Raw genomic sequence first — 912,138 nt, forward strand, 5'->3', positions numbered from 1 at the left:
GCATCGCGCCACCGGCCGAAGTCCCGCCGCCCATGGACGAAAAGGCCACCAAGGCCGATGACAAGGACGACGACGAAGACGAAGAGTCCGAAGGCAGCGACGAAGAGGAAGAGACCGAAAGCGGTCCCGACCCAGTGGTCGCCCAGCAGCGCTTCGGCGCCGTCGCCGACCAGCTGGCCATCACCCTCAAGGCCCTGAAGAAAGGCCGTGAAGACAAGCAGGCTGTGGCAGAAATGCTCGCCCTGGCTGACCTCTTCATGCCGATCAAGCTGGTGCCCAAGCAGTTCGAAGTGCTGGTCGAGCGCGTACGCGGTGCCCTGGAGCGCCTGCGTGCACAGGAACGCGCCATCATGCAGCTGTGCGTCCGTGACGCTCGCATGCCGCGTGCCGAGTTCCTGCGTTCGTTCCCGGGCAACGAAGTCGACCTGTCGTGGAGCGACTCGATTGCCAGCAGCAAGAGCAAGCACGGCGAGGCCATCGTACGCTTCCAGCCTGATATCAAGCGTTGCCAGCAGAAGCTGCGCGACCTGGAAGAAGAAACCGGCCTGACCGTTGCCGAGATCAAGGACATCAACCGTCGCATGTCCATCGGTGAGGCCAAGGCCCGCCGCGCCAAGAAGGAAATGGTCGAGGCGAACCTGCGTCTGGTGATCTCCATCGCCAAGAAGTACACCAACCGTGGCCTGCAATTCCTCGACCTGATCCAGGAAGGCAACATCGGCCTGATGAAGGCGGTGGACAAGTTCGAATACCGCCGCGGCTACAAGTTCTCGACCTACGCCACCTGGTGGATTCGCCAGGCGATCACCCGTTCGATCGCCGACCAGGCGCGCACCATCCGTATTCCGGTGCACATGATCGAGACGATCAACAAGCTCAACCGTATTTCCCGGCAGATGCTCCAGGAAATGGGCCGTGAACCGACCCCGGAAGAGCTGGGCGAGCGCATGGAAATGCCTGAGGACAAGATCCGCAAGGTACTGAAGATCGCCAAAGAGCCGATCTCCATGGAAACCCCGATCGGCGACGACGAAGATTCGCATCTGGGCGACTTCATCGAGGACTCCACCATGCAATCGCCCATCGACGTGGCGACCGTGGAAAGCCTCAAGGAAGCCACCCGCGAAGTGCTGTCGGGCCTCACCGCCCGCGAAGCCAAGGTCCTGCGCATGCGCTTCGGTATCGACATGAATACCGACCATACGCTGGAAGAAGTCGGCAAGCAGTTCGACGTGACCCGTGAGCGTATCCGTCAGATCGAAGCCAAGGCCCTGCGCAAACTGCGCCACCCGACCCGTAGCGAACACCTGCGTTCGTTCCTGGACGAGTAACAGCACCAGGCTTGACCCCAAAACCCCCGGCCCGCCGGGGGTTTTGCTTTTCTACCGCCCCCAGACCTCCCCACCTTCCTGTAGGACCGGCTTCAGCCGGGATACCCTTCCAAAACCAACCCCGCCCACCGACCGCCACCCCTCACCCACCAATCATCATTTTCCCGGCAAACTTGGCGGAAATGACCTACAACTATGTACGCCCAGGCCCAAACCGCGCCTGATCGGCACCGGCCCCCTGTTGTAGCCGGCATCACCCGCCCGCCACAACACGGACACGCCCATGCACGGACTGATGCTCGACCACGCCCCACGTTCACCCCACGAAACCGCCAACGGCAGCACAACGCCCCGCCCCGTCGTCCCATTGCTGGACACCCGCCTGCTACTGGCCGCCAGCGCCTTCGAGCACAGCACCGCAGCGGTGATGATCACCGACACCCGCCAACGCATCCTCGCCGTGAACCGCGCCTTCACCACCATCACCGGCTACAGCGAACAGCAAGCCATCGACCAGACCCCGCGCCTGCTCGCCTCGGGCCAGCACGACAGCGCCTTCTTCACCGCCCTGTGGCACCGCCTCGACGCCGACGGCCACTGGCAGGGGGAAATCCTCAACCGCCGCTGCAATGGCGAAACCTACCCCAGCTGGCTGACCATCGACCGCATCCGCGACACCCACGGCCAGACCAGCCACTACATCGGCGTGTTCGCCGACATCTCCGCGCTGAAACAGCAACACGCCAGCCTCGACCACCAGGCCCACCACGACCCACTCACCGGCCTGCCCAACCGCACCCTGTTCGAGCACCGCCTGCACAAGGCCCTGGAGCACAGCCAGGAGAGCGGCAGCCTGGGCGCCGTGCTGTTTCTCGACCTGGACCGCTTCAAGCCGGTGAACGACAGCCTGGGCCACGCCACCGGCGACCAGTTGCTCAAGGGCGTGGCCCAACGCCTCAAAGACCAGCTGCGCGACATCGACACCGTGGCGCGCTTTGGCGGCGACGAATTCGTCATCCTCCTGCCGGGCCTGCTGCAACCCGGCGACGCGCAAACCATCGCCCACAAGCTGCTGGCCAGCTTCAGCGCCCCGCTGCTGGCTGGCGAACATGAACTGAGCATTGGCCTGAGCATCGGCACCAGCCTGTTCCCCACCGACGGCATGGACCCCACCAGCCTGATCCGCAACGCCGACGCCGCCATGTACCGCGCCAAGGCACGCGGGCGCCATTGCGTAGAGCCCTACACCCACGACCTCAGCGTGCGCCGCCGTGAACGCGCCAGCCTGCAGCAGCAACTGCTCGGCGCCATCGAGCGCAACGAACTGCAACTCGACTACCAGCCGCGCATCGCCCTGCCCCACGGCCAACCCTGCGGCGTCGAAGCCCTGCTGCGCTGGAACCACCCGCAACTCGGCCAACTGCCCGCCGAGCGCTTCATGCCCCTGGCCGAAGAAAATGGCAGCGCCCCGGCCATCGCCGACTGGCTGCTCGACACCGCCTGCCGCCAGCTGCAGCAATGGCAACGCCGCTGCCCCGGCTTCGGCCCGCTGTGCATCAGCCTGAGCAGCGCGCAGCTGCGCCAGCCGCAACTGCTTGAACGCATCGTGCAGCGGCTTAGCAGCCACCGCCTGGCGCCGCACAGCCTGCAACTGGAAATCAGCGAACCCAGCCTCATGACCCAGCCGGAACACACCCTCGGCGTGCTGCACAACCTCAAACGCCTGGGCCTGCGCCTGGCCATCGACGACTTCGGCAGCGGCCACGCCTCCCTCGGCTACCTCAAGCGCCTGCCGCTGGACAGCCTGAAGATCGGCAGCGCCTTCACCCGCGGCCTGCCCGACGACCCCCACGACCTGGCGGTGGTCCGCGCCATCATCGCCTTGGGCCGCAGCCTCGGCCTCAGCGTCATCGCCACCGGCATCAGCCTCCCGGAACAGCGTCAGCTACTGGCCGACGAAGGCTGCCAACACCTGCAAGGCCCCACCATCAGCCCCCCCCTCAGCGCCCGCGCCTTCAGCGAAAAGTACCTTCCTGCCGCCCTATCGGATTTTTCGGATGGCACAGCCGGGGAACCGCCGGTATAATCCGCCTCCTGCAAAAAGGGCCTATAGCTCAGTTGGTTAGAGCAGAGGACTCATAATCCTTTGGTCCACGGTTCGAGTCCGTGTGGGCCCACCAGATTGCAAAAAAGCCGCGCATCGCGCGGCTTTTGTGTTTTTGGCGGGACCATCTCAGATACAGATCCTAGGATCTAAAGGTACAAGCTAGGTAGAGTGCGGCTTCGCTTGCACGCCTTTGGAGTTCTTCAGATGGCTACAATCGTCAAAACCCCTGCTGGCACCTGGAAGGCCGTCATACGTAAAATCGGATGGCCGACCAAAGCCAAAACCTTTCGTACCAAGCGTGACGCCGAGGATTGATCACGGCGTGCCGAAGATGAGATCGCGAGGTTTGTACATCCAGCGCAGCGGTTCTGAGTGCATGACGCTGGAAATAGCGCTCAAGCGCTACCTGACCGACATTACGCCTACAAGAAGCCTGGGAAACACCGGCCTTCTCGCAGCCAGAATCGCCGCACACCTCTGCCCCCCAATGATGGCACCACCCACGCTTCGCTCCCCTATTGCTTGCGGCTGTTACAGCCTTTTTAGCCTGACGTGCATTCTGCACTGATGCCCTGTGAGCTGACCAGAAGTTAGGGGACACAAGGCCAATAGCCCAACCCATTCAGGACGCTTTAGGTGTGGAGGCTGCATGAGCCTTTTCAAGCAGCTACATGGCTACAAGGCCTGCAACCGGGCATAATTGGCTCAGATTGGAAATCTGGGGCATGGTAGGGCTAGGGGGCTCCATCAAGCTCAAAATTGCACGCAACTGCAAATACAAAGGATGGGCAGCGACTACATGAATGCAGATTTTCTCGATGCCCATCGCAGGCACATGAATGACGGAGAAACGCTTTTCCAGGCATCGCGGCTTGCCAACGCAGATCAGCTATTTGGCTTTGCCGTTGAATGCGGCTTGAAACGGCTAATGGTACGGTTCGGAATGTCGGTGGATGCCAAAGGTTCGCCGACTGACAATAAAGATTGGGTTCATGCCGATAAGGTGTGGAAACGCTACGAGGCCTACCACTCGGCCAGCGACGTGGGTACAGCTTATGTCTTGCCTAACCCAAATCCCTATCACGATTGGCATGCGTCGCAGAGATACGCCAACAGCGGCGACGTCTCATTACCACGTGTCGAGAGTCACAGAGCTGCTGCCGGGAGCGTGGCAGCACTGGTCAAAAAAGCTCTGCTGGAGGGAGTGATATGAGCACGTTCGATGACATCGTTCCAACTCTGAAGAACCTGCTGCAACCACTTGCTGCTTTCCTCAATCAGATTGGACCCATCTATATCAACAGAGACCTCAATGGAAGGGTCCGTCTCATCGTGGCTGATAAATGGGAGAAGGAACAAGTCGTTTTGGAGCAGCTCGGCCAAATCGCGCAACTCCTTCATCATGTCTTGGGTAATCATTCTTTCCCTCCTGAGCAGGCAATCCTATTTGAGGAGAGGCCTGAGGATGTAGCATTCGGCTTCCCCCCCTTTCAAATTGAGGGGGTGAATGGTGTCTTTTTGATTGATCGACTTGCCACTCAGGGCAATTGGTCGACCATAACGAGCGTTTCTGTTCAAGCGCGTAGAGTCGTTTTTTTCTCCATCAAAGGAGGCGTGGGGCGTTCAACGGCGATGGCTGCAACCGCATGGTCATTAGCACAGAGCGGGAAGCGGGTTCTCATCCTCGATCTTGACCTTGAGTCCCCTGGTCTATCCACATCTCTGCTGCCAGCTGATCGACGTCCAAAATTCGGTATTACCGATTGGCTCGTAGAAGACCTGGTAGATAACGGGGACGAGGTCTTTGAAAATATGGTGGCCTCCAGTGATTTGTCACATGATGGAGACATCTATGTGGTTCCCGCCCATGGAGCAGAGTCGGGGGAATACGTCTCCAAACTAGGTAGAGCTTGGATGCCTAAGGTGGGGGCATCAGGGCAAGAAGGATGGTCACAACGCCTGCAAAGGTTGATCACGGCTCTCGAAGAGCGATTTGCACCTGATGTAATTCTTATCGATTCAAGAGCCGGTATCGATGAAGTGGCGTCCGCTTGTGTTACCGACCTCGGGGCAAATTTGGTGCTGTTGTTTGCACTTGACGGGGACCAAACCTGGTCGGGTTATAGAATTCTTTTCCGCCACTGGCGGACCACCGGTGTAGTGCGAGAAATTCGTGAACGGCTTCAAATCGTGGGCGCCTTGATTCCCGAACTGGATAGCGTTGACTACACGATTGGTCTTAGGGAAGCGGCGTGGAATTTGTTCGCGGATGAGCTCTATGACGAGTTACCAGCTGGCACTACAACGACCGGTGATTTGTGGAGTTTCGATGCTGTGGACGAATCAGGGCCACACTACCCATGGACCATCCGCTGGAACCGTGGCTTCAATTCTCTGCGAGCGGTCCACTCCAGGTTAGTGGATGTGGATGCGATTGAGCTTTCATCAGTGTTTGGTCCATTGGTTGAAGGTATTTCCGATATTTTACAAGCCGAGGTGCGCTCGTGACGTCAACTCAACATATCCGAGAGTCTCTGGTAGAAGCGCTTCCTTTAACTACTTCGACACATGGCGAGGCCCCTGAAAGGCGTCATCTCTATCTGCCACCTGCCCACGCTAAAGCGCTGCGCCTTGAGTGCAATCTGGTAATCGGTGCAAGAGGCGTCGGAAAGTCTTTTTGGACTGCAGCACTGGGATCGCCAGCCCTGCGGGCTGCTCTCGGGAAGGCCGTACGAGAGCTTGAGACTACTGAGGTTCACGTAGGGTTTGGAGTCGCACCTGATATTGACGCTTTCCCCGATAAGGAAGTTTTCGCGCAGCTCATAGGGAAGGGGTTCGAGCCGTTTGAGATCTGGAAAGGGGTGGTGGCTCGTTGGTTATCTAAGCTAGAGCCAGTGGTCATACCGACAAGTACCTGGGAACACACGATCGATTGGGTCAGAACCAACCCAGAAGAGCTAGCTAGGACCATCCAAAATACCAACAGAGCTTTGTCCCAAAAGAATCGGCATGGCTTGATCTTATTCGATGCACTTGATCGAACCAGCAATGACTGGGGGATGATGGACCGGATTGTCCGAGATCTGTTGAAAATCGTCCTATGGTTGAAGTCTTACCCACGCCTTCACGCAAAAGTTTTCCTGCGGGAAGATCAGTCTGACAGGACAATCACGGATTTCCCTGACGCATCGAAGCTGTTGGCCACGAAAGCAGAATTGACTTGGGCACCTCACGATCTGCATGGTTTGCTGTGGCAGACCCTCTGTAACTGTCCCGGAGATGAAGGAGTTCACCTTCGAGATCTATACAACTCCGTAGTCGGCACGTCGCTTCGATCTGAAAATCAATTGTGGCTGATCGCTGATGAGGTCAAACGCGAAAGCTCCATGCAGCGCGAGCTATTCATTGCCCTCGCAGGTCCTTGGATGGGAAAGGACCGCAGGCGAGGTGTTCCCTACATCTGGTCTGTCAGTCACCTGGCAGATGGTCGTGGGCGAACTTCTCCACGGTCATTTCTAGCTGCGATCCGTCAAGCGGCTGAAGACTCGTTAGAGAGTTATCCGGGTTATTCTCAGCCTCTGCACTACGAAAGCATCAAGCGAGGTGTTCAAAAGGCCTCGCAAATTAGGGTATCCGAGGTGGCTGAAGATTACCCTTGGGTAGAAAGCGTAATGGCTCCGCTCCACGGTCTTACCGTTCCGTGTCATTTCGAAGTTATCGAGGAGCGCTGGCAATCTGAGCTTCCGCCGGGGCTATTGGGTTTGTCGGGACAAAGGCTTCCACCTCAACATGCAGAAAAAGGATGGTCAGGTGTTCGCAGCGATCTCGAGCGTTTGGGCGTTTTTGAAACGATGAAGGATGGTAGGGTTAACCTTCCGGATCTCTATCGAGTTGGCTTCGGCCTTGGCAGACGTGGCGGCGTAAAACCAGTGGCCAGGATGGGGTGAGGAGCCCGACCAAACGATACAACGACGGTAAAACACCCAGCTTTGGTTATTTAGTCAAAGCTACGCTTAACTCCTCGTACTGAGAAGCCTCCACCTATGCTAGCCTACATCTCGCTTTGAGTGATTGGCCAAGCAACTTATAATCCTTTGGTCCACAGTTCGAGTCCATGTGGGCCCACCAGATTGCAAAAAAGCCGCGCATTGCGCGGCTTTTGTCGTTTCTGATCTCGGTAACTTGATGTATGGAGTTGTTTATCAGAGCCCGCGCCCTGCAAGCTCCTCCAACTGCACCGCCACATCGGCTACCAACGCCTTCACATCACTCCCCCGCCCTTCCGCCTCAACCAAGGCCATTAAGGTCACCAAGCTGACACCCAGCACCTGCGCCAAATCAGCCAGGGTCCCCAAGGTAGGCGAATACTCGCCCTTCTCCAGCATGCGCACATATCGCTCGCTCACGACGGCGCCGAAGTCTTCCTGGGTCAGGCCTTTGAGACGCCGCAGGCGTTTGAAGGTGGTGCCGAAGGCGACGTTGTAGTCCATCTGGGCTGCTCAAAAAATGAGCATTCAACCCGTTGCATCGGCATCCGAACAGGAAGTATATTTCCGGTCATTCGCAGAGCCTCTCTGACTAGATGGCTTGGCGGTGCGCATCTGTTCATCACCCATCCAAGGAGGACCCCGATGAGCCTTCCCATTCCCACCCTGAAACACCTCCCCCACCTCTCCCCCCGCCCCACCCAAGCCGCCGATCACACCGGCAAGCGCCGTGGGCAGATGACGGCCATTGCCTGGGCACGGTCCAGCCGTTCCGGCAAGGGCACGGTGTGGCTGTGTCGCTGTGATTGTGGCCTGTATGAATACCGGCGGCCCGGCACCTGGGGCAGTCGGCCGTGTCCGGGGGATATGTGCGCGGTGTGCCTTCAAGTGAAGGTGCTCAGTGGTGGGCCGACCACACCGGAGCGGCGGCAGGCCTGGGCCGATGGGTTGCGGTCGATGGGCTTGAGCGAGGCGGAGATTGGGCGCATTCAGGCGTTGGGCAAGCAGGTGCAGACGCGGGGTTGTTCGCTGGTGGAGATTCGTGAGCAGTTGGCGTGTTGTGAGGGGGCTGGTAGGCGGCAAACGGGTTGACGGTTCGTCAGCATGCGGGCGCAGGTGCGGTTTGTGTACGGGTTTGCCGGCCTCTTCGCGAGCAAGCTCGCTCCTACGGGTATGCGTAAAGAGCTTCCCGGCTGAAGCCGGTCCTACAGGGTGACGCCGGTTTTACAAGTTGCAGTAAGGCCAATCATTCGCCGCTGGCGTCGGGCAGCGGCAGGCTGACGCACACTTCCAGCCCGCCGCCTTCGCGACGGTGCAGTTGCAGGCGGCCGCCGTGGGCCTGGGCGACGGTGTGGGCGATGCTCAGGCCCAGGCCGTGGCCGCCGGTGTCGGTGTTGCGCGAGGCTTCCAGGCGGTAGAAGGGTTCCAGCACCTGTTCCAGCAGTTCGTCGGGTATGCCGGGGCCGCGGTCGCGCACCAGCAGGTGCAGTTCGTTGCCGTGCTCTTCCACGGCCATTTCCACGTCCTGGGCGTAGCGCACGGCGTTTTCCAGCAGGTTCTGCAGGCAGCGCTTGAGGCTGCCGGCGTAGCCGGGCAGCGGGCGGCTGGCGCGGCCGTGGATGGGGATGTCGTGGCCGCTGTCCTGAAAGTCGGCCTGCAGGCTGTGCAGCACGGCATTGATGTCGACGTTGCGGCGGGTTTCGCTGCTTTCGCCGCTGCTGACGAATTCCAGGGTCGCGGTGGTCATGGCCTCCATGTAGTCGAGGTCTTTGCGCAGGCGCGCCTTGGCGCTTTCGTCGGCGAGCATTTCGGTGCGCAGGCGCAGGCGGGTGATAGGCGTGCGCAGGTCGTGGGAGATGGCCGCAAGGTAGCGCGCCCGCTCGGCCAGGCTGGCCAGCAGTTGCTGCTGCATGCGGTTGAAGGCCTGGGCGGCGCGGCGCACTTCCAGCGGGCCGTGCACCGCCAGGGGCGCACGGCGAATGTCCTGGCCGAGGGCTTCGGCGGCGCGGGCCAGCTGGTTGAGCGGGCGAATCGCCAGGCGCACCGCCCACAGGGCGATGAGGGTGACGATCAGCACCCGCACCAGGTAGATGCGCAGAAAGTAGTCGAAAATCAGCTCCGACGGCTTGAGGCTGGTCCAGCCCTGCTGCTCCTGCACCTCGGCGTGCAGCCAGCGGCCATCCGGCGCGGCCACTTCCAGCACGAAGTGCCCGGCGGCGGTGCGCGCGCCGAACAGCGCCAGCAGCCCGGCGGTCTCGCCGTGGTCGTCGAGTACCTGCACGCTGAGCAGTTGCAGGCGTGCAGGCTGGCCAAGGCGGCTGGCCAGTACGTCAGCCATCAGCCGTTCGGTGCCCTGGTCGCTGCCGTTCAGCGGCGCCGGGCGCGGACTGGGCTGGTCGCGCCAGCTCAGGCGAAACTGCGGTGCGTCCAGGGCAGCGATCAGCGCGTTGGCCTGCTGCGGGTCGTGCTGCTGCACGCGCAGCACATCGGCCAGGCGGCTGGCAGTGAGGCGTGCGGGAATTTCCAGCAGTTGGCTGTGGCGAATGTCGGTCCAGATGCTGCTGGTCAGCAGCTGCGCGGCGAGCATGCCCAGCACCAGAATGATTACCAGGCGGCCGAACAGCGAGCGCGGCAGCAACCTCACCGCTGGCCCTCGACCTGCTCCACAGCCAGCAGGTAGCCCTGGTTGCGCACGGTGCGAATCAGCTCCGGGGCCAGTTGCTGGCGCAGGCGACTGACGCACACGTCGATGGAGCGGTTGAACGGCGTGCTGTCTTTGTCGAACACGTGGTTGAGCAGGTAGTCGCGGCTCAGCGGGCGATTGGGGTATTGCAGCATCAGGCGCAACAGGCGGAAGTCGGAGTTGCCCAGGGCGATGACCACGCCCTGCGGCGACACCACCTGGCGGCCGGGAATCTCCAGGGTCCAGCCGTCGAAGCGAATGCTGCGCAGCTCGTCGACCTTGGCACGCTCCGGGAAGCTCTGCGCGCGGCGCAGCACCACCTTGATGCGCACCAGCAGTTCGCGAGGGTCGAAGGGCTTGGGCAGGTAGTCGTCGGCGCCCATCTCCAGGCCGACGATACGGTCGACCAGGCTGCCACGGGCGGTGAGCATCACCACCGGAATGTTGCTGCTGGCGCGCAGTTCGCGGCACAGCGCCAGGCCGTCTTCGCCGGGCAGCATGAGGTCGAGCACCACCAGGTCGATGACGCTCATTTCCAGGCGCCGACGCATCTCCCGGCCATCGCTGGCGGTAGACACCTGATAACCCGCGTCGCTCAGGTAATCGGCCAGCAGATGGCGGATTTCCGGGTCGTCATCGACGATCAACAAATGGTCTTGCCTGGACATGTGCACCTGGTCGCCCCATGGAAGATTACGCAGCGTGACACCCGCACCGGGCGCCATCGGCCTGAAATGTAATGGAATGTGTTGGTGCATGGCTATTTGCATCAGCAATACAAAGTTTGCCGTATCGCCTGAGGGGCGCTCACTTAGACTAGCCGGCTGAATGCGAGTCATTGTTATTAACGATCCGGCCAGTGGCCTCGCCGCCTTCCTTTCGCCTATTCGAGCGATCGGCCGGACTTCCCCTGCCCCCTCTGGAGCGATGTATGAAGCCTTCATTCCTGCAAGCGATCACCCGCCCGCTGGCGGCGCTGACCCTGGCGCTGGCCGCCGGGCATGCTGCCGCCAAGCCGGTTACCGATGTTCTTGGCCGCCAGGTCGAGGTGGGCGAGCACGTGCAGCGGGTGGTGCTGGGTGAAGGCCGGCTGGTCTCGGCGTTCGCGCTGCTGGACCGCGACAAGCCGTTCCAGCGCATCGTCGGCTGGCAGGCCGACATGAAAAAGCTCGACCCCAACACCTATAACGCCTACGTGAAGAAATTCCCCGAGGTGCAGAACATCCCGCTGATCGGCCAAGCCTCCGAGCAGAGCGTCAGCGCCGAGCAGATTCTGGCGCTCAAGCCCGACCTGGCGGTGTTCAGCATCTCGGGCCACGGCCCCACCGAGCACAGCCCGGTGGCCGACACCCTGGCCGCTGCCGGTATTCCGGTGTTGTTCGTCGACTTCCGGGTCAACCCGGTGAAGGGCACCGAAGTGAGCATGAACGCCCTCGGCCAGGCCCTGGGCCGCGAGCAGGAAGCCAAGGCCTACCTGGACTTCTACCAGCAGCACCTCAAGCGCATCACCGACGCCGTGGGCCAGCCCAGCGAGCAACAGCGCCCCAGCGTGTTCCTGGAACTGCTCGCCGGGGTCTGGCAGAACCCCGGCCATACCACCGGCAAGAGCGGCCTGGGCGAGGTCATCCGTATGGTCGGCGGGCGTAACATCGCCGAAGGCGTGGTGCCCGGCGCGCTGGGCGACGTCAGTGTGGAGTTCGCGCTGAAGGCCGACCCGGACATCTACGTACTCACCGGCAACCACGCCCCTGGCCTGCTGCTGGGGGCCGACGTAGCGGCTGCTGACGCGCACCAGGCCTTCGCCCAGGTGCTCAAGCGCCCCGAGTTCAAGGACCTGCGCGCCATCCGCGAAGGCCGGGTGCATGGCCTGTGGCATGACTTCTACAACTCGCCGTACAACATCCTCGCCATCGAAGCCCTGGCCCACTGGATCAACCCCAAGACCCTGGCCAGCCTCGACCCGCAGAAAACCATGGATGAAATGAACCAGCGCTTCCTGGGCATGCCGCTCAACGGCAGCTACTGGATCGACGCGGCGCACTGATGGCCAGCCCCACCATGACCGCCTATAACCCTGTTGCCGCTCCCGCCGCCGAGGCCAGCCAGGGCTATCGCCGCCTGCTGGCGCGGCGCAGTGCCCTGCTCGGCCTGTTGCTGCTGGCCCTGGTCGCCTCGGTGCTGGTCGACCTGGCCACCGGTCCATCGGGCATGGGCCTGCCCGCCCTGCTCGACGGACTGCTGCACCCGGCGCAGTTGAGCAACACCGACCGGGTGATCATCTGGAACGTGCGCCTGCCCTATGCGCTGATGGCCGTGCTGGTGGGCGGCGCGCTGGCCCTGGCCGGGGCCGAGATGCAGGCGATCCTCGACAACCCGCTGGCCAGCCCCTTCACCCTCGGCGTGTCGTCGGCGGCAGCGCTGGGCGCCTCGCTGGTGATTGTCTTCAACCTGTCGATAGCCGGTATTGCCGGCAACACCATGGTCTCGCTGATGGCCTTCGTGTTCGCCTGCGCCTCGGTGTTCCTGTTGCAGGCGATGTCGCGCATGCGCGGCTCGGGGGTCGAGACCCTTGTGCTGTTCGGCATTGCCCTGGTGTTCAGCTGCAACGCGCTGGTGGCGCTGCTGCAACTGGTCGCCACCGAAGACGTGCTGCAGCAGCTGGTGTTCTGGAGCCTGGGCAGCGTGGCCCGCGCCAACTGGGACAAGCTCGGCATTCTGGCCCTGGTGCTGGGCGCGATGCTGCCGTTCTCGTTTGCTGCCGCGCCGCGCATGACCCTGCTGCGCATGGGTGAAGACCGCGCGCGTAGCTTCGGTGTCGACGTGCGCCGGCTGCGCCTGTTTTCGCTGCTGCGCATCAGCCTGTTGTCGGCCACCGCCGTGGCCTTCGTCGGCACCATCGGTTTCGTCGGTCTGGTCGGCCCGCACATCGCCCGCCTGCTGGTCGGTGAAGACCAGCGCTTCCTGCTGCCCGCCGCGACGCTGGTGGGTGCCCTGTTGCTGTCGCTGTCGTCGATCGTCAGCAAAGTCATCATGCCGGGCGTCATCGTGCCGGTGGGCATCGTCACCGCGCTGGTCGGCGTGCCGGTGTTCGTGGTGCTGGTGTTCAAACGTGGGAGGCGGCTATGAGCGGCTTGCAGGTCACCGAGGTTCATGTGCGCTATGGCCGCCGCGAGGTGGTGCATGGCGTGTCGCTGCCGCCCCTGCCCGGTGGCACCCTCACCGCCCTGCTCGGCCCCAATGGGGCTGGCAAGTCGACCCTGCTGCGTGCCCTGGCCGGGCTGGAAAGCATGCACGGCCAACTGCACCTCGATGGCCGTGACATGACTCGTGCCGCGCTGCCGGAACGCGCACGCGCCATCACCTACATGCCCCAGCAGTTGCCGCCGGGGCTGTCGTTGAGCGTGATGGAAAGCGTGCTGGCGGCGCTGCGCGTGGCACCACCGGAAGGCGAGCTGATGGAGCTGGCCTGGCAGGCCTTGCAACGCATCGGCATCGGCCACCTGGCCGACCAGCAGTTGAGCGGTTTGTCGGGCGGGCAGCGCCAGCTGGTCAGCCTGGCGCAACTGCTGGCGCGGCGCCCGCAGGTGCTGCTGCTCGACGAACCCACCAGTGCCCTGGACCTCAACTACCAGTTGCGGGTGATGCAGTGCGTGCAAGACCTGGTGCGCGAGCACGGGCTGATCGCCGTGGTGGTGCTGCACGACATCAACCTGGCCGCACGTTTTGCCGACCGCTTGGCGGTGCTGCATCAAGGTAGGCTGAGTGCCTTCGGCACCCCGAACGAAGTGCTCGACCCGGCGCTGTTCGCCCAGGTGTATGGCGTGCACACGCGCATCGAACGCTGCTCCCAGGGGCGCCTGCAGGTGCTGGTGGATGGTGCCTTGGCGGGCCAGTGACCTCACACTGTGGGAGCGAGCTTGCTCGCGAAAGCTGCGTCACGTTCACAGCAGATGCATGAGGTTTGCCGGCCTCTTCGCGAGCAAGCTCGCTCCCACGAGATGAACTGCCCCCCAAAAGTTGGAGAGTTTTAGCTCGCAGCCTGAACCCTGTATTCCACAGGGCTCAGGCCATTGAGCTTCAGCTTGATACGGTCATGGTTGTAGTAACGGATGTACTCATCCAGACCGGCTCTCAGGTCATCAATATTCTCGAACCGCTCCAAGTAGAAAAACTCTGACTTGAGCGTGCCAAAAAAGCTCTCCATCGCCGCGTTGTCCAGGCAGTTGCCCTTGCGCGACATGCTCTGTTTCACCCCGCACTGCTGCAAGGCGTGACGGTAGTGGGCCTGTTGGTATTGCCAGCCCTGATCCGAATGGATCAACAACCTGGGCTTGTCGCCCAAGCCGCTCAGCGCCTTCTCCAACATCTTGCCCACCAGGCTGTAGCTGGGGCGAGTGGCCATTTCGTAAGCCACGATCTCGCCGTTGTACAGGTCCATCACTGGCGACAGGTAGAGCTTTTGCTGAGCCACCTTGAACTCGGTCACGTCGGTGACCCACTTCTGATTCGGTCGTTGCGCCTGGAAGTTACGTTGCAGCGTGTTCGCGGCAATCTTGCCTTCCGTGCCCCGATAAGACCGGTATTTCTTGGTTCGTACCCGCGAACGTAATCCTTGTGCAGCCATCAACCGCTCCACGACTTTCTTGTTCACTGTCACACCCTGCTTCTTGATTGCCAACGTTATACGGCGGTAGCCGTAACGTCCTTTGTGCTGGTGATAGACCTCATTCACCAAGGCCTTGAGTTCGGCATCGCGATCCGGCTTTTTCTGGCAACCGAGTTGGTAGTAGTAAGTGCTGGACGCCAGGCCCAGCCACTGCAGCAGAGCGGCGAGCGGGAAGCGGATCTTAAGCCGCATCACGATCAGGGCTCGTTGACGCGCCTTCGTTTCTCCTCCTCTCGCAAGGCTTTCAACTCCTTTAGGATCGCGTTCTCCATACGCATGTACTCGAGCTCACGCAGCAACTGCTCGCGCGATTTCTGGCTGTCATCGGAGGTCGTGGGCTTGAGGGGCTTGATTCGCTTGGACACGGCTGTAGGCCTTCTGGATGGGACTGCACTCGGGGTAGAAAGACCCTCACTGTAGTACCGTCGCTCCCAGATGCCTATCTGGGAAGACTGCCCGAGGTTGAAATGTGCAGCGGTTTGGCGCAGGGAAAGCTGGTGCTCGCGCCGGTACTCCACGACCTGGCGCTTGAAGGCGGCGCTGTAGCGTCGGCCACACGAGCGAGGTCCCAGGCTGGAACGGGCTTGATAATGGGCCACCCAACGTCGAAGCAGGCTGACATCGATATCAAAGCGTCGAGCGACCGTGCGTAAACCGTCTGTGCCTTGCAGGTAGGCTTTGGCGGCGGTGAGCCTGAATGGCTCTGTGTACTTACTCATAACACCCCCAAGGGTTGGATTAATCTCCAACTTCTTGGGGGCAGTTCAAGAGCCGCGAAGCGACCGCCTGTTCACAGCAGATGCAGTGAATTTCCTGGCGCTTTCGCGGCTAAAGCCGCTTGTGTCTTTCGACAGGGTAAAGTCAGAGGTGAGAGGGGTGGATGGCAACTGTTAAGCCGCGGTGCCCTGGAGCACGTGTAGGAGCCCAACTGCCATCCACTCTTTTCACTCTGACTCCAAGCTCGAACAGTTGACTGAGTCCGACCTCGAACAACAAGCGTGAGCCCGTTCAGAGTGACCTCTCGCCCTTAAGCCTAGAGGTTTTTCTTATGACCGCCTACGCCGGAATCGATGTCGCCAAAGATACCCTGCAGATTGCGCTGTATCCCCAGAGCAATAGCTTCTGCACCACCAACACCTCTGAAGGAATCCACCAGCTTATCCAATGGTTAAGTGATAACCGGGTCGAGCAGGTACTGGTTGAGGCCACAGGCGGCTACGAAAGGTTATCGGTCAAACTCCTGGCCAAGGCCAGATTCAAGGTCATGCGTATCAATCCGCTGCGTGCTCGCCAGTTCGCTCTGGCCATGGGCAAGCAAGCTAAAACCGACTCGATCGATGCGCAGATGCTGGCCATGTTCGCCCATGCCTTGCGAAAGAAGGAGTTTGTGGTGGCCGATGAAGCGCGCGATAAGTTGACCGAACTGGTGAACCAGCGTGACGCCTTCGTTCAGCAGCGTGATGACAACCGTCGCCGTATTCAACAAGCGCAAGAACCTGAAGTGCAGCAGGCCTATCGGGAGCTCAATGCCAAAATCCAAGAGATGATCAAGGCAGCAGACCGACGCATTGCTGCACAGACTCGACAGGTCGATGGGGCCTTGGTGGACCGCCTGCAAGCGATCAAAGGCATCGGCGCGGTGTCGATCTCCAGCCTGTTTTGCTATCTGCCCGAGCTGGGGGATCTGAGTCGTGGACAGGTGGCGGCCTTGGCAGGAGTGGCGCCTTACAACAACGACAGTGGGACTAAGCGCGGTAACCGGCACATTTACGGCGGACGCGCGAAGCTACGCCGTGCGATGTACATGAGTACCTTGGTGATGGTCCGTTACAACGAGGACTTCAAGAACCGATACGCTCAACTTCGCGCCCGAGGTAAGTGCGCGAAGGTGGCGCTGACGGCGTGCATGCGAGTCCTGCTGGTGAGGTTAAATGCCATGGTGCGAGATGGTGCACCATGGCGAGAGGGTGCAATTTGACCGTTGGTCGATCTTCGGTGAAAGACAGTTGGCTCCTACCCGGTCTACCTGAAAAAGCCGGTTCTACCCTAAGCGCGGCCCGCCAATAACGCCCGCGCCACCCGCGAGCCGTTGGCGCGGCCCAGGCGCTGGCAGATGCGCTGGCCCGCTTCGGCCAGCCGCTGCAGGTCGACGCCGGTGGCGATGCCCAGCCCGTGCAGCAGGTACAGCACGTCTTCACTGGCGACATTGCCGGTGGCGCCCTGGGCGTAGGGGCAGCCGCCCAAACCGGCCACCGAGCTGTCGAACACCGCCACACCTTCCAGCAGGCTGGCGTAGATGTTCGCCAGGGCCTGGCCGTAGGTGTCGTGAAAATGCCCGGCCAGCCGTTCACGCGGCAGGTCGCGGGCCACTGTTTCGATCAACCGCCGCGTGGCGTTGGGGGTGCCGACGCCGATGGTGTCGCCCAAAGAGATTTCGTAGCAGCCCATCTCGGTGAGGGCCTTGGCCACCCTGGCCACGGCGGTGGGGGCGATGTCGCCTTCATAGGGGCAGCCCAACACGCAGGACACATAGCCGCGCACCGGCAGGTTGTGGCGGGCAGCGGCTTCCATCAGCGGCTCGAAGCGTTGCAGGCTCTCGTTGATGCTGCAGTTGATGTTGCGTTGCGAGAAGCTCTCGGAGGCAGCAGCGAACACCGCCACTTCATCCACCCCGGCCTGCAACGCGGCTTCCAGACCACGCAGGTTGGGGGTCAGCGCGCTGTAGCGCACACCGGGTCGGCGCTGGATACCGGCCAGCACCTCGGCGCTGCCGGCCATCTGCGGCACCCACTTGGGCGACACGAAGCTGCCGGCCTCGATGTGCGTCAGCCCGGCAGCCGCCAGGTCATCCACCAGGCGAATCTTGTCGGCCAGGTCGATGGCCTGGGCTTCGTTCTGCAGCCCGTCACGCGGGCCGACTTCCACTAGGCGTACCTGGGTTGGCAATGACATGGTTTTCTCCCGGATGATGGGTTATCGCGGATCCCGGCTGAAGCCAATACTGTTCAGTTAGGCCGGGTAGGAGCGGCTTTAGCCGCGAAGCGACCGCCTGTTCACAACAGATGCAGTGAATTTCCTGGCCCTTTCGCGGCTAAAGCCGCTCCCACCGGACCCCATGCCGCTTAAGCGAACAGTATTGCGGCTGAAGCCGGTCCTACAGGGGGCGCTGAGCACTGGCCTCATCGCGAGCAGGCTCCAACAAAATCAAAGCAGCTGGCTCGGCGATCGTTCATTCCAGCTCCACCAGCACACTACCTTCGCTGACCATCTCGCCCTCCTGGCAATACACCGCTTTCACCGTGCCGGCCTGTGGGGCGCGGATGCTGTGTTCCATCTTCATGGCTTCGAGCACCACCAGCGGCGCGCCGGCTTCAACACTCTGCCCCGGCTGCACCCGCACGCTGACGATGCTGCCGTTCATCGGTGCGGTCAGGCCGCCGTGGGCCTGTTCGCCCAGGGCATGCCGGGTAATCGGGTCGTCGCGTTGCACGGCCTGCCAGGTCAGCCCCCAGCGCAGGTACAGGGTGTCGCCCTGGCGCAGCGCAGCGGCCGCACGCGGCGCTTGCCGGGCCGGCGCCACCGTCACTTCGCGCACTTCACCCGCACAGCTCAGCGCCAGGCGGGTACTGGCCGGCAGGCCACTGCGCCAGGCGCTGGGCGCGGCCCAGGGTGAATGCGGGTCGTCGTCGCGCCGTCGCGGTGCTTCACTGGCCAGCCAGGCCGCCCCCGCCTGTTGCCAGAACGCCTCGGGCAGCGGCTCGGCGGGCGGCAGCAATTGCTGGCGATGGCGCTCGATGAAGCCGGTGTCCAGCTGTGCGTCGGCAAACGCCGGGTGGGCGAGGATGCGTTGCAGGAACACCAGGTTGGTCTTCAACCCGGCGACCAATGTTTCAGCGAGCATGGCCAGCAGCCGCTGGCGCGCCTCTTCGCGGTTGTCGCCCCAGGCGATGAGTTTGGCCAGCATCGGGTCGTAGAACGGCGACACCTCGTCGCCCTGCGCCACGCCGCTGTCCACCCGCCGCCCCGGCCCCGGCGCGGGTTCGCGGTACACCGCCAAGTGCCCGCTGGCCGGCAGGAAGCCGCCCTCCGGGTCTTCGGCATACAGGCGCACTTCGATGGCATGGCCGTCCAGGCGCACCTGTTCCTGTGTGATCGGCAGCGCCTCGCCGCGTGCCACGCGAATCTGCCAGGCCACCAGGTCCAGGCCGGTGATGGCCTCGGTGACCGGGTGCTCGACCTGCAGACGGGTGTTCATTTCCATGAAGAAGAATTCGCCCCGGGCATCGAGCAGGAACTCCACAGTGCCGGCGCCGACATAACCGATGGCCTGCGCGGCACGCACCGCCGCCTCGCCCATGGCCTGGCGCAGTACCGGGGTCAGGCCGGGGGCCGGGGCTTCTTCGACGACCTTCTGGTGGCGACGCTGGATCGAACAGTCACGCTCGTTGAGGTACAGGCAGTGGCCGTGGCGGTCGGCGAACACCTGAATCTCCACATGGCGCGGTTGCAGCAGGTACTTCTCCACCAGCATGCGCGCATCGCCGAACGCCGACTGCGCCTCGCGCTGCGCCGAGGCCAGCGCTTCGGCCAGGCCGCTTTCGTCTTCGACCACCTTCATGCCCTTGCCACCGCCCCCGGCGGCGGCCTTGAGCAGCACCGGGTAGCCGATGCGCCGCGCGGCGTCGCGGAAGGTCTGCACGTCCTGGTCTTCGCCGTGGTAGCCGGGCACCAACGGCACGCCGGCCTGTTCCATCAGGGTCTTGGCCGCCGACTTGCTGCCCATGGCCTCGATGGCGCTGGCCGGTGGGCCGAGAAACAGCAACCCGGCCGCTTCCAGGCGCCGGGCGAAGCTGGCGTTCTCCGACAGAAAGCCATAACCGGGGTGCACCGCATCGGCGCCGCTGGCCTGCGCGGCTTCGATGATCTTGTCGATCAACAGGTAGCTCTCGCCGGGCCGCGCGCCGCCCAGGTCGATGGCGCTGTCGGCCTCGGCAACATGCCTGGCGTGGCGGTCGATGGCGCTGTGCACAGCGATGCAGTGAATGCCCATGGCCTGCGCAGTGCGCATCACGCGGCGGGCAATCTCGCCCCGGTTGGCCACCAGCAGTCGGTCGATTCGTGTCGTATTCATGGCATACGGCTCTGTGGGTGAACGGGCGGCTTACTGCCAGGCGGGTCGGCGTTTTTCCAGAAAGGCCGCCAGGCCCTCCTGGCCCTCTTCGCTGACGCGAATGCCGGCGATCACGCTTTCGGTGCGCTGGCGCAACGCATCGCTCAGCTCGCCGCTGCCCACATCGTGCAGCAGCGCCTTGGTCACGCGCATGGCCTGCGGGCTGTTGAGCAGCAGGTTGTCCAGCCACTGGCCCAGCGCCGCGTCCAGTTCGGCTTCGGGGTAGCACTCGGCAAGCAGCCCGAGTTCCCGCGCCCGCACCCCGTCGAAGCGTTCGGCGCTCAGTGCGTAGCGGCGGCTGGCGCGCTCGCCCAGGGCCTGCACCACGTAGGGGCTGATCACCGCCGGGGCCAGGCCGATGCGCACTTCGGAAAGGCTGAACTGCGCCTCACGGCTGCCGATGGCGAAGTCGCAGCAGGCCACCAGGCCGACCGCGCCGCCGAACGCCGCGCCCTGCACCACCGCCAGGGTCGGGCACGGCAGGTGGTACAGCAGGTCCATCAGGTCGCCCAGGCGATGCGCGTCCTTGAGGTTGGCGGCGTAGTCCAGCTGCGCGCAGGCCTGCATCCAGGCCAGGTCGGCACCGGCCGAGAAGTGCTTGCCGCGCCCGCGCAGCAGCAGCAAGCGCAGGTTTTCATCGTCGCTCAGCTGGCGCAGGGCCTGGCTCAGCTCGGCGATCACCTCGGCATTGAAGGCGTTGTGTTTGTCGGGGCGGTTGAGCCACAGGGTGGCGAAGCCCCGTGGGTCGTGGTGCAGTTCGATGTGGCTGAAACTGTTCATGGCAGGGGCTCTCCTACATGCGGAAGACGCCGAAACGGGTGGCCTCGATGGGCGCGTTGAGGCTGGCGGAAATCGCCAGGGCCAGGATTTCCCGGGTCTGCGCCGGGTCGATGACGCCGTCGTCCCACAGTCGCGCACTGGAATACAGCGCCGAGGCCTGGCGTTCGTACTGCTCGACGATGGGCTGGCGCAGGCGCTGTTCATCGGCGTCGCTGAACGCCTGGCCGGCACGTTCGGCTTGTTCGCGCTTGACCTGCACCAGCACCCCGGCGGCCTGCTGCGCGCCCATCACGCCGATGCGGGCGTTGGGCCACATCCACAGAAAGCGCGGGTCGTAGGCGCGGCCGCACATGCCGTAGTTACCGGCACCGAAACTGCCGCCAATGATGACCGTGAATTTCGGCACCCGCGCACAGGCCACGGCGGTGACCAGCTTGGCGCCGTGTTTGGCGATGCCGCCGGCTTCGTATTTCTGGCCGACCATGAAGCCGGTGATGTTCTGCAAAAACAGCAACGGAATGCCGCGCTGGCAGGCCAGTTCGATGAAATGCGCGCCCTTCTGCGCGGCCTCAGCGAAGAGAATGCCGTTGTTGGCCAGCACCGCCACCGGGTAACCCGCGATACGGGCAAAGCCGCACACCAGGGTGGGGCCGAACAGCGCCTTGAATTCGTCCAGTTGCGAGTCGTCCACCAAGCGGGCAATGACCTCGCGCACGTCGAACGGCTGCTTGGGGTCGCTGGGCACGATGCCGTACAACTCGTCGGCGGCATAGCGCGGTGCGATGGGTGCCTGCACCTGCAGTTCACCGAGCTTGCGCCAGTTGAGGTTGGCCACGCAGCGGCGGGCCAGGGCCAAGGCATGGGCATCATCTTCGGCGTAGTGGTCGGCGACGCCTGAGGTCTTGCAGTGCACGTCGGCACCGCCGAGGTCTTCGGCACTCACCACCTCACCGGTGGCGGCCTTCACCAGCGGCGGGCCGGCGAGAAAGATGGTCGCCTGGTTGCGCACCATGATGGTCTCGTCGCTCATGGCCGGCACATAGGCGCCGCCAGCGGTGCACGAGCCCATCACCACGGCGATTTGTGGAATGCCCTGGGCGCTGAGGTTGGCCTGGTTGAAGAAGATCCGCCCGAAGTGCTCACGGTCGGGGAACACTTCATCCTGGCGTGGCAGGTTGGCGCCGCCGGAGTCCACCAAGTAGAGACACGGCAGGCGGTTTTCACCGGCAATGGCCTGGGCACGCAGGTGCTTTTTCACGGTCAGCGGGTAGTAGCTGCCGCCCTTCACCGTGGCGTCGTTGGCGATGATCATGCACTCCACGCCCTCGACGCGGCCGATGCCGGCGATCAGCCCGGCGGCGGCGACGTCTTCGCCATACACCTCATGGGCGGCCAACTGGCCGACTTCCAGGAATGGCGAGCCGGGGTCGAGCAGGCGTTCGATGCGCTCGCGGGGCAGCAGCTTGCCCTTGGCCTGGTGGCGCTGCTGGGCCTTTGCCCCACCGCCTTGGCTGACCTGCGCCAGCAGGCTGCGCAGGGCCTCGACCTGACCCAGCAGGGCATCACGGTTGGCGAGGTATTCGGGGGCACGGGGGTTGATCCGGGTCTGCAGAATGGTCATGGCCGGCTCCGCTTCACAGGGTTTCGTTGAACAGCTCGCGGCCGATCAGCATGCGGCGGATCTCGCTGGTGCCGGCGCCGATTTCATACAGCTTGGCATCACGCCACAGGCGCCCCACCGGGTATTCGTTGATGTAGCCGTTGCCGCCGAGAATCTGGATCGCCTCGCCGGCCAGCCAGGTGGCTTTTTCGGCGGTGTACAGAATCACCCCGGCGCAGTCCTTGCGCACCTGGCGCACATGGCCGCTGCCCTGCGCGTCGAGGTGCTTGCCCACCGCGTAGAGGTAGGCGCGGCAGGCCTGCTGGGTGGTGTACATGTCGGCCAGCTTGCCCTGGATAAGCTGGAATTCGCCGATGCTCTGGCCGAACTGCTTGCGGTCGTGGATGTACGGCACCACCACGTCCATGGCCGCCTGCATCAGCCCCAGCGGCCCGCCGGAGAGCACTGCGCGCTCGTAGTCCAGACCGCTCATCAGCACCCGCGCGCCGTCGCCCACCGCGCCCAGCACGTTCTCTTCGGGCACCTCGACGTTCTGGAACACCAGCTCGCCGGTGTGCGAACCGCGCATGCCGAGCTTGTCGAGCTTCTGCGCCACCGAGAACCCCGGCATGCCCTTTTCGACGATGAAGGCGGTCATGCCCTTGGCCCCGGCATTCGGGTCGGTCTTGGCGTAGACCACCAGCACGTCGCAGTCCGGGCCGTTGGTGATCCACATCTTGGTGCCGTTGAGCACGTAGCGGTCGCCTTGGCGGTCGGCACGCAGCTTCATGGAGATGACATCCGAGCCGGCATTGGGCTCGCTCATCGCCAGCGCACCGATGTGCTCGCCGCTGATCAACCGCGGCAGAAAGCGGCGCTTCTGTGCCTCGCTGCCGTTGCGGTTGATCTGGTTCACGCACAGGTTGGAATGCGCGCCGTACGACAGGCCGATGCCCCCCGCAGCGCGGGAGATTTCCTCCATGGCGATCATGTGTGCCAGGTAACCCATGCCGGCACCGCCGTATTCTTCGCTGACGGTCAGGCCCAGCAGGCCCATGTCACCGAACTTGCGCCACAGGTCCATGGGGAACTGGTCGCTGCGGTCGGCTTCGGCGGCACGCGGGGCGATTTCCCGGGCGGCGAAGGCGGCGACCGAGTCGCGGAGCATGTCGATCTCCTCGCCAAGGAAGAAATTCAGTCCGGGCAGCTGGCTCATGGTGGTCCTCCGTCGCACAGGGGGCGATTGGTTCTTGTGGTTATTCGCAGGTGGCGCAGTCTTGCAGGGCGGTGCGGCAGCGTTGTTCGGCGGCCTGCAACTCCAGCTGCATCTGCTGGATGTCGGCCAGTTGGCGGTCGAGCTGCTGGCGGCGCTCTTCGATCTTTTCCAGAAAGCGCTTCAGTTGCTTGCGGTTGCCGCTGCGCGGGTCGTACATGTCGATCAGTTCCTTGCACTCGACCAGCGAGAAACCGATGCGCTTGCCGCGCAGAATCAGCTTGAGGGTCACCCGATCACGCGCGCTGTACACGCGCTCCTGGCCCTTGCGCCGGGGTTTGAGCAGGCCTTGTTCCTCGTAGAAACGGATGGTCCGGGTGGTTACCGCGAACTCGCTGGCCAAGTCGGAAATGCCGTACATGCGCGCCGCCTCCACTCCCTTACCCTTACGTTAACGTCAACCCGCAGACCCAAGTGCCATGCAGGCTGGCGCTTTACCTTCAGCAAAGGCGCAGTTCGGCCAAAACGCAAATCGGTGGTTGAAAAATCGCCCGGGCGTTCAGCCTTCACGCTGCCATGGCGGGACGCCCGCGAAGCGCTCGGCGAGAAAATCCAGCAAGGCGCGCAAGGCCAGCGGCATGTGCCGCCGCGAGGCATACACCGCGTGGATGCCCAGGCTGGCCGGCTGATGGTCCGGCAGCAGCGCCACCAGCCGACCCTGGCGAATCAGCGGCAGCACCAGGTAAGTGGGCAACAACGCCACGCCGCTGTGGTTGAGCACCGCCTGCAACAGCGCCACGGCGTCGTTGCTGCTCAGGCCGCCGCTGACTTCCACGGCCACGTCCTGCTCGCCCCGGCGAAAGCGCCACAGGGTGCGGCCGTGGTAGCTGTGGGTCAGGCAGTTGTGCTGGGCCAGGTCTTCGGCCCGCGCCGGGGCGCCGTGGCGGCTGAGGTATTGCGGGGCGGCGACCACCAGCGAATCGCAGGTGGCCAGGCGCCGGGCGATCAGTTGCGGGTCGAGGTCATCGGTGATGCGCACGGCCAGGTCGATGCCTTCTTCGACCAGGTTGACGGTGCGGTCGAGCAGTTGCAGGTCGACCTTCACCTGGGGGTAGCGGGTGACGAAGTCCGCCACGGCCGCCGTGAGTTGCGCCTGGCCGAACGAGGTGCTGCAGGTCAGGCGCAAGGGCCCCTGGGGCTCGGCCTGTGGCTGCGCGACGCTGGCCTGGATGTCGCTACTCTGTTCCAGCAACCGGCGGCACTTGGGCAGGATTTCCTGGCCGACGCTGGTCAGGGTCAGGCGCCGCGTGGTGCGGTGCATCAGGCGCCCGCCCAGCCAGGTTTCCAGCTCGCCCAAGGCCCGCGACACCACCGAACGCGACACCCCCAATCGCTCGGCGGCGGCGGTCTGGCTGCCGGTGTCGACCACCGTGACGAACACCTGCATAGCCATCAATCGATCCATGATTCGCTCGATCTGCGCAACAAATATGCCGGGAATCTAGCATTTTTCTTGCTGCATTCAGCAACTATCTTGAAGCCCTCAATGCCTCAGGAGTCCGTCATGGCCCAATCGCTGTTCACTTCCCTCCTCGCCGCCGCGTCGCTGGCCATCAGCGGCGCAGCCCTGGCCGCCAGTACGCCGAATCTGCAAACCTACAACCCCGGCCACGATGCGGTATTCCCGGTGGCGTCGGTACTGGTCACCGGCGAGCACGACGCCATTCTGGTCGATGCGCAGTTCGGCAAGCGCCAGGCCGAACAACTGGTGCAGAAGGTGCGCCAGAGCGGCAAGACCCTGCGGCAGATCTACATCAGCCATGGCGACCCGGATTACTACTTCGGCCTCGACACCCTGACCGCTGCCTTCCCCGACGCCGAGGTACTGGCCAGCGCGCCGACGGTGGCGCACATCCAGCGCACCATGAACGACAAGCTCGCCTACTGGGGACCCAAGCTCGGCGCGGATGCGCCCAAGCGCCTGGTCGTGCCCAAGGTGCTGCAGGGCGACCACCTGACCCTGGAAGGCCACACCTTGCAGGTCATGGGCCTGAACGGCCCGCAACCCGAGCGCACCTACCTGTGGATGCCGGCGCTCAAGGCGGTGTTCGGTGGCGTGGTGCTGTCGAGCAACCTGCACGTGTGGATGGCCGATACCCAGACCGCGCAATCCCACGCCGACTGGCTCAAGACCCTGGCTGACATCCAGGCCCTGAAGCCTGCCATGGTGATCCCCGGCCATGCCCTGCCCGGTCCGCAAAGCGCTGCCGAGTCGGTGGCCTTCACGGCTGGCTACATCCGCGCCTTCGACGCGGAAACCGCCAAGGCCAAGGACGCCGCGGCGCTCATCGAAGCCATGAAAAAGCGCTATCCCGGCCTGGCAGACGAAGCCTCGCTGGAACTGAGTGCCAAAGTGGCCAAGAAGGAGATGAGTTGGTAAGTGCCAGGGCAGACCGTCCGAATACTGCACACCTTGCATATTAGGTTATGCCCAAATTGAATTTCCCTGATTACTCTCATAACCGATAACGTGTGCTTCGTTCAGGGAGCGGCCATCTCGATCGAGGTACAGGCTTCGCCTCCTGGCCCTTTCAATCGCCATCGGAGGCTCCATGAGCATCATGTCCCTCAATCGCCGACGCCTGCTCGCCCTGGCCGGTACCGCCACGGCGGCAGCACTGGTCAGCCGCCTGGGTTTCGCCGACGACCTTCACAGCGGGCATGCCGGGCATACCAGCCCACCCGTCGGCAGCGGGCTGGATCTGGACAGCAGCCGCTGGGTGCTGCCCGAGCCACGCAAGGTCAAGATCGCCACCAATCTCAATGCGGTGTGCCTGGCCCCGGTGGCCGTGGCTGACAGCCAGGGCATCTTCAAGCGCCACAACCTTGATGTGGAGTTCGTCAACTTCGGCAACTCCACCGAGGTGCTGCTCGAATCCATGGCCACCGGCAAAGCCGACGCCGCCACCGGCATGGCGCTGCGCTGGCTCAAGGCGCTGGAGCAAGGCTTCGACGTCAAGCTCACCGCCGGCACCCACGGTGGCTGCCTGCGCCTGCTGACCCTCAAGGACGGCCCACAGAGCCTCGCCGCCCTCAAGGGCAGCACTATCGGCGTAACCGACATGGCGGCGGCAGACAAGAACTTCTTCTCGCTGATGCTCAAGCGTCATGGCGTGGACCCGATCCGCGACGTGACCTGGCGCGTCTACCCCATCGACCTGCTCAGCGTGGCGCTGGAAAAAGGCGAGATCCAGGCCGCCAGCGGCTCGGACCCAATCATGTACCGGGTCAAGCAGCAGCCGGCCTTCCGCGAGTTGGCCACCAATATGATCGAGGACTACGCGAACATGAGCTGCTGCGTGGTGGGGGTCAGCGGCAAGCTGGCGCGCAACGAGCAACCGGTGGCCGCAGCGATCACCCATTCGATCCTGCAGGCGCATGCCTGGGCCTTCAAGAACCCCGATGCGGTAGCCGAGGAGTTTCTCAAGTTCGCCCTCAATACCAACAAGCAGGAAGTGCGTGCGATCCTCACCGAGCACACCCACGGCTATTACTCGGTGGGCAAGACCTTCGAGAAAGAGATCGCCGTGTACGCCCGCGACCTCAAGCAAGTGGAAGTGCTGCGCCCGCGCACCGACCCCGTGCAATTCGCGGAGAGCATCCATGCCGACGTATTCGCTTGAACGCACCGGCGACGCGCCGGCGCCCGCCGTCAAGCCCTGGCGCGGCGGCCTGCTGGCGGCGCTGGCATGGCTGGCCTTCGCGCTGTTCACCGCGCTGTACCCGGACGGCGGGCGACCCTGGCCGTTCACTCAAGAGCTGGCCATCGCCAGTGGCGCGGTGGCACTACTGCTGGCTTTGCTCGCCCTGCTGCCAGGATCGTTCGCCCGTCCGTTGGACGCGCTCAAGCCTGCCGGCCCATGGCTGGCGGCGCTGCCCCTGCTGCTCGGGCTGTGGGTGCTGCTGACCGCCAAGATCGTCGTGTTGCCGGTGCCGTTCTTCGCCCCGCCGCAAGCGCTGATCGAAGTCTTCATCGATGATTGGGCACGCCTGGGCGAGAGCCTGCTGCATTCGTTCTGGCTGCTGTTCAACGGCGTGGTCCTGGGCGCTCTGAGCGGCTTCGCCGCTGGGGTGTCGATCGGCTGGTCGCAGCGCATCGGCTATTGGGTGCACCCGGTGCTGCGTATCCTCGGTCCGGTGCCCTCCACCGCGCTGCTGCCGATCTGCTTTTTCTTCTTTCCCACCAGCTGGAGCGCCAGCGTGTTTCTCATCGCCCTTGCCACCTGGTTCCCGGTCACGGTGCTGACCTGGTCGGGTGTCGCGAGCGTGGACAAGGCCTATTACGAGGTAGCGCGCACCCTGGGCGCCGACTCGCGCTTCCTGATTCTGCGCGTGGCCATTCCCGCCGCCCTGCCGAACGTGTTCGTCGGCCTGTTCATGGGGCTGGGCGCGTCGTTCTCAGTGCTGGTAGTGGCGGAGATGATGGGTGTGAAAGCAGGCCTGGGCTGGTACCTGCAATGGGCCCAGGGCTGGGCGGCCTACGCCAACATGTATGCGGCGCTGCTGGTGATGGCGCTGCTCTGCTCGGGGCTGATCACCCTGTTGTTCAAGATTCGCGACCGCGTTTTGGCGTGGCAGAAAGGAGCGGTGCAATGGTGAGTGCGGCAGCGGTGGCAGCAGAACCCGGCATGACCCTGAACATTCGTGGCCTGAGCCACGCCTTCGAACTGGGCGATGGGCGCCTGCCGGTGCTGGACAAGGTCGATCTGCGCCTGGCCCCTGGCGAGAGCGTCGGGCTGCTCGGCCCCTCGGGTTGCGGCAAGAGCACTTTGCTGCGCTTGGTCGCCGGGCTGGAGAAACTGCAGGCAGGGCAGCTGCTGGCGGACGACAGCCCGATTCCCGGCCCCCATCATTCCCGGGTGCTGGTGTTCCAGGACCCTACCCTCTATCCGTGGCGCAGCGTCTGGGACAACGTTGCCTTGGGCTTACAAGCCAGGGGCCAGCTGAAGCATCAGCGCCAGCGCGTGGATGAAACCCTCGGCAAGGTCGGTCTGCTGGAGTTTCGCGACGCCTACCCGCGCCAGTTGTCCGGCGGCATGGCCCAGCGCGCCGCGCTGGCCCGAGCGCTGATCAACGAGCCGCGCCTGCTGCTGCTCGACGAACCATTGGGCAAGCTCGACTCGCTAACCCGCATCGCCATGCAGGGCGAACTGATCCGCCTATGGCAGCAACAGCGCTACAGTTCGCTGCTGGTCACCCATGATGTCGAAGAGGCCTTGTTGCTTTGCGACCGGGTGCTGGTGTTCTCTGCCAGGCCCGCGCGGGTGCTGGCCGAACTGCAGATCGACCGCCCCTACCCCCGTCGCCGCGACGACCCCAGGTTGCTGGAGCTACGCCAGCATGCGTTGGAGCTGCTAGGCCAAGGCAGTGACTGGTAAGCATGACGAACCGCCCAAGGGCGAACCTCAGCCGCCCACGCTTCCCGGCTGAAGTCGGCCCTACCCACCATACTGCTCAGTTAGGCGCATCCCGGCTTTTGTTGGAGCTTGCTCGCGAACAATCCGCCAAAGCCCGCGCATCTGCTGTGGACTTGAGGCAGCCATCGCGAGCAGGCTCCAACAAGGTCTGACTACGACTAACCGATTCGTGTTGGCCCTGACCGCCCGGGCTGGGCGACCTGCGGCAGGCCCCGTAAAACGGACCAGCGTTGAACTAATCCTCCACTCTTTAGTTACAAATAATTACCCAAGCGCACTGTAAGCCCCTGAACTCGCCACTCGGCCAACACTGCGACTTTGGTGCAACTTGTTTGTTCTACATCAATTAGCCATCATCCGGGCCCGATAAACGATAAGCTCGTCCGGCACCTCTCTGCTTGTTCGAAAACGAACAACATTCAAGCAGCCTTGCCATGGGCAACGGCACTTCCAGCGACCTTGCGCACCGCCCACAGGGGCGGTGCGGGCGCATCCGGCGTATTGACCTGCACCGGCAACAAGGTCAGACAAACATCTTTTCACTACAGGCAGCGCCAAGACTGCCGCATGGGTCGCATCTGCGCTGTGGAACCTGCCAAATGCATGTTCCGAGCAAGTCAATTCAACATTGCAGTCAAGGAGTCAACATGAACTTGAGGGACCTGAAGGTCGGCACGCGAGCCGCCGTTATTTTTCTGTTACTGGGCGTGCTGGTACTGGGCATGGGGCTGATCGCGCTGTACGAGGCCAAACGCATGGACTCGGCTACCGATGCGGTGCGCGATGTCTGGTTGCCAGGGGTCATCACCCTGGGGGACATTGGCACCAATCTGGGCCGCCTGCGGGCGCTGGGCCTGCGCGCCGTGCTGCTGGAAGACCAGGGCGAGCGCGACAAGACCCTGGCGACGATCCGCACCCTCAGCCAGAGCTTCCCCAAGGCACTCAGCGATTACCAGGCGACCATTCAGGATGCCGAAGATCGTGCGCTGTTCAACGACTTCAAGAGCCGCACCGAGCATTACCACGAGTTGCAGGCACGCATCATCCAGGCCGTGGAGGCCGGACGGCGTGACGAGGCCATGCACATGATCAACGGCCCGCTGGCCGATTCGGCCGACAGCATGATGGGCTCGCTGTACAAGCTCAGCCACTACAACTCCGACAACGCCATCGAGTCGGCGCAGGTCAGCAGCGACGTATTCGACGAAGCCTTCGTAGTGATCGTCAGTGCCCTGGTGGCGACCATGGCGGCCATGGCGCTGATCGCCGTGATCCTCACCCGTAGCATCGTCAAGCCGCTGGGTGAAGCGGTGGTGGTCGCCGACCGCGTGGCCGGTGGCGACCTGACCCGCAGCATCGCCGTAAGCGGCCAGGACGAGCCTGCGCAATTGCTCAAGGCGCTGAACCTCATGCAGAACAACCTGCGCGACACCATCAGCCAGATCGCCGCCTCGTCCGATCAACTCACCTCGGCCTCCGAAGAGCTGAGCTCGGTCACCGAAGACGCCAGCCGTGGCCTGCACAAGCAGAATGCCGAGATCGAGCAGGCGGCCACGGCGGTCAACGAGATGACCGCCGCCGTCGAGGAAGTCGCCAGCAACGCGGTGATCACCGCCGAGGCTTCGCGTGATGCCGACAAGAGCACCCATGAGGGGCGCGACAAGGTCAACCAGGCGCTGGAGTCCATTCAGTTGCTGGTGCAGGACGTGACCACCACCTCGCAGGACATCGAAGCCCTCGCCGGCCAGGTACAGGACATCAGCCAGGTGCTCGACGTGATCCGCTCGGTGGCCGAGCAGACCAACCTGCTGGCCCTCAACGCCGCCATCGAAGCGGCACGGGCGGGCGAAGCCGGGCGTGGTTTCGCGGTGGTCGCCGATGAAGTCCGCGGCCTGGCGCACCGTACCCAGGAGTCGACCCGCGAGATCGAAAGCATGATCGCCGGCATCCAGGCGGGGTCCGGCAAGGCGGTCGAAGCCATGCACACCAGCCGCCAACGCGCCACCAGCACCCTGGATGTGGCCAGCGAAGCCGATGCGGCGCTGGAGGTCATCGCCCAGTCGATCAACGCCATCAACCAGCGCAATCTGGTCATCGCCAGTGCCTCGGAGCAGCAGGCCCAGGTCGCCCGTGAAGTGGACCGCAACCTGGTGAACATCCGCGACCTGTCGCTGCAGACATCGGCCGGTGCCAACCAGACCAGCGCCGCCAGCCAGGAGCTTTCCGGCCTAGCCGTGGGCCTGAACGGCATGATTTCGCGCTTCAAGGTCTGAGCCGAGCTGACTTCAGGTGGGTTTTCCAACTGGTGGAAGCACCGCCTGCCTTGGCTCTTGTGGGAGCGAGCTTGCTCGCGAAAAGGCCGGTACCCCCAACGCATGGTCGCGAGCTGCCACGATCATCGCCAGCAAGCTTGCGCCAACGCAAAGATCGATCGGTAGAGCGCTGCCAGCCGTGGCAGCGCCAGGCCCGGTTGTGGCTTACTGTAGCCTCCTCAGCCGACGGTCTGCCCACGCATGTCTCATCCCCGCACCGCTTCCATTCCCTCCTGGCTGCGCCCCGTGCTGCGGCCGCTGCTCGACCCTTATCGTCGCTACCACCATGCCCGCCTGATCCACGCGGCACGCATCGCCGTGGGCCTGCTGGTGTCGATGCTGCTGACCAGCGGCCTGAACCTGCCCCACGGTGAATGGGCCTCGGTGACCATGCTGATCGTCATCGGCGGCCTGCAGCACCATGGCAACATCCGCAAGAAATCCGTGGAGCGCGCCTATGGCACCTTGATCGGCGCGGGTCTGGGACTGTTCGTGGTGGTGCAGCAGGGCTACCTGGAAATGCCCTTGCTGACCTACACGCTGATGTCGGTGATGTGCGGCTTCTTCGCCTACCACGCCATCGGCAAGGGCGGCTATACGGCGCTGCTGTCGGCCATCACCCTGTTCATCGTCGCCGGCCATGGGGTCAACCCGATCAGCGACGGCCTGTGGCGCACCGTCGACATCCTCATCGGCATCGTCCTGGCCCTGGCGTTCTCCTTTGCGCTGCCGCTGTATGCGGTGTTCTCCTGGCGCTTCAACCTGGCCCGTGGCCTGCGCGACTGCGCCAAGGTGTATGGGCGCATCAGCCACGGCCAGGCCGTGACCGCCGACGAACACATCAAGCTCACCGCCAGCCTCAACGCGGTGATGCTGCAACTGCGCTCGCTGCTGCCGTCGGTGTCCAAGGAGGTGCGGATTTCCATGGTCGAGCTGGACGCCATTCAGGGCCAGTTCCGCATGTGCCTGAGCCTGCTGGAGATCCTCGCCAATATCCGCCCGGCCAATCCTGACGCGGCCACCCGCGCGATACTCGACGCCGACTACCGGCAGAATCGCCGCCGCCTGCTGGGCATGGCCCGGGCGCTGCAGACCGGCTCGGGCGAACACCTCAAGCGCAGCTTCGAAGCCCTGGCCCTGCCCGCCGGTGCCCCCGGCGAGCTGACCGGCTACCTGCTGATGAGCCAGCGCCTGAGCTTGACCCTCGAAGACCTGCAAGCGCGCCTGGCCAAGACCTCGCGCAAATGGAACCTGTAAGAAGATGAACCTCCCCGACAACCGCCCACCGGCCCTCGACGACATCGACCGCCAGCTGATCGCCGCCCTGCAGCTCAACGCCCGCGAGAGCGTGGCAGTGCTGGCGCGGCGGCTGGGGATTGCCCGCACCACGGTCACTTCGCGCCTGGCGCGCCTGGAGCAGAGCAAGGTCATTACCGGCTACGGCGTGCGCCTCGGCCAGCGGGTCGTGGATGGCGGCCTGCAGGCCTACGTGGGCATCACCGTCAAACCGCGTTCGGGCAAGGAAGTGCTGCGCCGCCTGAGTGGCCTGAGCCAGGTCCAGCAGCTGTGTGCGGTGAGCGGCGAGTTCGACTACGTGGCCTGGCTGCGCACCGACTCGCCCGAACAGCTGGACCAGTTGCTGGACCTGATCGGCAGTGTCGACGGCGTGGAAAAGACCACCACCTCGATCATCCTCAGCAGCAAGATCGACCGCGGCCAGCCGGTGTAGGCCTTCGGTAGGAGCGGCTTCAGCCGCGAAAGCGCCAGGAAATTCACCGCATCTGCTGTGAGCATGCGATCGCTTCCCGGCTGAAGCCGGTCCTACCCCTCCCACCATGACTGCCGTTTTCGTCACAGTGAGTTCTACGCTCGTCGAAATGCAGCACAAAGCAGCAAATCGACGACACTTTTCGCCTTATTAACGTGCGCGCGCCTGCCTAGACTGTTCCTACCGTGCCATCGCCAGAATTAAGGGACAGCCATGCATCACTCTCGTCATCGCGCAGACGGTAAAAAGCCGATCACCATGTTCGGCCCGGATTTCCCCTTTGCCTTCGACGACTGGATCGCGCATCCCGCCGGCCTGGGCAGCATTCCCGAGCATCACCATGGCCGCGAGGTGGCGATCATCGGTGCCGGTATCGCTGGCATGGTGGCGGCCTACGAATTGATGAAGCTGGGCCTCAAGCCGGTGGTCTACGAGGCTTCGCAAATGGGCGGGCGGCTGCGCTCCAAGCCCTTCGAGGGCGCCGAGGGCATCATCGCCGAGCTGGGCGGCATGCGCTTTCCGGCTTCCTCCACGGCGTTTTATCACTATGTCGACAAGCTCGGCCTGGAAACCCGCCCCTTCCCCAACCCGCTGACCCCGGCGTCCGGCAGCACGGTGGTCGACCTGGAAGGCAACACCTACTACGCGCAGACCCTGGCCGACCTGCCGGCGCTGTTCCAGGAGGTCGCCGACGCCTGGGCCGATGCGCTGGAAAGCGGCGCGCGCTTCTCCGAGATCCAGCAGGCCATCCGCGACCGCGACGTGGTGCGCCTCAAGACCCTGTGGAACGAGCTGGTGCCGCTGTGGGACGACCGCACCTTCTACGATTTCGTCGCCACCTCCAAGGCCTTCGCCAAGCTGTCGTTCTACCACCGTGAAGTGTTCGGCCAGGTCGGCTTCGGCACCGGCGGCTGGGACTCGGACTTCCCCAACTCGATGCTGGAGATTTTCCGCGTGGTGATGACCAACTGCGACGAAGACCAGCACCTGATCGTCGGCGGCGTGCAGCAGGTGCCGCTGGGCATCTGGCGCCACGCGCCGGAACGCTGCACGCACTGGCCGGCGGGCACCAGCCTGTCGTCGCTGCACCATGGCGCACCGCGCCCTGGCGTGAAGCGCATCGCCCGCGCCTCGGACGGCCAGCTGGCGGTCACCGACAACTGGGGCGACACCCGCCTGTATCCGGCGGTGCTGACCACCTGCCAGAGCTGGCTGCTGACCACCCAGATCGAATGCGAAGAATCGCTGTTCTCGCAGAAGATGTGGATGGCCCTGGACCGCACCCGCTACATGCAGTCGTCGAAGACCTTCGTGATGGTCGACCGGCCGTTCTGGAAAGACAAAGACCCGGAAACCGGCCGCGACCTGATGAGCATGACCCTCACCGACCGCCTGACCCGTGGCACTTACCTGTTCGACAACGGCGACGACAAGCCGGGGGTCATTTGCCTGTCCTACGCGTGGATGAGCGACGCACTGAAGATGCTGCCGCACCCCACCGACAAGCGCGTGCGCCTGGCCCTGGATGCGCTGAAGAAGATCTACCCCAAGGTGGACATCGCCGCACACATCATCGGCGACCCGATCACCGTGTCGTGGGAAGCCGACCCGCATTTCCTTGGCGCCTTCAAGGGTGCGCTGCCCGGCCACTATCGCTACAACCAGCGCATGTACGCGCACTTCATGCAACAGGACCTGCCCGCCGAGCAGCGCGGCATGTTCCTCGCCGGCGACGACATTTCCTGGACGCCGGCCTGGGTCGAAGGCGCAGTGCAGACTGCATTGAACTCGGTATGGGGCATCATGACCCACTTCGGTGGCCAGACACATGCCGACAACCCGGGGCCTGGCGACGTGTTCCACGAAATCGGCCCCATCGCCCTCGGTGACTGACCCATGCACATCGCCCTCTACCAGTGCCCGCCCCTGCCCCTGGACATCGACGCCAACCTGGCACGCCTGCGCCAGCAGGCCGCCACCGCCGCCCGGCAAGGCGTGCAGCTGCTGGTGTGCCCGGAGATGTTTCTCACCGGCTACAACATCGGCCGCGAGGCGGTGCAGCGCCTGGCCCAGCCCGCCGACGGCCCGGCAGCGGCCGAGGTGGCGCGCATCGCGGTACACAGCGGTGTGGCGATTGCCTACGGCTACCCGGAGCGCGGCGCAGACGGGCGTCTGTACAACGCTGCCCAGGTGATCGATGCCCAGGGCCAGCGCCTGGGCAACTACCGCAAGACCCACCTGTTCGGCGAACTGGACCACGGCATGTTCAGTGCCGGTAATGCCCACAGCGCGGTGTTCGAACTGCACGGCTGGAAGCTGGGGCTGTTGATCTGCTACGACGTGGAATTTCCCGAGAACGTGCGCCACCTGGCCATGGAGGGCGCCGAACTGGTGGTGGTGCCGACGGCGAACATGCAGCCCTATGATTTCGTCTGCGAGGTGACGGTACGTGCCCGGGCGTTCGAGAACCAGTGCTACCTGGCATACGCCAACTACTGCGGGGCCGAAGGCGCGATTCACTATTGTGGGCTGAGCAGCCTCAACGGCCCGGACGGCCATCGTCCGGCGTTGGCCGGTGCAGGAGAAGGACTGATTCATGCCACGCTGACCCGCGCGGCGATCGCCCAGGCCAAGGGGCTGAACGACTACCTGGCTGACAGGCGCGAGAGACTGGACAGGCCATGATCGGCCTCCACCCTGGCGTGCCTGAACTACACTGGCTTCAAGGGCAGTGATCCATTCGCGTGTTGATCGTATTCAGGGTTGCAGCCCTCGGCAGGCCGACAGCCGATGCGTGCGGCGCAGGAGGATCCCCCATGAAACTCGACCGCTCCCTCACCCCGAAATGGCACCGCAACTGCTCCCTGGAGCTGGCCCCGGACCGCAAGGGCCATGTGCTGCACCTGAGCCCTGGCGGCATGATCCGCCTGGACGCGGACGACGCGCGGGTCAGCGAACTGATCGACGGGCGACACACGGTAGAAGAAATCATCGAGACCCTGCATACCCGTTTCCCCAACCTGCCGGAAACGGGCATGGACGTGGATCGTTTCATGAAGGTCGCCAGCGAGAAACAGTGGATCGACCTTCACTGAGGGCCGGGCTTACTTGCGGCTGGCGATGATGTACACCGCATGGATGATGCCCGGGAAGTAACCCAGCAGGGTCAGCAGGATATTGAGCCAGAAGGCGCCGCCAAAGCCGACCTGCATGAAGACGCCCAGCGGGGGCAGCAGAATGGCGAAGATGATGCGGATGATGTCCATGGATAAGCTCCTGATTGAATAGCCTGAATGGCTCTTTTCAATCGACCCTGGACGCTGGGGAGGGTTCCACGATTAATAGCACCGAGCCAGCGCGGCAGGCGGCGGCTGCCTTGGAACGGGCTGGTGCCGGGTAGGACCGGCTTTAGCCGGGAAGCCTTTCGCGCCTGAAGCCGCTGCCACAGGCTGGCATTGCGGTTTTCCGAACGCGCAATAAAGAAAACCCCGCCGAAGCGGGGTTTTCCAGACTGTTTCCCTGATTTCCCTTTCTTCCCGCCGTCCTGGCAGGTACTCCCTACGTGTCCCTTTTATCTGTTTGCGCATCCTGCGCGACGTCCATGTAGGTAGATTATCTTTGGATCCATTCGCCCGGAAGAGGCGATTTGCCGCCGCCGTTTGTAAGCCATGGCTTACAAAGGCGATACAGCAAAGTCAGAACTGCGCGGCGTCCAGCAGGTAAAGCGATTCACTGCCGGCGCGCACCGAGGCATTCAGCGAATGGATGCGCGGCAGCAGGCGGGCGAAGTAGAACCGCGCGGTGGCCAGCTTGCCGGCGTAGAACTCATCCGCGCCCTCTTTACCCTGCGCCGCCTTAGCCATACGCGCCCACAGCCACGCGTAGGTGACATAGCCGAACAGATGCAGGTATTCCACCGATGCCGCACCAATCTCGTTGGGGTTGCTGCGTGCCCGGTCCAGTACCCAGGCGGTCAACTCGTCGAGTGTGTCCAGGGCATTGGCCAGCGGTCGGGCGAACTCCTGCAGGTCGCTGTCGGCGGTGTCGATGAACTGCCGCACTTCATCGGAGAACAAGCGATACCAGGCGCCATTGGAGCCGACGATCTTGCGGCCCATCAGGTCCAGGGCCTGGATGCCGTTGGTGCCTTCGTAGATCTGCGTGATACGCACGTCGCGCACCAGTTGCTCCTGACCCCACTCACGGATGTAACCATGCCCGCCGAACACCTGCTGGCCGTGTACGGTGGTTTCCAGGCCGATGTCGGTGAGGAATGCCTTGGCCACCGGAGTCAGCAACGCCACCAGGCTGTCGGCGCGCTCACGCTGCTGGGCGTCTTCACTGTACTTGGCGATGTCCAGTTGCATGGCCACGTAGGTGGAGAACGCCCGGCCGCCTTCGTTGAGGGCCTTCATGGTCAGCAGCATGCGCCGCACGTCGGGGTGAACGATGATCGGGTCAGCCGCCTTGCCAGGGTTCTGCGCGCCGGTGGGCGCACGGCTCTGCAGGCGCTCGCGGGCGTATTCCACGGCGTTCTGGTACGAGCGCTCGCCTGACGACAAGCCCTGGATACCCACACCCAGACGTTCGTAGTTCATCATGGTGAACATCGCCGCCAGCCCCTTGTTGGGCTCGCCCACCAACCAGCCGCGGGCACCGTCGAAATTCATCACACAGGTGGCCGAGGCCTGAATGCCCATCTTGTGCTCGATGGAGCCACAGCTGACCGCATTGCGCTCGCCCAGGCTGCCGTCGGCATTGACCAGGAACTTGGGTACCAGGAACAGCGAAATGCCCTTGGGCCCGGCCGGAGCATCGGGCAGCTTGGCCAGCACCAGGTGAATGATGTTCTCAGTGAGGTCGTGCTCACCGCCGGTGATGAAGATCTTACTGCCGCTGATCGAATAGCTGCCGTCGGCGGCAGGCTCGGCGCGAGTACGGATGATCCCCAGGTCGGTGCCGGCGTGCGCTTCGGTCAGGCACATCGAACCGCACCACACACCGGCATACATGTTCGGCAGGTAGGTGGCCTTGAGTTCTTCGCTGGCATGGGTGTTGAGCGACACGCAGGCGCCGGAGGTGAGCATCGGGTACAGGCCGAAGGCCAGGCTGGCGGAGTTGAGCATTTCCTCGACCTGGGCGGAAACCACCTTGGGCATGCCCATGCCGCCGAACTCCGGGTTGCCCCCTACGCCTACCCAGCCGCCTTCGGCGTAGGTGCGGTAGGCCTCCGGGAAGCCTGCCGGGGTGCTGACCACCGTGTCGTTCCAGTGGCAGCCCTCTTCGTCGCCACTGCGGCTCAGCGGGGCAATGGTACGGCAGGTGACCTTGGCAGCCTCTTCGAGAATGGCGTCGACCGTTTCGCTGTCGACGGTCTCGGCCAGCGCCGGCAGGCTGGCCCACAGGCTGGAGACATCGAACACTTCATTGAGGACGAAGCGCATATCGCGCAACGGCGCTTTGTAGTCAGCCATGGCATACCTCGCGAGCAGCAAGCAGAAGACGTGAAACCCGAACCCTGGCCCTGAAAGGCCGGAAAGCCCGAGTGTAGCCGAAGAACCATGGCGACACGTAGAGGTCTGTTTGTGACCGATTGGTATTTTCAGGTCACAAAAGATTACCCCGCTGAAAGTAATGAACGTTCAGTGAAGCGCTGGCTGTTTTCAGGAGCAAATACCCGCGTGGGCCTCAGCTCGCGGCTTCGGTGGTGCGCACCGCGCCGCGTCGGCTGGTCTGCCCATGGGCCATCACGCAGTTGCGCCCGGCGCCCTTGGCGGCGTAGAGCGCCTGGTCGGCGGCCTTGAGCACTTCCTCAGGCGTACGATGCTCAGGCTGGCGCTCGGCCACGCCGATGCTGATGGTCACCGACACGCTGCTGGCCGCCGATGCGCCGCGCCGCTGGCGGCCCTGCTGGTCGTCCTGCGGACGGTTTTCCTTGTTGCGCAGTTGAATCTCGTACTTGGCGATGGTCTCGCGGATCACTTCCAGGTGCGGCAGGCATTCCTCGATCGCCTTGCCGGCGAACACGATGGCGAACTCCTCACCGCCGTAGCGGTAGGCCTTGCCGCCGCCATTGGTGATCTTCGACAGCTTGCTGGCCACCAGGCGCAGTACCTGATCACCCACGTCATGGCCGTGGGTGTCGTTGAATTTCTTGAAGTGATCGACGTCGGTCATGGCCAGCACATAGTTGCGCCCCAGGCGCTGCATGCGCTCGTTGAGTGCACGGCGCCCCGGCAGGCCGGTCAGTTCATCGCGGAAGGCCATCTGGTAGGCCTCGTGGGCTACGCCAGCGGCGATCATCAGCATCACCTGGCTGCACATGATGTTCAGCGTGAACGGCAGGATGAAGGTCTTGGGCAAGGCCCAGAACAGCGCCAGCAGGCCCACCAGCTGCGCGGCATGCAACGGCCGGGGCTTGGCCAGGTACTGCCAGATGAGTACGCCGAAACCGATGAGGAACATCAGGTACGACAGCTGTATCAGGCTCATCCAGGCGCCATGCAGGGCAGGCCAGCGAATGTCCGCCAGCCAGTTCTGCACTTGCAGCGGGTAGCTCTGCTCCAGGCCCAGCGCCACGCTGCCCACCACCAGCAGCACGGCCAGACGCGCGACGATGTCCTGGGCCAGGTGGGTGCGCTCTTCCCAGGCGGCGTAGAGGCTGTACATCACCGGCAGCAACAGGCAGGTGAGGTGGAAGATCACCGCCGCGTCTTCACGCACCCGGCCGTTGTCACGGTAGAAATCGGTCTGGGTGTCGAGCAGGTAATAGGCGATGTACACCGTCACCATCAGCGACAGCTCGCGCTGGCGGCGATACACCGCGCAATAGGCGCCGCCCAGCAGCAGCACGAGGGTCGGCAGAACGTTGAACAGCGAAGTGAAGAAGACGTTCAGGTCTTTGACATAGGCCGCCGCCAACCCTGCCAGGAACAGACCGCCGGCAGGCAGGAAATGACTCAGTCGCGCAGCGGATGGATGCAGCAAGGGGAATGTCTCCTACTCGGCATCGAGCAATGGTCTGACACAGTGGCATTGTGCCTTCTAATGGCGGATATGCCTACAGTAGAACCAATGGGTTAAGTAAGTGTTGTAACGGCAGGAAACTGAAAAGGTTTATCGGGGATATATGAAGGTTATCTAACAGCCTCGGCGCGCCAGGCACGTCGGCCCGACGCTGGCAAAAAAAAGCCCCCGCTCTTGCGAGCAGGGGCCTGGGTTTGCGGCGGGCGGATCAGTAGGCCACGCCGAAGTCCTCTTCGCTCATTTCCATCAGGTTGCCGGCACCGGACAGAATGGCTGCGGCGTGGCTGCGGGTACGCGGCAGGATACGCTCGTAGTAGAAGCGTGCGGTCTGCAGCTTGGCCTTGTAGAACGCCTCTTCACCGGTGCCTTCGGCGAGTTTCTGCGCCGCCACCCGTGCCATGTCGGCCCAGAAGTAGGCCAGGCAGGCGTAGCCGGAGTACATCACGTAGTCCACCGAGGCCGCGCCGACTTCTTCGCGATCCTTCATGGCCGCCATGCCGATCTTCAGGGTCAGCTCGCCCCACTCTTTGTTCAGCGCGGCCAGCGGCGTGACGAACTGGGCAATGGCCTGGTTGCCTTCATTGGCCTGGCAGAACTTGTGGACGATCTTGGTGAAGCCCTTGAGCGCTTCGCCCTGGGTCATCAGCACCTTGCGGCCCAGCAGGTCGAGGGCCTGGATGCCGGTGGTGCCCTCGTAGAGCATCGAGATACGGCTATCGCGCACGTTCTGCTCCATGCCCCACTCGGAGATGAAGCCGTGGCCGCCGTAGATCTGCACGCCGTGGTTGGCGGCTTCGAAGCCCACTTCGGTCATGAACGCCTTGGCGATCGGGGTCATGAACGCCAGCAGGGCATCGGCGGATTTGCGCTGTTCTTCGTCAGCGCTGTACTTGACGATGTCGACCAGCTTGGCGGTGAAGTACACCATGGCGCGGTTGCCTTCGGCGAACGACTTCATGGTCAGCAGCATGCGGCGTACATCGGGGTGCACGATGATCGGGTCAGCGGCCTTGTCCGGTGCCTTCGGCCCTGTCAGCGAGCGCATCTGCAGACGCTCACGGGCGTATTTCAGGCCGCCCTGGTAGGCCACCTCGGCGTGGGCCAGGCCCTGCAACGCGGTGCCCAGGCGAGCGGTGTTCATGAAGGTGAACATGCAGTTCAGGCCCTTGTTCGGCGGGCCGATCAGGAAGCCGGTGGCGCCGTCGAAGTTCATCACGCAGGTGGCGTTGCCGTGAATGCCCATCTTGTGCTCGATGGAACCGCACGCCACCGCGTTGCGCGCACCAATGCCGCCTTGGGCGTCGGGCAGGAACTTGGGCACGATGAACAGCGAGATGCCTTTGGTGCCTGCCGGTGCGTCGGGCAGGCGGGCCAGGACGATGTGCACGATGTTGTCGGCCATGTCGTGTTCACCGGCCGAAATGAAGATCTTGGTGCCGCTGACCTTGTAGCTGCCATCGGCCTGTGGCTCGGCGCGGGTGCGCAGCATGCCCAGGTCGGTGCCGCAATGCGGCTCGGTCAGGCACATGGTGCCGGTCCATTCGCCGGAAACCAGCTTGGTCAGGTAGGTGTTCTGCTGCTCTTCGGTGCCGTGCGCCGACAGGGTGTTCATCGCACCGTGGGACAGGCCGGGGTACATGCCCCAGGACCAGTTGGCTTCGCCGACCAGCTCGCTGATCGCCAGGCCCAGCGACTCGGGCAGGCCCTGGCCACCGTGTTCCACGTCGTGGGCCAGGCTCGGCCAGCCGCCTTCGACGAACTGCTGGTAGGCCTCTTTGAAGCCGGTGGGGGTCTTCACGCCGGTTTCGCTCCAGGTGCAGCCTTCGGTGTCGCCCACACGGTTCAGCGGCGCGAGAACCTGCTCACAGAACTTGGCGCCTTCTTCGAGAATGGCATCGACCATATCGGGCGTGGCGTCCTGGCAGCCTGGCAGGCTCTGGTAGTGGGCCTCGTAGCCCAGCACTTCATCACGCACGAAACGAATATCACGCAAGGGGGCCTTGTAGTCAGGCATAGCGAAAACCTCTGCTGGTGAGTCCCGGGGCGAAAGACCGGCCAATCGTGTGGATTATTGTGCAACCACGAAGCTGGGCCGACCACCTATCAAACAGTTGTTTGAAACTTACGTTTACACCCATGACCTTGTCAATAGCGCATCTCGCACCATCCGTCTCGTGCGGCGGCAGAGCGCGCACAGCCAGGGCTGCAGCGATGCTGGCGATGTGCTGACAGTCTAGATCAGGAGGGCCGGGTTGCGGGGTCGGTACACAGGGTGAAACGGCCAAAGGCCGGAAACGAAAACGCCGTGCGACAGGCACGGCGTTTCGCAAAGGGTTGCGGCAGGTCTGGGCCTGCCGCGGATCAGGCGTAGGTGTCGATCAGCGTGCCCAGCGCTTCGTTGCTGGCGCGTTGCGACGCCAGGCCGGCCATGATCTGCTCTTTGCCGGCTTCAAGCTCGACAATGTTGGCAGGCAGGTCGGAACGCTGGCTGCGATCCACCGAACGCAGGTTCTCAAGCTGGAAGTCCGAAGACTGGCTGCGACCGGAGACTTCGATACCACTGCTGGCGATCTGCGAAGCGGCCTGGTCGACGCGATCCAGCCCCACCTGCATGGCGCTCAGGCCCGGGTACAGCGTGTTGTTCATGGAGATTTGCATAAGCCAATCCTCAGCTCATCGTTACAAGCAAGGCTATTGAACCAGTAATAACGGCAAATTGCCCGCAAAAAAGACTAATGGCACAAGGCCTGGCGATAGCCTCAGTCGCTCATAAAAACACAATGCCTTGTGGATCAATCACCTGGCGCGCAGCAGCGGCTCCAATTGCAAATATCCTGCAACATCTTCGGCCCGCGCCTCTGCCAGGCGTGGCACGCACCCCAGGCACGGCGCCGCCAGTTGTTCTTCCAGCGTGCGCAGGTTGTCTTCCAGGCGCGAGGTCGCCGGGTCGACCACATTGGCGACCCAGCCCGCCAGCGGCAGACCATCGCAGGCGATGGCTTCGGCGCTGAGCAACGCGTGGTTGATACAGCCCAGGCGCACGCCCACCACCAGAATCACCGGCAGGCCCAGGGCAATGGCCAGGTCAGACAAATGCTCGCCACCGCTGAGCGGCACGCGCCAGCCCCCGGCGCCCTCGATCAGGCTGAAATCCGCACGCCGCGCCAGCAGCTGCTGCATGGGCGGCAACAGCCCCGCCACCTCCAGCGTCAGCCCGACTTCCCGTGCCGCCAGGTGCGGCGCGATGGCCGGCTCCAGCGCCAACGGGTTGACGTCCTGATACGCCAGCGGCAGCGAACACTGCGCCAGCAGGGCCAGAGCATCGCTGTTGCGCAGGCCATCGGGCCCGGCGACGCAACCGGAGGCCACCGGCTTGCCGGCGGCGGTGCTCAACCCCCGGCGCCGTGCGGCGCACAACAGGCCGGCGGCCACGGTGGTCTTGCCGACATCGGTGTCGGTGCCGGCGATGAAGAAGGCAGCACTCATGCGGGTTTTTCCAGTACGGCGTAAAGCACCTGGTAGGTGGCTGGCAAGCCGGCGTCGTCACGAAATGCCTCGTAGGCCTCCAGCAGGCGACGCATGCGCTCGCGCCCGGTCAGCCCGGTGGGTCGGCCAGGATTGAGATTGTGTGCGCCCAGGGCCTTGAGTTCATGGGTCAGGCTGCGCACATCCGGGTAATGCAGCACGTGCGGCAGCACCTCCAGGCTGTGCAGACGCAGACCGCTGGCCTGGCACAGACGCTGGTAATCCTCGAAGGCGCGGAAGCGATTGACATGCACCAGGCCATCGACCTGCTCCCAGCTGGCGCGCAGCTCGTGCAGGGTACCGACGCACAGGCTGGAAAACGCCAACACGCCGCCGGGACGGAGCACCCGCCGCGCTTCGGCCAGCACGGCGGCGAAGCCGGCGCACCACTGCACGGCCAGGCTGGAGAAGACCAGCTCCATGCTTTCATCGAGCAGCGGCAGGCTTTCCGCATCGCCGGCCACGAAGTGCGTGGCGCCGCCCAGTGGCCGGGCATGGCGCAGCATGCCTTCGGCGATGTCCAGCGCCACGCCTTCGGCCTGGGGAAACCGCTGCGCCAGGGCGCGGCTGAAATGCCCGGTGCCGCAGCCCAGGTCCAGCCAGCGCGCCGGTGCCAATGGCGCTGGCAAGCGCTGCAACAGGCATTGGCCTACCGCGCGCTGCAGCTCGGCCACGCTGTCGTAGCTGGCCGCTGCTCTGGAGAAGGACGCCGCCACCTGCTGCTTGGCCGGCAGGCCGCCGGGACGGGGTACGCTGGAAAGGTCAGTCATCGTCGGACTCGTGCAGGAACGCCCGGATCGCCGCCGCCACTCCATGGGGGTTTTCCAGGATGAAAGCATGGCTGGCCTGTTCGATCAGGCCGACCTCCACGTCGGGCAGCAACGCCAGCAGGTCGCTGGCCGCCTCGGCCGGCACCAGGGCATCGTGACCGGCGAACAGATGCAGTTGCGGGCCGCGATAGCTCTGCAGGGCCTCGCGGGTATCCAGGGCCTGCAACACGCGCAGGCCATCGAGCAGCGCTTCGGGTGACGCGTGCGGGGCGCCAGCCTTGAGCTGGCGGGACAACCCGCGCGGGTCGGCGCTGCCCTGGCTGCACAACAGGCTGAAGCGCCGCAGGGTCAGCTCGGGGTCCTGCTCGCAACCGGCCAGAAAGGCCACGAAATCCTCTGCCGCCATGGCGTGCGGCCAGGCACCGTGGGGCACGAAGCAGGCGTTGCTGGCCAGGGTCAGCAGACCGCAGCAGCCTTCGCCCCGGCGCGCCGCCAGTTCAGCGGCGAGCATGCCGCCCAGCGACCAGCCGCCCAGCCAGGCATCGGCGGGCAGGCTGTCGTCCAGTTCGTCGAGCCACTGCCGCAAGTCGGCAGTGCCGGGTTGCGGCAAGGGTTCGATTTCCACCGTCAGGCGTTCGTCCAACCCACGCAAGGCCGCAGCCAGCGGCTCCAGCGGCGAAACCCCCAGCCCCCAGCCGGGCAACAGCACCAGACGATCACGCATGCTTCGACTCCTTCGCCTCATCCACCGCCAGCAGTGGCCAGCACTGCGCCAATGCTTCCAACAGTAGCTGCACATCGGCGGCGCTGTGCGCGGCGCTGAAGGTCACGCGCAAGCGCGCGCTGCCGGCCGGCACGGTGGGCGGGCGAATGGCGGTGACCAGCAGGCCGCGCTCGCGCAGCAGCTGCGACAGGCGCAAGGCCCGCCCGGCATCGCCGATGAGAATCGGCTGGATGGGCGTGGCGCTGTCCATCAGGGTCAGGCCGATCTGCTCGGCGCCACGGCGGAACTGCGCGATCAACGCCGCCAGGTGCTCACGCCGCCAGTGTTCGCGGCGCAGCAGTTCCAGGCTCTTGAGCGTGGCGCAGGCCAGCGCCGGTGGCTGGCTGGTGGTGTAGATGTAGGGGCGGGCGAACTGGATCAGGGTTTCGATCAGCTCTTCGCTGCCGGCCACGAAGGCGCCCGAGGTGCCGAACGCCTTGCCCAGGGTGCCGATCAGCACCGGCACCTCGTCCAGGTCCAGGCCGAAGTGCTCCACACAGCCTGCACCGCTGGCCCCCAGGGTGCCGAAGCCGTGGGCGTCATCGACCATCAGCCAAGCCCCTCGTGACTTCGCGGTGCGCGCCAGGGCCGGCAGGTCGGCGATGTCGCCGTCCATGCTGAACACCCCATCAGTGACCACCAGGCTGTCGCCCACCGCCTTGTCCAGGCGTACCGCCAGGCTGCCGGCATCGTTGTGCAGGTAACGGCTGAAGCGCGCCCCGCTGAGCAGCCCGGCGTCGAGCAGCGAGGCATGGTTGAGGCGGTCTTCGAGCACGCTGTCGCCCTGCCCCACCAGCGCGGTGATGGCCCCGAGGTTGGCCATGTAGCCATTGGAAAACAGCAAGGCGCGCGGGCGGCCGGTGAACTCGGCCAGGGCTTCTTCCAGGGCGTGGTGCGCGCCGCTGTGGCCGATCACCAGGTGCGAGGCACCGCCACCGACGCCCCAGCGCTCGGCACCGGCCTGCCAGGCCGCGACCACCTCGGGGTGGTTGGCCAGCCCCAGGTAGTCGTTGTTGCAGAAGGTCAGCAGCGGCCGACCATCGACCATCGCCCGGGGCGCTTGCGGACCTTCCAGCAACGGCCGCTGACGATACAGCTGCGCGGCGCGGCGCTCAGCCAGGCGAGCCTGCAGATCGAACGCCATATCAGGCCGACGCGGCGTCGTAGAACAGCGCGCTGCTCTGCTGCTCCACCAGGGCTTGCTCGATGGCCGCCTGGTGCACTTCGTCGGCATGCTCTTCACGGGCCTCAGGCTGGATGCCCAGACGCGCGAACAGCTGCATGTCCTTGTCGGCCTGCGGGTTGCCAGTGGTCAGCAGTTTTTCGCCGTAGAAGATCGAGTTGGCGCCGGCGAAGAACGCCAGGGCCTGCATCTGCTCGTTCATCGCTTCACGCCCGGCCGACAGCCGCACGTGCGACTTGGGCATGAGGATGCGTGCCACCGCCAGCATGCGGATGAAGTCGAAGGGGTCGACGTCTTCGGCGTTTTCCAGCGGCGTGCCGGCCACCTTGACCAGCATGTTGATCGGCACCGACTCCGGGTGCTCGGGCAGGTTGGCCAGCTGGATCAGCAGGCCGGCGCGGTCGTCCAGCGACTCGCCCATGCCGAGAATGCCACCGGAGCAGATCTTCATGCCCGCGTCGCGCACGTAGGCCAGGGTCTGCAGGCGTTCGCTGTAGGTACGGGTGGTGATGATGCTGCCGTAGAACTCCGGCGAGGTGTCGAGGTTGTGGTTGTAGTAGTCCAGGCCGGCTTCGGCCAGGGCTTCGGTCTGCTCGCGGTCGAGCTTGCCGAGGGTCATGCAGGTTTCCAGGCCCATGGCCTTCACGCCTTTGACCATTTCCAGCACGTAGGGCATGTCTTTGGCCGAAGGGTGCTTCCAGGCCGCCCCCATGCAGAAGCGCGTGGAGCCGATGGCCTTGGCCCGTGCGGCCTCTTCCAGCACCTTCTGCACTTCCATCAGCTTCTGCTTGTCCAGCCCGGTGTTGTAATGGCCCGACTGCGGGCAGTACTTGCAGTCCTCGGGGCAGGCGCCGGTCTTGATCGACAGCAACGTGGAAACCTGTACGCGGTTGGCGTCGAAATGCGCGCGGTGCACTGTCTGCGCCTGAAACAGCAGGTCATTGAACGGCTGCTGAAACAGCGCCTTGACCTCGGCTAAAGTCCAGTCGTGACGCAGGGTAGCGGTAGTGCTGGCGCTCATCGGCGGCTCCTTGTAGGGGAATGGACGACGCGCCGGGGCAAAGACCCCACGCACGACACGGTTGTCCGGCAAGATTTCCGGCATAGTCAGGGAGCGGCCATGCTCTGTCAACCATACGAATATGATCAGGTTTACATCTGGTTAAAAAACAAACAGACCTGTTTGTTATGTGACGAACCCAGCGACACCACGTTGTGCATCTGCGTAGCCTGTGAAGCCGAACTGCCCTGGCTTGGCGAGCAGTGCAGCCGCTGCGCCCTGCCCCTCGATGCACCTTCGACCTGTTGCCGCTCCTGCGACCAGCGGCCACCGGCCTTCACCACCGTCGCCACACCCTGGCGTTACGAATTCGTCGTCGACCGCCTGATCACCCGCTTCAAGCACCACAGCCAGTGGCCGCTGGGCAAGCTGCTCGCCGACCTGCTGGGCCTGTACCTGCAGCACCGCTTCGACGAATGCCTGCAGCGCCCCGATGCCTTGCTGCCGGTGCCCCTGGCCCGTGCACGCCTGCGTCGGCGGGGCTTCAACCAGTCGGCCATGCTGGCCGGCTGGCTGGGCAAGGCGCTGGGCCTGGAGGTGGATGAACGGCAACTGCGGCGGGTTCGTGATACACCGCCCCAGCAGGGCCTGGACGCCAAGGCGCGGCGCCGCAACCTCGCCGGGGCCTTCGCTCTGGCGGACCCGGCGAGCATCGCGGGCCGACACCTGGCGCTGGTCGACGACGTACTCACCACCGGCACCACCGCGCAGCTCATCGCCCGCCAGTTGCTCGATGCCGGGGCACGGCGTGTCGACGTCTATTGCCTGGCCCGTACCCCTGCGCCGCAGGACTGAAGCCGCCACGCCCCTGAACACAATACGGGTCAGCTTGGCCGGGTAGGAGCGGCTTCAGCCGCGAAGCGACCGCCTGTTCACAGCAGATGCAGTGATTTTCCTGGCGCTTTCGCGGCTAAAGCCGCTCCCACCGGGCCACATGCCGCTTAAGCGAACGGTATTGGCTTTAGCCGGGATTACCCTAGACTCACGCCATCACCCGCCATGCAGCCGTACCCATGTCGCTATCGCCCTCGCTAAGCCAGTACATCGTCCGTCGCCCGCAACGCCTGGCCCTGTTGCAGCACATCGCCGAACAGGGCTCCATCACCCGCGCCGCCAAGAGCGCCGGCCTGAGCTACAAGGCCGCCTGGGATGCCATCGATGAACTCAACAACCTGTCCAACCACCCGCTGGTGGAGCGCAGCGTCGGCGGGCGCGGCGGTGGCGGCGCCAAGCTGTCGCCGGAAGGTGAACGCGTGTTGCGTCTGTACCAACGCCTGCAAGCGCTGCAAACCCAGCTGCTGGAAGCCGCCGAAGACGGCGCCGACCTGGAGCTGCTCAGCCGCCTGACCCTGCGCACCAGTGCCCGTAACCAGTTGCTGGGGCACATCAAGGACATTCAGCGCCAGGGCCTCAACGACCTGGTCAGCCTGGAGCTGGCCGGTGGTGGCCTGATCGACGCGCAGATCACCCACGACAGCAGCCAGCGCCTGGAGCTGCGTCCCGGCGCCGAAGTGATGGCGTTGATCAAGGCCGGCTGGCTCGACCTGCTGGCCGCCGATCACGCGCCTGCGGCCGGCTACAACGCCCTGCACGGCGAGATCGACACCGTGGTCGAAGCCCATGGCGGCCCCAGCGAAGTGCGCATCGCGCTGCCCAGCGGCCAGGTGCTCTGCGCCCTGGCCGCGCCGGCCCGCCTGCATGCGCTGGGGCTCAGGGCCGGCAGCGGCGTGGTCGCGCAGTTCGCACCGGCCCAGGTGCTGTTGGGTACGGTGGTGTAGGGGGGAGTTGTCGTCACCCGGTCGACACAATTTCGTCATGACGGTCACTTAATGTTACGGCCATATTCGTGGGAGCCGTGATGATGAAACTATTAAAAGACCACCAATCCACCGACCTCGAGAAGATGGTTGGCCTCACCCGCCGCAGCTTCATCGGCGCCGGAACCCTGTGTGGTGCGGCGCTGTTCCTCGGCGGCGACCTGCTCAGCCGCAGCGCCCTGGCCGTGGGTGTCAGCGAAGGCAACAGCCAGTTGCTGGGCTTCACCGGCATCAAGGCCAGCGGCGACGACAACATCAGCCTGCCGCCCGGCTACAAGGCCAACGTACTGATCAGCTGGGGCCAGCCGCTGCACGCCGATGGCCCGGCCTTCGCCCCCTCTGGCAAAGGCACGGCTGAAGCTCAGGAAGTGCAGTTCGGTGACAACAACGACGGCATGAGCCTGTTCCCGATCCCCGGCAAGCCGGACCACGCACTGCTGGCGATCAATAACGAATACACCAACTACCGCTACCTCTACGAACACGGCAAGGAACCGGCTTCCGCCGAGGAAGTGCGCAAGGCCCTGGCCGCCGAAGGCGTCTCGGTGATCGAGATCCAGCGCGTCAAAGGCCAGTGGCAGTTCGTCCAGGGTTCGCGCTACAACCGCCGCATCCACGGCAACACGCCGATCACCCTGAGCGGCCCCGCCGCTGGCCACGAATGGCTGAAGACCGCCGCCGACAGCAGCGGCCGCCATGTGCTGGGCACCTTCCAGAACTGCGCCAACGGCAAGACCCCGTGGGGCACTTACCTGACCTGCGAAGAGAACTTCACCGACTGCTTCGGCAGCAGCGACCCGCAGCAGAAGTTCGACGCCGGCATGAAGCGCTATGGCGTGGTGGCCGCCAGCAAGGAGATCAACTGGCACGTGCACGACCCACGCTTCGACGTGGCGAAGAACCCCAACGAGATCAACCGTCACGGCTGGGTGGTGGAAATCGACCCCTTCGATCCCAAGTCCACACCGGTCAAGCGCACCGCCCTGGGCCGCTTCAAGCATGAGAACGCGGCCCTGGCGGAAACCCGCGGTGGCCGCGCCGTGGTGTACATGGGCGACGACGAGCGCGGCGAGTTCATCTACAAGTTCATCAGCCGCGACAAGATCAACCACAAGGACGCCAAGGCCAACCGCGACCTGCTCGACCACGGCACCCTGTACGTGGCGCAGTTCGATGGCGGCGACGGCAACCCGGACCATCCGAAGGGCAAGGGCCGCTGGATCGAGCTGATCCACGGCAAGAACGGCCTGGACGCCGCCGCCGGCTTCAACAACCAGGCCGAAGTGCTGATTCATGCCCGCATGGCTGCCAGCGTGGTCAAGGCCACGCGCATGGACCGCCCGGAGTGGATCGTGGTCAGCCCCAAGGATGGCCAGGTGTATTGCACCCTGACCAACAACGTCAAACGCGGCGACGACGGCCAACCGGTCGGCGGCCCCAACCCGCGGGCGAAGAACCAGTACGGGCAGATCCTGCGCTGGCGTGAAGCCGGCGATAACGCCTCGGCCATGGAGTTCGAGTGGGACCTGTTCGTGGTCGCCGGCAACCCGACCGTGCATGCCGGCACGCCGCAAGGCGGTTCCAGTAACGTCACCGCGCAGAACATGTTCAACAGCCCCGACGGCCTGGGCTTCGACGCCGCCGGGCGGCTGTGGATCCTCACCGACGGCGACACCAGCGACAAGGGCGACTTCGCCGGCATGGGCAACAACCAGATGCTCTGCGCCGACCCGCGCAGCGGCGAGATTCGCCGCTTCATGGTCGGGCCGATCGGCTGCGAGGTCACTGGCATCAGCTTTGCGCCGGACTACAAGACGATGTTCGTCGGCATCCAGCACCCAGGCGAGAACGGCGGCTCGACCTTCCCCGAGCACCTGCCCAACGGCAAGCCACGCTCCTCGGTGATGGCGATCACCCGCGACGACGGTGGCATCATCGGCGCCTGAACACGCAGGTGAATCGCGCGCCTGTGCTCTTGTTGCAGCGTGCTCGCGAAGAGGCCGGCTTTTGTTGGAGCCAGCTTGCTCGCGAAAAAACCGACACCGGATGCGAGCATGACGCCGGTTTCGCCACCCTGTGGGACCGGCTTCAGCCGGGAAGCCTTTCGCGGCTCAAGCCGCTCCCACAGGGTGAACTGCTGTAACGGCGAATTTGCCGCTACCTGTGCCGGCCAATCGGCTGCGACGACACCGCCGCCTGCGTTACCATCAGCGGTCTACGCAGCGGTTCGTTGCGCATAGGAGCCCGCATGTCTCATCCTTTCGCAGCACTCACCCCCGACCTGGTTCTCGATGCCGTGGAAAGCATCGGCTTTCTCAGCGATGCCCGGGTCCTGGCCCTCAACAGTTACGAAAACCGTGTGTACCAGGTGGGCATCGAAGGCGAGCAGCCGCTGATCGCCAAGTTCTATCGCCCCGGGCGCTGGAGCAACGAGGCGATTCTCGAAGAACACCGCTTCACCGCCGAACTGCAAGCCGTGGAGGTGCCGGTGGTTGCGCCCCTGGAGCACCAGGGCCGTACCCTGTTCGAACACGGCGATTTCCGCTTCACCCTGTTCCCGCGTCGCGGTGGCCGCGCTCCGGAGCCGGGCAACCTTGACCAGTTGTACCGCCTGGGCCAGTTGCTCGGCCGCCTGCATGCCGTCGGTTCCACCCGCCCGTTCGAACACCGTGAAACCCTGGCCGTGCAGAACTTCGGCCACGACTCGGTGAACTACCTGCTCGACAACGGCTGCATTCCCCGCGACCTGCTGCCGGCCTACGAGTCGGTGGCCCGCGACCTGCTCAAGCGCATCGAAGACGCCTACGCCGCCACGCCACACGACAACATCCGCATGCACGGTGACTGTCACCCCGGCAACATGATCTGCCGCGACGAAGTCTTCCATATCGTCGACCTGGATGACTGCCGCATGGGTCCGGCAGTGCAGGACTTGTGGATGATGCTCGCCGGTGACCGCCAGGAATGCATGACCCAGCTGGCCGAACTGCTCGACGGCTACGACGAGTTCCACGACTTCGAACCGCGCCAGCTGGCACTGATCGAACCGCTGCGTGCCCTGCGCCTGATGCACTACAGCGCGTGGCTGGCACGCCGCTGGGACGACCCGGCTTTCCCGCACAGCTTCCCGTGGTTCGGCAGCGAGCGCTACTGGGGCGACCACATCCTGGCCCTGCGCGAACAGCTCGCCGCCCTGCGCGAAGAACCGCTGAAACGCTTCTGATCCATCCGGCGCCTGCCGACGGCGCCCACCACCACAATCACAAGATGTCGGTTACAAGGACTTTGCAATGCACACTGCCAACCCGCGCCACGGCTACATTCTGGGCCTGTCGGCCTACATCATCTGGGGCCTGTTCCCCATGTACTTCAAACTCATCCAGTCGGTGCCGGCCCTGGAAATCATCATCCACCGCGCGCTGTGGTCCGCGCTGTTCGGTGCGCTGCTGCTGGCGGTATGGAAACACCCCGGCTGGTTCCGCGAACTGCGCGCCCACCCGCAGCGCTTCGCGATCCTGGCCTTCAGCGGCACGCTGATCGCCAGCAACTGGCTGATCTACGTGTGGGCGGTAAACAACGAGCGCATGCTCGAAGCCAGCCTGGGCTACTACATCAACCCGCTGGTCAACGTGCTGCTGGGCCTGCTGCTGCTCGGTGAGCGGCTGCGCCGCCTGCAATGGCTGGCCGTGGGCCTGGCGACCCTGGGCGTGGCCCAGCAGGTATGGCACGTCGGCAGCCTGCCCTGGGTGTCCTTGAGCCTGGCGCTGACCTTCGGCTTCTACGGTTTGATCCGCAAGCAGGCCCCGGTAGCCGCCCTGCCCGGCCTGGTGGTGGAAACCTGGCTGCTGGTGCCGCTGGCACTGGGCTGGCTGCTGCTGCACCCGGAGGCCAGCAGCCTGACCCCTGAAGTTGTCCACAGCCCGATGATCTTCTGGCTGGCCGCCGCCGGCCCGGTGACCCTGGTGCCGCTGGTGTGCTTCAACGCCGCCGCGCGTCACTTGCCGTATGCCACGCTGGGCTTCCTGCAATACATCGCCCCCACCCTGGTGATGCTGCTGGCGGTGCTGGTCTATGGCGAACACCTGGCGCCTTCTACCCTGGCGGCCTTCGCATTCATCTGGGCTGGCCTGGCGGTGTACAGCGTGGATGCCTGGTGGTCACTGCGCAAAATCAGCTGATCAAAAAACGAACAAACCCTTGCAGCCCTTGATAAACAAGGCCTGCAAGGGCTTGCCCCAAGCTTATCCACAGCCTCGCTCAAGCTAATTGTGCACAAGCGGGGGGTAATTGCCGTTTTTTTGACCAATCCCCGCCAAGCCTTACCCCGCAAGGCGCAACGCCTTGACTCCCCAGGTTATCCACAGGGGTATGCAGGAAAAGCCTGAATAACCTTGGCTCCGCTCTTCAGCCCCTATGAGTCCCGACCCGTGCGGCAACTCACAACAGGGGCAGTGATTCTTCTGGCGCTTTCGCGGCTAAAGCTAATACTGGTCAGTTAAGAGCTCTTCGGCTTTTGTTGGAGCTTGCTCGCGAACAGGTCAGTAAACTCCATGAATCTGCTGTGAACGTGACGCAGCCATCGCGAGCAAGCTCGCTCCAACGGTCTAATTGACCAGTATTGGTATTAAAAGCGGCTCCCCCAACTCAATTAATCATCAAATGACGCTAAAACAAGATAACTAAGTACCGCACTTTATCAACGCATTCATTTCATCCTGAACCGGTCGATGGATAACGGCTTTATACGTCCGCCATCAATAAAACCTCATCAATACGGCACGTGCCTATCAAGGTCCGGAATAACTTTCCGCGCCACGAACCCGCACGGCCATATTTCCAGGATGGAAAGAAATGAAAAAAGGAAATGGTACGTCCGGGCACCCCCTGGAACTTCCACCTGTCATTATCACCCCGAACCAGCCAGACCCACTTCCTACGGGCCGCAACATAGGTGGCGGCTGGATGATCCACGCCGGACCATCCGGTGGATTCTTCAGCAATACCGGTTCGTCACGAGGCAGTAAACGCAGACGCAAGCTGGCCATGGCCCAGGCGGTCGCGCAAGCGCAGGCTCGTGCTCAAGCCGAGGCCGAAGCCCTGGCCCATGCGCAGGAGCAGGCACGACTGGCCGAGCAGGCGCGTCTAGCCGAACAGGCCCGTCTGACTGAGCAAGCACGCCTCGAAGCCGAAGCCCAGGCTCGTGCACAGCGCGAGCAGGCCTGGCAACAGGCGCTGGATAGCCGCAGCAGCAGCTTTCAAACGTTCCAGTCCGAACTCGTCCGCCACCTTGAGCAAGCCAGTGTCGACCAGCCCACCGAGCTGAACGCAGAGCTCGATGCACTGACACCTTTCCTGGCCGACCTGTTCGGTACTTCGACGGCCACGGACCCGATCCTGGAGGAGAAAACCAGGATCAACTACCTGCTGGCGCAGAAGCAGGCCGAACTGCAGCAACGCAACCTCAAGGCGCAACACTGGCAGGCCGAGCTGGCGACCGTTACGCCTGAGCAATACCGGCACTACCTGGCCAGTCGCAGCCTGGGGGAGGCTGCCCGGGTCGAGCAGGCCCACCAGACCTGGCTGCAGGCACACGACAACGCCCACGAAACCCGGCTGCTGGCCGAGGCTGTGGTGTACCTGGAGCACCGCAGCGCAGCGCTCTCGGCACGCCACGCCCAAGCCTGGCAGGCAGCACAGGCCGCGCAACGCCTGCCTGTCGATGCGCCACCCGCGCCAACGGTACTGGATCGCCTGTGGTCGCTGATTGCAACGGCGGACCACCCGGCAAACGCTCCAGCCTCCAGCGACGCCCTGGACAGGGCCACGCAGATCGGCAAGCAGCTGTTCTACCAGGCCGCGCGCGAAGCGCTGAAAAGACCATCGGCCTTTTCCCTGCTGGCCTACTCACCCAGCCTGGCAGACGCCGAGCTGCCCAGCCCGATCCTGGCCAGCCCGGTCTCTCAGTTGGGCCTGAGCGACGCGGTCGATCTGCAACATGTCGGCAACACGCGGGGCAGCATCGCGGTTCCTTATCGGCTGGTCGAGGTCGACGAAGGCGCCGGCGCCATCACGCGCTGGACACTTGCCGACGGGCTGGAAGCCGGCCAGCGCGTGCGCGTGCGAAACGTCACGCACAACCTTCAGAACAATACCTATGAGTTCATCCGTGACGGCGACACGACACCGGCACTGATCTGGACTCCACTACACAAGCCGGCCGACAGTTCCACCTGGTTTCCCGGCCAGCAGCCCGCGCTACCTGCCGACCCCGGCCAGGACCTAGAGCCACAACCGGCCTGGGCCACCAGCCTGCCCGGTGTCACCCTCGCACCAGACGACTACATCCTGGTGTTCCCACCAGGCTCCGGCCTGCCGAACACCTACCTGCTGTTCAAGGACCCGCGTCGTCTACCGGGCGTTGCCACGGGCTATGGACAGCCGGTGACCGGCACCTGGCTGGGCGAAGCGGCTCATGGCCAGGGCGCGCCGTTACCGGCGCATATCGCGGATCAGCTAAGGGGGCGACGCTTTGCGAGTTTTGACAAGTTCAGGCAAGCGGTGTGGTTGGCAGTCTCTCGTGATCCTGAGCTTAGTCAGCAATTCGATGAGACGAATATACGCAGAATGGCATTGACGAATGCGCCTTATACATCCGAACAGGGAAAAGTAGGCGGACGGGATCGCTTTGAGATTCACCACATCGAGGAAATCGCTAAAGGTGGAGAAGTGTATGACATCGATAACTTGATCATCATGACACCCAAACAACACATCGAACTACACCGAGCACAAAAAAATGAACCTTAAAGAGAAACTTGAAGATTATACAGAACAAGAGTTCCGGGCGCTTATAGACCCGCTCTTTAGACCCCCGAAGGGCATGTCTGGAAAAGCACTGGATCGCTATACAACAAAGTTCGTAGCTCATTTCAGGAAAGTGACTGGACACCCTGCCGGCTCCGACCTGATCTTCTGGCCCGCAGCCGACCAGGAGGACAGCCCTGACGGTGTGTTGAAGTCCATCAAGGACTGGCGCGCACAAAACGGCAAGCCGGGCTTCAAGGCGCCTGACAGCGACAGCTCCGACCACTGAAATCACTCAACACCACACGATCACACCGAGGACACACTTCATGGAAGAATTTCACCATCACTTCAGCCAGCTACCTGATTTCCTGCAACATGAGGTCAGCGCGCTGGTCGAGCACACCCCTGGCCTGCCCGGCTCACACGTCGTCGACCGCCACCGTATCGCCGCCGAGCAACTGGCGCACAGGAAGTACGCCGAGCTTGCTCCGCAGGATATCGCCGACGCCCGCCAGTTTCTGGGCAACCAGCCTTACACCAAGCCTGGCATCGAACATTACCTGCACCACCGTAACCAGGGCATCACGGGTATCGGTCTTCTGCCGTCGATCCAGAATGCCCACTTTGTCCTGGAGTCCACGCGCTTCCTGAACGAGTTCGCCCAGCGCGTAGCGCCCATCGTCGGGCGGCTGCGCCATGAGGAACATTTGGCCGCCGTACGCCATGCCGAAGAAATGGCCCGTCAGCATGCCGAACGGCTGGCGGCGGAGGCCGCGCGCCGTCTGGCCGAGCAACAGGCTGAAGAGGCCGCGCGTGAACTGGCCCGCAGGCAAGTGGAAGAAGCTCGTCAACGCGCTCGCCTGGAGCTCGAAGACTCCAGGCAACGAGCACAGCGCGAGCAAGAGGAAGCGACGCGCCTGCCGGCGCTGCACCAGGCTGAAGAACAGGCCCGCCTCGAGGCCGCCAGGCTTGGGGCCAATACATCAATCAGCGGGGCTCTGGGGCCGCAGGCCAGCGCCGTGGTCGACATAGCCTATGCGACGCTCAAAAACAGCATCGAGCAGGCCATCTCGGCCTTTCAGCAAACGCTGGGCGGCCATGTCGACCTGACTCAGGACGCGCCCTTCCAGGCACTCCTGCGCCGGGCAGCCACGCCCACCTGAATAACGGCGGCGCCGAGCTTCGCGTCTCGGCGCCGTACAGTGTCATTCCTCTTCGCGCAGCTCCACCATCAGGTCGTCGGCCAGGGTTTCCAGGTGCGCCTGCAGGTCTTCCAGGGTCAGGCCGTGGGGCACGCCGAGTACGGCGTTGGCGCGGAACAGCCACTCGCCGCTCATCGGGGCGGTGTGTACGTCGGTCACCAGGCGCTCCACGTTGACGCCCTGCCCGGCGAGCAGGCGGGTGATGTCGCGAACGATGCCCGGGCGGTCGTTGCCCACCAGCGACATGTGGATGGGCGTGCTGGCGGCGGGTTGCTGTTCGCTGTCTTCGGCGAGCAGCACACGAATGTCGTGGGCCGACAGCTCGTGCAGCGCGGCCACCAATTGCGCGTGGCGCTCTGCTGGCACGCTGACGCGCAGAATCCCGGCGAACTGCCCGGCCAGGCGCGACATGCGGCTTTCCAGCCAGTTGCCGCCCTGTTCGGCGATACAGTGGGCGATGCGTTCCACCTGCCCCGGTTTGTCAGGGGCAACCACGGTGACGACCAAGTGATCCACAGGCAATTCCTCTTGTTGGCTAGAGCACGGGGGTACGCAGCAAGCTGTCAGGCAAGTATAGGCAGACCTAGCGGCCTGGCCTGTGCCGAAGGTTAACCGACTCACTGGGAGCGCAAGACAGTCTGGTCAGGCGCCAGGTGGCTCGGTAGGAGCGGCTTTAGCCGCGAAAGCGCAGGGAAATTCACCGCATCTGTTGTGAACATGCGATCGCTTCGCGGCTGAAGCCGCTCCTACCGGGTCTCATCGAACGGCATTGGCTTGAGTAGGGAAAACTCCAACCAACGCACGACGTCGCCACGACATGCGTGACCCAATGGAAAAATCCAGTCGTTTAATGACGTATTTGGTCGCATTTTCACGCGCGCATTCCTCATGTAGTATTCCCCGGCGCGCACTACATAAGTAAACCCTTTCCAATTTTCGTGCTCGCGAACCGGGCGCTCCACCGCTGAGCTGAGTGAGGCAAGTGCAATGACTGAATACGTTCAAGTCGGCGACCTGCAGGTCGCCAAGATCCTGTTCGACTTCGTGCAGAACGAAGCAGTCCCCGGGACCGGCGTCGATGCCGCGGCCTTCTGGACCGGGGCGGATGCACTGATTCACGAGCTGGCTCCCAAGAACCGCGCCTTGCTGGCCAAGCGCGACGAGCTGCAAGCCAGGATCGACACCTGGCACCGCGAACACGCAGGCCAGCCGCTGGATGGGGCGGCCTACAAGCGTTTTCTGCAGGACATCGGTTACCTGCTGCCAGACCCCGGCAGCGTGGACGTCAGCACCACCGGAGTGGATGAGGAGATTGCCCGCATGGCCGGCCCGCAGCTGGTGGTGCCGGTGATGAACGCCCGCTTTGCCCTCAACGCCGCCAATGCCCGCTGGGGCTCGCTATACGATGCGCTGTACGGCACCGACGCCATCGGTGAAGAAGGCGGCGCACAGCGCGGGCCGGGCTACAACCGGGTGCGCGGCGACAAGGTCATCGCCTTCGGCCGCGCCCTGCTCGACCAAGCCGTACCGCTGGCCAACGGCTCGCACGTCGATGCCACCGCCTACCACCTGATCGACGGCAAGCTGGTGGTGGCCCTGCGCGACGGCAGCCAGACCCTGCTGCAAGACACCACACAACTGGTCGGCTTCCAGGGCGATGCCGCCGCACCGATCGCCGTGCTGCTCAAGCACCATGGCCTGCACCTGGAAATCCAGATCGACGCCAGCAGCCCCATCGGGCAGACCGACGCTGCCGGGGTCAAGGACATCCTCCTGGAAGCGGCGCTGACCACCATCATGGACTGCGAAGACTCCATTGCCGCCGTAGACGCCGCCGACAAGACCCTGGTGTACCGCAACTGGCTGGGCCTGATGAAAGGCGACCTGGCCGAGACGCTGACCAAGGGCGGGCAGACCTTCACCCGTACCATGAACCCCGACCGCTGCTACACCACGCCAGACGGCGGTGAGCTGACCCTGCATGGCCGTTCGCTGCTGTTCATCCGCAACGTCGGCCACCTGATGACCATCGACGCCATTCTCGACCGTGACGGCCAGGAAGTACCGGAAGGCATTCTCGACGCCCTGGTTACCAGCCTGGTGGCCATCCACGACCTCAAGGGCAACACCTCGCGGGCCAACAGCCGCAGCGGCTCGGTGTACATCGTCAAGCCGAAGATGCACGGCCCCGAGGAAGTGGCCTTCGCCAACCTGCTGTTCGAGCGCGTCGAGGGCGTACTGGGCCTGCCGCGTAACACGCTGAAGGTCGGCATCATGGACGAAGAGCGGCGCACCTCGGTCAACCTCAAGGCCTGCATCCAGGCCGCCCGCGAACGCGTGGTGTTCATCAACACCGGTTTCCTCGACCGCACCGGCGACGAGATCCACACCTCCATGGAAGCCGGCCCGATGGTGCGCAAGGCGCAGATGAAGGCCGAAAAATGGATTGGCGCCTACGAGAACTCCAACGTCGACGTCGGTCTGCGCTGCGGGCTGCAGGGCCGTGCGCAAATCGGCAAGGGCATGTGGGCGATGCCCGACCTGATGGCGGCGATGCTCGAGCAGAAGATCGCTCACCCGCTGGCCGGGGCCAACACCGCATGGGTGCCTTCGCCCACGGCGGCGGTGCTGCATGCCCTGCACTACCACAAGGTCGATGTGTTCGCCCGCCAGGCGGAACTGGCGCGCCGTGAACCGGCGTCGGTGGGCGACATCCTCACCATTCCCCTGGCGCCGCACACCGACTGGAGTGCCGACGAGCTGCGCAACGAGCTGGACAACAACGCCCAAGGCATCCTCGGCTACGTGGTGCGTTGGATCGACCAGGGCGTGGGCTGTTCGAAGGTGCCGGACATCAACGATGTCGGCCTGATGGAAGACCGCGCGACCCTGCGCATCTCCAGCCAGCACATCGCCAACTGGCTGCGCCATGGCGTGATCAGCCGCGAGCAGGTGCTGGAGAGTTTCCGGCGCATGGCCGTGGTGGTGGACCGGCAGAATGCCAGTGACGCGGCGTACCGCCCGCTGGCGCCGGACTTCGACAGCAACATCGCCTTCCAGGCCGCGCTGGAACTGGTACTTGAAGGCACCCGCCAGCCCAACGGCTACACCGAGCCGGTGCTGCACCGTCGGCGCCGCGAGTTCAAGGCTGCCAACCGCTAGGGCACTGCCCCCGTAGAAACGACTTCAGCCCGCAAGCTTGTCGCGGCTGAAGCCGCTTCTACGGGGGTTGTCAGGCATTGATGCCCAGCTCGCGCCTGACCAGCTTCACCAGTTGCTTGGTGTTGATCGGCTTGAGCAGGAAATCCACCACGCTCAGGTGCATGGCATCGATGGCATCGCGCACGCTGGCATCGCCGGAGACGATGATGATCGGCAGTTCGGCACGTGCCGAATCGCGCACCCGGCGGATCAGCTCCATCCCGTCGCAGGGCGCCATGCGCAGGTCGGTGATCAGCAGGCCGATGGACTCGCGGCTGTTCAGCACTTCGAGGGCCTCGGCACTGCCGGGCGCGGTCATGCAACTGATGTCGTGGAGGTTGAGAATTTCAGCCAGCAGCTCGCGAGCATCCAGGTCATCGTCGACGATGAGCACCCGCTGCGCGACCTCACGGGTCTGGGTCAGCATCACTTCCTGGAGGGCGTCGAGTTCCTCGTCGCTGAGAATGTCGTGATCGGTCATTGGAATCTCATCATTGCCTGGGCGTATTCTGCCAATCCTTCAATAACAAACCGTGACGCTGCCAGGCGGTTGACTCACCCGGCGCGCCACTCCTTGGGCAGCCCTGCACGGCTCGCATCCTTATAGACTTACGTCCAATGGGCACTGGACGACAAGCGACCGACCATGGTCATGAACAACAAAAAAAGCGGTGCACGACATGAGTAAAGCAGATGCCTTCACCGAGGCAGGAAAAACCGCTGTCCTGCAAAACATCCACGGCACCATGCAGTTCCTGCAACGTTTTCCTCCGTTCAACCAGATGGAAAGCGCGCACCTGGCGTATCTGGTCGAGCAATGCCAGCTGCGCTTCTATGCGGCTGGCGACAGCATCATCAAGCCCGCCGACGGCCCTGTGGAACACTTCCACATCGTCAAGCAGGGTCGCGTGGTGGGCGAGCGTCCGCATTCGGCACGCCGCGGCACCGAAACCACCTTCGAAATCACCACCGGCGAATGCTTTCCGCTGGCGGCACTGCTGGGCGAACGGGCCACACGCACCGAACACCTGGCGGCCGAAGACACCTTCTGCCTGCAACTGAACAAGCAGGCCTTCATCAAACTGTTTTCCCTTTCCACCTGCTTTCGCGACTTCGCCCTGCGCGGGGTCAGCAGCCTGCTGGAGCAGGTCAACCAGCAGGTGCAGCAGCGCGCGGCAGAGACTCTGGGCACCCAGTACTCGCTGAACACCCGGCTCGGCGAACTGGCCATGCGCCACCCGGTCATGTGTCGCCCCGGCACACCCATGCGCGAAGCGGTCAAGCTGATGCACGAGCAACAGGTCGGCAGCATCGTGATCGTCGACGAGCGTCAGGCGCCGCTGGGCATCTTCACTCTGCGCGACCTGCGCGAAGCGGTGGCTGATGCCAGCGCCGATTTCAGCCAGGGCATCGAACAGTTCATGAGCCCGTCGCCGTTCTACCTGAGCCCGGACGCCAGCGCCTTCGACGCCGCCATTGCCATGACCGGCCGGCATATCGCCCATGTCTGCCTGGTACGCGACGGGCGCCTGTGCGGGGTGGTCTCCGAGCGCGACCTGTTTTCCCTGCAACGCGTCGACCTGGTGCACCTGGCGCGCACCATTCGCAACGCACCGCGTATCGAAACCCTGGTGCACCTGCGCGGCGACATCGTGCAACTGGTTGACCGCATGCTCGCGCACGGCGCGTCGTCCACGCAGATCACCCAGATCATCACCCTGCTCAACGATCACACCGTCTGCCGGGTCATCGAACTGACCCTCGAAGACCTGGGCGACCCCGGCATTCCCTTCAGCTGGCTGTGTTTCGGCAGCGAGGGGCGGCGCGAGCAGACCCTGCATACCGACCAGGACAACGGCATTCTCTTCGAAGCGACAGACGCCACGCAGGCCGAAGAGTTCCGCACCCGCCTGCTACCGCTCGCCGAGCGCATCAACCAGGCCCTGGCGCAGTGCGGCTTCAGCCTGTGCAAGGGCAACATCATGGCCGGCAACCCAGAGCTGTGCCTGTCGCGCAGCGAGTGGGCGCGGCGCTTCTCGGCGTTCATTCGTGAAGCGACGCCCGAAAACCTGCTGGCTTCGAGCATCTATTTCGACCTGCGCGTGGTGTGGGGCGAAGAGAGCGGCGGCGCCTACCTGCGTCGCCTGATCCTCGACCAGGTCGCCGACAATCGCCTGTTCCAGCGCATGCTGGCCGAAAACGCGCTGCGTCAGCGGCCACCGGTGGGGCGCTTCAAGGACTTCGTGCTGGCCCGCAAGGGCAGCGACAAAGACACCCTGGACCTCAAGACCGAAGGCCTGACGCCGTTCGTCGACGGGGCGCGCCTGCTGGCCCTGGCCAACGGCGTCGACGCCATCAACACCCTGGAGCGCCTGCGCCAGCTGGTGGAGCGCGAAGTCATCGACCCGCTGGATGGCGCGGCCTACGAAGAGGCCTACCACTTCATCCAGCAGACCCGCATGCAGCAGCACCAGCTGCAGAGCCGGCAAAACCTGCCGTACTCCAACCGCATCGACCCGGACACCCTCAACCATCTGGACCGGCGAATCCTGCGCGAATCCTTTCGCCAGGCCCAGCGCCTGCAAACCAGCCTCAGCCTGCGCTATCAACTATGAACCTGTTCCAGTGGCTGCGCCCCGTCGTCAGCAAACCCACTCTCGATGACACCCAGAAGCAGCGCCTCGCCGCCCTGCCCGCCCGTGCCGCGCTGGATGAGCGCCCGCTGCGCGAGCAGCGCTGGGTGGTGCTCGACCTGGAAACCAGCGGCCTGAACATGAACCGCGACCAGGTGCTGTCCATCGGCGCGGTGGTCATCGAAGACGGCGCCATCGACCTGGGCCAGCAGTTCGAATGCACCCTGCAGCGCAGCGACCACAAGGTCAGCCCCGCCGTGCTGATCCACGGTCTGGCACCCAGCGCCATCGCCGCCGGCAGCGACCCGGTGGAGGCCCTGCTGGACTTCATGGAGTTCCTCGGCGACAGCCCGGTGCTGGCCTTCCACGCGCCGTTCGACCAGCACATGCTTGGCCGGGCCTTGAAGGAAAGCCTGGACTACCGCCTGCAACACAGCTTCCTGGACGTCGCCGACCTGGCGCCGATGCTGTGCGAGCAGGCCAACCTGCGCAAGGCCGGCCTTGACGACTGGACCCGTCATTTCGGCCTGTACGCCGAAGAGCGTCACCACGCCAGCGCCGACGCCCTGGTGACCGCCGAGCTGGCGCTGATCCTGTTCAGCTACGCGCGGCGCCAGCAGCTCGACAGCCCGGCACGTCTGGAGCAACAGTTGAACCAGTGGAAAAGGCGCACGCTGTCACATTCCTTCTGAACCGCGCAGTGCCGTACCCTGGCCCGATTGCAGAGCCACGAGGGGCTGGCTAGGCTATTGAGTGTCATATACGAGGAACGCCCATGTCTGCACCGGCCATGACCCTATACACCAATCCGGCTTCCCCCTTTGCTCGCAAGGTGCTCATCCTGCTGCGCGAAACCGGGCAGCTCGACAAGGTCGATCTCAAACCCACCACGCTGACTCCGGTCAGCCCTTCGGCGGAGCTGAACCTCGACAACCCGGCCGGCAAGATCCCCGCGCTGCTGCTGCTCGACGGCAACGTCATCCACGACAGCCGGGTAATTCTCGATTACCTCGATCACCAGCACGACGACACGCCGCTGATCCCCCGCGACGGCCCGGCCCGCTGGCGGCGCCTGACCCTGGCCTCGCTGGCCGATGCGCTGCTCGATGCCGCCCTGCTGATCCGCTACGAAACCGCCCTGCGCCCCGCCGAGCTGCACTGGGCGCCCTGGCTCGACAGCCAGCAACGCAAGATCGAGCGCACCCTCACCTATTTCGAGCAGGAAGCGATCACCGAGCTGTCGGCCAACTTCGACATCGCTGCCATCAGCGTCGCGGCGGCACTGGGCTACCTGGACTTCCGCCAGCCCGACCTGAACTGGCGCAACAGCTACCCACGCCTGGCCAACTGGTACTTCGAAGTCAGCAAACGCCCTTCGATGCAGGCCACCCAGCCCTCGGCCTGACCGCTGGCAAGGCTGCCCGTGGTGATGCGGGCAGCAGGCCGAGCAGTTCCTCCAGCAACCGGCGCGCCTGGTCCCGCTCCTGGCGCAGCAGGCCTTGCGTGCGCATCATGGCTGCTCCCCGGTACGACCCTTGATACCCGGTGCGATGGCGTACCAGTCCAGCTTGCGGGTCAGCACCATGAACACGCCCAACAGGCCGAACAGCAGCAGCGAGCCCATCAGCAACGCGTAGTCCTCGGCACTCAGCAGCCCGTAGAGCAAGCCGTACAGCGCCGCCAGCCCTGCGGCGAAGCCCACGCCGTGGCGCGCGCCACGCAATACATGGCTGACATAGAAGCCGATCAGCGTCACGCAGGCAGCGGCAGACACCAGGTAGGCCAGGGCGAAGCCCAGGTGTTCGGACAGCGACAGCAGCATCAGGTAGAACAGCGCCAGCGCCGCCCCCACCAGGGCATATTGCACCGGGTGCACTGCCAGGCTCTTGAGCACTTCGAACAGGAAGAACCCGGCGAAGGTCAGCGCGATGAACAGCAAAGCGTATTTGATCGCTCGGTCACTCTTGAGGTACTGGTCCACCGGGTCGATGAAGCTGACCCCGAAACTGCGCCCGTACAGCCCTTCACAGTTCTCGGTATGCAGGCAGGTGCGCAGCCCTTCTTCGAGGTTGGTCGAGAAGAACGAGGTCTGCCAGCGTGCCGTGAAGCCTTGCGCCGAAACCTCCCGCTGCGCAGGCAGGTAATTGCCGGTGAAGCTCGGGTGCGGCCAGTCGGCGGTCAGGCTGACCTCGCTGGACTTGCCCACCGGCGTGACCCTGAGCTGGCCGGTGCCTTGCAGCTTGAGGTCGAAGCTGAATGCCAGGCGGGCGGCCTGGTGGCCGTCGAGCATCGGCAGGTCGGCGCTGACGCCATCGCCCAGGCGGGCCACCCGGGTGCCGGGCTCGAATGCCAGGGTCTGATCGTTGAGTTGCAGGCTCAGGGCATTCTCGATGCCGCGCACGTCGCTCAGCCCCACCGCCAGGTACGGGCGCTCGAAACGGTAGTCGTCGAAGCCCTCCTCCAGGCCGAGCTTTTCCGGCAACTGAAAGTACCCACTGATACGGCTGTCGGCATGGAACAGCCGCGCTTCATAGATGCCGCGTGAGCGCAGCTCGGTGCTGACCTTGCCATCGAGTTCGAAGCGCTCAGGCAGGAACACCAGCTCGCCCCGCTCGGTCTGGGTTTCCTGATAGCGCTCGTTGTTCTGCGCGTGGGTCTTCCAGACCCGCACCGTCTTGCGGTATGGCACCACCACCAGCGGGCCGGTGATCTGCTGGCTGTAACTGGAGCTGCGGGCGATGTCATCCAGCACCCCGTCACGCTGTAACTGCCGCTCACCGATCAAGCCGCCGATCATCAGCAGCGGGATCAACAACAGCATGATCAACAAGGCGATCATGCCCAACTTCATGGCCAGGCTTCGATTCATGAGGGACTCTCCCTGATTGCGATGGGAGGCAGTCTGCAAGGGCTGTATGGGCGCAGCATGAGCGCTGCGTGGAGTTTGTGTGGAGAGGCGCCCGCTCAGGGCAGGTCGAGGACCACCTGTACACCACCCTCGACGTTGTCGATGTGCAGCGCGCCGCCATGCAACTGCACCACCTCGGCAACGAAGTTCAGGCCCAGGCCCGTGCTCTTGCGCCCGGTGTGCGGGCGCGGCAGGGAATAGAAGCGTTCGCACAGGCGCGGCAGTGCGTAGTCAGGAATCGGCGCGGCGCTGTTGAACAGGCTCACGCGCACCTGCCCAGCGTACGACACGGCCTCGATGCACAGCACGCCACCGGCCGGTGTGAAGTCCAGGGCGTTGTCCAGCAGGTTGGCCAGTGCCTGGCTGAGCAGAAAGCGCTCGCCCTGCAAAGCCAGGCCTGCGGCCACCTGGCGCTCGACCCGCAGGCCCAGGCGCTCGACCGCCAGCTGCCGCGCGCCGAGCAGGTCGTCGAGCAGCTCGGCCAGCGGCAGGCTGACCCGCTCTTCCAACGCCTGGCGCTGCTCGACCATCGCCAGGTTCAGCAGTCGTTCGATCAATTGCTGCATGCGCCGACTTTCATCTTCGATATTGCCGGCGAAACGCTGGCGCTGCTCGGGCGGCATCTCGTCCTGCAGCAGCTCGGCGGCGCCGCGAATGGCCGCCAGGGGACTTTTCAGCTCATGGGTCAGGGTGTGCACGTAGCGCTCCACATAGGCCTTGCCTTCGAGCTGCACGCGCATGTGTTCCACCGCGCCAGACAACTGCTGCAGCTCACCGCCACGGTAATGCGGTAACTCGGCACGGCGCCCTTCGCTGACGGCCTGGGCATAGCGGGTCAGACGGCGCAGTGCCGAACTGAGCCACCAGGAGAATACCGCGCCCAGCAACAGCCCCAGGACCATCAGGCCGCCGCCGTACCACAGCAGGCGCCGTTCGGCGCGTTCGATGTAGGGCTGTAGCGAGCTGTTGGGCTTGGCCACCGTCACCACGCCGATGATGCGCCCCTGGTCGCGGATCGGTGCGCCCACATGCATCACCGAAGAATTGGGATCGTCGGGGTCGCTGCGTGTCGAACGGGCGCCGTACTGGCCGCGCAAGGTCAGGTACACGTCGTTCCAGCGCGAGTAATCCTGGCCCACGGCCTCGCCACTGGAGTCCAGCAGCACGATGCCACGGGCATCGGTCACGTAAATGCGGTTGTTGACCTGGTCCTTGGGCAGCTCCCAGATGGTCGCCCCCGGCTTGCGCAGGCCGTAGTCCCTCAGCACCTCGTTAAAGCGGCTCTGCCCCAGCGTGCCGTCGCGCACATCGCGACGGAAGATCTCGGCCAGCAGGTTGGCGGTGTCCACCAGGGTTTCCTCGGTGGACTGGCGTACGCCGGGGCGTACTTCCTTCATCACCGTGCTGAGCACGAAGTAACCGGTCAGGGCAATGAAGGCCGCATAGACCAGAAAGATGCGGATGCTCAGCGACATTCAGGCGTGGTCCGGGCTGAAACTGTAACCCAGGCCGCGATGGGTCTGGATCGGCTCGGCCTCGGCGGCCACGGCGCGCAACTTGGCGCGCACGCTCTTGATATGGCTGTCGATATTGCGTTCGTACCCGGCGTCGCAGGGCACGCCCAGGGCGTCGAGCAATTGTTCGCGGCTCAAGACCCGCTGCGGGTTATCCAGCAGGCATTGCAGCAGACGGAATTCATGACGGGTCAAGGTCAGCGGCTGGCCCCGGTAGCGGATCAGGTAACGCGGCAGGTCGATCTCGAACACCCCGGGCGTATTGACGACAACAGGCAGCTCGCGGGGCAACAGGCGCTTGAGAATGGCCTTGACCCGCGCCGCCACCTCGCGGGGGCTGAAGGGCTTGACCACGTAGTCATCGGCACCGATTTCCAGGCCTACCACCCGGTCGATTTCGCCGTTGCGGGCGCTGAGGAACATCACCGGCACCTCGGTGAAGCGTCGCAACTGCTTGCAGGCCTCGAAACCGCTGATATCCGGCAGCCCCACGTCGAGAATCACCAGGTCTGCCGGCGTGGCCCGCTGGTGCTCCACCGCCGCCTGGCCGAGGCTCAGCCAGGTGGTGGTGAAGCCTTCGCCCTGCAGGGCGTAGACCAGGGTATCGGCAATCGCGACTTCGTCTTCGACGATCAGAATGTGCGGCATGGCATCGGGCACCGGTGGACAGTGCGCGAACGGTGCGCGATCAGCGCGTGGCCGTCAATCGCATTGCGGCTTGTCGGCGGTGTAGCGGCGCGCCGGGTTCACTGCGGCGTCGAACTCGCGCAGGGCCTTGGCACCGATCAGCAGCGGGTAGTTGAAGTGGCTGCGGTCCACCAGGTTGACCTCCACGGTACGCTGCTGCTTGCCCAGGCACAGCTTCAGCTCGATGACCGGGCGCTTGGCCGGATCGATCTCGCCCTTGTCCTCGTCTTCATCATCGCCTTCGGCGCGTGCCTTGATCTTGCTGATGCGCGCCAGCTTGTGTTCGAACACTTGGTTGCTCGCGCCTTCGGCCGCCAGGCGGAAGCGCACCCACTGCTCGCCATCGCGCTGGAACAGCTCGATGTCCTTGGCCGACAGCGAGGCGGTCAGTGCGCCGGTGTCCATCTTGGCCTTGAAGGTCTGGCCCACTTCGGGGACCTTGATGTATTCGTAGCGACCGTACAGGGTCGGTTCGGCAGCCAGCGCCGGCAATGCCAGCACAGACAACAGCGCCAGAATCTTCTTCACGTGGTGGACTCCTTGCAGGTGTCAGGCGCCCGGTTGGCGCCCGTTTTTAGACAGCGCCACCGGGCATGGTTCGCGCACAGGAAACATTTGTGCGCATCTGTGTCATTGGCGCTTCAAGGCGGTCTATTTATCATGACTGCCCCTACCGAATCGCAGAGATCGCTATGCGCCGCGTGCTCACCGGCTGTTTCGTCACCCTTCTGCTGTTGCTCAACACCCTGACGCTGATCGGCCCGCTGCTGGTCTTCGCCCTGCTCAAGCTGGTGTTTCAGGGCGAGATGCGCGACCACTGCTCCAAGGCGGTGATGTGGATCGCGGAAACCTGGGCCGAGATCGACAAGCGCATCTTCGCCCTGTGCATTCCCACCCGCTGGGACATCCGTGGCGACGCCGGCCTGCGCCGCGACACCTCCTATCTGGTGATCAGCAACCACCAGTCGTGGGTCGATATCCCGGCGCTGATCCAGGTCTTCAACCGCCGCACGCCGTTCTTCAAATTCTTCCTCAAGAAAGAGCTGATCTGGGTGCCTTTCCTGGGCCTGGCCTGGTGGGCGCTGGATTATCCGTTCATGAAGCGCTACAGCAAGGCCTTCCTGGCCAGGAACCCGGAACTCAAAGGCAAGGACCTGGAAATCACCAAGGCCGCCTGCGAGCTGTTCAAGCGCCAGCCGGTGACCATCGTCAACTACCTGGAAGGCACGCGCTTCACCCCGGCCAAGCACCGCGCACAGGCATCACCCTACGAGCACCTGCTCAAGCCCAAGGCTGGCGGAGTGGCCTTCGTACTGGCGGCGATGGGAGAACAGCTCGATGCCATTCTCGACGTGACGGTGGTGTATCCAGAAGGCAAGACCCCAGGTTTCTGGGACTTGCTGTGCGGTACGGTGCCGAGGGTGATCGTCGACATTCGCACCCGCGAACTCGACCCGGCGCTGTGGCAGGGTGACTACGAGAACGACCCGGCCTTCCGCAGCCAGGTGCAGGAGTGGGTGAACCAGCTGTGGCTGGACAAGAACACGCGCATCGCGCAGCTCAGGCAGGAATTCCAGAATCTGTAGAACATCGGTAGGAGCGGCTTCAGCCGCGATGAACTCAGTTAGACGATCTTCAGCTTTTGTTGGAGCGAGCTTGCTCGCGACAGGGCCGTGAACACCACGGCATAGGGTGTGTACTTGAGGCAGTCATCGCGAGCAAGCTCGCCAACGGTCTAGCTGACCCGCATCGCGGCTGAAGCCGCTCCTACTGCTGCCGCCTATGGGGCGCGTCAGCCGCGATGAACGCGCGGCTGAAGCGCCCTATTCACATCAGGCGGCGCTGAACATCTTGTGCGGGTCGATGACGAATTTCTTCGGCACGCCGGCATCGAACTCGCCGTAGCCACGCGGCGCGTCGTCCAGGCTGATGACCTGCACGCCCACTACTTCGGCAATGTTGATGCGGTCCCACATGATGGCCTGCATCAGCGCACGGTTGTACTTCATCACCGGGGTCTGGCCGGTGTGGAAGCTGTGCGACTTGGCCCAGCCCAGGCCGAAACGAATGCTCAGGGCACCGACCTTGGCAGCGGCATCCACCGCGCCCGGGTCTTCGGTCACGTACAGGCCCGGAATACCGATCTTGCCGGCTACGCGGGTAACCTGCATCAGCGAGTTCAACACGGTGGCGGGAGCCTCGTGCTTGGCGCCTTCATGGCCATGGCCACGGGCTTCGAAGCCCACGGCGTCGACCGCGCAGTCCACTTCCGGCTCGCCCAGCAGGTCAGCGATCTGCTCGTGCAGCGGCGTGTCCTTGGACAGGTCGGCGATTTCGAAGCCCTGGGCCTTGGCGTGCGCCAGGCGCGCCGGGTTCAGGTCGCCGACGATCACCACCGCAGCGCCCAGCAGGCGGGCCGAGGCAGCGGCCGCCAGACCGACAGGGCCGGCACCGGCCACGTAGACAGTACTGCCCGGGCCTACACCGGCAGTGACAGCACCGTGATAGCCGGTCGGCAGGATGTCGGACAGGCAGGTCAGGTCACGGATCTTCTCCATGGCCTTGTCGCGGTTAGGCAGTTTCAGCAGGTTGAAGTCGGCGTAAGGGACGAGCACGTACTCGGCCTGGCCACCGGTCCAGTCGCCCATGTCGACGTAGCCGTAGGCACCGCCGGCACGCGCCGGGTTGACGGTCAGGCACACGCCGGTGTGCATTTCCTTGCAGGAGCGGCAGCGGCCACAGGCCACGTTGAAGGGCACCGACACCAGGTCGCCGATCTGCAGGTTCTCGACGTCCGAGCCTTTCTCGATCACCTCACCGGTGATCTCGTGGCCCAGCACCAGGCCGACCTGCGCCGTGGTGCGACCGCGCACCATGTGCTGGTCAGAGCCACAGATGTTGGTGGACACCACCCGCAGAATCACCCCGTGTTCGATCTTGCGACCGCGCGGGTCCTGCATTTTCGGGTAATCGATTTTCTGTACTTCGACCTTGCCAGCGCCGAGATACACCACACCGCGGTTTCCAGACATGCATGTCACCTCTCTATTTGTTATTGACGAGGGAGGGCTGCCTGCATTGGCCGAACGAGCCTGCCGATACCTGACAACCCTGGGGGTCCTGCTGGCAAGAATGCGCCGAATCGGCAAAAACGCTTGCAGTCACACCGCCTTCGGGCATTCCAAAAACGACACGTGCCCAGACGGGCACGGATCGATTGCAAACAGGTGTGACAAGCGTAGAAGAGGCTGGCGCTCAGAGCACCACGGTGCGATTGGCGTTCAGAAATACCCGCCGCTCGATGTGATAGCCCACCGCGCGGGCCAGGGTCAGGCATTCGATGTCACGCCCCTTGGCGATGAGGTCCTCGGGGTAGTGCGAATGGTCCACCACTTCGACGCCCTGGGCGATGATCGGGCCTTCGTCCAGGTCGTTGTTGATGTAGTGTGCGGTGGCGCCCACCAGCTTGACGCCCTTGTTGTAGGCCTGGTGGTAGGGCTTGGCACCCTTGAAACCGGGCAGCAGCGAGTGGTGGATGTTGATCGCCTTGCCGTCGAGCTTGCGGCACAGCTCTGGCGACAGCACCTGCATGTAGCGGGCGAGAATCACCAGCTCGGCGCCGGTGTCTTCGATCACCTGCCAGACCTTGGCTTCCTGGGCCGGCTTGTCGTTGGGGTCCAGCGGGAAGTGGTGGTAAGGAATCGAATGCCAGCTGGCCAGCGGTTCCAGGTCCGGATGGTTGGAGACCACCGCGACCACGTCCATGGACAGCTGGTTGATGCGCTGGCGGTACAGCAGGTCGTTCAGGCAGTGGTCGGCCTTCGAGACCATGATCACCACCTTGGGCCGGTAGTGGGGGGCGGTCAGCTCGAACAGCATGCCGAACGCAGCGCCACGCTCGGCCAGGCCCGCGCGGAAGGCGGCCTCGTCGAAGCCGTCAGGCTGGCGGAACTCCACACGGATGAAGAAACGCCCGGACAACCGGTCGTCGAAGGAGTGATGCTCGGTGACATAACAGCCCTGCTCGAACAGGTAGCGGGTCACCGCATCCACCGTGCCCAGAACACTGGGGCAATCGGCGGTGAGGATCCAGGTATCGGGGGCACGGCTCATGAAGGTCATTCCTTAAACAGATACAGCGAGGCGCCGCCCCCTGTAGGAACGGCTTCAGCCGCGAAGATTGGCTTTGCTGAGCTCTTCGCGGCTGAAGCCACGCCTACCGAGTCTGGCTGACGTCAATTGCACCGTGGGCAATCAGCCCTTGATGCCCAGGCCGTATTCCGCTGCGGCGTCCTGCAGCCACAGCCACCAGTAGTCGGAGAAGCTGCGGCGTACCAGCAGCTCCCAGGTGTCTTCGGCGGTCCGGCGAATCACCAGTTGCGATTTGGCGAACACCGTACCCACGGCCTTGCCGACCGGGAAGTTGCTCGGGTGCACGTCGTAGCTGGTGGACTTCTTCAGAACGTCGATCACGTTCGGACCGGTCAGTTCGAGGATCGACCAGCCGCCGCTGACATTGACGATCGCGATGTGCTGGCCGTCCAGCGCAGCGCGCAGCTGCTTCTCGGCTTCGAACTCTTCGCCGGTCGGCACGATCAGCACCCATTCATCCGGGCCGAGCCATTGCAGCGAGCGCTCGCCGTCGATCACCAGGCCCAGCGGGCCAGGCAGTTCCAGGCCCAAGGCCTGCTTGACGCCAGCGGCGAACGCCGCGTCGTGACCATTACCCCGAATGGTCAGGTGGCCCAGCAGCTTCTTGTCGCGCAGTGACACGCCGGGATTGGTGTGGCCCTTGCCGACCAGCTTGTCGAGGCCGGCGTGGTACAGCGGCTGCTCGGCCTTGGCACCGGTGGTGGGGCGTTGCTGGTATACGTTGACTGTAGTCATGACGCACCTGTTATGAATTCTGTTGTGTTGCCCGGTGGGAGCGGCTGACGCCGCTCCCACATTCCTCATTCGACGTTCTGGCGCTCGTTCTTCGGATCGAAGAACACCGACGAAACGATCTCCGCCTCGATCACGCTGCCATCGGCCAGCGGCGCGTAGACCTTCTCGCCCATGCGGTTGATACCGCCCTTCACCACTGCCAGGGCAAAGGAATAACCGAGGGAGTTGTGCGCGTAGCTGGAGGTCACGTGGCCGACCATCTTCATCGGAATCGACTGGTTCGGGTCGAACACCAGCTGGGCGCCTTCAGGCAGCCAGCGCTTGGGGTCCACCGGCTTCAGGCCGACCAGCTGCTTGCGCTGCTCGCGCACGCAATCTTCGCGGTTCATGCCACGCCAGCCGATCCACGAGAACGGCTTGGTACGGCCTACGCACCAGCCCATGTTCAGGTCGTCGGGGGTCATCGAGGCGTCGGTGTCCTGACCGACGATGATGAAGCCCTTCTCGGCGCGCAGCACGTGCATGGTCTCGGTGCCGTACGGGGTCAGGTTGTACTTCTTGCCGGCCTCGGCGATCTTTTCCAGCACGCCCATGGCGTAGTCGGCCTGCACGTTGACCTCGTACGACAGCTCACCGGTGAACGAGATACGGAACACCCGTGCCGGTACGCCGGCGACGTTGCCCTCCTTCCAGGTCATGAACGGGAAGGCTTCGCGGCCCAGGTCGATGTCGGTCAGCTCGGCCAGCAGCTTGCGGCTGTTGGGACCGGACAGCGTCAGGGTCGCCCAGTGGTCGGTGACGGAGGTGAAGTACACCTTCAGGTCCGGCCATTCGGTCTGGTGGTACAGCTCCAGCCACTGCAGCACCCGGGCGGCGCCGCCGGTGGTGGTGGTCATCACGAAATGGTTGTCGGCGACACAGGCGGTCACGCCGTCGTCGAAGACCATGCCGTCTTCCTTGCACATCAGGCCGTAGCGGGCCTTGCCCACATCCAGCTTGGTCCAGGCGTTGGTGTACACGCGGTTGAGGAACTCGCGGGCATCCGGGCCCTGGATGTCGATCTTGCCGAGGGTCGAGGCATCCAGCAGGCCGACGCTGTCACGCACGGCCTTGCACTCGCGAGCCACGGCGGCATGCATGTCTTCGCCATTCTTGGGGAAGTACCAGGGGCGCTTCCACTGGCCGACGTCTTCGAACTCGGCACCGTTCTTCACGTGCCAGGCATGCAGGGCGGTGAAACGCACCGGCTCGAAGATGTGCCCGCAGTGGCGGCCGGCGATGGCGCCGAAGGTCACCGGGGTGTAGTTCGGGCGGAACATGGTGGTGCCCATCTCAGGGATGGTCACGTTCAGCGAGCGGGCGGCGATGGCCAGGCCGTTGACGTTGCCCAGTTTGCCCTGGTCGGTACCGAAGCCCAGCGCGGTGTAGCGCTTGACGTGCTCGACCGACTCGAAGCCCTCGCGGGTGGCCAGTTCGATGGCCGCGGCGGTGACGTCGTTCTGCAGGTCGACGAACTGCTTGGGCGCACGCGCCGTGCCTTTGTCGTGGGGCACCTGGAACAGCGCCACGGTGGGCTCTTCGGTGCGGTTGACGGCTTTCGGCAGCACGCCTTCGACGGCCGAGAAACCGGCCTCGCTGGCGGCGCGCACGCCCCCTTCGAAACCATCGGCCAGGGTGTCACCCAGGTTGTACACGCCGTTCAGGCCACCGACGCAGACGCGCTTCTGTGGCGCATCGCCGGCCACGAAGCCGAGGATGTCTTCACGCCATACCGGACGGCCACCCAGGTGCGAAGCCAGGTGCACCACCGGGCTGTAGCCGCCGGAACTGGCAATCAGGTCGGCATCCAGCCACTCGCCGGGGCTGGTGACTTTCATGGTTTTCAGGTCGATGGCCGCGACGCGGGCACCGGTTACGCGCTTGCTGCCACGCGCCTCGATCACCGCGCTGGAGGTGAGGATGCGCAGGCCCTTGGCGCGGGCTTCCTCGACCAGCGAACCGCGTGGGTTGTGGCGCGCATCGGCGATGGCCACCACTTGCAGACCGGCGTCGGCCCAGTCCAGGGCGACGCGGTAGGCGTAGTCGTTGTTGGTCGACAGCACCAGCTTCTTGCCCGGTGCCACACCGTAGCGGCGCACGTAGGTGGACACGGCACCGGCGAGCATGTTGCCCGGCACATCGTTGTTGGCGTAAACCAGCGGACGCTCGTGGGTACCGGTGGCCAGAACCACGCGCTTGGCGCGTACCCGGTGGATGCGCTGACGTACCTGGCCGATCGGCGCACGGTCACCGAGGTGGTCGGTGAGGCGTTCGTGAATGGTCAGGAAGTTGTGGTCGTGATAGCCGTTGACGGTAGCCCGTGGCAGCAGCAGGACGTTGTCCAGCCCAGCCAGCTCGGCCACCACGCTGGCAACCCACTCGCTGGCCGGCTTGCCATCGAGGCTTTCGCGGCTGTCGAGCAGGCTGCCGCCGAATTCTTCCTGTTCATCGGCGAGGATCACCCGCGCCCCGCTGCGGCCGGCGGCCAGGGCAGCGGCCAGGCCGGCAGGGCCGGCACCGACCACCAGCACGTCGCAGTGCTGGTTCATGTTGTCGTAGCGGTCAGGGTCGTTTTCGGTTGGCGAACGACCCAGGCCGGCGGCCTTGCGGATGTACTTCTCGTACGTCATCCAGAAGGACTGCGGGTACATGAAGGTCTTGTAGTAGAAACCGGGCGGCATCATGCTGCCGCCGACCTTGCCCAGGATGCCCATCACGTCAGTGTTGACGTTCGGCCAGCCGTTGGTGCTGCTGGCCACCAGGCCGGAATACAGCGCCTGCTGGGTGGCGCGCACGTTGGGGATCTGGGTGGCTTCGGTGGCGCCCAGCTGCAGCACGGCGTTCGGCTCTTCGGCACCGGCAGCGAAGATGCCGCGCGGGCGCGAGTACTTGAAGCTGCGGCCGATCACGTCCACGCCGTTGGCCAGCAGGGCCGAGGCCAGGGAGTCGCCGGCAAAGCCCTGGTAGGTCTGGCCGTTGAAGGTGAAGTTGAGCACCTTGCTGCGGTCGATACGGCCGCCATTGGGCAGTCGGTTGCTCTGGCTCATACCTTGTCTCCCTCGGCGGTGAACTGTGGCTTGGCGCCAATCGGATAGGTTTCGAGGATTTCGTAGGTCACGGTGTTGCGCGTGACGTTGAAGTACTGCCGGCAGCCGGCCGCATGGTCCCACAGCTCGTGGTGGATGCCGCGCGGGTTGTCACGGAAGAACATGTAGTCGCCCCACTCTTCGTCGGAGCAGGCGTTCGGGTCCAGCGGGCGCGGGATGTGCGCCTGGCCGGCCGAGTGGAATTCCTCTTCGGAGCGATGCTCGCCACAGTGAGGACAGAAGATATAAAGCATGTTCGCAATCCTCCTGTTAGTGAGCCACGGCAGCAGCGCCGTGCTCGTCGATCAGCGCACCATTGTGGAAACGATCCATGGAGAACGGTGCCGCCAGTGGGTGCATTTCGCCTTTGGCCAGGCTCGCGGCAAACACGTTGCCCGAGCCAGGGGTGGCCTTGAAGCCGCCGGTACCCCAGCCGCAGTTGAAGAACATGTTCGGCACGGGCGTCTTGGAGATGATCGGGCAGGCGTCCGGCGAGGTGTCGACGATGCCGCCCCACTGGCGGTTCATGCGCACCCGCGACAGCACCGGGAACATCTCGACGATGGCCTGGATGGTGTGTTCGATCACCGGGTAGGAACCGCGCTGGCCGTAGCCGACCCAGCTGTCGATACCGGCACCGATGACCAGGTCGCCCTTGTCGGACTGGCTGATGTAGCCGTGCACGGCGTTGGACATGATCACGCTGTCGATGATCGGCTTGATCGGCTCGGACACCAGCGCCTGCAGCGGGTGGGATTCCAGCGGCAGGCGGAAGCCGGCCAGCTTGGCCATGTGCCCGGAGTTACCGGCCGTGACCACGCCGACGCGCTTGGCGCCGATGAAGCCCTTGGTGGTTTCCACACCGATGCACACGCCGTTCTGCTTGCGAAAGCCAGTGACTTCGGTCTGCTGGATCAGGTCGACGCCCAGGGCGTCGGCAGCACGGGCGAAGCCCCAGGCCACGGCGTCGTGACGGGCCACGCCGCCGCGCCGTTGCACGGTGGCGCCAAGGATCGGGTAGCGGGTGTTCTTCGAGCAGTCCAGGTACGGAATCTCCGCCGCGACCTGCTCGGTATTGAGCAGTTCACCATCCACGCCGTTGAGGCGGTTGGCGCTGACCCGACGCTCGGAGTCACGGATGTCCTGCAGGGTGTGGCACAGGTTGTACACCCCACGCTGGGAGAACATCACGTTGTAGTTGAGGTCCTGCGACAGGCCTTCCCACAGTTTCATGGCGTGCTCGTACAGGTGGGCCGACTCGTCCCACAGGTAGTTGGAGCGCACGATGGTGGTGTTACGGGCGGTGTTGCCGCCGCCCAGGTAGCCCTTCTCGATCACCGCGACGTTGGTGATGCCGTGTTCCTTGGCCAGGTAGTAGGCCGTGGCCAGGCCGTGGCCGCCACCGCCGACGATGACCACATCGTAGACCTGCTTGGGCGTGGGCGTACGCCACATGCGCTGCCAGTTCTCGTGGTGGCTGAGGGAGTGCTTGAAGAGGCCGAAGCCTGAATAACGTTGCATGGTAGGCGACTCCTGACTCAGCGGTAGACCGGGTAATCGGCGCACAGGGCGGCCACCTGGCCGGCGACATTGGCCTCGACATCGGCATCGCCGAGGTTGTCGAGGATGTCGCAGATCCAGCCGGCCAGCGCGATGCACTGGGCTTGCTTGAACCCACGGGTGGTGACGGCCGGGGTGCCGATGCGCAGGCCCGAGGTCACGAAAGGCGATTGTGGGTCGTTGGGTACGGCGTTCTTGTTCACGGTAATGTGCGCGCGGCCCAGGGCGGCGTCCGCGTCCTTGCCGGTGAGGCCCTGACGGATCAGGCTGACCAGGAACAGGTGGTTGTCGGTGCCACCGGAGACCACGTCGTAGCCACGCTCGATGAACACCTTGGCCATGGCCTGGGCGTTATCGATGACCTGCTGCTGGTAGGCCTTGAAGCCTGGCTCCAGCGCCTCCTTGAAGCACACGGCCTTGGCGGCGATGACATGCATCAGCGGGCCGCCCTGGGCGCCAGGGAACACCGCGGCGTTGAGCTTCTTCTCGATTTCTTCGTTGGCCTTGGCCAGGATCAGGCCGCCACGCGGACCGCGCAGGGTCTTGTGGGTGGTGGTGGTGACCACGTCGGCGAACGGAATCGGGTTGGGGTACAGGCCAGCGGCGACCAGACCGGCCACGTGGGCCATGTCAACGAACAGCAGCGCCCCGACCTTGTCGGCGATGGCGCGGAAGCGCGGGAAGTCGAGGGTCTTGGAGTAGGCCGAGAAGCCGGCAACGATCATCTTCGGCTTGTGCTCGACCGCCAGGCGCTCGACTTCGTCGTAGTCGATCAGCCCGGTGGTGGTATCGATGCCGTACTGCACGGCGTTGTACAGCTTGCCCGAAGACGACACCTTGGCGCCGTGGGTCAGGTGGCCGCCGTGGGCCAGGCTCATGCCCAGGATGGTGTCGCCAGCCTGCAGCAGCGCCAGGTAGACGGCGGAGTTGGCCGACGAACCGGAGTGCGGCTGGACGTTAGCGTAATCGGCACCGAACAGCTGCTTGGCGCGGTCGATGGCCAGCTGCTCGACCTTGTCGACGTGCTCGCAGCCGCCGTAGTAACGCTTGCCCGGGTAGCCTTCGGCGTATTTGTTGGTCAAGCCGCTACCCTGCGCCTGCATCACGCGCTTGCTGGTGTAGTTCTCGGAGGCGATGAGCTCGATGTGGTCTTCCTGGCGCTGCTCCTCGGCATTCATGGCCGCCAGCAGTGCATCGTCATAGCCCTGAATCTGATCTTGTTTGCTGAACATCGCGTATCCCCAGCGGCGTCGCGGCGCCTTTCATTATTGATCGGGAGGGTTGGCTACCCAGTGACTGCGATGGTAGGGCCGGCCAAGGCGATCCAGATGCCTGCGCGCGCCACGCAAAGGCGCGTTTACGACATGCGCGACAGGCCACGGAACAATCCGCCACGCCAGGCCGTCGAGACCAACCGCAAGCGAACGCCCGATCCGGCGAAAAGCCCGGCTACAGGGGCTTTTCCGGCAGTCGGCGGGCTGCCTGGAAGAGCTCGTCAGGGGGGCTGTTCAGGCACGCCAGAGCCCCGGGCACAGCATGCCGATGGCGTATTCAGACAAGTCGGGCGGGGGATACAAGGAGGGGAGCAATGCTATCGGCGTAGCTGCCCGTCAGAAGCGGCTTGAGCCGCGAAAGGCATCCCGACCAAAAGACCGGGTAGCGGCTTTAGCCGCGAAGCGACCGCCTGTTCACAACAGATGCAGTGAGTTTCCTGGTGCTTTCGCGGCTAAAGCCGCTCCCACCAAGCCACATAATGGCTAACTGAACGGTATTGCGGCTAAAACCGGCGCTACAGCAGAGGCCTCCCGCACGCGCGGCGCAGGAGGCCGGTCGATCAGGAAGCCGGCTGGCCCGCCTGCTGGGCATCGGCGCGGAACATGGCGCGGATGCCACGTACCGCCTGGCGAATGCGGTCCTGGTTCTCGATCAGCGCGAAGCGCACGTGGTCGTCGCCGTATTCACCGAAACCGATGCCTGGCGAGACGCACACCTTGGCTTCGGCCAGCAGCTTCTTGGCGAACTCCAGCGAGCCGAGGTGCGCGTAGGCATCGGGGATCTTCGCCCACACGTACATCGAGGCCTTGGGGTTCTCGACCATCCAGCCCAGCTCATGCAGACCCTTGACCAGCACGTTGCGGCGCTGGCGGTACTGCTCGGCGATGTCCAGCACGCATTGCTGGTCGCCTTCCAGGGCCGCGATGGCCGCCACCTGCAGCGGGGTGAAGGTGCCGTAGTCGTGGTAGCTCTTGATCCGCGCCAGGGCGCCGACCAGCTCGGGGTTGCCGACCATGAAGCCGATCCGCCAGCCGGCCATGTTGTAGCTCTTGGACAGGGTGAAGAACTCCACCGCGATGTCCTTGGCGCCGGGGATCTGCATGATCGACGGGGCCTTCCAGCCGTCGTAGACGATGTCGGCATAGGCCAGGTCGTGGACCACCAGCACGTCGTACTGCTTGGCCAGCGCCACCACACGCTCGAAGAAGTCCAGCTCCACGCATTGCGAAGTGGGGTTGGACGGAAAACCGAGGATCATCATCTTCGGCTTGGGGATCGAGCCACGAATGGCCTTCTCCAGCTCGGCGAAGAAGTCCACGCCCGGCACCAGCGGCACCGACCGCACCTGGGCGCCGGCAATCACGGCACCGTAGATGTGGATCGGATAACTGGGGTTGGGCACCAGCACGGTGTCGCCCTGGTCGAGGGTGGCGAGCATCAGGTGCGCCAGGCCCTCCTTGGAGCCAATGGTGACGATGGCTTCGCTCTCCGGGTCGATATCGACTTCGTAGCGCTTCTTGTACCAGTTGGAAATGGCCCGGCGCAGACGCGGAATACCCCGCGAGGTGGAATAGCCGTGGGTGTCTTCGCGCTGGGCGACGGTGACGAGCTTTTCGACGATGTGCGGCGGCGTAGCCCCGTCGGGGTTGCCCATGCTCAGGTCGATGATGTCTTCGCCACGACGACGCGCGGCCATCTTGAGTTCGGCGGTGATGTTGAAGACGTAGGGAGGGAGTCGATCGATGCGCGCAAAGCGGCGCGGCAAACCTTGGTCAGCCATGAGAATCTCGCAGACGTAAGCGCCCGGAACCGTCCGAGCGACGTTGGCCACATGAGGCGGCCTGCGCGCACGATAAGCGCCTGGCCATCATCTTGTCCACATGGTTTTTTTCCTGGCTCGATTCACAGCCCCACAAGCCCCGCTTCGGCAGAAGCGGCTTCAGCCACAACACTGGTCAGTTATACCGGGTAGGACCGGCTTCAGCCGCGAAGCGACCGCATGACCACAACAAATGCAGTGAATTTCCTGGCGTTTTAGCGGCTAAAGCCGCTCCCACCGGGCCACATGCCGCAGGCAAAGCCGCCTTCACCTTCAAACCACCCACTGCATAAGCCCCCACAACGCCACGAAATGCGCGGGGTAAATGGCATAGGCCCAGCGGCGCATCGGCCAGATCGCCAGGCTGAGCTTGCGCCGCAACAGCAGCAGCCCGGCCAGTGGCGCCAACAGGCAGACCAGCAGCGCACCGATGGACACCGCATCCCCCCAGCGCAGCCCGGCGAGCATCTCCGGCCAGGCATTGCCTGCCACGCACACCACCGCCGGAAAAACCGCCAGCCACAACGGCCGCTGCAACACCATCAGCATCACCAGCGGCAGCATCACCCCGGCGAAACCGAACATCAGGTGCTGCTGAAACAGCGCCGCCAGCAGCAAGGCCAGCAGCGCCATGGTGCGGGTTTGCGGCATGCGCTGGCGCCAGCCCTGAGCGACCAGCAGGCCGAGCAACAGCGTGGGCAGTACATTCAGCGTCTGCGCCTGCGGCATGAACAGCCGGTACGGCAACTCCGACAGCACCGCGAAGCCGGCCATCCAGGCCAGATACCGCCAGCGGATCCGGGGGCCGGTCTCGGCGGCACTGCGCCGCGCCAGGTTCACCGCAATGGCCAGGCAGAACCACGCAAAGGCCAGGCGCCCCGGTATATACAACCAGTCCGCCGACCAGCCGACGTAGCGCAGATGGTCCAGCACCATGCTCAGCATCGCCAGCCACTTGAGCAGGTCCAGCGCGTGATCGCGCCTGGGCAGAAAGGGCGGGTTGGAAAGATCCATGAGTCTCTCTAATGTATAGGCATCCCAGACCAGAGGTACATGGCAGCCCACAAGGCCCGCCAAGACCCGTACCTCGTCAAGCATAAGGAATCGGCAATGACCGACCAGAGCCAACAGTTCGCCAGCGACAACTATTCCGGTATCTGCCCCGAGGCCTGGGCCGCCATGGAACAGGCCAACCAGGGACACCAGCGCGCCTACGGCGATGACCAGTGGACGGCACGCGCCGCCGATGGTTTCCGCCGCTTGTTCGAAACCGACTGCGAGGTGTTCTTCGCCTTCAACGGCACGGCCGCCAACTCCCTGGCCCTGTCAGCGCTGTGCCAGAGTTACCACAGCGTGATCTGTTCGGAAACCGCCCACGTCGAGACCGACGAATGCGGCGCTCCCGAGTTCTTCTCCAACGGTTCCAAGTTGCTGGTGGCACCGAGCACCGCCGGCAAGCTCAGCCCCGAAGCGATCCGCGAAATCGCCCTCAAGCGCCAGGACATCCACTACCCCAAGCCGCGCGTGGTCACTCTCACCCAGGCCACCGAAGTCGGCACGGTCTACCAGCCCGAAGAGCTGCGCGCCATCAGCGCCACCTGCCAGGAACTCAACCTGCACCTGCACATGGACGGCGCGCGCTTCTCCAACGCCTGCGCCTTCCTGGGCTGCTCCCCGGCGGAGCTGACCTGGAAAGCCGGCGTCGACGTACTGTGCTTCGGCGGCACCAAGAACGGCATGGCGGTGGGCGAGGCAATCCTGTTCTTCAATCGTGAGCTGGCCGAAGACTTCGACTACCGCTGCAAGCAGGCCGGGCAACTGGCCTCGAAGATGCGCTACCTGTCGGCGCCCTGGGTCGGGCTGCTGGAGAACGACGCCTGGCTGCGCCATGCCCGCCACGCCAACCAGTGCGCGCAGCTGCTGGCCGAGCTGGTCAAGGATGTGCCGGGTGTAGAACTGATGTTCCCGGTGCAGGCCAACGGCGTTTTCCTGCAACTCTCGGAACCGGCCATCGCCGCGCTGGGCAGCCTGGGCTGGCGCTTCTATACCTTCATCGGCAAGGGCGGGGCACGTTTCATGTGCTCATGGGACACCGAACAGGACCGCGTACGCCAACTGGCGGCGGACATTCGTCGGGTCATGCAGGCTGGCTGAAGCAGCCTGCGGACGGCACCAGGGCTGTCAGCCCTGGCCGATGGTGCGCGAGATGGCCTGCACCGTGGCGTCGACCTGCTCCTGGGCGCGCTCCAGCTCGATCTTGTGCTGCTTTTCGAGCTGGATCTGCTTGGAGCACAGGTTCAGCGCCGCGAGCATCAGCAGCCGGTCGCCGATCAGCGTCGGGTACTGGCGCTTGGTTTCGGTGAGCGATGCCTGCAGCATCGCCGCCGCCTGCTGCAGAGTCTGCTCCTCTCCGGGAGGGGCCTTGACCGAATAGTCATTGCCCATGATGGAGAGCACGGTCACACCATCGTAGCGGTTCATGCGTTCACGGCGCTGGCGCTGGTAGCGCGCTCGACCAGGGCCTGGATACGCGCCGCAGCGCTGCCTTGCTTCTCTTCATGTTCCAACAGGCTCAGTTGCAGGCTGTCGTTTTCTTCCCTGGCCTGGGCCAGTTCGGCACGCAGTTGGGCATTGCTGTCCTGCAATTGCTGGTTCTGTTGCACCAGATCGCTGACAAGTTGTTCCAACTGGCTGAGAGACGATTCCAACATTCTGTTTACTCGAGCAAATTCCACGGGGCGCACACGATAAAGAAAAGTCGGTACGCATGCTAGTGCGGCACGGACCGCCCTGCCCCGCGCGCCCGGTGTGGCATGGCGTGCCGGCAGGCGCCTGCCGGGGCTTGGGCGGTTGCCACAGCCTGAAGATGAACATTCATTCATCGCCGCAGCCTGAGACCGACAGATTCCCACTCGGTTTCTGCAATTCGTCGGGTGCTTCGGGTGCGACAAAAGCGCACAGCCCGAAAAGCTGCCAGCCCCTTGTAAATGGCGGCCTGCAGCACAGCCAGCGGCAATCATGGAACGTCATTTCAATGACGCCGGGCGAATGACAGCATCATTTTGATATCATCCTGCGCAACTTCTGGATCCCGTTGCCGGTCGGATCACACCGTCGCTTTGGCACCCTACTTACTGGCCGCATGGATTGCGCCCTCCTCGAGGAATTTCCATGTCGCTACGCAAGATGAATATCGCCCCCCGTGCATTTCTCGGTTTTGCCCTGATCGGCGCGCTCATGTTGATCCTTGGGGTGTTCGCCCTGCTGCAGATGAGCAAGATCCGTGGTGCGACCGAAGCACTGGCCCAGGACAGCGTACCGGCGATCAGGGAATTGAACCGTATCAACGAGATCACCCTGCGCATGCGGGTGTTGTCCTACCGCCTGCTGGTCAATCGCGACCCCGCCAGCCAACAGAAGAACCAGGAACTGCTGGTGATGCGCAACCAGCAGCTCGACCAGGCCCGCAAGGCCTACGAGCCGCTGCTCGACAAACCGCAGGAACGCGCGATGTTCAAGGAGTACCTGGACCTGCTGGCAGGGTATCGACAACTGGAAGAGCGCATGCGCAGCCTGTCGGCAAACGGCGACCTGGAAAGCGTGAGCCGCCTGCTGAACAGCGAGATGACCGATAACGCCGACCGCATCAACGCGGTGCTGGGTCGCCTGGTGGAGTCGCACACCCAGGAGCTGGGCGCAACCACGGCCGACGCAGAACAGCAGTATCAGCACGCCTTCGACCTGGTGGTGGGACTGTTGGTCATCGCGACCCTACTGACCCTGCTGTTCGCCTGGCGCCTGACCCGCAGCATCACCGAGCCGATCGCCAGCGCGCTGTCGGCCGCCGAAACCATCGCCGCCGGCAAGCTGAACCAGAGCATCGAGGTGCACGGGCAGGATGAGGCCGGTCGCCTGCTGCAGGCCATGCACACCATGCAACACAACCTGCGCGACACCCTGCTGCAGATTTCCGGTTCGGCCGGCCAACTGGCCTCAGCCGCCGAAGAGCTCAATGCCGTGACCGACGAAAGTGCCCGCGGCCTGAGCCGGCAGAACGACGAGATCGAACAGGCCGCCACGGCGGTGAACCAGATGAGCAGCGCCGTGGAAGCCGTGGCGCAGAACGCCGACACCACCTCCCAGGCCTCGCAGGCGGCGACCCGCTCGGCACGCGATGGCCGCGATCTGGTACAGGAAACCCTGACGGCCATCGAACGCATGAGCGGCGAGGTGCAGGACAGCGCCCGGCAGGTCAGCCAGCTGGCGGAGCAGTCGCGGGATATCGGCAAGGTACTGGATGTGATTCGCGGCCTGGCCGATCAGACCAACCTGCTGGCCCTCAACGCCGCCATCGAAGCGGCACGGGCCGGCGAGGCGGGTCGCGGCTTTGCCGTGGTGGCCGACGAGGTGCGCGCCCTGGCACATCGTACCCAGGAGTCGACCAGCGAGATCGAACGCATGGTCGCCAACATCCAGGGCGGCACCGAACAGGCGGTGGGATCGATGCACAACAGCACTCAGCATGCCGACACCACCCTGAACGTCGCCAAGGGCGCCGGTCAGGCGCTGGATGCCATTCATGCCGCCGTGGAAGAGATCAACAGCCGCAACCGGATGATCGCCGACGCCGCGCAGGAACAGGTCAAGGCATCCCGCGAAGTGGACCTGAACCTGGTGAACATCCGCGACCTGTCGACCCAGACCGCCACCGGCGCCCAGCAGACCTCCGCCGCCAGCGGCGAACTCTCGCGCCTGGCGGTGGGCCTGAATACCCTGGTAGCGCGCTTCAGCCTCTGATCTCGGCCGCTCACCTGGGGGACCGGCTTCAGCCGGGATGAACCCGGGATGACCAGCTTTTCGCAGCCGGAGCAATGCGGCTCAGGCAGGCGTTCCTGCGCTTTTGTTGGAGCGAGCTGGCTCACGACGGCGGCAACCGGTGCATTGGATTTGCCGGCCTCTTCGCGAGCAAGCTCGCTCCCACACGGTGCATCGCTGCTACATCAGTACTCGATACGCACGTCGCTCTTCGGCACGCTGCAGCACGACAGGATGTAGCCTTCGGCTTCGTCTTCCTCGGTGATGCCGCCGTTGTGCTCCATTTCCACTTCGCCGCTGAGCTTCATCACCTTGCAGGTACCGCAGATGCCCATGCCGCAGGCCTTGGGGATCATCAGCCCCAGCTTGGCAGCCGCCGCGTGCACGGTCTCGCCCGGTGCGATGCGAATGCTCTTGCCGGTGTCGCTGAACTCCACCTGGTGCAGGTCGGAAATATCCAGGTCTGGCGCATCGGCCGCCTGTTCGGCATGCTCGACGGCATCGGCCTTGGCTTCCGGCGGCGTGGCGCCGAACGACTCTTCATGGTACTGGGCCATGTCGAAGCCGTTTTCCTGGAGCATGCGCTTGACCGCCGCCATGTACGGCGTCGGGCCGCAGCAGAACACCTCGCGCTCACGGAAGTCCGGCGCCATCATCTCCAGCATGCGGATGTTCAGGTAACCGCGGTAACCGGCCCAGGGCTCGCCCAGGCCATGTTTCTCGCAGACCAGATGCAGACTGAAGTTGTCGATCCGCGACGCCATATGCTCCAGCTCGCGGTGATAGATGATGTCCTTCGGCGAACGGGCGCTATGGACGAACACCATGTCGACGTTGGCGTTGGTGTCGTAGTACCAGCGCGCCATCGACATCACCGGAGTGATACCCACGCCGCCGCTGAGGTAGAGGATCTTCGGGTTGGGGAAGTCGATGGCGTTGAACAGCCCCACCGGACCGTGCACGGCCAGTTCCTGGCCTTCGTGCAGGGTGTCGTGAAGGAAGTTCGACACGCGACCGCCCGGTACGCGCTTGACGGTGATCGAGAAGCTGTAGGGCACCGACGGCGAGCTGGAAATGGTGTACGAGCGCATCACCGGCTGACCTTCGATCTCCAGCTCCAAGGTGACGAACTGCCCCGGCTTGAAGAAGAACATGATCGGCTGGTCGGCCATGAAACAGAAGGTGCGCACGTCCCAGGTTTCCTGAACGACCTTGACGACACGCACCAGGTGACGACCGTTGACCCAGGTCTGGGTGTTGACCGGATTGAGGAAGCTTTGGGACATGCTGGATCTCCACGGCCGACTGCCGGCCTTTCTTGAGGCGAATTCTGCGTAACGCCCTGTCACGCCATTTATCCATCAGCGACACTGACGTGCTTACGGCAACCAGCCCCGGAGGGCATGGGCTTGCCCGTCGGGAACGGATTCGGCCATGTCGTGCATGGATAAGGTTCCGGCCGCGCCCGGCTCCACACTCGCCGCTAAATTCTTACGACACGATTCGTAACCACGAGCGACCCACCATCGCCCTGTGTGCACCCCCAAGAACCGTAATCAGCCATATCTCGACCGCCCGAGGCGGTCATGAGGAACCTAACGATGGACGTCACTGCAAACATCAGCCTGGGCGACCCACTTGAAGCAGCACGCAAGGCCACTGCCGAAATGCTGCAGACCCGCGAGCGCACGTACTCGCTGCCGCAGCCTTTCTACAACGACGAGCGGCTGTTCCAGATCGACATGCAGGAGATCTTCCAGAAGGAATGGCTGATTGCCGGCATGACCTGCGAGATCCCCAAGAAGGGCAACTACCTGACCCTGCAGATCGGCAACAACCCGGTACTGGTGGTGCGCGGCGCGGACAATACCATCAATGCCTTCCACAACGTATGCCGTCACCGCGGTTCGCGCCTGTGCACCGGCGAGAAAGGCAAGGTGGCCAAGCTGGTCTGCCCTTACCACCAGTGGACCTACGAGCTGGACGGCCGCCTGCTGTACGCTGGCACCGAGATGGGCGAAGACTTCGACATGAAGAAGTTCAACCTCAAGCCGATCAACGTGAAGACCGCTGGCGGCTACATCTTCATCAGCCTGGCGGAGAACCCGCCGGCCATCGACGAGTTCCTGGCGACCCTGCACCACTACATGGAACCCTACGACATGGAGAACACCAAGGTGGCGGTGCAGACCACCTTGATGGAAAAGGCCAACTGGAAGCTGGTGCTGGAAAACAACCGCGAGTGCTACCACTGCAGCGGTTCGCACCCCGAGCTGCTCAATACCCTGCTGGAATGGGATGACACCCACGACCCGCGTGCCACCCAGGAATTCAAGGACCACGTGGCCGAATCCGCCGCCAAGTGGGAAGCCGAGAAGATCCCTTACCTGCACGCCGGTTTCGGCCTGCGCAACCGCATCGTGCGCATGCCGCTGCTCAAGGGCACCGTGTCCATGACCATGGACGGCAAGCAGGGCTGCAGCAAGCTGATGGGCCGCATCCAGAACCCTGACCTGGGCTCGATGCGCATCCTGCACCTGCCGCACTCCTGGAACCACGCCATGGGCGACCACCTGATCGTGTTCACCGTGTGGCCGATCAGCGCCCAGGAAACCATGGTCACCACCAAGTGGCTGGTGCACAAGGACGCCGTGGAAGGCGTGGACTACGACGTCGCGCGCCTGCGCGAAGTCTGGGACGCCACCAACGACCAGGACCGTCGCCTGGCCGAAGAGAACCAGCGCGGCATCAACTCCACCGCCTACCAGCCAGGCCCGTACTCCAAGACCTACGAGTTCGGCGTGGTCAACTTCATCGACTGGTACAGCGCACGCATGCTGGCCAACCTTGGCGCAGAACCTGCGCCCTACCTCAGAGAAGTGCAGATTCAGAGCAACTGAGACGCTGCCTGACTGAAAAGCCCGCCCCGCCTAAGGGGCGGGCTTTTTTATTGAGCGAAAAACGACCAGACCACTGCGAGCCCAAGCCCTGTGGCGCCCTGTGCACTCCACGAACACGTTATCCACAGCACAGCCCACAGTAATGGTGGAAAACCCGACTTCAGCCTTGCTGCACAAGGGCTTACGCACGTTGCATGCACCCGCGCCGCACCCTGTATGTTTTTTGACCAATCCCAGCAAAGCCTTATGGAACGAGGGCCACAGCAGTTGGCGAACAACTTGTCCACAAAGACGCCAACAGACTTTGGGGGCAACTGTGAACATTCGCCAAGCGCCTTGTGGAAAAGCCTCTGCACGCCCCGAAAACTGGCGATATCACCGTCCGGCGCTATCCCTAGCTCCTGATCGATCAAATACTGATCAACTGCCTGCAGGCCACGTAATACGTGGCTTGCAGAACAGAGCGAACATCTTGTCCACAGAGCGACCAACAGACTTTGTTAACAACAGCCTGCGCAGCAGCGTACGTTATCCACATGTGCAGGCCGTGTGTATTCGCCTAGCGGACTGGTCAATATCTGAACAACGGCCTGAAAGCCTTTATTTACGTGGGGTACAGCCAAGCGCAAACATCTTATCCACAGCAAGGCGCACAGAGAATGTGCGTAACACTGCATCGAGGTGTGCATATCCAGGGTGAGCAGGCTTGGTTGTCAGGCCGTAGGCATGCTTGTGTGGCGCGAGCTGGGGATAAGTAGCAATACGGCTCAGTTAGGCCGGGTAGGAGCGGCTTCAGCCGCGAAGCGACCGCATGCTCACAGCAGATGCAATGGATTTCCTAGCGCTTTCGCGGCTAAAGCCGCTCCCAGACCCGGAAGATGCGCCTGCGGGCGCGCAGAGGGGTAAAAAGTCGCGGCCAGAGCCTTTCCTGCACCTGGATCTCCGGTCCTGTGCAAGAACGGCTCTGGCCGCGAACGGGGGACGATGGAAGCGGGGTCAGCGAATGACCCCCTCCTCCACCAGAAGCTTGAGAATCGCCTCGGCGCCTTCCTGGGCGCTGACGCCCTTGAGCACCTTGCCACCGCCGCCGCTGGCCTTGGCGGTGGCGGCCTTCATGCGGTCGGCACCGCTCTTGGCCTTGATCACCTTGAGACGCTTGGGCCGTGGCTTGGCCGGTTGCAGGGTATCGCCGTCGAGCAGCGGGTCACTGACCACCTCGACCTGATCAACCCCCAGTACACCCCGGCGCGCCGGGCCAAAGGCGGTCTGGCGCGGCGTGGGACCGGCGTTATCCACAGTGGCGAGCAGCGGCAGGCGCACCTTGAGGCGGCGCCGCTGGCCACGTGGCAGGGCCTGCAGGACGGTGGCCACGCCGTTGTCCAGCGACTCGACCTCGGCCAGGCCCACCACCAGTGGCCAGCCCAGGCGCTCGGCCAGCAGGAACGGCAGCATGCCCGAACCTTCGCCGGTTTCCGCCTGGGTGCCGGTGAGCACCAGTTGCACCTGGCTGTCGCGAATGTACTCGCTCAGCACTGGCAGTGCGTCCGCCCCGGCCGGCTGTTCGAGAATCTGCATCTCGTCCAGGCCCATGCCCAGGTAGGCGCGCAGCGCCGGCTCCTCGGGGTTGCCGGCGTGCAGCAGTTGCAGGTTGTTCCCTGCCAGACGCAGACCCAGCTCTACCGCCCGGGCGTCCTGTTCGGCGCGGCGGGCACGGCCCGAGGTGGGGTGTGCGCCTACCGACACCAGGCTCATGACCTGCAGTGAAGAAGACTGGCTTGCCGCTGCTTCAGGCCGCATCGCGTTTACCTCCGTTGCGCCAGGCGTCCACGGCGGCAATCAGCGCCTCGAACAGCTCGGAACTGTCGCCGATCACCGAAAGATCGGCCCGTTTGATCATGTCGCAGCCGGGGTCCATGTTGATCGCCACCACCTTGTCACAGGCACCGATGCCCTGCAGGTGCTGGATCGCCCCGGAAATGCCCACCGCCACGTAAACCCGCGCGGTGACCCAGGTACCGGTGGCGCCGACCTGGCGATCACGGGCCATGAAGCCGTTATCCACAGCCACCCGCGAAGCCCCCTCGGTGGCGCCCAGTGCCGCCGCGGTCTTGTGGAACAGGTCCCAGTCCTTGACGCCGTTGCCACCGGAGAAGATGAACTCCGACTCGGCCATGGGAATCGCCGCCGGGTCGACGGCCACCGGGCCGAGGTCCTCGATGCGCGCCAGGCTGCGTGCCACGCCTGTGGACAACTCCACGGGCAGGGCTTCGTGACGGGTTTCACTGACCGGGTCGGCACACTCGGCGGCGGCCAGGATCAGGCGCGCCAACGGCTGCACCAGGTCCTGCTGGCCGGCACCGGCGCGGCCGATGCACTGGCCGTCCTTGACCTGCCAGACCCGCGTGGCCGGGCGCTCGCCCAGGCTGGCGGCGAAGCGCCGACCCAGTTCGCCACCACCGGTGCGGCTGTCGGGCAGCAGCCAGTGGCGCGGGCCGAACTGGTTATCCACAGCCCGCAGGCCCTGTACGCGCTGCTCGGGCGAATAGCCTTCGAACGCTTCGCCTTCGATGACCAGCAGGCGGTCCACGCCTGCGCTATCGAACGCGCTTTCCTTGTGCTCGCCGAACACCACGGCCAGCACCGCGCCGTCCTGGCCGGCGAGTTGCCGGGCCAGGCCGAGCAGATCGCGGTCGTGGCTGCCCAAACGGCCGCCGACCATGTCGGGTGCCACGGCGATGTAGAACGCCGGCTGGGAAACCTGATGCAGCGGCAACTGGGCCTCGACGGCCGCCACCCGGCGTGCCGAGCCACCCTGCTGGGCGCCACTGCGGTCGATACGCTTGATACCGTTGGGGCCGATGAAACCGATGCCGTGGACCTTCTTGCGGATCAGCCCGTTAGGGCCCATCCAACGCTCCTGGGCCGGCTGCATGGCGGCATGCAGCGGGTGCAGGCGGTTACGGGCGATCCACTCGGCCCGCGGGTCGCGGCGAATAATGTCGCTCATCAGTGCACCTCCGCAGCTTCACGTTTGGCCTGGGCCGCTGGTCGCGCCGGGGCGGCCGCGTCTTCGAGCAGCGCTTCGGCGACCAGCTCGGCGATGTCCTTGATGGCCGGGCGGGGTTCGACCACGCCTTCGAGCATTGCCGTGCATTGTGGACAACCCACGGCCACCAGCTCGGCACCGGTCTCGCGGATGTCTTCCATGCGCATGTCCGGAATCCGCTGCTTGCCAGGGATGTCGGTGATCGGCGCACCGCCGCCACCGCCGCAGCAACGGGAACGGAAGCCCGAGCGCTGCATTTCCTTGATTTCGATACCCAGGGCACGCAGCACTTCGCGTGGTGCCTCGTATTCGCCGTTGTAGCGGCCCAGGTAGCACGGGTCGTGATAGGTCACGCTGCCACCCTTGTGCTGGCCAAGGTTCAGCGCACCGGCCTGCACCAGTTCGGCGATGAAGGTGCTGTGGTGCTGCACCTGGTACTCGCCCCCGAAGGCGCCGTATTCGTTCTTCAGCACGTGGAAGCTGTGCGGGTCGCAAGTCACGATGCGTGCAAAGCGGTAGCGCGACAGGGTCTGGATGTTGCGTTTGGCCAGGCTCTGGAAGGTCGCTTCGTCGCCCAGGCGCCGTGCCACGTCGCCGCTGTCGCGCTCTTCCAGGCCGAGCACGGCGAAGTCCACGCCGGCCGCCTTGAGCACCTTGACGAAGGCGCGCAGGGTGCGCTGGTTGCGCATGTCGAAGGCACCGTCACCGACCCAGAACAGCACGTCGGCGGATTTCTTCTCGCTGAACAGGCTGAGGTTCAGGTCGGCAGCCCAGTTCAGACGGCCACCAGGGTTGAAGCCGCCAGGGTTGTCGGTGGCAATGAGGTTGTCGAGCACCTCGGCACCCTTGTTCGGGGTGGCGCCCTTCTCCAGGGTCAGGTGGCGGCGCATGTCGACGATGGCGTCGACGTGCTCGATCATCATCGGGCATTCCTCGACGCAGGCGCGGCAGGTGGTGCACGACCACAGGGTCTCGGCATCCACCAGGCCGTTGACGATCGGCTGGTGCGGGTTGCCGCTGTGCTCACCGATCGGCTTGCCGGGGTACGGGCTGCCGGCGAACTGCGCGTCGCTGCCGCCGGCCAGGCCGACGACCATGTCCTGAATCAACTTCTTGGGGTTCAGCGGCTGGCCGGCAGCGAACGCCGGGCACATGGCCTCGCACTTGCCGCACTGCACGCAGGCGTCGAAGCCCAGCAGCTGGTTCCAGGTGAAATCCTTGGGCTTTTCCACCCCCAGCGGTGCCTGGGGATCTTCCAGGTCCAGCGGCTTGAGGCCGGTGGAGCGACCACCACCGAAACGCTCGGCGCGGCGGTGCCAGGCCAGGTGCAGGGCACCGGCGAAGGCGTGCTTCATCGGCCCGCCCCAGGTCATGCCGAAGAACAGCTCGCTGACGCCCCACAGCACACCGAGCGACAGGATGCCGGCCAGCAGCCAGCCACCGAAGTTCTCCGGCAGGATGCCAGCCACTGGCAGGGTGACCAGGAAGAAGCTCGCCGAGAACGCCAGCAGGCTCTTGGGCAGGCGCATCCACGGGCCTTTGGACAGGCGCGCGGGCGGGTTGAGACGGCGACGGTAAACGAAGATCGCACCGACGAACATCACCGCGGTCATCAGCAGCAACGCGTAGCCGAGCACTTTGTTGTGCAGGCCGAAACCGTGCACCAGGATCGCCAGCACGATCGACGCCACGGCACCACCGGCGGTGGCCACGTGGGTGTTGGCGATGTACTTGTCGCGGGCTACCACATGGTGCAGGTCGACCATGTAGCGCTTGGGCATGGCGAACAGGCCGCCCAGCAGGTCGACTTTCGACGCCCGGCCGTTGCGCCACAAGCGGATGCGCCGCAGCGCGCCGAGGACCGCAAGGCCCAGGGCGGCGAACAGCAGAATGGGAAGAATGGTGCTTAACATCAGAGTCACCTCTGGCGAGGTGCAAGCTGCAAGCTACAAGCTGCAAGAATGAGCAGCGACGCAGTTCTGCTGTGATCTTGTGGCTTGCCGCTTGCGGCTTGCAGCTGTTCTTAGAAGTCCTTGCAGAGGCGCAGGCCGTCGTAGATGGCGGCGTGGGTGTTGCGCTGCGCCACACAGTCGCCGATCCGGTACAGCAGGTAGCCGTCGCCCGGCTGGCTGAGCATCGGCTGCGGCTGGATGGCGTACAGGGCTTCGATGTCGATCTGGCCCTTGTTGCGCGACCCTTCCTTCAGCGCGTAGTAGATGGCTTCGTCAGGCCGCACGCCGTTCTCCACCACCACCTGGTCGACCACTCGCTCTTCCTTGGCGCCGGTGTACTCGTTCTCCAGCACGGCGATGAGCTTGTCGCCTTCGCGGTAGACCTTCTCCAGCATCATGTCCCCGGTCATGATGACCTCTTTCGGGTACAGGCTGCGGTAGTAGGTCGGGAAGGTGGTGCCGCCCATGGCCACGCCCGGCTTGATGTCGTCGGTGACGATTTCCACCTGGCAGCCCTTGTCGGCCAGGAAGTCGGCCACCGACATACCGGTGAATTCGCAGATGGTGTCGTACACCAGCACGTTCTTGCCCGGTGCCACCTTGCCGTCCAGCACGTCCCAGCTGCTGACCACCAGGCCTTCTGCCGCGCCCCAGTGCTCGTTCTGCTCCAGGAACGGATGGCCGCCCACCGCCAGGACGACGATGTCCGGACGCAGGTCCATGATGGTCGCGGCGTCAGCGGCCGTGCCCAGGCGCAGGTCGACCTTCAGGCGCGCCAGCTCCAGCTGATACCAGCGGGTGATACCGGCGATCTGGTCACGCTGCGGCGCCTTGGAGGCCGTGGTGATCTGCCCGCCGATGGCGTCTTTCTTCTCGAACAGGGTCACGTCGTGGCCACGTTCGGCCGACACCCGCGCCGCTTCCATGCCCGCCGGACCGGCACCGACGATCACCACCTTGCGCTTGGGCCCGGTGGACTTCTCGATGATGTGCGGCACGCCCATGTATTCACGGGAGGTCGCGGCGTTCTGGATGCATAGCACGTCCAGGCCCTGGTACTGGCGGTCGATGCAGTAGTTGGCACCGACGCACTGCTTGATCTGGTCGATCTGGCCCATCTTGATCTTGGCGATCAGGTGCGGGTCGGCCATGTGCGCACGGGTCATGCCGACCATGTCGACGTAGCCGCCTTCGAGGATGCGCGTGGCCTGGTTCGGGTCCTTGATGTTCTGCGCGTGCAGCACCGGTGCCTTGACCACTTCCTTGATGCCGGCCGCCAGGTGCAGGAACGGCTCTGGCGGGTAGCTCATGTTGGGGATCACGTTGGCCAGGGTGTTGTGCGTGTCGCAACCCGAGCCGACCACACCGATGAAGTCGATCATGCCGGTGTCGTCGTAGTACTTGGCGATCTGCTTCATGTCTTCATGGGACAGGCCATCGGGGTGGAACTCGTCCCCACAGATGCGCATGCCCACACAGAAATCCGGGCCGACCTCGGCACGTACGGCCTTGAGCACTTCCAGGCCGAAGCGCATGCGGTTCTCGAAGCTGCCGCCCCATTCGTCGGTACGCTTGTTGACCCGCGGGCTCCAGAACTGGTCGATCATGTGCTGGTGCACGGCCGACAGCTCGACGCCGTCCAGGCCGCCTTCCTTGGCCCGGCGTGCAGCCTGGGCGTAGTTGCCGATGATGCGCCAGATTTCTTCGGGCTCGATGGTCTTGCAGGTGGCGCGGTGCACAGGCTCACGGATACCCGACGGCGACATCAGGGTCGGCCAGTGTTCGCCGTCCCAGCGCGAGCGACGGCCCATGTGGGTAATCTGGATCATGATCTTGGCGCCGTGCTTGTGCATGGCGTCGGCGAGGTTCTGGAAATGCGGGATGATCCGGTCGGTCGACAGGTTCACCGACTTCCACCAGCCCTGCGGGCTGTCGATGGCCACCACGGAAGAACCGCCGCAGATCGCCAGGCCGATACCGCCCTTGGCTTTCTCTTCGTAGTACTTCACGTAGCGTTCGGTGGTCATGCCGCCGTCGGTGGCGTACACCTCGGCATGCGCGGTGCTGAGCACCCGGTTACGGATGGTCAGTTTGCCGATCTGGATCGGCTGGAACATCGCTTCAAAAGCCATTTCCAAAAACTCCTCAAGGCCTGTGCTGGCAGGGCGTGCCCGGTCTTCTGTGCGTCACGACGCTTGCCTGGGCTGCGCCTGCTGGGCTATCCAGCGGCTCGGTTAAAGTGGTTTGACGACGAACAGACCATCGTCGTGGCCCTCTTCGGAGCCCCCGTAGACCTGTTCTGCAACGGTGCGAATCGAACTGCCGCGCGCGGCGAGGATCTGGTCCATGGCGCCGGCGAACCAGCCGGTGAACATGTAGTCGACCTTGCGGCCGCACTTGCCGTACACGTAGACGAATGCCGAGTGTTCGAGCTTGACGCTGGCGGTGCCTTTGTCCAGGTCGATGTCCTGGATCTTGAACAGGCCCCAGCCACGCTGCGACAGGCGCTTCATGTAGTGCTCGAACACCGCCACGCCTTCCAGGCCATGGCACTCGGCTTCCTTCTCGCACCAGTGCCAGGCGGACTTGTAGCCGGCCTTGTAGAGAATCTCGGCATAGGCCTCGGCGCCCAGCACTTCTTCGATACCCATGTGGTTGTTGACGAAGAAATGCCGCGGTACGTACAGCATCGGCAGGGCGTCAGACGTCCAGATACCGGTTTCGCTGTCGACTTCGATAGGCAATTGCGGGGCGATCTTGGCCATGGAAACTTAACTCCAGAAAATTTTTTGTATGTGAACAAAGCCTTGGCTTTGCTTTGGTGACTCAGTAAAGGGATCGAGTCCGGGGCGTTGCGAGCGCGTCGAGAGCAAGGAAGGACCGCAGCGACAAGCGAGACAGTGCCGAGGCACGGCGAGCTTGGCGCGAGGACCTGACGCCGCTATCGGCGTGCGCAGCAGCCTCCGGGCCGATCACTCGCCCCAGACGTCCTTGAGCACGCGTACCCAGTTCTCCCCCATGATCTTGCGCACCACGCGCTCGGAATGGCCGCGCTTGAGCAGCGTCTCGGTCAGGTTCGGGAACTCGCCCACGGTACGGATACCCAGCGGGTTGATGATCTTGCCGAAGTTGGTCAGGCGCCGGGCGTAGCCCTTGTCGTGGGTCAGGTATTCGAAGAACTCCTGGCCATGGCCCTGGGTGAAGTCGGTGCCGATGCCGATGGCGTCTTCGCCGACGATGTTCATGGTGTACTCGATGGCCTCGGCGTAGTCGTCGATGGTCGAGTCGATGCCCTTGGCCAGGAACGGCGCGAACATGGTCACGCCGACGAAGCCGCCGTGGTCGGCGATGAACTTCAGTTCTTCATCGGACTTGTTGCGCGGGTGCTCCTTGAGCCCCGAAGGCAGGCAGTGGGAGTAGCAGACCGGCTTCTTGGATTCGAGGATGACCTCCTCGCTGGTCTTGGAGCCGACGTGGGACAGGTCGCACATCACGCCCACGCGGTTCATCTCGGCGACGATCTCGCGGCCGAAGCCCGACAGGCCACCATCGCGCTCGTAGCAGCCGGTGCCCACCAGGTTCTGGGTGTTGTAGCACATCTGCACGATGCCCACGCCGAGCTTCTTGAAGACTTCCACGTAGCCGATCTGGTCTTCGTAGGCATGGGCGTTCTGGAAACCGAACAGGATGCCGGTCTTGCCCAGCTCCTTGGCCTTGTAGATGTCGGCGGTGGTGTTGATCGGCATCACCAGGTCGCTGTTCTCGCGCATCAGTTTCATGCTCGAAGCGATGCTGTTGACCGTACCCTGGAAGCCTTCCCACACCGACACGGTGCAGTTGGCCATGGTCAGCCCGCCCTTGCGCATGTCTTCAAACAGTTCGCGGTTCCACTTGGCGATGATCAGACCGTCGATGACGATGCTGTCGGCGTGAAGTTCTGCTGGGCTCATCGGGCGGTTCTCTTTGTCAGGTTCAGGGCAACGGTACTGGCGCGCCGAAACGGCTGTCGGCGTCGATGGGGCCAGCATATGCCGGAGGCCCGGGGGAGCCGGATGCAAAAACGACAGGGGAATTGCCGAAAGCGTCAAGGCGCGACAAAGCACACCACGGCGTATGCCGGGCCGCACGGCAAACCTGTTCTTTGTCATGCGCTTGAGCCAGAATTCGGGCATCAAATGGCTCGGAGCGAATCGATGAAAACCTACTTCCTGGGACTGGCCCTGATGGCCGCCATGGCCGGCAACGCCTACGCCGCGCAAGACACCGACACTTCGCCCTGCGACGGCGTCGACAGCGACAACCAGACCCTGGAATGCTCCGTCTACAGCCGCCAGACCGCCGAAACGCTGCTCAAGGAAAACTTCCAGAACCTGCTCAACCGGGTGCAGTCGCAGTTCGTCGCCAACAAGACCCAGTACAACGACTTCACCAACAAGCTCAAGACCGCCCAGCTAGCCTGGGAAAAGCTGCGTGACGCCGACTGCGCCGTGGAAGTCTTCCCCTCGGCAGCGGGCAGCAAGGCCTACAAGATCAGCGAGAACGACTGCATCGCCCGCATGAGCGACGAGCGCAGCGAATACCTGGAGTCGATTGCCCAGGAATAATCCGCCCGATGAGATACCCTGTGTCCTTGTACAGCGTAAGCACCCAGGGAGCTTCATGATCATTTGCGGCGTAGAAATAAAGGGCAGCGAAGCGATCTTCGCACTGGCCACCCGGCAGAACCACGAGGTCGGCCACCTGCCGCTGGCGGTTCGCAAGCTGGCGCTGGATGACGACGACGAGGCCGCCAACGTCAAGGCCTTCGCCAGCCGGGTCGCGGCCTTCGTACGTGAAAACGGCATCAGCCACGTGGCCATCAAGAAACGCAGCAAGAAAGGCGAATTCGCCGGCGGGCCGACCACGTTCAAGATCGAGACCGTGTTTCAGCTGCTGGCCGACTGCGAAGTGGCGCTGCTGTCGCCGCAGACCGTCAACGCGCAGTGCAAGAAACACGACATCGCCCTGCCCGACAGCCTCAACAAATACCAGCACGAAGCCTTCAAGACCGCCTGCGCCGCCTTGCTGAAAAAAGCCTGAGCCGCCCCCAGTGGGAGCGAGCTTGCTCGCGAAGAGGCCGGCATGGCACTGCATCTGTCGATAACCTGATGCAGCTTTCGCGAGCAAGCTCGCCAACGGGTGCGCACAGGACCTTGACCGGTGTAGAGCCGTTCGCGCCTTTGTGGGAGCGAGCTTGCTCGCGAAGAGGCCGGCATGGCCACAGCATCTGTCGAAAACCTGATGCAGCGTTCGCGAGCAAGCTCGCTCCCACAATTTGCGCAAGCTTCTGCAATCGCGCGCGAACGTCCATAAAAAAACCCGCATTTCTGCGGGTTTTTCGTTCAACGGCGCGGGGCTCAGTTGATCTTCGCGTCCAGCTCGCCTTTGGCGTAGCGCTCGAACATGCGATCCAGGGAGATCGGTTTGATCTTCGAGGCGTTGCCGGCGGTGCCGAAGGCTTCGTAGCGGGCGATGCACACGTCGCGCATGGCGACTACGGTCTTGGCCAGGTATTTGCGCGGGTCGAACTCGCTGCGGTTCTTGGCCATGAACTCACGGATGGCACCGGTGGACGCCAGGCGCAGGTCGGTGTCGATGTTCACCTTGCGCACGCCGTGCTTGATGCCTTCGACGATTTCCTCGACCGGTACGCCGTAGGTTTCTTTAATGTCGCCACCGTACTCGTTGATGATCTTCAGCCATTCCTGCGGAACGGACGACGAACCGTGCATCACCAGGTGGGTGTTCGGAATGCGCTTGTGAATGGCCTTGATCTGCTCGATGGCCAGGATGTCACCGGTAGGTGGCTTGGTGAACTTGTAGGCGCCGTGGCTGGTGCCGATGGCGATGGCCAGGGCGTCCACGTTGGTCTTCTTGACGAAGTCGGCGGCTTCTTCCGGGTCGGTCAGCATCTGGCTGTGGTCCAGGATGCCTTCGGCGCCGACGCCGTCTTCTTCACCGGCCATGCCGGTTTCCAGCGAGCCTAGCACGCCCAGCTCACCCTCGACCGACACGCCGCAGGCGTGGGCGAAAGCGACCACACGGCGGGTCACGTCGACGTTGTACTCGTAGGTGGTCGGGGTCTTGCCGTCTTCACCCAGCGAGCCGTCCATCATCACCGAGCTGAAGCCCAGCTGGATGGAGCGCTGGCAGATGTCCGGGCTGGTGCCGTGGTCCTGGTGCATGACCACCGGGATGTGCGGGAATTCTTCGATGGCAGCGAGGATCAGGTGACGCAGGAACGGGGCGCCGGCGTATTTGCGGGCACCGGCCGAAGCCTGAACGATCACCGGGGAGTCGGTCTTGTCGGCCGCTTCCATAATGGCGCGCATCTGTTCCAGGTTGTTTACGTTGAAAGCTGGAACGCCATAGCCGAATTCGGCGGCGTGGTCCAACATCTGGCGCATGCTGATAAGTGCCATTGTCTGTATCTCTCCCGGTCGGGTCGTTTAATCGCGCAAGCCTGCCCGAGTGGCGGCTGCTGTTCAAGTTATACGCAACAAGAGGCTGCGTGGTCGGATCAAAGTCGCTTCAGCCTAACGGGCCTTGCAGCCGCGGCCGATGAGGTCGTTGGTGGCGGACCAGTAAACCAGGCCCTCGTTACCCATTCTGGCGAACGACAGCACGCCGTTGCCGAACAGTTCACCGGTCGCGCCAGGCTCGGCTTGCAGGTGGAACACCTGGTCGCTCTGGTTCAGGCGCACGTCCACCGCCTTGTGGGCAGCATCGGCATAGCGCCAGGTCACCTCGGCCTTGCTGTCACAGACCCAGCGGGTCCAGGGGTCGGCCTGCTGGCTGGACTTGAACGCGGAGCATCCGCTCAGAACCACCAGCGCCGCGAGGGCAATCACGCCTTTCATCAACTCTCCTGGGACTGCCCGGCGCGTGCGCACTCAAGGGCAGTGCTGTTCGTGTTTTCCATCGTCAGCCGGTTCGCCCGTGGCCTGGGCTTCGACCCGCTGACTGTTTTCGGTGGTGGGCAGGTTCATCGAGGCCGGGCTGAACACCTGGCAGGCCTTGGACCCGCTGCAACCGGCAAGCATCATGCAACTGAGCAGCAACGCGGTGACGATCTTCATGGCGAAACTCCTTTCTGGAAAGATCCACCCTGTTAAAGACCGCCCCGCAGCGAGGATGTTGCTTCAGAGGCTGCACGCTGTCGTGCGAACGTCCGTCAGCGGCACGCCACGTTGCCGACCTGCGCGGTCGGGTCATAGCGGTCCCAGAAGTCCTGCCCGCCACGCTTGTCGATGACCTGCACCGTCTCGGCCTGCCAGGCCGTCTGGTAGCAGCTCAGCTGCAGCGGCGCGACCTGGCTTTCGTCCTGAGCCTCGTCGGCCTCGGGACTGCCGGCACAACCGGCCAGCAACCCCGCCATCAGCAACATCGGCAACGCCCTGCCCATGCTCAATATCCTCAGCAAAACCGCGTCATTACGCCTTGGCGCGTTGCTCGAGCACTTCGACGGCGGGCAGTACCTTGCCTTCGACGAACTCCAGGAACGCACCGCCACCGGTGGAGATATAGGAAATCTGCGCGCCTACACCGTACTTGTCGATCGCCGCCAGGGTGTCGCCACCACCGGCAATGGAGAAGGCGTCGCTTTCGGCGATGGCCTTGGCCAGGACCTTGGTGCCTTCGCCGAACTGGTCGAATTCGAACACGCCCACCGGGCCGTTCCACAGGATAGTCCGGGAAGATTTCAGCAATTGGGCGAACTGCTCGGCGGTTTGCGGGCCGATGTCGAGGATCATGTCGTCATCGGCCACGTCGGCGATCAGCTTCACGGTGGCTTCGGCGTCTTCGGCGAATGCCTTGGCCACGACCACGTCCACTGGCAGCGGCACGCTGACCTTGGCGGCGATGGCGCGGGCAGTGTCGACCAGGTCAGGCTCGTACAGCGACTTGCCGACCTTGTGCCCGGCAGCGGCCAGGAAGGTGTTGGCGATGCCGCCACCGACGATCAGCTGGTCGCAGATACCGCTGAGGCTGTTGAGCACGTCGAGCTTGGTGGACACCTTGGAACCGGCAACGATGGCGGCCATCGGCTTGGCCGGAGCGCCCAGCGCCTTGCCCAGAGCGTCCAGCTCGGCGGCCAGCAGCGGGCCGGCGGCAGCGACCTTGGCGAACTTGGCCACGCCGTGGGTCGAACCCTCGGCACGGTGCGCGGTGCCGAAGGCGTCCATCACGAACACGTCGCACAGCGCGGCGTATTTCTGCGCCAGCTCGTCGGCGTTCTTCTTCTCGCCCTTGTTGAAGCGCACGTTCTCGAACAGCACCACGTCACCGGCCTGCACCTGCACGCCGTCCAGGTAGTCGGCGACCAGCGGCACGTCGCGGCCCAGGGCCTTGCTCAGGTACTCGGCGACCGGCTTGAGGCTGTTTTCGGCAGAGAATTCGCCTTCCACAGGACGGCCCAGGTGCGAACAGACCATGACCGCCGCGCCTTTCTCCAGTGCCTGACGAATGGTCGGCAGAGCGGCGAGAATGCGTGCATCGCTGCTCACCGCGCCATCCTTGATCGGCACGTTGAGGTCTTCGCGGATCAGTACACGCTTACCTTGCAGGTCAAGGTCGGTCATCTTCAACACGGTCATGAGGCGTTCCTGTCTTTACTGTTGTGGGTCGGCTACGCGCAGGAAATGACCTGCGACGTCGAGCATTCGATTGGCAAAACCCCATTCGTTGTCGAACCAGGCCAGCAGGTTGACCAGCCGAGGGCCGGATACCAGGGTCTGACTCGCATCGACGATCGCCGAATGGGGGTCATGATTGAAGTCGCAGCTGGCGTGCGGCAACTCGGTGTACGCCAGCAGCCCCTTGAGCGGGCCGCCGCTGGCAGCCTCGCGCAGAATACGGTTGATCTCGGCGGCATCGGTATCCCGGCGGGTCTGCAGGGTGATGTCCAGGCACGAGACGTTGACCGTCGGCACACGGACTGCTTTGGCCTGAATTCGGCCCGCAAGTTCCGGAAGCAGGCGTTCGATACCGCGCGCCAGGCCGGTAGACACCGGAATGATCGACTGAAACGCCGAGCGCGTACGGCGCAGGTCTTCGTGGTGATAGGCGTCGATCACCGGCTGGTCGTTCATCGCCGAATGGATGGTGGTAATGGCGATGTAGTCGAGCCCCAGCGCCTCATCCAGCAGGCGCAGCAGCGGCACGCTGCAGTTGGTGGTGCAGGAGGCGTTGGACAGCAGGCGCTCGCGGCCGGTCAGGCTGTGCTGGTTGATGCCGTAGACGATGGTGGCGTCGACGTCCGCCTCGCTGGCCATGGGCTGCGAGAACAGCACCGGCGGCGCACCGGCATCCAGAAAGCGCTGGCCGTCGGCACGGGTGTTGTAGACCCCGGAACACTCCAGCACCAGGTCCGCCCCCAGCGCCGCCCAGTCGATGCCTTCCGGCGTAGGGCTGCGCAGCACACGGATGCGGTGCGCATCGATGTGCAGGTACTCCCCTTCGACCCGCACATGGCCGGGAAAGCGACCATGGGTGGAGTCGAAGCGGGTCAGGTATTCGAGACTGGCCAGGTCGGCCAGGTCATTGATGGCCACCACTTCGAAACCCGCGCCAGCGCCGCGCTCGCACAGGGCGCGCAGCACACAGCGGCCGATACGGCCGTAGCCGTTCAGGACAACCTTGTAGACACGGGGTTGAGGCATGGTGGCTCACTACAGGATAGGAAGCGATGACACAGAACCGCTGGAGCGAGCGTGCTCGCGAAAGGGCCGCCTGCAACCACAGCTTCGCCGGGTTGCAACAGACGCTTCGCGAGCACGCTCGCTCCAGCAATGTTCATGAGCAGCCGGGACGATCAGTCTTCGAGCAGCTCTTCGGCGGTGCCCAGGATGTTCTCCAGGGTGAAACCGAACTCTTCGAACAGCGCGGCGGCCGGCGCCGACTCACCGAAGGTGGTCATGCCGATCACGCGGCCTTCCAGGCCCACGTACTTGTACCAGTAGTCGGCATGGGCGGCTTCGATGGCGATACGCGCACCGACCTGCAGCGGCAGTACCGACTGCTTGTAGCCGGCGTCCTGGGCGTCGAACACGCTGGTGCTCGGCATCGACACCACACGCACCTTGCGGCCTTTGGCGGTCAGGGCCTCGAAAGCCTGCACGGCCAGCGCCACTTCGGAACCGGTGGCGATCAGGATCAGCTCTGGCTCGCCTTCGCTGTCGCGCAGCACGTAGCCACCACGGGCGATGTTCGCCAGCTGTTCGGCGTCACGGCTCTGGTGCGGCAGGTTCTGGCGCGAGAACACCAGGGCCGAAGGGCCGTCGGCGCGCTCGATGGCGTACTTCCAGGCCACGGCGGATTCCACCGCATCGGCTGGGCGCCAGGTGTCCAGGTTCGGCGTGGTGCGCAGGCTGGCCAGCTGCTCGACCGGCTGGTGGGTCGGGCCGTCTTCGCCCAGGCCGATGGAGTCGTGGGTGAACACGTGGATCACGCGCTGCTTCATCAGGGAAGCCATGCGCACGGCGTTGCGGGCGTATTCCATGAAGATCAGGAAGGTCGCGCCGTATGGCACGAAACCGCCGTGCAGGGCGATGCCGTTCATGATCGCGCCCTGGCCGAACTCACGCACACCGTAGTGCAGGTAGTTGCCGTTGGCGTCTTCGCCGGTGATGCTCTTGCAGCCTTTCCAGATGGTCAGGTTGGAACCGGCCAGGTCGGCCGAACCACCGAGGAACTCGGGCAGCATCGGACCGAAGGCGCTCAGCGCGTTCTGGCTGGCCTTGCGGCTGGCGATGGTTTCGCCCTTGGCGTTGACTTCGGCCACGTAGGCAGCGGACTTCTCGGCGAAGTCGGCCGGCAGCTGGCCGCTCATGCGGCGGATGAACTCGTTGGCCAGCTCCGGGAAGGCAGCGGAATAGGCGGCGAAACGCTGGTCCCACTCGGCCTCGGCGGCCAGGCCTTTCTCCTTGGCGTTCCACTCTTTGTAGATGTCGGCCGGGATTTCGAACGGGCCGTGGTTCCACTTCAGCGCGGCGCGGGTAAGGGCGATCTCGTCGGCACCCAGTGGCGCGCCGTGGGACTCTTCCTTGCCGGCCTTGTTCGGCGAACCGAAGCCGATGGTGGTCTTGCAGCAGATCAGGGTCGGCTGGGCGCTCTTGCGCGCGGTTTCGATGGCGGTCTTGATCTCTTCGGCGTCATGGCCGTCGACGTTGCGGATCACCTGCCAGTTGTACGACTCGAAACGCTTCGGCGTGTCGTCGGTGAACCAGCCTTCGACTTCACCGTCGATGGAGATGCCGTTGTCGTCGTAGAAGGCAATGAGCTTGCCCAGGCCCAGGGTGCCGGCCAGGGAAGCGGCTTCGTGGGAGATGCCTTCCATCATGCAGCCGTCACCGAGGAACACGTAGGTGTTGTGGTTGACGATTTCATGGCCGGGACGGTTGAACTGCGCCGCCAGGGTTTTCTCGGCGATGGCGAAGCCCACGGCATTGGCGAAGCCTTGGCCCAGCGGGCCGGTGGTGGTTTCCACGCCAGGGGTGTAGCCGAATTCCGGGTGACCCGGAGTGCGGCTGTGCAGCTGGCGGAAGTTCTTCAGGTCGTCGATGGACAGGTCGTAGCCGGTCAGGTGCAGCAGCGAATAGATGAGCATCGAACCGTGGCCGTTGGACAGCACGAAGCGGTCGCGGTCGGCGAAGGCCGGGTTGGCCGGGTTGTGCTTCAGGTAATCGCGCCAAAGGACTTCGGCGATATCCGCCATACCCATGGGGGCACCTGGGTGGCCGCTGTTGGCTTTTTGCACGGCATCCATGCTCAGGGCACGAATGGCATTGGCACGCTCACGACGGCTAGGCATCGCTGATCTCCTGGGAAGTAAAGAATTGGGAGCAGAAAAAGGCGTCCATTTTCCCTCAGCCACTGGCTGGGAGCAATGAAAGATAGCCGCCCGGTGGCTTTTTTCCTGCTCGGTGTCCGACATTGGCGTGGCAGCGCACGCGTCATGCACTAGCCTGACGACATCACGACGCCTGTTTACCGGCACCCGCCCCGCAATATCAAAACTTTTTGATATTGCTCTTGCGGCTGGCCGGAACGCTGACTAGACTCCGGCCCCATGAACCTACCAGCGCCAGCAATCCGCCATGAGCCGTGCGACGACCTCTCCGCCCTGTGCAAGGCCGGGGGCGACCCGCTGCGCCTGAACGTACTGCGCGCGCTGGCCAACGATTCCTTCGGGGTGCTGGAGCTGGCGCAGATCTTCGCCATCGGCCAGTCGGGCATGAGCCACCACCTCAAGGTGCTGGCCCAGGCCGGCCTGGTGGCCACGCGGCGCGAAGGCAACGCGATTTTCTACCGCCGCGCCCTGCCCCACACCGGCATCACCGGCGGCCGCCTGCATGCGGCGCTGCTCGAAGAGGCCGACGCCCTGGCGCTGCCGGTTGAGGTGCAGGCGCGTATCGACGCCGTCCACCGCCAGCGTGCCGCCGTCAGCCAGGACTTCTTCGCGCGCATGGCCGAGAAGTTCAACGCCCAGCAGGACCTCATCGCCGGCCTGGCGCAGTACCGCGAAAGCCTGCTGGCGCTGCTCGACAAACTGCCCTTCGCACCCGGCGCCAGCGCCCTGGAAGTCGGCCCCGGCGACGGCGCCTTCCTGCCCGACCTGGCGCAGCGCTTCGCCCGGGTGACGGCCATCGACAACAGCCCGGCGATGCTCGAACTGGCGCGCAAGCTGTGCGAGCGCCACGCCCTGGACAACGTCGAACTGCGCCTGGCCGATGCTCTGGGCGGCGCTGAAGAACAGGTCGACTGCGTCGTTCTCAACATGGTGCTTCATCATTTCGCCGCCCCGGCCGATGCGCTTGGACAACTGGCCGCCCACCTGCGCCCCGGTGGCAGCCTGCTGGTGACAGATTTATGCAGCCACGACCAGAGCTGGGCCAGGGAGGCCTGTGGCGACCTCTGGCTGGGCTTCGAACAGGATGACCTGGCCCGTTGGGCCGTCGCTGCGGGGCTGGTCCCCGAACAGAGCCTCTACGTGGGCTTACGCAATGGTTTCCAGATCCAGGTACGCCAATTTCAGCGGCCGTCTGGCGACACTCACCCTCGGTTACATTCAGGAAACCCGTAGACATGAGCGAATACTCAATTTTTACCTCCGAGTCAGTCTCCGAAGGACATCCGGACAAGATCGCCGACCAGATCTCCGATGCGGTGCTGGACGCCATCATCGCCGAAGACAAGTTCGCCCGTGTCGCGTGCGAAACCCTGGTCAAGACCGGTGTGGCGATCATCGCCGGTGAGGTCACCACCTCCGCCTGGGTCGACCTGGAAGACATCGTGCGTAACGTCATCCTCGACATCGGCTACAACAGCTCCGACGTCGGCTTCGACGGCGCCACCTGCGGCGTGATGAACATCATCGGCAAGCAGTCGGTGGACATCGCCCAGGGCGTGGACCGCAGCAAACCTGAGGACCAGGGTGCCGGCGACCAGGGCCTGATGTTCGGCTACGCCAGCAACGAAACCGACGTGCTGATGCCAGCGCCGATCAGCTTCTCCCACCAGCTGGTGCAGCGCCAGGCCGAAGCGCGCAAATCGGGCCTGCTGCCCTGGCTGCGCCCGGACGCCAAGTCGCAGGTCACCTGCCGCTACGAGAACGGCAAGGTGGTGGGCGTGGACGCCATCGTGCTGTCGACCCAGCACAACCCGGACGTTTCCTATAAAGACCTGCGCGAAGGCGTGATGGAGCTGATCGTCAAGCACGTCATCCCGGCGCACCTGCTGCACAAGGACACCCAGTTCCACATCAACCCCACCGGCAACTTCATCATCGGTGGCCCGGTGGGTGACTGCGGCCTGACCGGGCGCAAGATCATCGTCGACAGCTACGGCGGCATGGCCCGCCACGGTGGCGGTGCGTTCTCCGGCAAGGACCCGTCCAAGGTCGACCGCTCCGCCGCCTACGCCGGCCGCTACGTGGCCAAGAACATCGTCGCCGCCGGCCTGGCCGACCGTTGCGAAATCCAGGTGTCCTACGCCATCGGCGTGGCCCAGCCGACTTCGATCTCGCTGAACACCTTCGGCACCGGCAAGCTGTCGGACGACAAGATCATCCAGCTGGTACGCGAGCACTTCGACCTGCGTCCTTACGCGATCACCACCATGCTCGACCTGCTGCATCCGATGTACAAGGCCACCGCCGCGTACGGTCACTTCGGTCGCAACCCGTACGAAATGACTGTCGGCGACGACACCTTCACCGCCTTCACCTGGGAAAAGACCGACCGCGCCGCCGCCCTGCGCGCCGCCGCCGGCCTGTAACCCCGCGCCCCGCGCAACCGAAGCCCCGCACGGCCTGGCCCTGCGGGGCTTTTTCATTAAGCGATTTGCAGCTTTTGTTGGAGCGAGCTTGCTCGCGAAAGGGCCGGCAAGGTCACCCATTTGTTGTGAGCATGCCGCCGCCATCGCGAGCAAGCTCGCTCCTACACCTACCCCCCTTAAACGCAGCGCGGTTTCTGTTGGAGCTTGCTCGCGAAGAGGCCGACAAAGTCCCCCGTTCGTACCCGCAAAGCCTGGCGTAACGTCATTTTGACATCGCCGAAAATCGGTGAATTGGATCACATAATCGTTTAATCACGGGAATTTTCCGACTTTCCGCGTGTCTGTTTGTCCGTCGATAAACATCGCGAAACACTCGTACACCGATCGACACCATTCCAGGGCCGTGCGCCCTCCCCGCGGGGCCTGCCAGTAGTGCCTCAGCATTAAAACGACGGAACGCTTATGCCAGTCTCTCAACGGACCTGGATGGCCTTGTGCACCCTGGTGTTTGGCCTCGCCCCCCAATTGCCCGCCCTGGCGGCGGGCGTGCCCACGCCCGGCGAACAGGACCTGATTCGCGAACGCCAGGACCGCCTGCTGGAAGAGCAGCGCCGCCGCCTGGAAGAACTCAAGGACCTGCCCGGTCGCCAGGCCGAGCCCGCCGCCCCCGCCGCGCCCGGCGAGCAGCGCTGCTTCGACATCCAGCGCATCGAACTCCAGGGTGCCGACTCGCTGAGCAAGGCCGAGCGCCAGAAACTGGTCAAACCCTGGGTCGGCCAGTGCCTGGGCGTGGCGCAGCTCAATGACCTGCTCAAGGCCATCACCAACCACTACCTGAACAAGGGCCTGGTGACCACCCGCGCCTACCTGCCGCAGCAGGACCTGTCCAAGGGCGTGCTGCAGGTGCTGGTGGTCGAAGGCCGCCTGGAGTCGCTGCAGGGCGAAGGCGACGGCCAGCCCTCGGCGCGGGAACTGGCAATGACCTTCCCCGGCCAACCCGGCAGGATTCTCAACCTGCGCGAGATCGAACAGATGGTCGACCAGTTCGGCCGCCTGCCCTCGCGCCAGGTGCAAACCCGCCTGACCCCGGGCCAGTCGGTGGGCGGCAGTCACGTGCTGGTCAACGACACCCGGCAAAAGCCCTGGCGCGCCAGCCTGTCGCGTAGCAACGACGGCCAGCGCAGCACCGGCGAACAGCAATGGAATGCCGGCCTGGAGTGGGACAGCCCGCTGGGCCTGGCCGACCAGTTGCGCATGCGCGGCAGCCACGACGCCCTCAGCGACCACCAGAAGACCTCGAAGAACTTCGTGTTCGGTTACGACCTGCCCTGGGGCTGGTGGAACTTCAGCTACTTCTATAGCGAAAGCGACTACCGCGCCCCCGGCCAGGGTGACGGCTTTACCTTCAAGCAGACCGGCGACAGCCAGAGCCACCAGCTGCGCGCCGAGCGCGTGGTGCATCGCGACGCAGTGAGCAAGACCTCGGTGAACCTGGGCCTGAGCCACCTGCGCACCAACAACTACATCGAAGACCAGAAGCTGGGGGTAAGCAGCACGCGCATCACCGAAGCGCAGTTCGGCATCACCCATGGCCGGCGCATCGGCCGCTCGTTCGTCAACCTCGACCTGGGCCTGCAACAGGGCATCGGCGCCCTGGACGCCAGCGGCGACCACAACCCCGGCCCCGGCCAACCCACCTCGCGCTACCGCAAGTACACCGGCACGCTCAGCTACCTGTACCCCTTCGAGCTGTGGGGCGAGCGCCTGACCTTCACCAGCCTGGCCACCGGCCAGCGCAGCGAAGACGTGCTCTACAGCCCACAGCGCATGAGCCTCGGCGGCCTGTCTTCGGTGCGCGGCTTCAAGGACCAGTACCTGACCGGCGACAGCGGCGGCTACTGGCGCAACGAACTGCGCCTGACCCGGCCCATGGGCCTGGACTGGCTGCGCCCGGCCTTCAGCGAATACGGCGCGGCCATCGGCTATGACCAGGGCGTGATCAGCAACGGTCGCTACAACGGCGAACAGCACGGGCGCCTCTCGGGCAACTCGCTGGAGCTGTTCGCCCGCGGCCGCAACGTGGCGGCCTCGGTGACCTTCGCCCATTCCCTGGAACGCCCGGCCGACGTGATAGAGCGCGAAACGCCGGTGTATTTCCGCCTGGACTTCTTCCTTTAACAACGATTCTCAGAGGTACCCCACATGGACGTCTTTGCTCCGGCCCCCAAGGCGGACAAGCCTGCTATTGCCCGCCCCCAGCCAGAGGTGCGGCGCAGCGGCCTGCAGCGTGCGCTGGCACTGATTCTGGCCAACGCCATGTTCTGGCAGCCGCTGCTGGTGCAGGCCGAGGGCATCGTGGCCAGCAACCCGGCCACCCAGGTGGGCCAGGCCGGCAACGGCGTACCCGTGGTCAATATCGCCGCGCCGAATGCCGCCGGCGTTTCGCACAACCAGTACCAGCAGTACAACGTCGATGCCCAGGGCGCGATTCTCAACAACGCCACCGGCACCGCCCAGGGCACGCAACTGGGCGGGGTGATCCTCGGCAACCCCAACCTGCAGGGCCAGGCCGCCGGCACCATTCTCAACGAAGTGACCGGCGCCAACCCCAGCCAGCTCAAGGGCTACACCGAAGTGGCCGGGCAGGCCGCCAAGGTCATCGTCGCCAACCCGCACGGCATCACCTGTAACGGCTGCGGCTTCATCAACACCCCGCAGGCCACCCTGACCACCGGCAAGCCGGTACTCGACGCCAACGGCCAGGTACAGCGCTTCAACGTGCAGGGCGGCAGCGTCAACATCGAGGGCGCAGGCCTCAACGCCAGCAATGTCGACCAGTTCGACATCATCACCCGCAGCGCCAGGATCAACGCCGAACTGCACGCCAACAAGCTCAACGTCATCACCGGGCGCAACGACGTCGACGCCAACACCCTCGACGCCACGCCGCTGCCCGACGACGGCAGCACCAAACCGGAACTGGCCATCGACAGCTCGGCGCTGGGCGGCATGTATGCCGGCGCGGTGAAGCTGGTGGGTACCGAAGCCGGCGTGGGCGTGAAGGTGGCCGGCGACCTGGCCGCCAGCGGCGGCGACATCCAGATCGACGCCAACGGAAAGCTGAGCCTCGGCCAGAGCGCCGCCAGCGGCAATGTCAGCGCTCGCGCCACCGACATCGACGTCGGCGGGTCGATGTACGCCGGCAACCAGGTGCAGCTCAATGCCGACAAGACCCTGACCAACCGCAAGAGCATCACCGCCGGGCAGCGCGTTGCCCTGCAGGCCAGGCAAGTGACCAACAGTGGCGTGGTCGACGCCGGGGTGAACCTCGACAACACCCGCAACCAGAGCGGCGACGTGGCGATTACCGCCAGCAACCTGAGCAACAGCGGCAGCATCAGTGCCAGCCGCGACCTGACCGCCAAGGTCAGCGGCAACCTCGACAACCGCAACGGCAAGCTGCTCAGCGAAGGCACCCTGACCACCAGCGCCGGCCAGCTCGACAACCGCAAGGGCCAGGTGGCCAGCGGCGGCGAGCAGAACCTGGAGGTAAAAGGCACGCTGAACAACAGCGACGGCGAACTGCTCAGCGACACCCGCGTGAACGTGCGCGGTGGCACCCTGGACAACGGCAATGGCACCCTCAGCGCCCTCAAGGCGGCCAGCGTCGACACCCAGCGCCTGATCAACCGCAAGGACGGCGAAATCACCAGCGGCGGCACCCTCGACCTGCGCGCCACCGACCTCGACAACCTGGGCGGCATGCTGTCGGCGCGCGACGGCCTGGAAGTGAACGCCAGGCGCTTCGACAACAGCGGCGGCACCCTGGTCGGCAACGCCGGGGTCACCCTCAAGCTGGTCGAACTGATGACCAACGCCGACGGCAAGGTGGTCGCTGGCGGCGATTTGCTACTGAACAACCAGGGCCGCACCGACAACCGCAACGGCCGACTCAGCAGTCAAGGCGTGCTGACCTTGCTCAGCGCGCAACTGAACAACGCCCGCGACGGCGTGATCATCGGCCAGCGCCTGAACATCGACGCCGGGCAGACCAGCAACAGCGGCAGCCTGTACGGCAAGGACCGCCTGCAACTGCGCGGCGACCAACTGACCAACGCCGGCGGCGAAATCGGCGGCGGCGAGCTCGACTTCGGCCTTGCCGGGCTGCTGAACAACGACCGGGGCCTGATCGAGAGCCGTGGCGCCCTGAACGTCAGCGCCGAGAGCCTGAGCAACAACCAGGGCCAATTGCGCCACACCGGCGACGGCGAGCTGGGCCTGAGCCTGGCGCTGCTGCAGAACGCGGGCGGCAAGGTGTCGACCACCGGCACCCTGCGTCTGAGCGGCGCACGCTGGAACAACAGCACGGCGGTCGAGGCTGCCGAGCTGGACCTGAACATCGACAACCTGACCCAGAGCAGCAGCGGCCAGCTGATCGCCGCCAAGCGCCTGACCGGCCGCGGCCAGAGCTGGACCAACGCCGGGCTGATCGCCAGCGACGGCACCCTGGACCTGCGCCTGAGCGGCAACTACAGCGGCTCCGGCACGCTGGTCAGCCTCGACAGGCTCGACCTCAAGGCCGCCAGCCTGAACCTCGACGGCCCCCAGGCGCGGCTGTTCAGCGGCGCCGATGCCCGCATCGACACCGACGGCATTCTCGCCAACAGCGGCACGATCCGCGCGGCCAAGGACCTGCGCATCAACGCCGGCAAGCTGCACAACCGCACCCAGGGCGACAGCCGCGGCTTCATCGTCAGCGGCGGCGACATGCAGCTGCTGACCCCGGACTTCCTCAACCAGAACGCCGACGTGTACAGCCTTGGCGATCTGCAGATCAGCCGCGACGCCGAAGGCGCCCAGGCCGACAGCATCGTCAACCGCTCCGGCACCCTGACCAGTGACGGTGACATGAAGCTGGCCGCTGCCAGCCTGCAGAACATCCGCGACGTGCTGAAGGTCAACGACGCCGGCATCTACAGCGCGCAGATCAACGAACTGGCCTGCGGCACCGCCGGCACCGGCAACCTCGATTGCAGTGGCGGCAAAGAGCACCATGTGTGGCAGATCCAGCAACTGGAAAAGCTCGAAGTCACTGAAGCCAGCGACCCGTCGAGCATCACCTCGGGCGGCAACCTGACCCTGGTCGGCCAGAACTTCCTCAACAGCAGCAGCAACCTCGGCACCGCCGGCACCTTCACCGCACGCCTAAGCAACGATTTCAGCAATGTCGGCGTGCTGCCCGGCCAGACCGAGACCCAGCGCACCTTCATCTCCGAGCGCACCCGCAGCCCCGGCGGCTGGTACGCCCTGGCCCAGGACTTCAACCAGCGCTACCACGAGGGCAGCGCCGGCTACAGCGCCAACAACCTCGGCGGCCTGCAAGCGGCGATGAGCAACTTCATCGCCACCACCGAGCGCGAAGTCACCGACCTGCGCACCATCAAGCGCACCGGCTACACCGACCAAAGCTACGCCGCCTCGATCCAGGCCGGCGGCAACGTCGACATCCAGGCCGGCAACAACTTCAATAACGGCGCGATTCAGCGCGGCTTCACCTATGTGAGCGGTGGCACGCGCACCGATACCGATGCACCGGGCAGCGCCTACGCCACCGACATCAAGCTCGACAGCCAGCTTTCCCCCGACCTGGCCCAGCAGCAGATCAACCCCACCAGCCTGCCCGGCTTCCGGCTGCCCGGCGGGCAGAACGGCCTGTTCCGCTTCACCGACCAGGGCGACGGCAGCGGTGCCCTGCTGCTGGACAACCGCGCCGGCAGCCATTCGTACCTGATCGAGACCAACCCGGCGCTGACCGACATGCGCCAGTTCCTCGGTTCGGACTACCTACTCGACAAGCTCGGCATCAACCCCGACACCAACTGGAAGCGCCTCGGCGACGGCTACTACGAGCAGCGCCTGCTACAGCAGATGCTCGTCTCGCGTACCGGCCAGCGTTACCTCGACGACCTGAACAGCGACGAAGAAACCTTCAAGTACCTGATGGACAACGCCCTGGCCAGCCGCGACGCGCTGAACCTCAGCGTCGGCGTGTCGCTGACCGGTGAACAGGTCGCCGCCCTCACCCACGACATCGTGTGGATGGAAGAACAGCAAGTGCGCGGCCAGCGCGTGCTGGTGCCGGTGCTGTACCTGGCCCAGGCCGACCATCGCCTGGCGCCCAACGGCGCGCTGATTCAAGGCAACGACGTGTCGCTGATCAGCGGCAACGACCTCAACAACGTCGGCACCCTCTTCGCCCGCAACCGCCTCAGCGCCACCGCCAACGGCAACCTGGTCAACAGCGGCCTGATCCAGGCGCGTGGCGACCTCGACCTGCAAGCCGACAGCAACCTGGTGAACCGCGCCGGCGGCGTGATCACCGGCCGCAATGTAAGCCTTACCGCTAAGAACGGCAGCGTCAGCAACGAACGCACCGTCACCCGCCATCAGAGCGCCAGCGGCATTTCCGAATGGCGCGAAGACTTCGCCGACAGCGCCGCCCGAGTGGAGTCGGCCGGCAACCTGCTGGCCAAGGCCAAACAGAACGTCAACAACATCGGCGGCGTGATGCAGGCTGATGGGGCGGTGGGGTTGCAGGCGGGGCAGGATGTGAAAATCGCAGCCGCTGAAACCCAGACCAAGCGCAGCAACGGTGCAGACCACCTCAACAGTGCCGTGCGCCAGCACGGCGCGCAGCTCGACGCGAATCAGAATCTATCCGTGCGTGCTGGGCGCAATGTGGATATCAGCGGCAGTGAGGTGACCAGCCAAGGTGACCTGTCGCTGCATGCCGACAACGATCTGCGAGTCGCCTCTGCCGCCAACCGGAACGAATACATCTCGCGCAGCAAGAAGATTTCGGAAGAAAACCGCTCGGTCACCCAGCAATCCAGCCGCCTGCAGGCCAACGGCAATCTGTTGCTGAATGCGGGCAACGACATTGACGTAGTGGCGAGCAACCTCAAGGCCGACGGCAATGTCGCGTTCGGTGCCGGCCAGGACATCACCTTGACCTCGGCGCTCGACGAAGAAGCGAACTACTTCGCCAAACGCAAGAAAGGCTCGTTTGGTCGTAGCAGCAGCGAACAGCGCGAAAGCTACGCCAGCACCAATGTCGCCACCCAGGTGGAGGCCGGCCAGGACCTGTTCGTCAATGCAGACAAGACGCCGGAGGGCGGCATCAGTGTCGGCAATGCGCGCGACGTGACCATCATCGGCAGCCAGCTCAAAGCCAACAACGACCTGGTAGTGGGTGCCAGCAACAACGTCGCCATTCTGTCGGGCGTCGAAGAACATGGCGCTTACAGCGAAAAGAAAAAGTCCGGCTTCCTGGGCATGTCGAAAAGCGGCAGGAGCGAGCTGCAGAAAAGCGCCACGCAGGTCGCCAGCCAACTGGAAGCAGACGGCGATGTGGTGGTGGCTTCGGGCAAGGACATACGCTTGCGGGCCAGCAACATCGACGCTCAGAACGACGTCGAGCTCAGAGCGGGTCTTGTTGACAGTGACGGCGACATCAACCTGGTCGCAGCCAACGATGAAGCCTACAGCCGCAGCGAGAAGTATCGGAGCAAGACCGGCCTGTCGGTCTCTGACGGCTTCGTGTCCATCAGTTCCGCCAGGCAGGCGGGTCGTGAAGCACAAAGCAGCACCAGTGTCGGTAGCCAGGTCAAGGCCGAGCGGGATGCTGCCCTGGAGGCCGAGCGCGACATCAACGTGGTTGGCAGCCGAATCCAGGCAGGCCGTAATGTCGAGGTGAATGCGGGGCGGGACGTCAACATCCTCGCAGCCCAGAACAGCACTGCGCAGAGCGATTGGCAGAAGAAGCGTCAGTCTGGCGTTGGCATCTCAGGTGACGACAACGGCGTCACCTTCTTCATGGGCATCGAACGCGCAGCGGAAAAGAACCGCCTTGAACAGCAGACCGCCGCTGCCAGCGAGATCAGTGCAGAACAGGACCTGCGTGTAAATGCCAAGCGAGACATCACCCAAACCGGCTCGGACTTGCGTGCCAGGAAAGACATCGGGATGGTCGCGGGGCGTGATATACGCGTCGATGCCGCCGGCGAGACCTTGCTCACCGAGCAGCAGCGCGACACGCAGCGTAACGGCCTGAGCGTCGCGCTAAACCACAACTTTGGCAGCACCAAGGATGCCATCAACGGCACGGCCCAGGGCGAAGACAACGTCAGCAAGGCATCCAGCACCCTGCGCACCATCGATAGCGTCAGCCAGTTCCTGTCGGGACCGACCTTCGATGGCAAGTTCGGCAACAGCCAGCAGCACTCGACCGAACGGGTCGTCGAAAACACCAGCCGCAGCTCGACACTGCAAGCCGATAACGACATCACTCTGGCAGCCGGTAACGATGCGCAGGTGCGCGGCAGCCAGATGCGCGCCGGCAGAGACATCAATGTCAGCGGTCGCGATGTCACCCTTGATGTAGCGAAGGACAGCACCAACCAGGAAAACCGCAGCCGACAGAGCTGGGGTGGAATACATGGTGGCACCAGTGGCGGCTTCAAGCTGGGAGTGGGCGGCAGCAGCGGACACGTAAGCGGCGATGCCAGCCAGGGCAGCTCGACCGTGACGACTCTTGAGGCCGGGCGAGATATAAATCTCGGCGCCCGGAATGACCTGAACCTGATCGGAACCCAGGCAAAAGCCACGCGCGACCTCAACCTGCAAGCCGTTAATAACCTGAACATTCAGGCGGCGCGTAACGATTCCACAAGCCAGGACACCCGCAAAAGCGGCGGTGGCGAAGTCGGCCTGGCCGCCGGCCCACAAGGCATTGGCGTCTACGCCAGTGTCAACCTGGGGCGCGGCAACCTGGAACGTGAAAACCAGCGCCAGCAGGCTGCCTATCTCTACGCGGGCGATCAGTTGAAGTTTTCCACGGGCCAGGACGCCAACATCCACGGCGCGGTGTTGCGCGGCAACGATGTGAACGGTCGCGTGGGGCGCAACCTGAATGTTTCTTCGGCCATCGATACCGGTAAGGCCGAAGGCAAGGAATACGACATCAACGCTACGGTGACCGTGGGGCTCGGCGCCAGTGTAAGCGGCTCGGTGGGCTATGGCAGAACCAATGGGTCCACCCACTGGGTAGAAGACCAGACCAGCATCACCGGCAAGAACAGCGTCGATATTCGAACCCAGGACCATACCCAGCTCGACGGTGCCTTGATTGCCGCCGACAGCGGCAAGCTCAAGCTCGACACAGGCACGCTGGGCTTCAGTGACATTGCGGGCAAGGACAAGGAGCACGGTTACTACCTGAACGTTGGCGGCTCGTACGGCCAGGGCGCCCGAGACCCTTCCGTGGAAGGAAAAGGTGGCAAGGGCAATAACTGGAACCTCGAAGGCTGGAACTACGACAGAGACCGTAAACAGACCGTGCGCGCCACGGTAGGCGCGGGCGAAATCGTCGTTCGCAACGACGCCCAGACCGGCAAGGACTCCACTGCCGGCCTCAACCGCGATGTCGACAAGGCGTATGAAATCGACCGCGATGATGAAAAACGCACGGATATCTACGCCTCCAGCAGTTCCATCAAGGCCGCCTTGCAGCCCGTCACCACGGCGAAGGAATGGACCGACCAACTGCTGAACTACAACGAGACAGCCAAGCAAAACTACGAAGAGGCCGCGAAGTACGCCAACGCAACGCTTTACCGTATAGAGCGAGTGGGCGGGATACAGCATGACGTTCCGGCAAAGAGCCTGGTGGGTACAGAGTTTGCCGAAAACACCATGGAGTCTTTGCTGGTGGCAGGCATGAGCCGCGAAAAAGCCACCGCCTTGATGGCCGATCCGGAGTTTCAGGAAAAGGTATTGACTGAGCTCGCGAAGATAGCGGGCATTGATATGGGCCAAGTCGAGAAGGTCAGCAAGGATCTAAAAGATCCGATTCAGGACCTTAACGACTCGGCTGAGAAACTTGTTAATCCAAACCCTACAGAGCTGGGTGTCACGATCGTTACCCCCGACCGCACCGCAGCGCAAGAGTTCTTGGATACGATGGCGGGCATCAATGAATACCGAGAGGCGCACTCCGGTCTGGAGCAAGTCATCGGAGTAACAGTCGCTCTGTCTCAAGGCCCTAAAGGCCTAGTGCAGCTGGTTGTTATGAATGCGATAGCCGAAACACCGGCTGGCCAAGCGCTTCTTGATCAGTTGGATGCATCCAGCAAGGAAATGGGTAAAAAAGTCGCCAACACGATTGAATTCCCTGACTCAGACAGCGAGAAACTTCAAGAAAGTATTCCGGAAGAAAAACGATTGATCGGCGGTGGAGAACTTATCGCCTCCGTAATCATAGGGTCAATCACGATCCGTAAAAATAAAGATTCATCCCACGAAAACAACGCGTCTAGAGAGACCACAGCGCCCAACAACCAGAAACCCAAGGAACCCTGCTGCTTTGCCGCCGGCACCAAAGTCTCCACCCCCGACGGCGACCGCACCATCGAGAGCCTCAAAGTCGGCGACGTGGTCTGGACCAAACCGGAAAAAGGCGGCAAACCCTTCGCAGCCCGCATCACCGCCACGCATGTTCGCAATGACCAGCCCATCTACCGCCTGACGCTCAAGAGCAAGGCCCAGGATGGCCAGGTCAAACGCGACACCCTGCTGGTTACCCCCAGCCACCCCTTCTACGTCCCGGCCCAGAAGGATTTCATCCCGGTCATCGACCTCAAGCCAGGCGACCGCCTGCAGTCACTGGCCGACGGCGAGACCGACAACACCTCGTCCGAAGTGGAATCGCTGGCCCTTTACGCTCCGGTGGGCACGACGTATAACCTCACGGTCGATGTAGGGCATACGTTCTACGTCGGGGAGTTCAGGACGTGGGTGCATAATGTTGGGCCGTGTGATCCGCCTAGTGGAGCTGGGAGCGCTGCGAAAGGTAACGTATTAGCTGGGAAAAACATTGACGACTTGTCAAATGCTGGAAAGCTTCCTGATCCGGCTGATAAATCAGGACAACTTTCGTTGGCAGGTCGAGCCCTGCAAAAGCACGGCAGCCGACAAGGAAGTGCGTTTCCTACTGTTAAAGGCAGTCCTTCCGAAATCAACGCCCAGGGTCAAAAGATAACTGACGAAATACTCAAAAATCCGGAAACCACTGTAACCCACAGAGACACTGGCAGGTTCGGAAAGGTCATGGACGTAATTGCCCCTGACGGCCGTGGACTCCGCTATGATTCTAATGGTAAGTTTATTGGTTTATTGGAGCCTCCAAAACAATGAAACTTTTATCGACCGCGATAACAAGCCCACCAGACCGAGAAAACTGTGTTTTCGAAATTTGGGCGGATTCGAATCAACTGGCCGAGATAACACATGAACCCGGCCGCGCATTAGAAATTGAAATTTACCCGCCTACTGAGGATGGTAAATGGAATCTTAATCTTGAAGAGCTTATGAGTATTCTACATCAAGCCATTAACAACTTACCGAGTGTCGAGTAAGCTTGTCTGGAGAAAATCTCTCGTGCTGCTTGAGTCTTTAACTTCCGCTATCGCTCGGGTGGCATAGCTGCCCCTGTTCCATCCTTAAGGAGAGCCAGGCTCAGTCAAATCTAAAGGAACAAACAGCTCGCGCCCCATCTGACGACCGTACCATCGACAGCCTCAAAGTCGGTGACGTGGTCTGGACCAAACCGGAAAAGGCGGCAAGCCCTTCGCCGCCCGCATCACCGCCACGCATGTTCGCAATGACCAGCCCATCTACCGCCTGACGCTCAAGAGCAAGGCCCAGGACGGCCAGGTCAAACGCGACACCCTGCTGGTCACCCCCAGCCACCCCTTCTACGTCCCGGCCCAGAAGGACTTCATCCCGGTTATCGACCTCAAGCCAGGCGACCGCCTGCAGTCACTGGCCGACGGCGAGACCGACAACACCTCGTCCGAAGTGGAATCGCTGGCCCTTTACGCTCCAGTGGGCACGACGTATAACCTCACGGTCGATGTGGGGCATACGTTCTACGTCGGGGAGTTCAGGACGTGGGTGCATAACGAGGGGCCTTGTGATCCGCGTGGTGAGGCAAGGAACGCGTCGAGTCAGGAAACCACCCTATCTGTAATTGAGGTAGATGTGTCGTCCGCCAGCAAAGGCACACCTGGATATAAAGTTCTGAATGACCCACCACCCAGCAGCCAAATCAAACTAAGTAATGGCACAGAATTTAAGACAAACTCAAACGGCTTCGTAGAAGAGCTTACGTTCAATCCTATTTTAGAGAAGGGCACACGTGATGCACGCCAAACGGCAGTTGGTAAGGAAGGGTTGCCAACAGATGTTGGAGGACACATCCAAGCTTGCCAGTATGGCGGAACCTGTGATCGCTTTAATCTTTTCCCGCAGGATAAGAATTTCAATAACTCAGCATACAAACGATGGGAAAACGGAATAAAGGGCGCATTGAATCGCGGCGAGCAGGTGGGTCCCGTGACAGTACGCTTCTCAAGGACCGACTCTACATCTGTACGCCCAAACTCACTAACAATTGATTACTCTATCAATGGCGAGAAAATTCGCAAAACATTCAAAAACGAGGCAGGTCAATGAGTATTGATAAACAGGTAGAAATTTTGAACTTGCTCTCCCAAATTATGCATAACTCCGCGCTTGGACAGTATGAAGAAGTACGATGTGAGTTTGAGCACGAAATTTATGACGATGGATGGTCGGTGTCGTCCAAGTACTCAATCGTTAGAGATGGCTCACTCCTGAGTGAATTATTGAGCGACCCTGAAGACAGGGCTTCCGAACTAGTGCACGAACTGCATATTCTTATGAAGTCTCACACGGGAGGGAATTGGAAAAAGTTTTTACTTTCCATTGACTCTTGCGGCAAAGCGAGTACTAGCTTTAAATATTAAAATCTGTAACGTTTTTCAAAAATTCTCCGATCAGGTCAGCACAACTTAAGCTGCCTGCGCTGACCTGATCGGATTTTCCCTCAAGCAATACTGATCAGTTAGGCCGGATAGGAGCGGCTTCAATCGCGAAGCGACCGCACGCTCACAACAGATGCAGTGAGTTTCCTGGCGCTTTCGCGAGCAAGCTCGCTCCAACAAGAGCCGAAGAGCTCTTAACTAACCAGTATTGCCCCTAAAGCCAATACTGATCTTTTAGACCAGAGCAATCTGATTTGGCGTCGCTTTTGCTTTTCAAACACAAAACTTACAGATACCGCTGAATGAGACTTCGGTGCAGGCCGAGGGAGGTGTCATGGAAGGGGGTAAGCCGGCAGGGAAGCCGGCTTAGGCGCACTGGGCCAGGGACGGCCCATTGCGCCGACCCCCTGGAATGGCGCCGGAAGGAGGGAAGTCTGCCCGCAGGGCAGACCCGAGCCAGGAGCAATGCCTTTTGGTTACTTTTGGCACGCAGGGCACCTGGAAACCAAAAGTGACCCGCCATAAAGGCGGAAAGGTGACGGCACTGATGCTACGGCGGGTGTACCCGGTCCAGATAGCCTTCCATTCGCGAGCAAGCTCCAACGGTCTAACTGACTAATATTGCCCCAAAAGCCGATCACCCTGTCGAGAGCCTCAAAGTCGGCGACGTGGTCTGGACCAAACCGGAAAAAGGCGGCAAACCCTTCGCCGCCCGCATCACCGCCACGCATGTTCGCAATGACCAGCCCATCTACCGCCTGACGCTCAAGAGCAAGGCCCAGGATGGCCAGGTCAAACGCGACACCCTGCTGGTTACCCCCAGCCACCCCTTCTACGTCCCGGCCCAGAAGGATTTCATCCCGGTCATCGACCTCAAGCCAGGCGACCGCCTGCAGTCACTGGCCGACGGCGAGACCGACAACACCTCGTCCGAAGTGGAATCGCTGGCCCTTTACGCTCCAGTGGGCACGACGTATAACCTCACGGTCGATGTGGGGCATACGTTCTACGTCGGGGAGTTCAGGACGTGGGTGCATAACGAGGGGCCTTGTGATCCGCGTGGTGAAGGTCCTGAGGGGGCAAAAGGAACTGGGGTTGTAGAGGATTTCATTCCACCAGGTATGAATCGCCCTTTCCGCCCTGTTAACCCGGACTTTCCACCGAACAAGTCTGTTGTTGAAGCGATGGAAAGTCCAAACATCAAAAACATGACGGTATGTGGTGGTACAGATTGCTCAGAAATTGCTAGCAAGCTATTTAATGCTGCGGGTGGTAAAGGGAAGGTTATTGAGGTTAGGCCGAAGCAGTCAGGTAACTTAACTCTTTTCGAAAACGGTGCGAAGGAGCCTGGGCAGTTCTACCATCAGGTATACACCGATGGCCGCTATGTATATGACCCTCGCCTGTCATCTAATCCGATTCCGAAAGGTGACTGGGAGCAGCATATTAAGGGCATGAACCCTGGCGGCGTGACCATCTCAGATAAATTAAGGGGGCTATGATGGCTGTTACAAAGATTACAGCACCTGAAGGCGATCTTTTAAATCTCTTGTATGAGATCAGCCCTCTGGAGTGGAGGAAATATCAGCAGCGACACCCGGAGATTTGGGCTGATAACCATTTTGAAAGGGTAAATCGTAGTGAGTATCCGCCATATATTTCATTCAGATTTGAAGACGAAAATAAAGCAGTCATAGAAAGGCTGAGGCAGGCAGTAGAAAATTATCCTGGAAAGATTTTCTGGGTGTTGAATGAGCACAAGCGAGATGGCCTTCCAGGGACAAATTGGACAATAGGGCCAAGCAGATTATGGGATGTGAAAGAGCAGGCATTAAAATTGGGTTTGACCCCGGATCAATACCTTGCCCAATACGAGCCAGAGTTTGGCCCGGTTGCTTATGACGACTTGGAGGGCCTAACTAAGCACATTCGACAGGCCTTCCCTGAGGTACCGAGCAGCACCCCTTGAGCGTTCCCCAGCACCGGCCCCGTGTATTCGGACACCCTCGCCCCATGACCGCACTGAACCGTCACAACCCGCTGCTCTGGCTGTGCCTGCTGTTGCTTGCCTGGGCGGTTCTGGGCGTGCAGCTTGCAACGCTGAAAGTCGGTACGCGATCCATAAACTCCACCTGCTCAACAGCGGTTTAACGGTTTACCGTGGCATCTCTGGCGAGTAGTTCCACGGCAGCAGGGCTTCGTAGTCTGCTACTGACGGGGCGTGCGGCAGTCGCTCCATGGCGCTATATCGCTACAAAAATAAGTCAGATAACAGTGAGTTAGAGATTGATGTTTCTTTTAGCGCCGTGATGAAACCCTTCCAAATCCTGTTAAGGCTTGCTACGCAAGAGCTGGTAGTTACTTCATCAGAAAACGTCAAGTCTATCGAGTTGGTGAGGGATAATGCGGGTGCTGGACTTTATGTTGCATTTGAAATTCGTGATTCAATTTCAGAGGCCAGGGTTATATTTGAACCAGAGGTAAGCTGCCGATGGTGGACATTGCGCAACATATAAGACGGTGCAAAAGACGCAGAAAGTTCTGGAAAGGTAGTAGACGACGATATTCCAGCAAAATCTCCACTGGCTCGGGACGGGTTACGCGAAGACTTAGCGGCGCAAGCTGGTATCCCTCGGGATATTGCTGAAAACCCCTCCGCCGCTAGTTATTTGCTGATTCCCGAGTCCGCTACATCACGACTCGGAAGAGCTTTATCCCGGTCAACGACCTTCAGCCAGGCGACCGCCTGCAGTCACTGGCCGACGGCGAGACCGACAACACCTCGTCCGAAGTGGAATCGCTGGCCCTTTACGCTCCGGTGGGCACGACGTATAACCTGACGGTCGATGTGGGGCATACGTTCTACGTCTGGGAGTTCAGGACTTGGGTGCATAACGAGGGGCCTTGTGATCCGCGTGGTGAAGGTCCTGAAGGGGCAAAAGCAACTGGGACTGTTCCAGAAGTGCTTAGTCCCACTTATAGGGAGCTTCAGGGGCTGAACAAGGGGTTTCAAGCGCACCACATTTTGCCGCAGTATTTAGGAAAGATGCTGGGGTATACCAAGAACGATATGCTAGATCACCCGGTGACGTTGATTACTTAGTATTCTCATACTGGAAAAGTAAATCAGGATGCCATGCATAAGGCTATAAGTAAGTACCTTCCGCCCATGATCGGTGGTAAGCAGGCAAATTACACTTCTGGGCAAATAAGGGAAGGTCTGCAGAAAGCTTACGGCGAAATAGGGCGCCCTGAATTTTTTGATTCAGTTAAGCATTTGATTAGATAGGTGCGTGAGTATGTCAGATAAGCAGGTTTACGAGCTGACCATTGATGATCTTGCTCACTCTGGCGTCTGGTTTTCCCCGATGGATGACTCTGTTGAAGATGAGCTGACTGTGCGCCCTCTTCAGGAGATGGAGTCTTGTGCTGATGCCCAGTTGATTGTTCGAGCCCACTTTGAGGGGCGAAATGGGGCTAGGTATCTTGGCTACTTGTACTGGGATGGTGATGGGGGGGTTGAGTATCTGAAGCCTGTGGTGCTCCTTGATGACGGCTCAGCTGTTTCTTTTTGGTCTGGTATAGCTAAACCGTCATGGGAGGATTATTCGGAGAAGGCTCAGGCGCTGAGAAAGGCTTTACCTATCACTTACACATCCGAGCCTCTCCTTGGGCTGCCAGAATTATCTGGGGTACTTGAAGGGCTTGGCTACCTAGATGGCGATGCCGTTTCGTGGGTTTAGACGCACAATACGGACTGTGTATATGTGTACAGATGCAGTATTAACCTGGCACCGGCCTCGCGCCGGTGTTGTTTTATTCGCGGCCAGCGACAGGCAGTAGCCGTCCGTCCACGATCCTGCCCCTGAACGCCTCCAGAATGGCCTTGATGGCGAGCGTGCCCTCGGCAAAGGCCTCCAGTTGCCGGATCACCTCAGCATCGGGCTCCAGCCCTTCCAGGCGCTGACTGGCAAGGGCATTGGCCACGGCCTGGCGGCGTTCGCTGTGTTCGGTCTGGCTCAGGGGCATGGCTGTCCCACCCTTGTCCTGTTTACGTCCCATCGGCTCGGTTTTCCCTGTGCGCTGTCCCATGCTCGGGGCAATGCCGTCATAGGGTTGTCCCACTCGGCCGGTAGCAGCCGATTTGCATCATCGGCGCATCATTCTTGCCTCATACCTGCATCACTGCTGCATCAACTTGCACCATGTCTGCATCACGCCGGTGAGTTCATGAACGTAATTAGCCCTGACGGCCGTGAACTCCGCTATGATTCTAGTGGTAAGTTTTTTGGAGCCTCCAAAACAATGAGACTTTTATCGACCGCAATAACAAGCCCACCAGACCGAGAAAACTGTGTTTTCGAAATTTGGGCGGATTCGAATCAACTGGCCGAGATAACACATGAGCCCGGCCGTGCATTAGAAATAGAAATTTACCCGCCTACTGAGGAGGGTAAATGGAATCTTAACCTTGAAGAGCTTATGAGTATTTTACATCAATCCATTAACAACTTACCGAGTGTCGAATAAGATTGTCTGGAGAAAATCTCTTGTGCTGCTTGAGTCTTTAATTTCCGCTATCGCTCGGTTGATATGGCAGCCCCTCCTCCATCCTTAAGGAGAGCCAGGCTCAGTCAAATCTAAAGGAACAAACAGCCCGCGCCCCACCTGGCGACCGCACCATCGAGAGCCTCAAAGTCGGCGACGTGGTCTGGACCAAACCGGAAAAAGGCGGCAAACCCTTCGCAGCCCGCATCACCGCCACGCATGTTCGCAATGACCAGCCCATCTACTGCCTGACGCTCAAGAGCAAGGCCCAGGACGGCCAGGTCAAACGCGACACCCTGCTGGTCACCCCAAGCCACCCCTTCTACGTCCCGGCCCAGAAGGACTTCATCCCGGTCATTGACCTCAAGCCAGGCGACCGCCTGCAGTCACTGGCCGACGGCGAGACCGACAACACCTCGTCCGAAGTGGAATCGCTGGCGCTTTACGCTCCGGTAGGCACGACGTATAACCTCACGGTCGATGTGGGGCATACGTTCTACGTCGGGGAGTTCAGGACTTGGGTGCATAACGAGGGGCCTTGTGATCCGCGTGGTGAAGGTCCTGAGGGGGCAAAAGCAACTGGTGCAGCTGAAGCACCGGCTACGTCTGCAACTGCACGGGTAGGACTGCGGGAAGACCTTGCAGCGCAAGCCGGAATCCCTCGAAATATGGTGGAAGCTCCGGCGAATGTTTGGGGGAAATCCATTGATGATATTCAGCAGTCGTTCAAGATGGATGGTGCCAAGCTCACATATGTGCCGCCGAAAACTGGGACATCTGGTAACGCGCAGGTGTACAAAGTGGAAGGTGGCACAACTGGAATTAAAGAGATTCAATATAGCCCATCTACTGTTGATGCCTCGGTCAAATCAGTGCATGTGGGTGAGTACTATAAAATTACATACATTGATGGTAGTAAGGCTAAGGTTATTGATCCTGCGACCTACAGACCGACATTCCAGGGGCCATCTAAGCCCATTTACGATGCAAATACGACATACTTGAATCCGCAAGGTCAGAAAGTGAAATTCAACCCTGCAACCAATACGTGGATTTCCGAATGATGCCGCTAGATAGTTTTTCTATAGCTTGGGATGCTCCAATTATTCCTGGTGTATCACTTGCAGGAATACCGTTACATGCTAGTGCTTTCGATCTAGAGACTGTGCTTTCGAAATATTTGATCGATAAGAATTCTTTGCGGTATAGGTTTGAAGGGGGGCCAGACCTTTTTTTGAGTGGGCATGGTCTGGATGAGCGCAGTAATGGTGGTTACTCTTTTTCAATTTTTGATGATGAAATTGTCAGTGAGTTAAAAAAAGGAGTTCCTGCATTATCTGTTCTTATTCGTAGCGGGAGGGTGTACGCAGTTAAGGTTTATGACTTTAGCTTTCCAGGCGAGCCTGCGCATAGATTTGTTTACAAGGGGCTTTTGTCGGAGTGCATAGGTTTGGGAAGTCCTGTATCTGATATTTTACCATTCACTAGCTTGGAGTTTGATGAGGCCGAAGAGTGGTTTTATACCGGTCAAGATTATGGTGCCCTTGAAGTTACGGGGTGGGGAGTTCCTCTGGAGGAGCAGCCGAACCAGCTTATTACAGCTATTTGTGTAATTCAGGGATGACAGGCCTGCATGTATAAAATGTAAAAGTCTCAGACCTGATCTGCCACCCTCGACACCGGCCTTGCGCCGGTTTTTTTCACCCTATCGCCGTCTACAAAACGATCCCCGCGACCAGCAGAACCGGACGAAATACCATGAAGAAAATCGAAACCACGCTTCCCCTCTCAGGGCTAAAACGATATGAAAAATGGAAGTCGACTTGGAAAAACCAAGAGGAAGTTGATGAGTTTTCTTATATCAGTAGCGTTTGTTACCCAGAAGACTGCCTGATCTTTTGCAAACTTCTCTTTCCAGACTTCATCCTTGTAATGGACAGCGTGTTCCTAGAGCAAAAATATGACCAAAAAAACTGGGAGCAGTGGAAAAAATCCCTCAACAACAATAGACAACTTATTGAAAAAACCATAAACCACACTCATCTTTATGACATCTTCGAAGAAAACCCAGAAGATATAGAGGATGCGATATTCAAACAAATTGCGGAAAGAGTTCTTTTGTCATGGACTCTGATATTAAAAAAACAATTTCCCGACAGAGATTTCCATGTTGAAATATCAGACTCGGAGCAGGACTATGGCCCAACAGTGACATCTTACCAAAAATAGAACTAAAAATAGCTTGCTTATCATATGCGATTAAGGCCGAGAGCAATGCCGCACCACTTATCACGAACAATGACACGCCCATTAAAAAATATATACCCACCCACCGACGCTTCATACCCGGAGGGTAAATTACCGCCCCCCCAATCAGATACCGAAAAAAATAAGGGAAAACCAATGACCCCTTTAAAATTTCTTACCGAATCAAATTTAGCCCGCTGGCCAACAATACTTGTAGGGTTCAAGAAAAATTGGGTGACGCGGGAAAACATCTTTGACTATGCAATGAGTCAGCTTTCATCTGATGGTGAAGATGAACATACAGCCGTCATCGCTGGCGGCCGACACCTAAGTAATGACGAGCTCATTGAGGAAATTTCAAAGAAAATAACAAAATATAAAGAAGCAATTGAATTAGATAAATGGCGCCTCGCATTTTTGATCAAAATCAAGGAATCAAGCGATTGCGAGGAGACAAAAATAAATAATATCCAGTGCGTCTACGCCGACTTTAACTATCCTGAAGACATGAGCTCATGTAGCATCTACGCTCACAACAACATTGACCCGCTCCTAGAGCTAAACCAAGTTATTGAAAACCTAAAAAGCCGGATCCAGCAATCAGACTGCCACCAGCATAGCAGTCCTTAATATAGATTTTTAAATCAAGGTAATTCCTGGATCTTTCGCTGGAAAAGGGGAAAAGGGGAAAAGGGGAAAAGGGGAAAAGGGTGCACGGGGTGATGTTTTTTTCAGAGTCAAGGGTAATGACGTGGTTGTTACAAAACCTGACGAAACTTTCGTTACTATATTGAAGGATGGTGTAACTCAGAACCCATCTGTACAAAGCGCATTAAAGGGAGGCATGAGATAATGCCCCTAGCCTCCTAATTAATTGGCTGTTGGCGGCAATCGGTAAAAGACTAATATCAGCCAATGCTTTGTTCCATGTTTACCTTCTCGAAAGGGACTCTGCCCCCCAAGAAATTAGTCTAATATTTGAAAACTCTGGACTCGGAAAATTCTATGGTAGCTGTGATGGAACAAGCATCTGCCTTTCCTCGGATCCACTTTCAAGCTGCGACCTAGGTGAATACGGCAGGCAAGAAATTTTTTGTATTTCCGATGAACCTTATTTCTCCGACGTTATTGGAGCGAGATTAGTGACTGCATCACTTGCCTCAAAGTCGGCGACGTGGTCTGGACAAAACCGGAAAAAGGCGGCAATCCCTTCGCCGCCCGCATCACCGCCACGCATGTTCGCAATGACCAGCCCATCTACCGCCTGACGCTCAAGAGCAAGGCCCAGAATGGCCAGATCAAACGCGACACCCTGCTGGTCACCCCGACCCCCCCTTTCTACATCCCAGCGCAGAGAGACTTCATCCCTGGTCATTGACCTCAAGCGCCACCCAGTCGAAATGCTCCTCGCCTGTTTTGCCTCGCTAACGCTCGCCCTGCGCGCCAGTCTAAGGCTGTTACTCGCTTCGCCCATTGCGCCTTGCCTGACCTTGGCTCGCCGACTGGTGGTACAAGACCAGGCAGACAACGCCCCTCGCCCTCTCCCTTCGGTCAGGCCCGGCGCGCCACCAGCAACGCCGACGCCGCGCTGGCCAGCAGGCCAGAGCATAGGCGGTTGAATACCCGGCGGCTGGTCGGCTTGGCAAACAGGCGGCGTGCATGCACGCCCATCCAGGCGTACAGGGCAATGGCCACGCATTCCATCACCAGAAACAACGCACCGAGCTGGGCGAATTGCGCGGTTACGTCGCGGCCGGGGTCGACGAACTGCGGCAGAAAGGCGGTGAACAGCAGAATCGCCTTGGGGTTGCCGATGGCCACCAGAAACTCCTGACGCGCCAGGCGGCCGATGCCGGGGGCGTCGGCGGCGGCCAGGCCCTCGCCTTGCGGGTTGGCGCGCCACAGCTGCACGGCCAGCCAGAGCAGGTAGGCCGCGCCGACCACCTTGATGCCGTGGAACAGCCACTCGGAGGTGTGCAGCACAGCGGCCAGGCCCACGGCGGCCAGGGCGATCATCAGGGCGAAGGCCAGCAGGCGCCCGGCGCCACCCGAGCAGGCGCACATGAAGCCGTAGCGGCTGGCGTTGCTGACCGAGAGCAGGTTGTTCGGCCCGGGGGCCATGTTCAGGGCGAAGCAGGCGGGGATGAAGACAGCAAGGGTGGAAAGGTCCATGGAGGGCTCCTGGGTGTGGCGGCTTTGGGCAATCTGTCATGCCTGCTGCATGCGCTCCAGACACAGCCAGGTGCGTTTATGCCTACTGACTGTACCGCTGCCACACATCCCCTCACCCCTTGCAAAAGCCGGTATCCAGATGCCCCGCCGTGCCTGGCCGGGCGTGGCTAGCCTGTCGGCCACTTTCAGCCAGTAAGGAGACTTGGATGCCGAACGTAGCGCGTTTACTGGCGGGCACTGCCCTGTCGTTCATCGGGGTGTCGGCGTACGCCGCTTGCCCGACCTGGGATGCAGCCAGGGCCGGGCGAGAAATCGACGCCCTGAGCCAGCAGGTGGCGCAGTGGGATGACCGCTATCACCGCCAGGGTGTCGCGGAAGTGGCCGACGAACTGTACGACCAGGCCCGCCAGCGCCTGGTGCGGCTGCGCTCGTGCTTTCCTGAAGCGGCTGGCGAACCGACCGCCCCCCTGAAGACCGCCAGGGGCAAGACCACCCACCCGGTGCCGCATACCGGGCTGGACAAGCTGGCCGATGAACAGGCGGTGGCCGCCTGGATGGCGGGCCGGGAAGACCTGTGGATACAACCCAAGGTCGATGGCGTGGCGGTCACGCTGGTCTATCGCCAGGGCCGCTTGAGTCAGGTCGTCAGCCGCGGTGACGGCCTGGCCGGGCAGGACTGGACCGTCACGGCACGGCGTATTCCAGCCATTCCCGCGCAATTGCCGCAGGCGCGGGATGCCGTGCTGCAGGGCGAGCTGTACTGGCGCCTGGAGGGCCATGTGCAGGCCCGCGCCGGCAGCCTGAATGCGCGCAGCCAAGTGGCCGGGGCCATGGCACGGCACGATTTGCCCGACAGCCAGGCGGCGCGTATCGGCCTGTTCGTGTGGGACTGGCCCGACGGGCCGGAGACAATGGCCGAGCGCCTGGCGGGGCTGGCGGCCTTGGGCTTTGGCGATACGCAGGCCTACAGCCAGCCGCTGGCAAGTTTCGAGCAGGCGCAGCAGTGGCGCGAGCGCTGGTACCGCAGCGCCCTGCCCTTCGCCAGCGACGGTGTGGTGCTGCGCCAGGGCCAGCGCCCGCCGGCGCAGCGCTGGCAGGCCAAGGCGCCGTACTGGGTGGCCGCCTGGAAGTATCCCTATGCCCAGGCGCTGGCCGAGGTGCGCCAGGTGTCCTTCAAGGTCGGGCGCAGCGGGCGCATCACGCCAGTGCTGGAACTGGTGCCGGTGCGCCTCGACGACCGCAGCGTGCGTACGGTCAGTGTCGGCTCGTTGCAACGCTGGCAGGCGATGGACATTCGTCCTGGCGACCAGGTGGCGGTCAGCCTGGCGGGGCTGACCATTCCGCGCCTGGAGGGCGTGGTGCTGCGCAATACGCAGCGGGTGGCGGTACCGGTGCCCGACCCGCAGGCCTTTCATGCACTCAGTTGCTGGCAGCCCACGCCGGGCTGTGAAAGCCAGTTCCGCGCCCGGCTGGCGTGGCTGTCGGGCCGCCAGGGGCTGGACCTGCCCGGCGTCGGGCCGGGCACCTGGGACAAACTGCTGGCGGCTGGCCAGCTCAACGACCTGCTCGACTGGATGACCCTCGATACGAGCGAGCTTGTTAAGATGCCCGGCCTGGGCGAGCGCAGCGCGGCTAAACTGTTCGCCACTTTGCAGGCAGCCAGGCAGCGGCCCTTCCACACCTGGCTCAAGGCGCTGGGCATGCCGCCGGTGGCTGCTGCGCCGCTGCCGGACAGTTGGCAGGCGCTGAGTACGCGCAGCCTGGCGCAGTGGCAGGCCGAACCCGGTATAGGGCCGGGGCGTGCTGCGCAGTTGCAGGCATTTTTTCTCGACCCGCAGGTCCAGGCGCTGGCAGCGCGGCTGCGAACGCTGGAGGTGGCGGGTTTTTGATGCCGGGTTGTTGCCCTCGCCCGGCTTGCACAAGGAGTTCACATGAAGCGGTACTGCTCTTTCATTCTGGCCCTGGCCTGCGTAACCGGTGCGCCAGTGTTGCTGGCCGCCGAAGCAGCCCCCGCCCCGGCCGTGCCGGAGTGCGTGGCCAAGAGCCAAGAGATCAACGGCAAGATCCAGGAGGCCAAGACCGATGGCCGCAAGCAGGAACAGGCCGGTTTGCAGAAGGCGCTGAGCGAGGTCAAGGCCAATTGCAGCGAGACCTCGCTGCTCAAGGAGCGCGAACAGAAGGTGCTGGATGCCAAGCGTGAAGTGACCCGCCGCCAGACCGACCTGAACAAGGCCATGGCCAAGGGCGACCCGGAGCGCATCAACAAGCGCAAGGACAAGCTCGCCGAGTCGCGCAAGGAACTGATCGACGCGCAGGCCGAGCTGGAGAAAGTGCAGAGCCAGGAATGAGCGAGCCGGTAGGGTCGGCTGTAGCCGCGATACTGTTCAGTTAGGCGGCATGTGGCCCGGTGGGAGCGGCTTTAGCCGCAATACTGGTCAGTTAAGCGCTTTGCGGCTTTGTGGGAGCGAGCTTGCTCGCGAAAGCGCCAGGAAATTCACTGCATCCGTTGTGAACATGCGCTCGCTTCGCGGCTGAAGCCGCTCCTACCCGGTCTAACTGACCAGTATTGGCTTTAGCCGCGAAAGCGCCAGGAAATTCACTGCATCTGCTGTGAACAGGCGCTCGCTTCGCGGCTGAAGCCGCTCCTACTCGGTCTAACTGACCAGTATTGGCTTTAGCCGCGAAAGCGCCAGGAAATTCACTGCATCTGCTGTGAACAGGCGGTCGTTTCGCGGCTGAAGCCGCTCCTACCCGGCCTGACTGACCCGTATTGCGGCTGTTCGGTCAGACCGGGTAGGAGCTTCAGCGGTTTTGCTCACCCGGTTTTCAAGCCGCTGCCGGCGAAGCGGAGGCGACGAACAGGCCGATGATCAGGCCCAGGCCGACGATGAAGGCGATGGAGCGCAGCAGCGCCAGGTCGGCCAGGTAGAAGATGATGTACAGCAGGCGGGTGGTGATGAACAGCACCGCCAGCACGTCGATGGTCACCAGTTGGGCGTTGCCGGCAATGTGCGCGATGATCACTGCGGCGGCGAAGCCCGGCAGCACTTCGAAACTGTTCAATTGCGCCGCATGGGCGCGCCGCGGCAGGCCCTGGAGTTTTTCCAGGAAGGCCCGGGGGTCATGGTTGTGGCCGGGGCGGAATTTGCCGCTGCTGATCTTGGCGATCACCGAGCAGATCAGCGGCAGGAGGATGGCAACCAACACACACCAGAAAGCGACTGTCATAGGTCTGTCCTTATTTGAGCTTCATGACCAGCATGCCGAGCAGCACCAGGCCACAAGCTAAGAGCCGGGGCACGCCAAAAGGTTCTTTCAGGTAGCGCATGCCGAGCAGCACCACCAGCAGCACGCTCACCTCGCGCAACGCCGCTGCCTCCGCCACCGAACCCAGCTGCATGGCCCACAGCACCAAAGCGTAGCTGGCCAGCACGCACACCCCCACGCACAGCGCCAGTTTCCATTGCTGGCGGCAGAAGCCCTGCAGGGCCTGGCGCTTGTAACAGGCGCCGAGCAGCGGAAAGGGCCAGGCGCTGATCAGGGTCAGCCATACCAGGTAGTCCAACGCCGGCACGCCGAGCTTCAACGCCTGGCCGTCGATCCAGGTGTAACTGCCGATGCACAGGCCGATCAGCGCCACCACCGGCAGAATGTTCCACGGCAGACGCACCCCGCCGCCGCCCTGCCAGAGCAGGCAGGCCATGCCACAAGGAATCAGCAGAATGCCGGCAATCTGCTGGGCACTGAGCTGTTCGCCGCCGAACACCAGGGTCAGCGCCAGCACCACCAGCGGTGACAGGCCGCGCATCAAGGGGTAGACCAGCCCCAGGTCGCCGACCCGGTAGGCCTGGATCAGCAGGTAGCGGTAAGCGAGTTCGAACAGCGCCGAGGCCACCAGCCAGGGCCATACCGCTGCCGGGGGCGGGCTGACGAAACCCACGGCGAGCAACGCACAGAGCAGCGCCACGCCGTCCATCGCGGCAATCACCAGCAGGCGCTCGCCACTGAACTTCACCAGGGTGTTCCACACGGCATGCAGCACCGCCGCCAGCAGCACCAGAACTGTCGCCAACACGCCGCCTCTCCTCGCGCCAATGAGCCCGGAGCATAACCCGCAGGCCTGGCCTATCGACAGGCCAGGCCCCGCTCAAGGCGGCAAATGTGGCAAAAGATTTCCCGTTTCCTGCACTATCCCCCTCTTCCCGTGGTCAATCGTCGCCACCGGAATCGCGCGCCGCCTGCCATGCAGGCCCTGCGCATGCCTTGCCACGCTCTGATATGGAATGAATACGGAACTACGGATGCTTGAACTTGCTGCTGCTTTCATCTGCCTCACCACCCTGCTCACGTATGTGAACTACCGCTTCATCGGCCTGCCGCCGACCATCGGCGTGATGGTCACCGCACTGCTGTTCTCGCTCGGCCTGCAAGGCCTGAGCCTGATGGGCTTTCCCGGCCTGGAAGAGCACGTGCAAGAACTGATCGGCCAGATCGACTTCGGCGACCTGCTGATGAACTGGATGCTGTCGTTCCTGCTGTTCGCCGGCGCACTGCACGTCAACCTGGCGGACCTGCGCAGCTACCGCTGGCCCATCGGTTTTCTGGCGACCTTCGGCGTGCTGATTGCCACTTTCGCGATCGGCAGCCTGGCCTGGTGGGTGTTCGCGATGTTCGGCTGGCACGTCAGTTACCTGTACTGCCTGCTGTTCGGCGCACTGATTTCGCCCACCGACCCCATCGCCGTGCTGGGCGTGCTGCGTACCGCCAACGCCTCCAAGCCGCTGAAGACCACCATCGTGGGTGAGTCGCTGTTCAACGACGGCACCGCGGTAGTGGTGTTCACCGTGCTGCTGGGCATCGCCCAGCTGGGTGAAACCCCGAGCATGACCGACACCGCCATCCTGTTCGCCCATGAGGCCATTGGCGGCGTGCTGTACGGCGGGCTGATCGGCTATGTGGTGTACCTGATGATCAAGAGCATCGAGCAGTACCAGATCGAGGTGATGCTGACCCTGGCGCTGGTCATCGGCGGCTCGGCACTGGCCTCGGAGCTGCACGTTTCCGCGCCTATCGCCATGGTGGTGGCGGGGCTGATCATCGGTAACCTGGGGCGCAACCTGGCGATGAACGACATGACCCGCCGCTACATGGACGGTTTCTGGGAACTGCTCGACGACATTCTCAACTCGCTGCTGTTCACGCTGATCGGCATGGAGCTGCTGCTGTTGCCGTTCTCCTGGCAGCACCTGTCGGCCGCCGCCCTGCTGGCGCTGGTCATCGTGCTGTCGCGCTTCGTCACCGTGGCCCCAGGCATCCTGCTGCTGCGCCGCTGGCGCGAGGTGCCGCGCGGCACCATCCGCATCCTCACCTGGGGCGGCCTGCGCGGCGGTGTATCGGTGGCCCTGGCCCTGGCGCTGCCGGCCGGTCCGGAGCGCGACGTGCTGCTGAGCATCACCTACATCGTGGTGTTGCTGTCGATCCTGCTGCAGGGGCTGACCATCGGCAAACTGGTGCGCTCGGTGACCGGCCAGCCGGCCGCGCAGACCACCGAGCATTAAGCCGAGGGCTGGAGACTGGTAGGCGCGGCTTCAGCCGCGCAAGGATTCCCGGCCTGAAGCCGGTCCTACCAGGTCCAGCCAGGCGGCAGGATGGCCAGGCCGAACAGCGCGGTGATCAGTCCGAAGCCTGCCAGCCAGGCCAGCGAGCGCAATCGATGCAGGTCGGCCAGGTAGAAGGTGATGAACAGCACACGCGAAATCACATAGGCCACGGCCATGAGGTTGATGACCCCCGCCTGGACGTGGCCCGCCAGCCACGCAGCGAGTATTGCGCAAGCGAAGGCCGGGTTGGTTTCAAAGCCGTTGAGCTGGGCATTGTGCGCGCGCTTGGCCAACCCCTGCAGGTTGTCCAGAAATGCCCGAGGGTCGCGATTGTGGTGCAGGCGAAAGCACCCGCTGGCGGCTCTGGCGATGATCGCGCACAGGTACGGCAGCGTCAGCGCGATCCACACGCATGCGAAAGCGACGGTCATACCTCCGCTCCTTCCTGCTGGCTTCATGCCGCGTCGGCCAAGACCGGATGCCGGCCGATGCAATGCTCCTGAATGCCAAGTCTAGTTGCCGCTGCCGTGCGCCGAACGCGCTGGGCCAGGGGCCGGATGAACGGATTGTGTTAAAAAAATGCGGCAGCCCCCGGCACTGCACGTACACTCAGGGCTGTGTCCGGTTGCCGCTATGCAGGAGCAAGCATGTCCACCCCCGAGAAACCGCCCACCCCGGGCGGCGCCCCGATGATTCCCGACCAACGCCGCGAGCAGATGCTGCGCCAGCTGCGCAAGCACCAGGTGCTCAGCGTCCATCAGTTGATGGAAATGTTCGACTGCTCGCACATGACCATCCGTCGTGACATCGCTCTGCTGGAACAACAGGGCCGTGCGTACTCGGTCACCGGAGGGGTGCGCATCGCCAGCCAGTTGCACAGCGAGCCCAGCCACCAGTCCAAGGCGGTGGTCGAGCTGCCGCAGAAGCAGGCCATGGCACGCCTGGCCGCCAGCCTGCTGCACCCGGACATGACCGTGTACCTGGACGCCGGCACCACCACTCTGGAGATCGTCCCGCACATCACCGCGCTAACGGGCATGACCGTGGTCACCAACGACTTCGGCATCGTGCAGGCCCTGGCCGACGCCAACCATGTGGACGTCATTCACACCGGCGGGTTGCTCGACCATCCCAACATCTCCAGCGTCGGCGGCCTGGCGGCGGCGACCCTGCGCCAGCTGGCCACCGACATCGCGTTCATCTCCACCAGTTCCTGGGACCTGCAGCGCGGCACCACCACGCCCTCGGCGCTGAAGGTCGAGGTCAAGCAGGCGGCCATGCAGTCGGCCTCGCGCAGCGTGTTGATCGCCACCAGCTCCAAATACGGCACCTTCGGCATGTACAAGGTCGCCGCCCTGGAACAGTTCGACACCCTCATCACCGACGACGCCCTCACCCCCGCCGCTGCCGACAGCATTCGCCACCAGCGCATCGAACTGCTGCTGGCGACCGCCCAGGTTTCCTGATTCCCCCGCATTTCCGGCTGCCGCCTCGCTGGCAGCCGACCTGAACGTCCACTTCGCCAGCGCATTGCAGGGCCTGGGCACTTCGTTGGAGCGAGCTTGCTCGCGAAAGGATTCGCCACGCCGTGATGCCCTTCGCGAGCCAGCGCGCTCCCAGGAATGCTCTTCCGAAAGGCCCGCTCGTCGATGTGAACATTTGTTAAATTGAAAAAATACTTCACATTATTTGTTCACTGATCCACTATCGGCTTCACATTTCAGAACAATCAAGCCGTCAGCCAGCATGACGCGCGACGGCACAGACCGAGGATGACTGCAATGACTCAATCGAATGTCGGTGTGATCGGCCTGGGCGCCATGGGTCTGGGCATTGCCCGCTCCCTGCTGCGCAATGGCTTCAAGGTGCATGCCTGCGACGTGCGCAACGAGGTGGTGCAGGCATTCGCCGCCGAGGGCGGTGTGGCCTGCGCTTCGCCGGCCGAGATGGCCGCCGCCTGCGACGTGGTCATCACAGTAGTGGTCAATGCCGAGCAGACCGAAACCGTATTGTTCGGTGACAACGGTGCCGTCGCCGGCCTGCGCCCTGGCAGCCTGGTGATCGGCTGCGCCACCGTTGCCCCGACCTTCGCCGTGGAGCTGGGCCAGCGCCTGGCCGACAAGGGCCTGGCCTACCTCGATGCGCCGATCTCCGGTGGCGCCGCCAAGGCCGCCGCGGGCCAGATGACCATGATGACCTCCGGCCCTGCCGACGCCTACGCCAAGGCCGAAGCCGTGCTGGCCGGCATGGCGGGCAAGGTGTATCGCCTGGGTGACGTCCACGGCCTGGGCTCCAAGGTCAAGATCATCAACCAGCTGCTGGCCGGTGTGCACATCGCCGCCAGCGCCGAAGCCATGGCCCTGGGCCTGCGCGAAGGCGTGGATGCCGATGCCCTGTACGAAGTGATCACCAACAGCGCCGGCAACTCGTGGATGTTCGAGAACCGCGTGCCGCACATCCTCAACGCCGACTACACGCCACTGTCGGCCGTGGACATCTTCGTCAAGGACCTGGGCCTGGTGCTGGATACCGCCCGCACCAGCAAATTCCCGCTGCCGCTGTCGGCCACCGCGCACCAGATGTTCATGCAGGCCTCCAGCGCCGGTTTCGGCCGCGAGGACGACTCTGCGGTCATCAAGATCTTCCCAGGCATCGAACTGCCCAAGGCCAAGGAGTAACCCATGAGCGTGACCTCCCGCCCGCTGCTGGGCTGCATCGCCGATGACTTCACCGGCGCCACCGACCTGGCCAACATGCTGGTACGCGGCGGCATGCGCACCGTGCAGAGCATCGGCATTCCCAGCGCCGAAGTGGCCGCCGGCCTCGACGCCGATGCCATCGTCATCGCCCTGAAGTCGCGCACCACACCGGCCGCCGAAGCCGTCGAGGAATCGCTGGCCGCCATGCAGTGGCTGCGCGAGCGTGGCTGCGAGCAGATTTTCTTCAAGTACTGCTCGACCTTCGACTCCACCCCGGCCGGCAACATCGGCCAGGTCAGCGAGGCCCTGCTGGCCAAGCTGGGCGGCGACTTCAGCATCGCCTGCCCGGCATTCCCGGAGAATGGCCGCACCATCTTCCGTGGCCACCTGTTCGTGCAAGACCAATTGCTCAACGAATCGGGCATGCAGAACCACCCGCTGACGCCCATGGGCGACGCCAACCTGCTGCGCGTGCTGGATGCCCAGACCCAGGGCAAGGTCGGCCTGCTGCGCTACGACAGCGTGGCCAAGGGTGTCGACGCCGTGCGTGCGCGCATCGCCGAACTGCGTGCCGAAGGCGTGACCATGGCCATCGCCGATGCCGTGTCGGACGCCGACCTCTACACCCTGGGCGAAGCCTGCGCCGACCTGCCGCTGCTCACCGGTGGCTCGGGCCTGGCCCTGGGCCTGCCGGGCAACTTCCGCAAGGCCGGCAAGCTGCGCGACATCGACGCCGCCCAACGTATCGACATTCCTGGCGGTGAAGTGGTGTTGGCCGGCAGTGCCTCGGTGGCCACCAACGGCCAGGTCATCGCCTGGCTGGAAGCCGGTCGCCCGGCGCTGCGCATCGACCCGCTGGCCCTGGCCGCCGGCCAGCCGGTGGTCGAACAGGCCATCGCCTTCGCCCGCGATGCCGAGCAGACCGTACTGATCTACGCCACCAGCACCCCGGACGAAGTCAAGGCCGTGCAACAGAAACTCGGCGCCGAGCGTGCCGGTGCCATGGTCGAAGACGCCCTGGGGCAGATCGCCAAGGGCCTGCTGGACGCTGGCGTGCGCCGTTTCGTGGTCGCGGGTGGAGAAACCTCCGGTGCCGTGGTCCAGGCCCTGGGCGTGCAACTGCTGAAGATCGGCGCGCAGATCGACCCGGGCGTACCGGCGACGGTCAGCGACGGTGAACAACCGCTCGCCCTGGCATTGAAGTCGGGCAACTTCGGTGCCCGCGACTTCTTCGCCAAGGCCCTGAAACAGCTGGCGGGAGAAGCCTGATGAGCAATGAAAAAGCCCTGCGCGAGGAAATCTGCGATGTCGGTCGGCTGCTGTATGGCCGCGGCTACACCGTGGGCAGCGCCGGCAACATCAGCGCACGCCTGGACGACGGCTGGCTGATCACCCCCACCGACGCCTGCCTGGGTCGCATGCACCCGGACGACATCGCCAAGGTCAACTTGGCGGGCGAGTGGGTGTCGGGCAACAAACCGTCCAAGACCCTGGCCCTGCACCGCCAGGTCTATGACCGCAACCCGGAAGTCGGTGGCGTGGTGCACACCCACTCCACCCACCTGGTGGCGCTGACCCTGGCCGGCGTATGGCGTGAAGACGACATCCTGCCGCCGCTGACCCCCTACCAGGTGATGAAGGTCGGCCACATCCCGCTGATCGGCTACCAGCGCCCCGGCTCGCCCATCGTGGCCGAGCGCGTCGCGCAGCTGGCCAACAGCGTGCGTGGCGTGATGCTCGAACGCCTGGGCCCGGTGATCTGGGAAAGCTCGGTGGCCAAGGCCTGCTATGCCCTCGAAGAACTCGAGGAAACCGCCCGACTGTGGCTGATGAGCGAGCCAAAACCCGCTCCTCTGCCGGAACAGGCGCTGGAAGAACTCAACGAGGTCTTTGGCGCGAAGTGGTAATGCCAACCCCATGTCCGGGTGCCCCTGTGCGGTGCCCGGTCGGCCCCGGCGCTGCCGGAAAACAATAAAAAACGAGAATTGAAATGACGCCATTCATGTTGATGCTGATTGCCGGTGCCGGTATCGCACTGCTGCTGTTTCTGGTCCTCAAGTACAAGTTCCAGCCCTTCGTGGCGCTGATGCTGGTGAGCATCATCGTCGCCCTGGTGGCCGGGGTTAAACCCGCCGACCTGGTGGCGACCATCGAGGGCGGCATGGGCAAGACCCTTGGCCACATCGCGATCATCATTGCCCTGGGCGCGATGATCGGGCGCATCATCGAGTTGTCCGGCGGCGCCGAGGCGCTGGCCAAGACCCTCATCGAGCGCTTCGGCAACCGGCGCACGCCGCTGGCGCTGACCGTGGCCGGCTTCATGGTCGGTATTCCGGTGTTCTTCGAGGTGGGTGTGATCATCCTCATGCCGCTGGCCTACGGCGTGGCGCGCACCGCACGCAAGCCGCTGCTGATCTTCGCCCTGCCGATGTGCGCCGCGCTGCTGGCGGTGCATGCCTTCCTGCCGCCGCACCCCGGTGCCGTGGCCGCTGCCAGCCAGTTGGGCGCCGACCTGGGTCGCGTACTGCTGCTGGGCATTCCGCTGGTCGCGGTGGTGTGCATGGTCGGTTATTTCATTGCCGGGCGCATGACCCGCAAGACCTACCCGATGACCGACGACATCCGTGCCGAGGTCTACGGCCCGCACGTGACCAACGCCGACCTGGAGGCCTGGGCGCGCAACGACTACTCCACCGTGCGTGAAGTGGCCGAGAGCAAGGAATTCGGTGCCGAGGCCAACGCCAGCAGCCTGGCCAAAAGCCTGCCGGCAGCCCCTGCCCCGGGTTTCGGCCTGATCATCGCGCTTATCCTGCTGCCCATCGTGCTGATTCTGCTTGGCACCCTGGCTACCACCCTGCTGCCGGCCGGTTCCGCGCTGCGTGACGTGCTGACCGTACTGGGTGCGCCGCTGGTGGCCCTGCTGATCGACACCCTGCTGTGCGCCTGGCTGCTCGGCTCGCGCCGTGGCTGGAGCCGTTCGCAGGTCTCCGACGTGATCGGTTCGGCCCTGCCGGGCGTGGCCATGGTGATCCTCATCGCCGGCGCCGGTGGCGTGTTCGGCAAGGTGCTGGTCGACACCGGCATCGGTGCCGTGGTCTCCGAGGCGCTGCGCCACACCGGCCTGCCGGTCCTGGCCCTGGGCTTCATCCTGACCATGCTGCTGCGTGCGGTGCAGGGTTCGACCACCGTGGCGCTGGTGACCACTGCGGGTATTCTCAGCCCGCTGATCGCCACCCTCGACCTGTCGGCCAACCAGCTGGCGCTGCTGTGCCTGGCCATGGGCGGTGGCGGCCTGGCGATGTCGCACATCAACGACGCCGGCTACTGGATGTTCACCAAGCTGGCCGGCCTGAACGTCGCTGATGGCCTGCGCACCTGGACCGTGCTGGTGACTATCCTGGGTACCCTGGGCTTCGCCATGACCCTGGTCCTGTGGCCATTCGTATGAGACACGGCGAGCGCTGCGGCGCTCGCCCCGCTCACCTTCCGCTGATCTGAAAAGAGAGAGCCTCCATGCCTCGTTTCGCCGCCAACCTCAGCATGCTGTACCCGCAGCATGACTTCCTGGACCGCTTCGCCGCGGCCGCCGCCGACGGCTTTGCGGCGGTGGAGTACCTGTTTCCCTACGACTACAGCGCCCAGGAGCTGAAACAGCGCCTGAGCGACAACGGTCTGGTGCAGGCGCTGTTCAACGCCCCGCCAGGGGACTGGGCAGCCGGCGAGCGCGGCATCGCCAGCCTGCCGGGGCGCGAGGCGGAGTTCCGTGCCGGTGTGGCCAAGGCGCTGGAATACGCCCAGGTGCTGGGCAACGACCGCATCCACGTGATGGCCGGCCTGCTGCCCGATGAAGCACTGCGCGACAAGCACCAGGCGGTGTACCTGGAAAACCTCGCCTACGCCGCCGACCAGGCGCGCGGCGCGGGGGTGACGGTGCTGATCGAGCCGATCAACACCCGTGACATGCCGGGCTTCTTCCTCAACCGCCAGGACCAGGCTCAAGCCATCGTCCGCCAGGTGGGCGCCGACAACCTCAAGGTGCAGTTCGACTGCTACCACTGCCAGATCGTCGAAGGCGACCTGACCGTGAAGCTGCGTCGTGATTTCGCCGGTATCGGCCACATCCAGATCGCCGGCGTGCCGGACCGCCACGAACCGGACCTGGGCGAGCTGAACTACGCCCACCTGTTCGAGGTGATCGACGAGCTGGGCTACACCGGCTGGATCGGCTGCGAATACCGCCCCAAGGGCGACACCAGCGAAGGCCTGGAGTGGCTGCGCCGCCTCAAGGCCTGAGGGTCGCTTCGCCCCCTGAACGGCCCTGTCCGGGCTAAAACCGATTCGGCTCGGTTAAGCGCTTTGCGGTTTTAGTGGGAGCGAGCTTGCTCGCGAAAAGCTGGCAAAGTCTCTGAGTTTGCTGTGAACCTGACGCCGCCTTCGCGAGCAAGCTCGCTCCCACGGTGTAATCGAACTGCATGGCGGCTGAAACCGGAATGACCGGCTCCGCCGCCCAAAGGGCTTACTCGTCGTCCGGCTCGTCGAACTGGTCCTTGATGTAGCGAATCTCGGTACGCCCGTGTGGCGCCGGCTGGCCGTCGTCACCGAGGTTGACGAAGACCATCTTCTCTACGGTGAGAATGCTCTTGCGGGTGATCTTGTTGCGCACCTGGCAGCGCAGGGTGATGGACGTGCGACCGAACTCGGTGGCGGTGATGCCCAGCTCGATGATGTCGCCCTGGCGCGAGGCGCTGACGAAGTTGATTTCCGAAATGTACTTGGTCACCACGCGCTGGTTGCCCAGCTGGACGATGGCGTAGATCGCCGCCTCTTCGTCGATCCAGCGCAGCAGGCTGCCACCGAACAGGGTGCCGTTGGGGTTGAGGTCTTCGGGTTTTACCCATTTGCGGGTATGGAAGTTCATGGTTGCTCCTGCACGACGGCCAATGGATACGGAGCATGATGGCAGACCCGCTGGCCATCCGATAGAAAACCTTGGGCTGGCTCGCCAGCGAGGCTATACTGCCACCCGTTTTCAAACGGTCATCACCTCTTGATACCGTTCCCGCCACCCACCCGAGGGGCGCTGCAGCAGGTATTACCCCTGTCAGGCTCGGTTGGGGCGTTGTTCGCCAGCCTTGCGCGGCGAGCCTTAAACGCACAACGGCGCCCATTCATCTATATCGAATGGAGACTCTTCAATGAGCGCTGCAAGCACGCCCGCAGATTTCAACGACTACAAGGTTGCCGACTTTTCCCTGGCCGCCTGGGGCCGCCGCGAAGTCATCATCGCCGAATCGGAAATGCCGGCCCTGATGGGTCTGCGCCGCAAGTACGCCGGTGAGCAACCGCTCAAGGGCGCCAAGATCATCGGCTGCATCCACATGACCATCCAGACCGCCGTGCTCATCGAGACCCTGGTGGCCCTGGGCGCCGAAGTGCGCTGGTCGTCGTGCAACATCTTCTCCACCCAGGACCAGGCCGCTGCCGCCATCGCCGCCGCCGGCATTCCTGTGTTCGCCTGGAAAGGCGAGACCGAAGAAGAGTACGTGTGGTGCATCGAGCAGACCATCCTCAAGGATGGCCAGCCATGGGACGCCAACATGATCCTCGACGACGGTGGCGACCTGACCGAGATCCTGCACAAGAAATACCCGCAGATGCTCGAGCGCATCCACGGCGTGACCGAAGAAACCACCACCGGCGTACACCGCCTGCACGACATGCTGGCCAAGGGTGAACTGAAGATCCCGGCCATCAACGTCAACGACTCGGTCACCAAGAGCAAGAACGACAACAAGTACGGCTGCCGTCACAGCCTGAACGACGCCATCAAGCGCGGCACCGACCACCTGCTGTCGGGCAAGCAGGCCCTGGTGATCGGCTACGGCGACGTGGGCAAGGGTTCGGCCCAGTCCCTGCGTCAGGAAGGCATGATCGTCAAGGTCACCGAAGTCGACCCGATCTGCGCCATGCAAGCCTGCATGGACGGTTTCGAAGTGGTTTCGCCGTACCTCAACGGTGATAACGACGGCACCGAAGCCAGCGTCGACAAAGCGCTGCTGGGCAAGATCGACCTGATCGTGACCACCACCGGCAACGTCAACGTCTGCGACGCCAACATGCTCAAGGCCCTGAAAAAGCGCGCCGTGGTGTGCAACATCGGCCACTTCGACAACGAAATCGACACCGCCTTCATGCGCAAGAACTGGGCATGGGAAGAGGTCAAGCCGCAGGTCCACAAGATCCACCGTACCGGCGCTGGCGCGTTTGACGCACAGAACGACGACTACCTGATCCTGCTGGCCGAAGGCCGCCTGGTGAACCTGGGCAACGCCACCGGTCACCCAAGCCGCATCATGGACGGTTCGTTCGCCAACCAGGTGCTGGCGCAGATCTTCCTGTTCGAGCAGAAGTTCGCCGACCTGTCGCCTGAGCAGAAAGCCAAGCGCCTGACCGTTGAAGTACTGCCGAAGAAACTCGACGAAGAAGTGGCCCTGGAAATGGTCCGCGGCTTCGGCGGCGTGGTGACCAAGCTGACCAAGACCCAGGCCGACTACATCGGCGTGACCGTCGAAGGTCCGTTCAAGCCGGACACCTACCGCTACTAAGAGCAGTTGCAAGGGGCAAGCCGCAAGCTGCAAGCAAAAGCCTATAGGGCCGTTGCTTGTAGCCTGGGCTTGCTCACCGCCTTCTTGAAGCCCTGGTTTTGTATGAAAGTCGTCGAGCTCAGGCACTTTTCTTACAGAACCCATAACAGCCACACGCCTTGAGCCTCAGGCCCCAAGAACCGGCGCACCGCCCTCTTGAAGCTTGAAGCTTGAAGCTTGCAGCTGGAGTCCTCCGATGAGCCAGGAACGCCGCTACAGCTTCGAGTTCTTCCCCACCAAGACCGAAGCCGGCCATGAAAAGCTGTTGAACGTTGCCCACCAGCTGGCAGCCTTCAAACCCGATTTCTTCTCCTGCACCTACGGTGCCGGAGGTTCGACCCGTGACCGTACGCTCAACACCGTGTTGCAGCTGGAACGCGAGGTCAATATCCCTGCCGCTCCGCACCTGTCGTGCGTCGGCGACACCAAGGCCGAGCTGCGCGAGCTGCTGGCCCAGTACAAGGATGCCGGGGTCAAGCGCATCGTCGCCCTGCGCGGCGACCTGCCTTCGGGCATGGGCATGGCCAGCGGCGAGCTGCGCCACGCCAGCGACCTGGTGAGCTTCATCCGTGAAGAAACCGGCGCGCACTTCCACATCGAAGTGGCGGCCTACCCGGAGATGCACCCGCAGGCGCGCAACTTCGAGGACGACATCAAGCATTTCGTGCACAAGGTCAAGGCCGGTGCCGACAGCGCGATCACCCAGTACTTCTTCAGCGCCGACTGCTACTTCTACTTCCTGGAACGGGTGCAGAAGCAGGGCGTGGACATCCCGATCGTGCCGGGCATCATGCCGATCACCAACTACAGCAAGCTGGCGCGCTTCTCGGACGCCTGCGGCGCGGAAATTCCGCGCTGGATCCGCAAGCAGCTGGAGGCCTACAGCGATGACACCGCGAGCATCCAGGCGTTTGGCGAGCAGGTGGTCACCGAGATGAGCGAACGCCTGCTGCAGGGCGGCGCGCCGGGCCTGCACTTCTACACCTTGAACCAGGCAGAACCTAGCCTGGCGATCTGGAACAACCTGAAGCTGCCGCGCTGAAAATGTGCGCCCGTCGAGGTTCCGGCATGACCGTTCGGAACGTCGACGGCCTCTGGTGGCTCCAAGGCATTGCTTCGCAGCAACAGTCCTGATAAAACCGTCAGGCAGCCGGACAAGCAGTACGGAACCTGGGTTCTGATACACTCCGGCCTTCCCGCCAGGCTTACGCCCGGACGCTGGGTCTTGCAAAAGGCATCTCGATCGCGCCGATGCACTCACGAGATGGATTTCCGACCCCGCAGCACCGGACGGGATCGCGTCCCGACCATGCACCCGAACCTCGCCCGCCCCTGAGCGCGCCGGTTCTGGCAGCACGAACGCCATTCCGCCAGGCACGATCATTTCTGAGCACAAGCTCCAACCAGAACAGGATTTCCCATGTCCTTTGCCTCCCTCGGTCTCTCCGAGGCTCTAGTCCGCGCCGTCGAGGCGGCGGGCTATACCCAGCCTACTCCCGTGCAACAGCGGGCCATTCCCGCCGTGTTGCAAGGCCGCGATCTGATGGTCGCCGCCCAGACAGGTACTGGTAAGACCGGTGGTTTCGCCCTCCCGATCCTGGAGCGGCTGTTCCCCAACGGTCATCCGGACAAATCCCAGCGTCATGGCCCGCGCCAGCCGCGCGTACTGGTCCTGACCCCGACCCGCGAACTGGCGGCCCAGGTGCATGACAGCTTCAAGCTGTACGCCCGTGACCTGAAGTTCGTCAGCGCCTGCATCTTCGGCGGCGTGGGCATGAACCCGCAGGTCCAGGCGCTGGCCAAGGGCGTGGACGTGCTGGTGGCCTGCCCCGGCCGCCTGCTGGACCTCGCCGGCCAAGGCAGCGTCGACCTCTCTCACGTCGAGATCCTGGTGCTGGACGAAGCCGACCGCATGCTCGACATGGGCTTCGTGCATGACGTCAAGAAGGTCCTCGCCCGCCTGCCGGCCAAGCGCCAGAACCTGCTGTTCTCGGCGACCTTCTCCAACGACATCGTCGCCCTGGCCGGCAAGCTGCTGCATGACCCGGAGCGTATCGAGGTCACCCCACCGAACACCACGGTCGAGCGTATCGAGCAGCGCGTGTTCCGCCTGCCCGCCAGCCACAAGCGCGCCCTGCTGGCACACCTGATCACCCAGGGTGCCTGGGAACAGGTGCTGGTGTTCACCCGCACCAAGCACGGTGCCAACCGCCTGGCCGAATACCTCACCAAGCAGGGCCTGAGCGCCGTGCCGATCCACGGCAACAAGAGCCAGAACGCCCGCACCAAGGCCCTGGCCGACTTCAAGGCCGGCGACGTGCGCATCATGGTCGCCACCGACATCGCCGCCCGCGGCCTGGACATCGACCAGTTGCCCCACGTGGTCAACTTCGAGCTGCCCAACGTCGATGAAGACTACGTGCACCGCATCGGCCGTACCGGCCGTGCCGGCCGCACGGGCGAGGCGATCTCGCTGGTCGCCCCCGACGAAGAGAAGCTGCTCAAGAGCATCGAGCGCATGACCAAGCAGAAGATCCCCGACGGGGACCTGCAGGGCTTCGACATCAACGCCGTAGAAGCCGAGAAGCCGGAAGTGCGTGAACCACGCCAGCCGCGCAACCCGCGCAACGCCCGTGGCGAAGGCGGCGAAAAGGCAGAGAAAGGCAGCGGTGGCCGCCGCGACAAGGGCAAGGACAAGGGCCAGGCCAAAGACAAGCCCAAGGAGAAGGACAAGCAGGCCGCCGCCGAGCGTCCGGCGCGCAAGCAACGCGAGAAGAAGCCCCGCGAGGGCACCGGTCGCGAGCCGCAGCCACAGCAAGCCCGCGCCAGCATTCCACGCCCGCCAGCCGACCGTGATCCGGAAGAGTTCCTGGACGACGATATCGACAACTTCGGCAACCGCGCCGACTACGTCAGCCCCTACCAGAACAAGCAAGGCCAGCGTGGCCGTCGCAACGGTGGCCAGGGTGCTGCTGGCAATGGGGGCGCCCGCCCACAAGGCCAGGGTCAGCCACGCAGCAATGGCGGCGCCCCGCGCAACGCCAACGCTGGCCAGGGCCAGCAGGGCAAGCGCAGCAGCAACGGTGCCGCACGTTCCGGCGCTGCAGGCCGCAACGGTCAGCCACGGGGTGACCGCCGCGCCATGCGTGAAGAGCCTGCGGTGCGTGCGCCTGAGCGTCAGGCACCGCCGCAGCCGAAGATCATGCACAAGGAGTCGAAGATCGATCGCTTCCCGTCTGCGGAAATGCTCGATCAGTTGCCCAGCCGGCCCCGGGGTGAAAAACCCGCCCTGCTGACCCGCAACCGCGACGGCCAGGAGGCCTGAAACGAAAACGCCGACCACTAGGGTCGGCGTTTTTGTATCTGCAACGCTTACTTCTTCTGGACGCCTTCGAAGCTGATGTCCAGGTCCAGGGTCTGGGAAGTCGGGCCTGGGCCTTTGATGCCGAAGTCGTTCAGGTTGAGGGTGGTGGTGCCGTTGAAGCCGGCACGGTAGCCGCCCCATGGGTCCTTGCCTTCGCCGTTGAAGGTGGCCTTGATGACCACCGGCTTGGTGACGCCGTGCAGGGTCAGGTCGCCGGTCACGTCAGCGGTTTTCTCGCCGGTGGACTTCACGCTGGTGGAGACGAACTTGGCATCCGGATACTTGGAAGCGTCCAGGAAGTCCTTGCTCATGATGTGCTTGTCACGCTCGGCGTGGTTGGTGAACAGACTGTTGGTCTTCAGGTCGACCGAGATCTTGCTCGCTTCCGGCTTGGCGGCATCGAAGCTGAACTCACCACCCCAGTCCTTGAAAGTACCGTAGATGAAGCTGTAGCCCAGGTGGCTGATCTTGAAGTCGATGAAGGCGTGCTGATTTTCTTTGTCGATCACGTAGTCGGCAGCCATGGCCTGGCCAGCGGTGAACAGTGCAGTACCCAGGGCCAGAGCGGCGAGAGACTTCTTCAACATGCTTTATTCCCTTTTTGGTTGAGCTATCAATTACGACCCAGCATGCGCTTGAGGGTCACGTCACGATCGATGAAATGGTGTTTCAGAGCAGCCAGACCATGGAGCACCGCGAAGATCACGATGGCCCAGGCCAGATAGAGGTGGATCTGCCCGGCCAGCTCCGCCTGCTGCGGCAAGCCACTGACCAGCGCCGGAACCTCGAACAGACCGAATACCGGAATGCCCACGCCATCGGCGGTGGAGATCAGGTAACCGGCGGTCATGACCGCGAACAGCCCGACATACAGAAACAGGTGGCCGAAGGCCGCACCGATACGGGTCAACTGACTGTAGCTGGCCAGCGGCGGTGGTGGCGGGCTGACGAAGCGCCAGATGACCCGCACCAGCATCGCGGCGAACAGCACCAGGCCGATGCTCTTGTGCAGATCGGGCCCGGCCTTGCGCCAGCTGTCGTAGTAATCCAGCCCCACCATCCACAGCCCCAGGCCGAACAGGCCAAAGACCGTGAGCGCCACACCCCAGTGCAGCACTCTGCTGACCAGACCGTACCGAGAAGCTGAATTACGTAGCTGCATCGCCATATACCCTGTAAGACGTGTGATCAGACTAGCGGTTTACCTATCGAAAAAAAGCACAAAAAATTGCTTTGAAATATCGAAAGGTTCGATTGGTATGCCTTGTGAAGCATCGTGCGCTTCAGACCGAAACGACCTGAAACGGTTCGGCAACGCCCGTAACGACGGGCAAGGCAAGCATCTGCGATTGATTGGCGATTGAGAAATGAAGCCAGGACAACCGGCTGTCGACTGGCGATGAACGGTCGAAATGCCGGCAAGGCAGGCGAGTTCCCGAAGCAGCTTTTGGAAACTCGGGTGTAGACCTGCACCGGCAGGGCGGCTTACTCCACGAAAGGACATCCCGGCCAAAGCCAATACGGGTCAGTTAAGAGCTCTTGGGCTTTTGTGGGAGCGAGCTTGCTCGCGAACAGGTCAGCAAACCCAATGCATCTGCTGTGAACGTGACGCAGCTATCGCGAGCAAGCTCGCTCCCTCAAAGCCACAAAACCACAAAGCCACAAAGCCACAAAGCGCTTAATCGAACTGTATGGCGGCCAACGCCGGTCCTTGGAAGCCCGCAATCAGCCCTCGCGCCGCCATTGCCGGGGGCTGACGCCGAACCAGCGGCGGAAGGCGCGGGAGAAGGCGCTGGTTTCCGAGTAGCCCAGCAGCGGCGCCAGGTCGGAAATCGGCAACTGGTGCTGGCGCAGGTAATGGGTGGCCAGCTCGCGGCGCAACTGGTCCACCACCATGGAAAAGCTCAGGTTCTGCTCGCGCAGGCGCCGCTGCAGCGACCAACTGGTCATGCCCATCTGCGCCGCAACGTCCTCCAGCACCGGCTCGCCGATCAGCAACTGCTGGCGTACCCGCTCGCGCACGTCATCGGTGATCGGCAGCTCGCCACGACCACTGAGGCGGCTCAGCTGGCTCAGCGAGTCCTGCATCACCAGCAGCAACACCGGGTCGCCCTGGGGCATGGCGCGTTGCAGGCCACGCTTGGGAATCAGCAGCGAATTGAACGGCTGCTCGAAATACACCGGTGCGTCGAAGACTTTGCAGTGCTCATGCCAGTGCTCCGGCCGCGGGTGCTCGAAATGCACCGCACGCGGCGCCCACTGGCTGCCCAGGCCATGGCGCACCAGGTTCAGCGCCATGCCCAGGGTCAGCTCGGCATCCTGGCGTCGGCACAGAATTGCCCCGTGCCGTACCTGGTAGTCGAAGCGGTAGCACTCGCCGTCGTCGACCAGGCGGATCAGGCTATTGCGCTGGTGCAGCGGAAAGGCCCGGGCGAAGTTGATCAGTGCCTGTTCCACGGTCGCCGAACACAGCCCGATGTAGCCCAGCAGGCCCAGCGCCTGCGGCTTGAACTGCTGGCCATAGTACAGGCCGAAGTTGTCGCAACCCGACTGGCGCGAGGCCTCTTCCAGCACCTGGCAATAATTGGGCAGGGCCAGGCTGAGGGTCGGGTGGCCGAGCGCCTCCGGGTCGATGCCCGACATGCCGAGGATGCGGTCCGGGTCGCCGCCGTGCTTTTCGATGAAGCTGCACAGGCCGCTGGCCGCTGCCGCCAGCACACCGGCGTTGCCCTGGGCGCCGCCCATCAAGTGCAGCCCTCCTGGGCCGTCGGGCTGGGTGAGAAGCGATCTCATCGTGGCCTCCTTCGAAACAATTTATTTCAGAAAGCAAGAAACACGCCCGTCAGCCCCAGCGCCTCTGGACCGGAGCCCGCGCTGCTGCCCATCCATACTTGACGTCCGAAAACGCCCCAAAACGGGTCATATGGAAACACCTGCACCCCGCTCGGGCAGCGTTCTTGACCTTGTGCGACACCCGGCGTGCCCTGCGCTGAAACTTGACCGCAGACGACAGCCACTGCGCGGTGCGGTCAAGTCGAGCGCATGAAAGCCGCTCATAGTTCAGGCCAGGCTGTCATTCACCCGTTGGAACAACAACAAGAAACCGCTCGGAGAGAATTCCCATGATCTATGCCAAACCCGGTACACCTGGCGCCGTTCTGACCCTCAAGACCCGCTACGCCAACTACATTGGCGGTGAATTCGTCGCCCCCGTGGCCGGCCAGTATTTCGTCAACACCAGCCCGGTGGATGGCTCGCTGATCGGTGAATTCCCCCGCTCCGACCGTGCCGACATCGACAAGGCCCTGGATGCCGCGCATGCCGCCGCCGAAGCCTGGGGCAAGACCTCGGTGCAGGAGCGCTCGCGCATCCTGCTGAAGATCGCCGACCGTATCGAAGCCAACCTTGAGCAACTGGCAGTGGCCGAGACCTGGGACAACGGCAAGGCCGTGCGCGAGACCCTGAACGCCGACGTGCCGCTGGCCGCCGACCACTTCCGCTACTTCGCCGGCTGCATCCGCGCCCAGGAAGGCAGCAGCGCGGAAATCGACGAACACACCGCCGCCTACCATTTCCACGAGCCGCTGGGCGTGGTCGGACAGATCATCCCGTGGAACTTCCCGCTGCTGATGGCGGCCTGGAAACTCGCCCCGGCGCTGGCCGCCGGCAACGCCATCGTGCTCAAGCCTGCCGAGCAGACCCCGCTGTCGATCAGCCTGTTCGTCGAGCTGATCGGCGACCTGCTGCCCCCTGGCGTGCTGAACATCGTCCAAGGCTATGGCCGCGAGGCCGGCGAAGCGCTGGCCACCAGCACGCGCATCGCCAAGATCGCTTTCACCGGCTCCACCCCAGTGGGTTCGCACATCATGAAGTGCGCCGCCGAGAACATCATTCCGAGCACCGTGGAGCTGGGCGGCAAGAGCCCGAACATCTTCTTCGAAGACATCATGAACGCCGAACCGGCGTTCATCGAAAAGGCCGCCGAAGGCCTGGTGCTGGCGTTCTTCAACCAGGGCGAGGTGTGCACCTGCCCCTCGCGGGCGCTGGTGCAGGAGTCGATCTTCGAACCGTTCATGGTCGAGGTGATGAAGAAAATCCGCGCCATCAAGCGCGGCAACCCGCTGGACACCGACACCATGGTCGGCGCCCAGGCTTCGCAGCAGCAGTACGACAAAATCCTGTCCTATCTGGACATCGCCCAGCAGGAAGGCGCCGAATTGCTCACCGGCGGCAAGGTCGAGGCGCTGCAGGGCGACCTCGCCAGCGGCTATTACATCCAGCCGACGCTGCTCAAGGGCCACAACAAGATGCGCGTGTTCCAGGAGGAAATCTTCGGCCCGGTGGTCGGCGTGACCACCTTCAAGGACGAGGCCGAAGCCCTGGCGATTGCCAACGACACCGAGTTCGGCCTGGGCGCCGGCGTGTGGACCCGCGACATCAACCGCGCATACCGCATGGGCCGGGGCATCAAGGCCGGCCGCGTGTGGACCAACTGCTACCACCTGTACCCGGCGCATGCTGCCTTTGGCGGCTATAAGAAGTCCGGGGTCGGGCGTGAAACCCACAAGATGATGCTCGACCACTACCAGCAGACCAAGAACCTGCTGATCAGCTACGACGTCAACCCATTGGGGTTCTTTTGATCTGCCATTCGCCCAACACCACCACGCCCCGCCGCCCGGCGGCGGGCGCTTGAAGGAGACCTGACATGTCCAAAGAAACCCTTGCCACACCGCCCTCGCAAGGCGGTGTGGAAACCGAGGCCGTGAGCGCCGACTACTTCGCCAGCCGCCAGCTCAAGCAGGGCGCCGCCGGCTGGGTACTGCTGATCGGCCTGGGCGTCGCCTACGTGATTTCCGGTGACTACGCCGGCTGGAACTTCGGCCTGGCCCAAGGGGGCTGGGGCGGCATGTTCATCGCCACCCTGCTGATGGCGACCATGTACCTGTGCATGTGCTTCTCGCTGGCCGAGCTGTCGTCGATGATCCCCACCGCCGGTGGCGGCTACGGCTTCACCCGCACGGCCTTCGGCCCTTGGGGCGGCTTTCTGACCGGCACGGCGATCCTCATCGAGTACGCCATCGCCCCGGCAGCCATCGCCTGCTTCATCGGTGCCTACTGCGAGTCGCTGTTCGGTATCGGCGGCTGGGTGATCTACCTGGTGTTCTACGTGGTGTTCATCGGCATCCACATTCTTGGCGCCGGCGAAGCACTGAAGCTGATGTTCGCCATTACCGCCGTGGCCGCCATCGCCCTGGCCGTGTACATCCTGTCGATGGCGCCACACTTCCAGGTCAGCAACCTGTTCGACATCCCGGCCACCGAGGCCAAGGGCGCCAGCAGCTTCCTGCCATTCGGCTACATGGGCATCTGGGCCGCGCTGCCCTACGCCATCTGGTTCTTCCTGGCCGTCGAAGGCGTGCCGCTGGCCGCCGAAGAAACCAAGAACCCGCAGCGTGACCTGCCACGCGGCCTGATCGGCGCCATGCTGGTGCTGCTGGCCTTCGCCGGGCTGATCCTGCTGGTCGGCCCTGGCGCCGCCGGTGCCCAGGCGCTGGTGGCTTCCGGCAACCCGCTGGTGGAGTCGCTGGTCAAGGTCTATGGCGGTTCCACCTGGATGAGCCAGTTCGTCAACCTGGTCGGCCTGGCCGGCCTGATCGCCAGCTTCTTCTCGATCATCTACGCCTACTCGCGGCAGATCTTCGCCCTGTCGCGGGCCGGCTACCTGCCGCGCGGCCTGTCGCTGACCAACCGCAACAAGGCGCCGGTAATGGCCCTGGTGGTGCCTGGCATCATCGGCTTCGGCCTGTCGCTGACCGGCCAGGGCGACCTGCTGATCCTGGTGGCGGTGTTCGGCGCCACACTGTCCTACGTGATGATGATGGCCGCGCACATCACCCTGCGCGTACGCCGCCCGGACATGCCCCGCCCGTACAAGACCCCTGGCGGCGTGCTGACTTCGTCGGTAGCCCTGGTGCTGGCCGCCGTGGCGTTGGTCGCAGGCTTCCTGGTCGACCCACGGGTCGTGATCGGGGCGGCGGTGATCTACGCTCTGTTGATCGCCTACTTCGCGCTGTACAGCCGGCATCACCTGGTTTCCGGTACGCCGGAAGAAGAGTTCGCGGCCATCCAGGCTGCCGAGCAATCGTTGCGCTGATCGCCAGGCGCCCACGCAGGCAATGGGCACCTCTGCGAACGCCAGCACTGGCAGGCGGTCGTTTAAATGAGGTGCCCAGTGGCCGTGACAGGAGACCCCCGATGGCCGGATTTACCCACACCCTCGCCCACATGACCTGGCGCTTCGAGAGCCTGCGCGAACTGATGGCCAAGGCCAGCCCGGCGCGTTCCGGCGACTTTCTCGCTGAGGTCGCCGCGCAGAACGACGCCGAACGTGCCGCCGCACAGATGGCCCTGGCCGACGTGCCGCTCAAGCACTTCCTGCAGGAAGCGGTGATTCCGTACGAGAAGGACGAAGTCACCCGGTTGATCATCGACACCCACGACACCCGCGCCTTCGCCCCGGTCAGTCACCTCACGGTGGGCGGGCTGCGCGACTGGCTGCTCAGCGAACAGGCCGACGAAGCCAGCCTGAAGGCCCTGGCGCCCGGCCTGACCCCGGAAATGGTCGCGGCGGTGTCGAAGATCATGCGCATCCAGGACCTGGTACTGGTGGCGCAGAAGACCCGCGTGGAAACGCGCTTTCGCAACACCCAGGGCCTGCGCGGGCGGATGTCCACGCGCCTGCAGCCCAACCACCCCACCGACGACCCGGCAGGCATCGCCGCCAGCATCGTCGATGGCCTGCTGTACGGTAACGGCGACGCCATGATCGGCATCAACCCGGCCACCGACAGCATGAGTTCGATCTGCACCCTGCTGGAGATGCTCGACGCCATCATCCAGCGCTACCAGATTCCTACCCAGTCCTGCGTGCTGACCCACGTCACCAGCTCCATCGCCGCCATCGAGCGCGGTGCGCCGCTGGACCTGGTGTTCCAGTCCATCGCCGGCACCGAGGCGGCCAACGCCAGCTTCGGGGTCAGCCTCAAGGTGCTGCAGGAAGGCTACGAAGCCGGCCTGAGCCTCAAGCGCGGCACCCTGGGCAACAACCTGATGTACTTCGAGACCGGCCAGGGCAGCGCGCTGTCGGCCAACGCCCACCATGGCGTCGACCAGCAGACCTGCGAGACCCGCGCCTATGGCGTGGCCCGGCACTTCAACCCGTTCCTGGTCAACACCGTGGTCGGTTTCATCGGCCCGGAGTACCTGTACAACGGCAAGCAGATCATCCGCGCCGGCCTGGAAGACCACTTCTGCGGCAAGCTGCTGGGCGTGCCCATGGGCTGCGACATCTGCTACACCAACCACGCCGAAGCCGACCAGGACGACATGGACGTGCTGCTGACCCTGCTGGGCGCGGCGGGTATCAATTTCATCATGGGCATTCCCGGCTCCGACGACGTGATGCTCAACTACCAGACCACCTCGTTCCACGATGCGCTGTACGCCCGCAAGGTGCTGGGCCTGCATGCCGCACCGGAGTTCGAGCAGTGGCTGGCACGCATGGGCATCTTCCAGCAACAGGGTGGCCAGCTGCGCATGGGCGAAGAACTGCCGCCGGCCTTCCGCCAGGCCCTGGCGCAACTGGCTTGACGAGGTAAGCATGGCCGACAAATCCCCAGCCACCGCCAACCCCTGGCAGCACCTGCGCCAGCTGACCCCGGCGCGCATCGCCCTGGGTCGCGCCGGCACCAGCCTGCCCACTGCCGCCCAGCTGGATTTCCAGTTCGCCCACGCCCAGGCCCGCGACGCGGTGCACCTGCCCTTCGACCACACAGCCATCAGCGAACAGCTGCAGCAGCGCCAGCTCGACACCCTGCTGCTGCACAGCGCCGCGCCGGACCGCCACACCTACCTGCAACGCCCGGACCTCGGCCGGCGGCTCAATGAGGAGTCGGCACAGCGGCTCGATGAGCATGCCGCTCAACACGGCAAGGGCCATGACCTGGCGATTGTGATCGCCGACGGCCTGTCGTCCCTGGCCGTGCAGCGCCACAGCTGGCCATTTCTGGAAAAGCTGCTGGAGCAGGTGCGCGCCGAAGGCTGGTCGCTGGCGCCCATCACCCTGGTGCAACAGGGTCGGGTGGCGGTGGCCGACGAAGTGGGTGAACGCCTGGGCGCGAAGATGAGCGTGATCCTGATCGGCGAACGCCCAGGACTCAGCTCGCCAGACAGCCTGGGCCTGTACTTCACCTGGGCACCGAAGGTCGGCCTCAACGACGCCTACCGCAACTGCATCTCCAACGTGCGCCTGGAGGGTCTGAGCTACGGCATGGCCGCCTACCGGCTGATGTACCTGATGCGCGAGGCCTGCCGACGGCAGCTGTCGGGTGTGGACCTCAAGGACGAGGCCGAAGTACCGACCCTGGAAGGCGGCGGACCGGGGAATTTCCTGCTCGACAACAAGCAGTGATGGCTCCGCTGGCTTGCCTGGTAGCGGCCCAGGCAAGTCAGCACAACGAAATGGAAATCTCCCTCAAAACAAACAGCCATCTCCTGATAAACAGGTCACGCAGCGCACAGTAGAGTCACCGCTCCCTTGCCATGAATAACCTACTAGGTTAGCGTGAATTTAATGGAGAAGCGGCTGCCTCATAGCAGGCTATCCACCGTAAGAAAGTTGATCGAAGCCGGAAATGTTCGCTCCACGAGAACAGCACTCATGGGCGGTGCGGCGTTGGGGCTGGATTTCAATGGAATCCTGAAGGTTGTGATGTCTTTGACCCCGGCAGACTTCTGCAAGAGCATGGCGACCCACTCCAATCACAGGATCTGGCAGGACGTGTACCGAACACACACCCAAGTCGGTGAGATCTACCTGAAGCTGACCGTGATCGAAGACGTGCTCATCGTATCCTTCAAGGAATCATGAACATGAAATGCCCCTTCTGCGCAGTTGGCGAACTGGCCCACGACATTCGCGACCTGCCCTATCTCTACAAAGGCCAACACACGACAATTGATGCGGTGAATGGCGAGTTCTGCAGCGAATGCGCTGAAGCCATTCTCGACACCGAAGAATCGACACGCGTCAGTCAGGCAATGCTGGCCTTTAACAAACAGGTCAACGCATCGATGGTGGATCCGGGGTTCATCAGCGGCGTGCGCAAGAAACTCGGCCTCGATCAACGCGAAGCCGGAGAAATCTTTGGCGGTGGGGTCAACGCTTTCTCACGTTATGAAAACGGCAAGGCCAAGCCCCCCGTGGCCCTGGTGAAGCTGCTCAAGGTACTGGACAGACACCCCGAGCTGTTGAGCGAAGTCCGTACCGCTTGAGCGGAACTCGGCAGTGGCACGGTTTGCTCGAGAGCAAATCACGCTGACCTGTAGGAGCGGCTTTAGCCGCGAAAGCGCCAGAAAACTCACTGCATCTGCTGTGAACATGTAGTCGCTTCGCGGCTGAAGCCGCTCCTACCCGGCCTACCCGTTGGCCTTAGCCAGCGGTCAGGTGCCGCTGGTGTCGGTCTTGGGCGCGTCGGTCTTGGCCGGGGCCTTTTTCACCGGCTCTTTCTTCACGGGCTCTTTTTTGGCCGGTTCTTTCTTGACCGCTTCTTTCTTCGTCGGCGCCTTATGGGTGGCGTCCTTGCTCACCGGTTGCTTTTTCGCTGCGTCTTTCTTCACTGCATCCTTGGCAGGTGTGGCGGGTGCCGGGGCGGCGGCAGGGACCGGAGCTACAGCAGGCACGACCGGGGCCGGTGCAGGAGCTGGACTCTGGGCGGGCACCGGAGCAACGGCCGGTTCGGCAGGTTTTTCCACCGGTTTTTCATCACTGCCACCGAACAGCCGCGAGAAGAAACCCGGTTGCTCGTCTTTCTTCGCCGGTGCCACGGCCGGGGCCGGTACCGGTGGGATGACCTTGGGTTCGAACGACTTGCCTGCCGCCAGGTCCTGCACTTGGCTGGCCGCGCGCTGACCGCTGCGCAGCGCGCCTTCCAGGGTGCCGGGGTACAGGGCATCGGTGTGCTCGCCGGCAAAGGCGACACGCTGCACGGGCTTTTCCCACACGCGCCAGAACTTGCTGATCTGCCCCGGGCCGTAGGCCAGGTAAGAGCCGCCCATGCCCGGGTCGACGCTGTAGCGACGGATCTCGTAGCCGGTGTAGGCGCCACGCGCCTGCGGGTAGAAGGCGTGCAGGCGAATCAGCACCTGGTCGACCAGCTGCTTGTCGCCGAAGGCCTGCATGATCCGCGCATTGTCGCCGGACAGGTTGATCACCACGTTGGCGCCCCCCTTGAGCGCCGGCTCGATCCACAGCATGCCCAGACCGGTGTTGCTGAAGATCTCGCCCGACATGCGCGCCTTGCTGTCCCACACCGGGGTCTTGAACTTGAGCATGATCTGGTCGCGCCAGCCGTAGTTGGTGCCACGGATCGCACCCACGTACTTGTCGCCCAGTGCCGGGGTCATCTGGATCTTGGCCAGGGCGCGCAGCGGTACGGCGACCACCACGTAGTCGGCGCTGTAGCCGATGTTGCCGACCTTGACGGTGACGCTGTCCTTGTCCTGGATGATTGCCGACACCGGCGACTGGGTCTTGATCGACTTCAATTGCTTGGCGAAGGCTTCGGCCAGTACCACACTGCCGCCGGGCAGGCGCGCAGCGCGCCGGTCACGGTCGTCGACACCGCGATACACGCGGGTCTGCTGGGCCAGGTAGAGCAGCGACAGGCGCGACGGTTCGTCATAGCGGGTGCGAATCTGCTGGTTGACCAGCTGGCGGGCGGTTTCCGGCAGGTTCTGGCGGTCCAGCCAGTTGGCCACGTTGATCTGGTCCAGGGCGAACAGGGTGCTGTTGGCCGCTGGGTTCTCCGGGTCGTCGATGGAACGCGCCAGGTTGTCCAGGGTGTCTTCGTAACGCTTGAGCGCCTCGGCGGTGGCCGGCTGCTTGGCGGCCAGGTCGGCGGCCGTGAAGTGCACGCCGTCGATCAGGTAGCTGGGCGTGCGCACGAACTCAGGGGCCGGCACGCTGGCGAGCTTGAAGCGCTCCAGGTACTGGTTGACCAGCGGCTGCGCCTTGGCGTTGCCGATCCACTCGCTGGTGGCCAGGCCCGAACGCCCGCCGGTGCTGCCCTTGGCTTCCAGCAGGGTGACCTGCCAGCCCTTTGCCTGCAGTTCATAGGCGGCGGTCAGGCCGGCCAGGCCAGCGCCGACGACGATGGCGGTACGAGGTTTGTCGTTGGCCAGCGCATTGGCGCTGACCAGCCCAATCAACAACAGTGCACAGCCGCGCAGCCAGGCAGAACGCATTGCGCAAACTCCGATAAAAAGTGTGGGAAATTTCAACAAATGACGCGAGGAGCGGCGAGCATACGTGAGTGGCCAAAGGCCTGCCAGCGCTCAAAGGTTGTCCCGGACCCGGCTCTTCTCTAGTCTTGGCCGATTCGCTTGATGGAGATTGTCCAATGGGCCTGAACGACCAGTGGATGCAGCGTGACCTGGCGGTGCTGTGGCACCCCTGCACGCAGATGAAAGACCACGAACAACTGCCGCTGATCCCGATCCGCCGGGGTGAGGGCGTGTGGCTGGAAGACTTCGACGGCCAGCGTTACCTGGATGCGGTCAGTTCCTGGTGGGTCAACGTGTTCGGCCACGCCAACCCGCGCATCAACCAGCGCATCAAGGACCAGGTCGACCAGCTCGAGCATGTGATCCTCGCCGGCTTCAGCCACCAACCGGTGATCGAGCTGTCCGAGCGACTGGTGCAACTGACCCCTGAGGGGCTGACCCGCTGCTTCTATGCCGACAACGGCTCGTCGTGCATCGAAGTGGCGCTGAAGATGAGCTTCCATTACTGGCTCAACCGTGGCCAGCCGGAAAAGAAACGCTTCGTCACCCTGACCAACAGCTACCACGGCGAAACCGTGGCGGCGATGTCGGTAGGTGACGTGGCGCTGTTCACCGAAACCTACAAGTCGCTGCTGCTCGATACCCTCAAGGTGCCGAGCCCGGACTGCTACCACCGCCCGGAGGGCGTGAGCTGGGAAGAACACTCGCGCACGATGTTCCAGGCCATGGAGCAGACCCTGGCCGAGCATCACGCCAGCGTCGCGGCGGTGATCGTCGAGCCGTTGATCCAGGGTGCTGGCGGCATGCGCATGTATCACCCGGTGTACCTCAGGCTGCTGCGCGAAGCCTGCGACCGCTACGGCGTGCACCTGATCCACGACGAGATCGCGGTGGGCTTCGGCCGTACCGGAACGATGTTCGCCTGCGAACAGGCCGGCATCCGCCCGGACTTCCTGTGCCTGTCCAAGGCGCTCACCGGCGGCTACCTGCCGCTGGCGGCGTGCCTGACCACCGATGACGTGTACAGCGCCTTCTACGACGACTACCCGACCCTGCGCGCCTTCCTGCATTCGCACAGCTACACCGGTAACCCGCTGGCCTGCGCAGCGGCCCTGGCGACCCTGGACATCTTCGAACAAGACAACGTCATTCAGGCCAACCAAGCCCTGGCGGCGCGCATGGGCAGTGCCACCGCGCACCTGGCCGACCACCCGCACGTGGCCGAAGTGCGCCAGACCGGCATGGCGCTGGCCATCGAGATGGTCAAGAACAAGGCCGGCAAGGTTGCCTACCCCTGGCAGGAGCGCCGTGGCCTGAAGGTGTTCCAGCACGCCCTGAGCCGCGGCGCCCTGTTGCGCCCGCTGGGCAACGTGGTGTATTTCCTGCCGCCCTACGTGATTACCCCGGAGCAGATCGACTTCCTTGCCGAAGTGGCCAGCGAAGGCATCGACATCGCCACCCGGGAAAACATCAGCGTGGCGGTGCCGGAAGGCTTTCACCCGGACTTCCGCGACCCCGGCTGAAGCGATTTCCGAAATGCCTGATCACTTTGCCCTGACGTTATGACCAGAGACCCCGCATGAGACTGTCCCGCTTCTTCATCGACGCCCCGCTGAGCCTGGGCGAGCACACCCTGCCTGAGGCCCAGGCGCACTACATCGGTCGCGTGCTGCGCATGAGCGAGGGCCAGGCGTTGCAGCTGTTCGATGGCTCCGGCCAGGAATACCGCGGCACCCTGCTGGAAGTGGGCAAGAAGCAGGTGCGCGTGCAGCTGGATGAAGCCCTGGCCGGGCAACCGGAGTCGCCGCTGCGCATTCACCTGGGCCAGGGCCTGTCGCGGGGCGAGCGCATGGACTGGGCGATCCAGAAGGCCACCGAGCTGGGCGTGGCGCAAATCACCCCGATCATCAGCGAGCGCTGCGAGGTGCGCCTGAAGGACGAGCGCGCCGAGAAACGCCAGGCGCACTGGCAGCAGATCGCGGTGAGTGCCTGCGAACAATGCGGGCGCTCGGTGGTGCCGGTGATTCACCCGCCGCTGCCGCTGAGCGAGTGGCTGCAACGCACCGAAGCCGACCTCAAGCTGGTATTGCACCCGGTGGCCGAAGCACTGAGCAGCCACCCTGCCCCGCAGCGCCTGGCTTTTCTGATCGGCCCGGAAGGCGGCCTGAGCGATGCAGAGGTGGAGCAGGCCAAGGCCGCCGGCTACCACGCCGCCCGCCTCGGCCCGCGCGTCCTGCGCACCGAAACCGCCCCGGTGGTAGCGCTGAGCGTGGCCCAGCACCTGTGGGGCGATCTCTGACGCGGATGGCGCCGGGGCGCCGTTAAAGCGAGCTTGCTCGCGATAAGGCCGGGTGCGGTGCTCGCGAAATGAACACACCCGGCGGCGCCTGATTCGCGAGCACGCGCGCTTCCAGAGTCAGAGCACGTAGAACCAGATCGCCACGAAGTGCATGAGGCTGCCGGCGATCACGAACAGGTGCCAGATGCCATGCCAGTGGCGGATGTGGTCGAAGGCGAAGAACAGAATGCCAACGGTGTACAGCACCCCGCCGCCGGCCAGCCAGAAGAACCCGGCGCTGCCCAGTGAGGCCAGCAACGGCTTGACCGCGACCAGCACCACCCAGCCCATCACCGCGTAGATGATCACCGAAAGAATGCGTGCTTCGGAGCGCGGCTTGATTTCCTGCAGGATGCCGATCAGCGCCAGCCCCCACACCACCCCGAACAGGCTCCAGCCCCAGGGGCCGCGCAGCGACACCAGACAGAACGGCGTGTAGCTGCCGGCGATCATCAGGTAGATGGAAAAGTGGTCGACCTTGCGCATGATGCGTTTCGCGCGCCCGCGCACGCTGTGGTAGACCGTCGAGACGCTGTACAGCGCCACCAGGCAGACGCCATAGATCGCCACGCTGACGATCTTCCACACGTCCTGTTGCATGCCTGCCAGCACCAGCAGCCAGATGGCGCCGACGGCGGCCAGCACGGCGCCGACCAGGTGAGTCCAGGCGTTGAATTTCTCTCCGTAGTACATCGGTGATGTCGACCTTTGTGACCATGGGTAACGCTGGTTATAAGGAATTTGTGTGACAGAATCAAAGCCCGCGACCCACATCGTGCGGATTTTGTCAGCCGGCTTGGGCACAATCGAAGGCCCGCCCCACCCACGGCCCGGACATGCAGATCGACGACGAACTGACCCTCAAGAAACTGGAAATCTTCCTGGCGTTCATGCGCACCGGCAATCTCAGCCGCGCCGCCGCCGAGCTGCAGACCAGCAACGTCAGCGTACACCGCGCCATTCACTCCCTGGAAAGCGCGCTGCGCTGCCCGCTGTTCAAGCACGAGGGGCGCAACCTGACACCGCTGGAAAGCGCCTACGTGCTCGAAGAACATGCCCAGAAGCTGGTGCAGGACGTACTCGGCGCCGTGGAGCAGACCCGCCAGGCCGCTGGCTTCTCGGCGGCGCGCTTTCGCCTGGGGGCGTTGTATTCGCTGACGGTGCGCACCGTGCCGCAGCTGATCATGGGCCTGAAACTGCGCCGCAGCGAGCTGAACATCGACCTGGTGCTGGGCTCGAACATGGACCTGCTGTACAAGCTCAAGAACATGGAAGTGGACGCGATGCTGGTGTCGCTGGACGAGAACGTCAACGACCCGGACTGCGATCACCTGGCGCTGTTCTCCGACGATATCTTCCTGGCCGTACCCGCCGACTCGGCATTCGCCGGGCATGCCGAAGTGGACCTTGCCGACCTGCGTGAAGAAACCTTCATCACCCTCACCCAAGGCTTCGCCACCCATCGCGATGGCATTCGCGTGTTCCAGCAGGCCGGCTTCGAGCCGAAGGTGGCGATGCAGGTCAACGACATCTTCACCCTGCTGAGCATGGTCAGTTCCGGCGTCGGTTACGCCCTGCTGCCAGGGCGCATCGCTGCCGTATACGAGAACCGCGTGCGCTTGATCCCGCTGCAGGCGCGTTACCGCATGCAGCAGGACATCGGCGTGGTGTTCCTCAAGTCCCGCGAGCGCGACCCGAACCTGCTGGCCCTGGTCGCCGAGTGCCGCATGTACGCCAGCCGCAGCCAAGGCCCGGCTTAGCCCCATCAGGCGGCAGGGCCCTTTCACGGGTAAAGCCGGTAGGAGCGGCTTTAGCCGCGAATGCGCTAGAAGAATCACTACATCTGCTTCGAACATGCGGTCGCTTCGCGGCTGAAGCCGCTCCTACCCGGTGTAACCGACGAGTATCGCGGCCACAGACGCTCCGACCGGGTAAGGAAGTCATCAGCCCACCAGCCCGCGCATGGCGAAATACAGCACCGAAGGTCCCATCAGGCAGCCCAGCGCGGTGTAGAAGGCAGCGGTCAGGCAACCATAAGGCACCAGTTTCGGATCGGTGGCCGCCAGGCCGCCGGCCACGCCGCTGGAGGTGCCCATCAGCCCGCCGAAGATCACTGCGCTGCCTGGGTTGTTCAGGCCGATGAAGGGCGCTACGAACGGGGTGGCGACCATCACCAGAATCGCCTTGATCAACCCGGCGGCAATCGACAGGGCCATGACATCGGAACTGGCACCGATGGCGGCACCGGTCACCGGGCCGACGATATAGGTCACCGCCCCCGCACCGATGGTGGTCAGGCTCACCGCGTCGGTGTACCCGAAGGCCATGGCCACACCCACCCCAGCGATGAAGGACGTGCCGATGCCGACGAACAGCGACAGCACACCGGCCACACCCGCGCGTTTGAGTTCACTGACGTTCACCCCGAAGGCCGTGGCCACGATCGCCAGGTCACGCAACATGGCGCCGCCCAGCAGGCCGATGCCAGACAACAGCGGCAGGTCGACCACACCTTTCTGCCCGCCAGTCATGGCCCCGCCGATATAGGCCAGCACCAGGCCCATCAGAATGGCCACCGCCGAGCCGTGCAGGCGGCCCTTGGTGAAGGTGTTGGAGAACCAGTAGGAGACCCACATGGTGATGCCGATGATGGCGAAGCCGCCGACCAGGCCGTAGCCGCTGGCCACTTTCATGAGCGCGTCATGCATACCGGTCACCCCGCAGTCTTGCTGGGAGCCACGGCTTGCGGCTCGCTGGAACGGCTGTTCATGCGGTTGAGCACCGGCACCAGGGCAAAGGCCACGACCACCGCCAGGGTTCCGGCGAGCATCGCCATGGGGCCGCCCTTGAGGGCACCGTAGACGTTCTGCTGGGCCGCCATGGCCACCACGATAGGGATATACACCGCGCTCCAGAACTCCACGCCCTGTTCGGACTTGGCGTTGAGTACGCCACGTTTGCTCAGGTAGCTGCCCAGGCCGATCAGCAGCAGCATCGCGATGCCGACACCGCCGACGTTGGCCGGTACGCCGATGAGTTTGCCAAGGACCTCGCCGATGAAAATGCCGGCCAGGGTACAGAACGCCAGAAACGCCACACCATAGATAATCATTGTTGTTATTCCTCAATTGCTTTGCCGAAGTTGTTGTTCTTGTGCTTCTTAGCAGTCGCTTGCGGATTTCATCTCATGGGTGGCGGCTTCCCTCCTCTCGCGATAACGCGATCAGGCTGTCCAGGCGGGCGCCGTCGAAGGCGGTCAGCGTGGCCCGTTGCAGAATCTTGCGACCCAGGCCGGTGAGCACCGCCCCTGGCGGCATCTCGATCTGTAGCGTGACGCCCCGCTCGTGGGCGGTTTCCACGGTGCTGCGCCAGTCGATGACCCGGCACATGTTGAAGGCCAGGTCGTCGCGCAGCCGCTCGGGCTGCACCACCGGCCGGGCCGTGGTGCCGCTCAGGTAGCGCAGCCGTGGCATACGCACCTCGACCGCGGCGAAAGCCTCGGCCAGCTGCCGCGCCGGGGCGTCGAGCAGCGCGCAATGCGACGGCACGCTGACCGCCAGGCGCTTGGTGCCGCTGGCGCCAGCGGCCTTGGCGAGCGTCGCCACCTGCTGCATCGCGGCATCGCTACCGGCGATCACCATCTGCCGCTCGGCATTGATATTGGCCAGGTACACCGGCCCCTCGGCCTTGGCCAGCAGCGCCTCGACCTCGTGTTGCTCCAGGCCGAGGATCGCGGTCATGCCGTAACCCTCGGGATAGGCGTCCTGCATCAACTGACCACGCAGCGCCACCAGACGCAGGGCGTCGTCGAAATCCACAGCCTCGGCGACCACGGCCGCCGGGTAGGCGCCGATGGACAATCCGGCCACGAATTCCGGGGTACAGCCCTGCTCACGCAGCAGCCGGGCCGCTGCCACCCCGGCGATCAGCAGGCACAGCTGCACGGCACGGGTGCCGCGCAACGCCACTTCGCTGTCCAGCGCCAGAGCGTCCTCGCCCAGCACCGCACTGGCCTGCGCCAGGGTGTCGCGCACCACACCCGCGTCGGGCAGCCGATGCAGCAGGCCGGGCTTCTGCGCGCCCTGGCCGGGGAACACCCACAGGCTGCTCATGCACAGGCCTCCAGCGGTTGCCAAGGATTGCTGACCAGACGCGCGCCGTGGTCGGTCTTGAGCATCACCTGCCGCGCCGTACCGGCCCATTCGCGCAGCGCCAGGCCACCGGTAGGCAGTTGCAGCTGGACGTCGACCCGGCATGCCGCCCGCTCCAGCTCGGCGACCAGTTCGGCGGCCCAACCCCGCGACAGGTGCTGCGGGGTGCGCAGGATCAGGTCCAGGTCGCTGCCCTGGTGCAACACGGTGAGGCCGGTCGCCAGTTGGTAACCGGCGCTGCCACCCACCCCCCAGACCAGGCCCAGGGCATCGAACAGCGGGCGCAACTGGCGCAGCGCCTGCAAGGCCGGCCAGTCACCTTCGGCCTCGACACTGGCCAGTTGCTCCGGGCTGACCCGGCGCCGGATGGCCGCACGCGGCAGGCCAGCAGCATAGCGCTGGTCGCGGCGCGGCCCACGAATGCCCACCGCCACCAGGTCGGCCGCCAGCGCCTCGCGGCGCACCACCACCGGCTGGCCCTGCTCCAGCACCGCGTGCACCCAGGCGGGCGCAGCGTCGAGCCGGGGCATGCCCCAGAGCAGGTCGTGCGGCAGTGGGCCGTGCATTACCACTGCTCCCGCAGCAGTTCCCGGACCCTGGTCGAGGCGGCGCGATGGGCAGCGCCGAGGCGACCGCGCAAATCAGTGCCGCTGCGCCGCACATCTTCGATGGCCGACGCCAGCACTTGGCACACCTGGGCCAGGTCCTGTGCCTGAGGCCGGTCGATCTGCGTAACGCTGAGGGTTTCCCAGAGCAGGCCCAGGCTGGCGTAGCTGTCGATGTCGTAGGCCATGGGCGGAATGCGGGCGGCGAACGTCTCCAGTTCCTCGACGCTGCGCAGGGTCACCCGCGCCGCCGAGGCCTTGCCCATGGCGTGCACCATGACACCGGGATCACGCAGGGCGATCAGGCGGTTGGCCTGGTAACCGTGGGCCAGGAAGGCCCCGGACATTGCCTTGCCGACCAGCAGACCGATGACCGGGTGACCGGCCAGGCGCGCCCGTGCATAGCTGTCTACCGCACCGGCCAGCGCCTGGTGGATGCCCAGCGCTTCCTCGCGGCGGCCATAGGCCTGGCTGGGCACGTCGACAATCGCCACCAGAGCGCGCTTTTCGGCCTGGTCGCGGTCCAGCTCGATGGCCTGATCCACGGCCTTGGCCAGTCCCCAGCCTTCCAGCAGCCCGACCTCGCCCTGACGGGCGCGGGGGAACGGGTTGCCGCTGTCCGGGATGACCGCCAGGAAACGTACCGAGACCTCGCCCAGCCGGCCATCAGCGGCCAGCACCGAAGCCGGCAGGCCGTCGATGCGCGGCGCGCCGTCGGTCAGGGCGGCGAACCAGTTTTCACCACGTTGCGAGGCGCTCATGGGCGGGCTCCTGTGTAGAGGTTGCGCACGGTCTGCGGGGCGATCTGCGGCGTGGTGTCCAGCTCGGCGAGCTTGCCCAGGTAAGCCTCGTAGTCACCGCTGCGGTGCCGGGCGGGTACGCCCTGCTGCAGCCAGCCGGCCACCTGCTGACGGATCGCCGCGCTGTCGTCGGCGGCAAAACCGTCCACCAGGCCACTGGCGAAACGCTGCTCACCGCCTGTCAGGCTCCAGATGAAAGGCCGGTCGCGGGAGTCGTATTCCTCGATGCCGGCTTCCTGCTCGATCACTTGCGGGCCGTTGAGGCCCAGGCGCGCTTCACGGGTCACCAGCAGGTAGCTGCACAGCCCGGCGGCGATGGACATGCCGCCAAAGCAGCCGACGCTGCCGGCAATCACCCCGATCACCGGCTGGAACTGGCGCAGGTCGACGATCGCCGCCTGGATCTCGGCAATCGCTGCCAGGCCCAGGTTGGCCTCCTGCAGGCGCACGCCACCAGTCTCCAGCAGCAGAATCGCGGCGGTGGGGATGCCGCAGCGGTTGTCTTCGGCCGCCAGCTCCAGGGCACCGGCCATCTTGGCTCCGCCCACTTCACCCATGCTGCCGCCCTGGAAGGCGCCTTCGATGGCGGCGATCACCACCGGGCGACCGTCCAGGGTGCCCTTGCCGACCACCACACCGTCGTCGGCTTGCGGCACCACACCCTGCTGCGGCAGCCAGGGTGAGATCACGCGCTGGAAGGGGTCGAGCAGTTCACGAAAGCTGCCGGCATCCAGCAGCGCCTTGGCCCGCTGCCGCGCACCGAGTTCGATGAAGCTCTGCTGGTTGAGCAAACGTGCGGTATCAGTCATGGCCGACCTCCTCGAAGCCTTGTTCCAGGCGCAGGCGCACCACCCCCGGCGTGGCGCCGAAGTCGTGGATATCGATGTTCAGCGCCGCCGGGGTCTGGCCGTCGAACATGCGCTCGAACAGGTGCTGCCAACGCGATGCGGCGCCGCTGACCGAAGTCACCACGCGGATCGCCAGCTTGCCCGGCTGACCCGGTTCGATCAGCACTTCCAGGTCACCGGAGCCGACACAGCCGACCAGCGCCCGGCCACGGGGCGGTTGTCCGGCGGGAAATTCGAATTGCAGGGTTTCCATGCTCAGATACTCCTCGAAACGTGGCCGAGCGCAGGCTCCAGGCCATCGATGAACAGACAGGCGGCCAACAGGTCGGCGGCGCCGCCCGGTGAGGCATTCAGGCCCACCAGCTCACGGTCCAATGCCTGCAACTGACGACGCCCGGCCAGGCTGGCGCTGCCACCGGCCTCCAGGACACGCCGTGCGCCCTGCTGCATGGCCTGCAGCCCTTCTGGCCCGGCGCGGTGCAGCACGCAGGTGTCGTCCAGGGTGGTCATGATCGCCAACAGCGCATCCAACCGGGCGTTCTGCTCGCCGCTGCCTTGGGCGCGGCTGCGGCGCAGTTGCGGCAGGCCCTGGCCGGTCACTGCCGGAAAGCCCCGTTGCGCCTGTTCGCGAGCGCCACCGCTGCCGTAGCGCTGCGCCACCGCGCGGCCATGGCTGGGCGCCGAATCGGCGTGAGGGTCGTCGATCAACGCCAGTTGCGCGGCGCGGCGGCACACGCCGGAGGCCGAGCCGTCGGCGGGGTCCAGCGCCGCACCCGCCACCAGCAGGCCCAAGGCCCAGATCGCCCCGCGATGCGTGTTCACGCCGCCGGTGGTGCGCAGCATGTCGGCTTCGCCTTCACGGCCCAGACGCCCCAGGGTTTCCCGCAGGGTCCGGTCGATGGCGCCGCGCCGCACAGCGGCTTCGGCCATCTGCTGGAAGGCTGGCCACAGCGACAGCGCCGAGGCCTGCATCAGCCCCAGGTGCATGTCGTGGTGGGCACCACTGCTGCGTCGGTCGACCAGCGCCGGCTTGGGCGACAGTTCGGCTTCGTCGATCAGCGCGGCGACGGCCAGGTCGGCCAGCTGATCGGCCCGCGACAGCTCGGCCCGATGAATCGGCAAGGCGTTCATCACCAGCTCCTGAATTTGGCAGGCGGGTTGTACAGGCCGCCGGACCATTCGACCAGGTCGGCGATGCTCTTGGCCGCCAGCAGCTCGCGGCTGGCGTCGGTGCGGCGAATGCCAAGGTCTTCGGGCAGTGCGATCAGCCCTTCACGACGCAACCGTGCGGTCTCTTTCGGGTCGTGGCGCAGGCCAATGGCGGTGACCCCGGCCACCGCAGCGATCATCGCGCGGCGCTCTTCCAGGCTGCGCGCGCGGTACAGGTAGGCGATGCCTTCTTCGGTGAGCAGGTGGGTGACGTCGTCGCCGTAGATCATGATCGGCGCCAGCGGCATGCCGCTCTTCTTCGCCACTTCCACGGCGTCCAGGGTGTCGACGAAGGTCGGTTTGCCGCCCTCCTGGAAGGTCTCGACCATCTGCACCACCAGTTTCTTGCCGCGCTCCAGGTAGGCCGCCGGGCCGTCGCCGGTGGCGGTGCGCATGTCCAGCCAGGCCGGGGTGCCGTGACGGCGGCCACGCGGGTCATGGCCCATGTTCGGCGCGCCGCCGAAGCCGGCCAGGCGGCCCCGGGTGACGGTGGAGGAATGGCCATCGCCATCGACCTGCAGGGTGGCGCCGATGAACAGGTCCACGGCGTACTGCCCGGCCAGCTGGCAGAGCTGGCGGTTGGAACGCAGCGAGCCGTCGCGGCCGGTGAAGAACACGTCGGGGCGCGCCGCCACGTAGTTCTCCATGCCCAGTTCGGTGCCGAAGCAGTGCACGCTCTGCACCCAGCCGCTCTCGATGGCGGGAATGAGGGTGGGGTGCGGGTTGAGGGTCCAGTTGCGGCAGATCTTGCCTTTCAGCCCCAGGGACTCGCCGTAGGTGGGCAAAATCAGCTCGATGGCCGCGGTGTTGAAGCCGATACCGTGGTTGAGCGACTGGACGTCGTGTTTCTCGTAGATGCCACGAATCGCCATCATCGCCATCAGCACATGCACCGGCTTGATGTGCCGCGGATCGCGGGTGAACAGCGGCTCGATGTAGAACGGCTTGTCGGCGACCACCACGAAGTCGACCCAGGAGGCCGGGATGTCGACACGCGGCAGGTCGCTGACGTCATCCACCAGCTGGTTGACCTGGACGATGACGATGCCGTCGCTGAACGCCGCCGGCTCGATCAGTGCCGGGCTGTCTTCGGTGCTGGGGCCGGTGTAGATGTTGCCGGCGCGGTCGGCCATGAAGCCGGCCGAAAGCACCACGTTGGGGATCAGGTCCACCACCAGGCGCGAGTAGAGTTCGATGTAGGTGTGGATGGCGCCGATTTCCAGCAGCCCGTCTTCCAGCAACTGGCTGATGCGCAGGCTCTGGGTACCGGCGAAGGAGAAGTCCAGCTTGCGGGCGATACCGCGCTCGAAGAGATCCAGGTGCTCGGAACGGCCGACGCTGGGCATGATCATGTGCAGGTCGTGGACCTTGCCGGGGTCGACCTTGACCAGCGAACGGGAGAGGAAGTCGGCCTGCTTCTGGTTGTTGCCCTCCAGCACCACCCGATCGCCGGGCACCAGCAGCGCCTGCAACGCAGCGACGATGTTCTCGGTGGGAATCACCACACCATCGGCCAAGGGCCGGACCTGGTCCAGGCGTCGCTGTTTCTCGCTGCGACGCCGCGACCAGCGCGCGTCGGGGTTATTTATCGTTGTCATGGTCACTCCACGAGGTTCGCTGTCGTGGGTCACCTTAGAAGCCGCCGGGCCAGGCATCAATCAAGCTGGGCGGCGGATCGTTACGCTGAAGTTAATGGTCAGGAGCCCGTCCGCGTCCAAGCTGCTGCAGGCCGCTGTAGGCCGCCCGCGCCCAATGCTCGACCCTGGCCTTGAGCAGCTCGCTGGCCTCCTCCTGCTTGCGCTGACTGTCGCCCACGAACACCTGCGCGGGCTGCTTGGCATGCTGTCGGCTCGCCGCCCGGGCCGTCTCGCGTTCCTGCGCCGTGAGGCCCAGCAAGTCGCCCAGCGGGCCGTGCATGGCTTCAAGCACATCGCGATAGTCGAGCGCCCAGCCGCCGGCCTTCCGGCATTGCTCCAGCCCCAGCGCCAGCGTGCGCCCCACCCGCCCGGCGATGAAATCCTCGCGGCAGGCCGGGTCATGAGCGGGGTCGTCCAGGCAACTGGCACCAATCATGCCAGGCACCATGTGCATGCCGGGGGCACGCCGATGCGACACGGCGATTTCCAGCGGGTCGCGGTAGATGAACAGCCATGGCACCTGGGGAAACACCTCGCGCATCAGCGGCAGTTCACCGATGTTCCAGGCATCGTGCTTGATCACCAGCGCCCGCTCGGTGCCTCGGCGAGCCTGACCATAGGCCGCCAGCAGCCCGCGCAAGGCCGCTTGCCGCAGCACCGGTGCCATGTTCGCACGCAGCAGCGTGTCGACAGGCGGTGCCTCGGAAATGACGATGAACGCGTCGAGACAGGCCAGCATCTGGCACACCAGGGTCGAGCCACAGCGCGATGCATGGTGGATGAAGGCGACCGGTTGAATATCCGCCACTGGCCACTCACACAGCACCTGCAGCGGCGTTTGCCGACGCAAGGCCTGGTTGAACGGCAAGCGCAGCGCCTGTTCCACGGCATCGCGAAAGAACGGTTGCTCCAGAGGCTGCTGGCCAAACCAGCACCAGTCCACCCACCACTGGCCGTCCTGCTGCCAGATCCGAATGGGCAGCCAGCCTTTCAGGCTGTCCATTGCTGGCTCCAGCTTCTGCGCCCTTCGCGCATGGCTGCGCGCACATCGCCAGCACCAAAGCTCAGGCCCTGAGCACGACCCAGCTCGACCAGCTGGGTGACGAACGCCTCGGCCTCGGTGATGGCCTGCAAGGGTTCACACAGATGGGGTTGGGCATGCAGCAGCGAGCGCAAGGTAGCGAAGTCACGCGCCGCGCGGCCAACGCCCGGCGCAGGAGTGGTGTCCAGCCCCGCCTGAATCTGTCGCTCCAGCCAGTCTCCTGGTCGGCAATCGAGCACCAGGTGCACCCGCGCCGCCGTGCCCCAGTTATCGACGCTGTGTGGCCTGGCCAGGTCGAGAAACCACAGCTCGCCGGCGCGCATGGGCACACGGTGGGTCTGCAGCATGAAATCCACCTCATCCGAGCTGACCAGGGGGATGTGCAAGCGGCGGTCAGCCTCCGGGCCGTCGAGATCGTAGTCACGGTGCGGGTGGATCTTGCTGCCTGGCCCCAGGCGCAGCAGTCGGGCGCTGCGAATGTCCAGGTCGAGGTATGCCAGTGCCTTGGCCCAGCGCGGATCTCGGCACCAGGCGTCGCGCTCGACGGTTTCACCCGTGCCCAGCGCCAGTTCGACCCGCTCGTTGGCGGGGGCCAGAAGCGTTACGCCGGACCACTCGCCTTCGTAGTAGCCCGTATTGAAGTGCGCCTTCCAGGCCGCTGCCTCGATACGGGCCAAGGCCTGCAACAGCAACCCGAGGTCGACTGTCGCAGGCAGGCGGGAGAACAGCGGCAGCTCGGCCCGATACCGGGCGTCTGTCACTTGGCCGCAGGCGCCTTGGGCGACTGGGCGGCAGCGATGTCACCGGCGGCCCATTTCGACTCCTGGCTGGCCAGCGCACCGGCGATGGCCTGCACTTCGGTGGAGGACAGCTGGGCGGGCAGCGGGTCGAGACCGGCACTGGCGAAGATCTGCCCGTAGGCGTTACGCAGGTCGGCATAGGCCAGGTCGCGACGCAGGTCGGCCTGCAAGGTGTTCAGCTCGCCCTGGATCAACTCCAGCTCGCCAATCCCGGCAGCCTGGTGACGGCTGCGCAGTTGGCCGACGATCTGCCCGTCGATGTTCGCCAATTGCTGGCTGGTCTTGAACTGGCGCAGGGCTTCCTGATAGTTGGCCTTGGCGACATAGAGCTGGGCCAGCACCGCCACCGACATCGCCTGGCGACGTGCGGCTGCCACGTCTTCACCGGCCTTGGCCACGTCGATGGCGGCCGGGGCGGAGAGCACGTTGAACAGGTTCCAGGTCACCTTGACGCCGAAGTCTGCCCACTTGTCGTTGACCAGGAAGGAGTTGCTGTCGTAATGGCCGCCGGCCGAGAACTCCAGGCCAGGCAACAGGCGCAGCATGGCCTTGCGGGTTTCCGCCGCGCTGATGCGGGTCTGGTAGTCCTGCTCGCGCAGTTCCGGGCGGGTCGCCAAGGCCTCGTTTTCCAGCACACCCAGGTCGACCTTCAATTCCGGGATCGAATAGTCGTCGCTGGTGGCCAGGGTGAAGGAGGTACCCGGTGCCAGGTTGATCAGGGTCGCCAGTTCGGTCTTGGCCAGTGACAGCGCCTTGCGCTGCTCTTCCAGCTGCCGGGTGGCCTGGATCAGCGAGCGCTGGTAGCTCAGCGCCTGCACGGGATCGCCGATGCGCTGGTCGCTCATCCGCTGGCTGTTGTCGCGAGCCTGATCGACACGCGCCATGAGGCTGTCGATCTGCTTGAGCAGGCGCTCGGCAGCCACTGCGCGCCAGTAGGCAGAACGTACGTCCTGGACGATGGTATTGACCACCTTGCGCCGACGTTCCTGGACGATCAGGCGCTGGTCGCCCTGCTGTTTGGCACTGATGTAGCTGACGCCGAAGTCGAGGACGTTCCACACCATGGTCAGGTCCGCCACACGACGGTTGCGGTCCTGCGAGGTCGAGGGTTCGAGAGACTGGGTGCCGGTTTGCACACTCTCACTGCTGGACGCACTGACGTTGCTGCGCCCGGCATAGCCGGCCGACAGCGCCATGCGCGGCAGCATGTCGTAGCTGGCCAGGTCCAGCTGACGGTGCGCCAGGGCCTCTTCCATGACCTTCAAGCGCGCTTCAAGGTTGTACTTCACCGCACGGGCCATGGCCTGGTGCAGGGTCAGCGGGCCGTTCAGGGCCTCCTGGTCCTTGTACATTTCGTACAGATCGCTCTTGGCGCGCTGCTCGCTGACGCTACGGTCGATGGGCTGGCTGGTGACTGCACAACCGCTGACGACCAGTGCCAGCAGGCTGACACTGAATAACTTCCTATTCCTACTCATCCTTTCGACCGCCCCTGAACTACCACGGATTTTTTGTAAAAGCCGCCTTGCGGCGGCAAACATGCAGGCCCCGGCATCATGCCTGGACCTCTCTGAGCCCCATCTCGCCAAAAGCCATGGCCAGCTCTTGAAGATGCTGATGCTCGGCGGCCTTGATTCGCTGCAGCTGTTGCTCAAGCGTCAGCGGCCCCAGGCTGGCCACCGGCTCGCCCGGCACGCCAGCCCCGCCGTTATCGCCGGCGAAAGCCGCCGCAGCGCTGGTGTCCGGGGCACGCTCGCGCGAGAAGATCGAGGCGAAGGTGCTGTTGCCGAAAATGCCACCCTCACCGCCGGCGAAGCCCAGGAAACCGCCCGCGCCGGCATGATTGGCGTTATCGCCCGCGAACACCTGAGCCACGAAGCTCGGCGCCAGGGCACCATTGCTGATAAAGATGTTGCCCACCGGAGGCAGCCCTTCCCCACTGGTACGCGACTCGAACAGTGGCGCGAAGCCCAGTGCCGGCCCCAAGGAACCGGTGGGCGGCGCGAAGACCGTCGGCTGCAACGGCTGGTTGGGCGTACTGGTGATGACCACGTTCGGCGTACTGACCAGGAACTCCGGGTCGACGGCAGGCGGCGTGACGGTCGGCGGCGTCGGCACGACCGGGGGCGGTGGCACCGGTGTCGGTGTGACGGGCGTTGGATCGACCGGCGTCGGCGGTGTCGGGACGACCGGTGTGGGCGGTGTCGGGTCGACCGGTGTGGGTGGCGTCGGGTCGACCGGCGTCACCGGCGGCGTGTTGATACCCACCGCATAGTTGCCCGAACTGACGGTTCCGCTGCCGGGGTTGCCTGCGGCGTCGAGCACACCCGTGTAATTCAGCACCAGCGCGTTGGACGGGCTGTTGACGCCGGTGGCAGGGGTCAGGGTGGCTGTCCAGGTAATGCCACCGTCACTGCTGCTCAACGCGCTCAGCGTGCCGTTGGCCACGGTGACATTGGCATTGCCGAAGCCGGTGACCGGCTCGCTGAAGGTAATGGTGACCAGCGAAGTCTCGCCGGGCGCCAGGTCGTTGTCGGCCAGCACGATGGTCGCGGTCGGCGCCTTGGTATCGATCACATAGTTGTTCGAATCGGTGGTGCCGCTGCCTGGGTTACCCGAGGTCTGGCCCTGAACGCCCGCGTTGTTCAGGGTAATGACGTTGGTGGTGTCTTCGATGTTCGCTGTCGGGGTCAGAGTCGCCGTCCAGGTGATTCCACCATCGCTGCTGCTCACCGCACTCAAGGTGCCGTTGGCCACGCTCAGGTCGGCGTTGCTGAAACCTGTTACCGGCTCGCTGAAGGTGATGGTGACCAGCGACGTCCCGCCGCTGGCCAAGGCCGTGTCGGCCACCACGATGGTCGCGACCGGTTGGGTGGTGTCGATGCTGAAGTTTGGCGAGTTGGTCGTACCGACCCCGGCATTGCCTGCCAGGTCAGCCACCCCGGTATTGTCCAGGGTGATGAGGTTGGTAGCGTCGCTCACATTGACGTTCGGCGTATAGGTCGCGGTCCAGGTGATACCGCCATCACTGCTGCTGAGCGCACTCAAGGTACCGTTGGCTACGGTCAGGTCGGCATTGGTGAAACCGGTCACCGCCTCGCTGAAGGTGATGGTGACCACGGACGTTTCACCCACCCCGAGCGCCGTATCCGACATCGTGATGGTGGCGGTCGGACGTTGGGAATCGATGGCGTAGTTGTTCGACGTCGTGATGCCTGTGCCGGCATTACCCGCCAGGTCAGCCACCCCGGTATTGTCCAGGGTGATGAGGTTGCTGGCGTTGGTGATTCCGCTGGTTGGTGTGAAGGTCGCCATCCAGGTGATACCGCCATCGCTGCTGCTGAGCCCGCTGAGGGTGCCGTTGCTCACGGTGATGTCGGCGAGGGTGAAACCGGTCACGGCTTCACTGAAGGTGATGGTCACCAGCGAGGTTTCGCCGATGGCCAGCGCATTGTCGGCCACCACGATGGTCGCGGTGGGGCGTTCGGTATCGATGGCGTAGTTGTTGGACAGCGTAGTGCCGCTGCCGGAGTTGCCCGTGGCGTTGGTGAACCCGGTGTTGTCCAGGGTGATTACGTTGGTCGCATCGGTCAGATTTGTGGTCGGCGTCAGGGTGGCCGTCCAGGTAATACCGCCGTCGCTGCTGCTAACAGCGCTGAGCGTGCCGTTGGCGATAGTCAGGTCGGCGTTGGTGAAGCCGGTCACCGCCTCGCTGAAGGTGATGGTCACCAGCGAGGTTTCGCCGATGGCCAGGGTGCTTTGGGCCACCACGATGGTCGCGGTGGGCTGGCGGGTATCGATGGTGAAGTTGGGCGAGTTGGTGGTACCGGTTCCGGCGTTACCTGCCAGATCACTCACACCGGTGTTGTTCAGCGTGATCAGGTTGGTGCCGGCATTCACATTGATGTTCGGCGTATAGGTCGCCGTCCAGGTGACCCCACCATCGCTGCTGCTGACGGCGCTTAAGGTGCCATTGGGGATCGTCAGGTCGGCATTGTTGAAACCGGTCACCGCTTCACTGAAGGTGATGGTCACCAAGGACGTTTCACCGACTGCCAGAGCGGTGTCCGACATGGCAATGCTCGCCGTCGGGCGTACGCTATCGATCGCGTAGTTGTTGGAGACGGTAGTACCGGTGCCGGCGTTGCCTGCGGTATCCGCCACCCCGCTATTGTCCAGGGTAATCACATTACTGGCGCTGGTGACGTTGCTGGTTGGCGTGAATATCGCGGTCCAGGTGACGCCACCGTCACTGCTGCTCACCGCGCTGAGCGTGCCGTTGCTCACCGTCAGGTCGGCATTGCTGAAGCCGGTGACCGCTTCGCTGAAGGTGATGGTCACCAACGATGTCTCGCCAATGGCCAGCGCGTTGTCGGCAACGACGATGGTCGCGGTGGGTCGCAAGGTATCGACGGCATAGTTGCCAGACGAGGTGGAGCCGCCCCCCTGGTTGCCGTTGGCATAGGACAACCCGGCCAGGCTGAGCGAGACCACGTTGGTGGCATCACTTACGTTGGCGTTCGGCGTGAAGGTCGCCGTCCAGGTGACACCACCGTCGGAGGTGGTGAAGCCGCTCAGGGTGCCGTTTTCCGCCGTGACATTGGCATCGGTGAACCCGGTCACCGCTTCGGTGAAGGTGATGGTGACCTGCGAGGTTTCACCGATCTTCAAGGCAGTGTCCGACAGCACCACGGTAGCGGTCGGACCGACGGTATTGATCGAGAAATTGTTCGATGTGGTGGTTCCAGCACCGGCGTTACCGGCCAGATCATTGACACCCGTGTTGTTCAAGGTGATCACGTTACTGGCGCTGGAGAAGTTGCTGTTCGGCGTGAAGGTCGCCGTCCAGGTGATGCCACCGTCGCTGCTGCTGACACTGCTCAGGCTGCCGTTGGGCACTGTCAGGTCGGTGTTGGTGAAACCGCTCACCGCCTCGCTGAAAGTAATGGTGACCTGCGTGGTTTCACCGGCGGTCAGGTTGGCGTCGGCTACCGCGATGGTCGCGGTAGGGCGCTGGGTGTCGATGGCGTAGTTGATGGAATCGGTCGTGCCGCTGCCGGTGTTGCCTGCCGCGTCGGTATAACCCGTGTTATCCAGGGTGATGACGTTGGTGCTGTCGGTGATGTTGGCCGAAGGTGTCAGGGTGGCGGTCCAGGTGACTCCGCCATTGCTGGACGCCAGATTGCTGAGGGTTCCGTTTGCCACTGTGAAGTCGGCGGTGGTGAGGCCGCTGACTGCCTCGCTGAAGGTGATGGTCACCTGCGACGTTTCGCCAATACTCAAAGCGGTATCGGAAAGCGTGATGCTGGTGGCAGCAGGACGCAAAGTATCAATGCTGTAGTTATTGGACGTGGTATTACCGACACCGGGCAGACCATTGGATGCGCCAGCCACGCCGGTATTGTCCAGGACGATCACGTTGCTTGCGCTGTTGACATTGGGACTTGGCGTGAACGTGGCAGTCCAAGTCTTTCCACCATCCGCACTGCTTACTGCGCTCAACGTACCATTACCGACGTTGAGGTCGGTATTGGTGAAGCCGGTTACAGCCTGGCTGAAGGTAATGGTCACCAGCGAGGTCGTGCCAATGTGCTGAGCCGTATTGCTCACCAGGATCGTAGCGGTCGGAGCCGGATTGTAGGCCGAATTGACCGAGCCACCGTCGTTGAAAATGCCATCTACCGCCGCCGGCGAATTGGCCGCGACGCCGGAGAAGAATCCTCCCGCCCCACTGCCGCCCTTGTTGTTACCACTAGTCAATGCGGTGAAGTTGGCCGAGGTGATCTGCAAGGTGCCTTTGTTCCAGATAGCCCCCACGCCCTTGCCACCGGCACCGCCCGGATCGGCAGAGGCCCCCGCGCCATTCCCGCCACCACCACCGCCGCCACCACCTGCGCCAAGATTGTTGGAAATTACCGAAGAGCCAATGATGGTCAAGGTGCCGCTGGCGCCATTGTAGATACCACCGCTCGCAGGGGCACCTCCACGCCCGGCGGCATCCCAACCCGAGCCACCTCCTCCGCCACCGATGGAGATGGTGCCATTGTTAGCCGTACCACCTAAACCGCCATTGCTATAGCCAAAGGCGCCCTGGCCACCCGCACCGCCCGCGCTGCCTCCTCCACGCCCGCCCATGACGGAAGGGTTATAGCCGCCGCCATTTCCCCCGGTGTTGCTGGTGCCGTTTCCACCCGCGTAATAACCCACGCCATTACCGGCGTTACCGCCGCGACCGCCCACTTGGCCGCCAAGCGCGCCGCCGCCGCCACCGCCGCCCCCTACGGTTCCACCGGTCACGCCGCCACCGCCACCGCCGCCCGAGGCTGCGTTGGCGGTGACGGTGACATTGTTGAGCGTCAGGTTACCCAGGTTGACGATGCCGCCCCCCAACGCGGCACTGGCATCCGAACCGGCATTGGCACCGTTTCCGACGGCCAGCCCCTTGGTGATGACTACGCCATCGAGTTCTGCCGTGACACCTGCGTTGACCTTCAGAACCTGAGTCTTGTACTGACCGCTCAGGGTCACATCGGCAACACCGTCGTTGTTCAAGTCACCATCGACCGTAAGGTTCTTGGTGATAACCAACTGGGTGTTGAGGTTCACCGTCATGGCGCTGTTGAAGGTGATGATGTCGCCGGCCACCGCTGTGCTCAGGGCTGTGCGCAGTGACCCAGCGCCCGTATCACCGCTATTAGTCACGGTGATGGTCGCCAGCCCCCACTGATAGGAATCCCTCGCCTGCTGCGACAGCGCACTGACACTCTCGATGCTGCCAGTCGCGATTTCCAGGTCCCAGTCGCCCCCCACGCCCGTACGATTGCTCGACGCCGCGATGTCACGCCCAGTGAGTGCTGCCAGCGAGTCGACGAAACTCAACCCCAGCTCGCCCTCGGCGGTGTTGCAGGCATAGATGAGGATGTCGCCACCGACCGCCATGTCATTGCCGATTTCCGCCAGCAACGCGCTGCGCTGCGCGATGTTGTCGGCCGACAGGTAGCTGTTGCCCAGCCACAGGTCACCCGAGTTGCCGTGGGCGATGATCTGTACCGAGCTGAGGCCCTGATGAGTCTCCAGGTACTCGGCAATCTGTTGCAGGCCGTCACGGGTGGCATCGAGCTTCACGACCTGCGCACCCGGCGCCACGCCCACCAGCAGGCTGTCGGCATCCTTGACCCGCGAGTCGACGAACACCACGGTGCCGCTGGCATCCGCTGGTGTGGTGGCGATGTCGGCTGTCGCGGCTTGCGCATGGCCGTCCGCACTGTCGGCAGCGGCGGCGTGGTCGGCTGCCTTGGCGGCCTGCGCGGGGGCCTGGCTGTCGGCCTGGGCCGTGTCGGCGACGGTCGCGGCGACCGCGCCGTCGAACAGCATGCGCGGCTCCAGGAACATGATCATGGGGGACTGGGCTGATTGCTCAGCAGAAGGCTTCTGTGCAGCTGGCGAATTTCGCTTGTTCCACCACATGTTGCTCACCAGAGATCGAACGTTGTGACGCTGATAATGAAAGCTACGGTCAGTTGCCCGCAGCGTCGGACTTCATGCGAATGACATTGGCCGCGCTGGGCGAGCCGTCATTCCAGAACGACAGGTTGGAGTACTGCTCGAACAGGTCGGGCGGCAGGATGGTTTGCCGGGGCTCGAAGGCCACCCGTGGCTTGACCTTGTGCAGGCCGGAGACCCCCAGCGCATCGTCGAACTGCGGTGCGTCGTAGGACAGGTTGTCGAAGTCGTGCTCGAACCAGGGCTCGCCGATGAACTCGTAGACCAGGCGCAACACTCGCTCGGGCGCCTGGCTCAACAGGTCGTAGTCGATCAGCAGCAGCGAATTGGCATGCTCACCGTAATAGGCCTCTTTCAGCGAAGCCCAAGCAAAGCCGACCAGGCGATTGCGCTGCGCCAGGGTTTCCACGCGGCTGTAGACGGTGTTGCGCTCGGTGTCATCGACGAACAGCTTGGTGTTCTCGAACGGGTTCTTGCGATACACCCGTTCGATGCTGTCCATCACCCAGGCCACGTTGCGCACGCAGGCGATGACCTTGGCTTGCGGGAACATTTCCATCAGGGCAGGCAGGCGCGAGGTCCAGCCGCGGCTGGTGTCGAAGACCACCGCTTTGTCCGCCTTGTCGGCGTAATACGAATCGAAGATGCCCCGCAACAGCCGGCGACGCGCCGAGGTATCGATCATCGAAGAGAATTCGCTGCCAGCACTGCACTGGGCGAGCACCGAAGAAAACAGCGAGGCGACCGGACTGCTCATACCGGCATGAAAGCGCGGGTTCTGCAACAGAATCGCGGAGAGCAGAGTCGAGCCCGCACGTGGCAAACCCGAAATAAAATTGAATTGCGTCATCCTGACCTCTCTGTATCGATGCACTCTCCATGTGTAACGACTATGAGCCTAAACCAAGGAGTGCGATGCGCATAGCTTCATCGACAAAAGTTCCGATACATTGAGTAGGAAAAAAATAAAAACCTCCGCCTACACCTGCGAGCCTCAACAAATACGGCCCTCATAGAGAATCTGAATGATTTTTTTCAGACGAGTGGCATGGCCGATATAGGTAAGCGGTATCTATATCGCCAGCTTAATAGTCGGCACATACAGGAACGTCATCTCGTGGAGCCAATGTTCCAAACGCGACAAATAAATGGGCGGGTGGAAGCAAATCTGCCAACGCTGACTACGCTCTGAGCTGACATTCAGCCATGCCACGCATGCGTGGCTGAGGTCGACCAAGACACTAGATGACAAGGAATAGGATCTATGGAAGTTTTCATCGGGTCGATCATGACATTCGGGTTCAATTACGCGCCCTACGGCTGGTCGTTTTGCAATGGGCAGCTAGTCCCTCTCCAACAGTCCCAGGCGCTGTTTGCGCTTCTGGGCACCCTCTATGGCGGCAATGGAGTGAACAATTTCGCACTGCCTGATCTGCAGGGGCGGATCCCTGTCGGTCAGGGACAAGGCGCCGGTTTGACACCTCGTACGATTGCCCAACATTCGGGTAGCGAATCCGTCACGCTGTTGCAAAACAACCTCCCACCTCATACACACACCATCACCTCCAACCTGGTGGTCAATACACAGATCAGTCTGGCCACCGAGCAGACCAGCGCAGCTGTCGCTCCGACAGCGACCAATAGTTTTGTCGGTGCAGGAAACCCGACAGGGCCTGGCTCAGCCAACATTTTCTCTTCGGCCATCGGCAACAATCCGGTTAACCAGAGTGGCGTTACGAGCGCAGTGACTGGAAGCGTGACAGCGGCGGTCACCGGGACAGGCGCCCCGTTTGGCACCATGAATCCATTCCTGGTACTGAACTTCAGCATTGCACTGCAGGGTATTTACCCAAGCCGTAATTGACGCTCACCGATGTCGAGGCAAACCCCCGCCAGGAGACTCATTGATGCTCGACAAGATTTCAGTGGAATATTTTCAACAATGGCTCGGCACGCCTTGCGCTCTAAAAGCGGACAGCGGCCACGAACTGACCGTGGTGATATCGAGCGTGGATGAGAAACCGCAGGCACGTATGCCAGGCGCACGCATGCCCTTCAGTGTTTCCGTCGACTCCCAGCACCCCACCGACTTTGTCGATGGTCTTTGCCATCTGGAACTCGGTGGAATGAAAGAACTCGGCCAGGTATTCGTTTCACGGGTCCCGCCCCTTGGCCGGGACCCGAACCTGGCCTACTACCACATCAGCTTCAACTGATCAGACCACAATGGCGCGCCGCTGCGGGTACCAGACCAACCGCTCGGCCGCCACATCCCGTTCCTCGACCTGAAACCCCAGCGCCAGGTAATGCTGGCGTGCATGGGGGTTGTTGGCCCATACCACCGTGGAAACCGGGCAGCGCACCTGCTCGGCGGCCTGCTGGACGCCCTGGAGCACCGTGCGGCCATGGCCCTGGCCGCGCGCGGCGGGAATGAACGCCAGGTACAGCACGCGAATCTCGTTCGGGCCGAAATCGGTCACCAAGGCGCCGATACAGGTGCCCAGCTTTTCCACCACATAGTGCATGGCCCCCGGAAAACCATTGCCGATGCCCTGCTCCTGTACATGGTGCTGCTGGTTGATGACCTGCTCGACGAACTCCTGCTCGCCGTCGATCCACTGCAAGTCCGGGCGCGCCGAATGGTAGAGCGTCTGCAAAAATAGCGCGTCGGCCTCCACGGCCGGCCGTACCAGCAGGTCACCGACACTGCCGGAATGCTTGTTGGATTTCATTGGTTCGTCTCCCTGACCTTATGCCAATACAGTTCGATTAAGCGATTTGCGCCTTTGAGGCTCGGTGGGAGCGGCTTTAGCCGCGAAAGCGCCTGGAAGTTCAGTGCATCTGCTGTGAACAGGCGCTCGCTTCGCGGCTGAAGCCGCCTACCCGGCCTGACCGCCCCGTATTGGACCTTATTCAGAATCCGCTCTCACGCACGCCCAGGGCCGCCAGCCGACGCCATGCCGCCAGCAGCACTGACTCGCTCTGCCCCTCGAGCATGACCACCCCGCGCAGGGGCTGTACCGGCGCGGCCACCGACTCGTCGACCTTCAGGCGCACGCCATACTGGGCCTGCACGGGTTCGGCGCGCTGCTGCTCGTCGCGACGCACGGCAATCGGGCCATGATGGTCGGAGGTCAGTGCCTCCTGGTCGAGCCAGGCGGCGCCATTGGCGTCGATCTCAAGCAACTCCACCGGCAACGAGGCGCGCATGGGGTCATCGGCGATGAAGCGCCCCTTGGCGCCTACCTCGACACGCCACAGGGCATCCTCGGCCAGATAGCCACGCAGGCGGGTTCCCGACTCGACGATGCGCGCCAGCGGCACGCCAGGCGCTACCCAGCGGCCGGGTTCCAGGTTGGGCATCAGGTCACGCACCCGGCCGGCCTGGGGCGCGCGGATCGATAAACGCTCGCGCTGCGCCGCCAGGCCGCGGTACTCGGCCACCGCTTCGGCCAGACGCTGCTCCAGCACACCGATATCCGCCACGGTTTCACTGCGCCCGGCCTGACGACGCAGCTGCAACTGCAGAATGTCGATTTCGCGCCGCACGATGATCTGCCGTGAATCGATGTCGGGTGAAGCCAGCTCGACCAGTACCGCACCCTGTTCGACCGCCTGGCCATCCTTGACCAGGATGCGTGCAACCCGCGCCGCCACCGGCGAATGCAGCTCGCTGACACGCCCCGCCTCAAGCATCGCCGGCACCTCGACGCTGCTGCGCCAGGGCACCACCAGCACCGCCAGCAAGCCTGCCAGCACCAGCGCTACCAACAGCACCCGTGGGGTATGGGCCTGCTCACGATGCGCCCACCAGTGACGCATTTCCTTGTAGATCGGCATGAAAATGAAGAACCCCAGCTCCACCAGCATCAGGAAGATGCCCAGCAGTTTGAAGAACAGGTGATAGACCGCCAGGGCGATGCCGAAGAACAGCACCGCGCGCCACAGCCAGGACAGGTAGCCCCAGGCCAACAGCCGCCAGCGCATCTTCGCAGGCCAAGGCTCCGGTGCCGGCACGCCATAGCCGAACAGCTTTTCCCGCAGATGCCAGCGACACAGGGCGAAGGCCCGCGCCTGCAGGTTATCCACTTCCCACAGGTCACTGACCAGGAAGTAACCATCGAAGCGCATGAACGGGTTGAGGTTGACCACCACGGTCGTGATCCAGGTTGCACTGGCGAGCATGAAGGCCGCCGTACGCGCCGGGCCGTCGGGCAACAGCGACCAGGCCAGCAGTGCGATGCAGGCCAGGAGCATTTCGGCCAGTACCCCGCCGGCGCCGATCAGCAGCCGCGCACGCCGGTCATTGACCCGCCAGGCATCGCTGACATCGGTGTAGAACAACGGAAACAGGACCATGAACGCCAGGCCCATGCTCTGCACCCGGCAGCCGGCGCGTTTAGCCATGAAGGCATGGCCGAATTCGTGACAGAGCTTGGCGAACACCAGCGCCACACCGAAAGACAGGGCACCGCCCAGGCTGAACAGGTGGGGAAAGGTGCCGGTGAAACGCTGCCAGTCCCGGGCCACGAGAAACACCCCGAGCATCAGCGTCAACGGCAGGCCATAGCGCAGCAGGAAAGGTCCGAAGCGCAGCAGCCAGGGCCAGACCCGGTTGAGGAAGGGATCCGGGCGCCATAACGGAATACGGAAGAACAGGTACTGATGCAGCACGGTTTTCCACAGGCTCTGGCGCATCATCGCCGCCTTGAAGCCGTAGCTGCTGCGCTGCTGCGGGTCGCTGGGGCTCACCAGGTCATGGGTGCGCAGAAAGCTCAGCATCTGCTCAAGTTCGGCCGAGCCCAACTTGAGGCCTGGCTCGCGATTGGCGGCCAGGAGTATCTGTGCCGGATCACCCAGCGCCCAGTGACGCAGCAGTCGAATGGCCTGTGCGCCCAGCTTGAAATAGCGGCCGCGCAGCGGATCGGCCAGGGTCCAGCGTGGCGAGCCGTCCAGCGCCGGGCTGGACGGCGACAGCTGCAGGTCTTCGCGCAGGCCTGGCAGGTTCATCTACAGGCCTATGCTCTGGCGCAACCCGGCCAGCGGACGGCGCAGCAGGTAGAGGGCCAGCGGCGCGCGGTCACCATAGACCTTGGCAGTACCGCGCAAGCCAATGCGCGGTGGCGTGTCGAGGAATGCGGCGTCCAGCCGATAGGCCAGCTGACCGCCTGGGGTCGGCTGCGCCTCGTAGGCGGCACGTTGCAGGCGCGCCTCATGCCGGTGCAAGGGATCGCTGTCGAGAAACAGCGCCACTTCGGCATCCGGGGCCAGTTCGATGGCGTCGCCCACCGCCAGCTCGATACGCAGTTCGGCCTGGATCGGGTTGGCGATTTCCATGAGGCGTTCGCCGGTCTGCACGGGTTTGCCGGTCCAGCGCTGGGCGTCGGCGAACACGGCGATGCCATCGCGCTCGGCACGCACTTCGCTGCGCTTGAGCAGCTCGCTGGCATAGTCGCGTTCGGCGCGCTTCTGCTCCACGCGAGCCGCCAGCAGGTCGACCCGCGAGCTGGACTCGGCGTCGGCAAAGGCGCGCTGGGCACTGCCGCGTAACTCGGCCTCGGCCACGCCCAAGGCACGTTCGGCCACGTCGGCCGATGCCTTGAGCGTCGTATTGTCGAAACGCACTAGCAGGTCGCCGGTCTTTACCGGCTGGTTGGGCTTGACCAGGAATTCGGCAATTACACCATCCAGTGGCGCAGTCACCACCCGGCCGTTGAGCGGCACCACTTCTGCCGGAGCCAGTACCGACTGACGCACCGGTATCCATAGGGCCAGGAACAGTAAAGCCACCACGGCGAACCGGCGCTTGCGGTTGAAGCGCATACGCCAGGGTTTGCGCGGCTGCAGCGCCAGCCAGGCGTGCGCATAGGTATCGCCCAACTGAGTCAGCAGCAGCTTTTCCGAAGCGGTCCAGGCACGGTCGCGGGCGATCCACAGGCCACCGAATACGACACCGCCACGGTCACGCAGCGGCAGCCAGAAGACGTGCGGCGCACACAGCTCATTCCAGTCGCTGCGCACCTGTTGATCGAAGGCATCGATGCTCACCGAATCAGGCTGGTTCAGCCTTTCCAGCTTTGCCTGCTGGACGACCGCCTGCTCGACGAAGGCCACGAACGGCGCATTGGGCTCGACCATGCTGACGCCGGTTATCGCTTTGACCTTGCCGGCGATGACCAGGGCTGCATGGCGAAAACCGAAAAGCGCCTGGCCGTCATTGACCAGGCTGTAGGCCAATTGCTCGATGCTGCCGGCCGCGCGAGTGACCCGCTCAAGCTCGAGAAACTGTGCAAATACCCGTTCTACGGCGCCGGGCGCCGGGGCGTTCATTGGCGCTCCGCGAAACTGGCCGTGCCGCTCATGCCCGCCAGCAAGCCGTCGGATTTAGGCAGGCTGGCGACCAACAGCAGGGTCTGGCTGCCCTCATCGATGCGCGCGCCCAGGCGCTTGACCGTGGCGGTCAACGCTTTGCCGGTTTCATCGGGAACGAAGGTGAAGGTCTGGCCCGGCTTGATACGCGCCATCCAGCGCGAGGGCACCAGCACGTGGATTTCCAGGGTGCGATTGTCGACGATCTCCAACATCGGCGTACCGGCCGATACGCTTTCGTAGCGCTGCACCTTGCGCGCGACAACCTGACCGTCATAAGGCGCCACCACGCTGCAGCGCTTGACCTGCACCTGGTAGACATTGGCCTGGGCCTGGGCTTCGGCCAGCCGGGCCTCGGCACGGGCGACCTCGAAGCGGCCCACCGAATTCAGCGATGCCAGTTGCCTGTTGTGCGCCAGCTCTTCGTTCGCGCCACGTGTGGCAGCCTGCGCGGCTACCAGCTGCGCCTGAAAGGCCGAGCAGTCAAAACGCGCCAGCAGGTCCCCTTTGCTGAAGGACTCGCCTTCGCGTACGGGCAGCTCGGTAATGCGCCCCGACAGCTCGCTGGCCAACACCGCCTGGTCTTGAGCCCGCAGCACACCGCGTGCTTCGCTGGCGGCTGCCGACTGGGCCACCGGTTTGTCGAGCAGAGGGTCGTTATCGGTCGACGTCTGCGCCTGCACCCAAGGGGTCAGGCAAAACAATCCAAAAGCGATTCCTTGCATACAACGCATAACGCAGACTCCATGTCGGACGCGGCCAGTCTACGACAGCCATGTCAGCCGTCAAGCGAGTTGCCAGTATCCCGACGGGCAGCGCTGAACGACCTCCGGCACTCAGATCAGTGGCGTACTGGCCTCCACCAACCAACGTTCCAGACCTTCCAGGTCGGGGATCCGCGCCTGGGTTTCGCCCACCTGCACGGCGGCCAGTTCCAGGTCGGCCAACGGCACGTCGACATAGCTGAGCTGGCCGTCGACCTTGTGCGAACGCGGGATACCCTGGATCAACAGCGCCAGGTAGCGCAGCTCCGGGCGCCCGCCCAAGGCGTTGAGCACGACGATGCGCGCGCGCCCGCCGACCTTGGTGCGTCCGCCACAGGCGGCCTCGAAACTGAGCAGTGGCAGCTCCAGGTCGCGCCAGTGGATGGTGCCCAGGAACCAGGCCGGGGCCTGCGGATCGGCCTGGCAGTCCTGATAGTCGATCAGTTCCGCCACCGCCACGTTGGGCAGCAGCAGAAAGCGGTCGCTCAGCGGCAGCAGCAGGGTGGTGAGGCTGGCGCGGCGGCTGGATTCATAGGCGAGGTCAGGCATGGTAGGCACTCCAGCGGGCGATGCTTTCCAGCAGCACCGACTCCTGGTACGGCTTGCTGAGGTATTCGTTGACCCCAAGGGCCATGGCCCGGTCGCGGTGCTTCTGCCCCGAGCGCGAGGTGATCATGATGATCGGCAGGTGCCGCAGGCGGTCATGCTGGCGGATCTGGCTGGCCACGTCGAAGCCGTCCATGCGCGGCATCTCGATGTCCAGCAGCAGCACGTCGGGGGTGTACTCCTCCAAAAGCGCCATGGCATCGACCCCATCCTTGGCGGTGGCCACGCGCATGCCGTGGCGTTCCAGCAGGCGGCTGGTGACCTTGCGCACGGTCACCGAGTCATCCACCACCATCACCCGCAGCGCTCGTCGCCCGGCATGCCCGATGGCGGGCACCTGGGCACCCGGCTCGTGGATCGCCAGGCGCGCGTGCTGGGTGCGCAGCCAGGCCAGCAGGTCGAGAATCAGCACGACCCGGCCATCGCCGAGAATGGTCGCGCCGCTGACCCCCTGCACCCTGGCGAACTGCGGGCCGAGCTTCTTGACCACGATTTCCCGGGTGCCGGCCAGAGCATCGACCTGCACGGCGACCCACTGGTCCTGCTGGTGAACCAGCAGCACCGGCAGCGGCTGCATCTGGTCGTGCAGGCTGGGGCGGCTCATGCCCAGCAGCTCGCCGAGGTAACGCAGCTCGTAGGTACGGCCGCCGTAGCGATAACGCGGCGCGGCGTCCTGATAACGCTCCAGCAGTTCGCCGGGCATCACCCGCACCAGGCCCTGCACCGTGTTGAGCGGCAAGGCGAACTGCTCGTCGCCACACTGCACCATCAGCGCCCGGTTGACCGACACCGAGAACGGCAGGCGAATGCGAAAATGCGTGCCCTGCCCCGGCAACGAGTCGATGCTCATCGAGCCGCCCAGCTGCTTGACCTCGGCATGCACCACGTCCATGCCCACGCCACGCCCGGAGATCTGGGTGATGACCTCGGCGGTGGAAAAACCTGCTTCGAGGATGAACGGCAGCACTTCGTGATCGGCGAGCACCGCATCTTCCTGGATCAGCCCGCGCTTGATCGCCTTGCGGCGCACCGCCGCCATATCGACACCGGGACCGTCGTCGCTCAGCTCGATGACGATATCGCCGCCCTCGTGGCGCAGATCGAGGCGAATGTGGCCCTGCTCGGGCTTGCCGGCGGCAATGCGCCGTTCGGTGCTTTCCAGGCCGTGGTCGACGGCATTGCGCAGCATGTGCTCCAACGGCGCAACCATGCGCTCCAGCACGCTGCGGTCCATCTCGCCTTCGGCGTTGCCGACATCGAACTGCACCAGCTTGTTGAGTTCACCGGCCACCTGGCGCACCACGCGGCGCAGACGCGGCACCAGACGCTCGAAGGGCACCATGCGGGTGCGCATCAGGCCTTCCTGCAGTTCGGTGTTGACCCTGGCCTGCTTGCCCAGCAGGGTCTCGGCGTAACGGTTGTGGCGGTCGAGGGTTTCCTTGAGGTCGACCAGGTCGGAAGCCGACTCGCTCAAGGCCCGCGACAGTTGTTGCAGTTGCGAGTGGCGGTCCATCTCCAGTGGGTCGAAGTCTTCATAGCCGCGCCGCTCGCCATGGCTCTGCTCACGGCTGAGGATGCGCCCCTGGGTTTCGGTTTCCAGACGCCGCAACTGGTCGCGCATGCGTTCGAGGGTGGTTTCCATCTCTACCAGGGTGCCCTGGGTGTCGAGGATCTGCTGCTCGATACGGCCCCGGAAAATCGAGGTTTCACCGGCCAGGTTGACCAGTTGTTCGAGGTCCTCGGCCGCGACCTTGACCATTTCCGGGCCGGCGCGCTCGGCCTCGGCGTCATGCGCCGGCAGCGGCGGCGCCGGTACGGCGACCGGCGGTTCCAACGTGTCGAGCTGGCGGATGCTGTCGATCAGCCGCGTGGGGTCGGGCAGCGGCCGCTCTTCACGCTCGGCATCGAGCATGTCGGCAAGCAGGTCATGGCCGCGTTGCAGCAGGCTCAGCAACAGTGGCGCAGCCTGGCGCGTGCCGGCGAACAGCGCCTCGTAGAGCGACTCGACTTCATGGGCCAGGTCGCTGATGGGTTTGATCTCGACCATCCGCGCACCGCCCTTGAGGGTATGCAGGTCGCGCAGCAGGTTTTCCACCTCCTGCAGGTTGTGCGGGTCGACCTGCCAGCGCGCCAGCGCCGCACCAGCGCTGTCGAGAATGTCGGCGGCTTCCTGGAGAAAGATGTCACGCAGCTCGGGGTCACGCTCCGGGCCGCTCGGCGCGGCCTTCGCCTCCGGCACGGCGTCCGCGCCAGGCACACGCACCTTGCGCAGCGCCTCGATGGCGGTGATCAGCGCCAGGGGCGCGGTCAGCGGCTGGCCGTGGCGCAGTTGTTCGAGCATCAGAGCGAGTTGATCGTGGCTCTTGATCAGCAGGTCGGCCAGCTCTGCCGAGTAGCCGTAGCGACGCTCGGTGAGCCCGGCATACAGCGCTTCGAGTTCATGGCCCAGGTCACTCATGGCGGTGACCCCGGCCATGCGTGCGCCGCCCTTCAGGGTGTGCAGGTCGCGCTGCAACGACGGCAGGGGCTGCGGGTTGTCAGGGGCGGTCAGCCAGCGTTGCAGTGCCTGCCCTGCACTGTCGAGGATATCCGTTGCCTCTTCGAGGAAGATGGCCACGATTTCATCGTCGGGCGCGCTTTCATCGGCCAGCTGGCCGGTCGCAGCGCCCAGCTCGGTGACCCGGCTGCCGTCGCGGGCCACCAGCCCGGTGGCGGTCGGGTCCAGGGCCTGGTCCAGCAGGCCATGCAAGGCCGCCACGCAGTCCGGGCGCGGTTGCACGTCCTGCCCGGCCGCCAACTGGTCGAACATGTCGATCAGTGCTTCGTGGGCCTGCTCGGCCGCGTCGAAGAAGCGTTCGCTGGCTGCCAGGCTGCTTTCCTCGACCGCGCCATAGAGGTCCAGCAGGGCCTCGCACAGCTCGTCGATCTGCGGCAGGTCAGCCAGGTGTGCGGCGTGGCCGAGACTGGTCAGTTCGTCGAGCAGCGCCGTGAGTTCCTGGCGGTCGCCAGGATGCTCACGCCAGCGCTGCAACAGCCCTTCGGCGTCCAGGACGATATCCATGCCCTGCTGCAGGAAGGTCTGGATCAGCTTGGGGTTCGCCTGCACTGGCGCGTCGCTGGCGTCCTGCAGAGCAGCGGCCAGGCGCTGGGAAAGCAGCGCTTGCGCGGCCTCGATCACCTCGGCCGCACCTTCGATAGGCGCCAGCGGCTGGCTGTCGAGCTGCTCCAGGCCCCGGTGGAACAACGGCTCGGCACTGCGCAGCAGGTTCAATTCAGGAGTTTCAATGGCGATCAGGTGGGCCTTGCACTCGCGCACCAGTTCATCCAGCGCCTTGGCCAGTTCGGCGATCGGCAGCACGCCGGCCATGTAGGCACTGCCTTTGAGGGTGTGCAGCGCACGGTGCAGGTCGTCACCGGCCAGCGCCTGCCCACGGGTGGCGCGGTCCAGGAAGCGGTCGAGCACCTGCAGATGCCCCAACGCCTCCTGACGGAAGATTTCCAGCAGCAGTGGGTCGATGCGCTCGTCGCTCGCTGGTGGGTTGCCGCTGGCCAGCGCCTGGGCCTGGGCGGCCAGGCGGTCGGCCTCGGAATGCGGTGCCTGCCGGCCGCTGGCGAAGTCGTGGATCAGCTCGGGCAGCAGCGCCTGGACTTCGCCCAGCAGCTGGCGCACTGGCTGGGCGGGCTCGCGCTGGCCTTCAAGAATACGGTTGAGCAGGTTTTCCACCGCCCAGGCCAGTTCGCCGATGACCAGCGCGCGCACCATGCGCCCGCTGCCCTTGAGGGTATGGAAAGCGCGGCGCACCTCAGTCAATGGCTGCTGGGCATTGGCTCCCGGCGTGGCCAGGGCGATCAGCCAGCGCGGTACATGCTCGCGCAGCGCGGCCAGCACCTCTTCGGCCTCCTCGACGAACACCTCGCGCAGCTCGGCGTCCACCGGCGCCTCGTCGTCCGGTGGCGGCAACAGGCGCAGCGGCATGTCGCGGCCTGGCGGGTTGACCGCCGCCACCGGCCGGGCCAGGGCCTGCACGATATCCTGGCCATCGGCATCATGGCGCGCCGGTCGGGCGTCGGCCTCTGGTGGCGGCAGGCCCACCAGCTCCTGCGCCGGCGCGCAGCCCAGGCGCGCCAGGCTGTCGTGGGCCATGTCGAGGTAACGGTCGCCGGGCGCTTCGTGGTCTTCGCCCATGCGCGCCAGGTAGAAGTCGATGGCGCACAGCGCCTCGGCCCAGGCTTGCAGGGCCTCCGGCCCCGGATGCTCGGCGGCGTCCAGCAGGTGCTCGCGCACATAGAAAGCGCAGGTGGCCAGCAGCGCGGCGGCGCGCACCAAGGGAATCATCGCCAGCGCGCCGCGGACCTGAACCAGGTGTTCATAGAGCCCCTGCAGCGGCTCACGGGACCAGCCCTGCTCGGTGCAGGCGGTCATGTCCTCCATCACCTGCTGCAGAACCAGGCGCGCCTCGCGGATCACCAGCTGGTGAATACGCGTGAGGTCGGTGGTGGGCAGGTGGCTTTCCTCACGGCGGCTGTCGCCGATCACCCCGATCATGCCCGCCAGGGTCGACTCGACGTACAGCAAGGCGCCGGCCACATCCATCAACACCGCATCGGCAGGCTCGCGCTGGCCCTGGGCGATCCCCTGAACCATCGCCACCTGGTCGATGATGACCTTGCGCGGCTGGCCGAAGCCCAGCACCGCCAGGGTATCGGCGATCTGGCGCAGCGCCGGCAGCAGCGCGCTCAGTTCGCTGACCCGCTGGCGGTCGCCACGCACGAAGACGTCGAGGCGCTCCTTGGCGCGAACCAGGCCTTCGCAAACCGCCAGGATCACCGTGCGCATGGCATCGCGGTCCGGTGCGGTCATGCCGCCGGAGGCCTGCACCGAGACATGTCCGTCGGGCAGCGCTTCGCCCAGCGCATAGCGTTCCTGCAAGGCCAGGATGCCCGGTGCCTGGCTGTCGGATTTGGCGATGTAGAACAGCAGGCTCTTGAGCAGCTCGTCTGGCGCTGGCTGGTTGATGCCCTGCACGCCCTGCCCGGCCAGGCGTGCCAGCTCGCGCTCGACCTCCTGCAGCAGGCTGCGCAGTGCCGGGCTGTTGGTGAAGCTGCCCGCCGCCATGGCCTCTACCAGCGCCGCAACGATCTGCCACAGGGCCTCCAGCGGCGCGCCGGCGCACAGCTGCTGTAACTGCTCGAACACCTCGCTCATGTTCTGCAGGTGGGTCTGCACGTCCTGCTCGCGCAGCAGCCCGGCGTGGGCTTGCTGCAGGCACTGCCGCCAGGCGTCCAGCCGCTGCGCCCAGTCCGCCAGGTCGCGTTCGGCCAGGGCCTGCTCGTCGAGCGGCGGCGTGTCGTCCAGGCGTGGTGCGAACAGGCTGGTTTCCGAAAGCAGCCCCTCGCCACGCGCGCTGCGCAGGTCGTTGAGCAAGGGCAGGATCATCAGCGGCAGGTCGCGCCGCGCGGCGTGGACGCGCTCCAGGTAATCGGGCAACTGGCCCATGGCCTGGTCGAGCAGCAGCATGGCTTCGTCGGGGTGGCCGACGCGGTGCTCGCGCAGGGCGATCACCAGCTGTTCGATTTCCTCGGCCAGCAGCGCGGCGCCATAGAACTCGATCATCTGCAGGCTGCCATGCACCTGGTGCACGGCGTGCAGACACTGCTCCAGCGCGGTAGCGTCGTGGCCCGCCGCCGTGAAGGCATCCAGGCACTGACGGGCCTGGCGCAGGTTGTCGGCAATCTCGCCGCGCAGCCACTGCAGGGCGACGTAATCGTGATGATCAGGCATGGCGCTGCCGGCTCTTGCGGTGCGGGGCGCCCATCATCGCGCATCCCGTGAGGCTGGCAGGGTGAAGCCGGACACCGAGCGACGCATGGCACTGGCGAGTTTCGCCAGGTTGCCGATGCTCTCGGCGGTGGCCTTGGTGCCGGAAGTGGTCTGCGAAGTGATCTGCTGGATCACCGTCATGGTCTGGGCGATCTGCCCGGCCGACACCGCCTGCTGCTGGGCGGCGTCGGTGATGCTCTCGATGAGTTCGGCGAGCACCCGTGAAACGCCTTCGATCTCTTCCAGGGCCACCCCGGCATCCTGGGCCAGGCGCGCCCCGCGCACCACCTCGCTGGTGGTCTGCTCCATGGAGATCACCGCCTCGTTGGTGTCATTCTGGATGGCCCGCACCAGGGTCTCGATCTGCTTGGTCGCCGACGACGAACGCTCGGCCAGGCGTTGCACCTCGTCGGCCACCACGGCGAAGCCACGCCCGGCGTCGCCGGCCATGGATGCCTGGATCGCCGCGTTGAGAGCGAGGATGTTGGTCTGGTCCGAGATGTCGTCGATCAGGCTGACGATGTCGCCGATTTCCTGGGACGACTCGCCCAGGCGCTTGATGCGCTTGGAGGTGTCCTGGATCTGCTCGCGAATGTTGTCCATGCCGTGGATGGTGTTGTGCACCACCTCGTTGCCCTTGTTGGCGATGGCCACCGAACGCGCCGCCACAGTGGAAGACTCCGAGGCGTTGCTGGACACCTGGTCGATGGACTGCGCCATGTCGGTGATTGCCGTCGAGGCCGCGCTGATCTGCAGTGCCTGGTGTTCCGAAGCGCCGGCCAGCTGCATCGCGGTGGCCTGGGTGTCCTGCACGGCGGCGGCCACCTGTTCGGCGGTGAAGTTGATGGTGGCGACCAGTTCGCGCAGTTGGTCGATGGAAAAGTTGATCGAGTCGGCAATCGCGCCGGTGAAGTCCTCGGTGACCGACGCGGCCACGGTCAGGTCGCCGTCGGCCAGGTCTTCGATTTCATCCAGCAGGCGCATGATCGCCGCCTGGTTGCGCTCGCTCTTCTGCGCGGTTTCGTGCAGTTGCCGGTTGGTCTCGCGGACCATCACCAGGCCGATGAGAATCACCGACATCAGCGCCAGCAGGCCCAGCAGGTAACCGCCTACCGAGTTGAGGCTGCGCTGGCTGGCCAGGTGTTCAAGGCTGCCGGCCAGCGCCGAGGCCTGGTCGAGCAGGGTCTGGGAGGTGGTGAAAATCTTGCCGGCGGCCTCGCGGACCTGGAACAGCTCCGGCGAGGTTTCCAGAATCTCGTCCACCGAGCCGGAAACGAACTGGAACAGCTCGGCGATTTCCGTGAGCCGCGCACGGGCATCGCGGTCCTGGACCTGGCTGATATTGATACCCGGGTTGCCTTCGAGCATGCCGTTGAGCACCCGGCCGAACTGGCTGGCGTCGCGACCGAAGGCATCGGCGGCCTGCACGGCGGTGTCATCGCCGGCCAGCACGGTGTTCACCGCACCGAGAATCCGCTCGGCGAGCAGGGCCTGACGCTGGGCGAGCACCACCTGGCTGGCCGGGGCATGGCTCTGCAGGAGGATTTCGACGACTTTCTCGTATTGGGTCTGCAACTGCGGGATGGTTTCGGCCAGGGTGGCGGCCACCTGATGCAGCGACAGCACGGTCTGCTCGTTGGCAAGGATCACGTCGGTGCTCTTGCGCAGCGCTTCCCAGTCGTTCTGCACCGCACGCAACTCGTCGCGCACCGCCGAGGGTGCAGCCGGCAGGCCGGTGCTGCGGTCACCGTTGCGCAGGTAACCCCAGCGCCGGTCGAAGTCGTTGCGTGCATCGGCCAGCAGCTTGAACGCCTGGGCCTTGCCGCCGGCCGCCTCGGTGGCATTCTTGGCGATGCGCTGGGACAGCACGCGCAGCTCGCCGGCATGGCCGATGTACTGCTTGTCGTAGTTCGACTGGGTGTTGAGGTACGCGAAATTGGCGAACAGCAGGATGATCAGCACGATCAACGCGATGAACAGCACCACGATCTGCCGCCTGCTGCGCAGTCCCTCCTGGGACTTGCCTGTATTGGTCATCGATCAGGCCCCCGCCCGGCCAGCTGCCACTCGTTCAAACTACACCGCCACATCCAGGAAATCCGCCGACTGCACCAGGGCCTTGGTGCTGAACACCCGCCAGCGTCGCGCGGCCTGGAACTGCCCACGGATGAAAGGCGCCATGCGCGCCCCGCAACCGGCATCGGCGCCCGGCAGCAGGTCGGCAGGCTCGAAATGCTGCAGGCCGAGGACCTCGTCGACCAGCAGCCCGGTGAACACCTCCTGATGCTCCACCACCAGCACCCGGCGCTGCTTGCGCAGCGATGAGTACGTCTGGCCGAAGTAACGCCCCAGGTCCATCACCGGCAACAGCCGTCCGCGCAGGTTGGCGATGCCCGCCACCCAGGGCCTGACCCCGGGCATTGCCGCCACCCGCGGCTCGTTGAGGATCTCGGCAATCTCGCCCATGGGCGTGACGAACCATTGCTCGCCCAGGCGAAAGCCGATGCCGCTCCAGTCCTGCTCGCGGGTTTCCTGCGATGGCAGACCCGCAGCCAGCGAACGGCAGCGCTGGTCGATGTCGAACAGCAGCTCGAAGGCGGTGCGCGACTTGCCCATGGGCGAGCCCGGCTTCAGCCGGCCAGCACCGCGTTGAGGGTTTTCATCAGGGTTTCTTCGGTGACCGGCTTGGTCAGGTAGTCGCGCGCGCCCTGCCGCGTACCCCAGACCTTGTCGGTCTCCTGGTCCTTGGTGGTGATCATGATCACCGGGATGCTGCGCGTGCCCTCGTCCTTGCTCAACTGGCGAGTGGCCTGGAAACCGTTCAGGCCGGGCATGACGATGTCCATCAGCACCGCGTCGGGCTTCTCCTGGCGCGCCAGGGCCACGCCATCGGCGCCGTTCTCGGCCTTGAGCACCTCATGGCCGTGCTTTTCCAGGATGCTGGTGAACTTGTACATCTCGGTCGGCGAGTCATCGACGATCAGTATTCGAGCCATGGTATTCCCCAAAAAGGTGGCAGGCCGGCGCTGCGCACGCCGGCCTCAGGATACATGTTGTTCGACCGCGACGAAGCCAGGGACGTGCACCCGGATCGCGCCCAGGAGTTCCTGGGGGCTGAACGGCTTGGTCAGGAACTGGTCGCAGCCGACGATGCGGCCCTTGGCCTTGTCGAACAGGCCGTCCTTGGAAGACAGCATGATGACCGGCGTGGAGCGGAACGAGCGATGATTCTTGACCAGCGCGCAGGTCTGATAGCCATCCAGGCGCGGCATCATGATGTCGACGAAGATGATCCGCGGGTGGTGGTCGGCGATCTTGGCCAGCGCGTCGAAGCCATCGACAGCGGTGATGACCTCGCAACCGGCGTTCCTGAGGATGGTCTCGGCCGTGCGGCGGATGGTCCGCGAGTCGTCGATGACCATCACCTTCAAGGCGGGAGCATGCTGTTCCATGTGGGATGTTCCGTCGCCGCAGCTAATGTTTGCGTGGCCTGCACGGCACCCGGGCCTGAGGCAGAGCGGCACAGGGCGGATGCCGAGACGTTTTAGCACACTCTCGGAGCGCAATCCATAAACCCCACCCGCCCCTTGACCCGGAGCACGCCGCCCGCCACCCTGACGCCTGTTTCGGCCCACGGCCATCACCGGACATATAGAGGAACTTGCCCATGAGCGTTCGCCTAGGAATCGTCATGGACCCCATTGAGCGCATCTCCTACAAGAAGGACAGCTCGCTGGCCATGCTCCTGGCCGCTCAGGAGCGCGGCTGGTCGCTGTTCTACATGGAGCTGCCCGACCTGTACCAGAACCTGGGCCAGGCCCGCGCGCGCATGAAGCCGCTGAAGGTCTTCGCCGACCCGGCCAAGTGGTTCGAATTCGGCGCAGAACAGGACAGCGGCCTGGACGAGCTGGACGTGATCCTGATGCGCAAGGACCCACCCTTCGACATGGAGTTCGTCTACTCCACCTACCTGCTGGAGCAGGCCGAGCGGGCTGGCGTGCTGGTGGTCAACAAGCCGCAGAGCCTGCGTGACTGCAACGAAAAGCTGTTCGCCACGCTGTTCCCGCAGTGCACCCCGCCGACCCTGGTCAGCCGCCGCGCGGACATCCTGCGCGCTTTCACCGAGCAACAGGGCGACACCATCCTCAAGCCGCTGGACGGCATGGGCGGCACCTCGATCTTCCGCCACCGTGCCGGCGACCCGAACCTGTCGGTGATCCTCGAAACCCTCACCGCCAACGGCACCCAGCAGATCATGGCGCAGGGCTACCTGCCGGCAATCAAGGACGGCGACAAGCGCATCCTGATGATCGATGGCGAGCCGGTGCCGTATTGCCTGGCGCGTATCCCGGCTGCCGGCGAGACGCGTGGCAACCTGGCGGCTGGCGGCCGCGGCGAAGCTCGCCCGCTGACCGAGCGTGACCGATGGATCGCCGCCCAGGTCGGCCCGACCCTGCGTGAAAAGGGCCTGCTGTTCGTGGGGCTGGATGTGATCGGCGAACACCTCACGGAAATCAACGTCACCAGCCCGACCTGCATCCGCGAAATCGACAACGCCTACGGCACACGTATCGGCAGCCTGCTGATGGATGCCATCGAAAAGAAACTCACGCGCTGACGCTCAAGGCGACGGGACGCCCGTCGCCTGCGCCTTGCCACCCGCGCGATTGAGTTATGATGCGCCTCTTGCGAACGCAGACCTGCAGGTTCAAGTAATGCCGAGCCACCCATGAACGCGATGGCCCAAAACCCTCTCGTACTCGACTACTCCTACCGTGGCGTGCGCCCACGCGACCGCCTCGGCTTCACGCTGCTGATCGCCGCGCTGGTGCACCTGGCGCTGATCCTCGGCATAGGCTTCACCTACGTGAAGCCCGAGAAGATCTCGCAGACCCTGGAGATCACCCTGGCCACCTTCAAGAGCGAGAAGAAGCCCGCCCAGGCCGACTTCCTCGCCCAGGACAACCAGGAAGGCAGCGGCACCCTGGACCACGCCCAGACCCTCAAGACCACCGAGCTGGCGCCCTACCAGGACACCGAGATCAACAAGGTCACCCCGCCACCGTCCAGCAAACCGGTAGAAAAGCAGGAGGCCGCCAAGACCGCCGTGGCCACTCGTGCGCATACCCCGGAAAAGACCGTTGCCAAACGCGAAGAGGTCAAGCCCGAACCCAAGCAGCGCGAAACGCCAACCTTCGACAGCGCACAGTTGAGCAGCGAGATCGCCAGCCTGGAAGCCGAACTGTCTGCCGAGCAGCAGCGCTACGCCAAGCGGCCCAAGATCCACCGCCTCAACGCGGCCTCGACCATGCGCGACAAGGGTGCCTGGTACAAGGAAGACTGGCGCAAGAAGGTCGAGCGGGTCGGCAACCTCAACTACCCCGAGGAGGCTCGCCGCCAGCAGATCTACGGCAGCCTGCGCCTGCTGGTGTCGATCAACCGCGATGGCTCGCTGTACGAAGTGCTGGTGCTGGAGTCCTCCGGCCAGCCACTGCTGGACCAGGCCGCGCAGCGCATCGTGCGCCTGGCCGCACCATTTGCGCCGTTCACCGGCGATCTGGCCGACATCGACCGACTGGAGATCATCCGCACCTGGAAGTTCGCCAAGGGTGACCGGCTGTCCAGTAACTGAAGCGCCCCGCGTCCGGCGGGGCGATGCGAGAACAGACAGTTGTCAGGGCGCCCCCGGCAGAGCCACACTACGCCCCATGAAAAACGTCGCCCCGAGTTACCTCAAGCACCATTTCCTGATCGCCATGCCGAACATGGAAGATCCCAATTTCGCGCAGACCTTGACCTACATCGTCGAGCACAACGCCAATGGTGCCATGGGGCTGGTGATCAACCGCCCGCAGGAGCTGACTTTGGCCGACGTGCTCGAACAGCTGCGCCCTGAAGAGCTGGCGCCGGCACGCTGCCAGAGCATCCGCATCCATTCCGGCGGCCCGGTGCAGACCGACCGCGGCTTCGTCCTGCACCCCAGCGGCCCGGTTTTCCAGGCCACCGTGGAGCTGGGCGGCCTGTCGTTGTCTACCTCCCAGGACATCCTGTTCTCCATCGCCGACGGCAACGGTCCGGAAAAGAGCCTGATCGCCCTCGGCTATGCCGGCTGGGACGCCGGCCAGCTGGATGCCGAAATGGCCGCCAACGCCTGGCTGACCTGCCCGTTCGACCCCGCGGTGCTGTTCGAGACCGACAGCGAACAGCGCCTGCAGGCCGCCGCCGCGCGCCTGGGCGTGAACCTCAGTCTGCTGTCGACCCAGGCGGGCCACGCCTGATGACAGCGCTGCGCCTGATCCTCGGCTTCGACTACGGCACCCGCTCGATCGGCGTCGCCGTCGGCCAGGCGGTGACCGGCCAGGCCCGCGAACTCTGCACCCTCAAGGCGCAGAACGGTGTGCCGGACTGGAACAAGGTCCAGGCCTTGTTCGACGAATGGCAACCCGATGCCGTGGTGGTCGGCCTGCCGCTGAACATGGACGGCACGCCCAGCGAGATGTGCGCCCGTGCCGAAAAATTCTCGCGTCAGCTCAATGGCCGCTTCAATGTCCCCGCCTATACCCACGACGAACGCCTGAGCACCTTCGAAGCCAAGGGCGAGCGCATGGCCCGCGGCGGCCAGCGCGGCAGTTACCGCGACAACCCCGTGGACGCCATTGCCGCCGCCCTGTTGCTGCAAGGCTGGCTGGACCACAACAGCGAGCTGCTCGATGCGTGACCTTTTGCCGTCGAAAAGCTTCGATACCCCCGGATTTCACGTTTGCGCTTGAGCGACGCCCCTGAATGGGCAGCGCCGAGCCTCTGAAGGAGCCAGCATGAGTTTGCCCAACCCCGCCGACCTGATCCGTCAGATGGCCACCGACCTGAACGCTCACCTGAGCCAGCGCGGCATCGCCGAGCCGCGCTTCATCGGCATCCGCACCGGTGGCGTGTGGGTGGCGCAGGCCTTGCTGGAAAGCCTGGGCAGCCAGGCGCCGCTCGGCACCCTGGACGTGTCCTTTTACCGCGACGACTTCAGCCAGAACGGCCTGCATCCGCAGGTGCGCCCATCGGAGCTGCCGTTCGAGATCGAAGGCCAGCACCTGGTATTGATCGACGACGTGCTGATGAGCGGCCGTACGGTACGCGCGGCGCTCAACGAGCTGTTCGATTACGGCCGCCCGGCCAGCGTCACCCTGGTCTGCCTGCTGGACCTCAATGCCGGTGAGCTGCCGATCCGTCCCGACGTGGTGGGCGCCGAACTGGCCCTGGCGCCGCATGAACGCGTCAAGCTGAGCGGCCCGGCGCCGCTGGCACTGGAAATCCAAGACCTCTCCACCGCCTCAGCCCTTTAAGAGTCCATTGCGATGACGCCTCTCGACGCCAAGCGCCCGCTGCAGCTCAATCACCAGGGCCAGCTGCGCCACTTCCTGTCCCTGGACGGCCTGCCCCGCGAACTGCTCACCGAAATCCTCGACACCGCCGATTCCTTCCTGGAGGTCGGCGCCCGAGCGGTGAAAAAAGTCCCGCTGCTGCGCGGCAAGACTGTCTGCAACGTGTTCTTCGAAAACTCCACGCGCACCCGCACCACCTTCGAACTGGCCGCCCAGCGGCTGTCGGCAGACGTGATCTCGCTGAACGTGTCGACCTCCTCGACCAGCAAGGGCGAGACCCTGTTCGACACGTTGCGCAACCTCGAAGCCATGGCCGCCGACATGTTCGTGGTGCGTCATGCCGACTCGGGCGCGGCACACTTCATCGCCGAGCACGTGTGCCCGGAGGTGGCGATCATCAATGGTGGGGACGGGCGTCATGCGCACCCGACCCAGGGCATGCTCGACATGCTGACCATCCGCCGCCACAAGGGCAGCTTCGAGAACCTCTCGGTGGCCATCGTCGGCGACATCCTGCACTCGCGGGTGGCGCGCTCGAACATGCTGGCGCTCAAGGCCCTGGGTTGCCCGGACATCCGCGTCATCGGCCCCAAGACCCTGCTGCCGGTGGGCGTCGAGCAATACGGCGTGAAGGTCTATACCGACATGGCCCAGGGCCTGAAGGACGTCGACGTGGTGATCATGCTGCGCCTGCAGCGTGAGCGCATGCAGGGCGGCCTGCTGCCCAGCGAGGGTGAGTTCTACCGCCTGTTCGGCCTGACCACCGCGCGCCTGGCCGGTGCCAAGCCCGACGCCATCGTCATGCACCCCGGCCCGATCAACCGTGGCGTGGAAATCGAATCCGCCGTGGCCGACGGCCCGCACTCGGTGATTCTCAACCAGGTCACCTACGGCATCGCCGTGCGCATGGCCGTACTGTCCATGGCCATGAGCGGGCAAACCGCACAACGTCAATTCGAGCAGGAGAACGCCCTGTGAAGCTCAGCATTCTCGGCGCTCGCGTCATCGACCCGGCCAGCGGCATGGACCAGGTCACCGATCTGCACATCGAAGCCGGCAAGCTGCTGGCCATCGGCGCCGCCCCAGCCGGCTTCGAACCGGCCCAGCGCATCGACGCCACGGGCCTGGTCGCGGCCCCCGGGCTGGTCGACCTCAACGTTGCGCTGCGCGAGCCGGGCTATAGCCGCAAGGGCAGCATTGCCAGTGAAACCCGCGCCGCCACAGCCGGCGGCGTGACCAGCCTGTGCTGCCCGCCGCGTACCAAGCCGGTGCTGGACACCTCGGCGGTGGCCGAGCTGATTCTCGACCGCGCCCGTGAGGCCGGTTTCAGCAAGGTCTACCCCATCGGCGCCCTGAGCAAGGGCCTGGAAGGTGAACAGCTCGCCGAACTGGTGGCCCTGCGCGACGCTGGCTGCGTGGCTTTCGGCAACGGCCTGAAGACCTTCGCCAACACCCGCACCCTGTGCCGCGCGCTGGAATACGCGGCGACCTTCGACCTGACGGTGATCTTCAATTCGCAGGATCATGACCTGGCCGCCGGTGGCCTGGCCCACGAAGGCCCGACCGCCAGCTTCCTGGGCCTGGTCGGCATCCCGGAAACCGCCGAAACCGTGGCCCTGGCCCGCGACCTGCTGCTGGTGGAACAGAGCGGCGTGCGCGCGCACTTCAGCCAGCTGACCAGTGCCCGTGGTGCGGCGATGATCGCCGAGGCCCAGGCCCGCGGCCTGCCGGTGACCGCCGATGTGGCGCTGTACCAGTTGATCCTCACCGACGAAGCGTTGATCGACTTCTCCAGCCTGTACCATGTGCAGCCGCCGCTGCGCACCCGCGCCGACCGTGACGGCCTGCGCGAGGCGGTGAAGGCCGGGGTGATCCAGGCGATTTCCAGCCATCACCAGCCCCATGAACGCGACGCCAAACTGGCGCCGTTCGGCGCCACCGAGCCGGGCATCAGCAGCGTCGAACTGCTGCTGCCGCTGGCCATGACCCTGGTGGAAGACGGCCTGCTCGACCTGCCGACCCTGCTGGCGCGCCTGAGCAGCGGCCCGGCAGCGGCCCTGCGCCTGCCGGCTGGCCAGTTGCAGGCCGGCAGCGCGGCCGACCTGATGCTGTTCGACCCGGCGGCCAGCACCCTGGCCGGCCAGGCGTGGCTGTCGAAAGGTGAAAACTGCCCGTTCTTCGGCCACTGCCTGCCGAGCGCGGTGCGTTACACCCTGGTGGACGGGCGCATCGCTTATACCGCCTAGCGGGTCAATTGTAGGAGCGAGCTTGCTCGCGAAGGCTGTTCCACGGTTGCAACAGATGCTGTGACCTCACCGACCTCTTCGCGAGCAAGCTCGCTCCAACACGCCCACCAGCGTCCGAATGGCGCCGCTTCAGCGGCGCTGCAGCTCGGCGTTGCGCACGGAGATCTGGTCGTTCAGGGTCCAGAAGTCGTACAACACGCCGATCAGGAACAGGCCACCGGTGAACAGGTAGATGATCCCGGTGACCCACTTGCCCTGATACAGGCGATGCACGCCGAACACGCCCAGAAAGGTCAGCAGGATCCACGCCACGCTGTAGTCGATCGACCCGGAGGTGAAGCGCAGGTCGGCCTCGCGGTCCATCGACGGGATCAGGAACAGGTCGATCAGCCAACCGATGCCCAAGAGCCCGAAAGTGAAGAACCAGATAGTGCCGGTGACCGGCTTGCCGTAGTAAAAACGATGCGCCCCCAGAAAGCCCAGAATCCACAGCAGATAACCCATGACTTTGCTGTGCGTGTCACCGCGATAGTCGTTCATTGACTGCCTCGAAGCCTCGATAGAAAAAAATTCATGTAAATTTTGTGACTTTTCATTTTCTTTCCGACGTATGGTCCCTCACCGGACAGGCCGGCGCAAAGCCTTGTAACTCAAGGGGTTGTTCCAATCCGTGAGAGAGATCGTCAAGAAAAATGCAAAGATCTGCCCGCGCCCGGCGCGATGAGTGGGGTCGGCATTGGCGGCGGGCTGTTATAGAGTTGCGCGCTGATCTTCAAGAGCCCCTGACAAATGCGTCCTTTTCTCAAGACCTGGCTGACCATTTGCCTGCTTATGCCACTGGCCGCCCACGCCACCAATCGTGAGCAACGTCTGCCCACCGGCTTCACCGGCTACACCGCTCGCAGCCATGCATCGGTTGCCCAGCAAGCGCCGCAGGCCGATACCCGCAGCACCATGACCGCCCCTGCGCAACTGCGCAAGGGCCACGTGATTCAGAACCCCGTGGCGGTCAAGAATTCCCGTAAGTCCACCGAAGCCGTTGCCGGTAGCAGCAAGCAGGGCAACGCGGTGGTCAAGCGCGCCCTGGAAACCGTCGGCACGCCTTATCGCTGGGGCGGCAACACGCCCGGCAAGGGCCTGGACTGCAGCGGCCTGGTGAAGTACGCCTTCTCCGACGTGACCAACGTCGACCTGCCGCGCACCTCCAAGGACATGGCTGCCGGGCAAGGCCAGCCGGTCGACCGCAAGGACCTCAAGCCCGGAGACCTGCTGTTCTTCAACATCAAGAGCCGGCGCATCAACCACGTGGCTATCTACCTGGGCAACGACCGCTTCGTTCACGCCCCGCGGCGCGGCAAGGCGGTCACCGTCGACTCGCTGAAGAAGCCGTACTGGGACAAGAACTACAAGGTCGCCAAGCGCGTGCTGCCCAAGCAGAAGGCCCCGCTGAACATCGCCAAGGGCTGAGGCCGCTCCAGGCCGGCGGGCCGGTAGGACCGGCTTTAACCGCCCCACAATGCGTGTCAGACCGGGTAGGAGCGGCTTCAGCCGCGAAGCGTCCGCCTGTTCACAACAGATGCAGGGAGCTTCCTGGTGCTTTCGCGGCTAAAGCCGCTCCCACCGGGCCACCTAACGACTAACTGACCAGTATCGCGGCTAAAGCCGGCCCCACCGGTCGATAGGCGCCTGACTGCTTGTTCAGAAGTTGTCCGGTACCTTGGCTTTTTCCCGGGCCACGTCCCGGGTAATCAGGCCTCGCTTGAGCAACTCGGCGAGGCACATGTCCAGGGTCTGCATGCCCAGCGAGCCACCGGTCTGGATCGCCGAATACATCTGCGCCACCTTGTCTTCGCGAATCAGGTTACGGATTGCCGGCGTGCCGAGCATGATCTCGTGGGCCGCTACCCGCCCGCCGCCGACCTTCTTCAGCAGCGCCTGGGAAATCACCGCATGCAGCGACTCGGAGAGCATCGAGCGGATCATCGACTTTTCCGCCGCCGGGAACACGTCGACGATACGGTCGATGGTCTTGGCCGCCGAGGTGGTGTGCAGGGTGCCGAACACCAGGTGACCGGTTTCCGCAGCGGTGAGCGCCAGGCGGATGGTTTCCAGGTCGCGCATCTCGCCTACCAGAATCACGTCCGGGTCTTCACGCAAGGCTGAACGCAAGGCCTCGGAGAAACCCAGGGTGTCGCGATGCACCTCACGCTGGTTGACCAGGCACTTCTTCGACTCGTGGACGAACTCGATGGGGTCCTCGATGGTGAGGATGTGGTGGTGCTTGTTGCTGTTGAGGTAGTCGATCATCGCCGCCAAGGTGGTCGACTTGCCCGAGCCGGTGGGGCCTGTGACCAGGATCAGCCCGCGCGGCACGTCGGTGATGCGCCGGAAGTTCTCCCCCATGCCCAGGTCGTCGAGGCTGAGGATCTTCGAGGGAATGGTGCGGAACACCGCGCCGGCACCGCGGTTCTGGTTGAAGGCGTTGACCCGGAAACGCGCCACGCCCGGCACCTCGAAGGAAAAGTCGGTCTCCAGGCGTTCTTCATAATCCTGGCGCTGCTTGTCGTTCATGATGTCGTAGATCAGCGCCTTGACCTGCTTGGCGTCCAGGGCCGGCAGGTTGATGCGCCGGACATCGCCATCGACACGGATCATCGGTGGCAGGCCTGCGGAAAGGTGCAGGTCGGAAGCGCCCTGTTTGGCACTGAAGGCCAGCAGCTCGGTAATATCCATACAGCTCCTCAATCACATAGAATGCCGCAGACCTCAGTGTGCCGGCGCGAACCAATGTCCACGATAGCAGCGAATATATCAACGCTCGAACAGCGCATCCGCGACGCGGCCCAGGTGGCCCGGCGCGATCCGTCCAGCATCGGCCTGCTGGCGGTGAGCAAGACCAAACCCGCCGCCGACCTGCGCAAAGCCTATGCCGCCGGGCTGCGCCACTTCGGCGAGAACTACCTGCAGGAAGCCCTCGGCAAACAGCAGGAATTGGCCGACCTGCCCTTGCACTGGCATTTCATCGGCCCCATTCAGTCGAACAAGACTCGTGCCATCGCCGAGCATTTCGACTGGGTACATTCCGTGGACCGCCTGAAGATCGCCCAACGCCTGAGCGAGCAACGCCCCGAGCACCTGCCGGCGCTGAACATCTGCCTGCAGGTCAATGTCAGCGGCGAAGCCAGCAAGTCGGGCTGCACGCCCGCAGAACTGCCGGCCCTGGCCGCCGCCGTCGCCGAACTGCCGCGCCTGAAGCTGCGCGGCCTGATGGCGATTCCCGAACCCACCGACGATCCACGCACCCAGCACGCCGCCTTCGCTCAGGTCCGCAACCTGCTCGAAAGCCTGCCGCACGCGCTGGACACCCTTTCCATGGGCATGAGCCACGACCTGGAGGCCGCCGTCGCACAAGGCGCCACCTGGGTTCGTATTGGTACCGCCCTGTTTGGCGCCCGTGACTACGGCCAGCCATAACTCCAACGTCCAAGGAACTCTGTGATGAGCAAGACTCGTATCGCCTTCATCGGTGCCGGCAACATGGCTGCCAGCCTCATCGGCGGCCTGCGCGCCCAGGGCGTCGACGCCAGTGACATCCGCGCCAGCGATCCGGGTGCCGAAACCCGCGCACGCATCAGCGCCGAGCACGGCATCCAGACCTTCGCCAGCAATGCCGAAGCGGTAGCCGGTGCCGACGTGATCCTGCTGGCGGTCAAGCCGCAGATGATGAAAGCCGTCTGCCAGGACCTGGCCCCCAACCTGCAGCCACAGCAATTGATCGTCTCGGTGGCCGCCGGTATCACCTGCGCCAGCCTCAACCAGTGGCTGGGCGAGCAACAGCCGGTGGTGCGCTGCATGCCCAACACCCCGGCGCTGCTGCGCAAGGGCGTCAGCGGCCTGTACGCCACCGACAAGGTCAGCACCACCCAGCGTGAGCAGGCCGAGCAGCTGCTGTCGGCCGTGGGCCTGGCCCTGTGGCTGGACCATGAGCAGCAACTGGACGCCGTCACGGCGGTCTCCGGCAGCGGTCCGGCGTACTTCTTCCTGCTGATCGAAGCCATGACCGCCGCCGGCGTGAAACTCGGCCTGCCGGAAGACACCGCACGCCAGCTGACCCAGCACACCGCCCTGGGTGCGGCGCTGATGAGCACCGGCAGTGACGTCGACGCCGCCGAGCTGCGCCGCCGCGTGACCTCGCCGGCCGGCACCACCGAAGCGGCGATCAAGGCTTTCCAGGCCGGTGGCTTCGAGGCGCTGGTCGATACCGCGCTGAACGCCGCCGCCAAACGCTCGGCCGAGCTGGCCGAACAACTGGGTCAATAATTTTTCAGGTGATTACCGGAGCAGATAGATGATCGGATTGAACACCGCTGCAATTTACGTCCTGCAAACCCTCGGCAGCCTTTACCTGCTGATCGTCCTGTTGCGCTTCGTCCTGCAACTGGTGCGGGCCGACTTCTACAACCCGCTGAGCCAGTTCGCGGTCAAGGCCACCCAGCCCGTACTGCGTCCGCTGCGTCGCATCATCCCCAGCCTGTTCGGCCTGGACATGTCATCGCTGGTATTCGCCATCATCGTGCAGATGGTGATCATGGCCCTGACCCTGCTGCTCAGCTACGGCACCACCGGTTCGCCCCTGCCACTGCTGATCTGGGCGATCATCGGCGTTACCGCGATGCTCCTGAACATCTTCTTCTTCGCCCTGATCATCAGCGTGATCCTCTCCTGGGTGGCGCCGGCCAGCCACAACCCTGGCGCCGAGCTGGTCAACCAGATCTGCGAACCGCTGCTGGCGCCCTTCCGCCGCATCCTGCCGAACCTGGGTGGCCTGGACATCTCGCCGATCCTGGCGTTCATGGTCATCAAGCTGCTGGACATGCTGGTCATCAACAACCTGGCGGCCATGACCGGCATGCCTCAGGTGCTGCGCCTGCTGATGTAACCCTGCCAACCGGTGGGCTTGAGCCGCGAACAGCACAGTCTGCTTCGCGGCGGCTTGCCGGTTGCCGCTCCCCCCTCGGGTCTTTAGACTTACGCCTCTTTATTGCGAGAGCAGGGTCGATGCCCACGGTCTTTCCCCACGATTCTGTCGGTCTGGTCACGCCCCAGATGGCGCACTTCAGCGAGCCGCTGCCCCTGGCCTGCGGCCGCACCCTGCCAGCCTACGAACTCATCTACGAAACCTATGGCCAGCTCAACGCCGAGCGCAGCAATGCCGTGCTGATCTGTCACGCGCTATCGGGGCATCATCATGCCGCCGGCTACCACAGCAGCGAGGACCGCAAGCCGGGCTGGTGGGACAGCTGCATCGGCCCCGGCAAACCGATCGACACCAACCGTTTCTTCGTGGTCAGCCTGAACAACCTCGGCGGCTGCAACGGTTCGACCGGTCCGGCCAGCATCGACCCGGAAACCGGCCAGCCCTGGGGTGCCAACTTCCCGGTGGTCACTGTCGAAGACTGGGTCAACAGCCAGGCACGCCTGGCCGACCGCTTGGGCATCACGCAGTGGGCCGCAGTGGTCGGCGGCAGCCTGGGTGGCATGCAGGCGCTGCAGTGGAGCATCAGCTACCCCGAGCGCCTGCGTCACTGCATGGCCATCGCCTCGGCACCCAAGCTCTCGGCACAGAACATCGCTTTCAACGAGGTGGCGCGCCAGGCCATCCTCACCGACCCGGACTTCCACGACGGCGCCTTCCAGAGCCGCGGCGTGATCCCCAAGCGCGGCCTGATGCTGGCGCGCATGGTCGGCCACATCACCTACCTGTCGGATGACTCGATGGGTGAGAAATTCGGCCGCGGCCTGAAGAACGAAAAGCTCAACTACGACTTCCACAACGTGGAGTTCCAGGTCGAGAGCTACCTGCGCTATCAGGGCGAAGAGTTCTCCGGGCGCTTCGACGCCAACACCTACCTGCTGATGACCAAGGCGCTGGACTACTTCGACCCGGCGGCGCGGCACAACGATGACCTGGCCAAGACCTTCGCCGAGGCCAGTGCGAAATTCTGCGTGATGTCCTTCACCACCGACTGGCGTTTCTCGCCGGCGCGCTCGCGGGAACTGGTCGATGCGCTGATGGCCGCGCGCAAGGACGTCACCTACCTGGAAATCGACGCGCCGCAGGGCCACGACGCCTTCCTGATCCCGAACCCGCGTTATATGCAGGCTTTCGGCAACTACATGAATCGTATTGCGCTGTGAGGACCTCATGAGAGCCGATCTGGAGATCATCCAGGAGTGGATACCCGCCGGCAGCCGCGTGCTCGACCTGGGCTGCGGTGACGGCGAGCTGCTGGCCTGGCTGCGCGACCACAAGCAGGTCACCGGCTACGGCCTGGAGAAAGACCCGGACAACATCGCCGAGTGCGTGGTCAAGGGCGTCAACGTCATCGAACAGGACCTCGACAAGGGCCTGGGCAACTTCGCCAGCAACAGCTTCGACGTGGTGGTCATGACCCAGGCCCTGCAGGCCGTGCACTACCCCGACAAGCTGCTCGACGAGATGCTGCGTGTGGGTCGCCAGTGCATCATCACCTTCCCCAACTTCGGTCACTGGCGCTGCCGCTGGTACCTGGCCAGCAAGGGCCGCATGCCGGTGTCGGACTTCATGCCCTATACCTGGTACAACACGCCGAACATCCACTTCTGCACCTTCAAGGACTTCGAGGCGCTGTGCCGCGAGCGCGACGCCCGGGTCATGGACCGCATGGCGGTGGACAACCAGCACCGGCACGGTTGGGCCAGCAAGCTGTGGCCCAACCTGCTGGGTGAAATCGGCATCTACCGGGTCCACAGCCCCGGCCTGAGCGAGCACCAGCTCGCGGTTTGACCCACAGGAGCGCGCCCATGCAACGCCTGGCCTGCCTGCTGTTCGCTGCCTGCCTGGCGTTGCCGGCCCTGGCCGAGGAGGCCGGGCCGGGCGAGGAGCGCTTCGGCGCCTACACCGTGCACTACTCGGCCTTCACCTCGACCTACCTGCAGCCACAGGTGGCGCAGCAGCTCGGGCTGCTACGCGGCAAACAGCTGGGCGTGCTCAACGTCACGGTGCTCAAGGATGGCCAGCCACAGCCTGCCCTGGTCAGCGGCACGCTACGCTCGCTGACCGGCACCGCTCAGCCGCTGGACTTCCGCACCCTGCGGGAAAAGGGCGCGGTCTATACCGTGGCGCAGTATCCTGTGCCGCAACAGGAAACCCGAATCTTCGAACTCAAGGTGCAGGCCGGCGGTGTCAGCCACCGCTTCAGCTTCCGCCAGGAACTCTTTCCGGACCCATGATGACTTTCACTGAACTGGTACTGGCCAGCCATAACGGCGGCAAACTCAAAGAGCTGCAAGCCATGCTCGGCGGCAGCGTACGCCTGCTCTCGATCGGCGAATTCAGCGCCGTGGAGCCGGAGGAAACCGGCCTGTCGTTCGTCGAGAACGCCATCCTCAAGGCCCGCAACGCGGCGCGGATCTCCGGCCTGCCAGCACTGGCCGACGACTCCGGGCTGGCGGTGGACTTTCTTGGCGGTGCGCCGGGCATCTATTCGGCGCGCTACGCCGACGGCCAGGGCGACGCGGCCAACAATGCCAAGCTGCTCGCTGCGCTGAAAGACGTTCCGGATGAACAGCGCGGTGCGCAGTTCGTCTGCGTACTGGCCCTGGTGCGGCATGCCGACGATCCGCTGCCGATCCTTTGCGAAGGCCTGTGGCACGGGCGCATCCTGCACGCTGCCAGCGGCGAGCATGGCTTCGGCTACGACCCCTTGTTCTGGGTGCCGGAGCGCAGCTGCTCCAGCGCCGAACTGGCCCCGGCAGAGAAGAACCAGCTCAGCCACCGGGCCCGCGCCATGGCCCTGCTGCGCCAGCGCCTGAACCTGGGCGCGCAATGACCCAGGATCCAGGCGTACAGCCGCTGCACCTCGACGGCAGCGGCTTTTCTTCGGCTGCGCCGCGCAGCCCGCTGGCGGTGCTGCCCCCGCTGTCGCTGTACATCCACATTCCGTGGTGCGTGCGCAAATGCCCGTATTGCGACTTCAACTCCCACGCCTCCAGCCCGGTACTGCCGGAACAGGAGTACGTCGACGCGCTGCTGGCCGACCTCGACCAGGACCTACCCCACGTGCATGGCCGTGAGCTGCGCTCGATCTTCTTTGGCGGCGGCACGCCCAGCCTGTTCAGCGCCGAAGCCCTGGGCCGCCTGCTGAAGGGTGTCGAGCAGCGCATCCGCTTTGCCCGCGACATCGAGATCACCCTGGAGGCCAACCCCGGGACCTTCGAACAGGCCAAGTTCAGCGCCTATCGCGGCCTGGGCATCAACCGCCTGTCGATCGGCATCCAGAGCTTTCAAGGCAGCAAGCTCGAAGCCCTGGGGCGCATCCACAACGGCGACGAGGCCATTCGTGCGGCCGATATGGCGCGCCAGGCCGGCTTCGACAACTTCAACCTCGACCTGATGCACGGCCTGCCGGACCAGACCCTGGACGACGCCCTCGCCGATCTGCGCCAGGCCATCGCGCTGCAGCCCACCCACCTGTCGTGGTACCAGCTGACCCTGGAGCCCAATACGGTGTTCTGGAACCAGCCGCCGGTGCTGCCCGAAGACGACACCCTCTGGGACATCCAGGAAGCCGGCCAGCAGTTGCTCGCCGAGCACAGCTACGCGCAGTACGAGGTCTCGGCCTACGCCCAGCCTGGGCGGGAGGCGCGCCATAACCTCAATTACTGGAGCTTCGGCGACTTCATCGGCATCGGTGCCGGTGCCCACGGCAAGCTCAGCCACCCCGACGGGCGCATCGTGCGCACTTGGAAGACCCGCCTGCCCAAGGACTACCTCAACCCGGCCAAGCCCTTCCAGGCCGGCCAGAAACTGTTGCCACTGGACGAGATGCCGTTCGAATTCCTGATGAACGCGCTGCGCCTGACAAATGGCGTGGAGGCTGCATTATTTGCCGAAAGAACCGGTCTAAGCCTCGATTCGCTGGCCGCAGGCCGCGAACAGGCCGAGAAACGCGGCTTGCTGCAGGCCGACCCGCAACGCCTGGTCGCCACGCCGCAAGGCCAGTTGTTCCTCAATGACCTGCTGCAATATTTCTTGAGCTAAGGAACCTGCATGGACCTCGTACTCGATCTGCTGGCCAACGTCTCGCGCTGGAGCCGCAGCAATCTTTCGGAAATCGCCCTGGCGCTGGTGGGTTGTCTGCTGGTGCTGTTCGGGTCCGACATCAAGGGCTGGGTCGAACAACGGGTGGGCAGCCTGTCCAGCGCGATCCGCATCCCGCTGGTAGCCCTGGCCTGCACCGCCGGCAGCGGCCTGGCGCTGATCTATGCCACGCCTTGGGTGACCAAGGGCCTGAGCCAGTTCAACAACTACAGCCTGGCGCCGGTGCTGCTGGTGGTGCTGGTGCTGATCGGCGTGATCGCCGATCGCAAGTGAGGGTGAGGCCGTTGGCAGCCTGACGGCTTCTGGTCGGCAGGACCCGCTTCAGCCACGATGCCTTCGCGGCTAAAGCCAATACTGGTCAGTTAGACCGTGGGAGCGAGCTTGCTCGCGAAGGCGGCGTCACGTTCACAGCAAATTCCGCGACTTTGCTAGCTTTTCGCGAGCAAGCTCGCTCCCACAAAGTGAACTGCCTGCCGCAGTTTCAGTCGACCTTCTCGAATTTCAGGTCCCAGACGCCATGCCCGAGGCGCTCGCCGCGGCGTTCGAACTTGGTGATCGGGCGCTCTTCAGGGCGTGGCACATAGCGACCGTCAGGCGCCTGGTTGCGATAGCCCGGCGCGGCGCTCATCACTTCCAGCATATGCTCGGCGTACTGCTCCCAGTCGGTGGCCATGTGGAACACACCACCGGGCTTGAGCTTGCTGCGCACCAGCTGGGCGAACTCCGGCTGCACGATGCGCCGCTTGTGGTGGCGGCTCTTGTGCCACGGGTCGGGGAAGAACAGCATCAGGCGGTCGAGGCTGTTGTCAGCGATGCAGCGGTTCAGCACTTCGATGGCGTCGCAGTCATAGACCCGCACGTTCTGCAGGCCCTGGGTGAGTACGCCGTTGAGCAGCGCACCGACGCCAGGCGAGTGCACCTCGACGCCGATGAAGTCGTGCTCCGGGGCAGCGGCGGCCATTTCCAGCAACGAGTGGCCCATGCCGAAGCCGATCTCCAGGGTGCGCGGCGCGCTACGCCCGAACACCTGGTCGAAGTCCACCGGCGTGTCGGTCAGTTGCAGGCCGAACAGCGGACGCCCCTGATCGAGGCCGCGCTGCTGGCCTTCGGTCATGCGCCCGGCGCGCATCACGAAGCTCTTGATGCGGCGATGCGGACGGGCTTCGCCCGCCTCGTCAACGGGCGTGTCAGTGTTTGGAACGAGTGGATCAGTCATCAACGGGCTCTTACTTGATCAGGCCATCCAGCGGCGAGGAAGCGCTGGCGTAGAGTTTGCGGGGCATGCGGCCAGCCAGATAGGCCATGCGGCCGGCGATGACCGCGTGTTTCATGGCTTCGGCCATGAGCACCGGCTGCTGGGCATGGGCGATGGCGGAGTTCATCAGCACCGCCTCGCAACCCAGTTCCATGGCGATGGTGGCGTCCGAAGCAGTGCCGACACCGGCGTCGACCAGCACGGGCACTTTGGTTTCTTCCAGGATGATCTGCAGGTTGTAGGGGTTGCAGATGCCCAGGCCGCTGCCGATCAGGCCGGCCAGCGGCATGATGGCGATACAGCCGATCTCCGCCAGCTGACGGGCGATGATCGGGTCGTCACTGGTGTACACCATGACGTCGAAGCCGTCCTTGACCAGCACTTCGGCAGCCTTGAGGGTCTCGATGACATTGGGGAACAGGGTCTTCTGGTCGGCCAGCACTTCCAGCTTGACCAGATTGCGGCCGTCCAGCAGCTCGCGGGCCAGGCGGCAGGTGCGCACCGCCTCGGTGGCGTCGAAGCAGCCAGCGGTGTTGGGCAGGATGGTGTAACGGTCGGGCGGCAGTACGTCGAGCAGGTTCGGCTCGCCAGGGTTCTGGCCCAGGTTGGTGCGACGTACGGCGACGGTGACGATCTCGGCACCCGAAGCCTCGATGGCCTCGCGGGTCTGGTTCATGTCGACGTATTTGCCGGTGCCTACCAGCAGGCGGGACTCGAAGGTCCGACCGGCCAGGACGAAGGGCTTGTCGCTGCGAACAGTGCTCATGGTGAAGCCTCCAGGAAATGGGTTTCGTTGCTCGGCAGGCGCCAAGAGGCGTGCCGGTGGCGCCACGTCAGCGGGTGGCCGGATCAGCCGCCGCCAATGGCATGCACCACCTCGACCTGGTCGCCTTCGCTCAGGGAGGTGGTTTCATGCTGGCTACGCGGCACGATGTCCAGGTTCAACTCGACAGCGACCCGACGCCCGGCAAGGTCCAGGCGGGTCAGCAGGGCCGCGACGGTCTCGCCGTCGGGCAATTCAAAGGATTCACCGTTCAACTGAATGCGCATGCGCAGCTGCAGCCATCATTGATTAGGGGGCCAGCATTCTAGCCCGCCGAGCCTGTCTGACCAAGCCGCAGGCGCACCATTCGTCTCAGGCGGCGCTGCCGATGCGCCAGGCCAGCACCCCGAGGGTCGCCCAGCCGAACAGAAAGCACAGCCCGCCGAACGGCGTGACGATGCCCAGTCTGGAGACGCCGGTCAGGGTCAGCAGGTAAAGGCTACCGGAGAACAGCAGGATACCGGCGGCGAAGGCGAAACCCGCCCAGTTCACCAGCCGGCCGGGAATGTGCGCGACCAACAGGGCGACGCCCAGCAGCGCCAGGCAGTGGATGAGCTGGTAGAGCACGCCGGTCTGGAAGATCGCCAGATACTCCGCGCTGAGGCGGCCTTTCAGGCCGTGGGCGGCGAACGCACCCAGGCCCACGCCGGTAAAGCCGAAGAACGCGGCCATCATCAGAAAGGTCCGAAACATCTGCAACTCCCGGCAAGAATCGTTCAATCGTCAGGGGTCTGTATAATGGCCCGCTCATACCGTTCGGCCAAGCGATCTCTATGCTGAGTACTATCTTCCATCGTGTCGCCCGAATTCTGCTGTGGTTTGCGGTGGTCAGCTTCCTGCTGGTGCTGGTACTGCGCTGGGTTCCACCGCCCTTCACCGCGCTGATGATCGAACGCAAGGTCGAGTCGTGGATCGACGGCGAGCCCATCGACCTGCAGCGCGACTGGGTTTCCTGGGACAAAATCGCCGACCCGCTGAAAGTGGCGGTCATCGCCGGTGAAGACCAGAAATTCGCCGAGCACTGGGGCTTCGACGTGTCAGCCATTCAGGCGGCAATCATCCATAACGAGCGCGGCGGCTCCATCCGTGGCGCCAGCACCCTGAGCCAGCAGGTGGCCAAGAACCTGTTCCTCTGGTCGAGCCGCAGTTACCTGCGCAAGGCTCTGGAGGCCTGGTTCACCGCGCTGATCGAACTGCTGTGGTCCAAGGAGCGGATTCTCGAGGTGTACCTCAACAGCGTGGAGTGGGACGACGGCGTGTTTGGCGCCGAAGCCGCCGCGCGCCATCACTTCCATACCTCGGCGGCCAACCTGAGCATCCAGCAGGCCAGCTACCTGGCAGCCGTACTGCCCAACCCACGCAAATGGAGCGCCAGCAGCCCTGGCAGCTACATCTCGCGCCGCGCCGGCTGGATTCGCCAGCAGATGCGCCAGCTGGGTGGTGATGGCTACCTGACCCAACTGAGCGGCAAGCAGTAGACCGCCTGCATGCCGAGACTGCAACGAAAACGCCCCGACAAGTCGGGGCGTTTTTGCGAGCAGGCGCCTATCAGGCGGCGATGGAACTCTTGAGCTTGTTCATCGCGCTCTTTTCCAGCTGGCGGATACGCTCGGCAGACACGTTGTACTTGGCCGCCAGGTCGTGCAGCGTGGCCTTTTCCTCGGCCAGCCAGCGCTGGTAGAGAATGTCGCGGCTGCGCTCGTCGAGCACTTCCAGCGCCTGGTGCAGGTTGGCGGTGGAGCTGTCGCTCCAGTCAGAGTCTTCGAGCTGACGCGCCGGATCGTAGCGGTGGTCTTCGAGGTAGTTGGCCGGCGACTGGAACGCGCTGTCGTCGTCCGCCTCGGAGGCCGGGTCGAAGGCCATGTCCTGGCCACTCAGACGGCTTTCCATCTCACGGACCTCACGCGGCTCGACGCCCAGGCTTTCCGCAACGCGGTGCACTTCGTCGTTGTTCAGCCAGGCCAGACGCTTCTTCTGGCTGCGCAGGTTGAAGAACAGCTTGCGCTGCGCCTTGGTGGTCGCAACCTTGACGATACGCCAGTTACGCAGGATGAATTCATGGATCTCGGCCTTGATCCAGTGCACCGCGAAGGACACCAGACGCACGCCCATTTCCGGATTGAAGCGCTTGACGGCTTTCATCAGGCCGACGTTGCCTTCCTGGATCAGGTCGGACTGCGCCAGACCATAACCCGAATAGCTGCGAGCGATATGAACCACGAAGCGCAGGTGCGCGAGAACCATCTGGCGCGCAGCCTCGAGGTTCTGCTCGTAGTAGAGACTGTCTGCCAGTTCGCGCTCCTGCTCCGGCGTCAGCATGGGGATGCTGTTGACCGCATGCACGTAGGCTTCCAGGTTTGCACCGGGAACCAGGGCATAGGCAGGTTGCAAGGAATTGGTCATACGAAAGAAACCTCCGACTCACATGACTCGTGCAGTACAGCACTGCAAAAATTGACCGGGAACCGCGATACAAGTTCCCTTGACCCAAAGCCAATTGATCAAAAAATAAACAGACTGGAACACTATTGATTTAACGCGGTGCCAGCTCGCTCAGGTGGCGAGCGACTGCAATCCACGCACCGATATAACCCAAGAACACCGCTCCAAGCAAGAGCGAGAAACCATCAGCAACAGGTACGCCAGTCAGGGCGAAGTCGCTGCCATACAGGCCGGCCAGGTCGATGACCGACTCATTGAGCCAGTTCAGGCCAAAGGCCAGTACCCCCCAGGACAACACCCCGGCGCCAATGCCATACAGCGCGCCCATGTAGAGAAACGGCCTACGCACATAGCTGTCGGTGCCGCCCACCAGCTTGATGACTTCGATCTCGGTGCGGCGGTTCTCGATGTGCAGGCGAATGGTATTACCGATCACCAGCAGCAGTGCCGCGACCAGCAGCACCGTCAGCCCGAAGACGAAGCGGTCACCCAGCTTGAGAATCGCCGCCAGGCGCTCCACCCAGACCAGGTCGAGCTGCGCCTGCTGCACCTTGGGCAGCTCGGCCAGGCGCGTGCGCAGGGCCTCCAGTGCGGCCTTGTCGACTTCTTCAGGAGTGACCACCACCACGCCGGGCAGCGGGTTGTTCGGCAGTTCCTTGAGCGCCTCGCCCAGGCCGGAGTCCTTCTGGAATTCCTTCAGCGCCTGTTCACTGCTGACATATTCAGCCTCGGCCACGCCAGGCATGGCTTTGATCTGCTCGCGCAGGCGGTTGCCTTCGGCGCTGCCGGCGTCCAGGTTCAGGTACACGGAAATCTGTGCGGCGCGCTGCCAGGAGCCGCCCAGCCGCTCGACGTTACTCAACAGCAGCGACAGGCCCATGGGCAGGCTTAGGGCCACGGCCATCACCAGGCAGGTGAAGAAACTGCCGATGGGCTGCTTGCCCAGCCGACGCAGGCTGTCGAGCAGGCTGGCGCGGTGGCTTTCCACCCAGGCGGCCAGCAGCGTGGAAAAGTCCGGCCCGTCGTCGTCATGGCCACCACGCTTCTGGCGTTGCGGTTCTTGCTCGGCGGCCCGGGCCGCGGCGCGGTCTGCGATCTTGGTGGCGCTGCGTGGCGAGTTGCTCATGCCCCGGCCTCCCCATCACCGATCAGGCGGCCGCGCTGCAGGGTCAACATGCGATGGCGCATGCGGGCGATTAGGGCCAGGTCGTGACTGGCGATGAGCACACTGGTGCCCAGGCGGTTGATGTCTTCGAATACACCCATGATTTCTGCTGCCAGGCGGGGGTCGAGGTTACCGGTGGGTTCGTCGGCCAGCAGCAGGGCTGGCCGATGCACGATGGCGCGGGCGATACCGACGCGCTGCTGCTGGCCGGTGGACAGGTCGCCGGGAAACAGTGCGGCCTTGTCGGCCAGGGCGACGCGCTCCAGTGCCGAGTCGACGCGCTTGGCGATCTCCGGCTTGGACAGGCCGAGAATCTGCAGCGGCAGCGCGACGTTGTTGAACACCGTACGGTCGAACAACAACTGGTGGTTCTGGAATACCACGCCGATCTGCCGACGCAGGAAGGGGATCTGCGCAGTGCTGATCTGCCCCAGGTCCTGGCCGGCCAGCAGCAATTTGCCCGAGGTCGGGCGCTCCATGGCCAGGAGCAGACGCAGCAGCGTGCTTTTACCCGCCCCCGAATGGCCGGTGACGAACAGGAACTCGCCACGCCGTACCCGGAAGCTCAGCTCATGCAACCCGACGTGACCGTTCGGGTAACGCTTACCGACCTGCTCGAAACGAATCATGGATGTTCACGCTCCGCAAACAGGGCCTGAACGAAGGGTTCGGCCTCGAAAGTGCGCAGGTCGTCGATGCCCTCGCCTACGCCGATGTAACGAATCGGCAGGCCGAACTGCTTGGCCAGGGCGAAAATCACCCCGCCTTTGGCCGTGCCGTCGAGTTTGGTCAGGGCAAGGCCGGTGAGGGAAACGGTCTGGTTGAATTGCTTGGCCTGGTTGATGGCGTTCTGGCCAGTACCGGCATCGAGCACCAGCAACACCTCGTGGGGCGCCTCGGCGTCCAGCTTGCCGATCACGCGGCGCACCTTCTTCAGCTCTTCCATCAGGTTGTCCTTGGTGTGCAGGCGCCCGGCGGTATCGGCGATCAGTACGTCGATGTTGCGCGCCTTGGCGGCCTGCACGGCGTCGAAGATCACCGAGGCGGAATCGGCACCGGTGTGCTGGGCGATCACCGGGATCTGGTTGCGTTCGCCCCACACCTGCAGCTGCTCGACGGCGGCGGCACGGAAGGTGTCACCGGCGGCGAGCATGACCTTCTTGCCATCGAGTTGCAGGCGCTTGGCCAGCTTGCCGATGGTGGTGGTCTTGCCGGCGCCGTTCACGCCGACCACGAGAATCACGTACGGCTTGCGCGAGGTGTCGATGACCAGCGGTTGCTCGACAGGCTTGAGCATCGCCGCCAGCTCGGCCTGCAGCGACTGATACAACGCGCCCGCGTCGGTCAATTGCTTGCGGGCGACCTTCTGGGTGAGGTTCTGGATGATCACCGAGGTGGCCTCGACACCGACGTCGGCGGTCAGCAGGCGGGTCTCGATCTCTTCCAGCAGGTCATCGTCGATGGCCTTGCGACCGAGGAACAGGCTGGCCATGCCTTCGCCGATGCTGGCACTGGTTTTCGACAGGCCCTGCTTGAGACGAGCGAAGAAGCCGGCCTTGGCAGGCTCGGCAGCGGGTGCAGGCACGACGGCGGCAGGCACGACCGGCGCGGGCTCGGCGACAGCGGGTACCTCGGCCACAGGTGCAGGTGCAGGTGCAGGTGCAGGTGCAGGTGCAGGCTCGGCGACTGGCGCGGCGTCGGCAACCGGGGCCGGTTCGGCCAGCTCCGGCTCACGCACTTCGGGCGCGTGGGGCGGCTCAGCCACTACCGGCGGCTCGGCAGTCACCGGGACCTGCGGCGCTGGCGGCGGTGTCAGTTCATCGACGCGAGCCACCGACTCCTCGGCGACCGGACGGGTCAGCCAGGACAGGTCGGCCGGCGCCACCGTCTCGGTCGGAGCCTCGGACGGCGACGGCTCGACAGCGGTTTCGGCAACCGGCGTCGCGACCGCCGGGGCTTCGGAAGCCATGGCCGGCGTTTCGGCAGGCTGTGGATCAGGCTGGGTGACGGGGGTTTCTTCGGGCGTCGGCGCGGATTCCGGGGCTTTCTTGCGGAACCAGCCGAACAGGCCCTTCTTCTCGCCAGCGGCCGCTGGGGTCTTCTTGTCGTCGTTGGAACCAAACATGGAGGACGGCTATCTCAAAGTAGCGAAACGCCAGAGGGCATTTCGGAAAATGCTGACATGCCAAACAGACTGCGTTATGGGCTGCTTGTTCATTCGGCGGTTCTGGCACGGTACGGTCGAAGCGTGCCTGGGCGCACAGGGCCGAGCCGCTATTTAACGACACGTCACCCGATGCAGCCACGTTTCACACTGCACCTTAAACAAGTTTCACGTGCCCGCAGGCCGTGAGGGTTGTTTGCGCCGCAAACGGATCAGTATCCTAACACCCCCGTGCCTGCCGACGCTAAGTCCCAGGGTCGCCCTACAGGTTTGAATGACGAATGAACGCTTTCGCCCGCCGTGCCGCCGGCCTGCTGCTCAGTACCCTCTGCCTGCCCCTGGCTGCCCTGGCAGCCGATCCGCAACCTACCCATGAATTCACCCTCGACAACGGCCTGAAAGTCATCGTCCGCGAAGACCATCGCGCGCCCGTGGTGGTCTCGCAGGTCTGGTACAAGGTCGGTTCCAGCTACGAGGCACCGGGCCACACCGGGTTGTCCCACGCGCTCGAGCACATGATGTTCAAAGGCAGCAGCAAGACCGGCCCGGGCGAGGCTTCGCTGATCCTGCGCGACCTCGGCGCCGAAGAGAACGCCTTCACCAGCGACGACTACACCGCGTTCTACCAGGTGCTGGCTCGCGACCGCCTGGGCGTGGCGCTGGAGCTGGAAGCCGACCGCATGGCCACCCTCAAGCTGCCGGCAGACGAGTTCAGCCGCGAGATCGAAGTCATCAAGGAAGAGCGCCGCCTGCGCACCGATGACAAACCGCTGAGCAAGGCCTACGAGCGCTTCAAGGCCATGGCCTACCCGGCCAGCGGCTACCACACGCCGACCATCGGCTGGATGGCCGACCTCAACCGCATGACGGTGCAGGACCTGCGTCACTGGTACGAGCAGTGGTACACCCCCAACAACGCCACCCTGGTGGTGGTCGGCGACGTGACCCCCGACGAGGTCAAGACCCTCGCCGAGCGCTACTTCGGCCCGATCCCGCGTCGCGACGTGCCACCGGCCAACCGGCCACTGGAGCTGGCCGAACCGGGCGAGCGGCAGATCACCCTGCATGTACAGACCCAACTGCCCAGCCTGCTCTACGGCTTCAATGTGCCGAGCCTGGCCACCGCCGAAAACCCGCGTTCGGTACAGGCCCTGCGCCTGATCGCCGCGCTGCTCGACGGCGGCTACAGCGCCCGCATCCCGACCCGCCTGGAACGTGGCGAAGAGCTGGTTTCCGGCGCGTCGTCGCAATACGACGCCTTCGCCCGCGGCGACAGCCTGTTCCTGATCAGCGCCACCCCCAACGTGCAGAAGAAAAAGACCCTGGCCAATGTCGAGGCCGGCATCTGGCGCCTGCTCGATGAACTGAAGACCAAGGCGCCGTCGAACGAAGAGCTGGAGCGCGTGCGTGCCCAGGTCATCGCCGGCCTGGTCTACGAGCGCGACTCGATCACCAGCCAGGCCACCACCATCGGCCAGCTGGAAACCGTGGGCCTGTCCTGGAAGCTCATCGACGAAGAACTGGCGGCGCTGCAAGCCGTCACCCCCGAAGACATCCAGAACGCCGCGAAGACCTATTTCACCCGTGAGCGCCTCAGCGTTGCGCACGTGCTGCCTGAGGAGAAGGCCAAATGATGATGCGCAAACACGCCCTGCCCGGCCTGCTGCTGGCCGCTTCGCTCAGCGCCCTGGTGGCGCTGCCCGTGCGCGCCGACGACGCCGCCAGCCCTGATGCGCCACTGGGGCAGAACCTGCAATCGCTCAAGGAACTCGACGGCAAGCCACCGGCACGCCGCGAAATGAACATCCAGAGCTGGAAAACCGCCGAGGGCGCCAAGGTGCTGTTCGTCGAATCCCGCGAGCTGCCGATGTTCGACATGCGCCTGATCTTCGCCGCCGGCAGCAGTCAGGACCAGAACACGCCCGGCCTCGCCCTGCTGACCAACGCCATGCTCAACGAAGGCGTCAAGGGCAAGGACGTCACCGCCATCGCCCAGGGCTTCGAAGGCCTGGGTGCGGACTTCGACAACGGCTCATACCGTGACATGGCCATGGTGTCGCTGCGCAGCCTGAGCGACAAGAGCAAGCGCGATCCGGCCCTGAAGCTGTTCAGCGAAGTGGTCGGCCAGCCGACCTTCCCGAGCGCCTCACTGGCGCGTATCAAGAACCAGCTGCTGGCCAGCTTCGAGTACCAGAAGCAGAACCCCGGCGTGATCGCCAGCAAGGCGCTGTTCGAGAAGCTCTACGGCAACCACCCGTACGCCCACCCGAGCGACGGCAACCCCAAGAGCATCAGCGCCATTACCCAGGCCCAGCTCAAGGCCTTCCACGCCAAGGCCTACGCGGGTGGCAACGCGGTGATCGCCCTGGTCGGCGACCTGTCGCGCAGCGAGGCCGAAGCCATCGCCGCGCAGGTGTCCGCCGCGCTGCCCAAAGGGCCGGCCATGGCCAAGCTGCCGGAGCCCACCGAGCCCAAGCCGGGCGTGACGCATATCGAGTTCCCGTCGAACCAGACCCACCTGATGCTGGCGCAACTGGGCATCAGCCGTAACGACCCGGATTACGCGGCGCTGAGCGTCGGCAATTCGGTGCTCGGCGGTGGCGGCTTCGGCAGCCGGCTGATGACCGAAGTGCGGGAAAAACGCGGCCTGACCTACGGCGTGTCGTCCGGCTTCACCGGCATGCGCGTGCCCGGCCCGTTCACCATCGGCCTGCAGACCCGTGCCGAGCTGAGCGAAAACACCCTCAAGCTGGTGCAGGACCAGGTGCGCGAATTCCTCGACAAGGGCCCGACCCAGAAGGAAATCGACGACGTGAAGCGTGAGCTGTCTGGCAGCTTCCCACTGTCGGCAGCCAGCAACTCGGCGATTGCCGCGCAACTGGGCGCCATCGGCTTCTACGACCTGCCGCTGACCTTCCTGGAGGACTACCTGAACCAGGCCGAAGCGGTGACCGTCGAGCAGGTGAAAGCGGCGATGAACAAACACCTCAGCGCCGACAAGATGGTGATCGTCACCGTCGGCCCGACCGTGGCGCAGAAGCCGCTGCCGCCCCCCACTGACAAACCCGCCCGGCAGCCTGTCGGCGTTCCGGAGCATTGATGGCCAACCCAAGAGCAAAAGCGCACAACGGCCAGGGCCAGCTGCGCATCATCGCCGGCGAATGGGGCAGCCGTAAGCTGAGCTTCCCCGATGGGCCGGGCCTGCGCCCGACCCCGGACCGGGTGCGCGAGACGCTGTTCAACTGGCTGGCGCCCTACATCGTCGGCGCGCGAGTGCTGGACCTGTTCACCGGCAGCGGTGCGCTGTACTTCGAGGCGTTGTCGCGGGGTGCCAAGGCCGGCCTGGCGCTGGACACCAACCCGGCGGCCATCGCCAGCCTGCGCCAGAACCTGGCGCTGCTCAAATGCGAGAACGGCCAGTACGCCCAGGCCGACGCCCTGCGTCACCTGGAAAGCGCGGCGGCCGAAGCCTTCGACGTGGTGTTCCTCGACCCGCCCTTCCACCAGGGGCTGCTGGCCGACGCCTGCAACCTGCTGGAAAGCCGCGGCTGGCTGAACGAGCGGGCGTGGATCTACACCGAAAGCGAGACCCCGCCATCCGCCACCGGCCTACCGGCCAACTGGCGGCTGCACCGTGAGAAAAAAGCCGGCCAGGTGTACTACGCCTTGTGGCAGCGCGGCTGAAGCGACACTGCCATGACCGATAGCCCGGTGTCGGCTGACACCGGGTCGCTTTGGTGGCAACGTGAGCACTTGCCCAACAGACGGTCCCCCGCATGCCAGCACTTTCCCTGCATCATGCCCCCGCCCGCCCCTTCAGCCCCGCCATCGGGCTGAGCAATCCGCACCTGCAGACTCTCTGGGGCCCTCTGCTGCGCCGCCAGGCGCCGCTGCCGCGACAGCGCGAACGCCTGTGGCTGGAAGATGGCGACTTTCTCGACCTCGACTGGCACGGCCCGCATGAGGCTCACACGCCGCTGGTGCTGGTGCTGCACGGGCTGACCGGCTCGTCGAATTCGCCCTACGTGGTCGGCCTGCAACGCGCCATGGCGAGTCTGGGTTGGGCCAGTGCGGCGCTGAACTGGCGCGGTTGCTCCGGAGAACCGAACCTGCGCCCGCGCAGTTATCATTCCGGCGCCAGCGAAGACCTCGCCGCCGTGATCGACCATCTGCGCAGCCTGCGTCCCTTGGCGCCGCTGTACGCGGTGGGCTACTCGCTGGGCGGCAATGTCCTGCTCAAGTACCTGGGCGAAAGCGGCGAGAACAGCCAACTGCAGGGCGCGGTGGCGGTGTCCGTGCCGTTTCGCCTCGACCAATGCGCCAACCGTATCGGCCAGGGCTTTTCGCGCATCTATCAGCGGCACTTCATTCGCGAAATGATCACCTACGTGCGCGAAAAGCAGCGCCGCTTCCAGCATGAGGGGCTCAGCGAGGGGCTGGCGGAACTGGCAGCACTGGGCTCGCTGGAGGACCTGCGCACCTTCTGGGACTTCGATGGTCGGGTCACCGCACCGCTGCACGGCTTCGTCGATGCCCAGGACTACTACCGCCGCGCCTCCAGCCGCTATTACCTGGGCCAGGTGCGCACGCCCACGCTGGTCATCCAGTCGCTGGACGACCCCTTCGTGTTCGCCCACAGCCTGCCGGAGCCAGCGGAACTGGCCTCATGCATCGACTTCGAACTGCAGACCAAGGGCGGCCATGTGGGCTTTGTCGAAGGCTCGCTGAAACAGCCCGGCTACTACCTGGAACGGCGCATCCCGCAGTGGCTGCAGGCCAGCCTGCAGCAAGACCGGTAGCGGCTTGAGCCGCAATACCGTCCGATTACAGAAGTTCGCTCAGGCGCCGGTGGCGATCTCCCGGGAAGAGTCGTTGATCCACTCGCTCCATGAACCGGCATACAGCGTGCCCAGCGGGTAGCCGGCCAGGGCCATGGCGAACAGGTTGTGGCAGGCCGTTACGCCCGAGCCACAGTAGGCCACCAGTTCGGTGGGCGAGCGTTCACCCAAGGCGGCGGCGAAACGCTCCCGCAGCCGTTCAGGCGGCAGGAAGCGCCCGTCAGGGCCGAGGTTGTCGGTGAATGGCAGGCACTGCGCGCCGGGAATGTGCCCGGCCACCGGGTCGATGGGCTCCACTTCGCCACGAAAGCGCGGCTCGGCACGTGCGTCGATCAAGGTCAGCCCCGCGCGCCCCAGACGTTTGTGCAGGCGCTCGGCGCTCAACACCAGCGCCGCATCCGGCTCGCCCTGGAAGTGCCCCGGCTGGTTGCCCGGCGGGTCCAGGCTCAGTGGCAGGCCGGCGGCATGCCAGGCCTTCAGCCCGCCGTCGAGGATGAACACGCCATCACGCTTGCCCAGCCAGGCCAGCAGCCACCAGGCGCGGGCAGCGTAGGCACCGGGGCCATCGTCGTAGAGCACCACCGTGCTGTCGTTATCGATGCCCCAGGTACGCAGGCGCTCGATCAGGGCCTTGGGGGCCGGTAACGGATGGCGCCCGGTCTTGCCCTTGATCACCGGCCCGCTGAGGTCGCGCTCCAGGTCGGCGAACGACGAACGGTCGATATGCCCCTGGGCATAGCTGCGCTGCCCGTAGTCGCTGTCGTCCAGGGCAAACCGGCAGTCGAGGATCACCAGCTTGGGATCCTGCTGCCGGGCAGCCAGTTCTCGGGGGCTGATCAATTGCGCAAGCGGCATGGAACGAACTCCTGTAGGCAGAAAACCACATTCACGTGGGACAGCATCGGGCCTGACATGATCCCGTACGGGCGCGGCCTCGGCATGTCGATGCGTCGAGCATAGGCCGCGGCAGGGTCTGGCGTCGACTGGCCTTTGGTCTGCGCGGGCTCGCCAGGCTGCCAGGCAGGCGCGGGGCGTTGTAAAGTGCTGGCATCTAGCCTCCTGGAAGCTGCCATGCCCCATCCTGCGTCCCTCCTGGAAAACGCCCTGCACCAGCAACGCCTGGCCTTTGCCGCCCAGTCGCTGCCGTCGGCCGCGCAACGCCGTGAATGGCTGCTGCAGTTGGGCAGGCAACTGCGCGCCCAGCGCCAGGCCCTGGTCGAGGCGATCAGCCAGGACTTCGGGCATCGCAGCGCCGACGAGACCCTGCTGGCCGAATTGCTGCCCAGCCTGATGGGCATCCGCGATGCACGGCGCCGCCTGGGGCGCTGGATGAAGCCGTCGCGGCGCCATGTGGGCCTGGCGTTCCAACCCGCCACGGCACGGGTCATGTACCAGCCGCTGGGGGTGGTCGGCATCATCGTGCCCTGGAACTACCCGCTGTTCCTGGCCATCGGCCCGCTGACCGGAGCCCTGGCCGCCGGCAACCGGGTCATGCTCAAGCTCAGCGAGTCCACCCCCGCCACCGGGCTGCTGCTCAAGCGCTTGCTGGCCGAGATCTTTCCTGAAGACCTGGTCTACGTGGCGCTCGGTGATATCGAAACCGGCGTCGCTTTTTCCCGCCTGCCGTTCGATCACCTGCTGTTCACCGGGGCCACCAGCGTGGGTCGGCAGGTGATGCGTGCCGCTGCCGAGAACCTGGTGCCGGTGACCCTGGAGCTGGGCGGCAAGTCACCGGCCATCGTGTCACGCAGCGTGCCACTGCACGACGCGGCCGAGCGCCTGGTATTCGGCAAGACCCTCAACGCCGGCCAGACCTGCGTGGCGCCGGATTACATCCTGGCGCCCAGAGAGCGGGTCGAAGCACTGGTCGGGGCACTGCGCGACACGCTGCAGCGCTTATACCCGGCGCATCGCGAGACAGCCGGCAATCCGGACCGCACCTCGATCATCAACGCTCGCCAGCAGGCACGCCTGGTGGGCTACCTGGAGGACGCCGCCGCCAAGGGCGCGCGCATCCTGCCCTTGCAGCCCGAGGCAGGGCGCGCCATGCCACTGACCCTGCTGCTGGAGGTGAGCGACGACATGCAGGTCATGCAGGAAGAGATCTTCGGCCCGCTGCTGCCCATCGTGCCCTATGACGACCTCGACCAGGCGCTGGACTGGATCAACCGGCGCGCGCGACCGTTGGCGCTCTACTACTTCGGGTACGACCGCGATGAACAGCAGCAGGTGCTGGCGCGTACCCACTCCGGTGGCGTGTGCATCAACGACACCCTGCAGCACGTCGCCCAGGACGACCTGCCGTTCGGCGGTATCGGCCCTTCGGGCATGGGCCATTACCATGGCAGGGAAGGCTTCCTGACCTTCAGCAAGGCCAAGGCGGTGCTGGTCAAGCCGCGCCTTAACCTCGCGCGGCTGATGTATCCGCCCTACGGGGGGCCCTTGCAGCGCCTGGTACGCTGGCTGCTGTTGCGCTGATGGGCCGCTTCGAGGTTGTCCGATAATCGGCGCAATACGACACAGGTCCTGAAGCCCGCGACTTGGCCGCGCGGGCGCGCGTGCGCTACCATCCGAGTCCCTCAATGCACTGCCGGCAGGACGATGCGATGAACCGAGTTTTGTATCCAGGCACCTTCGACCCTATCACCAAGGGCCACGGCGATCTGGTCGAACGCGCCTCGCGCCTGTTCGATCACGTGATCATCGCGGTGGCGGCCAGCCCCAAGAAGAACCCGCTGTTCCCCCTCGAACAACGCGTCGAACTGGCCCAGGAAGTCACCCGTCACCTGCCCAACGTCCAGGTACTGGGCTTTTCCACCCTGCTGGCGCACTTTGCCAAGGAACAAGGGGCGAACATCCTGCTGCGCGGCCTGCGCGCGGTGTCGGACTTCGAATACGAGTTCCAGCTGGCCAACATGAACCGCCAACTGGCACCGGACATCGAAAGCCTGTTCCTCACTCCGTCGGAGCGCTACTCGTTCATTTCCTCGACCCTGGTGCGAGAAATCGCGGCGTTGGGCGGTGATATCGACAAGTTCGTCCACCCGGCGGTCGCCCAGGCACTGACCGAGCGCTTCAAGCGCAGCTGAAAGCAGGCCGCGCAGGGCAATACCCGTAGAAACCTCAAGGTGCATCCCGAGACCTAATGCGGCACAATTCGCCGCATCGGTTTTCATATGCCCGGATGCGCCCGCGGCAGGAGTGTTGCATGTCCCTTATCATCACCGACGATTGCATCAACTGCGACGTCTGCGAGCCAGAGTGCCCGAACGAAGCGATTTCCCAGGGTGAAGAGATCTACGTGATCGACCCGAACCTGTGCACCGAGTGCGTCGGCCATTACGACGAACCGCAATGCCAGCAGGTCTGCCCTGTGGATTGCATCCCGCTGGATGACAACCATGTCGAGAGCAAGGACGAGCTGATGGCCAAATACATGCGCCTCACCGGCAAGGCCTGATACCGGCAACGAGCCCCCGCCGCGGCCAGTCGTCTGCCGCCCAGCAAGGACCGCATGCTGTTGATCCCGAAACGACCCCGCCCTCTCCTGCACGGCGCCGTGCTGTTGCTTTGCGCCCTCGCCGCCCAGGCCAGCCAGGCGTTTCCGCGCCCCGAACAGGCGGCCATCGCCAGCCCCCACGCCATGGCCACCGAGGCGGGTGAGCAGACCATCGGCATGGGCGGCAATGCCTTCGACGCCGCCATCTCCATTGCCGCCACCCTGGCGGTGGTCGAGCCCTATGGCTCGGGCCTGGGCGGTGGCGGCTTCTTCCTGCTGCGCGAAGGCGGCGAAAAGCCTGCCTACCAATTCATCGATGCACGGGAAAAGGCGCCACTCAAGGCCACCTATGACCTGTACCGCCGCGACGGCAAAGTACAGCCGCGCCTGTCGCTGGACGGCCCTCTGGCCGCCGCCATCCCCGGCCTGCCCGCCGCACTGGTGGAGCTGGCCGAGCGCTACGGCAAGCTGCCGCTGGACCTGACCCTGAAAGAGGCCATCATCCGGGCCTACAACGGCTTTCCCGTAGACCGCATCTACCAGAAGCGCGCCACCATGCGCCTGGCCGCGTTGCGCGATGACCCGGAAAGTGCCCGGCTGTTCCTGGTCAACGGCGAGGTACCGCCGCTGGGTACCCTGATCGTGCAGCACGAACTGGGTGATACCCTCAACCGCCTGGCCACTCACGGACGCGATGGTTTCTACGCCGGCAGCACTGGCAGGGCCCTGCTGCAAGGTGTGCAGCAGGCCGGCGGAATCTGGACAGCGCAAGACCTGCAGGACTATCAGGTGGCTACCCGCGCGCCGCTGCGCTGGACGCTGGCCGAGCAGCGCGAGTTGGTCAGCGCCCCTCCGCCCTCTGCTGGCGGCGTGGCCCTGGCCCAGAGCCTGACCATGCTCGAACAGCTGCCGTGGCGCCAAGCCCAGGGCAGCCAGCGCATCCACTACGTGCTGGAAGTGCTGCGCCGCGCCTATCGCGACCGGGGCGAACTGGGCGACCCGGACTTCGTCAGCGCCCCCATTGCGCACCTGCTCGACCGCGGCTATCTGGAAAGCCTGGCCAAAGGCATCGATCCGCAGCGCGCCACCCCCAGCAAGGAACTGCCACCGGCACCCGAGTGGCGTGAAGGCGACCACACCACGCACTTTGCGGTCATCGACCGCGAAGGCAACGCAGTGGCCGCCACCCTGTCGATCAACCTGCCATTCGGTGCGGCCTTCACCGTACCGGGCACCGGCGTGGTGCTCAATGACGAAATGGATGACTTTGCCGCCGACCCGCAAGGCCGCAATGCCTACGGCCTGGCTGGCAGCCAGGCCAACTCGATTGCCGCCGGCAAGCGCCCGCTGTCGAGCATGAGCCCCAGCTTCCTGGAAAGCCCCGAGCAGTTCGCCGCGTTCGGCACGCCGGGCGGCAGCCGTATTCCCAGCATGGTGCTGCTGGCGATGCTGCAATACCTGGACGGCCAGCCGATTGCCCAGTGGGCGGCGTCCCCGCGCTACCACCATCAGTACCTGCCAGACGTGGTGGAGTACGAGCCTGGCGCGCTCAGCGCAGAGATCAGGGAAGAACTGGGCAAGCGTGGCTATAGCCTGAAGCAGACCGCCGACAGCTACGGTAACCAGCAGGTATTGCTGTGGGACAAGCACAGCCGCCAGGTGCAGGTGGCCAGCGACCCTCGCGGCGAAGGGGTTGCCGAGGTGTTCGGCCCGCGTTAGGTTTTGTACGAAAAGTGCCTGCGCTCGGCCATGCTGCGTTAAAAACAGGCTGGATCGCCAGCCCGGTCGGAATGCTCATTTACACCAGTAAAGTCGCCCGCGACTCCGACCGTTCCTCGCCTGTTTTGACTCGCTGGCGCTCGCCCTTCGGGTCAGCCTGCGGCTGTTACTCGCTTTGCTCGTTGCGCCTTGCCTGACCTTCGCTCGCCGACTTTTCGTACAAAACCTAGTGAGCGGGCGTCACTCCTGCTTGTTGTAACCGTCGCCGGTACAGCCCAGGCAGCGCACGAAGGCCGCCTTGGCCGGGTCGACCACCAAGGCCTTGCCGGTACGACCGATGCCACCACCGGTAGCGGTGAACGGCAGGGCAATGACGAACAGCCCGGCACCCGCCACCGTGGCCGCGATCAGCAGCGGGCGAGCGATCAGCAGGTCGCCGATCATGGCGTACGCCGGAGGGTTCTGAATGGTGTAGATCGGGTCGCCCATGGCATCGGGGCGGTCGAACGCAGCCATGGCCGGCATGGCCTGCAGTCCGAAGGACAGGGCCAGGGTGGCAGCGAGAAGGCGAAACGGGCTCATGCGGGCTCCTTTGCGTAGGCATTGCGCAGGCAAGGGCTAACTATAAACAGCCAACCCGGTTAAGCAAGGCCGCTTTGCCACAAGCGAACCCGCGAAATGTCACGGCATGCTCTCAGCGCTGACACTTCGGGCAGTAGACGCTGGCACGCTGGCCGAGCTTCACCTCACGCAACAGACTGCCACAGACCTTGCACGGTTGCCCGGTACGCCCGTAGGCGAACAGTTCCTGCTGGAAATAGCCGGGTTTGCCGTCGCCACCGATGAAATCCCGCAATGTCGTACCACCGCGCTCGATGGCATAGGTGAGGATGCGTTTGATCTCGATGGCCAGCTTCAGGTAACGCGCCCGGGAAATGCTCCCGGCTTCCCGACGCGGGTCGATACCGGCAGCGAACAGCGCCTCGGTGGCGTAGATGTTGCCGACCCCGACCACCACCGCGTTATCCATGATGAAGGGTTTGACCGCTATCGACTTGCCGCGTGACAACTCGTACAGCCGTGCGCCGTCGAACAGTTCGGTGAGCGGCTCGGGACCCAGGCGCGCCAGCAGTTCATGGTTGTGCGGGTCCAGGCTCCAGAGCATCGCGCCGAAGCGGCGCGGATCGGTGTAGCGCAGCGCCAGGCCGGACTCCAGCTCGATGTCCACGTGCTCGTGCTTGAGCGCCGGCAGTCCGGCCTCGACCAGACGCAGGTTGCCGGACATGCCCAGGTGGCTGATCAGGGTGCCGACCTCGGCCTGGATCAATAGATACTTGGCGCGCCGGCCCACCTCGACGATGCGCTGACCGGACAGGCGCACATCCAGGTCCTCGGGCACCGGCCAGCGCAGGCGGTGGTCACGCACGATCACCCGGCTGACGCGCTGGCCCTGCAGGTGCGGGGCGATACCGCGGCGGGTGGTTTCGACTTCTGGCAATTCAGGCATGAGAAATTCGGTGCGTCTGGCAGATCAATGACCGCTCAGCTCGCGGATGCTTTCCTTGAGGTATTCGAAATCGTATTCGGACAGCCCGACGTAATCGAGCACCAGCGGCCCTACGACATCCCATTCATGGTCCACGTCCTGGTTGCCCAGTACCTGGAAGGACTGACAGATGTGCTCGGCCATCTTCAGCGGGCCCAGCAGGTTCTTCAGCGGGGTGTTGCTGTTGGACTCGTCCTGGAAGATCGCCAGGGCATTGTGATGGTTGGCGATGGCCGAACACAGATGCTCGGGCAGGCGCCATGACTTGGCCGTGTAGTAGCCGACCACCGAATGGTTGGTGTCGAACGCCGCGTTCTCGGTGTCGACCACCCGGCACTCGGCGCTGGCATTGGCGTAGGCGTTTTCCAGAACCTGCATGTAGTCCGGAAAGCGCTTGAGCATCAGCGGCACGCCGCAGTCGTGGAACAGGCCCAGCGCATAGGATTCGTCAACGGTCTGCGAGCCGATGCGCTTGGCCAGGGTCAGGCTGGTCATGGCCACGTCCTGGGCCGTGTCCCAGAAGCGGTTGAGGGTGACGATGGTCTCGTCGCTCATCTCGCCCTTGATCGATTGGGCGTTGATGAGGTTGATCACCGTACGGCTGCCGAGCAGGTTAACCGCCTTCTCGATCGAGGCGATCTTGTTGGACAGGCCGAAGTGCGCCGAATTGACGATTTTGAGCAACGCCCCGGACAGGCCTGGGTCTTGGGAAATCAGCTTGGCGATGACGCCCAGATCGGGGTCGGGCATGTACTGCTCCATCTGCAGGTCGACGAGGATCTGCGGTTGCGCGGGAACAGTGATGCCTTGCAGGGCTTGCTGAATCTGCTCGGGGGTCAGCTCTTGGGACATAGCTCATTACTCGGGACCAAGCCTGGATTCTGCCCCCATATTGAGAATGGGTCCATCATCAAACGGCGGGATTTTTTCTGAACTTTGGTCGTAGCCACGCTTCGGAATTAACGTACGCACCACACGGTGCATGGTTGCGAGTATAGCCCTGGCCGCTGCCGGTCAAGGCCCCAGTCACCCGAGACAGGAGATCCCCATGTCCAACTCCCTGCAAGGCAAGCGTGTTGCATTTCTGGTAACCGATGGTTTCGAACAGGTCGAGCTTACCGGCCCGAAACAGGCCCTCGAGCAGGCCGGTGCGCGGACGGAAATTCTCTCTGCCAAAGCCGGGCAGGTGAAAGGCTGGAACCACGACGAACCGGCCGACGACTTTCCGGTGGACCGCACTTTCGCCCAGGCCAAGGACGAACACTACGATGCCGTGGTGCTGCCCGGTGGCGTGATGAACTCCGATACCATTCGTCTGGATGCCGACGCCCAGCACATCGTACGCCTGGTCAACGGTCAGAACCGGCCCATTGCGGTGATCTGCCACGGCGGCTGGCTGCTGATTTCCGCCGAGCTGGTCAAAGGCAAGACCCTGACCAGCTACAAGACCCTCAAGGACGACCTGGCCAACGCCGGCGCCCATTGGGTCGACAAGCCGGTGGTGGTCGACGGCAACCTGATCAGCAGCCGCCAGCCCGACGACATCGAGGCGTTCAACACCGCCATCATCGAGGCGCTGTCTGCCTGACCGGCACACCCGCTAATTTGCCCGCATCCCGGCCAACGGCCGGGATGACGCGCTATAATCACGCCCTTTTTTCCGGAGCGACGTGATGTCTCTGCCCAGCCTGCGCCTCAAAGCCAATGCCGACCGCCGCCTGCGCGCCGGCCATCTGTGGATCTACAGCAACGAGATCGACGTGGCGGCCACCCCGCTGAACCGCTTCGCGGCCGGTGACCAGGCCGTGCTGGAAGCGGCCAGCGGCAAACCCCTGGGCATCGTCGCCATGAGCCCCAACAACCTGATCTGCGCCCGCCTGCTGTCGCGCGACATCAAGCTGCCACTGGACAAGTCGCTGCTGGTGCACCGCCTCAACGTGGCCCTGTCGCTGCGCGAGCGGCTGTTCGACAAACCGTTCTACCGCCTGGTGTACGGCGACTCGGACCTGCTGCCAGGCCTGGTGGTGGACCGCTTCGACCACATCCTGGTGGTGCAACTGGCTTCGGCGACCATGGAACAGCACAAGGATGACGTGATCGCCGCCCTGGTGCAGGTGCTCAAGCCCAGCGGCATCCTGTTCAAGAACGACTCCAGCGCCCGCGATGCCGAGGGCCTGAACCGCTACGTCGAGACCGTCTATGGCGCGGTGCCGGAATGGGTAGCCCTGGAAGAGAACGGCGTGAAGTTCGAAGCGCCGGTGCTCGACGGCCAGAAGACCGGCTGGTTCTACGACCACCGCATGAACCGTGCGCGCCTGGCGCCCTATGTGAAGGGCAAGCGGGTCCTGGACCTGTACAGCTACATCGGCGGCTGGGGTATTCAGGCCGGGGCCTTCGGCGCCAGTGAAGTGACTTGCGTGGACGCCTCGGGCTTCGCCCTCGACGGCGTGGAGCGCAATGCCGCGCTGAATGGCTTCGCAGAGAAGGTCACCTGCATCGAAGGCGACGTGTTCGAAGCCCTGAAGGAACTGAAAGCCGCTGAAGAGCGCTTCGACGTGATCGTTGCCGACCCGCCGGCCTTCATCAAGCGCAAGAAAGACCTGAAGAACGGTGAAGGCGCCTACCGCCGCCTGAACGAACAGGCCATGCGCCTGCTCAGCAAGGACGGCATCCTGGTCAGCGCCTCGTGCTCGATGCACCTGCCCGAGGACGACCTGCACAACATCCTGCTGACCAGCGCCCGCCACCTGGACCGCAACATGCAGCTGCTCGAACGCGGCGGCCAGGGCCCGGACCATCCGGTACACCCGGCGATCCACGAGACCCGCTACATCAAGAGCATCACCTGCCGGCTGCTGCCCAACAGCTGAGCGTCCGGCACTCCAGCCACCCGGAGCCCGATGCGCTCCGGGCACCTCAGCCTCGTCTTGCGGGGTGTCTGAAGGCGCTTCGCAAAAGCCCTGCCAGCAAAATCGACAGGTCGTTCGGTGAATTTTCACCTGTCGATCAGACGTCATGCCAAGCAGGCGCCAGCGGTGTAGAATCGGCGGCATTCATCGCCAGTCATCCCCGGCGGGTTTATGAGCTCAGGCCGAGTGCACGGCGATCCCGTGGCCTTCGGTTTTTCACTGCATGCGATCAACGCCCTCGTGCGTGTGGACCCACAGAAGCTCACTCCCCTAGATAGGCACCCCTGAAAACACCGGCGAGGCTGTCAGCGCGAGCCTGGTTTCAACGCCGCGATGACCACGCCGGTGGTTTTCAAAGGTGCCCGACTGATTAGCCTGTATTGCCGGAGTGCTACAAATGCCTGATTACCGTTCCAAGACCTCCACCCACGGCCGCAACATGGCCGGCGCCCGTGCCCTGTGGCGCGCCACGGGCATGAAGGATGACGACTTCAAGAAGCCGATCATCGCCATCGCCAACTCCTTCACCCAGTTCGTACCGGGCCACGTGCACCTCAAGGACCTCGGTCAGCTGGTCGCCCGCGAGATCGAACGCGCCGGTGGCGTGGCCAAGGAATTCAACACCATCGCCGTGGATGACGGCATCGCCATGGGCCATGACGGCATGCTGTACTCGCTGCCGAGCCGCGAGATCATCGCCGACGCCGTGGAATACATGGTCAACGCGCACTGCGCCGATGCCATCGTGTGCATCTCCAACTGCGACAAGATCACCCCCGGCATGCTGATGGCCGCGCTGCGCCTGAACATTCCGGTGATCTTCGTCTCCGGCGGCCCGATGGAAGCCGGTAAGACCAAGCTGGCCAACCATGGCCTGGACCTGGTAGACGCCATGGTCATCGCCGCCGACTCCAGCGCCAGCGACGAGAAGGTCGCCGAGTACGAGCGCAGTGCCTGCCCGACCTGCGGTTCGTGCTCCGGCATGTTCACCGCCAACTCGATGAACTGCCTGACCGAAGCCCTGGGCCTGGCGCTGCCGGGCAACGGTTCGACCCTGGCGACCCACAGCGACCGTGAGCAACTGTTCCTCACCGCCGGGCGCACCATCGTCGAGCTGTGCAAGCGCTACTACCAGGGCAACGACGAGTCGGTACTGCCGCGCAACATCGCCAACTTCAAGGCGTTCGAGAACGCCATGATGCTCGACATCGCCATGGGCGGCTCGACCAACACCATCCTGCACCTGCTGGCTGCCGCCCAGGAAGCCGAGGTCGACTTCGACCTGCGCGACATCGATCGCCTGTCGCGCAAGGTGCCGCAGCTGTGCAAGGTGGCGCCGAACATCCAGAAGTACCACATGGAAGACGTGCACCGCGCCGGCGGCATCTTCAGCATCCTCGGTTCGCTGGCCCGTGGCGGCCTGCTGCACACCGACCTGCCGACCGTGCACAGCGCCTCGATGGAAGAAGCCATTGCCAAGTGGGACATCACCCAAACCAACGATGAAGCCGTGCACACCTTCTTCAAGGCCGGCCCGGCCGGCATCCCGACCCAGACCGCCTTCAGCCAGTCGACCCGCTGGGAAACCCTGGACGACGACCGCGAGAACGGCTGCATCCGCAGCGTCGAGCACGCCTACTCGCAGGAAGGCGGCCTGGCCGTGCTGTACGGCAACATCGCGCTGGACGGCTGCGTAGTGAAGACCGCCGGCGTCGACGAGTCGATCCACGTGTTCGAAGGCAACGCGAAGATCTTCGAAAGCCAGGACAGCGCGGTGCGCGGCATCCTCGCCGATGAAGTGAAGGCCGGCGATATCGTGATCATCCGTTACGAAGGCCCGAAAGGCGGCCCGGGAATGCAGGAAATGCTCTACCCGACTTCCTACCTGAAGTCCAAGGGCCTGGGCAAGGCTTGCGCCCTGCTCACCGACGGCCGTTTCTCTGGCGGCACCTCGGGCCTGTCCATCGGCCACGCCTCGCCTGAAGCCGCCTCCGGCGGCGCCATCGGCCTGGTGCGCGACGGCGACAAGATCCTCATCGACATCCCCAACCGCTCGATCAACCTGCTGGTCAGTGACGAAGAGCTGGCAGCGCGTCGCGTGGAACAGGACAAGAAAGGCTGGAAACCGGTCGAAGTACGCCCACGCAAGGTGACCACGGCGCTCAAGGCCTATGCCCTGCTGGCCACCAGCGCCGACAAGGGCGCAGTGCGCAACAAGGCCATGCTCGACGGCCTGTAAGGTTGCAGCGACATGAAAAACCGGCGCCTGGTGCGCCGGTTTTTTTATGCCTCGTTTCCCGCAGGAGTGGGTTTAACCGCAATACAGTTCAGTTAGGCTCCTCGCGCTTTCGCGGCTAAAGCCGCTCCCACCGGGTCACATGCCGCTTAAGCGAACAGCATTGGTTTTAACCGCGATGCAGTTCGATCAAGCACTTCCCGGTTTTTGTTGGAGCGAGCTTGCTCGCGAACAGGTCAGCAAAACCCATGTATTTGCTGTGAACGTGACGCAGCCGTCGCGAGCAAGCTCGCTCCCACAACATCGACAGCCGAGCAAGCAGCCCAGGCGAACAGCGGTTACTGAATCTCGTCCGGCTTGACGATCACCCAGTTCTTGTCCGCCGTCACCGGCAGACCTTCCTTGGCCTGGGCCTCGGCGTTGGCCTTGATCATGCCGTTGAGCTGGTTCATGTACTTGTCCTTGCGGTTGATCCACAGGTGGATGCCGCCCTTGTTGACGTCCACATCATGGAACAGCATGTAGCCATCGCTGCTCGGGGTGTCGCCGCCCACCAGCACCGGTTTCTTCCACTGGTCGATGTAGGTCAGGATCGCCGCGTGCTTGCCGGCCATCCAGGTTGCCGGCGTCCACAGGTAAGGGGTCAGCTCCAGGTCCATGTTGGCCTTGGGGTCGTACTTCTTGTCGGTGATCTGCTTGCGGGCGGTGGTCAGCTCACCGGTCTTGCGATCCTTGAGCAGGGTGGTCACGCCGATGACGTTCTCCGGCTTGACGTTGTAGCCATACTTGGGATCGGACGCGACCATGCGCACCAGCTCTTCGGAGGCGGCGGTCATCACGTAGACTTCGATGCCGTTCTCCATCAGCTTGTTGTACAGCTCGGTCTGCCCGGTAAACACCTTGGGCGGGCTGACTTCCAGGGTCTTGACCTGGTCACCGTCGTAGTAGGTCGCCGGAATCGGCTTGTCCAGGGCCATCAGCTCGTCGACGTAGCCTTTCAGCTCCTTGAGGGTGAAGCCGGAGAACACCTGGGCCACCCAGGGGTAGCAGACCATGTCGTCCAGCTCGCACAGGCGGTAGTAGTAGCTGAACAGGCTTTCCTTGTGCTCGGCGGTGTCTTTGAAGGGGATCAGCTTCAGCGAAGGGTCGAGCTTCTCGCGGGTGAGCAGGCCCTTGCTTTCCAGATAGGGCAGCAGCGATTCCTCGAGGTCGAAGCGGTAACTGGTGTTGTCCATGTCGAACACCGCGTAGTTACCTTTGTTGGCATTGGCCGCGATCATCGCGTCCAGCGCCTTGGCGGCCGGCTCGGGCCAATGCTTCAACTCGGTGGCAGACGCCGGACCGGCCAGGGCGAAGCCCAGGCTAAGGCAGAGTGCGCTGGCTAACAGTCTTGGCTGAAACTTCATCACAGACATCCCCTTTTCATGACAAAGGCAGGACCGTAACAAAATTGCATGACAGTTAGCGCGCCTGGACGACCGCTTCGTTGCCAAATACGCCAGCGACATGGTCGATAGCGACAGCACACGGCAAAAACGACAATTTGATGGCAGAAATGTGAATCAGCCTGCGCGGCGTTCCCACACCTCGAAGTGATAGGCCGGCTTGTCGCCTTCGGCCGGGTTGGCCTGGGTCGAGACCCGTTGCCACTGTGCGGTATCGAACGCGGGGAACCAGGCATCGCCGGCCGGGCTCAGTTCGACGCGGGTCAGGTAAAGGCGGTCGGCATGCGGCAGGCCTTCGGCATAGAGTTGTGCGCCACCGATGAGCATCACTTCCTCGACGCCCTGCTCGGCTGCCCATTGCTCGGCGCGTGCCACGGCGGCCGGCAACGAGTCATAGACCTCGGCACCTTCCAGTTGCAGCCCGCTCTGGCGGCTGACCACCAGGTTGAGCCGGCCCGGCAGCGGACGGCCCAGCGAATCCCAGGTCTTGCGGCCCATGATGATCGGCTTGCCCAGGGTGGTCGCCTTGAAATACTTGAAGTCCCCCGGCAGGTGCCAGGGCATGGAATTGTCGATGCCGATCACCCGGTTTTCACCCAGGGCGGCGATCAGGCTGAGGGGGAGCTGTCTGTTCATGCCGGCGAGCATACCAGAGCGAAGGAACTCGTACCCTAAAGGCCTATCACAGCGGTTATGCTGCCTGTCCGTTTTCTGCCAAGGGACGCTGTGTGACTGCCCCGAATTCTCTCGACTCCTTGTGGCTGACCGAAGCGGTGCGCCTGCGCGAAGCCCAGGCTGGCCCCCTCGACGATCAGCAGGCCAGCCGCCAGGCACGCGCCGCCGGTGGTGACTTCGCCACGCGCCTGCAACAACGAGCCCACTGGCTGGCCGAGCGCGATGGCATGCTCGCGGCCCTGCGCCGTTGGAAACAGGGCGCACGCCTGGCACTGCTGGCCCTGGCGCTGTTCGCCCTGGCCAGCGGCGCCGGCCTGGCCTTCGCCGCATTGGGTGGTACGCCCGGCTCGATCAATGTGTTTCGCGCCGTGGGCAGCCTGCTGGGCCTGAACCTGCTGCTGTTGCTGGCCTGGACCCTGGGCATGCTGCTGAGCCGGCATGCCGGTGCCAGCCTCGGGCAGCTGTGGCTGTGGCTGAGCGGTCGCCTGGCGCGTGACGCCCAGGCCGTGCAACTGGCCCCCGCCCTTTTACTACTGTTGCAACGCCAGCGCCTGGAGCGCTGGGCCTTGGGCCTGCTGAGCAACGGCTTGTGGCTGCTGGCGCTGCTCAGCGCACTGGTGGTACTGCTGGCGATGATGGCCACGCGGCGCTACGGCTTCGTCTGGGAAACCACCATTCTGGGCAGCGACACCTTCGTCAGCCTTACTCAACGACTGGGCACCCTGCCCGCCTGGCTGGGCTTCAGCGTGCCCGACGCCGAGACCATTCGCGCCAGTGGCAACGGTCCCGCCGGTCTAGACGATGCGCGCCAGGTCTGGGCCGGCTGGCTGGTCGGGGTGCTGCTGATCTACGGCATCCTGCCGCGCCTGCTGCTGACCCTGCTGTGCCTGTGGCGCTGGCACCGCGGTCGCCAGGCCCTGAGCCTGGACCTCGACGACCCGGCCTACCAGCACCTGCGCGAGCGTCTGATGCCGGCCAGCGAACGCCTGGGCGTCAGCGACGCCGCACCGGCCCGGCTGCATGAAGTTCCACGCCCCACGGCGAAGCTGGCCGAGGGCAGCGCGCTGATGGTCGCCCTGGAGCTGGACGATCAGCAGCCCTGGCCACCGGCACAGGCTGCACAGGTGGCTGACGCCGGTGTGCTGGACAGCCGCGAGTCGCGCCATCGCCTGCTCGAACAACTGACCCAGAACCCTCCGGCGCGCCTGCTGATCGCCTGCGATCCGCGCCGCTCACCCGACCGCGGCAGCCTGGCGCTGCTCGCCGAACTGGCGCGCAATGCCGGGCAGACCCGCGTGTGGCTGCTGCCGGCCCCCGCCGGGCAGCAGCTGGATACCGAACGCCTGGGCGACTGGCAGGACGCCCTGCAAGCGCTGCAACTGCCTGGCCATACCCAGGCCCCGATGAACTGGCTGGAGAGCGGCCATGACTGACGCACATCGCCCGCTGAAGCTGGCCGTGGTCGGCCACACCAACGTGGGCAAGACCTCGCTGCTGCGCACCCTGACCCGCGACGTGGGCTTTGGCGAGGTGTCGCATCGCCCGAGCACCACCCGCCATGTGGAAGGTGCACGCCTGTCCGTCGACGGCCAGGCGCTGCTGGAGCTGTACGACACGCCAGGGCTGGAAGACGCCATCGACCTGCTCGACTACCTGGAGCGCAGCACCCAGGGCGAGCGCCTGGACGGCCCGGCGCGGTTGCAGCGCTTTCTGCAGGGCAGCGAGGCGCGCCAACGCTTCGAGCAGGAAGCCAAGGTGCTGCGCCAGTTGCTGGCCTGCGACGCCGGTCTGTACGTCATCGACGCCCGCGAGCCGGTGCTGGCCAAGTACCGCGACGAACTGGCGATTCTCGCCGGGTGTGGCAAGCCGCTGCTGCCGGTACTGAATTTCGTCAGCCGCCCCCAGGCCCGCGAAGCGGACTGGCGTGAGGCCTTGTCGCGCCTGGGCCTGCATGCCCTGGTGCGCTTCGACAGCGTGGCGCCCCCGCAGGACGGCGAGCGCCGGTTGTACGAAAGCCTGGCGCTGTTGCTGGAAAACGCCCGGCCCCAACTGGAGCGCCTGATCAGCGACCTGGAAACCCAGCGCCAGGCCAGGCGCCATGCCGCAGCGCGGCTGATCGCCGACTTGCTGATCGACTGTGCCGCCAGCCGGCGCAGTGTGCCGGCGCAGGCCGACCCCGAACGCCAGGCCATCGAGGCGCTGCATCAGGCCGTGCGTCAACGTGAGCAGCAGTGCGTCGAGTCGCTGTTGCAGCTCTATGCCTTTCGCCCCCAGGACGCCTCGACCGGCGACCTGCCGCTGCTCGACGGGCGTTGGGGCGACGATCTGTTCAACCCCGAGACCCTGCGCCTGTTGGGCGTACGGGTCGGCGGTGGCGTAGCGGCAGGGGCGGCAGCCGGTGCCGGGGTGGACCTGCTGGTCGGCGGCCTGACCCTGGGTGCAGCAGCGCTGGCCGGGGCCATTGCCGGCGGCGCGCTGCTGACCGCCAAGGGCTACGGCAACCGCCTGCTCGGCAAGCTCAAGGGCGAACGTGAGCTGACCGTGGACGACGCCGTGCTGCGTTTGCTGGCCTTGCGGCAGCGGCAATTGCTGCTGGCGCTCGACGCGCGTGGGCATGCGGCGATGCAGCGCATCGAGCTGGAGACACCGCAGGACACCCAATGGCGTACCGGCAAGCTGCCCGCCCCGTTGCGCCGGGCACGCGCCCATCCGCAATGGTCGAGCCTGAACCCGCATGCGCGACCCAGCCAGGCCGAACGCCAGGAAGCCCGTGAACGCCTGGCTGAAGTGCTACAAGCCTCATGAGCCGCGACAACCGGTGGGAGCGGCTTTAGCCGCGAAAGCGCCAGGAAATTCACTGCATTTGTTGTGAACAGGCGGTCGCTTCGCGGCTGAAGCCGCTCCTACCTGGTCGCACAGCGCTTAGTCGAACGGTATTGCGGCTAAAGCCGCTCTGTGACCGGATTTCTGCCTGCCAGGCGACCAAGGGTGCTTGCACTGCCTACCGCAAACCCCGGCGGGCCGGTATGATCCCGCGCCCGTGATGACCACCCAGAAAACAGAATGAAACCCACCCTGATCGCCGCCGCCGAACTCGACCGCCTGGAAACCTGGGCCAAGTACTCCAGCCACATGTGCGGGGGCTGCATGTCCACCTGCTGCACCCTGCCGGTCGAAGTGAAGATCAAGGACCTGATCCGCATCGGCATCGTCGACGAGTTCGAACAGGGTGAGCCGCCGAAGAACATCGCCAAGCGCCTGCTCAAGGAAGGCATCATCGAGCGCTTCAACCAGAAGACCGGCATCTTCACCCTGCAGCGCATGAGCAACAACGACTGCCTGTACCTGGACCGCAAGAGCCGCCTGTGCACCATTTACGACAAGCGCCCGGACACCTGCCGCAACCACCCGAAGATCGGCCCGCGCCCCGGCTACTGCGCCTACAAGCCCAAGCCGGCGGAAAAGAACGCCAACTCTGCGGTGAGCCGTGGTCCGACCCGCGTATCGCTGGATTTCTGATGCGCTGAAGCCGAACCTTCCACCCGCACAAACGAAAACGCCCCCGGTCTTGCGACCGGGGGCGTTTTCATTCAGCCGGGGCTAAGTCTCACGCCTTGGCTTTCTTGGCAGCGCGGGTACGCTCGCCTTCGTCGAGGATCTTCTTGCGCAGACGGATCGACTTCGGCGTCACTTCGCACAGCTCGTCGTCCTGGATGAATTCCAGGGCCTGTTCCAGGGTGTGGCGAACCGGCGGAACCAGGGCGATGACCTCGTCCTTGCCCGAAGCACGCATGTTGTCGAGCTTCTTGCCTTTGGTCGGGTTCACGCCCAGGTCGTTGTCACGGCTGTTCAGACCGATGATCTGGCCGTTGTAGATGTCCTGGCCGTGCTCGATGAACAGCTTGCCACGAGCCTGCAGGGTTTCCAGCGAGTAGGTCAGCGCCTTGCCGGTTTCGACCGAAACCAGAACGCCGTTGAGGCGGCCGGACATCTGGCCTGGCTTCATGGTGTCGTAGCGATCGAAGATCGAAGTCAGGATGCCAGCACCGTTGGTCAGGGTCAGGAACTGGTTACGGAAACCGATCAGGCCACGGGCCGGAACGTTGTACTCCAGACGCACACGGCCTTTGCCATCCGGCACCATGTTGGTCAGGTCGCCCTTACGCAGACCCATCTCTTCCATGACCTTGCCCTGGGATTCTTCAGGGATGTCGATGGTGACGTTCTCGAACGGCTCCTGCTTGACGCCGTCGACTTCGCGGATGATCACTTCAGGACGGCCCACGGCCATCTCGAAGCCTTCACGGCGCATGGTTTCGATCAGAACCGAGAGGTGCAGCTCACCACGGCCGGAAACCTTGAATTTGTCGGCCGAGTCGCCTTCTTCAACGCGCAGGGCCACGTTGTACAGCAGTTCCTTGTCCAGACGTTCCTTGATGTTACGACTGGTGACGAACTTGCCTTCCTTGCCGCAGAACGGCGAGTCGTTGACCTGGAAGGTCATCGAAACGGTTGGCTCGTCGACGGTCAGGGGCTTCATGGCCTCGACGTTGTTCATGTCGCACAGGGTGTCGGAGATGAACAGCTCTTCGAAGCCGCTGATGCAGACGATGTCGCCAGCGGTGGCTTCTTCGACGTCGACGCGGTGCAGGCCGTGGTGACCCATCAGCTTGAGGATACGACCGTTGCGCTTCTTGCCTTCGGTGTCGATGGCGATCACCGGGGTGTTCGGCTTGACGCGGCCACGGGCGATACGGCCCACGCCGATGATGCCCAGGAAGCTGTTGTAGTCCAGAGCGGAGATCTGCATCTGGAACGGGCCGTCGACGTCGACGCTTGGCGCCGGAACGTGGTCGACGATGGCCTGGTACAGCGCGGTCATGTCTTCGCCCATGGCGGTGTGGTCCAGACCGGCGATGCCGTTCAGGGCCGAGGCGTAGACGACCTGGAAGTCCAGCTGGTCTTCGGTGGCGCCGAGGTTGTCGAACAGGTCGAAGATCTGGTCCAGAACCCAGTCAGGACGCGCGCCTGGACGGTCGACCTTGTTGATCACGACGATCGGCTTCAGACCGGCTTCGAAGGCCTTCTTGGTCACGAAGCGGGTTTGTGGCATCGGGCCGTCCTGGGCGTCGACCAGCAGCAGCACGGAGTCGACCATCGACATCACGCGCTCTACTTCACCACCGAAGTCGGCGTGGCCGGGGGTGTCGACGATGTTGATGCGGTAGTCGTTCCAGCGGATGGCGGTGTTCTTCGCCAGGATGGTAATGCCGCGCTCTTTTTCCTGGTCGTTGGAGTCCATCACGCGCTCGTCGTTGAGCTCGTTGCGCTCCAGAGTGCCGGACTGACGCAGCAGCTTGTCGACCAGAGTGGTTTTACCGTGGTCAACGTGCGCGATGATGGCGATGTTGCGGAGATTTTCGATCACTTGTGTATCTCGATCAGAGGATTCGGTCTGCCGTCCGGACGCGGGCGGCGATTAACGTTGGAAATCTTCAGGTACGGCCGTGACAGCGTCGGGGGGCCGGTGACGCAAGCCACAGGCAAACAGCCCCGGGCGTTTAGCTCGGTCGATATACGCGCACATTGGCATGCCCCTCACTGAGCAGGTGGTGAGCATGCAGGCGGCTCATGACGCCTTTGTCGCAATACAGCAGGTACTGGCGGTTGCCATCCAGTTCCTTGAAGCGGCTGTTCAGTGCATAGAACGGCACGGCTTGTACTTCAACGCCAGGCACGTCCAGCGGCTGGTCTTCCTGGGCATCCGGATGGCGGATGTCGAGAATGACCTGGCCGGCCAGGGCCTGGTGGACTTCTTCGACCGCGACCTGCTGGCTGAGGTCGTCGATCACCCGGTCGATCGCCACCAGCCTGGCGCGCTCCAGGGCACGGTCCAGGACCGCCATGTCGAAGCGCGTCTCTTCGTGCTCGACGCGGTAGCGCTTGGCGCTGGTCTTCGGGTTGACCGAGATCACCCCGCAATATTCGGGCATGTGCCGGGCGAAATCGGCCGAGCCGATCTGGGTCGCCAGGTTGACGATGTCCTGCTTGTCGGTGGCGATCAGCGGACGCAGCACCAGCTTGTCGGTCACCGAGTCGATGGTCGCCAGGTTCGGCAGGGTCTGGCTCGACACCTGGGAAATCGCCTCGCCGGTGACCAGCACGTCGATCTCCAGGCGTTCGGCCATCGCCGAGGCTGCGCGTAACATCATACGCTTCAACACTACACCCATATGACCGTCGTCGACTTTCTGCAGGATTTCGCCCAGCACTTCTTCGAACGGCACGCTGATGAACAGCACGCGCTGCGAGCTGCCGTACTTCTTCCAGATGAAATGCGCGACTTCCATCACGCCCAATTCATGGGCACGGCCGCCGAGGTTGAAGAAGCAGAAGTGCGCCATCAGGCCACGACGCATGATCTGGTAGGCCGCCACGGTGGAGTCGAAGCCACCGGACATCAGCACCAGGGTCTGTTCCAGTGCACCCAGCGGGTAGCCACCCAGGCCCTGGTGCTGGCTGTGCACCACGAACAGGCGGTCGTCACGGATCTCCATGCGCACCAGCAGCTCGGGATTCTTCAGGTCGATGCCGGCGGCACCGCACTCGCGACGCAACTGGCTGCCGACGTAGCGCTCGACGTCCATGGAACTGAAGGAATGCTTGCCGGCCCGCTTGCAGCGCACCGCGAAGATCTTGCCGGGCAGCAGGTCGGCGTAATGCTGCCGACACTTGGCGACGATGTCGTCGAGGTCGCCCAGCGGGTATTCGGCCACTTGCAGGAAGTTGGCGATGCCGGGCATGCAGCTCAGCCGCTCGGTGATGCCCTGCAGGATCTTCGGATCGGTTTCCCGGGTCTCGACCTCCAGGTTGTCCCAGACGCCGCCCACGACAATGTTTTCGTCCAGCTCGCGCAGCACGGTGCGGATGTTCTTGGCCAGCTGGCGGATGAACTTCTTGCGCACCGGCGGGCTTTTGATAGTGATTTCTGGGAAAACTTTGACGATGAGCTTCATGGAAACAGTGCGTGAAGGGCCGACAAAAAAAGAGGGGCGCGGATTATAGCGGAAATTGCTCAAGCTTTGACCAACTATCGTACATCCGATTGTCAGCGCACCAAAAAGGGTCAAACTCGGAAAAATAAGCATCAATAAGGTGCAATATTTTTCCAGGAATTTCGTGGATGCGACGTAAACGCTTGTATTTGGGGCGGCCAGCCCATCTCGGGGCACTGGCATGCAAATTGCTCCCTTGTGAGGCAGGTAGCCATGGCAGAGTATTTTGCGCCGGCATCACCCAAATTCAGAGGCCCCTACAAAAGCATCGGCCTCAACCCACCCGGAGGACACTATGTCGAAGTCGGTTCAACTCATCAAAGATCATGACGTTAAATGGATTGATCTGCGCTTCACTGACACCAAAGGCAAGCAGCAGCACGTCACCATGCCGGCACGCGATGCGCTGGACGACGACTTCTTCGAAATCGGCAAGATGTTCGACGGTTCCTCCATCGCCGGCTGGAAAGGCATCGAAGCCTCCGACATGATCCTGCTGCCGGACGACGAGTCCGCCGTACTGGACCCGTTCACCGAAGAGCCGACCCTGATCCTGGTCTGCGACATCATCGAGCCGTCCACCATGCAGGGCTACGATCGCGACCCACGCGCCATCGCCCACCGCGCCGAGGAATACCTGAAGAGCACCGGTATCGGTGACACCGTATTCGTAGGCCCGGAGCCTGAGTTCTTCATCTTCGACTCGGTCAAGTACAAGTCCGACATCTCCGGCTCCATGTTCAAGATCTTCTCCGAGCAAGGCTCGTGGATGACCGACCAGGACGTGGAAGGTGGCAACAAGGGCCACCGTCCAGGCATCAAGGGCGGCTACTTCCCGGTTCCACCGGTCGACCACGACCACGAAATCCGTACTGCCATGTGCAACGCACTGGAAGAGATGGGTCAGGTCGTCGAAGTTCACCACCACGAAGTGGCCACCGCCGGTCAGAACGAAATCGGCGTGAAGTTCAACACCCTGGTCAAGAAGGCTGACGAAGTACAGACCCTGAAATACGTGGTCCACAACGTTGCCGACGCCTACGGCCGCACCGCGACCTTCATGCCGAAGCCTCTGTACGGCGACAACGGCTCGGGCATGCACGTGCACATGTCCATCGCCAAAGACGGCAAGAACACCTTCGCCGGCGAAGGCTATGCCGGCCTGTCCGACACCGCCCTGTACTTCATCGGCGGCATCATCAAGCACGGTAAGGCCCTGAACGGCTTCACCAACCCGTCGACCAACTCCTATAAGCGTCTGGTCCCAGGTTTCGAAGCTCCGGTGATGCTGGCCTACTCGGCCCGTAACCGCTCGGCCTCGATCCGTATTCCATACGTTTCCAGCCCACGCGCCCGCCGCATCGAAGCCCGCTTCCCGGATCCGGCTGCCAACCCATACCTGGCCTTCGCCGCCCTGCTGATGGCTGGCCTGGACGGTATCCAGAACAAGATCCACCCAGGCGATGCCGCCGACAAGAACCTGTACGACCTGCCACCAGAAGAAGCCAAGGAAATCCCGCAAGTGTGCGGCAGCCTGAAAGAGGCCCTGGAAGAGCTGGACAAAGGCCGTGCGTTCCTGACCAAGGGCGGCGTGTTCTCCGACGACTTCATCGATGCCTACATCGAGCTGAAGTCGGAAGAAGAAATCAAGGTCCGTACCTTCGTACACCCTCTGGAATACGAGCTGTACTACAGCTGCTGATTCCTGTTGCGCCGCCTGCCGGCGCATCGAGAGGCCACCTTCGGGTGGCCTTTTTTTTGCCCTGCCGCAGCCGGTCCTGCCTGAACAGCTGGGCATCCTGGCCTTGCGCGGCTTCAACCGCGCAAGGGCCGGGAGGCGACCAATAGATATTCATCGCACACCCGTCATCCGGCTGTGCCATGCTGCATCGCCGTTCCGATTTCCTGGAGGTTCTCCATGCTTTCGTCCTGCCTGCCGCGCCCTTCCCGCCTGGGTTTTGCCGCACTGGCACTGCTCAGCCTGCTGACAGCCTGTACCAGCACCCGCCATCCCCCCGAAGCCCTGGCACCGCTGCTGGGCGATATCGAGCAGCGCCTGGCCCTGGCTACCCCCGTGGCGCTGAGCAAATGGGACAGCGGCCAGCCGGTCGAAGACCGCCCCCGCGAGCGCCAGGTGATTGACCGGGCCGCCGAGCGCGCCCGCGAGTGGCAGGTCGACCCGGCCTGGGCACGGCAACTGTTCGCCGACCAGATCGAAGCCAGCAAGATCAGCCAGCACGCCAGCCTCGACGCCTGGAAACGCCAGGGCCAGGCGCCGCAGACCCCACGCCTGAACCTCGCCACACAGATTCGCCCGGCCCTGGATGACCTGCAGGAACGCATGCTCCAGGACATGGCGCACTTTGCGCCGTATCGCGCCGATGGCGCCTGTCGGCAATGGCTCGCCGATCGGCAACGCCAGGTTCAGGGCGACGCCTCGTACCTGCAGGCCTGGCACCAGGCGACTGCCAGCCTTTGCGCCCGCTAGCAGGGTGACCGGGCAACACTCAGGCGGCCTGCAAATAGTCGAAAATCAGCGCCGCCTTATTCCGCATCTGATGGCAAAATCATTCCCCGCCAGGGCTGCGCACCGGCACAGGAACGATTCAGACAGGGAAATACCACGTTCAGCATGAGCCACCACGACCCCGCCATCGACGCCCCCGTGCCCGTGCACACTGAAGGGCGGCATGTCATCGACCTTACCGGCCCCCGCAGCCACACCCTGTCCATGGAGCCTGGGGTCGGCAGCCTGCGCATTGGCCCGGCGGCGCTCGGCAAGAAGGCCGACCTGCACGCCGAGGCCCACGAGCGGCTCGCCTGGAATGCCTTCGATCCTTTCGCCACTCAGGCCGGTTCACCCTGGCCACGCTTTCTCAGCTATACCGGCGGTGACACCGGCTTCGTGAGCTGGGCCAGCCAGCGCTCCATCGAGGAAATGGTCTGGACGCCGCTACTAGCCGAAGACACCTGGGTCGATGCCAGCCAGGCCGCCCTGCACCGCCTGGCGATCCACCTGGCGCCTGCAACCAGCCGCCTGCGCATGACCCTGCCCAGCCACACCACCTGGGCCTACCGGCATCTCAGCCTGAACGGCGAACTGTCACGCTTCGTGGCCGAGGGCGACCTGCCCTGGTCACTGGCCTTGGCACCGCGCACCAGCCCGCGCCGTCAGGGGCCGCCCTTCGAATTGCCAGACCTGGGCATCCTGCATCAGGTCGAACACCTGGCCCTGCAAAACGGCCCGATGGCCCAACCGGTTTCGCTCAAGTGCCTGCGGCGCTTCACCCAGTTGCGCAGCCTCGACCTGTGGGGGCATTTCTGCGACCTGCAGGAGCTGGCCCGCCACCCGCGGCTCGAAGCCCTGGAGTTACGCTTCATGCCCGACCTTCAGGGCCTGCCGGCACTGGACAGCTGGCCGGCCCTGGAGCGTTTCATCGCCTTCAATGTCGAGGAAGCCACCGGCAAGCGTCTGCGCCAGCAGGTCAAGGCACGGGGTCGGGTGCGGGGCTGGAACGGCCACGCCTCGGTCAGCCAGCTGCGCAAGCCGCTGTGGTGGGAGGCGGAGTACGGCCGGCCGTTCTCCGCCTGGCCCAAGCGCCTGGCCAAGATCGCCAACGGTGCCTACGACCAGGCCCTGGCCAGCCTGGCACTGGCCGCAGACGCGGTACAGGCAGAAGCGGCATTCAGCGCCTTCGCCCGACACTTCAACTCGCTCAAGGGCATCGAGAGCAGCGAGCGCGATGACCTGGGCGAGGCCATCTGGCAACTCAGCCAGAGCGAACATGCCATGCGCCTGGGGGTCAGCGCCGAACGGGCGCAGGCGTGGTTCGACCAGGTACGCGATTACTGACACCCCGCCAGGCAACGGCGGGCGATCTGCATTATGCTGAGGCTCCATCGCCTGCCCGCTTTTAGAGACTCCCATGCGCCGTCGCCTTGCCTGCCTGTCGTTGCTGATCTGCCTGCCCGCCATGGCGCAGATCTACAAGTACACCGACGCCAACGGCAACACCGCCTACAGTAACCAGCCCCCCGACGGCACACGTGCAGAGTCGGTGGAGCTTAAACCGCTCAACAGCATCCCCACGCCACCTGCCCCGGCCGCTTCATCGCCATCAGCTGCCGCGCAGCCCGCGCCGCCAGCAGCGGCCGAAACCTTCACCTATCAGGAGCTGGCCCTGACCGGCCTGCCCGAAGAGGGCGCCATCCGTGCCAATGACGGCACCTTCAGCATCGGCGTGAAGATCGTGCCCAAGCTGCAGCCCGGCCATCGCCTGCAATTGCTGGTAGACGGCACCCCCTACGGCCAGCCCACCAATGTGCCGCAATTGCAGGTGGTGAATCTCGACCGCGGCGAGCACCGCTTCGCGGTGCTGGTGCATGATGTGCGCCGGGTCATCCAGCAGAGCCCGACCGTGACCCTGACCGTATTGCGCGCCGCCGCAGGAAGGCCTTGAGATGCCCAGCCTGCGCGCCCTGTTGTCGTGCCTGCTGCTGGCGGCGCTGCCGGCCGTGGCCACACCGATCTACACCTACATCGATGCCGAGGGCAATCGGGTCTTCACCGACCAGCCGCGCAAGAACGCCAAGCGCCTGGACGTGACCCCCACAAACAACATGAGCAGCACGCCGCGCACCCGGGACGTCAAGATCGGCCCTGCACAACCGGTTAAAAAGCCCATGTTCCATTACCAGTTGCTGCGCATCCTGGTGCCGGAGCCGGACAGCACGGTACGCAGCGGCGAAGGCAAGGTGATCGTCACGGTCAGCAGCGACCCTGCCCTGCAGGACGGCCATCGCTACCTTCTGCTGCTCGATGGCCAGCCAGTGGGCGCGCCAGGGCGCAGCCCGGTGTTCGCCTTGGACAACCTCGATCGCGGCACGCACCAGATTTCCGTGGAGATCTACGACGAACTGGGCCGCCTGCTGGAAAAGACCCCCAACCAGCCTTTCCACCTGCAACGCATCTCGCTGAACCAGAAACGCCTGGCCAACCCCTGCAAGGCCGAAGAGTACGGTGTGCGTCCCGAGTGCCCGCTCAAGGACAAACCGGAAGAAAAGCGCAGCTGGGTGCCGTTCCTCTAATCAGAGCAGGCAAAGTGTCTGTATTTGGGGCAGGCGCCCACCCCGGCGCCACAATGCACTAAACTGGTGCACAACTCGTCCTATCTTGGCTTGATCGGCCCCACTTCGGGTCAAAGCAGGCAATCGTGCGTCGCTGTGAGGCCACAACGGCACAAAAAAAGCCCGGTTTTCATGCGCCATACGCTTCTTTTCGGAGCCTTGGTTTGGTTCTTGCAACCTTGACCGGCACAGCACCCTGCCAAGCACTGTCCCATGATCGTGCCGATGCCAAGGACGTCACCCGACGCCCATGCCACACGATGAAAAGTGCCAGAAGAGGTCACCCGGATTCATGACTATCAGCGATGCGCTGCACCGGTTGTTACTCGACAACCTGACCACTGCGACGATTCTGCTCAATGCCGACCTGCGCCTGGAGTACATGAACCCCGCCGCGGAAATGCTCCTGGCCATCAGCGGCCAGCGCAGCCACGGACAGTTCATCAGCGAGCTGTTCACCGAGTCTGCCGAAGCGCTCAGTTCGCTGCGCCAGGCCGTGGAGCAGGCCCACCCGTTCACCAAGCGCGAGGCCATGCTCACCGCGCTGGCCGGCCAGACCCTGACCGTCGACTACGCCGTCACGCCGATCCTCAGCAAGGGCGAGACCCTGCTGCTGCTGGAGATCCACCCGCGTGACCGGCTGCTGCGCATCACCAAGGAAGAAGCGCAGCTGTCCAAGCAGGAAACCACCAAGATGCTGGTGCGCGGCCTGGCCCACGAAATCAAGAACCCCCTGGGCGGTATCCGTGGCGCGGCGCAACTGCTGGCCCGCGAGCTGCCCGAGGAAAGCCTCAAGGACTACACCAACGTCATCATCGAAGAGGCCGACCGCCTGCGAAACCTGGTCGACCGCATGCTCGGCTCCAACAAACTGCCATCGCTGGCCATGACCAACGTCCACGAGGTACTGGAGCGGGTCAGCAACCTGGTAGAAGCCGAAAGCCAGGGACGCATCATCCTGGTGCGCGACTACGACCCGAGCATCCCCGACGTGCTCATCGACCGCGAGCAGATGATCCAGGCGGTGCTCAACATCGTGCGCAACGCCATGCAGGCGATCAACACGCAGAACGAACTGCGCCTGGGGCGTATCACCCTGCGCAGCCGGGCCATTCGCCAGTTCACCATTGGCCACGTGCGGCATCGCCTGGTGGCCAAGGTGGAAATCATCGACAACGGTCCGGGTATCCCGCCCGAACTGCAGGACACCATTTTCTATCCGATGGTCAGCGGCCGCCCCGACGGTACCGGGCTGGGCCTGGCCATTACCCAGAACATCATCAGCCAGCACCAGGGCCTGATCGAGTGTGAAAGCCATCCCGGCCACACGGCCTTCTCGATCTTCCTGCCGCTGGAACAAGGAGCCGCCTCGACATGAGCCGTAGCGAAACTGTCTGGATCGTCGATGACGATCGTTCCATCCGCTGGGTATTGGAGAAGGCCTTGCAACAGGAAGGCATGACCACCCAGAGTTTCGACAGCGCCGATGGCGTGATGAGCCGCCTGGCGCGGCAACAGCCGGACGTGATCATTTCCGACATCCGCATGCCCGGCGCCAGCGGCCTGGACCTGCTGGCACGCATTCGCGAGCAGCACCCGCGCCTGCCGGTCATCATCATGACCGCGCATTCGGACCTCGACAGCGCCGTGGCCTCCTACCAGGGCGGCGCCTTCGAATACCTGCCCAAGCCATTCGACGTCGACGAAGCCGTGTCGCTGGTCAAGCGTGCCAACCAGCACGCCCAGGAACAGCAGGGCCTCGACACGCCACCGGCGATGGCCCGCACCCCGGAGATCATCGGTGAAGCCCCGGCGATGCAGGAGGTGTTCCGCGCCATCGGCCGCCTGAGCCACTCCAACATCACCGTGTTGATCAACGGCGAGTCCGGTACCGGCAAGGAGCTGGTGGCGCATGCCCTGCATCGCCACAGCCCGCGCTCGATCGCCCCCTTCATTGCCCTGAACATGGCGGCGATTCCCAAGGACCTCATGGAGTCCGAGCTGTTCGGCCATGAGAAAGGCGCCTTTACCGGCGCGGCCAACCTGCGGCGCGGGCGCTTCGAGCAGGCTGACGGCGGCACGCTGTTCCTCGACGAAATCGGTGACATGCCTGCCGACACCCAGACCCGCCTGCTGCGCGTACTGGCCGACGGCGAGTTCTACCGCGTGGGTGGCCATACCCCGGTCAAGGTCGACGTGCGCATCATCGCCGCCACGCACCAGAACCTCGAAGGCCTGGTCCACGCCGGCAAGTTCCGTGAAGACCTGTTCCACCGCCTGAACGTCATCCGCATCCACATCCCGCGGCTGTCCGACCGTCGCGAGGACATTCCGACCCTGGCCCGTCACTTCCTCAGCCGCGCCGCCCAGGAACTGGCCGTGGAGCCCAAGCTGCTCAAGGCCGAGACCGAGGAGTACCTCAAGCACCTGCCCTGGCAGGGCAACGTGCGGCAACTGGAGAACACCTGCCGCTGGATCACCGTCATGGCCTCGGGCCGCGAGGTGCACATCAGCGACCTGCCGCCGGAACTGCTCAACGTGCCGCAGGACGCCGCGCCGGTCACCAACTGGGAACAGGCGCTGCGCCAGTGGGCCGACCAGGCGCTGTCGCGCGGCCAGTCCAGCCTGCTGGACAGCGCCGTGCCGGCCTTCGAGCGGATCATGATCGAGACGGCCCTCAAGCACACCGCCGGTCGCCGTCGCGATGCCGCCGTGTTGCTCGGCTGGGGCCGCAATACCCTGACCCGCAAGATCAAGGAACTGGGCATGAAGGTCGACGGCAGCGACGAGGACGACGGCGAAGAGAGCTGACGAAAGGGCAGGCCCGGCCCTCAAGGGCTGGCAGCCTGCGCTGTCATTTCTGTCAGTTTACGCCCCTGGTATTCGCTGATTAGCTCCGGTCCAAGGCCTTGCCCGGCAAGGCCACATGGAGCTGACTGCGATGGACCCACGCCTTGCGCCCGGTGGCTGCCGCCACCTGCCTCCCTGCCTGCCGCCACGTGCCTCCCTGCGCCAGCGTGATCGCGTGGTGGACTACGAGCTGGCCGAAATGGCCGTGCTGCTGCGCACCGGTGAGCTGAGTGCCGAACAGCTGGCCATCGCCTATCTGGCGCGCCTCTACGAATTCGAAGACCGCCTGCGCGCCTGTGGTGCCGACCAGGGCTATTGCCTGACCCTGCACATCGACGCCCAGCAGGCGCTGACCCGCGCGCGGCTGGCCGATCAATGGCTGAACAATCCCGATGACCCACGCGGCCCGGCCCCGGTGCTGTGCGGCATCGTGCTGGGCATCCGCGAATCGCTGGCGGTACCGGCACGGCGCAACAGTCCCTGGCGCCTGGCCGACTCGTCTCTGGCTACACGCCTGCTGGACCAGGGTGCGGTACTGCTGGGTCCGCTGCGTGACCCGACCCACGCCGAAGGCAATGCTGCCGGCCTGAGCGCCATTTCGCCTGTCGCACGGCTGTGCGCAGCGGCACTGGGCGAAACCGCTGACGAGGCGTTCATGATTCCCACCGCCGCGCATGGCGCCAGCGGCATCAAGCCCTCGCTGGGGCTGGCGATGGGCTGGGACGTGCCGGGCAGCATCGCCCGCTCGGTGCGCGACGCCGCCCTGGTGCTGGAAGCCATCACCGGCAGCCCGGCCAGTACCGCGCCGGTGCGCTGGCCGGTGAGCGCCCGCGACCAGGCCCGCCCACTCACAGCCGTAAGGATCGGTGTGCCCTGCCCGACCGATACGCTCGGCGCGCTGTTCACCGAGCAGATCCTGCAACGCCTGTACGCCCAGTTGGCCGAACTGGGCGCACAACTGGTCGAGCTTGCCGCCCATCCGCAAAGCTGGGACGCGGTGCTGGCGGAACAGGCGCTGGACTTCATCCTGCTGCTGCCCCAGGGCGGCCGGCTGCCGAACCTGCCGGGCTGGCCGATGGTCACGTTCCCGGTGGGCCTGAGCGCCGACGCGGGGGCGCTGAACGCGGCGTTCTGCGGGCCGCACCTGAGCGATGCGGCGCTGGTGCAGGCCGCCCTGGATTTCCAGGCGCACTACCCGCAATACCATGACAGCGCGCCCTTGCTGCGCCTGGCCAGCGCCGCTTCGGCAATCACTGCGCCAAGGATGGCCTGGCCCACAGGTTGATACCGCCTTCCACGGCGTAGCGGTCGATCTCGGCCAGTTCCTCGGCACTGAACGCCAGGTTCTGCAGGGCGGCAACGTTCTCGACGATCTGCTCCGGGCGGCTGGCACCGATCAGCGCCGAAGTCACCCGCGGGTCGCGCAGCGTCCAGGCCAGGGCCATCTGCGCCAGGCTCTGGCCACGGCGGCGGGCGATCTCGTTGAGCTGGCGCACGTGCGCCAGGTTCTGCTCCGAGAGGTGCTCGGCCCTCAGCGAGCCGCCGCCCGGCCGGTTGACCCTGGCATCCTCCGGGACACCTTGAAGGTATTTGTCTGACAGCAGCCCCTGGGCCAGGGCGGTGAACACGATGACGCCGGCACCCAGCTCGCCGGTGGTGTCCAGCAGGTCCTTTTCCACCCAACGGTTGAGCAGGTTGTAGGCCGGCTGATGAATGAGCAGCGGCACCCGCCATTGCTTGAGCAGCTCGGCGATCTGCCGGGTCTTGGCCCCGGAGTACGAGGAGATGCCGATGTACAGCGCCTTGCCCTGCTGCACGGCGGTGGCCAGGGCACTGGCGGTTTCCTCCAGTGGCGTGTCGGGGTCGAAGCGGTGCGAATAGAAGATATCCACATAATCCAGGCCCAGGCGCTTGAGGCTCTGGTCAAGGCTGGCCAGCACGTACTTGCGCGACCCGCCACCCTGGCCGTACGGTCCGGGCCACATGTCCCAGCCGGCCTTGGTGGAGATGATCAGCTCGTCGCGGTAGGCGTGGAAATCCTCGCGCAACAGGCGGCCGAAGTTCACCTCGGCGCTGCCGTAGGGCGGGCCATAGTTGTTGGCCAGGTCGAAATGGGTGATGCCCAGGTCGAAGGCGGTGCGCAACATGGCGCGCTGGGTGTCGATGGGCGTGGCGTCACCGAAGTTGTGCCACAGCCCCAGCGACAGCGCCGGCAACAGCAGGCCACTGGTTCCGGTGCGGCGGTAGAGCATGTCGTCGTAGCGGTTGGGTGCAGCGATGTAGGTCATTGCGTGTTACCTCATGAAGGCAGAGTAGGAGCGGCTTTAGCCGCGAAGCGACTGCATGTTCCCAGCAGATGCAGTGAGTTTTCTGGCGCTTTCGCGGCTAAAGCCGCTCCTACCGGTCTGCGGGCCGCCAGATCGCCTGGCTGATATCCACTTTTTTGGGCAGCAGGCGACTGTCGAAGAACAGGTCGGCGGTGGCCTGCTGGGCCTGGATGATCTGCGCACTGATCGGCAGGCTCGGCGATACTGGACGATGGTCGATGTACAGGCCGATCACCTCGGCGGGCAGGCCCATGCTGCGACTGAGGATTTCGATGCTCTGCGCGCGCTGGCTGCGGGTCAGTTCGTCGGCGCCGGTCAACTGGTCGAGGACCTGCTGCACGAACGCCGGGTGCTGCTCGGCGAAGCGGCGCCGTGCGGTATACACCGGGCCGGACAGGCCCAGGCCGGTGCCGTCGGCGAGCAGGCGGCTGTGGCCTTCGACCAGGGCGATGGAGTAGTACGGGTCCCAGATCGCCCAGGCGTCGACGCTGCCATTTTCGAACGCGGCACGGGCATCGGCGGGGCTGAGGTACACCGGCTGGATGTCTTTGAAGGCCAACCCGGCCTTGAGCAGCGCACGCAACACCAGGTTGTGGGCGCTGGAACCCTTCTGCAGGGCGACCTTGCGGCCCTTGAGGTCTTCGACCTTGTGCAGCGGGCTGTCCTGGCGCACCAGAATCACCTCGGCAGCCGGCTTGGCCGGCTCGGCGCCGATGTACACCAGGTCGGCGCCCGCCAGCTGGGCGAAGATCGGCGGGATGTCACCGGTCGAGGCGATGTCCAGGCTGCCGATGTTCAGCGCCTCCAGCATCTGCGGCCCGGCAGGGAATTCGATCCATTTCACCTGCGTCTGTGGGAAGCGCTTTTCCAGCAGCGCCTGTTCCTTGGCCAGCACCAGGGGAATCGAGCCCTTCTGGTAACCGATGCGCAAGGTGTCCGGGTCGGCTGCGGCGGTGTCGATCAGCCCGCAGAACGCCAGAGCGGCGGCGAACAATGCCAGTGGTTTCATGCTCAGTCCTGTCATAGGTTCACCCCTCCTGCCGGAGGGATGCGGTGGATTCGAAACGGTTGGCCGGCCGCTGCAGGCCCAGGTGTTCACGCAGGGTCGTGCCCTCGTAGGCCGTACGGAACAGCCCGCGTCGTTGCAGCTCCGGCACCAGCAACCGCGCGACGTCTTCCAGGCCGCCGGGCAGGTGCGGCACCAGCACGTTGAAGCCGTCGGCTGCGCCGTTCTCGAACCAGTTCTGCAGTTCATCGGCGATCTGCGTGGGGGTGCCGACCAGGCTGTAGTGCCCTCGCCCACCGGCGATGCGTCGGCCCAATTGCCCAAGGTTGAGGTGCTCCCGGGCCGCCAGTTCGGTGAGCAGCGCCTGGCGACTGCGCTGACCGCTGTCGGTCAGCGGCAGCTCGGGCAGCGGGCCGTCCAACGGGTAGCCCGACAAATCGAAGTTGCCCAGCATGCGCCCCAGCAGGGCCACGCCCACCTGCGGTTCGACCAGGTCCTGGAAGGCTTCGAATTTGCCGCGGGCCAGCGCTTCGCTCTCATCCACGACGATCAGCACGCCGGGCATGATCTTCAACGAATCCGCCTGGCGCCCGTAGGCCGCCAGGCGCCCCTTGAGGTCGGCGTAGAACGCCTGGGCACTGGCCAGCGAGGTCTGCGCGGTGAACACCACTTCGGCAGTGCGCGCTGCCAGGTCGCGGCCAATCTCCGAAGAGCCAGCCTGCACCACCACCGGCTGGCCCTGGGGCGAGCGCGCCACGTTCAGCGGCCCCTTGACCCGGAAGTGCTCGCCCTGGTGATCCAGCACATGCAGCTTGGCCGGGTCGTAGTACTGCCCACTGGCCTTGTCACGGCTGAAGGCATCATCCGCCCAGCTGTCCCACAGGCCGGTGACCACCTCGTGGAACTCCTTGGCCCGGCTGTAGCGCTCGGCATGCCCCACATGCTCGTCACGGCCGAAGTTCTGCGCCTCGGCGGCGGCGTCCGAGGTCACCAGGTTCCAGCCGGCGCGGCCGCCGGACAGGTGATCCAATGAGGCGAACTTGCGCGCCACGTGGTAGGGCTCGTTGTAGGTGGTGGTGGCCGTGGCGATCAGGCCGATGCGTTCGGTCACCGCCGCCAGTGCCGAGAGCAGGGTCAGCGGCTCGAAGTGATCGGAGCGGGCCATGCGGCTGGCGATGTCGCCGCTGGCCGCCGCCACGCTGTCGGCCACGAACAGGGTGTCGAAGCACGCGGCCTCGGCCACCTGCGCCAGGTGCCGGTAGTGCTTGAAGTCCAGCCCCGCGTCGGCGGGCACCTGCGGATGACGCCAGGCCGCGACGTGGTGCCCGGTGGCCATCAGGAATGCGCCCAGTTTCAGTTGGCGAGCGGGTGTGCTCATGGTTACCACTCCTTGAAGGTGTCTGAGGTTGTTGCACGCAATGGCTCAGAAATCCTTGCGCAGCTGGACGCCGAAGTAGCGCTCGTCATCACGGGGGACGGCGCGGTACACGTAGTTGCCGCCGGTGGCCAGCATGGGTGAGTAGGACTTGTCGGCGAGGTTTTTGCCCAGCAGGGCCACGCGCCAGCCGGCGTTGTAGTCGGCCAGGGCCACGCTGGCGTTCCAGATGCCATAGGCGCCCTGCTGGGTGTCCGGGTTCTGGCTGATGTCGTACTGCACTTCGCTCTGCCAGCTGTAATCGGTGCTCAGCTCGACATCCAGACCGTTGTCCAGCGGGATGCTGTAGTCGGCCCGTACGTAGCTTTTCCAGTCCGGGCTGTAAGGCAGCGGCTTGCCGTCGACGTTGCAGGACGCCGCCGCACCGGCCGGGCAGGCGAAGCTGTCGATGCGTGCCTTGGTGTAGGCCAGCGCGCCGGAGAGCTTCAGCTGCGAGGTCACCTGCAGGGCGTAGTCCAGCTCCACGCCTTCGGTCTTGACGCTGCCGGCGTTGATCAGGCGGGTCACCACCTGGCCCGCCACGCTGTCGAAAAAGTTGGCCTGGTAGTTGTCGTAGTCGCTGTGGAACACCGCCAGGTTGGTGGTCAGCCGGTTGTTCCAGGCGCTGGCCTTGATACCCGCCTCCCAGGTGTTGGAGGTCTCCGGCTTGAGCGCGTTGGTGTCACGCGGCTGCATGTTGAAGAACACGTTGTAGGCCGGGCCCTTGTAGCCGCGCGAGTAGGTCAGGTAGGTGGTCACGCTGTCGCTGAGGTCGTACTGCAGGCCCAGGCGCCCGGACTTGCCCTCCTCGTCCACCGAGCCGGAACTGGCAGTGCCCGGCTGGATGCCGCTGACCGTTACCGCCGAGGTCGATACGCGGCGGTGATCGTATTTCAGGTCGTCATGCGTCCAGCGCAGGCCGGCGATAGCGCGCAGGTCGGAGGTGAAGTTGAAGGTGGTTTCACCGAACACCGAGTAGCTGTCGTTGGTGGTGCTGTAGTCGGCCACGCCCCGGTCCTGGCTGGTCGGGGTAATCAAGGTGCGGCGGTAGGTTTCGTCACTCTTGCCATGCATGTAGAACAGCCCGCCGACGTACTCGACGAACTCGCCCTTGGGCGAGGCCAGGCGCAGCTCCTGGGAATACTGGTTGTACTCCAGTTGGCCCTTGTCCTCGGTGCCGGGGAACGCCGCGGTGATGGTGCCCAGGCGGTCGCCGTCCTGGTACTGAGTGTTGTCCCAGCCACGCCAGGCGGTGATCGAGGTCAGGGTGTAGTCGCCCAGTTGCCAGTCCAGTTGCCCCGACAGCCCTTTGTTCACGTCGTCGACATGGCTGCGGTAGTCGCTGACCACGTCGCGGTTGTCGTTGCTGGCGCGTACCGGTGCCAGGGCGCTGGCGAAGGCTGGCGTCAGCGCCTTGCTGACCACGCCATTGGGTGCATCGTCGTGGGCCTGCTGGTAGTCGCCGATCAGGGTGAAGGTGATGTCGTCATTCGGAGTGAACTGCAGCTTGCCGCGCACGCCCTTGCGGTTGTAGCCGTTGACCTCCTGGCCGTTGAGCTTGTTGTCGACATTGCCGTCGTAGCTGCCGAACAGCGTGGTGACCGAGCCCTTGAGGGTGCCAGGAATCAGCGCACCGCCAATGCCGAAGCGGGTGCGGCTTTCGTTGCCGGTGTACCACGACTGGTCGATGTAGCCGTGGGTTTCTTCACTGGGCGCCTTGGTGACGATATTCAACACACCTGCCGAGGCGTTCTTGCCGAACAGCGTGCCCTGCGGGCCACGCAGCACCTCGATGCGCTCCAGGTCGAGCAGGTCGAGGGTGGCCTGGCCGGGGCGGCCGAGCACCACGCCGTCGACCACCGTGGCTACGGTAGGCTCGACGCCCGGCGAGGTGGAAATGGTGCCGACGCCACGAATGAACAGTGAGGTGTCCTTGTTCGAGGCGCCGGTGCGGTAGTTCAGGGTCGGCACCTGCTGCACCAGGCTGGCGACGCCGTTGCGGTTGTCGCGCTCGAGCTGTTCGCCGTCGACCACCGACACCGCCACGGGCACTTTTTGCAGGGACTCTTCGCGGCGCGTGGCGGTAACCGTCACGGCGTTGAGCACCGGCGCCTCGCTGGCGTTGCTGCCGGTCTCGGCCAGCGCCACGCCAGGCGCCAGCGGCAGGCTGCTCAAGCCCAGCAGCAGCCAGGCGCAGCGACGCTGCGTGGTGCGGTTGGCCTGGCCGATCGCCGTAGCCAGAAGAGAGTGTGTGGTGCCGCCGCCAAGTGTGCTGTGCATCTGCGTGCCTGCCTGAAATATGCCGAGTGGTATCGGTGCCCCACGCACCGATGCTTGAAGGTCGGGCTAACCGGGTTCGGCATTCGCGGCGGCGAGTAGCAGACAGCCCTGGACGTTAGCGCTAACATCGCCAGTATCAGGAAGCTCCCTATAGAGCGTCCAATACTGAAAAATTACTTTTATATGCATTAAAGCTATTAAGGCGCCCGCATTCATGAGCGATGAATCCAGCCCACCGCGTAAACGCCGCGGTGCCGGACGGGTGACGTTGAACACCGTGGCCCGGCACGTCGGCGTATCGGCGATCACTGTTTCCCGCTACTTCAATCAGCCTGGGCAGGTCTCGCCCGAACTGCGCGAGCGCATTGCGGCGGCGGTCGAGGCTCTGGGCTACGTGCCCAACCAGGTGGCGGGCGGGCTGGCCTCGGCGCGCAGCAAGGTCGTGGCAATGGTGGTGCCGAACATCTCCGGGCCGATCTTCGCCAACACCATCCAGGGCTTCAGCGACACCTTGAGCCAGCACGGTCTGCAGCCGCTGCTGGCTTCCAGTTACTTTTCTCCCGAACAGGAAGAGAGCGCAGTACGCGCATTCCTCGGCTGGTCACCGGCCGCCCTGGTGTTGACCAGCCGCTTCCACACTCCGGCCACGGAACGCATGATCGCCCAGGCCGACATGCCGGTGATCGAGACCTGGGACTACCAGCCTGAGCGCGCGCCGATCCAGATCGGCTTTTCCCACCATCAGGTAGGGGTCACCGCCACCCGCTACCTGCACGACAAGGGTTACCGACGCATCGCTTTCGTGCTCAACAGCATGGCCGGCGACTTGAGCGCCTTGGAGCGCTGCCAGGGCTACAGCGATACCGTGCAGGCCCTCGGCCTGGCCCCCTGGGTGTTTACCCCACAGACCGGGCTGGCGCCCTTCGAGGCCGGCAAGCAGGCCATGCATGCCCTGATGAGCGGCCCACAACGCCCGGACGCGATCTTCTTCGCCAACGACAACCTGGCTGCCGGCGGCCTGCTCGCCGGCCAGCGTGCCGGGCTGCGGATTCCCGAAGACTGCGCCGTGATGGGCTTCGGCGACTACGCCTTCGCCGAGATGCTGCTGCCCAGCCTGAGCACCATCAAGCCGCCGGCACTGGAAATCGGCGTACTGGCCGCGCAGCGGGTATTGCAGAGCCTGGAGATGTTACCGCTCGATGAAGACGGCATCCGGCACCTGAACCGGCTGGACTGTCGGGTGATCGAACGAGAGAGTACCCAGGGCTGAGCTCTGTCACCGCTACAGGGTGCCAGCCAGCGCCAATACTGGTCAGTTAGTCGTTAGGTGGCTCGGTAGGAGCGGCTTTAGCCGCGAAAGCGCCAGGAAATTCACTGCATCTTTTGTGAACATGCGCTCTTTTCGCGGCTGAAGCCGCTCCTACCCAGTCTGACCGAACAGTTTTGCAGCTAGCGCCTGCTCAACCAGATGCGCCCAATGTTCAATACTGATCACCTTGCCAACCTGACAGGAGAAAACGCCTCATGACTTCTCGTAAAGTCGCCATCGTCACCGGTGCCTCGCGCGGCATCGGTGCCGAGATCGCCCAGCGCCTGGCCGCCGACGGTTTCGCCGTGGTCATCAACTACGCCAACAGCGCCACCGAAGCTGACGCCCTGGTCGAACAGTTGCTGGGCGCCGGCCATCATGCCATTGCGCTGAAGGCCGACGTGTCGAACGCCAGTGACGTGCGCCGCCTGTTCGATGCCACCGAACACCACCTGGGCAAGGTCGACGTGCTGGTCAACAACGCCGGTATCCTCAAGACCCTGCCGCTGGCCGAAACCAGCGACGAGTTGTTCGAGCAGACCTTCGCGGTGAACACCCGTGGCGTGTTCAACACCCTGCGCGAAGCCGCCAACCGCCTCAACGACGGCGGGCGGATCATCAACTTTTCCACCACCGCCCTGGCCCTGAAGCTGCCTGGCTACGCCATCTACAACGCCAGCAAGGCGGCGGTGGAAGCCATGACTCCGGTGTTCGCCAAGGAACTGCGCGGGCGCAACATCACCGTCAACACCGTCGCCCCTGGTCCGGTGGCCACCGAGTTGTTCCTGGCTGGCAAGAGCGAAGAGCAGATCCAGCACTTCGCCAGCCTGCCGCCGCTGCAACGCCTCGGCCAGCCCGAGGACATCGCCGGCGTGGTGGCCTTTCTCGCCGGGCCGGATTCGGGCTGGATCAACGGCCAGGTGCTGCGCGCCAACGGCGGCCTGGCCTGAGCGATACCCTACGGCAGGCCGATGACCCGGCCGAGCAGCTCAGGCCTCGGCAGTTCGGCCTGCTCGGCGCAGAGCGCAGCCAGCCGTTGCCGCGTGGCTTCGGTAAACGGCGCTGAACGCGGGCCGGCCAGGTCGACGTGCAGCAGCATCTGCTCATTACCGGCCAGCAGCGTCGCGTCCCCCACCCTGTGCAGGCTGTGGAACAGGTGCAGACGCTTGGCGTCGTAGCCGATCAGCTGGGTGTGCACCTCGACCTCGGCGCCGAGCTTCACTTCGTGCAGGTAGTTGAGATGCAATTCAAGGGTGAACAGCGAGTGACCGCTGGCGTCGCGGTTTGCGCTGTCCAGGCCCAGGGTGTCCATCAGCGCATCGGTGGCATAACTGAAGATCAACAGGTAGAACGCGTCGCGCAGGTGGCCGTTGTAATCGACCCAGTCGGGCGATACATCGGTGCGGTAGGTGGTCAGTGCAGGCATGGTGCAATACTCGTTCGGAAAGGCGCCCAGGGGTTACTCGTTGAAGCTCATGCCATGCTGGGCCTTGGTGGCCTTCACAGCGTCCATCACCGCCAGCAGGCAATCGTCGCGATAGCGCTCCAGGGCAGCAATACTGTGGCTGCCCAGCTGTTCACGGGTGCCTTCGACCACGTTGTCGATCAGCCTGTCGGTCAGCGCCGGGGCCGGCAGGTAGGTCCAGGGCAACTGCAAGGCCGGGCCGAACTGCGCCATGAAGTGGCGCATGCCGGCATCGCCACCGGCCAGGGTGTAGGTCAGGAAGGTGCCCATGAACGACCAGCGCAAGCCGGCGCCAAAACGAATCGCGTCGTCGATTTCACCGGTGGTCGCCACACCATCGTTGACCAGGTGCAACGCCTCACGCCACAGCGCCTCCAGCAGGCGGTCGGCGATGAATCCCGGGACTTCCTTGCGCACATGCAATGCGCGCATGCCCAGCGCTTCATACACCTTGATCGCCGCCTCGATCGCTGCGGGGGCGGTGTGCTCGCCGCCCACCACTTCCACCAGCGGCAGCAGGTACACCGGGTTGAACGGGTGGCCGACCACGCAGCGCTGCGGAAGGATCGCCCGCTGGTAGAACTCGCTGGGCAACAGCCCGGAGGTGCTCGAACCGATCAGCGCCTCAGGCTTGGCCGCCGCGCTGATCGTGCTGTGCAGCTGCAGTTTCAGTTCCAGGCGCTCCGGCGCGCTTTCCTGGATGAAGTCGGCGTTTTCCACGCACTCTTCGATGGTGGCGACAAAGCGCAGGCGCTGTTGCGAGGCGCCGGGAACCAGGCCCTGTTTTTCCAGGGCGCTCCAGGCGTTGGCCACGCGCTTGCGCAGCGCTGCCTCGGCACCCGGTGCCGGGTCCCAGGCGACCACATCCAGGCCGTTAGCCAAGGCCCGCGACACCCAGCCGCTGCCGATGACGCCGCAGCCCAGGGCCGCGAAGGTTTTGATCTCAGTGATGAAGCTCATGGCGACGTTCCTTTGGGGGTCGTTGATCGGTGGGGTCAGCCGCGCGGGGTCAGGCCCATCTTGAGGCGCCCTTGCGCCGGGGTCAGGACCCTGGCGCCCAGACGGCTGATGATTTCAACGGCGCGCTCCACCAGCTGGCCATTGGTGGCCAGCACGCCTTTTTCCAGCCACAGGTTGTCTTCCAGGCCGACCCGCACGTTGCCGCCCAGCAGCACCGCCTGAGCCGCCATCGGCATTTGCATGCGACCGATGCCAAAGCCAGCCCACACCGCGTCGCTGGGCAGGTTGTCGACCATGGCTTTCATGGTGGTGGTGTCGGCCGGCGCGCCCCACGGGATGCCCAGGCACAGCTGAAACAGCGGGTTGTCGAGCAGGCCTTCCTTGATCATCTGCTTGGCGAACCACAAGTGGCCGGTGTCGAAGATTTCCAGCTCGGCCTTGACGCCCAGCTCCTGGATGCGTTTGGCCCCGGCACGCAGCTGCGCCGGGGTCGACACGTAAATGCTGTTGCCGTCGCCAAAGTTCAGCGTGCCGCAATCCAGGGTGCAGATTTCCGGCAGCAGTTCTTCGACATGCGCCAGGCGGGTCAGCGGGCCGACCAGGTCGGTGCCAGGGCCGAACGCCATCGGCGCTTCGCCCTCGCCGATCTCGAGGTCGCCGCCCATCCCGGCAGTGAGGTTGACGATGATGTCGACGCCGGACTCGCGGATGCGCTCCATCACTTCGCGGTACAGCGCCACGTCGCGGCTGAACTTGCCGGTCTGTGGGTCACGCACATGGCAATGCACCACGGTGGCGCCGGCCTTGGCGGCTTCCACGGCGGCGGCGGCGATCTGTTTGGGGGTGACCGGTACGTGGGGACTCTTGGCGGTGGTGTCGCCAGCACCGGTGAGTGCGCAGGTGATGATGACGTCGTTGTTCATGTGGCGGTTCCTTACAGGCGTGAGGGTGCCTTTCGCAGCCGCTCAAGGCTGCGAAGGGCTGATTAAAACGGGGCTTATCGGTCGCTGAGTTGCAGGTTCTGGGCGGCGGGCCTGCCGTCGAAGGTGGTCACACCCTGCAGCCAGCGAGCCTGGTCCTGCGGGTGATCCTTGAGCCACTGCCGGGCCGACTCCAGGGGGTCCTTGTGGTCCAGCAGCGGCTGCATCATCTGGCTCTCGTCGGCAACGCTGAAGGTCAGGTTGCTCAACAGCCTGTGCACGTTGGGACATTGCTGGGCATAGTTGGGCGCGGTCACCGTCCACACGCTGGCCTTGCCCTCGTTCGGGCCCAGGACGTCATCACTGCCAGAGAGGTAGGTCATGGCGATGTTGACGTTCATCGGGTGCGGCGCCCAGCCGAAGAACACCACCGCCTCCTTGCGGCGTACCGAGCGCTCCACGGCGGCGAGCATGCCGACTTCGCTGGACTCCACCAGCTGGAACTTGCCCAGGCCGAACTGGTTCTTGGCGATCATCGCCTTGATCTGCGCATTGGCCCCCGAACCCGGCTCGATGCCATAGATCTTGCCGCCCAGCTCTTTTTCGAATTTGGCAATGTCGGCAAAGGTCTTCAGGCCCTTGTCGGCCAGGTAGGTGGGCACGGCAAGGGTCGCACGGGCGTCTTCCAGGCTGGGCTTGTCCAGCACCTTGACCTGCCCGGCCTCCACGAACGGCGTGATGGTCTGGGTCATCAGCGGATTCCAGTAGCCCAGGAACAGGTCCAGGCGCTGGTCACGAATGCCGGCGAAGATGATCTGCTGCGAGGCACTGGTCTGCTTGGTCTGGTAGCCGAGGCCATCGAGCAGGACCTGGGTAATGGCGCTGGTGGCGATGACATCGGTCCAGTTCACTACACCCATGCGCACGTTCTGGCAGGCAGCGGCATCGGCGGCCATGACAGGGGTGCTGAGGATGGCGCTGGCGCCGAGTGCAAGCACGCAGCGGCTGATCAGTGGATTCATGGTGGATCCCTCGGCAGGTCACTATTGTGGGGGCCGGTGTCTTTGTGCACCGTGGCACCACGTTACGTTCCTGGGGGGCTGCCAACACGCACGGCGGCGACGCACTCTTGCACTGCGTCGACCTGGCCTCTTGAATCTGCCCCTGAACGGGAGTATCACAGCGCCATGCCGCCCACCCTGCCAGAGCGCCACCATGTCTCGGGATTTCTACTTTCTGCTGATGCCGGGGTTCTCGGCCATGGGCTTCACCTGCGCGGTGGAACCGCTGCGGGTGGCCAACCGCTTTCGTGGTGAGCTGTACCGCTGGCATGTGCTGAGCAGCGACGGCGGCGCGGTGGTGGCGAGTAACGGCCTGTCGGTGAACGCCGACGCCGCCCTGGAGCCGCTGAAAAAAGGCGCCACCTTGCTGGTGGTGGCCGGCTTCGAGCCGCTGCAGTTCGCCACTCCGGCACTGATGCACTGGCTGCGGCGCCTGGACCATGAAGGCGTGACCCTTGGCGCCATCGACACCGGGGCCTGCCTGCTGGCCGAAGCCGGCCTGCTCGATGACCATCGCCTGACCCTGCACTGGGAAGCCATCGACGCCTTCAAGGAGTCTTATCCACAGCTCACCGTGACCCAGGAGCTGTTCGAGATCGACCGCCGACGCATCACCTGCGCCGGCGGCACGGCCTGCATCGACCTGATGCTCGACCTGATTGCCCAGGCCCACGGCCCGGAGCTGGCGATTCAGGTGTCTGAACAGTTCGTGATCAGCCGCATTCGTCCGCGCCAGGACCACCAGCGCATGCAGATCGCCACCCGCTACGGCATCAACAACCGCAAGCTGGTGCAGGTGATCGGCGAGATGGAACAACACACCGAGCCGCCCTTGAGCACCCTGGCGCTCGCAGAAACCATCAAGGTCACCCGGCGCCAGCTGGAGCGCCTGTTCCGCCTGCACCTGAACGACACGCCCAGCAACTTCTACCTGGGCCTGCGCCTGGAAAAAGCCCGCAAGCTGCTGCGCCAGAGCGACATGAGCGTGCTGGAGGTGAGTATTGCCTGTGGGTTCGAGTCGCCGTCGTACTTCACCCGCCGCTACCGGGCGCGGTTTACCCGCTGCCCCCGGGAAGATCGACGTCGGGAGCCGAGCTGAACAGCGCTGCATCGGCAAGATGCAGCGCTGTTGAGGACGTGACTAGCGCACCAGATGCAGGAACTGCATGTGCCGCTCGTACTGGTCGAGCACGTCGTTGATGACCTGTTCGCGGGTGTAGCCCACCAGGTCGTAGTCCTGGCTGCCTTCGCTCAAGTGCACCTCGGCGCGGTAATAGCGGCGGTTGTTCAGGTGCCGCGAGCCCATGCCACTCAAGGCGAACGACGGGGTGAAGTAGCCCTTCATGCGCACCTGGTAGATGAACGGCCGCTCTTCGCCGTGGCCGATTTCCAGGCTCACCGAATCCGGTGCGGGATCGTCCGGCTTCGTCACGCTCAGGCCCTTCTCGACGAATACGGCGGTCACCTCGTCGATGGCCGGGCGCACGGTCTGGTCGAGGAACCGGTACACCTCGTCACGCGATGGATAATGCACCGCCTGGCTCAGACGCTGGCGCCAGCCGCCACGCCGTGCGCCGGAGGCCGGGGCCAGGGAGTAAAGCTGCGCCAGCTGACGCTGCGACTCCATGTAGAAGGCCTTGTGCAGGCCCCACATCATGGTCAGCAGGATCAGCGAGAACGGCAGCGAGGTCAGCACCACCGCCGACTTCAGCGCGTCGATGCTGCCGGAGAACAGCAGGCCGCTGGTCACCAGCGCGGTGGCTGCGCCCCAGAACACCCGCAGCCATTTCGGGCCGTCCTCGTCGGCGCTGCCGCCCTTGGCCGACAGGGTGGACAGTACCACGGTGCCGGAGTCTGCCGAGGTGACGAAGAACACGAAGCTGATGAACACCGTTACACCGATGACCACCTTGCTCCACGGGTAGGTTTCCAGCAGCAGGTAGAGGGTCATGGACGGGTCGTCGATGGCCGACTGGCCCAGTGCGCTCATGCCGTGCGCCAGCACTTGCTCGATGGCGCTGTTGCCGAAGATCGACATCCACGCCAGGGTGAAGCCCAGCGGAATGAACAGCACACCGAAGACGAATTCACGGATGGTGCGGCCACGCGAGATACGCGCAATGAACAGGCCCACGAACGGCGCCCAGGCGATCCACCAGGCCCAATAGAACACGGTCCAGCCGCCCAGCCAGCCGTCGGCCTGCTGCTTGTAGGCATACACATCGAAGCTCTTGGTGGTCAGCGCACCCAGGTAGTCACCGATGTTCTGCACCAGCGTATTGAGCAGGTGCTGGGTGGGTCCGGCGAACAGCACGAACAGCAGCAGCGCGCAGGCCAGCAGCATGTTGATGTCGGACATGACCCGCACGCCCTTCTCCACGCCAGACACCGCCACGACGATTGCCGCGCCCATCATCAGCACGATCAGGGTGACCTGCACCCAGTGGGTGTGGGCGACGCCGAACAGGTAGTCGAGGCCGGAGTTCAGGTGCAGTACGCCGAAGCCCATGTCGGCCCCCAGGCCGAAGATGGTGGCGATGATGCCGAAGCCATCGACTGCATAGCCGATCGGACCGTTGATGCGCTTGCCGATCAGCGGATAAAGCGCCGAGCGCAGTGCCAGCGGCAGGTTATGGCGGTAGGCGAAGTAGGCCAGGGCCATGCCGACGAAGGCGAACACGCCCCAGCCATGCAGACCCCAGTGCAGGAACAGCAGCTGCATGGCCTGGCGCGCCGCATCGGCAGTACCGGCCTCGCCTTGCGGCGGCTGCATCAGGTGGGTCAGCGGTTCAGAGACGCAGAAGAAGAACAGCGTGATGCTGATACCGGCAGCGAACAGCATGCCGGCCCAGGACAGGTAGCTGAATTCGGGCTCGTCGTGGTCGGCACCGAGTTTGATCCGGCCATAGCCGGACAAGGCGGTGACCACCACGAAGACCAGATACAGCGTCATGGCCAGCATGTAGTACCAGCCGACCGTGTTGGCGGCCCAGTTCTGTGCGGCCAGCAGCCACTGGCCGGCGGCTTCGGGGAAGCTGATGACGATGATGCCGAAGAGCAGAATGAAGGTCGCGGCAAAATAGAACACCGGGCCATTCATGCGCACCGGGCTGGTCGAGGAAGAGGTGGCGACGTTCATGCGGGATGCGCCTCCAGGGTCCGTGAAACGGCGACGAAACATGGATAGTGCAAGGGTTGGCCTCCTGTTGTGAGCGGGCAGCGAACCACCGTTCAAATTTGATTGAACGTTCAATTTAAACACGATAAGGCCGGAAATGACCAATCGAGGTGGTAGGAATTGCCCGGATCACCAGTAGGACGCAAGCGAACAGTGAAACGTTCCGTAACCCCGGCGCGCAGCGCTGCAGCGGCTTTTGCGGCCAGCCGATAGGCGCGGCTTCAGCCGCGAATGGGCCGCAAGTTCACTGCATTTGCAGTGAACATGAGGACTTCGCGACTGAAGCCGCTCCTACGCGGATCAGCGTTACTTTTGGGTGCCGTCGTCGTGCTGCAGCAGGTTGGCCTGGGTCAGGTTGCTGCCGGCCGGCACGCTGCGGGTGAGCCACACGTTGCCGCCGATGGTCGAGCCCTGGCCGATGGTGATGCGCCCCAGAATGGTGGCGCCGGCGTAGATCACCACGTCGTCTTCGACGATCGGGTGGCGCGCGTGGCCCTTGTGCAGGTTGCCGTCCTCGTCGGCCGGGAAGCGCTTGGCGCCCAGGGTCACCGCCTGGTAGATGCGCACCCGCTCGCCGATGATCGCGGTTTCTCCGATCACCACGCCGGTGCCATGGTCGATGAAGAAGCTCGGGCCGATCTGCGCGCCAGGGTGAATGTCGATACCGGTGGCGGAATGCGCGATCTCTGAGCTGATACGCGCCAGCAGTGGCAGACCGGCGCGGTACAGGTGGTGGGCCAGACGGTGGTGGATGACCGCCAGGATGCCGGGGTAGCACAGCAGCACTTCGTCAACGTTACGCGCCGCCGGGTCGCCCTGGTAGGCGGCCAGTACATCGGTATCCAGCAGGCGGCGGATGCCCGGCAGGGCGCTGGCGAAATCCTGGATCAGTTCCAGGGCCTTCTGGTCCACACCTTCGATGCTCGCGCCCTGCTGGTGGGCGACGTAGCGCATCTCCAGGCGCGCCTGCGCCAGCAGGGCGTTGAGGGCGACGTCCAGGGTGTGGCCGACGTAGAAGTCTTCGCTTTCCTCGCGCAGGTCCACCGGGCCCAGGCGCATGGGGAACAGCGCACCGGCCAGGGCTTCGAGGATCTCGCCCATGGCATCGCGCGACGGCAGCTCGCGGCCGCCGTGTTCACCACTGACCCGGCGGTTGCGGGTGCGCCAATCGTCCCGCGCCTCGCGCAGCTGGCCGACGATACGTTGCAACTGCCAGTGGCTGGTGCGGCCCTCGGCCGAACCCTTTGGAATATCGCTCACGCTGGACTCTCCTGCTGGTCAAGGACGCGGACGGCACCGCCGCAACCGCCCCGGCGCCCACTCTACGGCAAATGATCGGCCTGAAAAAATACCAATTTCGGTGGGAAAACGCCGTCAGAAGCATAAGACTAGATCGGTTGCCGTGCAGGAAGCGTCTGCCTATAGTCCACCGAATGTTTATAGGGATACCTTCGACCCCATGCTCAAGAAACAGCTCGACCGTTTCAACCGTCTGGACCTGATCGGCGCCCCTACCCCGCTGGAAAAGCTCGAACGCCTCTCCGCCTGGGTCGGCCGCGACATCTACATCAAGCGCGATGACACCACCACATTGGCCCTGGGTGGCAACAAGGTGCGCAAGCTCGAATACCTCGCCGCCGACGCGCTGGCCCAGGGGGCCGATACGCTGATCACCGCCGGCGCCATCCAGTCCAACCATGTACGCCAGACCGCCGCCCTCGCCGCGCGCCTGGGCCTGGGCTGCGTGGCGCTGCTGGAAAACCCCATCGCCAGCGAAGACCCCAACTACCTGCACAACGGCAACCGCCTGCTGCTTGACCTGTTTGATGCCCGCGTCGAGCTGGTCGAAAGCCTGGATAACGCCGACGAACAGTTGCAGGCCCTGGCCGTGCGCCTGCACGCCAGCGGCAAGAAGCCCTACCTGGTGCCGATTGGCGGCTCCAGCCCGGTGGGTGCGCTGGGCTATGTACGCGCCGGCCTGGAGCTGGCCGAGCAGATCACCGCCAGCGGCGAAACCTTCGCCGCCGTGGTCACCGCCTCCGGCAGTGCCGGTACTCACAGCGGCCTGGCGCTGGCCCTGGCCGACCAGTTGCCCGAGCTGCCGGTGATCGGCGTCACCGTGTCGCGCAGCGAAGAAGCGCAACTGCCCAAGGTACAAGGCCTGGCCGAACGCACCGCTGAGCTGCTGGGCATGTCGCTGCCGGAACGTTTCAAGGTGTACCTCTGGGACGAGTACTATGCGCCACGCTATGGCGAGCCGAATGCCGGCACCCTGGCGGCGATCAAGCTGGTGGCCAGCCAGGAAGGCCTGCTGCTCGACCCGGTGTACACCGGCAAGGCCATGGCCGGGCTGCTCGATGGCATCGGTCGGCAGCGCTTCGACGAGGGGCCGATTCTGTTCCTGCACACCGGCGGCGCCCCGGCGCTGTTCGCTTATTCGCAGGCGTTCAGCGGGTAAGCGCGGCGTGCCCGACAGATAGAGCAAAAACACATATAAAGCTCGGAATTTAATATTTTTAACAATAAGGCACGTCTCCTATAGTGCCGCTCCAGCAGACGTGCTCCACTGCGCCAGTGCCTGTAGACTCCCGCGTCTACGGCACTTCGCCAGGCGGGGCGCGGTCTGATTCCTGTCCGCTACCGCACCAACACAAGGGGCTTGCATGAACATCTCCGCTATTCGTCGTACCCTGCTTCTCTCTGCACTGACTCTGGCACTGGGCACCGGCCTGGCCGGGCAGGCCATGGCTGGCGAGCAACTGCAGAAAATCAAGGACAGCGGCACCCTGAACGTGGGCCTGGAAGGCACTTATCCACCGTTCAGCTTCGTGGATGAAAACGGCAAGCTCACCGGCTTCGAGGTCGAGCTGTCAGAAGCCCTGGCCAAGGAGCTGGGCGTGAAGGCGAAGATCCAGCCGACCAAATGGGACGGCATTCTCGCGGCACTGGAATCCAAGCGCCTCGACGTGGTGGTCAACCAGGTGACCATCTCCGAAGAGCGCAAGAAGAAATACGACTTCTCGACCCCCTACACCGTCTCCGGCATCCAGGCTCTGACCCGCAAGCAGGACGCCGGCAGCATCAAGACCGCGCAAGACCTGGCCGGCAAGAAGGTCGGCGTCGGCCTGGGCACCAACTACGAGCAGTGGCTGAAGGCCAATGTTCCAGCCGCCGTGGTCAAGACCTATGACGACGATCCGACCAAGTACCAGGACCTGCGCGTAGGCCGTATCGACGCGATTCTGGTCGACCGCCTGGCCGCCCTGGAGCTGGTGAAGAAGACCAAGGATTCCCTGGCGGTGACCGGCGAACCCTTCTCTCGCCAGGAGTCCGGCGTGGCACTGCGCAAGGGCGAGCCCGAGCTGCTCAAGGCGGTCGATGACGCGCTGGCCAAGCTGCGCGCCGACGGCACCCTGGCCAAGCTCTCGGAGAAGTACTTCGGGGCTGACGTCACGAAATGATCGAAGAGAGCCTCAATCTCGCGATCGAGTCCGCGCCCTTTCTGCTCAAGGGCGCGTACTACACGGTCGTACTCAGCCTGGGCGGCATGTTCTTCGGGCTGATCCTGGGCTTCGCCCTGGCCCTGATGCGCCTGTCGCTGATCAAGCCGGTGAGCTGGCTGGCCCGCGTTTACGTGTCGTTCTTCCGCGGCACGCCGCTGCTGGTGCAGCTGTTCATGATCTACTACGGCCTGCCGCAACTGGGTCTGGAGCTTGACCCGCTGCCGGCGGCGCTGATCGGTTTTTCCCTGAACATGGCCGCCTACGCCTGCGAAATCCTGCGTGCCGCCATCGGTGCGGTGGAACGTGGGCAGTGGGAGGCCGCCGCCAGTATCGGCATGACCCGCTGGCAGACCCTGCGCCGCGCCATCCTGCCACAGGCCGCGCGCACCGCCCTGCCGCCGCTGGGCAACAGTTTCATCTCGCTGGTCAAGGACACCGCACTGGCCGCCACCATCCAGGTGCCGGAGCTGTTCCGCCAGGCGCAGCTGATCACCGCGCGGACCTTCGAGATCTTCACCATGTACCTGGCTGCGGCGCTGATCTATTGGGTGCTGGCGACCCTGCTGTCGCACCTGCAGAACCGCCTGGAAGCCCGGGTCAACCGCCATGACCTGGAGTCCTGACGCATGATCGAAATCAAGGGCCTGACCAAGGCCTTCAAGGGCCATACGGTGCTCAAGGGCATCGACCTGCGCATCGAAACCGGCGAAGTGGTGGCGATCATCGGCCCCAGCGGCTCGGGCAAGACCACCCTGCTGCGCTGCCTGAACCTGCTCGAAGAGCCTTCCGGCGGCAGCCTGCAGGTCGGCGATATCCACATCGACGCCAACCGGCCGATGAGCCAGCAGCAGGGCTTGATCCGCCAGTTGCGCCAGCAGGTCGGCTTCGTGTTCCAGAACTTCAACCTGTTCCCGCACCGCACCGCGCTGGAGAACGTCATCGAAGGCCCGGTGGTGGTCAAGAAGGTCGCCCGCGAGAAAGCCATCGCCCTGGCCCGCCAGCTGCTGGCCAAGGTCGGCCTGGCGGGCAAGGAAGATGCCTACCCGCGCCGCCTGTCCGGCGGCCAGCAACAACGGGTGGCGATCGCCCGGGCGCTGGCCATGGAACCACAGGTGATCCTCTTCGACGAACCGACCTCGGCGCTGGACCCGGAGCTGGTCGGCGAAGTGCTCAACACCATCCGGGCGCTGGCCGAAGAACAGCGCACCATGGTCATCGTCACCCATGAAATGAGCTTCGCCCGCGACGTCGCCAACCGGGTGATCTTCATCGACAAGGGCGTGATCGTCGAACAGGGCGAGGCCAAAGCGGTGTTCGCCAACCCGCAGCAGGAACGCACCCGGCAGTTCCTGGAACGCAGCCGCTTCTGATCTTCGGCGGCGCCAACCGGCGCCGCGCTTCTCGCGGTTACCGGCCAGGGTCAGCCAGTCGAGACCGTGCCAGCCATAAGCCCTACCGCGCCTTTGTAGGACGTTTCTGATTTTCCAGAAACGCCGCCAACCCGCCTTCCGCCGTGTTGACACCCCTCGGCAAAGCTCATTATCTCGACCGCAACACGACGTTCGGCATGCTCTCACCTCTCGTATAACGGGCCTGTGCCGGGGTGCCCGGCCGGCCGCCAGCGAGGGCCAGAGCACGACCCGTGCGCCGTATTCCATGGCCCGGTCGCCTGACTTGAACCTGCGAGTACCTGTATATGAGCCACCCCAGCTGCATCTACGGTCAGCCGAAGCTGGCCGCTCCCGACATTCCCCAGACCTGCCGGCATGGCATCGGCATTCGCCTGGCCCCACGCCTGCTGGTACAGATCCCGGTGTACCCGGACATGGACGAAGGCGACCTGATCGAACTGTTCTGGAACGACTGCTACGTCGCCTCGAAGATTCTCAGTGCCAGCGACCTGCACCAGCCGGTGGCGCTGCGCGTGCCGGAAAGCTTCCTGCAGAACGGCAAGGCACGCGCCAGCTACCGAGTGATGAAAGTCGGTGGCACGCCGCAGGCCTCTGCCTGCCGCAAGCTGTGGGTCAAGCTCGACGCGCCGGGCGGTGCCCTGCTCGGCCCTGACGAGGCGGAAAACCAGGGCCTGGCACCACTGTCGCTGCCCGCCTCGGTGCTGCGCCGCGGCATCACCGCCAGGCATCGCGACAGCGGCCTGCCACTGAGCATCGAGCCCTATCCGAACATGGCGCCCCACGACGAGATCACCCTGCGCTGGGGCGACACGCGCATGGACCTGCCGCCCTTGCGGGTCGAGGAAATCGGCGAGCCGGTGGAGTTCGTGGTCCCCCCCGCGCTGCTGCGTGAAACGGGTGATGAGCCGTCGCTGGAGGCGACCTACTGCATCATCGACCGGGTCGGCAACAATTCATCCTGGGCGCCGCCCCGGGAAATACCGCTGCATGACGGGGACGACTGAGCGGCCGCGCCACACACATCGGCCCACAGGCTATAGTGGCGCATCCTCAGCCTGCCGGACCGCCCCCCATGAAACTTGCCCCCCAGGACCTCGACCAGATCACCCGCGGCACGCTCGCCCACTATGAACAGAGTGCCGAGAGTTTCCGCGAAGGCACGCGCGACCACGACGTGAGCCAGAACATCGAGGCCCTGCTGCGCCACATCCAGGCGCCGACACCCTGGCAGATCCTCGACTTCGGCTGCGGCCCCGGCCGCGACCTGCAGACCTTCACCCGCCTGGGGCACGTGGCCGTGGGCCTGGACGGCAGCCAGCGCTTCGTCGAGATGGCTCGTGCCGACAGCGGCTGCGAAGTCTGGCACCAGGACTTCCTGGCCCTGCAATTGCCGGCGCAACGCTTCGACGGCATCTTCGCCAACGCCTCGCTGTTCCATGTACCCAGCCAGGAGCTGCCCCGTGTACTGCGCCAGTTGCACGACTGCCTCAAGCCCGCGGGTGTACTGTTCAGCTCCAACCCGCGTGGTGACAACCGCGAGGGCTGGAGCGGCCCGCGCTACGGTGCCTGGCATGACCTGGAGGCCTGGCGCGAGGCGATGACCGGCGCGGGTTTCAGCGAGCTGGAACACTACTACCGCCCCGCCGGCCTGCCCCGCGACCAGCAGCCGTGGCTGGCCAGCGTCTGGCGGCGCGGTTGATGCCAATGCTGATCAGCTAGGCCGGGTAGGAGCGACTTCAGCCGCGAAGCGACCACCTGTTCACAACAGATGCCGCGAGTTTCCTGGCGCGTTCGCGGCTAAAGCCGCTCCTTCCGGGCCACATGCCGCCCGAAGATGTCTCACGAAAACTACCGGTCCTATCCTGGTTTCATTCGCTCCACGCCGAACAGAAGTGGCTTGACGAGCAAAGCAGAGACCGATTACGTGCCCAACAGCTGTCAGTTCTGGCAGTGCCAGTCAGCATTCTGACCTCGCAAGATTGGCAAGCACCGACCCTGCCGGCGGTGACTGTCGGCCAGGGTTCAAATGGAATCGAACACTCTGTTTCAAGGAAAAGAACCGTGAAAAATCTCATCGTCAACGGCGACTTCGCCACTCAACAGCTGGCGCCATGGACCACCAACGCCATCCATGACCCGGTCTTCGAGCCCGCCAAGCCTGGCGGCTACAGCCTTAAGCTGGAACCCAACACCGAGATACAACAACAGTTGGAGACCCGCGAAAGCGGTGACTACCTGCTCGACTGGACGTTCTCGGCTCGCATCGACGCCAAGGCCCACCTGGGCGGCGCGTTGTTTGTGATGTTCTCCAGCCGGGTCGGTGACGAGTTCTATCTCGACACCTCGTATACCGCCCAGCTGACCGAGCAGTGGCAGACCTTCACCTACCAAGGCATCCAGCCGTTCCCCGCCCGCCATGAGAGCCTGTACATCCAGATCATCAACGCCCGCAAGGTCGATGAACAGGGCCCGGCAAGCGCGCCCGTACAGGTCACCGGTATCTGCGCCTCGACACGCGCGGCCTGAGCACGCCATACCGGCCTGCCTTCAGCCGCGTCAGGCGCCCTCCGGCTCTGGCGCCCGGGCTTCGCGCCGCTGCTGTTCGGAGGGTTCCTTGATGCGGTACCAGGCCACGTACAGGGCGGGCAGGAACAATAAGGTCAGCAGCGTGGCAACCACGATGCCACCGATCATCGCGTAGGCCATCGGTCCCCAGAACACCTCGCGGGCGATGGGGATCATGCCCAGGCTCGCCGCCGCCGCCGTCAGCAGGATGGGGCGGCGGCGGTGGCGGGTGGCTTCGGCCACCGCATCCCAAGGCAGGTAGCCGGCCTGTTCATAGGCGTCGATCTGGGTCACCAGGATCACCGAGTTGCGAATGATGATGCCCACCAGCGCCAGCACCCCGAGAATCGCCACGAAGCCCAGCGGTGTGCCGGTGGGCACCAGCGCCAGTACCACACCAATCAGCCCCAGCGGCGCCACGCTGGCGACCAGGAACATCTTCTGCACGCTGTGCAGCTGGATCATCAGAAAGGTCGCCATGAGGAACAGCATCAGTGGCAGCACCTGGGCGATCGGCCCCTGGGCCTTGCCGCTTTCTTCGACAGTGCCGCCGGTGGCCACCGAGTAGCCGCTGGGCAGCCCACCGCTGAATTTTTCGATCTCTGGCTTGAGCTGCGCCACCAGGTCGGTGGGCTGGATCTCGTCGCGCACCGCCGCCTTCACCGTGATGGTCGGTTTGCGGTCGCGACGCCAGACCAGCGGCTGCTCCAGCTCGTAGTCGATGTTGGCGAACGCCAGCAGCGGAATCGAAGTGCCCTGCGGGGTGACGATCTGCAGGTTCTGCAGGGTTTCCGGCGAACCGCGTTCGGCGTCCTCGGCGCGCCCCACCACGTCGATCAGGTAGATCCCGTCGCGTACCTGGGTCACGGTGGTGCCGCTGACCACGCTGTTCATCACCGAGGCCACGTCTTCGGACGACAAGCCCAGTTGCCGGGCCTTGTCCTGGTTAATCTCCACGCGCAGCACCTTGCCCGGCTCGTTCCAGTCGTACACCACCTCGCCGATGTGATCATTGCGGTCCAGCAGCGCGGCCAGTTCGATGGCGTGCTGGCGCACACGGTCGACGTCCGGGCCGCTGACCCGGTACTGGATCGGCCGCCCCACCGGTGGCCCCATCTCCAGCGGCTGCACGAAGGTGCCGACGCCGACGAAGTCCTCGCGCAGGCGCTTCTGCAGGCGCTCGGTCAGCGCACCACGGGCCTCCAGGTCCTTGCTGACGATCACCAGCTGGGCATAGAACGGGTTCTGCAGTTGCTGGTCCAGCGGCAGGTAGAAACGCAGGGCGCCCTGGCCGATGTAGGTGCTCCAGCGCAGGATGTCCGGGTCGTCCTTGAGGGTCGCTTCCAGGCGGTCGACCACCTGGCGCGTCTCGTTGATCGAGGCGCTTTGCGGCAGGTTCAGGTCGACGAGGATTTCCGGGCGGTCCGAGGCCGGGAAGAACTGGTTCTGCACGAAACGCATGCAGAACAGCGCCAGGGCGAACAACAGGATGGTGAAGCCGATGGCCAGCCAGCGATGACGCATGGACCACAGCATGCTGGCATTCAACGCGCGGCCGATACGCCCCGGCTCGTCGTTGTCCTTCTTCACATGGTTGCCAAGAATGTGCACGCCGATCACCGGCGCGAACAGCACCGCGACGATCCACGACACCAGCATGGCCACGGCGATTACCGCGAACAGGGTGAAGGTGTACTCGCCCGCCGAGCTGTTGTTCAGGCCGATGGGCACGAAGCCGGCCACCGTCACCAGGGTGCCGGTGAGCATCGGAAAGGCCGTGGAGGTGTAGGCGTAGGTCGCCGCCTCTTCCTTGCTTTTGCCCAGTTCCAGGCGCGTGACCATCATTTCCACGGTGATCATCGCGTCGTCCACCAGCAGGCCGAGGGCGATGATCAGCGCACCGAGGGAAATCCGCTGCATGGTGATGCCGCTGTATTCCATGAACACGAAGACCAGCGCCAGCACCAGCGGAATCGAGCAGGCCACCACCAGGCCGGCGCGAATGCCCAGGCTGACGAAGCTCACCAGCATGACGATCACCACCGCCTCGAACAGCGCGCTGGTGAAGCCGCCCACCGCTTTGTCCACCACTTCGGCCTGGTCGGAAACCTTGTGCACGCCAATGCCCACCGGCAGGTTGGCGGTGGCCTGGTCCATGCGCGCGTGCAGGGCCTTGCCGAATTCCTGAATGTTGCCGCCGTCCTGCATGGCGATGGCCAGGCCGATGGCCGGCTGGCCGTTGTAGCGGAACAACGGCTCCGGTGGGTCGGTGAAGCCGCGCTCGATGTCGGCGATGTCGCTGAGCCGGTAGAAGCGGTCGTTGAGGCGCAGGTTCACTGCGGCCAGGTCCTTCTCCGAGGCGAACTGCCCGGAGGTGCGCACCGAGATGCGCTCTGGCCCGGCCTCGATCACCCCGGCGGGCGTCACGGCGTTCTGCGATTGCAGGCTCTGCATCACCTGGCGCTGGTCCAGGCCCAGGGCAGCCAGCTTGCGGGTCGAGAAATTCAGGTACAGCACTTCATCCTGCTGGCCGACCATCTCGACCTTGCCCAGCCCCTCTACGTCGCGGATCTCGGCGCGCACCTGCTCCACGTAGTCGCGCAGCTGGCGCATGCTGAAGCCGTCGGCGGTGAAGGCGTAGATCGAGCCGTAGACGTCACCGAACTCGTCGTTGAACGCCGGGCCCTGCAGCCCCTGGGGAAACTGCCCACGAATGTCGTCGACCTTCTTGCGCACCTGGTACCAGATTTGCGGAATCGCCGCGGCGTCGGTGGTGTCGCGCAGGAACACCATGATGGTCGACTCGCCGGGCCGTGTGTAGCTCTTCACGTAGTCCAGCGAGTCCAGCTCTTCGAGCTTCTTCTCGATGCGGTCGGTGACCTGGTTGAGGGTTTCGTCCACCGTCGCGCCGGGCCAGCGGGTCTGGATGACCATGGTCTTGATGGTGAACGAAGGGTCTTCCTCGCGCCCCAGCTTCATGTACGAGAACACGCCCATCAGCAGCGCGACGAACATCAGGTACCAGACGAAGGACTGGTGCCGCAGCGCCCACTCCGAGAGATTGAAGCTGCCCTTCATCGTGGCGCGTCCTTATCGATTTTGACTTTCTGCCCCGGCTTGAGGCTGTTCACCCCGGCGCTGACCACCTGCTCGCCGGGCTTGACCCCGTCGCGTAGCAGAAAGCTGTCGTCGTCGCGGCTGACGACCTGCACCGGCCGTGGATTGACGGTCTGGCTGGCGGCATCCACCACCCACACGCGGCTTTGGCCGTCGGCTTGCTGCAGGGCGTTGAGCGGCAAGCGCACGCGCGGGGTGATGGGTGAGGTCAGGGTCACGCTGATCGCCGTACCCAGGCGCAGCGCCGGCGGCTGCTCGGCGAGGGTCAGGCGCGCACGCCGGGTGCGGGTCGAAGGGTCGGGCTGCGGTTCGATTTCCCGCAGGGTTGCCGCCGTGCTGACGCTGGGGTCGAGCTGGCTGGCCACGATGAAACGCACGTCGGGCGGCAGTTGGTCGAGCAGGTCGGCAGGCAGGTCGATGACCGCCTCCTTGACGTCAGGCCGGGCCAGGGTCACCACCTCCTGGCCAGCGGTGACCACCTGGCCGACTTCGGCCTTCCACTCGGTAATCAGCGCATCGTGGTCGGCGCGCAGTTCGCTGTAGCTCAATTGATCGCGGGCCTGCTGCGCGGCGGCACGGGCCTGGTCCAGGGAAGACTGGCTGGTCTTCAGGTCAGTGAGCGCGTTGTCCAGCTGCGCCTGCGCGCCGACACCCCGGTCGAACAGCATCTGCTGGCGTCGCGCATTGGCCTGGGCATTGATGTACTGCGCCTCGACCCGCGCCTGGTCGCTCTCGCGGTTGCGCAGGGTGTTCTGCTGGTCGGTGGGGTCGAGGCGCGCCAGCAACTGGCCCTGCTGCACTTCACTGCCGACGTCCAGCGCACGCTGGGCGATGCGCCCCGGCACCCGGAAACCCAGCACACTCTGGTAGCGCGCCTGGATGTTGCCGGCGAAACGACCAAAATCCGCTTGCGACTCGGCCTCGGCCCGCACCGACACCACGGGCCGTACCACTTCGGCGGGTGGCTCGTCCTTGCCGCAGGCGGCCAGCAGCGCGGCACAGAGCAACAGCATGAACGAAGGCTTCATGGCTGGCCTCCCTTGGCGGTGTCTTTGGGCTCGGCGATTTCCACCTGCATGTCCGGATGCAGCAGCTGGCCGCCGGCGGTGACCACCTTTTCGCCGGCCTGCAGGCCGTCATCGAGGATCACCTTGCCGGTGAGGTAGCGCGCGACCTTGACCGTGCGCAGCTGCGCCTTGCCGTCGGCATCCACCACCCACACCGCCGGCTGGCCGATGTCCTGGCCGATATTCTTGGTCAGCGCCGCCCACGGCAGCTCGACCCGCGGCCGGGCCGGCGGGTTGAGCGCCACGCTGACCACCGAGCCGAGGTCCATGCCTGGCGGCAGCGGCTCGAGGGCGATCTTGACCTGCAGCGTGCCGGTCTGCGCCGACACCGCCGGGGTCACTTCACGCACCTTGCCCATCACTTTGATCTGCGGATTTTCCAGCAGGCTGACCTGCACCGGCTGGTCGCCTGGCGGCTGTACGAACAGCGACTCGTAGACGTTGAACACCGCGTCGCGCTCGCCGTCGCGGGCCAGCTGGAAGATCGGCTGGGTGGCCTGCACCACCTGGCCGACCTCGGCCTGGCGCGCGGTGATGACGCCGGGTGCCTCGGCGACCAGCGCGGTATAGCCCAGTTGCTCACGAGCATTGGCCAACTGCGCCTGGGCCGCCTTCAGCGCGCTTTCGCTGCCGCGCAGCTGAGTCTGGGCGGCGTCGTATTCGCTCTGGCTGGTGTAGCCCTTGGGCAGCAACTGCTGCTGGCGCCAGAATGCGGCCTTGGCCTGGGTCACCCGCGCCTGCTCGGCGATCACCGCCGCCTGGGCGGAGTCGACATTGACCTGCAGGTCCTTGGGGTCCAGACGCGCCAGCACCTGGCGGGCGCTGATGCGGTCGCCGACATCCACGTGGCGCTCGATGATCTTGCCGCCCACCCGAAACGACAGCGGTGTCTGTACCCGTGCCTGGATGTCGCCAGTCAGCGACACACTGGCGGCGAACTCGGTCGGCTGTACGGCCTGTACGAAGACGCGCGGCAGCTTGGGCGCCTCAGGCTGCTCCTGGCTGCAGCCGGCCATCGACAACACGACAGCCAGACCTGCGCCGACCAGCCTTGCAGGGACAACGGGCATGCAGACTCCTTAGCGGACGCCGGGAAAACGGGAATGGAACGGGATGATGTGAATATGCGACTGCGCAAGGTGCGCAAGGGTTCCTTGCGCTACAGGGTGAAACCGAGCGGCTGCCCTCAAGCCTGTGACTGGCGGATCGAAGTGACATTCGAGGTGGATCGATGAACCAGGCTGTGGCGCACCGGTAAACCGCGCAAGCGGGGTTCGACAAGCGGCCGCTCGACCAGGCTACGCCTGACCGGCAGGCCCTTCGGCACAGGCCTTGGCACCGGTTTGTTCATCTTGTAACCGGTGTAACGCACGCCCTGAAAACCGATACCGGCGATGACCCCCAGCACGCCCAGCACATAGCCGACATCGGATTGCGGATCGGCGATCCTCGCTACGCCACCGGCACCCGCCACTGCCGCCGATGACATGAAACCGATGGCGCCGACTGACATGACCTTGTCAGCCCTGGAGGCGGTGCCTGCACGCCATTTGGCGAACCTGACCTTGGTCAGCTTGTACATCATCCCCGAACTGACCGCCGAACCGACCAGTACCACGTAGGGCAAGACGTCACGCACCAACTCGCCGATATCGAAATGCCCGCTCGGATCGCGGCGATTGAGCGGGTCGCCCCGGCAATAGGCATAGGCACCCAGGCCGCCCTCGCCGAACGGGCTGAGGCTGTCGGCGCTGTTGAAGCGCATCAGCACCGGGTTGTAGGCGCGGTAGCCGTTGCCCAGCAGGTAATGGCCGGTGAAGGGCTCGGCATACTCGCCGTTGAAGCCGGCAGGCCGCCGCAGGCCCTGGTACGGCCGCCGACTCGCCTCGGCCTTGGCGCCGAAGCGGCGAGCCACCCGGTCCAGGGCGTCGTAGCGATAAAAGACTGTGGCCATGGCTGCCTCCCGCCGCACCGCATGCATCGCCAGGGTGCGGGAAAGCCACGGCGCAAGACACTGGCAGAAGTGGCAGGGCCTCGTAGAGCGAGCTTGTTCGCGATCAAGTCGTCACGTTCCCCACAGCGGGGCGGCTTTGCCCGCCCGTCGCGAGCACGCGTCAACAAGAAACCTCAAAGCGCCTTTTCGAAGATCTTCGAATTGCGCTGGTAGTTGTACAGCGAGGCGCGGGCGCTGGGCAGGCGGTCGACGCTGCTGGGCTCGAAGCCACGCTCGCGGAACCAGTGCGCGGTGCGCGTGGTGAGCACGAACAGCGTGGTGATGCCCAGAGCGCGGGCGCGGTCCTCGATGCGTTCGAGCAGTTCATCGCCCCGGCCACCGTGGCGGTATTCCGGGTTCACCGCCAGGCAGGCCAGCTCACCGGCCTGGGAGTCGGCAATGGGGTACAGCGCGGCGCAGGCGATGATCATGCCTTCGCGCTCGACCACGCTGAACTGCTCGATTTCGCGCTCCAGCACTTCCCGCGAGCGGCGCACCAGAATGCCCTGCTCTTCCAGCGGGGTGATCAGGTCGATCAGCCCGCCGACGTCTTCGATGCCGGCCTCACGGACCCGCTCGAACTGCTCCTGGGCCACCAGGGTGCCGCTGCCGTCACGGGTGAACAGTTCGGCCAGCAACGCGCCGTTCTCGGCGTAGCTGACGATATGGCTGCGGCCTACGCCACCGCGGCAGGCTTCGGCGGCGGCGTCGAGCAGTTCGGCCTGGTAGTTGCTCATGCCCAGGCGCTGCAGGTGCGCCGGCACCTGTTGCGGACGCAGTTCACGCACCAGCTTGCCGCTCTCGTCGAGCAGACCGGCCTCGGCGCCGAACAGCAGCAGCTTGTCGGCGCCCAGGTCGATGGCCACGCGGGTGGCGACGTCCTCGCAGGCCAGGTTGAACACCTCACCGGTGGGCGAGTAACCCAGCGGCGACATCAGCACGATGTGCCGCTCGTCGAGCAGGCGGTTGATACCCTTGCGGTCGACGCGGCGCACTTCGCCGGTGTGCAGGTAGTCGACACCGTCGAGCACGCCGATGGGCCGTGCAGTGACCAGGTTGCCGCCGGTGACGCGCAGGCGCGAGCCCTGCATCGGCGAGTTGGCGATGTCCATCGACAACTTGGCTTCCAGGGCGATGCGCAGACCGCCCACGGCGTCGATGACGCACTCCAGGGTTTCCGCATCGGTCACCCGCAGGTCGCGGTGGAAACGCGGCTGCAGGCCACGCTGCGCCAGGCGGTTTTCGATCTGCGGGCGGGTGCCGTGGACCAACACCAGGCGCACGCCCATGCTGTGCAGCAGCACCAAGTCATGGACGATGTTGCCGAAGTTGGCGTGTTCGATGGCATCGCCCGGCAGCAGGACCACGAAGGTGCAGTCGCGGTGGGCGTTGATGTAAGGGGAAGCGTGGCGAAGCCAGTTGACGTATTCGGGCATGAACGCAAAAGCCTGTGTGGAAGTGGACGAAAGACAGAAACACACTCACGACATGGTGGCGGTCATCGTCGGAACAGGCCTGGCAACACGCGCGGTCTCCTTGGGCTGAGTGATAGGGCCGGCCCGCTCATTGCGGGCTCAGGCAGTAGTGTTCGATCAGTTGCCTCAACAGACGCACGGTAGGCTGCAAACGTGACATTTCGAGGTATTCGCCCGGCTGATGGGCACAGGCGATATCACCGGGGCCCAGCACCAGGGTCTCGCAACCGAGGCGTTGAAGATAAGGCGCCTCGGTACCAAATGCCACCGCTTCGGCCGTATGGCCTGTCAGACGCTCGGCCAGACGCACCAGTTCCGCATCGGCCGGCTGCTCGAACGGCGAGCACTCGGGGAACAGAGGCCGGTAATCGATGCTCACCTGATGCCGTTCGGCCAGTGGTTGTAACTTCTGACGAATCAGCCCGCGGAGAATTTCCGGGTCCATGCCCGGCAGCGGGCGCAGGTCGAACTCCAGCGAACACTGGCCACAGATGCGGTTGGGGTTGTCGCCGCCGTGGATGCAACCCAGGTTGAGGGTCGGCTGCGGCACGCTGAACTGCGGGTTGCGGTACTCGGCCTGCCACTGCGCCCGCAGGCCCTTGAGGTCGCCGATCACGTCGTGCATGGCTTCCAGCGCGCTGTGCCCCAGGCTCGGGTCGGAGGAATGGCCGCTGCGCCCGAGGATGTCGATGCGCTCCATCATCACCCCCTTGTGCAGGCGGATCGGCCGCAACCCGCTGGGTTCGCCGATCACCGCCGCGCGGCCCAACGGGCGCCCGGCCTCGGCCAGGGCGCGAGCACCGGCCATGGAGCACTCTTCGTCGCAGGTGGCGAGAATCAATAACGGCTGCTTGAACGGCTGGTCGAGCAGTGGCCGTACGGCCTCGATGATCAGCGGGAAAAAGCCCTTCATGTCGCAGCTGCCCAAGCCGACCCAGCGGTCATCGACCTCGGTGAGCTTCAACGGGTCGCTCTGCCACAGCGCTTCGTCGTAGGGCACGGTGTCGCTGTGCCCGGCCAGCACCAGGCCGCCGGGGCCGCTGCCGTAGCTGGCCAGCAGGTTGAACTTGCCAGGGGAAATGGTCTGGATCTCGCAACTGAAGTCCAGGTCGCCCAGCCAGCCGGCCAGCAGGTCGATGACCGGGCGGTTGGACTGGTCCAGCGCGGGCTGGGTGCAGCTCACCGAGGGGGTGGCGATCAGGGCAGCGAACTGCTCCTTCAAGGACGGCAACGGCATGGGCAACGGCTCCTCGCGGGCTGAGCGACCATCATAGGGCCATAACGCGCCAGGAATAAACCGCCCATGTCCTGTAGACTGCCGCTCCATGCAGCCCGTGCGGCTGCCCGTTCACCCGTACCCCCCGCGTTTGGATCGCCCCGGCCATGCAGAAAGAAACCGAAATCAAACTCCGCGTCAGCCGCGAGACCCTTGCCGCCCTGCGCGAGCACCCCTTGCTGAAGAAGCGCAACAAGAGCGGCTGGGAGCGCCTGGAGCTGACCAACCAGTATTTCGACACCCCGGAACGTGACCTGGCCCGCGCCAAGGTCGCGCTGCGCATCCGCCGCGACGGCGAGCAGCTCATCCAGACCCTCAAGACCCGTGGCCAGAGCGTCGCCGGCCTGTCCGAGCGCAACGAATTCAACTGGGACATCCCCAAGGCCAAGCTGGACCTGAAGAAACTCGACGGCCAATGCTGGCCCGAGCAGTTGGCCGAGCTGGACAAGAAAACCATCAAGCCGCTGTTCACCACCGATTTCGTGCGTGAAAAGGCCGAAATCGCCTGGGGTCGTGGCAAGGCCAAGGTGGTCATCGAAGCCGCTCTGGACCTGGGCCAGGTGGTGGCCGGCAAGCACAAGGAAGAAATCTGCGAGCTGGAGCTGGAACTGCGCGAAGGCGAGCCGGATGCCCTGCTGGAACTGGCCGCCGAACTGGCCACCAGCCTGCCGCTGATGCCCTGCGACATCAGCAAGGCCGAGCGTGGCTACCGTCTGTTCGATGCCGACAGCTATTCGCTGAGCTTCAAGGCACCGGCACTGCACGCCGAACTGCCGCTGGACGATGCCTACACCGCCCTGGCCTGGCACCTGCTGGGCAGCAGCCAGCGGTTGGCCGAGCAGTATCGCTTCAATGGCCACTGGCGGTTGCTCAAGGACTGGGTCGAGCGCCTGGCTGAACTGCGCGCCCTGACCGCCAGCCTGGGCCAGTGCGCGCCACGCACCACCACCGCCAGCCTGCGCAAGGCGCTGGACGCCCTGCTCGAAGACTGGCGCCCGCTGGTGCAGGCCGGCCAGGACGACGCCGACGTGCGCGCCGCCGCCCATGAGCAGTTCCTCGAAGAGCTGCAGGACACCCGCTGGGGCGAGTTCTCGCTGAACACTTCGCGCTGGCTGCTGGCGCGCAGCTGGACGGTCGAGCGCAACAAGCGCGGCGAACGCCTGGGCGCGGTACCGCTGGGCAACTGGCTGCCGACCCTGCTGCAAGCGGAAGCCACCGCCCTGCAGCTGGACCGTTACCAGCAGCAGCCTGAAGACCTGGCCGAGCAACTGCCGCGCATCGAACGCATCCAGGCCTGGATGCACTGGGCTCGCGACGTGCTGGAACTGCCTGAGGTCGACCAACTGTATGGCGAGTTGAACAAGCTGGAAGAACTGGCCCACGCGCACATCAGCGACGAGGTGCTCGAACAGCGCGTACGCCAGGCCCTGACCGTGGCCCAGACCAAAGCCTGGAAGACCCTGCTGCGCGGTTGACCGGATGCCCCGGTAGGACCGGCTTCAGCCGGGATGGTGGTGGCGAACCCTTCGCGGCTGAAGCCGCTCCCACCAGGCCGACGAAAGCCCGGTAGGACCGGCTTTAGCCGGGATGACGGTGGCAACCCCTTCGCGGCTAACGCCGCTCCCCCCAGGCCGACGAAAGCCCGGTAGGACCGGCTTCAGCCGGGATGACGGTGAAAAGCCCTTCGCGGCTGAAGCCGCTCCCACCAGCACCAATGAAAGCCCGGTAGGACCGGCTTCAGCCGGGATGGCGGTGAAAAGCCCTTCGCGGCTGAAGCCGCTCCCACCAGGCCGACGAAAGACCGGTAGGACCGGCTTCAGCCGGGATGGCGGTGACAAACCCTTCGCGGCTGAAGCCGCTCCCACCAGCACCCATGAAAGCCCGGTAGGACCGGCTTTAGCCGGGATGGCGGTGACAAGCCCTTCGCGGCTGAAGCCGCTCCCACCAGCACCGATGAAAGCCCGGTAGGACCGGCGTTAGCCGGGATGGCGGCGACAAGCCCTTCGCGGCTGAAGCCGCTCGCACCAGCACCGACGAAAGACCGGTAGGACCGGCTTCAGCCGGGATGACGGTGGCGAATCTATCGCGGATTAGGCCGCTCCTGCTGGAGCGGCCTTTTTGCATCAGTTCAGAACGGTAGCGCCCTGCTGTGCGGCTGCCTTGCGGCGGCGCGAGGTCAGCAGGCCGGTGGCGATCACGCCGATGCTCAGCAGCGCCGTGGCGACGATCTCCATGCGGTGCTTCTCCATGAACAGCATGGTGATCAGCACGGCCGAGATGAACAGGATCACCGCCCAGGTCAGCCAGGGGAACAGCCACATGCGGAAGGTCAGCGGCTGACCGCTGGCCAGCAGCTTGCGGCGCATGCGCAGTTGCGACACGGCGATGACCAGGTACACCAGCAGCGCGATGGCGCCCGAGCTGGCCAGCAGGAACTGGAATACCGCTTCCGGGGCCACGTAGTTGGCGATCACAGTCAGGAAGGCCGCGGCAGTCGACAGCAGCACCGCCCAATGCGGCGTACCGGCGGCGGTGGTGCGGCTGGCCATGGCCGGCGCGTCACCGCGCTTGCCCAGCGAGTAGAGCATCCGCGAGGCGGTGTACAGCGCCGAGTTCAGGCAGCTGGTCACGGCGATCAGCACCACGATGTCCACCACCAGCTTGGCGTTCGGAATGCCCATGCGCTCCAGGACGGTCTGGTAGGAACCCACCTGCGCCAGGCTCGGGTCGTTCCATGGCACCAGCGACACGACGATGAAGATCGACACCAGGTAGAACAGGCAGATACGCCAGATCACCGAATTGGTGGCCTTGGTGATCTGCTTGGCGGGGTCTTTGGATTCCGCAGCGGCAATGGTGACGATCTCGGTGCCCATGAACGAGAACATGGTGGTGAGAATGGCTGCCAGCACCGCGCCCAGGCCGTTAGGCATGAAGCCGCCGGTGTCGAACAGGTGGCTGACACCGCTGACCTGGCTGATCGGCAGCAGGCCGAAGATCGCGGCCACACCCAGGGCCACGAAGGCGATGATCGACAGCACCTTGATGAGCGCGAACCAGAACTCGAACTCGCCGTAGTTCTTCACGCTGAACAGGTTGGTGGCGGTCAGCAGCAGGGTAATGACCAGCGAGTACACCCAGAACGACACCTGCGGGTACCAGGCATGCAGGATGGCCGCCGCGGCGTTGGCTTCCAGTGGAATCACCAGTACCCAGAACCACCAGTACAGCCAGCCGATGGTGAAACCGGCCCAGCGCCCGATGGCGCGGTCTGCATAAGTGGAGAAGGACCCGGTGTCCGGTGAGGCCACGGCCATTTCAGCCAGCATGCGCATGACCAGAACGACCAGGGTGCCAGCAGCGGCGTAGGCCAGCAGCACGGCTGGGCCGGCAGCGGCGATGGCGTGGCCGGAGCCGACGAACAGCCCGGCACCGATGACGCCGGCAATCGACAGCATGGTGATGTGCCGAGGTTTCAGGCCCTGATCAAGCGTGGAGGAATTTGCGGAATTGCTCATGGAAAGCACCTTTACGAATCGAGCCATACACACCGGCGCGCCCTCGTAAAAAGAATGCTACGGCGGTGTTCTTTATCCTTTACGCAAGATCCGCGCCAGAAACATCCTGAAAACGACGTCGCGTAGAGAATGCGCGGCTTACAGACGAATCGCTGAAAGGGATTTTTTACAGCCCGTGCAGGATTTGTTACCGAACGCCTCAGAATTTCCCGATGAAACGCACCACACGGAAACATTTTGTCGTAACGAGCACCAAACAAGTGCAACACATGGACTGCCATTTGGCCCTAAATGCTTTTCAGCCCCCGGCAAAACTGGCAACATCGCGCCCTTTTGCGCCAAACCGCCGGCCTTGGAGAGCCTTTTCCGCGCTGGCCGTTGCCGTTGCGGCGACACTCCCTGCCCCCCATGCAAGCGGCTGCGCCGCCCCAATAGAGGGCTATGCTCAGCGCCGGGCAGATCGCCAACCCGCGCACGCATCAATTTTTGTGAGGACCCCACATGGCCGAGGCCACGCCCGCCCTGGAAATCCGCAACCTGCACAAACGCTACGACAAGCTCGACGTGCTGCGGGGCGTTTCCCTGACCGCACGTGACGGCGATGTCATCTCGATTCTCGGTTCGTCCGGTTCCGGCAAGTCGACCCTGCTGCGCTGCATCAACCTGCTGGAGAACCCGCACCAGGGCCAGATTCTGGTGAACGGCGAAGAGCTGCGCCTCAAGCCGGCGCGCAATGGCGAGCTGGTCGCGGCCGACAACGCGCAGATCAACCGCCTGCGCAGCGAGGTCGGTTTCGTGTTCCAGAACTTCAACCTCTGGCCGCACATGAGCGTACTCGACAACATCATCGAGGCACCGCGCCGGGTACTGGGGCAGAGCAAGGCCGAAGCCACCGAAGTGGCCGAGGCGCTGCTGGCCAAGGTCGGCATCGCCGACAAGCGCCACGCCTACCCCACCCAGCTGTCGGGCGGCCAGCAGCAGCGCGCGGCCATCGCCCGCACCCTGGCCATGCAGCCCAAGGTCATCCTGTTCGACGAACCGACCTCGGCCCTGGACCCGGAAATGGTCCAGGAAGTGCTCAACGTCATTCGCGGCCTGGCCGAGGAAGGCCGGACCATGCTGCTGGTCACCCATGAAATGAATTTCGCCCGGCAGGTATCCAGTGAAGTAGTCTTTCTGCACCAGGGGCAGATCGAAGAACAGGGCACTCCCCAGCAAGTCTTCGAGGCCCCGCGTTCGGTACGGTGTCAACAATTCATGTCGAGCAATCGCTAACGGAGCAACACCCATGCAGACGTACAAGAAGTTACTGCTGGCCGCCGCCGCCACTCTGGCAATCACCGGCAACGCGTTCGCCGAGACCCTGAAGTTCGGGATCGAGGCTGCCTACCCACCGTTCAACAACAAGGATGCCAGCGGCCAGGTGGTGGGCTTCGACTATGAAATCGCCCAGGCCCTGTGCGCCAAGATGAAAGTCGAGTGTCAGCCGGTGACCTCCGACTGGGACGGCATCATCCCGGCGCTGAACGCCAAGAAGTTCGACTTCCTGATCTCTTCGCTGTCGATCACCGACGAGCGCAAGCAGGCCGTGGACTTCACCGACCCCTACTACTCCAATAAGCTGCAGTTCATCGCGCCGAAGACCACCGAGGTGAAGGGCGAGAGCGCTGCAGAGCTGAAGGAATCGCTCAAGGGCAAGACCATCGGTGCCCAGCGCGCAACCCTGGCCAGCACCTGGCTGGAAGACAACATGGGCAGCGACGCCAACGTCAGCCTCTATGACACCCAGGAAAACGCCTACCTGGACCTGTCTGCCGGCCGCACCGACGCCCTGCTGGCCGACAAGTACGTTTCCTACGAGTGGCTGAAGAGCGACGCGGGCAAGAACTTCGAGTTCAAGGGCAAGCCGGTCGAAGAGAACGACAAGGTCGGCATCGCCGTACGCAAGGGCGACGACCCGCTGCGTGAAAAGCTCAACGCCGCCCTGAAGGAAATCATCGCTGACGGCACCTACAAGAAGATCAACGACAAGTACTTCCCGTTCAGCATTCTCTGATCCACCCTCCGGCCAGCGCTCCCCGAGGGGCGGCGCTGGCCGGACGGCTGCCTGAAACCACCTGCCCATGAACATCGAACTCCACGGATTCGGCCCGGCGCTCGCTGCCGGCATGCTGATGACGGTGCAGCTGGCCCTTGCGGCGCTGTGCCTCGGCCTGGTGCTGGGCCTGCTCGGCGCCCTGGCCAAGACCTCGTCCAACCGAGCCCTGCAATGGCTCGGCGGTACTTATTCGACCCTGGTGCGCGGCGTACCCGAACTGCTCTGGGTGCTGCTGATCTACTTCGGCACCGTCAACGGCATGCGCGCCCTGGGTAACTGGCTGGGCATTCCCGACCTGGAACTCAACGCCTTCGCCGCCGGGGTCATCGCCCTGGGCCTGTGCTTCGGCGCCTACGCCACCGAAGTGTTTCGCGGCGCCCTGCTGGCGGTGCCCAAGGGCCATCGCGAAGCCGGCCTGGCCCTGGGCCTGTCGCGCGCACGGATCTTCTTGCGCGTGGTGATGCCGCAGATGTGGCGCATCGCCCTGCCCGGCCTGGGCAACCTGTTCATGATTCTGATGAAGGACACCGCGCTGGTGTCGGTGATCGGCCTGGAAGAAATCATGCGCCACGCGCAGATCGCCGTAGGCTTCACCAAAGAGCCTTTCACCTTCTACCTGGTGGCGGCCTTCATGTACCTGGGCCTGACCGTAGTGGCCATGACCGCGATGTACTTTCTGGAAAAACGCGCCGCCCGCGGCCTGACGAGGAGCGCCTGATGAACTGGGAAGTGATCATCAAATGGCTGCCGCGCCTGGCCCAGGGCGCGACCCTGACCCTGGAGCTGGTGGCCATATCCGTCATCGCCGGGCTGATCCTGGCCATTCCCTTAGGGATTGCCCGCGCCTCGAAGCTGCCGGCAGTACGCGCCCTGCCCTACGCCTACATCTTCTTCTTCCGTGGCACGCCGCTGCTGGTGCAGTTGTTCCTGGTGTACTACGGCATGGCGCAGTTCGACGCGGTGCGCCAGAGCGTACTGTGGCCCTACCTGCGCAACCCGTTCTGGTGTGCGGTGATCACCATGACCCTGCACACCGCTGCCTACATCGCCGAGATTCTGCGCGGTGCCATCCAGGCGGTGCCCACCGGCGAGATCGAAGCGGCCCGCGCGCTGGGCATGTCCAAGCACAAGGCGCTGCTGCACATCATCCTGCCCCGCGCCGTGCGCATCGGCCTGCCGGCCTACAGCAACGAAGTGATCCTGATGCTCAAGGCCAGCGCCCTGGCCAGCACCATCACCCTGTTGGAACTGACCGGCATGGCGCGCACCATCATCGCCCGCACCTACCTGCCGGTAGAGATCTTCTTCGCCGCCGGGCTGTTCTACCTGCTCATGTCGTTCGTGCTGGTGCAGGGCTTCAAGCTGCTGGAAAAAGCCCTGCGGGTCGACATGACCCAAGGCCGCTGAACGGCACCCCGTGAGCCGCGACCTGCTCAGCCGCTTCCAGGCCCTGGACCGCTTCCTGAGCGAGCACCAGGACCTGTGGCGGCCCAAGCCCTTCACCGAGCGTGAACTGGCCTGGGAGCAGCAGCACCCCCAGCTCGCCACCTGGCTGCGCAACCGCAGCCTGGAACAGGCCGAAGCCGCGCATAACCACCCCGAGCAGCTGGCCGCCCCCGCGCCTTTTCCACAACTGGCCGCGCAAGCGGTGGCGCTGGCACAGGTCGACGAACTCCCCGCCCAGCCCCTGGCCCCGGTGCCAACGCGCCTGAGCGTCGACGTGCCGGGCCGCAAGTGGCAGCAGATCGAAGCCTTCGCCAGCCGCTTGGCCTTCACGCCCGCCCCCAGCCACTGGCTGGACTGGTGCGCCGGCAAAGGCCACCTGGGCCGTCGCCTGACCCGTCCCGGCCAGCACCTGACCTGCCTGGAATACGACCCGGCACTGGTCGAGGCCGGCCAGGCCCTCAGCGCTCGCCATGCTATCGATGCCGAACACCACCTGCAGGACGTGATGGCCGCCGATTGCGCCGGGCAACTGCTTCCCACCCACACGCCGGTGGCGCTGCACGCGTGCGGCGACCTGCACGTGCGGCTGCTGCAGCTGGCCAGCCAGGCGGGTTGTGCACAGCTGGCCATCGCGCCGTGCTGCTACAACCGCACCACCACCGAGCACTACCAGGCGCTGTCCCGCGCCGGGCAGGCCTCGGCCTTGCAACTGACCAAGGACGACCTGGGCCTGCCGCTCAGCGAAACCGTCACCGCCCCGGCGCGGGTGCGTCGCCAGCGCGACCAGTCCATGGCCCGGCGCCTGGGCTTCGACCTGCTGCAACGCCGCCTGCGCCATGTGGACAACTATCTGCCGACCCCTTCGCTGCCCGTCGCCTGGCTGGCCCGCCCCTACGCCGACTACTGCCAGGAACTGGCGCGGCTGAGGCACCTGCCCGCCCTCGGTGAGCAGTATTGGCCCGAGCTAGAGGCAAAAGGATGGCAACGTCTGGCGGAAGTCCGCAATCTCGAGCTATTGCGCAACCTGTTCCGCCGCCCGCTGGAAGTGTGGCTGGTCCTCGACCGCGCCCTTTACCTGCAAGAACGAGGCTACGACGTGCAGCTGGGCAGCTTCTGCTCCACCGCTCTAACCCCCCGCAACCTGCTGCTGATTGCCCGACAAAAGGCATCCACAACCTGTGGATAACTCTGTTGATGAAAATCCGCAGCCTGGGGAAAACACCCGCTGAAATCGCCCCAACGGGCCGCCGCAACGCGCTGCCGGCAAAGTCAATAAGCTTCTAGATCGCGTATTTACGTGCGACCGCCTGGCCGCTCGGCTTCCGCACGTCAGAAAAAATGCAAGTTCATGGAACTTGTGAATAAAGCCGCAAACATGCCTACGCAGAAGGCACGGCGCGGCTCAGAACTGATCGAGCTTGAGGCGCCCCGGCGGCACGCCCTGGCTCTGCAACTTGCGCAGGGTGAGCTTGTAGACGCTGGACTTGATCTGGCTGCCCATGGGCGTTTCTTCCAGCAGGATGCGGCTGGAGGCGAAGGCACAGCCGGTCTTGAGCATCTGGTACTTGAGCAGGTAGTAACCGGCGTCCATGCGCGAGAAGCTGAACTGCCCGCCGGGCGGGATGTAGGCATGCCGGTAGGCGTTGCGCCCCACCGCATCGGTGACCTTGGCGTACACCGCCGAGTCGCCACCGGAGTTGTCGATGATGATCTGCGACCAGCCGTTCTGGCGCAGCAGCGGCATACCCGACAGATACCCCGCCGCGCTGGGCCACGGCGCGCCGGTCGGGTCCAGCGCCGGGACACTGCATTCCGCCTCTACCGGAGTGGGCTGCGCTGCCGGCAGCGCCGCCTGCACCAAGGGCGGCTCGGCCTTGATGCGGGCCTGCGCCGGCAAGGTATCGGTGGGCATGTAGGACAGGCTGGCATTGCGGTCGTAACCCATCCAGGCACCCGCCGCACAGAAGGTCATGAACAGCAGCGCCCAACGCACCAGCCCACGCCGCCGACGCCGCGCAGTGCCCTTGGCCTGGGACCGCGACGCCGCACGCGCCTGGGCCGCGCGAGGTTGAGGCTGGGGCTGAGGCTTCGCCTGTGCAGCCGGCTGCGCCGGACGGGGCCGCCGCCGCATACACCGCCGCCCCCTGGCGCGCCTGCCCGGCCACTGCCTGGCCTTGAGCCTGGGCCTGGCGCTGACGCCGCTCCTGCTCGGCCAGCTCGGCGTCATAGCGCGCGCGTTTCTCCGGGTTCGCCAGCACCGAGTGCGAAGCATTGACCAGGCTCATCAGCTCCGCGGCATTCGCCGCCGGATTGCGGTCAGGATGCAGCCGCTGCGCCAGCTTGCGATACGCCTGCTTGATCTGCTCGGGCGACGCATCGCGGGCAACGTTCAATTGCTCGTAATGGGTGAGGGTCTTCTGCATTGCACCTGTGGTCCATGGCCGCATGCCAACCCCACTGTATCGGCCCGAAACGCCAGACCTTCAGCCCCCCGAACGCCCCACCACCCCGACCGCTCGACGGACGGCCCACCCCGCCCATTTATCCAGGCGAATCAGGCAGCTAGGCTTTACAAGCGCGCCAGAGTCTATATACTCAGCCGCCATTGCCGGTATAGCTCAGTTGGTAGAGCAACTGACTTGTAATCAGTAGGTCCCGGGTTCGACTCCTGGTGCCGGCACCATTATTCGCTCCCAAACCCTTGAAAACAAAGGGTTTGCGGCTCTCAAAGCTGCTTTCGCGTGGTAACCTTTGTGGTAACTACCGATGAAAGCAAGCTTTGGCCCTCTCCAAGTGACACTCCGATACGCCTACTCCCGTAATGGAACCTGGTACTACCAGCGCCCAATCCCGAAAGATCTCCAATCGCGCTACGGCAAAAAGCTCATCAAGATCAAGCTCGATACCACTGACATTGTGGTAGCTGGACGTGAGATTGACCGCTTGAACCGTGAAGCCGAAGCCGACTGGCAACGCCTGCGCGCTGAACCAACCTCCTCCCCCCAAGCCCTACGCACCCACGCCGTTGCACTCCTCAAACAATGGGGACTGTCAGCCGCACCCGCCCAGAATGACTCCTCTGTGCTTGAGGCGTTCTTTGACTACTTGGACGCTAAGCGGCCTGCCGAGATGTATGACGAAGATCACGATCAGGGCACCGGGCACCCTACAGACCACCTGACGCCAGTCGAAAGCGAAGCCACAAAGCTGCTGGCAGGGACGGTCAAGCAGCGCATCAGCGATGCCACCAACTTCTACCTGAGCACCCACCCTAAGCGGGACGAAGCCAAGTTTTCCGCAGATGCCCGCCGTGTGATGGATGGTCTGACTAAGGTGGTTGGCGACAAGCCCTTTGAAGCCGTCACGCGCGCTGATGCTCGTACCTTTGTGGATGCCGAACTTGCCAGGGGCGCTGTCACCACCAGCATCAGAAGACGCCTGTCCACCATCATCGCGGTATTCACCCAGTACGCCAGAGAGCATGAGATAGCGAAGCCCAATCCATTCTCCGGCTTAAAGATTGTGGGTGAAGGCAAGGATACAAAGGACCGCCAGCCGTTCTCCCTCGATGCGCTAAGCAAGACCGTGGCTCTCTGTAAACAAATGGATGACGAGCCCCGGTGGATTACGGCCATGATCGCTGACACTGGAGCTCGCTTGGCTGAGATTGTCGGCCTCCCGCTGAGCGACATCGTGCTGGACGCTGAGGTGCTCACATCATCATTCAGGAGCATCCTTGGCGATCACTCAAGAACAAGGACAGTAAGCGCGTGGTGCCTCTGGTAGGCGCGTCTCTGTGGGCCGCGCAGCGGGTCGTAGATACAGCTATACCCGGCTCCCGCTTTGCATTCAAAAAGTACACCTCAGAGAGTGGTTGTAAGGCCACCAGCGCTTCCGCCACCATCGCCAAGTGGCTCAGGGGCCGAGGTATTGAGCACACCGCGCATGAGCTTCGTCACACCATGGCTGATCGACTCCGGGAGATTCAGTGCCCCGAGGACATTCGTAAGAGCATTGGCGGATGGGCTAGCGCGGATGTGGCGAGCAAGTATGGGAAAGGGTATTCCCTGCTTGTGATGCGAGACTGGCTGTTAAAGGTTGAGCTTACCGGTTGATATCAATAGGCCAGTTTCATAGGATGGGCATCCACCCACGCTCAACGGAAGAGCCTTTGTGACAAAATCCATCCAAGAGCAATTCGGCCAAGAACTGATTGATGCGGTAGCACGATTTGCGAAGAAAGAAATCGACACCCCTGCGCAGCTCGAACTCGAAGAATTCAAGCATGTGTCAGATATCAAGCTTAAGAAAGCTCTCGCGGAAACACTATATGGCGCTCGCTGGCTATACAAGCTAGGGCTTGCACTGTTGGCTAATGGCGATGAGCAATCCGCCCATGTCAGGGTTCAGGTAATCGACTATGCGTCAATCTGCGAAGCCCTCTTAGCCGACATGATTGCCCAAGCACACATAAGCGGCAAGCTCTTGGGAACCCAGTATCAATTTTTCGATGTCCGCCAGAAGCGGCCAATGAACTGGGCTGTTGCAGACCCTACGGCATCAATCCATAAAACGACATTCGAGTGGCGCATCAAGGTTGCCGAAGAGTCGAAAATCATAGACTCCAAACTCGCTACCAACCTGCACACCATCCGCAATAATCGTAACTCCGTTCACCTTACGCTCAAAATTCGGGAGGGGGTGACCTATTTTTCTGGTATGGCCAAGAGATCTCACACCGCCGTATACGAACTTATTAAGCAGACCCAAAAGTGGGTGGCTGCATTACCGTAACCCCCGAGGGACCACATTAGGATCACCCAACCGTGATCCGGGGGCTTCATCACGTTCAACGTGGTGCCGGACTTGTTCCGGACTGTGCGCATCCTCGCTGCGTCAGATCATGGGCCAACTGTCCCTGAGCGACCACTGAGACCACGGACCACCTACACCACCAGCCATGGGGGGTAGGGGGGCATACTGGGGCTCCTGCTGGTCGATCATGGGGTAGTGCCCTTAGGGCATCCCTGGGGTGTGTCTACGGTGATGTTCAGCATTCATACCGCACACGGCGGGCCCAGTTCCATCGTGACCAGTTCGATGCATTGTGATGGCGGGGGCGTACAGGCAGCCACATGGCGCTAGACAATGAATAGACTGCCTAGAAGATTGACTAAGGAATTCATGGCCCGTGGAATGGGCCGCCCACAACGGTGCATACTCGGATGGGCGGCAATTTAGGGGCGCGTCAAACCAGCATCTGGTGGATGTCGGCGTAGCTGATTCCCGAGCTTGCGGTTCTCTGAGTGACGGGGGAATCCCCTTCACAGCTATAGCCCCATGGGTAGCCTTCATGCTCATTCTTGTACGCCAGGTGGCAGAGCTCCGAAGTGCGTGCACTGATTAGCTTCCTGACTACGCTCTCCTCAAGCCCAGGTGTGCGTAGTAGCGTATCTGACTTGTTGCCCTCATCGTCTTGGAGGGTTAGAAGGTAACCATCTGAAACCTTGCTGCCGAAAGCTACTTGCGTGTACGGGCGTGGGGTGTAAAGGAACTCGATGTCCTCCTCCCCCTTTTCGCCAAGCCAGTAGGACACAGCGAGGTCAGTGACATCTTGCCCCTTGTGCAGCAGTGGGCCGCAGAGCTTTTTGAAGTTCGCAACGATGTCCGGCTTGGAGATACCCTGATCGCTCATTGATATCACCCACTGCGCTTCAGTTGCACCTTTAGGTAGGGGATGGCGGCGTTTAACGTTCATAGAACCTCCTTTGTTCGTTGAGAACGGAGCGTAGCAGAAGTCTACGCATGCTCGGCTTGAGCCCATGCCCAAGCGCCAGGCCTGGCTGGCAGCGATGAGCTACAGACTAATGAGGGGGTCGCCCTACCAAGACTTAGTATCATCGTCCTGGAGCGAATAGTTTTTTCTGAAAAAATTTGAAAGCCCACCTCGAAAGTGGCTGGCCCGCGATACCCCCCATGAGCCCCATGCGCTCCCGCTGAGCGGCACCCGCAACACTACGCCCTTGGATCTCAGGCGCATCCCACCACCTACCTGACCACTCCCGGCCCGACCGCCAGGCTACTGGTCATCACTCGCAATCCCAAGCCTCATTGGCAAACCTTCTGGAACCAAGCCCAGGCCCCGTAGCGGGGACTTGGAGCCGGGCTGTGGAGGTCGGCCAGAAGGTTTCTCAATAAGGAAATGCTACACCATGAACATCGAACACATCGCCGCAGGCACGACCCTGACCACCATCAGCGGAATGCCTGCTATGTCGTCCCAGGAGATTGCTGAGATCACCGGGCGACAACACAAAAACGTACTCCGCGACATTCGCAAGATGCTGGGCCAGTTGGCCGAGGCTGAGCGACACCCCGGCTCAGATTTGAGCTGGGATCCGAAGTGGGTTGAGACCCACATGCCTGATGCTCAAGGACAACTGCGACCAGTCTTGTTGTTGGACAAGGAGCTCACCTTCACGCTGCTGGCGGGGTACAGCTACGCTCTGAGTAACTTGATCGTGAAGCGGTGGCTGGAGTTAGAGGGCAACGGGTTTCGTCGCGTGTCTGTGGCAGAGGCCGTTGCTCACCTGGTCGAACGGGAGAAGGATATTCGCAGGATGGCCCTCCGAGAGCTTCGGCGGCTGCGTTGATTGGGCCAAGAACTCATCGGAATCCCGGTGTGCTTAGCCCGATTAGTGAATGGTTCGTAATGGGTATGCTTTTAGCGAACCAAGCGAGTCGGTTTCGGAACTGGTTCGATAATTAATGGTTGACCAATCAAAACGAACCTCCATTATGCGAACCATCCAAAGCGAACCGGAGCCGTTCCATGTACATTCGCGCCTACCTCCGCGCCTCTACCCAAGACCAAGATGCTCAGCGAGCCCGAGCAGACCTCGAAGCGTTCGCCCAGGAGCGCGGTTTGCGAATCGCAGCCTGGTACGCAGAGAACGAGTCTGGAGCCAACCTCAAGCGTCCTGAGCTGTTCCGTTTATTGGCCGATAGTCACCCGGGAGATGTGCTCTTGACCGAGCAGGTGGACCGCCTTTCTCGCCTCAATGCCGAGGATTGGGATCGCCTCAAGGCTGAGCTGCTGGGCCGCAAGGTTCGTGTGGTCGCCCTCGACCTTCCCACCTCCCACACGATGGTGAAGGCGGAGGACGAGATGACCATGAGGATGATGGACGCTCTTAATTCGATGATGCTGGACATGCTGGCTGCCATTGCCCGCAAGGACTACGAGGACAGACGCCGCAGGACCACTCAGGGCATCGCTCAGGCCAAGGAACGCGACAAGCTCAAGCCCCAGGCTGAGAGAGCCTACAAAGGCCGACCAGCGAACCATGAGCGCAACACTGCCATTCTGGCGATGCTAGATCGGGGTAGCAGCTGGTCTGAGGTCTGTGCGGCCACAGGTGCCTCGAGGAGTACGCTACTGAGGCTCGTGAAGGCGCGCCAAGATACTGAGACGTAAGCGTTTCGCTATCTGTTTTTTGCACCTGCAGCAGATCTGCCATGAACATTTGTGACTGGCTGCTGGCGCTCCTTCTGAGCTTTGAAACCGGGCTGCTTATGCAGGTAACAACAACTCTCCCTGTACGGAAGGCGAACGCTCCGAGCTAGGAGGAGAAGAATTGTTATCAATAGTAGCTAGGACTGTCTGTGCCAGCTTCCCAAGGGCATATCCGAGAAGAGGAGGAACAGCGTTGCCGATTTGCTTGAGCTGTTGCCACTCGCTACCTACAAATACAAATCCGTCATGAAACGATTGTAGCCGGGCTGCCTCTCTGACAGTAATCCATCGATTCAAATGAGGGTGAATCCACTCGCTCATGTCTCGATGCATTTGAGCCAAGATAGTATGCGAGGGCAGCTGAGGATGAAGTCGTCGCCACTTCTCAGGTCGTTTTCCATCCCAAATTTCTTTAGGCAAACTGTTAGCTTTTTTTCCCTGCTCAAGCAATGAAATCAGCTTCGCTCTGCGAGCCAAAATCTCTTTTGTATGATGATTATGCAGTTCTGACCTTTCTTTCCCGATACCCCTTCTACGCTTCAAAGCTTTAGTATATCGAGCACCGTCGAAGTCGAGCCGCATATCACGCATAAAGCTACTTGGAGACTTACGAGATGGATAATCCATAACCTCCCCACTGTGGACGATCTCCGCGGGCAGGTCACCTATCGCCTCATCAACAGTAACCACTTTCTCTACTCGATACTTGTCGAGAGCACTCTCGCAAAAAGTATGAAGATCATATGGAAAGGCCAAGTCGTCACGTGTCCCGACAAAAATTACTCTTTGCCGAGTTTGTGGCACACCGAAATCATCCGCAGAGAGCAGGAGCATTGTAGTATTTTTGTACCCCAACTCGGCAAAGTGAGCCAAAATGAGATGCTTGAAATACCCCTTGTTCATGAGCGCTAAATTTGGGACATTCTCCATGAAGAACATCCTTGGGCGCAGTTTCTCTACGACGCGAGCATATTGCTTGTAAAGCTCATTCCTTTCATCATCGAGCTTCCTCGCACCTATTTGGCTAAAGCCTTGACAAGGCGGCCCGCCAAACACGAAATCTGTACCGGCAAGGCGATATTGCTTTTCATGATCTGAACCTTCGATCAAGAAGTCGTGCACATCCCCCTCAAAGAGTGGTGTTGAAGGGAAATTGTGACGATAAGTTTCACAGGCAAACTTATCGAATTCGACCGCAACGCGCAATTTCACGCCGGAGCTTTCTATACCTTCACAAAACCCGCCACACCCAGAAAAGAGGGAGACAGCGCTGTACGTTTGGGGTTTCGCTATAGGTGCCGGCGTATTCGCGTGACTCTTCGGCATCGTGGAAGTCCATCAAGGCTAATCTAAGGTGATTATTATGCACATTTTGTGCTGGAGTGTCACCAGTTGTGACTCATAGTCCGTGGTCTGATAGTCCACTGAAAGGTAGCTTTCCCCTATGGATCTCGCCTCTCAGTTTGGCCAAGCCGTTCGTCGGCACAGAGAACTGCTCCGTCTCAGCCAGGAAGCCTTGGCAGACCGAGCAGGAATTGATCGCACCTATATCAGCGGTGTTGAGCGGGGCATCCGAAACCCTACCCTAAGTGTCATGCAACGCATCGCTGTGGCACTTGGCAGCGATTTAGATGTGATTTTCGCGACCGCCCGAGAGCTATCCGTGCGGCAGGAGAAATAAAGTGCCCTTCGAGTTTGATCACAAACAGATATGCCATGCCTGCCCGCATGGTGGCTGCTTCGAAGATCGTCGGCTCAATCCTGTTGCAAGGCGAGAAACAAAGTTCCGGTTTCGCCAGGGGGCGGCTATGAGCTGCACTTTTGGCGAGTATCTTCCAGGCAGTGAGAGCGATCCAGAACCAGATAGGCCTTTTAACCTATACCTTGATCAGTTTCGCCTGAACGCTATGACAGCCGGGAAAATGCTGTTCTCCGAGTTCGATGTAAAAGGCGCTGCAATCGCAAAAGTTGAAGGTGACGTTTTCGAGCTATTAGAAGCAGGAGCGCTCTGGGGTGCAGCTGCGGCTTGGAACCGGTTCATGACAACAGGCGTGTGGGACTCTAAAGTTTTTCAACAGCCGAAAGATAGTATCGCGACTCCCACGCGATTGATTGCAGCTGTGACGCTTCCTAGAGGGTATGATGCAACCAAGCTTTTTAAACCAGATGTGCGTAGCCGAATCCAAGCGCATGAAGCTGCTTTAAAAAAACGAGGAATGTCTCTTGGCTTATCTAGCCCAGATATCGTAGGCGTACGACTTACTCACCCCCTACCTCCGGAGCTTGAAGTTTTTCTCAACCCTGTAGAAAACCTCTCGGATGAAAACCGAGCGTCTTTAGAGGACGCTTATAAACTATTAGAGGGGCGGATCGCCGCCGAAGGTTTTCTTTTCGCTATTGCTGTTAAACGTACAATTCGAAGCGATCGACTTTACCAGCCGCTATTTGAAGCCAACATTCTTAAGTATCTTATCGAAATAGTTTTGCAGGGCGCGGCCTTCAGATTTTACGCTCATTTCAATTCCTTTGAAGGTGCCAACGTTGAAGGACATTATGAGGCCGCATCGCTGATCTCGCTTGCACGGGGAGGCACGCCGACCAAGGCGATAGATGTGTTGCATCTAGCCCATGCCCCTCTCGCGACTGCGCAGTCAGTACTGGATGACTTTCCTCTGTTCCATCTCTGAGTAGTCATATTGCTCGGTGGTAATCGTGTGGTAACCTCTCGCCCCCCACACGCGGATGGGCCCGGATTCATTGGCCGCCACGCCCCGGTTCGACTCCTATAGTTCCTGGTGCCGGCACCATCTCCAGCTCTGACGTGTTCTCATGAACACCTCGGATGCTCAAAAAAACCCGCCTTCTGGCGGGTTTTTTCGTTTCTGGATTCCGCTGGGTGTCTTGCCGTAGCGCTTCGAAATACCTCTGGCTGACTCGGTTGCTTGAGCCGTCGAGGCTTGCATCGCAGGCATATCTAACAATCGAAGCAACGCCGCCCCCATGCCCCTGCGATGTTAAATAATGTTATACTAACAAGCATCTTCACATAACCTGTTCATTGGCGCATGATCGACCCACAGGTATGACGATCTGCCTGCAATGACCCAAGCCTGCCTACCCTGGCGTCAGGCTAGAAAAACAAAAAACAGGACCTATGCATGCAAAGATTCAGTTCAAAGCCCGCGCTCGGGCTGTCGTTAGCGCTGGCCTTTACGGGTTCCGCCGTCAGTGCCGCCTCCTTGCCAGCCGCGACCGAAGGCGACTGGGTCGCCCCTCAGTTCACCTTCCATACCGGTGAAAAGCTCGACAACCTCAAACTGCACTACACCACCCTTGGCAACCCGAAGAACCCTGCCATCCTTTACTTGCACGGCACTTACCGGCCGGGCAGCGATGTGCTGAGCAAGGATTTTGGCGGGGAGTTGTTCGGCCCGGGGCAACCGCTGGATGCGAGCAAGTACTACATCATTTCCACCGATGGCATTGGCGTCGGCAAATCCAGCAAGCCCTCTGACGGCCTGCGCATGAAGTTTCCGGCGTACAACTACGCCGACATGGTGCAAGCCCAATACCGGCTGGTGACCGAAGGGCTTGGGGTCAAGCATCTGAGGCTGGTCATCGGTAACTCAATGGGCGGCATGCAAACCTGGATGTGGGGCCAGAACTGGCCGCAGATGATGGACGCCCTAGTGCCCATGGCGTCGCAACCCACCGCCATGTCCTCGCGCAACTGGATGATGCGTCGCTTGTTGGTCGAGTCGATCAAGCAAGACCCGGCCTGGAACGACGGCAACTACACCGAGCAACCACCCTCACTGCGCCTGGCCAATGCGATGTACAGCATCGGTACCAGTGGCGGCACCCTGGCCTATCAGGCCGCCGCCCCGACCCACGCCCTGGCCGACAAGCTGGTCGATGAGCGCCTCAGCGCACCGCAAACAGCCGACGCCAATGACTTCATCTACCAGTGGCAATCATCTGCTGACTTCGATGCCACGCCCGGCCTGAGCAAGATCCAGGCACCGGTGCTGGCCATCAATGCGGCGGATGACGAGCGCAACCCGCCAGAGACCGGGCTGATGACGGCGGCGATGAAAGAAGTCAAACACGGACGGCTGCTGCTTATCCCTGCCAGTGCAGAAACACGTGGTCATGGCACTACCAGCATGGCGAAGTTCTACAGCAAGGAACTGGCGCAGTTCATGCGCGAGACTGAAAAGGTCCGCTAGCGGGCACGCCTGATAACCATACAGTTCGGTTAAGCGCTTTTGTGCTTTTGTTGGAGCGAGCTTGCTCGCGAAAAGGGGCAAAACCGCTGGATCTGATGTGAACGTGACGCAGCCATCGCGAGCAAGCTCGCTCCAACGATCTAATCGAACTGTATTGCGCGGGTTTTCATGTATGGCTGCTTAGCATGAAAGCGCTTTCGCTGTGTAAGACCTTACGCTGCGCTGGCCCGCCAAAGCTCATCCATCCTTCTCAACCATCGCCACCGGCACCACCTTCAGCGCTCCGTCCAGATTCCGATACCGCAGGTATCCCTCAGAACCTTCCAATACCCTGCCCCGCTCAACCACCCGCCGGCCATCCAGCCAATACCGAATGGTCTTTTCTCTGCCTCGCTGCCCATCCGGCCCCTGCTGCAAATCCATCGCCAGCGTGCGCATCGCTTCGTCGATGCACAGGTTCAGCAAAGCGTCGATCTTCTGCGGGTCGAGGCCGCCGTCGTCGATGCACTGTTCGCCGCAGCGGCGCACAGACAGGCTCTGCACTTCGATGCGGGTGCGGTACAGCGACAGGCCAGCGATGTCTTGCAGGTCGATGGCGCTGGCCAGCAGGAAGCTGCCGCGGTCGGGGCTGAGGACGATCTTGGGGGTGATGTGCAGGCTGGCGGTGATGGCGCCGCTGGAGGGGCGCAGCCCGGCGTTGGCGGCGGCTTGCTGGTAGCGCTGCTGGAGCTTGCCGTTGTAGGGGTGGTCGGAGAGCAGCACGGCCAGGGGTTGCGCGGCCTGTTGGGCGTCGCGGGCGGCTTCGCGTTGCAGCGAGGCTTCGCCGACCTGGGTGTTGATTGCACTGGCCAGCGCCGCGCCGAGAATGCCACCGCTGGCGATGGCGCTCTGGGTCATGCGCTGGTTGGTGCCACGCGCTTGTTCGGCGGCCTTGGCGTCGATCATCAGGCTGGCATCCACCCAGCCTTGCGGCGGCACCTGCACCTCGACCCGCGCGCCGTGCTGGTTGAGGTAACGCAGCGCGGTGGGGTCGTGGATATCGGCCGGGCGAGGCGCCTGCTGGGCGCAGCCGCTGAGCAGCGCGACCAGCAGCAGCGCGCGCCTCATGGTGTGAACGGGGTCAGGAACACTTGGCGGCTGTCGTCGACCGCCTGGTAGAAGGCGTTGGACAGGTTGACGTAGTTCGGCTGGTCCCATTCGCCCTGGGCGGGCTGGGTGACTTCGAAGCGCTTGAACCACAGCAGGCGGCTGTCGGGCACATCGACGAGGATGGCGCGACCGGAAACCACCGCGATCGGTGCGCTGGTCGGCACCACGCTGTGGTAGCTGCGCGCCGCGCCGGCGCTGTCAATGGCCACCAGCAACAGGCGGTCGATACCGTAGGTGGCTTTCAGGGCGGTGATGTCACGCTCCATGTAGCCTTCCTTGAACTTGGTTTCCTTGTATTTGCCCAGGTCGATGCGTTCATCGATGCGCTTGGTCTTGTAGCCCTTGGCCTGGAGCCTGGCGATGATTGCGTCGGGCAAGGTGGTGAGGTCGCTCACGTCCCAGGTGCTGACATGCTCGCTGAGGTCGCTGTTCACCGATTTGTTGATGGCGATGTCGAGCAGGCCTTGCTGGCCGATGAGCATCAGTTGCGAAGGAGGGACTGGCGTCATGGCGACGCCGATGACCGGTTGCTTGTCGTTCCAGAACTGCTGGTCCAGTTCCACGGGTGGCTGGACATGGGCACAACCGGTGAAGATCAGGCACAGCAGTAGCACTGCGCATCCTTGCAAGTAACGCATCAGGTATTCCTCAATGTGGGTAGAAAACTGGCTGTCTCGGCCAGCGACCGGCAAGTACTTCGTTGTGAACACGTGATTCAGGGTGCGCGCGCATTCAGCTGTGCAGGCTCAACCCGTAGATGCACCGGAGCAGTCCATTTACCGGTTGTGGCAAGCGAAGAAGGCGCGAACGATGGGCAAACTGCCAGGCGCCGACCGGCGAGCGCCCTCTTTGACCGAAGATCGACGACAAGTTCAACCGTTCGTCGGGGTGTGGGGGGCAAGCGCATAGGGCTAGGTCGGGCGTAGCCTCAGGCTCACTCGCCCAGCCGCTCGCCGGCCTTTCGGTAAACCGTGTCGCGCTCGCGTTTATCCACAGCGATCACGAACACCACGACTTCCTGTTCGATCACCTGATAAACCAGGCGATACCCGCTGCTGCGTAATTTGATCTTGTAGCAGTCCGGCAAGCCATGCAGACGATTGGCTTCGATTCGCGGGTTGAGCAGTATCGCAGCCAGTTTTTTCTTCAGTTGCTGACGAACCGTATCGCCCAGGCGATGCCACTCCTTCAACGCCCGCGCATCAAATTCCAGGCTATAGCTCATCCAGCGAAACCTTTACTCGCTGGGGGGCCGCCAAGCGCTCGCGCACAGTCGCCAGCAAAGCTTCGTCTTCCTCTGTCAACAGTACAGGTTTGAAGGGCAGTTGCCCGCGCTCGGCAACGTATTGAAGTGCCTGGCGCATAAGCTCGGAGGGCGTAACACCCAGTCGTTCGAGCTCACGATAGGCACGAGCCTTGAGCTCATCGTCGATTCTTACATTGATGGAAGCCATGATGGGTTGCTCGTCGTAATGACATTTGTCTTTACGATGACGCATGCTTCTTCAATGAACAAGCCCCAATGTCGCGCGCCCGACGAAACACCTCTGCGCGCCCTTCGGCCTATCACCGTGAATCACCTAAGCCAACCGTCCCGCTCTCGGCAATTTCTTTGAACTCCCTTTCCCGCTCCCCAGTCTCTGATAGGCAAGCCTATAACCCCTGGAAGGAGTTCATTATGAGAAAGGTATTTCGTGCTGGCGCCTTGAGTCTGATGGTGGCCATGGCCAGTGCCACGGCGTTTGCCGCCGACCCCGAGGATTTCGTCGATGAGGCTTCGGCCAAAGGCATCGCCGAGATCGAGGCGGGCAAGATGGCGTTGCAGAAGAGCCAGTCAGCCGACGTGAAGACCTTCGCGCAGATGATGATCGACGATCACACCGCCGCGAACGCCAAGCTCAAAGCCATTGCCGAGCAGAAGAAGCTCAAGGTCAGCGACGATGCCCAGCTGATGGACAAGGCCAAGGCGATGATTCTGGACATCCGCGAGGAGTCCTTCGACCGCTCTTACGCCAACAACCAGGTCAAGGCCCACGAGCAGACCATCGAGCTGTTCGAGGAAGAAGCCAAGGACAGCAAGGACGCCGAGCTGAAGGCCTTCGCCGAGGCCACCCTGCCCAAGCTCAAGGCGCACCTGGCCAAGGCCAAGGAGCTGGCAGCCAAGCATGGCGGGGATGCGGCCAAGCAGTAACTCCAGCCTCACAACCCGCCCCAAGCCGGTTGCTCAGGCAGGCGCCTGGCCAACCGGCATCGCTGTAAGCCCTTCATTCCGCCCCTCACAACGCCGATTTTCCTCATGATCATGAGGACTTTCCGAGCAAGACCTATTTTCCTCAAAAATCCGCACGCTCTTGAGGTTTTTGTCGAGTTATTGCTAGGCTCAGGGATAATCCTCACGGTCATGAGGTTTCACCATGAAAATCGACATTGGTTCGACAGCCGAGCTGGGCGCTGTCATCCGCGCCAGCCGTAAGGCAATGAAGGTCCGTCAGGATGATGCAGCGGGGCTCATAGGGGTCTCGGAAAACTTTCTGGGCAAGGTCGAAAGCGGCGCCGACACGGTGCAATGGGGCAAGCTGCTGCAGGTGCTCCAGCAGCTGAGTCTTGCAATCTCGGTAGAAATACCGGAGCCCTATGGCGACGCAGTCGAGAAAATTCTTTCAGATGCCAAGCAAGGGCGAGATAAACGTCCCCGGAAGACACGCGGAAATACCCTAGCGTCCAGCGAAGAGGCTGACTGACCATGCAGCGATCACTCAATGTCTGGATCGACCAGCGACAGGTGGGGCGTTTGCGTGAGCTAAACGGACTGTGGGCGTTCCGCTACGAGCCGCAATGGCTGAACAGCCCAGCAGCCCATCCGCTATGCCCGACTTTGCCTCTGCAAGCGCAAGAGCATCAGGACGGCGCCACCCATCGCCCGGTGCAGTGGTATTTCGACAATTTGCTGCCAGAGGAAGGCCAGCGCCAGTTGATTGCCAAGGCTGCCGGGGCGGCTATCGAGGATGCTTTCACTCTGCTGCAGCACTTCGGTGCCGAGTCTGCCGGTTCCCTCACTCTGCTACCACCAGACCGGAAGCCGGAGCCGGGCACGACCCTGGCGCTGTCCTATGCCGAGCTTTCAAAGCGCATCCAGGCCATGCCACGGATCCCGCTGGCTGAGCAGGCAGCGAAGAAAATGTCCCTGGCCGGCGCGCAACACAAGGTGGCGGTCATCTACAGAAACGGCCAGCTGTTCGAACCCGTCGGCAGCGAGGCTTCGACGCATATTCTCAAGCCTGATCATCCAGACGAAGCCTGGCCGCACTCGGTTATCAATGAATGGTTCGTGATGACCCTCGCAGGCAGAGTCGGCTTACCGGTACCGGAGGTTCATCGGATCTACGTACCCGAACCGGTCTTCCTGATCGAACGCTTTGATCGCCGCAAGACATCGAGCGGCTGGGAACGCCTGCACTGTATCGATGCCTGTCAGTTGGAAGGGCTTTCCCGAGAGTTCAAATACAGCGCTGGCAACATCGAGCGCCTGGCAGGCCTGGCGAGCCGATGCCAACCTGCACTGCTCGCTCGACAGTATTTGTTCCAGTGGCTGGTCTTCAATACGTTGGTGGGCAACGAAGATGCACACCTGAAAAACCTGAGCTTTCTGCTGCCGGGAAGCAAAGTGGGACTGGCACCGTTTTACGACCTGCTGTGCACGGCAGTGTATGGCACACAAGCCTATGGTCAGGATCGCTGGCCTGCCCAGGCTAACTTGGCCTGGCCCGTCCACGGCGTTCAGCACCTGGCTTCGATCACCCTGACGCTGTTGATCGAAGCGGGTACAACGATGGGCATCAAACCCGTCACGTCGCGCAGCATCGTCCGACGCTTGATCGACAGCGTGCGACAGGAGGCAACCAGGCTTCTGGACGAGACGCTGCAGCGCAACGAAGCGTTGCGGCAGGCAAGGCCGGAGCTAGGCGCGACCTTGGCTGGCGAAGCTCGTCTACTGCGTAGCATCCACGCCATCGCCATCAAGGAAATGAGCCTCCGGCTTGAGAAAGGCCTGTAGGCTCAAGACAGTTCGGTTAGTCGTTATGTGACGCAGTAGGAGCGGCTTCAGCCGCGAAAGCGCCATAAAATTCACTGCATCTGCGGTGAACATGCAGTCGCTTCGCGGCTGAAGCCGCTCCTTACCCGGTCTAACCGAACAGTATTGCCTGTAGGCTCGAAACTGCTCAGTCCGAAAAAGTCGGCCCCGCCCGTTTCTCAGGCGTGCTGCGCGCTCGCCTCGGGCGCGGCCCTGACTTCCTCCTGATGATGCTCACGCTCCAGCGTGGCCTGCACCAGTTCGTCGGTCACCCGAATCTCCGCGCCCACCGGCGACATCTGCACGCTCGGTTCGAACGGAGCGGTCGGCGTGGCGGCCGGGTGCACCTTGCGGCGCCACAGGAAGAACGCCGCCATGAACAGGTTGAGCAGCACGAACGACCAGAAGAAGCCGCTATCGCCCACACGCTCCATGGCCGGGGAGATGATCAGCGGGCTGAGCGCCGAGCCCACCGAGTTGATCAACAGCATGCCCTGGATGACCCGTACCAGCTCGTTGGCGGCCACGTTGTCGGTGGCGTGGCTGACCGCCACCGGGTACAGGGTGAACACCCCGCCGCCAAGCAGGAACAGCAGCACCGCCAGCAGCAGCATCGAGCTGGGCAGCACCAGGATCAGCAGCGACAGCACGGCGCAGATCACGCTCAGGGCGATCAGCACCACCTGGCGGTCCTGGCGGTCCGACCAGCGCCCCACCGGGTACTGCAGCAGCATCGCGCCGCAGATCACGCAGGCCATCAGGTAGCCGACCTGGGTGATGTTCATGCCCACCCGCTGCAGGTAGATCGGTAGCAGCGCGTACATGGCGGCGATGGTGATGCCCGAACCGAAGGTGCCCAGCACCCCGGTGGGGGTGATGCGCAGCAGGTCCTGGGGCAGCAGCGGCTCGACGTTGCCAGTCTCCGGCGCCACCCGCGGCAGGATCACCATCGGCAGCACCGACAGCGAGGCCAACATGCCGGCGACGATGAACGGCGCGGTGTCGCCCAGGGCGTTGATCGCGCCCAGTTGCAGCTGGCTGAACATGCCCGCGCCGTAGAACGAAATCATGTACACCGCCAGCAGGCGGCCACGGCTCTTGTGGTCGCCAGACAACAGCAGCCAGCTTTCCACCACCAGGAAGATACCGACGATGGCCAGGCCGTTGATCAGGCGAAACACCAGCCACGCCCAGGGATCGAACACCAGCGCCTGAAGCAGGAAGGTCACGGCGGTGAGCGAGGCGAAGCTGCTGTAGGCCCGAATATGGCCGATGCGCTCGATGAGCCGGTCACCGAGCACCGCGCCCAACGCCAGGCCAAAGAAGTAGGAAGCTGAAACCAGACCGATCATGGTCTTCGACACCCCGGCGCTGTCGAGGCGCAGCGAGGTCAGGGAAGAGATGAAGCCGTTACCGAGGCTGACAATGAACAGACCGAGCAGTGGCCCAAGGACCAACGCCAATAATTTACGCGACACAACGCCCTCTGCAATTTGCAAACAATCAACACATCGATGCGTGCAATTGTTTGACGAGGCAGCCGGTGCTTGGGTTTGCTGTGAACCCAGCCGTTCTGTCGATGATCTGGCAATTGTGCATCCGAAAATCGGGCGCGGATTCTAAGGCGGCGCGCGGGCAAAAGATAGAAGCAGACGAGCTGGGTAAAGGGGCATTTCGTCGCAGGCCGCCGAACGGTCATGGAGCGTCTGCAATGCCTGTGTCACGCGTCGCTGCGCCAGGCACCTTTATCAGGAACAAGGCGCGGGCGACGCCTTGTTCAGCATCATGCTCAACTGCTTCGGCTCATGATGCACCAGCCCTTTGGGCGACTCGCAAACACGCTGGATGAAGTTGTCGCTGAACAGCAGTTTGCCGTGCACGAAGTGTTCGCCTGGGCGCAGGTTGGGGTTGTCGATGCGGGTGCCGAGCAGGCCAGCCAGCCAGGTGCCGACTTCGTTGTGGCTGATCCAGCGTTCGTCCTGCATGGCGTCCAGCGCGTTCGCCGGCGCGCCGGCGGCGACCACGATCACCGGCACGTCGCTGACCTCCGGCACCAGGTCGTTGTGCCCCCACTTGCCGTCTTCGCCGAGGCGCTGGCCGTGGTCGCCAGTGATCACCAGGTAGCGCTCGCCTTCCAGGCGGTCGAAGTCGGCGAGAATCTCACCCAGCAGGCTGTCCAGATAATGCACCGAATTGTCGTAGGCGTTGGCCTGGCCGTCCGGGCCGCTGTCCGGCCAGGGCCGTGGGGTCGGGTCGTGGCGGTAGTTCTGCGCATAGGGCAGGTGCGCGGTGCGCAGGTTCATCACCACGAAGTTGCGCTCGCCCCACTGCTGCTGGTCGAGGATGTCCAGCAGGGCACGGTCCTGGCGTTGCAGAAAACGCAGCGGGTGGTCTTCACGGGTGATCGACACATCCAGGTAGCGGCTGCCCAGGTGGGCAAGCAGCTTGGATTCCTGCGACGAAATCCAGTGGGTGCGCATACCGGCCTGGCGGGCGAAGCGGAACAGGTTTATCTGCCCGCTGCGCATCAGCTGGTCCTGGCCCGGCTCGCGAATCGGGTTGAGCAGATACGGCAGGCTGACGTCAGTGGCGACCCCTGCGGAAATGCCGGGGCGCAGCAGCGCGCTGGGGTGGTCGCGCAGGTAGGCCTGCAGGCGCGGTGTGGTGTTGCGTGCATAGCCGAAGATGCCCAGGCGGTCGCTGCGCAGCGAGTCGGCGACCACCAGCCACACATGGCGTGCCGTGCTGGACACGGCGGTCATGCGGTAGGGCGCGTAGTGGGTGGGCGGCAGTACCGGCTCGGGGCGCAGGGCCAGGCGCACGGCCCACGCGGAAAAGGCGTTGAGGCTGTTGTGCAGGCCACTGCGGCTGGCGCTGGCGACGAACGAATCCAGGTTGCGGTAGGTGGCGCGGTACGGCTTGGACAACAACACCACGGCGATCAACAGCACCGCCCAACGGCTGGATGGCAACGCTACGCGCCCCGGCAGACGCAGGTGCAGGACCAGCAGCAGCGCGTAGGGCACCAGCACGCAGAGCAACACCGGCCAGTGCTGGGCGAAGCTGTACAGGACGGTGTGGCCGACTTCGGCGCTGTCGCCGAGCATGGCCTGGATGTCGATGGCATTCAGCGGCTCGCCGAAGAAACTGATATTGGCCAGTTGCAGGGTCTGCATCACCGCGAACACCGCCAAGATGCCCGCCACCAGCCAGCGCAGGTTGCACAGCCACAAAGCCAGGCAGAACACCCACAGGCCGGCCACATAGGCCGCTTCGAGTTCAGCGCGGTTATTGGCGGTATACAGCTGCTGCAGGAAGTCGTCGGCCAACAACAGCAGGCAGCTCAGGGTGGTCAGCGCCAGCAGCGTCAGCCACGGGCGCGCGCCGCTCGGCGCAGGAGAGCGCAACGGGGTCAACATCGGCAGTGTCCTGAAGAGGGTGCTCAAATCAGTGCTGGTCGGGCGGCAGGCGGCGGCGCCCCGTGACCATCGACAACGGCAGGTTCTCGCGCAGCCGCAGGCTTTCCACCAGTGCCGCGAGAATGTGCAGGCTCACCAGCCCGGCCAGGCCGTTGGCGATCCAGCGGTGCAGGTTCTCCAGCCACTCGGCGCCCCAGAAGGCATCGACTTCCTGCATCAGAAAGCCGGTCAGCGCCAGCGAGCCGATGGCGGTCATCATCAGCACCATCACCAGCGCCCCGAGCGGCGAGTGCCCCAGGCGATGGATATCCTTGCCCTGCAGCAGCGCCGTGACGTGGCTGCGCAGGCGTGTGGGGGTCGGCCAGAAGTCTGACCAGCGCGCACTGCGCGGGCCCACGAAGCCCCATACAGTGCGCGCCGTGAGCCAGGCGGCGGCGTAGTAGCCCAGCCAGGTGTGCCAGTCGTCGCCCGCTTCGTTGAAGAAGTAGTTGGCGAAGAACACCCCGGCCACGGAAATGTGGAACAACCGCACCAGCGGGTCCCACAGGCGTACCGTCGTCCTGGCGGCGCGGTCCATCAGCCTTTGATCTCGCTCTTCACGGCCTTGCCGCTGACCGGGTCGTGGTAGATCTCGACCTTGCGCTTGTCTTTGTCGAAGCCGTAGATCTCGTAGCAGTTGCCGTCGGTGATCTTGAATTTGCTGATCTGGTAACCCTGCTCACGCAGCTTGGCCTGGAACGCCTCGGCGTCTTGCCAGGTGGAGCGGTCGGCAGTGGTGCATTGCGGGCCGGCGATGGCGCCGGCGCTGACCAGCAGCAGGGCCGGAAGCAGGGTGAAGCGCAGCGAACGGGACATGGTTGGGCTCTCCTTGTTGTCGGGAGCCTCAAGATGCGTGGCCAAGCTTAATGGAGTCTTAATGAGAAACGCCGTGTAACATTTGCTTACTGGCGGGTGCGGGCTGAATCGCGATGATGAGCCGGCCGCAACAAGAGGACCGAACCGTGCGTGTGCTGCTGGTGGAAGATGACCGCGCCCTGGCCCAGGGTATCCGCGTAGCGCTGCGCGGCGAAGGCTATACCCTCGACTGGGTCGCCGATGGCGCCGAAGCCGAGCATGCCTTGCAGTGCGAGCGCTTCGACCTGGTGCTGCTGGACCTCGGCCTGCCCCGTCGCGACGGGCTGGCGGTGTTGCGCAGCATGCGCAGCCAGGCGCAGGGCAACGTGCCGGTGCTGATCCTCACCGCCCGCGACGCCGTGGCCGACCGCGTTGCGGGCCTGGATGCCGGCGCTGACGACTACCTGGTCAAGCCGGTGGACCTCGATGAACTCAAGGCACGCATCCGCGCCCTGCTGCGCCGCTGCCAGGGGCGTGCGCAGCCGCGCCTGGAATACGCCGGGGTCAGCCTCGACCCAGCCACCCAGCAGGTGTCCTACCAGGGCACACCGGTGACCGTGACCCCCATGGAATATCAGTTGCTGCACCAGCTGCTGGCCCGGCCCGGCGTGGTGGTCACCCGCGAGCGGCTGAGCAACGCGCTGTATGGCTGGCAGGAAAGCGGCCCGGGCAACACCCTGGAGGTGCTGATCCACAACCTGCGCAAGAAGCTGCATAGCGGCCTGATCCGCACCGTACGCGGCGTCGGCTACCTGGTGGAGCAGCAACCGTGATCGCCATCCGTACGCGCATCCTCGCCCCCACCCTGCTGCTGTTGCTCCTCGGCAGCCTGACCCTGGCCTGGCTGGCCCTGCGCGACGGGCATCGGGAAATCGAGAACGTCTACGACGCACAACTGGTGCAGGCTGCCCGGCTGCTGCAGGGCGTTCTTCAGCAAGGCCCGCAACCGCGCGACTGGCCGGCGCTGGAACAGGCCCTGGATGCCGCCCTCACCCGCTCTGGCCAGGGCATTCTCGACCACCCCTACGAGATGAACCTGGCGTTCCAGATCTGGAGCGTCGACGGCCACCTGCTGCTGCGCTCGCATGACGCGCCGGTGCTCGACGCCATACCCGGCCCCGGCCTGCACGACTTGCTGTACAAGGGCCAGGACTGGTGTGGCGTGCTGCTCGACGATGCCGGCCTGGGCCTGCGCATCTGGGTTGGCGAGCGCGACGACCTGCGCCAGGACCTGATCCAGAAGATCGCCCACACCACCCTGCTGCCGATGCTCATCGGCCTGCCACTGCTGACCCTGTTGATCTGGGCGATGCTCGGCTGGGGCCTGCGCCCGCTGCAACGCCTGGCGCGACAGTTGCGCAATCGTCCTGCCGACAGCCTCGACCCGCTGCCCACCGGCCCGCAGCCGCCAGAGCTGGAGCCGATGCGCGCGGCGCTGGACCACGTACTCAGCCAACTGCGCGCCACCCTGGAGCGCGAACGGCGCTTCATCGCCGATGCTGCACACGAACTGCGCACCCCGCTGGCGGTGCTGGATATCCATGTGCGCAACGCGCAGAACAGCCCCGACCCGCAAGACCGCGCCGAAGCCTTGGCCTACCTGCAACAGGGTGTGGGACGCATGACCCGCATCGCCAGCCAACTGCTGACCATGGCCCGCCTGGAACCCGAGCACCAGGAAATCCGCGCGCTGAACCTGACCGAGCTGATGCGCGAAGAACTTGCCGAACTGACCCCGCTGGCGCTGCGCAAGGATGTCGAGCTGGTGCTCGACAGCCACGACGACTGCCTGCTGCACAGCGAGCCGGCCTCGCTGACCATCATGGCGCAGAACCTGATCAGCAACGCCCTGGCCTTTTCCCCGGCCGGCAGCGAGGTGCGTGTGCAGCTCCGCCGTGAAGCGGACCAGCGCCTGCGCCTGCAGGTGCTCGACCAGGGCCCTGGCGTCAGCGAAGCCGCGTTGCAGCGCTTGTGCGACCGTTTCTACAGCGCCGACAACCCCGAAGGCGCGGGCCTTGGCCTGGCCATCGTCGACATGATCTGCCGCCGCCTGGGCCTGACTCTGAACTTCTTCAACCGCACCCAGGGAGGGTTCTGCGTGGAAGTGTGGATTCCGCTGCGCCGCTGAAGCGGCGCCTACAGCCGGGTAGGAGCGGCTTCAGCCGCGAAGCGACCGCATGCTCACAGCAGATGCAGTGAATTTCCTGGCGCTTTCGCGGCTAAAGCCGCTCCCACCGGCCACATGCCGCTTAAGCGAACAATATTGCGGCTACATCTGGCAACGGGCAGCCCTGCTCGATCCATTCCCTGATTCCCGGGTCGCCTCGTTCGTCCTGCTATTGGATACTCCGCGTTCATTCACAGGAAACCCCGCCATGGACAGCCTCCCGACCTTCCACACCGCGCGCCTGACCCTCACGCCCTTGCAACTGGCCGATGCGGCGGACATCCAGCGTCTGTTTCCGCACTGGGAGGTGGTGCGCTACCTCGCCCACCTGGTGCCCTGGCCCTACCCGGCCGACGGCGCGCTGTGCCATGTACGCGACCGCTCGCTGCCGGCCATGACGCAGGGCAAGGAATGGCACTGGATGATCCGCCTGGCCGAAAGCGGCCAGAGCATCGGCAGCATTTCCCTGTACGACGAACCGGGCAACCACCGCGGCTTCTGGCTGGCGCCGCAGTGGCAAGGCCAGGGCTACATGAGCGAGGCCTGCGCAGTCATCAACCGCTATTGGTTCCAGACACTGGGCAAGCCGCTGATGCAGGTGCCGAAGGCGGTGGACAACCGGGCTTCGCGGCGTATTTCCGAGCGCGAAGGCATGCGCCTGGTCGAGGTGCGCAAGGGCCGGTTCGTGTGTGGCGAAATGGATCAACAGGTGTGGGAGTTGAGCCGCGAAGCCTGGCTGGCCGACGTTTCGTACAAAACCTGACGCCTGATCACAGCGCCGGGTCCCAGCGCTGCGACCAGTCCGGGTCGTCGCGCAGAAACGCGCGCAGCAGGGCGAAGGCATCCTGCAGGGCCGGGCAATCGCGTTCACGGGCGTACACCAGGTAGGTTGGGTAGCTGAACTCCGGCGCGCGCGGCACGCGGGTCATCACGCCCTTGTCGAGGTAGCTCTGCACCACCCGAGTGCGGAAGTAGCCCGAGCCGCCGTTTTCCAGCAGGTACTGCAAGGCCAGCGGGCCGAGGTTGAACGACACCGAGGGCCGCGTCAGCTCAGGCCAGGCGCGGTCGTGCTGCTGGCGGAAGGCCTCACCCCAGTCGATGTACACGTAAGGATCGCGGTCGCGTACCTGCACCATGATCAGCTTCTCTTCCAGCAACTGCTCCACCTGCAGGCCCGGCCAGTAGTGCGGCTGATAGACCAGCGCGGCGTCCAGGGCGCCGATCTCCAGCTGGCGCAGCAGGTAGGCAGCGTCGTGCACCTCGGCATGTACCGCGTGCTGATCAATGTGGCGGCGCATCAACCCCACCCAGTGCAGCATCAGCGGGTTGCACAGGCTCACGTCGGCACCGATGCGCAGCACCCGGTCGAAGCCCTCGGGCAATGGCAGGTTGCGTTGCGCCGCTTCCCAGGTCTGCTGCATCTGGTTGGCATAGACAAGAAACGCCTCGCCATCCGGAGTCAGCCTGGCCCCGGCGCGGTTGCGCACGAACAGCGTGCTGTTGAGGTGGCTTTCCAGCTTCTGGATACGCGCGGTGATGGCGGTCTGGGTGATGTGCAGGCGCTCGGCGGCGGCTATGAAGCTGCCGTGCCGGGCGATGGCCAGGAAGGTGCGGGTCAGGTCGATGTCCATATACGGCGACTCGGAGCTGGCGAAGGACGCATTCTGACAGGCGCAGATCGCAATTGATATCAACGAAAGTTGATTGATAGCTCATCATTATTGATTGGATGAATGGAAAACGGCGGCGCACACTGCCTGCCAGCAACACGCTTTCCTCCATCCATGGATGGATGCTCCGAATGTGCCTCGCAGGGCACCTCTTCAGGCTCTCCTGCCCTCAGGAGAGCCTTTTTTCTGCCTGTAACGACCGCTCACCCGGTCACTTGCACATCGTTCGAACCGCCCTGGCAGGCCACAGTCTACCGAGCGAACCCAGCCTGCCAGGACCCCGGTGTGCCCAGAATCATTACCCACGAGACGCCCGAACACGTGGTGCAGGAACAAAGCACCCAGCTGTTCGGTTCGCCGAAGGAGCGGCTGGATTTCTACCGTCGCGAGATCCAGTACGAAACCACCAACCTGTCCAACCGCACCAACGCCTACCTCACCGCGCAGTCGTTCATGGTGATCGCCTACGCCTCGTCGATGGCCAACGCCAATCCGGACTGGGGGATGATGTTCACCCTGGTCATCCCACCGATGCTGGCCCTGCTCGGCCTGCTCAATACCCTGAGCGCCTGGCCTGGCATCCGTGCCGCCTGCGAGATCATCCAGCACTGGCACCACAAGCAGGCGCAGTTGCTGCGCAGCGAGCCGGTCATCGGCCTGACCTACGACGACTCGCCGCTGTTCTGCGACTGGGAATCCAGCGAGACCGGGCCGAAGAAATCCCTGCTGTTCTCCAAGCGCGCGCCCTGGCTGTTCAGCATTTTCTGGGTGTTCTTCGGCTTCTTCGCGCTGTTCATGCAGATCCTCACCCTGGACAGCTGAGGTCAGGGAATGAGGATGACCTTGTCGCTGCGCCCGGTATTGACCTCGGCGTAGCGCGCCAGCCCTTCACTCAGTGGCGACTCCACCAGGCCTTCAGGCAGCGCCAGGCGGCCTTGGTCGAAGAAGCGCCCGAACTGCTCGAGCATCGCGGCGCAGGCCTGGGTGTCATAGAGCAGCGAGTTGATGCCGACCACCGAGCCGCCCTTGCGGTACAGCGCCAGCGACGGCAACTGCACCTGGCCGTCCACCGGTGCGGCGATGATCGCGATGCGCCCCCAGGTCGCCAGCGCCGCCACCGAAGCCGGCAGCCAGAAGCCGGTGGTGTCGAAGATCACGTCAGCGCCACCCTTGAAGAAGCCGCCCACCTGGCCGGCCAGCTCATCGGCCGCGCCCAGCACGAAGCTGTCGAAACCCTTGGCAGCCAGCGCCGACTGCTGGTCGGCGCGTCGCACCGCACCGACGACCTCGGCCCCCAACACCCGGCCCAAGGCCAGGGCCGCGCTGCCCACTGCGCCGTTGCCGCCGATCACCAGCAGACGCGTGCCCTGCCCCACCTGGCTGCGCTGCAAGGCATCCCAGGCGGTGGTGTAAGGCACACCGAGGCTGGCCGCCTGGGTGAAGCTCAACGCCTCGGGCTTGAGGGCCACGCCGCTGGCCGGCAGGGTCAGCCACTGGGCGTGCGAGCCATCGCGGAAGAAGCCCGGTTCCTTGCCAGTGCCCCACACTTCACGACCGACCAGCGCCTGCGGCCCCTCCACCACCACGCCGGCGAAATCCCGGCCGGGCACGCGCGGCAGTACGGTGTAGGGAAAGCGGCCCAGCACGTTCTTCACGTCGCTGGGGTTCAGGCCGGCGGCCTTCACTTGCACCAGCACCTCGCCTTCGGCAGGCACCGGCGTGGGCAGTTCGAGGTACTCCAGGGCGGCGAGGTCGCCGGTACGGGAAAATTGCAATGCGTTCATCGTGTGCTCCAGTCGCAAGAAAAGGAATCAGGACAGCCAGGAGGCCAGCAGTTGCTTGCCCATCGGCCAGGCCTTCTCGCCCAGCTGCATGCCCAGCAGACCGACCAGGGCCACGGTGGGCGGTGCGGGCGAACGGAAATCCAGGGCGCCGTAGAGCACGCCGACCGCAATGCCGATGACGAGGGAAATGACGAAGCTCATGAGAGGACTCCAGGCCAATCAGGGAATGGCGCAGAGTCTAGGGACAGGCCGGCGCGGCGACCGGCCAAGGACTTCTGAATATCGGACAGGTTGACTGTCCGATCACGGATCAGTGCGGCGAAGGCTTCTTCCCAAGGCGGTGAGGCGGTATTTCTGGTGACGGCTGGTGGGTTTGTCTGGCAGGGTCCGCACCACCACGCCCTGTTCCAGGGCAGGATTGAGATAGTGCTTGCGAAAGTGCTCTGCGTCGCTGAGCCCTAGTAACCGCTGCAGTTCTGCGCGACTGGCCTCGGCATTCAGGACCCGTGTAATCCTCTCGACTTCCGGGGTGACTTCCGGGGTGACTTCCGGGGTGACTTCCGGGGTGACTTCCGGGGCGAAGAACCTGAGGACCACACCCGTCGATTTTCCCGATTCCCAGACTGGGGCCGGCAGACCGGCCTCCTTGCATGACTGGGCGATCATCAGGCTGCCACGCCCGAGCTTTTCCATATAACCCATAAGGTAGAGGGCGTGTGCAATGTCGGAATTTCGCAATACTGAAATATGCGCTTGATCCAATCGGCCTGCCTCAACACCTTCGGGCAACTCGCCAGAATTCCAGATCTCTACCCCCGTCGGACTGATTTCGACCTTGATACCTCCGGAGAAACCACTGTAGTCGCGGTGAGCGAACGCGTTGACGATGCCTTCTCGAATTGCCTCTGCCGGGTAGACCGGAGCGTCTTCACGATCTGCGCGACGCCTGTGAAACCTCGCTCGCGCTGGCGTATTGCGCATGACGAAGGTGAAGACCTGATCGATGACCTCGGCAATCGGCCCCGAGAAATGCTGCAGGTCCTGATACTGGTCTGCCGCCTTGTGGCTATAGCACACCGCACGAACCCGAGTCTGGGGATGGCGCATGGCCGGATCACTGGCAAGCAGAACATCGGCAGCATTGGTGAAGCGCGCCGTGATGATGCCCAAGAACAGATCGCACTGTTCCACGGCTGCCAGACAGCTTTCAAACGCCGTTTGCTGGGACGAGACCGGAATCGTTCCTTTGTGGGACATCCAGACCTCGTATCCAAATCCGGTCAGCAAGGTATAGATACGATCCAGAAGCTCCTCTTCACCATAAACGGTGGACGAAACCATGATAATGAGCCGTTTGTTCTTCAGGCCCTGGCTTACCTGCCTGCGTACTCGAAAGCTTTGGACGGAACGAGCGTCATGACCTGTGTTTGTACGCCCATGCATCTGGCCGGCCACCACGGATCATCCGTTTTCCAGCTCGCCAGACAGCCCGGTAAAGTAACGCGCCCTGGCCGGGTTGCCCAGCGCGGCTGGTAACTGAATCGGACAATGCGCAGCAAAGCCCTGCAGAGTCAGAACAGGCCGGCCAGATACTGCGAAGGCGCCACGCCAAGGGCGCGGCGGAACATGTCGGTGAAGCTGCTCGGCGAGTAGCCCAGGCGTCGGGCGATGGCGCTGACCGGCTGGCCCTGGATCAGCTGCGCCACGGCGGTGGCCAGTTGCACCTGGCGCCGCCATTCGGCGAAGCCCATGCCCAGGCCGGCCTGGAACAGCCGCGCCAGGGTGCGCACGCTGGCACCGGCCTGCTCGGCGTGGCGCTCGAAGGGGATGTCCAGCGACGGGTCGTCGATCACTGCCTGGCACAGGTTCATCAGGCGCCGGTCGGCGCCGTCGGGCATGGGAATGCGGATCAGCGAGCGCCGCGCGCGTTGCAACTCCAGCAGGGCCAGGCTGACCAGCGCGTCGTAGTAATGCGGCTCGGCCTCACGGTCCAGTGCCACCAGGGCGATGATCAGTTCGCGCAGCAGGTTGTCCACTTCGAACACCTGCACCGTGCCTTCCAGGGTCTCGGCGATGGCCGGGCGCAGGTAGATGTTGCGCATCTCCAGGTCGGAAACCACACGAATGCCGTGTTCCACGCCGGGCGGCAGCCACACTGCCCGCTGTGGCGGAACCACCAGCGCCTCGCGCGGCGTCTCGACCCACATCACTCCCGAGGCGGCGTACAGCACCTGGCCCCAGGCATGCAGGTGCGGCTCGATATACAGACCGCGTGGATAGGTGCGCGCCAGCGGCTGCACGGGTACGGCCGGGTCACTGAGGTCGGGTGGGGCGGCAAGGGCCATGGTGCGTCACGGAGGTGGAAGATAACTGCGCAGGGTAGCGGAAATCTCAGCGTGGCGCCTTGTAGGTCTGTGCGCAGACTGTCTCATCTTGGTTGACAGTAAAACGCTTTTAAGCCGATTTATCACGCCAGGGTAAATCCTTAATCTGTGCCCAAGTTGAACGACACGCCTTACCCCACAAAACTTCTCAGATTAAGGAAACGACACCATGACCAACTTCACCTACAACCGCCTGAACAAAGACGACGCCGCCGTACTGCTGATCGACCACCAGACCGGCCTGATCTCCCTGGTGCAGGACTTCTCGCCCAACGAGTTCAAGAACAACGTGCTGGCCCTGGGTGACCTGGCCAAGTTCTTCGACCTGCCGACCATCCTCACCACCAGCTTCGAGCAAGGCCCCAACGGCCCGCTGGTTCCCGAGCTGAAAGAGCAGTTCCCGAACGCGCCGTACATTCCACGCCCCGGCCAGATCAACGCCTGGGACAACGACGACTTCGTCAAGGCGGTGAAGGCCACCGGCCGCAAGCAGCTGATCATCGCCGGTGTGGTGACCGATGTGTGCGTGACCTTCCCGGTACTCTCGGCCCTGCAGGAAGGCTTCGAAGTCTTCGTGGTCACCGACGCCTCCGGCACCTTCAACGAGACCGTGCAGCAGGCTGCGTGGAACCGCATGAGCCAGGCCGGCGCGCAACTGATGAACTGGTTCTCGGTGGCCTGTGAGCTGCACCGCGACTGGCGCAACGACATCGAAGGCCTGGGCAACCTGCTGAGCCAGCGGATTCCCAACTACCGCAACCTGATGAACAGCTACGCGGCGCTGAGCGCCCGCTGAGCGAGGACAGCACAGAGCTGCAACGCCACAAAGAACAAGGCCCGCTGATGCGGGCCTTGTCGTGTGCGCTTAGAAAACGTTGATCGGGTAATCGACGAAGATACGCACTTCGTTGCCGTCGTCGTTGTAGGCGCTGGCGTTGTTCGACACGCGCAGGAAGGAGTTGCGCAGGCGCAGCGACAGGTCCTTGGCCGGACCGCTCTGCACCACGTACTTCACCTGGCTGAAGATTTCGCGCTCCGAGCCGTTGCCACGGTTGGTGCCGTCGTCGATGTTGCTGCCACGCACGAAGGCCGCCTTGTAGCTCAGGCCCGGCAGGATCACGCTGGACAGGTCGACGTCGTAGGCCACTTGCCAGGAGCGCTCGTCCTTGGCGTTGAAGTCCGACCAGTAGGAGTTGGCCAGGTAGATGGTATTGCCGCCATCGCCGAAACCACCGGCATTGCGGTAGCCGCCATAGTTGTAGCCGGTTTCACCGGTGCTGCGCTGGTGCGCCAGGGTGAAGCTGTGGATGCCCACGGCCCAGGTCGCGGCCAGGCTCCAGATCTTGTTGTCACGCTCGCCGGCGGCCGCCGCTGCGGAGTAATCGCGATCCAGCTTGGTGTGGTAGCCGTTGAAGTCGAAAGTCAGCGACTGGTTGTCCGGCATGGCCAGCACGTAGTTCAGGTTCACGTACTGCTTCTTGAACACGTCCTCGTTGTCCGAGGCATAGGCTGCCGCGCTGAAGGCGTCGCTGAACTTGTACTTGGCACCGTAGACGTTGATGCTCTTCAGGCCACCGCTGTCATGGCCTTCGGCGCTCTTGCGCACTTCGCTGGTGAAACGGCCGGCGACCAGTTCCAGGTTGTCGATTTCCTTGGAGCTGATGTAGGTGCCGCGGTAGCTCTCTGGCAGCAGGCGGCTGTTGTCGTAGCTCAGCACCGGCAGCTCAGGCATCTGGTCGCCGAACTTGATCACGGTGTTGGAGATGCGCGCCTTGACCGCAGCGCCTACGCGGGTCAGGTCGTCAGCCGGCTGGCCACTGTCGCCACGCTTGAAGAAGTCGATACCACCGGCACCGCTGCGGCCCTTGCCGCCGTCCAGGCGCACGCCGTACAGGGCGAAGGCGTCCACGCCGACTCCGACGGTGCCCTGGGTGAAGCCGGAAGTGAAGTTGCCCATGAACGCCTGGCCCCACTCGGCCTTGTCCTGGTTGCCATGCTTGTAATCGCGGCTGATATAGGCGTTACGCATGTTCAGGGTCAGGTGGCTGTCTTCGACGAAACCATTGGCGTCCGCCTGGCCTTGCGCCATGGCTTGGGAAGCGCCGAGCACGCCCAGGGCGAGCAGGCTGATTCGGGTAGCGAGCATCTTGTTTTCCTTGTGCGAAGTGCGGATCAAAACCGCGCTGTGGTCGCAGCCGCTTGCGGAAAATCCGCAGAGCCGCACCTGGGCTTCCTGCCTCGGGAGAGCGGGGAGACCGCACGCAATCATCGCAGTGGACTACTGATGCACGTACATGGCGCTAGGCCACAGCCGGTGGGGGGCGAATGCTAGTCGCCGCCCGGCGGGGTGTCAAACGCGCACAAGCCTGTTCCAGAGCCATCGGCCCTGCTGGCAGGTCATTCGTAGAGGATTTTCAGCAGCGCTTCCAGCTCGGCTTCGTCGAGCAGGCCCAGGGGGTAGCGCTGCAGCAGCATGAGGCGCGGGTCGGCCTTGGCCTTGGGGGCGCGATTGACTTTCAGCCAGGCGGCCAGGATCTCTCGGGCCTGGTTACTGGCGGCAATTGCACGCGGGGCATATGGGCGGAGACCAGCGTTCATGGAGACACCTCCTGCGTCATGAGCGGCCAAATGTACGAAGGCTTTGTTACAGGCAGACGAATCGCTGCACCGCTTGTTCAGAGAATAGACCGTCAACGGCGAAGCAATGGCTACAAAACGTTACCCATGAAAAAAGCCCATCGAATGATGGGCTTTGCTCAGCAAGATCAGGACCAACCGGCTGCCGTTCAGGCGTCTGCGCTGCGCCCTGCAGGCTGCTGCTGGGTCAGGCAATGGATATTGCCGCCGCCGAGCAGCAGCTCGCGGCCGGGCACCATGACCACCTCGTGCTGCGGAAACACACGCTGCAGGATGTCGCGGGCGGTGTTATCCAGCGGGTCGTCGAAGGACGGTGCGATGATGCCGCCGTTGACGATCAGGAAGTTCACGTAGGAAGCGGCCAGACGCACCGAAGGCGAGCGTTCCTGGCTGCCCTGCACCTTGTCGACACCTGCGCACTCCTCGGCCGTGGCATACAGCGGGCCAGGGATCGGCATCTTGTGCACGACCAGTTTGCGGCCCTTGGCATCGAGGGTGTTCTCCAGCACCTGCATGGCGGCCTGGCAGCGCGGGTAGTTGGGATTCTGCGGGTCGTCAGTCCAGGCCAGCAGCACCTCGCCGGGACGCACGTAGCAGCAGAAGTTATCCACATGACCGTCGGTCTCGTCGTTGAACAGCCCCTCAGGCAGCCAGATGACCTTGTCCACGCCCAGGTTGTCGCCCAGCACCGCTTCGATCTGCTCGCGGGTCAGGTGCGGGTTGCGGTTGCGATTGAGCAGGCATTCCTCGGTGGTGATGACCGTGCCCTCACCATCGACATGGATCGAGCCGCCTTCCAGCACGAAGCCTGGCGTGACGTAGCGCGCACAGCGCTCCATGCCGAGGACTTTGCTGGCCACCTGGGAATCACGATGCCACGGCCAGTACAGGCCGCCGTCGAAACCGCCCCAGGCGTTGAAGTCCCAGTCCACGCCGCGGACTTCGCCTTGCTCGTTGATGACGAAGGTCGGACCGGTGTCACGCACCCAGGCGTCATCGTTGCTCAGTTCCACCACCCGGATATTGGGCACGTTCAGCGACGCCACGGCGTTGTCGTACTGGGCCGCGGAGACGCCGACGGTCACCGGTTCGAAACGCGCGATGGCCTTGGCCAGTTCGACATGCGCGGCCTGCGCCGGCTTGCCGCCCAGGCGCCAGTTGTCCGGACGCTCGGGCCAGATCATCCACACTTGGGTCTGGGGCGCCCATTCGGCGGGCATGTGGAAGCCATCGGCGCGGGGCGTGCTGTCGAGGGTAGTCATGGTCATCGGGGCTCCATGGAAGCGTCTGACTGCGTACATGACCCCGGCCCGGCGGCCAGGGATGAAATGAACCGTCTTTATAGCCGATAAATATCGGTATATGCATCAAGGTTTTTCAAAAACAAAGATCAACCAGCCAGGTTGATCGATATAAATCGTACATCCATCCTCTGAACGACCCTCCTGAAGCCCATACAGTTCAGTGAGTCGTCATGGGACTCGGTAGGAGCGGCTTTAGCCGCGAAAGCGCCAGGAAATTCACCGCATCTGTTGTGAACAGGCGGTCGCTTCGCGGCTGAAGCCGCTCCTACCCGGTCTAACTGAACGGTATTGCGCCTAAAGCTCGTCCAGCACCTTCGACACGCTGTCGACGAAGAAGTCCACGCTGTGCCGGGGCGTGCACATGGGTGGCTTGATCTTGAGGATGTTCAGGTGGTCACCGGTAGGTTGCATGAAGATCCCCCGCTCGCGCAGGCGTTCGCACAGGTAGGCGGTCTCGGAAGTGGCCGGCGCCAGGGTCTGGCGGTCGCGCACCAGTTCCAGCCCCAGGTAGAAGCCCATACCGTGCACCGCGCCGACCAGCGGGTGTCGCTCGGCCAGGGCCTGCAGGCGTGCCTTGAAGTAAGCGCCGAGCACCCGCGCGTTGTCGCGCAGCCTGTCCTGCTCCAGCACATCCAGCACCGCCATGCCGATCCGACAACTGACCGGGCTGCCGCCAGCCGAGGAAAAGAAATAGCCCTCGGCTTCCAGCGCCTCGGCGATTTCCCGGCGAGTGATCACCGCACCCAGTGGGTGACCGTTACCCATGCCCTTGGCCAACGTGATGATGTCGGGCACCACCCCCTGCTCTTCGAAGCCCCAGAAATATTCGCCCAGCCGCCCGTAGCCGACCTGCACCTCATCGGCGATGGCCACCCCGCCACGGGCGCGGACATGCTCGTAGACCGCTTGCAGATAGCCCGGCGGCAGGACGATGCCACCGGCGTTGCCGTACACCGGCTCGCAGATGAACCCCGCCACCTGGCGGCCTTGCGCGTCCAGCCGGGCCAGGGTCTGCTCGACACTGCGCAGGTAGTCGGAAGTACTGCCCGGCCCACGATAGGGGCCGCGATAGGTATTCGGCGCCGTGACCGGGTGGACCCAGTCGGGTCGGGTTTCCAGGGCCTGGGGGTTGTCGGCGATGGAGGTGGAAATCGCATCGGTGGCCACCGACCAGCCGTGGTAGGCCTCCAGCACGCTGAGCATGTCGCGCCCGCCGCTGAACGCCCAGGCGAGACGAATCGCCAGGTCGTTGGCCTCGGTGCCGCTGTTGACCAGAAAAACCCGGTCGAACCCCGGCGGCGCCAGCTTGAGCAGGCGCTCGGAAAACTCGCTGATGGCCGCGTAGTGAAAGCGCGAGTTGGTGTTGAGCAGCGACCACTGGCGCGCCGCTTCACGGGCCATGCGCGGGTGACCGTGACCAAGCACCGCCACGTTGTTGAGCATGTCCAGGTAAGAGCGGCCCTGCATGTCGATCAGGTGGTTGCGCCAGCCGCGCTCGATCTGCGGCGGCGCCTGGTAGTAGTGCTTTTGCGAGCGGGCCAAGCTGGCGTCGCGCCGGGCCAGCAGCGCCTGCGGGTCGGGCAGCGGCCGGGCGTCGCAGTCGAAGCCCAGCAGGCCGGCCGGTGACGGGCACAGCTGCCGCCAGGCCGACGCCCAGGCGGGCGTGCAGAACAACGGCGCGTTGAGCCCCGCCTCGCGGCACAGTTGCACCAGCAGGATGCCGCTGCACTCGCCGAGCCTCTGCCCGGCGCTCAGCGAGGTGTCGCACGGCAGTGCACTGCCGACGCCCCACAGGCGCAGCTGGAAGCCATCGCCGACCAGCACCAGGGCGGCGTCGGCGGTCTGCCGCAGATACCCGGCGAACGGCGCATGCACCGGGGTGCCAGCAGGGATGTGCAGTTCGACATGCAGGGCGAAGGTGTCCGGTTCGCGGGCGCTGTCAGGCTGGGTGCGTGACAGGCGGTATTCGCCATAACGGCTGGTGGCCAGGCCGGTCTGCCGCGCCGTTTGCGCCAGCAAGCGTTCGTCGATGCCGTCCTGCTCCCAGTTACCGGCCTCGAAATGCTCGCTCAACACCCCCAGGTCGACCCCGCAGAAGGCCCGGTCGCGCAGGCCGGGCAGCAGCAGGCTCCAGGCGGGCTGCGGCGCCGGATCGGATTCCAGACCCACGGCGGCCAGGATCGCCGCTTCCATCAGCGCCATCGGCACCGAGGTGGCGGCGTCGAAGATCGCCCACTCGCTGTCCAGGTTGCCCTGGATGTAGGCATTGCCGGGTTCGACGCTGACCTGCTGCTCGCTGCTGAGCACCAGCACCGTGGCGCGCGCGACGATCAGCGGCCACAGCGCCTTGAGTTCCTCGACCCGCAGCGGGTTGCGCGCATGGTAGGCGCGGATGATCGGCAGGATGTACAGCGGGTCGCCTTCGGCATGGTGCAGCAGCGCCGCGCAGGTCACCGACAGGTCAGCGACCCGCCAGGTGGTGACCAGGTCGCCAAAGTCGATCAGCCCCTGGGGCTGCCACCGGCATTGTTCGTCGCGAGCCCACACCACGTTGTCTTCGGTGATGTCCAGGTGGATGGCCTGCAACGGCAGCAGGGGAATCAGCGGCGCCAGGCAGTGACGCGCCTGGTCGGCCGCTTCGCGCAGGCACAGGCGTTCGTCGCCATCCTCGATCACCGGCAGCAGGTGCCGGGCCAACGCACCGGCATGGCGCGGGTCCCACTGCAGAATGCGCTCCAGGCCCGGATGGTTGAAGTCTTCCAGGGCCCGGTCGACGTTGGCGCACAACTCGCCCAGCGCCGTCAGCACGTCCAGGCCCAGGTGACCGGCATCGCCCAGCGACTGGCCATCGATGAACTCCAGCAGGCGCGCATGCACGGCCTGGCCGCCCAGGGTCAGCGACAGCAAGGTCTCGCCATCGCGCGCCGGGATGACCTGCGGTACCCGTACCCCGACCCGCCCGGCCAGGTGTTCGAGGGCGGCATGCTGGGCTTGCAGCTCCTCGCGGCGGTAGTCGCCGTGACAGATCTTCAGCACATAGCGGGCCGCCCCGGTGTCGAGCAGCAGGTTGCAGTCCTGCTGGCTGCCCAGCGCCTGCAGCGCGCCGCCCAGGCCGTAATGCGCCTGCAGCAGCGACAGGGCCTGGTCGTTGCTCACCTGCGGGCAGGGCAAGCTGGAACGGCGGATCAGGGTAGCAATCGGCATGGGCGACCTCGGCAGCGGAACGGCGATGCAATCGAGTAACTATAGATTGCAGGCTACACCCGCCCTCACCCGCAGCGGAACGGCGACGGCAGGTTTACGGCGGTACAGGGGCCGGCCATCGAATATTTTCATTACCAGGGGCCACTGTCTGGCCTGATCCTGCTTGCGCACATCGCGTGGCCCCCACAAGCTATGCTTCTGCATAAATTCCACGCCCACTTCACAAGGAAGAAAGGCCAGCACATGCGAATACTCGTCACCGGCGGCGCTGGGTTCATCGGATCAGCCGTGGTCCGGCACCTGATCGACAACACCGAGCACGAAGTCCTCAACCTCGACAAGCTGACCTACGCCGGCAACCTCGAATCCCTCAGCCGTATCGCCAGCAACACCCGCTACGAATTCGTGCAGGCCGACATCGCCGACCAGGCCACGGTCAGCGCCGTGCTGGCGCGCTTCGAGCCACAGGCGATCATGCACCTGGCCGCCGAGTCGCATGTCGACCGCTCCATCGACGGCCCGGCGGAATTCATCCAGACCAACATCGTCGGCACCTATGCCCTGCTGGAAGCCACCCGTGCCTACTGGACCCGGCTGCCAGAGGCCGAGCGCAAGGCGTTTCGCTTCCATCACATTTCCACCGACGAGGTGTACGGCGACCTGCATGGCGTCGACGACCTGTTCACCGAAACCACGCCCTACGCGCCCAGCTCGCCCTACTCGGCCAGCAAGGCAGCCTCCGACCACCTGGTACGCGCCTGGCATCGCACCTACGGGCTGCCGGTGATCGTCACCAACTGCTCGAACAACTACGGCCCGTTCCATTTCCCGGAAAAGCTCATCCCGCTGATGGTCCTCAACGCCCTGGCGGGCAAGCCCCTGCCGGTGTACGGCAACGGCCTGCAGGTGCGCGACTGGCTGTACGTCGAAGACCATGCCCGGGCGCTGTGCAAGGTGGTTACCGAGGGTGTGGTGGGCGAGACCTACAACATCGGCGGGCACAACGAGCAGAAGAACATCGACGTGGTGCAAGGCATCTGCGCCCTGCTCGAAGAACTGGCGCCGCAGCATCCCGAGGGCGTGCAACGCTACGCCGACCTCATCACCTACGTGGTGGACCGCCCCGGACATGACCTGCGCTACGCCATCGATGCCGGCAAGATCGAAAGAGAACTGGGCTGGGTTCCCGAAGAGACCTTCGAATCCGGCCTGCGCAAGACGGTTTCCTGGTACCTGGAAAACCTGGAGTGGTGTCGCCGGGTGCAGGATGGCAGTTACCAAGGCCAACGACTGGGCTTCACTGACCACAAGGATCTGATTGCATGACCAAGGGAATCGTACTCGCCGGTGGCTCCGGCACTCGTCTGCACCCGATTACGCTCGGCGTCTCCAAGCAATTGCTGCCGATCTACGACAAGCCGATGATCTACTACCCGATCTCGGTGCTGATGCTCGCCGGCATCCAGGACATCCTGGTCATCTCCACGCCCCAGGACCTGCCGCAGTACCGCAACCTGCTGGGCGACGGCAGCCAGTTCGGCGTGCGTTTCCAGTACGCCGAGCAGCCCCGCCCGGACGGCCTGGCCCAGGCCTTCCTGATCGGCGAGCAGTTCATCGGTAGCGACTCGGTGTGCCTGATCCTCGGCGACAACATCTTCCACGGCCAGCACTTCAGCGAACAACTGCTCAAGGCCGCCGCGCACAGCTCCGGCGCCACGGTGTTCGGCTACTGGGTCAAGGACCCCGAGCGCTTCGGGGTGATCGACTTCGACGAGAACGGCCGTGCGCTGTCCATCGAAGAGAAGCCCAAGGCGCCGAAGTCCAGCTACGCGGTCACCGGCCTGTACTTCTACGACAACGACGTGATCCGCATCGCCAAGGACGTCAAGCCGTCGCCACGCGGCGAGCTGGAAATCACCGACGTCAACAACGCCTACCTGGAACGCGGTGACCTGCGCGTGGAACGCTTCGGCCGCGGTTTCGCCTGGCTCGACACCGGCACCCACGACAGCCTGCTGGACGCCTCGTCCTACGTGCAGACCATCGAACATCGCCAGGGCCTGAAGGTCGCATGCCTTGAGGAGATCGCCTACCAGAACGGCTGGATCGATCGCGCGCAGCTGCTCAAGCGCGCCGATTACTTCGGCAAGACGGGTTACGGTCAATATCTGTTCAAGCTTGCAGGGGAAAACCAGTGAATGTGATTGCCACACAGTTGCCCGAGGTCGTCATCATCGAACCCAAGGTGTTCGGCGATGACCGGGGCTTCTTCTACGAGAGTTTCAATGCCCGGGCCTTCAGCGAAGCCACCGGGCTGAATCCGCAGTTCGTCCAGGACAATCACTCCCGTTCGCAGAAAGGCGTGCTGCGCGGCCTGCATTACCAGATCGAAAACGCGCAGGGCAAACTGGTGCGGGTCACCGCCGGTGAAGTGCTCGACGTCGCGGTGGACATCCGCCGCGGCTCGCCGAACTTCGGCCAGTGGGTGGCGGTGCGCCTGTCGGCCAGCAACTTCCGCCAGCTGTGGATTCCTGAAGGCTTCGCCCACGGCTTCGTGGTGCTCAGCGAATCCGCCGAGTTCCTCTACAAGACCACCGACTTCTACACCCCCTCGGCCGAGCGCTGCATCCGCTGGGACGACCCGGAGCTGGCCATCGACTGGCAGCTGGAGGGCGTCACGCCGCTGCTGTCGGCCAAGGACCAGCAGGGCAAGCGCCTGAGCGAGGCCGAACTGTTCATATGAAGATCCTCATCACCGGTCAGCACGGCCAGGTTTCCCGCCACCTGCAGCACAGCCTGGCCGATCTGGGCGAGCTGTGCGTGCTGGGCCGTGAACGCCTGGACCTGGGCCAGAGCGGGCAGATTCTCGCCGCGGTGCGCGCCGAGCGCCCCGACCTGATCGTCAACGCCGCCGCGCACACCGCCGTGGACCAGGCTGAAAGCGAGCCCGACCTGGCGCACGCACTCAACGCCACCGCGCCCGGCCTGCTGGCCGAGGCCGCCGCCGAGCTGGGCGTGCCGCTGATCCACTATTCCACCGACTACGTGTTCGACGGGCGCAAACCCGCACCCTACACCGAGCAGGACGCGCCCAACCCGCTGAGCGTCTATGGCACCAGCAAGCTGGCCGGCGAGCAGGCCATCCAGGCGGTCGGCGGCCAGCATCTGATCCTGCGTACCAGCTGGGTCTATTCGCTGCAGGGCCGCAACTTCCTGCTGACCATGCACAAGCTGCTGCAGGAGCGCGAGGAACTGCGCGTGGTCGCCGACCAGATCGGCGCGCCGACCTGGGCCGGCAGCATCGCCCACAGCACCCGGCAACTGATCGAGCGCTGGCGCGACGGCCAGGCCGGTGAGTGGGGCGTCTACCACCTCACGGCACAGGGCGAGACCTCGTGGTTCGGCTTTGCCCAGGCCATCGGCGCGCAACTGGCCGCCCAGGGCAAGCCCTGCGCACGCCTGGAGCCGATCCCGACCAGCGCCTACCCCACGCCGGCCACCCGGCCGCTCAATTCGCGCCTGGACTGCAGCCGCCTGGCGCAGCAATGGGGCGTCAGCCAGCCCGACTGGCACGACGCGCTGCTGGAGTGCCTGGCGGCGCAACGGCAGGCATAATGCGGTCTTGATGCCCCCGGCCCGCGCCGGGGGTCCCATCGACCGCCCAGATGCCGCCACCATGATCAAGACCTCCGCCCGTGCGCGCCGCCCCCGCTGGCGCAGCCTCGCCCTTCTGGCGATCTGCCTGGCGCCGCTGCTGTGGCCGCTGGAGCATCTGGCCGAGCGCTATTACCAGAGCGAACTGACCAGCCAGAACCGCCAGACCCTGGCGCTGTACGTGGCCAACCTGCTCGGCACCCTGCACCGCTACGAGTCGCTGCCGCCGATCCTCGGCGACCTGCCGGCATTGCGCACCGCGCTGGCCAACCCGGCCAACGCCTCGGCCATCGAGGGTGCCAACCGCGCCCTGCATGACGTCACCCAGCAGACCGGCGCCGACGTCATCTACCTGATGAACAAGGAAGGCCGCACCCTGGCCGCCTCCAACTACGACCAGCGCGACAGCTTCGTCGGTCGCAACTTCTCGTTCCGCCCTTACTTCAACGACGCTCTGGCCGGCAAGCTGGGGCGTTTCTTCGGCCTGGGCACCACCTCGGTCAAGCGCGGCTACTTCTTCGCCGCACCGGTACGCGACGGCGACGAAGTGGTCGGCGTGCTGGTGATCAAGGTCGACCTGGACTACACCGAGTCGTTGTGGGGCAAGACGCCAGTGCAACTGCTGCTCACCGACCAGAACGGCGTGGTGATCCTCACTTCCAACCCCGAATGGCGCTTCCACGCCACCCGCGCCCTGACGGAAGACGAAAAGAAAGCCATCGTCGCCATCCAGCCCTACCCGACCCGCGACCCGCGCCCGCTGAAGCTCGATGCCAACGCCTGGCTGACCCAGACCCAGGTCATCGATGAAACCGGCTGGACGGCCAACGTCATGGCCCCGCGCGTGCTCATCGACCGTCCGGTGCGCACCGTGGTGGCGGTGGGCGGGGCCACGCTGCTGGTGGTCATGCTGGTGCTCGGCCTGACCATGCAGCGCCGTCGCCATTACCTCGACCGCCTGGCCTTCGAGAGCAAGGCGCGCCGCCAGCTGGAACAGCGGGTAATGGAGCGCACCAGCGACCTGGAAGGCCTCAACCGCCGCCTGCGCCAGGAAGTGCTGGAGCGCGAACAGGCGCAGCAGGAACTGGTACGCGCCCAGGACGAACTGGTGCAGGCCGGCAAACTGTCGGCGCTGGGCACCATGTCGGCGAGCATCAGCCACGAACTCAACCAGCCATTGGCGGCGATCCGCAGCTATGCGGAAAACGCCGAGATCCTCCTCGACCACCAGCGCACCGACGAAGCGCGCGGTAACCTCAAGCTGATCGGCGAACTGACCGGGCGCATGGCCTCGATCATCGCCCACCTGCGCGCCTTCGCCCGCCGCGACGCCCACGCCCCGGAGAGCGTGGCCCTGCAACCGGCACTGGAAGATGCCCTGGCGCTGGTCGCCAAGCGCCGCCGCGCCATGGACGTGGAGCTGATCCGCGACCTGCCGGCCGCCACCCTGTGGGTGCAAGCCGGTGAGACCCGCCTGCGCCAGGTGCTTGGCAATCTGCTGGCCAATGCCCTGGATGCCCTCACCGAAAAAGGTCCGCCACGCAAGCTGTGGTTGAGTGCCGAGAGCAGCCCGGAGGGCGTCAGCCTGTACATCCGCGACAACGGCCCCGGCTTTTCCCAGGAAGCCCTGGCCCGCGCCCGCGAGCCGTTCTTCACTACCAAGACGCGCACCCAGGGGCTGGGCCTGGGGCTGGCGATCTGCGATACCCTGATGCACGCCCTGGGTGGCGAGCTGCAGTTCGCCAACCACCCCAGTGGCGGCGCGCTGATCACCCTGCGCCTGCGCTGCGGCGCGTCCGGTGCCAACCTTCAACCCCCCGAGGACCTTTCTGCATGACTCCGGATACCACCATCGACAGCCAGGTTCAGGTGGTGCTGATCGACGACGACTCGTTCCTGCGCCAGGCGCTGAAGCAGACCCTGGACCTGGCCGGCCTCAACGTATTGAGCCTGCCCGAGGCGACCGGGCTGGCCCGGCGCATCGGCCGCGACTGGCCCGGCGTGGTGATCAGCGATATCCGCATGAACGGCATGGACGGCATGGAGCTGCTGGAACAGTTGCACGAGCAGGACCCGGAGCTGCCCGTGCTGTTGATTACCGGCCATGGCGACGTGCCGCTGGCGGTCAAGGCGATGCGCGCCGGGGCCTACGACTTTCTGGAAAAGCCCTTCCCCAGCGATGCCATGCTCGACAGCGTGCGCCGTGCCCTGGCCCTGCGCCAGCTGGTGCTGGAAAACCGCAGCCTGCGCCTGGCGCTGAGCGACCGCCAGCAGCTGAGTACCCGGCTGGTGGGTCACTCGGCGCCACTGCTGCGCCTGCGCGAACAGATCGGCGCCCTGGCCGCGACCCGCGCCGACGTGCTGATCCTCGGTGAAACCGGCGCCGGCAAGGAAGTGGTGGCCCGCGCCCTGCACGACCTCTCCGGGCGTCGCAATGGCCCCTTCGTGGCCATCAATGCTGGCGCCCTGGCCGAATCGGTGGTCGAAAGCGAGCTGTTCGGCCATGAAGCCGGAGCCTTCACCGGCGCGCAGAAGCGCCGCATCGGCAAGTTCGAATTCGCCAATGGCGGCACCGTGTTCCTCGATGAAATCGAAAGCATGAGCCTCGACGTGCAGGTCAAGCTGCTGCGTCTGCTGCAGGAGCGCACCGTCGAGCGGATGGGCAGCAACCAGCTGATCCCGCTGGATATCCGGGTGATCGCCGCGACCAAGGAAGACCTGCGCCAGGCCGCCGACCAGGGGCGCTTCCGCGCCGACCTGTATTACCGCTTGAATGTCGCCTCGCTGCGCATTCCGCCACTGCGCGAGCGCGGCGAGGACGCACTGATCCTCTTCGAGCACTTCACCGAGGCGGCCAGCCAGCGCCATGGCATTGCCAAGCGCGAACTCGGACCGGCGCAACGCGCCCTGCTGCTGCGTCACACCTGGCCGGGTAACGTACGCGAGTTGCAGAACGCCGCCGAACGCTTCGCCCTGGGCCTGGAGCTGGAACTCGAAGGCATGACCAGCGCCCAGGAACCGAGCAGCACCGGCGGCCTGAGCGAACAGGTCGAGCGCTTCGAAAAGGCGCTGATCGCCGCCGAGCTGAGCCGCCCACACAGTTCGGTGCGCAGCCTGGCCGAAGCCCTGGGGCTGCCACGCAAGACCCTGCACGACAAACTGCGCAAACATGGCCTGACCTTCGGTGACAGCCATGCGGAGGACACCGAATGAATACGCCAGCAGCCCTGAACCTGGAGCAACTGCTGCACCACGACATTCCATTGACCCGCGACATGGGCGTGAAGGTCATCGACTGGCAAGACCATCGGCTGCGCCTGCACCTGCCGCTGGCGCCCAACGTGAACCACAAGAGCACGCTGTTCGGCGGCAGCCTGTATTGCGGCGCGGTGCTGGCCGGCTGGGGCTGGCTGCACCTGCGCCTGCGCGAAGCGGGGGTCGAGGATGGGCATATCGTGATTCAGGACGGGCAGATCAGCTATCCGCTGCCGGTGCGCGGTGATGCCATCGCCTGCTGCAAGGCGCCTGAGCAGGCTGCCTGGGAGCGTTTCCTGGCCACCTACCAGCGCCGTGGCCGCGCCCGCCTGGAATTGCATAGTGTGATCACCGCCCCGGACAACGACGCCGAAGCGGTGCGCTTCACCGGGCAGTTCGTGGTGCATCGCTGAAGCGCTACAGGTGAGTTGGGCGCACTCTGGCTCTTTTGCGGCTAAAAGGCCGGGTAGGAGCGGCTTCAGCCGCGAAGCGACCGCCTGTTCACAGCAGATAAAGTGGGTTTCCTGGCGCTTTCGCGGCTAAAGCCGCTCCTGCCGAGCCATATAGCGACTAACTGAACTCGCAATCCCGGCTGAAGCCGGTCCTACAGACGCACAGCGCTTAATCGAGATCGACCTAGCCTTGGGCCAGCTCCAGCAGTTTGGTGCGCCAGGGGGCCTCGGCCGGCAGGGCCAGGAAGAAAGGGTTGAGCAGCGACTCGCGCGGCGGGTAGCTGAACGGCTGGCCATCGAGCTGCAACACCACGCCGCCTGCGCCTTCCAGCACGCCCTGGGCGGCGGCGGTGTCCCACTGCGAGGTCGGCGCCAGGCGCGGGTAGCAGTCGGCGGCGCCTTCGGCGAGCAGGCAGAACTTCAGCGAGCTGCCGATATTGGCCAGTTGCAGTTCCCCCACTTCCTCGGCCAGGCCGGCCAGCAGGCGTTGTTGCTGCGCGCTGCTGTGACGCCGGCTGGCGACCACGGTGAAGCCCTGCCCGGCCGGCCCCTGCTGGCGCACGGCAATCGCTTCGGCAGGCTGCCCCGCCTCGCTGCGCCAGGCACCCAGCCCGGCGCCACCGAAGTAACAGCGCCCGCTGGTCGGTATCACCACCACGCCGAACACCACACGGCCATTTTCGACCAGCGCCACATTGACGGTGAACTCTTCGCTGCCGGCGATGAACTCCTTGGTGCCGTCCAGCGGATCGACCAGCCACCAGCGCTCCCAGGTGGCGCGCTCGCTGGCAGAGATGTCGGCGTCCTCTTCGGACAGCACGTGAATGTCCGTGGCCAGGGCACGCAATCCCTCGACCAGCACCTTGTGTGCCGCCAGATCGGCGGCGGTGACCGGCGAATCGTCAGCCTTGGCGGTCACCGCCACGTCGCTGCGCCAGAATGGCAGGATCGCCTCGCCGGCACGCCGCGCCAGGTCGATCACCGGGGCCAGCAAGGGATGGGGCAGGTTGTCGGGCATCAGGCTCATGGCAGGAACAGTCCACGTTGGGTGAGAAGATCACGGGCAAGATACAGCGCGGCCAGGGCACGGCCTTCGCTGAAGCAGGGGTTCTGGGCCAGCAGGGCAAGGTCGCGCAGGTTGACCTTATCGACGCGAATCGGCTCCGGTTCGTCGCCCTCCAGACGTTCTTCATAGAGGTCGCTGGCCAGCACCACCTGGATTTTCTGGCTCATGTAGCCCGGCGACAGCGACAGCTCGGTCAGGTGCTCCAGTTGCCGTGCGCCGTAGCCGGCCTCTTCCTTGAGTTCGCGGTTGGCGGCGGCCAGCACGTCTTCACCGGGCTCGACCAGGCCCTTGGGCAGCGACAGTTCGTACGTTTCGGTACCGCCGCAGTATTCCTCGATCAGCAGCGCGTGGTCGGCATCCAGCATGGCCACGATCATCACCGCGCCATGTCCGGTGCCACGCCCTACCAGCCGCTCGTAGATGCGTTCCTGGCCGTTGCTGAAGCGCAGTTGCACGGCCTCGACCCGGAACAGGTGACTGCTGGCAACGATTTCACGGGCAAGTACGGCGGGTTTCTGGCGCATGACAGACTCCTGGGCATGAGCGCAGTACTATACGTGGCTTTTCCCGGATATTCCCTTCAGTGAGCCATAGAGAACCCGGTATGCCTGCCTTGCCCTGGAACGCCATCGACACCGTCCTGCTGGACATGGACGGCACCCTGCTCGACCTGCATTTCGACGAGCATTTCTGGATGCACCACCTGCCGCGCCGCTACGCCGAACGCCACGGCATCAGCGAGGCCATGGCCTGGCTGGAGATCAAGCCGCTGTTCATCGACAACGCCGGCACGCTGAACTGGTACTGCCTGGATTTCTGGAGCCGCGAGCTGAAGCTGCCGATCCGCGAGCTGAAGCAGGAAGTCGCCCACCTGATCGCCCTGCGCCCCGACGCGCAGACCTTCCTGGCCGCCATTCAGAAGGCCGGCAAGCGGGTGATCATGATCACCAATGCGCACCGCGACTCGCTGTCATTGAAGCTCGAACGCATTGAGCTGGCGCCCTATTTCGAGCGTCTGATCAGCTCCCACGACTACGGTTTCCCCAAGGAAAACCCGCAGTTCTGGGATGCCCTGCATGCCGACACCGGCTTCGACCCGACACGCAGCCTGTTCATCGACGACACCCTGCCGATCCTGCGCAGCGCCCGCACCTACGGCGTGGCACACCTGCTGGCGGTCCGCGAGCCTGACAGCCGCAAGGGCCCGAAAGACACCGAGGAGTTCGCGGCGGTGGACAGCTACCTGACACTGATCGACAACCTTGCCGGCCCGACTTGAGCCGCCATGCCGAACCCGGTAGCGGCTTCAGCCGCGAAAAGACATTGCGGCTAAAGCCAATACTGGTCAATTAGTCGTTATGTGGCTTGGTGGGAGCGGCTTTAGCCGCGAAAGCGCCAGGAAACTCACTGCATTTGCTGCGAACATGCGGTCGCTTCGCGGCTGAAGCCGCTCCTACTCCAAGCCGCAAAGCGCTTAACCGAACAGTATTGCGGCTCAAGCCGCCCCTGGCTTCGAGGTCAATCGGGAATGCGCAGCACCTGGCCGGGATAGATGCGGTCCGGGCTCTTGAGCATGGGCTGGTTGGCTTTGAAGATCTTCTGAAACTGGCCGGCGTCGCCATAGACGGCCCTGGCAATGCCCCCGAGGGTGTCGCCCGACTTCACCGTGACGAAGCGCGGCTGCGGCTCTGGCGTACCGCCACCACTGCCGCCACTCCCACTCCCGCCGCCGCCGACGGTGATCTGGTCATCGACCTGCTCGATGCCCTTGATGTTACCCAGCGCCAGCAGGATCTTTTCCTTCTCCTCCTGGCTGGCCACCTGGCCGCTGACCACGACCTTGCGGTCGCCCTCCACGCTGATCTGAACGTTGGGATTGCCCAGGCCGACGTTCTCGATGTGCTTTTTCAAATCATCGGCGTGAGCCCGGCCCGGTGTCAGAAAATCGAGAACGCTCTCGCCTGCATCTTTAACGAAATCGAAGAGTCCCATGGTTGCACCTCCTTGCGGTCCGATTCGTGCCCGCACAACAACGATAGTTGCCGCCCCTGCGCGCGACAGGCCTTCCGACCAGCGTCAGGGCCTATGAATGTCGGGACGAGTGCGTAGAATCGAGCCCCTGAATGCCCCCATCCGGAGTGACGATGGATATCAAGCAGTTGAAGTTCCTGATTGCCCTCGACGAGACCCGGCACTTCGGCCAGGCGGCAGCGCGCTGCAACATCACCCAGCCGACCCTGTCGATGCGCCTGCGCAATCTGGAGCAGGAGCTGGGGCTGGAACTGGTCAAGCGCGGCCAGCGCTTCGAGGGTTTCACCGCACCGGGCGAGCGTATCCTGGCCTGGGCACGCACGGTGCTGTCGGCCTACGACGGCCTGCAGGCCGAGGCCGCCGTATGCCGGGGGCATCTGGTGGGTACGCTGCGCCTGGGCGTGGTGCCGCTGTCGAGCTTCGACCCGCTGCCGCTGCTGCAGCGCCTGCACCAGTTGCATCCGCACCTGCAATTCGAGCTGTCGTCGCTCAGTTCCGAACAGATCCTCGACCAGCTGTCGAGCAACCGCCTGGACCTGGGCGTGTCCTACCTTGAGCGCCTCGACGAGCAACGCTTCGAGACCTTGCCGCTGGGCGAGACGCGCATGGGCCTGCTCTACGACGTGCGGCATTTCCAGTTCGGCGAGCAAGCACTGGGCTGGGCCGACCTGATCGACCTGCCGCTGGGCCTGCTGACCGGCGGCATGCATTTTCGTCAGTCCATCGACCACAACTTCCAGAGCCGTGGCCTGCAACCGCAGCCGCTGTTGCAGACCGACGCGGTGCATCAGTTGCTGCAGGCGGTACGCGGCGGCCTGTGCTGCGCGATCATGCCGCTGGAAGGCGGCCTGGAACAGCTGGGCGACTCCCTGCACCTGCACCCCATCGAAGATGCCCGAACCCTGGCCAGCCTGGGGCTGATCATGCGCCGTGGCGCACCGCGCTCGACCCTTGCAGAGGTGTGCTTCGAGCTGCTGGCGACGGATGCCTGAGGCGCGTCGACAAGGCAGAAATCGACCTGTCGTGCATTGATCGACGTCATCTATCGCAGCATCGGAACTAGCGATTAGACGGATTCCGACAACCGGCCTAGGCTTAGAGCTATCAATCTGCCGGTATACCAACCCATGCACGCCAAGCGCACGGTCGGCGCGGCGTCAGTTCCCGATGCTTCCGCGCTCGGCGCCAGCCAGTCCTACCAGTACTCGAACCTCGAGGGCAGCGCAGCAGCCGAAACCGCGCTGGCCGAAGAAGTCGCCCTGGCCATCGCCTACAACGGCATCAGCCAGGCGGTGATGCTGGTCAGCCCCAGCGACCTGGAAGACTTCATCGTCGGTTTCAGCCTGGGCAGCGGCATCATCGCTTCGCCCGACGAGATCTACGACTTCCGCTTGAGCGGCTGCGGCTCGTCGATGCAAGCCGAGGTCGAAATCGCCAGCCGCGCCTTCTGGGCGCTCAAGGAACATCGCCGGCAACTGACCGGCACCACCGGCTGCGGCCTGTGCGGGGTCGAAGCGGTGGAACAGGCCCTGCCGGAACTTCAGGTATTGCCCGCCACCGCCCTGCCGCCGGCCCATTGGCTCGACGGCCTGCGCCAGCGCATCAGCGACTTCCAGCCCCTGGGCCGGCACAGCGGCGCCGTGCATGCCGCCTTGTTCATGAACGACCAGGGCGAACTGCTGCTCAGCCGTGAAGACATCGGCCGGCACAACGCCCTGGACAAACTCATTGGTGCGCTGGTGCGCCAGGGCATTCCCCTGGCCGGTGGCGTGGCCGTGGTCACCAGCCGCTGCAGCCTGGAGCTGATCCAGAAAGCCCTGCGCGCCGGCCTGCAGACCCTGGTCAGCCTGTCCGCACCCACCGGCCTGGCCCTGCAATGGGCGCGCCGCCACAACCTCAACCTGATTCACCTGCCGCAGCACAGTGCGCCGCGGGTCTACAGCCCTGCGATGGAGAACCGATCGTGACTCATCATCAAGCCGACAAGACACCGACTCCCCGTTACAAACCGTACAAGGGCCCGGCCGGCGGATGGGGCGCACTGATCAGCGTGACCCAGGCTTGGCTGGGCAGCGACAACGCCCTGAAGAACCTGCGTGCAATGCTCAAGACCAACCAGAACGGCGGTTTCGACTGCCCCGGTTGCGCCTGGGGCGACTCGCCGGAAAGCGGCATGGTCAAGTTCTGCGAGAACGGCGCCAAGGCGGTCAACTGGGAAGCCACCAAGCGTCGCGTCGACCCGGCGTTCTTCGCGCGCTACAGCGTCAGCTGGCTGCTCGAACAGAGCGACTACTGGCTCGAGTACCAGGGCCGCCTGACCGAGCCGATGGTCTACGACCGCGAATCGGACCGCTACAAACCCATCGCCTGGGACGACGCCTTCGCGCTGATCGCCAAGCACCTCAACGCCCTGCCCGACCCGAACATGGCCGAGTTCTACACCTCGGGCCGGGCCAGCAACGAAGCGGCGTTCCTCTACCAGCTGTTCGTGCGTGCCTACGGCACCAACAACTTCCCCGACTGCTCGAACATGTGCCACGAAGCCAGTGGCGTGGCGCTGTCGCAAAGCGTGGGGGTGGGCAAGGGCACGGTGACCTTCGACGACTTCGAACACGCCGACGCCATCTTCGTCTGGGGCCAGAACCCCGGCACCAACCACCCGCGCATGCTCGACCCGCTGCGTGACGCAGTGAAGCGTGGCGCCCAGGTGGTGGTCATCAACCCGCTCAAGGAGCGCGGCCTGGAACGCTTCCAGCACCCGCAGCACCCGGTGGAGATGCTCACCAACAGCGACAAGCCGACCAACACCGCGTACTTCCGCCCGGCGCTGGGCGGCGACATGGCAGTGCTGCGCGGCATGGCCAAGTTCCTGCGCCAGTGGGAGCGTGACGCCCAGGCCAGCAACAGCGAGCCGGTGTTCGACCACGCCTTCCTCAACGAGCACACCGATGGCCTGCTGGACTACCTGGCGGCGGTGGACGACACCTCGTGGGAGACCATCATCGAGCAGTCCGGCCTGCCGATCGGCGAGATCGAGCGCGCCGCGCGCATGTACGCCAAGGGCAAGAACGTCATCATGTGCTGGGCCATGGGCATCACCCAGCACCGTCACTCGGTGGCGACCATCCAGGAAATCGCCAACCTCATGCTGCTGCGCGGCAACATCGGCAAACCGGGCGCAGGCCTGTGCCCGGTGCGTGGCCACAGCAACGTGCAGGGCGACCGCACCATGGGCATCAACGAGCGGCCGCCGAAGTTCCTCCTCGACACCCTGGAGCAGCGCTTCAAGTTCAAGGTGCCACGTGACAATGGCCACAACGTGGTCGAGGCGATCCACGCCATGGCCGAAGGTCGCTCCAAGGTGTTCATCGCCCTGGGCGGCAACTTCGCCCAGGCCACGCCGGACAGCCCGCGCACCGCTGCGGCACTGAAAAACTGCGACCTCACCGTGCAGGTCAGCACCAAGCTCAACCGCAGCCACCTGATGCACGGCAAAGAAGCGCTGATCCTGCCCTGCTACGGGCGTACCGACGTCGACCAGCAGGCCGGCGGCGCACAGGCAGTCACCGTGGAAGACTCGTTCAGCATGGTGCACGCCTCGTTCGGCCAGTTGCAGCCGCTGTCCAGGCAGATGCGTTCCGAGCCGGCCATCGTCGCCGGTATCGCCCACGCCACCTTGGGCAACAAGCCGGTGGACTGGCTGTGGCTGGTGGAAGACTACAGCCGTATCCGCAGCCTGATCGCCGACACCATTCCCGGCTTCAAGGACTTCAACCAGCGCCTGGAGCAGCCAGGCGGCTTCTACCTGGGCAACTCGGCCGGTTCGCGGCGCTGGAACACCGCTTCGGAGCGTGCCAACTTCAAGGCCAACCTGCTGCCTGGCAGCCTGATCGACGAGCGCATGCTGGCCTCGGGGCAGAAGCCTGACCTGATCCTGCAGTCGATGCGTTCCCACGACCAGTACAACACCACCATCTACGGCCTGGACGACCGCTACCGGGGCGTGAAGGGTCAGCGCGAGGTGGTGTTTGCCAACGAGGCGGACATCATGCGCCTGGGCTTCCAGCCGGGTCAGAAGGTCGACCTGGTCTCGCTGTGGGGCGACGGGCTGGAGCGTCGGGTCAAGGGCTTCACCCTGCTGGCCTTCGACATTCCGGCCGGTCAGGCGGCGGCCTACTACCCCGAGGTCAACCCGCTGGTGCCGCTGGAAAGCGTCGGCGCCGGCAGCCATACCCCGACCTCGAAGTTCATCGCCGTGCGCCTTGAACGCGCCAGCGAAACCGCACGCATCGCCTGACGCGCGCAACAGATCATTCAGGCAAAACAATAACGGCGCCCAAGGGCGCCGTTATGCTATTTAAAATTGAAAGTTCACTTGCCGAACGGGAAATATATATTTAAAAATATTTCCAACCACCCCGAAGGTGATTGATACTTCTGCATGAAAACGGCTGCAATGGCCGGCCCTACGGGCCTGAACGCTGCGAATCAAGTAGCATGAGACTCAGTAATCAACACTAAGTTCCCCAGCCAAAACAATAACTTGGCGATTGTTGAAACAATCGTGTTATTCGTCGGATTGGCGTTGCCTGAATAAAAAGTTAATTGCACGATCGCGCCGTCATCCCTATGAGATTCCCCACATGAAGTTCTCCTCGGTTCTTTTGTTGTCTCTTTCTCTCGTGACCGGTTCCGCCTTGGCGGGCAACCTGGAAGCGGGCGTTGGCGGAGCATTGGGCGGAGTGCTTGGCTCAGTCGTCGGCCAGCAAGTTGGCGGTAATACCGGTGCGGCCATTGGTGCCGGCCTGGGTGGTGCCGCCGGTGGCGCAGTCGGTGCCGACCGTCGTAACCGTACCGAAGCGGCGATTGGCGGTGGCCTGGGTGCCGCCGGCGGCAACGTGATCGGCCGCAGCGTGGGCGGCAACACCGGCAGCCTGATCGGTGCGGCGGCCGGCGGCGGGGCCGGTGGCGCACTGGGCAACTATATGGGTAACGAGAGTCGTGACGACGACCGTCGCTACCGTGGCGGCCGTGACCATCGCGAATACCGTCATGGCCATGGCCCGCGCAAGCACGGTCATTACAAGCATGACCGCCACTGGCGTCATCGCTGATCCCTACCGCTGCATGACCCTGCAGGACACGGGCCGCTCATCGAGCGGCCCGTTTGCATTCAGGACGGCTGTAAACCCTTCAGGGCGACGCGCAATGGGTCGGGAATGACGACCGGCTGGCCGGTCTGGCGGTCGACCAGCACCTGCACGATACGTCCTACCGCACAGGGCTCTGGCTCATCGACGCGAAACACCGCCAGCTCGAACTCCACCGTGCTGCCACTGAGCCGGGTAACCCTCAGGCCGACTTCGACGACTGCGGGATAGCTCAGCGAACTGAAGTAATCACAGGCCGAGCTGACCACCCACGCCACGCACGGCCCTTCGTGGAGATCGACCCCACCACGCTCGACCAGCCAGGCATTCACGGTGCTGTCGAAGAAACTGTAGTAGGCGGCGCTGTGGACATGCCCCCGCAGGTCGTTGTCCTGCCAGCGCAGGGTGACCGGTTGGACGTAGGGGTAGTCGCTGTATTGCGGTAGATCGGCAGGCATGGCGGCAGGCTCGCAGCGTCGGGAAAGTGGCCTACGTTACAGAAACAGCCCGGTACGCCGATACGCTGGCCATCACTCATCACGCTGCAGGCCAGCCTCGCGAAAGCCCATGGCCCTGCACCCCTGGAGTCGGAATGGAATCCCAGCGCCCATCCAAGACGGACGACGGCGTCATCCGCATCAATCGCCTGACACCGGGCCACGTGGATATCGTGCTGGGCAGCCACCCCGGCAAGGCCTTGCCACGCCCGATACGCCCGCCGCGTCCCTACGCCATGATCCTGCTGAGCGGCCTGCTGGCGGCGCTCAGCCTGTGCCTGGTGCTGTCGCAACTGCGCCGCCATGCCGCCGACATCGCCCCGCCACTCAGGGTTGAAGCGCCCAGCCAGACAGGTGAATCACCCGCAGAAGAAGCCGACGAGCCGCCCGAGCAGCAATGACTCGGCAAAGTCAAAAATGAGAATCAATTTCATATATAGCCAATGTCTTACACGCCGAATGGCGATTTGGCTATTTGAAATACCCTGACGACTCTCTACTATTGGATCCAATCCACTGACACGCAGGGAGCGCGTCAGGATCAGGGACGATCAACCATTTGCCTGGATGCTACCGACAGGGAGTTGGATGGTTTTGGATACCCAAACCCGCTTCGGCGGGTTTTTTCATGCCTGCAGAAAAATGCCCGTATGCCCGGGCGACGAGCGGTGTAAGCGAATAGCCAAAGGCTTACACGCGGTCGGGGGCAATGGCCATTTTCCGACTGCTAAAGCATGCCTATGATTGGATCCAACCACTGGCGAACAGGGAGTTCGCCAGGATCAGGGACGATCGACCATGCCAGGATGCTGCTGACAGGGAGTTGGAATGGTCTTGGCACAAACCCGCTTCGGCGGGTTTTTTATTGCCCGCGCTCCGGTGGTGCCGGCTCCTCTGCCGGCATCTCGCCCTGCCCGGCCTCCCGCTGCTGCAGGAAATGCCGGGCATTGGCCGCGTTGAGGTAGGTCACCACCAGCAGCATCAACTCCTGAGGCTTGAGGGCCTTGTTGTCACGGCAGAACTGCACCAGCGTCAGGTCCAGCATGCGTTTTTTTTCCAGCACCCGTACACAGGGCCTGAAGAACGAGCGAAAACGGGTCTGCGGCAGTGGCGCGTGATCTTCGATCAGGAACTGCAAACTGGGCGCCGGCTTCATCACCAAGTTGAAATCGGCGATATCACGGATCGGCACGGGCTTTTCCAGGTTGGCGAATACCAGGTGCTCGGGCGTCAGCAGCAAGGCCGTTTCATGGGCACGCCGCACCAGACGAATCGACAACGGCAACATCATCAAGCCCAGGCTGGCCAGTATGCCGCCCACCGCCCACAGGGTGCCCCGCACGTCGGCGGTGCGCTCCGGCGACATCCACGGCAGCACCAGCAACAGCATGCCCGCCGCTGCCACCATGATGAAGGTGAAGCCAGTGGCCACGCCCCGCACGCGACCGCCTTCATGCAGAGGCACATCGCCGCTGACCTGACCGACATCCTCCTGCAACTGGCGGATGATCTCCGCGTCCTGCTCCACGAAATGCCCCAGGCAGTCCTGGCCCAGGCGCATACAGAGTGCCTGCGGGTCGCTGAAGAAGGCTTCCAGCGCCTCACAGGCCTGCGCCGCGTCGATGGGCCGGGTGCCTCGGTTCACCGCCTCGGCGGCGTCGACCTGCAAGGCCGCCAGGCGTTCGCCGTTGGACGGGTGGGTGTCGGAAGGGTGCGGCAGCTGCACGGCCATCTCTTCAGCTGGCAGCACCAGGGGGCTCTGTGCCAGCTCACGGATCAGGCACACCGGCAGCGGGTCGCGGTGTCCGCCCTCATCGGGTTCTTCGATGGCCTGGCGAATGTGCTCGTTGATACGCTCCACCAGCAACGGCTCAAGCACCGAAATGCGCACCAGCGCCGAGGCCGCCGCCAGATTGCCGCCCAACCGCGCACCGGCGCTATCGGCCGCCAGCTCGCGCACGCGGTTCCAGTGATGCACCGAATGGTCGAAGCGCTCCATGAAATACACGCCCAGCATCAACGCGGGGCGCAGGATCGCGCGTTGCAGCGGGTCGCCCTGCAGCATGTGCCCGGCCAGCACTTCCAGGCTGCGCCCGATACCGTCGTAGATGGGCAGGAAGCGCAGGCTGTACTCGGTGTCTTCGCCGACGAAATGCCCCAGCTCATGACCGATCACCGCGCTGATCTCATCGCTGTCGAGCAGCCCCAGGTAAGTCACCGGCACGTGCAGGGTACGCCCGGACAGCAGGGCGTCTTCGGGCTGCAGCTGCACGTCGCTGGAAGTGACGTAGAAGCCTTCGGCGATGCCCAGCACGATATGCTGCGGCGGCAAGGCGCCAAGGCGTTCGGCCAGGGTCTCGACGAAGCGCCACAGTCCCGGTGCCTGCTCGCGGCTGACACTGCGCCCCAGCACCGTCAGCGGCACGGGCTCGAACAGGTGCAGCATCAGGTGCAGTTGCCGGGCCACGCGCCACAGCGAATACAAGCAACCGAGCGCCGCCAGACCAGCGATGAACAGCAGCTTGGACTCGCCGGAGGACATGCGCCCGGCATGCCACATGCCCAGCCCCTCGAAGGCGAAGATCGCCGCCATCACCGTGCCCATGGCCAGCACGTGGCCCACCAGCACGAAGGGCAGGCGCTTGCGCACCTGGCTGAAGCTTTCCAGCAAACGCTCGCGCGAGCGCTGCGCCCGGGCCGCTGCCTGGCGCAGGTCCAGCAGCCCGGCCAGGCCGATCAGCATGGCCAGCAGGCTGAGGCTGATCACTGTGACGGCCAGCCCATGGCGGACGCGGTCTACGGTATGCAGGGTGTCCATCTCGTCGGCCACCTTCTCGGCACGCTGCAGCGCCAGCGAAACCGGAATGCGTTCTTCACCCACCTCGACCATCTGCATACCGGGCTGTTTTTCCGCCTGCCGCAGGGTCGGCAGGATCTCGGTGATGAACACCTGCAAGTCGGCGTTTTCCTGCTGGGTGGCGACACTGCGCTGCAACTCCCAGGCACCGAACAGGGCCATGCCCAAGGGCAGCAGAATCAACAGGGCAACCAGCTTGAGCAACTTCATGGGACAGGCTTCCGGAAAATTGGCGAATCAGGGGTGACGCTGCGGTAAGCGGCTAGCGGCCGCGCTTGTTCTTGCGCAGCTCATTGCGCTGGCCACGCACCTGCACCATCGCCACGAGCATCGCCCGGTAGCGCTGGCTGTTGATCACCAGCAGGCTGCACAGCGGCAGCAGCAGGCCCAGCACGTAAATCGCCTGGGGCATGCGCCGCCCCCAATGGCCCAGCACCACCAACATGCACACCAGCAACGCGGTGACGATCAGCCACACCGCCCAGGGGCGGCCGCGAATCACCAGGAAGTTGGCGATACACAGGTACAGCGCCATTCCCAGGTTGGCCGCCATCAGGTACGCCGGGTAGTCCTGCAAGGCCGGCGGGTACAGCTCGAACAGCAGGATCAAGGTCAGCGTCAGGGCGAACAGCGCCAGCAGGAAGGCGCTGATGAACACCGGGAAGTGCCGGCGCAGTATCGTCAGGAAATCCAGGCCCTGGTTCACTCTTCGAGTTCCTCGTACAAGCCGATGGCGTAGGTCTGCACCATGTTGCTGCCCACCAGGCCCAAGCCCACGCTGAAGGCGTCCTTGATGTTGACCGCCAGGGCCGAGGAAATCTCGCGGGCCGGCATGCGCTTGGGCAGTTCACCGGTACGCTGCAGGGCCTTGCGCATGGCCGGGGTCAGGGCCGGGTTGCGGTTTTCCAGAATCTCGTTGGTCAGCCGACGGCGCTCCTGGCGGTTGAGTCCCTTGAGGCTCTGGAACCAACTGCGCCCGGTCATCGCCTTGCGCATGGTCATCACCTTGGCGATGGTCGCCCCGGTGGCCCCCACGCCGGCCAGCGAGACGATATCCAGGGCCTTGGAGACGTTCTGGTACCACTCTTCGCTGTCCAGCTCGTCATTGCGCTCCGGGTGGTTGATCTCGTTGACCACCCGCGCCATGCCGATACCGCACTGCGCAGTCCCCGCCGCCGTAGCGGCCAGGCCGACGCCGGCGATGAACAGGCTGGCACCGCCGGTGAAGGGCACGATGGCCGTGCCACCGATCACCGCGATCCAGCCCAGCACCGCACCGGCGCAAGACAGCGAAGTGTTGACGCTTTCGGCCAGCAACCGCGACTCGCGCGGGTTGGTCTTGACCTGTTGGGCGAACTGCTGCGGCGAGATGTTGCGCTGCGCCTCACGAATGATGATGCGCTTGGGCTTGATGCTGCAGATCGGCCGGAACTCGCGCAGCGTCACCACGTTGAAGTCGGCATCGATGTACACCACGCCAGCGCCGGAGACAGCCGGGTCGGCATCGATGGCCGCGAAAAGCTTGCGCGTGTCGACCCGGCTCTCGATGTTCAGCCGGGCGAGGTTCTGCGCAGGGGTGTTGCGTAATCCGATCAGGTAATCGGCCATGGGTCCTCCGTAAAGGGTGTCACGGTCGGCGTCGGTGCCTCGCTCCAGAAGAACCGGGGCAAGGCACCGACGCGCCGCGTGCTCAGCGGGTCAGCCCTTGGTCATCAGACGTTCGGGCAAGGCACCGGGGCCCAGTCACCCACGTCGGGGTTCTTGCACATGCTGTTGACCTGGGTCTGGCCGGCCGCAGCGACCTGCTTGCTTTCGTCCTGCTTGGTCTTCGCGGTCTGCAGCGACTTCTCGGTGCCCACGGCTTCCTTCGGCACGTCAGGCAGCTTGGCCTTGGCGGTCTTCTTCACCGGCGGTTTCTTGGTACCGGTCGAAGTGGTCACCACCGGCGAGTCGGCCTGTGCGACCACCGCCACGTCGTTGCGCTTCACGCCGACCTGCTGCAGGTCTTTCTCGTAGGCCTGGGTGTAGTTGTTCAGGTCTTCGCTGGCGCGGCCATTGACGGCGACGATCAGGTCGTTGGATTCCTTCAGGCCGGCGACGATTTCGGCCAGGCGCTTGCGGCCTTCGGTGTCGTTGATGGTGTTGGCCTTGCGCGCGCTGACCAGGCTGGCGAACTCGCGCTGGTAGCACGACTGCGAGGCCTTGGCGTAGGCGGTGCTGCGGTCGATGTCGGCCGAGCTCTTGTCGATGTCGCTGGCGTAGGAGGCGATGCGCTGCTTGTCATCGGCGATCTGCTTCTGGCGCTCGGTGTAGTAGCCCGCTGCACCACCGACCAGCGCGCCACCGGCGGCGCCGATGGCGGCGTTGCGGCCACGCTTGGAGGAGTCGCCGGTGAAGGCGCCGGCCAGGGCACCACCGACCGCACCGATCGCCGCACCGGTGACCACCGAGTGGGTCATGTCCGAGTCGGTCTGGCGCAGGTGTTGTACCGGCTCATAGCAGCTCGGGTAGTACTCGACCTTGGTGGTGGCGCCGACCTTGGAAACCGGCGAATTGGCGCAACCGGTCAGCAGGACAGCGCCGAAACCGGCGGTGGCCAGCAACAGGGTGCGGCTCTTGGCTAACGCTTCGAGGGGTTTACGAGACAAAAACATGGCTGCGTTCTCTTCTTGAGGGTTGAGTAGCCCGATACGGCCCCTGCCGCCGGGGTGTTGCTATACATGCCGGTCACGGCCCGTCACTGGGTACTGGCCGCGGCGAGCAATTGCTTGAGAATCTCCTGCGGGTCGGCGCGCTGGTTCTTGCGGTATTCGCCGATATGGCGCACGAACAAGGTGGCGCGGTTGACCAGGCTCTTGCCGATCACCGGCTTGCGATTGAGTTCTTCCCTGACCCGCTGGAACTGCGCCTGGATCACCGCATCGGTGTAGCGCGTGCCGGTGGCCAGGTTGTCGATGTAGATCGCCACCGCGCCGTCCAGGGCGCTGCGCCCGTTGGCGATGGCCGCGCCGAACATGCCGGCGCTGGCCTGGTCCTTGGCGGCCTCGGCCTGCTTCTGGCTTTTCTCCAGGTTGGTCAGGCGGATGTTGTAGTTGTTGATGGTCTCGGCCACCAAAGCGGCAGACTGGATCAGGTTGCCGGCCGCCTCTTCGCGCTGCATGGCGATCAGCGCCACGTTGCGCTTGAGTTCCTCGTTGACCAGTCCCAGCTCGGCCTGCAGGCGCGGGTCGGCAGTGGTGCCGATGAGACTGTCGAGGCGCTTGGTGGGGTCGCTGACCGCGTCGATGTCATCGGTCAGCGCGGCCAGGCGGCCGTCCTTCTCCCACTGCTCGAACAGTTCCTTGTAGCGCGAGCGCGGCGCCGACAAGGCGCCCAGCGCCACCCGGAAGCCGGTGGTCTCGTTGCGCTGCTCGGTGCCGTCGGCGGCGAACAGCGGGTATTCGCGGCGCATGCCGGTGAACAGCGTGCCCTCGCCTTCCAGGTAGTTGCCGCCCTTGGCCACGAAGCCGCCATAGGTGCCCTGGCGCCGCCCGGCATGGACCAGCTGGAACGACTCCTGGACCATCTCGGCGGCGTTGCCGATCACATCGAACATACCGATGGGGTTGGGCAGCTTGGTGCCGATGGGCATCAACCGTGCGGCCTGCCCGGTGCCACCGGCGACCTGGTTGAACACCGCCCAGTCGGCCAATGGGCCATCGCTCTCGGCACCTTCCACGCGGCGCGGGAACAACCGCCCCTCCAGCTCCTGGCGGCTGACCGCCTGGCCGCCACGGGCGGCGAACTCCCACTCCACTTCGGTGGGCAGGCGCACGAAACCGACGCCGCCGTCTTCACTGTCCTTGCTGCGCCCGCTGATCGGCAGCAGGTCGCGGTGGTACTTCATCAGCCAGGCGCTGTACACCGCCGCGAAGCGCTCGGCCTCGAAGCGCGACAGCTTGACCTTGGGCAGGCGCCCGGCCATGCCCTCCTGGGCTTCGCAGGCCGGTGCCGGCTCGCCGCTGGCCAGCGACTGCGCCTGGGACATCACCTGGTCGTACTGGCGCTGGGTGACTTCGTACTTGCCGATGAAATACATCATCGGCTTGAGCGGTGTGCTCTTGTCGGTCTTGGGCAACAGCGGGGCAATGGTCTTGCGCCAGGCCGGCGCCAGGTCGTCGACGGTGAACTGGCCGTTGATGAAGTCGCGTCGGTAGCCGGAGATGAACGACTGCTTGTAGCCCGGCTCACCCTCACTGAACGGGTAGCCCAGGCTGATCTCGCGGTCGTCGAGGCTGCCAGAGGCCAGGATGTACACATAGCGCATGACCATTTCGCCGCCGCACGGCAGCGGCAGGCTGACGTCATCGGGCAGCGGCTTGGGGTTGTCCAGCTTGTTCTCGACTTCCTCGGCCTGCACGCCGAGGGCAGCCAGGCACAACGCTGCGATGGCCAGCGCCCGGGGGGCCCTGCGCAACTCAAACATCTCTGATTCCTTCCGAAGCTTGGATTCGCGACACCCGCCAACCGCCCAGGGCCGCCGCGAAGGCACTGGCACCCAGCACGGCCAGCAGGGCCACGAGGTAATGACGAGGCAGCAGGTGGCTGGCGTACTCGCCGGCCACCTGCACGAACAGACGATTCAGGCCCAGCTCGGCCAGCGCATACAGCAGCGCGCCCAGGCCGGCGGCGAGCACGCCGCTGTACAGCGCCTGGAGCATCACGAACGCCAGCAGCGCGCCGGTGCCGAAGCCCAGCAGGCGCAGCACCGACAGCTCGCGGCGCTTGCGCTCGATGGCCGCCAGGGTGCCGGCGAAGATCGCTGCGCAGGCGCCGGCCATGGCCAGGGCGGCGATGACCCAGAACACGATGGTCAGGTTGCGGCTCAGCGACTGCACCTGAGCGATGGCCTGGGCCTGGGTCGCCACCAGCACGCCGCTGTCGGCGAAATGCTGGCGCAGCGGCTCGACATCGTCCAGGCCACGGGCGTACAGGCGAAACGCCGGGTAGACCCGCAGCGCCTGGTCGCCGCGCGCTTCGCCGGGCCAGCCCAGTGCCGGCACTTCGCGGCCATCACGGTAATCTTCGGCGGCCTCCAGCAGGGCCAGGCTGGAGAACAGCGCATCGCGCTGGAAAGCCTGCAACGGCAGCACCCCGGCCACCTGCGCCCGCAGGCGCCGGGCTTCGACACGCCCGGCGACCTGGCGGGTGAAGGCCACTTCCAGCCAATCGCCAGGGCGCGCCTGCAGTTTCTCGGCGGCGGTCTGGCTGAGCAGCAGGCGCTCCAGGCCCTCCGGTGCCGACAGCGCGCCCAGCAGCGGGTCGCCGGACGCCGTGGGGATCATCTCGACATTCAGGGGCTGCGCCTGACCGGGTCGGCTGAGGTCGGCGGTGGCGGCGATCTGCCGGGTGCGCGGCACGGCGAAGGCGACGTCGGCGCGGCTGCCCAGCGCATCGATGGCCGCCGCACTGAAGCGTCCGCCGCCCAGGGGAATGATCTCGCGCACCGCCGGGTCCTGCTCCAGGCGCTCGGTGAGGCTGCCGATCAGGCCGAACTTGAGGCCGAACAGCACCAGCAGCGGCGCGATCACTGCCACCAGCGCCAGCACGCTGCACGCCGACAGACGACTGTCGGCGCGGTAATCCTGCCAGGCCATGCCGGCCACCAGTGCCAGACTCATGCCGCCCACTCCCCGACCATCGCGGTCACCCCGCCGTCTTCATCCCGCCGGCATTCGATGCGCAGCACCTTCAGGCCCGACTGGCGAGCCAGTTGTTCGTCATGGGTCGCGATGACACAGCAGGCGCGCTGCTGCCGCGCCTGGCGCAGCAGCAACTGCATGACCCGCCCGGCGTTCAGCGGGTCCAGCGCTGCGGTCGGCTCGTCGGCCAGCAACAGTTGCGGGCCGTGGGCCAGGGCCCGTGCGCAGCTGACGCGCTGGCGCTGGCCGACCGACAACGCGGCGGGCTTCTTGCCCAACTGGTCGGCGATTTCCAGCTGTTCAGCGAGACGTTCCACAGTGCCATCACGGCTCAGACCCAACAGACGGCGCGACAGTTCGATGTTGCCGCGCACATCCAGGTAACCGAGCAGACCTCCGGTCTGCAGCACATAGCCCAGGTGCCGGCTGCGCAAGGCGGCGAGCTGGTCCTGGCGGTCGTCACGCCACAGCCGGCCGATGTCGAACTCACCCTGGCCCGTGGCGAAGTCGAAGCGCTGCGCGTGGTCCGGCGCCAGCACCAGGGCCAGCAGATCCAGCAGGGTGCTCTTGCCACAGCCACTGGGGCCAACCAGTGCACAGTGCTGGTCGCGCTGCAGCTCCAGGCGCGGAATCACCAGGCTGTAGCGCTGGCTGCCGCTGCCGCGCGTCTTGCGCACATCTCGCAGGCTGAGCATCACGGCAGGGTCGACAGCGGCACGCGGTACAACGCATCACCCGGCTCGGCATCGCCGAACCGGACCCAGTTGGCCAGGTCGTTGTGGAAGGTCTCGTACAAGCGGATCTTCGACTCCAGCTCGTCGATGAAGTCCTCCTGCTCGGCGACGCTCAGCGACAGCCACAGGTCCTGGGTCATGTTCAGCGACTTGCTGCGGTACGGCAGCCCCTCCAGGTATTCGCCGAGCACGCCGCCGGCGGCCAGGTTGCCGCCGTTGCGCAGGGCCTGCGGGTCGCGGCTCATGTAGGCACTGGCGCTGGCGATTTCCTGGAAGAAATCCTTGGGCGAGGTGCGCGTCTTGCGCGCCGCATCGACGATCAGCTTCAACGACTGCTGCAGGTCGTTGAGCTGCAGCTTGGTGAGCATCACGCACACCTGGAAAGCCGGCAGCGTCGGGTTGGTGAGGTCGCGGTCGGCGGCCCAGGCGCTGACCAGCTGCGGTGCCTGGCTGGCGCTCTTGCGGCCCAGGAAATCCATGTGCATGGCGTAACCCACCGCTGCCGACTTCTCGCTCAGGCTCGGCGCCTTGGCCAGCAGCGGCACCGGCTGCGGCTGGTTGCTGCGCACCTGGTGGACCAGATCGGCGAACACCGTGCCGATTTCGCCGATGCGCTCGCCGAACTGGCGCACGTCGCCGCCGGGCACCGGCACGTAGAGGTCGCCGATGCGCGGGTTGGCGTCGGCGGTCAGCACGCGGTACTGCTGCTCGGCGGAAGCATGGTTGTTCCTGCCGGCGTCGGTGCGCAGGTGCAGGGCGTAGATCTTGATCTGCTTGGCCAGCGCCGCCTGGCGCACTTCCGCCTCGTTCATGTGGGTGCCGCTGAGCGGGTCACTCTTGCGCAGCGCGCCGGCATCGCTGACCAGCAGGATCAGGCGCCCGCCGTAGTCGGACCAGTCCATGCCGTCCACTGCCTGCATGATGCCGGAGAAGGCGTCTTCGTTGAACGAGTGGCTGGACACCGAGGTGGCCTTGACCTGCCGCGCCAGCTCCAGGAAACGCTGCGGGTCGCGGCCCTGGTCGAGGGTCACCAGGGTCTTGGTCAGGTACTGCAGGCCGGGGGTCTTGCTGGTGTTGTTGCGAAAGCCCACCAGGCCGAAGCTGACGCTGTCCAGTTCGCCGCGCTGGGCGATCTTCTCCTGCAGCTGATGCACCACCTCGCGCACCTGGTCGATGTACGGCTGCATCGACACCGAGGTGTCCACCACCAGCACCACGGCGGTGCGGAAGGCATTGGCGCTGGCCACCGCGCGCGGCTGATCGCCGCCGGTCTTCTGCGGCAGGTTGCCCGGGTCGATGGAGGCGATGTTGAGCAGCTGCACCGGCTGCCCGTCTTCGTCGAAGCTCTCTTTCGAATCGAAGATCGGCAGCAGGTAGAACTGGTCTTGCGGCACGGCGCTGGCCGCCGGCTCCAGGGCCAGCACCTGGCTGTTGTCCTGGCCGTCGTTCTGCGCCTGCATCAGCAGTTTGCGCGCCGCCACCGGGTCGGCCGCCAGCTGTTCGAGCTTGCCGGGGTCGCGTAGGAACATCACCGGCGAACGGCCGGAGCGTTCGGTGAACTTCAGCACCAGGCTTTGCTTCCAGTCGGCGACCTGATCACCGGGCAGCCACCCTTCGCTGCGCCCATCGCTGCCGGGGCCGACGCGCAGCCACGACTGGCCCGCCACCTCCTGGCGCTCATACACGTACAACACCGAGAAGGCCGGCAGAGCAGCGCCCGGCGCGGCGCCGGGTTCACTGGCATAGCGCGCCCCCGGTTTGCTCAGCACGCGCTGATAAAGGGTCTTCTTGCCGGCCATCAGCAACGGCTTGCCGCTGTCACTGGCGGCCTGCTGCACGGCAGGCGTGCTCGGCGTTGCGTTGCGGGCGGGCGGCTGCGGATCGGCGGGGGTGGCGTGGCCGGGGTGCTGGCGGCCATTTCCGGCGTCGCGGGCTTGTCGTGGCCGAGCAGCAGGTAGGCGCCTGCGCCAATCCCCAGGGCAGCGGCAATCGCCAGCGCCAGCAGCCCCATGGCCGGTTTGCGCGGCGCCGCTGGCGGCGCTGGCGTCGGCTTGTCGAGGCTTGGCGCAGGCCGGGGCGGCGGCGTGGGCCCAGCGGCCGGTGGCGGCGCCTTGGGAATATCGATGGACACCGGCGTCAGGCCCGCCAGGTCATCGGCGGGCGGCGGCGCCGGTTCTGCCGCAGCGGCTTCGCCAACCGGCATGGGCAGCGGGCGGAACAGCGTACGGTCGCTATCGCCCTGCGCCAGTTCGTCGAGCGCCGCGACCAGGGCCTGGGCATTGCTGAAGCGTTCGGCAGGGTCCTTGGCCAGCAGGCGCGCCAGGATGTCCTGGTAGCGACCATGCTGTACCGGCAGTTCAGGCAGCGGCTCGGTAAGGTGGGCCAAGGCCGTGGACAGCGCATCCGGGCCACTGTACGGCAGGCGCCCGGCGAGAATTTCATAGAGCACCACGCCCAGCGCATACAGGTCGGCGCGGCCGTCGATGTCCTGGCCGCGCGCCTGTTCAGGGCTCATGTAGCTGGGCGTACCCACCGCGAAGCCGGCCTGGGTGAACTGGGTGCGGTCGTCCAGCGACTTGGCGATGCCGAAGTCCGACAGCACCGCCGTGCCGTCGGCGCGGAACAGGATGTTGGCCGGCTTGACGTCACGGTGCACCAGCCCCTGGGCATGGGCATAGCCCAGCGCCGTGGCGATCTGGCGGATGTACACCAGGCCCTGCTCGTCGGAGAGCCCGGTCGCGATGCGCTCTTTCAGCGTGCCGTTGGGCAGGAACTCCATGGCCATGTAGTACAGCGACCCGACATTGCCGATGTCGTGGATGGTCGCGATATGTGGGTGGGCCAGGCGCGCCAGGGTGCGCCCTTCGCGCAGGAAGCGCTCGCAGAAGCTGGGGTCGTCGGCCAGGCTGGCGGCCATGACCTTGAGCGCCACCTTGCGCTCCAGCGAGCGCTGGATCGCCAGGTACACGGTGGCCATCGCGCCTTCGCCGATCTCCCCTTCGATGTCGAATCCTGGAATCTGTAGGTCCATGTGGCGGGTCTCAACTGGCCTTGACGACGATGGCGGTGATGTTGTCCGGCGCGCCGCGGGTCAGCCCCAGGTGCACCAGGCTGCGGACCACTTCGTAGGGATCGGGGTGGCCGAGCACGTCACGGATCTCGTGATCCTCGGCAGTCTTGTTCAGGCCGTCGCTGCACAGCAGGTAGGTGTCGCCGGCCTGAATGCGCAGCGGCACCCGCGACAGCTCCAGGCGCTCTTCGACACCGATGGCGCGGGTGACGATGTTGCCGCGCGGGTGGACGCGGGCCTGGGCCTCGCTGAGCAGGCCGCTGTCGACCAGGTCCTGCACGTAGCTGTGGTCGTGCGACAGGCTTTCCAGCACGCCGTCGCGCAGGCGGTACAGGCGGCTGTCACCGGCCCACAGGCAGGCGCCCTCGGCGTCACGCACCGCCAGCAGCACCACGGTGCTGCCCATCATCTTCACGCCACGGCGCAGGGTTTCTTCGCGCACTTCGTGGTTGATGTCTTCCAGACGCTGGCGCAGGGCATCGATGTATACGCCCAGGGCCGAGAGCGGCGGCACGCCGCGCAGGGCATCGACGATCAGGCTGCTGACATAGTCGCCGGCCGCGTGGCCACCCATGCCGTCGGCGACCACCCACAGCCCGCGCTCGGCCAGGGCCAGGCAGGCGTCTTCGTTGAGCGAGCGGACCATGCCGGTATGGCTGTAGCTGGCCGATTGGAAGGTCATAGACATCAGGCCAAGCCCTCCAGCCCCAGCAGGGCACGGGCGAAGTCGCTGGCCGCCGGCAGGCCGGGGCAGCGCCACAGGCCAGGACGTACCTGTTCGTTGCCGCGTCCCCACCACAGGCTCGACCCGGCATAGCCGTTCTCTACCAGCGCGGCCAGGCGCGCCGGGGCGCTGCTGGCATCGAAACGCTGCAGGCTGGCGTCTACCTCGGTGGCCACACAAGGCTCGGTGGCCGGCATGGCAAGGGTTTGCAGGCCGGCTTCGAAGGCCTCGAAGCGGCTATCGGCTTCCAGGCTGTCGAGCATCAGCGCTTCGGCCTGCTCGAACCACAGGTCGTCGTGCAGCCAGGGGCTCAGCGAGCTGCCGCTGGGCAGGGCCACGGCGACGGTCAGCGGAAAATAGCGCCCTACCCGGTCGATGCTCGGCATCAGCACCCCGGCCACGGCGTGCGGGCCGCAGATACCGGGCGCCAGTACGAAGCGCCACAACGGGCTGACCAGGTAGGCCTGCAGCCAGGCCTCGCCGAGTTGCTGGCGGCTGGTGGTCATTCCGGCGGCCAGCCACTGGTCCCAGGGCTGGATGAAGGATTGTGGCAAGCCACGGCTGACGAAATCGCCACGGCTGGCCAGTTTTCCGTAGAAGCCGACCTCTGTCATAACCGCTCCGGCAGGTTGAAACCGCTCAGCACACGGCTCTTGAAAGGGTTGAAGGCGCTGTTGGCGCGCAGCTCGTAGGCGATGCTCGCGCCATCCACGCGCAGGCGCAGGTTGAAACGGTCCGGCGCGTTGCCGGGGGTCAGGTCCGATTGCTCCAGCAGGCGGAACCAGGCCCAGGGGCCGTCGAGGGTCACGCCGGAGCGGCCACTGGCCGAGGGCGGGCTGATCGACAGGCGCACCACGCCGATGCTGCCGGGGTTGGGCCATTGCATGGCCACCGGGCGGCTGGGGCCGTGGTCGTAGCTGATCTGCTGGCCGTCGAGGTCGAGCAGGAACTGGCTGATCGAGGCATCCATGGCCACCGGCTTGAGTTCGAAGCGCACCACCGGCTGGGTGCCACCGGCGCGGAAGAACGCATCGCGAATGGCGCTGGCGCGCTGGAAGGTCTGCAGCACACCGGCGTTGATGCCCAGCTTCTGCGCCGCGCCCGGCTGCCAGCGCCAGGGGTTGGTGGAGGTGTCCACGTAGGGCTGCAGGTAGCGGCGGAAGTAGTTGTCCATCACCCCGCCGACACCGAAGAACATGCCGAAGTCATCCAGGGTCGCATCCCGCGCGCTGCCGGAGGCCAGCGGGTAGCGGCCACTGAGCGACTGGCGCCAGACATTGACCACTTCGCTGGTCCAGGCCGCGTTGAGCTGGTTGCGCACGCCGCCCATCATGGTGTTGGTGGTGGAGTTGACCACCGACTTGACCAGCCCGCGCACCACCGCCGGCTGGCGCTCGGCGTTGAGGTTGACGCGGTTCGCGGCCGCGCTGGTCTGGTTCTTGGCCTCGCCGAGCAGCGCATCGCCGCTGGCGCCGACCATGGCGCTGACCTGCACGTACAGGGCGTTCATGTCGGCCAGCAGGCCGTCGATGGCGGCCGGCTGGTTGTCGCCATGCCCGACCAGGCGGCGGATCTCGGCGAAATGCGCACTCACCGGGTCTTCGCTGGCCGCCTGCGCGGGGGCATTGCTGGCCTGCTGCTCCTGGCCCAGCAGGCTGCCCAGGCGCTGCTTGAGCTGGTCTACGCCGCCTTCGACCTGCTTGCCCTGGGCGGCCAGCAGGCGCTCTTCGCTCTGCAGGTCGGTTTCCTTGGCCACCGCTTCGAGCAGCTTCTTAAGCGGCGAATCGGGACCGGAGATCACCCGCAGCACATCGGCGGCCTGGGCCACGCTGGTGATGGGCACGAAGTCGATGTCGGCCAGCAACGCATCCCACTCGCGCAGGAAGTCCTGGAAGTACAGGCGGCGCACTTCGCCGGCCAGGTTGGCGACGTCGAGTACGCCGTTATCGGCATTGCCCAGCACCCACTGCTCTTCGGCCAGGGTGCCGGCCTGGCTGAGGCTGGCGCGCAGGAAACCTTCGCGGTAACCCTTGACGGTGAACAGGCCGCTGAGTGGCTCGTTCAGCGGTTTGCCGCTCTTGCGGCTGAACACCAGCGCGGCGTCGCGGCCAGCCGCCTCGTTGAGGCGAAAGTCACTGACCCCGGCGGGCAGCTTCTGGCGCTTGACCCGGTCGTAGACGCGCTGCGCCACCGGCAGACGCTGCAGCTGGCGGCGCAGATCGTCGATCAGACCCTGGTCCAGGCGCGCCTTGGGTGGCTGGCGTTCGAACAGCGCCTGCAGATGCCCGGCCAGGGCCTGGCGCTGCTGCGTCGGCAGGTCGCGCGGCAGGCTGCGTTCCCAATCCAGGCTGATCCAGGCCTTGATGAAGTCGGCGTCGTAATGCTCCGGGTCGGCAAGCATCAGGTAGGCCTTCAGACCTTCGTAGAGGTAGTCGGAGGAACCACCGGAACGCAGCTGCTCTTCGATACGGCTGACCAGGCGCGGCGCGAACACCGCAATCAGCAGCTTGCGGTACACACTGGCCGACTCGGCTTCGAGCATGTCGCCCTGGTACAGGCCCAGACCTTCGGACCAGCCCGGCGGGTCGCCAGCCAGGTTACGCACCGCGTCGAGCAGCGGCAGCACGGCGAGCACGTCGCGCTGCGCCGGGCTGAGGCTCTGCACCTGCTGGCCCAGTGGGGCGACCTTGCCGTCGACCTGGGCAATGTACTGCTGGTTGGCGCGGTAGCTGACCCACCACAGCGAGGCCACGCTGACCACCACCAGCACGGTGGCCGCCAGCACGCCACGGGCGATCCACTTGCGGCGCCGCTCGACCTTGGGGTCGGCGCTCATCAGGCCCTGCTCGGCAAAGGCCACGGCAGTGAACAGCTTCTCGATGAAGTAGCTGCGCCCGGTGCCGTTCTGCCGCGCCAGGTGCTGACGGTCCAGGCCCATGCTCTGCGCCATCACGCCGATCAGGCGATCCACCGGGCTGCCTTCCTGGGTGCCGCTGGTGAAGTACACGCCACGCAGCAGCGGGCGGGTTTCATAGGGGTTGGGCTTGAACACGCCTTCCAGCAGCTCCTGAAGGGCCTGGCGCAGCGCGCCGAACTGCTGCGGGAAGCCGTAGATCAGGTCGCGCCGGGCCGGGTCGCGCTCCTGTTGCAGGCGTTCGACCAGGCGCTCGTTGAGACGCTGTTCCAGTGCCGCGAACTCGGCGGTGAAGTCCTGCAACGGGCCGGCGGCGCTCTTGCCGTCGTCCAGGGCGAAGGTAGTGCCCCACACCTGGGCGCGTTCTTCCTTGCTCAGGGCATCGAAGAACTCCATGAAGCCCGGCAGCAGGTCGAGTTTGGTGAGCATCAGGTAGATCGGGAAGCGCACGCCCAGCTGGTCGTGCAGTTCCTGGATACGGCTGCGGATCGCCACCGCGTGGGCGGCGCGCTCGGCTTCGCTGCATTGCAGCAGGTCGGCCAGACTGATGGCGATGAAGGCGCCATCGATGGGCCGACGCGGCCGCTGGGTCTTGAGCAGGTCGAGAAAGCCCAGCCAGGCGGCCTTGTCGACCTGTGCATGGCTGTCCTGGGTGGTGTAGCGCCCGGCGGTGTCGAGCAACACGGCGCGGTCGGTGAACCACCAGTCGCAGTTGCGCGTACCGCCCACGCCCCGAATGGCGCCGCTGCCCATCTGCGCCGCGAGCGGGAAGTCCAGCCCGGAGTTGATCAGCGCGGTGGTCTTGCCCGAACCGGGCGGGCCGATGATCACATACCACGGCAGTTCGTACAGGTTGCGCCGCTGGTCACCGCCCAGGCGCGCCTTCTTCAGCAGCGCCAGGGCCTCGTCCATGCGCTGGCGCAGGGTGGCCAGCTCTTCGGCAGTGGCCACGCTGGCCGGGTCGGGTGCGGTTTCGGCGGCCAGGCCTTCGATGACCCGCGCAGCCGCGCGACGGGTCTGGATGATGCGGTACACCCGCCAGCCGATCCAGGCCGCCCAGAGCAGGACGATCAGCGCCCAGCGGCGACCTTCGGGCACCAGCGCATCGAGCAGCGGGCCGACGAACCAGACGATCAGGCTCAGGGCCAGCAGGCCCAGTACCGGCACCACCCAGCGAATGACAAACCCCAGAAACGCCTTCACTCGACGCCCTCCGCCAATACAGTGATCTCAACCCGGCGATTCTTCGCCCGTCCTTCGGCAGTGGCATTGGACGCCACCGGCTCGGTGTCGCTGCGGCCTTCGGCAGTGAAACGCTGCGGCTGGCCGGTACGCGCAGCCAGAATCTGCAGCACCTGCTCGGCACGGGCCTGGGACAGTGCCCAGTTGGACGGGAAGCGCAGGGTGGCAATGGGGCGGTTGTCGCTGTGCCCGGTGATGCGCACCTGGCCCTTGACCTTGCTCACCGCCTCGGCGATGCGCAGCATCAGTGGCTGGTAGGCGTCGACGATGCTGGCGCTGCCCGAGGCGAACAGCTCATCGCCACGAATGGTCACCACCGAGCGGTCCACGGCGTCTTCCACCGCGACCTTGCCGGCGCGGATTTCGTCAGCCAGGAAACCGGCCAGGCGCGGCCGCTCGACCACCTTGGGCTGCACCACCGGGCGGTCGATGGCCTGCACCGGAATGTCGCCCAGGGCATGAATGCGCTTGAACACCGGTTCGGCGTCGCTGGCCAGCATGGCACGCAGCACGAACAGCAGCAGCAACAGCAACGCCGCGCCAATCGCCACGCCCACCCACGGCGGCATGAACTGCGAGAGCCGGTCACGGGCCAGTACCAGGCCGCGCCAGCGCGGCGAAAGCGCCTGCTCGCGCTCGCCCCGGGCACTGCGAATGGCGGCGGCGGTACGCTCGCGCAACGCCTCCAGCTGGCTGCGACCATTGTTCATGACCCGGTAGCGGCCTTCGAAGCCCAGGCTCATGCACAGGTACAGCAGCTCCAGCAGGTACAGCCGCTCGCGCGGTGTCTGCAGGCAGTGTTCGAGCAACTGGAAGGCCTTTTCGCCACCCCAGGCTTCGTTGTGCACGGTAATCAGCAGGCTCTGCTTGCCCCACTCGCTGGCACTGCCCCACGGGGTGCTCATCACCGCCTCGTCCAGTGCGGTACACAGCACGTAGCGCGCCAGCAGGACGTCGTTGCGCGCCACGCCGGCAGCATCGGCGCGCTCTTCGAACTGCCGCAACTGGGCGAGCAATTGGGCGCGCAGACTGGCCGGCGCCGGGTGGGCGATGGTGTTGCGCAGGCGGGTCAGCAGCGCCAGCAAGGGCCCGGCGGCAGCTTCCAGGGGGTTGAGGCCTTCGCCCTGCCCCGGCGTCAGCACCGGCCCACGCACTTCGGCAGCCGGCTGCGGCTGGGCGGCAGCGGGGGCCGCCGGGCGCCCGCCCGGGCGTGGCATGAACTGCGTACGGTCGTTGGCGGGGTTGCCGCCGGATGGATCGTCAGTGGGGTGCATCGCGGTCTTATCCTCGAATCGCCCAGAAAGCCAGGTTCAGGCCGGGGAATTCACCGGCAATGTGGAAGGCGAAGCCGCCGGAACGGCTCAGCTGCTGCCAGTGGTCGCTGCCGCGGTCCAGCTCGTAGTAGGTCGAGCCGACGTGGAACGGCAGCTGGCGTGGCGCCACCGGCAGCGGCAGCAGGCCAATGCCGGGCAGTTGCAGGTTGACCAGGTCGCGGATGTGCTCCACCGAGCCGACCTTGCTCTGCTGGCCGAAGCGCGCGCGCAGGGTTTCGCCGGGGATGTCGGCGCGCACCACGAGGATGAAGCTGGCGTTGTCCAGCAGGGTCTTGTCGGCCAGCATCGCCACGTGCACGCCGTAGGCCTTCTCGACGATGGGGATTGGCACCGCCTTGCTGTCGATCAGCATCGACAGCGCCTCGCGCAGCGCCTGCATCACCGGTGCGAAGCTGACCTGCAGGTCGTCGTGCTGGTAACGCGGGAATTCCTGCGGGCGATGCTCGCGGGTAGAGAAGGTGGCGAACTCACCGGCCAGGCTGACCAGTTCGCTGTAGAAGCGCTCCGGGTGCAGGGGCGCCAGTTGGCCGAGGTGCTGGACCAGCGGCTCGGCGCGGTTGACCAGCTGCAGCAGCATGAAGTCGGCGATTTCCGAAGCACCGCCCGCGCCGGAGGCCACCACGCGACCGGCCAGGGCTTCGCCGCGCTGACGCAGCAGGCCCTGCAGCTCGCTGCGAAAGGCGCTCAGCGGGCGGCTGGCGGCCACATCCAGCAGCGGTGGAATGTACTGTTCGTCGAGCAGCAGCACGTTGTCGGCACGCTTCTCGGTAACGCGCACCACGCCGAGTACCGCGTAGTCGCTCAGGCCGTCCTTCTCGGTGAGCAGACGCAGCGCTCGCGCGCCCACCGCCACCGGCACGCGGCTCTCGAACGCGGCGTTGTCGTCACGCACTTCGCGCACCTGGCTCAGGTAACGCGCCGCACCGGGCGTCTCGCCCTCTTCCACGGTGTCGCGCACGCCGGCACGGCGCAGTGGCAGGCCCAGGTACACCAGACCGTCGCGCACGTTGTCGTCCAGCGCGATCGGGCTCGGCGCCGGGTCGTCGTGGGGAATGTTGAACGGCGTGCCGTCGGGCAGCAGGCCGCGCGCGGCGACGATCGCCAGCTTGCCCTGTGCCAGCAGGCCCTGGTCGATGAGCAGCTCGGAAAAGCCCCAGCCGGCGGCCGACAGCGGACGGCTGCGGGCGTCGATCAGGTTCTCCAGGTAACGGTCATGCTGCTGGAAGTGCTGGGTTCCGATGAACATGCCTTCCGACCAGACCACACGATTGTTCCAGGACATGACTTCTCCGATTGCCTTATTGAGCGGTGCGGGTTGCGGGGTTCACGGCATCGCTGCGCACCGCCTGCGCATCGAGGTCGATCCGGTATTGCTGGCCCTGGCGCGGCGAGACGTCGAGCACCGTGCGCCAGCGCGCGCGGTCGATCTCGCGGTAACCCACCACCAGGCCCACATGGCGGGTCGCCGGATTCAACGGGCGCACCACGCTGCGGGTTTCACCGGGGCGCAACAGCACTTCGTCCTGGTCCACCAGGTCCGGCCCCAGGGTCTGCGCGGCGCGCTCGGCCAGGGCGAAGTAATCGGCACGGCTGAAGGCGGCGGCGTTCTTCAGTTCGAAGATGCGCACCCGCACCGGGGCCGGCTGGCCGGTGGCGCCGGGGTTGAGTGCGGCACTGGCATGCAGGTCGAGGGTCACGGCGCGTTCGGCTTCGCCTGGCGTCTCGGGCGCGGGCGTGGAACAGGCGCTGAGCAGGCTGGCCAGCAGGAAGATTCGGGCAACGGAGGCGAGCATCTGGGTTCTCACGGCGGGATTCTCAGGAGCGCCGCAAGCGTTCGCTGTGCGCTTCATAGGCACGGCTGAACTCGCGACCGAAGAGGTCCTGGAAGTCGTCTTCGGCTTCCTGGGAAATACGCTCATACAAGGCGGTGAACTGCTGCCAGTACTGCGCCTGCCGCGAGCCGCCCAACAGGCCCGACAAGCCGCCAGGCTTGCCCATGCGCGCCTCCAGCTCGGCAGGCGCGAAGCGCTTGAGCAGGTGCTTGATGGCCGCCTCGACACCGGCCATCACCGCCAACTGGTGGGCGCGCAGGTCATCGAAGCTGTCCTGGATCGCCTGTTCCGGGCCCATGAAGGCGTTGTTGCCATGGCGCAGCAGCAACAGCAGGGCTTCATCGGCGTTGGGGGCGAACTTCAGCGGGTTGTTCTCGACCGGGCGGATCATGGTCTGCTGCATGCGGAACTCGCCCTTGAGGCTGCTGCGCGCGCGCAGCACGTCGATCAGGCCTTCGACCATCAGCCGGTAGCTGCGCCCGATGGCCTCAATCTGCGCTTCGGCCTGCTGAGTATCGACACGCAGCTGGTCCAGGCCGGCACCGCGCAGGAAGGCCTGCAACAGCACATCGGAAGCCCCGGCGCCGGGTGGAGGGCTGACGGGCTGCGGTGCAGCGGCTACCGCAACGGGCTCGACGGCCAGCGGCTCGGCGACCGGCAATGGCGCCACCTCAGGCAATGGCTCGGTAACCACTGGAGGCACAGGCTCGAAAACCGGCGCCGGTTCCGCTGCCGCTGGCGGCACTTGCGGTGGCTGCGGCTGCGGCTGCGGCTGCGGGGCAATGATGTCGGCGAACGGGTCCCAGTCATCTGGAATCAGCCCGGCACCGCCAGGCGCGGCGGCAGTCGGCGGGGGCGCAGGTGTTGCAGGCTTGTCGAGGTGCACCGGGGTGGGCGGCCGGAAGTCATGCTGGCGGGCCGGTACATGGTCCGGCTGGGTCGCCGGCGCCACGCTGGAAGGACCGAGGAAATCGAACAGGTCGGGGAATGTGTCCTGAGCCGAACCACCCTGCAGATGCGCCATGCCGGAAGTCACCGCCGGCGCACCCGACGAAGGCTGCCATTGGCTGTCCTGGCGGCTCATCAACGCCTCGAAGCTGTTCGGCGCTTCAACAGACGAGGCACCGGGCTCGGCCAGGTGCATGGCGAAATCGATGCGCACGCGAATCTCGTATTCGCCAATACGGATGAGTTCACCATCCTGCAATACTTCGCTGTTACCGCGACGCAGGCGCACGCCCGCCTGTACTAGCTCAACGCCATTAGTGCTGGTGTCGGTGAGATAATAGCGGCCGTCCTTATATTGAATGACGCAATGCCGCGAAGATACCAACCGCTCTGGATCGGGAAGTACCCAGTCATTCTCTTGACTACGGCCAATTGCCATCACACCGCTGTCCATGCTCTTTTCAGCGCATTGACCCGGTGTAATCTTGTGGTAACTAGTTATGGTCAAGCACAGCGACATGGTGCCTCCCTGCCTATATCGCACATCAACTTTCGCCGCCCATGAATGCTTCGTGATCGAGGCCAGACAAGCCCTCGAACCGAAAGTTCAATAAATTTCCCACTTTGCCCGATCAGGACTTAGGGCAATTGGCGCGCCATGATAATCATGCCGACACCCGCGATGTCAAAATAACATGCACACTGTTACGCTCATCACAATCACTGGCCTATCGCCCATATACACGGCTTGACAAGCCCTGTGCGCTACTTCAAAAATGCACAACTCCGTTATTTGTGTGATATCAGGTTGCCATTAACTAACCATGCGCGACATCCACACTAAAAAATGGTTCAAAAAAATTTCTTAACCGGCTGCAAGACATCATCTGAGTAGATAAGGAGATCAGGTTTGGTGGATGTCTCATTGTTGCTTTCCGCTGTTTCAGCCAACTCCCCTTGCGGTGAAGACCTGGAATACGACGCGGATTTCCTGCAACTCGAACGTGATGCGCTGGGCAAGCCCGAGCGCGTCATGGGCGATGCCGTGCAGCCGGCAGAACCTCCGCCGTGGCGCCAGATGGAGCAGGCCAGCGTGGCCCTGCTGCAGCGCAGCAAGGACCTGCGCATCACCCACTACCTGGTCCAGAGCGCGCTGGCCCTGGACGGGCTACCCGGCCTGGCCAACACCCTCGAACTGGTCGAGCAACTGCTGCGTCAGTACTGGGCCGAGCTGTACCCACTGCTCGATGCCGATGACGACAACGACCCGACCCTGCGCATCAATGCCCTTTCCGGCCTGGCCTGCGACACCAACCTGCGCCTGCTGCGCGAAAGCCCCCTGGTACGTTCCCGCGCCTTCGGCACCCTGAGCCTGCGCGCTGCGCTGCACGCCTGCGGGCTGCAAGTGTCCGCTGACGAAAACCTGGGCCTGGATACCTTCAACGCGGCCCTGCGCGACAGCGATCCGCAGAGCCTGCAGGAAACCCGCGAGGCCCTGAGCCTGGCCCTGGCCCGCGCCGCCAGCATCGAAGCCATCGTCAATGAGCAGGTGGGTTCGGCCCAGGGCGTGGACCTCTCGGCGCTCAAGCAGCCGCTGCGCCAGGCCCTGCAGGTGCTGGGCGAAGCCGCCCCGGCCGATGAGCCGGACGCCGCCCCGGCAGCAGCAGCCGAGCCTCTGGGCGACAGCCCGGCCCTGGCGCCTGCGCCAGCGCGCCCGACGGTCAGTGGCGAGATCAACAACCGCGATGACGTGCTGCGCAGCCTCGACCGCCTGCTGGCCTACTACGCCCGCCACGAGCCCTCCAGCCCGCTGCCGGTGCTGTTGAACCGCGCCAAGGGCCTGGTCAACGCGGATTTCGCAAGCATCGTGCGCAACCTGATTCCCGACGGCATGTCCCAGTTTGAGAACCTGCGCGGCCCCGAGGCTGACTGACCCGCCCAGCGGATCAGCGCCGGGCCGCGCAGCCCGTTATAGGCATCGACGCCAACACCGTCGCAGCAGCGACCAGGAGGAGCAACGTGGCGAAAACCAGTTCGCAGAAATTCATTGCGCGCAACCGTGCGCCCCGCGTGCAGATCGAATACGACGTGGAACTGTACGGTGCCGAGAAGAAGGTCCAGCTGCCCTTCGTCATGGGCGTCATGGCCGACCTGACCGGCAAGCCCGCCGAACCCCTGGCGCCCGTGGCCGAGCGCAAGTTCCTGGAGATCGACGTCGACAACTTCGACTCGCGGCTCAAGGCACTGCAACCGCGTGTGGCCTTCCACACCCCCAACGAGCTGACCGGCGAAGGCAACCTGAGCGTCGACATCACCTTCGAGAGCATGGACGACTTCAGCCCGGCCGCCGTGGCGCGCAAGGTCGACTCGCTGAACCAGCTGCTCGAAGCCCGCACCCAGTTGGCCAACCTGCTGACCTACATGGACGGCAAGACCGGTGCCGAAGAGATCATCCTCAAGGCCATCAAGGACCCAGCGCTGCTCCAGGCCTTGGCGAGTGCGCCCAAGCCCAAGGACGACGCCGAGCCCAACGCCTGATCAGGACCCACGACCATGACCGAACAGCTGCGCGACAACCAGGCCCAGGCGGCCACCCAGGAACAGACCAGCGAATTCGCTTCGCTGCTGCTGCAGGAATTCAAACCCAAGACCGAGCGGGCCCGCGAAGCGGTGGAAACCGCCGTGCGCACCCTGGCCGAACAGGCTCTGGCGCAAACCGACCTGGTGTCCAACGACGCCATCAAGTCGATCGAATCGATCATCGCCGCCATCGACGCCAAGCTCACCGCCCAGGTCAACCAGATCATCCACAACCCGCAGTTCCAGCAGGTCGAAAGCGCCTGGCGCGGCCTGCACTACCTGGTGAACAACACCGAGACCGATGAGCAGCTGAAGATTCGCGTGCTGAACATCTCCAAGCCGGAGCTGCACAAGACCCTGAAGAAGTTCAAGGGCACGGCCTGGGACCAGAGCCCGATCTTCAAGAAGATGTACGAGGAAGAGTACGGCCAGTTCGGTGGCGAGCCCTACGGCTGCCTGATCGGCGACTACTACTTCGATCAGTCGCCACCGGATGTCGAGCTGCTCGGCGAGCTGTCGAAGGTCTGCGCGGCGATGCACGCGCCGTTCATCTCTGCCGCCTCGCCAACCGTCATGGGCATGGGCTCCTGGCAGGAACTGTCCAACCCGCGCGACCTGACCAAGATCTTCACCACCCCCGAGTACGCCGGCTGGCGCTCGCTGCGTGAGTCCGAAGATTCGCGCTACATCGGCCTGACCATGCCGCGCTTCCTGGCGCGCCTGCCCTACGGCGCCAAGACCGACCCGGTAGAAGCCTTCGCCTTCGAAGAAGACACCGACGGTGCCGACAGCGCCAAGTACACCTGGGCCAACGCCGCCTACGCCATGGGCGTGAACATCAACCGCTCGTTCAAGCACTACGGCTGGTGCTCGCGCATCCGTGGCGTAGAGTCCGGCGGCGAGGTCGAGAACCTGCCGGCGCACACCTTCCCCACCGACGACGGTGGCGTGGACATGAAGTGCCCGACCGAGATCGCCATTTCCGACCGCCGCGAGGCCGAACTGGCGAAGAACGGCTTCATGCCGCTGCTGCACAAGAAGAACACCGATTTCGCGGCGTTCATCGGTGCCCAGTCGCTGCAGAAGCCGGCCGAGTACGACGACCCGGACGCCACCGCCAACGCCAACCTGGCCGCGCGCCTGCCTTACCTGTTCGCCACCTGCCGCTTCGCGCATTACCTCAAGTGCATCGTTCGCGACAAGATCGGCTCGTTCAAGGAGAAGGACGACATGCAGCGCTGGCTGCAGGACTGGATCCTCAACTATGTCGACGGCGACCCGACCCACTCCACCGAAACCACCAAGGCCCAGCACCCGCTGGCCGCCGCCGAGGTGGTGGTCGAGGACGTCGAGGGCAACCCTGGCTACTACACCTCGAAGTTCTTCCTGCGTCCGCACTACCAGCTCGAAGGCCTGACCGTGTCGCTGCGCCTGGTGTCCAAGCTGCCATCGGCCAAAGGCGCGTAATGATCTGCCGGCCTGGCGGACCGCACCCGCCAGGCCTGTTCACAACTTCACCCAGCGGCCCATGCCGCATCAGGAGAAACCATGGCTGTCGATATTTTCATCAAGATCGGTGATATCAAGGGCGAGTCTCAGGACAAGACTCACAAGGACGAAATCGAAGTGCTGAACTGGAGCTGGGGCATGTCCCAGTCCGGCAACATGCACACCGGCACCGGCGGCGGTGCGGGCAAGGTCAGCATCCAGGACCTGTCGCTGACCAAGTACGTCGACAAGGCGACCCCCAACCTGATGATGCATTGCTCCAGCGGCAAGCACGTCGACAAGGTCACCCTGACCGTGCGCAAGGCCGGCGGCGACAACCAGGTCGAGTACCTGATCATCAACCTCGAAGAAGTACTGATTTCCTCGCTGAGCACCGGCGGCTCGGGCAGCGATGATCGCCTGATCGAGAACGTCACCCTGAACTTCGCCAAGGTCAGCGTCGACTATCAGCCGCAGAAGGCCGATGGTTCGAAGGAAGGCGGCCCGATCAAGTACGGCTGGAACATCCGCTCCAACGTCAAGATGTAAGCCCCTCGCCCCCGGCCGTGTGCCGGGGGCGATTGGCATCAGGGTTCCATGCAGAAAGGACAACACGTCATGGCCAAGCCTTCGTTCATCAATCTGTTGGCCGCCTATCAGAAAATCATGAAGGAGTACCCCGCCGGGAATCCTTGTGATGGCGGTTGGGATAATCAATGCGCCATTCGAATGAGCATTGCGTTATCGGACGAACTCACGATCAGAGTGAACAAGTCGACCTACAGCGATCCCAAGTGCGCTCATGGACACGCACGCGGCGCAGAATCGCTCGCCAACTGGCTGTGGAAACACCACCTGGGCCGCCCGACAGTCCTGGGTGGCAGCATCGAAGAACGGAAAAAGCTCGCTCAGAAAACCGGCATCATTTTTTTCAAGGATTGCTTTTCCCGCGCGGGAGAGTCCTTCGAGAACAGAAGTGGCGACCACATCGATGTCTGGAACCGAGGCAAGACCCAAACCTTCGATGACCCGACTTTTCGTTCCAGACAGGTCTGGTTCTGGGAGCTGTCATGAACCGCAACCTTCGTGGAGCCCTCTTGCTGAGCGCTTTGTCGCTGAGCCTGCCGGCTTGCGCCGGGCAACCTGAAGACGCGCCGCTGAATGAGTCGGCATCCGTCTCTCTGAGCGGCATGACGCTGACCTTGCAGGATCAGAATCGCCACTGCTCCTTGCGCAAGGACGACGGCAGCCTGCTGTCACTGGAAATCCCCTGGCCCTGCGCATTCAGCCAGGACCGCAACGGGCAGCCACGGGTTGAGAAGTTCAACCAGGGCTCGGAGATCGTCATTGTCTATCACGCTGTGCCGGAGCCTGCCCCGAGCCATGCCTGCGACACCCAGTTCCAGGCCGTGCGCCTGATGAAAGGGCAGCTGGAGGCCTCGATGGTCGCGCGCAACGCCATGTGCATGAAGGGCGTGATCGATCAGAAGAACTTCGTGGCGCTCTTCGATTGGTAAACCCCATGACCCCACGCGAACGCCTGCAGCCCTCCCTGCTCGACCGTCTGACCGACGACGAGCCCGGCAACCCGCAGGAAAGTGCCGACCGCCGCGTGCTCTCGCTCAATCAGCTCAAGGCCTCGGTGCTGCGCGACCTGACCTGGCTGCTCAACACCACCTCGCTGCTGGATGCCGACGACACATTGAACACCCCGGCCGGCACCTCGGTGGTCAACTACGGCCTGCCGGCGCTGTCCGGCACCAGCGTGTCGAGTGTCGACATCGCCGTGCTGGAAAGCCTCATCCACCGCGCCATCACCACCTTCGAGCCGCGCATCCTGGCGCACACCGTGCGGGTGCGTGCGCATCTAGGCCACGAACAGATGAACCACAACGCCCTGAGTTTCGAGATCCAGGGTGACCTCTGGGCGCAGCCGGTAGCCCTGCCGCTGCTGCTGCGCACCGAGCTGGACCTGGAGTCCGGCCACGTGCAGGTCCTGCCTGCCGACCAACGGAGACGCTCATGAACCCACGCCTGCTCGGGCTCTACAACCAGGAGCTGCAGCACATCCGGGAGAGCGCCCAGGAATTCGCCCGTGAATATCCGAAGATCGCCGGGCGCCTGACCCTGGCCGGCCTGGACTGCGCCGACCCCTACGTGGAGCGGCTGCTGGAAGGCTTCGCCTACCTGACCGCGCGGGTGCAGCTCAAGCTCGATGCCGAGTACCCGACCTTCACCCATAACTTGCTGGAAATCGCCTACCCGCACTACCTGGCACCGACCCCGTCGATGACCGTGGTGCAGATGCACGCCGACCCGGACGAAGGTTCGCTGGCCGACGGTTTCCCGCTGCCGCGCGGCAGCGTGCTGCGTGCTGCCCTGGGCCGCGACTCGCAGACCTCCTGCGAATACCGCACCACCCAGCAGGTGCAGCTGTGGCCGCTGCAGGTCAGCCAGGCCGAGTACTTCGCCCAGCCAGCCACCGTGCTGGGGCGCCTGGCCGCCAGTGAACCCAAGGCCAAGGCGGCGCTGCGCTTCACCTTGCGCACCGGCGCAGAGCTGCCGTTCAACAGCCTGGCGCTGACCAACCTGCCGCTGTACCTCCACGGCGCCGACGAACTGCCGCACCGCCTCTACGAGCAGTTGCTGGGCAATGCCTGCGCGGTGTTCGCCCGTCAACCGGGCAGCGACTGGGTCGAGCGCCTGCCGATCGATACCCTGCGCCCTTGCGGTTTCGACGACGCCGAGGCCGCCTTGCCGGTGGTGCCCCAGGCCTTCCAGGGCTACCGCCTGCTGCAGGAGTACTTCGCCCTGCCGCAACGCTTTCTGTTCGTCGACTTCAGCGGCCTGGAGCGCGCGGTCAAACGCTGCAACGGCCAGGAGCTGGAACTGATCGTGCTGTTCGACCGCCTGGACCCGAACCTGGAGAACAGCGTCGGCCGCGAGCAACTGGTGCCCTTCTGCACCCCGGCGATCAACCTGTTCCCGCGACGCCTCGACCGCATTCACCTCAGCGACCGGGTGCACGAATACCATGCCATCGCCGACCGTACCCGGCCGATGGACTTCGAGATTCATTCGATCACCGGGGTCACCGGGCATGGTACCGGCCCCGACCAACCGTTCCTGCCGTTCTACGCGGTGCGCGACCCGTCGCGCTATGGCCGCGACAAGGCCTACTACATCCTGCGCCGCGAACCCCGCGTGCTGTCCAGCGAACAGCAGCGCAGCGGCACGCGCTCCAGCTACGTGGGCAGCGAGACCTTCGTCAGCCTGGTCGACAGCCAGCAAGCGCCATGGCGCCACGACCTGCGCCAGCTGGGCCTGACGGCGCTGTGCACCAACCGCGACCTGCCGCTGTTCATGCGCCTCGGTGGCGCCAGCGATTTCACCCTGGCCGACAGCGCACCGGTGTCGGCGATTCGCTGCCTGGCCGGCCCCAGTCGCCCGCGTGCCAGCCATGCCCACGACAACAAGGCCTGGCGGCTGATCAGCCAGCTGTCACTGAATCACCTGTCACTGGCCGAACAGGGCCAGGGCGCGGCGGCGCTGCGCGAAATGCTGCGCCTGTACGGCGATGACCAGGACGCCGCGCTGCAACTGCAGATCGAGGGCCTGCGCGAGGTCAGCAGCAAGCCGGTGACCCGCCGCCTGCCGATGCCGGGGCCGATCGTCTTCGGTCGCGGCCTGGAGATCACCCTGGAATTCGACGAGAACGCCTTTCGCGGCAGTGGCGTGTTCCTGCTCGGGGCCGTGTTCGAACGCTTCCTGGCACGCTACGTGTCGATCAACAGCTTTACCGAAACGGTGCTGCGCAGCACCGAACGCGGCGAGATCATGCGATGGAAAGCCAAGCCCGGTCGGCGTCCGACCCTATGAACACGCTGGAGGCCATGCAGGACAAGCCCTGGGAGTACGACTTCTTCCAGGCCCTGCGGCGCATCGAGTGCGAAAACCCCGACCTGCCACGCCTGGGCCATTCGCTGCGCCTGGAAGACGACCCGGTGCGCCTCGGCCAGCGCCAGGAAAGTACCTTTGCGCCCTCGACCCTGGCCAGTGCGCAGCCCGCCAGCGATGACGCCGCCGCGCGCCTGGAGCAGTTCTTTTTCGGCCTTGGCGGCCCCAACGGCCCGCTGCCGCTGCACCTGACCGAGTACGTGCGCGAGCGCCAGCGCAACCATGCCGACACCGCCAGCAAGCGCTTTCTCGACGTTTTCCACCACCGCTTGCTTAGCCTGTTCTACCGCGCCTGGGCCGAGGCCCGGCCTACCGTCAGCCACGACCGCCCGGACGACGACTACTGGTCGGGGCGCCTGGCCGCGCTGTGTGGCCGGGGCCTGCCGGGGCAACTGGAGCAGGGCGAACTGCCGGGCACCGCGATGCTGCACTACAGCGGCCACCTGGCAGCACAGACCCGCTACCCGGACGGCCTGCGGGCGATTCTCGGCGAGTACTTCGGGCTGCCGGTGAGCATCGAGGAATACGTCGGCCAGTGGCTGGAACTGCCTGAACGCAGCCGGGTCGGAGTGACGTCCAACCGGCTGGGCATTGACCTGTGCCTGGGCAGTCATGTCTGGGACCGCCAGCACAAGTTCCGCATTCGCCTGGGGCCGCTGAAGCTCGACGACTACATGGGCATGCTGCCCGACGGCCAGCCGTTCCGTGAACTGGTGGCCTGGGTCACCGAGTACCTGGGCCACGAACTGGACTGGGACCTGAACCTGGTGCTGGAACAACCCGAGGTTCCACGCCTGCAACTCAACGGCCGCCAGCGGCTGGGCTTCAACACCTGGCTGGGCACTCCGGAAAAGGACGCTGACGACCTGATCCTGGCCCGCCACTACGCCGACCAAAGCGGCGCGACACCCACCTCAAGGACCTGAACAAGATGAGTGAAATCAGTCGTGCCGCGCTGTTCGGCAAACTCAACAGCGTCGCCTACAAGGCCATCGAGGCCGCCACGGTGTTCTGCAAGCTGCGCGGCAACCCCTACGTGGAGCTGGCGCACTGGCTGCACCAGTTGCTGCAACTGCAAGACAGCGACCTGCACCGCATCGTGCGCCAGTTCAACGTCGAGCCGGCACGCCTGGCCCGTGACCTGACCGACGCGCTGGACCGCCTGCCACGCGGCTCGACCTCGATCACCGACCTGTCCTCGCACGTCGAGGAAGCCGTGGAGCGCGGCTGGGTGTACGGCAGCCTGATGTTCGGCGAAAGCCAGGTGCGTACCGGCTACCTGCTCATCGGCATCCTCAAGACCCCGAGCCTGCGCAATGCGCTGCTGGGATTGTCTGGCGAGTTCGCCAAGCTGAAGATCGAAAGCCTCACCGAGCGCTTCGACGAGTACGTTGGCGACTCGCCGGAGAATGCCCTCGCCGCCACCGACGGTTTCAATGCCGGTGCCGCACCGGGCGAAGCCAGCGGCGCCATGGCACCGAGCGCGATGGGCAAGCAGGAAGCCCTGAAGAAATTCACCATCGACCTCACCGAGCAGGCGCGCAACGGCGAGCTGGACCCCATCGTCGGCCGCGACGAGGAAATCCGCCAACTGGTGGACATCCTCATGCGCCGTCGGCAGAACAACCCGATCCTCACCGGCGAGGCCGGGGTGGGCAAGACCGCCGTGGTCGAAGGCTTCGCCCTGCGCATCGTCGCCGGCGACGTACCGCCGGCGCTCAAAGACGTTGAACTGCGCAGCCTCGACGTCGGCCTGCTGCAGGCCGGGGCGAGCATGAAGGGCGAGTTCGAACAGCGCCTACGCCAGGTCATCGAAGACGTGCAGGCCTCGCCCAAGCCGATCATCCTGTTCATCGACGAAGCCCACACCCTGGTCGGCGCCGGTGGCGCGGCGGGCACCGGCGATGCCGCCAACCTGCTCAAGCCGGCCCTGGCCCGCGGCAGCCTGCGTACCGTGGCGGCGACCACCTGGGCCGAGTACAAGAAGCACATCGAGAAAGACCCGGCCCTGACCCGGCGCTTCCAGGTGGTGCAGGTCGACGAGCCGTCGGAAGACAAGGCGCTGCTGATGATGCGCGGCGTGGCCTCGACCATGGAGCAGCATCACCAGGTGCAGATCCTCGATGAGGCCCTGGAAGCTTCGGTGAAGCTGTCGCACCGCTACATCCCGGCGCGCCAGCTGCCGGACAAATCCGTCAGCCTGCTCGACACCGCCTGCGCCCGCGTGGCGGTGAGCCTGCATGCGGTGCCGGCCGAGGTCGACGACAGCCGTCGGCGCATCGAGGCCCTGGAAACCGAGCTGCAGATCATCGCCCGCGAGCACGCCATCGGCGTCGACACGGGCAGCCGCCAAGCCAACAGCCAGGCGCTGCTGGACGCCGAGCGCGAACGGCTGGTCGGGCTGGAAGCGCGCTGGGCCGAAGAAAAGGGCCTGGTCGACGAACTGCTGGCCCTGCGTGCGCAACTGCGCGACAGCGTTGGCGTGGTGGACAGCGACACCCCGGCCGAACAAGGCCAGGCGCTGCGCGAGCAACTGGTCGAGCTGCAACGGCGCCTGAGTGCGCTGCAGGGCGAGAACCCGCTGATCCTGCCCACCGTGGACTACCAGGCGGTGGCCTCGGTGGTGGCCGACTGGACTGGCATTCCGGTGGGGCGCATGGCGCGCAACGAGCTGGAAACCGTGCTCAACCTCGACCAGCACCTGAAGAAACGCATCATCGGCCAGGACCATGCGCTGCAGATGATCGCCAAGCGCATCCAGACGTCCCGCGCCGGCCTCGACAACCCCAGCAAGCCGATCGGCGTGTTCATGCTCGCTGGCACCTCCGGGGTGGGCAAGACCGAGACCGCCCTGGCCCTGGCCGAAGCCCTGTATGGCGGCGAACAGAACGTCATCACCATCAACATGAGCGAGTTCCAGGAAGCCCACACCGTGTCCACCCTCAAGGGCGCGCCACCGGGCTACGTGGGTTATGGCGAAGGCGGCGTACTCACCGAGGCGGTGCGCCGCAAGCCGTACAGCGTGGTACTGCTCGACGAGGTGGAGAAAGCCCACCCGGACGTGCACGAGATCTTCTTCCAGGTGTTCGACAAGGGCGTGATGGAAGACGGCGAAGGTCGCCTGATCGACTTCAAGAACACGCTGATCCTGCTCACCACCAACGCCGGCACCGAGCTGATCGCCCACCTGTGCCAGGACGCGCAGAACGTGCCCGACCCGGAGGACATCGCCAAGGCGCTGCGCCAGCCGCTGCTGGAAATCTTCCCGCCGGCCCTGCTCGGCCGCCTGGTGACCATCCCTTACTACCCGCTCAGCGACAGCATGCTCAAGGCCATCACCGACCTGCAGCTGGGGCGCATCAAGAAGCGCGTGGAGAGCACCCACAAGGTGCCGTTCGACTACGACGACTCGGTGATCGACCTGATCGTTTCGCGCTGCACCGAAACCGAAAGCGGTGGGCGGATGATCGATGCGATCCTGACCAACACCCTGCTGCCGGACATGAGCCGCGAGTTCCTGACCCGCATGCTCGAAGGCCAGCCACTGGCCGGCGTGCGCATCAGCCAGCGCGACGGGCAACTGCATTACGAATTCGCTGATGTGCAATGAGTGATGAGTAATGAGTGCGAATAATCATGCTCAAACAGTTTCTGATCGTGTTCGTGGTCGGTCTGCCGTTCGCGATCCTCTACAGCGCGCTGGAATACTACCTGCCCGGCACCTGGTGGCCCGCCGGTATCGTCATCACCCTGATGCTGCTCGGGCGTGTCGGCCTTTACCTGTACCGGCGCTCGAAAGGCATCCACGACACCTGGCTGGACTCGTGAGCCGCGGAATGGTTTGCGGCTGAAGCCGCACCTGCCGGGGCATCACTGCCAGCACTACAGCGCTCCTCGATGAGAGAAAACCGATGAATTTCCAGCAACTCACCCGCATGGCCCAGATCACCAGCCCGCTCGGGCCGGATGTGCTGTTGCTCAAGGACATGACCGGCGGCGACGAGCTGGGGCGGCTGTTCCATTACGAGCTGCAGCTCACCGCCCGTGACGGCTCGCTGGACCTCAACCAGCTGCTCGGCAAGCCCATGAGCCTGTCGCTGCAACTGCCCGGCGGTGGCCAGCGGCATTTCCACGGTATCGTCGCGCGCTGCAGCCAGAACGCCGATCAGGGCCAGTTCGCCAGCTACCAGGTGACCCTCAAGCCCTGGCTGTGGCTGCTCAGCCGCACCTCCGACTGCCGGATCTTCCAGCACCAGAGCGTGCCGCAGATCATCAAGCAGGTGTTCCGCGACCTGGGCTTCTCCGACTTCGAAGACGCCCTTAGCCGCCCCTACCGCGAGTGGGAGTACTGCGTGCAGTACCGCGAGACCAGCCTGGATTTCGTCAGCCGGCTGATGGAGCAGGAAGGCATCTACTACTTCTTCCGCCACGAGAAAGACCGCCACGTGCTGGTGCTGGCCGACGCCTACGGTGCGCACCAGAGCGCCCCGGGCTATGCCTCGGTGCCCTACTTTCCACCGGACGGCCAGCACCGCGAGCGTGACCACTTCAACCACTGGCGCCTGGCCCAGGAAGTCCAGCCCGGTTCGCTGGAACTCAACGACTATGACTTCCAGCGCCCCAGCGCGCGCATGGAAGTGCGCTCGGCCATGCCGCGCCCGCACAGCGCCAGCGACTACCCGCTGTACGACTACCCCGGCGCCTACGTGCAGAACCAGGACGGCGAGCACTACGCCCGCACCCGCCTGGAAGCCCTGCAGAGCCTGCACGAGCGTGTCGAGCTGGGCGGTAACGCCCGCGGTATCGGCGCCGGCCATCTGTTCAGCCTCACCGGCTTCGGCCGCCAGGACCAGAACCGCGAGTACCTGGTGGTCACCGCGCAGTACTTCATCGCCCAGGAAAGCCTGGAGACCGGCGAAGGCGGCGGTTTACAGGTCGAAGTGGCCCTGACCTGCATCGACGCCCAGCAGAGTTTCAAACCCCTGGCTACCACCACCAAGCCGCTGGTGCAGGGCCCGCAGACCGCCCGGGTGGTCGGACCCGCCGGCGAGGAAATCTGGACCGACCAGTACGGCCGGGTGAAGGTGCATTTCCACTGGGACCGCCATGACCAGTCGAACGAGAACAGCTCGTGCTGGATTCGCGTGTCGCAGGCCTGGGCCGGCAAGAACTGGGGCTCGATGCAGATCCCGCGCATCGGCCAGGAGGTGATCGTCAGTTTCCTGGAAGGCGACCCGGACCGGCCGATCATCACCGGCCGGGTGTACAACGCTGAGCAGACCGTGCCCTACGACCTGCCCGCCAACGCCACGCAGAGCGGCATCAAGAGCCGCTCCAGCAAGGGTGGCACGCCGGCCAACTTCAACGAAATCCGCATGGAGGACAAGAAGGGCCAGGAGCAGCTGTTCATCCACGCCGAGCGCAACCAGGACATCGAGGTGGAGAACGACGAAAGCCACTGGGTGGGTCACAACCGCACCAAGGTGGTCGACCACACCGAGACCGTCACCATCGGCGTCAACCGCGTGCGTGCGGTGAAGCACGATGACGTGCTGCTGGTGGGTGCGGCGAAGAGCGACAGCATCAGCCGCAGCTACCTGATCGAGGTTGGCGAGAACCTGCGCCTGGTGTGTGGCAAGAGCGTGCTGGAACTCAACGCCAGCGGGCAGATCAACCTGACCGGGGTGAACATCAATTTCTACGCCAGCGAAACGGCGCTGTTCAACACCGGCGAGATCCTGCACCTGAACAACGGCAGCGGCCAGGGCACCGGTCCCAATGGCCAGGGCGAGCAGAGCAAGATCGACGCCGCCGTGCAGCAGATGTTCCCCAAGCCCAAAGGTCAGTAACCCGCACAGGAATCCGCTTCGATGACGTACCGCCTCAACGAATTCAGCTTCGCCCTGCCCGATGACCAGGTGCAGGATTCGACCATCAACATTCTCAAGTTCGGTGAACTGGGTACCTCGCTGATCGTCAGCCGCAGCCTGCTGGCCGACGGCGAAAGCCTTCAGGAGAACTTCGCCACCCAGCTCGAACGCCTCGGCCAGCAGGTCCAGGATCTGCGCCACGACCCGGTGCAGACCCTGCATGTGGGCCGCCAGCAGGAAGTGGAAGCCCTCGAATGGCGCAGTCAGTTCAGCAAGGGCAACGAGCAGGTGTTCCAGTACCAGCTGGCGCTGGTGCTGCCGGGCACCCGGCGCATGCTCGCCCTCAGCTACGTCAAGGCGCAGCCGCTGGGCAGTGCCGAGGCGGCGCACTGGGCGGCCATCAAGCAATCGCTGAACTTCGACGTCAGTCCTTGAACCGCCAGCCGCCTGCCGTGATGAGCCTCGTACATGTCTGACGCCGCGATCTGGGCCGCCCGCCTGGGCGATGGCCTGGAGCACACCTCGATGATGGCCGACATCGTCGGCGGTGTGCTGGAAGTGGCCGCCAACGTTGCCATCGGCGCCCTGGCCACCGCTGCCGTGGTGGCCGCCACCGGCATCACCGTGGCCACCGGCGGGCTGGGTGCCTGCGTGCTGGGTGCGGTGGTCGGCCTGGTGGTGGGTGTGGTGATGGCCAAGACCGGCGCCGACACCGGCCTGTCGCGCTTGTGCGAAAGCATCGGCAACGGCCTGTTCCCGCCCAGCATCCAGGCAACCATCACCACCGGCTCGAAAGACACCCACACCAACAACCTGCCTGCAGCCCGCGCCGCCGGCTGGGTGCCGCCGGGCGTGCAGGTGAGTGAGGAAGAAGACCCGGAGGCCGACGCCAGCTACTGGGACATGGCGAAGAATTTTTTCTCGCAGATGTGGCGGCCTACCGTCGCTGTACCGGCACCCGGCGCGCAACCGCTGCCCGAGGACGAGATCACCTGCACCAAGCACCCGCCCATGCCGCCGCAGTACCTGGCCGAGGGCTCGGACAAGGTGACCATCAACGGCCAGCCAGCGGTGCGCAGCGGCGACCGCAGCACCTGCGAGGCAGTGGTGGTGTCGGCCGGGCCGATCTCACCGGACGTGCGCATTGGTGGCGACAAGCTGGTGGTGCGCGAGATCCGCAGCGGCAAGACCCCCGGCGTGGGCCTGGCGGTCACCGTGCTGATGATGCTCAAGGGCAGCAAGGGCAAGTTCCTCAGCAACCTGCCGTGCATGCTGCTGGGCGCGGTCAACGCCTTCGTGGTCGGCCAAGCCACCAACGCGCTGACCCGCGCCATCGTCGGTTCGCCCAACCCGGTGCATGCACCCACCGGCGCCAAGGTGCTGGGCGAAGACGACGAGCTGGACTTCGTGCTGCCGGCGCTGCTGCCCATCGACTGGCAGCGCGTCTACAACAGCCACGACGCACGCTGCGACGGGCTGTTCGGCGCCGGCTGGAGCGTCGCCTACGAAGTCAGCGTAGAGATCCTGGCACATGCCGACGGCGGCGAGACCCTGCTGTACATCGACGAACAGGGCCGGCGCATCGACATGGGCGTCATCCCCCTGGGCGGCGCGACCTTCAGCGCCGGCGAGGGCTTGTGCGTACGTCGACACGCCAGCGGCCAATTGCTGATCGAGAGCGATGACGGCCTGTACCGGCTGTTCGAACCCAGCCCGCTGGACCCTCGCCGCTTGCGCCTGACCCTGCTGGGCGAGCGCAACGACAACCGCATCCACCTCGACTACGACGACCAGGGCCGCCTGCGGCGCCTGCGTGACAACCACAGCCAGGTGCAGGTCGAACTGGGCTACAGCGAGCGCTGGCCGGGGCGGGTCAGCCACATCGAGCGCCTGTACCCCGACCAGGAGCGCGAGGTGCTGTGCCGCTACGCCTACGACGCCCAGGGCGACCTCGCCGAGGTATACGACGCCAACGGCCAGCTGCGCCGCCGCTTCGCCTACGACCAGGGCCGGCGGATGATCGAGCACCAGCGCCCCGGCGGCCTGCGCTGCTTCTACACCTGGGGCTGGGTGGACAACCGTGAATGGCGGGTGGTGCGGCACTGGACCGATGACGGCGACGAGTACCACTACGACTACGACCTGCAGGCCGGGCGTACCACCGTACGCGACGGCCTGGGCCGCAGCAGCACGCGGGTGTGGAACGCCCAGCACCAGGTGACCGAATACCGCGACCACCTCGACCATACCTGGCGCTTCGACTGGGACGACGAGCGCCAGCTGATCGGCGCCACCGACCCACAGGGTGGCCAGTATCGCTTCGACTACGACGACGCCGGCAACCTCACGGCCAGCCTCGACCCGCTGGGCCGCCGCACCTCGACCCTGTGGCTGGAACACTGGGCCCTGCCGCTGGCCGAAACCGACGCCGCCGGCCAGACCTGGCAATACCGCTACGATGCGCGCGGCAACTGCATTCGCGAGACCGACCCGCTCGGCCAGGCCACCCGTTACCGCTACGACGCCCACGGCCAGGTGGTGGAGATCATCGACGCCGCCGACAAACGCAAGCAGCTGCAGTGGAACGCCTTCGGCCAACTGGTGCAGCACACCGATTGTTCGGGTTACCCGACGCACTTCGCCTACGACCGGCGCGGCAACCTGCAAAGCGTCACCGACGCCTTGGGCGAGCGCACCCTGTACCACCACGATGCCCAGGGCCGCCTGCTGGGCAGCGAACAGCCGGACGGCCGCACCGAGCAGTACCAGCGCGATGCCAGCGGCCAACTGGTGGGCTTTACCGATGCCGCCGGCTACACCACCCGCTACCGCTATGACCGTCGCGGCCAGGTGCGCCAGCGCCTCGACAGCCAGGGCCGCCAGGTGCAGTTCGACTACGACGCCTACGGGCGGCTGCTGGCGCTGGGCAACGAGAACGGCGAGTACTACCGCTTCGCCTGGGATGCCGCCGACCGTCTGGTCGAGCAGCACGACCTGGACGGCGCGCGGCGTTGCTACGCCTATGACGCCTGTGACCAGCTGACCCGCGTCGAGCATCATCCCGCAGCGCTGGCCAGCGCCGTCGCGGTGGCCGTCGCGCCTGTACCGGCGCCTCTGGTGCAGACCCTGGAACGTGATGCCGCTGGCCGCCTGCTGCGCCGCCGCAACGCCGACGGCTGCACCACCTATCGCTATGACGCGCTGGACCGCATGACCGAGGTGACCTTCACCGACCTGGCCGGCGAAACGCAGACCCTCGGGTTCGCCTACGACGCCCTTGGCCAGTTGGTCGAAGAGCGCAGTGGCGCCGGAACGCTGTGCCACCAGCACGACGAGCTGGGCAACCTGATCCAGACCCAACTGCCCGATGGCCGCCTGCTCAACCGCCTGTACTACGGCAGCGGTCACCTGCACCAGATCAACCTCGACGGCCAGGTGATCAGCGACTTCGAGCGCGACCGCCTGCACCGCGAAGTGCTGCGTACCCAGGGGCAACTGACCACCCGCAGCCTCTACGACCGCGCCGGTCGCGTGCGTTCGAGGCTGCGCGGCCCGGCCATGCAGGCCCCGCAATTGCCGGCCCAGGCCGAAGACGATTACCAGTACGACGCCATCGACAACCTGGTGGGCAAGCAACGCCGTGACCGCCAGGCGCCCGGCGATGCTCGGCAACTGCTGGGCTACGACAGCACCGGGCGGATCATCGCCAGCCAGGACAGCCCCAGCGGCTATAGCGAAACCTTCGCCTGGGACGCCGCGGCCAACCTGCTGGATGCCCCGCGCAGCGGCGGCCTGGTGCGGCATAACCGTCTGCTCACTTACCAGGACAAACGCTACCGTTACGACGCCTTCGGCCGCATGGTCGAGAAACGCAGTGCCCGGCATGGCGTGCAGCAGTTCAGCTACGACGCGCAGAGCCGCCTGGTGGAAGTGCGCAACGCCAACGGCAACCGCGTGCGCATGCACTACGACCCGCTGGGCCGGCGCATCGCCAAGACCGAGCTGCACGCCAGCGGCCTGGTGCTCGGCGAAACCCGCTTCATCTGGGATGGCATGCGCCTGCTGCAGGAGCAGCGCAACCACCTCACCAGCCTGTACCTGTACAACCAGGGCAGCTTCGAACCGCTGGCGCGGGTCGACGGACTGGGCGCGCAACAACGGGTGCGCTATTACCACAACGACCCCAGCGGGCTGCCGCAGCAGCTGACCGACCGCGACGGCCAGAGCGTCTGGCAGGCGCAGTATCAGGTATGGGGCAATACCCTGCGCGAGACCCGCGCCGCGCATTACGTCGAAGAACAGAACCTGCGCTTCCAGGGCCAGTACCTGGACCGCGAGACGGGCCTGCACTACAACACCCTGCGCTTCTTCGACCCGGACATCGGCCGCTTCACCACCCAGGACCCCATCGGCCTGGCCGGCGGCCTGAACCTCTACGCCTACGCACCGAACCCGCTGGGCTGGGCCGACCCGCTGGGGCTGAGCAAGTGCGGCACCTCCAGCCGCAAACGGCCACCGGGGCCGACCCTGGACAAGCGCACCACCGACAGCTTCACCAACGGCAAGTACACCAACCGCCAGCTGACCCGCAACGAGCGCTACTACAAGTACCATGGCGTGGATAACCGCACCGGCCGCAAGGTGTCGTGGCTGACCAACCAGAAGTACACCTCCGAGGACGCCCTGCGCCGCGACCTGGCGATCCGCCACGACTGGGGTGTGAAGATCACCAAGGTGTCGGAGTTCGAAGTGCCCAAGGGCACCTGGGTCAGCGAAGGGCCGGCGGCCCTGCAGGGTCCAGGCCTCGATTACCCCGGTGGCGGCTATCAGGCTGTCATCACCAACCTGCCCCGCGCGTGGGTGCTCAAGACCACAGGAGTCCCCTGGTAATGCCTTTGCAAGAATTGCTCGACGCCCTGGACACCCTGATCCAGGCCCTGAACAAAGCCGGCAAGCCGCCGGCCGCCTTCTTTGCCGACCGCGCCGCCGAACTGCGCCAGGCCAGCCCGGGCGATGCTGGTGTACGCGACAACCTGCAGGCGCTGGCGACCTGCATGCCGATGGCCCAGTACGGCGACTTTTCCCTGGAAGAGGAAGCGCTGCTGGGCAAGGTCGTCGACCTGGCCGGCGATTGCCTGAAAGCCCTCCCCTGAGCCGATGCAACAGGACCTGACGTCATGGAACGACGCCTTGCAGTACGGATGAACCGCCATGTCTGACGCCGCCATCTGGGCCGCCCGCCTGGGCGACGGCTTGGAGCACACCTCGATGATGGCCGACATCGTCGGCGGTGTGCTGGAAGTGGCCGCCACTGTGGCCATCGGCGCCCTGGCCACCGCTGCCGTGGCAGCGGCCACCGGTATCACCGTCGCCACCGGCGGCCTGGGCGCTTGCGTCCTCGGCGCGGTGGTCGGCCTGGTGGTGGGTGTGGTGATGGCCAAGACCGGCGCCGACACCGGCCTGTCGCGCTTGTGCGAAAGCATCGGCAATGGCCTTTTCCCGCCCAGCATCCAGGCGACCATCGCCACGGGCTCGAAAGACACCCTCACCAACAACCTGCCTGCAGCCCGCGCCGCCGGCTGGGTGCCGCCCGGCGTGCAGGTCAGTGAAGAACAGGCCCCCGAGGCCGAAGCCAGCTACTGGGACATCGCCAAGAACATCTTCGCGCAAATGTGGCGGCCCACCGTCGCCACCCCGGCACCGGGCGCCGAGCCGCTGCCGGAAGACAAGGTGCTGTGCAGCAAGCACACGCCCATGCCCGAGCAGTACCTGGCCGAGGGCTCGGACAAGGTGACCATCAACGGTCAGCCCGCGGTGCGCAGCGGCGACCGCAGCACCTGCGAGGCAGTGGTGGTGTCGGCCGGGCCGATCTCGCCGGACGTGCGCATCGGTGGCGACAAGCTGGTGGTGCGCGAGATCCGCAGCGGCAAGACCCCCGGCGTGGGCCTGGCGGTCACCGTGCTGATGATGCTCAAGGGCAGCAAGGGCAAGTTCCTCAGCAACCTGCCGTGCATGGCCCTGGGCATGGTCAACAGCTATGCGGTGAGCGCGGCGACCAACGCCGTGGTACGCGCCACCAGCGCCTCGCCCAACCCGGTGCATGCCGCTACGGGCGCCAAGGTGCTCAGTGGCGATGACGAACTGGATTTCCTCCTGCCGGCGCTGCTGCCCATCGAATGGCAGCGTTTCTACAACAGCCGTGACGAACGCCATGACGGCCTGTTCGGCGTTGGCTGGAGCGTGGCCTATGAAGTGTGCGTGGAGATCCAGGCGCATCCAGAGGGCGGCGAGCGGCTGGTGTACACCGACGAACAGGGCCGACGCATCGACATGGGTGTGATCCCGCTGGGTGGCGCGGTGTTCAGCGCCGGCGAAGGCCTGAGCGTCAAGCGCCACGCCCGTGGCCAGTTGCTGATCGAAAGCGAAGACGGCCTGTACCGCCTGTTCGAGCCCTCGCCGCTGAACCCTTCGCGGCTGCGCCTGGCGCTGCTCAGCGACCGCAACGAGAACCGCATCCTGCTCGACTACGACGAGCAAGGGCGCATCCGTGGCCTGCGTGACGGGCTCGACCAGGTGACGCTGGCGCTGCATTACTCGGCCGCCTGGCCACGCCGGCTCAGCCATATCGAACGCCAGTACGCCGATGGCCAGCACGAAATACTGGCGCGCTATGCCCTGGACGCCCAGGGCCAGCTGGCCGAAGTGCGCGACGCCAACGGCGAGGTACAACGGCGCTTCGCCTATGACGCGGGGCAGCGCCTGGTCGAGCATCAGTTGCCCAGCGGGCTGCGCTGCGGCTACGACTGGGCACAGGGTGCCGACGGCCACTGGCGCGTGGTGCATCACTGGACCGATGCCGGTGACGAATACTGGTTCGACTACGACCTGGCAGTCGGCAGCACGCAGGTTCGCGACGGCCTGGGGCGGGTCAGCGGGCGCCGCTGGAATGCCCAGCAGCAGATCACCGAATACACCGACACCCTGGGCCATACCTGGCACTTCGAGTGGAACGACGAGCGTCAGTGGCTGGGCGCTCGCGACCCGCAGGGCGGCGAATGGCGCTTCACCTACGACGAAGCCGGTAACCTGGCGGAGAGCCGCGACCCGCTGGGCCAGACCGAAGCGGTGTCGTGGCTGGAGCACTGGTCGCTGCCACGCACCGAGACCGACAAGGCCGGCGGCCAGTGGCGCTACCGTTACGACGCGCGTGGCAATTGCACGCAGGAGACCGACCCGCTCGGCCAGGTGACCCGCTATCGCTACGACGACCTGGGGCAGGTGGTGGAGATCATCGATGCCGCCGGGCGCAGCAAGACCCTGCGCTGGAACGCCAGCGGCCAGTTGCAGGAATACACCGACTGCTCCGGCTACCCCACCCGTTATGCCTATGACCGCCGCGGCTACCTGCAGACCCTCACCGACGCCTTGGGCGAACGTACGCAGTTCGAGCACGATGCACAGGGTCGTCTGCTGCGCATCCAGTTGCCTGACGGGCGCATCGAGCAGTTCCAGCGTGACGCCGCCGGCCAGCTCACCGGCTATATCGACCCGGCCGGGCATGCCACCCGCTACAGCTATGACCGACGCGGCCTGGTACGCCAACGCATCGACCCGCTCGGCCACCCGGTGCGTTTCGACTACGACGCCTATGGCCGCCTGCAAACCCTGAGCAACGAGAACGGCGAGCACTACCGCTTCCGCTGGGACGCCGGCGACCGCCTGGTGGAACAGCAGGACCTGGACGCCAGTGCACGGCGTTACGCCTACGATGCCCTGGGCAACCTGACCGCCCTCACCCACTTGCCCGCGCCCCACGGCGCCGGCCTGGCTGTGCTTCCCGAGCAACCCACGGCCCCCCTGGAGCAGCGCCTGGAGCGCGATGCGCTGGGGCGACTGGTGGCCAAGCACACCGCTGACGGCCTGACCCGCTACCGCTACACACCACTGGACCAATTGACCGGGGTGAGCTTCGAAGGGTCGGATGCCGCGCCCCAGGAACTGGGCTTCGCCTATGACGCTCTCGGCCAGTTACGCGAACAGCACGCCGCCGACGGCAGCCTGCAGCACGAATACGACGAGCTGGGCAACCTGACCCGCACGCGCCTGCCCGACGGGCGCTGGCTCAACCAGCTGTATTACGGCAGCGGCCACCTGCACCAGATCAACCTCGACGGCCAGGTGATCAGCGACTTCGAGCGCGACCGCCTGCACCGCGAGGTGCTGCGCACCCAGGGCCGACTCAGCACGCGCAGCCAGTACGACCGCGCCGGACGCCTGCGAGCCCGGCTGCGCAGCCCGGCCAGCCAGGCGCCGCAGCTGCCGGCGCAGCGCGAGCAGCAATTCGACTTCGACCCGGCCGACAACCTGGTCGGGCGCCTGCAACGCGACCGCCAGCCACCCCTGGACCGCCGCGACCTGCTGCAGTACGACGCCAACGGGCGCATCGTCGCCAGCCAGGACAACCGCTACGGGCACAGCGAGACCTTCGCCTGGGACGCCGCCGCCAACCTGCTCGACAGCCCGCTCAAGGGTGCCGGCTTCGTGCGGCATAACCAGGTGCTGACCTACCAGGACAAGCGCTACCGCTACGACGCCTTCGGCCGCACCGTGGAAAAACGCAGCGCCCGCCACGGCGTGCAACGCTTCGCCTATGACGCCGAACACCGCCTGGTGGAAGTGCGCAACGACAACGGCCACCGCGTGCGCATGCACTACGACCCGTTGGGCCGGCGCATCGCCAAGACCGAACACGACCGCCACGGCCAGGCCTTGGGCGAAACCCGTTTCACCTGGGACGGCCTGCGCCTGTTGCAGGAGCACCGCAACGGCCTGGACAGCCTGTACGTCTACCTCGAAGACAGCTACGAACCCCTGGCCCGCGTCGACGGCAAGGGCGACCAGCAGCGCATCCGCCATTACCACAACGACCTCAACGGCCTGCCCGAGCAACTCACCGACCACGCCGGCCAGACCGTCTGGCAGGCCCGTTACCAGGTATGGGGCAACACCTTGCGCGAAGTGCGCGAGCCCTACTACGTCGAAGAACAGAACCTGCGCTTCCAGGGCCAGTACCTGGACCGCGAGACCGGCCTGCACTACAACACCTTCAGGTTCTACGACCCGGACATCGGCCGCTTCACCACCCCCGACCCGATTGGTCTGGCGGGAGGGATCAACCTGTATCAATACGCACCGAATCCGATTGGGTGGGTGGATCCGTGGGGGTGGAAAGGCTGCTCGGTCAAAAAGGGTGATGGTCGAACACACGATATCGTCCTTGAACTCACCAGAAAACAATATAAGCAAGCCTTCGGCCACATAAGATCAGTTATCAAGTCCACGGGGCGCGATATTTTCACCATCAATAGGGTTGGCGCAGATAAAAATCGGAAACTCTCGCTGTCTGGCTATCCGACGCGAGCTGGGAAAGACCGCGACGAGTTTCCGATGGCCATGTTCAAAGAGGGCGGTAAAGGCGCAAGCGTTCGTTACATCGACCCGAGCGACAACCGTGGAGCGGGCTCATCTATTGCACATGCACTCGATCCCTATCCCGATGGGACCACAGTCAAGATAGTTGTGAAATGACGGAGAAATCCATGAACACTGACGACATTAAAAACAGTCTGATTTCAGCGAATAGTGACTTTCAGAAGCACATCGAAAAGCTACCAAAGCGCAGTCAAAAGACAGCCAAATCTCTGTTGGAAGCCGTTGTGAGGTTGGCTTACGTACTTTACTCAAGCGGGGAGACCGAGCAAGCGGAACAACTCGTAGGTCCTCTCTCCGAAATCCCATTTTCGAATAGCTACGACTACTGGACGTGGATAGAAGCGGCTTTGGTCTTGAAGGGAACCCTGGCTAAAGCAGCGGGTGACAAGATCGCTTTCACAGAGGCACTGCAAACCGCTCAATTGGCCCTTGAAACCGGCACGGAGCTGCAGGTAAGCGTCAAGGCGGCCGTTCACCAGCGCTTTCTCAACGGTCAGATGCTCGATGATAGCTTTGATCAGGAAGACGATGAGCGTGACGCATTCGAGATGCGCATCAACTACCTCATGACGCTTTGCAAGATTCGCTTCTTTGGCGGGAGCGAGACTTGGCCTGACGTCAGAACGGAGAGCGCCATCGCCGAGGTCGTCGGGAAAATCAACGCCAGTGTTCAAGCATATGGCATTCATCAGTTGCCCCCCTTCAAGTAGAGGCCAAGGCACGGGGTCGATACGGAGAGTTCAGCCCAGCGAACCTGGCGCGGATGAAGCGTGGCTCGGCGCCAGTGGATAAGAATGGGAGTCCAATGGAACTCTACCATCACAACCCTCAACGTTACGGAGGGAAGGACGTTAACAACCCGCGTAATTTACGCGAAGTCACCCGAGAGCAACATGCGGCACTCGACCCACATAGACAATTAGGAAGCGCGCCATGACACCGTTGGAAATCATCAAGTCTTTTGTAGATGGCTCGCTGCCGCCTGCCGAGTTTGAGCGCATGCTGAACAACGACGCAGCCCTGCATACTGCACTTGAAGCGAGCTTTACCTTGCCCGCTTACGTAAACGAGCCGGATCTGTATACGTTCTTGATCGGACAACAGTATGCCAATATTGAATCCGTCTTCAATGTTCAGGTCATTCTGTCGGACTTTCTGAAAAGCCAAGGAGTCGAGCATGTGCCTAGCAAAAAATATGAAGAACTATTCAATCTTCTACTGAAAGTCCAGCCAAAGTGGCTGGCGCTCCCTTTCGACTATCTCTCAGCCCTGCTGGAACGAGCACCGTCGCAACAACCCAAGGCGCTGCAAGCCTGGCTCAAGGAAACAATCGCCTCAGAGTTTCGCTGCCTGAAATCGGCACCGAAATGGCTGCAGGCACCGGCATGGCCCATTGAAAATGGCAAGCCCCTGGTCTTTGTCGGGCAACTGGATGTTAGCGCGCTGAGCCACGATAGCTCACAAGCCTATGTATTTTTCGATGAAACGACCGGTACGTTTCAGACCTTAAAACAGTCCTGCTAGGCTCTTTTCACGGTACAGAGCGTGGATAAGCAACCCGTCGCCGATACTGCCCACACCGTCACTTACGACTGAAACATGCTCAAGCTACTTGAACTTTACAAGCTGGCTTTGAGTTTTCTTGAGCCGCTTGCTTATTGGGCATGGGGCCCAACCAGATGATGACACGTGGAGAATACGAAATTCGCTTGATGTCTCAAGCGATCCACTACTCGTTGGTAAAGACGGGCGCGATTTCTCAGCAGCAATTACACACCGCCCGCCGGTCCGCCAAATCACTCGCCAAAAGTAAAGGTTGCTACTGAGGATTGAAAACATGGGCATAAAGAAAATTTACTTCAGCGATAAAGACCAAGGGCTCGGTCAATTGGGCGGTGGCGCTTGGATAAGCGATCTGTCGCTTTGGCCAACCGATCCGGAAACGGGAGCGCTCATGTTGCCCCTCATCACCTTGACTCCCAGCTTCCTGGGCACGCCCTTCATCGCACAGGACATGGCGCTCAGCGTGTTCATCTCCGTCCAGCGTACGCCCGACGGATTCAAAAGATCATCCTTGAGACACTTCACCGTTCATCAGCAAACGGAACTGGAGGCCCTGCACGCAGGCTATAGCCGAGTCCTGGTGCACAAAAAGGCAAGCCAGGAATTGATTCCCGAGCCATTGGCAGACCTCGTCGGACGTCGCTACATTCAACTCGAAGAGTTCGATGAAGCCGATCTCGCCGAGGAGCTGGAAGATGAATACAGCGGCGCCGCGATGAGCAAGGTGCTGGGTAGGCCATGCTGGCTGCAGGACGCCATTCACGAATCACCTCGCTACTTTTTTGCCGCTCAAATTCAGGAATTGGATATCCGGCGAGTCAGCCCTGAACATGACGGTCTGTTCGCAAATGGCATGGGCTACCTGTTCATTGACAATCGTGCCAAAAAATTAACCGACACGGCCGAAGCCGGTTATTTCTTCATTCAGTTTACGTGATCACGAGAACATATCGAATGGCCCTAGATGTACTTGGTTATCACGAAGGCGGTTCTGAGCTTCACTTCGAATTCTCCGAGCGGCTGCACCAATCCATCTTTCGAAATATCAAGCCTAAAAAAAACAGTCCCTTGTATAGAATCCGTGATTATTACCTGACGGACTGTTCATTTTCGGGCGACGAGATTGAAACCCTGTCAGCCGCACTGGGGAGTGTGGACCACCTGATCACAGCGCCCAACGCCGAGGCCTTCGAGGGCCTGATAAAGTTCTTGAGACAGGACGGTCTAGTCCGCGTTGCCTTTGCAGGTGATTGATCTGCCAAAAGCCGTTTGAATGCAACACTGTTCGATTAAGCGCTTTGCGGCTTTGTGCAAGCGAGCTTGCTCGCACAAAGCTGTGCAAAGTCGCTGAGCTTTTTGTGAACAGGCGGTCGCTTCGCGGCTGAAGCCGCTCCTACCCGGTTTAACTGACCCGTATTGAGTTTAAATGCACGCAAGCACGCGTGAGTTTAGTCGGGTGAATCGACTGAGTCGTGGCTCAGCGACCGTCATACGCGGACTAAATGTATCTGTGTATTCATCATTGTTATCCAAGCCGTTACATATTCAATACATATTCTTACCTACAGAACCCAACGTAAATTAAATGAAAATTTGACACTTGAACTTTCACTGAACGGTAGGATGCCGCTTATCCCTTACATGGATTAGCCACAGGTCCATCCTCATGAATCGTCTCCTCTGGAAACTGCTGCCCAAGTCGCAGCGTGAGCTGCTGCTCGAACGTCTTTCGGTCATCGACCGTCAGGTGGTGAGCAAGACGTTGTCGGGCAGGCAGGGCTTCCCCGAAGCCTTCGACCAGCTCGAATGCCTGTTCATCCATGTGCCCAAATGCGCGGGCAGCAGCGTGGCGCAGGCGTTGTTCGGCGGCAATCCGGCCGGGCATCTGCCGTTGTACTGGTATGAAAAGCAGTTCAACGAGCGCTACCGGCATTACTTCAAGTTCGGCTTCGTGCGTGACCCGCTGCAACGGGCGCTGTCGGCGTTTGAGTACTTGCGCCAGTCCAGCGGCAAGCGCGACCAGGCCGCGTACGAACTGGTCAGCCAGTACACCAGCTTCGAGGCCTTCGTCGATCAGTGGCTGTGCGCAGAGAACATCAGCCGGCAGATCCATTTCGCCCCGCAGTATCACTTTCTGCAGAACGCCATGGGCCGTATCGAGGTGGACTTCATCGGCCGCCACGAAAACCTCGCCGAGGATTTCCGCACCCTGTGCACCCACCTGCACTGCAAGGGCGAGTTGCCGCATGTGAACCGCTCGGCCAGGCGCGGCGCACACCGGCCGACTTTCAGCCCTGCGACCCGGCGTCGGGTGCGCGAGGTCTATGCGCGTGACTATGAGTTGTTCGGCTATGAATGAGCCACGCCCCCTGCTGGTTGCCCCGCCCATGGCCGTGGACCAGGCAATGCGCCAGGCCCTCAAGCAGCAGCAGGCCTGCTGCATCTGGTTCACCGGGTTGTCCGGTGCCGGCAAGTCGACCCTGGCCGACCGCCTGGATCAGGCCCTGCATGACGCAGGCCTGCATAGCTACCTGCTTGACGGCGACCAGGTGCGCCAGGGGCTGTGCCAGGACCTGGGCATGTCAGAGGCCGACCGCCATGAGAACGTGCGGCGCATGGGCGAGGCTGCCCGGTTGATGGTGGATGCCGGGCTGATCGTCATCGTCTCGGCGATCTCGCCGTTTCGCGCCGACCGTGACCGCGTGCGCCAGCACCTGGCGGAAGGCGCGTTCATCGAGGTGCATGTCAGCACGCCCCTGGCCGAATGCGCACGCCGCGACCCCAAGGGGCTGTACCGCGCCGCACGGCAGGGACGCATCCGCCAGTTCACCGGCATCGACAGCCCCTACGAAGCCCCATTGACCCCCGAGTTCGTCATCGACACCACGCAGGACGACGGCCAGGCGTTCATCGCCCGGGTGCTGCTGCAACTGAGCCACGCTCGCCAGCCGGGCCTGGTGCCCACGGCGACCGGGCAGTTGGCCACCTGTCAAAACTGTCAGTAGATGTTCGCCCGCGCCTTTGCACAATGTAGGGTTCCGTCGCGCGGGCCTCGCCGGGCATGACACCGCGTGGCATTACCTGCGGAGGTGCCACCCATGGATGCGTTGAATGTCATCAACATCGGAACCGACAAGGTCAATGCGTTGCTCAACATGGTCGTGCAATACGGCGCGGCCATTGGCCTGAAGCTGCTGGTCGCGGCGCTGTTGTGGATCGTCGGGCGCTGGTCGATCGGCATGCTGGTGCGCATGCTGCAGCGTTCGCTGACCCGGCAGAAGTTCGACCCTACCGTACTGCGCTACCTGGGCTCGTTCGTCACCGTGACGCTGAACATCATCCTGGTGGTGGCCATTCTCAGTTACTTCGGCATCGAGACCACCAGCTTCGCGGCCCTGCTGGCGGCGGTGGGCCTGGCCATCGGCATGGCCTGGTCGGGCCTGTTGGCCAACCTCGCGGCCGGCGGCTTCATCATCGTGCTGCGGCCCTTCAAGGTCGGTGACGTGATCGCCATAGCCGATGTAAGCGGCCGGGTCGACGAGATCGGGCTGTTCGTCACCGCTATCGACACGGCGGAGAACGTACGGGTGCTGGTGGGCAACAACAAGATCCTGTCGAGCAACATCATCAATTACTCGACCAACGACTACCGCCGCGTGGAACTGAGCGCCACGCTGCCGGCCAGCGTCGATGAGCAGCAGACCATCGCCCGCCTGACCGAGCGGCTGCAGGCCATTCCCAATGTGCTGGCCACGCCCAAGGTCGACGTACAGGTGGCGGCGGCGAACGCCGACAACCTTACCCTGGCGGTGCGTCCGTATTGCCACAACGATCATTACTGGCCGGTGTATTACCAGGCTACGGAGGTGATCCGCAGGATGTTGCAGGAGGAAGGTGCCAGGGCCTGAGCGGCCCTGGCGGCAGGCAGCGCTTACTGGGCGCCCAGCATGCCCGAGTTGGCCATGACGAAGGTCATGAACTGCTCGGGGGTCATCTTCTGGCCGTTGAAGTCGACGCTGTCGTTGGCGTACTGCAGGGTAGAAACGATTTCATCGCCCTCGACCTTGGCCAGCTGCATGCCCTGGGCCATGACGGCGGCCATCTCGCTCACCGCCTTGCCCTGCTCGGCGATTTCCTTGGGATCGGTGACGCCTTGCAGGCTGGCCTGCAGGCCGACGATGTCCTGGATCATCGGCTTGGACAGCACCACGCGGGCGCTGAGCTGGCTCAGGCTCTTGCTGACCAGTTCATCCTGCGGCTGATCGAAGTCGCCCGGGTCGGCCAGGTCGATGCTAAGGTGCGCGTGGCTTTCGCCGTTGGCGGTCTTGAGCGAGAACTTCTCCAGCTCGATGTGCGGCTTGCCGGCCAGCAGCTTGCGCATCTCGGCATCCAGCAGGGCCTGGTCGGCGGCACTGAGGTTCAGCTCCAGAGGCTCTTCGGCAGCCGCCGCGGCCTGCTGCGCCGGTACGATCTTCTCCTGGAACAGCTGGTACAGCGAGCGGGTGGCGGCGACATCGAGGTTGCCGAAACGCAGCCCCAGGTGCGCGGCACCGATTTCCTTGCCGCTGTAGGAGAGCTTGCCGATGTCATAGTTGACCTGCGCGGCCAGCTTGTCGGCATCTTCCTGCATCAGGTTGGTGTTGGTGAACTGCTCCAGCTGCACGGCCGGGCGCCCCACTGGCTGGAACACCAGCTGGTCGATCTTGACGTTGCTGTGCCCGAGGTAGAAGCCGGCCTTGCCCTTGGTGCCACCGCTGTCGAAGCTCATGCCCTTGGCCTGCAGCGCCACCGGGCCATCCGGGGACTGCACGTTGAGCTGCAGGTTGTCCATGTTGCCGGTGACCTTGAGCTTCTCGGCATCACCCGACGCCTCGGTGTCGAAGCTCAGGCCCGAGAAGGCGAATTCGCCATCGCTGTCTTTGTACTGCAGCGGCGCGAACTCGAAATGGCCGTTGAGGGAGCGGTCATAGCCAATGCTGCCACGCCCGGTGAAAGGCACCTTGCCGTTGCTCATGGCGAACCACTTTTCGGTGTCCGGGGTCTTTTCCACTTCCAGGTTGCTGACCGCCATGACCGGCAGCAGCTTCAGCGAAGCCAGGCGCGACAGCGGCAGCGGGCCATGCTCGATGCGGTCGACGAACTTCATTTCCAGGGTGTGCGGCTGGCCGTTTTCGTCCAGCGCCTGGAAGGTCGTGCGGTAATGGGCCGTGCTGCTGAACAGGCCGCTTTCCAGCGACTCCAGCTGGATGTTGCCCTTGTACTGGCTGCTGGCGAAGGCCTTGGTCAGCTCCTGGTTGCCCTTGGCGATGGACTCGTTGAGCACGCCCGGCAGTTGCTGGCCGGTGTACCAGGCGCCCCCGGTGGCCAGTGCGCCCACAACGATGACCACGCCTGCCGCGATAGCTGCTGATTTATTCATGTCGACCTGAAGATGTCCGTTCTGATGGTGGAGTGAAGCCGCTGTCGGCGGCTGCCAGGGCTGACCCCCAGGCCCCGGCGAAAACCCGACGAGATTACCATTCGCCGCCGCTCACTGGCCCGAAAACCTTGCCTGAATGCGCGCTTCGACACGCAGCCGTGACTTTGGTTGCACATTGCCCACAGCGGCCACGGCTAGCCAGTTTCGCCGTCATCGCGTTAGGCTGGGCGCGCACTGACAGGAGACCGACTGAATGACCACGTGGCAAGACGACAGCCGGCCAGTCAAGGCCGTGATCTTCGATATGGACGGGTTGTTGCTGGATACCGAGGGCATCTATACCGAGGTCACCGAGCTGATTACCCGCCGTTACGGCAAAGCCTTCGACTGGGCCGTCAAACAGAACACCATCGGGCGCGGCGCCCGGGACTTCTCGGCCTACATCATCGACACCCTGCAACTGCCGATTTCGGTGGACGAGTTTCTCGAAATGCGCCAGCCGATGCTCGAAGAGCGCTTTCCGCACAGCCCGGCGATGCCGGGTGCCGAGGCCCTGGTTCGCCATTTGGCCGCCCACGGCATTCCCATCGCGGTGGGCACCAGTTCATCGGTGCATTACTTCCACGCCAAGATCGAGCGCCACCAGGCCTGGTTCGAGCTGTTCGACACTGTGGTGACGGCCGATGACCCCGAGGTAACGGCGGCCAAGCCGGCGCCGGACATCTTCCTGGTCGCCGCAAGCCGCCTGGGCGTGGACCCCGCCGATTGCGTGGTGTTCGAAGACTCGCCATTCGGCGTGACCGCCGCCAAGGCCGCCGGCATGCGCGCCGTGGCCGTGCCAGACTCGAACATGCCTCGCGAGCGCTACCAGCACGCCGACCTGGTGCTGGACGCCCTGCGCGAAGCGCCCCTGGCGCAATGGGGCCTGCCGGCACTGCCCGCCTGACAACCAGCCAATTCGATGACATGGAGAGTATTGAGCAATGAGCTACCGCACACTGGGCCAATCGGGCCTGAAGGTTTCCACCCTGACCCTGGGCACGATGATGTTCGGCGAGCAGACCGGGACTGAAGAGTCGCTGCGCATCATCGACAAGGCCTGGGATCAGGGCATCAACTTCATCGACACCGCAGACGTGTACAACGGCGGGCGCTCCGAGGAAATCGTCGGCGAGGCGATTGCCGCACGTCGCAGCGAGTGGGTACTGGCCACCAAGGTCGCGGTGGGTCCCAGCGACGGCGTGCCGAACCGTGCCGGGCTGAGCCGCAAGCACATCTTCAATGCCATCGATAACAGCCTGAGCCGGCTGGACACCGATTACATCGATATCTACTACCTGCACAAGGAAGACCACGACACGCCCCTGGAGGTGACGGTCTCGGCGATCGGCGACCTGATCCGCCAGGGCAAGATCCGCTACTGGGGCGTGTCGAACTTCCGCGGCTGGCGCATCGCCGAGATCGTCAACGTCGCCCAGCGCCTGGGCGTCGACAAGCCGGTGATCAGTCAACCGCTGTACAACATCGTCAACCGCCAGGCCGAAGTCGAGCAGATCACCGCAGCCGCCTTCCACGGCCTGGGCGTGGTGCCCTTCAGCCCACTGGCACGTGGCGTGCTGAGCGGCAAGTATGCGCCCAACGCCGCACCGTCCAGCGACAGCCGTGCCGGTCGCCAGGACAAGCGCCTGCTGGAAACCGAGTGGCGCAGCGAATCGCTGGAGATCGCCCAGCGCATCCAGGCCTACGTGCGCGACAAGGGTGTGGGCATGGTCGAATTCGCCATCGCCTGGGTGCTCAACAATCGGGCAGTGACCTCGGCCATCGTCGGGCCGCGTACCGAGGAGCAGTGGGATGGCTACCTCAAGGCGCAGGAGGTGAAGATCACCGCCGAAGACGAAGCCTTCATCGATTCGCTGGTCACCCCCGGCCACGCCTCAACGCCCGGCTTCAACGACGTGCAGCATTTCGTTTCGGGGCGTCTGCCGCGCTGAACGATCAGGCCGTGCGGGCTCGCCCCGCACGATGCCATGCCCTTCAGCTGCGGTGTCGGTAAATGCTGATATCGAGCAGACCGACGAGCGACATTAAAATATGTGCCGCACGTATTGATGAACGCCCTCTGAATGCTAAGAATGCGTCTCGCTTTACTACGGGTGTTTTTAATGCGGGTCATGCGGTGTTTTTAACGTCAACAGCACGAAACTTGGCTAGTCTGTTGGCTGCCCGCAAGTTCATTGGATCCCATTCAGCCAGGTTAACGAAGAAATATGGCGATGCGCAAAAGCGAAAGAGAAGCCTTTTTGTATGAGGTGCTCGGCAACGAGCAACCTCCGGCGCACCTTGCCAGGGCCGTGATCGAAGAGAAGCTGCGCAGTGCCATCCTCGATGGCCGACTGCCCAGTGGGACTGCACTGCGCCAGCAGGAGCTGGCGACGCTGTTCGGCGTCAGCCGCATGCCGGTGCGCGAGGCCCTGCGCCAGCTGGAAGCGCAGACCCTGGTACGGGTCGAGTTGCACAAGGGCGCCGTGGTGGCGCCGCTGATTACCGAAGATGCCGTCGAGGCCTATGCGCTGCGCATCCTGTTCGAATCCGAGGCGCTGCGCCTGTCGGTACCGCTGCTCGATGCCGAGGATTTCGCCAAGGCACGCGCCTGCATCGAGGCGCTCGAAGAAGAAACCGACTACTCGCGTATCGGCACCCTCAACCGCATGTTCCACATGCACCTGTACGCCAAGGCGCCGAACAAGCGTCTGATGCGCCTGGTCGAGGCCGGGTTGAACGAAGAGGAGCGCTTCTTGCGCTTCAACCTCTCGTCCATGGGTCTGGGCAAGCTGGCCCAGGACGACCACTGGGAAATGCTGCAGCTCGCCGAGGCCCGGGACATCGACAGCATCGTGGCGGCGTTGCATAACCACCTCAACCGGGCCGTGCAGGCCATCACCCGCTACCTGGCCAGCAAGGCCGCCGAAACCAAGCCCAAGCGCCAACGCAAGAAAAGCCCGGCCTGACCCCTTGGCCGCCGGTTGCGCGGCCATGCCCGGGGTCTGCCTGACCCCCCTGCCCTTTGCATCGTGACGCCAGCGGTCTGAAGCCACTGGCGCTGCGACCTTTTCCGTCTGTTTTCTCCCGCCGCCGCTTGGCCTGAACCGCCAATAGGGCAAACTCGCCTTTGACCGGGCCGGCTCCCGCAAGGCAGCCGGCCCGGTTGCACATGAAATGCTCACGTGGTGCAGGACAGTGTTCAACGATCCGAACGAACCGGCAAAAGGAGTTCTTGCCCAGGGGAGCACGGTAACCGGCCTGGCCCGGCCGCCGCCCCACGAGACCATCACCTGACAGATCACACCGTTCACAGCGACGCTGAACGAGGCATTCGTTCATCAACTTCGATTTTGTTCTTAATTGAACGAAAGGGTCGTTATCGCGCCTGTAAAACTTATTCAGAAGTTTTATACGGGCTCTTTCAGCCCCAATAAAACCACAACTAAATAAATACAAAAAAACATTGCCCTGGCTGTTACAAGTGCTTTAACTTTTATTTGCACGTGGCTCATCGCATGGCATTCGAGCATCACCACGAATACCACAGACCGCGTGAAACGCAGGCCCTGATGGCTTAAGCATGCCGTAACGGCGTATATGAATGCAGCGCAATCGATTATTTGACGGCAATTGGCCGCCGGCTTTCGCTCGCCCTTTATTCATGTTGCCCCTTGCGGGCCTGCCAACAAGGAATGTTGCCAATGGTGCGAAACAGGCATACAGAGTTGCAACTTTCCCGTGCACTTACAATTACCGGGATATCGCCATGACTTGTCAGAAAACACTACTTGAGCGCAAGAAAGAACAACTCAGCCGTCACCCGATCTTCTCCGAGATCGATTCGCTGCCGGTCTTGCGCGCCTTCATGGAAACCCATGTGTTCGCCGTGTGGGACTTCATGTCGCTGACCAAACGCCTGCAGCAGGAACTGACCTGCACCCAGTTACCCTGGCTGCCACCTGCCGACCCTCAGGCCGCACGACTGATCAACGAGATCGTGCTCGGGGAAGAGTCGGACGACCGGCTCGACCATGGCCATTACAGCCATTTCGAGCTGTACCTGGACGCGATGCGTGAAATCGGCGCCAGCACCACCCAGATCGAACGCTTCATCGACCTGCAGCGCCAGGGCGTGCACTACGCCACCGCCCTGCAGCGGGTCAACGCCGGGCCGGCCGCGGCGCTGTTCGTCACCCAGACCCTGGCCACCGCCCTGCATGCGCCGGCGCACAGCGTGGCAGCGGCTTTCCTGCATGGCCGTGAGAGCGTCATCCCGGCGATGTTCCAGACCATCCTCGACGAGTGGGACATCGGCACCGCGCAGGCGCCGACCTTCCGCTATTACCTGCAGCGGCACATCGAGGTCGATTCCGAAGACCATGGCCCGGCTGCCGAGCATCTGCTGGCCCGCCTGGTGGCCGGCGATGCGCAACGCGAACGCGAAGTCTACGAGGCCGCCATCGCCGCAGTGGAGAGCCGCATGACGCTCTGGGACAACCTGCGCCAGGCCCTGCGTGCGTCGCTGATGCAAGTCAGCGCCTGACCCTTCCGCCCGCTCACAAGGACGCCATCATGAATGCTGAAGACTACGTGTCGTTCGTCGACGCCTGGGAAGCCCGCGCCACCATCCGCACCCGCCCGCGGCGCATCGTCGAAGACGACACGCGACTGATCTACCCCTTGAGCCGCCAGCCACTGGTGCTCAGCGAGACCTTCAACCGCGAATGCCCGCACCTGCGCGACTACGCGCTGGTGCAGAGCCTCTACAAATTCATCAACGACGTGGTGATCTTCGAGACCGAGATCGTCGACAAGACCGCGCGCAGCATCGCCAAGGATCGCTTTGCCATCCGCTTCCCGTTCGCCTGCCGCTACGACGCCATGACCGTGGTGGTGGACGAGGATTACCACGCTCTGGTGGCCATGGACTTCATGCAGCAGACCATCGCGCTGACCGGCATCGAGCCGATTCCGCTGCCTGGCGAGATCGAGCTGAGCCGCGCCATTCCTGCCGCACTGGCGCGCGCGCCGCAGCACCTGCGCAGCGCCGTGGAGCTGATCTGCGTGTCCATCGCAGAGAACACCGTGACCAACGACGTGGCGGCCTTCGCCCGTGACGACTCGGTCAAGCAGTCGGTCAAGGGCCTGATGGCCGACCACCTGCTCGACGAAGGCCGACACTCGGGGTTCTGGACGCGCCTGGTGCGCATCTACTGGCAAGGCGCACCGCAGGCCGACCGCGAAACGATCGCCGCGATCATGCCGGTGTTCATCCGCGAGTACCTGACCAACGAGATCCAGAACGGCTTCGACTTCGTGCTGATCGACCACCTGCCGGTCGCCGACAGCGTCAGGCAGGCGCTCAAGGACGAGACCCTGGCGCTGAGTTTTCCGATCAACGCCCATCACCCGCTGGTGGGCAATATCGTGCGCTTCTTCCGCAACAGCAGCATGCTGGAAAGCCCCTGCGTGCGCACGGCGCTGGTCGACTACCTGCCGGCCCGGGAGGTGAGCGCATGAAACGCCTGCAGATTCTGCTCATCGGTCACAGCCCGGCGCTGCATGCCCTGCATGCGGAGCTGCAGGAGCACGGCCACCCCTTGCAGCATCTGGAAGACCCGCTGACCCTGCGCGACAGCAGGGTGTCGGGGCCGGACCTGCTCATCGACGACGGCAGCCTGGAGATCGGCGACGAGCAATGGGCTGCCATACGTGCCGAGCACTGCCTGAGCCTGCGCGTCGGCTTCGCGGCAGGAGCCCCCCATGAGCTGCCGCGCCTGGAATTGCTGGGCTGGTATGGCACGCCGGCGCAGGGCCGCCTGGTCCTGCGCCAGTGGCAGGCCGAGGACTTGGCCGGCAATGGTCGTCAGTTGCGTGATGCGGCCATCGCGACGCTGGTGGATTGGCTGGCCTTGCAGGTCAGCCGGCTGTCCCGCGATGCCGACAGCCTCGCCAGCCTCGTGGCCACAGGCCCGGCGCAAAGCCCATGGCCAGAAGGCCTGCAGATGCTGGAGCGCCTGCTGTTCCAACATCGCCTGAACCGCACGGCGCAGCCTCGCCTGCTCGAACAGGCCAGTACGCCACTGAGCGTGCGCCTGGAGCAGAGCTTTGCCCGCCACGCCGAACGCCCGGCGCTGAGCTGCGCAGGCCAGACCCTGAGCTATGCCGAGCTGCAGGCGCTCAGCAGCGCCATCCAGCAGCGCCTGGTGCCGCGGCTCGCCACCCTGCGCCAGGGCAGCGCTGCGCCAGTGGTGGGTATCTGCCTGGCCAAACGCCCGGCGCTGTTCGCCGGCCTGCTGGCGATCCTCGGCAGCGGTGCCGTCTACCTGCCGCTGGACCCCGGCCTGCCGCTGCAGCGCCAGCAGTTCATCCTCGACAACGCGGGGGCCGTGCTGCTGTTGCACGATGGTCAGCATCCTTTGGCCGACAGCCTGCCGGGGCTGGATATCAGCCGTATCGACCCAGCCGCTGGCATGCGTCCGTGGGTGCCCGGCCAGCCGTCTGCCGACAGCCCGTGCATGGCGCTGTACACCTCGGGCACCACCGGTCAGCCCAAGGGCGTGCTGCTCAGCCAGCACAACCTCAGCCATTTCACCGCCTGGTATGCCGATTACGTGGCGTTGTCCGAGCACAGTCGGGTGTTGCAGTTCTCCACGCTGAGCTTCGACTCGTCGCTGATCGACATCTTCCCGACGCTGCTGTGCGGTGCTGAGCTGGTGGTGGCCGACGACGATCAGCGGCGCGACCCACTGCAACTGCTGGAACTGCTGCGCAGCGGAATCAGCCATGCCTTCCTGCCACCGGCGCTGCTCAGCCTGCTGCCGCTTGATGCCCCCTTGGGGCTGACCCACCTGGTAACCGGCGGCGATGTCTGCGAGCCCTATGTCATCGAGCGCCTGGCCGGGCAGTGCAGTTTTCACAACCTCTATGGGCCGACCGAAGCCACCGTGCTGGTGACCGCGCGGCGCTTCGAAGCCGGCAGCAGCAACCGCAGCCTTGGCCAGCCAATCGCCAACAGCCAGGTGTGGATCCTCGACGAGCAGCTGCAGCCGGTGGCAGAGAACGTCCAGGGCGAGCTGTACATCGCCGGTCCCGGCGTGGCGCTGGGTTACCTGGGCAACGCGGAGCTGACCGCCGAGCGCTATGTCGAACTGCCGCTGGGCGATGGGCGGCGGTTGCGCGCCTACCGTACCGGCGACCTGGGCCGCTGGACCGAAGCGGGCATCGAACTGGCCGGGCGGCGTGACAACCAGGTGAAGATCCGTGGCTTTCGGGTCGAACCCGAAGAGATCGAGCATGGCCTGCGCGCCACCCAGCTGTATCGGCAGGTGGCCGTGGTGGTGGACGCCCAGCGACGCATCCTGGCTTTCGTCGCCCAGCCCCACGACCCACAGCTGACCACGACGCTGCAGACCCTGCGCGAACAGATGCAGCGCCGCCTGCCGGATTACATGCAGCCGACCCTGTACAAGGTGCTGGAGCATCTGCCGTTCGCCAGCAACGGCAAGGTCGACCGCAAGGCCCTGCTGGACCTGCCCGTGAGCGTGGCCGAACACGGCCAGCGGCGTCTGCCGCACACCGCTCAGGAACAAGCGCTGCTGGCGTTGTGGGCCGAACTGCTGGAACTGCCGGCCGCTGACATCTCGACCGACGAGAGCTTCTTCAACCTGGGCGGCCACTCGATTCTGCTCTCGCGCCTGCTGCTCGGGGTGCGCGAGCGCTTCGGGCGCAGCATCCCGATCAACCGTTTCATCGAGGCGCCGAGCATCCAGACCCTGGCGCGCCTGATCGACAGCGACCAGGGCAGCGACGGCACGCTCAGTGCCCAGGCGCTGCACGACGCGCAGGCCGAGCTGCGGCTGAGCGTGCGGCCGGTCACCGAGCTGGGTGATGTGCACAAGGTGATCGTCACCGGTGCCAATGGCTTTCTGGGCGTGCATATCGTGCAGGCACTGCTCGACTGGGGGGCTAGCGAAGTGGCCTGCCTGGTACGCGAAGGCGCAGGGCTCAGCGCCGCCGAGCGCTTTGCCCAGGCGCTGCGGGAGAACCGTCTGGAGCATCTGGACATGAGCCGGGTGCGGGTCTATCCGGCTGACGTCACCCAGCCGCGGCTGGGCCTGGCCGCCGAGGTGTACCAGCGCCTGGACCGTGAATTCGGCGCGCTGGTGCACAACGCCGCCAACGTCAACCATGTGCAGGACTACGAGAGCCTGGCGCGAGACAACGTGGCGCCGGTCTACGAGTGCTTGAAGCTGTGCGAGGGGCAGCGCAAGAAGGTCTTCAATTTCGTCTCCACCCTGTCGGCATGCAGTGCCGTGGATGCCGCCGGCCGCGTGCTGGAGGCTCCGGCCGCCGCCACGGCGCCGATCTACATCAGGAACGGCTACAACCTGTCCAAGTGGGTGGCCGAACGCATCGTCGAGCAGGCCCGCGCGCAAGGGGTCTGGGCCAACATCTACCGGCCCGGCAACATCGCCTTCAACAGCGTCACCGGCGTCTGCCAGCCGCAGAAGAACCGCCTGATGCTGATGCTCAAAGGCTCGCTGCAACTGGGTCAGGTGCCGGACTTCGCGATCAACTTCGACCTGATGCCGGTGGACTTCCTGGCGCGCTTCATCGGCTTCCACGCCAGCCGTTATCAGCCCGAACGCGCGGTGTTCAACCTGCATAACCCCGAACCCCTGAGCTGGGACCGTTACGTGCAGGCCTTCCGCGAGGCCGGGCGGGCCTTCGAGCTGGTCAGCGTGGCGCAATGGCAGGCGCAGCTGGAGCGAGTCGACAGCGACAACGCGCTGTTCGGCGTGCTGGGCTTCTACCTCGACGGTTTCGAGGAGGACATCGGCGACATCTCGATGATCGAGTACCGCAACGCCCTGGCAGGCATCGAGCAGATGGGCACGCATTACCCGGCCAAGACCCCGGCGCTGCTGAGCAAAGGCTGCGCCTACCTGAAAGAAATCGACTTCATCTGAACCACCCCACACTGAAATGGAGAGCGACATGACTGTATTCACCCAACTGCAACCCGACACCCGTATCAAGAACGCCGTGGCCTGTCGCGTGGTGGCCAGCGTGCAGGTTCCGGCCGACGCCGAGCGTGTCTGGCAGGTGGCCGGCGACTTCGGCGGCTTCCAGGCCTTCGTGCCGGGTCTGGCCAGCACCGAAGTGATTGGCCAGGGACCTGGCGCGGTGCGTCACAAGCGCTTCAAGGATGGCAACGTCGCCATCGAGCAGTTGAACTCGCGTGACGAGCAGGCCCGCTACATGACCTGGACACTGATCCACACCAGCCTGCCGGTCGGCAACCTGTGGGCCTCGATGGCCGTGGAACCGCAGTCGCTGGAGGGCTGCCAGGTCACCTGGACCATCGTCGCCGACCCGTTGCCGGGCAGCGAGCAGGATCTGGCAGGCTTCGCGGCCTTCCTGCAAGGCTTCGCCGATACGGCCATGGGCAACCTGCGTAGTCTGTTCGCCTGAGGTGACATCGCCCGTGGCCGGAAGGCTGCGGGCGGTTTCAGGTTGCAAATTGTGGTCAGCGCCAACACAATGCAAGTCATTATCATTTACACCGCGAGCGCGGCTTCACGATGTCTGCCCACCACCAGGCCCTGCATCATCTCTACAACGAGCACCACGGCTGGCTGCATGCCTGGCTGCGCAATCGCCTGGGCAACGCGGCCGATGCCGCCGACCTGGCGCAGGACACCTTCGTGCGCCTGTGCAATCGCCACGAACTGCTGGAACTCAAGGCCCCTCGGGCCTTTTTGCGTACCGTGGCACGCGGCCTGGTCATCGACCACTGGCGACGTGAAGAACTGCACCGCGCCTGGCTGGAATCCATCGCCCACCTGCCCGCCCACGAGACGCCGTCGCCGGAAACCCGCGAGCTGATCCTGGAGCTGCTGCAGGGCATCGCGCAGATGCTCGACGGCCTCAAGCCCAAGGCACGCCAGGCCTTCCTGCTGGCCCAGTGCGAAGGCCTGACCCAGCGGCAGATCGCCGAACGCCTGGGCGTCTCGCTGCGCAGCGTGGAGCGCTACATCGCCGATGCCCTGTATCGCTGCTATGTGCTGCGGTACGAGACGTGAACGCCGGGCTTCAACCTCCTGCCTCCGTTGTGCGCAAGGCCATTGAATGGTCACTGCGCCTCAAGGGCACGGCGCCCCCTGAACTGCACGAGCAATGCCGACAATGGCGCGCGGCAGATGCCTGCCATGAACTGGCCTGGCAGCGGGTGAAAGCCATGAGCCAGGAACTGGACGGCACCTTCGGCCAGCTGCCTGCCGGCATGGCCTACGACACCCTGGAAGGCAGCGCACGCCGCCTCGACCGACGGCGTGCCCTGAAGCTGTTGAGCGCAGGCCTGGTGCTCGGCACCGGTGCCTGGCTGAGCCGCGATGCGACGCCGTGGCGCGTGTGGACGGCTGACTTCGCCACGGCAGTGGGCCAGTGCAGTGACTACCCGCTGGCAGACGGCGGGCGCTTGCGCCTGAACACCGACAGCGCGGTGAATCGCCGCGACGCGCATGACCTGTTCCTGGAACGCGGGGAGATGCTACTCGGCTGTACCCGCCCCATGCAGGTGGCAACCCGGGGTATGCACCTGGAAGTGCCTGCCGGGCGCCTGGTATTGCGCCAGGACAGCAGCTACAAGCAGCTCAGTGTGCTGGAGGGCACGGTACGCCTGAGCGTGCCTGGCCAATCGCTGCTTGAGGTCGGCAAGGGCGAGCATTATCGCCTCGACGCACAAGGCTTGCGTCGCCTGACGAGCCTGGACATGGAGCCAGAGGCCTGGGCCGATGGCCTGATCGTCACCCGTGGCATACGCCTGGCCGATTTCCTCGCTGAAGTGGCGCGTTATCGTCACGGCTACCTCGGCTGCGCCGCTGAGGTCGCCGACCTGCGCCTGTCTGGCGTCTACCGGCTCGATGACACCGACCGGTTGCTGGCGGTGCTGCCACGCACGCTGCCGGTGCGCCTGGCCTACCGGACCCGCTGGTGGGTCAGCGTACAAGGTCAGGCCTGATTTTTTGGCGGGTTTGCCGTCCTGTCTCGGCATGGGAATGAGTAGCAACCTCATTATCCCAACCGCTCTGCATGGAATGCCCATGAACCCGATGTATATCCCTTCACCCTGCGACGCTCCACGACCCGTCCGCTCCGCGCTGGGCATGGCGATTCAGGCCGCCTTGCTGTGTTCGACCCTGGGCGTCACGCTCCTGCCTCTGAGCGTTCATGCCCAGCCCGAGGCTGCCAGCGCCATACGCAGCTATTCGGTGCCGGCAGCGCCCTTGGGAGAGGCCTTGAACCAGTTCGCCCGGCAGGCGGGCATTACGCTGTCCACGACTCCGACGCAGACGGCGGGCAAGCAATCGGCTGACCTGCAAGGCAGCTACTCGACCGACCAGGCCCTGCAACGGCTGCTGCAGGGCACCGGCCTGCAGGCCGTTTCTGCCGATGGCAGCCACTATGTCCTCAGCCAGCTGCAGGCCGATGCCCTGTCGCTGCCAGCCACGGACATCCGCGGCTTTACGCTGGGCAATGCATTGGGCAGTGCCGCTGGTTACAGCGCCACGCACAGCCAGGTGGCGACCAAGACCAGCACCAGCCTGCTGGAGACTTCGCAGTCGGTGTCGGTAGTGACCCGCGAGCAGATGGACGATCAGGGCTCGCAGAATGTCGCCGAAGCCATGCGCTACACCCCCGGCGTGCTGACCAATCCCTATGGTGCGACGCATCGCTACGACTACGTGGCGTTGCGCGGTTTCAACGATGGCTCGGTAGACAACATCTACCTCGACGGCCTGAAGTCGATGGGCGACAGCGGCACCTACAGCACCATGCAGGTAGACCCGTACTTCTTGGAGCGCATCGATGTCCTCAAGGGACCGTCGTCGGTGCTCTACGGCCGCAGTTCACCCGGTGGGCTGGTCGCGCTGACCAGCAAGAAGCCGCTTTACGAGGACTACCACCAGATCCAGGCGACGGTGGGTACTCAGGGCCAGCGCGGCCTGGGCTTTGACTTCAGTGGCCCGCTGGACGATGACAAGCGCATCGCCTATCGCCTGGTCGGGCTCACCGACCGTTCCGACACGCAGTTCGACCATGTCGAAGAAAAACGCTATGCGCTGGCACCGAGCCTGAGCATCGACTTCAGCGAAGACACCTCGCTGACCCTGCAGGCCTACCTGCAGCATGACCCGGAGGGCGGCTACCACGGCGGCGTGCCGGCCGATGGTGCGCTGCACCCGCGCAATGGCCAGCGCATCTCGGAGCACTTCTTCGACGGCGAGCCAGGGGTCGATCGCTACCGTCGCGATCAGCAGTCGTTCGGCTATCAGTTCGAACACCGCTTCAATGACGTCTTCACCGCGCGGCAGAACTTCCGCTACCTGGATTCGGACGTCGATAACCGTCAGGTCTACGCCTATGGCTATACCAGCCCCACCAGCAACGAGCTGAACCGCTATTACTCAAGCGGTCGCGAAAAGCTGCATTCGTTCATCGTCGACAACATGCTGCAGGCCGAATTCTTCACCGGTACGGCCAAGCACACGGCGCTGTTCGGCGCGGACTACCAGCGACGCAAGACCGTGGTGGACTGGACCAGCGGAGCGGCATCACCGCTCGATGCTTTCAATCCTGTGTATGGCAACAGTGAGATCAGTTACTACAGCCCGACGCGCTACCTGCGCCGCCTGGAACAGACCGGCGTGTACGCCCAGGATCTCGTCGAGCTGGATAGCTGGCGCTTCTCTCTGGGCCTGCGCCAGGACTGGGTGAAAAGCTCCGAAGAAAACCGCTTGGCCGAAGCCTCGCGGCCGCTGGGCACCCAGCGCGAGGACGACCGCACCAAGCTGACCGGGCGTGTGGGCGTGCTGTACCTGTTCGATAACGGCATCGCGCCGTACCTGAGCTATTCCGAGTCGTTCAATCCCAACTCCTATGCCGACGCCGACGGTAACCCGCTGGCACCGACCGACGGCAAGCAGTGGGAAGCCGGCATCAAGTATCAGCCACCGGGTACGGACAACCTGTTCACCGCTTCGGTGTTCCGGATCGACCAGGAGAACCTGGCTTCCAAGCTGCCGCAGGAGAACTTCTACCGGCCCGTGGGCGCTGTGCGTTCGCAGGGTGTGGAACTGGAGGCACACATGCAGCTGAGCGAGCGGTTCAAGTTGCTGGGCAGCTACAGCTTCACCGACATCGAATATTCCAAGTCGATGATCAGCACCTTGAGTTCGCCAGGCAATGTCATCGAGAACAAGGGCAACTCCCCCACCCAGGCACCTCGGCACATGGCCTCGTTGTGGGGTGATTACCGCTTCGACCAGGGTGCACTGGATGGCCTGCGCGTGGGTGCCGGCGTGCGTTATGTGGGTTACAGCTGGGTTGACGCCGAGAACACCATGAAGGTGCCGTCCTATACGCTGTTCGATGCCTCGCTGGGCTATGACTTGGGCAAGGTCGGACTCAAGGGTGTGGATGTGCGGCTCAACGCCAATAATCTCACCAACGAAAGCTACATCGCGTCCTGTGCCAGCCTGAGCTACTGCTACATGGGCGAAGAGCGCAACGTCAGCGCGACGGTCAGCTATGAGTTCTGATTGATGGCGTGATCTGCAGCCGGCCCTGGCGACAGAGGCCGGCTTTTTAACGGCCAGAAAAGACAAAACCCCTGACCGCGGTGCGATCAGGGGTTTCGGAATTGAATCTTGACGATGACCTACTCTCACATGGGGAAGCCCCACACTACCATCGGCGATGCACCGTTTCACTGCTGAGTTCGGGATGGGATCAGGTGGTTCCAGCGCTCTATGGTCGTCAAGAAATTCTGTAGCTCGGCCCGTCGAGGACGTGCCAGCGAAGTCGAATATCTCTACTTAAAAGCAAAACCCCTGACCGCAGAGCGATCAGGGGTTTTGGTGTTTAATCTTGACGATGACCTACTCTCACATGGGGAAGCCCCACACTACCATCGGCGATGTGTCGTTTCACTGCTGAGTTCGGGATGGGATCAGGTGGTTCCAACACTCTATGGTCGTCAAGAAATTCGGTGGCCGGCGCGCCTTGCGGCGTTCCAGCAAATTCGGTTGTGAAACAAGCGGCAGTTTGTTTTCCAGCTTTCGGCTGTTGCGTCTTCACACACCGCCACTGCGGTGCAGATGGCTTGGGTGTTATATGGTCAAGCCTCACGGGCAATTAGTATGGGTTAGCTCAACGCCTCACAGCGCTTACACACCCCACCTATCAACGTCGTAGTCTTCGACGGCCCTTTAGGGGATTCAAGATCCCAGTGAGATCTCATCTTGAGGCGAGTTTCCCGCTTAGATGCTTTCAGCGGTTATCTCTTCCGAACATAGCTACCCGGCAGTGCCACTGGCGTGACAACCGGAACACCAGAGGTTCGTCCACTCCGGTCCTCTCGTACTAGGAGCAGCCCCTCTCAAATCTCAAACGTCCACGGCAGATAGGGACCGAACTGTCTCACGACGTTCTAAACCCAGCTCGCGTACCACTTTAAATGGCGAACAGCCATACCCTTGGGACCGGCTTCAGCCCCAGGATGTGATGAGCCGACATCGAGGTGCCAAACACCGCCGTCGATATGAACTCTTGGGCGGTATCAGCCTGTTATCCCCGGAGTACCTTTTATCCGTTGAGCGATGGCCCTTCCATACAGAACCACCGGATCACTAAGACCTACTTTCGTACCTGCTCGACGTGTGGGTCTCGCAGTCAAGCGCGCTTTTGCCTTTATACTCTGCGACCGATTTCCGACCGGTCTGAGCGCACCTTCGTACTCCTCCGTTACTCTTTGGGAGGAGACCGCCCCAGTCAAACTACCCACCATACACTGTCCTCGATCCGGATAACGGACCTGAGTTAGAACCTCAAAGTTGCCAGGGTGGTATTTCAAGGATGGCTCCACGCAGACTGGCGTCCACGCTTCACAGCCTCCCACCTATCCTACACAAGCAAGTTCAAAGTCCAGTGCAAAGCTATAGTAAAGGTTCACGGGGTCTTTCCGTCTAGCCGCGGATACACTGCATCTTCACAGCGATTTCAATTTCACTGAGTCTCGGGTGGAGACAGCGCCGCCATCGTTACGCCATTCGTGCAGGTCGGAACTTACCCGACAAGGAATTTCGCTACCTTAGGACCGTTATAGTTACGGCCGCCGTTTACCGGGGCTTCGATCAAGAGCTTCGCTTGCGCTAACCCCATCAATTAACCTTCCGGCACCGGGCAGGCGTCACACCCTATACGTCCACTTTCGTGTTTGCAGAGTGCTGTGTTTTTAATAAACAGTCGCAGCGGCCTGGTATCTTCGACCGGCATGGGCTTACGGAGCAAGTCCTTCACCCTCACCGGCGCACCTTCTCCCGAAGTTACGGTGCCATTTTGCCTAGTTCCTTCACCCGAGTTCTCTCAAGCGCCTTGGTATTCTCTACCTAACCACCTGTGTCGGTTTGGGGTACGGTTCCCGATTATCTGAAGCTTAGGAGCTTTTCCTGGAAGCATGGCATCAACCACTTCGCGTTCTAAGAACGCTCGTCATCAGCTCTCGGCCTTGGGATCCCGGATTTGCCTAAGATCCCAGCCTACCACCTTAAACCTGGACAACCAACGCCAGGCTGGCCTAGCCTTCTCCGTCCCTCCATCGCAATAACCGGAAGTACAGGAATATTAACCTGTTTTCCATCGACTACGCTTTTCAGCCTCGCCTTAGGGACCGACTAACCCTGCGTCGATTAACGTTGCGCAGGAAACCTTGGTCTTTCGGCGTGGGAGTTTTTCACTCCCATTGTCGTTACTCATGTCAGCATTCGCACTTCTGATACCTCCAGCAAGCTTCTCAACTCACCTTCACAGGCTTACAGAACGCTCCTCTACCGCGTCATCAAAGATGACACCCGTAGCTTCGGTGCATGGTTTGAGCCCCGTTACATCTTCCGCGCAGGCCGACTCGACTAGTGAGCTATTACGCTTTCTTTAAAGGGTGGCTGCTTCTAAGCCAACCTCCTAGCTGTCTAAGCCTTCCCACATCGTTTCCCACTTAACCATGACTTTGGGACCTTAGCTGACGGTCTGGGTTGTTTCCCTTTTCACGACGGACGTTAGCACCCGCCGTGTGTCTCCCACGCTCGGCACTTCCAGGTATTCGGAGTTTGCATCGGTTTGGTAAGTCGGGATGACCCCCTAGCCGAAACAGTGCTCTACCCCCTGGAGTGATACGTGAGGCGCTACCTAAATAGCTTTCGAGGAGAACCAGCTATCTCCGAGCTTGATTAGCCTTTCACTCCGATCCACAGGTCATCCGCTAACTTTTCAACGGTAGTCGGTTCGGTCCTCCAGTCAGTGTTACCTAACCTTCAACCTGCCCATGGATAGATCGCCCGGTTTCGGGTCTATACCCAGCGACTGATCGCCCTATTAAGACTCGCTTTCGCTACGCCTCCCCTATACGGTTAAGCTTGCCACTGAATATAAGTCGCTGACCCATTATACAAAAGGTACGCAGTCACCTAACAAAGTAGGCTCCCACTGCTTGTACGCATACGGTTTCAGGTTCTATTTCACTCCGCTCTCCGCGGTTCTTTTCGCCTTTCCCTCACGGTACTGGTTCACTATCGGTCAGTCAGTAGTATTTAGCCTTGGAGGATGGTCCCCCCATGTTCAGACAAGGTTTCTCGTGCCCCGTCCTACTCGATTTCATGGCCAAGAGATTTTCGCGTACGGGGCTATCACCCACTATGGCCGCACTTTCCAGAGCGTTCCGCTAATCTCAAAGCCACTTAAGGGCTGGTCCCCGTTCGCTCGCCACTACTAAGGGAATCTCGGTTGATTTCTATTCCTCAGGGTACTTAGATGTTTCAGTTCCCCTGGTTCGCCTCCTGCACCTATGTATTCAGTGCAGGATACTCAGCTTATGCTGAGTGGGTTCCCCCATTCAGAGATCTCCGGATCACAGTCTGTTTGCCGACTCCCCGAAGCTTATCGCAGGCTACCACGTCTTTCATCGCCTCTGACTGCCAAGGCATCCACCGTATGCGCTTCTTCACTTGACCATATAACCCCAAGCTATCTGGTTATACTGTGAAGACGACATTCGCCGAAAGCTTGAAAAAACAAACTTTCTTTGCCTTAGCCTATGGTCCACCAGTGAAAGTGGTCCACAGTCTAAATCTTGTTTCACATCCGAATTTTTAAAGAACGATCTGGTAAAAACCAGAAATCAAGGTTCGTCTCGCGAACATTCATTTCTGCTTTCTAAGCAGTAAACGACAACCAGAATATGGTGGAGCCAAGCGGGATCGAACCGCTGACCTCCTGCGTGCAAGGCAGGCGCTCTCCCAGCTGAGCTATGGCCCCAGGGAACTGGTAGGTCTGGGCAGATTTGAACTGCCGACCTCACCCTTATCAGGGGTGCGCTCTAACCAACTGAGCTACAGACCTATATGCAGGCTGCTATCGTCTTCGACAAGGAATCAAGCAATTCGTGTGGGAACTTACGACGCAGCTGGGTCGTCGATTAAGGAGGTGATCCAGCCGCAGGTTCCCCTACGGCTACCTTGTTACGACTTCACCCCAGTCATGAATCACACCGTGGTAACCGTCCTCCCGAAGGTTAGACTAGCTACTTCTGGTGCAACCCACTCCCATGGTGTGACGGGCGGTGTGTACAAGGCCCGGGAACGTATTCACCGCGACATTCTGATTCGCGATTACTAGCGATTCCGACTTCACGCAGTCGAGTTGCAGACTGCGATCCGGACTACGATCGGTTTTGTGAGATTAGCTCCACCTCGCGGCTTGGCAACCCTCTGTACCGACCATTGTAGCACGTGTGTAGCCCAGGCCGTAAGGGCCATGATGACTTGACGTCATCCCCACCTTCCTCCGGTTTGTCACCGGCAGTCTCCTTAGAGTGCCCACCATAACGTGCTGGTAACTAAGGACAAGGGTTGCGCTCGTTACGGGACTTAACCCAACATCTCACGACACGAGCTGACGACAGCCATGCAGCACCTGTCTCAGTGTTCCCGAAGGCACCAATCTATCTCTAGAAAGTTCACTGGATGTCAAGGCCTGGTAAGGTTCTTCGCGTTGCTTCGAATTAAACCACATGCTCCACCGCTTGTGCGGGCCCCCGTCAATTCATTTGAGTTTTAACCTTGCGGCCGTACTCCCCAGGCGGTCAACTTAATGCGTTAGCTGCGCCACTAAAATCTCAAGGATTCCAACGGCTAGTTGACATCGTTTACGGCGTGGACTACCAGGGTATCTAATCCTGTTTGCTCCCCACGCTTTCGCACCTCAGTGTCAGTATGAGCCCAGGTGGTCGCCTTCGCCACTGGTGTTCCTTCCTATATCTACGCATTTCACCGCTACACAGGAAATTCCACCACCCTCTGCCCTACTCTAGCTTGCCAGTTTTGGATGCAGTTCCCAGGTTGAGCCCGGGGATTTCACATCCAACTTAACAAACCACCTACGCGCGCTTTACGCCCAGTAATTCCGATTAACGCTTGCACCCTCTGTATTACCGCGGCTGCTGGCACAGAGTTAGCCGGTGCTTATTCTGTCGGTAACGTCAAAATCGCCACGTATTAGGTAACGACCCTTCCTCCCAACTTAAAGTGCTTTACAATCCGAAGACCTTCTTCACACACGCGGCATGGCTGGATCAGGCTTTCGCCCATTGTCCAATATTCCCCACTGCTGCCTCCCGTAGGAGTCTGGACCGTGTCTCAGTTCCAGTGTGACTGATCATCCTCTCAGACCAGTTACGGATCGTCGCCTTGGTGAGCCATTACCTCACCAACTAGCTAATCCGACCTAGGCTCATCTGATAGCGTGAGGTCCGAAGAGCCCCCACTTTCTCCCGTAGGACGTATGCGGTATTAGCGTCCGTTTCCGGACGTTATCCCCCACTACCAGGCAGATTCCTAGGCATTACTCACCCGTCCGCCGCTCTCAAGAGAAGCAAGCTTCTCTCTACCGCTCGACTTGCATGTGTTAGGCCTGCCGCCAGCGTTCAATCTGAGCCATGATCAAACTCTTCAGTTCAATACTGCTTGGGTTTTTAAGAAACCCTAAACTTGGCTCAGCAATCTCAAATGACTATGTGATTTCTCGCATGGTCACTTACGTTGCTGATAATCTGGTGACTCTCAGTCTGACAGCGCAAGCACCCACACGAATTGCTTGATTCAGTTGTTAAAGAGCGGTTGGTTGAGCCTTTCGCTTCAACCGAGGCGCGCATTCTACGCTAACCTCTTAATCTGTCAAGCGTTTATTTTCAGAAGTTTCAATCTCGATTCAAACTTCGAAACGCTTGCGTGCCGAGCGATCATTCGATCATCTCGTCAGCGGGAGGCGAATCTTACAGCATCCTAAGTTGCTGTCAACTGCCTTTTTCACCGCCGGAATCCGAAGATTCGCACCACTTCTTTCGCTTCACCTTAACTCGTTGATTCTCAAGGAGTTTTCGGTGCATTCCGCGTTGGAAGTGGTGCGCATTATAAGGACATCTGAAAGGCCGTCAACCGTTAATTTCAAAAAACTGAAATTAAATGCTCCACACCGGTGCAGCCCCCAGCAAAACCACTCCTCCTATATATAGAGAAGGCCAGCATCTATAGAACACGCGCCTCACGCAGGACACTGATCTCTTCCAGGCTTTTGCCCAGCACCGAGCGCAGCACCGCTTCAGTATGCTCACCCAACAGAGGAGGCGCTCGCCGATACTCCACGGGCGTCTCGGACAAGCGAATCGGGCTGGCCACCATGGGCACCTGACCTGCCAGCGCATGCGGCAAATCGAAGGCGAGGCCACGGGCCAGCACCTGAGGGTCGGCAAACACCTGTGCCAGATCGTTGATCGGCCCACAAGGCACACCCACCGCTTCCAGTTCCGCCACCCACTGAGCAGTGGTCTTGAATACGGTGGCCTGGCGGATCAGCGGAATCAGTTCGGCGCGGTTGGCCACCCGCAGCTTGTTGGTCAGGAAGCGCGGATCGTCCGCCCACTGCGGCTGCCCCGCCACTTCCGCGAACTTCCTGAACTGACCGTCGTTGCCCACGGTGAGAATGAAGTCGCCATCGGCAGTAGGAAAGTCCTGGTACGGCACGATATTGGGATGGGCATTACCCAGGCGCCGCGGCGCGACACCCGTGGTGAGGTAGTTCATCGCCTGATTGGCCAGGCACGCCACCTGTACGTCCAGCAGTGCCATATCGATGTGCTGACCGCTGCCGGTCTGCTCGCGACTCGCCAGCGCAGCCAGAATGGCCGTACTGGAGTACAGCCCAGTGAGGATATCGGTAAGCGCCACGCCCACCTTCACCGGCCCGGCTCCCTCCTCGGCTTCGGAACGGCCAGTCAGGCTCATCAGTCCGCCAAGGCCCTGGATCATGAAGTCGTAGCCGGCACGCTTGGCATAGGGCCCGCTTTGACCGAACCCGGTAATGGAGCAATAGATGAGCCGTGGATTGACGGCCTTCAGTGACGAGTAGTCCAGCCCGTAGGCCGCCAGGCCACCCACCTTGAAATTCTCGATCAACACATCGGAGCGAGCAGCCAGCTCTCGCACCAGTGCCTGACCCTCGGACTGAGTGAAGTCGATGGTCACCGATTGCTTGTTGCGGTTGGCCGCCAGGTAATAGGCCGCCTCGCTGGTGTTCTCACCTTCGGCATCCTGGAGGAAGGGCGGTCCCCAGGCGCGAGTATCGTCGCCAGCCCCCGGCCGTTCGACCTTGATGACCTCCGCGCCGAGGTCTGCAAGGATCTGCCCGGCCCAAGGACCGGCCAGTACCCGGGAAAGATCCAGCACGCGAATGTGCGACAACGCGCCCATGGCCAGCCCCCTTCTATTAATAGAACGCCTGGATGCCGGTCTGCGCACGGCCGAGGATCAGCGCATGCACGTCATGGGTGCCTTCATAGGTATTCACCACTTCCAGGTTGACCAGGTGCCGAGCCACGCCGAATTCGTCACTGATGCCGTTGCCCCCGAGCATGTCACGGGCCATACGTGCGATATCCAGGGCCTTGCCGCAGGAGTTGCGCTTCATGATCGAGGTGATTTCCACTGCCGCCGTGCCTTCATCCTTCATCCGCCCCAGGCGCAGGCAGCCTTGCAGGGCCAGGGTGATCTCGGTCTGCATGTCGGCGAGCTTCTTCTGGATCAGCTGGTTGGCGGCCAGCGGACGGCCGAACTGCTGACGATCGAGGGTGTATTGCCGGGCAGTGTGCCAGCAGAACTCGGCAGCCCCCAGGGCGCCCCAGGAAATGCCGTAGCGTGCGGAGTTCAGGCAGGTGAACGGCCCCTTCAGGCCACGCACCTCAGGAAAGCGGTTTTCCTCGGGCACGAACACGTTGTCCATGACGATCTCGCCGGTGATCGACGCACGCAGCCCGACCTTGCCGTGGATGGCCGGCGCGCTCAACCCCTGCCAGCCCTTCTCGAGAATGAAACCACGAATCTCGTCGGCGTCATCCTTGGCCCAGACCACGAACACGTCGGCGATGGGGCTGTTGGTGATCCACATCTTCGCGCCGCTGAGGCGATAGCCGCCATCGACCTTGCGGGCACGGGTGATCATGGATCCCGGATCGGAGCCATGGTTGGGCTCGGTCAGGCCAAAGCAGCCAATCCACTCGCCCGACGCCAGCTTGGGCAGGTACTTCTGCTTCTGCGCTTCGGAACCGAACTCGTTGATCGGCACCATCACCAACGACGACTGCACGCTCATCATCGAGCGGTAGCCGGAGTCGATACGCTCCACCTCTCGGGCAATCAGCCCATAGCAAACGTAGTTCAGGCCGCTGCCGCCATAAGCCTCGGGGATCGTCGCGCCCAACAGGCCCACCTCACCCATTTCGCGAAAAATCGCCGGGTCGGTCTGCTCATGCCGAAAGGCTTCCAACACACGGGGTGCCAGCTTGTCCTGGGCGAACTGTTCGGCACTGTCGCGAACCATGCGCTCCTCTTCGGTCAACTGCTGGTCCAGCAACAGGGGGTCGATCCAGTTGAAGCTTGCCTTGCCACTCATGGTTGATGCCTCGTGCAAATGAGCCAATCTGATGCAGCAAGCCTAGACCCGCCCGCGCGGCGGGACAAACGAGGATTTCGCAAGGGGTTGTGCTAGTTTCTCACTCCGAAAGACGATTAAAGCCAATAAAACCTGGAATGAGTGAGGATTCGGTACATGCGCCGCAAGATTCCCAGCACCGCTGCGCTGGTCAGCTTCGAATCGGCCGCCCGCCATGAGAGCTTCACCAAGGCTGCCAGCGAACTGTCCCTGACCCAGAGCGCGATCTGCCGGCAAATTGGCAGCCTTGAAGCATTCCTCGGCATCGAGCTGTTCAAGCGCTCGCGGCGCGGCGTGAAACTCACCGACGCCGGCCTGTCCTACAGCCGACGCATCGCCTCGCAACTGGACGCCGTGGAGCGCGACACCCTGTCGGTCATGGGCCAGCAAGGCACCAGTGTGATAGAGCTGGCCGTGGTGCCGACCTTCGGCACCCAATGGTTGCTGCCGCGCCTCAAGGACTTCCAGACCCGCCACCCGGAAATCACCGTCAACCTCACCAACCGCACCCGGCCGTTCCTGTTCGCCGATACCGACTTCGACGCCGCGATCTACTTCGGCGACGCCGACTGGCCGGGCACCCTGGCGTATCGACTGATGGGGGAAAACCCCATGCCGGTGTGCAACCCGACACTGCTGGAGGGCCAGCTCACCCTCAGCGCCGAGCGCATCGCCCAGTTGCCGCTGCTGCAGCAGACCACCCGTCCGCATGCCTGGCGGCAGTGGTTCAGCGAGCGCCAGTTGCATGTGCCGCGCGACATGACCGGCCCGCGCTACGAACTGTTCTCGATGCTCGCCCAGGCAGCCATGCACGAGATGGGCATCGCCCTGATCCCGCCCTTCCTCATCCAGCGTGAACTCGAAGAACAGCGCCTGGTGATCGCCAGCCCTCACGCGCTGAACAGTGCGAAGGCCTACCACCTGATGATTCCCGAACGAAAGACTTCGACTGTTTCCCTGCAAGCCTTCCGCAACTGGCTGATCGAGCAGGCGCACGGCTACACCCTGCCCGAAGAACATCCCGCAGCCGGTGTCGCAAATAGGTAGTTACGACATTGAATACCTACATATATAAGCAATTGTCGTAAATCTGAAACCTGCAAAAAGCTGCCAGAAATAGCTTAAAAGCCTCGTATTTCAAGGCCTGTAGCCCGTTGCAGTCAGATTTTCATGCGCACCCCGGGCCACCACTCCACTCTTACCTGAAAACGCCCTGAATCAAGCTGTAAGCGCCACGGGCTAAGGCCCTTCGCCTTCTGCTGCGACAATGGGTCACAGGATGACTTGTAGTCATACCAAAGTCTCGTTACCTATTCTTCGAGGCCACGCACCCAGGCCCCACACCCACACCGCTCGTGCCTGGGCGCACCGACAACAAGAACAAACAGGCAGGAGACTTGCCGTGCACATAGGTGTCCCCCTCGAAACACAGGCGGGTGAAACCCGGGTCGCCGCCACGCCGGAAACCGTCAGGAAGCTGGTCAGCCAGGGCCATGCAATCACGGCGCAAAGCTCGGCCGGCCTTCATGCCGGTGTGCCGGACAGCGCTTTCCTGGCCGCCGGAGCAGCCATCGGCAGTGTCGACGACGTGTTCAGCGCCCAATTGGTGCTCAAGGTCACAGCCCCCAGCGACGACGAGCTGGCACGCATGAAGCCCGGCACGCTACTGATCGGCATGCTCAACCCGTTCAACGACACGATCATTGCCAGCATGGCCCGCCAGGGCATCACCGCTTTCGCCCTGGAGGCCGCACCACGAACCTCGAGAGCCCAGAGCCTCGACGTCCTGTCGTCACAGGCCAACATCGCCGGCTACAAGGCCGTGTTGCTGGCCGCGCACTACTACCCACGCTTCATGCCGATGCTGATGACCGCCGCCGGCACCGTGAAAGCGGCGCGCGTACTGATTCTCGGCGCGGGCGTGGCGGGTCTGCAGGCCATCGCCACGGCCAAGCGCCTGGGTGCGGTGGTCGAGGCCTCGGACGTGCGCCCGGCCGTACGCGAACAGATCGAGTCCCTGGGGGCGAAATTCATCGATGTTCCGTATGAAACCGACGAAGAACGTGAATGCGCCGAAGGCGTCGGTGGCTACGCCCGCCCCATGCCAGCCAGTTGGATGCAGCGCCAGGCGGCCGCAGTGCACGAGCGGGCCCGGCAATCGGACATCGTCATCACCACGGCACTGATCCCTGGACGCAAGGCGCCGGTGCTGCTCAGCGCCGCCACCGTGGCACAGATGAAGCCCGGCTCGGTGGTCATCGACCTGGCCGCCGCCCAAGGTGGCAACTGCCCACTGACAGTGGCGGACCAAGTGGTGGTAGAGCACGGCGTGACGCTGGTCGGGCATACCAACCTGCCGGCCCTGGTGGCGGCCGACGCCTCGGCGCTCTATGCCCGCAACCTGCTGGATTTCCTGAAGCTGCTGTTCGACAAGGACGGCGTGCTGAACCTCAACCTCGAAGACGACATCGTCGCCGCGTGCCTGATGTGCCGCGATGGCGAGATCATCCGCAAGAACAGCTGAGAACAAAGACAATGCAAGAGCTGATCTCCCCAGGCATCTATAACCTGATCATCTTCGTGCTGGCCATCTATGTCGGCTATCACGTGGTCTGGAACGTCACCCCTGCGCTGCACACACCGCTGATGGCAGTCACCAATGCCATCTCGGCCATCGTCATCGTCGGCGCCATGCTGGCGGCCGCCTTGACCGTCACACCGCTGGGCAAGGTCATGGGTACCCTGGCCGTGGCGCTGGCCGCCGTGAACGTGTTCGGCGGCTTCCTGGTCACCCGGCGCATGCTGGAAATGTTCAAGAAGAAGAGCAAGGCCAAGGACGAGGTGCAGAAATGAGCATGAACCTCGTTACCCTGCTCTATCTGGTCTCGGCGGTGTGCTTCATCCAGGCCCTCAAGGGGCTTTCGCACCCGACCACTTCGCGGCGCGGCAACCTGTTCGGCATGGCCGGCATGGCATTGGCCGTACTCACCACCATCGGCCTGGTGTACAAGCTGGCCGCGCTGTCCACGGTGGAGGGCACCAGTGCCGGAGTTGGCTACATTCTGCTCGGTCTGCTCGTCGGTGGCGCGGCTGGCTCGATCATGGCCAAGCGCGTGGAAATGACCAAGATGCCCGAGCTGGTGGCCTTCATGCACAGCATGATCGGCCTGGCTGCCGTGTTCATCGCCATCGCCGCCGTGGTGGAGCCGCAATCGCTGGGGATCGTGCTGAACATCGGCGACGCCATTCCAACGGGCAATCGCCTGGAGCTGTTCCTGGGCGCGGCAATCGGTGCTATCACCTTTTCGGGGTCGGTCATCGCTTTCGGCAAACTGTCCGGCAAATACAGGTTTCGCCTGTTCCAGGGCGCCCCGGTACAGTTCGCCGGCCAGCACAAGCTCAACCTGATCCTCGGCCTGGCGACCCTGGTCTGCGGCCTGGCCTACATGTTCAGCGGCAGCCTCGGCGCCTTTGCCCTCATGCTGGCCTTGGCTTTCGTGATTGGCGTGTTGCTGATCATCCCCATCGGCGGGGCCGACATGCCGGTGGTGGTCTCGATGCTCAACAGTTATTCGGGCTGGGCGGCCGCCGGGATCGGCTTTTCGTTGAACAACTCGATGCTGATCATTGCCGGTTCGCTGGTCGGCTCCAGCGGCGCGATCCTCTCGTACATCATGTGCAAGGCCATGAACCGCTCATTCTTCAACGTCATCGGCGGCGGCTTCGGCACTGCGGCAGACAGCGGGCCGAGTGGAAACAGCCAGCCACAACGGGCCGTGAAGTCCGGCTCGGCCGACGACGCGACCTTCCTGCTCGGTAATGCCGATACGGTGATCATCGTGCCTGGCTATGGCCTGGCGGTCGCCCGCGCCCAGCACGCCCTCAAGGAACTGACCGAGAAGCTGGTCCATCACGGGGTGACCGTGAAATACGCCATCCACCCGGTGGCCGGGCGCATGCCCGGGCACATGAACGTACTGCTTGCCGAGGCAGAAGTCCCGTACGACCAGGTGTTCGAGATGGACGACATCAACTCCGAGTTTGGCCAGGCCGACGTCGTGCTCGTGCTGGGCGCCAACGACGTGGTCAACCCCGCCGCGCGGAACGACCCCAAATCGCCAATCGCCGGCATGCCGATCCTCGAGGCGTACAAGGCGCGAACCGTGATCGTCAACAAGCGCTCCATGGCCAGCGGCTATGCCGGCCTGGATAACGAGCTGTTCTATCTCGACAAGACCATGATGGTGTTCGGCGACGCCAAGAAGGTCATCGAAGACATGGTCAAGGCCGTGGAAAACCTCTGACGCGGCTCTTTACATCGCCCCGGCACACGGGGCTTTGTTACAGCCACGGTAACGGTGTTTTGCCCTGAAAGCCGCCAATTAGAGCCTTCGAATACGACCTTGGTCGGGCGACGGCGGGCGCGCCAGCCACTAGACTTGGCGCTCGCTTACAGCCCGAGACAATAAAACATGTACCGTGATCGTATCCGCATGCCTGGCCTGATGAGCAAGGTGATGAGCGCGGCAGATGCCGCTGGCCTGATTGAAGACGGCATGACCGTCGGCATGAGCGGTTTCACCCGCGCCGGCGAAGCCAAGGCGGTGCCCCACGCGCTGGCCGAGCGCGCGCGCGTGTCGCCGCTTAAGATCAGCCTGATGACTGGCGCCAGCCTGGGCAACGATCTGGACAAGCAACTCACGGAAGCCGGTGTGCTGTCGCGGCGTATGCCCTTCCAGGTCGACAGCACCCTGCGCAAGGCGATCAACGCCGGCGAAGTGATGTTCATCGACCAGCACCTCTCCGACACGGTCGAACAACTGCGCAACCGGCAGATCAAGGCCGTCGACCTGGCCGTCATCGAATGCGTGGCGATTACCGAAGAGGGCCACCTGGTACTGAGCACCTCGGTGGGCAACTCGGCAAGTTTCGCCATTCTCGCCAAGCAGGTGATCGTCGAGATCAACCTGTCGCAGCCGCTGGAACTGGAAGGCTTGCATGATGTTTATATCCCCAGCTACCGCCCGACCCGCCTGCCGATTCCGGTACTGGAAGCCGACTCGCGCATCGGTAGCCACGCGGTGAAGATTGACCCGGCAAAGATCGTCGGTATCGTCATCAGCGACCAGCCCGACTCGCCGTCCACCGTGCTGCCGCCGGACATCGAGACCCAGGCCATCGCCAATCACCTGGTGGAGTTCTTCAAGAACGAGGTGCGCCAGGGACGCCTCACCGACCGCCTGATGCCGCTGCAGGCCGGCATCGGCACCATCGCCAACGCCGTGATGCACGGCCTGCTGGCGTCACCCTTCGAAAACCTGACCATGTACTCCGAAGTGCTGCAGGACTCGACCTTCGACCTGTTCGATGCAGGCAAGCTGGATTTCGCCTCTGGCAGCTCCATGACCCTGTCGGCGCCCAAACATGCCCAGGTATTCGCCGACTTCAACCGCTACAAGTCGAAGCTGGTGCTGCGCCCGCAGGAAATCTCCAATCACCCCGAAGTCATCCGCCGCCTGGGCATCATCGGCATTAACACCGCTCTGGAATTCGATCTGTACGGTAACGTCAATTCCACCCACGTGTGCGGTACGCGGATGATGAACGGCATCGGCGGCTCGGGCGATTTCTCGCGCAATGCCCACCTGGCCATCTTCGTCACCAAGTCGATTGCCAAGGGCGGTGCCATTTCCAGCGTGGTGCCCATGGTCAGTCACGTCGACCATACCGAGCATGATGTGGACATCCTGGTCACCGAACAGGGCCTGGCCGACCTGCGTGGCCTGGCACCTCGCGAGCGGGCCCGGGTAATCATCGACAACTGCGTGCACCCGGCGTATCGCGAGGCCCTGAATGACTATTTCAGCCGAGCCAGCGCACTGGGTGGGCACACCCCTCACCTGCTGCGTGATGCACTGAGTTGGCACCTCAACCTTGAAGAAACCGGACGCATGCTGGCGGTATGAGGTTCACAGGTTCAGGAGGTTGAGGTTTGCAACGGTACAGTCCAGACCTCAACCGTTTGAACTGACAAAAACTGTAATGCTGTACTGGTCCAAAACCGACGTTTTCCAGTCGATTCTCGTCGCACCCCAGCAAAAACGCACCAAACAGGTGCGAACCAGTACAGTTGCCCCATTTAGGAACAAAACAGCCCCTATAAACAGTTAACTGAACTCTCACAATACAACTGAACTGTGTCTGTAGAAGATGACACGACGAGAGGAAGATAGGCACCAGTCAAGCCACTCTCTAATCCCGCCACAAGCGGAAGGAAGTCACACCATGGAACGTACAATCAGTTCCGATCTTTTTGTAGAAAGCACCGTTTCCAATGCCCAGGCCAGCCTGCCTCTGCGCGCCCTCGCTACCCTGATGCTGTGGCAGCGTCGCCTGGCCAGCCGCCGTCAACTGGCTCGCCTGGATGCCCGCCTGCTGGCTGACGCCGGTATCAGCGAATCGCAGCGTTACGAAGAGCTGAGCAAGCCATTCTGGCGTTGATACGGCGCGCACCGGCACATTGACCCCAAGGTCATCCAGCCGGTCCACCGAATTCCCACGAAGCCCGTCGCAGGCAACTGCTGACGGGCTTCGTCGTTTTCGGCGTCGGCAAATGAAGAACATAACAGTTAAACAAAAACACCGAATACACCATAACAGTTCACACCTCTGGCCAAGCGCCGCGATAGCCGCCCTCTGGCGTCTGGGTTACGCTCGACGCTATCTTGGCGACCTTCCCTGCACCTGTGCCTGTAACGGAGACTTGTATGTCCACCCTGCGCATTCTCACCGCGACCCTGCTACTGAGCGCTTCCTGCGGCGCCTTCGCCAGCAGCTTTCTGGTTACCACCGACGCCATCGTGGGCGCCGTGGGTGCGTCCACTGACGCCACCTCCGACGTCACCTCGTCGCTGCGTGACAACAAACTGGTCCGTGAGGCCCGTGACGAAGCGGCGACCTTCGTAGGCAGCGCCGGTGAAATCCGCGGTGCCCGGCTGGAAGCGGCCCTGGCGCACATCCGTCAGCAGCAGCCCGCCCTGCAGGCCAGCGATGCCCAGCTGGCCGAGGCTATCCTGGCTCTTTGAGATCCGTACCGGGCGGCACTACGGGGTAGCTCTGTTTCGGGCATTAGGCTAGCCTTGCGCTTCGTTCCAAGATTGCCCCGAAGATCATGCGTCTATCCAAACTGTTGTTCCTGCCTTCCCTGGCCAGCCTGATCTGGATGTCCCCCGCCCTGGCCTTCGATCCGACGACCCAGGGCGTGGTGGTCAGCGGTTACGTGACCAGCCAGGTCACCAGTGCGCCATTCGACAACAAGCTGATCCAGGCCGCCCAGGACGATGCCGCCGCGTTCGTCGCCACCGATGGTCAACTGCGCGGCGCACGCCTTGAATCGGCGTTGCACCAGCTGCGCAAGAGCCAGGCGAAACTTCATGCCAGCGACCTTGAACTGGCCGAGGCAATTCTCGTCCAATAGTCACTTTTTTGCTTCTGCTCCTGGAGACGTTACATGCGTACCCCGTTGATTGCCGCGACACTCGGCATGCTGCTGATGGCCGATCTGGCCCAGGCCCAGACCCTGGTGGCGACCAGCAACATCATCGTTCGTGCTTTCGGCCGTTCAATCGACTTTACCTCCGACACCACCACCTCCATCCGCGACTCCAAGGTCGTCATGGAAGCCAGGGACGATGCGGCCAGCTACGTGGCGAGCGGTGGTGACATCCACGGCGCCCGCCTGGATGCCGCCTTCGACACCCTGCGTGACCGGCTGCCCGAGGCGCGCAACGCCAGCGACCGGACCCTGGCCGAAGCCATCCTCGCATTGTGAGGCGCCTGGGTGGCTGGCTGCTGGCCGCTGCGCTGACCCTGGTCGCGCTGCCTGCATTCGCCGATCTGCGCCTGGTCCTGAAGGACTCCGGCCTGAACCCGGCCCAGCGCCAGGCCACCCAGACACTGCTGGATGAAGCCATGCAGGCCTTGCCGCCGCGCTTCATCCACAACCTTGACCGTGAAGTGCACATCAGCTGGTCCACCGACATGCCGGCCAACGCCTACGGGCAGGCCGCCGGCCCTTACCAGCTGTACCTCAATACCCGCCTGCTGGCCTCCCTGACCGAAGGCTCCGCAGCCACCGAGCAGACCGGCCGCCCGCACGGCACGGTGCGCCGCGAGCTGCTGGCCACCGTGCTGCACGAACTGACCCACGTCTACGACCGCGCGCGCCTGTGGCCCGCGGACCAGCGCGCACTGATCGTGCGCTGCGCGCGCCAGCACGCCACCCTTGGCAAAGTCGGCCTGGCCGATGAGTGCCGGGGCCAGACCGAGCGGCGCTTTACCCTGAGCGACGATCCGCGCCTGCTCGACCTGGCCGGCTGGCAGCAGTACGTCGGGCGACGCGGTGAGCGCGAACAACACAACGGCCAGATGGTGCGCAGCCCAGACACCTACGAGCTGACCAGCCCGCTGGAGTTCGTCGCCGTCAACATGGAGTACTTCCTGCTCGACCCGGCCTATGCCTGCCGGCGCCCTGCGCTATACGCCTGGTACAAGCAGCAGTTCGGCTGGGCGCCGCCGAATCAACAGGCCTGCCCTTCCTTTTATCCGTACCTGAACGCCGGCAACGACTTTGCCCGCGAGCCACTGGGCAAGCTCGACCCAGAGCGGGTCTACGAGGTGGACTACCTGCTGGCCGAAGCCAACCAGAACCTGATGAGCCGCTGGGGGCACAGCATGCTGCGCCTGGTGATCTGCAAACCGGGGCGGCCACGCGGCCCGGATTGCCGCCTGGACCTCGACCAACATCTGGTGCTGTCTTACCGGGCGTTCGTCGGTGACGTGCAGCTGTCGAGCTGGGACGGCCTGACCGGCGCCTACCCGTCGCGGCTGTTCGTGCTGCCACTGGGCCAGGTCATCGACGAATACACCAAGACCGAACTGCGCAGCCTGGCCTCGGTGCCGCTGAAGCTCGACCGCCAGGAGATCGACGACCTGGTGCGGCACGCCGCCGAGATGCACTGGAGCTACGACGGCGACTACTACTTCCTGTCCAACAACTGCGCGGTGGAAACCCTCAAGCTGCTGCGCAGCGGCACCTACAACCCGCAACTCAACGGCCTGGACAGCATCCTGCCCAACGGCCTGCTGGAAGTGCTCAAGGGGCGCGGGCTGGCCGACACCAGCGTGCTCGACGACCCCAAGCGCGCGCTGCGCCTGGGCTACCGGTTCGACTCCTACCGTGACCGCTATCAGGCCATGTTCGGGGTGCTGAAGAAGCAGCTGCCGATTCCCCAGAACACCGTGGAAGACTGGCTTCAGCAACCGGCGCAGCAGCGCCGCCAGTGGTTCGCCCAGGCCGACCTGCGCACCAGTGCCGCTCTCCTGCTGCTAGAGCAGGCCAGCCTGCGCCGTGAGTTGCTGCTGGCCCAGGACGAGGTCAAGCAGCGCTACCTGAGCGCCCGTGAGCAAAAGGACGGCCGCGTATCAAAGGCCACCGGTACGCTGCAGGCGATCCTCGCCAACAGTGGCTTCCTCAGCCGCCCGGCCGAATTGCTGGGCAGCGACGGCTATGGCCTGCCACAAGCCGATGAATGGAAACGCCTGGAAGCGCAAAGCAGTGAACGGCAGAAACGCCTCAAGCGCCTGACCGGCGACCTGGACGGCGAAGTACGCGCCCTGCTCGAGCCCGAGCGAGCTGCCGAGATCACGGCTGTGGAAGACAACCTCAAGCAGGTCAGCACCCACCTGCGCGCCTTGCACAAGGCTGCGGGAGGGCTGGAACTGCCATAGCCAATGCCTGGCCTCAGCCCTTCTTCCTGGGCTTGAGGTAACGGGTCAGGTCCTGGAACCAGATGACCAGCGCAGGGTTGCCCTTGATCTGGATGTCCTTGTTCTGGATGCCCTGCATGAAGGCCAGCTGCTTGTTGGTCGCCTGCAGCGTGGCGAATCCGTAGGCCGCGTCCTTGAAGGCGATGGCGAAGGCCGGCGCCTCTACCATCCCGGCGACACTGCGCACACGTTGTTCATGCACGATGTAATGCCGGGCGATCTTGCCATCGGCGGTCTGCAGCTGGAACGTCAGCGCCTTGTCGGCCAATTGCTGCTGGAACTCGGGATTGTTGCGGCTGGCGCGCACCATCAGCAGGCCCAGCGCCCAGAGAAGAAAACGAAATTTCATGCACGCCGCCTCGGCAGGGATCCAGTGGACAGGAGGGCGGGGAGTGTAGCCGTTCGGTGCATGATTTTCCCGCACGTCAGCGTGCCGAAGAGCACCCCGGTCGGCCCATGCCCAGACCGACCGGGGCGCGAACCGATCAGCGAATGCCGTTGATCGTGCCCTTGTTGCCCATGACCTTCACGTCGACCTTCTTGAAGATGAAGTAGTCCTGCACTTTCACCTCATAGCGTGGCGCAACGATCAGGTCGGCACCGGAGGCCTTGACCGCCTTGTAGGCCGCCGCCGCCTTGGTGGTGGACACCGGATCCGGCAGGCCCAACGCCAGGCCGCCAGCGGCAGAACCGCCATAGGCCACCCCGTCGGCGTACTGATTGTCCGCGCCCAGGGTCAGGAAGTTGAACAGCACGTTGGTCGAGGATTCGCCGGAGATCGGCCCGCCCACGCTGACATCGGCTTTCAGGTCGGCCTGCACGTTACCGGACAGTGGCGCCGACGGCTGGCTGACGTTGTAGCTGACGCAGCCGCTGGTGGTGGCGATCAGGGCCGCGAGGGCGGCGGGCATCCATGGTTTTTTCATTGGTCGTCCCAGAAAAAGGCAGTTGTTGTGAAGTACAGCGGCGCGCACTTTACGGGGACAAGTTCGATAAAAAAGTCAGGAAAATCTGCGAAAGAAACCGGGGCCTTACTCTTATGCGTAGGAGTTTTCCTAAGCCGTCGTAAACCCTGCACAACGAAAAAGCCCCCTGCAAAGGGGGCTTGGGGTACGCGCCGTGCTGGCCGGGCCCAAGGGCCTGCGGGGTCAGTTCACGGAGTCTTTCAGTGCCTTGCCTGGCTTGAAGGATACGGTGTTGCTCGCCTTGATCTTCACCGGCTCACCGGTCTGCGGGTTCTTGCCGGTACGGGCGCCGCGGTGACGTTGCAGGAACGTGCCGAAGCCGACCAGGGTCACGCTGTCCTTGCGGTGCAGGGCGCCGGTAATTTCTTCGAGAATGGCGTTGAGAACGCGGGTGGACTGGTCTTTGGTGAGGTCCGCTTTTTCGGCGATGGCTGCTGCTAGATCTGGTTTGCGCATGTACTAAGCCTCTTGTACGGTTTTTTGTTTTTATGTCCCGCAGCGCTCTGTGTCGAGCGTCAGCAGGTACCGTCGCGGCTCCACGCGACGGCAGTCGAACAGCAGAATGGCATGCCAAAAACGCCCGCGCCAGTGGGAGCAAGATGAATCTGCGAAGAAAAACCGGCGCCTGTCGACAAAACGACCGTTTTATTCCGAAACCGACGTGCGGCGGGTCTATTCCGTGCCTGACAGCGGTGTTTTCATAACCTGAGGGTATGTCCTGAGACGCAACCGGGCCCGCGGGCGGCATGTTAAGCTCGGCGCCTCGAAAACTGCCGCCAATGGCTTACCGTGACCCAGCACACCCCTTCAGCTGCCGACGCCTCGTGGCTCGCCCGCGAGCAGCTCGATACTCTGCCCACCGCCCAGGTACTCGACTGGCTGTTCAACCAGGACTCCCTGACCCGCCGCCTGACCCGCCTGTCGCATGACCGTTTCAGTGTCGTGCCCTCGGCCGAAGGCTGGCAGCCCCTGCGTGATGACGAGTGCAGCGCGCTGGACCTGCCGCCGGGCAGCGAAGGCTGGGTGCGCGAGGTGTATCTGCTGGGGCAGGACGAACCCTGGGTCTTCGCGCGCAGCGTGGCCGGTCGTGAGGCCCTGCGCGACAGCGGCCTGCACATGGATGCACTGGGCACCCGCTCACTGGGCGAGCTGCTGTTCAGCAACCCGGCGTTCGACCGCGGTGCCCTGCGCGTGCGCCGCTACCCGGCCCAGTGGCTGCCGGTCCAGGCGCGTACCGAAGGGCTCTGGGCACGGCGCTCGCGGTTCAGCCGTGGCACGCTGGGCATTCTGGTGGCCGAGGTTTTCCTGCCTGCTTTCTGGGTCGCCCTGAACGCTGCTGATCTGAACAACGAGGAACCGAGCTGATGTACCTGTCGCTGCTCAAATCCCTGAACCGCCTCAACCCGCGTGCCTGGGACTTCATCCAGCTGACCCGGATCGACAAGCCGATCGGTGTCTACCTGCTGCTGTGGCCGACGCTCTGGGCGCTGTGGGTCGCCGGCAACGGCCATCCATCGCTGGCCAACGTGCTGATCTTCGTCGTCGGCGTGTTCCTCATGCGCGCCGCCGGCTGCGTGATCAACGACTTCGCCGACCGCAAGGTCGACGGCCACGTCAAACGCACCCAGCAGCGCCCGCTGGCCAGCGGCAAGGTCAGCAGCCGCGAGGCGCTGGTGCTGTTCGCCGTCCTGGTGGCGCTCAGCTTCCTGCTGGTGCTGCTGACCAACGCCACCACCATCTGGCTGTCGTTCGGTGGCCTGGCCCTGGCCGCCTGCTACCCGTTCATGAAGCGCTACACCTATTACCCACAGGTGGTGCTGGGAGCGGCGTTCTCCTGGGGCATGCCGATGGCCTTCACCGCCGAGACCGGCACGGTGCCTGCGGCTGCCTGGCTTCTCTATATTGCCAACCTGCTGTGGACAGTGGCCTACGACACCTACTACGCCATGGTCGACCGCGACGACGACCTGCGTATCGGCGTGAAGTCCACCGCCGTGCTGTTCGGCGATGCCGACCGCACCATCATCCTGACCCTGCAGGCCCTGGCCCTCGGCTGCCTGCTGCTGGCCGGCAGCCAGTTCAAGCTGGGCCTGCCCTTCCACTTGGGGCTGCTGGCGGCGGCCGCCTGTTTCGCCTGGCAGTGGCACAGCACCCGGGAGCGTGACCGCGACGCCTGCTTCAAGGCATTCCTGCACAACCACTGGGCGGGGATGGCGATTTTCCTCGGTATCGTTGCCGACTATCTGCTGCGCTGAATCCAGGCCGGCCGGGCAAGCACCAGCCCGGCGCGATGGACAGATGTCACACGACTGCAATAATTCCGTTATCTAATGCGCCCCAAGACAGTTAAATGACAAGAGGTTCAAGCATGGTTGGCAGGAGCATTCTGATCGTTGACGACGAAGCGCCCATCCGCGAGATGATCGCCGTTGCATTGGAAATGGCCGGCTATGAATGCCTCGAAGCCGAGAACTCGCAGCAGGCGCACGCGATCATCATCGACCGCAAGCCCGACCTGATCCTGCTCGACTGGATGCTGCCCGGCACCTCGGGTATCGAACTGGCGCGCCGCCTCAAGCGCGACGAGCTGACCGGCAACATCCCGATCATCATGCTCACCGCCAAGGGCGAAGAGGACAACAAGATCCAGGGCCTGGAAGTCGGTGCCGACGACTACATCACCAAGCCCTTCTCGCCACGTGAGCTGGTCGCCCGTCTCAAGGCCGTGCTGCGCCGCACCGGCCCCACGGAGGGCGAGGCGCCCATCGAAGTCGGCGGGCTGCTGCTTGACCCGATCAGCCACCGTGTCACCATCGACGGCAAGCCGGCAGAAATGGGTCCTACCGAGTACCGCCTGCTGCAATTCTTCATGACCCATCAGGAACGCGCCTACACCCGTGGCCAGCTGCTGGACCAGGTGTGGGGCGGCAACGTGTATGTCGAAGAGCGCACCGTGGACGTGCACATCCGCCGCCTGCGCAAGGCCTTGGGCGATGCCTATGAAAACCTGGTACAGACTGTACGCGGCACCGGCTACCGCTTCTCCACCAAGAGCTGAAGCCCCACGCCCAGAATTTGCCGTACAGACAAGGATGTACCTTTAATTGAACCCGAACTGGCACGGCACCCTGATCCGCCACCTGTTGCTGCTGGTCACCGCCTGCATGCTGGTGGGGCTGGTCAGCGGCGAGTACGGCTGGAGCCTGTCGATCGGGCTGGGCCTGTACCTGGCCTGGACGCTCAAGCAACTGTTGCGCCTGCATGCCTGGCTGAGCAGCCACAAGGCCGATGAGCCGCCGCCCGACGGTTACGGCCTGTGGGGCGACGTGTTCGACAGCATCTACCACCTGCAACGCCGCGACCAGCGCGTGCGCGGCCGCCTGCAGGCGGTCATCGACCGCGTCCAGGAGTCCACCGCCGCGCTGCGCGACGCGGTGATCATGCTCGATGCCGACGGCAACCTGGAATGGTGGAACCGCGCTGCGGAAACCCTGCTGGGCCTGAAGACCCCCCAGGACGGCGGCCAGCCGGTCACCAACCTGGTGCGCCATCCGCGCTTCAAGGAATACTTCGCCCAGGGCAACTTCGCCGAGCCGCTGGAAATTCCCTCGCCCAGCAACGACCGCATCCGCATCCAGATGCTGATTACCCGCTACGGCAACAACGAGCACCTGATGCTGGTGCGCGACGTGACCCGCATCCACCAGCTGGAACAGATGCGCAAGGATTTCGTGGCCAACGTGTCCCACGAACTGCGCACGCCCCTGACGGTGATCTTCGGCTATCTGGAAACGCTGCTGGACAACAGCGAGGACGTCAATCCGCGCTGGGTGCGGGCGCTGCAGCAGATGCACCAACAGGGCAGTCGCATGCAGACCCTGCTCAACGACCTGCTGCTGCTGGCCAAGCTGGAAGCCACCGACTACCCCTCCGACAGCCAGCCGGTGCCGGTCGGCGCGCTGCTCCAGACCATCGCCAACGACGCCCAGGCGCTGTCGGCCGACAAGGCGCACAACATCCTGCTCAGCATCGACAGCGACATGGGCCTCAAAGGCAGCGAGACCGAGCTGCGCAGCGCTTTCTCCAACCTGATCTTCAACGCCGTGAAGTACACCCCGGCCGGTGGCGAGATCCGCATCCGCTGGTGGACCGACACGCGCGGCGCCCACCTGAGCGTGCAGGACTCGGGCATCGGCATCGAGGCCAAGCACCTGCCGCGCCTGACCGAGCGCTTCTATCGCGTCGACACCAGCCGCGCCTCCAACACCGGCGGCACCGGCCTGGGCCTGGCGATCGTCAAGCACGTGCTGCTGCGCCACCGTGGCACCCTGGAAATCAACAGCGTGCTGGGCAAGGGCAGTGTATTCGTCTGCCATTTCTCTGCCGTGCAAATGGCCGACCCGGACGACGACTTCGACGAACTCTGACCCATGACGGCCTGTCCCTATGCAAGCTGGCGCGCAATCGTTACATTGCGTTTCTCATGGCCTTGCATTCGCTGTGGTCAATGGCCAACCCTCTTCAGATAAAACGGAAACCGTAATTCCCCATCATGGACCCTTCCCCTGGTATCGACCTGGCTTCACTGTTCGCCGATTTCGGCATGATTCTCTTCGCTTTCCTGCTGGTGCTGCTCAATGGCTTCTTCGTTGCCGCCGAGTTCGCCATGGTCAAGCTGCGCTCGACCCGGGTCGAGGCGATCGCCGACCAGCATGGCTGGCGGGGGCGCATCCTGCGCACCGTACACGGGCAACTGGACGCCTACCTCTCGGCCTGCCAGCTGGGCATTACCCTGGCTTCGCTGGGCCTGGGCTGGGTCGGTGAGCCCGCCTTCGCTCACCTGCTCGAACCGCTGCTGGGCGCCGCAGGCGTCGACAGCCCGGAAATCATCAAGGGCGTGTCGTTCTTCACCGCGTTCTTCATCATTTCCTACCTGCACATCGTGGTCGGCGAGCTGGCGCCCAAGTCCTGGGCGATCCGCAAGCCCGAGCTGCTGTCGCTGTGGACCGCCGTGCCGCTGTACCTGTTCTACTGGCTGATGTACCCGGCCATCTACCTGCTCAACGCCAGCGCCAACACCATCCTGCGCATCGCCGGGCAAGGCGAGCCGGGCCCGCACCACGAACACAGCTACAGCCGCGACGAACTGAAACTGATCCTGCACTCCAGCCGCGGCCAGGACCCCAGCGACCAGGGCATGCGCGTGCTGGCCTCGGCGGTGGAAATGGGCGAGCTGGAAGTGGTCGACTGGGCCAACTCCCGGGAAGACATGGTCTCACTGGACTTCCATGCACCGCTCAAGGAAATCCTGGCGCAGTTCCGCCGTCACAAGTTCAGCCGCTACCCGGTGTACGACGCCGAACGTGGCGAGTTCGTCGGCCTGCTGCACATCAAGGACCTGCTGCTGGAACTGGCCGAACTCGACCACATTCCCGAGCTGTTCAACCTCGCCGACCTGATCCGCCCACTGGAGCGCGTGTCCCGGCACATGCCGCTGGCGCGTCTGCTGGAGCAGTTCCGTCAGGGCAGCGCGCACTTCGCCCTGGTCGAAGAGGCCGACGGCAAGGTCATCGGCTACCTGACCATGGAAGACGTGCTGGAAGTGCTGGTCGGTGACATTCAGGACGAGCACCGCAAGGTCGAACGCGGCATCCTCGCCTACCAGCCCGGCAAGCTGCTGGTGCGTGGCGACACGCCACTGTTCAAGATCGAACGCCTGCTGGGCATCGACCTCGACCATATCGAAGCCGAGACCCTCGCCGGGTTGATCTATGAATCGCTCAAGCGGGTTCCCGAAGAAGAAGAACAGATGGAGTTCGAAGGCCTGCGTATCATCATCAAGAAAATGAAAGGCCCGAAGATCGTCCTGGCCAAGGTCCTCAAGCTGGACTAAACCCAGGTTCACCTGCAGGAGCGGCCGAAGCCGCTCCTGCAGGTTGAACAACCCGCCTAATTGCCGCCCACGGCGAAGTTCGGCAGGCTCTGTATCGGCTGGTTGAACTCGTACGGAATCGACACCAGTTCCTGCCCGACATTGCGCTGTACCACGAAGTGCAGGTGCGGGCCGGTGCTGTTGCCGGTATTGCCCGAACGCCCCAGGGCGCTGCCGACGCTGACTTTCTGCCCTTCCCGGACCACCACCGAACCCCGCATCAGGTGCAGATACACGCCCATGGTGCCGTCGTCGTGAAGAATCCTCACGAAATTGCCCGAAGGGTTCGAGCCCCGGCCGCTCTGGCTGTTCTCCACCTTGATCACCGTGCCGCCGCGCGCGGCAATGATCGGCGTGCCTTCGGGCATGGCGATGTCCATGGCGTAACGCCCCTTGGGATCGGTATGGCTGTACTTGCCGCCTGGCCCCTGGGTCAGGCGGAACGGCCCGCCCACCCACGGCAGGGGGTACTTGTAGGCCAGCGCCTGGCCGACCGGTGAACCCAGCGTGGCATTCAGCTTGGCGCTGTAGAGCATCGGCTGGCCTGGCTGGCGGGGGCTCAGCACCAGCAGCCGCTCGTGACTGCGTGCCGGCACGGTGCGACGCAGTGTCGTGGCGCTGCCCGGTACGCCCAGCACGTTCTTCAGCCCGCTCAAGCGCAGTTCGACTTCCACGGGAGCGTACAGGTCGTTGCGCACGTAAAGGCTGTGTACGCCGTCGTCCTTGCGCACATCCAGGCGCACCTGGCGTTCGATGTGCTCGACCATCCTGTCACGGAACACCACCACCGACGCCCCAGGGGTGGGCCGGTCACTGAACGACACCACGCCGTCGGCATTGGTGGACTTGTAGATGGTGGTCGCCAAGGCGGCCTGGCAAGCCAGCGACAGGGCACAAAAGATCAGCAAGCGGTCGAGCATGGGGCGCATCGGGTCAGTTGGCGATGGGCCCCAAGCCTAGCAGTGTTGCCCGGCGATGGGCATGCAAGGTTGTCAATCGACGCCCGCCACACCGTCAATAACCACACGCCACCGCCCTGCCCGCCGCGCTCAGGAAAGCGCGTAGTCCTTGAGGTAGCTGACCGAGAACAGCGCGTCAGGGAAGTCCAGCTTGAGCCGCGGCAGGACGAAACCACCGCAGGAGCGGCAGGTGTCGAGCACGGTGAAGACCTTGATGTGGGTCAGCGGCATACCCGCCAGGTCTTCTTTCAAGACGGTTGCGATCAGCCGCTCGGAATCGAGCTGGCGACCGAACTCGCGGACCAGCAGACGATTGGCATCCCTGACCACCGGCAGGCTGGTGAACGACGGATCTGGCTCACGCCCCAGCATGCGGGCCCGGGCGTCGCGAAAGATGACGCCATCGAGCACTCGCTCGGTGCTGCCCGGTACATCCAGCTGCAGCTTTAGATCGCGTGCGCGCTCGCCGCCCGACAAGGCGTAGTAGACGATGCGCTGCCCCGCTTCGGTATGCACCTGGACGAACGACAGATTGGCCCCTTTGATCTGCTTGAGAATGTTCTGCGCGGCCCTGGGTGTCTGCACCGTGTTGAGGTCCAGCACCTCCCAGCGGGCCTTGGAACCCTGCACCGGCAGCAGATGATTGAGCACCTCGACGATGTGCTGCTGCTCGGGCAGGCTGCGCTCGGCGACCCTCTTGAAGTCGGGAATGCTGCGTTTGGCCAGTTCCACGAACTGTTTCTGCATGGCCTCACCCGAGAGGATATTCGCCGCGTAGTGCAGCAACTCGTTGGGGCGTTTCTGTGCCACGCACCACGCGGCGTACTGTTCATAGCGGGTGATCGACTCGCCCCAGGCGAGGTTCCACGCTGGCCGTTCGGACGCATCGAGCAGATCGAACAGCAGCCGGGCGATATTTTCCTGGTCCTGCAGCGCACTTGGGCGCTCGCGCACCACCCGGTACTGCTCCGACAGACGAATGAATTCGTTGATTTCATCCGCCTCGGTGGCTCGCGAAAACGCCAGTTCCAGGCGAGCATCGTCGGGCACCGCAGCCTTGTAGAACACCCCCGTGTCGGGCTCGACGAAAATCCATGACGCCCCGGAAAATTCCAGGCGCATCCCGCGCAAGGTACGCGCATCCTCGACGCCGGAGGCGATGGGCCCCAGCTCGATGACCGGCAGCGCTTCGTAGATGAACGCCGCGTCGTCGACCCGGTAGTTCTCCGGCAGGCCCAGAATTCCGTCCCCGGCCAACTGACCTGCGAGCGTCTGCCGGTATACCGGCGCATCGGGCAGCGCCAGCAGGGCGCGCTCGACTTCGGTCAGGGCGACGACCGCCTTGCCCTGCGCAGGCGCTGCCGAGGTCGTCGCCAGCGGCGGCGCATCGGCCCACTGGCAGAACTTGCCTTCATGAACGAACACGTCCAGGTGGCGTGCCACATCACCCTCACCGACCGTCATCCTGGCCAGGCTGAACACGCGCGCGGCCATTGCCTGGCTGGGGTACTTGCCGGTGCGTTTCGGTGACACCGAGCCCTCGGCGATCGGGGCCGGCTCGGGCGTGGCCAGCCTGACGCCGCTGGCACAGGGCACTGGCACCAGGTCGCGGCGTACCCGGCAAAGGTTCTCGGTCTCTTGCAGCAGATCTGCCGTTGGCGAGAGCGGCGTGACCGACAACTGGCGCAGGGCCGCATCCTCTGCCGTACTTTCCAGGTGATAGACCTCACCGTCGACCTGCAGGTCGAACACGCCCTCTTCACGCTCGATGACGTGTACCCGGCAGCCCTCGGCAATGCGCAACTCACGCACACCTTCGGCCGTGGAAGTCACCGGCACCACCTTGGGATAGCGCCCCACCTCGATCCCCGTTGCCGCCAAAGTCTGCGCCAACTCCAGCGCCGGTGCGCGTGTCACCAGCGCCAGTGGCGGGCCAAAGGCGCGTTGCGTGGACGGATCGCGCAAGCGGAAGTCCGGCACCTCGGGCGTGCCCACATCCTGCACGGCCACGCCGATCTGCCCATCCAGCTGGGCATAGCCATTCGCGTTCGTTGCCGTGCCGACGCTATCGTCCAGCAAGCGAAAGCGCCCCTGCTCCAGCAAGCCGGCCGCCGCCGGCCAGCCGCGCTCGCCCAGCAGCGTGCGCAGGGCGGGAACCCGTTCCAGCAGCCTGGCCTGGCCCAGCCGGCCCACCAGCACCGCCACCTTGCCCAGGTCACGCACGGCGAACACCGCGCTCTGCTCGGCCAGCCCCTTCACCAATTGGCCCAAGGCCTGACCGGTCAAGCGGGTGAGCGACAGCACGCTCAGCTCACCCGCCTTCATCACGATACGCACCGTCGACGCAGCGAATTGCCCGACGGGAATCAGGGCAAAGGCGACATCCAGCGCACAGCCGACGATCACCCCGGCCGAGTGCTCACCCTGAGCCAAGTCCTCGATGCAGCCATAGAACGGAATGATCAGCCGCGCGGCCAGCTCGGCGTACTCACGCTCTCTGGCCCACTGCGCCTCCCAGCCCGTGGCATGCTCGTGCGCAGCCTGGCTCTGCTCCAGAAAACGGGCGAGCAGATGCCGGGCGGCGGCCTGGGCCAACACGGCCAGCTTCTGTGCGTCGGTGCCGTCGGATGCGTAGACACACTCGCTGGCCGGAACCAGAGTGCCGTGCCGAGGTTGATGCCAGCTCAGCGAGGAGCGCGAAGGCGTCCCCTGCAGGTAGGCGTCGCTGTCCATGGCCAGCAAGGGCGTCACCCGCGCCTGCGCCACTTGCCTGGCGTGGCGCTCCTGCTCCTCGACGGTCTCCACGATGTTGCCGCTCAGTTGCGTCTCGGCCTCGACCTGGTAGACAAAGCGCTGTTCGACCTGGCGGATCACTCCCGCCGCAGGAATCAGCTCGATGAACACTTCGTCCACCGCATGTTCATTGAAGTCGCTACGGTGGTCGCCGCGCTGACAGCGCAGGAACAGCCCCTGGGCGCCCTCTTCCCCGGCGAAGCTCACCCGGCTCAACTCGCAGGTGGACGCCAGCAAGGTATTGCGCAAAGCCGGGCCGGCCTCGTTGAGCAAGCGCGCCACGACACGTGCCTGGGCGCTTACCAGCGACTCGCGGAAGGTCTTGAACGCTTGGGCCCAGGCTTGCGGCACAGTGGGCTCACCGGCTTTGTACGCCTCGCCCATCATGACCATCTCCAGGACCGTCGCCGCCGGCCGTCCGAATGCCAGCAGTCGGTCCAGATCGTAGCTGCCGGCCAGGCTAAAACCGTGCTCCTGCAATACCGGCCAATGGTCGACCTTGATCGCCTGGGCCCAGAGCCATTGGGGAACCCCGGCGGCCGTCAGCATGCGTTGCGCCAGTTGCCGGCGATCCGGCGGCTTGCGGCCCAGCAGGTCGCTCAGCTCCTGGGCGTGCTGTGCCTGCTGGGCCTGAAGGTACTCCAGCGCCTGGCGAACCTGCGTGGCACTGGCCCGCAGAAGGTCGTCGGCATCCGGCCAGTCGATGGCCCCGTGCGCGGCGGCATAGCGCAAGGCCGGAATACTCAGGGTCCTGACCCACAGCGCGTGCAGGGCCGGGTCTGGAGATTGGGAAAGGTCTGCGCTCAGCCTGATGACCTCGTCGAAGGCCGCCCCCGCGTGCCCCCCCACCTGCAAGGCTTGCAGCAACGCCACGCCATGGCTCAGAGCCACGCTTTGCAAGGCGCGGCCAAACGGCAAGTGCTCGGGCACGTCACTGACCAGCAGCTCCGGCAGCGCTTCGCGCAGCACCAGGTAATGCAGCAGGTCCACGGCGGCAGCCGTCGCGGCGGGCTGGCGAGCGCGAATGTCATCATGGATGCGACGGCGCAATGTTGCGTGGCTGTGGTCGAGGGTCCACGCCCCGCGCAGTGTGTCGACCAAGGCGTGAGGAAAGGCCGCCGTGGCGCCAAGAAAGCCTTCGATGATGGCCCGCCCGGCCAGCGCCTGGGTCACTCGCGGTGCTGCCGGCTCATCGGCCTGGTCGCCATACCAGCCCAAGGCGCCGAGCATGGGGGCGAAGAATGCAGCGAACTGGGAGGTCAAGGCCAGGGCCTGCCAGGCCGTCTGCGCCTCCATGCCCAGCGTATTGCCTTCCCCACCAGCCAAGCGCAGCGAGTCGAGCCCGAGCTGGCGAAACACCTCATCGACATCGCTCACGACGCTCCAGCGGTGCCAGGGCGGAAGCAGCACATCGAAGGCCGCTGAGCCTGGCATGCCCCCCAGCGGCTCGACACTTTCGGCCAGGCCCGGCCCTGCGAGCACGGCCGCCAGCGCCATGGCCTGGGTCGGGCTCAGGTTCGCGTGCCTCTGGCGCAAGACAGTCGCCAGGGACAAGCCTCGCCGCCCCGGCGACCGGCTGGCGGCCGCCTGCGCTTCGGCCAGCCAGGGTCGTCCATCCGGATTCAGCGTGTGCTCCGCCAGTTTGCGGAAGAACACTGCCCGCCCAGTGTCAGACAAAGGCGTCAGCGGATCGGGCAGCAAGCCTTGGCACGTGACGCCTCGTTGCGCCAGGGCCGTGACGCAACGCACCAGCCATTGCCCCGTGGCCGTGCCATGCAAACGCGCATCAAGCGCCTCTGCCAAGGCCTGGTCATGGCTTTTCCCCGCCGGCAGCCAGGCGGCCTGTCCAGGCCCCAGGGTCACGAGGGTGTCCAGTGCCGGCTCATCCTCCGCCAGCCCCTGATACAGCAACTGCCCGGTTCCCAAGGTCACCCAGGCCTGCGCCGTCAGGTAGCGAGCGCCGCGCTTGAGCGGCACCATCCAGGCGCGCAGCACCTCGGGTACCGGCGTCAGCAGCTCGCCCAACAGCGGATAGTCCTCAGCGAGGTCGGCACTGCGCCGCGCCGCAACGCCATACAAGAAGTCTTCCAGTTGCTCATGCGCAGCGGCGTCACTGGCCGGCGGCAGGTTGAGCCAGGCCAGCCGGGCCAGGAATTGATGCACCTGCCAGACCGTGACTTCGGCCTGCGCAACGCCCATGACCTCGGCATACAGCTGCCGCACCCCATCCCCCTGGTAGAGCCTGGTCAAGTACAAGGCCGGCTGGGCAGGGTCGCCGGTAAAGATGTCGTCACCCAGAAGATGGCCGAGCACCAGGCGAACGATGCGAAAGTGATCCTCTGCACGTACTTGCAGCACGCCGGCATAGCGCTCGGCGGGCACCGGGCGCTGTACCACACCCAAGGCGAGATCGATGGCCAGGAACAACTGGCCCGTGGGGAAGGTGCTGATATTGCGGGGTTGAAGCAAGGTAGGGTTCACGCTGGACTCCCGTCATCGGATAAGACGGAGCCCACGCAATCGAACAGCGCGCGGCGAAGCTAGCAGGAATTACCGACACCGGAGATCGGAAAAGTCAGCGCCCCGATGCTGCGCATGCACCGGGGCGGGACGGGCGCCGTCAGGCGCCGGGGACGAAGTGCTTCTGCGCAGTGCCGCGGGCGATCAGGCGCGACAGGTAGTCGAGCTTCTTGGCGTCCTGGTCGACGAAGCGGAAGGTCACCTGCAGCCACTCGCTGTCGGGCTTCTGCTCGAAGGCGACGATGGCGTGGACATAGCCGTTCAGGCGTGCGACTTCGTTGTCTTCACCCTGCTCCAGGTCCAGCACCGCACTGTCCAGGATCTGGGGCAGCACGTCGCCGCGGCGCACCACCAGCAGGCCTTCCTTGAGGGTCAGGGCCTTGATGACACACGACTGGCTGCCGTTGGGCAGGCGCAGTTGCCCCTGGCCACGGCCAGCGGGCTGCTGGCTGGGGGCCTGAGCCGCGGCACGGGCAGGCTGCGGCGCAGCAGGCGCGGCCGCTGGCGCCGCCGGGCGCACGACCTCGGCCTTGCCACCGGTCAGGGCACTGAGCGAGTCGTTGAGCGCCATGTTCATGCGACTCGGGGCACCGGCACTGGACATCACGGCATCGAGCTTGCCGACCTTGGCCAGGGCTTTCTTGACCTTGGTGAGCAGTTGCTCGTTGGTGAACGGTTTGCCGACGAAGTCCGACACACCCGCCTGGATCGCCTGCACGACGTTTTCCTTGTCGCCACGGCTGGTCACCATGATGAACGGTACGGTCTTGAGCGGGCCTTCCTGCTGACGGCACCAGGCCAGCAGCTCCAGGCCGGACATCTCGGGCATTTCCCAATCGCAAAGAATCAGGTCGAAGGATTCACGGGCGAGCATCACCTGCGCCTTGCGCCCGTTCACGGCTTCTTCGGTATGGATGCCGGGGAAGTAGTTGCGCAGCCCTTTTCTTACCAAGTCGCGAATGAAAGTCGCGTCATCCACAACCAATACACTGACTTTACTCATCGACGCTCCTGCGGGCGTGTTCACCTTGTCGGGTGAACCGCGTTATGCCAACACGCCCCTTTGTTTCCCCAAGCATATCGTTGACCTGTGGCCAACTGCCAGATTGTTGGGCAGCGTCTCGCTCACTTTCTGGCGGACGGCTGCATATCAGGGCCTGATGCTGGCGTCCTGTGAGCCGCGCAGCCCTGGCACTGCAACGCAAAACGCCCAGCGTGCGCTGGGCGTTTCTGGCAGGCAAACTTATTTATCGTCAGCCGCGTCCGGAACATTAGCACTTTCGTTGGCATACCCCTGAACTTCTTCACGCATGCGCTTGAGGCCCATGTGCCGCACGTCGGTGCCGCGCACCAGGTAGATGACCAGTTCCGAGATATTGCGCGCGTGGTCACCGATGCGCTCCAGCGAGCGCAGCACCCAGATCACGTTCAGCACGCGGGAGATCGAGCGCGGGTCTTCCATCATGTAGGTCGCCAGCTCACGCAGGGCGGTCTTGTACTCGCGGTCGATGGTCTTGTCGTACTGGGCCACCGACAGCGCCAGCTCAGGATCGAAGCGGGCGAAGGAATCCAGGGCGTCACGCACCATGTTGCGCACCTGGTCGCCGATATGACGGACCTCGACGTAACCGCGCGGGGCTTCGCCTTCTTCGCACAGCTGGATGGCGCGGCGGGCGATCTTGGTGGCTTCGTCACCGATGCGCTCCAGGTCGATCACCGACTTGGAGATGCTGATGATCAGACGCAGGTCGGAAGCGGCTGGCTGGCGACGCGCCAGGATGCGCAGGCACTCCTCGTCGATGTTGCGCTCCATCTGGTTGATGCGCTCGTCCACTTCGCGCACACGCTGGGCCAGGCCGGAGTCGGCTTCGATCAACGCGGTGACCGCATCGTTGACCTGCTTCTCGACCAGGCCGCCCATTTCGAGCAGGTGGCTGCGCACGTCTTCGAGTTCGACGTTGAACTGTTGGGAGATGTGATGCGTAAGGCTGTCTTTGTGGATCATGCTGGGTGTCCTTGGAACGTCCGGTGGATGCGAAAACGCACGCTGTTTCAAGACTGACGAAGTACCCGCTAGCCGTAACGGCCGGTGATGTAGTCTTCGGTCTGCTTCTTTGCCGGATTGGTGAACAACGTGTCCGTATCACCGAATTCGACGAGTTTGCCCATGTACATGAAAGCGGTGTAGTCGGAGACCCGCGCCGCCTGCTGCATGTTGTGAGTGACGATCACAATGGTGTATTTGGATTTCAGTTCGTAGATCAGCTCCTCGACTTTGAGGGTGGAAATCGGGTCGAGCGCCGAGCACGGCTCGTCGAGCAGCAGCACTTCGGGCTCCACGGCGATGGTGCGGGCGATCACCAGACGCTGCTGCTGACCACCGGACAAGCCCAGGGCCGACTCGTGCAGGCGGTCCTTGACCTCATCCCACAGCGCCGCACCGCGCAGCGCCCACTCCACCGCTTCGTCGAGCAGGCGCTTCTTGTTGATCCCCTGGATACGCAGGCCGTAGACGACGTTCTCGTAGACGGTCTTGGGGAACGGGTTGGGCTTCTGGAACACCATGCCCACGCGGCGGCGCAACTCGGCGACTTCTTCGCCCTTGCTGTAGATGTCGTGGCCGTCGAGCTTGATGCTGCCCTCGACCCGGCAATCGTCGACCAGGTCGTTCATGCGGTTGAAGGTGCGCAGCAGGGTCGACTTGCCGCAGCCGGACGGGCCGATGAACGACGTCACCTTCTGCCGCGGAATATCCAGGCCGATGTCGAACAGCGCCTGCTTCTTGCCATAGAACAGGTTCAGGCCCGCCACTTCGAACGCCACATGGTCGTGCGCCAGGGGCGCGGCGTCTCGGCTGCGCCGCGAAGCGTTGGAGGGGGCGCCCCGGCCCGGGCTGTCGTGTTGCATGTAGGGCTCCTGATGGAACGATAGGTTTCGTCGAACCGCGCAATGCACGGCGAACTCAGTTATCCAGCGCCTTGTACTTCTCGCGCAGGTGGTTGCGAATGGCGACGGCAGACAGGTTGAGCAAGGCGATCACCAGCACCAGCAGCAAGGCCGAGGCATAGACCAGCGGTCGCGCCGCCTCGACGTTGGGGCTCTGGAAACCGACGTCGTAGATATGGAAGCCCAGGTGCATGATCTTCTGGTCCAGATGCAGGTAAGGGTAGTTGCCGTCCAGCGGCAACGACGGCGCCATCTTCACCACGCCCACCAGCATCAGCGGCGCCACCTCGCCAGCGGCGCGCGCCACGGCAAGAATCAGGCCGGTCATGATCGCCGGGCTGGCCATCGGCAGAACGATCTTCCACAGGGTCTCGGCCTTGGTCGCGCCCAACGCCAGCGAACCTTCGCGCAGGCTCAGGGGAATGCGCGACAGGCCCTCCTCGGTGGCGACGATCACCACCGGCACGGCGAGCAGCGCCAGGGTCAAGGACGCCCACAACAGGCCCGGCGTGCCGAAGGTCGGGGCTGGCAAAGACTCGGCGAAGAACAGCCGGTCCAGCGAACCACCCAGCACGTAGACGAAGAAGCCCAGGCCGAACACGCCGTAGACGATGGCCGGCACCCCGGCCAGGTTGTTCACCGCGATGCGGATCAGCCGGGTCACCGGCCCCTGGCGGGCGTACTCGCGCAGGTACACGGCGGCCAGCACACCGAAGGGCGTGACCACGATGGCCATGATCATGGTCATCATCACCGTGCCGAAAATCGCCGGGAACACGCCGCCTTCGGTATTGGCTTCGCGAGGATCCTCGCTGAGGAACTCCCACAGTTTCTTGAAGTAGAACGCGGTCTTGGCCATGACCCCCATGGTGTTGGGCTGGTAGGCGTGCAGCACTTTGCCCAGGCTGATCTCGGTTACCCGGCCCTCGGCGTCCTTGGCAGTCAGGCTGTCGCGGTCGAGGTCCTGGCGCAACTGGGCGAGGCGCCCTTCGATACCCGAATAGCGGGCCTGCAGCTCGGCACGCTCGACGGCCAGGTCGGCCTGCGCCTCGGCGTCCGGACCGCCCGCCATTTCCAGACGGCGGGTCTTCAGGCGCAGGCGCTCCAGGCCGTGGTTGATCGATACGATGTCCTGTTTTTCCAGCTGGTGCAGTTGCCCGGCCAGCTCCCGGACCCGCTGCAGGCGTTCACGCAGTTGCGGCCAGGCTGCCTCGCCGACGGCCACCACCCGGCCGTTCTCCTTGATGTTGAGCAGGTAGCCGTAGAAGTTGCCCCACTCGCGGCGTTCCAGGGTCATCAGCTCGGCAGGCTCGCTGCGCTGGCTCAACCATTCACTGACCACCCAGGTGAAGTCACTGCGGGTCAGGTCGCGGTTGCCGACCTTGAACAGCTCGCGGCTGAGGAATTCCGAACCCTGCGCAGCCACCGGCAACCCGGCGTCGAGCAGCCGCGCGCGGGGCACCTGTTCGCTGTCCACCCGTTCGCCGATCAGCACATGGGGCGCCTGCCCCGGCACGGTGTACTGCGCGCGCACCAGGTCGGCCGGCCAGAAGTGCCCCAGGCCACGTACGGCGAGAATCGCCAGCAGGCCGATGGTCAGGATCACGGCGATCGACACCGCGCCGGCACTCATCCAGACGCCGGGGGCGCCGCTCTTGATCCATCCGTTGAGGGAGTTGCGTTTCACCGGTAGCGACTCCCTAGAGCGATGAGTATTTCTTGCGCAGGCGCTGACGGATCAGCTCTGCGAGGGTATTCATGGCGAAGGTGAACACCAGCAGCACCAGCGCGGCCAGGAACAGCACGCGATAGTGGCTGCCGCCCACCTCCGACTCAGGCATCTCTACGGCGACGTTGGCCGCCAGGGTGCGCATGCCTTCGAACAGACTCATGTCCATGATCGGCGTGTTGCCGGTGGCCATCAGCACGATCATGGTTTCGCCCACGGCCCGCCCCATGCCGATCATCAGCGCCGAGAACAGCCCCGGGCTGGCAGTCAGCAGTACCACGCGGGTCAGGGTCTGCCATGGCGTGGCGCCCAGGGCCAGCGAGCCCAGGCTCAGGCTGCGCGGTACACCGAAGATGGCATCCTCGGCGATCGAATAGATGTTGGGGATCACCGCGAAGCCCATGGCCAGACCGACCACCAGGGCGTTGCGCTGGTCATAGGTGATGCCCAGGTCGTGCTCGATCCAGGTGCGCATGTCACCGTCGAACAGCCAGCTCTCCAGGTGCGGACTCATGCCCAGCGCCAGCCAGCCGACGCCCAGCACCACCGGCACCAGCAGTGCGGCCTCCCAGCCCTCGGGCACACGCAGCCGCAGGTTGGCGGGCAAGCGACTCCACAGGTAGCCGGCCAGCAGGATGCCGATCGGCACCAGCACCAGCAGACTGAACATACCGGGCAGGTTGGCTTCCAGGTACGGCGCCAGGAACAGTCCGGCGAAGAAGCCGAGGATCACCGTCGGCATGGCTTCCATCAGCTCGATGACCGGCTTGACCTTGCGGCGCATCACCGGAGCCATGAAGTAGGCGGTATAGATGGCGGCGGCGATGGCCAGGGGAGCGGCCAGCAGCATGGCGTAGAACGCCGCCTTGAGGGTGCCGAAGGTCAGCGGCGCCAGGCTCAGCTTGGGTTCGTAGTCGGCATTCGACGCCGTGGACTGCCACACGTACTGCGGCTCGTCGTAGCTCTCGTACCAGACCTTCTCCCACAGGGAACTCCAGGAGATCTCCGGGTGTGGATTGTCCAGGCTCAGCGCTTGCAGGGTGCCCTGGCTTTCGATCAGCAGACGGTTGGCCCGCGGCGACAGGGTCATCAGCCCCGGCCCCTGAGTGATCTGTTCGACCAGCAGGGTGCGGTGCGCCGTGCTGTGAAACACTCCCAGCCGCCCTTCGGCGTCCATCGCCACGAAGCCCTTGCGACGCTGCTCGGCGCGGATCTGCACGATGGGCGCATCGTCCAGATGGAAATCGCGAATACGCGTGAAGCGCGGCTCGCCGTCGGTGTCGCGCACCATGAACCACTGGCTGATGCCGCCCTGGGAGTCGCCGAACAACAGGGAGATACCGCCCACCAGCTGGGTGGCGAAGGTGATCTCGGCGTTGGCGTTCTCCAACAGCTTGTAGCGACCGTTGAGGGTGCGGTCCAGCAGGCTGAATACGTCGGCCTGGGCGCGCCCGTTGACCACGTAGAGCCATTGCTGGCGTGGGTCGATGAACAGCCCCTTCACTTCAGCGGAAAGTTGCGGCAGCTCGATAAGGCTCTGCTGGCGGGTCACGCTGCCGGTCTGCGGGTCTTCACCCAGCTCCACGGCCAGGACATGCAGCTGGGTACCGGTGGCGCCGGCCAGGCGCAAGTGGCTGCCACTCAGGCTCAGGGTCACTTGGTCGATGGCCCGCCCCGCTTCATCGAGGGTCAGGGGCTGCTGGCCGACCGGCCAGGCAATCGCCGGTGTGATGGTCTTGCGGTTGCCCGGATAGCTCACCTCGTAGGCATGGCGGAACGCCAGGACCTGGCCGTTGGACAGACCCACGGCAATCAGCGGCGTACCGGGCTGGTCCTTGCCGATGGCGGTGATCCGCACACCGGGCGGCAACGGCAGGTCGACACGCTTGAGTTCGTTGCCGGTGTCGATATCGAAGAAGATCGCCTGGCCTTGCTCGGAAACCCGCAGACCGACCTGGTTCTGCTCTTCGATGCTGATCATCAGCGGTCGACCAGCGTCCTTCAGCCAGGCAGGCGTCAGCGGCGCATCGGCCTTGAGGCTGGCGCCCTTGAACAACGGCGCCACCACCCAGGCCAGGTAGAAGAAGATCAGGGTAATGGCGAACAGCACCGCCATGCCGCCCACCCCGACATACCAGCGGGTCAGCCGATCCTTGAGTGCCCGGACGCGTCGCTTGCGCTGCATCGCGGGTGTATTGAAGTCAATGCCTTCGGGAGCGGAACTACGATTCATCGGATCCTGGGTCGACTCGTTCTGTGTGCAACCGGTCGGACAACGCGCAATGCCTGAACGGCTTGCGCACCTCCATATAAAAAAGCCCGCCCCCCAACAAACCGGCGGCGGACTGTAGAAACCCTTGCATGCGCAGGCACCCGGCCAGCGGGCTGACGCCTGTCAGCGCGCCGACCGAACCGGGCTCGCAAGCCCCAGGTCGGTCAGCGCCTTCTGGATCGTCTTTTCAGGCAGCGGAACATAGCCGTCCTTCATCACGATCTCCTGCCCCTGCCGGGACAGGATCAACTTGAGAAACTCGCCTTCCAGTGGCGTCAACGGCCTGTTCGGCGCCTTGTTCACATAGACGTACAGGTAGCGCGACAGCGGGTAGCTGCCATCGAGGGTATTGCCCTCGGTCTCGGCCACGAAGGCGTCGCCTTCATGCCGCGCCAGCGGCACGGTTCTGACGCTGGAAGTCTTGTAGCCGATACCCGAATAACCGATACCGTTGAGCGAGGTGCTGATGGCACTGACCACCGAAGCCGACCCCGGCTGTTCATTAACGTTGGCCTTGAAGTCGCCTTTGCACAACGCCTCTTCCTTGAAATAACCATAGGTGCCGGAGACCGAGTTGCGGCCGAACAGCTGGATGCGCTTGTTGGCCAGGTAACCGGTCACCCCGACATCACCCCAGGTCAACGCTTCGCTGCGCGCACCGCAAAGGCGCGTGGCAGAGAAGATCGCATCGAGCTGTTTCAGGGTCAGCCCCTTGATCGGGTTGTCCTTGTGCACGAACAGCGCCAGGGCATCCACGGCCACCGGTACGGCCGTGGGCTTGTAACCATGCTTCTGTTCGAACGCGGCGATCTCGCCGTCTTTCATCTTGCGGCTCATCGGCCCGAAGGTCGCCGTGCCCTCGGTGAGTGCCGGCGGGGCGGTGGATGAACCGGCCGCCTGGATCTGCACGTTGACGCTCGGGTACTCGCGCTTGTAGGCCTCGGCCCAGAGGGTCATGAGGTTGGCCAAGGTGTCCGAGCCGACGCTCGACAGGTTGCCCGACACGCCGCTGACCTTGGTGTAGGACGCGATCGACGGGTCGACGGCTGCCATTGCGCAGCTGCTGCAGACGCCCACGGCCACCAGCGAGAAAGCCACCATCCAACGCTTGAGTGCCATGCCTCGTGCTCCCGGCCAATACCCTTCGATCCGTCTGCCACTGCCCGACGGATGAACACTGTATGAACTGATTGTGACAATAAGATGAAAAAAGGCTGACACCCTAACGGATGGCAGCCTTTTTCAGAAACGTCTGACAGGGGCTCAGCGTTTGCGCGACAACAGGAACAGGCCCAGCAGAACGCCCAGCGCACTCAGGGCCGCGACATACCAGGACGGTCCCATCGGGCTCTGCTTGAGCATGAAGGTCACCACCATCGGCGTCAGGCCACCGAAGATGGCGTAGGCCAGATTGTAGGAAAACGACAGCCCGGAGAAGCGCACCACTGGCGGGAAGGCCTTGACCATCACGTAGGGCACCGCGCCGATGGTGCCGACGAAGGCACCGGTCACCGCATAGAGCGGGAACAGCCAGTCAGGATGCGCCATCAGGCTGTGATAGAAGGTCCAGGAGCTGGCGCCCAGGCCGATGCTGCCGACCACGAACACCCAGCCCGCGCCGAAGCGGTCAGCCAGCATGCCGGCGGCGATGCAGCCCAGGCTCAGGCAGACGATGGCCAGGCTGTTGGCCTTCAGGGCGGTGGCAGCAGGAAAGCCGTAGGTGGTCTGCAGGAAGGTCGGGGTCATGAGGATGACTACCACAATGCCCGCCGACAGCAGCCAGGTCAGCAGCATGGATAGCGCCACCGAACCACGATGCTCGCGCAGCACGGCCTTGAGCGGAACCTCCTCGGCCAGCGCCTTGCGCTGCTGCAGCTCGGCGAACACCGGCGTTTCATGCAGCATGCGCCGCAGGTAGACCGCCATCAGACCAAAAACGCCGCCAAGCAGGAACGGAATGCGCCAGGCATAGTCCGAGACCTCGGTCGCGCTGTAGATGCTGTTGATCAGCGTGGCGACCAGCGAGCCGAGCAGAATGCCGGCGGTCAGGCCGGCGGTCAGCGTGCCGCAGGCGTAACCCACATAGCGAGCCGGTACGTGCTCGGAGACGAACACCCAGGCGCCCGGAACCTCGCCACCGATGGCAGCACCCTGGATGACGCGCATCAGCAGCAACAGCACCGGCGCCCACAGGCCGATCTGCTCGTAGGTCGGCAGCAGACCCATGATCAGCGTCGGAATGGCCATCATGATGATGCTCAGGGTGAACATCTTCTTGCGCCCCAGCAGGTCACCGAAGTGCGCCATGACGATGCCGCCCAGCGGGCGCGCCAGATAGCCGGCGGCGAAGATGCCGAAGGTCTGCATCAGGCGCAGCCATTCGGGCATGTCGGCGGGGAAGAACAGCTTGCCGACCACCGCAGCGAAGAATACGAAAATGATGAAATCGTAGAACTCCAGCGCTCCGCCCAGGGCGGACAGCGACAGGGTCTTGTAATCGCTGCCGGTCAGGGGACGTGCAGGCGGCGCGGATTCGGAGGACACAGAGGACATGGCAAGGCTTCTCTTGAGGCGTTTCTCTTTTGAGGGTGCGGCGACAGCGGCGCTGACTGCGTCGCGGTGGCGTGCAGAAGCGATTGTCCGGGGGCAACGACGCGGATAGGCATCAAAATTGCCTGTACGAGTAATCTTGTTACCGGTACGGGTGGGCCAAGATAGCAAAATGTTGCAAAAAACTCATAGGCACCGGCTGGAACTGTTACAAATGAGGCATGATCGGGGTAGCGCCAGGGTGTGACCGATTTACCCGCCGGGCGTCAAGAAGGCTGTGCCAAAGCGGTTTCTCGGGTTTCGAGCGGCTTTGCCAGAGCGTTTTTTTCAGTTATCTACGAGAGTCATGGGTCAGAGGCACCCCAGGCATGATCGAGCTTGAACAAGAAGATCCAATCCCGCAGGGCGACCTTGCCTTGCAAATCACCGCCCTGCCGCGCGAAACCAACGGTTTCGGCGACATCTACGGGGGCTGGCTGGTGTCGCAGATGGACCTGGCCGGTACCGCCATGGCCAGCAAGATCGCGGGCGGGCGGGTGGCTACCGTGGCCATCGACCGCATGGCCTTCCTGGTTCCGGTGGCGGTGGGCGAACAGCTGTCGTTCTACACCCGCACCCAGGAAGTGGGCCGCAGCTCGATCAAGATGCTGGTCGAGGTGTGGAGCGACGACCCGCTGACCAGCGAGTGGCGCAAGGTCACCGAAGCGGCCTTCGTGTTCGTGGCCATCGACGGCAGCGGCCGCACCCGCTCGGTGCCGCGTCGCTGAGCAGCCGGAGCAGGCGGCCCACAAGCGCCACTTTGGCGCTAAACTCGACGGCTTTGGCGCAGTCTATCGACTTTCGACCACGGCCCTTGAGTGAGAATCTCCCATGCCCACGCCCCAGATTGAATCCGTTACCTTCGACGAGCTCGAGTGCTGGCGCATCAGCCACGGCGATGCCGAACTGCTGATCGCCCGGCAGGGTGCGCACATCCTCAGCTACAAGGTTGCTGGCCAGGAGCCGCTGGTGTGGCTCAATGACCAGGCGATCTTCAAGAAGGGTACGCCGATTCGTGCGGGCATTCCGGTGTGCTGGCCCTGGTTCGGCAACCTGGCGCGCAATCCCGAGAGCGTCCAGGCCATGCGCCACAGCGCAGAGCCGGCCAAGGCTCACGGTGAAGTGCGGATTCTCGACTGGCAGTTGCTGGGTATCGGCGAGGACGGCGAGGCACTGCTGGTCGAGCTGATCCTGCCCGAAGCCGAAGGCCGTCTGCCCGACTGGCCGCACAACGTGGCACTGAAGCTGAGCATCCGCCTGGACCAGGCCCTGAACATCAGCCTGGTCTGCTACAACAGCGGCACCGAAAGCGTGACCCTCAGCCAGGCGCTGCACACCTACTTCGTGGTCAGCGACGTGCGCCAGGTGACCCTCAAGGGCGTGGACGGCCTGCGCTACATCGAAACCCTGGAAGACTGGGAAGAGCGCCAGCAGTCCGGTGACCTCACCTTCGCCGGGGAGACCGACCGCATCTACCTCGACACGCCCAACCTGATGAGTATCGAGGATCCGGGCCTGCAGCGGCGCATCCTGATCCAGACCAGCGGCTCCAGATCGGCGGTGGTGTGGAACCCCTGGGTGGACCGTGCCCGCGCCCTGCCCGACATGGCCGACGACGGCTGGCAGCGCATGCTCTGCGTGGAAACCGCCAACGTGATGAGCGACGTAGTGACCCTGGCCCCGGACCAGATGCACGTACTGGGCGTCAGCATCTGGAGCGAAGCGCTGGGCGAGTGATGCCCCGTCAAACCCGGAGCGGCCTCAGCCACCCAGCGTTTGGCGGCTGAAGCCGCTCCTGAAGGGCCAGGTCTGATCGAGCGGCCCAGGCCTCAGAGGTCCGAATCGACCACTACCCGGACCTTCGAGGCGTCCATGGCATAGGCCGCATCGGCCATGTCGTTGTTGACCTTCTCGATCTTCAGCGTTCCGACCACCCACAATGGGGTGTAGATGTCATCGAGCTTGATGCCCTTGGGGTAGCGCACCAGCACCAGCTGGTTGGGCGGCGGTGGTGGTACGTGGATGCAGGCCCCCGGATACGGCACCAGGAAGAACAGCGTGCTGCGGCCCTTGGCGTCGGTTTCCAGTGGCACCGGGTAGCCACCCAGGCGAATGTTCTTGCCGTTCATGGCCGCGACCGTCTTGGTCGAATACATCACCGCCGGCAAGCCCTTGCTCTGCTTGAGCCCGCCCTTGCTGTCGAAAGTGCCCTGGGCCTCGGGCGAGTTGTGGTCGATCTCCGGCATCGCCTCCAGGGCTTTCTGGTCGGACAGCGGCATCAGTTCCAGCCAGTCGGTTTCCGGAAGTTCGGCACAGGCCAGCGTGGAGACCAGCAGCAGAGGCAATAACAGGAAGCGGCGCATCGAAAGGCTCGGTTTGAGAAGACGGAGCGCGCATTCTAGCCCCCCGCCCGCATTAAGCGGAGGGCCGTGAGGCAATCGTTAGGATTTCTTTTTGATCATCCCGTAGATCACCAGCAGGATGATCGCGCCGACCAGCGCACCGAGGAAGCCGGCGGTTTCGCCAGCCTGGTAGATGCCCAGCGCCTGCCCGCCGTAGGTGGCCGCCAGGGAGCCGCCGATACCCAGCAGGATGGTCATGATCAAGCCCATGCTGTCGTCGCCAGGCTTGAGAAAGCGCGCCAGCAGACCGACGATCAGACCGATGAAGATGGTACCCAGGATGCCCATAGCGTTTTCCTCCGATGAACAGAAACCGCCAAGGCACGCTGTGCCTTGGCTTGTTGCCATCTGAGGAGCGGAATAGCGCAATGGTTCCGGGAAACTGTTCCCGGAACCGATCAGGCCTTGACCAGCGCCTGAACCTGAGCGACCTGACGGTCGAGGGTGGCGCGGTCGGCGCTGCGTACCGTGGCATGACCGACCTTGCGGCCGTCCTTGAACGCCTTGCCATAGTGGTGCAGATGGCAGTCGTCGACCGCCAGCACCGCCTCCACGGCGGGTACTTCACCGATGAAGTTGATCATCGCGCTCTCGCCCACCTTGGCGGTGGAACCCAGCGGCAGGCCGCTGACCGCACGCAGGTGGTTCTCGAACTGGCTGCACTCGGCGCCTTCGATGGTCCAGTGCCCGGAGTTGTGCACGCGCGGCGCAATTTCATTGGCCTTCAGGCCGCCATCCACTTCGAAGAACTCGAAAGCCAGTACGCCAACGTAGTCGAGCTGCTTGAGCACACGGCCGGCATAATCTTCGGCCAGTGCCTGCAACGGGTGCTCGGTGCTGGCGATGGACAGGCGCAGGATGCCGTTGTCATGGGTGTTGTGCACCAGCGGGTAGAAGCGCGTCTCGCCGTCACGGGCACGCACGGCCACCAAAGAGACTTCGCCGCTGAACGGCACGAAGCCCTCCAGCAGGCACGGCACGCTGCCCAGCTCCGCGAAGGTGCCGGCGACGTCGGCGGCGCTGCGCAGGACCTTCTGGCCCTTGCCGTCGTAGCCCAGGGTGCGGGTCTTGAGCACCGCCGGCAGGCCGATGCGCGCCACGGCGGCGTCGAGGTCCTGCTGCGACTGGATGTCGGCGAACTCCGGGGTGGGGATACCCAGGTCCTTGAACATGCTCTTCTCGAACCAGCGGTCGCGGGCGATGCGCAGCGCTTCGGCGCTGGGATACACGGGCACGAACTGCGACAGGAAGGCCACGGTCTCGGCCGGTACGCTTTCGAACTCGAAGGTCACCAGGTCCACTTCATCGGCCAGCTGGCGCAGGTGGTCTAGATCGCCGTAATCGGCACGCAGGTGCTCGCCCAGCGGCGCGGCGCAGGCATCCGGCGCCGGGTCGAGAAAGGCGAAGTTCATCCCCAGCGGGGTACCCGCCAGGGCCAACATGCGGCCCAACTGGCCGCCACCGATAACACCGATCTTCATGGATAAACCTCAGGCGTTGCGCGGGTCTGGATTGTCCAGGACGTTTTCTGTCTGCTCAGTGCGGAATTGCTTGAGCACCTTGTGGAACTGCGGGTGCTTGGCGCCCAGGATGCTGGCGGCCAGCAGCGCGGCATTCACCGCACCGGCCTTGCCGATGGCCAGGGTGGCAACCGGAATGCCGGCGGGCATCTGTACGATCGACAGCAGCGAGTCCACGCCCGACAGCATCGACGACTGCACCGGAACGCCCAGCACCGGCAGGTGGGTCTTGGCGGCGCACATGCCCGGCAGGTGGGCAGCACCACCAGCACCGGCGATGATCACCTCGATACCACGGCTCTCGGCCTCTTCGGCGTACTGGAACAGCAAGTCTGGCGTGCGGTGCGCGGACACCACCTTGACCTCGTGCGGGATGCCGAGCTTGTCCAGCATTTCGGCGGTGTGGCTAAGGGTGGACCAATCGGATTTGGAACCCATGATCACGCCAACCAGTGCGCTCATCGTCGTGCCTCTTGTCGGGCGCCCGCAGGCGCGTCTAAAACAACAAGCCACGCGGGAAGACCGGCGTGGCTTGTTGTACGAAAAATGACCGGTCGATCCGGTCGAAGGCCGCGCAGTATACCCCAAAGTGCAGTGGCGCAAGCACCCCCGTCGACCATCTGTCGGCATCTGTCTCCCCAGGGTGAGTCGAGACCACAGGACCCAGCCTTCCTTCTTGCACAGGGAGACGGCGCAGCAGTCCAGCGACCTACGTTCTGACGCTGCTTTTTCAGGTTATCGCGACGAATTCCCCCGACTTTCTCCCCTGCGACCGCCCCGATTAGGTGACTCCAGGCCGCCCCTCAGAGCTCGGCCTGCCCTGTTCACTCAATGGAGTCGCCAAACCATGAAACTCAAGACCCTGGCCCTGACACTGGGCCTGACCTTCAACCTGTACCCGGCAGCGCCCGCGTCGGCCGACGCCGACCGCGCGCTGCAGCCCATCGTCCTGACGCTTTTCCTGCACGACCAGCTCAGCCCCCAGGAAAAAGCCAGTATCGGTCCTGACCACCTGGCCTGGCTCATTCAGGAGCTGACCCTCGTCACCGGCCGCCGCGTACAGATCATCAGCGTCACCGACAAGCCCGGCTATACCGACTTCGGCTACCGCGTCGGCGACCCGATTAAAAGCCTTGCGCAGTGGCATGAGCGCGTCGGGCACTACATTGACGAAAACAACCTGCCGGTTGCTTCGCGCAGGCACCGATATGTGCTCGTCACTCGCCACCGGCTCGACTCCATCACCCTGGGCATTGCCTATATCCGCAGCGATTCGGCCATCGCATCGATACGTTCCTACAACACGATAGGCCATGAGGTCGGGCACCTGCTCGGTGCCAGCCATGAGGCGGCTCACCTCAGCTTCGCGCACGGACTGCCCTGCGGCACGGTGATGAGTGAAGCGCCGCTACCGAGCTGCTACGTGTTCAGCGACAACAACCGCCAGGCCATCCGTGACTACCTCAAGGGGCCATGATGGCGGGCGGCGCTTCAGCCTGAGCCATGCCGCTCTCCAGCTTGCGCCACAGCAGCCGCACGTTGGCCTTGCGCACCAGGGCGCAGCGGTACAGGCGGATTTCCAGCGGCACATGCCAGTGCGCACCGCCACACACCACCAGCTCGCCGCGTTCCAGCTCCGCACGCATGCTCAGACGCGGCACCCAGGCCACGCCCAGGCCCTCGACCGCCATGCATTTGAGGCTCTCGGCCATGGCCGTCTCGTACACGGTGGTGAAACGCAGGTTGCTCTGGCGCAGCAGCAGGTTCACCGACCGCCCCAGGAATGCCCCGGCACTGTAGGCCAGCAGCGGCACCGAAGCGCCGCCATCCAGGTCGTAGAGCGGCTGACCCTGCGCATCGGCGGCGCACACCGGCAGCATTTCGGTATGCGCCAGGTGCAGCGAGGGGAAGATTTCGGCGTCCATCTGCAGCGCAGCATCCGGGTCATAGAACGCCAGCATCAGGTCGCAGCCGCCTTCGCGCAGGGCATGCACGGCCTCGCCGACGTTGGTGGCCACCAGCCGCGTGGCAATGTTCAGCCCGTCGTTGCGCAGCTGGGCGATCCAGCGCGGGAAGAACCCCAGCGCCAGGGAATGCGCCGCCGCCACCTGGATCACTTCGCCCTGCCCGCCCTCCAGGTGATGCAGGTGGCGCACCACCTCACCCAGCTGTTCGACCACGTTACGCGCCGTGACCAGGAACAGTTGCCCGGCGGCGGTCAGTTCGATGGGCGTGCGCGAACGGTTGACCAGGGTCAGCCCCAGCGCGGCCTCTAGGCTGCGGATCCGGCGGCTGAACGCCGGCTGGGTGACGAACCGACGCTCGGCCGCCTGGGAGAAACTGCGGGTCGCGGCCAGTGCGCTGAAGTCCTCCAGCCATTTGCTTTCCAGGTTCATTCACGTCCTCCCGGACATTCGTTGAAGCGACATTGAGTGCGAGTCACACGACATTATGCCGTTGTTGCATGACGCATTGGGTAACAGCATTGGTCAAGAAGCGACGAGAGGCCCAATATCGCGGCGTTCCGGCGCCTTTCGCGCCCTCCTTGAGATGACTACTATCATGTCCTCGCCTGCATCATCGCGTATCGAAAAAGACCTGCTGGGTGTTCTCGAAGTACCGTCCGACGCCTATTACGGTATTCAGACCCTGCGAGCGGTGAACAATTTTCACCTGACCGGCGTTCCTCTTTCTCACTATCCGAAACTGGTCGTGGCGCTGGCCATGGTCAAGCAGGCAGCGGCCGACGCCAACCATGAACTCGGCCATCTCAGCCAGGCCAAGCACGCGGCCATCAGCGAGGCCTGCGCCCGTCTGATCCGCGGCGATTTCCACGAGCAGTTCGTGGTCGACATGATCCAGGGCGGCGCCGGCACCTCGACCAACATGAACGCCAACGAGGTGATCGCCAACATCGCGCTGGAGGCCATGGGCCACCAGAAGGGTGAGTACAAGTACCTGCACCCCAACAATGACGTGAACATGGCGCAGTCGACCAACGACGCCTACCCGACCGCCATCCGCCTGGGCCTGCTGCTCGGGCACGACGCGCTGCTGGCCAGCCTGGACAGCCTGATCAACGCCTTCACCGCCAAGAGCGAAGAATTCAGCCACGTTCTGAAGATGGGTCGTACCCAGCTGCAGGATGCGGTCCCGATGACCCTGGGCCAGGAGTTCCACGCGTTCGCCACCACCCTGACCGAAGACCTCAACCGTCTGCGCAGCCTGGCACCGGAACTGCTGACCGAAGTGAACCTGGGCGGTACCGCCATCGGCACCGGCATCAACGCCGACCCGCGCTATCAGAACCTGGCCGTACAGCGCCTGGCGACCATCAGCGGCCAGCCGCTGGTGCCCGCTGCCGACCTGATCGAAGCCACCTCCGACATGGGCGCGTTCGTGCTGTTCTCCGGCATGCTCAAGCGTACCGCGGTCAAGCTGTCGAAGATCTGTAACGACCTGCGCCTGCTGTCCAGCGGCCCGCGCACCGGCATCAACGAGATCAACCTGCCACCGCGCCAGCCTGGCAGCTCGATCATGCCTGGCAAGGTCAACCCGGTGATCCCGGAAGCCGTCAACCAGGTGGCCTTCGCCATCATGGGCAACGACCTGGCGCTGACCGTCGCGGCCGAAGGTGGCCAGCTGCAACTGAACGTGATGGAGCCGCTGATCGCCTACAAGATCTTCGACTCGATCCGCCTGCTGCAGCGCGCCATGGACATGCTCCGCGAACACTGCATCACCGGTATCACCGCCAACGAACAACGCTGCCGTGAACTGGTCGAACACTCGATCGGCCTGGTCACCGCGCTGAACCCGTACATCGGCTACGAGAACGCCACCCGTATCGCCCGCGTTGCCCTGGAAAGCGGCCGCGGCGTACTGGAACTGGTCCGCGAGGAAGGCTTGCTCGAAGAGGAAGTCCTGGCCGACATCCTGCGTCCGGAGAACATGATCGCACCGCGTCTGGTTCCCCTGAAGGCATGACCCTGCGGCTGGACGCCACATGGCTCACCAGGTTGAGGGTCTAGACACCCCTCACCTTTTGAGGGTCTGGGAATGAATCTCCAGACCCTTTTTTTATAGCTGCCGGCCACGGAAATACAGGGAGGCTCCAGGTCCAAGGCAAACGATGTCCGCACAGCCGATACAGGCGCAGACGCTCGACAGTCGTACATGAATTCTGCGTGACACAAGAAAACGGCAGAAGACGCTGCGTGAATGCATCGGTATAGTGCGCCCCCTCAAAAATTGCGAGGCAATAATAAGATGCTGGAATTTTTCAATGACCTGTCTGGAAGGGTGCTGATCGTACTCATCGTCGGCCTGGGTGGATACTTCACCCTGCGTTCGCGCTTCGTGCAATTCCGTCACTTTGCGCACATGTTCGCGGTATTTCGCGACAGCCTGCGCAGCAGCTCCGGCCAGTTGAGTTCGTTCCAGGCATTGATGCTGAGCCTGGCCGGCCGCGTCGGTGCCGGTAACATCGCTGGTGTCGGTATCGCCGTGACCATCGGCGGTCCGGGTGCGGTGTTCTGGATGTGGGTCACCGCCCTGGTCGGGATGTCCAGCAGCTTCATTGAATGTGCCCTCGCGCAGCTCTACAAGCGCAAGGACTCCGAAGGCCAGTATCGTGGTGGCCCGTCGTATTACATCCAGCACGGCCTGGGCAATCGCGGCCTGGGCATGGTCATGGCGGTCCTGCTGCTGGTGACCTTCGGCTTCGCCTTCAACGGCCTGCAGTCCCATGCGGTGACCGACTCGCTGAACAGCGCCTTTGGCTTCGACAAGACCATCACCGGCATCTGCCTGGTCACCCTGCTGGGCCTGGCCTTCGTCGGCGGCATCAAGCGCATCGCGGCGATCTCCGACCTGCTGGTACCGGTCAAGACGCTGATCTACATCGGCGTGACCCTGTACGTGATCGCCATCCAGATCGACCATGTTCCCGGCATGCTGCTGACCATCGTCAAGAGCGCCTTCGGCCTCGACCCTGTATACGGCGGCCTGCTGGGCAGCGCCGTGGTCATGGGCGTGAAGCGCGGCGTGTTCGCCAACGAAGCCGGCCTGGGCAGTGCGCCGAACGTGGCCGCCGTCGCCGAAGTCGAGCACCCGGTCGCGCAAGGCGTGGTCCAGGCCTTCAGCGTATTCCTCGACACCTTCGTGATCTGCACCTGCACCGCGCTGCTGATCCTGCTGTCGGGCATCTACGACATCAACTACGACGGCAACGGTATCGTCCTGGCGCAGAACTCGCTGGCCGCCGTGGTCGGTGACTGGGGTCGGATCTTCATCAGCGTGGCCCTGGCGCTGTTCGTGTTCACTTCGATCCTCTACAACTACTACCTGGGCGAAAACAGCCTGCGCTTCCTGGTGGGCGAGAAGATGAAGGCCATCGTCGGCTACCGCATCTTCGTGCTGGTGCTGATCCTGTGGGGTGCGATGGTCGACCTGAATACCGTGTTCGCCTTCGCCGACATCACCATGACCTGCCTGGCCTTCGTCAACCTGATCGCCCTGGCGCTGCTGTTCAAGGTCGCCAAGCGCATCCTGCAAGACTACGATGCGCAGCGTAAGGCCGGCATCAAGACCCCAGTGTTCGACTCGGCCAAGTTCGCCGACCTGGACCTGGACCGCAACGCCTGGCCAGCTCGGCCTGCCCAGCAGGCTCAAGGCAAGGCTGGTGATGCAGCCGAAACCGTACCCAGCGCCCGTTAACCCGCAACCCGCCAGTGATAAGGATAAGAACCATGACGCATGAACTTCACTCACCCGCTCAGCGCGTGATGGTTCTCTACACCGGCGGCACCATCGGCATGCAGGCCAGTGCCAACGGCCTGGTCCCGGCGTCAGGCTTCGAAGCGCGACTGGCCGAACAGCTGGCCGCGCAACCAGACCTGATGGTGCCGGAGTGGCGTTTCCGCGAAATGGCTCCGCTGATCGACAGCGCCAACATGAACCCCGGCTACTGGCTGCGCCTGCGCGAGGCCATCATCGAAGCGGTGGACCAGGGCTGCGACGCAGTGCTGGTTCTGCACGGCACCGACACCCTGGCCTACAGCGCAGCGGCCTTGAGTTTCCAGCTGCTGGGCCTGCCGGCACCGGTGGTATTCACCGGCTCGATGCTGCCGGCCGGCGTGCCTGACAGCGATGCCTGGGAAAACGTCAACGGCGCCCTGCAGGCGCTGGGACAAGGCCTGCCAGCGGGTGTGCACCTGTTCTTCCATGGCGAGCAACTGGACCCGACCCGTTGCGCGAAGATCCGCAGCTTCGGTCGTCATCCGTTCGCCGCGCTGCAACGTCTGCGCGGCGGCGAGCCGGTGGGTCTGCTGCCTGCCCCCCTGGATTACCGCGAGCCACGCAGCGAAGCGAAAATCGGCGTACTGCCGCTGTTTCCCGGCCTGGGCACCGCGCAGATCGACAGCCTGGTCGACAGCGGCATCCAGGGCCTGGTGCTGGAATGCTTCGGCAGCGGCACCGGCCCCAGCGATGATCCGCAGTTCCTCGCCAGCCTGGAGCGGGCACATGGCAAAGGCGTGGTGGTCGTGGCCATCACCCAGTGTCACCAGGGCGGTGTCGATCTGGACATCTACGAAGCCGGCAGCCGCCTGCGCGGTGCCGGTGTACTGTCCGGCGGTGGCATGACCCGTGAAACCGCGCTGGGCAAGTTGCAAGCCCTGCTGGGCTCCGGCCTGCCACTCGATGAGGTCCGCCACCTGGTGGAACTCGACCTGTGCGGCGAGCTGCGCTGAGCAACACGCAACGCCCCTCCTGATCCCCTGCCCGCCGGTTCACCCGGCGGCGCAGGTGGCTCTCTGCTCCCGCATCGCTCAATGCAGCCGTGCGCCACGACCTTCCAGCAATTCCACAATGCGTGGCCAACCGATACGCTGAGCCAGCTGCAGCGGCGTGCGTCCGTTGCTGTCGGTCGCCAGCGGATCGGCACCATGGCGCAGCAATGCAGCCGCGAACCCATGATTGCCGGCCAGCGCTTCACGATGCAGGTAGGAGCTTTCGGTGTCGTCGTATTGGTTGACCAGACTCGGATCCTGGGCCAGCCCGGCGTCGATATCGGCCTGCGTATTGACCGCCATCGGGTGCTCGCAGCGTTCCAGGTCGGCCAACGCCGCACGCTCGGCCACGCCCTCCAGATGCCTGGCCAGCCGCAGGGGAGCCCCATCGGCTTCCGGCATCGCCAGCACAACGAACCCAGGCTCGCCGAACGCCAGACCCCAGGCCGCATCATGCTCGGCACGCGCCGGGTCATCCATGCCACTGCGCATCACATCGACGGTGAAGCCGCCATACACCTGGCCGGCGCACACGTACATCCAGTCGACGAGGTCCGTGAAGGGCACACTTACCGGGTCCCCGGCCTGCAGCGAGTGGACCCAGTGCGGCTCGTTGAGCAGCACGCCACGCAGGGTCTGCCCGTCGAACTCGATGTTCGAGACCCACATGTTCTCCACACTCGGCTCGTCCGGGCCCGCCAGCTCGACCGGAAACGCGACCTTCACCGCCGCCATGTCCAGCGCCGGTATGATCCGCCGGTACTCCCAGGACAGCTCGCGATAGAAAAACTTGAAGGTCGACCGGGCGGCAGCGACCGCCCGTTGCAGTTCCGGATCTTCGCTTTCCACGCTGTAAACAGGCTGGTCCGTCATGGCTGGCTCCTGATTCATCCAATGCGCATCTGATCGGCCCGCCTGCCAGGGGTTCAACGCCGACACCAGGCCTGCACGGTCAGCGGATGCGACGCTCGATTTCGGTGAAGCGCAGCATCGAATCCAGGTTGCGTTCAATGTTCTCGCACAGGGCCTTCATCTGGATTTCATGCTCGCTGGTGCGGAACGGGCTCTGCAGGTCGGTGCCGATCTTCTCGATGGCCAGCAGCATGAAGCCCACGACCGTGGACGCCAGCGGGGTGAACCAGCCAAGGGTTTCCACCAGGCCGATAGGCACGATCAGGCAGAACAGCGTGATGAACAGCCGCGGGAAGGCTACATAGGGATAGGGCAACGGCGTGTTGGCGATACGCTCCATGCCGCCCTGGCAGTTGGAGATATCCACCAGGGTCGACTCGATCCGCGCCAGGCGGATGCTGTCCAGGCGGCCGGCCTCGTATTCCTGGGCCACCAGCAACGCCGAGATGCTCAGCAGGTCGTTGGGAAAATTGTTGGTCTGGTGGCGACGCTCGAATTCATCGGCCGAGATCAGTTCCTGCACCTCGGCGCCGCAGGTGTCACCCTTGAGGTGTGCCGACAGGCATTTGACGTAGGCCACATGGCGACGCAGCAGGGTCGCCTTGACCGGATTGCTGTCGCCGTCGATGAGGGTCAGCACCTGGCGGGCGAAACTGCGCGAGTTGTTGACCAGCGCGCCCCACAAGGTGCGCGCCTCCCACCAGCGGTTGTAGGCACTGGAATTGCGGAAGCTGGTGAGCACCACCAGCGCCGAGCCCAGCAGGGTCAGCGGCATGGCCGGGAAGGAATATTTGTAGTCGAGGAACAGCATGAAATCGACGGTGACGATGACGTCCCAGATCAACAGCCAGAACAGCGACCAGCCAACGTAACCAAAGGTCTTGCTCAGGAACCTGAGCTTGGAAAGGATCGTTTTCTGCACAGGGCCACCTCGTCTGTTAAGGAGCGAAGTGGCCGTGCCAACCACTTCGCGACAGCAAGGGGTTTGATCCCCGTGTCGCGAATGGTTCAACGGCTGTTACGTTTCAGCAGCCGCTCAGCACCGTCTGGCGGCGCTCGCCGGGAAAGAATACCGGGCGCAGTGCCACGCCGATGCAATTGCCCAGATAGGCCGCGACCAGCCACAGCCAGCCATGCAGGCTGCCCGAGGCGATGCCGCTGAAGTACGCGCCGATGTTGCAGCCATAGGCCAGCCGCGAGCCGTAGCCCAGCAACAGGCCGCCGATCACCGCCGCCACCAGCGAGCGGGTGGGGATATCCAGGTTCGGCGCAAAACGTCCGGCCAACCCGGCGGCCAGCAGGGCACCGAGCATGATGCCGATGTCCATGACGCTGGTGATGTCCTGCCATACCGGCGCGGCGAGGGCCTTGGCGTTACCGGCGCTCTGCCAGAACGGCCAGCTGGCGACATCCACCCCCATGCCAGTGGCCAGTTTCGCCCCCCACAGGGCAAACGCCGAGGTGATGCCCCACGGGCGACCGGCCAAGGCCAGGGTCAGGTAGTTCAGCAGCGCCAGGGCCACGGCCCCCCAGACCAGGATCCACGGCCCCCGCAGCACACGCCGCCAGCCGCGATGCTCACTGCTGACCGGCGCTTCGAGCTGGCCGTGGCGGCGCTTTTCCAGGCGCACGCTGACCCAGGCGATCAGGCCGAAGATCGCCAGGTTGAGCACCAGCGCCGGCAGCCAGCCGAGGCTCTTGACCATGGAGGTGGCCGGCAGCGAAGGCAGGGCGAACCACCAGTGCACGTGGTGCGTGGCGATCAGCGAGCCAAGGATGAAGAACGCCAGGGTCACCAGCATACGGGCATTGCCGCCGCCGGCGGTGAACAGCGTGCCAGAGGCACAGCCTCCACCCAGCTGCATGCCGATGCCGAAAATGAACGCGCCGACGATCACCGACACGCCGGCTGGTGCCACCAGCCCGTTGACCGGCTGGCCGAACAGTGTGCCGGAAGCCAGGGTCGGGAAGAACAGCAGCACGGCGATGGCCAGCATCACCATCTGCGCCCGCAGCCCGGCGCCGCGGCGTTCGAGAATGAACACTCGCCAAGCCGAGGTGAAGCCGAAAGCCGCGTGATACAGGGTCACACCCAGGGCCGCGCCGACCAGCAACAGCATGACCTGGCGCATGCCGACACTGAGCAACAGGAACTGGGTACCCATCAACAACAGAAACAAGGCAGCCAGGGGTGCGCCAAGGCGCCGCCCGGAACTGGCTGCAAGAGGATTACTCATGATCGATTACCCAACCGGAGACAGAAGACCGCCGAGTATAAAGCGCCAGGCCGGTCAATCGCACTGCCAGGCCTGGCGCAGGCGCTGCAGGGCTGCAGTGATATCGGGCTCGGCCACCCCGGCGAATCCCAGCACCAACCCGGCGCGCTCATCCACCGGCAGCGGCGAGTCCGGCAGCCAATAGCTGCTCAACGGCGTGATTTCCACGCCCACGGCCGCCGCCTGGCTCACCAGCGCCTGTTCGCGCGCATGGCTGTCGACCTTGAGCGCGACATGCAGGCCGGCCACCACGCGCGGCATCGGCGCACAGCCGGGCAGGTCCTGCGGCCAGCCGGCCAGCAATGCATCGCGGCGGCTCAGGGCGGCCCGGCGCATGCGGCGGATGTGCCGCTGGAAATGTCCCTGGGCCATGAACTGGGCCATCACCACCTGCGATACGACCTCCGAATGACGCATGTCCAGTGCCCGACGTTGGCTGAACGGCTCGACCAGCGCCGGCGGCAACACCAGGTAACCCAGGCGCAAGGCCGGAAACGCCACCTTGCCGAAGGTGCCGATATACAAAACCCGCGCCTCGGCATCCAGGGCCGCCAATGGGGCCAGCGGCGCGCCGCTGTACCGGTACTCGCCGTCGTAGTCGTCCTCGATCACCCAGCCCCCCGTGCGCCGCGCCCAGTCGAGCAGTTCCAGGCGTCGGGCCAGGCTCATTACCACGCCTGTGGGGTACTGATGCGAGGGCGTGACATAGGCCAGCCGACAGCCCGCCGCCTCCAGCCGCGTGCAGGCCATGCCCTCGTCGTCCAACGGCATGCCCTGCAGCCGTGCACCGGCAATCGCGAAGGCATGTGCTGCCGCCCGATAGCCGGGGTTTTCCACAGCCACGGCATCACCGGGGTCGAGGAGCAATTGTGCACAAAGGCTGATGGCCTGCTGCGCACCGTTGGTGATCACAATTTGCTCAGCGGTGCATGTAAGGCCCCGTGAGGTGCGCAGATACACCGCAATGAGCTCGCGCAGGCGACTGTCCCCGGCCGGATCGGCATAACCCAGCCGAGACAGATCGGGTTTTCGCCAAAAAGCCCCGTACAGCTTGCCCCATGTGGCGAAGGGAAACAGATCGAAGGCCGGAATTCCGACCCGGAATGCACGTGGCGCGCCCTCGAGTGGCCCCTGGAGGCCGTAGCGCCGAACCCGCGTCAAGGCTTCGCTGTGGATAACTTCGTCGTCCTGAAAAAGCGGTTTTTTGACGCAATTTGTGGATAAACCTGTCGATAACCCTGTTGGCAACCCTGTGGACACTTTTGTGGGTAACTTCCCATGCGAAGCGTCTGCTGAGGTCTGCTCCGGTAATTGGGCCACATAGGTACCGGCCCCGACCCGGCCTTCGGTGAAGCCCTCCGCATACAACTGGTCGTAGGCACGCATCACCGTATTGCGCGAAATCCCCAGTGCCTCCGCCAGATCGCGGCTGGCCGGCAGACGCGTGCCCCCGACCAGGCGGCCATCGAGAATCCGAGCGCGCAAGGCCTGGTACAGCTGGCGGCTCAGGCCCTGGCGGCGGTCGAGCTGGATACCGGCCGGGTCGAAAGGAAACAGGGGCACGCCGGTCATTGAATTGGCTCCTTCGAATGACTCTTAAGTGGTTCTTACAAAGAACCAATAGCCTGCCTAGGATGCTCGCAGACGCCAAGGGGATCGTTCATGTATACACCCACCGCTTTTCGCGACACCGACCAGTACAGCCAGTGGCAACTGATCGAACGCTGCCGCCTGGCGCTGCTGGTCACCCAGGGCAGCCAGGGTCTGCAGGCCACCCACCTGCCGCTGCTGCTGCGCCGCAACGAAGGTCCCTGCGGCACGCTTTACGGGCATCTGGCCAAAGGCAACCCGCAATGGCGCGACCTGAACGCCGAGGCCGAGGTGCTGGTGGTGTTCGCTGGCGAAGACGCCTACGTCAGCCCGTCGTTCTATCCCTCCAAGGCCGAGCACGGCAAGGTCGTGCCGACCTGGAACTACCTCGCCGTGCACGCTTACGGTCGGCCCCGACTGATCGATGACAGCAGCGGGCTGCGTGAGCTGCTGGGCGCCCTGACCGAACGGCACGAGGCCGGACGTGCGCAGCCCTGGTCCATCGACGACGCTGCGGATGAATACATCGACAAGATGCTCGGCGCCATCGTCGGCTTCGCCCTGCCCATCGATCGCCTGCAGGGCAAGCGCAAGCTCAGCCAGAACCGCGACGCGGCGGATATCGCCGGCGTGCGCGCAGGCCTGGCCGCCAGCCACGACCCACAAGACCAACGACTCGCTCAACTGATGAGCCCCCAGGAGCCCTTATGAACACTGTCCAGATCCGCCCTGTCAGCGCCGCCGACTACGCCCAGTGGCTGGCCTTGTGGCAGGCCTACCTGCATTTCTACGAAACCCGGCTGGCCGACGAGGTAACGGCCAGCACCTGGCAACGGATGCTCGATGAACACGAACCGACCCACGCCGCTCTGGCCTGGGTCGATGGCCAGGCGGTGGGCATGGTCAACTTCATCTTCCATCGTTCCAACTGGAGCATCGAGGATTCCTGCTACCTGCAGGACCTGTTCGTCGCCCCTGGCCAGCGTGGCAACGGTGTAGGTCGTCAACTGATCGAGTACGTGTATGCCGGCGCCGCCGAGCACGGCAGCCACAAGGTCCACTGGCTGACCCACGAAACCAACGCCACGGCGATCCGCCTCTACGAGCAGGTTGCCGAGCGCGGCGGTTTCATTCAATTTCGCAAGACGTTCTGAACAGGAAAGCCCCCATGTCCGACTCGCTGCTGCATTGGCAACCCGCCACCCTGCCCTCCTCGCGGCCCCTGGCCGGCCGCTTCATCCGCCTGGAAAAGCTCGACCCGGCCGCCCATGCCGATGACCTGTGGCGCGTCCTGCAAGGGCCGGGGGCGGATGAAAAGCTCTGGGACTACCTGCCATATGGACCTTTCGAGGCCCGTGACGAGTTCGATACCTGGCTGGCACGCCACGCCACCAGCACCGACCCGTGGTTCTACACGGTGCTAGACGCTGTCACGGGCAAGGCAGAAGGCATGATCAGCCTGATGTCCATCGTGCCGGCCCAGGGGCGTATCGAAATCGGCCACGTGACCTTCGGCGCCGCCATGCAGCGCACGCCCAAGGGCACCGAGGCCATCTACCTGCTGGCCCGGGAAGCCTTCGACCTCGGCAATCGCCGCCTGGAATGGAAGTGCAATGCCCACAACACCCGCTCGCTGCGCGCCGCCGAGCGCTTCGGCTTCCGCTTCGAGGGCACGTTCCGCCAGCACATGGTGGTCAAGGGCCAAAACCGCGACACCGCCTGGTTCTCGATCCTCGACAGCGAATGGCTAGCGCTGCGCCAGGCCTTCGAACGCTGGCTGGCCGCCGACAACTTCGTCGATGGCCAGCAGGTGCACACGCTGGAAGCCTGTCGCTAGCCCTTGTAAGCAGCCAGAAGCAAGTCGGGTGGAAGCGGCTTTGGCCGCGAAGCCCTCCTGTTCATAGAAGACGCCAACACTGTTCACTTAGACCGGGTAGGAGCGGCTTCAGCCGCGAAGCGACCGCCTGTTCACAACAGATGCAGTGAATTTCCTGGCGCTTTCGCGGCTAAAGCCGCTCCTACCGAGCCATTTAGGCAGGTAAAAAAAGGGGAGCCCAAGCTCCCCAATGAGGTTAATCGTTGAATCGGTGCGTCAGGCTCAGCCTTCGATCTCCACCAGGATCTCGCCCGGGTTGACGCGGTCGCCCTTGGCCACGTGGATGGCCACGACCTTGCCAGCGATGGCCGCCTGCACTTCGGTCTCCATCTTCATCGCCTCGGTGATCAGCACCGCCTGGCCGGCCTTGACCGTGTCGCCTTGCTTGACCAGCACATCGACGATGTTGCCTGGCATGGTGGTGCTCACATGGCCCGGCGCGCTGGCCTGGTTGCGCTTGCTGGCCCCACCCCCGACGAACTCGTTGAGTGGTTCGAACACCACTTCTTCCGGCATGCCATCGATGGACAGGTAGAAGTGACGCTTGCCCTCGGCCTTGACCCCGACGCCGGTGATGTCCACACGGTAGGTCTCGCCGTGCACGTCGATGACGAACTCGGTCGGTACGCCCTCGCCCCCGGCCCTGGCCACACCCCCGGCCTCCGGAATCGGCAGCAGCACTTCCGGGGTCAGGGTGCCGGCGGCGCGCTCTTCGAGGAACTTGCGCCCGATGTCCGGGAACATCGCGTAGGTCAGTACGTCTTCCTCGGATTGCGCCAGGGCCCCGATGTCGGCGCGCAGCTTGGCCATTTCCGGTTTCAGCAGGTCGGCCGGGCGCACGTCGATCAACTCTTCGTTGCCGATGGCCTGGCGGCGCAGTTGCTCGTCCACCTGGCCCGGTGCCTTGCCGTAGCCGCCCTGCAGGTACAGCTTCACTTCGTTGGTGATGGTCTTGTAGCGCTCACCGGCCAGAACGTTGAAGAACGCCTGGGTACCGACGATCTGCGACGTCGGGGTGACCAGCGGCGGGTAACCCAGGTCCTTGCGCACCCGTGGGATCTCGGCCAGCACTTCGCTCATGCGGTTCAGCGCACCCTGCTCCTTGAGCTGGTTGGCCAGGTTGGAAATCATCCCGCCTGGCACCTGGTTGACCTGCACGCGGGTGTCCACGGTGGTGAATTCACTCTCGAACTGGTGGTACTTCTTGCGCACCGCGTAGAAGTACAGGCCGATCTCCTGCAACAGTTCCAGGTCCAGGCCGGTGTCGAACTCGGTGCCCTTCAACGCCGCGACCATGGATTCGGTGCCGGGGTGGCTGGTGCCCCAGGCGAAGCTGGAAATCGCCGTGTCGATGTGGTCGGCGCCGCTTTCCACGGCCTTGAGCTGGCACATGGCGGCCAGGCCGGCGGTGTCGTGGGAATGGATGAACACCGGCAGCGACTGCTCGGCCTTCAGGGCCTTGACCAGCTCGCCGGTGGCGAAGGGGGTCAGCAGGCCGGCCATGTCCTTGATCGCCACCGAGTCGCAGCCCATGGCTTCCATCTGCCGGGCCTGGGCCACGAAGGCATCGATGGTATGCACCGGGCTGGTGGTGTAGGCAATGGTGCCCTGGGCGTGCTTGCCGGCGGCCTTCACCGCTTCGATGGCCACGCGCAGGTTACGCACGTCGTTCATCGCGTCGAAGATACGGAATACGTCGATGCCGTTGACCGCCGCCTTGGCGACGAAGGCCTTGACCACGTCGTCGCTGTAATGCCGGTAGCCCAGCAGGTTCTGGCCGCGCAGGAGCATCTGCAGGCGGGTGTTGGGCAGCGCGGCGCGCAGCTGGCGCAGGCGCTCCCATGGGTCTTCCTTGAGGAAGCGCACACAGGCGTCGAAAGTCGCGCCGCCCCAGACTTCCAGCGACCAGTAGCCGACCTTGTCGAGCTTGTCGCAGATCGGCAGCATGTCTTCGGTGCGCATGCGGGTGGCCAACAGCGACTGGTGGGCGTCACGCAGGATGGTGTCGGTAACAAAGATTTTCTTGGACATTATTCTCTCCTCGTAGCGGCAAGCCTCAAGCCAGAAGCCGCAAGAAAAAGCCGATCTGCTTCACCTTGCAGCTTGCCGCTCAACGCTTGCAGCTGCGTTCATAAGCCTGCGTGGGCGGCGATGGCGGCGGCGATGGCCAGGGCCAGCTCTTCGGGTTTGCGCTTGATCGAGTAATTGGTCAGTTCCGGGTGTGCTTCGACGAAGCTGGTGTTGAACTGGCCCGTGCGGAACTCGGGGTTGCGCAGGATTTCCTGGTAATAGGCGGCGGTGGTCTTCACCCCCTGCACGCGCATGTCGTCCAGCGCCCGCAGGCCGCGGTCCATGGCTTCTTCCCAGCTCAAGGCCCAGACGATCAGCTTCAGGCACATCGAGTCGTAGTACGGCGGGATGGTGTAGCCGGTGTAGATCGCCGTGTCGGTGCGCACGCCGGGGCCGCCGGGGGCGTAGTAACGGGTGATCTTGCCGAAGCTGGGCAGGAAGTTGTTCTTCGGGTCTTCGGCGTTGATACGGAACTGCAGGGCGAAGCCGCGATGGATGATGTCTTCCTGCTTGATCGACAGCGGCAGGCCCGAGGCGATGCGGATCTGCTCACGCACGATGTCGATGCCGGTGATCTCTTCGGTGATGGTGTGCTCCACCTGCACGCGGGTGTTCATTTCCATGAAGTACACCTCGCCCTCGGCGAGCAGGAACTCCACGGTGCCGGCGTTCTCGTAACCCACCGCCTTGGCGGCGCGCACCGCCAGGTCGCCGACATAGGCACGCTGCTCGGGGGTCAGCTGCGGGCTGGGGGCGATCTCGATGAGCTTCTGGTTGCGACGCTGGATCGAGCAGTCACGCTCGAACAGGTGCACGACGTTGCCGAAGCTGTCGCCGAGGATCTGCGCCTCGATGTGCTTGGGATTGACGATGCACTTTTCCAGGAACACTTCCGCCGAGCCGAAGGCCTTGGTGGCTTCGGAGATTACCCGGGGAAACGCCTGTTCCAGCTCCTCGCGGCTGTTGCAGCGGCGAATGCCGCGACCGCCGCCGCCGGAAGTGGCCTTGAGCATCACCGGGTAGCCGATGCGGTCGCCTTCGACCAGGGCCTCTTCGATGTCGGCCACGTTGCCTTCGGTGCCTGGGGTCACCGGCACACCGGCCTTGATCATGCTGCGCCGGGCTTCGGTCTTGTCGCCCATGCGACGGATCACGTCCGGCGCCGGGCCGATGAACTTGATCCCGCGTTCGACGCAGATTTCTGCCAGTTCGGCGTTTTCCGAGAGGAAGCCATAACCCGGATGCAGGGCATCGCAACCGGTTTCCACAGCCAGGTTCACCAGCTTGCGCGGGTTCAGATAACCGGCGAGCGGCTCGGCGCCAATGCTGTAGGCCTCGTCGGCGCGTTTGACATGCAGGGCATGCCGGTCAGCGTCCGAATAGATCGCCACCGAGCGAATGCCCATTTCGGCGCAGGCGCGCACGATACGGACGGCAATCTCTCCACGGTTGGCGATCAGGATTTTCTTGATCACTGGCTTTTCCTCGACCATTGATTCAGACCTGCCGGGCTGGCCGGCGGTACTGGACTGCGCGGCCTTGGCCGGGCAGTCGTCGCTTTGTTGTTGTAACAGCACAGCTGATGCGTCGACGCAGGGACACCCTATTCCGGATCAGTGATTAACAAAAATCAGTAAAAATTGGGTGAAGCATAAGTAAAAGCTTATAGTCGACTTTCAGGTCTTGGGGAGGGAGCGGTGGTAAATGCGTAAGTCATTGATGCGTATGACATTGCGTCAATTGAGGATCTTCAACGAGGTGTGCGATCTGCGGTCCTACAGTCGCGCCGCCGAGGAAATGTCCCTGACCCAGCCGGCGGTCAGCCTGCAGATTCGCCAGCTGGAAGAACTGCTCGGCCAGCCGCTGTTCGAGTACGTCGGCAAGAAGCTCTACCTCACCGAGACCGCCGAGGCGCTGCGCCACGCCAGCCGCGACATCTTCGGCCGCCTGGAGAGCCTGGACATGCAGCTTTCCGACCTGCAGGGCTCGTTGCAGGGGCAACTGAAACTGGCCATCGAGTCGAGCTGCAAGTATTTCATCCCGCACCTGTTCGCCGCCTTCAAGCGCCAGTACCCGGAGGTCAGCCTGGCTCTGGCGGTGGTCAACCGCGCCCAGGTGATCCGGCGCCTGTCGGACAACCGCGACGATCTGGTGGTGATGTCCATGGTCCCCCAGGACATGGGCCTGGAGTTCATGCCGTTTCTCAACAACCCCATCGTTGCCGTGGCGCCTGCCGAACACCCGTTGTGCGCGCAGCCAGCGCTGACCCTCAAGGATCTGGAGCCCTGGCCGTTGCTGATTCGCGAGAACGGTTCCGGAACACGCCGGGCCTGCGAGGAATATTTCAAGGAGAAGCGCGTGCATTTCGGCCAGACGCTGGAGGTGTCATCCAGCGAGGCGCAGCGCGAATGCGTGGTGGCCGGCCTGGGCCTGGCGATGCTGACCCGGCACGCGGTGAGCGCCGAATTGGCCGCCGGCACCCTGAAGGAACTGCCGGTGGCCGAATTGCCGCTGTATCGCAGCTGGTGCGTGGTTCAGGGGCGGGACAAGCGGTTGTCGCCGGTGGCCCACGCCTTCCTGGGCTTCATCCGCACCGAGCGGGCGCAGATCAGCCGGCTGGCCGAGCGCTTCGACGGTCGGCCGAGAAGCGGCTGACCTGCCAGACCTCATCGGGAATGTCGTCGATGTAGTCGGACAGTTCCTGGTTCAGGCGGCGCTCTTCCGTGTAACTCTCGATGGCGCGCCGAAACGCCATGCGCCGCTGGTCTTCCTGCTGACGGCGAGTCTTCGCCGCGCTGTTGTGCAGATCATCGTAGTGCCGAGCCATTACCTGTCTCCCAGTACGTTGTGCGGGAGCTTCAGCATGGGCGGCGGCCGTGACACAACGACGGCAGGAAAATGACCGAACGATGAAATTTCCTCGGGAGTCGCCGAGGATCGCCGCTCAATCGTCGTGAGGCTTGATCGACTTGGGCGACAGGCGAAGACTGCGCAGGCTGCGCTTGACGCTCTTGAGGTGGTTGACCAGGCTCGGCCCGCGCGCCATGGCCACGCCCATGGCCAGCACATCGATGACCACCAGGTGGGCGATACGCGAAGTCAGCGGCGTGTAGATTTCGGTGTCTTCATGCACGTCGATGGCCAGGTTGATGGTCGACAGCTCGGCCAGCGGTGTCTGGCTTGGGCAGAGGGTGATCAGCGTGGCGCCGCTTTCGCGGACCATGTTGGCGCTGATCAGCAGGTCCTTGGAACGTCCGGACTGGGAAATGCACACCGCCACGTCACCCGGCTTGAGGGTGACCGCCGACATGGCCTGCATGTGCGGGTCGGAATAGGCAGCCGCGTTGAGCAGCAGGCGGAAGAACTTGTGCTGGGCATCGGCCGCCACTGCACCGGAAGCCCCGAAGCCGTAGAACTCCACGCGGTTGGCACCGGCCAGCGCCGTGACCGCCAGTTGCAGGGCGTGCGGGTCGAGGTGCTCGCGCACTTCCATCAGGGTGTGCAGGGTGGTGTCGAAGATCTTCAGGCTGTAGTCGGCCACCGAATCGTCTTCATGGATGGCGAACTGGCCGAAGCTGGCACCGGCGGCCAGGCTCTGTGCCAGCTTGAGCTTGAGGTCCTGGAACCCCGAGCAACCGATGGCCCGGCAGAACCGCACGATGGTCGGCTCGCTGATACCGACGCTGTGCGCCAGATCGGCCATGGAGCTGTGCATCACAGCCGCCGGGTCGAGCAGCACGTGGTCGGCGACCTTGAGCTCCGACTTGCGCAGCAGGTTACGGGACTGGGCGATGTGTTGCAGCAGATTCACAGGCTGGACTCGGTCAGGAAAGCGGTGGCAAGTGTGTAGCAAGCTTGTAGTTATACTACATGACCTGCGGCCCGCCCAGCGAAACGCGCCAGGCAGGCCAATACGCCGCTCAGGTTCAGCCCTGCAAGCCTATAGTGTGGGTAATGGCCTGGGCTTCGACCGGCCGGCTGATCAGATAGCCCTGTACTTCGTCGCAGCCTTGCAGCTTGAGAAACTCCAGCTGGGTCTGTTGTTCCACGCCTTCGGCCACCACTTTCAGGCCCAGGCTGTGGGCCATGGCGATGATCGCCTGAATGATCGCCGCATCGCCCGAGCCTTCGTCCAGGCCCCGAATGAAGGTCTGGTCGATCTTCACGTAATCCACCGGAAAGCGCTTGAGGTAGCTCAGCGATGAATAGCCGGTGCCGAAGTCATCGATCGCCAGTTTCACGCCCAAGTCACGCAGCTGCTGGAAGGTGGCGATGATGTATTCGACGCTGTCGAGCAGCTGACTTTCGGTCAGCTCCAGCTCCAGGCGATGCGGGTCCAGCCCGCTCTCTTCCAGCACTTGGCGCACCAGGGTGACCAGCTTGCCCTGACGCAATTGGTAGACCGACAGGTTGACCGACACGCGGATCGGCTTGAGGCCCTGCTGGCTCCACTCACAGGCCTGCCGACAAGCCTCGCGCAACACGAACTCACCGATGGCGCCGATCAGCCCGGTTTCCTCGGCCAGGCCGATGAAATCGCCGGGCGGTACCATGCCGCGCTCCGGATGATGCCAGCGCACCAGCGCTTCGACGGCTTCCATGCTGCCGGTTTCAAGGCTCAGCCGCGGTTGGTAGAACACCCGCAATTGCCGGTCTTCGATGGCCTTGCGCAGCTGGATCTCCAGCTGCAGGCGCTCCAGGTTGCTGGCCTGCAGACTCTCGGTGAAGAACTGGAAGTTATTGCCGCCCAGATGCTTGGCATGTTTCATCGCCATGTTCGCCTGGCTGGCCAGGGTGGTGACGTCACGTGCCGAATCCGGCATCAGGCTGATGCCCACCGAGGCGCTGATCACCAGTTCATGCCCGGCCACCTGCACCGGCACGTGCAGCTTGTTCAGCATGCGGCTGGCCACCCGTGCCAGGCTGGAGAGGTTGGCATAGGTGTCGAACAGCACGGCGAATTCATCACCCGACAACCGGGCGATGGTGTCGGCTTCGGGCAACGCACTGCGCAGGCGGCGTGCCACCTGCTGCAACAGTTGGTCGGCCACTTCATGGCCCAGGCTGTCGTTGAGCAGCTTGAAGCGGTCCAGGTCGATGTGCAGCAGCGCCAGGCTGCGGTTGCCCTGCCGGCTGCGCTGGCTGGCCTGGTTGAGCCGCTCACGGAACAGCGAGCGGTTGGCCAGCCCGGTCAGTTCGTCGAAGTGCACCAGGTAGCGCAGGCGCTCTTCCGATTCGCGCTTGTCCGACAGATCGGTGAAGAAACCCACGATATGACTGGGGTTTCCTTCACTGTCGTGCACCAGGTTCAACTGCAGCCATTGCGGGTACAGCTCGCCGCTCTTGCGTGCCTCGACCAGCTCGCCTTGCCAGTGCCCGGTTTCCTCCAGGGCCTGGCGAATGGCCGCGAAGTTTCGCCGTGCATCGCGGCTGCTGGCGATGTCGATCACCTGGCGCCCCACCAGCTCTTCCTGGCTGTAGCCGGAAACCCGGCTGAAGGCCTGGTTGACCGTGAGGATCCGGTACTGCGGGTCGAAAATCACGATCCCCTCGTTGGCGGCGGCGAACACCGCGGCCGCCAGGGGCGGCGGGCTCTTGTTCAAGTCCTGGCGCGCCTGCTCCAGCTCGCGGGTGCGCTGCTCCACACGATCCTCCAGGCCCGCCTGGGCCTTGCGCAGGCGCCGCTCGGCCTGGCGGCGCTGCTCGATTTCCCTGGCCAGCTCTTCATTGAGCAGCTCGCTACGCTGCTGGGCGTGCTGCAGGTGCTCGATCAGCGCCTGGTTCTGGAAGCGCTGCACCAGGCTGCGCCGGATCAGGCGGTTGACCTGCAGGGCGACGATCATCAGCGCTGGCAGCAGAATAAGCCCCATCCAGCCCCAGCCGCGCACCGGAATGTCATGGCCGAAGAACAGATAGAGGATCGGCGGCAGCAGCGAAGACAGGCTGAACGTCAGGAACGCCATCAGGCTGACGGCATAGGCCACGCTGGCCGACAGGGTCGCCACGCCGATCATGCCGAACACCCAGGCCTGCTGTTCGAAATTGGCCACCGGCACCAGCAGCATCGCCGCACAGGCCAGCGTCAGGCCGCTGACCAGCGCGCCAGCCAAGAAGCGATAACGCCATATCGGCAGGGCCTGACGTTCGGGCGCTGCAGCGTTGAACGCGCTGACCTGCACCAGGCGCAGGGCGACCAGCGCCGTCAGCCAGACCAGCCACACGCCCACCTGCCAGCCACGCTCCGGGCTCCAGAGCAGCCAGGCGCAGATCAGGCCATTGATGAACATGCACAGGGTGGGCAACAGCGAGCCCTGGTAGAGCAAGCGTGTGCGCTCTACCTCGAGTTGCGGGGCGTAATGTCGGCGAATGTCCCGGCGGCGCATGCCGGATGCATCACGCGGGTCGAAGCGATGGGTCATGGCGTCGTTCTTGTTGATATTAAAGAGCCTTGAGCGTGTGCGGAGCATACACAAGCGCCGGGCCATACCAAACAGCACCGCGCAGAAATATTCTGCCCCGTGATCGGCTGACAGGCCTGCCCCAGACAGTTCGCCGCGTTAACGTTCGAGGCTGGCCGCCAGGCAATCGTTTGCCAGCCAGACGCTTTTTACCGCACCCAGGGTGCGGCCAGTTTGCCCGGCATCAACGAGGGGCCTAGAATGCTGCCCCATGCATGACGACCTCTCCCTTTTGCTCAATTCCCTCAACGACGCCCAGCGCCAGGCCGTAGCCGCGCCCGTGGGTCGTCAGTTGGTCCTGGCCGGCGCCGGCTCTGGCAAGACCCGCGTGCTGGTGCACCGCATCGCCTGGCTGATGCAGGTCGAACAGGCCTCGCCGCATTCGATCCTGTCGGTGACCTTCACCAACAAGGCCGCCGCCGAGATGCGCCACCGCATCGAGCAGCTGATCGGTATCAGCCCGGCCGGCATGTGGGTCGGCACCTTCCACGGCCTGGCCCATCGGCTGCTGCGCGCGCACTGGCAGGAAGCGGGGCTGGTGCAGACCTTCCAGATCCTCGACAGCGACGACCAGCAGCGCCTGGTCAAGCGGGTGATCCGCGAGCTGGGCCTGGACGAGCAGAAGTGGCCGGCCCGCCAGGCCCAGTGGTTCATCAACGGCCAAAAGGACGAAGGCCTGCGCCCGCAGCATATCCAGGCCAGCGGCGACCTGTTCCTGATGACCATGCGCAGCATCTACGAGGCCTACGAGGTCGCCTGCCAGCGCGCCGGGGTCATCGACTTCTCCGAGCTGCTGTTGCGCGCCCTGGACCTGTGGCGCGACCATCCCAGCCTGCTGGCGCACTACCAGCGGCGCTTCCGCCATGTGCTGGTCGACGAGTTCCAGGACACCAACGCCGTGCAGTACGCCTGGCTGCGCCTGCTGGCGCGCGGCGGCGACAGCCTGATGGTGGTGGGCGACGACGACCAGTCCATCTACGGCTGGCGCGGCGCACGCATCGAGAACATCCAGCAGTATTCCAGCGACTTCCCCGACACTGAGGTCATTCGCCTGGAACAGAACTACCGTTCCACGGCCAGCATCCTCAAGGCGGCCAACGGCCTGATCGTCAACAACAGCGGGCGCCTGGGCAAAGAACTGTGGACCGACGGCGGCGACGGCGAGCCGATCAGCCTGTATGCCGCGTTCAATGAGCACGACGAAGCCCGCTACGTGGTCGAGACCATCGAGAGCGCGCTGAAGACCGGCCTGTCGCGTAGCGAAATCGCCATCCTCTATCGTTCCAACGCCCAGTCGCGGGTGCTCGAAGAGGCCCTGCTGCGCGAGCGCATTCCTTACCGCATCTATGGTGGCCAGCGCTTCTTCGAACGCGCCGAGATCAAGAACGCCATGGCCTACCTGCGCCTGCTCGAAGGCCGTGGCAACGACGCCGCCCTGGAACGGGTGATCAACGTGCCGACCCGCGGCATCGGCGAGAAAACCGTCGAGGCGATCCGCGAACACGCTCGCCACAGCGGCCTGTCGATGTGGGAAGCCATGGGCCTGCTGGTGACCAACAAGGGCGTGACCGGCCGCGCCGCCAGTGCCCTGAACGGCTTCATCGAGCTGATCGAGAACCTGGCTGCCAAGGTCATGGACATGCCGCTGCACCTGATGACCCAGACCGTCATCGAGCAGACCGGCCTGATCGACTATCACCAGCAGGAAAAAGGCGAGAAAGGCCAGGCCCGGGTGGAAAACCTCGAGGAACTGGTCAGCGCCGCGCGCAACTTCGAAAACAGCGAGGATGAAGAAGACCTGTCGCCCCTGGCGGCGTTCCTCAGCCACGCCTCGCTGGAGGCCGGCGACGCCCAGGCTGACGAGCACGAAGACAGCATCCAGCTGATGACCCTGCACAGCGCCAAAGGCCTGGAATTCCCGCAGGTGTTCATGGTGGGTATGGAAGAAGGCCTGTTCCCGCACAAGATGAGCCTGGAAGAACCTGGCCGCCTGGAAGAGGAACGGCGCCTGGCGTATGTCGGCATCACCCGCGCCATGCAGCGCCTGGTGCTGACCTACGCCGAAACCCGTCGGCTGTATGGCAGCGAGACCTATAACAAGGTGTCGCGTTTCGTGCGCGAAATTCCGCCGGGGCTGGTGCAGGAAGTGCGCCTGTCCAACAGCGTCAGCCGGCCTTTCGGCGGCGCGTCGAAACCTCACGACAGCCGCCTGTTCGACGGCACCGGCATCCCGGAAACCAGCTTCAGCCTGGGCCAGCGGGTCATGCATGCCGTGTTCGGCGAAGGCACCATCCTCAACTTCGAGGGCGCCGGTGCCCAGGCCCGGGTACAGGTCAACTTCGCCGAAGGCAGCAAGTGGCTGATGATGGGCTACGCCAAGCTCGAACCCCTCTGATACATGGCTGGCGCAGGCGCAACAGCCTTCGCGCCTGCGCCAGCCTTCATGCAAAAGCTCGAAACATACCTGCGCTAGCCATTCGCCTGCACCCTGTGCAACATGACGCGCGTGCAATCCACAATAACGGAAATCCCCTTATGCAACGTTTTCTGAGCATCGCCATGGCTCTGTGCCTCAGCCTGACGCTGAGCCTGGACGCCAACGCCGCGCGTTTCGGCGGTGGCAAGAGCAGCGGTTCGGCGCCAGTCCACCAGACCCGCCAGGCCGCACCGTCCACTCCGGCAGCGGCCCCCAACGCGGCCGCTCGTCCGACCCCTGCCGCCAGCGGCGCTTCGCGCTGGCTCGGCCCGCTCGCCGGTATCGCAGCCGGCGGCCTGCTGGCTGCCACGTTCATGGGTGACGGCTTCGACGGCATGCAGCTGTTCGACTTCCTGATCATCGGCCTGATCGCCTTCCTGATCTTCCGTTTCATCGCGCGTCGTCGCATGCAGCAGCAACAGCCGAACATGGCCGGTGCCGGTGCGCCTTACCAGCGTGAAAACGCCCAGCCTGCCAGCAACCCGATCTTCGGCTCGGCCGCTCCTGCCGCCGCTGCCGCGCCGGTCATCAACGCACCAGCCTGGTTCAACGAGCAGCGCTTCCTGGAAGCCGCCCGTGAGCATTTCCAGGCCCTGCAACAGCACTGGGACGCCAATGAGATGGACAAGATCGGCGAATTCGTCACCCCGAACATGCTGCAGTTCCTGAAGAAGGAACGCGCTGAACAGGGTGATGGCTTCCAGTCCACCTACATCGATGACCTGCAGGTGCAGCTCGACGGCGTGGAAGATCGTGCAGACCGCACCATCGCCACCCTGACCTTCACCGGCGTGGCCAAGACCTCGCGCTTCGACAAGGGTGAAGCCTTCAGCGAAAGCTGGAACATGGAACGCGCCCAGGGCGACAACCAACCCTGGCTGGTAGCGGGTATTCGCCAGAACGGCTGAACTCCTGCAACATCGCCATGATCGAAACCCCGGACTCGTTCCGGGGTTTTTTGTTACCCGTTCGGACAGTTATTTTGAAAGCGGCTTTCGGCTACTGTATAACCCGCGTCGTTTAGCTCAGAGGATCCCGCCGTGGAAGAAGTCATCGAAGAATTGCGTGAAAAGAATGAACCAGTACCGGTGGCGCTCGAACTGCCCGACGAAGACCTGCTGGTCGAGATCGAAGAGGAGCTGCTGATCAACATGCCGGTCGGCCTGCGCGAGTTCCTGCTGCTGGTCAGCGACGTGGTCTACGGCAGCCTCGAGCCGGTCACCGTGACCGACCCGCAGTCACACACCTACCTGCCCGAAGTGGCGGCCAATGCCTGGGACGCCGGTGTGCCGCGCGACCTGGTGCCGCTGTGCCAGGACGGTGACGACTACTATTGCGTCGAAGAAGACGGCACCGTGGTGCTGTGGTCTGGCGAAGAGGAACTGGTCATCGACGAAAGCTGGGAATCGGTCTGGCACTGGGCCCGCGACGTCTGGCTGGAAAGCTGAGTTCCTGGCCAGCGTCGTCGCCCGGTAAAGTCAGTGCCCTGGCGAATCCTGGTTGTTGCCCAGGGTTTCCAGCAGGGCGATCTGCATCCGTGAATGCACGCGGATGAACCAGCGCCACAGCAGCGCAGCCACCACGGCCGCGACCAGCAGGATCACCACCAGCAACTCCAGCGTCGGCAGGATGCTGGCCGACAGGGCGGCCAGCAGGATGAAGATGGCCACCAGTGACACCAGCGGGATCACTTCAGCCACCACCTTGCGCACCCTGGCGGTGTGGCGCCCTGCCATTTCCGGCTTGACGCCCATCTCGGCCAGCAGCATCGACAGGGCCTTGAGCTTGCGATAGGCCGCGATCAGAAACGGCAGCGACAGCAACAGCGCCGCCCCACAGATCCAGGCCTTCTGATGGCCGACATCGGCGACCCATTCGCTCATGTACACGCCGATGCGCGCGGCGAAATAACCACCGCAGAAAAAGATCGCAATGACCAGCGCCAGGTTGACGCCCACCTGCAGCAGAATCCGCCGGATCATGGAGGCCAGCATGGCGCCCTGGCCCTGGGGCTGGATGCTGCGCAGCCACTCGCCATACATGGAGAACACCCGCCCGACCCGCCGCGGTACCACACTGGCAAGGCGTATCGACAGCGGGTCGGCGGCGCGGATCAGGTACGGGGTGAGCAAGGTGGTGATGGCCGATACCGCGACCGCCACCGGATAGAGGAAATCGCTGGTGACCTGCAGGGTCATGCCCAGGCCGGCGATGATGAAGGAGAACTCGCCAATCTGCGAAAGCCCCATGCCCACCCGCAGCGAGGTACGCCCGTCGTTACCGGCCAGAAAAGCCCCCAGCCCGCAGGAAATCATCTTGCCCAGCACCACCGCGACGGTAATCACCGCAATCGGCCAGGCGTATTCGAGGAGGATCTGCGGGTCGATCATCAGGCCGATGGCGACGAAGAAGATGGCACTGAACATGTCGCGAATCGGTTCGATCAGCCGCTCGATCTTCAGCAGCTGGCGCGACTCGGCCATGATCGCGCCAATCAGGAAGGCGCCCAGCACCATGCTGTACTCCAGGCGCACCACCAGCAGGCAGAAGCCGAAGCACAGGCCCAGCACCGTGACCAGCAGCATCTCGTCGCTCTCGAAGCGGGCCACGTAGGCCAGCAGGCGCGGTACCAGCAGAATACCGATGACCAGGGCGACGATCATGAACAGCGACAGCTTGCCCACCGTGGAAAACACTTCGCCGGAGCTGACCGCACCGCTGACGGCGATGCCGGATAACAAGGCAATGATGCCAATGCCGAGGATGTCCTCGACGATCAGTACGCCGAAGATCAGCTGGGCGAAGTGCTGGTTCTTCATCTTCAGGTCGTTGAGCGCCTTGACGATGATGGTCGTCGAGGAAATCGCCAGGATCGCGCCGAGGAACAGCGAATCCATGGTGCCCCAACCGAAATACTGGCCGATCTCGTAGCCGAGCCAGATCATCAGCAGGATTTCCAGGAACGCCGCGATGAACGCCGTGGCGCCGACCTTGAACAGTTTGCGCAGGCTGAACTCCAGGCCCAGACAGAACATCAGGAAGATCACCCCCAGCTCAGCGAGGATCTTGATGGTGTGTTCGTCGTGGATCAGCCCCACCGGTGGGGTGTGCGGGCCGATCAGGAAGCCGGCGACGATGTAGCCCAGTACCACGGGTTGCTTGAGGCGATGAAACACGATGGTCACCACCCCGGCCACCAGCATGATCACGGCCAGGTCCTGGATGAAGTCAACGGCATGCATGGGGGATGGTGCTCCTTGTGGCCATGGCGACGCTGCCTCACGACAGGCTGCACAGCGTGTCGATCAATCCGTGGCAACGCCTGAGATCGCGCTGAATGCGCAGGCAATACCCGCACGAAGATGTTTTGCAGGGTAACACTGCACTCTTCGCCATAAAGCCAGTGCAATATATGGAAACAGATAGATGACCGTGCGTGACGGAACCCCCTCCCCCGACGTCGTGATATCTGCTGTCGGCCCCGTTATCGGAGGCCGGCCAGAGCGCCAGCCGAGGCGCCTTTCTATCCTCCTTGACCGTGAGATGCGCAATGGAACCCGGAAACGCCCAACTGACGATGACCGTACTCATGACCCCGGACATGGCCAACTTCTCAGGCAATGTACATGGCGGCACCCTGCTCAAGTACCTGGACGAAGTGGCCTATGCCTGCGCCGCCCGCTACGCCGGCAGCTATGTAGTGACCCTCTCGGTGGACCAGGTGATCTTCCGCGAGCCGGTCCACGTCGGAGAGCTGGTGACCTTCCTGGCTTCGGTGAACTACACCGGCAACACCTCGATGGAAGTCGGCATCAAAGTGGTCACCGAGAACATCCGTGAGCGCTCGGTGCGGCACAGCAACAGTTGCTTCTTCACCATGGTGGCGGTGGACGACAACCGCAAACCGGTGCGTGTGCCACCGCTGGAGCCACAGACCCCCGATGCCAAGCGGCGTTTCATCCAGGCCCAACAGCGTCGACAGTTGCGTCAGGAGCTGGAAAAGCGCTACCAGGAAATCAAGGAAGAGTCGCTGTAATACCTGGCCAGCAGGACAGGATGCGTTTCATCCGCGATCCTTAACGCTATACAAGTGCAGTCATGCAAATTTTGCAGCATGCGCACTGGCTGACACTCGCTGGACGCAGTTAAGCTTTAGGCTCACCGGCTGGAGCGTTCCGTCATGCTGACCCTGGGTAATATTTCTGTCCTGATGCTGCTGGCCACCGCTGCAGCATGGCTCTGGCATGCCCACGGCCTGCGGGAAAAGGCGCTGGCGCGGGTCAAGCAGCACTGTGCACGGCTCGAGCTGGAACTGCTCGACGACAACGTCGCGTTCAAGCGCCTGGCCTGGGTGGCGGATGCCCAAGGGCACAAACGCCTGGCGCGGGTCTACGGGTTCGAGTTCACCGTGACCGGCGAGCAGCGCCACCCCGGCACCATCACCCAGTTCGGTGCGCACAGCGCGCAAATCGAATTGGCGCCCTACCCCTTCGAGATCAAGCCACCCCAGCCCACCGCCGAGGTCATCCGCCTCGACGAATGGCGCCAGTCACACCAGAAATGGAAACAGTGACCCCTCAGCCCAGGCGACAGCCGGCCAGCCCTCGCTGTAGCGCGGCGGCATCCTGAGCCTCGGTGAAAATCAGCTCCAGCCGCGAATCCTGCCGCCATTCACTGGCCTGCCAGGCCAGTGCTCCACCCTCGAGCGCATTGGCCGCCTGCCAACCCTCTTCAGCGTGAATCACCAGCTTGGCACGCCGCCAGCTCAGCACACCCAGCCAGTGCTCCACGCGCTGGCGGTCGAAGCGTTGCGAAGGGTGCCAACGCCAGCCGATGCTCCAACCGTCGGCGCTGGCCTGGCTGAGCACCACCGGCTGCTCTTCCCGCGACCACTGGGCAGCCGCTGCCTGCAGGCTGGGTGGCAGTGCCAGGGGCGCGGCGGAAGGGGCTTCCAGCGCCGAGACGTGCAGGCCCGGAAGCTGTTGCAGCGGCAAGCGCCCCTGGCTGCACCAGACCATCGGGCGCTCAGGCAGGGCGGCCAGCACCGCCTGGCGCGCCGCTGCATCGAGCCCTTCCGACTTGTTGAGAACCAGCAGACCGGCGTGCTCCAGCGCCTGGCGCTGGGTATCGGGCAGCGGCTGGCCGGCGGCCAGGGCCTGGGCATCGAGCACCAGCAGCGCCGGCATGACACGCAGCACCTCCTGCCAAGGAGCCTGGCGCAGCTGCTCCAGCAACTGCGCGGGGTGGCCCAGTCCCGAGGGTTCGATCAGCAGTCGGTCGGGCCGCGCTTTGCGCAGCAGGCGGCCGAGGCCAATCTGGAAAGGCACACCATTGACGCAGCACAGGCAGCCACCTGCCACTTCGCCCAGTGCGATACCATCGGCGCCGGTGGTCAACAAGGCCGCGTCCAGGCCGATCTGGCCAAACTCGTTGATCAGCACGGCCCAGCGCTCGTCAGCGGGCTTGTTGGCCAACAGGTGGCGGATCAGGCTGGTCTTGCCGGCGCCCAAGGGGCCGGCAATCACATGGGTAGGAATGTTCTGCAGCATGCGTTCGCTTCGAGGGGGTAAGGTTTGCAATTCAGAGGCACAGCCGTCCTGATGATGGCGCTGGCGATGATCGCCTCGCAACAGGTGCAGGCAGCCGCCTGTATCGTCCATAGCCAGGCCGAACGCCTGGACGTGAAGGTCTGCCAGGAGAATGTCTCCATCCCGGCCGAGTTGTTCAACGAAGGCTTCTGCAAGCCGCAACTGGTCGGACAGCAGGTCGACGTCAGCTTCGCCGAACACTGCCCTGCGGGGGCCTTCGGGGTGTGCCGCAACGCGCAAGTCGCCAATATGCCTTATCGCGAGCATATCCACTATTACGGGGTGGCCAGCGATGCGCTGTACCTCAAGCCCTACTGCGAACAGCAGAGCCAGGGGCAGTGGCAGACGCCCTAGCGGGCAGGAGCGGCTTTAGCCGCGAAAAGACCATGAAAATCGCCGCATCTGCTGTGGAAATCAGGGCATTTCGCGGCTGAAGCCGCTCCTACAGCCAGTCCAGGGTGAGGATCAGACGCCGCTGGTTGCGCTCCAGAGGGGGCGAACGATGTACCAACCCGCAACCTTCGTTGCCCGTCCAACGCTCGCCCTTGAGCAACGCCACTTCGCCGCAATGGATCTGTTGGATGGCAGCGCCTGCCTGCGGCTCGCCCAGGCGTGTGCGGTCCACGTCCGCTTCACGCAACCACTGGCTGCCGACGCCAGCGTAGGTGGTGATCAGCCGCATGGGCACGTGGTCGACGTGAAAGCGTGGGCACATGGCCCTGTCCATGGCGCGCAGGCGCACCCCGACCTGCTCGGCGCCGAGCAGGCAGGCATAGGCACTGACCAGCCAGCTCACGTCGGCGATGAACCCGTCGTAACCCTGGATGTCGGCGTAGCCGCAAGCCAGGCCGCTGAGGTCCGGCTCGCGCTCTCCTGCGGCAGTGTGCAGGGTAATGGATTCGGAGAGCGGCTCGGCAAGGTTAAGCAACGCGTCGGCGAAGGTCTGGATATGCACCGGCAGCTGGCGTTGCCAGACCGCCAGGTTGACACCGTCCTGCAGCGCTTCGCCGAGAACCTCCGGCGTATCCCCACACACCTGGCGCACGGTGGCGCTAACCGGCAGCACCTTGGCCAGCATCAGGCCGCCTCCTCGGCGGTCTGCCAGACCCCGAACGGATCGGGCAACTGCTGCCAGACCTCGGCCCCAAGCGCCATTTCCTCGTCGTTGAGCAGGCAGGCATCCAGCTCGGCAGTCATGTGTGCGAAGTCGATGTTCTGGCCGATGAACACCAGTTCCTGGCGGCAGTCGCCGCTCGCCGGGTCCCATTCCTTCATGATCGCGCCAAGGCTTTCCTGATCCTGCGGCCAGTGAGCCTGGGGCACGAAACGCCACCAGCGGCCGGCCATGCCGTGGCGCATCAGGCCGCCAGCCTGCGACCAGCTGCCCGCTTCCTGGTACTTGCTGGCCAGCCAGAAGAACCCCTTGGAGCGCAGCAGCTTGCCGTTGCTCCAGGGCCGCGAGAGGAAGTTGAAAAAGCGCTCGGGATGAAAGGGCCGCCGCGCCCGATAGACCGTTGAGGCGATGCCGTACTCGTCGGTTTCCGGCACATGCTCGCCGCGCAATTCCTGAAGCCAGCCCGGCGCCTGGGCGGCGCGTTCGAAGTTGAACAGCCCAGTGTCGAGGATGGTCGCCAGCGGCACCTGGCCCATGACCATGGGCACGATCTGCGCCTGGCTGTTGAGCCGCGCCAGGATGGCCATGAGTTCTTCGCGTTCGCTGGAGCTGATCAGGTCGATCTTGCTGAGCAGGATCACATCGGCGAACTCGATCTGCTCGATCAGCAGGTCAGTGATCGAACGCTCGTCGTTCTCGCCCAGGGTTTCGCCACGGCTCTCCAGGCTTTCGGCCGCCTGGTAGTCGAGCAGGAAATTCACCCCGTCGACCACGGTGACCATGGTGTCCAGGCGCGCGATATCCGACAGGCTCTGCCCGGTCTCGTCGCGGAAGGTGAAGGTTTCGGCCACCGGCAGCGGCTCGGATATGCCCGTGGACTCGATCAGCAGGTAGTCGAAGCGCCCCTCGCGGGCCAGGCGGCTGACCTCTTCGAGCAGGTCTTCACGCAGCGTGCAGCAGATGCAGCCGTTGCTCATTTCCACCAGTTTCTCGTCGGCGCGGTTGAGGGTGACATCGCGCTGCACTTCGCTGCCGTCGATGTTGATCTCACTCATGTCATTGACGATTACCGCTACGCGCAGGTCTTCGCGGTTGCGCAGCACATGGTTGAGCAGGGTGCTCTTACCGGCACCGAGGAAGCCGGAAAGGACGGTAACGGGTAAACAGTTCGACATCGGGCTCACCATCAGGGTAGTCAGGCTTGGGGCATATTCGGTTAGGCTGCGTCGAGCTCTGCTGGCTCGGTGACAGAGCATGGAACATCGACAATGTTATATTATAACCAAACCGAATTGCCAACCCGCCGACGAGGGGCTCGTGCATGCGCTGGACGTTTTTGCTGACTTTGATGCTGCTGTGCAGCGGCGGGGTGCAGGCGATGGGAATGGCTCGGCCGAGCGACCAGGCCACCTGCACGCGCAGCTTGAACCTGCTGGCCTGCAGCGATGAGTTGGGTAATTTCTATTCGGTCGCGACGCAGGGCCGCGCCAGTTACCTGCGCGGCTATGAGGCGGCGGATGAAAGACGCTGGGCACAGACCAACAGCCGCTACGGGCAGCTGACTCTCTTTACCGGGCTGGCCTCAGACGGCGAGATCTGGATCGGTACTATCCAGCGCGTGGGTTGGACTACCGTGACCCGGGTGTCCAGCTCCAAGGGCACCCGCAGCAGCATCAGCTGCGGGCGTCTGACCGGGTGTCACGAGCAAAGACGTTGATACGCCTGGAAAATGTTCCACGTGGAACATCGACACTTCAGGTGCGCGGCGCGACGGTTCCACACTGCGCGCCCAACCACACGGCACGGGTATCGAGACTGCCGGTTTGCTGTTTACCCGAGGCATTGAAAGTGCCGTTCACATGGGTGGTGAATTCGCGATCACTGACGAACTGCGCCTGGCCGGTGCCCTGCGCACGCGGGCAGCTGAACTGGAAGTTCCAGGTCTGACCATTGCGCGCTGTGACCTTCTGGTTGCAGCCAGACTTGGGATCGGTCAACGGGATGTCGTCAGCCTTCACCTGTTGCTCGGTCAGGCAAAAGCGCACGCCTTGGCCACCGAGGGTAATACCCTGCTTCTGCATGGCCTGCTCCATCATCGCCCGTTGCTCTGGCGGCAGGTTCTTCAGCTGCCCCAGCATGAACTGCATGTCTGGCAACGCCTGCCCATCGACCTGCATGTTGCTGGAGGTCAGCTCCCATAAACCCGGTTGCAGCATCTGGGCCTGTGCCATTGGTGCGGCCAGGCAGAACATCCAAGCCAACATGCGTTTGTTCATCTAGGGATTCCTCGTGGGGCCAATCGGATAACGGCGTGCAGCACGCTGTGGCTTAGACGACACAGACCCGCCGCCGTTGCATGACGAATTGAATAGCGACAAATAAGGCCTGCTATGGTCTGTTAGGCATGACGATATGCAGGAGCCTCCATGGATTACCACAGCCCGTATTTTTTCGGTTATGTGCTGGGTTTCATTCATCTGCTGGGCAGCGCCGCTGCCATCCACGCGCTGCTGACCGTACGCACTGCGCAGGGCGCCATTGCCTGGGCGATGTCGCTGGTGTTCATTCCCTACATCACACTGATTCCGTACCTGGTGTTTGGCCGCAGTTCCTTCGATGCCTACATCAAGGCGCGGCGCCTGGCCAACAAAGAGATGAAGCACGCCATCAGCAACCTGAACTGGCGGCCCTGGATCGACGAAGCGGTAGCCGCTCGGCGTTCCGAAGCTTACGCGGCGTTGCGCGCCATGCCGCGCCTGGGGCACATGCCGGCACTGGCCAACAATGAGGTGCGCCTGCTGATCAACGGCCAGGCCAGCTTCGCCGCCATCTTCGAAGCGATTCGCCAGGCCCGGCAAACGGTGCTGGTGCAGTTCTTCATCATCCACGACGACGACCTGGGCCGGCGCCTGCAGGACCTGCTGTTGCAGAAGGCGGCCGAGGGTGTGGCGATCTATGTGCTCTACGACCGCATCGGCAGCCATGCCCTGCCCGCCAGCTACGTGGAAAAGCTGCGCGCTGGCGGCGTGAGGATCAAGGCCTTCGCCACCCACGGTGGCTGGCTTAACCGTTTCCAGATCAACTTCCGTAACCACCGCAAGATCGTGGTGGTCGATGGCCTGAAAGGCTATCTGGGCGGGCACAACGTTGGCGATGAATACCTGGGCCTCAAGCCACCGCTGTCACCCTGGCGCGACACCCACGTAGAAGTCATCGGCCCGGTGGTGGCTTGCCTGCAGGAGAGCTTCGCCGAGGACTGGTTCTGGGCTACCCGCCAACTGCCGCCGCTGAGCCTGCCCGACAGCTTTCCCGAAGACGGGGTACTGTGCCAGCTGCTGGCCAGCGGTCCGGCGGATGCCCAAGAGACCTGCTCGCTGTTCTTCGTCGAAGCGATTCACTCGGCCCAGCGCCGCTTGTGGATCACCAGCCCGTATTTCGTGCCCGATGAGGCCGTGTCGGCCGCCCTGCACCTGGCAGTGCTGCGCGGTGTCGATGTGCGCATCCTGCTGCCGTCGCGCCCGGACCATTACGTGGTGTATGCCGCATCCAGCCTCTACGCCTTCGCGGCAGTGCGCAGCGGCGTGCGGGTGTTTCGCTACCAGCCGGGCTTCCTGCACCAGAAGGTGGTCCTGGTGGATGACGAAGTCACCGCCATCGGCAGCGCCAACCTGGACAACCGCTCGTTCCGCCTCAACTTCGAACTCATGCTGCTCACCGTCGACCCGGTCTTCGCCAGCCAGGTCGAGGCCATGCTGGTCGCCGACTTCGAGCTGGCTCGGGAGATCACCGTGCAGGACAGCCGCGAAACCCGGCGCCTGCACCAATTGGGCATGCGCGTGGCACGGCTGATCTCGCCCATCCTGTGAGGCGCCTGGCTCAGCGATAGAGGTCTTCGCGGGTCAGCGGCAGGTCGTGGCTGCCGTCGGCCAGGGGTTTGACGGTGAGAATCTGATGCAGGTTGATCCAGCCCTTGGCGAAGGCATAGGCACAGCCGGCCAGGTAAAGGCGCCAGATGCGCAGGCTCTGCTCCGAAACCAGAGCCTGGGCCTCGGCCAGATGCGCTTCGAGCCGCGCACTCCAGTGGTTGAGGGTCTTGGCGTAATGCAGGCGCAGACTTTCCACGTCGACGATCTCCAGGCCGGCCTCGCTCAGGTGCCCGCCGATCATCACCAGGTGCGGCAGCTCACCATTGGGAAACACATAGCGGTCGATGAACTCACCAGCACCGCGCCCCACCGGCCGACCATCGACGTGCCGGGCGGTGATGCCGTGGTTCATCACCAGGCCGCCCTCCTTCACCGCGCCGAACAGGCAGCGGGCATACAGCGGCAGGTTGGCATGCCCGACATGCTCGAACATGCCGACGCTGACCACCTTGTCGAAGCGGCCATCCTGCGGCAGGTCGCGATAGTCGAGCAGCCGCAGCTCGACACGATCCTGCAAGCCTTCGGCCTCGACACGCTGTTGCGCCAGGGCCAGTTGCTGATGGCTCAGGGTGATGCCGAATACTCGCGCGCCGTATTCGCGTGCCGCGAAACGCGCCAGCCCTCCCCACCCACAGCCGACGTCCAGCAAGTAATCGCCGGGCTGCAGGCGCAGCTTGCGGCACAGGTGGTGGAATTTGTCCTGCTGGGCCTGTTCCAGGCTTTGCTCGCCGGTCTTGAAGTAGGCGCAGGAGTAGACCATGTCGCGGTCCAGCCACAACTGGTAGAAGGCATTGGACAAGTCGTAGTGGTAGGCAATCGACGCCGCGTCGAGGTCCTTGTCATGGGCCCGGCGCGCCACGCCCTGCTCGGCCTCCGGGCCGCCCAGGGCGCTGGTCAGTTCGTCGCAGACTCGCACCACTTCGCTGATCGGCCCTTCGACGTCCAGGCGTCCTTCGACGAAGGCGCTGCCTAGCAGGTCGAGGCTCGGGTGGCTGAAGTCGGACACCAGCAGCGGGTCCTTGACCAGAATGGTGATACCGGGGTCTGGCCCCAGGTCGATCTGCTGACCGTCCCAGAGCTTGAGCCGCAGTGGCAGACGAAGCGCTTGCAAGGCCGTCGGAAGTTGCGCGTGCATCACAGTAAACCTCCTTACCCAGTCACATCGGAAAAAGGTAGTTCAGATATGCGAGCGGCTTACGACCGCTAGCCTACTGGTCAACAAGACCTTTCCTGCACCAATACAGGAAAGGGATCACGTTTTACTTCAACTGCTCCTGTACGAAACGGCGCCATCCGCCGATGATGCGCCCAGCTACCCTGCAAGGACGAACTGCTTTGATTTCTATCTACCAGCTCAAACCACGCTTTCAGAATCTGCTGCGCCCGGTGGTGCAACGCCTCCATGACCAGGGCTTCACCGCCAACCAGGTCACCTTGGGCGCGTGCCTGGTGTCACTGCTGGTCGGCGCCCTGGTCGCCGCCGGCATCCCGCACTACTGGGTTTTCGCGCTCATTCCGGCGTGGATGATTCTGCGCATGGCGCTCAATGCCATCGACGGCATGCTGGCCCGGGAGTTCGGCCAGAAGTCGCGCCTGGGCGCCTACCTCAACGAACTGACTGACGTCATCGCCGACAGCGCGCTGTTCCTGCCCTTCGCCCTCTTGCCCGGCGTCAGCGCGGCACTGGTGGTGCTGGTCACCCTGCTGGCCATCGTCAGCGAATACGCCGGTGTGCTCGGCCCGATGATCGGCGCGTCACGCCGCTACGACGGGCCGATGGGCAAAAGCGACCGCGCCTTCGTCTTCGGCGTCCTGGGCGCGGGCGTGGCCTGCGGAATATTGGCGCCGTTGTGGATAAATATCCTCCTCGCCGTGGTCACAGGCCTGCTGATCTACACCGTGGTCAACCGGGTGCGCCAGGGACTAGCGGAAGACAGCGGATCCGCCCAGTAAATTCTCCCCGGTTCGATGAAATCTTGTTGGCATAAGGAGTTCGCATGCGCGACGTGATTGCTCTGCATTTCGCCACCCACGACGGTGTCGAGCTGTTCTATCGGCACTGGCCCGCCATGGGTCAGGCGCCGGGCAAGACGCGCCAGGCCATCGTGCTGCTGCACCGCGGCCACGAGCACTCCGGACGTATCGCCCACCTGGTCGAAGAACTCGACCTGCCGGGCTTCGATTTCTTCGCCTGGGACGCGCGGGGCCACGGCCAGTCGCCAGGCGCCCGCGGCGACAGCCCGAGCTTCGCGACCACGGTGCGCGACCTGCAGACCTTCATCGAGCACATCGGCGCCAGCCATGGCGTCGAGGCCAGCAACATCGCGGTGGTGGCACAGAGCGTTGGCGCGGTGGTCGCCGCCACCTGGGCCCATGACTATGCGCCCAGAATACGCGCCATGGTGCTCGCCTCCCCGGCGTTCAAGGTCAAGCTCTACGTGCCCTTCGCTCGCCAGGGCCTGGCGCTGCTGCGTCGGCTGAAGGGCAATTTCTTCGTCAACAGCTATGTGAAATCGCGCCTGCTGACCCACGACCGGCATCGCCAGGTGAGCTACGACAGCGACCCGCTGATCGCCAAGGCGATTTCGGTCAACGTGCTGCTGGGCCTGTACGAAGCCGCCGAACGGGTGGTGGCCGATGCCCAGGCCATCCAGGTGCCGACCCAGTTGCTGATTTCCGGCGCGGACTTCGTGGTCCACCGTAAGCCGCAGGAGCAGTTCTTCGAACGCCTGGGCAGCCTGCACAAAGAGCAGCACATCCTGCCGGGCTTCTTCCACGACACCTTGGGCGAGCGCGACCGTGAGCAGGCTCTGAGCCGTATCCGTCGTTTCGTCCTGCACGCCTTCGAGCAACCCGTACAGCGCCCTGCCCTGCTGGACGCCGACCGGGTCGGTGCGACCTGCGCCGAGGCCGAAGCCCTCGCCGCGCCCTTGCCGCGCAACTCGGTGCGTGACCTGTACTGGCGCCTGACCCGAGCCAGCATGCGCCTGGGCAGTTCATTGTCTGCAGGGGTGAAGCTGGGCTTCGATACCGGCTTCGACTCCGGCAGCACCCTGGACTACGTGTACCGCAACCAGCCCACCGGACGCGGCGGCCTGGGCCGACTGATCGACCGCAATTACCTGGAGTCGATCGGCTGGCGCGGCATTCGCCAGCGTAAGGTGAACATCGAAGAGCTGCTGCGCCTGGCCATGCAGCGCCTGCGCGACGCCCAGCGCCCGGTGCGCATCGTCGACATCGCCGCCGGCCACGGGCGCTACATCCTCGAATCGCTCAAGGGCGTCGAACCGCTGCCCGAGTCGATCCTGCTGCGCGACTACAGCGACCTCAACGTTCAGCAGGGCAGCGCGTTGATCGAACAGCTGGACCTCGACGAGATTGCCCGCTTCATCAAGGCCGACGCCTTCGACCGTGACAACCTCGCCGCCCTCGACCCCAAGCCGACCCTGGCCGTGGTTTCCGGCCTCTACGAACTGTTCGCCAGCAACCGCATGGTCGGCGATTCGCTGGCGGGCCTGGCCGCCGCCGTGGAACCGGGTGGCTACCTAGTCTACACCGGGCAGCCCTGGCACCCGCAACTGGAGCTGATCGCCCGTGCCCTGACCAGCCATCGCGGCGGCCAGGCCTGGGTGATGCGCCGTCGCAGCCAGGCCGAGATGGACCAACTGGTGGAAGCGGCAGGCTTTCGCAAGATCACCCAGCGCATCGACGAATGGGGGATCTTCAGCGTGTCGCTCGCGCAGCGTCTGCCGTGAGCCCGGCCCGCGAACCCGGCCTATGGAAAAGGGCCGTCGTCTGGCTGCTGTTGCTGGCGCCGTTCTTCTTTGGCAGCTATGGCTTCGCCACCTGGTACACGGCGCAGCGCAGCGACGTCGGCAGCCTGGTATTCGCCTGGGAAAGCCATATGCCGTTCTGGGCCTGGACCATCGTGCCGTACTGGTCCATCGACCTGCTCTACGGTTTTTCGCTGCTCGCCTGCCTGACCCGTCGCCAACTGGATACCCACGCCCTGCGCCTGTTCAGCGCGCAACTGCTGGCGGTGTCGTGCTTCCTGCTCTGGCCGTTGCGCTTCACCTTCCAGCGCCCGGACATGGACGGCCTGTTCGGCTGGCTGTTCGACGTGCTGGCCGGCTTCGACAAGCCGTTCAATCAGGCACCCTCATTGCACATCGCCCTGCTGGTGATTCTCTGGGTGTGCTACGAGCGCTACCTGCGAGTTTTCCACAGGGTCTGGCGCTGGCTGTTGCATGGTTGGTTCGCGTTGATCGGCCTGTCGGTGCTGACCACCTGGCAACACCATTTCATCGACGTGCCCACCGGTGCGTTGGCCGGCTGGTTCTGCGTGTGGCTGTGGCCCGACCAGGGCCGCAGCCCGCTGCTGAGCATGTGCCTGGCCCGCGATGCGGCACGCTGGCGACTCGCCGGCACCTACCTGCTGGGCGCCAGCGGACTCGGCGCCACAGGCCTGGCGCTGGGCGGTGCCGGCCTGTGGCTGCTGTGGCCGGCCTTGTCGTTGTCGATGGTGGGGCTCAACTACCTGCTGTTCGGTGCCCAGGGCTTCCAGAAGCGCGAGGACGGCCAGTTATCCCCAGCGGTTCGCTGGCTGCTGGCGCCTTACCTGCTCTGTGCCTGGATCAATTCACGGCTGTGGACAAGAAAACGGCCGGCCCCCGACCGGGTTGTGGACAACCTCTGGTTGGGTCGCCTGCCCGCTGCGCGAGAGCTGCAACCCTTCGCCGCCATTGTGGATATCTGCGCCGAACTGCCCGTGAGGCCGGGGCCACGCGTTTATCACCGCCTGGCTCAGCTCGATCTGCTGGCCCCAGACGCCGGGCAATGCCTGGCGGCCGCTCAGGCCATCGAAGCCGCCCGCCATGCCGGCGCGACTCTGGTGTGCTGCGCGCTGGGCTATTCACGCAGCGCCACCGCCGTCGCGGCCTGGCTGCTATATACCCGGCGCGCCGACACTGTGGATAACGCCGTGGCGCAGGTTCGCCAGGCGCGTCCGGGCGTGGTCCTCAAGGCCCCGCACCTGCGCGCCCTGCACGCCATGCTCGGCGCCTGCAGCCAGGCAGCGGAGGTTTCCCATGCACCCTGACATGCACCTGCACATCATTGCCGGCCTGCTGCGTCGCGGCCATGCCCTCGACCAGTTGTCCACAGGGCTGACCCTGCTCAGCGTGGTGCTGGGTCTTGTCCCCCTGTGGATAAACACACCCGCCCTGCCCGTTGCAATGCTGGCGGCCTGCCTGATGCTGCTCGGACTTGTGGAAAAGTACTACGCGCTGCGCGTGGCGTTCGACGCCGAGCTGTTCCAGACCCTGGCCAGCGACGCCACGCACCTGACGGCAAACACCCGGGCGCTGGACCAGGCGCTGACCGGCCTGGGCCTGCAACCGGCGGGCAAGGCCAGCCGCCCCTGGGCCGAACGCAGTCAGGGCGCGTTGAAGCTGTTGCGCCAACAGGTGCTGTTCGTGGCCCTGCAGTGTGTGCTGCTGTTGGGCACCTTGCTGATTTACCCATGGCTCGCCATGTTCCATTGAAGGAAATCCAATGCTCGAATCCCTGGTCGCCTCATTGATCACCGCCGGCGCACGCAGCGTGACCGGCGCCCGCAGCCTGTGGCTGGGCTGTACCCCCCAGGCCACGCAGCGCATCTACTTCGCCAACCACACCAGCCACGGTGACTTCGTGCTGCTCTGGGCCTCGCTGCCGCGTGAGCTGCGCCGTTTCACCCGTCCGGTGGCGGGCGCCGACTACTGGCTGCACGGCAGGCTGCGCCCTTACATCATCAACCGGGTGTTCCATGGCGTACTGGTCGACCGTACGCGCAAGGACGAACAGGCCAACCCGCTGCAACCGATGCTCGATGCCCTGGGGCTGGGTTATTCACTGATCATCTTCCCGGAAGGCACACGCAACCCCGACGAAGGCCTGCTGCCGTTCAAGAGCGGCATCTACCACCTGGCGAAAAGTTACCCACAAGCCGAGCTGGTGCCGGTGTGGATTTCCAATCTCAACCGGGTCATGCCCAAGGGCCGCATGCTGCCCCTGCCCCTGCTGTGCACCACCAGCTTCGGCGCGCCGCTGCAACTGGGTGAAGACGAAAGCAAAGAGCAATTCCTCGCCCGCAGCCGTGACGCGCTGCTGGCCCTGGCGGCGGAGCAGTAACGATGGAAAACCAGACTCAACTGTTGTTCATGGGCATCGGCGTCATCCTGCTGCTGGCCTCGGTGATCGGCCATGTGCTCAAGCTCAAGGCACGCGGCCCGCACGCGGTGATCGACAACCTCAACGCGCGCATCCACGCCTGGTGGGTGATGGTCATCGTCATCGGCATCGCCTTCTGGCTGGGCTATGGCGCCGTGATCCTGCTGTTCTACGCGGTGTCGTTCTATGCCCTGCGCGAATTCCTCACCCTGACCCCCACGCGGCGCAGCGACTACCCGGCGCTGGTGGCCGCGTTCTACCTGGCCCTGCCCCTGCAGTACGTGCTGATCGCCATCGACTGGTACGGCCTGTACTCGATCTTCATCCCGGTTTATGTGTTCCTGCTGCTGCCGATCCTCGCCTCGCTGGGCGGGGACAGCCAACACTTCCTGGAGCGTGCCTCCAAGGTGCAGTGGGGGCTGATGATCGCGGTGTTCTGTGTGTCGTACGTACCCGCCCTGCTGACCCTGGACATCGTCGGCTATGAAGGCCGCAACCTGCTGCTGATCGCCTTCCTGGTCATCGTGGTGCAGCTGTCGGACGTGCTGCAGTACGTGTGCGGCAAGCTGTTCGGCAAGCGCAAGATCGCCCCTAACCTCTCCCCCTCCAAGACCGTCGAGGGCTTCGTTGGCGGCATCCTGCTGGCTTCGCTGATCGGTGCCGGGCTGTGGTGGATCACCCCGTTCTCGCCGGTGCAGGCGTTCTTCATCGCTCTGCTGATCAACCTGCTGGGCTTTGCCGGCGGCATCGTGATGTCGGCGATCAAGCGCGACCGGGGCGTGAAGGACTGGGGCCACATGATCGAAGGCCACGGCGGCATGCTCGACCGCATCGACTCGGTGTGTTTCGCGGCGCCGATCTTCTTCCACCTGGTGCGTTACTGGTGGACCTGAACGCAGGCAGTTGATATCAAAATGATTTCAAACTGTTGCAAGGTTTTATCGCGTCAAGGCGGGTCCTGGCACCCGCCGTCTTTTCAACTCAGTCGAAAAAAGCCTGAGAGGCCTGATCCAGAGCGGTTACATCGAAAAACCTATGACCGCACACAGCGCCGGCAGCGGCCCTGCCCGACTCAGAAAGATGCATTTCCCAAGGTTTTTTTCGAACCGCATCTCGTCTTTGGCATCTGTTGTGGGTAGTTTGCGTTCGGCAAGGAGACGTTGGCGCGATTTTTTTGTGCAGGACGCACGGAATTACTCAGAGGCTTCACCTTTATGAACCGCAGGAATCTCCTCAAAGCATCGATGGCGCTGGCGGCTTATAGCACCCTGCCAGCCTCGGGACTTTTTGCTGCGCGCGCCCTCGCCGCTGCAGCGGACGGCAAAAGCGAACCGTTCGACTTCGACTGGTTGAAGAAGCACGCCAAGGATCTGGCCGGCAAGACTTACGTGAGCACCAAGCAGGTGCTGCCACCGGTGCTGGCCGACATGACGCCGCAGCAGTTCAACGCCATCCGCTACGACCCTGAGCATTCCCTGTGGCGCGAGCTCAAGGGCCAGCTCGACGTGCAGTTCTTCCACGTCGGCATGGGCTTCAAGACGCCCGTGCGCATGTACAGCGTCGACACCAAGGCCAAGACCGCGCGGGAAGTGCACTTCCGTCACGAGCTGTTCAACTACGAAAGCAGCGGCATCGACAAGAACAAGGTCACCGGCGACCTCGGCTTCGCCGGCTTCAAGCTGTTCAAGGCGCCGGAAATCGCCGTCCACGACATCGTCTCGTTCCTCGGTGCCAGCTATTTCCGTGCGGTGGACTCCACCAAGCAGTACGGCCTCTCGGCCCGTGGCCTGGCCATCGACAGCTACGCCAAGCGCCAGGAAGAATTCCCCGACTTCACCAAGTTCTGGTTCGAAGCGCCGGCCAAGAACGCCACGCGCTTCGTGGTCTACGCGCTGCTTGACTCGCCGAGCGCCACCGGCGCCTACCGCTTCGACATCGACTGCCAGGCCAACCAGGTGGTGATGGATATCCAGGCGGATATCAACGCGCGGGCCGACATCGAGCAACTGGGCGTGACACCAATGACCAGCATGTTCAGCTGCGGCACCCACGAGCGCCGCATGTGCGACAGCATCCACCCGCAACTGCACGACTCCGACCGCCTGTCGATGTGGCGTGGCAACGGCGAGTGGATCTGCCGACCGCTGAACAACCCTGCCAAGCTGCAGTTCAACGCCTTCGCCGACAAGGACCCCAAGGGCTTCGGCCTGGTGCAGTACGACCATGACTTCGCCAGCTACCAGGACACCGTGGTGTGGTACAGCCGCCGCCCGAGCCTGTGGGTCGAGCCGACCACCGCCTGGGGTGAAGGCGAGGTCAGCCTGCTGGAAATCCCCACCACCGGCGAGACCATGGACAACATCGTGGTGTTCTGGACGCCGAAGAACAAGGTCAAGGCCGGTGACTCGCTCAACTATGGCTACAAGCTGTACTGGAGCGCTCTGCCACCGGTGAGCACGCCGCTGGCGCAGATCCACGCCACCCGCTCGGGCATGGGCGGCTTCCTGGAAGGCTGGGCACCGGGCGAGCACTACCCGAAAACCTGGGCGCGGCGCTTCGCAGTGGACTTCCACGGCGGCGGCATCGACCGCCTGCCCGAGGGCGTAGGCATCGAGCCGGTGCTCACCGTGTCCCACGGCAAGACCCAGGACTTCAACATCCAGTACCTGCCGGACATCAAGGGCTACCGGGTGATCTTCGACTGGGTACCGGACAGCGATTCGGTGGAGCCGGTGAACATGCGCATGTTCATCCGCTCCCGCGACCGCACCCTCAGCGAGACCTGGCTGTACCAGTACTTCCCGCCAGCACCAGACAAGCGCAAGTACCCGTAAGCCCAATACTGGTCAATTAGGCCGCTCCCACCGGGCCACATGTCGCTTAAGCGAACAGTATTGCCCGTAAGCCTGGCCCAGGCACCCCGTGCGCGCGGCATAAGCCGCAACCACGGCGGTGCCTGGCAGGTCTTTTCGTCCCGGCGGATTTGACAGGTCGCCCATCAGCGACTGTTATACAGGCCTGTCACGCCGTTGGAGCCTTCGCTCCCGACACCCCCGCTCATACCTGATTCCCTTCCTGCATCGTCCGCACCGGCGGCCGGTGGGCGGTAGCGTTGCCGTCCCTGCCAGCCCGTGTTCATCTGCCCGAAAGGCCAACACATGACCTTATCCCCTGCCCGTGGCGCCGATGGCCGCCGCCGGTCGATCCTGGCGTTCGACCTTTCCACGCTGGTCACCTGGGTCGCCATCAGCCTGTTGGTGGTCGAGACTTTCTCCGGTGCCCTGCGCTACTACCTCGACCTTGCCGGCCTGGGCCCGCTGCTGTACCTGCCCAAGGCGGCCTGCGTGCTGATGTTCGGCCTGGCGCTGCTGCGTCTGCGCGCCGGGCCGCTGTTCTGGTTGTGCCTGCTGGGCTGGCTGCTCTCGGCCTTGCTGGGCATGCTGCATGGCGCCAGCCTGCAGAACCTTGCCTTCAGCCTGTTCGCCATCAGCCCGCTGCTGTTCGGCCTGGTGCACAGCCAGATGCTGCTGGCGCGGCGCCGGTTGCTGGGCTGGAGCATTGCCCTGTGCCTGCTGGCCAGCCTGGCCGGGCTGCTGCTGGACAAGTACGGCCAAGTGCCGTGGAAGGGCTACAGCTACAACCTCGGCAGCACCGAACTCAGCGGCAACACCGCCTGGAGCGCCGACGACCAGGACCGCGTCGCCGGCTTCGCCCGGGTGTCGAACATCCTCTCCAACCTGATCGCCTTCTACAGCCTGTTCCTGCTGCTGTTCATCCGCTCCCTGCTGCTGCGTCTGCTGCTCTGTGCAGCGGCCCTGGTGGCCATCGTGCTGACCACCAGCAAGGCACCGGCCGGCGCCTTTGCCCTGACCCTGGGCCTGCTGCTGATCCTGCGCCTGGCCTGGACCTGCCGCGCGCTGTTCGTGCTGGCTGTGGGCATGGGCCTGCTGCTGCCGGCACTGGGGCTGCTGCAAGACTTCGACGCGCACACCGTGAGCCAGGGCGGCAGCTCGCTGGCCTCGCTCTACGACCGCCTGAACAACACCTGGCCCAACCTGTTCAACGCCATGAGCCGCGAAGGCTGGGGCTACACCGGTGCCGGCTTCGGCATGGTCGGCAGCACCATGGCGCTGTTCCCGGTGCCCGGTGCGGGTGTGCTGCTGGGCATGGACAACAGCGCCCTGTACCTGTGGGCCATGTTCGGCGCAGCGGGCCTGCTGCTCTACAGCCTGCAAGTGCCGATGTTCTGCAGCCTGCTCGACGACCGCAGCCGGGTCGGCCACATGTTGCTGTCCATCGGCTTCTGCTGGTGCCTGATCGGCTGGACCACCGACATGTTCGAGATCGCCGGCGCCAACCTGTTCATCGGGCTGGTGATCGGCTACGCCGTCAGCGACCGACTCCTCGAACAGACTGCGCCGAGTTCCGCGGCGGCCCCCCACCCCCTGCCCTACGAGGCCTTGCGCTGATGACCTTCCCGCTCTCCCGAGCCGGCCTGGCACTGCTGGTCGGCTTGTCCCTGCAAACTGCCCAGGCTGAACCGCCGCCCTTCATCCTCGGCATCTCGACCCACCTGATGAACATCGAGCGACCGTTGGCCCAGCCCTTGGGCCTGGCCGCCGAAGCCGGCTTCACCGCCGTCAAGGACGACGTGTTCTGGTCCACCGCCGAGCCAACGCGCAACCACCTGCGCATCATCCCGCAGTGGCGCCGCTACCTCAGCCAGGCGCAGAGCCTGCAACTGGAGCGTCTGGCCATCCTCGGCTACAGCACCCAGTTCCACGACAACGCCAAGCCGCGCACGCCGGAGGTCACCGGGCCGTTCCTCAACTACGTGGACTACGTCAGCCGGCAACTGGGCAACCGCGTGAGCTACTACGAAATCTGGAACGAATGGGACCTGCAGGCGCCCCGTGACCGCCAGTTGGCCCTGGACTACGCCGCACTGGTGAACAAGGCCGCGCCGGTGATCCGCGCCAACACCCGCGGCGCACCCGGCCCCGAGGCGCGAATTCTGGCGGGTGCGGTGACTCCCGAAGGCATGGACAACGGCTTCGCCGACCAACTGATCGTCAGCGGCGCGCTGGAGCAGGTCGACGGCCTGTCCATTCACCCCTACGTGCACTGCTCGGCCAACGACGGCAATACCCCGGAAGCCTGGCAGTCCTGGGTCAGCGCCTTCGAAGAGAACCTGCGCAACAAGGCTGGGCGCAACGTGCCGATCTACCTCACCGAGGTGGGCTGGCCCAGCCATCAGGGCCCCTGCGGCAAGAGCGAGATGACCCAAGCGCTGTACATGGCGCGCATCTGGTTTCTGGCGCGGACCATCCCCAACGTCAAGGGCATGTGGTGGTACGACCTGTACAACGACGGGCCGGACCGCCACGACCAGGAGCACAACTTCGGCATCCTCGCCGAAGACCTGTCGCCCAAGCCGGCCTGGACCATGATGAAAGCCATCGCCCCGGTGGTGCGCGACTTCGCCTTCGACGCCCAGGCCAGCGAGCTGTCCGAACGCCTTTACCAGCTGTACTTCCAGCGCGGCGACCAACGCCTGCTGGTGGCCTGGGCCATCGGCAAGCCGCAGCAACGCGAGGTGCTCAGCCACGGCCCGGTGCAAGGCCCGGTGCGCATGCTCGACACCCTGCAGGCCGAGCGCGGAGAGATCGCCACCGAACAGAACTGGCAATGCGCCTCCGGGCGCTGCTACGCCTCGGTGCTGCTGACCCGTTACCCGAAGATCATCCGCCTGACCCCTTGACCCCTCCCAACCTGCCGGCACCTGCCCATGGACTTCAGAAAAGACATCAACGGCCTGCGCGCCCTGGCGGTGCTCGCCGTGCTGCTGTACCACTTCCGTCCTGCCTGGCTGCCCGGTGGCTTCGCCGGAGTGGACGTGTTCTTCGTGATCTCCGGCTACCTGATCACCGGGATCATCCTGCGCGGCCTGAACACCGGGCGCTTCAGCCTGGTGGCCTTCTATCGCTCACGGGTGCGACGTATCGTGCCGGCGCTGGCGGTGCTGTGCCTGGTCCTGCTGGTCGGCGGCTGGTTCTACCTGCTGCCGCTGGACTACGCCGCGCTGGGCAAGCACGTGGCGAGCAGCCTGGGCTTCGTGTCCAACATCGTCTACTGGCGGGAGGCTGGCTACTTCACCGCCAACGCCCACGAGAAATGGCTGCTGCACACCTGGTCGCTGTCGGTGGAGTGGCAGTTCTACCTGTTGTATCCGCTGGCGCTGTTGCTGCTCAAACGCCTGGTTGGCCTGCGGGCGCTGCGTGGCTGGGTCCTCGCCGGCTGCCTGGCCAGCCTGGCGCTGTGCCTGTTCGCCGCGCCGCGCTGGCCGGAAGCGGCCTTCTACCTGCTGCCGACCCGTGCCTGGGAGCTGCTGCTCGGCGCGGTGGCCTGCCTGTTCCCCCTGCGCCTGCCGACCCGCGGGCAGCGCTGGCTGGAGCGCGCCGGACTGGCGATGATCCTGGCGGGCTTCGGCCTGATGCAGGCCAGCCAGGGCTGGTCCGCCTACCTGGTACTGCTGCCGGTGCTGGGCACCTGGGCAGTGATCGCCGCCGCTCGGCAAGGCTCCTGGCTGACCGCCAATCCGGCGGCGCAGTGGCTGGGCCGGCTGTCCTATTCGCTGTACCTGTGGCACTGGCCGGTGGTGGTGGCGATGAACTACGCCGGCTGGCTGGACAACCCCCTCAGCGTGCTGGCCGGCATGGGCCTGGCCCTGCTGCTGGGCCAGGCTTCTTACCGGCTGGTGGAAACCGGTGGCCGCAGTGCAGGCCCGCGTCTGCAGCCCGCGCCGCTGGCGACCCTGACCCTGCTGGCCTTCATCGGCGCCAGCGGCATTTTCGCTTCTGCCGGCGCGGTGACCGCGCTGCGCAGCATCAGCACCTCCGACCGCGCACGCTTCATTCAGGATTACGCCGACCGCCAGAACCAGCTGTACGAGCCGTACTGGCTCAAGTGCGACGCCTTTTCGGCATTCACCCAGCGCGGCCAGTCCGGCATCGACGAGTCCTGCATCCGTCGACGAGGCGCCGGCGGCGTGTTCCTGTGGGGCGACTCCCACGCCCAGGCTTTGTCGCTGGGACTGCGCACGCAACTGCAAGCGGGCACGCCGTTCTATCAGGTGACCTCGGCCAGCTGCCCGCCCGGCCTCACCGCGCCCCTGCAACAGGGCGCCGTGGGCCAGGCCTGCGTGTATGCCACCGAGCTGGCCTGGCGCAGCATCGAACGGCTGCGCCCGAGCATCGTGGTCATGGCGCAGAAGGACGGCCACGACCGCACCCCATGGAACGACATCGCTGCTCGCCTGCAAGGCTACGGCGTACGCCAGGTGGTACTGGTCGGGCCGGTACCGCAATGGAGCCCATCGCTGCCCAGCGTCATTGCCAACCGCCACTGGGGGCTGGACGCCTCGCACATTCAGGATCGCGCGCTGGATCGGCACCTGCTTGACGTGGACCGGGCCCTCCGCCGCCAGATCGACCCCGCGCGGGTACAGTTCGTCTCGCTGCTCGACAAGCTGTGCGACGCCAGCGGCTGCCTGGTGCGCCTGAGCGGCAACGACCAGCTGCTGCAAATCGACGATGGCCACTTGAGCGCCGAGGGCTCGATGTATGTGGTGCGCCAGTGGCTGTTGCCCCAGCTGCAACCGGCGCAGGGGGGCTGAAGCGCCGGCCGTCGGCTGCTCGAACACGGCATCGACATACAGGGTTTCCAGGCCTTTCACATCTCTGCCATGCTGGCCCGTCAGGATGATCCGCCTCGCACACCAGGAAGGTAATAGGCCATGGGATTTCGCGCTCTGATCGCTGCATGCACACTGGCTTGCCTGCCGGGTTTCGCCACGGCCCAGGCCTGGCTGGCGGGCGGGTCCGAGTGGCATCCATTCAGCTACAGCGACGCGCAGCAGCAGATGCAGGGCATTGCCGTGGACATCGTCCGTGAAGTGCTGGCCCAGGCGGGTATCCAGGCGCGCTTCGTGTCTTACCCGGCCAACCGCATGCAGGTCATGCTCGAACGCGGCCAGCTGGACCTCAGCTACGCCGAATCACGTGCCTGGCAAAACTATGAGGTCGCCGACCAGTACGTGTTTTCCGAGCCCTACATGAAGGTGCGCGAGTACCTGTTCTTCGCCCGCAATAACCCGGCCGCCGACAAACCCATCGATGCCCTGCAGAACCTGACCATCGGCATGGTGCGCGGCTATACCTACAAACGCCTGGATGCCGCGTTCGCCTCCCAGCGCCTGATGAAGCTGGAAACCTCGCAGGACATCGCCCTGTTCGATCTGCTCGACACCGGCCGGGTGGACGCCGTGGCGATGGTCGACGATCTCTACACCTACCTCACCGCGACCCACCACATCGACCCGAGCCGCTTCCGCCGTGGCGCACAGCTCAGCGAAGCGCCGCTGTCGATCATGCTGCAGCGCAAGCATGCCGAACGCTTGCCAGCCATCGACCAGGCGATCCGACGCATGCAGGACAGCGGCGAGATCGCCCGCATCCTCGACGCCCACATGCCGACGCGCACGGCCGTGGCCTGTAACACCCAGGACCCGGCCTGCTGACCCTGTACAGCTCAGAACCGCGGCTTGAGCGCGGTCCAGTCGGGCCGGTATTTCTGCATCTGGGTCACATCGTTGCGCGAACGGATACCGCAGCTGTGGTACTGGTCGTTGAGCTTGCCCAACTGGTCGTAGTCCAGCTCGACGCCCAGCCCCGGCGCATCGCGCAATGCCACACAGCCATCGACGATGGGCAGCTTGCCGCCCTTGATGACTTCTTCGTCCGGCTCCTGCCAGGGGTAATGGGTGTCGCAGGCATAGGCCAGGTTCGGCACGGCCGCGGCAACGTGGGTCATGGCCATCAGGCTGATGCCCAAGTGCGAATTGGAATGCATCGACACGCCCAGGCCGAAGGTGTCGCACAGGCGTGCCAGGATCTGCGTATCGCGCAGGCCGCCCCAGTAATGGTGGTCGGCCAGGACGATCTGCACGCTGTTCAGCGCCACACTGCGGCGGAACTCGTCGAAATCGGTGACCACCATGTTGGTCGCCAGTGGCACACCCGTGCGCCGATGCACCTCGGCCATGCCCTCCAGGCCCGGGCATGGGTCTTCGTAGTATTCCAGGGCATCGCCCAGCGCCTCGGCCATGCGCAGCGAGGTGTCCACCGACCAGTTGCCGTTCGGGTCGATGCGCAGCGGCGCCTGGGGAAAGGCTTCGCACAGCGCCTTTATGCACGCCACCTCATGTTCCGGGCCAAGCAGCGTGCCGGCCTTGAGCTTGATGCTCTTGAAGCCGTTCTCTTCGATCATGGTGCGCGCCTGAGCGACGATCTGCTGCGGGCTGATGGCTTCGCCCCAGCGGTCAGGCTTGTAGGGCGAGCCGATGTGCTCGGCGTACTTGAAGAACAGGTAGGCGCTGAACGGCACTTCGCGGCGCACCGCCCCACCGAGCAGGTTGACCAGCGGCATGTCCAGCGAGCGCGCCTGCAGGTCGAGAAACGCCACCTCGAAGGCCGAGTAGGCATTGGCCACCTGCTTGCTCGGGTGCGAGCCTGGCGCCAGCTCGGCTCCGGCACTGGCCGGCTGCAGGCCGGCGACGGTCTTCACCACCCGCGCACGCAGGCCGTTGAGGTCGAAGGGGTCCAGCCCCACCAGGCTGCCCTGCATGGCCTGCAGCACCGCCAGCACCGGTCCATCGCCATAGCTCTCGCCCAGGCCGATGAGGCCGCTGTCACTCTCGACCTCGATGATCGAGCGCAGCGCATAGGGCTCGTGGATGCCACTGGCATTGAGCAGGGGGGCGTCGCGAAAGGCGATAGGCGTGACACGGACCTGTTTGATCTTCATGAATAGGGGCTCCGGTAAGCAGGAAAAAGGCCGACCGGGCAGCGCGCCGCCCGGCGGAACAAGCGAGAGGGATCAGGCCGGGGTGGCGCGTGGCGCCGGGTTGGCTCCCTTGCCCTGGCCCTTGCGGGTACGGGTCATGAACACCAGGATGCCGGCCAGCAGCGACACCACGGCCAGGCCGATCAGGCCACCCTGGATCGAGCCGGTGCTCTGTTCCAGATAGCCGAACGTCGCGGGCGCCACGAACCCTCCAAGGCTGCCCACCGAGTTGATCAGCGCGATGACCCCGGCGGCGATGCGCGCATCCAGGTAGGCCTGGGGAATCGGCCAGAACAGCGACGAAGCCGCCTTGAAACCGATGGCCGCGAAGCAGATCGCCACGAAGGAAAACACCGGCCCGCCCAGGGTGGACATGAACAGCCCGATGGCGGCAATGACGAAGGCCGCCGAGGCCCAGGCCTGCTGCCACTTGAAGCGCGCCGCCAGGCTGGCGAAGGCGTACATCGCCAGCACCGAGATGATCCACGGGATGGAGTTGAACAGCCCGACCTGGAAATCGCCCAGCCCGCCCATCGAGCGGATGATGCTCGGCAACCAGAAGGTGCAGCCGTAGATGGTCAGCGAGATGGCGAAGTACAGGAAGCAGAACAGCAGGATCTGCGGGTCGCGCAGCAGATGCAGGGCCGAGTGCCGCACCTCGCCGCCACCGACGGCCTGCTCACGCTGGCGCTGCTCTTCGGCGATGCACTCGGTCAGCGCCTGGCTTTCTGCCTGGCTGAGCCATTTCGCATCCTTGGGCAGCGAATCGAGCCAGAACCACACGAAGCCACACAGCAGCACCGAGAACATGCCCTCGATGAAGAACATCCACTGCCAGCCATGCATGCCCAGCCCCTGGATGTTCAACAGCGCGCCAGACAGCGGGCCGGAAATGATCGAGGCAATCGCCGAACCACTGAGAAAGATCGCCATGGCCTTGCCGCGTTCGCCGGCCGGCAGCCACTGGGTGAAGTAATACACCACGCCGGGAAAGAACCCGGCCTCGGCCACGCCGAGCAGGAAGCGCAGGATGTAGAACCAGGTCTCGTTGGGCACGAAGGCCATCGCCGTGGCCACTACGCCCCAGGTGAACATGATGCGGGTCAGCCAGACCTTGGCGCCGAAGCGCTGCAGGAGGATGTTGGACGGCACTTCGAACAGTGCATAGCCAATGAAGAACAGGCCGGCGCCCAGGCCGTAGGCCGCAGCACCGATCCCCAGATCGCTCTCCAGGTGGCTGCGCACGAAGCCGATATTCACTCGGTCGATGTAGTTGACGATGAACATCACCACGAACAACGGCAGCACGTGGCGTTTGACCTTGGCCACCGCACGGGCGACCAGCTCGGGGTCTGCTGGGGAAAGGACGGTATTCAAGGGACGACTCCATGTGATTGTTGTTGTGGAGATGCGTCGATCATGTACCCGGCTATTGTTTCCGTCTAATCTAGTCTGGCTCTTGATTGATACCCGGAAAATATCAATGTTTGAACTCGCCCAGCTGCGCTGCTTTGCTACGGTGGCCACCGAGCTGAACTTCCGCCGTGCCGCCGAACGCCTGAACATGACCCAGCCACCGTTGAGCCGGCAGATCCAGTTGCTGGAGCACAACCTGGGTGTCGAGCGGTTCACCCGCAGCACCCGCAGCGTGGCCCTGACCGCCGCCGGCCGGGCCTTTTTCATCGAAGCCCAGCACCTGCTGGAACGCGCCGAGCAGGCGGCGCTGGCAGCCAAGCGCTTCGCCAGCGGCGACATCGGTTCGGTGAGCATCAGCTTCGTTGGCAGCGCCGTGTATGAATTCCTGCCCAGGGTCATCGCCGAAGCCCGGCTCAACCAGCCGCAGGTGAAGATCGCCCTCAGCGAAATGAACACCGCGCAGCAGCACGAGGCGCTGCGTGCCCGGCGCATCGACCTGGGCATCGTCCGTGCGCCCTTGCTGCAACCGGGCTACGAGAGCGAATGCCTGGTACGCGAGCCGTTCGTGCTCGCCGTGCCTGCCAGCCACCCGCTGGCCAGCGCGCCACAGGTGACGGTTCGCGACCTGGCCGGTGTGCCCTTCCTGATGTATTCCCACTCGGCCTACCCGCCATTCAACGAACTGCTCACCGGCATGTTCCGCTCCGCCGGCGTTGCCCCGGAATACGTGCAGTGGCTGGGCTCTTCACTGACCATCCTGGCGCTGGTCAACGCCGCCATGGGCCTGGCCCTGGTGCCGCGCTGCGCCACCAACGTGGTGTTCCGTGACGTGGTGTTCCGCGACATCGACCTGGGCGACGGCATCCAGAGCGAACTGCATCTGGTGTGGCGCAGCGACAACGACAACCCGGCGTGCCGGATGCTGCTGGAAGCCATTCGCGCGGCGGTGCATAACGGCTGACGAGTGGTTGCCGGTCATCACTTGAGTCTAGCGCGGGGCGTAGCCTGGCATTTCTGCCAGTCGCCAGACTCACGCCCTGGGTTGATCGTTCGAATTTCTCATCCGAGTGACCTAGCCATGAGCACCACTTCCCCCGCCACCCAGCGCTATCACTATGATGCACTCGACCGCCTGGCCAGCCGTTCTAACGCTGAACGGCCTGTCGCACCCGGCTTCTTCTACTGCGGAACGCGCCTGGCCACCGAAATCGAAGGGCACGCTCGGACGATCCTGTTTCACGCCAGAAACAGGCTGCTGGCACAGCGGCGCGATAGCGTCTTGCAAATCGGCACGACCTTGCTGGGCAGTGATCAACCAGGCTCTGTGACCTACAGCCTGAGCGCAACGCAACAACGAATCTTCGCTTATATGCCCTATGGCGCCCGGCATCCTCTCTGGGTGCCCGAAGGTCTGTCCGGCTTCAAGGGGGAACGGTTGGAACCGATGACGGCACATTACTTGTCGGGTAACGGCTACCGGGCGTTCAACCCTGTATTGATGAGATTCCACAGCCCGGACAGCCTGAGTCCATTCGGGGAGGGCGGATTGAACGAATATGCGTACTGTGCAGGGGATCCGATCAATCGGGCCGATCCTGAGGGGCACATGTTCCAAGCAGTGATGACCGCTCTCAGCGACTTTTTTCCCAGCCAATCAAGACAGAAATTCAAAGCCATTGCGCCGGGCATCATCGGTTTCGAAAAACCTTACGGGAAGCGCAAGACGTTCAGCATCGTCAGCCATGGCGTGGCGGAACCATTGGATGGTTACCATCCGCTGATCACAAGTGATGAACGGCTGGTCAGCCCGATGATATTGCGCGACAGGCTGGCGAGTTCCGGAATCGATCTCAGCCAGTACGAGCGAATACGCCTGATGTCCTGCTACTCGGCAAATGGCGCGAATCCCTTTGCCGCACAACTGTCGAAACTGACCCAAAAGCCGGTGAAGGGCTACAGGGGCGTAGTGTCCGTCGCTGGCATTCACCACATCGAAAACAACAGGCGTGTTCGCCAACTTTCTCAACATGAATACGAATACAGTGGCCAGATCAGGGCCATCAAGATACGTCTGCCCGGCGCATTGAACGAAAGACTGCCCTTCACCTACAAACCCGTCATTTTCAATCCCTGAGCCTCATTCCAGCGGCAGCCCGTCGTCCGTCCCCAGGCAACCGAAACAGCACACCCATGCAAGCCATACGCCCGGCCATGAACCATAGTGAATTCCCGCAGCGCGCCTGCGGTCACTCCTTCTCACCCGCCTATCAGTGGAGCCTGTCATGAGCACATTCGTCACCCGCGATGGAACCGAGATCTATTACAAGGACTGGGGGTCGGGCAAACCCGTGCTGTTCAGCCATGGTTGGCCGCTGGACGCCGACATGTGGGAATACCAGATGCACTACCTGAGCAGCCGCGGGTATCGCACCATCGCCTTCGACCGTCGCGGTTTCGGGCGATCCGGCCAGCCGTGGGAAGGCTATGACTACGACACCTTCGCCGACGACATCGCCGACCTGATCGAACACCTGGACCTCAAGGAAGTCACCCTGGTGGGCTTCTCCATGGGTGGCGGTGACGTGTCGCGCTACATCGGCAAGTACGGCACCTCGCGCGTAGCCAAGTTGGCGCTGCTGGGCGCCGTTACGCCGATCTTCGGCAAGACCGCCGACCACCCCGAGGGCGTCGAGCAGGCTGTGTTCGACGGCATTCGCGATGGCCTGCTCAAGGATCGCGCGCAGTTCATCGCCGACTTCAGCACCCCCTTCTACGGCCTGGACAACGGTCAGAAAGTCTCTGACGGCGTACTGACCCAGACCCTCAACATCGCCCTGCTGGCCTCGCTCAAGGGCACTGTCGATTGCGTGACCGCCTTCGCCGGCACCGACTTCCGCCCTGACATGGCGAAGGTCGACGTGCCGACCCTGGTGATCCATGGCGACGCCGACAAGATCGTGCCGCTGGAAGCCACCGGCAAGCTCGCCGCGCAGATGATTCCCGGCGCCGAACTCAAGGTCTACGCCGGTGCACCGCACGGCTTCGCGGTGACCCACGCGCAGCAGCTGAACGAAGACCTGCTGGCCTTCGTCGGCGGCTGAGACCGCCAGGCAGGGAACCTGGCCCCTGATCGTCACTCCAAGCAGCACGAACACGGATGACGAACGGATGGTCATGTCCCCTGCCCCTTCATGGAGGCCCGCATGCCGGGCCCGCTAGACCGCCTGCGGGACTGGCTGACGCGCACCCCGCCGCAGCCGCCCCAGCCCTGCGTCACGCCGGCTCAGACCCCGCCTCCTGGCCTGGCTGACATCGAAGCGTTGCTGGCCTTCCTGCCCCACTTGTACCCCGGCGGCGTCGCCATCAATCCCTTCAAAGACGCTCCCGCTGAACAATGGCCCGTGTATGTCGAAGCCGTCGATGCCTTTTTCCAGGCTGCTGGCCAGGAATGCTGGATCGACTACCGCTACGGGGATGCCAATCCAGGCGACATGCTCGAGCACCCCGAGCAGATTGCCCAGGCGTCCGTCGCGCAGATCAAGAGCCTGCTGACCTGGTGCGTCCGTGGCGAACGTTTCTGCTACGGCCATCATGGCGCGGTCATCCAGAACGGCGCCGTTCTGGCCATCCTGCAACGCCTGCAAGTCATACGCGATAGCTTGGATCACCAGGCCCCTCACCCCAGGAACCGACCATGAAATATGACGATGCCTCTTGGCATTACGAAGGCGACTTTCCCGAAGAACTGCCACCCGAAGCCGGCGCCACCCATATCGGGCTGTTCCTCGCCTGGCTGTTGATCCATGACCACGCCAGTGAAGAACTGCTCGAGGACGCCAGCGATCAGGTGCAGGCAATCAAGGCCCGGCAGATCACTGGCGCACAGCTGCTGATGAACACCCTGGACGGCAAGTTTCTCGCCCAGGACCTGGACGACACCGGCAACGCCTTCGCCCTGGCCTACTACCAGGGCCAGGACGATGACAGCCGGTATTTCGACGATTACCTGCTGGTATTCGATGACCAGGAGACCATCTATCACGTGGAAGACAGCTGGGAGAGTTACGAACGGCTGGCCAGCGTGATCGATGAACGCTTCGCCGCCTGGAACGCCCAGGGCCGGCCGCAGTACCTGCCTTGACCCAACCAGAAGGCCCCAGCATGTCCATCGTCGACACCTACCTCAACGGCCTGTACCAGGCCCTGCCCGCCGAAGAGCTGCAACAGCTGCAGCTCAGCCACGGCGCCTCCCCCACCGACCTGCAAGCCCTGCAGGCGGCTTATCCACAGGTGCCGGCCAGCCTGCTGGAGCTGCTCGGGCGTATCGACGGTACTCACTACCGCGAGTATCCAGGCGGCGAGATCTGCGTGCTGATCCTCGGCTCGGATGTCTTCGAGTACCCCTACTACCTCAGCTCCGTGGCGCAGATCCTCGAAGAAGCCGGAAAGTACAAGGACAGCATCGCCGAGATCTACGAGGCGTACCTCGACGAAGACCCTGAACTGCTCGGCGCCGGCATCGACCCGCAGGTGCCAATGAACCGCCGCCTGTGTTTTTCCCACTGTATGAACAACGGCGGCACCTCACGCCTGTACCTGGACTTCGACCCGGCGCCAGGCGGCAGCGTCGGCCAGGTCGTGCGCTTTCTGCACGACCCGGACAGCTACGTGGTGATCGCCAGCAGCTTCGATGAGTACCTGCAGGGGCTGATCGAGCAGAACTACGCGTTCATTTTCGAGGATGAATAGGCCGCGTGAACAACTTATCCACTGGGCCATCAGCCACCATTCACAGGATCGTGCCCGGTCTATCACCTGGAGGCATGAACTCGGCATCGCCACCAGGCCCAGTCAACGGCTCTTTACACAGACAAAAATCGCATTGCCGCCCGCCCCCTGCCAAGGGGTGATCCTTTCGTAGTCATGTTCGAACACATGGACCTCGAACCGCGGCTGCAACAGCGCCTGCAACTCCACGAAGCTGGCAGCCACCATCGGATGTTCATCCTCCCAGGTCTGGGTCGTGCCCTCGTGGGTCTTGTCGATCCGCAAGCGCAGCGACTGCCTTTCGCCTTCGCCCGGATAGTGCCAGGCGGAGCCGAAGGTAAACTGGCTGCCCTCGTGACTGACTTGGTGCCCCACGAACGAACGGTTATCGATCTTGTACTTATCCACAGCGTTGAAGCAGAACACGCCCCCCTCGCCTAGCGCCTCATGCACACGGCCAATGCAAGCGTCGAGGCGCTCGATGCCGGCGTTGTAGTGGATGGAATACAAGAAGCAAGTGACCAGATCCAGCGGCTCGTCCACGGTGAAGTCACCCATGTCCAGGCAGGCGAAGCGGGCCTCGGGGCAACGCTGCGCGGCGATATCAAGCATCGGTTGGTTGATGTCCAGGCCGGCACTGCGGTAGCCGAAATCGAGAAAGTGACGAATGTGCGGCCCGGTACCACAGGCTAGGTCCAGATGCCTGGCCCCCTGATTGCCGAACAACTGATGAAGCCTGCGAATACCCTGGCTCTGCGCCCGATAGTCGATATCGGCACACATCAGGTCGTAGTAGCCAGACAGGTCGGTATACAGCGCGGTTGAGCTCATAGAAACCAGTGGTTTGGCGGGAGGGGGGAAGAAAGGCGCGGCATCATACCTCAGGGTTGTGGATAACCGCAGTTCAGGAATCAGCGAGACTGCACCATAGGTGGCCACTAAACGCTCGATCGGATTGACATTTTTACTTACGTTCGCTGCAATAGCCGACGTTTCACGGACGATGCAAGGAATTGATATGAGCAAAGTGCCATCACCTGCCCAGCGGGGTGATCCTGTACGTGCAGTGATCTTCCTGCCTATCGGGCTGTGCCTGCTGGTGCTGACCGCCTGGCTGGTGATGGCACGGATGGACTTCCTGGCCCATGCACAACGCACCCAAGGCCATGTCAGCGCCTTGAATGCCGGGGGTAGTCACCCGCAGATCGACTTCACCGATGCCATAGGCGAAACCTTCAGCTATCCCGAAGGCGGGATGATCTTTGGCTACGAAGTGGGCGACAAGGTCGACGTCTACTATCGAGCCGAATCACCCTCGCGCACAGCCATCATCGACGACCGTGGCGCCCTCTGGGGTGCCAGCCTCCTGGCGGGGCTGCTGGCCGTCGTCTTCACCGCCGGTGGGAGCTACCACCTCATCGCATGGATTCGCCAGCGTCGCATCGTGCGTACTCCACAAGGACATTGATATGCACATTCCGCTTCCTGTAAGCCCCAGCGACTGGCGCTACAAAACTGCCAGCAGCGGCGGACTGACCGTGGTATTCGTCGCCGCCGGTGGTGGCGTCCTGACCCTGACGGATCCTCAAGGCGTCGACCAGCAGTTCCGCTACGGCACCGTGGGCGGTGGCCTGGGCTTCGGTGCGCGTTTGCCACGCTTTGGCAAGGTCAACCTGCATGTCCGGGGCAAGAGCGTAGGGGCGGCCGGCGCCAGTGAAGATTTTCCATCGGTGGGCCAGGTGCTCGTCGCCAGCTCCATTGCCCAGCGCGGGCTCACCCGGGAAGACTTTCAGGGCGCCTGCGTGTTCATCGAAGGCGGTGTGGGACTCATCGGCGGGGCCAGCGGCTCGGCCATGCTCTTCGGCCTGGATCCGAGGTTACTGGCGATGGCAATAGCCACGCTTACACCAGCCGGCAGCATTCTCCTACCACACGACAGCACGATTCGCCTGCTGAAGTCGGCGAAAGGTGTCATCGTCGCGGCTGGCCTCAACATGGGGGTACAGGCTGGCGGCGGTGCAACCATCTCTCTGGGCGGCCTGTTCTGAGACTGCCTGCGAAGAAGTAAAAACATGAAAGGGGCCGCTGATGGCCCCCTCATGCGGAATCGACTTCTTCTGTCGTCATCCCATCAACGCTGTGGATAACTCATTCCACCGTCACCGACTTCGCCAAGTTGCGCGGCTGGTCCACATCGGTGCCTTTCAACACCGCCACGTAGTAACTCAGCAGCTGCAGCGGCAGGGTGTAGAGGATCGGTGCCAGGGTGTCGTTGATGTGCGGCATGGCGATCACGTGGATGCCTTCGCCGTTGCTCATGCCAGACTTTTCGTCGGCGAAGACGATCAGTTCACCGCCCCGGGCGCGCACTTCCTGCAGGTTGGACTTGAGCTTCTCCAACAGTTCGTTGTTCGGCGCCACGGTGACCACCGGCATGTCGGCGTCGACCAGGGCCAGCGGGCCGTGCTTCAGCTCGCCGGCTGGGTAGGCTTCGGCGTGGATGTAGGAGATTTCCTTGAGCTTCAGTGCGCCTTCCATCGCCACCGGGAATTGCGCGCCGCGGCCCAGGAACAGAGTGTGATGCTTTTCGGCGAAAAGCTCGGCGACTTTATCCACAACGCTGTCCATGGCCAGGGCTTCGCCGAGACGCACAGGCAGACGACGCAGTTCATCGACCAGATCGGCTTCCACACCGGCTTCGAGGGTGCCCTTCACCTGACCCAGAGACAGGGTCAGCAGCAGCAGGGCCACCAGTTGGGTGGTGAAGGCCTTGGTCGAGGCCACGCCGATTTCCGGGCCGGCCTGGGTCAGCAGGGTCAGGTCCGACTCACGCACCAGCGAACTGGTGCCGACGTTGCAGATCGCCAGGCTGCCTAGGAACCCCAGACTCTTGGCATTGCGCAGCGCCGCCAGGGTGTCGGCCGTTTCGCCGGACTGAGAGATGGACACGAACAGGGTGTCGGGCTGCACCACCACCTTGCGATAGCGGAATTCGCTGGCGACCTCGACCTGGCACGGAATGCCGGCCAGGCCTTCGAGCCAGTAACGCGCAACCATACCGGCGTGGTAGCTGGTGCCACAGGCGACGATCTGTACGTTGCGCACCTTGGCGAACAGCGCTTCGGCTTGAGGACCGAAGGCATGCACCAGCACCTGCTGCTGGCCCAGGCGGCCTTCCAGGGTGCGCTGCACGACCTTGGGCTGCTCGTGGATTTCCTTGAGCATGAAGTGGCGGAATTCGCCCTTGTCGGCGGCTTCGGCACCTTCACGAAACTGCACCACTTCACGCTCGACCGGCAGGCCGTCCACTGACCAGATCTGCACGCTTTCACGGCGGATCTCGGCGATGTCGCCCTCTTCCAGATACATGAAACGGTCGGTGACCTGGCGCAGCGCCAACTGGTCGGAAGCCAGGAAGTTCTCGCCCAGGCCCAGGCCGATCACCAGCGGGCTGCCACTGCGCGCGGCGAGGAGGCGGTCCGGCTGCGCGGCGCTGACCACCGCCAGACCATAGGCACCGTGCAGTTCCTTGACCGCAGCCTTGAGCGCCTGGGCCAGATCCGGCGTGGTCTTGAGCTTGTGATGCAGCAGGTGGACGATGGTCTCGGTATCGGTGTCGGAGGTGAACACGTAGCCCAGGCCCTTGAGCTGCGCGCGCAGGGCTTCGTGGTTCTCGATGATGCCGTTGTGCACCACCGCCAGTTGCTCCCCGGAGAAATGCGGATGGGCATTGTGCTCGGTGGGCGCACCGTGGGTGGCCCAGCGGGTGTGGGCGATACCCAGGCGGCCGATCAGCGGCTCGCCGGCCAGGGCCTGCTCCAGCTCGCTGACCTTGCCGACGCGGCGGCGCCGCTCCAGGCTGCCTTCGTTGCTGAAGACCGCCACGCCCGCGCTGTCGTAGCCACGGTATTCCAGACGCTTGAGGCCCTCGACGAGGATGGCCGTGACATTACGCTCGGCGACTGCGCCAACGATTCCGCACATGCTGTTCTCCTAGCTGACAGCGGCACAAATGACAGTGACGCCACGTGCCTGTATCTGTTCGCGTGCCTCGGCGGGCAGGCGTTCATCAGTGATTAGGGTATGGATACCGCTCCAGGGCAGTTCCAGGTTCGGGATCTTGCGGCCGACCTTGTCGGCCTCGGCCATCACCACCACTTCACGGGCCACGTCGGCCATCACCCGGCTCAGCCCGAGCAATTCATTGAAGGTGGTGGTGCCGCGCTGCAGGTCGATGCCATCGGCACCGATGAACAGCTGGTCGAAATCGTAGGAGCGCAGCACCTGCTCGGCCACCTGGCCCTGGAACGACTCCGAATGCGGGTCCCAGGTGCCACCGGTCATCAGCACCACCGGTTCCTGCTCCAGCTCGGTGAGGGCGCGGGCGACGTTCAGCGAGTTGGTCATCACCACCAGCCCGGCCCGCGCCCCCAGTTCGGGAATCAACGCTGCGGTGGTACTGCCACTGTCGACGATGATTCGCGCATGCTCACGGATGCGCAGCGCCGCCGCCCGGGCGATGGCCTGTTTATAACTCGACACCACCTGGGCGGGCTCGGCGATCAGTTCCTGTGGCAGGGTGACGGCGCCGCCATAACGGCGCAGCAGCAAGCCATTGCTTTCGAGTGCAGCCAGATCCTTTCGAATCGTAACTTCAGAAGTTTCGAAACGGCGAGCCAGATCGTCCACCGACACTTCGCCCTGCTCATTGAGCAAGGCGAGTATCTGATGACGACGTTGGGGAGTGTTACGTTTCGACATGAGCTGAAAAAGTTTCGATTCGAAATTTAAGTGGCGCAATCAAAACCTATTGTCAGATCAGCGTCAAGCGAGTGAAGGAGATTTCATGTAGTCAGAAGGCTGTGCATAACTCGGCATCACCAACCGAACCGGTTATGCACAGCGGCGCATTGTGGACAACTCAAGCCTTGGGCTTCTTCACCGGGCGTGCCCAGCCTTCCACGTTGCGCTGGCGGGCTCGGGCCACGGCCAGTTGGCCTTCCGGCACGTTCTGGGTGAGGGTCGAGCCTGCCGCCGTGGTGGCCCCGGCGCCGATATCCACAGGCGCGACCAGCGAGTTGTTGGAGCCGATGAACACATCTTCACCTAGCACCGTCTTGTGCTTGTTGGCACCGTCGTAGTTGCAGGTGATGGTGCCGGCACCGATATTGGTACGCGCACCGATTTCCGCATCGCCCAGGTAGGTCAGGTGGCCGGCCTTGGCGCCCTCGCCCATCCGCGCGTTCTTCAGTTCCACAAAGTTACCCACATGGGCCTTGGCTTCCAGCACCGAGCCGGGACGCAAGCGAGCGAACGGGCCGGCATCACTGCCCTCGCCCAGCACCGCGCCGTCGATATGACTGTTGGCCTTGACCACCACGCCTTTGCGCAGGGTGCTGTCCTTGATCACGCAGTTGGGCCCGATGACTACGTCGTCTTCGATGACCACCTGGCCTTCGAGGATCACGTTGATGTCGATGAGCACGTCGCGACCGACGCTTACTTCACCACGCACATCGAAGCGCGCCGGGTCGCGCAGGGTCACACCGGCGGCCATCAGGCGGCGAGCGGCGCGCAGCTGGTAATGGCGCTCCAGCTCGGCCAGTTGCCGACGGTCATTGGCGCCCTGCACTTCCATCGGGTCATGGGGCTGTTCGGTGGCGACCACCAGGCCGTCGGCCACTGCCATGGCAATCACGTCGGTCAGGTAGTACTCGCCCTGGACGTTGTCGTTGGACAGGCGCCCCAGCCAGTCGGCAAGGCGCTGGCCAGGTACGGCGAGAATACCGGTGTTGCCTTCCTTGATCGCGCGCTGCGCCTCGCTGGCGTCCTTGTGCTCGACGATTGCCCTAACCTGGCCCTGCTCGTCACGCACGATGCGCCCATAGCCGGTGGGGTCTTCGAGGTTGACGGTGAGCAGGCCCAGTTGGTTGGGGGTTACACGTTTCAGTAGGCGCTGCAGGGTCTCGACTTCAATCAGGGGTACATCGCCGTAGAGGATCAGTACGGTCTCGGCACTCAATACCGGCAGGGCCTGAGCCACGGCATGCCCGGTACCGAGCTGCTTGTCCTGCAGCACGAAGTTCAGGTCGTCGGCGGCCAGGTGTTCACGCACCGCATCGGCACCGTGGCCGATGACGACATGAATGCCCTTTGGGGATAACTGACGTGCGCTGTGGATAACGTGGCCAAGCATCGAGTTGCCGGCGACGGGATGAAGGACCTTGGGCAGGGCCGAACGCATCCGGGTTCCCTGGCCAGCGGCGAGAATGACGATATCGAGAGACATGAAGGACTACCCACTGGGCGGCTCGGCGGCCGCTGGAAAAAGAAAAAGGGTAGCCGAGGCTACCCTTTTCATTCAATCGCACATTCAGCGCAGCGGTATCAGCCGCCGAACTTCTTGCGGATCTGCTGGACGGTACGCAGCTGGGCTGCGGCCTCGGCCAGGCGTGCGGCGGCGGCACTGTAGTCGAAGTCCGCGCCTTTTTCGTTCAGGGCCTTCTCGGCAGCCTTGACGGCATCCTGAGCAGAAGCCTCGTCCAGGTCAGCAGCGCGTTGCACGGTATCGGCAAGCACCTTGACCATGTTCGGCTGCACTTCGAGGAAACCACCGGAGATGTAGAACACCTCGCGGTCGCCGCCCTGCTTGGTCAGCGTGATCGGACCTGGCTTCAGATTGGTAATCAGCGGGGCGTGGCCTGGAGCGATACCAAGATCACCCAGGTTGCCGTGCGCAATTACCATCTCGACCAGACCGGAGAAAATTTCTCCTTCCGCGCTGACGATATCGCAATGGACTGTCATAGCCATGTGCTTGCCTCAACCTGATTAGCGCCCCTTGCGGGGCGCCGGGATTACAGTTTCTTGGCTTTCTCGACCGCTTCTTCGATGCCGCCGACCATGTAGAACGCTTGTTCTGGCAGGTGGTCGTAGTCACCGTTGAGGATGCCTTTGAAGCCAGCAATGGTGTCTTTCAGGGAAACGTATTTGCCTGGAGAACCGGTGAAGACTTCGGCCACGAAGAAAGGCTGGGACAGGAAGCGCTGGATCTTACGAGCACGGGATACCAGTTGCTTGTCGGATTCGGACAGTTCGTCCATACCCAGAATCGCAATGATGTCCTTCAGCTCTTTGTAGCGCTGCAGCACGTACTGAACGCCGCGAGCGGTCTCGTAGTGCTCGTTGCCGATCACGTTCGGGTCCAGCTGACGGGAAGTCGAGTCCAGTGGATCGACCGCTGGGTAGATACCCAGGGAGGCGATGTCACGCGACAGAACGACGGTAGCGTCGAGGTGGGCGAAGGTGGTGGCTGGCGACGGGTCGGTCAGGTCGTCCGCAGGTACGTATACGGCCTGGATCGAAGTGATCGAGCCTTGCTTGGTGGAGGTAATACGCTCCTGCAGCACGCCCATCTCTTCGGCCAGAGTCGGCTGGTAACCTACTGCCGATGGCATACGGCCCAGCAGTGCGGATACTTCGGTACCGGCCAGGGTGTAACGATAGATGTTGTCGACGAACAGCAGAACGTCGTTACCTTCGTCACGGAATTTCTCGGCCATGGTCAGGCCGGTCAGCGCAACGCGCAGACGGTTTCCTGGTGGCTCGTTCATCTGGCCGTAGACCAGGGCTACCTTGTCGAGAACGTTGGAGTCCTTCATCTCGTGGTAGAAGTCGTTACCCTCACGAGTACGCTCACCCACACCGGCGAACACGGAATAACCGCTGTGCTCGATGGCGATGTTACGGATCAGTTCCATCATGTTTACGGTCTTGCCGACACCGGCACCACCGAACAGACCGACTTTACCGCCCTTGGCGAACGGGCAGACCAGGTCGATAACCTTGATGCCGGTTTCCAGCAGGTCGTTGCCGCCTGCCTGCTCAGCGAAGGTTGGAGCGGCGCGGTGGATACCCCAGCGCTCTTCTTCACCGATAGGACCGGCTTCGTCGATCGGGTTGCCCAGAACGTCCATGATGCGGCCCAGGGTCGCCTTGCCGACCGGTACGGCGATGGCCGCGCCAGTGTCGGAAACGCCCAGACCACGCTTCAGGCCTTCGGTCGAGCCCATCGCAATGGTACGAACCACGCCGTCGCCCAGCTGCTGCTGAACTTCCAGGGTGGTTTCCGCGCCTTGTACTTTCAGCGCGTTGTAGACACTCGGTACGACGTCACGTGGGAATTCCACGTCGATGACGGCGCCGATGATTTGAACGATACGTCCGCTACTCATAGCTGGATCCTCTGAATATTTGAACCGTTAAACCGCGGCAGCGCCGCCGACGATTTCCGAGATCTCCTGGGTGATCGCAGCCTGACGCGCCTTGTTGTAGATCAGCTGGAGGTCGCTGATCAGGTCACCGGCGTTGTCTGTGGCGTTCTTCATGGCGATCATCCGGGCAGCCTGTTCAGCCGCATTGTTCTCGACCACCGCCTGGTAGACCTGCGACTCCACGTAACGCACCATCAGGCCGTCCAGCAGCTCCTTGGCGTCGGGTTCGTAGAGGTAGTCCCAGTGGTGCTTGAGTTCTTGATCCGGGGTTGCCACCAACGGTACCAGTTGCTCGACCGTCGGCTGTTGCGTCATGGTGTTGATGAACTTGTTCGATACCACGGACAGGCGATCGATACGGCCGTCCAGGTAGGCATCCAGCATGACCTTGACGCTGCCGATCAGATCGTTGATCGATGGCTCTTCGCCCAGGTGGCTGACCGCTGCCACGACGTTGCCGCCGAAGCTGCGGAAGAAGGCCGCACCTTTGCTACCGATCACGCACAGGTCGATTTCGACGCCCTGTCCGCGGTTGGCGTTCATGTCCTTGACCAGAGCCTTGAACAGGTTGGTGTTCAAGCCACCGCACAGACCACGGTCACTGCTCACAACGACATAGCCGACACGCTTGACTGGGCGCTCGACCATGAACGGGTGGCGGTATTCCGGGTTGGCGTTGGCCAGATGACCAATCACCTGGCGGATACGCTCCGCATAGGGACGGCTAGCAGCCATGCGCAGTTGAGCCTTGCGCATCTTGCTGACCGCCACTTTTTCCATGGCGCTGGTAATTTTTTGCGTGCTTTTAATGCTCGCAATCTTACTGCGAATCTCTTTTGCGCCTGCCATGTATCACCTATCAGGTTAGCAAGCGGGGGCTCGAAGCCCCCGCTGCGGCTTACCAGGTCTGGGTGGCCTTGAACTTCTCGATACCGGACTTCATGCCAGCATCGATTTCGTCGTTGAAATCACCCTTCACGTTGATCTTCGCCATCAGGTCGGCGTGATCGCGGTTGAAGTAAGCGATCAGCGCTTGTTCGAAGCTACCGATCTTGGCGATTTCGACGTCAGTCAGGAAGCCACGCTCAGCGGCGTACAGCGACAGGGCCATCTCGGCGATGGACATCGGCGCGTACTGCTTCTGCTTCATCAGTTCGGTAACACGTTGACCGTGCTCGAGCTGCTTGCGGGTGGCTTCGTCCAGGTCAGAAGCGAACTGGGCGAAAGCTGCCAGTTCACGGTACTGAGCCAGAGCGGTACGGATACCACCGGAGAGCTTCTTGATGATCTTGGTCTGAGCGGCACCACCTACACGGGATACCGAAACACCGGCGTTCACTGCAGGGCGGATGCCCGAGTTGAACATGGCCGATTCCAGGAAGATCTGACCGTCGGTGATGGAGATCACGTTGGTCGGAACGAACGCGGAAACGTCGCCAGCCTGGGTTTCGATGATCGGCAGAGCGGTCAGGGAACCGGTCTTGCCAGTCACGGCACCGTTGGTGAACTTCTCGACGTACTCTTCGGAAACGCGCGATGCACGCTCCAGCAGACGGGAGTGGAGATAGAACACGTCACCTGGGTACGCTTCGCGTCCTGGTGGACGGCGCAGCAGCAGGGAGATCTGACGGTAGGCAACGGCTTGCTTGGACAGGTCATCGTAGACGATCAGGGCATCTTCACCGCGGTCGCGGAAGAACTCGCCCATGGTGCAACCGGAGTACGGAGCCAGGAACTGCAGTGCAGCCGATTCCGAAGCGCCAGCGGCGACGATGATGGTGTTGGCCAGGGCGCCGTTCTCTTCCAGCTTGCGCACGACGTTGGCGATGGTCGACTGCTTCTGGCCGACGGCCACGTAGACGCAGAAGATGCCGCTGTCTTTCTGGTTGATGATGGCATCGACCGCCATGGCGGTCTTACCGATCTGACGGTCACCGATGATCAGCTCACGCTGGCCACGGCCGACTGGGATCATGGCGTCGACGGACTTGTAGCCAGTCTGTACAGGCTGGTCTACCGACTTACGCCAGATCACGCCCGGAGCAACTTTCTCGACCGCATCGGTCTCGGTGTTGTTCAGGGGGCCTTTGCCATCGATCGGGTTACCCAGTGCGTCGACTACGCGACCCAGCAGTTCCTTACCAACCGGAACTTCCAGGATGCGGCCGGTGCACTTGGCGCTCATGCCTTCGGCCAGGGTGGTGTACGCACCCAGTACAACGGCACCTACGGAGTCTTGCTCCAGGTTCAGTGCCATGCCGTAGACGCCGCCAGGGAACTCGATCATTTCGCCGTACATGACGTCGGCCAGACCGTGGATCCGCACGATACCGTCGGACACGCTGACTACGGTGCCTTCGTTACGGGCTTGCGAGGCCACATCGAGTTTCTCGATGCGACCCTTGATGATTTCGCTAATTTCGGAAGGATTGAGTTGCTGCATTGCTCTGCTGCCCCTTCAAACTCAAGATTTCAATGCTTCGGCCAGTTTCGCGATCTTGCCGCGAACCGAGCCATCGATTACCAGGTCGCCGGCGCGGATCACGACGCCACCAATCAGGCTGGCGTCCTCCGCAGCGTGCATTCGCACTTCCCGGCCGAGCCGAGCACTGAGAACCGTGGCGAGTTTGTCTTGCTGTTCTTGGTTCAATGCAAAGGCACTGGTCACTTCGACGTCTACCGACTTTTCCTGCTCGGCCTTGTACAGCTCGAACAGGGCGGCAATCTCCGGCAGAAGCTGGAGACGGCCGTTCTCGGCGATGACGTTGATGAAGTTCTGTGCCTTCTCATCAACCTTGTCGCCGCACACTTCGATGAAAGTGGCGGCCTTTTGTGCGCTCGTCAGTCGCGGGGCCTTGAGCAGGCGCTGCATGGTGTCATCTTGTGACACCGCAGCAGCCAGGCCGAGCATGGCTGACCAATTGGCCAGTTGCTGGTGGGCCTGAGCGTGCTCGAAGGCCGCCTTTGCGTAAGGTCGGGCCAACGTGGTCAGTTCTGCCATGATCGCCCTCGCTTAAATTTCAGCAGCCAGTTTATTGACCAGCTCTGCGTGCGCGTTTTGATCGATTGTGGAGCCCAGGATCTTCTCGGCGCCATTGACCGCCAGGCTGCCCACTTGGGCGCGCAGGGCGTCTTTGACACTGTTCAGTTCTTGCTCGATCTCGGCCTGAGCCTGAGCCTTCACGCGGTCAGCTTCGACGCGAGCCTGTTCACGGGCTTCGTCGACGATCTGATTGCCGCGCTTCTTGGCCTGCTCAATGATTTCAGCTGCCTGAGCCTTGGCTTCGCGCAGTTGTTGACCCGCTTTTTCTTGGGCCAGCTCCAGGTCGCGAGCAGCTCGAGAGGCAGCATCCAATCCATCCGCGATCTTCTTCTGACGCTCGTGCAGAGCAGTGATGACCGGAGGCCATACATACTTCATGCAGAACAGTACGAAGATCGCGAACGCAATGCTCTGGCCAATCAAGGTTGCATTAATGTTCACGCCAACACCTCGCTGTTACGTTGTCCATCCCACCCATCAACTCGAAAAGTCGAGTGATCAGCCAGCGAGTTGACCAACGAAGGGGTTCGCGAAGGTGAAGAACAGAGCGATACCAACACCGATCATGGTTACGGCGTCGAGCAGACCGGCAACGATGAACATCTTGACTTGCAGCATTGGAACCATTTCTGGCTGGCGAGCAGCGCCTTCCAGGAATTTACCGCCCAGCAGGCCGAAGCCAATTGCAGTACCCAGAGCGCCCAGGCCGATCAGCAGAGCAACAGCGATAGCGGTAAGACCAACTACAGTTTCCATCTTTCCTCCCGACTTTTACGTCGTATTGGTTAGTTTTTAGATTGAAGCGTTGAAACGGAATCGTTTGTTACATCAGCCCTTGCGGGCACCCTCGCGCACGATGGCACGAGGGTCATCAGACGCGCCGCAAGGCGATCTTAATGGTTATCTTCGTGAGCCATCGACAGGTAGACGATGGTCAGCATCATGAAGATGAACGCTTGCAGGGTGATGATCAGGATGTGGAACACCGCCCATGCCCATTGCAGGACGACGCCCAGGCCGCTCAGCCACAGCAGGCCGGCGCCGAACATCACGGCAATCAGGATGAAGACCAGCTCGCCGGCGTACATGTTGCCGAACAGACGCAGTGCCAGGGAGATTGGCTTGGCGATCAGGGTCACGAACTCAAGCAGGAAGTTGACCGGGATCAGCAGGGCCTGAACGACGACGTTCTTGCTGCTGAACGGGTGCAGGGTCAGTTCGCCGATGAAGCCGCCCAGGCCCTTGATCTTGATGCTGTAGAACACGATCAGGGCGAACACCGACAGGGCCATGCCCAGGGTCGCGTTCGGGTCGGTGGTCGGTACGGCGCGGAAGAACAGATGCTCGTTGCCGGAGATCTTCGCTGCCAGGACCGGAATCCAGTCCACTGGTACCAGGTCGATGGCGTTCATCAGGAACACCCAGGCGAAGATGGTCAGGGCCAGGGGAGCGATCACGGCGCTACGGCCATGGAAGCTGTCCTTCACGCTGCCATCGACGAACTCGACCAGGACTTCGACGAAGTTCTGCAGGGCACCCGGCTGGCCGGAAGTGGCCTTCTTGGCTGCCATACGGAAGATAAGCACGAAAATGATGCCCAGTGCGACCGACCAGCCGAGGGTATCGACGTGGAAAGCCCAAAAGCCCATTTCCTTTGCTTCTGCTGCGGTGTGGGCAAAGCCCCAGCTGCCATCAGCGAGCCGACCGAAGGTCAGGTTCTGCAGGTGGTGCTGGATATAGCCCGAAGCGGTTTCTGCTGCCATGGTTGCCTCAAACGCCCTAAGGTCTGGAAAGTCTTGTTCTCATCAGCAGGGGAGCGAACCAGTTGATCACCTGGACCAACATGAACACGCCGAATACAGCCAGCGGCGCCAAAGGCTTCACACCTGCGAACGTCAGCGCGAACAGCACTGCCGTCAAAATCAGTTTGCCTGCCTCGCCGGCATAGAAAGACCGAACGATGGCTTTGGCGGCTCGGGCCCCGGAAAACCGGAACGCCTTGTGAGCGAAATACAAATTGGGCAGCCAAGCTATCAGGCCCCCACACAGCCCCGAATATCCGGCTACGACTCCATTCCACTGCCACAGCGCCAAGGCAGCCACAGCAACGACGATCATTTGCGCCATCAAAACCGGGAATACCGCGAGGCGGTGGAACGGCAGGCGGTCTGGCTTGCGGGATTCCATCGCAACAGCTCCTCGGTCGGCGGTCGCCATCATCGTTAACTTGGCATAATTTGTGCCGACAAAATGCGCGCAGAGTATAGGGGCGCTTCAGCCCCTGTTCAACTCCGAGGAAGTGATTTCCGACTACACGCTAGCGGCCAATTGTTTCAACGAATGTGGGCAAGGACCCCTTGCAACTCGTCCAGCGAGTTGTAGCGGATCACCAGTTGGCCCTTGCCTTTCTGGCCGTGACGGATCTGCACCGACGAGCCCAGACGCTCTGCGAGACGCTGTTCCAGTCGGCTGATATCGGGATCGACTCGCGGCGTTTCGGCCGCTGCCGGTTTGTCGGTCAGCCACTGGCGTACCAGGGCTTCGGTCTGGCGTACGGTGAGGCCTCGTGCGACAACGTGTCGCGCCCCTTCTACCTGACGATCTTCGGGCAGGCCGAGCAGCGCACGGGCATGACCCATTTCCAGATCGCCATGCGAAAGCATGGTCTTGATGGCTTCCGGCAGAGTGATCAGGCGCAGCAGGTTGGCCACGCTGACCCGCGACTTGCCGACCGCATCGGCGACCTCCTGCTGGGTGAGCTGGAATTCCTGCTGCAGACGCTGCAGAGCCATCGCCTCTTCGACCGGATTGAGGTTCTCGCGCTGGATGTTCTCGATCAGCGCCATGGCGATGGCCGCTTCGTCAGGAACGTCGCGCACCATTGCCGGAATGGTTTCCACACCAGCCTGCTGGCTGGCTCGCCAACGCCGCTCACCGGCGATGATTTCGTAGCGGCCATTGTCGATCGGACGGATCACGATCGGCTGCATGACGCCCTGCTTACGAATCGACAGCGCCAGCTCTTCCAGCGCCTGCGGATCCATGTCGCGCCGCGGCTGGTACTTGCCGCGCTGGATCTTGTCCAGCGGCACATGCTGCAGCTCGCGCTGGTCCAGCGTGCTGGCCTGCTCTTCCAGGGATGTGACGGTTGGCACGCTCGAACTGCTCAGCAGTGCGTCCAACCCGCGTCCGAGACCTCTTTTCTTGACGGCCATGGTTTCCTCAGGCTGGTTTGGCAGCTTGTGCACTGCGACGTTGACGACGGACCAGTTCACTGGCCAGGGCCAGGTAGGCCATCGCACCGCGTGAAGACTTGTCGTAGGTGAGCACCGGCATGCCGAAACTCGGCGCTTCGGCCAGGCGGATGTTGCGCGGAATCACCGTGTCGTAAAGCTGCTCGCCAAAATGTTCCTTGAGCTGCGCCGAGACGTCGTTGCTCAGGCTCAGCCGTGGGTCGTACATGGTGCGCAGCAGCCCCTCGATCTTCAACTGAGGGTTGAGCAGCTCACCGATGCGCTTGATGTTATCCACAAGGTCGCTGAGCCCTTCCAGAGCAAAGTATTCACACTGCATCGGAATGATCACCCCGTCGGCGGCGACCAGGGCATTGAGCGTGAGCATCGACAGCGACGGCGGGCAGTCGATGAGGATGAAGTCGTAGTTTTCACGGATCGGCGCCAAGGCGTTACGCAGACGGCTCTCTTTCATCTGCATTTCCAGCAGCACCACTTCTCCCGCCGTGAGGTCACGGTTGGCCGGCAGCAGCTGGTAGCCGCCGTGTTCGGAGAACTGCATGGCCTGTGGAAGATCGCACTCACCGATCAACAGGTCGTAGACCGAGTTGTCCAGGTTGTGTTTATCCACACCGCTACCCATGGTGGCGTTGCCCTGTGGATCGAGGTCGATCAGCAGCACGCGTCGCTTGGTGGCGACCAGCGATGCCGCGAGGTTGATGCAGGTGGTGGTCTTGCCCACACCGCCTTTCTGGTTCGCTATCGCGAATACCTTAGCCATTCTTGCTCGTGTTCCCAGTCATGCCGTGCGGCGCAGTATCAGCAGATGGCGTTGGCCTTGGCAACCCGGAACGGCCAGGGCCTGTGCGCTATCGAGACGAAAATCCGCTGGCAATGCTACCAGCTCATCGGTGGGATGCAGCCCTTTCATTGCCAGCCAGCGTGTATCGGTGTCACCCATGTGACGGGTCCAGCCGGTGAAGTCTTCCAGGCTGCTGAACGCACGGGAAATGATCCCGGTAAAGGGTTCGGCAGGTTGGTAGCTTTCCGCCCGACTGTGGATAACTTCGAGGTTATCCAGTTTCAGTTCCAGTTTTACCTGGGTCTGGAAACGGCTCTTCTTGCCGTTGCTGTCCAGCAGCGCCACGCGGGCGTGTGGAAACATGATCGCCAACGGGATACCGGGCATGCCGCCCCCGCTGCCGACATCCAGCCAGCGTGGACCGTCGATGAAGGGCACCACGCTGAGGCTGTCGAGCAGGTGGCGCGAAACCATCTCGTCCGGATTGCGCACCGCCGTCAGGTTGTATGCCTTGTTCCACTTGATCAACAGGCCCAGGTAATCAAGCAACTGGCGATGTTGTGTATCGCTCAGCGTGATCCCGAGTTCCCGGGCACCTGTGGACAACTCCTCGGCGTGTTGCGGTGTCACCATGGCACTCAAGCGCTTTGCTCCAACTCACGGCCTGCGCCGCGTTTTTTCAGGTGAATCATCAACAGGGAAATCGCCGCTGGCGTAACGCCAGGGATCCGCGACGCCTGGCCCAGAGTCTCGGGACGAGTTATCCCCAGCTTGGACTGGATTTCCTTGGAAAGCCCGGAAATCGTCGAGTAATCGATGTCCGCCGGCAGCTGGGTGTCTTCACTGGCGCGCAGGCGGGCGATTTCATCCTGCTGGCGTTCGATGTAGCCAGCGTACTTGGTCCTGATCTCGACCTGTTCGGCCGCCTGCGGGTCGCTGCAGCCTTCGCCGGTCAGCTCGACCAGGCTGGCGTAGTCGATTTCCGGGCGGCTCAGCAGGTTGAGCAGGTTGTACTCATGAGACAGCGGTGTGCCAAAACGTTCGGCAATGGCATCGCCCTGTTCGGTACCGGGACGGACCCAGGTGCTTTTCAGGCGTTGCTCTTCACGCTCGATGTTTTCGCGTTTGGCACAGAACGCTGCCCAACGCGCATCATCGATCAGGCCCAGTTCGCGACCTTTTTCGGTAAGACGCAGATCGGCGTTGTCTTCACGCAGGATCAGGCGGTATTCGGCACGGGAAGTGAACATCCGGTACGGTTCCTGGGTACCCAGGGTAATCAGGTCATCCACCAGCACACCGATATACGCCTCGTCGCGACGCGGGCACCAGCTTTCCTTGCCCTGCGCGCGCAATGCGGCGTTGGTTCCGGCCAGCAATCCCTGGGCACCGGCTTCTTCGTAGCCGGTGGTGCCGTTGATCTGTCCGGCGAAGAACAGGCCACCGATCACTTTGGTTTCCAGGCTGTACTTCAGGTCGCGCGGATCGAAGTAGTCGTATTCGATGGCGTAGCCAGGTCGCACGATGTGAGCGTTTTCCATACCGCGGATCGAGCGCACCACCTGCAACTGCACGTCGAAAGGCAACGAAGTGGAAATGCCGTTCGGATACAGCTCATGGGTGGTCAGGCCTTCCGGCTCGATGAACACCTGATGGCTTTCCTTGTCGGCGAAACGATGGATCTTGTCTTCGATCGACGGGCAATAACGTGGCCCTACCCCTTCGATCACGCCCGAATACATCGGCGAACGATCAAGGTTGGAAGCGATGATTTCGTGAGTACGGGCATTGGTGTGAGTAATCCAGCAACTCACCTGGCGCGGATGCTGCTCCTTGTTGCCCAGGAACGACATGACCGGGATCGGTGTATCGCCCGGTTGCTCGCTCATCACCGAAAAGTCCACGGAGCGACCGTCGATACGCGGCGGTGTACCGGTTTTCAGGCGGCCAACCCGCAGGGGCAGTTCGCGCATGCGATGAGCCAGGGCAATCGAGGGCGGATCACCCGCACGACCGCCGGAATAATTCTGCAGGCCGATATGGATGAGACCGCCAAGGAAGGTACCCGTGGTCAGCACCACCGAATCGGCCATGAAACGCAGGCCCATCTGGGTGACCACGCCGCGTACCTGGTCTTGCTCAACGATCAGGTCATCTGCCGACTGCTGAAATATCCACAGGTTGGGCTGGTTTTCCAGGATTTCCCGAATGGCTGCCTTGTAGAGGGCGCGGTCAGCCTGTGCACGTGTCGCACGAACTGCCGGTCCCTTGCGGCTATTGAGCACACGGAACTGAATGCCGGCCAGATCGGTAGCCGTGGCCATCGCACCGCCCAGTGCATCGATTTCCTTGACCAGGTGGCTTTTACCAATGCCACCGATCGCTGGGTTGCAGCTCATATGGCCAAGCGTATCGACGTTGTGCGTCAACAGGAGAGTCTTGACGCCCATGCGTGCCGAAGCCAGTGCCGCTTCGGTACCGGCATGACCGCCACCTATGACGATCACTTCAAAACGGGAAGGGAAATCCACCACGCACCTCGTGCCTGTTGTGGGTATGAAAAAGGGAAGACGGCAAGTATAGGGAATTCAGCCCCTTTAATGAAACCCATTGACCAAAAAATGAGCAGCCGTGCGCTGGGCTGGAGATCAAGAAAAATAAAAAAGAAAGAAATTTTATAAAACCTTGTTTTTGTTTTTTCTCTTAGGGCGGCCATCTTCTGTGGATAACCATCTACACGCCTTTGTTTTCGGTATGTACAGAAAATCATAAGGCTGTGGTCAGGAGGCGTAGAGCCTGTTGGGCGACAGCGATTAGCCTGTGGATTAATGTGGTACTTTTCCACAGGAGGGTTTTTGTTCAGGTTTTGATGGGGGTTATCAACCTGGCTGAGGGACACTTATGCACAGGGCTCATTTTGTCTTGTATAACTCGTGGTCGACCGATGGCTACCCGGTTTGCAGCGCCTAGCCGTGCTGCGCTGTCTGCTTCCAGCGCGCAGCGGGTTGTGGATATCGGAGCCGAGAGATGGACAGGCGTGCACGCGGGCGCGCTCCAGGGATGGCAGGAAGGCATAGAGAAAGAGGGCCTGCAGCTTGATAAGGCAGGCTGTGGACAGCCACATTGCGCAGCGAAAGCGCGGCTCTGCTACTCTTTCGCGGCCAAATGGGTTAGACCGGGTAGGAGCGGCTTCAGCCGCGAAGTGACCGCATGTTCACAACAGATGCAGTGAATTTTCTGGCGCTTTCGCGGCTAAAGCCGCTCCTACCGGGCCACATGCCGCTTAAGCGACCACTTGTTCACAGCAGAGGCGGTGAATGACTTGGCCGAAGCCGCTCATATGAAGCCAGAAAGCGCCTAGCTGCGCTTTAGGCCCCCTGGACGGACGAGCTGTGGATAAGCAAAGGACGTCCTCCGCGGGGCCGTTAAGCGCTATTTACCGATACAGAAGCTGGAGAAGATTCGACCCAGCAGGTCGTCGGGGCTGAATGCACCGGTGATTTCCCCCAGGGCCTGTTGAGCCAGGCGCAGGTCCTCAGCCAGCAGCTCGCCGGCGCCGGCCAGGGTCAGCTGTGAGCGGCCGTGCTCGAGGAAACCACTGGCCCGGTTAAGTGCCTCGATGTGGCGGCGTCGGGCGCTGAAGCTGCTTTCCGAAGTCTGTTGATAACCCATGCAGGCCTTCAGATGATCGCGCAGCAGTTCCAGACCCTCGCCGCCCGCCTTGGCGCTCAGGCTGATGGTCACGTGGCCGTCGGCGCTGGTCTGCATGCCGATATGCTCGCCGCTCAGATCGGCCTTGTTGCGGATCAGCGTGACCTTGGCCGGGTCGGGACGCTGCTCGAGAAACTCCGGCCACAGCGCGAATGGATCGCAAGCCTCGGGCGCCGTGGCGTCAACCACCAACAGAACACGATCCGCTTCGCCAATGGCCTTCAGCGCGCGTTGTACGCCGATCAGCTCGACCTGATCGAGGGTGTCGCGCAGCCCGGCAGTGTCGACCACATGCAAGGGCATGCCATCGATGTGGATATGTTCGCGCAGCACATCCCGTGTGGTGCCGGCGATATCGGTGACGATCGCTGCCTCGCGTCCGGCCAGGGCGTTGAGCAGGCTGGATTTGCCGGCGTTGGGCCGCCCGGCGATGACCACGGTCATACCGTCACGCAGCAGCGCACCCTGCCCTGCCTCGCGCAGTACTGTGGATAACATGTCGCGAACCTGGTCGAGCTTGCCCAGCACGACACCATCGGCGAGGAAATCGATTTCCTCTTCCGGGAAATCGATGGCGGCCTCGACATACATACGCAGGCCGATCAACAGCTCGGTGAGGTTATCCACACGCTGGGAGAACGCGCCCTGCAGCGAGCGCAGAGCATTGCGAGCCGCTTGTGCCGAGCTGGCTTCGATAAGGTCGGCGATCGCTTCGGCCTGGGCCAGGTCGAGCTTGTCGTTGAGGAACGCCCGTTCACTGAATTCACCCGGGCGTGCCAGGCGGCAACCCAGTTGTACACAGCGCTGCAGCAGCATATCGAGAACCACCGGCCCGCCGTGCCCTTGCAGCTCAAGTACATCTTCACCGGTAAAGGAGTTGGGGCCGGGGAAGAACAGCGCGATACCTTCGTCGAGAACCAGGCCCTGCTCGTCTTCGAACGGGCCGTAATGGGCGTAGCGCGGCTTGAGTTCGCGACCCGTGATGGCTTGCGCAGCCTTGGCGGCCAGCGGGCCGGAAATACGCACGATGCCGACCCCTCCGCGTCCCTGAGCGGTGGCGATGGCAGCGATGGTTTCGCGCGGGGCGTTCATGGCGACTCCTGGAAAACGGACAGATAGCAAAACGCCCCGGTAAGGGGGCGTCTTGTGAAACAGGCTCAGGTTAGATCAAGAGACTTACTTCTTGATAGCCGTAGCCGCTTCGATCTTGCGAGTGATGTAGGCCTGCTGGAGGATCGACAGGGTGTTGTTGACTACCCAGTACAGCACCAGACCTGCCGGGAACCACAGGAAGAAGAAGGTGAAAATGATCGGCATCATCTTCATGACCTTGGCCTGCATCGGATCCGGAGGTGTTGGGTTCAGACGCTGCTGGATGAACATGGTCGCGCCCATGATGATCGGCAGGATGAAGAACGGATCCTTGATCGACAGGTCGGTAATCCACAGGATCCAAGGTGCCTGGCGCATTTCCACGCTTTCCAGCAGTACCCAGTACAGGGCCAGGAACACTGGCATCTGCACCAGGATCGGCAGGCAGCCACCCAGCGGGTTGATCTTCTCTTTCTTGTACAGCTCCATCATCGCCTGGGACATCTTCTGGCGATCGTCACCATACTGCTCTTTCAGCGCGGTCAGCTTCGGTGCTACGGCACGCATGCGCGCCATGGACTTGTAGCTGGCAGCGGAGAGCGGGAAGAACAGACCCTTGATGATCATGGTCAGAACGATGATCGACCAGCCCCAGTTACCCAGTACGCTGTGGATATGTTGCAGCAGCCAGAAGATCGGCTGGGCAATGAACCACAACACGCCGTAGTCGACGGTCAGTTCCAGGCCTGGGGACAACTCTTTCAGCACGGCCTGGCTTTTCGGGCCGGCGTACAGCAGCGCGCCGGTTTCACCCTGGGCGCCAGGTGCCACGTTCAGCGCCGGGCTGGTGAAGCCGATGATGTAGTTGCCCTGGCTGTCCTTGCGGGTCTGCACGGCATTGCTGACATCGTGGTTCGGGATCCAGGCGGTCACGAAGTAGTGCTGCAGCCAGGCGATCCAGCCGCCTTGCACGTTTTCACGCAGTTGGCCCTTGTCCATGTCCTTCATGGAGACCTTCTTGTAAGGCTCCGAAGGTGTCCACAGGGCGGCACCCAGGTAGGTGGCGGTACCCGTGGCGGTGGTGGACGACGGGTCAGAGCTGGCGTCGCGCTTAAGCTGGCCGAACAGGTTACCCGACCAGGTCTGGCCGCTCTGGTTATCCACAACGTAGCGAACGTCCAGGTCGTACAGGCCGCGCTTGAAGGTGAAGCGCTTGGTGTAGTTGACGCCGTTGTCCGAGTACTTCAGCTCTACGACCAGTTGGTTCTGACCGTCGGCCAGTTGATAACTTTTCTGTGTCGAAGTGTAAACCGGACGACCGGTGGACCGTGCATCGGGGCCGTTGGTCCCGGTCAGGCCGCTCTGGGCCAGGAAAACGCGTTCGCTGCCGTTATCGAACAGCTGGAACGGCACATCTGGTACGTCCTGGCGACGAGGGTACAGCGGCAGACGCAGTTGAACGACGTCACCGCCCACCGGGTCGATGGCCAGTTCCAGTACGTCGGTCTTGACCTTGATCAGGTCCTTGCTGACTGCAACCGGAGTTTCCACAGGCGCCGGTGCAGTGCCGGGCGCGGCGGGTACATCCGCATTGGCGGAAGTGCTGCCGGCGGCCGGTACGTCGGTCGCGGTGGTGGTAGCAGCAACAGTCTGTTTCGGCAGGGCAGCCTGGCCGTAGTCTTCGTTCCATTTCAGAACGCCGACGTAGGTCACGATTGCCAGGGCGCCGATCAGGATCGTGCGTTTAATATCCATGATTACTCGGCCATCGAAGAAGAGCGGGATTGGGAAACGGGTGGAACCGGGTCATAACCGCCGGGGTTCCACGGATGACAGCGACCCAGGCGTCTCAGGGTCAGCCAGCCGCCGCGCAGAAGACCATGATTATCGATGGCTTCATAGGCGTAGCAGGAGCAACTGGGGTAGAAACGGCAGTGACTGGCCATCAGTGGACTGATGGCATAGCGGTAAAACTGGATCGGAACGAGGGCCAGTTTACGCATCTGGACTGTCCACCTCTGCAGATTCGGTTTTGCCTGTGGCAACGGGCCGGCTGCGCGCCAGACGCTTCCAGAGCTTGCCGAAGTGCTGGATCAGTTCCGGATTGTCAGGATCAGCCATGCCTTTACGCGCGACGATCACGATATCCCACCCTGCCAGGCTGTCCTGGTGAAGGCGAAACGATTCGCGAATCAGGCGTTTCAAGCGATTACGTTCAACAGAGAGCTTGACGCTCTTCTTTCCGATCACGAACCCCAGGCGGGGGTGATCCAGACTGTTGTCACGCGCCAGGATCAGGAGATTCTTCCCCGGGACCTTGGCGGTAGGAGAGTCAAAGACAGCCTTGAAATGTCGGGGAGTAAGCAGACGCTTTTCCCGACCGAAGTCCCGACTCACCACCTTTGCCGAATAAATCAGATGGCCAGACGCTTACGGCCTTTGGCACGACGACGCGACAGGACCTGACGGCCGTTCTTGGTGGCCATACGGGCGCGGAAACCGTGGGTGCGGGCGCGCTTGATAGTGCTGGGTTGGAAAGTACGTTTCATGGCGTGTTACCTGGTTTGTCCACTACAGGCCGGAATGGCCCCGTTTTAAGAGACCGGCGATTCTAGAGAAAGCAAGCGTACAGGTCAATTTCCAACCAGCTTTTCCTTCTATTCATTTCCTTGGGTATCAAGAGTTGCCAGCAGGCATCCGTCATCGCTTCCAGTTGGCCGCTTCGCTATAGAAACAGAAAAGGACCTATATAAAGCTTTTCTGAAAAGCTTGTTAAGACTGTGTAGCGATCCATCTGTGGATAACCTTCATTAGCCCCTCTATTCCGGGCTGTATAGAGAATCATAACTCTGTCGAAAAACGGTGCTTTGGCTGTGCCGCACCCGCGTACAAGCTGTGCATGCAATAGATCTTTATCCACAGGCAGGTTACCCACAGGCTGGCACCCCGAGTTATGCAAAGAGCTGAGAGGCAGTTATCCACAAAGCTCACGGATGCCCGTCCGTCGCCTTGTTGAGTGAAAATCAAGCGATTTCTTCCCGCTTCTGGCACGCCTACATGTGGATAAGTCACGGAGTGATCGTTACAATGGCGGATGTTTTTTGCCTCAGCGGCTCTCAACTCAGGGGATATCCGTGTCAGTGGAACTTTGGCAGCAGTGCGTGGAGCTTTTGCGCGATGAGCTGCCTGCCCAGCAATTCAACACCTGGATCCGTCCGCTACAGGTCGAAGCCGAAGGCGGCGAGCTGCGCGTCTACGCACCGAATCGTTTCGTACTCGACTGGGTCAACGAGAAGTACCTGGGCCGCCTGCTCGAGCTGCTTGGCGAGCAGGGCCAGGGCATGGCGCCGGCGCTTTCCTTATTAATAGGCAGCCGACGCAGCTCGGCTCCACGTGCGGCGCCGAATGCGCCTCTGCCGGCAGCGGCCGCTGCCGCCGCATCTCAGCAGGCACAGGCACCGGTCGAAGCGCCCGCCGCGCCGGCGAGTCCACCCAGTGCCGAAAGCTCGGCCGTTGCGACCAGCAGCCCAACGGTCACCGAGCAGACACTGGATGAGCCGTCGCGCGACAGCTTTGACCCGATGGCCGGTGCTGCCAGCCAGCAGGCTCCTGTGCGCACCGAACAACGCACGGTCCAGGTCGAAGGTGCGTTGAAACACACCAGTTACCTGAACCGCACCTTCACCTTCGAGAATTTCGTCGAAGGTAAGTCCAACCAGCTCGCGCGCGCTGCGGCCTGGCAGGTCGCAGACAATCCCAAGCATGGTTACAACCCGCTGTTCCTTTATGGTGGCGTTGGCTTGGGTAAGACTCACTTGATGCACGCTGTGGGTAACCACCTGCTGAAGAAGAACCCCAATGCCAAGGTGGTGTACCTGCATTCGGAACGCTTCGTCGCAGACATGGTCAAGGCCCTGCAGCTCAATGCGATCAACGAGTTCAAACGCTTCTACCGTTCGGTTGATGCACTGCTGATCGACGACATTCAGTTCTTCGCCCGCAAGGAGCGTTCGCAGGAGGAGTTTTTCCACACCTTCAACGCCTTGCTCGAAGGTGGTCAGCAGGTAATCCTCACCAGCGACCGCTACCCCAAGGAAATCGAAGGCCTGGAAGAGCGCCTGAAGTCCCGCTTCGGCTGGGGCCTCACCGTGGCGGTGGAGCCGCCGGAACTGGAAACCCGTGTCGCGATTCTGATGAAGAAGGCCGACCAGGCGAAGGTCGAACTGCCGCACGACGCGGCGTTCTTCATCGCCCAGCGTATTCGCTCCAACGTTCGTGAGCTGGAAGGTGCGCTCAAGCGGGTTATCGCCCACTCGCACTTCATGGGCCGGGACATCACCATCGAGCTGATCCGTGAGTCGCTCAAGGACCTGCTGGCCCTGCAGGACAAGCTGGTGAGTGTGGATAACATCCAGCGTACTGTGGCTGAGTACTACAAGATCAAGATCTCCGATCTGTTGTCCAAACGCCGCTCCCGTTCGGTCGCCCGTCCCCGCCAGGTGGCGATGGCTCTGTCCAAGGAGCTGACCAACCACAGCCTGCCGGAAATCGGCGATGTGTTTGGCGGACGTGACCACACCACCGTGTTGCACGCCTGCCGCAAGATCAATGAGCTCAAGGAATCCGATGCGGATATCCGTGAGGATTACAAGAACCTGCTGCGCACGCTGACCACATGATGACGCCAGTGCAATTTTTCGAGGCAAGGGACTAGACCATGCATTTCACCATTCAACGCGAAGCCTTGTTGAAACCCCTGCAGCTGGTTGCCGGCGTGGTCGAACGCCGCCAGACCCTGCCGGTGCTTTCCAACGTGCTCCTGGTCGTCGAAGGCCAGCAACTGTCGCTCACCGGTACCGACCTTGAAGTAGAACTGGTTGGTCGTGTTCAGCTGGAGGAGCCTGCCGAGCCTGGCGAGATCACCGTTCCGGCACGTAAGCTGATGGACATCTGCAAGAGCCTGCCCAACGACGTGCTGATCGACGTCAAGGTCGAAGACAGCAAGTTGTTGGTCAAGGCCGGCCGTAGCCGTTTCACCTTGTCCACATTGCCCGCCAATGACTTCCCGGCTGTCGAGGAAGGTCCGGGCTCGCTGACCTTCGACCTGGTGCAAAGCAAGCTGCGTCGCCTGATCGAACGCACCAGCTTCGCCATGGCCCAGCAGGACGTGCGCTACTACCTCAACGGCATGCTGCTGGAAGTCAGCACCGGTGTGCTGCGTGCCGTGGCCACCGACGGTCACCGTCTTGCCATGTGCTCCATGGCAGCGGAGATCGGCCAGGCCGAGCGCCATCAGGTCATCGTGCCACGCAAGGGCATCCTCGAAATGGCCCGCCTGCTCACCGAACAGGACGGCATTGTCAGCATCGTCCTGGGTCAGCATCACATCCGTGCCACCACCGGCGAATTCACTTTCACCTCCAAGCTGGTCGACGGCAAGTTCCCGGACTACGAGCGCGTACTGCCCAAGGGCGGTGACAAGCTGGTGCTCGGTGATCGTCAGGCGCTGCGTGAAGCGTTCAGCCGCACTGCGATCCTTTCCAACGAGAAGTATCGCGGCATCCGTCTGCAACTGGCGGCCGGTCAGCTGAAGATCCAGGCCAACAACCCTGAGCAGGAAGAGGCCGAGGAAGAAATCAGCGTCGAGTACAACGGCAGCTCCCTGGAAATCGGTTTCAACGTCAGCTATCTGCTGGACGTGCTGGGAGTGATGACTACCGAGCAGGTGCGTCTGATCCTTTCCGACTCCAACAGCAGTGCGCTGCTGCAGGAGTCCGATAACGATGACTCGGCCTACGTTGTCATGCCGATGCGTCTGTAACCTGCCCATAGCACGAGCTGATGTCTCTCAGTCGCGTCTCGGTCACCGGGGTGCGCAATCTGCACCCGGTGACCTTTTCCCCCTCCCCGCGTATCAACATTCTTTACGGTGCCAATGGCAGTGGCAAAACCAGCGTGCTGGAAGCCATCCATCTCCTGGGCTTGGCGCGTTCGTTCCGCAGTACACGGCTGCTGCCAGTCATCCAGTATGAAAAGCCGGACTGCACCGTATTCGGCCAGGTGGAACTGGCTGAAGGTGGGCATAGTAACCTCGGTATCTCGCGGGATCGGCAAGGGGAGTTCCAGATTCGTATCGACGGTCAGAATGCTCGCAGCACGGCCCAGTTGGCCGAAACCTTGCCGTTGCAGCTGATCAACCCGGACAGTTTCCGCCTGCTTGAAGGCGCGCCGAAGATTCGTCGGCAGTTTCTCGACTGGGGTGTGTTCCACGTGGAACCTCGCTTCATGGCCACTTGGCAGCGCTTGCAGAAAGCCCTGCGGCAGCGTAACTCGTGGCTGCGGCGTGGTACACTTGACGGCGCTTCGCAAGCGGCCTGGGACCGAGAATTGTGCCTGGCCAGTAACGACATCGACGAGTTCCGACGAGCCTATATCAAGCTGCTCAAGCCGGTCTTCGAGAAGACCCTGAGCGAACTGGTCGAGCTCGAAGGCCTGACCCTCAGCTACTACCGAGGCTGGGACAAGGAGAAGGAGCTGAGCGATGTGCTCGCCACCTCCCTGCCCCGCGATCAGCAGATGGGCCATACCCAAGCCGGACCTCAACGTGCGGATCTGCGTCTCAGGTTCGCCAGCCACAATGCCGCGGATATTCTTTCCCGTGGCCAGCAGAAGCTGGTGGTCTGTGCATTGCGAATCGCCCAGGGGCATTTGGTCAGTCAAGCGCGACGTGGCCAATGCATTTACTTGGTGGACGATTTGCCGTCCGAACTGGATGAGTTGCATCGTCGAGCGCTGTGCCGCTTGCTTGAAGACTTACGCTGCCAGGTGTTCATCACCTGTGTAGACCACGAATTATTGAGCGAAGGCTGGCAAACGGAAACGCCAGTTGCCTTGTTCCACGTGGAACAAGGCCGTATCACCCAGACCCACGACCATCGGGAGTGATTGCATGAGCGAAAACCAAACGTACGACTCCTCCAGCATCAAGGTGTTGAAAGGACTGGATGCCGTACGCAAACGTCCCGGGATGTACATCGGCGATACGGACGATGGCAGCGGTCTGCACCACATGGTGTTCGAGGTCGTGGATAACTCGATCGACGAAGCGCTGGCAGGTCACTGCGACGACATCAGCGTGATCATTCATCCGGATGAATCCATCACTGTCCGCGACAACGGTCGCGGCATTCCGGTCGATGTGCATAAAGAAGAAGGCGTTTCGGCAGCCGAGGTCATCATGACCGTGCTGCACGCCGGCGGTAAATTCGACGACAACTCGTACAAGGTGTCCGGCGGTCTGCACGGTGTGGGTGTGTCCGTAGTGAACGCGCTGTCCGAGCAGCTGCAGTTGACCGTACGCCGCAGTGGCAAGATCTGGGAACAGACCTATGTCCACGGCGTTCCCCAAGAGCCGATGAAGATCGTCGGCGACAGCGAAACCACCGGTACGCAGATTCACTTCAAGCCATCGGCTGAGACATTCAAGAACATCCACTTCAGCTGGGACATCCTGGCCAAGCGGATTCGTGAGCTGTCCTTCCTCAACTCCGGCGTCGGCATCCTCCTCAAGGACGAGCGCACCGGTAAGGAAGAGATGTTCAAGTACGAAGGGGGTCTGCGTGCCTTCGTCGAATACCTCAACACCAACAAGAGCACGGTGAACCAGGTCTTCCATTTCAACGTCCAGCGTGACGACGGCGTGGGTGTAGAAATCGCCCTGCAGTGGAACGACAGCTTCAACGAAAACCTGTTGTGCTTCACTAACAACATTCCGCAGCGCGATGGTGGTACGCACCTGGTGGGCTTCCGCTCTGCCCTGACGCGTAACCTGAACAACTACATCGAACAGGAAGGCCTGGCTAAGAAGCACAAGGTCACTACGACGGGTGACGATGCCCGTGAAGGCCTGACCGCGATCATCTCGGTGAAAGTGCCGGATCCGAAGTTCAGCTCCCAGACCAAAGACAAGCTGGTGTCTTCTGAAGTGAAGACAGCGGTGGAGCAGGAAATGGGCAAGTACTTCTCCGACTTCCTGTTGGAGAACCCCAACGAAGCCAAGGCGGTCGTGGGCAAGATGCTCGACGCGGCACGTGCCCGTGAAGCAGCGCGCAAGGCTCGGGAAATGACCCGCCGCAAAGGCGCTCTGGATATTGCCGGCCTACCGGGCAAACTGGCGGACTGCCAAGAGAAGGACCCTGCCCTCTCCGAACTGTACCTGGTGGAGGGTGACTCTGCGGGTGGCTCGGCCAAGCAAGGCCGTAACCGCAGAACCCAGGCGATCCTTCCGCTCAAGGGCAAGATCCTCAACGTCGAGAAAGCCCGCTTTGACAAGATGATCTCTTCCCAGGAAGTCGGCACGCTGATCACCGCACTGGGCTGCGGCATCGGTCGTGAAGAGTACAACATCGACAAGCTGCGCTATCACAACATCATCATCATGACCGATGCTGACGTCGACGGTTCGCACATCCGTACCCTGCTTCTGACCTTCTTCTTCCGTCAGCTGCCTGAGTTGATCGAGCGCGGTTATGTCTACATTGCCCAGCCGCCGCTGTACAAGGTCAAGAAAGGCAAGCAGGAGCAGTACATCAAGGACGACGAGGCCATGGAAGAGTACATGACCCAGTCGGCCCTGGAAGACGCCAGCCTGCACCTGAGCGAATCCGCTCCCGGTATTTCCGGTGAGTCCCTGGAACGCCTGGTGAATGAATTCCGCACTGTGATGAAGACCCTCAAGCGTCTGTCGCGTTTGTATCCACAGGAACTTACCGAGCACTTCGTATACCTGCCGGCGGTCAGCCTCGATCAGCTTTCCGATCATGAGGCCATGCAGGCCTGGTTGGCGCAGTTCGAGGCGCGTCTGCGTTCCAGCGAGAAGTCGGGTCTTGTGTACAAGGTCAGCCTGCGTGAAGACCGCGAGCGCAACATCTGGCTGCCGGAAGTCGAGTTGGTATCGCACGGTCTGTCGAGCTACGTCACCTTCAACCGTGACTTCTTCGGTAGCAACGACTACAAGACCGTCACCGCATTGGGCGCGCAGATCAGCTCCCTGCTCGATGAAGGTGCCTATGTACAACGTGGCGAACGCAAGAAATCGGTGACCGAGTTCAAGCAGGCCCTGGACTGGCTGATGACCGAAAGCACCAAGCGTCATACCATCCAGCGCTATAAAGGTCTGGGCGAGATGAACCCGGATCAGCTGTGGGAAACCACTATGGACCCGAGCGTACGCCGGATGCTGAAAGTGACCATCGAAGACGCCATTGCCGCTGACCAGATCTTCAACACCCTGATGGGTGATGCAGTTGAGCCACGACGTGACTTCATCGAGAGCAATGCCTTGGCGGTGTCCAACCTGGACTTCTGACGCCCTGTGGGTCTCGCCCAGAGGCCCATCGGCTGTACGGAAATGACCGTTGTACAAGCCTGAAAGGCCGACCCGTTGATGGGTCGGCCTTTTTTATTTGACGTTCGCTCCATCGACGCCGCGCTACCCTCCCCTCTCTATCCGCGGCTCAGCGCCTCGGGCATCAATACAGCGCATCAACACGACGTGATGAGCAACGCCCGGTCGCACGTCGAGAACCTGGATACGCACGGTCGATCAGGCTGATGGCCAAGCCTACGCCAGTACCTCGTCGTGCTGCTCAGGGGTTCGTCAGTCACATAGGCCAAGGCACAGCAAGCTGCATGTTCCACGTGAAACAGTGAACCCTCTTCTTTCACTGGGCAGCCTATTCGGCAGCCAAAGCGGCTAGATCCGTAGCTGGAGTGTCGGACTCAACCTTCAGAGCGGCTGGTCATTGAACGTACCTGTCCCATGCGTAGACCCTGCGCTGAAGGTATACGACCGGCATAAAAAAACCGGCTTCAAGGGAAGCCGGTTCTAATCATGCAAAAAACTTATTCACGTTTTGAGGGTTTTCATTGCCTTCTGAAATAAGTAATGAAATCAGCAAGATAGATGGATTAAAAACGCATTGTTCAGAATTGGTGCACAGGTTATCCACAAATCAGGCAGGCACTTTTTCCTCGCCCGTCACCGGTGCAGCGGCGGAGCCCATGGCGCGCTGGGTCGCTTCGTTCCAGGCCTGTGCTCGGTCGTTGAGTTCAGCGATGGCGCGGGGGCCTGCACCCTCGGCGTACATCGGTTCACCGATTACCAACTCGATGGTGCCGGGGGTTTTGCCCCAGCCTTCACGCGGCCAGAATTTTCCGGCGTTGTGAGCGATCGGCAGTACCGGCAGGTTGGCGTTCACCGCCAGCGCGGCACCGCCACGGGAGAACTTGCCGATCTTGCCGTAGGGCACGCGAGTACCCTCAGGAAAAATCAGTACCCAGACGCCATCCTTGAGCAGTTGATCGCCACGGCGGGCAATCTCTTTCAGGGCGGCCTTGGGGTTGTCACGGTCGATGGCGATGGGGCGCAGCATGGCCATGGCCCAACCAAAGAACGGCACGTACAGCAGTTCGCGCTTGAGCACCTGGCTCAAGGGCTCGAAATAGGCGGACAGGAAAAAGGTTTCCCAGGTGCTCTGGTGATTGGAAACGATCACACAGGGCGTCTTGGGAATGTTTTCCGCACCGGTGACCTTCACCTGAATGTTCAGGATGACCCGCGTCAGCAGGATCGCGAAGCGGCACCAGTAGACGTTGATGAAACGGTAGCGCGCCTTGAAGCCGAGGAACGGCGCGACCAGGAAGCTCAGCATGCACCATACGAAGGCGCTGCTGCTCAGGCACAGATAGAAGAGGATGGTCCTGAGGGTTTTGATGATCGACATGCTGACTGGTACCTAAGGGCCTCTGCCCATCTTTGCATGTGCTTTGGAAGCGGCCGGGCCGGCCTCAGCGAGCACTGTTGTGGATAAGTTCTCTGGCCACGCTTGCCAGGTCGTCGAACACACGCGTGCCGGCCGGCACCCCACCCTCCAGTGTGCGGTGCCCCTTGCCGGTCAGCACCAACACGGGCTGCGCTTCGGCAGCCAGCGCCGCCTGCAGGTCGCCCTTGCTGTCACCCACGAACCATACGCCTTTGAGGTCTGCTGCGTAATGCCGGGCGATATCGTGCAACATGCCAGGCAAGGGCTTGCGGCACTCGCAACCGGCATCCGGGCCATGCGGGCAATAGACGATCAGGCCCACTTCCCCGCCTTGTGCCTGGACCAGGCTGCGCAGTTGCGCGTGCATGGCGTCCAGAGTGGCGAGGTCGTAGTAACCCCGGGCAATGCCGGACTGGTTGGTGGCGACCGCCACCGTCCAGCCAGCCTTGCTCAGTGCCGCGATGGCCTCGATCGAACCGGGGATGGGCACCCACTCCTCTACCGACTTGATGTAGGCGTCGGAGTCATGGTTTATCACCCCGTCACGATCGAGAATCAGCAGTTTCACAGACGCTCCTCAACCCAGCAGCGAGATATCGGCCACACCCAGGAACAGGCCACGCAGGCGCGCCAGCAGCGCGTAGCGGTTGGCGCGTACGTTGGCGTCTTCGGCGTTGACCATCACCGCCTCGAAGAAGGCATCCACCGGCTCGCGCAGGCTCGCCAGGCGGGCCAGCGACTCGCTGTACTTGCGCTCGGCGGCCAGTGGCTGCACGGCGTGGTCGGCCTGTTGGATGGCCGAGTACAGGGAGAACTCGTTGGCATTGTCGAAGTACTTGGGCTCGACGCTTTGGGCGATATTGCCTTCGGCCTTGCTCAACAGGTTCGACACGCGCTTGTTCACGGCGGCCAGGGCGGCGGCCTGAGGCAGTTTGCGGAACGCCTGGACGGCTTGCACACGCTGGTCGAAATCCAGCGCCGAACCTGGTTGCAGGGCGCGCACCGAGAGGTACACGGCCACTTCGATGCCTTCGTCTTCGTAGCGCGCACGCAGGCGGTCGAAGATGAACTCCAGCACCTGCTCAGCCAGGCCGGCGGCCTTGACCTTGGCACCGAACTGGTTGACGGCAAATTTCACCGTCTCGATCAGGTCGAGGTCGAGCTGCTTCTCGATCAGGATACGCAGGATGCCCAGGGCTGCACGACGCAGTGCGTAAGGGTCCTTGCTGCCGGTGGGCAGCATGCCGATGCCAAAGATACCCACCAGGGTGTCGAGCTTGTCGGCAATGGCCACAGCCGAACCGGTCAGGGTCGAAGGCAGCTCAGCGCCAGCGCCGCGCGGCATGTACTGCTCGTTCAGCGCCAGGGCCACGTCTTGTGCCTCGCCGTCGGCCTTGGCGTAGTAGTAACCGGCAATGCCCTGCATTTCCGGGAACTCGCCGACCATCTCGGTGGACAGGTCGCACTTGGACAGGATGCCGGCACGCGCGGCACGCTGGGCGTCACCGCCGATGCGCGGGGCGATGAAGGCGGCCAGCTTGGAAACCCGCTCGGCCTTGTCGAACACGCTACCCAGCTGGGCCTGGAACACGACGTTCTTCAGCCGCTCGTTGAAGGTTTCGAGTTTCTGCTTCTTGTCTTGCTTGAAGAAGAACTCGGCGTCGGTCAGGCGTGGGCGCACGACCTTTTCGTTACCAGCGATGATTTGCGCCGGGTCCTTGCTCTCGATGTTGGCGACGGTGATGAAGCGTGGCAGCAGCTTGCCGTCGGCGTCCAGCAGGCAGAAATACTTCTGGTTGTCCTGCATGGTGGTGATCAGGGCTTCCTGTGGAACGTCCAGGAAGCGTTCCTCGAAGGAGCAGACCAGCGGCACGGGCCATTCAACCAGGCCGGTCACTTCGTCGAGCAGCGCTGGCGGCACGATGGCGGTGCCTTGCTGCTGGGCGGCCAGTTCTTCGACACGCTTGCTGATGATCAGCCGGCGCTCGTTGAAGTCGGCCAGCACACTGGCGGCGCGCAGATCGGTGACATAGCTGGTCGGCGAGCTGATACGCACGTCTTCAGGGTGATGGAAGCGGTGACCACGGGAGTGACGGCCGGCCTTCTGGGCCAGGATGGTGCAATCGACGACCTGGTCACCGAACAGCATCACCAGCCACTGGGTCGGGCGCACGAACTCTTCCTTGCGCGCGGCCCAGCGCATGCGCTTGGCGATCGGCAGGTCGTTGAGCGAATCTTCGACGATGGTCGGCAGCAGCGAGGTGGTCGGCTTGCCCGGAATGTTCTGCACGTAGCGCAGTTTGGGGCCGCTCTGGTCGATTTCGGCCAGTTCCACACCGCATTTCTTGGCGAAGCCCAGGGCGGCCTGGGTCGGATTGCCCTCGGCGTCGAAGGCTGCCTGGCGTGGCGGACCGTCGAGGTTGACGCTGCGGTCCGGCTGCTGGGTGGCCAGGCCGGTGACCAGCACGGCCAGACGGCGTGGCGCCGCATAGACCTGGCTGGCGCTGTAGGTCAGGCCGGCGCTCTGCAGGCCTTTCTCGATACCGGCCAGGAAGGCGTCGGCCAGGGTGCTGAGGGTCTTGGGTGGCAGTTCTTCGGTGCCCAGTTCGACCAGAAAATCTTGAGCACTCATTGTGCAGCCTCCAGCTTGGCCAGTACTTCGTCGCGTAGATCAGGGGTTGCCATCGGGAAGCCCAGCTTGGCCCGCGATTGCAGGTAGGCCTGGGCCACGGAGCGGGCCAGGGTACGCACGCGCAGGATGTACTGCTGGCGTGCGGTGACCGAGATCGCCCGGCGCGCATCGAGCAGGTTGAAGGTGTGCGAGGCCTTGAGCACCATCTCGTAACTTGGCAGCGGCAGCTCCAGGCCGATCAGGCGCTGGGCTTCGCCCTCGTAGAAATCGAACAGCTCGAACAGCTTGTCGACGCTGGCATGCTCGAAGTTGTAGGTCGACTGCTCCACTTCGTTCTGGTGGAACACGTCGCCATAGGTCACGGTGCCGAACGGGCCGTCGGCCCAGACCAGGTCGTAGACCGAGTCGACGCCCTGCTGGTACATGGCCAGGCGCTCCAGGCCATAGGTGATTTCGCCGGTCACCGGGTAGCACTCGATGCCACCGACCTGCTGGAAGTAGGTGAACTGCGAGACTTCCATGCCGTTGAGCCAGATTTCCCAGCCCAGGCCCCAGGCGCCCAGGGTTGGCGATTCCCAGTTGTCCTCGACGAAGCGCACGTCATGCACCAGCGGATCCAGGCCGATGTGCTTGAGCGAGCCCAGGTACAGCTCCTGGAAGTTGTCGGGGTTGGGCTTGAGCACCACCTGGAACTGGTAGTAGTGCTGCAGGCGGTTGGGGTTCTCGCCATAACGGCCGTCGGTGGGGCGGCGGCTTGGCTGGACATAGGCGGCGTTCCAGGTTTCCGGGCCTACGGCGCGCAGAAACGTGGCGGTGTGGAAAGTGCCGGCGCCTACTTCCATATCGTAGGGCTGAAGCACCACACAACCTTGATCGGCCCAGTATTGCTGGAGGGCGAGGATCAAGTCTTGGAAGGTACGCACGGCTGGCGTAGGCTGGCTCACAAAATTCACCTGTGCTGGGCTGTGATTCGAAAGAGCGGGAGTATACCCGATTCGGCCGCGCATCGACCCCGTGGGAGCCATATGACTCGCTGCTTTTGGTGCAATGACGATCCACTCTACATCGCCTATCACGACGAGGAATGGGGTGTCCCGTTGAGGGATGCGCAGAGGCTCTTCGAGTTGCTGTTGCTCGAAGGGTTCCAGGCCGGGCTGTCGTGGATCACCATCCTCAAGCGCCGTGCCCGCTACCGCGAAGTGCTGTTCGGCTTCGATGCCGAGCGCCTCGCGCGCCTCACCGATGACGAGATCGAGGCGCTCATGCAGGACGCCTCGATCATCCGCAACCGCCTCAAGCTCAACGCCGTGCGCACCAACGCGCGGGCCTGGCTGGCGCTGCCCGACCCGGTCGGCCTGCTCTGGTCGTTCGTCGGCGGTGAGCCGAAGATCAACCATTTCAAGGACCGCAGCGAAGTACCGGCGATCACCCCCGAGGCCCAGGCCATGAGCAAGGCCTTGAAGAAGGCCGGCTTCACCTTCGTCGGGCCGACTATCTGCTACGCCTTCATGCAGGCCAGCGGCATGGTCATGGATCACACCACCGACTGTGATCGCTATCCGCAGCTCAGCGCCTGACAGGTACAATGCCCGCCCTGAACATGAGGATGTGATTCGTGGAAAAATTCAAAGGCGCCCTGATGGTCGGGGCATTGCGCCTGTTCGCCATGCTGCCCTGGCGCGCCGTACAGGCCACCGGCTCGGCCATCGGCTGGCTGATGTGGAAGCTGCCCAACCGTTCTCGCGAGGTGGTGCGCATCAACCTCGCCAAGTGCTTCCCGGAACTGAGCGAGGCTGAGCGCGAACGGCTGGTCGGGCGTAGCCTGATGGACATCGGCAAGACCCTCACCGAAAGCGCCTGCGCATGGATCTGGCCTGCGCAGAAATCCATCGACCTGGTGCGCGAGGTCGAAGGCCTCGAAGTGCTGCAGCAGGCGCTGGCCTCGGGCAAGGGCGTGGTCGGCATTACCAGCCACCTGGGTAACTGGGAAGTGCTCAACCACTTCTACTGCAGCCAGTGCAAACCGATCATTTTCTATCGCCCGCCCAAGCTCAAGGCGGTGGATGAACTGCTGCGCAAGCAGCGCGTGCAACTGGGCAATCGCGTGGCGCCGTCGACCAAGGAAGGCATCCTCAGCGTCATCAAGGAAGTGCGCAAAGGCGGCCAGGTGGGTATTCCTGCCGACCCCGAGCCGGCCGAGTCGGCAGGTATCTTCGTGCCCTTCTGCGGCACCGTGGCGCTGACCAGCAAGTTCGTGCCCAACATGCTCGCCGGCGGCAAGGCGGTCGGTGTATTCCTGCACGCCATCCGCCTGCCCGACGGCTCGGGCTACAAGGTGATACTGGAAGCCGCCCCCGAAGCCATGTACAGCACCGACACCGAAACCTCGGCGGCCGCGATGAGCCAGGTGGTGGAAAAGTACGTGCGTGCCTACCCCAGCCAGTACATGTGGAGCATGAAACGCTTCAAGAAACGCCCGCCGGGAGAGGCGCGCTGGTATTGACCGCCCTGTCCAGCCGAAGGGGCGCTAAAGCCTGATGCGGACTAGGTGGGAGCATTCGGCTCGGACGCTTTTCGCGGCTGAAGCCGCACTGATCAGTTAGACCGGGTAGGAGCGGCCTCAGCCGCGAAGCGACCGCCTGTTCACAACAGATGCAGTGAATTTCCTGGCGCTTTCGCGGCTAAAGCCAATGCTGGTCAATTAGACTGTCGGGCGAGCTTGCTTGCGATGGTTGCGTCATGTTCACGGCAGATGCATGGGGTTTGCTGACCTGTTCGCGAGCAAGCTCGCTCCAGCAAAAGCCAAAGAGCGCCTAACCGAACGGTATTGCGGCTAAAGCTAATACTGATCAGTTAGACCGGGTAGGAGCGGCTTCAGCCGCGAAGCGACCGCATGTTCGCAGCAGATGCGGTTATTTTCCTGGCGCTTTCGCGGCTAAAGCCGCTCCCACCGGGCCACATTCCGCTTAAGCGAACTGTATTGCGGCTAAAGCCGTTCCTACCCAGCCACATAACGATTAACTGAACTGTATTGTATTAAAAGCCGGTGATGCATAGGTACATGATGACTATCGACTCTTCTGCGTGAGATAGCAGAAGCGATTGAACACCTCAGCTTCTAATCACGTACAACACTGATAAAAAAATCCAGTTCAACAGGGAGGGGTTGCTGGAGAACTTCGCCAATCTGCAGGATCTGATCTTTCGTCAGAGGCCACATACCCATCGCCAATTCGCTGATAGTGGCATGACCTGACAGCTCTAATAGCTGTTCATTAAAACGAGGTGATACGTCCAACTCGTACTTTATGAAAGGATCGTCGTGATCGTCGGGCAAATAGCCAGTAATCCAGATTCGTATCAGGTACATCATTTTCTCTAATGATGTGAGCAGACGATACGCAACGATAAGGAGGCCTGGCAATTAGGGATGTCAGGCAGCCCCGCAAGCGCTGTATGAAAAGTCGCCGGCAAGCAGCGGTCAGAAAAAGCTCAGCCCCACCTGAAATAGCCGCTCCGCATCGCGGATGTACTTCTTGTCCACCAGGAACATGATGACGTGGTCGCCTGACTCGATCACCGTGCTGTCGTGGGCGATGAGCACTTCTTCGTCGCGGATGATCGCGCCGATGGTGGTGCCGTTGGGCAGGTTGATGTCCTTGATGGCGCGGCCGATCACCTTGCTGGAGCGTGCGTCGCCGTGGGCGACCAGCTCGATGGCTTCGGCCGCACCGCGGCGCAGCGAGTGCACGCTGACCACGTCGCCGCGGCGCACGTGGGCCAGCAGGGTGCCGATGGTCGCCAGTTGCGGGCTGACGGCGATGTCGATCTCGCCGCCTTGCACCAGGTCGACATAGGCCGGGTTGTTGATCAGGGTCATGACCTTGCGCGCACCCATGCGCTTGGCCAGCAGCGAAGACATGATGTTGGCTTCGTCGTCGTTGGTCAGGGCCAGGAACAGGTCGGTGTCGCCGATATTCTCTTCCATCAGCAGGTCGCGGTCGGACGAACTGCCCTGCAGCACTACGGTACTGTCGAGGTTCTCCGACAGGTAGCGACAGCGCGCCGGGTTCATCTCGATGATCTTCACCTGGTAGCGGCTCTCGATGGCCTCAGCCAGGCGTTCGCCGATGTTGCCACCGCCGGCGATGACGATGCGCTTGTAGTTTTCATCGAGCCGCCGCATCTCGCCCATGACCTGGCGAATGTGCGCCTTGGCAGCGATGAAGAATACTTCGTCGTCGGCCTCGATCACCGTGTCGCCCTTGGGCAGAATCGGCCGGTCGCGGCGGAAGATCGCTGCCACCCGGGTGTCGACGTTGGGCATGTGCGCCTTGAGCTGGCGCAGTTGCTGGCCCACCAGCGGCCCGCCGTAGTAGGCGCGGGTGGCCACCAGCTGGGCCTTGCCTTCGCCGAAGTCGATGACCTGCAGCGCACCGGGCAGTTCGATCAGGCGCTTGATGTAGTGAGTGACCACCTGTTCGGGGCTGATCAGCACGTCGACCGGGATGGCTTCGTTGTCGAACAGCTCGGCGCGGGTCAGATAGGCAGACTCACGCACCCGGGCGATCTTGGTCGGGGTGTGGAAAAGCGTGTAGGCCACCTGGCAGGCAACCATGTTGGCCTCGTCGCTGTTGGTCACCGCCACCAGCATGTCGGCATCGTCGGCGCCGGCCTGGCGCAGCACGGTAGGAAACGAGCCCTTGCCCTGCACGGTGCGGATGTCCAGACGGTCGCCCAGGTCGCGCAGACGGTCGCCGTCGGTGTCGACCACGGTAATGTCGTTGGCTTCGCTGGCCAGGTGTTCGGCCAGCGTACCGCCGACCTGCCCTGCGCCGAGGATGATGATCTTCAACCCTGTACTCCTGAAAATCCGGATCGCCCATGCGCGCTTTCACCTGGAAGGCGCGCCAGCCGCCGCTATAAGGCAGGCGCTCGGCTGGCGGCGATCTTGATCAGTTTGGCGTAATAGAAACCGTCGTGCCCGCCTTCCTGGGCCAGCAACTGGCGACCATGCGGCTGGCGGATACCGGCGGCCGAGCCGCCCTGCTGGCCGGCGATGTCCAGTTCACGGGCGCCTGGCGTACGCGCCAGAAAGGCCTCGATCACCTCGGTGTTCTCGGTCGGCAGCGTCGAGCAGGTGGCATAGAGCAGAATGCCGCCGACTTCCAGGGTCGGCCACAATGCATCGAGCAGCTCGCCCTGCAGGCTGGCCAGGGCCGGGATGTCCTCGGCCTGGCGGGCCAGCTTGATGTCCGGGTGACGGCGGATCACCCCGGTGGCCGAGCATGGCGCGTCGAGCAGGATGCGCTGGAACGGCTTACCGTCCCACCACTGCGCGGTATCCCGGCCATCGGCGGCGATCAGCTCGGCCTGCAGGCCCAGGCGTTCGAGGTTCTCGCGCACGCGCACCAGGCGCTTGGCTTCCAGGTCCACGCCCAGCACACCGCCCAGCCCGGGCTGCACTTCGAGCAGGTGGCAGGTCTTGCCGCCTGGCGCGCAACAGGCGTCCAGCACTCGCTGGCCTGGCGCAAGGTCGAGCAACTCGGCCGCCAGTTGCGCGGCCTCGTCTTGCACGCTGATCCAGCCTTCGGCGAAGCCCGGCAGTTCGCGCACATCCTGGGCTTCGGCCAGCAGGATGCCGTCCTGGCTGAACGTGCAGGCACTGGCTGCGATACCCGCCTCGTTCAGCAACCCCAGGTAGGCGTCACGCGAGTGGTGGCGGCGGTTGACCCGCAGGATCATCGGCGGGTGGGCATTGTTGGCCGCGCAGATGGCCTCCCAGTGCTCCGGCCAGGCGGCCTTGAGGGCCTTCTGCAGCCAGCGCGGATGGGCGGTGCGCACCACCGGGTCGTGCTCCAGCTCGCTCAGCAGCGCTTCGCCTTCGCGCTGGGCGCGGCGCAGCACAGCGTTGAGCAGGCCCTTGGCCCAGGGCTTCTTGAGCTTGTCGGCGCAGCCGACGGTTTCGCCGATGGCGGCATGCGCCGGAATACGGCTGTAGAACAGCTGGTACAGGCCGATCAGCAGCAGCGCCTCGACGTCGGCATCGGCCGCCTTGAAGGGCTTCTGCAACAGCTTGGCAGCCAAGGCTGCGAGCCGCGGTTGCCAGCGCGCGGCACCGAACGCCAGTTCCTGGGTCAGGCCGCGGTCGCGTGGCTCGACCTTTTCCAACTGCCCTGGCAACGAGCCATTCAGCGAGGCCTTGCCGCTCAATACGGCGGCCAGCGCCCGGGCGGCGGCGAGACGCGGATTCATTGGCCCAGCACCGTACCGGTGGCGAACTTGTCGCGGCGGCTGTTGAACAGGTCGGCGAAGTTCAGCGGTTTGCCGCCGGGCAGTTGCAGGCGGGTCAGGCGCAGGGCCTGTTCACCACAGGCGACCAGCAGGCCGTCCTTGCTGGCCTCGAGGATGGTGCCAGGTTCGCCCTGCCCTTCGGCCAGTTGCGCACCGAGTACCTTGAGCGCCTCTGTGCCCAGAGTGCTGTGGCAGATCGGCCAGGGGTTGAAGGCGCGGATCAGGCGCTCCAGCTCGACAGCCGGGCGGCTCCAGTCCAGGCGCGCTTCGTCCTTGTTGAGCTTGTGGGCGTAGGTGGCCAGGGCGTCGTCCTGGACTTCACCTTGCAGCGAACCGTCGGCCAGGCCGGCAATGGCTTCCAGTACGGCGGAAGGGCCCAGTTCGGCGAGGCGGTCGTGCAGGCTGCCGCCAGTGTCGGTGGCGCTGATCGGCGTGACCGCCTTGAGCAGCATCGGGCCGGTGTCCAGCCCGGCTTCCATGCGCATCACCGTCACCCCGCTCTCGGCGTCGCCGGCCTGCACCGCGCGCTGGATCGGCGCCGCACCGCGCCAGCGCGGCAGCAGCGAGGCATGGCTGTTGATGCAACCCAGGCGCGGGATGTCCAGCACCACCTGCGGCAGGATCAGGCCATAGGCGACCACTACCATCAGGTCGGGCTTGAGGGCGGCCAGTTCGGCCTGGGCATCGGCGTCGCGCAGGGTTGGCGGCTGCAACACCGGCAGATCGTGCTGCACGGCCAGTTGCTTGACCGGGCTGGGCATGAGCTTTTGCCCCCGTCCGGCCGGGCGATCTGGCTGGGTGTACACGGCGACGATCTGGTAGGGGCTGTCCAGCAGGGCCTTGAGGTGTTCAGCGGCGAATTCGGGGGTGCCGGCGAAAACGATGCGCAGTGGCTCGGTCATGGGCTTCTCGGTCGATAAAAAACAAAAGGCCCCTTCGCGGGCCTTTGCTTGCAGCGGAATCAGGCTTTCTGCTTGTGCTGCTTTTCCAGTTTCTTCTTGATGCGGTCGCGCTTGAGCGTGGACAGGTAGTCGACGAACAGCTTGCCGTTGAGGTGATCGCACTCATGCTGGATGCACACCGCCAGCAGACCTTCGGCGATCAGCTCGTAGGGCTGGCCGTCGCGGTCCAGGGCCTTGACCCGGACGCGCAGCGGGCGGTCGACGTTCTCGTAGAAACCGGGCACCGACAGGCAGCCTTCCTGGTACTGGCCCATGTCCTCGCTCAGGGTTTCCAGCTCCGGGTTGATGAAGACCCGTGGTTCGCTGCGGTCTTCGCTGAGGTCCATGACCACTACGCGCTTGTGCACGTTGACCTGGGTGGCCGCCAGCCCGATGCCCGGCGCTTCGTACATGGTTTCGAACATGTCGTCGACCAGCTGGCGGAGGGCGTCGTCCACGACCGTCACCGGCTTGGCGATGGTGCGCAGGCGCGGATCGGGAAATTCGAGAATGTCTAAGATGGCCATATACGTAAGTGCTGCACTGATAGGGTAAAGTCAGGACCTTCGCCTGGCGCGTCGCGCTGTCTGCACGCTGGGCCTGACACGAAGCTGTAGGACGATTCGAAAGCGGCTGTAGGCGGGCGCCCAAGTGCGAGTTGCAAGCCGTTTTCCGGTCAAGCGATGCCACATGATAAAGGGATTCACCGAATGAGGAAAACACTACTCGCCCTGCTGCTGTTGACGGCCAGTGGCCTGGTGCAGGCGCAAGTGCAGCTCAGGGAGGGCCATCCGCAACGCTACACCGTGGTCGCCGGCGACACGCTCTGGGACATTTCCGGCAAGTTCCTGCGTGAGCCTTGGCGCTGGAAGGAAATCTGGCGCGCCAACCCGTCGGTCAAGGACCCGGACCTGATCTACCCCGGCGACACCCTCACCCTGAGCTACGTCGACGGCCAGCCCCACGTGGTGCTCAGCCGCGGCGAGTCGCGGGGCACCGTGAAGCTTTCTCCGCATGTACGCAGCACACCCACCGTGGAAGCCATTCCGAGCATCCCGTTGGGCGCCATCAACGCCTTTCTGATCAGCAACCGCATCGTCGAGAACGCCGAGCAGTTCCAGGACGCACCCTATGTGGTGGCCGGCAATGCCGAGCGGGTGCTCAGCGGTCGGGGCGACCGGATCTACGTGCGCGGCCAGCTGGACGCTGCGCACACCATGTACGGCATCTTCCGTCAGGGCAAGATCTACACCGACCCGCAAAGCGGCGAAGTGCTGGGCATCAACGCCGACGACATCGGCGGTGGCGAGGTGGTGGCCAGCGAGGGCGACGTGTCCACCCTGATCCTGCAGCGCTCGACCCAGGAAGTGCGCCTGGGCGACCGCCTGTTCGCCAGCGAGGAGCGGCCGATCACCTCGACCTTCCTGCCGGCGGCGCCTGCCGCGCCCATCGATGGCCTGATTCTCGATGTACCGCGCGGTGTCACGCAGATCGGCGTGAACGACGTGGTCACGCTGAACAAGGGCCGCCGCGACGGTCTGCAAGAGGGCAGCGTCCTGGCCATCTACAAGACCGGCGAGCACGTCCGCGACCGCGTGACCGGCGAGCAGGTGAAGATTCCCGACGAGCGGGCCGGCATGCTGATGGTGTTCCGCACTTATGAAAAGCTCAGTTACGGCTTGGTCCTGCATGCCAATCGCTCGCTGGCGATCATGGACAAGGTCCGTAACCCCTGACGCGATGTAAAGGCCAGTGCGGGTGAACACGGACCGTTCACTTATCACAGCGTTGTCAACAGAGTTATCCACAGGTTGTCATGGCTCTGGCTGACCTCGCCGATCAAGGATGATCCGCATGCCATTGCTCGAAAATCATTCGATTTCACCCGCCGAACTGGAAGCGCGGTTGCGTCTGCACCGCCTTCCTGAACTCGGTCCCGCCCGTTTCAGGCGTCTCATCGAAGCCTTCGGTTCGGCCAGTGCGGCCCTCAGTGCACCGGCCAGCGCCTGGCGTGCCTTGCAGCTTTCCACCGTAAGCGCCGAGTCACGGCGCGACCCTTCGGTGCGTGACGGCGCCAGTGCTGCGCTGGCCTGGTTGGAGCGTCCGGGCCAGCATTTACTGATGTGGGACAGCCCTGGCTACCCTGCCCTGCTGGCGGAAATCGCCGACCCACCGCCGCTGTTGTTCATCCTCGGCGACCCGGCATTGCTCGAGCGGCCCCAGCTGGCGATGGTCGGCAGCCGCCGCGCTTCCAGGCCGGCCTTGCAGACGGCCGGGGCCTTTGCGCGCAGTCTGGCGGCGGCAGGTCTGGTGATTACCAGCGGCCTGGCACTGGGTGTCGACGGTGCGGCTCATGAGGGCGCTCTAGAGGCTGGCGGGGCGACCATTGGCGTGCTGGGCACGGGGTTGGAAAATTTTTATCCACAGCGGCATCTGGCGCTGGCCAGACGCATGGCCGAGCAAGGCAGCGCGGTGATTTCCGAGTTTCCGCTGGATACTGCGGCGCAGTCGAACAACTTTCCGCGTCGTAACCGGATCATCAGCGGGCTGTCGCTGGCGGTGCTGGTGGTGGAGGCCAGCGTGCGCAGCGGCTCGCTGATCACTGCCCGCCTGGCGGCCGAGCAAGGGCGTGAGGTGTATGCCATGCCCGGCTCCATCCACCACCCGGGGGCACGGGGTTGTCACCAATTGATTCGCGACGGCGCGACCCTGGTAGAAAGTGTCGAGCATATCCTCGAAGGGCTGCGCCATTGGCAAGGTGTCGCCCCTGCTGCGGCTGCCGTCTCGACGCCCCGGCCGGTGCGTTCCCGCCATCCCCTGCTAGCCTTGTTGCAGGCCGCGCCACAAGGCACCGAGGCCCTTGCCGAGCACCTGGGCTGGCCGCTGTCGAGGGTCCTGGGCGAGCTGACCGAACTGGAGCTGCAAGGCCGGGTCAGTTGCGAAGGCGGACGATGGTTCGCTTCCGGCGACTGGGGTTAAACTGCCGCGCATTATTGATTGGAGAGACAGCATGGTGAGCAGTTGGCGCGTGCAACAAGCCGCCCGGGAAGTTCGGGCCGGTGCGGTGATTGCCTATCCAACCGAGGCGGTGTGGGGGCTGGGTTGCGACCCGTGGGATGAAGAGGCGGTGTATCGCCTGCTGGCGATCAAGTCGCGGCCGGTGCACAAGGGGTTGATCCTGATCGCTGACAACATCCGCCAGTTCGACTTCCTGTTCGAGGACTTTCCCGAATTGTGGATTGACCGCATGGCCAGTACCTGGCCGGGGCCGAACACCTGGCTGGTGCCCCATCAGGACCTGCTGCCCGAATGGATCACCGGTGAGCACGATACCGTAGCCCTGCGGGTCACCGACCATCCGGTGGTGCGCGAGCTGTGCGCGCTGGTCGGGCCGTTGATTTCCACTTCCGCCAACCCCGCCGGCCGGCCTGCGGCGCGCTCGCGGCTGCGGGTGGAGCAGTACTTCCGGGGTGAAGTCGACCTGGTGCTTGGTGGCAGCCTGGGTGGCCGCCGCAACCCCAGTGTGATCCGCGACGTGGCCACCGGGCAGGTGGTTCGCCCGGGCTGATCCCCGGCAAAGGTGCCGGCCAGGGTCATCCCCCGGCCGGGACCGGGTTCAAGGCACCAGGATGGTCGAGCCGGTGGTGCGCCGCGCAGCCAGTTCGGTCTGCGCCTGGGCGGCGTCCTGGAGCGCATACTGCTGCAGGTCGTTGACCTTGATCTTGCCGCTGACCAGCATGTCGAACAGCTCGTCGGCCATGGCCTGCAGGTTCTGTGGGTTGTTGGCGTAGCTGCCGAGGGTCGGGCGGGTCACGTACAGCGAACCCTTCTGCGCCAGCAGGCCCAGGTGCACACCGGTCACCGGCCCCGAGGCGTTGCCGAAGCTGACCAGCAGGCCGCGAGGCGCCACGCAGTCCAGCGAGGTCAGCCAGGTGTCCTTGCCCACGCTGTCGTAGACCACCGGGCACTTGCGCCCTTCGGTCAGTTCCAGCACGCGCCTGGCCACATCCTCATGGCTGTAGTCGATGGTTTCCCAGGCGCCCAGGGCCTTGGCATGCGCGGCCTTTTCCGCCGAGCTGACGGTGCCGATCAGGTTGGCGCCCAGCGCCCTGGCCCACTGGCAGGCCAGCGAACCGACACCGCCGGCGGCGGCGTGGAACAGGAAGGTTTCATTGGGCTTGATCTGGTAGGTCTGGCGCAGCAGGTACTGCACGGTCAGGCCCTTGAGCAGCACGGCGGCGGCCTGCTCGAAGCTCACCGCATCGGGCAGCTTCACCAGGTTGGCTTCCGGCAGCACGTGGAATTCGCCGTAGCCCCCCAGCGGGCCGGTGGCGTAGGCCACGCGATCGCCAACGCTGAAGCGGCTCACTTCACTGCCCACTGCCTCGACCACCCCGGCACCCTCGTTGCCCAGCCCGCTGGGCAGTTCGGCGGGGTACAGGCCGCTGCGGAAATAGGTGTCGATGAAGTTCAGGCCGATCGCATGATTGCGCACCCGCACTTCCTGCGGACCTGGCTCGGCGGGGTCGAAGTCGACGTATTCGAGGACTTCAGGACCACCTGTCTTGCTGAACTGGATACGTTTTGCCATGTGCTCTCTCCATGATTGCTGTATCGACATCAGGCCTGTATCGGACCCTTTCGCATCCGTTACGTCAACTGCGAAGGCGTTGCAGGCGATGTTATGCTAGCCGCCCATTTGCCTGCAGCCCTTCCAATCCGGGCTCCGGAGCGTTTCGAGGAAGCCGCATGAATAGCCGTACCGAAGCTGTCAAAGCCTACCTGCTCGACCTGCAGGACCGTATCTGCGCCGCCCTGGAGCAGGAAGACGGTGCCGCCCGGTTCATCGAGGACGCCTGGACCCGCCAGGCAGGCGGCGGTGGCCGCACCCGGGTCATCGAGAACGGCACCCTGATCGAGAAAGGCGGAGTCAACTTCTCCCATGTGTTCGGCAGCAGCCTGCCGCCGTCGGCCAGTGCTCATCGTCCGGAACTGGCCGGGCGTGGCTTCCAGGCCCTGGGCGTATCGCTGGTCATTCATCCGCACAACCCCCACGTGCCCACCTCGCATGCCAACGTGCGCTTCTTCATTGCCGAGAAAGAAGGTGAAGAGCCGGTGTGGTGGTTCGGTGGTGGCTTCGACCTGACCCCCTACTACGCTGTCGAAGAAGACTGCATCCACTGGCACCGGGTCGCCGAACAGGCCTGCGCGCCGTTCGGCGCCGATGTCTACCCGCGCTACAAGGCCTGGTGCGACAGCTACTTCCACCTCAAGCACCGCAACGAGCCACGCGGCATCGGCGGCTTGTTTTTCGACGACCTGAACCAGTGGGACTTCGACACCAGCTTTGCCTTCATGCGTGCCATCGGCGACGCCTACCTGGAGGCCTACCTGCCCATCGTGCGGCGCCGCAAGGCGGCGGCCTACACGGTGCAGCAGCGCGAGTTCCAGGAGTTCCGCCGGGGCCGCTACGTCGAGTTCAACCTGGTCTACGACCGCGGCACGCTGTTCGGCCTGCAGTCGGGCGGGCGTACCGAATCCATCCTCATGTCGCTGCCGCCGCAGGTGCGCTGGGGTTATGACTGGAAAGCCGCGCCGGGCAGCGAAGAGGCGCGCCTGACCGACTACTTCCTGCAGGACCGCGACTGGCTGGGCCTCGCGGCCACCGATTGATTTCAGGACTGGACATGGACCACTACGTTGTATTCGGCAACCCCATCGGTCACAGCAAGTCGCCGCTGATCCACAGCCTGTTCGCCGAGCAGACCGGCCAGGCCCTGGACTACCGCACCGCGCTGGCGCCGCTGGACGACTTCGCAGCCTTTGCCCGGGCCTTCTTCGTCACCGGGCGTGGTGCCAACGTCACCGTGCCGTTCAAGGAGCAGGCCTTTGCCCTGGCCGACCGGCTGACCGAACGCGCGCGGCGTGCCGGAGCGGTGAATACCCTGGCCCGGCAGGCCGACGGCACGCTGCTGGGCGACAACACCGACGGTGCCGGGCTGGTCCGCGACCTCACCGTCAATGCCGGCCTGAGCCTGCGCGGCACGCGCATCCTGGTGCTGGGCGCCGGTGGTGCAGTGCGCGGTGCACTGGAACCGCTGCTCGCCGAAGGCCCGGCCGTGGTGACCATTGCCAACCGTACCCTGGAAAAGGCCGAACAACTGGTGCAGGAATTCGCCGACCTCGGCCCGCTGTCGGCCAGTGGTTTCGACTGGCTGGAAGAGCCAGTGGAGGTGATCATCAACGCCACCTCGGCGAGCCTGTCCGGCGAGCGCCCGCCCATCGCCGCGAGCCTGATCCAGCCAGGAGTGACTTTCTGCTACGACATGATGTACGCCAAGGAGCCCACTACCTTCTGCCGCTGGGCCGCCGAGCAGGGCGCGCTGCAAGCGATGGACGGCCTGGGCATGCTGGTCGAGCAGGCCGCCGAAGCCTTCGAGCTGTGGCGCGGCGTGCGCCCAGACTCGGCGCCGGTACTGGCCGAACTGCGCCGCCAGCTGGCGGCAGGCTGAGCCGCCGCATCAGTCCTCGAAGCGCACCGGGCAGTGCTCGGCGCCTTCGAGCTTCTGCAGCTCTTCGATCACATGGGGGCGCGCATGGCGCAGGATCAGCGTGCGGCCCTGCTGCGCCAGCCGGCGTGCTTCCTGGTGCAGCATCTCCACCCCTGAATAGTCGATGAAGTTGATGTGCTGGGCCTCGATCACCACATCGCGGCCCTCGGTGCGTTGTAGGCGCGTCTGCAGGTAGTGGCTGGCGCCGAAGAAGATCGAACCGCCAAAACGCAAGACCTCCTGGTCGCCGTCGCGCCATTGCTGGATGCGTGGCCGCGAGGTGCGCTTGAGGTAGAAGAACAGCGAGGCCAGCACGCCCGCGTAGATGGCGGCCTGCAGCTCCAGGAGCAGGGTCGCCACGCAGGTCAGCAGCATGACGAAGAACTCCGCACGACTGACCCGGAACAGCGCCGCGATACCCTTGCGATCCACCAACCCCCAGCAGATCAGCAGGATCGACGCGGCCATGGCGGGAATCGGGATGTGCGCGATCAGCGCAGCCCCGGCGATGGCGAACAACGCCACCCACAACGCCGAAAACACCCCGGCCAGCGGCGAGCGGGCGCCGGCTTCGTAGCTGAGCGCGGCGCGGGTGAAGGATCCCGCCGAGAGGTATCCGGAAAACAGCGCCCCGGCCATGTTCGACAGGCCCTGGGCGCGTACCTCTTGGTTGGCGTCGAGCAACTGCTGCGAACGGGCCGACAGCGAGCGGGCGATCGATAGGCTGTTGACCAGCCCGAGCATACCCACCGCCACCGCCGTGGGTAGCAGGCGAATGATCATTTCCCCATCCAGTGGCAGCGGGCTGAAAGGCGGCAGATGCCCGGCGAATGCCGTGACCCGTTTTACATGACCAAACATCGACGGCCACAGCCACACCAACAGGCTGCTGCCCAGCAAGGCGATGAGCAGCGCCGGCCAGCGCGGCGCCAGAATCTTCAGGGCGATGCCCAGGCCCAGCGTGAGCAGCCCCAGTGCCAGGGAGGCGATGTCCAGTTGGCTGGCATGCGCGAGCAGGGCCTTGAGGCTGTCCAGCGCGGTGTTCTGGCTGGGCAGGTCGATGCCCATCAGGTTGGGCAACTGGCCCAGGGCGATGACGATGGCCGCACCCAGGGTGAACCCCACCACCACCGAATGCGACACGAAGTTGACCAGCGCGCCGAAGCGCATCAGCCCCAGCAGCAGCTGGAAGGCGCCGGCGATGAAGGTCAGCAGCAGGATGAGGGTGATGTAGTCCTGGCTGCCGGGCACGGCCAGCGGGCTGACGCTGGCGTACAGCACCACCGAGATGGCCGCTGTGGGGCCACAGATCAGGTGCCACGATGAACCCCACAGGCAGGCGATCAGCACTGGCACGATGGCCGCATACAGGCCGTACTCCGGTGGCAGGCCGGCGATCAGGGCATAAGCGATGGATTGCGGCAGCGCCAGGATGGCCCCGCTCAGGCCCACCAGCGCGTCGTTGCTGACGCTACGGCGGGTCTGGTATGGCAGCCAGGCGAGAAACGGCAGATAGCGATGCAGTTTGAGCCGACCCATCGGTCCTCCATTTTGGACAGGTTGTCGCCAGGGTATACCGCCGGGCGCTCGCTTGCAGCCAGGCAGGTCCCTTGAACTGCTCTCTGCCCCAGCGCTTCTACCCGTTACAGCTTGGTCTTCAGCGCCGCCAGGCCATCCTGGCCATCCAGGGTCTTGACCCCGTCCAGCCACTTTTCCAGCACCGCCGGGTTGGCCTTGATCCACGCCCGGGCGGCATCCTGGTTGCTGAGTTTCTCGTTGACCACCGTGGCCATGATGCTGTTCTCCATGTCCAGGGTGAACCTCAGGTTGCCGAACAGCCGCGCCGCATTCGGGCAGGCCTCGGCGTAGCCCTTGCGGGTCAGGGTATGCACGGTGCCGCTGCTGCCGAAGTACTTCTCTCCGCCCTTGAGGTAATGCATGCCCTTTATCTGCACGTTCATCGGGTGCGGCGTCCAGCCCAGGAACACCACGAAGGCCTTGCGCTTCACGTTGCGGTTGACCTCGGCGAGCATCGCCTGCTCGCTGGACTCCACCAGCTTCCAGCCGCCCAGCCCGAAGTCGTTGTTCTTGATGATCTCCTGCAGCGACAGGTTGGCCGGCGCACCGGCACCGATGCCGTAGATCTTGCTGCCGAACTTGTCGGCGAAGCGCTGCAGATCAGCGAAGTCGTGGATCCCGGCGTCCCACACGTAGTCCGGAACGGCCAGGGTGAACTCGGTGCCCTCCAGGTTGGTGGCCAGCGAGGTCACGTCGCCGCTGGCCACGAACTTGTCATGAAAACCCTGCTGGGCCGGCATCCAGTTGCCCAGGAACACGTCCAGCTGGCCGTCCTTCAACCCGCCATAGGCGATCGGCACCGCCAGGGTATCGACCTTCTGGCTATAGCCCAGGCCATCGAGCAGCAAACCGGCGATGGCGTTGGTGGCGGCGATATCGCTCCAGCCGGGGTCGGCCATGCGCACGGTCTTGCAGCTTTGTTCGTCGGCCTGGGCGGACAGGCCGGCCAGGGTCATCACACTGGCCATCAGCATCGCGGGTAAGGTTTTCATGGCGTTGCCCTTTGTGAGTTATGGGTGTTGGCAGCGGAATGGAAAAACCGTCAGGGTCTGGGAAAGCGCGCTCGGCGCTCCAGGTCGTCGAGGTCGATGTGGTTGCGCATGAACTGCTGGCTGGCGTCGACCCAGGGCTGGTGGTCCCAGCTCTTCAGTTTGCCGGTGGCCAGGGCCTTGCCCACCAGGCGTCGGCGACGCTGGCTGGCAAGTACCTGCTGGTGAATGCGCGGTATGTCCCAGCGTGCCCGGGCCTCGGCCAGGAAGGCCTCGAAGAGGGCGCGATGCGCCGCCGAGCCGCTCAGTTCCTCGCGCTCCTGCGGGTCATTGGCCACGTCGAACAGCAGGCAGGGGTCTTGCTCGGAGTAGATGAATTTGTAGCGGCCGCGGCGAATCATCATCAGCGGGCTGGTGGTGCCTTCGGCCATGTACTCGCCGAACACCTCGTCATGCCCGCCCTCGCCGCGCAGGTGCGGCAGCAGCGAGCGGCCATCCAGCGGCAGGCGTGCGTCGACCTGGCCGCCGGCCAGTTCCACCAGGGTCGGCAGCAGGTCGGCGGTGGATACCGCTTCGCGCACGCGCCGTGCGGTGAACTGCCTGGGGGCGTGCACCAGCAAGGGCACCCGGGCGGCCATCTCGAACCAGTGCATCTTGTACCAGAGGCCGCGCTCGCCGAGCATGTCGCCGTGGTCGCCGGAGAACACGATCAGCGTGTCGTCGGCCAGGCCGGTGTCTTCGAGGGTCTGCAGCAACTGGCCGATGTTGTGGTCGATGTAACTGCAGGCGCCGAAGTAGGCGCGCCGAGCATCGCGGATCTTGTCCAGCGGCAACGGCTTGTCCCACAGGTCGTAGACCTTCAACAAGCGCTGCGAGTGCGGGTCCAGGGCGTCCTGGTCGGTATGCGCCACCGGCATGGGAATCTCATCGTCGCGGTACAGGTCCCAGAACGCCTTGGGAATGGTGTACGGGTCGTGCGGGTGGGTCATCGACACGGTCAGGCAGAACGGCGCCTCGCCGCCTTCGCGAACATGATCGAACAGGTACTGGCGGGCCTTGAACAGCACTTCCTCGTCGAAATCCAGCTGGTTGGTGCGCACGCAGGGGCCGGCCTGCAGCACCGACGACATGTTGTGGTACCAGCTGGGGCGTACGTCCGGTTCGTCCCAGTTCACCGCCCAGCCGTAGTCGGCCGGGTAGATGTCGCTGGTCAGCCGCTCTTCGTAACCGTGCAACTGGTCCGGCCCGCAGAAATGCATCTTGCCCGCCAGGGCGGTGCGGTAGCCGAGGTTGCGCAGGTAGTGCGCATAGGTGGGTATATCGGCCGGGAAATCCGCCGCGTTGTCGTAGGCGCCGATCTGGCTCGGCAGCTGGCCGCTGACCAGGGTGAAGCGCGACGGCGCGCACAACGGGCTGTTGCAGTACGCCGCATCGAACACCACCGCCTGCTCGGCCAGACGGCTGAGGTGTGGCAGGCGAATGGGCGACGGGCTGTGCAGGGGCAGGATGGGGGCGGCCATCTGGTCGGCCATGATGAAGAGGATGTTCGGTTGTTTCATCGCAGCGGCATCCCATTGCAGGTTTTTATGCAAAAGTGTTGCATCGCAGGATGAAGACGCCGGTTTTCCCGGTAAAGCCCATGTCTGGCAATGCCTAGGATAAGTACAGCTTATGTTTGAGAGTCTCGGCGAATTGTCTCTGGATCTGCTGCGCGTATTCGAGGCTGCCGGACGACTGCGCAGTTTCACGGCGGCGGCGAGTGAGCTGGGCACCACCCAGCCGGCCATCAGCCAGCAGATCAGGCGCCTGGAAGACCGGCTGGCGACCCGGCTGTTCGACCGGGTCTACCGTGGCATCGTGTTGACCGAAGCCGGCGAGCAGCTGCTCGGCCACGTGCAGACCGGGCTGCAGGCCATGGACCAGGGCCTGACCAATATCACCCGGCGCGCCCAGCACGAGGTGCTGCAGGTGGCCACGGACTTCGCCTTCGCGGCCTACTGGCTGATGCCGCGCCTGCATCGCTTCCACCAGCTCAACCCGGATGTGGACGTCAGCCTGGTTACCGGTGAACGCAGCCAGACCATGCTGCGGCCCGATATCGACGTCGCGGTGCTGTTCGGCGACGGTCGTTTTCGCCAGGGTGAGAGCCACTGGCTGTTCAGCGAAGAGGTGTTCCCGGTGTGCAGCCCCGGCCTGCTGGCTGGCCGCCCCCTGCCCTTGCCGCCCGATGCCTTGTGCGACCTGCCGCTGCTGCATTTGCGCAGCGAGGGCAGCCCGCGCTGGTTCGACTGGGCCGGGGTGTTCCGCGCCCTCGGTATTGCCCAGGCGCCGGCGCCCGGCCAGTTGCGCTTCGACAACTACACCCTGCTGATCCAGGCTGCGATTGGCGGTCAGGGCGTGGCGCTGGGCTGGCGGCACCTGGTCGACGACCTGCTGGAGCAGGGCCTGCTGTGCCGGCCGCTGGACGCCGTGGTGCAGTCTGCCTCGGGCTATTACGTGGTGCTGCCGCCACGCAAACGTCGCCAGCAGCTGGTCGAGCAGTTCGTCGAGTGGCTGGCGAACGAGCAGGCGCGCAGCCGCGGTGCGTCACCACAGCGGCCTTTACCGCCGTTGGCGGTATGAGCTGTTGATGAAGCCTTACAGAGACTGCAGCGGCTTCTGACAGATACTTGTACGGCGTCGATGCAAGACTGCGCGCTTTTCTCGCATAAGGACATCGCGATGCAGCCGTTGATCACCCCCACCCAGGCCTTCTACAGGAAGTGGCTGAAAAGACTCTGGCTACCCGGCGCCTTGCTGGTCGGCTCGCCGATCCTGTTCAACAGCATGTTCTTCTACAACGAAGCCGGCTACATGACCCACGTACGCACCATTTTCGGCGACGAGAAGATCGTCGATGACGTGGGCTACGCCACGCGCTGGTTCGGTCGGGCCACGGTGTGGAAGAAAGCCATCAGCGTGCAATCGGTACTGGCGCTGGACAAGCTCGACGAAAACCCTGACAACGACGCGTTGGGTGCAACCATCGAGACCTTTCCCATCGTGTTCCTCGGCAACGTCGACGCCAAGGTCGAATCCGCCGCGCGGTTTCGCCTGCCCAGCGGCGAGGCCTTCCTGACCATCGCCCAGGAATACCGCAACCCGGACAACTTCATCCGCAGCGCGCTGTTGCCGGCGATCAAGGAAACCCTGCAGGCCACGGCCTCACTGATGACTGCCGACGACTACTACGCCGGGGCGCGCAGCGAGTTCGCCGCCGAATTCGAAAACCAGCTCAAGGACGGGCTGTATCTCATCAAGCGCAAGGAAGTGCGCCGCGTCCAAGGCCGCCTGCCCGACCAGACGGCGATTCTGCAGGCCGGCACCGAACAGGGGCAGTTCGGCCACAACTCCGGCAGCCAGTACATCACCGAGAAGGTCACCGACGACAAGAACGTGCCGATCCGCAAACAGCAGCAGTTCCGCCGCTTCGGCGTGGAGGTGGTCGAGGCGCGGATCACCAACATCGACCCCAACCCGCAGTACCGTGAACGCATGCTCAAGGTCCAGCATGCCCTGGCCGAGCTGGCAGTGGCGCGGCAGAACCGCCTCAAGGAGGAAGAAGAGAAACGCCTGGTCACCGCCCGTGGCGAAAAGGAAGTCGAGGCCAAGCGCCAGGAAACCCTGCGTGACCAGATCGCCCGCACCACCCAGGCGGAAACCGAGAAGCAGCTGGCAGTGATCAGTGCCGAGCGCGAACGCAGCCGCGCCGAGATCGAGAAGCAGACCGCCGAGCTGCTGCGCGAAAAGGCCGTGACCACCGCCGCTGCCACGCGTATCACCGCCGATGCCGAAGCACACGCTCGCGAGGCAGCACTGAAGGCGGACGGCGCCTTGCAGTCCAAGCTGGATGCGTTGGTCGAGATCAACCGCGCCTGGGCCCAGGCAGCGGCGCAGGCCCCGGTGCCCGGTGTGATGATGGGCGCTGCCGGCTCTGGGGCGGTCGGCCGTCAGGATGAGCTGAGCCAGCTGATGGGCGTGCTGGCCGCCAAGGCGGCCAAGGACATGGCCCTCGACCTGAAACCGGGCGGCTGAGCCGGCCCCAAGGTTTGCGAGGGCGGCGCCCGGCATGGGATAACACGCCTTTTTTCAGGGCCGCTTGTTGGAGCAATCCCATGCCATCAATTCAGGGCTACCACGCCCACGTCTACTTCGATGTCCAGACCCTCGACCAGGCCCGCGCCCTGTGCGAAGCCGCCACGGCGCGTTTCGACATCCAGATGGGGCGGGTCCATCAGCGCCTGGTCGGCCCACACCCTGAATGGAGCTGCCAGTTGGCTTTTTCCCACAAGGACTTTGCCGATATCGTGCTGTGGCTGGCGTTGAACCGTAAGGAGCTGGTGGTATTCCTGCACCCGCTGACCGGCGACGACCTGGCCGACCATACCGCCCACGCGATCTGGATGGGGGCGGTACGGCCGTTGAACCTGGAAGCCTTTGCACGCTGATACCGTGCAGCCGGTAGGCGCGGCGTTAGCCGCGCCAAATCTCGCCCCCCTTCCCGACTGAGGCCGGCCTTGCCCGTAACGCCGCCCCTCAAGGCGGCTCAGTTCAGCACGCCATCCAGAATGGCGTAGACGATCCCGGTGCCCACGGCGATCAGCACCACGTCGGTGCCCAGGCGGCGCCATTCATAACCTTCGTAATGCGGCAGGTGCTGCAAGGCGCGGCGGTCCAGGCGCTTGCCGTAGCCGGGTGGCAGCGGCTTGCCCCTGGCCACGATGATGCCCGGCGGCAGCGGCTGGCCACGACCGATCACGTCACGGTATTGCACGATGGTCTGGCGTACCGGGCCGAAATCCTGCGGTGGACGGTGTCCGCCCCGCTCGCCCTGCGGCCCTTGCCCTCCGGGACCGTTACCGTGGCCGCGCCCCGGGTTGTCGCCTGGCCCCTGTTGAGGCCCGCCCCGTTCGTTCTGCCCCGGCCCACGCCCGTCGGGCGGTGCGGCCTGCAGCAGCGAACTGGCGCTGATCATCAGGATTCCCAAGCCGGCGACGACGCGGTTTGGCAGTTTCATGGGCAGGCTCCTCGGTATCAGGCAATGAAAAAGGGGCTCGGACCGCTGGTCCGAACCCCTTGAGTCTTGTCCTGTAGAGTCACCCGCGCCCGGCGAAATTCCTCTGTATCAGGATCTTTACACCCGCGCACCGCGCACGCCTTCGGCCAGCGCTGCGCACAGGCTCAGCACGCCGTCGACGGCCTGTTCGGGCGAGCCGGCCTTGGCGATCTGATCGACCAGTGCCGAGCCGACCACCACCCCGTCGGCCAGGCGCGCGATGGCGGCGGCCTGTTCAGGAGTGCGGATGCCGAAGCCGACGCTGATCGGCAGCGAGGTGTGCCGACGCAGACGCTCGATGGCCTCGGTGACGTGCTCGGTGGTCGCCGAACCGGCACCGGTGACACCGGCGACCGACACGTAGTAGACGAACCCGGAGCTGCGCTCCAGCACTCGTGGCAGGCGCGCATCGTCGGTGGTCGGGGTGGTCAGGCGGATGAAGTCGATGCCCGAGGCCTGCGCCGGGGTGGCCAGCTCGCCGTCGTGCTCCGGTGGCAGGTCGACGATGATCAGGCCATCGACCCCGGCTTCCTTGGCCTGGGCGACGAAGGCGTCGACGCCGAAGCGGTGGATCGGGTTGTAGTAACCCATCAGCACGATGGGCGTGGTGCTGTCGTCGGCACGGAACTCGCGGACCATCTGCAGGGTTTTCGCCAGGGTCTGGCCAGCGTCCAGCGCACGCAGGGTGGCCAGCTGGATGGCCACGCCGTCGGCCATCGGGTCGGTGAACGGCATGCCCAGTTCGATCACGTCGGCACCGGCAGCCGGCAGGCCCTTGAGAATCTTCAGCGAGGTGTCGTAGCCGGGGTCACCGGCGGTGATGAAGGTCACCAGGGCGGAACGGCCTTCGGCCTTGAGCTGGGCAAAACGGTGTTCGAGACGGCTCATGCCTGCTTCTCCTGGTTCTTTTCGGCCTCGGTCATATGGGTCATCACGGTTTGCATGTCTTTGTCGCCACGGCCCGAGAAGCACACCACCATCAGGTGGTCCTTGCCCAGGGTCGGCGCGCGGCGGATGGCTTCAGCCAGGGCGTGGGCGGTTTCCAGCGCCGGGATGATGCCTTCCAGGCGGCAGCACTGGTGGAAGGCGTCCAGGGCCTGGTCGTCGGTGATGCTCACGTACTCGACGCGCTTCACTTCGTGCAACCAGGCGTGTTCCGGGCCGATGCCGGGGTAGTCGAGACCCGCGGAAATCGAGTGGGCGTCGGCGATCTGGCCGTCGTCGTTCTGCAGCAGGTAGGTGCGGTTGCCGTGCAGCACGCCCGGCACGCCACCGTTGAGGCTGGCCGCGTGCTTGTCGGTGTCGACGCCATGGCCACCGGCCTCGACGCCGATGATCTGCACGCTGGCGTCATCCAGGAACGGGTGGAACAGGCCCATGGCGTTGGAGCCGCCGCCAACGCAGGCGACCAGGCTGTCGGGCAGGCGGCCTTCCTTCTCGAGCATCTGCTCCTTGGCTTCCTTGCCGATCACCGACTGGAAGTCACGGACCATGGCCGGGTAAGGATGCGGGCCGGCTACGGTGCCGATCAGGTAGAAGGTGTTGTCGACGTTGGTGACCCAGTCGCGCAGTGCCTCGTTCATGGCGTCCTTGAGGGTGCCGGTGCCGGAGGTCACCGGAACGATCTCGGCGCCCAGCAGCTTCATGCGGAACACGTTGGCCTGCTGGCGCTCGATATCGGTGGCGCCCATGTAGATCACGCAGGGCAGGCCGAAGCGTGCAGCAACGGTGGCGGTGGCCACGCCGTGCATGCCGGCACCGGTTTCGGCGATCAGGCGGGTCTTGCCCATGCGCTTGGCCAGCAGCACCTGGCCGATGCAGTTGTTGATCTTGTGCGCGCCGGTGTGGTTCAGCTCTTCACGCTTGAAGAAGATCCGTGCGCCGCCCAGGGCATCGCTCAGGCGTTCGGCGTAGTACAGCGGGTTGGGCCGGCCCACGTAGTCGCGCTGGAAGTAGGCCAGTTGCTCGGCGAACGCCGGGTCGGCCTTGGCGGCTTCATACTCGCGGTTCAGGTCGAGGACCAGGGGCATCAGGGTTTCGGCGACGTAGCGGCCGCCGAACGAACCGAACAGGCCGTTGGCGTCGGGACCGTTGCGCAGTGGGGTCTGGGTCATGAACTACTCCGGGTTGCACAGGGCAAATGAATTGAGCCGTGGCGGCAATGGACACACTCTAACCAGCGCAGGCCCGCCTGAAAACCGATAAGATCGCCGCAACCTGTCAGGAAAACTCAACTGTCCATGAACCGTGATCTTCCTCCGTTGAATGCCTTGCGCGCCTTCGAGGCGGTGGCCCGCCTGGGCAGCGTCAGCCAGGCGGCGGAACAGCTGCATGTCACCCATGGCGCGGTAAGCCGGCAGCTGAAGGTGCTCGAAGAGCACCTGGGCGTCAGCCTGTTCAGCAAGGAGGGCCGAGGCCTGAAACTCACAGATGCCGGGGTGCGGCTGCGTGACGTCAGTGGGGAAGCCTTCGACCGCCTGCGCCAGGTGTGCGCGGAGCTGAACCAGGGTGGCAGCGATGCGCCCTTCGTGCTGGGCTGCTCCGGCAGCCTGCTGGCGCGCTGGTTCATTCCGCGTCTCGGGCGCCTGAATGCCGAGCTGCCAGACCTGCGCCTGCACCTCTCCGCTGGCGAAGGTGATCTTGATCCGCGACGGCCCGGGCTGGATGCCCTGCTGGTGTTCGCCGAGCCGCCGTGGCCGGCTGACATGCAGGTGCTGGAACTGGCGGCCGAGCGCATCGGCCCGGTGCTCAGCCCGCGTTCGGCGCGCTACGAGACGCTGCGGGATGCGCCGGCCCGGGCCTTGTTGAACGAGCCACTGCTGCATACCGCTTCAAGGCCGCAAGCCTGGCCGGCCTGGGCGCAACAGCAGGGTATCGATCCGCAGGCACTGCGTTTCGGGCAGGGATTCGAGCATTTGTATTATTTGCTGGAGGCGGCCGTGGCAGGCCTGGGTGTGGCGATTGCGCCAGAGCCGCTGGTCAGCGATGACCTGCGCGCCGGACGCCTGGCCGCGCCCTGGGGTTTTACGCAAACCCCGGCGCGGCTGGCCTTGTGGCTGCCTCGCAGGGCCGCTGACGGGCGTGCCCGTCAACTGGCCCAATGGCTCAGTAATGAGCTGCGAGGAAGCGGCTGATCAGTTGCCGCGTTTGCACAGCAGGTAGGCGGCCAGCAGGCCGATGGCGCCAACCGCGACGCCGGCGGTGGTCCAGGGATGCTCCTGGGCGTAGTCGCGGGTGGCGATGGCGTTTTCACGGGTCTTGACCTTCACGTCGGCGTAGACGTCGCCCAGGTCGCTGAGCAGCCCACGGGAATGGCCCAAGGCGCGCTCGGCACTGGCCTTGAGGCTCTTGAGGGTCTTGTGCGACTCCTCGGAGGCGTCGGCTTTCAGGCTTTCCAGCGACTTGAGCAAGCTTTCGATCTCTGCTTCCACACTTTGCAGCGAAGCCTTGCGGAGTGAAGAACTGGCCATGGTATTTCTCCTGCAGTGGTGAGTAGGGTGTGTTTTTTCCGACTGCAAGGGTTTTGAAAAGTGCAGAGCAATTTGCCGGCTGAACTTTTCTGCGGCTTTTCCACACAGAAACAGGGAGCGCCAGCAGCCCGCGCTCAGCCATTTCACAAGGAGAACTGCCATGAGTGATCACCGCACCTACAAGAAGATCGAGCTGGTCGGCTCGTCTACTACCTCTGTCGAAGACGCCATCAACAACGCTATCGCCGAAGCCAGCAAGTCCCTGACCCATCTGGAATGGTTCGAAGTCACCGAGACCCGCGGGCATATCGAAAACGGCAAGGTGGCGCACTTCCAGGTGACCCTCAAGGTGGGCTTTCGTATCGCCAATAGCTGACACGCGTCACATTCCCGGTGGGCCGCTATGAACCTTCGAGCTGGCTCACTGCCATAGCCTGCGCTACTCATAGTCGGGGCGGCTTCATCGCGAGGTTGCCCCTGGACCAGCCGAATCAGGAGGATGTGCTCATGAAGCGATTCATGTTGGCGGTAGGTTTGTTGGGCCTGGCAGGCACTGCTATGGCCGCAGGCAAGCCCTGCGAGGAATTGAAAGCGGAAATCGACGCCAAGCTGCAGGCCAAGGGCGTGTCGTCCTACACGCTGGACGTGGTGGACAAAGGCTCGATTGCGGATCAGAAAGTGGTCGGCATGTGTGAAGGCGGCAGCAAGGCAATCGTCTACAAGCGTGGGTGATTCAAGTCTACGCCGTTGTTGACCGCTACCTGCGCGACAGGTCGCTCCTGCACCGCCTTGCAGCGGTAGGGGCGAACCTGCCCGGCAGGCGGTTCAGCCCTTGGCCGCTTCGGCCAGAATCTCGAACGACCTCAAGCGGTCGGCATGCTCGAACAGGTCGCAAGTGAAGATCAGTTCGTCGGCGTCGGTCTGTTCCAGCAATACGTCCAGTTTGGCGCGGACCTTCTCCGGCCCGCCGATCACCGCCAGCCCCAGAAAGCTCATCACCGCCTCGCGTTCATGCGGCAGCCATAGGCCGTCCATGCTCGGCACCGGTGGGCGCTGCACCAGGCTATGGCCACGTATCAACGCCAGGATTCGCCGGTAGACGGAGGTGGCCAGGTATTCGGCCTGCTCGTCGCTGTCGGCCGCCACCAGCGGTACACCCAACATCACATAGGGCTTGTCGAGCACTTCCGAAGGCTGGAAGTGGTTGCGATACACGCGGATCGCCTCGTGCATGTAGCGCGGAGCGAAGTGCGAGGCGAAGGCGTAGGGCAAGCCACGCATGCCGGCCAGCTGTGCGCTGAACAGGCTCGAACCCAGCAGCCACACCGGCACCTGGGTGCCATGGCCGGGCACGGCGATCACTTTCTGCTCAGGGCTGCGCGGGCCGAGATAAGCCATCAGCTCGGCCACGTCATCGGGAAAATCGTCGGCACTGCCGGAGCGTTCGCGGCGCAGCGCACGGGCGGTCATCTGGTCGGATCCCGGGGCACGGCCCAGGCCCAGGTCGATGCGTCCGGGATACAGGCTGGCCAGGGTGCCGAACTGTTCGGCGATCACCAGCGGTGCGTGGTTGGGCAGCATCACCCCGCCAGAGCCCACGCGAATGGTCGAGGTGCCGCCCGCAAGGTAGGCCAGCAGCACCGAGGTCGCGGAGCTGGCGATGCCGTCCATGTTGTGGTGCTCGGCGACCCAGAAGCGGTTGAAGCCGAGCTTTTCGACATGCCGGGCCAGGTCCAGCGAGCGATGCAGGGCATCGGCCGGACCCTTGTCCTCACGGACGGGCACCAGGTCGAGGGTGGAAATCTTGATGTCGGACAGGCGTTTCATAAGCCACGCGAGCTCCTGTGCAGAGGTAGGCAGGCGCAAAGGCCTGGAGTAGGAACAGCAGTAAGGGCCGTAAAGGCCGTTTTCAATGCCTGGACGTGAAATTTCCTACTTTGGTAGTAGGAATTAAGCCTTTGAACTTTCTTCCGGCGGCTATCCTCAGAATCCCTGTTGCTGCACGAAACATTCACTCGTTCGCAAGGAGACACCATGAGCATCGTCAAGAAAGCTTCCGCCCATTGGCAAGGCGACCTGAAGAAAGGGACTGGCCACATCTCCACTGAAACCGGTGTGCTGCGCGAAGCCCCTTATGGTTTCAACGCACGCTTCGAAGGCGGCAAGGGCACCAACCCTGAAGAACTGATCGGCGCGGCACACGCCGGCTGCTTCTCCATGGCGCTGTCGATGATCCTCGGCGAAGCCGGCCTGACTGCCGAAAGCATCGACACCGAAGCCCAAGTGACGCTGAACAAGCAGCCCGACGGCTTTGCCATCACTGACATTCACCTGGTGCTCAAGGCCAAGGTGCCGGGCGCCAGCGAAGATCAGTTCCATGAACTGACCCAGAAGGCCAAGGAAGGCTGCCCGGTCTCCAAGGTGCTCAACGCCAACATCACCCTGGAAGCCACCCTGCTCTGACGCGCTGGCGCGGCGGCCTGCCAGTGGCGGGTCGCCCGCCGACGAACCGGATGGCGATCTGCCCTGTCCAACGGGTATCGGCACCTATGTGCGTGCCCCGTCAGGAAGGACCGACAATGAAACATCTGCTCTTCGCCCTCAGCCTATCCCTGCTGGCCGGCACCGCGCTGGCGGCGCCGAAGTCCTGCGATGAACTCAAGGACGAGATCGAAGCCAGGATCCAGGCCAACAACGTCAACTCCTACACCCTGGAAATCGTCAGCAACGATGAAGTCAAGGACCCCAACATGGTGGTCGGCAGTTGCGACAACGGTACCCGCAAGATCATCTACCAGAAGAACGACCGCTGAAGAATCACCGGCTACAGGCACTGCATGTCTGACAGCCTGGCCACTTCCTGGCGCTTGGCGTCGTACAGCCAGGCGTCCACGTCGTTGGCCAGCGAGCGGACTTCCAGGCGGTAGCGCTCCCCCGCCTCAAAGTGGTCGTAGCTCAGGCGGATGAAGCAGGTGATCTCGGTGTAGTCGTCGGCAAACATGCCCAGAGCCATGCCTGCGCGATATTCGTAGTCGAAACGCACCTGCAGTTCATGACGACCGGGTGATACCTGGAAGTAGCGACCGTCTTCGGTGCGCTGACGGTCGAGCTTGTCGGCCATCACCAGCTTGCCCGTGGTGGTGGTGAGGTCGACCCAGGCCATGGCCGGGTCATGCATGGGCAAGGGACCTGCGCATCCAGCCAGGATGCCGACGGTGATAAGCGGTAGTATGGGGCGCATGGCAGGCTCCGCATGAAGGTGTTGCGATGATAGTGGCGGCGCTTCTCGCTGTCCTGCCTGGCATGTTTTCTCTGTGCAGAGCCGTGTATGCCAGCACTCGATGTTTCCCGCCTTTGGCGCGCCGTACCGCTACTGTTGGCAACGTGGCTGGGCGGATGTTCCAGTTTCTCCTATTACAGCCAACTGGCCAGCGGACAGCTGCAACTGCTTGCCGCCCGCGAGCCGGTGGCCGACATCGTGGCCGACCCGGCCCGCGATGCGGCACTGCGCAAGCGTCTGGCGCTGGCCCAGCAGGCGCGGGACTTCGCCACCGCGCAGCTGCACTTGCCCGATAACCGCAGCTACCGGCTGTATGCCGACATCGGGCGGCCCTACGTGGTGTACAACGTTTTCGCCACCGATGAGTTCTCCCTCGACCCACTGACCCACTGCTTCCCGATTGCCGGCTGCGTGGCCTATCGCGGCTATTACAGCCTCGGCGGCGCACGTGGCGAAGCGGCGCTGCAGCGCCAGGCCGGCAAGGATGTCTTCGTCGCCGGCATCGAGGCCTATTCGACCCTGGGCTGGTTTGCCGACCCGATCCTCAACACCATGCTGGGCTGGGGCGACGAACGCCTGGCGACGCTGATCTTCCACGAGCTGGCGCACCAGCGCTTCTACGTGAAAGACGACACCGCGTTCAACGAGTCCTACGCCAGCTTCGTCGAGCAGGAAGGCACCCGCCAATGGCGTGCTGCGCGGGGCCTGCCGCCGCAGGACGACAGCCGCAGCGCCCAGCGCGACGCCCTGACGCGGCTGGTGCTCGACACCCGGCAACGCTTGCGCACGCTGTATGCGCAGCCGTTGCCCGCCAGCGAGATGCGCGCCCGCAAGGCCGCGGAGTTCGAGCGCTTGCGGCACGAGTACCGACAACTGCGCGACCGCCAGTGGCCGGGCGACAAACGCTTCGATGCCTGGATTGACGCGCCCCTGAATAACGCCAAGCTGCTGCCCTTCGGCCTTTACGATCAGTGGGTGCCGGCCTTCGCCGCCGTGTTCCGCCAGGTCGGCGGTGACTGGTCGCGCTTCTATGTCGAAGTCGAGCGTCTTGGCAAACTGCCCGCTCCCGCGCGCACCCAGGCCTTGCATGACCTGATGCCCCGTTGAATGGCCTCGATCAGCGCTGGAAAGCCTGGTGCAGCTCGGCGACGCTGTTGAAGTGGAAGTCTGGCGCTTCGGCGTGCAGTTCCTCGGCGCTGCCGAAGCCATAGCCCACCGCCGCAACCTGCAGGCCATTGCGTCGCCCGCCGATGAGGTCATGCTTGCGGTCGCCGATCATCAGGGTCTGTGCCGGGTCGAGGCGTTCCTGGTCGAGCAGGTGGGCAATCAGCTCGACCTTGTCGGTGCGGGTGCCGTCCAGCTCGCTGCCGTAGATCACCTTGAAGTGCCGGGCGAAATCGAAATGCCGGGCGATCTCGCGAGCGAACTCCCAAGGCTTGGAGGTCGCGACGTACAGCGTGCGGCCCTGCCCTGCCAGGCTTTCCAGCAGGTGTGGAATACCGTCGAACACCTGGTTCTCGTACAGGCCGGTGACCCGGAAGCGTTCGCGGTAGAAATTCACCGCCTCCCAGGCCCGCGCCTCGTCCATGGCATAGAACTGCATGAAGGCCTGCAGCAGCGGCGGGCCGATGAAGTGTTCCAGGCGGGTGATGTCCGGCTCATCGATACCCAGCTTCGCCAGGGCGAACTGGATCGAGCGGGTGATGCCCAGGCGTGGGTCGGTCAGGGTGCCGTCGAGGTCGAAAAGAATGTTCTGCTGATGCATGAAAACGGGCTCGTTGCGGTGGGGCCGGCTGACGCCGGCTCGGGGACAATAAAGATCGATCCGTTCGTAGGAGCGAGCTTGCTCGCGATGGCCGTGCCAGGCTCACCGCATACGCATGGGGCTTACCGGTCTTTTCGCGAGCAAGCTCGCTCCTACAACAGCCAGAGAGCGCCTAAGCGATCAGTGCCTGGCGAGGGACGGGGCAGTCAAGGCTGGTCGAAACCTTCGGCCAGGTGCTGGTCCTTGAGTTTCACGTAGTTGGCGGCGCTGTAGGGGAAGAAGGCGATTTCCTTTTCGGTGAGCGGGCGCACCTGTTTCACCGGGCGACCCACGTACAGAAAGCCGCGCTCCAGCACCTTGCCGGGTGGGACCAGGCTGCCGGCACCGATGATCACTTCGTCCTCGACCACCGCGCCATCCATCACGGTAGTGCCCATGCCGACCAGAATGCGGTTGCCGAGGGTGCAGCCATGCAGCATGCACTTGTGGCCGATGGTCACTTCGTCGCCGATCAGCAGCGGGAAGCCGTCGGGGTTGAACGGACCGGCATGGGTGATGTGCAGCACGCTGCCGTCCTGCACGCTGGTGCGTGCGCCGATACGGATGCGGTGCATGTCGCCGCGCACCACGGTCAGCGGCCAGATCGAGCTGTCATCGCCGATCTGTACATCGCCGATCACGATGGCCGAGCTGTCGACGAAAGCCCGTTCGCCAAGGCTCGGGGTGTGGTTCTGGAATCTGCGAAGGGCCACGATAGCCTCCCTGTTTGCCGGTGATAGAGCGTTTCGGTGCTGCGTGTGCGGGCGATTGTAATTAAGATGGCCGAGTGTTTCTTCACAGCCAAGGTGCAAAACCGTGAGCGCGAACAACCCGCTTCTGCAACCCTACGACCTGCCTCCCTTCTCGGCGATCCGTGCCGAACACGTCAAGCCGGCCATCGACCAGATCCTCGCCGACAACCGTGCCGCCATCGCCAGCCTCCTGGCCGAACAGGGCAAGCAGCCGGACTGGGCCGGGCTGGTGCTGGCGATGGACGAGCTCAACGACCGCCTGGGCGCCGCCTGGAGCCCGGTCAGCCACCTCAATGCGGTGTGTAACAGTGCCGAGCTGCGTGAAGCCTACGAGTCCTGCCTGCCAGCACTGAGTGCCTATTCCACCGAAATGGGCCAGAACCGCGAGCTGTTCCAGGCCTATGAGGCCTTGGCCGCCAGCCCGGCCGCTGCCGGTTTCGACATCGGCCAGAAGACCCTCCTCGAACACGCCCTGCGCGATTTCCGCCTGTCGGGCATCGACCTGCCGCCCGAGCAGCAGAAGCGCTACGCCGAAGTACAGAGCAAGCTGTCGGAACTGGGCAGCCAGTTCTCCAACCAGCTGCTCGACGCCACCCAGGCCTGGACCAAACTGGTCACCGATGAAGCGGCGCTGGATGGCCTGACCGAGTCGGCCAAGCAACAGATGGCCGCTGCCGCCAAGGCCCGTGACCTGGACGGCTGGCTGATCACCCTGGAATTCCCCAGCTACTACGCGGTGATGACCTACGCCCACGACCGCGCCCTGCGTGAAGAGGTCTACACCGCCTACTGCACCCGCGCCTCCGACCAGGGGCCGAACGCCGGGCAGAACGACAACGGTCCGGTGATGCAGCAGATTCTCGATCTGCGCCAGGAACTGGCCGGCCTGCTGGGCTTCGCCAACTTCGCCGAACTGAGCCTGGCGACCAAGATGGCCGAGTCCAGCGACCAGGTGCTGAGCTTCCTGCGTGACCTGGCCGCCCGCAGCAAACCGTTCGCCGCCCAGGACCTGGAGCAGCTCAAGGCTTTCGCCGCCGAACAGGGCTGCCCGGACCTGCAGAGCTGGGACACCGGCTACTACGGCGAGAAATTGCGCGAGCAGCGCTACAGCGTGTCGCAGGAAATCCTGCGTGCCTACTTCCCGATCGACAAGGTACTCGGCGGCCTGTTCGCCATCGTCCAGCGCCTGTACGGCATCGAGATCAACGAGCTGAAGGGGTTCGACACCTGGCACCCGGACGTGCGCCTGTTCGAGATCAAGGAGAACGGCCAGCACGTCGGGCGCTTCTTCTTCGACCTGTATGCCCGCGCCAACAAGCGTGGCGGCGCCTGGATGGACGGCGCCCGCGACCGTCGGCGCACCGCCGATGGCCGTCTGCAGAGTCCGGTGGCCAACCTGGTGTGCAACTTCACCCCGGCTTCGCCCGGCAAGCCGGCGCTGCTGACCCACGATGAGGTCACCACGCTGTTCCACGAATTCGGCCATGGCCTGCATCACCTGCTGACCCGCGTCGAGCACGCCGGGGTGTCCGGCATCAACGGCGTGGCCTGGGATGCCGTGGAACTGCCGAGCCAGTTCATGGAGAACTGGTGCTGGGAACCCGAGGGCCTGGCGCTGATTTCCGGCCACTACGAGACCGGCGAGCCGTTGCCGCAGGACCTGCTGGAGAAGATGCTGGCGGCGAAGAATTTCCAGTCCGGCCTGATGATGGTGCGCCAGCTGGAGTTCTCGCTGTTCGACTTCGAACTGCACGCGACCCACGGCGACGGCCGCAGCGTGCTGCAGGTGCTCGAAGGCGTGCGTGACGAGGTGTCGGTGATGCGTCCGCCGGCGTTCAACCGCTTCGCCAACGGCTTCGCGCACATTTTCGCCGGCGGTTACGCGGCGGGTTACTACAGCTACAAGTGGGCCGAAGTGCTGTCGGCCGACGCCTTCTCGAAGTTCGAGGAAGAAGGTGTGCTTAACGCCGACACCGGTCGTGCGTTCCGTGAGGCGATCCTGGCGCGTGGCGGCTCCCAGGCACCGATGGTGCTGTTCGTCGATTTCCGCGGACGTGAGCCGTCGATCGATGCACTCTTGCGCCATAGTGGCCTGAGTGAGGAAGCGGCATGAGCGACGCCCCCGTGGTGACCCCGAAACGCTTCATCGCCGGTGCGGTGTGCCCGGCGTGCAGCGAATCCGACAAGCTGAAGATGTGGAGCGAAGACGGCGTGCCGCACCGCGAGTGCGTGAGCTGCGGCTACACCGACACCCTCAACGACCAAGGGCTGTCGGTGCCCAAGGAACTCGGCACCCGGGTCAACCGGGCTGAGCCCAAGCCGGCCACGCCCAAGGTCCAGGGCGTGCAGTTCTTCCCCAATCCGAAGCTCAAGAAGCCGGTCGACCCGAGCTGAGGGTCAGGGGGCCCGGCGTCTGCTCAGGCGCCGGGCCCCCGCGCTTCACGACAGGCTCTTCATGAATGCGGCGGCCAAGCCGAACAGTACTTCGTCTTCTGGCGCGAAACCGGCGTCGGACTCTTCGCTGTCCAGCACTTCATCGAAATCCTCATCGGCATTCGAACTGCCCAGACGCGCCCAGTACGTGGTTTCATCGTTTCTGATGAAGTCGATCAGCATTTCCGGGTTGCGGGAGGTTTCGAAGCCCTCCAGCAACATGCGCACTTCGTAATTAGCCATCATCCACCTCGCAGCGGTTAGGGTTGCGATGACTCGGCAGTCGGGCAAGGACTGCCCGACGCACGTTATCCCTGGCCTGGCATCGGGTCTACTGACAGAAATGACAGTGAGACGGCCTTACCAGCGGTAGTGGCGTGTAACAGATTGTGCTGTACTGTATATGTGAACAGTATCAGGCATTCCCCATGACCTCCTCTTCGCCAATCCGTGGCCGCGGCACGGCCAGCAATCCCCATAACCGTTTCACGGCCCAGCGCTCGGTGGTCGAGGACGACGGCTGGTACCAGGAAGTGCCGCTGACCCAGGGCACCGAAGTGACCCACGAGACGGCCAAGACCATCATCACCCGCAACATCTCGCCCGATATCCCCTTCGACCGCTCGATCAATCCCTACCGGGGCTGCGAGCATGGTTGCATCTACTGCTTCGCGCGGCCCAGCCACGCCTACTGGGACATGTCGCCGGGCCTGGATTTCGAAACCCGGCTGATCGCCAAGACCAACGCCGCCGCGCTGCTCGAACAGCAACTGTCCAAGCCGGGCTACCGTTGTGCGCCGATCAACCTGGGGGCCAACACCGACCCCTACCAGCCCATCGAGCGCGAGTACAAGCTGACCCGCGCCATTCTCGAAGTGCTGCTGCGCTACCGGCACCCGGTGACCATCGTCACCAAGGGCTCTCTGATTCTGCGTGACCTCGACCTGCTGGCCGAGCTGGCGCGGCAGCGGCTGGTGTCGGTGTACATCAGCCTCACCACCCAGGACGACGAACTCAAACGTATCCTCGAACCCCGCGCCGCCGCCCCCGCCGCGCGGTTGCGGGCGATTCGCGTGCTGCGCCAGGCCGGGGTGCCGGTGGGGGTGTTGTGCGCGCCGATGATCCCCATGATCAACGACAGCGAGCTGGAGAACCTCATGCAGCAGGCCAAGGCCGCCGGAGCCCTCAGCGCGGGTTACGTGATGCTGCGCCTGCCGCTGGAGGTCGCGCCGCTGTTCGAAGAGTGGCTGGCCAACCATTACCCGCAGCGTGCGGCGCATGTCATGAGCCTGATACGCCAGAGCCGCGGTGGTGCCAACAACGACAGCCGCTTTGGTGTGCGGATGCGCGGCGAGGGCCAGTTCGCCGAGCTGCTGGCACAGCGTTTCGCCCTGGCGCGCAAGCGTCTGGGGCTCGGCCAGCGGGAAAGTTTCGTGCTCGACTGTGACTCTTTCTGCCCTCCGGGTGGTCAGATGTCATTGCTGTAGATCAAAAAAAGATGGCAAAAAGCTATTGACAATTTTTTGTTTCAATGATGTTGCTTTAAGTTTCACTTAAGCTTCGAAGGTTAGTCTGCAGCCAGGAGTATCCCTCCCGTGGCCGCGTACAACGGAGCTGTGCGCCATCACTGGCTCGAAAGGGATCACTGCCGCTATCCGAATGAAGCATGAATGATCCACTTCAATCCGTCAGAGAGGATGAAACATGAGTGACAAGGACAAACAGACCTCGGCCCCTTCCCAGTCGGGCGCGGAAACCGCCGAGCAGGCCTTGCAGCACATCGTGGATGGCTTCGTGCAATTTCGCCATGAGGTCTTCCCGCAGCAGGAAGAGCTGTTCAAGAAGCTGGCCAATGCCCAGCGCCCCCGTGCCATGTTCATTACCTGCGCCGACTCGCGCATCGTGCCCGAGCTGATCACCCAGAGTTCGCCAGGCGACCTGTTCGTCACCCGTAACGTGGGTAACGTCGTACCGCCCTATGGGCAGATGAACGGTGGCGTATCCACCGCTATCGAATATGCCGTCATGGCCCTGGGCGTACAGCACATCATCATCTGCGGTCATTCCGACTGTGGCGCGATGCGCGCGGTCCTCAACCCCCACACCCTGGACAAGATGCCGACGGTCAAGGCCTGGCTGCGTCATGCCGAGGTGGCGCGCACGGTGGTCGAGCACAACTGCGATTGCGGTGCCGAGCACGAAAGCATGGGCGTGCTGACCCAGGAAAACGTCATCGCCCAGCTGCAGCACCTGCGCACCCACCCTTCGGTGGCTTCGAAGCTGGCCAGCGGCCAACTGTCGATTCACGGCTGGGTGTACAGCATCGAGACCAGCGAAATCCTCGCCTACGACTCGCAGCTTGACCGTTTCCGTCCGCTCGACGGCGACGGCCCTGTGCCAACGGCTACGCCGAAGGCACGCTTCTAACGAGAAGCTCGCGGCAGGCCCGGTGTGGCCTGCCGTATGCAGCCTGAAAATCACGTCCGCGGTTCTGCGCGGCGAACATTCCCCTTTCTGCCAATGGTGGCGGCTGCGGCCTTTTCGCACCGTCAGGCTTTGTCGTGCCTGCGTGGGTACGGCTGATGAAGAATTTCTTGGAGAACGTAGTCATGGAAGCCACAGCCGGCAAAGGTGTTTCATCGATCAAATCTGTCTTGCCACGGGAGCTATTGGCTTCCGTGGTGGTGTTCCTCGTCGCCCTGCCTTTGTGCATGGGCATCGCCATCGCCTCGGGCATGCCGCCGGCCAAGGGCCTGATCACCGGCATCATCGGCGGCCTGGTGGTGGGTTTCATCGCCGGCTCGCCGTTGCAGGTCAGCGGCCCGGCGGCGGGGCTGGCGGTACTGGTGTTCGAGCTGGTGCGCACGCATGGCATGGCCATGCTCGGCCCGATCCTGCTGTTGGCCGGCCTGCTGCAACTGCTGGCCGGACGCTTCAAGCTGGGCTGCTGGTTCCGCGTCACGGCCCCGGCGGTGGTGTACGGCATGCTTGCCGGTATCGGCGTGCTGATCGTGCTGTCGCAGGTGCATGTGATGTTCGACAGCGGGCCCAAGCCTTCCGGGTTGGACAACCTGATCGGCTTCCCTACCACGCTGGCGCAGGCTTTCGGCCCTGGCAGCGGGATGCAGGCCGGTCTGCTCGGCCTGGGCACCATGGCGGTGATGTATGGCTGGGAAAAGCTGCGCCCGCAGCCGCTGCGCTTCGTGCCGGGTGCCTTGCTGGGCGTCGGCATCGCCACGGGTGTGAGCCTGCTCATGGCCCTGGAGGTCAAACGCGTGCAAGTGCCGGACAACTTGGCCGAAGCCATCGATTGGCTACGCCCGGCGGACCTGGTCAACCTCATGGACCCGGCCGTGCTGGTCGCCGCCTTCGCCCTGGCGTTCATCGCCAGTGCCGAGACGCTGCTCTCCGCCGCTGCCGTGGACCGCATGCACAACGGTGTGCGTTCGAACTTCGACAAGGAACTCAGCGCCCAGGGTATCGGCAACATGCTCTGCGGCCTGGTCGGCGCCCTGCCGATGACCGGTGTGATCGTGCGCAGCTCGGCCAACGTCCAGGCCGGCGCCACCACGCGCCTGTCGACCATCTTCCACGGCTTGTGGCTGCTGGCCTTCGTGCTGGTGCTGTCCAGTGTGCTGCAGAGCATTCCGGTGGCGAGCCTGGCGGGCGTGCTGGTGTATACCGGCCTGAAGTTGGTGGACCTCAAGGCATTCCGCGGCCTGGGTCGCTACGGGCGCATGCCGATGTTCACCTATGCGGCCACTGCTGCGGCGATCGTCTTCACCGACCTGCTGACCGGTGTGCTGGTGGGCTTCGCGCTGACCCTGGTCAAGCTGGCCTTCAAGGCCTCGCGACTGAAGATCAGCCTGGTGCCGATGGAAGGGAACAAGGAGCTGGAGCTGCGTCTGGTGGGGGCGGCGACCTTCCTGAAGGTGCCGGCTCTGACTCAGGTGCTGGGCACCATTCCCCAGGGCAGCACGGTCCATGTGCCGCTGGGTAATCTGAGTTACATCGACCACTCGTGCCTGGAGCTGCTCGAAGAGTGGGGACGCGCCAATGCGGCCCACGGTACTCGCTTGCTCATCGAGCCACGTGGCCTGAAACGCCGCCTGGAGGGTCGGGTGCGCACCAACACCGGCATCGGTGCAGCCGGCACCGCCTGACTCAGGCGTACCACGGGTCAGGCCTGGAGGCCGTCCAGCTCCAGGCCGACGCCCAGTTGCATGGAAAGGCATGGCCAGCGGCGCCATGCCGCTTCCGTTCCGGGGTTGCTGAGGCGCTCGCGATAAGCCTGCACCGACTCCTGAGCGAAGCTGTCTTCGTCGAGCATTTCGCTCAATGCCAGGTGCACGGCCTGGTCCAGCTGGTTGGCGAAGCTTTCACCGATCAGCTGGTGGGCAATGACGTTGGCCACCGTGGAGTCCGAAGGAATCAGCGGCTGGCCGAGGTGGCGGATGTAAAGGTCATTGACCTCTTCGACCAGCCGATGCGCCAGGTAGGCTTCGTCCAGCAGGCCGGCGAGTCCTTCATGACCCTGCATGATTGCCGGCGGGCTGCTGAAGAACTGCGAGGCAATGCGCAGCACTGGCTTGATGCGGTCTTCGATACCCGCTTCGATCGCCACGCTGTGCGCGGCATCCAGCAGGTCCGGTACGTGTTCGATGTAGGCGGTCACGAAATTCTTCAGGACCGCATGCGCATCGTTGTCTGGCACGGCAATCGCCGGGTGGAGATGGGGCAATCGGGTTTCCAGCGAGTGCCGCAATTGGCCGGTCTCGGCCTCATGTTGTCGTGCACGCTGGATCTGCTCCCGCAAGGCTGCAGTGTTCATCAGTACTCCTGAGGGCCTGATAATGAATATCTTCTGGTTATAAGCGAGCGAGACATGGTCGGCCCTTCACAGACCATGCTTGCGCCCCACATGCCTGCAAACATTGAGGCAAAGCCGGTTGGGCGTATTTTCCCACTCGCACGGGGATGACATACATTAGCGCGGTTTTTATTGGATCCAAGATCGTTTTGTCATAAGAAATCCATTTTTATATGGCTACACGGTCAAAAATAGAACCTACCGGTCACTCCTGCCACTTCGCGCGGCGCTCTTGCGCCGCCGCTGGCTGTCTATACTGCTCACCAGGAAGCCGGCTGATCGCCCGTTCAGGGCCCGAGTCAGCAGTCCGCAAGCCGCTCCCCTTGGCCGCAGTCCGCCACTGACGGACCTGCGCGTTGCACAAGCGCTGAGGGAAACCCGAATGAGGCGTCATCCCCGAATGCGGATGGCTTGCGGGGCCTGGGTGGCGGGAGCCTGGCCGTTGGCCGGTCCTGCCCAGGCCGCCTGGACCACCAACATGGGCCCCGGTGTCACCGGAGTCAGCCAGGCGGTCTACGACCTGCACATGACCATCTTCTGGATCTGCGTGGCCATCGGCATCGTGGTGTTCGCGGCCATCGGCTGGAGCGTGTTCGCCTATCGCCGCTCGCGGCGGCAGCAGGCGTCGAGCTTTCACGAGAACACCACGGTGGAGATTCTCTGGACCCTGGTGCCCTTCCTGATCCTGGTGGCCATGGCCATTCCCGCCACCCGCACGCTCATCGACATGTATGACGCCAGCGAGTCGCAGGTGGACATCCAGGTCACCGGCTATCAATGGAAATGGCACTACCGCTACCTGGGCCAGGATGTGGAGTTCTTCAGCAACCTGGCCACGCCCGTGGACCAGATCCACAACCGCGATGCCAAGAGCGAACACTACCTGCTGGAGGTCGACCAGCCGCTGGTGCTGCCGGTGGGGCAGAAAATCCGCTTCCTGGTCACGGGTGCCGACGTCATCCACTCCTGGTGGGTGCCGGCCTTCGCGGTCAAGCGCGACGCCATTCCCGGCTTCATCCACGAAGCCTGGACCCGTATCGAGCGGCCCGGCACCTACCGGGGCCAGTGCACCGAGCTGTGCGGCAAGGACCACGGCTTCATGCCCATCGTCGTCGAGGCGCGGCCGCAGGCCGAGTACCAGGCCTGGCTGGCGGGGCGCAAGGAGGAAAGTGCACGGCTCAAGGAGCTGACCGCCAAGGACTGGACCCGTCAGGAACTCATCGAGCGCGGCGACAAGGTCTACCACACCGTCTGCGCCGCCTGTCACCAGCCCGAGGGCCAGGGCATGCCGCCGACCTTCCCGGCGCTCAAGGGCTCGGCGGTGGCCAAGGGGCCGCTGGCCGCGCACCTGAACATCGTCTTCAACGGCAAGCCGGGCACGGCCATGGCCGCCTTCGGCAAACAGCTGTCGGAGGTGGATATCGCGGCGGTGGTGACCTACGAACGCAACGCCTGGGGCAACGACATGGGGGACATGCTGGCGCCCAAGGATGTGCTGGCCCTCAAACAGGCCAGCCAATGAACGGCCCGGCAGGAGGATGCCCGTGAGCACCGTAATCGAAGACCATGACCTGCACACCGGGCATGCCCATGGCCCGGCCAAGGGCCTGATGCGCTGGGTGCTGACCACCAACCACAAGGACATCGGCACCCTGTACCTGCTGTTCAGCTTCAGCATGTTCCTGCTCGGCGGTGCCTTCGCCATGGTGATCCGCGCCGAGCTGTTCCAGCCCGGCCTGCAGATCGTGCAGCCGGAGTTCTTCAACCAGATGACCACCATGCATGGTCTGATCATGGTCTTCGGCGCAGTGATGCCGGCTTTCGTCGGCCTGGCCAACTGGATGATCCCGCTGATGATCGGTGCGCCGGACATGGCCCTGCCGCGGCTCAACAACTTCAGCTTCTGGCTGCTGCCGGCGGCCTTCCTGATGCTGGTCTCCACGCTGTTCACCCCTGGCGGCGGGCCGAACTTCGGCTGGACCTTCTACGCGCCGCTGTCCACCACCTACGCGCCGGCCAGCGTGACCTTCTTCATCTTCGCCATCCACATGATGGGCATCAGCTCGATCATGGGGGCGATCAACGTCATCGCCACCATCCTCAACCTGCGTGCGCCGGGCATGACCTTCATGAAGATGCCGCTGTTCGTCTGGACCTGGCTGATCACCGCCTTTCTGCTGATTGCGGTGATGCCGGTGCTGGCCGGCTGCGTGACCATGATGCTGCTGGACATCCACTTCGGCACCAGCTTCTTCGACGCTGGCGGTGGTGGCGACCCGGTGCTGTTCCAGCACGTGTTCTGGTTCTTCGGCCATCCCGAGGTGTACATCATGATCCTGCCGGCCTTCGGTGCGGTCAGCTCGATCATCCCGGCGTTCTCGCGCAAGCGGCTGTTCGGCTACACCTCCATGGTCTACGCCACCGCCGCCATTGCCTTCCTGTCGTTCCTGGTCTGGGCGCACCACATGTTCGTGGTGGGCATTCCGCTGATGGGCGAGCTGTTCTTCATGTACGCCACCATGCTCATCGCCGTGCCCACCGGCGTGAAGGTGTTCAACTGGGTGAGCACCATGTGGCAGGGCTCGCTGACCTTCGAGACGCCCATGCTGTTCGCCGTGGCCTTCGTGATCCTGTTCACCATCGGTGGCTTCTCGGGGCTGATGCTGGCCATCGCCCCGGCGGACTTCCAGTATCAGGACACCTATTTCGTGGTCGCGCACTTCCATTACGTGCTGGTGCCGGGCGCCATCTTCGGCATCTTCGCCTCGGCCTATTACTGGCTGCCCAAGTGGACCGGGCACATGTATGACGAAACCCTCGGCAGGCTGCACTTCTGGATGTCCTTCGTGGGCATGAACCTGGCGTTCTTCCCCATGCACTTCGTCGGCCTGGCCGGGATGCCACGGCGCATTCCCGACTACAACCTGCAGTTCGCCAACTTCAACATGCTATCGTCCATCGGCGCCTTCACCTTCGGCGTCACCCAGCTGCTGTTCCTGTTCATCGTCATCAAGACCATTCGCGGCGGCCCGCCTGCCCCGGCCAAGCCTTGGGAGGGTGCCGAGGGGCTGGAGTGGAGCGTGCCGTCGCCGGCGCCCTATCACACCTTTGCCACGCCGCCGGAGGTCAAATGAGCGCCGCGAAGCAACCCGCTGCGTCTTCGCGTCGCCTGGTGACCCGCCTGCTGTGGGTGGTGGTCGCCATGTTCGGCTTCGGCTTCGCTCTGGTGCCCCTCTACGAGGTGATGTGCCAGGCCTTCGGCATCAACGGCAAGACCGGCGGCCCGTACACTGGCGAACAGCGCGTCGATGAACAACGCCAGGTGCGTGTGCTGTTCGTGTCCAGCAACGCGGCGGGCATGAGCTGGCGCTTCTACCCCAAGGCCAGCGAATTGCGCGTGCACCCTGGGGCGGTCAACGAAATGCTGTTCGTCGCCGAGAACCCCGCCGCCTACCCCATGACCGCCCAGGCGGTGCCCAGCGTCGCGCCGGGTCGCGCGGCGGCCTGGTTCCACAAGACCGAATGCTTCTGCTTCACCCAGCAGGTGCTGGCGCCGGGCGAGCGCATCGAAATGCCGGTGCGCTTCATCGTCGACCGCGCCCTGCCTGCCGATGTGCAGCAGCTGACCCTTGCCTACACGCTGTTCGACATCACCGCCCGCCAGCCGCCTGTCGCGCCGGCCAGCGGCGCGCGCGTCACGGAGGTGTCCCATGCCAGCCCCTGAACACTATTACGTCCCGGCCCAGAGCAAATGGCCGATCATCGCCACCCTGGCGCTGCTGATCACCCTGTTCGGCCTGGGCACCTGGTTCAACGACCTCAAGGCCGGGCACCCGGACAGTCACGGTCCGTGGATCTTCCTCAGCGGTAGCCTGCTGCTGGCGTGGATGATGGTCGGCTGGTTCGGCGCGGTGGTGCGCGAAAGTCGCGCAGGCCTGTACAGCGCCCAGCTGGACCGCTCGTTTCGCTGGGGCATGGGCTGGTTCATCTTCTCGGAGGTGATGTTCTTCGCCGCCTTCTTCGGCATGCTGTTCTACATTCGCTACTGGTCTGGCCCCTGGCTGGGCGGGGAAGGCAGCAACGGCGTGTCGAACATGCTCTGGCCCGAGTTCCGCTACCAGTGGCCGATGCTCGACACCCCCGACCCCAAGCGCTACCCGGCACCGCAAGGCATCATCGACCCCTGGAAACTGCCGCTGCTCAACACCGTGCTGCTGGTGAGTTCCAGCGTCACCCTCACCCTGGCGCACCACGCGCTCAAGCATGGCGCGCGGCGGCGCCTGAAGCTGTGGCTGCTCGCCACCCTGCTGCTGGGCGGCAGCTTTCTGGTGCTGCAGGGTGCCGAGTACCTGCATGCCTATCACGAACTGGGGCTGACCCTGGGCTCGGGCATCTACGGCGCGACCTTTTTCCTGCTCACCGGCTTCCATGGCGCGCATGTGACCATCGGTGCGCTGATTCTGCTGGTGATGCTGCTGCGCATCCTGCGCGGGCATTTCGATGCCAGGCGTCAGTTCGGCTTCGAAGCGGCCAGCTGGTACTGGCACTTCGTCGATGTGGTGTGGATCGGGCTGTTTGTGTTCGTCTACGTGATCTAGCGCAGGCGACCGCTGTACAGGCCCCAGGCAATCAGGCTGACGGTCAGCACCGCCAGCGCCACCCGCAGCACCAGGGCCCCGAGCAGGCGGTTCGAGGGCTGACGGTCGCGGGTCAGGAACACCAGGCCGCTGAACAGGCTGGCGAGCATGGCGGCCAGAGACAGCACGATCGCGGCCTTGAGCATGGCGACTCCAGAGGCAAGGGTGATGATGCAATGGAGTATAGGGGCCGGTCCGTGGCCGCCAGGGTGTAGCGGATGAGACGCTTCCTGCCGCGCCCGGTGCCGACCCTGGTGCTCATGCTGCTGTTGCCGCTGCTGGTCGCTCTGGGCCTCTGGCAGTTGCAGCGTGCCGAGCAGAAGGCCAGCCTGCTGGCGCACCAGGCTCGGCAGCAGAGTCTGCTGCCCGGCAACCTGAAGGCGCTCGCCGAGCAAGACGACCCGGCCTGGCGAGCGGTGCTGCTGCAGGGGCGGTTCGACCCGCAGCACACCCTGCTGCTGGACAATCGCAGCCGTGACGGTCGTGCCGGGGTCGAGCTGCTGCAGCCCTTCGAAGACCGCTCCAGCGGCCTGTGGGTGCTGCTCAACCGTGGCTGGCTGCCCTGGCCAGACCGTCGTACGCCGCCGGTATTCGACACCCCGACGGCGGACGCCGATCTGCAGGCCTGGGTCTATGTGCCGCCGGGCCCGGCCTTTCGCCTGCAAGCCGATGCACCGGACGAGCGCTGGCCGCGCCTGGTCAATGTGGTCGAGCCGCCGCGGGTGTGGCAGGCCCTGCAACGCGATGGCTACCCCTACGAACTGCGTCTGCTGCCGGGACCGGCGGCTTACCGGGCCGACTGGCCGATCGTCAACCAGGCACCGCAAACCCATCGCGCCTACGCCGTGCAGTGGTTCGCCCTGGCCGTCGCACTGATCGGCTTGTACCTGTACCTGGGGTTTTCCAGGTCCAGGGAGCCTCGGCCATGAGTGGGCAGCGCCGCGGGCAGCTGCAATTGGCGCTGATATTCGCCGGCTTCCTTCTGCCGCTGCTTATCGCCGGCAGCATGTACCGCTGGCAGTTCTGGCTGCCGGAAAGCCGCACCTACCATGGCCAGCTGCTGGGTGACGGCGTGGGGCGGGCGGACCTGGGCGTGAGCGCCCGGGAGAGCGGCTGGCAATTGCTGGTCACCACGCCCGGAGCCTGTACGCAGAGCTGCCTGCACCTGGTGTACCTGGCCCGGCAGATCCACCTCGCCCTGGGGCGCGACGCCGGGCGCGCCAGCCATGCGCTGGCCAGCGGCGTGGCGCTGGATATTCACGCACTGCCTGGCTACCCCTGGCTGCGCCGCTACACCCTGGACCTGCAGCGCTATCGCCAGCGCGTGCCTGGCGATGACCAGCCACGGCTGTGGATCGTCGACCCCCACGGCAACCTGGTGCTGGAGTACGACGCCCGTGTTAAGGGCCAGGACGTGCTGCGCGACCTGCGGCACCTGCTGAAACTCTCGAACATCGGCTGACCGGAGGCGTCCCATGGCCCGTCGCGGATACCTGCTGGCGCTGTTCGCCACCCTCCTCGCACTGCTGGTGGTGCTGCTCGGTGCCTGGACCCGCCTGTCGCACGCGGGCCTGGGCTGCCCGGACTGGCCGGGTTGCTACGGCTTTCTCGGGGTGCCGTCCGGGGCGCTGCAACAGGCGCTGGCCGAGCTGCGCTATCCCCAGGCGCCGCTGGAAGTCGACAAGGGCTGGTACGAGATGATGCACCGCTACGCCGCCGCCGCCCTCGGCCTGAGCACCCTGGCGATTACCTGGCAGGCGTGGCGACAGCGCCAGGCCCTGGGCCTGGCCTTGGCGCTGCTGGGGCTGGTCATGTTGCAGGCAGCGTTCGGCATGTGGACCGTCACCCTCAGGCTGTGGCCGCCGGTGGTTACCCTGCATCTGCTTGGCGGCATGAGCACCCTGGGCTTGCTGTTCCTGCTGACCCTGCGCCTGGCCGCGTGGCCTGCCGTGCTGCGTAGCCCTGACCCCGCGCTGCGGCGGCTGGCGTTGGCCGCCCTGCTGCTGATCGCCGTGCAGATTGCCTTGGGCGGCTGGGTCAGCGCCCACTACGCCGCCCAGGCCTGCCCGGACCTGCCGTTGTGCCAGGGGCGCTGGTGGCCGGTGATGGACTTCGCCGAGGCGTTCGGCCTGAGTCCGCCACTCGGGCTGAGCTACCTGGGCGGCGTGCATGAGGGCGAGGCGCGCACGGCGATTCACCTGGCCCATCGGCTGGGCGCGGTGCTGGTGGCGCTGGTAACCCTGCGCCTGGCCTGGCGGCTTTGGCAGGCAGGGCTGGTGGGCATGGGCGGCGTGCTGGCCGGGCTGTTGCTGCTGCAGCTGGCGCTGGGTGCAGGCAATGTGCTGCTGAACTTTCCCACGGCCCTGGCCTTGGCCCACAGCGGCGGTGCTGCGCTGTTGCTGTTGGCGGCGATCTTCGTCAACGAGCGTGTCGGGCGAGCGCCGCGTAGCTGTACCTGAGCGGTACTTGCGTCTAGGCTTGGCCGTCCCAGTGCTGCCCGGATTCACCGACCATGACCCGAACCCAGAAAACCGTTTTCATCCTCGTCGCCATCATCGCGGTGATCCTGGGCCTGACCGTGCAGCGCGTGCTGTCCATGCGCAGCGGCAGCGACCCGGCGGCGCTGGTGGACGCCGGAGTCATCATGCTGCCGCAAAGCCGCGCGGTGCCGGCGTTGAAAATGATCGACCAGGGTGGCGAGCCGGTGGCCCTCGACCAGCTCAAGGACAAATGGACTCTGGTGTTCTTCGGCTACACCTATTGCCCGGACATCTGCCCGGCGACCCTGGCCCAGTTGCGCCAGATCAAGGCCAGCCTGAGCGCGGCCGAGGCCGGTCGCCTGCGCGTGGTGCTGGTCAGCGTCGACCCGGACCGCGACACGCCGCAGCAGCTCAAGCAGTACCTGGCGTACTTCGACAAGGACTTCGTCGGTCTGCGCGGCGCGGTGGAAGACATCCAGACCCTGTCCAAAGCCCTGAGCATTCCGTACATCCCCGCCGACACCCGCAAGCCCGGCTACACCGTGGACCACAGCGGCAACCTGGCGATCATCGGCCCGGATGGCCGCCAGCACGGCTTCATCCGTGCCCCCCTGAACGTGCAGAAACTCAGCGCGCGGCTGCCCGTCCTGCTCACCCGGTAATGGGGGCCGGTTGGCCAAGCGAAAGGCGTGGGATAAGGGGGTTGGAGCGGCGGCGGAGAAGGCCGCCTGCAGGCGGCATTCTCCGGTGCTGGATCAGAACGCCGGAACCACGGCGCCCTTGTACTTCTCGGCGATGAACGCCTTCACTTCCGGGCTGGTCAGTGCGGCGGCCAGTTTCTTCATGGCCTCGGAGTCCTTGTTGTCCGGGCGCGCCACCAGGATGTTGGCGTACGGCGACTCGGCGCCTTCGATCACCAGGGCATCCTTGGTCGGGTCCAGCTTGGCGCCCAGCGCGTAGTTGGTGTTGATCAGCGCCAGGTCGACCTGGGTCAGCACACGCGGCAGGGTCGCGGCTTCCAGCTCACGGAATTTCAGGTCCTTGGGGTTGCTGGCCACGTCCTTCGGGGTCGCCAGGATGCTGCTCGGGTCCTTCAGGGTGATCAGCCCGGCCTTGGCCAGCAACAGGAAGGCGCGGCCTTCGTTGGTGGCGTCGTTGGGCAGGGCCACGGTGGCCCCGCCAGGCAGGTCTTCGAGCTTCTTGAACTTCTCGGAGTAGGCACCGAACGGTTCGACATGGACCTTGGTCACGGTGACCAGGTTGGTGCCCTTGCCCTTGTTGAATTCATCCAGGTACGGCTGGTGCTGGAAGAAGTTGGCGTCCAGGCGCTTCTCGGCGACCTGCACGTTGGGCTGCACGTAGTCGGTGAACACCTTGATCTTCAGATCGACACCTTCCTTGGCCAGGGTCGGCTTGACGAACTCCAGGATCTCCGCGTGGGGCACGGCAGAGGCGGCCACGCTCAGGGTCTCATTGGCCTGGGCCGACAGTGCGGTCATGGCAGCGAAAACAGCCACTAGTTTCTTCATGCAACAACTCCTTCTAGCGGCCCGCGTCCGGCGGGCCAAAAGCCAACGAATGCAATCAACGGTGCGAGAAATACGCCACCAGCCTGTCGCCGACGGTTTGCAGGATCTGCACCAGCACCAGCAGCAATACGACCGTGACGAACATGACATCGTTCTGGAAGCGCTGGTAACCGTAGCGAATCGCCAGGTCGCCCAGCCCGCCCGCGCCTACCGCGCCGGCCATGGCGGTGAACGACACCAGGGCGATGGCGGTGACGGTGATCGCCGCCAGGATGCCGGGCAGCGCCTCGGGCAGCAGGGCCTTGAGGATGATCTGCCGGGTGGTCGCGCCCATCGCCTGGGTGGCTTCGATGATGCCTTTGTCCACCTCGCGCAGGGCGGTTTCCACCAGCCGCGCGAAGAACGGCGTGGCACCGGCGATCAGCGGCGGCAAGGTGCCGAGAATGCCCAGCGAGGTGCCGGTGATCAATTGGGTCAGCGGCATCATCACGATCAGCAGAATGATGAACGGCAGCGCACGCAGCATGTTCACGACCACCCCCACCACGGCATACAGCGGGCGGTTTTCCAGCAGCTGGCGCGGCGAGGTGAGGAACATCAGCACGCCCAGCGGCAGGCCGAACAGCACGGTGAAGCCCAGCGAGACGCCAAGCATGATCAGGGTGTCGCCGGTGGCCAGCCAGATTTCGTACCAGTCGACGTTGGAGAACAGTTCCAGGAAAGCGTCCATCAGCGCAGGACCTCCATATGGACATCAGCAGCGCTGAAGCGGGCGAAGGCGGCGTCCAGGTCGCCGCCGGTGATGGCCAGGGTCAGCTGGCCGTAGGGAATGTCCTTGATGCGGTCGATACGCCCCGCCAGGATGCTGTAGTCCACCCCCGTTTCGCGGGCCACGGTGCCCAGCAGTGGCGCGTAGGTCGACTCGCCCTGGAAGGTCAGGCGCACGATGCGGCCCTGCACATGGGCGAAATCTTCGCGTTGCTCGTTTTCGTCGAGGTGTTCGTCTTCCTGGACGAAACGCCGGGTGGTCGGGTGCTGCGGGTGCAGGAACACATCGGCCACCCGCCCCTGCTCGACGATCACCCCGGCGTCCATTACCGCGACCTGGTCGCAGACCCGGCGGATCACGTCCATCTCGTGGGTGATCAGCACGATGGTCAGCTTCAGCTCACGGTTGATCTCGGCCAGCAGCTGCAGCACCTGGGCGGTGGTCTGCGGGTCGAGGGCACTGGTGGCTTCGTCGCACAGCAGGATCTTCGGTCGTGTAGCCAGGGCGCGGGCAATGCCGACGCGCTGCTTCTGGCCGCCGGAGAGCTGCGACGGGTATTTGCGCGCATGGGCGCTGAGGCCGACCCGGTCGAGCAGCTCGGCGACACGCTGGTCGATCTGCTCGCGGGACAGATTGCCGGCCAGGGTCAGCGGCATGGCGACGTTGTCGGCCACGGTCTTGGACGACAGCAGGTTGAAGTGCTGGAAAATCATTCCGACCTGCTGGCGAAAGCGCCGCAGACCGTTGGCATCCAGGGCGGTCACGTCTTCGCCGTCGACCAGAATGCGACCGCCGGTGGGATTTTCCAGGCGGTTGATGAGGCGTAGCAGGGTGCTCTTGCCGGCGCCGGAATGGCCGATCAGGCCGAACACCTGGCCTGCTTCGATGCTCAGGCGGGTGGGGTGCAGGGCCGGGATTTCCTTGCCTGCAACGCGGTAGGTTTTCTGGACGTCAAGAAACTCGATCACTTACCGAACCTTTTGGGGCCTTGTGGGGTGCGTTTAATGCCAGCGCAGCGGCGCGTCGCGCGCTGGCCGGAAGCCGGGCTGGATAAGCCGGGCGCGCATTTTAGCCTGTCCGCGCCGAGGTTCTTAGCATTAATTTGCCGGTCAACCTGCGTAACGGGCATAACACGACCAGTGGGAAGATTGCTGCGGAATTTCTCTGAACGCCGCTCCCGCCCCTGTGTCACTCCTTGAACACCGTGAAGTGTATTCACTCAGGCCCGCGCTAGGACGGGCCTGAACTGACGAGGAGTCGTAATCGATGGTCAAGAAGACAGATACGCCAGTCACCCCGACAGCCAAAAGTGAACTGGCCGGCACCGACACGCTGGACCGTGGCAACAGCAACGCCAAGCTCGACGCCTTGGAGACCTTTCGCTCCGATGCCACCGGCCAGGCCCTGCGCACCAACCAGGGCGTGAAGATCGCCGACAACCAGAACAGCCTCAAGGTCGGCAGCCGCGGCCCGAGTCTGCTGGAAGACTTCATCATGCGTGAGAAGATCACGCATTTTGACCATGAACGCATTCCCGAGCGCATCGTGCATGCCCGCGGCACCGCCGCGCATGGCTACTTCCAGAGCTACGACGACCACGCCACCCTGACCAAGGCGGGCTTTCTGCGCGACCCGGGCAAGAAGACCCCGGTGTTCCTGCGCTTTTCCACCGTGCAAGGCCCGCGTGGTTCGGGCGACACGGTGCGCGACATCCGTGGCTTTGCCGTGAAGTTCTACACCGACGAAGGCAACTTCGATCTGGTGGGCAACAACGTGCCGGTGTTCTTCATCCAGGACGCGATCAAGTTCCCCGACTTCGTTCACGCGGTGAAGCCCGAGCCGCACAACGAGATTCCTACCGGCGGATCGGCGCACGACACCTTCTGGGACTTCGTGTCGCTGGTGCCGGAAACTGCCCATGCGGTGATCTGGGCGATGTCCGACCGTGCCATCCCCAAGAGCCTGCGCACCATTCAGGGCTTTGGCGTGCACACCTTCCGGATGATCAACACCGAGGGCAAGGCGAGCTTCGTCAAGTTCCACTGGAAGCCCAAGTTCGGCGTCTGCTCGCTGGTCTGGGACGAGGCGCAGAAGCTGGCCGGCAAGGACACCGACTTCCACCGCCGCGATCTCTGGGAAGCCATCGAGATGGGCGACTATCCGGAATGGGAGCTGGGCGTGCAGATCGTCGCCGAAGAGGACGAACACAACTTCGACTTCGACCTGCTCGACCCGACCAAGATCATCCCCGAGGAGCTGGTGCCCGTGACCCCGCTGGGCAAGCTGGTCCTGGACCGCAACCCCGACAACTTCTTCGCCGAGACCGAGCAGGTTGCCTTCTGCCCTGGCCATATCGTGCCGGGTATCGACTTCTCCAATGACCCGCTGCTGCAGGGCCGGCTGTTCTCCTATACCGACACGCAGATCAGCCGCCTGGGCGGGCCGAACTTCCACGAGATTCCGATCAATCGCCCGGTGGCGCCGAACCACAACAACCAGCGCGATGCCCAGCACCGCACCACCATCGACCGTGGCCGTGCCTCGTACGAGCCGAACTCGATCGACAGCGGCTGGCCCAAGGAAACCCCGGCCTCGCCGGAAAATGGCGGTTTCGAGAGCTATCAGGAGCGCATCGAAGCGCACAAGGTGCGTGAGCGCAGCGAGTCGTTTTCCGACCACTTCTCGCAGGCCGCGCTGTTCTTCAACAGCATGGCCGAGCACGAGAAGGAGCACATCATTGCCGCCTACAGCTTCGAGCTGGGCAAGGTCGAGCGGGTGTTCATCCGTGAGCGGGTGGTCAACGAGATTCTTGCCAACATCGACCTGACCCTGGCCGGCCGAGTGGCGGAAAACCTCGGCCTGCCGGCTCCCACGGGCGGTACCGTGGCGCCGCGCAGCCAGGCGCTGAAGGAGTCTCCGGCGCTGAGCCAGGCCAACCTGCTGTCGGGTGACATCGTCTCGCGCAAGGTCGCGGTACTGGTGGCCAACGGCGTGACCGGCCAGGACGTGGAGAAGATCAAGACCGCCCTGACTGCCCGTGGTGCGCACGCCAAGGTGCTGGGGCCGACCTCCGCGCCGGTGACCACCGCCGAGGGCAAGCCCCTGGAGGTGGATGCTTCGGCCGAGGGCATGCCGTCGGTGGCCTTCGATGCGGTGTTCGTGCCGGGCGGTGCGGAGTCGGTGAAGGTGCTGGGAGGCAACGGCGTGACCCTGCACTTCCTGCTGGAAGCCTACAAGCACCTCAAGGCCATCGCCGTGGCCGGTGAGGCCAAGATGCTGGTGGAACAGCTGAAGCTGGAAGAGGATGCCGGCCTGCTGGTGGTCTCGGACGGCGCCTCGACTGACGCCTTCTTCGACGCCATTGCCCAGCACCGCGTGTGGGCTCGCGAGCCGAAGGCCAAGGCCGTACCGGCCTGATGACTGCTTGCCCTTGGAGCGGCTTCAGCCGCGAAGCTTTCGCGGCTGAATTCAGGACTTGGGTGTGAGAATGATCTGCGCCGGCTGCTGGCGGCTGATCTGCTTGCTCATGTCCAGTTCGAAGCTGGAATTGAGCTTGTTGACCCGCTTGCTCAGCAGGTTGGCCAGCCACGGGAAGTCATCGGTGCGCGGCACGCGGACCAGCACGGCACAGTTGAAATTCACCACATCCGAGGCGATGGCATCGAGCTGTCGACGCATCTCGGCGATGTCGGTGGTTTTCAGCTCGATCAGCGTGTTCGGTGCGCTCGGATCGATGAGCTTGGCGATGCGCCGCGCTTCAGCGGCGGCCAGCTCGGCTTCGGCCTGGTCCAGTTCGGCCTTGCGTGCCTGGGCGATGGCGCCGTTGACGCCGCTGGTCAGGGCCGGGGCCTTGGGCATCAGCGCACGGGCGCGGCTCAGGGCGGTGGCTGCGCCGTTGACGTCACCCTTCTGCAGGCTGATCTGGCTGCGGCTCAGGTAGGCCTCGGCCAGCTGGCGCTGCAAGGGGTCCAGGCGCGGGTCCGCGTCATTGGCAGCCTGCAGCGCCGCCAACTGGTCTTCGGCAGTGGCCAGCTCATTGCCGGTGATGCTCTGTTCGAGCTGGGCGAAAGCGTCTGGCGCGGCTTCGGGCACGCTGTTGGCGGCCGGTGGCGTGCTCTGACAGGCCCCCAGGAACAGGGAAAAGGCGGCGAGCAGCAGATAGCGGGAGGCGGGCAGTTTCATTCCTGCGGTTCTCTATTTGCGCAAAAAACGAGCAAGTCTACACCGCCCGCCGGGGGAGAACAAAGCTGAGCAGAAACAGCGCACAGGCGCAGACCACGATCGAAGGCCCGGCCGGGGTGTCCTTGAACCACGACAGCGACAAACCGCCGCACACCGCAACCACACCCAGCACGCTGGCCCCCAGGGCCATCTGCTCCGGCGAACGGGCGTGCCGCTGGGCCGCCGCTGCCGGGATGATCAGCAGCGAAGTGATCAGCAGCACGCCGACGATCTTCATCGCCACGGCGATCACCACGGCGATCAGCAGCATCATGGTCATGCGCAGGGTGGTCACCGGCAGGCCTTCGACCCTGGCCAGCTCTTCGTGTACCGTCACCGCCAGCAAGGGGCGCCACAGGCTGAGGATCAGTACCAGCACCAGCGCGCTGCCGCCGAGGATCCAGGCCAGGTCCGTAGGGCTGATCGCCAGCAGGTCGCCGAACAGGTAGGCCATCAGGTCGATGCGCACCTCATGCATGAAACTCAGGACCACCAGGCCCAGCGACAGGGTACTGGGGGCGAGGATGCCCAGCAGGGTGTCGGAGGCCAGCGGCTGGCGCTGTTGCAGGGTCACCAGCAGGATCGCCAGCAGCAGGCAGCCCACCGTCACCGCCAAGGTCGGGCTGATGTCCAGCAGAAAACCCAGGGCCACACCGAGCAGGGCGGCGTGGGACAGGGTGTCGCCGAAATAGGCCATGCGCCGCCACACCACGAAAGAGCCCAGGGGGCCTGCGACCAGGGCCAGGGCGATGCCGGCGAGCAGGGCATACAACAGAAAATCAGCCATGCTTGCAGCCGTCTCCGTGAACGTGAGGTTTGAAGCGCGGGGGCGCGCTCGGGGTTTCGCTGACCACCTCGCCATGCAGGTCGTGGGCGTGGTCGTGGTGGTGGTGATAGATCGCCAGGCTGGGGGCGTTCTGGCCGAACAGCTCGACGAACGCCGGGTCGTTACTGACCTGCTCCGGGTGCCCGGAACAGCACACGTGGCGGTTCAGGCACACCACCTGGTCGGTGGTGCTCATCACCAGGTGCAGGTCGTGGGAGACCATCAGCACGCCGCAGCCGTGGCGGTCGCGCAGGCGGGTGATGAGGCTGTACAGCTCGGCCTGCCCCGCTACGTCGACGCCCTGCACCGGTTCATCGAGCACCAGCAGCTCGGGCTCGCGCAGCAAGGCGCGGGCCAGCAGCACGCGTTGCATCTCGCCGCCGGAAATACCCTGCAGCGGGCTGTCGATGACCTTGCCGGCGCCGACTTCCTCCAGCGCGGCTTCGGCCTTGGCGCGGTCCACGCCCGGCACCAGGCGCAGGAAGCGCAGCACCGACAGCGGCAGGGTCTGGTCGACGTGCAGCTTCTGCGGCATGTAGCCCACGCGCAGTTTCGGCTTGCGCCAGACCTCGCCCGAGGTGGGTTGCAGCAGGCCGAGCACGGCGCGCACCAGGGTGGTCTTGCCGGCACCGTTGGGGCCGATCAGGGTGACGATCTCCCCGGCGCCGACGCTCAGGGCAATGTTTTCCAGAACCGTCTGGCCAGCGAAATTCACCGCCACCTGGTCCAGGCGGATCAGCACTTTGCTCATCAGGCCGCCTTGCAGCCGGCGCACACGCCGACGATCTCGATGGTCTGGCCTTCGGCACTGAAGCCCACGTCGCCAGCGGCCTTGACCACCGCCTGGCTGATGGCCGGGTTCTGCAGTTCGATGGCCGCGTGGCAGTTACGGCAGATCAGGAACTGGCCCTGGTGCGCGTGGGCCGGGTGGTTGCAACCGGTGAAGGCGTTGAGCGAGGCGATGCGATGCACCAGGCCGTTTTCCAGCAGGAAGTCCAGCGCCCGGTACACGGTGGGTGGCGCGGCGCGGCGGCCGTCTTCTTCGCTGAGCACGCCAAGGATGTCGTAGGCGCCCAGCGGCTTGTGGCTTTGCCACACCAGCTCCAGCACCCGACGACGCAGGGCGGTCAGGCGCAAGCCTTTGCTGGCGCACAGGGCGTCGGCTTCGCTGAGAGCATGGTGTACGCAATGGGAATGATCGTGGGGGCGGCTGGCCAGAGGAGTGATAGGCATGGGCGGCGACGATATTGGCTGGAGACGTTATTATGTTACCGGTTCCTGCCCGATATGAGTGTCCCTCGTGCGTCGACTTCTTAATCTTTTTGTCGTAATGGCATCCAGCTATGCGCTGGCTGCGCCTTCTCTGGCCCAGGCCGAAGTCCAGGTCCTGACCAGCATCAAGCCCCTGCAATTGATCGCCGCCGCCGTCCAGGACGGGGTCGGCAAGCCTGACGTGCTGCTGCCGCCCGGTGCGTCGCCGCATCACTATGCCCTGCGTCCTTCCGACGTGCGGCGCGTTGCGGATGTCGAGCTGTTCTACTGGATCGGCCCGGACATGGAAGGCTTCCTGCCCCGCGTGCTGCAGAACCGCAGCCGCCCGGCGGTCGCGGTGCAGAGCCTGCCCGGCATGCAGTTGCGGCACTTCGGCGAAGACCAGGCCTCCCACGCCGACCATGATCACGACCACGACGAAGCGCACGCCGATGCGGGCGATGACGATCATGACCACGATCACCGTCCCGGCAGCCTGGATTCGCACCTGTGGCTGTCGACGGTCAATGCCCGGGTGATCGCCGCGAAGATGGCTGCCGACCTGAGCGCCGCCGACCCGGCCCATGCGGCGCGCTATGCCAGCAACGCGCAGGCCTTCGGCAAGCGCCTGGATGCTCTGGACGCGCGTATCAAGGCACGGGTCAGTGGGGTGGCTGGCAAGCCGTGGTTCGTGTTCCACGAAGCCTTCGACTACTTCGAACAGGCCTACGGCCTGCAGCACACCGGCGTATTCAGTGTCGCCAGTGAAGTGCAGCCCGGCGCCCGCCATGTGGCAGCGATGCGCGAACGGCTCAAGGAAGCGGGCAAGACGTGCGTGTTCAGCGAACCGCCGATGCGTCCGAAACTGGCCGAGACCCTCACCGCCGGCCTGCCAGTGAAGCTCGCCGAACTGGACGCCCTGGGTGGCTACACCCCGGCCAGCGCCAACGGTTATGAGCAACTGCTGGAAAAGCTCGGCAACGACCTGGCCGGTTGCCTGGAAAGCCTCTGATCCTCGTTTGGCAGTCAGGCCTGTAAGGCGCCCCCGAAATTTTCAGGAGGGCGCCTGGTCGCGAAAAGGCCGGCAATATCATCGAGTTTGCTGCGAACATGACGTAGCCATCGCCAGCAAGCTCGCTCCAGCGGTCTGACTTTTTTGGCCTTGCGCGGCGGTTACAGCGCGAACGGCAGCGGCAGGCGTACGTCCTGGCGTTGGCGCAGGCGGTGCTCGAACTCGGCCGGGTCGTGGATCAGCACGTCCTGGCCGGCGAAGGCTTCGGCGGCGATCAGGCGCGACAGCCAGAAACGCACGCAGGCCACCCGCAGCATGACCGGCCACAGCTCGGCCTCGGCAGGGGTGAACGACCGCTGCGCGGCGTAGGCACCGAGCAAGGCCTTGGCACGCACCGGGTCCAATTGGCCGTCGGCCTCGGAGCACCAGTCGTTCAGGGCAATCGCCAGGTCATAGAGCATCGGCCCGGAACAGGCGTTGTAGAAGTCGATCACGCCGGTCAGGTGCGTGCCCTCGAACATCGCGTTGTCGCGGAACAGGTCGGCATGCAGGTTGGCGCGCGGCAGGGCGAGAATTGCCTGGCGATGCCGTTCGATCTCCTGCAGGGCCTGCTCCAGCAGTTCGGCCTGGCTGGCATGAAGGTGCGAAAGGAAGTTGCGGCCCTCTTCGAGCATCCAGTCCAGGCCACGGTCGGTCTTGCGCTCCAGCACCTGGTCACGGGTCGCCAGGTGCAGGCGCGCCTGCAGGTCGCCAATCGCCGCACAATGCTGGGTATTGGGCTCCTTGATGTGCTTGCCGGCCAGGCGCGGTTGCAGCAGCGCCGGCTTGCCTTTCAGCTCGCGCAGGGCCTGGCCGCTGGTATCCCGCAGGGCATAGGGCACTGGCAGGTCGGCGGCGTGCAGCACGTCGAGCAGTTCGATGAAGAACGGCATCTCCTGCACCGGGCCGCGCTCGACTAGGGTGAGGACGAACTCGCCCTGTTCCAGGCTGATGAAGTAATTGGTGTTTTCACTACCGGCGGCGATGCCCTGATAGTCGAGCAGGCGGCCGAGCCCGTAGGTGGACAGGAAGGTTTCCAGCTCGGGCCGGGCCAGGGGGGTAAAGACGGACATATGCCAGCTCAAAAAAGGTTGATGTGAAGGTTACCAGCTAAAGATTTCCCACTGGGGGATCAGCATGTCCGGTTGGTCCGAACGGATGAAATTGGGGCTCGTGCCATCGGCGCGCACGAGAAAATACGGCTTGCCGTGCTTGGGCGTGATCTTGATCGCATAGAGGAAGCCATTCTGGCGGTACTCCTGGATGGTCTTGTCGCCCTCGGTACGGATCGTCACTTCAGGGTCGGCCGAAGGTGTGTCGTCTGCGGCCACCGCCAGCAACGGCGCGGTCAGCAACAGGCTGGTCAACCACAAGCGATTTATCGTGCGCATGATAACCTTGCCCCTTTGTTGTCCATGGTCCGCGCATTTTAGCGCCGACCCCGCCGAAAAGGTTGAATCTGCTCATGAGCCAAGCTCCCCTCGTCCTGGTGGACGGTTCGTCGTACCTGTACCGTGCCTTCCACGCCCTGCCGCCGCTCACCACCTCCAAGGGCCTGCCCACCGGCGCCGTGAAGGGTGTGCTGAACATGCTCAAGAGCCTGCGCAAGCAGTATCCGGACAGCCCGTTCGCCGTGGTCTTCGATGCCAAGGGCGGCACCTTCCGCGACGAGCTGTTCGCCGAGTACAAGGCCAATCGGCCCAGCATGCCCGACGACCTGCGGGTACAGATCGACCTGCTGCACGCCTGCGTCAAGGCCCTTAGCTACCCGATGCTGTGCGTGGAGGGGGTCGAGGCCGACGACGTGATCGGCACCCTGGCGCGCAGCAGCGCCGCCGCGCAGCGACCGGTGGTCATCTCCACCGGCGACAAGGACATGGCGCAGCTGGTGGACGGGCACATTACGCTGGTCAACACCATGACCGGTAGTGTGCTGGACGTGGCCGGCGTGAAGGAGAAATTCGGTGTCGGCCCCGAGCACATCATCGACTACCTGGCGCTGATGGGCGACAAGGTCGACAACATCCCTGGCGTACCTGGCGTGGGCGAGAAGACCGCCACCGGCCTGCTGGTGGGTATCGGCGGCGGCCTGGCGGACCTGTACGCCAACCTCGACGCCGTGGCCGCCCTGCCGATTCGTGGCGCCAAGACCCTGGGCGCCAAGCTGGCCGAACACCGCGACATGGCCTTCCTGTCGTACGAGCTGGCGACCATCAAGTGCGACGTGCCGCTGGACGTGCAGATCGACGAGCTGGTGATCGGCGAGCCAGACCGCGAGAAGCTGGTCGAGCTGTACACCGAGCTGGAGTTCAAGAGCTGGCTCAACGATATCGAGCGTGACGCCCGTCGTGCCGGCCAGGAAATCGCCCAGCCGCAAGCCGCGCCCAGTGACCATTCCGGCTACGAGACCATCCTCGACCAGGCGCGCTTCGAGGCCTGGCTGGACAAGCTGAACAAGGCCGAGCTGATCGCCTTCGACACCGAGACCACCGGTCTCGACGCCCAGAAGGCGCAGCTGGTAGGCCTGTCGTTCGCGGTCAAGACCGGCGAAGCGGCGTACATCCCGCTGACGCACTCCTACATGGGCGTGCCCGAGCAGCTGGACCGCGACAAGGTGTTGCTGGCCCTCAAGCCGCTGCTCGAAGACCCGGCCAAGGCCAAGGTCGGGCAGAACGCCAAGTACGACATCAACATCCTCGCCAACTGCGCCATCGGCGGCGACCCGGCCAACGGCATCACCGTGCGCGGCGTGGCCTTCGACACCATGCTCGAATCCTACGTGCTCAACTCGGTGGCCACCGCCCATGACATGGACAGCCTGGCGGCCAAGTACCTGGGCCAGCAGACCATCCGTTTCGAAGACATCGCTGGCAAGGGCAAGAAGCAGCTGACCTTCGACCAGATCGCTCTGGAACAGGCCGGCCCTTACGCCGCCGAGGATGCCGACGTGACCCTGCGCCTGCACCAGGCGCTGTCTGACAAGCTCAAGGCCGAGCCGGGCCTGCTGTCCGTGCTGCAGGACATCGAGATGCCGCTGGTGCCGGTGCTGGCGCAGATCGAGCGCCAGGGGGCGCGGGTCGATGCCGCGCTGCTGGGCGTGCAGAGCGTCGAGCTGGGCAACAAGATGGTCGAGCTGGAACGCCAGGCTTTCGAACTGGCCGGCGAGCCGTTCAACCTGGGTTCGCCCACTCAGCTGGGCAAGATCCTCTACGAGAAGCTGCAACTGCCGGTGCTGGGCAAGACCCCGACCGGCAAGCCGTCGACTTCCGAAGACGTGCTGGTCAAGCTCGCCGAACAGGGCCACGAGTTGCCGACCCTGCTGCTGCAGTACCGCTCGATCAGCAAGCTCAAGAGCACCTACACCGACACCCTGCCCGGCCAGATCAACCCGCGCACCGGCCGTGTGCACACCTCGTACAACCAGGCTGGCGCCGCCACCGGGCGTTTCTCGTCCAGTGAGCCGAACCTGCAGAACATCCCGGTGCGTACCGCCGAGGGGCGGCGCATCCGCCAGGCCTTCGTCGCCTCGCCCGGCTACAAGCTGCTGGCTGCGGACTATTCGCAGATCGAACTGCGCATCATGGCCCACCTGGCCAAGGACGAAGGCCTGCTGCACGCCTTCCGCAACGACCTGGACGTGCACCGCGCCACCGCCGCCGAGGTCTTCGGCGTGGAGCTGGAGCAGGTCAGCAACGACCAGCGGCGTAGCGCCAAGGCGATCAACTTCGGCCTGATCTACGGCATGGGCGCCCAGGGCCTGGCGCGGCAGATCGGTGTCGACGGCAAGCAGGCCAAGGCCTACATCGACCGCTACTTCGCCCGCTACCCTGGCGTGCGCGACTACATGGAACGCACCCGCGAACAGGCCGCCGAAAAAGGCTATGTAGAAACCCTGTTCGGTCGTCGCCTGTACCTGCCGGAGATCAACTCCAACAAACCGCAGCAGCGCGCCGGCGCCGAACGCACGGCGATCAACGCGCCGATGCAGGGCACCGCGGCAGACATCATCAAGAAGGCCATGGTGGCGGTGAACACCTGGCTGAACGAGTCCGGCCTGGATGCGCGGGTCATTCTCCAGGTACACGACGAACTGGTCCTGGAAGTGCGCGAAGACCTGGTGGAGCGCATCAGCGAAGAAATTCGTCCGCACATGAGCGGCGCCGCGCAGCTGGATGTGCCGCTGGTGGTGGAAGTCGGGGTGGGCAACAACTGGGACGAGGCGCACTAGGCCGCAGGCTGTGTCCTGGCAACATGAACATTTGTTCATGCCAGGACAGGAACTAAACCGTCCGGGGCCGGGTCAGAGTTCACGATTGGCTCGCAAGGCCGATCATGCTCCTATGTTGTGTTAAGTGTTGGCAGATATCCGGATCCCGCCCTGAGGGTCCGGACCTTGGACCCCGAACTTCCCCCTCCCCATATGAAGTCCGGGGTTTTTTTTGTCCTGAAAATGTCGCCAACCAGGCTGCAACCGTTCCCGCAGCCTTGCCTGATGTTGGCTCGCGACCTCTCGCAAAGGCGTTTCCATTCAGCCGGTGCTGCTCACTGCTGGGCTTTGTCTTCCAGTTCCAACCAGTTCGCCAGCGTGCGGTAGGCTTCTTCCAGGCCCTGGCGCTTGGGCGCGGAAAACAGCTGGATGGTCACCCCTTCGCCCCAGCTCTTGCGAATCTGCGACTGCACCTTGAGCAGGGTGTTCTTCGCCGCGCCGTGGGTCAGCTTGTCGGCCTTGGTCAGCAGGATGTGCATCGGCATGCCGCTGGCCACGGTCCAGTCCAGCATCATGGTGTCGAATTCGGTCATCGGGTGACGCACGTCCATCAGCAGCACCACGCCCTTGAGGCTTTCACGGCTGCCCAGGTAGGCCTCCAGGTGGCGTTGCCAGTGCTGCTTGAGCGGGATCGGGACCTTGGCGTAGCCATAGCCGGGCAGGTCGACCAGGCGGCGATCGTCGTCCAGGAGGAAGAAGTTCAGCAGTTGGGTGCGCCCCGGGGTTTTCGAGGTGCGTGCCAGGTTGGCGTGGGTCAGGGTGTTCAGCGCGCTGGACTTGCCCGCGTTGGAGCGGCCGGCGAATGCCACTTCGAAGCCCGCATCATCAGGGCACTGATCGACCTTGGCGGCGCTGAGCATGAACTTGGCCTGCTGGCAGAGGCCGAGGATGGGGTTCTTGAGTTGCATGTGATTTCCGCTAAAAAGCCTGCTGCAAGGGGTGCGGCAAGGTGTCGTTTCCGTTCAGGCAGTACGGGTATATAATGCCGCAGATTTTGTGTGGATTTCGCCTGTGCCCAGGTGAATGAGCACGCCAAGCGAGAACAGGATCCGTGCAGGTGCCGCAACCGGCATCGGTTTTTCACCGGATCCGATGCGCATTAGAACGCAGTCCGCTTTCAACCTGAAAGGTTTTTGCTGAAACAGGCGTGGTTCTTCGTCGTTTCGGCTGCCATTCAAATCGTTGCCGTCGCGTGGAAATGTGCAAGGACTGCAGCTTCCGGGGTCGTGAGCCGCCCTCTTTCGCGGGGGTGTTCCTGGCGCTGCCTGACGTTTCACCTCATAGCCGATTTGGATGATCTGATGAACACACTCCTCGCGAGCCTGCTGTTGACACTGGGTGTCTGCGCGCCGGCGCTGGCTGCCGAACCGGTTGGCAATGCCGCCGCCGGTCAGGCCAAGGCCATGGTCTGTGGCGCCTGCCACGGCCCGGATGGCAACAGTGCGGCAGGCAACTTCCCGAAACTCGCCGGCCAGGGCGAACGCTACCTGCTCAAGCAACTGCGCGAGATCAAGGACAACAAGCGCATCGTGCTGGAAATGACCGGCCTGCTGGCCCCGCTCAACGATCAGGACCTGGCTGACCTCGCCGCCTGGTACGCCAGCCAGAAGGCCAGCACCGGCATGGCCGACCCGACCCTGGTGTCGCGTGGCGAGGCGCTGTTTCGCGGTGGCAAGCTCGAAGACGGCATGCCGGCCTGCATCGGCTGTCATTCCCCGGATGGCACCGGCAACGCCCCGGCCGGTTTTCCGCGCCTGGGCGGGCAGCACGCCGACTACATCAAGAAGCAGCTCACCGCGTTCCGCGAAGCCGAGCGCGTCAACGATGGTGACACCATGGTCATGCGCAGCATCGCGGCAAAACTCAGTAACAAAGATATCGAGGCACTGGCCCAGTACATTCAGGGGCTGCATTGAGGCGTTTGCGGTCTGCACGCTGAACGAGTCAAAAAGGGTAGCCTGGGCTACCCTTTTTCGTGGTCACGGGCGTTACACTAGCGAACTGCTGCCGCGACGAACGGTCGTAATCGAATCGCTGCAAGCGAATTCCACGAACCCAGGAGTAAAGAATGCGTAACCTGATTCTCAGCGCCGCTCTGGTGGCCGTCAGTGTGTTCGGCATGACCGCACAGGCTGCCCAGCCGATCGAGGCAGGCAAACAGTACGTTCAACTGAGCAGCCCGGTGGCTGTGTCGGAGCCTGGCAAGATCGAAGTCGTTGAGCTGTTCTGGTACGGCTGCCCACATTGTTACGCCTTCGAGCCGACCATCAACCCCTGGGTCGAAAAACTGCCTGAAGATGTGCACTTCCTGCGCATTCCTGCCCTGTTCGGCGGCCCTTGGGACGCCCATGGCCAACTGTTCATCACCCTCGAGGAAATGGGCGTGGAGCACCAGGTGCACGCCGCCGTGTTCGATGCCATCCAGAAGCAGCACAAGCGCCTGACCGATCCAGAGGACATGGCCGAGTTCCTGGCCACCCAGGGCATCGACAAGGACAAGTTCCTCAGCACCTTCAAGTCGTTCGCCGTGAAAGGCAAGATGGCCAAGTACAAGGAGCTGGCCAAGCAGTACCAGGTCACTGGCGTTCCAACCATGATCGTCAACGGCAAGTACCGCTTCGACCTGGGCACTTCCGGCGGTCCGGAAGCCACTCTCGACGTGGCCGACCAGCTGATCGCCAAAGAGCGTGAAGCTGCCAAGTCTGCCAAGTAGGCAGTCTCGCCATGCGCCGCTGGGGCAAGGGTAACGAGCGTGTCGCCGGTCTGCGTGACCCGCGGGTCAACGAGGACCACCTGAGCGCCAGCGGCCTGCCTGACAACGGTCGGCTGCGGCTGTTGAGCTTCAACATCCAGGTCGGCATCAATACCCAGCGTTACCATCATTACCTGACCCGCAGTTGGCAGCATGTGCTGCCGCACGGCGGGCGGGCGACCAACCTGCAGAAGATCGGCGAGCTGATCGGCGACTTCGACCTGGTCGCCCTGCAGGAAGTCGACGGTGGCAGCCTGCGTTCCGGCTACGTCAATCAGGTCGAGCACCTGGCCCAGCTGGGCGCCTTTCCCTACTGGTACCAGCAGCTCAACCGCAACCTGGGCCGCCTGGCCCAGCACAGCAATGGCGTGCTCAGTCGTCTCAAGCCCTGGGCGATCGAGGACCATCCGCTGCCAGGTCCGGCCGGGCGCGGTGCGATCCTGATGCGTTTCGGCGAGGGCGATGACGCGCTGGTGGTGGTGATGATGCACTTGGCCCTGGGGGCCCGCACCCGCACCCGGCAACTGGCCTACATCCGCGAGCTGATCGGCAACTACCGCAACCAGGTGCTGATGGGCGACATGAACACCCACGCCACCGACCTGCTGGAGCATTCGCCGTTGCGCGACCTTGGCCTGCTTGCCCCGCAGATCGAGGCGACCTTTCCCAGCTGGCGACCACAGCGCTGCCTGGACCATATCCTGCTCAGCCCGAGCCTGACGCTGGAACGCGTACAGGTGCTGGCGCAGCCCATTTCCGATCATCTGCCCGTGGCGGTAGAAATCCGTCTGCCAGCGTCGCTGTGCGGGGACTCCTTGCCCGTGCCCCGCGTACCTGACGATGGATCCCGTTGATGAGTGACGACGCCGAGCGTTGGAAAGAGAAATACCTGAAGGGCATCGAACAGCAGGACCGCCTGGAGAAGCGCTGGCAGGCCCGTCTCGACCTGCTGCGCCGCGGCCTGGTGCGCAGCAGTCTGGCGGCGGAGGGTTCGGACCGCGCGGTCGACGAATGCATGAAGGAAATGCGTGAGATCGTCCGCAAGGACGACATGGACGCCGGCCTGGCCGGCCTCATCCCGCGCCTGGAAAAGGCCGTACTGGATTCCGAGCAACGCCGTGAGGTGCGGGCCGGGCAGGTCAGCACTGCGCTCACCGCGCTGGTGGCACAGTTGCAGAGCCTGCCGCTGCCCCGCGAAGTGCGTAAACCGCTCAAGCGCTTTGCCAAGGAACTCGAAGACCGCGCTTCTCAGGCCCGCGAGCTGCCGCTGCTGCTCAGTGAACTCAGCGGCCTGCAAGGCCGCGCCCTGAATGCCCTGGAAAAGACCGATCAGCCGGCACGGCCAGGCCTGCTCGAACGCCTGTTCGGGGGCCGCGACGAGGCCGGCGCGCCGGAAACCAGCCAGCCTGACACGCCCGGGCAACCTGCCGCCCTGCCCGCCACGTCGCCGGCCCCGGATGCCGACGCCGACGATGACCTGGATGAAGCTCCTGTAGCACCCGCGCCGCCGGCGCCTGCCAAGGCGGAGCCACAGGCCGCTGCCGTTGCGCCGCAGACACCCGCCGCAGAACCCGCAGGGAGTGCCAGGGCGGCCCCCGAACCCGGCGCTCGGCCCGCGGAGGCTGCCGCTGTGGTCGCTCCGACCCCTTCCTCTGCCGATCCTGCTGCGCCAGCGCCGGCCGAGGCGGCGCTGGCTGACGACGCTGTGGCGGTGGCCGCCCTGGTCAAGGCCGAGCCAGAAGTCACGCCGCTCACGCCCGTGCAGCCCGTCAGTGCGCCGATAGAAGGGTTGCTGGCGCCTGTACCCATCGTGCCGTTCGAACAGGTCGTGCCGTTCGCGCCGCTCGCTTCGGCTGACGTGCCCGACGAGCCGCAGGCCGAAGCTGGTGAAGAAGGCCAGGCGGGTGAAGAAGGCGAATACGCCCTGCCGCATTCATCCGAGCCGAGCTACAGCTCGGTGGCCGCACACATCGAAGACACCCTGCTGGGCCTGCTGGATGACCTGAACCTGCCGGACATCCACCGCCCGCATGTCGAATCCATGCGCGAGCGTCTGGAGCATGGGCTTAACTGGTACGAACTGCTGCCGATCCTCGATGACCTGGCGGTGTTGATGCTGGCCATCAGCGACAGCGGCCAGGTCGAGTTCGAGACTTATCTCAAGCAGCTCAACCAGCGTCTGGAGTCCTTCCAGAGCAGCCTGCAGGCGGTCAACGACGGCCACAGCCATGGCCACTCCTCCGCACGTGCCTTCGACAGCGAGCTGCGCGAGCACGTCGATGACCTGCAGAGCAGCGTGCAGGAAGCCTCGGACCTGGTGAGTCTCAAGGGCATCCTTGAGAAGCGCCTCGAAGGCATGTTGGGCGCCATGGACGACTACCAGCGCAAGCGTGACGAACGCGAGCGTGAAGTCGCCGAGAGCCTGCAGCACCTGGCCAGCCGCGTGGCGAGCATGGAGCAGGAAGCCCTGGGCGTACGCGCCAGCCTCGAAGAGCAACGGCGCAAGGCGTTGCTCGACCCGCTCACCGGCCTGCCCAACCGTGCGGCCTGGGGCGAGCGTCTGGAGCGGGAGATGGCGCATCGTCAAGAACAGGCCAGCAGCCTGCTGATCGGTATTCTCGACCTGGACCACTTCAAGCGTATCAACGATGGCTATGGCCACCTGGCGGGCGACAAGGTGCTGAAGATCGTCGCCAACCAGCTGCAAAAACGTCTGCGCACCACGGATTTCATGGCGCGCTTCGGCGGTGAGGAGTTCGTCATGCTGATGCCGGCCACCACCGTGGCGACCGGCCTGCAGCGTCTTGAGGAGATGCGCGCGGCGGTCGAGCAATGCCCGTTTCATTTCAAGGGAGAGCCGGTGACCATTACCGTGTCCATCGGCATGACTGCCCTGCGCCCTGCCGAGCGCAGCGATACGGCGCTCAAGCGTGCCGATCAGGCGCTGTACCGCGCCAAGGAAGCGGGCCGCAACCGTGTCGAGCAGGGTTGAATCGCGAGGCGCCGCCGACCCGTGGTCTTCGCTTGGTTATCATGTGGCGTTTATGCCTGAGAAGTAGGATGTCATGAAGCGGTTATTAGCAGTGCTGTCGTTAGCTACCCTGAGCGCCTGTTCCAGCGGCCCGCGCTTGGACACCAGCCACCCGTCGGTCAACTTCGACAATCGCATCCAGTATGTCGTCCTGCACTACACCTCCGCTTCCCAGGAGCGTTCGCTGCAACTGCTGACCCACGGCGAAGTGAGCAGCCACTACCTGGTCGGTGACGACGCCCGCGCCACGATCTTCAAGCTGGTGGACGAAAGCGCCCGTGCCTGGCATGCCGGTGAAAGCGAATGGGACGGCCGCACCTGGCTCAACTCCAGCTCGATTGGCATCGAGATCGTCAACCCTGGCTATACCGATGGCCCCAACGGTCGCCTGTGGTACCCCTACAGCGAGGCGCAGGTGCAGTCGCTGATCGTGTTGCTCAAGGACATCATCACGCGCAATGGCATCGAGCCGCGCCACATCATCGGCCACAGCGACATCGCCCCAATGCGCAAGCTCGATCCGGGGCCGCTGTTTCCCTGGAAGCGTCTGGCCCAGGAAGGCATCGGCATCTGGCCCGACGAGCGCCTGGTGGCGGCCCAGCAGGCGCTATACGCTGCGCGCCTGCCGGACATCCTGTGGTTCCAGCAGCAGCTTGCACGCCTGGGTTACCGCACGCCGCAGACCGGGGTTCTGGATGAAGAAACCCGCAACGTGATCGCCGCGTTCCAGATGCATTTCCGTCCGCAGCGCTTCGACGGCGAGCCGGATGCGCAGAGCGCAGCGATTCTGCAGGTGCTCAACAGCATGCGTTTTCGCACGCCGGCCACTCAGAACGGCAGCGCCATGTAGAACTGCGTGCCCTGCCCTGGCCGCGAATAGACACCCATGCGGCCGCCGTGCAGTTGCACGATCTCCTTGCACAGCGCCAGGCCCAGGCCGGCGCCGCCTTTCTTGCGACCCACCTGCACGAAGGGCTCGAAGATGCGCGCCTGATTGCCGTAGGCGATGCCCTCACCGTTGTCTTCCACGCTGATGATCGCGCGCTCGCCATGGCGCCGGGCTTGCAGGCGGATCAGGCCGTTTTCCGGGGTATGGCGCAGCGCGTTGTCCAGCAGATTGTCCAGCACCCGGTCCAGCTGCGACTGGTCGGCATGCAGGCGCGGCATGCTCTCTTGGATGTCGAGCTGCAGGATGATGTCCTGCTCCTGGGCGCGCTCGGCGAAGCGCTGGCGGGCCTGCTGGAGCATGTCTTCGATGTCGCAGGGCGCCAGGGTGAGCTTCTGCAGGCCACTCTGGTAGCGCGAAAAATTCAGCAGATCGTTGATCAGCTGCATCAGCCGCTGCATCTCTTCCCTGACCGTGTTGAAGAGGTCGGCCTCGCGGCTTTCCTCGGCGAAGCGCACGCGCTCCTGCAGCAGGCCGAAAGCCATGTGCATGCCGGTGACCGGGGTGCGCAGCTCGTGCGAGGCGCGCAGCACGAACTCGCTGCGTACCCGTTCGAAGGCCCGTTGCTCGGTGACGTCGTGCATGACCATCACCGCGCCGAGGATCTCGCCGGTGGAATGGCTCACCGGGGTGAGGCTGTAGGTCAGCAGGCGTGATTCGCCATCGATCTCGATGCACAGGTCTTCGGGCGCACGCTCCAGACTGCCGCCACGCAGGTTGAGAAGGATCTCTTCGTCCAGTTCCGGGCGCGCCAGGGCTTCGCCGGGGCGCTGGCCGAGGCGGCTCTCGTCCCAGCCAAGCTGACGCTGGGCGACCGGGTTCATGTGCTCCAGGTGACCCTGCTGGTCGATCATCAGCAGTCCGTCGTCGATGCTGTCGAGCACGGCCTGCAGGCGCTGCTGGCCGGCCACCAGCTCGTCGATATTGGTCGCCTGGTGCTTGCGCAGCGCTTCGGCCATCAGCCCGAAGCGGCGTGTCAGCTGGTTCATTTCGGCAGCCGGGGAAATCGGCAAGGTGACGTCGAAGTCGCCCTGGCCGATCTTGTCGGCGGCCTTGGCCAGCGCCTCGATGGGGGTGCCGAAGCGCCGGGCGATGCCATGGGCGGTGACGAAGCCGATGCACAGCACGGCCAGCCCGACCAGGCTCAGCAGGCCGGCGATCCAGTTCGCCCGAGCGCGTGAGGCGCGCTCGTTGGCGGTGATGTTGTCCAGTGCCGAGCGGTAGGCGCTCAATAGCCCGTTGCGCAGGTGATTGAAGCTGGCGCTCAGTTCGGGATTGGTGCGGATGCTCTGGCCGCCGACGCTGTCGCGCCGGTAGCTCTGGATGAAGGTCTGGTAATTGCGCTGGGCTTCCTGGAAGCCGCTTTGGGTGTCGGCCTTCTGGTCATGCGCAATACCGTCAGCCAGCAGGGCTTCGAATTGCTTCTGCAGCTTATCCAGACTCTGCGGGTCCGGATTGGCGTCGAGCATCAGCACCAGTTGATCGCCCAGGTTCTGCCGCAGCTTGAGTCCCAGGTCCAGCGTCTTGAAGTTGCGCTGGATCATCGATTCTTGGGTGTGCGCGGTCTGCATCACGCCCACCAGGCCCAGTATCAGTCCGAGCAGGGCCACTGTGATCAGGGCCGATATGCTCAGAAACAGGCGGGTGCGCAACTTCATTGCCAATTTCATGGAACACCGAGGGGCAGAATTACAGGTTGTACTGCTTGCGTTTGCGATACAGCGTCGAGGCGTCGATGCCCAGGGTCTTGGCCGCCTGGTCCAGTGTGTCGCTGGTCGCCAGTACTGCGCCGATGTGGGCTTTTTCCAATTCGTCCAGGCTCATCGCGGCCCCCACCCGCGGGGCGTTGCTGACCGGCTGGTCACCCATGCCCAGGTGTGCGACTTCCACCCGCTCCTGCGGGCAGATGATGCTGGCGCGTTCGATGACGTTGCGCAGCTCACGAATGTTGCCCGGCCAGTGGTAGTTGAGCAGCGCGGTGCGGGCGTCTTCGCTGAAGCCGCGGGCCGGTCGCGCGTATTCCTTGACGAAGCGCGCCAGGAAGCGATCGGCCAGGGTCAGGATGTCTTCGCCGCGCTCGCGCAGGGCCGGCAGGGTCAGGGTGATGACGTTCAGGCGATACAGCAGGTCTTCACGGAATTTGCCGCTGCGCACCATGTCTTCGAGGTTCAGGTTGGTGGCGGCGAGGATGCGCACGTCGGCGCGACGGGTCACTGGGTCGCCGACGCGTTCGTATTCCTTGTCCTGGATGAAACGCAGCAGCTTGGGCTGCAGGGTCAGCGGGAAGTCGCCGATTTCGTCGAGGAACAAAGTGCCGCCGTCGGCCTGGTTGACCCGCCCCAGCGTGCTCTCGCTGGCCCCGGTGAAGGCGCCGCGGCTGTGGCCGAACAGTTCGCTTTCCATCAGTTCAGCGGTCAGCGAAGGGCAGTTGATGGTCACGCAGGACTTCTTGGCGCGTTTGCTCCAGCCGTGGATGGCCCGGGCCAGCTCACCCTTGCCCGTGCCCGACTCGCCGAGAATCAGGATATTGGCATCGGTGACCGCGACCTGCCGGGCGGTTTCCAGGATGCTCATCATCACCGGGCTGTGCGAATCCAGGCCGTCCTTGGGTTTGCGGATCTCGCCTTCGAGGGCCTCCAGGCGCGCCGAGAGCTGGCGCACTTCAAGCTGCTTGGCGGTGGCCAGGCGCAGTTGGTCGGGGCTGCAGGGCTTGACCAGGTAATCGGCGGCGCCAGCGCGGATGGCGTCCACGGCGGTATCCACCGCCGAATGCGCGGTGACGATCACCACGCGCATCCACGGGGCCTGGGTGCGCATCTGCGCCAGCACGTCCAGGCCATTGTCTTCGCCCAACCGTAAATCCAGGAAACACAAATCGAACACCTGGCGCTGCATCAGGGCATCGGCCTGCGCGGCGCTGTTGGCCGTGGCCACGCTGTAGCCCTCGTCTTCCAGGCAATACCGGAAGGTGCGAAGGATGGCGGACTCGTCGTCCACTAGCAGAATACGGCCCTGGTTCTCAGTGGCTGCTTCCATTTTTCCTACGCTCCTCAATGAATAGTCTTGGTTAGTCTCGGAATCATCGGGCAAGTTGCATGGTCAATTCTGATTGATTATGCGGCATGCATGGTAGCGATCTGCTTGTGCCTTGGCTAACTGGCGGATTTGCCTGCCCGGCTGTCGTCAAAACCGCCTGGCCCGGCCTTGCGAGGCCTCCGGTGGACTGACCGCCCTGCAAAGGAGAACGTCATGCACCCCTTGAAGAATATCGCCCTGGCAACCGCCACCGCTGCGCTGTTGGTCGCCCATCCACTGCTGGCCCACGCCGCGCAGGGGGATGCCGCGCCGCTGGTAGAAGCCCGCCAGGAGGGTTCGATCTGGACCGCCATTGCCTTGAATCGGCACTTGAGTGCGTTCGATATCAAGGTCGCCGTGGATAACGGCACTGCCAAGCTGTCCGGCAAGGTCGAAAACCAGGTCGAGCGCGAGCTGGCCGAACGCATCGCGCTGGACGTGGACGGCATCGACAAGGTCGACAACCAGCTGCAGATCGATCCTTCGGTGGCCACCGAAGCCGATGCCCGCAACGGCCTGGCCCAGCGCTTCGAAGACGCCACCCTGGTGGCGACCATCAAGTCCAAGCTGCTGTGGAGCAACGTGACCCAGGGCATGGAAATCGAAGTGAGCAGCGACCAGGGCGTGGTCACCCTCAAGGGCCGCGCACAGAGCCCGGAAGCCAAGGAACTGGCCGGCACTCTGGCGACCAATACCGACGGCGTGGTCAGCGTCAACAACCTGATCAGCCTCAGCGCTGCCGATTCCATTGCCGCCAAGACCCAGCCCCAGGCCCTGAGCACCACCGAACAGATGAGCGACGCCTGGGTGACCAGCAAGGTCAAGGCCAGCCTTATTTATAGCCGCAACCTCGACGGCTTGAATATCAAGGTCGATACCCGCGAAGGCGTAGTGACTCTCAACGGCATGGTCGCCAACTATGCCGACAAGGAACTGGCCGTGGACATCGCACGTAACATCCGCGGTGTGAAGGGCGTGAACGCCGACGCACTCAAGGTGATGACCCGCACCACCGGATGACCCTCAGGCGCCCCGCGCATTCGTGCAGAACGCACGATGCCAAGGGGGTGATCGTGCAGCTTGCTGGCCAGGATGAATTTCAAGTCTTTATAAGTTATTGATTTATATAGATTAATTTTCATCTTAAAACTGGCATGCGGCGTGCAAAACCTCTATCGACAAACCGGAACGGCCGGTTGACAGGATCGGTAGAGGGAGAGAGCCAATGAACAGTCTGCGTATTGCCCAGCTGCGTATCTCGCCCCGGCGTGTACAGCAAGGCCTTATTGCCAGCCTCGTACTGCTGCTCACTCTGCTCTCCGTCCAGCAGGTGCAATTCCGGGAACAGGTGCGTGAAGCAGCGGCGCTGCAGCAGGCACTGATTTCCCGGACCCTCCCCACCGCGGCTGCTGCCACACTCGCCACCCCGGCGAAAGGCGAAGCCAAGGCCCGCAACCTGACCCCTGTCGACGAGCTTGTTTCCCAGGACAGCCCGGTGCCTGTGCTGCCTGCACAGCAGCGCTGGATTTTCTGACCTGATCGGACCCCCTAGCAGTCAAGGAGTATCACTATGTTGAGTTGGGCTATTACCTTCCTGATCATCGCTATCGTCGCTGCTGTCCTGGGCTTCGGTGGTATCGCGGGTACGGCGACCGGTATCGCGAAGATTCTGTTCATCGTGTTCCTGGTCATGTTCGTCGTGTCGTTCTTCTTCGGTCGTCGCGGTCGAGGCTGAGATGCGCGCCCTTAGCACCCTACTGGCCGCCGCCCTGTTGATGGGCGGCAGTGCCGCCAGCCTGGCCGCGAATGACGGCCAGATGCGGGCCAACGAATTACTCCACAACCCCGATTATCGGGAAGCGTGGTCCAAGGTGGTGAAAAAGCAGGAGCGTCTGCCCGAGTGGGTGATGAACCTGTCTGGCACCGCCGAGCAACAGATGACCGCCGTCACCGAAGACGGCGATCCGTACCTCACCGGTACCTTGTGCGAGACCGCCGACAGCTGTCGCAGCGAGCGCCTGATCCTTGCCGCCAGCCTGGACAGGAAGCACATGTACGGGCTGTTGGTCGAGGTGCCTGCCGGGCTGCCTGCAGACAAGTCGCCCAAGAGCCATGCGACGTCCCGTTACCTGGGTGAGCCTGACGACGGCATGCAACAACTCCTGCAGGAGGAACTGCGCAAGGATCCGAACTGGTACTGACCGGCTGACTTGAGGCTTTCCACGAAATACGGCGGTATGGCCGGCTTTCATGGAGCGCCTGAAGAACCGGGGCACTGGACCGTTTCTTTATTCGACGTTGCACGACCCGAGGAGGGTGCGTGCATGACCAGGGGGCCGGGATGCACTGACCGATCGGGGTCGGTGCGACCTAGGGGCACAGGGAGTGCCTCCGATGAGGGCCGGGTCAGGTGAAGCCGCCATGCCAGTCTCGACGCCAGCCAGACGCCCGGACCCGCATGGCGCTTTTTATTGCGTTGCATCCCGCCTCTGGCAGCCCTGACCAGCCGCTCTGCAGCGACCGTATGTCTGGCAACGGCGGAAATGATCGGTGTGCGACCATTACAAGACGTGTCAGAACTCAACCCCTCTATTGCCCTGCCAATACGACGTAGTAGCCACCTTTCGGCCATATCAGCCATCTCTTGCAGACTTTTCTCACTCCCTTTCGTCGGTTTTCCTATGCTGATTCGGCATGACTTAGGCCGATATGGCATTAGACGCATTTGGCCGTCGCCTGAATAGTTGCGCCTTTTTTTCGCCTGCTACTGAGCCGGGATGCTCATTTGCGGTGACTTTCCGTAGGCCGTCCGGGACTGCTGACCACACGTTCGACCCTGCTGCGGAGCCAGCCAGGGCGTGCCGGGTCCCCGAACGACCCAAGGCAGTTCGCACAGGGGTAATGACAATGAAAAAGGCAAAACTGAGTCTGGCCTGGCAGATTCTGATCGGTCTGGTCCTGGGCATCGCCCTGGGGGCGCTGCTCAACCACTTCGATACCGAGAAGGCCTGGTGGATCAGCAACGTGCTGCAACCGGCGGGCGATATCTTCATTCGCCTGATCAAGATGATCGTCGTGCCGATCGTGGTCGCCTCGCTGATCGTCGGTATCGCCGGTGTGGGCGACGCCAAGAAGCTCGGGCGCATCGGCCTGAAGACCATCCTCTACTTCGAGATCGTCACCACCGTGGCCATCGTCGTGGGCCTGCTGCTGGCCAACCTGTTCCAGCCTGGCCATGGCATCGACATGAGCACCCTGGGCACCGTGGACATCTCCAAGTACAAGGCCACCACCGCCGAAGTGCAGCATGACCATGCCTTCATCGCCACCCTGTTGAACCTGATTCCATCGAACATCTTCGCCGCCGTGGCCCGGGGCGACATGCTGCCGATCATCTTCTTCTCGGTGCTGTTCGGCATGGGCCTGGCGACCTTGCAGGATGAGGTCCGCGAGCCGGTGGTCAAGGTGTTCCAGGGCATCTCGGAAACCATGTTCAAGGTCACCCACATGATCATGAACTACGCACCGATCGGCGTGTTCGCGCTGATCGCGGTGACCGTCGCCAACTTCGGCTTCGCCTCGCTGCTGCCGCTGGCCAAGCTGGTGCTGCTGGTGTACTTCGCCATCGCCTTCTTCGCCTTCATGGTGCTGGGCCTGATCGCCCGCCTGTTCGGCTTCTCGATCCTGAAGATCATGCGCATCTTCAAGGACGAACTGATCCTCGCCTACTCCACCGCCAGCTCCGAGACCGCCTTGCCGCGCGTCATCAGCAAGATGGAAGCCTATGGCGCGCCGAAGGCGATCTGCAGCTTCGTGGTGCCGACCGGCTACTCGTTCAACCTCGACGGTTCGACCCTGTACCAGAGCATCGCGGCGATCTTCATCGCCCAGCTGTACGGTATCGACCTGTCGCTGGGCCAGCAGCTGATGCTGGTGCTGACCCTGATGGTCACCTCCAAAGGCATCGCCGGCGTACCGGGGGTGTCCTTCGTCGTGCTGCTGGCCACCCTGGGCAGCGTGGGCATTCCGCTGGAGGGCCTGGCCTTCATCGCCGGCGTGGATCGCATCATGGACATGGCGCGTACCGCCCTGAACGTCATCGGCAATGCCCTGGCCGTGCTGGTCATCGCGCGTTGGGAAGGCATGTACGACGATGCCAAGGGCAAGGCCTACTGGGAATCGCTGCCGCACTGGCGCAGCCAGGACCCGGTACCGGAAGACCTGGTGCAGACCTCGCACGAGACCGGCAAGCTGCGCGGCTGACGGCCCCTGGCGTCACTCGCAATACGGGGTCAGTCAGCCCGGGTAGGAGCGGCTTCAGCCGCGAAAGTGACTGCATTTTCACAGCAGATGCAGTGAATTATCTGGCGCTTTCGCGGTTAAAGCCGCTCCTGCCGGGCATCATCGCGAATGCCGTGTTCGCGATGCCTACCGCCCCTGCCGGTCGCTCCCGCTCCTGGCCTCCGTTAGAATCCCCCCGGTCTGAAGGGGGGATGTATCCGATGCTCAATGGCCTTTGGCTTGGTTTTTTCGTCGTGGCGATGGTCGCCGCGCTGGTGCAGTGGCTGGTCGGCGGCAACGCCGGGATCTTCGCCAGCATGGTCGAGAGCATCTTTGCCATGGCCAAGCTGTCGGTGGAGGTCATGGTCCTGCTGTTCGGCACCCTGACCCTGTGGCTGGGGTTCCTGCGCATTGCCGAGCAGGCCGGGATCGTCGACTGGCTGGGGCGTGTGCTCAGCCCGCTGTTTGCCCGCCTGATGCCCGAGGTGCCGCGTGGTCACCCGGCGCTGGGCCTGATTACCCTGAACTTCGCCGCCAACGGCCTGGGCCTGGATAACGCCGCCACGCCCATCGGCCTCAAGGCCATGAAGGCGCTGCAGGAACTCAACCCCAGCCAGACCACCGCCAGCAACGCGCAGATCCTGTTCCTGGTGCTCAACGCCTCGTCCCTCACCCTGCTGCCGGTAACCATCTTCATGTACCGCGCCCAGCAAGGCGCGCCCGACCCCACCCTGGTGTTCCTGCCAATTCTGCTGGCCACCAGCGCCTCGACCCTCGTCGGCCTGCTCTCGGTGGCAGTCATGCAGCGCCTGCGCCTGTGGGACCCGGTGGTGCTCGCCTACCTGATTCCCGGTGCGCTGCTGCTGGGCGCCTTCATGGCGTTCCTCGGCACCCTGTCGGCGGCAGCGCTGGCCAGCCTGTCGTCGATCCTCGGCAACCTCACGCTGTTCGGCCTGATCATGCTGTTTCTGGTGATTGGTGCGTTGCGCAAGGTCAAGGTCTACGAGACCTTCGTGGAGGGCGCCAAGGAAGGCTTCGACGTGGCCAGGAACCTGCTGCCCTATCTGGTGGCGATGCTCTGCGCGGTGGGTGTGCTGCGCGCCTCCGGCGCCCTGGACTTCGGCCTGGAAGGCATTCGCCACCTGGTCGAGTGGCTGGGCTGGGACACCCGTTTCGTCGATGCGCTACCCACCGCGCTGGTCAAGCCGTTCTCTGGCAGTGCGGCCCGTGCGTTGCTGATCGAGACCATGCAGAACCAGGGCGTCGACAGCTTCGCCGCGCTGGCCGCCGCGACCATCCAGGGCAGCACCGAAACCACCTTCTACGTGCTGGCGGTGTACTTCGGCGCCGTGGGCATCCAGCGTGCCCGCCATGCCGTGGGCTGCGCCTTGCTCGCCGAGTTCAGCGGCGTGGTGGCGGCGATTCTGGTCTGCTACTGGTTCTTCGGCGCCACCGCCAGCTGAGGTTCAGGGCGTGGCGCTGGGCGACGCCTGATCCGCAGCAGGCTTTTCACGGGGCGCCGGCGCCTGTTCATCGCTGGCTGCCGGCGGCTCTTGTGCAGCCGGTTTTTCGCTCTCCGATTCCTGGTCGCCCGCTGAAGGCTCTTCAGCGGACGACCCGGGGGCTTCCTTCGACGGTTGCTCAGGCCGGCTTTGCTCCTGCTGGGCCGGTGCGTCGTCGCCGCCGGGCTTGAGGCGGATGATCCGCCCTTGCGGCTGGGTCACCAGTGGCTGGTCGGTATCGGAGACCTCGAAGCGCAACACACCAATCAATTGCCCGTCTTCGGTCAGCACCTGCACCTGCCAGCGCCCGGCGACGTCCTGCGGGAAGTTGCGCTTGTGGGTCCAGGCCCGGTAGCCCTGTTCGCGACCGCCGCTGATGTCCAGGGCGATGCGGTCGACCTCTTCGCCGTTGCGCCGCCATACGTGATAGATGCGCTCTTGCAGGCCGCGCGGCGCGTTGATTGCGGTGTAGGCATACAGGCCGTCGCGACGCAGCTGGCTGGCGCTGATCTGGCGGATGCTGTCACCGGGGGTGCGGGTCTTGTTGTCGAACTCGGTGCTGACCGCCACTTCGGTCAGCCACAGCGTGGCCGGCGGCACCCAGGAGCGCAGCAGCCAGCCGGCACTGCCGATCACGGCGATTACCGCGACCAGCATCACCCCGCCGCGCCAGTTTCGCACCGGAAAGCTTGAGGCCAGGCTGGGGATCGACAGCAGGACGGCGATACCCAAGGCCAGTTTGTAGCTCTCGGTGGTGGTCAGGTGCAGGATGATCGGCAGTGCGGTGAGCAGCGCGGCGAACAGGGTCAGGGTGTGCAGGGCCAGGAACAGCCAGCGCCGCGGCGCCAGCCAGCGGTAGTACAGCGGGTCGGTGATCGAGATCAGGCCCGCCGCACCGAGCAGCGCGGTGAACACCGCCTGGCCGCTGTTCCAGGTGGTGGTAATGAAGAAGAACGGCAGGACGAAGAACAGGCTTTCCTGGTGAATCAACTGCGTGCCATAGCGCAGCAGACCCTGAGGGATCTCCTTGCCGAAGCGACGGTTGAACAGCGCGACCACGCTGTTCTCGACCATCAGCCACAGCCAGCCGAGCAGTAGCACCACGGCGATCCAGCTGGCCAGCCCGGCCTGGCGGTCGACCAGGATGAAACTGCCGATGCCGGAGACGAAACCGCCCGCCGCGATCACGCCAGGGTAGCGGCGGATCAGATTGAGTACACGGCTGAGGTAGGCGTTCCAGTCTGGCATGAGGCTTCGGGGTCCTGGGTAAAGAGTCAGGGGTGAAAAAATCCGCGCAGCATACCAACCTGCCGCACCTTGCTACAGCGCTCGATCGCGCCGGTAACGCCACCAGCCGACCAGCAGCAGGATCACTGCGCCCGCGCCGGCCAGGGCCAGCCAGTAGAGGTCGTCATAGCTGAACAGCGGCTGCTGGATGCGCACATAACCCGGTTGCGCCAGCAACTGGCGCAGGGCGTGGTTGGCATCCTCCAGGCTCACCGCCTGGATACGTTTGGCGGGGTCGGCGAAGCGGCCATCTTCATAGTCGTTCAGCGCGCCCCAGTAGTAGTCGGCCAATGCACTGTTGCCCTGCACCGCCCAGGCCTGGCGTGCCACGGCCGCCTGGCGCAGGCGCTCGAAGGTGGCCTTGTCCAGGCCATCGCGCTTGAGGCGGTCGAGCATCGAGTAGAGGGCCTGCTCGGCCTGCGGCAGGTCGCTGCGGTCCACATCGGCGTCCAGGCTCAGCAGGCTGGTGTCGCCGAACACCTCGCGGTTCGCCGCCGGGCCATACGACAGGCCCAGTTTCAGGCGCAGTTCGCTGTACAGCGCCCAGTCCAGGTAGGCGCGCAACAGTTCCCAGGTGTCGTCGGAGGGCTCGTCCAGCGAGGGCTCGGGGTAGATCATGTGCAGCCGTGAAGCCTCGCCCAGGAAGCCGTGCGTCAGCACTCGACGGGGCTCGGCGCTGCCTTGGGCGGTGGGCAGCGGTGGGTGCTCGATCGGTTCGGTGGCGGTCAGGCGGCCGAAGGTGCGTTCGATATAGGCCGGCAGCAGTTTGTCCAGGTCGCCGACCACGATGAGGGTCATGTTGTTGGGCGCGTACCAGGCGGCCAGGGCGTCTTCGAGATGCTCCAGGCTCACGTCATCGACGTCGGGGCGTTGTGCGCACTTGAGGCCCAGTTCTGCCGCCAGTTGGCTGCGCGCGCCATTGCCGGCCTCGTGGCGGTCGAGCAGACGTTGCAGGCGCGAGGCATGGCCGCCGTCTTCATGGGCGACGATGCGTTTGACCGCATCGAAGGCCTGTGGCGTGGCCTCGGTGTGGGCGATGATCTGCGCCAGCAGTTCCAGGACCTGGCGCTGGTTGCGCGCCGGGGCCTCGATGACGAAGGTGGTGTCGGCGTTGCTGGTGAAGGCATTCCATTCGCCGCCCAGGGCCTGCATGCGGGCTTCCAGGCCGCCCTCGCCGCTTTCGTCGAGGCCGGTGAACATCAGGTGTTCGAGCAGGTGCGGGACTTCTTTCTGGTCGCAGGGAAAGTCGTCGAAGCCGACGCCGACCACCAGGCGGATCGACACGTGGCCTTTGTCGTAACCCGGTTTGAGCAGCAGTTGCAGGCCGTTGGGCAGCAGGTAGCCCTGCGCTTGCAAACGGTCGAGGGCCAGGGTGGCGGTGGAGCAGAGCAGCAGCCAGATCAGCAGCAGGCAACGCATGAGACAGCTTTTCCTTGCGGGCCGGTTGAATTAAACAGACTTCGCGGCTGCCGCCAGGTTCACATGGATTGTTCGCCCAGCTCCGCGCCCGGCCGCTCGGATGCCTCACTGGACAGCGCACCGGTGTCAGTCGTCTCCAGTACCGCATAGGCGCTGCTGCAGAACAGCGAGTTGAGGCGCTTCATGTCGGCCATCAGCTCCAGGTGCATCGAACTGGTCTCGATACTCTGCACCACCTTGCGTTGCAACCGGTTGACATGCGCGTGGGCCAGGCGCCGTTCCAGCGCACGGAAGCGACGTTTCTCGCGCAGCAGCTGGCGGGCGCTTTCCGGGTCGCCGCTGAGAAACACCGACAGGCCCAGGCGCAGGTTGGCCTGCAACTGGGTGTGCAGGTCGGTCAGCTCCTCCAGCCCGACATCGGAAAACAGCCGGCGCTGGGCGGTCTTCTGCTGCTGGATCTTGCGCAGCATGCGTTCGATCACCCCGCTGGCCAGCTCCAGGTTGACGGTCAGCTCGATGATCTCGGCCCAGCGGCGGTTGTCCTGTTCGCCCAGATCTTCACGCGGCATCTGCGCCAGGTACAGCTTGATGCCGCTGTACAGCGCCTCGACATCTTCGTGGAGGCGGCGCATTTCCTGGGTCACGGCGGTCTGGGTACCGCGCAGTACACCCTGCATGGAGGCCAGCATGCTTTCCAGCAGGTCGCCCATGCGCAAGGTCTCGCGTACCGCGTTGGCCAAGGCCAGGCTGGGTGTTTCCAGCGCCGCCAGGTCCAGGTGCCGGGGACGTGCCGGGCCGCCGCTCTCGGCGCTGGGTTGCAGCAGGCTGGCGCACAGCTTGGCCATGGGCGTGACGAAGGCCAGCATCAGCAGGCAGCGCACGCTGTTGTAGATCAGGTGGAAGCCGATCACCAGTTCCTGGTTGCGGTAGCCCAGGCTGTCGAGCCAGTTCACCAACGGGTCGAGCAGCGGCATCACCAGCACCAGCCCGAGCAGCTTGAACAACAGGCTGCCCAGCGCCACCTGGCGCCCCGGTACGTTCTGCATGCTGGTACTGAGAAACGCCAGCAGGCCGCTGCCGATGTTGGCGCCGACCACCAGGCCGATGGCTACGTGCAGGCTGATGATGTCCGAGCCGGCCAGGGTGGCGGTCAGCAGCACCGCCGCCAGGCTGGAGTAGGAAATCAGCGCGAACAGCGCCCCGACCAGGGCGTCGAGCAGGAAGTCGCCGGTCAGCGAGGCGAACAGCACCTTCACGCCGTTGGCCTGGGTGATCGGCGCGGCGGCAGCGACGATCAGCTGCAGGGCCAGGATGATCAGCCCCAGACCGATGGCCACGCGGCCCAGTTGGCCGGCGCGGGTCTGTTTGCGCGACAGGAAGAAGATCACCCCGAGCAGGATCAGCAGCGGCGACAGCCAGGACAGGTCGAAGGTCAGCACCCGCGACATCAGCGCCGTGCCCACGTCGGCGCCGAGCATGATCGCCAGGGCCGGTGCCAGGGTCATCAGCCCCTGGCCGACGAAAGAGGTGACCAGCATGGCCGTGGCGTTGCTGCTCTGCACCAGCGCGGTGACCAGGATGCCGGCGATGAACGCCAGCGGCCGACGCGACATGTTCTGCCCGAGCACGCGGCGCAGGTGCGCGCCATACACACGCAGGATGCCGGTACGGACGATGTGGGTGCCCCAGATGAGCAGTGCCACGGCGGAAAGAAGATCGAGCAGGGTCAGCATGAGATGCGAAGCCCCCTGAAATCAGTGCCCGGTGGGCGGGTTCGACGATGTAGCGAGCGATGTGAGGGGAAGGACGCTCAACTAAAGCTTTAGGTCTTGTACGAAAAGTGTCTGCGCACGGCCATGCTGCGTTAAAAACCAGCTGGATCGCCAGCCCGGTGGATCGCCAGCCCGGTGGATCGCCACCCGGTCGGAATGCTCATTTACTCCAGTAAAGTCGCCCGCGACTCCGACCCTTCCGCGCCTGTTTTGACTCGTTGGCGCTCGACCTTCGGGTCAGCCTACGGCTGTTACTCGCTTCGCTCGTTGCGCCTCGCCTGACCGTCGCTCGCCGACTTTTCTTACAAAAACCTAGTTGGCTTTGAGCCAGGAGGCCAGCATCGCACAGGCGCCGCAGCATTGAAACAAATCTGTAACAAAACAAAAGGCAGGCCACTTGGGCCTGCCTTTTGATTACCTCGGTGCGCCTCAGGCGCGTTCCAGACCGGCTTTCTCGGCTTCGGCCTTCTTGCGCGCGTGGCTGGTGCGCATCTTGATGTTGATGGCTTCCACCGCCAGCGAGAACGCCATGGCGAAGTACACATAGCCTTTAGGTACGTGCACGTCGAAGGCTTCGGCGATCAGTACGGTGCCCACTACGATCAGGAACGACAGAGCGAGCATCTTCAGCGATGGGTGCTTGTCGATGAAGTCGCTGATGGCACCGGAGCAGAGCATCATCACCAGCACGGCGACGATGATCGCAGCGACCATGACCGGCACGTTGGAGACCATGCCCACGGCGGTGATGACCGAGTCCAGCGAGAACACGATGTCGATGATCGCGATCTGCACGATGGTGGCCAGGAACATGCCGCCCGCGCCCTTGGGTTCTTCGCTGGCTTCTTCCTCGCCTTCCAGGCCCTGGAAGATTTCCTGGGAGCTTTTCCACAGCAGGAACAGGCCGCCGAAGAACAGGATCAGGTCACGGCCGGAAATGCCCTGGCCCATGATGGTGAACAGGTCGGTGGTCAGACGCATGATCCAGGTGATCGACAGCAGCAGCATGATGCGCGTGACCATCGCCAGGCCCAGGCCGAACAGGCGGGTGCGCTGCTGCATGGACTTGGGCATACGGCTCACCAGGATCGAGATCATGATGATGTTGTCGATGCCCAGAACGATTTCCAGGGCGGTCAGGGTCAAGAAAGCAACCCAGATTTCCGGGTTGAGCAGCCATTCCATCAGTTGTTTCCTCGGGCATGAAAAAGTCGCCGCTCTGTCAGGGAGCGGCGACTGGGGGGCGGCAGTTTACAGGGAGTTGTGCAATGGGAAGAGTCCCAGCAGCACGGCGGCGATCAGGATGCACACGCAGACCAGCACCGCCCACTTGAGGGTGAAGCGCTGGTGGTCACCGAAGTCGATACCGGCCAGGGCCACCAGCAGGTAGGTGGACGGCACCAGCGGGCTGAGCAGGTGCACCGGCTGGCCGACGATGGAGGCGCGGGCCATTTCCACCGGCGAAATGCCGTAGTGCGAGGCGGCTTCGGAGAGCACCGGCAGCACGCCGTAGTAGAAGGCATCGTTGGACATGAAGAAGGTGAACGGCATGCTCACGATGGCGGTGATCACTGCCAGGTACGGGCCCATTGAGGTCGGGATCACGGTCAGCAGGCTCTTGGACATGGCATCGACCATGCCGGTGCCGGTCAGGATCCCGGTGAAGATGCCGGCGGCGAAAATCAGGCCGACCACCGACAGCACACTCCCGGCGTGGGCCGCGACGCGGTCCTTCTGGTCCTGCAGGTTCGGGTAGTTGATGATCATCGCGATACTGAAGGCCACCATGAACAGCACCGGCAGCGGCAGCAGGCCCATGATCAGCGAGACCATCAGGGCGAAGGTCAGCGCGCCGTTGAACCAGATCATCTTCGGGCGGCGGGCATCGGGGAACTGCGAGACGCTGATCTCGCTGTGGTCGATGTCGTCGCCCTGCAGCTGCAGCACGCCCAGGCGCGCCCGCTCACGCTTGCCGTAGAAATAGGCGATGGCCAGGATGCAGATCACGCCGGCGGCCATGGCCGGGATCATCGGTACGAAAATGTCCGAAGCGTCCACGTGCAGGGCGCTGGCGGCGCGGGCGGTCGGGCCGCCCCATGGGGTCATGTTCATCACGCCGCCGGCGAGGATGATCAGGCCGGCCATGATCCGCGGGCTCATGCCGATACGGCTGTACAGCGGCAGCATGGCGGCCACGCAGATCATGTAGGTGGTCGCGCCGTCACCGTCCAGCGATACCACCAGGGCCAGCACCGCAGTACCGACGGAGATGCGCATCGGGTCGCCCTTGACCATCGCCAGGATCTTGCGCACGGCCGGGTCGAACAGGCCGGAGTCGATCATCAGGGCAAAGTACAGGATAGCGAACATCAGCATGACGCCGGTGGGCGCCAGCTTGGTGATACCGGCCAGCATCATCGGGCCGATCTGCGGACCGAAGCCACCGAACAGGGCAAAGATGATCGGCACGATGATCAGGGCGATCAGCGCGGTCATGCGCTTGCTCATGATCAGGTACATGAAGGCAATGACCATGGCGAAGCCAAGGAAAGTCAGCATGGCGAAACTCCAGACGAAATAGGGCCAGGGAAACCGGAAACGAGGTAGGGGTCAGCCGGGTTCAGCGCTGAACGGTCTGGATTCGGGACGCAGGGAGGTTACGCAGGGAGAGGGAATCACGCATTTCAATCACCATTATTCTTGTTGAGTCTCGGGCGTAGGGACGCGCCCTGGCTTGCCGGTCTTTGCCGGTGCTGGTGACGATGCTAATCGGTCAAGCTTTCAGCCACCTTTCATCCTCCTTGCGCGTGCTTCATCGCTCGCTGGCAAGCACATGACTTTTCGTTGTTTTTTGATACAGTGGATCCATTGATAATTATTATGGGCGATTATCGGCTGTTTAGCCTTGCGTGATGCCTGGTTTTGACTGTTCAATGGATCCACTAACAAAAACAAATCAACCGGAGAGCCTGACCATGTATCCCAAGAACACGTGGTACGTTGCCTGCACCCCCGATGAAATCGCCAGCAAGCCCCTCGGGCGGCAAATCTGCGGCGAGAAGATGGTGTTCTATCGCGGCCTGGACGATCAGGTCGTGGCCGTCGAGGACTTCTGCCCGCACCGTGGCGCGCCGTTGTCGCTGGGCTATGTCGAGAACGGCCAGCTGGTGTGTGGTTATCACGGCCTGACCATGGGCGCCGATGGCAAGACCGTGTCGATGCCCGGCCAGCGGGTCCGTGGCTTTCCGTGCAACAAGACCTTCGCCGCCGTGGAGCGCTACGGCTTCATCTGGGTGTGGCCGGGTGACCAGGCCAAGGCCGATGCCGAGCTGATTCCGCACCTGGAATGGGCAGTCAGTGACCAGTGGGCCTACGGGGGTGGGCTGTTTCACATCGGCTGCGACTACCGGCTGATGATCGACAACCTTATGGACCTGACCCACGAGACCTACGTGCATGCTTCCAGCATCGGCCAGAAGGAAATCGACGAGACGGCGCCTGCCACACATGTCGAAGGGGACGAAGTGATCACCGCCCGGCATATGCAAAACATCATGGCCCCGCCCTTCTGGCGCATGGCCTTGCGCGGCAACAACCTCGCCGATGACGTGCCGGTGGACCGCTGGCAGATCTGCCGTTTCACCCCGCCCAGCCATGTATTGATCGAAGTCGGTGTGGCACACGCCGGGCACGGCGGCTATCACGCCGACCCCCGCTACAAGGCGTCGAGCATCGTGGTGGACTTCATTACCCCGGAAAGCGACACCTCGATCTGGTACTTCTGGGGCATGGCGCGCAACTTCAACCCCCACGACCAGGCGCTGACCGACAGCATCCGCGAAGGCCAGGGCAAGATCTTCAGCGAAGACCTGGAAATGCTCGAACGCCAGCAGCAGAACCTGCTCAAGTACCCTGAGCGCAACCTGCTCAAGCTCAACATCGATGCCGGTGGCGTGCAGTCGCGCAAGATCATCGAGCGCCTCATCGCCCAGGAACAGGCCAGCGCCCCTGCGCTGATCGCCACGGCCCAATGACCCAGTCCGAGGACGCGCAATGATCGACGTCGTGGTGATTTCCCGCAAAGACGAGGCCCAGGGCATTTGCAGTTTCGAGCTGGCCCTGCCCGACCGTGGCCCACTGCCGGCCTTCACGGCCGGTGCGCACATCGATGTGCAGGTGCCTGGCGACGATGGCTTGGTGCGCCAGTATTCGCTGTGCAACCACCCTGGCGAACGGCATCGCTACCTGATCAGCGTGCTCGACGACCCCGCATCGCGCGGTGGTTCGGCGCAGATGCACCGCCTGCTGCGCGCCGGCATGCCATTGCGCATCAGCGAGCCGCGCAACCACTTTCCACTGGCGGCCGAGGCGCGACGCAGCCTGCTGTTCGCCGGAGGCATCGGCATCACGCCGATCCTGTGCATGGCCGAGGCGCTGGCTGAGCAGGGGGCGGATTTCGAGCTGCATTACTGCGTGCGCGCCCGTGACCGGGCGGCCTTCCTTGAACGCTTGCAGGCGTCGGCCTTTGCCGAGCGGGTGCACCTGCATCTGGATGACGAACCCGCCACGGCCCTGCAGGCTGCCCAGCTCCTGGCGGGGCCACAGGCGGATGTCCACCTCTACGTATGCGGCCCGAACGGTTTCATGCAGCACGTGCTGGACAGCGCCCGTGCGCAGGGCTGGCAGGAGGCCAACCTGCACCGCGAATACTTCGCCGCCGCCCCGCTGGACACCAGCGCCGATGGCCGTTTCTCGGTGAAAGTAGCGAGCAGCGGTGAGGTGTTCGAAGTCCCTGCTGACCAGAGCGTGGTCCAGGTGCTGGAGCGCCATGGCATCGAGGTGCCGGTGTCCTGCGAACAGGGCGTATGCGGCACCTGCCTGACCCGCGTACTGGAGGGCATCCCGGAACACCGCGACCTGTACCTCACCGAAGACGAACAGGCCCTCAACGACCAGTTCACGCCCTGCTGTTCGAGGGCGAAAACGCCGATGCTGGTGTTGGATCTTTAGTCGAGCGTGACCCCGCTGCCACAGCTGGCAGGATCAGTAAATGCTGGGTGGCGGTCGCACACACCTCGGTAGCCGGCCTGTGGTGGGACCGGCTTTAGCCGCAATACAGGTCAGTTAAGAGCTCTTCGGCTTTTTGTTGGAGCTTGCTCGCGAACAGGTCAGCAAACCCCATGCATCTGCTGTGAACGTGACGCAGCTATCGCGAGCAAGCTCGCTCCCACGGTCTGATCAGTATTGGGTTTACATGCGCAATTGGATTACCCAGCAGGCACAGCTGGGGCTTGCAGAAGAAAAGAGCAATGCATGAGCGTCTGGCAAGCTATTTGACGGGTGCCTGTGCAGTTGCTTTCCTCGAACCCCGCTGCCAAAGCCGGCAGCGGGGTCATCCGAAACACACAAGCGGCCTGTAGGGATCAGGCCGTCACTTCTTCCTCGGGCTCGACAGCCCGCGTGGGCCACTGGTCCAGAGTCTGGTTCAGCGCCAGTTGCGCTTGGGTGATCAAGTGCATGCTGGCCATGGCCAGGTGACGCGCCTGGCCATGCAGGCTTTCAGCGCTTTCATAGGCTGTAGCAGTGGCGCAGTTGAGCAACTCCACGGCATGGGCCACACGACATTCGAGCAGGACAAGGGACGATTCGAGGTTGGGTGGATCGGGGACGATCTTTTTCATGGCTACAGCTCCAGTGAGAGGACAGGAGCCGACACCCATTGCTACCAAACGCCGGGTGGCGGCCGCACGCAAGTTGGTAGAACCGGTCACTGGCGCCCGGTGCGTCCGAAGACGCCATGCGCACGGCCACCATAAACGCAGGCCGTAAAAAAGCGCCTCGCAACAGACGGCGCCTTGCGACAGTGAGGATCGGGTCTACCAAACCCGGTCGCTGAATGGGCAGCGACGGGGGCAGGTTAGAAGCCTGAATTCACGGGCACAAGCGGCCGGGATTCTCTCGGAAATGTCCTTCAAGAGAAAGAGAGGCGTCTTGCAATCACGGGCCGAACCCGCCGCGATGACACTGTGTTGAGCGGGCTAGCTTGCGAAAAGGTCGGTCAGCCCCCCCCCCCCGGCCCACTCAGGAAATGACTTTCATCCGTTCCGCCGACGAGGCGCTGAAGATCTCGGCGTAGCGCAGGGTGGCGTTGGCGTGTTCGCGCATCAGGGCTTCGGCGCGGGCGCCCTGGCGGCAGACCAGGGCGTCGACGATGGCGTGGTGCTGCATGTGCGCGTAGTTGAAGCGCCGGTATTCGCGGGCCATGTCGTTGCGGTCCACGGCCAGGGCGCTGACCGAGGCGAACGGCAGGTGGTCGTTGCGCGCCAGGGCGTCGGCGATGGCCGGGTTGCCGCTGCCGGCGACGATGATCTGGTGAAAACGCATGTTCAGGTCGTGGTACACCTCAAGGTCCTGCTCGGTGACGTAGCCCTTGTCGAACAGCGCGTCACCTTCGGCCAGGCAAGCTTGCAGGGCATCGCAGTCCTGGGGGCTGAGGCCACGTTCGGCGGTCTGTCGCGCCGCCAGGCCTTCGAGCACGCCGCGCACCTCCACCGCCCCGGCGATGTCCTGGCCGCTCACCGAACGCACCTGAAAGCCGCGCCCGCCGGCCTTTACCAACAGGCCTTCCTGCTCCAGGGTACGGAATGCCATGCGCACCGGCATGCGCGACACGCCGAACAGTTCGGCGGTGGGCACTTCCATCAGCCGTTCGCCGGCCGCCAGCTCGCCCGAGGCGATCATCTTGCGCAGGGCCACCAGTACGGTTTGGCCGGGCTTGCTCATCCAGGCAGCTTCCATCAGTCGAGAGGCGGCTATGGTAGCCCAGCCTGCTCAGCTCAGGAACGCCAGTGGCTGGCGGGCGCTGTGCAGTCCGGCCAGGTGCCGGTCGGCTTGGGGCAGCAGCCAGGCGAAGAAGAACCCGGCGGTTTCCAGCTTGGCGGCACGGCGCTCGTCATGCTCGGGCAGCGCCTGGGCCACGCGTGCCGCCCGACACCAGGCAAAGGCCAGCAGGACCAGCGCGCACAGCGGCAGGAAGTCGCCCGCCGCGCGATACGGGTATTCGGCATCAAGGGTGGCCTGCTCGGCGATCTGCTGCCAGGCGCTTTCCAGGTCCTGGCAGCGCTGCTGCAGCGCCTGGCCCAGCGCCGTGCACACGGCTACCGCGCTGGCCGCCGTGGCTTCTTCGCGCAGCAGTGCGAGCAGTTGCTGAAGGGCGGCGCCCCGGTCGCCCAGCACCTTGCGCAACAGCAGGTCGTTGGCCTGAATCTCGTTGGTGCCTTCGTAGATCATCGCGATGCGGCTGTCGCGCAGGGTCTGTTCGATGGCGAATTCGCTCACATAGCCGTAGCCGCCGAAGACCTGCAAGGCGCGGCTGGCCTGCTGGAAGCCCTGCTCGGTGAAGTACGCCTTGATGATCGGCGTCAGCAGCCCGGTCAACTGATGGGCGATGGCCCGTTCTGCCGGTTCGCTGGCGTGCTCGGCCTGATCCAGCAGGTGCGCGGCCCAGTAGCCGAGGGCCCGCAGGCCCTCGCTGGTGGCGCGCAGTTCCAGCAACGTGCGGCGCATCGCCGGGTGGTAATGCAGCGGGTCGGCGGCGCTGGCCGGTTCCCCGACGGGACGCTGCACAGCGCGCATCTGCCGGCGTTCGCGGGCGTACTGCGCGGCGTTCTGCCAGGCCGCCTCGACATGCCCCAGGCCTTGCAGACCGACATGCAGGCGCGCCGAGTTCATCATCACGAACATCGCGGCCAGCCCCTGGTTCGGTGCACCGATCAGCCAGCCGCTGGCGCCTTCGAACAGCATTGAACAGGTGGCGCTGCCCTTGATGCCCATCTTGTGTTCGATACCGTCGCAGCGCACGCCATTGTGCGCCCCGTCGTCCAGGCGCCGGGGCACCAGGAACAGCGAGATGCCCCGGCTGCCGGGCGGGGCGTCGGGCAGGCGCGCCAGCACCAGGTGCAGGATGTCTTCGCACAGGTCGTGTTCGCCGCCGGAGATGAACAGCTTGCTGCCGCTGATCCGGTAGCGGCCCTCGGCGGTCGGTTCGGCCCGGCAGCGCAGCAGGCCGACGTCGCTGCCGGCCTGCGGCTCGGTGAGGCACATGGTCGGCAGGCATTGCCCGCTGACGATGCCGGGCAGGTAGCGCTGCTGGATCCATTGCGGCGCATGGGCTTTCAGGCACAGGTAGGCGCCGTGGGCGATGCCGCTGTACATGGCCCAGGCATGGTTGCTGGCGTAGAGCATTTCCTGCACGGCGGCTTCGAGCAGTTGCGGCAGGCCCTGGCCGCCCAGTTGCGGATCACAGGCCAGTGCCGGCCAGCCACCCTCCACGTAGGCTTGCCAGGCGGCGGCAAAGCCGTCAGGGGTCTGCACGCAGCCGGCTTCGAAGCGACAGCCTTGGCGGTCGCCACGGGCATTCAACGGCGCCAGGACTTCATGGCTGAACTGCCCGGCCTGTTCCACGACCTGCATGGCCAGCGCAGCATCGAGAAACTCGAAGGCTGCGTTGCCGCTCCAGGCCTGTGGGGCCTGCAGCCAGTGTTCGATGACGAACTGCATGTCGCGCAGCGGGGCCTGGTAGTGCCACATGGCAATCTCCTTTGCCGTACAGGGTGGGCGGCGGACGCTCAGGGCCGCCAGGCAGGGTTTTCGATGAGTACCGCCATGCCTTGCCCGCCGCCCACGCAGGCGGCGGCGATGCCGTAGCGCAGGTTGTCTTCGCGCAGTTGCCGGGCCAGGGTCATGACCAGGCGCAGGCCGCTGGCAGCCAATGGGTGTCCGAGGCCGATGGAGCCGCCGCGAACGTTGAGCCGGTCGAGGTCCAGTTCCAGCTCGCGGGCCACGGCCAGCACCTGGGCGGCCTGGGCTTCGTTGATTTCCAGGCGGTCGATCTGCTCCAGGCGCAGGCCGCTGCGCTGCAACAGCAGGCGAATGGCCGGGGCGGGACCGATGCCCATGTGTTCCGGGGCCACGCCGACCACCGCGCTGCCCAGCAAGTGGGCGAGCACCGGCTGGCCTGCCGTCGAACCTGGGCCGACCAGTGCGGCGGCGGCACCATCGACGACTGCGCAGCTGTTGCCGGCGGTCTGCACCCCGCCTTCGTGTACGGCACGCAGACGCGCCAGGGCGGCGGCGTCGGTGCTGCGGGGGTGGCTGTCCTGGGTGACCGCTTCGACACCGCGTGGCAGGCGGATGCCGCGTGCCTGGTAGCCGTCCAGCTCGAAACGTTCGCTGCCCACCGGCAGGATTTCCCCGGCCAGCCAGCCGCTGGCCTGCGCCGCCAGGCTCGATTGGTGGCTGCGCAAGGCATAGGCGTCCACTTCCTGGCGGCTCAGGCCATACAGCACGGCCAGGCGCTCGGCGGTGGCGATCATGTCGATACCTGGCGCCGGGTCGTACAGCGCTTCCCAGAGGAAATCCTTGAAGTCCACCCCTGCGCCCAGCTTGAAACCGTCGCGATGGGTGTAGGCGGCGATCGGGTTGCGCGACATCGACTCGGCGGCCACGCACAGCGCCAGTTGCGCGCCCTCGCCCACCTGCAGGGCGGCCTGGCGCAGCAGTTCGAAACCGGTGGCACAGATGCGCTGCACGGCCAGCGCCGGCACCTGCAGCGGTACCCCGCTGTACAGGCCGATGTGCCGGGGCAGCATGTAGGCATCGAAGCTGGCCTGGGCCATGGAGCCGGCCAGAACCGAGTCGACCTGCGCAGCAGGCAGCCCGGCGCGCGCCAGCACGCCGCGTCCGGCCTTGATGCCGAGGTCGATGGGCGACACCTGGGCCAGTGCGCCGCCCAGGTCGACCCAGGGCGTGCGCACCGCGTCGTACAGCGCGACGTCGTCGAACCGCGAATACTGGCCGGCGCCGTTCATGCCGGTGCCCCGGCGGCCTTGGCGTCGGCGCGCAGCAGCGCGTCGTGGTCGCCGCGGTACAAGGCATCGACCAGGCTGGCGCGCCATTGCAGCACGGCGCGCTGGTTGATCGAGCCCTTGTCGGTGATCTCGCCGCGGTCGATGGACGGCGGCTCGGCCAGCAGGGCGATCCATTCCAGGCGGCTGGCGTTGCCGCTGGCGTCCTTGTTCAGGCGGTGCAGCCAGGCGGCGAACCAGTGGCGCACCTCGGGGCTGGCCAGCACCTGTTCGTCGCTGGCCTCGCGGCCCAGCCCCGCCAGCTGCCGGCACTCATAAAGGCGTGGGAACACCAGCGCGCCGAGGCATTCGCGGTCGGGTGCGCAGACCACGATGTCCTGCACGTAGGGCGAGCCCTCCAGCACCGCGCGGTTGCGCAGTGGCCCGACGCTGACGAACACCCCCGAAGACAGCTTGAAGTCTTCGGCGATACGCCCATCGAACATCAGCCCCAGCTCGGGCTGCGCCGGGTCGGCGAGCTTCAGCGCGTCACCGGAGCAGTAGTAGCCCTGCTCGTCGAAGGCTTCGGCGGTCTGCTGCGGCGAGCGCCAGTAGCCGGGCATGATGTGCGGGCCGCGAAAGCGCCCTTCCAGCTTGCCGTCCACTGGCACCAGACGCACTTCGCAGCCCGGCGCCGGCAGCCCGACGTAGCCGGCCTGGGACAGCGGGCCGGTGGTGAAGGTGCACGACGGCGAGGCTTCGGTCATGCCCAGCCCGGCCATCATGCGGATACGCTCGCCGCAGTGCTGCTCGGCGATGCGGTCGAGGCGGTCCCAGATGCTTTGCGACAGGCCAGCGGCGGCGAAGAAGAACAGCTTGATGCGGGCGAAGAAGCGCTCGCGCAGCTCGCTGTCCTGCTCCAGGGCGCTGACCAGCTCTTCCCAGCCCTTGGGCACGGTGAGGTAGGCGGTGGGCGAGATTTCCTTGAGGTTGCGCAGGGTCTCGGCGAAGCCCTGCGCGGTGGGCTTGCCGTTGTCCAGGTAGAAGGTGCCGCCGTTGTACAGCACGATGCCCAGGTTATGGCTGCCGCCGAAGGTGTGGTTCCAGGGCAGCCAGTCGACCAGCACCGGCGGCTCTTCGCCGAACACCGGGAAGGTCTGCAACAGCATCTGCTGGTTGGCGCAGAGCATGCGCTGGGTGGTGACCACCGCCTTGGGCAGCTTGGTGGAACCGGAGGTGAACAGGAACTTGGCGATGCTGTCCGGGCCGGTGGCGGCGAACGCGGCTTCGGCCTCGGCGCCACCGGGTTGGGCCAGCAGGCTGGCGAAGTCGATGGCGGGCCGGCCGCTGGCCATGCCGCGCACGCTGATCACCGCAATGTCGGCCGGCAGCACGGCGTCGATGGCTTTCTGGAACGGCGTGACGTCGCTGACGAACACCAGGCCCGGCTGCAGCACGTCACAGACATGGCGCAGCTTGGCGTGGTCCTGGGACAGCAGCGAATAGGCCGGTGACACCGGGCAGTAGGGAATCCCGGCGTACATCGCCCCGAGGGCCATCTGCAGGTGCTCGATGTCGTTGCCCGAGAGCAGCGCCAGCGGGCGTTCGGCGCTCAGGCCGTGAGCCAGCAGGCTCTGGGCGATGGCACGCACGTCGGTGAGCATTTGCGCGTAGCTGATTTCGCGCCAGCCACCCTGTTCATTGCGCGCGGCGATGAAGGTGCGCTGCGGGCACTCGGCGGCCCAGTGCCGCAGGCGGTCGAGCAGCCGCGCCGGGCGTTCGGCCAGCGGTTCCAGGTTACGAATGTGCAGGATACCCTGGCGTTCGCTGACCGCGACGGCGGGGTGCGCGATGGACACGGGGCGGTAGGGCGCCGGGGCGCTTGCAGGTTGGCGGTTCACGTGCGGTTCCTCCATTGAAGCAGGCCGCGCCGCATCGCTCACGGGCGATGGCTGGCGCGCGCCGACTTCTGGCTGTCGCCTTTGTTCTTGTCGGGAGCGGGCGGCCTGTCGCAGCCGCCCGGGCGCTCAGATCGGGTAGTGCCTTGGGCCGTTCTGCAGGGTCACCCAGCGCAACTGGGTGAAGAACTCCACCGAGGCCTTGGCGCCGAAGCTGCCGTAGCCGCTGGACTTCACCCCGCCGAAGGGCATCTGCGCCTCGTCGTGCACGGTCGGGCCGTTGATGTGGCAGATGCCCGATTCGACACGTTGGGCCAGCGCCAGGGCGCGGCTGGTGTCGCGGCTGAAGATCGCCGCCGACAGGCCGAATTCCGAGTCGTTGGCCAGGCGCAGCAGGGCTTCGTCACCGCTGGCGCGCAGCACCACCGCCACCGGGCCGAAGGACTCTTCGCGATACAGACGCATCGAGTCGGTGACCTGGTCGAGCAGGGTCGGCTGGAGGATGCTGCCGCTGCAGGTGCCGCCGCAGACCAGGGTCGCGCCCTGGGTCACGGCATCGTCGATCAGGCCCATGATGCGCTCGCCGGCGCGGGCATCGACCAGCGAGCCGAGCTTGGCGGCCGGGTCGCTCGGGTCACCGGCTGGCAGGGTGGCGATCTTGGCCTTGAGCTTGGCGACGAAGGCATCGGCGACCTTGTCGTCGACGATCAGCCGCTCGGTCGACATGCAGATCTGCCCCTGATTGAAGTAGGCGCCGAAGGCGGCGGCTTCGACGGCGGCATCGAGGTCGGCGTCGTCCAGCACCAGAAACGGCGCCTTGCCGCCCAGCTCCAGCAGCGCCGGCTTGAGGTGGCGCGCCGACAGCTCGCCGACGATGCGCCCGACATGGGTGGAGCCGGTGAAGTTGACGCGGCGTACTGCCGGGTTGGCGATCAGCCGTTCGACGATGGCGGGTGCGTCTTGCGGGGCATTGCTGATGACGTTGACCACGCCATCGCCGAGCCCGGCTTCATGGAGGATCTGGCCGATCAGCCGATGCACCGCCGGGCTCAGCTCGGAAGCTTTCAGCACCACTGTGTTGCCGCAGGCCAGGGGCATGGCGATGGCGCGGGTGGCGAGGATCACCGGGGCGTTCCACGGGGCGATGCCCAGCACCACACCGCACGGCTGGCGCAGGGCCATGGCAAAGCTGCCCGGCACGTCGGAAGGAATCACCTCGCCGTTGATCTGCGTGGTCATTGACGCGGCTTCACGCAGGATCTTCGCCGCCAGCATGACGTTGAAGCCGTACCAGTTGGCCATGGCGCCGGTTTCTCCGGCGGCGGCGATGAAGTGCTCGCTGTTGGCCTGCAGTTGGTCGGCGGCTTTCAGCAGGCGCGTGCGGCGCTCGTTGGGCGCCAGCGCGGCCCAGGCCGGAAACGCAGCCTGGGCGGCGGCCACGGCGGCGTCGGCGTCTTCCAGGGTGGCAGCGGCGACCCGCGACACCACTTCGCCGCTCACCGGGTTGCGGCGCTCGAAAGTCTTACCGTCGCGGGCAGGGCACGACTGCCCGCCGATCAGCAATGGCACGTCCAGCATGATGATTCCTCTTTATTGTCTTTATCGGGAACACCGGTCGATACGGTCGACCCGGGCGAGCGGCACACGGCCCCTCGCCCGCCGGCGCGGTCAGCGCTTGTAGGCTTCCAGGCCTGGCTTGATGCTCTTGTCGTCGAGGAACTGCTTCATACCCTGCTCGCGACCGCCTTCGGTGTCCAGCAGGCGCGACTGGTCGAGCTTGGCGTACAGGTAGTCTTCGTTCTGCTCCCAGGTCAGTTCGCGGCAGCGCTTGAAGCCGTGCTTGGCGGCGCGCAGCACGACCGGGTTCTTTTCCAGCAGGTTGCGCGCCAGCTCGATGGTGGTCTCGCGCAGTTGCGCCAGCGGCACGCTTTCGTTGACCAGGCCCATCTCGGCGGCTTTCTTACCGTCGAAGGTCTTGCCGGTCATGATGTAGTACAGCGACTGGCGATGGCCAACGGTGTCGGCCATGGCCTTGCTGACCAGGTTGCCCGGCGGGATGCCCCAGTTGATTTCCGACAGGCCGAAGGTCGCTTCGTCGGCGCAGATTGCCAGGTCGCAGGCCACCAGCGGACTGAACCCGCCGCCGAAGCACCAGCCATTGACCATGGCGATGGTCGGCTTGGCGTACATGCGCAGCAGTTTCCACTGCCATTGCGAGGCTTCGCGGCGGATCTTCTCCTGAAGGATCTCCGGGCCGGCGTCGGTTTCGCGGAAGTATTCCTTGAGGTCCATGCCGGCGGTCCAGGATTCACCGGCACCGGTCAGCACCAGTACGCCGGCCGCCGGGTCCTGCTCCAGAGTCTCCAGCACGTCGATCATTTCCCGGTTCAGGGTCGGGCTCATGGCGTTGCGTTTTTCCGGGCGGTTGAGGATGACCCAGGCGATGCCTTCCTCGATTTCGACCTTGACGGTGCTCCAGCGGCCTTCGTAATTGCTCATGGTGGATGCTCTCTTGTTCTGTTACGGGGCGTGTTCGGGTGTCGATGGATTGAAATTAGCCGGGCAAAATAGTTATGTCAATTAACTATTAGATTCGTTAACAGGTTTGCGCGTTTCGGATAGTGCGCGCTTGGGTAGATCGTCAGGGTATTGGGTGCTGGCCTTCACGGACCGATCCCGGCAAACTGCATAGCCTTGTTAACTGCCTTTCCAGGATCCTGTCGCATGGCCAAGTCTTCCAGTGCCGCTTCTTCGAGCGCCCTTCCCGCTTCCGACGCCGCCGTGCCGCTGGATGCCGCGCTCGACGATCTGATCGGCTATGCCCTGCGCCGTGCCCAGCTCAAGCTGTTCCAGAACCTCATCGCGCGGCTGGCCGTGCATGACCTGCGCCCGGCGCAGTTCTCCGCGCTGGCGATCATCGAGCAGAACCCTGGCCTGATGCAGGCCGACCTGGCCCGTGCACTGGCCATCGAGCCGCCGCAGGTGGTGCCGTTGCTCAACAAGCTGGAAGAACGCGCCCTGGCCGTGCGGGTGCGCTGCAAGCCAGACAAGCGTTCGTACGGCATTTTCCTCAGCAAGACCGGCGAAACGATGCTCAAGGAAGTGAAGCAGATCGCCGCGCAGAGCGACCTGGACGCCACCGCCGCGCTCGACGATGCTGAGCGCGAGCAGCTGCTCAGGCTGCTGCGCAAGATCTATCAGGACTGAAGTGCCGGCCGCTCAGGCTGGAAGCGGCCGAGCCGACTCACCACAGCGGCAGGCTGTAGGTGGCCAGGAAGCGGGTCTGGTTTTCGTCGCGGAAGGCCGCGCCGGTGGGAAAGTCGTTGCGGTAGATCGCCTTGCGCACCACGAAACCCAGCTGCTTGAGCGGCCCGCTCTGGATCACGTAGCCCAGCTCCATCTGGAATTCCCGTTCCTTGCGGTCGTCGGCGTTCAGCGAGGCGAGTTCGATGTTGTCGCCGCGCACATAACGCAGGCGGCTCTTCAGGCCCGGCACGCCCACAGCGGCGAAGTCGTAATCGTAGATGGCCTGCCAGGTGTGTTCCTTGGCGTTGAGAAAGTCCGAGGCCATGGTCAGTTCGCTCATGCCCATCAGTTCGGTGCCAGACACATAGGGCGTGGCGGTGTCGCCGCTCGAATGCATGTAGCCGAGGCTGACCTTGTGCCCGCCCAGCCGGTAGGCGAACAGCGCCGAGGCGTTGACGTTGTCGACCTTGCCGGCCTTGGCGCTGCCGGCCTCCTCGCTGAAGAAGCTGCGCAGGTCGCTGGTCAGTACGCCGTCGCCCAGCGGCAGGTTATGCAGCAGCGCCAGGGTGCTCTGCCGGTAAAGGTCATCGACCTCGGTGTGGTACACGCGAATGCCCAGGTCCTTGGTGAACTGGTAGTCACCGCCCAGGTAGCTCATGTGCGAGGTGGTCGCCGCGCCGTTGAAGCGTCCGTTCGGTGAGGCAATGGTCATCGACTCGTAGGAGGTCGAGTTGCGCTTGTTGATGCGGTCGATGTAGCCCGCATTGAAGGTCAGGCCGTCGATGTCCTTGGAGGTCAGCGTGGTGCCGCGGAAGGTCTGCGGCAACAGGCGCGACGGGCTGGCGAAGGCGAACGGCAGGAAAATCGACACGTCGCCGGTCTTCACCGTGGTCTGGTTGAAGCGCATCTTGCCGGTCAGCGCCAGGCGCGAATAATCGTCCGGGGCGCGACGGTCACTGGCCGACACCGGCAGCAGTTCGGTGCCGCTGCGGTCCGGCGAAGAATCCAGCTTGACCCCGACCAATGCGCGTGCATCCAGGCCGAAGCCCAGCTTGCCAGGGGTGTAGCCGGATTCGAGGTTGAGAATGAAGGCCTGCGCCCATTCCCGGGCAGCGCGCTTGGCCCCATCATCCTTGTAGTCGCGGTCGAGGTAATAGTTACGCAGGTTAAGCGTACCGTGGCTGTCTTCCAGCAGGCCTTCGGCCTGCAGGCCGCTGCTGCACAAACCCAGCAGCAGCAATGGCGCGGTACGGCGAGCGTGGCGATACAGGCTCGGGCGAGCCCTGCCGAGGGGCGAGAAGGTGTCTGGCATGTCCGTAGTCCACTTATTGTTGTTGTTCGAAAGCGCACGGGATGCGGGCTGTAAGCGGCCCGCAGGGCAAGAATGGAAATGCCGAGTGGTGCCGTCAATGGACAATATCCGATAATCGAACATTAATTTTGTTATCTATTTTTCTCTTTTCAGGATTTTTTGGGTAAGCCCCTGTTTTAAAAGAAATAGTCTGAATTCCTGCCGAGCGCATTCGGGCTGGGCTTTTTAGTTATCTTTGTTAATCTTATTTCCAGGTCGCCTCCAGCCGTGGTTGCAGGCGCCAGCCCGCTCTACAACAAAAACAAGAACGAGGTATCCATGGACAGTTCACTGCGCCGGCCAACGGCGACCATCGTGCTTTGCTTCATCGTTGCACTCATCGAAGGCTTCGACCTGCAGGCCGCCGGCACCGCCGCTGCCGGGCTGCGGCACACCTTCACCCTCGACCCCAAGATGCTCGGCTGGGTATTCAGCGCCGGAATCATCGGTCTGCTGCCAGGTGCCTTCTTCGGCGGCTGGATCGCCGACCGCATTGGCCGCAAGAAGATTCTCATCGCCGCCGTGCTGCTGTTTGGCGTGTTTTCCCTGGCCACCGCCTACGTCGAGGGCTATGCGACCCTGCTGCTGGTGCGCTTCCTTACCGGCCTGGGCCTGGGCGCTGCGCTGCCCAACCTGATCGCCCTGTGTGCCGAGGCGGTCGGTGAACAGCGCCGTGGCACGGCGATCAGCATCATGTATGCCGGTGTACCGCTGGGTGGTGCACTGGCGGCGGTGGTGGCCATGCTGGGCGGTGACCACTGGCAGATGACTTTCATCATCGGTGGCCTGGCGCCGCTGCTGGTGGTGCCGCTGATGCTGGTGCTGCTGCCCGAGTCCACGGTGTTCCGCCAGCAAGCCGATGCCAGCGCACGGGTCTCCACGCCCCAGGCCCTGTTCGGCGAAGGGCGTGCGCGCCTTACCCTGGCGCTGTGGATCAGCTACTTCTTCACCCTGACCGTGATGTACATGCTGCTCAATTGGCTGCCGTCACTGCTCATGGGCCAGGGCTTTACCAAGCCGGAAGCCAGCCTGGTGCAGATGCTGTTCAACATCGGCGGCGCGCTGGGCTCGCTGTTCGGTGGTCTGCTGCTGGACCGCTTCAATGGCGTGAAGGTGGTAATCGGCGTCTACCTGGGGCTGCTGGCGTCGCTGGTAGGCGTCGGCCTGTCGGTCGGCATCGCGCCCATGGCCACCGCCGGTTTCTGTGTCGGGGTGTTCGTCATGGCCGCGCAGTTGGTGCTGTATGCCATGGCGCCGCCTTCCTACCCCACTGCCGTACGCGCGACCGGTGTGGGCGCGGCGGTGGCCATCGGTCGCCTGGGGTCGGTTGCCGGTCCGCTGGCTGCCGGGCAGATTCTCGCTGCTGGCGCCGGCACCAGCGGCGTGTTGCTGGCCACTTCGCCCGGCCTGGTGATCGCTGCGCTGGCGATTCTCATCGTGGTCGCGCGGCCAGGCAGCGCGGCGCGTCCCGGCCTCAAGCCGGCCAGCCGCTGACCTGAACGCACAACGCCCCCGGCAAGCGCTTGCCGGGGGCGTTGTGCATACAGAGCGGTGTTATCAGTGATTGAACTGCGCGGCCAGCTCGCGAAGCATCACTTCGGCATCCAGCACCTTGCGCACCGATTCCTCGGCTTTCTCGCGGGTGATGCCCAGGCGCTCGAACAGCTCGTTGGGAATCGCCTCTACCGGGCCGGAACCGACGCCGTGCTGACGCAGCAACTGCACGGCCAGGAACACCAGGTTGGCATATTCGCAATGCTCACCGGCGTACTGCGGGTCATGCTGGAAGCGCAGCGCGGTGGACAGTTCGTCCGGCATGTCCCAGGCGCGCATCAGCCAGGCGCCGATCTGCTCGCGGCTGATGCCCAGCAGGTGCTGCTCGACATAGCTGTGATGCAGGTGCGGGTTGACTTCCAGTTGCCGGCAGATCAGCGAGAAATGTGGCGGGAACACATGCGCCAGCAGCAGGTAGCCGAAGTTGTGCAGCAGGCCGGCCAGGTAGGTCAGGCCGCCTTCCGGGCGTTTGGCGCGGGGGATGGCACGGGTCAGGCCTTCGATAACGGCGGCGGTGTAGATCGACTGCTGCCAGTACGGGGTGGTCTGCTGTGGATGATCCTTGGGCAGGCTGAGGGTCTTGCCCAGCGCCAGACCGAGGGCCAGGTTGATCACCAGGTCGAAGCCCAGCACACGCACGATGGCGTCTTCCACCGAGCGGATCTTGCCGGTAGAGGCGTAATAAGGTGAGGCGGCCCAGCTGACCACCTGGGCGGCCAGGGCTGGGTCGGTTTCCACCACGCCCGTGATGTCGTCGATGGTGGCGTCCGGGTCGACACGCAGCTTGATGATCTTCTGCGCGGTGCCGGCCAGCGGCGGGATCTCCAGGGTCGCTTCCAGGCGTTGCTGGATGCGCCGTGCGGTGAAGGCGTGCACGGCCTGAGTGATTTCCTCTCGGTCGTCGTGCGGGCGGTCGAAGTTCGGCTGCACCGTGCTGACCAGTTGGCCGAAATGCGCGGCACTGGCCTTGCTGAGCATGCCCTTGAAGTCGTCGCTGGCGATCTCCAGCAGCAGGCCCTGTTCGCCGGAGCCCACCAGCAGCTTGGGCTGCTGCAACAGGCGGTCGTCGTACAGGCACGGCGAGCTGGTCAGGGCCGGCAGGCCGGGCAGGCTTTGCAGGTTGTGCTTGACCAGCATGCGCGACAAGCGCTCGTGGGAAACCGCCTTGAGTTCGCGGCCAGTCAGCTCGGCGATGCGGTTGAGGTCCAGCAACTGGTTCTGCGGGAATAGGATCAGCAGGGCGCCGACGGCGTCCTCGACCAGGACCGCCTGGACCTTGCGCTCGACAGGCAGGGTGACGTCATCCACGACTTCCTGGTAGCTGATGGACAATTTTTCCAACAACTGCCGGATGACGGACGGGGTGTGGAGAGAATCATCGACGTGGGCTACTTCTGTCATGGTCTGTGTCCAATTCCTACATTTTTCGCAGTATAACCAGCTTGTGCAGAATGGGCCTCCCGAGCGTGCAAAAGCGTCGTGTCCGTCACATCAAACCTGGCCGTATTGCTGGCCGTGGCGCAGCCAGCGATCCAGCAACGGGCTGACATGCTGCGGCCAGCGCTCCAGCAGGGCCTGGGCGGCGTCGCGTACGGCCGGCAGCAGGTCGGCGTCGCGCATCAGGTCGGCCACCTTGAACTGCAACAGGCCCGTTTGTCGGGTGCCGAGCATTTCGCCCGGACCACGAATTTCCAGATCCTTTTCGGCGATGACGAAACCGTCGTTGGTTTCGCGCATGATGCCCAGTCGCTGGCGACCGATCTGTGATAGCGGCGGGTGGTAGAGCAGCACGCAATGGCTCACCGCACTGCCCCGCCCGACCCGGCCGCGCAGCTGGTGCAACTGGGCCAGGCCCAGGCGCTCGGGGTTCTCGATGATCATCAGGCTGGCATTGGGCACGTCCACACCGACCTCGATCACCGTGGTCGCCACCAGCAGTTGCAGGCTGCCCTGCTTGAATTCGGCCATGATCGCGGCCTTTTCCGCCGGCTTCATGCGCCCGTGTATCAAGCCGACGCGCAGTTCGCCCAGCGCCATGCTCAGCTCTTCGAAGGAGGTCTCGGCGGCCTTGCAGGTGAGTTCTTCGGATTCTTCGATCAGCGTGCAGACCCAATAGGCCTGGCGCCCCTCGGCGCAAGCGGCGCGCACCCGTTCGATGACCTCCACGCGCCGGCTGTCGGCGACCAGCACGGTGTTCACCGGAGTACGGCCGGGCGGCAGTTCGTCGAGGATCGAGGTGTCGAGGTCGGCATAGGCGCTCATCGCCAGCGTGCGTGGGATGGGCGTGGCGGTCATGATCAACTGGTGCGGGCAGAGCATACCCCCTACCCCCTTGCTGCGCAGGGCCAGGCGTTGCTGCACGCCGAAACGGTGCTGTTCGTCGATGATCACCAGGGCCAGGTTGCTGAACTGCACTTCGTCCTGGAACAGCGCGTGGGTGCCGACCACCATGGGCGCACCGCGGCCGATCTGCTCCAGGGCCGTCGCCCGTGCCTTGCCCTTGAGCTTGCCGGCCAGCCAGGCCACTTCGACGCCCAGCGGCTCCAGCCAACGCTGGAAGTTCAAGTAATGCTGCTCGGCGAGAATCTCGGTGGGTGCCATCAACGCGACCTGGTAGCCAGCCTCGATCGCCTGCAGCGCCGCCAGCGCCGCGACCACGGTCTTGCCGGCACCCACGTCGCCCTGCACCAGGCGCAGCATGGGCTCGGGCTGGCTGAGGTCGTAGGCCACTTCCTTGCCGACCCGCTGCTGGGCACCGGTAGGTGCGAAACCGAGGTTGGCGAGGAATTCGCGTGGCAGGCGGCTGGCCGGTGGCAGAGACGGGGCACGCTGGGCGCGCAGGCTCTCGCGCAGGCGCTGTTGCGACAACTGGTGGGTCAGCAGTTCTTCGAAAGCCAGGCGGTGCTGGGCCCAGTGATGGCCCAGGGCGAGTTCTTCCAGATCGGCGTCGGCGGGTGGGTGATGCAGGTAGCGAATGGCGTCGTCCAGCGGTGCCAGCTCGTAGTCGCGGGCCAGCTCTTCGGGGAGCCAGTCGGGCAGGCTGCGCGGCCCGAGCATCGCCAGGCTCTGCTGGCTGAGCTGGCGCAGGCGTTGCTGGGTCAGGCCTTCGGTGGTCGGGTAGATCGGCGTGAGGGTCTTCTCGACCGGCGGCGCTTCGTCGCCGGTCAGGGCGCGGTACTCGGGGTGGTAGATCTCCAGGCCCGAGGCGCCGGGCCGCGCTTCGCCGAAGCAGCGCAGGTGGGTGCCGCGCTTGAGGCCCTCCTTCTGCGCATTGCTGAAGTGGTAGAAGCGCAGGCTCACCGAGCCGCTGCCGTCATTCAGGCGTACCAGCAGGCTGCGGCGCTTGCCCATCACCACGTCGGCACCGCTGACCACGCCTTCGATCACCGCATCCTGGCCGGGCCGCAGCGCGCCGATGGGCACCACCCGGGTGCGGTCCTGATAACGCAGCGGCAGGTGGAACAACACGTCCTGCAGGGTTTCCAGCCCTACCCTGGCCAGCTTCTCGGCCATGGCTTCGCCGACACCCTTGAGTGCGGTGACCGGGACCTGGGAAAGCTCGCTCATCTCTTGCCTGCCTAGTTGGCTTCTGCCTTGGGTCGCACCACCGAGCACAGCCGTACCGAGTCAGCCAGGATCTCGATGGCCTTGGGCCGTGGGAAGCTGGCACGCCAGGCGATGGCCACGGTACGGAACGGTGCTGGTGCGGTCAGTGGGCGGACTTCGATGACGCCGGGCGCGTAGTGGTGGCTGTGCACCGCCGACAACGGCAGGATCGACACGCCCAGCCCCGAAGCGACCATGTGGCGGATGGTTTCCAGCGAGCTGGATTCCACCGTGGTGTGCTTGGCGCCCTCGCCGCCCTTGTTCAGTGTAGGGCAGGCTTCCAGGACCTGGTCACGGAAGCAGTGGCCCTCGCCGAGCAGCAGCAGGCTCTTGTCGTTCAGCGCCCCGGCCTCGATGCTTTCCTGGCGGGTCCAGGGGTGGCCGGACGGCATCAGCACGTAGAACGGCTCGTCATACAGGGGCAGGGTCAGCACGTCGGCTTCGTTGAATGGCAGGGCGATGATGATCGCGTCCAGTTCGCCGTTGCGCAGTTTGTCACGCAGGATGTGCGTGAAGTTTTCCTCGATGTACAGCGGCATCTGCGGTGCCACGCGATGCAGTTGCGGGATCAGGTGCGGGAACAGGTAAGGGCCGACGGTATAGATGGCACCGACCTTCAGCGGAGCGGTGAGCTGGTTCTTGCCGGCCTGGGCCAGTTCACGGATGCCCTGGGCCTGCTCGAGGACCTTCTGCGCCTGGGCGACGATGCCCTCACCCACCGGGGTAAGGCGCACGGCACTCTTGCTGCGTTCGAAGATGAGTACGCCGAGCTCGTCTTCGAGCTTCTTCACGCCAACCGACAGCGTAGGCTGGCTGACGTGGCACCGTTCGGCCGCATGGCCAAAGTGCTGCTCTTGGGCAAGCGTGACGATATAGCGCAATTCTGTAAGGGTCATAACAGGCGTCCATGTGGTTGCGCCCAGCATAGCGGGTGCAATCAATAGACGCACGTTATCAGAGGTGCCCAGACGTATCAAAAAAGTGATTCTGGTCCCGAGGCCGGCCGGCGGCGTTCGACCAGGCTGCGATCAGGCAGCCCGGGCGATGCGCACCGGCGGATTTCAGCGTTTATCCAGGGAGTAAACGAAGGGTGCGGTGATCTCGATGGTGCCGTTGTTCAAGGCTTCCGCTGGCGGCTTGGGCAGTGGCTGTGCACGGCGTAGCATCTCCAGCGTGGCACGGTCCAGGGACGAGCTTCCCGAGCCGCCGACGATGGAGGACGACAGTACGTTGCCCTGGGCGTCGATCATGAAACGCACACGAGCCGTACCCTGCATGCCGCGGCGGCGGGCATCGTCGGGGTACTTCTTGTACTTGGCCAGATGACTCAACAGCTCGCCTTGCCAGTTCGGCACGGCATTGCTGGGTGGCGCCGGTGGGCTTGGCGGTGCTGCAGGCGCAGCGGGCTTCTCGACCTTGGCCTGTGGCGGCGTGTCCACCGGCTTCTGTTCGACCGGCTTCTCCTTCGGCGGCTCAGGCTTCTTCACCTCGGGCTTTTTCGGCTCGGGTTTGGGCTTGGGCTTTTCCACCTTCTTGGGCACGACGATTTCCGGCTTCGGTGCTTCGGCCACTTCTGGCATCGGCGGCTCTTCCACCGGCGCGGGCGGGGTGGGCGGCTGCACCACCGCTGGCGGCGGGGGTGTCGGCTCAGGCATCGGTGGCAGTTCGATCATCATCGCCTGCGGCGGCAGTTCGATCGCCTGGGAGGCCGGCCAGCGCAGGGCCAGAAGCACTGCGACGGCATGCACGGCCAGCACCAACAACAGGCTGCCGCTGTAGCGCGTCAGTGTTTGGCGCATCGTGGTCATTTTTTCCCTGCCGTCTCTAGGCCCACCAGGCCGACTTTCAGGTAACCGGCGGCGCGCAGGGTGTTCATGACTTCCATCAGGTCGCCGTAGTCCACGCCCTTGTCAGCCTGGAAGAAGATCGTGGTGTCCTTCTTGCCGTGGGTGCGCTGGTCCAGGACCTGGCCGATCTGCTCGCGGGACACCTGGTCGTTGCCCAGGTACAGGTTCTTGTCTTCCTTGACGCTGAGGAAGATCGGCTTTTCCGGCCTGGGCTGTGGTTTGGCCGTAGACGCTGGCAGGTCGACCTTGATGTCCACGGTCGCCAGTGGTGCGGCGACCATGAAGATGATCAGCAGAACCAGCATGACGTCGATGAACGGCGTCACGTTGATTTCATGGTTCTCGGCGAGATCGTCGCCGCCTTCATTGAGATGCAGGCCCACGAGTCAGCCCACCTTGACCATTTGTGGATGGTGCTGGCCGCGCTCACCCTGCTCGGGCAGGTGGTCCAGGTCACGGCTGACCAGCAGCAGGACCTGTGCCGAAGCGTCGGAGACCTGGGCCTTGTAGCCGGCGATGGAACGGGCGAAGACGTTGTAGATGACCACCGCCGGAATGGCCGCGACCAGACCGATGGCAGTGGCCAGCAGGGCTTCGGCGATACCGGGGGCGACCACGGCGAGGTTGGTGGTCTGGGTCTTGGCGATGCCGATGAAGCTGTTCATGATGCCCCACACGGTGCCGAACAGGCCGACGAAGGGCGCGGTGGAGCCGATGGTGGCCAGCACGCCGGTACCGGTGCTCATGGTGCGACCGCAGTTGGCCACCAGGCGCTCGAGGCGGAAGCTGACGCGCTCCTTGATGCCTTCGCGCTCACGGCTGTTGGCCGACAGGCGCATTTCTTCCTGGGCATCGTGGACCAGCAGGTGCGCCAGGGTGCCTTCCTTGCGGTTCTGCTCGGCGGCTTCGTTGAGGGTGCGCGCCTTCTTCAGGCTGGCGATCTCGGTGCGCAGACGACGCTTGGCGCCCAGCAGCTCGAGGCCTTTGGCGATCCAGATGGTCCAGGTGATGATCGAGGCCAGTGCCAGGCCGATCATCACGGCCTTCACCACGATGTCGGCGTTCTGGTACATGCCCCAAGGCGACAGGTCGTGGGCGCTCATGCCCAGGCTGTTCTCGCCGGCCAGCGCGTCTTCATCCGCAGCCTGGTCGCCAGCGGGCGCGGCGGCCGGTGCGCTTGGCGCGGCATTCTGGGGGGCGGGGGCTGGTGCCGTGGCGGCAGCGGGGGTCGCACCGTTGGCGGCTGGTGCGGTCTGATCGGCAAGGGCGACAGGCGCGAGTGTCAGACTCAGCGCCAGTGCAGCTGCCGCGCGCCAGGCGCGAGTCAGGCTGAAAAGCGTGGTTGGCGAGGCGGTTGGAGAAGTGCATGTCATGCGGGCCGGACCTGAAATGTATAGAACATGGTGCGCCGTCACGGAGGACATTGCGCAATGGCTAGAGCAAAGAGCGCAATTATTGCAAATCGTTCTTGTTAACAAAAGTAATACTGTATCTTTTTTTCAAATTATCTCTTGGGGCGGTAAAGTCCCCCCGATGAACGTCGGGTTTTTTCATCTTCTGCATGAGGTAAGAGGCAATGTCCGCACCCACGCTGTTGATCGCCGGTTGTGGCGATATCGGTTCGCGCCTGGCTGCGCAATTGCTACCTCAGGGCTGGGCGGTGCATGGCCTGCGGCGTCAGGTCGCGGCGCTGCCGGCGGGCGTGCGCGGGGTCGCCGCCGACTTGTTCCAGCCACACAGGCCGGTTGCCTGGCCGACCGGCGCTATCGATTACCTGGTTTATTGTGCGACGCCTACCGAGCGTGACGAGGCCGGCTACCGGCAGGCCTACGTACAGGGCCTGCGGCACGTACTGAGTTGGTTGCGCGAGGCTGGCCAGGCGCCGCGCCGGGTGATTTTCGTCTCCAGCAGCAGTGTCTATGCGCAGAGCGAGGGCGAATGGGTCGACGAGACGTCGCCTGCCGAGGCCGAGCGCTTCTCCGGGCAGGTGCTGCTGGACGCGGAAGGCGTCGCCCTTGGCTGCGAATGGCCGGCCAGCGTAGTACGCCTGACCGGTATCTATGGGCCGGGGCGCAACGACCTGTCGAGCAAGGTACGCCAAGGCTATCGCGTGGCGCTCGAGCCGCCGGTGTATGCCAACCGTATCCACGCCGATGATGCGGCCGGCCTGCTGGTGCATCTGCTGCAGGCCGATGCCCGGGGCGTGGTGCTGGAAGATTGCTACCTGGGGGTCGACGACGCGCCCGCGCCGCTGGCCGAGGTGGTGGCCTGGATGCGCGAGTACCTGGGGGTGACGCACTGGTCGGAACAGGAAACCCTGCGCCGTGCCGGCAGCAAGCGCTGCAGCAACGCACGGGCACGGGCGCTGGGGTGGGTGCCGCGCTACCCGGACTATCGTGCCGGGTACGCGGCCTTGCTGGGCTGACGGCCCGTTATTGCTTTTCCAGCCGCCAGCGGCGCTCACCAGGGCGCAGCTGCGGCATCTCGTCGGCTGCCGCCGTGTTGATGGCCTGGAAGATTTCCAGCTGGCGACCCTTGCGCATGAAGATCCATGGCGCGCCCTGTTCGGCACGCTCCAGCCACATGCTGTCGTACTCGCCGCTCATGGCGGCGCAGTCGCCGGCCAGGCACAAGGCATAGCGGTCGTTGTCGCCCAGGCCCTGCAGGCTGCCGTCGGGGTTGAACTGTACGGTGGAACCCTGGCCCGGCCCGTTGGTGATGGTCCACTTGCCGCCCAGGTAGGCGCCGTACAGCGCGCTTTCGAAGCTGCTGCCTGGCGGTGCGTCCGGTGCCGGAGCCGCCTTCGGCTTGACGAAGTGCTGCTCGGGGCCCGACTCGCTGGCTGCCTGGGTCAACTGGCCGGCGGCCACGCTCAGGTCTTCGAAGAAGTTGCCGTAGAACTCGATCCGCAGCTTGCCGTTCTTGCTGTCGATGATCTTGCCTTCGCCCAGCTCGAAGCCATTGGAAAAGGACGCTTCACCGGACTTGCTGTCGACCTGCCATTCCAGATTGGGACCGCGTGACAGCAGGGCTTCGCGCAGGTTGTCGCTCTTCACGGCAGCGTCGATGGCATCCTGGTTGATCCAGACGCCGTCGGGGTTGAGGTCGGTGTGGCTGGCGCAGCCACTGACGAGTGCGGCCAGCAGTGAGAGGGCGAGCGCACGGCGCATCATGGAATCCTTCCTTTGCACGGGGGTGGCGCAGCGCCAAGGCTGCGCCGGGATGGGTTACTCGACGACCAGGATGGCGTCCATTTCGACCTGCGAACCACGCGGCAGGGCAGCCACGCCGATGGCGGCGCGTGCCGGGTAGGGCTGTTCGAAGTACTTACCCATGATCTCGTTGACCTTGGCGAAGTGGCCCAGGTCGGTCAGGAAGATGTTCAGCTTAACGATGTCCTTGAACGAGCCGCCAGCGGCCTCGGCGACCGACTTGAGGTTCTCGAAGACCTGGGTGATCTGGGCTTCGATGCCTTCGACCAGTTCCATGGTCTTGGGATCCAGCGGAATCTGCCCGGACATATAGACGGTGTTGCCCGCCTTGATGGCCTGGGAATAGGTGCCGATGGCCGCAGGGGCCTTGTCGCTGTTGATGACGGTCTTGGTCATGAGAACTCCTGTTGAGGGTGGGCTAGGCGCGCATGCGGGTGATGCGGGTCACACCGGGCAGGGCGCGCAGCTTCTTGATGACTCGGGCCAGGTGTACGCGATCGTGCACGCTGACCACCAGCTGGACCACGCTGATGCGACCATCGCGTTCATCCATGCTGATCTTCTCGATGTTGCCGTCGGCGGCGTTGACGCTGCTGGCCAGCAGGGCGATCAGGCCGCGCTGGTGTTCGAGCTCGACGCGCAACTCGACATTGAATTCGCCGGTAACGTCCTTGGCCCACGACAGTTGCAGGCACTTTTCCGGGTTGTGGCGGATTTCGCTGATGTTGCGGCAGTTTTCCAGGTGCACCACCATGCCTTTGCCCGCCGACAGATGACCGACGATGGGGTCGCCCGGGATCGGCGTGCAGCATTTGGCGTAGCTGAGCACCAGGCCTTCGGTGCCGCGAATCGCCAGTGGGCCTTCGGGGCTGGGCAGCTGTTCGCCTTCGCCCAGCAGGCGGCGAGCGACCACGTAGGCCATGCGGTTGCCCAGGCCGATGTCTTCGAGCAGGTCTTCCAGCACCTCGACGCGGTACTCGGCCAGGGCGGCCTGGACGCGCTCGGGGCTGATCTTGTCGAGGCTGGTCTCGAAGCCGTTGAGTACCTTGTTGAGCAGGCGCTCGCCGAGGTTGATCGACTCGGAGCGGCGTTGCAGCTTCAGTGCATGGCGAATGTGCGTGCGCGCCTTGCCGGTGACCACGAAGTTCAGCCAGGCCGGGTTCGGTCGCGCGCCGGGGGCGCTGACGATCTCGACCGTCGAGCCACTCTGCAACGGCTCGGAGAGCGGTGCCAGGCGACGGTTGATGCGGCAGGCGATGCAGCTGTTGCCGACGTCAGTGTGAACGGCATAGGCGAAGTCCACGGCCGTGGAGCCCTTGGGCAGCTCCATGATCCGGCCCTTGGGGGTGAACACGTAGACTTCGTCGGGAAACAGGTCGATCTTGACGCTTTCGATGAACTCCAGGGAGTTGCCGGCGCGCTGCTGCATTTCCAGTACGCCCTTGACCCACTGGCGAGCCCGCGCGTGCGAGCCCTTGGGTTGGTCGTCGTCACTGGACTTGTACAGCCAGTGGGCGGCGATGCCGTTGTTGGCCATCTCTTCCATCTCGCGGGTGCGGATCTGGATCTCGATGGGCACGCCATGCATGCCGAACAGCGTGGTGTGCAGCGACTGGTAGCCGTTGGCCTTGGGGATCGCGATGTAGTCCTTGAAGCGGCCCGGCAAGGGTTTGTACAGGTTGTGTACGGCGCCCAGTACGCGATAGCAGGTGTCAACCTTGTCGACCACGATACGGAACGCGTAGACGTCCATGATCTCGTTGAAGGCGCGACGCTTGCCGCGCATCTTCTTGTAGATGCCGTACAGGTGCTTCTGGCGCCCGCTGACCTCGCCTTCGATGCCGTCGACCGCCAGGCAGTGGCTCAGCGATTCCTCGATCTTGTTGACCAGTTCCTTGCGGTTGCCGCGGGCCCGTTTGACCGCCTGGCCGATGCGCGTCGAGCGCATGGGGTACATGGCCTTGAAGCCGAGGTCTTCGAACTCGATGCGTACGCTGTGCATGCCCAGCCGGTTGGCGATGGGGGCGTAGATCTCCAGGGTTTCCTTGGCGATGCGCCGGCGTTTTTCACCGGAGAGGACTTCCAGGGTGCGCATGTTGTGCAGGCGGTCAGCCAGCTTGACCAGGATGACGCGGATGTCCCGGGCCATGGCCATGGCCATCTTCTGGAAGTTCTCGGCCTGCGCCTCGGCCTTGGTCTCGAAGTTCATCTGGGTCAGCTTGCTGACCCCGTCGACCAGTTCCGCGACGGTTTCGCCGAACTGCGAACTGAGCGCTTCCTTGGCGATGCCGGTGTCCTCGATGACGTCATGCAGCATCGCGGCCATCAGGCTCTGATGGTCCATGTGCATGTCGGCGAGGATGTTGGCGACCGCCAGGGGATGGGTGACGTAGGCTTCGCCGCTGCGGCGGCGCTGACCGTCGTGCGCCTGTTCGGCGTAGAAATAGGCGCGGCGGACCAGGTTCACCTGGTCCTTGCTGAGGTAGGCCGAAAGGCGATCGGCGAGGACGTCTATGCTCGGCAAGGCGTTACCCCCTGCCGATGGCCTGTGTCCTGCGCCGCACCACGTCGACCCGGCATAGGCTTATACGGCCTCGCTGGACTCGTCCTCGAAGGCAGCGAACAGCGGCTCGTCTTCGACGATCTCGGCTTCAGCGATGACAGCGTTGTCCACCAGGCCGGCGGCGATTTCACGCAGGGCGACGACGGTGGGCTTGTCGTTTTCCCAAGCAACCTTGGGCTCTTTGCCGCCTGTGGCGAGCTGACGCGAACGCTTGGTGGCGAGCATGACCAGCTCGAAGCGGTTATCGACGTTTTCCAGGCAGTCTTCAACAGTCACGCGGGCCATGGTATTCCTCGTAGCAAATGCGTATGCGCGGTGCCCGGACGGGCGAGCGGACTTGGTAGTGTACAAGTGCGGAGTGACAGGCTTCAAGCGGCACGCTCAAAGCCACATACCCCGACGTGTCGGATTCAGCCCAGCAACTGCGCCAGCAAGGCCTGGTGGCGGCGCTGCTGATGCGCCTGGGTCAGGCGGTTGGCGCGGAAAATCGCCTTCAGGTCGTCGAGTGCCACGTCGAAGTCGTCGTTGACCACGATGTAGTCGTACGCGCCGTAGTGGCTCATTTCGCTGACCGCCTCGCGCATCCGTCCTTCGATGATCTCGTCGCTGTCCTGGCCGCGGCCGTTGAGGCGTTGGCGCAGGGCTTCCTGGCTGGGTGGCAGGATGAAGATCGACAGGGCGTCGGGCATCAGGTTGCGCACCTGCTCGGCGCCCTGCCAGTCGATCTCCAGGATCAGGTCATAGCCGGCATCGAGCACTTCCTGAAGGCTGCTCTGCGAGGTGCCGTAGAGGTTGCCGAAAACCTCGGCCTGCTCCAGGAAATCCCCTTGTTCGATCATGCGCAGGAATTCGGCGCGCTCGACGAAGTGGTAGTTCACGCCGTTGACTTCGCCAGGGCGCATGGCCCGGGTGGTATGCGATACCGAGACGCGGATCTGCCGGTCGGCGTCGATCAGCGCCGTGACGAGGCTGGTCTTGCCCGCGCCGGACGGGGCGGAAACGATATACAGGGTGCCGGTACTCTGGGTCATGTTGTTCAAGCCTTACTCAATGTTCTGCACTTGTTCGCGCATTTGTTCGATCAGCACCTTGAGGTTGACCGCCGCCTGCGTACTGCGCGGGTCGAAAGCCTTGGAGCCGAGCGTATTGGCCTCGCGGTTGAGTTCCTGCATCAGGAAGTCCAGGCGTCGCCCGGCCTGGCCGCCAGCCTTGAGCACGCGGCGCACCTCGGTGACGTGGGTGGTCAGGCGGTCGAGTTCCTCGGCGACGTCGCTCTTCTGCGCCAGCAGGACCATTTCCTGTTCCAGGCGCTGCGGGTCCAGCTCGGTCTTCATGTCGGCGAAGCGGTCGAGGATCTTCTGGCGTTGCGTGGCCAGCATCTGAGGCACCAGGGCACGCAACGTGTTCACTTCCTGGGTGATGGATTCCAGACGCTCTTCGAGCAGGGCGACCAGGCCGGCACCTTCTCGGGCGCGGCCTTTCTTCAGTTCCCCCAAGGCCTGGTTGAACAGGGCCAGAGCGGCGCTGTTCAGGGCCTGCGGGTCGGCGGCATCGGCCACCAGCACGCCCGGCCAGGCGAGGACTTCCAGCGGGTTCAAGGGGGCTGGCTGCTGGATCAGCGCCGCGACCTGCTCGGCGGCGGCCACCAGCTGTGCGGCGCGCTCGCGGTCGACCTGCAAGGGCTTGCCGGCATTCTCCTCGATGAAGCGCAGGGTGCACTCCACCTTGCCGCGCGACAGCCCCTGGCGCAGGGCTTCGCGCACGGCGCCTTCGAGATCGCGGAAGGCCTCGGGCAGGCGCAGGTGCGGTTCGAGGTAGCGATGGTTGACCGAGCGCAGTTCCCAGCTCAGGGTGCCCTGGGCGTCGGCCCGTTCGGTCCGGGCGAAGGCTGTCATGCTGTGCACCATGGGGTGTACCTCTTGAGTCGTGCCGGGCGCGGGGCAGGCCAGGCGCGCGGCGATCGTGGAAGCCGACAGGCTGCAAAGGCGCAGGATTGTAACGCAGAGCGAGGCTGGCCCCAATCTGCCGACGCAGGCAAGTGATGTCCGGTTGCCAGAGGGCGGGCAATGCGCACCGCTTGGACTTTAGGTGTCCCGCAGGGCGATGCAGCCCGTATAATGGCCGGCAGTTTTCCGTCCCTGTACAGGTATTGCCAGATGAAACGTCCAAGTGGCCGCGCTGCCGACCAGCTGCGCCCGATCCGTATCACCCGCAACTACACCAAACACGCCGAGGGCTCCGTGCTGGTCGAGTTCGGTGACACCAAGGTCATCTGCACCGTCAGCGTCGAGAACGGCGTGCCGCGCTTCCTCAAGGGGCAGGGGCAGGGCTGGCTGACCGCCGAGTACGGCATGCTGCCGCGTTCCACCGGCGAGCGTAACCAGCGTGAGGCCAGCCGCGGCAAGCAGGGTGGCCGCACCCTGGAAATCCAGCGCCTGATCGGCCGTTCGCTGCGCGCCGCGCTGGACATGACCAAGCTGGGCGACATCACCCTGTACGTCGACTGCGACGTGATTCAGGCCGACGGCGGCACCCGTACCGCGTCCATCACCGGTTCCATGGTCGCGCTGATCGACGCCCTGAAACTGATCAAGAAGCGTGGCGGCCTGAAGGCGGGCGATCCGCTCAAGCAGATGATCGGTGCCGTCTCCGTGGGCATCTACCAGGGCGAGCCGGTCCTGGACCTGGATTATCTGGAAGATTCCGCTGCCGAGACCGACCTGAACGTGGTCATGACCAGCGCGGGTGGCTTCATCGAAGTGCAGGGCACTGCCGAGGGGGCGCCGTTCCAGCCTGAAGAGCTCAATGCGATGCTCGAGCTGGCGCGCAAGGGCATGGCGGAAATCTTCGAACTGCAGCGCGCTGCGCTGGCCGACTGACCGACAGGAGTCGCCCGATGACCGATTTTTCGACCTCGTTGAACAAGCCCGACCCGCAGTCGCGCCAGTGGGCCATGTTCTGTCATCTGGCGGCGTTCGCCGGGCTGTTCGTCCCGTTCGGCAACTTGATCGGGCCGCTGATTCTCTGGCAGTTGAAGAAGGAGTCCGACCCCTTCGTGGACGCTCAGGGCAAGGAGGCGCTGAACTTCCAGATCACCGTCAGCATCGCGGCGGTCATCTGCTTCATGCTGGTGTTCGTCGTCATCGGCATCCCGCTGCTGATGCTGATCGGCATTGGCGCGCTGGTGCTGATCATCATCGCGGCGGTCAAGGCCAGCGACGGTCTGGATTATCGCTATCCGTTCACCTGGAGGCCGCTGAAGTAGGGCGCCGGGCGGGCAGTAAAAAGCCGACGCAAGTCGGCTTTTTCGCGTCTGGAGGGCTGCCCGATCAGATGGTCAGGGTCCAGTCGTAGTCCACCAGCAGTGGCGCATGTTGGGAGAAGCGCGGCTGGCGCGGCAGGCGCGCGCTACGCACGAAGCGACGCAGGCCTGGGGTGAGGATCTGGTAGTCGAAGCGCCAGCCCAGGTTGAGCATCTCGGCCTGTTCGCTGTCTGGCCACCAGCTGTACTGGTCGCCTTCGCGGTTCACTTCACGCAGGGCATCCACATAACCCATGTTGCCGATGATCTCGTCCATCCAGGCGCGCTCCGGCGCCAGGAAGCCAGGCGACTGCTGGCTGTCGCGCCAGTTCTTGATGTCGAGCTTCTGCTGTGCCACGTACAGCGAACCGCAGTAGATGTACTCGCGGCGCTTGCGGCGCTGCTTGTCCAGGTAGCGGGCGAAGTCGTCCATGAGCTTGAACTTCTGGTTCAGGTCCTCGTCGCCGTTCATGCCCGAAGGCAGCAGCAGGGTGGCAATACTGACTTTGTCGAAGTCTGCCTGCAGGTAACGCCCGTAGCGGTCGACCGTCTCGAAACCGAGACCGCTGATGACCGCCTTTGGCTGCAACCGCGAGTAAAGCGCCACGCCGCCCTGGGCTGGCACTTCGGCTTCGCACGCATACAGGAAGTAACCATCCAGCTGGTAGGCTGGATCATCCAGTTCGAAGGCGGAGGCGCGGGTGTCCTGAAGGCAGATGACGTCGGCATTCTGGGCTTGCAGCCAGCTGAGCAAACCACGCTCGACCGCAGCCTGAATGCCATTTACGTTCACACTGATGATCCGCATAAATGGCCCCAAAAATCACGTGCGTGTATGATACCCGAGGTCTAATCAATTAGCTAAATCCGTGCTTTCAGGGCTTTTTTCATGCAAGCGTACCAACGCGATTTCATTCGTTTTGCCATCGATCGCGGCGTGCTGCGCTTCGGTGAGTTCACTCTCAAGTCCGGACGTACCAGTCCCTACTTCTTCAATGCCGGCCTGTTCAACAGCGGTGCGGCACTCGCCCAGCTGGGTCGCTTCTACGCGTCGGCCATCGTCGACAGCGGCATTTCCTTCGACGTGCTGTTCGGTCCCGCCTACAAAGGCATTCCCCTGGCGGCGGCCACCGCCGTCTCGCTGGCCGAGCATCACGGCCTCGACCTGCCCTGGTGCTTCAACCGCAAGGAAGCCAAGGATCACGGCGAGGGCGGCAGCCTGGTCGGCGCCCCGCTGACCGGCAACGTGCTGATCATCGACGACGTGATCACCGCCGGCACGGCCATTCGTGAAGTCATGCAGATCATCCAGGCCCAGAGCGCCAAGGCCGCCGGCGTGCTGATCGCCATGAACCGCCAGGAGCGTGGCAATGGCGAGCTGTCGGCGATCCAGGAAGTCGAACGCGACTTCGGTATCCCGGTGGTGAGCATCGTTTCGCTGAACCAGGTGCTGGAATACCTGGCCGACGACGCGCAGCTCAAGCAGCACCTGCCAGCGGTGGAAGCCTACCGGGCGCAGTACGGAGTCTGACCGTACCCATGGCCGATCTGACCCCGCTTGGCCGCTGGCTGGCCCTGGGCCTTTGCCTGATCCTGGCGCCGCTGCCGGCCTGGGCCGAAGAGCAGCCCGAGGGTCTGCTGTATCGCTATGTCGACAGCCGTGGGGTGACGGTGATGGACCGCCAGGGCGTGCCGCCTGAATACGTTGGCCAGGGCTACCAGGTGCTCAACGCCCAGGGGCGCGTGGTCAAGGTGGTGCCGCCGGCGCCGACCGCCGAAGAGATCCGCGAGGCTCAGCAGGCCGAGGCGCAGGCCAACGCCGATGCGCAGTTTCTGCAGCAGTATCGCAGCGTGGCGGACGTGGATCGTGCTCGAACCCGTCGCCTGGCCGAGCTGGATGCCCTGATCGGCGTGGCCCAGGGCAATCTCCAGGGGCTGTCGGCACAGCAGGTCAGCCTGCAGGGGCAGGCGGCCGATCAGGAACGCGCCGGTCGGCCCGTGCCGCAATCGCTCATCGACCAGATGCACGATCTGCGTGAGCAGCAGCAGGCGCTGAACGAACAGATCCAGCGCTACCAGGACGTGCGCCGGCAAACGGAGATCGAGTTTGCCGGCTATCGTGCGCGGGTGCAGCGGCTGGTCCCTTGAGTCGAGCGCTGGAGGCATGAAAAAGGCCCTGTCGGAAACCGGCAGGGCCTTTTTCATTGCATTCGAATCAGTGACGCTTGCGGTTGGTGATCAGCGTACCGACGCCGCTGTCGGTGAAGATCTCCAGCAGTACGGCGTTGGGGACCCGGCCGTCGATGATGTGCGAACTGTGCACGCCACCCTGGACCGCTTCCAGCGCGCAACGGATCTTCGGCAGCATGCCGCCGTAGATGGTGCCATCGGCGATCAGGCCGTCGACCTGTTCGGTGGTCAGGCCGGTCAGCACTTCGCCCTGCTTGTCCATCAGGCCGGCGATGTTGGTCAACAGCATCAGCTTCTCGGCCTTGAGGGCCTCGGCGACCTTGCCGGCGACCAGGTCGGCGTTGATGTTGTAGGACTCGCCATCCGGACCCACGCCGATAGGCGCGATCACCGGGATGAAGTCGCCCTTGACCAGCATGTTCAGCAGCTCGGTGTTGACGCCCACCACCTCGCCCACATGACCGATGTCGATGATCTCGGCCTTGGTCATTTCCGGGGTCTGGCGGGTGACGGTGAGCTTCTTCGCACGGATCAGCTCGGCGTCCTTGCCGGTCAGGCCGATGGCGCTGCCGCCATGGCGGTTGATCAGGTTGACGATGTCCTTGTTGACCTGGCCGCCCAGGACCATTTCCACCACGTCCATGGTCTGCGAGTCGGTGACCCGCATGCCGTCGATGAAGTGGCTTTCGATGGACAGACGCTTGAGCAGGTCGCCGATCTGCGGACCGCCACCGTGAACGACCACCGGGTTGATACCGACCGCTTTCATCAGCACGATGTCGCGAGCGAAGCCGGTTTTCAGCTCTTCACTCTCCATGGCGTTGCCGCCGTACTTGATTACCAGGGTCTTGCCTACGAAACGACGGATGTAAGGCAGTGCTTCGGACAGTACCTTGGCGACGTTAGAGGCGGCATCACGATCGAGGGTCATTCAGGGCTCCAGTCAAAGATCAAAACAATCAGAACGGCAGTTCGAGGTCCGGCGCAACTTTCTTGAGCTCGGTGTGGAAAACGTTCTGGATGCGCTGCAGCTCAGCTTCGGTCTCGGCCTCGAAACGCAGGACCAGAACCGGCGTGGTGTTCGACGCACGGACCAGGCCCCAGCCTTTCGGGTAGTCGACACGTACGCCATCGATGCTGGTCAGCTTGGCGTCGCCCCACTGAGCGTCCTTCTCCAGAGCCTCAATGATGCTGAACTTGGTGACATCGGTCACCTTAATATTGATCTCTGGCGTGGAAACGTCGTCCGGGAAGGCGGCGAACAGGTCTTCGGCGCTTTCCGAGCGCTGGCTGAGGATTTCCAGCAGGCGCGCGGCGCTGTAGATACCGTCGTCGAAGCCGAACCAGCGCTCCTTGAAGAAGATATGGCCACTCATCTCGCCGGCCAGCAGGGCGCCGCTTTTCTTCATTTGCTTCTTGATCAGCGAGTGGCCGGTCTTCCACATCACCGGACGACCGCCGTGTTCGCTGATCAGCGGGGTCAGGCGGCGGGTGCACTTGACGTCGAAGATGATGTCCGCGCCCGGGTTGCGCTCCAGCACGTCGAGGGCGAAGAGCATCAGCAGGCGGTCGGGGTAGACCACGTTGCCCTGGTTGGTCACCACGCCCACGCGGTCGCCGTCACCGTCGAAGGCCAGGCCCAGGTCGGCGCCGGTTTCCTTGACCTTGGCGATCAGGTCCTGAAGGTTTTCCAGTTTGCCCGGATCCGGGTGGTGGTTAGGGAAGTTGCCGTCGACTTCGGCGTACAGGGAGATCACTTCGCAGCCCAGGGCTTCGATCAGCTGCGGGGCGATCACGCCGGCCGCGCCGTTGCCGCAGTCCACCACCACCTTGAGCTTGCGCGCCAGGGCGATGTCGTTCTTGATCTGCTCGAAGTAGCGGTCGAGGATGTCGACCTTGGTGATGCTGCCTTTCTGCGAGGTCAGGTCGTTGGTGCGGATGCGCTCGTGCAGGGCCTGGATCTGCTCATTGGCCAGGGTGTCGCCGGCGATGATGATCTTGAAACCGTTGTAGTCCTTGGGGTTGTGGCTGCCGGTGAGCATCACACCGGTCTTGCCGGCCAGGACGTTGGCCGCGTAATAAAGCGCCGGGGTGGGCACCAGGCCGACGTCGCTGACGTGGCAGCCGGCATCGTGCAGGCCCTGGATCAGCTGCTGGGAAAGCTCGGGACCAGACAGGCGACCGTCGCGTCCGACGCTGACATTGGGCTCGTTCAGGGCCAGGCTCTGGGCGCCGATGGCCCGGCCGATCCAGTAGGCGGTCTCGGCATTGAGGGTATCGCCGACCACGCCACGGATGTCATAGGCGCGGAAGATGGACTCGGGAAGCTGGGGTGCCACGGATGCTGGACTGCTCATAAATGGGGTGTGCTCCGATCTCAGGAGATCCTGGTTGTCGTCGAGAATGTCGATATCGAGGATATCGGTGTTCTGGAACAGCGGATCGGTCCAATTGCCGTCGAATGAGGCCAGAGGAGGCGATACTGCAACGCTGCCTTCAGAGGTATCGGGTGTTGCGCCGGTTGTATCGTCGGGCGCCGCAACGGCCCTTGCCTGCGGCGCCTGAAGCGAAAAACGGGCCATGGCCCGGCCCAGGCCCTGGAGGGCTGGCAGGCTCAAACCGAAGGCTTTGACGGCTTTTCCGCTCGAGAGTTCTTGCAGCAGCTGATCCAGTTGCCGGGCGTCGTCGCCGATCTGCTGTTGCAGGCGGCGCTCATTGAGCCAAAGACCCAGCACGCCGCCGCCCAGCGCGACCAGCAACGCCAGGCCGAGCAGCAGCCAGGGCGGTGAGTCATGCGTGGCCGCTCCGGGGGTGAAGGTCAGCTGCCAGCCGCTCTGCCCGGTATCGAACGCCTGGGCCCTGGCGTCGCCGGACTGACCGCGCTGCAGGAAGACCTGCGCGGGACCATTGCCGAACTGCTGGCTCAGCACCACGCGCCCGGCGTCTTCTGGAAGCACGGGCATGGCGTTGAGCAGGCGCTGGATGTCGAAGGCCAGCAGCAGGGTGCCGACGGCAGGCTGTTGCGGCCCGGCGCGCAAGGCGGCGGCACTGTAGATGACCCAACGCTCGCCGACTCGGCGTGCCTCCGGTGTCGGGTTCTGGCCCTGGATCGCCTTGTTGAGCATGTCCAGGGTGGAATAGCTGATCGGCAGGCTGCCCTGGCTGTCGACGTCGGCCAGGCCCTTGGGGTCGATTCGAGCGCCGACCAGACCGTCCCAGTAGCGCAGCCGCTCCTGGGCCGCCCGTAGCGCCTGTGGGTCGTTACCTTGCAGGGCCTGGAGCAGGCTCGGGTCGCTGGCGGCGGCCTGGGTATCGGCGGCGATCTGGCGCAGCGCCAGATTCACCGCCATGGCCTGGCCGCTGCCCCAGGCCTGTACCTGCAGGTCCTGCTGTTGCGGCGTGGCAAGCATGCCGATGGCCACCAGCACCACGCCGGCGCATAAGCCCGCAGCGGTCGGTATCAAGCCGGGCAGCAAGGCCCGCAGGCCGGTCGCGGCGCTCGGCTGGTCGTTTGCCGCCAACCCGTTGGTGTGCTCAATTCCTTTCACCCGATTGCTCTCCGACTATTCGTCCTGAATCCGGGTTGGCCGGCCTGATTGGCTGTCAGTGACTGCCCGAGTGACCGAAGCCGCCTGCGCCACGCTGGGTCTGCTGGAACTCGTCGACCAGTTCGAAACGCGCCTGTACCACGGGCACCAGCACCAGCTGGGCGATGCGTTCACCCACGGCGATGGTGAACGGCGTCTGGCCGCGGTTCCAGCACGAAACCATCAGTTCGCCCTGGTAGTCGGAGTCGATCAGGCCGACCAGGTTGCCCAGCACGATGCCGTGCTTGTGGCCCAGGCCCGAGCGCGGCAGGATCAGCGCGGCCAGGCCGGGGTCTTCGACGTAGATCGACAGACCTGTGGGAATCAGCAGGGTCTGGCCGGGTTCCAGCACGGTGTCCTGCTGCAGCATGGCGCGCAGGTCGAGGCCGGCCGAGCCGCTGGTGGCATAGGCCGGCAGCGGGAATTCGTTGCCAATGCGAGGGTCGAGGATCTTGGCTTGTAGAGCGTGCATTCGTAGTTAAACCTGATTCATGCGTTCGGCGATAAAGGCGATCAGCTGGCGGGCGATCTTGCCCTTGCTGGTCTGGGCGAAGAGCGTTGCATGCAACGCCCGGTCGATCACGCTGCAGGCGTTCTCTTCACTGTTGAAGCCGATGCTGGGGTTAGCCACATCGTTGGCGACGATCAGGTCGAGGTTCTTGTCCTTGAGCTTGCGTGCAGCATAGTCGAGCAGGTGCTCGGTCTCGGCGGCGAAACCGACGCTGAACGGACGGTCCGGGCGGGTCGCGATGGTCGCCAGGATGTCCGGGTTGCGGACCATCTGCAGCAACAGGCCATCGCCGGTGCTGGGGTCCTTCTTGAGCTTGTGCGCGGCGACCACCTCGGGGCGGTAGTCGGCCACGGCCGCCGAAGCGATGAACAGGTCGCAGGGAATCGCCGCCTCGCAGGCCGCGAGCATGTCGCGGGCGCTGACCACGTCGATGCGTGTGACGCGGTCCGGGGTCGGCAGGCTTACCGGGCCGGTGATCAGCGTCACCCGTGCGCCCGCTTCCACGGCTGCCTCGGCCAGGGCGAAGCCCATCTTGCCGGAGCTGTGGTTGGTGATGTAGCGCACCGGGTCGATGTTTTCCTGGGTGGGGCCGGCGGTGATCAGCACGTGCTTGCCGGTCAGGGTCAGGCGCTGGAAGCATTCGGCGGCGCACAGCGCCAGCTCGCCGGGTTCCAGCATGCGCCCGTAGCCCACGTCGCCGCAGGCCTGGCTGCCCGAGGCCGGGCCGAACACCCGCCAGCCGCGCTCTTCGAGCTGGCGGGTATTGTGCTGCACCGAGGCGTCGCGCCACATGGCCTGGTTCATCGCCGGCGCAATGGCCACGGTGGCGTCGGTGGCCAGCACGATGGTGGTCAGCAGGTCGTTGGCGATGCCCTGGGCGAGGCGCGCGATGAGGTCGGCGGTGGCCGGGGCGATGAGAATCAGGTCTGCCCACTTGGCCAGCTCGATATGCCCCATGGCCGCTTCGGCCGCCGGGTCGAGCAGTTCCAGGTGCACCGGGTTGCCCGACAGGGCCTGCATGGTCAGAGGGGTGATGAATTCCGCACCGCCACGGGTCATCACGACCCGCACCTCGGCGCCCTGGTCACGCAGCCGGCGAACCAGCTCCGCGCTCTTGTAGGCCGCGATGCCGCCGCCGACGCCCAGAACGATGCGTTTTCGATACAGCCGCTGCATAGGCCTGCCTTATCCTGGTCAATGTTGGCGCTGTGTCGACTGCAGCACAGGGGCTGTCGAAGTCTCCTACAAGACTTGATAGGTCCACAGCCTTCCCGGCAGGTCGCCGCGCAAAAAAGATTGGCTAAGATAGCACAGCGTCCGTACTGGAGCAGCGATGAGCCTATGCACAGGGAGGTGTCATGAGTATTCGCAACTGGCCTGCGCCGGAGCGCCCGCGTGAACGTCTGCTTAGCCTGGGAGCGGCGAGACTGTCCGACGCGGAGCTGCTGGCCATCTTCCTGCGTACCGGTGTGTCCGGGCGCAGCGCTGTAGACCTGGCGCGGCACCTGCTGAGTGAGTTCGGTGGCCTGCGCGCACTGCTTGAGGCCGATCTTCCCGCGTTTTGCGCCCACCTGGGGCTGGGGCCGGCGAAGTTCGCGCAACTGCAGGCCGTGCTGGAGATGTCGCGTCGGCATCTGGCCGAGTCCCTGCGCCGCGACTCGGCGCTGGAAAACCCCCAGCAGGTGCGCCACTACCTCAAGTCGCTGCTGCGCCACGAGCCCCACGAAGTCTTCGGTTGCGTGTTTCTCGACAGCAAGCACCGCGTGCTGGCCTTCGAGGTCCTGTTCCAGGGCTCCATCAATACGGCCTATGTGCACCCGCGCCAGGTCGTGAAGCGTGCCCTGGCGCACAATGCCGCCAGCGTCATCCTGTGCCACAACCATCCTTCCGGTGTCAGCGAGCCCAGCCGTGCCGACATCGAGCTGACCAAGCGCCTCACCCAGGCGCTGGCGCTGGTCGATGTGGTGGTGCTGGACCACGTGATCGTCGGTGACGGTGATCCGCTGTCACTGGTCGAGCGTGGCCTGATGTAACGGCAGGCTCAGGGTCGCCGTCAGCCCGCCAGCTTCCCGGTTGCGGAGGTCCAGGCGCCCACCATGCAGCACGGCAACGCGCCTGGCGATGCTCAGGCCCAGCCCGTAGCCCCCGGAGTTGGGATTGCGCGAAGCGTCGCCGCGCACAAAAGGTTCGAAGATACCCGGCAGCAGCGGCGCGGGAATGCCGGGGCCACGGTCGAGAATATCGATGTGCAGCGCCTGGGTGTCGGTGCGCAGTTCGACGCTCACCTGCCGGGCATAGCGCAAGGCATTGCCCAGCAGGTTCTGCAGGCAGCGCTGCAGCAGCAGCTCGTTGGCCAGAATCCAAGCGGCCTGACCGCTGACCGGCAAGGGCTCCTCAGGCGTGGACAGTTCCTGGCGCAGCCGCAGCAACAAGGCGTGCACGTCGACCGGCTGCATGGCGTGCTGATCGGCGCTTTGCAGGTAGTCCAGGATCTGCACGGTCATGCGTTCCATCTCGTTGATGTTGTGCCGCAGCCGCTCACGCGGGCGCTCCTGCTCGACGCGTTCGATCAGCAGGCGCATGCGTGTCAGCGGCGTGCGCAGATCGTGGGAGACCGCCGCGAGGAAGTAGGCCTGGTCATCGAGCATGGCCTTCAGGCGTTGCTGCATGCTGTTGAATGCCTGCGCCGCCTGGCGGACCTCTTCGGAGCCCTCGATGGCCAGTGGCGGCTGTTCGAGGTTGTCGCCCAGGCCGCGCGCTGCCTCGGCCAGGCGTTTGAGCGGGCGCAGGCACAGGCGCACGGCGATCAGGCAGATGACCAGCACGGCAACGATACGCAGGGCATAGACCCGCAGCAGGTAATCGGCGATCAACACCCAGGCCGACTGACCGCTCCAGCCCTGCAGCTCTTCACCTTCCACCTCCAGCCAGCGGTCCTGGGCCAGTTGCACGGCGAAGTGCAGGTGCGCCTGGGCGGTGCGCAGGCCGAACAGGCTGTGCCAGACGATGGGCTGGCCTTGGGTGTCAGTCAACCCGGTGGCGAGCAGGTGGATGCGATAGTCACGGCCGGTTTCATAGTGCAAGGCCTGGGTCAGCAGCATCTCGATGCGCCGGCTGGCCCGGCCGGTCTCGGTCGAGGCATTGCGTTCGGGGCGCTGCGTGCGGCAATGCACCTGATAGTGAGTGCGCAGGCCGGAGGGCAGCGGTGCCTGGCAATCGACCTGCTCGATGATGGCCGCCGTGTCCCGCGCCATCAGGCGCACCGGCGCTTCCAGCACTTGCGCGAAGCGCACATCGAACCAGATGCTGCTGGACGCCAGCTGGATGCCCAGCACGCCAATCACCATGATCACCAGCAGTTGGGCGAACAGGGTTCTGGGCCACAGGCGCTGCAACAGGGCACGCATCAGCGGTTGGCCAGGCTCAGCAGATAGCCTTCGTTGCGGAGGGTGACGATCTCTACCCCCGAGCTGCTTTTGAAGTGCTGGCGCAGACGGCTGATGCACATGTCCACCGAGCGGTCGTCGGGCTGGTAGTCGCGGCCAAAGGCACTGCGGGTCAGCTGTTCGCGGCACAGGATGCGCTCTGGCGCCGCCAGCAGCTCGCTGAGGATGCGGTAGTCGGAGCGTGGCAGGGCCACCTCGTGTCGGTCGGCCAGGACCAGCAGGCGGCGCGCGTGGTCGAGGCGATGGCCGGCGAACGTCTGGCTGCGTGGCAGGCCGGTTTCATGTTCGGCCTCCGGTCGCGCCGAGCGGCGCAGTACGGCCTTGATCCGCGCCAGCAGTTCACGGGGTTCGAAGGGCTTGGTGACATAGTCGTCGGCACCGACCTCCAGGCCGATCACCCGGTCCAGCGCCGAGCCGCGTGCCGAAAGCATGATCACCGCAAGGTCACGATGGCCCTGCAACTGGCGACACAGGCTCAGGCCGTCGTCGCCGGGCAACATCAGGTCGAGGACCAGCAGGCTCACTGGCTCGCTTTGCAGGTGTTGCCACATCTGCTCGCCATCGGCGGCGGCCAGCACCCGGTAGCCCGCTTCGCTCAGGTAGTCACAAAGCAGCTCACGGATCTCGTCATCATCATCGACCACCAGCAGTGTGTCCCCATACAGCGGCGCCGGGGCAGGGGCGGTGGCCTCATGCTCATTACATTCCATTACAAACTCATACATACGCGCAGTACAGCGTGAAGAAGCGGTTGATGAAAATCGTATCAAAACTCAACTGCGAACACGAAGCGATTACAATGGCACCCTTTCGTTCTACCTGTTTTCACGCTCCCGCTTTCCACTCCTTCCCTTTGAAACGCTCGACCCTGTTGCTCGCCCTGGGCTTCGGCACATTGCTCGGCGGCCACAGCGTACTGGCTGCCGAAGCGCTGGAGCTGAATGCCATCGATGTGCATGACAGCGCCTATACCCCGGAAGACAGCACCGGGCAGGCGGGCTACACGGTGAAGAGCACGACCAGCTCTACCGGCCTGAAGCTGACCCCACGGCAGACCCCGCAGTCAGTCACCACCATCACCCAGGAACAGATGCAGGACCGCGCCATCACCAACATGGAGCAGGCCCTGGACGCTGCGCCGGGGGTCAGCATGAGCAAGATGGAGGTCGGCGGGCGTACCGAATACCGCGCCCGTGGCTATGCAATCAGCAACTGGAAGGTCGACGGCCTGCAGTATCCGGGCGGCACCGATTTCAGCGGCGCCGGTTCGTCGCTGAACATGGACATGTACGAGCGCATGGACGTGGTGCGTGGCGCCAACGGCCTGCTGGGTGGCAGCGGCGACCCCTCCGCAACCGTCAACCTGATCCGCAAGCGCCCGACCCGCGAGTTCGGCGGCAGTGCCTACATGACCTACGGCAGCTGGGACAAGGCCCGCCTGGGCGCCGACCTGAACCTGCCGTTGTCCGAAGACGGCCGTCTGCGTTCGCGCTGGGTGGTCACCCAGCAGGAAGCCAACTCGTTCCGCGACCAGCAATCCGACCGTTCGCGCGCCGCGCTGGCCAACTTCGAGTTCGACCTGGACGACGCCACCACCCTGGGCGCCGGCTTCCAGTACGAGTACTCCAAGGTGGTCGGCGGTGGCTGGGGCGCGAACATTCCGATCTGGTACGGCAATGGCAGCAAGACCGACCTGCCGCGCAGCACCAACGTGGTGCCGAGCTGGAGCTTCGGCGAGTACACCACCCGCACCGCGTTCGGCTCGCTGGAGCATCGTTTCGACAATGACTGGGCATTGAACGTCCACCTGGCGCAGAGCACCACCGATGCCCTCAACCATCGCGGCCTGGCCAAGGTCAACTCGGGCGGTGGCGGTAATTATGTGGGCTACTTCAACGAAGATGGCAGTGGCGCCATTCTCAACGGCCTGCACAGCTCCACCGACACCACCCAGCAGTCCGGGCAGGTCGACCTGAGCGGCCCGTTCCAGGCCTTCGGCCGTACCCACCAGGCAATGTTCGGCTACAACGACAGCCGCACCGTGGCCTGGTCGCCGCAGTACACCTGCACCATGACCAGCGGCCTGCGCAGCAGCGCGCCGGCGCTGGGCTGCCAGTTCCGTGGCAACAACGGTTTCGCCATCAGCGACTGGCGCAACGGGGTGGACGACAGTTACTACATGAACGCCAGCCAGACCGGCCTGCACAGCAAGACCACTACGCGCCTGCAAGGCCTGTACGCGGCCACCCGGATCAGCGTCACCGACCCGCTGTCGGTCATCGCCGGGGTGCGCACCAGCAACTACGACGCGGTGAGCATTGCCACCTCGGGGACGCGCACCAGCCAGAGCGAAAGCGGCATCGTCACGCCGTACCTGGGGGCGGTGTACGACCTCAATGACAACTACTCGCTGTATGCCAGCTACACCGACATCTTCACCCCGCAGAGCGAGGAAAATGCCGGTGGCGGCAAGATCGAGCCGATTCGTGGCAAGAGCTATGAAACCGGTGTGAAGGGGGAGTGGTTCGAAGGGCGGCTCAATGCCCAGGTGGCCTACTTCCGCACCCAGCAGGACAACAAGGCGGTCACCGACGGAGCGAACCTGACGCCTACCGGCGCCCAGGCCTACAAGGCGGGTTCTGGTACGGAAACCGACGGTATCGACCTGGAAATCGCGGGCGCGATCACGCCGAACTGGAACGTCTATGGCGGCTACACCTACCTGCATTTCCGCCGGATCGACGCCGACGGTCGCAGCGACCCTTCGCACCTGTTCAAGGCTTCGACCACCTACCGGTTGTCCGGTCCGCTGGACCGCCTGACCCTCGGTACCGGGGTGACCGCGCAGACCAACATCCGCGCGCTGTCCACCCCTGCCGGGCAGCCCAGCAACGGTGTGAGCCGCAGTGCCAGCGACGTGAACTGGTCCGGCTATGCGCTGTGGAACGCCATGGCGCGCTATGACATCAGCGATGACACCTCGCTGACGCTCAATGCCAACAACCTGTTCGACAAGCACTACTACACCCGCTACGGCTTCTACGCCGGGGCCATCTACGGTGACCCACGCAACCTGTCGCTGACCCTGCGTACCCGCTTCTGACCCCTATCAGAGCAGAAAGGCATCGCGGCTGAACCCGTTCCTACCGGTACCTCTGAATACCGGCATTCACCTGGTAGGACCGGCTTCAGCCGGGAAGAGGCCGGCAAGGCCAGCGCATCTGATGTGGATGCGCCGCACGCTTCGCGGCTGAAGCCTGCCGGTGTTTACCTCGGTTGCGGGCCACCCGGTAGGCACGGCTCAGCCGCGAAGCAGCGAGCCTACTTGACCTGCACCTTGGCGAAGTCCTGGCGCCCGAACGGGTTGACCTGATAGCCGCTGACCGCCTTGCGCGCCAGCACGGCGGCGGTCGGGTGAGCCAGCGGCAGCCACAGGGCCTGCTGCTGGATCTGCGCCTGGGCCTGCTGGTAGAGCTTGCTGCGCGCGGCCTGGTCGCTGGTGGCCTTGGCGTCGCTGATCAGCTTGTCCAGCGTCTTGTCGCAGTAACGGGCGAAGTTGGTGCCCGACTGCACGGCTGCGCAGGAAAATTGCGGGGTCAGGAAGTTGTCCGGGTCGCCGTTGTCGCCCGCCCAGCCCATGAACAGCAAGTCATGTTCGCCCGCCTTGGCGCGGCGGATCAGCTCGCCCCACTCGATCACCTTGATCTCGGCGTCGATGCCGATCTGCTTGAGGTCCGCCTGCAGCAATTGCGCGCCCAGCCCCGGGTTGGGGTTGAGCAGGCTGCCCGACGGTCGTGTCCAGATAGTGGTCTTCACGCCTTCCTTGACGCCCGCCTTGGCCATCAGCGCCTTGGCCTTGGCCACGTCGTGCTTGTAGCCCGGCAGGTTCTTGGCGTAGCTCCAGGTATTGGGCGGGAAGGGGCCGTTGGCAGGCTCGGCGGTGCCTTCGAACACCGCCTTGAGGTAATTGGCTTTGTCGAACGCCAGGTTCACCGCCTGGCGCACTTCGGGCTTGTCGAACGGCGGGTGCTGGCTGTTGAAGGCCACGAAGGCGGTCATGAAGGCTTCGGTCTTCTCGACCTTGAGGTCCTTGTCCTCGCTGGCCGCCTGGATGTCCATGGGCTTGGGCGACAGGGCGATCTGGCATTCATCGCGGCGAATCTTCTGCAGGCGCACGTTGGCGTCCGGGGTGATGGCGTAGACCAGGGTGTCGATGGCCGGCTTGCCGGCGAAGTAGTCGGGGTTAGCGGTGTAGCGCACCGCAGCGTCCTTCTGGAAGCGGCGGAACACGAACGGCCCGGTGCCGATCGGTTGGGTGTTGAGCTTCTCCGGGGTTCCGGCCTTGAGCAGCTGCGCGGTGTATTCGGCGGAGTAGATCGACGCGAAGCCCATGCTCAGCGTGGCCAGGAAGGTCGCATCGGCGCGGTTCAGGGTAAAGCGCACGGTATGCGGGTCGGTCGCCTCGACCTGCTTGATCAGCGCCGGCAGCTGCATCGACTGCGCATGCGGGAAGCCGCTCTGCGCCACCTTGTGCCAGGGATTCTGCGGGTCGAGCATGCGCGTGAAGGTGAACACCACATCGTCGGCGTTCAGCTCACGGCTGGGTGTGAAGTAGTCGGTGCTGTGGAACTTCACCCCCTGGCGCAGCTTGAAGTCGTAGGTGAGGCCGTCTGGCGACACGCTCCAGCTCTGCGCCAGGCTGGGCACCAGCTTGCCACTGCCCGCGTCGAACTCCACCAGGCGGTTCATCAGCACGTCGGCCGAGGCATTGGTGGTGGTCAGCGAGTTGTACTGCACCACGTCGAAGCCCTCCGGGCTGGCTTCGGTACACACGGCCAGGCTGGCGGCCTGGGCCAGTGGCGACAACAACAATGGGGCGAGCAACAGCGGGAGTGCAGCAAGGCGCATGGTGAAATTCCTGTTCAGGTAGAGAGGGCTGTGGCCTTACGGCATGATGCGCGAACGGCGACAGCTCCGGGCCCCATCTGCCGGTGCAGTCTGGTCATCGACCTACCCTAGACGATGTACCGCCGCACGACAATCAAAGGCAGGCGACGAATGGTCATGTGCCATTGACCGCGCCAGGCCGCGTCGGTGCCCATGTAAATGCAAGGCAAAACGCTTTGCTTGTTGTTGCCCTGCGGGCTTTCTGGTATAAAGCAGCGCTCTTTTCTAGGGCCCGGTTTCTTGCACACCTGCTGTAGCCGGTAAGACCCTTGAAGAAACGCGGCGCTCAGGCGCCAAATGACTGAGAGATAAGCGGCCAACCCATGCCGGGTTGGGCATGTGGTTTTAGAGGGCTGAGGCATGTCGAGAGTCTGTCAAGTTACCGGTAAGGGTCCGGTAACCGGGAATAACATTTCCCACGCAAACAACAAAACCCGTCGTCGTTTCCTGCCAAACCTGCAGCATCACCGCTTCTGGGTTGAGAGCGAGAAGCGCTTTGTCCGTCTGCGCGTTTCCGCCAAAGGCATGCGCATCATCGACAAGCGCGGTATCGAGGCCGTTCTGGCTGACCTGCGCCGTGACGGCAAAATCTAAGGAGACTGATCATGCGTGAACTGATTCGTTTGATTTCCAGCGCCGGTACTGGTCACTTCTACACTACCGACAAGAACAAGCGTACTACTCCCGACAAGATCGAGATCAAGAAGTACGATCCTGTTGTGCGCAAGCACGTGATCTACAAGGAAGGCAAGATCAAGTAATTGATCCGGCTTCCAGAAAAAGGCCCGTATCGCGAGATACGGGCCTTTTTCGTTTTCGGCTCGTTGTATTCCGAAGCCGCATACGACAAGGCCCGCCTCCAGAGGACGCGGGCCTTGTCGTGGGTGTCAGGGTGGGTCAGCCGAAGCTGAAGCCGGTGATGACGTCCTTGTCATCGGTCTGCACGGTGATGCGGTTCAGGTCGTATTCCCTGGTGGTGATATCGCGGGGACCGTGGACCCGGTCACGGCCGGTCAGTTCGCCGATGTAGGCGCGTGCGGCCGGCACATAGCGGCTGCCGATCAGGTATTGCAGGGCCTGGATGATTTCGTCGTTGTTCATGCTCATCTTCCATGTTGAGAAATTAGGATGCCCGGCGATCCGGACAGCCACATGCTCTCAATGGCGAAGCGGCTCCACGCGTTACATATGTCTATCGTTCTTTTCAAAGATCACGTAGATCTTGCGGCATGTTTCCAGCACCTCCCAGGTGCCCTTGAAACCGGCCGGGATCACGAAACGGTCGCCGGCGCGCAGCGTCTTGCCTTGCCCCTGCTCATCGCGCAGCACCGACACGCCGTGGATGATTTCGCAGTACTCATGCTCGGTGTAGTTCACCGTCCATTGTCCCGGTTCGCCTTCCCAGACACCGGCGCCGAACTGCTGGCAGGGGCTCTGGTAATGGTCATAGAGGGTCTGCTGCGGGTCGCCCTTGAGAATTTTCTCCGGGGCCGGGCGATAGCGTTGAGGCTGGGTGGCGATTTCGGCGAAGTCGACGATGTTCTGGATATCCATGCGAATCCCCTGTGACGGAAAAGTATGAACGCGGCGTTCGTTCAATAAATTCAACATATGTCCGCCAGAGCGGGGCTTCCTGTCAAATATATTGGTTTTGTCCGGTGGCTGGTTTAGGGTGGTGAGCGTTTTCGGCTGATCGCTACTCTATAGCCGACCATCATCGACGATTAAGAGGACATGCGTATGACCACCCTGACGCTTGCCGATTGGGAGCAACGTGCCCGCGACCTGAAGATCGAAGGCCGGGCCTTCATCCAGGGCCAGTACACCGCTGCCGCTTCCGGTGCCACCTTCGACTGTATCAGCCCGGTCGATGGCCGCCTGCTGGCCAAGGTTGCCAGTTGTGACAGCGCCGATGCGCAAAAGGCAGTGGACAGCGCGCGCAAGGTGTTCGAGGCCGGTACCTGGTCGCGCATGGCGCCGGCCAAACGCAAGGCCACCATGCTGCGCTTCGCGGGTCTGCTGCGCCAGCACGTCGAAGAGCTGGCGCTGCTGGAAACCCTGGACATGGGCAAGCCGATCAGCGACTCGTCGAAGATCGATGTGCCCGGCGCTGCCCAGGCCCTGAGCTGGAGTGGCGAGGCCATCGACAAGCTGTACGACGAAGTGGCCGCCACCCCGCATGACCAGCTTGGCCTGGTCACCCGCGAGGCCGTGGGCGTGGTTGCCGCCATCGTGCCGTGGAACTTCCCGCTGCTGATGGCCTGCTGGAAGCTGGGGCCGGCGCTGTCCACCGGTAACTCGGTGGTGCTCAAGCCTTCGGAGAAATCCCCGCTCACCGCCATCCGTATCGCCCAACTGGCCGTGGAAGCCGGCATTCCCGCGGGCGTGCTCAACGTCCTGCCGGGCTACGGCCACACGGTGGGCAAGGCCCTGGCGCTGCACATGGATGTCGACACCGTGGTGTTCACCGGCTCGACGAAGATCGCCAAGCAGCTGATGGTCTATGCCGGCGAGTCGAACATGAAGCGCGTCTGGCTGGAAGCCGGTGGCAAGAGCCCGAACATCGTCTTCGCCGACGCTCCGGACCTCGAAGCGGCGGCCCAGGCAGCCGCCAGCGCCATCGCCTTCAATCAGGGCGAAGTCTGCACCGCCGGCTCGCGCCTGCTGGTCGAACGCTCGATCAAGGATCGCTTCCTGCCCATGGTGGTCGAGGCGCTGAAGGCCTGGAAGCCAGGCAATCCGCTGGACCCGGCGACCACCATCGGCGCGCTGGTCGATACCCAGCAGATGAACACCGTGCTGGGCTACATCGAGGCCGGCCACGCCGACGGTGCCAAGCTGGTCACCGGCGGCAAGCGCATCCTCGAGGAGACCGGCGGCACCTACGTGGAGCCGACCATCTTCGACGGCGTGAACAACGCCATGAAGATCGCCCAGGAAGAAATCTTCGGCCCGGTGCTTTCGGTGCTGACCTTCGACAGCGCCGAAGAGGCCATCCGTATCGCCAACGACACCCAGTACGGCCTGGCTGCGGCCGTATGGACCGCCGACCTGTCCAAGGCTCACCTCACCGCCAAGGCCCTGCGGGCCGGCAGCGTGTGGGTCAACCAGTACGACGGCGGCGACATGACCGCGCCGTTCGGTGGCTTCAAGCAGTCGGGCAACGGCCGTGACAAGTCGCTGCATGCCTTCGACAAGTACACCGAACTGAAAGCCACCTGGATCAAACTGTAAGTCTCAAGCCGTGGGAGTGCGCTCCCACGGCCCTCTTGATGCGGTCATGGGCGCCAGCCAGTGACCCGGAGTTTCGCAATGCCTTGGGCAACCTATTTCGCCGTGCTGGCCTCGGTGCTGAGCGTCGGCCTGGCGGTGGGCGTCAGCATGCCGCTGGTTTCGCTGCGCCTGGAGAGCTGGGGCTACGGCAGCTTCGCCATCGGCGTCATGGCGGCCATGCCGGCGGTGGGGGTGCTGGTGGGCGCCGGGCTGGCCAGCCGCCTCGCGGCGCGGCTGGGCACCCCGCAACTGATGCGCCTGTGCCTGTGGGGTGGTGCGCTGTCGATCGGCTTGCTGGCCCTGCTGCCGGCTTACCCGGTATGGCTGGTGCTGCGCCTGCTGATCGGCATGATCCTCACCATCGTCTTCGTGCTCGGGGAAAGCTGGATCAACCAGCTGGTGATCGAACGCCTGCGCGGTCGGCTGGTGGCCCTGTATGGCTGTACCTACGCCCTCAGCCAGCTCAGTGGCCCGCTGCTGCTGAGCTGGATCGGCACCCAGGCCGACTACGGCTTCTGGATCGGCGTGGCCTTGCTGATCAGCTCACCCTTGCTGCTGCTCGGGCGTGGTGGCGCGCCCAGCACCGAGGCCTGCCATGTGGGCTTCGCCGACCTGCTGGGCTTTTGCCGCGGGCTGCCGGCCATCGCCTGGGCGGTGTCGCTGTTCGCTGCGTTCGAGGCGATGATCCTCACCTTGCTGCCGGTTTATTGCCTGCGCCAGGGCTTCTCGTCGGAAGTGGCCTTGATGATGGTCAGTACCGTCGTGGTGGGCGATGCCTTGCTGCAGCTGCCCATCGGCATGCTCGCCGACCGGGTTTCCCGGCGCGGGCTGTTCGGTGGCTGTGCGCTGTTGCTGCTGGTGTCCAGCCTGCTGGTGCCGGTATTCATCCACACCCCGTTGATATGGCCATTGTGGGTGCTGTTCGGCGCCAGCGCCGGCGGCCTGTTCACCCTGTCGCTGATCCTCATCGGCGAACGCTTTCGCGACGACGCGCTGGTGCGTGCCAACGCTCACGTGGCGCAGCTGTGGGGTATCGGCTGCCTGGTCGGGCCGCTGATCGCCGGGGCTGGCAGCCAGTGGCTCAGCGGTCATGCCGTGCCCTGGCTGATGGCGGCCGGGGCGTTCGGCCTGGTGATGCTGTTGCTGCGCCCTGGCGCGTTTGGCACCAAGGCCGCCGCCTGACCTCGGTCAGGCCGGGTTAGAGCATCTTTTCCAGACCCACGGCCTTGCTGATCCAGGCGTTGAAGCGTCGCCACCAGTCGCCCGGTTCCTTGTCCAGGGTGTGGATCTGGCCGTTGTCTTCGGTCACCCACACCAGCTGGCCGTCCTGCAGGCGTACTTCGTAGCTGCGCTCGGGTGACATGCCTTCCAGGGTCAGCTCGCGCAGCTGTTCGGCAAGTTTCGGGCTGTCCACCAGGATGCCGATCTCGGTGTTCCACAGCACCGAGCGCGGGTCGAAGTTGAACGAGCCGACGAAGATCTTCTGGCGGTCGAAGATCATCGCCTTGCTGTGCAGGCTGGAGTCCGAGCCGCTGGTGAGCAGCGAGGGCTTGGCGAACAGCCGCGAGCGGTCATGGTTGGACGACGGGTCGCCGGGCTGACGGCGCAGCTCGAACAGCTTCACGCCGTGCTGCAGCAGCGCCTTGCGATAGGGCGCGTAGCCGCCATGCACGGCAGGCACGTCGGTGGCCTGCAGCGAGTTGGTCAGCAGGCTCACCGCCACCCCGGCATCGGCGCGCCCGGTGAGGTACACCAGGCCCTGCTGGCCTGGCACGAAGTAGGCGGAAATCAGCATCAGTTCCTGATGTACCCTGAGCAGCTCCGGTGCCAGCTGGGTGGTCAGCAGCAGGTGTGGGTCAGGCTCGCCCTGGGCCAGCACCTTGGTCGGTGCGTCCCACAGCACCTGGTTGTAGGCCCAGGTCAGTTGCCGCAGCCAGGCATGCAGCTGGGGCCGGGTCTGGTAGGCCATCAATCGTTCGTAGAGCGCCTTGTGCTGCTGGTGTGCCTGTTCCAGCGAGGCGCTCAGGCGCTTGCGCGCCTTGCTCAGGTCGTGGTGGCCGGGCAGGAAGTACATGAAGCTGTCGATGGGCTTGCTCAGCGTGCTGTTCCAGTACTGGTCGAAGCTGTGCCCCAGTTGTTCGGCCACCGGGCCTGCTGCCAGCAGGTCGACGTCGGTGAAGTTCAGGTTGGGCTCGGCGTCGAAGTATTCGTCGCCCAGGTTGCGGCCGCCGACGATGCCGACGCTGTTGTCGGCCAGCCACAGCTTGTTGTGCATGCGCCGGTGCTGGCGCGACAGGTTCATCAGCCGCCCGAAGCTGCGCGTGACGCCGGTTTCGCGGCCCAGCGCCTGGGGGTTGAACAGGCGGATCTGGATCTGCGGATGCGCGGCCAGGGTGGCGATGGCCTGGTCCTGGCCGTCGCTGGTGGTGTCGTCCAGCAGGATGCGGATGCGCACGCCCCGGTCGGCGGCCTTGAGCAGTTCGTCCACCAGGGCGCGGGTGCTAAGGCCGTCATGGACGATGTAGTACTGCAGGTCGAGGCTGGTGCGCGCCATGCGGATCAGCTCGGCGCGAGCGTGGAATGCCTCGCTGCTGTTGGCTAGCAGACGAAAGCCCGAGCGCCCGGCCTGCGGCTCGGCCAACGCCTGGATCGAGCGCCCGAACGAAGACTGCGCGGCCGGCAGTGCCTGGCTGGGCTCGTCGTTCTGCGGATGATGCGTACAGCCACCCAGGCCGAGCGCCACCCAGAGGAAGAAGGGCAGGAGCCATGTTCTGTTCAAGGAGTCGTGTCCACGCCGTCGATTTGGCGATAAGACCACCGAATGCCCGAAAAAGTTACCCAAGGTCCTGTGCCAGCAGCGCCTTGATGGTGTCGCCCACCCGGCGCACGGCGGCCTCGATCTTCGCGCTGGGCCGGTTGGCGTAGTTCATGCGCAGGCAATTGCGGTACTTGCCGGAGGCCGAGAAGATGCTGCCGGCGGCGATCTGCACCTTGTGCTCGTACAGGGCGCGATTCAGGCGCACGGTGTCGAAATGCTCGGGCAGTTCCACCCACAGCATGAAGCTTCCCTGTGGCCGGCTGAGCCGCGTGCCTTCGGGGAAATAGCGCGTCACCCAGTCGATCATCTGGTCGCGGTTGCGCTGGTACTGGCTGCGCGCGCGCCGCAGGTGCGGTTCGTAATGCCCGCCCTTGAGGAATTCGGCAATCGCCAGCTGCGGCTGGGGCGCGGTGGAGCCGGTGCTGATGTATTTCATGTGCAGCACCTGCTCCAGATAGCGCCCCGGCGCCACGCAGCCGACCCGCAGGCCCGGCGCCAGGGTCTTGGAGAACGAACCGCAGAGCAGCACACGGCCGTCTTCGTCGAACGACTTGATGGTGCGCGGGCGCGGGTAGCTGTAGGCCAGGTCGCCATACACGTCGTCTTCGATGATCGCGATGTCGAAGCGCTGGGCCAGGCGCAGCAGGGCGCGCTTGCGCTCTTCGGGCATCACGTAGCCCAGTGGGTTGTTGCAGTTGGGGGTCAGTTGGATGGCCTTGATCGGCCACTGCTCCAGGGCCATTTCCAGGGCTTCGAGGTTGATGCCGGTGAGCGGGTCGGTGGGGATTTCCAGGGCCTTGATGCCCAGCCCCTTGAGGGTCTGCATGACGCCGAAGAAGCTCGGTGAGTCGACCGCGACGATATCGCCGGTGGTGCACAGCGCGCGGATGCTGGCCGATAGCGCCTCGTGGCAGCCGGTGGTGATGATCAGGTCGGCGGCACTCAGCTGGCAGCCCGCGTCGAGAGCCAGCCGGGCAATCTGCTCGCGCAGGGCCTGCACGCCGAGAATATTGTCGTAATACAGCCCAGGCATGTCCTGGTGGCGAGAGAGCTGCGCCAGGGCGCGCAGCAGCGGCTTGAGGGTCGGGCTGCTGACGTCGGGCATGCCACGCCCGAGCTGGATGAAATTGGCGTCCGGCGTCACGCGGATCATGTCCAGCACCTGCTCCCACTGGGAGATATCCACAGGCCGCTGCACGGGGCGCCCCACGACGGGCAGTTCTGGTGCCTTGTGGCGCGCACTGACGAAATACCCCGACTTGGGCCGCGGCACGGCCAGGCCGTTGTCTTCCAGCAATCGGTAGGCCTGCTGCACGGTACTCAGGCTGACCCCATGCTCGCTGCTCAGCGCACGCACTGACGGCAGCCGGTCGCCAGGGCGATAGAAGCCGCTCTCGATGCGTGAGCCGAGCAGTTCGGCGAGGTTGAGGTACAGGGTCATGACACACTCCGGTGCCGTGCGGGCAGGTTGCAATACAGATGAAGGCAAAATAAAGCATTCAGAGCGCTGAGCAAGCTTTCTGTATGGAAAATATTAGGTTTTTTTGAATCTGTATTGTCCGGGCGTTTGTCCGCATCATTTCTCCACGGCCAACCACGGGAGAACAGGCGGCTATGAACGGGTTCAACGATGTGCGGGGATTGTTGCGCGAAGGCAGTTCGCAGCGCGGGCAGCTACTGGCGTTGGGCGGTGAGAAGGTGCTGCCCACGACCCGATCGCCTGCCTGCGGCCGTTGGGCGCTGTACCGGCATCGCTGGGTGTCGCGCCGCATCCTGCTGGCGCTGACCGACGAAGAACTGCGCGATATCGGCCTTGACCGGCAACAGGCTTGTGCAGAGGCTGCCAAGCCATTCTGGCGGGGATGAGCTGACTAGTCAGGCATGGCTGGGTAGGAGCGGCTTTAGCCGCGAAAGCGCCAGGAAATTCACTGTATCTGTGAACATGCGATCGCTTCCCGGCTGAAGCCGATCCTACCGAGTCAGTTTCAGGGTTACACCAGCTCCTTGAGGCGGTGCCAGAGCATGCCCAGGGCCAGCAGTGGCGAACGCAGGTGGCGCCCGCCGGGGAAGGTGATGTGCGGCACCTTGGCGAACAGCTCGAAGCCGCCGCCGTGCTGGCCGCTGATGGCTTCGGCCAGCAGGCGGCCGGCCAGGTGCGTAGCGTTCACGCCATGCCCGGAATACGCCTGGGCGTGGAACACGTTGGGGTGCTCCTTGAGTCGGCCGATCTGCGGCAGGCGGTTGGCGCCGATGCCGATCATGCCGCCCCACTGGTAGTCGATGCGCACATTGGCCAACTGCGGGAACACCTTGAGCATCTTGGGTCGCATGTAGGCGCCGATGTCCTGCGGGTCGCGGCCCGAGTAGTGGCAGGCACCGCCGAACAGCAGGCGCCGGTCGGCGGACAACCGGTAGTAGTCCAGCGCCACGCGCTGGTCGCACACCGCCATGTCCTGAGGCAGCAACTGGCGAGCCTGCTCTTCGCTCAACGGTTCGGTGGCGATGATGTAGCTGCCGGCCGGCAGCACCTTGCCGCCCAGCTCGGCGTTGAGGTCGTTGAGGTAGGCGTTGCAGCCCAGCACCAGAAACTTCGCCTGAACCTGGCCCGTCGCGGTGTGCACCGTGACCTGCGGGCCGTAGTCGATACGCGTCACCGTCGAGTCTTCGAACAGTTGCACGCCCAGTTGCCGCGCCACGGCAGCTTCGCCCAGGGCCAGGTTGAGCGGATGCAGGTGTCCCGAGCCGCGGTCGATCAGGCCGCCGACGTAACGGTCCGAGCCCACCACGCTGTGCATTTCATCGGCCTGCAGCAGTTGCAGTTCATGGCGGTAGCCGAGGCTGTGCAGTTCTTCGAGGTCTTCGGCGAAACCCTGCAACTGGGCGGGCTTGTTGGCCAGGTCGCAGTAACCCCATTTCAGGTCGCACTGGATGCCATGGCGCTCGACACGCTGGCGCACGATCTCCACCGCTTCCAGGCCCATCAGCTTGAGCTGGCGCACGCCTTCGCTGCCGATAACTGGAGCGAACTGCTCCACGCCGTGGCCGACGCCACGAATCAGTTGCCCGCCATTGCGGCCGCTGGCGCCCCAGCCGATGCGCCGGGCCTCCAGCAGGATCACGCTGAGGCCGCGTTCGGCCAGTTCGATGGCGGTGTTGAGCCCGCTGAAGCCGCCGCCTACCACGCAGACATCTGCCGTGTGCGCTCCTTGCAGGCTCGGGAAGTCCGGCTGCGGATGGCTGCTGGCGGCGTAATAAGAGGCGGCGTGAGCGGGCATGGAGGCATCCTTGGATTAAACGCAGTACGTTCACTCGGGCTGTGGGAGCGAGCTGGCTCGCGAAGGCTGCGGCACATTCACCGCTGATGCACCGGCATTGCCGGCCTCTTCGCGACCAAGGTCGCGCCTACAAACCCGAATGGTGTCTAACCGGCGAGTGTTGGATTAAATGCAAACCCGCCGAGGATAAGCCGCTGTCCCGGCTGTGCCAACTGCGGCACAATCGTGCCGGCCAGCCAACCCGGAGTCCTGATGAGTTGTAACCGTGAAACCGTGCGCAGCCTGCGCCGGCAGATTCCCACCTTCGAATGCGTACCGGGCTGCCATGACTGCTGCGGGCCGGTGACCACCTCCCCGGAAGAAATGTCGCGCCTGCCGCGCAAGAGCGCCGCCGAGCAGGAGGCCGCGCTGGAACAGTTGAACTGCGTGCACCTGGGGCCGCAAGGCTGCACGGTGTACGACGAGCGCCCGCTGATCTGCCGGCTGTTCGGCACCACCCCGCGCCTGCCGTGCCCGAACGGCCGCCGCCCGGTGGAGATGATCCACCCCAGGGTCGAGAAGCAGATCCATCAGTACATGATTGCTCACCGCCAGGTGCTGGTCTGAGCGGCTAAAGGCACGCGGCAGTCAGTCGGCAATCGGCAGGTTCAGGCTTTCTTTCACTTCTTCCATGACGATGTAGCTTTTCGACTCGCGCACGTGGGGCAGCTTGAGCAGGATGTCGCCCAGCAGCTTGCGGTACGAGGCCATTTCCGAAATGCGCGCCTTGACCAGGTAGTCGAAGTCGCCCGACACCAGGTGACACTCCAGCACATGGGGCAGTTTGAGAATGGCGCGGCGGAATTCGTCGAAGGTGTCGCCTGACTTGTAGTCCAGGCTGATTTCCACGAACACCAGCAGGCTGGCCTTGAGGCTCTGCGGGTTGAGGCGGGCGTTGTAGCCCATGATGATGCCCTCGCGTTCCAGGCGGCGGACGCGCTCGGTGCAGGGCGTGGTAGACAGGCCGACGCGTTCGCCCAGCTCGGTGAAGGAAATGCGCCCGTCGGCTTGCAGAATGCGCAGGATGTTGCGGTCGATCTTGTCCAGTTCGCGCTTGGACTGATGCTGGGTGCGCATGGGTAATCCCCCTCTGTCTTAGCGCTGTTCCCCGAGAAAACGCCTCGAATATAGCTCGTTATATAGTGAAAAGCACTGCTTCTACCTCCCTATACTGGCCACATTCTCAACTTGCCCGTAAAACGTCAGCGGCTTCGCCGCGATGAGGTAATCGACATGCGCGTTCTGGTTCTTGGTAGTGGTGTGATCGGTACGACCAGTGCCTATTATCTGGCCCGCGAGGGCATGCAGGTGACCGTGGTCGACCGCCAGAACGCCGTGGCCATGGAAACCAGCTTCGCCAACGCCGGCCAGGTGTCGCCAGGCTACGCCTCGCCCTGGGCGGCGCCGGGCATTCCGCTCAAGGCCATGAAGTGGCTGCTGCAGCGCCATGCGCCGCTGGCCATCAAGCTCACCGGCCAGCTCGACCAGTACCTGTGGATGGCGCAGATGCTGCGCAACTGCACCGCCAGCCGCTATGCGGTGAACAAGGAGCGCATGGTGCGCCTGTCCGAGTACAGTCGCGACTGCCTCGACGAACTGCGTGCCGAGACCGGCATCGCCTACGAGGCGCGCCAGCTGGGCACCACCCAGCTGTTCCGCACTCAGGAGCAACTCGACAACGCCGCCAAGGACATTGCCGTGCTGCAGCAGTCCGGCGTGCCCTACGAGCTGCTCGACCGCGACGGCATCGCCCGCGTCGAGCCGGCCCTGGCCGGCGTGGTCGGCAAGCTCAGCGGCGCATTGCGCCTGCCCAACGACCAGACCGGCGACTGCCAGCTGTTCACCACCCGCCTGGCCGAAATGGCCACCAACCTGGGCGTGGAGTTCCGCTACGGGCAGAACATCGAGCGCATCGACTTCGCTGGCGACCGCATCAATGGCGTGTGGATCAACGGCAAGCTGGAAACTGCCGACCGCTACGTACTGGCGCTGGGCAGCTATTCGCCGCAACTGCTCAAGCCGCTGGGCATCAAGGCCCCGGTCTACCCGCTCAAGGGCTACTCGCTGACCGTGCCGATCACCCAGGGCGACATGGCGCCGACCTCGACCATTCTCGACGAAACCTACAAGGTGGCGATCACCCGCTTCGACAACCGCATCCGCGTGGGCGGCATGGCGGAAATCGCCGGTTTCGACCTGTCGCTCAACCCGCGGCGTCGCGAAACGCTGGAGATGATCGTCGACGATCTCTATCCTCACGGCGGCGACCTGAGCCAGGCCAGTTTCTGGACCGGCCTGCGCCCGGCGACCCCGGACGGCACGCCCATCGTGGGCGCCACCCCGTACCGCAATCTGTTCCTCAACACCGGCCACGGCACCCTGGGCTGGACCATGGCGTGTGGCTCCGGTCGCCTGCTGGCCGACCTGATCGTGCGCAAGAGCCCGCAGATCAGCGCCGAGGGCCTGGACATCTACCGCTACGGCAATCACAAGGAGAACGCACGACATGTCAATCCAGCGCCTGCACACCAATGAACGCATGAGCCAGGTGGTGGTGCACAACGGCACCGTCTACCTGGCTGGCCAGGTAGGCGATGACCTGACGGCCGGTATCGAGCAGCAGACCCGCGAGACCCTGGCGGCCATCGAGCGTTTGCTGGACGAGGCGGGCACTGACAAGACCCGTCTGCTTTCGGTGACCATCTACCTCAAGGACATCGACGCCCACTTCGCTGGCATGAACAGCGTCTGGGATCAGTGGCTGCCCGCTGGTGTCGCGCCCGCCCGTGCCACCGTCGAAGCCAAGCTGTGCGAGCCGGAAATCCTCGTCGAGCTGTCGGTCACCGCCGCGCTGCCGTAACCACTCCTTTGCCTTTACCACACAAGAAAGCCTGACCATGCGCCCAGCCCGTGCCCTCATCGACCTCCAGGCCCTGCGCCACAACTACCGGCTGGCCCGCCAGCACGCCGGGGCCAAGGCCCTGGCGGTGATCAAGGCCGACGCCTATGGTCATGGTGCGGTGCGCGTGGCCGAGGCCCTGCAGGGCGAGGCCGATGGTTATGCAGTGGCCTGCATCGAGGAAGCCCTGGAACTGCGCGCCGCTGGCATCCAGGGGCCGATCCTGTTGCTCGAAGGCTTTTTCGAAGCCGACGAGCTGGAACTGATCGTCGAACACGACCTGTGGTGCGTGGTGCATGCTTTGTGGCAGGTCGAGGCCATCGAGCGCGCGGCGTTGGGCAAGCCGCTCAACCTATGGCTCAAGCTCGACAGCGGCATGCACCGGGTGGGGCTGTTTCCGGCCGAGTACCCGGCGGCTTACCAGCGCCTGCTGACCAGCGGCAAGGCGGCGCAGATCACCCTGATGACCCACTTCGCCCGTGCCGATGAGCTGGACTGCCCGCGCAGCGAAGAGCAACTGGCGGTGTTCCAGGCCGCCACCCAAGGGCTGAACGCACCGACCAGCCTGAACAACTCGCCAGCCTTGCTGGGCTGGCCGCAGATCAAGAGCGATTGGGTACGCCCCGGCATCATGCTCTACGGCGCCACACCCTTCGACCGCCCGCAGCCCCTGGCCGACCAGTTGCGTGCGGTGATGACCCTGGAGTCGAAGGTCATCAACCTGCGTGAGCTGCCGGCCGGTGAGCCGGTGGGTTACGGCGCCACCTACATCACCGAGCGGCCAAGCCGCATCGGCGTGGTGGCCATGGGGTATGCCGATGGCTACCCGCGTCACGCGCCCACCGGTACGCCGGTGATCATCGACGGCCAGCGCAGCCGCCTGCTGGGGCGCGTGTCGATGGACATGCTGTGCGTCGACCTCACTCACCTGCCACAGGCCGGCCTCGGCAGCCGGGTGGAGTTCTGGGGGCCGAACCTGTCGGCCAGCGAAGTCGCCGCCCAGGCCGGCGCTATCCCTTACCAGCTGTTCTGCAACCTCAAGCGCGTACCGCGCCTGTACGCCGACGACTGATCCTGCCCGGGCCGTAAACGGCCCGACTGTTGTAAATATTGAACGCTGTTGCCATGATGCCCCGGTCTCGACTTTAACCTCAGGCTTCGTGCGAGTGTGCCTGCGTGTCGATCATGCTGCGATCGAAGGCGATCCGAAGAGATCGTGCAGCAAGGGAGCATAACGCCCAGTGTGGGATGCCCAGCCCGGGCCAGGTTCGCCTGTGCCTGCCCAGGGCGATGACGCGCGTGCCGTACGAGGCCTCCGAACCTGGAGGAGTGCCGAATTGGACGTCGGTGAGCGACTGCAACACATCCGTAAGCTCAAGGGCCTGTCCCAACGCGAACTGGCCAAGCGGGCCGGCGTGACCAACAGCACCATTTCCATGATCGAGAAGAACAGCGTCAGCCCGTCGATCAGTTCGCTGCGCAAGGTGCTCGGCGGCATTCCGATGTCGATGGTCGAGTTCTTTTCCGAGGAAATGCAGCCGGACAACACCACCCAGGTGGTCTACAAGCCCGCTGAACTGTTGGATATCTCCGACGGTGCAGTGACCATGAAGCTGGTGGGCAAGTCGCACCAGGGCCGGGCCATCGCCTTTCTCACCGAGACCTACCCGCCCGGCGCCGACACTGGCGAAGAAATGCTGGTGCATGAAGGCGAAGAGACCGGCATCCTCATCGAAGGCCGCCTGGAGCTGATCGTCGGCGCCGACACCTACCTGCTGGAAGTGGGCGACAGCTACTACTTCGAAAGCAGCCGCCCGCATCGTTTCCGCAACCCCTTCGACACTCCGGCGCGACTGATCAGCGCAGCCACGCCGGCGAATTTCTGACCCCTTGCGGCCAGGCCCCGGTAAACCGGGGCCTGTCGGGTATTGATCTACGGCAAGGGTAATAACCCTTCGCGATGTAGGGCCGTTCCGGGTCTGCGGGCGCGTCGTTATACTTTGCGCCTGCTCGCAGCGCCTGAACGCCGTGGCGAGCCTGACCAGCCACCAGTGAGGGTGAACGCGTGAACCTGACAAGACTATGCCTGGCCCTGGCCGCCACCCTGTCACTGCTGCCGCTGGGCCTGCAGGCGGCGACCAGTGACGAGATCGCCAAGCGCCTCGAACCGGTGGGCAAGGTGTGCATCCAGGGCCAGGAATGTGCGGGGGTGGCGGTGAGCGCCGCTGCCGGTGGTGCCGGCGCGGCCCGCCCGGCGCAGGACATCATCGCCAAGCACTGCACCGCCTGCCACAGCGTCGGCCTGATGGACGCGCCGAAGATCGGCGACAGTGCCGCCTGGAAAGCCCGCGCCGACAAGGAAGGCGGCCTCGACGGCCTGTTGGCCAAAGCCATCACCGGCATCAACACCATGCCGCCGAAGGGCACCTGTGGCGACTGCTCCGATGAAGAGCTGAAGGCCGCGATCCAGAAGATGTCCGGGTTGTAACCGGCTTGCCTCCCTGGGCGTGGCTGATACCCGCGAGGATCGGCTTCAGCGCCAATACTGTTCAGTTAGTCGGTATGTGGCTTGGTGGGAGCGGCTTTAGCCGAGAAAGCGCCAGGAAATTCACCGCATCTGTTGTGAACATGCGGTCGCTTCGCGGCTGAAGCCGCTCCTACCGGTCAGGCACCTGGCATGGTCAAGCATGCCCCGTCGTGTTGTGCAGCCCCGCCAGCAGCAGCCGTTGCAGCAATTCCTCACGCAGCCCGTCCGGGTTGTCCAGGCCCATGCGCCGCAGGTGCTCGGGGTACGCCTCGGGTTCTGGCGCATCGAGGGTGGCCTTGCCCAATTCCAGTATCTCGGTGAGCTTGAGTTTGCTCTTGAGCCAGTTCAAGGCGCGCAGCAGGTCGCGCTCTTGCGGTTCGAAATCGCTGCCCAGCGGGTATTCGCTGAACAGCTCTGGATAACCTTCCGCCACGGCTTTCAGGCGTTCGGGGGTGTTGTCGGTAAAACGCGGATCGAGGGCAAAGTCGCGGGGCAGCTTGCCGGCGCGCTGCGCCTGTTCGATCAGGCCGGGTTGGAAGCGTGAGTCGCTGATGTTCAGCAGCCGTTCGATCACCGTGGCATCGGTCTGTCCACGCAGGTCGGCAATGCCGTACTCGGTGACCACGATGTCGCGCAGGTGGCGGGGTATGGTGCAGTGCCCATAGGACCAGACGATGTTCGAGCTGACCTCGCCGCCGGACTCGCGCCAACTGCGCAGGATCAGCACCGAGCGGGCATCCTCCAGGGCGTGGGCCTGGGCCACGAAGTTGTACTGCCCGCCTACGCCGCTGAGCACCCGACCGTCTTCCAGCTGGTCGGCGGCGGCCGCACCGAGCAGGGTCACGCAGAACGTACTGTTGATGAACCGCGCATCCTTGCGCTGCAAACGCTTGAGTTCTTCATTGCCGTACAGCTCGTTGATGAAGCTGATGGCGCTCATGTTGAACTGCGCCAGGCGCTCGGCCGGCAACTCGCGCAGCCGTGCATAGAAACTGCGCGGGCCGAGGAAGAAACCGCCGTGCACCACCACGCCGCCGACGTCTTGCGTTTCGTCGAGCATGCCCATGTCGGCCAGGCGCTGGCGGTCGAGGTCGGCGTACACCTTGCGGCGCACGATGCCGGCATCGGCCAGGGCCAGCAGGCCGTTGACGAACATCTCGCTGCAGCCGTACAGGCCCTGGGCAAAGGGTGCGGTGCCGCCTTCACGGTCGATCATCACCTGCCAGTTGCTCATGTTCAGCTCGCCCAGCAACCGGGTGTAGCTGTGGTTGTCGCCTTGCCGGGCCAGCAGCGCAGCAGTCAGCGCGTCGCCCATCGAGCCGATGCCGATCTGCAGGGTGCCGCCGTCGCGCACCAGTGTGCTGGCATGCAGGCCGATGAAGTGGTCCTGCAGGCCCACCGGCATGTTCGGGGTGGAAAACAGCGTGCTGCGCTCCGGCTCGTCGATCAGCAGGTCGAAGGCGGCAATGTCCAGCTCGGAATCGCCGGGCATGTAGGGCAGGTCGGCATGCACCTGGCCGACCACCAGGATGGTTTCCCCGGCGGTGCGGCGCTTGGCGACCAGCGGCAGCAGGTCGAGGGTCACGTCGGGGTTGCAGCTCAGACTCAGGCAGCCGGGCCGCTGCGGGTCGGCGGCCACCAGCTGGGCGATCAGGTTCAGGCCCTTGGCGTTGATGTCCCGTGCGGCGTGGCTGTAGTTGCTGCTGACGTAGTCCTGCTGCGCCGGCACGCTGTCGAGCAGGCTGCCGGGCTGCATGAAGAACTGCTCGACGCGGATGTTCGGCGGCAGGCGGTCGCGGCGCAGGTCGGCCAGGTAGTCCAGCTCCGGGTAGTCGCCGAACACCCGCTCCAGAAAGGGTTCGAGAAAGCGTGCCTGCAAGCCTTCGCCGGGCGTGGGGCGGCCCAGGCTCAGCGCGGTGTAGATCGTCAGCTGCCGCTCGGGCAGCTCGCGGATGCGGCGGTACAGCGCGTTGACGAAGGTATTGGGCTTGCCCAGGCCCAGCGGCATGCCCAGGTGAATGTGTGCAGGCAGGTGGTCCAGCACATGGTCGACGGCGCGCTCGATGGAGCAGGATTGCAGCATCCGGGCTCTCCTGACGGAAAAGGAATGCAGCTTGGACTGCATCGAGCGGGTATTTGCTGCATGGTCGGCTCAGGGCTTCCCGGCTGAAGCCGGTCCTACAGGGCGAGGACCGGCCTGCGGGGCACTCGGTTAGGGACGGTTTCAGCCGGGATCAACGGCCAGGCTGGCGGATGCAGGCCACTGGTCGAGCACCCGGTCCAGCGCCTGATGGGCCTGGGTGATCAAGTGCATGCCAGCCAGGGCCAGGTGGCGCTGCGGGCCTTGCAGGTTGTCGGCGCTTTCGACGGTGGTGGCGGTGGCGCAACGCAGCAGCTCGACGGCGTGGGCGATGCGGCATTCGAGGAGGGTCAGCAGGTCGGGTGAGATGGGTGGGTCTGGAACCAGCTTCTTGGTCATGACATTTTCCCTTGGCTAAGGCCACCCAGGGTTCGCTGCTAAACAAACAGAGGGTGGCGGCTTCGTCGCGGGTTAGCAGACCGGGGAAAAATGCCAAAAGACCGGCGCACCCGAAGGTGCCCCGCGCGAAGCCGCCATAAGCGGTCCGTGCGTGACATTTTCCTGAGTCGGGCTGCTAAACCCGATCGCTGATGTTCAGCGACGAAGGCAGCCTAGTCAGGGGCATTTGCACACGCAAGGGTCGGCGATTCTCTCGGAAATTTCCTTCAAGAGATAGAGAGGCATCTTGCAATTACGCCCCTCAATCAGCGCCCTTGGTCGGGCTTCCGCCACCAGAAGCTTCCCGGCTGAAGCCGGTCCTACAGCGAAAAGGCCTACCGGCCCGGTCGCCTAGCGCTTGAGCATGGCGCGGATATCGGCCAGGGCGTTATTGCCGCGGGCCGCCTTGACCTCGACCGGGGCTTCTTCCAGGCCTTCCCAGGCCAGGTCGTCAGGGGGCAGCTCGTTGAGGAAGCGGCTGGGCGTGCAGTCGATGATCTCGCCGTACTGCTTGCGCTTGGCTGCGAAGGTGAAGGCCAGGGTCTGGCGGGCTCGGGTGATGCCCACGTAGGCCAGGCGGCGTTCCTCCTCGATGGTGTCGGCCTCGATGCTGGAGCGGTGCGGGAGGATTTCCTCTTCCATGCCCATGATGAACACGTAGGGAAACTCCAGGCCCTTGGAGGCGTGAAGGGTCATCATCTGCACACCTTCGGCGCCTTCTTCCTCTTCCTGCTGGCGTTCGAGCATGTCACGCAACACCAGCTTGCCGATCGCCTCTTCGATTGTCATCTCGCCATCTTCGTCTTTTTCCAAGGTGTTCTTCAGCGCCTCGATGAGGAACCACACGTTGCCCATGCGGTAGTCGGCGGCCTTGTCGCTGGAGCTGTTCTGGCGAATCCAGTTCTCGTAGTCGATGTCCATGACCATGCTGCGCAGCGCGGCGATGGGGTCGTTCTGCGCGCATTGCTGGCGCACGCCGTCCATCCAGCGCTTGAAGCGTTGCAGGCGCTCGGTGTAACGCGAATCGAGGTGCTCGCCCAGGCCCAGTTCCTCGGTGGCCGCGTACATCGAGATCTTGCGCTCGGAGGCGTAGTTGCCGAGCTTTTCCAGGGTGGTGGAGCCGATTTCCCGGCGCGGCACGTTGATCACCCGCAAGAAAGCGTTGTCGTCGTCCGGGTTCACCAGCAGGCGGAAGTAGGACATCAAGTCCTTCACTTCCTGGCGGCTGAAGAAGCTGGTGCCGCCCGATAGTCGATACGGCACCTGGTGGTGCTGCAGCTTCAGCTCGATCAGCTTGGCCTGGTAGTTGCCCCGGTAGAGAATGGCGAAGTCGCTGTAGGGCCGGTCGGTGCGCAGGTGCAGGGTGAGGATTTCCATCGCCACCCGTTCGGCTTCGGCCTCTTCGTTGCGGCAGCGGATCACGCGGATCTCGTCGCCGTGGCCCATTTCCGACCACAGTTGCTTCTCGAAGGCATGGGGATTGTTGGCGATCAGCACGTTGGCGCAGCGCAGGATGCGGCTGGTAGAGCGGTAGTTCTGCTCGAGCATCACCACCTTCAGCGACGGGTAGTCTTCCTTGAGCAGCATCAGGTTTTCCGGCCGCGCTCCGCGCCAGGCGTAGATCGACTGGTCATCGTCGCCGACCACGGTGAACTGGTTGCGTGTGCCGATGAGCATCTTCACCAGCAGGTACTGGCTGGCGTTGGTGTCCTGGTATTCGTCGACCAGCAGGTAGCGCACGCGGTTCTGCCACTTCTCCAGAATGTCGGCGTGCTCCTGGAACAGCTTGACCGGCAGCAGGATCAGGTCGTCGAAGTCCAGCGCGTTGTAGGCCTTGAGGGTGCGCTGGTAGTGGGCATAGACGATGGCGGCGGTCTGTTCCTTGGGGCCACGGGCATTGGCCAGGGCTTCTTCGGGCAGGATCAGGTCGTTCTTCCAGGCACCGATGATGTTCTTGATCTCGTCGACGCCGTCGTCGCCGGCGTACTCCTTCTGCATGATGTCGGTCAGCAGGGACTTGATGTCGCCCTCGTCGAAGATCGAGAAGCCCGGCTTGTAGCCCAGCCGCGCATGTTCCTTGCGGATGATGTTCAGGCCAAGGTTGTGGAAGGTCGAGACCGTCAGGCCGCGCCCCTCGCCCTTGCGCAACAGGGTACCGACCCGCTCTTTCATCTCCCGCGCGGCCTTGTTGGTGAAGGTCATGGCCACGATGTACTGGGCACGGATGCCGCAGTTCTGGATGAGATGGGCGATCTTGCGCGTGATCACGCTGGTCTTGCCGGAACCGGCGCCGGCGAGCACCAGGAGCGGGCCGCCGACGTAGTTCACGGCTTCCTGCTGCCGGGGGTTGAGTCGGGACATGGGAGAGGGCACGAGTCGTATGCGAAATGGCCGGGCATTTTAACAGGCTGGCAATTTTGTGCAGCCTTCCAGGGTTTTGATGCGCCGACCTATCTAAATTTTTTGGTTTTGTTACATTTGCGCATGGCACGCAATTGCGTGTGCCTCATGCCTCTTTTCCGAGGCCACTTACCCCCTTGTTGTTCTTCGGAATAGGGAGTCTGCGTTGCCAACGCCTGTCGAGCCGATGCGGTTATTGCTGCTGGTCCAAGAACCAGCCTGGCAGGCGTTGCTGGAATCTTGTCTGTCGGCGTTGCCGGCGGGCACCAGCCTGCATGCGCTCGACCATTGGGGCAGTACCAGCCGCCTCCTGGCCTGTGAACGCAACGCCGTGCTGTTGGCCACGCCGGGCCTGCAACCGCCGGTGGGCAGTTGCCGGGCACCGCTGGTGATGCTTCTGGATGCCGAGCCCAACGCCACGCCGGTGGGCGCCTGCGACTGGCTGGTGCGCGACAGCCTGACCCCCGACACCCTGCGCCGGTGCCTGCGCCATGTGCGCGAGCGGCGTGGGCTGGAAGACACCCTGCAGCGCCTCGCCGAGCAAGACCCGCTGACCGGCATCGCCAATCGCCAGGGCTTCCAGACCCTGCTCGCTGCCCGTCTGGCCGAGCACGCAGGTGCCGGCCTGGCGCTCGGGCATCTGGACCTGGACAACTTTCGCCGCGTCAACGATGCCCTCGGCCACCAGGCCGGCGACCGCCTGATCCTGCAGGTGGTGGCGCGCCTCAAGCAGCAGTTGGGCAGCAACGACCAGCTGGCCCGGCTGGGCGGTGACGAGTTCGCCCTGCTGCTGGACACCCGTGAGGCCCCACAGCGGGCCGCCGAGGTGGCAGAGCGCGTAGTCGACGCCTTGTCCGAGCCCTACTGGATCGACGGCGAAAGCCTGCTGCTGGGCAGCAGCCTGGGGCTGGCGCACGCCTGCCCGCAGGCCGGTGCCGACTCGCTGATGTGGCATGCGCACATCGCCATGCGCCAGGCCAAGGGCATCCAGGGCTGTACCTGGCACCCGTTCGACGAGCGTATCAACCGCAATGCCCGCAGCCTGGCTGACCTGGAAGGCGAATTGCGCCGCGCTCTGCGCCGCGACGAACTGGAGCTGCACTACCAGCCGCGGTTGTGCCTGCGCAGCGGGCGTATCGTCGGTCTCGAGGCCCTGGTGCGCTGGCGCCACCCGGAGCGCGGCCTGCTGCCACCCAACGAATTCGTGCCGCTGGCCGAGCAGAGCGGGCTGATCGTACCGTTGGGTTACTGGGTAATCTTCCGTGCCCTGCGTGACATGCAGGCCATGGCCGCGCAGGGCCTGGAGCCGCTGCACATGGCGGTCAACCTGTCGTTCCGCCAGTTCCAGGACAACCAGTTGCTCGACACCCTCAGCCGGCTGATCACCGAACAGGGCATCGACGCCCATTGGCTGGAGTTCGAACTCACCGAAACCGCCGTGATGCGCCGCAGCGACCTGGTCAGCAAGACCATGGACGCCCTGCGGGCCTTCGGTGTGCGCTTCTCGCTGGATGACTTCGGCACCGGCTTTTCGTCCTTCGTGCACCTGAACAGCCTGCCGATCGCCCTGCTGAAGATCGACCGCAGCTTCGTCGCCGACATGGAGCAGCGCGAAGAAAACCGCAAGCTGGTGCACGCCATGATCAACTTGGCGCACAACCTGGGGCTGGAAGTGGTGGCCGAGGGTATCGAGTCGCCCGCGCAACTGGCGCTGTTGCGCGAGTTCGGTTGCGACCAGGCCCAGGGCTTCATGATTTCCCGGCCCTTGCCCATCACGCAGCTGACCCAGTACCTGCTGGCGGGCACGGCCGGGCAGATGATCGTCGGCCTGTGATCAGACCTTGAGCGTGGCCGCCTCGCCCGGCTGACGCAGCAGTTTGCGCATGCGCCGCTCGAACGCCAGGGTCAGCGTCACGGCTGCGCACAGCAAGCCCAGCGCCAGCCCCCACCATACGCCCTCGGCCCCGGCCGGAGTGCCGAAGCCCAGCAGCCACGCGGCAGGCGCGGCTACCAGCCAATAGCAGCCCAGGCCGATGAGAAAGGTGGTCTTGGCATCCTTGAGTCCGCGAATCGCGCCCATGGCGATAGTCTGGGTGCCGTCGAACAGTTCGAACCAGGCGGCGATGGCCAGCAGCTTGACCGCCAGGACCACGGTGTCGGCAAAGGCCGGATCGTCGAGGTCCAGGAACAGCCCGACGATGGGCCGGGGCACCAGCCAGAACAGCAGGGCGAACAACAGCATGAAGGCGCCGCCGCAGCCAATGCCCATGCGCCCGGCGATGCGCGCCATGAGCAGGTCGTTGGCACCGTAGTGCTTGCCGATGCGCATGGTCACCGCGTAGGAGATGCCCACCGGAATCATGAACGCCATGGACACGGTCTGCAGGGCGATCTGGTGGGCGGCCAGCTGCGTGGTGCCCAGTGCGCCCATGCAGAAGGCGGCAAAGGTGAACAGCCCGACCTCCACGGCATAGGTGCCGCCGATCGGCAGGCCCAGGCGCCAGAGTTCGCCCAGGTGGCTGCGCGACAGCCGGCCGAGCTGCTGGCCGATGGGGTAAGCGTCGTAGCCGCGATGGCGGCGGATGTGCAGCGCCAGGGCCAGGGCCATGCAGTTGCTGACCACGGCGGTGACCAGCCCGATGCCCCACAGGCCCAGATGCGGCAGTCCCAGCCAGCCTTCGATCAGCGCGTAGTTGAGGACGAAGTTGGCCGCCGCGCCAGCCAGGCTGATGACCATCACCGGCATGGCGCGGCCCAGCGCACTGGTGAAGCCGCGCAGGGCCATGAAGCTGAGCAGGCCCGGCAGGGCCAGGGGCAGGGTGGTGAGGAACTGCATGGCCATGGCCACGTTGGCTGGCTGCTGGCCGAAGTGCAGCAGCACCGGCTCGATGTTCCACAGCAACAGCGCGGCCAGTACCGCCATGCCCCAGGCCAGCCACAGCCCGGCCTGGGTCAGGCGGGTGGCGCCCTGCTGATCGTTGGCGCCAAGACGGATCGACACCAGCGTACCCACCGCGGCCATGACCCCGATGCAGAAAAACGACACGAAATTGTAGGTCGCCGCGCCCAGGCCGCCGCCGGCCAGCGCCTCGGGGCCGAGCTTGCCCATCATCACGGTGTCGGTGAACACCATCAGCATGTGCGCCACTTGCGAGGCAATCAGCGGCGCCGCCAGACGCAGGATGATCCAGAGTTCCTTGAAGGCAGCCGATTGCATGGTCGTGAGGGCTCGGTGGGGAGAAACGAAGCGCCTATTCTCCGGGCTGGTGCGGCAGAAGACAAACCGATAAATCCCGCCGATCATTCAATAAGCGCCTATAACTGTCTTATCGACGCAACCCTTGCAGGGCGGTGCTGTCGAAGGCGCGCTTCGGGGCCGCGCAATCGTTTGCCAATACCTTAGAAAAAGCCTCAAGTTTATAGGGGATATGCCGACTCCATTGGGAAACCGCGTGTAACCCTTGCTCTCTTCACTATAACGATGCTGGCTGGCGGGCCCCATGGCGCCCGCACCATCCAGCCAGGAGTTCGTATGTCCAAGCCTCGCGCCCGGATTGCTTCTCAACTCGGCATTGCCCTGGCGGTCATCCTCGCGGTGGTCATCAGTTGCAGTACCCTTTTCGCCCTGCGTTCACTGGATGCCGCCAACCTCGTCATCCGCGAGGAGCACCTGAGCAGTGAGGCTCGCCTGCTCGCCGACCAGCTCAACACTTTCCATACCACCCTGCGCGACAGCACCCGTCGCCTGGCCAGCCTGTTCGAGAAGCGCTTCGGCTCCGGTCTGAGCCTGCAGACAGGCACCTCCTTCACCGTGGCCGGCACCCAGACCCCCGGTCTGTACCTCGACGGCCAGGCGCTGAACAACGAGTTCGGTGAGGTGGACGAGTTCCGCAACCTCACCGCCGGTGTGGCCACGGTGTTCGTGCGCAGCGGCGATGACCTCGTGCGCATCAGCACCTCGCTGACCAAGCAGGACGGCTCGCGCGCCATCGGCACCGTGCTCGATCGCCAGGGCCAGGCTTACGCACGGTTGATGGCCAACAAGGAATACGTGGGCAAGGCCATGCTGTTCGGGCGTCTGTACATGACCCAGTACAGCCCGGTGGTGGATGCTTCCGGCAAGGTGATCGCCGCGCTGTTCGTGGGCTTCGACTACACCGATGCGCAGAACGCCCAGTTCGAGAACCTGCGCAACTTCCGCATCGGCAAGACCGGCTCGCTGGCGCTGCTCGACGACCAGGGCAAGTGGCTGGTGGCCCCGGCGGGCGTCAAGCAGCCGGACGACGCCGCCAAGACGGCGAGTGAGCTGGCCAAGCAGCCGGGCAAGGGGCGTTTCTGGAGTGACACCGAAGACGACTTCTACAGCGTGGGTGTGCCCTTCACCGACGGTCCGTGGACCGTCGTGGCGAGCATGCCGGAAGATGAAATCGGCTCGGTGACCTGGAGCGTCGGGACCCAGCTGGCCATCGGCAGCCTGTTGGCCATGCTGATCGCCGTGGGCGGTTCCATCTGGCTGCTGCGCAGCAAATTGCGCCCCTTGTCGGAACTGGTGCGCCAGGCCGAGGCCCTGGGCGCCGGTAACCTCAAGGTGCGCCTGGCGGTCAACAGCCACGATGAAATCGGCCTGCTGGCCAGCAGCTTCAACACCATGGGCGAGGCACTGTCGAACATGGTCGAGCACATCCGCACCGCTTCACGGCAGGTCAGTGACCGGGCGCATGCGCTGTCCGGCCTGTCCAGCGGCGCCCATGCCGGCATGGAGCAGCAGTCGGGCGAGATCACCAGCATGGCCGGCGCGGTGGAAGAGTTCAGCGCCACCTCGATGAACATCGCCGACAACATGAAGGACACCGAGCGCCTGGCTCAGGAAAACGCCCGCCAGACGCGTATCGGCCGCTCGTCCATGGAGGAAGCGTCCAGCTCCCTGCAGCAGATCGCCGCGTCGCTGAACAGCACCGCCACGGTGGTCAACACCCTGGGCCAGCGCTCTCAGGAAATCGGCAGCATCGTCGGTGTGATCACCTCGATTGCCGAACAGACCAACCTGCTCGCCTTGAACGCCGCCATCGAAGCGGCGCGTGCCGGCGAACAGGGCCGCGGCTTCGCGGTGGTGGCCGACGAGGTTCGCAGCCTGGCTTCGCGCACCCGCGAGGCGACCGATGAAATCTCCTCGATGATCGCCAGCATCCAGCAGGAAACCGGCAACGCCATCAACACCATGCAACAGGGCAACACCCTGATGCAGGAAGGCCTGTCGCGTAACGCCAAGGTGGCCGAAGCGCTGGCGCAGATCGACGAACAGAGCCGCGCCGCCGGCCAGCAGTTCACCGTCATCACCAACGCCGCCCAGGAACAGAGCAGCACCGCCACCGCCCTGAGCGGCAACCTGCAGAGCATTGCCATGACCAACACCGAGCAGCGCGAAGTGGTGGCCAACCTGGCCGTGACCGCCCGCGAACTCAACGAATTGGCGGCTGAGCTGCTGGATGAGGTGGGGCGGTTCAAGTAATACCCGCTGCTGCTCCGGTTCAGGCCGGGGCGGCGGTTTCTCGTGGATCCCTTCTCTTGCGCTGCCGCCGTTCACGAGCGGCACTGCATCTCTGCCATTCTCCGGCCCCTACACCAGTCATACGGTAGACGACATAAGCTATCTTCTGGTGTAGCCTTATACCTTATAAGGTGTTTTTCTATAAGATCTTAAATTTTGATTTTTGGAATTAAGATTCCTCAAGATGGCATCTTATTAATCTTAAAGTGTCTTTTTATGAGTCCTTATGGCAGGCTTTTTCCCCGTTCAAAGTACTACTCTGCTCTACCGAATAGGGCTATTGGTCAAGCAGGCTCGCTTGCGATTGGCCATGCGACAGGTCGACCTGGCCCATAAGGCCGGTACATCACTGCGTACGGTCAGGCATATCGAGGCAGGCAAGGCGGAGGGCGTTTCCCTCCGGGATTTCATGCTGGTGCTTTTCACCGCTGGCGTCTCGGACCGCGTGTTTCAGGCGTTGCAGGAAGATCCGGCTTTCGAGACTGAGGCGTTGGAGGCCTACAGCGAAAAGCGCGTACGCCTGGCCCGTGTTCGCGCGGAGGACTTCTGATGGCCAGCGCCTATATCTATATGGAGTGTCCGCTTAGCTCAAAGACGGTGACGCTGGGCAAGCTGACAATCGAGAAAGGGGTGGGCACGTTCGTCTACTCCCCCGAGGCCATCAGTGAAGGGTTCTGGGTGCCAGATGCGGTTCATTACCCACTCTCCGGCAAAAGGATCAAGCGGAATTCATCCTGGATGAAGTCGCTGGGTGGGCTCAGGAGTTGAAGGACCACTATGCCCAACATCTTAGAGGTCTTGAATTGGACGCTGCCGTTGCTGCTACCAGCGGTGCCAGGTTGCGAGCCTGACCTTTTTACCTACGGACATGCTCGTTAGTGTCGCATCGTTTCGGCCAAGTGCCCGCGATCCAGCTCGTTCGCTGTTCGAGAGCGGTCTGGCTCATTACGCAACGGGCAGGCCAGGGTAAGGCGCTGCAAGAGCATGGTGCGCAACTGTTGTAACTCTTCAAGGCGCTGTTCGATCAGCGCCAGCTTGTCACGCAGCAGCGCTTCGACCGCCTGATCGGGGTTCGGGTTTTGCCACAGCTGCCCGACGTTGTCGCCGATCTCCGTGAGGCTGAAACCCAGGCGCTGGGCGTCGCGGATGAAGTGCACCAGTTGAGCGATTTCTTCCGGGTAGTCGCGGTAACCGTTGGCCAAGCGTCGAGCTTGAATGAGCCCGCGTTCTTCATAGAAACGCAGCGTATCGCGGCTGACGCCGCAGACCTGGGCGAGTTCGCCAATGCGCATGAGCACTTCCTTATTCGGGCTTGACCTTGGAGCTTACTCCAGGCTTTAGCCTGATGCCTTCGTTGATTCGAGGGAGTGCAGCAAATGTGGACAACCGCCCAATATCGTCAGTTGGTGCGTGCCAGTGGTCTCTACGACCTGATCATTACAATCGGTTTCGTGACGCCCTGGAGCTTCGCCCTGCTGCAGCAGTGGCTGGGTTCGCTGCACGGCATGCTCGGTTTGAGTGGCCAGATGCCGCTGTTTGAGCCGATGCACGTGATGATGGCCAACCTGATGGGGTCTATCGTCTGCGTTTGGTCCTGGTTGAGGATTCGTCATCCGCAGCGACGCTTCGGCCGCTACGATGCCGCCGGGCGGATCCTGTTTGCCATATGGCAGTTGTATGCCTTGGCTCATGGTGCATCCGGTCTGCTGTGGGTGATCTTCTCGTTCGAGGTGCTGTGGGCGATCGCACAATGGGCACCGGTCAGGGCGCGGCGCACAGTGGAGCCTCGATGGGCTTGAGAGGCTTATAGACCGTGTGTATCACTATCCTGGTCTACAACGCCACCATAGTGCAAATTGCCTGCACCCTGGGTGCCAGTTGGCAGAGATTAATCGATGGCGTTTTTGGCAATTCAGTGTGGGGGACCTAATGCTTCATAAGCAGCTGATCCGACGGCTAGACTTGATCACCTTACAGCTCTTTGTGGCTGTGCACGAAGAAGGCACGCTGACGCGAGCGTCTTCAAGGGAGGCTATTGCGGTCTCGGCCGCTAGTAAACGGTTGATGGAGCTCGAGGAGGCTTTAGGCGTTCCGCTTTACTCCCGTACAGCCAAAGGCATGGACCTTACTGCTGCTGGGGAGACGTTGCTACATCACGCTCGACGCATCCTCACTGAGGTGGAGAAGGTTGGAATTGAGGTGGGTGAGCACCTGCAAGGGCTCAGAGGCTATGTACGGATGCTTGCGAACCTCTCTGCGATCATCCAGTTCCTGCCCGAGGATCTGCACGATTTCGTGCTCAATCACTCTCAGGTAAAGGTGGATTTGGAAGAGCGCCCGAGCGATGGTGTCGTGCAGGGGATCATCGACGGTGTCGCCGATCTGGGTATTTGTTCGATGGACAGTGAGACCCACGGTCTATACCGGGTGCCATATCGTCACGATCGACTGGTGGTAGTGACGCGCAGCGACCATCCACTCGCAGAGCGTGGGCAGGTCGCATTTGTTGAAACGCTGATGTACGACCACATTGGGCTGCACTCGGCCAGTTCGATCAATAATCGCATCCATGCTGCGGCGAAGGCTTTAGGACAACCCCTCCGTTTACGTATTCATGTTCCTGGCTTCGACGCCGTGTGTCGCATGGTCCAGGCCGACATGGGCATAGGTATTTTGCCGTTTAAAGCATTCGAACTGTTTGGCCGAGGTCTGGGGTTGACAGCGGTGCAACTCAGCGACGAGTGGTCAGATCGAACCTTGGTTCTATTGGTGCGTGAGGGCGAAGCGCTATCGCCAGTCAGCCAACTGCTGTTCGACCACCTGCAGCAGCCCCGCTAGCCTCGTCCGTTCGCGAAACGCGAAAGCCACTTTCCGATATACCGTTGGAGTTTGTTCAACGTGAGCCCCTAGTCTTGGTGCAAATTCCAAGAAACAGAGGTTGCACCATGACTGCTCTCAACGGACTTCGGGTGATCGAGATCGGTACGCTTATAGCGGCACCGTTTGCTGCCCGCATGATGGCCGAGTTCGGCGCCGAGGTAATCAAGATCGAGTCCTTGGGACAGGGAGACCCTCTTCGTAAATGGCGAAAACTGCACGAGGGGACGTCGCTGTGGTGGTACCTGCAATCCAGGAACAAAAAGTCCATTGCATTGAACCTGAAGTCAGCGTCTGGCATTGCCATCGTCAAGCAATTGGTTGAAAGCGCCGATGTTCTGATCGAAAACCTGCGCCCTGGGGCGCTGGAGAAGTTAGGCATCGGTTGGGACGTGCTCCACGAGTTGAATCCGAAACTGACTTTGGTACGCATCTCGGGTTACGGCCAGTCGGGCCCTTACCGAGATCGCCCCGGTTTTGGTGCCATCGGTGAAGCCATGGGCGGAATCCGCTATACCACTGGTACACCCGGCATTCCACCTGCCCGCGTAGGCGTAAGTCTGGGTGACTCGCTTGCCTCCATGCACGCCGTAATTGGTGCGCTCATGTCCGTATTGCGTGTCAAGACGGGGCAAGGTGACGGACAGGTGGTTGATGTATCTCTCGCAGAAAGCGTTTTCAACGTCATGGAAAGCTTGGTACCTGAATACGACATGCTTGGTCATGTCCGGGAACGTAGCGGAGGTGCTTTGCCTGGCATCGCGCCATCCAACACTTATCCGACGGTAGACAAAGCGTATGTTGTTATCGCAGGCAACAGCGATCCGATCTATAAGCGCTTGATGACTACGATTGGTCGGCCGGATCTCAGGGATGATCCCGCGTTTGAGCACAACGACGGTCGAGCGGCACAGTGCGAGCTGTTGGATGAGGCAATAACTCAGTGGAGCTCCAAGCTGCCCATTGATGCCGTGCTTGAAGCCTTGGAAAAAGCCGAGGTTCCGGCAGGGCGCATCTACTCCGTAGCAGACATCGTGGCTGATCCACACTACCAAGCGCGCGACATGATTTTGAATGCGGCGCTGCCTGACGGAACTACGGTGAAAATGCCGGGCATCGTACCGAAGCTGTCGGACACTCCAGGCTGTGTCAATTGGCAGGGGCCAAGCCTCGGCCAGCACACCCAGGTTGTTCTCGGTGATTTGGGATTGCCTGAAGAAACGATCCAACGTCTGAAGGATGAGGGAGTCGTGCAATGATCACCGACTACTCCCAACGCCTCATCATCCAGGAGGTATCGCCTCGTGATGGTTTGCAGATCGAACCGGTCTGGGTCGAAACTGCAGACAAGATCAAGCTCATCAACGAGCTGTCCTTGAGTGGCTTCAGTCGGATTGAAGCCGGCTCATTTGTATCGCCGAAGGCAATTCCTGCTCTGCGCGATGGCGAAGCAGTATTTCAGGGAATAGAACGTCGACCCGGTGTGGTTTATGTGGCGCTTGTGCCGAATCTGAAAGGTGCCCAGCGAGCCCTGGCGTCCAAAGCTGATGAGTTGAACTTGGTGTTGTCAGCTAGCCAGAGCCACAATAAAGCCAATATGCGCATGACGCGGGAGCAGTCACTTGCTGCATTCAGCGATGTCGTATCGCTCGTCCGGGGCACCCCAGTAACGTTGAATGGCACTGTGGCGACAACGTTTGGTTGCCCTTTCGAAGGCCGCATCGATGAAGATGTAGTCATGCGCTTGATTGGCGCTTATCACGAGCTTGGAATGCAAGGTATTACGTTGGCCGACACAACGGGTATGGCAAATCCACGCCAAGTCTACCACCTTATAAAAAGAGTGCTGACTCAACTTCCCGCCTCACAGCTGACCTTGCATTTTCATAATACCCGGGGTCTTGGGCTGAGCAATGTGTTGGCTGCATACGAGGCAGGCGCTCGCCGATTCGATGCTTCGCTGGGTGGGCTGGGTGGCTGTCCTTTTGCGCCAGGTGCCTCAGGCAACATCTGCACGGAGGACCTGGCCAATCTTTGCGAAGAGGTCGGGATCGATACAGGAATTGATCTTCCACATTTGCTCACGTTGTCTCGCTCGCTGCCCTCCTTAGTGGGGCATGAGACGCCGGGGCAAGTGGCAAAAGCAGGCCGAAATTGCGACCTTCATCCGCTACCTCTAGGTAACGGCTGATACCTGCCAAAGCGAAACTGTCGCCAGCCAGACAACAAAAACAATTAGAGCATTCCCAAGGGACGCTCGCCTGGAGAAACTAAATGTCTATTTCCGTTTCCGCTACTGATGACGGCATTCCTGTCACTTCAATCGACGAAAAAAAGTTAATATCGAAAGTAGCATGGCGCCTCATGCCATTGATTATGATCTGCTATCTCTTTGCGTTTTTTGACCGTATCAATATCAGTTTCGCGAAGTTTCAATTGCAGGCGGATCTTAGCCTCAGTGATACAGCCTACGGACTCGGCGCTGGCCTGTTTGTCGTGGGGTACGTCCTGTTTGAAGTTCCGAGCAACATGATGCTGTACAAAGTTGGAGCCAGACGCTGGATCGCCCGCATCATGATGTCCTGGGGACTTGCTACTGCGCTGATGGTCTTCGTCACAGCAGAGTGGCAATTTTACATCTTGCGATTTCTGATCGGTGCCATGGAGGCGGGCTTTGCCCCTGGGGTGCTCTACTACCTCACTCTTTGGTTCCCGCAAAACTATCGTGGTCGAATCACCTCCATGCTCTTCTTGGCGTCGGCGTTTGCAGGTCTCATCGGAGCACCCGTTTCCGGCTTGGTGTTAGGCCACATGGACGGATTGTTCGAGATGCGTGGCTGGCACTGGTTGTTTCTGCTCGGGGGACTTCCCTGCATCGCACTGGGTCTGGTCGTTCTGCTCACCCTGAAAGACCGCATCAGTGACGCCAACTGGTTGAGCTCGGATGAGAAGTCCTATCTCGCTAGCCGGATCGCGAGCCATGAATTGAACAAGCATGAAGGGTCTCTGCTGACGGCACTACGGCTTCCAGGATTTCTGATGCTGGCGTTGATCTACTTCCTGATCCAAGTAGCATCCTACGGTCTGAATTTCTGGGCTCCGCAGCTCATTCGTAGCGCCGGCATAGAAAGTGCGACAACCATCGGGCTGCTGACCGCAGTGCCTTATGTGTGTGGGGCTATCAGTATGGTGGTAGTCGGTCGTTTGTCCGATGCCACGGGCGAGCGGAGAAAGTTTGTATGCGGCTTGGTCACCATCGGTTCTATTGGCTTCTTTAGTGCCGGTATTTTTGAGGCACATATTCTTTATCTCACCGTGGCGCTGGCACTCTTGGGTGCAGGTATTATCGCCTCTATCCCTACCTTCTGGTCACTCCCTCCTAAACTGCTTGCTGGCGCAGGGGCCGGAGCTGCTGCGGGGATTGCGCTCATCAATACGATGGGACAGGTTGGCGGAATTGTGAGTCCTGTAATGGTGGGCTTTATTAAAGACGTTACTGGTAGCACCACCCCGGCGCTCTATTTGATTGGTGCTACCTGCCTGATTGCAGCGGCACTGTTGATCTGGGCATTGCCTGAGAGCTTGAGGAAGTTGGATAAAAACTGAGGACTTATACAGGCCTGGATGTCTCGAACACCCTCGGTAGATCCAAAGTAACCTCGGTATTAAATGTCATTAGGTACTTAAGAGGCCGTGCTCTATGAGCGTGCTCTCGGCTAAGTACTGCCCGCGTCCGCTTATCCGGTTCCGCTTTGCCCCATCCCCCCGCACAACGCAGGGTCAAAGTGGAGCCGGGTTCGCTGGCCCCTAATAAGAGAATTGCAATGAGCCCGATTACCCTTTTTGAGAAAATTTGGCGTCGTCATGCGGTTCTAGATACGGATGATGGCCAAACTCTGCTGTATATCGATTTGCAGCTGATCAATGAAGTAACAAGCCCCCAGGCATTCGATGCTCTGCGGATGAATGGACTCCGTCCATGGCGCGCAGATTCTGTGCTGGCCACTGCCGATCATAACGTTCCGACCAAGGATCGCCCCAAAGGCATCACGGACGACATTGCACGCCGCCAAGTCAATACGCTTGAGCGAAATTGCGCAGAATTCAACCTGACGCTTTTCGGTATGGACGATCACCGTCAAGGGATCCTTCATGTAATCGGGCCTGAACAGGGGCTTACGCTTCCTGGGATGTCGATCGTGTGCGGCGACTCTCACACCACAACCCATGGTGCCTTTGCTGCACTCGCTTTTGGAATTGGTACGTCGGAAATTGAGCACGTTCTGGCAACGCAATGTCTTTCGATTAGAAAGCTCAAAAGCATGCGTGTCACCATTGATGGCAATCTTAATCCTTACATAACGTCAAAGGATCTCGCCTTAGCGCTGATCGGTAGCATGGGTACCGCCGGCGCTACCGGGTATGCCATTGAGTTTGCGGGCTCTACAGTCGAATCCATGTCTATGGAAGCGCGTATGACACTTTGCAACCTGGCAATCGAGGCCGGTGCGCGTTGTGCCATGGTGGCATTTGACGACACGACCGCAGCGTACATCCGAGGCAAGCCGATGGCACCGACGGGCCAGCGGTGGGACGATGCCGAGCGCTACTGGCGTACGCTGCGCAGCGATGCGGGGGCGGTGTTCGACGCAGAAATTCGCATGGAGGCGAGCTCGATCAGGCCGCACGTCACGTGGGGGACCTCTCCGGAAATGGTCACGAGTATCGACGGATGTGTGCCCTCTCCTCAGGAAGAGCTCGACCCGGTCAAGCGCCAAAGTATTGATCGGGCTTTAAAGTACATGAACCTGAAACCTGGCACGGCAATACGTGACATCTTTCTGGATAAGGTTTTCATTGGTTCCTGTACGAACTCTCGGATTGAAGATCTGCGCCTGGCCGCGTCCGTAGTCGCAGGCAAGAAGGTAGCCAAAAATATTAAACAGGCACTTGTCGTTCCTGGCTCGGGCTTGATCAAAAAGCAGGCCGAGTCTGAGAGGCTTGATCGTATCTTCATCGATGCCGGCTTTGAGTGGCGGGACGCCGGATGCTCGATGTGTCTGGGAATGAACGAGGACCGGCTGACTGCCGGGGAGCGTTGTGCCTCGACCTCAAATCGAAATTTTGAAGGACGCCAAGGCCCAGGGGGGCGGACTCATCTTGTCAGCCCAGCAATGGCAGCTGCTGCCGCCATTGCAGGTCACTTTGTCGATATTGAAGAGGTATAAGCCACTATGCGCCCATTCACATATCTCAAAGGCAAGGTTGTTCCATTAGACCGCGCCAATGTGGACACTGACGCCATCTTGCCAAAGCAGTTTTTGATGATCATCGAGCGCAGCGGTTTTGGCCAGCACCTGTTCGATGAGTGGCGTTATCTGGATCATGGGGAGCCCTATCAGGACTGCTCTAAGAGGCCTCTTAATCTAAGCTTTCCATTGAACCAGCCTCGTTTTGAGGGGGCTGAAATTTTGCTGGCTCGGGGCAACTTCGGTTGTGGTTCTAGCCGTGAACATGCACCGTGGGCTTTGCATGACTGGGGGATCAGGGCAATTATTGCCCCGAGTTTTGCTGAAATATTTTATGGAAATTGCTTCAAAAACGGGATTCTGCCAATCGTGCTTGACGAGGCTACTGTCGAAAAGCTGTTCGTCGCCGTTGAGCGCATGCCAGGCTACCAACTCTGGGTTGATCTTGAAACACAGTCGGTCATAGATGATCAGGGCCTCCGAGTTGAGTTTGATGTGGACCCGTTTCGAAAGCATTGCTTGCTTAATGGTTTGGACGAAGTCGGTATGACGTTGCTGAAGTCCAGCACCATCAGGGAGTTCGAGAAAGCTCGAATAGCATTGGAACCGTGGCTGTATGACAGACTCCAGCGACAGTAGTGACTTTCACCCCTACTACAAGAAGTTCTTCACTGGTCTGTAGTAGGGGGGGCGCGGATCTGGAGCAAGTGCCGGCCTTATCGCCGAAAAGCCGGCGTCTGAAAAGCGCGTCATTTTTCGAACAGCGTCCAGGAGTGGTCAATATTGGCGCAATGCCTTGTCGTTGCATACGCGTCAGCACTTTCGGTTCGATGCCTGGAATCTGACCTCGGGTTACTACCGCTTCAGCTTGACTACTGACTCGCCGGTCGATACTGCAACGCCTCGGCCAGGTGCCCGCGACTTATCTCTGCCTGCCGCTCAAGATCTGCCAGGGTGCGCGCCACCTTGAGCAAGCGGTGTGCGGCACGCAGCGACAGGTTGAGGCGTTCGCACGCGGTTTCCAGCCAGCTTTCGTCGGTTGGGGATAACTTGCAGTGCTGGCGCAGGCCGGGCAGGTCGAGAAAGGCGTTGGCACAGCCTTGGCGGCGCTGTTGCAGCTCGCGGGCTTCGGCGACCTTGGCGGCGGCGCTGGCGGTGGTTTCGCCACCGCCCGGCAAGGCCGAAAGGCTGGTGGCTTCGCGGGCCACGGTGAGGTGCAGGTCGATGCGGTCCAGCAGCGGCCCGGACAGCTTGTTGCGATAGCGTTGAATCTGTTCGGTGGAGCAGCGGCAGCGACCACTGGGCTCGCCGAGATAGCCACAAGGGCAGGGGTTCATCGCCGCCACCAGCTGGAACCGCGCCGGAAAGCGCACCCGGTCGCGGGCCCGCGACACCACGATATGACCCGACTCCAGCGGCTCGCGCAGCACTTCCAGTACCCGACGGTCGAACTCCGGCAACTCATCGAGAAACAATACGCCGTGATGCGCCAGGGTAATTTCTCCGGGTTGCGGGCGGCTGCCACCCCCCACCAGCGCCGGCCCGGACGCCGAATGGTGCGGTTGACGGAACGGTCGCAGCGGCCAACTGCTCAGCGGCACCTGGCTGGCGACCGAATGAATTGCCGCCACTTCCAGCGCTTCCTGTTCATCCAGCGGCGGCAGCAGGCCGGGCAGGCGGCTGGCCAGCAGGGTCTTGCCGGTGCCCGGCGGGCCGCTGAACAGCAGGTTGTGGCCTCCGGCTGCTGCCACCACCAGCGCCCGCTTGGCCGCCAGCTGGCCCTGCACTTCGCTGAGGTCCGGGTAGGGTTGGGCCTGGGGCAGCAGGCCGTTGGCGCGGTAGGGCGTCATGGGGGTCTGGCCGTTGAAATGGGCGACCAGCTCGCGCAGGTGATTCACCGCAATCACCGTCAGCCCCGACGCCAGGCAGGCTTCTTCGGCATTGGCGGCGGGTACGATCAAGGTGCGCTGTGCCTGGCGTGCCGCCAGCGCCGCCGGCAACACGCCCTGCACCGGGCGCAACGCGCCAGACAGTGCCAGCTCGCCCAGGCATTCGATGTCCTGCAGGGCCGTCAGCGGAATCTGCCCATTGGCGCCAAGCAGGCCCAAGGCAATCGCCAGGTCGAAGCGCCCGCCGTCCTTGGGCAGGTCGGCGGGCGCCAGGTTGAGGGTGATGCGCCGGTCGGGGAATTTCAGCCCGGAATTGACGATGGCACTGCGCACCCGGTCTTTGCTTTCCTTCACTGCACCTTCAGGCAGGCCCACCAGAGTGAGGGCCGGCAGGCCGTTGGCGAGGTGGGTTTCGACCGTGACGGCAGGCGCCTGCACCCCGACCTGGGCGCGGCTGTGGACGATGGCGAGGGACATGGCAGCTTCTTCCTTGAAAGGGACGAAGCGGCATCGTGAAGCATTGGCAAGGTGCGGGCGTGAGGGAATGGCTACAGGGTGTGAAAGCGACGGCAAGGCCGGTTCTTCAGGTCTGGACGGGCGCCACGCCGGGTTGCATGGGCGTGACCGGCTGCGGCGTTGTGGACTCGCCGCCGGGAATCTTCAGCGAAGCGTTGAAACTCTTCCGTTGCCCAGGGGATGTCTGGCGAAGGTCGTGCTGGATAACTTAAAGCGCATACCCCGTCCTTTCGTATCTTTCCGATGAAAACCACTTGGTCGGTCGTCCAGTCAATTCATCTGAGCATGCGGATCGATAACAGATGCCCACCACCGACCAGAGTGTTACCGATCATGCCCAAGGTTATCCGTTTAGGACACATCGATCTGAGTTTTCACGCCGCCAGCGCAGCGCTGGTGCATCGCGTGCTGGAAAGGTACGGCTATGAGGTCGAGGTTCGAGCTGCACCTCATGAGGCGATGTTCAAACTGTTCGGCGAAAGACAGATAGACCTCTTGGTCTCTGCCTGGTTGCCAGCCAGCCATGGGGCCTACCTTGCAGCCTGTGAGGTGCCCTATACGTGCCTGACGGTGCTCTATCAGCCCTATTGCATCTGGGGGGTGCCCGACTATATCTCTGTGGAAGACGTCGCTTCGGTTGCCGACCTGCTCAAGCGTGATGTCGCCGCCCTGATGAACCGGCGTATTCAAGGTATCAATCCCGGGGCGGGTATCAGTCGCTTTTCGAAAGCGATGGTAAGGGCCTATGGCCTTGATTCGTTGGGCTATTACTTTGCGGATGGCACCGAAGCAGACTGCTTCAACCGCTTTGAAGCGTCTTATGCCAGGAATGAGTGGTTCGTAGTCCCTTTGTGGCACCCTCAGTATCTTCATCATTCGTACAGTATTCGAGCGCTCGATGAACCCCTGGGGCTTCTAGGTGGTACCGATGAAGCCACGCTCATCGCCACCCGTGAGCAGGTACAGTCCATGCCGGAGCCCCTGCTGGCGGAACTTGCTGCCTTGCGGCCGGGCAACGCGGCTATCAGTGAAATTGATTTTCTCATCCACCGCGCAAAGCGCTCCGCGCTTGAGGCCGCCGACCACTGGTTGGAGTTACGCTGTAATGAGGGCTCGAAAGGCGAGCGCAGGTCATGATGCCTGGACTAGAACGCCATATAGCCTTCAAGGCGCTCGGCCAGGAAGGATTTCAGCATCTGGATAGCCGGAGTCAACGAGGTTCGGTGCGCGCACACCAACTGAAGTGGCGCGGCCTGTCCATAGACTTCTGGAAAAAGCTCAACTAGCCGGCCATTACGCAGGTCATCCATTACATCGATTCTGGACTTGTAGATAATCCCGAAGCCGGCCAAGGCCCAACGGCGGACAATATCGGCGTCGTCACTGATACGGTCGCCACTGACCTGTACGGTTTGCCCGCCGCCTGGCAGGTTGAAATTCCACCGTTCATGGGTTTGATCGCCCATCACGTATCGCAGGCAGTTGTGACGAGCCAAGTCCGCTGGTGTCGCTGGCCGGCCATGCCGTTGCAGGTACGCGGGCGATGCGCAGACCGTTCTTCTATTGAACGGCGACAGCGACAAGGAGACCAGACTGGAGTCGGTTAGCTGGCCATAACGAATGCTGGCATCCAGATGCTCGCTGAATAAATCGGCCACCTGATCACTGATGCGCAGTTGCAGCCGAACCTTCGAATGCATTTCCTTGAACTCGTCAAGCCACGGCAGCAGCACGTTTCTTCCCACGTCTGAAGGCATCGACAATCGGATGGTTCCAGCAATGTCCTGACGCCCTTGCGTCAACAGGTGCTCGCCGTTTTCCAGTACATCCAGTGCCTGTCGTGCATGTGGCAGATACCGCTCTCCATCATCAGACAGCCTGAGCCGCCGTGTAGAGCGTATGAAGAGCCGGACGTTCAGGCAGCTCTCCAGGCGCTGTACGGCGCTGCTTGCCAAGGCAGGAGAAATCGACAGTAACCGGGCGGCAGCCGAGAAGCTTCCAGCTGTGGCCGTGGTGACGAAAACCTGCAAGTCATCAAGTCGGACGATTTTCTTCAATTTCACGAAATTCTTTATGTGGTGTTGGCATTTTTCATCATAAGCATAGCAATGAAGATTGCCCAGCATTCAAACAGGAGCTGGCAATGAATCGACTCAAACGCTTTGCACTGTCTGCCATCATGTCAGGCCTGATGGCGACGGCCCAGGCGGCGGAACAGTATGACCTGCAGGTCGTGGCCCAATCAGATACGGCCGTATGGAACGCGGTCGCGGTGGATAACTCAGGCGCACTCTACGTATCAGGACCCAGATGGATGGGGTCACAAGGACCCTCTGTTTCGAAGCTTGACGGCAAGGGGCAACCACACCCGTTCCCTGATGCCCGGTGGAACAGTGAAGATCCCAAGATTCCCGCCCAACAGCGGTTCATCAACGTCAATGCCATGCGAGTGGATGATAAGCAGCGGCTTTGGATCGTCGATGCCGGAGTCACGGACTTTGGGGGCAAGGTTGTTCCTGGTGGGGCGAAGCTGGTGGTTGTTGACCTCGACAGTGGTCTGGTCGAGAAAGTCATACCCTTCGAGTCCAGCATCGCCCAGGCCGGTAGCTACATTGATGATGTCCGTCTTAATGGCGGCCACGCTTATCTGACAGATGCCGGCGTTCCCGGGATTATCGTGCTGGATCTCGCAACACAAAAAGCTCGTCGAGTGCTTTCCAGCAGTCAGGCAGTGCGTGCTCCTGAAGACCGCGACATTATCGTAGGTGGCAAGGTACTACGGGCGCCTGATGGCCGCGCATTGCGGGTGCATGCGGATCCGCTCGAAGTTTCTAACGATGGAAAATGGCTTTACTTCGCGCCTCTGACAGGACCTTGGTACAAGATCGAAACCCGCTGGTTGGATGACCCCAGCGTGGCGGAAGAGGCGCTCGCACAAAAAGTCGAATATTGGAAAGACCTTCCTCCTGTCGGAGGAACCGTGATGGATAAAAGCGGTAACTTTTACTTCAGTGACCTGGCTCAAGACAGTGTGAAGCGTATCGCTCCGGATGGCGAGGTGCGAACCCTTGCGACTGACAAACGACTGCACTGGGTGGATGCGCCAGCTTTTGATCGTCAAGGCAGGTTGTATCTTCCGGCCGCACAAGTTGACCGTGTCAGTCTGTTCAATAACGGCGCGTCTCAAGTGCAGCGCCCCCTCGAGATCTACCGACTGAATCTTGAGTGATGCAGTCTCATCAGGGCTCGCGCTTGTGAAGGCCAGCCCTGATGGCGTCAAGAGAGTGTGCCTTTGCCGGGAGTGCTCGATCAGGGCAAGCCATTGCCGATCCAGAAGCTCGGCCTTATCGTGGAGTGTTCGCCAGAGTTCAGGGCGACAGGCGCAAGCCGGAATACCACGATGGTCGCTTTATCCTCAATTGCACGGCTCAATGCCCTGAATGCATCGCCTGTTGTGTGCTTGACCAGCGCGGCCTCGCTCTGCCAGGCCTCGAGCATTGTCCAGTTGGCGGGATTGTCCAGAACTCGAAATAAATCGTAATGCAGGCATCCCTCTTCGCTTCGAGTCTCTTCGACTGCTTTTAATAACGCCTCATAGACGTCCTTGACCGAGGATGGCTCAGCGGTGATATGCGCAACTGTGTATATAGGCTGGGGCATGGCCGTCTGCTCTGGTTTTACATCAGAGCTTGCATCAGCGCTGTACCTGTCGATAGCTGAGCGAGTGGCGAAATAGTTTATTCAAATTGGCGAAAATACTTACTGTTTCGGCCAAATGTCGCGGTAAGTTTGGCAGGGCTGCGTGTGAAGGATTACCGTTTGGCGAAACGAAATTGCATCGCTGAATTGCCCTCACGGTCGCCCGGAAAACTGCATCGGAGCCTGATGTCCATTCGCAGCGATATGGCGCTGGGAAACCGCTCAAGATTCGCCTGTTCTGCCGATATTACTGGCATCCTAATATCAAAAAAATCGGGGCGCGGTATGAAATGGAACATTCGCAACAAGGTTCTTTTGCTGGCCATCATTCCGGCCTTTCTCACTGCCTTGGTCCTGCAGCTTCTGGCATTCTCCGAACAGAAGGCACTCAGTGAGCGCAGCCTGGAAGAGACCCGACAAAACCTGATCAAGACCCGCAAGGAAGAGCTGCTGCATTACATGGACATCGCCTTCACGGCGATCAAGCCCCTGTATGATCGCCCCGATGCCCAGTCGCCCGAAGTGCGCAAGGAAGCGGCGGAACGCTTGCGTGGGCTGCGCTACGGCGCCGATGGTTACTTCTTCGTCTACACCGACAATGGCGACCGTGTGGTGCTGGCCGGCAAGGACGAGGGCAAGAACTTCTGGGACCTGAAGGACACCAACGGCTTTTACCTGATCCGCGAGCTGATCGGCGCGGCCAAGCGCGGCGGCGACTTCGTCACCTACTACTTCCCCAAGCCGGGTGGCAGCACCTCGTTCCCGAAGCTGTCCTATTCCCGCTATCTGGAAAAATGGGGTTGGACGCTCGGCGCCGGTTTCTACATCGACGGTGTCGACGCGCTGATCGATGACCAGATGCAGCAACAGCAGAAAGCGCTGGATGAAATGCGCTGGAAACAAGGCCTGACACTGGCCGTGCTGTTGATCATTCTCGCGGCGCTGGCCTCCTGGGTGGCGGCTTCGCTGGTGCGGCCCATCAAGTTGCTAACCAACAACCTGCAGTTGCTGGCCTCCGAGGACGGCGACCTGGCGCATCATCTGCCGGTCGACGGCAACGAGGAAACCGCCGCGATGGCGCAGGCGTTCAACCTGTTCGTCAGCAAGATCCGCGACATGATTCTGGAGTTGACCCGTTGCGTGCAGGCGCTTCAGGAGCGTAACGAGCAGCTGCGTCAGAGCACCCAGCAGGCTGCTGATGCCCTGGTTCGCCAGAACGATGATGCCGAGCAGGTTGCCCACGCGATGGAGCAGATGGCGCAAGCCACGCATAACGTTTCGGAGTCGGCGCAGAGCGCGGCGCAGATGACCCGCAACACGGATGACCAGGCGCGTGCCATTCAGGTCAACGTCGATGAGACGATCCAGTCGATCAGTGGCCTGGCGTCGGATATCGGCACGGCGGCGCGGGATATCCAGACCCTCGGCCAGGATGTGGAATCCATCGGCTCGATTCTGGATGTGATTCGCGCCATCGCCGAACAGACCAACCTGCTGGCCTTGAACGCGGCCATCGAGGCGGCCCGTGCGGGTGAGCAGGGGCGCGGCTTTGCCGTGGTGGCCGATGAGGTGCGGTCGCTGGCCTCGCGCACGCAGAAGAGCACCCAAGAAATCCAGGAAAAGATCAGCCAGTTGCAGCAGGGCTCACGCGCGGCGGTGGCCGCCATGCAGAACAGCATCAAGGTGAGTGAGGTGGCGGTGGCCAAGGCCAACGGCACCGGGCAGATCCTCGCGGGTGTCAGCCAGGCGGTGTCGGACATCAGCGGCGTGAACAACCAGATTGCGACGGCGGCCGAAGAGCAGTCGAGCATCAGCGCCGAGGTGAACCACAACCTGACGCAGATCTCCCGTCATATCAGCCAGACCTAGGGCATGACGGCGCAGAACAATGAGATGAGCCTGGAGCTGGAACTCCTGGCGCGTGAGTTGGATCAGCTGATCAAGCGCTTCAAGGTCTGAGTTTCGATCCGTCGTTCAGGAAGCGGCCTGGCCGTTCCTGAACGCCCCCGGCGTGCAGGCATACCAGCGATTGAAGGCCTTGTGGAAGGCGCTGTGATCGCAGAAGCCGAGCTTTTCCGAAATCGCCGTGATGGTGTCGGTGGTGGAGTAGAGCAGCTGGCGCGCCAGGTCGCGGCGGCATTCGTCGACGATGAGCTGAAAGCCGCTGGCCTCGTCGTCCAGGCGGTTCTGCAGGGTACGCATGCTGAGGTTCAGGTCGCGTGCCACCTGCTCCAGCGATACCACGCCTTTGCCGGTGGTGAGGCCGATCAGCACCAGGTTCTTCACCATGGCGCTGACTCGCTGCTGGCTCTTGAACAATTCCTCATCGGAAAAATTCAGGTGGTACAGGCGCAGGGTCGGGTTGGCGGTTTCCAGCGGCTTGGCGCAATCCGCGAGGGAAAAGGCGAGCTTGTTGACCGGGCTGGAGAAGCTCAGGTGCGGGCCGAATACGGCTTCGAGTCGTGAGCGGTCGGCAGGCTCAGGGTAACTGAACGCAGCCTTCAGGGGCATGGGGCGGTGCTCCGGCTCCAGCCAGTGCACCATGGCCATGAAGATCGACATGCAGCAGTCGATGTATTGCCGCGGCACGCCCAGGCTGTCCAGGCAGAGAAAGTGGAAGCCGACTTCATGCTCGTCCTCGACCAGCGCCTGCGGGGCGCCGTCGCTGAGCAGCACCGAATAGCGCGCCATGGTCTTGAGCGCCTCACCCAGCGTGGCGCTGGACATGATCGCGTACAACTGGGAGTCGTACTGGCCTGGCCGGAAATAATCATAGGCGCTGGCCCCCGCATCGGCGCTGCCGGTTTCTTCAGTGATCTGCACGATCAACCTAAGGGCTTCGTCAAGGTCCAGTCTAGAGCCGTCGCTCAGGGTGCGATCAATATGCGAGCACAACTGTGTAAGTTTGGAGGAAGGCGCCTCCACACAATTAACCAGTTGCAGGACCAGACGAGCACAGGAAACAGAGAGTGTGGGCATGTTCAATCTCGGACAGCGATCGGGGGGCAGCATGCCAAAACACTAAGGCACTCACAAGTGTGGATCCATTTTTGTTTTTTATAGCCTGCTTTCAGGGGACATTACGCGCGAGGCGGCAATAAAAAAGCAAAGCTTAGTTAAGTTGTCAGATGACTGCTAAGACGCTGATAGTTGTCGCTTGAAAAAAAGAAGTTTGGCATCTGCGGACATTGAATATTGCGTCTCAGGATACAGCTGGCGTTATCCGTACATGCTTCAATGGCTGAAAGATCCAGTGAGGAGCCATGATGGCCAAGGGCGTCAAACCCGCACCACTACGGGAAATCGACATTGATGACGATGTCCTCTCATGCCTCAATCAGTTGGTGGCGGCGGCCATTTCCGGGACCCAGAGCGCTGAGCCTGTCGCCGCATTCCTGATGGCTTGGCACGACGCCGAGCGTCATGGAGGATTCGACTTTTCGGAACTTCCGCGCATGCAACCGGCCGCGCGCCAAGCTGCTGTAAAACTGTTTGGCTGGCTCAGCGAAAATCCGGTAACGCCCGGCGATTTGGGGCTGGACATCATCTTTCAAGCTATCGGTACGCGCTGGGCTTATTAAAGCGCTAACGTCATAAAGCACGTTGCGTTAGACGCACCTCCAATTGATTAAAGTATTCGATGGAATCGTTCGATCAATTCGAAAGGTGCGTATGGGGAATTAACGACGGACGTGCGCTGCCATGAATGGCGCACGCAGCGGCAAAGACCGCCCCGGTTCAAAAGTTTGCGGTGTGAAGCCTGCCACAAGAATGCCTTCCTATTTCTTTCCCTGTGGCCTTCAAGGTCGCGATGTGAGTTCACATGACGCTTCGTTATTTCAGGATTTCAAGCCGGACACTGACAGGCTTCGGCATTCTAGCCGTCATCGTGTTCGGTCTCGGGCTGGTCGGCCTGCAGGCGTTGTCCAACATCCGAGGTCAAGGGCCCGGGGTCGAGAACAAGGGTGTGTCGGGTATCGTGGCAGCCGACAACCTGGCCATCCAGTTGTCGCGTACCCGCGTGGAAGCCCTGCGCCTGCTGGCCGTGCCCGATCCTGAATCGGTGGCGGCTACACGCAAGAAGATCGATGAGTTGACCCACAGCGTTCAGCAGAGCCTGGAGCGTTACCGGCAGATGGCCGATGACGAAGACGAGCTTGGTGAGCTGGCAGCACTGGCGCGCATGCACGATGAATACCTGGCGGGTATGCGGCAGGCAGCGGATTTGCTGGCTTCCGGCAAGATCGATGTGGCACGCACCCTGGTGCAGGGCAGAATGGCCCAGCTGGGTGGCCAGATGAACCAGAGCACCGAGCGCCTGCGCGGCATCAACCAGGAGCGCATCCGTAAGTCGGCTGCTGGCTCCGGCGTCGCCTATGGCGAGGCCAGGATGATGACCTGGGGGGCGATTCTCATTGCGCTGTGCCTGACCCTGTTGCTGGCCTGGCAGCTGATCCGCAGCCTGGCCAAGCCGATCAACCAGGCGGTGCAAGCGGCACGCTCCATTGCCCAGGGCGACCTTGGCGAGACGTTAGAGGGGGAAGGACGCGACGAGGCCGCACAACTGCTGCAGTCGATGCAGCAGATGCAGTCGCGTTTGCGCGATACCCTGGTCCTGGTCAGTAAGTCTTCGGCACAGCTCAGCAGCGCTGCCGAGCAGATGACGAACGTCATGCATGACAGTGCACAGGGTCGGCGGCGACAGAATGGCGAAATCGACAGGGCAGCCACCGCCGTGACGGGCAATGTGTCGTGTTCCAGCGAGCAGGCTAGCCAGCAGCTGGCGGCACTGGCTGTCGTGCTCAACGAGCGGCTCAAGGGCTTGCATACCTGAGCGTTCGACCGGCAGGACCGGTTTTGGCCGCCATACCGTTCGGTTGGAGCGGGTAGGCTTCAGCCCAATAAAAAACCCCATCCGGCCAGGCCGGATGGGGTTTTCTGTAACCGCTGAAGCGAGTCTTACAGCGCCATGTCGGTGGCGGCGTTGCTTTCACGCGGCTTGGCTGGAGCAGCAGCCGGAGCGGCAGGTGCGGCGCCGTTTACAGCTGGCGGGGTCGGCAGCATCAGGACTTCGGCGGTGTACGCCCATTCCTTGGCGACGGCTTCTGGGCTGTTGTTCAGCTTGGTGCCGTAGCTAGGAACGATCTGGTGCAGTTTTTCCTGCCAGGCCGGGGTGGCTACCTTGTCCTTGAAGACTTTTTCCAGGACGTTGAGCATGATCGGCGCGGCGGTCGAGGCACCCGGCGAAGCGCCCAGCAGGCCGGCGATGCTGCCGTCCTTGGAAGCGACGACTTCGGTGCCCAGCTTCAGCACGCCGCCCTTCTCTTCGTCACGCTTGATGATCTGCACGCGCTGGCCGGCCTGCCACAGACGCCAGTCTTCTTTCTTGGCGTTCGGGAAGTACTCGCGCAGGGCTGCCATGCGGTCGTCGTCAGACAGCATGACCTGGCCGGCGAGGTACTCGATCAGCGGGTATTCCTTGATGCCGACCTTGGTCATCGGCCAGATGTTGTGCGTATTGGTGCTGGTCAGCAGGTCGAAGTACGAGCCGTTCTTCAGGAACTTGGTGGAGAAGGTCGCGAAGGGGCCGAACAGGATGACGCGCTTGCCGTCCAGGACGCGGGTGTCCAGGTGCGGAACCGACATCGGTGGCGCACCGACCGAAGCCTTGCCATAGGCCTTGGCCAGGTGGGCCTCGGCGATCTTCGGGTTGTCGCTGACCAGGAACGAACCGCCTACCGGGAAGCCGGCGTAGTCCTTGGCTTCTTCGATGCCCGACTTCTGCAGCAGGTGCAGGGCGCCGCCGCCGGCACCGATGAACAGGAACTTGGCGTCGGTAGCGCTTTCGGTACCGTCCTTCAGGTTCTTGTAGGTTACGCGCCAGCTGCCGTCGGCATTGCGAGTGATGTCTTCGACTTCGCTGGAGAGCTTCAGGTCGAAGTTCTGCTTGGTCTTCAGGTGGCCTACGAACTGGCGGGTGATTTCACCGAAGTTCATGTCGGTACCGATCGGTGCCCAGGTGGCGGCGACCTTCTGGTTCGGGTCACGGCCTTCCATCATCAGTGGGACCCACTGCTTGATCTGCGCCGGATCTTCGGAGTACTGCATGCCGCTGAACAGCGGGCTGGCTTTCAGGGCTTCGTAGCGCTTCTTGAGGAACGCGACGTTGTCGTCACCCCAGATGAAACTCATGTGCGGGGTGTAGTTGATGAAGGAGCGCGGGTCCTTCAGTACACCGCTCTTGACCTGCCAGGCCCAGAACTGACGCGAGATCTGGAAGGCTTCGTTGATTTCGATGGCCTTGGAGATGTCGATCTTGCCGTTCTTGTCTTCCGGGGTGTAGTTCAGCTCGGCCAGGGCGGAGTGACCGGTACCGGCGTTGTTCCAGCCGTTGGAGCTTTCTTCCGCCACGCCGTCCAGGCGCTCGACCATCTGCATCGACCAGGTAGGCTCCAGCTCGTTCAGCCAGATACCCAGGGTCGAACTCATGATCCCGCCGCCAACCAGCAGGACGTCAACTTTCTTGACCTCGGCGGCCTGGGCGGACATGAAGCTCGCCGAGAGCGCCAGGCCCAGCAAGGCCGTGTTCACTTTCTTAAACATGTTGTAGTTCCTAGGATTAATGCCGTCCCTCCTGCCACTCTTGTACCGCAGGTGGCCGGGAACAGGCATCCAGTGCCAGGAACTCCAGGGCCAGCCGGGTAAGACTGGAAGGGCGACTCACCAGATCGACGCGGATCGATCCCATTGTTATGTCCCTCCCGTGCTGACTTCTTGTAAGTTGTTGGCTTCAGCGACTTCGATGACACATCTACAGCAGGGCGGCCCGATGTCTTGGCATCGGGCGAACCCCTGACTCACACCCCACCATGGATCACGAGCCCTTGCGTTCAGGCACCCGGCAGGCAAGGCCGGGCGTAGTCCAACCGCCTTCATGAAATGGGCAGGAATGGGGCCTGAACGATTCAGCCGGGCATTTTAGCCGAAAAAGTGCGACAAAAAGACACTTAATCCATAGGGGCTTGGCGTGATAGCCCTGTGAAAGCGACAAAGTGCCGTTATGAATCGGCGGCGATGCGCCGATCTTGAGCGGCCAGCGGCGGCGCCAGGCGATCAGTCCTGGCGTTCAGGACGAGCGGCATTTTCCAGTTCCGCGACCTTGGCTTCCAGGGCTTCCAGACGAGCGCGGGTGCGCGCCAGCACGGCCATCTGGCTGTCGAATTCCTCGCGGCTGACCAGGTCGAGCTTGCTGAAGGCGCCTTGCAGGAGAATCTTCAATTGCGCCTCGAATTCGCTGCGCGGCAGGGGCTTTTCGGCATTGAACAGGCGTGAGGCGTGATCGCTCAGGGCGTCGAGGAGGGCTTTGGGGGCGAGCATGATGATTTCCCGAACTCAGAGGGGCCGGAGTGTAGCACGATGCATCCGGGTGCATTCCTGGGGCGGCACACGCACGCTAAGTGCGCACGGCGAGGTGCACGTGCGCACCGTTATTGTGCGCGGCGCTGCGCCCAGCCCGTGGTCATGAACCTCGGCTGCTGGGCAATCTCTTGATTTCCGTGATTTTTTTCGAGCTGGCAAGCTTTCTGCAAAGACCTGCTTGACCCATGCACTGATGCAGTCGCTGTGACGAATGCAGTGCGGCAGGCGGAGCGGGGATGTTTCGTCAGATGCGGATGGCTGGCGTCGGCAAGCGACCTCACAGGCGGCCGACACGTTACAAAGCCAGGCACTGCGCTTAGACTTGAGACGGGTTTGTTTTCCTGGGGCAAGTCCATCAATTCGGGAGAAAGTTTCATGAAGCTAGTCACTGCAATCATCAAGCCGTTCAAGTTGGATGACGTGCGCGAATCGTTGTCCGAGATCGGCGTGCAGGGCATCACTGTCACCGAGGTCAAGGGCTTCGGTCGTCAGAAAGGTCACACCGAGCTGTATCGCGGCGCTGAATACGTCGTCGACTTCCTTCCCAAGGTCAAGATCGATGTCGCCATCGACGACAAGGATCTGGACCGGGTCATCGAGGCCATTACCAAAGCAGCCAACACCGGCAAGATCGGCGACGGCAAGATCTTCGTCGTGAATCTGGAACAGGCTATCCGTATCCGTACCGGCGAAACCGACACCGACGCGATCTAAGCCGCCAAACCCAACGCCCCAGGAGAAACAATATGACTCTGCGTCAATTCGCAGGGCTAGGAGCCCTGTTGTCCCTCGCTTTACCTGGTCTGGCCCTGGCGGCTGAACCGGCTGCCGAACCTGTGCTCAATTCGGGCGACACCGCCTGGATGCTCACCGCCACCGCCCTGGTGCTGTTCATGACCATCCCGGGCCTGGCGCTGTTCTACGGCGGCATGGTGCGCTCCAAGAACCTGCTCTCGGTGATGATGCAGTGCTTCGCCATTACCGGCCTGATCAGCGTGCTGTGGGTCGTCTACGGCTACAGCCTGGCGTTCGACACCACCGGCATGGAAGCGGGCGTGGTCAACTTCAGCTCTTTCGTTGGCGGCTTGCAGAAAGCCTTCCTGGCCGGCGTGACGCCTGCCAGCCTGACCGGCCCCACCGCGCTGTTCCCTGAAGCCGTGTTCGTGACCTTCCAGATGACCTTCGCGATCATCACCCCGGCGCTGATCGTCGGTGCCTTCGCCGAGCGCATGAAGTTCTCCGCGATGCTGGTGTTCATGGGCGTGTGGTTCACCCTGGTCTACGCACCGATCGCCCACATGGTATGGAGCGGTGTCGGCGGCCTGATGTGGGACTGGGGCGTTCTGGACTTCGCAGGCGGTACCGTCGTGCACATCAACGCCGGTGTCGCCGGTCTGGTGGCCTGCCTGGTGCTGGGCAAGCGCAAAGGCTACCCAACCACTCCGATGGCTCCGCATAACCTCGGCTACACCCTGGTCGGTGCTGCCATGCTGTGGATCGGCTGGTTCGGCTTCAACGCCGGTTCCGCTGCGGCGGCCAACGGCACTGCCGGCATGGCGATGCTGGTCACCCAGATCGCGACCGCCGCTGCCGCGCTGGGCTGGATGTTCGCCGAGTGGATCACCCACGGCAAGCCAAGCGCGCTGGGTATCGCCTCGGGCGTGGTGGCCGGCCTGGTTGCCATCACTCCGGCAGCCGGTACCGTCGGCCCGATGGGCGCTCTGATCATCGGCCTGGTAGCGGGTGTGATCTGCTTCCTGTGTGCCACCAGCCTCAAGCGCAAGATGGGTTATGACGACTCGCTGGACGCCTTCGGCGTGCATGGTATCGGCGGCATCGTCGGTGCGATCCTCACCGGCGTCTTCGCTGCGCCTGCCTTGGGCGGCTTCGGCACCGTCACCGACATCGGCGCCCAGGTCTGGGTGCAGTTCAAGGGCGTCGCCTTCACCGTGGTCTACACCGCTGTGGTGACCTGGGTCATCCTCAAGGTGCTGGACGTGGTCATGGGCCTGCGGGTTACCGAAGAAGAAGAGGTCGTGGGTCTGGACCTTGCGCAACACAACGAGCGTGGCTACAACCTGTAAGCCAGCCTGTAAAAAGTGCCCGGTTCTGCCGGGCATTTTTTTGCCTGAATTTTAGGGATCAAGCGCACTTCGGCGCTGTCATTGATTGTGCACGCGGCGATGTTATAGAACCTCTGTGCCGCCCATGGCAGAGCATCTGCCAGCCTTGGGTGAAGCAGACGGGCAACTCGGTTTATCGCGCGCTTTGCTTTTTTCTCAGGCGAGTTAGAATGCGCGCCGAACGTGCGGAGAACAGTATGTGGCAGCAAGCTGTGATAACGCTCAGGGCCAGGCCCCGCGGGTTTCACTTGGTGACCGACGAGCTCGTGGCAGGTCTGCCCGAGCTGCGCAGTTGTCGTGTCGGCTTGCTGCATCTGTGGTTGCAACACACCTCGGCTTCGTTGACCGTCAACGAAAATGCCGACCCGGCTGTACGTCGTGATTTCGAACGCTTTTTCAACCGCCTGGTCCCTCAGGATGTGGCGGGGTTCGAACACAACGACGAAGGTCCCGATGACCTGCCGGCGCACTTCAAGGCCAGTTTGCTAGGCTGCCAGCTGATTTTGCCGGTTTCCGCCGGACGTCTGGCGCTGGGCACGTGGCAAGGTGTTTATCTCGGCGAGCATCGCGATCATGGCGGTGCTCGCCGGGTTCTGGCCACCCTGCAGGGTGACTGGGAATAACCGCTGGTTTCAGCGGTGCTGGTTCTGAAGGCGGCTCGACTTTAAAGGCTGCTCGGCTATAACTAATCTGCTTTCGCAAGTCATGAGGTAGAACATGAGCGACGACGACAACGACAATGACGATCTGGTAGACGATCTGGAAGGCGAGGACGACGGCGAGGAGCTCAGTGCTGCGCCCGAGGACGACGCCCCTGATGCCGAAGACGGTGCCGAGGCTTCGGCCACGCCCGCCAAAGGTAAGGCCAAGGCTGCGGTTTCGGTCGATGAGCTGCCCAGCATCGAAGCCAAGCAAAAGGATCGCGACGCTCTGGCACGTGCCATGGAAGAGTTCCTCGCTCGTGGCGGCCAGGTGCAGCAAGTGGAGGCCAATGTGGTCGCCGATCCGCCCAAGAAGCCGGACAACAAGTACGGCAGCCGCCCTATCTGAGGCGTGCTGAAGAAAAAGCCCGCTGTCGCTGCGGGCTTTTTCTTGTCTGGCGTATTGATTGGCTGGTCAGGCCCAGCGCGCCAGGACTTCGGGCAGTTGCGACAAATTGTGGATCTGCGCGTCGGGGCGATGCGCTGCATCCCAGGCGTTGCCCTGCGGGTTGAACCAGATGGTTTTCAGCCCGGCGCGCTGGGCCCCGCCGACATCGTCTTGCGGATGATCGCCAATGTGCACGGCCTGGTCGGCCGCGCAGTCGGCACGGCGCAGCGCCTCCTGGAAGGGCGCCGGGTCGGGCTTGCCGATGCCCAGGTCCTCGGCACACAGGGCGAAGTCGAAATAGTCGGCCAGCCCCAGGCGACGGATATCGGCGTTGCCGTTGGTGATCACGCCCAAGGTGTAGGTCTTGGCGAGGATCTCCAGGGTCGGCACCACCTCCGGGAACACCTGCACCTGATGGCGCTCCTGCAGAAAGGCCTCGAAGCTGCGTTCTGCGAGGTCCATGGCCTGGTCCTGGTCGTAGCCGACATCGCGCAAGGCGTGGAACAGCACCTGGCGGCGCAGGGCGCTGATGCGGTGCTTCAGGCCCGGCTCGGCGGCCACCAGCCGGGCGCGGATGGCCCCCAGATGCTCTACAGGCACCGAGCCCAGGCGTGGGGCGTGCTCGACCAGCCAGTTGCGCAGCAGGGCTTCGGCGCCCTGAATGGCCGGGACGTTGTCCCACAGGGTGTCGTCCAGGTCGAAGGTAATCAGCTTAATCATCGGTTTTGCCCTTGCGTCTGGCCCTGGGGTGGGCGCTGTCGTACACGGTGGCCAGGTGCTGGAAGTCCAGGTGGGTGTAGATCTGTGTGGTGCTGATATCGGCGTGGCCGAGCAGCTCCTGCACCGCACGCAGATCCTGGGACGACTCCAGCAGGTGACTGGCAAAGGAATGGCGCAGCATGTGCGGGTGCAGGTTCTGTCCCAGTTCTCGCTCGCCAGCGGCCTTCAGGCGCAGCTGGATCGAGCGCTGGCCCAGGCGCTTGCCATGCTGGCCGATGAACACTGCCTCGTCGCGTGGGTTGGCCAGGGCACGCAGGTGCAGCCACGCCTGCAGCGCCTGGCGGGCCTTGCTGCCTACTGGCAGGACGCGGGTCTTGTTGCCTTTGCCGGTAACCTGCACCAGGCCGTCGTCCAGGTCCAGCTGGTCAAGGTCCAGCCCGGCCAGTTCCGAGAGGCGCAGCCCGGAAGAATAGAACAGCTCCATGATCGCCTGGTCGCGGCGGGCCAGAAAGTCATCTTCCACGGCTCCATCGAGCAGTTGCGCGGTGCGGTCGGTGTCCAGGGTCTTGGGCAGCCGGCGTTCGCCCTTCGGCGGTGACAGGCCGGCGGCCGGATCGTGCTGACAAAGCCCTTCTCGATTGAGGTACAGGTACAGTCCGCGAACCGCCGAGAGCAAGCGTGCCAGGCTGCGCGAGGACTGTCCTTGCTGATGCTGGCGGGCGACGAAGCTGCGCAACTGCTGCGGGTCGAGGGCCGACCAGCTGGTGAGCTGTTGCTGACGGCAGTGCGCCAGGACCTTGTCCAGGTCCCGGCGGTACGCCAGCAGGGTGTGCAGTGACATCTGGCGCTCACTGCGCAGGTGCGTGCAGTAGGCCTCCAGCTGCTCTTCCAACGCTAGCGCACCGAACGCAGGGCGTGGGTGAAGCGTGGCAGCAGGCGGCTCAGCACCTGGGCGATGTAGCCAAGGAACAGGGTGCCGATCGAACTCTTGTAATGCTGTGGGTCATGGCTGCCCACCGCCAGGACACCATGCAGGCCCTGATGGTTGAGGGTCACCAACGCGGTCGAACCCACGTCCTTGGCCTGCTCGGCGCCGAACAGGAACGCCAGCTCGTGCTCGCGCAGTGCGCCACACACGGCCTTGTCGCCCATCAGCCCGCCAATCGCCTTCTGTGCTTCGGCGCTGCTGACCCAGCGGCCCACGGGCATGCCGTTTTCACCGAACAGGATCAGGCTGACGAAGGGCACTTGGAAGTCATGACGCAAGCCGTCCTCGACCGCCATGATCAGCTCTTCGAGGCTGCCGGCGTCCATCAGCGCCAGGTTCAGGCGTCGGGTCTTCTCGAACAGTCGATCATTGTCCCGGGCGACGTCCATCAACTGTGACAGCCGGTGGCGCATCTCGATGTTGCGTTCGCGCAACAGCTTGAGCTGGCGCTCGACCAGCGAGACGCTGTCGCCACGCTGATGCGGAATGCGCATGCTCACCAGCAGCTCATCGTGCTCGGCGAAGAACTCCGGGTGCTGGAGCAGGTAGGCGATGACCGCCTCTGCTTCCAGGTTGGGCGCCGCGTCCTGGTGGGGCGGCAGCTCGGTGATGGTTGAAGCAGGAGGCTGATCGGTCATCGCATTTGCTCACTCATAGACGAACCTGACCTTCGTAGACACGCACCGCCGGCCCGGTCATCAACACCGGTTGGCCCGGCCCCGCCCATTCGATGGACAGGCGTCCGCCGGGCAGGTCGATCAGCACCGGGGAGTCCATCCAGCCCTGGCTGATCGCTGCCACGGCTGCGGCGCAGGCGCCGGTGCCGCAGGCCTGGGTTTCCCCGGCGCCGCGTTCCCAGACGCGCAGCTGCGCACGCTGACGATCCACGACGTGCAGGAAACCGACGTTGACCCGCGCCGGGAAGCGTGGGTGGTGTTCGATTTTCGGTCCCAGTTGATGCACGGGCGCGTTGTTGATGTCATCCACCCGCAGCACCGCATGGGGGTTGCCCATCGACACGGCGGCCAGCTGCACGGTGCGACCGTCGACTTCCAGGTCGTAGCTGTCGGCCTGCTGGTCGGCCTTGAACGGGATCTGTTCCGGCACGAAGCGCGGGGGCCCCATGTCGACGCAGATCTGACCGTCGTTGCGTACGTTCAGTTCGATGATGCCGCTCTTGGTCTCGACGCGGATCTTGCGTTTGGCGGTGAGGCGTTTATCCAGCACGAAGCGGGCGAAGCAGCGCGCGCCGTTGCCGCACTGCTCGACCTCGGAACCGTCGGAATTGAAAATCCGGTAGCGGAAGTCGACGTCCGGGTTGTTCGGCGCCTCGACGATCAGCAACTGGTCGAAGCCGATGCCGGTGTGCCGGTCCCCCCACTGCTTGGCGTGCTTGGGTTGGATATGCGCGTGCTGGCTGACCAGGTCGAGGACCATGAAGTCATTGCCCAGGCCGTGCATCTTGGTGAAACGCAGCAGCATGGGGTCACTCCGGCAGCAGGCTTTCGCCGGCGAACAGCTCGGTGAGGGTTTCCCGACGGCGGACCTGGTGAACCTCGGTGCCGTCGACCAGCACTTCGGCGGCGCGGCCACGGGTGTTGTAGTTCGAACTCATCACGAAACCATAGGCGCCTGCCGAGTGAACCGCCAGCAGATCGCCTTCGGCCAGTGCCAGTTCGCGGCCCTTGGCGAGGAAATCGCCGGTCTCGCAGATCGGCCCGACGATGTCGTAGTTGCGTGGCCGCGCATCGCGCGGCTTGACCGCCGTGACGTTCATCCAGGCCTGATACAGGGCCGGGCGGATCAGGTCGTTCATCGCCGCGTCGACGATGGCGAAATCCTTGTGTTCGGTGTGCTTGAGGTACTCGACCTGGGTCAGCAGCAGCCCGGCGTTGGCGACGATGAAGCGGCCTGGTTCGAACACCAGGCCCAGGTCGCGGCCTTCGAGACGCTTGCGCACGGCCTCGATGTAGGACTGGGCCAGCGGTGGTTCCTCGTCACGGTAGCGCACGCCCAGGCCACCGCCCAGGTCGATGTGGCGCAGGTGGATGCCGCAGTCGCCCAGACGGTCGACCAGGTCCAGCAGGCGGTCCAGTGCGTCGATGAACGGCTCCAGGGTGGTCAGTTGCGAGCCGATGTGGCAGTCCACGCCGATCACTTCCAGGTTCGGCAGCTGCGAGGCACGCACGTAGACGTCTTCGGCCTGGGCGATGGCGATACCGAACTTGTTTTCTTTGAGGCCGGTGGAGATGTACGGATGGGTACCGGCATCGACGTCCGGGTTGACCCGCAGCGACACCGGCGCTCGTACGCCCAGTTCGGCGGCGACGACTTGCAGGCGTTCGAGTTCTTCGCTGGACTCGACGTTGAAGCAGTGCACGCCGACCTCCAGGGCACGGCGCATGTCGTCGCGGGTCTTGCCCACGCCGGAGAAGACGATCTTGTCGGCGCTGCCGCCGGCGGCCAGTACGCGCTCCAGCTCGCCGCGCGAAACGATGTCGAAGCCTGCGCCCAGGCGCGCCAGGACATTCAGCACGCCCAGGTTGGAGTTGGCCTTGACGGCGAAGCACACCAGGTGCGGCATGCCGGCCAGGGCGTCGGCGTAGGCCTTGTACTGCGCCTCGATGTGGGCGCGCGAATAGACGTAGGTGGGGGTGCCGAAGCGTTCGGCGATGGCAGACAAGGCCACGCCTTCCGCGAACAGCTCACCGTCGCGGTAGTTGAAAGCGTCCATGGAGATACCTTAGTAGTGCTTGTGCGATTGCGACTTGCCCTGCGCGTCGGCAGATTTGGTGTCGTCAGGCAGGTACAGCGGGCCCTTCTGGCCGCAGGCGGTGACGAGGCAGGCAACCGCGACGAGCGCAGCAAGCGAGGCGATCAGGCGCTTCATGGCGAAATCCTTTGTATAAGCTTTGATTGGCGCCGAGTATACCGGCCACCCGGCGGCTTGCCTATGTGGCGGCCTTTCCGTCCGGCGGGGCTTTGACGCGACCGGCGGTCTGCGCCGCAGGCCACGCGGAATATTGACGATGGCGCGTCGCCCTGCACCATCACGCTTTGCATTTGCCCGGCGGCAGCCGTATCGTGCGCGCCATGTGACAGACGACACGCCGCCATTTTTCCGAGGTTCACGTTATGAGTTTGACCGAAGCCCGCTTTCACGACCTGGTCGATGCCACCCAGCAGGCGCTGGAGGACATCTTCGACGAGAGCGACCTGGACCTTGACCTGGAAAACTCCGCCGGCGTGCTGACCATCAAGTTCGACAACGGCTCGCAGATCATCATCAGCCGCCAGGAGCCGCTGCGCCAGCTGTGGCTGGCGGCGCGCTCGGGCGGTTTTCACTTCGACTATGACGAAGAAGAGCAGCGCTGGGTGTGCGACACCAGCAACGAGCTGCTCAGCGAGATGCTGGTGCGTATCACCCGTGAACAGGCGGGTGTCGAGTTGGACTTCGACGAGATCTGATCGTGACCGCTCCTGCGACCCCGCGCCCGCCCAAGCCTCTCTATAGCAACGTCAGCACGGCGGTGCCGTCGCCCTGCGTCAGCCTGTGCCGGCTCGACGACGAGCGCGTGTGCATGGGCTGCTTCCGCCACGTCGACGACATCCGCGAATGGCGCTCGGCCGATGACCAGCGCCGTCGCGAGATCCGCGAAGCTGCCGAACAGCGCCGCCTCCAGGCTGGCGCCTAGTCATTCCAGGGCTGGAATCATCGGGTAGGCGCGGCTTCAGCCGCGCTGCATGCTCCTGCCCCGTTCCCGGCTAAAGCCAATACTGTTCGGTTAAGCGGCATGGGGCCCGGTGGGAGCGGCTTTAGCCGCGAAAGCGTCAGGAAACTCACTGCATCTGCTGTGAACAGGCGGTCGCTTCGCGGCTGAAGCCGCTCCTACCCAGTCTAATTGACCAGTATTGCGGCTAAAGCCGGTCGACACTCCTGCCATTGTTCGCCTCAGGCCTGGTCCAGCGCCTCGTTGAGGAGCTTTTCCAGGCGCGCCTTGTGGCGCAGGTAGAGGATGGTCTGGCCGTGGCCGTCGTCCAGCAGCCCTGAAAGATCCAGGTCGGTGATGTAGCAACGGTAGCGCGCCGGTTCGTGACGCCTTCCGAGAATCTGCCGGGCCACCACCGTATACAGCTGGTCACCCTGTTCGAGTTCGGAAAACTCCTGGCTGTCGCAGTACAGCGAGGTGTTCAGCTGCCCGGGAGAGCTTTCCTCGATGATTGCCTGCACTTCGAAAAACGCTTTGTCCGACGCCCTGGGCGCGGGGCGGGGTTCGATGTTGCGAGCACGTCCGGCGCCGCCGGGCAGCAGTTGGTAATAGAGCACGTCCAGGGCGGCCTGCTCCTGCGGGCCGTCCAGCGGCAGTGAGGCGCCCCGGCGATAGATCAACGAGTGGAAGAAGCGCTGCAGCGGCAGCAGCAGGCTCTGTTCATCGTGCCAGGGCAGGTTCTGGTGCCACAGTGCATTGTGCTCGTCGAGCACGTAGAGGTCGGCGCGCGTGTCGTTGACCCGATAGAACACCTGGATGCATTCCGGCTGGCCGTAGGGGGCGATCAGTGACAGGTCGTGGTCTTCCAGCGCATGGGGGTCGAAGTACAGCGGGCTGTAGCAGGGCAGTTCTTCGCCCAGGTAGGTGAACAGCCCTGGCAGGCTATTGACCACCACCTGGGTCATGGTGCCGGGCAGCATGGCCAGAATGTGGTACTGCTGCTGGATCTGGATCAGGTAACGGTAGTTGAGGCCAGTGGCCTGCAACTGGCGGGCGGTCGCGACGATCTCCTCGACCCGCTGGGCGATGGCCTGGGCACGGTTATGGCAGAAGCAGCGCACTCGCACCTGCGGTTGTTGCGCGCCTTCGGGCAGGCTGCCCAGCAGGTCGGTGAGGCAATCGAGCAGCGCATGCGGGCCGTCGTAGCGGCTCACCTGGGTCTCGTTCCAGCTGTTGAGGGTCACCTGGTCGAGGGTCAGCACCAGGTTGTCACGCACGCCGGCATAACTGAGCGAGTCGGTGCGCTCGGTGGTCATCAGGATGTTCAGCTCCCGATGATGGCGCAGCGGGTCGACGCCGACGTTGACCAGCAAGAGAATTTCCCGCGGCTCGCTGGCCTTGAGCAACTGCTCGTCGCTGATAGCCGGCAAGGGCAGGGCAATGCTTTGCTGCAAGGCACCGATCAGGTTGAACAGCTCCAGTTCGCTCAGGTCGCTGCTGCCGGGGTGCAGGGCCAGACGAGTGCTGGCGTCGATCACGCCGTTGCGGTGGACCCAGGCCAGCAGCTCGACCAGCTCGCGGCTGCGCTTGATCGGCAGGAAGTTCTCGTACTCATGGATACCCAGGTTGCCGTTGTACAGGCTCCACTGGTTTTTTCCCGGCTCGCGGCGGTTGCTCGAATGCACCAGGGTCAGGGTGTCTTCGGCCAGGTCCGGGGCGATGCCGGGATTGATGAGTTCGATCTTGCCGGCCTTGCGTTCGAAGGCCGCATACAGACGTCGGCCAAGCACGTTCATGTCGCGCGTGGTGATCGAGCTGGCCGTCTGCTGGAGGCGAGCGAACTGGGTCAGGAAGCGGTAGCTGTAGTTCAGCTCGTTGACCAGCGAGCGGCGTTCATGGCTGACCTGGCGGACTTTCCAGTGCTGGCGGCTGTCGAGCAGGGCCAGCTGGCGTTCGTCCCAGCCCCATTCGGCGGTCAGTTGCTCCATCAGTGGACGTTGCCAGCCGCTGCTGCGCTGCCGGCCGCTGAGCTTTTTGTTGACCTTCAGGTACAGGCTGTGACGGACCAGTTCCAGGCGCTCGGGCTCGTTACGCGCCAGCAGGTGTTCTTCGATGCGCCGGTAGGCGACCACATAGGGGTCGAGTTCGTCCGGGTCCTGCTGGTGGGCGAATACGGCTTCCTTGTAGCGCAGGCTGAGGCAGCGCACCCGCGGGTACTCACTGGCGTAGACCTCGATGAGCAGCAGCTTTAGCACGGATTTGTAGGGCGACTCGATGCCCTTGAACAGCTGCCACAGGCCGGCACCGACGAACTCCCCGGCGGGGATATGTGCGAGGTGGCCGAGGTCGAGCACTTCGTCGGCGCGGATGAAGCGCTTGGACAGCAGCGTGTGCGTGTATTGCTCGTAACGCGACTCTTCGTAGACCGGCACCATCCACCACATGGGCGTGCGGCCAGCGAGCCAGATCGCGGTGCGGTAGAACTCGTCGAGCAACAGGTAATGCTGGGTAGTGCCGCAGTCGTCGGAACTCAACTGGGTGTCACGCTCGCCCTGGCGGAAGCGCTGCGGGTCGATGAGGAAAAAGTGCGCTTCGCTGCCCTGCGTCTCGGCCCAGGCTTCCAGCGCCTGGCACTTCCTGCGCAGTTCAGCGATGGCTTCGGCGGATAGCTCGCTGTCATGGCAGACCCAGACATCCATATCGCTCTGGTCGGCCTGGGCCAGGGTGCCCAGGCTGCCCATCAGGAACAGGCCAAGGATCGGCTGCGTCACGTGGCCGGGTCTGGCCTTGTAGGAAAACGAGCGGGTCAGCCGCTGGGCTTCGGCCAGAACCTGGGCGTCAGGTTCGAAGTTCGACACGCCCGCCGGCGTGCTGCCCGAGACGTAGCCGGGCAACAGCGGGTGGTTGACGTGGAACAGCAGCGGCAGCAGCGCCAGTACGCTTTGCTGGCGGGTCGACAGCCCCTCTCTGGCACGGGCCAGCCGCCTGTCGTTGAGGGCCAGGAAACGACTCTTGAGCTGGGTGAGGACCTTGCGGTCGATACCTTCGTCTAGGTCGGGACGGATTTCAAACGGATGCGTCATCGTGACTCGAGCCCTTGGCGGGCGCTACGGAAGTGGCCTGTGCCGTCTGCCGGATTCGACGATGCGTTGGGCGTGAGCGGCGTCATTTGATTTTGACGTCAAATGTATAACGCCGCCGGGTCGTTCGCGTGAAGGGCCTGGCGAGGTTTTTTTCGTCTGGCCCTGGCTCTGGCGTCAGGCTGCCTGGCGAGAGACGTCGAGAATGGTCAGTAGGGCTTGGGCATGCCGGGCCGCTTCCAGCCCCAGGCTGGTCAGGTAGCCGCCGTCGACCTGAGAGGTCAGGCCCTTGTCGTAGAGACGCTGTGCTGCAGCGATGGCGCTGGGGGCTGCGACGTGGTGAACCTTGAGGCCTTCCAGGGTGTTGTCCAGGTTGAACAGGGCGAGGATTTCGAGTTCGGCAACCAGCTCAGGGGAATAAGACATAGCAGTACCAGCCTTTTTTTGTAATGAGTGCCCGACTCGGACAGGGGGCTTGAGCAGTGTAGTCCTGCTGTGCTGGCTTTGCCGCTGCCAATTCAATCTTCCGCTGGCAGCTCCGGCAGGGCGCGCAGGGCGCTTTCATACCACTGGCTGTCGAAGGGCCGGTCGGCTTCGAGCATGGCATCGATCTCGATGGCCAGTACATGGGCCATCAGTTCGAGGATTTCTTCGCGTTCATAGCCGACCAGGGTCAGCTTGTTGTACACGGCCTTGGCTGCGGGCGGCTCGCCGTTCTCCAGTTGATTCTCGATGGCCTGGATCAGCGTCGAGGCGGTGAAGGCCTCTTCGTCGTCGGCTTCGGGGCTGTGTTCGGGGGTGTCGTTCATGGGAGTCTCCAGATGGCCTTTCGCGGCTGAAACCACCCCCACCGTGCAGCGGGAGCGGCTCAGCCGCGAAGCGTGGGTCAGCGAGCGGCGAGCAGTGCCTGGCCGCGCGCCACGGCGGCGCTGACCTGGGCTGGCGCGGTACCGCCGATGTGGTCGCGGGCGTTGACCGAGCCTTCAAGGGTCAGCACGGCGAACACGTCTTCGTCGATCTGGTCGCTGAACTGGCGCAGTTCTTCCAGGCTCATTTCCGCCAGGTCCTTGCCGGTGTCTACGCCGTATTTCACGGCATGGCCGACGATTTCATGGCAATCGCGGAACGGCAGGCCACGACGCACCAGGTAGTCGGCCAGGTCGGTGGCGGTGGAGAAACCGCGCAGTGCCGCTTCGCGCATGATCGCGTGGCGCGGCTTGATGGCCGGCACCATGTCGGCGAAGGCGCGCAGCGAGTCGCGCAGGGTGTCGGCGGCGTCGAACAGCGGTTCCTTGTCTTCCTGGTTGTCCTTGTTGTAGGCCAGGGGCTGGCCTTTCATCAGGGTCAGCAGGCCGGTAAGGGCGCCGAACACGCGGCCGCTCTTGCCGCGCACCAGTTCCGGAACGTCGGGGTTCTTCTTCTGCGGCATGATCGAGCTGCCGGTGCAGAAACGGTCTGGCAGGTCGACGAACTGGAACTGTGCGCTGGTCCACAGCACCAGTTCTTCGGAGAACCGCGACAGGTGCATCATCGCCAGCGAGGCGGCGGCGCAGAATTCGATGGCGAAGTCACGGTCCGACACGCCGTCCAGCGAGTTGCCACTGACCGCTTCGAAGCCCAGCAACTGGCAGGTCAGCTCGCGGTCGATGGGGTAGGTGGTGCCGGCCAGTGCGGCGCTGCCCAGGGGCATGCGGTTGACGCGCTTGCGGCAGTCGACCAGGCGCTCGTAGTCGCGGCTGAGCATTTCGAACCAGGCCAGCAAGTGGTGGCCGAAGGTGACCGGCTGGGCGGTCTGCAGGTGAGTGAAGCCGGGCATGATGGTTTCGGCTTCGCGCTCGGCCTGCTCCAGCAGGCCCTTCTGCAGGCGGGTGATTTCGCCGAGGATCAGGTCGATTTCGTCACGCAGCCACAAGCGGATGTCGGTGGCGACCTGGTCGTTGCGGCTGCGCCCGGTGTGCAGTTTCTTGCCGGTGATGCCGATGCGGTCGGTCAGCCGCGCTTCAATGTTCATGTGCACGTCTTCGAGGTCGACACGCCACTCGAACTGACCCGCCTCGATCTCGCCCTGGATGGTCTTCAGGCCGTCGATGATGGTGTCGCGCTCGGCCTCGGTCAGCACGCCGACCTGCGCCAGCATGGTGGCATGGGCAATGGAGCCCATGATGTCGTGGCGGTACAGGCGCTGGTCGAAGTTGACGGAGGCGGTGAAACGCGCGACGAAGGCGTCGACGGGCTCACTGAAACGGCCGCCCCAGGACTGATTGGTCTTGTCGGTGCTCATGGTTTCGCTCGTTGCTCGGCTCTAGGGGTACAAAGTGCGTCGATCATAGCAGGATGGCGTGTTTTTATCCTTGAGGCGCTTGCCGCTCCGACCGGGCGGGTCGAGACTGGGGGCCTGCGCGAGGGCACCATGACGATCGAAAAAGACAAGACTGCGGCCGAGAAAGACTTCTTCCTGCCTGAACTGTGCCTGCCCCAGGCGCTGCTGGTACTGGTGCTGCTCGCCGAGCTGCTGGTGCTGGCGCTGATCCTCGTCGAACCCATGCCTGAGGGATTTCCCTGGGTGCGCGTGGCACTGATGTCACTGTTCGTGCAATGGATCGTGCTGCTCTCGGCCGCCGTGCTGTGCGGGTTGCGCCCCTGGCTGGCGCGCCTGCCGAGCGGCCTGGCGGGGCTGCTGGGCTGCCTGCTGGTGGTGGTTCTGACCTTGCTTTGCACCGCCGTGACCGACATCTGCCAGTTGTCCGGGCGCATCAGCTTCGATGGCCGGGTCGAGCGCTACATCCGCTATGCGGTGATCGCCCTGATCATGTCTGCTTTGATGTTGCGCTACTTTTATCTGCAGAGTCAGTGGCGCCAGCAGCAGCAGGCCGAGTCGCGGGCGCGGATCGAGGCTTTGCAGGCCCGTATCCGTCCGCATTTTCTGTTCAACACGCTCAACAGCATCGCCAGCCTGGTGGCCAGCGACCCGGTTAAGGCCGAGCAGGCGGTGCTCGACCTCTCGGACCTGTTCCGCGCCAGCCTGGCGAGGCCCGGGACCCTGGTGACCTGGCGCGAGGAACTGGACCTGGCCAGAAGATATTTGTCGATCGAGCAATATCGTCTCGGCGAACGTCTACAGTTGGAATGGGCGGTCAGTGCAATTGCGGACGATGTACCGATTCCACAGCTGACGCTGCAGCCATTGCTGGAAAATGCCTTGACCTATGGCATCGCTCCGCGTGTCGAAGGGGGTGTGGTACGGGTCGAGGCGAACTACGAGGGGGGAGAGTTCATATTGTGTGTCAGCAATCCCTATGACGAAGTTGCCCCGAGGCAGACGTCCAACGGCACTCAACAGGCCCTGTTGAATATCGGTGCGCGCATTACGGCACTTTTTGGCCCGCACGCCAGTCTGAGCGTGGAGCGCCGTGACGGTCGTCACTACACCTGTCTACGCTATCCTTGTGCGAGACTCACGCAGGAAGCCAAAGCAATATGAATGTCCTGATCGTTGATGACGAACCCCTGGCCCGGGAACGATTAAGCCGCATGGTCGGTGAAATCGAGGGCTATCGGGTATTGGAACCCAGCGCCGCCAATGGCGAAGAAGCCCTGGCGCTGATCGACAGCCACAAACCGGATATCGTGCTGCTGGACATCCGTATGCCAGGCCTCGACGGCCTGCAGGTCGCAGCCAGATTGTGCGAGCGGGAAGCCCCGCCTGCCGTGGTGTTCTGCACAGCGCACGATGAATTCGCCCTGGATGCTTTCCAGGTCAGTGCCGTCGGCTACCTGGTCAAGCCGGTGCGCCCGGAGCATCTTGCCGAGGCGCTGAAGAAGGCCGAGCGTCCCAACCGCGTGCAACTGGCGGCCATGACCCGGCCCGCGTCGGAAAGCGGCAATGGCCCGCGCAGCCACATCAGCGCCAGGACCCGCAAGGGGATCGAGCTGATTCCGCTGGACCAGGTGATCTACTTCATTGCCGACCACAAGTACGTGACCTTGCGTCACGAGGGCGGCGAAGTGTTGCTCGACGAGCCGCTCAAGGCACTGGAAGACGAGTTCGGCAACCGTTTCGTGCGCATCCACCGCAACGCGCTGGTGGCCCGTGAGCGCATCGAGCGTCTGCAGCGTACCCCCTTGGGGCATTTCCAGCTGTTTCTCAAGGGGCTCAATGGCGATGCCCTGGTCGTCAGCCGCCGCCATGTGGCGGGGGTTCGCAAAATGATGCAACAACTCTGAGGCCAGGCGGACGATCTGCAGTTCGTCCGCGCTCTCTGGCGTAAATCGGCATTTCAACGCTGTTTTCAACAAAGCGCTTTCGGCGCCTGTCGGTTATCGTCCAAACCCGATCCCAGGTAGGCGTCGGAACACAGGCGGTGCCGCTGCGTCTAACCGTATCGGCTGCGCCTGGCCTGTTCCTTGACGTGTATCAGTGGCTCTGGCGGAGTTTGCCGGCAGCACTCAAGCCGCTACGGCCGAACTGTTATCATCCGCGGTCTTTACCTCCAGTACGGATCGATCCATGTCCATTCGCGAAATCCGCATCGCCACCCGCAAGAGCGCGTTGGCCCTCTGGCAGGCCGAGTACGTCAAGGCCCGTCTCGAACAGGCACACCCCGGGTTGCGGGTGACGTTGGTGCCCATGGTCAGTCGCGGCGACAAACTGCTCGATTCGCCGCTGTCGAAAATCGGCGGCAAAGGCCTGTTCGTCAAGGAACTGGAGACCGCCCTGCTGGAAGACCAGGCCGACATCGCCGTGCACTCCATGAAGGATGTACCCATGGAGTTCCCGCAGGGTCTGGGGCTGTTCTGCATCTGCGAGCGCGAAGACCCGCGCGATGCCTTCGTTTCCAATCGTTTTGCCAGCCTCGATGCGATGCCAGCGGGCAGTGTCGTCGGCACCTCCAGCTTGCGTCGCCAGGCGCAGCTGCTGGCCTTGCGCCCTGACCTGAAGATCCAGTTCCTGCGTGGCAACGTGAATACGCGCCTGGCCAAGCTCGATGCCGGTGAATACGACGCCATCATCCTGGCCGCTGCCGGGCTGATCCGCCTGGGTTTCGAGTCGCGCATCACCGCCAGCCTGAGTATCGAGAACAGCCTGCCAGCGGGTGGCCAGGGTGCGGTGGGCATCGAATGCCGCAGTGCCGATGCTGAAGTGCACGCGCTGCTGGCACCTTTGCACCATGCCGACACCGCCGTACGGGTCATGGCCGAGCGGGCGCTCAACCGCCATCTCAATGGCGGCTGCCAGGTGCCCATCGCCTGTTACGCCGTACTTGAAGGGGAGCAGCTGTGGTTGCGGGGTCTGGTCGGCGAGCCTCAGGGCGGCCTGCTGCTGCGTGCCGAGGCGCGGGCTTCCAGGGATGCGGCGCAAGCCCTCGGCGTGGAAGTGGCCGAGGCGCTGCTGGCCCAGGGCGCCGGGCGCATCCTGCAGGCCGTGTATGGCGGGTCTCGCGAGCCATGAGCGGCTGGCGTCTGCTGCTGACCCGCCCGGCGCAGGAGTCGGCAGCCGTGGCCCAGGTGCTGGCGCAGGCCGGTGTCGCCTGCAGCAGCCTGCCGCTGCTGGAAACCGCGCCGCTGCCGCTCAGCGATGCGCAGCGGTCGCTGGTGTTCGACCTGATGACCTTCCAGGCGGTGATCGTGGTCAGCAAGCCGGCGGCGCGGCTGGCCGTGGAACTGCTGGATGAAATCTGGCCACAACCGCCGCTGCAACCCTGGTTCTGCGTGGGTGCGGGCACCGGCCAGATCCTGCTCGACTACGGCCTGATCGATGTCAGCTGGTCGACGCAGGGTGATGACAGCGAAGCGCTGGTCGAAGTGCCTGCGTTGCAAAAGGCAATCGCCATACCCGGAAGCCGTGTGTTAATCATGCGCGGTGAGGGTGGCCGCGAATGGATGGCCGAGCAGTTGCGTGAGCAAGGTGTGAAGGTCGAGTACCTGTCGCTGTACCGCCGTTATCTGCCCGACTACCCGCCTGGCGCCTTGCTGCAGCGGGTGAGGGGGGAACGCTTGAACGGCCTGGTGGTCAGCAGTGGGCAGGGTCTGGAGCATCTGCTGCAGCTGGCGGGCACGTCGTGGCCCGAGCTGGCCGACCTGCCGCTGTTCGTGCCAAGCCCCAGGGTCGCCGAGCTGGCGCGTGCCGCTGGCGCCCGTCATGTGGTCGATTGCCGTGGCGCCAGCAGCGCAGCCCTGCTGGGCGCATTGCAGGCGACCCCTGTACCCGCTCAGGCGGACTGATCGAAGAAGTAGCGTCTCTGAAGGCGCCTAACTGCAAAGGATGGATACGTGAGCGAAACAGCCTTGCCCAAAGATGAAGTCACGCTGTCTAAGACACCGGCAGCGACGCCTGGCCCCGAACGTCCGGGTAACCGTGCCAGTGGCCTGGCAGTGCTGGCCCTGCTGCTGGGCATCGCCGGTGTGGGTGTGGCCGGCTGGGGGGTATGGCAGTTGCGCATGCTCCAGGCCGGGCACCTGCAGCAGCGCAGCCAGGTCCAGGACATCGCCGAGCAGACGCTGGCGCTGGCCCGCAGCGATCAGCAACTCAACGCCCGGCTGGCGCAGTTCCCGCCGGCCGACCAGATCGAAGACAGCCGTCGCCTGGTAGCCCAGTTGCAAGGCGACCAGCAGCGTCTGAGCCAGCGTCTGGAAACCGTGCTGGGCGCCAGCCGCAAGGACTGGCGCCTGGCCGAGGCCGAACACCTGCTGCGCCTGGCCAGCCTGCGCCTTTCCGCCCTGCAGGACATCAACAGCGCCCGGGCGCTGGTTCAGGGCGCCGACGACATCCTTCGCGAGCAGGACGACCCGGGCGCTTTCGCCGCCCGAGAGCAGCTGGCGCGCAGCCTGGCTGCGTTGCACAGTGTCCAGCAGCCTGACCGTACCGGCCTGTTCCTGCAGTTGGCGGCGCTGCGCGAGCAGGCTGAGCAGCTCAATGCCTTGGCGCCGGAATATCAGGACAAGGGCGAGTCGCTGCTGGGCCTGACCTCCGGCCCTCACGAGGATAGCTACTGGTCGCGCTGGTGGGACCAGATCTCGCATTACGTGCGCATCGACTTCAATGCTGACAAGGACATCCGCCCCGTACTGGCCGGCCAGAGCCTGCAGCAGGTCCGTCTGGCCCTGAGCCTGGCGCTGGAGCAGGCGCAATGGGCGGCATTGAACGGCGAGGCCGAGGTCTACAAGAAGGCCGTGGCCCAGGCGCGTAGCGTGCTGGACGCCAACTTCAACAAGGACAACCCGCAGAGCAAGGCGTTGGCGGACGGCCTGGCCAGCCTGGCCGACAAGCCCGTTTCGGTGGTGACCCCGGATCTGGCGCAGAGTCTGAGCGCCGTGCAAGCCTACCTCGAACGCCGTCATGCGGCTTCGCAGCCGGCCCAGACGCAGCGGGGGACCAGCCCATGAAACGCTTCTATGTCCTGCTGTTCATCGCCATTGCCGTGGCCGCGCTGATTGGCGTGGCCATGGCCGAGCACACCGGTTACGTGCTGATTTCCTACCAGAGCTTCCGTTTCGAATCGAGCCTGTGGGCGGCGCTGGGGCTGCTGCTGCTCGTGTGGCTGCTGGTGGTCGTGGTGCGCGGGCTGATCGGCCTGCTGACCACCTCGGGCGGGCTGGTCAATCCATGGTCGCGGCGCAACCGTCGGCGTCGTGTGCAAATGGCCGTCTCCCAGGGGCAGATGGACTTGGCCGAAGGCCGCTGGGCCAGCGCCCAGCGTCATCTGCAGCGTGCTGCCGAGGCCGATCCGCAGCCGCTGCTCTATTACCTCGGCGCGGCCCGGGCTGCCAACGAACAGGGCCGTTACGAGGAGTGCGACACCCTGCTGGAGCGCGCCCTGCAGCGCCAGCCTCAGGCCGAGCTGGCCATTGCCCTGAGCCATGCTCAGTTGCAACAGGATCGCGGCGACACCGACGGCGCCCTGGTGACCCTCACGGCCATGCATGAACGCCACCCGCACAACCCTCAGGTGCTGCGCCAGTTGCAGCGCCTGCACCAGGTGCGTGGTGACTGGTCGGCGCTGATCCGCCTGATGCCTGAACTGCGCAAGGACAAGGTCCTGCCGCCCGCCGAGCTGGCCGAACTGGAGCGACGTGCCTGGGGGCAGAACCTCAGCCTGGCGCCCTGGCGTGAAGGCGAGGGTGCGCAGGCAACTGGCCTGGCCGCGCTGGACCAGGCCTGGAAAGCCCTGAGTTCCGCGCAGCGCCAGGAGCCGGCATTGGTGCTGGCCTATGCCGAGCAACTGCGCCGCCTGGGCGCTGAGGCGCAAGCTGAAGAAGTGTTGCGCGCCGCACTCAAGCGCGGCTATGACAGCCATCTGGCGCGCTTGTACGGGCTGGTGCGAGGCGCTGACAATTCCCGGCAGCTGCAGGCGGCCGAGGGCTGGTTGAAGGCGCACGCCGATGACCCCAGCCTGCTGCTGACCCTGGGGCGTATCTGCCTGCAGGGACGCCTGTGGGGCAAGGCCCGGGATTATTTGGAAAGCAGCCTGCGTCTGCAGCCCAACCCGGAAACCTGCGCCGAGCTGGCACGCCTGCTGGCCCAGCTGGGCGAAACCGAGCGCAGCAACCAGCTGTTCCAGCAAGGCCTGGGCATGCTCGACGAGCGCCTGTTGGCGCGCCCGCTACCGGCGCTGAGCCGCGCCTGAATCATCGACGCAGGGCCGGTCGCCGGCCCTGCGTCGATGTACCGCATTGGCAGCCCTGCTCTCACTTCGGCTTCAGCTCATTCCTACACTGCAAAGTAAAAATGCTGATTTTGTATGTGTATTTTTCCTTTTGTATTCAGCGATGCATCGGTAGTGTCCTGCCTTGAAAGCTGCGGGCGCTTTCCTCTACCGTAGCGGCCTTTCCTCTCTGTAACGGATTTGCCATGCAGCTGGCTCGCACGCGCGTTCTGCTTTTCCTCGGCTTCATCGCGAGCGTGTTGTCGCTGGGCGCGGCGTTCTACCTGCAATACGCAGTCGGCCTGGAGCCCTGCATGCTGTGCCGCTGGCAGCGTGTGTTGCTGGCCGGCTGTGCGCTGATCTGTCTGGTGGCCTGCCTGCATCGCCCTGCCGCCCGCGGCTGGAATCTCTACGCCCTGTCGTTGTTGCTGGCCGCCCTGGCGGGATCCGGTGTGGCGGGTGCGCAGGTCTGGCTGCAGACCTCCGCGCTGGAGGAAAAGGGCCTGGCGCTGGGTATGCTGGAGCGGATCCTGCCGGCGGGGCCGGGCGACCTGCATGCCGAGTTACTGCACTGCGCCGAGATCAACTGGTCGCTGTTCGGCATCAGCCTGCCAGAGTGGAGCCTGCTGCTGTTCATCGCACTGATGCTGCCCGGCCTGTACGCCCTTTCCGGGCAAGTCGCACGCCGGGTAAGGCGTCGGGATCAAACGTCCGTATGAACTTTATCGCCCTTCGAACTTGATGACCCTTCCTTGCGGGCATAATCTGGCTCGCATGCGTCACGGAAGTTCGCCGTCATGACGCCATTCAGGCTCGGCTCACAAGGCTGCGACAAGCCTTGGGGTCGCAACAGGACTGCAGCCCCTGAAGGGAAGAGAGAACATCATGCTGGAAAGCTGTGAGAATGCTCAGGAGCGTTGGGGCGGGGTCAATCTACTGATCGATCGCTGGCTTCATGAGCGCCATGAACTGATCAAGGCCTACGATGCACTGGGCGGGGCGCCTGCCTCGCTTGGCGACCACAAGGCCAAGCAGCGTTTCTGCCAGTTGCTGGTCGACTATGTATCAGCGGGGCATTTCGAGGTCTATGAACAGCTGAGCGACGAGGCCAAGGCGTTCAATGACGAACGCGGCCTGGAACTGGCCGATACCCTGTTTCCCCGTCTGGAGGTCATCACGCAGTTCGCGCTGGCATTCAACGATCGTTGCGACAAGCGTGACTCGTCCGATTGCGCCAGTGACTTCAAGAAGCTCGGTGGACTGTTGCACGAGCGTTTCGAACTTGAAGACTGCCTGATCGAGGTGCTGCACAACGCTCATCGCGAAGAGGCCAGCGCCACCGCCTGACAGGCCAGGGTTGTCGAAGAGAAAGGGTGCGCAAGCACCCTTTTTTCTTGGCAAGAACTCAGCCGCTCTGTGCATCATTTTTGCCTGCGACCTTCTGCCGTTGGCTCAATGCCCGACCGCCAGCAGCTCGATCTCGAACACCAGCGGGGTGAACGGGTCGATCAGGTCGCCTGCGCCTTCGGCCCCGTAGGCCTGTGCCGAAGGGATTACCAGTCGCCATTTGGCGCCTACCGGCATGTTCTGCAGGGCCGTGGTCCAGCCACTGATCACGCTGTCCAGACGAAACCACTGCGGCTGGCTGCTCTGGTCGAACACCGTGCCGTCTGGCAGGCGCCCGACATATTGCACCTGCACCCGGCCATTGGCATCAGGGTGCGGGCCGCTGCCCTTGACCAGCTCGGTCATCAGGATGCCGTCGGCCAGTTCCTTCACGCCCGGCTTGGTTTTTTCCGCGTCCATGAACTTACGCTCGGCGGCCAGTGCGGCTTCGGTCTGCGAGTCGGTGCCCGCTGCTTCGGCCTGGGTCATGGCGGCATCGTGATCGGCGAGAATCTTGTCGATGCGCTCTTGCTTGAGCGCCAGGGGCTTGCCTTGGTAGGACTGCTTCAAGCCTTCGATGAGCGCGGCCAGGTCGAGGTCCGGGACTTCCTGGCGCATGCGCTCACCCAGGCTCGCGCCCAGGCTGTAGGCGAGGTCATGGGCATCGCTGGAAGGAGCGGTTTGCGCCGCCTGGGCCAGGGGCGTCAGCAGAAACAGCGGCAATAGCAGGTAGCGCGGCATGAAGGCTCTCCGGCCGGAAATGTGGGGAACCCGTGGCGTGTCCACAGGTACCGAATGATCGGTGACTTGCGGATTATGCCAGTGCAGTCCGCCGAGATGAGCACGCCGGCAAGGTGAAATTTTGCTGTTTCTACATGGGCTTGCAAAAACCATGGACGCACACTGCAACGGCGCACTTGCAATGCTGTCAAGATGAGCTAGCGGCGCTTCAGGCAGAGGTCTAGTATGGGCCGCAATTTCGTCAGTCAGGAGGTAAATCATGTCGGCCAAGAAGAAGCCCGTAAAAACTCCATTGCATTTGCTCCAACAACTGTCGGGAAGCCTGCTTGAGCATCTGGAAGAGGCTTGCGCACAAGCCCTGGCCGATGCCGAGAAACTCCTCGCCAAGCTGGAAAAACAGCGCGTCAAGGCGCAGGAAAAACTGCACAAGTCGCGTACCAAAATTCAGGATGCCGCCGCTGCCGGCAAGACCAAGGCCCAGACCAAGGCCAAATCCGCTGTCGACGAACTCGAAGCCCTGCTCGATTCGCTGAAGGATCGTCAGAGCGAAACCCGTACCTACATTCAGCACCTCAAGCGCGATGTGCAGGAAAGCCTGAAGCTGGCACAGGGCGTTGGCCGCGTGCAGGAGGCTGTTGGCAAAGTGCTCAGCAGCCGTGAGGTCAAGCCTGCTGCCAAGGCACCGGCCAAAGCCGCTGCCGCCAAGCCTGCTGCTGCCAAGGCACCGGCCAAAGTCGCTGCCGCCAAGCCTGCTGCCGCCAAGGCGCCGGCCAAAGTCGCTGCGGCCAAGCCTGCTGCCGCCAAGGCGCCGACCAAAGCTGCTGCGGCCAAGCCTGCCGCTGCCAAGGCGCCGGCCAAAGCTGCTGCCGCCAAACCAGTTGCCGCCAAGGCCCCGGCCAAAGCTGCCGCCGCCAAGCCTGCCGCTGCCAAGGCTCCAGTCAAAGCCGCCGCCGCCAAAGCCCCAGCCAAAGTCGCTGCTGCCAAGCCTGCCGCCGCCAAGGCGCCGGCCAAAGCTGCTGCTGCCAAGCCCGCTGCCGCCAAGGCCCCGGCCAAAGCCGCTGCTGCCAAGCCTGCCGCCGCCAAGGCGCCGGCCAAAGCTGCTGCTGCCAAGCCTGCCGCTGCCAAGGCGCCAGCCAAGCCCGCTGCCTCCCAGGCGCCAGCCGCTACCGCCCCTGCGGCCAGCAAGCCAGAGACCACTCCGGCCGCGACCCCTGTGGCCGCCAACAGCGCTACGCCAGGCAACAACGCTTAAGCTTGCCCCCCGGCGTCTTCGAGCGCGGCGCACAGCCTCTGCAGTGCGTCGTGCTCCTGGCAGGCTTGCGGGCCGCACAAGGTCCGCAGCCAGTCCTGCACATCCGTCGCTTCGTCGATAGGCCACTCTCTGGTCAACTGCTGCAGACGCGCCAACAGTTGCCGTTCCGCCTGTAACTCCAGTTTCTTGAGTTGCTCACGCAGGTCAGCCAGTGCACTGTCTTGCTGCGCCGCCGTGCGCCATTGCCGGCGCAAGCCGCGCAGCGGCGTCACCACGTCGGCCTGCCAGGGCCCGGCCAGCGCGACGAGCGCGTCGACCCGTTGTGGCGTGCAGGCCACGCCCCGTTTACCCAGCCATACGCCACACAGCAGCAGGCACACGTCGGCACCTTCGTCCTGCAGTCTCAGGCAGGCCTGTTCGACACCTGGCCGGGCGTAGAAATCGAGGGTGAAACTCCATAGATCCGCAGGCATAGTGGTCCACCTGTCCGGGACGAAGCTGGTAGACTCCGCCGCCATCATGATTCGAATTGAAAACCTTACCTTACAGCGTGGTCCGCAGCGTCTGCTAGAAGGCGCTGAACTGACCCTGCACGCCGGCCAGAAAGTCGGTCTCATCGGTGCCAACGGCGCCGGAAAATCCAGCCTGTTCGCCCTGCTGCGTGGTGAGTTGCATCCGGATTCCGGGGACTGCCGGCTGCCCGCCGACTGGCGTATCGCACACATGCGCCAGGAGGTCGATACCCTGGAGCGCCTGGGCGTCGACTACGTCCTCGACGGTGACGTGCGCCTGCGTGAGATCCAGCGCCAACTGGCCGAAGCCGAGGCGGCTCAGGACGGCACCGCCCTGGCGCGCCTGCACGCCGAGTTCGACAGCGCCGACGGTTATACCGCCGACGCCCGTGCCCGCAAGTTGCTGGCTGGGCTGGGCTTCAGCAACGAGCAGATGGAGCGCCAGGTCGGCAGCTTCTCCGGTGGCTGGCGGATGCGCCTGAACCTGGCCCAGGCCCTGATGTGCCCCTCTGACCTGCTGCTGCTCGACGAACCGACCAACCACCTGGACCTCGACGCCATCCTCTGGCTGGAAGACTGGCTCAAAGGCTACCCCGGCACCTTGCTGCTGATCTCCCACGACCGCGACTTCCTCGATGCGGTGGTCGACCATGTCGCCCACGTCGAGCAGCGCAAGATCATCCTTTACCGTGGTGGCTACAGCGCCTTCGAGCGTGCACGCGCCGAACGCCTGGCGCAGCAGCAACAGGCTTACGAAAAGCAGCAGGCGCAACGTGCGCACATGGAAAAGTACATTGCGCGCTTCAAGGCTCAGGCCACCAAGGCGCGCCAGGCCCAGAGCCGCATCAAGGCCCTGGAGCGCATGGAAGAACTCTCCGCCGCTCACGTGGACTCGCCGTTCAATTTCACCTTCCGCGAGTCGGACAAACTGTCCCGGCCGCTGCTCGATCTGTCCGAAGGTCGTCTCGGCTATGGCGACAAGGTCATCCTCGAGAAGGTCAAGCTGCAACTGGCACCCGGGGCGCGCATCGGCCTGCTGGGCCCCAACGGTGCAGGCAAGTCGACACTCATCAAGAACCTCGCCGGTGAGCTGCAGCCGCTCGCTGGCCGCCTGCAGGCCGGGGAAAACCTGTCCGTGGGTTACTTTGCCCAGCACCAGCTCGACTCGCTGGATGCCAAGGCCAACCCGTTGCTGCACCTGCAGCGTCTGGCGCCGACCGAGCGCGAGCAGACCCTGCGTGATTTCCTCGGTGGCTTCGACTTCCGCGGCCCGCGCCTGGAAGAGCCGGTGGTGAACTTCTCCGGTGGCGAGAAGGCGCGCCTGGCTCTGGCGCTGATTGCCTGGGAAAAGCCCAACCTGCTGTTGCTCGACGAACCGACCAACCACCTCGACCTGGAAATGCGTCTGGCGCTGACTATGGCCTTGCAGGAATTCAGTGGCGCGGTACTGGTGGTGTCCCACGACCGGCACCTGCTCAAGAGCACCACCGACAACTTCCTGCTGGTCGCCGACGGCCGGGTCGAAGAGTTCGACGGTGACCTGGACGACTACACCCGCTGGCTGGCCGATTACCGTCAGCGCAATGCGCCGGTCAGCAATGCGCCGGCCAACGCCGACAAGACTGACAAGAAAGCCCAGCGTCAGCAGGCCGCTGCGCTGCGCCAGCAACTGGCGCCGCACAAGCGCAAGGCCGAAAAACTGGAGCAGGAGCTGGGCCAGGTGCAGGAAAAGCTCGCGGTCATCGAGCAGGGCCTGGCCGACAGCGCCATCTACGAGGCGGCCAGCAAGGACAAACTGCGCGAGCTGTTGTCAGAACAGGCCAGGCTCAAAGGCCGCGAGGCCGAGCTGGAAGAGGGCTGGATGGAAGCACTGGAGGTGCTGGAAACCATGCAGGCCGAGCTGGAAGCATTGTCGTAAGCGAGGCGTGAGGTGATGGAAGTATTCGGATGGACCGTGGACGCACACTGGATCGAGCCGATCTGGCTGGGCGTACAGACCCTTCTGATCCTGCTGGCGGGTTACCTGATCCAGCGCGTGGTAGGACGGTTTCTGACCCGCCTGGGCGAGCGTTATCCGTTGCCGCCGGAGCTGCTGATGCCGGTTCGAGGCGGTTTGCGCTGGTTCATCATGGGCAGCGCCTTCGTCATCGTGCTGGGTCGCCTCGGTGTTTCGGCCACGGTGCTGTGGACCGCACTGTCCGGCTTCGTGGCCGTGGCGGCCGTGGCGTTCTTCGCCATGTGGAGCGTGCTGTCCAACCTGCTTTGCGCGGTGATGATCTTCACCATCGGGCCGTTCCGTATCGGTGACGTGGTGGAACTGGTCGATACCCTGGACAAGCCGGGGGTGAAGGGCCGGGTCACCGCGATCAACCTGATGTTCACCACCCTCATCGAGCTGCCCGAGCAGGGCGGTGCGCTGGTGCAGGTGCCCAACAGCCAGTTCTTCCAGAAGGCCGTGCGGCGCTGGCGGGGTACTGACGTGATTCCCCAGGTCATTGCCGACCGGCCCTCTGCCGAAGCGAAATGATCCTCCGCCGACCTGCCTTGTGCGGCGGTCGGCAGCGCCCTGATAAACATCTGGTCACCTTTGCCGATTGGGCATAACGTTACGGGCATCCGAATCGAATCGAGGTGTGCGATGACGCTTGAAACATGGCTGGCCTTCTTTGCCGCCTGCTGGGTAATCAGTCTTTCGCCGGGGGCCGGGGCGATTGCCTCGATGTCCTGCGGCCTGCAGTACGGCTTCTGGCGTGGCTACTGGAATGCCTTGGGCCTGCAGGTGGCGCTGGTGGTGCAGATCGGCATCGTGGCGGCGGGTCTGGGAGCGGTGCTGGCTGCCTCGGAACTGGCCTTCAACCTGATCAAGTGGTTCGGTGTGCTGTACCTGATCTACCTCGGCGTGCGGCAGTGGCGCGCGCAGCCTGCCGAACTCAGCCAGGACTCAGCCGAGCGCCCCATTGGCCGTCCTCTCACGCTGGTGCTGCGCGGCTTTCTGGTCAACATCAGCAACCCCAAGGCGCTGGTGTTCATGCTGGCCATCCTGCCGCAGTTCATCGACCCGAGCGCGCCGCTGCTGGCCCAATACCTGATCATCACCCTGACCATGGTCGCCGTGGATTCGCTGGTCATGGCCGGCTACACCGGCCTGGCGTCGAGGGTCCTGCGCCTGCTCAGGACCCCACGCCAGCAGAAGCGCCTGAACCGCACTTTCGCCAGCCTGTTCGTCGGCGCAGCCGGGTTCCTGGCGACCTTGCATCGCGGAACGGCCTGAGATCAGCCGGGATGCTTTTCGTGACTGAAGCCGCTCCTGTTGAGCGGCTTCAGTCGGGGAGGGCGGGGCTCAACGCAGGATGCGCGGCGCCTCGTCACGGGGCAGGGTGTTCTGTGGCATGGGTTGCTCGACCCATTCCACTTCGCCGCGCAGTTGCTCGCGCAGCTGGCGGGTAACGTCCACGCCGATCGACTTGGACACATCGCGCACCACGCGGCCACGGTTGAGCGAGACCTTGATGTCGCGGCTGTTGACCAGCTTGGTGTCCTGGCCTTCGCCCATCGCCGTGAAGGCCGAGGTGATCTCGAAGGTGCGGGTGTTGATCAGGCTGAAGTCGGCGACCAGGGTGATGCCCAGCACCGCCGAGTAGCTGTCGGTGTTGGCCAGCTCGTTGATGTCCTGGCGGAAGTCGATATCCGACACGGTGCCGAACAGCACGTAGTCGGCGCCCTTGAAGTTGCCGTTCTTGATCCGCCGGATCACGTCGTAGACGTCTTCCTTGGAGCTGGCGGTGTAGGGCGTGCCCTGCACCAGCTGGAACATCCCGGACTTGAGAATCTCGCCCTTGATGTCGCCGCTGAATTTGCGCAGCTCACCCTGCTCGATGTAGCTGTAGCGGGCCTCGTACGAGTCGTAGCTGGCCGAACCGTGGTAGCCGGCGCTGTAGGCGTTGGCATGCGCACTTTCGTTGACCCGCGCAGAGACGGTACGAATGTACTGCTCCACACGTTCCTGGAAGGCCATGTCCGCTACCGCGACCTTGGGCGCGGCCTGCACGCCGAAGGCACACAGCAGGCCGATGATGCCGATCCATGCACGCATCGCTTAGCGCTCCGTGGTCTTGCGGATTTCTTTCTCGTCCATCCACTCGGCCAGACCGCTCTCGACGTCGATCAGTTGCAGGCTGAATTTGTAGTAGACGTCCTTGTAGTCGCTGCTGCGCTTGACGATCGAGCTGATCGCGCCTTCCAGGCGGTACTTGGCGGCGATCATGTTGCCGGTCTTGGCTACGGTGGAGTTCTTGTACAGGCCGCTCTGGTTCTGCAGCTTGAGCTGGTCGACCTGGTTCTGCATCTGGTTGTTGTCGCTGGCGAAGCGTGCGGTGCCGCTCTTCATCAGCTGGGTCTTGATGGTAGTGGTGATCTCGCGGGTATCGATGTACTCGCTGGTCTTGTTCTTCACGTCATAGACCTGCACCACCGGGCGGCCTTGCAGCACGCCGGACTGGGCCAGCGAGCGGGTCATGCTTTCAGCGATCATCTGCAGGTCGGTGGAGCCGAACTCGTTGGTCACGGTCTCGACGGCCTTGGTGTCGCCGTAGCTGATGTTCTTGCTGCCCAGGGTCGGGGAGTTGTTGGCGCAGCCGGTGGCCAGCAGGGCGATGGCGGCGATGGAGCAAAGGCGGATAAAGGACATGCGGGTGTTCTCTTCAACTTGGCAAAAGGGAAAACGGATCAAGGCGTGTTGACTTCGATGCGGAAGTCAGTGGCCCGTGGCACGGGTGCGATACCGGGCAGCACGACGCTCTGCGAGCCGTACAGGGGCAGGGTTTTCCAGGTTTCTTCATCGGCCACCGGGAAGCCATCGTTGCCCAGCCAGGCAAAGCGGTAGTACAGGGTCCTGTTGCGGCTGCTGGTGTTGCTCAGCTGCGCCTTGACGGTCAGGAAGCCGTTTTCGCGGGCGACGCGAATGGCGCCGACTTCGATGTTCTTGAAGTCGCCCATGGGCACGATCTTGCTGGCCGCGCTGCCAGGCGCCGGTGGCGGCGGGGTGGCGCAACCGGCGAGCAGCGCCAGGGCCAGGGCGGCGAGGATCTTGGTACGCATTGCGGAGTCTCCGTCGAAGGTTTACTTGGCTACAGCGATGGCTTGCGGCGCGTTGGTCGGGATGACCTGGGCGATCTGGCCGTCGGCGTACACCTGGTTGCCCAGGGCGCGCACGGCGACGACTTGGTAAGGCTTGTCGATCTTGAACTGCACCTGCGAGCCGCCCAGGGCATTGGGCAATACCACCTGGTGCTGGCCTTGCGGCAGGCGAATGCGCGCTACCAGGGTGCGGTCCGGCAGGGTGCGCCAGGTGCGGGTGTCGGCGCCTTCGGTGATCGCCGAAGCGATGCCCACCGCCAGGCCGGCCAGCGGGTTCACTTCGTTGAGCTTCTTCTGCGCCACGCCACGGCTGATGGCGCGTACCGTGGTGCGTACGATGATGCCCGGCATGTCGTCACGCAGGGCGCGGCGCGACATGTCGGTGGTGCTGTTGAGCAGGGTCAGGTTCAGCGGCTTGCCGTTCAGCGATACCTGATCGAAGCTCGGCGTGCTGCTGTCGGCACGGATCACCGGGAACGACAGCGGGGTGATGACCAGGTTGCCGCTGATCGGCAGTGGCAGCGGGACGCGTACCGAGTCGCGGGCCGGCGCGAAGCCGCTCTGTACCACCAGCAGGACTTCGCTGTCGCCGTTCTTGCCGGCGTCGGCGTCGAGCTTCTTCAGTGCGTCCTCGAGCAGCGGGGTGTTGGGGCGCAGTTCAACGGCCTTGCGGTAACCCGGTGCGGCCAGGCCTTTCTCGCCCAGGGCCTCGTAGACGAAGCCGGACAGGTAATGGCTGAACGCGCTCTGGTAGCTGTTCTTCAGGTTGACCACTTCCGGAGCGTCCAGCGACGCCACAGGGTAGCCCTGCAGGTCCTTGAACTGAGTGGTGACGCCCTGGCGCTGGGCCTCCTGCTCGCTCTTGAGGTATTCCTTGTCACGCAGCTCGGCGATCACCGCTTCGCGTTCGTGGGTCTTCTTGATTTCGGTGCGGGCACCGTCGAAGTCGTTGCGTGCCAGCAGGTTGAGGGCCATCTGCGTGGTCAGCATGACCTTTTCGTAGTCGTAGCCTTCGTAGCGACGCACCTTGTCGTTGACCAGGAAGCTGCCGAACTGCGCCAGGTACTTGTCGGCGTCGAGCTTGACCGATTCCTCCCAGGTGTAGATCACCCGGTCGGCGGAGTGCCAGGCCGCCTGGCTACCGTCCAGGTCGCCCTTGGCGCGCAGCAGTTCGCCCTTCTCGAAGTAGTAGAGCAGGTCCTTGTCGGCACTGGTGTTGTTCTTTTCCAGCGTGGCCAGGGCGCCGACGATGTTGCCGGCGGTGAGCTGCTGGTTGGTTTCCTTCAGTTCGGTGTCGTAGCTGCGGAAGGCGGAGCAGCCTGCCAGCTGGACAGCGGCGAGCAGTGCGAGGGCGGTAAGGGCGCGAGAAGACATGGAGCGTTCCAATCCCTGAAAATCGATGGCGAGAATCAGGGTGACCCGCTATGCCAGTCCCATGGCCAGGCGCGTGCGGGCTGCCTGAATGATGTCCGTATGCCGGAGCCGAGCGGCCCTGGAAGGTGCGGAAGCGCGGGATTATAAGCGGCGGGCTGGCGATGACAACGGATATTTGTCCTTGTTCCGGAGGTGCTGGGCTTTCAGATGAGCGGAATGTGAGCTAGCTCACCTGTGCTAGTGCCTTTGGACTAGTCGCGAGCGGCGGACGGCGCAGATGTAATTTTTTGTCACAAATATTCACTCAGAGTCTTGAGCAGCGTCGGATGTAAGGGAACAATGCTCGGCTTTGCCATCCATTGAGAATCATTTCATGTCGTTCCCTGCCCGTTTCCTGGGCTGGCTGCTGCTGCCGGTATTGGCGCTGTTCAGTTCCAGCCTGCTGGCCGAGCCTGTCGAGGGCGCCGCTCAGGCACTGCACCTGCTCGACTACATCGCCGCCGATTACCCGGCCACCGTGGCCGACGGCAAGGTGGTCGAAGATAGCGAGTATCGCGAGCAGGTCGAGTTTCTGGGCGCACTGCACGGACTGGTGAACGGGCTGCCGGCGCGTGCCGGGCGTGATGCGCTGGAGCGCGGGGTCGCTGACCTGCAGCAGGCCGTGGCCAGTCATGAGGACGGTGCTCTGGTGGCCCGCCAGGCGCGTCAGTTGGGTGCCAGCCTGGCGGCCCTGTATGAGGTCAGCCAGGCGCCGCTGATCACGCCGGACCCGGCCCGGGGCGCACCGCTCTACGCTCAGACCTGCTCGGTCTGCCATGGTGACAGCGGTGCGGGCGACGGGCCGGCGGGAATCGGCCTGGACCCGGCGCCGTCGAACCTGCGCGATGCCGTGCGCATGGGCCGTCTGAGCCTCTATGACCTCTACAACACAGTGGGGTTGGGAGTGAGCGGTACCGACATGCCGGCCTTCGCCGAGCTGCTGGACGAGCGCCAGCGCTGGGACCTTGCCGTGTACATCGCCAGCTTCAGTGCGCCGGCCACGGCGGCAGCCGACAAGACCTGGAACATTGCCGAGCTGGCTCGCCAGACCCCGGCCGAGGTGGAAGCCAGCGACGGCCCGCAGGCTGCTGCGGCATTCCGCGTTCAGCGCGCCAAGCCACCCCAGGCCCAGCGCGGCCCAGCGCAATTGCTGGACTACACGCGTAGCACTCTGGACAAGAGCCTGGCGGCTTATGCCAGCGGTGACCGTGACCAGGCCTACGACCTGTCGGTGGCCGCTTATCTGGAAGGCTTCGAGCTGGTGGAAAGCTCGCTGGACAACGTCGATGCCGCGCTGCGCAAGGATACCGAGAAGTCGCTGATGGCCTACCGTCAGGCGGTGCAGGACAGCCTGCCGCAAGAGCAGGTGAAGCAGCGCCTCGACCTGGCCAAGGTCAAGCTGCAGGCCAGTGCCGAGGCGCTGGGCGGCGATGGCCTGAGCGTATCGCTGAGCTACATTTCCGGTCTGCTGATCCTGCTGCGCGAAGGCCTGGAGGCGATTCTGGTGCTCGCCGCGATTCTTGCCTTCCTGCGCAACACCGGCCAGGAGTCGGCGGTACGCAGCGTCAACGTTGGCTGGGGGCTGGCCTTGCTGGCCGGCCTGGGCACCTGGGCGCTGGCTGCTTATGTGATCGATGTCAGCGGTGCGCAGCGCGAGTTGCTGGAAGGTGCTACTGCGCTGTTCGCCAGCGTGATGGTGCTGTGGCTGGGTGTGTGGATGCACGACCGGCGGCATGCGGCAGCCTGGCAGGACTACGTCAAGAGCAGCCTGGTCAGTGGCGGCGGGCGCTTCGGCTTCGCGGTGCTGGCGTTCTTCTCGGTGTATCGCGAGCTGTTCGAGGTGATCCTGTTCTACGAGACCCTCTGGCTGCAGGCCGGCCCGGCTGGCCACAATGCCGTACTGGCGGGCGGCGCCACGGCGCTGGTGCTGTTGCTGGGGCTGGCCTGGGTGATCCTGCGTGGCTCGGCGAAGCTGCCGCTGGCGCTGTTCTTCTCGATCAACGCCGCGCTGTTGTGCGCGCTTTCGGTGGTGTTCGCCGGGCATGGCGTCAAGGCATTGCAGGAAGCCGGCATCTTCGGCACACATCCGGTGAATTTCTTCGAATTCGACTGGCTGGGCATCCATGCCGATGCCTGGTCGCTGAGCGCCCAGGCGCTGGCCTTGCTGGCCGTCGTAGTGCTCTATGGACGCAGCCGCCTGCAGGAGCGCCGCGCCCAGGTCTGAGGCGTGGTGCTCAGGACGCGTCGTCGTGCTCGTGGGTGAGTTCGACGATGCGGTCGACCAGCTTGTTGATGCCGGCGGCCGCCTCACTGATGCTGCCGGCGAGCATGTAGGCCGGCGTGCTGACCAAGCGGCGTTCGACGTCTTCGACGATATCTTCGACGTGGCAATCCTGATGCACACCGCCCATCTGGATGATCGCCGCAGCGGTGTCGGGGTCGTTGCCGATGGTGCTGATGACGCCTTCGCCGTAGATCCTGGCGGCCAGCGCCGGGGTGATGCAGATCAGCCCGACCGGCTTGCCTGCGGCGGCAAATGACTGCAGCAGGTTCAATACGTCGGGCTGCACCTGGCAGGCGGCACCTTCGCTGGCCAGGTCGGACAGGTTCTTGGCTGAGCCGAAGCCACCGGGGACGATCACCGCGTCGAAGTCTTCGGCACGGGCCTCGCGCACGTCTTGAACCGCGCCGCGGGCGATGCGCGCAGACTCCACCAGTACGTTACGTGTCTCTGCGCTGGGGTTGCCGGTCAGGTGGTTGACGACATGCAGCTGCGGGATGTCGGGGGCGAAGCATTGCGTCGTTACGCCGCGCTGGTCCAGGCGCAGCAGGGTCAGGACGCTTTCGTGGATCTCTGCTCCATCGTAGACACCGCAGCCGGACAGGATTACGGCTACTTTCTTGGTCATCGGCGACACTCTCCGTCTCAGGCCCGACCGGGTGGCGGGCATATGAAACATGGGATCGTATCAGCAGGCGGGCGTTCAGTGGGCCAACCCGGCAGGGTCGGCCGCGGGGGTTAATCGTCGGTTTTCTTGTCGAGCGTGTCGGCTTGCAGGGCTGCACCGGAGGCGGCTGCCAGCTTCTCTTCGCGCGCCAGGCGTGCGGTACGGATACGCCGACGCAGCCACAGCGCCAGGCCGATCACCAGCAGGCCGCCGAGCACCCACATCTCGTACTTCTTGATATTGCCCAGCAGGCCTTCCATGAAGGAGCCGAAGTGATAGGCGGCGGCCGCCAGGGCTATGGCCCATACCGCCGCACCGATGCCATTGAGCAGCAGGTAGCGCCCCGGCGGATAGCCGGACAGGCCGATGGCCACGGGCATTACCGTGCGCAGGCCGTAGACAAAGCGGAAACTCAGAACCCAGAGGTCGGGATGCTTGCGCACCAGGCGCAGCGCCCGGTCGCCCATAGCCTGCCAGCGCGGCTTGCGGGCGAGGATCCGGCGCCCGTGGCGGCGACCCATGAAGTACCACAGCTGGTCGCCAGCGTAGCTCCCGCAGAACGCGACGATCATGACCATATTGAGGTCCATGTAGCCACGAAAAGCCAGGAAACCGGCCAGAACCAGAATGGTTTCGCCTTCGAAGAAGGTGCCGATGAACAGGGCCAGATAGCCGAAATCGTTGAGAAAATTCTGGAGCATTGTCTGGGTGCTGGCGAAATGAGGACGCAGCCTAACCCGCGCAAGGCAAACTGGAAAGCGTCGGTGTGCGTCTGTAGGTTAAAGAATGTTACAACCATAGTCGTGCAAAATACGCCAGCCGCTCTGCTGCGGCCTTGAGTCGCACATTGCACTTAAAGTGTCACACATTGGTCATAATGGCGGCTTATAACTGTCGCGCTTGCCCGCGCATGCGGGCCCAGGAGTATTGCCGTGAGTTTCACCCCCGCAAACCGCCTGTTCCCTCTCACTCGCCTGCGTCGTAATCGCCGCGACGACTTTTCTCGTCGCCTGGTGCGCGAGAATGTCCTCACGGTCGATGACCTGATTCTTCCCGTATTCGTCCTCGAAGGCGAAAACCGCCGCGAAGCGGTCGCTTCGATGCCGGGTGTGGAGCGCCTGTCGGTCGACCTGCTGCTGGAAGCTGCCGAACAGTGGGTTGAACTGGGCATTCCGGCCCTGGCGCTGTTCCCGGTGACCCCCACCGAGAAGAAATCCCTGGATGCCGCCGAAGCCTGGAACCCCGAGGGCATTGCCCAGCGTGCTACCCGTGCGCTGCGTGACCGCTTCCCGGAGCTGGGCGTCATCACCGATGTGGCGCTCGACCCGTTCACCACCCATGGCCAGGATGGCATCCTCGACGAAGAAGGCTATGTGCAGAACGACATCACGGTCGATGCACTGGTCAAGCAGGCGTTGTCCCACGCCGAAGCCGGCGCCCAGGTCGTGGCACCTTCGGACATGATGGATGGTCGCATTCAGGCGATCCGCGAGGCCCTGGAACTGGCCGGGCATGTCAACGTGCGCATCATGGCCTATTCGGCCAAGTACGCCAGCGCCTACTACGGCCCGTTCCGCGATGCGGTGGGTTCGGCACTGAACCTGGGCAAGGCCAACAAGGCCTCGTACCAGATGGACCCGGCCAACAGCGACGAAGCGCTGCATGAAGTGGTCGCCGACCTGGCCGAAGGCGCCGACATGGTGATGGTCAAGCCGGGCATGCCGTACCTGGACATCCTTCACCGGGTCAAGGACGAGTTCAAGGTGCCGACCTTCGTTTATCAGGTCAGCGGTGAATACGCGATGCACATGGCCGCTATCCAGAACGGCTGGCTCAGCGAGGGGGTGATCCTCGAATCGCTCACCGCTTTCAAACGCGCCGGCGCAGACGGCATCCTGACCTACTTTGCCGTGCGCGCCGCTCAACTATTAAAAGGGCAATAGCCTCCCTCACAGGAACGTTCATGAATACCGAAGGACTCACCCAAGCCACTGTAGAAGTCGATGTTCAGGAGGCTACACCCGTGGTTGAGCCTGCCGTTGAAACTCCGCAGGTCGTGGAGCCTCCCGTGGCCGCAGCGCCTGCCATCGTCGTGCCGAACCTGGATGACAGCAGCCTGTACATCCACCGCGAGCTGTCGCAGTTGCAGTTCAACATCCGAGTGCTCGAGCAGGCGCTGGATGAGTCCTACCCCCTGCTGGAAAGGCTGAAGTTCCTGCTGATCTTCTCCAGCAACCTCGACGAATTCTTCGAGATCCGCGTCGCGGGTCTCAAGAAGCAGATCAATTTCGCCCGCGAACAGGCCGGTGCCGACGGCCTGCAGCCGCACCAGGCGCTGGCGCGCATCAGCGAACTGGTTCACGAGCAGGTCGACCGTCAGTACGCGATCCTCAATGACGTGCTGCTGCCCGAACTGGAAAAGCACCAGGTGCGCTTCATCCGTCGCCGCTACTGGACCACCAAGCTCAAGACCTGGGTGCGTCGCTATTTCCGTGACGAAATCGCGCCGATCATCACCCCGATCGGTCTCGACCCGACCCACCCGTTCCCCTTGCTGGTCAACAAGAGCCTGAACTTCATCGTCGAGCTGGAGGGCGTGGACGCCTTCGGTCGCGACTCGGGTCTGGCGATCATCCCGGCACCGCGCCTGCTGCCACGGGTCATCAAGGTGCCGGAAGATGTCGGCGGGCCGGGCGACAACTTCGTGTTCCTGTCGTCGATGATCCACGCGCATGCCGACGACCTGTTCCAGGGCATGAAGGTCAAGGGCTGCTATCAGTTCCGCCTGACCCGTAACGCCGACCTGGCGCTGGACTCCGAAGACGTCGAAGACCTGGCCCGCGCCCTGCGCGGCGAGCTGTTCTCGCGTCGGTATGGCGATGCGGTGCGCCTGGAAGTGGCCGATACCTGCCCGAAACACCTGTCGGACTACCTGCTCAAGCAGTTCAGCCTGACCGAATCGGAGCTGTATCAGGTCAATGGCCCGGTCAACCTCACCCGCCTGTTCAGTATCACCGGCCTGGACAGCCACCCCGAGCTGCAACATCCGCCGTTCACGCCGGCGATTCCCAAGCTGCTGCAGAACAGCGACAACCTGTTCAGCGTGATCCGCAAGCAGGACGTGCTGCTGCTGCACCCGTTCGAGTCCTTCACGCCGGTGGTCGACCTGCTGCGCCAGGCCGCCAAGGATCCACACGTGCTCGCGGTGCGCCAGACCCTGTACCGCAGCGGTGCCAACTCCGAGATCGTCGACGCGCTGGTGGATGCCGCGCGCAACGGCAAGGAAGTCACGGCGGTCATCGAGCTGCGCGCGCGTTTCGACGAAGAATCGAACCTGCAGCTGGCCAGCCGCCTGCAGGCTGCCGGTGCGGTGGTGATCTACGGCGTGGTGGGCTTCAAGACCCACTCCAAGATGATGTTGATCCTGCGTCGCGAAGCCGGGGAAATCGTGCGCTACGCACACCTGGGGACGGGTAACTACCATGCCGGCAACGCGCGGCTGTACACCGACTACAGCATGCTGACCTCCGACGACGCACTGTGCGAGGACGTGTCCAAGCTGTTCAGCCAGCTGATCGGCATGGGCAAGACCCTGCGCATGAAGAAGCTGCTGCACGCGCCGTTCACCCTCAAGAAGGGCATTCTCGACATGATTGCCCGGGAGACGCAGTTCGCCATCGAGGGCAAGCCGGCGCACATCATCGCCAAGTTCAACTCGCTGACCGACCCGAAGGTCATCCGCGCGCTGTACAAGGCCAGCCAGGCGGGTGTGAAGATCGACCTGATCGTGCGCGGCATGTGCTGCCTGCGCCCCGGCATCGCCGGCGTGTCGCACAACATCCAGGTGCGTTCGATCATCGGCCGCTTCCTGGAGCACACGCGGGTCTACTACTTCCTCAATGGCGGCGAAGAGCAGATGTTCCTGTCCAGTGCCGACTGGATGGAGCGCAACCTCGACAAGCGCGTCGAGACCTGCTTCCCGGTGGAGGGCAAGAAGCTGATCCTGCGGGTCAAGAAGGAGCTGGAGCTGTACCTCACCGACAACACCCACAGCTGGCTGCTGCAGTCAGACGGTCGCTACCTGCGCAGTTCGCCGACCGGCAACCAGAACGCCCGCAGTGCCCAGGCGACCCTGCTGGAGCGCCTGAGCAACCCGGTGCTTACCGTGCGCTGAAGACGATCCCGACCCGGGTCAGCCACTCCGCTTCCAGCGCGAAGTCGGCCTGGGTCAGCTGGTTGTTTTCCAGCCAGCCATCCGGGAACTGCGCGTCCAGGTTCGGGCCGTCGGCGCGCAGCACCACGGTCGGCATTTCCTGGGTGCCACGGATGTGGTGGAACAGGATGGCGAAGCGCAGCAGCACGCACAGGCGGATCAGCTTGATGCCTTCGTCGCCGAACTCGGCGAACTTGTCCTTGGGGATGTTGCGCCGGTGGCCACGCACCAGCAGGGCCAGCTTCTGCTGGTCTTCGTGGGAGAAGCCGGCCAGGTCGGAGTGTTCGATCAGGTAGGCGCCGTGCTTGTGGTAATGGTAGTGGGCGATGTCCAGGCCCACTTCATGCACCTTGGCGGCCCAGCTCAGCAGCTCGGCGTAGTTTTCATCCTGCAATTCCCAGGCATCGGCCACCTGCTCCAAAGCCATCAGCGCCTTGCGCTCGACCCGTGCGGCCTGCTCCATATCGACGTGGTAGCGCTCCATCAGCGAGTTCAGCGTGCGCTCGCGCACGTCTTCGTGATGGTGACGGCCCAGCAGGTCGTAGAGCACGCCTTCGCGCAGAGCGCCTTCGCAGTGGTCCATGCGCTGCAGTTCGAGGGCGTCGAAGATGGCTTCGAGAATCGCCAGGCCAGCCGGGAAAATCGCCAGGCGGTCGGGCTTGATGCCTTCGAAGTCGATCTTGTCGATGTCGCCCAGCTTGAACAGGCGGCGCTTGAGCCAGGCCAGGCCCTCGGCGTTCACTTCGCCCGAGCCGTGGCCATTAGCCTTGAGCACGGCACCGATGGCGCGGATGGTACCGGACGAGCCGATCGCCTCGTCCCATTTCAGGCGGTGCAGAGCCTGCTCGATGCTCATCAGTTCCAGGCGCGCGGCGGTATAGGCCTGGGCATAGCGGGCCGGGGTGATCTTGCCGTCGCGGAAGTAGCGCTGCGTGTAGCTTACGCAGCCCATCTGCAGGCTTTCGCGCAGCAGCGGCTCGAAGCGCTGGCCGATGATGAACTCGGTACTGCCGCCGCCGATATCGGCCACCAGGCGCTTGCCGGGGGTGTCGGCGAGGGTATGCGAGACGCCCAGATAGATGAGGCGGGCCTCTTCACGACCGGAGATCACTTCCACGGGGTGGCCGAGGATGGCTTCGGCGCGATGGATGAATTCGTTGCGGTTGCGTGCTTCGCGCAGGGCGTTGGTGCCGACGATCCGTACGGCGCCCAGCGGCATGCCGTTGATCAGTTGGGCGAAGCGCTTGAGGCAGTCCAGGCCGCGTTGCATGGACTCTTCGGTGAGCTGACGTTCCTCATTGATACCCGCTGCCAGTTGAACCTTTTCTCCCAGCCGCTCAAGAATGCGGATGTCGCCTTGATTGGCCTTGGCGACAACCATATGAAAGCTGTTGGAACCCAGATCGATCGCGGCGATCAGGGAAAAATTCTTGGCTTTGGTATGAGGCATGGTCAGAAAATTCCGGTCAATGACCGCGCCATCCTGCCACGATCCATGCCGGACGCCAACGCGCAGCTGCCCGTAGGGCTGCCGGATGAGCCTTTGCAAGCGGGTGAGGTCATTCGTCGGCCAAGCGCCGGTCGATCGCGAGGCAGCAGGGCCTTGGGCTATAACCTCTGTCTCGTTCCTTCATAGGCATAGTCAATGACGCCGCGCTTCCGCATTGGTAGCGGTGCCGCTATGATGGACGCACGTTTTTTTGCCTAGCAACCCGGAGAATTCCATGAGTAGCGACCTGATCAAACACGTCACCGACGCCAGCTTCGAAGCCGATGTTCTCCAGGCTCAAGGCCCTGTGCTGGTTGACTACTGGGCTGAATGGTGCGGCCCTTGCAAGATGATCGCTCCGGTTCTGGACGACATCGCTGCCACCTATGAAGGCAAGCTGACCGTCGCCAAGCTGAACATCGACGAAAACCAGGAAACCCCTGCCAAGCACGGCGTGCGCGGCATTCCGACCCTGATGCTGTTCAAGAACGGCAATGTCGAGGCCACCAAGGTCGGCGCGCTGTCGAAGTCGCAACTGGCGGCTTTCATCGACGCCAACCTGTAACGCCCGAGCGCTTCAAGACCCCGCAAACAGCGGGGTTTTTTTTGAGCCGCGATACTAGACGCTTCCCTGGTCAGGTGTTACATTCGGCCCCGCAACGGCTTTCCCGTTGCCCCCTGCTAGCCGTCGCCGACGCTCTCCTTTCGATTCAGTACGCGATCCTTTCGCCATCTCCGCGGCGCGGTTTCATTAAGCCCTAGCTTAATTCCCCCTCATATACGATTACTTCATTCCCCTATGAACCTGACTGAACTCAAGCAAAAGCCGATTACCGATCTGCTCGAAATGGCCGAACAGATGGGCATAGAAAATATGGCCCGTTCGCGCAAGCAGGATGTGATTTTTTCCCTGCTCAAGAAGCACGCCAAGAGCGGTGAAGAGATCTCCGGTGATGGCGTGCTGGAGATCCTCCAGGACGGCTTTGGTTTTCTGCGTTCTGCGGATGCTTCCTATCTGGCCGGCCCGGACGATATCTACGTCTCGCCGAGCCAGATCCGCCGTTTCAACCTGCGTACCGGGGACACCATCGTCGGCAAGATCCGCCCGCCGAAGGAAGGCGAGCGTTACTTCGCCCTGCTGAAGGTCGACTCGATCAACTTCGACCGCCCCGAGAACGCCAAGAACAAGATCCTGTTCGAGAACCTGACGCCGCTGTTCCCCAACGAGCGCCTGAAGATGGAGGCCGGCAACGGCTCCACCGAAGACCTCACCGGCCGGGTCATCGACCTCTGCGCTCCGATCGGCAAGGGTCAGCGCGGCCTGATCGTCGCCCCGCCGAAAGCGGGCAAGACCATCATGCTGCAGAACATCGCGGCCAACATCACCCGCAACAACCCTGAATGCCACCTGATCGTGCTGCTGATCGACGAGCGTCCCGAGGAAGTGACCGAGATGCAGCGCACCGTGCGCGGCGAAGTGGTCGCCTCGACCTTCGACGAGCCGCCGACCCGTCACGTACAGGTCGCCGAGATGGTCATCGAGAAGGCCAAACGCCTGGTCGAGCACAAGAAGGACGTGGTCATCCTGCTCGACTCGATCACCCGTCTGGCACGTGCCTACAACACCGTAATCCCGAGTTCCGGCAAGGTCCTGACCGGTGGTGTCGACGCCCACGCCCTGGAAAAGCCGAAGCGTTTCTTCGGTGCGGCGCGTAACATCGAGGAGGGCGGCTCGCTGACCATCATCGCCACCGCGCTGATCGAAACCGGCTCGAAGATGGATGAAGTGATCTACGAAGAGTTCAAGGGTACCGGCAACATGGAGCTGCCCCTGGACCGCAAGATCGCCGAGAAGCGTGTATTCCCGGCCATCAACATCAACCGTTCCGGCACCCGCCGCGAAGAGCTGCTGACCGCCGACGACGAGCTGCAGCGTATGTGGATCCTGCGCAAGCTGCTGCATCCGATGGACGAAGTGGCGGCCATCGAGTTCCTGGTGGACAAGCTCAAGACCACCAAGACCAACGATGAATTCTTCCTGTCCATGAAACGCAAGTAACGGACGGTTTCATCGGAAATGGCGCCCTCGCGGCGCCATTTTTTTTGCCTGTGCGCTGGCACGTCCATACAGAGCAGGTACGATGTGCACCTCTTTGTAAAAGTGGCCGGGTCAATGAAATTCAAGGATCTTAGGGACTTCGTGCAGCAGCTTGAGCAGCGCGGAGAATTGAAACGCATCCAGATGCCCATCTCCCCCGTGCTGGAGATGACCGAAATCTGTGACCGCACCCTGCGAGCCAAGGGCCCGGCCCTGCTCTTCGAAAAACCGGTGGGCTTCGACATGCCGGTGTTGGGTAACCTGTTCGGTACGCCGGAGCGGGTCGCCATGGGCATGGGCGCCGAATCCATCGCCGAGCTGCGCGAAATAGGCAAGCTGCTGGCCTTCCTCAAGGAGCCCGAGCCGCCCAAGGGGCTCAAGGACGCCTGGTCCAAGCTGCCGATCTTCAAGAAAGTCATCGCCATGGCGCCCAAGGTGGTCAAGGACGCGCCCTGCCAGGAAGTGGTCATCGAGGGTGATGACGTCGACCTTGGCCTGCTGCCGGTGCAGACCTGCTGGCCTGGCGATGTCGCGCCGCTGATCACCTGGGGTTTGACCGTCACCCGCGGGCCGAACAAGGAGCGCCAGAACCTGGGCATCTATCGCCAGCAGGTGATCGGCCGCAACAAGGTCATCATGCGCTGGCTGAGCCATCGGGGTGGGGCGCTGGACTACAAGGAATGGTGCGCGAAGAATCCGGGCCAGCCGTTCCCGGTAGCCGTAGCCCTGGGCGCCGACCCGGCGACCATTCTCGGCGCGGTGACGCCGGTGCCGGACAGCCTGTCCGAATACGCTTTCGCCGGCCTGCTGCGTGACAGCCGCACCGAGCTGATCAAGTGCCGGGGCAGTGACCTGCAGGTGCCGGCCAGCGCCGAGATCGTCCTCGAAGGTGTGATTCATCCCGGTGAGATGGCCGACGAAGGCCCCTATGGCGACCATACGGGCTACTACAACGAGGTGGACAGCTTTCCGGTGTTCACCGTCGAGCGAATCACCCATCGGCAAAAGCCGATCTACCACAGCACCTACACCGGCCGGCCGCCGGATGAGCCGGCAATTCTTGGCGTGGCGCTCAACGAAGTGTTCGTGCCGATCCTGCAGAAGCAGTTTCCGGAGATCACCGACTTCTACCTGCCGCCCGAGGGCTGCTCGTACCGCATGGCGGTGGTGACCATGAAGAAGCAGTACCCCGGCCATGCCAAGCGCGTCATGCTGGGTGTGTGGTCGTTCCTGCGACAGTTCATGTACACCAAGTTCGTTATCGTCACCGACGACGATATCAATGCACGGGACTGGAACGACGTCATCTGGGCCATCACCACGCGCATGGACCCCAAGCGCGACACGGTGATGATCGACAACACCCCTATCGACTACCTCGATTTCGCCTCGCCGGTGTCCGGCCTGGGCTCGAAGATGGGCTTGGACGCCACCCACAAGTGGCCGGGCGAAACCAGTCGCGAGTGGGGGCGTGCCATCGTCAAGGATGAAGCGACCACACGCCGTGTGGACGAGATCTGGAACCAGCTGGGAATCGATTGATGCGTGTAACCCTGCAGCCCTCCGGCGCCATTCTGCAAACTCTGCCCGGTGAGGCCATCCTGGCGGCGGCGCAGCGTCTGGGCTACGAATGCCCGAACAGCTGCCGCAATGGCAACTGCCATGTCTGTGCGGCGCTGCTGGTGGAAGGCCGCGTGGTCCAGGACGGTCAGGAGCACGACCATGGCGAGGTGTATACCTGCCTGGCACAGCCGCTGGAGGATTGCGTGGTGCTCTGGGACGGCGTGTTGGCGCACGGCGAGCTGCCGGTGCGGCGCCTGGCCTGCCAGCTCAGTGAATGTGTCGCGGTGGGTGGCGATGTCTGGCGCATCGGCCTGCGCGCCCCAGCGGGCAAGCCGCCGCGCTATCACGCCGGGCAGTACCTGATGCTCGAACGTGAAGACGGCGGCCAGTCGGCGTTCTCCCTGGCCAGCGCGCCGCATGCCGGGCGTGATCTGGAGCTGCACGTGCTGGCCCGCGAGGCCGGTGCCCAGGCCCTGCTGGCGCAGTTGCAGCGCGACGGGCTGGCGCGGGTCGAGCTGCCATTCGGTGATACCCATCTGGCCGAGCTACCGGATGGACCGTTGGTACTGATCGCTGCCGGCACCGGCATGGCGCAGATGCACAGCCTTATCGAACACTGTCGCGTCAGCGGCTTCCGCCATCCGGTGCACTTGTACTGGGGCGTGCGCCGCCCCGAGGATTTCTACGTCATCCGCCATTGGGACGCCTGGCAGCAGCTGCCCAACCTGCATCTGCACAAGGTGGTCAGTGACCTCTGTGGTTGGGAGGGGCGTTGCGGCCTGTTGCATGAGGCGGTGCGTGAAGACATCGCCGACCTTTCTCAGGTGCATGTCTACGCCAGCGGCTCGCCCGCGATGGTGTATGCCACCCTTGATGCGCTGGTCGAAGCGGGCATGGACGCCCACCGCATGCGCGCCGACGTATTCGCCTACGCCCCTCGCTGACCGGCCTGAAGCGGCTTGGGCCGTGAATCGACCGCCTGTTCATGGCAGATGCAATGAATTTCCTGGTCCTTTCGCGAGCCAGCCCGCTTATGACCTGCCCGCAGAGCATTATTGCCAATCGGTCTTGAAAACCGCGTGCTTAGCGCTTCGCCAGACGGTCCAGGCGGTTGGATTGGATTTTGCTTCATGCCAGTATGATCCGGCCGCCGGAATCGTTTCACTGGCGGCTGCTCGATTCTTTTCGCTCTATCGCTATCGCGACACCGGTCTGTCGGCCGATGGGCGCCAGATGCCCGGCACCGGCTGGCCATGGCAAGGCACTTGCCAGGGAGACTCAATGGGTAATCCAGTCAATGATCTCGCCGCGGCCGTACACGGCGGCCTGGGCCTCACTTATCCGCCGGTCATCGACCTCGGCCCGCAACTGACCCACGAACAACTGCTGGCCTCGATGCACGCTACCCTGCAACGGCATGAGGGCGGGCCGGTCTGGCTGTTCGCCTATGGTTCGTTGATCTGGCGCCCGGAGTGCGCCACCGTGGAGCGCCAGCGCGCCCGTGTGCATGGTTACCACCGCGGGCTGTATCTCTGGTCGCATGAGCATCGCGGTACGCCGGATGCGCCGGGGCTGGTATTCGGCCTGGATCGCGGTGGTTCCTGCACGGGCGTCGCCTATCGCCTGGCCGATGAATGCCTGGAAGAGTCGTTGCTGGCGCTGTGGAAACGCGAGATGCCATACCCGTCGTATCGGCCGCACTGGCTCAGTTGCCGGCTGGCCGATGGCAGCAAGATCCAGGCCTTGGGCTTCGTGCTGGAGCGGCACCTGCCCAGCTACGCGGGCAACCTGCCCGACAGTGTGCTGAGCCAGGTCCTGGCCTGCGCCAGCGGGCGTTCCGGCACCACGCGCGATTACGTGCAGCAGACTGCCCAGGCGTTGCGCAGCCACGCCATGCCAGACCGGAATCTGGAGGCGCGGCTCAGGCGTTGCGGGTCGCTGGTCTGAATCAGGCCTTGACCGGACGCGAGGTGCTGGCAGCCTGCTTGTGCCGCAGGGTCGGTGCCAGGAAGGCCATGGCCAGGATGCACGAACCCACCAGCAGGACGAAGCCGCCGTCCCAGCCGAAGTGGTCCACGGTGTAGCCGATGGCGGCGCTGGCTGCGACCGATCCGCCTAGGTAGCCGAACAGGCCGGTAAAGCCGGCGGCGGTACCGGCGGCTTTCTTCGGCGCCAGTTCCAGGGCCTGCAAGCCGATCAGCATCACCGGGCCGTAGATCAGGAAGCCGATCGACACCAGGGCGATCATGTCCACGGTCGGGTTGCCTTCCGGGTTCAGCCAGTAGACCAGGGTGGCGACGGTCACCAGGAACATAAACACCATGCCGGTCAGGCCGCGATTACCCTTGAAGATCTTGTCCGACATCCAGCCGCACAGCAGGGTGCCGGGAATGCCGGCCCACTCGTAGAGGAAATATGCCCAGGAGCTTTTATCGACGGTGAAGTGCTTGGCTTCCTTGAGGTAGGTGGGCGCCCAGTCGAGTACGCCGTAGCGCAGCAGGTAGACGAACACGTTGGCCAGGGCGATGTACCACAGCAGCTTGTTGCGCAGCACGTACTTGACAAAGATTTCCTTGGTGCTGAATTCCTCTTCATGGCTGGCGTCGTAGCCTTCCGGGTAATCGTTCTTGTATTGCTCGATCGACGGCAGGCCCACCGATTGCGGGGTGTCGCGCATGGTCGCGAAGGCGAACACCGCCACCAGCAAAGCCACCGCCGCCGGCACGTAGAACGCCGCATGCCAGTCGTTGGTCCAGCCCAGGCCGAGCAGGAACAGTGGGCCGATCAGGCCGCCACCGACGTTGTGCGCAACGTTCCATACCGACACCACGCCACCGCGTTCCTTCTGCGACCACCAGTGCACCATGGTGCGCCCGCTGGGCGGCCAGCCCATGCCCTGTGCCCAGCCATTGATGAACAGCAGGATGAACATGATGGTCACGCTGGACGTGGCCCAAGGCGCGAAGCCGAAGATGAACATCACTCCGGCCGAGACCAGCAGGCCGAAGGGCAGGAAGTAGCGTGGGTTGGAGCGGTCGGAGACCAGGCCCATGAGGAACTTCGACAGGCCGTAGGCGATGGCGATGGCCGACATCGCCACCCCCAGCTGGCCGCGGGTATAGCCCTCTTCGATGAGGTAGGGCATGGCCAGCGAGAAGTTCTTGCGCAGCAGGTAGTAACCGGCATAGCCAATGAAGATGCCGGCGAAGATCTGCCAGCGCAGGCGACGGTAGGTGCTGTCGACCTGCTCTTCGGGCAGGGGCGCGCGGTGTGGGGCGGGACGGAAAAACGCAAACATGAAGATGCTCCGGTTCTTGTTCTTTTTGCGAAAGTGAATGTTACATTTTCGTTACAGAAAAAAGCAGTGCCTCCGGACGTTTGGAGCCAAATTTTTTTCGTTTTTGTTCATTTGTGAACATGTTCGCACTTCGGTGGTGCGCCAGCTTGCACGCAGCGTGACGCCGTCGACCTATTCCTTTTGCGCGTTTGGCCGATAAGCTCTGAGTAGTCCGGATTCATGCCAGGCCTGTGCTGGGTCTGGCAGCCGGATTGGCGCTACACTGCGTGTCGCTGCGGCGCTCGCCCCGGGCGACCGGCCTGGCGCTGCGCGGGCAAATCGAATTGAGGAGTGGATTGTGAAAGCGTGGATCCTGATGTTGCTGGCTTTGACCTTGCCCGCCCTGGCGCAGGCCGAGGAAAAGAAGGAAGAATCGGCTGAGCCCAAGCCAGCCTATGTGACCCTCGCGCCACCGTTCGTTGGCAACTACGCCCTGGATGGCGGCCCCAAGCTGCGCGTCTACAAGGCCGACATCGCCTTGCGCGTGACCGGCACCGAGGCCCAGGCTGCGGTCAAGCGCAATGATCCCCTGATTCGCAATCAACTGGTGGCGCTGTTCTCCCAGCAGACCGTCGAGAGCATGAGCAGCGCCGATGCCAAGGAAAAGCTGCGTCAGGAAGCGCTCAAGCAGGTTCAGCAGGTGTTGACCACCGAAGAGGGGCAGCCCTATGTCGAAGACCTGCTGTTCAACAACCTGATCGCCCAGTAAAGGCATTCAGCGCAGGGCGAGAATGGCCGCCCACTGTTCGGCGGTCACCGGCATCACCGACAGGCGGCTGCCCTTTTGCACCAGCGGCAACTGTTCCAGTGCGCTCTGCTGTTTCAGGTAACCCAGCCCCAGCACTTGGGTGAAGAGGCTCTCGAAGGCAACGTCGATGGCGCTCCAGGGGTTCTTTTCCGCGCTGGCCTTGGCGTCGAAGTAATGACTGTCGGGGTCCAAGGCCGTAGGGTCCGGGTAGGCGGCGCGAGCGATGGTGCCGATACCGGCAATGCCGGGTTCCGGGCAACTGGAGTGGTAGAAGAAGAACGCATCGCCTATCTTCATGGCACGCAGAAAGTTGCGTGCCTGATAGTTGCGCACCCCGTCCCAGCGGGCTGTGCCCAAGCGTTTCAGGTCGCTGATCGAGAACTCGTCAGGCTCCGATTTCATCAGCCAGTAGGCCACGTTGCATACTCCTGTTACGAAAAAAACAAGGCAATGACAAACCGACAGCCGGTTGACGTCAGGATTTGCGTACTGGATCACGTTATCGCAAAATGCCGCACCTTTCAGTTATCGCTGTTGCACGACCATCTACATCGCTGCCGACAACGTATTGATTTGCTGCAGGAGGGCAATCAATGAATCGCAAGCCGGATCTTCTCTGGATTCTCGTTTTCTTGTTCGGCTTGGGTATCGTGACCACCGGTTATGCGCAGAGTCTCTGGTCCAACAAGACTGAAGCGCCCGTCCACGTCGCTCAGCAGAAGGGCGTGAGCCGCAACTGAGCCGTCCTGGGGTCAGTCGGTGAACGCGGCTTCAGCCACGAAGACCGCCCGCTCACAGCAGATGCGCTGATTTACTGCCCATTCGCGGCTGAAGCCGCTGCTACTTGGTTCGATTGGTAAGCATCAGGCCTGGGCCAAGTACCAGCGCTTGTCCGAGACCGTGCCCAGCAGCGGGATATCCCAACTGGCCATCGCCAGGCGCTCGACTTTCTGACATTCATGGGCCAGCCCGAGCAATACCGGCTTGCGCCAGGTCTTGCGGCGGCTGCGATAAGCCAGGCTGCGGTCGTAGAAACCACCCCCCATGCCCAATCGACCGCCCTGTTCGTCGAAGCCCACCAGGGGCAGAAGAACCAGGTCCAGCGCCCATACTGGTCGCTGCCTCGAGCGGTCGATGCGCGGTTCCGGAATGCCGAAGCGGTTCGCTCGCAGGGCTTCACCCCGGCGCACCCGCTGGAACACCATTTTCGTCCGTGGCCAGGCGTTCAGCACTGGCAGGTAGGTGGCCTTGCCGCGACGTTGGGCTGCGCGCATCAGCCAGCGCGGGTCGATTTCCCCGTCATTGGCCAGATACAGCGAGACATGCCGAGCGCGGCGGAACAGCGGGTGCTGGGCCAGCTGGCGGTACAGGTCGCGTGCAGCATCACGTTGCTGGCTCTGGCTCAGGGCTCTGCGGGCCTGGCGCAGTTGGCGACGCAATTGCGGGCGGGTCAGGACGGGTTGGGTGCTCATGAACGGCTGGTCATGCAGGCGGGTCCTCGACTGAGGAAGGGGAACAGCCACTGCCAGTGAGGGCAGGCAATGGCTGAAAACTGGACTCCCCGACGAGCCGCTGTCGGTGTAGCCCTTGAACCCGAAAGTTCAAGGTGGAGATTGCAGGAGGTTTTAAGGCTTTCCGTCGAGCGGACATGCACACCAACCCCGACGTGCAACCCCCGTGGTTGTGCGTATCGGCTCAGGGACATGACCGACTGGCAAACACTCCAGGGAGCGGCGCAAGTATACAGAAACGTTACGCAATATTCAGCCCCGAGACGCATCCGGTGCTGGAGCGCCCTCGCCAGCCAGGGCCAGATCGACTTTTTCGAGCAGGTCACGGACCTGTTCGCGGGTCGAGCCGCCGACCTGCATGTCGGGCAGATTCTGCTTGTGCAGCAGGTCGTGGGTAATGTTCAGGGCAGCCATGACGGCGATCCGATCCGCGCCGATCACTTTGCCGCTGCTGCGGATCTCACGCATCTTGCCGTCCAGGTAGCGGGCGGCGCTGATCAGGTTGGTGCGCTCTTCCTGAGGGCAGATGATCGAGTATTCCTTATCGAGGATTTGGACGGTGACGCTGTTGCCGTTGCTCATGAGTCTTGCTCCAGGGCCTTGAGGCGCGAAATCAGTGACTCGACCTTCTGCCGGGCGATTTCGTTCTTTTCGATGAGGTGGGCGCGTTCCTCGCGCCAGGACTTTTCCTGAGCTAATAGGAACGCATTTTGGCTTTTTAGTTGCTCGACCCGTTCGAGCAACAGCTCCAACCGGTTCATCAGCGCTTGCAGATCGGTGTCTGGCATGGGTCCCCACGGAATACTTTCTGATGAGCGGCACGACTTCGCCGTCGATGATTCTGCCTGGTGGGGACTTTAAGGGTTTCGGCTTGTGCTGAAACGCTAACAGCCCCTACGATACAAGGCCTCCATTCTAGACATTGCGCCCTTTGGCGACCAGTTGACCATGCCCACTCCGAATTCTCCCTACAAAGCCTTCGCCACCCTGCTGAGCAGCAATGGCCACCCGGTCTCTCCCGCCGAACTGCACGGCCTTCTGCTTGGCCGCAGTTGCGCTGGCGCCGGTTTCGACAGCGAAGGCTGGTTCGCCGACGCTTCTATCCTGCTGGAGTCCGAGCCCCAGGAAAACGTGCGCCAGGCGCTGGTCGGCCTGCAGGAAATGGTCAAGGGCGAGTTGAGCAGCGAAGACATGACCGTGGTCCTGCTGCTGCCCGGCGACGACGAACCACTGGCCGAACGCGCTGTGGCGCTGGGGCAGTGGTGCCAAGGCTTCCTCTCGGGCTTCGGCCTGGCGGCCGGCGACCGCGTACTGAGCATCGAGGCCACCGAAGTGCTGCAGGACCTCGCTGCCATTGCCCAGGTCCAGGACGCCCTCGAAGAGTCCGAGGATGGCGAAAACGACTACATGGAAGTCATGGAATACCTGCGCGTCGCGCCGTTGCTGCTGTACTCCGAGTGTGTCAGGAAAGACCCTGCCCAGGCGCAGCCCAAGCCGTCCCTGCACTGATCCCCAACCCGGCGTGGCCGGTTGCGGCTGGCCCGCAGCGGCGCGCCTCCACGGGAGGTGTCCCTTGTCGATGATCCATATTCCGAAGGCCGAGTACGCGCGGCGTCGCAAGGCCCTGATGGCGCAGATGGAGCCCAACAGCATCGCCATCCTGCCGGCGGCGGCCGTGGCTATCCGTAATCGTGACGTCGAGCACGTCTACCGCCAGGACAGCGACTTCCAGTACCTGACCGGTTTTCCTGAACCCGAAGCGGTGGTTGTGCTGATTCCGGGTCGCGAATACGGCGAGTACGTGCTGTTCTGCCGCGAGCGCAACCCCGAGCGTGAACTGTGGGACGGCCTGCGCGCCGGCCAGGAGGGCGCCGTACGTGACTACGGTGCCGACGACGCATTCCCCATCAATGACATCGACGACATCCTGCCCGGCCTCATCGAAGGCCGGGACCGGGTCTACTCGGCCATGGGCAGCCATGCCGAGTTCGACCGGCACCTGATGGAGTGGATCAACAGCATCCGCTCCAAGGCTCATCTCGGCGCCCAGCCGCCGAACGAATTCGTTGCCCTGGATCACCTGCTGCATGACATGCGCCTGTATAAATCGGCCGCCGAGGTCAAGGTCATGCGCTATGCCGCGCAGGTCTCGGCGCGTGCCCACGTACGCGCCATGCAGGCTTGCCGCGCCGGGTTGCACGAATACAGCCTGGAGGCCGAGCTGGAATACGAATTCCGCAAGGGCGGTGCACGCATGCCGGCCTATGGGTCCATCGTCGCTTCCGGCCGCAACGCCTGCATCTTGCATTACCAGGAAAACGCCGCTGCGCTGAAAAACGGCGACCTGGTGCTGATCGATGCCGGTTGCGAGATCGACTGCTACGCCAGCGACATCACCCGCACCTTTCCGGTCAGCGGCCGCTTTTCAGTCGAGCAGAAGGCGATCTACGAACTGGTGCTCAAGGCCCAGCAGGCCGCCTTCGAGGCCATCGGGCCCGGTCGGCACTGGAACGAGGCCCACGAGGCCACGGTGCAGGTGATCACCGCCGGCCTGGTTGAGTTGGGGTTGCTCAAGGGTGACGTGGCGCAACTGATCGAAGACGGTGCGCACCGGGCGTTCTACATGCACCGTGCCGGGCACTGGCTGGGCATGGACGTGCACGATGTCGGCGACTACAAGGTCGGTGGTGAGTGGCGTGTGCTTGAACCCGGCATGGCACTGACCGTCGAGCCGGGAATCTATATTGCGGCAGACAACCAGAATGTCGCGAAGAAATGGCGGGGTATCGGTGTGCGAATCGAAGACGATGTGGTGGTGACCCGGCAGGGCTGCGAGATCCTCACCGGTGACGTGCCGCGCAGCGTGGCCGAGATCGAGGCGCTGATGGCTGCGGCGCGCGCGGAGGTGGCATGAGCCGTTGCAACCTGGCGATCATCGGCGGCGGCCTGGTCGGCGCCAGTCTGGCCCTGGCCTTGCAGGCCGGTGCCCGCGAGCGTGGCTGGAAGATCGTGCTGATCGAGCCCTTCGCGCCGGGCGACAGCTTTCAGCCCAGCTACGACGCGCGGTCCTCGGCCTTGTCGTTCGGCACCCGGCGCGTCTACGAGCGGCTGGGGCTGTGGCAAGCCATCGCCCGACGGGCCGAGCCGATCCTGCAGATCCAGGTCTCCGACCGCGGACGTTTTGGCGCGACCCGCCTGTCGGCCATCGAAGAAGGTGTACCGGCGCTGGGCTACGTGGCCGAGAACGCCTGGCTGGGCCAGTGCCTGTGGCAGGCGCTGGACCCCGAGGTGGTGAGCTGGCGGGTGCCGGCCGAAGTGCTGAAGATGCAGGCCGTGGACGCCGGCTACCGGCTGACCCTCAATGACGATACCGAACTGGAGTGTGACCTGGCCGTGCTGGCCGATGGTGGGCGCTCCAGCCTGCGTGAGCAACTGGGCATCGGCGTACGCCAGCGGCCCTACGGGCAGAGTGCGCTGATTGCCAACATCACCCCAAGCGAAGCGCATGGCGGTCAGGCCTTCGAGCGCTTTACCGAACAAGGCCCCATGGCCCTGTTGCCGTTGCCGGACAACCGCTGCGCGCTGGTCTGGACCCGTAAGGGCGATGACACCCAGCGGCTGGCGGCCTTGGACGACCAAGCGTTCCTCAGCGAGCTGCAGGGCGTTTTCGGTTACCGCCTGGGCCGGCTGTGCCAGGTCGGTGCCCGGCATGTCTACCCGCTGAACCTGGTCGAGGCCGAAGAGCAGGTGCGTTCGCACCTGGTGGTGCTGGGCAACGCGGCGCACAGCCTGCACCCCATCGCCGGGCAGGGCTTCAATCTGTCGTTGCGTGACGTCGACGCACTGGCTGAGACCCTGCTGGAAAGCGACCGGTCGCCGGGCGAGCTGGCGACCCTGCAGCGTTACCTCGACCGCCAGCGATTGGACCAGCAGATGACCGTCGGCTTTTCCGACAAGGTCACCCGGCTGTTCGGCAGCTCGCAGCCGTGGGTCGTGGCCGGCCGTAACGTGGGCCTGCTCGGCCTGGACCTGCTGCCCCCGGCCAAGCGCTGGTTCGCCCGCCAGGCCATGGGCCTGGGGACCCGCTCGGACGCCTAGGCGTCCGAGCGGCCAAAAAGCCTGTTTTTCTAGAAGAGTGATCTGAACCATGGAAACCCGTGCGGATGTGCTGATCGTCGGAGCCGGTATGGTCGGCAGTGCCCTGGCCCTGGCCTTGCAGGGCAGCGGCCTGGACGTACTGGTGGTCGACGGTGGTGCGCTGAGCGTCAAGCCGTTCGACCCGCAGGCCGCCTTCGAACCGCGGGTCAGCGCCCTGTCGGCGGCCAGCCAGCGCATTCTCGAACGCCTCGGGGCCTGGGAAGGCATCGCCGCGCGCCGGCTCAGCCCCTACAGCCAGATGCAGGTGTGGGACGGCAGCGGCACCGGGCAGATCCACTTCTGCGCCTCCAGCGTGCATGCCGAAGTGCTCGGCCATATCGTCGAGAACCGGGTCATCCAGGACGCCTTGCTCGAACGCCTGCACGACAGTGACATCGGCCTGCTGGGCGAGGCGCGCCTGGAGCAGTTGCGCCACTCCGGCGATGACTGGCTGCTGACCCTGGCCGATGGCCGCCAGCTGCGTGCGCCGCTGGTGATCGGCGCCGACGGCGCGCACTCGGCGATCCGCCGGCTCAGTGGCACGCCGACCCGCGAATGGGATTACCTGCACCACGCCATCGTCACCAGCGTACGCACTGCCGAACCTCATGGGCGCACGGCCTGGCAACGCTTCACCGACGACGGCCCGCTGGCCTTCCTGCCGCTGGAGCGCGAGGGCGAGCACTGGTGTTCCATCGTCTGGTCGGTAACCCCGGCCCAGGCTGATCGCCTCATGTCGCTGGACAGCGGCGCGTTCTGTCAGGCCCTGGAACGCGCTTTCGAAGGTCGCTTGGGCAAGGTTCTGGGCTGCGACCCGCGCCTGTGCGTGCCGCTACGCCAGCGTCACGCCAAGCGCTACGTCGCCCGCGGACTGGCGCTGATCGGTGATGCCGCGCACACCATTCACCCTTTGGCCGGGCAGGGTGTGAACCTCGGCTTCCTGGATGCCGCCGTACTCGCCGAGGTGTTGCTGCATGCCGCCGCGCGTGGCGAGAACCTTGCCGACGAGCGTGTGCTGGCGCGCTATGAGCGGCGACGCATGCCGCACAACCTGAGCCTGATGGCGGCGATGGAGGGCTTCCAGCGCCTGTTCCAGGCCGACCGCCTGCCAATTCGCTGGCTGCGCAACACCGGGTTGAAGGTGGTCAACGACCTGCCGGAGGTCAAGGCGCTGTTCGTGCGTGAAGCGCTGGGCCTGAGTGGCGACATGCCCGAGCTGGCCAAGGTCGCGAACTGAGGCGAAAGACGCTCGATCAGCTTGTAACATCTGGTTACGCCTCGGCACCGGCTTCGATTGAGGTGGTTAATGGGATTCACTACCATTTCGCCCTCTCATCCGAAACCAGAGACTTCCCCATGCAGGCAAGCAAGCATCTCCTGGCCGCCCTGACCTTGGCGCTGCTCGTTCCGGCGGCCCAGGCGGCCGACGAGGTGGTGGTGTACTCGTCGCGCATCGACGAACTGATCAAGCCTGTGTTCGATGCCTATACCGCCAAGACCGGTGTGCAGATCAAGTTCATCACCGACAAGGAAGCGCCCTTGATGCAGCGCATCAAGGCCGAGGGCCAGAACGGCGTGGCCGACCTGCTGCTGACCGTGGACGCCGGCAACCTCTGGCAGGCCGAGCAGATGGGCATCCTGCAGCCGTTCACGTCCAAGGTGATCGACGACAACATCCCGCCACAGTACCGCTCCTCGACCCACGCCTGGACCGGCCTGAGCCTGCGTGCGCGGACCATCGCCTACTCCACCGCGCGGGTCAAACCCGAAGAACTGACCACCTACGAGGCGCTGGCCAACAAGAACTGGGAAGGCCGCCTGTGCCTGCGTACGGCCAAGAAGGTCTACAACCAGTCGCTGACCGCGACCCTGATCGAGACTCATGGTGCCGAAGCGACCGAGAAGATCCTCAAGGGCTGGGTCAACAACCTGTCCACCGACGTGTTCTCCGACGACATCGCCGTATTGCAGGCCATCGATGCCGGGCAGTGTGACGTGGGCATCGTCAACAGCTACTACTACGGTCGCCTGCATGCCGAGAACCCCAAGCTGGGCGTCAAGCTGTTCTGGCCGAATCAGGCCGACCGTGGCGTGCACGTCAACCTTTCGGGCATCGGCCTGACTCGTCACGCGCCCCACCCCGAAGCGGCCAAGGCCCTGGTGGAATGGATGACCGGCCCTGAAGCCCAGGCGATCTTCGCCGGGGTGAACCAGGAGTTCCCGGCCAACCCGAAAGTATCGCCGAGTGCGGAAGTGGCCGGCTGGGGTTCGTTCAAGGCCGACACCATTCCCGTGGAAGTGGCCGGCAAGCGTCAGGCCGAAGCCATCCGCATGATGGATCGCGTGGGCTGGAATTGATTTAATGCCCATACAGGTCAGTTAGACCGGTAGGAGCGGCTTCAGCCGCGAAGCGACCGTATGTTCGCAACAGATGCAGTGAGTTTACTGACGCTTTCGCGGCTGAAGCCGCTCCTACCCGGCCCAACTGACCCGTACCGGATTTAATGTTCGCTCTACAAACCCCAGGCCGCGCCTGGGGTTTCGGTTCCTTTGCGCAGAGATTCCCACTTGGCTCATCCCGCCCAACGTCGCTGGTATCCCCTGGTTCTGGCCGTCGCCGCGTTGGTGCTGCTGCCCCTCAGCGTGCTGTTGCTGTCCTGGGAAAGCATCGACCGGGAAATCTGGTCGCACTTGCTCGACACCCAGATGAGCCGTCTGCTGGGCAATACTTTCACCCTGGTGCTGGGCGTGGGTGTGGGCGTCACCCTGCTCGGAGTCAGCCTGGCCTGGCTCACCAGCCTCTGCGAGTTCCCTGGCCGGCGTTGGCTCGACTGGGCGCTGATGCTGCCGTTCGCCATACCGGCCTACGTGCTGGCTTTCGTGTTCGTCGGCCTGCTGGACTTTGCCGGCCCGGTGCAGACTCTGCTACGGGAGTGGTTTGGCAATGGCGTGCGCCTGCCGCGTGTGCGCTCCACCGGCGGAGTGATTCTGGTGCTGGTGCTGGTCTTCTACCCCTACGTGTACCTGCTGGCGCGCACCGCGTTCCTGGCCCAGGGCAAGGGCCTCATGGAGGCGGCGCGGATTCTCGGCCTGTCACCGCTGCAGGCGTTCTGGCGGGTAGCGCTGCCCATGGCACGCCCGGCCATCGGTGCCGGGGTGGCGCTGGCGCTGATGGAAACCCTGGCCGATTTCGGTGCGGTTTCAGTCTTCAACTTCGACACCTTCACCACGGCAATCTACAAGACCTGGTATGGCTTCTTCAGCCTCTCCAGCGCGGCGCAGCTGGCCAGCCTGCTGCTGCTCGGGGTCGTGCTCGTGCTGTACGGCGAGCGGCGCCTGCGCGGCAGCCAGCGCGCAGCCAACGAGCGGCCACGCGGCGCAGCGCTGTATCGGTTGCGGGGCCTGAAGGCGCTGGCGGCCACTGGCTGGTGCCTGCTGGTGTTCATCTGCGCCTTCGCCGTGCCGATGCTGCAACTGGTGGTATGGGTCTGGCAGCGCGGGCGCTTCGACCTTGACGAGCGTTATACCGGGCTGGTGATGCACACCTTGTATCTGGGCAGTGTTGCGGCATTGCTCACCGTCAGCGTGGCCCTGCTGCTGGCTTTTGCCCGGCGTCTGGCGCCGACCCCCGTGATCAATGCCGGCGTCGGTCTGGCCAACCTGGGCTACGCCTTGCCCGGCTCGGTCCTGGCGGTGTCGATCATGCTCGCCTTCAGCTACCTAGACCGCAGTCTGGTGGTGCCTCTCTCATCGTGGCTGGGCGGGGCCGGCAAGCCGCTGTTGCTGGGCAGTCTCTCGGCGCTGCTGCTGGCTTACCTGGTGCGCTTCATGGCGGTTGCCTATGGGCCACTGGAAAGCAGCCTGGCGAAGATCCGTCCATCGCTGCCGGAGGCGGCGCGCAGCCTGGGCGCCAGCGGGCCGCGACTGTTCTTCGGGGTCTACCTGCCCCTGCTGCTGCCCGGCGCGCTGAGTGCCGCGCTGCTGGTGTTCGTCGATGTGCTCAAGGAAATGCCGGCCACCCTGCTGATGCGCCCGTTCGGCTGGGACACCCTGGCCGTGCGCATCTTCGAGATGACCAGCGAGGGCGAGTGGGCCCGTGCCGCACTGCCGGCGCTGACCCTGGTGCTGGTCGGTCTGCTGCCGGTCATCGGCCTGATCCGGCGTTCGGCGCGCCAGGTCAGCGAGCGCTAGCCAGCCTGCCTGTTGGCCGGACGAAATGACACAGCGTGTTTCATCGCCCGTTCAGCGGGTGCGGGCACCTCGTCATGCGGCTACAATGCGCCGCAATCGGTGCGGGCCGCTGTCGTGCCGACAGGCTTTGTTCACTCAGGCCCCATGTCATGGAGGGCTGTCGGCCAGCCTTGAGCCCGCATCTTCGCCACGCCCGTAAGGAGACACCCATGGGACAGCGTACCCCCCTGTTTGACCTGCACCTCGCGCTGGGTGCGAAAATGGTCGACTTCGGTGGCTGGGACATGCCGTTGCATTATGGATCGCAGGTCGAAGAGCACCATCAGGTGCGTCGTGACTGCGGCGTTTTCGACGTCTCGCACATGCGTGTGATCGACGTCACCGGCAGCCAGGCCAAGGCCTGGCTGCGTTACCTGCTGGCCAACGACGTCGGCCGCCTGCAGGAAAGCGGTCGCGCGCTGTACAGCGCCATGCTCGACGATGAGGCCGGGATCATCGATGACCTGCTGGTCTACCTGACACCGGCTGGCTATCGCCTGGTGGTCAATGCCGCAACCGGGGCCAAGGACCTGGCCTGGATGCGCAGCCGGCAGGCCGGCTTCGAGGTGACCATCACCGAGCGCCCCGACGTATCCATGCTCGCCATTCAGGGGCCGCACGCCCGCCAGCGCATTGCCGAGCTGGTGTCCAGCCAGCGCGCCGAACTGATCCGCCGCCTCAAGCCCTTCGAAGGCCACGAAGACAACGGCTGGTTCATCGCGCGCACCGGCTACACCGGCGAGGATGGCCTGGAGATCATCCTGCCTGCCGATCAGGCGCCGGCCTTCTTCAACGACCTGGTCGGCGCCGGCATCGCCCCTATCGGCCTCGGTGCGCGCGACACCCTGCGCCTTGAGGCGGGCATGAATCTGTATGGTCAGGACATCGACGAACAGGTCTCGCCACTGGAGTCGAACATGGCCTGGAGCGTCGCCTGGGAGCCGGCCGAGCGCGACTTCATCGGCCGCCGTGTCCTGGAGCAGCGGCGTGAGCGCGGTGCGGCACTGAAGCTGGTGGGCCTGGTGTTGGAAGAGCGCGGGGTGCTGCGCGCGCATCAGGTGGTGCGGGTGGCGCAGGTGGGTGACGGTGAGATCACCAGTGGCAGTTTTTCTCCTACGCTAAGCAAGTCCATCGCCCTGGCGCGTGTACCGGTGGCCACCGCCGATCGCGCCGAAGTGGAGATTCGTGGCAAGTGGTACCCGGTGCGGGTGGTGCAGCCAAACTTCGTGCGACATGGCAAAGTGTTGATCTAATTTACTGCGGGTTACCGCTGACCTGATGATTCTGAGGAGCACCCTATGAGCAATTTCCCCGCTGAACTGCGTTACGCCGAGAGCCACGAGTGGGCGCGCCTGGAAGCCGACGGCACGGTGACCGTGGGCATTTCCGATCATGCGCAGCAGGCGCTGGGCGACGTGGTCTTCGTCGAATTGGCCGAAGTCGGCAAGGTGTTCGCTGCGGGTGATACCGCCGGTGTGGTGGAGTCGGTGAAGGCTGCCTCGGACATCTACTCGCCCGTGGCCGGCGAAGTCATCGCGGTCAATGAAGAGCTGAGCGACAGCCCTGAGCTGCTCAACGAAGAGCCCTACAGCGCCTGGATCTTCAAGCTCAAGCCGGCGAATGCCGAAGCCGACCTGGCCAAGCTGCTCGATGCGGCGGGTTACCAGGCCGCCGTAAGCGAGTAAGGCGTTACAGGAAAAACAATGCCGCTCTTGATGAGCGGCATTTTTCTATCCGGCGCAAGCCTTACTCCTGGGCGACGGCATTGCGCGCCAGGATGGCGTTGGCCAGGTCCATGTCGCTGGCCTTCAGGTCTGGGTTGTCCTGGCGAACCTGGGCGATGGCCGCTTCAAGGAACGGGCCGCGGATATCACCGTTGCTGGCCACGAAGCTGCCGGCGTCGTCCTGCGCAGCAGCGACCAGCTTGTGGTCCTTGAAGGTCAGGTAGGTGGAAGCGGTGGTGGCGCCGGACGACAGGACGTCACGCCAGAAACCATCGGCCATGGCCGAACCGAAGGGCAGGGAAAGCAGAGCACAGGTGGCGACAGCGAGCTTGAGACGCATGGTGTGGTACTCCAAGTGTGAGTGTTTCGAATAACTTTGAGAGTCCAGGCACCCTTGTAGTTCCTTCGTGCGGTGCCTTCCTGTCGTCGGGCACCTCAATGCTGTTCGCTGTGCGGCGTGACCCGCAGTACCTCGTCCATGGTGGTCAGCCCGGCAGAGACCTTCAGCGCGCCTGACAGGCGCAGGCTGCGCATGCCTTCCTTGAACGCCTGGCGGCGCATGGCGTTGAGGTCCAGGTCGGCGGTCACCAGGCTCTTGACCGGGTCGGTCATCAGCATGATCTCGTACACCCCCGCACGGCCCCGATAGCCGGTATCGCGACATTCCACGCAGCCCACGGCGCGATGTGCACCGCTGGGCACCGGCGCCTGCCAGGGCCGCGTGAGCACCTGCCAGTCGGCCTCGTCAAGGCTTACCGGCGCCTTGCAGTGCGGGCACAGGGTGCGCACCAGGCGCTGGGCCATCACCCCGAGGATGGTGGCCTTGAGCAGATAGGGCGGCACACCCAGTTCCAGCAGGCGGCTGATGGCACTGGGCGCGTCGTTGGTGTGCAGGGTGGAAAGCACCAGGTGGCCGGTCAGCGCGGCCTGGATGGCCATCTCGGCGGTTTCCAGGTCACGGATCTCGCCAATCATGATGATGTCCGGGTCCTGCCGCATCAGCGCCCTGACCCCGCTGGCGAAGGTCAGGTCGATGTTGTGCTGCACCTGCATCTGGTTGAACGCCGGCTCGACCATCTCGATGGGGTCCTCGATGGTGCACAGGTTGACCTCGCTGGTCGCCAGTTGCTTGAGCGTGGTGTACAGCGTGGTGGTCTTGCCTGAACCGGTCGGCCCGGTGACCAGGATGATGCCATTGGGCTGGCGGGTCATGCCCTGCCAGCGGCGCAGGTCGTCGCTGGAGAACCCCAGCTGGTCGAAGTCCTTGAGCAGCACCTCGGGGTCGAAGATCCGCATCACCAGCTTTTCGCCGAAGGCGGTGGGCAGGGTCGACAGACGCAGCTCCACCTCGTTGCCTTCCGGCGTGCTGGTCTTGACCCGGCCGTCCTGGGGTTTGCGCTTCTCTGCCACGTTCATGCGGCCCAGGCTCTTCAGGCGGCTGACCACCGCCATGGTGACTTGCGGCGGGAACTGATAGACGTTGTGCAGCACGCCGTCGATACGAAAGCGTACCGTGCCGTTCTCGCGGCGGGGCTCGATGTGGATATCGCTGGCGCGTTGCTGGAAGGCGTACTGGAACAGCCAGTCGACGATGGTGACGATGTGCGCATCGTTGGCATCCGGCTCCTGGTCACTGGCGCCCAGCTTGAGCAACTGCTCGAAGTTGCCCAGGTTGCTGGTTTTCTGTTCGGTGGCCGTCGCGCCGCTGACCGAGCGGGTCAGGCGGAAGAATTCCACCGTCATGCGCTGGATGTCCACGGGGTTGGCCACTACGCGCTTGATCGGCAGCTTCAGCACGTGGGACAGGTCTGGCTCCCAGGAGCGCACATAGGGCTGGGCACTGGCGATGGTCACCGCCTCGCGGTCGACGGCCACGGCGAGGATCTTGTGGCGCTGGGCGAAGGCGTAGGACATCAGCGGGGTGACCGCCGCCACGTTGATCTTCAGCGGGTCGATGCGCATGTAGGGCTGCCCGCATTGCTCGGCCAGCCAGGCCGTGAGGGTTTCCAGGTCGAGCTTACGCCCGGGTCGCTTGAGGTCGTCAAGCTGTTGGTTGGCGAGGAACTCCAGCGGGTGCAGCTGGATATTCGCGGTGGTGCGGCGCTGGGTGACGGCCGTCTCGGCGTCGCTCTGGCTCAAGTGGCCCTGAGCGACCAGATCGTGCAGCAGATCATTGAGGTCGAGCCAGCGATCCGCGGAAGTGGGAGCGTGAACAACCATGCAGGTTCCTTCGGCGAGTCAGGTATAGATCACTGAGGCAGTGAGCAAGCGTAGACCCCAAGCGTGCCAGTGTTGCTCGCGAGTGTGAACAGGCATTTCTTTCGCAGCCGGCCGGCCGAGGCCTCAACCACAGGCTTGGGCGAGCACTGGCAGAGGTTGCAGAAGGTTCAGCTGGACCTCGTCGACATCGATCAGGTTGCGCATTTTTTCAGCGATGACCTGCGCGCGATGCCAGCTCAGGCCATCGACCTGCACCTCGGCCTCCAGCCCGTCGGCATCGCGCAGTACCTGTACCTGGCAAGGCACCAGGTACTGCATGGCGAACAGGTTTAGCACCTGGCAAAGCAGGGCGGGCTGGGCTTCGGCGCGGATGCGGTACTGCACCTGGCAGGATGCGTTGGCGGCTGCCCAGGTGTCCGGGCGGGTGGTGTGCAGCGGCAGGGCGTCTGGTGGGTTCATGCACGGATCTCCTGAGCAAGTGCGGAAATTCTTGCATGGGGAACCGGGAAAAACTGGTCTAAGATCCTGTCTGTCTCGGACTTTTTGAATAGATCAATCTTTGATTGGCTGGTTTGGAGAATTATTAATGCCCGTTGAGCTGGATGCCTATGATCGAAAGATCCTGACACTGCTGCAGGACGACGCTTCGCTGTCCAGCGCCCAGGTGGCCGAGCAGGTGGGGTTGTCGCAGTCGCCGTGCTGGCGGCGTATCCAGCGCCTCAAGGACGAAGGAGTGATCCGGCGCCAGGTGACCTTGCTGGACCGCAAGAAGATCGGCCTGGACACGCAGATCTTCGCGCAGGTGAAGCTCAACGCCCATGGCCGCTCCAACTTCGCCGAGTTCACCGAGGCGATCCGCGAGTTTCCCGAGGTGTTGGAGTGCTACGTGCTGATGGGCGCCGTGGACTTCCTGCTGCGCATCGTGACCTCGGATATCGAGGCCTACGAGAAGTTCTTCTTCGAGAAGCTGTCGCTGGTGCCGGGCATCCAGGAAGTGAACTCCGTGGTGGCACTGTCGGAAATCAAGTCGACCACCCACCTGCCGCTGGGGCGTGGCGGCTAGGCGGCGTCAGCGGCAGGGCGGTGGCTTTGCGGCTCAACGCCCGCGACGCAGGCTCTCGTTGCGCATCACCAGCAGGTCCGAGGCCTTCTGGTAATCGGCCTGGAAGGCCGGGGTGCCGATCCACTCCAGGGCGGTGTCTTCGTCCTCGTTGTGGAACATGGCGCGGTAGGTGATCAGCAGGCCCATCATGAAGTCGGTGGCCTGCTCGCCGTCCTCTTCGGCCAGCACCAGTTCCAGCACCGGGTACTGCAGGAACACCGCGCACAGGGCGATCTGGCTGATGGCCTCGGCCTGGTGCATGGCTTCGAACAGGTCCTCGTAGTCGGCCGGGTCGAAGCCATTCTCGACCAGGTCCTGGAAGTCGAAGGTGCTCAGGTCGATCTTCACGTCATCGAACGGCTGGTCGACCAGCGGTGAGTCGAACAGCGAATGCACTGACTTCTTCGGCTTCTGGCCGGAGCGGTTCTGCTTGGCCTTGAGTTTCGCGCGCTGGGCACGCTTTTGCTGTTTGTCTGGCGAAGCCATGGGGTGTCCTTGGAATACGGTGTGGCGTGGGCGGCCATTGAAACGCACAGCGCGGCAAAACCCAAGCGCAGTGTTCAAAGCGGGCGGACCCACTTGACCACAGTAGTGCTCGCGCCGCTGCTCCCGGACGTACTCGAGCCACTTGTGGTCGTGCCGGTGATGCTCTGGTCGCTGGTCATGGCCGAGACGTCTACTGCGATGCCACCGGCACTGATGGTGGTGGCGGTGACACCGTTGTTGCCAGTGGACAGGCCGCCCTTGATGTTGGTGGTGGCGCCGGAGGCGTTGACCAGCCCGCCAAGAATGACGTTGCCCCAGATTGTCCAGCCATTGGTATAGAGCGCGCGTTCGGCTTCGATGGCGATATTGCCCAATGGAATGCCAGTGCGCGTGGCACCGTTGGCGTCGCTCCAGGTCATCAGCGCGCTGGGACTCTTGCACAGGTTGGTGGGGTAGAACGCGCCGCCACAGGTCTGGCTGGCACCGGCGAAGTTTGGCGCGTACAGCGGGGCATTCGACGAGCTGGTGAGTGTCACGTTACCGGTGCTTAGCAATGAGTTGGTGAATCGCGTGACCTGTACGCCGTCGAACGTCATGTCGCCCTGGAACCAGGCCACGCCAGGCGGAAAGTTCATGACGCCGTTGAATACCCAGCCGGTGCTGGGAGAGGCGCTCTTGCCGCAGGTGTTGTTGCCGCCAGTGTTGTAGTACCAGTTGCAGACCAGGAAATTGGCTCCGCCTATGCGCTGCAGGTCGGTGGTCGCCAGATTGTAGGGGCCGGGAGCCACATCGCTGCCATCGGCCTTCTTGACGTTCTGGATCTTCAGCATCGGTGTGTTGCCATCGAAATAGAACACGTAGTTGGCCTGGTCACGCAGGGTGGAGACGTCCACCGGCTTGAGGGTCAGGTCGCAGAACGGCACGCCGGGCAGGCCGGGCGACGAATTGGGCACGGCGAAGCTCAGGTTGACGATCGCGTTGCCGGTGTAGGGTGTGCCACCGCTGTTGTTGAGCACCGCGCCGCTGATCCGGCTGGCGCTGCTGAAGGTCGGGGTATTCCACTGGGTGACGGAAAGGTTGCCACCGCCCTGGTACTGGCCTACGGCAGCGGTGAGGATCGACACGTTGCCGTGGGCCTTGAGCAGTGAGTAAGTGGCGCTCCAGCCGCTGAAGTTGATGTTGTTGGCCCAGAAGGTGCCGACCGTCGCGGTCTTGAAGGCTACCTCGCCGCCATACACGGCGCTGTAGGTCATGCTCAGGGTGTCTGGCAGTGTGCTGGTGCCCGAGATGCGCTTGGCGGCGCCTTGAGCCGTGGTGGTGACGGTGCTGCCCGAAATGCCGACCTTGGTCAGGTCCAGGGCGTAGACGGTGTTGTCGGCGAGCGTGATCAGCGCCGTGCCCTCGGACACGGGAGTGATGGAGGTATCGGTGTTGATCACCCCGCCCACCAACGCTGTACCGATCTTTCGGCCGGCGGACATCACGTTGGCGCTGAATGCTCCCGCCTTGACCGAGCTGTAGCTGCCGCCGTCCTGGGTGATATTGATGTTCTTCGCGGCCAGGGTCAGGTTGTTCGGGGGCGTGGCTGAACTCATGGTGAAGGTGCCTTCGGTACGCAGGATGGCGTTGTCGGCCACTCCACCTCCGGAAAGCTCGATGCCATTTTTGGCGCACCCTGAAACATAGGCCTTCGCACCGCTGGAGATTCTCAGCGTGCCATTGAGGTTGATGTAAGCCAGGTGGGGGCCGTTGACGATCGACAGGCTGCCGCCGCTGTAATTGAGGTCGCCGTTGAAGGTCAAGGCATTACCCAGGGTTGTACCGGTCGCTGCCGCGCCGCCCAAGGTGTACACCGCCTGCAAAGTCGAAGTGGCCAGGTTGCTGCTGCCGGTGATGTTGGCTGTCACCAGGGTCTCGCTGCCCGCGCTCTCCTTGGCAACGACTTGCGCCGCGAAGTTTGCACCAGTCACCTGCAGTGCGCCGACCGTAACGCTCGCCTGGGGCACGCTCTGCAGGTACTGGCGAACCAGCTCCACGCCTTCCCAGGCGCGGGTTTCCGCAGCCACCGTGGCATGGCTCGCCATCTGCTGTTCCTGGGCGCTGCGGATGCTGTACATCATGCCCAGGGTGGTGACGGTCAGGGCCGTGCCGGTGAGGATCATGACCATCAGGGTCGCCATGCCGCGCTGGCGGCCGGGGGTGCGCGGCTGGGCGCGTCGGGAAGAAAGCATGGGCATGTTCCGGCTAGGTGCCTGGCACGAGGTTGGGCAGGCAGACATCGCTGGTGCTCTTCACGTAAGTCGTCGTGGATGCGCTGTTGCTGGCGTCCACCGAGCTGGTCACGGCATTCAGGGTGACCTTGATGCGCAGGGTGCTGATTGGACTCGTCGCCTTGTTGAAGGGCCAACAGGCAGCCTGTACCACGGTGAAGAAATCGGCCGGCTGGTTGGCTTCGATCAGCGGGCTGGCGCTCCAGGTGGTGCTGTTCCATTGTGAGGTCGAAGTGCAGCCGCTGGCCCCCTGCAGGCGGCTGAGCTTGCCGTCCTGCACCAGCAGGCCCGCACAGCTGGCCGTTGCGGTGTTGGCGGTCTTGTAGCTCCATACCAGCGCATTACCGGTGCTGGCGGTGCCTGACAGCGTTCGTGCGCTGCCGGACAGGCTGCCATTGCTCAGGGCGGCATTGGCCAGGAGCTTGAAGCTGGCATCGGGCGTGCCGCTGATCCAGAAACCGGCGTTGCTCATCTCCTGTTGTGCGGTGAGTAGCGCTGCGGCGATCTGCCCGTCCTGCCGGGAGTCCTGAATGGAGCGCACCGAGATGCCGACCATGTTCCGGTACAGCGAGAGCATGGCCAGCACGCTGAGCAGCGACAGCGTCATGCCCACCATCAGGCTGATCAGGCTGAAGCCGCCCGCAGGGCGTCTCACGTTTCGTCACCGACCCGGATGATGCCGCCGAACAGGCCGCTGTCAGTGCTACGCGTGGTCAGCACCACAGTGCCGAGCGTGCTGGTCGGAGTGGCAATGCTGACGCCGCCGATACTTACCCCAGCGGTGTCGGTGCAGGTGGCATTCAGCGGTATCGCTTCGGCCTGGATCGGCAGGACGACCCTGGCCTGGGCTGCGTCGGTGGAGCACAGGCCCTTGCCGTAGCGGACGATCAGCGCACGCATCTGGCTGACCGCGATGTTCTGCACCTTCATGTCGCGCTGGCTGACGGCAGCGCGGGAGGCCGCGTAGGTCATGCCCAGGCCGATGATCGACATCAGCACGATGCCGATCAACGACTCGAGCAGGATATCGCCGCGCTGACGCCGCGCCCCGGTCTTAGATGATCTCGACGGGAATCGCACTTTCGCTGCCTGCGGTCACGTTGATGGTGCTGGTCGCACAGGTGCTGCTGCCGTTGACCGGCAGGCCGCGGCTGTTGAAGGCGATACAGGTGAGGTTTGTGCCGCCGACCTGCAGGTTCGCCGAGGCGGGCAGGCTGGCCTGCCAGAGCACGCTGGTGTTCGAGTTGCAATCGAGGCTGGCCTGGTCGGCGAGGCTGAACAGCTTGAGGCTCTGCCCCGAGCGGCACAGTACTGCCGCTGGCGAGGTGCTTAGGGCACCGCCTGGGTTGCGCAGGGCGGTGGCCTTGGCGCGGCTGATGCCTTGCTTGAGCAGGTTGGCCGCCTCGTTCTGCTGTGCGCTGTCGGTCCATGATTTGGTCAGCTGAGCACCGAAGGTCATCAGCAGACCGAAGATGGCGATGGCAATCATCAGCTCGATCAGGGTGAAGCCCTGCTGCCGATCGATCACTGCCAGCTACCGTTGTAGCTGCTGCAACTGGCGATGGCGCGCACGTTGTCCTGGGTCAGGGTGATACTGCAGCCGTTGACCTTGCCGCTGGTGCCCAGGGCTTCCAGCTTGTAGGTGCTGGTGGTCGCGGTGACGATCTTGTAGGTGAAGCCGTCCTGGCTGGGTTGCCAGCCCGACGCGGTGCAGGTCGTGCTGCCACTGGCGGCCACGCAGCGGGTGTCGGCGGTGTTGCTGGTGGTGGTGGTCGGGTAGCGCAGTTGCTTCTGGTAGAAGTTTTCCATGACCAGGCCCAGGGCTGCGAGGTCCGCTTGCGCGCCCTTGAGCTTGCTGCGCGTCATGTAGCTTTCGTAGGAAGGAATGGCAATGGCAGCGAGGATACCGACCACCGCGATGGCGATGAGCAGTTCGATGAGCGTAAAGCCCTGAAGTTTGACGCGCAGGGCACGCATGACGACAGACCATATCAAAATAATATTAGCGCGATGGTACACCACCATTCATCGCTTCGGAATATAGCCAGACTGAACTTTTCGGTGTTTGCGCTGTATGTGTGAAAAGTGGCGTCTCGTCTGTCGGGTATTTGACGGACGAGCCCGGCGGCATTGGGTGGCGCGGTCTTTCAGTGCTGTCGAGAGCAGGGAGAATATAAAAGCAGAAAAGCTCTGGAAGTTATGGATCCAACTCTTCAGGGTGTTCAGTTTGAATAATTGGACATAATCAATCCCCGCCATAAGTTAGCGAGCCCTGCCGAGTGGCGCGAAGGTACATTGATAACGGATTTGTAGTCCGGGGGCGATGAGGGCGCTGGCAATGCGGGGGGTGTTTTCTCAGGTAATAAAAAAACCCGCACAAGGCGGGCTTTTTTATCTATCAGGCAGTGCGTGCACTGCCTGACCTCAATGTGGTGCCCAGAGACGGAATCGAACCGCCGACACGGGGATTTTCAATCCCCTGCTCTACCGACTGAGCTATCTGGGCAACGGGGCGCATTAAAAGGGTTTTTCAGGAAAGCGTCAAGCAGGAATTAAAAAAAATCTGAATATTTTTCGATGCTTACGCTTCCTGTGCAAAAAATGATCTATTTTTCCGGCGGAACGTAGCCTTCGGCCTTGGCGTATTCCTCGCCGGAAAAATACTTGTCCATCTCGGCCTGGAGGAATTTGCGGTCCTCGGCGTTCATCATGTTCAGGCGACGCTCGTTGATCAGCAGCGTCTGGTGCTTCTGCCAGTCGGCCCAGGCCTTCTGCGAGACGTGGTTGTAGATGTCCTCGCCCTTGGCGCCAGGGTAGGGTGGGCGCTCCAGGCCAGGCAGCTCTTCTTTGTACTTGCGGCACATTACGGTGCGGGTCATGACGACTCTCCTGCATTCAATACGTCGGCTGCGTGCTTGAGCAGCTTCTTCACCGGGGCGGCAAGGCCCAGGCGTGGCGGGGTGGCGAGGTTATACCAGAGCCAGTCGGCCTCGGCCACGCAGGGGCCGGCGTCCTGTACGCGGACCAGCCAGGGCTCGATGCTCAGCTGAAAGTGGCTGAAGGTGTGCAGCACGCCCGGCAATGTCTGCGAGCGGCCCATTTGCAGCGCGTGCTGGCTGGCCAGGTGCGGCAGGTCATCCAGGCCGTCGAGTTCCGGCAGGCTCCACAGGCCGCCCCACAGCCCGGTGGAGGGGCGGCGATAGAGCAGGATCTCGCCGCGATCGTTGGCCAGCAGCGGCATCAGGGTGCGTTTCTGTGGAATTGCCTTGCGCGGCTTGGGCACCGGGTAGCGGGTTTCAAGGCCCAGCAGGTGCGCCTCGCAGCTGCGCTCCAGTGGGCACAGCAGGCAGCTGGGCTTGCTGCGCGTGCACAGGGTCGCGCCGAGGTCCATCATTGCCTGGGTGTAGTGATTGGCGCGGGCGTGCGGCGTGTAGCGTTCGGCCACCGCCCACAGCTGGCGCGCCACCGCCGGCTCGCCGGGGTAGCCCTCCTGCGCCACGTAGCGGGCCAGCACGCGCTTGACGTTGCCGTCGAGGATCGGTGCGCGGATGCCCATGCTGATACTGGCGATAGCGCCTGCGGTGGAGCGGCCAATGCCCGGCAGTTCGGTGAGCTTCTCCACGTCGCGGGGGAATTCGCCCGCGTGCTCGGCCATGACGATCTTCGCGGTTTTCTGCAGGTTGCGGGCGCGGGTGTAATAGCCCAGCCCGGTCCACAGGTGCAGCACTTCGTCTTCCGGGGCTTCGGCAAGGTCCTTGACCGTGGGCAGGGCGCTCATGAAGCGGTCGAAGTAATTGAGCACCGTGCTCACCTGCGTTTGCTGCAGCATGATTTCCGACACCCAGACCCGGTACGGGTTGATGTCCTGCTGCCAGGGCAGGTCGTGGCGGCCATGGACGTCGAACCAGTCCAGCACCGCCTGGGAGAACTGCTCGGGCGGCAGGGCGTGTACAGCATTCATCGTTTGAACAGCCCCTTCAGAGCGTCTTTGAGTTCGGGGCTGACCTTGTCGCCCAGTTTTTCCTCGATCTTGTCATCGAGCTTGTTGCGCACCTCGTTGCCCGCCACCTGCGCGGCCACCTGGCCGAGGCCTTCCTTGTCGACACGGCAGGCCTTGGCACCCAGCTCCAGCGGGCCACGGCAATGCACGGGCCACTCGACACCGACGTAGCGTTCGTTGACCTGGCAGGCCGGGTCGGGCATCTCGCTCTTGTCGCCTTCGATGATGATCCCCACGCGGTAGTCCATGCCCAGCACCCGCAGGTCCACGTCGCCATGGCCATTGAGGGTCAGGCCGGGAATCCGCGCCTTGAGGTCGGGGTTGCTGGCCACGCCATTGCGCACGTTGAGGCTGCCGCTCAACTGCCGGAATGGCGTGTCCTTGCCGCGCGGCTCGCCGCTCAGAGCCTTGCGATTGAGAAAGGCGATGCCCTGGCACAGTTGCTGTTCCAGGTTGGCGTTGACCAGCACGCCGTCGTCGAGGGTGAAACTGGCAGTCCCGCCGAGGCTGTCGATCAGGGCTTTCTCGCTATTGCCCTTGCCGGCCAGGTCGCTGTTCAGGGTCAGCAGGCCGCGCACTGGCGGTGTCTGGCCCTGGCTTTCCAGCACGCGCTCGACCGGCACCTTGGCCACTCGGGTCTGCACACTGGCGGTGGGGATGTCAGGCCGGGCGTCGAGGTTGCCCTTGACCTCGAAATTGCCGTTGTAGAGGTTGCCGCGCAGGCTGTCGACGCGGATCACGCCACCGGCGGCCTGGGTCTTGAGCACGGCATTGTCGATCGGCAGCTTGTCGACGATCAGCTTGCCGAAACCCAGCTCAGCCTCGACATCCAGCTTGCGCAGGCGCTCCAGGGGCAGCAGCTTCTCGGTACTCCAGGCCACCTTGGTGGGTTGCTCAGGCAGTGGCGTGGTGCCGGCGCCGGCCACCGAACTGGCCTCGCTGTTCTGCACTTCGGATTTGCGCGCGGCCTTGGCGCCCTTGTCGGCCTCGCTCTCGGCCGGCAGGTAGCGGTCGGCGTCGAAGCTGTCGGCTTTCAATTGCACGCGCAGCGCCTGGCGCTGGAAGTCGTCTACGGCGATGCGTCCGCTGAAGTTGCTGTCGTCGACCTTCAGGTTGAGTTCGTCCAGCGCCAGGCTGGTCGGTGTGCCGTTGAGGCGGGTGAGCAGTTCGACCTTGCTCAGGCTGCCGTTTGCCATCGGCGGCAGCGGTTGGCCGATGCCGTCCATGAAGGCGCGCAGATCGAATGGCGCCACCGACAGGCCACCGCTTAGGCGCGGTGTCTTGTCCAGGTCGCGAACGCGCAGTTCGCCCAATGCGCGCAGCTGGTTGGCGGTGACCTTCAGGCTGTTCCATTCGGCGATGTTGGCGGCCAGGTCGGCCAGCAGCTGGCCCTGGGCGACGAAGGTCACGGTCTTGCCTTGCAGGGGCTCGCCCGCCACTTCGCCGGACAGGCGCATGTCTTCGAACTGATAGCGCTGCAGCGCGCGGTCCAGGCGCAGGTTGCCGGCCAGTTCGGTGCGGGCCTTCAATGCCGGCTGGCTGGCGCTGAGGAAGGCGGTCAGTTTCACGCTGATATCCGAGCCTTCGCGGACCGGACCGGTGCTCAGCTGGATGCTTTCGGCGCTGAAACTCTGGTTCTTGGCTTCGTCGGTGTACTGCACGCGGGCGTTGTTCACGGTCAGGCTGTCGATGTCCAGCTTGACGGGGCGCGAGGGCTTTTCCGCGGGCGGCGGCGTGGCGGGGGCTCCCTCGGTAGGGGCGTTGGCCGGCTGGGTGCTGGCACTGAGCGGTTTACCGATGTCTTCCCAGTTGCCGTGGCCGTTCTTGTCACGGTTGAGGATCAGGTTCAGGCCTTCGACACGGATGTCGCTCATCTGCACTTCACGGCGCAGCAGTGGCAGGACTCGTACGGAAAGGCCAAGCATCTGCAGGTCGGCGAACGGCTGGTCGGGGGCGGCCAGGGTGGCGACCCGGGCATCGTGCAGCTCAAGGCCCAGCCAGGGGAACAGGCTCCAGCCGATATCGCCATCGAGGGTCAGTTCGATGTTGGCCTTGTCCCGGGCCAGTTGGCGGATTTCGTCTTTGTAGTCGTTGGGATCAAACAGATGGGTCAAGGCGAAGCCGAGAGCCACGATGATCAGCAGCAACCCGAGAACAAGCAGTCCCAGGAGTTTGCCGAACGCTTTCATGGGCGGTTCCTTGTAGTCGATCAGTCGAAATTAGCCCGTGAGTATACCGATGTCTCCAGGTCTCTGGGCGGGCCCGGTTACCCAGCCGGCTTCGCTCCGTCGGTTGGCTGGGCGGGCGACCGTCTATCCGGCAGGCAGACAATTAATTTGCCTGAATTCATGCAGAAACTTGGAGGGGCAACTAAGCTCGAAGTTTCCCCAGGCATTACAAGATATTTCAGTCATCGGTTATATCTATGGAGCCATAGAAAAATCTGATTGATTTTTTTGCCGAAATACCTGTAACAAAATGCTTACCTGCCTCTTGTAAGTGCTAATCTTGCGCATCGCTGATCAGATGTGGCTTTTTGCCGCATCTTCGTAATCCTCCGACTATAAACGCGGCGGGCGCGCTGTTGCGCGAACCTCAAGCCGGATCGGCGTCAAGTCCTGCGAGCCTTACATACATTGGGGTTGATACTAATGAGTACAAGCACAGCGTTGGGTGGTAGTTCTGCTCAGCCTGCGTTCTTGTCCAAAGAACGCATTATCGCCAAGCCCGGTTTCAACCGTTGGCTGGTTCCACCAGCGGCCCTGGCCATCCATCTTTGCATCGGCATGGCCTACGGCTTCTCGGTGTTCTGGTTGCCATTGTCCAAAGCCATCGGTATTTCCGCGCCTGTCGCCTGTTCGCCAGACATGGGTTTCTTCGCCCAGGTCTTCGCTTCGACCTGTGACTGGCAGATTTCCATGCTGGGCTGGATCTACACCCTGTTCTTCATCTTCCTAGGCTGCTCGGCGGCCATCTGGGGTGGCTGGCTGGAACACGCCGGTCCTCGCAAGGCGGGTGTAGTTTCGGCACTGTGCTGGTGCGGCGGCCTGCTGATTTCCGCGCTGGGTATCTATACCCACCAGATCTGGCTGATGTGGCTGGGCTCGGGGGTCATCGGTGGTATCGGCCTGGGCCTGGGCTACATCTCCCCGGTCTCGACCCTGATCAAGTGGTTCCCGGACAAGCGCGGCATGGCTACCGGCATGGCGATCATGGGCTTCGGTGGTGGTGCCATGGTGGGTGCGCCACTGGCCACCGCACTGATGAACCATTTCGCAACCCCAGACAGCGTCGGTGTCTGGCAGAGCTTCGCGGCCATGGCCGTCATCTACTTCGTCTTCATGATGGGTGGTGCGCTGGGTTACCGCGTTCCGCCGACCGGCTGGAAGCCTGAAGGCTGGACCGCGCCGGCCAAGAAGGCCAGCAACTCGATGATCACCGACCGCCACGTGCACGTCAGTGTGGCCTGGAAGACGCCGCAGTTCCGTCTGGTCTGGCTGGTGCTGTGCCTGAACGTCTCCGCCGGTATCGGTATCCTCGGCATGGCCTCGCCGCTGCTGCAGGAAGTCTTCGCCGGCAAGCTGCTGGGCAACGGGCTGACCTTCAGTGAACTGAACCCTGACCAGCTCAAGGCTATCGCCGCCATTGCGGCAGGTTTCACCGGCCTGCTCAGCCTGTTCAACATCGGTGGTCGCTTCTTCTGGGCCTCGTGCTCGGACTACCTGGGCCGCAAGGCGACCTACTTCATCTTCTTCGCCTTGGGCTTCGTGCTCTACGCCTCGGTTCCGACCCTGGGCCACCTGGGCAGTGTCGCGCTGTTCGTAGCGGCCTTCTGTGTGGTGCTGTCGATGTATGGCGGTGGTTTCGCCACTGTGCCAGCCTACCTGGCCGACCTGTTCGGTACCCAGATGGTCGGTGCCATCCACGGTCGCCTGCTGACCGCCTGGGCCGCCGCCGGTGTGCTCGGTCCGGTACTGGTGAACTACCTGCGTGAGTATCAGCTCAGCCACGGCGTGGCGCGTGCCGATGCCTACGACATCACCCTGTACATCCTTGCCGGTCTGCTGGTGCTGGGCTTCATCTGCAACATGATGATCCGCCCTGTGGCCGACAAGTACTTCATGACCGACGCGGAACTGGCTGCCGAGCGCGCCATCGGCCACGACAAGAGCGCCGAAGGCGCCACCGTGCTGGAGTGGAAGGCTGCCGCTGGCACCACGCCGTTGGTGATCGCCGCCTGGCTGGCCGTGGGTATCCCGCTGGCCTGGGGTGTGTGGATCACCCTGCAGAAGACTGCGGTGCTGTTCCAGTAATCTGCTGCTGAGCCTGTAAAAAAAGCCCCTCGCAACCGGGTTGCGAGGGGCTTTTTTCATTGCGGCCATTCAGTTGCGGTGGTGCTTCAGAGCACGAAACGACTCACCACCTGATTCAGGCCAACTGCCATCCGGGACACTTCGGAGCAGGCCGTGGCGGTCTGGTTGGCGCCTGCCGCCGTCTGGGTCGAGAGATCGCGGATGCTGATGATGTTCTGGTCGATTTCCCGCGCCACCTGGGCTTGTTCTTCGGCGGCGGTGGCGATCAGCACGTTGCGCTCGTTGATCACCGCAATCGCTTCGGCGATCTGCTCCAGGGATTCGTTGGCCTGCTGGGCGACCTCGGTAGAGCTGCTGGCCATGCGCTGGCTGTGCTCCATGGCCTGGACGGCCTGTACCGAATCGGTCTGGATGCCGCCGATCATCTGCTCGATTTCCTGGGTCGACTGCTGGGTGCGGTGCGCCAGGGCACGAACTTCGTCGGCGACCACGGCAAAGCCGCGACCCTGCTCACCTGCACGAGCGGCTTCGATGGCGGCGTTGAGGGCCAGCAGGTTGGTCTGCTCGGCAATCGAGCGGATGACCTCGACCACCTTGCTGATGTCCTGGGCGCGGGCCGAGAGGTTCTGCACCTGTTCGGTGGTGGACTGCACATTGCCAGTCAGGTCACGGATCGCCGACAGGGTGCGGGTCACGTTCTGCATGCCAGTGCCGGCCAGGCCTTGGGTGCGGCGCGAGGCGTCGGCGGCTTCGGAAGCGTTGCGTGCCACCTCGTCCACCGCGGCACTCATTTCCGTCACGGCGGTGGCCGCCTGATTGACCTCATCGTTCTGGCGCACCAGGGTGCGGCTGGATTCGTCGGTGACCGCGGTCATTTCTTCGGAGGCCGAAGCCAGCTGGGTGGAGCTGTCGGCGATGTGCCCCAGGGTTTCCCGCAGGTTGTCCTGCATCTGCACCAAGGCAGCCAGCATGCGCGCGGCTTCGTCCTGGCCTTGTACCTCAATCTTCTCCGACAGGTCGCGCCCGGCAATGCGCTGGGCGATCTGCAATGCGTCGCTCATCGGTGCCGTGATGCTGCCGACCAGCAGCCAGGCCAGAACCACCGTGCCGATCAGGGCGACGGCGATCAGCGTGATCACCATGGTCAGGCCGTTGTGATAGAGCTGTCCGGCGTGCTCGCCGGCAGCCTTGGCGCCCTGGTCGTTGAAGCTCTGCAGCTTGGTGACCTGGTCTTGCAGTTTGTTGGTGACCGGGCGGATGCTGGTGTTGATGAGGTTTTGCGCCGCCGTGTTATCGCCACTGCGCAGCAGGGGTTCGAACTGCTCGAGCAGGCGATCGTAGGCCTGGGCGCTGGCCGCCACTTCCTGGTACAGGCGGCGCTCTTCGTCGCTGGCGATCAAGAGCTCGTAATCCTTGACGGATTTATTGAACACCTGGCGGTAGCCGGCGAATGAGTCCACGGTCTGCTGGCGCAGTTGCGGGTCTGTCGCGGTGGTGCCGCGCAGGGATTCCAGGCGCAGGCGCAAGGTGCCGTTGGCAATCATGCCGGTCTGGCGCACGCTGGCCATCCAGTTGTTCTCGACATCCTGCTCCGACTCTCGGAGCTTGCTCATCTGCATGACCGCTACGGCGCCCATGAGCGCCACGACCACGATGATGAATGAAAAGATGAGTGCTGCCCTTGGGGCAATATTGAGCCGTCTCAGAGTCACCATGATGGTCCTGTCGTCAGGTAAGAGATGATGACTTGGCTATCGGCGTGTGGCAGAGAGAGCTGAAGACCGTGTGTCGCCTTCTGCGTCTTTGCCTGGCAGGAAATTGATTCGCATTGATGCCGGTCAGGCTGCACGGTGGCGCGCAGCCGCGTCGCCACCGTACTGGAGAGGCAGCGGCCCCTTCAGCGGACCTTTTGCGCCTTGCGTCGTTTGACCCGGTAGGCCAGGGCCAGCAGGCCAAGCCAGAACGGGATCATGATCACCGACAGGCTGATGCCCGGCGTGCGGTACATCACCACCAGGATACCGAGCAGGAAGGCCAGGCACAGGTAGTTGGTCAGCGGGTAACCCCAGCTCTGGAAGCTCGTCACCTGTCCGGCCAGGCGCTTGGCGCGACGGAACTGCAGGTGGGTGATGGTGATCAGCACCCAGTTGATCACCAGCGAGGCGACCACCAGGGCCATCAGCAGCGTCAGGGCTTCGGCGGGCATCACGTAGTTGACCAGCACGCACAGGCCGGTGGCGATGGCCGAGACCAGCAGCGACAGCACCGGCACGCCACGCGCGTTGACCTTGAGCATGGCCTTGGGCGCATTGCCCTGGGCGGCCAGGCCGAACATCATCCGGCTGTTGCTGTATACGCAGCTGTTGTACACCGACAGCGCCGCCGTGAGGACCACGATGTTGAGCAGGGTGGCGACCAGGTCGCTGTCCAGGTCATGGAAGATCAGCACGAAGGGGCTGCCGCTGGTCACCACCTTGTCCCACGGGTAGAGGCTCAGCAGCACGGCCAGGGCGCCCACGTAGAAGATCAGGATGCGGTAGATCACCTGGTTGGTGGCCTTGGGGATGCTGCGCTTGGGGTCCTGGGCCTCGGCGGCGGTGATGCCGATCAGTTCCAGGCCGCCGAAGGAGAACATGATGAACGCCATGGCCATCATCAGCCCGCTGACGCCTTTGGGGAAGAAACCGCCGTTCTGCCACAGGTTGGCTACCGTGGCCTGCGGGCCGCCGTTGCCGCTGACCAGCAGCACCGCGCCGAACACGATCATGCTGAGGATCGCCACGACCTTGATCAGCGAGAACCAGAATTCGGTTTCGCCGTAGATCTTCACATTGCTGAGGTTGAGCAGGTTGATGATCACGAAGAACACCGCCGCCGACACCCAGGTCGGCACCTCGGGCCACCAGTACTGCACGTACACGCCGACGGCAGTCAGTTCGGCCATGCCCACCAGCACATACAGCACCCAGTAGTTCCAGCCGGACATGAAGCCGGCCAGCGGCCCCCAGTAGCGGTTGGCGAAGTGGCTGAAGGTGCCGGCCACCGGTTCTTCGACAGCCATCTCGCCCAGCTGGCGCATGATGAAGAAGGCGATCAGGCCGGCGATGGCGTAGCCCAGGATGACCGAGGGGCCGGCCATGCCGACGGTGTGGGCGACGCCCAGAAACAGCCCGGTACCGATGGCGCCGCCGAGGGCGATCAGCTGGATGTGCCTGTTCTTCAGGCCGCGCTGCAGCGGCTCAGGCGAACTTGCTTGGGTCATTGGAATCCCCATGAGTGTGAATGACGGGCCGACTCGAACGCATGGCCGACCTCTTGTAGTGCTGCGGGTGCAAGGCAGGTGCCATTTTGCAGGGGCGTGATTCTGCACGCTGAGCCGGTTCGCGGATAGGCCATTTAAGCTGATAGGCTGCGCAGCCTGGACAGATTTTCGAGCGCGAGCGATTACCACAATGAAAATGAATGAAATCGACGACTTTGATCTGAAGATTCTCAGGCTCCTGCAAGCCAATGGCCGATTGACCAATCAGGAGTTGAGCGATCTGGTCGGGTTGTCCGCCTCGCAGTGCTCGCGCCGCCGCATCAGCCTGGAACAGAGCGGCCTGATTCTCGGCTACCACGCACGTATCGCCCCGCAGGCCATGGGGCGCGAGGTTCTGGCGATGATCGAGGTGCGCCTGACCAGCCATCGCACCGGCCACCGTGAACAGTTCCATGCCCTGGTGACGGGCCTGGAGGCGATCATCGATGCCTACAAGACCACCGGGGATGCCGATTACACCCTGAAAGTCGCAGTGGATAACCTCGACAGTCTCAACCAGCTGATGGAACTGATCACCGCCGACGACTGCGTGGCGCACATCAAGACCGCCGTGGTGCTCGAACGCCTGAAGGAAAACAGCGAAGTCACCAAGCGCCCCTAGCGCCAATACTGTTCGATTAAGCGCTGTGCGGCTTTGTGGAGCGAGCTTGCTCGCGAACAGGTCAGCAAACTCCATGAATCTGCTGTGAACGTGACGCCGCCTTCGCGAGCAAGCTCGCTCCCACGGTCTAACTGACCAGTATTGGCTTTAGCCGCAGTAATGATCAGTTAGGCCGGGTAGGAGCGGCTTCAGCCGCGAAGCGACCGCATGTTCACAACAAATACAGTGATTTTCCTGGCGCTTTCGCGGCTAAAGCCGGTCCTACCAGGCTGATGGGGGCTGCACTGTTTTGATGCGTGGGGTGGGGGGATGTGCGTACATGGTGCGAAAAAATCATCAATTACGTTAGTTTTGTGCGTTTTATCTTATTGTGTCGCGCAATTTTTTTGTCTTGGGTAATATCGGTGCTCAATGTGTGAGCGGTGATCCGCCGCACCGCATCTCCTGACCCAAGATCCCTTCCGAGCTGCACCCCATGACCGCGACCCTTAGCGCTTCCAAGCCCTCCGATACCCGCCATTCCGTGCAAGAGGATGTATTCGCCGTGGTCATCGCCACGGCGATGATTTCCTTCGCAGTCATGCTGCTGCGCCAGGCCGGGGTGATGACCGGCGGCACCGCCGGTATCGCGCTGTACCTGCACTACACCTTCGCCGTGCCGTTCGGTGCGGCGTTCTTCATGCTCAACCTGCCGTTCTATTACCTGGCGCTGCGGCGCATGGGCCGGGTGTTCACCTTCAAGACCTTCTGTGCGGTCGGCCTGGTGGCGTTTTTCTCCGACCGTCATGCGCTGTTCATCCATATCGACCAGTTGCAACCGCTGTACGCCGCGCTGGTGGGCAATGCCCTGCTGGGCGTCGGATTCCTCATGCTGTTCCGCCACAAGGCCAGCCTGGGTGGTGTTAACATCCTGGCCCTGTACATTCAGGACAGGTACGGCATCAAGGCCGGCTGGCTGCAGATGGGCGTCGACATCAGCGTGCTGCTGGCTTCGCTGACCTTCATCAGCCTGCCTGTACTGGGCGTTTCGGTGCTTGGCGCCGTATTGCTGAACTTCATCATTGCGCAGAACCACAGAGCCGACCGTTACTCGGCCTGATCCACTCATCTTCAGGAGTTTGTCCGCATGTTTGCCCACGTGGAGTCGTACGCCGGTGACCCGATCCTTTCGCTGATGGAGACCTTCGGCAAGGACCCTCGCACCGACAAGGTCAACCTCAGCATCGGCCTGTATTACGACGCCGTGGGGCATATTCCGCGTCTGGACACCGCCGTGCGTGCCCAGCACGAAATCGATGCGGGCGAGCAGAGTGCCTGCGTGTACCTGCCCATGGAGGGCCTGGCGCCGTATCGCAAGGCCGTGCAGAACCTGCTGTTTGGCGAAGGTCACGCACTGCTCGCCGCCGGCCGCGTGGCGACCATCCAGACCGTCGGCGGCTCCGGCGCCTTGAAGGTCGGCGCGGACTTCCTCAAGTACGCCTACCCGAACTCCCAGGTGTGGGTCAGCGACCCGACCTGGGAAAACCACATCGCGCTGTTCGCCGGTGCCGGTTTCAAGGTCAACAGCTACCCGTATTTCGACAAGCGCACCGGCGGCGTCGACTTCGACGCCATGCTCGCCACCCTGCGCGGCCTGCCGGCGCACAGCATCGTGCTGCTGCACCCGTGCTGCCACAACCCTACCGGTGCCGACCTGACGCCCGCGCAGTGGGATCAGGTGGTCGAGGTGGTCAAGGGCAATGAACTGATCGCGTTTCTCGACATCGCCTACCAGGGCTTCGGCAAGGGCATGGAACAGGACGCCTACGCGATCCGTGCCATGGCGCAGTCCGGCGCCGCCACGGTGGTCAGCAACTCCTTCTCGAAGATCTTCTCGCTGTACGGCGAGCGCGTGGGTGGCCTGTCCATCGTCTGCGAGAACGCCGAACTGGCCGATCGCGTGCTGGGGCAACTGAAGGCCACCGTGCGCCGCAACTACTCCAGCCCGCCCGTACACGGCGCGCAGATCGTCGCGCGGGTGCTCAATAGCCCGGCGCTGCGCCAGGACTGGCTGGCCGAGGTAGAGGCCATGCGCCTGCGCATCATCGAGATGCGCCAGCGTCTGGTGAGCGTGCTGGCCAACAAGGTGCCGCAGCGTGACTTCAGCTTCATCCTCGAACAGAACGGCATGTTCAGCTACACCGGCCTGACCGGCGAACAGGTCGATGAGCTGCGCGACAAGTACGGCGTTTACCTGGTGCGCAGCGGGCGCATGTGCCTGGCGGGCCTGAACGAGAGCAACGTCGACAAGGTCGCCGACGCCATCGCCAGCCTGTTCGCCTGACCCTTAACCTCCCCTTGGTCTCAGCCGCGGTTGGCTGTATCGCGGCTGAAGCCTCCCGCCAGACAGGACAGGCTTCAGCCGGGAACCCAGGGATTACCCAGACAAGGAAGTGCACGCATGAAATTCGGCTACACCATCATCTACGTCCCGGACGTCAGCGCCTCGCTGGCGTTCTTCTCCCAGGCCTTCGGCCTGTCCACCCGCTTTCTGCACGAGTCCGGTACCTACGGTGAGTTGGAAACCGGCGCGACCGCACTGGCGTTCGCGGCCAACGAGCTGGCGGCACTTAACTTCGACACCGGCCATGTCGCCGCGCATGCCTCCGAGAAGCCGCTGGGCGTGGAGATCGGCCTGGTCACCGACGACGTTCCGGCCGCCCATGCCCGTGCGTTGCAGGCTGGCGCTACCGAACTGGCGGCGCCGCTGACCAAGCCCTGGGGGCAGACCGTGTCCTACGTGCGTTGCCCGGATGGCACCCTGGTAGAGCTCTGTTCACCCATCGGATGACCGCTTTCGGGCCCTTGCCCGGCTACCATCTTGCCTTCTCGTCGTCTCTCGGCTTCATGCCGGGCGCATCTGCGCCTATACTGTCTGCCTTTTTCGCCACTGATTTTTGCGGAGCTGGTGATGGCCGAACGTAAGGCATCCGTCGAGCGCAACACGCTGGAAACCCAGATCAAGGTCTCGATCAACCTGGATGGCACCGGAAAGGCCCGATTCGATATCGGGGTTCCCTTCCTTGAGCACATGCTCGACCAGATCGCCCGGCACGGGCTGATCGACCTGGATATCGAATGCAAGGGCGACCTGGAAATCGACGACCACCATACCGTGGAAGACGTCGGCATCACCCTGGGCCAGGCCTTTGCCAAGGCCGTGGGTGACAAGAAGGGCATTCGTCGCTACGGGCATTCCTATGTGCCGCTGGACGAAGCCCTGTCGCGGGTGGTCATCGACTTCTCGGGCCGTCCTGGCTTGCAGATGCACGTCCCCTACACCCGTGCGGTGGTGGGGCGTTTCGATGTGGACCTGTTCCAGGAGTTCTTCCAGGGCTTCGTCAACCACGCGCTGGTGACCCTGCACATCGACAACCTGCGTGGCGTCAACACCCACCACCAGATCGAAACCGTGTTCAAGGCCTTCGGTCGCGCACTGCGCATGGCCGTCGAGCTGGACGAGCGTATGGCCGGGCAGATGCCGTCGACCAAGGGTGTGCTCTGATGCAGACCGTCGCAGTCATCGATTACGGCATGGGCAACCTGCACTCGGTTGCCAAGGCCCTTGAGCATGTCGGTGCCGGCAAGGTGCTGATCAGCAGTGACGCGCAGGTGATCCGCGAGGCCGACCGCATCGTGTTTCCCGGCGTGGGGGCGATCCGCGACTGCATGGCCGAGATCCGCCGCCTGGGCTTCGACAGCCTGGTCCGGGAGGTCAGCAAGGACCGTCCCTTCCTGGGCATCTGCGTGGGCATGCAGGCACTGCTGGAGCGCAGCGAGGAAAACGACGGCGTCGACTGCATCGGCCTGTTCCCTGGCCAGGTGAAGTTCTTCGGCAAGGACCTGGTCGAGGACGGCGAGCACCTGAAGGTGCCGCACATGGGCTGGAACCAGGTCAGCCAGGCCGTCGACCACCCGCTGTGGCATGACATTCCCGACCAGGCGCGTTTCTATTTCGTGCACAGCTATTTCATCCAGGCGGGCAAGCCCGGCCAGATCGTGGGTCGTGGCCACTATGGCGTGGACTTCGCAGCGGCCCTGGCCGACGGCTCGCGCTTCGCCGTGCAGTTCCACCCCGAGAAAAGCCATACCCACGGCCTGCAGTTGCTGCAGAACTTCGTGGCGTGGGACGGCCGCTGGTAAGCGATGAGCCGTAGCAAGGCCCGTGCGCCGATCCTGACCCTGACCGCCGAGCAGGAGCAGGACGCGACCCGCAAGCTGCAGCGCCTGTTCGCCGAGCGCTTCGAGCTGCAGTTGGGGTCGTTCGAGGTGGCCGAGGTCCTGGAACTGTTCGCCCGCGAAATCGCGCCGCACTACTACAACCGGGCGATCTTCGATGCCCAGCAGTTGCTCAGGGAGCGCGTCGAGAGCCTCGAAAGCGACCTGTGGGCACTGGAGAAAGATTGAAAGAGCAGCTGCAAGCTCCAGGCTTCAGGCTGCAAGAACAGACACCTGCGCATGCTTGCAGCTAGCCGCTTGAAGCTTGCAGCCCTTTTTACCAAGGAAAAAGAATGCTCATTATTCCTGCAATCGACCTCAAAGACGGCGCCTGTGTGCGCCTGCGCCAGGGCCGCATGGAAGATTCCACGGTGTTTTCCGATGACCCGGTGAGCATGGCCGCCAAATGGGTCGACGGCGGCTGCCGCCGTCTGCACCTGGTCGACCTCAATGGCGCTTTCGAAGGCCAGCCGGTCAACGGTGAAGTGGTCACCGCCATCGCCAGGCGCTACCCGCAGCTGCCGATCCAGATCGGTGGGGGCATTCGCTCGCTGGAAACCATCGAGCATTACGTCAAGGCGGGCGTCAGCTACGTGATCATCGGCACCAAGGCGGTCAAGCAGCCGGAATTCGTCGCCGAAGCCTGCCGCGCCTTCCCGGGCAAGGTCATCGTCGGCCTGGATGCCAAGGACGGTTTCGTCGCCACCGACGGCTGGGCCGAGGTCAGCAGTGTGCAGGTCATCGACCTGGCCAAGCGTTTCGAGGCCGATGGCGTCTCGGCGATCGTCTACACCGACATCGCCAAGGACGGCATGATGCAGGGCTGCAACGTGCCCTTCACCGCCGCCCTGGCCCAGGCCACGCGTATTCCAGTGATCGCTTCGGGCGGCATTCACAACCTGGGCGACATCCAGGCCCTGCTGGACGCCAGGACCCCCGGTATCATCGGCGCCATCACTGGCCGGGCGATCTACGAAGGCACCCTCGACGTCGCCGAAGCCCAGGCTTTCTGCGACAACTACGCCAACTGATAGCCGCGAGCTGCAAACGGCAGGCAGAGCAATCCGTTCTGCTTGCCGCAGGCGTTATCCCCTACAACGTGATTTGCTTCAGCTTGCCGCTTGTAGCTTCAAGCTTGTAGCGCTTCGAAGGAGCCCTCCATGGCCCTGGCCAAACGCATCATCCCTTGCCTGGACGTCGACAACGGTCGTGTGGTCAAGGGCGTCAAGTTCGAGAACATCCGCGACGCCGGCGACCCGGTGGAGATCGCCCGACGCTACAACGAACAGGGCGCGGACGAGATCACCTTCCTGGACATCACCGCCAGTGTCGATGGCCGTGACACCACGCTGCACACCGTCGAGCGCATGGCCAGCCAGGTGTTCATCCCGCTGACCGTAGGCGGTGGCGTGCGTACCGTGCAGGACATCCGTAACCTGCTCAACGCCGGTGCCGACAAGGTCTCGATCAACACCGCCGCGGTGTTCAATCCCGAGTTCGTCGGCGAGGCTGCGGCACGTTTCGGCTCGCAGTGCATCGTGGTCGCCATCGACGCCAAGAAGGTTTCCGCGCCGGGTGAAACGCCGCGTTGGGAGATCTTCACCCACGGCGGGCGCAAGCCTACCGGCCTGGATGCCGTGCAATGGGCGAAGAAGATGGAAGGCCTGGGCGCCGGCGAGATCCTGCTGACCAGCATGGACCAGGACGGCATGAAGAACGGTTTCGACCTGGGCGTGACCCGCGCGATCAGCGATGCGCTGGGCATCCCGGTCATCGCCTCCGGCGGCGTCGGCAATCTGGAGCACCTGGCCGCCGGCGTACTGGAAGGCCATGCCAGCGCGGTACTGGCGGCGAGCATCTTCCACTTCGGTGAGTACACCGTCCCTGAAGCCAAGGCCTACATGGCCGAACGCGGTATCGTGGTGCGCTGAAACGAGCCGGGGGCGAGCGCCATGACATCGGCCTGGGTGTCATTGCGGTAGACAGCCCTCCCGCTTCGCGGCACTCTGCAACGGTCGTCATGTTTGGGATCCAGTGTCATGTTCAAGGGTCTTCTGCTGGTACTGATTGGCTTGCTCCCTTTCTTGAGTCCACTGGCTCGCAGCGCCGAAGTGGCTACTCAGCAAATCGTTCTGCTGACCGAGAACTACCCGCCCTACAACATGGCGGTAGACGGCAAGAACTTCGCCCAGGACGCCAACCTCGACGGCATCTCCGTAGAGATCATGCGCGAGACCTTCAAGCGTGCCGGTATCGACTACAACCTGACCCTGCGTTTTCCCTGGGACCGCGTCTACAAGCTGGCGCTGGAAAAGCCTGGCTATGGCGTGTTCTCCACCATCCGTACCCCTGAACGGGAGCACCTCTTCAAGTGGGTCGGGCCCTTGGCGCCGGTCGACTGGGTGCTGCTGGCGCGCAGCGACAGCCCGATCACTTCGCTGAACAAGCTGGCCGAAGCCCGTGGCTACCGTATCGGTGCCTACAAGGGCGACGCGATTGCCGAGCACCTGGCTCTCAAGGGCTTCGATCCGGTATTGATGCTGCGCGACCAGGACAATCCCAAGCGCCTGCAAAGCGGCCAGATCGACCTGTGGGCCACCGCCGACCCCGTGGGGCGCTACCTGGCACGCCAGGAAGGCATCACCGGGCTGAAGACCGTGCTGCGCTTCCAGAAGGCCGAGCTTTACCTGGCGTTGAACAAGGACACTCCGCAAAGCATTGTCGATCGCCTGCAGAAAGCGCTGGATCAGATGCGCGCCGAAGGCCGCATCGAGCGCATCATGGATAAGTACCTTTAGGTCAGTTGGATCGGGTAGGAGCGGCTTGAGCCGCGAAGCGACCGCATGTTCACAAAGGGTGCGGTGAATTTCCTAGCGCTTTCGCGGCTAAAGCCGCTCCCACCGGGCCACATGCCGCTTGAGCGAACAGTATTGCCTTCAGGCCTCAACGATAGAGGCCGTTCTTGCCGTGTGCGCCCATGGCCCGGTTGCCCCGCTCGCCGATCATGTGCCGCAGCTCGATCCATTCTATGCCCTGAGCCTTGAGCTTGGGCAGTTCGCGCTCCAGCACGTCCAGGGTCACCGGGTAGGGGTGGCCGATGACCACGGCCGAGCCCTGCTTGCGGGCCAGGTCGATGGCGCTGCGCAACTGGCGGGTGATGGCCTCGGCGGTGCGCTCGTCGTCGAGGAACACGTCGCGGGATACGCTGGCCAGCCCGATGCGCTGCGCCTGGGCGGCGGCGACGGTCCTGGCGCTGGTGCGACTGTCGACGAAAAACAGGTGGCGGCGCTGCAGCTCTTCCATCAGCCAAGCCATGGCCTGGGGCTCGGCGGTCATGCGGCTGCCCATGTGGTTGTTGATCCCGGCGGCGAAAGGCACCTTGAGCAGCGCGGCATTCAGACGGCTTTCCAGTTCGCTGGTCGGCAGGCCGGGGTGCCAGGCATAGGGGCCGGTGGCCGGGTCCATCGGCATGTGCAGAATCACCGTCTTGCCGGCCTTGTGGGCCTGCCGGGCGAACTCGCTGGCGTGAGGCGTGTCGGGCATGATCGCCAGGGTCACTGGGCCGGGCAGGGCCAGGGTGCGGCTGTCCCGGTCGGGATTCTGCCCCAGGTCATCGATGATCAGGCTCAGGTAGGCCTTGGCGGGTTCACCGGCCACCGCTCCAAGCGAAGCGGCGGCCAGCAGCAGGGCCAGCCCCAGTTGCAGCAGGCGCATCAGTTGCCGCGGGTGACGCTCAGGCCCTTGAGCAGGCTGAGTGCCTGGTTGAGCTGATAGTCCTCATCCTGCGGACGGGACTTGGCCGGGGTGCTGCCCTTGACCGTCGGCTTGTCGGCACCGCCGTTGCCATTGCCCAGATGCCCGTACAGGTCGGCTTCCTTGTAGTTCTCGCCGTCGGCCTCGCTGGTGACCTTGCCGCGCCGTACCACGATGTCCGGGCTGATGCCCTGGGCCTGGATGGAGCGACCGTTGGGGGTGTAGTACAGCGCCGTGGTGATCTTCAGCGCGCGGTCGTTGTTCAGCGGCAGTACGGTCTGCACCGAGCCCTTGCCGAAGGTGTCGGTGCCCATCAGGATGCCGCGCTTCTGGTCTTGCAGGGCGCCGGCGACGATCTCCGAGGCCGAGGCGCTGCCACCGTTGATCAGCACCACCAGCGGTACGCCTTCGCTGGCATCGGCCGGGTCGGCAGAAAAACGCAGCTCGGAGTTGGGGATGCGGCCCTTGGTGTAGACGATCAGGCCCTTGGTCAGGAAGTGGTCGGCCACCGCCACCGCCGACTGCAGCACCCCGCCGGGGTTGTTGCGCAGGTCGAGGATGATGCCGCTGAGCTTCTTGTTGCCGTTGTCCTTGCGCAGGCGGGCCAGGGCCTTGCCCACTTCATCGCCGGTCTTGACCTGGAACTGGGTGATGCGGATATAGCCATAGCCGCTCTCGAGCAGCTGCGACTTGACGCTCTTGACCTGGATGACGGCCCGCGCCAGGGTCACGTCGAAGGGGTTGCCGCCGTCGCGCACCAGGGTCAGGGTGATCTTCTCGCCAATCTTGCCGCGCATCTTGTCCACGGCTTCCTGCATGGTCTGGCCCTGGGTCGGCGCGCCGTTGATCTTGACGATCAGATCGCCGGCCTCGATGCCGGCACGCGAAGCCGGGGTGTCATCGATGGGCGAGACCACCTTGACGTAGCCGTCCTCGACGCCCACCTCGATGCCCAGGCCGCCAAACTCGCCGCTGGTGCTTTCCTGCAGCTCCTGGAAGTCTTCAGGGCCGAGGTAGGCAGAATGCGGGTCGAGGTTGCTGAGCATGCCCTTGATGGCGTTTTCCAGCAGGGTCTTGTCGTCCACCGGCTCGACATAGGCCGCTTTGACCCGGTCCAGCACCTCGGCGAAGGTGCGCAGCTCGTCCAGCGGCAGAGGCGCCTTGGCATTGGCTGCAGCAGGTGCCGCCGCCGGTTTGGCGGCCGGAGCCGGCTCGGCGGCATGCGCCCATGGGGCTCCGGCCACGAGAGCGGTCGCCAGGGCCAGCGAGGTGAGGCGGGGCAAATGCAGCATGTCTGACAAGCTCCTGATCAAAGTGGTGCCGCCTTATCCATGAGAACGGCACCATTGCGCCGGGTCGGTCGGGCGACCCTGCTGACGAATGGCGAAATACAGCGCCGAAGTGTCCTGACCGCCACTGTTGCCTACCGTGGAGATCGCTTCACCGGCCTTGACGATGTCACCGGCCTGCTTGAGCAGGCTTTGATTGTGGCCGTACAGGCTCAAATAGCCATTACCGTGGTCGAGAATGACCAGAAGTCCGGCGCCGCGCAACCAGTCGGCGAACACCACGCGCCCACCGTGCACCGCATGAACCTGGCTGCCCGCAGCGGCGCTGATCATCACACCGTCCCAGCGTGAACGTTCATCGTCGCCACGGGCTTCACCGAAGCGTGCAAGCAATCGACCATTGATCGGCCACGGAAGTTTACCCCGGGCTTCTGCAAAGGCCCCGCCATACACCGCGCCGTCGCTGGACACCGCGATACCGGGGGTGCGAGCCGGGCGTTTGGGGGCAGGCTCATCGTCGTCGCGGCTGTTGCGCGCCAGGGCCTCGCGCTTGCGCTTTTCCTCGGCCTCGCGCTCGGCGGCCAGGGCGCGCTGGCGCGCTTCTTCGGCTTCGCGTGCCTGGCGGGCGAGGGTTTCCTCGATGGTCTTGAGCACGTTGTTCAGCTCGGCCTGCTCCTGCTGGCGGGCCTGCAGCTTCTGGTCGCCGGACTTGTAGTCCTGGTTGAGCTTGGCCAGGGCCTTCTGCCGCTCTTCGCGGACCTTGGCGAGCTCTTCGTTACGGGTTTCCAGGTCGCTTTTCTGCACCAGCAACTGGGCCTGTTGCAGGTCGATGTCCTTTTCGACCTTGGCCAGCTGGCGCAGTGTCTGGTTGAACTGCTCCAGCTGCTGCAAGCGTGCCTTGCTCAGGAAGTCGTAGTAGGTGAGGGTGCGGGCGAATTTTTCCGGGTGCTGCTGGTTGAGCAGCAGCTTGAGGTATTCCTGGCGGCCACTCTGGTAGGCGGCACGCGCCTGGATGGCGATCAGGCGTTGCTGATCGAGCTTGGCGTTGTTCAGTTGCTGTTTTTCATGGTCGAGCTTCTGCAGCTCGACTTCGGTCTTTTTTAGTTCGTTCTGCAGGACCTCGACCTGCTTTTCCAACTTGCCCATCTCGGTTTCGGTGGTGCGCAGGTCTTTCTGGACCCCGCTCTTTTCGGCCTGCAGCTTGCTGAGGGTCTTTTGCAGCTCGGCAATATCCTGGCGTGCGGCTTCAATCTGTTTTTGCGTCTGGGCGCGCTCATCCTCGGCGAATGCCGGGTTGAGCAGGCAGATCAGAACAAGGGCGGTCAGGACGCGGAGCATGTTGATGGGCGATACCGAGCAAGAGTGAGAAAAGCGACGGGCCTAGTATGCCCGCCATATCCGGTAAAACAAATGTCCGGCTGACCGGTTGATAGCTGCTTTTTGACGCGAACTTGGCGGCGAAAGGGCCTTGTCACCTGTGGGAACGGGCTGGCTGGCGATAGGGCGGTCGAGCCATTCACCAGCAAGCCTGCTCAAGGGCCTGTCCGTCAGTTGGGTACCAGGATCGAATGGCCGGTCATTTCTTCCGGCTTGTCCAGGCCCAGCAACAGCAGCAGGGTGGGGGCAACATCGGCCAGTACGCCGCCTTCGCGGACCTTCAGCGGCTGCTTGCCGTAGTAGATGAACGGCACGGGTTCGGAGGTGTGCGCGGTGTGCGCCTGGCCGGTAGTGTCGTCGGTCATCTGTTCGACGTTGCCATGGTCGGCGGTGATCAGCGCTTCGCCACCCACCTTGTCCAGGGCACCGGTGATGCGGCCCAGGCAATCGTCGAGGCATTCCACGGCCTTCACGGCGGCAGACATCACGCCGCTGTGGCCGACCATGTCGCCGTTGGCGTAGTTGACGATGATCACGTCGTAGCGCTGGTGCTCGATGGCGTCGACGATGCGGTCGGTGACTTCCGGCGCGCTCATCTCCGGTTGCAGGTCGTAGGTGGCGACCTTCGGCGATGGGATCAGAATGCGTTCTTCACCAGGGAATTCCTCTTCGCGGCCACCGGAGAAGAAGAAGGTCACGTGGGCGTACTTCTCGGTTTCGGCGATGCGCAGCTGGGTCTTGCCGTGGTCGGCCAGGTACTGGCCCAGGACGTTCTTCAGGCTGCCGGGAGCGAACGCAGCAGGGGCCGGAATGCTCGCGGCGTACTGGGTGAGCATCACGTACTCGACCTTCGGCTGGCGCGCGCGGGCGAATTCCTTGAAGTCGTTCTCGACGAACACGCGGCTCAGCTCGCGGGCACGGTCGGCGCGGAAGTTCATGAACACCACGGCGTCGCCGTCTTCGACGGTGACTTTTTCGCCAATGGCGGTGGCCTTGACGAACTCGTCGCTTTCATCGCGGGCGTAGGCGGCCTGCAGGCCGGCCACAGCGCTTTGCGCGGTGAATTCGGCAGCGCCGTCGACGATCAGGTTGTAGGCCGCCGAAACACGGTCCCAGCGATTGTCACGGTCCATGGCGAAGTAGCGGCCTATCAGCGTGGCGATACGGCCTTTGCCCAGGCGGGCGAAAGTCTGGTCGAGCAGTTCGATGGAGCCCTGGGCGCTGCGCGGCGGTGTGTCGCGGCCATCGAGGAAGGCGTGCAGGTAGATTTTCTCGGCACCGCGCTTGGCAGCCAGTTCGGCCATGGCTACCAGGTGGTCCTGGTGGCTGTGCACGCCACCGTCGGAGAGCAGGCCCATGATATGTACGGCCTTGCCGGCGCCCACGGCCTTGTCGACGGCGGTGCAGATGGCCGGGTTCTCGAAGAACTCGCCGTCACGGATGGCCTTGGTGACTCGGGTGAAGTCCTGGTAAACCACGCGGCCGGCGCCGAGGTTCATGTGGCCGACCTCGGAGTTGCCCATCTGCCCGTCAGGCAGGCCGACATCCATGCCCGAGCCGGAAATCAGGCCGTGCGGCTGGGTGGCATAGAGGCGCTCCATGACTGGCATCCTGGCGGCCATGATGGCGTTGCCTTCGGGATTCTCGCTGTGGCCGAAGCCGTCGAGAATGATCAGAACCAGAGGTTTTGGCGCAGCAGTCATAGAAACCCTCGTTTGCCGGCTGCATGGGCGTGGGGGCGAACCCGTTCGCGAGCGGCCTGCTTTGCAAAATGGGAAGTAGGGAAAAGATCGGCATTTTAAGGACAAGTTCCCCAGGAGTCACGGCCAGGCGGACTTTGCTCGTGCCGTGTCGTCGGGCTGTGCGCTGAAACGTCAACAGAGCTTCGGACGCTGTGTATACTGGCCGGCATTTTTAACGCCCTGGAACCTAGAGATGGTTGCTCACCTGCTTGAATTCGTCACCCACCACTACCTGATCGCCGGCGCTTTCGTGATTCTGCTGGCCCTGCTGATCGCCTACGAGATGAGCAAGGGCGCCAGCAGTGTCAGCACCGGCCAGCTGACCGCGCTGGTCAATAGCGACCAGGGCGTGGTCATCGATGTGCGTCCTGCCAAGGAGTTTGCCGCCGGCCATATCGTCGGTGCCCTGAACTACCCGCAGGACAAACTGCTGAGCCGTACCGCCGAGCTGAACAAGCACAAGGACAAGACGCTGATCCTGGTCGATGCCATGGGCCAGCATGCGGGCACCACCGCTCGCGAGCTGATCAAGGCCGGCTTCAAGGCGGCCAAACTGTCCGGCGGCATTTCCAGCTGGCGCGCCGACAACCTGCCTCTGGTGAAGTGAAATGGCCGACGTCATCGTCTATTCCAGCGACTACTGCCCCTATTGCATGCGCGCCAAGCAATTGCTGAACAGCAAGAACGTCGCGTTCAAGGAAGTTCGCGTCGATGGCCAGCCCCAGGTGCGCGCCGCCATGGCCGAGAAAGCCGGGCGCACCTCGGTGCCGCAGATCTGGATCGGCGCGACCCACGTGGGCGGCTGCGATGACCTGTTCGCCCTGGAACGCGCCGGCAAGCTCGACTTGCTGCTCCAGGCCTGAACCCATTACCTGCAACTCGTTATTCTCGATAAGGATCCGACATGACCGAACAAACCAACAACGGCGCCGTCGCTAACGAAGACAGCGCGCCACAGTTCTCCCTGCAGCGTCTCTATGTTCGTGACCTGTCGTTCGAAGCCCCGAAAAGCCCGGCGATCTTCCGCCAGGAGTGGACGCCTTCGGTCAGCCTGGACCTGAACACCCGCCAGAAAGCCCTGGAAAACGATTTCTACGAAGTGGTGCTGACCCTGTCGGTGACCGTCAACAACGGTGACGAAGTCGCCTTCATCGTCGAAGTGCAGCAGGCCGGTATCTTCATGATCAAGGGGCTGGATGCCGCGTCCATGAGCCATACCCTGGGCGCGTTCTGCCCGAACATCCTGTTCCCGTACGCACGTGAGGCAATCGACAGCCTGGTGGTGCGTGGCTCGTTCCCGGCGCTGATGCTGTCGCCGGTCAACTTCGATGCCCTGTATGCCCAAGAGCTGCAGCGCATGCAGGAGTCGGGCGAAGCGCCTTCGGCCTGATTGGCTCCGCTGATGAAAAAAAGCGCCTTGTCGGCGCTTTTTTTATGCGGCTCGCCAGCCTGGAGGCGAGCGGTCAGTGGCTAGGCTCAGGCGAACCCTTGCTGGCGCCACGCCTCGTAGACCGCCACCGCCACGGTGTTGGACAGGTTGAGGCTGCGGCAGCCTTCGCGCATCGGCAGACGCAGGCGGCGTTCCGGGGTGAAGGTGTCCAGCACTTCGGCGGGCAAGCCGCGGCTTTCCGGGCCGAACACAAAGGCGTCGCCGGGCTGGAAGGACACGTCATGGAAGGGCCGCGAACCCTTGGTGGTAAAGGCGAACAGCCGTGGCTGGCCGAGCTTCTCAAGACAACTGGCGAGGTCGGCATGGGTCTGCAGCGTGGCATACTCGTGGTAATCCAGCCCGGCCCTGCGCAGGCGCTTGTCATCCAGTTCGAAGCCCAAGGGTTCGATCAGGTGCAGGGTGCAGCCGCTGTTGGCACAGAGCCTTATCACATTGCCGGTATTCGGCGGAATTTCTGGTTGAAAAAGGATCACGTGAAACATGCACGGCTCCGAACAAAAGGACGGGGTGCATTCTACCCCTGAAGAGGACCCCAGGCCGAAGTTCTGGCCCCGAGTGCTGGGCTCGATGGCCATCGTCGGCTTTTGCGTGGGCATGATGATCGGTCGGGTCACCCAACCGGAGCCTGTCGAACTGCAGCGCATCGAGGAGCTGCCCACGGGGTTGGCGTTGTGGTTCAACGAAGAACCGGCTGTACAGGGCGATGTGGTCGATGGCGCCATCGTGCTGCATCTCGGCTCGGCGGGTCAGCCGTGGAAAGGGCAACTGAGCATGGACGGCAAGGTCGCGCGGTGGCGGGTAGAGCGTGCGAAGAAAGGACTGGTGCTGACATTGCTGGCGGCCCGTCCACTGCAGGGCGACTGGCGCACGGCTGAAGTGGACGGGCAGTGGAGGCTGGAAGTCAGCCTCCGTGAGCAATAAAAGAGGGGAATCCCCGGCCTGCCTGTACCAAGGCCCCCAAAACGGGTAGGTGCCAGAGTTATTGCAGAGGGCGTGCCAGCTTTTCGAAAAAATGCGATTTTTTCTTTTAGGGACGCCGCCAGCCCCTGTATTACGGGGCTCGTGAGCCTGACCCCCGTCCACAGGGCTCCTGATGCGCCCTCCGCCTTCGCGTCTTCCCAAGTGTTTATGCACACTTTTTGCGCACCGAGGGGGTGTGGCTCCCCATGCTGAGGCAGGAGGGCCCACGCCCGTCTTCTTTATGCCCTTCCAGTCGAAATCGGGCCTGACACTCAAAAGGTCCGACCGTTCAGTCGCGCGGCTCATGCAAGGTATGAGGCGAGTAGGAAAAGTCGTCTAGGAGCGAGAAAAGGCAGGATCGGAAATTTTTTCGATCAGGCGATAAAAGGTGTCACTGTAAGTGGTGGTAATTGTCACAATTGCTGCTAAAGGTCTTTCAATTTATTGTTTTTTATAGGTTTTCATCTTTTTACGAGGCGCATGGTGCAAGCGTTTCGGCCGCGTTCGAGGGCTTTTAGGGTCGTCTGCTGACCCCAAACAAAAGGATCTGACGAACGGTCATAAAATATTTTTTAGGCATTAGCTTGTTTGGTGGATACACTCCATGGCGGTCGGTTGGACACGGGTTGTGACATATAGCTAAAAGCACTAAGGATAAGGTCATTAGTTCTTTTTTGTGTCACTCAAGTTTCACCCTCGTGCACCGATCACAAGACGCAGACCGATCAAATAATCGCGAGATACCGGTCGAGCTTGACCCCTGAGGTCAGCCCTGGTGTTAATCGCGCGGCTGCGGTGGCCGAGCCCGGCTCGTCGCCATGGAATACAAAAATTAGATTCACGAGGAGCGAGTTAATGAAGAAGTCTACCCTGGCCCTGGCCGTAACCATGGGCGTTCTGGCCCAGCAGGCTGGCGCCGCCGGTTTCATCGAAGACAGCAAGGCATCCGTAAGTTCTCGTACCCTGTACTTCAACAACGATCTGCGTGAAGGCGTGCGTGCCAGCGACCAGCGTGAGACCGCTACCGGCCTGAAATTCGACTACTCGTCGGGCTTCACCCAAGGCACCGTAGGCTTTGGTCTGGACGCCCAGGCTGTAATGGGTCTGCACCTGGGTGGTGGCATCCAGCACCACACCGCTGCCACTTCCAACAGCTTCGTTCCTACCGACACCGACGGTTCGTCCGTGGACGACTGGGGCCGTGTCGGCGCCAACGTCAAGGCTCGTTTCTCCAAGACCGAGCTGAAAGTCGGTAACGCCCTGGCACCCAACCTGCCAATCCTGGTCTCCAACGACGGTCGTCTGCTGCCACAAGCCTTCGAGGGCGGCATCCTGACTTCCAAGGACCTGGACGGCGTGACCTTCACCGCCGGTCAGCTGAACAAGAGCATCGGCCGTGCCTCGTCGAACTGGACCGATCTGTCGGTCAACGGCGCGACCCAGGGCAGCGATCAGTTCCGCTTCGCCGGTGCTGACTGGAAAGTCACCAAAGACCTGACCCTGCAGTACTACTTCGCCAACCTGGAAGACTTCTACAAGCAGCACTTCCTGGGCCTGGTACACGTCTACAAGATCGACGACAACCAGTCGTTCAAGACTGACCTGCGCTACTTCGACAGCAGCTCCGATGGCAAGAACAGCAGCGGCACCGCCGGCTACCTGTTCAACAACAACAGCGGCTATGCCAAGACCCCTGGCGAAGTCGACAACAAGACCTGGTCGGCGATGTTCACCTACTCGCTGGGTGGCCATGCGCTGATGCTCGGCTACCAGCAGGTCAGCGATGACGGCGGTTTCGTCCAGCTGAACCAAGGCGGCGTGGTTGACGGCCGTGGCCGCAACGAAGGCAACGGCGGTGCCAGCTTCTACCTGTTCACCGACTCGATGATCAACCAGTTCATCCGTGCCGGCGAAAACACCACCTTCGGTCAGTACTCCTATGACTTCGCCAAGGTCGGCATCCCAGGCCTGAAAGCCGGTATCGCCTACCTGCACGGTGACGACATCAAGGGCGCGCGTGGCACTGCCGCCTTCGGTCGCGAGTACTCCGAGTGGGAACGTGACATGCGTATCGACTACGTGATCCAGAGCGGTCCGCTCAAGGGCCTGGGCGCTACCGTGCGTCACGGTTCGTACCGTGGCGACGATGGTCTGAACAACTCGACCAACGCCGACCAGACCCGTCTGATCTTCAACTACACCTACAACTTCATGTAAGTGTGTTGAGCGTCTGACCGAGAAGCCCCGCCTTGTGCGGGGCTTCTTTTTGCCTGAACCTTTATATTTCAAAATCGAATATATAAATCGATATCTATTCTTTTTAATTTTCAGCAGGTCCAGGCACAGTAGGCTTAGATACAGACAGCACCTTCCTTCAACGCCAGACAAGGAGCTTTATCATGACACTGCGACTTGGCGATATCGCCCCTGACTTCGAACAGGACTCCAGTGAAGGCCGTATCCGCTTTCACGAGTGGCTGGGCGACAGTTGGGGGGTGCTGTTCTCTCACCCGGCGGACTTCACGCCGGTATGCACCACCGAGCTGGGTTTCACTGCACGCTTGAAGGATGAATTCACCAAGCGCGGGGTCAAGGCCATCGCCTTGTCCGTGGACCCGGTCGACTCACACATCAAGTGGATCGACGACATCAACACCACCCAGCACACCCAGGTGAATTTCCCGATTCTTGCCGATGCCGATCGCAAGGTCTCGGACCTCTACGACCTGATCCATCCCAACGCCAGTGACACCTTCACCGTACGCTCGCTGTTCATCATCGACCCGAACAAGAAGGTGCGGCTGATCATCACCTACCCGGCCAGCACCGGACGCAACTTCCATGAAATTTTGCGGGTCATCGACTCCCTGCAATTGACCGACAACTACAAGGTGGCCACGCCGGCCAACTGGGTGGAGGGTGATGACGTGGTCATCGTGCCCTCGGTCAAGGACGAGGAAGAGATTCGCCAACGTTTTCCCAAGGGCTACCAGGCTGTTACGCCCTACCTGCGCCTCACGCCGCAACCCAATCGCGAATAGCACGAACCTGAGTGGGGTTCTTCGGGCCGATCTGATCGGCCCTTTTTTTGCCTGTTCAAAAGGGTTTCAGTCGCCAGTGCGACCCGTTTTTCGCGGTTGAAAGCGCCTGTGTGGGTATATCTCTTTTGGGAATAAATAAATGAATAAATATGATTTATGGATATAAAAAATCACTGCTAATGTCGATTGCATTCAAATACTCATCCAGGAGAGCGCCATGCGCACCCCCTTCTTGCGTCGCAGTTTCGCCGTGCTTCTGGCGACCGCCTTGAGCCTCGGCGTGCTGACCCAGGCTCAGGCCGAAGAGCTGCGTATCGGCTACCAGAAGTACGGCACCCTGGTGCTGCTCAAGGCCAAGGGCACGCTGGAGAAGCGTCTGGCCGAGCAGGGCGTGAAGGTGCAATGGACCGAATTCCCCGGCGGCCCGCAACTGTTGGAAGGCCTGAACGTGGGCTCCATCGACTTCGGCGTGACCGGCGAGACCCCGCCAGTGTTTGCCCAGGCCGCAGGCGCCGACCTGCTGTATGTGGCCTACGAGCCGCCTGCGCCGACCAGCGAAGCGATTCTGGTGCCCAAGGATTCGCCTGTCACCTCGGTGCAGGATCTCAAGGGCAAGAAGGTCGTGCTGAACAAGGGCTCCAATGTGCACTACCTGCTGGTGCGGGCCTTGGAAGACGCTGGGCTGAAATACAGCGACATCCAGACCGTGTTCCTGCCGCCAGCCGATGCCCGCGCCGCCTTCGAGCGTGGCAGCGTCGATGCCTGGGTGATCTGGGACCCGTACCAGGCCGCCGCCGAGCAGCAGCTGCAGGCGCGCACGCTGCGCAATGGCGCCGGTATCGTCGACAACCATCAGTTCTACCTGGCCACCAAAACCTACGCACAGAAGCATCCTCAGGTCATCCAGGCGCTGGTCGAAGAGGTTCGTGCAGTGGGCGAGTGGTCTCAGGCCAACCCTGACGAGGTGACCCGCCAGGTCGCGCCGCTGCTGGGCCTGCCTGCCGATATCACCCTCACCTCAGTGAAGCGCCAGGGCTACGGTGCGCACTTCATTACCCCGCAGGTGGTCGAGGCGCAGCAGAAGATCGCCGACACCTTTCTCCAGCTCAAGCTGATCCCCAAACCCTTGCGCATCGCCGATGTGATCTGGACACCCCCTGCCGCCGTGGCGAAAGCCCCCTGAGCGGCTCTCGAAAGGAGACGATTCCATGAGCCTCAGTGCTTCCCAACGAACTCTGCACAGGCTGGCACCCTGGGCGCTGCCGGTGCTGCTGCTGGCGGTCTGGCAACTGGCGGTGAGTGCCGGTTGGCTGTCCACCCGGATCCTGCCGGCGCCCAGTGCCGTGGTCGAGGCAGGCGTCAGCCTGGTGGCCAGCGGTGAAATCTGGACCCATCTGGCAATCAGCGGCTGGCGTGCTGGCGTCGGCTTCGCCATCGGTGGTGGCATTGGCCTGGCGCTGGGCTTCATCACCGGCCTGACTCGCTGGGGCGAGCGCCTGCTGGACAGCTCGGTGCAGATGATCCGCAACGTGCCGCACCTGGCGCTGATCCCGCTGGTGATCCTGTGGTTCGGTATCGACGAAACCGCCAAGGTCTTCCTGGTGGCCCTCGGCACGCTGTTCCCGATCTACCTCAACACCTACCACGGCATTCGCAACATCGACCCGGCACTGGTGGAAATGTCGCGCAGCTACGGCTTGTCCGGTTTCGCCCTGTTCCGCCATGTGATCCTGCCCGGCGCCATGCCCTCCATCCTGGTGGGCGTGCGCTTCGCCCTGGGCTTCATGTGGCTGACCCTGATCGTTGCCGAAACCATCTCGGCCAGTTCCGGCATCGGCTACCTGGCGATGAATGCCCGTGAATTCCTGCAGACCGACGTCGTGGTGCTGGCCATCGTGCTCTACGCCGTGCTCGGCAAACTCGCCGACCTGGCCGCCCGTGCCCTGGAGCGCGTATGCCTGCGCTGGCACCCGGCTTATCAGACTCAAAAAGGCGGTGCCGCATGACCAGTCTCAAACAGCCTCAGCCCGACCACCTGTTGCGCGGTATTCCGCTGAGCGCCCGCCAGCTCAGGAAAGCCTTCGGCGAGCGTACGGTGCTCAAGGACATTGACCTGCATATCCCGGCCGGGCAGTTCGTCGCCGTGGTTGGCCGCAGTGGTTGCGGCAAGAGCACCCTGCTGCGTCTGCTGGCCGGGCTCGACCAGCCCACTGGCGGCAAGCTGCTGGCCGGTTCGGCGCCACTTGGCGAAGCGCGTGACGACACCCGGCTGATGTTCCAGGAAGCGCGCCTGCTGCCCTGGAAGAAGATCATCGACAACGTCGGCCTCGGCCTGAGCGGCGACTGGCGTGCGCAGGCGCTGGACGCCCTGGCCGCGGTGGGTCTGGCTGAGCGTGCCGATGAGTGGCCGGCCGCGTTGTCCGGTGGTCAGAAGCAGCGCGTGGCCCTGGCCCGGGCGCTGATCCACAAGCCGCGCCTGCTGTTGCTCGACGAGCCGCTGGGGGCGCTGGATGCATTGACGCGTATCGAGATGCAGCAACTGATCGAAGATTTGTGGCGTCAGCACGGTTTCACCGTGCTGCTGGTCACCCACGACGTGGCCGAGGCCGTCGCGGTGGCCGACCGGGTGATCCTTATCGAAGAGGGCCGTATCGGCCTGGACCTGCCCGTCGACCTGCCCCGACCCCGTGCGCGCGGCTCGCAGCGCCTGGCCGCTCTGGAAAGCCAGGTGCTTGACCGCGTACTGGCACTGCCCGGCGCGCCACCGCAACCGGAACCCGTTTCACCCCTGCCGACGCAATTGCGTTGGGCCAATTAATCGTTCACGTACCCGGAGAGACCCTCATGACTATCAAGGCCATCAACGTTCGTAACCAGTTCAAAGGCACCATCAAGGAAATCGTTCAGGGCGACGTGCTGTCGGAAATCGACGTGCAGACCGCCTCGGGCATCGTCACCTCGGTGATCACCACCCGTTCGGTCAAGGAGCTGGAGCTGGCCGTTGGCAGTGAGGTGATCGCCTTCGTCAAATCCACTGAAGTGTCGATCGCCAAGTTGTGATACCGGCTCGCGGGCATCGTCGCTTGGCTTGGCCGCCATACAGTTCAGTGAGTCGTTATGTGGCTTGGTGGGAGCGGCTTTAGCCGCGAAAAGCGCCAGGAAATTCACTGCATCTGCTGTGAACAGGCGGTCGCTTCGCGGCTGAAGCCGCTCCTGCCCGGCCTAACTGAACAGTATTGCGGCTGAAGCCGCTCAGAGCGGATCTGGGCGTTTTGGCAGGCAGGGCGGCAGATACAGGCCCAGGTAGGCATCCATCACGCGCATGGCTTCCTCGGCCATGCGTGGGGTGATCTGCTCGAACTGCTGCATCGAGCGGGCATACACCCGGTCGCCCAACTCCATGGCCAGTGCGAACACGTCGATCTCGGCGGGTAGCGCCGGCAGGTGGAAATGACGATCGAACACTTCCTTGAGCAGCTGGCTCAGCTCGATATCGTGCTGATGATCGGCCTGGCTGACCTCGACCAGGCCGTGTTGGGCCAGGATCAGCTGGCGGGCGGCCGCATCGTCGTGGTAGATGCGCATGATGCGCAGCTCCAGGATCCGCGAAAGATCATGCCAGTTGCGCAGTGCGTCGTGCTCCACCGGCTGCAGCAGCGCGGCACGGAAGGCGGCATGCACGTCGGCGGTCAGGGCTTCGAGCAGCGCCGGCACACTGGCGAAGAAGTGGTAAACCGAAGAAGGCGGGATCTGCGCCCGCTCCGCCACGCCGTAGATGGACAGGCTGCCAACCCCCTCGCTGGCCAGCAGCTCACGGGCTGCGGCGAGTATCGTGGCGATACGTGCCTGGCTTGCAGCGCGGGGTTTGCGGGGCGTGGCGGGGCGGTTCATGGTGCAGGTCTCGGGTGCGGGCAAGGTGCCATTGTACGCTGCCAGGCGGCCAGGGAGGCAGCGCTTGTGCAGGCGACCTCTCAACACTGTCAGCTGCAGATGCATGGACAATGCTGGACGATTGCCGGGTGATCTCGTGTTCAGGGGATTCCTGCATGGCTATCCAGAAGCGGCTGCTGTGCCGCTATCACTACGACCCGCTCGATCGGCTCATTGCCTCAGGAATTCGTACCCGTGCCGAGCACCCGCTGTTCTATCGGGGCAAGCGGCTGGCCGGCGAAAGTCGCGGCGGCGTGTTCCATGCGTTCCTGCATGCCGCTGACCGGCCCGTGGCGCAATTTATCCACAGCGGCAAGGCGGTGGACGCCACGCTGCTGGCCACCGATGCGCCGGGGTCGGTGTTGCATGCATTGACGACGGGCCAGCACCAGGCCCAGGCGTATGCCGCGTATGGCTATCACCCGCCGGGCGGCGGGCTGCACAGCCTGCTGGGCTTCAATGGCGAGCGCCGCGACCCGGTGACCGGGCATTACCTGCTGGGGCAGGGCTACCGGGCCTACAACCCGGTGCTGATGCGCTTCAACAGTCCGGACAGTCTGAGTCCGTTTGGGGGCGGTGGGTTGAATGCGTATGGCTATTGTCAGGGGGACCCGCTGAATCACAAGGATCCGAGCGGGCATGTGAAATTCGCAATGGCATTCCTGCGGGACCCCGAGGTAGGCGTGCCGCGAGCGGCTTCATTGGCGAGCCGCAGTCGGAAGGCGCTTCATAGGCGAATGACTCGGGTGGCTGCAGCGGAGGGTAGGACTACTCAATCCTCTGCATCGTCGAATTCCGTCAGGACACTTGAGCTTGGAGAGGGGCACCGTCTGAACTTCTACGACCCCGACGCTCAACGGCAGATGGGCTTCAAAGGGTTTGTCGAACACCTGAAACGGAACGATACCGATCTGGCCTGGTACAGAGCGCAACCGGGGCCTCGTGGCATCAGGACGCTTGATGTCGAAATCCAGTATCGGGAGTATATGCTGAAAGCCTATGAGGGCAGCTACAGTAACATGCTGGATCCTGATTTCAGGCGCTCCAAAGTTCTGCAGCTCGAGACCGAAATGCAGCGCCTGCGGCAGGAATACCTGAGGGTTTCGGAGCAGAGCACAATACAGCTGCTCGAGATGACGCGGTCAGGGCGATATCCCATTCCCCCGCCCGATTGGGGGCCTATTCCTTGAACTGAGGCACCACACCTTATGCAGGTGTGGTGCCCGCGCCGGTACTTCACACCGTATGCAAGTACCAGTTGTACTCCAGGTCCGAGATCGAATGTTCGAACTCTTCCAGTTCACTTTCCTTGCAGGCCACGAAGATATCGATGTACTTCGGATCGATGTACTTGGCCATGATCTCGCTATCGTCCAGGGTGCGCAGGGCGTCGCGCAAGTTGTTCGGCAGGCTCTGTTCGAATTGCTCGTAGGAGTTGCCCTCTACCGGTGCGCCTGGTTCGATCTTGTTGGTCAGGCCGTGGTGCACCCCGGCCAGGACTGAGGCCATCAGCAGGTAGGGGTTGGCGTCGGCGCCGGCTACGCGGTGTTCGATGCGCACGGCATCGGCCGTGCCGGTTGGCACGCGCACCGCCACGGTGCGGTTGTCCAGGCCCCAGGTCGGAGAGTTGGGCACGTAGAACTGCGCGCCAAAACGGCGGTACGAGTTGACGTTCGGGCACAGGAACGCCATCTGTGCCGGCAGGGTCTCGAGCACACCGCCGACCGCGTGACGCAATGCGGCGTTCTGCTCGGGATCCTCACTGGTGAAAATGTTCTTGCCGTCACGGTCGAGCAGCGAGATGTGCACATGCAGCCCGTTGCCTGCCTGGCCAGGGTAGGGCTTGGCCATGAAGGTCGAGTCCATCTCGTGGTCGTAGGCGATGTTCTTGATCAGGCGCTTGAGCAGCAAGGCGTAGTCGCAGGCCTTGAGCGGGTCGGCGACGTGGTGCAGGTTGACCTCGAACTGTGCCGGGGCGCTTTCCTTGACGATGGCGTCGGCCGGAATGCCCTGCTCCTTGGCGCCTTCGAGAATGTCCTGCAGGCAGTCGACGTACTCGTCGAGGTCGTCGATCAGGTACACCTGGGTGGAGTGCGGGCGCTTGCCGGAAATCGGCGAGCGGGGTGGTTGCGGACGGCCGTTCACGTTCTCCTGGTCGATCAGGTAGAACTCCAGCTCGAAGGCGGCGCACACGGTCAGGCCCAGTTCGTCGAAGCGGCTGACCACCTGGCGCAGCACTTCGCGCGGGTCGGCGAAGAACGGCGCGCCATCATGCTCGTGCATGGTCATCAGCAGCTGCGCGGTGGGGCGCTTCTGCCAGGGCTCGTTGGACAGGGTATTGGGAATCGGGAAGCAGGTCCGGTCGGCATCGCCGATATCCAGGCCCAGGCCCGTGCTCTCCACGGTGGAACCGTTGATGTCGAGGGCGAACAGGGACGCCGGCAGGTTGATGCCTTTCTCGTAAACCTTGTGCAGGGCGGTGCGTTCGATTCGCTTGCCACGCACCACGCCATTCATATCTGCGATCAGAAGGTCGACGTACAGGACCTCAGGATGTTCCTTAAGGAACGCGTTCGCTTCGTTGAGCTGAACGGCACGCGGGGGTACCGACATGATGCAACACCTTTGTTGTTAAAAATATCAATCATCGAGTCTTGCGGGTTTCAGTCAATCCGAAAGCCAGGATGAAGTCAATAGAACCCAGGCGTGCCCGTGAATGGCGCAAAACGCCCGTTTATGCTGCTTATCGGGGCATTTTTCGACAGCGCCTGGCATGTCGTCGCCCTAGGTGAAAGACGTCGTGTTCGATGTTCATGCGGGCGTTGTGAAAAAAATTGAACGAGGCTAAGCTCGGTCATCACCCATAACAGCAAAAATACCGGGGGAATCGATGTTCACACCGTCATCCATGGACATCGGCACGCCGCGCGCACCGGCCGCCAGGTCTGGCCGTGACGCTCGAACCAGGCGCAAGGCGTCTGTCGAACCCTATCACTATAGTGGCGTCACTGGCACCCCGCCGTTTGCGCCCCTTCGGTATTGCTCTCCGTGCTTTCGACCCGGCAGCCGCATTTCGGTTGCGTCAGCCTCTGTTCGTGTTCATCAAAGCTGCACTTGCCTGGCGCATCCTGCATCATCGGATGTCGAATCGTCGCAAATGCGCCTGACTGCGGTCAGGACCCCGTCAAGCCTGAGGCCTTTATGAGTACCAACCTCGACCAGCTCACCGATTGGTTGAAAGAGCACAAGATCACCGAAGTCGAATGCATGATGTCGGACCTGACCGGCATCACTCGCGGCAAGATCTCGCCGACCAACAAGTTCATCGCCGAAAAGGGCATGCGCCTGCCGGAAAGCGTTCTGCTGCAGACCGTGACCGGCGACTACGTCGAAGACGAGATCTATTACGAACTGCTGGACCCGGCGGATATCGACATGATCTGCCGCCCCGATCCCAACGCCGTCTACCTGGTGCCCTGGGCCATCGAGCCCACCGCGCAGGTGATCCACGACACCTACGACAAACAGGGCAACCCCATCGAGCTGTCGCCGCGCAACGTGCTCAAGAAGGTGCTCAAGCTCTACGCCGACCAGGGCTGGCAGCCGATCGTCGCGCCGGAGATGGAGTTCTACCTGACCAAGCGCAGTGACGACCCCGACTACCCCTTGCAGCCGCCGGTCGGCCGTTCCGGGCGTCCGGAAACCGGTCGTCAGTCGTTTTCCATCGAGGCTGCCAACGAATTCGACCCGCTGTTCGAAGACGTCTACGACTGGTGCGAACTGCAGAACCTGGATCTCGACACGCTGATCCATGAAGACGGCACGGCGCAGATGGAAATCAACTTCCGTCATGGCGATGCCCTGTCGCTGGCCGACCAGATCGTGGTGTTCAAGCGCACCATGCGCGAGGCGGCGCTCAAGCACAATGTGGCCGCCACCTTCATGGCCAAGCCCATGACCGGCGAGCCTGGCAGCGCCATGCACCTGCACCAGAGCATCATCGACATCCAGACCGGCAAGAACATCTTCGCCAACGAAGACGGCAGCATGAGCACGCTGTTCCTGCAGCACGTCGGCGGCCTGCAGAAGTACATCCCCGAGACGCTGCCGCTGTTCGCGCCCAACGTCAACTCGTTCCGCCGCTTCCTGCCCGACACTTCGGCACCGGTGAACGTCGAGTGGGGCGAGGAGAACCGCACCGTGGGCCTGCGCGTGCCGGACGCCGGGCCGCAGAACCGCCGGGTCGAGAACCGCCTGCCGGGCGCTGACGCCAACCCTTACCTGGCCATCGCCGCGAGCCTGCTGTGTGGCTTCATCGGCATGGTCGAAGGCATCAACCCCAGTGCGCCGGTGCAGGGGCGTGGTTATGAACGCCGCAACCTGCGCCTGCCGCTGACCATCGAGGACGCCCTGGAGCGCCTCGAAAACAGCAAGACCATCGAGAAATACCTGGGCAAGAAGTTCATCGTGGGCTATGTCGCGGTCAAGCGCGCCGAGCACGAGAATTTCAAACGCGTGATCAGTTCGTGGGAGCGCGAGTTCCTGCTGTTCTCGGTCTGATCACCGCCCTCCTGAAGCGCGATTTCGGTCGCCAAACGTGTTGTCGGGCGCCCCGCCAGGGCGCCCGAACAGGCAAGGCACGGCACCGTGAGAAGGGCCGGCCCAAAGGAGTGTTCCAATGAGCGTCAAGAATCCGCAAACCCTCGAATGGCAGAACCTCAGCCATCAACATCACCTGGCCCCATTCAGCGACTACAAGCAGTTGAAGGAGAAAGGTCCGCGCATCATCACGCGGGCCGAGGGCGTCTACCTGTGGGACAGCGAGGGGCAGCAGATTCTTGATGGCATGGCCGGGCTGTGGTGCGTCGCGGTGGGCTATGGCCGCGAAGAACTGGTCGAGGCTGCCAGCCGGCAAATGCGCGAGCTGCCGTACTACAACCTGTTCTTCCAGACCGCTCACCCGCCAGCCCTCGAACTGGCCCGTGCCATTGGCCAGTTGGCGCCAGCAGGCATGAACCACGTGTTCTTCACCGGTTCCGGTTCCGAAGGCAATGACACCATGCTGCGCATGGTGCGCCATTACTGGGCGATCAAGGGTAAGCCGAACAAGAAGACCATCATCAGCCGCGTCAACGGCTACCACGGCTCCACCGTGGCCGGCGCCAGCCTGGGCGGCATGACCTACATGCACGAGCAGGGCGACCTGCCGATTCCGGGCGTGGAGCACATTGCGCAGCCGTACTGGTTCGGCGAGGGCGGCAACATGAGCCCTGACGAGTTCGGTGTCTGGGCCGCCGACCAGCTGGAGAAGAAGATTCTCGAACTGGGCGAAGAGAACGTCGCGGCCTTCATTGCCGAGCCGATCCAGGGCGCCGGCGGGGTGATCGTGCCGCCGGACAGCTACTGGCCGCGCATCAAGGAAATCCTCGCGCGTTACGACATCCTGTTCGTCGCCGACGAAGTGATCTGCGGCTTCGGGCGTACCGGCGAATGGTTCGGCAGCGACTACTACGGCCTCAAGCCGGACATGATGACCATCGCCAAGGGCCTGACCTCCGGCTACGTGCCGATGGGCGGCCTGGTGGTACGCGACGAAATCGTCGCGGTGCTCAACGAGGGCGGCGACTTCAACCATGGCTTCACCTATTCCGGCCATCCGGTGGCGGCGGCGGTGGGGCTGGAAAACATCCGCATCCTGCGTGAGGAAGGCATCGTCGAGCGGGTCAAGGCGCAAACGGCACCGTATTTGCAGAAACGCCTGCGTGAACTGAGCGACCACCCGCTGGTGGGTGAAGTGCGCGGGGTCGGGATGCTGGGCGCCATCGAGCTGGTTCGTGACAAGGCCACCCGGGAGCGTTATACCGGCAAGGCGGCAGGCATGATTTGCCGAACCTTCTGCTTCGAGAACGGCCTGATCATGCGTGCGGTGGGCGATACCATGATCATTTCGCCGCCGCTGGTGATCAGCCTTGCGCAGATCGACGAGCTGGTGGAAAAGGCACGGCAGTGCCTGGACCTGACCCTGGCCGAACTGCAGCACTGATTGCGCAATTGGGGGGAGGTGGGAGCGCATTTGCTCCCATCGAAGATGAAATTGCGACTGTATGTGGCCTGAAAGCCCCGGTCAGCTTGTAAGCCCGCCCGGTAACTTGCCAGACTACCAGCACAGTGGCCAATGGCTGCTTAACAACGACAACCTGGAGCTGTACGCATGAAAAAATTCGGCAAGACCCTCCTCGCCTTGTCCATGGCGGGCATGATGACCGCGACCGCGCAAGCGGACGATAAAGTGCTGCACGTCTACAACTGGTCCGACTACATCGCGCCAGACACCGTGGCCAAGTTCGAAAAAGAGTCGGGCATCAAGGTGGTCTACGATGTGTTCGACAGCAACGAGACCCTGGAAGCCAAGCTGCTGGCCGGCAAATCCGGCTACGACATCGTCGTGCCCAGCAACAACTTCCTGGCCAAACAGATCAAGGCGGGTGTCTACCAGGAGCTGGACAAGTCCAAGCTGCCGAACTGGAAAAACCTCGACCCCGACCTGCTCAAGGCCGTGGGTAATGCCAGCGACCCAGGCAACAAGCACGCGTTCCCCTACATGTGGGGCAGCATCGGCATCGGCTATAACCCCGAGAAGGTCAAGGCTGCACTGGGCGTCGACAAGATCGACTCCTGGGACGTACTGCTCAAGCCCGAGAACATCGCCAAGCTCAAGAGCTGCGGCGTGAGCTTCCTCGACTCGCCGACCGAAATGATCCCGGTGGCCCTGCACTACCTGGGTTACCCGACCAATACCGAAGACAAGAAGCAGCTGGCCGCGGCCGAGGACCTATACCTCAAGATTCGTCCTTCGATCACCTACTTCCACTCGTCCAAGTACATCTCTGACCTGGCCAACGGCAACATCTGCGTCGCCGTCGGTTATTCCGGCGACATGGAGCAGGCCAAGGCGCGTGCCCACGATGCCGGCGACAAGGTCAAGGTTTCCTACACCATTCCGAAGGAAGGTGCTGGCAGCTTCTACGACATGGTCGCGATTCCGAAGGACGCCGAGAACGTCGAAGCAGCCTACAAGTTCATGAACTTCCTGCTGCAGCCTGAAGTGATGGCCGAGATCACCAACGCCGTGCGCTTCCCGAACGGCAACCAGGCGGCCACGCCACTGGTCGACAAGGACATCTCTGGCGACCCGAGCATCTACCCACCGGCGGATGTGAAGGCCAAGCTGTATGCCATTTCCGACCTGCCAGCCGCGACCCAACGCCTGCTGACCCGCAGCTGGACCAAGATCAAGTCCGGGAAATAAAACGGTCATGTAGAGCATGGATGCTGCGGGGCCAACCGGCCGCGCAGCATCCGGCAGACCTTTTCGCAACGCGCCGGGTGGGACCGGGCATTGCGAAATGTGACCGATACTTATCGAAATCTTTTGCTGGATGAACGCATAGCAGGTAAGTTGCGCGCCGGTTTTTTTCTACGGAGATCTCCGCACCCTTCCCGAAGGGCAGGCCCACTGCAAAAAAGGACTGATGCTTTGTCTACTTCCACACTGTTCAAGGCCGTACTGGCCTGTGCCGGTTTGACCCTGGCCCTCGGCGCTCAGGCCGAATCCTCCGTGCGCATCTACAACTGGTCTGACTACATCGGCGAGACCACCCTGGCGGACTTCCAGGCGGCCACCGGCATCAAGCCGGTCTACGATGTGTTCGATTCCAACGAAACCCTCGAAGGCAAGCTGCTGGCCGGGCGTACCGGTTATGACGTCGTCGTGCCCAGCAACCATTTTCTCGGCAAGCAGATCAAGGCGGGCGCGTTCCAGAAGCTCGACAAGTCGCTGCTGCCCAATTACCAGAACCTCGACCCCGTACTGCTCAAGCGCCTGGAAAAGAACGACCCGGGCAACCAGTACGCGGTGCCTTACCTGTGGGGCACCAACGGCATCGGCTATAACGTCGACAAGGTCAAGGAAGTACTGGGCGTCGACAAGATCGATTCCTGGTCGGTGCTTTTCGAACCTGAAAACATCAAGAAACTCTCCAGTTGCGGCGTCGCCTTCCTCGACTCGGCCGACGAGATGATCCCCGCAGTGCTCAACTACCTGGGGCTGGACCCCAACAGCACCAACGAAGCCGACTACAAGAAGGCCGAGGAAAAACTCCTGCAGATCCGGCCCTACGTGACCTACTTCCATTCGTCCAAGTACATCTCCGACCTGGCCAACGGCAATATCTGCGTGGCCGCCGGCTTCTCTGGCGACGTTTTCCAGGCTCGCGACCGTGCCGAGGAAGCCGGCAAGGGCGTCAAGATTGCCTACAGCATTCCCAAGGAAGGCGGGAACCTGTGGTTCGACATGCTGGCGATTCCCGCAGACTCCAAGAATCTGAAAGCGGCCAGTGCGTTCATCAACTACATGCTGGATCCGCAGGTGATCGCCAAGGTCAGTGATCAGGTCGGCTATGCCAACCCGAACACCAAGGCCGACGAGTTCATGGACCCCAAAATTCGCAACAGCCCGGCGGTGTATCCGCCCAAAGACGTGCAGGAACGTCTGTACGTGAATAGCGAGCTGCCACCGAAGGTGCAGCGCCTGATGACCCGCAGCTGGACCAAGGTCAAGTCCGGCAAGTAAAGAACCCGTGCCTGGCCCAAGGGGGCCAGGCCGCATCAATGTTGGGAGTTTTCACCCATGGCAGTTGCCTCCGGCGCCTTAAACAATCCCCTCGAAAGCGGCAGGAAGCCCAAAGAGGTACTGGTCAGGGTCGACAGGGTCACCAAGAAGTTCGATGAGACCGTGGCGGTGGACGACGTGTCCCTGCAGATCAACAAGGGCGAGATCTTCGCCCTGTTGGGCGGCTCCGGTTCGGGCAAATCCACCCTGCTGCGCATGCTGGCCGGCTTCGAGCGGCCCACCGAAGGGCGCATCTACCTCGATGGCGTCGACATCACCGACCTGCCGCCCTACGAGCGGCCGATCAACATGATGTTCCAGTCCTACGCGCTGTTCCCGCACATGAGCGTGGCCGACAACATCGCCTTCGGCCTCAAGCAGGACAAGCTGCCCAAGGCCGAGATCGACGCTCGCGTGGCCGAGATGCTCAAGCTGGTGCACATGACCCAGTACGCCAAGCGCAAGCCGCACCAGCTCTCCGGTGGCCAGCGTCAGCGCGTGGCCCTGGCCCGCTCGCTGGCCAAGAAGCCCAAGCTGCTGCTGCTCGACGAGCCGATGGGCGCACTGGACAAGAAACTGCGCTCGCAGATGCAGCTGGAACTGGTGGAGATCATCGAACGCGTCGGCGTGACCTGCGTGATGGTGACCCACGACCAGGAAGAGGCCATGACCATGGCCGCGCGCATCGCCATCATGCACCAGGGCTGGATCGCCCAGATCGGCACCCCGGTGGATGTCTACGAGACCCCGACCAGCCGCCTGGTGTGCGAGTTCATCGGCAGCGTCAACCTGTTCGACGGCGAGGTGGTCGAGGACATGGAAGGCTACGCCCTGATCCGCGCCCCGGAGCTGGAGCGGCCGATCTACGTCGGCCACGGCGTCAGCACCTCGGTGGAAGACAAGAGCGTGACCTACGCCCTGCGGCCCGAGAAGGTGCTGGTCACTACCCAGCGGCCGACTACCGAATACAACTGGTCGACCGGCAAGGTGCATGACATCGCCTACCTGGGTGGCCATTCGGTGTTCCACATCGAGCTGCCGGGTGGCAAGCGCGTGCAGTCCTTCGTAGCCAATGCCGAGCGCCAGGGCGACCGCCCCACCTGGGGTGACGAAGTCTACGTGTGGTGGGAAGACGACAGCGGCGTGGTACTGCGGTCATGAGCCTGCGCAAGATCAAGCGACTGGTCCCCAACGGGCGGCAGATGGTCATCGGTGCGCCCTTCCTGTGGCTGTTCCTGTTCTTCGCCCTGCCGTTCCTGATCGTGCTGAAGATCAGCTTCGCCGAGGCCGACGTGGCGATCCCGCCTTACACCGAGATCTTCAGCTACGCCGAAGACAAGCTGCAGTTGATCCTCAACCTGGCCAACTACGGCATGCTGGCCGACGACGAGCTGTACCTGGCAGCCTACCTGGGCTCGCTGAAGGTCGCCTTCTTCAGCACCCTGTTGTGCCTGCTGATCGGCTACCCCATGGCCTACGGCATCGCCAATGCGCGCAAGGACGTGCAGACCGTGCTGCTGCTGCTGATCATGATGCCGACCTGGACTGCGATCCTGATCCGCGTGTACGCGTGGATGGGCATCCTCGGCAACAACGGCCTGCTCAACGGCTTCCTGCTCTGGCTGGGAGTGATCGACGAACCCCTGCAGATTCTCAACACCAACCTGGCGGTGTATATCGGCGTGGTCTATTCCTACCTGCCATTCATGATCCTGCCGCTCTACGCCAACCTGGTGAAGCACGACCCGAGCCTGCTCGAGGCCGCCTCCGACCTGGGGTCGAGCACCTTCAACAGCTTCTGGAAGATCACCGTGCCGCTGTCGAAGAACGGCATCATCGCCGGCTGCATGCTGGTGTTCATTCCGGTAGTGGGCGAGTTCGTCATTCCCGAGCTGCTCGGCGGTCCGGAAACCCTGATGATCGGCAAGGTGCTGTGGCAAGAATTCTTCAATAACCGCGACTGGCCGGTGGCTTCGGCACTGGCGGTCATCATGCTGCTGGTGCTGATCGTGCCCATCATTCTGTTCAACCGCAGCCAGGCCAAGGAACTGGAGGGCAAGGCATGAGAGGCTTCAAGTTCTCCAACCTGATGCTGGTGCTGGGGCTGTTGTTCATCTATCTGCCCATGCTGATCCTGGTGATCTACTCGTTCAACGAGTCGCGCCTGGTGACCGTATGGGGCGGCTGGTCGGTGAAATGGTACGTGGGCCTGCTGGACAACACCCAACTGATGGGCTCGGTGATGCGCTCGCTGGAAGTGGCCTTCTACACCGCCATTGCGGCGGTGGCGCTGGGCACCATGGCGGCCTTCGTGCTGACGCGCATCTCGCGCTTTCGCGGCCGCACCGCGTTCGGTGGCCTGGTCACCGCGCCGCTGGTGATGCCCGAAGTGATCACCGGCCTGTCGCTGCTGTTGCTGTTCGTGGCCATGGCGCAGCTGATCGGCTGGCCGCAGGAGCGCGGCCTGGTGACCATCTGGATCGCCCACACGACCTTCTGTACCGCCTACGTGGCCGTGGTGGTTTCGGCGCGCCTGCGTGAGCTGGACCTGTCCATCGAAGAGGCCGCCATGGACCTCGGCGCGCGACCGTGGAAGGTGTTCTTCCTGATCACCATCCCGATGATCGCGCCGTCGCTGGCAGCCGGCGGCATGATGTCCTTCGCCCTGTCGCTGGACGACCTGGTACTGGCCAGCTTCGTGTCCGGTCCAGGCTCGACCACCCTGCCGATGGAAGTCTTTTCCGCGGTGCGCCTGGGCGTGAAGCCGGAAATCAATGCCGTGGCCAGCCTGATCCTGCTGGCGGTGTCGCTGGCGACCTTCATGGTCTGGTACTTCACCCGCCAGGCCGAAGAGCGCCGCCGTAAGGCGATTCAGCAAGCCATCGACGAAAGCCTGAGCCTGCAGCAGCCGGCCAGGGCCTGACGGCCATTCGCGGCTGAAGCCGCCCTACCGGGGTTGCCATTGGCAGTCCAGGGGAGCGGTTTCAGTCGCGATGCTCGTAGGCCGAGTCCAATTTTCATGTAGTCCTGAAAACCCGCGTTTTTCCCTTGCTAGGCTGCACTTCCTCGACAAGGAAGTGATCGATGGCCGAACCCGACTCCCCGCAATACACCAAACTGCCCAATGGCGGCCCGCGAGTCATGCCGTTGCCACTGGTCATCCCCGATGCCCATCGCCTGGCCCAGCCCGATCCGACGCCAGCGCCTGCGCCCAGCTTCGAAAAGCCTGCACCCCGCGAACGCCTCCAGCCTGAACCCGTAGCCGATGAGGAACCCGGGTTCTACATCCTGCCGCGCAGCATGACCCCCGCCGAGCTGTACCGTGAGCTGTTCGACGACATGCCGGGCACAGCCCTGCGCTCGTTCAGCCAAATTGGAAGAAAGCCGGAGGACCTGGGGCGATTCCGGGCTATGCCCAGCATGTAGGAGCGATCAGTAAAGCCGCGCGCTGGATGAAAACGGGTGGTTTTATAGCGATTGGCATTGGTGGAGTTTCAGGCGCGATGGCCATCAAGGAGGTCTGTATGGCAGGTGACGAGCAAGGCTGCAAAAACGCTATGTTTGTTGAGGGAGGTAAGTTCTTGGGGGCGAGCTATAGCGGGTATAAAGCAGCCGCTTTATCGGGCCAGTACGCAATGCGCATGTGCGTGGCTATTGGTGTAGCTACGGGCGGTACAGCGGGTGTTCTGTGTGGAGGCTTAGTGATTGGTGTCGGTGCTTTCATGGGTACAAAGCTTGGTAGCGCGGGGGGAGAGTGGGCGGGAGAGTTACTGTACGAGACGGTTGTGGAGTGAGGGGCTTTGGTTTATGGACCTAAGCTTCATTTACAAGGTGGCCCGATTACGAGGCCCGCTGTGTGGGGATAATTTGTACAAACAAGGGGATACAGTCTGAATGTTGTTGATCGCTTTGGTGATCCCATGGCTGGTGATAGCTGCAGGCGTTGTCGTCGAACTCTATGTACGGCGATATTGTCTTTTGGATATGTTGAGTCATCTGAAAAAAAGCTCGCTTTTCTCTCGTGTTTACCTGCAGCACTGGATCTTCACTGGCAGGTTTTTCAAGATCAAGCTCTTGTCCGACATTGGATGGGCGCTGATTTTTGCACGTAGCAATGTCCGCAGCGGAGTTCTGGATCCCGAGGAGATTGCAGCCTTTCCGCGTCATTTCAGGTGGCTGGCAATTTTCTACACCGTTTCATTGTATGGCGGCCTCATGTACCTGATGGGTGTTTGGGCTTTCATCCAGTGGCAGCAACTGAGTGCGCAGGAAGGTGGGCTCGGTGGCAGTGGTATCGTATTTCTGGTTTCGATTTCTCTAGTGTTGGCAGCAATTTTGATTTCCACAGGGTTGACGATCTACGCTTGCCATTACCACTTGAACAGCCTGATGGGTGCGGTTAGAGAGGACCATCCCTCAAAAGTTGGGCTTGATTTGACTATTGATGGTTCTGGAGCAGGCTGGCGCTCAATGCTCTTTATCTTGATGGGGCGGTCGTTGTGGTTTAAAGGTCGTAAGGTCGGAGGCATTGACCCTGACGTTTTTGATTTTCATACACTCTCTTCCCGCCTCAGATGGGCGGCACGGGCCAATATCCTCTTCATATGGGTGGGGGTTGCCAGTGCGGTTATTGCCCTTGGGCTGCATTGGTTGAGTGGTTAGGCGGTTAGCCGTAATGCGCACCGGTCGCTACTGAACGGCGTGAGAGCCTTGGGAGGCTCTCTTGTTGGGGCAGACGTTACCGAGCAAGCTGGTGATTTCATCTATGGAGAGCTCTTTGATAGGCGATACCCAAGCGCTGCCTGCCGCGCTGAAATTGCTACTTCTGGGTGGCGGGTTTTTGCTGATGTTCGTCAGTGCTGCTTTGAAAGCCTATGTCAGGCGTTTTCAGATTCCAGCATTGGTTTGTTCGAAGAGACCGGATCGAACTGAACGACTTGCGCCAGACCGGGCTGGATACCTGTCTTCAGCATGGCGCGACGTGTGGTTGTTGGATATCGGTATGCAGCTTATGGCGCTAAAGAGAAAGTTGATTATCGGCGGGTTGAATAACGTCGAAGTCGAGGCTTTACCGCCGACTCTGCGCGTCATTGCGCTGATCCATGTCTTTTGCGCTTACGGCGGATTTCTTTGGCTCGTGGTTTCTGCCGTATGGATACTGATTTTCCGGTGAGCATTGGCACACGGCTTCTGGTTCATGCACTGACCGTGGGCAGCCTCCACCTTTAATGTGCCGGCACCAACCTCAACACCCCCTCCGCATGCTTCTCCACATCTCCCTCGCTCAACCACTGCGGTACGTAATCACCGCGAACATAACCCTGCGCCTGGTCCGCGTAATGGCGGTCGAAGGGCACGCCGCTCTGGCCGACGGGGTTGATGCCCAGGCTGTGCTCCGGGTCGGCGAAGTCGATGATGCGTCGTGTGGAGGGGCCGTAGTTGACTGGCCAGGGTGCCGGGCCGGTACGGGCGGACAGGTTGTTGGGGACTTCGTGGCTGCCGGGAGCGGGGAAGGGACCGACGTTGAGCAGCCAGTCCAGCGGCTTCTGCGCGCCCAGCGGGTGGGCGTGGGTGAGGGTGTGTGCCTGGCCCCACTGCCACTGGCGCGGGTCCTTGCCGTGCAGGCCCTGCAAGTGGTCGAGGCTGGCGCGCCAGGCGGCCTTGACGATATCGGCGCGTGTTTCCAGGCCTGGGGTGCGGCGGTCGTCCCACCAGGGTGAGTCGGCGCTGGCGGCCAGGCGTGGCATGGCTGAGTCGAAAACCCGTGTGGACAGCAGGGTGTCGAACAGCGCGTCGCCCAGTTCGTCCTTGAACGCCTTATTGGCCAGCTCGTAGAGGAACTGGTTGAACAGCGTGGCAGGTACGGAGTCCAGCGGGTAGTCGCCCGGCCAGGTCGCCAGTTGCTCGACCATGGCCCGCTCGTCGTCCGAGGCAGCGGCTGCGCGCAGGTCGGCCAGCAGCGGTCGCAGGATGCTCGGGCCGTAGTCGGTGCGGGTGCCCAGTTGCAGTTGCCGGGTGGACGGCAGGTCCCATCTCAGGCTGTTGTCGCTCAACTGGCGGTCGAGCTGCTGGCCGCGCTCCGGTGGGTTGTAGTAACCGGGAATCTCGATGCCGGCTGGCGACACGGGCTGGAAGTTGGCCGACAGCACATAGCCGCGTGCCGGGTTCTCTTCCTGCGGGTTGGCGCTGAACGGCTGGAAGCCGGGCTTTTCCGCCGCACCGCTGGCGCCGTCGAGAATGAACGTGGGGTTCACCCCGGCCGGGCGGATCGGCAGTTGCCCGGCCGCCCACCAGCCGATGTCACCCTGGGCGTTGGCCCAGACGATGTTCAGCCCGGGCGCCTGGATCTTGCTGGCCGCCGTGCGCATCTTGGCCAGGGTATCGGCGCGGTTGGCCAGGTAGAAGCCGTCGAGCACCGGGTTGTCCGCTTCCAGGAACGACCACCACATGGCGATCGGGGTCTGGCCGGCGTTCTGGCCCAGGGCATCGTTGACGATCGGCCCGTGGGGCGAGCGACGCAGGGTGAGGGTCACCGGCGCCTGGCCCTTTACCTTGATCTGCTGTTCGCTGCGCTGCAGGTCGACCCAGGCACCGCGATACCACACCTGCTCGGGATTGGTGGGGTTGGTCTTCTCGGCCACCAGGTCCAGGTCGTCGTTCTGGAACATGGTCAGGCTCCAGCCGAAGGCGCGGTTATGACCAAGGAAGGCGAAGGGGTTCAGGGCCTGGTAGTGGCCGTAGAGTTCGAAGCCCGGCGCAGACAGCTGCGCTTCGTACCAGACCGCCGGGACCGAGAAGCGAATGTGCGGGTCGCCCGCCAGCAGGGGCTTGCCGCTACGCGTACGGCTGCCGGCGATGGCCCAGGCGTTGCTGCCTTCGAATTGCGGCAGGCCGGCGTCCTGCAGCGCCTGGTGGCTGAGCCTGGCCAGCGTGCCGAGGCCCTGCCAGTCGGCCTGCGCCAGGGCTGGCCGTTTACCCAGCATGCCCTCGGCGTGCCAGCCCAGGTCGAAGACCTTCAGGTAGTCGGCGCCCAGTTCATCGCGCACGTAGGTGAGCAGCGGTTCGGTGCGAAACGCTGCGGCGAAGCTGTAGGCCAGGTAGCCACCGATGCTCAGGGTATCGGCGGCGCTGAAGGGCCGCTTGGGAATGCCCAGCAGGTCGAACTCCATCGGTGCCGGGCGGCTGGCCTGGTACTGGTTGACGCCGTCCAGGTAAGCCTCCAGCGCCTGCCAGGTGGGTGTGCTGCGGTCCTGCCGGGCTACATAGGCGTCGGCATGCTCGGCAATACGCAGGGTACGGAACAGCCGGTCGGTGTCGAGCAGCCTGGGGCCCAGTACCTCGGCCAGTTCGCCGCGCGCCAGGCGGCGGAGCATTTCCATCTGGAACAGCCGGTCCTGGGCCTGGACATAGCCCAGGGCGCGGTACAGGTCCGCTTCGTTGGCCGCCTGGATGTGCGGCACACCGCGCAGGTCATAGCGCACTGTCACCGGCGCCTGCAGCCCGGCAAGCGCCAACTCGCCGTCGCGTTGCGGCTGCTTGCCATGGATGTACCACGCGGCGGCTGCGGCGGCGAGCAGGGCGATGGTGGTGGCAAGGACGGTCAGGCGGCGTTTCATGCGGCTTTCCTGAAGTGAGGCGGGCAGTGGCGCAGGCTACCGCGCTGCCGCATGGCTTGCCAGCATGCCGCACAGGCATGAATATCTGCGCATACCCTTGGCCTGCGGATCCATCATGAGCGAAACCTTCGACCCCGATCGGCTGCGTGCCAGCCTGCATCCCTTGCATGCCAGCGACGCGCTGTCCCCGACCGGGCTGACCTACCAGCGCTTCTACGGCCTCGATGCCCTGGGCGGCGAGACCCCGGTGCGCAGTTGGCTGGGGCGGATGGATGTGGACGGTTACCAGGTGGTCGGCCAGGTGTGGTTGCCCGCCGATGCGCGGGCGACGCTGATCCTCATGCATGGCTTCTACGACCATATGGGCCTGTACCGGCACGTGATCGAATGGGCGCTGGGCCAGGGCTTCGCGGTGCTGTCCTGTGACCTGCCGGGGCACGGATTATCCAGTGGCGCGCGGGCCAGTATCGGTGACTTCGCCGAGTACCAGACCGTGCTGCAGCGCCTGCTGGCCGAAGCCGAGGCGCTGGCGTTGCCGCAGCCCTGGCACCTGTGCGGGCAAAGCACCGGTGGCGCCATCGTGGTCGACCACCTGCTGCATCGCGGCAGCGACAGCCCGGCGCAGGGTCAGGTGGTACTGCTCTCGCCGCTGGTGCGGCCGCGTGCCTGGGGCTGGTCCAAGGCCAGTTATTACCTGTTGCGGCCCTTCGTTACCGGCATTGCCCGGCGCTTCACGGAGAACTCCAATGCGCCGGCATTCCTGCCGTTTCTCCTGGCCGACCCCCTGCAGCCCCGCCGCCTGCCCACCGCCTGGGTCGGCGCCCTGGCGCGCTGGATCGTGCACATCGAAAAGGCTCCGCGCAGCGAGCGGCGGCCGCTGATCGTGCAGGGCGAGTCGGACATGACCGTGGACTGGAGCCACAACCTGACGATACTCAACGACAAGTTTCGCCAGCCGGAAATCTTCATGCTGCGTGAGGCCCGGCATCACCTGGCCAACGAGATTCCGGAACTGCGCGCCCGGTATTTCGAATTCCTCAACCAGCGTTTCCAGCCGCCAGCGCCATAAGCCCTGCGGCTTTAGCCTAACGTTCGATTAAGCGCTTTGCGGCCGGGTAGGAGCGGCTTCAGCCGCGAAGCGACCGCATGTTCGCAGCAGATGCAGTGATTTCCTTGCTCTTTCGCGGCTAAAGCCGCTATCGACCGAGGTCAGGTTGCAGGTGCTCAGGGCGCCAGGCTGGCGTTGCTCTGGCCGACCGCCAGACCGGCCTTGATGGCGGCCAGGGCGGCCTGGTAGTAGGCGCGGCCTTCGGGTGACTCGGCGAAGCTGGAGAACTCTTCCAGCTCCGGGTCGGAAAGGTCGCGGTAGACGTACAGCAGGGTGTTGTTGAGGTCGGCGCCAATCTGCGCCATCAGCCGCTCACGCTGGCTTTCCACCACCCCCTGGGCCTGGCCGCCGAGGTTCAGGCCGGGAATCATCTGGCTGAGGCTGTCGGCGGCGACGCCGGCCAGCGCCAGGCTGACCTCTGCTCCGGCCTGGCGAGCGGGCAGGGCCTGGGCCAGGTGGCCGATGAGCAACTGGCGGCTGTCGTCGGCCTGCATCACCGGCAGGCCCTGGGCGTGCTTGGCCAACTGGTCGGCACGGGTGGCGGTCAGTTCGGCGTTGACGATCTTGCGGCCCAGCGGCGACTGGAAGAAGCGCAATGCGGGGGCCGGATCCTTGAGGCTCTCGCGCAGCCGCTGCGCAGCACGCTGGTCCACGGCCTGAGGGGCGAAACGCTGGTTGCTGTTGTTGACCAGCGCCTGGAACACCGCCGGCGGCAGGTTGTTGCTGTAGCGCTGTTGCGCCGCTTTCAGCGCGTCGTTGAAGTGCGCCCGCTGCTGCGGCCAGCCGGCAGCCTTGTACAACTGGTCGTAGGCGTCTGCCCAGGCGGGCAACGCGCATAACATCAACAGCAACACACACAAACGACGCATTCGGGACTCCTGTCGGCAGGCCGCTATTCTCGGTGCGTTTACCGGCGTTTGTCGAGTTGCGCCTGAGCCGGATCAAGTAAATCCCGATGCGCGAACAACTTGTGCGCCGCCCTCTATTGGATTGCCGGGGTTATGGCTACTATGCACGCCATGCAAACACCCATCGATCACCTTTCGTTGCAGCGTATCGTTGACGACCTGGCCGCCCGTGGCTGGTCGCAACAGGATATTTTTCTGCCCGACGCGCTGACCCGCGACCTGGCGGCCGAGTGCCGTCGGCGTGCGGCTGCCGGTGACCTCGAACCTGCCAGTGTCGGGCGCGGGCCGGCGCAGGAGGTACGCGAAGGGATTCGTGGTGATCGTATCCAGTGGCTGGAGCCCGGCCAGTCGGTGTTCTGCGACCAGTACCTGAACGTGATGGACAGCCTGCGCGTGGCGCTGAACCGTGACCTGTTCATGGGGCTGGAAGACTTCGAGAGCCATTTCGCGTTCTACCCGCCCGGTGCGTTCTACAAACGGCATGTGGACCGTTTTCGCGATGACGACCGGCGCATGGTTTCTGCCGTGCTGTATCTCAATGCCGACTGGCTCCCGGAGCAGGGCGGGCAGTTGCGCATGTACCTGAAGGACGACGTGTCCCATGACGTACAGCCAGCGGGCGGCTGCCTGGCGGTGTTCCTCTCGGGTGACGTGCCCCACGAAGTGCTGCCGGCCAGCCGTGACCGGCTTTCGCTCACCGGCTGGTTCCGGCGCCGGGGGAACGACCCGTTTCCCTGAGGCTTCTGCCCGCGTTTACCGCCAGCCGCCGGGGTTGCCGTCAGGCCCTGCGCAGGCTGCTGTTGCGGCGCACGGTGCCGGCACGTGCTTCGATGGCGTGCTGTAACGGCTTGCACAGGCCCAGCAGAAAGGCCATTTCCGCCACCACGAACAACGGACCGATGATCAGCCCGGACACGTCGTCGATGAAGGCGGGTTTGCGACCCTCGTAGTAGTGCCCGACGAACTGGATGATCCAGCCCACCACGAACAGCCCCACACCCCAGCCCAGCCAGGTGCCGGTGCTCTGCCGGGCCAGCGCGGCGCCCACCCACAGGCACAGCAGCAACAGCGCGCTCATCAAGATACCCAGCCTGCGGTCCAGGCGCAGATAGAACAGCATGCTGGCGCCGGCCACCAGCGTGGCGGGGGCCAGCCATAGGCTGTAGGCCGATATGCCGGGCCGCGACAGAAGAATCGTCACGGCCAGTACGATCATTGGGATGCCGAAGAAGTGAGTCACGATATTGCGTGAGTCTCGGTGATAAGCGGCGTATTGGCTGAGATGATCGACCAGGGTTTTCATTATGATTCCTGCCTGTGGCGTGGACCGCGTCCGTTCACCTTAGTCGGTTCGCTCAGCGCCCGCTCAGGAAACAAGGAAGCAGAAATGACAAATGGAATACTTTGGCGCTCGCACCTCATGGCCGAGGACTGGTTCGCCCGTTTGCCTGCGGGTTTGCAGGACGCGCTGATCGGGGCCGCGGTGCAGCGCAGGGTCACGCCCGGCAAGCGGCTGTTCGCCAAGGGCGATGCGCCTTGCGGGCTGTATCTGCTGCTCGAAGGCGCGGTGCGCATGGGCGCCGTGGAGGACCAGCGGCTGACCTCGCCGCGCGAGCGCGCCCGCCTGCCGTACTGGTTCGGCGAGGTGTCCCTGTTCGACGGCCTGCCGCGCACCCATAACGTCCACTCCATCGGGCAAAGCATCTTTCTCCAGGTGCCCCAGGCGTTCCTGCATGAGCTGTTCGGCCAGCATCCCGAGTACCTGCGCTTCTTCGCCGCCCTGCTGAGCCTCAAGCTGGGCCTGCCCTTGCTGCGTCCGGAGCGTCTGCAAACGTTGCCCGAACGGGCGCGGGTCGCCTGGCGCCTGCTGTTGCTCAGTGAGGGCTATGGCCTGCTGAACAATGCCCGGCGGCTGATCGATTTCGAGGCCATCGAGGCCTGCCCGACAGTGAATCTGCCACGCCCGGCGTTACGGCAAGTGCTGGAGGACCTGCATCAACGCAAGATCATCCGCCTGGGAAGCGAGCAGGTGGAGGTATTCGACGTCGCGCGCCTGCGCAAGGTGGCCAACCATCTGCGCGCCCGGGCCGTTGGCTGAGCGGGCCCTTCAAGGGTTCAGCAGCCCCAGCCGGTATTGCTGCGGAGTCAGTCCGGTCCAGCGCTTGAAGGCCCGGCTGAAGCCCTCCAGGTCGCTGAAGCCCAGCAGACAGGCCACCTCGTTGAGTGACAGCTGGGCGTCGCAGATGTGCAACAGGGCGAGGTTTTCCCGACACTGGTTGAGCAGCAGGTCGTAGCGGCAGCCTTCGTCGGCCAGATGGCGTTGCAGGCTGCGCAGGCTCAGGCCCAGGGCTTGGGCGACGCTTTCGGCACTGGGTTCGCCCTCGGGCAACTGGGTTTCGATGACGCCGCGTACCCGAGGCTCCCAGATCAGGCCGGTGGCGGCCTCGGCGGCTTGCGTGGCGCCATCCTCCAGGTGGCTGTCGAAGTCGCCGCAGGCGAACAGCAAGCGGTTGTCGGACGCGCTGAAATACAGCGGCGCGCGAAACAGCTCCTGCCAGGGCTGGGGGTCGACAGGCGCACTTCGCTGCAAGTGCACCGCCAGTGGCGCATAAGCCCGCCCCAGGCGGTTGCGGCAGGTGCGTACGTAGATGGCCGCGAAGGCATCGAAGATCTCTGCCGCCGGTGCCGGACAATCTGCCGGCGGGTTGAAGCGGAATTCATAGTGCTCAGCGGTCTTGTCCAGGCTCAGGCGCAGGTTGTCGCGACTTTGTGGCTGATAGCGCACGATGCGCTCGAACACTTCGCGCAACGACTCACTGGCCACCAGGGTGTAACCCAGGGCGTGGAAGCGCGTGGGGCTGACGAAACGCGACACCCGCAGCCCCAGAGCCGGGTCGCCACTGGCCTGCACCGCCAGTTGCCACAGGCGCAGGGTCGCGTGCGCTGGCTCTGGCAGCGGGGCGAGCGGGTCTATGCCAGCGGCGTTGCACAGCGCTGCGCTGTCCAGCCCCAGGGCGTCGAGTTGCTTGCGCAGGGCGCGGGTCCAACTGGCGAGACTGCTTGGCTCTGGCATGCGCGGGCTACTTCCTGTCGGCTGGAGGAAAGAGGCGTCGCCGAACGGCGATCCAGGCAGATCCGTTGCCAGGTTATTCAGAGCATGGAACCCGTCTGGATATTTGCAAGTTCATCGGACTGAATGGATACCGTCACACAGGAGTCAGGCACCTTTTATTTCTAAATTGAATTAGCAAATATCTTCTTATTCCTTCTTGTGTAGTTTCGGCCTCCCTATACTCGCGGCATGGATACAGGCCTTCAGGAGGCGACCCCATGCACAACGCACCCATCCGTTACCTGATCGTGCCAGGCTGGCAGGGCTCGCCCGACGAGCACTGGCAGACGCACTGGCAGAACAGCCTGCCCAACAGTGAGCGGGTGCGGCAGGCCGACTGGCATCACCCGCGCTGCGCGGACTGGGTCGGCGAGCTGCAGCGTGCGGTGGCCGCCGAAGACTCGCCGGTAATCCTGATCGCCCATAGCCTGGGCTGCATCACTGTTGCCCACTGGGCGCGCCTGGCGCCGCTGGAGTCGCTGCGTCAGGTCCACGGCGCGCTGCTGGTCGCACCCGCCGACGTGGAGCGTCCGGGTTGCCCGCCGGCCTTGCGCAACTTCGCACCGATTCCCACTGACCTGCTGCCATTCCCCGCGCAGGTGGTCAGCTCCGACAACGACCCTGCAGTGAGTACCCGGCGCGCCATGCAGATGGCCAGCGACTGGGGCGCCGAGCTGGGCCTGCTCAACCAGGCCGGGCACATCAACGTCAAATCCGGCCACACCCGTTGGGAACAAGGCTTCGCCTACCTGTACCGGCTGCAGAACCGCCTGGAGCAGCAGGCCCGGCGGCGTGCCTGAGCCCTTGATTTTCACACCGCCTGGCGGTCGCTTCGCGTAACGCCGGTGCCCTGAGTGCTGGCGGGAGTTCTTCATGAGTGTTCACGATTCCCCTGGTCAGTTCCTGACCTTTCCCGATGCCGAAAAAAGCCCGCTGAGCATTCGTGCCAAGGCGCTGGTGTTCATCGACCCCCGCTCGCGCCAGCTACGCGCCGACATGGAACGGCTGGCCGCCGGGCCGCTGCCGATCCTGATCCGTGGCGAAACCGGCACCGGCAAGGAGCTGCTGGCCCGCCACATCCATCGCGGCAGTGACCGGGGCGGGCTGTTCGTGTCGGTGAACTGTGGCGCCCTGAGCCCCACCTATGCCGAGGCCGAGCTGTTCGGCCACGCGCCGGGCGCCCACGGTGTTTCGGCCAGCAGCCGTGCCGGCTGGTTCGGCTCGGCCAACGGCGGCACGCTGTACCTCGACGAGATCGGTGACCTGCCTCTGGCTGTACAGGCCAAACTGCTCGCGGCGCTGGAAAACCGCGAGGTCACCCGTGTGGGCGCGCAGCAAGCCAGCCCGGTGGACGTGCGGCTGGTGGCCGCCACCAGTATCGACCTGAGCCAGGCAGTGGCGGCCGGGCGCTTCCACGAGCGGCTGTTCCAGTACCTGAGCGATGGCCGCCTCGACCTGCCGGCACTGCGTGAGCAGCCAGGCAATATCCTGCCGTTGGCCGAGTATTTCATCGGTATCTACAGCCAACGCCTGGGGCTGCCGCTGCCCTTGCTCAGCCTGGCCGCCCAGCAGCTACTGCTGGCCCACCCCTGGCCAGGCAATACCCGCGAGCTGGAGAACGTCATTCACTTCGCCCTGCTGCTCAATGGTGGCGACGAGATCCTGCCCGAGCACCTCAACCTGCCTGCCGCGCCGGACCCACTGGCCGAAATCCGTCGCCAGGCGGCGGTGCTGCTGGAAGCCGGCGGCCCGGCTGAGCAGGCGCACTTGAAGAGCTTGCTGAGCGAACTGTCGGCCCGTTTGTCGCTGTTCTGAGAGCTGAAGGTTTTGACGCCGCTGGCCGTGACAGGCAGTGGCGTCTTTTTCTATGAGCGGCGGCTGACACCCGGGCATATCTACAAAGGTGATAAGCAGCTGAATAAAAAGTATTTTATGGGAATAAAAAATCCCGCTACTGTCCGTTCACGTCCGGCCGATTCCGGCCGGACCGCCAATACCGATAAAAGCATTTCTAAGGGGCATGCATGAAAAAGACATTCCTGATGGCCGCACTGGCCGTTGCCTTCTCGGCCGGCCTGGCACAGGCGGGTGAAAAACTGGTGGTCGGCGCGACGCCCGTACCGCACGCCGAGATCCTCGAGCTGATCAAGCCGACCCTGGCCAAGGAAGGGGTCGACCTGGAGATCAAGGTCTTCACCGACTACGTGCAGCCCAACGTGCAGCTCAACGAGAAGCGCCTGGACGCCAACTACTTCCAGACCAAGCCTTACCTGGATGGCTTCAACAAGGGCAAGGGCGCAACCCTGACCACTGGCGTAGGCGTGCATGTCGAGCCGTTCGGTGGCTACTCGAAGAAGTACAAGAGCCTGGCCGAGTTGCCTGAAGGCGCCACCGTGGCCATTCCCAACGAGGGCAGCAATGCCGGGCGTGCCTTGCTGCTGCTGCAGAAAGGCGGCCTGATCACCCTGAAGGATCCGACCAACGCCCTGTCCACCCCCAAGGACATCGCCACCAACCCCAAGAAGCTGAAATTCCGTGAGCTGGAGTCGGCGGTACTGCCGCGTGTGCTGGATCAGGTCGATCTGGACATGATCAACACCAACTACGCGCTGGAAGCCAAGCTCAATCCGAAGAAGGATGCGCTGATTCTCGAAGGCGCCGACTCGCCTTACGTGAACTACCTGGTCACCCGCCAGGACAACGCCAACAGCGATGCCATCCAGAAGCTGTCCAAGGCACTGACCAGCCAGCAAGTGAAGGACTTCATCAACAAGAAGTACGACGGCGCGGTACTGCCAGCGTTCTGATTGTGAATTGACGGCTAATCGCGGCTGAAGCTGCTTCTGGCGGCGCAAAGGATGTGTATATAGATATTCGATAACGGTATTTAAATTTAGTTTTTTATATCGATACAGTTACTCCCATTCCCTACCTGACCCAGTGAATCGGAGTACTCATGCCCGCAGCCTCCCTTGCTTCTTCAGCCGCGCAACCGGTCAGCCAGTCTTTCGAAGTGCGTCCCCTGGCCGGCAACGTCGGCGCTGAAATCCTCGGCCTGGACCTCTCCCGCCCACTGAACGACAGCGACTTCGCGCGTGTTCACAAGGCGCATCTGGATCACCACCTGGTGGTGTTCCGCGACCAGCACATCACCCCCGCACAGCAGATCGAATTCAGCCGGCGCTTCGGCGTGCTGCAGATCCACGTGCTCAAGCAGTTCCTGCTGCCCGGCCACCCGGAAATCCTCATCGTTTCCAACATCGTCGAGAACGGCCAACCCATCGGGCTGGGCGATGCCGGCAAGTTCTGGCACTCGGACCTCTCCTACAAAGAGCTGCCGAGCCTGGGCTCGATGCTCTACGCCCAGGAGCTGCCCAGCGAAGGCGGCGACACGCTGTTCGCCGACATGCACAAGGCCTGGGACACCTTGCCGGCGCACCTGCGCCAGGCCGTCGAAGGTCGCCAGGCGGTGCACAGCTACACCGCCCGCTACCGCGACGGGCACAACGCCGAGAACTGGCGTCCGACGCTCACCGCCGAACAACTGGCCCAGGTCGTGGAAGTCGCGCACCCCATCGTGCGCACCCATCCGGAGAACGGACGCAAGGCGTTGTTCGTCAGCGAGAACTTCACTACTCACATCGTCGGCATTTCCGAAGACGAGAGCCGGCAGATCCTCGCCGAGGTGTATGCCCACAGCACCCGCCCGCAGAACGTCTACCGCCATCAATGGCAGGACAACGACATGGTGTTCTGGGACAACCGCTCGCTGATCCACCTGGCCACTGGCTGCCCGGCTCATCTGCGCCGCCGCCTGCACCGCACCACCATCCAGGGCACTGCGCCCTACTGATCCAGGAGAGCGGACATGAACGCTGTCGCGCAAAGCCACACGGCTAGCCAGGGCCACTCGACGCCGCAGGCCAATCAGCCCACCGCTGAGGCGCTGCTGCACGTGCAGGGTGTGAGTCTGGAATACCGCACCCCACAGCGCGTGGTACGCGCTACTCATCGGGTCAGTTTCGAGGTCGACCCGGCCGACCGCTTCGTGCTGCTCGGTCCTTCAGGTTGCGGCAAGTCGACGTTGCTCAAGGCGGTGGCGGGGTTCATCCGCCCCAGCGAAGGGCAGATCCGCCTGGCGGGCCAGCCGGTCAGCGAACCCGGTCCGGACCGTATCGTGGTGTTCCAGGAGTTCGACCAGTTGCCGCCGTGGAAGACGGTGATCGAGAACGTCATGTTCCCGCTGCTGGCCTCACGCACCCTCAAGCGCCCCGAAGCGCTGGAGCGCGCCCGGTACTACCTCGACAAGGTCGGTTTGAGCGGCTTCGCCGAGGCCTACCCGCACACGCTGTCGGGCGGCATGAAAGCGCGTGTGGCCATCGCCCGCGCCCTGGCCATGCAGCCGAAGATCCTGCTGATGGACGAGCCCTTCGCGGCGCTGGATGCGCTGACTCGGCGCAAGATGCAGGAAGAGTTGCTGGAGCTGTGGGAGGAGGTGCGTTTCACCCTGCTGTTCGTCACCCACTCCATCGAGGAAGCCCTGGTGGTCGGCAATCGCATCCTGCTGCTGTCACCGCACCCCGGCCGCGTGCGGGCCGAAATCAACAGCCATCAGTACGACCTGCAGAGCCTGGGCGGTGTGGGCTTCCAGCACACCGCGCAGCGCATCCACCGCCTGCTGTTCGATGAACCCGGCGGCGACGGCCAGGCCGAGCGTGAGCTGGGCTTCCAGGACATACGCATCGCGTATTGAGCATTCATCGGCGGGCCGTGTCGGCCCTGCCCGCAGAGATCCGAACCATGAGCATTTCTCCCCATGCATCTTCGCCGCGTCGCGAAGAATATGAAGTCGCGCTCGAGCCTTTCGTGCAGAGCGAACTGGCCCGTGACATTCCCCTGGCCCGGCGCATCTGGCAACTGGGCTGGGTACGCAAGAGCCTGATCATGGTCGTGCTGGCCGTGCTCTGGGAGGTGGTCGCACGCCTCCAGGGCAACGACCTGCTGCTACCGGGTTTTCTGCAGACTGCCCAGGCGTTCTATGACGGACTGCTCAGTGGTGAGCTGCCGGGCAAGGTGTGGATTTCCCTGACCGTGCTGGTGCAGGGCTACCTGATCGGTATCGTGCTGGCCTTCGCCCTGACCACCCTGGCGGTGTCCACCCAGCTGGGTCGCGACCTGCTCAGTACCCTGACCGCGATGTTCAACCCGCTGCCGGCCATCGCCCTGCTGCCCCTGGCGCTGCTGTGGTTCGGCCTGGGCCAGAACAGCCTGATCTTCGTGCTGGTGCACTCGGTGCTCTGGGCCCTGGCGCTCAACACCTATGCAGGTTTTCTCGGCGTGTCCGAGACCCAGCGCATGGCCGGGCGCAACTACGGGCTCAAGGGCCTGCGCTTCGTCTGGCACATCCTGATTCCGGCGGCGCTGCCGTCGATCCTGGCGGGCCTGAAGATCGGCTGGGCCTTCGCCTGGCGCACCCTGATCGCCGCCGAGCTGGTGTTCGGTGCGTCTTCCGGCAAGGGCGGCCTGGGCTGGTACATCTTCCAGAACCGCAACGAGCTGTACACCGACAAGGTATTCGCCGGCCTGGCGGCGGTGATTCTCATCGGCCTGCTGGTGGAGAACCTGCTGTTCGCCAACATTGAAAAACTGACCGTCAAGCGCTGGGGCATGCAGCGTTGATCCTGCCCATCGCCAACCCTTAGAAGAGAGCACTTTCATGAGCAAGACTTTCAAGCGCCCGGTACTCACCGGCCTGGCGGCGACTTTCCTGCTGGGCGGCCTGCTCAGCGGCACGGCCCAGGCCGAAGGCAAGATCAGCATCGCCCAGCAGTTCGGCATCGGCTATCTGATTCTCGATGTGGTGCGCGACCAGAAGCTGATCGAGAAGCACGGCAAGCAGCAGGGCCTGGATATCGAGGTGGACTGGACCAGCGTATCCGGCGCCACGGCCATGAACGAGGGGCTGCTGGCCGGCGCGCTGGACGTGGTGTCGGCCGGTGTGCCGCCGATGCTGACCATCTGGGACCGCACCAAGGGCAAGCAGAACGTCAAGGCCATCGCCTCGCTGGGCTCGATGCCCAACTACCTGCTGACCAACAACCCCAACGTGAAGAGCATCAAGGACTTCACCGACAAGGACCGCATCGCCGTACCGGCGGCAGGGGTGGGCTTCCAGTCGCGAACCCTGCAGATCGAGACCGCCAAGCTGTTCGGGAACGACAACTACAAGAAGTTCGACAACATCTCGGTGAGCCTGGCCCACCCGGATGCCACGGCTGCGCTGATCGCGGGTGGTTCGGAGATCAACTCGCACTTCTCCAGCCCGCCGTTCCAGTACCAGGCGCTGGAGAACCCCAAAGTGCACAAGGTGCTCAGTTCCTACGACGTGCTCGGCGGCCAGGCGACTTTCAACGTGCTTTACACCACGCAGAAATTCCACGACCAGAACCCCAAGACCTACAAGGCGTTCTATGACGCGCTGGCCGAGGCCGAGCAGATCATCAAGGCCGACAAGCCGGCAGCGGCGCAGACCTACATCCGCGTCGAGCAGTCCAAACTGCCGTTGTCGCTGGTAGAGAAGATCGTCGCCGACCCGGAGATCGACTTCACCATTACCCCGCAACGCACCTTCATCTATGCCGAGAAACTGCATGAGCTGGGTGTGCTGAAGAACAAGGCGAGCAGCTGGAAGGATTACTTTTTCGAAGAAGCTCACGGCACGCCGGGCAGTTGAGGTTGCCAGGGCCGCTGCCGGTCAGCAGCGGCCCCAGGCGTGACGATCAGTTGCTGATCGACAGGATGCTGGCCTGATAGGCACCGACGAAGGTGTCGAAATCCACCACTTCTTCGCTGGACTCCAGCTCGGTCTGGTCGGCCAGGGAGGTGCTGGCCAGCGCTTCGAAGCGTGCCTGCTGCTCGGCGGGCAGCGGCCGGTTGCGGAAGTACTCGGCGTGCACCTGGCTCTGGCGCAGGGAGAACGCCGCGAAGCCTTCGCCGCGCTCGCGCATGGCGGCGAGGATCTGCGCCGACGGGGTCAGCGATGGGTCATCGATTTTCGCCTGCTGCGCGGCCAGGGAGCGGCGGTGTTCGTCGCTGCCATTGGCCTGGTCGAGCAGCTGCGCGATGGGGGCGATCTTGCCCAGCAACTCGCTGGCCCAGGTCTTGAGTTCCACGGCCTTACCCTGGCGCTGCAACTGCAGTCCGGGGCGCCGGCCTTCCTTGACCACGCTGAGGAAGTTGCTGCCAGCGTTGCCGCATTCGCCGTTCGACAGCTGCGGACTTTCTTCCAGCGCGCAGTAGAGGATGAAGGCATCGATGAAGCGCGCCTGCTCCAGGCTGATACCGGTGGGCAGGAAGGGGTTGATGTCTAGGCAGCGCACTTCGACGTACTGCACGCCACGCGCCATCAGCGCCTGGATCGGCCGTTCGCCGGTGTAGGTCACGCGCTTGGGGCGGATGTTGGAGTAGTACTCGTTCTCGATCTGCAGCACGTTGGTGTTGAGCTGGATCCACTCACCCTGGGCATCATGCGTACCGGCCTCGACATACGGCGCGTAGGGCGTGGCCACGGCGCGGCGCAGGCTGTCGGTGTAGCTCTGCAGGTCGTTGTAGCAGGGTGTCAGGTCGGCCTGCGCCTCGCTCTGGTAGCCCAGGTCACTCATGCGCAGGCTGGTGGCGTAGGGCAGGTACAGGGTGTCGGCGTCGAAGTCCTGCAGCTGGTGGGCGCGGCCCCGCAAGAAGCCCTTGTCCAGCGCCGGCGAGGCACCGAACAGGTACATCAGCAGCCAGCTGTAGCGGCGGAAATTGCGGATCAGCGCGATATAGGAATGCGACTGGTAGTCGCGGTCGCTGCCGGCGAACGCCTCGTTCTGGCGCAGCAGCGCCCAGGCGCCTTCCGGTAGCGAGAAGTTGTAGTGGATGCCGGCGATGCACTGCATGGTGCGACCGTAACGCAGGGCCAGGCCCTTGCGGTACACGTACTTGAGCTTGCCGATGTTCGAAGTGCCGTAGTAGGCCAGCGGAATGTCTTCCTCGGCCGGCAGCGGGCAGGGCATCGACGGGCTCCACAGCAGTTCGTCGCCCAGCTGGCTGTAGACGAAGCGATGGATGTTTTCCAGGCTGTCGAGGGTGTCGGCCGGGTTCTTCAGCGCCGGGGTGATGAACTCCAGGAGCGATTCGGAATAGTCCGTGGTGATCTGCTCGTTGGTCAGCGCCGACCCGAGGGCCCTGGGGTGCGGTGTCTGGGCCAGTTCGCCCTGGCCTGTCACGCGCAGGCACTCCCGCTCGATACCGTGCAGGCACTGCCCCAGAAGGGGAAGGTGGGTGCTTTCGCCGAGCACGGCCAGACGGCGGTTGAGAAATTCGCTCAAGGTGGATTCCTTCACACATCGGTCGCCCCGATATTGGGGTGGACATGACGGTCTACAAGGGTGAAGAAAGGAACTGGCGTTGTCGCCTGCTCGAGATTCACGGTTGTCTGCCCGGGCTTCATGGACAGGTTGATCCACCAAGTGGATTCACCCTTTCACCACAGACCAGGCCTGAGCGGGAAAGTACCGCAAATCGATGACACGCAGCTAGGTTGCCTGCGATCTTTGCCAGCCAAAAAGCGCCAGTCAGGTCGTGCGCTGCTCGGCGTGATGCGGGCCGGTGATGAAACGCACCGGCCCTTGCGCCCGCCAGGCATAAGCGCTCAGAGCACCGCGAAGGTGCCCTGCGCCTTGGCCACCAGCTTGTCGCCCTGCAGCACCTCGGCTTCCACCACCAGGGTGCGGCGCCCGGCGTGCAGGACCTTGGCGACGCACAGGACCTCGCCGTCGCTGACCCCGCGCATGTAGTTGATCTTGCACTCGATGGTCACGCTGCGCTGGTCGAAGCCATGGGCGCTGGAGCAGGCCAGGCCCATGGCGATGTCCACCAGGCTGAAGATCGCTCCGCCGTGCATCACGTTGCCCCGGTTGCGCAGGTGCGCTTCCAGGGGCAGGGCGACTTCGGCCACGCCGCTGTCCAGGCTGCGGATCTCGCAGCCGAGCATGCGGAAATAGGGACTGTGGGTCAGCTCCTCGGGTACTTGCATCAGCGTTTCTTCAACTGCTTGGCGTTGGCGAACAGCGAAGCCATGGCGTTGTTGGCCGGCGCCGCGGCGACGCTTTCACGCTTGGGCGCCCCGCCAGACTGCCGTGGGCTGGAGCCTGGGCGCGAGCCACGCGCGCCGTCGATCTTCTCGCCTGGGGTGTCGCTCATGCGCATCGACAGGCCGACGCGTTTGCGCGGAATGTCGACTTCCATGACCTTGACCTTGACCACATCGCCGGCCTTGACCGCTTCACGCGGGTCCTTGATGAACCTCTCCGACAGCGCGGAGATGTGCACCAGACCGTCCTGGTGCACGCCGATGTCGACGAAGGCGCCGAAGTTGGTGACGTTGGTCACCACGCCTTCGAGGATCATGCCCGGCTGAAGGTCCTTGAGGTCCTCGACGCCTTCCTGGAACTCGGCGGTCTTGAACTCGGGGCGTGGGTCGCGGCCCGGTTTGTCCAGCTCGCTGAGGATGTCGGTGACGGTGGGCAGGCCGAAGGTTTCATCGGTGAATTTCTTCGGGTCAAGGCGCTTGAGAAAGCCGGTGTCGCCGATCAGCGAGCGGATGTCGCGGTCGGTCTGCACGGCGATGCGCTGCACCAGCGGATAGGCCTCCGGGTGCACCGCCGAGGCGTCCAGCGGGTTGTCGCCGTTCATCACGCGCAGGAAGCCGGCCGCCTGTTCGAAGGTCTTCTCGCCGAGGCGGCTTACCTTTTTCAGTTCGGCGCGGTTCTTGAACGCGCCATTGGCGTCACGGTGCGCGACGATGTTCTGCGCCAGGGTCGCGTTGAGGCCGGAAATGCGCGTCAACAGAGCCACCGAAGCGGTGTTCACGTCCACGCCCACGGCGTTCACGCAGTCCTCGACCACCGCGTCCAGGCCGCGCGCCAGCTTGAGCTGCGACACGTCGTGCTGGTACTGGCCGACACCGATGGATTTCGGGTCGATCTTCACCAGTTCGGCCAGCGGGTCCTGCAGGCGGCGGGCGATGGATACTGCGCCACGGATCGACACGTCGAGGTCCGGGAATTCGCGGGCGGCCAGCTCGGAGGCCGAGTACACCGAGGCGCCGGCCTCGGAGACCATGACCTTGGTCATCTTCAGGCCTGGGTATTTCTTGATCAGCTCGGCGGCCAGCTTGTCGGTCTCGCGGCTGGCGGTGCCGTTGCCAATGGCGATCAGGTCTACCGAGTGCTTGGCGCACAGCGCGGCGAGCACGGCGATGGTCTGGTCCCACTGGTTCTTCGGCGCATGCGGGTAGACGGTGGCGTGGTCGAGCAGCTTGCCGGTGGCGTCGACCACCGCGACCTTGCAGCCGGTACGCAGGCCGGGGTCCAGGCCCAGGGTCGCGCGCGGGCCGGCCGGGGCGGCTAGCAGCAGGTCATGCAGGTTGTGGGCGAAGACGTTGATCGCCTCGGTTTCGGCGCTGTCACGCAGCTCGCTGAGCAGGTCGGTTTCCAGGTGGTTGTAGAGCTTGACCTTCCAGGTCCAGCGCACCACTTCGGCCAGCCATTTGTCGGCCGGACGGTTCTGGTTGCTCAGCCCGAAGCGCTCGCCGATCATCAGCTCGCACGGGTGCAGGGTTCCCGGCAGCTCTTCGCCGACCTTCAGGGTGCTGCTGAGAATGCCTTCGTTGCGCCCGCGGAAGATCGCCAGGGCACGGTGCGACGGTACGCTCTTGAGCGGCTCGTCGTGCTCGAAGTAGTCGCGGAACTTGGCGCCTTCTTCTTCCTTGCCCGGCACCACGCGGGCGCTGAGCACCGCTTCCTGCTTGAGGAAGCTGCGCAGTTTGTCGAGCAGGGTGGCGTCTTCGGCGAAGCGCTCCATGAGGATGTACTTGGCGCCTTCCAGGGCGGCCTTGACGTCGGCCACGCCCTTGTCGGCGTCGACGAAGCGTGCCGCTTCCTGTTCGGGGTTCAGGTTCGGGTCGTTGAACAGGCCGTCGGCCAGTTCGCCAAGGCCGGCTTCCAGGGCGATCTGGCCCTTGGTGCGGCGCTTCTGCTTGTACGGCAGGTACAAGTCTTCCAGGCGGGTCTTGGTGTCGGCCAGCTTGATGTCGCGGGCCAGTTCCGGGGTCAGCTTGCCTTGCTCCTCGATGCTGGCGAGGATGCTGACGCGGCGCTCGTCGAGTTCACGCAGGTAGCGCAGGCGCTCTTCCAGATGACGCAGCTGGGTGTCATCGAGGCTGCCGGTCACCTCCTTGCGGTAACGGGCGATGAAAGGCACGGTCGAGCCTTCATCCAGGAGTGCTACGGCCGCTTCGACCTGGATGGGGCGGACACCGAGTTCTTCGGCGATGCGGCTGTTGATGCTGTCCATAAGACCACCTAAGCAAGGACTGGCTCAATGCCAGTGTTTTCGAACAAAACGTCGTCCGGCGTTGCCTGACTGTGAGGGCGGCGCATTATAACCAGCTCGCTCCACTTGGGGGATCGCACCGACGCGGGGCGCAATCGGCAGCGATCTCCGGCGGTGCGCATGCCTGGCGCCGTAAAATCTGCTAACAATGCGCACGATGCGCGTCATAACAGCTACGCCATAATGCGCCCCGTGAACAAAGGAGCATCCGATGAGCAGCACTGCACTTAATGCCGAAGGCGAAAAGATCCTGATCGTCGATGACGATCCGGGGCTGAGCAGCCTGCTGGAACGGTTTTTCACCAGCAAGGGCTATCGCGCCCGGGCGGTGGCCAATGTCGAACAGATGGACCGCCTGCTGGCCCGCGAAGTTTTCAATCTCGTGGTTCTCGACCTGATGCTGCCGGGCGAGGACGGCCTGTCCGCCTGCCGCCGCCTGCGCGCCGCGAACAATCAGGTGCCGATCATCATGCTCACCGCCAAGGGCGACGAGCTGAGCCGCATCAAGGGCCTGGAGCTGGGCGCCGACGACTATCTGGCCAAACCCTTCAACCCCGATGAACTGATGGCCCGCGTCAAGGCGGTGCTGCGTCGTCAGGCACCTTCGGTGCCGGGCGCGCCGGGCAGCGAGGAAGAGTCGGTGACCTTCGGCGACTACGAGCTGTCGCTGGCCACCCGTGAACTCAAGCGCGGCGACGAAGTGCACATGCTGACCACCGGCGAGTTCGCGGTGCTCAAGGCCCTGGTGATGCACGCGCGCGAACCGCTGACCCGCGACAAGCTGATGAACCTGGCGCGTGGCCGAGAGTGGGATGCCCTGGAGCGTTCCATCGACGTGCAGATCTCCCGCCTGCGCCGGTTGATCGAGCCCGATCCTTCCAAACCCCGCTACATCCAGACCGTATGGGGCGTGGGCTATGTGTTCGTACCCGACGGCAGCGGTGCCCGCTGACCCCAGACCGTCGGCCCCGTGCTTGCATTGACGCGTCGATAGCCCGTCGGGTTATCGACGCTTTTTTGGTTTTGCCGGCCTGACAGAAACCGCGAGTTCTTCTCGCCCTGCAAAGTGTGACTGCTGCACCTATGAAGACTCCGCTGTGGTTCCCGCAAAGCTTCTTCTCGCGCACCCTCTGGCTGGTGCTGATCGTCGTGCTGTTTTCCAAGGCGCTGACGCTGGTCTACCTGCTGATGAACGAGGACGTGCTGGTCGACCGCCAGTACAGCCACGGCGTGGCGCTGACCCTGCGTGCCTACTGGGCGGCCAACGAGAATGACCGTGAGGCGATTGCCGAGGCGGCCGGGCTGATCCGTGTGGTGGGCGGCGGCGTACCGGAAGGCGAGCAGCACTGGCCGTACAGCGAAATCTACCAGCGGCAGATGCAGGCCGAGCTGGGTGAGGACACCGAAGTACGCCTGCGCGTGCATGCGCCACCCGCGCTGTGGGTGCGCGCGCCGAGCCTGGGGGATGGCTGGCTGAAGGTGCCGTTGTATCCGCACCCGCTGCGTGGGCAGAAGATCTGGAGCGTTCTGGGCTGGTTCCTGGCCATTGGTCTGTTGTCCACGGCCTCGGCGTGGATCTTCGTCAGCCAGCTCAACCAGCCGCTCAAGCGCCTGGTGTTCGCTGCCCGCCAGTTGGGCCAGGGGCGCAGCGTGCGCCTGCCGATCAGCGACACGCCCAGCGAGATGACCGAGGTGTACCGCGCCTTCAACCAGATGGCCGAGGATGTCGAGCAGGCTGGCCAGGAGCGCGAGCTGATGCTCGCCGGGGTATCCCACGACCTGCGCACGCCGCTGACCCGCCTGCGCCTGTCGCTGGAACTGATGACCGAAAAGAACGAATTCGTCGATGACATGGTGCGTGACATCGAGGACATGGACGCCATCCTCGATCAGTTCCTGGCGTTCATTCGTGACGGCCGCGACGAACAGATCGAGGAAGTCGACCTCGGCGCGCTGGTGCGCGAAGTGGTCGAGCCGTTCAACAGCGATGCCGAGCACATCCGCGTGTGCGTCGAGCCGATCCCGCCATTCCCGCTGCGCCGGGTGTCGATGAAACGCCTGCTGACCAACCTGATCGGCAACGCCATGCACCATGCCGGCAGCGGTATCGAAGTGGCGGCCTACGTGTCGGGGGACGCCGGTGCTCCCTACGTGGTGCTCAGCGTGCTGGACCGCGGGGCGGGCATCGACCCTTCGGAGCTGGAAGTCATCTTCAACCCGTTCATTCGTGGTGACCGGGCGCGCAGCGGCAAGGGCACCGGGCTGGGACTGGCGATCGTCAAGCGTATCGCGGCGATGCACGGCGGCAACGTGGAGCTGCGCAACCGCTCCGGCGGCGGCCTGGAAGCTCGCGTACGCCTGCCGCTGGGGCTGATGCTGCCGCGCGACGCGGTGTGAAGCGGCGGCAAGCCACAAGCGGCAAGCTATAAGCTGATCGCGGTGATGCTAGCGACGCGAACGGCGTTAGCTCACCGCTCGCTACTGCTTTTCAGCCCTTGCCCTTGGTCCGGGTCATGTTCGGTCCGCTGTTCTTTTCCAGATGCTCGATGATCATGCCGGCGACGTCCTTGCCGGTGGTGGTCTCGATGCCTTCCAGGCCCGGAGAGGAGTTGACCTCCATCACCAGCGGCCCATGGTTGGAACGCAGGATATCTACGCCGGCCACCGACAGGCCCATGACCTTGGCGGCGCGCAGTGCGGTCATGCGCTCTTCGGGGGTGATCTTGATCAGGCTGGCGGTGCCGCCACGGTGCAGGTTGGAACGGAACTCGCCGGGTTTGGCCTGGCGCATCATCGAGGCGATGACCTTGTCGCCGACTACGAAGCAGCGAATGTCTGCCCCACCGGCCTCCTTGATGTACTCCTGAACCATGATGTCCTGCTTGAGGCCCATGAACGCCTCGATCACCGATTCTGCCGCCGAGACGGTTTCGCACAGCACCACGCCGATACCCTGGGTGCCTTCCAGCACCTTGATCACCAGCGGGGCGCCGTTGACCATCTGGATCAGGTCGGGGATGTCGTCCGGCGAGTGGGCGAAGCCGGTAACCGGCAGGCCGATGCCCCGGCGCGACAACAGCTGCAGCGAGCGCAGCTTGTCCCGGGAGCGGGCGATGGCCACCGATTCGTTGAGCGGGAACACCCCCATCATTTCGAACTGGCGCAACACCGCGCAGCCGTAGAACGTCACCGAGGCACCGATGCGCGGAATCACCGCGTCGAAGCCTTCCAGCGGCTTGCCGCGGTAGTGGATCTGCGGTTTGTGGCTGGCGATGTTCATATAGGCGCGCAGGGTGTCGATCACCACCATCTCGTGGCCGCGTTCTAGGCCGGCCTCGACCAGGCGGCGGGTGGAATACAGACGCGGGTTACGCGAAAGCACAGCGATCTTCATGCAGCACCTGAGGGAATGGAGGCCGGGAACACCGGCTTGTCTTGTACGTAGGTAATACCCGGGTTGACCACCAGTTGGCCGTCGATCAAGGCATTGGAGCCGAGCAGCAGGCGATAGCGCATCGACTTGCGGCAGGCCAGGGTGAACTCCACCGGCCACACGCGATCACCCAGCGCCAGCAGGGTGCGGATCACGTAGCGGACCTGGGCGTGGCCGTTGGAACTCTTGATACTTTTCATGGCCACCAGTGGCGCTTCGCAGCGGCGGTGGCGCAACTGCACCACGGTGCCCAGATGCGCATTGAAACGCACCCATTTCTGCCCGTCGCGTTCGAATGGCTCGATCTCGGTAGCATGCAGGCTGGAGGTGCTGGCACCGGTGTCGATCTTGGCCCGCAGGCCGGCTACCCCGAGATCGGGCAGCGCCACCCACTCGCGCAGACCGATGACTGTCAGATGGTCGAATGTCTTCAAGGCGCGGATTCCGTACTACTCAAGGCGTTGGCCAGGCATCGGCGCGAATCTCGGAAAGGGCTTTGAATGCCGGGCGGGCGAACCAGTAACCCTGCATCAGGAAAATCCCGCAATCGGCGAGAAAATCGCGTTCTTCCGCATGCTCGATGCCTTCGGCGATCACCGTGATTTCCAGTTGTTGGCACATGCTGACCACGCCCCGCACGATGGCTTGACGCGCACGGTCGCGGTGGATGTCGCGGATCAGATCCATGTCCAGTTTGATCAGGTCGGGTTGAAAGTCGGCCAGTAGCTTCAGCCCGGCGTAACCGGCGCCAAAGTCGTCGATGGCCGTCATGAAACCGAACTGCTGATACTCGCGGAGAATATTCTGCAAATGTTTCACGTTGTCCACATGCTCGACTTCCACCGTCTCGAAAATCAGCCGCTCGACCGGAAAGTTGTGCTGACGCGCCGCTTCGAGGGTGCTGCGGATGCACAGCTCCGGGCGGTACACCGCATTGGGCAGGAAGTTGATCGACAAGCGTTCGGTCATGCCCAGAGCTGCCGCTCCGGCGATCGCCGCCACCCGGCAGCTCTGGTCGAAGCGGTAGCGGTTGCGGTCGTTGACCTGGCTCAGCACGCTCTGCGCGCTCTCGCCATTGGGACCGCGTATCAGGGCCTCGTAGGCGAACACCGAGCGATCGCGCAGGTCGACGATCGGCTGGTAGGCATAGTCGAAGGAAAAATCCAGGGGCGGGCTGTCCTTGCATCCCTGACACCCTCCCGTGCGTGCAGTCAGTGAGGCGGGAAAAATGGTCATGGCACACTCCAGGTGCGGCGGGAAGTAGACATCAAAATCCGGATGACCGGTTTTGACAATCGGGTCAGGGTTACTTCATGTTCCAACTCGGCTGGGCGCGTTGCCTGGCAGTGTTCATTAAAGCTTCAGATTGTCACGCAGATGAGAAATTCAGATGGCTCAGAAAGTAGAAGACGACGATAAGGTTCGCCTGGATAAATGGCTGTGGGCCGCACGGTTCTACAAGACTCGGGCCCTGGCCAAGGCGGCCATCGAAAGTGGCAAGGTGCACTGCCGGGGCGAGCGTTGCAAGCCCGGCAAGGAACCGCGCATTGGTGACGAATTCCAGATTCGCACCGGCTTCGACGAGCGCACCGTGGTGGTCGAGGCGCTGTCAGTGGTGCGCCGCGGCGCCCCCGAGGCGCAGACTCTGTACCGCGAAACCCCGCAGAGCATTGCCAGCCGCGAAGCCGCTGCGGCGCAGCGCAAGGCCGGCAATCTCGGCGTGACCACTGACGGCCGCCCGAACAAGAAACAGCGCCGCCAGTTGGACCGCTTTCACGATTTCGCTAACGGCTGACCCCCGCCCGTACCAGGCTCATGCGGTTGACCAGCGGGATGGCGCGGGCGATGGCGAACAGCGGTTCGCTCAGGCGCAGCCCCAGGCGCGTGACGTGGGCCGCATAAGGGGTGTAGATACCCCAGGCCAGCGCTGCCAGGGCGATGGCGACGCCGCCGATGTAGTCGTCCTGGCCCCAGTGTGCGCCGGCCACCAGGCGCGGCAGCATGAACAGCACGGCCAGGCTCCAGATCACCAGCTGGCGCCCGAACGAGCGGGCATACAGCGACATGAACATGGCCCAGATCAACAATACCGAGGCATGGTCGCCGGGAAAGCTGCGTCCCGAGTTGTCCTTCAGCTCCCAGGTCTTTTCCAGCTGCGGGAAGATGTGGCTCAGGCGCACGGCCTCGGGCAGCACGCGTGACGGGCTGTCGTGCTGCAGGTCCGTGGTGTTGATGTATTTCGCCAGCAGGCTGCGGATGATCAGCAGCAGTACCAGGATGGCGATGAAGCCGAAGATCGCCGCGCGGGTCTGGGCGGCCCGGAATACCCAATCGCCCTTGATAAGCAACATCAACAGAATCAAGCCGACCACGACATCGAAAGGCCGCATACTGGCCACCGTCCAGGCGTACAGCCACAGGTCGTTGCTGGCCAGCGGCTGGTTGAGCAGATGGAACAGCCATTCGTCGAAGCGGTTCATCAGCGCATGACCTTCCGGCCAGGCCCACAGGCCAAGCAGGACAAGGGCTGCGAGGTTGCACAGGATGAGGGGGCGGAACCTCCACCTGGCTTGGAAGAGAGGTGGATACTCCATAAACTGCTCCTTGAATCGCTTGAAATCCATGCACCCATTCGGTGCTCGAGGGCGCTCTTATAAGCGCCTGTCATCATTTTGTCATCAAATCAGACCCGGTTCTTATGTCCGAATTTCCCAAAAAAGACTTCACCCAGCGGTTCATCTTCGACGACAGCGATGTCCGTGGCGAGCTGGTCGCCCTGGAAAGCAGCTACGCCGAAGTGCTGGCTCGTCATCCTTACCCGGCACCAGTAGCTCGCTTGCTCGGCGAGCTGATGGCCGCCGCCGCCCTGTTGGTCGGCACCCTGAAGTTCGAAGGGCTGCTGATTCTTCAGGCGCGCTCCAGCGGTGCCGTGCCGCTGCTGATGGTCGAGTGCTCCAGCGAGCGCGAGCTGCGCGGCATCGCGCGCTATGACGAGGCGCTGATCGACGACCCCGAAGCCGGGCTGCAGGCGCTGATGCCCGACGGCTCGCTGGCGATGACCATCGACCCACGCCAGGGCCAGCGCTACCAGGGCATCGTTGCCCTGGACGGCGCCGACCTGTCCGAGAGCCTGTCCAGCTACTTCGCGCTGTCGGAGCAGCTGGGCACGCGTTTCTGGCTCAAGGCCGACGGCCAGCAGGCGCGCGGCTTCCTGCTGCAGCAACTGCCGGTGGCGCGCATCACCGATGCCGAAGAGCGCGCTGCCAGCTGGGAGCATGTCGTGACCCTGGCCAATACCCTGAGCGACGACGAGCTGCTGGGGCTGGACAACGAGACCCTGCTGCACCGCCTGTACCACCAGGAGCAGGTGCGACTGTTTGACACACAGCCGATCGCCTTCCGCTGCAGTTGCTCCCGCGAGCGCTCCGGCAATGCGTTGATCAGCCTCGGCCAAGAGGACGCCCAACAACTGGTGGCCGAGCATGGCGGAGCCATCGAGATCGACTGCCAGTTCTGCAACGAGCGCTATCTGTTCGACTCCACGGACGTTGCCCAGCTGTTCGCCGGTGGTGGTGTCGAGTCCCCTTCCAACACCCGCCACTGAAATTTTGACGCCCAAAACCTGTCAGACACGTTCATATCGTTCTGACAGGAGGGTTCTATCATTTCGTAGCATTTCTGGCATAATCCGGCCCACTTTTGGCTGTAGTAGTGGTTGTTTTTTTACTACAAAACCGTTTGGAACACTCGGCATTCCGCCGATGGGGACCCTTCATGACGCAAACCAAGAACGCTGTGTACACCGACCTGAGCATCGACGACCTGGTCAAGGAAGCCCTTGCCCGAGGCGAAGGCGAACTCGCCGACACTGGCGCACTGGTAGTGAGAACCGGCCACCGTACTGGTCGTTCTCCGGTGGACCGTTTCATCGTTGAAGAGCCAAGCACCCAGGACGCCATCGCCTGGGGCCCGATCAACCGCAAGTTCCCGGCCGACAAGTTCGACGCCCTGTGGGAACGCGTAGGGGCCTACCTGGCCGAGCGTGAGCGTTTCGTTTCCCACGTCCATGTCGGTTCCGACCCTGCCCATTACCTGCCGGTCAAGATGACCACCGAGACCGCCTGGCACAACCTGTTCGGTCGTTGCCTGTTCATCAACCCCGAGCAATACAACGCCGGTGGCAAGGATGAGTGGCAGATCTTCAACGCCCCATGGTTCGTCTGCGAGCCTGAGCGCGACGGCACCAACTCCGACGGCACCGTGATCATCAACTTCGCGGCCAAGAAAGTCCTGATCGCCGGCATGCGCTACGCCGGTGAAATGAAGAAAGCCATGTTCTCGGTGCAGAACTTCCTGCTGCCGGCCGCTGACGTGCTGCCAATGCACTGCGCCGCCAACATGGGCGAAGAGGGCGACGTGACCCTGTTCTTCGGCCTGTCCGGCACTGGCAAGACCACCCTGTCGGCCGACGAAAGCCGTTACCTGATCGGTGACGACGAGCACGGCTGGGGCGAAGGCGTGGTGTTCAACATCGAAGGCGGCTGCTACGCCAAGTGCATCGACCTGTCCGAGAAGAACGAGCCAGTCATCTGGAAAGCCATCCAGCACGGCGCCGTGCTGGAGAACGTGGTTCTCGACCCTGTCACCAAAAAGGCCGACTACGCCGACGACAGCCTGACCCAGAACAGCCGTGCGGCCTACCCGCGCGAACTGATCGAGAAGCGCGCACCGAAAAACCTGGGCGGCGAGCCAAACGCCGTGATCTTCCTGACCTGCGACCTGACCGGCGTACTGCCGCCTGTGTCGATCCTCAGCGAAGAGCAGGCCGCGTACCACTTCCTGTCCGGTTACACCGCGCTGGTCGGTTCCACCGAAATGGGTTCGGGCGCCGGCATCAAGTCGACCTTCTCCACCTGCTTCGGCGCGCCGTTCTTCCCGCGTCCGGCCGGTATCTACGCAGAGCTGCTGATCAAGCGTATCCGTGGCTTCAACTCCAAGGTCTACCTGGTCAACACCGGCTGGACCGGCGGTGGCTACGGGGTCGGCAAGCGCTTCAACATTCCGACCACCCGTGCGGTGATCGCGGCCATCCAGAGCGGCGCGCTGGTCGGTGCCGAAACCGAGCACCTGGACATCATCAACCTGGACGTGCCGAAGGCCGTTCCGGGCGTCGACACCGTACTGCTCAACCCACGCAACACCTGGGCTGACAAAGCGGCCTACGACGAAGCGGCCAAAGGCCTGGCCGGCCTGTTCATCGAGAACTTCAAGAAGTTCGAAGTGAGCGACGCCATCAAGGCTGCCGGTCCACAGCTGTAAGCGCGGACCCGCTGTACAAAAGCCGCCCTTCGGGGCGGTTTTTTATTGCGCATTTTTCCTGCGCAAAGCATCGCGGCTGAAGCCGCTCCCACCGGGTAGCAGCTTCAGTGAAGCTTTGTTGGCGAGCTTGGCACCTGCACGAGATGTCTGGAACAATGCTTTCCCTCCAGCTGCCCGTCATCAGGACCGCCCGTGACCTCTCCCAGCATCCAGATCCAGCCGTTCCAGCCCGCCGACCAGCAAGGCGTCTTCGACGTGATCGTGCCGATCCAGCGTGAAGAATTCGGTATCGCCATCACCGCCGCCGAGCAGCCGGACCTGGCCGCGATCCCGGACTTCTACCAGCGTGGCAACGGCAACTTCTGGGTGGCCAAACAGGGCGAACAGGTGGTTGGCACCATCGGCCTGAAGGACATCGGCGATGGCCTGGCCGCACTGCGCAAGATGTTCGTCGCCGCGCCATTTCGCGGTCGCGAGTTCGGGGTGGCTGCGCGCCTGTTGGCCGAGCTGCTCGACGGCGCCAGGGCCAAGGGCGTGCAGCGCATCTACCTGGGCACCACCGACAAATTCCTCGCCGCCCACCGCTTCTATGAAAAGCACGGCTTCAGCGAAGTGGCCAAGGACAGCCTGCCGGCGAGCTTTCCGCTGATGGCGGTGGACAGCAAGTTCTACGCGCTCGACCTGGCTGACTAAGCTCGACTTGGTGGAAACAGGCCAATACAACGAGGGCTCAACCGAGCCCTCGTTCTTCACCGACCTGTTTCAGGTCTGTTGATCCTTCTTGATCCACTTCACCACCTTCGGCGGTTCGTAGTTCTGGATGGCGGCGAGCAGGTCTTCCACGCTGTTCTTCACAATCACCATGCTGCGGTGTTCGTCGCGCAGGAAGGCCTGGTCGACGACGTGGGACAAGAAGGCCGACAGCCCGTCGTAGAAACCGTGGACGTTGAACAGCGCACAGGGTTTGTCGTGATAGCCCAGCTGCGCCCAGGTCCAGACTTCGAAGAGTTCTTCCAGGGTGCCGACACCGCCGGGCATGGCGATGAAGCCATCGGACAGCTCGGCCATCAGCGCCTTGCGCTCGTGCATGGATTTCACCACCCGCAGGTCCTGCAGGCCGGGGTGGGCGATTTCTTTCTGTTTCAGGGCCTGGGGAATCACGCCGATCACTTCGCCGCCATTGGCCAGTGCCGCATCGGCCACCGCGCCCATCAGCCCCACCGAAGCGCCGCCGTAGACCAGGCCGATTCCGGCCTTGGCCAGGGCTTCACCCAACTGGCTGGCCTGCTCCATGTACACCGGATTGCTGCCGGCACTCGAGCCGCAGAACACACAAAGACGCATCGATCATTTCCTTTCCGTAGCCATGGCGTCGGCAAGGGTGACACAGGTTTCGGCGAACGAACATGTACAGACGAGCGCAGGCCGGTGCCACCTGGATGGCACCGGCCTGAAGATCGACGGGATGGGCTGACCTTGCTTAGCGAGCGCTCAGCGCCGCGTAGCTGTTCATCAGGTTGCGGTAGTTGGGAATCCGCTGGCTCAGCAGGTTGCCCAGGCCTTCGATGTCGTTGCGCCAGTCGCGGTGCAGCTCACAGGCCACCGAGAACCAGTTCATCAGCTGCGCACCGGCCTGGCTCATGCGGTCCCACGCAGCCCGTTGCACGGTCTCGTTGAAGGTGCCGGAGGCGTCGGTGACCACGAAGACTTCGAAGCCTTCCTGCAGGGCCGAGAGTACCGGGAAGGTCACGCACACATCGGTCACCACACCGGCGATGATCAGTTGCTTGCGGCCGGTGGCTTTCACTGCCTTGACGAAGTCGTCGTTGTCCCAGGCGTTGATCTGGCCGGGGCGAGGAATGTACGGCGCGTTCGGGAACTGCTCTTTCAGCTCGGGAACCAGCGGGCCGTTGGGGCCTTGCTCGAAGCTGGTGGTGAGGATGGTCGGCAGGTCGAAGAACTTGGCCAGGTCACCCAGGGCCAGCACGTTGTTCTTGAACTCGTTGGGCGAGAAGTCCTGCACCAGGGAGATCAGGCCGGTCTGGTGGTCGATCAGCAGTACGGCGGCGTCGTCTTTGTTCAGGCGGTTGTAGGTGAAGTTGGTCATGGTGTCGTTTCCTTAATCTGAGAAGTTTTGTGGGGTAAGGCGTGTCGTTCAACTTGGGCACAGATTAAGGATTTACCCTGGCGTGATAAATCGGCTGAAAGGCGTTTTACTGTCAACCTGAAAGAGACAATTAACGAATTCATGACTATTAGCTGGTAAAAAACGGCTTGCTATTCATACGATGCCGAAGTGCCAGCATTGCTCTGCAAATGGATTGGTCAGTCTTTTGCTAGTACGACTCTCGCGGGCCGCAGCCCGCACTCAGCCACGCGGTCTGGAGGTTGTCGATAGTGAGTGAGCAACGTTTTCACGAGCATTACTGCAAGGCCGATCGCATCATGCTCGGTCTCATCTGGCTGTCCTTCCTCTGTTCCCTGGGGCTGGCGTTCTGGCATGACACGTTCGGCCAGGCGCTGCTGGTCGGCGGGGGCACGGCCTTGCTGCTCAGTGCCCTGTATCGGAGCATTCCGGGCACCAGAATCATGCGCTGCTGTTGTGCGGTGGCGGCCATGGTCATGGCCGGCCTGCACATCAACCAGGCCCAGGGCATGATCGAAGTCCACTTCGGCATCTTCGTGCTGATGGCGGTGCTTACGGTGTATCGCGACTGGTTGCCGATCCTCGTCGGTGCCGCGACCATCGCCACGCACCATGTGCTGTTCCATGCCCTGCACCTGGCGGGTTACCCGCTGTATGTCATGCACCACGGCGGCGGCTGGGGCGTCGTCATGCTGCATGCCCTCTATGTCGTGGTGGAGACGGTGATCCTCATGTACCTGGCCTGGCACAACCATGCCGAGGCCATGGAGAGCCAGGACCTGCTGGACAAGATGCTGAGTACCACATCGCGCCTGACCATCGGCGACGACGGCGAGTCGCGCAATCGTTTGCATGTACCGCTGGTGCAACGCTTCGACAGTTTTCTGCAGCAGCTCACTGGCATGATCGAAGGCGTGGTGCGCGACACCAGTGGACTGGGCAAGCTGGGCAACGATCTGGCCGAAGCCAGCACCAGCCTGGAGAACGGTGCCAACCGACAACTGTCGGAACTGACCAAGATGAACGACAGCATGCAGCACATGGGCGCGGGCATGGACGGCATCGCCGTACAGGTGGCCAAGGCCGTACAGCAGGCCGGTGACGTGCGTGAGCAGGTCGCCGAGTGCCACACCAGCGTCGATCGGGCGCAGCGCGAGATCCTTCAGCTGGCGGACTCGATCAACCAGACCGATCTGACCGTGCAGGCCCTGGCCAGCCAATCGGAGAAGATCGGCTCGGTGCTGGCGATGATCAGCAGCATTGCCGAGCAGACCAACCTGCTGGCCCTCAACGCCGCCATCGAAGCCGCCCGCGCCGGAGAGCAGGGCCGCGGTTTTGCGGTGGTGGCCGACGAGGTCCGCAGCCTGGCCGGACGCACGGCGGTGTCGACCCAGGAAATCCAGGGCATCATCGCCAGCCTGCAGCAGGAGAGCCGCCAGGCCGCCAGTGCCATGCAGGACAGCCGTCAGGGCGTCGACCGCTGCGTGCAGGACAGCCATCGTGCGGTCGAGTCGCTCAAGGCGGTAGGGGCGGGGATCGGCTCGATCACCGAGATCAGCGGGCTGATCGCCGCCACCACCGACGAACACAGCTGCCTGGGCCAGAGCATCGCCCAGCAGCTTCAGGTGGTGCGTGACATCGCCGAGCACACCGCGCAGAACGTCAGCACCCTGGCGCGCAGCAGCCAGCGCCTGCCGCCCCTGGCCACTCGCCTGGAAGGGCTGGGGCGCACCTTTCAGCGCTGATCGGCGAACGCCGCTGCCAGCGTATCGATGACCACCTTGACCCGCGCCGTGTGGCGCAGGTCCTGATGGGTCACCAGCCACACGTCGTAATCCAGCGCTTCGCGCTGCGGCCATACTGGCTGCAGCCCGGCGCTGCACGCCAGCGGCGCGGGCAGTTCGCCCAGCCCGATGCCCTCGTTCAGCGCCCGGCGAATCATCAGCCCCGAGCTGCAGGTCATGGCGATACGCCCGTGGGTGATCGGTTCGCCGCCCAGGGTCACCGGCTGGCCGCTGTCCAGGTAGGGCTGATAGACCACCAGATCGTGCCCGGCGAAGGCACTGCCCGGCTCCGGGACACCGCGCGCCTGCAGGTACGACGCGCTGGCGAACAGGCTGCGTGGCCAGCGCGCCAGGCGCCGCACCACCAAGTCGGGGTTCTGCGGTTTCAGGGTGCGCACGGCAATGTCGGCTTCGCGGCGGGTCAGGTCGAGCATCTGCGGCGAGGTCTGCAATTGCACCTGGATACCGGGGTGCTCCGCGTGCAGCCGCGCCAGGGCAGGAATGATGAAGTCGATAGCCAGAGAGTCGGTGGTGGTAAGCCGCACCACCCCGCTCATGCGCTGATCCATGCCGAGGATGCGCCGCTGCAGCTCGGCGGCCGCGTTTTCCATGGCCAGGGCGGTGTCCTGTGCCGCTTCACCGGCCGGGGTCAGGCTGTAGCCGCCGGCAATGCGCAGGAACAGGGTCGCGCCCAGCGCCCGCTCCAATGACGTGAGGCGTCGCCCTACCGTGGCCTGGTCGACGCCCAGCACCCTGGCCGCACCGCGCAAGGTGTGCTCACGGCACAGGGCCAGAAAAATCCGCGCATCGTCCCAGTTCATGAGCTGTTTTCTCCTGATGCATATTTGCAAATGGGGTGTGGAAAAACGCTGCATTATCTCATCGAAGCGCAGCGCTATGATCGGCCCACTTCATCAATGGTCGTCTTCGGACAAGAGGTCATCATGCGTTGCTCTTCCAACTGCCCGGCGCAATCGCCTGCGGCGTCATGGCTGCCGCTGTGGGCCGGGCTGTGTGCCAGCCTGGTCGGCATCGGCCTGGCGCGTTTCGCCTACACGCCGCTGGTGCCGGCGCTGATCGAGGCCCAGTGGTTTTCCGCCTCGGCGGTGGTCTACCTGGGCGCCGCCAACCTGGTCGGTTACCTGATCGGCGCCTTGGTGGCCCGGCCGCTGGCCACGCGCTGGTCGAGCCCGACGGTGCTGCGCGCCATGATGCTGCTGGTGGCGCTGGCGTTCCTGGCCTGTGCGCTGCCGCTCTCGGTGTTGTGGTTTTTCGCCTGGCGGGTGCTCTCCGGCATCGCTGGCGGCACCATCATGGTCCTGGCCGCCAGCACCATCCTGCCGCACATCGAGCCGGGGCGGCGGGGTCTTGCCAGTGGCGCGATCTTCCTCGGCATCGGGGTGGGCATCGCCGCTTCCGGTTCGCTGGTGCCCTGGCTGTTGTCGCTCGGCTTGCAGCAGACCTGGTTCGGGCTGGGCCTGGTGGCGCTGGTGCTGAGCTTGAGCAGTTGGAGCGGCTGGCCCGACGAGCCGGCGCGACAGGCCGAGACAGAGGCCGTCGAGGGGCGAGTGGTGTCGAGCGCGGCACTGCTGGTGTTCGCCCAGTACGCCTTGATGGCCGTCGCGCTGGTGGCACCGATGATGTTCCTCGCCGACTACGTGAGCCGGGGCCTGGGCGCGGGCCATCATGCGGCGGCGCTGATCTGGTCGCTGTACGGCGTCGGCGCCATCTTCGGGCCGCTGCTCTACGGGCTGCTGTCCGACCGTCTGGGGGCGCGCCCGGCGGTGCGCCGGGTATTGCTAGTGCAGCTTGCCGCCCTGGCCGTGCTGCTCTACTGCCAGGACCTGCGCGCCCTGGCGGTCGCCGCGCTGCTGATCGGCTCGTTCCCGCCCGGTATCGTGCCGCTGGCCCTGGCCCGTGTGCATCAACTGGTCGCCGGGCACCGTCAGCAAGGCGCCCTGTGGGGACGCGCCACGGTCTCCTTCGCCAGCTTCCAGGCCCTGGCCGGCTATGGCTACTCGGCGCTGTTCAGCGCCAGCGGCGGGCATTACGCCACGCTGTTCGCCGTGGCCGCTGGCGCGGTGGTGCTGGCACTGCTGCTCGAAGCGCTAATGCGCGACGGCCATTCAGCTGCGGCGTGACAGGCGCACCACCAGCGGCCCCGGCCCGGTGATCAGCAGGCCGCCGAAGAGAATCACGAACAGCCAGCCGAACTGGCTCTGCTCCAGGGTCCAGTCCGGATGCACCAGCAGCAGGGCGACCAGCAGCAGGAACAGAATCGGCAGGCAGGCCAGGCGGCAGGCGATACCCAGTGCGATCAGCGCCGGGCACAGCACCTGGGCGAACAGTGCGGCCAGCAGGGTGACATGCGGGCCCAGGCCCAGCGGGTCTTCGATGCGCTGCAGTTCGGCGCTCCAGTTCAGCAGTTTGGGCAGGCCGTGGGCGCTGAACATCAGCAGCGCGGCGCTGACCCGCATGAACAGCAGGCCGAGACCGACCAACTGGGCATCGGTTCGTGGGTTGAGCGAAGGCAGGGACATGGCAATTACTCGGGCAACAGGACAAGCCTGACTATGCCGCCCACTCCGCTTGAAAGATTGCGTGGATGTGTCGCGCTGCCCGGCTGGGTGATTGGGCACATGGATGCAAGCTGGCCGCTGGCTTCGCAGCGATAGTGAAGCTTTTTCCGCGCGGGCCTTGCCGGTCCGCCGCAGCGCCGCGAGCCCGCCATGCCTACGACCCGTACCGCCACCGCTTCACCCTGGAAACCCCTGCAGGTGAAAGTCTTCTTCTGGCTGTGGCTGGCCAGTATCGCCTCCAACATCGGCACCTGGATGCACGAGGTCGGCTCCGGCTGGCTGATGACCAGCCTGTCGGCCAGCCCGCAGGCGGTGGCCCTGGTGCAGGTCGCCGGGGCGCTGCCGGTGTTCCTCCTGGCCCTGCCGGCCGGGGCACTGGCCGACATCGTCAACAAGCGTCGCTACCTGCTGGCCGTGCAGCTGTGGATGGCCGGCGTGGCGCTGGTGCTCACCCTGCTGACCCTGAGCGGGCAGATGACCGTGCCGTTGCTGTTGCTGCTGACCTTCGCCATGGGCATCGGCAGCGCGCTGATGATGCCAGCCTGGTCGGCCCTGGCGCCGGAGATCGTGCCGCGCGAAGACGTTCCGGCGGCGGTGGCGCTGTCGAGCCTGGCGATGAACGTGGCGCGGGCCATCGGCCCGGCGATAGCCGGCGTACTGGTCAGCCTCAGCGGCCCCTGGCTGACCTTCGCCCTCAACAGCGTGTCGTTCCTGGCGGTGATCATTGCCCTGTACGCCTGGCGCCACCAACCGTTGCCTTCGGTGCTGCCGGCCGAGCGCTGGCTGGGTGCGATGCGCGCCGGGGTGCGTTATGCGCATGGCTCGCGGCCGCTGCGTGCGGTGCTGGTGCGCACCGCCGCGTTCTTCGTCGGCGCAGTGTCGGGCATGGCGCTGCTGCCGTTGCTGGTGCGCCGCGAAATCGGCGGCAGCGCCCTGGACTACGGCATCCTGCTCGGTTGCGTGGGCGCCGGTGCGATTCTCGGCGCGATGCTGCTGCCGCGCCTGCGCGCACGCTTCGACCCGGACCGCATCGTCATGGCGGCCAGCCTGCTGTACGCCGTGGTGCTGTTGGGCCTGGCCGGCATCCGCTCCATCGCCGGCCTGGCGCCGGTGATGCTGCTCAGCGGTGTGGCCTGGATCGCGGTGCTCAGCAGCCTGCAGGTGGCAGTGCAGACCAGCGTCGCTTCCTGGGTGCGGGCACGCGCGGTGTCGCTGTACATCCTGGTGTTCTTCGGCTGTTCGGCGGGTGGCGCGGCGGCCTGGGGCGCGGTAGCCAGCCACGGGTCGATGGCCATGGCGTTCAGCGGTGGTGCGCTGGTGCTGGTGCTGGGCCTGGTGCTGCGCTGGCGCTTTCCGTTGCCGGTGACGCACATGGACGACCTGCAGCCGTCGCTGCACTGGCCGGCTCCGGTGCTCGACGAACAGATGAGCGCCGAGCGTGGCCCGGTGATGATCACCGTGGAGTACTGCATCGCTGCCGAGCACGCCGCTGCGTTCCATAAGGCCATGCAGGCGGTCAGCCGCATGCGGCGACGCAACGGGGCGTTTTCCTGGGGGCTGATGCAGGACAGCGAGAACCCGCGCTGCTGGAAGGAATACTTTTTCGAGGAATCGTGGCTGGAGCATCTGCGCCACCACGACCGGGTGACCCGCGCCGACCAGAAGCTGGAAGCGGCGGCGCGGCGTTATCAGGACAAAGACGTAGCGGTGAAGATCCGCCACCTGCTGGCGGCCCGGGAATGAGCCGCCTTGCGGCTCAGGCGACCTTGAAGCGCTTGACCAGGTCCTGCTGGTGTTCGGCCAGGCGCGCCAGTTCCTGGCTGGTCACCGCGGTCTGTTGGGCTCCGGCGCTGACCTGAATCACCAGGTCATTGATCTCGTTGACGTTGCGGCTGATGTCCTCGGCGACCGCGCTCTGTTCCTCGGCCGCCGAAGCGATCTGGATATTGCGGTCGCTGATGCTGGTCACGCCTTCGGCGATTTCGTCGAGCAGGGCGCCAGCGCGCACGATGTTGTTGGCCCCGGCCTGGGCCTTGCCGAGGGTTTCCTGCATCGACTGGCTGGCGCGATCCGAGCCGTTCTGCAGGTTGCTGATCATCTGCTGGATGCTGCCGGTGGACTGCTGGGTCTTCTGCGCCAGGTTGCGCACCTCATCGGCGACCACCGCGAAGCCACACCCGGCCTCGCCGGCCCGGGCCGCTTCGATGGCCGCGTTGAGGGCCAGCAGGTTGGTCTGCTCGGCGATGCTGCGGATCACGTCGAGTACCGAGGAAATCGCGTCGCTCTCCTGTTTCAGCTCGCCGATGATCCTGGCGGTTTCTTCGGCCTGGTTCGACAGTTCGCGAATCAGCCCGATGGTGTGCTCCACCTCGCTGCGGCCCTGGGTGGTGTGGCGGCTGATCTGCTGCGACATCTGCGCCGCGTCGTTGGTGCTGCGCGCCACGTCGCGCACGGTGGTGCTCATCTCGGTGATGGCAGTGGCCACCAGTTCGGTGCTCTGGCGCTGTTGCTCGACACTACGGCTGGTCTCCACGGTGACGGCCGAGGACTCTTCGGCGGCGGTGGCCACCTGTGCCGTGGCGTTGCTGATTTCTTGAACGATGTGGGTGATTTGCGCCGCCATGTCGTTGAGGTCAGTGGCGATCCGCCCGAACTCGTCACGGCTGCGGTAGCTTGAACGCGCGGTCAGGTCACGCTGCGACAGGCTTTGCAGGGTGCTGGTCACGTCACGCACCGCCAGGTCGATGTTGCGGATGATCAGGTACGACAGCACACCGACCGCCACCAGGGCTGCCAGTGCAGCGGCGACGGTCAGCCACAGTTCCAGGCTGGCATGGTCGCGGGCGTCCTGGGCCAGGGCGCGGACTTCCAGCCCCAGGTTGTTTTCCACCTCGCCCATCAGGTCGATGCGCCGGGTCGCGGTTTCGAACCAGGCTTCGGGCTTGATGCCCAGCGCCGTGCCCAGCGGCAGTTCGAAGGCCAGACGTTGCAGGCGGCTGACCTCCTGGGCGCTGGCGTCTTTCATGCGCTCATCGAGTTGCGCCAGCAACTCGGCGGGCGCCTTGCGGCGGAAGTTTTCCGCATAGGCGGTGAACTCGCCCAGGTTACGGCTGAAGCGCGACAGCAGGGGGGCATCGAAGCTGCCCTGGCTGAAGGCCAGGCCCAGCACCACACGCTCGCGGCCAGCGCGCTCCTTCATTTCGATGAACTGGTTGAGGGCACTGAGGGCGTGGATGATCTGCGGGTCATTGATGCGCGCTTCCAGGGAATGGGTGTAGCCGACCAGCCTCTGGATGATTTCGGTGTAGCGCGCACCGGAGTCGGTACTGGTTACGCCCAGCGCGTCGATCTGATTGCGCAGCGTGGTCAGGCCATCCAGCACGCTCAGGGTCTGTTCCAGTTCGCTGCCGCGGGTGCTGAGCGCCTTGGCCGACGTCAGTGCCTGGTCGGTGCCCTGGCGCATGCGTGCCAGTTGGTCACGCATCGAGGTGCCCTTGCTGCCGAGGAACACACCGCTGGCGCCGCGTTCGCGCTGCAGGGTGGTGATCAGCTGGCTGAGCTTCTGCGCCGAGGCACTGGCGTCCACCGTGGCGTCCATGTCGCGCAGGATCCTGGTGTTGTCGATGACGCTGCCGGTGGCCAGCCACAGGAAGCCGAGGGTCGGCAGGATGAGTATCAGCAGCAGCTTCAGGCGCAGCGGAGCGTTCTTGAGCATAGTCCTTCAAGCCTCAATGGGGCGGCCGCCGGATCGGTCGGCGGTAGCGAAACGGGGGGCAAACTTATTGTTGGGGGCCGGCGAAGGTTGTCTTTCCATTGGCTTCCAGAAGTGCTGGGCCAGGCTACAGGCAGCCTGCCCGGCACCTGTGGCGCAACGCGCTCGTAGCCGGCCTGCAGGCTGATGCATGTCTCGTACCCGCTTGCCAGTGAACAGAACTCTAGCGACTGATGGCATGCCGCCATTGATCTGCGTCAGTTAATGGCGGTCACCCCTGCTTTAGCATGGCTCCTAGCCATCAAGGCCCATGCCCGTCGAGGAACGACGGCGTCGTTACAGGCTGCTCCGCCGCGCCAAAGGCCTGGCCCGGGCGACCTCTCCAGCGAATCAGTGGCGTGCCGTGAACACTGTCTCCCCTTGCGAACCTTGTGCACCACGACCGAGCAGCGCTTCGGAGGATGCCCGCGTCTGGTGCGTACAGGCGTCGGTCTACCGGCCCAACCGCCGTGGCGCTTTGTTGCAGACCCTGGGCGGCATGCTGTGGCTGTTGCAGGCCGCCGCCATCGCCTGGGCCGTGCAGGGGCTGCTCGACGGGCAGGGCATGGCGCGGGTGTGGCCTGCCGCGCTGGCGCTGCTGGTGCTCGGGACAGTGCGCAGCCTGGCCGAGAGCCGGGGTAACCGCTTGCTGTACCGCACTGCACGCGCTCATCTCAGCCTCTTGCGTGAACACGCCGTGGCGACACTGGCGCAGCGTTCGCCGCTGGATACCCGCCGCGCCGCTTCGGGCCAGGCGGCCAGTGTGCTGGCCGAGCAGGCCGAAGCCGTGCTGCCTTACCTGGTGCGCTACCTGCCCGTGCAGCAGCGGGTCATGACCCTGCCTGTGTTCATTCTCCTGGCGGTGGCCTGGCATTCCTGGCTGGCCGCCGCCGTCTTGTTGCTGGCCGCGCCGTTGATTCCGCTGTTCATGGCCCTGGTGGGCTGGCGTGCCAAGGCCGCCAGCGAAGCGCAACTGGTGGAGATGGGCGGCATGAATGCCTTCCTGCTCGACCGCCTGCGCGGCCTGACCACCTTGCGTGCCCTGCGCGCCGTCGAGCTGACCGCCGCGCGGGTCGAGGCTTCGGCCTTGTCGCTGCGCCAGCGCACCCTGCGGGTGTTGCGCATCGCCTTCCTGTCGTCGGCGGTGCTGGAGCTGTTCTCTGCCCTGGGTGTGGCGCTGGTGGCGGTGTACATCGGCTTCCACCTGCTGGGCTACCTGCCGTTCGGCGCCTGGGGCCAGACCTTGAGCCTGGGCCAGGGACTGTTCGTGCTGCTGCTGGCGCCGGCGTTCTTCGAGCCGCTGCGCGACCTGTCGGCGGTCTGGCATGACCGCGCCGCCGGCGTCAGTGCCCTGCAGGCGCTGGCCGAGTTGAGCGAGCAGGGCGCGGCCTTGCCGCCGACTGCGGCGCCCTGTGCGACGCCTGGCCTGGCGGTGAGCGTCGAGGCACTGAGCGTGGCGCATGCCGGCGCGGCACGGGCGGCTTTCGAAGGTGTATCGCTGCAGGTCGCCCAGGGCGAACACCTGGCGATCACCGGGCCCAGCGGCAGCGGGAAATCCACGCTGCTGGCCGCCATCGCCGGGTTGCTGCCGCTCCAGGCCGGGCGCCTGACACTGGGCGTGGCACCGGGGCAAATCGGCTGGATCGGCCAGAAGCCGCATATCTTCGCTGGCACCGTGCGGCACAACATCAGCCTGGGCCGCCCGACGGTGGGCGCCCAGGAAGTCGACAAGGCGCTCGCCAGCGCCTGCCTGCAAGAGGTTGAACAGGCGCGTGCCGGGCGGATGCTCGGAGAGGGCGGCCTCGGGCTGTCCGGCGGTGAAGGGCTGCGCCTGGCCCTGGCGCGGATTGCGGCCGACCCGTCTATTCGCCTGATCCTCGCCGATGAACCCACGGCGCACCTGGACCGCCAGACCCGTGCCGAGGTCACCGCGGCACTGCTGGAGCTGGCGCGTGAGCGCACCTTGATCGTCGCCACCCATGATCCAGCGCTGGCCGCAGCGGTGGGTCGTCAGCTGCCGCTGCAACGGCTGTGTCAGCCCAGCACCCCGGTTCGACTGGAGGTGGCCTCATGAGCGGCAAGCGCTTGGCCTCGCTGCGTCCCATCCTGGCGCTGTTCTGGGCCGAACGTCGCACCCTGCTGCTGGTCGGTGCCATGTTGGCGGCCCTGACCGTGCTGTGCGGCATGGCGCTGCTGGGCTTGTCGGGATGGTTCATCAGCGCCACCGCCATCGCCGGCCTGAGTGCCGCCACGGCGCTGGCCTTCGACGTGTTCATGCCGTCGTCTGGCATTCGCCTGTTCACCCTGGGACGCACCTTTGCCCGCTACGGCGAACGCCTGGCCACCCACGACGCGACCCTGGCGGTACTGGCCGCGTTGCGGGTGCGGCTGTTTCGCGGCTGGGCACAACCCCGCGCCGCCCGGCAACTGGCCCTGCGCCCGGCGCGCCTGCTGTTTCGCCTGACCTGCGACATCGACGCCCTGGATTCGCTGTACCTGCGCGTGCTGGTCCCGCTGGGTGCCGCGCTGGCCGCAGTTCTGGCGGCGAGCGTGGCCCTGGGGGCGGTGGACCTGCGCCTGGGCCTGGTGGTGCTGGCGCTGATGGTGGTGACTACGCTGCTGGTGCTGCGCAGCACCTGGCTGGGCTCGCTGCGTCCGGCCCAGCGGCGTACGCAGGCCCTGGAAAGCCTGCGGGCCCAGGCCGCCGACCTGGTGGCCGGGCAGACCGAGCTGTTGATGGCCGGACGCCTGGCGGCGCAAGGCAGACACCTGGCCGCCAGCGATGCGCGTCTGGCGCACTGCGACGACCAGTTGAACCGCCTGGACAACCGTGCCGGCCTGGCGTTCGGCGTGCTGGGCAGCGTGCTGCTGGCGCTGACCCTGCTGGTGGCCGGCTGGCTGGTTTCGGTGGAAGCCATTGATGTGCCGGTGGCGGTGTTCGCCGTGTTGCTGGCGCTGACCGTCACCGAGCCGCTGGCCGCTTTGCGTCGCGGTGCGCTGGAAATGGGACGCACCACCCTGGCGGCGCGGCGTATCGCACCGCAATTGAGCGCTGCCGAACCGACCCGTTGCGAGGGTTCGCCGCCTGCCGGGCCGGTGGTGCAGGTACGCCGGGCCTGTGCACGCCACCCAGGAGCCGGGCGCGATGCCCTGCAGGACATCGACCTGCATATCGAGGCCGGCGAGCGAGTGGCGCTGGTGGGCTGCAGTGGTGCCGGCAAGTCCTCATTACTGGCCTTGCTCAGTGGCGAACTGGCCCTTCGCAGCGGCGAGGTTCGGGTGACCTCCGCGCAGGGCTGGCTGACCCAGCGCACCGAGCTGTTCCAGGACAGCCTGCGCGACAACCTGCTGCTCGCTGCGCCCACTGCCAGCGACGCGCAGCTGTGGCAGGCGCTGGACGCGGCCGGGTTGGGCGACCCCCTGCGGGCCTGGCCCGAGGGTTTGGACACGCGGCTGGGCGAGGGCGGCCAGGGGCTTTCCGGCGGCCAGGCCCGACGCCTGGCCCTGGCTCGCCTGCTGCTGCAGAACGCACCGCTCTGGCTGCTCGACGAACCCAGCGAAGGCCTGGATGGCGCCACCGCCCGCCAGGTGCTGGCCGGGCTGGATCGTGCCGACCAAGGCCGCGCCTGGCTATTGGTCACGCACCTGCGCCGTGAGGCAGCGCTGGCCGACCGGCTGCTGGTGCTGGAGGGCGGGCGTGTCTGTGCCGCCTGGCCGCGTGGCAGCCAAGGATTCGACACGGTACTGGCGGGCCTGCGCCCCGACTGACCGACCCCGTTTTGAGCTTTTGAATGTGAACCCTTAGAGGAAAAAGACATGGACTTTGACATAGTCAGCCTGTCGCGATTGCAGTTTGCGCTGACCGCGCTCTATCACTTCCTGTTCGTCCCCCTGACGCTGGGTCTGTCGATCCTGCTGGCGATCATGGAAACCATCTACGTGATGACCGGCCGGGTGATCTGGCGGCAGATGACCCGCTTCTGGGGCACTCTGTTCGGCATCAACTTCGTCATGGGCGTGGCCACCGGCATCGTCATGGAGTTCCAGTTCGGCATGAACTGGAGCTACTACAGCCACTACGTGGGTGACATCTTCGGTGCGCCGCTGGCCATCGAAGGACTGATGGCATTCTTCCTGGAGGCGACCTTCGTCGGCCTGTTCTTCTTCGGCTGGGACAAGCTCACCCGGGTCAAGCACCTGCTGGTGACCTGGCTGATGGCCCTGGGCACCAACCTCTCGGCGCTGTGGATCCTGATTGCCAACGGCTGGATGCAGAACCCGGTGGGCGCGGTGTTCAACCCGCAGACCATGCGCATGGAAGTCAGCGATTTCTACGCGGTGCTGACCAACCCGGTGGCCCAGGCCAAGTTCGTGCATACCGTGTCGGCCGGCTACGTGTGCGGGGCGATCTTCGTGCTGGGCATCTCGGCCTGGTACCTGCTCAAGGGCCGGCATGTCGACCTGGCCAAGCGTTCGATGACCGTGGCGGCGTCGTTCGGCCTGGCGGCCTCGCTGTCGGTGGTGGTGCTGGGTGACGAAAGCGGCTACCTGTCCAGCGAACACCAGAAGATGAAACTGGCGGCCATCGAAGCCATGTGGGACACCGAGCCGGCCCCGGCGGCCTTCACCGCCTTCGGCTTTCCCGACCAGCAGGCCCGCGAGACCCACTACGCGGTGCATATTCCGTGGGTAATGGGCCTGATCGGCACCCGCTCGCTGGACACCGAAATGCCCGGCATCAAGGACCTGGTGGTCAGCGCCGAGGCGCGCATCCGCCGCGGCCTGCTGGCCTATGACGCGCTGGAGGAGATCCGCGCCGCAGGCTCGACCACACAGATTTCCCCGGCGCTCAAGGAGGCCTTCGAAAGCAACGGCAGCGAGCTGGGCTACGCCCTGTTGCTCAAGCGCTATGTCGATGACCCGCGTCAGGCTTCGGACGCACAGATTGCCCAGGCCGCCTGGGATACCGTGCCGCAGGTGGCGCCGCTGTTCTGGTCGTTCCGCGTCATGGTCGCCCTGGGCATGTTCTTCATCGCCCTCACCGCGGCGTTCTTCTGGTTGTCGGCGCGTCATCGCCTGGAGCGCTACCGCTGGCTGCTGCGTCTGGCGGTGTATGCCATCCCGCTGCCCTGGGTGGCCATCGAGGCCGGCTGGTTCGTCGCCGAGTACGGTCGCCAGCCCTGGGTGATCGAAGGCGTGCTGCCCACCGCTGTGGCGGTGTCGAGCCTGGGTGTGAAGACCCTGCTGCTGACCATCGCCGGTTTCGTGGCGATCTACAGCGTGCTGCTGGTCATCGAGCTGAAGCTGATGTTCAAGGCGGTCAAGCACGGCCCGGACCTGGAGCCGGAGCAGATCGGCCTCGGCCATCCGAGCCCGGCCAGCGTGGCCACTCGCCAACCCGTCTTCCAGCCTGCGGAGTGAAATCATGATCCTGCATGAACTTCTGAACTACGACACCCTGCGTGTCATCTGGTGGGTGCTGCTGGGCGTGCTGCTGGTCGGCTTCGCCGTGATGGACGGCTTCGACCTCGGCACCGGCATGCTGCTGCCGTTCATTGGCAAGACCGACCTGGAGCGGCGGGTGGTGATCAACGCCGTGGGACCGACCTGGGAGGGCAACCAGGTGTGGCTGATCCTCGGGGGCGGTGCCATCTTCGCCGCCTGGCCGCAGCTGTACGCGGTGTCGTTCTCCGGTTTCTACCTGGCGATGTTCGCCATCCTGGTGGCGCTGATCCTGCGCCCGGTGGCCTTCAAGTACCGCAGCAAGCGCGAGTCGACTGCCTGGCGCAGCCGCTGGGACTGGGCGCTGTTCGTCGGTGGCTTCGTGCCGACGCTGATCTGCGGCGTGGCGGTGGGCAACGTATTGCTCGGCGTGCCGTTCCGCCTCACTCCGGACATGCACATCCACTACGACGGCACCTTCTTCGGCCTGCTCAACCCCTTCGCGGTGCTGTGCGGCCTGGTCTCGGTGGCCATGCTGACCACCCATGGCGCCGCCTGGCTGCGCATCAAGACCGACGGCCCGGTGGCCGAGCGCGCCCGTGCGGTCGGCAGCGTCAGCGCGCTGCTGACCGTCGTCCTGTATGCCTTGGCCGGTGTGGCACTGTGGAAGTGGGTGGATGGCTACAGCATCACTTCGACGATCAACAGCACCGGGCCGTCCAACCCGCTGTTCAAGACTGCTGCCGTGACCAGCGGCGCGTGGTTGCGCAACTACGCCGAGCACGGCTGGATGCTCGCCGCCCCGGCGCTGGGCTTCGCCGGCCTGCTGCTGACCTTCGCGCTGATGCGCGCACGCCGCGACAACCTGGCGATGCTCACCAGCGGCCTGGGCATTGCCGGCATCATCGTTTCGGTGGGTGCGTCGATGTTCCCGTTCATCCTGCCGTCGACCGTCGATCCGCGCTTCAGCCTGACCGTGTGGGACTCGTCGAGCAGCCACATGACGCTGTTCATCATGTTGGTCTGCACGGCGATCTTCATGCCGCTGATCCTGGCCTACACCACCTGGGTCTACGCAGTGCTGTGGGGCAAGGTCGATGCGAAAGCCATCGAAAACCCACACAACCACGCTTACTGAGTTAGGAGACACGTCATGTGGTATTTCGCCTGGTTACTCGGCCTGCCTCTGGCCGCCGCCTTCGCCGTGCTCAACGGCATGTGGTTCGAACTGACCGAAGACAACGATGTGCGTCGCTCGCTGATGAGCGACATTCCCGAGCAGGATCGCGTACAGCGCTGATACTGTTCAGGCACCGGCCGGGGCCGCGGCGCCATGCGCCCGGCCCCGGCGTGTTCATCAAAGGAACTGCCCATGGACATCGCTTTCTTCAGCGCCCAACCCTACGACCAGCGTTTCTTCGATCAGGCTCTGCAGCGTGACGACGCCTGCAGCGGCCTGCAGCTGACCTACCTGGCGCCGACGCTGTGCGCCGAGACGGTCAGGCTCGCCCAGGGCTTCGAGGCTGTGTGCGTGTTCGTCAACGACCAGCTGGACGCCGGCGTGCTTCAGGCGCTGGCCAACTATGGCGTGCGTGCGGTGCTGCTGCGCTGCGCCGGCTTCAACAACGTCGACCTCGACACAGCCCGCCGCCTGGGGCTGTTCGTCGCCCGTGTGCCGGGTTACTCGCCCGAAGCGGTGGCCGAACACACCCTGGCCCTGGTGATGACCCTCAACCGCCACACGCATCGCGCCTACAACCGCGTACGCGAGGGCAACTTCATGCTCGAAGGGCTGCTGGGCTTCAACCTGCATGGCAAGACCGTCGGCATCGTCGGCACCGGGCAGATCGGCCTGGCCACGGCGCGGATCTTCAAGGGCTTCGGCTGCCGCGTGCTGGGCTTCGACCCGTTCCCGGCAGAAGCCTTCAATGAGACGGGCGAGTACGTGACGCTGGAACGACTGCTGGCCGAGGCGGACATCGTCAGCCTGCATTGCCCGCTCAGCGACGGCACCCGCCACCTGATTCGCGCCGAGACCCTGGCGCAGATGAAGCCTGGCGCCATGCTGGTGAACACCTCCAGGGGCGGGCTGATCGACACCCTGGCGGTGATCGAGGCACTCAAGAGCCGCCAGCTCGGCGCCCTGGCCATCGACGTGTACGAACAGGAAAGCCAACTGTTCTTCCAGGACCGTTCCAGCGACCACATCGACGACGAAGTCTTCCTGCGCCTGACCACCTTTCCCAACGTGCTGATCACCGGCCACCAGGGCTTCTTCACCCGCGAGGCACTGGAGCAGATCGCCGAGGTGACCCTGGCCAACCTGCGGTGTTTCGTCGAGGGGCGGGGGTGTGAGAATGGGGTGGCGTGAGGTGCAGGTGAGAGCGGCTGCAGTCAGAGCTATCCGGTCGGCGTGGAATTGAATCGCCTTGCATCACCACCCCCTGTTGCGCAATACTGCGGGGCATCGGAGTGACTGACCAGATGAGACCGAGCACTCCCCAGCGGTGAAAACCGTAGTCGCGCAAGGCGGCTCGCAAGTGGTGTCTGGATCGCAATATTCGAAGAAGGCGCCTATGGCGCCTTTTTTCGTTTCTGGCTACCGCCGAGTTGAAACCCTTTCCCCTGCATAGACCTTGGAACACAAAAGGCCGAATCCCATACGGCCGGACAACTGAGGCGCTGGCATGTCTCGACCTTGCGGATAGGCACTTTCAACCACGAGATACAGATCTTGCAGATGGCGATCCTCTTTGCGAGCTCTGCGCAGCTCGAAGAACACGTAGTACGGCCCTTGCGGTGTTTCGATCTGGGTGACATGTGCCCAATTGCGCTGCGCGGCTGTCTGGTGGACCTTCGTTGCAGGATGGGTAAAGCTCGAAATCACTCCTGGCAACCTGTGGGAAAGGGTGTAGCGCGACTCGCAAAATGTGCGAGGTCGGCCGCCATGATCCTCAAGGATCGGACGCTCTGGGTCATGTGTAGCCGCATCGTAGGCAGTGGTGAAGGTATGGTTCGTAAACCGCACATGAATGCGCAGATCTTTCTTCACGCGCTCACTCGACAGTACCAGTTGGAAAGGATTCAGGTGATCCAGGCAGTAAGTCCTGTCCTGGACTGCCAGAGGTGCAAAGTACGGTTTGTGCAAACGGCTTCCCTGCGAGACAAGATTCACGAGCGGGCATTCTAATCGTGCAGCTTGCGCAAGGTCTGTCAGCAGGTGCTTCTGGTGGTGCCAGAGACTGATCCTTGCAGCTTGGCGAGTACGTTCAGGCCTCGCAGGCTGTGCTAGCGTTGGAACATGCCTGCCAATAAGAATGTGAGGTCACCATGTCGAGCGCCAAGGACCCTGATGAGCCGCCCGGCCTGCTGTTCAAGCCTCAGGAGCTGCTGGTGCGTGAGGCGCTCGGCCTGACCGGCCCTGCGCCCGACGGCGTTCCTGCACTGTTCGGCAAACAGGCCTTGGCCGCCCAGGCCGTGGTGGCCCACAAGCTCGATGGCGACGCTACGCCGCAGGTGCTGGTCATGCTCTGCGAGACACCCCGGCTGACGGCAGTCTGTGCCGGCGCCGGTTTTGCAACGCCCCCGTGGATCGAACAGGAGTTCGCCGCATGCCCCCCGTGAATGAGCAGATCACCGACGCCGTCACCCAGAGCAACGTCAAGGTACTGGGTGAGTCGCCGCCCATGGCGATGAGCACCCTCTACCAGGCCATGGCCCGCTCCAGCGGCATCCTTTTCGAGAACGCCGTCAGTGCCCAGCAACAGCAGAACACCCTGGCCCAGGCGGCGAGCAACCAGGGGGTGATGCAGATCTACAACGTCGACACCAGTGCCGCTGCGGGGGCTACCGAGCGCATTGGCCAGACGGGTGTGGCGGATAACCTGACCAGTTTGCTGACGGTGCTCAACGCATTCAGGCAGTCGTAGCCACCAGTTTTCTGCAGGCAACAAAAAAGGCCCAGGTCTTCACCTGGGCCTTCATCGTATATGGCGCACTTGGCGGGATTCGAACCCACGACCCCTGCCTTCGGAGGGCAGTACTCTATCCAGCTGAGCTACAAGTGCAACGCGGGCGCCATGATACTCATCTCAAGCGCACACGTCCACGCTGGCGACGCTGTGTCGTTGATTGCGCACAATTTATTGTCTGTGTCTGACAGCGGAGCGAGCAAAATTGTCCGTGTTCGATGGGGTGTTCTTTTTTTTGAACAGCCTATTGTTCTTTTTTTCACCAGTGCCTAGGATGCGTTTGAGATTTCAAACGCTCCTGTTCGGCCTTCCCGCCTGTTAAGCTTCCTGGCTCGGAAACGGCGAATAACAATTTCGTGGTGGTGCCTGCCCTGGCGCCATTTCTATATCAGCTCGCTCCGCCGGTGTGCGGTGCATTCAGGAGGCCCCCATGCAGCTCAAGGATTCCAAACTGTTCCGCCAGCAAGCCTATATCAATGGTGCCTGGCTGGACGCCGACAGCGGTCAGACCATCAAGGTCAACAACCCTGCCACCAACGAGATTCTGGGCACCGTGCCGAAGATGGGTGCCGCCGAAACCCGCCGTGCCATCGAAGCCGCCGACAAGGCCCTGCCGGCCTGGCGTGCGCTGACCGCCAAGGAACGTGGTGCCAAGCTGCGTCGCTGGTATGAGCTGATGATCGAGAACCAGGACGATCTGGCGCGCCTGATGACCCTGGAGCAGGGCAAACCGCTGGCCGAAGCCAAAGGCGAGATCGGCTACGCGGCCTCGTTCATCGAGTGGTTCGCCGAAGAGGCCAAGCGCGTCTACGGTGACGTGATTCCCGGTCACCAGCCGGACAAGCGTCTGATCGTTCTCAAGCAGCCGATCGGCGTGACTGCGGCCATCACCCCGTGGAACTTCCCGGCGGCGATGATCACTCGTAAAGCCGGCCCGGCCCTGGCCGCTGGCTGCACCATGGTGCTCAAGCCTGCTTCGCAGACCCCTTATTCCGCCCTGGCCCTGGCCGAGCTGGCCGAGCGTGCCGGCATTCCGGCTGGCGTGTTCAGCGTGATCACCGGCAGCGCCGGCGAAGTGGGCAGCGAGCTGACCGGCAACCCGATCGTGCGCAAGCTGTCGTTCACCGGCTCCACCGAGATCGGTCGCCAACTGATGGCCGAATGCGCCAATGACATCAAGAAGGTGTCCCTGGAGCTGGGCGGTAACGCGCCGTTCATCGTGTTCGACGACGCCGACCTGGATAAGGCCGTCGAAGGCGCGATCATTTCCAAGTACCGCAACAACGGCCAGACCTGCGTTTGCGCCAACCGTATCTACGTGCAGGACGGTGTCTACGACGCGTTCGCCGAGAAGCTCAAGGTCGCCGTGGCCAAGCTGAAGATCGGTAACGGCCTGGAAGACGGCATCACCACCGGCCCGCTGATCGACAGCAAGGCCGTGGCCAAGGTCAAGGAACACATCGACGACGCCGTGAGCAAGGGCGCCAAGGTGCTGTTCGGTGGCAACAGTCTGGAAGGCACCTTCTTCGAGCCGACCATTCTGGTCGACGTACCGAAGACCGCTGCCGTGGCCAAGGAAGAAACCTTCGGCCCGCTGGCGCCGCTGTTCCGCTTCAAGGACGAGGCCGATGTCATCGCCATGTCCAACGACACCGAATTCGGCCTGGCTTCGTACTTCTATGCGCAGAACATGAGCCGTGTGTTCCGTGTCGCCGAAGCGCTGGAGTACGGCATGGTGGGTATCAACACCGGCCTGATCTCCAACGAGCTGGCGCCGTTCGGCGGTATCAAGTCCTCGGGCCTGGGCCGTGAAGGCTCCAAGTACGGCATCGAAGACTACCTGGAAATCAAATACCTCTGCCTGTCGATCTGATCCGGCGGCGAGTTTTGTCATCGACGGGGCGCGAGAGCGACGCCTCGTCGATGTGTTGCTGTACCAACCCCCCAAGGGTGGCCGGAAGGCCGCGCCAGTCGATCATCGCATGCTGGCCCGGTTGATTCCCGCTGCTGCTTCCTTGCAACACGCCGACGATGAGCGGCGAATGAGGACCCCATGAGCAAGACCAACGAATCCCTGCTGCAACGCCGTGCCGCCGCTGTTCCCCGTGGCGTGGGCCAGATCCACCCGATCGTCGCCGAGCGCGCCGAAAACGCTACCGTGTGGGACGTCGAAGGCCGCGAATACATCGACTTCGCGGGCGGCATTGCCGTACTGAACACCGGCCACCTGCACCCGAAAGTGGTGGCAGCCGTTCAGGAACAGCTGACCAAGCTGTCGCACACCTGCTTCCAGGTACTGGCCTACGAACCCTACATCGAGCTGTGCGAAGAAATCGCCAAGCGCGTACCGGGTGACTTCGCCAAGAAGACCCTGCTGGTGACCTCCGGCTCCGAAGCCGTAGAGAACGCCGTGAAGATCGCCCGTGCTGCCACCGGCCGTGCTGGCGTGATCGCCTTCACCGGCGCCTACCACGGCCGCACCATGATGACCCTGTCGCTGACCGGCAAGGTCGTGCCGTACTCGGCCGGCATGGGCCTGATGCCAGCTGGCGTATACCGCGCCCTGGCACCTTGCGAGCTGCACGGCGTGAGCGAAGACGAGTCCATCGCCAGCATCGAGCGCATCTTCAAGAACGATGCCCAGCCGCAGGACATCGCGGCGATCATCATCGAGCCAGTGCAGGGCGAAGGCGGTTTCTACGTCAACTCCCCGGCCTTCATGCAGCGCCTGCGCGCCCTGTGCGACCAGCACGGCATTCTGCTGATCGCTGACGAAGTGCAGACTGGCGCCGGTCGTACCGGTACCTTCTTCGCCACCGAGCAACTGGGCGTGGTGCCGGACCTGACCACCTTCGCCAAGTCCGTCGGCGGCGGCTTCCCGATCTCCGGCGTCAGCGGCAAGGCCGAGATCATGGACAAGATCGCTCCCGGTGGCCTGGGCGGTACCTACGCCGGCAGCCCGATTGCCTGTGCCGCGGCCTTGGCCGTGCTGAAGGTGTTCGATGAAGAGAAACTGCTGGAGCGCTCCAACGCCGTGGGCGAGAAGCTCAAGGCCGGCCTGCGTCAGATCGCCGAGAAGCACAAGGTCATCGGCGACGTGCGTGGCCTGGGTTCGATGGTTGCCATCGAGCTGTTCGAAGGCGGCGACCACAGCAAGCCGGCCGCCGAGCTGGTGGGCAAGATCGTTGCCCGTGCTCGCGAGAAAGGTGTGATCCTGCTGTCGTGCGGCACCTACTACAACGTCATCCGCTTCCTGATGCCCGTCACCATCCCTGACGCGCAGCTGGATAAAGGTATCGCCCTGGTCGCCGAGTGCTTCGACGAACTGGCCTGATGAGGGCCTGACCGAACGGCAGGCAGTGCCTGCTGTCTGGATCTGTGAAGAAACCCGCTTCGGCGGGTTTTTTCATGTCTTGCGGGTATTTTTCCGTGGATGGCTATATCCGGCGAGCGGCTTTGGCTAAGGTGAACGCATCGATGTCGGAGGGTCATGATGACCGCTGTGGATTTACTTGGGGTGCCAAGGGTGTTGATCGCCGAGTCCGATCCCTGGGTTCGTGAAACGATCAGCGACCTGGTCCTGAGCGTGCGTGATGATGTCGAACTGGAAATGTGTACCGATGGCAGGCAGGCCGTCGAATGGATGAAGAAACATTCGCCTGACCTGATCATCGCGGCGCGCGAGTTGCCCGCCATTGATGGTCTCAGCCTGTTGCGCGGCGTGCGCCAGATGCGCCGGCAGCCTCCAGTTCCGTTCATTCTGCTCAGCAGCCGCAATGACAGCGCCAGTGTGCGTGAGGTCTTGCCGCTGGCGCCGACTGCCTACCTGACCAAACCCCTCAACAGTGAGGGGCTGCGTCAGCGCCTGCGTGCCCTGTTGGTGGAATGCTCCGCCGACGGGCCGAGCATGCTGCCAGGCATGACCCTGGCCAAGTTCATCGAAAAGCGCCGTGACACCGCCGATGCCGCGCCGTTGTGCGTGAACGTCGGCGATGCCCTGCGCCTGTGCCAGGGTAGCAAGGGGCTGGACGTGCACTTGCTGGAACAGGAGCTGCGCAACGACCCGCACGTGACCGCCGTACTGATCGCCTCGGCCAATACCGCTGCCCAGCACTTGGGCAAGCCGGTGCAGACGCTCGGCGCTGCCCTGGAGATGCTGGGTGCGGTACAGAGCGCGCAGATCGTCTCGGCACTGGGCAAGAAGCGCGTGGCCACGCTGACCCACGACGGGCTGCAGGCGCGGGCCAATGCGCTGTGGCTGATGTCGCAACGCACGGCCGATTACGCGCGGATCCTCGGGCGCATGCTGGAACTCAACGTCGAGCGCTGTTTCACCGCCGGGCTGCTGCAAGCACTGGGCGAACTGGCGGTGCTGGGTGTACTGCAAGAGTGGCTGTTCACCGGTGGCAAGCTGGATGACGCCACCATCGGCCAGATGCTCGAACAGCATTCGGCGTCGTTCGGATCTGCACTGCGCACGCGCTGGCGATTGCCGCTGGAGCTGCGCGAACTCATCGCCGCGGTCTATCAATACAACACCGGGGTCTTCACCCGCGAAGTGCTGGCCATGAACCTGGCCGGCGACATGGCGCGGCTGAGCGACGAGCAAAGCGTAACGTTGTTGCTGAAATCCAAGCCGGCGCGTCTGCTGAAACTGGGCGTCGAGGACCTGCAGCGCTTGCGCAAGAAACTCACCGGCGTGACCGACCCGAGCCTGCGCGCGCCGCTGCCGCTGGTGGCCAGCGAAGCCGCCGAAGCGCCCGATCCGGAAGATGACCTGCCTGACCTGCTGGACCTTACGCCGGAACCGGAGCGTTCGCTGGATGAGCCGGAGCAAGACCCGGCCGAAGAGAAGTAACCGGTCGCAGAAGCGTCAGTAGGAGCGGCTTCAGCCGCGAAAGGGCCGAAAAATTCCCTGCATCTGCTGTGAACGTGTGGTCTATTCGCGGCTGAAGCCGCTCCTGCCCGGTCGCAAAGCGCTTAATCGAACAGTATTGCGGCTACAGTCGTTTCTATTAGGTCAGCCCAGGACGATCTGGTCCTTGCCCTGGCGCTTGGCCTGGTACATCGCCTCATCCGCACGTGCATAGAGCACTTCCAGACTGTGGTCGTCCTCGGTCAGGCTGGTCAGCCCCTGACTGGCGGTGATGCTGAAGGTCTGCTCGCCTACCTGGAAACTCTGCCGCTGGATCTCGCGCTGCAGGCGCTCGGCGATCTGCAGGGCAATGTCCGGCGCGCAACCGGGGAAGATCGCCGCGAACTCCTCGCCACCTATGCGCCCGAACAGGTCGCCACGCCGCAAGGTGTTGCGGCCGCTTTCGGCAATGCGTTGCAGCACCGTGTCACCGGTCTGGTGGCCGTAGGTGTCGTTGATCTTCTTGAAGTCATCGATATCCAGCAGCAGGAACGACAAGGGCGTACCTTGCAGGCGGGCCATCTCGAATTCGCGCTGGGCGCACTCGAAGAAATGCCGGCGGTTGCTGCTCTGGGTCAGCACGTCGGTGGTAGCCAGGCGCTGCAGCTCGTCTTCCAGGCGTTTTTTCTCGGTGATGTCTTCGGCGATGCCCACCACCACCAGGCGCTGGCCGGGGTCGAGGCGCTGGCTGACGAAGCATTTGTCGCTGAGCCAACGCACCTCGCCATCGGCGCGAATGATGCGGTATTCACGGTCTTCGATGGCGCCCTTGTCGATCACCTCGCTGAGACTGCGCTCGGCGTAGTTGAGGTCATCAGGGTAGATGCTGTCGCGCCACTGGCTGTAGTCGGCCAGCAGCAGGCCCGCCGAGCGACCGAAGATGCGCTCGTAGGCCGGGCTGACATAGATCATGCGCTGGGTTTCCCAGTCGAAGGCCCACAGCACGGCGTTGACGCTAACCAGCAAAGAGCTGAACAGCTGCTCGCGCTCGCTGAGCCGGGCGACTTCGGCCTGGGCATGCATCAGTGCCAATAGGGTCTCGGCGGGGACGGGCATCTCGCTGTCCGACGCGGTGGAGACGAGGTAGGGTTTTTCCATGGACGAGTCATCTCGAACGACGCGCAACGGAGGCGCGTCGTTACGTCGTTTGTAGGTTCTGGATGACTGTATTGAGCGAAATTTCCGCAATAAGTTCCGGAATCGGCGCGCCCTAGAAGGGGCGCCGATCGACGGAGTCAGGCATGAACAGGGCGCAGCGAGTAGGTCTTGAGCTGGCTGGCGAAGTCACGCAGCGACTGGATACCGCTGCTCTCGGCCTCGTGGATCCACTCCTTGATGGCCGCGAGCATGTCGTGGCTGTTGCTGCTGGTCTTGAGCCAGATCTGCTGCAGGGCCAGGCGTTTTTCGTAGATCACCTTGAGGGCCTGGCTGTGTTCCAGCATGTGCTGGATGCGCAGGCGGTGCTGGTCGCTGAGCAGGCTGGTTTCCCGCGACAGCAGACGCTTGGCGCGGTGGAAGCGCGGGCGCAGCGAGGCGTCCACACGGGCCAGTTCCTGCGCCAGCAGCGGAGCGGTGACCTGCTTGCGGTACTGGGCCATGACCTGGAAGCGGTTGCTGAGCAGCGCCGCCGCCGTGTCGCGGTCGATGTCCTGCTTGCCAGGCACCCGGTGGGCCACCGGGGCGACGCGCTGCACCCTGGCCAGGCGCAGGGCGCTGAACACCTTGATCCACGCCCAGCCCATGTCGAACTCCCAGGGCTTCACGGACATCTTTGCCGAGTTGGGGTAGGTGTGGTGGTTGTTGTGCAGCTCTTCGCCGCCGATGACGATGCCCCAGGGCACCAGGTTGGTCGCCGCGTCGCGGCATTCGAAGTTGCGGTAGCCCACCGCGTGGCCCAGGCCGTTGACCACCCCGGCGGCCCAGAACGGAATCCAGATCATCTGCACCGCCCAGACGGTGATGCCCAGCGCGCCGAACAGCAGCACGTCGATGAGTGCCATCAGGGCAATGCCGAGGAAGCGGTAGCGCGTGTACAGGTTGCGCTCGATCCAGTCGTCCGGGCAGTTCTTGCCGTACTGGCGCAGGGTGTCAGGGTTGGCGGCCTCGGCGCGGTACAGCTCGGCACCGCGCAGCAATACGGTAGACAACCCCTTGACCACCGGGCTGTGCGGGTCCTCGGCGGTTTCGCACTTGGCGTGGTGCTTGCGATGGACTGCGGTCCATTCGCGGGTGTTCTGGCCGGTGGTCAGCCACAGCCAGAAGCGGAAGAAATGTTTGAGGCCGGCGTTCAGCTCCAGTGAGCGATGCGCGGAATAGCGGTGCAGGTAGACCGTGACGCTGATGATGGTCACGTGAGTCATGACCAGCGTGACGGCGATCAGTTGCCAGACCGAGAGGTCGAGTAAACCGTTGTACCACATAGGCTGCAGTGCCCTCGCAAGTGGCGGGTGAGTAAAAAATGAGCAGCCAGCATTATCGCCACACCAGCGCGGAAAGCCAGATGTGCCAGCACGGAAGCGTCGCAGGATGTTTCTTACTTTATAATCGCCGGCCTGGGTAAGGATGTGTGTTCTGTTATGACGGATTTGTCGCGAAAAGCGCTGGGGGCCGCCATTTTCCATGGCTGGCTGACGTTTCTGTGGTGGCTGTCCAGCGAGTATCTGTTGCCATTCTGGGTGCATGACCCGGCGCGCCTGCAGCAATGGCAGCAGACGAGCGGTTACCTGTGGCTGGTCCTCAGTGCCCTGGCGCTGTTCCTGTTGCGCCGCCCGCTGGTGCGCTGGCTGGGGGGTGAAGAGCTGCAGCGCCGCCAGGACGCCGATCACGACCGGCTGCGTATCGCCTCGGCAGTGTTCGACAGCACCCGCGAAGGCGTGCTGGTGACCAACGACAAGGGCCAGATCGTGCACGTCAACCGCGCCTTCGTGGACATCACCGGCTACCAGCCCGAAGAAGTGCTCGGGCGCAACCCGAGCACGTTCAAGTCCGGCCGCCACGATGCGTCCTTCTACACGCGCATGTACCAGGCCATTGGCGCGCAGGGCCAGTGGAGCGGGGAGATCTGGAACCGCCGCAAGAGCGGCGAGGTGTATCCGCAGTGGCAGAACATCAGTGGCATTCAGGGCAACGATGGCCGTGTACGCCACTACGTGGCAGTGTTCTCCGACCTGTCGGCGATCAAGCGTTCCGAGCAGGAGCGCATGCAGATGGCGCACTACGACGCCCTGACCGGCCTGCCCAACCGCCTGCTGCTCACCGACCGTGCCACCGAGGCGGTGGCGGCTGCTCGCGAGGCCAAACGCGGCTGCGCGATGCTGCTGGTCGACCTCGATCATTTCAAGAACATCAACGACAGCCTGGGGCACAGTCGCGGCGACCAGTTGCTCAAGGCCGTGGCCGAGCGCCTGAACGGCTGCTTCGGAACCGAGGTGACCCTGGCGCGCCTGGGCGGCGACGAGTTCGCCCTGCTGGTGAAGAACTGCCAGCAGATGGTCCAGGCTGCTGCGCTGGCGCAGAAGGTCCTCGACGCCTTCAAGTTGCCCTTCGAGGTCGAGGGCCAGGCGCTGTTCAGCACCGCCAGCATCGGTATCAGCCTGTTTCCCAACGACGCGCTGTCGGCCGAGCAACTGCTGCGCAATGCCGATGCCGCACTGTTCAAGGCCAAGCGCCGGGGCCGCGAGGGTTATGCGCTGTACACCGAGGAACTGACCGCCCATGCCCAGCAGCGTGTGCAGCTGGCCAGCGAGTTGCGCCGTGCCATCGAGCAGGACGAGTTGCGCGTCTACTACCAGCCGGTGCATGACCTGACCACGCGGCAGATTCGCGGTGTCGAGGCCCTGGTGCGCTGGGAGCATCCGGAGCGCGGCATGGTTTCGCCAGGCGAGTTCATTCCGGTGGCCGAGCAGAGCGGGCTGATTGCCGACATCGACGATTGGGTGCTGCGCGCGGCCTGCACGCAGATGCGCCAGTGGCAGGAGGCGCAGGCGCCGCTGTCGTTCGTGGCGGTGAACATTTCCAGCCGTCAGTTCGGCACCGGCGATCTCGATGTACAGGTCGCCAAGGTGCTGCGCGACACCGGCCTGGACCCTGGCTGCCTGGAGCTGGAAGTGACCGAGAGTGCGGTAATGAGCGACCCCGAGCAGGCCATCGAACAATTGCATCGCCTGCGCGAGCTGGGCCTGAACCTGGCCATCGATGACTTCGGCACCGGTTACTCCTCGTTGCTGCGCCTCAAGCGCATGCCGGTGCAGAAGCTCAAGATCGACCAGGGTTTCGTGGCCGGGTTGCCCGCTGATGAAGATGACGTGGCCATCGTGCGCGCGATCATCGCCCTGGCCCGGAGCATGAACATGCAGGTGCTGGCCGAAGGCATCGAAGAGCCGCAGCAGGCTGTCTTCCTGCATGACAGCGGCTGCGAACTGGGGCAGGGCTACTGGTTCGCCCGGCCGATGCCGGCGGCCATGATCGATTGGCAGCATGCACCGGATTTCCGCCTGTCGGTGGCCTGACTGCCGCCGTGCCGGGTGCGCAAGGCGCCTGGCGAACGATCGGTTGTTAAATGCCTTTTGGTTATATCTGAATTCTTAAATGGTCTTTTTAAGAATATCTTGCGCTCACTACTATGGCTCCCATGTCCGCAGCCGTTGCGGCCCATCGCGACGGTTCAGCCCAAGTCCATAGGAGTTATCACGATGAGCACTTCCCTGCGTAGCGTTGACGGTCAGGACGAAGCCACCGTTCTGCGCGAGATCCAGAGTGCCCTGCGTGACCTGCGTTTCGGTGCCGTCGAGATCACGGTGCACAACGCCCAGGTCGTGCAGATCGAGCGCAAGGAAAAATTCCGCCTGCAGAACGCCACCCACAAGTCTGGCTGAGTGCGTCAGCCGTTTCACCGGTGGGGCCTGCCTTTGCGCCCCCCGTCCGCAGCGGGCGCCTTCTGCCAGCGCGCCACGCCAAGAACAGACCTATAACGCCAACACCGCTTTCCCAGGAGCCTGACCCCATGTCCATTCGTCGTTTTGCCCTGGCTGCTCTTGCGAGCGCCGTATTTGCCGGCTCGGCCGTTGCCAAGGATTATGAGCTGCTCAACGTGTCCTACGACCCGACCCGTGAGCTGTACCAGGAGTACAACGCCGAGTTCGCCCAGCACTGGAAGAACAGCCACCCCGCCGACAACGTGGTCATCAAGCAGTCCCACGGCGGCTCGGGCAAGCAGGCTCGTGCGGTGATCGACGGCCTGCGTGCCGACGTGGTGACCCTGGCCCTGGCCGGTGACATCGACGAGGTCGCCAAGCTGGGCAAGAGCCTGCCCGAGGACTGGCAGAAGCGCCTGCCGGATGCCAGCACGCCATACACCTCGACCATCGTGTTCCTGGTGCGCAAGGGCAACCCGAAGAACATCAAGGACTGGGATGACCTGATCAAGAAAGACGTCTCGGTCATCACCCCGAACCCCAAGACCAGCGGTGGCGCACGCTGGAACTTCCTGGCCGCCTGGGCCTATGGTCTGAAGCAGGGCGGCGAGGCCAAGGCCAAGGAATACGTCACCGAGCTGTTCAAGCACGTACCGGTGCTGGATACCGGTGCGCGTGGCTCGACCATCACCTTCGTCAACAACGGCCAGGGCGACGTCCTGCTGGCCTGGGAAAACGAAGCCTTCCTGGCCCTCAAGGAAGACGGCGGCGCCGACAAGTTCGACATCGTCGTGCCTTCGCTGTCGATCCTCGCCGAGCCGCCGGTGGCGGTGGTGGACAAGAACGCCGAGAAGAAAGGCAACACCGAGATCGCCACCGAATACCTCAAGCACCTGTACAGCAAGGAAGGCCAGGAAATCGCCGCGAAGAACTTCTACCGTCCGCGAAACGCCGAGGTGGCGGCGAAATACGAGAAGCAGTTCCCTAAACTGGAGCTGGTAACCATCGACAAAGACTTTGGCGGCTGGAAAACTGCGCAGCCGAAATTTTTCAACGATGGCGGCGTATTCGACCAGATCTACCAGGCTCAGTGATGAGCTGTAGGAGCGCCGCCGCGCGCGGTGCTCCAGGTTGGGTCAAAGAGGAGCCCGGGCCTGTGCCCGGGTTGCTGTCAGTCAACCAGGGACCTTTATGTCGCGTCGTATTTCTCCTGTCATACCCGGCTTCGGGCTGACACTGGGCTACACCGTGGTGTACCTCAGTCTGATCGTGCTGATACCGCTGGCGGCGATGTTCGTGCATGCCGCGCAACTGAGCTGGGATCAGTTCTGGACCATCGTCACCGCACCACGGGTACTTGCCGCGCTGAAGCTCAGCTTCGGCACCGCGCTGTGCGCCGCCATCATCAACGGCATCATCGGCACCCTGCTGGCCTGGGTGCTGGTGCGCTACACCTTCCCCGGACGCAAGATCATCGAGGCGATGATCGACCTGCCGTTCGCACTGCCCACCGCCGTGGCCGGTATCGCGCTCACCGCGCTCTACGCGCCCAATGGCTGGGTCGGGCAGTTCGCCACCGACTTGGGCTTCAAGATCGCCTACACGCCGCTGGGCATCACCCTGGCGTTGACCTTCGTGACCTTGCCGTTCGTGGTGCGGACGGTGCAGCCGGTGCTGGCCGACATCCCGCGTGAAGTCGAAGAAGCCGCTGCCTGTCTCGGCGCCCGCCCGTTGCAGGTGTTCCGCCATGTGTTGCTGCCGGCACTGCTGCCCGCCTGGCTGACCGGCTTTGCCCTGGCCTTCGCCCGTGGCGTGGGCGAGTACGGCTCGGTGATCTTCATCGCCGGCAACATGCCGATGAAGACCGAGATCCTGCCGCTGCTGATCATGGTCAAGCTCGACCAGTACGACTACACCGGCGCCACCGCCATCGGCGTGATGATGCTGGTGGTTTCCTTCATCCTGTTGCTGCTGATCAACCTGCTGCAGCGGCGCATCGAAACCCCGAACTGAGGAGCGAACCATCATGTCTCATTCGTCGGTTTCCGCCGCCAGTGTGGCCAACGCCGCCCGTCGCGGCAGCCCGCTCGCCCGCCGGGTGCTGATCGGCCTGGGCTGGCTGGTGTTCCTGCTGTTCCTGGCCCTGCCGCTGTTCATCGTGGTGTCCCAGGGGCTCAAGCAGGGCTTGGGCACCTTCGTCGCCGCGATTCTGGAGCCCGACGCGCTGTCGGCGCTCAAGCTCACGATCATTGCCGTGCTGATCTCGGTGCCGTTGAACCTGGTGTTCGGGGTCAGCGCCGCCTGGTGCGTCAGCAAATACAACTTTCGCGGCAAGAGCGTGCTGGTCACCCTGATCGACCTGCCGTTCTCGGTTTCGCCGGTGATCGCCGGCCTGGTCTACGTGCTGATGTTCGGCGCCCAGGGTTTCTTCGGCCCCTGGCTCCAGGACCATGACATCCAGATCGTCTTCGCCTTGCCGGGCATCGTGCTGGCGACCATCTTCGTCACTGTGCCCTTCGTCGCCCGTGAACTGATCCCGCTGATGCAGGAGCAGGGCACCCAGGAAGAAGAGGCCGCGCGCCTGCTGGGCGCCAATGGCTGGCAGATGTTCTGGCACGTGACCCTGCCGAACATCAAATGGGGGCTGATCTACGGTGTGGTGCTGTGCACCGCCCGCGCCATGGGCGAGTTCGGTGCGGTGTCAGTGGTTTCCGGGCACATCCGCGGTGTCACCAACACCCTGCCGCTGCACGTCGAGATCCTCTACAACGAATACAACCACGTTGCGGCCTTTGCGGTCGCGAGCCTGTTGCTGGTCCTGGCGCTGTTCATCCTGCTGCTCAAGCAGTGGAGCGAGTCGCGCATCAACCGTCTGCGCCAGAACGCGGCGGAGGAATAAGTCATGTCGATCGAAGTCCGTAACGTCAGCAAGAACTTCAACGCCTTCAAGGCGCTCAACACCATCAACCTGGACATCAACAGCGGCGAGCTGGTGGCGCTGCTGGGACCGTCCGGCTGCGGCAAGACCACCCTGCTGCGCATCATCGCCGGGCTGGAAACCCCGGACCAGGGCAGCATCGTGTTCCATGGCGAAGACGTGTCCGGCCATGACGTGCGTGATCGCAACGTCGGCTTCGTGTTCCAGCACTACGCGCTGTTCCGTCACATGACCGTGTTCGACAACGTGGCCTTCGGCCTGCGCATGAAGCCGCGCGGCGAACGCCCGAGCGAGACTCAGATCAAGGCCAAGGTCCACGAGCTGCTGAACATGGTGCAGCTCGACTGGCTGGCCGACCGCTACCCGGAGCAGCTGTCCGGTGGGCAGCGCCAGCGCATCGCCCTGGCCCGCGCCCTGGCGGTGGAGCCCAAGGTGCTGCTGCTCGACGAGCCGTTCGGAGCGCTGGATGCCAAGGTGCGCAAGGAGCTGCGCCGCTGGCTGGCGCGCCTGCACGAAGATATCAATCTGACCTCGGTGTTCGTGACCCACGACCAGGAAGAGGCCATGGAGGTGGCTGACCGTATTGTGGTGATGAACAAGGGCGTGATCGAGCAGATCGGCTCGCCGGGCGAGGTGTACGAGAACCCGGCCAACGACTTCGTCTACCACTTCCTCGGCGACTCCAACCGCCTGAGCCTGGGTGGCAGCGAGCACCTGCTGTTCCGCCCGCACGAGGTGTCGCTGTCGCGTCAGGCGCTGGAAGACCACCACGCCGCCGAAGTGCGCGACATCCGCCCATTGGGCGCGACCACTCGGGTGACCCTGAAGGTCGAAGGCCAGAACGAGCTGATCGAAGCCGAAGTGGTCAAGGACCACGACAGCCTGGTGGGCCTGGCTCGGGGCGAGATGCTGTTCTTCAAGCCCAAGGTCTGGCAGAAGGTGCCGGGGCTCTGAGGCGGCGATGGCGGTTTGCTCGCGAATGCCCAGTGAGGTTTCTTCGCGAGCAAGCTCGCTCCCACAAGCTGTCAGGCCTGAATGGCAGGCATAAGAAAGGAGACCCGAAGGTCTCCTTTTTTCATGGCGCCGGTTGGCTTAGAACAGCACGCGGCAGCGAATGGTGCCTTTGACCTGCTGCAGCTTTTCCTGGGCCAGGTCGGAGTACTCGGCGTCGACGTCGATGACCACGTAGCCGACCTTCTCGTCGGTCTGCAGGAACTGGCCAGAGATGTTGATGCCGTTTTCCGCGAACACCTTGTTGATCTCGCTGAGCACGCCCGGGATGTTTTCGTGGATGTGCAGCAGACGGTGCTTGCCAGGGTGAGCCGGCAGGGCCACTTCAGGGAAGTTGACCGACGACACCGAAGTACCGTTGTCGCTGTACTTGACCAGCTTCTCGGCCACTTCCAGACCGATGTTGGCCTGTGCTTCAGCGGTGGAGCCGCCGATGTGCGGGGTCAGGATCACGTTGTCCAGGCCACGCAGCGGGCTTTCGAAGATGTCGTCGTTGGAACGCGGCTCGACCGGGAACACGTCGATGGCGGCACCGATCAGGTGCTTGTCCTTGATGGCGGCGGCCAGGGCGTCGAGATCGACCACGGTACCGCGCGCGGCGTTGATCAGGATCCCGCCTTTCTTCATGGCGCGGATTTCTTTCTCGCCGATCATCATCTGCGTAGACGGCAGCTCAGGCACGTGCAGCGAGACGATGTCGGCCAGGCCCAGCAGCTCGGTCAGGGAGGTGACCTGAGTGGCATTGCCCAGCGGCAGCTTGGTCAGCGGGTCGAAGAAGAACACCTGCATGCCCAGGCTTTCAGCCAGGACCGACAGCTGAGTACCGATCGAACCGTAGCCGATGATGCCCAGCTTCTTGCCTCGGATCTCGAAGGAGTTGGCCGCGCTCTTGATCCAGCCGCCACGGTGGCAGGAAGCGTTCTTCTCGGGAATGCCGCGCAGCAGCAGAATGGCTTCGGCCAGCACCAGCTCGGCGACCGAACGGGTGTTGGAGTAGGGGGCGTTGAACACCGCGATACCGCGCTCGCGAGCCGCGCCCAGGTCAACCTGGTTGGTGCCGATGCAGAAGCAGCCGACCGCGACCAGCTTCTTGGCGTGCTCGAAGATTTCTTCGGTCAGCTGGGTACGCGAGCGAATACCGATGAAGTGGGCATCGGCGATCTTTTCCTTGAGTTCGGCGTCCGGCAGGGACTTGGTGTGGTACTCGATACTGGTGTAACCAGCGGCCTTGAGCACATCCACTGCGGACTGATGCACACCTTCGAGAAGAAGGAACTTGATCTTGCTCTTGTCGAGGGAAGTCTTGCTCATCTGCGTTAACCTGTATCCCGGAAAAATAGCTGGCAAAAAAAGGCATCGGCCATTTTGCGCGTCGCCGTCAGGGCCTCTGCAGGCGCGTCGCATACTGGCAAGTTGGTGTCGTATGCTAGCATAAACAGCCCTCGAAACCCCATGCCCAAACGTGAGAGGTTCTCAGGTTGTCCATGAATTCATCGAGAGTTACGTGATGACCCAGCAGGCCCTGATCGAAGAACTCACCGCCCTGGTGGCACCTGCCAAGGTACTCACCGACCCCGCCTCCCTGGAAACCTACGGCAAGGACTGGACCAAGCAGTTCATTCCGGCGCCGCTGGCTATCGTTCTGCCCCGTAGCACCGAGCAGGTCCAGGCCATCGTGCATTGGGCCAACCGCCATCGCATCGGCCTGGTGCCGTCGGGCGGGCGTACCGGGCTGTCGGCGGCGGCGGTCGCGAGCAACGGCGAACTGGTGGTGTCCTTCGAGGCCATGAACCAGGTACTGGCGGTCAATACCACGGACCGCACGGTGGTCTGCCAGCCGGGGGTGATTACCCGCCAGTTGCAGGACCTGGCCGCCGACCACGGCCTGTACTATCCCGTGGACTTCGCCTCGTCGGGCTCCAGCCAGATCGGCGGCAACATCGGCACCAACGCCGGCGGCATCAAGGTGATCCGCTACGGCATGACCCGCAACTGGGTGGCCGGGCTCAAGGTGGTCACCGGCAAGGGCGACCTGCTGGAACTCAACAAGGACCTGCTGAAGAACGCCACCGGCTATGACCTGCGCCAGCTGTTCATCGGCGCCGAGGGCACGCTGGGCTTCGTGGTCGAGGCCACCATGCGCCTGGAACGGGCGCCGAAGAACCTCACCGCCATGGTTCTGGGCGCGGTCGACTTCGACTCGATCATGCCGGTGTTGCACGCCTTCCATGGCAAGCTGGACCTCACCGCCTTCGAATTCTTCTCGCATGCCTCCATGGCCAAGGTGCTGGCGCGCGGCGACGTGCCGGCGCCCTTCGATACCCAGTGCCCGTTCTATGCCCTGCTGGAATTCGAGGCCAGCACCGACGAGCTGGCCAACCAGGCCCTGGCGACCTTCGAGCACTGCGTGGAGCAGGGCTGGGTTCTCGACGGCGTGATGAGCCAGAGCGAGCAGCAGCTGCGCAACCTGTGGAAGCTGCGCGAGTACATCTCCGAGACCATCTCGCACTTCACACCGTACAAGAACGACATTTCGGTCACCGTCTCGAAGGTCCCGGCATTCCTCAAGGAAATCGACGCCATCGTGGCGCAGCATTACCCCGATTTCGAAGTGCTCTGGTATGGCCATATCGGCGACGGCAACCTGCACCTGAACATCCTCAAGCCCGAGGCGATGGACAAGCAGGCGTTCTTCGACACCTGCGCGCGGGTCAACACCTGGGTGTTCGAAACCGTGCAGAAGTACAACGGTTCGATTTCTGCCGAACACGGTGTGGGGATGACCAAGCGTGACTATCTGGCGTACAGTCGATCGCCTGCCGAAATCGAGTACATGAAAGCCGTGAAGGCAGCGTTCGACCCCAACGGCATCATGAACCCCGGCAAGATCTTCGCACTGTGACGCGACCAGCCCTCCAGGAGACCCCATGAGCTACCAGCACAAATACGTCGATGGCACGAACATCCATTTCCCTGTCGGCAAAGTGGTCTGCATCGGGCGTAACTACGCCGAACACGCCAAGGAACTGGGCAACCCGGTCCCTACCGAGCCGCTGCTGTTCATCAAACCCGGCAGTTGCGTCGTACCGCTGGAAGACGGCTTCAGCATTCCCACCGATCGCGGCAGCGTGCATTACGAGGCCGAGATCGTGGTACTGCTCGGCAAGCCGCTGAGCAAGAACCCGTCCGAGGAAGAAGTGCTGGACGCCATCAGCGGTTTCGCGCCGGGCCTGGACCTGACCCTGCGCGACGTGCAGTCGCGCTTGCGCGAAAAAGGCCTGCCGTGGGAGCTGGCCAAGAGCTTCGACGGTGCCGCGGTGATCGCGCCGTTCGTCCCGGCGGAAACCTTCCCGGACCTGACCGACATCGGCATTCGCCTGACCCTCAACGGCAAGGTGGTGCAGGACGGCAACAGCAGCCTGATGCTCAACCCCATCCTGCCGATGATCCAGCATATGGCGGCGAATTTCTCGTTGCAGGCCGGTGATCTGATCATGACCGGTACGCCGGCTGGCGTCGGACCTTTCCAGCCCGGTGACCAGATCGTTCTGGAGTTGGCGGGTCAGGAGCGTTACGAGAGTCGCGTGCTCTGAAACGCCCGTTGCCCGAACTAACCGACCGCCCCATGGCCCCGTGCCCTGGGGCGGTCTTTTTTGTGGCGCAGGGGCAATTCGCCGGCCATTGGCATTTTTTTCACAACTGATCCGGATAATTCCCGAGGCCCCACGGATAGGGGCACCGAGCACGTGCTTCCTACCCGATCAGGAGTCTTCGATGGCTATCCCCTACCTGTCTTCACGCTCGTCGCGGCGTCTCAGCCTGCGCTGGTACGTCTGGCTGCTGCCGGTGGTGGTGGCCGCCTGTGCCTTGGCCCACGCGATGCACTGGGACGACCGGGCGCTGCTGTTCGCCAAAGAGGTGATGCAGAGCAAGGCCGAGCGCATGGCCAGCGTCTGGCTACCGGATTACCAGGTGAGCATCGACGCCAAGGTGCTGCCAGGCATGGCCGACGACGAGGCCAGCGACCTGGCCTACAACCCGGCGACCCGCACGCTGTTCGCGGTTATGGGCAAGAACCCCTTTCTGGTCGAGCTGAGCCTCAAGGGTGACGTACTGCGCAAGATTCCCATGGAAGGCTGGAGCAACCCCGAAGGCATCGCGGTGCTGGACAACGGCCTGGTGGCCTTTACCGACGAACGCCAACAGGTGCTCAGCATCGTCAAGGTGGATGCCGCTACCACGCGTCTGCGCCTCAGCGATGCGACCCGCTACGACCTTGGCGCTGCCGAGAAGAAGAACAAGGGATTCGAGGGCATTGCCTGGGACCCCAAGCGCCAGCAACTGCTGATCGGCCAGGAACGCCCGGCGGCGATCTTCACCTGGCAGAGCGACGGCAGTGAATGGCTGACCGGCGACAAGCAGCGTCTGGGCCAGAATGACCTGGAAATGCGCAACCTGTCGGCGCTGGCCGTCGATCCGCGCACCGGTCATATCCTGGCGCTGTCCGCTGACTCGCACATGCTGCTGGAGCTGGACGAGCAGGGCCGGCAGGTCAGCTTCATGACCCTGTTGGGCGGCATGAACGGCTTGAAAGACACCCTGCCGCGTGCCGAAGGCGTGACCATGGACGAGCAGGGCACACTTTATATGGTCAGTGAACCGAACCTGTTCTATGCCTTCAAGAAGAAATAAACGGCACATTGCAGTCATGTGGCCATGAGCTATTAAGCCTGGTTTCAGATTGGCGTGCTATTTATGCAGCCCCTTCCTTGCAAGAGCTGCCGAAATGCGTCGTTCCATCCATCTGAAGCTGTGGGTCCTCATCGTACTGCTGCTGGCAGCCGTGGCGTTCTTTGCCGCTCGCGAATTTCGTCTGGTGGAGCGGGCCGCCTTCAACTGGAAGCTGTTCTGGCAGACCGAGTCGGCTTCGGCCATCGGCCTGGATGATTACCGCGTGGTGGTCGAAGGCAAGGTCATCGAGGGGCTGGAGGACGACGTCTCGGCGCTCAGCTTCGATCCGAGTCGCAAGACCCTGTTCACCGTCACCAACCAGAACAGCGAGTTGGTCGAGCTGAGCCTGGATGGCCGTATTCTGCGGCGCATTCACCTGGAAGGCTTTGGTGACGCCGAGGCCGTGGAATACATCCGCCCCGGCGTATTCGTAATCAGTGACGAACGCCGTCAGCGGCTGATCCAGGTGCAGGTGGGCGACGACACGCGCAGCCTGGATGCCAGCCGCTCCGAGCAGTTGACCCTGGATTTCAATGCGGGCAGCAACAAGGGCTTCGAAGGGCTGGCCTACGATACCCAGGGCCAGCGGCTGTTCGTCGCCAAGGAGCGCGACCCGGTGCAGATCATCGAGGTGCGCGGGTTCCCCAGGCAGGATGCCGGTGCGCCTGGAACACTGGAGGTCGCGTCCAACCGCCAGCGCGATGCCGGGATCTTCGTGCGTGACCTGTCCAGCCTGCAGTTCGACGAACGCAGTGGCCACCTGCTGGCGCTGTCCGACGAGTCGCGACAGATCCTCGAACTGGACGTCGATGGCCGGCCGGTGGGCAGCGGTTCGCTGAAGAAGGGCCAGATGGGCTTGAGCAAGACCGTACCCCAGGCCGAAGGTATCGCCATGGATGACGAAGGCACCCTGTACCTGGTCAGCGAACCGAACCTGTTCTACGTGTTCAAGAAGCCTTGACCAGCGCCCAAGGGTAATGCCGCTCAGCTTGGACGGGCAGGCTTTGGCCGCAATACAGGTCAGGCCGTGGGAGCGGCTTTAGCCACGAAAGCGCCAGGAAATTCACTGCATCTGCTGTGAACATGCGGTTACTTCGCGGCTGAAGCCGCTCCTGCCCGGTCTAACTGACCTGTATCGGGTTTAGCGGGTCAGGCTCTTTACGCCTTCGGCGGTGCCAAGCAGCAGCAGGTCGGCCGGGCGGGCGGCGAACAGGCCGTTGGTGACCACGCCGACGATGGCGTTGATCTGGCTTTCCAGCTCCACCGGGTTGGTGATGCTCATGTTGTGCACGTCGAGGATGATGTTGCCGTTGTCGGTGATCACACCCTCGCGGTACACCGGGTCGCCGCCCAGCTTCACCAGCTCGCGGGCCACATGGCTGCGGGCCATGGGGATGACTTCCACTGGCAGCGGGAAGGCGCCGAGCACCGGCACCAGCTTGCTGGCATCGGCGATGCAGATGAAGGTCTTGGCCACGGCAGCGACGATCTTCTCGCGGGTCAGGGCCGCGCCGCCGCCCTTGATCAGGTTCAGGTGTTCGTCGCTTTCGTCGGCGCCGTCGATGTAGAACTCCAGGTCGCTCACGGTATTGAGTTCATAAACCGGAATGCCATGGCCCTTCAGGCGTGCGGCGGTGGCCTCGGAGCTGGCCACGGCGCCGTCGAAGGCGCCCTTGTGCTGGGCCAGGGCATCGATGAAGCAGTTGGCGGTGGAGCCGGTGCCGACGCCGATGATGCTCTTGTCGTCGATCTTGGGAAGAATGAAATCGACGGCGGCCTGGGCGACGGCCTGTTTGAGTTGATCCTGGTTCATGCGGGCTCCACGGTGCCGATGGTGTGCGAAAGGGCGGCCATTATAGCGATGGCGTGGCGGCAAATGTGGTCGCGCGTCGGTCGCGGCGCTAAACTTTGCCGCCTTGCCCTTTGGTCCGTGATGTCGCCGCGATGCTTGAACAGTACGTCAAGAAGATCCTCACCTCCCGCGTCTATGACGTCGCCATCGAAACCCCGCTGCAGGGTGCCCGTCAGCTGTCCGAGCGGCTGGGCAACCAGGTGCTGCTCAAGCGCGAAGATCTGCAGCCGGTGTTCTCGTTCAAGATCCGCGGCGCCTACAACAAGCTCGCCCAGCTCAGCGCCGCCGAGCTCGCCTGTGGCGTGGTCACCGCCTCGGCCGGCAACCACGCCCAGGGTCTGGCCCTGGCGGCGCGGGAGATGGGCATCCGTGCGGTCATCGTGATGCCCAAGACCACCCCGGAGATCAAGGTCGAGGGCGTGCGCTCACGCGGTGCGCAAGTGGTGCTGCACGGCGACTCCTTCCCCGAGGCCCTGGCCCACTCGCTGCAACTGGTCGAGCAGGACGGCCTGGTGTACATCCACCCCTACGACGACCCCGACACCATCGCCGGGCAAGGCACCGTGGCCATGGAGATCCTGCGCCAGCAGCCGGGCCAGCTGGATGCCATCTTCGTACCGGTCGGCGGCGGCGGGCTGATCGCCGGCATCGCGGCCTACGTGAAGTACCTGCGCCCGGAAATCAAAGTCATCGGCGTCGAGCCGGACGACTCCAACTGCCTGCAGGCCGCCATGGCCGCCGGTGAACGCGTGGCGCTCAGCCAGGTGGGGCTGTTCGCCGACGGCGTGGCCGTGGCGCAGATCGGCCAGCACACCTTCGAGGTGTGCCGCCGTTATGTCGATGAGGTGATCACCGTCAGCAGCGACGAGATCTGCGCGGCGATCAAGGACATCTACGACGACACCCGCTCGATCACCGAGCCGGCCGGCGCCCTGGCGGTGGCCGGGATCAAGAAGTACGTCGAGCAGCGCGGCGTGCAGGGCCAGACCCTGGTGGCCATCGACTCCGGCGCCAACGTCAACTTCGACCGCCTGCGCCACGTGGCCGAGCGCGCCGAGCTGGGCGAAGGCCGCGAGGCGATCATCGCGGTGACCATCCCCGAGCGGCCCGGCAGCTTCAAGGCCTTCTGCGAAGCGGTGGGCAAGCGGCAGATCACCGAGTTCAACTACCGCTACCACACCGACCGCGAGGCGCACATCTTCGTCGGCGTGCAGACCCACCCCGAGCGCGACCCGCGCAGCGCGCTGATCGCCAGCCTCACCGAGCAGGGCTTCCCGGTGGTGGACCTGACCGACAACGAGCTGGCCAAGCTGCACATCCGGCACATGGTCGGCGGCCATTCGGAGCGGGTCAGCGACGAAGTGGTGCTGCGCTTCGAGTTCCCCGAGCGGCCGGGCGCGCTGTTCAACTTCCTCAACAAACTGGGGGGGCGCTGGACCATTTCGATGTTCCACTACCGCAACCACGGGGCTGCCGACGGGCGGGTGGTGGCCGGGCTGGTGGTGCCGGAGGAGGAACGGCATCTGGTCGGCCAGGCGCTCGGCGAGATCGGCTACCCTTATTGGGACGAAACGGATAACCCGGCCTACTGCCTGTTCCTGGGGTGAAGGGGCGCGTAGGTCCGGATGCCCATGAGCGTGGGTCGTACATCGAAGAGGTCGCCCTATGGACACGCTGATCGCTCTGAAAAGCCTGCATGTCACTGCCCTGGTGGCGGTGCTGGGCGGTGCCGCCGGGCTGGCCGCCTGGCAACTGCGCACCCGCCACGCCGGCCAGGAAACCGTGCCGCAACGCCTGTGGCTGCGCCCGTCGCTCTGGGCCTGGCTGGTCATGGCCCTGGGCCTGGCCATACTGCCGTTCAGCGGCTGGTGGCTGGTCCATAAGCTCGGGCTGGCGCTGGGGCAGGGCTGGATCCTCGCCAGCAGCCTGCTTTATACCTTCGGTCTCGTGGCCTGGGCCTGGCTGCTCATGCGCCTGGCCGGTGCGGCCACCGGCCGCTTCACGCGGGTGCTGGCGGTTCTCGCCGGCCTGTGCTTCATCGGTATGGCTGTGTTGCTGGTCGCCCGGCCAGGCTGAGCCTGGCAGTCAACGGTGCCCGGCGAAGACCGGTTAACCCCTGAAAACACTGAAAAAAGCGCCAATCAATACGAGGTTTTCACAAGACTTCAGATAAGGTGCCAAGCCTCGTTGCTGCTTTGAGGGCCTTTGTGGAACAATGCGGCGACATGCGTTTGCGAGGTTGTTGCCGTGATCGACCCCGATGGTTTCCGTCCTAATGTCGGGATTATTCTGACAAACGATGCCGGTCAGGTCCTGTGGGCTCGTCGTATCAACCAGGATGCCTGGCAGTTTCCTCAAGGCGGGATCAACCCCCAGGAAACGCCGGAAGAAGCGCTGTACCGTGAATTGAACGAAGAGGTCGGGCTGGAACGGCACGACGTCGAGATTCTCGCCTGTACCCGTGGTTGGCTGCGCTATCGTCTGCCCCAGCGGCTGGTGCGTACCCACAGCCAGCCACTGTGCATCGGCCAGAAGCAGAAATGGTTTCTCTTGCGCCTGATCTCCAACGAGCAGCGGGTGCGGATGGACCTGACCGGTAAGCCGGAGTTCGATGGCTGGCGTTGGGTCAGCTATTGGTACCCGCTGGGTCAGGTGGTGACATTCAAGCGCGAGGTTTACCGGCGCGCACTCAAAGAGCTTGCCCCGCGCCTGCTGGCGCGTGACTGACACGGAGTTCGACCCCGAGCCATGCTCAATACGCTGCGCAAGATCGTCCAGGAAGTTAACTCCGCCAAGGATCTGAAGGCGGCGTTGGGCATTATTGTGTTGCGTGTGAAGGAGGCCATGGGCAGCCAGGTCTGCTCGGTCTACCTGCTCGACCCGGACACCAATCGCTTCGTGCTGATGGCCTCCGAAGGCCTCAACAAGCGCTCGATCGGCAAGGTCAGCATGGCCCCCAACGAGGGTCTGGTGGGCCTGGTCGGCACCCGTGAAGAACCCCTGAACCTCGAAGACGCCGCCGCGCACCCGCGCTACCGCTACTTCGCCGAAACCGGCGAGGAGCGCTACGCCTCCTTCCTCGGCGCGCCGATCATCCACCACCGTCGGGTCGTCGGCGTCCTGGTCATCCAGCAGAAAGAGCGTCGCCAGTTCGACGAAGGCGAAGAAGCCTTCCTGGTGACCATGAGCGCGCAGCTCGCCGGAGTCATCGCCCATGCCGAGGCCACCGGTTCGATCCGTGGCCTGGGCCGCCAGGGCAAGGGCATCCAGGAAGCCAAGTTCGTCGGCGTGGCCGGTTCGCCCGGCGCGGCGGTGGGTGTGGCGGTGGTGGTGCTGCCGCCAGCCGATCTCGAGGTGGTGCCGGACAAGACCGTTACCGACATCGACGCCGAACTGGCGCTGTTCCAGAACGCCCTGGAAGGGGTGCGCAACGACATGCGCAACCTGTCCACCAAGCTCGCCACGCAACTGCGCCCCGAAGAGCGCGCGCTGTTCGATGTCTACCTGATGATGCTCGACGACGCCGCGCTGGGCAGCGAAGTGACCAACGTCATCAAGACCGGCCAATGGGCCCAGGGCGCGCTGCGCTCGGTGGTCACCGAACACGTCAACCGTTTCGAACTGATGGACGACGCCTACCTGCGCGAGCGCGCCTCGGACGTCAAGGACCTGGGCCGGCGCCTGCTGGCCTACCTGCAGGAGGCCCGCCAGCAGACCCTGGTCTACCCCGACAACACCATTCTGGTCAGTGAAGAGCTGTCCCCGGCCATGCTCGGCGAAGTACCCGAAGGCAAGCTGGTCGGCCTGGTCTCGGTCCAGGGGTCGGGCAACTCCCACGTGGCGATCCTGGCCCGCGCCATGGGCATTCCCACGGTCATGGGCCTGGTCGACTTTCCGTATTCCAAGGTCGATGGCATCGACCTGATCGTCGACGGCCACCATGGTGAGGTCTACACCAACCCCAGCGAGATCCTGCGCAAGCAGTTCTCCGTGGTGGTGGAAGAAGAGCGCCAGCTGTCCCAGGATCTCGATGCCCTGCGCGAACTGCCCTGCGTGACCCTCGACGGCCATCGCATGCCGCTGTGGGTCAACACCGGCCTGCTCGCCGACGTCGCCCGCGCCCAGCAGCGCGGCGCCGAAGGTGTCGGCCTGTACCGCACCGAAGTGCCGTTCATGATCAACCAGCGCTTCCCCAGCGAGAAGGAACAGCTGGCGATCTACCGCGAACAACTGTCGGCTTTCCATCCGCTGCCGGTGACCATGCGCAGCCTGGACATCGGCGGTGACAAGGCGCTGTCCTACTTCCCCATCAAGGAAGAGAACCCCTTCCTGGGTTGGCGCGGCATTCGCGTGACCCTCGACCATCCGGAAATCTTCTTGGTCCAGACCCGCGCCATGCTCAAGGCCAGCGAAGGCCTGAACAACTTGCGCATCCTGCTGCCGATGATCTCCAGCACCCATGAAGTGGAAGAGGCCCTGCACCTGATTCACCGGGCCTGGGGCGAAGTGCGCGATGAGGGTGCCGACGTGCCCATGCCGCCGGTCGGTGTGATGATCGAGGTTCCGGCGGCGGTCTACCAGGCCCGCGACCTGGCGCGCCAGGTCGACTTCCTGTCGGTGGGCTCCAACGACCTGACCCAGTACCTGCTGGCCGTCGACCGCAACAACCCACGGGTTGCCGACCTCTACGACTACCTGCACCCGGCTGTGCTACAGGCCCTGCAGAGCGTGGTGCGCGACGCGCATGCCGAAGGCAAGACCATCAGCATCTGCGGCGAGATGGCCGGCGACCCGGCCGCCGCAGTGCTGTTGATGGCCATGGGCTTCGACAGTCTGTCGATGAACGCCACCAACCTGCCCAAGGTGAAGTGGATGCTGCGCCAGGTGGAGCTGGGCAGGGCCCAGGAGCTGCTGGCGCAACTGATGCAGAACGACAACCCGCAGGTCATCAGCAGTACCTTGCAACTGGCCCTGCGCAACCTCGGCCTGGCGCGCATGCTCAACCCGGGTTCGGTCAAGGGCCACTGAGCCTCGGGCACCTGGCCGTTCCAGGGGGGGGCAGGTGGGAGCGGCTTTAGCCGCGAAGGCGCCAGGAAATTCAGTGCATCTGTTGTGAACATGCGGTCGCTTCGCGGCTGAAGCCGCTCCTACCCTGCCTAACTGACCAGTATTGCGGCTTCAGCCGGTCCTACCGGGGTCACTGCATCTGCTGCGAACACCGGGCCGCCTCGGTTGAACCCCACAGTCTGGGCTGGCGTCAGACCAGCACTTGCACCTCTTCCAGCGCCGCACCCTGCGGCCCGAAACTGCGCTCGATGATCCGCTGGCTGCCGTCCTGGTTGACGATCAGCACGGTGCTGGCGCGGGTGCCGTAGTTCGGGCTGGCGATGAAGATGCTCGACAGCAGGGTTTCGGTCTGCACACCGACCCCGGTGTCTGGCAGCTCGGCGAGCGGTGCCGGCTGGCGGTCTTCCAGCAGGGCCAGCAAGGCTTCGGGCCGTGGGTCGTCCAGGCCGGCGTGCAGGGCTGCACGTGCCTTGCGCAGCTTGGGCCAGGGCGTGTCCAGGCGGGCATTCGACAGCCCATGGACGCCGGCGCCGAGACGCTCGGGTTGTGCGGCGCGGGAATTCAGGTAGTACAGCTCTTCGCGAGTGCCGGCCAGCAGGTTGAAACCGCTGTAGGCCCCGGCCCGGTCGGCAACTTCGGCCAGGTAGTCGGCGGGCGCCTGGTTGCCGGCCAGAAAACCGGCGACCAGTTCACCCCGCGAACGCAGGCCCTGGGGCTGGCCGGGGTCGCGGATGTTGGTCAGCGCGGCGAAGCGTCCGGCGGCCGAGATGCCCAGCCAGGTGCCGCCGGCCTCCAGGTCGCGGCCGGCATACACGCCCGGCGCATCGGGCCAGGCCGCCAATGGGCTGGCAGGGCGGGCGTAGAATTCGTCCCGGTTGGCCGCCACGATCAGCGGTTGCGGGTGACCGGGGCGCCAGGCGAACACGATCAGGCACATGTACGGCTCCTTGTGAAACATGAACTTTGCTTATCTCCGGTCGGCGGCGTCTAGAGCCACGCGCCGGGCTCCGGTACTATGCCCGCCTGATCCAGTTGCCCCACGGGCATCTCATTGAGGAGTCGCAATGCTGCCTTACCCGCAGATTGACCCGGTAGCGGTTTCGCTTGGCCCGCTGAAAATTCACTGGTACGGCCTGATGTACCTGGTCGGTATCGGCGGTGCCTGGTGGCTGGCCACGCGCAGGATGCAGGGCTTCGACCCGACCTGGACCAAAGAGAAAATCTCCGACCTGGTGTTCTGGCTGGCCATGGGCGTGATCGTCGGCGGGCGGCTCGGCTATGTGCTGTTCTACGACCTGTCGGCCTACATTGCCAACCCGCTGCTGATCTTCGAGGTGTGGAAGGGCGGCATGTCCTTCCACGGAGGTTTCATCGGCGTAATGCTGGCGGCCTGGTGGTTCGGCAAGCGCAACGGCAAGAGCTTCTTCCAGCTGATGGACTTCGTCGCGCCGCTGGTGCCCATCGGCCTGGGCGCCGGGCGCATTGGCAACTTCATCAACGCCGAGCTGTGGGGCAAGCCGACCGACGTGCCGTGGGCCATGGTCTTCCCGCCGTTTAGCGACCCGGCACAGCTGGCACGGCACCCGTCGCAGCTGTACCAGTTCGCCTTGGAAGGCGTCGCGCTGTTCATCATCCTCAACCTGTACATCCGCAAGCCGCGCCCGACCATGGCGGTGTCCGGCATGTTCGCCATGTTCTACGGCATCTTCCGTTTCATCGTCGAATTCGTTCGGGTGCCGGATGCACAGCTGGGCTACCTGGCCTGGGGCTGGGTCACCATGGGGCAGATTCTCAGCCTGCCGATGATCTTCGCCGGCGCCTTCATGATCTGGCTGGCCTACAAGCGTGACCCGGCCGCCTCCAGGGCTGCCGTCTAATACTGAAACGCCGGGCTGCAGCCCGGCGTGTTCATTCAAGCAGGTAATTTATGAAGCAATATCTGGAACTCGTCGCCCATGTGATCAAGCACGGGACCTTGCAGGCCAACCGCACCGGCATCAACACCATCAGCTTCCCCGGTGCCATGCTGCGTTTCGACCTGCAGGAGGGCTTCCCGGCCATCACCACCCGGCGCCTGGCCTTCAAGGCCGCCATCGGCGAGATGGTCGGCTTCCTGCGCGGGGTGAACAATGCGGCCGAATTCCGCGCCCTGGGCTGCAAGGTCTGGGACCAGAACGCCAACGAGAACGCCCAGTGGCTGAACAACCCGTTCCGCCAGGGCGAAGACGATCTGGGCGAGATCTACGGCGTGCAGTGGCGCAAATGGCCGGCCTACAAGCGCATTCCGGCCAGCAACACGGCGGCCATCGAGCAGACCCTGGCCCAGGGCTACCGGCAGATCGCCGAGGCCGAGGAAGACGGCCAGGCCTTCGTGGTGCTGTACAAGGCCATCGACCAGATCCGCCAGTGCGTGGACACCATCATCAATGACCCCGGCAGCCGGCGCATTCTGTTCCACGGCTGGAACTGCGCGCAGCTCGATGAAATGGCCCTGCCGCCGTGCCACCTGCTGTACCAGCTGCACCCCAACCCGCAGACCCGGGAAATCTCCCTGACCCTGTACATCCGCTCCAACGACCTGGGGCTGGGCACGCCGTTCAACCTGGCCGAGGGCGCCGCGCTGCTCAGCCTGATCGGCCGCCTGACCGGCTACACGCCGCGCTGGTTCACCTACTTCATCGGCGATGCGCATGTGTACGAGAACCACCTGGACATGCTCAACGAGCAGCTCAGCCGCGAGCCGTTCCCGCTGCCGAAGCTAGTGATCGCCGACCGCGTGCCGGAGTTCGCCAAGACCGGTATCTACCAGCCGCAATGGCTGGAGCAGGTCGAGCCTTCGGACTTCAGCCTGGAAGGCTACCAGCACCACGCTCCGCTGACCGCGCCGATGGCGGTCTGACCAGCGTCAACCGGCCCTGCGCAGCAGCGGGGCCAGGCGCCGAGCCAGGTCGTTGGCCTGCTCGGCACTGGCCACGTTGGTGAAGCCCATCAACAGCCCCTGCCGACGCACCTCGCCCAGATACCACCCCGACAATCCCTGCACGGCCAGGCCCGCCCGCCGAGCCTCGGCAGCCACCGGCCCATCATCCTGATTGCTCAGAAGCGCCAGCAGGTGCATGCCCCCGGCCTGTTCATCGAGCTGCAGATGCGCGCCGCCCTGCGCTTGCAGGGCGTCGAGCAGCCACTGCCGGCGTCGCGCATAGAGCTGGCGCATGCGGTTCAGGTGGCGGGCGAAATGCCCTTCACCCATGAAGGTGGCGACCGTGGCCTGATGCAGCAGCGGGCAATGGTTGTGCAGACGATCGGCCTGGCGGGCGAAGGCATCCACCAGCGGTGCGGGAACCACCAGGTAGGCCAGGCGCAGCCCCGGAAACAGCACCTTGCTGAACGTGCCGGTGTACAGCACGCGTTCCTGCTGGTCGAGGCTCTTCAGGGCCGGAAGCGGCTTGCCGCGGTAGCGGTACTCGCTGTCGTAGTCGTCTTCGATGATCCAGCTGCCCTGGCGCCCGGCCCAGCCCAGCAGGGCCAGGCGCCGCGGCAGGCTCAGCGAGACCCCCAGTGGGCTCTGGTGGGTGGGGGTGACCACCGCGAAGCGCGCCTGCGGCGCCAGGGCTACGCCACACGCCACGTCCAGGCCCTCGGCGTCGACAGGCACCGGCACCAGTTGCGCACCGGCCTCCAGCAGCACCTGGCGGGCCATGAAGTAGCCGGGGTCTTCGAGCCAGCAGGCATCGCCGGGCTGCATCAGGGTATGGCGGATCAGGTCCAGGCAGGCCCGATAGCCGGCGCAGACGAACACTTGGTCGGGCTGGCAATGAATACCCCTGGAAATGCCCAGGTAGGTCGCAATGGCGGTGCGCAGAGGCGCATGACCCTGCGGTGACGGGTAGACCAGCCCCTCCAGGCCACTGTGCCGTAGCTGGCGCGCGGCCAGGCGGTTCCACAGTTTGCGCGGGAAGGCATCCAGTGCCGGCAGGCCCATCTGCAAGGGCATGGGCAGCGTGCCGCTGTGCGCCGGCTGGTAGCTCGGGGCAGCATCCGGCACCGGCTGTGCCTGGCGCGCCTGGGCCGTGAGCTGCGGGCTGACCACCGTACCGGCTGCGCCCCGAGGGCTCAGGTAACCCTCGCCGATCAGCAACTGGTAGGCCGCCTCGACGGTGCCGCGTGCCAGGTTCAGTTCGGCCGCCAGGGCGCGCACCGCCGGTACCCGCTCGCCCGGTTGCAGGCGGCCATTGGCAATGGCTTCGCGAAAGCGTTGGTAGAGCTGCCGGTAGATCGGCAGCGCCTGGCTGCGGTCCGGGTCGAAGGATAACGACATGGCCTACTCGTTTGTGCATTTTTTGGCCCTGTAGCTTAAGTCATTGGCGGCCTAGAGTGGCTCATCCTTTTCTGGAGCCCCTCCGTCATGTCATGCACCTTCGAACACCTTGAAACGCCCCAGGCGCTGGCCGACAGCCTGGCGCTGATGCGCGTGCTGCGCCCGCACCTGGGCGATCCACAGCGCTATGTGACCCAGCTGCAACGCCAGATGCGTCAGGGCTACCGCCTGCTGGGCGCGTTCGAGCAAGGCCAGCTGGTCGGCCTGGCCGGCTACCGCGAGACAGAGAATCTGTTGTACGGGCGCTTCGTTTATGTCGACGACCTAGTGATCGAACCCGGCCTGCAGCGCGGCGGCCTGGGCGGGCGGCTGCTCGATGCGGTGCGCGAATGGGCCAGGCAGGGCGGGTGTGCCCACTTCGTGCTGGACACCGGCCTGCACATGCCCTTGGCCCAGCGTTTCTACTTCCGTCAGGGCCTGCTGGCGCGTGGCATGCACTTCAGCCAGCGCCTGCAAGAAGAGGGCGCGGCATGAACCGGATTCTGCTACTCAACGCCAGCCCCCTGGGCGAAGCCGCGCAGGGCCAGCGCCTGGCTCGTGAACTGTTGGCGGCCCTGGGTCGCCAGCATCCGCAGCTCACCCTGGTGGAGCGCGACCTCGGGCTGCAACACCTGCCGCCGCTGCCGGCCAACTACGCGTACGCCGTCAGCAGCGCCGCGCCGCTCCACGACCCGGCCTTCGAGGTGTCCGAGGCGCTGATCGGTGAACTGGAGCAGTGCGACGCGCTGTTCATCACCACGCCCATGCACAACTTCGCCGTGCCGGCAGCGCTCAAGCTGTGGATCGACTACGTGCTGCGCATCCACCGCACGTTCGCCCCGGCGCCCGATGGCAGTAAGCACGGCCTGTTGGGCGACCGGCCGGTCTATGTGCTGGTCAGCTCCGGCGGCTTTCACCAAGGCGAACGCGCCCGGCAGCCGGATTTCCTGACCTCGTACCTGCGCCACGTGCTCAACACCCTGGGCCTGTTCGACCTGCATTTCACCTATCTGCAAGGCCTGGCGCACGGCGAGGCGGCCATGGACAACGCGTTGTCCGCCGCCCGTGCGCGCCTGGCGCTCGAACCACTGTTCCGTTCCCTCTGACCTACCGGAGATTCATCATGAGCCAACTCAGACTGCCGTTTTCCACCCTGTCCCCGGCTGCCTACCAGGGCCTGCTGGCCACCAACAAGGCGCTGCTCGAAGGCCCGCTGGGTGGCGTGCTGGTGGAGCTGGTGTTTCTGCGCGTGTCGCAGATCAACGGCTGTGCCTTCTGCCTGGGCAAGCACGCCAAGGCCCTGCGCGAAAGCGGGGTCGCGCAGGAAAAGCTCGACTGCCTGGCCGGCTGGC

General features: G+C 63.9%; 821 protein-coding genes, 6 tRNA genes, 4 rRNA genes, 1 other RNA gene, 9 pseudogenes and 1 riboswitch (2 of these 842 only partly in view). Of the genes and pseudogenes, 455 read left to right on the forward strand and 386 right to left on the reverse strand.

The features are described from left to right. From rpoD to RRX38_RS13775, 7 genes and pseudogenes are all read left to right on the forward strand, one after another. Window positions 1–1,331: the 3' portion of an RNA polymerase sigma factor RpoD gene (gene rpoD / locus RRX38_RS13745; protein ID WP_315959581.1), read on the forward strand. The gene continues 517 nt to the left of window position 1, outside the view; 1,331 of the gene's 1,848 nt are visible here — the last part of the coding sequence; the start codon falls outside the window, past its left edge; its stop codon occupies window positions 1,329–1,331. 283 nt (window positions 1,332–1,614) lie between these two features. After that, window positions 1,615–3,417, forward strand: coding sequence for a putative bifunctional diguanylate cyclase/phosphodiesterase (locus RRX38_RS13750; RefSeq protein ID WP_315959582.1), 1,803 nt, complete (start codon window positions 1,615–1,617; stop codon window positions 3,415–3,417). A 17-nt stretch (window positions 3,418–3,434) separates the two neighbouring features. Then, window positions 3,435–3,511, forward strand: a tRNA-Ile gene (locus RRX38_RS13755). Window positions 3,512–3,642: 131 nt separating this feature from the next. Then, window positions 3,643–3,868: pseudogene (locus RRX38_RS13760) on the forward strand (hypothetical protein); the annotation flags it as partial. A gap of 369 nt (window positions 3,869–4,237) precedes the next feature. Continuing rightward, window positions 4,238–4,651: an SAM-dependent methyltransferase gene (locus RRX38_RS13765; protein WP_315959583.1), complete on the forward strand. Its 414-nt coding sequence runs from the start codon at window positions 4,238–4,240 to the stop codon at window positions 4,649–4,651. Next, window positions 4,648–5,946: a ParA family protein gene (locus RRX38_RS13770; RefSeq protein ID WP_315959584.1), complete on the forward strand. Its 1,299-nt coding sequence runs from the start codon at window positions 4,648–4,650 to the stop codon at window positions 5,944–5,946. The genes RRX38_RS13765 and RRX38_RS13770 overlap by 4 nt, the downstream gene beginning before the upstream one ends. Beyond that, entirely contained in the window at window positions 5,943–7,385 is a 1,443-nt protein-coding gene (locus RRX38_RS13775) for a hypothetical protein (RefSeq protein ID WP_315959585.1), read from the forward strand. The genes RRX38_RS13770 and RRX38_RS13775 overlap by 4 nt, the downstream gene beginning before the upstream one ends. Before the next feature lie 255 nt (window positions 7,386–7,640). Here the strand turns inward: RRX38_RS13775 and RRX38_RS13780 are convergent, their stop codons facing one another. The 3 genes from RRX38_RS13780 to RRX38_RS13790 all read right to left on the reverse strand — a co-directional run bounded on the left by RRX38_RS13780 (window position 7,641) and on the right by RRX38_RS13790 (window position 10,775). Continuing rightward, window positions 7,641–7,928: a helix-turn-helix transcriptional regulator gene (locus RRX38_RS13780; protein WP_315959586.1), complete on the reverse strand. Its 288-nt coding sequence runs from the start codon at window positions 7,926–7,928 to the stop codon at window positions 7,641–7,643. A 742-nt stretch (window positions 7,929–8,670) separates the two neighbouring features. Next, window positions 8,671–10,068: an ATP-binding protein gene (locus RRX38_RS13785; RefSeq protein WP_315959587.1), complete on the reverse strand. Its 1,398-nt coding sequence runs from the start codon at window positions 10,066–10,068 to the stop codon at window positions 8,671–8,673. Next, on the reverse strand, window positions 10,065–10,775 hold the full coding sequence (locus RRX38_RS13790) for a response regulator (protein WP_315959588.1): 711 nt from the start codon (window positions 10,773–10,775) through the stop codon (window positions 10,065–10,067). Before RRX38_RS13790 ends, RRX38_RS13785 begins: the two co-directional genes overlap by 4 nt. Window positions 10,776–11,038: 263 nt before the next feature. Between RRX38_RS13790 and RRX38_RS13795 the strand changes: the two genes are divergently transcribed. From RRX38_RS13795 to RRX38_RS13805, 3 genes are read left to right on the forward strand one after another with little or no spacing between them, the layout of a single operon-like run. Next, complete coding sequence (locus tag RRX38_RS13795; protein WP_315959589.1) at window positions 11,039–12,151, forward strand: ABC transporter substrate-binding protein; 1,113 nt, start codon at window positions 11,039–11,041, stop codon at window positions 12,149–12,151. Then, complete coding sequence (locus tag RRX38_RS13800; protein WP_410524827.1) at window positions 12,151–13,233, forward strand: FecCD family ABC transporter permease; 1,083 nt, start codon at window positions 12,151–12,153, stop codon at window positions 13,231–13,233. Before RRX38_RS13795 ends, RRX38_RS13800 begins: the two co-directional genes overlap by 1 nt. Further along, the gene (locus RRX38_RS13805; protein WP_315959590.1) at window positions 13,230–14,003 is read left to right on the forward strand and encodes an ABC transporter ATP-binding protein; all 774 of its coding nucleotides are present in this window, start codon (window positions 13,230–13,232) and stop codon (window positions 14,001–14,003) included. The genes RRX38_RS13800 and RRX38_RS13805 overlap by 4 nt, the downstream gene beginning before the upstream one ends. A gap of 131 nt (window positions 14,004–14,134) precedes the next feature. On the opposite strand, the gene RRX38_RS13810 is transcribed toward RRX38_RS13805, so the two are convergent. Next, window positions 14,135–15,492 (reverse strand): IS3 family transposase gene (locus tag RRX38_RS13810; RefSeq protein WP_315959591.1). Its coding sequence is split into 2 segments (ribosomal slippage): window positions 14,135–15,016 and window positions 15,019–15,492, totalling 1,356 coding nucleotides; the frame shifts between segments, so codons are not numbered across the junction. A 329-nt stretch (window positions 15,493–15,821) separates the two neighbouring features. On the opposite strand from RRX38_RS13810, the gene RRX38_RS13815 reads away from it, so the two are divergent. Continuing rightward, on the forward strand, window positions 15,822–16,751 hold the full coding sequence (locus tag RRX38_RS13815; protein WP_315959592.1) for an IS110 family transposase: 930 nt from the start codon (window positions 15,822–15,824) through the stop codon (window positions 16,749–16,751). 68 nt (window positions 16,752–16,819) lie between these two features. On the opposite strand, the gene RRX38_RS13820 is transcribed toward RRX38_RS13815, so the two are convergent. From RRX38_RS13820 to RRX38_RS13850, 7 genes are all read right to left on the reverse strand, one after another. Further along, complete coding sequence (locus RRX38_RS13820) at window positions 16,820–17,725, reverse strand: hydroxymethylglutaryl-CoA lyase (RefSeq protein WP_315959593.1); 906 nt, start codon at window positions 17,723–17,725, stop codon at window positions 16,820–16,822. Window positions 17,726–18,002: 277 nt separating this feature from the next. Next, window positions 18,003–19,904, reverse strand: a complete 1,902-nt coding sequence (locus tag RRX38_RS13825; protein ID WP_315959594.1) for an acetyl/propionyl/methylcrotonyl-CoA carboxylase subunit alpha — start codon at window positions 19,902–19,904, stop codon at window positions 18,003–18,005. A 30-nt stretch (window positions 19,905–19,934) separates the two neighbouring features. Beyond that, a complete protein-coding gene (locus RRX38_RS13830; RefSeq protein ID WP_315959595.1) occupies window positions 19,935–20,723 on the reverse strand; it encodes a gamma-carboxygeranoyl-CoA hydratase in 789 nt (262 codons plus the stop codon). Window positions 20,724–20,736: 13 nt separating this feature from the next. Next, complete coding sequence (locus RRX38_RS13835) at window positions 20,737–22,344, reverse strand: carboxyl transferase domain-containing protein (protein ID WP_315959596.1); 1,608 nt, start codon at window positions 22,342–22,344, stop codon at window positions 20,737–20,739. A 13-nt stretch (window positions 22,345–22,357) separates the two neighbouring features. Beyond that, entirely contained in the window at window positions 22,358–23,539 is a 1,182-nt protein-coding gene (locus RRX38_RS13840) for an isovaleryl-CoA dehydrogenase (protein ID WP_315959597.1), read from the reverse strand. Between the two features lie 40 nt (window positions 23,540–23,579). Next, entirely contained in the window at window positions 23,580–23,957 is a 378-nt protein-coding gene (locus tag RRX38_RS13845) for a MerR family DNA-binding transcriptional regulator (RefSeq protein WP_315959598.1), read from the reverse strand. Window positions 23,958–24,095: 138 nt separating this feature from the next. After that, window positions 24,096–25,001 (reverse strand): LysR family transcriptional regulator, encoded by a 906-nt coding sequence (locus tag RRX38_RS13850; protein WP_315959599.1) that lies wholly within the window; start codon window positions 24,999–25,001, stop codon window positions 24,096–24,098. Window positions 25,002–25,100: 99 nt separating this feature from the next. Here RRX38_RS13850 and RRX38_RS13855 point away from each other — a divergent pair, with 99 nt between their 5' ends. The 10 genes from RRX38_RS13855 (at window position 25,101) to pqqD (ending at window position 36,188) form a co-directional block, all read left to right on the forward strand. Next, window positions 25,101–25,976 carry an MBL fold metallo-hydrolase gene (locus RRX38_RS13855; protein ID WP_315959600.1) on the forward strand — a complete coding sequence of 292 codons (876 nt, stop codon included), beginning with the start codon at window positions 25,101–25,103 and terminating at the stop codon, window positions 25,974–25,976. A 172-nt stretch (window positions 25,977–26,148) separates the two neighbouring features. After that, complete coding sequence (locus RRX38_RS13860) at window positions 26,149–27,219, forward strand: ABC transporter substrate-binding protein (RefSeq protein WP_315959601.1); 1,071 nt, start codon at window positions 26,149–26,151, stop codon at window positions 27,217–27,219. Then, window positions 27,200–28,195 carry an ABC transporter permease gene (locus RRX38_RS13865; RefSeq protein ID WP_315959602.1) on the forward strand — a complete coding sequence of 332 codons (996 nt, stop codon included), beginning with the start codon at window positions 27,200–27,202 and terminating at the stop codon, window positions 28,193–28,195. The genes RRX38_RS13860 and RRX38_RS13865 overlap by 20 nt, the downstream gene beginning before the upstream one ends. Continuing rightward, window positions 28,189–28,974, forward strand: a complete 786-nt coding sequence (locus RRX38_RS13870; RefSeq protein WP_315959603.1) for an ABC transporter ATP-binding protein — start codon at window positions 28,189–28,191, stop codon at window positions 28,972–28,974. The genes RRX38_RS13865 and RRX38_RS13870 overlap by 7 nt, the downstream gene beginning before the upstream one ends. 686 nt (window positions 28,975–29,660) lie before the next feature. Continuing rightward, window positions 29,661–31,286: a methyl-accepting chemotaxis protein gene (locus tag RRX38_RS13875; RefSeq protein WP_315959604.1), complete on the forward strand. Its 1,626-nt coding sequence runs from the start codon at window positions 29,661–29,663 to the stop codon at window positions 31,284–31,286. Window positions 31,287–31,526: 240 nt separating this feature from the next. After that, a complete protein-coding gene (locus RRX38_RS13880; protein WP_315959605.1) occupies window positions 31,527–32,582 on the forward strand; it encodes an FUSC family protein in 1,056 nt (351 codons plus the stop codon). Between the two features lie 4 nt (window positions 32,583–32,586). Next, entirely contained in the window at window positions 32,587–33,054 is a 468-nt protein-coding gene (locus RRX38_RS13885; RefSeq protein WP_315959606.1) for an Lrp/AsnC family transcriptional regulator, read from the forward strand. Window positions 33,055–33,306: 252 nt separating this feature from the next. Further along, complete coding sequence (locus RRX38_RS13890) at window positions 33,307–34,986, forward strand: NAD(P)/FAD-dependent oxidoreductase (protein WP_315959607.1); 1,680 nt, start codon at window positions 33,307–33,309, stop codon at window positions 34,984–34,986. A gap of 3 nt (window positions 34,987–34,989) precedes the next feature. Then, window positions 34,990–35,778, forward strand: coding sequence for a carbon-nitrogen hydrolase family protein (locus tag RRX38_RS13895; protein ID WP_315959608.1), 789 nt, complete (start codon window positions 34,990–34,992; stop codon window positions 35,776–35,778). A gap of 131 nt (window positions 35,779–35,909) precedes the next feature. After that, window positions 35,910–36,188, forward strand: a complete 279-nt coding sequence (gene pqqD, locus RRX38_RS13900) for a pyrroloquinoline quinone biosynthesis peptide chaperone PqqD (RefSeq protein ID WP_315959609.1) — start codon at window positions 35,910–35,912, stop codon at window positions 36,186–36,188. Between the two features lie 9 nt (window positions 36,189–36,197). On the opposite strand, the gene RRX38_RS13905 is transcribed toward pqqD, so the two are convergent. The 10 genes from RRX38_RS13905 to bioB all read right to left on the reverse strand — a co-directional run bounded on the left by RRX38_RS13905 (window position 36,198) and on the right by bioB (window position 47,381). Continuing rightward, entirely contained in the window at window positions 36,198–36,359 is a 162-nt protein-coding gene (locus RRX38_RS13905) for a YqaE/Pmp3 family membrane protein (RefSeq protein WP_315959610.1), read from the reverse strand. Between the two features lie 429 nt (window positions 36,360–36,788). Continuing rightward, window positions 36,789–38,567 carry an acyl-CoA dehydrogenase C-terminal domain-containing protein gene (locus RRX38_RS13910; protein ID WP_315959611.1) on the reverse strand — a complete coding sequence of 593 codons (1,779 nt, stop codon included), beginning with the start codon at window positions 38,565–38,567 and terminating at the stop codon, window positions 36,789–36,791. A gap of 214 nt (window positions 38,568–38,781) precedes the next feature. Further along, the gene (locus RRX38_RS13915) at window positions 38,782–40,080 is read right to left on the reverse strand and encodes a GGDEF domain-containing protein (RefSeq protein WP_315959612.1); all 1,299 of its coding nucleotides are present in this window, start codon (window positions 40,078–40,080) and stop codon (window positions 38,782–38,784) included. Window positions 40,081–40,327: 247 nt separating this feature from the next. Beyond that, a complete protein-coding gene (locus tag RRX38_RS13920) occupies window positions 40,328–42,133 on the reverse strand; it encodes a phenylacyl-CoA dehydrogenase (protein ID WP_315959613.1) in 1,806 nt (601 codons plus the stop codon). Window positions 42,134–42,480: 347 nt separating this feature from the next. Beyond that, window positions 42,481–42,777: a pyrroloquinoline quinone biosynthesis protein PqqE gene (locus RRX38_RS13925; RefSeq protein ID WP_315959614.1), complete on the reverse strand. Its 297-nt coding sequence runs from the start codon at window positions 42,775–42,777 to the stop codon at window positions 42,481–42,483. 138 nt (window positions 42,778–42,915) lie between these two features. Then, complete coding sequence (gene bioD / locus RRX38_RS13930; RefSeq protein WP_315959615.1) at window positions 42,916–43,605, reverse strand: dethiobiotin synthase; 690 nt, start codon at window positions 43,603–43,605, stop codon at window positions 42,916–42,918. After that, complete coding sequence (gene bioC / locus RRX38_RS13935; protein WP_315959616.1) at window positions 43,602–44,414, reverse strand: malonyl-ACP O-methyltransferase BioC; 813 nt, start codon at window positions 44,412–44,414, stop codon at window positions 43,602–43,604. The genes bioD and bioC overlap by 4 nt, the downstream gene beginning before the upstream one ends. Continuing rightward, window positions 44,407–45,138, reverse strand: coding sequence for an alpha/beta fold hydrolase (locus RRX38_RS13940; protein WP_315959617.1), 732 nt, complete (start codon window positions 45,136–45,138; stop codon window positions 44,407–44,409). Before RRX38_RS13940 ends, bioC begins: the two co-directional genes overlap by 8 nt. Next, window positions 45,131–46,321, reverse strand: coding sequence for an 8-amino-7-oxononanoate synthase (gene bioF / locus RRX38_RS13945; RefSeq protein WP_315959618.1), 1,191 nt, complete (start codon window positions 46,319–46,321; stop codon window positions 45,131–45,133). The genes RRX38_RS13940 and bioF overlap by 8 nt, the downstream gene beginning before the upstream one ends. A gap of 1 nt (window position 46,322) precedes the next feature. Further along, entirely contained in the window at window positions 46,323–47,381 is a 1,059-nt protein-coding gene (bioB, locus tag RRX38_RS13950) for a biotin synthase BioB (protein WP_315959619.1), read from the reverse strand. A gap of 99 nt (window positions 47,382–47,480) precedes the next feature. Between bioB and RRX38_RS13955 the strand changes: the two genes are divergently transcribed. The 8 genes from RRX38_RS13955 to RRX38_RS13990 all read left to right on the forward strand — a co-directional run bounded on the left by RRX38_RS13955 (window position 47,481) and on the right by RRX38_RS13990 (window position 57,207). Then, a complete protein-coding gene (locus tag RRX38_RS13955) occupies window positions 47,481–48,215 on the forward strand; it encodes a ComF family protein (RefSeq protein ID WP_315959620.1) in 735 nt (244 codons plus the stop codon). Window positions 48,216–48,433: 218 nt separating this feature from the next. Beyond that, window positions 48,434–49,198: a TOBE domain-containing protein gene (locus RRX38_RS13960; protein ID WP_315959621.1), complete on the forward strand. Its 765-nt coding sequence runs from the start codon at window positions 48,434–48,436 to the stop codon at window positions 49,196–49,198. A gap of 83 nt (window positions 49,199–49,281) precedes the next feature. Continuing rightward, window positions 49,282–51,183 carry a PhoX family phosphatase gene (locus RRX38_RS13965; protein WP_315959622.1) on the forward strand — a complete coding sequence of 634 codons (1,902 nt, stop codon included), beginning with the start codon at window positions 49,282–49,284 and terminating at the stop codon, window positions 51,181–51,183. A 302-nt stretch (window positions 51,184–51,485) separates the two neighbouring features. Further along, window positions 51,486–52,460 (forward strand): serine/threonine protein kinase, encoded by a 975-nt coding sequence (locus RRX38_RS13970; RefSeq protein ID WP_315959623.1) that lies wholly within the window; start codon window positions 51,486–51,488, stop codon window positions 52,458–52,460. Between the two features lie 67 nt (window positions 52,461–52,527). Further along, window positions 52,528–53,415: an EamA family transporter RarD gene (rarD, locus tag RRX38_RS13975; RefSeq protein ID WP_295472730.1), complete on the forward strand. Its 888-nt coding sequence runs from the start codon at window positions 52,528–52,530 to the stop codon at window positions 53,413–53,415. 865 nt (window positions 53,416–54,280) lie between these two features. Then, window positions 54,281–56,044, forward strand: a complete 1,764-nt coding sequence (locus tag RRX38_RS13980) for an S-type pyocin domain-containing protein (RefSeq protein WP_315959624.1) — start codon at window positions 54,281–54,283, stop codon at window positions 56,042–56,044. Next, window positions 56,034–56,330, forward strand: a complete 297-nt coding sequence (locus RRX38_RS13985; protein WP_315959625.1) for a bacteriocin immunity protein — start codon at window positions 56,034–56,036, stop codon at window positions 56,328–56,330. Before RRX38_RS13980 ends, RRX38_RS13985 begins: the two co-directional genes overlap by 11 nt. Before the next feature lie 40 nt (window positions 56,331–56,370). Next, entirely contained in the window at window positions 56,371–57,207 is an 837-nt protein-coding gene (locus RRX38_RS13990) for a hypothetical protein (protein WP_295472725.1), read from the forward strand. 42 nt (window positions 57,208–57,249) lie between these two features. Here the strand turns inward: RRX38_RS13990 and RRX38_RS13995 are convergent, their stop codons facing one another. Beyond that, window positions 57,250–57,762: a glycine cleavage system protein R gene (locus RRX38_RS13995; protein ID WP_315959626.1), complete on the reverse strand. Its 513-nt coding sequence runs from the start codon at window positions 57,760–57,762 to the stop codon at window positions 57,250–57,252. Between the two features lie 471 nt (window positions 57,763–58,233). Between RRX38_RS13995 and RRX38_RS14000 the strand changes: the two genes are divergently transcribed. Further along, on the forward strand, window positions 58,234–60,408 hold the full coding sequence (locus RRX38_RS14000; RefSeq protein ID WP_315959627.1) for a malate synthase G: 2,175 nt from the start codon (window positions 58,234–58,236) through the stop codon (window positions 60,406–60,408). Window positions 60,409–60,478: 70 nt separating this feature from the next. On the opposite strand, the gene RRX38_RS14005 is transcribed toward RRX38_RS14000, so the two are convergent. Beyond that, complete coding sequence (locus RRX38_RS14005) at window positions 60,479–60,928, reverse strand: response regulator (RefSeq protein ID WP_315959628.1); 450 nt, start codon at window positions 60,926–60,928, stop codon at window positions 60,479–60,481. 199 nt (window positions 60,929–61,127) lie between these two features. Between RRX38_RS14005 and RRX38_RS14010 the strand changes: the two genes are divergently transcribed. The 3 genes from RRX38_RS14010 to RRX38_RS14020 all read left to right on the forward strand — a co-directional run bounded on the left by RRX38_RS14010 (window position 61,128) and on the right by RRX38_RS14020 (window position 64,485). Beyond that, entirely contained in the window at window positions 61,128–63,062 is a 1,935-nt protein-coding gene (locus RRX38_RS14010; protein ID WP_315959629.1) for a DUF294 nucleotidyltransferase-like domain-containing protein, read from the forward strand. After that, the gene (locus RRX38_RS14015; RefSeq protein WP_295472715.1) at window positions 63,059–63,772 is read left to right on the forward strand and encodes a PolC-type DNA polymerase III; all 714 of its coding nucleotides are present in this window, start codon (window positions 63,059–63,061) and stop codon (window positions 63,770–63,772) included. Before RRX38_RS14010 ends, RRX38_RS14015 begins: the two co-directional genes overlap by 4 nt. 83 nt (window positions 63,773–63,855) lie before the next feature. Next, window positions 63,856–64,485 carry a glutathione S-transferase family protein gene (locus RRX38_RS14020; protein WP_315959630.1) on the forward strand — a complete coding sequence of 210 codons (630 nt, stop codon included), beginning with the start codon at window positions 63,856–63,858 and terminating at the stop codon, window positions 64,483–64,485. Window positions 64,486–64,590: 105 nt separating this feature from the next. Here RRX38_RS14020 and creD read toward each other — a convergent pair whose 3' ends face one another. The 4 genes from creD to RRX38_RS14040 all read right to left on the reverse strand — a co-directional run bounded on the left by creD (window position 64,591) and on the right by RRX38_RS14040 (window position 68,717). Beyond that, a complete protein-coding gene (gene creD, locus RRX38_RS14025) occupies window positions 64,591–65,949 on the reverse strand; it encodes a cell envelope integrity protein CreD (protein WP_315959631.1) in 1,359 nt (452 codons plus the stop codon). Between the two features lie 95 nt (window positions 65,950–66,044). Then, window positions 66,045–67,463 carry a two-component system sensor histidine kinase CreC gene (gene creC / locus RRX38_RS14030; protein ID WP_315959632.1) on the reverse strand — a complete coding sequence of 473 codons (1,419 nt, stop codon included), beginning with the start codon at window positions 67,461–67,463 and terminating at the stop codon, window positions 66,045–66,047. Beyond that, a complete protein-coding gene (gene creB / locus RRX38_RS14035) occupies window positions 67,464–68,150 on the reverse strand; it encodes a two-component system response regulator CreB (RefSeq protein WP_315959633.1) in 687 nt (228 codons plus the stop codon). 54 nt (window positions 68,151–68,204) lie between these two features. Then, on the reverse strand, window positions 68,205–68,717 hold the full coding sequence (locus RRX38_RS14040) for an ATP-dependent zinc protease (protein ID WP_295472705.1): 513 nt from the start codon (window positions 68,715–68,717) through the stop codon (window positions 68,205–68,207). Window positions 68,718–68,881: 164 nt separating this feature from the next. On the opposite strand from RRX38_RS14040, the gene RRX38_RS14045 reads away from it, so the two are divergent. Continuing rightward, window positions 68,882–69,775: an acyltransferase gene (locus RRX38_RS14045; RefSeq protein ID WP_315959634.1), complete on the forward strand. Its 894-nt coding sequence runs from the start codon at window positions 68,882–68,884 to the stop codon at window positions 69,773–69,775. Between the two features lie 246 nt (window positions 69,776–70,021). Here the strand turns inward: RRX38_RS14045 and fdhA are convergent, their stop codons facing one another. From fdhA to RRX38_RS14090, 9 genes are all read right to left on the reverse strand, one after another. Beyond that, window positions 70,022–71,221 (reverse strand): formaldehyde dehydrogenase, glutathione-independent, encoded by a 1,200-nt coding sequence (fdhA, locus tag RRX38_RS14050; protein ID WP_295472701.1) that lies wholly within the window; start codon window positions 71,219–71,221, stop codon window positions 70,022–70,024. A gap of 223 nt (window positions 71,222–71,444) precedes the next feature. Continuing rightward, a complete protein-coding gene (purU, locus tag RRX38_RS14055; protein WP_295472699.1) occupies window positions 71,445–72,302 on the reverse strand; it encodes a formyltetrahydrofolate deformylase in 858 nt (285 codons plus the stop codon). Between the two features lie 141 nt (window positions 72,303–72,443). Beyond that, window positions 72,444–73,076: a sarcosine oxidase subunit gamma gene (locus tag RRX38_RS14060; protein ID WP_295472697.1), complete on the reverse strand. Its 633-nt coding sequence runs from the start codon at window positions 73,074–73,076 to the stop codon at window positions 72,444–72,446. 65 nt (window positions 73,077–73,141) lie between these two features. After that, window positions 73,142–76,162, reverse strand: coding sequence for a sarcosine oxidase subunit alpha (locus RRX38_RS14065; protein ID WP_315959635.1), 3,021 nt, complete (start codon window positions 76,160–76,162; stop codon window positions 73,142–73,144). Further along, complete coding sequence (locus RRX38_RS14070; protein ID WP_295472693.1) at window positions 76,159–76,455, reverse strand: sarcosine oxidase subunit delta; 297 nt, start codon at window positions 76,453–76,455, stop codon at window positions 76,159–76,161. Before RRX38_RS14070 ends, RRX38_RS14065 begins: the two co-directional genes overlap by 4 nt. 16 nt (window positions 76,456–76,471) lie before the next feature. After that, window positions 76,472–77,722 carry a sarcosine oxidase subunit beta family protein gene (locus RRX38_RS14075; protein WP_315959636.1) on the reverse strand — a complete coding sequence of 417 codons (1,251 nt, stop codon included), beginning with the start codon at window positions 77,720–77,722 and terminating at the stop codon, window positions 76,472–76,474. Window positions 77,723–77,739: 17 nt separating this feature from the next. Beyond that, complete coding sequence (gene glyA, locus RRX38_RS14080) at window positions 77,740–78,993, reverse strand: serine hydroxymethyltransferase (RefSeq protein ID WP_295472689.1); 1,254 nt, start codon at window positions 78,991–78,993, stop codon at window positions 77,740–77,742. Window positions 78,994–79,595: 602 nt separating this feature from the next. Next, on the reverse strand, window positions 79,596–80,816 hold the full coding sequence (alaC, locus tag RRX38_RS14085; protein ID WP_315959637.1) for an alanine transaminase: 1,221 nt from the start codon (window positions 80,814–80,816) through the stop codon (window positions 79,596–79,598). A gap of 312 nt (window positions 80,817–81,128) precedes the next feature. Beyond that, window positions 81,129–81,869, reverse strand: coding sequence for a TraX family protein (locus tag RRX38_RS14090; RefSeq protein ID WP_315959638.1), 741 nt, complete (start codon window positions 81,867–81,869; stop codon window positions 81,129–81,131). Between the two features lie 96 nt (window positions 81,870–81,965). Here RRX38_RS14090 and RRX38_RS14095 point away from each other — a divergent pair, with 96 nt between their 5' ends. Further along, window positions 81,966–83,009, forward strand: a complete 1,044-nt coding sequence (locus RRX38_RS14095; protein WP_295470499.1) for a low specificity L-threonine aldolase — start codon at window positions 81,966–81,968, stop codon at window positions 83,007–83,009. Between the two features lie 27 nt (window positions 83,010–83,036). On the opposite strand, the gene RRX38_RS14100 is transcribed toward RRX38_RS14095, so the two are convergent. Further along, a complete protein-coding gene (locus RRX38_RS14100) occupies window positions 83,037–83,336 on the reverse strand; it encodes a cell division protein ZapA (protein WP_295470498.1) in 300 nt (99 codons plus the stop codon). Next, window positions 83,333–83,566, reverse strand: coding sequence for a hypothetical protein (locus RRX38_RS14105; RefSeq protein ID WP_295470496.1), 234 nt, complete (start codon window positions 83,564–83,566; stop codon window positions 83,333–83,335). Before RRX38_RS14105 ends, RRX38_RS14100 begins: the two co-directional genes overlap by 4 nt. 475 nt (window positions 83,567–84,041) lie before the next feature. Here RRX38_RS14105 and RRX38_RS25050 point away from each other — a divergent pair. Beyond that, a pseudogene (locus RRX38_RS25050) lies at window positions 84,042–84,797 on the forward strand (MCP four helix bundle domain-containing protein); the annotation flags it as partial. Next, window positions 84,789–85,652, forward strand: coding sequence for a methyl-accepting chemotaxis protein (locus tag RRX38_RS25055; protein WP_410524907.1), 864 nt, complete (start codon window positions 84,789–84,791; stop codon window positions 85,650–85,652). The pseudogene RRX38_RS25050 and the gene RRX38_RS25055, both read left to right, overlap by 9 nt. Window positions 85,653–85,855: 203 nt before the next feature. Here the strand turns inward: RRX38_RS25055 and gbcB are convergent, their stop codons facing one another. Then, window positions 85,856–86,956, reverse strand: a complete 1,101-nt coding sequence (gbcB, locus tag RRX38_RS14115) for a glycine-betaine demethylase subunit GbcB (RefSeq protein ID WP_295470493.1) — start codon at window positions 86,954–86,956, stop codon at window positions 85,856–85,858. A 315-nt stretch (window positions 86,957–87,271) separates the two neighbouring features. On the opposite strand from gbcB, the gene gbcA reads away from it, so the two are divergent. After that, window positions 87,272–88,570, forward strand: coding sequence for a glycine-betaine demethylase subunit GbcA (gene gbcA, locus RRX38_RS14120; protein ID WP_315959640.1), 1,299 nt, complete (start codon window positions 87,272–87,274; stop codon window positions 88,568–88,570). A 996-nt stretch (window positions 88,571–89,566) separates the two neighbouring features. On the opposite strand, the gene RRX38_RS14125 is transcribed toward gbcA, so the two are convergent. From RRX38_RS14125 to RRX38_RS14150, 6 genes are all read right to left on the reverse strand, one after another. After that, a complete protein-coding gene (locus RRX38_RS14125; RefSeq protein ID WP_410524908.1) occupies window positions 89,567–90,322 on the reverse strand; it encodes an electron transfer flavoprotein subunit beta in 756 nt (251 codons plus the stop codon). 34 nt (window positions 90,323–90,356) lie between these two features. Further along, a complete protein-coding gene (locus tag RRX38_RS14130; RefSeq protein WP_315959641.1) occupies window positions 90,357–91,577 on the reverse strand; it encodes an electron transfer flavoprotein subunit alpha/FixB family protein in 1,221 nt (406 codons plus the stop codon). After that, window positions 91,577–93,529, reverse strand: coding sequence for a dimethylglycine demethylation protein DgcB (dgcB, locus tag RRX38_RS14135; RefSeq protein ID WP_315959642.1), 1,953 nt, complete (start codon window positions 93,527–93,529; stop codon window positions 91,577–91,579). Before dgcB ends, RRX38_RS14130 begins: the two co-directional genes overlap by 1 nt. A gap of 110 nt (window positions 93,530–93,639) precedes the next feature. Then, window positions 93,640–95,700 (reverse strand): dimethylglycine demethylation protein DgcA, encoded by a 2,061-nt coding sequence (dgcA, locus tag RRX38_RS14140; protein ID WP_315959643.1) that lies wholly within the window; start codon window positions 95,698–95,700, stop codon window positions 93,640–93,642. A gap of 102 nt (window positions 95,701–95,802) precedes the next feature. After that, window positions 95,803–96,333, reverse strand: a complete 531-nt coding sequence (locus RRX38_RS14145; RefSeq protein WP_315959644.1) for a DUF5943 domain-containing protein — start codon at window positions 96,331–96,333, stop codon at window positions 95,803–95,805. A 207-nt stretch (window positions 96,334–96,540) separates the two neighbouring features. Continuing rightward, entirely contained in the window at window positions 96,541–97,518 is a 978-nt protein-coding gene (locus RRX38_RS14150) for a dipeptidase (RefSeq protein WP_315959645.1), read from the reverse strand. Window positions 97,519–97,761: 243 nt separating this feature from the next. Here RRX38_RS14150 and RRX38_RS14155 point away from each other — a divergent pair, with 243 nt between their 5' ends. Together RRX38_RS14155 and RRX38_RS14160 are read left to right on the forward strand one after the other, a co-directional pair. Then, window positions 97,762–98,172, forward strand: coding sequence for a lysozyme inhibitor LprI family protein (locus tag RRX38_RS14155; protein ID WP_315959646.1), 411 nt, complete (start codon window positions 97,762–97,764; stop codon window positions 98,170–98,172). A 55-nt stretch (window positions 98,173–98,227) separates the two neighbouring features. Further along, window positions 98,228–98,647, forward strand: coding sequence for a DUF3010 family protein (locus RRX38_RS14160; RefSeq protein ID WP_315959647.1), 420 nt, complete (start codon window positions 98,228–98,230; stop codon window positions 98,645–98,647). A 317-nt stretch (window positions 98,648–98,964) separates the two neighbouring features. Here RRX38_RS14160 and fba read toward each other — a convergent pair whose 3' ends face one another. From fba to tkt, 7 genes are all read right to left on the reverse strand, one after another. Continuing rightward, window positions 98,965–100,029 (reverse strand): class II fructose-bisphosphate aldolase, encoded by a 1,065-nt coding sequence (fba, locus tag RRX38_RS14165; RefSeq protein ID WP_315959648.1) that lies wholly within the window; start codon window positions 100,027–100,029, stop codon window positions 98,965–98,967. 114 nt (window positions 100,030–100,143) lie between these two features. Continuing rightward, window positions 100,144–100,467 carry an MliC family protein gene (locus RRX38_RS14170; protein WP_315959649.1) on the reverse strand — a complete coding sequence of 108 codons (324 nt, stop codon included), beginning with the start codon at window positions 100,465–100,467 and terminating at the stop codon, window positions 100,144–100,146. Window positions 100,468–100,500: 33 nt separating this feature from the next. Next, on the reverse strand, window positions 100,501–100,686 hold the full coding sequence (locus RRX38_RS14175) for a hypothetical protein (RefSeq protein ID WP_315959650.1): 186 nt from the start codon (window positions 100,684–100,686) through the stop codon (window positions 100,501–100,503). 95 nt (window positions 100,687–100,781) lie between these two features. Beyond that, entirely contained in the window at window positions 100,782–101,012 is a 231-nt protein-coding gene (locus tag RRX38_RS14180; protein WP_315959651.1) for a hypothetical protein, read from the reverse strand. A gap of 28 nt (window positions 101,013–101,040) precedes the next feature. Beyond that, the gene (locus tag RRX38_RS14185) at window positions 101,041–102,204 is read right to left on the reverse strand and encodes a phosphoglycerate kinase (RefSeq protein ID WP_315959652.1); all 1,164 of its coding nucleotides are present in this window, start codon (window positions 102,202–102,204) and stop codon (window positions 101,041–101,043) included. Window positions 102,205–102,219: 15 nt separating this feature from the next. Next, window positions 102,220–103,269: an erythrose-4-phosphate dehydrogenase gene (gene epd, locus RRX38_RS14190; protein WP_315959653.1), complete on the reverse strand. Its 1,050-nt coding sequence runs from the start codon at window positions 103,267–103,269 to the stop codon at window positions 102,220–102,222. A gap of 152 nt (window positions 103,270–103,421) precedes the next feature. Further along, entirely contained in the window at window positions 103,422–105,419 is a 1,998-nt protein-coding gene (tkt, locus tag RRX38_RS14195) for a transketolase (RefSeq protein WP_315959654.1), read from the reverse strand. A gap of 258 nt (window positions 105,420–105,677) precedes the next feature. Here tkt and RRX38_RS14200 point away from each other — a divergent pair, with 258 nt between their 5' ends. The 10 genes and pseudogenes from RRX38_RS14200 to RRX38_RS14245 all read left to right on the forward strand — a co-directional run bounded on the left by RRX38_RS14200 (window position 105,678) and on the right by RRX38_RS14245 (window position 124,532). Beyond that, entirely contained in the window at window positions 105,678–106,691 is a 1,014-nt protein-coding gene (locus tag RRX38_RS14200) for a metalloregulator ArsR/SmtB family transcription factor (RefSeq protein ID WP_315959655.1), read from the forward strand. Window positions 106,692–106,693: 2 nt separating this feature from the next. Next, the gene (metK, locus tag RRX38_RS14205) at window positions 106,694–107,884 is read left to right on the forward strand and encodes a methionine adenosyltransferase (RefSeq protein ID WP_315959656.1); all 1,191 of its coding nucleotides are present in this window, start codon (window positions 106,694–106,696) and stop codon (window positions 107,882–107,884) included. Between the two features lie 486 nt (window positions 107,885–108,370). Further along, a complete protein-coding gene (locus tag RRX38_RS14210; protein WP_315962681.1) occupies window positions 108,371–110,062 on the forward strand; it encodes a ShlB/FhaC/HecB family hemolysin secretion/activation protein in 1,692 nt (563 codons plus the stop codon). 24 nt (window positions 110,063–110,086) lie between these two features. Next, complete coding sequence (locus RRX38_RS14215) at window positions 110,087–119,137, forward strand: hemagglutinin repeat-containing protein (protein WP_315959657.1); 9,051 nt, start codon at window positions 110,087–110,089, stop codon at window positions 119,135–119,137. 486 nt (window positions 119,138–119,623) lie between these two features. Further along, window positions 119,624–119,845, forward strand: a pseudogene (locus tag RRX38_RS14220) (hypothetical protein); the annotation flags it as partial. Between the two features lie 138 nt (window positions 119,846–119,983). Beyond that, window positions 119,984–120,457 carry a DNA/RNA non-specific endonuclease gene (locus RRX38_RS14225; RefSeq protein WP_315959658.1) on the forward strand — a complete coding sequence of 158 codons (474 nt, stop codon included), beginning with the start codon at window positions 119,984–119,986 and terminating at the stop codon, window positions 120,455–120,457. Between the two features lie 952 nt (window positions 120,458–121,409). Then, on the forward strand, window positions 121,410–122,291 hold the full coding sequence (locus RRX38_RS14230; RefSeq protein WP_315962682.1) for a polymorphic toxin-type HINT domain-containing protein: 882 nt from the start codon (window positions 121,410–121,412) through the stop codon (window positions 122,289–122,291). Beyond that, window positions 122,291–122,758: a hypothetical protein gene (locus RRX38_RS14235; RefSeq protein ID WP_315959659.1), complete on the forward strand. Its 468-nt coding sequence runs from the start codon at window positions 122,291–122,293 to the stop codon at window positions 122,756–122,758. The genes RRX38_RS14230 and RRX38_RS14235 overlap by 1 nt, the downstream gene beginning before the upstream one ends. A 268-nt stretch (window positions 122,759–123,026) precedes the next feature. Beyond that, on the forward strand, window positions 123,027–123,305 hold the full coding sequence (locus RRX38_RS14240) for a hypothetical protein (protein WP_315959660.1): 279 nt from the start codon (window positions 123,027–123,029) through the stop codon (window positions 123,303–123,305). 783 nt (window positions 123,306–124,088) lie between these two features. Beyond that, window positions 124,089–124,532: a hypothetical protein gene (locus RRX38_RS14245; protein WP_315959661.1), complete on the forward strand. Its 444-nt coding sequence runs from the start codon at window positions 124,089–124,091 to the stop codon at window positions 124,530–124,532. A gap of 73 nt (window positions 124,533–124,605) precedes the next feature. Here RRX38_RS14245 and RRX38_RS14250 read toward each other — a convergent pair whose 3' ends face one another. Beyond that, the gene (locus RRX38_RS14250; RefSeq protein ID WP_315959662.1) at window positions 124,606–124,851 is read right to left on the reverse strand and encodes an antitoxin VbhA family protein; all 246 of its coding nucleotides are present in this window, start codon (window positions 124,849–124,851) and stop codon (window positions 124,606–124,608) included. 620 nt (window positions 124,852–125,471) lie between these two features. Here RRX38_RS14250 and RRX38_RS14255 point away from each other — a divergent pair. The 5 genes from RRX38_RS14255 to RRX38_RS14275 all read left to right on the forward strand — a co-directional run bounded on the left by RRX38_RS14255 (window position 125,472) and on the right by RRX38_RS14275 (window position 128,962). After that, the gene (locus RRX38_RS14255) at window positions 125,472–126,401 is read left to right on the forward strand and encodes a polymorphic toxin-type HINT domain-containing protein (protein WP_315962683.1); all 930 of its coding nucleotides are present in this window, start codon (window positions 125,472–125,474) and stop codon (window positions 126,399–126,401) included. Beyond that, window positions 126,398–126,961 carry a hypothetical protein gene (locus RRX38_RS14260; protein WP_315959663.1) on the forward strand — a complete coding sequence of 188 codons (564 nt, stop codon included), beginning with the start codon at window positions 126,398–126,400 and terminating at the stop codon, window positions 126,959–126,961. The genes RRX38_RS14255 and RRX38_RS14260 overlap by 4 nt, the downstream gene beginning before the upstream one ends. Window positions 126,962–127,095: 134 nt before the next feature. Further along, complete coding sequence (locus RRX38_RS14265) at window positions 127,096–127,566, forward strand: hypothetical protein (protein WP_315959664.1); 471 nt, start codon at window positions 127,096–127,098, stop codon at window positions 127,564–127,566. A gap of 174 nt (window positions 127,567–127,740) precedes the next feature. Continuing rightward, window positions 127,741–128,214 carry a DUF2247 family protein gene (locus tag RRX38_RS14270; RefSeq protein WP_315959665.1) on the forward strand — a complete coding sequence of 158 codons (474 nt, stop codon included), beginning with the start codon at window positions 127,741–127,743 and terminating at the stop codon, window positions 128,212–128,214. Window positions 128,215–128,758: 544 nt separating this feature from the next. Further along, complete coding sequence (locus RRX38_RS14275) at window positions 128,759–128,962, forward strand: hypothetical protein (RefSeq protein ID WP_315959666.1); 204 nt, start codon at window positions 128,759–128,761, stop codon at window positions 128,960–128,962. Window positions 128,963–129,135: 173 nt separating this feature from the next. On the opposite strand, the gene RRX38_RS14280 is transcribed toward RRX38_RS14275, so the two are convergent. After that, window positions 129,136–129,756, reverse strand: a complete 621-nt coding sequence (locus RRX38_RS14280; RefSeq protein ID WP_315959667.1) for a LysE family translocator — start codon at window positions 129,754–129,756, stop codon at window positions 129,136–129,138. A 206-nt stretch (window positions 129,757–129,962) separates the two neighbouring features. Here RRX38_RS14280 and ligB point away from each other — a divergent pair, with 206 nt between their 5' ends. Both ligB and RRX38_RS14290 read left to right on the forward strand, forming a co-directional pair. Next, the gene (ligB, locus tag RRX38_RS14285; RefSeq protein ID WP_315959668.1) at window positions 129,963–131,645 is read left to right on the forward strand and encodes an NAD-dependent DNA ligase LigB; all 1,683 of its coding nucleotides are present in this window, start codon (window positions 129,963–129,965) and stop codon (window positions 131,643–131,645) included. 42 nt (window positions 131,646–131,687) lie between these two features. Next, window positions 131,688–132,104 carry a DUF1090 domain-containing protein gene (locus RRX38_RS14290; protein ID WP_295478577.1) on the forward strand — a complete coding sequence of 139 codons (417 nt, stop codon included), beginning with the start codon at window positions 131,688–131,690 and terminating at the stop codon, window positions 132,102–132,104. 478 nt (window positions 132,105–132,582) lie between these two features. On the opposite strand, the gene RRX38_RS14295 is transcribed toward RRX38_RS14290, so the two are convergent. Together RRX38_RS14295 and RRX38_RS14300 are read right to left on the reverse strand one after the other, a co-directional pair. After that, entirely contained in the window at window positions 132,583–132,984 is a 402-nt protein-coding gene (locus tag RRX38_RS14295) for an MAPEG family protein (RefSeq protein WP_295478580.1), read from the reverse strand. A 10-nt stretch (window positions 132,985–132,994) separates the two neighbouring features. Then, window positions 132,995–133,831, reverse strand: coding sequence for an EamA family transporter (locus RRX38_RS14300; protein ID WP_295478582.1), 837 nt, complete (start codon window positions 133,829–133,831; stop codon window positions 132,995–132,997). Window positions 133,832–134,057: 226 nt separating this feature from the next. Here RRX38_RS14300 and RRX38_RS14305 point away from each other — a divergent pair, with 226 nt between their 5' ends. Continuing rightward, window positions 134,058–135,314 (forward strand): sodium:proton antiporter, encoded by a 1,257-nt coding sequence (locus RRX38_RS14305; protein WP_315959669.1) that lies wholly within the window; start codon window positions 134,058–134,060, stop codon window positions 135,312–135,314. 65 nt (window positions 135,315–135,379) lie between these two features. Here RRX38_RS14305 and RRX38_RS14310 read toward each other — a convergent pair whose 3' ends face one another. Beyond that, on the reverse strand, window positions 135,380–135,787 hold the full coding sequence (locus tag RRX38_RS14310; RefSeq protein ID WP_315959670.1) for an MAPEG family protein: 408 nt from the start codon (window positions 135,785–135,787) through the stop codon (window positions 135,380–135,382). A gap of 216 nt (window positions 135,788–136,003) precedes the next feature. Between RRX38_RS14310 and RRX38_RS14315 the strand changes: the two genes are divergently transcribed. The 6 genes from RRX38_RS14315 (at window position 136,004) to otnI (ending at window position 142,348) form a co-directional block, all read left to right on the forward strand. Next, on the forward strand, window positions 136,004–136,822 hold the full coding sequence (locus RRX38_RS14315) for a DeoR/GlpR family DNA-binding transcription regulator (protein WP_315959671.1): 819 nt from the start codon (window positions 136,004–136,006) through the stop codon (window positions 136,820–136,822). A 240-nt stretch (window positions 136,823–137,062) separates the two neighbouring features. After that, entirely contained in the window at window positions 137,063–138,034 is a 972-nt protein-coding gene (ltnD, locus tag RRX38_RS14320; protein ID WP_315962684.1) for an L-threonate dehydrogenase, read from the forward strand. A gap of 3 nt (window positions 138,035–138,037) precedes the next feature. Further along, window positions 138,038–139,324 carry a 3-oxo-tetronate kinase gene (gene otnK / locus RRX38_RS14325; RefSeq protein WP_315959672.1) on the forward strand — a complete coding sequence of 429 codons (1,287 nt, stop codon included), beginning with the start codon at window positions 138,038–138,040 and terminating at the stop codon, window positions 139,322–139,324. Then, window positions 139,324–139,962 carry an aldolase gene (locus tag RRX38_RS14330; RefSeq protein WP_295478596.1) on the forward strand — a complete coding sequence of 213 codons (639 nt, stop codon included), beginning with the start codon at window positions 139,324–139,326 and terminating at the stop codon, window positions 139,960–139,962. The genes otnK and RRX38_RS14330 overlap by 1 nt, the downstream gene beginning before the upstream one ends. A gap of 83 nt (window positions 139,963–140,045) precedes the next feature. Beyond that, on the forward strand, window positions 140,046–141,503 hold the full coding sequence (locus RRX38_RS14335; RefSeq protein ID WP_315959673.1) for an SLC13 family permease: 1,458 nt from the start codon (window positions 140,046–140,048) through the stop codon (window positions 141,501–141,503). Window positions 141,504–141,568: 65 nt separating this feature from the next. Continuing rightward, a complete protein-coding gene (gene otnI, locus RRX38_RS14340) occupies window positions 141,569–142,348 on the forward strand; it encodes a 2-oxo-tetronate isomerase (RefSeq protein WP_295478602.1) in 780 nt (259 codons plus the stop codon). Between the two features lie 223 nt (window positions 142,349–142,571). Here the strand turns inward: otnI and RRX38_RS14345 are convergent, their stop codons facing one another. Further along, window positions 142,572–142,973, reverse strand: coding sequence for an acyl-CoA thioesterase (locus RRX38_RS14345; protein WP_295478604.1), 402 nt, complete (start codon window positions 142,971–142,973; stop codon window positions 142,572–142,574). 148 nt (window positions 142,974–143,121) lie between these two features. Continuing rightward, window positions 143,122–143,228, forward strand: a riboswitch (S-adenosyl-L-homocysteine riboswitch). A 22-nt stretch (window positions 143,229–143,250) separates the two neighbouring features. On the opposite strand from RRX38_RS14345, the gene ahcY reads away from it, so the two are divergent. The 3 genes from ahcY (at window position 143,251) to RRX38_RS14360 (ending at window position 148,024) form a co-directional block, all read left to right on the forward strand. Next, complete coding sequence (gene ahcY, locus RRX38_RS14350) at window positions 143,251–144,660, forward strand: adenosylhomocysteinase (RefSeq protein ID WP_315959674.1); 1,410 nt, start codon at window positions 143,251–143,253, stop codon at window positions 144,658–144,660. Between the two features lie 235 nt (window positions 144,661–144,895). After that, the gene (metF, locus tag RRX38_RS14355) at window positions 144,896–145,741 is read left to right on the forward strand and encodes a methylenetetrahydrofolate reductase [NAD(P)H] (RefSeq protein ID WP_315959675.1); all 846 of its coding nucleotides are present in this window, start codon (window positions 144,896–144,898) and stop codon (window positions 145,739–145,741) included. A 378-nt stretch (window positions 145,742–146,119) separates the two neighbouring features. Further along, a complete protein-coding gene (locus RRX38_RS14360; RefSeq protein ID WP_315959676.1) occupies window positions 146,120–148,024 on the forward strand; it encodes a DEAD/DEAH box helicase in 1,905 nt (634 codons plus the stop codon). A gap of 47 nt (window positions 148,025–148,071) precedes the next feature. Here the strand turns inward: RRX38_RS14360 and RRX38_RS14365 are convergent, their stop codons facing one another. From RRX38_RS14365 to RRX38_RS14375, 3 genes are all read right to left on the reverse strand, one after another. Next, complete coding sequence (locus RRX38_RS14365) at window positions 148,072–148,650, reverse strand: YceI family protein (protein ID WP_315959677.1); 579 nt, start codon at window positions 148,648–148,650, stop codon at window positions 148,072–148,074. A gap of 26 nt (window positions 148,651–148,676) precedes the next feature. Further along, window positions 148,677–149,225, reverse strand: coding sequence for a cytochrome b (locus RRX38_RS14370; protein WP_295478616.1), 549 nt, complete (start codon window positions 149,223–149,225; stop codon window positions 148,677–148,679). Between the two features lie 563 nt (window positions 149,226–149,788). Then, window positions 149,789–150,856 (reverse strand): AraC family transcriptional regulator, encoded by a 1,068-nt coding sequence (locus RRX38_RS14375; RefSeq protein ID WP_295478619.1) that lies wholly within the window; start codon window positions 150,854–150,856, stop codon window positions 149,789–149,791. Window positions 150,857–151,185: 329 nt separating this feature from the next. Here RRX38_RS14375 and RRX38_RS14380 point away from each other — a divergent pair, with 329 nt between their 5' ends. The 6 genes from RRX38_RS14380 to RRX38_RS14405 all read left to right on the forward strand — a co-directional run bounded on the left by RRX38_RS14380 (window position 151,186) and on the right by RRX38_RS14405 (window position 157,399). Continuing rightward, the gene (locus tag RRX38_RS14380; RefSeq protein WP_315959678.1) at window positions 151,186–152,706 is read left to right on the forward strand and encodes an aldehyde dehydrogenase family protein; all 1,521 of its coding nucleotides are present in this window, start codon (window positions 151,186–151,188) and stop codon (window positions 152,704–152,706) included. A gap of 65 nt (window positions 152,707–152,771) precedes the next feature. Beyond that, complete coding sequence (eat, locus tag RRX38_RS14385; RefSeq protein ID WP_295478625.1) at window positions 152,772–154,220, forward strand: ethanolamine permease; 1,449 nt, start codon at window positions 152,772–152,774, stop codon at window positions 154,218–154,220. Window positions 154,221–154,321: 101 nt separating this feature from the next. Next, the gene (locus RRX38_RS14390) at window positions 154,322–155,716 is read left to right on the forward strand and encodes an ethanolamine ammonia-lyase subunit EutB (protein WP_315959679.1); all 1,395 of its coding nucleotides are present in this window, start codon (window positions 154,322–154,324) and stop codon (window positions 155,714–155,716) included. 10 nt (window positions 155,717–155,726) lie between these two features. Further along, the gene (eutC, locus tag RRX38_RS14395) at window positions 155,727–156,536 is read left to right on the forward strand and encodes an ethanolamine ammonia-lyase subunit EutC (RefSeq protein WP_295478630.1); all 810 of its coding nucleotides are present in this window, start codon (window positions 155,727–155,729) and stop codon (window positions 156,534–156,536) included. A gap of 162 nt (window positions 156,537–156,698) precedes the next feature. Further along, window positions 156,699–156,995: a type II toxin-antitoxin system MqsR family toxin gene (locus tag RRX38_RS14400; protein ID WP_295478633.1), complete on the forward strand. Its 297-nt coding sequence runs from the start codon at window positions 156,699–156,701 to the stop codon at window positions 156,993–156,995. A gap of 2 nt (window positions 156,996–156,997) precedes the next feature. Beyond that, the gene (locus RRX38_RS14405) at window positions 156,998–157,399 is read left to right on the forward strand and encodes a type II toxin-antitoxin system MqsA family antitoxin (protein ID WP_295478636.1); all 402 of its coding nucleotides are present in this window, start codon (window positions 156,998–157,000) and stop codon (window positions 157,397–157,399) included. A gap of 168 nt (window positions 157,400–157,567) precedes the next feature. Here the strand turns inward: RRX38_RS14405 and RRX38_RS14410 are convergent, their stop codons facing one another. Beyond that, window positions 157,568–159,370: a flavin monoamine oxidase family protein gene (locus RRX38_RS14410; protein WP_315959680.1), complete on the reverse strand. Its 1,803-nt coding sequence runs from the start codon at window positions 159,368–159,370 to the stop codon at window positions 157,568–157,570. Window positions 159,371–159,525: 155 nt separating this feature from the next. Between RRX38_RS14410 and RRX38_RS14415 the strand changes: the two genes are divergently transcribed. Both RRX38_RS14415 and RRX38_RS14420 read left to right on the forward strand, forming a co-directional pair. Beyond that, the gene (locus tag RRX38_RS14415; RefSeq protein ID WP_315959681.1) at window positions 159,526–160,932 is read left to right on the forward strand and encodes an adenosylmethionine--8-amino-7-oxononanoate transaminase; all 1,407 of its coding nucleotides are present in this window, start codon (window positions 159,526–159,528) and stop codon (window positions 160,930–160,932) included. Between the two features lie 56 nt (window positions 160,933–160,988). Beyond that, complete coding sequence (locus RRX38_RS14420; RefSeq protein ID WP_315959682.1) at window positions 160,989–161,708, forward strand: 16S rRNA (uracil(1498)-N(3))-methyltransferase; 720 nt, start codon at window positions 160,989–160,991, stop codon at window positions 161,706–161,708. Between the two features lie 117 nt (window positions 161,709–161,825). On the opposite strand, the gene trhA is transcribed toward RRX38_RS14420, so the two are convergent. Further along, a complete protein-coding gene (gene trhA, locus RRX38_RS14425; RefSeq protein WP_295478648.1) occupies window positions 161,826–162,440 on the reverse strand; it encodes a PAQR family membrane homeostasis protein TrhA in 615 nt (204 codons plus the stop codon). A 143-nt stretch (window positions 162,441–162,583) separates the two neighbouring features. Between trhA and RRX38_RS14430 the strand changes: the two genes are divergently transcribed. Then, entirely contained in the window at window positions 162,584–163,507 is a 924-nt protein-coding gene (locus RRX38_RS14430; protein WP_315959683.1) for a LysR substrate-binding domain-containing protein, read from the forward strand. A gap of 183 nt (window positions 163,508–163,690) precedes the next feature. Here RRX38_RS14430 and madM read toward each other — a convergent pair whose 3' ends face one another. The 14 genes from madM to RRX38_RS14500 form a co-directional block, all read right to left on the reverse strand. Next, window positions 163,691–164,455 (reverse strand): malonate transporter subunit MadM, encoded by a 765-nt coding sequence (gene madM, locus RRX38_RS14435; RefSeq protein ID WP_315959684.1) that lies wholly within the window; start codon window positions 164,453–164,455, stop codon window positions 163,691–163,693. 5 nt (window positions 164,456–164,460) lie between these two features. Continuing rightward, the gene (madL, locus tag RRX38_RS14440) at window positions 164,461–164,859 is read right to left on the reverse strand and encodes a malonate transporter subunit MadL (protein WP_315959685.1); all 399 of its coding nucleotides are present in this window, start codon (window positions 164,857–164,859) and stop codon (window positions 164,461–164,463) included. Window positions 164,860–164,932: 73 nt separating this feature from the next. Then, on the reverse strand, window positions 164,933–165,859 hold the full coding sequence (gene mdcH / locus RRX38_RS14445) for a malonate decarboxylase subunit epsilon (RefSeq protein WP_315959686.1): 927 nt from the start codon (window positions 165,857–165,859) through the stop codon (window positions 164,933–164,935). Beyond that, the gene (locus RRX38_RS14450; RefSeq protein ID WP_315959687.1) at window positions 165,856–166,464 is read right to left on the reverse strand and encodes a malonate decarboxylase holo-ACP synthase; all 609 of its coding nucleotides are present in this window, start codon (window positions 166,462–166,464) and stop codon (window positions 165,856–165,858) included. The genes mdcH and RRX38_RS14450 overlap by 4 nt, the downstream gene beginning before the upstream one ends. Continuing rightward, window positions 166,464–167,264: a biotin-independent malonate decarboxylase subunit gamma gene (gene mdcE, locus RRX38_RS14455; RefSeq protein ID WP_315959688.1), complete on the reverse strand. Its 801-nt coding sequence runs from the start codon at window positions 167,262–167,264 to the stop codon at window positions 166,464–166,466. The genes RRX38_RS14450 and mdcE overlap by 1 nt, the downstream gene beginning before the upstream one ends. Further along, the gene (locus tag RRX38_RS14460) at window positions 167,261–168,112 is read right to left on the reverse strand and encodes a biotin-independent malonate decarboxylase subunit beta (protein ID WP_315959689.1); all 852 of its coding nucleotides are present in this window, start codon (window positions 168,110–168,112) and stop codon (window positions 167,261–167,263) included. Before RRX38_RS14460 ends, mdcE begins: the two co-directional genes overlap by 4 nt. Then, the gene (locus RRX38_RS14465) at window positions 168,105–168,404 is read right to left on the reverse strand and encodes a malonate decarboxylase subunit delta (protein WP_295478673.1); all 300 of its coding nucleotides are present in this window, start codon (window positions 168,402–168,404) and stop codon (window positions 168,105–168,107) included. The genes RRX38_RS14460 and RRX38_RS14465 overlap by 8 nt, the downstream gene beginning before the upstream one ends. A gap of 2 nt (window positions 168,405–168,406) precedes the next feature. Then, complete coding sequence (locus RRX38_RS14470; protein WP_315959690.1) at window positions 168,407–169,282, reverse strand: triphosphoribosyl-dephospho-CoA synthase; 876 nt, start codon at window positions 169,280–169,282, stop codon at window positions 168,407–168,409. Beyond that, entirely contained in the window at window positions 169,282–170,958 is a 1,677-nt protein-coding gene (gene mdcA / locus RRX38_RS14475) for a malonate decarboxylase subunit alpha (RefSeq protein WP_315959691.1), read from the reverse strand. Before mdcA ends, RRX38_RS14470 begins: the two co-directional genes overlap by 1 nt. Window positions 170,959–171,049: 91 nt before the next feature. After that, complete coding sequence (locus tag RRX38_RS14480; RefSeq protein WP_315959692.1) at window positions 171,050–172,000, reverse strand: sulfotransferase family protein; 951 nt, start codon at window positions 171,998–172,000, stop codon at window positions 171,050–171,052. Next, window positions 171,988–172,800, reverse strand: a complete 813-nt coding sequence (locus RRX38_RS14485) for an aspartyl/asparaginyl beta-hydroxylase domain-containing protein (protein WP_315959693.1) — start codon at window positions 172,798–172,800, stop codon at window positions 171,988–171,990. Before RRX38_RS14485 ends, RRX38_RS14480 begins: the two co-directional genes overlap by 13 nt. Further along, complete coding sequence (locus RRX38_RS14490) at window positions 172,797–174,317, reverse strand: TolC family protein (RefSeq protein ID WP_295478687.1); 1,521 nt, start codon at window positions 174,315–174,317, stop codon at window positions 172,797–172,799. The genes RRX38_RS14485 and RRX38_RS14490 overlap by 4 nt, the downstream gene beginning before the upstream one ends. Before the next feature lie 76 nt (window positions 174,318–174,393). Next, window positions 174,394–180,213, reverse strand: a complete 5,820-nt coding sequence (locus RRX38_RS14495) for an Ig-like domain-containing protein (protein ID WP_315962685.1) — start codon at window positions 180,211–180,213, stop codon at window positions 174,394–174,396. Between the two features lie 142 nt (window positions 180,214–180,355). Continuing rightward, window positions 180,356–181,192: a sulfotransferase gene (locus RRX38_RS14500; protein ID WP_315959694.1), complete on the reverse strand. Its 837-nt coding sequence runs from the start codon at window positions 181,190–181,192 to the stop codon at window positions 180,356–180,358. A gap of 414 nt (window positions 181,193–181,606) precedes the next feature. Here RRX38_RS14500 and RRX38_RS14505 point away from each other — a divergent pair, with 414 nt between their 5' ends. Together RRX38_RS14505 and RRX38_RS14510 are read left to right on the forward strand one after the other, a co-directional pair. After that, on the forward strand, window positions 181,607–182,206 hold the full coding sequence (locus RRX38_RS14505; RefSeq protein ID WP_315959695.1) for a phage tail protein: 600 nt from the start codon (window positions 181,607–181,609) through the stop codon (window positions 182,204–182,206). Between the two features lie 43 nt (window positions 182,207–182,249). Then, the gene (locus tag RRX38_RS14510) at window positions 182,250–182,558 is read left to right on the forward strand and encodes a DUF6916 family protein (protein WP_315959696.1); all 309 of its coding nucleotides are present in this window, start codon (window positions 182,250–182,252) and stop codon (window positions 182,556–182,558) included. Here RRX38_RS14510 and RRX38_RS14515 read toward each other — a convergent pair whose 3' ends face one another. The 10 genes from RRX38_RS14515 to pilG form a co-directional block, all read right to left on the reverse strand. Further along, window positions 182,559–183,074 (reverse strand): GNAT family N-acetyltransferase, encoded by a 516-nt coding sequence (locus RRX38_RS14515; protein ID WP_295478699.1) that lies wholly within the window; start codon window positions 183,072–183,074, stop codon window positions 182,559–182,561. A gap of 181 nt (window positions 183,075–183,255) precedes the next feature. Continuing rightward, window positions 183,256–185,352: an HlyD family efflux transporter periplasmic adaptor subunit gene (locus tag RRX38_RS14520; protein WP_315959697.1), complete on the reverse strand. Its 2,097-nt coding sequence runs from the start codon at window positions 185,350–185,352 to the stop codon at window positions 183,256–183,258. Next, window positions 185,353–186,672 (reverse strand): efflux RND transporter periplasmic adaptor subunit, encoded by a 1,320-nt coding sequence (locus RRX38_RS14525; RefSeq protein ID WP_315959698.1) that lies wholly within the window; start codon window positions 186,670–186,672, stop codon window positions 185,353–185,355. It abuts the gene before it with no gap. After that, window positions 186,669–187,445, reverse strand: coding sequence for an efflux RND transporter periplasmic adaptor subunit (locus RRX38_RS14530; protein ID WP_315959699.1), 777 nt, complete (start codon window positions 187,443–187,445; stop codon window positions 186,669–186,671). Before RRX38_RS14530 ends, RRX38_RS14525 begins: the two co-directional genes overlap by 4 nt. Window positions 187,446–187,547: 102 nt before the next feature. Beyond that, window positions 187,548–188,024: a chemotaxis protein CheW gene (locus RRX38_RS14535; protein ID WP_315959700.1), complete on the reverse strand. Its 477-nt coding sequence runs from the start codon at window positions 188,022–188,024 to the stop codon at window positions 187,548–187,550. After that, window positions 188,017–193,863, reverse strand: a complete 5,847-nt coding sequence (locus RRX38_RS14540; protein ID WP_315959701.1) for an Hpt domain-containing protein — start codon at window positions 193,861–193,863, stop codon at window positions 188,017–188,019. The genes RRX38_RS14535 and RRX38_RS14540 overlap by 8 nt, the downstream gene beginning before the upstream one ends. A 33-nt stretch (window positions 193,864–193,896) precedes the next feature. Further along, the gene (locus RRX38_RS14545; RefSeq protein ID WP_295478717.1) at window positions 193,897–195,939 is read right to left on the reverse strand and encodes a methyl-accepting chemotaxis protein; all 2,043 of its coding nucleotides are present in this window, start codon (window positions 195,937–195,939) and stop codon (window positions 193,897–193,899) included. 39 nt (window positions 195,940–195,978) lie between these two features. Further along, window positions 195,979–196,518 (reverse strand): chemotaxis protein CheW, encoded by a 540-nt coding sequence (locus RRX38_RS14550; RefSeq protein WP_295478719.1) that lies wholly within the window; start codon window positions 196,516–196,518, stop codon window positions 195,979–195,981. A 14-nt stretch (window positions 196,519–196,532) separates the two neighbouring features. Beyond that, window positions 196,533–196,898, reverse strand: a complete 366-nt coding sequence (gene pilH, locus RRX38_RS14555; protein ID WP_295478722.1) for a twitching motility response regulator PilH — start codon at window positions 196,896–196,898, stop codon at window positions 196,533–196,535. Between the two features lie 45 nt (window positions 196,899–196,943). Beyond that, the gene (pilG, locus tag RRX38_RS14560; protein WP_295478725.1) at window positions 196,944–197,354 is read right to left on the reverse strand and encodes a twitching motility response regulator PilG; all 411 of its coding nucleotides are present in this window, start codon (window positions 197,352–197,354) and stop codon (window positions 196,944–196,946) included. A 215-nt stretch (window positions 197,355–197,569) separates the two neighbouring features. Here pilG and gshB point away from each other — a divergent pair, with 215 nt between their 5' ends. The 7 genes from gshB (at window position 197,570) to RRX38_RS14595 (ending at window position 203,521) form a co-directional block, all read left to right on the forward strand. Continuing rightward, entirely contained in the window at window positions 197,570–198,520 is a 951-nt protein-coding gene (gshB, locus tag RRX38_RS14565) for a glutathione synthase (RefSeq protein WP_315959703.1), read from the forward strand. A gap of 111 nt (window positions 198,521–198,631) precedes the next feature. Then, window positions 198,632–199,534, forward strand: coding sequence for an energy transducer TonB (locus tag RRX38_RS14570; protein WP_295478730.1), 903 nt, complete (start codon window positions 198,632–198,634; stop codon window positions 199,532–199,534). A 76-nt stretch (window positions 199,535–199,610) separates the two neighbouring features. After that, window positions 199,611–200,180, forward strand: a complete 570-nt coding sequence (locus tag RRX38_RS14575; RefSeq protein WP_315959704.1) for a YqgE/AlgH family protein — start codon at window positions 199,611–199,613, stop codon at window positions 200,178–200,180. Then, window positions 200,180–200,620, forward strand: coding sequence for a Holliday junction resolvase RuvX (gene ruvX / locus RRX38_RS14580; RefSeq protein ID WP_315959705.1), 441 nt, complete (start codon window positions 200,180–200,182; stop codon window positions 200,618–200,620). Before RRX38_RS14575 ends, ruvX begins: the two co-directional genes overlap by 1 nt. Before the next feature lie 97 nt (window positions 200,621–200,717). Further along, on the forward strand, window positions 200,718–201,236 hold the full coding sequence (pyrR, locus tag RRX38_RS14585; RefSeq protein WP_295478737.1) for a bifunctional pyr operon transcriptional regulator/uracil phosphoribosyltransferase PyrR: 519 nt from the start codon (window positions 200,718–200,720) through the stop codon (window positions 201,234–201,236). Window positions 201,237–201,248: 12 nt separating this feature from the next. Beyond that, a complete protein-coding gene (locus RRX38_RS14590) occupies window positions 201,249–202,253 on the forward strand; it encodes an aspartate carbamoyltransferase catalytic subunit (RefSeq protein WP_295478740.1) in 1,005 nt (334 codons plus the stop codon). Beyond that, complete coding sequence (locus RRX38_RS14595; RefSeq protein WP_315959706.1) at window positions 202,250–203,521, forward strand: dihydroorotase; 1,272 nt, start codon at window positions 202,250–202,252, stop codon at window positions 203,519–203,521. The genes RRX38_RS14590 and RRX38_RS14595 overlap by 4 nt, the downstream gene beginning before the upstream one ends. Before the next feature lie 129 nt (window positions 203,522–203,650). On the opposite strand, the gene RRX38_RS14600 is transcribed toward RRX38_RS14595, so the two are convergent. Then, on the reverse strand, window positions 203,651–204,061 hold the full coding sequence (locus RRX38_RS14600; protein ID WP_315959707.1) for a TM2 domain-containing protein: 411 nt from the start codon (window positions 204,059–204,061) through the stop codon (window positions 203,651–203,653). A gap of 249 nt (window positions 204,062–204,310) precedes the next feature. Between RRX38_RS14600 and RRX38_RS14605 the strand changes: the two genes are divergently transcribed. Next, entirely contained in the window at window positions 204,311–204,988 is a 678-nt protein-coding gene (locus RRX38_RS14605) for a C40 family peptidase (protein ID WP_315959708.1), read from the forward strand. 231 nt (window positions 204,989–205,219) lie between these two features. On the opposite strand, the gene RRX38_RS14610 is transcribed toward RRX38_RS14605, so the two are convergent. After that, on the reverse strand, window positions 205,220–206,254 hold the full coding sequence (locus RRX38_RS14610) for a type IV pilus twitching motility protein PilT (RefSeq protein ID WP_295478750.1): 1,035 nt from the start codon (window positions 206,252–206,254) through the stop codon (window positions 205,220–205,222). Window positions 206,255–206,308: 54 nt separating this feature from the next. Between RRX38_RS14610 and RRX38_RS14615 the strand changes: the two genes are divergently transcribed. The 9 genes from RRX38_RS14615 to RRX38_RS14655 all read left to right on the forward strand — a co-directional run bounded on the left by RRX38_RS14615 (window position 206,309) and on the right by RRX38_RS14655 (window position 212,936). Beyond that, on the forward strand, window positions 206,309–206,995 hold the full coding sequence (locus RRX38_RS14615; protein ID WP_315959709.1) for a YggS family pyridoxal phosphate-dependent enzyme: 687 nt from the start codon (window positions 206,309–206,311) through the stop codon (window positions 206,993–206,995). A 24-nt stretch (window positions 206,996–207,019) separates the two neighbouring features. Continuing rightward, complete coding sequence (gene proC, locus RRX38_RS14620) at window positions 207,020–207,841, forward strand: pyrroline-5-carboxylate reductase (RefSeq protein ID WP_315959710.1); 822 nt, start codon at window positions 207,020–207,022, stop codon at window positions 207,839–207,841. A 28-nt stretch (window positions 207,842–207,869) separates the two neighbouring features. Then, window positions 207,870–208,460 carry a YggT family protein gene (locus RRX38_RS14625; protein ID WP_295478760.1) on the forward strand — a complete coding sequence of 197 codons (591 nt, stop codon included), beginning with the start codon at window positions 207,870–207,872 and terminating at the stop codon, window positions 208,458–208,460. Between the two features lie 119 nt (window positions 208,461–208,579). After that, window positions 208,580–209,719, forward strand: a complete 1,140-nt coding sequence (locus RRX38_RS14630; protein WP_315959711.1) for a homoserine O-succinyltransferase MetX — start codon at window positions 208,580–208,582, stop codon at window positions 209,717–209,719. A 7-nt stretch (window positions 209,720–209,726) separates the two neighbouring features. Continuing rightward, window positions 209,727–210,347 (forward strand): methionine biosynthesis protein MetW, encoded by a 621-nt coding sequence (gene metW, locus RRX38_RS14635; protein ID WP_295478766.1) that lies wholly within the window; start codon window positions 209,727–209,729, stop codon window positions 210,345–210,347. A gap of 17 nt (window positions 210,348–210,364) precedes the next feature. After that, window positions 210,365–210,793: a DUF4426 domain-containing protein gene (locus RRX38_RS14640; RefSeq protein WP_315959712.1), complete on the forward strand. Its 429-nt coding sequence runs from the start codon at window positions 210,365–210,367 to the stop codon at window positions 210,791–210,793. Then, window positions 210,790–211,392 carry an RdgB/HAM1 family non-canonical purine NTP pyrophosphatase gene (gene rdgB / locus RRX38_RS14645; protein WP_315959713.1) on the forward strand — a complete coding sequence of 201 codons (603 nt, stop codon included), beginning with the start codon at window positions 210,790–210,792 and terminating at the stop codon, window positions 211,390–211,392. Before RRX38_RS14640 ends, rdgB begins: the two co-directional genes overlap by 4 nt. Continuing rightward, entirely contained in the window at window positions 211,389–212,603 is a 1,215-nt protein-coding gene (gene hemW, locus RRX38_RS14650) for a radical SAM family heme chaperone HemW (RefSeq protein WP_315959714.1), read from the forward strand. The genes rdgB and hemW overlap by 4 nt, the downstream gene beginning before the upstream one ends. Window positions 212,604–212,612: 9 nt before the next feature. Continuing rightward, complete coding sequence (locus RRX38_RS14655; RefSeq protein ID WP_295478778.1) at window positions 212,613–212,936, forward strand: DUF3392 domain-containing protein; 324 nt, start codon at window positions 212,613–212,615, stop codon at window positions 212,934–212,936. Window positions 212,937–213,144: 208 nt separating this feature from the next. Here RRX38_RS14655 and trmB read toward each other — a convergent pair whose 3' ends face one another. The 4 genes from trmB to RRX38_RS14675 form a co-directional block, all read right to left on the reverse strand. Further along, window positions 213,145–213,792 carry a tRNA (guanosine(46)-N7)-methyltransferase TrmB gene (trmB, locus tag RRX38_RS14660; RefSeq protein WP_315962686.1) on the reverse strand — a complete coding sequence of 216 codons (648 nt, stop codon included), beginning with the start codon at window positions 213,790–213,792 and terminating at the stop codon, window positions 213,145–213,147. 97 nt (window positions 213,793–213,889) lie between these two features. After that, the gene (locus RRX38_RS14665) at window positions 213,890–214,684 is read right to left on the reverse strand and encodes a thiazole synthase (protein WP_315959715.1); all 795 of its coding nucleotides are present in this window, start codon (window positions 214,682–214,684) and stop codon (window positions 213,890–213,892) included. A gap of 83 nt (window positions 214,685–214,767) precedes the next feature. Next, window positions 214,768–214,968, reverse strand: a complete 201-nt coding sequence (thiS, locus tag RRX38_RS14670; RefSeq protein WP_295478784.1) for a sulfur carrier protein ThiS — start codon at window positions 214,966–214,968, stop codon at window positions 214,768–214,770. Window positions 214,969–215,053: 85 nt separating this feature from the next. After that, complete coding sequence (locus RRX38_RS14675) at window positions 215,054–215,434, reverse strand: DUF423 domain-containing protein (protein WP_315959716.1); 381 nt, start codon at window positions 215,432–215,434, stop codon at window positions 215,054–215,056. 80 nt (window positions 215,435–215,514) lie between these two features. On the opposite strand from RRX38_RS14675, the gene mtgA reads away from it, so the two are divergent. Next, complete coding sequence (gene mtgA / locus RRX38_RS14680) at window positions 215,515–216,219, forward strand: monofunctional biosynthetic peptidoglycan transglycosylase (protein ID WP_295478790.1); 705 nt, start codon at window positions 215,515–215,517, stop codon at window positions 216,217–216,219. A 70-nt stretch (window positions 216,220–216,289) separates the two neighbouring features. On the opposite strand, the gene rpoH is transcribed toward mtgA, so the two are convergent. The 4 genes from rpoH to ftsY all read right to left on the reverse strand — a co-directional run bounded on the left by rpoH (window position 216,290) and on the right by ftsY (window position 220,473). After that, window positions 216,290–217,144, reverse strand: a complete 855-nt coding sequence (gene rpoH, locus RRX38_RS14685; RefSeq protein ID WP_315959717.1) for an RNA polymerase sigma factor RpoH — start codon at window positions 217,142–217,144, stop codon at window positions 216,290–216,292. A gap of 130 nt (window positions 217,145–217,274) precedes the next feature. Continuing rightward, on the reverse strand, window positions 217,275–218,309 hold the full coding sequence (gene ftsX / locus RRX38_RS14690; protein ID WP_315959718.1) for a permease-like cell division protein FtsX: 1,035 nt from the start codon (window positions 218,307–218,309) through the stop codon (window positions 217,275–217,277). After that, the gene (gene ftsE / locus RRX38_RS14695) at window positions 218,306–218,977 is read right to left on the reverse strand and encodes a cell division ATP-binding protein FtsE (RefSeq protein WP_295469898.1); all 672 of its coding nucleotides are present in this window, start codon (window positions 218,975–218,977) and stop codon (window positions 218,306–218,308) included. The genes ftsX and ftsE overlap by 4 nt, the downstream gene beginning before the upstream one ends. Next, window positions 218,974–220,473: a signal recognition particle-docking protein FtsY gene (gene ftsY / locus RRX38_RS14700; RefSeq protein WP_315959719.1), complete on the reverse strand. Its 1,500-nt coding sequence runs from the start codon at window positions 220,471–220,473 to the stop codon at window positions 218,974–218,976. Before ftsY ends, ftsE begins: the two co-directional genes overlap by 4 nt. A gap of 320 nt (window positions 220,474–220,793) precedes the next feature. Here ftsY and RRX38_RS14705 point away from each other — a divergent pair, with 320 nt between their 5' ends. From RRX38_RS14705 to RRX38_RS14720, 4 genes are all read left to right on the forward strand, one after another. Then, window positions 220,794–222,146: a M16 family metallopeptidase gene (locus tag RRX38_RS14705; RefSeq protein WP_295469902.1), complete on the forward strand. Its 1,353-nt coding sequence runs from the start codon at window positions 220,794–220,796 to the stop codon at window positions 222,144–222,146. After that, complete coding sequence (locus RRX38_RS14710; RefSeq protein WP_315959720.1) at window positions 222,143–223,612, forward strand: pitrilysin family protein; 1,470 nt, start codon at window positions 222,143–222,145, stop codon at window positions 223,610–223,612. The genes RRX38_RS14705 and RRX38_RS14710 overlap by 4 nt, the downstream gene beginning before the upstream one ends. Beyond that, on the forward strand, window positions 223,612–224,196 hold the full coding sequence (rsmD, locus tag RRX38_RS14715) for a 16S rRNA (guanine(966)-N(2))-methyltransferase RsmD (RefSeq protein WP_295469907.1): 585 nt from the start codon (window positions 223,612–223,614) through the stop codon (window positions 224,194–224,196). Before RRX38_RS14710 ends, rsmD begins: the two co-directional genes overlap by 1 nt. Window positions 224,197–224,288: 92 nt before the next feature. Further along, window positions 224,289–225,311: a hydrolase gene (locus tag RRX38_RS14720; protein ID WP_315959721.1), complete on the forward strand. Its 1,023-nt coding sequence runs from the start codon at window positions 224,289–224,291 to the stop codon at window positions 225,309–225,311. Between the two features lie 39 nt (window positions 225,312–225,350). On the opposite strand, the gene RRX38_RS14725 is transcribed toward RRX38_RS14720, so the two are convergent. Then, entirely contained in the window at window positions 225,351–226,205 is an 855-nt protein-coding gene (locus tag RRX38_RS14725; RefSeq protein ID WP_315959722.1) for a sulfurtransferase, read from the reverse strand. Window positions 226,206–226,421: 216 nt separating this feature from the next. On the opposite strand from RRX38_RS14725, the gene RRX38_RS14730 reads away from it, so the two are divergent. The 4 genes from RRX38_RS14730 to ggt all read left to right on the forward strand — a co-directional run bounded on the left by RRX38_RS14730 (window position 226,422) and on the right by ggt (window position 230,568). Next, complete coding sequence (locus tag RRX38_RS14730) at window positions 226,422–227,828, forward strand: coniferyl aldehyde dehydrogenase (RefSeq protein WP_315959723.1); 1,407 nt, start codon at window positions 226,422–226,424, stop codon at window positions 227,826–227,828. A gap of 128 nt (window positions 227,829–227,956) precedes the next feature. Further along, window positions 227,957–228,439 carry a pantetheine-phosphate adenylyltransferase gene (coaD, locus tag RRX38_RS14735; protein WP_295469918.1) on the forward strand — a complete coding sequence of 161 codons (483 nt, stop codon included), beginning with the start codon at window positions 227,957–227,959 and terminating at the stop codon, window positions 228,437–228,439. 119 nt (window positions 228,440–228,558) lie between these two features. Next, a complete protein-coding gene (locus RRX38_RS14740; protein ID WP_295469921.1) occupies window positions 228,559–228,810 on the forward strand; it encodes a YfhL family 4Fe-4S dicluster ferredoxin in 252 nt (83 codons plus the stop codon). A gap of 54 nt (window positions 228,811–228,864) precedes the next feature. Next, window positions 228,865–230,568, forward strand: a complete 1,704-nt coding sequence (gene ggt / locus RRX38_RS14745) for a gamma-glutamyltransferase (RefSeq protein WP_315959724.1) — start codon at window positions 228,865–228,867, stop codon at window positions 230,566–230,568. A 240-nt stretch (window positions 230,569–230,808) separates the two neighbouring features. Here ggt and RRX38_RS14750 read toward each other — a convergent pair whose 3' ends face one another. The 3 genes from RRX38_RS14750 to RRX38_RS14760 form a co-directional block, all read right to left on the reverse strand. Then, window positions 230,809–231,150, reverse strand: coding sequence for a multidrug transporter (locus tag RRX38_RS14750; protein ID WP_315959725.1), 342 nt, complete (start codon window positions 231,148–231,150; stop codon window positions 230,809–230,811). Between the two features lie 112 nt (window positions 231,151–231,262). After that, window positions 231,263–232,075, reverse strand: coding sequence for a bifunctional DNA-formamidopyrimidine glycosylase/DNA-(apurinic or apyrimidinic site) lyase (gene mutM, locus RRX38_RS14755; protein WP_315959726.1), 813 nt, complete (start codon window positions 232,073–232,075; stop codon window positions 231,263–231,265). Between the two features lie 24 nt (window positions 232,076–232,099). Then, entirely contained in the window at window positions 232,100–232,966 is an 867-nt protein-coding gene (locus tag RRX38_RS14760; RefSeq protein ID WP_315959727.1) for an HDOD domain-containing protein, read from the reverse strand. A 196-nt stretch (window positions 232,967–233,162) separates the two neighbouring features. On the opposite strand from RRX38_RS14760, the gene RRX38_RS14765 reads away from it, so the two are divergent. The 3 genes from RRX38_RS14765 (at window position 233,163) to ilvD (ending at window position 237,262) form a co-directional block, all read left to right on the forward strand. Further along, window positions 233,163–233,702 (forward strand): type 1 glutamine amidotransferase domain-containing protein, encoded by a 540-nt coding sequence (locus RRX38_RS14765; protein WP_315959728.1) that lies wholly within the window; start codon window positions 233,163–233,165, stop codon window positions 233,700–233,702. Window positions 233,703–233,787: 85 nt separating this feature from the next. Then, window positions 233,788–234,984, forward strand: a complete 1,197-nt coding sequence (locus RRX38_RS14770; protein ID WP_295469935.1) for a class I SAM-dependent rRNA methyltransferase — start codon at window positions 233,788–233,790, stop codon at window positions 234,982–234,984. Between the two features lie 436 nt (window positions 234,985–235,420). After that, a complete protein-coding gene (ilvD, locus tag RRX38_RS14775; protein WP_315959729.1) occupies window positions 235,421–237,262 on the forward strand; it encodes a dihydroxy-acid dehydratase in 1,842 nt (613 codons plus the stop codon). Window positions 237,263–237,597: 335 nt separating this feature from the next. Here ilvD and RRX38_RS14780 read toward each other — a convergent pair whose 3' ends face one another. Together RRX38_RS14780 and RRX38_RS14785 are read right to left on the reverse strand one after the other, a co-directional pair. Next, window positions 237,598–238,665, reverse strand: coding sequence for a haloacid dehalogenase-like hydrolase (locus tag RRX38_RS14780; RefSeq protein WP_295469940.1), 1,068 nt, complete (start codon window positions 238,663–238,665; stop codon window positions 237,598–237,600). Between the two features lie 156 nt (window positions 238,666–238,821). Then, a complete protein-coding gene (locus tag RRX38_RS14785; RefSeq protein WP_315959730.1) occupies window positions 238,822–239,340 on the reverse strand; it encodes a dihydrofolate reductase in 519 nt (172 codons plus the stop codon). A 92-nt stretch (window positions 239,341–239,432) separates the two neighbouring features. Here RRX38_RS14785 and RRX38_RS14790 point away from each other — a divergent pair, with 92 nt between their 5' ends. The 3 genes from RRX38_RS14790 to RRX38_RS14800 all read left to right on the forward strand — a co-directional run bounded on the left by RRX38_RS14790 (window position 239,433) and on the right by RRX38_RS14800 (window position 242,898). After that, complete coding sequence (locus tag RRX38_RS14790) at window positions 239,433–240,812, forward strand: DUF2868 domain-containing protein (protein WP_315959731.1); 1,380 nt, start codon at window positions 239,433–239,435, stop codon at window positions 240,810–240,812. Then, entirely contained in the window at window positions 240,805–242,184 is a 1,380-nt protein-coding gene (locus RRX38_RS14795; protein ID WP_315959732.1) for a DUF3482 domain-containing protein, read from the forward strand. Before RRX38_RS14790 ends, RRX38_RS14795 begins: the two co-directional genes overlap by 8 nt. A gap of 258 nt (window positions 242,185–242,442) precedes the next feature. After that, complete coding sequence (locus tag RRX38_RS14800; protein ID WP_315959733.1) at window positions 242,443–242,898, forward strand: YkgJ family cysteine cluster protein; 456 nt, start codon at window positions 242,443–242,445, stop codon at window positions 242,896–242,898. A gap of 88 nt (window positions 242,899–242,986) precedes the next feature. On the opposite strand, the gene typA is transcribed toward RRX38_RS14800, so the two are convergent. Together typA and thiI are read right to left on the reverse strand one after the other, a co-directional pair. After that, window positions 242,987–244,807, reverse strand: a complete 1,821-nt coding sequence (gene typA, locus RRX38_RS14805; protein WP_315959734.1) for a translational GTPase TypA — start codon at window positions 244,805–244,807, stop codon at window positions 242,987–242,989. Window positions 244,808–244,940: 133 nt separating this feature from the next. After that, window positions 244,941–246,395 (reverse strand): tRNA uracil 4-sulfurtransferase ThiI, encoded by a 1,455-nt coding sequence (gene thiI / locus RRX38_RS14810; RefSeq protein ID WP_295472759.1) that lies wholly within the window; start codon window positions 246,393–246,395, stop codon window positions 244,941–244,943. A 334-nt stretch (window positions 246,396–246,729) separates the two neighbouring features. Here thiI and glnA point away from each other — a divergent pair, with 334 nt between their 5' ends. From glnA to RRX38_RS14850, 8 genes are all read left to right on the forward strand, one after another. Continuing rightward, on the forward strand, window positions 246,730–248,136 hold the full coding sequence (gene glnA, locus RRX38_RS14815) for a glutamate--ammonia ligase (protein WP_295472760.1): 1,407 nt from the start codon (window positions 246,730–246,732) through the stop codon (window positions 248,134–248,136). 216 nt (window positions 248,137–248,352) lie between these two features. Further along, a complete protein-coding gene (locus RRX38_RS14820) occupies window positions 248,353–248,922 on the forward strand; it encodes a chorismate mutase (RefSeq protein WP_315959735.1) in 570 nt (189 codons plus the stop codon). 144 nt (window positions 248,923–249,066) lie between these two features. Continuing rightward, window positions 249,067–250,287 carry a hypothetical protein gene (locus tag RRX38_RS14825; protein ID WP_315959736.1) on the forward strand — a complete coding sequence of 407 codons (1,221 nt, stop codon included), beginning with the start codon at window positions 249,067–249,069 and terminating at the stop codon, window positions 250,285–250,287. A gap of 73 nt (window positions 250,288–250,360) precedes the next feature. Continuing rightward, window positions 250,361–250,894, forward strand: coding sequence for a DUF4124 domain-containing protein (locus tag RRX38_RS14830; RefSeq protein WP_315959737.1), 534 nt, complete (start codon window positions 250,361–250,363; stop codon window positions 250,892–250,894). A 1-nt stretch (window position 250,895) separates the two neighbouring features. After that, entirely contained in the window at window positions 250,896–251,522 is a 627-nt protein-coding gene (locus tag RRX38_RS14835) for a DUF4124 domain-containing protein (RefSeq protein WP_315959738.1), read from the forward strand. A 331-nt stretch (window positions 251,523–251,853) separates the two neighbouring features. Continuing rightward, on the forward strand, window positions 251,854–252,939 hold the full coding sequence (glnL, locus tag RRX38_RS14840; protein WP_295472765.1) for a nitrogen regulation protein NR(II): 1,086 nt from the start codon (window positions 251,854–251,856) through the stop codon (window positions 252,937–252,939). After that, window positions 252,936–254,372, forward strand: coding sequence for a nitrogen regulation protein NR(I) (gene ntrC / locus RRX38_RS14845; protein WP_315959739.1), 1,437 nt, complete (start codon window positions 252,936–252,938; stop codon window positions 254,370–254,372). The genes glnL and ntrC overlap by 4 nt, the downstream gene beginning before the upstream one ends. Before the next feature lie 130 nt (window positions 254,373–254,502). Further along, on the forward strand, window positions 254,503–255,696 hold the full coding sequence (locus RRX38_RS14850) for an amidase family protein (RefSeq protein ID WP_315959740.1): 1,194 nt from the start codon (window positions 254,503–254,505) through the stop codon (window positions 255,694–255,696). Here the strand turns inward: RRX38_RS14850 and mgrA are convergent. From mgrA to RRX38_RS14870, 4 genes are all read right to left on the reverse strand, one after another. Further along, entirely contained in the window at window positions 255,662–256,699 is a 1,038-nt protein-coding gene (mgrA, locus tag RRX38_RS14855) for an L-glyceraldehyde 3-phosphate reductase (protein ID WP_295472768.1), read from the reverse strand. The genes RRX38_RS14850 and mgrA overlap by 35 nt on opposite strands. Window positions 256,700–256,808: 109 nt before the next feature. After that, a complete protein-coding gene (locus tag RRX38_RS14860) occupies window positions 256,809–257,747 on the reverse strand; it encodes a sulfonate ABC transporter substrate-binding protein (RefSeq protein ID WP_315959741.1) in 939 nt (312 codons plus the stop codon). A gap of 19 nt (window positions 257,748–257,766) precedes the next feature. Next, window positions 257,767–259,122 (reverse strand): LLM class flavin-dependent oxidoreductase, encoded by a 1,356-nt coding sequence (locus RRX38_RS14865; RefSeq protein ID WP_315959742.1) that lies wholly within the window; start codon window positions 259,120–259,122, stop codon window positions 257,767–257,769. 45 nt (window positions 259,123–259,167) lie between these two features. Next, on the reverse strand, window positions 259,168–261,438 hold the full coding sequence (locus RRX38_RS14870) for a TonB-dependent receptor (RefSeq protein ID WP_315959743.1): 2,271 nt from the start codon (window positions 261,436–261,438) through the stop codon (window positions 259,168–259,170). A gap of 214 nt (window positions 261,439–261,652) precedes the next feature. Between RRX38_RS14870 and RRX38_RS14875 the strand changes: the two genes are divergently transcribed. Further along, a complete protein-coding gene (locus tag RRX38_RS14875; RefSeq protein WP_315959744.1) occupies window positions 261,653–262,708 on the forward strand; it encodes a LacI family DNA-binding transcriptional regulator in 1,056 nt (351 codons plus the stop codon). A gap of 254 nt (window positions 262,709–262,962) precedes the next feature. After that, window positions 262,963–263,697 carry an SDR family oxidoreductase gene (locus RRX38_RS14880; protein ID WP_295472773.1) on the forward strand — a complete coding sequence of 245 codons (735 nt, stop codon included), beginning with the start codon at window positions 262,963–262,965 and terminating at the stop codon, window positions 263,695–263,697. Between the two features lie 8 nt (window positions 263,698–263,705). Here RRX38_RS14880 and RRX38_RS14885 read toward each other — a convergent pair whose 3' ends face one another. From RRX38_RS14885 to RRX38_RS14900, 4 genes are all read right to left on the reverse strand, one after another. After that, complete coding sequence (locus RRX38_RS14885; protein WP_315959745.1) at window positions 263,706–264,173, reverse strand: thioesterase family protein; 468 nt, start codon at window positions 264,171–264,173, stop codon at window positions 263,706–263,708. A 33-nt stretch (window positions 264,174–264,206) separates the two neighbouring features. After that, window positions 264,207–265,172: an L-carnitine dehydrogenase gene (locus RRX38_RS14890; RefSeq protein ID WP_315959746.1), complete on the reverse strand. Its 966-nt coding sequence runs from the start codon at window positions 265,170–265,172 to the stop codon at window positions 264,207–264,209. 35 nt (window positions 265,173–265,207) lie between these two features. Further along, window positions 265,208–266,095: a 3-keto-5-aminohexanoate cleavage protein gene (locus tag RRX38_RS14895; RefSeq protein WP_295472778.1), complete on the reverse strand. Its 888-nt coding sequence runs from the start codon at window positions 266,093–266,095 to the stop codon at window positions 265,208–265,210. Between the two features lie 74 nt (window positions 266,096–266,169). Next, window positions 266,170–267,114, reverse strand: a complete 945-nt coding sequence (locus RRX38_RS14900; protein ID WP_315959747.1) for a choline ABC transporter substrate-binding protein — start codon at window positions 267,112–267,114, stop codon at window positions 266,170–266,172. A 193-nt stretch (window positions 267,115–267,307) separates the two neighbouring features. Here RRX38_RS14900 and RRX38_RS14905 point away from each other — a divergent pair, with 193 nt between their 5' ends. Further along, the gene (locus tag RRX38_RS14905; protein ID WP_315959748.1) at window positions 267,308–268,252 is read left to right on the forward strand and encodes a GlxA family transcriptional regulator; all 945 of its coding nucleotides are present in this window, start codon (window positions 267,308–267,310) and stop codon (window positions 268,250–268,252) included. 42 nt (window positions 268,253–268,294) lie between these two features. Here RRX38_RS14905 and betT read toward each other — a convergent pair whose 3' ends face one another. Together betT and epsC are read right to left on the reverse strand one after the other, a co-directional pair. Then, window positions 268,295–270,253, reverse strand: coding sequence for a choline transporter BetT (gene betT, locus RRX38_RS14910; RefSeq protein ID WP_295472859.1), 1,959 nt, complete (start codon window positions 270,251–270,253; stop codon window positions 268,295–268,297). A 384-nt stretch (window positions 270,254–270,637) separates the two neighbouring features. Next, a complete protein-coding gene (gene epsC, locus RRX38_RS14915; RefSeq protein WP_315959749.1) occupies window positions 270,638–271,591 on the reverse strand; it encodes a serine O-acetyltransferase EpsC in 954 nt (317 codons plus the stop codon). Between the two features lie 199 nt (window positions 271,592–271,790). Between epsC and RRX38_RS14920 the strand changes: the two genes are divergently transcribed. From RRX38_RS14920 to RRX38_RS14950, 7 genes are all read left to right on the forward strand, one after another. Then, window positions 271,791–272,789: a D-cysteine desulfhydrase gene (locus RRX38_RS14920; RefSeq protein ID WP_315959750.1), complete on the forward strand. Its 999-nt coding sequence runs from the start codon at window positions 271,791–271,793 to the stop codon at window positions 272,787–272,789. 205 nt (window positions 272,790–272,994) lie between these two features. Then, on the forward strand, window positions 272,995–273,792 hold the full coding sequence (gene tcyJ / locus RRX38_RS14925; RefSeq protein WP_295472785.1) for a cystine ABC transporter substrate-binding protein: 798 nt from the start codon (window positions 272,995–272,997) through the stop codon (window positions 273,790–273,792). Beyond that, entirely contained in the window at window positions 273,789–274,457 is a 669-nt protein-coding gene (tcyL, locus tag RRX38_RS14930; protein ID WP_315959751.1) for a cystine ABC transporter permease, read from the forward strand. The genes tcyJ and tcyL overlap by 4 nt, the downstream gene beginning before the upstream one ends. 3 nt (window positions 274,458–274,460) lie before the next feature. Continuing rightward, window positions 274,461–275,204, forward strand: a complete 744-nt coding sequence (tcyN, locus tag RRX38_RS14935; protein WP_315959752.1) for an L-cystine ABC transporter ATP-binding protein TcyN — start codon at window positions 274,461–274,463, stop codon at window positions 275,202–275,204. A gap of 326 nt (window positions 275,205–275,530) precedes the next feature. After that, window positions 275,531–276,250, forward strand: a complete 720-nt coding sequence (locus RRX38_RS14940; protein WP_315959753.1) for a hypothetical protein — start codon at window positions 275,531–275,533, stop codon at window positions 276,248–276,250. A gap of 68 nt (window positions 276,251–276,318) precedes the next feature. After that, complete coding sequence (locus RRX38_RS14945; protein WP_315959754.1) at window positions 276,319–276,945, forward strand: class I SAM-dependent methyltransferase; 627 nt, start codon at window positions 276,319–276,321, stop codon at window positions 276,943–276,945. A gap of 362 nt (window positions 276,946–277,307) precedes the next feature. Continuing rightward, a complete protein-coding gene (locus tag RRX38_RS14950) occupies window positions 277,308–277,772 on the forward strand; it encodes a hypothetical protein (protein ID WP_315959755.1) in 465 nt (154 codons plus the stop codon). 30 nt (window positions 277,773–277,802) lie between these two features. On the opposite strand, the gene RRX38_RS14955 is transcribed toward RRX38_RS14950, so the two are convergent. The 6 genes from RRX38_RS14955 to argE all read right to left on the reverse strand — a co-directional run bounded on the left by RRX38_RS14955 (window position 277,803) and on the right by argE (window position 286,700). Next, complete coding sequence (locus tag RRX38_RS14955; protein ID WP_315959756.1) at window positions 277,803–280,889, reverse strand: efflux RND transporter permease subunit; 3,087 nt, start codon at window positions 280,887–280,889, stop codon at window positions 277,803–277,805. Continuing rightward, the gene (locus RRX38_RS14960; RefSeq protein WP_315959757.1) at window positions 280,886–281,956 is read right to left on the reverse strand and encodes an efflux RND transporter periplasmic adaptor subunit; all 1,071 of its coding nucleotides are present in this window, start codon (window positions 281,954–281,956) and stop codon (window positions 280,886–280,888) included. Before RRX38_RS14960 ends, RRX38_RS14955 begins: the two co-directional genes overlap by 4 nt. Then, window positions 281,953–283,065 (reverse strand): efflux RND transporter periplasmic adaptor subunit, encoded by a 1,113-nt coding sequence (locus RRX38_RS14965; protein ID WP_315959758.1) that lies wholly within the window; start codon window positions 283,063–283,065, stop codon window positions 281,953–281,955. Before RRX38_RS14965 ends, RRX38_RS14960 begins: the two co-directional genes overlap by 4 nt. 116 nt (window positions 283,066–283,181) lie before the next feature. Next, window positions 283,182–283,949: an RHS repeat-associated core domain-containing protein gene (locus tag RRX38_RS14970; protein ID WP_315959759.1), complete on the reverse strand. Its 768-nt coding sequence runs from the start codon at window positions 283,947–283,949 to the stop codon at window positions 283,182–283,184. Between the two features lie 173 nt (window positions 283,950–284,122). Then, window positions 284,123–285,424: an amino-acid N-acetyltransferase gene (gene argA / locus RRX38_RS14975; RefSeq protein ID WP_295472803.1), complete on the reverse strand. Its 1,302-nt coding sequence runs from the start codon at window positions 285,422–285,424 to the stop codon at window positions 284,123–284,125. 127 nt (window positions 285,425–285,551) lie between these two features. After that, window positions 285,552–286,700: an acetylornithine deacetylase gene (gene argE, locus RRX38_RS14980; RefSeq protein ID WP_315959760.1), complete on the reverse strand. Its 1,149-nt coding sequence runs from the start codon at window positions 286,698–286,700 to the stop codon at window positions 285,552–285,554. Window positions 286,701–286,846: 146 nt separating this feature from the next. Between argE and RRX38_RS14985 the strand changes: the two genes are divergently transcribed. Next, the gene (locus tag RRX38_RS14985; RefSeq protein ID WP_315959761.1) at window positions 286,847–288,214 is read left to right on the forward strand and encodes an inorganic triphosphatase; all 1,368 of its coding nucleotides are present in this window, start codon (window positions 286,847–286,849) and stop codon (window positions 288,212–288,214) included. A gap of 648 nt (window positions 288,215–288,862) precedes the next feature. On the opposite strand, the gene gabP is transcribed toward RRX38_RS14985, so the two are convergent. After that, the gene (gene gabP, locus RRX38_RS14990; RefSeq protein WP_295472809.1) at window positions 288,863–290,257 is read right to left on the reverse strand and encodes a GABA permease; all 1,395 of its coding nucleotides are present in this window, start codon (window positions 290,255–290,257) and stop codon (window positions 288,863–288,865) included. A 501-nt stretch (window positions 290,258–290,758) separates the two neighbouring features. Between gabP and RRX38_RS14995 the strand changes: the two genes are divergently transcribed. The 5 genes from RRX38_RS14995 to RRX38_RS15015 all read left to right on the forward strand — a co-directional run bounded on the left by RRX38_RS14995 (window position 290,759) and on the right by RRX38_RS15015 (window position 294,987). Further along, entirely contained in the window at window positions 290,759–291,532 is a 774-nt protein-coding gene (locus RRX38_RS14995) for an ABC transporter ATP-binding protein (protein ID WP_295472811.1), read from the forward strand. Between the two features lie 13 nt (window positions 291,533–291,545). After that, entirely contained in the window at window positions 291,546–292,313 is a 768-nt protein-coding gene (locus RRX38_RS15000; protein ID WP_315959762.1) for an ABC transporter substrate-binding protein, read from the forward strand. A 67-nt stretch (window positions 292,314–292,380) separates the two neighbouring features. Continuing rightward, window positions 292,381–293,073, forward strand: coding sequence for an ABC transporter permease subunit (locus tag RRX38_RS15005; RefSeq protein WP_315959763.1), 693 nt, complete (start codon window positions 292,381–292,383; stop codon window positions 293,071–293,073). After that, window positions 293,073–293,762, forward strand: coding sequence for an ABC transporter permease (locus tag RRX38_RS15010; protein ID WP_315959764.1), 690 nt, complete (start codon window positions 293,073–293,075; stop codon window positions 293,760–293,762). Before RRX38_RS15005 ends, RRX38_RS15010 begins: the two co-directional genes overlap by 1 nt. A gap of 10 nt (window positions 293,763–293,772) precedes the next feature. Further along, entirely contained in the window at window positions 293,773–294,987 is a 1,215-nt protein-coding gene (locus RRX38_RS15015; protein WP_315959765.1) for a methyltransferase, read from the forward strand. A gap of 216 nt (window positions 294,988–295,203) precedes the next feature. Here RRX38_RS15015 and RRX38_RS15020 read toward each other — a convergent pair whose 3' ends face one another. Together RRX38_RS15020 and RRX38_RS15025 are read right to left on the reverse strand one after the other, a co-directional pair. Then, window positions 295,204–295,794, reverse strand: coding sequence for a hypothetical protein (locus RRX38_RS15020; RefSeq protein ID WP_315959766.1), 591 nt, complete (start codon window positions 295,792–295,794; stop codon window positions 295,204–295,206). A 289-nt stretch (window positions 295,795–296,083) separates the two neighbouring features. After that, a pseudogene (locus RRX38_RS15025) lies at window positions 296,084–296,248 on the reverse strand (J domain-containing protein); the annotation flags it as partial. A gap of 160 nt (window positions 296,249–296,408) precedes the next feature. Between RRX38_RS15025 and RRX38_RS15030 the strand changes: the two are divergent. From RRX38_RS15030 to RRX38_RS15040, 4 genes are all read left to right on the forward strand, one after another. Then, a tRNA-Thr gene (locus tag RRX38_RS15030) sits at window positions 296,409–296,484 on the forward strand. A gap of 83 nt (window positions 296,485–296,567) precedes the next feature. Beyond that, window positions 296,568–297,587 carry a DUF6538 domain-containing protein gene (locus RRX38_RS15035; protein ID WP_315959767.1) on the forward strand — a complete coding sequence of 340 codons (1,020 nt, stop codon included), beginning with the start codon at window positions 296,568–296,570 and terminating at the stop codon, window positions 297,585–297,587. Next, the gene (locus RRX38_RS25060) at window positions 297,575–297,916 is read left to right on the forward strand and encodes a hypothetical protein (RefSeq protein WP_410524909.1); all 342 of its coding nucleotides are present in this window, start codon (window positions 297,575–297,577) and stop codon (window positions 297,914–297,916) included. Before RRX38_RS15035 ends, RRX38_RS25060 begins: the two co-directional genes overlap by 13 nt. 58 nt (window positions 297,917–297,974) lie before the next feature. Next, window positions 297,975–298,595, forward strand: a complete 621-nt coding sequence (locus RRX38_RS15040; RefSeq protein WP_315959768.1) for a hypothetical protein — start codon at window positions 297,975–297,977, stop codon at window positions 298,593–298,595. A 454-nt stretch (window positions 298,596–299,049) separates the two neighbouring features. Here RRX38_RS15040 and RRX38_RS15045 read toward each other — a convergent pair whose 3' ends face one another. Continuing rightward, on the reverse strand, window positions 299,050–299,559 hold the full coding sequence (locus RRX38_RS15045) for a hypothetical protein (RefSeq protein WP_315959769.1): 510 nt from the start codon (window positions 299,557–299,559) through the stop codon (window positions 299,050–299,052). Window positions 299,560–300,013: 454 nt separating this feature from the next. On the opposite strand from RRX38_RS15045, the gene RRX38_RS15050 reads away from it, so the two are divergent. Together RRX38_RS15050 and RRX38_RS15055 are read left to right on the forward strand one after the other, a co-directional pair. After that, window positions 300,014–300,454 carry a Rha family transcriptional regulator gene (locus RRX38_RS15050; RefSeq protein WP_315959770.1) on the forward strand — a complete coding sequence of 147 codons (441 nt, stop codon included), beginning with the start codon at window positions 300,014–300,016 and terminating at the stop codon, window positions 300,452–300,454. A 179-nt stretch (window positions 300,455–300,633) separates the two neighbouring features. Next, window positions 300,634–301,278 (forward strand): recombinase family protein, encoded by a 645-nt coding sequence (locus RRX38_RS15055; protein WP_315959771.1) that lies wholly within the window; start codon window positions 300,634–300,636, stop codon window positions 301,276–301,278. A gap of 96 nt (window positions 301,279–301,374) precedes the next feature. Here RRX38_RS15055 and RRX38_RS15060 read toward each other — a convergent pair whose 3' ends face one another. Continuing rightward, a complete protein-coding gene (locus RRX38_RS15060; RefSeq protein ID WP_315959772.1) occupies window positions 301,375–302,643 on the reverse strand; it encodes a DNA cytosine methyltransferase in 1,269 nt (422 codons plus the stop codon). 118 nt (window positions 302,644–302,761) lie between these two features. On the opposite strand from RRX38_RS15060, the gene RRX38_RS15065 reads away from it, so the two are divergent. The 3 genes from RRX38_RS15065 (at window position 302,762) to RRX38_RS15075 (ending at window position 305,546) form a co-directional block, all read left to right on the forward strand. Beyond that, window positions 302,762–302,998: a helix-turn-helix domain-containing protein gene (locus RRX38_RS15065; RefSeq protein WP_186661651.1), complete on the forward strand. Its 237-nt coding sequence runs from the start codon at window positions 302,762–302,764 to the stop codon at window positions 302,996–302,998. A 1-nt stretch (window position 302,999) separates the two neighbouring features. Beyond that, complete coding sequence (locus RRX38_RS15070; RefSeq protein ID WP_315959773.1) at window positions 303,000–304,004, forward strand: Cfr10I/Bse634I family restriction endonuclease; 1,005 nt, start codon at window positions 303,000–303,002, stop codon at window positions 304,002–304,004. A 471-nt stretch (window positions 304,005–304,475) separates the two neighbouring features. Then, entirely contained in the window at window positions 304,476–305,546 is a 1,071-nt protein-coding gene (locus tag RRX38_RS15075; RefSeq protein WP_315959774.1) for an alpha/beta fold hydrolase, read from the forward strand. A gap of 237 nt (window positions 305,547–305,783) precedes the next feature. Here RRX38_RS15075 and RRX38_RS15080 read toward each other — a convergent pair whose 3' ends face one another. From RRX38_RS15080 to RRX38_RS15095, 4 genes are all read right to left on the reverse strand, one after another. Continuing rightward, window positions 305,784–306,653 (reverse strand): hypothetical protein, encoded by an 870-nt coding sequence (locus tag RRX38_RS15080; protein WP_315959775.1) that lies wholly within the window; start codon window positions 306,651–306,653, stop codon window positions 305,784–305,786. Then, entirely contained in the window at window positions 306,650–307,333 is a 684-nt protein-coding gene (locus tag RRX38_RS15085; protein ID WP_315959776.1) for a hypothetical protein, read from the reverse strand. Before RRX38_RS15085 ends, RRX38_RS15080 begins: the two co-directional genes overlap by 4 nt. 296 nt (window positions 307,334–307,629) lie before the next feature. Further along, window positions 307,630–307,920 carry a type II toxin-antitoxin system RelE/ParE family toxin gene (locus tag RRX38_RS15090; RefSeq protein ID WP_315959777.1) on the reverse strand — a complete coding sequence of 97 codons (291 nt, stop codon included), beginning with the start codon at window positions 307,918–307,920 and terminating at the stop codon, window positions 307,630–307,632. Beyond that, on the reverse strand, window positions 307,910–308,149 hold the full coding sequence (locus RRX38_RS15095; RefSeq protein ID WP_295472861.1) for a type II toxin-antitoxin system RelB/DinJ family antitoxin: 240 nt from the start codon (window positions 308,147–308,149) through the stop codon (window positions 307,910–307,912). Before RRX38_RS15095 ends, RRX38_RS15090 begins: the two co-directional genes overlap by 11 nt. Window positions 308,150–308,373: 224 nt before the next feature. On the opposite strand from RRX38_RS15095, the gene RRX38_RS15100 reads away from it, so the two are divergent. The 3 genes from RRX38_RS15100 to RRX38_RS15110 all read left to right on the forward strand — a co-directional run bounded on the left by RRX38_RS15100 (window position 308,374) and on the right by RRX38_RS15110 (window position 310,749). After that, on the forward strand, window positions 308,374–308,886 hold the full coding sequence (locus RRX38_RS15100) for a DUF4142 domain-containing protein (protein ID WP_315959778.1): 513 nt from the start codon (window positions 308,374–308,376) through the stop codon (window positions 308,884–308,886). Between the two features lie 223 nt (window positions 308,887–309,109). Continuing rightward, a complete protein-coding gene (locus RRX38_RS15105; RefSeq protein WP_315959779.1) occupies window positions 309,110–309,436 on the forward strand; it encodes a helix-turn-helix domain-containing protein in 327 nt (108 codons plus the stop codon). A 2-nt stretch (window positions 309,437–309,438) separates the two neighbouring features. Next, window positions 309,439–310,749: a HipA domain-containing protein gene (locus RRX38_RS15110; RefSeq protein WP_315959780.1), complete on the forward strand. Its 1,311-nt coding sequence runs from the start codon at window positions 309,439–309,441 to the stop codon at window positions 310,747–310,749. A gap of 197 nt (window positions 310,750–310,946) precedes the next feature. Here the strand turns inward: RRX38_RS15110 and RRX38_RS15115 are convergent, their stop codons facing one another. The 4 genes from RRX38_RS15115 to RRX38_RS15130 form a co-directional block, all read right to left on the reverse strand. After that, complete coding sequence (locus RRX38_RS15115) at window positions 310,947–312,245, reverse strand: MFS transporter (RefSeq protein ID WP_315959781.1); 1,299 nt, start codon at window positions 312,243–312,245, stop codon at window positions 310,947–310,949. Window positions 312,246–312,515: 270 nt separating this feature from the next. Next, window positions 312,516–314,186 carry a phosphoethanolamine transferase gene (locus RRX38_RS15120; RefSeq protein ID WP_315959782.1) on the reverse strand — a complete coding sequence of 557 codons (1,671 nt, stop codon included), beginning with the start codon at window positions 314,184–314,186 and terminating at the stop codon, window positions 312,516–312,518. A gap of 28 nt (window positions 314,187–314,214) precedes the next feature. Then, the gene (locus RRX38_RS15125; protein ID WP_295472845.1) at window positions 314,215–314,763 is read right to left on the reverse strand and encodes a cytochrome b/b6 domain-containing protein; all 549 of its coding nucleotides are present in this window, start codon (window positions 314,761–314,763) and stop codon (window positions 314,215–314,217) included. Then, the gene (locus tag RRX38_RS15130; RefSeq protein ID WP_295472863.1) at window positions 314,763–315,029 is read right to left on the reverse strand and encodes a PepSY domain-containing protein; all 267 of its coding nucleotides are present in this window, start codon (window positions 315,027–315,029) and stop codon (window positions 314,763–314,765) included. Before RRX38_RS15130 ends, RRX38_RS15125 begins: the two co-directional genes overlap by 1 nt. Window positions 315,030–315,187: 158 nt before the next feature. Here RRX38_RS15130 and RRX38_RS15135 point away from each other — a divergent pair, with 158 nt between their 5' ends. The 3 genes from RRX38_RS15135 to RRX38_RS15145 all read left to right on the forward strand — a co-directional run bounded on the left by RRX38_RS15135 (window position 315,188) and on the right by RRX38_RS15145 (window position 318,010). Beyond that, entirely contained in the window at window positions 315,188–315,853 is a 666-nt protein-coding gene (locus tag RRX38_RS15135) for a response regulator (RefSeq protein WP_295472847.1), read from the forward strand. After that, window positions 315,850–317,208 (forward strand): ATP-binding protein, encoded by a 1,359-nt coding sequence (locus RRX38_RS15140; protein ID WP_315959783.1) that lies wholly within the window; start codon window positions 315,850–315,852, stop codon window positions 317,206–317,208. The genes RRX38_RS15135 and RRX38_RS15140 overlap by 4 nt, the downstream gene beginning before the upstream one ends. Before the next feature lie 247 nt (window positions 317,209–317,455). Continuing rightward, window positions 317,456–318,010: a GNAT family N-acetyltransferase gene (locus tag RRX38_RS15145; RefSeq protein WP_315959784.1), complete on the forward strand. Its 555-nt coding sequence runs from the start codon at window positions 317,456–317,458 to the stop codon at window positions 318,008–318,010. A 7-nt stretch (window positions 318,011–318,017) separates the two neighbouring features. Here RRX38_RS15145 and RRX38_RS15150 read toward each other — a convergent pair whose 3' ends face one another. Next, complete coding sequence (locus tag RRX38_RS15150; RefSeq protein WP_315959785.1) at window positions 318,018–318,878, reverse strand: LysR family transcriptional regulator; 861 nt, start codon at window positions 318,876–318,878, stop codon at window positions 318,018–318,020. Between the two features lie 360 nt (window positions 318,879–319,238). Here RRX38_RS15150 and RRX38_RS15155 point away from each other — a divergent pair, with 360 nt between their 5' ends. Next, a complete protein-coding gene (locus RRX38_RS15155) occupies window positions 319,239–319,739 on the forward strand; it encodes a hypothetical protein (protein WP_295472865.1) in 501 nt (166 codons plus the stop codon). Window positions 319,740–319,741: 2 nt separating this feature from the next. On the opposite strand, the gene RRX38_RS15160 is transcribed toward RRX38_RS15155, so the two are convergent. The 5 genes and pseudogenes from RRX38_RS15160 to RRX38_RS15180 form a co-directional block, all read right to left on the reverse strand. Continuing rightward, window positions 319,742–320,701, reverse strand: a complete 960-nt coding sequence (locus tag RRX38_RS15160; protein WP_315959786.1) for a zinc-binding alcohol dehydrogenase family protein — start codon at window positions 320,699–320,701, stop codon at window positions 319,742–319,744. Between the two features lie 27 nt (window positions 320,702–320,728). After that, a complete protein-coding gene (locus RRX38_RS15165) occupies window positions 320,729–320,902 on the reverse strand; it encodes a DUF1427 family protein (protein ID WP_295472856.1) in 174 nt (57 codons plus the stop codon). 102 nt (window positions 320,903–321,004) lie between these two features. Next, window positions 321,005–321,808: a Fic family protein gene (locus RRX38_RS15170; protein ID WP_315962687.1), complete on the reverse strand. Its 804-nt coding sequence runs from the start codon at window positions 321,806–321,808 to the stop codon at window positions 321,005–321,007. 24 nt (window positions 321,809–321,832) lie between these two features. Continuing rightward, a pseudogene (locus tag RRX38_RS15175) lies at window positions 321,833–322,042 on the reverse strand (DUF4062 domain-containing protein); the annotation flags it as partial. 230 nt (window positions 322,043–322,272) lie between these two features. After that, window positions 322,273–323,046, reverse strand: coding sequence for a helix-turn-helix transcriptional regulator (locus tag RRX38_RS15180; protein ID WP_315959787.1), 774 nt, complete (start codon window positions 323,044–323,046; stop codon window positions 322,273–322,275). A 208-nt stretch (window positions 323,047–323,254) separates the two neighbouring features. Between RRX38_RS15180 and ycaC (RRX38_RS15185) the strand changes: the two genes are divergently transcribed. Further along, complete coding sequence (gene ycaC, locus RRX38_RS15185; protein WP_315959788.1) at window positions 323,255–323,881, forward strand: isochorismate family cysteine hydrolase YcaC; 627 nt, start codon at window positions 323,255–323,257, stop codon at window positions 323,879–323,881. Between the two features lie 69 nt (window positions 323,882–323,950). Here the strand turns inward: ycaC (RRX38_RS15185) and RRX38_RS15190 are convergent, their stop codons facing one another. The 4 genes from RRX38_RS15190 to RRX38_RS15205 all read right to left on the reverse strand — a co-directional run bounded on the left by RRX38_RS15190 (window position 323,951) and on the right by RRX38_RS15205 (window position 330,230). After that, a complete protein-coding gene (locus tag RRX38_RS15190) occupies window positions 323,951–325,231 on the reverse strand; it encodes an OprD family porin (RefSeq protein WP_295476150.1) in 1,281 nt (426 codons plus the stop codon). A gap of 251 nt (window positions 325,232–325,482) precedes the next feature. Beyond that, window positions 325,483–325,683 carry a hypothetical protein gene (locus RRX38_RS15195; protein WP_315959789.1) on the reverse strand — a complete coding sequence of 67 codons (201 nt, stop codon included), beginning with the start codon at window positions 325,681–325,683 and terminating at the stop codon, window positions 325,483–325,485. Between the two features lie 188 nt (window positions 325,684–325,871). After that, window positions 325,872–326,984, reverse strand: a complete 1,113-nt coding sequence (gene aguA, locus RRX38_RS15200; protein ID WP_315962688.1) for an agmatine deiminase — start codon at window positions 326,982–326,984, stop codon at window positions 325,872–325,874. 336 nt (window positions 326,985–327,320) lie between these two features. Continuing rightward, on the reverse strand, window positions 327,321–330,230 hold the full coding sequence (locus tag RRX38_RS15205; RefSeq protein ID WP_315959790.1) for an aminotransferase: 2,910 nt from the start codon (window positions 330,228–330,230) through the stop codon (window positions 327,321–327,323). Window positions 330,231–330,473: 243 nt separating this feature from the next. On the opposite strand from RRX38_RS15205, the gene rfbB reads away from it, so the two are divergent. The 7 genes from rfbB (at window position 330,474) to RRX38_RS15240 (ending at window position 337,552) form a co-directional block, all read left to right on the forward strand. After that, a complete protein-coding gene (gene rfbB / locus RRX38_RS15210; RefSeq protein WP_315959791.1) occupies window positions 330,474–331,556 on the forward strand; it encodes a dTDP-glucose 4,6-dehydratase in 1,083 nt (360 codons plus the stop codon). Beyond that, window positions 331,553–332,428 carry a glucose-1-phosphate thymidylyltransferase RfbA gene (gene rfbA, locus RRX38_RS15215; protein ID WP_295476142.1) on the forward strand — a complete coding sequence of 292 codons (876 nt, stop codon included), beginning with the start codon at window positions 331,553–331,555 and terminating at the stop codon, window positions 332,426–332,428. Before rfbB ends, rfbA begins: the two co-directional genes overlap by 4 nt. Beyond that, entirely contained in the window at window positions 332,425–332,973 is a 549-nt protein-coding gene (gene rfbC / locus RRX38_RS15220) for a dTDP-4-dehydrorhamnose 3,5-epimerase (RefSeq protein WP_295476140.1), read from the forward strand. Before rfbA ends, rfbC begins: the two co-directional genes overlap by 4 nt. Then, window positions 332,970–333,845, forward strand: a complete 876-nt coding sequence (rfbD, locus tag RRX38_RS15225) for a dTDP-4-dehydrorhamnose reductase (protein WP_315959792.1) — start codon at window positions 332,970–332,972, stop codon at window positions 333,843–333,845. Before rfbC ends, rfbD begins: the two co-directional genes overlap by 4 nt. Window positions 333,846–333,906: 61 nt before the next feature. Beyond that, window positions 333,907–335,721, forward strand: a complete 1,815-nt coding sequence (locus RRX38_RS15230; RefSeq protein WP_315959793.1) for an ATP-binding protein — start codon at window positions 333,907–333,909, stop codon at window positions 335,719–335,721. Further along, window positions 335,718–337,097, forward strand: a complete 1,380-nt coding sequence (locus RRX38_RS15235) for a sigma-54 dependent transcriptional regulator (RefSeq protein WP_315959794.1) — start codon at window positions 335,718–335,720, stop codon at window positions 337,095–337,097. The genes RRX38_RS15230 and RRX38_RS15235 overlap by 4 nt, the downstream gene beginning before the upstream one ends. Continuing rightward, window positions 337,094–337,552, forward strand: a complete 459-nt coding sequence (locus tag RRX38_RS15240) for a thioesterase domain-containing protein (RefSeq protein ID WP_315959795.1) — start codon at window positions 337,094–337,096, stop codon at window positions 337,550–337,552. The genes RRX38_RS15235 and RRX38_RS15240 overlap by 4 nt, the downstream gene beginning before the upstream one ends. Window positions 337,553–337,775: 223 nt before the next feature. On the opposite strand, the gene cysQ is transcribed toward RRX38_RS15240, so the two are convergent. Continuing rightward, window positions 337,776–338,618, reverse strand: a complete 843-nt coding sequence (gene cysQ / locus RRX38_RS15245) for a 3'(2'),5'-bisphosphate nucleotidase CysQ (protein ID WP_410524828.1) — start codon at window positions 338,616–338,618, stop codon at window positions 337,776–337,778. Continuing rightward, window positions 338,615–339,181 (reverse strand): ADP compounds hydrolase NudE, encoded by a 567-nt coding sequence (nudE, locus tag RRX38_RS15250; RefSeq protein WP_315959796.1) that lies wholly within the window; start codon window positions 339,179–339,181, stop codon window positions 338,615–338,617. The genes cysQ and nudE overlap by 4 nt, the downstream gene beginning before the upstream one ends. 80 nt (window positions 339,182–339,261) lie before the next feature. Between nudE and yrfG the strand changes: the two genes are divergently transcribed. Then, a complete protein-coding gene (gene yrfG / locus RRX38_RS15255) occupies window positions 339,262–339,936 on the forward strand; it encodes a GMP/IMP nucleotidase (RefSeq protein ID WP_295476129.1) in 675 nt (224 codons plus the stop codon). A gap of 239 nt (window positions 339,937–340,175) precedes the next feature. Here yrfG and lysM read toward each other — a convergent pair whose 3' ends face one another. Further along, on the reverse strand, window positions 340,176–340,649 hold the full coding sequence (lysM, locus tag RRX38_RS15260) for a peptidoglycan-binding protein LysM (RefSeq protein WP_315959797.1): 474 nt from the start codon (window positions 340,647–340,649) through the stop codon (window positions 340,176–340,178). Window positions 340,650–340,801: 152 nt separating this feature from the next. On the opposite strand from lysM, the gene RRX38_RS15265 reads away from it, so the two are divergent. The 4 genes from RRX38_RS15265 to RRX38_RS15280 all read left to right on the forward strand — a co-directional run bounded on the left by RRX38_RS15265 (window position 340,802) and on the right by RRX38_RS15280 (window position 345,802). After that, a complete protein-coding gene (locus RRX38_RS15265; RefSeq protein ID WP_295472349.1) occupies window positions 340,802–341,680 on the forward strand; it encodes a LysR family transcriptional regulator in 879 nt (292 codons plus the stop codon). 135 nt (window positions 341,681–341,815) lie between these two features. Next, window positions 341,816–342,655, forward strand: a complete 840-nt coding sequence (gene fdhD / locus RRX38_RS15270; protein ID WP_295472348.1) for a formate dehydrogenase accessory sulfurtransferase FdhD — start codon at window positions 341,816–341,818, stop codon at window positions 342,653–342,655. Next, window positions 342,649–344,985, forward strand: a complete 2,337-nt coding sequence (locus RRX38_RS15275) for an FdhF/YdeP family oxidoreductase (RefSeq protein ID WP_295472443.1) — start codon at window positions 342,649–342,651, stop codon at window positions 344,983–344,985. The genes fdhD and RRX38_RS15275 overlap by 7 nt, the downstream gene beginning before the upstream one ends. 346 nt (window positions 344,986–345,331) lie before the next feature. After that, the gene (locus tag RRX38_RS15280) at window positions 345,332–345,802 is read left to right on the forward strand and encodes a glycine zipper domain-containing protein (protein ID WP_295472346.1); all 471 of its coding nucleotides are present in this window, start codon (window positions 345,332–345,334) and stop codon (window positions 345,800–345,802) included. Window positions 345,803–345,861: 59 nt separating this feature from the next. Here the strand turns inward: RRX38_RS15280 and RRX38_RS15285 are convergent, their stop codons facing one another. Continuing rightward, a complete protein-coding gene (locus RRX38_RS15285; protein ID WP_295472344.1) occupies window positions 345,862–346,296 on the reverse strand; it encodes an acyl-CoA thioesterase in 435 nt (144 codons plus the stop codon). A gap of 134 nt (window positions 346,297–346,430) precedes the next feature. Between RRX38_RS15285 and RRX38_RS15290 the strand changes: the two genes are divergently transcribed. Next, a complete protein-coding gene (locus RRX38_RS15290) occupies window positions 346,431–346,736 on the forward strand; it encodes a hypothetical protein (RefSeq protein ID WP_315959798.1) in 306 nt (101 codons plus the stop codon). 461 nt (window positions 346,737–347,197) lie between these two features. On the opposite strand, the gene RRX38_RS15295 is transcribed toward RRX38_RS15290, so the two are convergent. The 15 genes and pseudogenes from RRX38_RS15295 to tagH form a co-directional block, all read right to left on the reverse strand. Beyond that, window positions 347,198–349,402 carry a M48 family metallopeptidase gene (locus RRX38_RS15295; RefSeq protein WP_315959799.1) on the reverse strand — a complete coding sequence of 735 codons (2,205 nt, stop codon included), beginning with the start codon at window positions 349,400–349,402 and terminating at the stop codon, window positions 347,198–347,200. Between the two features lie 52 nt (window positions 349,403–349,454). After that, window positions 349,455–349,898 carry a hypothetical protein gene (locus RRX38_RS15300; RefSeq protein ID WP_295472339.1) on the reverse strand — a complete coding sequence of 148 codons (444 nt, stop codon included), beginning with the start codon at window positions 349,896–349,898 and terminating at the stop codon, window positions 349,455–349,457. Continuing rightward, window positions 349,895–350,800, reverse strand: a complete 906-nt coding sequence (locus RRX38_RS15305; RefSeq protein ID WP_315959800.1) for an NAD synthetase — start codon at window positions 350,798–350,800, stop codon at window positions 349,895–349,897. The genes RRX38_RS15300 and RRX38_RS15305 overlap by 4 nt, the downstream gene beginning before the upstream one ends. A 104-nt stretch (window positions 350,801–350,904) precedes the next feature. Next, on the reverse strand, window positions 350,905–351,846 hold the full coding sequence (gene tagQ, locus RRX38_RS15310) for a type VI secretion system-associated lipoprotein TagQ (protein WP_295472337.1): 942 nt from the start codon (window positions 351,844–351,846) through the stop codon (window positions 350,905–350,907). Between the two features lie 83 nt (window positions 351,847–351,929). After that, on the reverse strand, window positions 351,930–353,657 hold the full coding sequence (locus RRX38_RS15315; protein ID WP_295472335.1) for a formylglycine-generating enzyme family protein: 1,728 nt from the start codon (window positions 353,655–353,657) through the stop codon (window positions 351,930–351,932). Continuing rightward, a complete protein-coding gene (locus RRX38_RS15320) occupies window positions 353,650–354,852 on the reverse strand; it encodes an ABC transporter permease (protein WP_315959801.1) in 1,203 nt (400 codons plus the stop codon). Before RRX38_RS15320 ends, RRX38_RS15315 begins: the two co-directional genes overlap by 8 nt. Further along, complete coding sequence (locus RRX38_RS15325) at window positions 354,849–355,568, reverse strand: ABC transporter ATP-binding protein (RefSeq protein WP_295472331.1); 720 nt, start codon at window positions 355,566–355,568, stop codon at window positions 354,849–354,851. Before RRX38_RS15325 ends, RRX38_RS15320 begins: the two co-directional genes overlap by 4 nt. Further along, window positions 355,568–358,638 (reverse strand): annotated as a pseudogene (locus RRX38_RS15330) (serine/threonine-protein kinase). The gene RRX38_RS15325 and the pseudogene RRX38_RS15330 overlap by 1 nt, the downstream one beginning before the upstream one ends. Before the next feature lie 10 nt (window positions 358,639–358,648). After that, on the reverse strand, window positions 358,649–359,365 hold the full coding sequence (locus RRX38_RS15335) for a PP2C family protein-serine/threonine phosphatase (RefSeq protein WP_315959802.1): 717 nt from the start codon (window positions 359,363–359,365) through the stop codon (window positions 358,649–358,651). After that, window positions 359,365–360,015: a type VI secretion system-associated protein TagF gene (gene tagF / locus RRX38_RS15340; RefSeq protein WP_315959803.1), complete on the reverse strand. Its 651-nt coding sequence runs from the start codon at window positions 360,013–360,015 to the stop codon at window positions 359,365–359,367. Before tagF ends, RRX38_RS15335 begins: the two co-directional genes overlap by 1 nt. Then, window positions 360,012–363,518 (reverse strand): type VI secretion system membrane subunit TssM, encoded by a 3,507-nt coding sequence (gene tssM, locus RRX38_RS15345; protein WP_315959804.1) that lies wholly within the window; start codon window positions 363,516–363,518, stop codon window positions 360,012–360,014. The genes tagF and tssM overlap by 4 nt, the downstream gene beginning before the upstream one ends. Then, window positions 363,515–364,831, reverse strand: a complete 1,317-nt coding sequence (locus tag RRX38_RS15350; protein ID WP_295472323.1) for a DotU family type VI secretion system protein — start codon at window positions 364,829–364,831, stop codon at window positions 363,515–363,517. Before RRX38_RS15350 ends, tssM begins: the two co-directional genes overlap by 4 nt. 7 nt (window positions 364,832–364,838) lie before the next feature. Beyond that, window positions 364,839–366,173, reverse strand: a complete 1,335-nt coding sequence (tssK, locus tag RRX38_RS15355) for a type VI secretion system baseplate subunit TssK (RefSeq protein WP_315959805.1) — start codon at window positions 366,171–366,173, stop codon at window positions 364,839–364,841. A 16-nt stretch (window positions 366,174–366,189) separates the two neighbouring features. Next, entirely contained in the window at window positions 366,190–366,684 is a 495-nt protein-coding gene (gene tssJ / locus RRX38_RS15360) for a type VI secretion system lipoprotein TssJ (protein WP_295472321.1), read from the reverse strand. 22 nt (window positions 366,685–366,706) lie between these two features. Next, window positions 366,707–368,191, reverse strand: coding sequence for a type VI secretion system-associated FHA domain protein TagH (gene tagH, locus RRX38_RS15365; RefSeq protein ID WP_315959806.1), 1,485 nt, complete (start codon window positions 368,189–368,191; stop codon window positions 366,707–366,709). Between the two features lie 393 nt (window positions 368,192–368,584). On the opposite strand from tagH, the gene tssA reads away from it, so the two are divergent. The 24 genes from tssA to RRX38_RS15480 all read left to right on the forward strand — a co-directional run bounded on the left by tssA (window position 368,585) and on the right by RRX38_RS15480 (window position 396,529). Continuing rightward, window positions 368,585–369,604 carry a type VI secretion system protein TssA gene (gene tssA / locus RRX38_RS15370; protein WP_315959807.1) on the forward strand — a complete coding sequence of 340 codons (1,020 nt, stop codon included), beginning with the start codon at window positions 368,585–368,587 and terminating at the stop codon, window positions 369,602–369,604. Between the two features lie 86 nt (window positions 369,605–369,690). Beyond that, window positions 369,691–370,209 (forward strand): type VI secretion system contractile sheath small subunit, encoded by a 519-nt coding sequence (tssB, locus tag RRX38_RS15375; protein WP_295472318.1) that lies wholly within the window; start codon window positions 369,691–369,693, stop codon window positions 370,207–370,209. Between the two features lie 15 nt (window positions 370,210–370,224). Next, entirely contained in the window at window positions 370,225–371,718 is a 1,494-nt protein-coding gene (gene tssC, locus RRX38_RS15380) for a type VI secretion system contractile sheath large subunit (RefSeq protein ID WP_315959808.1), read from the forward strand. Window positions 371,719–371,799: 81 nt separating this feature from the next. Continuing rightward, entirely contained in the window at window positions 371,800–372,288 is a 489-nt protein-coding gene (locus RRX38_RS15385; RefSeq protein ID WP_295472316.1) for an Hcp family type VI secretion system effector, read from the forward strand. Between the two features lie 69 nt (window positions 372,289–372,357). After that, entirely contained in the window at window positions 372,358–372,813 is a 456-nt protein-coding gene (locus RRX38_RS15390) for a type VI secretion system amidase effector protein Tae4 (RefSeq protein ID WP_315959809.1), read from the forward strand. Beyond that, on the forward strand, window positions 372,810–373,256 hold the full coding sequence (locus RRX38_RS15395) for a hypothetical protein (protein WP_315959810.1): 447 nt from the start codon (window positions 372,810–372,812) through the stop codon (window positions 373,254–373,256). Before RRX38_RS15390 ends, RRX38_RS15395 begins: the two co-directional genes overlap by 4 nt. Before the next feature lie 5 nt (window positions 373,257–373,261). After that, window positions 373,262–373,765 (forward strand): type VI secretion system baseplate subunit TssE, encoded by a 504-nt coding sequence (gene tssE / locus RRX38_RS15400; protein ID WP_295472313.1) that lies wholly within the window; start codon window positions 373,262–373,264, stop codon window positions 373,763–373,765. Further along, a complete protein-coding gene (tssF, locus tag RRX38_RS15405; RefSeq protein WP_315959811.1) occupies window positions 373,762–375,618 on the forward strand; it encodes a type VI secretion system baseplate subunit TssF in 1,857 nt (618 codons plus the stop codon). Before tssE ends, tssF begins: the two co-directional genes overlap by 4 nt. Beyond that, window positions 375,582–376,622 carry a type VI secretion system baseplate subunit TssG gene (tssG, locus tag RRX38_RS15410; RefSeq protein ID WP_315959812.1) on the forward strand — a complete coding sequence of 347 codons (1,041 nt, stop codon included), beginning with the start codon at window positions 375,582–375,584 and terminating at the stop codon, window positions 376,620–376,622. The genes tssF and tssG overlap by 37 nt, the downstream gene beginning before the upstream one ends. A gap of 5 nt (window positions 376,623–376,627) precedes the next feature. Continuing rightward, window positions 376,628–379,306 carry a type VI secretion system ATPase TssH gene (gene tssH, locus RRX38_RS15415; RefSeq protein ID WP_315959813.1) on the forward strand — a complete coding sequence of 893 codons (2,679 nt, stop codon included), beginning with the start codon at window positions 376,628–376,630 and terminating at the stop codon, window positions 379,304–379,306. A 26-nt stretch (window positions 379,307–379,332) separates the two neighbouring features. After that, window positions 379,333–379,524, forward strand: a complete 192-nt coding sequence (locus RRX38_RS15420; RefSeq protein ID WP_315959814.1) for a hypothetical protein — start codon at window positions 379,333–379,335, stop codon at window positions 379,522–379,524. Window positions 379,525–379,607: 83 nt separating this feature from the next. After that, window positions 379,608–381,545 carry a type VI secretion system tip protein VgrG gene (locus tag RRX38_RS15425; protein ID WP_315959815.1) on the forward strand — a complete coding sequence of 646 codons (1,938 nt, stop codon included), beginning with the start codon at window positions 379,608–379,610 and terminating at the stop codon, window positions 381,543–381,545. 21 nt (window positions 381,546–381,566) lie between these two features. After that, a complete protein-coding gene (locus RRX38_RS15430) occupies window positions 381,567–382,001 on the forward strand; it encodes a DcrB-related protein (protein WP_315959816.1) in 435 nt (144 codons plus the stop codon). A 33-nt stretch (window positions 382,002–382,034) separates the two neighbouring features. After that, window positions 382,035–386,456, forward strand: a complete 4,422-nt coding sequence (locus RRX38_RS15435; protein ID WP_315959817.1) for an RHS repeat-associated core domain-containing protein — start codon at window positions 382,035–382,037, stop codon at window positions 386,454–386,456. Then, window positions 386,456–386,719, forward strand: a complete 264-nt coding sequence (locus tag RRX38_RS15440) for a hypothetical protein (protein ID WP_315959818.1) — start codon at window positions 386,456–386,458, stop codon at window positions 386,717–386,719. The genes RRX38_RS15435 and RRX38_RS15440 overlap by 1 nt, the downstream gene beginning before the upstream one ends. A 58-nt stretch (window positions 386,720–386,777) precedes the next feature. After that, a complete protein-coding gene (locus RRX38_RS15445; RefSeq protein ID WP_315959819.1) occupies window positions 386,778–391,154 on the forward strand; it encodes an RHS repeat-associated core domain-containing protein in 4,377 nt (1,458 codons plus the stop codon). 11 nt (window positions 391,155–391,165) lie between these two features. Next, window positions 391,166–391,768 carry a DUF6707 family protein gene (locus RRX38_RS15450; RefSeq protein ID WP_315959820.1) on the forward strand — a complete coding sequence of 201 codons (603 nt, stop codon included), beginning with the start codon at window positions 391,166–391,168 and terminating at the stop codon, window positions 391,766–391,768. A 53-nt stretch (window positions 391,769–391,821) separates the two neighbouring features. After that, window positions 391,822–391,995, forward strand: coding sequence for a hypothetical protein (locus RRX38_RS25065; RefSeq protein ID WP_410524829.1), 174 nt, complete (start codon window positions 391,822–391,824; stop codon window positions 391,993–391,995). Then, entirely contained in the window at window positions 391,992–392,582 is a 591-nt protein-coding gene (locus RRX38_RS15455; RefSeq protein ID WP_315959821.1) for a hypothetical protein, read from the forward strand. The genes RRX38_RS25065 and RRX38_RS15455 overlap by 4 nt, the downstream gene beginning before the upstream one ends. Window positions 392,583–392,895: 313 nt before the next feature. Further along, window positions 392,896–393,558: a hypothetical protein gene (locus tag RRX38_RS15460; RefSeq protein ID WP_315959822.1), complete on the forward strand. Its 663-nt coding sequence runs from the start codon at window positions 392,896–392,898 to the stop codon at window positions 393,556–393,558. Between the two features lie 17 nt (window positions 393,559–393,575). Beyond that, window positions 393,576–393,875 carry a hypothetical protein gene (locus RRX38_RS15465; RefSeq protein ID WP_315959823.1) on the forward strand — a complete coding sequence of 100 codons (300 nt, stop codon included), beginning with the start codon at window positions 393,576–393,578 and terminating at the stop codon, window positions 393,873–393,875. A 412-nt stretch (window positions 393,876–394,287) separates the two neighbouring features. Then, a complete protein-coding gene (locus RRX38_RS15470) occupies window positions 394,288–394,980 on the forward strand; it encodes a sulfotransferase family protein (protein ID WP_315959824.1) in 693 nt (230 codons plus the stop codon). Continuing rightward, window positions 394,973–395,626: an adenylyl-sulfate kinase gene (cysC, locus tag RRX38_RS15475; protein WP_315959825.1), complete on the forward strand. Its 654-nt coding sequence runs from the start codon at window positions 394,973–394,975 to the stop codon at window positions 395,624–395,626. The genes RRX38_RS15470 and cysC overlap by 8 nt, the downstream gene beginning before the upstream one ends. Window positions 395,627–395,719: 93 nt before the next feature. After that, window positions 395,720–396,529 (forward strand): mechanosensitive ion channel family protein, encoded by an 810-nt coding sequence (locus tag RRX38_RS15480; RefSeq protein ID WP_315959826.1) that lies wholly within the window; start codon window positions 395,720–395,722, stop codon window positions 396,527–396,529. Window positions 396,530–396,552: 23 nt separating this feature from the next. Here the strand turns inward: RRX38_RS15480 and RRX38_RS15485 are convergent, their stop codons facing one another. Next, window positions 396,553–398,040, reverse strand: a complete 1,488-nt coding sequence (locus tag RRX38_RS15485; protein WP_315959827.1) for a YdgA family protein — start codon at window positions 398,038–398,040, stop codon at window positions 396,553–396,555. A gap of 253 nt (window positions 398,041–398,293) precedes the next feature. On the opposite strand from RRX38_RS15485, the gene RRX38_RS15490 reads away from it, so the two are divergent. The 10 genes from RRX38_RS15490 (at window position 398,294) to RRX38_RS15535 (ending at window position 411,689) form a co-directional block, all read left to right on the forward strand. Further along, window positions 398,294–398,986 carry an HAD-IA family hydrolase gene (locus tag RRX38_RS15490; RefSeq protein ID WP_315959828.1) on the forward strand — a complete coding sequence of 231 codons (693 nt, stop codon included), beginning with the start codon at window positions 398,294–398,296 and terminating at the stop codon, window positions 398,984–398,986. Window positions 398,987–399,023: 37 nt separating this feature from the next. Further along, on the forward strand, window positions 399,024–400,031 hold the full coding sequence (locus RRX38_RS15495) for an aldo/keto reductase (protein WP_315959829.1): 1,008 nt from the start codon (window positions 399,024–399,026) through the stop codon (window positions 400,029–400,031). 282 nt (window positions 400,032–400,313) lie between these two features. Beyond that, window positions 400,314–401,048, forward strand: coding sequence for a GntR family transcriptional regulator (locus RRX38_RS15500; protein ID WP_315959830.1), 735 nt, complete (start codon window positions 400,314–400,316; stop codon window positions 401,046–401,048). Between the two features lie 800 nt (window positions 401,049–401,848). Next, window positions 401,849–402,625, forward strand: coding sequence for a DUF3050 domain-containing protein (locus RRX38_RS15505; RefSeq protein ID WP_315959831.1), 777 nt, complete (start codon window positions 401,849–401,851; stop codon window positions 402,623–402,625). A 29-nt stretch (window positions 402,626–402,654) separates the two neighbouring features. Then, complete coding sequence (locus RRX38_RS15510) at window positions 402,655–403,602, forward strand: diiron oxygenase (RefSeq protein WP_315959832.1); 948 nt, start codon at window positions 402,655–402,657, stop codon at window positions 403,600–403,602. Next, complete coding sequence (locus tag RRX38_RS15515) at window positions 403,599–407,054, forward strand: non-ribosomal peptide synthetase (protein WP_315959833.1); 3,456 nt, start codon at window positions 403,599–403,601, stop codon at window positions 407,052–407,054. Before RRX38_RS15510 ends, RRX38_RS15515 begins: the two co-directional genes overlap by 4 nt. Before the next feature lie 28 nt (window positions 407,055–407,082). Then, on the forward strand, window positions 407,083–407,559 hold the full coding sequence (locus RRX38_RS15520) for an SRPBCC family protein (protein WP_315959834.1): 477 nt from the start codon (window positions 407,083–407,085) through the stop codon (window positions 407,557–407,559). 110 nt (window positions 407,560–407,669) lie between these two features. Then, the gene (locus RRX38_RS15525) at window positions 407,670–408,170 is read left to right on the forward strand and encodes a sigma-70 family RNA polymerase sigma factor (protein ID WP_315959835.1); all 501 of its coding nucleotides are present in this window, start codon (window positions 407,670–407,672) and stop codon (window positions 408,168–408,170) included. Between the two features lie 29 nt (window positions 408,171–408,199). Continuing rightward, the gene (locus RRX38_RS15530) at window positions 408,200–409,108 is read left to right on the forward strand and encodes a DUF4880 domain-containing protein (protein WP_315959836.1); all 909 of its coding nucleotides are present in this window, start codon (window positions 408,200–408,202) and stop codon (window positions 409,106–409,108) included. 91 nt (window positions 409,109–409,199) lie between these two features. Then, window positions 409,200–411,689: a TonB-dependent siderophore receptor gene (locus tag RRX38_RS15535; RefSeq protein ID WP_315962690.1), complete on the forward strand. Its 2,490-nt coding sequence runs from the start codon at window positions 409,200–409,202 to the stop codon at window positions 411,687–411,689. 106 nt (window positions 411,690–411,795) lie between these two features. Here the strand turns inward: RRX38_RS15535 and rrf (RRX38_RS15540) are convergent. The 8 genes from rrf (RRX38_RS15540) to RRX38_RS15575 form a co-directional block, all read right to left on the reverse strand. After that, window positions 411,796–411,911, reverse strand: a 5S ribosomal RNA gene (gene rrf / locus RRX38_RS15540). A 104-nt stretch (window positions 411,912–412,015) separates the two neighbouring features. Further along, window positions 412,016–412,131, reverse strand: a 5S ribosomal RNA gene (rrf, locus tag RRX38_RS15545). A 132-nt stretch (window positions 412,132–412,263) separates the two neighbouring features. Further along, window positions 412,264–415,154: ribosomal RNA gene (locus tag RRX38_RS15550) — 23S ribosomal RNA — on the reverse strand. A 228-nt stretch (window positions 415,155–415,382) separates the two neighbouring features. Beyond that, window positions 415,383–415,458 (reverse strand) — tRNA-Ala (locus RRX38_RS15555). A 7-nt stretch (window positions 415,459–415,465) separates the two neighbouring features. Continuing rightward, window positions 415,466–415,542 (reverse strand) — tRNA-Ile (locus tag RRX38_RS15560). A 77-nt stretch (window positions 415,543–415,619) separates the two neighbouring features. Then, a 16S ribosomal RNA gene (locus tag RRX38_RS15565) occupies window positions 415,620–417,156 on the reverse strand. Together the 16S, 23S and 5S rRNA genes with 2 tRNA genes alongside form the textbook arrangement of a ribosomal RNA operon. Before the next feature lie 569 nt (window positions 417,157–417,725). Beyond that, the gene (locus tag RRX38_RS15570; RefSeq protein WP_315959837.1) at window positions 417,726–418,946 is read right to left on the reverse strand and encodes a CaiB/BaiF CoA-transferase family protein; all 1,221 of its coding nucleotides are present in this window, start codon (window positions 418,944–418,946) and stop codon (window positions 417,726–417,728) included. Window positions 418,947–418,962: 16 nt separating this feature from the next. After that, window positions 418,963–420,144, reverse strand: coding sequence for an acyl-CoA dehydrogenase (locus RRX38_RS15575; RefSeq protein ID WP_295476709.1), 1,182 nt, complete (start codon window positions 420,142–420,144; stop codon window positions 418,963–418,965). A gap of 156 nt (window positions 420,145–420,300) precedes the next feature. Between RRX38_RS15575 and RRX38_RS15580 the strand changes: the two genes are divergently transcribed. The 10 genes from RRX38_RS15580 (at window position 420,301) to RRX38_RS15625 (ending at window position 429,972) form a co-directional block, all read left to right on the forward strand. Next, window positions 420,301–421,230 (forward strand): LysR family transcriptional regulator, encoded by a 930-nt coding sequence (locus tag RRX38_RS15580; RefSeq protein ID WP_315959838.1) that lies wholly within the window; start codon window positions 420,301–420,303, stop codon window positions 421,228–421,230. 355 nt (window positions 421,231–421,585) lie between these two features. After that, window positions 421,586–422,707, forward strand: a complete 1,122-nt coding sequence (locus tag RRX38_RS15585) for a Re/Si-specific NAD(P)(+) transhydrogenase subunit alpha (RefSeq protein ID WP_315959839.1) — start codon at window positions 421,586–421,588, stop codon at window positions 422,705–422,707. 11 nt (window positions 422,708–422,718) lie between these two features. After that, the gene (locus RRX38_RS15590) at window positions 422,719–423,036 is read left to right on the forward strand and encodes an NAD(P) transhydrogenase subunit alpha (RefSeq protein ID WP_295476712.1); all 318 of its coding nucleotides are present in this window, start codon (window positions 422,719–422,721) and stop codon (window positions 423,034–423,036) included. After that, window positions 423,033–424,487 (forward strand): NAD(P)(+) transhydrogenase (Re/Si-specific) subunit beta, encoded by a 1,455-nt coding sequence (locus RRX38_RS15595; protein WP_315959840.1) that lies wholly within the window; start codon window positions 423,033–423,035, stop codon window positions 424,485–424,487. The genes RRX38_RS15590 and RRX38_RS15595 overlap by 4 nt, the downstream gene beginning before the upstream one ends. A gap of 168 nt (window positions 424,488–424,655) precedes the next feature. Beyond that, entirely contained in the window at window positions 424,656–426,149 is a 1,494-nt protein-coding gene (locus RRX38_RS15600) for an acetyl-CoA hydrolase/transferase family protein (protein WP_315959841.1), read from the forward strand. 319 nt (window positions 426,150–426,468) lie between these two features. Then, window positions 426,469–426,684, forward strand: coding sequence for a DUF1127 domain-containing protein (locus tag RRX38_RS15605; protein WP_295476715.1), 216 nt, complete (start codon window positions 426,469–426,471; stop codon window positions 426,682–426,684). 266 nt (window positions 426,685–426,950) lie between these two features. Then, entirely contained in the window at window positions 426,951–427,268 is a 318-nt protein-coding gene (locus RRX38_RS15610; RefSeq protein WP_295476716.1) for a DUF2388 domain-containing protein, read from the forward strand. An 86-nt stretch (window positions 427,269–427,354) separates the two neighbouring features. Then, window positions 427,355–427,660, forward strand: a complete 306-nt coding sequence (locus RRX38_RS15615; RefSeq protein ID WP_315959842.1) for a DUF2388 domain-containing protein — start codon at window positions 427,355–427,357, stop codon at window positions 427,658–427,660. 33 nt (window positions 427,661–427,693) lie between these two features. Continuing rightward, on the forward strand, window positions 427,694–428,014 hold the full coding sequence (locus tag RRX38_RS15620) for a DUF2388 domain-containing protein (RefSeq protein ID WP_295476718.1): 321 nt from the start codon (window positions 427,694–427,696) through the stop codon (window positions 428,012–428,014). Continuing rightward, window positions 428,011–429,972, forward strand: coding sequence for a DUF4105 domain-containing protein (locus RRX38_RS15625; protein ID WP_315959843.1), 1,962 nt, complete (start codon window positions 428,011–428,013; stop codon window positions 429,970–429,972). Before RRX38_RS15620 ends, RRX38_RS15625 begins: the two co-directional genes overlap by 4 nt. A gap of 13 nt (window positions 429,973–429,985) precedes the next feature. Here RRX38_RS15625 and RRX38_RS15630 read toward each other — a convergent pair whose 3' ends face one another. The 3 genes from RRX38_RS15630 to RRX38_RS15640 form a co-directional block, all read right to left on the reverse strand. After that, the gene (locus tag RRX38_RS15630) at window positions 429,986–430,360 is read right to left on the reverse strand and encodes a helicase (RefSeq protein ID WP_315959844.1); all 375 of its coding nucleotides are present in this window, start codon (window positions 430,358–430,360) and stop codon (window positions 429,986–429,988) included. A gap of 136 nt (window positions 430,361–430,496) precedes the next feature. After that, complete coding sequence (locus tag RRX38_RS15635; RefSeq protein WP_315959845.1) at window positions 430,497–430,937, reverse strand: hypothetical protein; 441 nt, start codon at window positions 430,935–430,937, stop codon at window positions 430,497–430,499. A gap of 222 nt (window positions 430,938–431,159) precedes the next feature. Next, a complete protein-coding gene (locus tag RRX38_RS15640; RefSeq protein ID WP_295476722.1) occupies window positions 431,160–431,432 on the reverse strand; it encodes an HU family DNA-binding protein in 273 nt (90 codons plus the stop codon). 333 nt (window positions 431,433–431,765) lie between these two features. Here RRX38_RS15640 and RRX38_RS15645 point away from each other — a divergent pair, with 333 nt between their 5' ends. The 5 genes from RRX38_RS15645 (at window position 431,766) to RRX38_RS15665 (ending at window position 436,869) form a co-directional block, all read left to right on the forward strand. Further along, window positions 431,766–432,341: a chorismate--pyruvate lyase family protein gene (locus RRX38_RS15645; RefSeq protein WP_315959846.1), complete on the forward strand. Its 576-nt coding sequence runs from the start codon at window positions 431,766–431,768 to the stop codon at window positions 432,339–432,341. Further along, a complete protein-coding gene (gene ubiA / locus RRX38_RS15650; RefSeq protein WP_315959847.1) occupies window positions 432,341–433,231 on the forward strand; it encodes a 4-hydroxybenzoate octaprenyltransferase in 891 nt (296 codons plus the stop codon). The genes RRX38_RS15645 and ubiA overlap by 1 nt, the downstream gene beginning before the upstream one ends. A 113-nt stretch (window positions 433,232–433,344) precedes the next feature. Next, entirely contained in the window at window positions 433,345–434,034 is a 690-nt protein-coding gene (gene phoB, locus RRX38_RS15655; protein ID WP_295476725.1) for a phosphate regulon transcriptional regulator PhoB, read from the forward strand. 106 nt (window positions 434,035–434,140) lie between these two features. Beyond that, window positions 434,141–435,403: a phosphate regulon sensor histidine kinase PhoR gene (gene phoR / locus RRX38_RS15660; protein WP_410524910.1), complete on the forward strand. Its 1,263-nt coding sequence runs from the start codon at window positions 434,141–434,143 to the stop codon at window positions 435,401–435,403. Between the two features lie 125 nt (window positions 435,404–435,528). Next, complete coding sequence (locus tag RRX38_RS15665; RefSeq protein ID WP_295476727.1) at window positions 435,529–436,869, forward strand: hemolysin family protein; 1,341 nt, start codon at window positions 435,529–435,531, stop codon at window positions 436,867–436,869. 56 nt (window positions 436,870–436,925) lie between these two features. On the opposite strand, the gene RRX38_RS15670 is transcribed toward RRX38_RS15665, so the two are convergent. The 9 genes from RRX38_RS15670 to RRX38_RS15710 all read right to left on the reverse strand — a co-directional run bounded on the left by RRX38_RS15670 (window position 436,926) and on the right by RRX38_RS15710 (window position 452,680). Next, a complete protein-coding gene (locus RRX38_RS15670) occupies window positions 436,926–437,828 on the reverse strand; it encodes a M23 family metallopeptidase (RefSeq protein WP_315959848.1) in 903 nt (300 codons plus the stop codon). Between the two features lie 129 nt (window positions 437,829–437,957). Further along, complete coding sequence (locus RRX38_RS15675) at window positions 437,958–443,141, reverse strand: deaminase domain-containing protein (protein WP_315959849.1); 5,184 nt, start codon at window positions 443,139–443,141, stop codon at window positions 437,958–437,960. Between the two features lie 139 nt (window positions 443,142–443,280). Beyond that, the gene (locus tag RRX38_RS15680; protein WP_315959850.1) at window positions 443,281–444,183 is read right to left on the reverse strand and encodes a response regulator; all 903 of its coding nucleotides are present in this window, start codon (window positions 444,181–444,183) and stop codon (window positions 443,281–443,283) included. A 240-nt stretch (window positions 444,184–444,423) separates the two neighbouring features. Beyond that, window positions 444,424–445,185, reverse strand: a complete 762-nt coding sequence (phoU, locus tag RRX38_RS15685) for a phosphate signaling complex protein PhoU (RefSeq protein WP_315959851.1) — start codon at window positions 445,183–445,185, stop codon at window positions 444,424–444,426. Between the two features lie 68 nt (window positions 445,186–445,253). After that, entirely contained in the window at window positions 445,254–446,087 is an 834-nt protein-coding gene (gene pstB / locus RRX38_RS15690; protein WP_295476732.1) for a phosphate ABC transporter ATP-binding protein PstB, read from the reverse strand. Between the two features lie 55 nt (window positions 446,088–446,142). Continuing rightward, the gene (pstA, locus tag RRX38_RS15695; RefSeq protein WP_410524911.1) at window positions 446,143–447,759 is read right to left on the reverse strand and encodes a phosphate ABC transporter permease PstA; all 1,617 of its coding nucleotides are present in this window, start codon (window positions 447,757–447,759) and stop codon (window positions 446,143–446,145) included. A 67-nt stretch (window positions 447,760–447,826) separates the two neighbouring features. Then, window positions 447,827–450,088, reverse strand: a complete 2,262-nt coding sequence (locus tag RRX38_RS15700; RefSeq protein WP_315959852.1) for an ABC transporter permease subunit — start codon at window positions 450,086–450,088, stop codon at window positions 447,827–447,829. Window positions 450,089–450,250: 162 nt separating this feature from the next. Further along, entirely contained in the window at window positions 450,251–451,246 is a 996-nt protein-coding gene (locus RRX38_RS15705; RefSeq protein ID WP_315959853.1) for a phosphate ABC transporter substrate-binding protein PstS family protein, read from the reverse strand. A 144-nt stretch (window positions 451,247–451,390) separates the two neighbouring features. Further along, window positions 451,391–452,680 (reverse strand): MFS transporter, encoded by a 1,290-nt coding sequence (locus RRX38_RS15710; protein WP_295476736.1) that lies wholly within the window; start codon window positions 452,678–452,680, stop codon window positions 451,391–451,393. Window positions 452,681–453,045: 365 nt separating this feature from the next. Here RRX38_RS15710 and RRX38_RS15715 point away from each other — a divergent pair, with 365 nt between their 5' ends. Both RRX38_RS15715 and RRX38_RS15720 read left to right on the forward strand, forming a co-directional pair. After that, entirely contained in the window at window positions 453,046–453,444 is a 399-nt protein-coding gene (locus RRX38_RS15715) for an acyl-CoA thioesterase (RefSeq protein WP_295476737.1), read from the forward strand. A 103-nt stretch (window positions 453,445–453,547) separates the two neighbouring features. Continuing rightward, window positions 453,548–454,453: a D-hexose-6-phosphate mutarotase gene (locus RRX38_RS15720; protein ID WP_315959854.1), complete on the forward strand. Its 906-nt coding sequence runs from the start codon at window positions 453,548–453,550 to the stop codon at window positions 454,451–454,453. 92 nt (window positions 454,454–454,545) lie between these two features. Here the strand turns inward: RRX38_RS15720 and RRX38_RS15725 are convergent, their stop codons facing one another. From RRX38_RS15725 to purE, 4 genes are all read right to left on the reverse strand, one after another. Then, on the reverse strand, window positions 454,546–455,079 hold the full coding sequence (locus RRX38_RS15725; protein ID WP_295476739.1) for a DUF3299 domain-containing protein: 534 nt from the start codon (window positions 455,077–455,079) through the stop codon (window positions 454,546–454,548). A 78-nt stretch (window positions 455,080–455,157) separates the two neighbouring features. Next, a complete protein-coding gene (locus RRX38_RS15730; RefSeq protein WP_295476740.1) occupies window positions 455,158–455,406 on the reverse strand; it encodes a GlsB/YeaQ/YmgE family stress response membrane protein in 249 nt (82 codons plus the stop codon). A gap of 110 nt (window positions 455,407–455,516) precedes the next feature. Beyond that, window positions 455,517–456,599 (reverse strand): 5-(carboxyamino)imidazole ribonucleotide synthase, encoded by a 1,083-nt coding sequence (locus RRX38_RS15735; protein WP_295476741.1) that lies wholly within the window; start codon window positions 456,597–456,599, stop codon window positions 455,517–455,519. Window positions 456,600–456,608: 9 nt separating this feature from the next. Beyond that, window positions 456,609–457,100 carry a 5-(carboxyamino)imidazole ribonucleotide mutase gene (gene purE, locus RRX38_RS15740; RefSeq protein ID WP_295476743.1) on the reverse strand — a complete coding sequence of 164 codons (492 nt, stop codon included), beginning with the start codon at window positions 457,098–457,100 and terminating at the stop codon, window positions 456,609–456,611. A gap of 385 nt (window positions 457,101–457,485) precedes the next feature. On the opposite strand from purE, the gene RRX38_RS15745 reads away from it, so the two are divergent. After that, window positions 457,486–458,115, forward strand: a complete 630-nt coding sequence (locus RRX38_RS15745) for a hypothetical protein (protein ID WP_315959855.1) — start codon at window positions 457,486–457,488, stop codon at window positions 458,113–458,115. Here the strand turns inward: RRX38_RS15745 and RRX38_RS15750 are convergent. After that, a complete protein-coding gene (locus tag RRX38_RS15750; RefSeq protein WP_295476747.1) occupies window positions 458,102–459,034 on the reverse strand; it encodes a LysR substrate-binding domain-containing protein in 933 nt (310 codons plus the stop codon). The two genes, RRX38_RS15745 and RRX38_RS15750, sit on opposite strands and share 14 nt — an antisense overlap. A gap of 166 nt (window positions 459,035–459,200) precedes the next feature. Between RRX38_RS15750 and aspA the strand changes: the two genes are divergently transcribed. The 3 genes from aspA (at window position 459,201) to RRX38_RS15765 (ending at window position 463,390) form a co-directional block, all read left to right on the forward strand. Continuing rightward, window positions 459,201–460,625 carry an aspartate ammonia-lyase gene (gene aspA / locus RRX38_RS15755; protein ID WP_295476749.1) on the forward strand — a complete coding sequence of 475 codons (1,425 nt, stop codon included), beginning with the start codon at window positions 459,201–459,203 and terminating at the stop codon, window positions 460,623–460,625. Between the two features lie 282 nt (window positions 460,626–460,907). After that, window positions 460,908–462,356 (forward strand): alanine/glycine:cation symporter family protein, encoded by a 1,449-nt coding sequence (locus RRX38_RS15760; protein ID WP_315959856.1) that lies wholly within the window; start codon window positions 460,908–460,910, stop codon window positions 462,354–462,356. A 32-nt stretch (window positions 462,357–462,388) separates the two neighbouring features. Further along, entirely contained in the window at window positions 462,389–463,390 is a 1,002-nt protein-coding gene (locus RRX38_RS15765; RefSeq protein WP_315959857.1) for an asparaginase, read from the forward strand. A 78-nt stretch (window positions 463,391–463,468) separates the two neighbouring features. Here RRX38_RS15765 and RRX38_RS15770 read toward each other — a convergent pair whose 3' ends face one another. From RRX38_RS15770 to RRX38_RS15785, 4 genes are all read right to left on the reverse strand, one after another. Then, complete coding sequence (locus RRX38_RS15770) at window positions 463,469–464,302, reverse strand: DUF2314 domain-containing protein (protein WP_315959858.1); 834 nt, start codon at window positions 464,300–464,302, stop codon at window positions 463,469–463,471. 79 nt (window positions 464,303–464,381) lie between these two features. Continuing rightward, window positions 464,382–465,263 carry a bestrophin family protein gene (locus RRX38_RS15775; protein WP_315959859.1) on the reverse strand — a complete coding sequence of 294 codons (882 nt, stop codon included), beginning with the start codon at window positions 465,261–465,263 and terminating at the stop codon, window positions 464,382–464,384. Window positions 465,264–465,366: 103 nt separating this feature from the next. Continuing rightward, window positions 465,367–466,578 (reverse strand): YeeE/YedE family protein, encoded by a 1,212-nt coding sequence (locus tag RRX38_RS15780; protein ID WP_315959860.1) that lies wholly within the window; start codon window positions 466,576–466,578, stop codon window positions 465,367–465,369. Window positions 466,579–466,632: 54 nt separating this feature from the next. Then, window positions 466,633–468,189 (reverse strand): PLP-dependent aminotransferase family protein, encoded by a 1,557-nt coding sequence (locus RRX38_RS15785; RefSeq protein ID WP_315959861.1) that lies wholly within the window; start codon window positions 468,187–468,189, stop codon window positions 466,633–466,635. Between the two features lie 90 nt (window positions 468,190–468,279). On the opposite strand from RRX38_RS15785, the gene RRX38_RS15790 reads away from it, so the two are divergent. Genes RRX38_RS15790 through RRX38_RS15800 form a run of 3 tightly spaced genes read left to right on the forward strand, consistent with a single transcriptional unit; the run spans window position 468,280 to window position 470,044 of the window. After that, a complete protein-coding gene (locus RRX38_RS15790; protein ID WP_315959862.1) occupies window positions 468,280–468,918 on the forward strand; it encodes an FMN-binding negative transcriptional regulator in 639 nt (212 codons plus the stop codon). Further along, the gene (locus RRX38_RS15795; protein WP_315959863.1) at window positions 468,915–469,361 is read left to right on the forward strand and encodes a GNAT family N-acetyltransferase; all 447 of its coding nucleotides are present in this window, start codon (window positions 468,915–468,917) and stop codon (window positions 469,359–469,361) included. The genes RRX38_RS15790 and RRX38_RS15795 overlap by 4 nt, the downstream gene beginning before the upstream one ends. Before the next feature lie 14 nt (window positions 469,362–469,375). Then, window positions 469,376–470,044, forward strand: a complete 669-nt coding sequence (locus tag RRX38_RS15800; RefSeq protein WP_315959864.1) for a GNAT family protein — start codon at window positions 469,376–469,378, stop codon at window positions 470,042–470,044. Window positions 470,045–470,305: 261 nt separating this feature from the next. Here RRX38_RS15800 and oadA read toward each other — a convergent pair whose 3' ends face one another. Then, the gene (gene oadA, locus RRX38_RS15805) at window positions 470,306–472,114 is read right to left on the reverse strand and encodes a sodium-extruding oxaloacetate decarboxylase subunit alpha (protein ID WP_295471773.1); all 1,809 of its coding nucleotides are present in this window, start codon (window positions 472,112–472,114) and stop codon (window positions 470,306–470,308) included. Between the two features lie 98 nt (window positions 472,115–472,212). Beyond that, window positions 472,213–473,628 (reverse strand): acetyl-CoA carboxylase biotin carboxylase subunit, encoded by a 1,416-nt coding sequence (locus tag RRX38_RS15810; protein WP_315959865.1) that lies wholly within the window; start codon window positions 473,626–473,628, stop codon window positions 472,213–472,215. A gap of 229 nt (window positions 473,629–473,857) precedes the next feature. Here RRX38_RS15810 and RRX38_RS15815 point away from each other — a divergent pair, with 229 nt between their 5' ends. Next, the gene (locus RRX38_RS15815) at window positions 473,858–474,808 is read left to right on the forward strand and encodes a LysR family transcriptional regulator (RefSeq protein WP_295471777.1); all 951 of its coding nucleotides are present in this window, start codon (window positions 473,858–473,860) and stop codon (window positions 474,806–474,808) included. Here RRX38_RS15815 and RRX38_RS15820 read toward each other — a convergent pair. From RRX38_RS15820 to RRX38_RS15830, 3 genes are all read right to left on the reverse strand, one after another. Beyond that, window positions 474,762–474,980, reverse strand: a complete 219-nt coding sequence (locus RRX38_RS15820; RefSeq protein WP_295471780.1) for a PA3496 family putative envelope integrity protein — start codon at window positions 474,978–474,980, stop codon at window positions 474,762–474,764. The genes RRX38_RS15815 and RRX38_RS15820 overlap by 47 nt on opposite strands. Before the next feature lie 117 nt (window positions 474,981–475,097). Continuing rightward, window positions 475,098–475,964: a transcriptional regulator HexR gene (gene hexR / locus RRX38_RS15825; protein WP_295471782.1), complete on the reverse strand. Its 867-nt coding sequence runs from the start codon at window positions 475,962–475,964 to the stop codon at window positions 475,098–475,100. A 115-nt stretch (window positions 475,965–476,079) separates the two neighbouring features. Further along, window positions 476,080–478,572 carry a putative bifunctional diguanylate cyclase/phosphodiesterase gene (locus tag RRX38_RS15830; RefSeq protein ID WP_295471785.1) on the reverse strand — a complete coding sequence of 831 codons (2,493 nt, stop codon included), beginning with the start codon at window positions 478,570–478,572 and terminating at the stop codon, window positions 476,080–476,082. A gap of 250 nt (window positions 478,573–478,822) precedes the next feature. On the opposite strand from RRX38_RS15830, the gene uvrD reads away from it, so the two are divergent. From uvrD to RRX38_RS15845, 3 genes are all read left to right on the forward strand, one after another. After that, window positions 478,823–481,006: a DNA helicase II gene (gene uvrD, locus RRX38_RS15835; protein ID WP_295471787.1), complete on the forward strand. Its 2,184-nt coding sequence runs from the start codon at window positions 478,823–478,825 to the stop codon at window positions 481,004–481,006. 140 nt (window positions 481,007–481,146) lie between these two features. Then, window positions 481,147–481,995, forward strand: coding sequence for a Tim44 domain-containing protein (locus tag RRX38_RS15840; RefSeq protein WP_315959866.1), 849 nt, complete (start codon window positions 481,147–481,149; stop codon window positions 481,993–481,995). A gap of 132 nt (window positions 481,996–482,127) precedes the next feature. Continuing rightward, window positions 482,128–482,535, forward strand: coding sequence for an SMI1/KNR4 family protein (locus RRX38_RS15845; RefSeq protein ID WP_295471792.1), 408 nt, complete (start codon window positions 482,128–482,130; stop codon window positions 482,533–482,535). A gap of 30 nt (window positions 482,536–482,565) precedes the next feature. Here RRX38_RS15845 and RRX38_RS15850 read toward each other — a convergent pair whose 3' ends face one another. After that, window positions 482,566–484,329 (reverse strand): cation:proton antiporter, encoded by a 1,764-nt coding sequence (locus RRX38_RS15850; protein ID WP_295471794.1) that lies wholly within the window; start codon window positions 484,327–484,329, stop codon window positions 482,566–482,568. 308 nt (window positions 484,330–484,637) lie between these two features. Between RRX38_RS15850 and RRX38_RS15855 the strand changes: the two genes are divergently transcribed. Beyond that, window positions 484,638–485,123 (forward strand): acyl-CoA thioesterase, encoded by a 486-nt coding sequence (locus RRX38_RS15855; protein WP_295471796.1) that lies wholly within the window; start codon window positions 484,638–484,640, stop codon window positions 485,121–485,123. Between the two features lie 144 nt (window positions 485,124–485,267). Beyond that, entirely contained in the window at window positions 485,268–485,660 is a 393-nt protein-coding gene (locus RRX38_RS15860) for a DUF3301 domain-containing protein (protein ID WP_295471799.1), read from the forward strand. Window positions 485,661–485,664: 4 nt separating this feature from the next. Here RRX38_RS15860 and RRX38_RS15865 read toward each other — a convergent pair whose 3' ends face one another. Beyond that, window positions 485,665–486,636: a CobW family GTP-binding protein gene (locus RRX38_RS15865; protein ID WP_315959867.1), complete on the reverse strand. Its 972-nt coding sequence runs from the start codon at window positions 486,634–486,636 to the stop codon at window positions 485,665–485,667. 66 nt (window positions 486,637–486,702) lie between these two features. Here RRX38_RS15865 and RRX38_RS15870 point away from each other — a divergent pair, with 66 nt between their 5' ends. Beyond that, complete coding sequence (locus RRX38_RS15870; RefSeq protein WP_410524830.1) at window positions 486,703–487,029, forward strand: NADH:ubiquinone oxidoreductase; 327 nt, start codon at window positions 486,703–486,705, stop codon at window positions 487,027–487,029. Between the two features lie 88 nt (window positions 487,030–487,117). Here RRX38_RS15870 and RRX38_RS15875 read toward each other — a convergent pair whose 3' ends face one another. Beyond that, window positions 487,118–487,753, reverse strand: coding sequence for a DUF1826 domain-containing protein (locus tag RRX38_RS15875; RefSeq protein ID WP_315959869.1), 636 nt, complete (start codon window positions 487,751–487,753; stop codon window positions 487,118–487,120). Then, window positions 487,753–488,964, reverse strand: coding sequence for a zinc metallochaperone GTPase ZigA (gene zigA, locus RRX38_RS15880; RefSeq protein ID WP_315959870.1), 1,212 nt, complete (start codon window positions 488,962–488,964; stop codon window positions 487,753–487,755). Before zigA ends, RRX38_RS15875 begins: the two co-directional genes overlap by 1 nt. Before the next feature lie 173 nt (window positions 488,965–489,137). Here zigA and RRX38_RS15885 point away from each other — a divergent pair, with 173 nt between their 5' ends. Then, a complete protein-coding gene (locus tag RRX38_RS15885; protein WP_315962691.1) occupies window positions 489,138–489,506 on the forward strand; it encodes a glutamine synthetase in 369 nt (122 codons plus the stop codon). Between the two features lie 37 nt (window positions 489,507–489,543). Here RRX38_RS15885 and RRX38_RS15890 read toward each other — a convergent pair whose 3' ends face one another. Continuing rightward, window positions 489,544–490,065, reverse strand: coding sequence for a DUF3617 domain-containing protein (locus RRX38_RS15890; protein ID WP_315959871.1), 522 nt, complete (start codon window positions 490,063–490,065; stop codon window positions 489,544–489,546). 150 nt (window positions 490,066–490,215) lie between these two features. Between RRX38_RS15890 and cls the strand changes: the two genes are divergently transcribed. After that, window positions 490,216–491,655 (forward strand): cardiolipin synthase, encoded by a 1,440-nt coding sequence (gene cls, locus RRX38_RS15895; protein ID WP_295471814.1) that lies wholly within the window; start codon window positions 490,216–490,218, stop codon window positions 491,653–491,655. 10 nt (window positions 491,656–491,665) lie between these two features. On the opposite strand, the gene cfaB is transcribed toward cls, so the two are convergent. Beyond that, complete coding sequence (cfaB, locus tag RRX38_RS15900) at window positions 491,666–492,850, reverse strand: C17 cyclopropane fatty acid synthase CfaB (protein ID WP_315959872.1); 1,185 nt, start codon at window positions 492,848–492,850, stop codon at window positions 491,666–491,668. Between the two features lie 200 nt (window positions 492,851–493,050). On the opposite strand from cfaB, the gene RRX38_RS15905 reads away from it, so the two are divergent. From RRX38_RS15905 to RRX38_RS15955, 11 genes are all read left to right on the forward strand, one after another. After that, window positions 493,051–493,668, forward strand: a complete 618-nt coding sequence (locus RRX38_RS15905) for a CDP-alcohol phosphatidyltransferase family protein (protein WP_315959873.1) — start codon at window positions 493,051–493,053, stop codon at window positions 493,666–493,668. Window positions 493,669–493,712: 44 nt separating this feature from the next. Next, window positions 493,713–495,470: a bifunctional alpha/beta hydrolase/class I SAM-dependent methyltransferase gene (locus RRX38_RS15910; RefSeq protein WP_315959874.1), complete on the forward strand. Its 1,758-nt coding sequence runs from the start codon at window positions 493,713–493,715 to the stop codon at window positions 495,468–495,470. Then, a complete protein-coding gene (locus tag RRX38_RS15915) occupies window positions 495,467–496,813 on the forward strand; it encodes a phosphatase PAP2/dual specificity phosphatase family protein (RefSeq protein ID WP_315959875.1) in 1,347 nt (448 codons plus the stop codon). Before RRX38_RS15910 ends, RRX38_RS15915 begins: the two co-directional genes overlap by 4 nt. Next, the gene (locus RRX38_RS15920; protein WP_315959876.1) at window positions 496,803–497,258 is read left to right on the forward strand and encodes a hypothetical protein; all 456 of its coding nucleotides are present in this window, start codon (window positions 496,803–496,805) and stop codon (window positions 497,256–497,258) included. Before RRX38_RS15915 ends, RRX38_RS15920 begins: the two co-directional genes overlap by 11 nt. A 10-nt stretch (window positions 497,259–497,268) precedes the next feature. Further along, window positions 497,269–497,886: a lysophospholipid acyltransferase family protein gene (locus tag RRX38_RS15925; RefSeq protein WP_295471828.1), complete on the forward strand. Its 618-nt coding sequence runs from the start codon at window positions 497,269–497,271 to the stop codon at window positions 497,884–497,886. 2 nt (window positions 497,887–497,888) lie between these two features. Further along, window positions 497,889–498,818 carry a phosphatidate cytidylyltransferase gene (locus RRX38_RS15930; protein WP_315959877.1) on the forward strand — a complete coding sequence of 310 codons (930 nt, stop codon included), beginning with the start codon at window positions 497,889–497,891 and terminating at the stop codon, window positions 498,816–498,818. 321 nt (window positions 498,819–499,139) lie between these two features. Next, a complete protein-coding gene (locus tag RRX38_RS15935) occupies window positions 499,140–500,759 on the forward strand; it encodes a glucan biosynthesis protein D (RefSeq protein ID WP_315959878.1) in 1,620 nt (539 codons plus the stop codon). A 324-nt stretch (window positions 500,760–501,083) separates the two neighbouring features. Next, window positions 501,084–502,394 carry a hypothetical protein gene (locus RRX38_RS15940; protein WP_315959879.1) on the forward strand — a complete coding sequence of 437 codons (1,311 nt, stop codon included), beginning with the start codon at window positions 501,084–501,086 and terminating at the stop codon, window positions 502,392–502,394. Then, window positions 502,394–503,686, forward strand: coding sequence for a hypothetical protein (locus RRX38_RS15945; RefSeq protein WP_295471837.1), 1,293 nt, complete (start codon window positions 502,394–502,396; stop codon window positions 503,684–503,686). Before RRX38_RS15940 ends, RRX38_RS15945 begins: the two co-directional genes overlap by 1 nt. Window positions 503,687–503,713: 27 nt before the next feature. Then, the gene (locus RRX38_RS15950) at window positions 503,714–505,600 is read left to right on the forward strand and encodes an acyltransferase family protein (protein WP_315959880.1); all 1,887 of its coding nucleotides are present in this window, start codon (window positions 503,714–503,716) and stop codon (window positions 505,598–505,600) included. Window positions 505,601–505,720: 120 nt separating this feature from the next. Further along, window positions 505,721–506,503 (forward strand): substrate-binding periplasmic protein, encoded by a 783-nt coding sequence (locus tag RRX38_RS15955; RefSeq protein WP_315959881.1) that lies wholly within the window; start codon window positions 505,721–505,723, stop codon window positions 506,501–506,503. A gap of 11 nt (window positions 506,504–506,514) precedes the next feature. On the opposite strand, the gene RRX38_RS15960 is transcribed toward RRX38_RS15955, so the two are convergent. After that, a complete protein-coding gene (locus tag RRX38_RS15960) occupies window positions 506,515–507,789 on the reverse strand; it encodes a glucarate dehydratase family protein (RefSeq protein ID WP_315959882.1) in 1,275 nt (424 codons plus the stop codon). Between the two features lie 72 nt (window positions 507,790–507,861). Next, complete coding sequence (locus RRX38_RS15965) at window positions 507,862–509,205, reverse strand: MFS transporter (protein WP_315959883.1); 1,344 nt, start codon at window positions 509,203–509,205, stop codon at window positions 507,862–507,864. 106 nt (window positions 509,206–509,311) lie between these two features. Between RRX38_RS15965 and RRX38_RS15970 the strand changes: the two genes are divergently transcribed. From RRX38_RS15970 to RRX38_RS15995, 6 genes are all read left to right on the forward strand, one after another. Continuing rightward, window positions 509,312–510,205 carry a LysR substrate-binding domain-containing protein gene (locus tag RRX38_RS15970; protein ID WP_315959884.1) on the forward strand — a complete coding sequence of 298 codons (894 nt, stop codon included), beginning with the start codon at window positions 509,312–509,314 and terminating at the stop codon, window positions 510,203–510,205. A 117-nt stretch (window positions 510,206–510,322) separates the two neighbouring features. After that, window positions 510,323–511,378 carry an RHS repeat-associated core domain-containing protein gene (locus tag RRX38_RS15975; protein ID WP_315959885.1) on the forward strand — a complete coding sequence of 352 codons (1,056 nt, stop codon included), beginning with the start codon at window positions 510,323–510,325 and terminating at the stop codon, window positions 511,376–511,378. 148 nt (window positions 511,379–511,526) lie between these two features. Further along, window positions 511,527–512,345, forward strand: coding sequence for an alpha/beta hydrolase (locus tag RRX38_RS15980; RefSeq protein WP_315959886.1), 819 nt, complete (start codon window positions 511,527–511,529; stop codon window positions 512,343–512,345). Between the two features lie 102 nt (window positions 512,346–512,447). Then, window positions 512,448–512,942, forward strand: coding sequence for a DUF6508 domain-containing protein (locus RRX38_RS15985; protein ID WP_315959887.1), 495 nt, complete (start codon window positions 512,448–512,450; stop codon window positions 512,940–512,942). Further along, window positions 512,939–513,385, forward strand: coding sequence for a hypothetical protein (locus RRX38_RS15990; protein WP_315959888.1), 447 nt, complete (start codon window positions 512,939–512,941; stop codon window positions 513,383–513,385). The genes RRX38_RS15985 and RRX38_RS15990 overlap by 4 nt, the downstream gene beginning before the upstream one ends. Window positions 513,386–513,405: 20 nt before the next feature. Further along, window positions 513,406–513,993: an SMI1/KNR4 family protein gene (locus RRX38_RS15995; protein ID WP_315959889.1), complete on the forward strand. Its 588-nt coding sequence runs from the start codon at window positions 513,406–513,408 to the stop codon at window positions 513,991–513,993. Window positions 513,994–514,095: 102 nt separating this feature from the next. Here the strand turns inward: RRX38_RS15995 and RRX38_RS16000 are convergent, their stop codons facing one another. Beyond that, window positions 514,096–514,842 (reverse strand): class I SAM-dependent methyltransferase, encoded by a 747-nt coding sequence (locus RRX38_RS16000; protein WP_315962692.1) that lies wholly within the window; start codon window positions 514,840–514,842, stop codon window positions 514,096–514,098. Window positions 514,843–515,029: 187 nt separating this feature from the next. Between RRX38_RS16000 and RRX38_RS16005 the strand changes: the two genes are divergently transcribed. Together RRX38_RS16005 and RRX38_RS16010 are read left to right on the forward strand one after the other, a co-directional pair. Next, window positions 515,030–515,479: a DUF3592 domain-containing protein gene (locus RRX38_RS16005; protein WP_315959890.1), complete on the forward strand. Its 450-nt coding sequence runs from the start codon at window positions 515,030–515,032 to the stop codon at window positions 515,477–515,479. A 1-nt stretch (window position 515,480) separates the two neighbouring features. Then, window positions 515,481–516,059 (forward strand): hypothetical protein, encoded by a 579-nt coding sequence (locus tag RRX38_RS16010; protein WP_315959891.1) that lies wholly within the window; start codon window positions 515,481–515,483, stop codon window positions 516,057–516,059. A gap of 100 nt (window positions 516,060–516,159) precedes the next feature. Here the strand turns inward: RRX38_RS16010 and glmS are convergent, their stop codons facing one another. The 22 genes from glmS to rpmH all read right to left on the reverse strand — a co-directional run bounded on the left by glmS (window position 516,160) and on the right by rpmH (window position 536,714). Beyond that, the gene (gene glmS, locus RRX38_RS16015; RefSeq protein ID WP_315959892.1) at window positions 516,160–517,995 is read right to left on the reverse strand and encodes a glutamine--fructose-6-phosphate transaminase (isomerizing); all 1,836 of its coding nucleotides are present in this window, start codon (window positions 517,993–517,995) and stop codon (window positions 516,160–516,162) included. A 9-nt stretch (window positions 517,996–518,004) separates the two neighbouring features. Continuing rightward, window positions 518,005–518,772 carry a DeoR/GlpR family DNA-binding transcription regulator gene (locus RRX38_RS16020; RefSeq protein WP_295471882.1) on the reverse strand — a complete coding sequence of 256 codons (768 nt, stop codon included), beginning with the start codon at window positions 518,770–518,772 and terminating at the stop codon, window positions 518,005–518,007. Window positions 518,773–518,932: 160 nt separating this feature from the next. Further along, on the reverse strand, window positions 518,933–520,300 hold the full coding sequence (glmU, locus tag RRX38_RS16025) for a bifunctional UDP-N-acetylglucosamine diphosphorylase/glucosamine-1-phosphate N-acetyltransferase GlmU (RefSeq protein ID WP_315959893.1): 1,368 nt from the start codon (window positions 520,298–520,300) through the stop codon (window positions 518,933–518,935). A 98-nt stretch (window positions 520,301–520,398) separates the two neighbouring features. After that, window positions 520,399–520,824, reverse strand: coding sequence for a F0F1 ATP synthase subunit epsilon (locus RRX38_RS16030; RefSeq protein WP_295471886.1), 426 nt, complete (start codon window positions 520,822–520,824; stop codon window positions 520,399–520,401). 44 nt (window positions 520,825–520,868) lie between these two features. Next, window positions 520,869–522,245 carry a F0F1 ATP synthase subunit beta gene (gene atpD / locus RRX38_RS16035; RefSeq protein ID WP_295471887.1) on the reverse strand — a complete coding sequence of 459 codons (1,377 nt, stop codon included), beginning with the start codon at window positions 522,243–522,245 and terminating at the stop codon, window positions 520,869–520,871. Between the two features lie 27 nt (window positions 522,246–522,272). Continuing rightward, window positions 522,273–523,133, reverse strand: coding sequence for a F0F1 ATP synthase subunit gamma (gene atpG, locus RRX38_RS16040; RefSeq protein WP_295471890.1), 861 nt, complete (start codon window positions 523,131–523,133; stop codon window positions 522,273–522,275). 49 nt (window positions 523,134–523,182) lie between these two features. Beyond that, window positions 523,183–524,727, reverse strand: a complete 1,545-nt coding sequence (atpA, locus tag RRX38_RS16045; protein WP_295471892.1) for a F0F1 ATP synthase subunit alpha — start codon at window positions 524,725–524,727, stop codon at window positions 523,183–523,185. Between the two features lie 21 nt (window positions 524,728–524,748). Beyond that, on the reverse strand, window positions 524,749–525,285 hold the full coding sequence (locus tag RRX38_RS16050; protein WP_295471895.1) for a F0F1 ATP synthase subunit delta: 537 nt from the start codon (window positions 525,283–525,285) through the stop codon (window positions 524,749–524,751). A 12-nt stretch (window positions 525,286–525,297) separates the two neighbouring features. Continuing rightward, window positions 525,298–525,768 (reverse strand): F0F1 ATP synthase subunit B, encoded by a 471-nt coding sequence (locus tag RRX38_RS16055; RefSeq protein ID WP_315959895.1) that lies wholly within the window; start codon window positions 525,766–525,768, stop codon window positions 525,298–525,300. A 57-nt stretch (window positions 525,769–525,825) separates the two neighbouring features. Next, entirely contained in the window at window positions 525,826–526,083 is a 258-nt protein-coding gene (gene atpE, locus RRX38_RS16060; RefSeq protein ID WP_002555987.1) for a F0F1 ATP synthase subunit C, read from the reverse strand. Window positions 526,084–526,220: 137 nt separating this feature from the next. Beyond that, the gene (gene atpB / locus RRX38_RS16065; RefSeq protein ID WP_295471951.1) at window positions 526,221–527,090 is read right to left on the reverse strand and encodes a F0F1 ATP synthase subunit A; all 870 of its coding nucleotides are present in this window, start codon (window positions 527,088–527,090) and stop codon (window positions 526,221–526,223) included. A 16-nt stretch (window positions 527,091–527,106) separates the two neighbouring features. After that, window positions 527,107–527,514 carry a F0F1 ATP synthase subunit I gene (locus RRX38_RS16070; RefSeq protein WP_315959896.1) on the reverse strand — a complete coding sequence of 136 codons (408 nt, stop codon included), beginning with the start codon at window positions 527,512–527,514 and terminating at the stop codon, window positions 527,107–527,109. A 146-nt stretch (window positions 527,515–527,660) separates the two neighbouring features. Then, window positions 527,661–528,542 (reverse strand): ParB/RepB/Spo0J family partition protein, encoded by an 882-nt coding sequence (locus tag RRX38_RS16075; protein WP_295471955.1) that lies wholly within the window; start codon window positions 528,540–528,542, stop codon window positions 527,661–527,663. Window positions 528,543–528,549: 7 nt separating this feature from the next. Beyond that, window positions 528,550–529,341 (reverse strand): ParA family protein, encoded by a 792-nt coding sequence (locus RRX38_RS16080; protein ID WP_295471957.1) that lies wholly within the window; start codon window positions 529,339–529,341, stop codon window positions 528,550–528,552. A gap of 18 nt (window positions 529,342–529,359) precedes the next feature. Then, window positions 529,360–530,004: a 16S rRNA (guanine(527)-N(7))-methyltransferase RsmG gene (gene rsmG / locus RRX38_RS16085; protein WP_315959897.1), complete on the reverse strand. Its 645-nt coding sequence runs from the start codon at window positions 530,002–530,004 to the stop codon at window positions 529,360–529,362. Beyond that, window positions 530,001–531,893 (reverse strand): tRNA uridine-5-carboxymethylaminomethyl(34) synthesis enzyme MnmG, encoded by a 1,893-nt coding sequence (mnmG, locus tag RRX38_RS16090; RefSeq protein WP_295471961.1) that lies wholly within the window; start codon window positions 531,891–531,893, stop codon window positions 530,001–530,003. The genes rsmG and mnmG overlap by 4 nt, the downstream gene beginning before the upstream one ends. Next, a complete protein-coding gene (locus tag RRX38_RS16095; protein ID WP_315959898.1) occupies window positions 531,866–532,261 on the reverse strand; it encodes a hypothetical protein in 396 nt (131 codons plus the stop codon). Before RRX38_RS16095 ends, mnmG begins: the two co-directional genes overlap by 28 nt. A 533-nt stretch (window positions 532,262–532,794) precedes the next feature. Next, the gene (mnmE, locus tag RRX38_RS16100; protein WP_315959899.1) at window positions 532,795–534,165 is read right to left on the reverse strand and encodes a tRNA uridine-5-carboxymethylaminomethyl(34) synthesis GTPase MnmE; all 1,371 of its coding nucleotides are present in this window, start codon (window positions 534,163–534,165) and stop codon (window positions 532,795–532,797) included. A gap of 84 nt (window positions 534,166–534,249) precedes the next feature. Continuing rightward, window positions 534,250–535,920 carry a membrane protein insertase YidC gene (yidC, locus tag RRX38_RS16105; protein ID WP_315959900.1) on the reverse strand — a complete coding sequence of 557 codons (1,671 nt, stop codon included), beginning with the start codon at window positions 535,918–535,920 and terminating at the stop codon, window positions 534,250–534,252. A 2-nt stretch (window positions 535,921–535,922) separates the two neighbouring features. After that, window positions 535,923–536,168: a membrane protein insertion efficiency factor YidD gene (gene yidD, locus RRX38_RS16110; RefSeq protein WP_295471968.1), complete on the reverse strand. Its 246-nt coding sequence runs from the start codon at window positions 536,166–536,168 to the stop codon at window positions 535,923–535,925. Further along, a complete protein-coding gene (gene rnpA / locus RRX38_RS16115; protein ID WP_295471971.1) occupies window positions 536,161–536,562 on the reverse strand; it encodes a ribonuclease P protein component in 402 nt (133 codons plus the stop codon). The genes yidD and rnpA overlap by 8 nt, the downstream gene beginning before the upstream one ends. 17 nt (window positions 536,563–536,579) lie before the next feature. Further along, complete coding sequence (gene rpmH / locus RRX38_RS16120) at window positions 536,580–536,714, reverse strand: 50S ribosomal protein L34 (protein WP_295471972.1); 135 nt, start codon at window positions 536,712–536,714, stop codon at window positions 536,580–536,582. Window positions 536,715–537,299: 585 nt separating this feature from the next. Here rpmH and dnaA point away from each other — a divergent pair. From dnaA to gyrB, 4 genes are read left to right on the forward strand one after another with little or no spacing between them, the layout of a single operon-like run. Then, entirely contained in the window at window positions 537,300–538,844 is a 1,545-nt protein-coding gene (gene dnaA / locus RRX38_RS16125) for a chromosomal replication initiator protein DnaA (RefSeq protein WP_295471974.1), read from the forward strand. Between the two features lie 38 nt (window positions 538,845–538,882). Then, window positions 538,883–539,986 carry a DNA polymerase III subunit beta gene (gene dnaN, locus RRX38_RS16130; RefSeq protein WP_295471976.1) on the forward strand — a complete coding sequence of 368 codons (1,104 nt, stop codon included), beginning with the start codon at window positions 538,883–538,885 and terminating at the stop codon, window positions 539,984–539,986. A 20-nt stretch (window positions 539,987–540,006) separates the two neighbouring features. Then, the gene (gene recF / locus RRX38_RS16135) at window positions 540,007–541,110 is read left to right on the forward strand and encodes a DNA replication/repair protein RecF (protein WP_295471978.1); all 1,104 of its coding nucleotides are present in this window, start codon (window positions 540,007–540,009) and stop codon (window positions 541,108–541,110) included. Window positions 541,111–541,114: 4 nt separating this feature from the next. Beyond that, complete coding sequence (gene gyrB / locus RRX38_RS16140; RefSeq protein ID WP_295471979.1) at window positions 541,115–543,532, forward strand: DNA topoisomerase (ATP-hydrolyzing) subunit B; 2,418 nt, start codon at window positions 541,115–541,117, stop codon at window positions 543,530–543,532. A 646-nt stretch (window positions 543,533–544,178) separates the two neighbouring features. On the opposite strand, the gene RRX38_RS16145 is transcribed toward gyrB, so the two are convergent. The 4 genes from RRX38_RS16145 to glyQ all read right to left on the reverse strand — a co-directional run bounded on the left by RRX38_RS16145 (window position 544,179) and on the right by glyQ (window position 548,564). After that, window positions 544,179–544,949 (reverse strand): lysophospholipid acyltransferase family protein, encoded by a 771-nt coding sequence (locus RRX38_RS16145; protein ID WP_315959901.1) that lies wholly within the window; start codon window positions 544,947–544,949, stop codon window positions 544,179–544,181. 64 nt (window positions 544,950–545,013) lie between these two features. Continuing rightward, complete coding sequence (gene gmhB / locus RRX38_RS16150; RefSeq protein ID WP_315959902.1) at window positions 545,014–545,556, reverse strand: D-glycero-beta-D-manno-heptose 1,7-bisphosphate 7-phosphatase; 543 nt, start codon at window positions 545,554–545,556, stop codon at window positions 545,014–545,016. Window positions 545,557–545,565: 9 nt separating this feature from the next. Further along, window positions 545,566–547,620 carry a glycine--tRNA ligase subunit beta gene (gene glyS, locus RRX38_RS16155; RefSeq protein ID WP_295471986.1) on the reverse strand — a complete coding sequence of 685 codons (2,055 nt, stop codon included), beginning with the start codon at window positions 547,618–547,620 and terminating at the stop codon, window positions 545,566–545,568. Then, window positions 547,617–548,564: a glycine--tRNA ligase subunit alpha gene (gene glyQ / locus RRX38_RS16160; RefSeq protein ID WP_315959903.1), complete on the reverse strand. Its 948-nt coding sequence runs from the start codon at window positions 548,562–548,564 to the stop codon at window positions 547,617–547,619. Before glyQ ends, glyS begins: the two co-directional genes overlap by 4 nt. Before the next feature lie 81 nt (window positions 548,565–548,645). On the opposite strand from glyQ, the gene RRX38_RS16165 reads away from it, so the two are divergent. Beyond that, window positions 548,646–549,197: a DNA-3-methyladenine glycosylase I gene (locus RRX38_RS16165; protein WP_315959904.1), complete on the forward strand. Its 552-nt coding sequence runs from the start codon at window positions 548,646–548,648 to the stop codon at window positions 549,195–549,197. Window positions 549,198–549,235: 38 nt separating this feature from the next. Continuing rightward, the gene (locus tag RRX38_RS16170) at window positions 549,236–550,123 is read left to right on the forward strand and encodes a lysophospholipid acyltransferase (protein WP_315959905.1); all 888 of its coding nucleotides are present in this window, start codon (window positions 549,236–549,238) and stop codon (window positions 550,121–550,123) included. Window positions 550,124–550,738: 615 nt separating this feature from the next. Here the strand turns inward: RRX38_RS16170 and RRX38_RS25070 are convergent. The 5 genes from RRX38_RS25070 to def form a co-directional block, all read right to left on the reverse strand. Then, window positions 550,739–550,993, reverse strand: coding sequence for a pyocin S6 family toxin immunity protein (locus tag RRX38_RS25070; protein WP_410524912.1), 255 nt, complete (start codon window positions 550,991–550,993; stop codon window positions 550,739–550,741). Between the two features lie 108 nt (window positions 550,994–551,101). Further along, entirely contained in the window at window positions 551,102–552,475 is a 1,374-nt protein-coding gene (gene trkA, locus RRX38_RS16175; RefSeq protein WP_295471996.1) for a Trk system potassium transporter TrkA, read from the reverse strand. A gap of 65 nt (window positions 552,476–552,540) precedes the next feature. Next, window positions 552,541–553,875: a 16S rRNA (cytosine(967)-C(5))-methyltransferase RsmB gene (rsmB, locus tag RRX38_RS16180; protein ID WP_315959906.1), complete on the reverse strand. Its 1,335-nt coding sequence runs from the start codon at window positions 553,873–553,875 to the stop codon at window positions 552,541–552,543. After that, window positions 553,872–554,816 carry a methionyl-tRNA formyltransferase gene (gene fmt, locus RRX38_RS16185; protein ID WP_315959907.1) on the reverse strand — a complete coding sequence of 315 codons (945 nt, stop codon included), beginning with the start codon at window positions 554,814–554,816 and terminating at the stop codon, window positions 553,872–553,874. Before fmt ends, rsmB begins: the two co-directional genes overlap by 4 nt. A 59-nt stretch (window positions 554,817–554,875) precedes the next feature. Next, complete coding sequence (gene def / locus RRX38_RS16190) at window positions 554,876–555,382, reverse strand: peptide deformylase (protein WP_295472001.1); 507 nt, start codon at window positions 555,380–555,382, stop codon at window positions 554,876–554,878. Between the two features lie 183 nt (window positions 555,383–555,565). On the opposite strand from def, the gene RRX38_RS16195 reads away from it, so the two are divergent. The 3 genes from RRX38_RS16195 to RRX38_RS16205 all read left to right on the forward strand — a co-directional run bounded on the left by RRX38_RS16195 (window position 555,566) and on the right by RRX38_RS16205 (window position 558,423). After that, window positions 555,566–556,591 (forward strand): LysM domain-containing protein, encoded by a 1,026-nt coding sequence (locus tag RRX38_RS16195; RefSeq protein ID WP_315959908.1) that lies wholly within the window; start codon window positions 555,566–555,568, stop codon window positions 556,589–556,591. Between the two features lie 118 nt (window positions 556,592–556,709). Further along, window positions 556,710–557,834: a DNA-processing protein DprA gene (dprA, locus tag RRX38_RS16200; protein ID WP_315959909.1), complete on the forward strand. Its 1,125-nt coding sequence runs from the start codon at window positions 556,710–556,712 to the stop codon at window positions 557,832–557,834. Window positions 557,835–557,865: 31 nt separating this feature from the next. After that, the gene (locus RRX38_RS16205) at window positions 557,866–558,423 is read left to right on the forward strand and encodes an L-threonylcarbamoyladenylate synthase (protein WP_315959910.1); all 558 of its coding nucleotides are present in this window, start codon (window positions 557,866–557,868) and stop codon (window positions 558,421–558,423) included. Window positions 558,424–558,471: 48 nt separating this feature from the next. Here the strand turns inward: RRX38_RS16205 and RRX38_RS16210 are convergent, their stop codons facing one another. Then, window positions 558,472–559,446 carry an NADPH:quinone reductase gene (locus tag RRX38_RS16210; RefSeq protein ID WP_315959911.1) on the reverse strand — a complete coding sequence of 325 codons (975 nt, stop codon included), beginning with the start codon at window positions 559,444–559,446 and terminating at the stop codon, window positions 558,472–558,474. 158 nt (window positions 559,447–559,604) lie between these two features. On the opposite strand from RRX38_RS16210, the gene hemF reads away from it, so the two are divergent. Both hemF and aroE read left to right on the forward strand, forming a co-directional pair. After that, window positions 559,605–560,528, forward strand: coding sequence for an oxygen-dependent coproporphyrinogen oxidase (hemF, locus tag RRX38_RS16215; protein WP_295472008.1), 924 nt, complete (start codon window positions 559,605–559,607; stop codon window positions 560,526–560,528). A gap of 14 nt (window positions 560,529–560,542) precedes the next feature. Further along, complete coding sequence (gene aroE, locus RRX38_RS16220) at window positions 560,543–561,367, forward strand: shikimate dehydrogenase (RefSeq protein ID WP_315959912.1); 825 nt, start codon at window positions 560,543–560,545, stop codon at window positions 561,365–561,367. A 9-nt stretch (window positions 561,368–561,376) separates the two neighbouring features. Here aroE and RRX38_RS16225 read toward each other — a convergent pair whose 3' ends face one another. From RRX38_RS16225 to betC, 3 genes are all read right to left on the reverse strand, one after another. Then, a complete protein-coding gene (locus RRX38_RS16225) occupies window positions 561,377–562,945 on the reverse strand; it encodes a SulP family inorganic anion transporter (RefSeq protein WP_315959913.1) in 1,569 nt (522 codons plus the stop codon). 104 nt (window positions 562,946–563,049) lie between these two features. Beyond that, window positions 563,050–563,976: a choline ABC transporter substrate-binding protein gene (locus tag RRX38_RS16230; protein WP_295472014.1), complete on the reverse strand. Its 927-nt coding sequence runs from the start codon at window positions 563,974–563,976 to the stop codon at window positions 563,050–563,052. Window positions 563,977–564,026: 50 nt separating this feature from the next. Continuing rightward, the gene (gene betC / locus RRX38_RS16235; RefSeq protein WP_315959914.1) at window positions 564,027–565,532 is read right to left on the reverse strand and encodes a choline-sulfatase; all 1,506 of its coding nucleotides are present in this window, start codon (window positions 565,530–565,532) and stop codon (window positions 564,027–564,029) included. Window positions 565,533–565,644: 112 nt separating this feature from the next. Here betC and RRX38_RS16240 point away from each other — a divergent pair, with 112 nt between their 5' ends. From RRX38_RS16240 to RRX38_RS16250, 3 genes are all read left to right on the forward strand, one after another. Continuing rightward, the gene (locus tag RRX38_RS16240; protein WP_315959915.1) at window positions 565,645–566,595 is read left to right on the forward strand and encodes a choline sulfate utilization transcriptional regulator; all 951 of its coding nucleotides are present in this window, start codon (window positions 565,645–565,647) and stop codon (window positions 566,593–566,595) included. A gap of 99 nt (window positions 566,596–566,694) precedes the next feature. Next, entirely contained in the window at window positions 566,695–568,047 is a 1,353-nt protein-coding gene (locus tag RRX38_RS16245) for an SPFH domain-containing protein (protein ID WP_315959916.1), read from the forward strand. Window positions 568,048–568,127: 80 nt separating this feature from the next. After that, the gene (locus RRX38_RS16250; protein ID WP_315959917.1) at window positions 568,128–568,460 is read left to right on the forward strand and encodes a DOPA 4,5-dioxygenase family protein; all 333 of its coding nucleotides are present in this window, start codon (window positions 568,128–568,130) and stop codon (window positions 568,458–568,460) included. A 98-nt stretch (window positions 568,461–568,558) separates the two neighbouring features. On the opposite strand, the gene RRX38_RS16255 is transcribed toward RRX38_RS16250, so the two are convergent. From RRX38_RS16255 to trpB, 3 genes are all read right to left on the reverse strand, one after another. Beyond that, complete coding sequence (locus RRX38_RS16255) at window positions 568,559–569,029, reverse strand: anti-virulence regulator CigR family protein (RefSeq protein ID WP_315959918.1); 471 nt, start codon at window positions 569,027–569,029, stop codon at window positions 568,559–568,561. A 117-nt stretch (window positions 569,030–569,146) separates the two neighbouring features. Further along, window positions 569,147–569,956 (reverse strand): tryptophan synthase subunit alpha, encoded by an 810-nt coding sequence (trpA, locus tag RRX38_RS16260; protein WP_315959919.1) that lies wholly within the window; start codon window positions 569,954–569,956, stop codon window positions 569,147–569,149. After that, window positions 569,953–571,182, reverse strand: coding sequence for a tryptophan synthase subunit beta (gene trpB / locus RRX38_RS16265; protein ID WP_315959920.1), 1,230 nt, complete (start codon window positions 571,180–571,182; stop codon window positions 569,953–569,955). The genes trpA and trpB overlap by 4 nt, the downstream gene beginning before the upstream one ends. A 126-nt stretch (window positions 571,183–571,308) precedes the next feature. Between trpB and RRX38_RS16270 the strand changes: the two genes are divergently transcribed. After that, window positions 571,309–572,202, forward strand: coding sequence for a LysR family transcriptional regulator (locus tag RRX38_RS16270; protein WP_315959921.1), 894 nt, complete (start codon window positions 571,309–571,311; stop codon window positions 572,200–572,202). Here RRX38_RS16270 and RRX38_RS16275 read toward each other — a convergent pair whose 3' ends face one another. Continuing rightward, the gene (locus tag RRX38_RS16275; RefSeq protein ID WP_295472031.1) at window positions 572,203–572,538 is read right to left on the reverse strand and encodes a YqjD family protein; all 336 of its coding nucleotides are present in this window, start codon (window positions 572,536–572,538) and stop codon (window positions 572,203–572,205) included. 160 nt (window positions 572,539–572,698) lie between these two features. Here RRX38_RS16275 and RRX38_RS16280 point away from each other — a divergent pair, with 160 nt between their 5' ends. Together RRX38_RS16280 and RRX38_RS16285 are read left to right on the forward strand one after the other, a co-directional pair. Next, entirely contained in the window at window positions 572,699–572,914 is a 216-nt protein-coding gene (locus RRX38_RS16280) for a dodecin (RefSeq protein WP_295472033.1), read from the forward strand. A 131-nt stretch (window positions 572,915–573,045) separates the two neighbouring features. Then, complete coding sequence (locus RRX38_RS16285) at window positions 573,046–573,270, forward strand: DUF1161 domain-containing protein (RefSeq protein ID WP_315959922.1); 225 nt, start codon at window positions 573,046–573,048, stop codon at window positions 573,268–573,270. 93 nt (window positions 573,271–573,363) lie between these two features. On the opposite strand, the gene RRX38_RS16290 is transcribed toward RRX38_RS16285, so the two are convergent. Then, window positions 573,364–574,365 (reverse strand): LLM class flavin-dependent oxidoreductase, encoded by a 1,002-nt coding sequence (locus RRX38_RS16290; protein WP_315959923.1) that lies wholly within the window; start codon window positions 574,363–574,365, stop codon window positions 573,364–573,366. Window positions 574,366–574,572: 207 nt separating this feature from the next. Here RRX38_RS16290 and RRX38_RS16295 point away from each other — a divergent pair, with 207 nt between their 5' ends. Both RRX38_RS16295 and RRX38_RS16300 read left to right on the forward strand, forming a co-directional pair. Continuing rightward, the gene (locus RRX38_RS16295; protein WP_295472039.1) at window positions 574,573–575,001 is read left to right on the forward strand and encodes an OsmC family protein; all 429 of its coding nucleotides are present in this window, start codon (window positions 574,573–574,575) and stop codon (window positions 574,999–575,001) included. Between the two features lie 116 nt (window positions 575,002–575,117). Continuing rightward, the gene (locus RRX38_RS16300; RefSeq protein WP_295472041.1) at window positions 575,118–575,351 is read left to right on the forward strand and encodes a DUF1161 domain-containing protein; all 234 of its coding nucleotides are present in this window, start codon (window positions 575,118–575,120) and stop codon (window positions 575,349–575,351) included. An 11-nt stretch (window positions 575,352–575,362) separates the two neighbouring features. Here RRX38_RS16300 and RRX38_RS16305 read toward each other — a convergent pair whose 3' ends face one another. Next, on the reverse strand, window positions 575,363–575,716 hold the full coding sequence (locus tag RRX38_RS16305) for a hypothetical protein (RefSeq protein ID WP_410524913.1): 354 nt from the start codon (window positions 575,714–575,716) through the stop codon (window positions 575,363–575,365). Between the two features lie 150 nt (window positions 575,717–575,866). Here RRX38_RS16305 and RRX38_RS16310 point away from each other — a divergent pair, with 150 nt between their 5' ends. Further along, window positions 575,867–576,925 (forward strand): aminopeptidase, encoded by a 1,059-nt coding sequence (locus RRX38_RS16310; RefSeq protein WP_315959925.1) that lies wholly within the window; start codon window positions 575,867–575,869, stop codon window positions 576,923–576,925. Window positions 576,926–576,935: 10 nt separating this feature from the next. Here RRX38_RS16310 and RRX38_RS16315 read toward each other — a convergent pair whose 3' ends face one another. Then, the gene (locus RRX38_RS16315; protein ID WP_295472046.1) at window positions 576,936–577,583 is read right to left on the reverse strand and encodes an HAD family hydrolase; all 648 of its coding nucleotides are present in this window, start codon (window positions 577,581–577,583) and stop codon (window positions 576,936–576,938) included. Window positions 577,584–577,789: 206 nt separating this feature from the next. Then, a complete protein-coding gene (locus RRX38_RS16320) occupies window positions 577,790–578,335 on the reverse strand; it encodes a gamma carbonic anhydrase family protein (RefSeq protein ID WP_315959926.1) in 546 nt (181 codons plus the stop codon). A gap of 103 nt (window positions 578,336–578,438) precedes the next feature. Between RRX38_RS16320 and prlC the strand changes: the two genes are divergently transcribed. Further along, window positions 578,439–580,487 (forward strand): oligopeptidase A, encoded by a 2,049-nt coding sequence (prlC, locus tag RRX38_RS16325; protein ID WP_315959927.1) that lies wholly within the window; start codon window positions 578,439–578,441, stop codon window positions 580,485–580,487. Beyond that, on the forward strand, window positions 580,484–580,768 hold the full coding sequence (locus RRX38_RS16330) for a YheV family putative zinc ribbon protein (RefSeq protein ID WP_295472052.1): 285 nt from the start codon (window positions 580,484–580,486) through the stop codon (window positions 580,766–580,768). The genes prlC and RRX38_RS16330 overlap by 4 nt, the downstream gene beginning before the upstream one ends. 45 nt (window positions 580,769–580,813) lie before the next feature. On the opposite strand, the gene RRX38_RS16335 is transcribed toward RRX38_RS16330, so the two are convergent. Next, entirely contained in the window at window positions 580,814–581,050 is a 237-nt protein-coding gene (locus tag RRX38_RS16335; protein ID WP_295472054.1) for a hypothetical protein, read from the reverse strand. Between the two features lie 185 nt (window positions 581,051–581,235). Here RRX38_RS16335 and RRX38_RS16340 point away from each other — a divergent pair, with 185 nt between their 5' ends. The 3 genes from RRX38_RS16340 (at window position 581,236) to RRX38_RS16350 (ending at window position 584,970) form a co-directional block, all read left to right on the forward strand. Further along, a complete protein-coding gene (locus RRX38_RS16340) occupies window positions 581,236–582,294 on the forward strand; it encodes a PA0069 family radical SAM protein (protein WP_315959928.1) in 1,059 nt (352 codons plus the stop codon). Between the two features lie 217 nt (window positions 582,295–582,511). Then, on the forward strand, window positions 582,512–583,234 hold the full coding sequence (locus tag RRX38_RS16345; RefSeq protein ID WP_315959929.1) for a carbonic anhydrase: 723 nt from the start codon (window positions 582,512–582,514) through the stop codon (window positions 583,232–583,234). A gap of 182 nt (window positions 583,235–583,416) precedes the next feature. Continuing rightward, window positions 583,417–584,970 carry a SulP family inorganic anion transporter gene (locus RRX38_RS16350; RefSeq protein ID WP_315959930.1) on the forward strand — a complete coding sequence of 518 codons (1,554 nt, stop codon included), beginning with the start codon at window positions 583,417–583,419 and terminating at the stop codon, window positions 584,968–584,970. 17 nt (window positions 584,971–584,987) lie between these two features. Here RRX38_RS16350 and RRX38_RS16355 read toward each other — a convergent pair whose 3' ends face one another. Continuing rightward, the gene (locus tag RRX38_RS16355; RefSeq protein WP_315959931.1) at window positions 584,988–585,638 is read right to left on the reverse strand and encodes a hypothetical protein; all 651 of its coding nucleotides are present in this window, start codon (window positions 585,636–585,638) and stop codon (window positions 584,988–584,990) included. Window positions 585,639–586,059: 421 nt separating this feature from the next. Here RRX38_RS16355 and coxB point away from each other — a divergent pair, with 421 nt between their 5' ends. From coxB to RRX38_RS16375, 4 genes are read left to right on the forward strand one after another with little or no spacing between them, the layout of a single operon-like run. Then, window positions 586,060–587,199 carry a cytochrome c oxidase subunit II gene (gene coxB / locus RRX38_RS16360; RefSeq protein ID WP_410524831.1) on the forward strand — a complete coding sequence of 380 codons (1,140 nt, stop codon included), beginning with the start codon at window positions 586,060–586,062 and terminating at the stop codon, window positions 587,197–587,199. Window positions 587,200–587,221: 22 nt separating this feature from the next. Further along, window positions 587,222–588,811, forward strand: a complete 1,590-nt coding sequence (gene ctaD, locus RRX38_RS16365; RefSeq protein ID WP_295472064.1) for a cytochrome c oxidase subunit I — start codon at window positions 587,222–587,224, stop codon at window positions 588,809–588,811. After that, on the forward strand, window positions 588,808–589,401 hold the full coding sequence (locus tag RRX38_RS16370) for a cytochrome c oxidase assembly protein (RefSeq protein WP_315959932.1): 594 nt from the start codon (window positions 588,808–588,810) through the stop codon (window positions 589,399–589,401). Before ctaD ends, RRX38_RS16370 begins: the two co-directional genes overlap by 4 nt. Beyond that, complete coding sequence (locus RRX38_RS16375) at window positions 589,388–590,275, forward strand: cytochrome c oxidase subunit 3 (RefSeq protein ID WP_315959933.1); 888 nt, start codon at window positions 589,388–589,390, stop codon at window positions 590,273–590,275. Before RRX38_RS16370 ends, RRX38_RS16375 begins: the two co-directional genes overlap by 14 nt. On the opposite strand, the gene RRX38_RS16380 is transcribed toward RRX38_RS16375, so the two are convergent. Then, window positions 590,272–590,460, reverse strand: coding sequence for a DUF2909 domain-containing protein (locus RRX38_RS16380; RefSeq protein WP_295472070.1), 189 nt, complete (start codon window positions 590,458–590,460; stop codon window positions 590,272–590,274). The two genes, RRX38_RS16375 and RRX38_RS16380, sit on opposite strands and share 4 nt — an antisense overlap. Window positions 590,461–590,532: 72 nt before the next feature. On the opposite strand from RRX38_RS16380, the gene RRX38_RS16385 reads away from it, so the two are divergent. The 4 genes from RRX38_RS16385 to RRX38_RS16400 are packed head-to-tail and all read left to right on the forward strand — an operon-like array spanning window position 590,533 to window position 593,456. Next, complete coding sequence (locus tag RRX38_RS16385) at window positions 590,533–591,243, forward strand: SURF1 family protein (RefSeq protein ID WP_295472072.1); 711 nt, start codon at window positions 590,533–590,535, stop codon at window positions 591,241–591,243. Beyond that, the gene (locus RRX38_RS16390) at window positions 591,240–591,776 is read left to right on the forward strand and encodes a hypothetical protein (RefSeq protein WP_315959934.1); all 537 of its coding nucleotides are present in this window, start codon (window positions 591,240–591,242) and stop codon (window positions 591,774–591,776) included. Before RRX38_RS16385 ends, RRX38_RS16390 begins: the two co-directional genes overlap by 4 nt. A gap of 13 nt (window positions 591,777–591,789) precedes the next feature. Further along, complete coding sequence (locus RRX38_RS16395; protein ID WP_315959935.1) at window positions 591,790–592,773, forward strand: COX15/CtaA family protein; 984 nt, start codon at window positions 591,790–591,792, stop codon at window positions 592,771–592,773. A gap of 53 nt (window positions 592,774–592,826) precedes the next feature. After that, entirely contained in the window at window positions 592,827–593,456 is a 630-nt protein-coding gene (locus RRX38_RS16400; protein ID WP_315959936.1) for an SCO family protein, read from the forward strand. A gap of 93 nt (window positions 593,457–593,549) precedes the next feature. Here RRX38_RS16400 and RRX38_RS16405 read toward each other — a convergent pair whose 3' ends face one another. Genes RRX38_RS16405 through RRX38_RS16415 form a run of 3 tightly spaced genes read right to left on the reverse strand, consistent with a single transcriptional unit; the run spans window position 593,550 to window position 596,060 of the window. Next, complete coding sequence (locus RRX38_RS16405; RefSeq protein WP_315959937.1) at window positions 593,550–594,323, reverse strand: MetQ/NlpA family ABC transporter substrate-binding protein; 774 nt, start codon at window positions 594,321–594,323, stop codon at window positions 593,550–593,552. A gap of 55 nt (window positions 594,324–594,378) precedes the next feature. Continuing rightward, entirely contained in the window at window positions 594,379–595,053 is a 675-nt protein-coding gene (locus RRX38_RS16410; RefSeq protein WP_315959938.1) for a methionine ABC transporter permease, read from the reverse strand. Then, window positions 595,053–596,060 carry a methionine ABC transporter ATP-binding protein gene (locus RRX38_RS16415; RefSeq protein WP_295472084.1) on the reverse strand — a complete coding sequence of 336 codons (1,008 nt, stop codon included), beginning with the start codon at window positions 596,058–596,060 and terminating at the stop codon, window positions 595,053–595,055. Before RRX38_RS16415 ends, RRX38_RS16410 begins: the two co-directional genes overlap by 1 nt. Before the next feature lie 298 nt (window positions 596,061–596,358). Here RRX38_RS16415 and katE point away from each other — a divergent pair, with 298 nt between their 5' ends. Beyond that, entirely contained in the window at window positions 596,359–598,509 is a 2,151-nt protein-coding gene (gene katE, locus RRX38_RS16420; RefSeq protein WP_315959939.1) for a catalase HPII, read from the forward strand. Window positions 598,510–598,560: 51 nt separating this feature from the next. On the opposite strand, the gene RRX38_RS16425 is transcribed toward katE, so the two are convergent. Genes RRX38_RS16425 through RRX38_RS16440 form a run of 4 tightly spaced genes read right to left on the reverse strand, consistent with a single transcriptional unit; the run spans window position 598,561 to window position 601,372 of the window. After that, a complete protein-coding gene (locus RRX38_RS16425; RefSeq protein WP_295472353.1) occupies window positions 598,561–599,274 on the reverse strand; it encodes a PA5502 family lipoprotein in 714 nt (237 codons plus the stop codon). Window positions 599,275–599,311: 37 nt separating this feature from the next. Then, entirely contained in the window at window positions 599,312–600,100 is a 789-nt protein-coding gene (gene znuB, locus RRX38_RS16430; protein ID WP_315959940.1) for a zinc ABC transporter permease subunit ZnuB, read from the reverse strand. Then, window positions 600,093–600,890, reverse strand: coding sequence for a zinc ABC transporter ATP-binding protein ZnuC (gene znuC, locus RRX38_RS16435; protein ID WP_315959941.1), 798 nt, complete (start codon window positions 600,888–600,890; stop codon window positions 600,093–600,095). Before znuC ends, znuB begins: the two co-directional genes overlap by 8 nt. Further along, window positions 600,890–601,372 carry a Fur family transcriptional regulator gene (locus RRX38_RS16440; protein ID WP_295472359.1) on the reverse strand — a complete coding sequence of 161 codons (483 nt, stop codon included), beginning with the start codon at window positions 601,370–601,372 and terminating at the stop codon, window positions 600,890–600,892. Before RRX38_RS16440 ends, znuC begins: the two co-directional genes overlap by 1 nt. A gap of 67 nt (window positions 601,373–601,439) precedes the next feature. Here RRX38_RS16440 and znuA point away from each other — a divergent pair, with 67 nt between their 5' ends. Continuing rightward, complete coding sequence (znuA, locus tag RRX38_RS16445; protein WP_410524832.1) at window positions 601,440–602,402, forward strand: zinc ABC transporter substrate-binding protein ZnuA; 963 nt, start codon at window positions 601,440–601,442, stop codon at window positions 602,400–602,402. A 161-nt stretch (window positions 602,403–602,563) separates the two neighbouring features. Here znuA and RRX38_RS16450 read toward each other — a convergent pair whose 3' ends face one another. Both RRX38_RS16450 and RRX38_RS16455 read right to left on the reverse strand, forming a co-directional pair. Beyond that, window positions 602,564–603,514: a homoserine kinase gene (locus RRX38_RS16450; protein WP_315959943.1), complete on the reverse strand. Its 951-nt coding sequence runs from the start codon at window positions 603,512–603,514 to the stop codon at window positions 602,564–602,566. 30 nt (window positions 603,515–603,544) lie between these two features. Then, window positions 603,545–603,832 carry a DUF2782 domain-containing protein gene (locus RRX38_RS16455; protein ID WP_295472363.1) on the reverse strand — a complete coding sequence of 96 codons (288 nt, stop codon included), beginning with the start codon at window positions 603,830–603,832 and terminating at the stop codon, window positions 603,545–603,547. A 74-nt stretch (window positions 603,833–603,906) separates the two neighbouring features. Here RRX38_RS16455 and polA point away from each other — a divergent pair, with 74 nt between their 5' ends. Further along, window positions 603,907–606,669 (forward strand): DNA polymerase I, encoded by a 2,763-nt coding sequence (polA, locus tag RRX38_RS16460; protein WP_315959944.1) that lies wholly within the window; start codon window positions 603,907–603,909, stop codon window positions 606,667–606,669. 314 nt (window positions 606,670–606,983) lie between these two features. On the opposite strand, the gene yihA is transcribed toward polA, so the two are convergent. Further along, entirely contained in the window at window positions 606,984–607,616 is a 633-nt protein-coding gene (gene yihA / locus RRX38_RS16465) for a ribosome biogenesis GTP-binding protein YihA/YsxC (RefSeq protein WP_295472367.1), read from the reverse strand. Between the two features lie 393 nt (window positions 607,617–608,009). On the opposite strand from yihA, the gene RRX38_RS16470 reads away from it, so the two are divergent. The 5 genes from RRX38_RS16470 to RRX38_RS16490 all read left to right on the forward strand — a co-directional run bounded on the left by RRX38_RS16470 (window position 608,010) and on the right by RRX38_RS16490 (window position 613,341). Further along, window positions 608,010–608,624 carry a c-type cytochrome gene (locus tag RRX38_RS16470; protein WP_295472369.1) on the forward strand — a complete coding sequence of 205 codons (615 nt, stop codon included), beginning with the start codon at window positions 608,010–608,012 and terminating at the stop codon, window positions 608,622–608,624. Window positions 608,625–608,776: 152 nt separating this feature from the next. Further along, complete coding sequence (locus RRX38_RS16475; RefSeq protein WP_295472372.1) at window positions 608,777–609,421, forward strand: thiol:disulfide interchange protein DsbA/DsbL; 645 nt, start codon at window positions 608,777–608,779, stop codon at window positions 609,419–609,421. A gap of 11 nt (window positions 609,422–609,432) precedes the next feature. After that, window positions 609,433–610,314, forward strand: a complete 882-nt coding sequence (locus RRX38_RS16480) for an endonuclease/exonuclease/phosphatase family protein (RefSeq protein WP_295472374.1) — start codon at window positions 609,433–609,435, stop codon at window positions 610,312–610,314. Then, window positions 610,314–612,452, forward strand: coding sequence for a GGDEF domain-containing protein (locus RRX38_RS16485; protein WP_315959945.1), 2,139 nt, complete (start codon window positions 610,314–610,316; stop codon window positions 612,450–612,452). Before RRX38_RS16480 ends, RRX38_RS16485 begins: the two co-directional genes overlap by 1 nt. A gap of 73 nt (window positions 612,453–612,525) precedes the next feature. Beyond that, window positions 612,526–613,341, forward strand: coding sequence for an N-acetylmuramoyl-L-alanine amidase (locus RRX38_RS16490; RefSeq protein ID WP_315959946.1), 816 nt, complete (start codon window positions 612,526–612,528; stop codon window positions 613,339–613,341). Here RRX38_RS16490 and RRX38_RS16495 read toward each other — a convergent pair. Further along, complete coding sequence (locus RRX38_RS16495; protein WP_295472380.1) at window positions 613,320–615,107, reverse strand: KinB sensor domain-containing domain; 1,788 nt, start codon at window positions 615,105–615,107, stop codon at window positions 613,320–613,322. The two genes, RRX38_RS16490 and RRX38_RS16495, sit on opposite strands and share 22 nt — an antisense overlap. A 19-nt stretch (window positions 615,108–615,126) precedes the next feature. Next, complete coding sequence (algB, locus tag RRX38_RS16500) at window positions 615,127–616,473, reverse strand: sigma-54-dependent response regulator transcription factor AlgB (RefSeq protein ID WP_295472382.1); 1,347 nt, start codon at window positions 616,471–616,473, stop codon at window positions 615,127–615,129. 213 nt (window positions 616,474–616,686) lie between these two features. On the opposite strand from algB, the gene RRX38_RS16505 reads away from it, so the two are divergent. The 6 genes from RRX38_RS16505 to RRX38_RS16530 all read left to right on the forward strand — a co-directional run bounded on the left by RRX38_RS16505 (window position 616,687) and on the right by RRX38_RS16530 (window position 622,256). Further along, on the forward strand, window positions 616,687–617,532 hold the full coding sequence (locus tag RRX38_RS16505) for a BON domain-containing protein (protein WP_295472383.1): 846 nt from the start codon (window positions 616,687–616,689) through the stop codon (window positions 617,530–617,532). A gap of 205 nt (window positions 617,533–617,737) precedes the next feature. After that, window positions 617,738–618,046, forward strand: coding sequence for a hypothetical protein (locus tag RRX38_RS16510; RefSeq protein ID WP_315959947.1), 309 nt, complete (start codon window positions 617,738–617,740; stop codon window positions 618,044–618,046). Window positions 618,047–618,082: 36 nt separating this feature from the next. Next, window positions 618,083–618,247 carry a DUF1328 domain-containing protein gene (locus RRX38_RS16515; RefSeq protein WP_025257796.1) on the forward strand — a complete coding sequence of 55 codons (165 nt, stop codon included), beginning with the start codon at window positions 618,083–618,085 and terminating at the stop codon, window positions 618,245–618,247. A gap of 1 nt (window position 618,248) precedes the next feature. Beyond that, window positions 618,249–618,713 (forward strand): inhibitor of vertebrate lysozyme family protein, encoded by a 465-nt coding sequence (locus RRX38_RS16520; protein WP_315959948.1) that lies wholly within the window; start codon window positions 618,249–618,251, stop codon window positions 618,711–618,713. Between the two features lie 706 nt (window positions 618,714–619,419). Then, on the forward strand, window positions 619,420–620,775 hold the full coding sequence (gltP, locus tag RRX38_RS16525; RefSeq protein ID WP_295472391.1) for a glutamate/aspartate:proton symporter GltP: 1,356 nt from the start codon (window positions 619,420–619,422) through the stop codon (window positions 620,773–620,775). A 239-nt stretch (window positions 620,776–621,014) separates the two neighbouring features. After that, the gene (locus tag RRX38_RS16530) at window positions 621,015–622,256 is read left to right on the forward strand and encodes a nucleoside recognition domain-containing protein (protein ID WP_295472393.1); all 1,242 of its coding nucleotides are present in this window, start codon (window positions 621,015–621,017) and stop codon (window positions 622,254–622,256) included. Window positions 622,257–622,259: 3 nt separating this feature from the next. On the opposite strand, the gene RRX38_RS16535 is transcribed toward RRX38_RS16530, so the two are convergent. From RRX38_RS16535 to RRX38_RS16555, 5 genes are all read right to left on the reverse strand, one after another. Continuing rightward, window positions 622,260–623,543 (reverse strand): DUF5924 family protein, encoded by a 1,284-nt coding sequence (locus RRX38_RS16535; protein ID WP_315959949.1) that lies wholly within the window; start codon window positions 623,541–623,543, stop codon window positions 622,260–622,262. Between the two features lie 72 nt (window positions 623,544–623,615). Beyond that, window positions 623,616–625,001 carry a pitrilysin family protein gene (locus RRX38_RS16540; protein WP_315959950.1) on the reverse strand — a complete coding sequence of 462 codons (1,386 nt, stop codon included), beginning with the start codon at window positions 624,999–625,001 and terminating at the stop codon, window positions 623,616–623,618. Between the two features lie 59 nt (window positions 625,002–625,060). After that, a complete protein-coding gene (locus RRX38_RS16545; protein WP_315959951.1) occupies window positions 625,061–626,734 on the reverse strand; it encodes a Na/Pi cotransporter family protein in 1,674 nt (557 codons plus the stop codon). A 468-nt stretch (window positions 626,735–627,202) separates the two neighbouring features. Continuing rightward, complete coding sequence (locus RRX38_RS16550; RefSeq protein ID WP_315959952.1) at window positions 627,203–627,958, reverse strand: TerC family protein; 756 nt, start codon at window positions 627,956–627,958, stop codon at window positions 627,203–627,205. A gap of 66 nt (window positions 627,959–628,024) precedes the next feature. After that, window positions 628,025–629,332 (reverse strand): CitMHS family transporter, encoded by a 1,308-nt coding sequence (locus RRX38_RS16555; protein WP_295472403.1) that lies wholly within the window; start codon window positions 629,330–629,332, stop codon window positions 628,025–628,027. 416 nt (window positions 629,333–629,748) lie between these two features. Here RRX38_RS16555 and RRX38_RS16560 point away from each other — a divergent pair, with 416 nt between their 5' ends. Then, window positions 629,749–630,807, forward strand: a complete 1,059-nt coding sequence (locus RRX38_RS16560; RefSeq protein ID WP_315959953.1) for an aromatic ring-hydroxylating dioxygenase subunit alpha — start codon at window positions 629,749–629,751, stop codon at window positions 630,805–630,807. Window positions 630,808–630,826: 19 nt separating this feature from the next. Beyond that, a complete protein-coding gene (locus RRX38_RS16565) occupies window positions 630,827–631,783 on the forward strand; it encodes a PDR/VanB family oxidoreductase (protein WP_315959954.1) in 957 nt (318 codons plus the stop codon). A 413-nt stretch (window positions 631,784–632,196) separates the two neighbouring features. Here RRX38_RS16565 and RRX38_RS16570 read toward each other — a convergent pair whose 3' ends face one another. From RRX38_RS16570 to RRX38_RS16600, 7 genes are all read right to left on the reverse strand, one after another. Continuing rightward, a complete protein-coding gene (locus tag RRX38_RS16570; RefSeq protein ID WP_315959955.1) occupies window positions 632,197–632,454 on the reverse strand; it encodes a DUF6124 family protein in 258 nt (85 codons plus the stop codon). A gap of 400 nt (window positions 632,455–632,854) precedes the next feature. Further along, window positions 632,855–633,556 (reverse strand): GntR family transcriptional regulator, encoded by a 702-nt coding sequence (locus tag RRX38_RS16575; RefSeq protein ID WP_295472411.1) that lies wholly within the window; start codon window positions 633,554–633,556, stop codon window positions 632,855–632,857. Window positions 633,557–633,604: 48 nt separating this feature from the next. Continuing rightward, entirely contained in the window at window positions 633,605–635,362 is a 1,758-nt protein-coding gene (locus RRX38_RS16580; protein WP_315959956.1) for an acyl-CoA dehydrogenase family protein, read from the reverse strand. A 38-nt stretch (window positions 635,363–635,400) separates the two neighbouring features. After that, entirely contained in the window at window positions 635,401–636,642 is a 1,242-nt protein-coding gene (locus RRX38_RS16585) for a thiolase family protein (protein WP_315959957.1), read from the reverse strand. Continuing rightward, complete coding sequence (locus tag RRX38_RS16590) at window positions 636,639–638,519, reverse strand: feruloyl-CoA synthase (RefSeq protein WP_315959958.1); 1,881 nt, start codon at window positions 638,517–638,519, stop codon at window positions 636,639–636,641. Before RRX38_RS16590 ends, RRX38_RS16585 begins: the two co-directional genes overlap by 4 nt. A 126-nt stretch (window positions 638,520–638,645) precedes the next feature. Further along, on the reverse strand, window positions 638,646–640,094 hold the full coding sequence (locus RRX38_RS16595; protein WP_315959959.1) for an aldehyde dehydrogenase: 1,449 nt from the start codon (window positions 640,092–640,094) through the stop codon (window positions 638,646–638,648). A gap of 90 nt (window positions 640,095–640,184) precedes the next feature. Next, window positions 640,185–641,015, reverse strand: coding sequence for a p-hydroxycinnamoyl CoA hydratase/lyase (locus RRX38_RS16600; RefSeq protein ID WP_315959960.1), 831 nt, complete (start codon window positions 641,013–641,015; stop codon window positions 640,185–640,187). A 225-nt stretch (window positions 641,016–641,240) separates the two neighbouring features. Here RRX38_RS16600 and RRX38_RS16605 point away from each other — a divergent pair, with 225 nt between their 5' ends. After that, entirely contained in the window at window positions 641,241–641,723 is a 483-nt protein-coding gene (locus RRX38_RS16605; protein WP_315959961.1) for a MarR family winged helix-turn-helix transcriptional regulator, read from the forward strand. A 37-nt stretch (window positions 641,724–641,760) separates the two neighbouring features. Here the strand turns inward: RRX38_RS16605 and RRX38_RS16610 are convergent, their stop codons facing one another. After that, window positions 641,761–643,074: an OprD family porin gene (locus RRX38_RS16610; protein WP_315959962.1), complete on the reverse strand. Its 1,314-nt coding sequence runs from the start codon at window positions 643,072–643,074 to the stop codon at window positions 641,761–641,763. A gap of 318 nt (window positions 643,075–643,392) precedes the next feature. On the opposite strand from RRX38_RS16610, the gene mhpT reads away from it, so the two are divergent. After that, window positions 643,393–644,607: a 3-(3-hydroxy-phenyl)propionate transporter MhpT gene (gene mhpT / locus RRX38_RS16615; protein ID WP_410524833.1), complete on the forward strand. Its 1,215-nt coding sequence runs from the start codon at window positions 643,393–643,395 to the stop codon at window positions 644,605–644,607. A 63-nt stretch (window positions 644,608–644,670) separates the two neighbouring features. Here the strand turns inward: mhpT and RRX38_RS16620 are convergent, their stop codons facing one another. From RRX38_RS16620 to exbB, 6 genes are all read right to left on the reverse strand, one after another. Beyond that, window positions 644,671–646,068: an aminoacyl-tRNA deacylase and HDOD domain-containing protein gene (locus tag RRX38_RS16620; protein ID WP_315959964.1), complete on the reverse strand. Its 1,398-nt coding sequence runs from the start codon at window positions 646,066–646,068 to the stop codon at window positions 644,671–644,673. A 90-nt stretch (window positions 646,069–646,158) separates the two neighbouring features. After that, window positions 646,159–648,234 (reverse strand): ATP-dependent DNA helicase RecG, encoded by a 2,076-nt coding sequence (gene recG, locus RRX38_RS16625; RefSeq protein ID WP_315959965.1) that lies wholly within the window; start codon window positions 648,232–648,234, stop codon window positions 646,159–646,161. 11 nt (window positions 648,235–648,245) lie between these two features. After that, entirely contained in the window at window positions 648,246–649,169 is a 924-nt protein-coding gene (locus RRX38_RS16630; RefSeq protein WP_295472431.1) for a hydrogen peroxide-inducible genes activator, read from the reverse strand. 165 nt (window positions 649,170–649,334) lie between these two features. After that, the gene (locus RRX38_RS16635; RefSeq protein ID WP_315959966.1) at window positions 649,335–650,081 is read right to left on the reverse strand and encodes a TonB family protein; all 747 of its coding nucleotides are present in this window, start codon (window positions 650,079–650,081) and stop codon (window positions 649,335–649,337) included. Further along, window positions 650,078–650,503: a TonB system transport protein ExbD gene (gene exbD, locus RRX38_RS16640; RefSeq protein ID WP_295472435.1), complete on the reverse strand. Its 426-nt coding sequence runs from the start codon at window positions 650,501–650,503 to the stop codon at window positions 650,078–650,080. The genes RRX38_RS16635 and exbD overlap by 4 nt, the downstream gene beginning before the upstream one ends. Window positions 650,504–650,506: 3 nt before the next feature. Further along, window positions 650,507–651,493 (reverse strand): tonB-system energizer ExbB, encoded by a 987-nt coding sequence (exbB, locus tag RRX38_RS16645; protein WP_315959967.1) that lies wholly within the window; start codon window positions 651,491–651,493, stop codon window positions 650,507–650,509. A 203-nt stretch (window positions 651,494–651,696) separates the two neighbouring features. On the opposite strand from exbB, the gene RRX38_RS16650 reads away from it, so the two are divergent. Beyond that, the gene (locus RRX38_RS16650; protein WP_315959968.1) at window positions 651,697–652,545 is read left to right on the forward strand and encodes an NAD-dependent epimerase/dehydratase family protein; all 849 of its coding nucleotides are present in this window, start codon (window positions 651,697–651,699) and stop codon (window positions 652,543–652,545) included. Between the two features lie 7 nt (window positions 652,546–652,552). Here RRX38_RS16650 and RRX38_RS16655 read toward each other — a convergent pair whose 3' ends face one another. The 6 genes from RRX38_RS16655 to RRX38_RS16680 all read right to left on the reverse strand — a co-directional run bounded on the left by RRX38_RS16655 (window position 652,553) and on the right by RRX38_RS16680 (window position 657,802). After that, entirely contained in the window at window positions 652,553–653,290 is a 738-nt protein-coding gene (locus tag RRX38_RS16655; RefSeq protein WP_295472449.1) for a hypothetical protein, read from the reverse strand. A 57-nt stretch (window positions 653,291–653,347) separates the two neighbouring features. After that, complete coding sequence (locus RRX38_RS16660) at window positions 653,348–653,728, reverse strand: RidA family protein (protein ID WP_315959969.1); 381 nt, start codon at window positions 653,726–653,728, stop codon at window positions 653,348–653,350. Between the two features lie 22 nt (window positions 653,729–653,750). Next, the gene (gene spoT, locus RRX38_RS16665; RefSeq protein WP_295470482.1) at window positions 653,751–655,856 is read right to left on the reverse strand and encodes a bifunctional GTP diphosphokinase/guanosine-3',5'-bis pyrophosphate 3'-pyrophosphohydrolase; all 2,106 of its coding nucleotides are present in this window, start codon (window positions 655,854–655,856) and stop codon (window positions 653,751–653,753) included. 60 nt (window positions 655,857–655,916) lie between these two features. Then, window positions 655,917–656,180, reverse strand: a complete 264-nt coding sequence (rpoZ, locus tag RRX38_RS16670; RefSeq protein WP_295470481.1) for a DNA-directed RNA polymerase subunit omega — start codon at window positions 656,178–656,180, stop codon at window positions 655,917–655,919. A 125-nt stretch (window positions 656,181–656,305) separates the two neighbouring features. After that, on the reverse strand, window positions 656,306–656,926 hold the full coding sequence (gene gmk, locus RRX38_RS16675) for a guanylate kinase (protein WP_295470479.1): 621 nt from the start codon (window positions 656,924–656,926) through the stop codon (window positions 656,306–656,308). 12 nt (window positions 656,927–656,938) lie between these two features. Continuing rightward, a complete protein-coding gene (locus RRX38_RS16680; RefSeq protein WP_315959970.1) occupies window positions 656,939–657,802 on the reverse strand; it encodes a YicC/YloC family endoribonuclease in 864 nt (287 codons plus the stop codon). Window positions 657,803–658,051: 249 nt separating this feature from the next. Here RRX38_RS16680 and rph point away from each other — a divergent pair, with 249 nt between their 5' ends. Both rph and RRX38_RS16690 read left to right on the forward strand, forming a co-directional pair. Further along, on the forward strand, window positions 658,052–658,774 hold the full coding sequence (gene rph / locus RRX38_RS16685) for a ribonuclease PH (protein WP_295470476.1): 723 nt from the start codon (window positions 658,052–658,054) through the stop codon (window positions 658,772–658,774). Window positions 658,775–658,791: 17 nt separating this feature from the next. Beyond that, window positions 658,792–659,160, forward strand: coding sequence for a DUF4870 domain-containing protein (locus tag RRX38_RS16690; RefSeq protein ID WP_315959971.1), 369 nt, complete (start codon window positions 658,792–658,794; stop codon window positions 659,158–659,160). Between the two features lie 64 nt (window positions 659,161–659,224). Here the strand turns inward: RRX38_RS16690 and RRX38_RS16695 are convergent, their stop codons facing one another. After that, window positions 659,225–660,004: an exodeoxyribonuclease III gene (locus tag RRX38_RS16695; protein ID WP_295470472.1), complete on the reverse strand. Its 780-nt coding sequence runs from the start codon at window positions 660,002–660,004 to the stop codon at window positions 659,225–659,227. Between the two features lie 81 nt (window positions 660,005–660,085). On the opposite strand from RRX38_RS16695, the gene pyrE reads away from it, so the two are divergent. Both pyrE and RRX38_RS16705 read left to right on the forward strand, forming a co-directional pair. After that, window positions 660,086–660,727, forward strand: a complete 642-nt coding sequence (gene pyrE, locus RRX38_RS16700) for an orotate phosphoribosyltransferase (RefSeq protein WP_315959972.1) — start codon at window positions 660,086–660,088, stop codon at window positions 660,725–660,727. A gap of 8 nt (window positions 660,728–660,735) precedes the next feature. Then, window positions 660,736–661,344, forward strand: coding sequence for a DUF4124 domain-containing protein (locus RRX38_RS16705; protein ID WP_315959973.1), 609 nt, complete (start codon window positions 660,736–660,738; stop codon window positions 661,342–661,344). A gap of 67 nt (window positions 661,345–661,411) precedes the next feature. Here RRX38_RS16705 and argB read toward each other — a convergent pair whose 3' ends face one another. Genes argB through coaBC form a run of 4 tightly spaced genes read right to left on the reverse strand, consistent with a single transcriptional unit; the run spans window position 661,412 to window position 666,660 of the window. Then, a complete protein-coding gene (gene argB / locus RRX38_RS16710; protein ID WP_315959974.1) occupies window positions 661,412–662,317 on the reverse strand; it encodes an acetylglutamate kinase in 906 nt (301 codons plus the stop codon). A 28-nt stretch (window positions 662,318–662,345) separates the two neighbouring features. After that, entirely contained in the window at window positions 662,346–664,934 is a 2,589-nt protein-coding gene (locus RRX38_RS16715; protein ID WP_315959975.1) for a phosphomannomutase/phosphoglucomutase, read from the reverse strand. Between the two features lie 55 nt (window positions 664,935–664,989). Further along, window positions 664,990–665,445, reverse strand: coding sequence for a dUTP diphosphatase (gene dut / locus RRX38_RS16720; protein WP_295470467.1), 456 nt, complete (start codon window positions 665,443–665,445; stop codon window positions 664,990–664,992). Window positions 665,446–665,451: 6 nt separating this feature from the next. Further along, a complete protein-coding gene (coaBC, locus tag RRX38_RS16725) occupies window positions 665,452–666,660 on the reverse strand; it encodes a bifunctional phosphopantothenoylcysteine decarboxylase/phosphopantothenate--cysteine ligase CoaBC (protein ID WP_315959976.1) in 1,209 nt (402 codons plus the stop codon). A gap of 182 nt (window positions 666,661–666,842) precedes the next feature. On the opposite strand from coaBC, the gene radC reads away from it, so the two are divergent. Continuing rightward, on the forward strand, window positions 666,843–667,517 hold the full coding sequence (gene radC, locus RRX38_RS16730) for a RadC family protein (RefSeq protein ID WP_315959977.1): 675 nt from the start codon (window positions 666,843–666,845) through the stop codon (window positions 667,515–667,517). Here the strand turns inward: radC and RRX38_RS16735 are convergent. After that, on the reverse strand, window positions 667,491–668,891 hold the full coding sequence (locus RRX38_RS16735) for an ATP-binding protein (protein ID WP_315959978.1): 1,401 nt from the start codon (window positions 668,889–668,891) through the stop codon (window positions 667,491–667,493). The genes radC and RRX38_RS16735 overlap by 27 nt on opposite strands. Continuing rightward, entirely contained in the window at window positions 668,891–669,640 is a 750-nt protein-coding gene (locus tag RRX38_RS16740) for a response regulator (RefSeq protein ID WP_295478460.1), read from the reverse strand. The genes RRX38_RS16735 and RRX38_RS16740 overlap by 1 nt, the downstream gene beginning before the upstream one ends. Window positions 669,641–669,729: 89 nt before the next feature. Between RRX38_RS16740 and RRX38_RS16745 the strand changes: the two genes are divergently transcribed. Then, window positions 669,730–672,033 carry a TonB-dependent siderophore receptor gene (locus tag RRX38_RS16745; RefSeq protein ID WP_315959979.1) on the forward strand — a complete coding sequence of 768 codons (2,304 nt, stop codon included), beginning with the start codon at window positions 669,730–669,732 and terminating at the stop codon, window positions 672,031–672,033. Window positions 672,034–672,251: 218 nt separating this feature from the next. Here the strand turns inward: RRX38_RS16745 and RRX38_RS16750 are convergent, their stop codons facing one another. Continuing rightward, a complete protein-coding gene (locus RRX38_RS16750) occupies window positions 672,252–673,838 on the reverse strand; it encodes an ABC transporter substrate-binding protein (RefSeq protein ID WP_295478463.1) in 1,587 nt (528 codons plus the stop codon). A gap of 399 nt (window positions 673,839–674,237) precedes the next feature. Here RRX38_RS16750 and rpmB point away from each other — a divergent pair, with 399 nt between their 5' ends. Both rpmB and rpmG read left to right on the forward strand, forming a co-directional pair. Continuing rightward, window positions 674,238–674,471 (forward strand): 50S ribosomal protein L28, encoded by a 234-nt coding sequence (gene rpmB, locus RRX38_RS16755; RefSeq protein ID WP_295478466.1) that lies wholly within the window; start codon window positions 674,238–674,240, stop codon window positions 674,469–674,471. Between the two features lie 11 nt (window positions 674,472–674,482). Next, window positions 674,483–674,638: a 50S ribosomal protein L33 gene (gene rpmG, locus RRX38_RS16760; protein WP_003177274.1), complete on the forward strand. Its 156-nt coding sequence runs from the start codon at window positions 674,483–674,485 to the stop codon at window positions 674,636–674,638. Between the two features lie 136 nt (window positions 674,639–674,774). Here rpmG and RRX38_RS16765 read toward each other — a convergent pair whose 3' ends face one another. Both RRX38_RS16765 and RRX38_RS16770 read right to left on the reverse strand, forming a co-directional pair. Further along, window positions 674,775–674,978, reverse strand: a complete 204-nt coding sequence (locus RRX38_RS16765) for a hypothetical protein (RefSeq protein WP_295478489.1) — start codon at window positions 674,976–674,978, stop codon at window positions 674,775–674,777. 81 nt (window positions 674,979–675,059) lie between these two features. Next, window positions 675,060–675,431 carry a cupin domain-containing protein gene (locus RRX38_RS16770; RefSeq protein ID WP_295478492.1) on the reverse strand — a complete coding sequence of 124 codons (372 nt, stop codon included), beginning with the start codon at window positions 675,429–675,431 and terminating at the stop codon, window positions 675,060–675,062. Between the two features lie 186 nt (window positions 675,432–675,617). On the opposite strand from RRX38_RS16770, the gene RRX38_RS16775 reads away from it, so the two are divergent. Continuing rightward, entirely contained in the window at window positions 675,618–677,111 is a 1,494-nt protein-coding gene (locus tag RRX38_RS16775; protein WP_315959981.1) for an aldehyde dehydrogenase, read from the forward strand. A 78-nt stretch (window positions 677,112–677,189) separates the two neighbouring features. After that, a complete protein-coding gene (locus tag RRX38_RS16780) occupies window positions 677,190–678,332 on the forward strand; it encodes an MFS transporter (RefSeq protein ID WP_315959982.1) in 1,143 nt (380 codons plus the stop codon). A gap of 16 nt (window positions 678,333–678,348) precedes the next feature. Here the strand turns inward: RRX38_RS16780 and RRX38_RS16785 are convergent, their stop codons facing one another. Together RRX38_RS16785 and RRX38_RS16790 are read right to left on the reverse strand one after the other, a co-directional pair. Continuing rightward, window positions 678,349–679,929, reverse strand: a complete 1,581-nt coding sequence (locus tag RRX38_RS16785) for a phospholipase D family protein (protein WP_315959983.1) — start codon at window positions 679,927–679,929, stop codon at window positions 678,349–678,351. Between the two features lie 55 nt (window positions 679,930–679,984). Continuing rightward, window positions 679,985–681,409 (reverse strand): PLP-dependent aminotransferase family protein, encoded by a 1,425-nt coding sequence (locus tag RRX38_RS16790; protein ID WP_315959984.1) that lies wholly within the window; start codon window positions 681,407–681,409, stop codon window positions 679,985–679,987. A gap of 173 nt (window positions 681,410–681,582) precedes the next feature. Here RRX38_RS16790 and RRX38_RS16795 point away from each other — a divergent pair, with 173 nt between their 5' ends. Continuing rightward, window positions 681,583–681,834 (forward strand): DUF1127 domain-containing protein, encoded by a 252-nt coding sequence (locus RRX38_RS16795; protein WP_295478507.1) that lies wholly within the window; start codon window positions 681,583–681,585, stop codon window positions 681,832–681,834. Window positions 681,835–681,959: 125 nt separating this feature from the next. On the opposite strand, the gene RRX38_RS16800 is transcribed toward RRX38_RS16795, so the two are convergent. Beyond that, the gene (locus tag RRX38_RS16800) at window positions 681,960–683,243 is read right to left on the reverse strand and encodes an FAD-binding oxidoreductase (RefSeq protein ID WP_315959985.1); all 1,284 of its coding nucleotides are present in this window, start codon (window positions 683,241–683,243) and stop codon (window positions 681,960–681,962) included. Window positions 683,244–683,495: 252 nt separating this feature from the next. Here RRX38_RS16800 and RRX38_RS16805 point away from each other — a divergent pair, with 252 nt between their 5' ends. Then, a complete protein-coding gene (locus RRX38_RS16805) occupies window positions 683,496–683,849 on the forward strand; it encodes a YkgJ family cysteine cluster protein (protein ID WP_315959986.1) in 354 nt (117 codons plus the stop codon). A gap of 21 nt (window positions 683,850–683,870) precedes the next feature. Here the strand turns inward: RRX38_RS16805 and RRX38_RS16810 are convergent, their stop codons facing one another. Then, complete coding sequence (locus RRX38_RS16810) at window positions 683,871–684,359, reverse strand: Lrp/AsnC ligand binding domain-containing protein (protein ID WP_295478517.1); 489 nt, start codon at window positions 684,357–684,359, stop codon at window positions 683,871–683,873. A 156-nt stretch (window positions 684,360–684,515) separates the two neighbouring features. On the opposite strand from RRX38_RS16810, the gene dadA reads away from it, so the two are divergent. From dadA to RRX38_RS16835, 5 genes are all read left to right on the forward strand, one after another. Next, window positions 684,516–685,817: a D-amino acid dehydrogenase gene (gene dadA / locus RRX38_RS16815; protein WP_315959987.1), complete on the forward strand. Its 1,302-nt coding sequence runs from the start codon at window positions 684,516–684,518 to the stop codon at window positions 685,815–685,817. After that, window positions 685,789–686,142 carry a RidA family protein gene (locus RRX38_RS16820; protein WP_295478522.1) on the forward strand — a complete coding sequence of 118 codons (354 nt, stop codon included), beginning with the start codon at window positions 685,789–685,791 and terminating at the stop codon, window positions 686,140–686,142. The genes dadA and RRX38_RS16820 overlap by 29 nt, the downstream gene beginning before the upstream one ends. A gap of 37 nt (window positions 686,143–686,179) precedes the next feature. Next, a complete protein-coding gene (alr, locus tag RRX38_RS16825) occupies window positions 686,180–687,253 on the forward strand; it encodes an alanine racemase (RefSeq protein ID WP_315959988.1) in 1,074 nt (357 codons plus the stop codon). A 265-nt stretch (window positions 687,254–687,518) separates the two neighbouring features. Beyond that, window positions 687,519–688,067: a cupin domain-containing protein gene (locus RRX38_RS16830; protein WP_315959989.1), complete on the forward strand. Its 549-nt coding sequence runs from the start codon at window positions 687,519–687,521 to the stop codon at window positions 688,065–688,067. Between the two features lie 185 nt (window positions 688,068–688,252). Beyond that, entirely contained in the window at window positions 688,253–688,669 is a 417-nt protein-coding gene (locus tag RRX38_RS16835; protein WP_315962694.1) for a c-type cytochrome, read from the forward strand. 193 nt (window positions 688,670–688,862) lie between these two features. Here the strand turns inward: RRX38_RS16835 and RRX38_RS16840 are convergent, their stop codons facing one another. The 3 genes from RRX38_RS16840 to rep form a co-directional block, all read right to left on the reverse strand. Continuing rightward, window positions 688,863–690,791 (reverse strand): acetyl-CoA hydrolase/transferase C-terminal domain-containing protein, encoded by a 1,929-nt coding sequence (locus tag RRX38_RS16840; protein ID WP_315959990.1) that lies wholly within the window; start codon window positions 690,789–690,791, stop codon window positions 688,863–688,865. A 141-nt stretch (window positions 690,792–690,932) separates the two neighbouring features. Further along, entirely contained in the window at window positions 690,933–691,187 is a 255-nt protein-coding gene (locus RRX38_RS16845; RefSeq protein ID WP_315959991.1) for a DUF6124 family protein, read from the reverse strand. A gap of 390 nt (window positions 691,188–691,577) precedes the next feature. After that, window positions 691,578–693,587 (reverse strand): DNA helicase Rep, encoded by a 2,010-nt coding sequence (gene rep / locus RRX38_RS16850; RefSeq protein WP_315959992.1) that lies wholly within the window; start codon window positions 693,585–693,587, stop codon window positions 691,578–691,580. A gap of 205 nt (window positions 693,588–693,792) precedes the next feature. Between rep and RRX38_RS16855 the strand changes: the two genes are divergently transcribed. Then, window positions 693,793–695,460 (forward strand): bifunctional diguanylate cyclase/phosphodiesterase, encoded by a 1,668-nt coding sequence (locus RRX38_RS16855; RefSeq protein WP_315959993.1) that lies wholly within the window; start codon window positions 693,793–693,795, stop codon window positions 695,458–695,460. On the opposite strand, the gene RRX38_RS16860 is transcribed toward RRX38_RS16855, so the two are convergent. Continuing rightward, complete coding sequence (locus tag RRX38_RS16860; RefSeq protein WP_315959994.1) at window positions 695,461–696,843, reverse strand: NorM family multidrug efflux MATE transporter; 1,383 nt, start codon at window positions 696,841–696,843, stop codon at window positions 695,461–695,463. 315 nt (window positions 696,844–697,158) lie between these two features. Here RRX38_RS16860 and RRX38_RS25075 point away from each other — a divergent pair. From RRX38_RS25075 to RRX38_RS16875, 4 genes and pseudogenes are all read left to right on the forward strand, one after another. Beyond that, window positions 697,159–698,280: pseudogene (locus RRX38_RS25075) on the forward strand (Cache 3/Cache 2 fusion domain-containing protein); the annotation flags it as partial. A gap of 132 nt (window positions 698,281–698,412) precedes the next feature. Then, on the forward strand, window positions 698,413–699,135 hold the full coding sequence (locus RRX38_RS25080) for a methyl-accepting chemotaxis protein (RefSeq protein WP_410524914.1): 723 nt from the start codon (window positions 698,413–698,415) through the stop codon (window positions 699,133–699,135). Window positions 699,136–699,400: 265 nt separating this feature from the next. After that, entirely contained in the window at window positions 699,401–699,724 is a 324-nt protein-coding gene (locus RRX38_RS16870) for a helix-turn-helix domain-containing protein (protein ID WP_315959996.1), read from the forward strand. Next, window positions 699,724–699,942 (forward strand): hypothetical protein, encoded by a 219-nt coding sequence (locus RRX38_RS16875; protein ID WP_315959997.1) that lies wholly within the window; start codon window positions 699,724–699,726, stop codon window positions 699,940–699,942. Before RRX38_RS16870 ends, RRX38_RS16875 begins: the two co-directional genes overlap by 1 nt. Before the next feature lie 182 nt (window positions 699,943–700,124). Here RRX38_RS16875 and RRX38_RS16880 read toward each other — a convergent pair. Continuing rightward, window positions 700,125–700,466: pseudogene (locus tag RRX38_RS16880) on the reverse strand (MerR family DNA-binding transcriptional regulator); the annotation flags it as partial. Window positions 700,467–700,550: 84 nt separating this feature from the next. On the opposite strand from RRX38_RS16880, the gene RRX38_RS16885 reads away from it, so the two are divergent. The 7 genes from RRX38_RS16885 (at window position 700,551) to leuD (ending at window position 707,939) form a co-directional block, all read left to right on the forward strand. Further along, window positions 700,551–700,973 (forward strand): hypothetical protein, encoded by a 423-nt coding sequence (locus RRX38_RS16885; protein WP_315959998.1) that lies wholly within the window; start codon window positions 700,551–700,553, stop codon window positions 700,971–700,973. Window positions 700,974–701,103: 130 nt separating this feature from the next. Next, window positions 701,104–702,012 carry a LysR family transcriptional regulator gene (locus RRX38_RS16890; protein WP_315959999.1) on the forward strand — a complete coding sequence of 303 codons (909 nt, stop codon included), beginning with the start codon at window positions 701,104–701,106 and terminating at the stop codon, window positions 702,010–702,012. Window positions 702,013–702,119: 107 nt separating this feature from the next. Further along, on the forward strand, window positions 702,120–703,310 hold the full coding sequence (locus RRX38_RS16895; RefSeq protein ID WP_315960000.1) for a CaiB/BaiF CoA-transferase family protein: 1,191 nt from the start codon (window positions 702,120–702,122) through the stop codon (window positions 703,308–703,310). Then, entirely contained in the window at window positions 703,307–704,242 is a 936-nt protein-coding gene (locus RRX38_RS16900) for a hydroxymethylglutaryl-CoA lyase (protein ID WP_315960001.1), read from the forward strand. The genes RRX38_RS16895 and RRX38_RS16900 overlap by 4 nt, the downstream gene beginning before the upstream one ends. 83 nt (window positions 704,243–704,325) lie before the next feature. Beyond that, the gene (locus RRX38_RS16905; RefSeq protein ID WP_315960002.1) at window positions 704,326–705,657 is read left to right on the forward strand and encodes an MFS transporter; all 1,332 of its coding nucleotides are present in this window, start codon (window positions 704,326–704,328) and stop codon (window positions 705,655–705,657) included. A gap of 218 nt (window positions 705,658–705,875) precedes the next feature. Continuing rightward, window positions 705,876–707,279: a 3-isopropylmalate dehydratase large subunit gene (gene leuC, locus RRX38_RS16910; protein ID WP_315960003.1), complete on the forward strand. Its 1,404-nt coding sequence runs from the start codon at window positions 705,876–705,878 to the stop codon at window positions 707,277–707,279. Between the two features lie 6 nt (window positions 707,280–707,285). Beyond that, window positions 707,286–707,939: a 3-isopropylmalate dehydratase small subunit gene (gene leuD, locus RRX38_RS16915; RefSeq protein WP_315960004.1), complete on the forward strand. Its 654-nt coding sequence runs from the start codon at window positions 707,286–707,288 to the stop codon at window positions 707,937–707,939. Between the two features lie 233 nt (window positions 707,940–708,172). Here the strand turns inward: leuD and RRX38_RS16920 are convergent, their stop codons facing one another. After that, window positions 708,173–709,666: a YifB family Mg chelatase-like AAA ATPase gene (locus RRX38_RS16920; protein WP_315960005.1), complete on the reverse strand. Its 1,494-nt coding sequence runs from the start codon at window positions 709,664–709,666 to the stop codon at window positions 708,173–708,175. Between the two features lie 372 nt (window positions 709,667–710,038). Between RRX38_RS16920 and RRX38_RS16925 the strand changes: the two genes are divergently transcribed. Next, a complete protein-coding gene (locus tag RRX38_RS16925; RefSeq protein WP_315960006.1) occupies window positions 710,039–710,842 on the forward strand; it encodes a glycine betaine ABC transporter substrate-binding protein in 804 nt (267 codons plus the stop codon). Window positions 710,843–710,850: 8 nt separating this feature from the next. Here RRX38_RS16925 and RRX38_RS16930 read toward each other — a convergent pair whose 3' ends face one another. Next, window positions 710,851–711,753 (reverse strand): LysR substrate-binding domain-containing protein, encoded by a 903-nt coding sequence (locus tag RRX38_RS16930; RefSeq protein WP_410524915.1) that lies wholly within the window; start codon window positions 711,751–711,753, stop codon window positions 710,851–710,853. 95 nt (window positions 711,754–711,848) lie between these two features. Between RRX38_RS16930 and RRX38_RS16935 the strand changes: the two genes are divergently transcribed. Next, window positions 711,849–712,934: an L-dopachrome tautomerase-related protein gene (locus RRX38_RS16935; protein ID WP_315960008.1), complete on the forward strand. Its 1,086-nt coding sequence runs from the start codon at window positions 711,849–711,851 to the stop codon at window positions 712,932–712,934. A gap of 80 nt (window positions 712,935–713,014) precedes the next feature. Here RRX38_RS16935 and RRX38_RS16940 read toward each other — a convergent pair whose 3' ends face one another. Next, window positions 713,015–713,365: a putative quinol monooxygenase gene (locus tag RRX38_RS16940; RefSeq protein WP_315960009.1), complete on the reverse strand. Its 351-nt coding sequence runs from the start codon at window positions 713,363–713,365 to the stop codon at window positions 713,015–713,017. Window positions 713,366–713,689: 324 nt separating this feature from the next. Here RRX38_RS16940 and RRX38_RS25085 point away from each other — a divergent pair. Together RRX38_RS25085 and RRX38_RS25090 are read left to right on the forward strand one after the other, a co-directional pair. Next, window positions 713,690–714,508: pseudogene (locus RRX38_RS25085) on the forward strand (cache domain-containing protein); the annotation flags it as partial. Window positions 714,509–714,520: 12 nt separating this feature from the next. Beyond that, on the forward strand, window positions 714,521–715,273 hold the full coding sequence (locus RRX38_RS25090) for a methyl-accepting chemotaxis protein (protein WP_410524916.1): 753 nt from the start codon (window positions 714,521–714,523) through the stop codon (window positions 715,271–715,273). Between the two features lie 105 nt (window positions 715,274–715,378). On the opposite strand, the gene RRX38_RS16950 is transcribed toward RRX38_RS25090, so the two are convergent. After that, entirely contained in the window at window positions 715,379–716,416 is a 1,038-nt protein-coding gene (locus tag RRX38_RS16950; protein WP_315960011.1) for an AraC family transcriptional regulator, read from the reverse strand. A gap of 254 nt (window positions 716,417–716,670) precedes the next feature. Between RRX38_RS16950 and RRX38_RS16955 the strand changes: the two genes are divergently transcribed. Both RRX38_RS16955 and RRX38_RS16960 read left to right on the forward strand, forming a co-directional pair. Beyond that, complete coding sequence (locus RRX38_RS16955) at window positions 716,671–716,985, forward strand: hypothetical protein (RefSeq protein ID WP_295472293.1); 315 nt, start codon at window positions 716,671–716,673, stop codon at window positions 716,983–716,985. A gap of 242 nt (window positions 716,986–717,227) precedes the next feature. Beyond that, complete coding sequence (locus RRX38_RS16960; RefSeq protein ID WP_315960012.1) at window positions 717,228–718,238, forward strand: methyl-accepting chemotaxis protein; 1,011 nt, start codon at window positions 717,228–717,230, stop codon at window positions 718,236–718,238. 125 nt (window positions 718,239–718,363) lie between these two features. Here the strand turns inward: RRX38_RS16960 and mqo are convergent, their stop codons facing one another. Both mqo and RRX38_RS16970 read right to left on the reverse strand, forming a co-directional pair. Next, on the reverse strand, window positions 718,364–720,007 hold the full coding sequence (mqo, locus tag RRX38_RS16965; RefSeq protein WP_295472290.1) for a malate dehydrogenase (quinone): 1,644 nt from the start codon (window positions 720,005–720,007) through the stop codon (window positions 718,364–718,366). A gap of 510 nt (window positions 720,008–720,517) precedes the next feature. Beyond that, entirely contained in the window at window positions 720,518–720,781 is a 264-nt protein-coding gene (locus RRX38_RS16970; RefSeq protein WP_315960013.1) for an accessory factor UbiK family protein, read from the reverse strand. A gap of 417 nt (window positions 720,782–721,198) precedes the next feature. On the opposite strand from RRX38_RS16970, the gene glnK reads away from it, so the two are divergent. From glnK to sutA, 4 genes are all read left to right on the forward strand, one after another. Further along, the gene (glnK, locus tag RRX38_RS16975; protein ID WP_002555808.1) at window positions 721,199–721,537 is read left to right on the forward strand and encodes a P-II family nitrogen regulator; all 339 of its coding nucleotides are present in this window, start codon (window positions 721,199–721,201) and stop codon (window positions 721,535–721,537) included. Window positions 721,538–721,569: 32 nt separating this feature from the next. Continuing rightward, a complete protein-coding gene (locus tag RRX38_RS16980; RefSeq protein WP_315960020.1) occupies window positions 721,570–722,907 on the forward strand; it encodes an ammonium transporter in 1,338 nt (445 codons plus the stop codon). Between the two features lie 236 nt (window positions 722,908–723,143). Next, window positions 723,144–723,569: a secondary thiamine-phosphate synthase enzyme YjbQ gene (locus RRX38_RS16985; protein WP_295472308.1), complete on the forward strand. Its 426-nt coding sequence runs from the start codon at window positions 723,144–723,146 to the stop codon at window positions 723,567–723,569. 94 nt (window positions 723,570–723,663) lie between these two features. Further along, window positions 723,664–723,996: a transcriptional regulator SutA gene (sutA, locus tag RRX38_RS16990; RefSeq protein ID WP_295472233.1), complete on the forward strand. Its 333-nt coding sequence runs from the start codon at window positions 723,664–723,666 to the stop codon at window positions 723,994–723,996. A gap of 66 nt (window positions 723,997–724,062) precedes the next feature. Here sutA and RRX38_RS16995 read toward each other — a convergent pair whose 3' ends face one another. From RRX38_RS16995 to lptM, 6 genes are read right to left on the reverse strand one after another with little or no spacing between them, the layout of a single operon-like run. Continuing rightward, the gene (locus RRX38_RS16995) at window positions 724,063–724,755 is read right to left on the reverse strand and encodes an HAD family hydrolase (protein ID WP_315960021.1); all 693 of its coding nucleotides are present in this window, start codon (window positions 724,753–724,755) and stop codon (window positions 724,063–724,065) included. Beyond that, entirely contained in the window at window positions 724,748–725,647 is a 900-nt protein-coding gene (gene xerC / locus RRX38_RS17000) for a tyrosine recombinase XerC (RefSeq protein WP_295472230.1), read from the reverse strand. Before xerC ends, RRX38_RS16995 begins: the two co-directional genes overlap by 8 nt. 2 nt (window positions 725,648–725,649) lie before the next feature. After that, window positions 725,650–726,381 carry a DUF484 family protein gene (locus RRX38_RS17005; RefSeq protein WP_315960022.1) on the reverse strand — a complete coding sequence of 244 codons (732 nt, stop codon included), beginning with the start codon at window positions 726,379–726,381 and terminating at the stop codon, window positions 725,650–725,652. A 13-nt stretch (window positions 726,382–726,394) separates the two neighbouring features. Beyond that, window positions 726,395–727,225: a diaminopimelate epimerase gene (gene dapF, locus RRX38_RS17010; RefSeq protein WP_315960023.1), complete on the reverse strand. Its 831-nt coding sequence runs from the start codon at window positions 727,223–727,225 to the stop codon at window positions 726,395–726,397. 4 nt (window positions 727,226–727,229) lie between these two features. Then, the gene (gene lysA / locus RRX38_RS17015; protein WP_315960024.1) at window positions 727,230–728,477 is read right to left on the reverse strand and encodes a diaminopimelate decarboxylase; all 1,248 of its coding nucleotides are present in this window, start codon (window positions 728,475–728,477) and stop codon (window positions 727,230–727,232) included. Window positions 728,478–728,486: 9 nt separating this feature from the next. After that, window positions 728,487–728,633, reverse strand: a complete 147-nt coding sequence (lptM, locus tag RRX38_RS17020; RefSeq protein ID WP_295472225.1) for an LPS translocon maturation chaperone LptM — start codon at window positions 728,631–728,633, stop codon at window positions 728,487–728,489. 245 nt (window positions 728,634–728,878) lie between these two features. Between lptM and cyaY the strand changes: the two genes are divergently transcribed. Continuing rightward, complete coding sequence (gene cyaY / locus RRX38_RS17025) at window positions 728,879–729,211, forward strand: iron donor protein CyaY (protein ID WP_295472223.1); 333 nt, start codon at window positions 728,879–728,881, stop codon at window positions 729,209–729,211. A gap of 2 nt (window positions 729,212–729,213) precedes the next feature. Beyond that, on the forward strand, window positions 729,214–729,438 hold the full coding sequence (locus RRX38_RS17030; protein WP_295472221.1) for a DUF1289 domain-containing protein: 225 nt from the start codon (window positions 729,214–729,216) through the stop codon (window positions 729,436–729,438). Window positions 729,439–729,695: 257 nt separating this feature from the next. Here the strand turns inward: RRX38_RS17030 and RRX38_RS17035 are convergent, their stop codons facing one another. The 4 genes from RRX38_RS17035 to argH all read right to left on the reverse strand — a co-directional run bounded on the left by RRX38_RS17035 (window position 729,696) and on the right by argH (window position 734,814). Then, window positions 729,696–732,536: a class I adenylate cyclase gene (locus tag RRX38_RS17035; RefSeq protein WP_315960025.1), complete on the reverse strand. Its 2,841-nt coding sequence runs from the start codon at window positions 732,534–732,536 to the stop codon at window positions 729,696–729,698. A gap of 174 nt (window positions 732,537–732,710) precedes the next feature. Further along, window positions 732,711–732,959: a TIGR02647 family protein gene (locus RRX38_RS17040; protein ID WP_295472217.1), complete on the reverse strand. Its 249-nt coding sequence runs from the start codon at window positions 732,957–732,959 to the stop codon at window positions 732,711–732,713. A gap of 92 nt (window positions 732,960–733,051) precedes the next feature. After that, a complete protein-coding gene (locus tag RRX38_RS17045; RefSeq protein WP_315960026.1) occupies window positions 733,052–733,342 on the reverse strand; it encodes a hypothetical protein in 291 nt (96 codons plus the stop codon). Window positions 733,343–733,419: 77 nt separating this feature from the next. Then, window positions 733,420–734,814: an argininosuccinate lyase gene (gene argH, locus RRX38_RS17050; RefSeq protein WP_315960027.1), complete on the reverse strand. Its 1,395-nt coding sequence runs from the start codon at window positions 734,812–734,814 to the stop codon at window positions 733,420–733,422. Window positions 734,815–734,943: 129 nt separating this feature from the next. On the opposite strand from argH, the gene RRX38_RS17055 reads away from it, so the two are divergent. The 8 genes from RRX38_RS17055 (at window position 734,944) to rsd (ending at window position 742,522) form a co-directional block, all read left to right on the forward strand. Further along, window positions 734,944–736,014: a sensor histidine kinase gene (locus tag RRX38_RS17055; protein ID WP_295472211.1), complete on the forward strand. Its 1,071-nt coding sequence runs from the start codon at window positions 734,944–734,946 to the stop codon at window positions 736,012–736,014. Continuing rightward, on the forward strand, window positions 736,011–736,757 hold the full coding sequence (locus RRX38_RS17060) for a LytR/AlgR family response regulator transcription factor (RefSeq protein ID WP_295472209.1): 747 nt from the start codon (window positions 736,011–736,013) through the stop codon (window positions 736,755–736,757). The genes RRX38_RS17055 and RRX38_RS17060 overlap by 4 nt, the downstream gene beginning before the upstream one ends. Window positions 736,758–737,040: 283 nt before the next feature. Then, a complete protein-coding gene (gene hemC / locus RRX38_RS17065; RefSeq protein ID WP_315960028.1) occupies window positions 737,041–737,982 on the forward strand; it encodes a hydroxymethylbilane synthase in 942 nt (313 codons plus the stop codon). Then, a complete protein-coding gene (locus RRX38_RS17070) occupies window positions 737,979–738,755 on the forward strand; it encodes a uroporphyrinogen-III synthase (RefSeq protein ID WP_315960029.1) in 777 nt (258 codons plus the stop codon). Before hemC ends, RRX38_RS17070 begins: the two co-directional genes overlap by 4 nt. 48 nt (window positions 738,756–738,803) lie before the next feature. Then, window positions 738,804–739,916 (forward strand): uroporphyrinogen-III C-methyltransferase, encoded by a 1,113-nt coding sequence (locus RRX38_RS17075; protein WP_295472204.1) that lies wholly within the window; start codon window positions 738,804–738,806, stop codon window positions 739,914–739,916. Beyond that, window positions 739,913–741,157 (forward strand): heme biosynthesis protein HemY, encoded by a 1,245-nt coding sequence (locus RRX38_RS17080; RefSeq protein ID WP_315960030.1) that lies wholly within the window; start codon window positions 739,913–739,915, stop codon window positions 741,155–741,157. Before RRX38_RS17075 ends, RRX38_RS17080 begins: the two co-directional genes overlap by 4 nt. A 224-nt stretch (window positions 741,158–741,381) precedes the next feature. Next, window positions 741,382–741,894 (forward strand): disulfide bond formation protein B, encoded by a 513-nt coding sequence (locus tag RRX38_RS17085; protein ID WP_315960031.1) that lies wholly within the window; start codon window positions 741,382–741,384, stop codon window positions 741,892–741,894. A gap of 166 nt (window positions 741,895–742,060) precedes the next feature. Continuing rightward, window positions 742,061–742,522: a sigma D regulator gene (gene rsd / locus RRX38_RS17090; RefSeq protein WP_295472199.1), complete on the forward strand. Its 462-nt coding sequence runs from the start codon at window positions 742,061–742,063 to the stop codon at window positions 742,520–742,522. A gap of 105 nt (window positions 742,523–742,627) precedes the next feature. Here rsd and RRX38_RS17095 read toward each other — a convergent pair whose 3' ends face one another. After that, window positions 742,628–743,302: an FKBP-type peptidyl-prolyl cis-trans isomerase gene (locus RRX38_RS17095; RefSeq protein WP_295472197.1), complete on the reverse strand. Its 675-nt coding sequence runs from the start codon at window positions 743,300–743,302 to the stop codon at window positions 742,628–742,630. 259 nt (window positions 743,303–743,561) lie between these two features. Between RRX38_RS17095 and RRX38_RS17100 the strand changes: the two genes are divergently transcribed. Beyond that, window positions 743,562–744,554 (forward strand): AlgP family protein, encoded by a 993-nt coding sequence (locus tag RRX38_RS17100; protein WP_315960032.1) that lies wholly within the window; start codon window positions 743,562–743,564, stop codon window positions 744,552–744,554. Here RRX38_RS17100 and RRX38_RS17105 read toward each other — a convergent pair. Continuing rightward, window positions 744,551–745,027 carry a TIGR02444 family protein gene (locus RRX38_RS17105; RefSeq protein ID WP_315960033.1) on the reverse strand — a complete coding sequence of 159 codons (477 nt, stop codon included), beginning with the start codon at window positions 745,025–745,027 and terminating at the stop codon, window positions 744,551–744,553. The two genes, RRX38_RS17100 and RRX38_RS17105, sit on opposite strands and share 4 nt — an antisense overlap. Before the next feature lie 46 nt (window positions 745,028–745,073). Between RRX38_RS17105 and RRX38_RS17110 the strand changes: the two genes are divergently transcribed. The 3 genes from RRX38_RS17110 to RRX38_RS17120 all read left to right on the forward strand — a co-directional run bounded on the left by RRX38_RS17110 (window position 745,074) and on the right by RRX38_RS17120 (window position 748,337). Continuing rightward, window positions 745,074–746,984 carry an ATP-binding cassette domain-containing protein gene (locus RRX38_RS17110; RefSeq protein WP_315960034.1) on the forward strand — a complete coding sequence of 637 codons (1,911 nt, stop codon included), beginning with the start codon at window positions 745,074–745,076 and terminating at the stop codon, window positions 746,982–746,984. A 15-nt stretch (window positions 746,985–746,999) separates the two neighbouring features. Next, window positions 747,000–747,593 (forward strand): mechanosensitive ion channel family protein, encoded by a 594-nt coding sequence (locus RRX38_RS17115; RefSeq protein ID WP_295472188.1) that lies wholly within the window; start codon window positions 747,000–747,002, stop codon window positions 747,591–747,593. A gap of 111 nt (window positions 747,594–747,704) precedes the next feature. Further along, complete coding sequence (locus RRX38_RS17120; RefSeq protein WP_295472186.1) at window positions 747,705–748,337, forward strand: LysE family transporter; 633 nt, start codon at window positions 747,705–747,707, stop codon at window positions 748,335–748,337. 69 nt (window positions 748,338–748,406) lie between these two features. Here RRX38_RS17120 and RRX38_RS17125 read toward each other — a convergent pair whose 3' ends face one another. Genes RRX38_RS17125 through RRX38_RS17140 form a run of 4 tightly spaced genes read right to left on the reverse strand, consistent with a single transcriptional unit; the run spans window position 748,407 to window position 751,576 of the window. Further along, window positions 748,407–749,159, reverse strand: coding sequence for a penicillin-binding protein activator LpoB (locus tag RRX38_RS17125; RefSeq protein WP_315960035.1), 753 nt, complete (start codon window positions 749,157–749,159; stop codon window positions 748,407–748,409). Between the two features lie 3 nt (window positions 749,160–749,162). Next, window positions 749,163–749,753, reverse strand: a complete 591-nt coding sequence (lpoB, locus tag RRX38_RS17130) for a penicillin-binding protein activator LpoB (RefSeq protein ID WP_295472183.1) — start codon at window positions 749,751–749,753, stop codon at window positions 749,163–749,165. Between the two features lie 38 nt (window positions 749,754–749,791). Beyond that, the gene (locus RRX38_RS17135; RefSeq protein ID WP_315960036.1) at window positions 749,792–750,163 is read right to left on the reverse strand and encodes a YcfL family protein; all 372 of its coding nucleotides are present in this window, start codon (window positions 750,161–750,163) and stop codon (window positions 749,792–749,794) included. Window positions 750,164–750,184: 21 nt separating this feature from the next. Further along, window positions 750,185–751,576: a hypothetical protein gene (locus RRX38_RS17140; RefSeq protein WP_315960037.1), complete on the reverse strand. Its 1,392-nt coding sequence runs from the start codon at window positions 751,574–751,576 to the stop codon at window positions 750,185–750,187. A gap of 373 nt (window positions 751,577–751,949) precedes the next feature. On the opposite strand from RRX38_RS17140, the gene RRX38_RS17145 reads away from it, so the two are divergent. Next, entirely contained in the window at window positions 751,950–753,839 is a 1,890-nt protein-coding gene (locus RRX38_RS17145; protein ID WP_315960038.1) for an FTR1 family protein, read from the forward strand. 10 nt (window positions 753,840–753,849) lie between these two features. On the opposite strand, the gene elbB is transcribed toward RRX38_RS17145, so the two are convergent. Both elbB and RRX38_RS17155 read right to left on the reverse strand, forming a co-directional pair. After that, window positions 753,850–754,524 (reverse strand): isoprenoid biosynthesis glyoxalase ElbB, encoded by a 675-nt coding sequence (elbB, locus tag RRX38_RS17150; protein WP_315960039.1) that lies wholly within the window; start codon window positions 754,522–754,524, stop codon window positions 753,850–753,852. Window positions 754,525–754,634: 110 nt separating this feature from the next. Then, window positions 754,635–755,264: a DedA family protein gene (locus RRX38_RS17155; protein WP_295472173.1), complete on the reverse strand. Its 630-nt coding sequence runs from the start codon at window positions 755,262–755,264 to the stop codon at window positions 754,635–754,637. 231 nt (window positions 755,265–755,495) lie between these two features. On the opposite strand from RRX38_RS17155, the gene hemB reads away from it, so the two are divergent. Next, complete coding sequence (hemB, locus tag RRX38_RS17160; RefSeq protein WP_315960040.1) at window positions 755,496–756,506, forward strand: porphobilinogen synthase; 1,011 nt, start codon at window positions 755,496–755,498, stop codon at window positions 756,504–756,506. Window positions 756,507–756,526: 20 nt separating this feature from the next. Continuing rightward, complete coding sequence (gene ppk1, locus RRX38_RS17165) at window positions 756,527–758,737, forward strand: polyphosphate kinase 1 (protein WP_295472170.1); 2,211 nt, start codon at window positions 756,527–756,529, stop codon at window positions 758,735–758,737. Here ppk1 and ppx read toward each other — a convergent pair. After that, window positions 758,724–760,226 (reverse strand): exopolyphosphatase, encoded by a 1,503-nt coding sequence (gene ppx / locus RRX38_RS17170; RefSeq protein ID WP_295472168.1) that lies wholly within the window; start codon window positions 760,224–760,226, stop codon window positions 758,724–758,726. The two genes, ppk1 and ppx, sit on opposite strands and share 14 nt — an antisense overlap. Window positions 760,227–760,500: 274 nt before the next feature. On the opposite strand from ppx, the gene trxA reads away from it, so the two are divergent. The 5 genes from trxA (at window position 760,501) to RRX38_RS17195 (ending at window position 765,873) form a co-directional block, all read left to right on the forward strand. After that, on the forward strand, window positions 760,501–760,830 hold the full coding sequence (trxA, locus tag RRX38_RS17175; RefSeq protein ID WP_295472166.1) for a thioredoxin TrxA: 330 nt from the start codon (window positions 760,501–760,503) through the stop codon (window positions 760,828–760,830). A 234-nt stretch (window positions 760,831–761,064) separates the two neighbouring features. Next, a complete protein-coding gene (gene rho, locus RRX38_RS17180; protein ID WP_295472164.1) occupies window positions 761,065–762,324 on the forward strand; it encodes a transcription termination factor Rho in 1,260 nt (419 codons plus the stop codon). Window positions 762,325–762,438: 114 nt separating this feature from the next. Continuing rightward, window positions 762,439–763,905: a 4-hydroxy-3-polyprenylbenzoate decarboxylase gene (gene ubiD, locus RRX38_RS17185; RefSeq protein WP_295472162.1), complete on the forward strand. Its 1,467-nt coding sequence runs from the start codon at window positions 762,439–762,441 to the stop codon at window positions 763,903–763,905. Then, the gene (locus RRX38_RS17190) at window positions 763,905–764,870 is read left to right on the forward strand and encodes a CDP-6-deoxy-delta-3,4-glucoseen reductase (RefSeq protein ID WP_315960041.1); all 966 of its coding nucleotides are present in this window, start codon (window positions 763,905–763,907) and stop codon (window positions 764,868–764,870) included. The genes ubiD and RRX38_RS17190 overlap by 1 nt, the downstream gene beginning before the upstream one ends. A 337-nt stretch (window positions 764,871–765,207) precedes the next feature. Beyond that, entirely contained in the window at window positions 765,208–765,873 is a 666-nt protein-coding gene (locus tag RRX38_RS17195; RefSeq protein ID WP_315960042.1) for a gamma-glutamylcyclotransferase, read from the forward strand. 1 nt (window position 765,874) lies between these two features. Here RRX38_RS17195 and glpT read toward each other — a convergent pair whose 3' ends face one another. Further along, window positions 765,875–767,224 carry a glycerol-3-phosphate transporter gene (gene glpT, locus RRX38_RS17200; protein WP_295472156.1) on the reverse strand — a complete coding sequence of 450 codons (1,350 nt, stop codon included), beginning with the start codon at window positions 767,222–767,224 and terminating at the stop codon, window positions 765,875–765,877. Window positions 767,225–767,561: 337 nt separating this feature from the next. Between glpT and RRX38_RS17205 the strand changes: the two genes are divergently transcribed. After that, a complete protein-coding gene (locus RRX38_RS17205; protein ID WP_295472154.1) occupies window positions 767,562–767,972 on the forward strand; it encodes a flagellar basal body-associated protein FliL in 411 nt (136 codons plus the stop codon). A 6-nt stretch (window positions 767,973–767,978) separates the two neighbouring features. Here the strand turns inward: RRX38_RS17205 and RRX38_RS17210 are convergent, their stop codons facing one another. Beyond that, the gene (locus RRX38_RS17210; RefSeq protein WP_315960043.1) at window positions 767,979–768,428 is read right to left on the reverse strand and encodes an EVE domain-containing protein; all 450 of its coding nucleotides are present in this window, start codon (window positions 768,426–768,428) and stop codon (window positions 767,979–767,981) included. A gap of 176 nt (window positions 768,429–768,604) precedes the next feature. On the opposite strand from RRX38_RS17210, the gene RRX38_RS17215 reads away from it, so the two are divergent. Then, window positions 768,605–768,751, forward strand: coding sequence for a hypothetical protein (locus RRX38_RS17215; RefSeq protein WP_295472151.1), 147 nt, complete (start codon window positions 768,605–768,607; stop codon window positions 768,749–768,751). Between the two features lie 123 nt (window positions 768,752–768,874). On the opposite strand, the gene RRX38_RS17220 is transcribed toward RRX38_RS17215, so the two are convergent. The 4 genes from RRX38_RS17220 to RRX38_RS17235 all read right to left on the reverse strand — a co-directional run bounded on the left by RRX38_RS17220 (window position 768,875) and on the right by RRX38_RS17235 (window position 770,310). After that, the gene (locus RRX38_RS17220; protein WP_315960044.1) at window positions 768,875–769,483 is read right to left on the reverse strand and encodes a 5-formyltetrahydrofolate cyclo-ligase; all 609 of its coding nucleotides are present in this window, start codon (window positions 769,481–769,483) and stop codon (window positions 768,875–768,877) included. Between the two features lie 82 nt (window positions 769,484–769,565). Further along, a non-coding RNA gene (gene ssrS / locus RRX38_RS17225) (6S RNA) lies at window positions 769,566–769,744 on the reverse strand. 30 nt (window positions 769,745–769,774) lie between these two features. Further along, window positions 769,775–770,104: a cell division protein ZapA gene (locus tag RRX38_RS17230; protein WP_295472148.1), complete on the reverse strand. Its 330-nt coding sequence runs from the start codon at window positions 770,102–770,104 to the stop codon at window positions 769,775–769,777. Next, window positions 770,101–770,310, reverse strand: coding sequence for a TIGR02449 family protein (locus RRX38_RS17235; protein WP_295472146.1), 210 nt, complete (start codon window positions 770,308–770,310; stop codon window positions 770,101–770,103). Before RRX38_RS17235 ends, RRX38_RS17230 begins: the two co-directional genes overlap by 4 nt. A gap of 160 nt (window positions 770,311–770,470) precedes the next feature. Here RRX38_RS17235 and RRX38_RS17240 point away from each other — a divergent pair, with 160 nt between their 5' ends. The 8 genes from RRX38_RS17240 to gcvH all read left to right on the forward strand — a co-directional run bounded on the left by RRX38_RS17240 (window position 770,471) and on the right by gcvH (window position 779,574). Then, on the forward strand, window positions 770,471–771,031 hold the full coding sequence (locus RRX38_RS17240; protein WP_295472145.1) for a YecA family protein: 561 nt from the start codon (window positions 770,471–770,473) through the stop codon (window positions 771,029–771,031). A gap of 70 nt (window positions 771,032–771,101) precedes the next feature. Next, the gene (gene pepP / locus RRX38_RS17245) at window positions 771,102–772,436 is read left to right on the forward strand and encodes a Xaa-Pro aminopeptidase (protein WP_315960045.1); all 1,335 of its coding nucleotides are present in this window, start codon (window positions 771,102–771,104) and stop codon (window positions 772,434–772,436) included. Next, window positions 772,433–773,620 (forward strand): 2-octaprenyl-6-methoxyphenyl hydroxylase, encoded by a 1,188-nt coding sequence (gene ubiH / locus RRX38_RS17250; protein ID WP_315960046.1) that lies wholly within the window; start codon window positions 772,433–772,435, stop codon window positions 773,618–773,620. The genes pepP and ubiH overlap by 4 nt, the downstream gene beginning before the upstream one ends. Before the next feature lie 49 nt (window positions 773,621–773,669). Further along, window positions 773,670–774,896, forward strand: a complete 1,227-nt coding sequence (locus tag RRX38_RS17255) for a 2-octaprenyl-3-methyl-6-methoxy-1,4-benzoquinol hydroxylase (RefSeq protein ID WP_295472141.1) — start codon at window positions 773,670–773,672, stop codon at window positions 774,894–774,896. A gap of 119 nt (window positions 774,897–775,015) precedes the next feature. Beyond that, window positions 775,016–776,017, forward strand: a complete 1,002-nt coding sequence (locus RRX38_RS17260; RefSeq protein ID WP_315960047.1) for an extracellular solute-binding protein — start codon at window positions 775,016–775,018, stop codon at window positions 776,015–776,017. Between the two features lie 210 nt (window positions 776,018–776,227). Next, window positions 776,228–777,850, forward strand: a complete 1,623-nt coding sequence (locus RRX38_RS17265; protein WP_315960048.1) for an iron ABC transporter permease — start codon at window positions 776,228–776,230, stop codon at window positions 777,848–777,850. Between the two features lie 209 nt (window positions 777,851–778,059). Further along, a complete protein-coding gene (gcvT, locus tag RRX38_RS17270) occupies window positions 778,060–779,142 on the forward strand; it encodes a glycine cleavage system aminomethyltransferase GcvT (protein WP_295472137.1) in 1,083 nt (360 codons plus the stop codon). Window positions 779,143–779,187: 45 nt separating this feature from the next. After that, a complete protein-coding gene (gene gcvH, locus RRX38_RS17275; protein WP_295472135.1) occupies window positions 779,188–779,574 on the forward strand; it encodes a glycine cleavage system protein GcvH in 387 nt (128 codons plus the stop codon). A gap of 61 nt (window positions 779,575–779,635) precedes the next feature. Here the strand turns inward: gcvH and RRX38_RS17280 are convergent, their stop codons facing one another. The 3 genes from RRX38_RS17280 to RRX38_RS17290 form a co-directional block, all read right to left on the reverse strand. Next, a complete protein-coding gene (locus RRX38_RS17280) occupies window positions 779,636–779,953 on the reverse strand; it encodes a DUF2388 domain-containing protein (protein WP_295472133.1) in 318 nt (105 codons plus the stop codon). A 95-nt stretch (window positions 779,954–780,048) separates the two neighbouring features. Then, a complete protein-coding gene (locus tag RRX38_RS17285) occupies window positions 780,049–781,833 on the reverse strand; it encodes a GspE/PulE family protein (protein ID WP_315960049.1) in 1,785 nt (594 codons plus the stop codon). 123 nt (window positions 781,834–781,956) lie between these two features. After that, a complete protein-coding gene (locus RRX38_RS17290; protein WP_315960050.1) occupies window positions 781,957–782,292 on the reverse strand; it encodes a hypothetical protein in 336 nt (111 codons plus the stop codon). Between the two features lie 127 nt (window positions 782,293–782,419). Between RRX38_RS17290 and RRX38_RS17295 the strand changes: the two genes are divergently transcribed. After that, on the forward strand, window positions 782,420–782,896 hold the full coding sequence (locus RRX38_RS17295; protein WP_295472128.1) for an Lrp/AsnC family transcriptional regulator: 477 nt from the start codon (window positions 782,420–782,422) through the stop codon (window positions 782,894–782,896). Between the two features lie 33 nt (window positions 782,897–782,929). On the opposite strand, the gene RRX38_RS17300 is transcribed toward RRX38_RS17295, so the two are convergent. The 10 genes from RRX38_RS17300 to RRX38_RS17345 form a co-directional block, all read right to left on the reverse strand. Beyond that, window positions 782,930–783,421 carry a hypothetical protein gene (locus tag RRX38_RS17300; RefSeq protein ID WP_315960051.1) on the reverse strand — a complete coding sequence of 164 codons (492 nt, stop codon included), beginning with the start codon at window positions 783,419–783,421 and terminating at the stop codon, window positions 782,930–782,932. A 74-nt stretch (window positions 783,422–783,495) separates the two neighbouring features. Continuing rightward, on the reverse strand, window positions 783,496–785,652 hold the full coding sequence (locus tag RRX38_RS17305; protein ID WP_315960052.1) for a hypothetical protein: 2,157 nt from the start codon (window positions 785,650–785,652) through the stop codon (window positions 783,496–783,498). A 13-nt stretch (window positions 785,653–785,665) separates the two neighbouring features. Next, on the reverse strand, window positions 785,666–786,346 hold the full coding sequence (locus tag RRX38_RS17310) for a PilW family protein (protein ID WP_295472122.1): 681 nt from the start codon (window positions 786,344–786,346) through the stop codon (window positions 785,666–785,668). Next, entirely contained in the window at window positions 786,343–786,771 is a 429-nt protein-coding gene (locus RRX38_RS17315; protein ID WP_295472121.1) for a hypothetical protein, read from the reverse strand. Before RRX38_RS17315 ends, RRX38_RS17310 begins: the two co-directional genes overlap by 4 nt. Then, window positions 786,746–787,219 carry a type II secretion system protein gene (locus tag RRX38_RS17320; protein ID WP_315960053.1) on the reverse strand — a complete coding sequence of 158 codons (474 nt, stop codon included), beginning with the start codon at window positions 787,217–787,219 and terminating at the stop codon, window positions 786,746–786,748. The genes RRX38_RS17315 and RRX38_RS17320 overlap by 26 nt, the downstream gene beginning before the upstream one ends. Beyond that, a complete protein-coding gene (locus RRX38_RS17325) occupies window positions 787,216–787,668 on the reverse strand; it encodes a type IV pilin protein (RefSeq protein ID WP_295472117.1) in 453 nt (150 codons plus the stop codon). The genes RRX38_RS17320 and RRX38_RS17325 overlap by 4 nt, the downstream gene beginning before the upstream one ends. Window positions 787,669–788,121: 453 nt before the next feature. Beyond that, window positions 788,122–788,197: transfer RNA gene (locus RRX38_RS17330), tRNA-Phe, on the reverse strand. 100 nt (window positions 788,198–788,297) lie between these two features. Then, window positions 788,298–788,570: an oxidative damage protection protein gene (locus RRX38_RS17335; protein ID WP_295472115.1), complete on the reverse strand. Its 273-nt coding sequence runs from the start codon at window positions 788,568–788,570 to the stop codon at window positions 788,298–788,300. Then, on the reverse strand, window positions 788,567–789,634 hold the full coding sequence (gene mutY, locus RRX38_RS17340; RefSeq protein WP_315962695.1) for an A/G-specific adenine glycosylase: 1,068 nt from the start codon (window positions 789,632–789,634) through the stop codon (window positions 788,567–788,569). Before mutY ends, RRX38_RS17335 begins: the two co-directional genes overlap by 4 nt. A gap of 14 nt (window positions 789,635–789,648) precedes the next feature. Next, window positions 789,649–791,880 (reverse strand): AsmA family protein, encoded by a 2,232-nt coding sequence (locus RRX38_RS17345; RefSeq protein WP_315960054.1) that lies wholly within the window; start codon window positions 791,878–791,880, stop codon window positions 789,649–789,651. A gap of 462 nt (window positions 791,881–792,342) precedes the next feature. Here RRX38_RS17345 and RRX38_RS17350 point away from each other — a divergent pair, with 462 nt between their 5' ends. Continuing rightward, window positions 792,343–794,004 carry an OFA family MFS transporter gene (locus RRX38_RS17350; RefSeq protein WP_315960055.1) on the forward strand — a complete coding sequence of 554 codons (1,662 nt, stop codon included), beginning with the start codon at window positions 792,343–792,345 and terminating at the stop codon, window positions 794,002–794,004. 86 nt (window positions 794,005–794,090) lie between these two features. Here the strand turns inward: RRX38_RS17350 and RRX38_RS17355 are convergent, their stop codons facing one another. Beyond that, window positions 794,091–795,716, reverse strand: coding sequence for a methyl-accepting chemotaxis protein (locus RRX38_RS17355; RefSeq protein ID WP_315962696.1), 1,626 nt, complete (start codon window positions 795,714–795,716; stop codon window positions 794,091–794,093). A gap of 185 nt (window positions 795,717–795,901) precedes the next feature. Then, complete coding sequence (locus RRX38_RS17360; RefSeq protein WP_315960056.1) at window positions 795,902–797,266, reverse strand: amino acid permease; 1,365 nt, start codon at window positions 797,264–797,266, stop codon at window positions 795,902–795,904. Window positions 797,267–797,456: 190 nt separating this feature from the next. On the opposite strand from RRX38_RS17360, the gene RRX38_RS17365 reads away from it, so the two are divergent. The 10 genes from RRX38_RS17365 (at window position 797,457) to RRX38_RS17410 (ending at window position 804,982) form a co-directional block, all read left to right on the forward strand. Beyond that, complete coding sequence (locus RRX38_RS17365; RefSeq protein WP_295472107.1) at window positions 797,457–797,927, forward strand: Lrp/AsnC family transcriptional regulator; 471 nt, start codon at window positions 797,457–797,459, stop codon at window positions 797,925–797,927. A 475-nt stretch (window positions 797,928–798,402) separates the two neighbouring features. After that, window positions 798,403–799,026, forward strand: a complete 624-nt coding sequence (locus tag RRX38_RS17370) for a YitT family protein (protein WP_295472105.1) — start codon at window positions 798,403–798,405, stop codon at window positions 799,024–799,026. A 27-nt stretch (window positions 799,027–799,053) separates the two neighbouring features. Continuing rightward, window positions 799,054–800,250, forward strand: coding sequence for an amino acid aminotransferase (locus tag RRX38_RS17375; protein WP_315960057.1), 1,197 nt, complete (start codon window positions 799,054–799,056; stop codon window positions 800,248–800,250). A 117-nt stretch (window positions 800,251–800,367) separates the two neighbouring features. Continuing rightward, on the forward strand, window positions 800,368–800,757 hold the full coding sequence (locus tag RRX38_RS17380) for a VOC family protein (protein WP_295472101.1): 390 nt from the start codon (window positions 800,368–800,370) through the stop codon (window positions 800,755–800,757). A gap of 120 nt (window positions 800,758–800,877) precedes the next feature. Further along, on the forward strand, window positions 800,878–801,471 hold the full coding sequence (gene hisB / locus RRX38_RS17385; RefSeq protein ID WP_295472100.1) for an imidazoleglycerol-phosphate dehydratase HisB: 594 nt from the start codon (window positions 800,878–800,880) through the stop codon (window positions 801,469–801,471). Continuing rightward, window positions 801,471–802,109, forward strand: coding sequence for an imidazole glycerol phosphate synthase subunit HisH (gene hisH / locus RRX38_RS17390; RefSeq protein ID WP_315960059.1), 639 nt, complete (start codon window positions 801,471–801,473; stop codon window positions 802,107–802,109). Before hisB ends, hisH begins: the two co-directional genes overlap by 1 nt. Window positions 802,110–802,112: 3 nt before the next feature. After that, window positions 802,113–802,373: a DUF2164 domain-containing protein gene (locus tag RRX38_RS17395; RefSeq protein ID WP_295472096.1), complete on the forward strand. Its 261-nt coding sequence runs from the start codon at window positions 802,113–802,115 to the stop codon at window positions 802,371–802,373. Between the two features lie 104 nt (window positions 802,374–802,477). Beyond that, complete coding sequence (gene hisA, locus RRX38_RS17400; protein ID WP_295472094.1) at window positions 802,478–803,215, forward strand: 1-(5-phosphoribosyl)-5-[(5-phosphoribosylamino)methylideneamino]imidazole-4-carboxamide isomerase; 738 nt, start codon at window positions 802,478–802,480, stop codon at window positions 803,213–803,215. A 129-nt stretch (window positions 803,216–803,344) separates the two neighbouring features. Beyond that, window positions 803,345–804,115 carry an imidazole glycerol phosphate synthase subunit HisF gene (gene hisF, locus RRX38_RS17405; RefSeq protein WP_315960060.1) on the forward strand — a complete coding sequence of 257 codons (771 nt, stop codon included), beginning with the start codon at window positions 803,345–803,347 and terminating at the stop codon, window positions 804,113–804,115. A 108-nt stretch (window positions 804,116–804,223) separates the two neighbouring features. Next, window positions 804,224–804,982, forward strand: a complete 759-nt coding sequence (locus RRX38_RS17410; RefSeq protein ID WP_315960061.1) for an ABC transporter substrate-binding protein — start codon at window positions 804,224–804,226, stop codon at window positions 804,980–804,982. Between the two features lie 145 nt (window positions 804,983–805,127). Here the strand turns inward: RRX38_RS17410 and RRX38_RS17415 are convergent, their stop codons facing one another. The 4 genes from RRX38_RS17415 to gpmI all read right to left on the reverse strand — a co-directional run bounded on the left by RRX38_RS17415 (window position 805,128) and on the right by gpmI (window position 810,306). Continuing rightward, window positions 805,128–805,898, reverse strand: coding sequence for a divergent polysaccharide deacetylase family protein (locus RRX38_RS17415; protein ID WP_315960062.1), 771 nt, complete (start codon window positions 805,896–805,898; stop codon window positions 805,128–805,130). Further along, on the reverse strand, window positions 805,898–807,229 hold the full coding sequence (locus RRX38_RS17420; protein WP_295477836.1) for a S41 family peptidase: 1,332 nt from the start codon (window positions 807,227–807,229) through the stop codon (window positions 805,898–805,900). The genes RRX38_RS17415 and RRX38_RS17420 overlap by 1 nt, the downstream gene beginning before the upstream one ends. Window positions 807,230–807,262: 33 nt before the next feature. Continuing rightward, the gene (locus tag RRX38_RS17425; RefSeq protein ID WP_315960063.1) at window positions 807,263–808,564 is read right to left on the reverse strand and encodes a murein hydrolase activator EnvC; all 1,302 of its coding nucleotides are present in this window, start codon (window positions 808,562–808,564) and stop codon (window positions 807,263–807,265) included. 209 nt (window positions 808,565–808,773) lie between these two features. Then, a complete protein-coding gene (gene gpmI, locus RRX38_RS17430) occupies window positions 808,774–810,306 on the reverse strand; it encodes a 2,3-bisphosphoglycerate-independent phosphoglycerate mutase (RefSeq protein WP_315960064.1) in 1,533 nt (510 codons plus the stop codon). Between the two features lie 232 nt (window positions 810,307–810,538). Between gpmI and RRX38_RS17435 the strand changes: the two genes are divergently transcribed. The 3 genes from RRX38_RS17435 to secB are packed head-to-tail and all read left to right on the forward strand — an operon-like array spanning window position 810,539 to window position 811,735. Further along, the gene (locus RRX38_RS17435) at window positions 810,539–810,952 is read left to right on the forward strand and encodes a rhodanese-like domain-containing protein (protein WP_295477844.1); all 414 of its coding nucleotides are present in this window, start codon (window positions 810,539–810,541) and stop codon (window positions 810,950–810,952) included. A 1-nt stretch (window position 810,953) separates the two neighbouring features. Beyond that, window positions 810,954–811,208 carry a glutaredoxin 3 gene (gene grxC / locus RRX38_RS17440; protein WP_295477848.1) on the forward strand — a complete coding sequence of 85 codons (255 nt, stop codon included), beginning with the start codon at window positions 810,954–810,956 and terminating at the stop codon, window positions 811,206–811,208. 41 nt (window positions 811,209–811,249) lie between these two features. After that, window positions 811,250–811,735, forward strand: a complete 486-nt coding sequence (secB, locus tag RRX38_RS17445; RefSeq protein WP_295477851.1) for a protein-export chaperone SecB — start codon at window positions 811,250–811,252, stop codon at window positions 811,733–811,735. An 86-nt stretch (window positions 811,736–811,821) separates the two neighbouring features. Here the strand turns inward: secB and trmL are convergent, their stop codons facing one another. Next, window positions 811,822–812,277 carry a tRNA (uridine(34)/cytosine(34)/5-carboxymethylaminomethyluridine(34)-2'-O)-methyltransferase TrmL gene (gene trmL / locus RRX38_RS17450; RefSeq protein ID WP_315960065.1) on the reverse strand — a complete coding sequence of 152 codons (456 nt, stop codon included), beginning with the start codon at window positions 812,275–812,277 and terminating at the stop codon, window positions 811,822–811,824. Here trmL and RRX38_RS17455 point away from each other — a divergent pair. From RRX38_RS17455 to RRX38_RS17485, 7 genes are all read left to right on the forward strand, one after another. Next, entirely contained in the window at window positions 812,276–812,716 is a 441-nt protein-coding gene (locus tag RRX38_RS17455; RefSeq protein ID WP_315960066.1) for a hypothetical protein, read from the forward strand. The genes trmL and RRX38_RS17455 overlap by 2 nt on opposite strands. 894 nt (window positions 812,717–813,610) lie before the next feature. Then, on the forward strand, window positions 813,611–814,972 hold the full coding sequence (locus RRX38_RS17460) for an OprD family porin (RefSeq protein WP_315960067.1): 1,362 nt from the start codon (window positions 813,611–813,613) through the stop codon (window positions 814,970–814,972). A gap of 182 nt (window positions 814,973–815,154) precedes the next feature. Beyond that, window positions 815,155–815,796, forward strand: coding sequence for a peroxiredoxin (locus RRX38_RS17465; RefSeq protein ID WP_295477862.1), 642 nt, complete (start codon window positions 815,155–815,157; stop codon window positions 815,794–815,796). Between the two features lie 217 nt (window positions 815,797–816,013). Next, on the forward strand, window positions 816,014–816,979 hold the full coding sequence (locus tag RRX38_RS17470; protein ID WP_315960068.1) for a sulfonate ABC transporter substrate-binding protein: 966 nt from the start codon (window positions 816,014–816,016) through the stop codon (window positions 816,977–816,979). Between the two features lie 25 nt (window positions 816,980–817,004). Next, a complete protein-coding gene (gene ssuC / locus RRX38_RS17475; RefSeq protein WP_295477867.1) occupies window positions 817,005–817,802 on the forward strand; it encodes an aliphatic sulfonate ABC transporter permease SsuC in 798 nt (265 codons plus the stop codon). Beyond that, a complete protein-coding gene (ssuB, locus tag RRX38_RS17480; protein WP_295477870.1) occupies window positions 817,799–818,614 on the forward strand; it encodes an aliphatic sulfonates ABC transporter ATP-binding protein in 816 nt (271 codons plus the stop codon). Before ssuC ends, ssuB begins: the two co-directional genes overlap by 4 nt. 26 nt (window positions 818,615–818,640) lie before the next feature. Further along, the gene (locus tag RRX38_RS17485) at window positions 818,641–818,856 is read left to right on the forward strand and encodes a molybdopterin-binding protein (protein ID WP_025262382.1); all 216 of its coding nucleotides are present in this window, start codon (window positions 818,641–818,643) and stop codon (window positions 818,854–818,856) included. A gap of 192 nt (window positions 818,857–819,048) precedes the next feature. Here the strand turns inward: RRX38_RS17485 and RRX38_RS17490 are convergent, their stop codons facing one another. Beyond that, window positions 819,049–819,687: a TetR/AcrR family transcriptional regulator gene (locus RRX38_RS17490; RefSeq protein ID WP_315960069.1), complete on the reverse strand. Its 639-nt coding sequence runs from the start codon at window positions 819,685–819,687 to the stop codon at window positions 819,049–819,051. Between the two features lie 155 nt (window positions 819,688–819,842). On the opposite strand from RRX38_RS17490, the gene RRX38_RS17495 reads away from it, so the two are divergent. Beyond that, complete coding sequence (locus RRX38_RS17495; protein ID WP_315960070.1) at window positions 819,843–820,916, forward strand: RHS repeat-associated core domain-containing protein; 1,074 nt, start codon at window positions 819,843–819,845, stop codon at window positions 820,914–820,916. Window positions 820,917–820,962: 46 nt separating this feature from the next. On the opposite strand, the gene RRX38_RS17500 is transcribed toward RRX38_RS17495, so the two are convergent. After that, complete coding sequence (locus tag RRX38_RS17500; RefSeq protein WP_315960071.1) at window positions 820,963–822,339, reverse strand: glutamine synthetase family protein; 1,377 nt, start codon at window positions 822,337–822,339, stop codon at window positions 820,963–820,965. A gap of 588 nt (window positions 822,340–822,927) precedes the next feature. Here RRX38_RS17500 and RRX38_RS17505 point away from each other — a divergent pair. The 10 genes from RRX38_RS17505 to RRX38_RS17550 all read left to right on the forward strand — a co-directional run bounded on the left by RRX38_RS17505 (window position 822,928) and on the right by RRX38_RS17550 (window position 833,570). Next, window positions 822,928–824,286: a glutamine synthetase family protein gene (locus tag RRX38_RS17505; protein ID WP_315960072.1), complete on the forward strand. Its 1,359-nt coding sequence runs from the start codon at window positions 822,928–822,930 to the stop codon at window positions 824,284–824,286. A 118-nt stretch (window positions 824,287–824,404) separates the two neighbouring features. Then, window positions 824,405–825,769 (forward strand): aspartate aminotransferase family protein, encoded by a 1,365-nt coding sequence (locus tag RRX38_RS17510; protein WP_315960073.1) that lies wholly within the window; start codon window positions 824,405–824,407, stop codon window positions 825,767–825,769. A gap of 168 nt (window positions 825,770–825,937) precedes the next feature. Further along, a complete protein-coding gene (locus RRX38_RS17515) occupies window positions 825,938–827,035 on the forward strand; it encodes a polyamine ABC transporter substrate-binding protein (protein WP_315960074.1) in 1,098 nt (365 codons plus the stop codon). A 228-nt stretch (window positions 827,036–827,263) separates the two neighbouring features. Further along, window positions 827,264–828,358, forward strand: a complete 1,095-nt coding sequence (locus RRX38_RS17520; protein ID WP_315960075.1) for a polyamine ABC transporter substrate-binding protein — start codon at window positions 827,264–827,266, stop codon at window positions 828,356–828,358. Window positions 828,359–828,415: 57 nt separating this feature from the next. Continuing rightward, complete coding sequence (gene potA, locus RRX38_RS17525) at window positions 828,416–829,558, forward strand: polyamine ABC transporter ATP-binding protein (RefSeq protein ID WP_315960076.1); 1,143 nt, start codon at window positions 828,416–828,418, stop codon at window positions 829,556–829,558. Further along, the gene (locus tag RRX38_RS17530; protein ID WP_315960077.1) at window positions 829,555–830,463 is read left to right on the forward strand and encodes an ABC transporter permease subunit; all 909 of its coding nucleotides are present in this window, start codon (window positions 829,555–829,557) and stop codon (window positions 830,461–830,463) included. Before potA ends, RRX38_RS17530 begins: the two co-directional genes overlap by 4 nt. Beyond that, complete coding sequence (locus RRX38_RS17535) at window positions 830,460–831,320, forward strand: ABC transporter permease subunit (protein WP_315960078.1); 861 nt, start codon at window positions 830,460–830,462, stop codon at window positions 831,318–831,320. Before RRX38_RS17530 ends, RRX38_RS17535 begins: the two co-directional genes overlap by 4 nt. Window positions 831,321–831,481: 161 nt before the next feature. Beyond that, window positions 831,482–831,823 carry a hypothetical protein gene (locus RRX38_RS17540; protein ID WP_315960079.1) on the forward strand — a complete coding sequence of 114 codons (342 nt, stop codon included), beginning with the start codon at window positions 831,482–831,484 and terminating at the stop codon, window positions 831,821–831,823. A gap of 468 nt (window positions 831,824–832,291) precedes the next feature. Beyond that, entirely contained in the window at window positions 832,292–833,059 is a 768-nt protein-coding gene (locus RRX38_RS17545) for a hypothetical protein (RefSeq protein WP_315960080.1), read from the forward strand. A 115-nt stretch (window positions 833,060–833,174) separates the two neighbouring features. Further along, a complete protein-coding gene (locus tag RRX38_RS17550; RefSeq protein ID WP_315960081.1) occupies window positions 833,175–833,570 on the forward strand; it encodes a hypothetical protein in 396 nt (131 codons plus the stop codon). A 52-nt stretch (window positions 833,571–833,622) separates the two neighbouring features. Here RRX38_RS17550 and RRX38_RS17555 read toward each other — a convergent pair whose 3' ends face one another. Then, a complete protein-coding gene (locus RRX38_RS17555; protein ID WP_315960082.1) occupies window positions 833,623–836,013 on the reverse strand; it encodes a penicillin acylase family protein in 2,391 nt (796 codons plus the stop codon). A gap of 115 nt (window positions 836,014–836,128) precedes the next feature. Here RRX38_RS17555 and RRX38_RS17560 point away from each other — a divergent pair, with 115 nt between their 5' ends. Beyond that, a complete protein-coding gene (locus tag RRX38_RS17560) occupies window positions 836,129–837,082 on the forward strand; it encodes an alpha/beta hydrolase (protein WP_315960083.1) in 954 nt (317 codons plus the stop codon). Between the two features lie 155 nt (window positions 837,083–837,237). Here the strand turns inward: RRX38_RS17560 and RRX38_RS17565 are convergent, their stop codons facing one another. After that, the gene (locus tag RRX38_RS17565) at window positions 837,238–837,990 is read right to left on the reverse strand and encodes a DUF2059 domain-containing protein (RefSeq protein WP_295473458.1); all 753 of its coding nucleotides are present in this window, start codon (window positions 837,988–837,990) and stop codon (window positions 837,238–837,240) included. Window positions 837,991–838,131: 141 nt separating this feature from the next. On the opposite strand from RRX38_RS17565, the gene RRX38_RS17570 reads away from it, so the two are divergent. Beyond that, window positions 838,132–838,767 (forward strand): 2OG-Fe(II) oxygenase, encoded by a 636-nt coding sequence (locus RRX38_RS17570; RefSeq protein ID WP_295473525.1) that lies wholly within the window; start codon window positions 838,132–838,134, stop codon window positions 838,765–838,767. 40 nt (window positions 838,768–838,807) lie between these two features. On the opposite strand, the gene RRX38_RS17575 is transcribed toward RRX38_RS17570, so the two are convergent. After that, window positions 838,808–839,332, reverse strand: coding sequence for a DUF962 domain-containing protein (locus RRX38_RS17575; RefSeq protein WP_315960084.1), 525 nt, complete (start codon window positions 839,330–839,332; stop codon window positions 838,808–838,810). 84 nt (window positions 839,333–839,416) lie between these two features. Here RRX38_RS17575 and RRX38_RS17580 point away from each other — a divergent pair, with 84 nt between their 5' ends. Next, on the forward strand, window positions 839,417–840,127 hold the full coding sequence (locus RRX38_RS17580; RefSeq protein ID WP_315960085.1) for a cyclic nucleotide-binding domain-containing protein: 711 nt from the start codon (window positions 839,417–839,419) through the stop codon (window positions 840,125–840,127). 9 nt (window positions 840,128–840,136) lie between these two features. Here RRX38_RS17580 and RRX38_RS17585 read toward each other — a convergent pair whose 3' ends face one another. Next, the gene (locus tag RRX38_RS17585; protein ID WP_315960086.1) at window positions 840,137–841,102 is read right to left on the reverse strand and encodes an AraC family transcriptional regulator; all 966 of its coding nucleotides are present in this window, start codon (window positions 841,100–841,102) and stop codon (window positions 840,137–840,139) included. Window positions 841,103–841,359: 257 nt separating this feature from the next. On the opposite strand from RRX38_RS17585, the gene RRX38_RS17590 reads away from it, so the two are divergent. The 7 genes from RRX38_RS17590 (at window position 841,360) to RRX38_RS17620 (ending at window position 847,874) form a co-directional block, all read left to right on the forward strand. Then, window positions 841,360–841,941, forward strand: a complete 582-nt coding sequence (locus RRX38_RS17590) for an alpha/beta hydrolase (protein WP_315960087.1) — start codon at window positions 841,360–841,362, stop codon at window positions 841,939–841,941. Window positions 841,942–842,014: 73 nt separating this feature from the next. Next, window positions 842,015–842,956 carry a sigma 54-interacting transcriptional regulator gene (locus tag RRX38_RS17595; protein WP_315960088.1) on the forward strand — a complete coding sequence of 314 codons (942 nt, stop codon included), beginning with the start codon at window positions 842,015–842,017 and terminating at the stop codon, window positions 842,954–842,956. Between the two features lie 209 nt (window positions 842,957–843,165). Then, entirely contained in the window at window positions 843,166–843,948 is a 783-nt protein-coding gene (locus RRX38_RS17600; protein WP_295473475.1) for a MetQ/NlpA family ABC transporter substrate-binding protein, read from the forward strand. Between the two features lie 149 nt (window positions 843,949–844,097). After that, complete coding sequence (locus RRX38_RS17605) at window positions 844,098–844,994, forward strand: TauD/TfdA family dioxygenase (protein ID WP_315960089.1); 897 nt, start codon at window positions 844,098–844,100, stop codon at window positions 844,992–844,994. Between the two features lie 15 nt (window positions 844,995–845,009). After that, window positions 845,010–845,894 (forward strand): ABC transporter ATP-binding protein, encoded by an 885-nt coding sequence (locus RRX38_RS17610; RefSeq protein ID WP_295473481.1) that lies wholly within the window; start codon window positions 845,010–845,012, stop codon window positions 845,892–845,894. A 47-nt stretch (window positions 845,895–845,941) separates the two neighbouring features. Then, a complete protein-coding gene (locus RRX38_RS17615) occupies window positions 845,942–846,820 on the forward strand; it encodes an ABC transporter permease (protein ID WP_315960090.1) in 879 nt (292 codons plus the stop codon). Window positions 846,821–846,857: 37 nt separating this feature from the next. Beyond that, a complete protein-coding gene (locus RRX38_RS17620) occupies window positions 846,858–847,874 on the forward strand; it encodes an ABC transporter substrate-binding protein (RefSeq protein WP_315960092.1) in 1,017 nt (338 codons plus the stop codon). Between the two features lie 46 nt (window positions 847,875–847,920). Here the strand turns inward: RRX38_RS17620 and gshA are convergent, their stop codons facing one another. The 3 genes from gshA to RRX38_RS17635 all read right to left on the reverse strand — a co-directional run bounded on the left by gshA (window position 847,921) and on the right by RRX38_RS17635 (window position 852,538). Continuing rightward, window positions 847,921–849,510 (reverse strand): glutamate--cysteine ligase, encoded by a 1,590-nt coding sequence (gshA, locus tag RRX38_RS17625; protein ID WP_295473488.1) that lies wholly within the window; start codon window positions 849,508–849,510, stop codon window positions 847,921–847,923. Window positions 849,511–849,833: 323 nt separating this feature from the next. Then, complete coding sequence (locus RRX38_RS17630; RefSeq protein ID WP_295473491.1) at window positions 849,834–850,217, reverse strand: PaaI family thioesterase; 384 nt, start codon at window positions 850,215–850,217, stop codon at window positions 849,834–849,836. Next, window positions 850,217–852,538 (reverse strand): Tex family protein, encoded by a 2,322-nt coding sequence (locus tag RRX38_RS17635; RefSeq protein WP_315960093.1) that lies wholly within the window; start codon window positions 852,536–852,538, stop codon window positions 850,217–850,219. Before RRX38_RS17635 ends, RRX38_RS17630 begins: the two co-directional genes overlap by 1 nt. Window positions 852,539–852,788: 250 nt before the next feature. Here RRX38_RS17635 and ompR point away from each other — a divergent pair, with 250 nt between their 5' ends. Further along, window positions 852,789–853,529 carry a two-component system response regulator OmpR gene (ompR, locus tag RRX38_RS17640; RefSeq protein ID WP_295473497.1) on the forward strand — a complete coding sequence of 247 codons (741 nt, stop codon included), beginning with the start codon at window positions 852,789–852,791 and terminating at the stop codon, window positions 853,527–853,529. 131 nt (window positions 853,530–853,660) lie between these two features. Next, window positions 853,661–854,974 carry an ATP-binding protein gene (locus RRX38_RS17645; protein ID WP_315960094.1) on the forward strand — a complete coding sequence of 438 codons (1,314 nt, stop codon included), beginning with the start codon at window positions 853,661–853,663 and terminating at the stop codon, window positions 854,972–854,974. Window positions 854,975–855,065: 91 nt separating this feature from the next. Here RRX38_RS17645 and rimK read toward each other — a convergent pair whose 3' ends face one another. From rimK to RRX38_RS17660, 3 genes are read right to left on the reverse strand one after another with little or no spacing between them, the layout of a single operon-like run. Then, entirely contained in the window at window positions 855,066–855,971 is a 906-nt protein-coding gene (gene rimK, locus RRX38_RS17650; RefSeq protein ID WP_295473501.1) for a 30S ribosomal protein S6--L-glutamate ligase, read from the reverse strand. Next, complete coding sequence (locus RRX38_RS17655; RefSeq protein WP_295473528.1) at window positions 855,968–856,411, reverse strand: ATP-dependent zinc protease; 444 nt, start codon at window positions 856,409–856,411, stop codon at window positions 855,968–855,970. Before RRX38_RS17655 ends, rimK begins: the two co-directional genes overlap by 4 nt. 52 nt (window positions 856,412–856,463) lie before the next feature. Further along, window positions 856,464–857,246, reverse strand: coding sequence for an EAL domain-containing protein (locus RRX38_RS17660; protein WP_315960095.1), 783 nt, complete (start codon window positions 857,244–857,246; stop codon window positions 856,464–856,466). A gap of 154 nt (window positions 857,247–857,400) precedes the next feature. On the opposite strand from RRX38_RS17660, the gene RRX38_RS17665 reads away from it, so the two are divergent. Next, window positions 857,401–857,805: an RNA-binding S4 domain-containing protein gene (locus RRX38_RS17665; RefSeq protein WP_315960096.1), complete on the forward strand. Its 405-nt coding sequence runs from the start codon at window positions 857,401–857,403 to the stop codon at window positions 857,803–857,805. Here the strand turns inward: RRX38_RS17665 and RRX38_RS17670 are convergent. Further along, window positions 857,795–858,604 (reverse strand): phosphatase PAP2 family protein, encoded by an 810-nt coding sequence (locus RRX38_RS17670; protein ID WP_315962698.1) that lies wholly within the window; start codon window positions 858,602–858,604, stop codon window positions 857,795–857,797. The genes RRX38_RS17665 and RRX38_RS17670 overlap by 11 nt on opposite strands. Before the next feature lie 104 nt (window positions 858,605–858,708). On the opposite strand from RRX38_RS17670, the gene hslO reads away from it, so the two are divergent. From hslO to RRX38_RS17685, 3 genes are all read left to right on the forward strand, one after another. Next, on the forward strand, window positions 858,709–859,614 hold the full coding sequence (hslO, locus tag RRX38_RS17675) for an Hsp33 family molecular chaperone HslO (protein ID WP_295473511.1): 906 nt from the start codon (window positions 858,709–858,711) through the stop codon (window positions 859,612–859,614). A gap of 170 nt (window positions 859,615–859,784) precedes the next feature. Beyond that, window positions 859,785–861,329 (forward strand): phosphoenolpyruvate carboxykinase, encoded by a 1,545-nt coding sequence (locus RRX38_RS17680; RefSeq protein WP_295473514.1) that lies wholly within the window; start codon window positions 859,785–859,787, stop codon window positions 861,327–861,329. A 192-nt stretch (window positions 861,330–861,521) separates the two neighbouring features. Then, window positions 861,522–862,022: a GNAT family N-acetyltransferase gene (locus RRX38_RS17685; RefSeq protein ID WP_315960097.1), complete on the forward strand. Its 501-nt coding sequence runs from the start codon at window positions 861,522–861,524 to the stop codon at window positions 862,020–862,022. Window positions 862,023–862,091: 69 nt separating this feature from the next. Here RRX38_RS17685 and RRX38_RS17690 read toward each other — a convergent pair whose 3' ends face one another. Next, window positions 862,092–862,673, reverse strand: coding sequence for a TIGR00730 family Rossman fold protein (locus tag RRX38_RS17690; RefSeq protein ID WP_295473520.1), 582 nt, complete (start codon window positions 862,671–862,673; stop codon window positions 862,092–862,094). 136 nt (window positions 862,674–862,809) lie between these two features. Then, the gene (ycaC, locus tag RRX38_RS17695; protein ID WP_315960098.1) at window positions 862,810–863,436 is read right to left on the reverse strand and encodes an isochorismate family cysteine hydrolase YcaC; all 627 of its coding nucleotides are present in this window, start codon (window positions 863,434–863,436) and stop codon (window positions 862,810–862,812) included. Window positions 863,437–863,723: 287 nt separating this feature from the next. Here ycaC (RRX38_RS17695) and RRX38_RS17700 point away from each other — a divergent pair, with 287 nt between their 5' ends. Further along, window positions 863,724–865,220: a methyl-accepting chemotaxis protein gene (locus tag RRX38_RS17700; RefSeq protein WP_315962699.1), complete on the forward strand. Its 1,497-nt coding sequence runs from the start codon at window positions 863,724–863,726 to the stop codon at window positions 865,218–865,220. On the opposite strand, the gene RRX38_RS17705 is transcribed toward RRX38_RS17700, so the two are convergent. Then, window positions 865,211–866,080 (reverse strand): LysR family transcriptional regulator, encoded by an 870-nt coding sequence (locus RRX38_RS17705; RefSeq protein WP_315960099.1) that lies wholly within the window; start codon window positions 866,078–866,080, stop codon window positions 865,211–865,213. The genes RRX38_RS17700 and RRX38_RS17705 overlap by 10 nt on opposite strands. A gap of 123 nt (window positions 866,081–866,203) precedes the next feature. Between RRX38_RS17705 and RRX38_RS17710 the strand changes: the two genes are divergently transcribed. Beyond that, entirely contained in the window at window positions 866,204–867,400 is a 1,197-nt protein-coding gene (locus RRX38_RS17710) for a YbfB/YjiJ family MFS transporter (protein WP_315960100.1), read from the forward strand. Here RRX38_RS17710 and RRX38_RS17715 read toward each other — a convergent pair. Further along, window positions 867,386–867,799: a DoxX family protein gene (locus tag RRX38_RS17715; RefSeq protein ID WP_295478198.1), complete on the reverse strand. Its 414-nt coding sequence runs from the start codon at window positions 867,797–867,799 to the stop codon at window positions 867,386–867,388. The genes RRX38_RS17710 and RRX38_RS17715 overlap by 15 nt on opposite strands. Before the next feature lie 189 nt (window positions 867,800–867,988). On the opposite strand from RRX38_RS17715, the gene RRX38_RS17720 reads away from it, so the two are divergent. Further along, the gene (locus RRX38_RS17720) at window positions 867,989–869,581 is read left to right on the forward strand and encodes an MFS transporter (protein ID WP_315960101.1); all 1,593 of its coding nucleotides are present in this window, start codon (window positions 867,989–867,991) and stop codon (window positions 869,579–869,581) included. A 13-nt stretch (window positions 869,582–869,594) separates the two neighbouring features. Here the strand turns inward: RRX38_RS17720 and RRX38_RS17725 are convergent, their stop codons facing one another. Further along, window positions 869,595–871,553, reverse strand: coding sequence for a methyl-accepting chemotaxis protein (locus RRX38_RS17725; protein ID WP_315960102.1), 1,959 nt, complete (start codon window positions 871,551–871,553; stop codon window positions 869,595–869,597). Window positions 871,554–871,953: 400 nt separating this feature from the next. On the opposite strand from RRX38_RS17725, the gene cydD reads away from it, so the two are divergent. The 6 genes from cydD to RRX38_RS17755 all read left to right on the forward strand — a co-directional run bounded on the left by cydD (window position 871,954) and on the right by RRX38_RS17755 (window position 879,402). Next, complete coding sequence (cydD, locus tag RRX38_RS17730; RefSeq protein WP_315960103.1) at window positions 871,954–873,663, forward strand: thiol reductant ABC exporter subunit CydD; 1,710 nt, start codon at window positions 871,954–871,956, stop codon at window positions 873,661–873,663. Beyond that, on the forward strand, window positions 873,660–875,357 hold the full coding sequence (gene cydC, locus RRX38_RS17735; RefSeq protein ID WP_315960104.1) for a thiol reductant ABC exporter subunit CydC: 1,698 nt from the start codon (window positions 873,660–873,662) through the stop codon (window positions 875,355–875,357). The genes cydD and cydC overlap by 4 nt, the downstream gene beginning before the upstream one ends. A 48-nt stretch (window positions 875,358–875,405) precedes the next feature. Continuing rightward, window positions 875,406–877,010: a cytochrome ubiquinol oxidase subunit I gene (locus RRX38_RS17740; RefSeq protein WP_315960105.1), complete on the forward strand. Its 1,605-nt coding sequence runs from the start codon at window positions 875,406–875,408 to the stop codon at window positions 877,008–877,010. A gap of 4 nt (window positions 877,011–877,014) precedes the next feature. After that, a complete protein-coding gene (gene cydB / locus RRX38_RS17745; RefSeq protein WP_315960106.1) occupies window positions 877,015–878,169 on the forward strand; it encodes a cytochrome d ubiquinol oxidase subunit II in 1,155 nt (384 codons plus the stop codon). Window positions 878,170–878,184: 15 nt separating this feature from the next. Continuing rightward, entirely contained in the window at window positions 878,185–878,331 is a 147-nt protein-coding gene (gene cydX, locus RRX38_RS17750) for a cytochrome bd-I oxidase subunit CydX (RefSeq protein ID WP_295478174.1), read from the forward strand. Between the two features lie 72 nt (window positions 878,332–878,403). Beyond that, window positions 878,404–879,402, forward strand: a complete 999-nt coding sequence (locus RRX38_RS17755) for a 2-hydroxyacid dehydrogenase (RefSeq protein WP_315960107.1) — start codon at window positions 878,404–878,406, stop codon at window positions 879,400–879,402. Window positions 879,403–879,630: 228 nt separating this feature from the next. Here the strand turns inward: RRX38_RS17755 and RRX38_RS17760 are convergent, their stop codons facing one another. Further along, a complete protein-coding gene (locus RRX38_RS17760) occupies window positions 879,631–880,083 on the reverse strand; it encodes a hypothetical protein (protein WP_315960108.1) in 453 nt (150 codons plus the stop codon). A 278-nt stretch (window positions 880,084–880,361) separates the two neighbouring features. Between RRX38_RS17760 and RRX38_RS17765 the strand changes: the two genes are divergently transcribed. Together RRX38_RS17765 and RRX38_RS17770 are read left to right on the forward strand one after the other, a co-directional pair. Next, window positions 880,362–880,655, forward strand: a complete 294-nt coding sequence (locus RRX38_RS17765) for a hypothetical protein (RefSeq protein ID WP_295478165.1) — start codon at window positions 880,362–880,364, stop codon at window positions 880,653–880,655. Further along, window positions 880,643–880,960 (forward strand): RebB family R body protein, encoded by a 318-nt coding sequence (locus RRX38_RS17770; protein WP_315960109.1) that lies wholly within the window; start codon window positions 880,643–880,645, stop codon window positions 880,958–880,960. Before RRX38_RS17765 ends, RRX38_RS17770 begins: the two co-directional genes overlap by 13 nt. Window positions 880,961–881,021: 61 nt before the next feature. On the opposite strand, the gene RRX38_RS17775 is transcribed toward RRX38_RS17770, so the two are convergent. Further along, window positions 881,022–881,098: transfer RNA gene (locus tag RRX38_RS17775), tRNA-Arg, on the reverse strand. A 334-nt stretch (window positions 881,099–881,432) separates the two neighbouring features. Between RRX38_RS17775 and gabD the strand changes: the two genes are divergently transcribed. The 3 genes from gabD (at window position 881,433) to RRX38_RS17790 (ending at window position 885,860) form a co-directional block, all read left to right on the forward strand. Next, window positions 881,433–882,875 (forward strand): NADP-dependent succinate-semialdehyde dehydrogenase, encoded by a 1,443-nt coding sequence (gabD, locus tag RRX38_RS17780; protein ID WP_315960110.1) that lies wholly within the window; start codon window positions 881,433–881,435, stop codon window positions 882,873–882,875. Window positions 882,876–883,055: 180 nt separating this feature from the next. Then, window positions 883,056–884,336, forward strand: a complete 1,281-nt coding sequence (gene gabT, locus RRX38_RS17785) for a 4-aminobutyrate--2-oxoglutarate transaminase (RefSeq protein WP_295478157.1) — start codon at window positions 883,056–883,058, stop codon at window positions 884,334–884,336. 156 nt (window positions 884,337–884,492) lie between these two features. Beyond that, window positions 884,493–885,860 (forward strand): HDOD domain-containing protein, encoded by a 1,368-nt coding sequence (locus RRX38_RS17790; RefSeq protein ID WP_295478154.1) that lies wholly within the window; start codon window positions 884,493–884,495, stop codon window positions 885,858–885,860. Window positions 885,861–886,022: 162 nt separating this feature from the next. Here RRX38_RS17790 and RRX38_RS17795 read toward each other — a convergent pair whose 3' ends face one another. Together RRX38_RS17795 and desA are read right to left on the reverse strand one after the other, a co-directional pair. Further along, the gene (locus RRX38_RS17795; RefSeq protein ID WP_295478152.1) at window positions 886,023–887,015 is read right to left on the reverse strand and encodes a GGDEF domain-containing protein; all 993 of its coding nucleotides are present in this window, start codon (window positions 887,013–887,015) and stop codon (window positions 886,023–886,025) included. 137 nt (window positions 887,016–887,152) lie between these two features. Next, window positions 887,153–888,337, reverse strand: coding sequence for a delta-9 fatty acid desaturase DesA (gene desA / locus RRX38_RS17800; protein WP_315960111.1), 1,185 nt, complete (start codon window positions 888,335–888,337; stop codon window positions 887,153–887,155). Between the two features lie 156 nt (window positions 888,338–888,493). Here desA and dibA point away from each other — a divergent pair, with 156 nt between their 5' ends. The 6 genes from dibA to RRX38_RS17830 all read left to right on the forward strand — a co-directional run bounded on the left by dibA (window position 888,494) and on the right by RRX38_RS17830 (window position 894,722). Next, window positions 888,494–890,425 (forward strand): phosphodiesterase DibA, encoded by a 1,932-nt coding sequence (gene dibA / locus RRX38_RS17805; RefSeq protein ID WP_315960112.1) that lies wholly within the window; start codon window positions 888,494–888,496, stop codon window positions 890,423–890,425. Between the two features lie 183 nt (window positions 890,426–890,608). Then, window positions 890,609–890,791: a sulfur starvation response protein OscA gene (oscA, locus tag RRX38_RS17810; RefSeq protein WP_295478143.1), complete on the forward strand. Its 183-nt coding sequence runs from the start codon at window positions 890,609–890,611 to the stop codon at window positions 890,789–890,791. A 128-nt stretch (window positions 890,792–890,919) separates the two neighbouring features. Continuing rightward, window positions 890,920–891,924, forward strand: a complete 1,005-nt coding sequence (locus RRX38_RS17815; RefSeq protein WP_295478140.1) for a sulfate ABC transporter substrate-binding protein — start codon at window positions 890,920–890,922, stop codon at window positions 891,922–891,924. A 97-nt stretch (window positions 891,925–892,021) separates the two neighbouring features. Further along, complete coding sequence (gene cysT / locus RRX38_RS17820) at window positions 892,022–892,843, forward strand: sulfate ABC transporter permease subunit CysT (protein ID WP_295478137.1); 822 nt, start codon at window positions 892,022–892,024, stop codon at window positions 892,841–892,843. Between the two features lie 13 nt (window positions 892,844–892,856). Beyond that, window positions 892,857–893,729 carry a sulfate ABC transporter permease subunit CysW gene (gene cysW, locus RRX38_RS17825; RefSeq protein ID WP_315960113.1) on the forward strand — a complete coding sequence of 291 codons (873 nt, stop codon included), beginning with the start codon at window positions 892,857–892,859 and terminating at the stop codon, window positions 893,727–893,729. A gap of 3 nt (window positions 893,730–893,732) precedes the next feature. After that, window positions 893,733–894,722, forward strand: coding sequence for a sulfate/molybdate ABC transporter ATP-binding protein (locus tag RRX38_RS17830; protein ID WP_295478131.1), 990 nt, complete (start codon window positions 893,733–893,735; stop codon window positions 894,720–894,722). 138 nt (window positions 894,723–894,860) lie between these two features. Here the strand turns inward: RRX38_RS17830 and serA are convergent, their stop codons facing one another. After that, window positions 894,861–896,090 carry a phosphoglycerate dehydrogenase gene (gene serA / locus RRX38_RS17835; RefSeq protein ID WP_295478128.1) on the reverse strand — a complete coding sequence of 410 codons (1,230 nt, stop codon included), beginning with the start codon at window positions 896,088–896,090 and terminating at the stop codon, window positions 894,861–894,863. A 196-nt stretch (window positions 896,091–896,286) separates the two neighbouring features. On the opposite strand from serA, the gene RRX38_RS17840 reads away from it, so the two are divergent. The 4 genes from RRX38_RS17840 (at window position 896,287) to RRX38_RS17855 (ending at window position 900,471) form a co-directional block, all read left to right on the forward strand. After that, a complete protein-coding gene (locus RRX38_RS17840) occupies window positions 896,287–897,681 on the forward strand; it encodes an FAD-binding oxidoreductase (RefSeq protein ID WP_315960114.1) in 1,395 nt (464 codons plus the stop codon). A 25-nt stretch (window positions 897,682–897,706) separates the two neighbouring features. After that, the gene (locus RRX38_RS17845; protein WP_295478122.1) at window positions 897,707–898,372 is read left to right on the forward strand and encodes a fumarylacetoacetate hydrolase family protein; all 666 of its coding nucleotides are present in this window, start codon (window positions 897,707–897,709) and stop codon (window positions 898,370–898,372) included. 181 nt (window positions 898,373–898,553) lie between these two features. Beyond that, entirely contained in the window at window positions 898,554–899,471 is a 918-nt protein-coding gene (locus RRX38_RS17850) for an SdiA-regulated domain-containing protein (RefSeq protein ID WP_315960115.1), read from the forward strand. A gap of 94 nt (window positions 899,472–899,565) precedes the next feature. After that, entirely contained in the window at window positions 899,566–900,471 is a 906-nt protein-coding gene (locus RRX38_RS17855) for an SdiA-regulated domain-containing protein (RefSeq protein ID WP_295478116.1), read from the forward strand. A gap of 180 nt (window positions 900,472–900,651) precedes the next feature. Here the strand turns inward: RRX38_RS17855 and rpiA are convergent, their stop codons facing one another. Then, the gene (rpiA, locus tag RRX38_RS17860) at window positions 900,652–901,323 is read right to left on the reverse strand and encodes a ribose-5-phosphate isomerase RpiA (RefSeq protein ID WP_315960116.1); all 672 of its coding nucleotides are present in this window, start codon (window positions 901,321–901,323) and stop codon (window positions 900,652–900,654) included. A gap of 131 nt (window positions 901,324–901,454) precedes the next feature. Here rpiA and ilvA point away from each other — a divergent pair, with 131 nt between their 5' ends. The 4 genes from ilvA to ptsP all read left to right on the forward strand — a co-directional run bounded on the left by ilvA (window position 901,455) and on the right by ptsP (window position 906,390). Beyond that, window positions 901,455–902,969 carry a threonine ammonia-lyase, biosynthetic gene (gene ilvA / locus RRX38_RS17865; RefSeq protein ID WP_315960117.1) on the forward strand — a complete coding sequence of 505 codons (1,515 nt, stop codon included), beginning with the start codon at window positions 901,455–901,457 and terminating at the stop codon, window positions 902,967–902,969. Between the two features lie 58 nt (window positions 902,970–903,027). Next, window positions 903,028–903,438, forward strand: a complete 411-nt coding sequence (locus tag RRX38_RS17870) for a DUF2269 family protein (RefSeq protein WP_315960118.1) — start codon at window positions 903,028–903,030, stop codon at window positions 903,436–903,438. Between the two features lie 171 nt (window positions 903,439–903,609). Continuing rightward, window positions 903,610–904,089, forward strand: a complete 480-nt coding sequence (locus tag RRX38_RS17875; protein WP_315960119.1) for an RNA pyrophosphohydrolase — start codon at window positions 903,610–903,612, stop codon at window positions 904,087–904,089. 21 nt (window positions 904,090–904,110) lie between these two features. Further along, entirely contained in the window at window positions 904,111–906,390 is a 2,280-nt protein-coding gene (ptsP, locus tag RRX38_RS17880; RefSeq protein ID WP_315960120.1) for a phosphoenolpyruvate--protein phosphotransferase, read from the forward strand. Between the two features lie 229 nt (window positions 906,391–906,619). On the opposite strand, the gene RRX38_RS17885 is transcribed toward ptsP, so the two are convergent. Then, the gene (locus RRX38_RS17885) at window positions 906,620–907,366 is read right to left on the reverse strand and encodes an NRDE family protein (RefSeq protein WP_315960121.1); all 747 of its coding nucleotides are present in this window, start codon (window positions 907,364–907,366) and stop codon (window positions 906,620–906,622) included. 127 nt (window positions 907,367–907,493) lie between these two features. Between RRX38_RS17885 and lgt the strand changes: the two genes are divergently transcribed. Both lgt and RRX38_RS17895 read left to right on the forward strand, forming a co-directional pair. Continuing rightward, window positions 907,494–908,306, forward strand: coding sequence for a prolipoprotein diacylglyceryl transferase (gene lgt, locus RRX38_RS17890; RefSeq protein WP_295471741.1), 813 nt, complete (start codon window positions 907,494–907,496; stop codon window positions 908,304–908,306). A 50-nt stretch (window positions 908,307–908,356) separates the two neighbouring features. Continuing rightward, window positions 908,357–909,328, forward strand: coding sequence for a thymidylate synthase (locus RRX38_RS17895; RefSeq protein WP_295471743.1), 972 nt, complete (start codon window positions 908,357–908,359; stop codon window positions 909,326–909,328). Between the two features lie 6 nt (window positions 909,329–909,334). Here RRX38_RS17895 and RRX38_RS17900 read toward each other — a convergent pair whose 3' ends face one another. After that, window positions 909,335–910,747: a PLP-dependent aminotransferase family protein gene (locus RRX38_RS17900; protein ID WP_315960122.1), complete on the reverse strand. Its 1,413-nt coding sequence runs from the start codon at window positions 910,745–910,747 to the stop codon at window positions 909,335–909,337. 87 nt (window positions 910,748–910,834) lie between these two features. On the opposite strand from RRX38_RS17900, the gene RRX38_RS17905 reads away from it, so the two are divergent. The 3 genes in view from RRX38_RS17905 to RRX38_RS17915 are tightly spaced (at most 17 nt apart) and all read left to right on the forward strand, a layout consistent with a single transcriptional unit that may run on beyond the window. Then, window positions 910,835–911,281 carry a GNAT family N-acetyltransferase gene (locus tag RRX38_RS17905; protein ID WP_315960123.1) on the forward strand — a complete coding sequence of 149 codons (447 nt, stop codon included), beginning with the start codon at window positions 910,835–910,837 and terminating at the stop codon, window positions 911,279–911,281. Further along, window positions 911,278–911,892 carry an FMN-dependent NADH-azoreductase gene (locus RRX38_RS17910; protein WP_295471750.1) on the forward strand — a complete coding sequence of 205 codons (615 nt, stop codon included), beginning with the start codon at window positions 911,278–911,280 and terminating at the stop codon, window positions 911,890–911,892. The genes RRX38_RS17905 and RRX38_RS17910 overlap by 4 nt, the downstream gene beginning before the upstream one ends. A 17-nt stretch (window positions 911,893–911,909) precedes the next feature. Next, window positions 911,910–912,138, forward strand: partial view of a carboxymuconolactone decarboxylase family protein gene (locus RRX38_RS17915; RefSeq protein ID WP_295471752.1) — the 5' portion only. 203 nt of this gene lie beyond the right edge of the window; the window shows 229 of its 432 coding nt (coding positions 1–229); the start codon lies at window positions 911,910–911,912; the stop codon falls past the right edge of the window.

This window comes from Pseudomonas sp. DTU_2021_1001937_2_SI_NGA_ILE_001 (genome assembly GCF_032463525.1).
In the GTDB taxonomy this organism is placed as follows: Bacteria; Pseudomonadota; Gammaproteobacteria; order Pseudomonadales; family Pseudomonadaceae; genus Aquipseudomonas.

Bases quoted from the DNA above. Each gene is read 5' to 3' on its own strand.
- ubiD (WP_295472162.1), top strand. From the start codon at position 762,439: ATGAAATTCAAGGATCTTAGGGACTTCGTGCAGCAGCTTGAGCAGCGC.
- lpoB (WP_295472183.1), bottom strand. From the start codon at position 749,753: ATGTCCTTTATCCGCCTTTGCTCCATCGCCGCCATCGCCCTGCTGGCC.
- rep (WP_315959992.1), bottom strand. From the start codon at position 693,587: ATGTCCCGACTCAACCCCCGGCAGCAGGAAGCCGTGAACTACGTCGGC.
- RRX38_RS15860 (WP_295471799.1), top strand. From the start codon at position 485,268: ATGCTGACCCTGGGTAATATTTCTGTCCTGATGCTGCTGGCCACCGCT.
- RRX38_RS13895 (WP_315959608.1), top strand. From the start codon at position 34,990: ATGCACATCGCCCTCTACCAGTGCCCGCCCCTGCCCCTGGACATCGAC.
- RRX38_RS14400 (WP_295478633.1), top strand. From the start codon at position 156,699: ATGGAGAAGCGGCTGCCTCATAGCAGGCTATCCACCGTAAGAAAGTTG.
- RRX38_RS15635 (WP_315959845.1), bottom strand. From the start codon at position 430,937: ATGAAAAAACCATGGATGCCCGCCGCCCTCGCGGCCCTGATCGCCACC.
- RRX38_RS14490 (WP_295478687.1), bottom strand. From the start codon at position 174,317: ATGAGTAGGAATAGGAAGTTATTCAGTGTCAGCCTGCTGGCACTGGTC.
- pstB (WP_295476732.1), bottom strand. From the start codon at position 446,087: ATGCAACACGACAGCCCGGGCCGGGGCGCCCCCTCCAACGCTTCGCGG.
- RRX38_RS14065 (WP_315959635.1), bottom strand. From the start codon at position 76,162: ATGAGCCAGAGCAACCGACTGCCCAATGGCGGCCGTATCGACCGCAGC.
- RRX38_RS15590 (WP_295476712.1), top strand. From the start codon at position 422,719: ATGCAAGAGCTGATCTCCCCAGGCATCTATAACCTGATCATCTTCGTG.
- gcvT (WP_295472137.1), top strand. From the start codon at position 778,060: ATGGGACAGCGTACCCCCCTGTTTGACCTGCACCTCGCGCTGGGTGCG.
- RRX38_RS17345 (WP_315960054.1), bottom strand. From the start codon at position 791,880: ATGAAAGCGTTCGGCAAACTCCTGGGACTGCTTGTTCTCGGGTTGCTG.
- RRX38_RS13870 (WP_315959603.1), top strand. From the start codon at position 28,189: ATGGTGAGTGCGGCAGCGGTGGCAGCAGAACCCGGCATGACCCTGAAC.
- RRX38_RS15455 (WP_315959821.1), top strand. From the start codon at position 391,992: ATGACACCGTTGGAAATCATCAAGTCTTTTGTAGATGGCTCGCTGCCG.
- coaD (WP_295469918.1), top strand. From the start codon at position 227,957: ATGAACCGAGTTTTGTATCCAGGCACCTTCGACCCTATCACCAAGGGC.
- RRX38_RS17435 (WP_295477844.1), top strand. From the start codon at position 810,539: ATGGTTGCTCACCTGCTTGAATTCGTCACCCACCACTACCTGATCGCC.
- RRX38_RS14240 (WP_315959660.1), top strand. From the start codon at position 123,027: ATGGCGCTATATCGCTACAAAAATAAGTCAGATAACAGTGAGTTAGAG.
- RRX38_RS14390 (WP_315959679.1), top strand. From the start codon at position 154,322: ATGGCCGGATTTACCCACACCCTCGCCCACATGACCTGGCGCTTCGAG.
- RRX38_RS16655 (WP_295472449.1), bottom strand. From the start codon at position 653,290: ATGCGCCGTGCGCTCGCCCTCTCACTGCTGGCCGCACTCGTCAGTGGC.
- RRX38_RS17590 (WP_315960087.1), top strand. From the start codon at position 841,360: ATGCACAACGCACCCATCCGTTACCTGATCGTGCCAGGCTGGCAGGGC.
- RRX38_RS15735 (WP_295476741.1), bottom strand. From the start codon at position 456,599: ATGAAGATCGGTGTTATCGGTGGCGGCCAGTTGGGCCGCATGTTGGCC.
- tcyN (WP_315959752.1), top strand. From the start codon at position 274,461: ATGATCGAAATCAAGGGCCTGACCAAGGCCTTCAAGGGCCATACGGTG.
- ppk1 (WP_295472170.1), top strand. From the start codon at position 756,527: ATGAATACCGAAGGACTCACCCAAGCCACTGTAGAAGTCGATGTTCAG.
- RRX38_RS15725 (WP_295476739.1), bottom strand. From the start codon at position 455,079: ATGCGCCGCTTCCTGTTATTGCCTCTGCTGCTGGTCTCCACGCTGGCC.
- RRX38_RS15840 (WP_315959866.1), top strand. From the start codon at position 481,147: ATGCAACGTTTTCTGAGCATCGCCATGGCTCTGTGCCTCAGCCTGACG.
- RRX38_RS14200 (WP_315959655.1), top strand. From the start codon at position 105,678: ATGAACCTACCAGCGCCAGCAATCCGCCATGAGCCGTGCGACGACCTC.
- RRX38_RS17885 (WP_315960121.1), bottom strand. From the start codon at position 907,366: ATGTGCCTGATCGTGTTCGCCTGGCGCCCCGGTCACCCGCAACCGCTG.
- pepP (WP_315960045.1), top strand. From the start codon at position 771,102: ATGATCCATATTCCGAAGGCCGAGTACGCGCGGCGTCGCAAGGCCCTG.
- tssG (WP_315959812.1), top strand. From the start codon at position 375,582: ATGGAAAGCCAAGCCCGGTCGGCGTCCGACCCTATGAACACGCTGGAG.
- RRX38_RS13850 (WP_315959599.1), bottom strand. From the start codon at position 25,001: ATGGATCGATTGATGGCTATGCAGGTGTTCGTCACGGTGGTCGACACC.
- RRX38_RS15160 (WP_315959786.1), bottom strand. From the start codon at position 320,701: ATGAACGCATTGCAATTTTCCCGTACCGGCGACCTCGCCGCCCTGGAG.
- RRX38_RS16875 (WP_315959997.1), top strand. From the start codon at position 699,724: ATGGCCAGCGCCTATATCTATATGGAGTGTCCGCTTAGCTCAAAGACG.
- RRX38_RS13795 (WP_315959589.1), top strand. From the start codon at position 11,039: ATGAAGCCTTCATTCCTGCAAGCGATCACCCGCCCGCTGGCGGCGCTG.
- cls (WP_295471814.1), top strand. From the start codon at position 490,216: ATGGATTACCACAGCCCGTATTTTTTCGGTTATGTGCTGGGTTTCATT.
- RRX38_RS14610 (WP_295478750.1), bottom strand. From the start codon at position 206,254: ATGGATATTACCGAGCTGCTGGCCTTCAGTGCCAAACAGGGCGCTTCC.
- RRX38_RS14540 (WP_315959701.1), bottom strand. From the start codon at position 193,863: ATGCCTGATCATCACGATTACGTCGCCCTGCAGTGGCTGCGCGGCGAG.
- RRX38_RS17260 (WP_315960047.1), top strand. From the start codon at position 775,016: ATGCAGGCAAGCAAGCATCTCCTGGCCGCCCTGACCTTGGCGCTGCTC.
- RRX38_RS14760 (WP_315959727.1), bottom strand. From the start codon at position 232,966: ATGTCCCAAGAGCTGACCCCCGAGCAGATTCAGCAAGCCCTGCAAGGC.
- RRX38_RS14575 (WP_315959704.1), top strand. From the start codon at position 199,611: ATGAAAAACGTCGCCCCGAGTTACCTCAAGCACCATTTCCTGATCGCC.
- dadA (WP_315959987.1), top strand. From the start codon at position 684,516: ATGCGCGTTCTGGTTCTTGGTAGTGGTGTGATCGGTACGACCAGTGCC.
- RRX38_RS15505 (WP_315959831.1), top strand. From the start codon at position 401,849: ATGACTTGTCAGAAAACACTACTTGAGCGCAAGAAAGAACAACTCAGC.
- RRX38_RS17215 (WP_295472151.1), top strand. From the start codon at position 768,605: ATGAATCGCAAGCCGGATCTTCTCTGGATTCTCGTTTTCTTGTTCGGC.
- RRX38_RS14535 (WP_315959700.1), bottom strand. From the start codon at position 188,024: ATGCCTGACCTCGCCTATGAATCCAGCCGCCGCGCCAGCCTCACCACC.
- tssE (WP_295472313.1), top strand. From the start codon at position 373,262: ATGACCCCACGCGAACGCCTGCAGCCCTCCCTGCTCGACCGTCTGACC.
- cysT (WP_295478137.1), top strand. From the start codon at position 892,022: ATGTCGCGTCGTATTTCTCCTGTCATACCCGGCTTCGGGCTGACACTG.
- RRX38_RS15930 (WP_315959877.1), top strand. From the start codon at position 497,889: ATGGAAAACCAGACTCAACTGTTGTTCATGGGCATCGGCGTCATCCTG.
- RRX38_RS17055 (WP_295472211.1), top strand. From the start codon at position 734,944: ATGACGATCGAAAAAGACAAGACTGCGGCCGAGAAAGACTTCTTCCTG.
- RRX38_RS13980 (WP_315959624.1), top strand. From the start codon at position 54,281: ATGGCCCAGGCGGTCGCGCAAGCGCAGGCTCGTGCTCAAGCCGAGGCC.
- RRX38_RS16440 (WP_295472359.1), bottom strand. From the start codon at position 601,372: ATGCCTATCACTCCTCTGGCCAGCCGCCCCCACGATCATTCCCATTGC.
- RRX38_RS15960 (WP_315959882.1), bottom strand. From the start codon at position 507,789: ATGAAGATCAAACAGGTCCGTGTCACGCCTATCGCCTTTCGCGACGCC.
- aguA (WP_315962688.1), bottom strand. From the start codon at position 326,984: ATGACTACCCTCGACAGCACGCCCCGCGCCGATGGCTTCCACATGCCC.
- RRX38_RS15935 (WP_315959878.1), top strand. From the start codon at position 499,140: ATGAACCGCAGGAATCTCCTCAAAGCATCGATGGCGCTGGCGGCTTAT.
- RRX38_RS14100 (WP_295470498.1), bottom strand. From the start codon at position 83,336: ATGAACCGCTACGATGGTGTGACCGTGCTCTCCATCATGGGCAATGAC.
- RRX38_RS16195 (WP_315959908.1), top strand. From the start codon at position 555,566: ATGAGGAAAACACTACTCGCCCTGCTGCTGTTGACGGCCAGTGGCCTG.
- znuC (WP_315959941.1), bottom strand. From the start codon at position 600,890: ATGAGCAAAGTGCTGATCCGCCTGGACCAGGTGGCGGTGAATTTCGCT.
- RRX38_RS17415 (WP_315960062.1), bottom strand. From the start codon at position 805,898: ATGCGCCTGCTGCAACTGGGGCTGGCCCTGCTGCTGGCCGCCGCTTCG.
- RRX38_RS14820 (WP_315959735.1), top strand. From the start codon at position 248,353: ATGCTTTCGTCCTGCCTGCCGCGCCCTTCCCGCCTGGGTTTTGCCGCA.
- RRX38_RS15570 (WP_315959837.1), bottom strand. From the start codon at position 418,946: ATGGGCGCGTTGTCGCACATTCGCGTGCTGGATCTTTCCCGGGTACTG.
- aroE (WP_315959912.1), top strand. From the start codon at position 560,543: ATGGACCACTACGTTGTATTCGGCAACCCCATCGGTCACAGCAAGTCG.
- RRX38_RS17660 (WP_315960095.1), bottom strand. From the start codon at position 857,246: ATGACCATTTTTCCCGCCTCACTGACTGCACGCACGGGAGGGTGTCAG.
- RRX38_RS17630 (WP_295473491.1), bottom strand. From the start codon at position 850,217: ATGCAAGTACCCGAGGAGCTGACCCACAGTCCCTATTTCCGCATGCTC.
- RRX38_RS14970 (WP_315959759.1), bottom strand. From the start codon at position 283,949: ATGGCCACAGTCTTTTATCGCTACGACGCCCTGGACCGGGTGGCTCGC.
- RRX38_RS16070 (WP_315959896.1), bottom strand. From the start codon at position 527,514: ATGGAATCCCGCAAGCCAGACCGCCTGCCGTTCCACCGCCTCGCGGTA.
- RRX38_RS14265 (WP_315959664.1), top strand. From the start codon at position 127,096: ATGAAGAAAATCGAAACCACGCTTCCCCTCTCAGGGCTAAAACGATAT.
- dgcB (WP_315959642.1), bottom strand. From the start codon at position 93,529: ATGTTAAGCACCATTCTTCCCATTCTGCTGTTCGCCGCCCTGGGCCTT.
- RRX38_RS16820 (WP_295478522.1), top strand. From the start codon at position 685,789: ATGTCAATCCAGCGCCTGCACACCAATGAACGCATGAGCCAGGTGGTG.
- RRX38_RS13770 (WP_315959584.1), top strand. From the start codon at position 4,648: ATGAGCACGTTCGATGACATCGTTCCAACTCTGAAGAACCTGCTGCAA.
- RRX38_RS16890 (WP_315959999.1), top strand. From the start codon at position 701,104: ATGCTTCATAAGCAGCTGATCCGACGGCTAGACTTGATCACCTTACAG.
- RRX38_RS14995 (WP_295472811.1), top strand. From the start codon at position 290,759: ATGGCCGAGGCCACGCCCGCCCTGGAAATCCGCAACCTGCACAAACGC.
- RRX38_RS14210 (WP_315962681.1), top strand. From the start codon at position 108,371: ATGGCCTTGTGCACCCTGGTGTTTGGCCTCGCCCCCCAATTGCCCGCC.
- RRX38_RS15080 (WP_315959775.1), bottom strand. From the start codon at position 306,653: ATGAGGCGCGCGCTGCTGCTGGTCGCGCTGCTCAGCGGCTGCGCCCAG.
- RRX38_RS17670 (WP_315962698.1), bottom strand. From the start codon at position 858,604: ATGGAGTATCCACCTCTCTTCCAAGCCAGGTGGAGGTTCCGCCCCCTC.
- RRX38_RS16470 (WP_295472369.1), top strand. From the start codon at position 608,010: ATGAACACACTCCTCGCGAGCCTGCTGTTGACACTGGGTGTCTGCGCG.
- RRX38_RS17305 (WP_315960052.1), bottom strand. From the start codon at position 785,652: ATGCTTTCTTCCCGACGCGCCCAGCCGCGCACCCCCGGCCGCCAGCGC.
- tssC (WP_315959808.1), top strand. From the start codon at position 370,225: ATGACCGAACAGCTGCGCGACAACCAGGCCCAGGCGGCCACCCAGGAA.
- RRX38_RS15085 (WP_315959776.1), bottom strand. From the start codon at position 307,333: ATGCGTTACTTGCAAGGATGCGCAGTGCTACTGCTGTGCCTGATCTTC.
- hisA (WP_295472094.1), top strand. From the start codon at position 802,478: ATGCTCATTATTCCTGCAATCGACCTCAAAGACGGCGCCTGTGTGCGC.
- RRX38_RS15500 (WP_315959830.1), top strand. From the start codon at position 400,314: ATGCGCAAAAGCGAAAGAGAAGCCTTTTTGTATGAGGTGCTCGGCAAC.
- leuC (WP_315960003.1), top strand. From the start codon at position 705,876: ATGAGCCCGATTACCCTTTTTGAGAAAATTTGGCGTCGTCATGCGGTT.
- lysA (WP_315960024.1), bottom strand. From the start codon at position 728,477: ATGGACGCTTTCAACTACCGCGACGGTGAGCTGTTCGCGGAAGGCGTG.
- RRX38_RS14045 (WP_315959634.1), top strand. From the start codon at position 68,882: ATGCGCCGCGTGCTCACCGGCTGTTTCGTCACCCTTCTGCTGTTGCTC.
- trhA (WP_295478648.1), bottom strand. From the start codon at position 162,440: ATGTACTACGGAGAGAAATTCAACGCCTGGACTCACCTGGTCGGCGCC.
- tssK (WP_315959805.1), bottom strand. From the start codon at position 366,173: ATGTCCTGGAACAATCGTGTGGTCTGGTCGGAAGGCATGTTCATCGGA.
- RRX38_RS15195 (WP_315959789.1), bottom strand. From the start codon at position 325,683: ATGAACGCTGGTCTCCGCCCATATGCCCCGCGTGCAATTGCCGCCAGT.
- RRX38_RS14730 (WP_315959723.1), top strand. From the start codon at position 226,422: ATGCCCCATCCTGCGTCCCTCCTGGAAAACGCCCTGCACCAGCAACGC.
- RRX38_RS16520 (WP_315959948.1), top strand. From the start codon at position 618,249: ATGCGCGCCCTTAGCACCCTACTGGCCGCCGCCCTGTTGATGGGCGGC.
- sutA (WP_295472233.1), top strand. From the start codon at position 723,664: ATGAGCGACGACGACAACGACAATGACGATCTGGTAGACGATCTGGAA.
- RRX38_RS17485 (WP_025262382.1), top strand. From the start codon at position 818,641: ATGACTATCAAGGCCATCAACGTTCGTAACCAGTTCAAAGGCACCATC.
- RRX38_RS17725 (WP_315960102.1), bottom strand. From the start codon at position 871,553: ATGCTCAAGAACGCTCCGCTGCGCCTGAAGCTGCTGCTGATACTCATC.
- RRX38_RS14180 (WP_315959651.1), bottom strand. From the start codon at position 101,012: ATGGGCAGGGCGTTGCCGATGTTGCTGATGGCGGGGTTGCTGGCCGGT.
- RRX38_RS15715 (WP_295476737.1), top strand. From the start codon at position 453,046: ATGATCGAGCTTGAACAAGAAGATCCAATCCCGCAGGGCGACCTTGCC.
- glyS (WP_295471986.1), bottom strand. From the start codon at position 547,620: ATGAGTGCTCAAGATTTTCTGGTCGAACTGGGCACCGAAGAACTGCCA.
- RRX38_RS17255 (WP_295472141.1), top strand. From the start codon at position 773,670: ATGGAAACCCGTGCGGATGTGCTGATCGTCGGAGCCGGTATGGTCGGC.
- trxA (WP_295472166.1), top strand. From the start codon at position 760,501: ATGAGTAGCGACCTGATCAAACACGTCACCGACGCCAGCTTCGAAGCC.
- RRX38_RS16355 (WP_315959931.1), bottom strand. From the start codon at position 585,638: ATGAACACTGCAGCCTTGCGGGAGCAGATCCAGCGTGCACGACAACAT.
- RRX38_RS14270 (WP_315959665.1), top strand. From the start codon at position 127,741: ATGACCCCTTTAAAATTTCTTACCGAATCAAATTTAGCCCGCTGGCCA.
- RRX38_RS16960 (WP_315960012.1), top strand. From the start codon at position 717,228: ATGACGCTTCGTTATTTCAGGATTTCAAGCCGGACACTGACAGGCTTC.
- RRX38_RS17765 (WP_295478165.1), top strand. From the start codon at position 880,362: ATGTCGAGCGCCAAGGACCCTGATGAGCCGCCCGGCCTGCTGTTCAAG.
- RRX38_RS15000 (WP_315959762.1), top strand. From the start codon at position 291,546: ATGCAGACGTACAAGAAGTTACTGCTGGCCGCCGCCGCCACTCTGGCA.
- RRX38_RS17690 (WP_295473520.1), bottom strand. From the start codon at position 862,673: ATGCGTCTTTGTGTGTTCTGCGGCTCGAGTGCCGGCAGCAATCCGGTG.
- ligB (WP_315959668.1), top strand. From the start codon at position 129,963: ATGCCGAACGTAGCGCGTTTACTGGCGGGCACTGCCCTGTCGTTCATC.
- RRX38_RS15495 (WP_315959829.1), top strand. From the start codon at position 399,024: ATGAGCTACCGCACACTGGGCCAATCGGGCCTGAAGGTTTCCACCCTG.
- RRX38_RS14095 (WP_295470499.1), top strand. From the start codon at position 81,966: ATGACCGACCAGAGCCAACAGTTCGCCAGCGACAACTATTCCGGTATC.
- RRX38_RS17545 (WP_315960080.1), top strand. From the start codon at position 832,292: ATGTTGTTGATCGCTTTGGTGATCCCATGGCTGGTGATAGCTGCAGGC.
- RRX38_RS14955 (WP_315959756.1), bottom strand. From the start codon at position 280,889: ATGAAGGGCAGCTTCAATCTCTCGGAGTGGGCGCTGCGGCACCAGTCC.
- RRX38_RS15745 (WP_315959855.1), top strand. From the start codon at position 457,486: ATGAAACTCAAGACCCTGGCCCTGACACTGGGCCTGACCTTCAACCTG.
- RRX38_RS14600 (WP_315959707.1), bottom strand. From the start codon at position 204,061: ATGAACGACTATCGCGGTGACACGCACAGCAAAGTCATGGGTTATCTG.
- RRX38_RS15620 (WP_295476718.1), top strand. From the start codon at position 427,694: ATGCGTACCCCGTTGATTGCCGCGACACTCGGCATGCTGCTGATGGCC.
- RRX38_RS15975 (WP_315959885.1), top strand. From the start codon at position 510,323: ATGAGCACCACTTCCCCCGCCACCCAGCGCTATCACTATGATGCACTC.
- RRX38_RS17510 (WP_315960073.1), top strand. From the start codon at position 824,405: ATGAGCGTCAAGAATCCGCAAACCCTCGAATGGCAGAACCTCAGCCAT.
- lysM (WP_315959797.1), bottom strand. From the start codon at position 340,649: ATGGGACTCTTCGATTTCGTTAAAGATGCAGGCGAGAGCGTTCTCGAT.
- RRX38_RS16305 (WP_410524913.1), bottom strand. From the start codon at position 575,716: ATGCATGACCCGGCCATGGCCTGGGTCGACCTCACCACCACCACGGGC.
- serA (WP_295478128.1), bottom strand. From the start codon at position 896,090: ATGAGCAAGACTTCCCTCGACAAGAGCAAGATCAAGTTCCTTCTTCTC.
- RRX38_RS16955 (WP_295472293.1), top strand. From the start codon at position 716,671: ATGGCCAAGGGCGTCAAACCCGCACCACTACGGGAAATCGACATTGAT.
- cyaY (WP_295472223.1), top strand. From the start codon at position 728,879: ATGAGTTTGACCGAAGCCCGCTTTCACGACCTGGTCGATGCCACCCAG.
- RRX38_RS14765 (WP_315959728.1), top strand. From the start codon at position 233,163: ATGTCCAACTCCCTGCAAGGCAAGCGTGTTGCATTTCTGGTAACCGAT.
- katE (WP_315959939.1), top strand. From the start codon at position 596,359: ATGGTCAAGAAGACAGATACGCCAGTCACCCCGACAGCCAAAAGTGAA.
- RRX38_RS14310 (WP_315959670.1), bottom strand. From the start codon at position 135,787: ATGACCGTCGCTTTCGCATGCGTGTGGATCGCGCTGACGCTGCCGTAC.
- RRX38_RS17470 (WP_315960068.1), top strand. From the start codon at position 816,014: ATGCGCACCCCCTTCTTGCGTCGCAGTTTCGCCGTGCTTCTGGCGACC.
- RRX38_RS17705 (WP_315960099.1), bottom strand. From the start codon at position 866,080: ATGAACTGGGACGATGCGCGGATTTTTCTGGCCCTGTGCCGTGAGCAC.
- creB (WP_315959633.1), bottom strand. From the start codon at position 68,150: ATGCCGCACATTCTGATCGTCGAAGACGAAGTCGCGATTGCCGATACC.
- RRX38_RS16245 (WP_315959916.1), top strand. From the start codon at position 566,695: ATGCAGCCGTTGATCACCCCCACCCAGGCCTTCTACAGGAAGTGGCTG.
- RRX38_RS16695 (WP_295470472.1), bottom strand. From the start codon at position 660,004: ATGCGGATCATCAGTGTGAACGTAAATGGCATTCAGGCTGCGGTCGAG.
- RRX38_RS14260 (WP_315959663.1), top strand. From the start codon at position 126,398: ATGATGCCGCTAGATAGTTTTTCTATAGCTTGGGATGCTCCAATTATT.
- RRX38_RS16980 (WP_315960020.1), top strand. From the start codon at position 721,570: ATGACTCTGCGTCAATTCGCAGGGCTAGGAGCCCTGTTGTCCCTCGCT.
- RRX38_RS17680 (WP_295473514.1), top strand. From the start codon at position 859,785: ATGACGCAAACCAAGAACGCTGTGTACACCGACCTGAGCATCGACGAC.
- RRX38_RS15230 (WP_315959793.1), top strand. From the start codon at position 333,907: ATGATCAAGACCTCCGCCCGTGCGCGCCGCCCCCGCTGGCGCAGCCTC.
- RRX38_RS13855 (WP_315959600.1), top strand. From the start codon at position 25,101: ATGGCCCAATCGCTGTTCACTTCCCTCCTCGCCGCCGCGTCGCTGGCC.
- RRX38_RS16950 (WP_315960011.1), bottom strand. From the start codon at position 716,416: ATGCTGCCCCCCGATCGCTGTCCGAGATTGAACATGCCCACACTCTCT.
- RRX38_RS14545 (WP_295478717.1), bottom strand. From the start codon at position 195,939: ATGACCAATACAGGCAAGTCCCAGGAGGGACTGCGCAGCAGGCGGCAG.
- RRX38_RS16775 (WP_315959981.1), top strand. From the start codon at position 675,618: ATGACCACCCTGACGCTTGCCGATTGGGAGCAACGTGCCCGCGACCTG.
- pyrE (WP_315959972.1), top strand. From the start codon at position 660,086: ATGCAAGCGTACCAACGCGATTTCATTCGTTTTGCCATCGATCGCGGC.
- RRX38_RS16795 (WP_295478507.1), top strand. From the start codon at position 681,583: ATGAACGGGTTCAACGATGTGCGGGGATTGTTGCGCGAAGGCAGTTCG.
- RRX38_RS25065 (WP_410524829.1), top strand. From the start codon at position 391,822: ATGAAGCGTGGCTCGGCGCCAGTGGATAAGAATGGGAGTCCAATGGAA.
- RRX38_RS17845 (WP_295478122.1), top strand. From the start codon at position 897,707: ATGAGCTACCAGCACAAATACGTCGATGGCACGAACATCCATTTCCCT.
- RRX38_RS15815 (WP_295471777.1), top strand. From the start codon at position 473,858: ATGCGTAAGTCATTGATGCGTATGACATTGCGTCAATTGAGGATCTTC.
- RRX38_RS13970 (WP_315959623.1), top strand. From the start codon at position 51,486: ATGTCTCATCCTTTCGCAGCACTCACCCCCGACCTGGTTCTCGATGCC.
- RRX38_RS17155 (WP_295472173.1), bottom strand. From the start codon at position 755,264: ATGCTCCAGAATTTTCTCAACGATTTCGGCTATCTGGCCCTGTTCATC.
- tagQ (WP_295472337.1), bottom strand. From the start codon at position 351,846: ATGTTTTTGTCTCGTAAACCCCTCGAAGCGTTAGCCAAGAGCCGCACC.
- RRX38_RS16505 (WP_295472383.1), top strand. From the start codon at position 616,687: ATGCACCCCTTGAAGAATATCGCCCTGGCAACCGCCACCGCTGCGCTG.
- argE (WP_315959760.1), bottom strand. From the start codon at position 286,700: ATGCCGTTGCCGTCCTTGAAGGAGCAGTTCGCTGCCCTGATCGCCACC.
- mgrA (WP_295472768.1), bottom strand. From the start codon at position 256,699: ATGACCTACATCGCTGCACCCAACCGCTACGACGACATGCTCTACCGC.
- RRX38_RS17580 (WP_315960085.1), top strand. From the start codon at position 839,417: ATGACAAATGGAATACTTTGGCGCTCGCACCTCATGGCCGAGGACTGG.
- RRX38_RS16565 (WP_315959954.1), top strand. From the start codon at position 630,827: ATGATCGACGTCGTGGTGATTTCCCGCAAAGACGAGGCCCAGGGCATT.
- RRX38_RS14770 (WP_295469935.1), top strand. From the start codon at position 233,788: ATGTCTCTGCCCAGCCTGCGCCTCAAAGCCAATGCCGACCGCCGCCTG.
- RRX38_RS17360 (WP_315960056.1), bottom strand. From the start codon at position 797,266: ATGACCCAAGCAAGTTCGCCTGAGCCGCTGCAGCGCGGCCTGAAGAAC.
- RRX38_RS14405 (WP_295478636.1), top strand. From the start codon at position 156,998: ATGAAATGCCCCTTCTGCGCAGTTGGCGAACTGGCCCACGACATTCGC.
- RRX38_RS14860 (WP_315959741.1), bottom strand. From the start codon at position 257,747: ATGAAACCACTGGCATTGTTCGCCGCCGCTCTGGCGTTCTGCGGGCTG.
- RRX38_RS14465 (WP_295478673.1), bottom strand. From the start codon at position 168,404: ATGGAAACCCTGCAATTCGAATTTCCCGCCGGACAACCGCCCCGTGGC.
- RRX38_RS16770 (WP_295478492.1), bottom strand. From the start codon at position 675,431: ATGGATATCCAGAACATCGTCGACTTCGCCGAAATCGCCACCCAGCCT.
- RRX38_RS16050 (WP_295471895.1), bottom strand. From the start codon at position 525,285: ATGGCAGAACTGACCACGTTGGCCCGACCTTACGCAAAGGCGGCCTTC.
- fmt (WP_315959907.1), bottom strand. From the start codon at position 554,816: ATGACCGAGCCACTGCGCATCGTTTTCGCCGGCACCCCCGAATTCGCC.
- mdcE (WP_315959688.1), bottom strand. From the start codon at position 167,264: ATGAGCGCCTCGCAACGTGGTGAAAACTGGTTCGCCGCCCTGACCGAC.
- RRX38_RS16570 (WP_315959955.1), bottom strand. From the start codon at position 632,454: ATGAAAAAGATCGTCCCCGATCCACCCAACCTCGAATCGTCCCTTGTC.
- algB (WP_295472382.1), bottom strand. From the start codon at position 616,473: ATGGAAGCAGCCACTGAGAACCAGGGCCGTATTCTGCTAGTGGACGAC.
- coaBC (WP_315959976.1), bottom strand. From the start codon at position 666,660: ATGCAGCGGCTGTATCGAAAACGCATCGTTCTGGGCGTCGGCGGCGGC.
- RRX38_RS16905 (WP_315960002.1), top strand. From the start codon at position 704,326: ATGTCTATTTCCGTTTCCGCTACTGATGACGGCATTCCTGTCACTTCA.
- RRX38_RS14885 (WP_315959745.1), bottom strand. From the start codon at position 264,173: ATGCCTGCACTGACCACCTACCGCACCGATGTATCGCCCGACTGGGTC.
- RRX38_RS15680 (WP_315959850.1), bottom strand. From the start codon at position 444,183: ATGAGTAAAGTCAGTGTATTGGTTGTGGATGACGCGACTTTCATTCGC.
- RRX38_RS15290 (WP_315959798.1), top strand. From the start codon at position 346,431: ATGGAATCCCAGCGCCCATCCAAGACGGACGACGGCGTCATCCGCATC.
- RRX38_RS17895 (WP_295471743.1), top strand. From the start codon at position 908,357: ATGAAGCAATATCTGGAACTCGTCGCCCATGTGATCAAGCACGGGACC.
- lgt (WP_295471741.1), top strand. From the start codon at position 907,494: ATGCTGCCTTACCCGCAGATTGACCCGGTAGCGGTTTCGCTTGGCCCG.
- RRX38_RS15100 (WP_315959778.1), top strand. From the start codon at position 308,374: ATGAGAAAGGTATTTCGTGCTGGCGCCTTGAGTCTGATGGTGGCCATG.
- metW (WP_295478766.1), top strand. From the start codon at position 209,727: ATGAGAGCCGATCTGGAGATCATCCAGGAGTGGATACCCGCCGGCAGC.
- RRX38_RS14185 (WP_315959652.1), bottom strand. From the start codon at position 102,204: ATGACCGTGTTGAAGATGACCGACCTTGACCTGCAAGGTAAGCGTGTA.
- RRX38_RS15595 (WP_315959840.1), top strand. From the start codon at position 423,033: ATGAGCATGAACCTCGTTACCCTGCTCTATCTGGTCTCGGCGGTGTGC.
- RRX38_RS17110 (WP_315960034.1), top strand. From the start codon at position 745,074: ATGATTCGAATTGAAAACCTTACCTTACAGCGTGGTCCGCAGCGTCTG.
- RRX38_RS14245 (WP_315959661.1), top strand. From the start codon at position 124,089: ATGTCAGATAAGCAGGTTTACGAGCTGACCATTGATGATCTTGCTCAC.
- rfbB (WP_315959791.1), top strand. From the start codon at position 330,474: ATGCGAATACTCGTCACCGGCGGCGCTGGGTTCATCGGATCAGCCGTG.
- madL (WP_315959685.1), bottom strand. From the start codon at position 164,859: ATGATTATCTATGGTGTGGCGTTTCTGGCGTTCTGTACCCTGGCCGGC.
- RRX38_RS14525 (WP_315959698.1), bottom strand. From the start codon at position 186,672: ATGAACGCCCCGGCGCCCGGCGCCGTAGAACGGGTATTTGCACAGTTT.
- RRX38_RS17605 (WP_315960089.1), top strand. From the start codon at position 844,098: ATGCCCGCAGCCTCCCTTGCTTCTTCAGCCGCGCAACCGGTCAGCCAG.
- hisF (WP_315960060.1), top strand. From the start codon at position 803,345: ATGGCCCTGGCCAAACGCATCATCCCTTGCCTGGACGTCGACAACGGT.
- RRX38_RS14010 (WP_315959629.1), top strand. From the start codon at position 61,128: ATGAGTAAAGCAGATGCCTTCACCGAGGCAGGAAAAACCGCTGTCCTG.
- RRX38_RS13890 (WP_315959607.1), top strand. From the start codon at position 33,307: ATGCATCACTCTCGTCATCGCGCAGACGGTAAAAAGCCGATCACCATG.
- RRX38_RS17325 (WP_295472117.1), bottom strand. From the start codon at position 787,668: ATGCGTGCCCTGCGCGTCAAACTTCAGGGCTTTACGCTCATCGAACTG.
- cydX (WP_295478174.1), top strand. From the start codon at position 878,185: ATGTGGTATTTCGCCTGGTTACTCGGCCTGCCTCTGGCCGCCGCCTTC.
- RRX38_RS17515 (WP_315960074.1), top strand. From the start codon at position 825,938: ATGAAAAAATTCGGCAAGACCCTCCTCGCCTTGTCCATGGCGGGCATG.
- RRX38_RS15730 (WP_295476740.1), bottom strand. From the start codon at position 455,406: ATGGGCATCCTGGGTACCATCTTCATCGGTCTGATCGTCGGTCTGCTG.
- recG (WP_315959965.1), bottom strand. From the start codon at position 648,234: ATGAGCGAGCTTTCCCAGGTCCCGGTCACCGCACTCAAGGGTGTCGGC.
- hisH (WP_315960059.1), top strand. From the start codon at position 801,471: ATGCAGACCGTCGCAGTCATCGATTACGGCATGGGCAACCTGCACTCG.
- radC (WP_315959977.1), top strand. From the start codon at position 666,843: ATGAGTATTCGCAACTGGCCTGCGCCGGAGCGCCCGCGTGAACGTCTG.
- RRX38_RS16750 (WP_295478463.1), bottom strand. From the start codon at position 673,838: ATGCGCCTTGCTGCACTCCCGCTGTTGCTCGCCCCATTGTTGTTGTCG.
- polA (WP_315959944.1), top strand. From the start codon at position 603,907: ATGAGCCAAGCTCCCCTCGTCCTGGTGGACGGTTCGTCGTACCTGTAC.
- RRX38_RS16510 (WP_315959947.1), top strand. From the start codon at position 617,738: ATGAACAGTCTGCGTATTGCCCAGCTGCGTATCTCGCCCCGGCGTGTA.
- RRX38_RS13780 (WP_315959586.1), bottom strand. From the start codon at position 7,928: ATGGACTACAACGTCGCCTTCGGCACCACCTTCAAACGCCTGCGGCGT.
- RRX38_RS16690 (WP_315959971.1), top strand. From the start codon at position 658,792: ATGACCGATTTTTCGACCTCGTTGAACAAGCCCGACCCGCAGTCGCGC.
- RRX38_RS15075 (WP_315959774.1), top strand. From the start codon at position 304,476: ATGCAAAGATTCAGTTCAAAGCCCGCGCTCGGGCTGTCGTTAGCGCTG.
- glnK (WP_002555808.1), top strand. From the start codon at position 721,199: ATGAAGCTAGTCACTGCAATCATCAAGCCGTTCAAGTTGGATGACGTG.
- RRX38_RS15870 (WP_410524830.1), top strand. From the start codon at position 486,703: ATGATCGCCTCGCAACAGGTGCAGGCAGCCGCCTGTATCGTCCATAGC.
- RRX38_RS13905 (WP_315959610.1), bottom strand. From the start codon at position 36,359: ATGGACATCATCCGCATCATCTTCGCCATTCTGCTGCCCCCGCTGGGC.
- rpoZ (WP_295470481.1), bottom strand. From the start codon at position 656,180: ATGGCCCGCGTGACTGTTGAAGACTGCCTGGAAAACGTCGATAACCGC.
- RRX38_RS15110 (WP_315959780.1), top strand. From the start codon at position 309,439: ATGCAGCGATCACTCAATGTCTGGATCGACCAGCGACAGGTGGGGCGT.
- atpA (WP_295471892.1), bottom strand. From the start codon at position 524,727: ATGCAGCAACTCAATCCTTCCGAAATTAGCGAAATCATCAAGGGTCGC.
- RRX38_RS14655 (WP_295478778.1), top strand. From the start codon at position 212,613: ATGGACCTCGTACTCGATCTGCTGGCCAACGTCTCGCGCTGGAGCCGC.
- RRX38_RS16800 (WP_315959985.1), bottom strand. From the start codon at position 683,243: ATGCCCGCTCACGCCGCCTCTTATTACGCCGCCAGCAGCCATCCGCAG.
- cfaB (WP_315959872.1), bottom strand. From the start codon at position 492,850: ATGCACGCGCAACTTCCGACGGCCTTGCAAGCGCTTCGTCTGCCACTG.
- RRX38_RS15420 (WP_315959814.1), top strand. From the start codon at position 379,333: ATGCTCAAACAGTTTCTGATCGTGTTCGTGGTCGGTCTGCCGTTCGCG.
- RRX38_RS15105 (WP_315959779.1), top strand. From the start codon at position 309,110: ATGAAAATCGACATTGGTTCGACAGCCGAGCTGGGCGCTGTCATCCGC.
- RRX38_RS17620 (WP_315960092.1), top strand. From the start codon at position 846,858: ATGAGCAAGACTTTCAAGCGCCCGGTACTCACCGGCCTGGCGGCGACT.
- RRX38_RS15945 (WP_295471837.1), top strand. From the start codon at position 502,394: ATGACCTTCCCGCTCTCCCGAGCCGGCCTGGCACTGCTGGTCGGCTTG.
- RRX38_RS16300 (WP_295472041.1), top strand. From the start codon at position 575,118: ATGAAACATCTGCTCTTCGCCCTCAGCCTATCCCTGCTGGCCGGCACC.
- RRX38_RS16575 (WP_295472411.1), bottom strand. From the start codon at position 633,556: ATGAGCAAGCCCGGCCAAACCGTACTGGTGGCCCTGCGCAAGATGATC.
- RRX38_RS17220 (WP_315960044.1), bottom strand. From the start codon at position 769,483: ATGAGCACCCAACCCGTCCTGACCCGCCCGCAATTGCGTCGCCAACTG.
- RRX38_RS14920 (WP_315959750.1), top strand. From the start codon at position 271,791: ATGCTCAAGAAACAGCTCGACCGTTTCAACCGTCTGGACCTGATCGGC.
- RRX38_RS15280 (WP_295472346.1), top strand. From the start codon at position 345,332: ATGAAGTTCTCCTCGGTTCTTTTGTTGTCTCTTTCTCTCGTGACCGGT.
- RRX38_RS15165 (WP_295472856.1), bottom strand. From the start codon at position 320,902: ATGAGCTTCGTCATTTCCCTCGTCATCGGCATTGCGGTCGGCGTGCTC.
- RRX38_RS15465 (WP_315959823.1), top strand. From the start codon at position 393,576: ATGGCCCTAGATGTACTTGGTTATCACGAAGGCGGTTCTGAGCTTCAC.
- RRX38_RS14070 (WP_295472693.1), bottom strand. From the start codon at position 76,455: ATGCTTTATATCTTCTGTCCTCACTGTGGCGAGCATCGCTCCGAAGAG.
- RRX38_RS16805 (WP_315959986.1), top strand. From the start codon at position 683,496: ATGAGTTGTAACCGTGAAACCGTGCGCAGCCTGCGCCGGCAGATTCCC.
- RRX38_RS16900 (WP_315960001.1), top strand. From the start codon at position 703,307: ATGATCACCGACTACTCCCAACGCCTCATCATCCAGGAGGTATCGCCT.
- RRX38_RS17540 (WP_315960079.1), top strand. From the start codon at position 831,482: ATGGCCGAACCCGACTCCCCGCAATACACCAAACTGCCCAATGGCGGC.
- RRX38_RS17420 (WP_295477836.1), bottom strand. From the start codon at position 807,229: ATGCTGCATTTGCCCCGCCTCACCTCGCTGGCCCTGGCGACCGCTCTC.
- RRX38_RS15665 (WP_295476727.1), top strand. From the start codon at position 435,529: ATGGACCCTTCCCCTGGTATCGACCTGGCTTCACTGTTCGCCGATTTC.
- RRX38_RS17830 (WP_295478131.1), top strand. From the start codon at position 893,733: ATGTCGATCGAAGTCCGTAACGTCAGCAAGAACTTCAACGCCTTCAAG.
- RRX38_RS15005 (WP_315959763.1), top strand. From the start codon at position 292,381: ATGAACATCGAACTCCACGGATTCGGCCCGGCGCTCGCTGCCGGCATG.
- RRX38_RS16295 (WP_295472039.1), top strand. From the start codon at position 574,573: ATGAGCATCGTCAAGAAAGCTTCCGCCCATTGGCAAGGCGACCTGAAG.
- RRX38_RS16860 (WP_315959994.1), bottom strand. From the start codon at position 696,843: ATGCAATCGGCTGCCTTCAAGGAACTCTGGATCATCCTGCGTCTGGCG.
- RRX38_RS14375 (WP_295478619.1), bottom strand. From the start codon at position 150,856: ATGAGATCGCTTCTCACCCAGCCCGACGGCCCAGGAGGGCTGCACTTG.
- RRX38_RS14940 (WP_315959753.1), top strand. From the start codon at position 275,531: ATGAGCCACCCCAGCTGCATCTACGGTCAGCCGAAGCTGGCCGCTCCC.
- RRX38_RS16595 (WP_315959959.1), bottom strand. From the start codon at position 640,094: ATGCTGGACGTGCCATTGCTGATCGGCGGGCAGTCGTGCCCTGCCCGC.
- RRX38_RS14875 (WP_315959744.1), top strand. From the start codon at position 261,653: ATGAGCGATGAATCCAGCCCACCGCGTAAACGCCGCGGTGCCGGACGG.
- RRX38_RS17395 (WP_295472096.1), top strand. From the start codon at position 802,113: ATGAGCCGTAGCAAGGCCCGTGCGCCGATCCTGACCCTGACCGCCGAG.
- RRX38_RS16010 (WP_315959891.1), top strand. From the start codon at position 515,481: ATGCACATTCCGCTTCCTGTAAGCCCCAGCGACTGGCGCTACAAAACT.
- RRX38_RS15240 (WP_315959795.1), top strand. From the start codon at position 337,094: ATGAATACGCCAGCAGCCCTGAACCTGGAGCAACTGCTGCACCACGAC.
- rho (WP_295472164.1), top strand. From the start codon at position 761,065: ATGAACCTGACTGAACTCAAGCAAAAGCCGATTACCGATCTGCTCGAA.
- hisB (WP_295472100.1), top strand. From the start codon at position 800,878: ATGGCCGAACGTAAGGCATCCGTCGAGCGCAACACGCTGGAAACCCAG.
- tagH (WP_315959806.1), bottom strand. From the start codon at position 368,191: ATGTCGCTGTGCTTGACCATAACTAGTTACCACAAGATTACACCGGGT.
- RRX38_RS16075 (WP_295471955.1), bottom strand. From the start codon at position 528,542: ATGGCCGTCAAGAAAAGAGGTCTCGGACGCGGGTTGGACGCACTGCTG.
- RRX38_RS14720 (WP_315959721.1), top strand. From the start codon at position 224,289: ATGCCAGCACTTTCCCTGCATCATGCCCCCGCCCGCCCCTTCAGCCCC.
- RRX38_RS13965 (WP_315959622.1), top strand. From the start codon at position 49,282: ATGAAACTATTAAAAGACCACCAATCCACCGACCTCGAGAAGATGGTT.
- RRX38_RS17230 (WP_295472148.1), bottom strand. From the start codon at position 770,104: ATGAGCAACGGCAACAGCGTCACCGTCCAAATCCTCGATAAGGAATAC.
- RRX38_RS14430 (WP_315959683.1), top strand. From the start codon at position 162,584: ATGCAGATCGACGACGAACTGACCCTCAAGAAACTGGAAATCTTCCTG.
- rpmG (WP_003177274.1), top strand. From the start codon at position 674,483: ATGCGTGAACTGATTCGTTTGATTTCCAGCGCCGGTACTGGTCACTTC.
- RRX38_RS17100 (WP_315960032.1), top strand. From the start codon at position 743,562: ATGTCGGCCAAGAAGAAGCCCGTAAAAACTCCATTGCATTTGCTCCAA.
- RRX38_RS15095 (WP_295472861.1), bottom strand. From the start codon at position 308,149: ATGGCTTCCATCAATGTAAGAATCGACGATGAGCTCAAGGCTCGTGCC.
- RRX38_RS17285 (WP_315960049.1), bottom strand. From the start codon at position 781,833: ATGGTTGTTCACGCTCCCACTTCCGCGGATCGCTGGCTCGACCTCAAT.
- alr (WP_315959988.1), top strand. From the start codon at position 686,180: ATGCGCCCAGCCCGTGCCCTCATCGACCTCCAGGCCCTGCGCCACAAC.
- RRX38_RS16485 (WP_315959945.1), top strand. From the start codon at position 610,314: ATGAGTGACGACGCCGAGCGTTGGAAAGAGAAATACCTGAAGGGCATC.
- ilvA (WP_315960117.1), top strand. From the start codon at position 901,455: ATGCTTGAACAGTACGTCAAGAAGATCCTCACCTCCCGCGTCTATGAC.
- RRX38_RS17140 (WP_315960037.1), bottom strand. From the start codon at position 751,576: ATGTCTTCTCGCGCCCTTACCGCCCTCGCACTGCTCGCCGCTGTCCAG.
- tagF (WP_315959803.1), bottom strand. From the start codon at position 360,015: ATGACAGAGGTCGGCTTCTACGGAAAACTGGCCAGCCGTGGCGATTTC.
- RRX38_RS16425 (WP_295472353.1), bottom strand. From the start codon at position 599,274: ATGAAACTGCCCGCCTCCCGCTATCTGCTGCTCGCCGCCTTTTCCCTG.
- RRX38_RS14125 (WP_410524908.1), bottom strand. From the start codon at position 90,322: ATGAGCCTGGTGTCGGTAGGCGCACACCCCACCTCGGGCCGTGCCCGC.
- uvrD (WP_295471787.1), top strand. From the start codon at position 478,823: ATGCATGACGACCTCTCCCTTTTGCTCAATTCCCTCAACGACGCCCAG.
- RRX38_RS15350 (WP_295472323.1), bottom strand. From the start codon at position 364,831: ATGCACCCCACTGACGATCCATCCGGCGGCAACCCCGCCAACGACCGT.
- proC (WP_315959710.1), top strand. From the start codon at position 207,020: ATGAGCAAGACTCGTATCGCCTTCATCGGTGCCGGCAACATGGCTGCC.
- RRX38_RS15190 (WP_295476150.1), bottom strand. From the start codon at position 325,231: ATGCTCGCTACCCGAATCAGCCTGCTCGCCCTGGGCGTGCTCGGCGCT.
- RRX38_RS14145 (WP_315959644.1), bottom strand. From the start codon at position 96,333: ATGGCCAAGATCGCCCCGCAATTGCCTATCGAAGTCGACAGCGAAACC.
- RRX38_RS16790 (WP_315959984.1), bottom strand. From the start codon at position 681,409: ATGACCCTGTACCTCAACCTCGCCGAACTGCTCGGCTCACGCATCGAG.
- RRX38_RS15150 (WP_315959785.1), bottom strand. From the start codon at position 318,878: ATGGACATCGACCTGACCCGCACCTTCCTGGCCATCGCCCGGCACGGC.
- RRX38_RS15045 (WP_315959769.1), bottom strand. From the start codon at position 299,559: ATGAACGTTAAACGCCGCCATCCCCTACCTAAAGGTGCAACTGAAGCG.
- hemC (WP_315960028.1), top strand. From the start codon at position 737,041: ATGTCCATTCGCGAAATCCGCATCGCCACCCGCAAGAGCGCGTTGGCC.
- RRX38_RS15980 (WP_315959886.1), top strand. From the start codon at position 511,527: ATGAGCACATTCGTCACCCGCGATGGAACCGAGATCTATTACAAGGAC.
- purU (WP_295472699.1), bottom strand. From the start codon at position 72,302: ATGAGCCGTGCCCCCGATACCTGGATCCTCACCGCCGATTGCCCCAGT.
- metF (WP_315959675.1), top strand. From the start codon at position 144,896: ATGAGCCAGGAACGCCGCTACAGCTTCGAGTTCTTCCCCACCAAGACC.
- RRX38_RS17195 (WP_315960042.1), top strand. From the start codon at position 765,208: ATGGGTAATCCAGTCAATGATCTCGCCGCGGCCGTACACGGCGGCCTG.
- bioC (WP_315959616.1), bottom strand. From the start codon at position 44,414: ATGACTGACCTTTCCAGCGTACCCCGTCCCGGCGGCCTGCCGGCCAAG.
- RRX38_RS14850 (WP_315959740.1), top strand. From the start codon at position 254,503: ATGGACCCACGCCTTGCGCCCGGTGGCTGCCGCCACCTGCCTCCCTGC.
- RRX38_RS16165 (WP_315959904.1), top strand. From the start codon at position 548,646: ATGACTCGCTGCTTTTGGTGCAATGACGATCCACTCTACATCGCCTAT.
- RRX38_RS16535 (WP_315959949.1), bottom strand. From the start codon at position 623,543: ATGCCAGACTGGAACGCCTACCTCAGCCGTGTACTCAATCTGATCCGC.
- RRX38_RS15750 (WP_295476747.1), bottom strand. From the start codon at position 459,034: ATGAACCTGGAAAGCAAATGGCTGGAGGACTTCAGCGCACTGGCCGCG.
- RRX38_RS16840 (WP_315959990.1), bottom strand. From the start codon at position 690,791: ATGCTGCAATCCTGCTCCATCGAGCGCGCCGTCGACCATGTGCTGGAC.
- yidC (WP_315959900.1), bottom strand. From the start codon at position 535,920: ATGGATATTAAACGCACGATCCTGATCGGCGCCCTGGCAATCGTGACC.
- gshB (WP_315959703.1), top strand. From the start codon at position 197,570: ATGAGCGTTCGCCTAGGAATCGTCATGGACCCCATTGAGCGCATCTCC.
- RRX38_RS14470 (WP_315959690.1), bottom strand. From the start codon at position 169,282: ATGAACGCCTTGCCGATTCATCGGGCCGAGCTGTCGCGGGCCGATCAG.
- pilG (WP_295478725.1), bottom strand. From the start codon at position 197,354: ATGGAACAGCATGCTCCCGCCTTGAAGGTGATGGTCATCGACGACTCG.
- RRX38_RS15940 (WP_315959879.1), top strand. From the start codon at position 501,084: ATGACCTTATCCCCTGCCCGTGGCGCCGATGGCCGCCGCCGGTCGATC.
- RRX38_RS14420 (WP_315959682.1), top strand. From the start codon at position 160,989: ATGAGACTGTCCCGCTTCTTCATCGACGCCCCGCTGAGCCTGGGCGAG.
- RRX38_RS15855 (WP_295471796.1), top strand. From the start codon at position 484,638: ATGGAACCCGGAAACGCCCAACTGACGATGACCGTACTCATGACCCCG.
- RRX38_RS14705 (WP_295469902.1), top strand. From the start codon at position 220,794: ATGAACGCTTTCGCCCGCCGTGCCGCCGGCCTGCTGCTCAGTACCCTC.
- RRX38_RS13860 (WP_315959601.1), top strand. From the start codon at position 26,149: ATGAGCATCATGTCCCTCAATCGCCGACGCCTGCTCGCCCTGGCCGGT.
- RRX38_RS15265 (WP_295472349.1), top strand. From the start codon at position 340,802: ATGGATATCAAGCAGTTGAAGTTCCTGATTGCCCTCGACGAGACCCGG.
- RRX38_RS16000 (WP_315962692.1), bottom strand. From the start codon at position 514,842: ATGAGCTCAACCGCGCTGTATACCGACCTGTCTGGCTACTACGACCTG.
- RRX38_RS15055 (WP_315959771.1), top strand. From the start codon at position 300,634: ATGTACATTCGCGCCTACCTCCGCGCCTCTACCCAAGACCAAGATGCT.
- RRX38_RS13800 (WP_410524827.1), top strand. From the start codon at position 12,151: ATGGCCAGCCCCACCATGACCGCCTATAACCCTGTTGCCGCTCCCGCC.
- RRX38_RS16335 (WP_295472054.1), bottom strand. From the start codon at position 581,050: ATGGCTAATTACGAAGTGCGCATGTTGCTGGAGGGCTTCGAAACCTCC.
- rph (WP_295470476.1), top strand. From the start codon at position 658,052: ATGAAACGTCCAAGTGGCCGCGCTGCCGACCAGCTGCGCCCGATCCGT.
- RRX38_RS17755 (WP_315960107.1), top strand. From the start codon at position 878,404: ATGGACATCGCTTTCTTCAGCGCCCAACCCTACGACCAGCGTTTCTTC.
- RRX38_RS14675 (WP_315959716.1), bottom strand. From the start codon at position 215,434: ATGTTTCGGACCTTTCTGATGATGGCCGCGTTCTTCGGCTTTACCGGC.
- phoB (WP_295476725.1), top strand. From the start codon at position 433,345: ATGGTTGGCAGGAGCATTCTGATCGTTGACGACGAAGCGCCCATCCGC.
- argB (WP_315959974.1), bottom strand. From the start codon at position 662,317: ATGACCCTCGATCGTGATGCCGCCTCTAACGTCGCCAAGGTACTGTCC.
- RRX38_RS13765 (WP_315959583.1), top strand. From the start codon at position 4,238: ATGAATGCAGATTTTCTCGATGCCCATCGCAGGCACATGAATGACGGA.
- RRX38_RS15485 (WP_315959827.1), bottom strand. From the start codon at position 398,040: ATGAATAAATCAGCAGCTATCGCGGCAGGCGTGGTCATCGTTGTGGGC.
- RRX38_RS17855 (WP_295478116.1), top strand. From the start codon at position 899,566: ATGCGTCGTTCCATCCATCTGAAGCTGTGGGTCCTCATCGTACTGCTG.
- RRX38_RS15440 (WP_315959818.1), top strand. From the start codon at position 386,456: ATGCCTTTGCAAGAATTGCTCGACGCCCTGGACACCCTGATCCAGGCC.
- RRX38_RS17600 (WP_295473475.1), top strand. From the start codon at position 843,166: ATGAAAAAGACATTCCTGATGGCCGCACTGGCCGTTGCCTTCTCGGCC.
- RRX38_RS17795 (WP_295478152.1), bottom strand. From the start codon at position 887,015: ATGGAAAAACCCTACCTCGTCTCCACCGCGTCGGACAGCGAGATGCCC.
- rimK (WP_295473501.1), bottom strand. From the start codon at position 855,971: ATGAAGATCGCTGTGCTTTCGCGTAACCCGCGTCTGTATTCCACCCGC.
- RRX38_RS15785 (WP_315959861.1), bottom strand. From the start codon at position 468,189: ATGACCGGCGTGCCCCTGTTTCCTTTCGACCCGGCCGGTATCCAGCTC.
- RRX38_RS14280 (WP_315959667.1), bottom strand. From the start codon at position 129,756: ATGGACCTTTCCACCCTTGCTGTCTTCATCCCCGCCTGCTTCGCCCTG.
- gabD (WP_315960110.1), top strand. From the start codon at position 881,433: ATGCAGCTCAAGGATTCCAAACTGTTCCGCCAGCAAGCCTATATCAAT.
- mnmE (WP_315959899.1), bottom strand. From the start codon at position 534,165: ATGAACGCCCCGCGCGAAACCATCGCTGCCATCGCCACCGCTCAGGGA.
- ubiA (WP_315959847.1), top strand. From the start codon at position 432,341: ATGTACCTGTCGCTGCTCAAATCCCTGAACCGCCTCAACCCGCGTGCC.
- RRX38_RS17040 (WP_295472217.1), bottom strand. From the start codon at position 732,959: ATGTCTTATTCCCCTGAGCTGGTTGCCGAACTCGAAATCCTCGCCCTG.
- RRX38_RS14450 (WP_315959687.1), bottom strand. From the start codon at position 166,464: ATGCACGGCCCACTGCCGCACGACCTGCTCTGGGGCATGCCCCGGCTC.
- ubiH (WP_315960046.1), top strand. From the start codon at position 772,433: ATGAGCCGTTGCAACCTGGCGATCATCGGCGGCGGCCTGGTCGGCGCC.
- RRX38_RS17190 (WP_315960041.1), top strand. From the start codon at position 763,905: ATGCGTGTAACCCTGCAGCCCTCCGGCGCCATTCTGCAAACTCTGCCC.
- RRX38_RS16515 (WP_025257796.1), top strand. From the start codon at position 618,083: ATGTTGAGTTGGGCTATTACCTTCCTGATCATCGCTATCGTCGCTGCT.
- RRX38_RS16620 (WP_315959964.1), bottom strand. From the start codon at position 646,068: ATGACAGAAGTAGCCCACGTCGATGATTCTCTCCACACCCCGTCCGTC.
- RRX38_RS15790 (WP_315959862.1), top strand. From the start codon at position 468,280: ATGTATACACCCACCGCTTTTCGCGACACCGACCAGTACAGCCAGTGG.
- RRX38_RS16480 (WP_295472374.1), top strand. From the start codon at position 609,433: ATGCGCCGCTGGGGCAAGGGTAACGAGCGTGTCGCCGGTCTGCGTGAC.
- RRX38_RS15610 (WP_295476716.1), top strand. From the start codon at position 426,951: ATGTCCACCCTGCGCATTCTCACCGCGACCCTGCTACTGAGCGCTTCC.
- ycaC (WP_315960098.1), bottom strand. From the start codon at position 863,436: ATGACCAACTTCACCTACAACCGCCTGAACAAAGACGACGCCGCCGTA.
- RRX38_RS16080 (WP_295471957.1), bottom strand. From the start codon at position 529,341: ATGGCTAAGGTATTCGCGATAGCGAACCAGAAAGGCGGTGTGGGCAAG.
- RRX38_RS13910 (WP_315959611.1), bottom strand. From the start codon at position 38,567: ATGGCTGACTACAAAGCGCCGTTGCGCGATATGCGCTTCGTCCTCAAT.
- metK (WP_315959656.1), top strand. From the start codon at position 106,694: ATGAGCGAATACTCAATTTTTACCTCCGAGTCAGTCTCCGAAGGACAT.
- gltP (WP_295472391.1), top strand. From the start codon at position 619,420: ATGAAAAAGGCAAAACTGAGTCTGGCCTGGCAGATTCTGATCGGTCTG.
- RRX38_RS15205 (WP_315959790.1), bottom strand. From the start codon at position 330,230: ATGCCGATTGCTACCCTGATCCGCCGTTCCAGCTTGCCCTGCCCGCAG.
- RRX38_RS16030 (WP_295471886.1), bottom strand. From the start codon at position 520,824: ATGGCTATGACAGTCCATTGCGATATCGTCAGCGCGGAAGGAGAAATT.
- RRX38_RS17770 (WP_315960109.1), top strand. From the start codon at position 880,643: ATGCCCCCCGTGAATGAGCAGATCACCGACGCCGTCACCCAGAGCAAC.
- RRX38_RS16845 (WP_315959991.1), bottom strand. From the start codon at position 691,187: ATGACCAAGAAGCTGGTTCCAGACCCACCCATCTCACCCGACCTGCTG.
- ggt (WP_315959724.1), top strand. From the start codon at position 228,865: ATGCTGTTGATCCCGAAACGACCCCGCCCTCTCCTGCACGGCGCCGTG.
- RRX38_RS14880 (WP_295472773.1), top strand. From the start codon at position 262,963: ATGACTTCTCGTAAAGTCGCCATCGTCACCGGTGCCTCGCGCGGCATC.
- RRX38_RS15295 (WP_315959799.1), bottom strand. From the start codon at position 349,402: ATGAAGTTGCTCAAGCTGGTTGCCCTGTTGATTCTGCTGCCCTTGGGC.
- RRX38_RS15910 (WP_315959874.1), top strand. From the start codon at position 493,713: ATGCGCGACGTGATTGCTCTGCATTTCGCCACCCACGACGGTGTCGAG.
- RRX38_RS15780 (WP_315959860.1), bottom strand. From the start codon at position 466,578: ATGAGTAATCCTCTTGCAGCCAGTTCCGGGCGGCGCCTTGGCGCACCC.
- RRX38_RS16650 (WP_315959968.1), top strand. From the start codon at position 651,697: ATGTCCGCACCCACGCTGTTGATCGCCGGTTGTGGCGATATCGGTTCG.
- RRX38_RS16810 (WP_295478517.1), bottom strand. From the start codon at position 684,359: ATGCGCACCCAGCATCAGTCCAAGCGCGAACTGGACAAGATCGACCGC.
- RRX38_RS17455 (WP_315960066.1), top strand. From the start codon at position 812,276: ATGCACGGCTCCGAACAAAAGGACGGGGTGCATTCTACCCCTGAAGAG.
- rpmH (WP_295471972.1), bottom strand. From the start codon at position 536,714: ATGAAACGTACTTTCCAACCCAGCACTATCAAGCGCGCCCGCACCCAC.
- RRX38_RS17575 (WP_315960084.1), bottom strand. From the start codon at position 839,332: ATGAAAACCCTGGTCGATCATCTCAGCCAATACGCCGCTTATCACCGA.
- hemF (WP_295472008.1), top strand. From the start codon at position 559,605: ATGAATAGCCGTACCGAAGCTGTCAAAGCCTACCTGCTCGACCTGCAG.
- RRX38_RS15425 (WP_315959815.1), top strand. From the start codon at position 379,608: ATGAATTTCCAGCAACTCACCCGCATGGCCCAGATCACCAGCCCGCTC.
- ftsE (WP_295469898.1), bottom strand. From the start codon at position 218,977: ATGATTCGTTTCGAGCAGGTCGGTAAGCGTTACCCGAACGGTCACGTC.
- cysQ (WP_410524828.1), bottom strand. From the start codon at position 338,618: ATGAGCCTGATGCCCGACAACCTGCCCCATCCCTTGCTGGCCCCGGTG.
- zigA (WP_315959870.1), bottom strand. From the start codon at position 488,964: ATGTCGAACTGTTTACCCGTTACCGTCCTTTCCGGCTTCCTCGGTGCC.
- argA (WP_295472803.1), bottom strand. From the start codon at position 285,424: ATGCCCGAATACGTCAACTGGCTTCGCCACGCTTCCCCTTACATCAAC.
- gpmI (WP_315960064.1), bottom strand. From the start codon at position 810,306: ATGACTGCTGCGCCAAAACCTCTGGTTCTGATCATTCTCGACGGCTTC.
- secB (WP_295477851.1), top strand. From the start codon at position 811,250: ATGACCGAACAAACCAACAACGGCGCCGTCGCTAACGAAGACAGCGCG.
- RRX38_RS14060 (WP_295472697.1), bottom strand. From the start codon at position 73,076: ATGACTACAGTCAACGTATACCAGCAACGCCCCACCACCGGTGCCAAG.
- bioF (WP_315959618.1), bottom strand. From the start codon at position 46,321: ATGGCGTTCGATCTGCAGGCTCGCCTGGCTGAGCGCCGCGCCGCGCAG.
- RRX38_RS17080 (WP_315960030.1), top strand. From the start codon at position 739,913: ATGAAACGCTTCTATGTCCTGCTGTTCATCGCCATTGCCGTGGCCGCG.
- RRX38_RS17120 (WP_295472186.1), top strand. From the start codon at position 747,705: ATGACGCTTGAAACATGGCTGGCCTTCTTTGCCGCCTGCTGGGTAATC.
- RRX38_RS13875 (WP_315959604.1), top strand. From the start codon at position 29,661: ATGAACTTGAGGGACCTGAAGGTCGGCACGCGAGCCGCCGTTATTTTT.
- RRX38_RS16585 (WP_315959957.1), bottom strand. From the start codon at position 636,642: ATGAACGGCGCCGGCCAGTATTCGCGGTTCGACGACGTCGCGCTGTAC.
- RRX38_RS13840 (WP_315959597.1), bottom strand. From the start codon at position 23,539: ATGAGCCAGCTGCCCGGACTGAATTTCTTCCTTGGCGAGGAGATCGAC.
- dnaN (WP_295471976.1), top strand. From the start codon at position 538,883: ATGCATTTCACCATTCAACGCGAAGCCTTGTTGAAACCCCTGCAGCTG.
- ahcY (WP_315959674.1), top strand. From the start codon at position 143,251: ATGAGCGCTGCAAGCACGCCCGCAGATTTCAACGACTACAAGGTTGCC.
- RRX38_RS16940 (WP_315960009.1), bottom strand. From the start codon at position 713,365: ATGCCCCAGCCTATATACACAGTTGCGCATATCACCGCTGAGCCATCC.
- cydC (WP_315960104.1), top strand. From the start codon at position 873,660: ATGAGCGGCAAGCGCTTGGCCTCGCTGCGTCCCATCCTGGCGCTGTTC.
- RRX38_RS16315 (WP_295472046.1), bottom strand. From the start codon at position 577,583: ATGCATCAGCAGAACATTCTTTTCGACCTCGACGGCACCCTGACCGAC.
- RRX38_RS16405 (WP_315959937.1), bottom strand. From the start codon at position 594,323: ATGAAGAAACTAGTGGCTGTTTTCGCTGCCATGACCGCACTGTCGGCC.
- RRX38_RS16240 (WP_315959915.1), top strand. From the start codon at position 565,645: ATGTTTGAGAGTCTCGGCGAATTGTCTCTGGATCTGCTGCGCGTATTC.
- rsmD (WP_295469907.1), top strand. From the start codon at position 223,612: ATGGCCAACCCAAGAGCAAAAGCGCACAACGGCCAGGGCCAGCTGCGC.
- RRX38_RS16735 (WP_315959978.1), bottom strand. From the start codon at position 668,891: ATGCGTGCCCTGTTGCAGCGCCTGTGGCCCAGAACCCTGTTCGCCCAA.
- tcyJ (WP_295472785.1), top strand. From the start codon at position 272,995: ATGAACATCTCCGCTATTCGTCGTACCCTGCTTCTCTCTGCACTGACT.
- RRX38_RS16635 (WP_315959966.1), bottom strand. From the start codon at position 650,081: ATGACCACGATGCGCCAAACACTGACGCGCTACAGCGGCAGCCTGTTG.
- RRX38_RS14590 (WP_295478740.1), top strand. From the start codon at position 201,249: ATGACGCCTCTCGACGCCAAGCGCCCGCTGCAGCTCAATCACCAGGGC.
- RRX38_RS14520 (WP_315959697.1), bottom strand. From the start codon at position 185,352: ATGAACCTGCCAGGCCTGCGCGAAGACCTGCAGCTGTCGCCGTCCAGC.
- epd (WP_315959653.1), bottom strand. From the start codon at position 103,269: ATGCCTCAACCCCGTGTCTACAAGGTTGTCCTGAACGGCTACGGCCGT.
- RRX38_RS14665 (WP_315959715.1), bottom strand. From the start codon at position 214,684: ATGAGCACTGTTCGCAGCGACAAGCCCTTCGTCCTGGCCGGTCGGACC.
- RRX38_RS16630 (WP_295472431.1), bottom strand. From the start codon at position 649,169: ATGACCCTTACAGAATTGCGCTATATCGTCACGCTTGCCCAAGAGCAG.
- RRX38_RS17035 (WP_315960025.1), bottom strand. From the start codon at position 732,536: ATGACGCATCCGTTTGAAATCCGTCCCGACCTAGACGAAGGTATCGAC.
- RRX38_RS16870 (WP_315959996.1), top strand. From the start codon at position 699,401: ATGGCAGGCTTTTTCCCCGTTCAAAGTACTACTCTGCTCTACCGAATA.
- RRX38_RS17115 (WP_295472188.1), top strand. From the start codon at position 747,000: ATGGAAGTATTCGGATGGACCGTGGACGCACACTGGATCGAGCCGATC.
- RRX38_RS14175 (WP_315959650.1), bottom strand. From the start codon at position 100,686: ATGAAGATCGTCACCGCGTTGCTGCTCAGTTGCATGATGCTTGCCGGT.
- hemW (WP_315959714.1), top strand. From the start codon at position 211,389: ATGACCCAGGATCCAGGCGTACAGCCGCTGCACCTCGACGGCAGCGGC.
- RRX38_RS15575 (WP_295476709.1), bottom strand. From the start codon at position 420,144: ATGAGTGGCAAGGCAAGCTTCAACTGGATCGACCCCCTGTTGCTGGAC.
- RRX38_RS15670 (WP_315959848.1), bottom strand. From the start codon at position 437,828: ATGCTCGACCGCTTGCTGATCTTTTGTGCCCTGTCGCTGGCTTGCCAG.
- gcvH (WP_295472135.1), top strand. From the start codon at position 779,188: ATGAGCAATTTCCCCGCTGAACTGCGTTACGCCGAGAGCCACGAGTGG.
- RRX38_RS14155 (WP_315959646.1), top strand. From the start codon at position 97,762: ATGAAAACCTACTTCCTGGGACTGGCCCTGATGGCCGCCATGGCCGGC.
- rsmB (WP_315959906.1), bottom strand. From the start codon at position 553,875: ATGAATCCGCGTCTCGCCGCCGCCCGGGCGCTGGCCGCCGTATTGAGC.
- ptsP (WP_315960120.1), top strand. From the start codon at position 904,111: ATGCTCAATACGCTGCGCAAGATCGTCCAGGAAGTTAACTCCGCCAAG.
- RRX38_RS14290 (WP_295478577.1), top strand. From the start codon at position 131,688: ATGAAGCGGTACTGCTCTTTCATTCTGGCCCTGGCCTGCGTAACCGGT.
- RRX38_RS16255 (WP_315959918.1), bottom strand. From the start codon at position 569,029: ATGAAACTGCCAAACCGCGTCGTCGCCGGCTTGGGAATCCTGATGATC.
- RRX38_RS13790 (WP_315959588.1), bottom strand. From the start codon at position 10,775: ATGTCCAGGCAAGACCATTTGTTGATCGTCGATGACGACCCGGAAATC.
- RRX38_RS14130 (WP_315959641.1), bottom strand. From the start codon at position 91,577: ATGAGCGACATTATTCGCCGCGACCCGCGGGCCGAGTGGATCGCCCGT.
- rfbD (WP_315959792.1), top strand. From the start codon at position 332,970: ATGAAGATCCTCATCACCGGTCAGCACGGCCAGGTTTCCCGCCACCTG.
- RRX38_RS14830 (WP_315959737.1), top strand. From the start codon at position 250,361: ATGCGCCGTCGCCTTGCCTGCCTGTCGTTGCTGATCTGCCTGCCCGCC.
- RRX38_RS13960 (WP_315959621.1), top strand. From the start codon at position 48,434: ATGTCGCTATCGCCCTCGCTAAGCCAGTACATCGTCCGTCGCCCGCAA.
- RRX38_RS16740 (WP_295478460.1), bottom strand. From the start codon at position 669,640: ATGGAATGTAATGAGCATGAGGCCACCGCCCCTGCCCCGGCGCCGCTG.
- glnL (WP_295472765.1), top strand. From the start codon at position 251,854: ATGACTATCAGCGATGCGCTGCACCGGTTGTTACTCGACAACCTGACC.
- ntrC (WP_315959739.1), top strand. From the start codon at position 252,936: ATGAGCCGTAGCGAAACTGTCTGGATCGTCGATGACGATCGTTCCATC.
- RRX38_RS15710 (WP_295476736.1), bottom strand. From the start codon at position 452,680: ATGTCCTCTGTGTCCTCCGAATCCGCGCCGCCTGCACGTCCCCTGACC.
- RRX38_RS17465 (WP_295477862.1), top strand. From the start codon at position 815,155: ATGACACTGCGACTTGGCGATATCGCCCCTGACTTCGAACAGGACTCC.
- RRX38_RS15395 (WP_315959810.1), top strand. From the start codon at position 372,810: ATGAACCGCAACCTTCGTGGAGCCCTCTTGCTGAGCGCTTTGTCGCTG.
- RRX38_RS15480 (WP_315959826.1), top strand. From the start codon at position 395,720: ATGGATGCGTTGAATGTCATCAACATCGGAACCGACAAGGTCAATGCG.
- hslO (WP_295473511.1), top strand. From the start codon at position 858,709: ATGTCCGAATTTCCCAAAAAAGACTTCACCCAGCGGTTCATCTTCGAC.
- thiI (WP_295472759.1), bottom strand. From the start codon at position 246,395: ATGAAGCTCATCGTCAAAGTTTTCCCAGAAATCACTATCAAAAGCCCG.
- RRX38_RS15630 (WP_315959844.1), bottom strand. From the start codon at position 430,360: ATGAAATTTCGTTTTCTTCTCTGGGCGCTGGGCCTGCTGATGGTGCGC.
- RRX38_RS17240 (WP_295472145.1), top strand. From the start codon at position 770,471: ATGCCCACTCCGAATTCTCCCTACAAAGCCTTCGCCACCCTGCTGAGC.
- tkt (WP_315959654.1), bottom strand. From the start codon at position 105,419: ATGCCTAGCCGTCGTGAGCGTGCCAATGCCATTCGTGCCCTGAGCATG.
- RRX38_RS14640 (WP_315959712.1), top strand. From the start codon at position 210,365: ATGCAACGCCTGGCCTGCCTGCTGTTCGCTGCCTGCCTGGCGTTGCCG.
- ppx (WP_295472168.1), bottom strand. From the start codon at position 760,226: ATGCCTCATACCAAAGCCAAGAATTTTTCCCTGATCGCCGCGATCGAT.
- RRX38_RS14780 (WP_295469940.1), bottom strand. From the start codon at position 238,665: ATGAAGTTTCAGCCAAGACTGTTAGCCAGCGCACTCTGCCTTAGCCTG.
- RRX38_RS13750 (WP_315959582.1), top strand. From the start codon at position 1,615: ATGCACGGACTGATGCTCGACCACGCCCCACGTTCACCCCACGAAACC.
- gmk (WP_295470479.1), bottom strand. From the start codon at position 656,926: ATGACCCAGAGTACCGGCACCCTGTATATCGTTTCCGCCCCGTCCGGC.
- RRX38_RS14345 (WP_295478604.1), bottom strand. From the start codon at position 142,973: ATGAACTTCCATACCCGCAAATGGGTAAAACCCGAAGACCTCAACCCC.
- RRX38_RS14000 (WP_315959627.1), top strand. From the start codon at position 58,234: ATGACTGAATACGTTCAAGTCGGCGACCTGCAGGTCGCCAAGATCCTG.
- RRX38_RS15950 (WP_315959880.1), top strand. From the start codon at position 503,714: ATGGACTTCAGAAAAGACATCAACGGCCTGCGCGCCCTGGCGGTGCTC.
- RRX38_RS17585 (WP_315960086.1), bottom strand. From the start codon at position 841,102: ATGCCAGAGCCAAGCAGTCTCGCCAGTTGGACCCGCGCCCTGCGCAAG.
- yrfG (WP_295476129.1), top strand. From the start codon at position 339,262: ATGCCTGCCTTGCCCTGGAACGCCATCGACACCGTCCTGCTGGACATG.
- RRX38_RS16385 (WP_295472072.1), top strand. From the start codon at position 590,533: ATGAGACGCTTCCTGCCGCGCCCGGTGCCGACCCTGGTGCTCATGCTG.
- RRX38_RS17505 (WP_315960072.1), top strand. From the start codon at position 822,928: ATGAGTACCAACCTCGACCAGCTCACCGATTGGTTGAAAGAGCACAAG.
- betC (WP_315959914.1), bottom strand. From the start codon at position 565,532: ATGAAACAACCGAACATCCTCTTCATCATGGCCGACCAGATGGCCGCC.
- glmS (WP_315959892.1), bottom strand. From the start codon at position 517,995: ATGTGCGGAATCGTTGGCGCAGTCGCCGAGCGTAATGTCACGGCCATC.
- tcyL (WP_315959751.1), top strand. From the start codon at position 273,789: ATGATCGAAGAGAGCCTCAATCTCGCGATCGAGTCCGCGCCCTTTCTG.
- mhpT (WP_410524833.1), top strand. From the start codon at position 643,393: ATGGACAGTTCACTGCGCCGGCCAACGGCGACCATCGTGCTTTGCTTC.
- RRX38_RS15145 (WP_315959784.1), top strand. From the start codon at position 317,456: ATGGACAGCCTCCCGACCTTCCACACCGCGCGCCTGACCCTCACGCCC.
- RRX38_RS15580 (WP_315959838.1), top strand. From the start codon at position 420,301: ATGCGCCGCAAGATTCCCAGCACCGCTGCGCTGGTCAGCTTCGAATCG.
- RRX38_RS13830 (WP_315959595.1), bottom strand. From the start codon at position 20,723: ATGAACAGTTTCAGCCACATCGAACTGCACCACGACCCACGGGGCTTC.
- RRX38_RS15605 (WP_295476715.1), top strand. From the start codon at position 426,469: ATGGAACGTACAATCAGTTCCGATCTTTTTGTAGAAAGCACCGTTTCC.
- RRX38_RS15010 (WP_315959764.1), top strand. From the start codon at position 293,073: ATGAACTGGGAAGTGATCATCAAATGGCTGCCGCGCCTGGCCCAGGGC.
- RRX38_RS14380 (WP_315959678.1), top strand. From the start codon at position 151,186: ATGATCTATGCCAAACCCGGTACACCTGGCGCCGTTCTGACCCTCAAG.
- bioD (WP_315959615.1), bottom strand. From the start codon at position 43,605: ATGAGTGCTGCCTTCTTCATCGCCGGCACCGACACCGATGTCGGCAAG.
- RRX38_RS14615 (WP_315959709.1), top strand. From the start codon at position 206,309: ATGTCCACGATAGCAGCGAATATATCAACGCTCGAACAGCGCATCCGC.
- mdcH (WP_315959686.1), bottom strand. From the start codon at position 165,859: ATGAGCAGCCTGTGGGTGTTCCCCGGCCAGGGCGCGCAGAAGCCCGGC.
- def (WP_295472001.1), bottom strand. From the start codon at position 555,382: ATGGCCATCTTAGACATTCTCGAATTTCCCGATCCGCGCCTGCGCACC.
- RRX38_RS17095 (WP_295472197.1), bottom strand. From the start codon at position 743,302: ATGCCGCGCTACCTGCTATTGCCGCTGTTTCTGCTGACGCCCCTGGCC.
- RRX38_RS16395 (WP_315959935.1), top strand. From the start codon at position 591,790: ATGGCCCGTCGCGGATACCTGCTGGCGCTGTTCGCCACCCTCCTCGCA.
- RRX38_RS15770 (WP_315959858.1), bottom strand. From the start codon at position 464,302: ATGACGGACCAGCCTGTTTACAGCGTGGAAAGCGAAGATCCGGAACTG.
- RRX38_RS14625 (WP_295478760.1), top strand. From the start codon at position 207,870: ATGATCGGATTGAACACCGCTGCAATTTACGTCCTGCAAACCCTCGGC.
- RRX38_RS17460 (WP_315960067.1), top strand. From the start codon at position 813,611: ATGAAGAAGTCTACCCTGGCCCTGGCCGTAACCATGGGCGTTCTGGCC.
- RRX38_RS14495 (WP_315962685.1), bottom strand. From the start codon at position 180,213: ATGCTGTTCGACGGCGCGGTCGCCGCGACCGTCGCCGACACGGCCCAG.
- RRX38_RS13845 (WP_315959598.1), bottom strand. From the start codon at position 23,957: ATGTACGGCATTTCCGACTTGGCCAGCGAGTTCGCGGTAACCACCCGG.
- RRX38_RS17135 (WP_315960036.1), bottom strand. From the start codon at position 750,163: ATGCGTACCAAGATCCTCGCCGCCCTGGCCCTGGCGCTGCTCGCCGGT.
- RRX38_RS15830 (WP_295471785.1), bottom strand. From the start codon at position 478,572: ATGACCCATCGCTTCGACCCGCGTGATGCATCCGGCATGCGCCGCCGG.
- mqo (WP_295472290.1), bottom strand. From the start codon at position 720,007: ATGTTTAAGAAAGTGAACACGGCCTTGCTGGGCCTGGCGCTCTCGGCG.
- RRX38_RS15765 (WP_315959857.1), top strand. From the start codon at position 462,389: ATGACGCATGAACTTCACTCACCCGCTCAGCGCGTGATGGTTCTCTAC.
- glyA (WP_295472689.1), bottom strand. From the start codon at position 78,993: ATGTTCAGCAAACAAGATCAGATTCAGGGCTATGACGATGCACTGCTG.
- RRX38_RS16660 (WP_315959969.1), bottom strand. From the start codon at position 653,728: ATGACCAAGACCGTCATCAACAGCGACAAGGCCCCTGCGGCCATCGGC.
- RRX38_RS14020 (WP_315959630.1), top strand. From the start codon at position 63,856: ATGTCTGCACCGGCCATGACCCTATACACCAATCCGGCTTCCCCCTTT.
- fdhD (WP_295472348.1), top strand. From the start codon at position 341,816: ATGCACGCCAAGCGCACGGTCGGCGCGGCGTCAGTTCCCGATGCTTCC.
- pyrR (WP_295478737.1), top strand. From the start codon at position 200,718: ATGAGTTTGCCCAACCCCGCCGACCTGATCCGTCAGATGGCCACCGAC.
- RRX38_RS16985 (WP_295472308.1), top strand. From the start codon at position 723,144: ATGTGGCAGCAAGCTGTGATAACGCTCAGGGCCAGGCCCCGCGGGTTT.
- RRX38_RS13865 (WP_315959602.1), top strand. From the start codon at position 27,200: ATGCCGACGTATTCGCTTGAACGCACCGGCGACGCGCCGGCGCCCGCC.
- yihA (WP_295472367.1), bottom strand. From the start codon at position 607,616: ATGCAACTCAAGAACCCCATCCTCGGCCTCTGCCAGCAGGCCAAGTTC.
- mdcA (WP_315959691.1), bottom strand. From the start codon at position 170,958: ATGACAACGATAAATAACCCCGACGCGCGCTGGTCGCGGCGTCGCAGC.
- RRX38_RS16230 (WP_295472014.1), bottom strand. From the start codon at position 563,976: ATGAAAACCTTACCCGCGATGCTGATGGCCAGTGTGATGACCCTGGCC.
- RRX38_RS15995 (WP_315959889.1), top strand. From the start codon at position 513,406: ATGTCCATCGTCGACACCTACCTCAACGGCCTGTACCAGGCCCTGCCC.
- glmU (WP_315959893.1), bottom strand. From the start codon at position 520,300: ATGTCTCTCGATATCGTCATTCTCGCCGCTGGCCAGGGAACCCGGATG.
- RRX38_RS17105 (WP_315960033.1), bottom strand. From the start codon at position 745,027: ATGCCTGCGGATCTATGGAGTTTCACCCTCGATTTCTACGCCCGGCCA.
- RRX38_RS16270 (WP_315959921.1), top strand. From the start codon at position 571,309: ATGAACCGTGATCTTCCTCCGTTGAATGCCTTGCGCGCCTTCGAGGCG.
- recF (WP_295471978.1), top strand. From the start codon at position 540,007: ATGTCTCTCAGTCGCGTCTCGGTCACCGGGGTGCGCAATCTGCACCCG.
- RRX38_RS14530 (WP_315959699.1), bottom strand. From the start codon at position 187,445: ATGCGTTGTATGCAAGGAATCGCTTTTGGATTGTTTTGCCTGACCCCT.
- dgcA (WP_315959643.1), bottom strand. From the start codon at position 95,700: ATGGCTTTTGAAGCGATGTTCCAGCCGATCCAGATCGGCAAACTGACC.
- RRX38_RS16310 (WP_315959925.1), top strand. From the start codon at position 575,867: ATGCCAGCACTCGATGTTTCCCGCCTTTGGCGCGCCGTACCGCTACTG.
- RRX38_RS16920 (WP_315960005.1), bottom strand. From the start codon at position 709,666: ATGTCCCTCGCCATCGTCCACAGCCGCGCCCAGGTCGGGGTGCAGGCG.
- dut (WP_295470467.1), bottom strand. From the start codon at position 665,445: ATGCACGCTCTACAAGCCAAGATCCTCGACCCTCGCATTGGCAACGAA.
- cysC (WP_315959825.1), top strand. From the start codon at position 394,973: ATGAATGAGCCACGCCCCCTGCTGGTTGCCCCGCCCATGGCCGTGGAC.
- phoU (WP_315959851.1), bottom strand. From the start codon at position 445,185: ATGATCCACAAAGACAGCCTTACGCATCACATCTCCCAACAGTTCAAC.
- RRX38_RS16580 (WP_315959956.1), bottom strand. From the start codon at position 635,362: ATGTGGCACTACCAGGCCCCGCTGCGCGACATGCAGTTCGTCATCGAA.
- tssF (WP_315959811.1), top strand. From the start codon at position 373,762: ATGAACCCACGCCTGCTCGGGCTCTACAACCAGGAGCTGCAGCACATC.
- RRX38_RS17555 (WP_315960082.1), bottom strand. From the start codon at position 836,013: ATGAAACGCCGCCTGACCGTCCTTGCCACCACCATCGCCCTGCTCGCC.
- trmL (WP_315960065.1), bottom strand. From the start codon at position 812,277: ATGTTTCACGTGATCCTTTTTCAACCAGAAATTCCGCCGAATACCGGC.
- alaC (WP_315959637.1), bottom strand. From the start codon at position 80,816: ATGGCTGACCAAGGTTTGCCGCGCCGCTTTGCGCGCATCGATCGACTC.
- RRX38_RS13805 (WP_315959590.1), top strand. From the start codon at position 13,230: ATGAGCGGCTTGCAGGTCACCGAGGTTCATGTGCGCTATGGCCGCCGC.
- RRX38_RS16545 (WP_315959951.1), bottom strand. From the start codon at position 626,734: ATGCTGACCCTGCTCGATCTTCTTTCCGCCGTGGCACTGCTCATCTGG.
- RRX38_RS14510 (WP_315959696.1), top strand. From the start codon at position 182,250: ATGCTCGACAAGATTTCAGTGGAATATTTTCAACAATGGCTCGGCACG.
- RRX38_RS15390 (WP_315959809.1), top strand. From the start codon at position 372,358: ATGGCCAAGCCTTCGTTCATCAATCTGTTGGCCGCCTATCAGAAAATC.
- RRX38_RS14890 (WP_315959746.1), bottom strand. From the start codon at position 265,172: ATGAGCTTCATCACTGAGATCAAAACCTTCGCGGCCCTGGGCTGCGGC.
- RRX38_RS17570 (WP_295473525.1), top strand. From the start codon at position 838,132: ATGCACGCCATGCAAACACCCATCGATCACCTTTCGTTGCAGCGTATC.
- znuB (WP_315959940.1), bottom strand. From the start codon at position 600,100: ATGGCTGATTTTCTGTTGTATGCCCTGCTCGCCGGCATCGCCCTGGCC.
- RRX38_RS15640 (WP_295476722.1), bottom strand. From the start codon at position 431,432: ATGCGCAAACCAGATCTAGCAGCAGCCATCGCCGAAAAAGCGGACCTC.
- RRX38_RS14965 (WP_315959758.1), bottom strand. From the start codon at position 283,065: ATGCCCGTTGTCCCTGCAAGGCTGGTCGGCGCAGGTCTGGCTGTCGTG.
- RRX38_RS14505 (WP_315959695.1), top strand. From the start codon at position 181,607: ATGGAAGTTTTCATCGGGTCGATCATGACATTCGGGTTCAATTACGCG.
- eutC (WP_295478630.1), top strand. From the start codon at position 155,727: ATGGCCGACAAATCCCCAGCCACCGCCAACCCCTGGCAGCACCTGCGC.
- RRX38_RS16780 (WP_315959982.1), top strand. From the start codon at position 677,190: ATGCCTTGGGCAACCTATTTCGCCGTGCTGGCCTCGGTGCTGAGCGTC.
- gyrB (WP_295471979.1), top strand. From the start codon at position 541,115: ATGAGCGAAAACCAAACGTACGACTCCTCCAGCATCAAGGTGTTGAAA.
- RRX38_RS15510 (WP_315959832.1), top strand. From the start codon at position 402,655: ATGAATGCTGAAGACTACGTGTCGTTCGTCGACGCCTGGGAAGCCCGC.
- RRX38_RS17790 (WP_295478154.1), top strand. From the start codon at position 884,493: ATGATGACCGCTGTGGATTTACTTGGGGTGCCAAGGGTGTTGATCGCC.
- RRX38_RS16495 (WP_295472380.1), bottom strand. From the start codon at position 615,107: ATGAAATTGGCAATGAAGTTGCGCACCCGCCTGTTTCTGAGCATATCG.
- RRX38_RS17840 (WP_315960114.1), top strand. From the start codon at position 896,287: ATGACCCAGCAGGCCCTGATCGAAGAACTCACCGCCCTGGTGGCACCT.
- rarD (WP_295472730.1), top strand. From the start codon at position 52,528: ATGCACACTGCCAACCCGCGCCACGGCTACATTCTGGGCCTGTCGGCC.
- RRX38_RS13990 (WP_295472725.1), top strand. From the start codon at position 56,371: ATGGAAGAATTTCACCATCACTTCAGCCAGCTACCTGATTTCCTGCAA.
- RRX38_RS15450 (WP_315959820.1), top strand. From the start codon at position 391,166: ATGAACACTGACGACATTAAAAACAGTCTGATTTCAGCGAATAGTGAC.
- RRX38_RS14960 (WP_315959757.1), bottom strand. From the start codon at position 281,956: ATGAAGCCTTCGTTCATGCTGTTGCTCTGTGCCGCGCTGCTGGCCGCC.
- RRX38_RS16705 (WP_315959973.1), top strand. From the start codon at position 660,736: ATGGCCGATCTGACCCCGCTTGGCCGCTGGCTGGCCCTGGGCCTTTGC.
- ompR (WP_295473497.1), top strand. From the start codon at position 852,789: ATGAGCAGCACTGCACTTAATGCCGAAGGCGAAAAGATCCTGATCGTC.
- RRX38_RS16345 (WP_315959929.1), top strand. From the start codon at position 582,512: ATGAGTGACAAGGACAAACAGACCTCGGCCCCTTCCCAGTCGGGCGCG.
- RRX38_RS16555 (WP_295472403.1), bottom strand. From the start codon at position 629,332: ATGCTGACTTTCCTTGGCTTCGCCATGGTCATTGCCTTCATGTACCTG.
- RRX38_RS15060 (WP_315959772.1), bottom strand. From the start codon at position 302,643: ATGCCGAAGAGTCACGCGAATACGCCGGCACCTATAGCGAAACCCCAA.
- RRX38_RS16490 (WP_315959946.1), top strand. From the start codon at position 612,526: ATGAAGCGGTTATTAGCAGTGCTGTCGTTAGCTACCCTGAGCGCCTGT.
- mtgA (WP_295478790.1), top strand. From the start codon at position 215,515: ATGCTGAGTACTATCTTCCATCGTGTCGCCCGAATTCTGCTGTGGTTT.
- RRX38_RS16550 (WP_315959952.1), bottom strand. From the start codon at position 627,958: ATGGAATGGCTGCTCAACCCGGAAATCTGGGTTGCTTTCTTGACCCTG.
- rdgB (WP_315959713.1), top strand. From the start codon at position 210,790: ATGATGACTTTCACTGAACTGGTACTGGCCAGCCATAACGGCGGCAAA.
- RRX38_RS13920 (WP_315959613.1), bottom strand. From the start codon at position 42,133: ATGCCTGACTACAAGGCCCCCTTGCGTGATATTCGTTTCGTGCGTGAT.
- RRX38_RS15050 (WP_315959770.1), top strand. From the start codon at position 300,014: ATGAACATCGAACACATCGCCGCAGGCACGACCCTGACCACCATCAGC.
- RRX38_RS16005 (WP_315959890.1), top strand. From the start codon at position 515,030: ATGAGCAAAGTGCCATCACCTGCCCAGCGGGGTGATCCTGTACGTGCA.
- RRX38_RS15180 (WP_315959787.1), bottom strand. From the start codon at position 323,046: ATGGCCCTTGCCGCCCCACCCGACCTCAGTGACCCGGCCGTACCCGTG.
- RRX38_RS17495 (WP_315960070.1), top strand. From the start codon at position 819,843: ATGGCTATCCAGAAGCGGCTGCTGTGCCGCTATCACTACGACCCGCTC.
- cydB (WP_315960106.1), top strand. From the start codon at position 877,015: ATGATCCTGCATGAACTTCTGAACTACGACACCCTGCGTGTCATCTGG.
- RRX38_RS14750 (WP_315959725.1), bottom strand. From the start codon at position 231,150: ATGAGCCCGTTTCGCCTTCTCGCTGCCACCCTGGCCCTGTCCTTCGGA.
- RRX38_RS15515 (WP_315959833.1), top strand. From the start codon at position 403,599: ATGAAACGCCTGCAGATTCTGCTCATCGGTCACAGCCCGGCGCTGCAT.
- RRX38_RS16765 (WP_295478489.1), bottom strand. From the start codon at position 674,978: ATGAACAACGACGAAATCATCCAGGCCCTGCAATACCTGATCGGCAGC.
- RRX38_RS17410 (WP_315960061.1), top strand. From the start codon at position 804,224: ATGTTCAAGGGTCTTCTGCTGGTACTGATTGGCTTGCTCCCTTTCTTG.
- RRX38_RS15305 (WP_315959800.1), bottom strand. From the start codon at position 350,800: ATGGCCGATTACCTGATCGGATTACGCAACACCCCTGCGCAGAACCTC.
- RRX38_RS14630 (WP_315959711.1), top strand. From the start codon at position 208,580: ATGCCCACGGTCTTTCCCCACGATTCTGTCGGTCTGGTCACGCCCCAG.
- RRX38_RS17060 (WP_295472209.1), top strand. From the start codon at position 736,011: ATGAATGTCCTGATCGTTGATGACGAACCCCTGGCCCGGGAACGATTA.
- RRX38_RS16935 (WP_315960008.1), top strand. From the start codon at position 711,849: ATGAATCGACTCAAACGCTTTGCACTGTCTGCCATCATGTCAGGCCTG.
- RRX38_RS15885 (WP_315962691.1), top strand. From the start codon at position 489,138: ATGCTGCTGTGCAGCGGCGGGGTGCAGGCGATGGGAATGGCTCGGCCG.
- RRX38_RS15285 (WP_295472344.1), bottom strand. From the start codon at position 346,296: ATGCCTGCCGATCTACCGCAATACAGCGACTACCCCTACGTCCAACCG.
- rpmB (WP_295478466.1), top strand. From the start codon at position 674,238: ATGTCGAGAGTCTGTCAAGTTACCGGTAAGGGTCCGGTAACCGGGAAT.
- RRX38_RS15990 (WP_315959888.1), top strand. From the start codon at position 512,939: ATGAAATATGACGATGCCTCTTGGCATTACGAAGGCGACTTTCCCGAA.
- RRX38_RS17900 (WP_315960122.1), bottom strand. From the start codon at position 910,747: ATGTCGTTATCCTTCGACCCGGACCGCAGCCAGGCGCTGCCGATCTAC.
- nudE (WP_315959796.1), bottom strand. From the start codon at position 339,181: ATGCGCCAGAAACCCGCCGTACTTGCCCGTGAAATCGTTGCCAGCAGT.
- RRX38_RS25090 (WP_410524916.1), top strand. From the start codon at position 714,521: ATGATTCTGGAGTTGACCCGTTGCGTGCAGGCGCTTCAGGAGCGTAAC.
- exbB (WP_315959967.1), bottom strand. From the start codon at position 651,493: ATGACATGCACTTCTCCAACCGCCTCGCCAACCACGCTTTTCAGCCTG.
- RRX38_RS16745 (WP_315959979.1), top strand. From the start codon at position 669,730: ATGGCACCCTTTCGTTCTACCTGTTTTCACGCTCCCGCTTTCCACTCC.
- RRX38_RS17125 (WP_315960035.1), bottom strand. From the start codon at position 749,159: ATGCGTGCATGGATCGGCATCATCGGCCTGCTGTGTGCCTTCGGCGTG.
- RRX38_RS13885 (WP_315959606.1), top strand. From the start codon at position 32,587: ATGAACCTCCCCGACAACCGCCCACCGGCCCTCGACGACATCGACCGC.
- RRX38_RS16275 (WP_295472031.1), bottom strand. From the start codon at position 572,538: ATGGCCAGTTCTTCACTCCGCAAGGCTTCGCTGCAAAGTGTGGAAGCA.
- RRX38_RS13825 (WP_315959594.1), bottom strand. From the start codon at position 19,904: ATGAATACGACACGAATCGACCGACTGCTGGTGGCCAACCGGGGCGAG.
- ruvX (WP_315959705.1), top strand. From the start codon at position 200,180: ATGACAGCGCTGCGCCTGATCCTCGGCTTCGACTACGGCACCCGCTCG.
- RRX38_RS15535 (WP_315962690.1), top strand. From the start codon at position 409,200: ATGTATATCCCTTCACCCTGCGACGCTCCACGACCCGTCCGCTCCGCG.
- RRX38_RS15795 (WP_315959863.1), top strand. From the start codon at position 468,915: ATGAACACTGTCCAGATCCGCCCTGTCAGCGCCGCCGACTACGCCCAG.
- RRX38_RS25070 (WP_410524912.1), bottom strand. From the start codon at position 550,993: ATGATGTACCTGATACGAATCTGGATTACTGGCTATTTGCCCGACGAT.
- RRX38_RS15955 (WP_315959881.1), top strand. From the start codon at position 505,721: ATGGGATTTCGCGCTCTGATCGCTGCATGCACACTGGCTTGCCTGCCG.
- RRX38_RS14550 (WP_295478719.1), bottom strand. From the start codon at position 196,518: ATGGGCAAGTCGCGCACCGCCTTCGAGCTGCTGTTCGACATCGACCAG.
- RRX38_RS15985 (WP_315959887.1), top strand. From the start codon at position 512,448: ATGCCGGGCCCGCTAGACCGCCTGCGGGACTGGCTGACGCGCACCCCG.
- RRX38_RS17280 (WP_295472133.1), bottom strand. From the start codon at position 779,953: ATGCGTCTCAAGCTCGCTGTCGCCACCTGTGCTCTGCTTTCCCTGCCC.
- RRX38_RS13815 (WP_315959592.1), top strand. From the start codon at position 15,822: ATGACCGCCTACGCCGGAATCGATGTCGCCAAAGATACCCTGCAGATT.
- RRX38_RS14740 (WP_295469921.1), top strand. From the start codon at position 228,559: ATGTCCCTTATCATCACCGACGATTGCATCAACTGCGACGTCTGCGAG.
- RRX38_RS14460 (WP_315959689.1), bottom strand. From the start codon at position 168,112: ATGACTGATACCGCACGTTTGCTCAACCAGCAGAGCTTCATCGAACTC.
- RRX38_RS14360 (WP_315959676.1), top strand. From the start codon at position 146,120: ATGTCCTTTGCCTCCCTCGGTCTCTCCGAGGCTCTAGTCCGCGCCGTC.
- RRX38_RS14075 (WP_315959636.1), bottom strand. From the start codon at position 77,722: ATGCAACGTTATTCAGGCTTCGGCCTCTTCAAGCACTCCCTCAGCCAC.
- RRX38_RS15820 (WP_295471780.1), bottom strand. From the start codon at position 474,980: ATGGCTCGGCACTACGATGATCTGCACAACAGCGCGGCGAAGACTCGC.
- RRX38_RS14370 (WP_295478616.1), bottom strand. From the start codon at position 149,225: ATGCAGCTACGTAATTCAGCTTCTCGGTACGGTCTGGTCAGCAGAGTG.
- RRX38_RS17815 (WP_295478140.1), top strand. From the start codon at position 890,920: ATGTCCATTCGTCGTTTTGCCCTGGCTGCTCTTGCGAGCGCCGTATTT.
- RRX38_RS17045 (WP_315960026.1), bottom strand. From the start codon at position 733,342: ATGAACGACACCCCCGAACACAGCCCCGAAGCCGACGACGAAGAGGCC.
- RRX38_RS15920 (WP_315959876.1), top strand. From the start codon at position 496,803: ATGCACCCTGACATGCACCTGCACATCATTGCCGGCCTGCTGCGTCGC.
- gbcA (WP_315959640.1), top strand. From the start codon at position 87,272: ATGGACGTCACTGCAAACATCAGCCTGGGCGACCCACTTGAAGCAGCA.
- RRX38_RS17565 (WP_295473458.1), bottom strand. From the start codon at position 837,990: ATGCGTCGTTTGTGTGTGTTGCTGTTGATGTTATGCGCGTTGCCCGCC.
- RRX38_RS16340 (WP_315959928.1), top strand. From the start codon at position 581,236: ATGACCTCCTCTTCGCCAATCCGTGGCCGCGGCACGGCCAGCAATCCC.
- RRX38_RS15065 (WP_186661651.1), top strand. From the start codon at position 302,762: ATGGATCTCGCCTCTCAGTTTGGCCAAGCCGTTCGTCGGCACAGAGAA.
- RRX38_RS14985 (WP_315959761.1), top strand. From the start codon at position 286,847: ATGCAGAAAGAAACCGAAATCAAACTCCGCGTCAGCCGCGAGACCCTT.
- RRX38_RS15490 (WP_315959828.1), top strand. From the start codon at position 398,294: ATGACCACGTGGCAAGACGACAGCCGGCCAGTCAAGGCCGTGATCTTC.
- atpD (WP_295471887.1), bottom strand. From the start codon at position 522,245: ATGAGTAGCGGACGTATCGTTCAAATCATCGGCGCCGTCATCGACGTG.
- otnK (WP_315959672.1), top strand. From the start codon at position 138,038: ATGAGCGTGACCTCCCGCCCGCTGCTGGGCTGCATCGCCGATGACTTC.
- dprA (WP_315959909.1), top strand. From the start codon at position 556,710: ATGCCATTGCTCGAAAATCATTCGATTTCACCCGCCGAACTGGAAGCG.
- tssJ (WP_295472321.1), bottom strand. From the start codon at position 366,684: ATGCTCGCCTCCGTTGCCCGAATCTTCCTGCTGGCCAGCCTGCTCAGC.
- RRX38_RS17850 (WP_315960115.1), top strand. From the start codon at position 898,554: ATGGCTATCCCCTACCTGTCTTCACGCTCGTCGCGGCGTCTCAGCCTG.
- RRX38_RS14905 (WP_315959748.1), top strand. From the start codon at position 267,308: ATGTCTCGGGATTTCTACTTTCTGCTGATGCCGGGGTTCTCGGCCATG.
- RRX38_RS14090 (WP_315959638.1), bottom strand. From the start codon at position 81,869: ATGGATCTTTCCAACCCGCCCTTTCTGCCCAGGCGCGATCACGCGCTG.
- RRX38_RS17335 (WP_295472115.1), bottom strand. From the start codon at position 788,570: ATGACCCGCACCGTAATGTGCCGCAAGTACAAAGAAGAGCTGCCTGGC.
- RRX38_RS16350 (WP_315959930.1), top strand. From the start codon at position 583,417: ATGGAAGCCACAGCCGGCAAAGGTGTTTCATCGATCAAATCTGTCTTG.
- RRX38_RS16145 (WP_315959901.1), bottom strand. From the start codon at position 544,949: ATGTCGATCATCAAAACCCTCAGGACCATCCTCTTCTATCTGTGCCTG.
- RRX38_RS16400 (WP_315959936.1), top strand. From the start codon at position 592,827: ATGACCCGAACCCAGAAAACCGTTTTCATCCTCGTCGCCATCATCGCG.
- purE (WP_295476743.1), bottom strand. From the start codon at position 457,100: ATGAGCGCACTGGTTGGCGTGATCATGGGTTCCAAATCCGATTGGTCC.
- RRX38_RS16020 (WP_295471882.1), bottom strand. From the start codon at position 518,772: ATGTCGAAACGTAACACTCCCCAACGTCGTCATCAGATACTCGCCTTG.
- RRX38_RS17740 (WP_315960105.1), top strand. From the start codon at position 875,406: ATGGACTTTGACATAGTCAGCCTGTCGCGATTGCAGTTTGCGCTGACC.
- dibA (WP_315960112.1), top strand. From the start codon at position 888,494: ATGACGGATTTGTCGCGAAAAGCGCTGGGGGCCGCCATTTTCCATGGC.
- otnI (WP_295478602.1), top strand. From the start codon at position 141,569: ATGCCTCGTTTCGCCGCCAACCTCAGCATGCTGTACCCGCAGCATGAC.
- RRX38_RS16970 (WP_315960013.1), bottom strand. From the start codon at position 720,781: ATGCTCGCCCCCAAAGCCCTCCTCGACGCCCTGAGCGATCACGCCTCA.
- RRX38_RS16390 (WP_315959934.1), top strand. From the start codon at position 591,240: ATGAGTGGGCAGCGCCGCGGGCAGCTGCAATTGGCGCTGATATTCGCC.
- gabT (WP_295478157.1), top strand. From the start codon at position 883,056: ATGAGCAAGACCAACGAATCCCTGCTGCAACGCCGTGCCGCCGCTGTT.
- RRX38_RS17370 (WP_295472105.1), top strand. From the start codon at position 798,403: ATGACCGCGACCCTTAGCGCTTCCAAGCCCTCCGATACCCGCCATTCC.
- RRX38_RS14605 (WP_315959708.1), top strand. From the start codon at position 204,311: ATGCGTCCTTTTCTCAAGACCTGGCTGACCATTTGCCTGCTTATGCCA.
- RRX38_RS16895 (WP_315960000.1), top strand. From the start codon at position 702,120: ATGACTGCTCTCAACGGACTTCGGGTGATCGAGATCGGTACGCTTATA.
- RRX38_RS16995 (WP_315960021.1), bottom strand. From the start codon at position 724,755: ATGATTAAGCTGATTACCTTCGACCTGGACGACACCCTGTGGGACAAC.
- RRX38_RS17870 (WP_315960118.1), top strand. From the start codon at position 903,028: ATGGACACGCTGATCGCTCTGAAAAGCCTGCATGTCACTGCCCTGGTG.
- grxC (WP_295477848.1), top strand. From the start codon at position 810,954: ATGGCCGACGTCATCGTCTATTCCAGCGACTACTGCCCCTATTGCATG.
- RRX38_RS13985 (WP_315959625.1), top strand. From the start codon at position 56,034: ATGAACCTTAAAGAGAAACTTGAAGATTATACAGAACAAGAGTTCCGG.
- RRX38_RS17380 (WP_295472101.1), top strand. From the start codon at position 800,368: ATGAAATTCGGCTACACCATCATCTACGTCCCGGACGTCAGCGCCTCG.
- RRX38_RS15615 (WP_315959842.1), top strand. From the start codon at position 427,355: ATGCGTCTATCCAAACTGTTGTTCCTGCCTTCCCTGGCCAGCCTGATC.
- RRX38_RS16885 (WP_315959998.1), top strand. From the start codon at position 700,551: ATGTGGACAACCGCCCAATATCGTCAGTTGGTGCGTGCCAGTGGTCTC.
- RRX38_RS14515 (WP_295478699.1), bottom strand. From the start codon at position 183,074: ATGAAATCCAACAAGCATTCCGGCAGTGTCGGTGACCTGCTGGTACGG.
- RRX38_RS17350 (WP_315960055.1), top strand. From the start codon at position 792,343: ATGAGTACAAGCACAGCGTTGGGTGGTAGTTCTGCTCAGCCTGCGTTC.
- RRX38_RS17610 (WP_295473481.1), top strand. From the start codon at position 845,010: ATGAACGCTGTCGCGCAAAGCCACACGGCTAGCCAGGGCCACTCGACG.
- RRX38_RS14870 (WP_315959743.1), bottom strand. From the start codon at position 261,438: ATGCACAGCACACTTGGCGGCGGCACCACACACTCTCTTCTGGCTACG.
- leuD (WP_315960004.1), top strand. From the start codon at position 707,286: ATGCGCCCATTCACATATCTCAAAGGCAAGGTTGTTCCATTAGACCGC.
- coxB (WP_410524831.1), top strand. From the start codon at position 586,060: ATGAGGCGTCATCCCCGAATGCGGATGGCTTGCGGGGCCTGGGTGGCG.
- RRX38_RS15325 (WP_295472331.1), bottom strand. From the start codon at position 355,568: ATGCTCAGCCTGCGAGATGTGCGCAAGACGCGCGGCAGCGGCAGCCAG.
- lptM (WP_295472225.1), bottom strand. From the start codon at position 728,633: ATGAAGCGCCTGATCGCCTCGCTTGCTGCGCTCGTCGCGGTTGCCTGC.
- RRX38_RS17375 (WP_315960057.1), top strand. From the start codon at position 799,054: ATGTTTGCCCACGTGGAGTCGTACGCCGGTGACCCGATCCTTTCGCTG.
- RRX38_RS14900 (WP_315959747.1), bottom strand. From the start codon at position 267,114: ATGAATCCACTGATCAGCCGCTGCGTGCTTGCACTCGGCGCCAGCGCC.
- RRX38_RS14305 (WP_315959669.1), top strand. From the start codon at position 134,058: ATGCTTGAACTTGCTGCTGCTTTCATCTGCCTCACCACCCTGCTCACG.
- RRX38_RS14315 (WP_315959671.1), top strand. From the start codon at position 136,004: ATGTCCACCCCCGAGAAACCGCCCACCCCGGGCGGCGCCCCGATGATT.
- RRX38_RS16290 (WP_315959923.1), bottom strand. From the start codon at position 574,365: ATGAAACGCCTGTCCGACATCAAGATTTCCACCCTCGACCTGGTGCCC.
- pqqD (WP_315959609.1), top strand. From the start codon at position 35,910: ATGAAACTCGACCGCTCCCTCACCCCGAAATGGCACCGCAACTGCTCC.
- RRX38_RS16600 (WP_315959960.1), bottom strand. From the start codon at position 641,015: ATGAGCAATTACGAAGGCCGCTGGAGCACCGTCAAGGTCGAAATCGAG.
- RRX38_RS17910 (WP_295471750.1), top strand. From the start codon at position 911,278: ATGAACCGGATTCTGCTACTCAACGCCAGCCCCCTGGGCGAAGCCGCG.
- RRX38_RS16455 (WP_295472363.1), bottom strand. From the start codon at position 603,832: ATGCGCACGATAAATCGCTTGTGGTTGACCAGCCTGTTGCTGACCGCG.
- RRX38_RS25055 (WP_410524907.1), top strand. From the start codon at position 84,789: ATGCAACACAACCTGCGCGACACCCTGCTGCAGATTTCCGGTTCGGCC.
- rpoH (WP_315959717.1), bottom strand. From the start codon at position 217,144: ATGACCAATTCCTTGCAACCTGCCTATGCCCTGGTTCCCGGTGCAAAC.
- RRX38_RS15720 (WP_315959854.1), top strand. From the start codon at position 453,548: ATGCCCACGCCCCAGATTGAATCCGTTACCTTCGACGAGCTCGAGTGC.
- RRX38_RS14330 (WP_295478596.1), top strand. From the start codon at position 139,324: ATGAGCAATGAAAAAGCCCTGCGCGAGGAAATCTGCGATGTCGGTCGG.
- RRX38_RS17145 (WP_315960038.1), top strand. From the start codon at position 751,950: ATGTCGTTCCCTGCCCGTTTCCTGGGCTGGCTGCTGCTGCCGGTATTG.
- RRX38_RS15925 (WP_295471828.1), top strand. From the start codon at position 497,269: ATGCTCGAATCCCTGGTCGCCTCATTGATCACCGCCGGCGCACGCAGC.
- RRX38_RS14825 (WP_315959736.1), top strand. From the start codon at position 249,067: ATGAGCCACCACGACCCCGCCATCGACGCCCCCGTGCCCGTGCACACT.
- ilvD (WP_315959729.1), top strand. From the start codon at position 235,421: ATGCCTGATTACCGTTCCAAGACCTCCACCCACGGCCGCAACATGGCC.
- RRX38_RS14335 (WP_315959673.1), top strand. From the start codon at position 140,046: ATGACGCCATTCATGTTGATGCTGATTGCCGGTGCCGGTATCGCACTG.
- argH (WP_315960027.1), bottom strand. From the start codon at position 734,814: ATGAGCACCGACAAGACCAATCAGTCCTGGGGCGGCCGTTTCAGTGAG.
- fba (WP_315959648.1), bottom strand. From the start codon at position 100,029: ATGGCACTTATCAGCATGCGCCAGATGTTGGACCACGCCGCCGAATTC.
- RRX38_RS14795 (WP_315959732.1), top strand. From the start codon at position 240,805: ATGACTGACGCACATCGCCCGCTGAAGCTGGCCGTGGTCGGCCACACC.
- RRX38_RS17300 (WP_315960051.1), bottom strand. From the start codon at position 783,421: ATGGCTTCGCCAGACAAACAGCAAAAGCGTGCCCAGCGCGCGAAACTC.
- glpT (WP_295472156.1), bottom strand. From the start codon at position 767,224: ATGTTTGCGTTTTTCCGTCCCGCCCCACACCGCGCGCCCCTGCCCGAA.
- RRX38_RS15865 (WP_315959867.1), bottom strand. From the start codon at position 486,636: ATGCTGCAGAACATTCCTACCCATGTGATTGCCGGCCCCTTGGGCGCC.
- RRX38_RS15235 (WP_315959794.1), top strand. From the start codon at position 335,718: ATGACTCCGGATACCACCATCGACAGCCAGGTTCAGGTGGTGCTGATC.
- RRX38_RS15525 (WP_315959835.1), top strand. From the start codon at position 407,670: ATGTCTGCCCACCACCAGGCCCTGCATCATCTCTACAACGAGCACCAC.
- RRX38_RS14785 (WP_315959730.1), bottom strand. From the start codon at position 239,340: ATGAACAGACAGCTCCCCCTCAGCCTGATCGCCGCCCTGGGTGAAAAC.
- RRX38_RS17295 (WP_295472128.1), top strand. From the start codon at position 782,420: ATGCCCGTTGAGCTGGATGCCTATGATCGAAAGATCCTGACACTGCTG.
- RRX38_RS15435 (WP_315959817.1), top strand. From the start codon at position 382,035: ATGTCTGACGCCGCGATCTGGGCCGCCCGCCTGGGCGATGGCCTGGAG.
- RRX38_RS17905 (WP_315960123.1), top strand. From the start codon at position 910,835: ATGTCATGCACCTTCGAACACCTTGAAACGCCCCAGGCGCTGGCCGAC.
- RRX38_RS17530 (WP_315960077.1), top strand. From the start codon at position 829,555: ATGAGCCTGCGCAAGATCAAGCGACTGGTCCCCAACGGGCGGCAGATG.
- dapF (WP_315960023.1), bottom strand. From the start codon at position 727,225: ATGCTGCTGCGTTTCACCAAGATGCACGGCCTGGGCAATGACTTCATG.
- ssuC (WP_295477867.1), top strand. From the start codon at position 817,005: ATGAGCCTCAGTGCTTCCCAACGAACTCTGCACAGGCTGGCACCCTGG.
- RRX38_RS15970 (WP_315959884.1), top strand. From the start codon at position 509,312: ATGTTTGAACTCGCCCAGCTGCGCTGCTTTGCTACGGTGGCCACCGAG.
- gbcB (WP_295470493.1), bottom strand. From the start codon at position 86,956: ATGTCCCAAAGCTTCCTCAATCCGGTCAACACCCAGACCTGGGTCAAC.
- tssH (WP_315959813.1), top strand. From the start codon at position 376,628: ATGAGTGAAATCAGTCGTGCCGCGCTGTTCGGCAAACTCAACAGCGTC.
- elbB (WP_315960039.1), bottom strand. From the start codon at position 754,524: ATGACCAAGAAAGTAGCCGTAATCCTGTCCGGCTGCGGTGTCTACGAT.
- RRX38_RS16680 (WP_315959970.1), bottom strand. From the start codon at position 657,802: ATGGTGCACAGCATGACAGCCTTCGCCCGGACCGAACGGGCCGACGCC.
- RRX38_RS15700 (WP_315959852.1), bottom strand. From the start codon at position 450,088: ATGAATCGTAGTTCCGCTCCCGAAGGCATTGACTTCAATACACCCGCG.
- RRX38_RS16380 (WP_295472070.1), bottom strand. From the start codon at position 590,460: ATGCTCAAGGCCGCGATCGTGCTGTCTCTGGCCGCCATGCTCGCCAGC.
- RRX38_RS16450 (WP_315959943.1), bottom strand. From the start codon at position 603,514: ATGTCCGTCTTTACCCCCCTGGCCCGGCCCGAGCTGGAAACCTTCCTG.
- RRX38_RS13835 (WP_315959596.1), bottom strand. From the start codon at position 22,344: ATGACCATTCTGCAGACCCGGATCAACCCCCGTGCCCCCGAATACCTC.
- creD (WP_315959631.1), bottom strand. From the start codon at position 65,949: ATGAATCGAAGCCTGGCCATGAAGTTGGGCATGATCGCCTTGTTGATC.
- RRX38_RS15445 (WP_315959819.1), top strand. From the start codon at position 386,778: ATGTCTGACGCCGCCATCTGGGCCGCCCGCCTGGGCGACGGCTTGGAG.
- creC (WP_315959632.1), bottom strand. From the start codon at position 67,463: ATGTCGCTGAGCATCCGCATCTTTCTGGTCTATGCGGCCTTCATTGCC.
- RRX38_RS15800 (WP_315959864.1), top strand. From the start codon at position 469,376: ATGTCCGACTCGCTGCTGCATTGGCAACCCGCCACCCTGCCCTCCTCG.
- thiS (WP_295478784.1), bottom strand. From the start codon at position 214,968: ATGCGCATTCAGTTGAACGGTGAATCCTTTGAATTGCCCGACGGCGAG.
- cysW (WP_315960113.1), top strand. From the start codon at position 892,857: ATGTCTCATTCGTCGGTTTCCGCCGCCAGTGTGGCCAACGCCGCCCGT.
- mutM (WP_315959726.1), bottom strand. From the start codon at position 232,075: ATGCCTGAATTGCCAGAAGTCGAAACCACCCGCCGCGGTATCGCCCCG.
- RRX38_RS14710 (WP_315959720.1), top strand. From the start codon at position 222,143: ATGATGATGCGCAAACACGCCCTGCCCGGCCTGCTGCTGGCCGCTTCG.
- yidD (WP_295471968.1), bottom strand. From the start codon at position 536,168: ATGCGTAAACTGGCCCTCGTTCCGATCCAGTTTTACCGCTATGCCATC.
- trpA (WP_315959919.1), bottom strand. From the start codon at position 569,956: ATGAGCCGTCTCGAACACCGTTTTGCCCAGCTCAAGGCCGAAGGCCGT.
- RRX38_RS14235 (WP_315959659.1), top strand. From the start codon at position 122,291: ATGGCTGTTACAAAGATTACAGCACCTGAAGGCGATCTTTTAAATCTC.
- RRX38_RS16410 (WP_315959938.1), bottom strand. From the start codon at position 595,053: ATGGACGCTTTCCTGGAACTGTTCTCCAACGTCGACTGGTACGAAATC.
- rpiA (WP_315960116.1), bottom strand. From the start codon at position 901,323: ATGAACCAGGATCAACTCAAACAGGCCGTCGCCCAGGCCGCCGTCGAT.
- desA (WP_315960111.1), bottom strand. From the start codon at position 888,337: ATGTGGTACAACGGTTTACTCGACCTCTCGGTCTGGCAACTGATCGCC.
- RRX38_RS14895 (WP_295472778.1), bottom strand. From the start codon at position 266,095: ATGAACAACGACGTCATCATCACCTGCGCACTCACCGGTGCTGGCGAC.
- RRX38_RS15460 (WP_315959822.1), top strand. From the start codon at position 392,896: ATGGGCATAAAGAAAATTTACTTCAGCGATAAAGACCAAGGGCTCGGT.
- RRX38_RS13820 (WP_315959593.1), bottom strand. From the start codon at position 17,725: ATGTCATTGCCAACCCAGGTACGCCTAGTGGAAGTCGGCCCGCGTGAC.
- RRX38_RS17595 (WP_315960088.1), top strand. From the start codon at position 842,015: ATGAGTGTTCACGATTCCCCTGGTCAGTTCCTGACCTTTCCCGATGCC.
- RRX38_RS15430 (WP_315959816.1), top strand. From the start codon at position 381,567: ATGACGTACCGCCTCAACGAATTCAGCTTCGCCCTGCCCGATGACCAG.
- RRX38_RS16530 (WP_295472393.1), top strand. From the start codon at position 621,015: ATGCTCAATGGCCTTTGGCTTGGTTTTTTCGTCGTGGCGATGGTCGCC.
- RRX38_RS16210 (WP_315959911.1), bottom strand. From the start codon at position 559,446: ATGGCAAAACGTATCCAGTTCAGCAAGACAGGTGGTCCTGAAGTCCTC.
- RRX38_RS16250 (WP_315959917.1), top strand. From the start codon at position 568,128: ATGCCATCAATTCAGGGCTACCACGCCCACGTCTACTTCGATGTCCAG.
- pilH (WP_295478722.1), bottom strand. From the start codon at position 196,898: ATGGCTCGAATACTGATCGTCGATGACTCGCCGACCGAGATGTACAAG.
- RRX38_RS15035 (WP_315959767.1), top strand. From the start codon at position 296,568: ATGAAAGCAAGCTTTGGCCCTCTCCAAGTGACACTCCGATACGCCTAC.
- RRX38_RS14005 (WP_315959628.1), bottom strand. From the start codon at position 60,928: ATGACCGATCACGACATTCTCAGCGACGAGGAACTCGACGCCCTCCAG.
- RRX38_RS17535 (WP_315960078.1), top strand. From the start codon at position 830,460: ATGAGAGGCTTCAAGTTCTCCAACCTGATGCTGGTGCTGGGGCTGTTG.
- RRX38_RS17715 (WP_295478198.1), bottom strand. From the start codon at position 867,799: ATGTCCCTGCCTTCGCTCAACCCACGAACCGATGCCCAGTTGGTCGGT.
- RRX38_RS16610 (WP_315959962.1), bottom strand. From the start codon at position 643,074: ATGCCAGACACCTTCTCGCCCCTCGGCAGGGCTCGCCCGAGCCTGTAT.
- ssuB (WP_295477870.1), top strand. From the start codon at position 817,799: ATGACCAGTCTCAAACAGCCTCAGCCCGACCACCTGTTGCGCGGTATT.
- eat (WP_295478625.1), top strand. From the start codon at position 152,772: ATGTCCAAAGAAACCCTTGCCACACCGCCCTCGCAAGGCGGTGTGGAA.
- RRX38_RS17005 (WP_315960022.1), bottom strand. From the start codon at position 726,381: ATGACCGATCAGCCTCCTGCTTCAACCATCACCGAGCTGCCGCCCCAC.
- RRX38_RS14015 (WP_295472715.1), top strand. From the start codon at position 63,059: ATGAACCTGTTCCAGTGGCTGCGCCCCGTCGTCAGCAAACCCACTCTC.
- RRX38_RS14415 (WP_315959681.1), top strand. From the start codon at position 159,526: ATGGGCCTGAACGACCAGTGGATGCAGCGTGACCTGGCGGTGCTGTGG.
- ycaC (WP_315959788.1), top strand. From the start codon at position 323,255: ATGACCAACTTCACCTACAACCGCCTGAACAAAGACGACGCCGCCGTA.
- RRX38_RS16560 (WP_315959953.1), top strand. From the start codon at position 629,749: ATGTATCCCAAGAACACGTGGTACGTTGCCTGCACCCCCGATGAAATC.
- RRX38_RS14725 (WP_315959722.1), bottom strand. From the start codon at position 226,205: ATGCCGCTTGCGCAATTGATCAGCCCCCGAGAACTGGCTGCCCGGCAG.
- RRX38_RS14170 (WP_315959649.1), bottom strand. From the start codon at position 100,467: ATGAAAGGCGTGATTGCCCTCGCGGCGCTGGTGGTTCTGAGCGGATGC.
- bioB (WP_315959619.1), bottom strand. From the start codon at position 47,381: ATGAGCGCCAGCACTACCGCTACCCTGCGTCACGACTGGACTTTAGCC.
- RRX38_RS14865 (WP_315959742.1), bottom strand. From the start codon at position 259,122: ATGAGCACACCCGCTCGCCAACTGAAACTGGGCGCATTCCTGATGGCC.
- RRX38_RS16540 (WP_315959950.1), bottom strand. From the start codon at position 625,001: ATGCGTTGCCTGCTGCTGATCTGGCTGCTGCTCTGCTCCACCGCCACC.
- RRX38_RS14215 (WP_315959657.1), top strand. From the start codon at position 110,087: ATGGACGTCTTTGCTCCGGCCCCCAAGGCGGACAAGCCTGCTATTGCC.
- RRX38_RS17710 (WP_315960100.1), top strand. From the start codon at position 866,204: ATGCGTTGCTCTTCCAACTGCCCGGCGCAATCGCCTGCGGCGTCATGG.
- rfbA (WP_295476142.1), top strand. From the start codon at position 331,553: ATGACCAAGGGAATCGTACTCGCCGGTGGCTCCGGCACTCGTCTGCAC.
- RRX38_RS15320 (WP_315959801.1), bottom strand. From the start codon at position 354,852: ATGAGTCTGGCACTGGTGGCCGGCATGGCCTGGCAGGATTACCGCGCC.
- RRX38_RS15385 (WP_295472316.1), top strand. From the start codon at position 371,800: ATGGCTGTCGATATTTTCATCAAGATCGGTGATATCAAGGGCGAGTCT.
- RRX38_RS15315 (WP_295472335.1), bottom strand. From the start codon at position 353,657: ATGTTTGAGTTGCGCAGGGCCCCCCGGGCGCTGGCCATCGCAGCGTTG.
- RRX38_RS15170 (WP_315962687.1), bottom strand. From the start codon at position 321,808: ATGCGCCATCCCCAGACTCGGGTTCGTGCGGTGTGCTATAGCCACAAG.
- RRX38_RS15470 (WP_315959824.1), top strand. From the start codon at position 394,288: ATGAATCGTCTCCTCTGGAAACTGCTGCCCAAGTCGCAGCGTGAGCTG.
- RRX38_RS14800 (WP_315959733.1), top strand. From the start codon at position 242,443: ATGAAACCCACCCTGATCGCCGCCGCCGAACTCGACCGCCTGGAAACC.
- RRX38_RS16605 (WP_315959961.1), top strand. From the start codon at position 641,241: ATGGCCAAGTCTTCCAGTGCCGCTTCTTCGAGCGCCCTTCCCGCTTCC.
- ftsY (WP_315959719.1), bottom strand. From the start codon at position 220,473: ATGTTTGGTTCCAACGACGACAAGAAGACCCCAGCGGCCGCTGGCGAG.
- RRX38_RS17235 (WP_295472146.1), bottom strand. From the start codon at position 770,310: ATGCCAGACACCGATCTGCAAGCGCTGATGAACCGGTTGGAGCTGTTG.
- RRX38_RS15335 (WP_315959802.1), bottom strand. From the start codon at position 359,365: ATGTCTATGACCTTCCAATCGGCCAGCTACAGCCATACCGGCATGGTC.
- RRX38_RS14570 (WP_295478730.1), top strand. From the start codon at position 198,632: ATGAACGCGATGGCCCAAAACCCTCTCGTACTCGACTACTCCTACCGT.
- RRX38_RS14150 (WP_315959645.1), bottom strand. From the start codon at position 97,518: ATGAGCCCAGCAGAACTTCACGCCGACAGCATCGTCATCGACGGTCTG.
- RRX38_RS16225 (WP_315959913.1), bottom strand. From the start codon at position 562,945: ATGGGTCGGCTCAAACTGCATCGCTATCTGCCGTTTCTCGCCTGGCTG.
- RRX38_RS13940 (WP_315959617.1), bottom strand. From the start codon at position 45,138: ATGCGTGATCGTCTGGTGCTGTTGCCCGGCTGGGGGCTGGGGGTTTCG.
- RRX38_RS14410 (WP_315959680.1), bottom strand. From the start codon at position 159,370: ATGCGTTCTGCCTGGCTGCGCGGCTGTGCACTGTTGTTGATTGGGCTG.
- RRX38_RS14365 (WP_315959677.1), bottom strand. From the start codon at position 148,650: ATGTTGAAGAAGTCTCTCGCCGCTCTGGCCCTGGGTACTGCACTGTTC.
- RRX38_RS14295 (WP_295478580.1), bottom strand. From the start codon at position 132,984: ATGACAGTCGCTTTCTGGTGTGTGTTGGTTGCCATCCTCCTGCCGCTG.
- RRX38_RS17425 (WP_315960063.1), bottom strand. From the start codon at position 808,564: ATGCTCCGCGTCCTGACCGCCCTTGTTCTGATCTGCCTGCTCAACCCG.
- RRX38_RS16285 (WP_315959922.1), top strand. From the start codon at position 573,046: ATGAAGCGATTCATGTTGGCGGTAGGTTTGTTGGGCCTGGCAGGCACT.
- RRX38_RS13955 (WP_315959620.1), top strand. From the start codon at position 47,481: ATGCTCTGTCAACCATACGAATATGATCAGGTTTACATCTGGTTAAAA.
- ftsX (WP_315959718.1), bottom strand. From the start codon at position 218,309: ATGAGCAACTCGCCACGCAGCGCCACCAAGATCGCAGACCGCGCCGCG.
- RRX38_RS17365 (WP_295472107.1), top strand. From the start codon at position 797,457: ATGAAAATGAATGAAATCGACGACTTTGATCTGAAGATTCTCAGGCTC.
- potA (WP_315960076.1), top strand. From the start codon at position 828,416: ATGGCAGTTGCCTCCGGCGCCTTAAACAATCCCCTCGAAAGCGGCAGG.
- aspA (WP_295476749.1), top strand. From the start codon at position 459,201: ATGTCCTCGCCTGCATCATCGCGTATCGAAAAAGACCTGCTGGGTGTT.
- RRX38_RS16330 (WP_295472052.1), top strand. From the start codon at position 580,484: ATGAGCGACGCCCCCGTGGTGACCCCGAAACGCTTCATCGCCGGTGCG.
- atpE (WP_002555987.1), bottom strand. From the start codon at position 526,083: ATGGAAACTGTAGTTGGTCTTACCGCTATCGCTGTTGCTCTGCTGATC.
- trpB (WP_315959920.1), bottom strand. From the start codon at position 571,182: ATGACCCAGACCCCACTGCGCAACGGTCCCGACGCCAACGGCCTGTTC.
- RRX38_RS17070 (WP_315960029.1), top strand. From the start codon at position 737,979: ATGAGCGGCTGGCGTCTGCTGCTGACCCGCCCGGCGCAGGAGTCGGCA.
- RRX38_RS17645 (WP_315960094.1), top strand. From the start codon at position 853,661: ATGAAGACTCCGCTGTGGTTCCCGCAAAGCTTCTTCTCGCGCACCCTC.
- RRX38_RS15760 (WP_315959856.1), top strand. From the start codon at position 460,908: ATGCTGGAATTTTTCAATGACCTGTCTGGAAGGGTGCTGATCGTACTC.
- RRX38_RS15125 (WP_295472845.1), bottom strand. From the start codon at position 314,763: ATGGACCGCGCCGCCAGGACGACGGTACGCCTGTGGGACCCGCTGGTG.
- RRX38_RS14480 (WP_315959692.1), bottom strand. From the start codon at position 172,000: ATGGACAGCCTGAAAGGCTGGCTGCCCATTCGGATCTGGCAGCAGGAC.
- RRX38_RS14105 (WP_295470496.1), bottom strand. From the start codon at position 83,566: ATGTTGGAATCGTCTCTCAGCCAGTTGGAACAACTTGTCAGCGATCTG.
- RRX38_RS15890 (WP_315959871.1), bottom strand. From the start codon at position 490,065: ATGAACAAACGCATGTTGGCTTGGATGTTCTGCCTGGCCGCACCAATG.
- RRX38_RS14250 (WP_315959662.1), bottom strand. From the start codon at position 124,851: ATGGGACGTAAACAGGACAAGGGTGGGACAGCCATGCCCCTGAGCCAG.
- RRX38_RS17085 (WP_315960031.1), top strand. From the start codon at position 741,382: ATGCAGCTGGCTCGCACGCGCGTTCTGCTTTTCCTCGGCTTCATCGCG.
- RRX38_RS14945 (WP_315959754.1), top strand. From the start codon at position 276,319: ATGAAACTTGCCCCCCAGGACCTCGACCAGATCACCCGCGGCACGCTC.
- fdhA (WP_295472701.1), bottom strand. From the start codon at position 71,221: ATGTCTGGAAACCGCGGTGTGGTGTATCTCGGCGCTGGCAAGGTCGAA.
- RRX38_RS15850 (WP_295471794.1), bottom strand. From the start codon at position 484,329: ATGCATGCCGTTGACTTCATCCAGGACCTGGCCGTGATCATGCTGGTG.
- RRX38_RS17290 (WP_315960050.1), bottom strand. From the start codon at position 782,292: ATGAACCCACCAGACGCCCTGCCGCTGCACACCACCCGCCCGGACACC.
- RRX38_RS15705 (WP_315959853.1), bottom strand. From the start codon at position 451,246: ATGGCACTCAAGCGTTGGATGGTGGCTTTCTCGCTGGTGGCCGTGGGC.
- RRX38_RS15875 (WP_315959869.1), bottom strand. From the start codon at position 487,753: ATGCTGGCCAAGGTGCTGCCGGTTAGCGCCACCGTGCGCCAGGTGTGT.
- rsd (WP_295472199.1), top strand. From the start codon at position 742,061: ATGCTGGAAAGCTGTGAGAATGCTCAGGAGCGTTGGGGCGGGGTCAAT.
- trmB (WP_315962686.1), bottom strand. From the start codon at position 213,792: ATGCGCGCCGGGCGCATGACCGAAGGCCAGCAGCGCGGCCTCGATCAG.
- RRX38_RS16205 (WP_315959910.1), top strand. From the start codon at position 557,866: ATGGTGAGCAGTTGGCGCGTGCAACAAGCCGCCCGGGAAGTTCGGGCC.
- RRX38_RS16925 (WP_315960006.1), top strand. From the start codon at position 710,039: ATGCCCAAGGTTATCCGTTTAGGACACATCGATCTGAGTTTTCACGCC.
- pstA (WP_410524911.1), bottom strand. From the start codon at position 447,759: ATGAGTGCCGGCGCGGTGTCGATCGCCGTGATCCTGACCATCGGCCTG.
- gabP (WP_295472809.1), bottom strand. From the start codon at position 290,257: ATGAGCAATTCCGCAAATTCCTCCACGCTTGATCAGGGCCTGAAACCT.
- RRX38_RS14160 (WP_315959647.1), top strand. From the start codon at position 98,228: ATGATCATTTGCGGCGTAGAAATAAAGGGCAGCGAAGCGATCTTCGCA.
- atpB (WP_295471951.1), bottom strand. From the start codon at position 527,090: ATGGCAGCAGAAACCGCTTCGGGCTATATCCAGCACCACCTGCAGAAC.
- phoR (WP_410524910.1), top strand. From the start codon at position 434,141: ATGCTGGTGGGGCTGGTCAGCGGCGAGTACGGCTGGAGCCTGTCGATC.
- RRX38_RS17635 (WP_315960093.1), bottom strand. From the start codon at position 852,538: ATGGACAGCATCAACAGCCGCATCGCCGAAGAACTCGGTGTCCGCCCC.
- RRX38_RS17490 (WP_315960069.1), bottom strand. From the start codon at position 819,687: ATGAACCGCCCCGCCACGCCCCGCAAACCCCGCGCTGCAAGCCAGGCA.
- RRX38_RS15120 (WP_315959782.1), bottom strand. From the start codon at position 314,186: ATGTTGACCCCGTTGCGCTCTCCTGCGCCGAGCGGCGCGCGCCCGTGG.
- RRX38_RS25080 (WP_410524914.1), top strand. From the start codon at position 698,413: ATGGCCGGCGCGGTGGAAGAGTTCAGCGCCACCTCGATGAACATCGCC.
- RRX38_RS14500 (WP_315959694.1), bottom strand. From the start codon at position 181,192: ATGACGCAATTCAATTTTATTTCGGGTTTGCCACGTGCGGGCTCGACT.
- madM (WP_315959684.1), bottom strand. From the start codon at position 164,455: ATGCATGACGCGCTCATGAAAGTGGCCAGCGGCTACGGCCTGGTCGGC.
- oscA (WP_295478143.1), top strand. From the start codon at position 890,609: ATGAGCACTTCCCTGCGTAGCGTTGACGGTCAGGACGAAGCCACCGTT.
- RRX38_RS17615 (WP_315960090.1), top strand. From the start codon at position 845,942: ATGAGCATTTCTCCCCATGCATCTTCGCCGCGTCGCGAAGAATATGAA.
- RRX38_RS15600 (WP_315959841.1), top strand. From the start codon at position 424,656: ATGTACCGTGATCGTATCCGCATGCCTGGCCTGATGAGCAAGGTGATG.
- RRX38_RS16280 (WP_295472033.1), top strand. From the start codon at position 572,699: ATGAGTGATCACCGCACCTACAAGAAGATCGAGCTGGTCGGCTCGTCT.
- RRX38_RS17500 (WP_315960071.1), bottom strand. From the start codon at position 822,339: ATGTCGGTACCCCCGCGTGCCGTTCAGCTCAACGAAGCGAACGCGTTC.
- RRX38_RS17665 (WP_315960096.1), top strand. From the start codon at position 857,401: ATGGCTCAGAAAGTAGAAGACGACGATAAGGTTCGCCTGGATAAATGG.
- RRX38_RS13925 (WP_315959614.1), bottom strand. From the start codon at position 42,777: ATGCAAATCTCCATGAACAACACGCTGTACCCGGGCCTGAGCGCCATG.
- RRX38_RS15090 (WP_315959777.1), bottom strand. From the start codon at position 307,920: ATGAGCTATAGCCTGGAATTTGATGCGCGGGCGTTGAAGGAGTGGCAT.
- RRX38_RS14835 (WP_315959738.1), top strand. From the start codon at position 250,896: ATGCCCAGCCTGCGCGCCCTGTTGTCGTGCCTGCTGCTGGCGGCGCTG.
- betT (WP_295472859.1), bottom strand. From the start codon at position 270,253: ATGAATGGCCCGGTGTTCTATTTTGCCGCGACCTTCATTCTGCTCTTC.
- RRX38_RS16370 (WP_315959932.1), top strand. From the start codon at position 588,808: ATGAGCGCCGCGAAGCAACCCGCTGCGTCTTCGCGTCGCCTGGTGACC.
- RRX38_RS15520 (WP_315959834.1), top strand. From the start codon at position 407,083: ATGACTGTATTCACCCAACTGCAACCCGACACCCGTATCAAGAACGCC.
- RRX38_RS17720 (WP_315960101.1), top strand. From the start codon at position 867,989: ATGCCTACGACCCGTACCGCCACCGCTTCACCCTGGAAACCCCTGCAG.
- RRX38_RS16375 (WP_315959933.1), top strand. From the start codon at position 589,388: ATGCCAGCCCCTGAACACTATTACGTCCCGGCCCAGAGCAAATGGCCG.
- atpG (WP_295471890.1), bottom strand. From the start codon at position 523,133: ATGGCAGGCGCAAAAGAGATTCGCAGTAAGATTGCGAGCATTAAAAGC.
- glnA (WP_295472760.1), top strand. From the start codon at position 246,730: ATGTCGAAGTCGGTTCAACTCATCAAAGATCATGACGTTAAATGGATT.
- oadA (WP_295471773.1), bottom strand. From the start codon at position 472,114: ATGTCCAAGAAAATCTTTGTTACCGACACCATCCTGCGTGACGCCCAC.
- RRX38_RS16475 (WP_295472372.1), top strand. From the start codon at position 608,777: ATGCGTAACCTGATTCTCAGCGCCGCTCTGGTGGCCGTCAGTGTGTTC.
- RRX38_RS17560 (WP_315960083.1), top strand. From the start codon at position 836,129: ATGAGCGAAACCTTCGACCCCGATCGGCTGCGTGCCAGCCTGCATCCC.
- RRX38_RS13880 (WP_315959605.1), top strand. From the start codon at position 31,527: ATGTCTCATCCCCGCACCGCTTCCATTCCCTCCTGGCTGCGCCCCGTG.